General features: G+C 70.7%; 797 protein-coding genes, 12 tRNA genes, 1 other RNA gene, 2 pseudogenes and 3 riboswitches (2 of these 815 running past the window's edge). Of the genes and pseudogenes, 449 read left to right on the top strand and 363 right to left on the bottom strand.

Features of this window, described 5'->3' with window-relative positions:
• Positions 1-34, bottom strand: partial view of an NnrS family protein gene (locus tag PSESU_RS01770; protein ID WP_013534050.1) — the 5' end (the start) only. Its footprint begins 1,211 nt before the window's first position; the window shows 34 of its 1,245 coding nt (coding positions 1-34); the start codon lies at positions 32-34; its stop codon lies beyond the left edge, outside the window.
• Positions 35-175: 141 nt separating this feature from the next.
• Here PSESU_RS01770 and PSESU_RS01775 point away from each other — a divergent pair, with 141 nt between their 5' ends.
• The 3 genes from PSESU_RS01775 (at position 176) to PSESU_RS01785 (ending at position 1,601) form a co-directional block, all read left to right on the top strand.
• Positions 176-424: a hypothetical protein gene (locus tag PSESU_RS01775; RefSeq protein ID WP_013534051.1), complete on the top strand. Its 249-nt coding sequence runs from the start codon at positions 176-178 to the stop codon at positions 422-424.
• A 176-nt stretch (positions 425-600) separates the two neighbouring features.
• Positions 601-1,272 carry a class I SAM-dependent methyltransferase gene (locus PSESU_RS01780; protein ID WP_013534052.1) on the top strand — a complete coding sequence of 224 codons (672 nt, stop codon included), beginning with the start codon at positions 601-603 and terminating at the stop codon, positions 1,270-1,272.
• Entirely contained in the window at positions 1,269-1,601 is a 333-nt protein-coding gene (locus PSESU_RS01785) for a YkgJ family cysteine cluster protein (RefSeq protein ID WP_013534053.1), read from the top strand. The genes PSESU_RS01780 and PSESU_RS01785 overlap by 4 nt, the downstream gene beginning before the upstream one ends.
• A 979-nt stretch (positions 1,602-2,580) precedes the next feature.
• On the opposite strand, the gene PSESU_RS01790 is transcribed toward PSESU_RS01785, so the two are convergent.
• From PSESU_RS01790 to PSESU_RS01805, 4 genes are all read right to left on the bottom strand, one after another.
• A complete protein-coding gene (locus tag PSESU_RS01790; protein WP_013534054.1) occupies positions 2,581-4,878 on the bottom strand; it encodes a nitric-oxide reductase large subunit in 2,298 nt (765 codons plus the stop codon).
• Between the two features lie 104 nt (positions 4,879-4,982).
• Positions 4,983-5,741 (bottom strand): helix-turn-helix domain-containing protein, encoded by a 759-nt coding sequence (locus PSESU_RS01795; protein WP_013534055.1) that lies wholly within the window; start codon positions 5,739-5,741, stop codon positions 4,983-4,985.
• Between the two features lie 19 nt (positions 5,742-5,760).
• Positions 5,761-7,161, bottom strand: a complete 1,401-nt coding sequence (gene hemN, locus PSESU_RS01800) for an oxygen-independent coproporphyrinogen III oxidase (RefSeq protein ID WP_013534056.1) — start codon at positions 7,159-7,161, stop codon at positions 5,761-5,763.
• Between the two features lie 122 nt (positions 7,162-7,283).
• The gene (locus tag PSESU_RS01805; protein ID WP_013534057.1) at positions 7,284-7,796 is read right to left on the bottom strand and encodes a hypothetical protein; all 513 of its coding nucleotides are present in this window, start codon (positions 7,794-7,796) and stop codon (positions 7,284-7,286) included.
• Between the two features lie 312 nt (positions 7,797-8,108).
• Between PSESU_RS01805 and PSESU_RS01810 the strand changes: the two genes are divergently transcribed.
• From PSESU_RS01810 to PSESU_RS01885, 16 genes and pseudogenes are all read left to right on the top strand, one after another.
• Entirely contained in the window at positions 8,109-8,681 is a 573-nt protein-coding gene (locus PSESU_RS01810) for an ANTAR domain-containing response regulator (protein ID WP_041763748.1), read from the top strand.
• Between the two features lie 4 nt (positions 8,682-8,685).
• Positions 8,686-9,750: a CmpA/NrtA family ABC transporter substrate-binding protein gene (locus PSESU_RS01815; protein WP_013534059.1), complete on the top strand. Its 1,065-nt coding sequence runs from the start codon at positions 8,686-8,688 to the stop codon at positions 9,748-9,750.
• Positions 9,751-10,123: 373 nt separating this feature from the next.
• Positions 10,124-11,293 carry a nitrate/nitrite transporter gene (locus PSESU_RS01820; RefSeq protein WP_203415184.1) on the top strand — a complete coding sequence of 390 codons (1,170 nt, stop codon included), beginning with the start codon at positions 10,124-10,126 and terminating at the stop codon, positions 11,291-11,293.
• A 43-nt stretch (positions 11,294-11,336) separates the two neighbouring features.
• Complete coding sequence (locus tag PSESU_RS01825; RefSeq protein ID WP_013534061.1) at positions 11,337-12,194, top strand: formate/nitrite transporter family protein; 858 nt, start codon at positions 11,337-11,339, stop codon at positions 12,192-12,194.
• A 12-nt stretch (positions 12,195-12,206) separates the two neighbouring features.
• Complete coding sequence (locus PSESU_RS01830; protein ID WP_013534062.1) at positions 12,207-12,761, top strand: GNAT family N-acetyltransferase; 555 nt, start codon at positions 12,207-12,209, stop codon at positions 12,759-12,761.
• Positions 12,758-15,223 carry a nitrite reductase large subunit NirB gene (gene nirB / locus PSESU_RS01835; protein WP_013534063.1) on the top strand — a complete coding sequence of 822 codons (2,466 nt, stop codon included), beginning with the start codon at positions 12,758-12,760 and terminating at the stop codon, positions 15,221-15,223. Before PSESU_RS01830 ends, nirB begins: the two co-directional genes overlap by 4 nt.
• Position 15,224: 1 nt before the next feature.
• Positions 15,225-15,590: a nitrite reductase small subunit NirD gene (gene nirD, locus PSESU_RS01840; RefSeq protein ID WP_013534064.1), complete on the top strand. Its 366-nt coding sequence runs from the start codon at positions 15,225-15,227 to the stop codon at positions 15,588-15,590.
• Positions 15,590-18,370 carry a nitrate reductase gene (locus tag PSESU_RS01845; protein WP_013534065.1) on the top strand — a complete coding sequence of 927 codons (2,781 nt, stop codon included), beginning with the start codon at positions 15,590-15,592 and terminating at the stop codon, positions 18,368-18,370. Before nirD ends, PSESU_RS01845 begins: the two co-directional genes overlap by 1 nt.
• Positions 18,371-18,445: 75 nt before the next feature.
• Positions 18,446-19,189, top strand: a complete 744-nt coding sequence (cobA, locus tag PSESU_RS01850) for a uroporphyrinogen-III C-methyltransferase (protein ID WP_041763750.1) — start codon at positions 18,446-18,448, stop codon at positions 19,187-19,189.
• 164 nt (positions 19,190-19,353) lie between these two features.
• Positions 19,354-19,503, top strand: a complete 150-nt coding sequence (locus tag PSESU_RS01855) for a periplasmic nitrate reductase, NapE protein (RefSeq protein WP_041764332.1) — start codon at positions 19,354-19,356, stop codon at positions 19,501-19,503.
• Positions 19,500-20,003 (top strand): ferredoxin-type protein NapF, encoded by a 504-nt coding sequence (gene napF / locus PSESU_RS01860; protein ID WP_203415172.1) that lies wholly within the window; start codon positions 19,500-19,502, stop codon positions 20,001-20,003. Before PSESU_RS01855 ends, napF begins: the two co-directional genes overlap by 4 nt.
• Complete coding sequence (locus tag PSESU_RS01865; RefSeq protein WP_013534069.1) at positions 20,000-20,305, top strand: chaperone NapD; 306 nt, start codon at positions 20,000-20,002, stop codon at positions 20,303-20,305. The genes napF and PSESU_RS01865 overlap by 4 nt, the downstream gene beginning before the upstream one ends.
• Complete coding sequence (gene napA, locus PSESU_RS01870) at positions 20,302-22,797, top strand: periplasmic nitrate reductase subunit alpha (RefSeq protein ID WP_013534070.1); 2,496 nt, start codon at positions 20,302-20,304, stop codon at positions 22,795-22,797. The genes PSESU_RS01865 and napA overlap by 4 nt, the downstream gene beginning before the upstream one ends.
• A 10-nt stretch (positions 22,798-22,807) precedes the next feature.
• The gene (locus tag PSESU_RS01875) at positions 22,808-23,392 is read left to right on the top strand and encodes a nitrate reductase cytochrome c-type subunit (RefSeq protein WP_013534071.1); all 585 of its coding nucleotides are present in this window, start codon (positions 22,808-22,810) and stop codon (positions 23,390-23,392) included.
• Positions 23,393-23,992 carry a cytochrome c3 family protein gene (locus PSESU_RS01880; RefSeq protein WP_013534072.1) on the top strand — a complete coding sequence of 200 codons (600 nt, stop codon included), beginning with the start codon at positions 23,393-23,395 and terminating at the stop codon, positions 23,990-23,992. It abuts the gene before it with no gap.
• Positions 23,993-24,274: 282 nt separating this feature from the next.
• Positions 24,275-24,628 (top strand): annotated as a pseudogene (locus tag PSESU_RS01885) (glycogen/starch synthase); the annotation flags it as partial.
• 743 nt (positions 24,629-25,371) lie between these two features.
• Here the strand turns inward: PSESU_RS01885 and PSESU_RS01890 are convergent.
• Positions 25,372-25,448: transfer RNA gene (locus tag PSESU_RS01890), tRNA-Met, on the bottom strand.
• A 233-nt stretch (positions 25,449-25,681) separates the two neighbouring features.
• On the opposite strand from PSESU_RS01890, the gene PSESU_RS01895 reads away from it, so the two are divergent.
• The 3 genes from PSESU_RS01895 to bfr (PSESU_RS01905) all read left to right on the top strand — a co-directional run bounded on the left by PSESU_RS01895 (position 25,682) and on the right by bfr (PSESU_RS01905) (position 27,145).
• Positions 25,682-26,281, top strand: a complete 600-nt coding sequence (locus tag PSESU_RS01895) for an RNA pyrophosphohydrolase (RefSeq protein ID WP_013534073.1) — start codon at positions 25,682-25,684, stop codon at positions 26,279-26,281.
• Positions 26,282-26,370: 89 nt separating this feature from the next.
• The gene (locus PSESU_RS01900; RefSeq protein WP_013534074.1) at positions 26,371-26,568 is read left to right on the top strand and encodes a (2Fe-2S)-binding protein; all 198 of its coding nucleotides are present in this window, start codon (positions 26,371-26,373) and stop codon (positions 26,566-26,568) included.
• Positions 26,569-26,674: 106 nt separating this feature from the next.
• Positions 26,675-27,145 (top strand): bacterioferritin, encoded by a 471-nt coding sequence (gene bfr, locus PSESU_RS01905; protein WP_013534075.1) that lies wholly within the window; start codon positions 26,675-26,677, stop codon positions 27,143-27,145.
• Here the strand turns inward: bfr (PSESU_RS01905) and PSESU_RS16450 are convergent.
• The 3 genes from PSESU_RS16450 to PSESU_RS01925 all read right to left on the bottom strand — a co-directional run bounded on the left by PSESU_RS16450 (position 27,118) and on the right by PSESU_RS01925 (position 32,582).
• A complete protein-coding gene (locus PSESU_RS16450) occupies positions 27,118-30,012 on the bottom strand; it encodes a hybrid sensor histidine kinase/response regulator (RefSeq protein ID WP_013534076.1) in 2,895 nt (964 codons plus the stop codon). The genes bfr (PSESU_RS01905) and PSESU_RS16450 overlap by 28 nt on opposite strands.
• Before the next feature lie 2 nt (positions 30,013-30,014).
• Positions 30,015-31,919, bottom strand: a complete 1,905-nt coding sequence (locus PSESU_RS01920) for an EAL domain-containing protein (RefSeq protein WP_013534077.1) — start codon at positions 31,917-31,919, stop codon at positions 30,015-30,017.
• Between the two features lie 78 nt (positions 31,920-31,997).
• On the bottom strand, positions 31,998-32,582 hold the full coding sequence (locus PSESU_RS01925; protein WP_013534078.1) for a DUF4126 domain-containing protein: 585 nt from the start codon (positions 32,580-32,582) through the stop codon (positions 31,998-32,000).
• Positions 32,583-32,709: 127 nt separating this feature from the next.
• Between PSESU_RS01925 and PSESU_RS01930 the strand changes: the two genes are divergently transcribed.
• From PSESU_RS01930 to PSESU_RS01950, 5 genes are read left to right on the top strand one after another with little or no spacing between them, the layout of a single operon-like run.
• A complete protein-coding gene (locus PSESU_RS01930) occupies positions 32,710-33,438 on the top strand; it encodes a DUF6776 family protein (protein ID WP_013534079.1) in 729 nt (242 codons plus the stop codon).
• A 2-nt stretch (positions 33,439-33,440) separates the two neighbouring features.
• Entirely contained in the window at positions 33,441-33,929 is a 489-nt protein-coding gene (locus tag PSESU_RS01935; RefSeq protein WP_013534080.1) for a bactofilin family protein, read from the top strand.
• Positions 33,930-33,960: 31 nt separating this feature from the next.
• Complete coding sequence (erpA, locus tag PSESU_RS01940) at positions 33,961-34,329, top strand: iron-sulfur cluster insertion protein ErpA (protein WP_013534081.1); 369 nt, start codon at positions 33,961-33,963, stop codon at positions 34,327-34,329.
• Positions 34,330-34,373: 44 nt separating this feature from the next.
• Positions 34,374-35,264 carry an NAD(+) diphosphatase gene (gene nudC / locus PSESU_RS01945; protein WP_013534082.1) on the top strand — a complete coding sequence of 297 codons (891 nt, stop codon included), beginning with the start codon at positions 34,374-34,376 and terminating at the stop codon, positions 35,262-35,264.
• 20 nt (positions 35,265-35,284) lie between these two features.
• Positions 35,285-36,178: a membrane protein gene (locus PSESU_RS01950; RefSeq protein ID WP_013534083.1), complete on the top strand. Its 894-nt coding sequence runs from the start codon at positions 35,285-35,287 to the stop codon at positions 36,176-36,178.
• Between the two features lie 83 nt (positions 36,179-36,261).
• Here the strand turns inward: PSESU_RS01950 and PSESU_RS01955 are convergent, their stop codons facing one another.
• The 3 genes from PSESU_RS01955 to PSESU_RS01965 all read right to left on the bottom strand — a co-directional run bounded on the left by PSESU_RS01955 (position 36,262) and on the right by PSESU_RS01965 (position 39,276).
• The gene (locus PSESU_RS01955) at positions 36,262-36,675 is read right to left on the bottom strand and encodes a DUF2752 domain-containing protein (RefSeq protein ID WP_013534084.1); all 414 of its coding nucleotides are present in this window, start codon (positions 36,673-36,675) and stop codon (positions 36,262-36,264) included.
• Positions 36,676-36,678: 3 nt separating this feature from the next.
• Positions 36,679-37,017, bottom strand: coding sequence for a CD225/dispanin family protein (locus PSESU_RS01960; protein ID WP_013534085.1), 339 nt, complete (start codon positions 37,015-37,017; stop codon positions 36,679-36,681).
• A gap of 351 nt (positions 37,018-37,368) precedes the next feature.
• Positions 37,369-39,276, bottom strand: a complete 1,908-nt coding sequence (locus PSESU_RS01965) for an MFS transporter (RefSeq protein WP_013534086.1) — start codon at positions 39,274-39,276, stop codon at positions 37,369-37,371.
• A gap of 164 nt (positions 39,277-39,440) precedes the next feature.
• Here PSESU_RS01965 and ygiD point away from each other — a divergent pair, with 164 nt between their 5' ends.
• Together ygiD and PSESU_RS01975 are read left to right on the top strand one after the other, a co-directional pair.
• Positions 39,441-40,301, top strand: a complete 861-nt coding sequence (gene ygiD / locus PSESU_RS01970; protein WP_013534087.1) for a 4,5-DOPA dioxygenase extradiol — start codon at positions 39,441-39,443, stop codon at positions 40,299-40,301.
• Between the two features lie 42 nt (positions 40,302-40,343).
• Entirely contained in the window at positions 40,344-41,651 is a 1,308-nt protein-coding gene (locus PSESU_RS01975; RefSeq protein WP_013534088.1) for a M20 family metallopeptidase, read from the top strand.
• Between the two features lie 4 nt (positions 41,652-41,655).
• Here the strand turns inward: PSESU_RS01975 and PSESU_RS01980 are convergent, their stop codons facing one another.
• The 14 genes from PSESU_RS01980 to cutA all read right to left on the bottom strand — a co-directional run bounded on the left by PSESU_RS01980 (position 41,656) and on the right by cutA (position 55,054).
• Positions 41,656-42,795, bottom strand: coding sequence for a pyridoxal phosphate-dependent aminotransferase (locus PSESU_RS01980; protein WP_013534089.1), 1,140 nt, complete (start codon positions 42,793-42,795; stop codon positions 41,656-41,658).
• A 4-nt stretch (positions 42,796-42,799) separates the two neighbouring features.
• The gene (gene purD / locus PSESU_RS01985) at positions 42,800-44,092 is read right to left on the bottom strand and encodes a phosphoribosylamine--glycine ligase (RefSeq protein ID WP_013534090.1); all 1,293 of its coding nucleotides are present in this window, start codon (positions 44,090-44,092) and stop codon (positions 42,800-42,802) included.
• 99 nt (positions 44,093-44,191) lie between these two features.
• The gene (locus PSESU_RS01990; RefSeq protein ID WP_013534091.1) at positions 44,192-44,698 is read right to left on the bottom strand and encodes a GNAT family N-acetyltransferase; all 507 of its coding nucleotides are present in this window, start codon (positions 44,696-44,698) and stop codon (positions 44,192-44,194) included.
• Between the two features lie 172 nt (positions 44,699-44,870).
• Positions 44,871-46,457 carry a bifunctional phosphoribosylaminoimidazolecarboxamide formyltransferase/IMP cyclohydrolase gene (gene purH, locus PSESU_RS01995; RefSeq protein ID WP_013534092.1) on the bottom strand — a complete coding sequence of 529 codons (1,587 nt, stop codon included), beginning with the start codon at positions 46,455-46,457 and terminating at the stop codon, positions 44,871-44,873.
• 71 nt (positions 46,458-46,528) lie between these two features.
• On the bottom strand, positions 46,529-46,804 hold the full coding sequence (fis, locus tag PSESU_RS02000; protein WP_041763757.1) for a DNA-binding transcriptional regulator Fis: 276 nt from the start codon (positions 46,802-46,804) through the stop codon (positions 46,529-46,531).
• A gap of 80 nt (positions 46,805-46,884) precedes the next feature.
• Complete coding sequence (locus PSESU_RS15840) at positions 46,885-47,748, bottom strand: DUF3426 domain-containing protein (protein WP_081459295.1); 864 nt, start codon at positions 47,746-47,748, stop codon at positions 46,885-46,887.
• 50 nt (positions 47,749-47,798) lie between these two features.
• Positions 47,799-48,716, bottom strand: a complete 918-nt coding sequence (prmA, locus tag PSESU_RS02010; RefSeq protein ID WP_013534094.1) for a 50S ribosomal protein L11 methyltransferase — start codon at positions 48,714-48,716, stop codon at positions 47,799-47,801.
• 157 nt (positions 48,717-48,873) lie between these two features.
• Positions 48,874-50,241, bottom strand: a complete 1,368-nt coding sequence (gene accC, locus PSESU_RS02015; RefSeq protein WP_013534095.1) for an acetyl-CoA carboxylase biotin carboxylase subunit — start codon at positions 50,239-50,241, stop codon at positions 48,874-48,876.
• Complete coding sequence (locus tag PSESU_RS02020) at positions 50,234-50,677, bottom strand: four helix bundle protein (protein ID WP_013534096.1); 444 nt, start codon at positions 50,675-50,677, stop codon at positions 50,234-50,236. Before PSESU_RS02020 ends, accC begins: the two co-directional genes overlap by 8 nt.
• 28 nt (positions 50,678-50,705) lie before the next feature.
• A complete protein-coding gene (accB, locus tag PSESU_RS02025; RefSeq protein WP_013534097.1) occupies positions 50,706-51,191 on the bottom strand; it encodes an acetyl-CoA carboxylase biotin carboxyl carrier protein in 486 nt (161 codons plus the stop codon).
• Positions 51,192-51,249: 58 nt separating this feature from the next.
• A complete protein-coding gene (gene aroQ, locus PSESU_RS02030; RefSeq protein WP_013534098.1) occupies positions 51,250-51,690 on the bottom strand; it encodes a type II 3-dehydroquinate dehydratase in 441 nt (146 codons plus the stop codon).
• A 79-nt stretch (positions 51,691-51,769) separates the two neighbouring features.
• The gene (locus tag PSESU_RS15605) at positions 51,770-52,414 is read right to left on the bottom strand and encodes a TlpA family protein disulfide reductase (protein WP_013534099.1); all 645 of its coding nucleotides are present in this window, start codon (positions 52,412-52,414) and stop codon (positions 51,770-51,772) included.
• Positions 52,411-54,708 (bottom strand): protein-disulfide reductase DsbD family protein, encoded by a 2,298-nt coding sequence (locus tag PSESU_RS02040; RefSeq protein WP_013534100.1) that lies wholly within the window; start codon positions 54,706-54,708, stop codon positions 52,411-52,413. The genes PSESU_RS15605 and PSESU_RS02040 overlap by 4 nt, the downstream gene beginning before the upstream one ends.
• Positions 54,709-54,727: 19 nt before the next feature.
• Positions 54,728-55,054, bottom strand: coding sequence for a divalent-cation tolerance protein CutA (gene cutA, locus PSESU_RS02045; protein WP_428992103.1), 327 nt, complete (start codon positions 55,052-55,054; stop codon positions 54,728-54,730).
• A gap of 218 nt (positions 55,055-55,272) precedes the next feature.
• On the opposite strand from cutA, the gene groES reads away from it, so the two are divergent.
• The gene (gene groES / locus PSESU_RS02050; protein WP_013534102.1) at positions 55,273-55,563 is read left to right on the top strand and encodes a co-chaperone GroES; all 291 of its coding nucleotides are present in this window, start codon (positions 55,273-55,275) and stop codon (positions 55,561-55,563) included.
• Positions 55,564-55,625: 62 nt separating this feature from the next.
• Positions 55,626-57,266, top strand: coding sequence for a chaperonin GroEL (gene groL / locus PSESU_RS02055; RefSeq protein WP_013534103.1), 1,641 nt, complete (start codon positions 55,626-55,628; stop codon positions 57,264-57,266).
• Positions 57,267-57,424: 158 nt separating this feature from the next.
• On the opposite strand, the gene PSESU_RS15610 is transcribed toward groL, so the two are convergent.
• From PSESU_RS15610 to PSESU_RS02080, 5 genes are all read right to left on the bottom strand, one after another.
• Positions 57,425-59,494 carry a Hep_Hag repeat-containing protein gene (locus PSESU_RS15610; RefSeq protein WP_013534104.1) on the bottom strand — a complete coding sequence of 690 codons (2,070 nt, stop codon included), beginning with the start codon at positions 59,492-59,494 and terminating at the stop codon, positions 57,425-57,427.
• A 337-nt stretch (positions 59,495-59,831) separates the two neighbouring features.
• The gene (locus PSESU_RS02065; protein WP_013534105.1) at positions 59,832-61,028 is read right to left on the bottom strand and encodes a hypothetical protein; all 1,197 of its coding nucleotides are present in this window, start codon (positions 61,026-61,028) and stop codon (positions 59,832-59,834) included.
• Between the two features lie 517 nt (positions 61,029-61,545).
• Positions 61,546-62,352: a hypothetical protein gene (locus tag PSESU_RS02070; protein ID WP_013534106.1), complete on the bottom strand. Its 807-nt coding sequence runs from the start codon at positions 62,350-62,352 to the stop codon at positions 61,546-61,548.
• A gap of 121 nt (positions 62,353-62,473) precedes the next feature.
• Positions 62,474-65,230, bottom strand: a complete 2,757-nt coding sequence (locus tag PSESU_RS02075; RefSeq protein ID WP_013534107.1) for a serine/threonine-protein kinase — start codon at positions 65,228-65,230, stop codon at positions 62,474-62,476.
• The gene (locus PSESU_RS02080; RefSeq protein ID WP_013534108.1) at positions 65,220-65,789 is read right to left on the bottom strand and encodes an ECF-type sigma factor; all 570 of its coding nucleotides are present in this window, start codon (positions 65,787-65,789) and stop codon (positions 65,220-65,222) included. The genes PSESU_RS02075 and PSESU_RS02080 overlap by 11 nt, the downstream gene beginning before the upstream one ends.
• A gap of 385 nt (positions 65,790-66,174) precedes the next feature.
• Between PSESU_RS02080 and PSESU_RS02085 the strand changes: the two genes are divergently transcribed.
• Both PSESU_RS02085 and glnE read left to right on the top strand, forming a co-directional pair.
• Positions 66,175-67,254 (top strand): 3-deoxy-7-phosphoheptulonate synthase, encoded by a 1,080-nt coding sequence (locus PSESU_RS02085; RefSeq protein WP_013534109.1) that lies wholly within the window; start codon positions 66,175-66,177, stop codon positions 67,252-67,254.
• Positions 67,255-67,674: 420 nt separating this feature from the next.
• A complete protein-coding gene (gene glnE / locus PSESU_RS02090; protein WP_155942700.1) occupies positions 67,675-70,503 on the top strand; it encodes a bifunctional [glutamate--ammonia ligase]-adenylyl-L-tyrosine phosphorylase/[glutamate--ammonia-ligase] adenylyltransferase in 2,829 nt (942 codons plus the stop codon).
• Here the strand turns inward: glnE and PSESU_RS02095 are convergent.
• Positions 70,500-71,459, bottom strand: coding sequence for a mitochondrial fission ELM1 family protein (locus PSESU_RS02095; RefSeq protein WP_013534111.1), 960 nt, complete (start codon positions 71,457-71,459; stop codon positions 70,500-70,502). The two genes, glnE and PSESU_RS02095, sit on opposite strands and share 4 nt — an antisense overlap.
• Positions 71,460-71,560: 101 nt before the next feature.
• On the opposite strand from PSESU_RS02095, the gene PSESU_RS02100 reads away from it, so the two are divergent.
• The 5 genes from PSESU_RS02100 (at position 71,561) to PSESU_RS02120 (ending at position 75,566) form a co-directional block, all read left to right on the top strand.
• Entirely contained in the window at positions 71,561-72,148 is a 588-nt protein-coding gene (locus tag PSESU_RS02100) for a malonic semialdehyde reductase (protein WP_013534112.1), read from the top strand.
• Positions 72,149-72,195: 47 nt separating this feature from the next.
• Positions 72,196-72,774, top strand: a complete 579-nt coding sequence (locus PSESU_RS02105; RefSeq protein ID WP_013534113.1) for a YceI family protein — start codon at positions 72,196-72,198, stop codon at positions 72,772-72,774.
• 102 nt (positions 72,775-72,876) lie between these two features.
• Complete coding sequence (locus PSESU_RS02110) at positions 72,877-73,074, top strand: zinc-finger domain-containing protein (protein WP_013534114.1); 198 nt, start codon at positions 72,877-72,879, stop codon at positions 73,072-73,074.
• A 28-nt stretch (positions 73,075-73,102) separates the two neighbouring features.
• A complete protein-coding gene (locus PSESU_RS02115) occupies positions 73,103-74,215 on the top strand; it encodes a glycosyltransferase (RefSeq protein WP_013534115.1) in 1,113 nt (370 codons plus the stop codon).
• Complete coding sequence (locus PSESU_RS02120; protein ID WP_013534116.1) at positions 74,196-75,566, top strand: O-antigen ligase family protein; 1,371 nt, start codon at positions 74,196-74,198, stop codon at positions 75,564-75,566. Before PSESU_RS02115 ends, PSESU_RS02120 begins: the two co-directional genes overlap by 20 nt.
• Here PSESU_RS02120 and PSESU_RS02125 read toward each other — a convergent pair.
• Positions 75,518-76,474 (bottom strand): LpxL/LpxP family Kdo(2)-lipid IV(A) lauroyl/palmitoleoyl acyltransferase, encoded by a 957-nt coding sequence (locus PSESU_RS02125; RefSeq protein ID WP_013534117.1) that lies wholly within the window; start codon positions 76,472-76,474, stop codon positions 75,518-75,520. The genes PSESU_RS02120 and PSESU_RS02125 overlap by 49 nt on opposite strands.
• A gap of 59 nt (positions 76,475-76,533) precedes the next feature.
• On the opposite strand from PSESU_RS02125, the gene waaA reads away from it, so the two are divergent.
• Entirely contained in the window at positions 76,534-77,859 is a 1,326-nt protein-coding gene (waaA, locus tag PSESU_RS02130; RefSeq protein WP_013534118.1) for a lipid IV(A) 3-deoxy-D-manno-octulosonic acid transferase, read from the top strand.
• Between the two features lie 84 nt (positions 77,860-77,943).
• Here waaA and PSESU_RS02135 read toward each other — a convergent pair whose 3' ends face one another.
• The 3 genes from PSESU_RS02135 to PSESU_RS02145 all read right to left on the bottom strand — a co-directional run bounded on the left by PSESU_RS02135 (position 77,944) and on the right by PSESU_RS02145 (position 80,851).
• A complete protein-coding gene (locus tag PSESU_RS02135) occupies positions 77,944-79,314 on the bottom strand; it encodes a TolC family outer membrane protein (protein WP_041763764.1) in 1,371 nt (456 codons plus the stop codon).
• 94 nt (positions 79,315-79,408) lie between these two features.
• On the bottom strand, positions 79,409-80,071 hold the full coding sequence (locus tag PSESU_RS02140; protein WP_013534120.1) for a protein-L-isoaspartate O-methyltransferase family protein: 663 nt from the start codon (positions 80,069-80,071) through the stop codon (positions 79,409-79,411).
• Positions 80,072-80,209: 138 nt separating this feature from the next.
• Positions 80,210-80,851 (bottom strand): TetR/AcrR family transcriptional regulator, encoded by a 642-nt coding sequence (locus tag PSESU_RS02145; RefSeq protein ID WP_041764348.1) that lies wholly within the window; start codon positions 80,849-80,851, stop codon positions 80,210-80,212.
• A gap of 98 nt (positions 80,852-80,949) precedes the next feature.
• On the opposite strand from PSESU_RS02145, the gene PSESU_RS02150 reads away from it, so the two are divergent.
• Both PSESU_RS02150 and PSESU_RS02155 read left to right on the top strand, forming a co-directional pair.
• The gene (locus PSESU_RS02150; RefSeq protein ID WP_013534122.1) at positions 80,950-82,071 is read left to right on the top strand and encodes an efflux RND transporter periplasmic adaptor subunit; all 1,122 of its coding nucleotides are present in this window, start codon (positions 80,950-80,952) and stop codon (positions 82,069-82,071) included.
• A gap of 3 nt (positions 82,072-82,074) precedes the next feature.
• Positions 82,075-85,239, top strand: coding sequence for an efflux RND transporter permease subunit (locus PSESU_RS02155; RefSeq protein ID WP_013534123.1), 3,165 nt, complete (start codon positions 82,075-82,077; stop codon positions 85,237-85,239).
• A 168-nt stretch (positions 85,240-85,407) separates the two neighbouring features.
• On the opposite strand, the gene PSESU_RS02160 is transcribed toward PSESU_RS02155, so the two are convergent.
• On the bottom strand, positions 85,408-86,274 hold the full coding sequence (locus tag PSESU_RS02160) for a LysR family transcriptional regulator (RefSeq protein ID WP_013534124.1): 867 nt from the start codon (positions 86,272-86,274) through the stop codon (positions 85,408-85,410).
• Between the two features lie 136 nt (positions 86,275-86,410).
• On the opposite strand from PSESU_RS02160, the gene leuC reads away from it, so the two are divergent.
• Positions 86,411-87,838 (top strand): 3-isopropylmalate dehydratase large subunit, encoded by a 1,428-nt coding sequence (leuC, locus tag PSESU_RS02165; protein ID WP_013534125.1) that lies wholly within the window; start codon positions 86,411-86,413, stop codon positions 87,836-87,838.
• 13 nt (positions 87,839-87,851) lie between these two features.
• Positions 87,852-88,499, top strand: coding sequence for a 3-isopropylmalate dehydratase small subunit (gene leuD, locus PSESU_RS02170; protein ID WP_013534126.1), 648 nt, complete (start codon positions 87,852-87,854; stop codon positions 88,497-88,499).
• A gap of 342 nt (positions 88,500-88,841) precedes the next feature.
• On the opposite strand, the gene gdhA is transcribed toward leuD, so the two are convergent.
• The 8 genes from gdhA to ilvC all read right to left on the bottom strand — a co-directional run bounded on the left by gdhA (position 88,842) and on the right by ilvC (position 97,443).
• Positions 88,842-90,182 (bottom strand): NADP-specific glutamate dehydrogenase, encoded by a 1,341-nt coding sequence (gene gdhA / locus PSESU_RS02175; RefSeq protein WP_013534127.1) that lies wholly within the window; start codon positions 90,180-90,182, stop codon positions 88,842-88,844.
• A 43-nt stretch (positions 90,183-90,225) separates the two neighbouring features.
• Entirely contained in the window at positions 90,226-91,284 is a 1,059-nt protein-coding gene (gene leuB, locus PSESU_RS02180) for a 3-isopropylmalate dehydrogenase (RefSeq protein WP_013534128.1), read from the bottom strand.
• Between the two features lie 42 nt (positions 91,285-91,326).
• Positions 91,327-91,533 (bottom strand): hypothetical protein, encoded by a 207-nt coding sequence (locus PSESU_RS02185; protein WP_013534129.1) that lies wholly within the window; start codon positions 91,531-91,533, stop codon positions 91,327-91,329.
• Between the two features lie 103 nt (positions 91,534-91,636).
• Entirely contained in the window at positions 91,637-93,211 is a 1,575-nt protein-coding gene (locus PSESU_RS02190; RefSeq protein WP_013534130.1) for a 2-isopropylmalate synthase, read from the bottom strand.
• Positions 93,208-94,362 carry a threonine dehydratase gene (locus PSESU_RS02195; RefSeq protein WP_013534131.1) on the bottom strand — a complete coding sequence of 385 codons (1,155 nt, stop codon included), beginning with the start codon at positions 94,360-94,362 and terminating at the stop codon, positions 93,208-93,210. Before PSESU_RS02195 ends, PSESU_RS02190 begins: the two co-directional genes overlap by 4 nt.
• Positions 94,363-94,455: 93 nt before the next feature.
• Complete coding sequence (locus tag PSESU_RS02200; protein WP_013534132.1) at positions 94,456-94,725, bottom strand: ACT domain-containing protein; 270 nt, start codon at positions 94,723-94,725, stop codon at positions 94,456-94,458.
• Positions 94,709-96,439: an acetolactate synthase 2 catalytic subunit gene (gene ilvG / locus PSESU_RS02205; RefSeq protein WP_013534133.1), complete on the bottom strand. Its 1,731-nt coding sequence runs from the start codon at positions 96,437-96,439 to the stop codon at positions 94,709-94,711. Before ilvG ends, PSESU_RS02200 begins: the two co-directional genes overlap by 17 nt.
• A complete protein-coding gene (ilvC, locus tag PSESU_RS02210; protein WP_013534134.1) occupies positions 96,436-97,443 on the bottom strand; it encodes a ketol-acid reductoisomerase in 1,008 nt (335 codons plus the stop codon). The genes ilvG and ilvC overlap by 4 nt, the downstream gene beginning before the upstream one ends.
• 465 nt (positions 97,444-97,908) lie before the next feature.
• Here ilvC and ilvD point away from each other — a divergent pair, with 465 nt between their 5' ends.
• The 4 genes from ilvD (at position 97,909) to PSESU_RS02230 (ending at position 104,956) form a co-directional block, all read left to right on the top strand.
• On the top strand, positions 97,909-99,747 hold the full coding sequence (ilvD, locus tag PSESU_RS02215) for a dihydroxy-acid dehydratase (protein ID WP_013534135.1): 1,839 nt from the start codon (positions 97,909-97,911) through the stop codon (positions 99,745-99,747).
• Between the two features lie 82 nt (positions 99,748-99,829).
• On the top strand, positions 99,830-101,554 hold the full coding sequence (gene ggt / locus PSESU_RS02220; protein ID WP_013534136.1) for a gamma-glutamyltransferase: 1,725 nt from the start codon (positions 99,830-99,832) through the stop codon (positions 101,552-101,554).
• Positions 101,555-101,722: 168 nt separating this feature from the next.
• Complete coding sequence (locus PSESU_RS02225; RefSeq protein WP_041763768.1) at positions 101,723-103,015, top strand: glycoside hydrolase 5 family protein; 1,293 nt, start codon at positions 101,723-101,725, stop codon at positions 103,013-103,015.
• 108 nt (positions 103,016-103,123) lie between these two features.
• A complete protein-coding gene (locus tag PSESU_RS02230; protein WP_041764354.1) occupies positions 103,124-104,956 on the top strand; it encodes a methyl-accepting chemotaxis protein in 1,833 nt (610 codons plus the stop codon).
• Here the strand turns inward: PSESU_RS02230 and PSESU_RS02235 are convergent.
• Entirely contained in the window at positions 104,941-106,503 is a 1,563-nt protein-coding gene (locus PSESU_RS02235) for a BCCT family transporter (protein WP_013534139.1), read from the bottom strand. The two genes, PSESU_RS02230 and PSESU_RS02235, sit on opposite strands and share 16 nt — an antisense overlap.
• A 101-nt stretch (positions 106,504-106,604) precedes the next feature.
• A riboswitch (TPP riboswitch) is annotated at positions 106,605-106,710 on the top strand.
• Between the two features lie 110 nt (positions 106,711-106,820).
• Here PSESU_RS02235 and thiC point away from each other — a divergent pair.
• The 5 genes from thiC to PSESU_RS15615 all read left to right on the top strand — a co-directional run bounded on the left by thiC (position 106,821) and on the right by PSESU_RS15615 (position 112,263).
• On the top strand, positions 106,821-108,698 hold the full coding sequence (gene thiC / locus PSESU_RS02240) for a phosphomethylpyrimidine synthase ThiC (RefSeq protein WP_013534140.1): 1,878 nt from the start codon (positions 106,821-106,823) through the stop codon (positions 108,696-108,698).
• Positions 108,699-108,988: 290 nt separating this feature from the next.
• Positions 108,989-109,579 carry a DUF4136 domain-containing protein gene (locus PSESU_RS02245; protein WP_013534141.1) on the top strand — a complete coding sequence of 197 codons (591 nt, stop codon included), beginning with the start codon at positions 108,989-108,991 and terminating at the stop codon, positions 109,577-109,579.
• Positions 109,580-109,599: 20 nt separating this feature from the next.
• Positions 109,600-110,295, top strand: a complete 696-nt coding sequence (locus PSESU_RS02250; RefSeq protein ID WP_013534142.1) for an ion channel — start codon at positions 109,600-109,602, stop codon at positions 110,293-110,295.
• Between the two features lie 67 nt (positions 110,296-110,362).
• The gene (locus PSESU_RS02255; protein ID WP_155942701.1) at positions 110,363-110,584 is read left to right on the top strand and encodes a hypothetical protein; all 222 of its coding nucleotides are present in this window, start codon (positions 110,363-110,365) and stop codon (positions 110,582-110,584) included.
• The gene (locus PSESU_RS15615) at positions 110,584-112,263 is read left to right on the top strand and encodes a sulfotransferase (protein WP_049782275.1); all 1,680 of its coding nucleotides are present in this window, start codon (positions 110,584-110,586) and stop codon (positions 112,261-112,263) included. The genes PSESU_RS02255 and PSESU_RS15615 overlap by 1 nt, the downstream gene beginning before the upstream one ends.
• 49 nt (positions 112,264-112,312) lie before the next feature.
• Here the strand turns inward: PSESU_RS15615 and PSESU_RS02265 are convergent, their stop codons facing one another.
• Together PSESU_RS02265 and ppa are read right to left on the bottom strand one after the other, a co-directional pair.
• Positions 112,313-113,419 (bottom strand): HDOD domain-containing protein, encoded by a 1,107-nt coding sequence (locus PSESU_RS02265; RefSeq protein WP_013534144.1) that lies wholly within the window; start codon positions 113,417-113,419, stop codon positions 112,313-112,315.
• A gap of 209 nt (positions 113,420-113,628) precedes the next feature.
• The gene (gene ppa / locus PSESU_RS02270; RefSeq protein ID WP_013534145.1) at positions 113,629-114,162 is read right to left on the bottom strand and encodes an inorganic diphosphatase; all 534 of its coding nucleotides are present in this window, start codon (positions 114,160-114,162) and stop codon (positions 113,629-113,631) included.
• 408 nt (positions 114,163-114,570) lie between these two features.
• Here ppa and PSESU_RS02275 point away from each other — a divergent pair, with 408 nt between their 5' ends.
• Positions 114,571-116,082, top strand: coding sequence for an acetyl-CoA hydrolase/transferase family protein (locus tag PSESU_RS02275; protein ID WP_013534146.1), 1,512 nt, complete (start codon positions 114,571-114,573; stop codon positions 116,080-116,082).
• Between the two features lie 72 nt (positions 116,083-116,154).
• Here PSESU_RS02275 and cysK read toward each other — a convergent pair whose 3' ends face one another.
• The gene (gene cysK, locus PSESU_RS02280; RefSeq protein ID WP_013534147.1) at positions 116,155-117,114 is read right to left on the bottom strand and encodes a cysteine synthase A; all 960 of its coding nucleotides are present in this window, start codon (positions 117,112-117,114) and stop codon (positions 116,155-116,157) included.
• 37 nt (positions 117,115-117,151) lie between these two features.
• On the bottom strand, positions 117,152-117,985 hold the full coding sequence (cobA, locus tag PSESU_RS02285; protein WP_013534148.1) for a uroporphyrinogen-III C-methyltransferase: 834 nt from the start codon (positions 117,983-117,985) through the stop codon (positions 117,152-117,154).
• 159 nt (positions 117,986-118,144) lie between these two features.
• Here cobA (PSESU_RS02285) and PSESU_RS02290 point away from each other — a divergent pair, with 159 nt between their 5' ends.
• The gene (locus tag PSESU_RS02290; protein ID WP_041763772.1) at positions 118,145-119,128 is read left to right on the top strand and encodes a LysR family transcriptional regulator; all 984 of its coding nucleotides are present in this window, start codon (positions 118,145-118,147) and stop codon (positions 119,126-119,128) included.
• Between the two features lie 9 nt (positions 119,129-119,137).
• Here the strand turns inward: PSESU_RS02290 and PSESU_RS02295 are convergent, their stop codons facing one another.
• Together PSESU_RS02295 and PSESU_RS16080 are read right to left on the bottom strand one after the other, a co-directional pair.
• Entirely contained in the window at positions 119,138-119,497 is a 360-nt protein-coding gene (locus PSESU_RS02295) for a nuclear transport factor 2 family protein (protein ID WP_013534150.1), read from the bottom strand.
• The gene (locus PSESU_RS16080; protein ID WP_013534151.1) at positions 119,497-119,643 is read right to left on the bottom strand and encodes a hypothetical protein; all 147 of its coding nucleotides are present in this window, start codon (positions 119,641-119,643) and stop codon (positions 119,497-119,499) included. The genes PSESU_RS02295 and PSESU_RS16080 overlap by 1 nt, the downstream gene beginning before the upstream one ends.
• Before the next feature lie 162 nt (positions 119,644-119,805).
• On the opposite strand from PSESU_RS16080, the gene PSESU_RS02300 reads away from it, so the two are divergent.
• Positions 119,806-120,189: a DUF6165 family protein gene (locus tag PSESU_RS02300; RefSeq protein ID WP_013534152.1), complete on the top strand. Its 384-nt coding sequence runs from the start codon at positions 119,806-119,808 to the stop codon at positions 120,187-120,189.
• 181 nt (positions 120,190-120,370) lie between these two features.
• On the opposite strand, the gene PSESU_RS02305 is transcribed toward PSESU_RS02300, so the two are convergent.
• The 3 genes from PSESU_RS02305 to PSESU_RS02315 form a co-directional block, all read right to left on the bottom strand.
• On the bottom strand, positions 120,371-121,111 hold the full coding sequence (locus PSESU_RS02305; RefSeq protein WP_013534153.1) for a phosphoadenylyl-sulfate reductase: 741 nt from the start codon (positions 121,109-121,111) through the stop codon (positions 120,371-120,373).
• Between the two features lie 41 nt (positions 121,112-121,152).
• Positions 121,153-122,871 carry an assimilatory sulfite reductase (NADPH) hemoprotein subunit gene (cysI, locus tag PSESU_RS02310; RefSeq protein ID WP_013534154.1) on the bottom strand — a complete coding sequence of 573 codons (1,719 nt, stop codon included), beginning with the start codon at positions 122,869-122,871 and terminating at the stop codon, positions 121,153-121,155.
• Between the two features lie 77 nt (positions 122,872-122,948).
• Positions 122,949-124,802: an assimilatory sulfite reductase (NADPH) flavoprotein subunit gene (locus PSESU_RS02315; RefSeq protein ID WP_013534155.1), complete on the bottom strand. Its 1,854-nt coding sequence runs from the start codon at positions 124,800-124,802 to the stop codon at positions 122,949-122,951.
• Between the two features lie 235 nt (positions 124,803-125,037).
• Between PSESU_RS02315 and cysD the strand changes: the two genes are divergently transcribed.
• The 8 genes from cysD (at position 125,038) to PSESU_RS02355 (ending at position 136,651) form a co-directional block, all read left to right on the top strand.
• Positions 125,038-125,949, top strand: coding sequence for a sulfate adenylyltransferase subunit CysD (gene cysD, locus PSESU_RS02320; RefSeq protein ID WP_041764362.1), 912 nt, complete (start codon positions 125,038-125,040; stop codon positions 125,947-125,949).
• Positions 125,949-127,916: a sulfate adenylyltransferase subunit CysN gene (gene cysN, locus PSESU_RS02325; RefSeq protein ID WP_013534157.1), complete on the top strand. Its 1,968-nt coding sequence runs from the start codon at positions 125,949-125,951 to the stop codon at positions 127,914-127,916. Before cysD ends, cysN begins: the two co-directional genes overlap by 1 nt.
• A 105-nt stretch (positions 127,917-128,021) precedes the next feature.
• Complete coding sequence (locus tag PSESU_RS02330; protein WP_013534158.1) at positions 128,022-129,155, top strand: efflux RND transporter periplasmic adaptor subunit; 1,134 nt, start codon at positions 128,022-128,024, stop codon at positions 129,153-129,155.
• A 4-nt stretch (positions 129,156-129,159) separates the two neighbouring features.
• Positions 129,160-132,294: an efflux RND transporter permease subunit gene (locus tag PSESU_RS02335; protein ID WP_013534159.1), complete on the top strand. Its 3,135-nt coding sequence runs from the start codon at positions 129,160-129,162 to the stop codon at positions 132,292-132,294.
• Positions 132,287-132,841, top strand: coding sequence for a GNAT family N-acetyltransferase (locus PSESU_RS02340; RefSeq protein WP_013534160.1), 555 nt, complete (start codon positions 132,287-132,289; stop codon positions 132,839-132,841). The genes PSESU_RS02335 and PSESU_RS02340 overlap by 8 nt, the downstream gene beginning before the upstream one ends.
• Before the next feature lie 64 nt (positions 132,842-132,905).
• Entirely contained in the window at positions 132,906-134,108 is a 1,203-nt protein-coding gene (locus PSESU_RS02345) for a DUF418 domain-containing protein (protein WP_013534161.1), read from the top strand.
• Between the two features lie 132 nt (positions 134,109-134,240).
• Positions 134,241-135,746, top strand: a complete 1,506-nt coding sequence (locus tag PSESU_RS02350) for an alanine/glycine:cation symporter family protein (RefSeq protein ID WP_013534162.1) — start codon at positions 134,241-134,243, stop codon at positions 135,744-135,746.
• Positions 135,746-136,651 (top strand): TrmH family RNA methyltransferase, encoded by a 906-nt coding sequence (locus PSESU_RS02355; protein WP_013534163.1) that lies wholly within the window; start codon positions 135,746-135,748, stop codon positions 136,649-136,651. Before PSESU_RS02350 ends, PSESU_RS02355 begins: the two co-directional genes overlap by 1 nt.
• A 16-nt stretch (positions 136,652-136,667) precedes the next feature.
• Here PSESU_RS02355 and PSESU_RS02360 read toward each other — a convergent pair whose 3' ends face one another.
• The 5 genes from PSESU_RS02360 to PSESU_RS02380 form a co-directional block, all read right to left on the bottom strand.
• Positions 136,668-138,668 (bottom strand): glycoside hydrolase family 97 protein, encoded by a 2,001-nt coding sequence (locus PSESU_RS02360; protein ID WP_013534164.1) that lies wholly within the window; start codon positions 138,666-138,668, stop codon positions 136,668-136,670.
• Positions 138,669-138,825: 157 nt separating this feature from the next.
• The gene (locus PSESU_RS02365) at positions 138,826-140,226 is read right to left on the bottom strand and encodes a M28 family peptidase (protein WP_013534165.1); all 1,401 of its coding nucleotides are present in this window, start codon (positions 140,224-140,226) and stop codon (positions 138,826-138,828) included.
• A 90-nt stretch (positions 140,227-140,316) separates the two neighbouring features.
• Positions 140,317-140,748 carry a large-conductance mechanosensitive channel protein MscL gene (gene mscL / locus PSESU_RS02370; RefSeq protein WP_013534166.1) on the bottom strand — a complete coding sequence of 144 codons (432 nt, stop codon included), beginning with the start codon at positions 140,746-140,748 and terminating at the stop codon, positions 140,317-140,319.
• Positions 140,749-140,841: 93 nt separating this feature from the next.
• Positions 140,842-141,576 (bottom strand): fumarylacetoacetate hydrolase family protein, encoded by a 735-nt coding sequence (locus PSESU_RS02375; RefSeq protein WP_013534167.1) that lies wholly within the window; start codon positions 141,574-141,576, stop codon positions 140,842-140,844.
• Positions 141,577-141,613: 37 nt separating this feature from the next.
• Positions 141,614-141,889 (bottom strand): hypothetical protein, encoded by a 276-nt coding sequence (locus tag PSESU_RS02380; RefSeq protein WP_013534168.1) that lies wholly within the window; start codon positions 141,887-141,889, stop codon positions 141,614-141,616.
• 63 nt (positions 141,890-141,952) lie between these two features.
• Here PSESU_RS02380 and PSESU_RS02385 point away from each other — a divergent pair, with 63 nt between their 5' ends.
• Positions 141,953-142,294, top strand: coding sequence for a Rieske (2Fe-2S) protein (locus tag PSESU_RS02385; protein WP_013534169.1), 342 nt, complete (start codon positions 141,953-141,955; stop codon positions 142,292-142,294).
• A 15-nt stretch (positions 142,295-142,309) separates the two neighbouring features.
• Here the strand turns inward: PSESU_RS02385 and PSESU_RS02390 are convergent, their stop codons facing one another.
• The 4 genes from PSESU_RS02390 to thiS all read right to left on the bottom strand — a co-directional run bounded on the left by PSESU_RS02390 (position 142,310) and on the right by thiS (position 146,064).
• On the bottom strand, positions 142,310-144,163 hold the full coding sequence (locus PSESU_RS02390; RefSeq protein WP_013534170.1) for an SLC13 family permease: 1,854 nt from the start codon (positions 144,161-144,163) through the stop codon (positions 142,310-142,312).
• Between the two features lie 84 nt (positions 144,164-144,247).
• Positions 144,248-145,012, bottom strand: coding sequence for a tRNA (guanosine(46)-N7)-methyltransferase TrmB (gene trmB, locus PSESU_RS02395; RefSeq protein WP_013534171.1), 765 nt, complete (start codon positions 145,010-145,012; stop codon positions 144,248-144,250).
• Positions 145,013-145,014: 2 nt separating this feature from the next.
• Positions 145,015-145,809 (bottom strand): thiazole synthase, encoded by a 795-nt coding sequence (locus tag PSESU_RS02400; RefSeq protein ID WP_013534172.1) that lies wholly within the window; start codon positions 145,807-145,809, stop codon positions 145,015-145,017.
• A gap of 54 nt (positions 145,810-145,863) precedes the next feature.
• Entirely contained in the window at positions 145,864-146,064 is a 201-nt protein-coding gene (gene thiS, locus PSESU_RS02405; RefSeq protein WP_013534173.1) for a sulfur carrier protein ThiS, read from the bottom strand.
• 139 nt (positions 146,065-146,203) lie between these two features.
• On the opposite strand from thiS, the gene PSESU_RS02410 reads away from it, so the two are divergent.
• The 6 genes from PSESU_RS02410 to PSESU_RS02435 all read left to right on the top strand — a co-directional run bounded on the left by PSESU_RS02410 (position 146,204) and on the right by PSESU_RS02435 (position 151,843).
• Positions 146,204-147,994 carry an autotransporter domain-containing esterase gene (locus PSESU_RS02410; RefSeq protein WP_013534174.1) on the top strand — a complete coding sequence of 597 codons (1,791 nt, stop codon included), beginning with the start codon at positions 146,204-146,206 and terminating at the stop codon, positions 147,992-147,994.
• Between the two features lie 64 nt (positions 147,995-148,058).
• Positions 148,059-148,132: transfer RNA gene (locus PSESU_RS02415), tRNA-Gly, on the top strand.
• Between the two features lie 67 nt (positions 148,133-148,199).
• Positions 148,200-149,087, top strand: coding sequence for a 30S ribosomal protein S6--L-glutamate ligase (gene rimK / locus PSESU_RS02420; protein WP_013534175.1), 888 nt, complete (start codon positions 148,200-148,202; stop codon positions 149,085-149,087).
• A gap of 270 nt (positions 149,088-149,357) precedes the next feature.
• Positions 149,358-149,795, top strand: a complete 438-nt coding sequence (locus PSESU_RS02425) for a hypothetical protein (RefSeq protein WP_013534176.1) — start codon at positions 149,358-149,360, stop codon at positions 149,793-149,795.
• A gap of 13 nt (positions 149,796-149,808) precedes the next feature.
• Positions 149,809-150,492 carry a response regulator transcription factor gene (locus PSESU_RS02430; RefSeq protein ID WP_013534177.1) on the top strand — a complete coding sequence of 228 codons (684 nt, stop codon included), beginning with the start codon at positions 149,809-149,811 and terminating at the stop codon, positions 150,490-150,492.
• On the top strand, positions 150,449-151,843 hold the full coding sequence (locus tag PSESU_RS02435) for a HAMP domain-containing sensor histidine kinase (RefSeq protein WP_013534178.1): 1,395 nt from the start codon (positions 150,449-150,451) through the stop codon (positions 151,841-151,843). Before PSESU_RS02430 ends, PSESU_RS02435 begins: the two co-directional genes overlap by 44 nt.
• A gap of 12 nt (positions 151,844-151,855) precedes the next feature.
• On the opposite strand, the gene PSESU_RS02440 is transcribed toward PSESU_RS02435, so the two are convergent.
• Together PSESU_RS02440 and metF are read right to left on the bottom strand one after the other, a co-directional pair.
• Positions 151,856-152,626: a hypothetical protein gene (locus PSESU_RS02440; protein ID WP_013534179.1), complete on the bottom strand. Its 771-nt coding sequence runs from the start codon at positions 152,624-152,626 to the stop codon at positions 151,856-151,858.
• 46 nt (positions 152,627-152,672) lie between these two features.
• Positions 152,673-153,497, bottom strand: a complete 825-nt coding sequence (gene metF, locus PSESU_RS02445) for a methylenetetrahydrofolate reductase [NAD(P)H] (protein ID WP_013534180.1) — start codon at positions 153,495-153,497, stop codon at positions 152,673-152,675.
• Positions 153,498-153,668: 171 nt separating this feature from the next.
• Here metF and PSESU_RS02450 point away from each other — a divergent pair, with 171 nt between their 5' ends.
• Positions 153,669-154,226: a DUF3228 family protein gene (locus PSESU_RS02450; RefSeq protein ID WP_041763780.1), complete on the top strand. Its 558-nt coding sequence runs from the start codon at positions 153,669-153,671 to the stop codon at positions 154,224-154,226.
• A 138-nt stretch (positions 154,227-154,364) separates the two neighbouring features.
• Entirely contained in the window at positions 154,365-155,147 is a 783-nt protein-coding gene (locus PSESU_RS02455; protein WP_013534182.1) for a hypothetical protein, read from the top strand.
• A 76-nt stretch (positions 155,148-155,223) separates the two neighbouring features.
• Here PSESU_RS02455 and ahcY read toward each other — a convergent pair whose 3' ends face one another.
• On the bottom strand, positions 155,224-156,669 hold the full coding sequence (gene ahcY, locus PSESU_RS02460; protein ID WP_013534183.1) for an adenosylhomocysteinase: 1,446 nt from the start codon (positions 156,667-156,669) through the stop codon (positions 155,224-155,226).
• Between the two features lie 290 nt (positions 156,670-156,959).
• On the opposite strand from ahcY, the gene PSESU_RS02465 reads away from it, so the two are divergent.
• The 4 genes from PSESU_RS02465 (at position 156,960) to PSESU_RS02480 (ending at position 165,858) form a co-directional block, all read left to right on the top strand.
• The gene (locus PSESU_RS02465; protein ID WP_013534184.1) at positions 156,960-159,485 is read left to right on the top strand and encodes an alpha/beta hydrolase family protein; all 2,526 of its coding nucleotides are present in this window, start codon (positions 156,960-156,962) and stop codon (positions 159,483-159,485) included.
• Between the two features lie 126 nt (positions 159,486-159,611).
• Positions 159,612-162,326 (top strand): phosphoenolpyruvate carboxylase, encoded by a 2,715-nt coding sequence (ppc, locus tag PSESU_RS02470; protein ID WP_013534185.1) that lies wholly within the window; start codon positions 159,612-159,614, stop codon positions 162,324-162,326.
• Positions 162,327-162,651: 325 nt separating this feature from the next.
• Complete coding sequence (locus PSESU_RS02475; RefSeq protein WP_013534186.1) at positions 162,652-163,728, top strand: glycosyltransferase family 4 protein; 1,077 nt, start codon at positions 162,652-162,654, stop codon at positions 163,726-163,728.
• Between the two features lie 9 nt (positions 163,729-163,737).
• Positions 163,738-165,858: an amylo-alpha-1,6-glucosidase gene (locus tag PSESU_RS02480; RefSeq protein WP_203415174.1), complete on the top strand. Its 2,121-nt coding sequence runs from the start codon at positions 163,738-163,740 to the stop codon at positions 165,856-165,858.
• Between the two features lie 18 nt (positions 165,859-165,876).
• Here the strand turns inward: PSESU_RS02480 and PSESU_RS02485 are convergent, their stop codons facing one another.
• The 4 genes from PSESU_RS02485 to metK form a co-directional block, all read right to left on the bottom strand.
• Positions 165,877-166,848 carry a phosphatidate cytidylyltransferase gene (locus tag PSESU_RS02485; protein ID WP_013534188.1) on the bottom strand — a complete coding sequence of 324 codons (972 nt, stop codon included), beginning with the start codon at positions 166,846-166,848 and terminating at the stop codon, positions 165,877-165,879.
• Between the two features lie 15 nt (positions 166,849-166,863).
• Positions 166,864-167,475, bottom strand: a complete 612-nt coding sequence (locus tag PSESU_RS02490) for a lysophospholipid acyltransferase family protein (RefSeq protein ID WP_013534189.1) — start codon at positions 167,473-167,475, stop codon at positions 166,864-166,866.
• Positions 167,472-168,101, bottom strand: coding sequence for a CDP-alcohol phosphatidyltransferase family protein (locus PSESU_RS02495; RefSeq protein ID WP_013534190.1), 630 nt, complete (start codon positions 168,099-168,101; stop codon positions 167,472-167,474). The genes PSESU_RS02490 and PSESU_RS02495 overlap by 4 nt, the downstream gene beginning before the upstream one ends.
• 140 nt (positions 168,102-168,241) lie before the next feature.
• A complete protein-coding gene (gene metK / locus PSESU_RS02500; protein WP_013534191.1) occupies positions 168,242-169,459 on the bottom strand; it encodes a methionine adenosyltransferase in 1,218 nt (405 codons plus the stop codon).
• A gap of 152 nt (positions 169,460-169,611) precedes the next feature.
• Between metK and PSESU_RS02505 the strand changes: the two genes are divergently transcribed.
• On the top strand, positions 169,612-170,649 hold the full coding sequence (locus tag PSESU_RS02505) for a metal-dependent hydrolase (RefSeq protein WP_013534192.1): 1,038 nt from the start codon (positions 169,612-169,614) through the stop codon (positions 170,647-170,649).
• Between the two features lie 39 nt (positions 170,650-170,688).
• Here the strand turns inward: PSESU_RS02505 and PSESU_RS02510 are convergent, their stop codons facing one another.
• From PSESU_RS02510 to PSESU_RS02525, 4 genes are all read right to left on the bottom strand, one after another.
• On the bottom strand, positions 170,689-171,015 hold the full coding sequence (locus PSESU_RS02510; protein ID WP_013534193.1) for a hypothetical protein: 327 nt from the start codon (positions 171,013-171,015) through the stop codon (positions 170,689-170,691).
• Between the two features lie 186 nt (positions 171,016-171,201).
• Entirely contained in the window at positions 171,202-172,200 is a 999-nt protein-coding gene (gene dusB / locus PSESU_RS02515) for a tRNA dihydrouridine synthase DusB (protein WP_013534194.1), read from the bottom strand.
• 13 nt (positions 172,201-172,213) lie between these two features.
• Complete coding sequence (locus PSESU_RS02520; RefSeq protein ID WP_013534195.1) at positions 172,214-173,179, bottom strand: ribokinase; 966 nt, start codon at positions 173,177-173,179, stop codon at positions 172,214-172,216.
• A 75-nt stretch (positions 173,180-173,254) separates the two neighbouring features.
• A complete protein-coding gene (locus PSESU_RS02525) occupies positions 173,255-174,553 on the bottom strand; it encodes a NupC/NupG family nucleoside CNT transporter (RefSeq protein WP_013534196.1) in 1,299 nt (432 codons plus the stop codon).
• 195 nt (positions 174,554-174,748) lie between these two features.
• Here PSESU_RS02525 and PSESU_RS02530 point away from each other — a divergent pair, with 195 nt between their 5' ends.
• Entirely contained in the window at positions 174,749-175,723 is a 975-nt protein-coding gene (locus tag PSESU_RS02530) for an aldo/keto reductase (RefSeq protein WP_013534197.1), read from the top strand.
• A 78-nt stretch (positions 175,724-175,801) separates the two neighbouring features.
• Positions 175,802-175,996, top strand: coding sequence for a hemin uptake protein HemP (gene hemP, locus PSESU_RS02535; RefSeq protein WP_013534198.1), 195 nt, complete (start codon positions 175,802-175,804; stop codon positions 175,994-175,996).
• A 358-nt stretch (positions 175,997-176,354) separates the two neighbouring features.
• On the opposite strand, the gene PSESU_RS02540 is transcribed toward hemP, so the two are convergent.
• From PSESU_RS02540 to PSESU_RS02550, 3 genes are read right to left on the bottom strand one after another with little or no spacing between them, the layout of a single operon-like run.
• Positions 176,355-177,467, bottom strand: coding sequence for a PDZ domain-containing protein (locus tag PSESU_RS02540; RefSeq protein ID WP_013534199.1), 1,113 nt, complete (start codon positions 177,465-177,467; stop codon positions 176,355-176,357).
• A 37-nt stretch (positions 177,468-177,504) separates the two neighbouring features.
• Complete coding sequence (locus PSESU_RS02545) at positions 177,505-178,230, bottom strand: hypothetical protein (RefSeq protein ID WP_013534200.1); 726 nt, start codon at positions 178,228-178,230, stop codon at positions 177,505-177,507.
• Positions 178,223-178,888, bottom strand: a complete 666-nt coding sequence (locus PSESU_RS02550; protein ID WP_013534201.1) for an RNA polymerase sigma factor — start codon at positions 178,886-178,888, stop codon at positions 178,223-178,225. Before PSESU_RS02550 ends, PSESU_RS02545 begins: the two co-directional genes overlap by 8 nt.
• Before the next feature lie 150 nt (positions 178,889-179,038).
• On the opposite strand from PSESU_RS02550, the gene PSESU_RS02555 reads away from it, so the two are divergent.
• The 6 genes from PSESU_RS02555 to PSESU_RS02580 all read left to right on the top strand — a co-directional run bounded on the left by PSESU_RS02555 (position 179,039) and on the right by PSESU_RS02580 (position 183,998).
• Positions 179,039-180,004 (top strand): SPFH domain-containing protein, encoded by a 966-nt coding sequence (locus PSESU_RS02555; protein ID WP_013534202.1) that lies wholly within the window; start codon positions 179,039-179,041, stop codon positions 180,002-180,004.
• Positions 180,005-180,007: 3 nt separating this feature from the next.
• Entirely contained in the window at positions 180,008-180,439 is a 432-nt protein-coding gene (locus tag PSESU_RS02560; protein ID WP_013534203.1) for an NfeD family protein, read from the top strand.
• A gap of 18 nt (positions 180,440-180,457) precedes the next feature.
• Positions 180,458-181,075, top strand: coding sequence for a cation transporter (locus PSESU_RS02565; protein ID WP_013534204.1), 618 nt, complete (start codon positions 180,458-180,460; stop codon positions 181,073-181,075).
• 64 nt (positions 181,076-181,139) lie between these two features.
• Positions 181,140-182,246: a glycine cleavage system aminomethyltransferase GcvT gene (gene gcvT / locus PSESU_RS02570; protein WP_041764368.1), complete on the top strand. Its 1,107-nt coding sequence runs from the start codon at positions 181,140-181,142 to the stop codon at positions 182,244-182,246.
• Between the two features lie 90 nt (positions 182,247-182,336).
• Positions 182,337-182,732 carry a glycine cleavage system protein GcvH gene (gene gcvH / locus PSESU_RS02575; protein ID WP_013534206.1) on the top strand — a complete coding sequence of 132 codons (396 nt, stop codon included), beginning with the start codon at positions 182,337-182,339 and terminating at the stop codon, positions 182,730-182,732.
• 774 nt (positions 182,733-183,506) lie between these two features.
• Positions 183,507-183,998 (top strand): hypothetical protein, encoded by a 492-nt coding sequence (locus PSESU_RS02580; protein ID WP_013534207.1) that lies wholly within the window; start codon positions 183,507-183,509, stop codon positions 183,996-183,998.
• A gap of 298 nt (positions 183,999-184,296) precedes the next feature.
• Here PSESU_RS02580 and PSESU_RS02585 read toward each other — a convergent pair whose 3' ends face one another.
• The gene (locus PSESU_RS02585; protein WP_041763783.1) at positions 184,297-185,598 is read right to left on the bottom strand and encodes a serine hydrolase domain-containing protein; all 1,302 of its coding nucleotides are present in this window, start codon (positions 185,596-185,598) and stop codon (positions 184,297-184,299) included.
• 161 nt (positions 185,599-185,759) lie between these two features.
• On the opposite strand from PSESU_RS02585, the gene PSESU_RS02590 reads away from it, so the two are divergent.
• Positions 185,760-186,365 carry a LemA family protein gene (locus PSESU_RS02590; RefSeq protein ID WP_013534209.1) on the top strand — a complete coding sequence of 202 codons (606 nt, stop codon included), beginning with the start codon at positions 185,760-185,762 and terminating at the stop codon, positions 186,363-186,365.
• 54 nt (positions 186,366-186,419) lie between these two features.
• The gene (locus PSESU_RS02595; RefSeq protein ID WP_013534210.1) at positions 186,420-188,348 is read left to right on the top strand and encodes a M48 family metallopeptidase; all 1,929 of its coding nucleotides are present in this window, start codon (positions 186,420-186,422) and stop codon (positions 188,346-188,348) included.
• Between the two features lie 84 nt (positions 188,349-188,432).
• Here the strand turns inward: PSESU_RS02595 and PSESU_RS02600 are convergent, their stop codons facing one another.
• Positions 188,433-190,016: a GMC family oxidoreductase gene (locus PSESU_RS02600; protein ID WP_013534211.1), complete on the bottom strand. Its 1,584-nt coding sequence runs from the start codon at positions 190,014-190,016 to the stop codon at positions 188,433-188,435.
• A 350-nt stretch (positions 190,017-190,366) separates the two neighbouring features.
• Here PSESU_RS02600 and PSESU_RS02610 point away from each other — a divergent pair, with 350 nt between their 5' ends.
• Entirely contained in the window at positions 190,367-191,716 is a 1,350-nt protein-coding gene (locus tag PSESU_RS02610) for an NTP/NDP exchange transporter (protein ID WP_013534212.1), read from the top strand.
• Between the two features lie 143 nt (positions 191,717-191,859).
• Here PSESU_RS02610 and PSESU_RS02615 read toward each other — a convergent pair whose 3' ends face one another.
• The 3 genes from PSESU_RS02615 to PSESU_RS02625 all read right to left on the bottom strand — a co-directional run bounded on the left by PSESU_RS02615 (position 191,860) and on the right by PSESU_RS02625 (position 195,799).
• Complete coding sequence (locus PSESU_RS02615; protein ID WP_013534213.1) at positions 191,860-192,336, bottom strand: hotdog fold domain-containing protein; 477 nt, start codon at positions 192,334-192,336, stop codon at positions 191,860-191,862.
• 71 nt (positions 192,337-192,407) lie between these two features.
• Positions 192,408-194,873, bottom strand: coding sequence for an acyl-CoA dehydrogenase (locus PSESU_RS02620; RefSeq protein WP_013534214.1), 2,466 nt, complete (start codon positions 194,871-194,873; stop codon positions 192,408-192,410).
• The gene (locus PSESU_RS02625; RefSeq protein ID WP_013534215.1) at positions 194,870-195,799 is read right to left on the bottom strand and encodes an alpha/beta fold hydrolase; all 930 of its coding nucleotides are present in this window, start codon (positions 195,797-195,799) and stop codon (positions 194,870-194,872) included. Before PSESU_RS02625 ends, PSESU_RS02620 begins: the two co-directional genes overlap by 4 nt.
• A 164-nt stretch (positions 195,800-195,963) precedes the next feature.
• Between PSESU_RS02625 and PSESU_RS02630 the strand changes: the two genes are divergently transcribed.
• Positions 195,964-196,560 carry a TetR/AcrR family transcriptional regulator gene (locus PSESU_RS02630; protein ID WP_013534216.1) on the top strand — a complete coding sequence of 199 codons (597 nt, stop codon included), beginning with the start codon at positions 195,964-195,966 and terminating at the stop codon, positions 196,558-196,560.
• Between the two features lie 64 nt (positions 196,561-196,624).
• Here PSESU_RS02630 and pepQ read toward each other — a convergent pair whose 3' ends face one another.
• The 6 genes from pepQ to rph all read right to left on the bottom strand — a co-directional run bounded on the left by pepQ (position 196,625) and on the right by rph (position 203,408).
• Positions 196,625-197,944: a Xaa-Pro dipeptidase gene (gene pepQ, locus PSESU_RS02635; RefSeq protein ID WP_041763789.1), complete on the bottom strand. Its 1,320-nt coding sequence runs from the start codon at positions 197,942-197,944 to the stop codon at positions 196,625-196,627.
• Between the two features lie 70 nt (positions 197,945-198,014).
• Positions 198,015-198,341: a PilZ domain-containing protein gene (locus tag PSESU_RS02640; RefSeq protein ID WP_013534218.1), complete on the bottom strand. Its 327-nt coding sequence runs from the start codon at positions 198,339-198,341 to the stop codon at positions 198,015-198,017.
• The gene (locus PSESU_RS02645; RefSeq protein ID WP_013534219.1) at positions 198,338-200,794 is read right to left on the bottom strand and encodes a DUF1631 domain-containing protein; all 2,457 of its coding nucleotides are present in this window, start codon (positions 200,792-200,794) and stop codon (positions 198,338-198,340) included. The genes PSESU_RS02640 and PSESU_RS02645 overlap by 4 nt, the downstream gene beginning before the upstream one ends.
• Positions 200,795-200,895: 101 nt before the next feature.
• Positions 200,896-202,050, bottom strand: coding sequence for a radical SAM family heme chaperone HemW (gene hemW, locus PSESU_RS02650; RefSeq protein ID WP_013534220.1), 1,155 nt, complete (start codon positions 202,048-202,050; stop codon positions 200,896-200,898).
• Positions 202,051-202,075: 25 nt separating this feature from the next.
• Positions 202,076-202,672 (bottom strand): RdgB/HAM1 family non-canonical purine NTP pyrophosphatase, encoded by a 597-nt coding sequence (gene rdgB, locus PSESU_RS02655; RefSeq protein ID WP_013534221.1) that lies wholly within the window; start codon positions 202,670-202,672, stop codon positions 202,076-202,078.
• Positions 202,673-202,682: 10 nt separating this feature from the next.
• Positions 202,683-203,408, bottom strand: a complete 726-nt coding sequence (rph, locus tag PSESU_RS02660) for a ribonuclease PH (RefSeq protein ID WP_013534222.1) — start codon at positions 203,406-203,408, stop codon at positions 202,683-202,685.
• 116 nt (positions 203,409-203,524) lie between these two features.
• Here rph and PSESU_RS02665 point away from each other — a divergent pair, with 116 nt between their 5' ends.
• From PSESU_RS02665 to PSESU_RS02735, 15 genes are all read left to right on the top strand, one after another.
• Positions 203,525-204,388 (top strand): YicC/YloC family endoribonuclease, encoded by an 864-nt coding sequence (locus tag PSESU_RS02665; protein ID WP_013534223.1) that lies wholly within the window; start codon positions 203,525-203,527, stop codon positions 204,386-204,388.
• A gap of 142 nt (positions 204,389-204,530) precedes the next feature.
• Positions 204,531-205,151 (top strand): guanylate kinase, encoded by a 621-nt coding sequence (gmk, locus tag PSESU_RS02670; RefSeq protein WP_013534224.1) that lies wholly within the window; start codon positions 204,531-204,533, stop codon positions 205,149-205,151.
• A 144-nt stretch (positions 205,152-205,295) separates the two neighbouring features.
• Positions 205,296-205,595, top strand: coding sequence for a DNA-directed RNA polymerase subunit omega (gene rpoZ, locus PSESU_RS02675; protein WP_013534225.1), 300 nt, complete (start codon positions 205,296-205,298; stop codon positions 205,593-205,595).
• A 169-nt stretch (positions 205,596-205,764) separates the two neighbouring features.
• A complete protein-coding gene (locus PSESU_RS02680; RefSeq protein ID WP_013534226.1) occupies positions 205,765-206,616 on the top strand; it encodes an NAD-dependent epimerase/dehydratase family protein in 852 nt (283 codons plus the stop codon).
• Positions 206,617-206,618: 2 nt separating this feature from the next.
• Positions 206,619-207,605: a glycosyltransferase family 2 protein gene (locus tag PSESU_RS02685; protein ID WP_013534227.1), complete on the top strand. Its 987-nt coding sequence runs from the start codon at positions 206,619-206,621 to the stop codon at positions 207,603-207,605.
• Positions 207,595-208,527 (top strand): glycosyltransferase family 2 protein, encoded by a 933-nt coding sequence (locus PSESU_RS02690; RefSeq protein WP_013534228.1) that lies wholly within the window; start codon positions 207,595-207,597, stop codon positions 208,525-208,527. The genes PSESU_RS02685 and PSESU_RS02690 overlap by 11 nt, the downstream gene beginning before the upstream one ends.
• A gap of 87 nt (positions 208,528-208,614) precedes the next feature.
• A complete protein-coding gene (mrcB, locus tag PSESU_RS02695) occupies positions 208,615-211,062 on the top strand; it encodes a penicillin-binding protein 1B (protein WP_013534229.1) in 2,448 nt (815 codons plus the stop codon).
• Between the two features lie 7 nt (positions 211,063-211,069).
• Positions 211,070-211,591 (top strand): hypothetical protein, encoded by a 522-nt coding sequence (locus PSESU_RS02700; RefSeq protein ID WP_013534230.1) that lies wholly within the window; start codon positions 211,070-211,072, stop codon positions 211,589-211,591.
• Positions 211,592-211,652: 61 nt separating this feature from the next.
• Positions 211,653-213,698, top strand: a complete 2,046-nt coding sequence (locus tag PSESU_RS02705; protein ID WP_013534231.1) for an ATP-dependent DNA helicase — start codon at positions 211,653-211,655, stop codon at positions 213,696-213,698.
• 62 nt (positions 213,699-213,760) lie between these two features.
• Complete coding sequence (gene tsaB / locus PSESU_RS02710; protein ID WP_013534232.1) at positions 213,761-214,465, top strand: tRNA (adenosine(37)-N6)-threonylcarbamoyltransferase complex dimerization subunit type 1 TsaB; 705 nt, start codon at positions 213,761-213,763, stop codon at positions 214,463-214,465.
• 191 nt (positions 214,466-214,656) lie between these two features.
• Positions 214,657-215,037 (top strand): diacylglycerol kinase, encoded by a 381-nt coding sequence (locus PSESU_RS02715; protein WP_013534233.1) that lies wholly within the window; start codon positions 214,657-214,659, stop codon positions 215,035-215,037.
• A 25-nt stretch (positions 215,038-215,062) separates the two neighbouring features.
• Complete coding sequence (locus tag PSESU_RS02720) at positions 215,063-215,812, top strand: TerC family protein (protein ID WP_013534234.1); 750 nt, start codon at positions 215,063-215,065, stop codon at positions 215,810-215,812.
• A gap of 76 nt (positions 215,813-215,888) precedes the next feature.
• Positions 215,889-216,776, top strand: coding sequence for a prolipoprotein diacylglyceryl transferase (gene lgt, locus PSESU_RS02725; protein WP_013534235.1), 888 nt, complete (start codon positions 215,889-215,891; stop codon positions 216,774-216,776).
• Entirely contained in the window at positions 216,773-217,567 is a 795-nt protein-coding gene (locus PSESU_RS02730; RefSeq protein ID WP_013534236.1) for a thymidylate synthase, read from the top strand. The genes lgt and PSESU_RS02730 overlap by 4 nt, the downstream gene beginning before the upstream one ends.
• Before the next feature lies 1 nt (position 217,568).
• Positions 217,569-218,063: a dihydrofolate reductase gene (locus tag PSESU_RS02735; protein ID WP_013534237.1), complete on the top strand. Its 495-nt coding sequence runs from the start codon at positions 217,569-217,571 to the stop codon at positions 218,061-218,063.
• A 10-nt stretch (positions 218,064-218,073) separates the two neighbouring features.
• Here the strand turns inward: PSESU_RS02735 and PSESU_RS02740 are convergent, their stop codons facing one another.
• The 5 genes from PSESU_RS02740 to PSESU_RS02760 all read right to left on the bottom strand — a co-directional run bounded on the left by PSESU_RS02740 (position 218,074) and on the right by PSESU_RS02760 (position 223,319).
• On the bottom strand, positions 218,074-218,925 hold the full coding sequence (locus PSESU_RS02740; protein WP_013534238.1) for a symmetrical bis(5'-nucleosyl)-tetraphosphatase: 852 nt from the start codon (positions 218,923-218,925) through the stop codon (positions 218,074-218,076).
• Between the two features lie 10 nt (positions 218,926-218,935).
• Positions 218,936-219,325 carry a Co2+/Mg2+ efflux protein ApaG gene (gene apaG / locus PSESU_RS02745; RefSeq protein WP_013534239.1) on the bottom strand — a complete coding sequence of 130 codons (390 nt, stop codon included), beginning with the start codon at positions 219,323-219,325 and terminating at the stop codon, positions 218,936-218,938.
• 99 nt (positions 219,326-219,424) lie between these two features.
• Positions 219,425-220,198 (bottom strand): 16S rRNA (adenine(1518)-N(6)/adenine(1519)-N(6))-dimethyltransferase RsmA, encoded by a 774-nt coding sequence (rsmA, locus tag PSESU_RS02750; protein ID WP_013534240.1) that lies wholly within the window; start codon positions 220,196-220,198, stop codon positions 219,425-219,427.
• A 69-nt stretch (positions 220,199-220,267) separates the two neighbouring features.
• Entirely contained in the window at positions 220,268-221,665 is a 1,398-nt protein-coding gene (locus PSESU_RS02755; RefSeq protein WP_013534241.1) for a sigma-54-dependent transcriptional regulator, read from the bottom strand.
• A 52-nt stretch (positions 221,666-221,717) separates the two neighbouring features.
• Positions 221,718-223,319, bottom strand: a complete 1,602-nt coding sequence (locus PSESU_RS02760; RefSeq protein WP_013534242.1) for a sensor histidine kinase — start codon at positions 223,317-223,319, stop codon at positions 221,718-221,720.
• Positions 223,320-223,508: 189 nt separating this feature from the next.
• On the opposite strand from PSESU_RS02760, the gene sucC reads away from it, so the two are divergent.
• The 3 genes from sucC (at position 223,509) to PSESU_RS02775 (ending at position 227,508) form a co-directional block, all read left to right on the top strand.
• Positions 223,509-224,678, top strand: coding sequence for an ADP-forming succinate--CoA ligase subunit beta (gene sucC / locus PSESU_RS02765; RefSeq protein ID WP_013534243.1), 1,170 nt, complete (start codon positions 223,509-223,511; stop codon positions 224,676-224,678).
• A 173-nt stretch (positions 224,679-224,851) separates the two neighbouring features.
• The gene (gene sucD, locus PSESU_RS02770; RefSeq protein ID WP_013534244.1) at positions 224,852-225,727 is read left to right on the top strand and encodes a succinate--CoA ligase subunit alpha; all 876 of its coding nucleotides are present in this window, start codon (positions 224,852-224,854) and stop codon (positions 225,725-225,727) included.
• 143 nt (positions 225,728-225,870) lie between these two features.
• Entirely contained in the window at positions 225,871-227,508 is a 1,638-nt protein-coding gene (locus PSESU_RS02775) for an NAD+ synthase (RefSeq protein WP_013534245.1), read from the top strand.
• A gap of 90 nt (positions 227,509-227,598) precedes the next feature.
• On the opposite strand, the gene PSESU_RS02780 is transcribed toward PSESU_RS02775, so the two are convergent.
• The gene (locus PSESU_RS02780) at positions 227,599-228,480 is read right to left on the bottom strand and encodes an outer membrane protein assembly factor BamD (RefSeq protein WP_041763792.1); all 882 of its coding nucleotides are present in this window, start codon (positions 228,478-228,480) and stop codon (positions 227,599-227,601) included.
• A 103-nt stretch (positions 228,481-228,583) separates the two neighbouring features.
• Between PSESU_RS02780 and rluD the strand changes: the two genes are divergently transcribed.
• Entirely contained in the window at positions 228,584-229,564 is a 981-nt protein-coding gene (gene rluD, locus PSESU_RS02785; RefSeq protein ID WP_013534247.1) for a 23S rRNA pseudouridine(1911/1915/1917) synthase RluD, read from the top strand.
• 37 nt (positions 229,565-229,601) lie between these two features.
• Positions 229,602-230,396 carry a peptidoglycan editing factor PgeF gene (pgeF, locus tag PSESU_RS02790; RefSeq protein WP_013534248.1) on the top strand — a complete coding sequence of 265 codons (795 nt, stop codon included), beginning with the start codon at positions 229,602-229,604 and terminating at the stop codon, positions 230,394-230,396.
• Positions 230,397-230,408: 12 nt separating this feature from the next.
• Here the strand turns inward: pgeF and PSESU_RS02795 are convergent, their stop codons facing one another.
• The 5 genes from PSESU_RS02795 to PSESU_RS02815 all read right to left on the bottom strand — a co-directional run bounded on the left by PSESU_RS02795 (position 230,409) and on the right by PSESU_RS02815 (position 237,752).
• On the bottom strand, positions 230,409-231,179 hold the full coding sequence (locus PSESU_RS02795; protein WP_013534249.1) for a DUF481 domain-containing protein: 771 nt from the start codon (positions 231,177-231,179) through the stop codon (positions 230,409-230,411).
• Positions 231,180-231,282: 103 nt separating this feature from the next.
• A complete protein-coding gene (gene otsA / locus PSESU_RS02800; RefSeq protein WP_013534250.1) occupies positions 231,283-232,650 on the bottom strand; it encodes an alpha,alpha-trehalose-phosphate synthase (UDP-forming) in 1,368 nt (455 codons plus the stop codon).
• Positions 232,647-234,440, bottom strand: coding sequence for a glycoside hydrolase family 15 protein (locus tag PSESU_RS02805; RefSeq protein WP_013534251.1), 1,794 nt, complete (start codon positions 234,438-234,440; stop codon positions 232,647-232,649). The genes otsA and PSESU_RS02805 overlap by 4 nt, the downstream gene beginning before the upstream one ends.
• Positions 234,441-234,470: 30 nt before the next feature.
• Positions 234,471-235,244, bottom strand: coding sequence for a trehalose-phosphatase (gene otsB / locus PSESU_RS02810; protein ID WP_013534252.1), 774 nt, complete (start codon positions 235,242-235,244; stop codon positions 234,471-234,473).
• A gap of 78 nt (positions 235,245-235,322) precedes the next feature.
• Positions 235,323-237,752, bottom strand: coding sequence for a TonB-dependent receptor plug domain-containing protein (locus PSESU_RS02815; protein WP_041764373.1), 2,430 nt, complete (start codon positions 237,750-237,752; stop codon positions 235,323-235,325).
• Positions 237,753-237,921: 169 nt separating this feature from the next.
• Here PSESU_RS02815 and PSESU_RS02820 point away from each other — a divergent pair, with 169 nt between their 5' ends.
• The 5 genes from PSESU_RS02820 to PSESU_RS02840 all read left to right on the top strand — a co-directional run bounded on the left by PSESU_RS02820 (position 237,922) and on the right by PSESU_RS02840 (position 243,957).
• Positions 237,922-238,395: a DUF3574 domain-containing protein gene (locus PSESU_RS02820; protein WP_013534254.1), complete on the top strand. Its 474-nt coding sequence runs from the start codon at positions 237,922-237,924 to the stop codon at positions 238,393-238,395.
• A gap of 64 nt (positions 238,396-238,459) precedes the next feature.
• On the top strand, positions 238,460-240,703 hold the full coding sequence (locus tag PSESU_RS02825; protein WP_013534255.1) for a TonB-dependent receptor: 2,244 nt from the start codon (positions 238,460-238,462) through the stop codon (positions 240,701-240,703).
• Positions 240,704-240,800: 97 nt separating this feature from the next.
• On the top strand, positions 240,801-242,417 hold the full coding sequence (locus tag PSESU_RS02830) for a hypothetical protein (RefSeq protein WP_013534256.1): 1,617 nt from the start codon (positions 240,801-240,803) through the stop codon (positions 242,415-242,417).
• 67 nt (positions 242,418-242,484) lie between these two features.
• Positions 242,485-243,312: a DUF3014 domain-containing protein gene (locus tag PSESU_RS02835; protein ID WP_013534257.1), complete on the top strand. Its 828-nt coding sequence runs from the start codon at positions 242,485-242,487 to the stop codon at positions 243,310-243,312.
• 60 nt (positions 243,313-243,372) lie between these two features.
• Entirely contained in the window at positions 243,373-243,957 is a 585-nt protein-coding gene (locus tag PSESU_RS02840; protein ID WP_013534258.1) for a DUF4166 domain-containing protein, read from the top strand.
• Between the two features lie 6 nt (positions 243,958-243,963).
• Here the strand turns inward: PSESU_RS02840 and PSESU_RS02845 are convergent, their stop codons facing one another.
• Entirely contained in the window at positions 243,964-244,245 is a 282-nt protein-coding gene (locus PSESU_RS02845) for a GIY-YIG nuclease family protein (RefSeq protein WP_013534259.1), read from the bottom strand.
• Between the two features lie 119 nt (positions 244,246-244,364).
• On the opposite strand from PSESU_RS02845, the gene clpB reads away from it, so the two are divergent.
• Both clpB and PSESU_RS02855 read left to right on the top strand, forming a co-directional pair.
• Entirely contained in the window at positions 244,365-246,950 is a 2,586-nt protein-coding gene (gene clpB / locus PSESU_RS02850; RefSeq protein ID WP_013534260.1) for an ATP-dependent chaperone ClpB, read from the top strand.
• 234 nt (positions 246,951-247,184) lie between these two features.
• On the top strand, positions 247,185-248,471 hold the full coding sequence (locus PSESU_RS02855; RefSeq protein WP_013534261.1) for an O-acetylhomoserine aminocarboxypropyltransferase/cysteine synthase family protein: 1,287 nt from the start codon (positions 247,185-247,187) through the stop codon (positions 248,469-248,471).
• A gap of 78 nt (positions 248,472-248,549) precedes the next feature.
• Here the strand turns inward: PSESU_RS02855 and ybaL are convergent, their stop codons facing one another.
• Both ybaL and PSESU_RS02865 read right to left on the bottom strand, forming a co-directional pair.
• A complete protein-coding gene (ybaL, locus tag PSESU_RS02860) occupies positions 248,550-250,256 on the bottom strand; it encodes a YbaL family putative K(+) efflux transporter (RefSeq protein WP_013534262.1) in 1,707 nt (568 codons plus the stop codon).
• A 260-nt stretch (positions 250,257-250,516) separates the two neighbouring features.
• Entirely contained in the window at positions 250,517-252,919 is a 2,403-nt protein-coding gene (locus tag PSESU_RS02865) for a TonB-dependent receptor plug domain-containing protein (protein WP_013534263.1), read from the bottom strand.
• Positions 252,920-253,084: 165 nt separating this feature from the next.
• Here PSESU_RS02865 and PSESU_RS02870 point away from each other — a divergent pair, with 165 nt between their 5' ends.
• A complete protein-coding gene (locus PSESU_RS02870) occupies positions 253,085-254,971 on the top strand; it encodes an ABC-F family ATP-binding cassette domain-containing protein (RefSeq protein ID WP_013534264.1) in 1,887 nt (628 codons plus the stop codon).
• 39 nt (positions 254,972-255,010) lie between these two features.
• Here the strand turns inward: PSESU_RS02870 and PSESU_RS02875 are convergent, their stop codons facing one another.
• Entirely contained in the window at positions 255,011-255,886 is an 876-nt protein-coding gene (locus PSESU_RS02875; protein WP_013534265.1) for a LysR family transcriptional regulator, read from the bottom strand.
• A 405-nt stretch (positions 255,887-256,291) separates the two neighbouring features.
• Between PSESU_RS02875 and bla the strand changes: the two genes are divergently transcribed.
• The 4 genes from bla to PSESU_RS02895 all read left to right on the top strand — a co-directional run bounded on the left by bla (position 256,292) and on the right by PSESU_RS02895 (position 259,380).
• Positions 256,292-257,212, top strand: a complete 921-nt coding sequence (gene bla, locus PSESU_RS02880; protein ID WP_013534266.1) for a class A beta-lactamase — start codon at positions 256,292-256,294, stop codon at positions 257,210-257,212.
• 432 nt (positions 257,213-257,644) lie between these two features.
• Positions 257,645-257,926 (top strand): FmdB family zinc ribbon protein, encoded by a 282-nt coding sequence (locus PSESU_RS02885; RefSeq protein WP_013534267.1) that lies wholly within the window; start codon positions 257,645-257,647, stop codon positions 257,924-257,926.
• A gap of 92 nt (positions 257,927-258,018) precedes the next feature.
• Complete coding sequence (locus tag PSESU_RS02890) at positions 258,019-258,612, top strand: hypothetical protein (RefSeq protein ID WP_049782405.1); 594 nt, start codon at positions 258,019-258,021, stop codon at positions 258,610-258,612.
• A 495-nt stretch (positions 258,613-259,107) separates the two neighbouring features.
• On the top strand, positions 259,108-259,380 hold the full coding sequence (locus PSESU_RS02895) for a hypothetical protein (protein WP_013534269.1): 273 nt from the start codon (positions 259,108-259,110) through the stop codon (positions 259,378-259,380).
• A 452-nt stretch (positions 259,381-259,832) separates the two neighbouring features.
• Here PSESU_RS02895 and PSESU_RS02900 read toward each other — a convergent pair whose 3' ends face one another.
• Positions 259,833-260,741, bottom strand: a complete 909-nt coding sequence (locus PSESU_RS02900; protein WP_013534270.1) for a DUF3011 domain-containing protein — start codon at positions 260,739-260,741, stop codon at positions 259,833-259,835.
• 85 nt (positions 260,742-260,826) lie between these two features.
• Positions 260,827-262,950: a phosphoglycerol transferase I gene (locus PSESU_RS02905; RefSeq protein WP_013534271.1), complete on the bottom strand. Its 2,124-nt coding sequence runs from the start codon at positions 262,948-262,950 to the stop codon at positions 260,827-260,829.
• A gap of 251 nt (positions 262,951-263,201) precedes the next feature.
• Between PSESU_RS02905 and aspS the strand changes: the two genes are divergently transcribed.
• The 10 genes from aspS to ruvB all read left to right on the top strand — a co-directional run bounded on the left by aspS (position 263,202) and on the right by ruvB (position 272,668).
• A complete protein-coding gene (gene aspS / locus PSESU_RS02910; protein WP_013534272.1) occupies positions 263,202-264,962 on the top strand; it encodes an aspartate--tRNA ligase in 1,761 nt (586 codons plus the stop codon).
• A 117-nt stretch (positions 264,963-265,079) separates the two neighbouring features.
• Positions 265,080-265,385 (top strand): hypothetical protein, encoded by a 306-nt coding sequence (locus PSESU_RS02915; protein WP_013534273.1) that lies wholly within the window; start codon positions 265,080-265,082, stop codon positions 265,383-265,385.
• Positions 265,382-265,900: a GNAT family N-acetyltransferase gene (locus PSESU_RS02920; RefSeq protein WP_013534274.1), complete on the top strand. Its 519-nt coding sequence runs from the start codon at positions 265,382-265,384 to the stop codon at positions 265,898-265,900. The genes PSESU_RS02915 and PSESU_RS02920 overlap by 4 nt, the downstream gene beginning before the upstream one ends.
• A gap of 78 nt (positions 265,901-265,978) precedes the next feature.
• Complete coding sequence (locus tag PSESU_RS02925; RefSeq protein ID WP_013534275.1) at positions 265,979-266,809, top strand: AraC family transcriptional regulator; 831 nt, start codon at positions 265,979-265,981, stop codon at positions 266,807-266,809.
• Positions 266,809-267,489, top strand: a complete 681-nt coding sequence (locus tag PSESU_RS02930; protein ID WP_013534276.1) for an alpha/beta fold hydrolase — start codon at positions 266,809-266,811, stop codon at positions 267,487-267,489. The genes PSESU_RS02925 and PSESU_RS02930 overlap by 1 nt, the downstream gene beginning before the upstream one ends.
• 36 nt (positions 267,490-267,525) lie before the next feature.
• Positions 267,526-268,251: a YebC/PmpR family DNA-binding transcriptional regulator gene (locus PSESU_RS02935; protein ID WP_013534277.1), complete on the top strand. Its 726-nt coding sequence runs from the start codon at positions 267,526-267,528 to the stop codon at positions 268,249-268,251.
• A gap of 58 nt (positions 268,252-268,309) precedes the next feature.
• Positions 268,310-268,855 carry a crossover junction endodeoxyribonuclease RuvC gene (gene ruvC, locus PSESU_RS02940; protein ID WP_013534278.1) on the top strand — a complete coding sequence of 182 codons (546 nt, stop codon included), beginning with the start codon at positions 268,310-268,312 and terminating at the stop codon, positions 268,853-268,855.
• Between the two features lie 156 nt (positions 268,856-269,011).
• Positions 269,012-269,602 carry a Holliday junction branch migration protein RuvA gene (gene ruvA / locus PSESU_RS02945; RefSeq protein ID WP_013534279.1) on the top strand — a complete coding sequence of 197 codons (591 nt, stop codon included), beginning with the start codon at positions 269,012-269,014 and terminating at the stop codon, positions 269,600-269,602.
• Between the two features lie 50 nt (positions 269,603-269,652).
• Entirely contained in the window at positions 269,653-271,575 is a 1,923-nt protein-coding gene (locus tag PSESU_RS02950) for a potassium transporter Kup (protein WP_013534280.1), read from the top strand.
• A 67-nt stretch (positions 271,576-271,642) separates the two neighbouring features.
• Positions 271,643-272,668 (top strand): Holliday junction branch migration DNA helicase RuvB, encoded by a 1,026-nt coding sequence (ruvB, locus tag PSESU_RS02955; RefSeq protein WP_013534281.1) that lies wholly within the window; start codon positions 271,643-271,645, stop codon positions 272,666-272,668.
• A gap of 192 nt (positions 272,669-272,860) precedes the next feature.
• Here ruvB and pdxA read toward each other — a convergent pair whose 3' ends face one another.
• The 6 genes from pdxA to PSESU_RS02985 form a co-directional block, all read right to left on the bottom strand.
• Complete coding sequence (gene pdxA / locus PSESU_RS02960; RefSeq protein ID WP_013534282.1) at positions 272,861-273,841, bottom strand: 4-hydroxythreonine-4-phosphate dehydrogenase PdxA; 981 nt, start codon at positions 273,839-273,841, stop codon at positions 272,861-272,863.
• Between the two features lie 3 nt (positions 273,842-273,844).
• Positions 273,845-275,173 (bottom strand): peptidylprolyl isomerase, encoded by a 1,329-nt coding sequence (locus tag PSESU_RS02965; protein ID WP_013534283.1) that lies wholly within the window; start codon positions 275,171-275,173, stop codon positions 273,845-273,847.
• A gap of 4 nt (positions 275,174-275,177) precedes the next feature.
• Positions 275,178-277,472 carry an LPS assembly protein LptD gene (gene lptD, locus PSESU_RS02970; protein WP_428992107.1) on the bottom strand — a complete coding sequence of 765 codons (2,295 nt, stop codon included), beginning with the start codon at positions 277,470-277,472 and terminating at the stop codon, positions 275,178-275,180.
• 105 nt (positions 277,473-277,577) lie between these two features.
• Entirely contained in the window at positions 277,578-278,489 is a 912-nt protein-coding gene (locus tag PSESU_RS02975; RefSeq protein WP_013534285.1) for a histone deacetylase family protein, read from the bottom strand.
• Between the two features lie 53 nt (positions 278,490-278,542).
• Positions 278,543-279,106, bottom strand: coding sequence for a cob(I)yrinic acid a,c-diamide adenosyltransferase (locus tag PSESU_RS02980; RefSeq protein ID WP_013534286.1), 564 nt, complete (start codon positions 279,104-279,106; stop codon positions 278,543-278,545).
• A gap of 3 nt (positions 279,107-279,109) precedes the next feature.
• Complete coding sequence (locus tag PSESU_RS02985; protein ID WP_013534287.1) at positions 279,110-279,703, bottom strand: hypothetical protein; 594 nt, start codon at positions 279,701-279,703, stop codon at positions 279,110-279,112.
• A gap of 132 nt (positions 279,704-279,835) precedes the next feature.
• Here PSESU_RS02985 and ubiH point away from each other — a divergent pair, with 132 nt between their 5' ends.
• Both ubiH and PSESU_RS02995 read left to right on the top strand, forming a co-directional pair.
• Positions 279,836-281,038 carry a 2-octaprenyl-6-methoxyphenyl hydroxylase gene (ubiH, locus tag PSESU_RS02990; protein WP_013534288.1) on the top strand — a complete coding sequence of 401 codons (1,203 nt, stop codon included), beginning with the start codon at positions 279,836-279,838 and terminating at the stop codon, positions 281,036-281,038.
• A gap of 8 nt (positions 281,039-281,046) precedes the next feature.
• Positions 281,047-282,225: a UbiH/UbiF family hydroxylase gene (locus PSESU_RS02995; protein ID WP_428992108.1), complete on the top strand. Its 1,179-nt coding sequence runs from the start codon at positions 281,047-281,049 to the stop codon at positions 282,223-282,225.
• Here the strand turns inward: PSESU_RS02995 and PSESU_RS03000 are convergent, their stop codons facing one another.
• Entirely contained in the window at positions 282,226-282,597 is a 372-nt protein-coding gene (locus PSESU_RS03000) for a hypothetical protein (protein WP_013534290.1), read from the bottom strand.
• Positions 282,598-282,675: 78 nt separating this feature from the next.
• Entirely contained in the window at positions 282,676-283,830 is a 1,155-nt protein-coding gene (locus PSESU_RS03005; protein ID WP_013534291.1) for a Gfo/Idh/MocA family protein, read from the bottom strand.
• A gap of 231 nt (positions 283,831-284,061) precedes the next feature.
• On the opposite strand from PSESU_RS03005, the gene PSESU_RS03010 reads away from it, so the two are divergent.
• The 8 genes and pseudogenes from PSESU_RS03010 to PSESU_RS03045 all read left to right on the top strand — a co-directional run bounded on the left by PSESU_RS03010 (position 284,062) and on the right by PSESU_RS03045 (position 297,782).
• Complete coding sequence (locus tag PSESU_RS03010) at positions 284,062-284,781, top strand: hypothetical protein (protein WP_013534292.1); 720 nt, start codon at positions 284,062-284,064, stop codon at positions 284,779-284,781.
• A gap of 703 nt (positions 284,782-285,484) precedes the next feature.
• Positions 285,485-288,661: a TonB-dependent receptor gene (locus tag PSESU_RS03015; RefSeq protein ID WP_013534293.1), complete on the top strand. Its 3,177-nt coding sequence runs from the start codon at positions 285,485-285,487 to the stop codon at positions 288,659-288,661.
• Between the two features lie 194 nt (positions 288,662-288,855).
• Complete coding sequence (locus PSESU_RS03020) at positions 288,856-289,602, top strand: SapC family protein (protein ID WP_013534294.1); 747 nt, start codon at positions 288,856-288,858, stop codon at positions 289,600-289,602.
• Positions 289,603-289,604: 2 nt separating this feature from the next.
• Positions 289,605-290,627, top strand: a complete 1,023-nt coding sequence (locus tag PSESU_RS03025) for a cupin-like domain-containing protein (protein WP_013534295.1) — start codon at positions 289,605-289,607, stop codon at positions 290,625-290,627.
• An 85-nt stretch (positions 290,628-290,712) separates the two neighbouring features.
• A complete protein-coding gene (locus PSESU_RS03030; RefSeq protein ID WP_013534296.1) occupies positions 290,713-292,296 on the top strand; it encodes a tryptophan halogenase family protein in 1,584 nt (527 codons plus the stop codon).
• A gap of 8 nt (positions 292,297-292,304) precedes the next feature.
• On the top strand, positions 292,305-292,997 hold the full coding sequence (locus tag PSESU_RS03035; RefSeq protein WP_013534297.1) for a DUF6445 family protein: 693 nt from the start codon (positions 292,305-292,307) through the stop codon (positions 292,995-292,997).
• Positions 292,998-293,780: 783 nt separating this feature from the next.
• Entirely contained in the window at positions 293,781-296,927 is a 3,147-nt protein-coding gene (locus PSESU_RS03040) for a TonB-dependent receptor (protein ID WP_013534298.1), read from the top strand.
• Between the two features lie 125 nt (positions 296,928-297,052).
• Positions 297,053-297,782: pseudogene (locus tag PSESU_RS03045) on the top strand (SapC family protein).
• 89 nt (positions 297,783-297,871) lie between these two features.
• Here the strand turns inward: PSESU_RS03045 and PSESU_RS03050 are convergent.
• Complete coding sequence (locus PSESU_RS03050) at positions 297,872-299,188, bottom strand: NCS2 family permease (RefSeq protein ID WP_013534299.1); 1,317 nt, start codon at positions 299,186-299,188, stop codon at positions 297,872-297,874.
• A gap of 137 nt (positions 299,189-299,325) precedes the next feature.
• Here PSESU_RS03050 and PSESU_RS03055 point away from each other — a divergent pair, with 137 nt between their 5' ends.
• Positions 299,326-300,102 carry a DUF3667 domain-containing protein gene (locus PSESU_RS03055; protein ID WP_013534300.1) on the top strand — a complete coding sequence of 259 codons (777 nt, stop codon included), beginning with the start codon at positions 299,326-299,328 and terminating at the stop codon, positions 300,100-300,102.
• Positions 300,103-300,160: 58 nt separating this feature from the next.
• Here the strand turns inward: PSESU_RS03055 and ettA are convergent, their stop codons facing one another.
• Positions 300,161-301,825, bottom strand: a complete 1,665-nt coding sequence (gene ettA, locus PSESU_RS03060) for an energy-dependent translational throttle protein EttA (protein ID WP_013534301.1) — start codon at positions 301,823-301,825, stop codon at positions 300,161-300,163.
• A gap of 224 nt (positions 301,826-302,049) precedes the next feature.
• Here ettA and PSESU_RS03065 point away from each other — a divergent pair, with 224 nt between their 5' ends.
• From PSESU_RS03065 to thiL, 11 genes are all read left to right on the top strand, one after another.
• Positions 302,050-302,511 (top strand): RcnB family protein, encoded by a 462-nt coding sequence (locus PSESU_RS03065; protein WP_013534302.1) that lies wholly within the window; start codon positions 302,050-302,052, stop codon positions 302,509-302,511.
• A 166-nt stretch (positions 302,512-302,677) separates the two neighbouring features.
• Positions 302,678-303,946 carry a serine hydroxymethyltransferase gene (glyA, locus tag PSESU_RS03070; protein ID WP_013534303.1) on the top strand — a complete coding sequence of 423 codons (1,269 nt, stop codon included), beginning with the start codon at positions 302,678-302,680 and terminating at the stop codon, positions 303,944-303,946.
• A complete protein-coding gene (locus tag PSESU_RS03075) occupies positions 303,943-304,458 on the top strand; it encodes a hypothetical protein (RefSeq protein WP_013534304.1) in 516 nt (171 codons plus the stop codon). Before glyA ends, PSESU_RS03075 begins: the two co-directional genes overlap by 4 nt.
• A gap of 10 nt (positions 304,459-304,468) precedes the next feature.
• Positions 304,469-305,011, top strand: coding sequence for a transcriptional regulator NrdR (gene nrdR / locus PSESU_RS03080; RefSeq protein ID WP_013534305.1), 543 nt, complete (start codon positions 304,469-304,471; stop codon positions 305,009-305,011).
• Positions 305,012-305,019: 8 nt separating this feature from the next.
• A complete protein-coding gene (locus tag PSESU_RS03085; RefSeq protein WP_013534306.1) occupies positions 305,020-305,496 on the top strand; it encodes a GNAT family N-acetyltransferase in 477 nt (158 codons plus the stop codon).
• Positions 305,493-306,590: a bifunctional diaminohydroxyphosphoribosylaminopyrimidine deaminase/5-amino-6-(5-phosphoribosylamino)uracil reductase RibD gene (gene ribD, locus PSESU_RS03090; protein ID WP_013534307.1), complete on the top strand. Its 1,098-nt coding sequence runs from the start codon at positions 305,493-305,495 to the stop codon at positions 306,588-306,590. The genes PSESU_RS03085 and ribD overlap by 4 nt, the downstream gene beginning before the upstream one ends.
• 96 nt (positions 306,591-306,686) lie before the next feature.
• Positions 306,687-306,868: riboswitch (FMN riboswitch) on the top strand.
• Positions 306,869-307,008: 140 nt separating this feature from the next.
• A complete protein-coding gene (locus PSESU_RS03095; protein WP_013534308.1) occupies positions 307,009-307,629 on the top strand; it encodes a riboflavin synthase in 621 nt (206 codons plus the stop codon).
• Complete coding sequence (gene ribB / locus PSESU_RS03100; RefSeq protein WP_013534309.1) at positions 307,626-308,720, top strand: 3,4-dihydroxy-2-butanone-4-phosphate synthase; 1,095 nt, start codon at positions 307,626-307,628, stop codon at positions 308,718-308,720. The genes PSESU_RS03095 and ribB overlap by 4 nt, the downstream gene beginning before the upstream one ends.
• Before the next feature lie 76 nt (positions 308,721-308,796).
• Entirely contained in the window at positions 308,797-309,264 is a 468-nt protein-coding gene (gene ribH / locus PSESU_RS03105; protein ID WP_013534310.1) for a 6,7-dimethyl-8-ribityllumazine synthase, read from the top strand.
• Positions 309,261-309,731: a transcription antitermination factor NusB gene (nusB, locus tag PSESU_RS03110; RefSeq protein ID WP_013534311.1), complete on the top strand. Its 471-nt coding sequence runs from the start codon at positions 309,261-309,263 to the stop codon at positions 309,729-309,731. Before ribH ends, nusB begins: the two co-directional genes overlap by 4 nt.
• 70 nt (positions 309,732-309,801) lie before the next feature.
• Entirely contained in the window at positions 309,802-310,776 is a 975-nt protein-coding gene (thiL, locus tag PSESU_RS03115; protein ID WP_041764384.1) for a thiamine-phosphate kinase, read from the top strand.
• A gap of 6 nt (positions 310,777-310,782) precedes the next feature.
• Here thiL and PSESU_RS03120 read toward each other — a convergent pair whose 3' ends face one another.
• The 4 genes from PSESU_RS03120 to PSESU_RS03135 are packed head-to-tail and all read right to left on the bottom strand — an operon-like array spanning position 310,783 to position 315,567.
• On the bottom strand, positions 310,783-311,949 hold the full coding sequence (locus tag PSESU_RS03120) for a MalY/PatB family protein (protein WP_013534313.1): 1,167 nt from the start codon (positions 311,947-311,949) through the stop codon (positions 310,783-310,785).
• A 39-nt stretch (positions 311,950-311,988) separates the two neighbouring features.
• A complete protein-coding gene (locus PSESU_RS03125; RefSeq protein WP_013534314.1) occupies positions 311,989-313,380 on the bottom strand; it encodes an FAD-binding oxidoreductase in 1,392 nt (463 codons plus the stop codon).
• A 30-nt stretch (positions 313,381-313,410) separates the two neighbouring features.
• Positions 313,411-313,809: a YraN family protein gene (locus tag PSESU_RS03130; RefSeq protein WP_013534315.1), complete on the bottom strand. Its 399-nt coding sequence runs from the start codon at positions 313,807-313,809 to the stop codon at positions 313,411-313,413.
• Between the two features lie 9 nt (positions 313,810-313,818).
• Positions 313,819-315,567 (bottom strand): penicillin-binding protein activator, encoded by a 1,749-nt coding sequence (locus tag PSESU_RS03135; RefSeq protein ID WP_013534316.1) that lies wholly within the window; start codon positions 315,565-315,567, stop codon positions 313,819-313,821.
• A 74-nt stretch (positions 315,568-315,641) separates the two neighbouring features.
• Between PSESU_RS03135 and rsmI the strand changes: the two genes are divergently transcribed.
• The 17 genes from rsmI to lpxC all read left to right on the top strand — a co-directional run bounded on the left by rsmI (position 315,642) and on the right by lpxC (position 334,841).
• Complete coding sequence (gene rsmI / locus PSESU_RS03140; protein ID WP_013534317.1) at positions 315,642-316,472, top strand: 16S rRNA (cytidine(1402)-2'-O)-methyltransferase; 831 nt, start codon at positions 315,642-315,644, stop codon at positions 316,470-316,472.
• 335 nt (positions 316,473-316,807) lie between these two features.
• Positions 316,808-317,180, top strand: an RNA gene (rnpB, locus tag PSESU_RS15810) — RNase P RNA component class A.
• A gap of 446 nt (positions 317,181-317,626) precedes the next feature.
• Entirely contained in the window at positions 317,627-318,073 is a 447-nt protein-coding gene (mraZ, locus tag PSESU_RS03145) for a division/cell wall cluster transcriptional repressor MraZ (protein WP_013534318.1), read from the top strand.
• A 14-nt stretch (positions 318,074-318,087) separates the two neighbouring features.
• The gene (gene rsmH / locus PSESU_RS03150) at positions 318,088-319,062 is read left to right on the top strand and encodes a 16S rRNA (cytosine(1402)-N(4))-methyltransferase RsmH (RefSeq protein WP_041763797.1); all 975 of its coding nucleotides are present in this window, start codon (positions 318,088-318,090) and stop codon (positions 319,060-319,062) included.
• Positions 319,059-319,322, top strand: a complete 264-nt coding sequence (gene ftsL, locus PSESU_RS03155; RefSeq protein ID WP_013534320.1) for a cell division protein FtsL — start codon at positions 319,059-319,061, stop codon at positions 319,320-319,322. Before rsmH ends, ftsL begins: the two co-directional genes overlap by 4 nt.
• Entirely contained in the window at positions 319,319-321,142 is a 1,824-nt protein-coding gene (locus tag PSESU_RS03160) for a peptidoglycan D,D-transpeptidase FtsI family protein (RefSeq protein ID WP_013534321.1), read from the top strand. The genes ftsL and PSESU_RS03160 overlap by 4 nt, the downstream gene beginning before the upstream one ends.
• Positions 321,139-322,626: a UDP-N-acetylmuramoyl-L-alanyl-D-glutamate--2,6-diaminopimelate ligase gene (locus PSESU_RS03165; protein WP_013534322.1), complete on the top strand. Its 1,488-nt coding sequence runs from the start codon at positions 321,139-321,141 to the stop codon at positions 322,624-322,626. The genes PSESU_RS03160 and PSESU_RS03165 overlap by 4 nt, the downstream gene beginning before the upstream one ends.
• Positions 322,623-324,038, top strand: a complete 1,416-nt coding sequence (locus PSESU_RS03170) for a UDP-N-acetylmuramoyl-tripeptide--D-alanyl-D-alanine ligase (RefSeq protein WP_013534323.1) — start codon at positions 322,623-322,625, stop codon at positions 324,036-324,038. Before PSESU_RS03165 ends, PSESU_RS03170 begins: the two co-directional genes overlap by 4 nt.
• Positions 324,028-325,119 (top strand): phospho-N-acetylmuramoyl-pentapeptide-transferase, encoded by a 1,092-nt coding sequence (gene mraY, locus PSESU_RS03175; protein ID WP_013534324.1) that lies wholly within the window; start codon positions 324,028-324,030, stop codon positions 325,117-325,119. The genes PSESU_RS03170 and mraY overlap by 11 nt, the downstream gene beginning before the upstream one ends.
• On the top strand, positions 325,119-326,441 hold the full coding sequence (ftsW, locus tag PSESU_RS03180; RefSeq protein WP_013534325.1) for a putative lipid II flippase FtsW: 1,323 nt from the start codon (positions 325,119-325,121) through the stop codon (positions 326,439-326,441). The genes mraY and ftsW overlap by 1 nt, the downstream gene beginning before the upstream one ends.
• Positions 326,438-327,559: an undecaprenyldiphospho-muramoylpentapeptide beta-N-acetylglucosaminyltransferase gene (murG, locus tag PSESU_RS03185; RefSeq protein WP_013534326.1), complete on the top strand. Its 1,122-nt coding sequence runs from the start codon at positions 326,438-326,440 to the stop codon at positions 327,557-327,559. Before ftsW ends, murG begins: the two co-directional genes overlap by 4 nt.
• Positions 327,556-328,995 (top strand): UDP-N-acetylmuramate--L-alanine ligase, encoded by a 1,440-nt coding sequence (murC, locus tag PSESU_RS03190; RefSeq protein WP_013534327.1) that lies wholly within the window; start codon positions 327,556-327,558, stop codon positions 328,993-328,995. The genes murG and murC overlap by 4 nt, the downstream gene beginning before the upstream one ends.
• Positions 328,992-329,945: a D-alanine--D-alanine ligase gene (locus tag PSESU_RS03195; RefSeq protein ID WP_013534328.1), complete on the top strand. Its 954-nt coding sequence runs from the start codon at positions 328,992-328,994 to the stop codon at positions 329,943-329,945. Before murC ends, PSESU_RS03195 begins: the two co-directional genes overlap by 4 nt.
• 151 nt (positions 329,946-330,096) lie before the next feature.
• On the top strand, positions 330,097-330,870 hold the full coding sequence (locus PSESU_RS03200; RefSeq protein ID WP_013534329.1) for a cell division protein FtsQ/DivIB: 774 nt from the start codon (positions 330,097-330,099) through the stop codon (positions 330,868-330,870).
• Positions 330,867-332,102, top strand: coding sequence for a cell division protein FtsA (gene ftsA / locus PSESU_RS03205; protein WP_013534330.1), 1,236 nt, complete (start codon positions 330,867-330,869; stop codon positions 332,100-332,102). The genes PSESU_RS03200 and ftsA overlap by 4 nt, the downstream gene beginning before the upstream one ends.
• A gap of 295 nt (positions 332,103-332,397) precedes the next feature.
• A complete protein-coding gene (gene ftsZ / locus PSESU_RS03210) occupies positions 332,398-333,651 on the top strand; it encodes a cell division protein FtsZ (RefSeq protein ID WP_013534331.1) in 1,254 nt (417 codons plus the stop codon).
• Between the two features lie 278 nt (positions 333,652-333,929).
• Positions 333,930-334,841: a UDP-3-O-acyl-N-acetylglucosamine deacetylase gene (gene lpxC / locus PSESU_RS03215; protein WP_013534332.1), complete on the top strand. Its 912-nt coding sequence runs from the start codon at positions 333,930-333,932 to the stop codon at positions 334,839-334,841.
• A gap of 289 nt (positions 334,842-335,130) precedes the next feature.
• On the opposite strand, the gene PSESU_RS15845 is transcribed toward lpxC, so the two are convergent.
• Positions 335,131-335,610: a DUF721 domain-containing protein gene (locus PSESU_RS15845; protein WP_081459299.1), complete on the bottom strand. Its 480-nt coding sequence runs from the start codon at positions 335,608-335,610 to the stop codon at positions 335,131-335,133.
• 9 nt (positions 335,611-335,619) lie between these two features.
• On the opposite strand from PSESU_RS15845, the gene PSESU_RS03220 reads away from it, so the two are divergent.
• The 3 genes from PSESU_RS03220 (at position 335,620) to PSESU_RS03230 (ending at position 340,619) form a co-directional block, all read left to right on the top strand.
• On the top strand, positions 335,620-336,561 hold the full coding sequence (locus PSESU_RS03220; protein WP_013534334.1) for a M23 family metallopeptidase: 942 nt from the start codon (positions 335,620-335,622) through the stop codon (positions 336,559-336,561).
• A gap of 216 nt (positions 336,562-336,777) precedes the next feature.
• Entirely contained in the window at positions 336,778-339,516 is a 2,739-nt protein-coding gene (gene secA / locus PSESU_RS03225) for a preprotein translocase subunit SecA (RefSeq protein WP_013534335.1), read from the top strand.
• 143 nt (positions 339,517-339,659) lie between these two features.
• The gene (locus PSESU_RS03230) at positions 339,660-340,619 is read left to right on the top strand and encodes a Nudix family hydrolase (protein WP_013534336.1); all 960 of its coding nucleotides are present in this window, start codon (positions 339,660-339,662) and stop codon (positions 340,617-340,619) included.
• A 44-nt stretch (positions 340,620-340,663) separates the two neighbouring features.
• On the opposite strand, the gene coaE is transcribed toward PSESU_RS03230, so the two are convergent.
• The 3 genes from coaE to PSESU_RS03245 all read right to left on the bottom strand — a co-directional run bounded on the left by coaE (position 340,664) and on the right by PSESU_RS03245 (position 343,499).
• On the bottom strand, positions 340,664-341,287 hold the full coding sequence (gene coaE, locus PSESU_RS03235; RefSeq protein ID WP_013534337.1) for a dephospho-CoA kinase: 624 nt from the start codon (positions 341,285-341,287) through the stop codon (positions 340,664-340,666).
• A gap of 73 nt (positions 341,288-341,360) precedes the next feature.
• Positions 341,361-342,224 (bottom strand): prepilin peptidase, encoded by an 864-nt coding sequence (locus PSESU_RS03240; RefSeq protein ID WP_013534338.1) that lies wholly within the window; start codon positions 342,222-342,224, stop codon positions 341,361-341,363.
• Positions 342,225-342,239: 15 nt separating this feature from the next.
• Positions 342,240-343,499, bottom strand: a complete 1,260-nt coding sequence (locus tag PSESU_RS03245; protein WP_013534339.1) for a type II secretion system F family protein — start codon at positions 343,497-343,499, stop codon at positions 342,240-342,242.
• A gap of 388 nt (positions 343,500-343,887) precedes the next feature.
• Here PSESU_RS03245 and PSESU_RS03250 point away from each other — a divergent pair, with 388 nt between their 5' ends.
• The 9 genes from PSESU_RS03250 (at position 343,888) to PSESU_RS03290 (ending at position 352,770) form a co-directional block, all read left to right on the top strand.
• Positions 343,888-344,310: a pilin gene (locus tag PSESU_RS03250; protein WP_013534340.1), complete on the top strand. Its 423-nt coding sequence runs from the start codon at positions 343,888-343,890 to the stop codon at positions 344,308-344,310.
• Positions 344,311-344,488: 178 nt separating this feature from the next.
• The gene (locus tag PSESU_RS03255) at positions 344,489-346,432 is read left to right on the top strand and encodes a tetratricopeptide repeat protein (RefSeq protein WP_041763800.1); all 1,944 of its coding nucleotides are present in this window, start codon (positions 344,489-344,491) and stop codon (positions 346,430-346,432) included.
• Positions 346,386-348,182, top strand: a complete 1,797-nt coding sequence (locus PSESU_RS03260; RefSeq protein ID WP_233275249.1) for an ABC transporter ATP-binding protein — start codon at positions 346,386-346,388, stop codon at positions 348,180-348,182. The genes PSESU_RS03255 and PSESU_RS03260 overlap by 47 nt, the downstream gene beginning before the upstream one ends.
• The gene (locus tag PSESU_RS03265; RefSeq protein ID WP_013534343.1) at positions 348,179-348,931 is read left to right on the top strand and encodes a class I SAM-dependent methyltransferase; all 753 of its coding nucleotides are present in this window, start codon (positions 348,179-348,181) and stop codon (positions 348,929-348,931) included. The genes PSESU_RS03260 and PSESU_RS03265 overlap by 4 nt, the downstream gene beginning before the upstream one ends.
• Positions 348,928-349,530 (top strand): HAD-IB family phosphatase, encoded by a 603-nt coding sequence (locus tag PSESU_RS03270; protein ID WP_013534344.1) that lies wholly within the window; start codon positions 348,928-348,930, stop codon positions 349,528-349,530. The genes PSESU_RS03265 and PSESU_RS03270 overlap by 4 nt, the downstream gene beginning before the upstream one ends.
• A 50-nt stretch (positions 349,531-349,580) precedes the next feature.
• The gene (locus PSESU_RS03275) at positions 349,581-350,192 is read left to right on the top strand and encodes an NTP transferase domain-containing protein (protein ID WP_013534345.1); all 612 of its coding nucleotides are present in this window, start codon (positions 349,581-349,583) and stop codon (positions 350,190-350,192) included.
• Positions 350,193-350,201: 9 nt separating this feature from the next.
• Positions 350,202-351,095: a LicD family protein gene (locus PSESU_RS03280; RefSeq protein ID WP_013534346.1), complete on the top strand. Its 894-nt coding sequence runs from the start codon at positions 350,202-350,204 to the stop codon at positions 351,093-351,095.
• Entirely contained in the window at positions 351,092-352,354 is a 1,263-nt protein-coding gene (locus PSESU_RS03285) for a CDP-glycerol--poly(glycerophosphate) glycerophosphotransferase (RefSeq protein ID WP_013534347.1), read from the top strand. Before PSESU_RS03280 ends, PSESU_RS03285 begins: the two co-directional genes overlap by 4 nt.
• Positions 352,355-352,383: 29 nt before the next feature.
• Positions 352,384-352,770 (top strand): adenylyltransferase/cytidyltransferase family protein, encoded by a 387-nt coding sequence (locus PSESU_RS03290; protein WP_041763803.1) that lies wholly within the window; start codon positions 352,384-352,386, stop codon positions 352,768-352,770.
• Here the strand turns inward: PSESU_RS03290 and PSESU_RS03295 are convergent.
• From PSESU_RS03295 to PSESU_RS03310, 4 genes are all read right to left on the bottom strand, one after another.
• Positions 352,767-353,942, bottom strand: a complete 1,176-nt coding sequence (locus PSESU_RS03295) for a CDP-glycerol--glycerophosphate glycerophosphotransferase (protein ID WP_013534349.1) — start codon at positions 353,940-353,942, stop codon at positions 352,767-352,769. The two genes, PSESU_RS03290 and PSESU_RS03295, sit on opposite strands and share 4 nt — an antisense overlap.
• Positions 353,939-355,027, bottom strand: a complete 1,089-nt coding sequence (locus PSESU_RS03300; protein ID WP_081459335.1) for a glycosyltransferase family 4 protein — start codon at positions 355,025-355,027, stop codon at positions 353,939-353,941. The genes PSESU_RS03295 and PSESU_RS03300 overlap by 4 nt, the downstream gene beginning before the upstream one ends.
• A gap of 74 nt (positions 355,028-355,101) precedes the next feature.
• Positions 355,102-355,968: a glycosyltransferase family 2 protein gene (locus PSESU_RS03305; protein ID WP_013534351.1), complete on the bottom strand. Its 867-nt coding sequence runs from the start codon at positions 355,966-355,968 to the stop codon at positions 355,102-355,104.
• A gap of 91 nt (positions 355,969-356,059) precedes the next feature.
• A complete protein-coding gene (locus PSESU_RS03310; protein WP_013534352.1) occupies positions 356,060-356,731 on the bottom strand; it encodes a hypothetical protein in 672 nt (223 codons plus the stop codon).
• Positions 356,732-356,884: 153 nt separating this feature from the next.
• Between PSESU_RS03310 and pilB the strand changes: the two genes are divergently transcribed.
• The 16 genes from pilB (at position 356,885) to PSESU_RS15855 (ending at position 370,130) form a co-directional block, all read left to right on the top strand.
• A complete protein-coding gene (pilB, locus tag PSESU_RS03315; protein ID WP_013534353.1) occupies positions 356,885-358,615 on the top strand; it encodes a type IV-A pilus assembly ATPase PilB in 1,731 nt (576 codons plus the stop codon).
• Positions 358,616-359,029: 414 nt separating this feature from the next.
• Positions 359,030-359,509 (top strand): transposase, encoded by a 480-nt coding sequence (locus PSESU_RS03320; protein ID WP_013534354.1) that lies wholly within the window; start codon positions 359,030-359,032, stop codon positions 359,507-359,509.
• Between the two features lie 42 nt (positions 359,510-359,551).
• Entirely contained in the window at positions 359,552-359,836 is a 285-nt protein-coding gene (locus PSESU_RS16580; RefSeq protein ID WP_324603281.1) for a hypothetical protein, read from the top strand.
• Positions 359,837-360,295: 459 nt separating this feature from the next.
• On the top strand, positions 360,296-360,706 hold the full coding sequence (gene ybgC / locus PSESU_RS03325; protein WP_013534355.1) for a tol-pal system-associated acyl-CoA thioesterase: 411 nt from the start codon (positions 360,296-360,298) through the stop codon (positions 360,704-360,706).
• Between the two features lie 70 nt (positions 360,707-360,776).
• Positions 360,777-361,553 carry a protein TolQ gene (gene tolQ / locus PSESU_RS03330; RefSeq protein ID WP_013534356.1) on the top strand — a complete coding sequence of 259 codons (777 nt, stop codon included), beginning with the start codon at positions 360,777-360,779 and terminating at the stop codon, positions 361,551-361,553.
• A 25-nt stretch (positions 361,554-361,578) separates the two neighbouring features.
• On the top strand, positions 361,579-362,007 hold the full coding sequence (tolR, locus tag PSESU_RS03335; protein WP_013534357.1) for a protein TolR: 429 nt from the start codon (positions 361,579-361,581) through the stop codon (positions 362,005-362,007).
• A gap of 19 nt (positions 362,008-362,026) precedes the next feature.
• Positions 362,027-363,010, top strand: a complete 984-nt coding sequence (locus PSESU_RS03340; protein ID WP_013534358.1) for a cell envelope integrity protein TolA — start codon at positions 362,027-362,029, stop codon at positions 363,008-363,010.
• Positions 363,011-363,230: 220 nt separating this feature from the next.
• Positions 363,231-364,550 (top strand): Tol-Pal system beta propeller repeat protein TolB, encoded by a 1,320-nt coding sequence (gene tolB / locus PSESU_RS03345; protein WP_041763808.1) that lies wholly within the window; start codon positions 363,231-363,233, stop codon positions 364,548-364,550.
• A 71-nt stretch (positions 364,551-364,621) separates the two neighbouring features.
• Entirely contained in the window at positions 364,622-365,134 is a 513-nt protein-coding gene (gene pal, locus PSESU_RS03350) for a peptidoglycan-associated lipoprotein Pal (protein WP_013534360.1), read from the top strand.
• Positions 365,135-365,138: 4 nt separating this feature from the next.
• The gene (gene ybgF, locus PSESU_RS03355) at positions 365,139-365,945 is read left to right on the top strand and encodes a tol-pal system protein YbgF (RefSeq protein WP_013534361.1); all 807 of its coding nucleotides are present in this window, start codon (positions 365,139-365,141) and stop codon (positions 365,943-365,945) included.
• Positions 365,946-366,113: 168 nt separating this feature from the next.
• Positions 366,114-366,773 (top strand): 7-carboxy-7-deazaguanine synthase QueE, encoded by a 660-nt coding sequence (gene queE / locus PSESU_RS03360; protein WP_013534362.1) that lies wholly within the window; start codon positions 366,114-366,116, stop codon positions 366,771-366,773.
• The gene (gene queC, locus PSESU_RS03365; protein WP_267878632.1) at positions 366,770-367,495 is read left to right on the top strand and encodes a 7-cyano-7-deazaguanine synthase QueC; all 726 of its coding nucleotides are present in this window, start codon (positions 366,770-366,772) and stop codon (positions 367,493-367,495) included. Before queE ends, queC begins: the two co-directional genes overlap by 4 nt.
• A 108-nt stretch (positions 367,496-367,603) precedes the next feature.
• Positions 367,604-367,679 (top strand) — tRNA-Lys (locus tag PSESU_RS03370).
• A 153-nt stretch (positions 367,680-367,832) separates the two neighbouring features.
• Complete coding sequence (locus PSESU_RS03375) at positions 367,833-368,489, top strand: hypothetical protein (protein WP_013534364.1); 657 nt, start codon at positions 367,833-367,835, stop codon at positions 368,487-368,489.
• Entirely contained in the window at positions 368,489-369,070 is a 582-nt protein-coding gene (locus PSESU_RS16085) for a hypothetical protein (RefSeq protein WP_155942703.1), read from the top strand. Before PSESU_RS03375 ends, PSESU_RS16085 begins: the two co-directional genes overlap by 1 nt.
• Positions 369,033-370,130, top strand: coding sequence for an MBL fold metallo-hydrolase (locus tag PSESU_RS15855; protein WP_013534365.1), 1,098 nt, complete (start codon positions 369,033-369,035; stop codon positions 370,128-370,130). Before PSESU_RS16085 ends, PSESU_RS15855 begins: the two co-directional genes overlap by 38 nt.
• Here the strand turns inward: PSESU_RS15855 and PSESU_RS03385 are convergent.
• Positions 370,127-370,390, bottom strand: coding sequence for an integrase (locus PSESU_RS03385; RefSeq protein ID WP_155942704.1), 264 nt, complete (start codon positions 370,388-370,390; stop codon positions 370,127-370,129). The two genes, PSESU_RS15855 and PSESU_RS03385, sit on opposite strands and share 4 nt — an antisense overlap.
• Before the next feature lie 960 nt (positions 370,391-371,350).
• Between PSESU_RS03385 and PSESU_RS16090 the strand changes: the two genes are divergently transcribed.
• Complete coding sequence (locus PSESU_RS16090; RefSeq protein WP_155942705.1) at positions 371,351-371,860, top strand: hypothetical protein; 510 nt, start codon at positions 371,351-371,353, stop codon at positions 371,858-371,860.
• Positions 371,861-371,910: 50 nt separating this feature from the next.
• Complete coding sequence (locus PSESU_RS03390; protein ID WP_013534366.1) at positions 371,911-372,093, top strand: hypothetical protein; 183 nt, start codon at positions 371,911-371,913, stop codon at positions 372,091-372,093.
• 129 nt (positions 372,094-372,222) lie between these two features.
• Here PSESU_RS03390 and PSESU_RS16095 read toward each other — a convergent pair whose 3' ends face one another.
• Positions 372,223-372,441 carry a hypothetical protein gene (locus tag PSESU_RS16095; protein WP_013534367.1) on the bottom strand — a complete coding sequence of 73 codons (219 nt, stop codon included), beginning with the start codon at positions 372,439-372,441 and terminating at the stop codon, positions 372,223-372,225.
• A 242-nt stretch (positions 372,442-372,683) separates the two neighbouring features.
• Here PSESU_RS16095 and PSESU_RS03395 point away from each other — a divergent pair, with 242 nt between their 5' ends.
• On the top strand, positions 372,684-377,180 hold the full coding sequence (locus tag PSESU_RS03395; protein ID WP_013534368.1) for a DEAD/DEAH box helicase: 4,497 nt from the start codon (positions 372,684-372,686) through the stop codon (positions 377,178-377,180).
• A 21-nt stretch (positions 377,181-377,201) separates the two neighbouring features.
• On the opposite strand, the gene recQ is transcribed toward PSESU_RS03395, so the two are convergent.
• The gene (recQ, locus tag PSESU_RS03400) at positions 377,202-379,025 is read right to left on the bottom strand and encodes a DNA helicase RecQ (RefSeq protein ID WP_041764396.1); all 1,824 of its coding nucleotides are present in this window, start codon (positions 379,023-379,025) and stop codon (positions 377,202-377,204) included.
• Between the two features lie 106 nt (positions 379,026-379,131).
• Complete coding sequence (hrpA, locus tag PSESU_RS03405; RefSeq protein ID WP_013534370.1) at positions 379,132-383,352, bottom strand: ATP-dependent RNA helicase HrpA; 4,221 nt, start codon at positions 383,350-383,352, stop codon at positions 379,132-379,134.
• Positions 383,353-383,452: 100 nt separating this feature from the next.
• Between hrpA and PSESU_RS03410 the strand changes: the two genes are divergently transcribed.
• Positions 383,453-384,016 (top strand): Dps family protein, encoded by a 564-nt coding sequence (locus PSESU_RS03410; RefSeq protein WP_013534371.1) that lies wholly within the window; start codon positions 383,453-383,455, stop codon positions 384,014-384,016.
• A gap of 76 nt (positions 384,017-384,092) precedes the next feature.
• Here PSESU_RS03410 and PSESU_RS16610 read toward each other — a convergent pair whose 3' ends face one another.
• A complete protein-coding gene (locus PSESU_RS16610; protein ID WP_013534372.1) occupies positions 384,093-384,785 on the bottom strand; it encodes a hypothetical protein in 693 nt (230 codons plus the stop codon).
• Between the two features lie 61 nt (positions 384,786-384,846).
• Here PSESU_RS16610 and PSESU_RS03420 point away from each other — a divergent pair, with 61 nt between their 5' ends.
• From PSESU_RS03420 to PSESU_RS03450, 7 genes are all read left to right on the top strand, one after another.
• Positions 384,847-387,015, top strand: a complete 2,169-nt coding sequence (locus PSESU_RS03420; protein WP_013534373.1) for a RelA/SpoT family protein — start codon at positions 384,847-384,849, stop codon at positions 387,013-387,015.
• A gap of 82 nt (positions 387,016-387,097) precedes the next feature.
• On the top strand, positions 387,098-389,269 hold the full coding sequence (locus tag PSESU_RS03425) for a RelA/SpoT family protein (protein WP_013534374.1): 2,172 nt from the start codon (positions 387,098-387,100) through the stop codon (positions 389,267-389,269).
• Positions 389,270-389,344: 75 nt separating this feature from the next.
• The gene (locus PSESU_RS03430; protein ID WP_013534375.1) at positions 389,345-389,725 is read left to right on the top strand and encodes a RidA family protein; all 381 of its coding nucleotides are present in this window, start codon (positions 389,345-389,347) and stop codon (positions 389,723-389,725) included.
• Between the two features lie 10 nt (positions 389,726-389,735).
• The gene (recG, locus tag PSESU_RS03435; protein WP_041763815.1) at positions 389,736-391,871 is read left to right on the top strand and encodes an ATP-dependent DNA helicase RecG; all 2,136 of its coding nucleotides are present in this window, start codon (positions 389,736-389,738) and stop codon (positions 391,869-391,871) included.
• An 82-nt stretch (positions 391,872-391,953) separates the two neighbouring features.
• Positions 391,954-392,895, top strand: coding sequence for a nucleoside hydrolase (locus PSESU_RS03440; RefSeq protein WP_013534377.1), 942 nt, complete (start codon positions 391,954-391,956; stop codon positions 392,893-392,895).
• A gap of 96 nt (positions 392,896-392,991) precedes the next feature.
• Positions 392,992-393,240 (top strand): type B 50S ribosomal protein L31, encoded by a 249-nt coding sequence (locus tag PSESU_RS03445; RefSeq protein WP_013534378.1) that lies wholly within the window; start codon positions 392,992-392,994, stop codon positions 393,238-393,240.
• A gap of 272 nt (positions 393,241-393,512) precedes the next feature.
• Positions 393,513-394,802, top strand: coding sequence for a citrate synthase (locus tag PSESU_RS03450; RefSeq protein ID WP_013534379.1), 1,290 nt, complete (start codon positions 393,513-393,515; stop codon positions 394,800-394,802).
• Between the two features lie 101 nt (positions 394,803-394,903).
• Here the strand turns inward: PSESU_RS03450 and PSESU_RS03455 are convergent, their stop codons facing one another.
• Positions 394,904-395,524, bottom strand: a complete 621-nt coding sequence (locus tag PSESU_RS03455; RefSeq protein ID WP_013534380.1) for a hypothetical protein — start codon at positions 395,522-395,524, stop codon at positions 394,904-394,906.
• 76 nt (positions 395,525-395,600) lie between these two features.
• Complete coding sequence (locus tag PSESU_RS03460; protein WP_013534381.1) at positions 395,601-398,045, bottom strand: penicillin-binding protein 1A; 2,445 nt, start codon at positions 398,043-398,045, stop codon at positions 395,601-395,603.
• 215 nt (positions 398,046-398,260) lie between these two features.
• Here PSESU_RS03460 and PSESU_RS03465 point away from each other — a divergent pair, with 215 nt between their 5' ends.
• From PSESU_RS03465 to tkt, 13 genes are all read left to right on the top strand, one after another.
• Entirely contained in the window at positions 398,261-399,319 is a 1,059-nt protein-coding gene (locus PSESU_RS03465) for a pilus assembly protein PilM (RefSeq protein ID WP_013534382.1), read from the top strand.
• On the top strand, positions 399,319-400,107 hold the full coding sequence (locus PSESU_RS03470) for a PilN domain-containing protein (protein ID WP_013534383.1): 789 nt from the start codon (positions 399,319-399,321) through the stop codon (positions 400,105-400,107). Before PSESU_RS03465 ends, PSESU_RS03470 begins: the two co-directional genes overlap by 1 nt.
• Positions 400,104-400,781 (top strand): type 4a pilus biogenesis protein PilO, encoded by a 678-nt coding sequence (locus PSESU_RS03475; RefSeq protein WP_013534384.1) that lies wholly within the window; start codon positions 400,104-400,106, stop codon positions 400,779-400,781. Before PSESU_RS03470 ends, PSESU_RS03475 begins: the two co-directional genes overlap by 4 nt.
• 47 nt (positions 400,782-400,828) lie before the next feature.
• On the top strand, positions 400,829-401,326 hold the full coding sequence (locus PSESU_RS03480) for a pilus assembly protein PilP (RefSeq protein ID WP_428992109.1): 498 nt from the start codon (positions 400,829-400,831) through the stop codon (positions 401,324-401,326).
• A gap of 15 nt (positions 401,327-401,341) precedes the next feature.
• Positions 401,342-403,201 carry a type IV pilus secretin PilQ gene (locus tag PSESU_RS03485; protein ID WP_013534386.1) on the top strand — a complete coding sequence of 620 codons (1,860 nt, stop codon included), beginning with the start codon at positions 401,342-401,344 and terminating at the stop codon, positions 403,199-403,201.
• 103 nt (positions 403,202-403,304) lie between these two features.
• Positions 403,305-404,318 (top strand): AAA family ATPase, encoded by a 1,014-nt coding sequence (locus tag PSESU_RS03490; RefSeq protein WP_013534387.1) that lies wholly within the window; start codon positions 403,305-403,307, stop codon positions 404,316-404,318.
• Positions 404,315-405,229, top strand: coding sequence for a DUF58 domain-containing protein (locus PSESU_RS03495; protein WP_013534388.1), 915 nt, complete (start codon positions 404,315-404,317; stop codon positions 405,227-405,229). Before PSESU_RS03490 ends, PSESU_RS03495 begins: the two co-directional genes overlap by 4 nt.
• A gap of 6 nt (positions 405,230-405,235) precedes the next feature.
• On the top strand, positions 405,236-405,697 hold the full coding sequence (locus tag PSESU_RS03500; RefSeq protein ID WP_013534389.1) for a DUF4381 family protein: 462 nt from the start codon (positions 405,236-405,238) through the stop codon (positions 405,695-405,697).
• Positions 405,694-406,716, top strand: a complete 1,023-nt coding sequence (locus PSESU_RS03505) for a vWA domain-containing protein (RefSeq protein ID WP_013534390.1) — start codon at positions 405,694-405,696, stop codon at positions 406,714-406,716. The genes PSESU_RS03500 and PSESU_RS03505 overlap by 4 nt, the downstream gene beginning before the upstream one ends.
• Complete coding sequence (locus PSESU_RS03510) at positions 406,713-408,437, top strand: VWA domain-containing protein (protein WP_013534391.1); 1,725 nt, start codon at positions 406,713-406,715, stop codon at positions 408,435-408,437. Before PSESU_RS03505 ends, PSESU_RS03510 begins: the two co-directional genes overlap by 4 nt.
• Positions 408,434-410,128, top strand: a complete 1,695-nt coding sequence (locus PSESU_RS03515; protein WP_013534392.1) for a BatD family protein — start codon at positions 408,434-408,436, stop codon at positions 410,126-410,128. Before PSESU_RS03510 ends, PSESU_RS03515 begins: the two co-directional genes overlap by 4 nt.
• A 51-nt stretch (positions 410,129-410,179) precedes the next feature.
• Positions 410,180-411,499: a dicarboxylate/amino acid:cation symporter gene (locus PSESU_RS03520; RefSeq protein WP_013534393.1), complete on the top strand. Its 1,320-nt coding sequence runs from the start codon at positions 410,180-410,182 to the stop codon at positions 411,497-411,499.
• 172 nt (positions 411,500-411,671) lie between these two features.
• Entirely contained in the window at positions 411,672-413,672 is a 2,001-nt protein-coding gene (tkt, locus tag PSESU_RS03525) for a transketolase (RefSeq protein ID WP_041763817.1), read from the top strand.
• Positions 413,673-413,738: 66 nt separating this feature from the next.
• Here the strand turns inward: tkt and PSESU_RS03530 are convergent, their stop codons facing one another.
• From PSESU_RS03530 to PSESU_RS03545, 4 genes are all read right to left on the bottom strand, one after another.
• A complete protein-coding gene (locus PSESU_RS03530) occupies positions 413,739-414,239 on the bottom strand; it encodes an NUDIX hydrolase (RefSeq protein WP_013534395.1) in 501 nt (166 codons plus the stop codon).
• Between the two features lie 99 nt (positions 414,240-414,338).
• A complete protein-coding gene (locus tag PSESU_RS16100; protein WP_155942707.1) occupies positions 414,339-414,854 on the bottom strand; it encodes a hypothetical protein in 516 nt (171 codons plus the stop codon).
• 109 nt (positions 414,855-414,963) lie between these two features.
• Positions 414,964-415,284: a BolA family protein gene (locus PSESU_RS03540; RefSeq protein WP_013534397.1), complete on the bottom strand. Its 321-nt coding sequence runs from the start codon at positions 415,282-415,284 to the stop codon at positions 414,964-414,966.
• A gap of 127 nt (positions 415,285-415,411) precedes the next feature.
• Positions 415,412-416,566: a hypothetical protein gene (locus PSESU_RS03545; RefSeq protein WP_013534398.1), complete on the bottom strand. Its 1,155-nt coding sequence runs from the start codon at positions 416,564-416,566 to the stop codon at positions 415,412-415,414.
• 115 nt (positions 416,567-416,681) lie between these two features.
• Between PSESU_RS03545 and PSESU_RS03550 the strand changes: the two genes are divergently transcribed.
• From PSESU_RS03550 to PSESU_RS03560, 3 genes are read left to right on the top strand one after another with little or no spacing between them, the layout of a single operon-like run.
• On the top strand, positions 416,682-417,077 hold the full coding sequence (locus PSESU_RS03550; RefSeq protein ID WP_013534399.1) for a BlaI/MecI/CopY family transcriptional regulator: 396 nt from the start codon (positions 416,682-416,684) through the stop codon (positions 417,075-417,077).
• On the top strand, positions 417,067-418,317 hold the full coding sequence (locus PSESU_RS03555) for a TonB family protein (RefSeq protein ID WP_013534400.1): 1,251 nt from the start codon (positions 417,067-417,069) through the stop codon (positions 418,315-418,317). The genes PSESU_RS03550 and PSESU_RS03555 overlap by 11 nt, the downstream gene beginning before the upstream one ends.
• A 32-nt stretch (positions 418,318-418,349) precedes the next feature.
• Positions 418,350-418,946 (top strand): energy transducer TonB, encoded by a 597-nt coding sequence (locus tag PSESU_RS03560; RefSeq protein ID WP_155942708.1) that lies wholly within the window; start codon positions 418,350-418,352, stop codon positions 418,944-418,946.
• Here PSESU_RS03560 and PSESU_RS03565 read toward each other — a convergent pair whose 3' ends face one another.
• The 6 genes from PSESU_RS03565 to PSESU_RS03590 form a co-directional block, all read right to left on the bottom strand.
• Entirely contained in the window at positions 418,947-419,504 is a 558-nt protein-coding gene (locus PSESU_RS03565) for a flavin reductase family protein (protein WP_013534402.1), read from the bottom strand.
• Between the two features lie 58 nt (positions 419,505-419,562).
• A complete protein-coding gene (locus PSESU_RS03570) occupies positions 419,563-420,177 on the bottom strand; it encodes a molybdenum ABC transporter ATP-binding protein (RefSeq protein WP_013534403.1) in 615 nt (204 codons plus the stop codon).
• Between the two features lie 31 nt (positions 420,178-420,208).
• Entirely contained in the window at positions 420,209-420,907 is a 699-nt protein-coding gene (gene modB, locus PSESU_RS03575) for a molybdate ABC transporter permease subunit (RefSeq protein ID WP_013534404.1), read from the bottom strand.
• Between the two features lie 6 nt (positions 420,908-420,913).
• Complete coding sequence (gene modA / locus PSESU_RS03580; protein ID WP_013534405.1) at positions 420,914-421,693, bottom strand: molybdate ABC transporter substrate-binding protein; 780 nt, start codon at positions 421,691-421,693, stop codon at positions 420,914-420,916.
• A gap of 102 nt (positions 421,694-421,795) precedes the next feature.
• The gene (locus PSESU_RS03585) at positions 421,796-422,650 is read right to left on the bottom strand and encodes a S1/P1 nuclease (protein WP_013534406.1); all 855 of its coding nucleotides are present in this window, start codon (positions 422,648-422,650) and stop codon (positions 421,796-421,798) included.
• A gap of 63 nt (positions 422,651-422,713) precedes the next feature.
• Entirely contained in the window at positions 422,714-423,337 is a 624-nt protein-coding gene (locus PSESU_RS03590) for an OmpW/AlkL family protein (RefSeq protein ID WP_013534407.1), read from the bottom strand.
• 181 nt (positions 423,338-423,518) lie between these two features.
• Between PSESU_RS03590 and gap the strand changes: the two genes are divergently transcribed.
• From gap to PSESU_RS03620, 6 genes are all read left to right on the top strand, one after another.
• Positions 423,519-424,520 (top strand): type I glyceraldehyde-3-phosphate dehydrogenase, encoded by a 1,002-nt coding sequence (gap, locus tag PSESU_RS03595; protein ID WP_013534408.1) that lies wholly within the window; start codon positions 423,519-423,521, stop codon positions 424,518-424,520.
• A gap of 281 nt (positions 424,521-424,801) precedes the next feature.
• Positions 424,802-427,504, top strand: a complete 2,703-nt coding sequence (locus PSESU_RS03600; protein WP_041763820.1) for a DUF2339 domain-containing protein — start codon at positions 424,802-424,804, stop codon at positions 427,502-427,504.
• Entirely contained in the window at positions 427,501-428,880 is a 1,380-nt protein-coding gene (locus PSESU_RS03605) for a DUF3999 domain-containing protein (RefSeq protein WP_013534410.1), read from the top strand. The genes PSESU_RS03600 and PSESU_RS03605 overlap by 4 nt, the downstream gene beginning before the upstream one ends.
• Before the next feature lie 99 nt (positions 428,881-428,979).
• Positions 428,980-430,155, top strand: coding sequence for a phosphoglycerate kinase (locus PSESU_RS03610; protein ID WP_013534411.1), 1,176 nt, complete (start codon positions 428,980-428,982; stop codon positions 430,153-430,155).
• Positions 430,156-430,766: 611 nt separating this feature from the next.
• Positions 430,767-431,591 (top strand): nucleoside triphosphate pyrophosphohydrolase, encoded by an 825-nt coding sequence (gene mazG, locus PSESU_RS03615; RefSeq protein WP_013534412.1) that lies wholly within the window; start codon positions 430,767-430,769, stop codon positions 431,589-431,591.
• Positions 431,588-431,911 (top strand): YnfA family protein, encoded by a 324-nt coding sequence (locus tag PSESU_RS03620; RefSeq protein ID WP_013534413.1) that lies wholly within the window; start codon positions 431,588-431,590, stop codon positions 431,909-431,911. Before mazG ends, PSESU_RS03620 begins: the two co-directional genes overlap by 4 nt.
• 16 nt (positions 431,912-431,927) lie before the next feature.
• On the opposite strand, the gene PSESU_RS03625 is transcribed toward PSESU_RS03620, so the two are convergent.
• Both PSESU_RS03625 and ftrA read right to left on the bottom strand, forming a co-directional pair.
• Positions 431,928-432,302 (bottom strand): DMT family protein, encoded by a 375-nt coding sequence (locus tag PSESU_RS03625; protein WP_013534414.1) that lies wholly within the window; start codon positions 432,300-432,302, stop codon positions 431,928-431,930.
• Positions 432,303-432,364: 62 nt separating this feature from the next.
• On the bottom strand, positions 432,365-433,324 hold the full coding sequence (gene ftrA, locus PSESU_RS03630; RefSeq protein WP_233275250.1) for a transcriptional regulator FtrA: 960 nt from the start codon (positions 433,322-433,324) through the stop codon (positions 432,365-432,367).
• A gap of 89 nt (positions 433,325-433,413) precedes the next feature.
• Between ftrA and PSESU_RS03635 the strand changes: the two genes are divergently transcribed.
• Positions 433,414-433,821: a rhodanese-like domain-containing protein gene (locus tag PSESU_RS03635; RefSeq protein ID WP_013534416.1), complete on the top strand. Its 408-nt coding sequence runs from the start codon at positions 433,414-433,416 to the stop codon at positions 433,819-433,821.
• Entirely contained in the window at positions 433,821-434,279 is a 459-nt protein-coding gene (locus PSESU_RS03640; protein ID WP_013534417.1) for a GNAT family N-acetyltransferase, read from the top strand. Before PSESU_RS03635 ends, PSESU_RS03640 begins: the two co-directional genes overlap by 1 nt.
• A gap of 30 nt (positions 434,280-434,309) precedes the next feature.
• Here PSESU_RS03640 and PSESU_RS03645 read toward each other — a convergent pair whose 3' ends face one another.
• Together PSESU_RS03645 and PSESU_RS03650 are read right to left on the bottom strand one after the other, a co-directional pair.
• On the bottom strand, positions 434,310-436,796 hold the full coding sequence (locus tag PSESU_RS03645; protein WP_013534418.1) for an ABC transporter permease: 2,487 nt from the start codon (positions 436,794-436,796) through the stop codon (positions 434,310-434,312).
• Positions 436,793-437,548 (bottom strand): ABC transporter ATP-binding protein, encoded by a 756-nt coding sequence (locus tag PSESU_RS03650; protein WP_013534419.1) that lies wholly within the window; start codon positions 437,546-437,548, stop codon positions 436,793-436,795. Before PSESU_RS03650 ends, PSESU_RS03645 begins: the two co-directional genes overlap by 4 nt.
• Here PSESU_RS03650 and PSESU_RS03655 point away from each other — a divergent pair.
• The 8 genes from PSESU_RS03655 to PSESU_RS15620 all read left to right on the top strand — a co-directional run bounded on the left by PSESU_RS03655 (position 437,520) and on the right by PSESU_RS15620 (position 448,018).
• Positions 437,520-438,170: an arylesterase gene (locus tag PSESU_RS03655; protein WP_049782409.1), complete on the top strand. Its 651-nt coding sequence runs from the start codon at positions 437,520-437,522 to the stop codon at positions 438,168-438,170. The genes PSESU_RS03650 and PSESU_RS03655 overlap by 29 nt on opposite strands.
• Before the next feature lie 92 nt (positions 438,171-438,262).
• A complete protein-coding gene (locus tag PSESU_RS03660; protein ID WP_013534421.1) occupies positions 438,263-438,979 on the top strand; it encodes a response regulator transcription factor in 717 nt (238 codons plus the stop codon).
• A 153-nt stretch (positions 438,980-439,132) separates the two neighbouring features.
• On the top strand, positions 439,133-440,470 hold the full coding sequence (locus tag PSESU_RS03665; RefSeq protein ID WP_049782283.1) for a sensor histidine kinase: 1,338 nt from the start codon (positions 439,133-439,135) through the stop codon (positions 440,468-440,470).
• A gap of 75 nt (positions 440,471-440,545) precedes the next feature.
• Positions 440,546-442,072: an efflux RND transporter periplasmic adaptor subunit gene (locus PSESU_RS03670; RefSeq protein ID WP_013534423.1), complete on the top strand. Its 1,527-nt coding sequence runs from the start codon at positions 440,546-440,548 to the stop codon at positions 442,070-442,072.
• On the top strand, positions 442,069-442,806 hold the full coding sequence (locus PSESU_RS03675) for an ABC transporter ATP-binding protein (protein ID WP_013534424.1): 738 nt from the start codon (positions 442,069-442,071) through the stop codon (positions 442,804-442,806). The genes PSESU_RS03670 and PSESU_RS03675 overlap by 4 nt, the downstream gene beginning before the upstream one ends.
• Complete coding sequence (locus tag PSESU_RS03680; RefSeq protein WP_013534425.1) at positions 442,803-444,032, top strand: ABC transporter permease; 1,230 nt, start codon at positions 442,803-442,805, stop codon at positions 444,030-444,032. Before PSESU_RS03675 ends, PSESU_RS03680 begins: the two co-directional genes overlap by 4 nt.
• Before the next feature lie 347 nt (positions 444,033-444,379).
• Positions 444,380-446,917 carry a TonB-dependent receptor plug domain-containing protein gene (locus PSESU_RS03685; protein WP_013534426.1) on the top strand — a complete coding sequence of 846 codons (2,538 nt, stop codon included), beginning with the start codon at positions 444,380-444,382 and terminating at the stop codon, positions 446,915-446,917.
• A gap of 117 nt (positions 446,918-447,034) precedes the next feature.
• Positions 447,035-448,018 (top strand): class I SAM-dependent methyltransferase, encoded by a 984-nt coding sequence (locus PSESU_RS15620; protein WP_013534427.1) that lies wholly within the window; start codon positions 447,035-447,037, stop codon positions 448,016-448,018.
• On the opposite strand, the gene PSESU_RS03695 is transcribed toward PSESU_RS15620, so the two are convergent.
• The 3 genes from PSESU_RS03695 to PSESU_RS03705 all read right to left on the bottom strand — a co-directional run bounded on the left by PSESU_RS03695 (position 447,955) and on the right by PSESU_RS03705 (position 451,783).
• Positions 447,955-449,772: a tetratricopeptide repeat-containing sulfotransferase family protein gene (locus tag PSESU_RS03695; RefSeq protein ID WP_013534428.1), complete on the bottom strand. Its 1,818-nt coding sequence runs from the start codon at positions 449,770-449,772 to the stop codon at positions 447,955-447,957. The genes PSESU_RS15620 and PSESU_RS03695 overlap by 64 nt on opposite strands.
• 79 nt (positions 449,773-449,851) lie before the next feature.
• Complete coding sequence (locus PSESU_RS03700; protein WP_013534429.1) at positions 449,852-450,727, bottom strand: hypothetical protein; 876 nt, start codon at positions 450,725-450,727, stop codon at positions 449,852-449,854.
• A gap of 132 nt (positions 450,728-450,859) precedes the next feature.
• On the bottom strand, positions 450,860-451,783 hold the full coding sequence (locus PSESU_RS03705) for an Hsp33 family molecular chaperone HslO (protein WP_013534430.1): 924 nt from the start codon (positions 451,781-451,783) through the stop codon (positions 450,860-450,862).
• 109 nt (positions 451,784-451,892) lie between these two features.
• Between PSESU_RS03705 and mtgA the strand changes: the two genes are divergently transcribed.
• The 3 genes from mtgA to PSESU_RS03720 are packed head-to-tail and all read left to right on the top strand — an operon-like array spanning position 451,893 to position 454,076.
• The gene (gene mtgA, locus PSESU_RS03710) at positions 451,893-452,624 is read left to right on the top strand and encodes a monofunctional biosynthetic peptidoglycan transglycosylase (protein WP_041764423.1); all 732 of its coding nucleotides are present in this window, start codon (positions 451,893-451,895) and stop codon (positions 452,622-452,624) included.
• Positions 452,625-452,656: 32 nt separating this feature from the next.
• Positions 452,657-453,688: a glycosyltransferase family 2 protein gene (locus PSESU_RS03715; protein ID WP_013534432.1), complete on the top strand. Its 1,032-nt coding sequence runs from the start codon at positions 452,657-452,659 to the stop codon at positions 453,686-453,688.
• The gene (locus PSESU_RS03720; RefSeq protein ID WP_013534433.1) at positions 453,648-454,076 is read left to right on the top strand and encodes a CBS domain-containing protein; all 429 of its coding nucleotides are present in this window, start codon (positions 453,648-453,650) and stop codon (positions 454,074-454,076) included. Before PSESU_RS03715 ends, PSESU_RS03720 begins: the two co-directional genes overlap by 41 nt.
• Positions 454,077-454,082: 6 nt before the next feature.
• Here the strand turns inward: PSESU_RS03720 and PSESU_RS03725 are convergent, their stop codons facing one another.
• The 7 genes from PSESU_RS03725 to PSESU_RS03755 form a co-directional block, all read right to left on the bottom strand.
• Positions 454,083-456,053: an AsmA family protein gene (locus tag PSESU_RS03725; RefSeq protein ID WP_041763823.1), complete on the bottom strand. Its 1,971-nt coding sequence runs from the start codon at positions 456,051-456,053 to the stop codon at positions 454,083-454,085.
• 63 nt (positions 456,054-456,116) lie between these two features.
• The gene (trhA, locus tag PSESU_RS03730) at positions 456,117-456,788 is read right to left on the bottom strand and encodes a PAQR family membrane homeostasis protein TrhA (RefSeq protein ID WP_013534435.1); all 672 of its coding nucleotides are present in this window, start codon (positions 456,786-456,788) and stop codon (positions 456,117-456,119) included.
• Between the two features lie 104 nt (positions 456,789-456,892).
• Positions 456,893-458,497 carry a peptide chain release factor 3 gene (locus PSESU_RS03735; protein WP_013534436.1) on the bottom strand — a complete coding sequence of 535 codons (1,605 nt, stop codon included), beginning with the start codon at positions 458,495-458,497 and terminating at the stop codon, positions 456,893-456,895.
• Positions 458,498-458,600: 103 nt separating this feature from the next.
• Complete coding sequence (locus PSESU_RS03740; protein ID WP_013534437.1) at positions 458,601-459,992, bottom strand: hypothetical protein; 1,392 nt, start codon at positions 459,990-459,992, stop codon at positions 458,601-458,603.
• Complete coding sequence (locus tag PSESU_RS03745; protein WP_013534438.1) at positions 459,989-460,891, bottom strand: ABC transporter ATP-binding protein; 903 nt, start codon at positions 460,889-460,891, stop codon at positions 459,989-459,991. Before PSESU_RS03745 ends, PSESU_RS03740 begins: the two co-directional genes overlap by 4 nt.
• Entirely contained in the window at positions 460,888-461,280 is a 393-nt protein-coding gene (locus PSESU_RS03750) for a GntR family transcriptional regulator (protein WP_013534439.1), read from the bottom strand. Before PSESU_RS03750 ends, PSESU_RS03745 begins: the two co-directional genes overlap by 4 nt.
• A gap of 101 nt (positions 461,281-461,381) precedes the next feature.
• Positions 461,382-462,284, bottom strand: coding sequence for a M23 family metallopeptidase (locus PSESU_RS03755; RefSeq protein WP_013534440.1), 903 nt, complete (start codon positions 462,282-462,284; stop codon positions 461,382-461,384).
• A gap of 187 nt (positions 462,285-462,471) precedes the next feature.
• Positions 462,472-462,590: riboswitch (SAM riboswitch) on the top strand.
• A 79-nt stretch (positions 462,591-462,669) separates the two neighbouring features.
• On the opposite strand from PSESU_RS03755, the gene metX reads away from it, so the two are divergent.
• Genes metX through PSESU_RS03770 form a run of 3 tightly spaced genes read left to right on the top strand, consistent with a single transcriptional unit; the run spans position 462,670 to position 465,985 of the window.
• Positions 462,670-463,668, top strand: coding sequence for a homoserine O-succinyltransferase MetX (gene metX / locus PSESU_RS03760; protein WP_013534441.1), 999 nt, complete (start codon positions 462,670-462,672; stop codon positions 463,666-463,668).
• On the top strand, positions 463,665-464,897 hold the full coding sequence (locus tag PSESU_RS03765) for an O-succinylhomoserine (thiol)-lyase (protein WP_013534442.1): 1,233 nt from the start codon (positions 463,665-463,667) through the stop codon (positions 464,895-464,897). The genes metX and PSESU_RS03765 overlap by 4 nt, the downstream gene beginning before the upstream one ends.
• A gap of 44 nt (positions 464,898-464,941) precedes the next feature.
• Positions 464,942-465,985, top strand: coding sequence for a homoserine dehydrogenase (locus tag PSESU_RS03770; protein WP_041764428.1), 1,044 nt, complete (start codon positions 464,942-464,944; stop codon positions 465,983-465,985).
• A 15-nt stretch (positions 465,986-466,000) separates the two neighbouring features.
• On the opposite strand, the gene PSESU_RS03775 is transcribed toward PSESU_RS03770, so the two are convergent.
• Complete coding sequence (locus PSESU_RS03775) at positions 466,001-467,383, bottom strand: L-serine ammonia-lyase (protein WP_013534444.1); 1,383 nt, start codon at positions 467,381-467,383, stop codon at positions 466,001-466,003.
• 113 nt (positions 467,384-467,496) lie between these two features.
• Here PSESU_RS03775 and PSESU_RS03780 point away from each other — a divergent pair, with 113 nt between their 5' ends.
• On the top strand, positions 467,497-467,724 hold the full coding sequence (locus PSESU_RS03780; protein ID WP_013534445.1) for a glutaredoxin family protein: 228 nt from the start codon (positions 467,497-467,499) through the stop codon (positions 467,722-467,724).
• A gap of 34 nt (positions 467,725-467,758) precedes the next feature.
• On the opposite strand, the gene PSESU_RS03785 is transcribed toward PSESU_RS03780, so the two are convergent.
• The 3 genes from PSESU_RS03785 to PSESU_RS03795 are packed head-to-tail and all read right to left on the bottom strand — an operon-like array spanning position 467,759 to position 469,607.
• Entirely contained in the window at positions 467,759-468,328 is a 570-nt protein-coding gene (locus tag PSESU_RS03785; protein ID WP_013534446.1) for a YceI family protein, read from the bottom strand.
• On the bottom strand, positions 468,325-468,903 hold the full coding sequence (locus tag PSESU_RS03790) for a cytochrome b (RefSeq protein WP_013534447.1): 579 nt from the start codon (positions 468,901-468,903) through the stop codon (positions 468,325-468,327). The genes PSESU_RS03785 and PSESU_RS03790 overlap by 4 nt, the downstream gene beginning before the upstream one ends.
• A complete protein-coding gene (locus tag PSESU_RS03795; protein ID WP_049782286.1) occupies positions 468,900-469,607 on the bottom strand; it encodes a YceI family protein in 708 nt (235 codons plus the stop codon). Before PSESU_RS03795 ends, PSESU_RS03790 begins: the two co-directional genes overlap by 4 nt.
• A gap of 93 nt (positions 469,608-469,700) precedes the next feature.
• On the opposite strand from PSESU_RS03795, the gene PSESU_RS03800 reads away from it, so the two are divergent.
• Together PSESU_RS03800 and PSESU_RS03805 are read left to right on the top strand one after the other, a co-directional pair.
• The gene (locus tag PSESU_RS03800; RefSeq protein ID WP_013534449.1) at positions 469,701-473,264 is read left to right on the top strand and encodes a hybrid sensor histidine kinase/response regulator; all 3,564 of its coding nucleotides are present in this window, start codon (positions 469,701-469,703) and stop codon (positions 473,262-473,264) included.
• Positions 473,261-474,214 (top strand): hypothetical protein, encoded by a 954-nt coding sequence (locus tag PSESU_RS03805; protein WP_013534450.1) that lies wholly within the window; start codon positions 473,261-473,263, stop codon positions 474,212-474,214. The genes PSESU_RS03800 and PSESU_RS03805 overlap by 4 nt, the downstream gene beginning before the upstream one ends.
• Positions 474,215-474,224: 10 nt before the next feature.
• On the opposite strand, the gene hemE is transcribed toward PSESU_RS03805, so the two are convergent.
• From hemE to PSESU_RS03845, 8 genes are all read right to left on the bottom strand, one after another.
• Positions 474,225-475,298, bottom strand: a complete 1,074-nt coding sequence (gene hemE / locus PSESU_RS03810; protein WP_013534451.1) for a uroporphyrinogen decarboxylase — start codon at positions 475,296-475,298, stop codon at positions 474,225-474,227.
• 32 nt (positions 475,299-475,330) lie between these two features.
• Complete coding sequence (locus PSESU_RS03815) at positions 475,331-475,591, bottom strand: WGR domain-containing protein (protein WP_013534452.1); 261 nt, start codon at positions 475,589-475,591, stop codon at positions 475,331-475,333.
• Between the two features lie 57 nt (positions 475,592-475,648).
• Entirely contained in the window at positions 475,649-476,755 is a 1,107-nt protein-coding gene (gene aroB, locus PSESU_RS03820; RefSeq protein ID WP_013534453.1) for a 3-dehydroquinate synthase, read from the bottom strand.
• Positions 476,752-477,294 (bottom strand): shikimate kinase, encoded by a 543-nt coding sequence (locus PSESU_RS03825; RefSeq protein WP_013534454.1) that lies wholly within the window; start codon positions 477,292-477,294, stop codon positions 476,752-476,754. Before PSESU_RS03825 ends, aroB begins: the two co-directional genes overlap by 4 nt.
• Positions 477,295-477,415: 121 nt before the next feature.
• On the bottom strand, positions 477,416-477,694 hold the full coding sequence (locus tag PSESU_RS03830) for a hypothetical protein (protein WP_013534455.1): 279 nt from the start codon (positions 477,692-477,694) through the stop codon (positions 477,416-477,418).
• A 141-nt stretch (positions 477,695-477,835) separates the two neighbouring features.
• A complete protein-coding gene (locus tag PSESU_RS03835; RefSeq protein ID WP_013534456.1) occupies positions 477,836-478,474 on the bottom strand; it encodes a response regulator transcription factor in 639 nt (212 codons plus the stop codon).
• 35 nt (positions 478,475-478,509) lie between these two features.
• Positions 478,510-480,849, bottom strand: a complete 2,340-nt coding sequence (locus PSESU_RS03840; protein WP_233275251.1) for a response regulator — start codon at positions 480,847-480,849, stop codon at positions 478,510-478,512.
• A 247-nt stretch (positions 480,850-481,096) separates the two neighbouring features.
• Positions 481,097-481,924, bottom strand: coding sequence for a hypothetical protein (locus PSESU_RS03845; RefSeq protein WP_013534458.1), 828 nt, complete (start codon positions 481,922-481,924; stop codon positions 481,097-481,099).
• 39 nt (positions 481,925-481,963) lie between these two features.
• Between PSESU_RS03845 and pdxH the strand changes: the two genes are divergently transcribed.
• The 3 genes from pdxH to PSESU_RS03860 are packed head-to-tail and all read left to right on the top strand — an operon-like array spanning position 481,964 to position 483,809.
• Positions 481,964-482,566, top strand: a complete 603-nt coding sequence (gene pdxH, locus PSESU_RS03850) for a pyridoxamine 5'-phosphate oxidase (RefSeq protein WP_013534459.1) — start codon at positions 481,964-481,966, stop codon at positions 482,564-482,566.
• Positions 482,563-483,012 (top strand): aminoglycoside 6'-N-acetyltransferase, encoded by a 450-nt coding sequence (aac(6'), locus tag PSESU_RS03855; protein ID WP_013534460.1) that lies wholly within the window; start codon positions 482,563-482,565, stop codon positions 483,010-483,012. Before pdxH ends, aac(6') begins: the two co-directional genes overlap by 4 nt.
• Positions 483,012-483,809, top strand: a complete 798-nt coding sequence (locus PSESU_RS03860) for a cobalamin-binding protein (RefSeq protein ID WP_013534461.1) — start codon at positions 483,012-483,014, stop codon at positions 483,807-483,809. Before aac(6') ends, PSESU_RS03860 begins: the two co-directional genes overlap by 1 nt.
• A 3-nt stretch (positions 483,810-483,812) precedes the next feature.
• Here the strand turns inward: PSESU_RS03860 and PSESU_RS03865 are convergent, their stop codons facing one another.
• Positions 483,813-484,403 carry a class I SAM-dependent DNA methyltransferase gene (locus PSESU_RS03865; RefSeq protein WP_013534462.1) on the bottom strand — a complete coding sequence of 197 codons (591 nt, stop codon included), beginning with the start codon at positions 484,401-484,403 and terminating at the stop codon, positions 483,813-483,815.
• A gap of 250 nt (positions 484,404-484,653) precedes the next feature.
• Between PSESU_RS03865 and PSESU_RS03870 the strand changes: the two genes are divergently transcribed.
• Positions 484,654-485,109: a CopD family protein gene (locus PSESU_RS03870; RefSeq protein WP_013534463.1), complete on the top strand. Its 456-nt coding sequence runs from the start codon at positions 484,654-484,656 to the stop codon at positions 485,107-485,109.
• Between the two features lie 77 nt (positions 485,110-485,186).
• On the opposite strand, the gene PSESU_RS03875 is transcribed toward PSESU_RS03870, so the two are convergent.
• The gene (locus tag PSESU_RS03875) at positions 485,187-486,884 is read right to left on the bottom strand and encodes an alkaline phosphatase (protein WP_013534464.1); all 1,698 of its coding nucleotides are present in this window, start codon (positions 486,882-486,884) and stop codon (positions 485,187-485,189) included.
• A 209-nt stretch (positions 486,885-487,093) separates the two neighbouring features.
• On the opposite strand from PSESU_RS03875, the gene PSESU_RS03880 reads away from it, so the two are divergent.
• Positions 487,094-488,368, top strand: a complete 1,275-nt coding sequence (locus PSESU_RS03880; protein ID WP_013534465.1) for a dicarboxylate/amino acid:cation symporter — start codon at positions 487,094-487,096, stop codon at positions 488,366-488,368.
• A gap of 300 nt (positions 488,369-488,668) precedes the next feature.
• Here the strand turns inward: PSESU_RS03880 and PSESU_RS03885 are convergent, their stop codons facing one another.
• A complete protein-coding gene (locus PSESU_RS03885) occupies positions 488,669-489,439 on the bottom strand; it encodes a C40 family peptidase (RefSeq protein WP_013534466.1) in 771 nt (256 codons plus the stop codon).
• Positions 489,440-489,545: 106 nt separating this feature from the next.
• The gene (locus PSESU_RS03890; RefSeq protein WP_428992104.1) at positions 489,546-490,052 is read right to left on the bottom strand and encodes a C40 family peptidase; all 507 of its coding nucleotides are present in this window, start codon (positions 490,050-490,052) and stop codon (positions 489,546-489,548) included.
• Between the two features lie 128 nt (positions 490,053-490,180).
• Here PSESU_RS03890 and PSESU_RS03895 point away from each other — a divergent pair, with 128 nt between their 5' ends.
• Complete coding sequence (locus PSESU_RS03895) at positions 490,181-490,660, top strand: FKBP-type peptidyl-prolyl cis-trans isomerase (protein WP_013534468.1); 480 nt, start codon at positions 490,181-490,183, stop codon at positions 490,658-490,660.
• Positions 490,661-490,741: 81 nt separating this feature from the next.
• Here the strand turns inward: PSESU_RS03895 and PSESU_RS03900 are convergent, their stop codons facing one another.
• The 6 genes from PSESU_RS03900 to PSESU_RS03925 are packed head-to-tail and all read right to left on the bottom strand — an operon-like array spanning position 490,742 to position 495,536.
• Positions 490,742-491,443, bottom strand: a complete 702-nt coding sequence (locus PSESU_RS03900) for a ribonuclease HII (RefSeq protein WP_013534469.1) — start codon at positions 491,441-491,443, stop codon at positions 490,742-490,744.
• Positions 491,440-492,660 carry a lipid-A-disaccharide synthase gene (lpxB, locus tag PSESU_RS03905; protein ID WP_013534470.1) on the bottom strand — a complete coding sequence of 407 codons (1,221 nt, stop codon included), beginning with the start codon at positions 492,658-492,660 and terminating at the stop codon, positions 491,440-491,442. The genes PSESU_RS03900 and lpxB overlap by 4 nt, the downstream gene beginning before the upstream one ends.
• Positions 492,660-493,448, bottom strand: coding sequence for an acyl-ACP--UDP-N-acetylglucosamine O-acyltransferase (gene lpxA / locus PSESU_RS03910; protein ID WP_013534471.1), 789 nt, complete (start codon positions 493,446-493,448; stop codon positions 492,660-492,662). Before lpxA ends, lpxB begins: the two co-directional genes overlap by 1 nt.
• An 8-nt stretch (positions 493,449-493,456) precedes the next feature.
• Positions 493,457-493,915: a 3-hydroxyacyl-ACP dehydratase FabZ gene (gene fabZ, locus PSESU_RS03915; RefSeq protein ID WP_013534472.1), complete on the bottom strand. Its 459-nt coding sequence runs from the start codon at positions 493,913-493,915 to the stop codon at positions 493,457-493,459.
• Positions 493,912-494,937 carry a UDP-3-O-(3-hydroxymyristoyl)glucosamine N-acyltransferase gene (lpxD, locus tag PSESU_RS03920; protein ID WP_203415177.1) on the bottom strand — a complete coding sequence of 342 codons (1,026 nt, stop codon included), beginning with the start codon at positions 494,935-494,937 and terminating at the stop codon, positions 493,912-493,914. Before lpxD ends, fabZ begins: the two co-directional genes overlap by 4 nt.
• Positions 494,938-494,984: 47 nt before the next feature.
• Positions 494,985-495,536 carry a Smr/MutS family protein gene (locus tag PSESU_RS03925; RefSeq protein WP_013534474.1) on the bottom strand — a complete coding sequence of 184 codons (552 nt, stop codon included), beginning with the start codon at positions 495,534-495,536 and terminating at the stop codon, positions 494,985-494,987.
• Positions 495,537-495,602: 66 nt separating this feature from the next.
• Here PSESU_RS03925 and surE point away from each other — a divergent pair, with 66 nt between their 5' ends.
• Genes surE through PSESU_RS03945 form a run of 4 tightly spaced genes read left to right on the top strand, consistent with a single transcriptional unit; the run spans position 495,603 to position 498,534 of the window.
• The gene (gene surE, locus PSESU_RS03930) at positions 495,603-496,397 is read left to right on the top strand and encodes a 5'/3'-nucleotidase SurE (RefSeq protein ID WP_013534475.1); all 795 of its coding nucleotides are present in this window, start codon (positions 495,603-495,605) and stop codon (positions 496,395-496,397) included.
• On the top strand, positions 496,394-497,083 hold the full coding sequence (locus PSESU_RS03935; protein ID WP_013534476.1) for a protein-L-isoaspartate(D-aspartate) O-methyltransferase: 690 nt from the start codon (positions 496,394-496,396) through the stop codon (positions 497,081-497,083). Before surE ends, PSESU_RS03935 begins: the two co-directional genes overlap by 4 nt.
• A gap of 3 nt (positions 497,084-497,086) precedes the next feature.
• Complete coding sequence (locus PSESU_RS03940) at positions 497,087-497,701, top strand: YqaA family protein (RefSeq protein WP_013534477.1); 615 nt, start codon at positions 497,087-497,089, stop codon at positions 497,699-497,701.
• A 50-nt stretch (positions 497,702-497,751) separates the two neighbouring features.
• A complete protein-coding gene (locus PSESU_RS03945) occupies positions 497,752-498,534 on the top strand; it encodes a peptidoglycan DD-metalloendopeptidase family protein (protein WP_428992110.1) in 783 nt (260 codons plus the stop codon).
• Positions 498,535-499,257: 723 nt separating this feature from the next.
• Here the strand turns inward: PSESU_RS03945 and PSESU_RS03950 are convergent.
• Positions 499,258-499,632: an Mth938-like domain-containing protein gene (locus PSESU_RS03950; RefSeq protein WP_013534480.1), complete on the bottom strand. Its 375-nt coding sequence runs from the start codon at positions 499,630-499,632 to the stop codon at positions 499,258-499,260.
• A 19-nt stretch (positions 499,633-499,651) separates the two neighbouring features.
• On the bottom strand, positions 499,652-499,957 hold the full coding sequence (yhbY, locus tag PSESU_RS03955; protein WP_013534481.1) for a ribosome assembly RNA-binding protein YhbY: 306 nt from the start codon (positions 499,955-499,957) through the stop codon (positions 499,652-499,654).
• Between the two features lie 82 nt (positions 499,958-500,039).
• Here yhbY and rlmE point away from each other — a divergent pair, with 82 nt between their 5' ends.
• The 10 genes from rlmE (at position 500,040) to PSESU_RS04005 (ending at position 508,889) form a co-directional block, all read left to right on the top strand.
• Positions 500,040-500,678, top strand: a complete 639-nt coding sequence (gene rlmE, locus PSESU_RS03960) for a 23S rRNA (uridine(2552)-2'-O)-methyltransferase RlmE (RefSeq protein WP_041763827.1) — start codon at positions 500,040-500,042, stop codon at positions 500,676-500,678.
• 65 nt (positions 500,679-500,743) lie between these two features.
• Positions 500,744-502,678, top strand: a complete 1,935-nt coding sequence (gene ftsH / locus PSESU_RS03965; RefSeq protein WP_013534483.1) for an ATP-dependent zinc metalloprotease FtsH — start codon at positions 500,744-500,746, stop codon at positions 502,676-502,678.
• Positions 502,679-502,681: 3 nt separating this feature from the next.
• A complete protein-coding gene (locus PSESU_RS03970) occupies positions 502,682-502,966 on the top strand; it encodes a hypothetical protein (protein WP_013534484.1) in 285 nt (94 codons plus the stop codon).
• 37 nt (positions 502,967-503,003) lie between these two features.
• A complete protein-coding gene (folP, locus tag PSESU_RS03975) occupies positions 503,004-503,900 on the top strand; it encodes a dihydropteroate synthase (RefSeq protein ID WP_013534485.1) in 897 nt (298 codons plus the stop codon).
• A gap of 9 nt (positions 503,901-503,909) precedes the next feature.
• On the top strand, positions 503,910-504,893 hold the full coding sequence (miaA, locus tag PSESU_RS03980; RefSeq protein WP_013534486.1) for a tRNA (adenosine(37)-N6)-dimethylallyltransferase MiaA: 984 nt from the start codon (positions 503,910-503,912) through the stop codon (positions 504,891-504,893).
• 69 nt (positions 504,894-504,962) lie between these two features.
• Positions 504,963-505,238, top strand: coding sequence for an RNA chaperone Hfq (gene hfq, locus PSESU_RS03985; protein ID WP_013534487.1), 276 nt, complete (start codon positions 504,963-504,965; stop codon positions 505,236-505,238).
• A 17-nt stretch (positions 505,239-505,255) separates the two neighbouring features.
• Positions 505,256-506,590: a ribosome rescue GTPase HflX gene (hflX, locus tag PSESU_RS03990; RefSeq protein ID WP_013534488.1), complete on the top strand. Its 1,335-nt coding sequence runs from the start codon at positions 505,256-505,258 to the stop codon at positions 506,588-506,590.
• Positions 506,591-506,704: 114 nt separating this feature from the next.
• Positions 506,705-507,838 (top strand): FtsH protease activity modulator HflK, encoded by a 1,134-nt coding sequence (hflK, locus tag PSESU_RS03995; protein ID WP_013534489.1) that lies wholly within the window; start codon positions 506,705-506,707, stop codon positions 507,836-507,838.
• Positions 507,835-508,698, top strand: coding sequence for a protease modulator HflC (gene hflC / locus PSESU_RS04000; RefSeq protein ID WP_013534490.1), 864 nt, complete (start codon positions 507,835-507,837; stop codon positions 508,696-508,698). Before hflK ends, hflC begins: the two co-directional genes overlap by 4 nt.
• Entirely contained in the window at positions 508,698-508,889 is a 192-nt protein-coding gene (locus PSESU_RS04005) for a DUF2065 domain-containing protein (protein WP_013534491.1), read from the top strand. The genes hflC and PSESU_RS04005 overlap by 1 nt, the downstream gene beginning before the upstream one ends.
• A 76-nt stretch (positions 508,890-508,965) precedes the next feature.
• Here the strand turns inward: PSESU_RS04005 and PSESU_RS04010 are convergent, their stop codons facing one another.
• Both PSESU_RS04010 and PSESU_RS04015 read right to left on the bottom strand, forming a co-directional pair.
• Complete coding sequence (locus PSESU_RS04010) at positions 508,966-509,847, bottom strand: PhzF family phenazine biosynthesis protein (RefSeq protein ID WP_013534492.1); 882 nt, start codon at positions 509,845-509,847, stop codon at positions 508,966-508,968.
• Between the two features lie 32 nt (positions 509,848-509,879).
• Entirely contained in the window at positions 509,880-510,740 is an 861-nt protein-coding gene (locus tag PSESU_RS04015) for a PhzF family phenazine biosynthesis protein (RefSeq protein ID WP_013534493.1), read from the bottom strand.
• Between the two features lie 232 nt (positions 510,741-510,972).
• Between PSESU_RS04015 and PSESU_RS04020 the strand changes: the two genes are divergently transcribed.
• The 3 genes from PSESU_RS04020 to murD all read left to right on the top strand — a co-directional run bounded on the left by PSESU_RS04020 (position 510,973) and on the right by murD (position 516,511).
• Entirely contained in the window at positions 510,973-513,597 is a 2,625-nt protein-coding gene (locus PSESU_RS04020; RefSeq protein WP_013534494.1) for a bifunctional aspartate kinase/diaminopimelate decarboxylase, read from the top strand.
• Between the two features lie 189 nt (positions 513,598-513,786).
• Entirely contained in the window at positions 513,787-515,142 is a 1,356-nt protein-coding gene (murL, locus tag PSESU_RS04025; protein WP_013534495.1) for a UDP-N-acetyl-alpha-D-muramoyl-L-alanyl-L-glutamate epimerase, read from the top strand.
• Complete coding sequence (gene murD, locus PSESU_RS04030) at positions 515,123-516,511, top strand: UDP-N-acetylmuramoyl-L-alanine--D-glutamate ligase (protein WP_013534496.1); 1,389 nt, start codon at positions 515,123-515,125, stop codon at positions 516,509-516,511. Before murL ends, murD begins: the two co-directional genes overlap by 20 nt.
• A 62-nt stretch (positions 516,512-516,573) precedes the next feature.
• On the opposite strand, the gene PSESU_RS04035 is transcribed toward murD, so the two are convergent.
• The gene (locus PSESU_RS04035) at positions 516,574-517,581 is read right to left on the bottom strand and encodes a polyprenyl synthetase family protein (RefSeq protein WP_013534497.1); all 1,008 of its coding nucleotides are present in this window, start codon (positions 517,579-517,581) and stop codon (positions 516,574-516,576) included.
• 402 nt (positions 517,582-517,983) lie between these two features.
• Here PSESU_RS04035 and ssb point away from each other — a divergent pair, with 402 nt between their 5' ends.
• The 4 genes from ssb (at position 517,984) to PSESU_RS04055 (ending at position 524,151) form a co-directional block, all read left to right on the top strand.
• Complete coding sequence (gene ssb, locus PSESU_RS04040) at positions 517,984-518,493, top strand: single-stranded DNA-binding protein (protein WP_013534498.1); 510 nt, start codon at positions 517,984-517,986, stop codon at positions 518,491-518,493.
• 177 nt (positions 518,494-518,670) lie between these two features.
• On the top strand, positions 518,671-520,623 hold the full coding sequence (locus tag PSESU_RS04045; RefSeq protein WP_013534499.1) for an OPT family oligopeptide transporter: 1,953 nt from the start codon (positions 518,671-518,673) through the stop codon (positions 520,621-520,623).
• Between the two features lie 108 nt (positions 520,624-520,731).
• Positions 520,732-522,825 (top strand): alpha/beta hydrolase family protein, encoded by a 2,094-nt coding sequence (locus PSESU_RS04050; RefSeq protein WP_013534500.1) that lies wholly within the window; start codon positions 520,732-520,734, stop codon positions 522,823-522,825.
• Positions 522,826-522,891: 66 nt separating this feature from the next.
• A complete protein-coding gene (locus tag PSESU_RS04055) occupies positions 522,892-524,151 on the top strand; it encodes a DUF819 domain-containing protein (protein ID WP_013534501.1) in 1,260 nt (419 codons plus the stop codon).
• Positions 524,152-524,840: 689 nt separating this feature from the next.
• Here PSESU_RS04055 and PSESU_RS04060 read toward each other — a convergent pair.
• From PSESU_RS04060 to miaB, 9 genes are all read right to left on the bottom strand, one after another.
• Positions 524,841-525,065, bottom strand: coding sequence for a YbdD/YjiX family protein (locus tag PSESU_RS04060; RefSeq protein WP_013534502.1), 225 nt, complete (start codon positions 525,063-525,065; stop codon positions 524,841-524,843).
• 10 nt (positions 525,066-525,075) lie between these two features.
• Positions 525,076-527,148 carry a carbon starvation CstA family protein gene (locus PSESU_RS04065; protein WP_013534503.1) on the bottom strand — a complete coding sequence of 691 codons (2,073 nt, stop codon included), beginning with the start codon at positions 527,146-527,148 and terminating at the stop codon, positions 525,076-525,078.
• Between the two features lie 136 nt (positions 527,149-527,284).
• A complete protein-coding gene (locus PSESU_RS04070) occupies positions 527,285-528,289 on the bottom strand; it encodes a magnesium and cobalt transport protein CorA (protein WP_013534504.1) in 1,005 nt (334 codons plus the stop codon).
• Between the two features lie 43 nt (positions 528,290-528,332).
• Positions 528,333-529,508 (bottom strand): DUF4105 domain-containing protein, encoded by a 1,176-nt coding sequence (locus PSESU_RS04075; RefSeq protein WP_013534505.1) that lies wholly within the window; start codon positions 529,506-529,508, stop codon positions 528,333-528,335.
• Positions 529,508-530,389, bottom strand: a complete 882-nt coding sequence (locus PSESU_RS04080; RefSeq protein ID WP_013534506.1) for an HlyC/CorC family transporter — start codon at positions 530,387-530,389, stop codon at positions 529,508-529,510. The genes PSESU_RS04075 and PSESU_RS04080 overlap by 1 nt, the downstream gene beginning before the upstream one ends.
• Before the next feature lie 46 nt (positions 530,390-530,435).
• Entirely contained in the window at positions 530,436-531,038 is a 603-nt protein-coding gene (locus tag PSESU_RS04085) for a hypothetical protein (protein ID WP_013534507.1), read from the bottom strand.
• Positions 531,039-531,043: 5 nt separating this feature from the next.
• A complete protein-coding gene (gene ybeY / locus PSESU_RS04090; RefSeq protein WP_013534508.1) occupies positions 531,044-531,535 on the bottom strand; it encodes an rRNA maturation RNase YbeY in 492 nt (163 codons plus the stop codon).
• An 82-nt stretch (positions 531,536-531,617) separates the two neighbouring features.
• Positions 531,618-532,601, bottom strand: coding sequence for a PhoH family protein (locus tag PSESU_RS04095; RefSeq protein WP_013534509.1), 984 nt, complete (start codon positions 532,599-532,601; stop codon positions 531,618-531,620).
• A 148-nt stretch (positions 532,602-532,749) separates the two neighbouring features.
• Positions 532,750-534,195: a tRNA (N6-isopentenyl adenosine(37)-C2)-methylthiotransferase MiaB gene (gene miaB, locus PSESU_RS04100; RefSeq protein WP_155942713.1), complete on the bottom strand. Its 1,446-nt coding sequence runs from the start codon at positions 534,193-534,195 to the stop codon at positions 532,750-532,752.
• Between the two features lie 129 nt (positions 534,196-534,324).
• On the opposite strand from miaB, the gene PSESU_RS04105 reads away from it, so the two are divergent.
• From PSESU_RS04105 to PSESU_RS04130, 6 genes are all read left to right on the top strand, one after another.
• Entirely contained in the window at positions 534,325-535,242 is a 918-nt protein-coding gene (locus PSESU_RS04105) for a lytic transglycosylase domain-containing protein (RefSeq protein ID WP_013534511.1), read from the top strand.
• 164 nt (positions 535,243-535,406) lie between these two features.
• The gene (gene petA, locus PSESU_RS04110; protein WP_013534512.1) at positions 535,407-536,024 is read left to right on the top strand and encodes a ubiquinol-cytochrome c reductase iron-sulfur subunit; all 618 of its coding nucleotides are present in this window, start codon (positions 535,407-535,409) and stop codon (positions 536,022-536,024) included.
• 3 nt (positions 536,025-536,027) lie between these two features.
• Positions 536,028-537,287 carry a cytochrome b gene (locus PSESU_RS04115; RefSeq protein WP_013534513.1) on the top strand — a complete coding sequence of 420 codons (1,260 nt, stop codon included), beginning with the start codon at positions 536,028-536,030 and terminating at the stop codon, positions 537,285-537,287.
• Positions 537,280-538,023, top strand: coding sequence for a cytochrome c1 (locus tag PSESU_RS04120; RefSeq protein WP_013534514.1), 744 nt, complete (start codon positions 537,280-537,282; stop codon positions 538,021-538,023). The genes PSESU_RS04115 and PSESU_RS04120 overlap by 8 nt, the downstream gene beginning before the upstream one ends.
• A gap of 159 nt (positions 538,024-538,182) precedes the next feature.
• Positions 538,183-538,818, top strand: a complete 636-nt coding sequence (locus PSESU_RS04125) for a glutathione S-transferase N-terminal domain-containing protein (protein WP_013534515.1) — start codon at positions 538,183-538,185, stop codon at positions 538,816-538,818.
• A gap of 50 nt (positions 538,819-538,868) precedes the next feature.
• Positions 538,869-539,318, top strand: coding sequence for a ClpXP protease specificity-enhancing factor (locus PSESU_RS04130; protein ID WP_013534516.1), 450 nt, complete (start codon positions 538,869-538,871; stop codon positions 539,316-539,318).
• A gap of 71 nt (positions 539,319-539,389) precedes the next feature.
• On the opposite strand, the gene PSESU_RS04135 is transcribed toward PSESU_RS04130, so the two are convergent.
• Entirely contained in the window at positions 539,390-539,743 is a 354-nt protein-coding gene (locus PSESU_RS04135; protein ID WP_013534517.1) for a DUF3301 domain-containing protein, read from the bottom strand.
• A gap of 236 nt (positions 539,744-539,979) precedes the next feature.
• Between PSESU_RS04135 and PSESU_RS04145 the strand changes: the two genes are divergently transcribed.
• Positions 539,980-541,085 (top strand): IS3 family transposase gene (locus tag PSESU_RS04145; RefSeq protein ID WP_155942714.1). Its coding sequence is split into 2 segments (ribosomal slippage): positions 539,980-540,238 and positions 540,238-541,085, totalling 1,107 coding nucleotides; the frame shifts between segments, so codons are not numbered across the junction.
• On the opposite strand, the gene PSESU_RS04150 is transcribed toward PSESU_RS04145, so the two are convergent.
• The 3 genes from PSESU_RS04150 to PSESU_RS04160 form a co-directional block, all read right to left on the bottom strand.
• Positions 541,082-542,029: a DUF2272 domain-containing protein gene (locus tag PSESU_RS04150; protein ID WP_013534518.1), complete on the bottom strand. Its 948-nt coding sequence runs from the start codon at positions 542,027-542,029 to the stop codon at positions 541,082-541,084. The two genes, PSESU_RS04145 and PSESU_RS04150, sit on opposite strands and share 4 nt — an antisense overlap.
• A 69-nt stretch (positions 542,030-542,098) precedes the next feature.
• Complete coding sequence (gene nadC / locus PSESU_RS04155; protein WP_013534519.1) at positions 542,099-542,974, bottom strand: carboxylating nicotinate-nucleotide diphosphorylase; 876 nt, start codon at positions 542,972-542,974, stop codon at positions 542,099-542,101.
• Positions 542,971-543,240 (bottom strand): Trm112 family protein, encoded by a 270-nt coding sequence (locus tag PSESU_RS04160; RefSeq protein WP_013534520.1) that lies wholly within the window; start codon positions 543,238-543,240, stop codon positions 542,971-542,973. The genes nadC and PSESU_RS04160 overlap by 4 nt, the downstream gene beginning before the upstream one ends.
• Positions 543,241-543,297: 57 nt before the next feature.
• Between PSESU_RS04160 and purE the strand changes: the two genes are divergently transcribed.
• Both purE and PSESU_RS04170 read left to right on the top strand, forming a co-directional pair.
• On the top strand, positions 543,298-543,822 hold the full coding sequence (purE, locus tag PSESU_RS04165; protein ID WP_013534521.1) for a 5-(carboxyamino)imidazole ribonucleotide mutase: 525 nt from the start codon (positions 543,298-543,300) through the stop codon (positions 543,820-543,822).
• A 10-nt stretch (positions 543,823-543,832) separates the two neighbouring features.
• Entirely contained in the window at positions 543,833-544,984 is a 1,152-nt protein-coding gene (locus PSESU_RS04170; RefSeq protein ID WP_041764445.1) for a 5-(carboxyamino)imidazole ribonucleotide synthase, read from the top strand.
• 29 nt (positions 544,985-545,013) lie between these two features.
• Here the strand turns inward: PSESU_RS04170 and PSESU_RS04175 are convergent, their stop codons facing one another.
• Positions 545,014-545,589, bottom strand: coding sequence for a Fe-Mn family superoxide dismutase (locus tag PSESU_RS04175; protein ID WP_013534523.1), 576 nt, complete (start codon positions 545,587-545,589; stop codon positions 545,014-545,016).
• Positions 545,590-545,693: 104 nt separating this feature from the next.
• Here PSESU_RS04175 and grxD point away from each other — a divergent pair, with 104 nt between their 5' ends.
• The 5 genes from grxD (at position 545,694) to ppnN (ending at position 552,371) form a co-directional block, all read left to right on the top strand.
• Positions 545,694-546,014, top strand: coding sequence for a Grx4 family monothiol glutaredoxin (gene grxD, locus PSESU_RS04180; protein ID WP_013534524.1), 321 nt, complete (start codon positions 545,694-545,696; stop codon positions 546,012-546,014).
• Complete coding sequence (locus tag PSESU_RS04185; protein ID WP_013534525.1) at positions 546,011-546,769, top strand: SDR family oxidoreductase; 759 nt, start codon at positions 546,011-546,013, stop codon at positions 546,767-546,769. The genes grxD and PSESU_RS04185 overlap by 4 nt, the downstream gene beginning before the upstream one ends.
• Complete coding sequence (locus tag PSESU_RS04190) at positions 546,766-547,368, top strand: YhgN family NAAT transporter (protein WP_013534526.1); 603 nt, start codon at positions 546,766-546,768, stop codon at positions 547,366-547,368. Before PSESU_RS04185 ends, PSESU_RS04190 begins: the two co-directional genes overlap by 4 nt.
• Positions 547,369-547,579: 211 nt before the next feature.
• Complete coding sequence (locus tag PSESU_RS04195) at positions 547,580-550,816, top strand: TonB-dependent receptor (protein ID WP_155942715.1); 3,237 nt, start codon at positions 547,580-547,582, stop codon at positions 550,814-550,816.
• A gap of 172 nt (positions 550,817-550,988) precedes the next feature.
• Positions 550,989-552,371: a nucleotide 5'-monophosphate nucleosidase PpnN gene (gene ppnN / locus PSESU_RS04200; protein WP_013534528.1), complete on the top strand. Its 1,383-nt coding sequence runs from the start codon at positions 550,989-550,991 to the stop codon at positions 552,369-552,371.
• Here the strand turns inward: ppnN and PSESU_RS04205 are convergent.
• Positions 552,353-553,423, bottom strand: a complete 1,071-nt coding sequence (locus tag PSESU_RS04205) for a sensor histidine kinase (RefSeq protein ID WP_013534529.1) — start codon at positions 553,421-553,423, stop codon at positions 552,353-552,355. The two genes, ppnN and PSESU_RS04205, sit on opposite strands and share 19 nt — an antisense overlap.
• 182 nt (positions 553,424-553,605) lie before the next feature.
• Here PSESU_RS04205 and PSESU_RS04210 point away from each other — a divergent pair, with 182 nt between their 5' ends.
• Genes PSESU_RS04210 through PSESU_RS04235 form a run of 6 tightly spaced genes read left to right on the top strand, consistent with a single transcriptional unit; the run spans position 553,606 to position 560,943 of the window.
• Positions 553,606-554,127 carry a GspH/FimT family pseudopilin gene (locus PSESU_RS04210; RefSeq protein WP_041763833.1) on the top strand — a complete coding sequence of 174 codons (522 nt, stop codon included), beginning with the start codon at positions 553,606-553,608 and terminating at the stop codon, positions 554,125-554,127.
• On the top strand, positions 554,124-554,654 hold the full coding sequence (gene pilV, locus PSESU_RS04215) for a type IV pilus modification protein PilV (protein ID WP_013534531.1): 531 nt from the start codon (positions 554,124-554,126) through the stop codon (positions 554,652-554,654). The genes PSESU_RS04210 and pilV overlap by 4 nt, the downstream gene beginning before the upstream one ends.
• A complete protein-coding gene (locus tag PSESU_RS04220; RefSeq protein WP_013534532.1) occupies positions 554,651-555,652 on the top strand; it encodes a PilW family protein in 1,002 nt (333 codons plus the stop codon). Before pilV ends, PSESU_RS04220 begins: the two co-directional genes overlap by 4 nt.
• On the top strand, positions 555,649-556,281 hold the full coding sequence (locus PSESU_RS04225; RefSeq protein ID WP_013534533.1) for a pilus assembly PilX family protein: 633 nt from the start codon (positions 555,649-555,651) through the stop codon (positions 556,279-556,281). Before PSESU_RS04220 ends, PSESU_RS04225 begins: the two co-directional genes overlap by 4 nt.
• Before the next feature lie 44 nt (positions 556,282-556,325).
• Positions 556,326-560,525, top strand: coding sequence for a pilus assembly protein (locus PSESU_RS04230; protein WP_013534534.1), 4,200 nt, complete (start codon positions 556,326-556,328; stop codon positions 560,523-560,525).
• Positions 560,515-560,943: a type IV pilin protein gene (locus tag PSESU_RS04235; RefSeq protein ID WP_013534535.1), complete on the top strand. Its 429-nt coding sequence runs from the start codon at positions 560,515-560,517 to the stop codon at positions 560,941-560,943. Before PSESU_RS04230 ends, PSESU_RS04235 begins: the two co-directional genes overlap by 11 nt.
• A 174-nt stretch (positions 560,944-561,117) precedes the next feature.
• On the opposite strand, the gene PSESU_RS04240 is transcribed toward PSESU_RS04235, so the two are convergent.
• Positions 561,118-561,194 (bottom strand) — tRNA-Asn (locus PSESU_RS04240).
• A 103-nt stretch (positions 561,195-561,297) separates the two neighbouring features.
• Positions 561,298-561,876, bottom strand: a complete 579-nt coding sequence (locus PSESU_RS04245) for a GspH/FimT family pseudopilin (RefSeq protein WP_233275252.1) — start codon at positions 561,874-561,876, stop codon at positions 561,298-561,300.
• A 307-nt stretch (positions 561,877-562,183) separates the two neighbouring features.
• Between PSESU_RS04245 and uvrB the strand changes: the two genes are divergently transcribed.
• Both uvrB and PSESU_RS04255 read left to right on the top strand, forming a co-directional pair.
• Positions 562,184-564,211 carry an excinuclease ABC subunit UvrB gene (gene uvrB, locus PSESU_RS04250; RefSeq protein WP_013534537.1) on the top strand — a complete coding sequence of 676 codons (2,028 nt, stop codon included), beginning with the start codon at positions 562,184-562,186 and terminating at the stop codon, positions 564,209-564,211.
• An 85-nt stretch (positions 564,212-564,296) separates the two neighbouring features.
• Positions 564,297-564,371: transfer RNA gene (locus tag PSESU_RS04255), tRNA-Val, on the top strand.
• A 97-nt stretch (positions 564,372-564,468) separates the two neighbouring features.
• Here PSESU_RS04255 and PSESU_RS04260 read toward each other — a convergent pair.
• Positions 564,469-564,825 carry a helix-turn-helix domain-containing protein gene (locus tag PSESU_RS04260; protein ID WP_013534538.1) on the bottom strand — a complete coding sequence of 119 codons (357 nt, stop codon included), beginning with the start codon at positions 564,823-564,825 and terminating at the stop codon, positions 564,469-564,471.
• 339 nt (positions 564,826-565,164) lie between these two features.
• Between PSESU_RS04260 and PSESU_RS04265 the strand changes: the two genes are divergently transcribed.
• The 15 genes from PSESU_RS04265 (at position 565,165) to PSESU_RS04330 (ending at position 584,298) form a co-directional block, all read left to right on the top strand.
• Positions 565,165-566,109 carry an AfsR/SARP family transcriptional regulator gene (locus tag PSESU_RS04265; protein ID WP_013534539.1) on the top strand — a complete coding sequence of 315 codons (945 nt, stop codon included), beginning with the start codon at positions 565,165-565,167 and terminating at the stop codon, positions 566,107-566,109.
• Between the two features lie 296 nt (positions 566,110-566,405).
• The gene (locus PSESU_RS04270; RefSeq protein WP_013534540.1) at positions 566,406-566,753 is read left to right on the top strand and encodes a hypothetical protein; all 348 of its coding nucleotides are present in this window, start codon (positions 566,406-566,408) and stop codon (positions 566,751-566,753) included.
• A 9-nt stretch (positions 566,754-566,762) separates the two neighbouring features.
• The gene (locus PSESU_RS15625) at positions 566,763-571,439 is read left to right on the top strand and encodes a papain-like cysteine protease family protein (RefSeq protein WP_013534541.1); all 4,677 of its coding nucleotides are present in this window, start codon (positions 566,763-566,765) and stop codon (positions 571,437-571,439) included.
• Between the two features lie 10 nt (positions 571,440-571,449).
• Positions 571,450-572,427, top strand: a complete 978-nt coding sequence (locus tag PSESU_RS04280) for a hypothetical protein (protein WP_013534542.1) — start codon at positions 571,450-571,452, stop codon at positions 572,425-572,427.
• Complete coding sequence (locus tag PSESU_RS04285) at positions 572,427-572,684, top strand: hypothetical protein (RefSeq protein ID WP_013534543.1); 258 nt, start codon at positions 572,427-572,429, stop codon at positions 572,682-572,684. The genes PSESU_RS04280 and PSESU_RS04285 overlap by 1 nt, the downstream gene beginning before the upstream one ends.
• Positions 572,681-573,454: a hypothetical protein gene (locus tag PSESU_RS04290; RefSeq protein ID WP_013534544.1), complete on the top strand. Its 774-nt coding sequence runs from the start codon at positions 572,681-572,683 to the stop codon at positions 573,452-573,454. The genes PSESU_RS04285 and PSESU_RS04290 overlap by 4 nt, the downstream gene beginning before the upstream one ends.
• Entirely contained in the window at positions 573,451-574,923 is a 1,473-nt protein-coding gene (locus tag PSESU_RS04295; protein ID WP_013534545.1) for a S8 family peptidase, read from the top strand. Before PSESU_RS04290 ends, PSESU_RS04295 begins: the two co-directional genes overlap by 4 nt.
• A 209-nt stretch (positions 574,924-575,132) precedes the next feature.
• Complete coding sequence (locus PSESU_RS15630) at positions 575,133-576,899, top strand: hypothetical protein (RefSeq protein WP_155942716.1); 1,767 nt, start codon at positions 575,133-575,135, stop codon at positions 576,897-576,899.
• Positions 576,900-576,935: 36 nt separating this feature from the next.
• A complete protein-coding gene (locus PSESU_RS04305) occupies positions 576,936-577,988 on the top strand; it encodes a hypothetical protein (protein WP_013534547.1) in 1,053 nt (350 codons plus the stop codon).
• Between the two features lie 82 nt (positions 577,989-578,070).
• Positions 578,071-579,480, top strand: a complete 1,410-nt coding sequence (locus PSESU_RS04310) for a hypothetical protein (RefSeq protein ID WP_013534548.1) — start codon at positions 578,071-578,073, stop codon at positions 579,478-579,480.
• Positions 579,481-579,507: 27 nt separating this feature from the next.
• Complete coding sequence (locus PSESU_RS04315; protein ID WP_013534549.1) at positions 579,508-580,761, top strand: hypothetical protein; 1,254 nt, start codon at positions 579,508-579,510, stop codon at positions 580,759-580,761.
• An 8-nt stretch (positions 580,762-580,769) separates the two neighbouring features.
• On the top strand, positions 580,770-581,678 hold the full coding sequence (locus PSESU_RS04320; RefSeq protein ID WP_013534550.1) for a hypothetical protein: 909 nt from the start codon (positions 580,770-580,772) through the stop codon (positions 581,676-581,678).
• Position 581,679: 1 nt separating this feature from the next.
• Positions 581,680-583,575, top strand: a complete 1,896-nt coding sequence (locus tag PSESU_RS04325) for a hypothetical protein (RefSeq protein ID WP_013534551.1) — start codon at positions 581,680-581,682, stop codon at positions 583,573-583,575.
• Positions 583,576-583,713: 138 nt separating this feature from the next.
• Entirely contained in the window at positions 583,714-583,977 is a 264-nt protein-coding gene (locus PSESU_RS16105; RefSeq protein ID WP_155942717.1) for a hypothetical protein, read from the top strand.
• A gap of 57 nt (positions 583,978-584,034) precedes the next feature.
• Complete coding sequence (locus tag PSESU_RS04330) at positions 584,035-584,298, top strand: hypothetical protein (protein WP_013534552.1); 264 nt, start codon at positions 584,035-584,037, stop codon at positions 584,296-584,298.
• A 190-nt stretch (positions 584,299-584,488) separates the two neighbouring features.
• Here PSESU_RS04330 and PSESU_RS04335 read toward each other — a convergent pair whose 3' ends face one another.
• The 4 genes from PSESU_RS04335 to PSESU_RS04350 all read right to left on the bottom strand — a co-directional run bounded on the left by PSESU_RS04335 (position 584,489) and on the right by PSESU_RS04350 (position 591,026).
• A complete protein-coding gene (locus PSESU_RS04335) occupies positions 584,489-586,924 on the bottom strand; it encodes a glycoside hydrolase family 127 protein (RefSeq protein WP_155942718.1) in 2,436 nt (811 codons plus the stop codon).
• Positions 586,925-587,033: 109 nt separating this feature from the next.
• Entirely contained in the window at positions 587,034-588,758 is a 1,725-nt protein-coding gene (locus tag PSESU_RS04340) for an IlvD/Edd family dehydratase (RefSeq protein ID WP_013534554.1), read from the bottom strand.
• Positions 588,759-589,032: 274 nt separating this feature from the next.
• A complete protein-coding gene (locus tag PSESU_RS04345; RefSeq protein WP_013534555.1) occupies positions 589,033-590,511 on the bottom strand; it encodes a SulP family inorganic anion transporter in 1,479 nt (492 codons plus the stop codon).
• Between the two features lie 200 nt (positions 590,512-590,711).
• Positions 590,712-591,026 carry an ArsR/SmtB family transcription factor gene (locus PSESU_RS04350; RefSeq protein ID WP_013534556.1) on the bottom strand — a complete coding sequence of 105 codons (315 nt, stop codon included), beginning with the start codon at positions 591,024-591,026 and terminating at the stop codon, positions 590,712-590,714.
• Positions 591,027-591,066: 40 nt separating this feature from the next.
• Between PSESU_RS04350 and arsH the strand changes: the two genes are divergently transcribed.
• Genes arsH through arsC form a run of 3 tightly spaced genes read left to right on the top strand, consistent with a single transcriptional unit; the run spans position 591,067 to position 593,325 of the window.
• The gene (gene arsH, locus PSESU_RS04355; RefSeq protein ID WP_013534557.1) at positions 591,067-591,825 is read left to right on the top strand and encodes an arsenical resistance protein ArsH; all 759 of its coding nucleotides are present in this window, start codon (positions 591,067-591,069) and stop codon (positions 591,823-591,825) included.
• Between the two features lie 40 nt (positions 591,826-591,865).
• Complete coding sequence (gene arsB, locus PSESU_RS04360; RefSeq protein ID WP_041763835.1) at positions 591,866-592,906, top strand: ACR3 family arsenite efflux transporter; 1,041 nt, start codon at positions 591,866-591,868, stop codon at positions 592,904-592,906.
• On the top strand, positions 592,903-593,325 hold the full coding sequence (arsC, locus tag PSESU_RS04365; RefSeq protein ID WP_013534559.1) for an arsenate reductase (glutaredoxin): 423 nt from the start codon (positions 592,903-592,905) through the stop codon (positions 593,323-593,325). The genes arsB and arsC overlap by 4 nt, the downstream gene beginning before the upstream one ends.
• 110 nt (positions 593,326-593,435) lie before the next feature.
• Here arsC and PSESU_RS04370 read toward each other — a convergent pair whose 3' ends face one another.
• Both PSESU_RS04370 and PSESU_RS16395 read right to left on the bottom strand, forming a co-directional pair.
• On the bottom strand, positions 593,436-594,989 hold the full coding sequence (locus tag PSESU_RS04370) for an alpha-N-arabinofuranosidase (RefSeq protein WP_013534560.1): 1,554 nt from the start codon (positions 594,987-594,989) through the stop codon (positions 593,436-593,438).
• Between the two features lie 37 nt (positions 594,990-595,026).
• Positions 595,027-595,227: a hypothetical protein gene (locus tag PSESU_RS16395; RefSeq protein ID WP_203415178.1), complete on the bottom strand. Its 201-nt coding sequence runs from the start codon at positions 595,225-595,227 to the stop codon at positions 595,027-595,029.
• 312 nt (positions 595,228-595,539) lie between these two features.
• Between PSESU_RS16395 and PSESU_RS04380 the strand changes: the two genes are divergently transcribed.
• Complete coding sequence (locus PSESU_RS04380; RefSeq protein ID WP_013534561.1) at positions 595,540-596,598, top strand: aldose epimerase family protein; 1,059 nt, start codon at positions 595,540-595,542, stop codon at positions 596,596-596,598.
• Between the two features lie 60 nt (positions 596,599-596,658).
• The gene (locus tag PSESU_RS04385) at positions 596,659-597,585 is read left to right on the top strand and encodes a Gfo/Idh/MocA family protein (protein WP_013534562.1); all 927 of its coding nucleotides are present in this window, start codon (positions 596,659-596,661) and stop codon (positions 597,583-597,585) included.
• Positions 597,586-597,743: 158 nt separating this feature from the next.
• On the opposite strand, the gene PSESU_RS04390 is transcribed toward PSESU_RS04385, so the two are convergent.
• Complete coding sequence (locus PSESU_RS04390) at positions 597,744-598,694, bottom strand: LysR family transcriptional regulator (protein WP_013534563.1); 951 nt, start codon at positions 598,692-598,694, stop codon at positions 597,744-597,746.
• A gap of 159 nt (positions 598,695-598,853) precedes the next feature.
• On the opposite strand from PSESU_RS04390, the gene araD1 reads away from it, so the two are divergent.
• The 7 genes from araD1 (at position 598,854) to PSESU_RS04430 (ending at position 608,862) form a co-directional block, all read left to right on the top strand.
• Positions 598,854-599,855: an AraD1 family protein gene (gene araD1 / locus PSESU_RS04395; protein ID WP_013534564.1), complete on the top strand. Its 1,002-nt coding sequence runs from the start codon at positions 598,854-598,856 to the stop codon at positions 599,853-599,855.
• Between the two features lie 282 nt (positions 599,856-600,137).
• Entirely contained in the window at positions 600,138-601,118 is a 981-nt protein-coding gene (locus tag PSESU_RS04405) for an ABC transporter substrate-binding protein (RefSeq protein WP_013534565.1), read from the top strand.
• 61 nt (positions 601,119-601,179) lie between these two features.
• Positions 601,180-602,679 carry a sugar ABC transporter ATP-binding protein gene (locus tag PSESU_RS16535; RefSeq protein ID WP_013534566.1) on the top strand — a complete coding sequence of 500 codons (1,500 nt, stop codon included), beginning with the start codon at positions 601,180-601,182 and terminating at the stop codon, positions 602,677-602,679.
• Positions 602,676-603,740, top strand: coding sequence for an ABC transporter permease (locus tag PSESU_RS04415; protein ID WP_013534567.1), 1,065 nt, complete (start codon positions 602,676-602,678; stop codon positions 603,738-603,740). Before PSESU_RS16535 ends, PSESU_RS04415 begins: the two co-directional genes overlap by 4 nt.
• Complete coding sequence (gene yjfF, locus PSESU_RS04420; RefSeq protein ID WP_013534568.1) at positions 603,737-604,759, top strand: galactofuranose ABC transporter, permease protein YjfF; 1,023 nt, start codon at positions 603,737-603,739, stop codon at positions 604,757-604,759. The genes PSESU_RS04415 and yjfF overlap by 4 nt, the downstream gene beginning before the upstream one ends.
• Positions 604,752-606,719 carry a glycoside hydrolase family 97 protein gene (locus PSESU_RS04425; RefSeq protein WP_013534569.1) on the top strand — a complete coding sequence of 656 codons (1,968 nt, stop codon included), beginning with the start codon at positions 604,752-604,754 and terminating at the stop codon, positions 606,717-606,719. Before yjfF ends, PSESU_RS04425 begins: the two co-directional genes overlap by 8 nt.
• A 40-nt stretch (positions 606,720-606,759) precedes the next feature.
• The gene (locus tag PSESU_RS04430) at positions 606,760-608,862 is read left to right on the top strand and encodes a glycoside hydrolase family 43 protein (RefSeq protein ID WP_013534570.1); all 2,103 of its coding nucleotides are present in this window, start codon (positions 606,760-606,762) and stop codon (positions 608,860-608,862) included.
• Between the two features lie 77 nt (positions 608,863-608,939).
• On the opposite strand, the gene parE is transcribed toward PSESU_RS04430, so the two are convergent.
• A complete protein-coding gene (parE, locus tag PSESU_RS04435; RefSeq protein WP_013534571.1) occupies positions 608,940-610,829 on the bottom strand; it encodes a DNA topoisomerase IV subunit B in 1,890 nt (629 codons plus the stop codon).
• A gap of 195 nt (positions 610,830-611,024) precedes the next feature.
• Between parE and PSESU_RS04440 the strand changes: the two genes are divergently transcribed.
• The 8 genes from PSESU_RS04440 (at position 611,025) to truD (ending at position 617,896) form a co-directional block, all read left to right on the top strand.
• Complete coding sequence (locus PSESU_RS04440) at positions 611,025-611,288, top strand: hypothetical protein (RefSeq protein ID WP_013534572.1); 264 nt, start codon at positions 611,025-611,027, stop codon at positions 611,286-611,288.
• Between the two features lie 142 nt (positions 611,289-611,430).
• Entirely contained in the window at positions 611,431-613,095 is a 1,665-nt protein-coding gene (locus PSESU_RS04445; protein ID WP_013534573.1) for a CTP synthase, read from the top strand.
• A 290-nt stretch (positions 613,096-613,385) separates the two neighbouring features.
• Positions 613,386-614,678, top strand: coding sequence for a phosphopyruvate hydratase (gene eno, locus PSESU_RS04450; RefSeq protein WP_013534574.1), 1,293 nt, complete (start codon positions 613,386-613,388; stop codon positions 614,676-614,678).
• Positions 614,679-614,688: 10 nt separating this feature from the next.
• Complete coding sequence (ftsB, locus tag PSESU_RS04455) at positions 614,689-615,012, top strand: cell division protein FtsB (protein ID WP_013534575.1); 324 nt, start codon at positions 614,689-614,691, stop codon at positions 615,010-615,012.
• Entirely contained in the window at positions 615,012-615,701 is a 690-nt protein-coding gene (ispD, locus tag PSESU_RS04460) for a 2-C-methyl-D-erythritol 4-phosphate cytidylyltransferase (RefSeq protein WP_013534576.1), read from the top strand. Before ftsB ends, ispD begins: the two co-directional genes overlap by 1 nt.
• A 160-nt stretch (positions 615,702-615,861) precedes the next feature.
• Positions 615,862-616,233 (top strand): CPBP family intramembrane metalloprotease, encoded by a 372-nt coding sequence (locus PSESU_RS04465; RefSeq protein ID WP_013534577.1) that lies wholly within the window; start codon positions 615,862-615,864, stop codon positions 616,231-616,233.
• Positions 616,234-616,334: 101 nt separating this feature from the next.
• Positions 616,335-616,829, top strand: a complete 495-nt coding sequence (gene ispF / locus PSESU_RS04470) for a 2-C-methyl-D-erythritol 2,4-cyclodiphosphate synthase (RefSeq protein ID WP_013534578.1) — start codon at positions 616,335-616,337, stop codon at positions 616,827-616,829.
• A gap of 8 nt (positions 616,830-616,837) precedes the next feature.
• On the top strand, positions 616,838-617,896 hold the full coding sequence (gene truD / locus PSESU_RS04475; RefSeq protein ID WP_013534579.1) for a tRNA pseudouridine(13) synthase TruD: 1,059 nt from the start codon (positions 616,838-616,840) through the stop codon (positions 617,894-617,896).
• 81 nt (positions 617,897-617,977) lie between these two features.
• Here truD and bamA read toward each other — a convergent pair whose 3' ends face one another.
• The 10 genes from bamA to rpsB form a co-directional block, all read right to left on the bottom strand.
• Positions 617,978-620,431, bottom strand: coding sequence for an outer membrane protein assembly factor BamA (gene bamA / locus PSESU_RS04480; protein ID WP_041763839.1), 2,454 nt, complete (start codon positions 620,429-620,431; stop codon positions 617,978-617,980).
• Between the two features lie 68 nt (positions 620,432-620,499).
• Positions 620,500-621,858, bottom strand: coding sequence for an RIP metalloprotease RseP (gene rseP, locus PSESU_RS04485; RefSeq protein ID WP_013534581.1), 1,359 nt, complete (start codon positions 621,856-621,858; stop codon positions 620,500-620,502).
• Positions 621,851-623,077, bottom strand: coding sequence for a 1-deoxy-D-xylulose-5-phosphate reductoisomerase (locus PSESU_RS04490; protein WP_013534582.1), 1,227 nt, complete (start codon positions 623,075-623,077; stop codon positions 621,851-621,853). Before PSESU_RS04490 ends, rseP begins: the two co-directional genes overlap by 8 nt.
• A gap of 14 nt (positions 623,078-623,091) precedes the next feature.
• Positions 623,092-623,955, bottom strand: coding sequence for a phosphatidate cytidylyltransferase (locus tag PSESU_RS04495; protein WP_013534583.1), 864 nt, complete (start codon positions 623,953-623,955; stop codon positions 623,092-623,094).
• Entirely contained in the window at positions 623,952-624,698 is a 747-nt protein-coding gene (gene uppS / locus PSESU_RS04500; protein WP_041763841.1) for a polyprenyl diphosphate synthase, read from the bottom strand. Before uppS ends, PSESU_RS04495 begins: the two co-directional genes overlap by 4 nt.
• A 25-nt stretch (positions 624,699-624,723) precedes the next feature.
• Entirely contained in the window at positions 624,724-625,281 is a 558-nt protein-coding gene (frr, locus tag PSESU_RS04505) for a ribosome recycling factor (RefSeq protein WP_013534585.1), read from the bottom strand.
• 142 nt (positions 625,282-625,423) lie between these two features.
• On the bottom strand, positions 625,424-626,146 hold the full coding sequence (gene pyrH / locus PSESU_RS04510) for a UMP kinase (RefSeq protein WP_013534586.1): 723 nt from the start codon (positions 626,144-626,146) through the stop codon (positions 625,424-625,426).
• Between the two features lie 73 nt (positions 626,147-626,219).
• Positions 626,220-627,710: a sensor domain-containing diguanylate cyclase gene (locus tag PSESU_RS04515; protein WP_013534587.1), complete on the bottom strand. Its 1,491-nt coding sequence runs from the start codon at positions 627,708-627,710 to the stop codon at positions 626,220-626,222.
• 183 nt (positions 627,711-627,893) lie between these two features.
• The gene (tsf, locus tag PSESU_RS04520) at positions 627,894-628,772 is read right to left on the bottom strand and encodes a translation elongation factor Ts (RefSeq protein ID WP_013534588.1); all 879 of its coding nucleotides are present in this window, start codon (positions 628,770-628,772) and stop codon (positions 627,894-627,896) included.
• Positions 628,773-628,932: 160 nt separating this feature from the next.
• A complete protein-coding gene (gene rpsB / locus PSESU_RS04525; protein WP_013534589.1) occupies positions 628,933-629,748 on the bottom strand; it encodes a 30S ribosomal protein S2 in 816 nt (271 codons plus the stop codon).
• A gap of 359 nt (positions 629,749-630,107) precedes the next feature.
• Between rpsB and map the strand changes: the two genes are divergently transcribed.
• The 6 genes from map to dapE are packed head-to-tail and all read left to right on the top strand — an operon-like array spanning position 630,108 to position 637,929.
• Positions 630,108-630,884: a type I methionyl aminopeptidase gene (gene map, locus PSESU_RS04530; protein WP_013534590.1), complete on the top strand. Its 777-nt coding sequence runs from the start codon at positions 630,108-630,110 to the stop codon at positions 630,882-630,884.
• Positions 630,881-633,511: a [protein-PII] uridylyltransferase gene (glnD, locus tag PSESU_RS04535; protein WP_013534591.1), complete on the top strand. Its 2,631-nt coding sequence runs from the start codon at positions 630,881-630,883 to the stop codon at positions 633,509-633,511. The genes map and glnD overlap by 4 nt, the downstream gene beginning before the upstream one ends.
• Positions 633,451-634,419 carry a 2,3,4,5-tetrahydropyridine-2,6-dicarboxylate N-succinyltransferase gene (gene dapD / locus PSESU_RS04540; RefSeq protein WP_428992105.1) on the top strand — a complete coding sequence of 323 codons (969 nt, stop codon included), beginning with the start codon at positions 633,451-633,453 and terminating at the stop codon, positions 634,417-634,419. Before glnD ends, dapD begins: the two co-directional genes overlap by 61 nt.
• 36 nt (positions 634,420-634,455) lie before the next feature.
• Entirely contained in the window at positions 634,456-636,360 is a 1,905-nt protein-coding gene (locus PSESU_RS04545) for a CocE/NonD family hydrolase (RefSeq protein WP_013534593.1), read from the top strand.
• 26 nt (positions 636,361-636,386) lie between these two features.
• On the top strand, positions 636,387-636,746 hold the full coding sequence (locus PSESU_RS04550) for an arsenate reductase (RefSeq protein ID WP_013534594.1): 360 nt from the start codon (positions 636,387-636,389) through the stop codon (positions 636,744-636,746).
• Between the two features lie 40 nt (positions 636,747-636,786).
• Positions 636,787-637,929, top strand: coding sequence for a succinyl-diaminopimelate desuccinylase (dapE, locus tag PSESU_RS04555; RefSeq protein WP_013534595.1), 1,143 nt, complete (start codon positions 636,787-636,789; stop codon positions 637,927-637,929).
• Positions 637,930-637,941: 12 nt separating this feature from the next.
• Here dapE and PSESU_RS04560 read toward each other — a convergent pair whose 3' ends face one another.
• Entirely contained in the window at positions 637,942-639,615 is a 1,674-nt protein-coding gene (locus tag PSESU_RS04560) for an ABC1 kinase family protein (RefSeq protein WP_013534596.1), read from the bottom strand.
• A 348-nt stretch (positions 639,616-639,963) separates the two neighbouring features.
• Between PSESU_RS04560 and asnB the strand changes: the two genes are divergently transcribed.
• The gene (asnB, locus tag PSESU_RS04565) at positions 639,964-641,658 is read left to right on the top strand and encodes an asparagine synthase B (protein WP_013534597.1); all 1,695 of its coding nucleotides are present in this window, start codon (positions 639,964-639,966) and stop codon (positions 641,656-641,658) included.
• 195 nt (positions 641,659-641,853) lie between these two features.
• Here asnB and PSESU_RS04570 read toward each other — a convergent pair whose 3' ends face one another.
• Complete coding sequence (locus PSESU_RS04570) at positions 641,854-642,615, bottom strand: SIR2 family NAD-dependent protein deacylase (RefSeq protein ID WP_041763845.1); 762 nt, start codon at positions 642,613-642,615, stop codon at positions 641,854-641,856.
• A gap of 9 nt (positions 642,616-642,624) precedes the next feature.
• Entirely contained in the window at positions 642,625-644,991 is a 2,367-nt protein-coding gene (locus tag PSESU_RS04575; protein WP_013534599.1) for a penicillin acylase family protein, read from the bottom strand.
• A gap of 143 nt (positions 644,992-645,134) precedes the next feature.
• On the opposite strand from PSESU_RS04575, the gene bfr (PSESU_RS04580) reads away from it, so the two are divergent.
• A complete protein-coding gene (gene bfr / locus PSESU_RS04580) occupies positions 645,135-645,626 on the top strand; it encodes a bacterioferritin (RefSeq protein WP_013534600.1) in 492 nt (163 codons plus the stop codon).
• 37 nt (positions 645,627-645,663) lie between these two features.
• On the opposite strand, the gene PSESU_RS04585 is transcribed toward bfr (PSESU_RS04580), so the two are convergent.
• The 5 genes from PSESU_RS04585 to PSESU_RS04605 all read right to left on the bottom strand — a co-directional run bounded on the left by PSESU_RS04585 (position 645,664) and on the right by PSESU_RS04605 (position 650,957).
• Entirely contained in the window at positions 645,664-646,320 is a 657-nt protein-coding gene (locus PSESU_RS04585) for a thiopurine S-methyltransferase (RefSeq protein WP_013534601.1), read from the bottom strand.
• Between the two features lie 70 nt (positions 646,321-646,390).
• Positions 646,391-648,634, bottom strand: a complete 2,244-nt coding sequence (gene parC, locus PSESU_RS04590) for a DNA topoisomerase IV subunit A (RefSeq protein ID WP_013534602.1) — start codon at positions 648,632-648,634, stop codon at positions 646,391-646,393.
• A gap of 61 nt (positions 648,635-648,695) precedes the next feature.
• The gene (locus PSESU_RS04595; RefSeq protein ID WP_013534603.1) at positions 648,696-650,516 is read right to left on the bottom strand and encodes an SLC13 family permease; all 1,821 of its coding nucleotides are present in this window, start codon (positions 650,514-650,516) and stop codon (positions 648,696-648,698) included.
• A gap of 139 nt (positions 650,517-650,655) precedes the next feature.
• A tRNA-Leu gene (locus PSESU_RS04600) sits at positions 650,656-650,740 on the bottom strand.
• 132 nt (positions 650,741-650,872) lie between these two features.
• Positions 650,873-650,957, bottom strand: a tRNA-Leu gene (locus PSESU_RS04605).
• 237 nt (positions 650,958-651,194) lie between these two features.
• On the opposite strand from PSESU_RS04605, the gene rnr reads away from it, so the two are divergent.
• From rnr to PSESU_RS04625, 4 genes are all read left to right on the top strand, one after another.
• Positions 651,195-653,528, top strand: a complete 2,334-nt coding sequence (gene rnr, locus PSESU_RS04610) for a ribonuclease R (protein WP_041764462.1) — start codon at positions 651,195-651,197, stop codon at positions 653,526-653,528.
• A 13-nt stretch (positions 653,529-653,541) separates the two neighbouring features.
• Positions 653,542-654,033 carry a GFA family protein gene (locus tag PSESU_RS04615; RefSeq protein WP_013534605.1) on the top strand — a complete coding sequence of 164 codons (492 nt, stop codon included), beginning with the start codon at positions 653,542-653,544 and terminating at the stop codon, positions 654,031-654,033.
• 67 nt (positions 654,034-654,100) lie between these two features.
• Positions 654,101-654,847, top strand: coding sequence for a 23S rRNA (guanosine(2251)-2'-O)-methyltransferase RlmB (gene rlmB, locus PSESU_RS04620; RefSeq protein WP_013534606.1), 747 nt, complete (start codon positions 654,101-654,103; stop codon positions 654,845-654,847).
• Positions 654,848-654,876: 29 nt separating this feature from the next.
• Positions 654,877-657,867 (top strand): diguanylate cyclase, encoded by a 2,991-nt coding sequence (locus PSESU_RS04625; protein ID WP_013534607.1) that lies wholly within the window; start codon positions 654,877-654,879, stop codon positions 657,865-657,867.
• 12 nt (positions 657,868-657,879) lie between these two features.
• Here the strand turns inward: PSESU_RS04625 and rnt are convergent, their stop codons facing one another.
• From rnt to PSESU_RS04750, 25 genes are all read right to left on the bottom strand, one after another.
• Positions 657,880-658,476, bottom strand: coding sequence for a ribonuclease T (gene rnt, locus PSESU_RS04630; RefSeq protein ID WP_203415188.1), 597 nt, complete (start codon positions 658,474-658,476; stop codon positions 657,880-657,882).
• Positions 658,477-658,531: 55 nt separating this feature from the next.
• Positions 658,532-659,344 carry an HvfC family RiPP maturation protein gene (locus PSESU_RS04635; protein ID WP_013534609.1) on the bottom strand — a complete coding sequence of 271 codons (813 nt, stop codon included), beginning with the start codon at positions 659,342-659,344 and terminating at the stop codon, positions 658,532-658,534.
• Positions 659,337-660,194: an HvfB family MNIO-type RiPP peptide maturase gene (locus tag PSESU_RS04640; RefSeq protein ID WP_013534610.1), complete on the bottom strand. Its 858-nt coding sequence runs from the start codon at positions 660,192-660,194 to the stop codon at positions 659,337-659,339. The genes PSESU_RS04635 and PSESU_RS04640 overlap by 8 nt, the downstream gene beginning before the upstream one ends.
• Positions 660,195-660,255: 61 nt before the next feature.
• Positions 660,256-660,681: an HvfA family oxazolone/thioamide-modified RiPP metallophore gene (locus PSESU_RS04645; protein WP_013534611.1), complete on the bottom strand. Its 426-nt coding sequence runs from the start codon at positions 660,679-660,681 to the stop codon at positions 660,256-660,258.
• 91 nt (positions 660,682-660,772) lie between these two features.
• A complete protein-coding gene (gene phoU, locus PSESU_RS04650) occupies positions 660,773-661,465 on the bottom strand; it encodes a phosphate signaling complex protein PhoU (protein ID WP_013534612.1) in 693 nt (230 codons plus the stop codon).
• A 123-nt stretch (positions 661,466-661,588) separates the two neighbouring features.
• The gene (gene pstB, locus PSESU_RS04655; protein WP_013534613.1) at positions 661,589-662,443 is read right to left on the bottom strand and encodes a phosphate ABC transporter ATP-binding protein PstB; all 855 of its coding nucleotides are present in this window, start codon (positions 662,441-662,443) and stop codon (positions 661,589-661,591) included.
• A complete protein-coding gene (gene pstA / locus PSESU_RS04660) occupies positions 662,436-663,311 on the bottom strand; it encodes a phosphate ABC transporter permease PstA (RefSeq protein WP_013534614.1) in 876 nt (291 codons plus the stop codon). Before pstA ends, pstB begins: the two co-directional genes overlap by 8 nt.
• Positions 663,311-664,279 carry a phosphate ABC transporter permease subunit PstC gene (gene pstC, locus PSESU_RS04665; RefSeq protein ID WP_013534615.1) on the bottom strand — a complete coding sequence of 323 codons (969 nt, stop codon included), beginning with the start codon at positions 664,277-664,279 and terminating at the stop codon, positions 663,311-663,313. The genes pstA and pstC overlap by 1 nt, the downstream gene beginning before the upstream one ends.
• Before the next feature lie 102 nt (positions 664,280-664,381).
• Positions 664,382-665,476 (bottom strand): phosphate ABC transporter substrate-binding protein PstS, encoded by a 1,095-nt coding sequence (gene pstS / locus PSESU_RS04670; RefSeq protein ID WP_013534616.1) that lies wholly within the window; start codon positions 665,474-665,476, stop codon positions 664,382-664,384.
• 204 nt (positions 665,477-665,680) lie between these two features.
• Positions 665,681-666,700, bottom strand: coding sequence for a phosphate ABC transporter substrate-binding protein PstS (gene pstS / locus PSESU_RS04675; RefSeq protein ID WP_013534617.1), 1,020 nt, complete (start codon positions 666,698-666,700; stop codon positions 665,681-665,683).
• Positions 666,701-666,809: 109 nt separating this feature from the next.
• Entirely contained in the window at positions 666,810-668,036 is a 1,227-nt protein-coding gene (locus PSESU_RS04680) for an OprO/OprP family phosphate-selective porin (RefSeq protein ID WP_013534618.1), read from the bottom strand.
• Between the two features lie 179 nt (positions 668,037-668,215).
• Entirely contained in the window at positions 668,216-668,914 is a 699-nt protein-coding gene (gene gspN, locus PSESU_RS15635; RefSeq protein ID WP_013534619.1) for a type II secretion system protein N, read from the bottom strand.
• Entirely contained in the window at positions 668,911-669,465 is a 555-nt protein-coding gene (gene gspM / locus PSESU_RS04690) for a type II secretion system protein GspM (RefSeq protein ID WP_013534620.1), read from the bottom strand. The genes gspN and gspM overlap by 4 nt, the downstream gene beginning before the upstream one ends.
• A complete protein-coding gene (gene gspL, locus PSESU_RS04695; protein WP_013534621.1) occupies positions 669,462-670,583 on the bottom strand; it encodes a type II secretion system protein GspL in 1,122 nt (373 codons plus the stop codon). Before gspL ends, gspM begins: the two co-directional genes overlap by 4 nt.
• A complete protein-coding gene (gene gspK / locus PSESU_RS04700; RefSeq protein WP_013534622.1) occupies positions 670,580-671,545 on the bottom strand; it encodes a type II secretion system minor pseudopilin GspK in 966 nt (321 codons plus the stop codon). The genes gspL and gspK overlap by 4 nt, the downstream gene beginning before the upstream one ends.
• Entirely contained in the window at positions 671,542-672,153 is a 612-nt protein-coding gene (gene gspJ, locus PSESU_RS04705; protein ID WP_013534623.1) for a type II secretion system minor pseudopilin GspJ, read from the bottom strand. Before gspJ ends, gspK begins: the two co-directional genes overlap by 4 nt.
• An 11-nt stretch (positions 672,154-672,164) precedes the next feature.
• Positions 672,165-672,536, bottom strand: a complete 372-nt coding sequence (gene gspI / locus PSESU_RS04710) for a type II secretion system minor pseudopilin GspI (protein WP_013534624.1) — start codon at positions 672,534-672,536, stop codon at positions 672,165-672,167.
• Entirely contained in the window at positions 672,520-672,978 is a 459-nt protein-coding gene (locus PSESU_RS04715; protein WP_013534625.1) for a GspH/FimT family pseudopilin, read from the bottom strand. Before PSESU_RS04715 ends, gspI begins: the two co-directional genes overlap by 17 nt.
• Positions 672,975-673,451 (bottom strand): type II secretion system major pseudopilin GspG, encoded by a 477-nt coding sequence (gspG, locus tag PSESU_RS04720; RefSeq protein WP_013534626.1) that lies wholly within the window; start codon positions 673,449-673,451, stop codon positions 672,975-672,977. Before gspG ends, PSESU_RS04715 begins: the two co-directional genes overlap by 4 nt.
• Positions 673,452-673,459: 8 nt before the next feature.
• Complete coding sequence (gspF, locus tag PSESU_RS04725; RefSeq protein ID WP_013534627.1) at positions 673,460-674,659, bottom strand: type II secretion system inner membrane protein GspF; 1,200 nt, start codon at positions 674,657-674,659, stop codon at positions 673,460-673,462.
• Positions 674,646-676,193, bottom strand: a complete 1,548-nt coding sequence (gene gspE / locus PSESU_RS04730; protein WP_013534628.1) for a type II secretion system ATPase GspE — start codon at positions 676,191-676,193, stop codon at positions 674,646-674,648. The genes gspF and gspE overlap by 14 nt, the downstream gene beginning before the upstream one ends.
• Positions 676,193-678,328 (bottom strand): type II secretion system secretin GspD, encoded by a 2,136-nt coding sequence (gene gspD, locus PSESU_RS04735; RefSeq protein ID WP_013534629.1) that lies wholly within the window; start codon positions 678,326-678,328, stop codon positions 676,193-676,195. The genes gspE and gspD overlap by 1 nt, the downstream gene beginning before the upstream one ends.
• The gene (locus PSESU_RS04740) at positions 678,325-679,125 is read right to left on the bottom strand and encodes a type II secretion system protein N (RefSeq protein WP_041764483.1); all 801 of its coding nucleotides are present in this window, start codon (positions 679,123-679,125) and stop codon (positions 678,325-678,327) included. The genes gspD and PSESU_RS04740 overlap by 4 nt, the downstream gene beginning before the upstream one ends.
• Positions 679,126-679,305: 180 nt before the next feature.
• On the bottom strand, positions 679,306-681,921 hold the full coding sequence (locus tag PSESU_RS04745) for a TonB-dependent receptor domain-containing protein (protein WP_013534631.1): 2,616 nt from the start codon (positions 681,919-681,921) through the stop codon (positions 679,306-679,308).
• Between the two features lie 100 nt (positions 681,922-682,021).
• Complete coding sequence (locus PSESU_RS04750; RefSeq protein WP_013534632.1) at positions 682,022-683,485, bottom strand: hypothetical protein; 1,464 nt, start codon at positions 683,483-683,485, stop codon at positions 682,022-682,024.
• A 248-nt stretch (positions 683,486-683,733) separates the two neighbouring features.
• Between PSESU_RS04750 and PSESU_RS04755 the strand changes: the two genes are divergently transcribed.
• The 5 genes from PSESU_RS04755 to PSESU_RS04775 all read left to right on the top strand — a co-directional run bounded on the left by PSESU_RS04755 (position 683,734) and on the right by PSESU_RS04775 (position 691,476).
• Positions 683,734-684,585, top strand: coding sequence for a 2OG-Fe(II) oxygenase (locus PSESU_RS04755; protein WP_041763851.1), 852 nt, complete (start codon positions 683,734-683,736; stop codon positions 684,583-684,585).
• Positions 684,586-684,683: 98 nt separating this feature from the next.
• Complete coding sequence (locus PSESU_RS04760; protein WP_013534634.1) at positions 684,684-685,325, top strand: TetR/AcrR family transcriptional regulator C-terminal domain-containing protein; 642 nt, start codon at positions 684,684-684,686, stop codon at positions 685,323-685,325.
• Between the two features lie 128 nt (positions 685,326-685,453).
• Positions 685,454-686,542: an efflux RND transporter periplasmic adaptor subunit gene (locus PSESU_RS04765; protein ID WP_013534635.1), complete on the top strand. Its 1,089-nt coding sequence runs from the start codon at positions 685,454-685,456 to the stop codon at positions 686,540-686,542.
• Entirely contained in the window at positions 686,539-689,622 is a 3,084-nt protein-coding gene (locus PSESU_RS04770) for an efflux RND transporter permease subunit (RefSeq protein ID WP_013534636.1), read from the top strand. The genes PSESU_RS04765 and PSESU_RS04770 overlap by 4 nt, the downstream gene beginning before the upstream one ends.
• Positions 689,623-689,865: 243 nt before the next feature.
• Positions 689,866-691,476, top strand: a complete 1,611-nt coding sequence (locus PSESU_RS04775; protein WP_013534637.1) for a M28 family metallopeptidase — start codon at positions 689,866-689,868, stop codon at positions 691,474-691,476.
• A gap of 78 nt (positions 691,477-691,554) precedes the next feature.
• Here the strand turns inward: PSESU_RS04775 and nth are convergent, their stop codons facing one another.
• Genes nth through PSESU_RS04790 form a run of 3 tightly spaced genes read right to left on the bottom strand, consistent with a single transcriptional unit; the run spans position 691,555 to position 693,505 of the window.
• The gene (gene nth / locus PSESU_RS04780) at positions 691,555-692,346 is read right to left on the bottom strand and encodes an endonuclease III (protein WP_013534638.1); all 792 of its coding nucleotides are present in this window, start codon (positions 692,344-692,346) and stop codon (positions 691,555-691,557) included.
• The gene (locus PSESU_RS04785) at positions 692,343-692,717 is read right to left on the bottom strand and encodes a hypothetical protein (RefSeq protein WP_013534639.1); all 375 of its coding nucleotides are present in this window, start codon (positions 692,715-692,717) and stop codon (positions 692,343-692,345) included. Before PSESU_RS04785 ends, nth begins: the two co-directional genes overlap by 4 nt.
• A 5-nt stretch (positions 692,718-692,722) precedes the next feature.
• A complete protein-coding gene (locus tag PSESU_RS04790; protein ID WP_013534640.1) occupies positions 692,723-693,505 on the bottom strand; it encodes an enoyl-CoA hydratase/isomerase family protein in 783 nt (260 codons plus the stop codon).
• A gap of 173 nt (positions 693,506-693,678) precedes the next feature.
• Between PSESU_RS04790 and PSESU_RS04795 the strand changes: the two genes are divergently transcribed.
• From PSESU_RS04795 to PSESU_RS04805, 3 genes are all read left to right on the top strand, one after another.
• Positions 693,679-694,380, top strand: coding sequence for an FKBP-type peptidyl-prolyl cis-trans isomerase N-terminal domain-containing protein (locus PSESU_RS04795; RefSeq protein WP_013534641.1), 702 nt, complete (start codon positions 693,679-693,681; stop codon positions 694,378-694,380).
• Positions 694,381-694,465: 85 nt separating this feature from the next.
• A complete protein-coding gene (locus PSESU_RS04800) occupies positions 694,466-695,275 on the top strand; it encodes a CoA pyrophosphatase (protein ID WP_013534642.1) in 810 nt (269 codons plus the stop codon).
• Complete coding sequence (locus tag PSESU_RS04805) at positions 695,272-696,144, top strand: sulfurtransferase (RefSeq protein ID WP_013534643.1); 873 nt, start codon at positions 695,272-695,274, stop codon at positions 696,142-696,144. The genes PSESU_RS04800 and PSESU_RS04805 overlap by 4 nt, the downstream gene beginning before the upstream one ends.
• A 48-nt stretch (positions 696,145-696,192) precedes the next feature.
• On the opposite strand, the gene PSESU_RS04810 is transcribed toward PSESU_RS04805, so the two are convergent.
• A complete protein-coding gene (locus PSESU_RS04810; protein WP_013534644.1) occupies positions 696,193-696,957 on the bottom strand; it encodes an SDR family NAD(P)-dependent oxidoreductase in 765 nt (254 codons plus the stop codon).
• 104 nt (positions 696,958-697,061) lie between these two features.
• Between PSESU_RS04810 and PSESU_RS04815 the strand changes: the two genes are divergently transcribed.
• Positions 697,062-697,976, top strand: coding sequence for a LysR family transcriptional regulator (locus PSESU_RS04815; RefSeq protein WP_013534645.1), 915 nt, complete (start codon positions 697,062-697,064; stop codon positions 697,974-697,976).
• Between the two features lie 4 nt (positions 697,977-697,980).
• Here PSESU_RS04815 and PSESU_RS04820 read toward each other — a convergent pair whose 3' ends face one another.
• Complete coding sequence (locus tag PSESU_RS04820) at positions 697,981-698,760, bottom strand: enoyl-CoA hydratase/isomerase family protein (RefSeq protein ID WP_013534646.1); 780 nt, start codon at positions 698,758-698,760, stop codon at positions 697,981-697,983.
• Between the two features lie 43 nt (positions 698,761-698,803).
• Between PSESU_RS04820 and PSESU_RS04825 the strand changes: the two genes are divergently transcribed.
• Both PSESU_RS04825 and PSESU_RS04830 read left to right on the top strand, forming a co-directional pair.
• Complete coding sequence (locus PSESU_RS04825) at positions 698,804-699,325, top strand: copper chaperone PCu(A)C (RefSeq protein ID WP_041763858.1); 522 nt, start codon at positions 698,804-698,806, stop codon at positions 699,323-699,325.
• A gap of 71 nt (positions 699,326-699,396) precedes the next feature.
• Positions 699,397-700,296, top strand: coding sequence for a universal stress protein (locus PSESU_RS04830; RefSeq protein WP_013534648.1), 900 nt, complete (start codon positions 699,397-699,399; stop codon positions 700,294-700,296).
• Between the two features lie 87 nt (positions 700,297-700,383).
• Here PSESU_RS04830 and PSESU_RS04835 read toward each other — a convergent pair whose 3' ends face one another.
• Positions 700,384-700,800: an acyl-CoA thioesterase gene (locus PSESU_RS04835; protein ID WP_013534649.1), complete on the bottom strand. Its 417-nt coding sequence runs from the start codon at positions 700,798-700,800 to the stop codon at positions 700,384-700,386.
• Positions 700,797-703,736: an excinuclease ABC subunit UvrA gene (uvrA, locus tag PSESU_RS04840; RefSeq protein WP_013534650.1), complete on the bottom strand. Its 2,940-nt coding sequence runs from the start codon at positions 703,734-703,736 to the stop codon at positions 700,797-700,799. Before uvrA ends, PSESU_RS04835 begins: the two co-directional genes overlap by 4 nt.
• Before the next feature lie 216 nt (positions 703,737-703,952).
• Here uvrA and rplU point away from each other — a divergent pair, with 216 nt between their 5' ends.
• The 3 genes from rplU (at position 703,953) to obgE (ending at position 705,770) form a co-directional block, all read left to right on the top strand.
• On the top strand, positions 703,953-704,261 hold the full coding sequence (gene rplU / locus PSESU_RS04845; protein ID WP_013534651.1) for a 50S ribosomal protein L21: 309 nt from the start codon (positions 703,953-703,955) through the stop codon (positions 704,259-704,261).
• A 19-nt stretch (positions 704,262-704,280) separates the two neighbouring features.
• Positions 704,281-704,541 carry a 50S ribosomal protein L27 gene (rpmA, locus tag PSESU_RS04850; protein WP_013534652.1) on the top strand — a complete coding sequence of 87 codons (261 nt, stop codon included), beginning with the start codon at positions 704,281-704,283 and terminating at the stop codon, positions 704,539-704,541.
• 164 nt (positions 704,542-704,705) lie between these two features.
• Positions 704,706-705,770 carry a GTPase ObgE gene (gene obgE, locus PSESU_RS04855; protein ID WP_013534653.1) on the top strand — a complete coding sequence of 355 codons (1,065 nt, stop codon included), beginning with the start codon at positions 704,706-704,708 and terminating at the stop codon, positions 705,768-705,770.
• 109 nt (positions 705,771-705,879) lie between these two features.
• Here the strand turns inward: obgE and rpsT are convergent, their stop codons facing one another.
• Positions 705,880-706,149, bottom strand: a complete 270-nt coding sequence (rpsT, locus tag PSESU_RS04860) for a 30S ribosomal protein S20 (RefSeq protein WP_013534654.1) — start codon at positions 706,147-706,149, stop codon at positions 705,880-705,882.
• Between the two features lie 131 nt (positions 706,150-706,280).
• On the opposite strand from rpsT, the gene murJ reads away from it, so the two are divergent.
• The 5 genes from murJ to ispH all read left to right on the top strand — a co-directional run bounded on the left by murJ (position 706,281) and on the right by ispH (position 713,339).
• Entirely contained in the window at positions 706,281-707,897 is a 1,617-nt protein-coding gene (murJ, locus tag PSESU_RS04865) for a murein biosynthesis integral membrane protein MurJ (protein WP_013534655.1), read from the top strand.
• Between the two features lie 136 nt (positions 707,898-708,033).
• Positions 708,034-708,984 carry a bifunctional riboflavin kinase/FAD synthetase gene (locus PSESU_RS04870; protein ID WP_013534656.1) on the top strand — a complete coding sequence of 317 codons (951 nt, stop codon included), beginning with the start codon at positions 708,034-708,036 and terminating at the stop codon, positions 708,982-708,984.
• Positions 708,981-711,827 (top strand): isoleucine--tRNA ligase, encoded by a 2,847-nt coding sequence (ileS, locus tag PSESU_RS04875; protein ID WP_013534657.1) that lies wholly within the window; start codon positions 708,981-708,983, stop codon positions 711,825-711,827. The genes PSESU_RS04870 and ileS overlap by 4 nt, the downstream gene beginning before the upstream one ends.
• Positions 711,818-712,333, top strand: coding sequence for a signal peptidase II (gene lspA, locus PSESU_RS04880; protein WP_013534658.1), 516 nt, complete (start codon positions 711,818-711,820; stop codon positions 712,331-712,333). Before ileS ends, lspA begins: the two co-directional genes overlap by 10 nt.
• 55 nt (positions 712,334-712,388) lie before the next feature.
• Positions 712,389-713,339, top strand: a complete 951-nt coding sequence (gene ispH / locus PSESU_RS04885) for a 4-hydroxy-3-methylbut-2-enyl diphosphate reductase (protein ID WP_013534659.1) — start codon at positions 712,389-712,391, stop codon at positions 713,337-713,339.
• A 51-nt stretch (positions 713,340-713,390) separates the two neighbouring features.
• Here the strand turns inward: ispH and PSESU_RS04890 are convergent, their stop codons facing one another.
• Positions 713,391-715,688, bottom strand: a complete 2,298-nt coding sequence (locus tag PSESU_RS04890; protein WP_013534660.1) for a DUF3772 domain-containing protein — start codon at positions 715,686-715,688, stop codon at positions 713,391-713,393.
• 121 nt (positions 715,689-715,809) lie between these two features.
• Between PSESU_RS04890 and PSESU_RS04895 the strand changes: the two genes are divergently transcribed.
• Positions 715,810-716,718 carry an ADP-ribosylglycohydrolase family protein gene (locus PSESU_RS04895; protein WP_013534661.1) on the top strand — a complete coding sequence of 303 codons (909 nt, stop codon included), beginning with the start codon at positions 715,810-715,812 and terminating at the stop codon, positions 716,716-716,718.
• Between the two features lie 72 nt (positions 716,719-716,790).
• Complete coding sequence (locus tag PSESU_RS04900) at positions 716,791-717,357, top strand: DUF488 family protein (protein WP_013534662.1); 567 nt, start codon at positions 716,791-716,793, stop codon at positions 717,355-717,357.
• A gap of 39 nt (positions 717,358-717,396) precedes the next feature.
• Here PSESU_RS04900 and PSESU_RS04905 read toward each other — a convergent pair whose 3' ends face one another.
• On the bottom strand, positions 717,397-717,744 hold the full coding sequence (locus PSESU_RS04905; protein ID WP_013534663.1) for a hypothetical protein: 348 nt from the start codon (positions 717,742-717,744) through the stop codon (positions 717,397-717,399).
• A gap of 160 nt (positions 717,745-717,904) precedes the next feature.
• On the opposite strand from PSESU_RS04905, the gene PSESU_RS04910 reads away from it, so the two are divergent.
• Together PSESU_RS04910 and radA are read left to right on the top strand one after the other, a co-directional pair.
• Positions 717,905-717,980 (top strand) — tRNA-Thr (locus PSESU_RS04910).
• A gap of 126 nt (positions 717,981-718,106) precedes the next feature.
• A complete protein-coding gene (gene radA / locus PSESU_RS04915; RefSeq protein ID WP_041764495.1) occupies positions 718,107-719,501 on the top strand; it encodes a DNA repair protein RadA in 1,395 nt (464 codons plus the stop codon).
• A gap of 27 nt (positions 719,502-719,528) precedes the next feature.
• Here radA and PSESU_RS04920 read toward each other — a convergent pair whose 3' ends face one another.
• The 7 genes from PSESU_RS04920 to PSESU_RS04950 all read right to left on the bottom strand — a co-directional run bounded on the left by PSESU_RS04920 (position 719,529) and on the right by PSESU_RS04950 (position 727,885).
• Positions 719,529-720,404 (bottom strand): filamentous hemagglutinin N-terminal domain-containing protein, encoded by an 876-nt coding sequence (locus PSESU_RS04920; protein ID WP_013534665.1) that lies wholly within the window; start codon positions 720,402-720,404, stop codon positions 719,529-719,531.
• 38 nt (positions 720,405-720,442) lie between these two features.
• Positions 720,443-722,098, bottom strand: a complete 1,656-nt coding sequence (locus PSESU_RS04925; RefSeq protein WP_233275254.1) for a ShlB/FhaC/HecB family hemolysin secretion/activation protein — start codon at positions 722,096-722,098, stop codon at positions 720,443-720,445.
• Positions 722,099-722,167: 69 nt separating this feature from the next.
• A complete protein-coding gene (locus tag PSESU_RS04930) occupies positions 722,168-722,959 on the bottom strand; it encodes a cytochrome C assembly family protein (RefSeq protein WP_013534667.1) in 792 nt (263 codons plus the stop codon).
• Between the two features lie 199 nt (positions 722,960-723,158).
• Positions 723,159-724,745 carry a DHA2 family efflux MFS transporter permease subunit gene (locus tag PSESU_RS04935; RefSeq protein WP_013534668.1) on the bottom strand — a complete coding sequence of 529 codons (1,587 nt, stop codon included), beginning with the start codon at positions 724,743-724,745 and terminating at the stop codon, positions 723,159-723,161.
• Between the two features lie 16 nt (positions 724,746-724,761).
• Positions 724,762-725,943, bottom strand: coding sequence for an efflux RND transporter periplasmic adaptor subunit (locus tag PSESU_RS04940; protein WP_013534669.1), 1,182 nt, complete (start codon positions 725,941-725,943; stop codon positions 724,762-724,764).
• An 11-nt stretch (positions 725,944-725,954) separates the two neighbouring features.
• Complete coding sequence (locus PSESU_RS04945) at positions 725,955-727,433, bottom strand: efflux transporter outer membrane subunit (RefSeq protein WP_013534670.1); 1,479 nt, start codon at positions 727,431-727,433, stop codon at positions 725,955-725,957.
• A 2-nt stretch (positions 727,434-727,435) separates the two neighbouring features.
• Positions 727,436-727,885: a MarR family winged helix-turn-helix transcriptional regulator gene (locus tag PSESU_RS04950; protein ID WP_013534671.1), complete on the bottom strand. Its 450-nt coding sequence runs from the start codon at positions 727,883-727,885 to the stop codon at positions 727,436-727,438.
• A 154-nt stretch (positions 727,886-728,039) separates the two neighbouring features.
• Here PSESU_RS04950 and ffh point away from each other — a divergent pair, with 154 nt between their 5' ends.
• Entirely contained in the window at positions 728,040-729,410 is a 1,371-nt protein-coding gene (gene ffh / locus PSESU_RS04955) for a signal recognition particle protein (RefSeq protein ID WP_013534672.1), read from the top strand.
• Between the two features lie 58 nt (positions 729,411-729,468).
• Positions 729,469-730,290 (top strand): aminotransferase class IV, encoded by an 822-nt coding sequence (locus PSESU_RS04960; protein WP_233275255.1) that lies wholly within the window; start codon positions 729,469-729,471, stop codon positions 730,288-730,290.
• Between the two features lie 1,544 nt (positions 730,291-731,834).
• On the opposite strand, the gene PSESU_RS04965 is transcribed toward PSESU_RS04960, so the two are convergent.
• The 3 genes from PSESU_RS04965 to PSESU_RS04975 are packed head-to-tail and all read right to left on the bottom strand — an operon-like array spanning position 731,835 to position 739,268.
• The gene (locus tag PSESU_RS04965; protein WP_013534674.1) at positions 731,835-734,939 is read right to left on the bottom strand and encodes an efflux RND transporter permease subunit; all 3,105 of its coding nucleotides are present in this window, start codon (positions 734,937-734,939) and stop codon (positions 731,835-731,837) included.
• A gap of 1 nt (position 734,940) precedes the next feature.
• Positions 734,941-738,048, bottom strand: a complete 3,108-nt coding sequence (locus tag PSESU_RS04970) for a multidrug efflux RND transporter permease subunit (RefSeq protein WP_013534675.1) — start codon at positions 738,046-738,048, stop codon at positions 734,941-734,943.
• The gene (locus PSESU_RS04975) at positions 738,045-739,268 is read right to left on the bottom strand and encodes an MdtA/MuxA family multidrug efflux RND transporter periplasmic adaptor subunit (RefSeq protein WP_013534676.1); all 1,224 of its coding nucleotides are present in this window, start codon (positions 739,266-739,268) and stop codon (positions 738,045-738,047) included. Before PSESU_RS04975 ends, PSESU_RS04970 begins: the two co-directional genes overlap by 4 nt.
• A gap of 379 nt (positions 739,269-739,647) precedes the next feature.
• On the opposite strand from PSESU_RS04975, the gene rpsP reads away from it, so the two are divergent.
• The 7 genes from rpsP (at position 739,648) to PSESU_RS05015 (ending at position 744,185) form a co-directional block, all read left to right on the top strand.
• Positions 739,648-739,908, top strand: a complete 261-nt coding sequence (gene rpsP / locus PSESU_RS04980) for a 30S ribosomal protein S16 (RefSeq protein WP_013534677.1) — start codon at positions 739,648-739,650, stop codon at positions 739,906-739,908.
• A gap of 38 nt (positions 739,909-739,946) precedes the next feature.
• The gene (rimM, locus tag PSESU_RS04985; RefSeq protein WP_041763860.1) at positions 739,947-740,480 is read left to right on the top strand and encodes a ribosome maturation factor RimM; all 534 of its coding nucleotides are present in this window, start codon (positions 739,947-739,949) and stop codon (positions 740,478-740,480) included.
• Between the two features lie 234 nt (positions 740,481-740,714).
• Positions 740,715-741,500: a tRNA (guanosine(37)-N1)-methyltransferase TrmD gene (gene trmD / locus PSESU_RS04990; protein WP_013534679.1), complete on the top strand. Its 786-nt coding sequence runs from the start codon at positions 740,715-740,717 to the stop codon at positions 741,498-741,500.
• Between the two features lie 195 nt (positions 741,501-741,695).
• Positions 741,696-742,091, top strand: a complete 396-nt coding sequence (rplS, locus tag PSESU_RS04995; RefSeq protein WP_013534680.1) for a 50S ribosomal protein L19 — start codon at positions 741,696-741,698, stop codon at positions 742,089-742,091.
• Between the two features lie 502 nt (positions 742,092-742,593).
• Positions 742,594-742,893 (top strand): hypothetical protein, encoded by a 300-nt coding sequence (locus tag PSESU_RS05005; RefSeq protein ID WP_013534682.1) that lies wholly within the window; start codon positions 742,594-742,596, stop codon positions 742,891-742,893.
• Positions 742,894-743,451: 558 nt separating this feature from the next.
• The gene (locus tag PSESU_RS05010) at positions 743,452-743,856 is read left to right on the top strand and encodes an RNA-binding S4 domain-containing protein (protein ID WP_013534683.1); all 405 of its coding nucleotides are present in this window, start codon (positions 743,452-743,454) and stop codon (positions 743,854-743,856) included.
• A gap of 80 nt (positions 743,857-743,936) precedes the next feature.
• Positions 743,937-744,185: a hypothetical protein gene (locus tag PSESU_RS05015; RefSeq protein WP_013534684.1), complete on the top strand. Its 249-nt coding sequence runs from the start codon at positions 743,937-743,939 to the stop codon at positions 744,183-744,185.
• Positions 744,186-744,311: 126 nt separating this feature from the next.
• Here the strand turns inward: PSESU_RS05015 and PSESU_RS05020 are convergent, their stop codons facing one another.
• The 3 genes from PSESU_RS05020 to PSESU_RS05030 form a co-directional block, all read right to left on the bottom strand.
• On the bottom strand, positions 744,312-744,920 hold the full coding sequence (locus PSESU_RS05020) for a DUF937 domain-containing protein (RefSeq protein ID WP_041763863.1): 609 nt from the start codon (positions 744,918-744,920) through the stop codon (positions 744,312-744,314).
• Positions 744,921-745,051: 131 nt separating this feature from the next.
• The gene (gene katG, locus PSESU_RS05025) at positions 745,052-747,280 is read right to left on the bottom strand and encodes a catalase/peroxidase HPI (protein WP_013534686.1); all 2,229 of its coding nucleotides are present in this window, start codon (positions 747,278-747,280) and stop codon (positions 745,052-745,054) included.
• A gap of 264 nt (positions 747,281-747,544) precedes the next feature.
• Positions 747,545-748,612, bottom strand: a complete 1,068-nt coding sequence (locus tag PSESU_RS05030; protein ID WP_013534687.1) for a cytochrome-c peroxidase — start codon at positions 748,610-748,612, stop codon at positions 747,545-747,547.
• A 124-nt stretch (positions 748,613-748,736) separates the two neighbouring features.
• On the opposite strand from PSESU_RS05030, the gene PSESU_RS05035 reads away from it, so the two are divergent.
• From PSESU_RS05035 to PSESU_RS05045, 3 genes are all read left to right on the top strand, one after another.
• Complete coding sequence (locus tag PSESU_RS05035) at positions 748,737-749,438, top strand: helix-turn-helix transcriptional regulator (RefSeq protein ID WP_013534688.1); 702 nt, start codon at positions 748,737-748,739, stop codon at positions 749,436-749,438.
• A gap of 151 nt (positions 749,439-749,589) precedes the next feature.
• A complete protein-coding gene (locus PSESU_RS05040; protein ID WP_013534689.1) occupies positions 749,590-750,228 on the top strand; it encodes a glutathione S-transferase family protein in 639 nt (212 codons plus the stop codon).
• A 2-nt stretch (positions 750,229-750,230) separates the two neighbouring features.
• Positions 750,231-750,689, top strand: coding sequence for a GFA family protein (locus tag PSESU_RS05045; RefSeq protein ID WP_013534690.1), 459 nt, complete (start codon positions 750,231-750,233; stop codon positions 750,687-750,689).
• A gap of 294 nt (positions 750,690-750,983) precedes the next feature.
• Here PSESU_RS05045 and mutS read toward each other — a convergent pair whose 3' ends face one another.
• Both mutS and PSESU_RS05055 read right to left on the bottom strand, forming a co-directional pair.
• Entirely contained in the window at positions 750,984-753,581 is a 2,598-nt protein-coding gene (gene mutS / locus PSESU_RS05050) for a DNA mismatch repair protein MutS (RefSeq protein ID WP_013534691.1), read from the bottom strand.
• A gap of 50 nt (positions 753,582-753,631) precedes the next feature.
• Positions 753,632-755,068, bottom strand: a complete 1,437-nt coding sequence (locus PSESU_RS05055) for a diguanylate cyclase (RefSeq protein ID WP_013534692.1) — start codon at positions 755,066-755,068, stop codon at positions 753,632-753,634.
• 487 nt (positions 755,069-755,555) lie between these two features.
• Between PSESU_RS05055 and PSESU_RS05060 the strand changes: the two genes are divergently transcribed.
• From PSESU_RS05060 to ubiB, 4 genes are all read left to right on the top strand, one after another.
• A complete protein-coding gene (locus PSESU_RS05060; protein WP_041763867.1) occupies positions 755,556-758,144 on the top strand; it encodes a TonB-dependent receptor plug domain-containing protein in 2,589 nt (862 codons plus the stop codon).
• A gap of 96 nt (positions 758,145-758,240) precedes the next feature.
• Positions 758,241-759,338 (top strand): cation diffusion facilitator family transporter, encoded by a 1,098-nt coding sequence (locus tag PSESU_RS05065; protein WP_013534694.1) that lies wholly within the window; start codon positions 758,241-758,243, stop codon positions 759,336-759,338.
• A gap of 93 nt (positions 759,339-759,431) precedes the next feature.
• A complete protein-coding gene (locus PSESU_RS05070; protein ID WP_013534695.1) occupies positions 759,432-759,929 on the top strand; it encodes a CinA family protein in 498 nt (165 codons plus the stop codon).
• A gap of 36 nt (positions 759,930-759,965) precedes the next feature.
• A complete protein-coding gene (gene ubiB / locus PSESU_RS05075) occupies positions 759,966-761,648 on the top strand; it encodes a 2-polyprenylphenol 6-hydroxylase (RefSeq protein WP_013534696.1) in 1,683 nt (560 codons plus the stop codon).
• Between the two features lie 17 nt (positions 761,649-761,665).
• Here ubiB and PSESU_RS05080 read toward each other — a convergent pair whose 3' ends face one another.
• On the bottom strand, positions 761,666-761,872 hold the full coding sequence (locus tag PSESU_RS05080; protein ID WP_013534697.1) for a helix-turn-helix domain-containing protein: 207 nt from the start codon (positions 761,870-761,872) through the stop codon (positions 761,666-761,668).
• Positions 761,872-762,411 carry a hypothetical protein gene (locus PSESU_RS05085; RefSeq protein ID WP_013534698.1) on the bottom strand — a complete coding sequence of 180 codons (540 nt, stop codon included), beginning with the start codon at positions 762,409-762,411 and terminating at the stop codon, positions 761,872-761,874. Before PSESU_RS05085 ends, PSESU_RS05080 begins: the two co-directional genes overlap by 1 nt.
• A 114-nt stretch (positions 762,412-762,525) precedes the next feature.
• Here PSESU_RS05085 and lexA point away from each other — a divergent pair, with 114 nt between their 5' ends.
• From lexA to PSESU_RS05120, 7 genes are all read left to right on the top strand, one after another.
• Positions 762,526-763,176, top strand: a complete 651-nt coding sequence (gene lexA, locus PSESU_RS05090; RefSeq protein WP_013534699.1) for a transcriptional repressor LexA — start codon at positions 762,526-762,528, stop codon at positions 763,174-763,176.
• A 170-nt stretch (positions 763,177-763,346) separates the two neighbouring features.
• On the top strand, positions 763,347-764,372 hold the full coding sequence (recA, locus tag PSESU_RS05095; RefSeq protein ID WP_013534700.1) for a recombinase RecA: 1,026 nt from the start codon (positions 763,347-763,349) through the stop codon (positions 764,370-764,372).
• Positions 764,373-764,495: 123 nt separating this feature from the next.
• Positions 764,496-764,885 carry a TfoX/Sxy family protein gene (locus tag PSESU_RS05100; protein WP_013534701.1) on the top strand — a complete coding sequence of 130 codons (390 nt, stop codon included), beginning with the start codon at positions 764,496-764,498 and terminating at the stop codon, positions 764,883-764,885.
• Between the two features lie 35 nt (positions 764,886-764,920).
• Positions 764,921-765,403, top strand: coding sequence for a recombination regulator RecX (recX, locus tag PSESU_RS05105; protein ID WP_013534702.1), 483 nt, complete (start codon positions 764,921-764,923; stop codon positions 765,401-765,403).
• Between the two features lie 175 nt (positions 765,404-765,578).
• The gene (gene alaS / locus PSESU_RS05110) at positions 765,579-768,227 is read left to right on the top strand and encodes an alanine--tRNA ligase (protein ID WP_013534703.1); all 2,649 of its coding nucleotides are present in this window, start codon (positions 765,579-765,581) and stop codon (positions 768,225-768,227) included.
• Between the two features lie 156 nt (positions 768,228-768,383).
• Positions 768,384-768,590: a carbon storage regulator CsrA gene (csrA, locus tag PSESU_RS05115; protein ID WP_013534704.1), complete on the top strand. Its 207-nt coding sequence runs from the start codon at positions 768,384-768,386 to the stop codon at positions 768,588-768,590.
• An 80-nt stretch (positions 768,591-768,670) separates the two neighbouring features.
• Positions 768,671-768,763: transfer RNA gene (locus PSESU_RS05120), tRNA-Ser, on the top strand.
• A 601-nt stretch (positions 768,764-769,364) separates the two neighbouring features.
• Here PSESU_RS05120 and PSESU_RS05125 read toward each other — a convergent pair.
• The 9 genes from PSESU_RS05125 to PSESU_RS05165 form a co-directional block, all read right to left on the bottom strand.
• A tRNA-Arg gene (locus tag PSESU_RS05125) sits at positions 769,365-769,441 on the bottom strand.
• A gap of 53 nt (positions 769,442-769,494) precedes the next feature.
• Positions 769,495-770,343: an alpha/beta hydrolase family protein gene (locus tag PSESU_RS05130; RefSeq protein ID WP_013534705.1), complete on the bottom strand. Its 849-nt coding sequence runs from the start codon at positions 770,341-770,343 to the stop codon at positions 769,495-769,497.
• The gene (gene thiD / locus PSESU_RS05135; protein ID WP_013534706.1) at positions 770,340-771,149 is read right to left on the bottom strand and encodes a bifunctional hydroxymethylpyrimidine kinase/phosphomethylpyrimidine kinase; all 810 of its coding nucleotides are present in this window, start codon (positions 771,147-771,149) and stop codon (positions 770,340-770,342) included. The genes PSESU_RS05130 and thiD overlap by 4 nt, the downstream gene beginning before the upstream one ends.
• 37 nt (positions 771,150-771,186) lie before the next feature.
• Positions 771,187-772,890: a SulP family inorganic anion transporter gene (locus tag PSESU_RS05140; protein WP_013534707.1), complete on the bottom strand. Its 1,704-nt coding sequence runs from the start codon at positions 772,888-772,890 to the stop codon at positions 771,187-771,189.
• A complete protein-coding gene (locus tag PSESU_RS05145; RefSeq protein WP_013534708.1) occupies positions 772,890-773,621 on the bottom strand; it encodes a YoaK family protein in 732 nt (243 codons plus the stop codon). The genes PSESU_RS05140 and PSESU_RS05145 overlap by 1 nt, the downstream gene beginning before the upstream one ends.
• Positions 773,622-773,646: 25 nt before the next feature.
• The gene (locus PSESU_RS05150) at positions 773,647-773,898 is read right to left on the bottom strand and encodes a helix-turn-helix domain-containing protein (protein ID WP_013534709.1); all 252 of its coding nucleotides are present in this window, start codon (positions 773,896-773,898) and stop codon (positions 773,647-773,649) included.
• A gap of 169 nt (positions 773,899-774,067) precedes the next feature.
• Positions 774,068-775,468, bottom strand: coding sequence for a PhoH family protein (locus PSESU_RS05155; RefSeq protein ID WP_013534710.1), 1,401 nt, complete (start codon positions 775,466-775,468; stop codon positions 774,068-774,070).
• 130 nt (positions 775,469-775,598) lie between these two features.
• Positions 775,599-776,075 (bottom strand): peroxiredoxin, encoded by a 477-nt coding sequence (locus PSESU_RS05160; RefSeq protein WP_013534711.1) that lies wholly within the window; start codon positions 776,073-776,075, stop codon positions 775,599-775,601.
• 16 nt (positions 776,076-776,091) lie between these two features.
• Positions 776,092-776,676: a glycine cleavage system protein R gene (locus PSESU_RS05165; protein WP_155942721.1), complete on the bottom strand. Its 585-nt coding sequence runs from the start codon at positions 776,674-776,676 to the stop codon at positions 776,092-776,094.
• Between the two features lie 140 nt (positions 776,677-776,816).
• Between PSESU_RS05165 and dapA the strand changes: the two genes are divergently transcribed.
• Positions 776,817-777,725, top strand: a complete 909-nt coding sequence (gene dapA / locus PSESU_RS05170) for a 4-hydroxy-tetrahydrodipicolinate synthase (RefSeq protein WP_041763874.1) — start codon at positions 776,817-776,819, stop codon at positions 777,723-777,725.
• A 28-nt stretch (positions 777,726-777,753) separates the two neighbouring features.
• Positions 777,754-778,269, top strand: coding sequence for a hypothetical protein (locus PSESU_RS05175; RefSeq protein ID WP_013534714.1), 516 nt, complete (start codon positions 777,754-777,756; stop codon positions 778,267-778,269).
• A 271-nt stretch (positions 778,270-778,540) separates the two neighbouring features.
• Here the strand turns inward: PSESU_RS05175 and fdxA are convergent, their stop codons facing one another.
• From fdxA to PSESU_RS05200, 5 genes are all read right to left on the bottom strand, one after another.
• Positions 778,541-778,864, bottom strand: a complete 324-nt coding sequence (gene fdxA, locus PSESU_RS05180; RefSeq protein WP_013534715.1) for a ferredoxin FdxA — start codon at positions 778,862-778,864, stop codon at positions 778,541-778,543.
• 76 nt (positions 778,865-778,940) lie between these two features.
• Positions 778,941-779,843 carry a 2-dehydro-3-deoxygalactonokinase gene (locus PSESU_RS05185; protein WP_013534716.1) on the bottom strand — a complete coding sequence of 301 codons (903 nt, stop codon included), beginning with the start codon at positions 779,841-779,843 and terminating at the stop codon, positions 778,941-778,943.
• Complete coding sequence (locus PSESU_RS05190) at positions 779,840-780,745, bottom strand: SMP-30/gluconolactonase/LRE family protein (RefSeq protein ID WP_013534717.1); 906 nt, start codon at positions 780,743-780,745, stop codon at positions 779,840-779,842. Before PSESU_RS05190 ends, PSESU_RS05185 begins: the two co-directional genes overlap by 4 nt.
• Before the next feature lie 8 nt (positions 780,746-780,753).
• On the bottom strand, positions 780,754-781,902 hold the full coding sequence (gene dgoD / locus PSESU_RS05195; RefSeq protein WP_041763877.1) for a galactonate dehydratase: 1,149 nt from the start codon (positions 781,900-781,902) through the stop codon (positions 780,754-780,756).
• A complete protein-coding gene (locus tag PSESU_RS05200) occupies positions 781,902-782,525 on the bottom strand; it encodes a 2-dehydro-3-deoxy-6-phosphogalactonate aldolase (protein ID WP_013534719.1) in 624 nt (207 codons plus the stop codon). The genes dgoD and PSESU_RS05200 overlap by 1 nt, the downstream gene beginning before the upstream one ends.
• 206 nt (positions 782,526-782,731) lie before the next feature.
• Between PSESU_RS05200 and PSESU_RS05205 the strand changes: the two genes are divergently transcribed.
• The 9 genes from PSESU_RS05205 to PSESU_RS05245 all read left to right on the top strand — a co-directional run bounded on the left by PSESU_RS05205 (position 782,732) and on the right by PSESU_RS05245 (position 803,201).
• Positions 782,732-783,703: a LysR substrate-binding domain-containing protein gene (locus PSESU_RS05205; protein ID WP_013534720.1), complete on the top strand. Its 972-nt coding sequence runs from the start codon at positions 782,732-782,734 to the stop codon at positions 783,701-783,703.
• Positions 783,704-783,864: 161 nt separating this feature from the next.
• Positions 783,865-787,023: a TonB-dependent receptor gene (locus PSESU_RS05210; RefSeq protein WP_013534721.1), complete on the top strand. Its 3,159-nt coding sequence runs from the start codon at positions 783,865-783,867 to the stop codon at positions 787,021-787,023.
• A gap of 277 nt (positions 787,024-787,300) precedes the next feature.
• Positions 787,301-790,231 (top strand): TonB-dependent receptor, encoded by a 2,931-nt coding sequence (locus tag PSESU_RS05215; protein ID WP_013534722.1) that lies wholly within the window; start codon positions 787,301-787,303, stop codon positions 790,229-790,231.
• 137 nt (positions 790,232-790,368) lie between these two features.
• Entirely contained in the window at positions 790,369-792,612 is a 2,244-nt protein-coding gene (locus tag PSESU_RS05220; RefSeq protein WP_013534723.1) for a hypothetical protein, read from the top strand.
• A 104-nt stretch (positions 792,613-792,716) separates the two neighbouring features.
• Positions 792,717-794,555 (top strand): sialate O-acetylesterase, encoded by a 1,839-nt coding sequence (locus PSESU_RS05225; RefSeq protein WP_428992111.1) that lies wholly within the window; start codon positions 792,717-792,719, stop codon positions 794,553-794,555.
• 22 nt (positions 794,556-794,577) lie between these two features.
• Positions 794,578-796,278, top strand: a complete 1,701-nt coding sequence (locus PSESU_RS05230; RefSeq protein WP_013534725.1) for a DUF5597 domain-containing protein — start codon at positions 794,578-794,580, stop codon at positions 796,276-796,278.
• 49 nt (positions 796,279-796,327) lie between these two features.
• Positions 796,328-799,195, top strand: a complete 2,868-nt coding sequence (locus PSESU_RS05235) for a TIM-barrel domain-containing protein (protein WP_013534726.1) — start codon at positions 796,328-796,330, stop codon at positions 799,193-799,195.
• A gap of 72 nt (positions 799,196-799,267) precedes the next feature.
• Positions 799,268-801,685, top strand: coding sequence for a glycoside hydrolase family 95 protein (locus PSESU_RS05240; protein ID WP_013534727.1), 2,418 nt, complete (start codon positions 799,268-799,270; stop codon positions 801,683-801,685).
• Between the two features lie 73 nt (positions 801,686-801,758).
• Positions 801,759-803,201: a sugar porter family MFS transporter gene (locus tag PSESU_RS05245; protein ID WP_013534728.1), complete on the top strand. Its 1,443-nt coding sequence runs from the start codon at positions 801,759-801,761 to the stop codon at positions 803,199-803,201.
• 151 nt (positions 803,202-803,352) lie between these two features.
• Here the strand turns inward: PSESU_RS05245 and PSESU_RS05250 are convergent.
• A tRNA-Glu gene (locus tag PSESU_RS05250) sits at positions 803,353-803,427 on the bottom strand.
• A 73-nt stretch (positions 803,428-803,500) separates the two neighbouring features.
• Between PSESU_RS05250 and pcnB the strand changes: the two genes are divergently transcribed.
• From pcnB to pgi, 6 genes are all read left to right on the top strand, one after another.
• The gene (gene pcnB, locus PSESU_RS05255) at positions 803,501-804,865 is read left to right on the top strand and encodes a polynucleotide adenylyltransferase PcnB (protein ID WP_049782416.1); all 1,365 of its coding nucleotides are present in this window, start codon (positions 803,501-803,503) and stop codon (positions 804,863-804,865) included.
• Positions 804,862-805,365, top strand: a complete 504-nt coding sequence (folK, locus tag PSESU_RS05260; RefSeq protein ID WP_013534730.1) for a 2-amino-4-hydroxy-6-hydroxymethyldihydropteridine diphosphokinase — start codon at positions 804,862-804,864, stop codon at positions 805,363-805,365. Before pcnB ends, folK begins: the two co-directional genes overlap by 4 nt.
• 93 nt (positions 805,366-805,458) lie before the next feature.
• The gene (gene panB, locus PSESU_RS05265) at positions 805,459-806,274 is read left to right on the top strand and encodes a 3-methyl-2-oxobutanoate hydroxymethyltransferase (protein WP_013534731.1); all 816 of its coding nucleotides are present in this window, start codon (positions 805,459-805,461) and stop codon (positions 806,272-806,274) included.
• 27 nt (positions 806,275-806,301) lie between these two features.
• Positions 806,302-807,144 (top strand): pantoate--beta-alanine ligase, encoded by an 843-nt coding sequence (gene panC / locus PSESU_RS05270; protein ID WP_013534732.1) that lies wholly within the window; start codon positions 806,302-806,304, stop codon positions 807,142-807,144.
• Positions 807,145-807,279: 135 nt separating this feature from the next.
• Positions 807,280-807,660 carry an aspartate 1-decarboxylase gene (gene panD / locus PSESU_RS05275; RefSeq protein WP_013534733.1) on the top strand — a complete coding sequence of 127 codons (381 nt, stop codon included), beginning with the start codon at positions 807,280-807,282 and terminating at the stop codon, positions 807,658-807,660.
• Positions 807,660-809,174, top strand: coding sequence for a glucose-6-phosphate isomerase (gene pgi, locus PSESU_RS05280; protein WP_013534734.1), 1,515 nt, complete (start codon positions 807,660-807,662; stop codon positions 809,172-809,174). Before panD ends, pgi begins: the two co-directional genes overlap by 1 nt.
• A gap of 245 nt (positions 809,175-809,419) precedes the next feature.
• Here pgi and PSESU_RS05285 read toward each other — a convergent pair whose 3' ends face one another.
• The 16 genes from PSESU_RS05285 to PSESU_RS05360 all read right to left on the bottom strand — a co-directional run bounded on the left by PSESU_RS05285 (position 809,420) and on the right by PSESU_RS05360 (position 822,916).
• Positions 809,420-809,686 carry a hypothetical protein gene (locus tag PSESU_RS05285; RefSeq protein ID WP_013534735.1) on the bottom strand — a complete coding sequence of 89 codons (267 nt, stop codon included), beginning with the start codon at positions 809,684-809,686 and terminating at the stop codon, positions 809,420-809,422.
• Positions 809,687-809,699: 13 nt separating this feature from the next.
• Positions 809,700-810,500, bottom strand: a complete 801-nt coding sequence (locus tag PSESU_RS05290) for an alpha/beta hydrolase-fold protein (RefSeq protein ID WP_013534736.1) — start codon at positions 810,498-810,500, stop codon at positions 809,700-809,702.
• Positions 810,501-810,822: 322 nt separating this feature from the next.
• On the bottom strand, positions 810,823-811,686 hold the full coding sequence (locus PSESU_RS05295) for a DNA ligase (protein ID WP_013534737.1): 864 nt from the start codon (positions 811,684-811,686) through the stop codon (positions 810,823-810,825).
• A 120-nt stretch (positions 811,687-811,806) separates the two neighbouring features.
• A complete protein-coding gene (gene mgtE, locus PSESU_RS05300) occupies positions 811,807-813,168 on the bottom strand; it encodes a magnesium transporter (protein WP_013534738.1) in 1,362 nt (453 codons plus the stop codon).
• Between the two features lie 103 nt (positions 813,169-813,271).
• Entirely contained in the window at positions 813,272-814,981 is a 1,710-nt protein-coding gene (gene ptsP, locus PSESU_RS05305) for a phosphoenolpyruvate--protein phosphotransferase (protein WP_013534739.1), read from the bottom strand.
• A 62-nt stretch (positions 814,982-815,043) separates the two neighbouring features.
• A complete protein-coding gene (locus tag PSESU_RS05310) occupies positions 815,044-815,313 on the bottom strand; it encodes an HPr family phosphocarrier protein (protein WP_013534740.1) in 270 nt (89 codons plus the stop codon).
• Complete coding sequence (locus PSESU_RS05315) at positions 815,306-815,698, bottom strand: PTS sugar transporter subunit IIA (protein ID WP_013534741.1); 393 nt, start codon at positions 815,696-815,698, stop codon at positions 815,306-815,308. The genes PSESU_RS05310 and PSESU_RS05315 overlap by 8 nt, the downstream gene beginning before the upstream one ends.
• Positions 815,699-815,785: 87 nt before the next feature.
• Positions 815,786-816,658 carry an RNase adapter RapZ gene (gene rapZ, locus PSESU_RS05320; protein ID WP_013534742.1) on the bottom strand — a complete coding sequence of 291 codons (873 nt, stop codon included), beginning with the start codon at positions 816,656-816,658 and terminating at the stop codon, positions 815,786-815,788.
• Positions 816,655-817,608, bottom strand: a complete 954-nt coding sequence (hprK, locus tag PSESU_RS05325; RefSeq protein ID WP_013534743.1) for an HPr(Ser) kinase/phosphatase — start codon at positions 817,606-817,608, stop codon at positions 816,655-816,657. The genes rapZ and hprK overlap by 4 nt, the downstream gene beginning before the upstream one ends.
• Positions 817,609-817,707: 99 nt before the next feature.
• Entirely contained in the window at positions 817,708-818,025 is a 318-nt protein-coding gene (gene hpf, locus PSESU_RS05330) for a ribosome hibernation-promoting factor, HPF/YfiA family (RefSeq protein WP_013534744.1), read from the bottom strand.
• A gap of 58 nt (positions 818,026-818,083) precedes the next feature.
• Positions 818,084-819,508 (bottom strand): RNA polymerase factor sigma-54, encoded by a 1,425-nt coding sequence (locus PSESU_RS05335; RefSeq protein WP_013534745.1) that lies wholly within the window; start codon positions 819,506-819,508, stop codon positions 818,084-818,086.
• 42 nt (positions 819,509-819,550) lie between these two features.
• Positions 819,551-820,273, bottom strand: a complete 723-nt coding sequence (lptB, locus tag PSESU_RS05340) for an LPS export ABC transporter ATP-binding protein (RefSeq protein ID WP_013534746.1) — start codon at positions 820,271-820,273, stop codon at positions 819,551-819,553.
• Positions 820,273-820,797 carry a lipopolysaccharide transport periplasmic protein LptA gene (gene lptA, locus PSESU_RS05345; protein ID WP_013534747.1) on the bottom strand — a complete coding sequence of 175 codons (525 nt, stop codon included), beginning with the start codon at positions 820,795-820,797 and terminating at the stop codon, positions 820,273-820,275. The genes lptB and lptA overlap by 1 nt, the downstream gene beginning before the upstream one ends.
• Positions 820,775-821,332, bottom strand: coding sequence for an LPS export ABC transporter periplasmic protein LptC (gene lptC / locus PSESU_RS05350; RefSeq protein WP_013534748.1), 558 nt, complete (start codon positions 821,330-821,332; stop codon positions 820,775-820,777). Before lptC ends, lptA begins: the two co-directional genes overlap by 23 nt.
• Positions 821,329-821,895, bottom strand: a complete 567-nt coding sequence (locus tag PSESU_RS05355) for a KdsC family phosphatase (RefSeq protein ID WP_049782417.1) — start codon at positions 821,893-821,895, stop codon at positions 821,329-821,331. Before PSESU_RS05355 ends, lptC begins: the two co-directional genes overlap by 4 nt.
• 25 nt (positions 821,896-821,920) lie before the next feature.
• Complete coding sequence (locus PSESU_RS05360) at positions 821,921-822,916, bottom strand: KpsF/GutQ family sugar-phosphate isomerase (protein ID WP_013534750.1); 996 nt, start codon at positions 822,914-822,916, stop codon at positions 821,921-821,923.
• Between the two features lie 63 nt (positions 822,917-822,979).
• On the opposite strand from PSESU_RS05360, the gene PSESU_RS05365 reads away from it, so the two are divergent.
• Genes PSESU_RS05365 through PSESU_RS05375 form a run of 3 tightly spaced genes read left to right on the top strand, consistent with a single transcriptional unit; the run spans position 822,980 to position 824,839 of the window.
• Complete coding sequence (locus PSESU_RS05365; RefSeq protein WP_013534751.1) at positions 822,980-823,210, top strand: BolA family protein; 231 nt, start codon at positions 822,980-822,982, stop codon at positions 823,208-823,210.
• A gap of 43 nt (positions 823,211-823,253) precedes the next feature.
• Entirely contained in the window at positions 823,254-824,537 is a 1,284-nt protein-coding gene (murA, locus tag PSESU_RS05370; protein WP_013534752.1) for a UDP-N-acetylglucosamine 1-carboxyvinyltransferase, read from the top strand.
• Positions 824,537-824,839, top strand: a complete 303-nt coding sequence (locus PSESU_RS05375) for a membrane protein (RefSeq protein WP_013534753.1) — start codon at positions 824,537-824,539, stop codon at positions 824,837-824,839. The genes murA and PSESU_RS05375 overlap by 1 nt, the downstream gene beginning before the upstream one ends.
• A 21-nt stretch (positions 824,840-824,860) precedes the next feature.
• Here the strand turns inward: PSESU_RS05375 and PSESU_RS05380 are convergent, their stop codons facing one another.
• Genes PSESU_RS05380 through purM form a run of 5 tightly spaced genes read right to left on the bottom strand, consistent with a single transcriptional unit; the run spans position 824,861 to position 828,546 of the window.
• Positions 824,861-825,544 carry a DUF3108 domain-containing protein gene (locus PSESU_RS05380; RefSeq protein ID WP_013534754.1) on the bottom strand — a complete coding sequence of 228 codons (684 nt, stop codon included), beginning with the start codon at positions 825,542-825,544 and terminating at the stop codon, positions 824,861-824,863.
• A 1-nt stretch (position 825,545) separates the two neighbouring features.
• Complete coding sequence (locus PSESU_RS05385; protein ID WP_013534755.1) at positions 825,546-826,325, bottom strand: DUF3108 domain-containing protein; 780 nt, start codon at positions 826,323-826,325, stop codon at positions 825,546-825,548.
• 47 nt (positions 826,326-826,372) lie between these two features.
• Positions 826,373-827,038 (bottom strand): phosphoribosylglycinamide formyltransferase, encoded by a 666-nt coding sequence (gene purN, locus PSESU_RS05390; protein ID WP_013534756.1) that lies wholly within the window; start codon positions 827,036-827,038, stop codon positions 826,373-826,375.
• 43 nt (positions 827,039-827,081) lie between these two features.
• Positions 827,082-827,486 (bottom strand): hypothetical protein, encoded by a 405-nt coding sequence (locus tag PSESU_RS05395; RefSeq protein ID WP_013534757.1) that lies wholly within the window; start codon positions 827,484-827,486, stop codon positions 827,082-827,084.
• Positions 827,487-827,493: 7 nt separating this feature from the next.
• Positions 827,494-828,546, bottom strand: a complete 1,053-nt coding sequence (gene purM, locus PSESU_RS05400; protein WP_013534758.1) for a phosphoribosylformylglycinamidine cyclo-ligase — start codon at positions 828,544-828,546, stop codon at positions 827,494-827,496.
• A 188-nt stretch (positions 828,547-828,734) separates the two neighbouring features.
• On the opposite strand from purM, the gene PSESU_RS05405 reads away from it, so the two are divergent.
• Genes PSESU_RS05405 through hda form a run of 3 tightly spaced genes read left to right on the top strand, consistent with a single transcriptional unit; the run spans position 828,735 to position 831,714 of the window.
• On the top strand, positions 828,735-829,811 hold the full coding sequence (locus PSESU_RS05405) for a DUF2066 domain-containing protein (RefSeq protein ID WP_013534759.1): 1,077 nt from the start codon (positions 828,735-828,737) through the stop codon (positions 829,809-829,811).
• The gene (locus PSESU_RS05410) at positions 829,808-831,004 is read left to right on the top strand and encodes an AI-2E family transporter (RefSeq protein WP_013534760.1); all 1,197 of its coding nucleotides are present in this window, start codon (positions 829,808-829,810) and stop codon (positions 831,002-831,004) included. The genes PSESU_RS05405 and PSESU_RS05410 overlap by 4 nt, the downstream gene beginning before the upstream one ends.
• Positions 831,001-831,714: a DnaA regulatory inactivator Hda gene (gene hda / locus PSESU_RS05415; RefSeq protein WP_013534761.1), complete on the top strand. Its 714-nt coding sequence runs from the start codon at positions 831,001-831,003 to the stop codon at positions 831,712-831,714. The genes PSESU_RS05410 and hda overlap by 4 nt, the downstream gene beginning before the upstream one ends.
• A 75-nt stretch (positions 831,715-831,789) precedes the next feature.
• Here hda and PSESU_RS05420 read toward each other — a convergent pair whose 3' ends face one another.
• The 4 genes from PSESU_RS05420 to PSESU_RS05435 form a co-directional block, all read right to left on the bottom strand.
• Entirely contained in the window at positions 831,790-832,269 is a 480-nt protein-coding gene (locus PSESU_RS05420; RefSeq protein ID WP_013534762.1) for a hypothetical protein, read from the bottom strand.
• Between the two features lie 102 nt (positions 832,270-832,371).
• Entirely contained in the window at positions 832,372-833,073 is a 702-nt protein-coding gene (gene murU / locus PSESU_RS05425; protein ID WP_013534763.1) for an N-acetylmuramate alpha-1-phosphate uridylyltransferase MurU, read from the bottom strand.
• Positions 833,070-834,074 (bottom strand): aminoglycoside phosphotransferase family protein, encoded by a 1,005-nt coding sequence (locus tag PSESU_RS05430; protein WP_013534764.1) that lies wholly within the window; start codon positions 834,072-834,074, stop codon positions 833,070-833,072. The genes murU and PSESU_RS05430 overlap by 4 nt, the downstream gene beginning before the upstream one ends.
• 135 nt (positions 834,075-834,209) lie before the next feature.
• Positions 834,210-835,715: a M20 family metallopeptidase gene (locus PSESU_RS05435; RefSeq protein ID WP_013534765.1), complete on the bottom strand. Its 1,506-nt coding sequence runs from the start codon at positions 835,713-835,715 to the stop codon at positions 834,210-834,212.
• A gap of 208 nt (positions 835,716-835,923) precedes the next feature.
• Between PSESU_RS05435 and PSESU_RS05440 the strand changes: the two genes are divergently transcribed.
• Both PSESU_RS05440 and PSESU_RS05445 read left to right on the top strand, forming a co-directional pair.
• Positions 835,924-836,301: a ComEA family DNA-binding protein gene (locus PSESU_RS05440; protein WP_013534766.1), complete on the top strand. Its 378-nt coding sequence runs from the start codon at positions 835,924-835,926 to the stop codon at positions 836,299-836,301.
• A 195-nt stretch (positions 836,302-836,496) separates the two neighbouring features.
• On the top strand, positions 836,497-837,129 hold the full coding sequence (locus PSESU_RS05445; RefSeq protein ID WP_155942722.1) for a HutD family protein: 633 nt from the start codon (positions 836,497-836,499) through the stop codon (positions 837,127-837,129).
• Between the two features lie 57 nt (positions 837,130-837,186).
• Here PSESU_RS05445 and PSESU_RS05450 read toward each other — a convergent pair whose 3' ends face one another.
• The 13 genes from PSESU_RS05450 to PSESU_RS05510 all read right to left on the bottom strand — a co-directional run bounded on the left by PSESU_RS05450 (position 837,187) and on the right by PSESU_RS05510 (position 851,300).
• A complete protein-coding gene (locus tag PSESU_RS05450; RefSeq protein ID WP_013534768.1) occupies positions 837,187-838,809 on the bottom strand; it encodes a flavodoxin domain-containing protein in 1,623 nt (540 codons plus the stop codon).
• Positions 838,806-839,786, bottom strand: coding sequence for an FAD:protein FMN transferase (locus PSESU_RS05455; protein WP_013534769.1), 981 nt, complete (start codon positions 839,784-839,786; stop codon positions 838,806-838,808). Before PSESU_RS05455 ends, PSESU_RS05450 begins: the two co-directional genes overlap by 4 nt.
• 11 nt (positions 839,787-839,797) lie before the next feature.
• Positions 839,798-840,661, bottom strand: a complete 864-nt coding sequence (locus tag PSESU_RS05460; RefSeq protein ID WP_013534770.1) for a DUF4198 domain-containing protein — start codon at positions 840,659-840,661, stop codon at positions 839,798-839,800.
• A gap of 16 nt (positions 840,662-840,677) precedes the next feature.
• Positions 840,678-841,190 carry a DUF2271 domain-containing protein gene (locus PSESU_RS05465; RefSeq protein ID WP_013534771.1) on the bottom strand — a complete coding sequence of 171 codons (513 nt, stop codon included), beginning with the start codon at positions 841,188-841,190 and terminating at the stop codon, positions 840,678-840,680.
• A gap of 14 nt (positions 841,191-841,204) precedes the next feature.
• Entirely contained in the window at positions 841,205-841,906 is a 702-nt protein-coding gene (locus PSESU_RS05470) for a PepSY-associated TM helix domain-containing protein (RefSeq protein ID WP_013534772.1), read from the bottom strand.
• 52 nt (positions 841,907-841,958) lie between these two features.
• A complete protein-coding gene (locus PSESU_RS05475; protein WP_013534773.1) occupies positions 841,959-844,430 on the bottom strand; it encodes a TonB-dependent receptor domain-containing protein in 2,472 nt (823 codons plus the stop codon).
• Positions 844,431-844,987: 557 nt separating this feature from the next.
• On the bottom strand, positions 844,988-845,320 hold the full coding sequence (locus PSESU_RS05480; protein ID WP_013534774.1) for a non-heme iron oxygenase ferredoxin subunit: 333 nt from the start codon (positions 845,318-845,320) through the stop codon (positions 844,988-844,990).
• Positions 845,317-845,859, bottom strand: a complete 543-nt coding sequence (locus tag PSESU_RS05485; RefSeq protein ID WP_041763885.1) for a GNAT family N-acetyltransferase — start codon at positions 845,857-845,859, stop codon at positions 845,317-845,319. The genes PSESU_RS05480 and PSESU_RS05485 overlap by 4 nt, the downstream gene beginning before the upstream one ends.
• Before the next feature lie 108 nt (positions 845,860-845,967).
• Positions 845,968-847,224 (bottom strand): cysteine desulfurase, encoded by a 1,257-nt coding sequence (locus PSESU_RS05490; protein ID WP_013534776.1) that lies wholly within the window; start codon positions 847,222-847,224, stop codon positions 845,968-845,970.
• Positions 847,221-848,528: a Fe-S cluster assembly protein SufD gene (gene sufD, locus PSESU_RS05495; protein WP_013534777.1), complete on the bottom strand. Its 1,308-nt coding sequence runs from the start codon at positions 848,526-848,528 to the stop codon at positions 847,221-847,223. The genes PSESU_RS05490 and sufD overlap by 4 nt, the downstream gene beginning before the upstream one ends.
• Complete coding sequence (gene sufC, locus PSESU_RS05500; RefSeq protein ID WP_013534778.1) at positions 848,528-849,292, bottom strand: Fe-S cluster assembly ATPase SufC; 765 nt, start codon at positions 849,290-849,292, stop codon at positions 848,528-848,530. The genes sufD and sufC overlap by 1 nt, the downstream gene beginning before the upstream one ends.
• 51 nt (positions 849,293-849,343) lie before the next feature.
• A complete protein-coding gene (gene sufB, locus PSESU_RS05505) occupies positions 849,344-850,819 on the bottom strand; it encodes a Fe-S cluster assembly protein SufB (protein ID WP_013534779.1) in 1,476 nt (491 codons plus the stop codon).
• 16 nt (positions 850,820-850,835) lie between these two features.
• Entirely contained in the window at positions 850,836-851,300 is a 465-nt protein-coding gene (locus tag PSESU_RS05510) for an SUF system Fe-S cluster assembly regulator (RefSeq protein WP_013534780.1), read from the bottom strand.
• A 208-nt stretch (positions 851,301-851,508) separates the two neighbouring features.
• Between PSESU_RS05510 and PSESU_RS05515 the strand changes: the two genes are divergently transcribed.
• Positions 851,509-851,976: an SET domain-containing protein gene (locus PSESU_RS05515; protein ID WP_013534781.1), complete on the top strand. Its 468-nt coding sequence runs from the start codon at positions 851,509-851,511 to the stop codon at positions 851,974-851,976.
• 9 nt (positions 851,977-851,985) lie between these two features.
• On the opposite strand, the gene PSESU_RS05520 is transcribed toward PSESU_RS05515, so the two are convergent.
• From PSESU_RS05520 to PSESU_RS05565, 10 genes are all read right to left on the bottom strand, one after another.
• A complete protein-coding gene (locus tag PSESU_RS05520; protein ID WP_013534782.1) occupies positions 851,986-852,558 on the bottom strand; it encodes a DUF1439 domain-containing protein in 573 nt (190 codons plus the stop codon).
• Positions 852,559-852,613: 55 nt separating this feature from the next.
• On the bottom strand, positions 852,614-853,159 hold the full coding sequence (locus PSESU_RS05525; RefSeq protein ID WP_013534783.1) for a hypothetical protein: 546 nt from the start codon (positions 853,157-853,159) through the stop codon (positions 852,614-852,616).
• Positions 853,160-853,206: 47 nt separating this feature from the next.
• Positions 853,207-853,512 carry a DUF3861 family protein gene (locus PSESU_RS05530; protein ID WP_013534784.1) on the bottom strand — a complete coding sequence of 102 codons (306 nt, stop codon included), beginning with the start codon at positions 853,510-853,512 and terminating at the stop codon, positions 853,207-853,209.
• 89 nt (positions 853,513-853,601) lie between these two features.
• Positions 853,602-854,186, bottom strand: coding sequence for a M23 family metallopeptidase (locus PSESU_RS05535; RefSeq protein WP_013534785.1), 585 nt, complete (start codon positions 854,184-854,186; stop codon positions 853,602-853,604).
• A gap of 117 nt (positions 854,187-854,303) precedes the next feature.
• Positions 854,304-854,732: an HU family DNA-binding protein gene (locus PSESU_RS05540; protein WP_013534786.1), complete on the bottom strand. Its 429-nt coding sequence runs from the start codon at positions 854,730-854,732 to the stop codon at positions 854,304-854,306.
• 147 nt (positions 854,733-854,879) lie between these two features.
• Positions 854,880-855,686: an alpha/beta hydrolase family protein gene (locus PSESU_RS05545; protein WP_013534787.1), complete on the bottom strand. Its 807-nt coding sequence runs from the start codon at positions 855,684-855,686 to the stop codon at positions 854,880-854,882.
• Between the two features lie 15 nt (positions 855,687-855,701).
• Complete coding sequence (locus tag PSESU_RS05550; RefSeq protein ID WP_013534788.1) at positions 855,702-856,793, bottom strand: DUF3182 family protein; 1,092 nt, start codon at positions 856,791-856,793, stop codon at positions 855,702-855,704.
• A gap of 265 nt (positions 856,794-857,058) precedes the next feature.
• The gene (locus PSESU_RS05555; RefSeq protein ID WP_013534789.1) at positions 857,059-858,672 is read right to left on the bottom strand and encodes an alpha-glucosidase family protein; all 1,614 of its coding nucleotides are present in this window, start codon (positions 858,670-858,672) and stop codon (positions 857,059-857,061) included.
• A gap of 203 nt (positions 858,673-858,875) precedes the next feature.
• Positions 858,876-860,948, bottom strand: a complete 2,073-nt coding sequence (locus PSESU_RS05560) for a glycoside hydrolase family 97 protein (protein WP_041763889.1) — start codon at positions 860,946-860,948, stop codon at positions 858,876-858,878.
• Positions 860,948-863,716 (bottom strand): alpha-1,6-glucosidase domain-containing protein, encoded by a 2,769-nt coding sequence (locus tag PSESU_RS05565; protein WP_013534791.1) that lies wholly within the window; start codon positions 863,714-863,716, stop codon positions 860,948-860,950. The genes PSESU_RS05560 and PSESU_RS05565 overlap by 1 nt, the downstream gene beginning before the upstream one ends.
• Positions 863,717-863,923: 207 nt before the next feature.
• Here PSESU_RS05565 and PSESU_RS05570 point away from each other — a divergent pair, with 207 nt between their 5' ends.
• Together PSESU_RS05570 and PSESU_RS05575 are read left to right on the top strand one after the other, a co-directional pair.
• A complete protein-coding gene (locus PSESU_RS05570) occupies positions 863,924-865,405 on the top strand; it encodes an MFS transporter (protein ID WP_013534792.1) in 1,482 nt (493 codons plus the stop codon).
• Positions 865,402-867,057 carry an alpha-amylase family glycosyl hydrolase gene (locus tag PSESU_RS05575; protein WP_013534793.1) on the top strand — a complete coding sequence of 552 codons (1,656 nt, stop codon included), beginning with the start codon at positions 865,402-865,404 and terminating at the stop codon, positions 867,055-867,057. Before PSESU_RS05570 ends, PSESU_RS05575 begins: the two co-directional genes overlap by 4 nt.
• A 48-nt stretch (positions 867,058-867,105) precedes the next feature.
• Here the strand turns inward: PSESU_RS05575 and PSESU_RS05580 are convergent, their stop codons facing one another.
• Positions 867,106-868,140 (bottom strand): LacI family DNA-binding transcriptional regulator, encoded by a 1,035-nt coding sequence (locus PSESU_RS05580; protein WP_013534794.1) that lies wholly within the window; start codon positions 868,138-868,140, stop codon positions 867,106-867,108.
• A gap of 366 nt (positions 868,141-868,506) precedes the next feature.
• Here PSESU_RS05580 and thrS point away from each other — a divergent pair, with 366 nt between their 5' ends.
• The 9 genes from thrS (at position 868,507) to PSESU_RS05625 (ending at position 876,367) form a co-directional block, all read left to right on the top strand.
• Entirely contained in the window at positions 868,507-870,411 is a 1,905-nt protein-coding gene (gene thrS / locus PSESU_RS05585; protein ID WP_013534795.1) for a threonine--tRNA ligase, read from the top strand.
• A gap of 60 nt (positions 870,412-870,471) precedes the next feature.
• Entirely contained in the window at positions 870,472-870,993 is a 522-nt protein-coding gene (gene infC / locus PSESU_RS05590) for a translation initiation factor IF-3 (RefSeq protein WP_203415191.1), read from the top strand.
• A 346-nt stretch (positions 870,994-871,339) separates the two neighbouring features.
• Positions 871,340-871,537: a 50S ribosomal protein L35 gene (rpmI, locus tag PSESU_RS05595; protein ID WP_010342861.1), complete on the top strand. Its 198-nt coding sequence runs from the start codon at positions 871,340-871,342 to the stop codon at positions 871,535-871,537.
• A gap of 11 nt (positions 871,538-871,548) precedes the next feature.
• Positions 871,549-871,908 carry a 50S ribosomal protein L20 gene (gene rplT, locus PSESU_RS05600; protein ID WP_013534797.1) on the top strand — a complete coding sequence of 120 codons (360 nt, stop codon included), beginning with the start codon at positions 871,549-871,551 and terminating at the stop codon, positions 871,906-871,908.
• A 107-nt stretch (positions 871,909-872,015) separates the two neighbouring features.
• Positions 872,016-873,011 carry a phenylalanine--tRNA ligase subunit alpha gene (pheS, locus tag PSESU_RS05605; protein WP_013534798.1) on the top strand — a complete coding sequence of 332 codons (996 nt, stop codon included), beginning with the start codon at positions 872,016-872,018 and terminating at the stop codon, positions 873,009-873,011.
• 125 nt (positions 873,012-873,136) lie between these two features.
• Positions 873,137-875,554, top strand: a complete 2,418-nt coding sequence (gene pheT, locus PSESU_RS05610; RefSeq protein WP_013534799.1) for a phenylalanine--tRNA ligase subunit beta — start codon at positions 873,137-873,139, stop codon at positions 875,552-875,554.
• A gap of 14 nt (positions 875,555-875,568) precedes the next feature.
• Positions 875,569-875,874, top strand: a complete 306-nt coding sequence (locus PSESU_RS05615; RefSeq protein WP_013534800.1) for an integration host factor subunit alpha — start codon at positions 875,569-875,571, stop codon at positions 875,872-875,874.
• Positions 875,867-876,223 (top strand): MerR family transcriptional regulator, encoded by a 357-nt coding sequence (locus PSESU_RS05620; RefSeq protein ID WP_013534801.1) that lies wholly within the window; start codon positions 875,867-875,869, stop codon positions 876,221-876,223. The genes PSESU_RS05615 and PSESU_RS05620 overlap by 8 nt, the downstream gene beginning before the upstream one ends.
• 67 nt (positions 876,224-876,290) lie before the next feature.
• A tRNA-Pro gene (locus PSESU_RS05625) sits at positions 876,291-876,367 on the top strand.
• Between the two features lie 49 nt (positions 876,368-876,416).
• Here PSESU_RS05625 and PSESU_RS15640 read toward each other — a convergent pair.
• The 16 genes from PSESU_RS15640 to PSESU_RS15645 all read right to left on the bottom strand — a co-directional run bounded on the left by PSESU_RS15640 (position 876,417) and on the right by PSESU_RS15645 (position 884,617).
• Positions 876,417-877,187 carry a hypothetical protein gene (locus tag PSESU_RS15640; RefSeq protein WP_013534802.1) on the bottom strand — a complete coding sequence of 257 codons (771 nt, stop codon included), beginning with the start codon at positions 877,185-877,187 and terminating at the stop codon, positions 876,417-876,419.
• A 3-nt stretch (positions 877,188-877,190) separates the two neighbouring features.
• Positions 877,191-878,291, bottom strand: coding sequence for a tyrosine-type recombinase/integrase (locus PSESU_RS05635; RefSeq protein ID WP_013534803.1), 1,101 nt, complete (start codon positions 878,289-878,291; stop codon positions 877,191-877,193).
• Position 878,292: 1 nt separating this feature from the next.
• Positions 878,293-878,493, bottom strand: coding sequence for a hypothetical protein (locus PSESU_RS05640; protein WP_013534804.1), 201 nt, complete (start codon positions 878,491-878,493; stop codon positions 878,293-878,295).
• A complete protein-coding gene (locus PSESU_RS05645) occupies positions 878,484-878,702 on the bottom strand; it encodes a hypothetical protein (protein WP_013534805.1) in 219 nt (72 codons plus the stop codon). The genes PSESU_RS05640 and PSESU_RS05645 overlap by 10 nt, the downstream gene beginning before the upstream one ends.
• Positions 878,703-878,752: 50 nt before the next feature.
• Entirely contained in the window at positions 878,753-879,178 is a 426-nt protein-coding gene (locus PSESU_RS05650; protein ID WP_013534806.1) for a hypothetical protein, read from the bottom strand.
• Positions 879,175-879,342 carry a hypothetical protein gene (locus PSESU_RS16400; protein ID WP_013534807.1) on the bottom strand — a complete coding sequence of 56 codons (168 nt, stop codon included), beginning with the start codon at positions 879,340-879,342 and terminating at the stop codon, positions 879,175-879,177. Before PSESU_RS16400 ends, PSESU_RS05650 begins: the two co-directional genes overlap by 4 nt.
• Before the next feature lie 7 nt (positions 879,343-879,349).
• A complete protein-coding gene (locus PSESU_RS05655; RefSeq protein WP_013534808.1) occupies positions 879,350-879,676 on the bottom strand; it encodes a hypothetical protein in 327 nt (108 codons plus the stop codon).
• Between the two features lie 154 nt (positions 879,677-879,830).
• Positions 879,831-880,898, bottom strand: coding sequence for a hypothetical protein (locus PSESU_RS05660; RefSeq protein WP_013534809.1), 1,068 nt, complete (start codon positions 880,896-880,898; stop codon positions 879,831-879,833).
• A gap of 4 nt (positions 880,899-880,902) precedes the next feature.
• Entirely contained in the window at positions 880,903-881,832 is a 930-nt protein-coding gene (locus tag PSESU_RS05665; protein ID WP_013534810.1) for a YqaJ viral recombinase family protein, read from the bottom strand.
• Positions 881,829-882,029 carry a hypothetical protein gene (locus PSESU_RS16370; protein ID WP_013534811.1) on the bottom strand — a complete coding sequence of 67 codons (201 nt, stop codon included), beginning with the start codon at positions 882,027-882,029 and terminating at the stop codon, positions 881,829-881,831. Before PSESU_RS16370 ends, PSESU_RS05665 begins: the two co-directional genes overlap by 4 nt.
• A gap of 26 nt (positions 882,030-882,055) precedes the next feature.
• A complete protein-coding gene (locus PSESU_RS05675) occupies positions 882,056-882,289 on the bottom strand; it encodes a hypothetical protein (protein ID WP_013534812.1) in 234 nt (77 codons plus the stop codon).
• Between the two features lie 95 nt (positions 882,290-882,384).
• Positions 882,385-882,693 (bottom strand): hypothetical protein, encoded by a 309-nt coding sequence (locus PSESU_RS05680; protein WP_155942725.1) that lies wholly within the window; start codon positions 882,691-882,693, stop codon positions 882,385-882,387.
• Entirely contained in the window at positions 882,690-883,031 is a 342-nt protein-coding gene (locus tag PSESU_RS05685; protein WP_013534814.1) for a hypothetical protein, read from the bottom strand. Before PSESU_RS05685 ends, PSESU_RS05680 begins: the two co-directional genes overlap by 4 nt.
• Complete coding sequence (locus PSESU_RS05690; protein WP_013534815.1) at positions 883,028-883,330, bottom strand: hypothetical protein; 303 nt, start codon at positions 883,328-883,330, stop codon at positions 883,028-883,030. The genes PSESU_RS05685 and PSESU_RS05690 overlap by 4 nt, the downstream gene beginning before the upstream one ends.
• Positions 883,331-883,877: 547 nt before the next feature.
• Positions 883,878-884,189 (bottom strand): hypothetical protein, encoded by a 312-nt coding sequence (locus tag PSESU_RS05700; protein WP_013534816.1) that lies wholly within the window; start codon positions 884,187-884,189, stop codon positions 883,878-883,880.
• A 5-nt stretch (positions 884,190-884,194) separates the two neighbouring features.
• Entirely contained in the window at positions 884,195-884,617 is a 423-nt protein-coding gene (locus PSESU_RS15645) for a helix-turn-helix domain-containing protein (RefSeq protein WP_013534817.1), read from the bottom strand.
• A 72-nt stretch (positions 884,618-884,689) separates the two neighbouring features.
• Here PSESU_RS15645 and PSESU_RS05710 point away from each other — a divergent pair, with 72 nt between their 5' ends.
• Positions 884,690-884,896, top strand: a complete 207-nt coding sequence (locus tag PSESU_RS05710) for a hypothetical protein (protein ID WP_013534818.1) — start codon at positions 884,690-884,692, stop codon at positions 884,894-884,896.
• Positions 884,897-884,955: 59 nt separating this feature from the next.
• Here the strand turns inward: PSESU_RS05710 and PSESU_RS05715 are convergent, their stop codons facing one another.
• Positions 884,956-885,231, bottom strand: coding sequence for a hypothetical protein (locus PSESU_RS05715; RefSeq protein WP_013534819.1), 276 nt, complete (start codon positions 885,229-885,231; stop codon positions 884,956-884,958).
• 333 nt (positions 885,232-885,564) lie between these two features.
• Between PSESU_RS05715 and PSESU_RS05720 the strand changes: the two genes are divergently transcribed.
• The 19 genes from PSESU_RS05720 to PSESU_RS05810 form a co-directional block, all read left to right on the top strand.
• Positions 885,565-885,918 carry a hypothetical protein gene (locus PSESU_RS05720; RefSeq protein WP_013534821.1) on the top strand — a complete coding sequence of 118 codons (354 nt, stop codon included), beginning with the start codon at positions 885,565-885,567 and terminating at the stop codon, positions 885,916-885,918.
• Positions 885,915-886,238 carry a hypothetical protein gene (locus PSESU_RS05725; RefSeq protein WP_013534822.1) on the top strand — a complete coding sequence of 108 codons (324 nt, stop codon included), beginning with the start codon at positions 885,915-885,917 and terminating at the stop codon, positions 886,236-886,238. The genes PSESU_RS05720 and PSESU_RS05725 overlap by 4 nt, the downstream gene beginning before the upstream one ends.
• Complete coding sequence (locus PSESU_RS05730; RefSeq protein WP_013534823.1) at positions 886,238-886,543, top strand: hypothetical protein; 306 nt, start codon at positions 886,238-886,240, stop codon at positions 886,541-886,543. Before PSESU_RS05725 ends, PSESU_RS05730 begins: the two co-directional genes overlap by 1 nt.
• Before the next feature lie 50 nt (positions 886,544-886,593).
• Entirely contained in the window at positions 886,594-886,881 is a 288-nt protein-coding gene (locus PSESU_RS05735; RefSeq protein WP_155942726.1) for a hypothetical protein, read from the top strand.
• On the top strand, positions 886,878-887,219 hold the full coding sequence (locus tag PSESU_RS05740) for a hypothetical protein (protein ID WP_013534825.1): 342 nt from the start codon (positions 886,878-886,880) through the stop codon (positions 887,217-887,219). Before PSESU_RS05735 ends, PSESU_RS05740 begins: the two co-directional genes overlap by 4 nt.
• Positions 887,216-887,398, top strand: coding sequence for a hypothetical protein (locus tag PSESU_RS05745; RefSeq protein ID WP_013534826.1), 183 nt, complete (start codon positions 887,216-887,218; stop codon positions 887,396-887,398). The genes PSESU_RS05740 and PSESU_RS05745 overlap by 4 nt, the downstream gene beginning before the upstream one ends.
• Positions 887,395-887,598, top strand: coding sequence for a hypothetical protein (locus PSESU_RS05750; RefSeq protein WP_013534827.1), 204 nt, complete (start codon positions 887,395-887,397; stop codon positions 887,596-887,598). The genes PSESU_RS05745 and PSESU_RS05750 overlap by 4 nt, the downstream gene beginning before the upstream one ends.
• Positions 887,598-888,320, top strand: a complete 723-nt coding sequence (locus PSESU_RS15650) for a hypothetical protein (protein ID WP_013534828.1) — start codon at positions 887,598-887,600, stop codon at positions 888,318-888,320. Before PSESU_RS05750 ends, PSESU_RS15650 begins: the two co-directional genes overlap by 1 nt.
• Positions 888,317-889,597, top strand: coding sequence for a replicative DNA helicase (locus tag PSESU_RS05760; protein ID WP_013534829.1), 1,281 nt, complete (start codon positions 888,317-888,319; stop codon positions 889,595-889,597). The genes PSESU_RS15650 and PSESU_RS05760 overlap by 4 nt, the downstream gene beginning before the upstream one ends.
• A 133-nt stretch (positions 889,598-889,730) precedes the next feature.
• On the top strand, positions 889,731-890,111 hold the full coding sequence (locus tag PSESU_RS05765; RefSeq protein WP_041764544.1) for a hypothetical protein: 381 nt from the start codon (positions 889,731-889,733) through the stop codon (positions 890,109-890,111).
• The gene (locus tag PSESU_RS05770) at positions 890,093-890,290 is read left to right on the top strand and encodes a hypothetical protein (protein ID WP_013534832.1); all 198 of its coding nucleotides are present in this window, start codon (positions 890,093-890,095) and stop codon (positions 890,288-890,290) included. The genes PSESU_RS05765 and PSESU_RS05770 overlap by 19 nt, the downstream gene beginning before the upstream one ends.
• Complete coding sequence (locus PSESU_RS05775; RefSeq protein ID WP_013534833.1) at positions 890,274-890,969, top strand: hypothetical protein; 696 nt, start codon at positions 890,274-890,276, stop codon at positions 890,967-890,969. Before PSESU_RS05770 ends, PSESU_RS05775 begins: the two co-directional genes overlap by 17 nt.
• A 211-nt stretch (positions 890,970-891,180) precedes the next feature.
• Positions 891,181-891,741, top strand: a complete 561-nt coding sequence (locus PSESU_RS05780) for an N-acetylmuramoyl-L-alanine amidase (protein WP_013534834.1) — start codon at positions 891,181-891,183, stop codon at positions 891,739-891,741.
• Positions 891,738-892,022, top strand: a complete 285-nt coding sequence (locus tag PSESU_RS05785) for a hypothetical protein (RefSeq protein WP_013534835.1) — start codon at positions 891,738-891,740, stop codon at positions 892,020-892,022. The genes PSESU_RS05780 and PSESU_RS05785 overlap by 4 nt, the downstream gene beginning before the upstream one ends.
• Positions 892,012-892,350, top strand: coding sequence for a hypothetical protein (locus tag PSESU_RS05790; protein ID WP_013534836.1), 339 nt, complete (start codon positions 892,012-892,014; stop codon positions 892,348-892,350). The genes PSESU_RS05785 and PSESU_RS05790 overlap by 11 nt, the downstream gene beginning before the upstream one ends.
• Positions 892,340-892,654, top strand: a complete 315-nt coding sequence (locus tag PSESU_RS05795) for a hypothetical protein (protein ID WP_013534837.1) — start codon at positions 892,340-892,342, stop codon at positions 892,652-892,654. The genes PSESU_RS05790 and PSESU_RS05795 overlap by 11 nt, the downstream gene beginning before the upstream one ends.
• Positions 892,655-892,657: 3 nt before the next feature.
• Entirely contained in the window at positions 892,658-893,053 is a 396-nt protein-coding gene (locus PSESU_RS05800; protein ID WP_013534838.1) for a hypothetical protein, read from the top strand.
• Between the two features lie 8 nt (positions 893,054-893,061).
• On the top strand, positions 893,062-893,331 hold the full coding sequence (lysC, locus tag PSESU_RS05805; protein ID WP_013534839.1) for an Rz1-like lysis system protein LysC: 270 nt from the start codon (positions 893,062-893,064) through the stop codon (positions 893,329-893,331).
• Positions 893,328-893,683, top strand: the 5' portion of a protein-coding gene (locus PSESU_RS05810) for a hypothetical protein (RefSeq protein WP_013534840.1). The gene runs 25 nt beyond the window's last position; the window shows 356 of its 381 coding nt (coding positions 1-356); its start codon is at positions 893,328-893,330; its stop codon lies off the right edge, out of view. The genes lysC and PSESU_RS05810 overlap by 4 nt, the downstream gene beginning before the upstream one ends.

Below are 893,683 nucleotides of genomic sequence, written 5' to 3' on the forward strand. Positions count from 1 at the left end.
CGGGGCGGGGCAGGGGAGCGGTCTCGATATGCATGGCCGCAGTCTGGTCCCGGCCAGGCAAGGGCGCCTTGACCCAGGTCAGGCCGGAGGCCCGCCGCGGGCTTGACCGGGGTCAAGGCGGCCAATGCCGCCGCTGCACACCATGGCCACACCTGGAACCAGCAATGAGGCAGCCGTGAGCCATGCACCATCCCCGTCCGACCCGGCCGCAGCCCTGTCCCGCCTGTCCGCGATCAGCGCCGCGCTGCGGCCGCATGATCCGGGCGCACAGGTGGCGCTGGATCCGGACCACGGAAGCGTACAGGTGCTGACCGTGCTCGACCCGGTCGAGGTCGAGCGGATCCTTGCCGCCGCGGGGATCGCCGCCGGGAAGGCGCAGGCCCGTGGCGACGGCTGCGGCTGTGGTTGTTCCTGCGGCGGCTGAGACCCGGAACCGGCGCCGGTCCGCCGCTTGGCCGGGGTTCATGGGGCCGGGTGCTACCATGCGCCCGAGCCTGCGGCTCCCATCCTCGCGCGTTCCGCGCGGCCCCAGCGGCCCCCCGATTCGCTCCCTTCCACACCTGAATGGCCCGTCCGCGCGGCCTGCACAGGGAGCAACACATGCCCGGTTACGAAACCCGACAGGAACATGTCGCCATTGGCGGCCACGACTACTGCCTGCGCGTGCTGGCCGACCGCCAGCAGTTCTGGGATCCGGACGGGCACGGCGAACGCCTGGGCATCTCCTCGGCGCAATGGGCGCTGTTCGGCCAGCTGTGGCCGGCCGGCCAGCTGCTGGCCCGGGCGATGGAAGACTTCGACATCGGCGCCAAGCGCATCCTCGAACTGGGCTGCGGCATCGGCCTGGCCAGCCTGGTCCTGCAGCGTCGCGGCGCGGACGTGGTGGCCTCGGACATGCATCCGCTGGCGGAGGTGTTCCTCGCCTACAACGCCGCGCTCAACGGCCTGCCGGCACTGCACTACCGCCACCTGCAGTGGGACGAGCCGCTGCCGGAGCTGGGCCGCTTCGACCTGATCATCGCCAGCGACGTGCTTTACGAGAGCGAGCATGCGGCGCTGCTGGGCGGCGTGGTCGACCGCCATGCGCACCCGAACGCCGAGGTGCTGGTGGCCGATCCCGGCCGCGGCAACGCCAGCCATCTCAACCGGCAGCTGGCGGCGCGTGGTTTCGGACTCGACGAGCGCCGCTGCACGCTCGATGGCGACGAGGTCAGGCGGCATCGCGGCCGCCTGCTGCACTACACGCGCGGCCTGCCCGGCGGCCAGGCATGAGCCGCGCCGGCGCCCGCCACGGCAGGTGCACGGCCGAGTGCAACCACTGCGACGCGGTGTGCTGCCGGCTGACGGTGGTGCTGGACGCGACCGACCACGTCCCCGAGCACCTGACCGAGCTGCTCCCGGGCGGCGTGCGGGTGATGGCGCATGGCGCCGACGGCTGGTGCATCGCGCTCGATGCGGAGCACCGCAACTGCGGGATCTACGAGGACCGGCCGGATACCTGCCGGCGCTTCGTGATGAACGGGCCGTACTGCCGTTCGGTGCGCAGCGAGCACCAGGCGCACCTGGCGGGCAAGCCGGCGATACCGCTGCTGCTGCGCTGACCTGCTCGCACTCTCCCAACGGGAGATGGGACGGCCACCGGCGTCTGCCTGCACGCCGTCATCCTCGACACACCTGCCCTTTCTCCAAGCCCCGTAGGGGAGGAACTCAAGCGCGCGAGGCCCGGATATAGCGAGCGACTCCGGCCGTTGTCGTGGCCCGGTCTTTGCCGTTGCCTTTGCCGTTGATTCTGCTGTTGCTCTCCCCTCCCGTTGGAGCGAACCGAGCATCGCAGCGGCGATGGGGGCTTCAGAGGCCCGCATGTCTGAGCGAAGCGAGTTTGCGGGCCGTCCCCCATCGACGCGAGAAGCGCAGGGGACCGGCCGGCGCAGCCGGCCGGTTCGCGACCGGGCCTGCTTTCTTCTTGGTTACTTCTTCTTTGCAGGAGCAAAGAAGAAGTAACTCGCCGTAGCCGCGCAGCGGCGGGCGAAACAGATTTTGACTTTGGCTTCCGCCTTGGCCTTTTGATTTGGCTATGACTTGCGCTTGGCTTTGGCTCCTGCCTTGAAGGACCTTGGTCCCTTCGTTGTTGTTTGGGAGCCAACTAGGAACAAGAAAGCAGGCTCCTGCGGAGCCCGGGAGCAAAAGCTTTCGCCAGCCGCTTCGCGGCTTGGGCGAGTCACTTTTCTTTGCTTGTGCAAAGAAGAGCTTCACAGCAGCCGAATGGCTGATCAAAGTAACCAAAAGAAAGCACAGCCCGAACCGCTCGCCCGCCCGGCTTCGCCGGTCGGTAACCTGCGCTTCTCGCACCGGCGGGGGACGGCCCGCAAACTCGCTTCGCTCAGACATGCGGGCCTCTACGCCCCCGCCGGCACTCCGATGCTCGGCTCGCTATAACGGGCGGGAAGGAGCAACAGCAAAGGCAGAAGCAAAGGCAACAGCCGAGGCACAGCCACACCTGATGCGGACGCAAGGCACTGCGATGACAAAAAAAGACGGGCCGCGAATGCGGCCCGTCCTGTGTCCAGATTCCTGGAGCTATCAGCGGCGCGGCACGATCGCCGCCGCGGCGACGGTGGTGGCCGACGAGACCGGGGCACCACGCTTCGGTGCCACCCACAGCCGGAACACGAACCAGGCCAGCGACACCGCGCCGACGCTGAACAGCGTGTCGGCCGGGACGCGCATCCATACCAGCAGGTCGACGATCGGCTGCTGCATGAACTCCGCCGAGCGCGCGAACCAGTAGCCGTGCTCGATCGCCGCGTCCAGCTGCAGGATGCCCAGCGGCAGCAGGGTGAACAGCGACATGCCGGCCAGGCCGATGTTGAGCGACCAGAAGCTGGTCTTCAGCAGGCGCTCGCTCCACTGCAGGTCGGGCTTGAGCCCGCGCAGGCAGAACAGCATCAGGCCGATGCCGAGCATGCCGTACACGCCGAACATCGCGGTGTGGCCGTGGTTGGCGGTCAGGTTCAGGCCCTGCATGTAGTACAGCGGCAGGGGCGGGTTGATCAGGAAGCCGAACAGGCCGGCGCCCACCAGGTTCCAGAACGACACCGCCAGGAAGAACATGATCGGCCACTTGTAGCGGGCCATCCACGGCGTGGCCTTGCCCAGCCTGTAGTTGTGCCAGGCCTCGAAGCCCACGTAGGCCAACGGCACCACTTCCAGCGCCGAGAAGCTGGCGCCCAGGCCGATGACGGCGGTCGGGGTGCCGGTGAAGTACAGGTGGTGCAGGGTGCCGAGCACGCCGCCGGCCATGAAGATGATGGTGGCGAACAGCACCGCGACGGTGGCCGAACGCACCTGCAGCAGGCCCAGGCGGGTGAACAGGAAGGCGATCACCGCCACCGCGAAGACCTCGAAGAAGCCTTCCACCCACAGGTGCACCACCCACCAGCGCCAGTACTCGACCATCGACAGGTGGCTGTGCTCGCCCCACATCAGACCGGCCGAATAGAACACGCCGATCGCGACCACCGACAGGAACAGCAGGCCCACGATCGAGCGCGACTCGGCGCCCTTGCGCATCGCCGGCCACAGGGCGCGACCGACCAGGGTGAGCCACAGCAGCAGGCCGACGAACAGGAACCACTGCCAGAACCGGCCCAGGTCGACGTATTCCCAGCCCTGGTGGCCGAACCAGAAGTTGTGGGCCAGGCCCAGCTTCTGCATCACCGCCATCCACTGCCCGGCGAAGGAGCCGACCACGATCACCAGCAGGCAGGTCCACAGCAGGTTGACGCCCAGGCGCTGGAACTTCGGCTCGTACCCGGAGATGGCCGGGGCGATGTACAGGCCCATGCCGAGCCATGCGGTGGCGATCCACAGCACCGCCAGCTGGGTGTGCCAGGTGCGGGTCAGCGAGTAGGGCAGGATCTCGGACAGGGCGAAACCGTAGGCCTCCTGGCCTTCGACCTGGTAGTGCGCGGTGGTCGCGCCCAGCAGGATCTGCACCAGGAACAGCGCGATCACCACCCAGAAGTACTTGGCGGTGGCGCGCATCGACGGCGTGACCTTGATCAGCGCCAGCGGGTCGCTCTTCGGCAGGACCGGCTGCATCTCCTCGCCATGGCTGGTGGCATAGTGCCAGCCCAGCAGGCCGACGCCGGCGATCAGGAACAGCACACTGAACACCGTCCAGATCAGCAGGTTGGACGGCGGGGTGTTGCCGACCAGCTCGTCATGCGGCCAGTTGGCCGTATAGCTGATCTCCGAACCGGGACGCTCGGTCACCGAGGCCCAGGCCGCCCACCAGTAGAACGCGGCGAGCTGGCGGCGGTGTTCGGCCCCGGGCACCGTGTCGTTGCGCATGGCGTAGGCCTCGCGCAGCTCAGCCGTGGCCGGGTCGTTGGAGAACAGGCTCTCGTAATGCGCGGACACCTTCGCCATCGCCGCGGCGCGCTCGGCGTGGAGGGTGATGGTCGCGGTGCCGGCGTCCCAGGTGTTGGGGCGCAGCAGCGCCTGCACGCGCTTGGCGTAGGCGGCCTGGGTCGGTTCGTCCAGCTGCCTGTACGAATCAACGCCATGCTCGCGCGCGGCCCAGGCATCGAGGATGGCCTCGGCCTCGCGGTGCAGCCAGTCCGCGCCCCAGTCCGGGGCCACGTAGCCGCCGTGGCCCCAGATCGAGCCCAGTTGCTGGCCGCCGATCGACTGCCAGACCTGGCGTCCGGTCTCGATGTCGGCGCGGGTGTAGACGACGGTGCCGTCGGTGGTGACCACCTGTTCCGGCATCGGTGGTGCCTGGCGGTGGATCTCGCTGCCAACCCACAGCAGGGCGGCGAACGAGGCAAAGAGCAGGACCGCCAGGCCTGCCCAGAGCTTGCGTGTTGAATCCATGATGCGGCCTCTCCGGCATGGGGACGCTCGCATCTTCGGCAGCGGGGCCGTGGCCGGCCCTGACGCAGGTCAAGCCACGTGCAATGGCGCCTGCCGGAGCGTGACTACTCGCGCAGGACGGCCAGTGCCAGCGCCTCGAGGCGCTCCATGTCCAGCACTTCCACGTCGCGCAGCTTGATGTGCAGCACGCCTTCCTGCTCGAAGCGGCGCAGCACGCGGCTGACGGTTTCCGGGGCCAGGCGCAGGTAGTTGGCGATGTCGGTGCGCGACATGGTCAGCTGGAAGCGGCGCGGCGAGAAGCCGCGCGCGGCCAGCCGCCGCGACAGCCCGATCAGGAATGCGGCCATGCGCTCGTCGGCGGTGTTGTCGCGGGCGAACAGCGAGGCCACGCCGATGTCGCGGCTCATCAGCCGGAACAGGTGCTGCTGCAGGTTGGGCAGGCGCTGCGCCAGCAGCGCGATCTTGGGGAACGAGAACCGGCACAGCATCACCGTGTCCAGCGCCACCGCATTGCAGGGATAGCGGTCGTCGTGGATCGCGTTGAGGCCGATCACCTCGCCCGGCAGGTGGAAGCCCAGCACCTGCTCGTGGCCGTTGCGGTCGACCTGGTAGGTCTTGACCGTGCCCGCGCGCACCGCGGCGATGGCGCCGAAGGGATCGCCCTCTCGGAACACGTGCTCGCCCGGGTGCAGCGGGCCGACGTGCTCGACCAGCACGTGCAGGTCCATCAGCGCGGCCTTGTCCATGCCCTCGGACATGCAGGCCTGCGAGAACGCGCAGGTGGAGCAGAAGGTCAGCGCGTCGCCGTCGTCGGCCATGACGGCCGGACCGGTGCGCGGGAAGACTACCCCGGGTGTATTCATGCACGCCACTCCAGCGCCGTCACACGGTGCGCGAGTACCGGGGCGCGGCGGAATCGTTGGCGGGGGCAAGGTAGCGGTCGAAGCACATGGCGATGATACGCAGGAGCAGGCGCCCGCGCTGGGTGGCCTGCAGGCCGTGCCCGCCAAGTTCGACCAGGCCATCGGCCTGCAGCGGTTGCAGCCGCTCCAGGGCCTCGGCGAAATAGTCGCGGAAATCGATCACGTGGCGGCGGCCCAGGGCGTCGTAGTCCAGCCGGCCGTGGCACATCAGCTGCTGGATCACGTCGGCGCGGATCACGTCGTCCTCGTCCATGCGCATGCCGCGCCAGACCGGCAGCCGGCCTTCGTCGATCGCCTGCTCCCAGCCGCCGATGTCGCGCGGGTTCTGGCTGAAGCTGGCGCCGATGTGGCTGATCGCGCTGACGCCCAGGCCGACCAGGTCGCTCTCGGCATGGGTGGTGTAGCCCATGAAGTTGCGGTGCAGGCCGCCATCGCGCTGGGCGCGCGCGAGTTCATCGGTCGGCAGGGCGAAGTGGTCCATGCCGATGTATTCGTAGCCGGCCTGGCCCAGCTTCTCGATCGCCAGGCGCAACAGGTCCAGCTTCTGTTCGGCCGAGGGCAGGTCCTCGGCGTGGATGCGCTGCTGCGGGCGGAACAGGTTGGGCAGGTGGGCATAGCCGTAGATCGCGAGCCGGTCCGGGCGCACCTGCAGGGTGGTGTCCAGGGTGCGCTCGAAGCCCTCCAGGGTCTGCTTGGGCAGGCCGTAGATCAGGTCCACGTTGACCGAGCGGAAGCCGTGCGTGCGGCAGGCCTCGATGATGCCGAGGGTCTGCTCCACGCCCTGCACGCGGTTGACTGCCTGCTGCACCACCGGGTCGAAGTCCTGCACCCCGAGGCTGGCGCGGTTGAAGCCGGCCGCAGCCAGCTCGCCGACCTCGGCCGGGGTGATGAAGCGCGGATCCAGCTCGATCGAGCAGTCCATGCGCGCGCCCGGCGCGAAATGGAAATGCCGGCGCAGCACGTCCATCACCTCGGCGATCTGCGCCGGCTCGAGGAAGTTGGGCGTGCCGCCGCCGAAATGCACCTGCTCGACATCGCGGTCGCGGTCGAACAGCTCGGCGACCATGCCGATCTCGCGGTACAGCCGGGTCAGGTAGGCCGCGCCGCGCGCCTTGTCGCGGGTGATGATCCGGTTGCAGCCGCAGTAGAAGCACGGGCTGGTGCAGAACGGCACGTGCAGGTACAGCGAGATCGGGCGCGGGATCGGGTCGCCGTTGCTGGCGGCCGCCACCGCGCGCAGCTCCGCTTCGCCGAAGCCCGCGCTGAACTGCGGCGCGGTCGGATAGGAGGTGTAGCGCGGCCCCGGCACGTCGTAGCGCTGGAGCAGCTCCGGGTCGAACAGGGAGGACAGGCTGGCCATGGACGCAGGCTAGGCCTGCCCGGGGGCCCTGTCCTTGATGCAAGTCAAAGCCGGCCCCTCCGGTGCACCAGCTTCAGCAACGTGAGGACAGGTCCCGTTCCGCGGCGCCCGCCGGCAGGCTTTCAGCGCCGCTCGCGGTCGAGGTCGCCGGGCACCGCGAAGCCTGCGCGCTGCAGCGCCCCGAGCAACTTGCCGGCCTCGCCTGTGCTGGAGCGGGCCATGTCGGCGATGACGTCGCGGGCGCAGCTGGCCTCGGCCCGGTGCAGCGAAGCCTGGTCGATCGGTTCCGGAAGGCGCGCCACCAGCAGGGTTTCCAGTTCGGCGAGGTAGGCCCGCAGGCGGGTCCTGTCCTCCGCCGAGGCCGCGTCGGTGGCGGCGTCGCGGGCATTGAACAGGGCGATCACCGCGGGATGGCTGGCCGGGTGGCGCGGCCCCGCCAGCAGGCGCCAGCCAAGGACGACGATGGCGACCAGCAGGCAGCCGGCTACCGCGAGCCGGGCGGGACCGACGGGGGATTGGCCGGGCAGCAGCACCGCGGCGGCGGCGATGGCCAGGACAAGGATGGCGATGGCCGGCACGGTGCGGCCTTGGCCCACGTGGCGCGGCTTCGCGGGAGTGTTGGTGGAGTGGCTCATGGGGTGTTGCCTGGTGGGGCGAGGGGCGGGCGGCAGCGGCGTGCCCGGGATGGCGTGTGGCTGGCCCACTACGGGGGTGATACCGGGCGGCCTTCCCCGGTAACGGCCACGCCTGCCCGCGGTTTGAGCCCCGGACGCCGTCTTCGATCCCGATCAGTGACCGCGGCCGCGCTTTGGGGCCCGGCGCGAGCCGCGCGCGCAGCCAGGCCAACCGCGGCCGGGCGTAGCCGCCCTGCCGGCCCGGGCGATCCGGTTCCCACAGGGCCGATGTTGCATGGCAACATCGGGCTACTCCCCGCCCTCCGGGTCCCGATGCCGCGCGTCCTCCTGGTCAACGACACGGACAAGCCGATCGCCGAGCTGCGGCAGGCGCTGGCCGATGCCGGCTGCGAGGTGCTGTCGCACGTCTCCACCGCGGGCCTGCTGCGCGCGGTGCAGGAGCAGCAGCCGGACGTGGTGATCCTGGACGTGGAATCGCCCTCGCGCGACACCCTTGAACAGCTGGCCATCGTCGACCGGCAGGCGCCGCGCCCGGTGGTGATGTTCTCGGCCGACGGCGACGAGCGCCTGATCCGCGAGGCGCTGGGCGCTGGCGTGGCCGCCTACGTGGTCGACGGGCTGGCGCCGGGACGGCTGGCGCCGATCCTGCGCGTGGCCATGGCCCGCTTCGAGCAGCAGGCGCACCAGCGCCAGCGGGTGGACGAGCTCGAACAGCGGCTGCAGGACCGCAAGGACATCGAACGCGCCAAGGGCCTGCTGATGGACCGCCGCGGCATGGCCGAGGCCGAGGCCTACGCCGCGCTGCGCCAGCAGGCGATGAAACAGGGCCTCAAGCTCGCGGACGTGGCGCGCCGCATCCTGGCCATGGCCGACCTGCTGGGCTGATCGCATGACCGATACCCGCGCCACCGCCACCTCCCTCCGCCCGCTCGACCTGGGCTTCATGCCGCTGCTGGACGCCGCGCCGCTGCTGGCCGCCTCGCACCTGGGCCTGGACCGGCGCCACGGCCTGCAGCTGCGCCTGCACCGGCAGCCGTCGTGGGCCACGCTGCGCGACCGCCTGCTCACCGGCGAGCTGGACGCGGCCCAGGCGATGTCGGCGATGGTGCTGGGCGTGCAGGCGGGGATCGGCGGTCCGCAGGCGGACCTGGCCATCCTGCTGGGCCTCAACCGCAACGGCCAGGCGATCGCACTGGCGTCGGCGCTGGCCGACGGCCTCGCCCAGGGATGCCCGTTGCCGGAGTTGCTGCGCGCGCTGCCACGGCGGCCGGTGTTCGCCCAGACCTTCCCCACCGGCACCCATGCGCTGTGGCTGTACTACTGGCTGGCCGCGCAGGGCGTGGATCCGCTGCGCGACATCGAGGCGGTGACCCTGCCGCCGTCGCGCATGCCGCAGGCGCTGGCGGCCGGCGAGCTGGATGGCTTCTGCGCCGGCGAGCCCTGGGGCGCGGAGGCCGAGAACCTGGGCGCGGGCCGGCGCGTGGTTGCCAGCGGGCAGCTGTGGCCCGGGCATCCGGAAAAGGTGCTGGCGACGCGCCGCAGCTTCGCCGCGCTGGAACCGGAGGTGTCGGTCGCCCTCACCGCGGCGGTGCTGGAAGCCTGCCGCTGGCTGGACGCTGATCCAGACCATCGTCGCCAGGCCGCGCAGTGGCTGGCGGCGGACGACGCGATCGACGTGCCCGCGCAGCGCCTGCTCGCCGGCCTGCTGCCGGTCGGCGAGCCCGGCCAGCTGTTGCAGTTCCATGCCGGTGGCCAGGCCAACTTCCCGTGGATCTCCGACGGCCGCTGGATCCTCGGCCAGTTCCGCCGCTGGGGCTGGCTGCCGCCGGTGGATGGCGACGACGCCTGGCTGGCGGATGTATTCCGCACCGGCAGCTACCGCGAGGCTGCGGCGATGCTGGGCGTGCCGGTGCCGGACGAGCACTCGCGCCCGGGCGCACCCACGCCGTCCTGAGCGCCACATGCACGCGCACGGTGCGCGACGGCACCGCGGAGGTGCATGAGGCCGTCCAGTGGCGTCCGCCGGCTGTTCGACCCGGCGTCCAGGCAATCCCGCGAAACCAAGGCACAGCAAGGCTTCGCGTGACTTGTGCTGCACCGCGGCGGAAGTTGGCACGCTGATTGCGTAGTCCCTGGTGCGGGCGCAACGACGTGCACGCATCAAAACCTGCAAGCCCGGCCAACGGCGGCCGGCACCAAGACAACGGCGTCTTCCGGCCACCCGGCCGGGAGGCGCTTTTTTGTTTTCCAGCTCCGCGGTGCCCCCACCGCTGCCAGGAGAGACCCGGATGGACCGTTCGTTCTGGAAAGCCGGACACACGCCGACCCTGCTGTCGGCCTTCCTCTACTTCGACCTCAGCTTCATGGTCTGGTACCTGCTGGGCCCGATGCAGGTGCAGATCGCGCAGGCGCTGCAACTGGACACCCAGCAGCGCGCGCTGATGGTGGCCGTGCCGATCCTGTGCGGTGCCGTGCTGCGCCTGTTCCTCGGCCTGCTGGCCGACCGCATCGGCGCCAAGACCACCGGCGTGCTGGCGCAGATCGTGGTGATCGCCGCGCTGGCCGTGGCCTGGCGGCTGGGCGTGCACAGCTTCGGCCAGGTGCTGCTGCTGGGCGTGATGCTGGGCGTGGCCGGCGCCTCGTTCGCGGTGGCGCTGCCGCTGGCCTCGCGCTGGTATCCGCCGCAGCACCAGGGCACGGCGATGGGCATCGCCGGTGCCGGCAACTCCGGCACCGTGTTCGCCGCGTTGCTGGCGCCCGCACTTGCGGTGGCCTACGGCTTCCAGAACGTGTTCGGCCTGGCCTGCATCCCGCTGCTGCTGGTGCTGGCGGTTTTCTGGACCTTTGCGCGCGAGGCGCCGGTGGTGGTGGCGCGCAAGGGACTGGGCGACTACGCACGGGTGCTGGTTGGCAACCGCGACTCGTGGTGGTTCATGTTCTTCTACGCGATCACCTTCGGCGGCTTCTCCGGCTTCGCCAGCGCGCTGCCGGGCTATTTCCACGACCAGTTCGCGTTCGAACCGAAGGTCGCCGGCTGGGCCACCGCCGCCTGCGTGCTGGCCGGCTCGGTGATGCGGCCGCTCGGCGGCGTGATCGCCGACCGCATCGGCGGCACCCGTTCGCTGCAGGCGGTGTACGCCGCGGTGACGGTGCTGGTGGCCGCCGCGGCCTTGCAGGTGGGCGGCCCGGTGGTGACCGTGGCCCTGTTCGTGCTGACCCTGCTGTGCCTGGGGGCAGGCAATGGCGCGGTGTTCCAGCTGGTGCCGCAGCGCTTCGGCGCCGAGATCGGATTGATGACCGGGCTGATCGGCATGGCCGGCGGCGTGGGCGGCTTCCTGCTGGCGGCCGGGCTGGGCGTGGTCAAGCAGCAGGCCGGCAGCTACGGCCCGGGCCTGTGGCTGTTCGCCGGCATCGCCCTGGCGGCCTCGCTGTGCCTGGTCGGGGTGAAGCAGCGCTGGCGCGTCGGCTGGGCACGCCTCGGCGACGCCCGCGTGTAGCGGTTCCTTCAGTTCCTTCCTCCCCCACAGCAGGCAGACCGCCATGGGCTACGTGAGCCCCTCCGAACTGGCCGCGAAGATGGTCGACGCAGGCCAGGCCAAGATCCTGATGTCCACCCGCGACACCGTCATCCGCGCCTACATGGCCGGCGCGATCCTCGCCCTGGCGGCCGCGTTCGCGGTGACCGTCACCGTGCAGACCGGGCAGCCGCTGCTGGGCGCGCTGCTGTTCCCGGTCGGCTTCTGCATCCTCTACCTGCTCGGCTTCGACCTGCTGACCGGGGTGTTCACCCTGTGCCCGCTGGCGGTGATCGACCGCCGCCCCGGCTGCACCTGGCGCGGGGTGCTGCGCAACTGGGGCCTGGTGTTCGCGGGCAACTTCGCCGGCGCGCTGACGGTGGCGGTGTTCATGTCGATCATCGTCACCTTCGGCTTCAGCACCGCGCCGGATGCCATCGGCCAGAAGCTGGGGCATATCGGCGAGGCGCGCACCCTGGGCTATGCCGCCCACGGCGCGGCCGGGATGCTGACCCTGTTCGTGCGCGGCGTGCTGTGCAACTGGATGGTCTCCACCGGCGTGGTCGGGGCGATGGTGTCCTCCCACGTGTCCGGCAAGGTCATCGCCATGTGGATGCCGATCATGGTGTTCTTCTACATGGGCTTCGAGCACTCCATCGTCAACATGTTCCTGTTCCCGAGCGGACTGATGCTCGGCGGGCAGTTCTCCTTCGGCGACTACCTGGTCTGGAACGAGATCCCGACCGTGGTCGGCAACCTGGTCGGTGGCCTGACCTTCGTCGGCCTGACGATCTACGCCACCCACGCCCGCACCGCCGCCGGCGCCGCCCGTGTCCCGCCTGCGCCGGCCCCGTCGCCGGGCGCGGCTGCCGGGAGCGCCTGAGTGCAGCCGGCCATGGCCAACCCGACGATCACACCGCATGACGCCTTCGTTGCCATGGATGGCGACGCCTCCCTGCACGCGGCAACGGTGCGGATCGTGGTCGATCCGCTGACCGGCCCGGAGATCGCGGCACTGCTGCAGGAGCACCTGGACGAGATGTACCGGCTGTCACCGCCGGAAAGCGTGCATGCGCTGGACCTCGATCGCCTGCGTGCGCCGGACATCACCTTCTGGAGCGCATGGGATGGCGACGGCCTGCTTGGCTGTGGCGCGCTGCGCGAGCTGGATCCGGCCCACGGCGAGGTCAAGTCGATGCGCACCGCGGCGCGCGCGCGTCGCCGCGGCGTGGCGGCGGCGCTGCTGTCGCGGGTGGTCGAAGAGGCGCGCCGTCGCGGCTACCGGCGGCTCAGCCTGGAGACCGGCAGCCAGCCCGCCTATGTGCCGGCACGCGCGCTGTACGCGCGTGCCGGCTTCCGTCCCTGCGCTCCGTTCGCGGATTACGTCGAGGACCCCTGTTCCACGTCCATGACCCTGGCCCTGCAGGGGCCAAGCGAGGAAACACGATGAAGAAGCCCAGGCTGGTGGTGGTGGGCAACGGCATGGCCGGCATCCGCACGCTCGAGGAGCTGCTGAAGCTGGTGCCCGGGATGTACGACATCACGGTGTTCGGCGCCGAGCCGCATCCCAACTACAACCGCATCCTGCTGTCGCCGGTGCTGGCCGGCGAGCAGGACTTCGACGACATCGTGCTCAACCCGCTGTCCTGGTACGCGGACAACGGCATCACCCTGCACCTGGGCAAGGAGGTCACCCGGATCGACCGCGTGCACCGCAAGGTGGTCGCCGCCGACGGCACCGAAGCCGAGTACGACCGCCTGCTGCTGGCCACCGGCTCGGTGCCCTTCATCCTGCCGATCCCCGGCAAGGACCTGAAGGGCGTCATCGGCTACCGCGACATCCACGACACCCGCACCATGATCGAGACCGCGAAGGTGAAGCGGAACGCGGTGGTGATCGGCGGTGGGCTGCTCGGGCTGGAGGCGGCCAACGGCCTCAGGCAGCGCGGCATGGAGGTGACCGTGGTGCACCTGGCCGGCTGGCTGCTGGAGCGCCAGCTCGACCCGGTGGCTGGTGCGCTGCTGGAGAAGTCGCTGCGCGAGCGCGGGCTGGACTTCAGGCTCAACACCTCGACCACGGAGATCGTCGGCAACGAGGCTGGCGAAGTGGCCGCGGTGCGCTTCTCCGACGGCGGGGAGGTCGCCGCCGACCTGGTGGTCATGGCCGCCGGCATCCGTCCCAACACCGCCCTGGCCCAGGCCGCCGGCATCCACTGCAACCGCGGCATCGTGGTCAACGACACCCTGCAGACCTACGACCCGCGGGTGTACGCGGTGGGCGAATGCGCGGCGCACCGCGGCATCGCCTACGGCCTGGTCGCGCCGCTGTTCGAGCAGGCGAAGATCTGCGCCAACCACCTGGCGACCTTCGGCATTGGCATCTACAAGGGCTCGGCGGTGTCGACCAAGCTCAAGGTCACCGGCATCGACCTGTTCTCCGCCGGCGACTTCATGGGCGGGGAGGGCACCGAGGAGATCGTGCTGTCGGATCCGGCCGCCGGCCTGTACCGCAAGCTGGTGATCCGCGACGACCGCCTGGTCGGTGCCTGCCTGTACGGCGACACCGCCGACGGCGCCTGGTACTTCAAGCAGATCAAGGACGGCACCGCGATCGGCGGGCGCCGCGACACCCTGGCCTTCGGCGAGACCGCGATGGGCGAGGCCGGCACCGCCGGCCAGGACCGCGCCGCGACCATGGCCGACACCGATGAGGTCTGCGGCTGCAACGGCGTGTGCAAGGGCACCATCGTCAAGGCGGTGCGCGAGCAGGGCCTGTTCACCGTGGACGAGGTGAAGAAGCACACCAAGGCCGCCAGTTCCTGCGGCTCGTGCACCGGCCTGGTCGAGCAGATCCTGATGAACTGCCTGGGTTCCAACTTCCAGGAGACGCCCAAGACCAAGGCGGTGTGCGGCTGCACCAGCCTCACCCATGGCGAGGTGCGCCAGGCGATCCGCGAGCACCACCTGGTCAGCCACGCCCAGGCCTACGCCTTCATGGAATGGCGCACGCCCAACGGCTGCGCCACCTGCCGGCCGGCGATCAACTACTACATGCTCTCGACCTGGCCGCGCGAGGCCGTGGACGACCCGCAGAGCCGCTTCATCAACGAGCGCGCCCACGCCAACATCCAGAAGGACGGCACCTTCTCGGTGGTGCCGCAGATGAAGGGCGGCGTCACCAATCCCTCCGAGCTGCGCCGTATCGCCGACGTCGCCGACAGGTACGCCATCCCCATGGTCAAGGTCACCGGTGGCCAGCGCATCGACCTGCTGGGCGTGCGCAAGGAGGACCTGGTCGATGTCTGGCGCGACCTGGGGATGAAGTCCGGCCACGCCTACGGCAAGTCGATCCGCACGGTGAAGACCTGCGTGGGCAGCGAGTTCTGCCGCTTCGGCACCCAGAACAGCACGCAGATGGGCATCGACCTGGAAACCATGCTGGCCAACATGTGGAGCCCGCACAAGGTCAAGCTCGCCGTGTCCGGCTGCCCGCGCAACTGCGCCGAAAGCGGGATCAAGGACGTGGGCATCATCGCGGTGGATTCGGGATGGGAGATCCACGTCGGCGGCAACGGCGGGATCCGAACCGAGGTCGCGCAGTTCCTGTGCAAGGTGCGCACGGCCGAGGAAGTGAAGGAATACACCGGCGCCTTCCTGCAGCTGTACCGCGAAGAGGCGTACTACCTGGACCGCACCGTGCACTACATCCAGCGCGTGGGCCTGGAATACGTCAAGCGCAAGGTGGTCGAAGACGCCGAAAGCCGGCGCGCGCTGTACGAGCGCCTGCTCTATGCGCTGGAAGGCCTGCCGGATCCGTGGCAGGCGCAGATCGCCGGCGAGCGTCCGCGCGAGTACACGCCGCTGAAGCTGGAGGCGCCGGAGCGGCGCATCCCTGCGACCCTGGAGGACTGACATGCCCACGAATGCCAACTGGATGCGGGTGTGCACGCTCGGGGAGATCCCGCTGCTGGGATCGCGCGTGCTGGACTGCGGGCAGGGGGAGGCCATCGCCCTGTTCCGTCCCGAGGCGGGCAAGGTGTTCGCCCTGGCCGACCGCTGCCCGCATCGCGGCGGTCCGCTGTCGCAGGGCATCGTCGCCGGGGAAACGGTGACCTGCCCGCTGCACGGCTGGAACATCCGCCTCGACGACGGCCAGGCCTGCGCCCCGGACGTGGGCTGCGCCCGCACCTATCCCGTGCAGCTGCGCGGCGATGAGGTGTGGCTGGCGCTGCCACTGGAACCGGCCACGCCGGTGGGCGCAGCGGAGGCGGTGGCCTGATGGATGGCGCCGTCCGCACCGCGCAGGCGCCGCCGGCGGTGGAGCGGCGCACCACCCGCAGCACCTGCTGCTACTGCGGCGTGGGCTGCGGCGTGCTGGTGCACAGCCGGCACGATGCCGCCGGCGAACGCATCACGGGCGTGGAAGGCGATCCCCTGCATCCGGCCAACCTGGGCCGCCTGTGCAGCAAGGGTCGCACCCTGGCCGAGACCGCGCGCAGCCTGCACGGCCGCGCCCTGGTGCCGGAGCTGCGCCACCGCCGCCAGGATCCGCGCCCGCCGGTGGACTGGGCTGTGGCGCTGGACAGCGTGGCCGACCGCCTGGCCAACATCGTCGAGCGGCATGGTCCGGACGCGGTGGCGTTCTACCTGTCCGGGCAGCTGCTGACCGAGGACTACTACGTCTTCAACAAGCTGGCCAAGGGCCTGCTGCGCACCAACAACATCGATACCAACTCGCGGCTGTGCATGTCCGCCGCGGTGACCGGCTACAAGCTGGCCTTCGGCGCCGACGGCCCGCCCACCTGCTACGAGGACCTGGAACACGCGAAGACCGTGCTGTTCGCCGGCAGCAATGCCGCCTGGGCGCATCCGGTGCTGTTCCGGCGGCTGGAGGAGGCGCGGGCGAAGGATCCGGACGTGCGCTGGATCGTGGTCGATCCACGCCGCACCGATACCGCGGCCATGGCCGACCTGCACCTGCAGATCCAGCCCGGCACTGACGTGGCCCTGTTCAACGGCATGCTCCACCACCTGGTGTGGGAGGGGCTGCTCGACCAGGCCTTCATCGACCGCCACACCACCGGTTTCAGCGAACTCAAGCGCCTGCTGCGCGACTACAGCCCGCGCATGGCGGCGGAGATCTGCGGCGTGCCGGTCGAGGACCTGGTCACCGCGGCCGAGTGGTTCGGACGCAGCGCGGCGTCGCTGTCGCTGTACTGCATGGGCCTGAACCAGTCGGTGCACGGCACCGACAAGAACCTCGCCCTGATCCACCTGCACCTGGCCACCCGCCAGCTGGGCCGCCCGGGGGCGGGGCCGTTCTCGCTCACCGGCCAGCCCAATGCCATGGGCGGGCGCGAGGTCGGCGGCATGGCGACCATGCTGGCCGCGCACCGCGAGATCACCGATCCGGCGCACCGCGCCGAGGTCGAGGCCCTGTGGCAGCTGCCGCAGGGCAGCCTGCCGCCACAGCCGGGACTGGCGGCGGTGGAGTTGTTCGAGGCGGTGCGCGCCGGCCGGATCAAGGCCATCTGGATCGCATGCACCAATCCCGCGCATTCGATGCCCGACCTCGGCCCGGTACGCGAGGCGCTGCAGCGCGCCGAGCTGGTGATCGTGCAGGAGGCCTTCGCCAATACCGATACCGTGCCCTATGCCGACGTGCTGCTGCCGGCCGCCACCTGGGGCGAGAAGGAGGGCACGGTCACCAATTCCGAGCGCCGCATCTCGCGCGTGCGCGCGGCGGTGGCGCCGCCGGGGCAGGCGCGTCCGGACTGGTGGATCGCGCGCGAAGTGGCGCTGCGGCTGGAAGCGCGTTTGGCCGCACCGGGCGCCGCGCCGCTGTTCGCGGCCGACACGCCTGCGGCGATCTTCGCCGAGCACCGCGCGCTGACCGTGGGCCGCGACCTGGATATCGGCGGGCTGGATTACGCCGTGCTGGAGCAACGCGGTCCGCAGCAGTGGCCGTTCCGGGCCGGTGCGGAGCAGGGTGACGCGCGTCGCTATGCCGACGGCGTGTTCGCCACCGCCGATGGCCGCGCACGCTTCCATGTCACCCCGTACCGGCCAGTCGCCGAGCCGACGTCGGCGCGTTTCCCGCTGCGCCTGCTGACCGGGCGCCTGCGCGACCAGTGGCATGGCATGTCGCGCACCGGGCGGGTTCCGGCGCTGTACACGCATAGCCCCGAGCCTGCGCTGCGCATGCACCCCGAGGATGCGGCACGGCGCGGCCTCAAGGCCGGCGAGCTGGTGCGCGTGTCCAGCAAGCGCGGCGGCCTGGTATTGCCGCTGGAGCTGTCCGACGAGGTCGGCTCCGGCACCGTGTTCGCGGCCATGCACTGGAGCGGCCAGCACCTGGCCAGCGGCGGCATCAACGAGCTCAGCCAGCCGGCGGTCGACACGCGCTCGCGCCAGCCCGAGCTCAAGCACGCCGCGGTGCGGGTGGAGAGGGCGGACTTCAGCTGGCACCTGCTGGCCGCGCGCCGTGGCGAGGTGCTGGCGATGCACGCGGCCGTGCAGCCGTTGCTTGCGGCCTGCGGCTACGCCTCGGTCACGCTGCAGCCGGACGTGGATCCGGAGGCGGTCGAAGGCAGCGGCTGGGTGGTGCTGCGCGCTGCGGCCTCCGGGGCGATGCCAGCCGACTGGCAGGCCGCGCTGGAGAACGCGCTGGGCCTGGCCGCCTCCGCCGACACCCTCGAGTACCGCGACGCCCGCCGCGGCCAGCTCAAGCGCGTGGCCTGGCGCAGCGTCGCCAGCGGCAGCCATATCGACGGCCTGCTGTGGAGCGACGTCCGTCGCGGGGGCGAAGCCCTGCTGCGCACCGCGCTGGCCGGCGATCCCTGGCAGGGCTCGCGCCTGGCCGCCTTCGCCGCGCTGCCCGAGGTCGCACGTGACCCGGTGGTCTGCGTCTGCCGCCAGGTCAGCGAATCGGCGATCCAGGCCGAAGTGCGCGCCGGCGCCGACCTGCCCGCGCTCAAGCAGCGCCTGGGCTGCGGCACGGTCTGCGGCTCCTGTGTTCCACAGCTCACCCGCTTCGTCCGCCAGGCCGCCAGCGCCTGACCCCCGAACTACTGGAGAACCGCCTTGGCCCGCGACCCCCGTCACCCTGCCGATCTCCGCCGCCCGCCCGCCGAGGTGGTGCTGCTGTCCGCCGGGCCCGGCGACCTGGAACTGCTGACCCTCAAGGCGGTGCGTGCCCTGCAGGAGGCCGAGGTGCTGCTGCTGGACGAACTGGTCGATCCGGGCATCGTCGAACTGGCGCCGCATGCGCGGGTGGTGCGCGTGGGCAAGCGTGGCGGATGCCGCTCCACGCCGCAGGCCTTCATCTGCCGGCTGATGCGGCGCTACGCGCTGCAGGGCCTGCGCGTGGTGCGGGTGAAGGGCGGCGAGGCGCTGATGTTCGGCCGTGCGGGCGAGGAGATCGCGTTCCTGCGCGAGGCCGGCGTGCCGGTACGCATCATCAACGGTGTCAGCGCCGCCTTCGCCGCCGCCGCATCGCTGGGCGTCTCCCTGACCCACCGTGAACACTGCCACGGCGTCACCTTCGTCACCGCGCACACGGCCGACCACGGCGAGCCAGACTGGGATGCATTGGCGCGCGGCGGTACCACCTTGGCTATCTACATGGGCATGGGCCGGCTCGCCGGCATCGCGCGTGCGCTGCTGGCCCATCTTCCGGCCGGGACGCCCGCGGCGGTGGTGCAGGGCGCCTCGCGTGAGGACGAACGCCTGGTCGTGGACACGCTTGGGGGCCTGGCCGAGATGCAGGCCACCCATCGCGGCGCGCCGGGCGTCATCCTGGTCGGCGCGGCCCTGGGCGAGGCCATTGGCGTGGCCACGGAGGCTGCGTCGTGCATGGAGCGGATGGTCGCGTCCTGAGGCAGATGGGCGCGACCGCGTACGCGGTCACGGATGCGCGGAGTGGCGCCATGCTTCCCGCACTGCGGCAAGCCCCGTCCCAGCCGATCGTGCTAGCCTCCGTCGCGTACTGCACTGGACCAGCCTGGGAAGGTAGGAACGTGGAGCAGGTGCCGGGCCCGAAGATGGAGGTGACCCGCAGGCAGGAGCGCATCGCGTTCCTGCTGGTGACAGCGGTGGTGTTCCCGCTGCTCGCGATCCTGGTCGTTGCCGGCTACGGCTTCATGGTCTGGATGTGGCAACTCCTGTTCGTGGGCCCGCCGACAGGGCCATGACCATGTCCAGCGGCACACTCACGCGGCGGGCATTGCTGTTCGGCAGCGTGGATGATCGCGGCCCGCGCCCACCCTGGTCGGTAATCGGCGAGGATTTCGGCACGCGTTGCACCGGTTGCGACGCCTGCATCCACGCCTGCCCGGAACGCGTTCTTCGGCGGGCCGCCGATGGCCTGCCGCGTTTCGATCCGTCCGCCGGCAGCGGCGAGTGCACGTTCTGCGGGGCGTGTGCCGCGGCCTGCACCACTGGCGCGCTGGACAGCGGGCAGGCGCGGCCCTGGAGCCTGCGTGCGAAGGTCGGGGAGGGCTGCCTGCCCGCCAGTGGCGTCGTCTGCGCCAGCTGCCGCGAGGTTTGCCCCGAGCTGGCGATCCGGGTGCCCCCCGGAGGCCGCGGCGCGGCCTGGATCGACGCCGCGCGTTGCACCGGTTGCGGTGCCTGCGTCGGCGTCTGCCCGGCCGGGGTGGTCGCGCTGTCCGAAGCCGAGGAAGCCTGCGCATGAACGACGAGCGGCACGCCGAGGTGCATATCGCGTCCTTCGTGCTGCAGCACCGTGCCGACGCGCTGGACGTCGTACGCGCCGCGCTGGCCGCCGAACCGGAACTCGAGCTGGCCATCGCCGGTGACACCCGCAGCGTGGTGCTTTGCGAGACCGCCGACCGGTTCCGGGTGATGGACCTGATCGACGCTCTGCGCGAGGTGCCCGGCGTGCTCAACGTCCTGCTGGTCCACCACCACGCCGAGCCACCCGAAGCGCTCGACGAACCCGTTTCCCCGGCCGTTGCCAGTGGAGCATCCGCATGAGCACGACGCGTCGCGATTTCATCCGCACCAGTGCCATCGCCACCGCGGCGGCGGCCGCGGGCCTGTCCCTGCCCGGATCCGGCACCAACGTGGTCACCGAGGGCGACCAGGTCAAGCTCAAGTGGGACAAGGCACCCTGCCGCTACTGCGGCACCGGCTGCGGGGTCAACGTCGCGGTGCGCGATGGCCGCGTGGTCGCCACCCACGGCGACGTGCATGCCGAGGTCAACCGCGGCATCAACTGCGTCAAGGGTTACTTCCTGTCCAAGGTGCTGTACGGTGCCGACCGCCTGACCATGCCGCTGCTGCGCAAGAAGAACGGCGCCTACGCCAAGGACGGCGAGTTCACCGCGGTGTCCTGGGACGAGGCCTTCGACGTGATGGCCGAGCAGTTCAAGCGCGTGCTCAGGACCAGGGGCGGCGAGGGCATCGGCATGTTCGGCTCGGGGCAGTGGACCATCTGGGAGGGCTATGCCGCGACCAAGCTGATGCGCGGCGGCTTCCGCAGCAACCACCTGGATCCCAACGCGCGCCACTGCATGGCCTCGGCCGCCTACGGCTTCATGCGCACCTTCGGCATGGACGAGCCGATGGGCTGCTACGACGACATCGAGGCGGCCGACGCGTTCGTCCTGTGGGGCTCGAACATGGCCGAGATGCACCCGATCCTGTGGACCCGGGTCACCGACCGCCGCCTGTCCCACCCGCACGTGAAGGTGGCGGTGCTGTCCACCTTCGAGCACCGCAGCTTCGAGCTGGCCGACATCCCGGTGGTGTTCAAGCCGCAGACCGACCTGGTGATCCTCAACTACATCGCCAACCACATCATCCGCACCGGGCGGGTGGACCGGCAGTTCGTGGAGAAACACGCCACCTTCAAGCGCGGCGCGACCGACATCGGCTACGGCCTGCGCCCGGAGCATCCGCTGGAGGCGGCCGCCAGCGGCGCGGCCGATCCCGGTGCCGGCGAGCCGTGCAGCTTCGACGACTTCGCCCGCCTGGTTGCGCCCTATACGTTGCAGCGCGCGGTGGAGATGACCGGGGTCGAGGCCGGATGGCTTGAGCAGCTGGCCGAGCTCTACGCCGATCCCAAGGTCCGGGTGATGTCGTTCTGGACCATGGGCTTCAACCAGCACACCCGCGGGGTGTGGGCCAACAACATGGTCTACAACATCCACCTGCTGACCGGGAAGATCTCCACGCCCGGCAACAGCCCCTTCTCGCTGACCGGGCAGCCCTCGGCCTGCGGCACCGCGCGCGAGGTCGGCACCTTCAGCCACCGCCTTCCGGCGGACATGATGGTCGCCAATCCCGAGCACCGCCGGCATGCCGAGGAGATCTGGAAGCTCCCGCAGGGCCTGCTCAATCCCAAGCCCGGCTACCACGCGGTGGAGCAGAACCGCGCGCTGAAGGACGGCCTGCTCAACGCGTACTGGGTGCAGGTCAACAACAACATGCAGGCCGGCGCCAACCTGCTGCAGGAAACCTGGCCTGGCTACCGCAACCCGGACAACTTCATCGTCGTCTCCGACGCCTATCCCACGGTGACCGCGCAGGCCGCCGACCTGATCCTGCCGGCGGCGATGTGGGTGGAGAAGGAGGGCGCCTACGGCAATGCCGAGCGGCGCACGCAGTTCTGGCACCAGCTGGTGCAGGCCCCGGGCGAGGCGCGTTCGGACCTGTGGCAGCTGATGGAGTTCTCGAAGCGCTTCACCACCGACGAATGCTGGCCGAAGGAGATCCTCGAGGCCAACCCCGCGTACCGCGGCAAGACCCTGTTCGAGGTGCTTTACGCCAACGGCAAGGTGGATGCCTTCCCGCTTTCGGACATCGAGGAGGGCTATGCCAACGTCGAGTCGCAACACTTCGGCTTCTACGTGCAGAAGGGCCTGTTCGAGGAATACGCCGAGTTCGGCCGCGGCCATGGCCACGACCTGGCGCCGTTCGACGACTACCACCGGGCGCGCGGGCTGCGCTGGCCGGTGGTGGCCGGCAAGGAAACCCGCTGGCGCTACCGCGAGGGCACCGACCCCTACGTGAAGCCCGGAACCGGGTTCCAGTTCTACGGCAACAAGGACGGCAAGGCGGTGATCTGGGCGCTGCCCTACGAGCCGCCGGCCGAGTCGCCGGACACCGAGTACGACCTGTGGCTGGTCACCGGGCGGGTGCTGGAGCACTGGCATTCCGGCTCGATGACCATGCGCGTCCCCGAGCTGTACCGCGCGTTCCCGGCGGCGGTGTGCTTCATGAACCCGGACGACGCGCGGGCGCGCGGGCTCAAGCGCGGCGACGAGATCCGGGTGCAGTCGCGCCGCGGGGAGATGCGTACCCGGGTGGAGACCCGCGGCCGCAACCGCATGCCACGCGGGGTGGTGTTCGTGCCCTGGTTCGATGCCGGCCAGCTGATCAACAAGGTCACCCTGGACGCGACCGATCCGATTTCCAAGCAGACCGACTACAAGAAGTGCGCGGTAAGGGTCCTCCCCGCCTAGGAGACGCACCATGGACAAGCGCAAGCTGTTGCTGGCCATCCCCCTGGCGCTGCTGCTGGGAGCGTTGCTGTTCTTCCTGGGCTGGCTGCTGGGCCGCGGGCTGGCGGCTGCGGACAAGGATCGCGTGCCGGCGCCGCAGGCGAGCAGCGCGCCGGTGGACGCGCGCGCGGTGTTCATCCCCGGCAACGGCCAGATCGATGCCATCCGCCGCGGCGTGCCGGTGGACCAGGAGGGCCACCCGCCGCCCATGGCGCGGGTGGAGAACACCGACATCAAGCGCGTGCGCGCCTACCCGATGCAGCCGCCGACCATCCCGCATGCGGTGGACGGCTACCAGGTGGACCGCAACAGCAACCGCTGCATGCTGTGCCACGCCCGGGCGAATGCCGCCACTTTCCAGGCGCCCCCGGTCAGCGTCACCCATTACATGGACCGCGACGACCAGTTCCTGGCCGCGATCTCGCCCCGTCGTTACTTCTGCATGCAATGCCACGTGGTCCAGACCGATGCGCCCACTTTGGTGGCCAGCGGCTTCCGCGACATCGACAGCCTGCTGGCCGAGCCCGCGGAAGCCGCGCCGGCGGAGGTGCATTGAATGTTCCGCCGCATCCGCCGCCAGGTGTCGCTGCTGTGGCTGACCCTGCGCTCGCCGAGCCGCTACTACAGCCTCGGCTTCCTGACCGTCGCCGGGTTCATCGCCGGGGTGCTGTTCTGGGGCGGCTTCAATACCGCCCTTGAGGCGACCAATACCGAGAAGTTCTGCACCAGCTGCCACGAGATGCGCGACAACGTATTCGAGGAGCTGAAGGCCACGATCCACTACACCAACCGATCCGGGGTGCGCGCCACCTGCCCGGACTGCCACGTGCCGCACAACTGGACCGACAAGATCGCGCGCAAGATGCAGGCCTCCAAGGAGGTCTGGGGCAAGATCTTCGGCACCATCAACACCCGCGAGAAATTCCTCGACGAGCGCCTGGTGCTGGCCACCCACGAGTGGGCGCGGCTGAAGGCCAACGACTCGCTGGAGTGCCGCAACTGCCACGACTTCGATTCCATGGACCTGACCCGCCAGGGCGCGCGGGCCGCCCAGGTCCACAAGCTGTGGCTGGGTACGGGCGAGAAGACCTGCATCGACTGCCACAAGGGCATCGCCCATCGCCTGCCGGACATGGCCGGCGTGCCGCAGGGCTGAGCACCTGCACATCGGATTGGATCCGTTGCATGCGCCGGCGCATGGAGCGTTGTTCGATCGTGCGCTCATGAACGGGTTACGCAATGTCATGAGCGGATTCGCAAAACCCACCCTGTTAATGGCTGGAACTCACAACTCATTTATCGGGTCGAACTGTAGATTCCTCTCGTAGCTCGCGCATATCCCCCACGATCTGCGTTGACCTCCTACCAGGACCTCCGCTGCTCCCTTCCAGGGTGCGGCGCGGGACACGTCAGCCCCGATAAAACGAGCCCCCCAGCGATGCCATCCACCGTCCCCGCCCCAGTCGGTGCAGTCGCACTCCGGGAACAGAAGCCGCTACGGCTTCCCCCGCGTGATCCACGGGGACGCTTCATCCGCCGCCAGTCGGCGTCGGTGCTGCCGCAGGCCCACCATCACAGCATCCCGGTGTTGTTCGTCGTCTCCGAGATGGCCGACTTCATCAAGGCCGGTGGCCTGGGCGACGTCGCTTCGTCGCTGCCGCGCGCGCTGCGCCCGGCGTGCGACGTGCGGGTGCTGATCCCGGGCTATCCCGAAGTCCTGCAGCGGATCCGCTGCATGAACGTGGTTGGCCGGGTCAAGGCCCATGCCGGCCTGCCGGAATGCCGCATCGGCATGACCCACCAGAAGGCCTATTGCGCCGAGAGGTTGGAGTTCGACCGGGTGACGGTACTTGCACCTTGAGCAGGGTCACAGCCGCTGCTCATCGTACGGTCGTGAGCGCGGACTTGCGGGTATGCGAACTTTTTGCCTTCCTGCAGGCCGCACGCCGCCTGGACGACACATCGACCCTGAACACGGGCCGCGTGCCGCCGACTACGCCGCGTGGCTGCGGCGTAAGGGTTATTTCGAACTTGATGACGCGGCATTTGCGCTCTTGCACGAGGCTTGCTGGGGCCACAGTGACGGCCTTGTTGAAGCTGCGCCTACGATCCAGGTCTGCTGGGATTCGGATCGCCTGGATCTCAGCCGCGTCGGGATCAGCTATCTCTGCGCCGATGAGCGTAGGAAGCCCGAGCGGATCGCCGCTGCGATGGCTTGGTCCGGTGAATGGCGAGAGGCCTGAGCAAGTCCAAGAGTGTCAGGGGCGTTTCGATACTAGCAGCGAACTTTCGGCCGCAAGACTTGTGCACGGGACCGGGCACGAACCGGGCACGAACCGGGCACGAACCGGGCACGAACCGGGCACGAACCGGGCACGAACCGGGCACAGGCTGTTTCCGGGTCGTCCACGGTCGGACCTCGATCAGCCTGAAAAAGTGGCCTCGGCTTTTTCGTGCCCGGGAGTCTAGGCACAAAAAAGCCCGCATCAATGGCGGGCCTTTCTTCATCTAACGCGTTGTTCTTGATAGAAATTCTGGTGGCTATGGGTGGACTCGAACCACCGACCCCAGCATTATGAGTGCTGTGCTCTAACCGGCTGAGCTACATAGCCAGAATTCCAAAATTGTACGCCGTGACCCTCACATTATGAGTGCTGTGCTCTAACCGGCTGAGCTACGTAGCCGAAACCACGGATCTTCCGCGCCCCTGACGGTGCGCCTGATGACGTTGCCGGCCGGGGAACTGCGAATTCTTCATGTTCCTGGCCGCGCTGTCAATCGGCGCTTGTCGCCCCGCCGGGGGCGTGGCATTGTCGGGCCAGTCGAATTTTACGGAGTCCGCATCGTGATCGATCCGGACGGATACAGGCCGAACGTCGGCATCGTGCTCATGCGCGCCGACGGACAGGTGTTCTGGGCGCGCCGGGTGCGCCGGGACGGCTGGCAGTTCCCGCAGGGCGGGATGCGCAGCGACGAAACCCCGGTGGAGGCGATGTACCGGGAGCTCTACGAGGAGACCGGCCTGGCCCCCGAACATGTCGAGCTGCTGGGGGCCACCCCCGGCTGGCTGCGCTACCGGCTGCCCGGGCGGGCGATCCGCCGCGGCGGCCCCGGCCCGGTGTGCATCGGCCAGAAGCAGGTCTGGTTCCTGCTGCGCCTGGTCGGCGACGAGTCCCTGGTGCGCTTCGATACCACCGACAGCCCCGAGTTCGACCACTGGCGCTGGGTGGACTTCTGGTACCCGGTCGAGCACGTGGTGACCTTCAAGCGCGGCGTCTATGCCCGTGCCCTGCGCCACCTGGCGCCGCTGGCCACCAGCAGTGGCGCCACCCTGCGGCAGATGCCGGGCGCGGCCCAGCAGGCGTGGATGCCGGGCAACAGCGCCGGGCATGACCGCCCGCGCCGGCGTCCCCGGCACCAGGCGGGCGGTCGTTCATCCGCCTGAATCGGAGGCTGGCGTCTGGCGCTGGATGCAATTGACAACGGTTCTCATTCCGTGTGGAATGACGCCGGGTTCAGTCATATGAGAACGCCGTGTACGTCTGCATCTGCAATGGGGTGACCGACAGCCAGGTCCGCGAGGCGGTCGAGGCCGGCTGCGGCAGCGTCGCCGAACTGACCATGCGTACCGGCTGTGGCGCCACCTGCGGTACCTGCCTGCCGCTTGCCGCCGACCTGGTCGCCGAATACCAGGCGCGCGCGCTGCCCCTGCCCCTGCTGCAGGCGGCCTGACCTTCCCGGCCGCGCAGGCCGGGGAATGAACACGATTCGCGTTACCTCGCCGCGGCCGCCGGCGCGCTAGAGTGCGCGCATCCCCACGGCAGAGGAGCGCCGGTCCATGAAAGGCGACGCGAAGGTCATCCAGTACCTCAACAAGGCCCTGTACAACGAGCTGACCGCGATCAACCAGTACTTCCTGCACGCCAAGATGCTGAAGAACTGGGGGCTCAAGGAGCTGGCCGAGCACGAGTACAAGGAATCGATCGACGAGATGCACCACGCGGACTGGCTGTCCGAGCGCATCCTGTTCCTCGAGGGACTGCCGAACTTCCAGGCGCTGGGCAAGCTGCGCATCGGCGAAGGCCCGCGCGAAGTGCTGGAGTGCGACCTGGCGCTGGAGCTGGAAGGCATCCCGCTGCTGCGCGAGGCGATCGCCTACTCCGACTCGGTCGGCGACTACGTCAGCCGCCAGCTGTTCACCAAGATCCTCGACAACGAGGAAGAGCACGTGGACTGGCTGGAAACCCAGCTCGACCTGATCGCCCGCATCGGCGAGCAGAACTACCTGCTCAGCAAGCTCGAGGACTGACCGGCCCCGACCGAGGCCAGCCACGCCTGCAGCGCGCTCCGCGCGCGGGCGAACTCGGCGATCAGCAGGGCGGTGGTCACCGCCGGACGCTCCAGGGTGCCGCTGCGCGCGCCGTTCTCGATCCGGCGCGCCACCGCCGACAGCGCCAGCGCACCGATGTTGGCGCTGGAGGACTTCAGCGCATGCGCGGCCTCGCCCATCGCGTCCAGGTCTGGCGCGATGGAGGCCTGCTCGAGCTGCCGCACCAGGCGCGGCGCATCCTCCAGGAACAGGCTGACGATCGCCGCGGCATCGTCGCCGGCGATCTGGCGCAGCTCGTCCAGCATCTCGATATCCAGCACCACGGCCGGGGCCTCGGGTTCCGGCGGCGGAGCGTGCTGCGCCATGGGAGCCGTTGCGGCCGTCGCGTGCGGCAGCGGTGGGGCGGCGACCTGCGGGGTGGGCTGGGACGGCACCGCAGCCGGAGCCGGGGCCGCCACAGGTAACGGGGCCGCCGGGATTGCAGGGGCGGGCTGGGTGGCAGGCGCGCGCGGCGCGGCCGGCGCGGCCCCGGCGTGGGCCGGGATGGCGGACACGGCTGCCGGCGGGATAGCGGCGGTCGCAGGCGGGTGCGGTGGCACCGCAGCAGCATGCGGGGCAGGCACGGGCGCAGCCGCCGCGACCGCTGCCGCCGGTGCAGGAGGCGCGGCGGGGGTGGCAGCGCGGGCCTGCGCCGCGGCGGCTGCGGCGGCTGCCTGCTGCAGCCAGCGCTGCAGGCAGGCTTCCAGCTGCTCGCGCGCCACGGGCTTGGACAGGTAGTCGTCCATGCCGGCGTCCAGGCAGCGCTGGCGGTCGCCAGCCATGACATTGGCGGTCATCGCCACGATCGGCAGGCGGCGTCCGCCTCGGCTGGCCTCGTGCTCGCGCCAGCGGCGGGTGGCGGTGTAACCGTCCAGCACCGGCATCTGGCAGTCCATGAACACCATGTCGTACTCGCCCGCCGACAGGCGCTGCAGGGCCAGCTCGCCATTGGTGGCGGTGTCGCAGGTGTAGCCGAGGACCGACAGCAGCTTCTGCGCCACCAGCAGGTTGACCGGGTTGTCCTCGACCAGCAGCAGGCGCGGCGCGCGGCCGCCGGTCAGCGGCGTGCCCGCACGCGGCGCGGCGCCCGGCGTCGCCGGCGCAGTCGGAGCGGGTGGGGCCACAGGGGCAGCCGGAACGGCGGGAGCGACCGGGGCAGCGCTGGCAGCCGGAGCGGCGGGAGCGGCGGCGCGCGGCAGGGGCTCGGCGGTGCCGGCGATGGCAGGACCGGTGCTGGCGGGGAACGTGGTCGGCATGGCCTGTGCAGTCGTCGATGGCGTGGCCGGGACGGCCGGGGCAGGAATGGCCGGCGCGGCGAGGGGCCCGGCAGGGGCGGAGGCCACGCTGGCCGGATCCGGATCGGCAGCCGCGGGAGCTTCGGCGGGCGTGCCTTCGCCCTGCAGCGCGGCGCGCAGCTCGGCGTCCGGGGCCAGCCGCGGCAGCACGCCGGCGCTCTGGCGCAGTTCCGCGGCCACCTCGTCCTCGCTGTACAGCCACAGCAGGCGGATGCCGCTGTAGGACGGGGTGCGGGTCAGGGCGCGGTGCAGGGCACGGGCGGTATGGCGCAGGCCGTCGTGGTCGGCCAGCACCATCGACCAGGCGCCACGCGGCTGCCGGGGCAGGGTGTCGCCGCGCAGGCGCTCCAGCGCCTCCTGCGGAGTCTCCACCGCGTCCACGGCGAAGCCCCAGGACGGCAGCAGCAGGGCCATGCGCTGGCGCAGGCGCTGGTCGGGGCTGACCACCAGCACGCGCTGCATCTCGCCGCCGGCCAGGGGATCGCGCTGCAGGTCGCCGACGACCTTCAGCAGCGGGATCTCGAACCAGAAGGTGGAGCCGCGCCCCGGCTCGGATTCCACGCCGATGCGCCCGCCCATCAGGTCGACGATGCGCTTGCAGATCGCCAGGCCCAGGCCGGTGCCGCCGTACAGGCGCGTGGTCGAGGCGTCGGCCTGGCTGAAGGCGCGGAACAGGCGCGCCTGGCTGTCGGCGTCGATGCCGATACCGGTGTCCCGCACCTCGAAGCGCAGCAGGTGCTGGACCGGGGTCTCGCCCAGCCGGCGCACCACGAGGGTGATGCCGCCACGCTCGGTGAACTTGACCGCGTTGCCGACCAGGTTGCCCAGCACCTGGCGCAGGCGCACCGGGTCGCCACGCACCGGCAGGCGCACGTTGGGATCGAGGTCCAGCTCCAGGCGCAGGCCCTTGTCCTCGGCCGGGCGCCGCATCAGCTGCAGCATCGCGTCCAGCGGCTCGCGCAGGTTGAAGGTGGTGATCTCCAGCTCGAGGCGGTTCGCCTCCAGCTTGGAGTAGTCGAGGATGTCGTCGACGATCCGCAGCAGCTGCAGCGAGGACTCGTGCGCTGTGTGCAGCATGTCGCGCTGGTCCGGGGCCAGGGTGCCGTGGCCTATCAGGTCCAGCATCGGGATGATGCCGTTGAGCGGGGTGCGGATCTCGTGGCTCATGGTGGCCAGGAACTCGCCCTTGGCCAGGGCCGCGGCCTCGGCGGCCTGCTTGGCCTGCATCAGCTGCTGCTCGAGCTTGTCGTGGCGCTGCAGGTCGCGCTGCAGCTGGTTGCGCTCGTGTTCGGCGGTGGCCGCGCGCGCCAGCGCGGCATCGAGCAGGTGCGCCGTGCGGCGGCCCGCGCCCAGCGCCGCCAGTGCCGCCCCAAGGCCCAGCAGGACCAGGCCGCCGGCCACGGCGATCCAGGGGCCTTCGATCCCCGCCAGCCCCAGGCCCAGGGCCGGCAACGCCGCCGCCATCGCACCTGCGGCGGTTGCCGGCCACGGGTTGCGGGGGGCGGGCGCCATCGCTACAGCACCGCGTTCTGGAAGTCGAAGTCCAGCTCGCTGCCGACCGAGCTGACCAGGTTGCCCTGCACGAAGTCGATGCCGGCCATCCACATCGCCGCCGCGGCCTGCGGGTCCTCGATCTGCTGGCCGATCACCAGCAGGCCGAGGCCATGGGCCTTGTCGATCACCTCGCGCAGCTGGTCGCGCAGCTTCTGGTCGTTGTGCGCGGCGGCGAAGCGGCCGGCCATGCGCATGTAGCCCAGCTGCAGCTGGCCCAGCAGCACCTCGGCCTCGGGCCCGGGCTCGTACTGGCCGAGGCAGAACTGCACGCCGACCTGCATCATCCGCTGGCAGAAGCTGGCCAGGGCCACGCTGTGGACCAGGGCATCGGCCAGGCGCAGGTCGATGATCACCGCGCCACCGTCGATGCCGCGCGCGCTGATCGCCTGCAGCAGCCAGTCGGCATAGGCCTCGCGCACCAGCGTGCGCGGCGACTGCGAGACGAACAGCTGCAGCGGGCTGCCGTCGCGGGCGCGCCGCGCGACCAGGTCCAGCGCGTGTTCCATGACCTGCTGGTCGAGGTCGGTGATGCGCCCGCTGGCTTCCGCCGCCGGGACCACCTGGCCGGCCGACAGCACCGTGCCGTCGGCCTGGCGCAGGCGCATCAGCACCTGGTAACGGGCCTGGTCGCTGCCGGCGACGGCGACCACCGGCTGGTAGGCCAGCTCGATCTCGCCTTCCAGCAGGGCCATCTGTTCCTGTTCTTCCTGGGCGCTGGGCGGCACGTAGCCGGCCACGCCCTCCGGCAGCAGGCGCGCCTGCAGCGCGGCGCGCTCGGTGGCCTCCAGTGCCGCGGTGGCGCTGTCGAAGCCGCCGGGCAGGGCCGCGTGGCCAACCGCGCTGCGCAGCTGCAGCGGTTCGCCCTCGCGCACCTGGAAGGTCTCGGTGGCCAGGCGCGCGCGTACTTCCGCCGCGATTCCCTGCAGCTGCTCCGGGGTCGTATCGCGGACCAGGGCCAGGAAGCTGTTGTCGTTGAGCCGGGCCAGCGGCGCCGGCGCGGCGATCACCGCCAGGCGGCGGCCGGCCTCGGCCATCAGGCGCTCGAAGGCGGCATAGCCGAAGCGCTCGCGCAGGCTCAGGGCGCCGGAGATCTCGACGAAGAACAGGCCGCCGTCGGTGCCGGCCTGGAGCATCTCGTCGACCTGCTGCAGCAGCCAGCTGCGGGTGGCCAGGCCGGTTTCCGGGTGGCTGCGCAGGGTCGGCACCGCCACCGTCGGCGCGGCGGCATTGGCCAGCTCGCGCTGGGCGCGGCTGCGCTGGATGCGGTTGGAGAGCGCGGCGATCAGGTGGCGCGGCCGCACCGGCTTGACCAGGCAGTCGTCGGCGCCGGCCTCCAGCACCTCGAACTGGCGGTCGGTGTCCGGCTCGCCGGTCAGGAACACGATCGGCAGCAGCTGGCAGCCCGGCTGCTGGCGCACCAGGGTGGTCAGGCGCTTGCCGTCCACGCCTGGCAGGTGCAGGTCCATCAGGATCAGGTCCGGCTCGAACCGGGTGATGGCCTCGATCAGGCCTTCCGGCTGCATCAGCACCTCGGCCTGCATGCCGGCCCCGTGCAGCACGCTCTGCGCGAACAGGGCCTGCGGGCGGTCGTCCTCGACCACCAGGATGCGGTAGGGCTCTTCGTCGGTGGGGTTGAGCACCGGTGCCGGGGTCGGCTCCGGTCCGGTCCAGGTGGCGCCCGGGGCGGCGGCGGCACCCGGTGCGGACGGCGGGCGCGCGGCAGGAGCCAGCGCCTCGGCCTCGGCCGGGGTCTCCACGGCATCGCGGGTCCAGCGACGCCAGTAATGCGGTGGCGGCGTTTCGGCGCGTATGCGCTGGCGCGCGGCCGGATCCTCCGGCACGGGCGCTGGGTCTCGTGCGGCCATCAATGGCTCCCCAATTGGGCCTGCATTATGTGACCAATCCCTCTATCGGGTACAACCCTGCACGCGGTCATCCCGCGGTCATCCCGCGGCCATCAGGCGGCGCACGCCGCGCGCCATCAGCCGCCAGATCCACCACACCAGCAACGCGCCCAGCACGCTGATCCCGACCACGATCGCCAGTGCCAGCCACGGGTGCGCAAGCGCCAGGGCCAGTCCGCCGACGACGATGGTGTCCTCGGTCGCCGAGGCCGCCCAGTTGCTGACCGGTTCAGGCGATGTGTTCAGGAGTGCGCGGGTGCCCGACTTGAGCGCGTGGCTGGCCAGAGCGACGCCCGCGCCCGCAGCCAGCGCGCCGGCGCCGAGCTCGCCGTCCGGGGACAGCGCGGCGGCGGCCAGGAACGCACCGGCCGGGATCCGGGCCAGGGTCTGCAGCAGGTCCCATACCGAATCCACGCCCGGAATCTTGTCGGCGAAGAATTCGGCCAGCGCCAGTGCGCCGGAGGTGCCCAGCACCCACCACGACTGGGTGGCTTCCAGCGCCGGCGGCAGGTCGACCCAGCCGAGCAGGCCGGCCAGGCCCACGCCGAATACGGTCAGGTAGGCGCGGATACCGGCCATCCAGGCCAGCAGCAGGCCGATCACGAAGACGTGGGCGTCGGTCATTGCGGTTTCCGGGGGGCGGACGGCGGCGGCCGGGGGATCGGGGGCGGCTGACGAAGCCGTTGCCCCTCCTATGGTTACACTCCCCAACCATCGCCCGCAGTATAGGCAGAAACGATCCAGGCCCTCGATGACCGAACCATCGCCCCGCTTCCGTGTCGTTCCCAGCCGTCGCATCCCCGACCGGACCTTCAGGATCCTGCTGGCCGTGGCCTGGCTTGCGAGCCTGGTGGTCGTGGCCCTGGTTTCGACCCGCCTGGCCGCACCGGGGCTGGCGAACGTGCGCGACGGTGCACGCACCGCCCAGCGCGACGCCGAGCAGCGCCAGCGCCAGCTGGAGGAACTGGGCCAGCGGGTGATCACCCTGGAGCGCTCGGACCAGATCAGCCGCGCCGCCAATATCGAGCTGCAGGCCTCGCTGGCCGAACGCGACGAGGAGATCGCCGGCCTGCGCGCCGATGTTGCCTTCTACGAGCGGCTGGTCGGCTCGACCAGCCAGCGCAAGGGCCTGAGCGTGCACTCCATCGAGTTCGCCCCGGAGGAGGCCGGGACCTGGCGCTACCGCGCGGTGCTGACCCAGAACCTCAACCGCGGCGCGATCAGCCAGGGGCAGATGCGTTTCACCGTCGAGGGCGTGCGCGGCGGCAAGCTGGCCAGCATCGGCTGGGACGAGCTGGTGCAGCGCAAGGATGCCGGCGGACAGGCGTATTCCTTCCGCTACTTCCAGGAACTGGACGGCAGCGTGATGCTGCCCAAGGATTTCACGCCGCAACGTGTGCGAGTCTTGCTGCGGGGCAACGGCGGGGACGCCGAGCAGACATTCGACTGGAAGACCGCCGGCAGCGGGGGAGGCAGGTGAGCATGTTCAGCAGCAAGAAGAAGTCCGGCCAGCGCAATGGCTACACCATCGACACCCTGATCGGCCCGGACGTGGTGATCCGCGGCGACCTGGTGTTCAGCGGTGGCCTGTACGTCGAGGGCCGGATCGAAGGCACCGTGCAGGCGGCCGAGGGGAAGCCGGCGAGCCTGGTGCTGGCCGAGGGCGGCACCATCGAGGGCCAGATCCGCGTCCCGGTGGTGGTGATCAACGGCAAGGTCAGCGGCGACGTGCACGCCAGCGAGCGGGTCGAACTGGCCCAGCAGGCGCGCGTGGAAGGCGACGTCCACTACGCCGTGGTCGAGATGAACGCCGGTGCCCAGCTGACCGGGCGCCTGGTCCATGCCCAGCCGCAGGCGCAGCGCGCGTTGCCGGCACCGGACCCGGAGCGCGGCCAGGAACAGGGCAAGGAGCGCGGCAAGGACAGGGAAAAGGGCGCGGCCAAGGCTGAACTGGCCGCCGCCGAGGCTTGAACGGGGCGCCCGGCGCCCCCATGCTGGCCGCATGATTCCGCTTCCTACCGTTCCCAGCTACCAGCAGCTGGACCAGCCGCTGCGCTTCAGCAGCGCCGCCGCGGCCAAGGTCCGCGAGCTCATCTCCGAAGAGGGCAACGCGGACCTGAAGCTGCGGGTGTACATCCAGGGTGGCGGCTGCTCCGGTTTCCAGTACGGCTTCGAGTTCGACGAGAACCAGGCCGAGGACGACATGGCGGTCGCCACCGACGGTGTCACCCTGCTGGTCGATCCGCTGAGCCTGCAGTACCTGATGGGCGCCGAGGTCGACTACAGCGAAGGCCTCAGCGGCGCCCAGTTCGTGATCCGCAACCCCAACGCCAAGACGACCTGCGGCTGCGGCAGCAGCTTCAGCGTCTGAACCCCGCCGGGGACGCGCCGGTGGCCACGCCTGTCGCTGCCGCCATGCTCTCCGGGTACGCCTTCGGCGACGCCGGGCTGGACCGTTCCGACGCGCTGCGTGGTGATGCCGACGCGCTCGCAGGGCTTTGGCCAGGCGCGCGCGTGCTGCTGCTGGATGGCGACGGCCGGGCCGCCGCCGATGCCGAAGGCCAGCCCCTGCTGCTGGCCGGTGCCCAGCTCGGCGACCACTTCGACGACGCCATCTTCCTGGGCATCGACCCGTGCGGGCAGGCGCACTTCGCCCTGCAGGCAACGGCCGGCATCGAGGTGCCGCGCTGGATCGACCTGCGCCGCGCCGCGGTGGCCTGGCCGGCGACCGTGGGCGGGGCCTTCGCCTATGCGCGGGGGATGCTGCACTGGCGTACCCGCAGCCGGCATTGCGGCGTTTGCGGCGAACGCCTCGGGTTCCAGCGTGGCGGCTTCGTCGGCCACTGCCCTGGCTGCGCCACCGACCACTATCCGCGCGTCGACCCGGCGGTGATCGTCGCCGTCGGCGACGGCGAGCGCCTGCTGCTGGGCCGCCAGGCCAGCTGGATCGCGGGCCGCTGGTCGGTGCTGGCCGGCTTCGTCGAGCCCGGCGAGACGCCGGAGCAGGCGGTGGTGCGCGAGGTCCACGAGGAAACCGGGGTGCGGGTGCGCAGCTGCCAGTACCTGGCATCCCAGCCCTGGCCGTTCCCCGGCTCGCTGATGCTTGGCTACATCGCCGAAGGCGAGCCCGACCTGCCGCGCACCGACGGCGAGCTGGAGGATGCGCGCTGGTTCAGCCGCGAGGAAGTCGGCCAGGCCCTGGCCCGGGGCGAGGACGCCAGTAGCGGGCCGATCATGCCGTCGTCGCTGTCCATTGCCCGCGCCCTGGTCGAGCACTGGTATGCCGGAGCCGGCGGCGCCGGCTAGTATCCGCGCACGGAGGCTCCATGTTCACGACCCTGGTCGCGGTGATCATCGCCCTGGTGCTTGGCCACGTGGCGCCGGCGGTGCTGGCACCGCTGCGCAGCTACACCTGGTATTCGCACCTGCAGGACTGGCTGGCCACCCAGCTGGCGGACGGCGGTCCGTGGCGCACCCGTTGGGGCATCGCGCTGGTGGTGCTGCCGCCGGTGCTGCTGGTCCTGCTGTTGCAGCTGGCGCTAGGCCGGGTGCTGTACGGCTTCCCCGGCCTGCTGTTCGCGATCGTGGTGCTGGTCCTCACCTGGGGACCGCGCGACCTGGACGTGGACGTGGAGGCGGTGCTGGATGCGGACGACCCGCAGCAGCGTCGCGCCCGGCTCGACCAGCTCGCGTCCGAGCCCGGCCAGGTGGTGGGCGAAGGCCCGGCCCTGCCGGCGGTGATCGCCCGCACCGCGCTGCGGCGCTGGTTCGCGGTGCTGCTGTGGTTCCTGCTGCTCGGCCCGGCCGGCGCGGTGCTGTACCGCCTGCTGGAACGTTCCGCCTTCGGTATTCACCTGGACCCGCTGCCGGAAGAAAACGCCGCCGGCGCGCGCTGGCTGCTGCGCTGGATGGAATGGCCCGCGGCACAGCTGATGACCCTGGCCATGGCCCTGGCCGGCAACTTCGACCTGGTCAGCCGCGCCTGGCGCCATGCGGGCGGGACGCGCTGGAACCCGGAAAGCCGCTTCCTCGAGGCCGCCGCGCGTGCCGCGGTGGTCGGCGAACTGGCCGAGGAGGCCGAGGAGGACCTGGCGGCAGGACGCCTGCCCGCCCGCGGCGAGCTGGCCGAACTGCGCGACGCGATGAACCTGGTCTGGCGGATGCTGCTGCTGTGGCTCGCCCTGCTGGCCCTGCTGGTGATCGCCGGCTGGGTGGGCTAGCGGCGCCACGCAGGAAGGGAGGCACCATTGCCGGTGGGCGCGTCGCCACGCGCCTGCAAAACTGCGGACCAGGCGACCGTGTTTCAGCCCGGCGCGAGCAGGGTGAAGGGGAACCATGGCAGGTTGCGCGCGACCCAGTAACCCGGCAGCAGCACCAGCCACAGCTTCGGCTCCAGCACCCAGCGCATCAGCGGCGCCAGCACGCGCGGCTGCCAGCCGCCGGACCAGGCCAGCATCAGCGGCACCACGCCGATCAGGGAAACGCCCAGCGGATTCATCGCGAAGGCGCGGACGAGGTCGCCATGGGCCAGCGCATGCATCGCCCGGGTCAGCCCGCAGCCGATGCAGAACCAGCCGGTGAAGGCGCGGAACATGCACGGCGGGAACGGGTTGCCGGCCACGTTTGGATCATATGTGCGCAGCAACCAGAATCCGGCGCCGGCCGCCAGGGCGGCCGACGCCAGCGTCGCGATCCACAGCGGTCGCGACAGGGCCATCGATCAGCCCTGCATCTGCTGCATGGCCTGCATGTACTGCTCCATGCCGCCGGTAGTCATGAACCAGATGTTGATCAGCAGGCCGATGATGGCCAGCGCGGTGGCGACCCAGCACCAGGTCTTGGCAGTGGCCGAAGCACGGCGCGCGCCTTCCAGGTCGCCGCGGTTGAGCGCGGAATTGACCTTGCTGGAGAACACGATCGCGACGATGCCCAGCAGGCCCAGCGGGCAGCACAGGCAGGTGGCGAGGATGGTGGAGACGATCGACCAGGCCAGGTAGTTCGGCACCGGGCCGTGCAGGGGCTCGGCGTTCTGGGCGGGCGGCGGTGGGACGTAGCTCATCGTGGTGCTCCAGCAGGGAATGAAAGCCGTGACGCCGGCTTATGCGCTGGCATGGCCGCCGGTCCTGCGCAGCCTGCCGGGAAAGGAAACTCGGGACCGGCGTGGCCGGGAAAAGGATACGCGCCGGGGCGAAGGGCCGGCCGCGATGCATGGAGGCATGCCGGCTGCGTTACTGGCGTGGCCGACGCTTCCCGGTTGCAGGGAACGCGCGCGCCACGTCCGATGGCTTCCGGCATCGCATCCATGCTGGTGTGTGCTTCCCCTGGCAACCGCCCAAGCCTAACCGACCGGCAGCAAGCCGGCAAAGACATGCTCAGGCACTGCCGGGCAGGACCCAGGCCGTCGCCAGGCTCAGGCCGCGTCGCCGCGCAGTTCGCGTACGCGGGCTTCCAGTGCTTCCGCGCTCACCGCCCCATGCAGTGGCGCCCCGGCCACAACCTCCACCCGTGCGCGCAGGCGCCGTGGCACGCGCATGCGGCCCAGACGCGAGTCGCGCCGGCTCCACATGCTGGCCCACAGCCCGCGCAGCGCCATCGGCACCACCGGGACCGGGCGCCCGGCGGCGGCGGTGCGTGCCAGGATCCGTTCCACGCCGGACTTGAAGGTGGCGATCCCGCCGTCCTTCGTCAGCGCTCCCTCGGGGAAGATGCAGACCAGTTCGCCCTCGGCCAGCGCAGCGTCGATGGCGTCGAACGCGCGCTGCATGCGCGCGGGATCCTCGCGCGCGCCGGCAATGGGGATCGCGCGGGCGGTGCGGAAGATCCAGCTCATCACCGGGATGTCGAAGATCCGGTAGTACATGACGAAGCGCACCGGGCGCGGGATGCTCGCGGCCAGGACCAGCGCATCCATGTAGCTGACGTGGTTGCACACGATCACCGCCGCGCCCTCGTCCGGCACGTGCGCCTCCACGCCGCGCACGCGCAGCCGGTACAGCACCCGCACCAGCACCCAGCTGAGGAAGCGCATCAGGAACTCGGGCACCAGGGCGAAGATCCACGCCGCCACCAGCACGTTGGCGATGGCCAGGGCCAGGAACAGCGTCGGGCTGCTCCAGCCCAGCATGCCCGCGCCAAGGCCGACCAGCGCCGCCAGCACGATGAAGCCGGAGTTCTGGATGTTCAGCGCCGCGAACACCCGCGACATCTGCGAGGAAGGCGTGCGGCTCTGGATCAGTGCGAACAGCGGCACCACGAAGAAGCCGGTGAAGACGCCGATGCCCAGCAGGTCGACGACGATGCGCAGGCTGCCGGGCTGGGCCAGGAAGCCGGCCACGTCCAGCCCGGTGACGGGCGCCGCGCCGGGGCGGGCGAAGTACAGGTCCAGCAGGAACGCGCTCATGCCGGCCGCGCCCAGCGGCACCAGGCCGATCTCCACGGTGCGCGCCGAAAGCTTCTCGCACAGCAGCGAGCCGGTCCCGGTGCCGATCGAGAACAGCGCCAGGGCGCAGATGTAGAGCGAGGCCGAGCCGGACGCGCCGCCCAGGTGGAGCTCGGCATAGCCCGGCAGCTGCGAGGTGATGATGGTGCCGAAGAACCAGAACCAGGACACGCCGAGGATGGCGTTGCGCACCGCCGGCTGGGCGCGCGCCATGCGCAGCACCGCCAGCGACTCCGGCAGCGGGTTCCAGCCGATCTTCAGGTCCGGGGCGCCGGCGTCCACCCGCGGGATCATCCGCGCGACCAGGTTGCCGGCGATGGCCAGGGCCACGATCGCCGCGGCCGCCGCCTCCGGGCCGTGCGCGCCGGCGACCTGGAAGATCAGGCCGCCGGTGATCATGCCGCCGAGGATCGATATCGAGGTGCCCATCTCGACCAGCCCGTTCCCGCCGGTCAGCTCCTCGGGCTTGAGGATGGCCGGCAGCACCGAGTACTTCACCGGTCCGAACAGGGTCGACTGCAGGCCGGTGCAGAACAGCGCCACCAGCAGCAGCGGCATCGACTGCAGCAGGAAACCCACCGCCGCCAGCGACATGATCACGATCTCCATCGTGGTGGTGACCACGATCAGGCGCTGCTTCTCCAGCTTCTCGGCCACCTGCCCGGCGATGGCCGAGAACAGGAAGTAGGGCACGATGAAGATCGCCGGGGCGATGACCGCGTAGGTCGAGCGCTCCTCCGCGCTGACGCCGAGGAAGAACAGCAGGCCGATGATGGCCTGGCGGTAGACGTTGTCGTTGAAGGCGCCGAGCGCCTGCACGATGAAATAGGGCAGGAAACGGCGCTGGGTCAGCAGCGCGAACTGGCTGTGGGCGGCCATGCGGCTCTCCGCGGGACTGGCGCGGAGCCTAGCAGAGCGCACCGCGCGGTGGATGCCGCCGGTCCCGCAACCGGGGGCCGGGAACGATCCGTTGCGTGGGTCCCTGCGCCATGCCGGCGTTGCGGGCTTACAGTGGCCCGGATCCCTGCACGACGGAGTCCGACGTGGACGCCAATGCCCTGATGCCGGCCGCCTTCCTCGGCCACGGCAGCCCGATGAACGCGCTGGAGCGCAACCGCTACACCGATGCGTGGCGCGCCTTCGGCGCGGACTCGCCGCGGCCGCGCGCGATCCTGGCCGTGTCCGCGCACTGGTACGTCAACGCCACCGCGGTCACCGCGATGCCCCGGCCGCGCACCATCCACGACTTCTACGGCTTCCCCCAGGCGTTGTTCGACGTGCAGTACCCGGCGCCGGGCCTGCCGGAGCTGGTGGAGGAGGTGGCCGATGCGGTGTCGCCGGACCAGGTCGGTGCCGACCTGGATGGCTGGGGCCTGGACCACGGCACCTGGTCGGTGCTGGTGCACGCCTTCCCGAAGGCCGACGTGCCGGTGGTGCAGCTGTCGATCGACGCGCGCAGGCCGCCGGAGTGGCACCTGGCCCTCGGCGCGAAGCTGGCCGCGCTGCGTTCGCGCGGGGTCATGGTGATCGGCAGCGGCAACGTGGTGCACAACCTGCGCGCGATCGACTGGCACCAGCCCGACGGCGCCTTCGACTGGAACCGCCGCTTCGAGGAGGCCGCGCACGGGCTGATGCTGGAGCGGCCGCATGACGTGCCCTCGCTGGTCGCGCATCCGGATTACCGCCTGGCCGTGCCCAGCCCAGACCACTTCCTGCCGCTGCTGTACATCGCCGGCCTGGCCGCGGCGGCCGGGCATCCGGCGCGGCCGCTGGTCGAGGGCTACGCGTACGGCTCGCTGTCGATGACCTCGTACGGCCTGGACAGCCACGGGCCTGCCGCCGGCGGCGGTCCCGGCGCGGCGCCGATCGAGACCTCGCTGCCGCCGGAACAGGCCAACGTCTAGCGCGGCGGCTACCATCGGGCGTCCCCCGCTGGAGCCGCGCGCATGAAGCCCCTGGTCCTGTCCTGCCTGCTGGCCGCCCAGCTCGGTGCTGCCCTGCCCGCCGCCGCGGCCGACGCCTCCGTCGCCACGACCGCGGCGCGGGCGCAGTACCCGGCGATGGTGGAGTGGCGGCGTGACTTCCATCGCCATCCGGAACTGGGCGGATACGAGACCCGCACCGCTGCCGCCATCGCCCGCGAGCTGCGCGCGCTGGGACTGGAGCCGCGTACCGGCATCGCCCGCACCGGCGTGGCCGCGGTCCTGCGCGGTGGCCGACCCGGTCCGCGCATCGCCCTGCGCGCGGACATGGATGCGCTGCCGGTCGAGGAAGCCACCGGGCTGCCATTCGCGTCCACCGTGCGCTCGACCTATCGGGGCCAGCCGGTGGGCGTGATGCATGCCTGTGGCCACGACCTGCACGTGGCGATCCTGCTGGGCGTGGCCCGCGCCCTGGCCGAACGCCGCCAGGAACTGGCGGGCGAGGTGATGTTCGTGTTCCAGCCTTCGGAGGAAGGTCCGGACGAACCGGGCGCGCCATTCGGCGCGCGGCTGATGCTGGACGAGGGCGTGTGGAAGGACTACCGCCCGGAGGCGGTGTTCGGCCTGCACGTGTGGTCCGGGCTGCAGGTGGGCCAGGTCGGCTTCCGCAGCGGCCCGCTGCTGGCCAGCGCCGACGAGTGGGCCCTGACCGTGCGCGGGCGCCAGACCCATGGCTCGCGGCCCTGGGACGGCGTCGATCCGATCACCGTCGGTGCGCAGATCCTGCTGGGAACGCAAAGCATGATCGCGCGCCAGGTGAACATCGCCAGCACGCCGGTGGTGCTGACCGCCGGCCAGTTCAACGCCGGCGTGCGCTTCAACATCATCCCCGACGAGGCGAAGCTGGTCGGCACCCTGCGCACCTTCGATCCGCGCGTGCGCGAGGACGTGGTCGCGCGCTTCGAACGCATCGCCCGGGACTATGCGCACGCCGCCGGCGCCACGGCGGAGCTCGAAGTGGTGAACAACGCACCGGCCACGATCAACGACCCGCAGCTGGCGCGGCGCGTGCTGGCCTCGCTGCAGGCCGCGGCCGGCGCGGACAATGTCGTCGAGATGCCGCTGCAGACCATCGCCGAGGACTTCTCGCAGTTCGCCAACGAGGTGCCGGGTGCGTTCTTCCTGGTCGGCACCACGCCGGCCGGGCAGGAGCCGGCGCAGGCGCCGATCAATCACTCGCCGCACTACGCACCCGACGAGGCGGCGCTGGAGCATGGCGCGAAGGCGATGCTGCAGGTGGTGCTGGACTACCTGGACGGCACGTCCGGCTGAGCCTTCAGCGGACCCGTGGCTGCGCGGCGAACCACGGCCGCAGCCGGCGCAGCGCCTCTTCCACGTGCACCGTGGCCGGGGCGAAGCTGAAGCGGATGAAGTGGTGGCCATCGACCGGGTCGAAGTCCACGCCCGGGGCCAGGGCAACGCCCGTGTCCTCGAGGATGCGCCGGCACAGCCCGAGGCTGTCGTCGGTCAGGTGGGCCACGTCGGCCCAGACGTAGAACGCGCCGTCGGGCGGGGCGATGCGCTCCAGGCCCAGGCCGGGCAGGGCGTCCAGCAGCAGCTGGCGGTTGCGCGCGTAGGTGGCGCGATGGCCTTCCAGCTCATCCACGCAATCCATCGCCACCAGCGCAGCCTGCTGGCTCGGCGAGGGCGGGGTCAGGAACAGGTTGCCGGCGTAGGCGCGCGCGGTGTCCACGTGCGAGGGCGGCACCAGCAGCCAGCCCAGGCGCCAGTCCACCATCGAGTAGTACTTGGAATAGCTGTTCACCACCATCGCATCCGGCGCGTACTGCAGGATCGAGTGCGCCGGCTGCGTGTAGTGCAGGCCGTGGTAGATCTCGTCGGAGAGCAGGACGATGCCGCGCGCGCGGCACACGTCCGCGATGGCGCGCAGCTCTTCGGGTTCGATGATGGTGCCGGTGGGATTGGCCGGGCTGGCGAGGATGACGCCGGCCGGCGCCGGATCCAGCGCCGCGATCGCCGCGGCGGTCAGCTGGTAGCGGCTTTCCGGGCCGCAGCCGATCTCCAGCGGCTGCAGGCGCGCGGCGATGGCGGTGTTGCGGTAGGCGATGTAACCGGGACGGGCGAAGGCGATGCGGTCGCCGGCTTCGAAGCGCGAGAGCATCGCCAGCAGCAGTGCCGGCGAGGCGCCGCAGGTGAGGATGACCTGCGCCGGATCCACGTCCACGCCGTAGGCGTCGCGGTAGTGGCGGGCGATGCGCGCCCGCAGCGGCACGCTTTCCCAGTAGCCCGGCGGCGGCTGGTCGAGGCCTTCGCGCACCGCCGCCAGCGCCGCGGCCGGTGCCGGCGTGGACGGCTGGCCGAACTCCATGTGCACGACCGGGCGACCTCCAGCCTCCAGCGCACGCGCCAGCTGGCTGATGGCGATCGCGCGGAACGGTTCTACGCGACCGCCCATGGCCTCAGTTGCCCTGCTCGCGGGCGATCGCGCGCCAGCCGATGTCGCGGCGGCAGAACGCGTGGGCCCAGGAGATCGCGTCCACGCCGGTGTAGGCGCGGCGCTGGGCGTCGGCCACGCTGTCGCCCAGCGCGGTCACGCACAGCACGCGGCCGCCGGCGCTGGTGACGTTGCCGTCGTCATCCAGTGCGGTGCCGGCATGGAACACCTTGACGTCGGCGGGCACCGCGTCGAGACCGCTGATGACTTCGCCGGTCACCGGCGAGTCCGGGTACGGACGCGCGGCGATCACCACGCCCAGCGAGGGCCGCGGATCCCACTGCGCCTGGACCTCGTGCAGGCGGCCGTCGATCGCCGCCTCGACCAGGTCCAGCAGGTCCGACTGCAGGCGCAGCATCACCGGCTGTGTCTCCGGGTCGCCGAAGCGCACGTTGAACTCGATTACCTTCGGCGCGCCGGAGGCATCGATCATCAGCCCGGCGTAGAGGAAGCCGGTGAACGGGGTGCCGTCGGCGGCCATGCCGGCCACGGTCGGCTCCACCACCTCGCGCATGATCCGCGCGTGCACCTCCGGGGTGACCACCGGCGCCGGCGAGTACGCGCCCATGCCGCCGGTGTTGGGGCCGGTATCGCCATCGCCCACGCGCTTGTGGTCCTGCGAGGTGGCCATCGGCAGCGCGGTCTTCCCGTCCACCATCGAGATGAAGCTGGCTTCCTCGCCCTCGAGGAACTCCTCGATCACCACGCGCGCGCCGGCATCGCCGAAGGCGTTGCCCGAGAGCATGTCGCGTACCGCGGCCTCGGCTTCCTCCAGGGTCATGGCCACGATCACGCCCTTGCCGGCGGCCAGGCCGTCGGCCTTGACCACGATCGGCGCGCCCTTCTCGCGGATGTAGGCGAGGGCCGCGTCGACCTGGGTGTGCACTGCGTAGAACGCGGTCGGGATGCCGTGGCGGGCGAGGAAATCCTTGGCGAAGGCCTTGCTGCCTTCCAGCTGCGCGGCCGCGGCGGTGGGGCCGAAGATGCGCAGGCCGGCCCCGCGGAAGCGGTCGACCACGCCGGCCACCAGCGGCACCTCGGGACCGACCACGGTCACTGCCACGCCCTCGTCGCGGGCAAGCTGGAGCAGGCCATCGAGGTCGGTGACCTTGACCGCGGCGTTGCGGCACTTCGCCTCGGTGGCCGTGCCGGCATTGCCGGGGGCGACGATCACTTCGCTGACGCGCGCCGACTGCGCGAGCTTCCATGCCAGCGCGTGCTCGCGCCCGCCGGAACCGATGACCAGGACCTTGCTCATGAGGGAAGGGAATCGCGGGAAAGGGAACGCGATTCTAGCGTGCCCGCCGCGCCTGGCCCTGCGGGCGCGGTGCTTTCCCGCGCAACCGCTGCCGCGCTGTCAGGCTTCGCCCTGGAGGCCGAAGGCCGGATGCAGCACGACTTCGCCGGCCGAAGCCGCATCGGTGAAGCGCAGGGCCTGGAACGCGCCCTCGGGCGCGCCCGGGAGGGTCAGCGCTGGCTCGGCCATGAAACCGAAGCGGCCGTAGTAGGCCGGGTCGCCCAGCACCACGCAGCCGTTGGCCTCGCGTGCCTGCAGTTCGGCCAGGCCGGCGCGCACCAGGGCGGCGCGGACGCCGTGGCCCTGGTCGGCCGGATCCACCGCCAGCGGACCGAGCACGTACCAGCCGTCGCCATCGCGCGAGGGCCGTGCCGGCGAGAACGCGATGTGCCCGGCGACGCGGCCGTCGATATCGGCGACCAGTGACACCGCCAGGGCGTTGTCCGCGCGCAGGGTGTCGACGATCCGGGTCTCGAGCTTCCCCTCGCCGGGATACTTGGCGAACGCCTTGCGCAGCACGGTACAGATGGCGTCGATGTCCTCGGGGCCTTCCTCGCGGATCCACATTGGCGCGTTCTCCTTTGCGTGTGGTCGGCCCGCGCTGCGGGGCGGCTGTCGGGGGCCACCCTACGGGCGCGGCGGCGAATGCCGGGTGATGCCGGCCGTGCCACGAACGGAAACGGCCGCGCCTGCAAGGGCGCGGCCGTCCGCTACCAGCCAGCCGGGTCGCGCGGGGCGATCAGTGGCGGAAGTGACGCACGCCGGTGAACACCATGGCGATGCCGTGCTCGTCGGCCGCGGCGATCACCTCGGCGTCGCGCATCGAGCCGCCCGGCTGGATCACCGCCTTGATGCCCGCGGCCGCGGCGGCATCGATGCCGTCGCGGAACGGGAAGAAGGCGTCGGAGGCCATCACCGAGCCCTCGACCACCAGGTCGGCATCGGCCGCCTTGATCCCGGCGATGCGCGCCGAGTACACCCGGCTCATCTGCCCGGCGCCCACGCCGATCGTGCGGTTGTCCTTGGCGTAGACGATCGCGTTGGACTTCACGAACTTGGCCACCTTCCACGCGAACAGCAGGTCGATGAACTGGGCTTCGGTCGGGGCCAGCTTCGTCACCACCTTCAGCTCGTCGCGGGTCACGACCCGGTCGTCGGCGGTCTGCATCAGCAGGCCCGAGCCCACGCGCTTGAGGTCGATGAAGCCCGGCGACGGCGGTGCCATCGGGATCCGCAGCACGCGCACGTTGGCCTTCTTCGTCGCGTACTCCAGCGCGCCGGCGTCGTACTCCGGCGCCAGCAGCACCTCGACGAACTGGCGGTCGAGGATGGTCTTGGCCGTGGCCGCGTCCAGCGGACGGTTGAAGGCGAGGATGCCGCCGAAGGCGCTGGTCGGGTCGGTGGCGTAGGCCAGCTCGTAGGCCTCGCCCACGTTCGCCGCCACGGCCACGCCGCAGGGGTTGGCGTGCTTGACGATCACGCAGGCCGGCGCCTCGAACTGGCGCACGCACTCCCAGGCCGCATCGGCGTCGGCGATGTTGTTGTAGCTCAGCTCCTTGCCCTGCAGCTGCTCGAACGTCGCCAGCGAGCCCGGCGCCGGATGCAGGTCGCGGTAGAACGCGGCCTGCTGGTGCGGATTCTCGCCGTAGCGCAGGTCCATGACCTTGACGAAGCTGCCGTTGGCCTGGGCCGAGAAGGCGGTGCGGACCGGCACCTCGGTGCTGGTGTCGGTCACCGCGGAGAGGTAGTTGCTGATCGCCGCGTCGTACTGGGCCACGCGGTTGAACGCGGCCACCGACAGGGCGAAGCGCTTGGCCGCCGACAGCTTGCCGTCGTTGGCTTCAAGCTCGGCCAGCAGGTCGGCGTACTGGTCCGGCGAGGTCGCCACCGCGACGCGGGCGAAGTTCTTGGCGGCCGAACGCAGCATCGCCGGACCGCCGATGTCGATGTTCTCCACCGCATCGGCCAGGCTGCAGTCGGCCTTCGCGGTCACCGACTCGAACGGATACAGGTTCAGCACCAGCAGGTCGATCGCGCCGATGCCGTGCTGGGCCATGACCTCGTCGTCGATGCCGGCGCGGCCGAGCAGGCCGCCGTGCACCAGCGGATGCAGGGTCTTGACCCGGCCATCCATCATCTCGGGGAAGCCGGTGACCTCGGACACGTCCTTGACCGGCAGGCCGGCCTCGCGGATGGCCTTGGCGGTGCCGCCGGTGGACAGCAGCTCGATGTTGCGCGCGGCCAGGGCGCGGGCCAGGTCGATCAGGCCAGTCTTGTCGGAAACGGACAGCAGTGCCCGGCGCACGGGCAGGAAGTCGGCGGTCATGGGTGGCGGCAGGGTGCGGGGAAAGAGGCGGAATTATAGCCGCCGGCCCCCGTCGGGCCGCCCGGGCGGACTCAGACCAGCCCGTAGTCCTTGAGCTTCTTGCGCAGGGTGGCGCGGTGGATGCCCAGCAGGGCCGCGGCGCGGCTCTGGTTTCCGTCGCAATGGTTCAACACCTCGACGAACAGCGGGATCTCCATTTCGCGCAGGACGATCTCGTAGACATCGTTGGCTTCGACCCCGTCCAGGTCGCGCAGGTAGCGCCTGACCGACTGCGCCACGTGCTCGCGAAGAGGCGGGCGGGAGGCGGGGCGGCCGGCGTCGGCGCGGGAAGGGGCGTTCTGCTGCACGTGGGATTCCGTGAGGCGATGCGCGTGCATCAAGCGGGTTGGGGAGTCTAGCGCGGCCATCCGGCCGCTGCCATTGGCCATCAGTGGAACCTGAAGGCGAACGCCACCGTACCCGGTGCCGGTTCCTGCACCACGAAGGTGACCTGGGCGCTCTGTCCTGGTGCAAGCAGGCCTTCGGGTGGCTCGCCGAGGTACTGCGCTGGCGTGAACACGCCGCTGCCGGTGGTGCGGCCGTCGGCATCGGACAGCGACAGCTGCAGGGTCGGCCAGGCCTGGGCCCAGCGCGCATCGTTGCGGAAGGTGGCATCGACCCGCAGGGTGCCGGCAGCCTGGCCGGGGCGCACGCTGCGCTCGACCATGGTGAATGCGGATGGCTCGTGCCAGGCAGGCAGCGAGCAGCGCAGCAGCGCGCAGGCCTGCAGCACGAGCGGACGCCATTGCGGATCGGCGGCCAGCCGCGCGCGATCTGCCAGCAGCACCTGCAGTCCCAGCAGCAGCGCCAGTGCGGCCAGCAGCGGCCATTGCCAGTGGCGGCGCAGCGCGGCGGTGGCAGCCAGCGGCGCACGTACGGTTGGGGCGGGCGCGGGGCTCGCGGGCGTGGGGACGGATGCAGCGGTGGCAGGCGCGACGGTTGATGCAGGGGCCGCGGAAGCCTCGGCTACGGATGCAGGAGCGGGCGCAGGCGCTTCGGTTGCGGCCTCACCGGACCGTGCTGCACCGGTGTCTTCGTTCCCGGGCGCATCGGCGGCCGGCGCGTCGAGCAGGGTGGCCAGCGGCGGTGCCGCGGGAGCATCTGCCTGTCCAGGCGCGGCAGCCCCGGCGGATGCCGCGGCCGCAGCGCCATCCGCATGCAGCGGCTTGCCACAGCGCGGGCAGGTTTCCGGCCGCGGTTGTGCCGGCAGGTGGGTGACCAGGAAGTCGCAGTGCGGGCAGGCGGTGAACATGCCCGCTATTCAACCATGCGTCCGGCGCCGTGCGGGCGCCGCGCGTCGCCTCAGCGGCGCACGCCGTCGATCCGCACCCAGTCGCCGTCGATGCTGGCCTTGAGGTCGTCGAACCAGGCCGCGTAGCGCTCCAGCAGTTCGCCTTCCTGGCCCTGGAGGATGCCGGACAGGGCGATGCGGCCGCCCTGCGCCACGCGCGCGGCCAGCACCTCGGCCAATGCGTCCAGTGCGGACGCGAGGATGTTGGCCACCACCACCGGATAGGTCGCCTCCGGCTCGTCTTCGGGGAGGTACACGGCCAGGCGGCCGTCGACCTCGTTGCGCAGCGCGTTGTCCAGCGAGGCCTGGACCGCCTGCGGATCGTTGTCCACGCCCACGGCCTGGTCGGCGCCCAGCTTCAGCGCGGCCAGGGCGAGGATGCCGGAGCCGCAGCCGAAGTCGAGCACGCGCGCGCCCTGCAGCATGCCGTCGCCGGCCAGCCCGTCCAGCCAGCGCAGGCACAGCGCGGTGGTCGGGTGGGTGCCGGAACCGAAGGCCAGGCCCGGGTCCAGCCGCACCACCGCCGCGTCGGGCGTGGCGGCCTCGGCCGGAAGCTCGTGGTTCCAGGGCACGATCCAGGTGCGCTCGCCGAAGCGCATCGGCTGGAACTGGTCCAGCCACACGCGTTCCCAGTCCTGGTCCTCGACCGTGCGGAACCCGGCCGTGCTCCAGTCCAGCTCCGGATCGAACGCCTCCAGCGCCGCCAGCAGGGCCAGCGCGTCGGCATCGGCGTCGAACAGCGCGGTCAGCACCAGCGACTTCCACACCGGGGTCTGGCCCACGCCCGGCTCGAGGATGGCGCGCTCGTTGGGGGTATCGGCGTCGGCGTCCAGCAGGGTCACCGACAGCGCACCCACGTCCTCCAGCGCGCGCTCGTAGCGCGGCTGCTCGGCCTCGGTGCTGCGCAGGCTCAGTTCAAGGTAGGGCATGTGGGTTCGGCGGGGTGCGTAAGGGGGATGCGATTGTCTCACGCCGGCGCGGCCGCAAAAGGAAAGGGCCGGCAATGCCGGCCCCAGGTGTCCCTGCCCGGCGCAGCGCCGGGTGTCCGGACAGCCCGCGCGGCAATGCCGCGCAGGCCAGTGTTTCTCACCCCAGCGCGATCGACTGGTTCTTGCGCTCGGCCAGGCGCTTCTCCAGGTAGTGGATGTTCTGGCCACCGGCCTGGAAGCCCTTGTCGCGCATGATCCGCTGCTGCAGCGGGATGTTGGTCTTGATGCCATCGACCACCATCTCGCTCAGCGCCACGCGCATGCGGCAGATCGCGGTCTCTCGGTCCGGGCCGTGCACGATCAGCTTGCCGATCATCGAGTCGTAGTTCGGCGGCACGCGGTAACCCTCGTAGATGTGGGTGTCCACGCGCACGCCCGGGCCGCCCGGGGCATGGAAGTGCTGGATCAGGCCGGGGCTGGGGAAGAAGGTTTCCGGGTCCTCGGCGTTGATGCGGCACTCGATCGCATGGCCGTTGAGCACCACGTCCTCCTGGCGGATGCGCAGCTTGTGGCCGGCGGCGATGCGCAGCTGCTCGGCCACCAGGTCGATGCCGGTGACCATCTCGGTGACCGGATGCTCCACCTGGATGCGGGTGTTCATCTCGATGAAGTAGAAGCGGCCGTTCTCGTACAGGAACTCGAACGTGCCGGCGCCGCGGTAGCCGATGCGGATGCAGGCCTCGGTGCAGACCTTGCCGATCTCGGCGCGCTGCTCGGCGGTGATGCCCGGCGCCGGCGCTTCCTCGACCACCTTCTGGTGGCGGCGCTGCATCGAGCAGTCGCGCTCGCCCAGGTGGATGGCGTTGCCCTGGCCGTCGGCCAGCACCTGGATCTCCACGTGGCGCGGATTCTCCAGGTACTTCTCCATGTAGACCTCGCCGTTGCCGAAGGCGGCCTTGGCCTCGGTCTTGGTGGTCTCGATGGCGGCCTTCAGCGCGGCCTCGGCGTGGACCACGCGCATGCCGCGGCCACCGCCGCCGCCGGCGGCCTTGATGATCACCGGGTAGCCGATCTCGCGGGCGATCCTGGCGTTGGTGACGATGTCGTCGCCCAGCGGGCCGCCGGAGCCGGGCACGCAGGGCACGCCCGCGGCCTTCATCGCGCGGATCGCCTCCACCTTGTCGCCCATCAGGCGGATGGTGTCCGCCTTGGGCCCGATGAAGATGAAGCCGGACTGCTCCACGCGCTCGGCGAAGTCGGCGTTCTCGGACAGGAAGCCGTAGCCGGGGTGGATGGCCTGGGCATCGGTCACCTCGGCGGCGGCGATGATCGAGGCCATGTTGAGGTAGCTGTCGGTGGACGGCGCCGGACCGATGCAGACCGACTCGTCGGCCATGGCGACGTGCTTGAGGTTGCGGTCGACCGTGGAGTGCACGGCGACGGTGCGGATGCCCAGCGCATGGCAGGCGCGCAGGATCCGCAACGCGATCTCGCCGCGATTTGCGATTACGACTTTATCAAGCATGGGATTGGGCCCGTGATTCGTGATTTGTCATTGGTAATTCGTAGGAGCCCGGCTCGTCGCGCACCGCTGCAGCCCCGTCGATCGACCTGATCAGCGCGTTGAGGCGCGCGAAGGTGCGGTCGAGCAGTTGCAGGAGGTCCTGGTCCGGGGCGGCGAGGCCGACCCGGGGAGCCAGCGCCAGCTGCGTATCCAGTTCGGACAGCGAGCCGCGCGCGATCAGCAGGAAACGTACGAGTTCAGGGGCATAGCGACGGGCGGCGCCTTCGGCGATGTTCGATGGCACGCTCACGGCGGCCCGGCGCATCTGCGCCGTCAGGCCGTACCGTTCCTCGGCGGGAAAGCCGGCCGAGTACGCGTACACCAGGGCGGCAAGTTCCATCGCATCACGCCATACATCCAGGCGCTGGTGCGGCCGCTCCTTCGAATCACCAATCACGAATCACCAATCCCGTCGTGATCGGCTATCAGCCGATCACGAACAACGGCTGGTCGAACTCGATCGGCTGGCCGCTCTCGCACAGGATCGCGACCACGGTGCCGGAGGTGTCGGCCTCGATCGGGTTGAACATCTTCATCGCCTCGATGATGCCCAGGGTGTCGCCGGCCTTGACCTGCTGGCCGACGGTCACGAAGGCCGGCTTGTCCGGGCCGGGGGCGGCGTAATAGGTGCCGACCATCGGTGCGCGCACCACGTGGCCCGGGGGCAGGTCGCTGCCCGGCTTCGGCGTGCCGCCGGTGGCGGCCTCGACCGGCGAGCTCATCGGCATCGGCGCGGCGGCCGGGGCCGCGGCGGGCGAGCGCACTTCCAGCGCGGCGGCCGGGGCGGCCACGGCGACGCCCTGCGGGATGCGCGACAGGCGCACGCTTTCCTCGCCTTCCTTGATCTCGATTTCGGCGAGGTTGGATTCTTCCAGCAGGTCGATGAGCTTCTTGATCTTGCGCAGGTCCATGGTGGCCTCTGTGTGGGGCGTCCGCGGCGCGGACGCGTTGCAACGGGAAACGCGGGGATCAGGCCGGCAGCCGCGCCAGCGCCGCATCCAGGGCGTAGCGGTAGCTGTCGGCGCCGAACCCGCAGACCACGCCGACCGCCTTGTCGCTGAAGTAGCTGTGCTGGCGGAAAGGCTCGCGGGCGTGGGGGTTGGAGAGGTGGATCTCGATGAACGGGATCGCCACCGCCGCCAGGGCGTCGCGCAGGGCGACCGAGGTGTGGGTGAAGGCGGCGGGGTTGACCAGGATGAAGGCCGTGCCGTCCTGGCGTGCGGCCTGGACCCGGTCCACCAGCGCATGCTCGGCATTGGACTGGAACGACTCGAGCTCATGGCCGGCCGCCGTGGCGCGCTGCGCCAGGTCGGCATCGATGTCCGCCAGCGTGGTGCGACCGTAGACCTCCGGCTCGCGGGTTCCGAGCAGGTTGAGGTTGGGGCCGTGCAGGACCAGCAGTTTGGCCATGGTTTCGAGCGGAACCGGGAAGGGCGGCAGTCTGGAGGATGCTGCCTTTACTGTCCAGTTCGACGAAGATGAAGGCGTTTCAATCGATCGTTTGAAAGTGATGCGGGTACAGCTTCGCGCTGGTGACCCACGCATCGATGGCACCGGCCTTGAACGGGCCCAGGTGCTGGCCGGCGATCCGCCCCCGCGTATCAATCACGACGGTATACGGAAGCAGGCCGCGGGTGTTGCCCAGGACCACGCTGGCGTCGGCGGGGCCGGGGGTGTCGAGCAGGATCGGATAGGTCACCGGGACGTGGCTGAGGAAGGCGCGTACCGAGTCGGCATCATCCAGGGCCAGGCCGACCACCTGCACGCCGTCCTCGCCCTGGCTCTGCGCGAAGCGCTGCAGCTCGGGCATCTCCTCGATGCAGGGCTGGCACCAGCTGGCCCAGACGTTCACCAGCAGCGGGCGACCTGGCGCGATCGAGGCCAGTTCGACGATGTTGCCGTCCAGGTCGGGCAGGCGGATCGGTTCCACCTGCTTTTCCAGCAGGGCTCCGAGGGGTTGGGGGCCGGAAGAGGCCGGGGAGGCGGTCGCCGGCAGCCCGTCGACCACTTCGCCGGTTTCGTCCGCGAAACCGGCCGTGGACCCGGCGCGCCCGGCCTCGTACCAGGCACGCGCACCCAGCCCCAGCGCCGCAGCGCAGGCGGCCGCCAGCACCATGCGCAAGGTGGGACTCATCGTGCCGCCGCCCGCAGCAGGGCGTCCTCGACGATGGCCGGGGTCAGTACCGGGGGCAGCACCGCCGGCGGAGCGCCCGGCCCGTAGACCACGTACAGCGGCACGCCCACGGCGTTGTGCTTCTCGAGGAAGGCGCTGATCGCCGGATCGGTATTGGTCCAGTCACCACGCATGTACACCGCGCCGGTGCGGCCCAGCAGTTCGCGGAAGTCGTCGCGGTCGAGCACGTTGCGTTCGTTGGCCTTGCAGGTGACGCACCAGTCGGCGGTCATGTTGACGAACACGACCCGGTCCTCGGCGCGCAACCGGTCAAGCTCGGCCGCTGCGTAGGCCACGGCATCGTTGTGGGCGGCGCGCGCGCTGGCGGCCGGCAGGCGGGTCACGCCCCAGGCGGGGAGCAGGGCGACCACGGCTAGCAGCAGGGCGGCGAGCGCGGCCGGGCGACGGCCGCCCCAACGGGTTCGCTCGAACCACCACAGCGCCAATGCCAGCACCGCGGCACCGGCCAGGACCAGGGCGACCGCATCCACGCCGCGCTGGCGGCCGAGGACCCACAGCAGCCACACCGCGGTCAGGTACATCGGATAGGCCAGCACCTGCTTGACCGTCTCCATCCACGCCCCGGGTTTGGGCAGGCGCCGCGCCAGCCCGGGCACGAAGCCGATCAGCAGGAACGGCAGGGCCAGGCCCAGGCCGAGCACCAGGAACACCAGCATGCCGGCCGCAGCCGGGGCGGCGAAGGCATAGGCCAGCGCCGGGCCCATGAACGGCGCGATGCAGGGGCTGGCGACCACGCAGGCGAGCACGCCGGTGAGGAAGTCGCCGGCCGGGCCGGTTCGGCCGGCGGCGAGGCTGCCGCCGATGCCGGCGCCAAGCGTGTACACGCCCGACAGGCTCAGGCCGACCGCGAACATCAGGTAGGCGAGTGCGGCGACGAACCATGGCTGCTGCAGCTGGAAACCCCAGCCGGCCGCCTGGCCGGCCGCGCGCAGGGCCACCACCAGGGCGCCAACCGCGGCGAAGGCCACCAGCACGCCGGCGGTGTACCAGAGGGCGTGGCCCCGGGCGCGCTCGCGGCTCTCGCCACTCTGGGCCAGGCCCAGGGCCTTGAGCGACAGCACCGGCAGCACGCAGGGCATCAGGTTCAGCACCAGGCCGCCAACCAAGGCCAGCAGCAGGGCGCCGACCAGGGTCTGCCTGGCCTTGCCGGCCGCGGCTGGCGGCGGGGTGCGGTCGGCGTTGCCGGCCGACGCATCCGGGGAAGGTCCGGCCGGCGCCTGGATGTCTTCCTCGGCCGGGTCGGTCGTTCCGGCCACGGTATCGTCCGCCGGCGCGGACGTCGTGGCCGGCGCGTCGGGCGCGGCCGGCAGCGCGGCCACGTCGCCGGCCGGCAGGTCGACCGGGATGCGCCGGGTCATCGGCGGGTAGCAGATGCCGCCGTCCTGGCAGCCCTGGAATGTGACCACCAGGGTCGGGCGAGCCGCCTGCGGGCGGTTGCGCAGCACCGGCACCGGCACCACCGTCGGCTCGAAATAGACCGTGACCTCGCCGAAGTGCTCGTCGCGGTGGGCGGTGCCGGCCGGCCACTGCGGGCGCCCGGTCGACAGGCCGGGTGCGTCCTCCAGCGCGAAGCGGGTCATGTCGCGGTAGATGTAGTAGCCGTCCGCCGGCTGCAGGCGCACCCGCAGGCGGTTGCCGCCGTCGGCCACCGCGTCCACCGCGAAGGCCTGGGCTTCCGGCAGCGCCACGGCATTGCCGAGCGCGGCCGCCAGCCGGTTGCCGCGGCCGCTGCTGCCCTGCAGGCCGGGCAGGCCGCTGGCCGCGCTGGCGCCGCCGGGCAGGCGTACCTGGAGCTTGCGGGTCTGCGGCGGATAGCAGATGCCGATGTCGGCACAGCCCTGGTAGCGCACCTGGAGCTCGGCCACCTGCCCGGCACCGGTGGGCTGGCCGTCGAGGATCGCCAGCAGGGCGCCGCGATAGGTCTCGACCGGGCCGAAGAACTCGTCCACGTGGCGCTCGCCGGCCGGCAGGCGCAGGTTGCCGCCGACGAAGTCGCCGCTGGCGGCGACCGAGGTGCGGTGGCGGTACAGGTAATAGCCGTCGGCGATCTTCCAGTGCACCTCGATCCGCCCCGGCTCGGGGGCGACCGCGGTGAGCGCGAAGGCCTGGTCGACCGGCAACAGGTCCGATTCGTCCACGGCCGCCCGTGCGGCGGCGGCCGGCAGCAGCCACGCCAGCAGCATGAGGAGCAGTCCGGCCACGTGCCGGGCCGGGTTGGGGTGGTGCAGGGCCATGCGTGCGTCTTCCGGGAAGTCAGTCACGGGTGGCTTCGACCACCCATCCGAGGTAGGCGGGCAACCCGCCAGCGGCCTTGACCGCCAGGACCTCGGGGAGTTCATAGGGGTGCAGGGCCTGCAGCCGCTCGACCAGCCGCGGCAGGCGGTCGGCCGGGGCCTTGGCCATCAGCAGGACCTCGTCGGCCTGTTCCACCGCGCCCTGCCAGCGGTACACCGAGCGCATGCCGGGCAGGACGCTGGCGCAGGCCGCCAGCCGCTCCTCCACCACGGCGGTGGCCAGGCGGGAGGCGGTTGCCGGATCCGGGCAGCTGCAGAAGACCAGGTGGATGTCCATGGTCGGCAAGTGTAGCCGGGCCCCCCGCGGCGGGGCCCGGCGCCCGGCCCGGGTCGAAAAAGCCGGCCACCCCCCCTTGAAAGCGTCCCCGGGGTGCCCCATCTGCCGTGCATGCTCCCGGCCTGCCGGGGGTTTTCCTGCCGTCGCGGGCGCTGGCACTCGCCAGGGTCGAGTGCTAGACTCGCCGCCCTTTTTCCAACCCAGTCAATCACTTGTGAGGGATTGAAATGAGCAATATCAAGCCGCTGTACGACCGCGTCGTGATCAAGCGCACCGAAGAGGAGAAGGTTTCCGCCGGTGGCATCGTGATCCCGGATTCGGCTACCGAGAAGCCGATCAAGGGTCAGGTCATCGCCGTGGGCGAGGGCAAGGTGCTCGACAACGGCAGCGTCCGCACCCCGAAGGTGAAGGTCGGCGACCAGGTCCTGTTCGGCAAGTACGCCGGCACCGAGGTCAAGCTCGACGGCACCGAGTACCTGGTGGTGAAGGAAGACGACATCTTCGCGGTCCTGGGCTGAGCCCACCGCGCTTCCCGCGTCCAGATCCACACAACGCATAACGAACCACGGAGTTTTTCAAAATGGCTGCGAAGGAAATCCGTTTCGGTGAAGACGCCCGCTCGCGCATGGTGCGCGGCGTGAACATCCTCGCCAACGCCGTCAAGGCGACCCTGGGCCCGAAGGGCCGCAACGTCGTGCTCGAGAAGAGCTTTGGCGCCCCGACGATCACCAAGGACGGCGTGTCCGTCGCCAAGGAGATCGAGCTGGCCGACAAGTTCGAGAACATGGGCGCGCAGATGGTCAAGGAAGTCGCTTCCAAGACCTCCGACAACGCCGGTGACGGCACCACCACCGCGACCGTGCTGGCCCAGGCCTTCATCCGCGAGGGCTCCAAGGCCGTGGCCGCGGGCATGAACCCGATGGACCTCAAGCGCGGCATCGACCAGGCCGTCAAGGCCGCCGTCGAGGAGCTGAAGAAGCTGTCCAAGCCGACCGCCGACGACAAGGCGATCGCCCAGGTCGGCACCATCTCGGCCAACAGCGACGAGTCCATCGGCAACATCATCGCCGAGGCGATGAAGAAGGTCGGCAAGGAAGGCGTCATCACCGTCGAGGAGGGCTCGGGCCTGGAGAACGAGCTGGACGTGGTCGAGGGCATGCAGTTCGACCGCGGCTACCTGTCGCCGTACTTCATCAACAACCAGCAGTCGCAGACCGCCGACCTGGATGACCCCTTCATCCTGCTGCACGACAAGAAGATCTCCAACGTGCGTGACCTGCTGCCCGTCCTCGAGGGCGTGGCCAAGGCCGGCAAGCCGCTGCTGATCGTCGCCGAGGAAGTCGAGGGCGAGGCCCTGGCGACCCTGGTGGTCAACACCATCCGCGGCATCGTCAAGGTCGTGGCGGTCAAGGCCCCGGGCTTCGGCGACCGTCGCAAGGCGATGCTGGAAGACATGGCCGTCCTGACCGGCGGCACCGTGATCTCCGAGGAAGTGGGCCTGCAGCTGGAGAAGGCCACCATCAAGGACCTGGGCCGCGCCAAGAAGGTGCAGGTCTCCAAGGAGAACACCACCATCATCGACGGCGCCGGCGACACCTCCGCCATCGAGGCCCGCATCAAGCAGATCAAGGCGCAGATCGAGGAGACCTCCTCGGACTACGACCGCGAGAAGCTGCAGGAGCGCGTTGCCAAGCTGGCCGGCGGCGTGGCCGTGATCAAGGTCGGTGCCTCGACCGAGATCGAGATGAAGGAGAAGAAGGCCCGCGTCGAGGACGCGCTGCACGCCACCCGCGCTGCGGTCGAGGAAGGCGTGGTCCCGGGCGGCGGCGTCGCCCTGATCCGTGCCAAGGCCGCGATCGAAGGCCTGAAGGGTGCCAACGAGGACCAGAACCACGGCATCCAGATCGCCCTGCGCGCCATGGAAGCCCCGCTGCGCGAGATCGTCGCCAACGCCGGCGAGGAGCCCTCGGTGGTCGTCAACCAGGTCAAGGCCGGCACCGGTAACTTCGGTTACAACGCCGCCAACGGCCAGTACGGCGACATGGTCGAGTTCGGCATCCTGGATCCGACCAAGGTGACCCGCACCGCGCTGCAGAACGCCTCGTCCATCGCCGGCCTGATGATCACCACCGAAGCCATGGTGGCCGAGCTGCCGAAGAAGGAAGAGCCGGCGATGCCGGGCGCCGGTGGCATGGGCGGCATGGGCGGCATGGATTTCTGATCCGCCCGCACACCGCGACACCGCAGTAACGGAAAACCCCGCCGGAAGGCGGGGTTTTCCTTTATGGGGCCGATGGTGGCCTCCTGCGATGGCGGCCCCGGGTTGATGCCCCGCCCCGCCCCGCGGCCGGGTCCCGGGGGCGCGGGGGAGGCTTGGCCTCAGAGGTCGAGGCCGAAGCCGACGCCTGCCGAGCGCTCGCTGCCGCTGAAGGCGCCGCCCAGGGAGAACGAGGCACGGCCGACGCGCTTGCCGTAGCCCACCGAGAGGCCGCGTTCGCCTCCCTGGAAGCCCGCTCCCACGGCGATGCGACCACGGCCGCCCTGGCTGCCCGCGGCGTTGATCGCCATGTTCAACATCGCCGTGCTCATCGCTCCCATGCGGTCGATGCGGCGGTCCTGCTGGCGCACGCGGCGGTCGAGTCCGTCGAAGCGGTCTTCCAGCGCGCCGAGGCGGTCGTTGATCCCGCCGACATCGAAGCCGGCCAGTTGCTGGATGGCGATATCGGTGTAGGCGTTGGCGGCGGTCAGGGTGGCTGTGTCACCCGCTTCCAGGTCGTCGCGCACCGCCTCTTCGCGTTCGTCCGTGTAACCGGTCGCGGTGGCCAGCGTGGCCTCGTCGCCGACCTCGGCGACGTCGGTGGCGATCGCCTGCACCTCGGCTTCGGTCAGGCCATCGCCACCGCCGGGGCCTGCCGGCCCCTGCGGACCCTGCGGCCCCTCCGGCCCCTGCGGTCCGACCAGCGACGCGAGCCACTCGCTCTCCGTCCCGGTGTAGCCATTGCTCACCGCGACCTCGTAGGCGCTCAGCCCCTGCGGGCCGGGCGTGCCGCCCGGAGGCAGCGCCTCGATCGCGTCGATGCGGCCATCGAGGCCGGTCAGGACGCCGTCGATCGCGGCAAAGGCGTCGCCGACGTTGCCGTGGTTGCCGCCCTGGATCACGTAGACCGGCGGCGTCCAGGCGCCGTTGGCGTAGGCCGCGCCGCCGCCGAAGTACGCCGCCACGGTGCTGCCCATGTCCGACAGCTGCGACACGTTGACCGCGTCGGTGGCGGCGGTGCCGGCCGCCACGTGCACCAGGCGGCGCTCGTTGTCGGCATCGCCGAAGGAAACGGTATCCGCTTCGCTGGCCACCGAGTGCGCGCCGATCGCGACCGCATTGGTCGCCTCGGCCGCGACCAGCGTGTTGTTGCCGATCGCGATGCTGGCGGTTGAAGTCGCGCCGGTTGCACCTTCCGCCAGCACCGAGACGTCCCTGCCGATGGCGATGGCCTCGTAGCCGGTTGCTTCCGCGCCGACGCCGATGGCGAGGCTCTGGTAGCCGGCGGCCGTCGAGCCGTAGCCCAGCGCGTGGCTGCGGGTGCCGCTGGCGACATTCAGGTAGCCGAACGCGCTGCTGCGCTCGCCCCCGGTGGTGTTGTCCGTGCCGAACGCGTTGCTGCCCGATCCGGTTGCTTCGTTGAACTGACCGAACGCGTTGCTGCTGCCGCCACTGGCGGCGTTCCTGTAGCCGATGGCGGTCGCGTTGTTGGCCGTGACCTCGTTCATGTAACCGAAAGCGCTGGCCGAGTTGTTGCTTGCCATGTTCCGGTAACCCACCGCGGAGGCTGATCCGCCGGCGGCCTGGTTGTTGGTTCCGAAGGCCACGCTGCCGCCGCCGCTGGCGGTGTTGTAGTAGCCGAACGCGTTGGCATTGGCGCCGCTGGCGGTGTTCTGCCAGCCGAATGCGTTGGCATAGGAACCACTGCTCGTGTTGGAGATGCCGAAGGCGGCGCCGCTCTCGGCCGTGTTGGCCGTGCCGACGGCAGTGCTGTTCTGGGCGACCGCGGTGTTGCGGTGCCCGATCGCCGACGACTGCACGCCGCTGGCGCTGTTGCGGTCGCCGACCGCGGTGCTGTTCGAGCCGCTCGCGGTGTTGGCATTGCCGACGGCGGTGCTGCGCTCGCCGCGGGCGATATTGCCATTGCCCACGGCGGTACTTTCCTCGGCGCTGGCATTGTTGCCTTCGCCATAGGCGCTGGCGTCGACGACGCAGGTCGTGTTGGCGTCGCCATGCTCGTTGCCTTCGGTGCGGTTGGTGGTGTCGCTGCTCTGCTCCCAGGCGCCGGAGGTCGTGTTGAAGGTCCAGCAGCCCGGCCCGGCGGGATCGGCCTGGACGGTCGGGGCGACGGCCAGGCCGATGGCGAGCATCAGCGGCGCGACGTGGTGCGGCGTGCGGAATTGCGCGGTCATGCGGTGGATCTCCTTGTTGGACGGTCGTTGTTCACCGGGTGCTGCGGGGGTCGCGACGGCACGGTCCGGGATCGGGTCGTGGGTGCCGGCCGACGGCGTTCGCCGAGGGACGGCTGAAAGCAGGGGGGCGCCAGGTGGCGGGTCGCCATGCCCGCCCTCCAGCCACGAGATCCGGGGGCGGCGACTGACAGGCCCTTGGCGGAAGGGCGATGGCGGGCGCGACTGGCGCTGCCCCGGGTCGACGGCGGGCCTGCGCATGCGGCCGGTGCCCGGCCCGCCGGGCAATCGCGAGTTGCGCGGTGGCGCCGTGCGCAGGCGGCCGCGCGCGTCGCCTGCGTCAGTTGCCCAGCAGCCCCCGCAGCAGCCCGCGTGCGGCCTCCTTCGCGGCGGGCCGGGCTGCATCGCGGGGGGTGGTGCCGGCCATGCCGGGCATGAGCATCGCAGTCGACTTGCTGCGCACGCGCACGTTCCAGGCTGGGGTCCAGTCGCGCGCGGCGTCGGCCGGGCGCGGCTGGGCGATGCTGCGCTGGCTGCCGTAGGCGATCATCTGCACCACCGGCGCGGCGTCGACCCCGGCGAATACTTCGGTCGGGATCCGGCAACTGCGCGCGTCGGCACCGAGCACGGTGCGCTTGCCGGCCCACTGCGCCAGCAGCGGTTCGGGCAGGTAGTCCATCAGCTCGGGGCCGGCGTAGCCGTCCTCGGAGCTGCTCCACATCACGATGGTGTCGCCCTGCGAGGCCATGGCATGGATGAAGTAGCCGCGCGCGCCGTCGACCGGCGTCCACTCGAGGGTCATGCCGTCGCCGGGGCTGCCGGAGCTGGCGAGTTCGAGGTTCGGCAGGAAGTCGTCGGCCTGGCCAAGCGCGAACTGCATCGCATCCGGCAGGCCCTCGCCGTCGAGCTGATGGCTGCCGACCAGCGAGGCCTTGTCGGACACCCCGCGGCGCGCGCCGGGGTTGGGCCACAGCACGTGCTGCGGGCCGATGTCGGGGCCCTGCGCCGGCACCCGGCGCGGCGCCATCGCGCGCCCGCCCTGCACCGGCTTGCCGTTGCGGACGGTCATCGAGTACTCGACAGGCTGGCGGCCGCGGGCCTGCTCGCCGCAACCCCAGAAGTAGCGGACCCGGTAGCTGCTGCCGTCGGCCAGGCCGAGCGCACCACTGCCGTCGACGGTGCCGTCGGCCTGGTCCTGGCTGCGCTCGCGTGGCAGCAGCTCGATGCTCTTGCCCAGCCGCAGTCCCTTGGGAATGGCCTGGGTGGCCGGCTGCCCCGGCGCGGCGCGGTTGTGCAGCGCGACGTCCATGTAGCGGCCGGGCATGCCCGGGTGCCGGGTCATGCCGTAGCTGGCGTGCTGGCCGCCCATGGCGCCGGCCAGGCGGCCCATCGCGCCCATGCCGGGCATGCCCGGCATGGCGTGGGTGGCGACGTCGATGTAGAGCTCGGCCTGCGCGGCCTGCGCGGGAGCGGCCGCGGCGCCGGCGGACAGCGCAAGCGCCAGCGTCGATGCCGCGAGGAAAGGAGAAGCTTGCATAGGAGGTGCCCTTGCTGGATGAGCGGACCGGACGGCGGCCCTGCCGGCCCGGTGCATCCGGACCTGACATCCACGAGAAAGGAGCGCGGCAACTGACAGTGGGGGCGCGATCGCCTTTGGTCTCCTCCTCCTGCGCGCGCCGCCGCGCCCCTGTCTCCTGCAGGCGCGGCAAGCCGGGCCCGCAGTGGCGGGCACCGGTGCCGGCCTGTGCCCCGGTGCGTGCGCAGCCGCGCCCGCCACGGGCGACGCAATGCCCAGCGCGGGGTATGGCGCAAGGTGGCGATGCCGACGTCTTCCATCGAGGCCGCGGCGCCGGGCCGGTTCATGACCGACCACCCGGAGGTGGCGGTGACGAACGCCCGGCCTGCCGCGGTGCTGCCGCCATGGATCTGCCAGTCGCGGATGAAGCCATCGCCGTGGTTGTGCAGGTGGAGGGTGGGCGCGCCGGCCAGGTCGGCCGAGGGCGCCGCCGCCGCGGGCCGCCGGCACGGACGGGATGGATGCGTGCGCCGCCGGCTCAGTCGCCGACCGTGGCCAGTTCCATGTAGCGCGTGTACAGCGGCCGCAGGGCGGCCATCCGTGCCTGCACCGTTTCGCGTTCGTCCGCCGACAGTGGCGCGTATGGATCGCGCGCCAGCACCTCGAGCGCGTGGTCGCGCTTGTGCCGCTCCAGGCGCGACAGGCGGGCTTGGCCCTCCGTGCCGGCATAGCGCGCATGGAGCATGTCCTCGTACAGCAGCTTCTGCAGTGCATCGCGCACGCGGCGGTAATCGGCGGGCGCGAGCCCGGCCGCGGCGGCCACCTGCCGGCCCTGGGCATCGTGCGCGGAGAGCGAGACGAAGTGGTTGCCGCTGGCGCGCATCAGGGCGATCTCCTCGTCCATGCCGCGTACGTAGGCGTCGATCACCGCGTCGCTCAGCGCAGGGCGCGGAGCATCGGCCGACGGGGCCTGGCGGACGGGCGCGGCGGCCGTCGCCGGTGCGGTAGCGTCCGTGCAGCGCTGCTGGATCGACTGCGCCCGGTGCCGGGCGATGGCCGCCTGTGTGGCGAAACGTGATCGCAGGCCGGCGGCCTCGACCCCGTTGACCCAGCCGTCGAGGGCCAGGCTGATGGCGGCGGCCGTGTCGCAAGGGGCGGACGTGGCCTGCCGCGATGCTTCATCCAGGCGGCCCCATGACGCCTCCATCGCCTCGGCCAGCGGCGCGCCGGCCGGTCCGGCCATGGCGGGCGCCGAAGGCGTGGCATCGCAGCCGGCGAGCGCGGCGGGCAGCACGAGCAGGAGGCCGACGCGCTGCAGAACCGGGCCTGGAGGGAGGATGGACATCGGCACTGCCTCGGCGGAACGGGACGGGGGCCGGGCCAGTCCGCAAGGCCGGGCACGTCATCCACGCGAACCGTGGCCGCGGACTGACAGGGGGTGCCGGCGGAATGTCCGGTACCGGCACTCAGCGCAGCGTGGCGGCCAGTTCGTGCATCCGCAGGGTGCCCGGATGCGACTCGCCATAGATCTCCAGGTGCGCCCGGAGCGCGTCTTCGACCGCGGCCTTCGCGTGCGCCGGACGGTGCCTGGCGTACAGTTCGGCGCGCGCGGCCATCACCCGCGGCCACTCGACGCCGTTGTCGACGCCGGCGGCACGCGCATCGGCGATGGCCTGCTCGAACAGGGTTTCGGCCTCGTCCACCCGGCCGAGCGCCGCCAGCGCCACGGCGCGCACCTCGTCGGTGGACGCCAGCCGGCGGGGATCCTTGTGCTCCGCGTCGTGGTAGATCGCGCTGGCCTGCCCGGCGAGCACGAGCGCCTCGGCGGCGCGGCCCTGCCGCAGCCGCAGGCGCGCCATCTGCACCAGGCCGATGGCGACGTAGGGGTGGTCCGGGCCCAGCATTTCGCGGCGCATGCGCAGGCCCTGGTCCAGCAGCGCCTCGGCCTCGTCGTGGCGCCCGGACTGGCGGTACAGGTTGCCGAGGTTGGCGACGGCGATCGCGTAGCGCGGATCGTCCCTCCCGAAGACCTCGCCTGCCAGCTCCATGGCGCGGATCATGTGCGGTTCGGCCTCGGCATCGCGTTCGGCATTGTCGAGCGCCAGTGCCAGGTTGTTGTAGGCGGCGGCGAGGGAGGAGCCCTGGGAACGCGAGGCTTCCCGGATCGCGATCGACTCGGTGATCGCCTCGACGGCTTCGTCGAACCGCGCCAGGTGGGTCAGGATGATGCCGTGCAGGTCCAGCAGCGAGGCGCGCGCGGGATGGTCCGGAAGGTACACCCTGCGAGCCAGCGCCAGTGCTTCCGACGACCGCTCCAGCGCCGCTTCCAGGTCCCCCCGCCCGAGGGCCGCGCCCGCCAGGCTGGCGTGCACCGGGAGCCGTTCGGTTGGCGCGAGCTTGTCCAGGCTTTGCAAGGCAAGCGCTTCTTCGAGCAGAGCCTCCTCGCGTTGCTCGTGTCCCTGCACGGAGAGGGCCGCAGCCAGCGCGCGCAGGTAGAAGAACATCGCCTCTGGCGGCAGCGCCGGCTCGCTGCGCGCGCGCGCCAGCGCAGCCTCGGCATAGGCGACCGCTTCGGGGACCTTGCCCACGTCGGTCAGCGCGCGGCTGCGGTGCATCACCAGCTGGCCGTGCCGGTCCCCGGGGACCTGGCCGAGTCCCTCGAGGGCGCGCTCGACGGCATCGAATTCGGCCAATGCCTCCAGATGGCGGTCGGCCGCCGCGTCCAGCAGGCCCTTGCCCAACCTGGCGTGGATGACCAGCACCGGATCCCCGGTTTCCCCGGCCAGGGCGATGCCCTCGGCCAGCAGCGGTTCGGCGGCGTCCAGTTCCTGGATCCTCCGGTACAGGTCGCCGAGCAGGACCAGCATCTCCGCGCGCAGCGCCGGCGTGTCGCCGAAGGCGCCGCTCATCCGGTGCGCGCCCTGGTCGAGCAGGTCGCGCGCGGTGAGCGGGCCGTCGATGGAGGCATTGGGGTCGTTGGCCTCGAACAGCTGCACCATGAAATCGCGCGCGGCGGTCGCGCGCCGTTCCTGGATGCGGGCGATTTCGGCTTCGCGGCGCGCCTGGCCTGCCTGCCACAGGGTCGCGCCGACGCCGCCGGCCAGGCTCGCCGCCAGCAGCACGCCCGCGGCTACCGCGCCCTTGTTGCGCAGGATGAACTTGCGCAGGCGGTAGCCGGCGCCGGGGGGCTGCGCCAGCACCGGGCGGCCGTCGAGCCAGCGGCGCAGGTCGTCGGCCAGCGCGTCGGCGGTGGCGTAGCGCTGCTCGGGCTCCTCGGCCAGGGCCTTGAGCAGCACGCGATCGAGGTCGCTCTTCAGCGGCACGTAGTGGCGGTGGTAGGCGTCGGAGGCCGCGCGCACCAGCAGCGAGGGGCGGGTGGTCTCGCCACCGGCGGCCGCGGCCTGCGGGGTGCGGCCGGTGAGCAGGCGGTGCAGCAGGGCGCCCAGGCCGTAGACGTCCATCGCGGTGCCGGGCGGATCGCCGCGCAGCTGCTCGGGGGCGGCGTAGCCGGGGGTGAGTGCGCGCCACACCGTCTGCGTGCGCTCGCCGCCGCCGTCGGCGAACTGCGCGATGCCGAAATCGAGCAGGCGCACGTGGCCACCGGCCTCGACCAGCACGTTGGACGGCTTGAGGTCGCGGTGGATCACCAGGTTGCGGTGGGCGTAGGCGACCGCATCGCAGACCTGCAGGCACAGCTGCACGATGGCGCGCGCGTCCGGCGCCTGCGACTGGCACCAGTGGTCGATGCGCTGGCCGTCCACCAGCGGCATCGCCAGCCAGCAGGTGCCGTCGTCGGCCACGCCGGAGTCGACCAGCGCGGTGATGTGCGGATGGTTGAGCCGGGCCAGGATCCCGGCCTCGCGCCGGAAGCGCCCGGCGCCGTCGCTGCCGAGGGTGCCCAGGGTCAGGATCTTCAGCGCCGCGTGCTGGCGGGCGATGCCCTGGTCGCGCCGGGCGCGGTACACGATGGCCATGCCGCCCCGGCCGATCTCCTCCTCCAGCGACCAGTCGCCGAGCCGGCGTCCGGCCAGGGCGTCCGTCGCCGGGGGCCGTGGCGCCTCCGCGGCGCGGTGCGCGGCGACCAGTTGCCCGAGCCGGCGCCTGACCGGGTCCGGCGCGTCCACGGCCGCCAGCCATGCCTCGCGCGCGTCTTCGTCCAGGTCCAGCCACTGGTCGAACAGCGCGTCGGCGGCCTGCCAGTGCGCCAGCTGCTCACGGTCCATGGGCGGCCTCGTCCTCCAGCATCACCTGCAGGAACGCACGCGCACGTTCCCATTCGCGATAGACCGTGCGCTCGGACACTGCCAGCAGCGCGGCGATCTCGGCGAACTCCAGCCCGGCCAGGCAGCGCAGCTCCACCACCCGGCGTCGCTGCGGGCTGATCGCCTCCAGCGCGTCCAGGCCGGCGTCCAGCGCCAGCAGGTCGGTGAGGGCCGGGCCGCCGGCGGGCAGGTGGTCGTCCAGGTGGACCGCGACCTGGCCACCGCCGCGCTTGGCGGTGCCGCGTGCCCGTGCGTGCTCGACCAGGATCCAGCGCATGGCCCGCGCCGCGGCCGCGAAGAAATGCTCGCGATCGCGCAGCGACAGCGGTGTTCCCTGGGTGATGCGCAGGTACAGTTCGTGCACCAGCACCGTCGGGGTGATGGTGGCCTCGTTGCCGCGCATCCGCGAATTGGCCAGCCGGACCAGTTGCGGGTACAGCGCTTCGAACACCGCCGAGAAGCGCCCCGGCTGGCCGTCGCGGGCCAGTGCAAGCAATCGGGTGATGTCAGGGTCTGTCACGCGGGCGTTCCCCGGTTGCCCAGTCATTGGAGCCGGCCATCGCAGGCCTGCATGCGCCCCGGCCGGCCCGGGCCGAGTATGCCCGTGATCGCCCGGCCATGCCCCGGCGCGGATGCGGCACCGGTCACAGTCGCGTCCACCGCCGCCACGCGGGTTGCCGCTGTAACGGTTGCGCGGCCCGGAAACGGCTGTTATCAATGGCCCCGTGAACATCCCGCGCGCTTCCTACTACTTCTGGTACTGCTTTCCGAGCCCACAGGCGGAGGAAGGGGTACGCGCGTCCTGAAGTTCAACCGGACACACCCCGAAAGCCGCCAGCGAACCTGGCGGCTTTTTTGTTGCCGCCACGCTGGGCAGGCCCCACGCAACCAGAGATGGAAACACCATGCCCCCGCACACCGACGACCTCCGCATCCGCAGCCTCGAGCCACTGACTTCCCCGGCCGAGCTGCTGGCCCAGATTCCCTGCGACGACCGGGCCTCGCAGACCGTGGCCGACGCGCGCCATGCGCTGGGCGCGATCCTGCACGGCCGCGACGACCGCCTCGCGGTGGTGATCGGTCCGTGCTCGATCCACGACCCGGAGGCGGCGATGGAATACGCACGCCGCCTGCGCCCGCTGCGCGACAGCCTCGGCGACGCGCTGGAGATCGTGATGCGCGTGTACTTCGAGAAGCCGCGCACCACCGTCGGCTGGAAGGGCCTGATCAACGACCCCGACCTGGACGGCAGCTTCCGCATCAACAAGGGCCTGCGCATCGCCCGCGGCCTGCTGCGCGACATCAACCACCTCGGCCTGCCGGCCGGCTGCGAATACCTGGACACGATCTCGCCGCAGTTCGTCGCCGACCTGGTCGCCTGGGGCGCGATCGGCGCGCGCACGACCGAGAGCCAGGTCCACCGCGAGATGGCCTCCGGCCTGTCCTGCCCGGTCGGCTTCAAGAATGGCACCGACGGCAACGTGCGCATCGCCGCCGACGCGGTGATGGCGGCGGCGCATCCACACCATTTCCTGGCCGTGACCAAGGACGGCCGCTCGGCGATCGCCGCCACCGCCGGCAACCCGGACTGCCACGTGATCCTGCGCGGAGGCAAGGCGCCGAACTTCGACGCGGCCAGCGTGCAGTCCGCCAGCGAGGTGCTGGAGCGTTCGGGCCTGGCGCCGCGGATCATGATCGACGCCAGCCACGCCAACAGCGGCAAGAACCCGGACAACCAGCCGGCCGTGGTCGAGGACATCGCCGCGCAGCTGGAAGGCGGCGAGCGGCGGATCATCGGCGTCATGGTGGAAAGCCACCTGGTCGGTGGCCGCCAGGACCCGGTGGACGGGCGCGCGCTGGTCTATGGCCAGAGCATCACCGACGGCTGCCTCGGCTGGGAGGCATCGGTCGCGGTACTGGAGCGGCTGGCCGAGGCGGTGCGCCGTCGTCGCGCGCTGCCGGTGGAGCGCAACGAGGCGGCCTGAGGTCCTGCCGCCGATGCCGGGGTGTCGAGTGTCGGTCCTGCCGCCGCCCTGGGGCGGCAGGGGGCGATGCCACTGCAAGCAATTCTGCGCATCTCGTTCAGGTTCGTGGGCCAAATCCGCCGGTTTGCACGAACTGCTGAGTCCCGCCGGAACTGGTCGATGAACCATTCCGGGTAGCGTGATAGCGGTATCACCCCGGGGAATAGCCGTATTCAGCCAACCCATTGATATATCGGCGTTCGTGAACCCGGCGGTGCTGTTTTGCAGTGCAGCGTGCAATGCCTTCGGGGGCTCTTCACGATGGCCGCGCATCCCGACGTGGGGGAGGGAGCAGGCCCGCTGGCAGTACGCTGCAAGCGGGCTTTTTTATGCCCGGCATCCGGCCGGAGCCCGCTTTGGCGCATGCCACAATCCGTGGCGATGACCGATCCCACGCCTTCTCCGAATACCGCGGCCGGACTGCGCGAACGCCTCGCCGACCGGGCCCTCTCCCTGCTGCGCGCCGCCTCGCCGCGGCATGCGGAACTGCTGCAGCAGGCCGATCTGGCCGGACGCGTCGCACGCGTCGGGCTTGCCAGCGACTTCGCGATCGAGACCCTGCGCCGCCAGCCGGCGCTGCTGGAGCACCTGGCAGCCGACGATCCGGCGCCGCTGCCGCTTCCCGTGCTCGATCCGCTGCAGCCATCCGAATGGGCCGGCGTGCTGCGCCGTTACCGCGCCGCCGCCTCGACCCGGCTGGTCTGGCGCGACATCCTCGGGCTGGATGATGTCGATGCGACCCTCGCTGGCAGCACCGAGCTGGCCGAGCAGTGCCTGGCCATCGCGCTGGAGGCGCTGGAGCGCGAGTTCGCCGAGCGCCATGGCGTGGTCCGCGATCCGGCCGGCAACCCGCAGCGGCTGGTGGTGTTCGGCCTGGGCAAGCTGGGCGGCGGCGAGCTGAACTTCAGTTCCGACATCGACCTGGTCTACGCCTACGCCCACGACGGCGACTCCGACGGCCGCCGTTCGCTGGCGGCCGAGGAGTACTTCGCGCGCCTGGGCCAACGCCTGGCCAAGCTGCTGGACGAGGTCACCGCCGACGGCTTCTGCCATCGCGTCGACCTGCGCCTGCGCCCGTTCGGCAATGCCGGGCGGGTAGCGTGGTCGTTCGCGGCGATGGACCAGTACTTCCAGCGCGAGGGCCGCGACTGGGAACGCTACGCCTGGCTCAAGGCGCGCACCGTCGCCGGCGACATCGCCGCCGGCGAGGCCTGGCTGGAGACCCTGCGTCCGTTCGTCTACCGCCGCTACCTGGACTTCACCGCGCTCGATGGCTTGCGCGCGATGAAGGCCGCGATCGTGGCCGAGATGCAGCGCCGCGACATGGCCGATGACCTCAAGCGCGGCCGCGGTGGCATCCGCGAGATCGAGTTCCTGGTGCAGTCGCTGCAGCTGATCCGTGGCGGCCGCGAGCCGGCGCTGCGCGGACGGCGGCTGCTGCTCGCGCTGCAGGCGCTGGTCGAGGGCGGCCAGATCGCGCCGGAGGACGGCGCCGCCCTGGCCGAGGCCTACCGCTTCCTGCGCCGGCTCGAGAACCGGGTGCAGATGCTGGCCGATGCCCAGGTGCATTCGCTGCCGGAGGATGAGGAAGGGCGCGAGCGCATCGCCGTGGCCCTGGGCTACGAAGGCTGGGCGCCACTGGCCGCCACACTGGCCACCTGCCGCGCCCGGGTATCGGCCGAATTCGATGCGCTGCTGGTCCCGCGTCGCGGCCAGTCCGCGCCGGATGCGCTGGAAGGCTACTGGCGGCTGCTGCCGCAGGCCGGCGAGGCCACGGTGCTGGCCGATGCAGGCTTCAACGATGCCGGCGGCGCGGATGCCGCCGTGCGCGATTTCGCCCGCAGCAATGGCGTGCGCGCGCTGTCGGATGCGGCACGCGGTCGCCTGGACCGGGTGGTGCCGGCGCTGCTGGGCGCGGCCGCGCGTTCGGCACAGCCGGATGCCGCGCTCAGGCGCCTGCTCGGCCTGCTGCAGTCGATCCTGCGCCGCGCCAGCTACCTGGCCCTGCTGGACGAACAGCCCAGCGCGCTGGGGCGGCTGGTCGACGTGCTTGCGCGCAGCGCGCTGCTGGCCGAGCGCATTGCCGCCTATCCGCTGCTACTGGACGAACTGCTTGACGTGCGCGTGGCCGGGCCCATCCCGGATGCGGCGGAAATGCATCAGGCCTGCGCCGCCGCGGTGGACAGCGGCGACGGCGATCCCGAGGCCGCGCTGCGTGCGCTCAACGAGGTGCGGCTGGCGCTGAGCTTCCGCATCGCCCTGGCCGCGCTGGACCATCGCCAGCCGGCGGTCGACAGCGTGCGCCAGCTGGCCTGGCTGGCCGACGCGGTGGTGGCGCAGGTGCTGGCCATGGCCGAGGGCGAGGTCGTCGGTGCGCACGGTCGCATCGAGGGAGGCCGCTTCGCCGTGGTCGGCTACGGCAGTTTGGGTGGCTGCGAGCTGGGCTTCGGCTCCGACCTGGACCTGGTGTTCCTGTACGACGCCGATGGCGAGGCCGTGTCCGACGGCCGCCGCCCGCTGGAGGCCGGCCGCTGGTATGCGCGCCTGGCGCAGAAGGTGGTGGGCCTGCTCGGCGCGGTGACCAGCGCCGGTCGCCTGTACGAGACCGACATGCGGCTGCGCCCGGACGGCGGCAAGAGCCTGCTGGTGTCCTCGCTGGCGAGCTATTCCGAGTACCAGCTGCACCGCGCCTGGACCTGGGAACACCAGGCCCTGGTGCGCGCGCGCATGGTCGCCGGCGATGCCAGCCTGGGCGCGGACTTCGGGCAGGTGCGCCGCGAGACCCTCGCCAGGCCACGCGATGCGGCCGCGCTGGCGGCCGATGTGGCCAGCATGCGTCGGCGCATGCGTGCGGAGCTGGACCGCAGCGACGCCGCGCGCTTCGACCTCAAGCAGGGCGCTGGCGGCCTGGTCGACCTGGAGTTCCTGGTGCAGTACCTGGTGCTGCGCGAGGCGGCCGGCTGCGCCGCGCTGCTGGAACCGCGCGATACGCCGCGGCTGCTGGCCACGCTGGCCAGCGAGGGAGTGCTCGACACGGACATGGTCGAATCGCTGCGCCAGGCGCACTCGGCCCTGGTCGAGGCCGGCCTGGGCTGCACCCTGGACCGGCGCCCGCGCCTGGTCGCCAGCGACGAGGCGCTCGATGCGCAGCGCGCACGGGTCACGGCGGCAGTGGCCGCGCAGGGCCTGGTGTTCGATCCGGAAGCCTAGAGATCCAGGCGCCGCCGCACCTCGGCGGCGACCCTGGCGGTCTCGCGCAGCGGCGTGGCCGCGAACGGTTCGAAGCCGGCGTCCAGTGGGCGCACCCGGCCGCGCTCGAGCAGCGCGCCCAGGAAAACCGCGCTACGGCCGCGTGCCAGTCCGGGCGCGACCACATGCACCGGCACGCGGGTGGCGCAGGCCTCGGAAAGCATGTTCACCGAGTCCGGGGTGCAGACGATGCGGTCGGCGCAGGCCAGCAGGCCCGGATAGGGATTGGCGCCGCCGCCGTCCCAGGCCATGCCCGGTATCCCGCGCAGGGCCGCATGCAGCGGCGCCGAGACCTCCGCCGGGGTGCGCCGCGAGACCGTGGCCAGCAGGCTGCCGCCCTCCCCGCGTACCTGCGCGCGCAACGCTTCCAGGGTCACGTCCAGCATGTCCAGCGTCCACGGTGCCTGGCGGGTGGGGCCGCCCAGCAGCAGGGCGGTGCGCGGTTGGGGTAGCGAGAACAGGGCACGGAACTGCTGCCGTGCCCGTTCCAGCCAGGCGTCGTCCACCGGATTGAGGCTACCCAGCAGGGTCAGCACGTTGCCGCCACGCAGGCGGTCGTGCTCGGGCACCACGACCAGGTCCCAGTGGCGGCTGTCGATGCGCGGATCGAGGATCTGCACCGCGCGCGCGCCGCGTTCGCGGGCCAGGCGGCCGGCCAGCGCGCCCTGGCGGCCGCAGCCGATGGCCAGCGCCGGCGGCGGGCCGCGGACCAGTTCCCGGGCCAGTCCCGGGCCGAAGGCGTGGCGCGCGCCCGGCAGCCGGCGGGGCGCCAGCCAGCGCCAGGGCGCGCGCGGTTCCAGCTCGGGCAGGCGTGGCGAGTCCAGGCCCAGCGCACCGGCCAGCGCTTCGGCCTGGCGCAGGTTGCCAGCGTTCCCGTCAGTGAGCAGCCAGGCCAGTTGGGGCGCGTTCCGTTCCATAAGCGACACCAATTCGTTCCGGACCGGGTTTGGCAAAGCGCTGGTGCAACACTCTACACTGCGGCCACCCGCGGCCGGATGCCGCCAAGACAGTGCCAGACATGAGCCAACCGTTGAACGATGCCGCCCTCGACCAGCTGTTCCGCAGTGCCCGTACCTACAACGCCTTCTCCGGCGAGATCAGCGACGACACCCTGCGCCAGCTCTACGACCTGCTGAAGCTCGGCCCGACCGCGGCCAACACCACGCCGGCGCGGTTCGTCTTCGTACGCTCGCCCGAAGCCAAGGCCAAGCTGGGGCCGGCGCTGTCCGAGGGCAACTTCGCCAAGACCATGTCGGCGCCGGTGACGGTGATCATCGGCCGCGACCTCGACTTCCACGAGAAGCTGCCGTACCTGTTCCCGCACGTGGACGCGAAGTCCTGGTTCGAGGGCCCGCGCGAAGGCCGCGAACAGCCCTCGCTGCTGAACATGTCGCTGCAGGCCGCCTACCTGATCCTGGCCGCGCGCTCGCTGGGCCTGGATACCGGCCCGATGAGCGGCTTCGACCATGCCAAGGTGGACGAGCTGTTCTTCGCTGGCACCACTATCAGGTCCGAAATCCTGGTCAACCTCGGCCACGGCGATCCTGCCAGCCTGTACCCGCGTTCCCCGCGACTGTCCTTCGACGAAGCCGCGCGCATCGTCTGAGGCGTCGACCCTCGCAGTCGTAACGGCAAACCCCAAGGAGCTACACCATGCGCAAGATCCTGCTGGCCGCCGCCCTGGCCACCTTCGCCGGCGCCTCGTTCGCCGCCCCGGTCACCTACAACCTCGACCCGACCCACACCAACGTGCTGGCCCAGTGGAGCCACTTCGGCTTCTCGCATCCGTTCGCCAACTTCGGCGACGTCGAGGGCACCCTGGTCTACGACGCCGACAACGTCGCCGCTTCCAGCGTCGAGGTGACCCTGCCGCTGTCCGGCCTGGAGGCCTTCAGCAGCAAGTTCAACGACCACCTGCGCAGCGCCGACTTCTTCGACGCGGCCAAGTACCCGACCGCGAAGTTCAAGAGCACCAAGGTCGAGGACGCGGGTGAGGGCAAGCTCAAGGTCACTGGCGACCTGACCATCAAGGACAAGACCCATCCGGTGGTCCTGGACGTGACCCTCAACAAGGCCGCCGACCACCCGATGCTCAAGGCCCCGGCGATCGGCTTCGACGCCACCACCACCATCCTGCGCAGCGACTTCGGCGTGGGCGCCTACGCCCCCAACGTCGGCGACGAGGTGACCCTGCGCATCACCACCGAGGGCACCGCGGCCAAGGCCAAGTGATCCCGTCGCGGCGCCGGCCCCTCCGGCCGGCGCCGCGCACGCCCCGCGGCGCATCGCGCTGGTAGAATCGCTGGGCTTTCCGCAGAGTCCCGAACCCACGCCATGAACACCACCGCCGCCGCGCCCGCCAATGCCGAGAAGCGCTACACCGTGCACCGCGCGGACCTGCCGCTGAGCTGCCCGACGCCGGAAATGGCGCTGTGGAACTCGCATCCGCGCGTGTACCTGCCGATCCAGGACGATCCGGACGGCCACGCCCAGTGCCCGTACTGCTCGGCCATCTACCAGCTGGTCGACTGATCCCCGCCGCGCGCCGGCCCCGTCGTCGATGCGCCGCCTGACCGTCGTCCAGCTGCTGCCGGCACTGGAATCCGGCGGCGTCGAGCGTTCCACCCTGGAGATCGCCGCGGCCCTGGTCGCCGCCGGCCATCGCGCCATCGTCGTCTCCGCCGGCGGCCGCCTGGTGCCGGCGCTTGAAGCCTGCGGCGCCGAACACGTCACCCTGGCCATCGGCCGCAAGTCGCTGGCGGCGCTGCGCCGTGTCCCGGCCCTGCGCCGGCTGTTCCGCGACAGCGGCGCGGATATCGTCCACGCCCGTTCGCGCCTGCCGGCCTGGCTGGGGCGGATGGCCCTGGCGGGCCTGCCCGTTACGCGACGTCCACGCTGGGTCACCACCGTGCACGGGCTCAACTCGCCCGGCCGCTACAGCGCGGTGATGGCCAGCGGCGAGCGCGTGGTCTGCGTTTCGCGCACGGTGCGCGAGTACGTGCTGCGGCATTACCCGGCTACCGATCCGTCGCGGTTGCGGGTGATCGAGCGCGGGATCGATCCGGCCCAGTTCCCGCCGCGCCCGCATCCAGATCCGGCAGCGCGCGCCGAAGCCGCCGCCGGATATCCAACGCTGGCCGACGCCGCGCCGCTGCTGTTGCTGCCCGGGCGTGGCACCCGCCTGAAGGGCCATGCCGACGCCCTGCACCTGCTGGCCGCGCTGCGCTCCGCCGGCCACCCACGGGCGAAGCTGTGGCTGCCGGGTGCGCGCGAGGCCGGGCGCGAGGCCTATATCGCCGAGCTGGAGGCACTGGCCGCGCAGCTGGGCGTGGCCGACGCGGCGCTGTTCACCCCGCCCACCGCGCGCATTGCCAGCGCCTACGCCGCCAGCGACCTGGTGCTGCAGCTGTCGCGCAAGCCCGAGGCCTTCGGCCGCACCGTGCTCGAGGCGCTGTCCTGTGGTCGCCCGGTGCTGGGCTGGGCCCACGGCGGCGTGGGCGAACTGCTGCAGCAGCTGCAGCCGGCCGGCGCGGTGCCGCCGTTCGATGCCGATGCCCTGGCCACGACGGCCGCGCGCCAGCTGCGTGATCCGCCGGCGCCGGTCGCCATCCCGTACACGCTGCAGGCCATGCAGCAGGCAACCCTGGACCTGTATGCCGAACTGGCCGGCTGAGCACGCCGCGACCAGCGGTCGCGCGTTCGCCTGGACGCCGGCCTGGCTGGTGCTCGCGGTGGCGCTGTGGCCGCTGCCCGGGCCGGCCGAGGCGGTGCTGTCACTGGGCGCGCTGGCGGTTGCGGGGCAGCTGGGCTGGCTGGCGGCGCGCGGGCGGACGCTGCCGCTGGATCGCCGGGCCTTCGTGCTGGCCGGCCTGCTGTTCGCCGCCTACTGGCTCCCGGAGCTGCTGTCCGCCCCGGATGCGCTGGACCGTGGCCGGGCCTGGAAGGAGGTGGTGGCCGACCTGCGCTACCTGCCGCTGCTGTGGGGTGTCGCCATCGCGGTGCGCGAACCGCGCGGGCGCGGCTGGCTGCTGGGCGGGATCGCCCTGGTCGCGCTCGCGTGGACCATGGATGCGCTGCTGCAGGCCATGGCCGGAAGCAGTCCGCTGTTCGCCGCCCTCGATGCGTTGAAGGGCTGGTCAGGCGGTGGCCCCCTGTGCCCGCCCGACGAGGTACTGGCACCGGACCGCATCAACGGCATCTTCGGTGCCTGCAATCCCAAGCTGGGCCTGGTGCTGGCCAGCCTGTCGCCATTCGCACTGGCGTGGGCTGCCACGCGCGGCCGGGCCTGGGCCTGGTGTGTGGCCGCAGCGGTGCTGGGCGTGGCCATCCTGCTGGGCGGCGCTCGCGCGGCCTGGCTGACGTTCGGACTGGTCGCGCTGGTCTCGGGCTGGCGCGTGCTGGGCGCGAGGCGGCTGGCCGGTTTCGCGCTGGCCGGCGTGCTGGCGCTGGTGGCCTTGTACGTGGTCTCGCCGCAGCTGCAGCAGCGGGTGGAGCGCACCGCGCTTGCCCTGCAGGCCGATGCCGGCGGCGTCGATGGCGCGCTGTCCGGGCGCGGCCGGATCTGGCAGGGCGCGTTGTGCATGGCGCGGGAGCATCCGCTCAACGGCGTCGGCGTGCGCGGCTTCCGCCAGGCCTGGCCTGGTTGCGATCCGGCGGCCGCGGACGCGCCGGCCTGGGGCGAGGGCGATGCCCTGCATGCGCACCAGCTGCTGCTGGAACTGCTCAGCGAGACCGGCGTGCTTGGCCTGCTGGCCTGGCTGGCCGGGGCCTGGGTGGCCTGGCGCGCGTGGCGACGTGCAAGCCCGGCGGCGCGCCGGCAGGCGGGCCCGGCAGGGCTGGCCCTGGTGGCGACCACCTTCCCGCTCAACACCCACCTGGCCTTCTACTCGACCTTCTGGGGCGGGGTGCTGATGCTGCTGGCCGGGCTCTACGTGGGCCTGCTGCACGCACGGCGCGCCCGAGGCCTGAGGCCGGCTCAGGTTCCCGGGGCCGGCGGCGTGGGCAGCCCGCGGCCGCGGTCGTAGTAGTTGCTGCGGCCCTGCGGCTGGCGCTTGAAGCGGCGATGGATCCACAGGTACTGGGCCGGCGCCTCGCGCACCATGGCCTCGATCGCGGCGTTGACCCGGGCGGTATCGGCGACCGCGTCCTCGCTGGGGAAATCGGGAAGCGGCGGCGCCACGCGCAGGATGTAGCGCCCACCCTCGCGGCGGTGGAAGAACGGCACCACCGCGCAGCCGGTGACCCGCGCCAGCTGGTGGGTGGCGGTGATGGTCGAGGCCGGCATGCCGAAGAACGGCGCGAATACCGAATCCTTGCCGCGCATGTCCTGGTCCGGCGCGTACCACAGCATGCCGCCGCGCTTGAGGTGGCGCACCGCGCCGCGCAGGTCGCTGTTGGCGAACATCGCGGTGGCGTAGCGCAGGCGACCGCGCTTGACCGCCCACTCCATCACCGGGTTGCGGTGGCGGCGGTACATGCCGGCCAGCGGCACCTGCCCGCACAGCAGGCGTCCGCACATCTCCAGGGTCATGAAATGGCCGGAGACCAGCAGCACGCCGCGGCCCTGGGCCTGCAGTTCGTGCAGGTGTTCCAGGCCCTCGATCGTGGCATTGCGCTCGATCGGCGCCAGCGAACCCCACCAGGCGCGCGCGAACTCGAACAGGCCGACGCCCAGCGCGTCGAAGCTCTCGCGGGCCAGGCGCGCGCGCCACTCCGGCGTCTGCTGCGGGAAGCACAGGGCGAGGTTGACCTCGGCGGCGCGGCGGCGGGTGCTGCCCAGGTGCCAGGCCAGCCAGCCGATGCCGCGGCCGATCGCGCGCTGCCACAGCCAGGGCAGGCGGGCGGCGGTGACCATCAGCGCAAGGCCCAGCCACATCGGCCAGTTGCGCGGGGCGAAGGAGGGGCGGGGAGGTGGCGTGTCTGCGGCGCTCATGCGTGGATTCTAAGCCTTCGCCCACGGCTGGCCGTCGTCGCCTCGGCTATCCTGCGCCCATGTCGACTCCGTTTCCGCCCAAGGAACCGGGCGAACGCCTGGTGCGCTGGCTGTACTCGCTGGCGCTTTACCTGCTCTCGCCCTTCACGCTCTACCACCTGGTCTCGCGCGGCTTCCGCGTGCGCGAGTACTTCCGGCGCTGGGACGAGCGCTACGGTGCCTACAGCACCGAACAGGGCCGGCCCTGCGTGTGGCTGCACGCGGTCTCGGTGGGCGAGGTCAACGCCGCCGCGCCGCTGGTCAACGCCCTGCTGCGGCAGAACAAGGGCACCCGCTGGGTGATCACCACGATCACCCCCACCGGCTCGCAGCGGGTGCGCTCGCTGTGGGGCGGACGCGTGGACCACGTCTACCTGCCCTACGACCTGCCCGGCAGCGTCGACCGTTTCCTGCAGCATTTCCGCCCGACCGTGGCGCTGATCATGGAAACCGAGCTGTGGCCGAACATGCTGTTCGGCTGCCGCGACCACCGCATCCCGGTGTACATCATCAACGCGCGGCTGTCCGCGCGCTCGCTGCGCGGCTACCGCCTGCTGCGGCCGCTGCTGGGCCGCGCCCTGCGCACCGTGCGCTGCGTGGCCGCGCAGTCGGTGACCGATGGCCGCCGCTTCCAGGTGCTGGGCGCCGAGCCCGCGCAGATCCAGGTGCTGGGCAACCTCAAGTACGACATCGAGGTGCCCGACGGGCTGGAGGTGCTGCGCAGCGCGTTCGAGGACGCGCTGGGGCGCAAGCGCCCGGTGTGGATCGCCGCCAGCACCCACGAGGGCGAGGAGGAGGCGGTGCTGGCCCTGCACCGGCGCCTGCAGGCGCGCTGGCCGGACTTGCTGCTGGTGTGGGCGCCGCGCCATCCCGAGCGGTTCCCGCGGGCGCAGGCGGCGGCCGTCGCCGCGGGCTGGAAGGTCGGCACCCGCAGCCGCGATGGCTGGCCCGGCGCCGACGACCAGGTGTTCCTGGTCGATACCCTGGGCGAGCTGATGGCGTTCTACGCCTGCGCCGACGTGGCCTTCGTCGGTGGCAGCCTGCAGCCGATCGGCGGCCACAACCTGCTGGAGCCGGCGGCGGTGGGCACGGCGGTGGTCACCGGTCCGCACCTGCACAACTTCGTCGACATCTCCAGGCGCCTGGACGAGGCCGGTGCCCTGCGCGTGGGCCAGGACCTGGACGGAGTCGGCGACGCTTTGGAGACACTGCTGGCCGATCCGCAGGCGCGCGAGGAGATGGTCGCCGCCGGGCTCGCCCTGGTCGACCAGGGCCGCGGTGCGCTGCGCCGGACCCTGGAGCTGATCGCCCCGGACCTGCCGGAACCCGACCCGGTCGAGGAGTGAGAGGGCCCCGAGCCATCCGCAAACGCTGCAAAGAAAAAGGCCGCCCACCGGGCGGCCTTTTCCGTGTCGCGGGATGCGTGGCGCTTACTGGCGCAGCACCGACGGATCCTGCAGCTGGGCCTCGGCGTCGACGCTCAGCAGGGCGTTGACCTGGCGCAGCGAGTCCACGTCCAGCTCGCCGGTTGCCTGCGACAGCAGCAGGCGGTTGAGCAGGAAGTTGTACTTGGAGCGGGCGTACTCGACCTGGGCCTGGAACAGCGTGCGCTGGTTCTGCACCACGTCCAGCACGGTGCGGGTACCGACTTCCAGGCCGACCTGCGAGGCCTCCAGCGCGCTCTGCGCCGAGACCACGGCCAGGCGGCGGGCCTCGACCTCGCTCACGCCGGCGACCAGGGCCTGGTAGAGGTTGCGGGTGTTGCGGTCCAGGGCGCGGCGCTGCTGCTCGAACTGGTCCTGGGCGATATCGCGCTGGGCCACGGCCTGGCGCACGCGCGACTGCGTCGCGCCGCCGGAGAAGATCGGCACCGACAGGGTCAGGCCGATGCTGCTGCCGGTGCTCTGGCCGGTACCGCCGCCGTCCTCGGAGGCGATGGAATCACCCCAGGTGGCGCCCTTGCTCCAGCCGCCGCTCAGCGAAAGGGTCGGCAGGTGGCCGGCGCGGGCGGTCTCGACGCCCTGGTTGGCGGCCTGGGCGCGCAGCTCGGACGAGCGCAGGTTCGGGTTGTTCTGGATCGCCGCGGCGACCCAGGCATCGGCGTCGCTGCGCATGCTCGGCAGTTCCGGACGGAAGTCGGCCGGGAGGGCGCGCAGGTCGCGCACCGGCTGGCCGGTCAGCTCGGCCAGGGCCTGGTAGGCGTCCTGCAGGGCGTTGCGGGCGAGGATGGTGTTGGCGCGGGCGGCGTCGTACTGGGCGCGGGCCTCGTGCACGTCGGTGATCGGGGCCAGGCCCACTTCCAGGCGCTTGTCGGCGTAGTCGAACTGGCGCTTGCCGGCGGCCTCGTTGGTCTCGGCGGCGGCCAGCGACTCGATCGCCACCAGCACGTCGAAGTAGGCGGCGGCGGTGCGCACCATCAGGTCGTCGCTGGCGGCGGCCAGGTCCTGGTCGGCGGCGGCGCTCAGCGAACGCTCGGCGCGCAGGCTGGAGAACTGGCCCCAGTTGAACAGGGTCTGGCTGGCGTTGAGGCCGTAGTTGCGGCTGGTACTCTCGAAGCTGCGCGGGCTGCCTTCCGGCTCGGTGCGCCGGCGGGTCAGGCTGGCGCTGCCGCTGACCTGCGGCAGCAGCGCGGCACGGGCCTGGACGCTGCCTTCCTTGGTGATGAGCGTGTTCGATTCGGCGATGGCCAGCGTGGTGTCGCCGTTGCGCGCCATCTCGTAGGTCTGGAGCAGGTCGGCGGCACCGGCGGTGGCGGGGGCCAGGGCGGCCGCCAGGGCCAGGGCGAGGGAACGGCGGATCATCAGCGGCTTCCTTATCTTCATGTTGGGCCCGGATCCATGTCCGGGCCGTCGTGGGGATATCGGGATCGGACCGCTGCCCCGCGGGGCAAAACGGTCAGAAACTGAACTGCGGTGCCGGCTCGGCACCACGCAGGTACTCGAGCTCGGTCTCAAACAACGATTCGATGGCCGGCGCGTTGACATCGCCGGTGTGGCGCACCAGCACGGCTTCCATCACCGGGGCGCGGCCGCGGACCACGAACAGGCGGCCGCCGGGGCGCAACCATTCCATGAAGCGGGTCGGGAGGACGTCGACGGCGGCCGTCACGCACACCACGTCGAAGGTGCGGGTGGGGGTGTACTCCATGGCGTCGGCGGCCAGCACGCGGACGTTGGTGCCCAGGCCGGTACGCTCCAGGCGCTCGCGCGCGGCGTCGGCCAGTTCCGGCACCACCTCGATGCTGACGACCTCGCGGGCCAGCGCCGCCAGGCAGGCGGTGGTATAGCCGCTGCCGGTGCCGATTTCCAGCACGCTGTCGCCGCCCTGCAGTTCCAGCGCCTGCAGCATGCGGCCTTCGACCACCGGCTTCATCATGCGTGCGCCGTGGCCCAGCGGCAGTTCCAGGTCGGCGTAGGCGAGGGCGCGCTGCGCCTCGGGCACGAAGGCCTCGCGCGGCAACCGGCCGATCACCTCGAGCACGGCGGCGTCCAGGACGTCCCAGGGACGGACCTGCTGTTCCACCATCAGTTCGCGGGCACGGGCGTAATCGATCGTCATGGCTGCTGTCACTAGGCGCGGGAGGCCGGGCATTCTACTACCGCTGAGGGCCGGGCCGGCGGCAGGAAGCATCGCCGCGGCGGCGGCCGGCGCTCAGTGCCGGAAGTCACCGCGACCAGCGGCAGGCCGGGAAAGCGTTCAGGCGCCATAGGCCCGCAGGAAGAAGTCCACGGTGGCCTCCAGGTGGCGCTGCAGCTCCTCCGGGCGGGGCGTCTCGCACAGGCCGCAGGCCATCATCGGGTGCAGCTCGCCCTTGAGCAGGCTGAAGAACTGCGAGGCCGCCAGCGGGACGTCGCCGATCCGCAGCAGGCCCTCGTCGGTGCGCGCCTGCAGGAACTGGGCGAAAACCTCCTGGACCCGGCGCGGACCGGCGTTCCAGAACAGGGTGCGCAGGGCTTCCTCGCCGGTGCCCGCGGTCATCATGCGGTGGATGCGGATCGCCTCCTCGCTGCTGATCAGGGCGAAGAAGGCATGGCCGATGGCCAGCAGCTGGTCGCGCAGCGGGCCCTCGGGCGGGCTCAGCAGCAGCTCGTCCGGCAGCACTTCGCGGCACTTGGCGGCGATGGCCTCGGAGAACAAAGTCTCCTTGTCGCCGAAGTGGCTGTAGACCGTGAGCTTGGACACCCCGGCAGCGGCGGCGATCTGGTCCATGCTCACGCCCTGGTAGCCGAGCTCCAGGAACATGCGCTTGGCCGCGTCGAGGATCGCGGCGCGCTTGGCGAGGTCCTTCGGACGTCCGGGGCCGGGGTTGCGGGCGGGCGCCGGGGCGCTGGCTGGCACGGTCTGGCGGGTCATGCAGGCAATACTAGACTGTTTGGTTTTCTATTTATACCATACCGGCCGGTTCACTATTTTCCACGTACGGGATGGAGCGCCAAATGCAGGGACGGATCAGGTGTGGAGTACTGGCGGCCCTGGCGGCCATCGCCCTCGTGGGCTGCGGCAACGGCGAGGACCAGGCGCCCGCCGCGCGCCCGGTCTGGGTGGTCCAGCCGCAGGCGGCGGGCGGGGCTGCGGGCCTGGCCTTCCCCGGCGAGGTGCGTGCCCGCGAGGAAAGTCCCCTGTCGTTCCGCATCGGCGGCGAACTGGTGGCGCGACGGGTCGATGCCGGCGCGCGCGTGGCCGAGGGCCAGGTGCTGGCCGAGCTCGACCCGGGCGACCAGGCCCTGCAGGCCCAGGCCGCGCAGGCGCAGCTGGCCGCGGCCGAGGCCGAGCGGGTGCGCGCCAAGGGCGACCTGGACCGCTACGCGAAGCTGGTCGAGCAGCAGCTGGTCAGCCGTTCCGCCTACGAGGGCCAGGCTGCCGCCTACAAGGCCGCCGCCGGCCAGGCCGATGCCGCCCGCGCGCAGTGGGAAGTGACCCGCAACCAGTCCGGCTACACAACCCTGCGCGCGCCGCATGCCGGGGTGATCGCCAGCCGCCAGGCCGAGGTCGGCCAGGTGGTGGGCGCCGGGCAGACCATCTTCGTGCTGGCCGCCGACGGCGGTCGCGAAATCGCGATCGACCTGCCGGAGGACCGCGTCGGCCAGTTCAAGGTCGGCGATGCCGCCGAGGTCGAGCTGTGGAGCCGCCCCGGCCAGCGCCTGCCGGCGCGCATCCGCGAGCTGGCGCCGGCGGCCGATCCGCAGACCCGCAGCTACGCCGCGCGCGTGGCGCTGGACGAGGCGGTGGCAGGCGACGTGGTGCTCGGCCAGAGCGCTCGCGTGTTCCTTGGCCGCGGGAATGCCGGGGCCGGCCTGCAGGTGCCGCTGTCGGCGCTGCAGCAGGCCGAAGATGGCAAGCCGGTGGTGTGGGTGGTGCGCGAGGGCAGGGCGGTACGCGTGCCGGTCGAGCACGGCACCCTGGGTAGCGAATACGTGGACGTGCGCGGCGACCTGCGCGCCGGTGACTGGGTGGTTGCCGCCGGCGGCCACCTGCTGCGCGAGGACGAGGAGGTTGTCGCTGTCGACCGCGACAACCGGCCGGTGGCCGCCGCTGCCGCCCAGCCGAAGGCGGAGTGAGCCATGCGCCGCTTCAACGTATCCGAGTGGGCGCTGCACAACCGCGGGCTGGTGCTGTACGCGATGATCGCGCTGGCGGTCATCGGCACCTGGTCCTACCTGCGGCTGGGCCAGAGCGAGGACCCGCCGTTCACCTTCAAGGCCATGGTGGTGCAGACCCTGTGGCCGGGTGCGACCGCCGAGGAAGTCTCGCAGCAGGTCACCGAGCGCATCGAGAAGGCGGTGATGAACACCGGCAAGTACGAGTTCGTGCGCAGCTACTCGCGCCCGGGCGAGTCGCAGGTGATCTTCATGGCGCGCGACTCGATGCGCTCGAAGGACGTGCCGGACCTGTTCTACCAGGTGCGCAAGAAGGTCGGCGACATCCGTGCGACCCTGCCCGAGGGCGTGATCGGCCCGTTCTTCAACGACGAGTTCGGCGACACCTTCGGCAACATCTACGCCCTGACCGGCGAGGGCTTCGACTACGCCATCCTCAAGGACTACGCCGACCGCATCCAGCTGGAACTGCAGCGGGTGGCCGACGTGGGCAAGGTCGAGCTGATCGGCCTGCAGGACGAGAAGGTCTGGATCGAGATCGACAACGCGCGCCTGGCCACGCTGGGCATCCCGCTGCAGGCCGTGCAGCAGGCGCTGGAAGGGCAGAACGCGGTGGTGCCGGCGGGCTTCTACGAGACCCCGACCGAACGCGTGCAGCTGCGCGTGGATGGCCCGTTCCGCACGCTGGACGAGATCCGTGCGTTCCCGGTGCGCGCCAACGGCCGCACCATCCGCCTGCAGGACGTGGCCACGGTGACCCGCGGCTTCGCCGATCCGGCGGCACCGCGGATGCGCTTCATGGGCCAGGACGCGATCGGCATTGCCGTCGCCATGCGCGACGGCGGCCATATCCTGCGCCTGGGCGAGGAGCTGGAAGCGGAGTTCGCGCGCCTGCAGGAGCAGCTGCCGGCAGGCATGGAGCTGCGCAAGGTGTCCGACCAGCCCGAGGCGGTGCGCGACTCGGTCGGCGAGTTCGTGCGCGTGCTGGGCGAGGCGGTGACCATCGTGCTGCTGGTCAGCTTCTTCTCGCTGGGTTTCCGTACCGGCCTGGTGGTGGCGGTTTCGATCCCGCTGGTGCTGGCGATGACCTTCGCGGTGATGAACTACTTCGGCATCGGCCTGCACAAGATCTCGCTGGGCGCGCTGGTGCTGGCGCTGGGTCTGATGGTGGACGATGCGATCATCGCGGTGGAGATGATGGCCATCAAGATGGAGCAGGGCTTCGACCGCCTGCGCGCGGCCAGCTTCGCCTGGGAGTCCACCGCGTTCCCGATGCTGACCGGCACCCTGATCACCGCCGCCGGCTTCCTGCCCATCGCCACCGCCGCCTCCAGCACCGGCGAGTACACCCGCTCGCTGTTCCAGGTGGTGACAATCGCCCTGCTGGTGTCGTGGATCGCCGCGGTGCTGTTCATCCCGTACCTGGGCGACAAGATGCTGCCGGACCTGGCGCATCCGCAGCCGCCCAGGCCGGGCAGCTTCGCCGCACGCCGGCGCGCCTTCCGCGAGCGGCTGGCCGACCGCTGGCCGCAGTACGCCGGGCTGCTGGCACCGGCGCCGCTCGACGGCCACCACCATGATCCGTACCAGCGCCCGTTCTACCAGCGTTTCCGGCGCCTGCTGGACGCCTGCCTGCGCCGGCGCTGGCTGGTGATCGGCGCGACCGTCGGCCTGTTCGTGCTGTCGCTGCTGATGTTCCGCTTCGTGCCGCAGCAGTTCTTCCCGGACTCGACCCGACCGGAGCTGATGGTCGACATCGAGCTGGCCGAGGGCGTGTCGCTGCGCTCCACCGAAGCGCAGGCGAAGAAGCTGGAGGCGCTGCTGCAGCAGCGCGAGGGCATCCGCAACTACGTGGCCTACGTCGGCACCGGTTCGCCGCGCTTCTACCTGCCGCTGGACCAGCAGCTGCCGGCGACCAACTTCAGCCAGTTCGTGGTGCTGGCCGAGGACATCCAGTCGCGCGAGGAACTGCGCAACTGGCTGCTGCGCGAGGTGGCACCGCAGTTCCCCGAGCTGCAGATGCGCGTGACCCGCCTGGAGAACGGCCCGCCCGTCGGCTACCCGGTGCAGTTCCGCGTTTCCGGCGAGCACATCGACCAGGTGCGCGCGATCGCGCGCAAGGTCGCGGAGAAGGTGCGCGCCAACCCGCACACCACCAACGTCAACCTGGACTGGGACGAGCCGAGCAAGGTGGTGCGCCTGGAAATCGACCAGGACCGCGCCCGCGCGCTGGGCGTCAACAGCGCCCAGCTGGCGCAGTTCCTCAGCGCGCAGCTGTCCGGCTACACCGCCAGCACCTTCCGCGAGGGCAACGAGCTGGTCGGGATCATGCTGCGCGGTGGCGCCGGCGACCGCGAGCAGCTGGAACTGCTGGGCAGCCTGGCCATCCCCACCGGCGACGGCGGCAGCGTGGCGCTGTCGCAGGTCGCGCGCCTGCGGCAGACCTTCGAGGAGGGGATCATCTGGCACCGCGACCGGCTGCCGACGATCACCGTGCGCGCGGACATCGGCGACGAGCTGCTGCCGGCGGCGGTCACCGCGCAGATCGATCCGACCCTGGAGGAGATCCGCGCCTCGATGCCGGCCGGCTACCTGCTGCAGGTGGGCGGTTCGGTGGAGGACTCGGCGCGCGGCCAGAACTCGATCAAGGCCGGCATGCCGCTGTTCCTGTTCGTGGTCACCACGCTGCTGATGCTGCAGCTGCGCAGCTTCTCGCGCACGCTGATGGTGCTGGTGACCGCGCCCCTGGGCTTGATCGGCGCTACCTGGTTCCTGCTGCTGTTCCGGATGCCGTTCGGCTTCGTGGCGCTGCTCGGCACGATCGCGCTGGCCGGCATGGTGATGCGCAACTCGGTGATCCTGGTCGACCAGATCGAGCAGGACATCGCCGCCGGCCACGACCGCTGGCACGCGATCGTCGACGCCACGGTGCGCCGCTTCCGCCCGATCGTGCTGACCGCACTCACCGCGGTGCTGGCGATGATCCCGCTGTCGCGCAGCGCGTTCTACGGCTCGATGGCGGTGGCGATCATGGGCGGCCTGATCGTGGCCACTGCGCTGACCCTGCTGTTCCTGCCGGCGCTGTACGCGGCCTGGTTCCGGGTCAAGCCGGAAGAAGCAACGGCCTGACGGTCTGGCGGTGTGGCTGAAGCGATGCCGCCGCTTCGGCTACGCCCCGGGCACACCCGCACGAAGCCCCACTCCCCTCGGAAGAGGGGAACCCGGGTGCGCTTCGCTTACCCGTCGGCCAGCGCCATCGTCCCGGCCAATCACCAATCACGAATCACGAATCACGAATCACGAATCCCCGCGCAACAACGCCACGAACGCCTGCGCCGCCCGCGACAGCGTGCGCCCGCCATGCACCACGTATCCGAGCTGTCGCGACAGCTGCGCGCCCTGGACCGGCAGCACTTGCACCTGGGTGTCGAGCATGGTCTGCGGCAGCGCGCTCCAGGCCAGGCCGACCGAGACCAGCATCTTGATGGTCTCCATGTAGTTGGTGGTCAGGCGCAGCTGCAGCGACAGTCCGCGACGGGCGAAGGTCTGCGCGATGATGCGGTGGGTGAAGGTGCCCGGGTCCGGCAGCACCGCCGGATGCGCGGCGATATCGGCCAGCGTCACCTTCGCCATCCGCGCCAGCGGATGGTCCGGCGCCACCACGAAGCGCAGCGGGTCGTCCCATACCGGCGTCGCCACCAGCGGCGGCTCGGTGGGGCCGAGCGTGGTCACCGCCAGCTCCGCATCGCCGCCCAGCACCTGGGCGTAGGCCTGCTCCGAATCCATGAAGCGGATATCCAGCGCCACCCGCGGGTGCAGCGCGGTGAAGCGGCGCAGCAGCGCCGGCAGCCGGTGCAGGCCGATGTGGTGGCTGGTGGCCAGGCTCAGGCGGCCGCCGATGTCGTGGCCGAGGTCCTGCAGGGCACGCCGCGCCGCGTCCGCCTCGGCGAGCATCTGCCGCGCACGTGGCAGCAGCAGGCGCCCGGCCTCGGTCAGCACCACCTGGCGGCCCAGCCGGTCGAACAGGCGCACGTCCAGGTCCTGTTCCAGCTGGGCGATGCGCTTGCTTACCGCCGGCTGGGTCAGGTGCAGCTGTTCGGCGGCCGCGGAGAAGCCGCCGCGGTCGGCGACGGCGACGAATGCCGACAGGCTGGCCCAGTCCATCGCGGCTCCGGATTGGATTCCTGGAAGGAATCTACCGGATGAAAAATATGCATTTGAGTTATCGATGGCAAGGCGGCAGGATTCCCCTTCAGCCCGGCGGGCAGTCCATGCCCGCCACCGCCAGAGGAACAGAGGGATGGCCGGCAAGACCCTGTACGACAAGCTGTGGGAAATGCACGAGGTGACCCGTCGCGACGACGGCTCCTCGCTGATCTACATCGACCGCCACATCCTGCACGAGGTGACCTCGCCGCAGGCGTTCGAGGGACTCCGGCTCGCCGGCCGCAAGCCGTGGCGCGTGGACGCCAACATCGCCACGCCCGACCACAACGTGCCGACCACCCGCGCCGAGCGCGCCGGCGGCCTGCAGGCCATCGCCGACCCGGTGTCGCGGCTGCAGGTGCAGACCCTGGACGAGAACTGCGAGGACTTCGGCATCCTCGAGTTCCGGATGGACGACACCCGCCAGGGCATCGTCCACGTGGTCGGCCCCGAGCAGGGCGCTACCCTGCCGGGCATGACCGTGGTCTGCGGCGACTCGCACACCTCCACGCATGGTGCCTTCGGCGCGCTGGCGCACGGCATCGGCACCTCCGAGGTCGAACACGTGCTGGCCACCCAGTGCCTGGTGGCCAAGAAGATGAAGAACATGCAGGTCCGGGTCGAAGGAAAGCTCGGCGCGGGCGTCACCGCCAAGGACATCGTGCTGGCGGTGATCGGCAGGATCGGCACCGCCGGCGGCAACGGCCACGCGCTGGAGTTTGCCGGCAGCGCTATCCGCGACCTGTCGATCGAGGGCCGCATGACCATCTGCAACATGGCCATCGAGGCCGGCGCGCGGGTGGGCATGGTGGCGGTGGACGAGAAGACCATCGAATACGTGAAGGGCCGCCCGTTCGCGCCCAAGGGCGAACAGTGGGACGCGGCCGTGGCGTTGTGGCGCAGCCTGGTCTCCGATCCGGACGCGCATTTCGACACCGTGGTCGAGCTGCGCGCCGAGGACATCAGGCCGCAGGTCAGCTGGGGCACCTCGCCGGAGATGGTGGTGGCCGTCGACGCCGCGGTGCCGGATCCGGCGCGCGAGGACGATCCGGTGAAGAAGGACTCGATCGTGCGCGCGCTCAAGTACATGGGCCTGCAGCCCAACCAGCCGATCACCTCGATCCGCCTGGACCGCGTGTTCATCGGCTCCTGCACCAATTCGCGCATCGAGGACCTGCGCGCCGCCGCCGCGGTGGCGCGCGGGCGCAAGGTGGCGCCGACGGTCAAGCAGGCGCTGGTGGTGCCCGGCTCGGGCCTGGTCAAGGCCCAGGCCGAGGCCGAAGGACTGGACAAGGTGTTCATCGAGGCCGGCTTCGAGTGGCGCGAGCCGGGCTGCTCCATGTGCCTGGCGATGAATCCCGACAAGCTGGGCGCCGGCGAGCATTGCGCCTCCACGTCCAACCGCAACTTCGAGGGCCGCCAGGGCGCCGGTGGCCGCACCCACCTGGTGAGCCCGGCGATGGCGGCCGCCGCCGCGGTGGCCGGCCGTTTCGTCGACGTGCGCGAACTGGTCCAGGCCTGAGGAGACCACCGAGATGAAAGCTTTCACCACGCACACCGGCCTGGTCGCCCCGCTGGACCGCGCCAATGTCGATACCGACCAGATCATCCCCAAGCAGTTCCTGAAGTCGATCAAGCGCACCGGCTTCGGCCCGAACCTGTTCGACGAGTGGCGCTACCTGGACGTGGGCCAGCCCGGCGAGGACAGCAGCAGGCGCCCGGTCAACCCGGACTTCGTGCTGAACTTCCCACGCTACCAGGGCGCCAGCGTGCTGCTGGCACGCGAGAACTTCGGCTGCGGCTCCTCGCGCGAGCACGCGCCGTGGGCGCTGGACGAGTACGGTTTCCGCGCCATCATCGCGCCGAGCTTCGCCGACATCTTCTTCAACAACAGCTTCAAGAACGGCCTGCTGCCGATCGTGCTGGAGGACAAGGAAGTGGACGCCCTGTTCGCCCAGTGCGAGGCGACCGAGGGCTACACCCTGACCGTGGACCTGGCTGCGCAGACCGTCACCCGCCCGGACGGCGTGCAGTACGGCTTCGAGATCGACGCCTTCCGCAAGCACTGCCTGCTCAACGGCCTGGACGACATCGGCCTGACCCTGCAGGAGAAGGACGCGATCACCGCCTTCGAGGCCCGCCACCGCGCCGCCCAGCCGTGGCTGTTCAACGCCGGCGCCTGAGCGGACGCAGCTGGTGACCCAGGAAGAGGCCACCTTCGGGTGGCCTTTTCGTGACCATCAATGGTGGGAGCCCGGGCGGGGCGAGGGGCGTCGCAGGGCCCGCTTGCCGCGATGTCTCCGCGCCCGGCGTGGTGCCTGTGCTTTGCGGCCCGGACCTGGAACCATGCAGGCGATCTGCCCGCAACCCAGGTCCGTGACCATGAAAGCCGTGGCCCTCCTTCGACGCCTTTGGGCCCGGCTTCCAGTCGCCCGGCCATGTCGTTGGCCGGCTGCGGGGCTGGAGATACAGACGGAAACCCCGCGCGAAGGCGGCGTTTCCGTTGCAGCGATCGCGCGCCGGACTCAGTACACGCCCTGCGCCAGCATCGCGTCGGCGACCTTTACGAAGCCGCTGATGTTGGCACCGTCGACGTAGTTGACCGTGCCGTCCTTGCGCTTGCCGTGGCGCACGCAATTGGCGTGGATGTCCTTCATGATCACGTGCAGGCGCTCGTCGACCTCGGCGTGGGTCCAGGACAGGCGCGCGGAGTTCTGGCTCATCTCCAGGCCGGAGGTGGCCACGCCGCCCGCGTTGGAGGCCTTGCCCGGGGCGTACAGGGTGCCGGCTTCCAGGAACACGTCCACCGCTTCCAGGGTCGAGGGCATGTTGGCGCCTTCGGCCACGCAGACCACGCCGTTCTTCACCAGGCTGCGTGCGTCCTCGCCGTCCAGCTCGTTCTGGGTGGCGCAGGGCAGGGCGATCTCGGCCGGGATGTGCCAGGGCCGCTTGCCGGGCAGGTAGTCGTAGCGCGGATCGTCCGCCAGTTCGGCGAGGCGGCCGCGGCGTTCGTTCTTGTGGGCGGCGATCGCCTCGATGGCCTCCATGTCGAAGCCGTCGCGGCAGTAGAGCGTGCCGCCCGAATCGCTGAAGGTCAGGACCCGGCCGCCGAGGTCGGTGGCCTTGATCGCGGCGTACTGGGCCACGTTGCCCGAGCCGGAGACGAGCACGCGCGCGCCGTGGGTCTGGCGATGGTTGTAGTGCAGCATCTGCTCGACGAAGTACACCGTGCCGTACCCGGTGGCTTCCGGGCGCATCAGGCTGCCGCCGTAGGCGATGCCCTTGCCGGTGAACACGCAGCCGGCCTGGTTGGAGAGCTTCTTCATCATGCCGGCCATGTAGCCGACCTCGCGCGCGCCCACGCCGATGTCGCCGGCCGGCACGTCGGTGTCCGGGCCCAGGTGCCGGTACAGCTCCAGCATCAGCGCCTGGCAGAAGCGCATCACCTCGCCGTCGCTCTTGCCCTTGGGATCGAAGTCCGAGCCGCCCTTGCCGCCGCCCATGGGCAGGGTGGTCAGCGCGTTCTTGAAGGTCTGCTCGAAGGCGAGGAACTTCAGGATCGAGAGGTTCACCGACGGGTGGAAGCGCATGCCGCCCTTGAACGGGCCGATCGCCGAGCTGTGCTGGACGCGGAAGGCGCGGTTGACCTGGACCTGGCCGCGGTCATCCACCCAGGCGACGCGGAACTGGACCACGCGCTCGGGTTCGACCAGGCGCTCCATCAGGCCGTCGCGGGCATAGCGCGGATGGCGCTCGAGGAAAGGCCACAGGCTGGCCGTCACTTCCTTGACCGCCTGCAGGAACTCCGGCTGGTCGGGGTCGCGACGTTGGACCCGCTCGAGGAACTCTTCCCTGGAACCTGGCATTGCCTTCACTCCTGCCCTTGGCGTCGTGGAATGGTGTCGCCTCTCAGCCGAGGCGTTCGATGACCGCCTGCGCGGCCTGCGTGGTGCCGACCGCCTGGCCGGGCGCGGCGAGGTCGGCGGTGAAAACGCGGTCGTCCAGCGCCGACGACACCGCCGCTTCCAGCGCCGCGGCTTCCGCTTCCAGCCCCAGCGAGTGGCGCAGCAGCATGGCGGCGCTGAGGATGGTCGCGTAGGGATTGGCGATGCCCTTGCCGGCGATGTCCGGAGCCGAGCCGTGGATCGGCTCATAGATCCCGGTCTTTCCCTCGCCCAGCGAGGCCGAGGCCAGCAGCCCCAGCGAGCCGGCCAGCATCGAAGCCTCGTCGGTGAGGATGTCGCCGAACATGTTCTCGGTGACGATCACGTCGTAGGCGCGCGGCTTGGACAGCAGGTGCATGGCCATGGAATCGACCAGCTGGTGTTCCACGGTCACGTCCGGGAATTCCTCGCGCATGATCCGCGCGGTGACGTCGCGCCACAGGCGAGAGGTCTCCAGCACGTTGGCCTTGTCCACCGAGGTGAGGTGGCCGCGGCGGCTGCGCGCCAGGGCGGCGGCGCTGCGCACCACGCGCTCGATCTCGGCCACCGTGTAGCGGCACAGGTCGCTGGCGTCGGTGGCGCTGCGGGTCTTGTCGCCGAAGTAGATGCCGCCGGTCAGCTCGCGCACGACCACGATGTCCACGCCTTCCAGCAGCTCGGACTTGATCGGCGAGGCGCCCAGGGCGGCGGAGTGCGGACGCACCGGGCGCAGGTTGGCGAACAGGCCAAGCGCCTTGCGGATCGCCAGCAGGCCCTGCTCCGGGCGCACCCTGGCATTGGGGTCGGACCACTTGGGGCCACCGACGGCACCGAGCAGGATCGCGTCGGCGTTCTTCGCCGCCTCCAGCGTGGACGCCGGAAGCGGCTCGCCATGGCGGTCGATGGCGATGCCGCCGATGTCGTGCTCCTGGAAGGAGAAGACGTGGCCATGGCGGGCGGCGATGGCTTCCAGCACCGGCAAGGTGGCGGAGACGATCTCCGGGCCGATGCCGTCACCGGGCAGTACGACGATGTTCGCGTGCATGGGGGTGTCTCGTGACTGGGGGATGCGCGCCGGGGCGCGGGCTTATTCGGCGGCCTCGGCCGGTTCGGCTTGCCTGGTCGCAGGCGGCACGGCGGCCGCGCGCAGCAGGGCCGCGGCTTCGGCTTCCGCCTCGGCCACGGTTTCCGGGCGCGGCGGCAGCGGCGTATCCGCGTGGCGGCGGGCCAGTGCGCGGCTGACGGCCGCATCGAAGGTCAGGGTGGCAGCCGGGTTGCTCTCGGCGATGGGCATGGAACATTCCTTGGCGACCGGCACGGGGAGCGCCGGTCGTGGGTCGATCGAAAGGAAACCGGCCGCCGGCTCCCCACCGGCGGCCGGCCAGTTCTGCAATCGGTCAGGCGGTGGCCAGCTGCTCGCTGTTCCCCGTGGCGCGACGCTGGCGCAGCAGCCGGTTGGCCACGTCCAGCCAGGCCAGGGCGCTGGCCTCGATGATGTCGCGGCTGGTGCCGGTGCCTTCGTACTCGTCCTCGCCATGGCGCACGCTGAGGCTGGCCTCGCCGCGCGCATCGGTACCGAGGCCGACGCTGTGCACCTGGTAGCTCTCCAGGCTCAGCTGCACGCCGGTGGCGGCCGACAGCGCCGCGAACAGCGCGTCGACCGGGCCGTCGCCCTTGGCGGTCTCGGCCACGCGGCGGCCATCCGGGTCGGACAGCTCGACCGTGGCGCTGGCGCCCTGGCCGACGTCGCTGACGGTCATCGAGGCCAGGCGGTAGCCCTCGCCGTCGCCGGTGTCCTGCATCAGGTGCTGCAGGTCGGCGTCGGTGACCACGCGCTGCTGCTCGCACAGCGCCTTGAAGTCGGCGAAGACCATGTCCAGCTCGGCCTCCTCCAGGTAGTAGCCCAGCGCACGCAGGCGCTGCTCGACCGCGGCGCGGCCGCTGTGGCGGCCCAGCACCATCTGGGTGTCGGGCCAGCCCACGTCTTGCGGACGCATGATTTCGTAGGTGCCGCGGTGGCGCAGCATGCCGTGCTGGTGGATGCCGGACTCGTGGGCGAAGGCATTGCTGCCGACCACCGCCTTGTTGCGCTGGACCGGCATGCCGATCAGGCGCTGCAGCAGCTGCGAGGTGGGGACCAGGCGACGCGTGTCGATGCCGGTGTCGGCCTCGAAGAACGCGTTGCGCACCTTCAGCGCCATCACGATCTCCTCCAGCGCGCAGTTGCCGGCGCGCTCGCCGATGCCGTTGATGGTGCACTCGACCTGGCGTGCGCCACCTTCGATGGCGGCCAGGGTATTGGCCACGGCCAGGCCCAGGTCGTTGTGGCAGTGGGCGCTGAAGATGACCTTGTCGGCACCCGGTACCTGCGCGATCAGGCGCTGGAAGATGCCGCGGATCTCCTCCGGGGTGGTGAAGCCGACCGTGTCCGGGATGTTGATCGTGGTGGCGCCGGCGGCAATCGCCACGCCCACGATCTCGTGCAGGAAGTCTTCCTCGGTACGGGTGCCGTCCTCGGTGGAGAACTCGATGTCGTCAATGTGCTGCTTCGCGTAGCGGATGCTCTGGACCACGCGCTCCAGCACCTGCCCGCGGCTCATGCGCAGCTTGTGCTCGCGGTGCAGCGGGCTGGTGGACAGGAACACGTGCAGGCGCGGCTTCGCGGCCGCCTCCAGCGAGCGCAGCGAGATGTCGATGTCGGCCTGCAGGCAGCGCGACAGCACGGCCAGGGTCGGCTCGCGGATCTCGCGGGCGATCAGGGCCATGGCCTCGCGGTCGGACTGGGAGCTGGCCGGGAAGCCGGTCTCGATCACGTCCACGCCCAGGTCGGCCAGGGCGCGGGCCATGACCAGCTTCTGCGGCGGGGTCATGCTGCAGCCGGGCGACTGCTCGCCATCGCGCAGGGTGGTATCGAACACCCGGATGCGGGCCGGGGAGACCTGGGTTTGGGCTTGGGACTGTTGCGCGTTCACCAGGTGAACTCCTCTTCGCTGACGGGCTGCGGCGCGTTCGGCGCCTTTGTGACGGGAATGGTTGCAGGGGACAGGTTAGCTGCTGGACGGCGCTTTGCCACGGGTGGGTCTTTGCGCGGCGCAGCATCCCCCTTGGCGGCAGCTGCGGGCTCGGGGCCGCGGTTGCGCCGGCGCGGTTTGCGCGGCGGTCGCGGGCGGACCTCGGACAGCAGCTGGGCCAGGGTGGCGGCATCGATATTGCCGCCGGAGACCACGGCGCACTTGCGCCGCCCGGCCACGCGGCGGCCTGCGGCCAGGGCCAGGGCGCCGGCGCCCTCGGCGATCAGGTTCTCTTCCAGGGCCAGGCGCACCAGGGTCTCGCGCAGCTCGGCCTCGCGCACGATGACCACGTCGTCCAGCAGGCGGGCGCACAGCTGGCGGGTCAGGAAGCCGGGCACCTTCACCCGCACGCCGTCGGCCAGGGACTTCACCGGGTCGATCTGGCGGACGTCGCCGCGGATGGCGCGGGCCATCGAATCCACGCCCTCGACCTGGGCGCCGACCACGCGCACGCCCTGGGACTTCAGCGCCAGCGCCACGCCCGAGGCCAGGCCGCCGCCGCCGATCGGGACGATCACCACGTCCGGGGCGTGCGGCGCGATCTCGATCCCGATCGTGCCCTGGCCGGCAATTACGTCCGGGTCGTCGAACGCGGACAGGAAACGGTAGCCGTACTGCTCGGCCAGCTGGCGGGCGAAGGCGAAGGCCTCGTCGTAGCTGTCGCCGTGCTGGCGCACGGTGGCGCCCCAGTGGGTGACGCCGGCGATCTTGGTCTCCGGTGCGCCGTGCGGCATCACCGTGATCGCCTGCACGCCCAGGCGGTAGGCGGCCCAGGCCACGCCCTGGGCATGGTTGCCGGCCGAGGCGCAGATCACCGGGCGTTCGTCGCCGCGCTCGCGCGCGGCCAGCATCGCGTTGAGCGCGCCGCGGACCTTGTAGGAGCCGGTGCGCTGCAGGTTCTCCAGCTTGAGCATCACGCCGAAGCGTTCGGCCTGGTGCATCGGCGTCACCGGCAGGAACCGGCGCAGCCGCGACTGCGCGGCCAGCACGTCGGCAACGCCGACGTCGCCGACGTCAGGTTCCCCGGTGCTGGCGCGGCCGGTCTCAGGCATCGCCGCGGTGCTCCGTGCGATCCGGGAGAAGGCACCTCCGCACCGTTGCCTCCGCACGGGCGGCAACGGTGGTGGTGAAGGGCAGCGGCATGCTCACGGTGCCGCCCCATCGGCCGCGCCGGGCAGCGGGCCATCCACGGGCACGACCTCGACCGACTCGCAGTCGTACACCTTCTGCAGCTGGCGGCGCAGGGTCTCGGCCGGGCGGCCGCCATCGACCAGCAGCTGCAGCCTCCAGCGCCCGTCGCTGGCGGGCGAACCCTGGATCGCGCGCGGGGCGAAGCCGCGGCGCTCGGTCATGCCGATCACGCGCACCAGCGCGCCCTCCACGGGCTTCAGCACCAGGTCAAGCCGGTAGTGCATGAGCTGACTCTGCCTTCTGTTCGTTGGGATTGGCTTCCAGCATGTGGCTGTTGGCCGTGTTCGGCGGCACCAGCGGCCAGACGTTGGCCCTTGCGTCGATCTTCACGTGCAGCAGGCCGGGGCCCGGCGAGGAGAGCAGGGCGGACAGCGCATCCTCGACCTGCGATCGCTGCTCGATCCGGGTCGCCGGGATGCCGCAGACCTGTGCCAGCGCGGCGAAGTCCGGGTTGTCGGACAGGTCGATCTCGCTGTAGCGCTTGTCGAAGAACAGCTCCTGCCACTGGCGGACCATGCCCAGGGCGCTGTTGTCCAGCAGGATGATCTTCACCGGCAGCTTGCAGCGGGCGATGGTCACCAGCTCCTGCACGTTCATCATGAAGCCGCCGTCGCCGTTGACCAGCACCACCGGCCGGTCCGGGAACGCGAACTGCGCGCCCATCGCCGCCGGCAGGCCGAAGCCCATCGTGCCCAGGGCGCCGGAGGTCAGGTGGTTGCGCGGATGCGAGAAGCGGCAGTGCTGCGCCACCCACATCTGGTGCTGGCCGACATCGGCGGTGACGATCGCGTCGGGGCTCAGCTCGCTGACCCGCTTCAGCAGGGCCGGGGCGTAGATGTCCTGGCCGGGGGCGTCGTAGCGCGCGGCGTGCTTCTCGCGCAGGGTGTCGCAGCGCTTGCGCCATTCGGTGGCGGTGCTGCGCGCCGCGGCCAGGGCGCGCAGGCCCGCGGCCAGGTCGCCCGGCAGGGCGATGTCGGCGTTGCGCAGCTTGGAGATCTCGTAGGCGTCGGCATCCAGATGGACGACCCGGGCGAACGGCGCGAACTCGGCCAGCTTGCCGGTGGCGCGGTCGTCGAAGCGCGCGCCGACCACGACCAGCAGGTCCGATTCCTGCACGGCGATATTGGCGGCGCGGGTGCCATGCATGCCAAGCATGCCCAGGTACTGCGGATGACTGCCCGGCAGCGAGCCCAGGCCGCGCAGGGTCAGCACGGTCGGGATGCCGGTGGCCTCCACGAACTGGCGGAACTCCGCCACCGCGTCGCAGATGCCGATGCCGCCACCGCCGTAGACCACGGGCTTCTCGGCCGCGGCGATCGCGGCGATGGCCTCGGCCAGGGCGGCATCCGGCGGCGCCGGCGCCGGCTCCACCGCCGCCGGCACGTGCACCGGCAGGTGCGTGGCCGGACCGACCTGGACGTCCTTGGGCAGGTCGACCAGGACCGGGCCGGGCCGGCCCTCGCGGGCGATGCGGAAGGCCTCGGCCATCACGTGCGGCAGGTCGTCGACGCTGCGCACCAGGAAGCTGTGCTTGACGATGGGCATGGTCATGCCGAACACATCCAGTTCCTGGAACGCGTCGGTCCCCAGCAGCGTGGTCGGGACCTGGCCGGTGATGCAGACCATCGGCACCGAGTCCAGCATCGCGTCGGCGATGCCGGTCACCAGGTTCGATGCGCCGGGACCGGAGGTCGCCACGCACACGCCGACCCTTCCGGAGGCGCGTGCATAGCCGTTGGCCGCCAGTGCCGCTCCCTGCTCATGGCGCACCAGGATGTGGCGCAGCCCCGAATCCACCAGGGCGTCGTAGAACGGCATGATCGCGCCGCCCGGATAGCCGAAGATGGTGTCCACCCCCTCGGCTTCCAGCGCATGCGCGACCCAGGCTGCGCCATTGCGCAGCCCGGCCGCCGTCGCTGTGGGGGTGTTGGCGTTCATGCGGCGGCGGTCTTCTTGGCTTGTTCTTCGCTGGCCGGCCCGGCGTTGCCCTGCAGCCACACCATCTTGGCGCGCAGTTCCTTGCCGACCTTCTCGATCGGGTGGTCCTTGTCGGCCTGCTGGAACTTCCTGTAGTTCGGCAGGCCCGCGTCGTACTCGGCCTGCCAGTTGCGCACGAAGGTGCCGTTCTGGATGTCGGTCAGCACGTCCTTCATGCGCGCCTTGACCGAGGCGTCGATCACGCGCGGGCCGGAGACGAAGTCGCCGTACTGCGCGGTCTCGGAGATGAACTCCAGCATGCGGGTGATGCCGCCTTCGTAGAACAGGTCGACGATCAGCTTCAGCTCGTGCAGGACCTCGTAGTAGGCGATCTCCGGCTGGTAGCCGGCCTCGACCAGGGTCTCGAAGCCGGCCTGGACCAGCGAGGAGGCGCCGCCGCACAGCACGGCCTGCTCGCCGAACAGGTCGGTCTCGGTCTCTTCCTTGAAGGTGGTCTTGATGATGTTGGCGCGGGCACCGCCCAGGCCACCGGCGTAGGCCAGGGCGAACTCCTCGGCCTTGCCCGACTTGTCCTGGTACACCGCGTAGATGCAAGGCACGCCGCGGCCGATCTCGTACTCGCGGCGGACCAGCGCGCCCGGGCCCTTGGGCGCGACCAGCACCACGTCCAGGTCCTCGCGCGGGGAGATCATGCCGAAGTGCACGTTGAGGCCGTGGGCGAACAGCAGCACCGCGCCCTGCTTGAGGTTGTCGCGCAGGACGTCCTCGTAGAGCTTCTTCTGGACCATGTCCGGGGTCAGCACGGCGACCAGGTCGGCATCCTTCACCGCCTCGGCCGGGCTCTTGACCACGAAGCCGTCCGCCTTGGCCTTGGCCTCGGTCGGGCCGCCCGGGCGCAGGCCCACGGTCACGTCGAAGCCGGAGTCGCGCAGGTTCAGCGCGTGCGCGCGGCCCTGGCTGCCGTAGCCGACGATCGCGATCTTGGTGGAGGTGCTGCTGGTCATGGCGTGGTCCTGTGCGTTTGCGTGAATGGGAGAAGCGAAGCCTGCGAATTTGCCGGATCGAGATCGTTTCTGCTGATAACTTTCCGGTCGGAACCTTATGGATGCCGGAAACAAAAAACCCCGCGCCTTCCGGTGCGGGGTTCTGAGTGTCTGGCGTCTGTTTGCTGCTTACACGCCGGCTCGTCCCGCACCTGTTGGCGAGGTAATAAGGACGACGAGAAGGAGCGAGCCCGCGCTGAAGGCGGGGGCGTCCTGGATCTCGGCGGCGGTCGTGTGGCGATGCAGCATGGGTCGCAGGAAAGCACGCCATTTCCCGGCTTGTCAAGCGCCCGCGGCGGTGCTTCTACTGTTGCAACCGCAACCGTGGAAACGCATCACAATCGGGACGTCTCCCGCGCGCCCGATCCGCATGCGGCCCACTTCGCCGCGCATGCGCGCCCGCCTTTCGCCAGCTCCTGCAGAACAATGCCCGACTACCGCTCACGCACCTCGACCCACGGCCGCAACATGGCCGGCGCCCGCGCCCTGTGGCGCGCCACCGGCATGAAGGACGGCGACTTCCAGAAGCCGATCGTCGCCATCGCCAACTCGTTCACCCAGTTCGTGCCCGGCCATGTCCACCTCAAGGACCTCGGCCAGCTGGTGGCGCGCGAGATCGAGCGCGTCGGCGGCGTGGCCAAGGAGTTCAACACCATCGCGGTGGACGACGGCATCGCCATGGGCCACGACGGCATGCTGTATTCGCTGCCAAGCCGCGAGCTGATCGCCGACGCGGTGGAGTACATGGTCAACGCGCACTGCGCCGATGCGCTGGTGTGCATCTCCAACTGCGACAAGATCACCCCGGGCATGCTGATGGCCGCGCTGCGGCTCAACATCCCCACCGTGTTCGTGTCCGGCGGGCCGATGGAAGCGGGCAAGACCCGCCTTGCCGACCACAAGCTGGACCTGATCGACGCGATGGTGATGGCGGCCGATCCCAACGCCTCGGACGAGCAGGTCGCCGCGGTCGAACGCAGTGCCTGCCCGACCTGCGGCTCGTGCTCGGGCATGTTCACCGCCAACTCGATGAACTGCCTGACCGAGGCCCTGGGCCTTTCGCTGCCGGGCAACGGCACCGTGGTGGCCACCCATGCCGACCGCGAGGCGCTGTTCAAGAAGGCGGGCGTGACCGCGGTGGAGCTGTGCCATCGCTGGTACGGCGCCGGTGACGAGCGCGCGCTGCCGCGCGGCATCGCCACCTTCGAGGCGTTCGAGAACGCGATGGCGCTGGACATCGCCATGGGCGGTTCGACCAACACCATCCTGCACCTGCTGGCAGCGGCGCAGGAGGGCGAAGTGCCGTTCACCCTGCACGACATCGACCGGCTCTCGCGCAAGGTGCCGCAGCTGTGCAAGGTCGCGCCGAACACGCAGAAGTACCACATCGAGGACGTGCACCGCGCCGGCGGCATCATGTCCATCCTTGGCGAGCTGGCGCGTGGCGGGCTGGTGCATACCAACGTGCCGACCGTGCATGCGCCCAGCCTGGGCGAGGCGATCGAGCGCTGGGACGTGACCCGCAGCGCCGACGAATCCGTGCACACCTTCTTCCGCGCGGGTCCTGCCGGCATCCCGACCCAGGTCGCCTTCAGCCAGGACACGCGCTGGCCGTCGCTCGACACCGACCGCGCCGAGGGCTGCATCCGCGACATGGACCACGCCTTCTCGAAGGAGGGCGGCCTCGCCGTGCTCCACGGCAACATCGCCCTCGACGGCTGCGTGGTGAAGACCGCCGGCGTGGACGAATCGATCCTGGTGTTCGAGGGCCCGGCGCGGGTCTACGAGAGCCAGGATGCGGCGGTGAAGGGCATCCTCGGCGACGAGGTGCAGGCGGGCGAGGTGGTGGTGATCCGCTACGAAGGCCCGAAGGGCGGTCCCGGCATGCAGGAGATGCTGTACCCGACCAGCTACCTGAAGTCGAAGGGGCTGGGGAAGAAGTGCGCGCTGCTGACCGATGGCCGTTTCTCCGGCGGCACCTCGGGCCTGTCGATCGGCCATGCCTCGCCCGAGGCGGCGGCTGGTGGCGCCATCGGCCTGGTGCGCAACGGCGACCGCATCCGCATCGACATCCCCGCACGCGCCATCGACCTGCTGGTGGACGAGGCGGAGCTGGCTAGGCGCCGCAGCGAACAGGACGCGAAGGGCTGGCGCCCGGCGGAACCACGTCCGCGCAAGGTCAGCACCGCGTTGAAGGCCTATGCGCTGCTGGCGACAAGCGCCGACAAGGGCGCGGTGCGCGACCGCGAACTGCTGGAAGGCTGAGCCGCTGGATCCGTGCGCCCGGCCCGGGCGCACGGCAGGCAGGATCGACTATCGTGCGGCTTTCCCTGCCGGCGAGCCTGCCATGCCCGCACTCCGATCCTCCCTCGTCGCCCTGGGCCTGCTGCTGGCAACGGGGGCGCCCGCCGCCGATCGCGTCACCGGCCATGCCTTCGCCACCCGTTCGGAGGTGATCGCGCCGCATGCCATGGCCGCGACCTCGCATCCGCTGGCCACCCAGATCGCGCTGGATGTCATGAGGCAGGGCGGTTCGGCGGTGGATGCGGCGATTGCCGCCAACGCCGCGCTGGGCCTGATGGAGCCGACCGGCAACGGCATCGGCGGCGACCTGTTCGCCATCGTGTGGGATCCCAAGACGCAGAAGCTGTACGGTTACAACGGCTCCGGCCGCTCGCCGAAGTCGCTGACCCTGGCCGAGTTCCGCCGCCGCGGCCTGACCGATATCCCTGCACAGGGTCCGCTGCCGGTATCGGTACCAGGCGCGGTCGATGGCTGGTTCGCGCTGCACGGCCGCTTCGGCAGGCTGCCCATGGCGGACAACCTGGCGCCGGCGATCCGCTACGCCCGCGACGGTCATCCGGTGCACGAGGTGATCGCCTACTACTGGGAGCGCTCGGTGCCGCGGCTGTCGCAGTTCCCGGGCTTCACCGAGCAGTTCACCATCGACGGCCGCGCGCCGCGCAAGGGCGAGCTGTGGAAGAACCCGAACCTCGCCGCCACCCTGGAGAAGATCGCCGAAGGCGGCCGCGACGCGTTCTACAAGGGCGACATCGCCCGCACCATCGATGCCTACTTCAAGGCCAACGGCGGCTTCCTGTCCTACGCGGACCTGGCCGCGCACCAGGGCGAGTGGGTCGAGCCGGTGTCGACGAACTACCGCGGCTACGACGTGTGGGAGCTGCCGCCAAACAGCCAGGGCATCGCCGCGCTGCAGATGCTCAACATCCTCGAGGGTTACGACTTCTCGGAGATCGCCTTCGGCTCGCCTGAACACCTGCACCTGTTCGTGGAGGCCAAGAAGCTGGCCTTCGCCGATCGCGCGCGCTTCTACGCCGACACGTCGTTCCAGTCGGCACCAGTGGCGAAGCTGGTGTCCAAAGAGTACGCCGCGCAACGTCGCGAGCTGATCTCGATGGACAAGGCGCTGCGCGAGGTGCAGCCGGCCACGCCGAAGCAGCTGGAGGAGGGCGACACCATCTACATGACCGTGGCCGACGGCGACGGGATGATGGTCTCGCTGATCCAGTCCAACTACCGCGGCATGGGCAGCGGCATGGCGCCGCCCGGTCTGGGCTTCATCCTGCAGGACCGTGGCGAGATGTTCGTGCTGGCCGGCTGCGAGCGCAAACCCGCGCATCCCAACTGCTACGCCCCGGGCAAGCGTCCGTTCCAGACCATCATCCCGGCCTTCATCACCAGGGACGGCAAGCCCTGGGTGAGCTTCGGGGTGATGGGCGGGGCGATGCAGCCCCAGGGCCACGTGCAGATCGTGATGAACCTGGTGGACTTCGGCATGAACCTGCAGGAGGCCGGCGACGCACCGCGCATCCAGCACGAGGGTTCGACCGAGCCGACCGGCGCTGCCACGGCGATGAGCGACGGTGGCGAGGTCAACCTGGAGACCGGGTTCTCCTGGGAGACCGTGCGCGCGCTGATGCGCAAGGGCCATCGCGTGACCTTCGCCGATGGTCCCTACGGTGGCTACCAGGCCATCGCCCGCGATCCGGCGACCGGCGTCTACTACGGCGCCTCCGAGAGCCGCAAGGACGGACAGGCCGCCGGCTACTGAGGCAGCCGCGATCGCGCAGGGCAGGGGCGACCGCCGGTTTGTGCGGCCGCAGCGTGCCCGCGCCGTCGCCCTGGGTTCTAATGCCGCGTCCCTGCCACGGAGCATTCCCGCATGAGCGAGTTATCGTTATCTCAGCGCCCCGGCCGCCCATTCGGGATGTTTGCAACGATGGTGGCGATGCTCCTGGCAATGCTGTCCGCCGCGCCGGCATTGGCCGCGCAATCCGGGTTCGTCCGGGTCGAGGGCACCCGCTTCCTGCTCGACGGCAAGCCCTACCGGTTCGCCGGTGCGAACTTCTGGTACGGCGCCTACCTGGGCGCGGAGGACGGGGTCGGCGACCGTGCGCGCCTGCGCGCGGAACTGGACCAGCTCAAGGCTGCCGGTATCGACAACCTGCGCGTGCTCGCCATGAGCGAGGCCAGCGGTTTCAAGCGCGGCGTACGCCCTGCCTTCATGACCGCGCCCGGCGAGTACGACCAGCGCCTGCTCGAAGGCCTGGACGTGCTGCTGGACGAGATGCGCCAGCGCGACATGAAGGCGGTGCTTTACCTCAACAACTTCTGGCAGTGGTCCGGCGGCATGTCGCAGTACGTGTCCTGGTTCACCGGCGAGCCGGTGTTCGATCCGGACGAGACCGGCGACTGGAACGGGTTCATGCAGAACTCGGCGCGCTTCTACGCCATGCCCGAGGCGCAGGCCGCGTACCGCGACGCCATCCGCACCGTCATCACCCGCCGCAACAGCGTCAACGGCATCGCCTACGTCGACGATCCGACGGTGATGTCCTGGCAGCTGGCCAACGAACCGCGCCCGGGCAGCGACGCCGGTGGCGCGCCCAACTTCCAGGCGTACCGCGCCTGGCTGCACGACACCGCCGGCTTCATCCGCCAGCTGGCGCCCAGGCAGCTGGTCAGCAGCGGCAGCGAGGGCAACAAGGGTTCGCTGTCGGACGACGACTACTACCTGATCGCCCATGCCTCGCCGAACATCGACTACCTGACCTTCCACCTGTGGCCGTCGAACTGGAGCTGGATCGACCACGACGATCCGGCGGCGCGGCTGGAGCCCGGGCTGGAGACCTCGCTGGAGTACATCGACCGCCACGTTGAAATGGCGCGGAAGCTCGGCAAGCCGATCGTGCTGTCGGAGTTCGGCCTCAACCGCGACAAGGGTTCCTACGACCCGGCCTCCGGCGTCACCGCGCGCGACCGCTTCTACAAGGCGATCTTCGACCGGGTGCTGGAGCACGCGCGCGCCGGCGCGCCGATCGCCGGTTCCAACTTCTGGGCCTGGGGCGGTCGCGGCCGCACCTCGAACCCGGACTGGATGTGGAAGGAGGGCGACCCCTTCACCGGCGACCCGCCGCAGGAGGCGCAGGGCCTGTTCTCGCTGTTCGACAGCGACGCCTCGACCCTGCGCATCGTCTCCGGGCACGCCCGCGCCATACGCGAGCTCCCGTAACGGTACGGCCGGACCCCGTCGCGGGCTTTATTTCCCCTCCGGGCTTCAGTCCTTCCTCCCGACGGCCGATATGCCAAAACGGGAGAGGAGGGAATGCACATGTCGACCATGGAGTCGGCGACGCAGTCGCTGGACAGCACGCAGGCAACCACCGCTGCGCTGCCCGATGCACCGGTCGCGCTGCTGCGGCTGGACCGCGGGGGCCGCGTCGTGGCCGCAAACCGCAGCGCCCATGACCTGTTGGGCCTGGACGAGATCGGGCTGCCGGTCGCGGCCGCCGGGCCGCTGTGGGGGCTGAAGGCTTCCGACCTGGACGAGGCCGGCGGCACCTGGGTGGCCCCGGGTGACGATCCGGCCCGCCGCGTGCATTACCAGGCCGACGGCGAGGGCTGGATCGTCTCGCTGCCGCATGCCGAGACCGCCACCCTGATGCGCGAGGCCGCGCTGCTGGCCGGCACCGCCGGGGCGACCGTCACCCATCCGCTGCTGCTCCCGCTGGCCCGGCGCCTGGCCGGCAGCAATGCGCCGCTGGAGCTGCTGTCCCACGTCAACGACACCCTGGCCCGCTGCGACCTGGCCCTGGAGCTGCCGCCGGCCCACGCCGAGAGCGAATGCGGACGCCGCCTGGCCGCCGGCTTCGGCAACCTGGCCGAGGCCGTGCGCCAGGCCGTGGCCCTTTCCGTGCAGCTGGCCGCCGACGTACCCAAGGTGGTCGGCGAGAACGACGAGCTGGCCAACCAGACCCGTGCCCAGGCCGACGCCCTGGAGCAGGTGCTGGCCGCGACCAGCCGCCTGCGCAAGGACCTGGACGACGTGCGCGGTGAACTCGAGCAGGTACGCGCCGCCGCCGTGCGCGCCGATGCCGACGCCCGCCGCGGCGGCGAGGCCGCGCGTGCCCTGGCCGCGGCCATGGAGCAGGTCGAGAGCCGCGCCGCCCGCGCCGGCGAGGTCATCGAGGTGATCGACTCGGTCGCCTTCCAGACCAACATCCTGTCGATCAACGCCGGCATCGAGGCCGCCCACGCCGGCGAGGCCGGTCGTGGCTTCGCCGTGGTCGCCGCCGAGATCCGGCGCCTGGCCGAACGCGCCGCCAGCGCCGCGCGCGACGTTCGCGCCATCGTCGGCGGCACGGTGGAGGCGCTCGGGGAGAGCGCCGAATCGGCCCGCCATACCGGCGAGGTGCTGGCCGGCATCGGCCAGTCGCTGGAAGGTGCCGGTGCGGCGATGGAATCGGTGGCGATGCGCATCACCTCGCAGGGCGAGGAAGTGCTGGCGATCGACCGCGCGGTGGAACAGGTCGTCGGCCTGGGCCACAGCAACCTGCAGCACGCCGCCCACGTGGCCGAGCTGAGCGAGGCGCTGGGCCAGGGCGTATCCACCCTGCACGACTGCGTCGGCCTGTTCCGCCTGCCGCCGGACCCGATGCGGGAGCCGCGCCATGCGCGCGTTCGCGAGCTGGCGGAGGCCGGCGCGCGCCGCATCGGCATGGCCCTGGCTGCCGCGGTGGCCGATGGCCGGATCAGCGCCGAGTCCCTGTTCTCGCGCGAGTACAGGCAGATCCCCGGGATCGATCCGCCGAAGTACCGCACCCCGTTCGACTCGCTGTGCGACCGGGTGCTGCCGCCGCTGCAGGAGCCGGTGGCCAACGCCGAGCCGTGGATCGTCTTCGCGATCAGCGCCAACCCGGACGGCTACGTGCCCACCCACAACCAGCGCTACTGCCAGCCGATGACCGGCGACCGCGCGAAGGACCTGGTCGGCAACCGCACCAAGCGCATCTTCGGCGACCGCGTCGGCCGCAGCGTCGGCGCGCACACCGATCCGTACCGGCTGCAGGTCTACCGCCGCGACACCGGGCAGATCATGTTCGACCTGTCGGTGCCGGTGTACGTGGATGGCCGCCACTGGGGCGGGTTCCGCATCGGCTACTCGCTCGAGTAGGGCGGTGGCGGCGGGCCGCGCGTGCCGTGCGGCCCGTAGACCCAGTGCTCCAGCGCGTGCCGCAGCGCCTGCGCGCGTCGCCGGCGCACCTTCCGTGCATGCGAGAGCGTGCGCTGCATGGCCAGGATTACCAGCACCAGCAGCAGCGCGAACGGCAGGGCCGAGATCGTCACCAGGCCCTGCAGCGCGTCCAGGCCGCCTGCCAGCAGCAGGGCCGCGGCCACCACCGCGATGGCCACGCCCCAGGCCAGCCGCCGCAGCGGCGGCGGGTCACCGGCCTTGTCGCTGGACATGCTGGCCAGCACCAGCACCGCCGAATCGGCCGAGGTGACGAAGAACACCACCAGCAGCGCCACCGCCACCGCGCTCAGCACGGTGCTGCCGGGCAGGTGCTGGAACAGGGCGAACAGCACGTTCTCGTACCCGCTTTCCAGCACCGGCTGCAGGTCGGCCACGAAGAGCTGCTGCCACAGCGCCATGCCACCGAACACCGCGAACCAGGCGAAGCCCAGGAGGCTGGGCGCCAGCACCGTGCCGACCACGAACTCGCGGATGGTGCGGCCGTAGGACACGCGCGCGATGAAGGTGCCCACGAACGGCGCCCACGAGATCCACCAGGCCCAGTAGAAGATCGTCCACTCGCTCACCCAGGCGCTGCCGGAGAACGGCGACATGCGCAGGCTCATGCCGACCAGGTTGTCCAGGTAGCCGCCCAGGGCATTGGTGAACACGTCGAACAGGAACGCGGTCGGCCCCAGGGCCAGCACCGCCAGCAGCAACAGGCCCGCCAGGGCGAGGTTGGCGCTGGACAGCCACTTGATGCCGCGCTCCACCCCGCTGAGGCTGGAGAGCATGTACAGCACGAAGGCCATGCCGATCACCGCCAGCTGCATCCCGGTACCGGTGGGCGTGCCGAACACCGTGCGCAGGCCGGCGACGATCTGCAGCGCGCCGAAGCCCAGGGTGGTGGCCACGCCGATCGCGGTGGCCACCACCGCGGCGATGTCCACGCAGCGTCCGGCCCAGCCGCGGTGGTGGCGGCCCAGCACCGGCTGCAGGAGATCGCTGAGCTGGCCGCGGCCACGCCGGTTGTACTGGAACCAGGCCATCGCCAGGCCGACCAGGGCATAGATCGCCCACGGGTGCAGGCCCCAGTGGAAGAACGAATAGCGCATGGCCGCGCGCGCGGCCGGCATGCTCGCCGGTTCCAGCGCCTCGGGCGGATTGAAGTAGTGCGACAGCGGCTCTGCCGCGCCCCAGAAAACCAGGCCGATGCCCATGCCGGCGGCGAACAGCATCGCCAGCCAGCTGGCCACCGAGAACTGCGGTTCGGCGTCCTCGCCGCCGATGCGCAGCTGGCCGAGGCTGCCGAACGCCAGGTAGAGCATGAACAGCAGGGTGGCGAACACCACCAGCAGGTAGAGCCAGCCGGTGTTGGCCAGCATCCCGCCGAGCAACCCGTCGACCATCGCGGCGAACCGCTCCGGCGCCAGGCCCGCCGCGGCCGCCAGCAGCACGATCAGCAGGAAGGAGATGCGGAAGACCATGCCGGCTCCGGCTGCCAGGAGGCGCGGCAGTCTAGCAAAGGCCGCGTGGGCGGGCCGTCGCGGGCGCGACCGGCAGCGGCGCGCGACCTGTGGTCTAATCGCCGGCGAAGCGGGGGTACCGCGGCGCCGTCCAGGCGCGCGGTTGAGACAGTCCCTTGGAACCTGATCCGGCTGATACCGGCGTAGGGAAGCTTCGCAGGACGGGATCCGTCCGTCCTGTGTCCGCCCGCTTCGGGCGGCGGTGCCGCGCATGCGTGCTCCGCCATCCGGCCCGCATCCCCTGGTGCGGTTCTCCACAGAACGGACGGACACAACGCATGAATGCCATTCCCGCCTCGCTGCTGCAGCAGACCGAACAGCTTTCCGGCTCGGTCACCCGCCCGATCCCGGGCTCGCGCAAGATCCACGTCGAAGGCTCGCGCCCGGACATCCGCGTCCCGATGCGCGAGATCGCTTTGACCCGCACCCCCACCGTGTTCGGCGGCGAGGACAACCCGCCGGTCACCGTCTACGACACCTCCGGCCCGTATACCGATCCGGAAGCCAGCATCGACCTGGCCAGTGGCCTGCCGGCACTGCGCGCGCAGTGGATCGCCGAGCGCGGCGACACCGAGCAGTTGCCCGGCCTGACCTCGGAATTCGGCCGCGCCCGCGAGCACGACCCGAAGCTGGCGCCGGTGCGCTTCCCCGGCCGGATCCTGCCGCGCCGGGCCAAGGCCGGCGCCAACGTCACCCAGATGCACTACGCGCGGCGCGGGATCATCACCCCGGAGATGGAATTCGTCGCCATCCGCGAGAACCAGCGGCTGGAGGCGGTGCGCGACGCCGGCCTGCTGGCACAGCATCCGGGCCAGAGCTTCGGCGCCAGCATCCCCAGGGTGATCACCCCGGAGTTCGTGCGCGACGAGATCGCACGCGGCCGCGCCATCCTGCCCAACAACATCAACCACCCGGAAAGCGAGCCGATGATCATCGGCCGCAACTTCCTCACCAAGATCAACGCCAACATCGGCAACTCAGCGGTGTCCTCGGGTATTGCCGAGGAGGTGGAGAAGCTGGTGTGGGCGATCCGCTGGGGCGGCGACACGGTGATGGACCTGTCCACCGGCAAGCACATCCACGAGACCCGCGAGTGGATCATCCGCAACTCGCCGGTGCCGATCGGGACGGTGCCGATCTACCAGGCGCTGGAGAAGGTCGATGGCCGCGCCGAGGAACTGACCTGGGAGATCTTCCGCGACACCCTGGTCGAACAGGCCGAACAGGGCGTGGACTACTTCACCATCCACGCCGGCGTGCTGCTGCGCTACGTGCCGCTGACCGCAAAGCGCGTCACCGGCATCGTGTCGCGTGGCGGCTCGATCCTGGCCAAGTGGTGCCTGGCCCACCACAGGGAGAATTTCCTCTACACCCATTTCGAGGAAATCTGCGAGATCATGAAGGCCTACGACGTGGCCTTCTCGCTGGGCGACGGCCTGCGCCCGGGTTGCATCGCCGACGCCAACGACGCGGCCCAGTTCGGCGAGCTGGAGACGTTGGGCGAGCTGACGAAGATCGCGTGGAAGCATGACGTCCAGACCATGATCGAAGGCCCCGGCCACGTGCCGATGCAGCTGATCAAGGAGAACATGGACAAGCAGCTGCGCGAGTGCGGCGAGGCGCCGTTCTACACGCTCGGCCCGCTGACCACCGACATCGCGCCGGGCTACGACCACATCACCAGCGCGATCGGCGCGGCGATGATCGGCTGGTACGGCACGGCGATGCTCTGCTACGTGACGCCGAAGGAGCACCTCGGCCTGCCCAACCGCCAGGACGTGCGCGACGGCATCATGGCCTACAGGATCGCCGCCCATGCGGCCGACCTGGCCAAGGGGCACCCCGGGGCACAGGTCCGCGACAACGCCCTGAGCAAGGCGCGCTTCGAGTTCCGCTGGGAGGACCAGTTCCACCTCGGCCTGGATCCCGAGAAGGCCAGGGAGTTCCACGACGAGACCCTGCCCAAGGATGCGCACAAGCTGGCGCACTTCTGCTCGATGTGCGGCCCGCACTTCTGCTCGATGAAGATCACCCAGGACGTGCGCGACTACGCCGCCGAGCATGGGGTGGACGAGCAGGCCGCGCTGGAGGCGGGCATGGCCGAGAAGTCCGCGCAGTTCCGCGAGCAGGGCGCGGAGGTCTACCGCGCCGGCTAGCCAGGAAGGCACCCGGCCGCGGCCACGCCGGGTCGCGGCCGGGCGCAACGGCACCACTGGCGCCGGAGCAGGCCAGGCTGGAGTGGATCGGTGCCGGCCTGCGCCCAGTGTCGGCGCGGGCGGGCCGCGTGCGCTTGTCCCTGCTGGCGCGGTGGATTGCCCGGGATTGCGTTTCCGGCTCGGCCCGTAACCCAGGCATCCGGTTTCCGGGCCCGCCCATCCGCCATGTTCACGCGCCGGCGCGGATGATCCGCGCCAGATCCTCCGTCCCGGAGGTACAGGAGAGCACCATGGTCCGCCTGATCCGCAGTCCACGACTCGCCTGGGGCCTGGCGGCCCTGTTCGCGCTGCTGCTGTCGGCCTGTTCCACCGGCCCGCGCATCAGCAGCGAGGGCGATCCTTCCGCCGACTTCAGCCAGTACCGCAGCTTCGCCTTCTACTCGCCGCTGGCGATCGAAGGGCAGGGATACTCGACTCCCACCAGCAACCGCATCCGCCAGGCGGCCCGTGCGCAGCTGGAGGCGCGCAGCTACGTCTACGACGAGCAGGCGCCGGACCTGTGGGTGAACCTCAACGCCTACCTGCAGGAACGCACCGACGTCACCACCACCCCGGAGGTCGACTACGGCATCTACTACAGCTACCGCGCCCGCGCCTACGTGGCCGTGCCGTACTGGCGCGACCGCACCGACGTGCGCCGCTACACCGAGGGCACGCTCAACGTGGACCTGGTCGATGCGCGCCAGAACCGGCTGGTGTGGACCGGCGTGGCCGTCGGGCGCGCCAGCCGCAGCGCTTCGCCGACCGAGCGCGGCGCCAAGATCGACGCGGCCATGGCCGACATCTTCGCCCAGTACCCGCACCGCGCCGGCGCCCGCTGACGGCGGTATCCTCGCCGGGCATGCTTCCGCAACCGGCCATCCGCTGGCTCGCCGCCGTACGCCGGCACCCTTCCGCCGTGCTGCTGGCGGTGCAGCTGCTGGGCATCCTGCTGTATCCGGCGATGGACCAGGCCCCGGGTGGGCGCGCACTTTTCGGCGCGTTCGGGGTCGTGGTCCTGCTGCTGGCGGTGTGGGTGGTCAAGCGCAGCCCGGCACTGGCCTGGATCGCCTGGTGCCTGGCGCTGCCGGCGGTATCGCTGTCGCTGGCCTCGTCCCTGGTGGATCCGGCGCTGGGACGCGTCATGCTCGGGGTGGGACAGGGCATCGAAAGCCTGCTCTACCTCTATGCGGCCTTCGCCCTGTGCGCGTACATGCTGGAGGACCACAAGGTCACCCGCGACGAGCTGTTCGCCGCCGGCGCCACCTTCACCCTGCTGGCCTGGGCGTTCGCCTTCGCCTTCTCGGCGTGCCAGATCGCCCTTCCAGGCAGCTTCGTGTCCACCTCCCCCGGGCTGCAGCGCAGCTGGATGGAGCTGCTGTACCTGGGCTTCAGCCTGCTGTCGGGCGTGGGCCTGAGCGACGTGGTGCCGGTGCTGCCGCTGGCACGCGCGCTGGTGATGCTGGGCCAGTTCGCCGGGGTCATGTACCTGGCCCTGGTGGTCTCGCGCCTGATCGGCCTGGCCATCCTCCGCAGGCAGCAACCGCCGCCGGCCTGAACACGCGGCTTTGTCGGTGGCGGCGCGGTTTGCCACACTGCGCGTCCATGCAAGCAGGCACGCCCCGATGAAATTGCAGGTTCCCTTCCTCCAGTTGCCGGTCCTGTTCGACGCGCAGGCCATGGCCGAGGAGGTGGCGGCGGTCGATCCGCGCTGGTGGCGCGGACGTACCCAGCGCGACGACGGCAACAGCGCGCTGACCCTCATCACTACCGGCGGCGATCCGGACAGCGATGCGCTGGACGGCCAGATGCGGTCGACCCCGCCCTGCAGCAGTGTCCCTACCTGATGCAGGTGCTGGAGTCGCTGGGCGCGACCTGGGGCAGGGCGCGGCTGATGCGCCTCAACGGCCAGGCCGAGGTGCGCGCGCACGTGGACATCAACTACTACTGGCGCGAACGCATGCGCGTGCACGTGCCGATCGTGACCACGCCCTCGGTGCGCTTCCCGTGCGGCGAGGGCGAGGTCAACATGGCCGCCGGCGAGTGCTGGATCTTCGATACCTGGCGCCGGCACCGGGTGCTGAACCAGGGCAATGACACCCGCATCCACCTGGTCGCCGACACCGTCGGCGGCGAGCGGTTCTGGGACCTGCTGGCGCAGGCACGTCCGCCGGGCATGCGCGGTCCGGAATGGCAGCCGCGGCTGATCAGCCCGCGCGCCGATGGCGCCGCGCCGCAGCTGGACCTGGAGAACTTCAACGCGCCGGCGGTGATGTCGCCCTGGGAGCTGCGCGAGCACATCGTGTTCCTGCTGGGCGAGGCGGTGCCGGATCCGCGCATGGGCCCGATCCAGCAGGCGCTGCTGCGCTTCGCCCGGCGCTGGCACGCGCTGTGGGCCGCTTGCGGCGACCGCGGCGAAGGCCTGCCGCGCTACCAGCGCCTGCTGGCCGGGATCCGCGCCGAGCTGGACGCGCTGGGTGCAGGGCAGATCGGACTGAAGAACGAGCTTGGCTTCCTGCAGGCGCTGGGTGCGCACGTGCTGGACATGGCCGTGGCGCAGCCCGCGGGCGCAGGTGGCGCGGCGCAGACCGACCGCCACGGCGACCAGGGCGTGCATGCCGGCGGCGCGGCGGTGCCCGAGCGGCCGGCACCGGCACCGGTGTCGCGTCCGGGCCAGGCGCAGCCGGCGACGGAAGCGGACGAACTGTTCGAGCGCCCGCTGTTCATCGTCAGCCCGCCTCGCTCGGGCTCGACCCTGCTGTTCGAGACCCTGGCCGCCGCGCCCGGGCTGTACTCGCCCGGCGACGAGAGCCATGCGCTGATCGAAGGCGTGCCGGGGCTGTCGCCGGCGGCGCACGACTGGGATTCCAACCGCCTGCTGGCGGAGCACGCCGGCGCGCCGGTCGGCGCGGCGCTGCGCGAGCGCTTCTTCCGCCAGCTGCGCGACCGCGACGGCCAGCCGCCTGGGGCCGGCCCGGTGCGGATGCTGGAGAAGACGCCGAAGAACGCGCTGCGCATCCCGTTCCTGCGCACGGTGTTCCCGCAGGCGCGCTTCGTGTTCCTGTACCGCGAGCCGCGCCAGGTGCTGGCCAGCATGATCGACGGCTGGCGCTCGGGGCAGTTCCAGACCTATCCGCGCCTGCCCGGCTGGGATGGCCCGGCGTGGTCGTTCCTGCTGACCCCGGGCTGGCGCCAGCTGGCGGGGCGACCACTGGAAGAAGTGGTGGCGGCGCAGTGGGCGGCGACCATGCAGGTCCTGCTCGACGACCTGGCGGCGCTGCCGGCCGGGGAGTGGATCGGGATCGAGCACGGCCGCTTCCTGGCCGATCCGCAGGGCGAGGTGCGTCGGATCTGCGACTGGGCCGGCCTGGCCTGGGACCGCACCCTGGGCCGCGAACTGCCGCTGTCGCGCTACACCCTGACCCCGCCCGACCCGGAGAAGTGGCGGCGCCACGAGCCGGCCATCGAGGCCACGCGCGCGCTCTGGGAGCCCCAGGCGGCACGCGCCGGGGCACTCCTGGGCTGAGGGATCGGGAGGGCCGGCCCCATATGCGGGGCCGGCGGTCGCGCCGGGGTCAGGCCAGCGCGGCGGCGTCGAGCATCAGGTCGGCGTGGCCGCGCCACTCTTCCAGGTGGCCAAGTACGTTGCAGCGCTGCAGGTACTCGTGGTCCGGCTCCTCGCCGGAGGCCAGGGCCATGGCCACGTGGGTGGCGCCGGTGACCCAGAAGCTGCGGCTGGCCGAACGCGAGGGGCGGCGGTGGAACGCGACCGCCTCGATGATCGGCATCGGCAGGCCCCACAGGCCCAGCAGGTAGGCGCCGGCGTCGGTATGGCCCGGGCGGGTGTCGCCGGCTTCCGCCGGCTGGCGCTCGTCACGCACGCCCGGCAGCAGCAGGCCGATGTCGGCGAGCAGGGCGGCGGTGGCGCCGAGTTCGGCGCTGGATTCGGGCAGCATGCGCTTGGCCAGGCGCGAGGCGACCAGGGCGCGCTGCTGCAGGGCGTTGCGGTCCACGCCGGCCGGGGCCGGCAGGGCGAACACTTCGGAGGCCAGCACCAGGTCGCGCAGGGTGGAGATGCCCAGGCGGGTCACGGCCGCGCGCAGGTCGGTCACGGTGCGGCCGGTGGAGAAGAAGGCCGAGTTGCACAGCTGCAGCACCTTGGCCGCGATCGCCGGGTCGGCGGCGACCAGGGCGGAGATGTCCGCGGCGCTGGCGTCCTCGTCGTTCTCCAGGGCCTGCATCAGGCGCAGGTACAGCTGCGGCGGCGACGGCAGCTGCTCGACCTTGCCGATGGCGTCGCGCAGCTGCGGGTTGTCGACCACGTCGCGCAGCTCCTCGAGGCTGCCGATGGATTCCAGCAGCAGTTCGGGGGCCAGCGGAGCGGGCAGGAAGCGGTGGGCCAGGCCGATGATGCGGGCCGGCGGGGTCCCGGCATTGCCGATCACGGCCATGCGCGAGGTGGAGGGACGCAGGGTGCGGACCTGGCCCAGCAGGGTCGCCGCCGGCATGTCCGGCAGGGTCGGCGGTACCAGGACTACATCGACATCGGTCGCGGCCACATGCGCCATCGCGGCGCCGCCATCCGCACAACGGTGGACATCCCAGTCCTCCCCCATGTCGCCGACCAGTTCCACCAGGTCGGCAGGAAACACGACGTCGTCACCGACGAACAGGATGCGCACTCGTTCCTCCACGAATTCACCAGCAAGGGGCGGGGCACCGGGGTGCCCGCGCCACCTGCACGGTATCGGATATCCGGACAGGAATCTTCAGCGTTTGCCGGCACCCCATGCACGGCCGTGCACGGAAGTGTGCCGCATTTGGCGGTCCGGGGGCGCCGGCATCGCGCCGGCGCGGGAGGATGCGGCCATGGCGGCCGCATCCGCGTCGCTCAGGCCTTGGCCTGGCAGCGCTCGATCGACTCGACGAGGATCTTCTTGGCCTCGGCGGCGTCGCCCCAGCCGTCGACCTTGACCCACTTGCCCTTCTCCAGGTCCTTGTAGTGCTCGAAGAAGTGGCCGATGCGCTCCAGCCAGTGGCTGGACACCTGGTTGATGTCCTCGACGTGGGCGTAGCCGGCGAACACCTTGGACACCGGCACGGCCAGGATCTTCTCGTCGGAACCGGCCTCGTCGCTCATCTTCAGCACGCCGACCGGGCGGCAGCGCACGACCGAACCCGGGACCAGCGGCAGCGGCAGCACCACCAGCACGTCGGCCGGGTCGCCGTCGCCGCACAGGGTGTCCGGCACGTAGCCGTAGTTGCAGGGGTAGCGCATCGGGGTGGAGAGGATGCGGTCGACGAAGATGGCGCCGCTTTCCTTGTCCACTTCGTACTTGACCGGCTCGGAGTCCTTCGGGATCTCGATGACGACGTTGATTTCCTCGGGCGGGTTGCGTCCGGAATTGACCTGGTCGAGGCCCATCAGTGACTCCATTCCATCGGTTGGTTGAAGCCGGCCATTTTACGCGCTGCTGTATTGCATTGCACAACGAGTAATGGCAGGCGGGGAGCGGGCCGGGGCGGAGGCGGTCGTTCCGGGTAGAGCGCCCTGTCGGTCCAGCGGCGCCTGGCCGGCCGGCTGCCGCTGCGAAAAGGGCCCGGATGGGCGGAAAGCCTTCCGGGGCGGGGCTTCCGCCTTGGCCGCCGGCAGCGCGTCCTGTCCGGGAGCGGGCCGCGCCGTGCCCTGGATCACGTATCGGCACTTTGCGCACAGCCCGCGCCGGCGTGCAATTAGCCGAAAAGCCGATCCGGGGGATGCCCGGCCGGGCCGGGCAGGCCGGTGGGGGCGGCTAAAATCGGGCGTTTCTCCCCCGACGTTGGACCCCGCATCATGAACGAGCGCATTGCCCACGCCGGCCTGGCCTCCAGGCTGGTGTCGGCTGAGCAGGCCGCTGCCCTGATCCAGCCCGGCATGGCCGTGGGCATGAGTGGCTTCACCGGTGCCGGCTATCCCAAGGCCGTGCCCAAGGCACTGGCCTCGCGGATCGAGGCCGCCCGCGAGCGCGGCGAGCAGTTCGCCATCCGCATCCTGACCGGCGCCTCCACCGCGCCCGAGCTGGACGGCGTGCTGGCGCGTGCCGGCGGCATCGAGTTCCGCCTGCCATACCAGTCCGATCCGGAGCTGCGCGGGCGCATCAACGGCGGCCAGATCGAGTACATGGACATCCACCTGGGACACGTCGCCCAGCATGCGCTGTTCGGCTTCCTCGGCCGCATCGACCTGGCCATCGTCGAGGTCACCGCGATCCTGCCCGACGGCCGCCTGGTGCCCTCCACCTCGGTGGGCAACAACAAGACCTGGCTGGACCTGGCCGACAAGGTGATCATCGAGGTCAACCATCGCCAGCCGCGTGCGATGGAAGGCATGCACGACGTCTACTACGGCACGGCCAAGCCGCCGCACCGCAAGCCGATCCCGCTGGCCCACCCGGGCGACCGCATCGGCGAGCCCTACCTGAAGGTGGACCTGGACAAGGTGGTGGCGGTGGTCGAGAGCGACGCGCCGGACCGCATCGGCCGCTTCGCCCCGATCGACGAGGTGTCCCGTTCCATCGCCGGCCACCTGGTCGAGTTCTTCCGCCACGAGATCAGGGCCGGACGCCTGGGCGAGCAGCTGCTGCCGCTGCAGTCGGGCGTGGGCAACATCGCCAACGCGGTGCTGGCCGGCCTGCACGAGGGCGGGTTCCGCGGACTCACCGCGTTCACCGAGGTGATCCAGGACGGCATGCTCGACCTGATCGGCAACGGCACGATCGACATGGCCTCGGCCACCTCGTTCTCGCTCAGCCCCGAGGGCGTGGAGGAGTTCGCGCGCAACATCGACCTGTACCGCGAGAAGATCGTGCTGCGGCCGCAGGAGATCTCCAACCACGCCGAGCTGGTGCGCCGCCTTGGCGTGATCGGCATGAACGGCATGGTCGAGGCCGACCTCTACGGCAACGTGAACTCCACCCACGTTTGCGGCACCAGCATCATCAACGGCATCGGCGGCTCCGGCGACTTCGCCCGCAACGGCTTCATGTCCTGCTTCCTGAGCCCGAGCACGGCCAAGAACGGGGCGATCTCGGCCTTCGTGCCAATGGTCAGCCACGTCGACCACACCGAGCACGACGTGGCAGTGCTGGTCAGCGAGCAGGGCCTGGCCGACCTGCGCGGGCTTTCGCCCAAGCAGCGCGCGCGGGCGATCATCAACAACTGCGCGCACCCGGACTACCGGCCGATGCTGCAGGACTACTACGACCGCGCCCTGCGCGACAGCAAGGGCCGGCATACCCCGCACCTGCTGGCCGAGGCGCTGTCCTGGCACCAGCGGTTCCTGGAGACGGGGACGATGAAGGCCTGAGCGGCCTTCGTTCCGGGGTAACGAGAAGGGCGGCCAGGAGGCCGCCCTTCTTCTTCCAGCGCTTCAGCCGAATCAGCCCAGCGACTCCAGCCACTCGTCGTCCGAACCTTCGTTGACGCCTTCGAACAGCGGGGTCGAGAAGTAGCGCTCGCCGGTATCCGGCAGCATGGCCAGCAAGACCGAGCCCTCCGGCGCATCGGCGGCGACCTTCAGCGCGGCGGCCACGGTGGCGCCGGCGGAGATGCCAACGAAGATGCCTTCCTCGGCGGCCAGGCGGCGGGCGGTGGCGATCGCGTCCTCGTCGCTCACGCCGAGGATGCTGTCGGCCACGTCGCGGTTGAGCACCGCCGGCACGAAGTCCGGGGTCCAGCCCTGGACCTTGTGCGGCTTCCACTCGTTGCCGGCCAGCAGCGAGGCGTTGGCCGGCTCGGCGGCGGTGATCTTCACCTCCGGGCGGGCCACGCGCAGGACCTCGCCCACGCCGGTCAGGGTGCCGCCGGTGCCCCAGCCGCTGACGAAGTGGTCGAGGCGGCGGCCGGCGAAGTCGCGCAGGATCTCGGCGGCGGTGGTCTGGCGGTGGTAGGCCGGGTTGGCCGGGTTCTCGAACTGGCGGGCCAGGAACCAGCCGTGCTTCTTCGCCAGCTCCTCGGCCTTGCGCACCATGCCGGTGCCGCGCTCGGCCGCCGGGGTCAGGATCACCTTGCCGCCGTAGGCGCGGATCAGCTTGCGGCGCTCGATCGAGAAGGTCTCGACCATGGTCGCCACGAACTTGTAGCCGCGCGCCGCGGCCACCGCCGCCAACGCCACGCCGGTGTTGCCGGAAGTGGCCTCGACGATGGTGTCTCCGGGCTTGAGCAGGCCCTTGGCCTCGGCGTCGAGCACGATCGCCAGGGCCAGGCGGTCCTTGACCGAACCGGCCGGGTTGAAGGCCTCGACCTTGGCGTAGAGCTCCACGCCCTGGGGCGCGATGCGGTTGAGGCGGACGACCGGAGTGCGGCCGATGGTGTCCAGGATGCTGTCGTAGATGGCCATGGAGGCTTCCGTTGTCGTTGGGATGGGGGTGTGGGGATCAGGCGGCGCGGGCCAGTGCCGCGGGCGCGCCCAGCGGTGGGGCGCCGTACCAGTGCAGCTGGCCGGCCAGCGCGGCGACCTCGCCGAGTATCAGCAACGCCGGTGAACCCACCGCATGCGCCCGTGCGATCTGCGCGAGCCCGGCCAGGGTGCCGCTGACCACCCGCTGCTCCGGGCGCGAGCCGTTCTCGACCAGGGCGAACGGGGTGGACGGGGCCCGGCCTGCGGCCAGCAGGCGCTGCTGCAGCTGTTCCAGCGCGGCCACGCCCATGTACACGGCCAGGGTCTGGCGCTCCTGCGCCAGCGATTCCCAGTCCACGGCGTCGACCGAGTCGCGGCAGTGCGCGGTGACCAGGCGCAGCGACTGGGCGTGGTCGCGATGGGTGAGGGGAATGCCGGAGTAGGCGGCGCAGGCCGCTGCGGCGGTGATGCCCGGCACCACCTGGAACGGGATGCCATGGCTGCGCAGGAACTCCAGCTCCTCGCCGCCGCGGCCGAACACGAACGGGTCGCCGCCCTTGAGCCGGACCACGCGCTGGCCGCCGCGGGCATGGCGCAGCATCAGGGCGTGGATGTCCTCCTGCGGCATGCTGTGGTTGCCTGCCGACTTGCCGACCTCGACCAGCAGCGCCTGCGGGTTGGCCAGGGCCAGCACGCCGGGGCCGACCAGGCGGTCGTACAGCACCACCTCGGCCGCCTCCAGCGCGCGCAGCGCATGCAGGGTCAGCAGGCCCGGATCGCCCGGGCCGGCGCCGACCAGGGTGACGCTGCCCGGGGCCAGGGCCAGGTTCGAGCCGGAAGCGGGGGCGGCGGCGCTGGTCGGCAGGCTCACGGCGGAGGCCTCGCAGGATGGGAAGCCGACCGTACGCCGGCCTCATAACAGGCGGAAATAACTTGGGGCCCAATGCTCATGCTTTCGGGTTATAAGAGCGTGAGCCGGATTGCCCTACAGTCCGTTGAGACCCGCCACGCCACCGCCGGACCCCGCGCCATGACGCTCACCCAGCTGCGCTATCTGGTTGCCATCGCCGACGCCGGGCTGAACATCACCCTGGCCGCCGCGCGCGTGCACGCCACCCAGCCGGGCCTGTCCAAGCAGCTCAAGCAGCTGGAGGACGAGCTGGGTTTCCTGCTGTTCGTGCGCAAGGGCCGCAGCCTGGAGGCGATCACGCCCGCCGGCGCCGAGGTGCTGGAGCGCGCGCGGGTGATCCTGGCCGAGACCGCCAACATCCGCGCCTACGCCGCCAACCAGCGCCGTGACAACCAGGGCCAGCTGACCATCATCACCACGCACACCCAGTCGCGCTTCGTGCTGCCGCCGGCGATCGCGCGGATCAAGCGGGATTTCCCCCAGGTGAGCGTGCACCTGCAGCAGGCCGCCGAGGGCGTGGCCCTGGACCTGCTCAGCCAGGGCGATGCCGACATGGCCGTGGTCAGCACCGCAGGCGGCGAGCCGCAGGGCGGCGTGGCGGTGCCGCTGTACCGCTGGCGCCGGCTGGCGCTGGTACCGCGCGGCCATCCGCTGGACCGCGCGGGGCGCGCGCCGGACATCAACGAGCTCTCGCAGCATCCGCTGATCAGCTACGAGTCCTCGGTGCGCCCGGAATCCTCGCTGCAGCGTGCGTTCCATTCGGTGGGGCTGGAGCCCAACCTGGCCCTGACCGCGCTGGATGCCGACCTGATCAAGACCTACGTGCGCGCCGGCCTGGGCGTGGGCCTGCTGGCGGAGATGGCGGTCAGCCTGGGCGACACCGACCTGCGCGGCTGGCCGGCGCCGCCTGAAATCAGCGAGTGCATCGCCTGGGCGGTGCTGCCGCGCGAGCGCGTGCTGCGCGACTACGCGCTGGAGCTGGTCCACGTGCTGGCCCCGCAGATCGACAAGCGCGACCTGCGCCGGGTGCTGGACGGCAACCAGGATCCCGACTGGCCGGTGCCGCCGACCTGGGAATCCCTGACCCAGACGATCACAAGCTGAGCCGCGCCCTCAGGGCAATGGCGTCTGGTGATGCAGGGCCAGCAGCCACTGGTCCTGGTGGCGCACGTAGGTGGAACTGCACAGCGCGGCGTACGCGCCACCCGGCGCGCCACGCGAGGCGTGGGCGCGGTAGGCCAGTACCACCACCCCGGTGCCGTCGTCGGCAAGCACCTGGTCGTCGAAGCGGACCGTTTCCCAGCGCGGGACCCCGCGGATCGAGGCGAGGGTGCCCGCGCGATCGAGCACGCCGACCGGTGGCGGCAGCACCATGAGCGCCCCGGGTGCCAGGTGCTGCGCATGGAACGCGGCGTCGCCCAGCCAGAACTGCTGTTCCATGCGCCACAGCGGATGCGGAGACAGGCTGGCCATCAGGACTTCCCGTCGTCGCGGTTATCGCCGGCTTCCGCGTCGTCACCCGGTCTGCTGCGCCTGCCCGAAGTCGCCAGCGACAGGGCGATGCCCAGGGCGATGCCGGTAGCGAGGGAAATGCCTTTCCCGCCGTGCTCGCGTGCCATGTCGCCTCCGCCGGGTATCCAGGTCGCCGGCAGTCTGCGCCGGCAACGGTGGACGCCGTGTGGCGCCCGGCTGGCGGTGCTCGCAGGTTTTTTCGGGGCGGTTACCCGCGGCCCGTCGCGACCCTCCGGTAAACTGGCCGCCCCACCGCCAGCAGAAGCCGCATGAACACCATCATGGTCCCCGTCTCGGTCGGGGAGCTCGTCGACAAGATCACGATCCTGGAGATCAAGGCCGAGCGCATCGACGATGCGGGCAAGCGCGCCAACGTCGTGCGCGAGCTGGAGGGCCTGCTGCCGCTGTGGGAGAAGACCGGCGCCGGCTCGCCGGAGCTGGACGCGCTGAAGCTGAAGCTGCGCGACGTCAACGAGCGCATGTGGGACGTGCAGGACGCGCTGCGCGCGAAGGAAGCCGCGCAGGACTTCGGTCCGGAATTCGTCGGACTGGCGCGCGCGGTCGCCGCCCACAACGGCGAGCGCGTCGGCTACAAGAACGACATCAACCGGCTGGCCGGCTCGCAGTTCATCGAGGAAAAGCAGTACCGCTGAGCGGTGCCCCTCGCCTCATGGGGCAAAGAGGGAGCGTTTGCATCTCACCGGTTCGCGCTCCCCTGCGCGCCCTCGCGCTGGCGCGGGGGGCTGAGGTGCCAACCGGATCGGCGCGCAGCTGTGCAGCCGCCCGATCCTCTCCCCCGACCCTCTTCCGCAGGGAGAGGAGCTACTCCATTGCTCAGATATCCTCGTGGATCCCGCACTCGCGCTTGAGGCCGAAGAAGCGGGTTTCCTCGTCCTTCATGCCGGGCTCCCAGCGCTTGGTGGTGTGGAAGTCGCCAATCGAGACATAGCCTTCGTGCCACAGCGGGTGGTAGGGCAGGTCGTGCTTCTTCAGGTACTGCCACACGTCGCGGTCGCTCCAGTCCGCGATCGGGCTGACCTTCAGGCGGTTGCCGCGCATCTGCAGGATCGGGGTATTGGCGCGGCTGGCCGACTGGCTGCGGCGCAGGCCGGTGAACCAGGTGCCGGCGCCGAGGTCGTCCAGGGCACGGCGCATCGGCTCGACCTTGCGCAGCTGGTTGTAGTTGTCCAGGCCTTCTACGCCCTGTTCCCACAAGCGGCCGTGGCGGGCTTCCATCCACGCGCGGCTGACCAGCGGGCGGTAGACCTTGAGGTTGAGCTGCAGGCGCTCGGTCAGCTCGTCGGCGAAGCGGTAGGTTTCCGGGAACAGGTAGCCGGTATCGACCAGGATCACCGGGATGTCCGGCTTCTGCACGGTGAGCATGTGCAGGGCCACCGCTGCCTGGGCGCCGAAGCTGGAGGACAGCACGTGCGTGCCCGGACCGTGCTCGAGCGCCCAGACCACGCGCGCCTCGGCATCCATCGCCTCGAGCCGGGGGTTGAGCGCATCAAGGTCCAGCGCTGCGTGGGCGTCGCTGTTGGCGGCTTCGTGGGAGGTGGCGGCGTTGAGGCTCATGGGGACGCTCCGGTCCGGATACGACGGGGTCAGGCAAGAGGTCAGGCGGGTACGGCTTCGGCCTCGGCCGGTCCGACCTGGACATGGGTGGGATACGGGGGCAGGGCGACCAGACCGGCGCGGTGCAGGAAGTCGCCGAAGCGCTCCTCCGGCTGGCGCTCGGCCGCGTAGCGGGCCAGCAGCGGCTCCAGCTCCTCGAGGATCTGCGCCTCGGTGATGTTCTCGCGGTAGAGCGTGTTGAGCCGCTGGCCGCGATGGTCGGCGCCAAGCATCAGGTTGTAGCGGCCCGGGGCCTTGCCGACCAGGGCGATCTCGCCCAGGTAGGGACGCGAGCAGCCGTTCGGGCAGCCGGAGATGCGTAGCAGGATCGGCGCCTCGGCCAGGCCATGCTTCTCCAGGATCGGCTGCAGCTTGCCGGCGAAACCGGGCAGGTAGCGCTCGGCCTCGGCCATGGCCAGGGCGCAGGTGGGCAGGGCGACGCAGGCCATCGCGGTGCGCTGCAGCGCGGTCGGGGCGCGGTTCTCCAGGTCCAGCCCATGGTCGCGTACCAGTGTGTCGATGCGCTTGCGCTCGCCGGCCGGCACGTTGGCGATGACCAGGTTCTGGTTGGACGTCAGGCGGAACTCCCCGCGATGGACGTTGGCGATCTCGCGCAGCCCGGTCAGGTGCGGCGCACCGGGGCGGTCAGCGATGCGGCCGGACGGGATCGACAAGGTCAGGTGCCAGCGCCCGTCCTCGCCCTCGATCCAGCCGAAGCGGTCGCCGTTGTGCTCGAAGTGGAACGGGCGCGCCGGCTGCAGGCGGAAGCCGGCCAGCGCCTCCATGCGTGCGACGATGGCCTCCAGGCCGTTGTCGTCGATGGTGTACTTGAAGCGCGCGTGCTTGCGCTCGACCCGGTCGCCGAGGTCGCGCTGCACCACCACCGCGGCGCGGGCGATGTCGATCACCTGCTCCGGGGCGACGAAGCCGATCACGTTGCCCAGGCGCGGATAGGTCTTCGGGTCGCCGTGGCTCGCGCCCATGCCGCCGCCGATGGCGACGTTGAAGCCGGCCAGGCCGCCGGCGCCGTCATCGATGGCGATCAGGCCGAAGTCGTTGGCGAACACGTCCACGTCGTTCACCGGCGGCACGGCGATGGCCATCTTGAACTTGCGCGGCAGGTAGGTGGTGCCGTACACCGGGTCCTCTTCCTGCCCGCTGTCGGCCAGCTTCTCCTGGTCCAGCCAGATCTCGTAGTAGGCGCGGGTCTTCGGCAGGAACTCCAGCGACAGCTTCTGCGCCCACTCGTGCACCTGGGCGTGCAGGCCCGACAGCAGCGGATTGCTGCAGCCGAGCACGTTGCGGTTGACGTCGCCGCAGGCGGAGATGGTGTCCATCGCCGCGGCGTTGATCGCCTGCATGGTTGCCTTCAGCTCGCGCTTGACCACGCCGTGGAACTGGAAGGTCTGGCGGGTGGTGATGCGCAGCGAATGGTTGGCGAAGCGGGTGGCGATGGCGTCCATCCTGAGCCACTGCTCGGGGGTGAACACCCCGCCCGGTGCACGGATCCGGATCATGAACTGGTGCGCCGGCTCCAGCTTCTGCCGGCGGCGTTCGTCGCGGATGTCGCGGTCGTCCTGCTGGTAGGTGCCGTGGAACTTGACCAGGCGCTGGTCCTCGAAGGACAGCGAACCGGTGACCGGATCGGCCAGTCCCTCCAGCAGCGTGCCCCGCAGGCCGCGGCTGTTGATCTTGATGTCTTCGACGGAGGGATGGCTCATTGGTCGGGATTCGGGATTCGGGATTCGGGATTGGGGATTGGGGATTGGGGGACGTGCTTCCGTTGGACCGGACCGGGTCAGTAGACGTCGCGGGCGTAGCGCCCTTCGGCCTGCAGCGTGGTGAGGTATTCGGCAGCCGCCTCGCGATCGCCGCCGTTGTGCGCGGCCACGATGTCCAGCAGCGCCGCGTGCACGTCCTTGCCCATGGCGATCGCGCCGCAGACGTAGAAGTGCGCGCCTTCCTGCAGCCAGGCGTAGACCTCGGCGCCGCGCTCGCGCAGCCGGTCCTGGACGTAGACCTTGCGCGGCTGGTCGCGGGAGAAGGCCAGGTCGAGGCGGTGCAGTTCCTTGCGCTGCAGGGCCTCCTGCCACTCGACCTGGTAAAGGAAGCCGGTGTTGAAGTGCTGGGTGCCGAAGAACAGCCAGTTGCGGCCGCCGGCGCCGGTTTCGGCGCGCTCCTGGACGAAGCCGCGGAACGGGGCCACGCCGGTGCCCGGGCCGACCATGATGATGTCGCGGCTGGCGTCGGCCGGAACGCGGAAGCGCTCGTTGGGCTCGATGTAGACCGGTACCTGGGCGCCTTCCTCCAGCGCGGCCAGGAACGCGCTGGCGGCGCCCAGGTGCGGCTGGCCGTGGGCCTGGTAGCGCAGCACGTCCACCGTCAGGTGCGCTTCCTCGCCCACGCGCTTGCGGCTGGAGGCGATCGAGTACAGGCGCTGCGCCTGCGGCCGCAGCGCGGCCAGCAGGGCCTGGTGGTCCCAATCCGCCGGCCAGCGACGCAGCACGTCCACCAGCTGGTGGTCCGCAAGCAACGCCGCCAGGCCGGCAGGCTGGGTCGGGTCGAGCAGCTGCTGCAGCGACGCGGCGCCGGAGCGCTCGGCGTGCGCGGCCAGGAACGGTCGCGAAAGACGGGTCAGTTCGCGCCGGGTGGCCAGCCACTCGTGCAGGGGTAGAGTCTCCTCTCCGATGGTGACGGCCGCGTTACCGTCGAGGCGGCTGGCCTCGAGCACCGACGCCACCAGGGATTCGGGGTTGCGATGGCGGATGCCCAGGGCATCGCCCGGCTCGTAGGCCAGGCCCGAGCCTTCCAGCGACAGCTCGACATGGCGGACGTCCTTCTCCACCGGGGCGTACTTCTGGAAGCCGGTACCACGGAACTCGCGGCCGGTGATCTGCTGGTTGGCCAGCACCTCGGCCGGGAACGGGCGCTCGTGCGACCAGCTGGCGGCCGGGCGCAGCGGGGTGACCGTGGCCAGGTGGCCGCCGGTGGCCGGGGCCGACGCGCGCAGCAGCTCGCCGGCCTTGGCCAGCGCCGCCTCGCGCCAGGGCGCGGCGACGGTGTCGATGTCCAGGTCGGCCTGGCCCAGGTCGTGGATGCGCTGCGCGCCCAGTTCGGCCAGGCGCGCGTCCAGCTTGCGGGCGATGCCGCAGAAGTCGGCGTAGCTGGTATCGCCCAGGCCCAGCACTGCGTACTTCAGTTCGGGCAGCTTCGGCGCGCGCTTGCCGGAAAGGAATTCGGTGAAACCAATCGCGTCGTCCGGCGGATCGCCCTCGCCCTGGGTGCTGATGACGATATAGAGCAGGCGCTCGCCGGCCAGCTCGCGGGTCGGGTAGCTGTCGGTGCGGACCAGGCGCACCGACAGGCCCGCGGCCTCGGCGGCCTGGGCCAGCTTCTCCGCCTCGCGGCGGGCATTGCCGGTCTGGCTGCCGTAGAGCACGGTCAGGCGCTGGCCGGCCTGCGCCGCCGCACCCGGGCCGCCACCCGCCAGCACGGCCAGCTGCGGCGCGCCCTGGCCCTGGGCCAGGCCGGCGGCGTAGCCGGACACCCACCACAGCGAGGGCGCATCCAGCCCATCGACCAGGCGCGCGAGCAGGACCTTGCGGTCCTCGTCCAGCGGGCCGGGGGAAAAGGCGGGGGACGCAGCGGTCATCGCAAGGGCCTTGGGGTTCGACGTCGCAACTCGACGGAGGACCGATGGTAGGAACCCTCTTCCTGTATCTGAAACGGCCTGTGGTTATTGGCTTATGCTTCCCGCTTATTTCAAGCGCCGGGCTGCGCGTGCGGATACTGCGCCTCCACCGTGTCCCGCCCTGCACGCCGTGCGGGGTGGTATGGCACGCGTCGCCGCCGGCGGCCTGCCCGGACCGCCCACTTCCCAGCTGCCGATGAGCCTCTCCCACCGCCTGTCCCATCTCGACCGCCTTGAGGCGGAGAGCATCCATATCCTGCGCGAGGTGGCGGCCGAGTTCCGCAACCCGGTGCTGCTGTATTCGGTGGGCAAGGACAGCTCGGTGCTGCTGCACCTGCTGCTGAAGGCCTTCGCGCCGGCGCCACCGCCGATCCCGCTGCTGCACGTGGATACGCGCTGGAAGTTCCGCGAGATGATCGCCTTCCGCGACCGGCGCGCGGCCGAGACCGGGGTCGAGCTGCGGGTGCACATCAATCCCGACGGCGTCGCCCAGGGCATCGGCCCGGTCAGCCACGGCGCCACCGTGCATACCGACGTGATGAAGACCCAGGGCCTCAAGCAGGCGCTGGACAAGTGGAAGTTCGACGCCGCCATCGGCGGTGCGCGCCGCGACGAGGAGAAATCGCGCGCCAAGGAGCGGGTATTGTCCTTCCGCAACGAGCACCACCGCTGGGACCCCAAGCGCCAGCGCCCGGAGCTGTGGAACCTGTACAACGCCCGCATCCGCACCGGCGAGAGCGTGCGCGCGTTCCCGCTGTCCAACTGGACCGAGCTGGACGTGTGGCTCTACATCTACCGCGAGAAGATCCCGGTGGTGCCGCTGTACCTGGCCGCCGAGCGCCCGGTGGTGGAGCGCGACGGCGCCCTGATCATGGTCGACGACGAGCGCCTGCCGCTGCGGCCGGGCGAGGTGCCGCAGCTGCGCAAGGTCCGCTTTCGCACCCTCGGCTGCTATCCGCTGACCGGCGCGATCGAATCGGAGGCCGACAGCCTGGAGGCGATCATCGCCGAGATGCTGGTTGCCACCACCTCCGAGCGCCAGGGCCGGGTCATCGACCACGACCCGACCGCGTCGATGGAGAAGAAGAAGCTCGAGGGGTATTTCTGATGGGCAGCAGTGATTCGTCATTCGTGATTGGTGATTCGAAGGGGCAGGCCACCGCCGTTGCTTCTTCCAATCACGAATCACCGATCACCAATGACGGTGCGGATAGCGCCGTAAGCGCCTACCTGCGCCAGCACGAAAGCAAGCCGCTGCTGCGCTTCATCACCTGCGGCAGCGTGGACGACGGCAAGAGCACCCTGATCGGGCGCCTGCTGTACGAGAGCAAGCGCCTGTTCGACGACCAGCTGGCGGCATTGGAGGCCGACAGCCGCCGCCACGGCACCCAGGGCGAGCGCATCGACTACGCGCTGCTGCTCGATGGCCTGGCCGCCGAGCGCGAGCAGGGCATCACCATCGACGTGGCCTACCGCTACTTCGATACCGAGAAGCGCAAGTTCATCGTCGCCGACTGCCCGGGCCACGAGCAGTACACCCGCAACATGGCCACCGGCGCCTCCACCGCCGACCTGGCCGTGGTGCTGGTGGACGCGCGCAAGGGCCTGCTGGCGCAGACCCGCCGCCACAGTTATATCGTTTCCTCGCTGCTGGGCATCCGCCACGTGGTGCTGGCGGTGAACAAGATGGACCTGGTCGGTTACGACCGCGCCGTGTTCGAGCAGATCGCCACTGGCTACCGCGCGCTGGCCGCGCAGCTGGGCATCCCCGACGTGCAGGTGATCCCGCTGTCGGCGCTGGAGGGCGACAACCTGCTGCAGCGCTCGCCGAACACGCCGTGGTACGACGGCCCGGCGCTGCTCCAGCACCTGGAGTCGGTCGAGGTCGAGGACGGCCAGGCCCGCACCGGGCTGCGCCTGCCGGTGCAGTGGGTCAACCGGCCCAACCAGGATTTCCGCGGCTTCGCCGGCACGATCGCCGCCGGCGTGGCGCGTCCCGGCGACCCGGTGGTGGTGCTGCCCTCGGCGCGACGCTCCACCATCGCCCAGGTGCTTGGCCCGGACGGCCCGCTGGAACGCGCGGGCGCCGGCCAGGCGGTGACCCTGACCCTGGCCGACGAGATCGACGTCAGCCGCGGCGACCTGATCGCCGCCGCCGGCGATCCGCCCGCGGTGGCCGACCAGTTCGCCGCCCACGTGCTGTGGATGAGCGATGCGCCGCTGCTGCCCGGCCGCCCGTACTGGCTGAAGATCGGCACCCGCACCGTTGCCGCCAGCGTCAGCGAGATCAAGCACCGGGTCGACGTGAACACCCAGGAGCACCTGGCCGCCAAGCGCCTGGAGCTCAACGAGGTCGGCTACTGCAACCTCAGCCTGGAGGAGCCGATCCCGTTCGCGTCCTACGCCGAGAACCGCACCCTTGGCGGATTCATCCTGATCGACCGCCAGAACAACGACACCGTCGCCGCCGGCACCCTGGACTTCGCCCTGCGCCGCGCCGACAACGTGCACTGGCAGCACCTGGACGTGGACAAGGCCGCGCGTGCGCGGATCAAGGGCCAGGTGCCGAAGGTGCTGTGGTTCACCGGCCTGTCCGGCGCCGGCAAGTCCACCGTGGCCAACCTGGTGGACAAGCGCCTGCACGCGCTGGGCTACCACACCTTCGTCCTGGACGGCGACAACGTCCGCCACGGCCTCAACCGCGACCTCGGCTTCACCGACGAGGACCGGGTGGAGAACATCCGCCGCGTGGCCGAGGTGGCGAAGCTGATGACCGATGCCGGCCTGATCGTGCTGGTCAGCTTCATCTCCCCGTTCCGCGCCGAGCGGCGGATGGCGCGCGAGCGCTTCGCCCCGGGCGAGTTCGTCGAGGTGTTCGTCGACGTGCCGCTGGAGGTGGCCGAGGCGCGCGACGTGAAGGGCCTGTACCGCAAGGCCCGCGCCGGCCTGATCCCGAACTTCACCGGCATCGACTCCCCCTACGAGGCGCCGGAGCAGCCGGAGGTGCACCTGGCCGCCGACCGCGACGACCCGGAGGCCATGGTCGCCCAGGTGCTGGCCGCGCTGGACCTCTGAGCAGGCCGCAAGTTCCCGGGACCACCGTCAACCAAAGCCACATACAGTCGTTCACGCGCGCTGGCTAAACTCCCCGGTTTGCGCATGAATCCAGCGAGGCGGTCGATGGCGGTACGAGTTCCGGCGGTAGTGCTGTGCGGATTGCTGGCACTTGCCGGCTGCGATCGCCAGGAGCCCGCCGCCCGCGCGGCTGCCGCTGCGATCCCGGTGACCACCACCGTGGTCCAGCCGCGACCGTGGAGCGACACCGTGCAGGGCCTGGGCACGGTCCGCGCCCGCGAGTCGGTGACCCTGACCGCCAAGGTCAGCGAGATCGTCGAGCAGGTGCATTTCGACAGCGGCCAGAAGGTCGCCGCCGGGCAGCCGCTGGTGACCCTGCGGGTGGACGCGCAGCGCGCCGCCCTGCTCGAGGCCCAGGCCGCGGCCGACGAGGCCGAGCAGCAGTTCCGCCGGCTGCAGAGCCTGGCCGGGCAGCAGCTGGTCTCGCGCGCCAGCCTCGATACCCAGCGCGCCACCCGCGACGCCGCGGTGGCGCGGGTGCGGCAGATGCAGTCGGACATCGGCGACCGCCAGGTGCGTGCGCCGTTCGCCGGCGTGCTCGGCATCCGCCAGGTCAGCCCGGGCGCGCTGCTGACCCCGAACGCGGTCATCGCCACCCTGGACGACATCTCAAAGGTTTACGTGGACTTCCAGGTCCCGGAGTCGGCGCTGTCGCGGGTCGCGACCGGCGCCACGGTCAGCGCCAGCGGCGCGGCCTGGCCGGGGAGGGAATTCGAAGGCCAGGTGCAGGCGGTGGATGCGCGGATCGACCCGCAGACCCGCGCGGTGACCGTGCGCGCCGCGTTCGACAACCCGGAGGGGATGCTGCGTCCCGGCATGCTGCTGGACGTTCGCCTGTTCCAGCCGCCGCGCCAGGCGCTGGTAGTGCCGGAACTGGCGGTGGTCCAGGCGGGCCGCGACTCCTTCGTGTACCGGGTCGATGGCGAGGGCATGGTGGCGCAGGTGCCGGTGCGTACCGGGCTGCGCCGCGAGGGCCTGGCCGAGATCACCGAAGGCCTGGCCGCGGGCGACCGCATCGTGGTCGAGGGCACCGGCAAGCTGCGTCCGGGCGTGAAGGTCGCCGACGCGGCCAAGGCGCCGGCGCCGGAACAGACGGAGGAAGCGGGGACGGGCGACACGGGCACCGGTGCTGCGCCCGCTGGCGAACCCGGCGCCGCCGGCAACGGCGACCGGGGCTGAGCCGATGAAGCTCTCCGACCTGTCGATCCGGCGCCCCGTGTTCGCGGTGGTGGTCAGCCTGCTGCTGGTGGTGCTGGGCGCGATGTCGTTCATGCGCCTGACCCTGCGCGAGCTGCCCAACATCGATCCGCCGATCGTCTCGGTGGAGGTGCGTTATCCGGGCGCCTCGGCCGCCGTGGTCGAGACCCGGGTCACCCAGATCCTCGAGGACGGCCTGGCCGGCATCGAGGGCATCCGCACCATCCAGTCGCAGAGCCGCAACGGCCGCGCCGACGTCACCATCGAGTTCAACCTCACCCGCGACATCGAGGCCGCGGCCAACGACGTGCGCGACCGCGTCAGCCGGGTGATGGACCGCCTGCCCGACGAGGCCGATCCGCCGGAGATCGCCAAGGTCGAGGCCGACGCAGACGTCATCATCTGGCTCAACATGCGCTCCACCGTGATGGACACGATGGAGCTGACCGACTACGCCGACCGCTACGTGGTCGACCGGCTGTCGGCGCTCGACGGCGTGGCCCGGGTGCAGCTGGGCGGTGGCCAGCGCTACGCGATGCGCATCTGGCTGGACCGCGACGCCATGGCCGCGCGCGGGATCACCGCCGGGGACGTGGAATCGGCCCTGCGCGCGGAGAACGTGGAGCTGCCGGCCGGGCGCATCGAGTCGGCCACCCGCGACTTCACCCTGCGCGTGGAGCGCGGCTACCGTGCGCCGGAACAGTTCGCCAACCTGCCCCTGCGCAAGGGCGCGGACGGTTACGTGGTCCGCCTGGGCGACGTGGCCCGGGTCGAGCTGGGCCCGGAGGAGCGCCGCTCCTACCTGCGCAGCAACGGCGTGCCCAACGTCGGCCTGGGCATCGTCCGCACCTCCACCGCCAACGCCCTGGACGTGGCCCGCGCCGCGCGCGCCGAGGCCGAGGTGATCCAGAAGACCCTGCCGGAAGGCACCGACATCTTCGTCGCCTACGACAGCACCATCTTCATCGAGGCCTCGGTCGAGCGCGTGTACTGGACCCTGGCCGAGGCCATGGTCCTGGTGTTCGGCGTGATCTGGCTGTTCCTGGGCAGCCTGCGCGCGGCGCTGATCCCGGCGGTGACCGTGCCGGTATGCCTGGTGGCCGCGTTCATCGCGCTCTATGCGTTCGGGTTCTCGATCAACCTGCTGACCCTGCTGGCCCTGGTGCTGTGCATCGGCCTGGTGGTTGACGACGCCATCGTGGTGCTGGAGAACGTGCAGCGCCGCGCCGACCTGGGCGAGCCGCCGCTGGTGGCCGCGCGCCGCGGCACCGCGCAGGTGGCGTTCGCGGTGATCGCCACCACCGCGGTGCTGGTGGCGGTGTTCCTGCCGGTGGGCTTCATGGAGGGCAATACCGGCCGCCTGTTCCGCGAACTGTCGGTGGCGCTGGCGGCGGCGGTGGCGATCTCGGCCTTCGTGGCCCTGACCCTGACCCCGATGATGACCTCCAAGCTGGTGCGCCCGCATTCGGCCCCGCGCGGTCTCAATGCCTGGATCCAGCGCTCGCTCACCCGCATCAGCGACGGCTACGGCCGCCAGGTCACGCGCATGGTCGGGCTGCCGGGGCGGCGGCTGCTGGGCCTGCTGCTGCTGGCGATGGCGCTGTGCGCGGCGGCGGTGGCCGTGCTCGGCCTGCGCGTGCCCAGCGAGCTGGCCCCGGCCGAGGACCGCGGCCGTTTCTTCGTGATGGTCGACGCGCCCGAGGGTGCCGGTTTCGACTACACCGTGGGCCAGATGCGGCAGGTCGAGGACATCATCCTGCGCCAAGTGGGCGGGGACCAGCCGGTGCAGCGTGCGAACTCGCGCGTGCCGCGCGGTTTCGGCGGCAGCGAGGAGATGCATACCGGCCACGTGGTGGTGTTCATGCAGGACTGGCGCGAGCGCAAGGCCAGCACCGACGAGGTGGTGGCCGGGCTGCGCCGCGAGCTGTCGGTGCTGCCGGGCGTGCAGGCGCGCGCCAACGTGCCGGGCGGCCTGGTCAACACCCGCGGCCAGCGCTACCAGCTGGTGCTGGGTGGTCCGGACTACGCGGAACTGGCGCAGTGGCGCGACCGCATCCTTGAGCGGATGGAGTCCAACCCCGGCATCCAGGACCCCGACTCGGACTACAAGGAGACCCGGCCGCAGATGCGGGTGGAGATCGACCGCCAGCGCGCGGCCGACCTCGGGGTGGCGGTGCAGGAGATCGGCCGCACCCTGGAGACCATGATGGGCTCGCGCCAGGTCACCACCTACGTGGACAACGGCGAGGAGTACGACGTCATGCTCCAGGCCGACCGCGAGAAGCGCATGGATCCATCCGACCTGGAGCGCACCTGGGTGCGGGCCAACAGCGGCGAACTGGTGCCGTTGGCCAACCTGGTCACCCTGCGCGAGGTCGCCGAGCCGGGCAGCCTCAACCGCTTCAACCGCCTGCGCGCGATCACCATCAGCGCCGGCCTGGCGCCGGGCTACAGCATGGGCGAGGCGCTGGAGTGGACCCGCCAGGTCGCTTCCGAGGAGCTGCCGGACTACGCCCAGGTCGACTGGAAGGGCGAGTCGCGCGAGTACCAGGAGGCCGGCGGCGCGGTGCTGCTGACCTTCGCCATGGCCCTGCTGGTGGTCTACCTGGTGCTGGCGGCGCAGTTCGAGAGCTTCCTGCATCCACTGGTGATCATGCTCACCGTGCCGCTGGCGGTGCTGGGCGCGCTGATCGGCCTGTGGGTCACCGGCGGCACGCTCAACCTCTTCAGCCAGATCGGCATCGTCATGCTGATCGGCCTGGCGGCCAAGAACGGCATCCTGATCGTGGAGTTCGCCAACCAGCTGCGCGACGAGGGCCGCGACGTGGCCGCCGCGATCGGCGAGGCGGCGAGGGTGCGCCTGCGCCCGATCCTGATGACCTCGGTGGCCACCGTGGTCGGCGCGGTGCCGCTGGTGGTTGCCGGCGGGCCGGGCTCGGCCAGCCGTGCCACGATCGGCATCGTGATCATCTTCGGCGTGTCGTTCTCGACCCTGCTGTCGCTGTACGTGGTGCCCGCGTTCTACGCCCTGCTGGCGCCGTTCACCCGCTCGCCCGAGGCCCTGGCCCAGGAGCTGGCGCGGCTGGAGGCGGAAACCCCTTCGGTGGGCGGCCATGGCTGAGCCGGCGCGCACGCCGCTGCGCGTCGAGGGCGCGGGCTTCGTCGTGCGTCCCTGGCGCATCGATGACCTGGACGCGCTGCTGGAGCACGCCGACGACGCCCAGGTGGTGCGCGGCCTCAGCGACCGCTTCCCGCACCCGTACAGACGGGCCGACGGCGAGGCCTTCCTTTCCGGCCGGGTGGTGGACCTGTCCACCGCCTGGGCGATCGAGCTGGAGGGGCGCGCCTGCGGCGGCATCGGCCTGCTGCCGCAACAGGGCGAGCGCGAGCACGTGGCGCGGCTGGGCTACTGGCTCGGTCGGCGCCACTGGGGCCGTGGCCATATGAGCCGGCTCGTCGGCGCGTTCCTCGACGCGGCCGTGCCTGCTTTCGGCCTGCAACGGGTCGAGGCCTTCGTCCTCGACGGCAACACGGCTTCCGTGCGGGTGCTGGCGAAGAACGGGTTCCAGCCCGAGGGCACGACCCGCGCCGCGGTATGCAAGGACGGCCGCTTCCACGACCTGCACTGGTTCGCCCGGCTGTGGGGCGAGGCGGCATCCGGCCACTGACTGGCCACGGCTACCGCGCCGGCCGCCGTCCGGGCACCATGGGCAGGACCCGGGGAGGACGGCAATGGCAGGCAACGCAGGCGGCGCGCGACTGGAGAACCTGGACGCGCTGAGGGGCTTCGCCCTGTTCGGGCTGTTCATGGTGCACATGCCGGAACTGTTCGAGCTCTACTGGCTGGCGCCGGTGACCGATCCATTCCAGCTCGCCGTGCACGACGCGGTGTGGCTGCTGCTGGCCGGCAAGGCCTTCGCCCTGATGGCGCTGTGCTTCGGCACCAGCTTCTTCATCCTGATGCAGGGCGGCGAACGGCGCGGCCAGGACTTCAGCGCCCGCTTCGTCTGGCGACTGGCGCTGCTGGGTGCGCTGGGCCTGCTGCACGGCCTGTGGTACCGCGGCGACATCCTCGAGGTGCTGGCGGTGATGGGCCTGTTCCTGCTGCCGTTCCACCGCGTCCGCTCCAACCGGGTGCTGCTGTCGGTGGCCGTGGTCCTGCTGCTGCAGCCGCTGATGCTGGTGCAGGCGGTGGCCGGACTGGCCGGGACGGAGTGGGCCAACCGCCCGCCGGCGTACTGGGACATCCGCATCAACCCGCTGTACCTGTCCGGCAGCCTGTGGGACACGATCCGGATCAACGTGGTGGAAGGCCACGGCCAGAAGTGGTCCTTCATGTTCGGCTCCGGGCGCCTGAGCCAGATCCTCGGTCTGTCCCTGGTGGGCATGGTGCTGGGCCGGACCGGCTTCTTCGCCCGGCCGGAGGCGTTCGCACGCATGCGCATCGGCGGGCTGCTGCTGTCGCTGGCGGCCGCGGTGGCGCTGCACTACCTGCGCGACCCGCTGGCCGGGCTGGTGCCGGCCGGCGCAGGCATGACCATGCCGCGCGACCGGGTCTGGACCATGCTCGGCAGCCTGTTCGACCTGGCGATGATGGCGGTGCTGCTGTTCGGCTTCCTCGCCCTGTACCACGGCCCTGGGCGCCGGCTGCTGGGCCTGCTGGCCCCGGCGGGACGGATGACGCTGAGCCTCTACGTCGCCCAGTCGCTGGTGTTCGTGCCGGTGTTCTACGGCTACGGGCTGGGCCTGCACGCCAGCATGACCCAGCTGCAGGCGGTGGCCTGGGGCCTGGTCGCCTTCGCCGCGCAGCTGGCATTGGCCCATCTCTGGTTCCGGCACTTCCTGTACGGGCCGCTGGAATGGCTGTGGCGCGCGGCTACCTGGCTGGATCCGCGCCTGCCGTTCCGTCGCAGGCACGCGACCACGCCGGCCTGAGCCAGGGTCCACGCGACGCGCATGTGCGGGAAGGCACTGCGCGTGGCGGCGGTATGCGGTTATCTTTCCCCACACCCTGCGGTATGCGCCGCGCATCCCCATTCCGTTCCCGACGGCCGGAGACCCAACCCCGTGGAAGCTTTTCTTGCCTGGATTAACGGCATCATCTGGAGCAATGCGCTGATCGCGCTGTGCCTGGGTGCCGGCCTGTGGTTCACCTTCCGCACCCGCGTGATGCAGGTGCGTGGATTCGCCGAGATGTGCCGGCTGACCGTCACCGGGCAGAAGTCCGATGCCGGCGTGTCCTCGTTCCAGGCCCTGGCCATCTCCATGGCCGGGCGGATGGGCATCGGCAACATCGCCGGCGTGGCCACCGCGATCGCCTACGGCGGCCCGGGCGCGGTGTTCTGGATGTGGGTGATGGGCTTCCTTGGCGCCTCGACCTCCTACGTCGAATCCACCCTGGCCCAGATCTACAAGGAGAAGGACGCCGAGGGCCGCTACCGCGGCGGCCCGGCCTACTACATCGAAAAGGCGATGGGCCTGAAGTGGTACGCGGTGCTGTTCGCCGTGGCCACGGTCGTCGCCACCGGCCTGCTGCTGCCGGGCGTGCAGGCCAATGCGATCGCCGACAGCGCCAGCAGCGTGCTGTGCAACGGCACGGCCGACACCTGCGCGGCCCTGGGCGGCAGCGGCATGCTCAAGCTGTGGATCGGCCTGGCCGTGGCCTTCCTGCTGGGGCTGATCATCTTCGGCGGCATCAAGCGCATCGCCACTTTCGCCGAGGTCGTGGTGCCGTTCATGGCGCTGGCCTTCATCCTGATGGCGGTCATCGTGATGATCGTCAACGCGGACAAGGTGCCGGCGATGTTCGCCGACATCTTCTCCAGCGCCTTCGGTGGCCACGCGGCGTTCGGCGCGATCCTCGGCCAGGCCATCGCCTGGGGCGTCAAGCGGGGCGTCTACGCCAACGAGGCAGGCCAGGGCACCGGCCCGCACGCGGCCGCGGCGGCCGAGGTCTCGCACCCGGCCAAGCAGGGTTACGTGCAGGCCTTCGCCATCTACTTCGACACCATGCTGGTGTGCACCTCCACCGCCTTCCTGCTGCTGTCCACCGGCATGTACAACACCTTCCGCGTGGTGGTGGAGGACGGCAAGGAGACGCTGCAGGCCATCGTCACCGGCGTGCCGGGCGTGCAGCCCTCGGAAGGCGCGCAGTTCACCCAGGCGGCGGTCGAATCGGTGCTGCCCGGCTGGGGCGCGGGCTTCGTGGCGCTGGCGCTGTTCTTCTTCGCCTTCACCACGATCATGGCCTATTACTACATGGCCGAGACCAACCTCACCTACCTGGCCGGCGTGCGCAAGACCCATCCGCTGGCGACCCTGCTGCTGCGCCTGGGCATCATCGGCATGGTGGTGTTCGGCGCGTACCACAACGCCGCCATGGCCTGGACCCTGGGCGACATCGGCGTCGGCCTGATGGCCTGGCTCAACATCATCGCCATCCTGATCCTGCAGAAGCCCGCGCTGCAGGCCCTGCGCGACTACGAACGGCAGAAGAAGCTGGGTGCTGATCCGGTGTTCGATCCGGACGCGCTGGGCATCCGCAACGCCGGGTTCTGGTCCGGTAAGAAGTGATGGGCAGTCCGTGGGACCGCGGCCCGCGGCCGCCGCGCAAGGGGCCGCCGCGTGATCGCGGCGCAAGCGGCCCTGGCGAACGCGTCCCGTCCGAACGCGCGCCGGCCGGCGAGCGGCCACGGCGCCCCTCGGCGGAAGCGCCAGCCTCCCCCGGCGCGCCACCGCGCCCGGCGCGCCGCGAGGAAGTGCGGCTGTACGGACTGAACGCGGTGCAGGCGGTGTTCGAGCGCCGCCCGCAGGCAATCCGCAAGCTCTACCTGCTGCAGGCCCGCGTGCACGCGCTGCGCCCGCTGCTGGCCTGGTGCGTACAGAACCGGGTCGGCTACCGCGTGGTCGAGAACGAGGACCTGGACCGGCTGGCGGCCAGCTCGCACCACGAGGGCGTGGTCGCCGACGTGCTGCGCAGCGATCCGCTGCCGCTGGAGGACTGGCTGGCCTCGCTGGCGCCGGGCGCGCCTGCGCTGGCGCTGTGGCTGGATGGCGTCGGCAACCCGCACAACTTCGGCGCGATCCTGCGTTCGGCCGCGCACTTCGGCGCGGCGGTACTGCTGCCGGAGCGTTCCACCCTGGCACTGTCCGGCGCCGCCGCGCGCGTGGCCGAGGGTGGTGCCGAAGGCGTGGCCCTGGTGCGCCTGCCCGGCAACGACGCGGCGCTGGCGCGCCTGCATGCGGCGGGCTTCGCCTCGGCCGCCACCGTGGTGCGCGATGGCGAGGACCTGTTCGCGATGCAGCCGCAGCCGCGGCTGGTCTACGTGATGGGGGCCGAAGGCGAGGGCATGGACGCCGGCCTGGCCGGCGCCTGCCAGCACCGGGTCTCGATTGCGGGCACCGGCGCGGTGGAAAGCCTCAACGTCGCCGCGGCCACCGCCGTGTTCCTGGCGCACTGGGCCGCCGCGCGCCGCTGACCGCGCGGCGCGCGCCTCAATCCCGCGTGGCGATGCGCAGCGGCGTGGCCTGCAGGTGCAGTACCGCGCCGCCGCCAGCCGCCAGTTCCAGGCGGATGCGGCGATGGCCGGCATCGACGCGCCGTTGCTCGCGGACCACGTCGGTCGCCTTGTTGCCGTCGCGCCACACGGTTGCGCTGTAGTCCGCCGCCGGCAGGAAGCCCAGGTCCAGCTCCAGGGTGCGCGCCTGGTCGGTCATCGCGCCGATGTACCAGTCGCGTCCCACCCGGCGTGCGGTGACGATGTGGCTGCCGATCGCGCCGTCCAGCACCCGGGTCTCGTCCCAGCTGGTGGGCACCAGGCGGATGAAGTCCGCGCCGGGCGCGTCGACGTAGACGTCCGGACTGTCGGCCACCATCTGCAGCGGACTGTCGTAGACCACGTACATCGCCAGCTGGTGGGCGCGCGTGCCCATCACCTCCGGTCCCTTGAACCTCACCTGGAACGCCTCCGGCGTGGTGTTGCGGAAGCCGCCGGGGGTGTAGTCCATCGGCCCCAGCAGCATGCGGGTGAACGGCAGGGTGACGTTGTGCGCCGGGGTGATGCGGCGGCTCCACTTGTTGTACTCCGCGCCGAGCACGCCTTCCTGGGTGATGTACTGCGGCCAGGTGCGCTGCAGGCCGGTGGGGCGGTAGGCGCCGTGCAGGTTGAGCATCAGCCGGTGGCGGGCGGAGGCGCGCATCATCTCGTGGAAGAAGGCGACCATCTGCTGGTCGTCGCGTTCCATGAAGTCGACCTTGACGCCCTTGACCCCGAGCTGCGCGTAACGCTCGAACACCTCGTCCAGGCGCGGCTCGAGCGAGCGCCAGTGCGCCCACAGCCAGATGCCTACGCCGCGATCGCCGGCGTAGGCGATGAGGTCCTCCAGGTCCAGCCCGGGAATCGCGCGGGTGATGTCCGCATCCGGGTTGTAGTGGCCGTTGCCGGTGCTGCCGACGTACCAGCCGTCGTCGACCAGCATGTACTCCAGGCCCAGCGCCGCGGCGTGGTCGATATAGCGGCGGATGGTCGCGGTGTTCATGCCCGGCTCCGGCACGTCCGGCGCCAGCCCGCCGGACCACCAGTCCCAGGCCGACTTGCCGGGGCGGATCCACGAGGTGTCGCTGATCGGCGTGGGTGGGTTGAGCCGCTCGACGATGTCCGACTCGACCAGCGCGCCGGGGCTGTCGCCCAGCATCACCACCCGCCACGGCGTGGGATGTCCCCTGGCGTCGACTTCGGTGCGCAGCAGGCGCACGGCCACGCCCTGTTCGTCCAGGCGCGGCGACAGCCTGGCCTCCACGCCCAGGCGGCCATCGCCGCGGCCGCTGAGGTACAGCGCGGCGTAGCGGCTGAGGTCGGCCTCGGCGATGGCGAAGGTGGTCGTGCCTTGGCCGGTGGCGCAGACCAGCGGCAGGTCGAGCAGGTGGTGCGGACGGATGCGCGAGGCATCGACCGGATCGAACTCGCCCTCGTGGCTGGTGCCGAAACGGCCGAGGTTGAGCGCGTGGCAGGCATAGTCGCGCGGGAACAGGAAGCCGGTCAGGTCCTCGTTGACCACCAGGTCGCCGCGCGCGGGGCGCGGCAGGCGGTAGCGCAGGGCGATGCCATCGTCGTAGGCGCGCAGCACCACGCCGAGCACGTGGCCGTCCGCACCGGCCAGGTCGATCTCCAGCTCGCGGTAGTGGTCGCGGCCTTCGCGCGACTTGCCTGCGACCCGTTCGTAGCGCTGGTCCGCCCCGGCGCTGCGGCTGGCGACCACGCGCAGCGGCTTGCCGACCCGCATTTCGCCGGCCAGGCGCACGCCAAGCGGCGAGGGCGCGATCACCGTCCGGCCGTCGCGCGCCACCGTCCAGGTGGGCGTGCCTTCGTCATCGAGTGCGAAGCCGACGCGGTTGCGGCCGTCGGGCGACTGCAGCTGCAGCGGCGTGGCAGCGCCTGCGTGTGCGGCATGCAGGCCCAGCAGCAGGACGAGGGCGGTACTCAGCTTGCCTGGCATCGGGTGCTCCCTTCCCGGAGGAGAAGGGAGGGTACCCGCTCGGCGCGGCTGGCGTCCGGCATGGCTGCTTGACGATCCGGCATACCTGCGCACGATGCGCGCAGGTATGGCTTTGCCGTGCGTGGATGCGCCTCCGCCAGGCGCGGAAGGCGGTCGCTCAGTTGCCGGGCTTGGGCATCGGACCGGGCCTGCTGCCGAAGTCGCCTTCGGCCTCGGCGGCCAGCCAGGCGAACACCGCCCACGTGGCCACGTTCTGCTTCAACGCCTCCGGATCGACCTTGTCCAGGGTGTCGTCGGCGGTGTGGTGCAGGTTGAAGTAGTCGGTGCCGTCCTGCGCCAGCCAGGCCCAGGCCGCGCCCTTTGCCGACAGCGGGATGATGTCCGGGCCGGGACTCCCCTCGCCGGGCGCGTGCACGATGCCCAGCGGCGCCAGCGCCTCGGCAATCTGGCGGGTGGCCGCCTGGGCGTGCTCCGGGCCGCTGGTGTTGAAGGCGTAGATGCGGCCGGCGCCGAAGTCGCTCTCGGCCGACAGCTGGTGCAATGCGATCTCGCCGGCATGCTTCTCCGCGTAGGCGCGGCCGCCGAGCAGGCCCTGCTCCTCGTTGGCGTAGGCCACGACGCGGATGCTGCGCGCCGGACGCTTCGGCATCTGCCCGACCAGGCGCGCGGCGGCCATGGTGATGCCGATGCCGGAGGCATCGTCGATCGCGCCGGTGCCCAGGTCCCAGGAATCCAGGTGCGCGCCCAGCAGCACGACTTCCTTCGGCCTGCTGCGGCCGGTGATCTCGCCGATCACGTTCTGCGAGGTGTATTCGCCGTCCCAGCCGCAATCCAGCGCCATCCGCACCTTGACCGGGCCGCGCGCGGCCAGGCGTGCGAGCTGGTCGGCATCGGGGATGCTCAGCGCAGCCGAAGGTACCGGGGTGAGGCCCTCGTCGAAACGGGTGATGCCGGTATGCGGCACGCGGTGGTTGTCGGTGCCGGCCGAGCGCATCAGGAAGCCGATCGCGCCCTTGCGGATGGCCAGCGACGGGCCACGCGAGCGGATCGCGCTGCCCGGGCCGTAGCCGCTGCCGTCGCGCGACGCTGGCATCTGGTAGTCGACGAAGGCGATGCGGCCGGCCAGCGAGCCTTCCGGCGCCGCCTCCAGCGCGGCCAGGTCGGGGAAGCGCACGATCTCCGCCTCGACCGTGCCGCCGGGGCTGCCGCCGAGCGCGGTGAGCGCCAGTGGTTGGGCGTTGTTGCCCACCACCGCGGCGCTCTCGCTGCGGCGTTCCCACTTCGGGAAGGTGACCGGCTCGGTCCACACCTTGTCGAAGCCCAGCTCCCGGAACTTGGCCACCGCCCAGGCCACGGCGCGGGCGTCGGCCTCGCTGCCGGCGATGCGCGGGCCAATCTCCGTGGTCAGGGATTCGGTGACCTGCCACGCGGTGTCGTCGGCCAGCGCGCGCTCGCGCAGCGAGGCCGCCTGTTCCAGGGCGCGATCGGGAATACGGGTCTCGGCCGCGGCGGCGGCCAGCGGGACGAGCAGGGCGGCGGCAAGCAGGGCAAGGCGCATGCGGCTATGGCTCCGGGGTATGAGACCCCGAGCCTAGCAGCGCCTGCGATGCCGCTCCCGTGCGCATGGTCACGGGAGCGGCGGGATCGATCAGCGCGGCTGCTGCTGCAGCGAGTCGCGGATCTGGCGCAGCAGGAGCACTTCCTCGCTCGGCTCCGGCGGCGCGGCCTGGGCTTCCTCTTCCTGCTTGCGGCGGCGGGCCAGGCGGTTGAGGCCCTTGACCAGCATGAAGATGGCGAACGCCACGATCAGGAACTGGATCACGGTGTTGAGGAACTCGCCGTAGCCGATGACCACGGCCGGGATCTCGCTGCCGTCGGCGGCCACGCGCGCGGGCGACAGGGTCCAGGCAAGGTCGGAGAAGTCGACATTGCCGATCAGCCAGCCCAGCGGAGGCATGATGATCTTGTCCACCAGTGCGCTGACGATCTTGCCGAACGCGCCGCCGATCACCACGCCCACGGCGAGGTCGATCACGTTGCCGCGCATGGCGAATTCCTTGAACTCGCTGATCATGCCCATCTTGAATCCTCCAGTTGTTCCAGTTGTTTCAGTTGTTCCAGGTGCACGCGGCACGTGCGCGGAAGCGTAACCCCCGCGGGCCGCGCGCGGTGATCAGCCGGCGACGTGGCCGTGCAGGGTGGCGATGCCTTCGAGGCTGGCGACGAAGCGGTCGCCCGGCTGCAGCGCGGCCACGCCGGCCGGGGTGCCCATGAACACCAGGTCGCCCGCACGCAGCGCGTACAGCTTCGAAAGCTCGTGCAGGATCTCCGCCACGTCCCAGATCAGGTCCGACAGCGGCGCGCGCTGGCGCACCTGGCCGTTGACCTGCAGCTCGAGCACGCGGCCGTCGAGGCTGCCGGCCTCGGCGACCGGGACCAGCCCGGCGACCGGCGCGGAATGGTCGAAGCCCTTGGCGATGTCCCAGGGCAGGCCCTTGGCCTTGGCCGCGGCCTGCAGGTCGCGCCGGGTCAGGTCCAGGCCGACGCTGTAGCCGTATACCAGGGCCTTCGCGTCCTCGACCGCCAGTACGCCGGCCGGCGCGTCGCGGCCGATCGCCACCACCAGCTCGACCTCGTGGTGCAGGTCGGAGGTGGCCGGCGGGTAGGGCACGGCTTCGCCGGTGACGATGGCATCGGCCGGCTTCATGAAGAACACGGGAGTGCCGCGCTCGGCTTTCGAGGCGGGGGCGGTGGCGCCCATCTCGCGGGCGTGGTCGGCGAAGTTGCGGCCGACGCAATAGATGCGGTGGACCGGGAAGGTGCCGCCGCCGCGCACGGCCAGTCGCGGCACGGCCGGTGCGGGGATCACGTCGTGGTTGTCGGCGACCATGCTGCGGCCCGTATGCATGAGGGCCGCACAGTCTAGCGGCGCAGGCGCACCGCGGTCAGCGGGGCAGGGCCTGGCGGCGCAGCACCCGGTACTCGGCGTCCATCACCGTGCCGCGGGCGGACGCCCGCTGGGCGCGACCGCGCATCAGCTTCCACGCCAGGCCCACGGTCAGCATCGCCGCGCCCACGAACACGCTGAAGAACACCAGCAGCGCCAGCAGGCCGAGGCCGACCAGGCCCAGGGCCACGCGCAGCAGCGGGTGCCGCGGCTTGCGGGGCTGGAACAGGTCGCGCAGGCGTGCGCTGTCGAAGCGGAAGGAGCGTTGGTGCATTTCGGTGCCGTGCCAGAATGGCGGGTGGCCGGCAGTATCGGTGTGATATCCGCGCGAGGTGTGATGAATCCGTTAAACCATGAACCGCTGCTCAGTCTTGATTCGCTCGCGGATGGCGCGCTGGGCGAGGCCCAGGCCGTGATCGACGGCGAGCCCGAGTCGCTGGTCCTGCACCGCGCCGGCGACACCGTGCGCGCCTGGCTCAACGTCTGTCCACACGCCGGCCGGCGACTGGACTGGGCCCCCGGGCAGTTCCTCAAGAGCCGGGAAGGCCAGCTGGTGTGCGCCGCGCATGGCGCATCGTTCGAACTGGAAGGCGGCAGCTGCGTGGCCGGCCCGTGCCGCGGCGACACCCTGCGCGCCGTTGCGGTGGAAGTGCGCGACGGCCAGGTCTGGCTGGCCTGAGCACGGCCGCGGGCCTCAGCGGCCCCAGAACATCAGGTTGACCATGGTCACCGCGATCAGCGCGTACAGCAGCGACAGCGGTCCGCCCACGCGCCAGAGCTGGCGCGAGCTGTAGCCGGCCGGGCCGGTGATCATCGAGATCACCGGGTTGGACGCGGTCATGAAGTTGTTGGATGCCGACAGCGCGGTGACCAGGGCGAACGCGGTCGGGTCGCCGCCCACCGCCAGCGCCAGGTTGATCGCGATCGGCACCATCACGATGGTCGCGCCGACGTGGCTGATCACCAGCGAGAAGCCTGTGGTCAGCAGCGCCACCACGATCTGCAGCACCCAGGGCGGAGTGCCCTCCGGCAGGCGGTCCAGGGTGTTGCCCGCCACCCACGCCGCCGCGCCGCTGCTGTCCATCGCCCAGCCCAGCGGGATCAGGCAGGCGGTGAGGAACACGGTCTTCCAGTTGATGGCCGCGTAGGCCTCGTCCATCTTCAGCACGCCGGCCAGCAGCATGCCGGCCACGCCGGTCATCAGGATCAGCGACACCGGCAGCCGCGCGAACAGGGCCACGGCGATCGTGAAGGCGAAGATCGCCATGGCGATCTTGAACTTGTGCGGACGCTGCTCGCCCTTGGGGTAGTCGGTGACCACGGCGAAGTCGCGGCTGCGCGCGGCCTGGGCCAGGTCCTGCCAGATGCTGTGGAACACCAGCATGTCGCCGGCGCGCAGCGCCACCGAGCGCACGTCCTCGCGGATCACCTGCTTGTCGCGGTTGATCGCCAGCAGGCTGATGCCCAGGCGCTGGCGCAGGCGCATCTCGCGCGCGCTCTTGCCGATGAAGGTCGAGGTGGGCGGCACCACCGCCTCGGAAATGCCGGCACGGGCCGGGTTGAACAGGTCGCCGAGGGCGCGCAGGCGCGAGGACATGCGCAGGAAATGGTTCTGGGCGAAGTCGGCCACTTCCTCGCGGCGGCCCATCACGCCCAGCACGCTGCCGACCCAGATGCGCATGTCCGCCGGCGGCGCCAGGCGGGTGTCGTTGCCGGTCTTGAGCGCGAGCAGCATCGGCGCGTCGCGCAGGGTCTCGGCCTCGCCCAGGGTCATGCCGACCAGCGGGCTCTCGGCGGTGACGGTCAGCTCGTAGACGTCGCCGTCCAGGCCATAGGTGCGGGCGAAATAGCCCTCGGTGCTGGCCGGGGTCGCGTTCTCGCCCCCGCTGTCGCCGTCGGCCAGCTTGCGGTTGCCGTGGAAGCGGAAGTACAGCAGCGAGGCCACCAGCAGGGCCAGGCCCACCGGTGCCGGCGCGAACATCGGCAGCGGCTCCAGGGTGGCCATGCCCGAGGGCAGGTTGTTGTTGGCCGAGACCAGCAGGTCGTTGAGCAGGATCAGCGGCGAGTTGCCGACCATGGTCAGCGCCGCGCCGGTGACGATCGCCGCGGCGATCGGCAGCAGCAGCCGCGACAGCGCCAGGCCGCTGCGGGTGGACAGGCGCGAGGCCACCGGCAGGTACAGCGCCATCACCGACGGGTTCTGCATGAACGAGGAATTGAGGCCGGCGATGGCGGTGGTCATCAGCAGCAGCCGCTGCTCGACGCCTTGTCCGCGCCGCAGCAGCCAGCCGGCCAGGCGGTTGAGCGCGCCGGTACGGTCCAGGCCCGCGCCCAGGATCATGGTGGCCATGATGCTGATGACAGCGTTGCCGGAGAAGCCGCTGAAGATCTCCTCCGGCGCCACCAGGCCGGTGACGCCCAGCACCACCAGCACCACCAGCGCGACCAGGTCGGCGCGGATGCGCTCGAACAGGAACATCGCCATGGTGAAGGCCACCAGGCCCAGCACCAGGCGCATGTCGTTGGTCAGGGTCAGGCCGTATTCCATGGCGCCCCGTTCCTCAGCGTCCGCCCGTGGCGGGACGGCGGCCGTGGCCGCATGCTGGATGCACGACGGCGGCCACGGACGGGGTCATCGCTGCGACGGCTCCGGCAGCGGTGCGTCGACGCGGTCGTACAGCAGGTCCCACACCCCATGGCCCAGCTTCAGGCCGCGGCGCTCGAAGTGGGTTTCCGGACGCCACTCCGGGCGCTGCACGTGGCCGCGCGGGCCGGCGCGGTTGGCCAGGCCGGCGGTTTCCTCGAGCACGTCCCACATGTGCTCGGCGTACGGCTCCCAGTCGGTGGCCAGGTGCAGGCGGCCGCCGATGCGCAGCTTGCGCACCAGCAGGGCGGCGAACTCCGGCTGCACCAGGCGGCGCTTGTTGTGGCGCTTCTTGTGCCAGGGATCGGGGAAGTAGATCCGGATCTCGTCCAGGACGCCGTCGGCGACCTCGTTGCGCAGCACTTCCACCGCGTCGTGGTGGTAGAGGCGCACGTGGTCGCTGCCATCGGCGGCCAGCGCGTTGAGCAGGCGGCCCACGCCGGGGGCGTGGACTTCCAGGCCGATGTAGTTGCGCGACGGATCCTGTTGCGCGGCGAAGCGCAGCGCTTCGCCATTGCCGAAGCCGATCTCCAGCACCAGCGGCGCGGTGCGGCCGAAGGCGGCGGCGTAGTCGCGGACCTGGCCGCTGTAGTCCAGGCCGAAGCGCGGCCAGGCCTCGTCGAACGCGCGCTGCTGGGCCGGGGTGAACCGGCCCTGGCGCAGGACGAAGCTGCGGATCTCGCGCCGGCCTTCGCTGGCGGTGTAGGGCTTGGGCGGGGCCTTGGCACCCTCGCTGGTGAACGGGTCCGTCATCGTCAGCCGATCAGTCCGTCCACCGGGGAGGAAGCGCTGGCGTAGCGCTTGCGCGGGATGCGGCCGGCACGGAACGCGTCGCGCCCGGCCTCCACTGCCTTGCGCATGGCGCTGGCCATCAGCACCGGATCCTTGGCGCCGGCGATGGCGGTGTTCATCAGCACGCCGTCGCAGCCCAGCTCCATGGCGATGGCCGCGTCGGACGCGGTGCCCACGCCGGCGTCGACGATGATCGGCACCTTGGCGTTGTCGATGATCTCCAGCAGGGTGTAGCGGTTCTGGATGCCCAGGCCCGAACCAATGGGCGCCGCCAGCGGCATCACCGCGCAGCAGCCGATCTGCTCCAGCTGGCGGGCCAGGATCGGGTCGTCGGAGGTGTAGACCATCACGTCGAAACCGTCGGCCACCAGCAGCTCGGCGGCCTTGAGGGTCTGGACCACGTCCGGGTACAGGGTGCGCTGGTCGCCCAGCACCTCGAGCTTGACCAGGTTGTGGCCGTCCAGCAGCTCGCGCGCGAGCCTGCAGGTGCGCACCGCGTCCTCGGCGGTGTAGCAGCCGGCGGTGTTGGGCAGGATGGTGTAGCGCTCCGGCGGCAGCACGTCGAGCAGGTTGGGCTCGCCCGGGTTCTGGCCGATGTTGGTGCGGCGGATGGCGACGGTGACGATCTGGGCACCGGCGGCCTCGGTGGCACGACGGGTCTCGTCGAGATCCTTGAACTTGCCGGTGCCGGTCAGCAGGCGCGAATGGAAGGTCCGGCCGGCGATGACCAGCGGATCGGAAGCAGGGACGTTATTCATCGGCCGATTATGGCCCGCGGCGCGTGCAGGCGGAACCGGCGCGATGCCCGGCGCTCAGCCGCCGCCCAGGGCGTGGACCACCTCGACCCGGTCGCCGTTGGCCAGCGGGTGGGTGGGATGGCTGCCGCGCGGCACGATTTCGCCGTTGACCTCGACCGCGACCCGGCGCCCGGCCAGGCCCTCGGCGTCCAGCAGGGAGGCGATGGTGGTTCCGGCCGCGACGGTGCGCGGCTCTCCATTGAGCACGATTTCCATGGCCGTGATTGTGGCATTCCGCCGCGCCTGCCGCACCGCAGCGTGGAGCCGGCGCGCGCATGGCCGATCATTGCGGGGATCGTTACCGTTTCAACCAACCATCCCGCCGCTCGCCACGACCGGCACCAAGGAGTTCCGCATGTCCACCCGTCCCCTGCGCAAGCTGCTGCCGCTGGCTCTCGCCCTGGCCGTCGCCCCGGCCGCCGCCGGCGAGTACAGCCGCACCGTGTTCTTCGGCGACAGCCTGACCGACTCGGGCCACTTCCGCAGCCAGATCCCCGCATCGGCGCGGCCGTTCACCGGCAAGTTCACCACCAACCCGGCGCTGGTCTGGTCCGAGTACCTGGCCCGCTACTACGGCACCGACGCGACCACCGCGGTCGAGGGCGGCGACAACTACGCCCAGGGCGGCTCGCGCGCCGCGGTGCCCAATGGCCCGGCCGACAGCACCCTGACCCAGGTCAACGCCTACCTCGCCGCCAGCGGCGGCCGTGCCGACGCTGACGCCCTGTACACCGTGTGGACCGGCGCCAACGACCTGTTCGCGATCGCTTCCGGCGCCCCGGTCGAGTCGACCATCGCCACTGCGATCGGCGGCACCGTGCAGGCGGTGGGCGCGCTGGACGCGGCCGGCGCCCGCTACATCCTGGTGCCGAGCCTGCCCGACATGGGCATGACCCCCGACGCGATCGCCGCCGGCCCCATCGGCCAGGCCACGCTGACCGCGCTGGCCACCAACTACAACCAGGCCCTGTACGGCGCCCTGGGCCAGGCCGGCTACAAGGTGATCCCGCTGGATACCTTCAGCCTGCTGCGCGAGATCGCCGCCAGTCCGTCCACCTACGGCTTCACCAACGTCACCGGCACCGCCTGCCAGCCGCCGGGCGCCAGCTCGCTGACCTGCACCCCGGCCTCCTACGTGTCGCCGGATGCCGGCCAGACCTACCTGTTCGCCGATGGCGTGCATCCGTCCGGCGCCGCCCACGAGATGCTGGGCCAGTACGCGCTGTCGGTGCTGGAAGGCCCGCGCCTGGCCGCGGTCATCCCGTATTCGGCCACGGTCACCGGCCGCAGCCGCGCCGACCAGGTCGCTACCCACGTCCGCGGCCAGGCCCCGGCCGGCACCCGCTGGTGGGGCGGCCTGCGCGCCGACCACCAGCGCTACGGCCATGGCGAGCTGTACGACGGCATCGCCCCGGCCGCGCTGTTCGGCATGGACTGGTCCAACGGCAACGGCCTGGTCGCCGGCGGCTTCGCCGCCTACGGCCGCATGGATGCCGACTTCGGCGGCGACCGCGGCGGCTTCACCCAGGCCGACACCACCCTCGGCGCCTTCGCCGGCTGGTACGGCGAGCGCGCCTGGGTCAACGGCCAGGTCAGCTACACCCGCCTGGACGTGGACGTGGACCGCGAGGTCCGCATCGGCCCGGCGGTGCGCCGCCACTCCGGCTCGGCCGACGGCGACGCGACCGCGGTCGGCCTGTCGAGCGGCTACCAGTTCGGCAACGGCGCGCTGCGCCACGGCCCGGTGGCCTCGCTGCTGTGGCAGCAGGTCGAGCTGGACGGCTGGACCGAGGGCAACGCCTCCTCCAGCGCGCTGATCCTGCCGGACCAGTCGCGCGACTCGCTGGTCGGCAGCCTGGGCTGGCAGCTCAGCTATGACGCCGGCGGCTTCGCCCCGTACGCGCGCGCCACCTGGGACCGCGAGTTCGAGGACGAGGCCGGGCAGGCCACCGCGCGCCTGCAGAGCCTGCCGGGCATGTCCTACGCGGTGCCCGGCCTGGGCATGGACGACAGCTACGGCACCGTCGTCCTGGGTGCACGCTTCGACCTGTTCGGGCTCAAGGCCGACCTCGGTGCGCGCAGCACCTTCGAGCGCAGCGGCGGCAGCGATGCCGGCCTGTTCCTGGGCCTCGGCGGCAGCTTCTGAGGCCCGTGCGCGGCGGGCACGGGCGTTGCGCCGGTGCCCGCCTGCCGCATAGACTTCGGCCCGTGCGGGTGTAGTTCAATGGTAGAACTGCAGCTTCCCAAGCTGCTAACGTGGGTTCGATTCCCATCACCCGCTCCAACTTCCCGGGACGCCGCGATGACCGCGGCGTCTTGCGTTTCCGGGCGACGCACAAGGGCCGCGCGCGATGAAACTGGCGATCCTTTCCCGCAACGGTTCGCTGTATTCGACCCGGCGCCTGGTCGAGGCCGCGCGTACCCGCGGCCACACCGTCCGGGTGCTCGATCCGTTGCGCTGCTACATGCGCATCGCCCCCGGCGGCTTCGCCATGCGCTACAAGGGCAGGCCGGTGTCCGGCTACGACGCGGTGATCCCGCGCATCGGCACCTCGGTCACCCGCTATGCCACGGCAGTGCTGCGCCAGTTCGAGCTGATGGGCAGCTGGACCCCCAATCCCTCCGACGCGATCCTGCGTTCGCGCGACAAGCTGCGAGCGCACCAGCTGCTGGCGGCGCAGGGCATCGACCTGCCGACCACCGTGTTCGGCGACAGCCCCGACGACACCGACGACCTGCTCTCGCTGCTCGGTCCGCCGCCGCACGTGGTCAAGCTCAACGAGGGCACCCAGGGCGCCGGCGTGGTCCTGACCGAGAAGGCCTCGGCCTCGCGCGCCACGGTCGAGGCGCTGCGCGGGCTGTACGCCAACTTCCTGGTGCAGGAGTTCGTGGCCGAGGCCTTGGGCGCCGACCTGCGCTGCTTCGTGGTCGGCGACCGGGTGGTGGCGGCGATGCGCCGCCAGGCCGCCGAAGGCGAGTTCCGCTCCAACCTGCACCGCGGCGGCCAGGCCAGCCCGGCCGAGGCCAGCGCCCGGGAACAGGAGGTGGCGGTGCGTTCGGCCCAGGCCCTCGGCCTGGAGGTCGCCGGCGTGGACCTGATCGCCTCCGGACGTGGCCCGCTGGTGCTGGAGGTCAACTCGACCCCGGGGCTGGAAGGCATCGAGAGCGCGAGCGGGGTGGACGTGGCCGGCGCCATCATCGAGCACATGGCGACCCGGGTTCGGTCGCGGAATCAATGAGTTACGCGAGTCCCGGCGGTTTTAACAGCGGTTTAATCGGGCCCGCCGTAGTCTCGCCCGGACCGCAGCTCCACACGCCATCGGCCGGGTCCTCGTCCGGCAGTGGCCAGGGAATACGGTAATCGGGGCACTTCTTTGGCCCAGGCGGTCCTCCAGCCTGGGCTTTTTTGTGTCGGCGTTCGCGTCGACCATGTTTGCTCCGTCACGCGGCCGTCGGCAGAATCCGGACGACCGCGGCCGTCACGGCGCACCGCCAGCCAGAGGTAACTCGTGAAGAAAGCCTTTCTGTTCCCGCTCCTGGGCTTGGCCCTGGCGGCGGACCCGCTGGTCGACGTCAACCGCCCGTTCGAGGAGCAGCGCAGCACCATCCTCGCCCAACTCAACGACGGCACTACCTACTCGGAGATCAGCGCCGACGACCGCCGCCGCGTGGTCAGTTCGCTCAATCGCATCTCCGGGCTGCTCGACAACCGCGAGGCTTCGGAACTGCCGGAGGCGACGCGGGTCGAAGTCTTCAACGAACAGGAGCTGGTGAACGCGCTGCTGGCCGGCGCCCGCGAGGACAGCCGCCTGGTTTGCAAGCGCGAGAAGAAGACCGGTTCCAACCGCCCGACCAACAACTGCATGACCGTGGCCGAACGCCGCCGCGCGCAGGAGGAGTCGCAGGCCGAGATGCAGAAGCTGCTCCGCCGCCCCATATCCCCCTAAGCTGGAGTTCCAAGTGCGCATCCTCGTCATCGAAGACAACAGCGACATCGCCGCAAACCTCGGCGACTACCTCGAGGACCGTGGCCATACGGTCGATTTCGCCGCCGATGGCGTGACCGGCCTGCACCTGGCCGTGGTCCACGACTTCGATGCCATCGTGCTGGACCTGAACCTGCCGGGCATGGACGGCATCGAGGTCTGCCGCAAGCTGCGCAACGAAGCGCGCAAGCAGACCCCGGTGCTGATGCTCACCGCCCGCGACAGCCTGGAGAACAAGCTCGCCGGCTTCGACTCCGGCGCCGACGACTACCTGATCAAGCCGTTCGCGCTGCAGGAGGTCGAGGTCCGGCTCAATGCCCTGGCCCGCCGTGGCAAGGGCGTGCAGACCCGGGTCCTCAACACCGGCGACCTCGAATACAACCTGGACACCCTGGAGGTGCGGCGCGAGGGCCGGCTGCTGCAGCTCAACCCGACCGCGCTGAAGATCCTGCAGGCGCTGATGGAGGCCTCGCCGGCGGTGGTCACCCGCCAGGAACTGGAAACGCGGGTGTGGGGCGAGGAACTGCCCGATTCGGATTCCCTGCGGGTGCACATCCACGGGCTGAGGGCGGTGGTGGACAAGCCGTTCGCCACCCCCTACATCCAGACGCGACATGGCATCGGTTACCGCATCGCAGCCCCCGAAGGTGGCAACTGACCCCACGCCGGCGGAAAGCCCCCAGGGCCGCCGCCGGCCGCGTCGCTTCCGGCGGCGCCTGCGCACCCGCATCATCCTCTCGTTCCTGCTGCTGGGCACCGGCCTGACGGCACTGTTCGCGTTCCTCACCGACTACGCGCGCCAGCGCGTGGAGAGCCAGCTGGTCGAGGACGTGATGAACCGCAACATCAACGAGTACGCGCGCAGGTTCTACGTCGACCCGACCCGCAACCCGGACCTGCCGGTGCAGCAGATGTACGGGCGGGTGGTGAAGCGCGAGGACTTCGAACAGCTGCGCCAGGACGAACCGGACTGGTACGAGCTGCCCGACGGGATCCACAACATCGTCGGCAGCGACGAGGATGGCGAGCCGTTCGCCTACAAGCTGGCGGTGCGCAAGACCCCGGACGAGTGGTTCTTCCTCGCCTACGACATGACCCAGGCGCTGCGCGGCGAAGCCCAGCTCAAGCGCGCGCTGTTCGCCTCGCTGCTGCTGTTCAGCGGGCTTTCGCTGCTGATCGGCTGGTGGTCGGCATCGCGGGTCATGCGCCCGGTGACCGAGCTGGCCGCACGCCTGCGCGCCTACCGCGGCAGCAGCCAGCCGAAGCGGCTGGCCGGGCATTTCCCGGAGGACGAGGTCGGCCAGCTGGCCGAGGCGCTGGACGACTACGCCACGCGCCTGACCGAGGTCGTGCAGCGCGACCGCGAGTTCAACGCCGACGTCAGCCACGAACTGCGCACCCCGCTGGCGGTGATCAAGGGCGCGGTCGAGCTGCTGCTCTCGCGCCAGGACCTGGACGAGCGCACCCGTGCGCGCCTGCTGCGCATCCAGCGTGCCGAGCAGCAGTGCAGCGACCTGATCGGCTCGCTGCTGCTGCTGTCGCGCAACGAGCGCGGCCAGGGCCGCAGCGACGTGGCCGTGGTCGCCGAGCAGCTGCTGGAATCGCACCGCGCCCAGCTCGGCGGCAAGTCCCTGGAGCTGCACCTGCAGGGCGAGGAGGGCGGGCTGGTGGTCGAGGCCCCGGAGGCCGCGCTGTCGGTGGCGCTGGGCAACCTGATCGGCAACGCGGTCAAGTACACGCCGTCCGGCGAGGTGGTGGTGAAGCTGGGCGACGACGCGGTCCAGGTGATCGATACCGGCCCGGGCCTCAGCCCCGAGGATGCGCACGGCCTGTTCCGTCGCGGCTACCGCGGCACCCATGCAGGGCATTCGCAGGGCGCGGGCATCGGCCTGTCCATCGTCAGCCGCCTGTGCGAGCTGTACGGCTGGGAGGTCAGCGTGCGTCCGCGCGAGGACGGCCAGACCGGCGTGGTCGCGACCCTGGCCTTCGGCGGGGGTGGCCGGCGCTGAGCGCCGCGCCGGCTAGAACCTCAGCCAGAGGCAGCCGTAGCGGCGTTCCATCCCGAACACGGTACGCGCCGGAGTAGCCGAGCCGGGCAGGGTCTGCTCGACCCGCAGCCCGACCGTGCGTGGCGGCGGTGGGGCCTCAGGCGCCAGCGAGGCCACGGTCACCGCTTCCTCCTGGGCCAGTAACGGTCCATCGTCTGGCGTCCCGGCTCCGGCACTGCTGTCCGCCGGCGCCACGCGGATCCAGTCGGGCAGCCAGCGCGAGGCCTCGGGCTGCGGGGGCTCGCCGGTTTCGGCCAGCAGCGGCTCGGGCACCGGTTCGACCGCCGGCACGGGCGGTGCCGGCGCGACCTCGGCCAGTACCGGGGCGATGTCGACCAGCGGGCGCGCGGCCAGCTGCTCCAGCCGCCCCAGCACCTTGCTGGCCGAAGTGCCGGAAACGCCGCTCCAGTCGTACATGCTGGCCAGGCGGTTGCTGTCGCGGGCGATCAGGGCCCGGCCGAGCTCGCTGGCCAGCTGGGTTGGCGTGCGCGGGCAGCCACCCGGTGACGGTCCGCGTGGGGACGCGACCGCGCCGGTGATGTTCATCGGCGCGGCGCTGTAGGCCTGCGCTCCTTCCGGCACCCGTTCCACCGCGCCCAGGTCGCTGCAGCGCTGATCGGTGAACACGCTGCGCCCGGCCGCGTCGGTGCAGCGGCGCACGCCCTGCGCCGAGGCCGGCGCCGGATCGCACAGCGGCAACAGGGCCAGGGCAATGCAGGGCAGGAGCAGGGTTCGCCGGGACATGCGGCGAGCCTATCCGGGGTGCCCGTGTACGGGAAGCGACGGCCGTTCAGGCCAGCCGCTGCAGCACCGCTTCGGTCGGCCGGGCCAGGTTGAGCGTGTAGAAATGCAGCCCTGGCGCGCCGCCGGCGACCAGCTGCCGGCACAGGTCGGCGACCACGTCGGCGCCGAACTCGCGCACCGCCACGGCGTCGTCGCCGAAGGCCTGCATCCTCTTGGTGATCCAGCGCGGGATCTCCGCGCCGCAGGCCTCGGAGAAGCGCCGCAGCTGGGTGAAGTTGGAGATCGGCATGATGCCCGGGACGATCGGCACCTCCACGCCCAGCCGGCGCGCGTCGTCGACGAAGCGGAAGTAGGCGTCGGCGTTGTAGAAGTACTGGGTGATCGCGGCATCGGCGCCGGCATCGACCTTGGCCTTGAAGTGGCGCAGGTCGGCCAGCGCGTCCTCGGCCTGGGGATGGGTTTCCGGATAGGCCGCCACCTCGATGCGGAAGCGGTCGCCATGCTCGGCGCGGATCAGCTCGACCAGTTCGGCGGCATAGCGCAGGTCGCCGGGATGGCCCATGCCCGAAGGCAGGTCGCCGCGCAGGGCGACGATCCGGCGGCAGCCGATCGCGCGGTAAAGCTTGAGCAGCTCGCGGATCTCCTCGCGGTTGCCGCCCACGCAGGACAGGTGCGGCGCTGCGTCGAAGCCGTGGTGCTGGTTGAGGTGGCGGACCGTCTCGGCGGTGTAGCTGAGGGTGGAGCCACCGGCGCCGAAGGTGCAGGACACGTACTCGGGCGAGCGCGTCGCCAGTCGCGCGGCGGCGCGGTCCAGCTGCGCGCGCTGTTCGTCGGTCTTGGGTGGATAGAACTCGAAACTGATCGGCGTCATCGCGGCATTTCCGTGGGGCACCGCAATCATATCTCTTTATCGCGATGGATGGGTAGAGCCGTGATTGGTGATTGGGGAGCCACGGCGGGCCCCGGCGCATGCACCCGCTTTTTCGAATCACCAATCACCAATCACGAATGACGAATCACCAATCACGGCCCAAAATGAGCCATGCGCATCGTCATGACCCCCTTCGCCCGTACCCGCCTGTTCCCGCGCCAGCCGCGTGGCAACACCATCCGTGACTGCACTGCCGAGGAATTCGAGCGCTACCTCAACGCGCACGCGCCGCTGAAGGTGATCGACGGCTACGCGCCGTTCTGCAAGCTGCACGTGCACCGCAACTGGACCAGCACCCGCTGCCTGACGGTGCCGGTCACCGACGGGAACCGGCACCTGCTGCGCTCGGCCTACGAGGCCCGCAGCCGCGAGGAGCTGCCGGTGCTGGTGCGCTGGTTCGAGGGGGTGGAACCGCCGGTGGCCAACTACCTGGTGCCGATCCTGTACAGCGCCGAACAGCTGGCGAAGGAAGGCAGCCCGATCGAGGGCGACTGGGGCATCGTCGGCTGCCTCTATACCCAGGAGCCGGAGGAGATCCCGATGGCGCCGATCACCATGATGCGCAACGCCCTGGGGGTGGAGGAGGGCGGCTCCGGTGTTCCGCTGGACCGCGAGGCCTACCGCCGCGCCGTGGAGTTCTGGGAGAACAACGCCAACTGGCGGCCCTGACCGGGTGCAGGGGGGCCGGTCTCCAATCCGGGCTCAGGATTGGCCGCGCGCGGCCGATCTAACGGTGCCAGCCCTGCGGACTGGTGGCCCGGGCGTGCCCCGGACCGGCGTGACCACTCCCACGGCCGACCCAGCGCAATGAGCATCTTCCCGATCATCCTGATGACTGTCCTCGCCGTGTGGGCCCTGTGCGCCACCGTGCTGGCGGTCGTCTCCGCCCGGCGCCTGCGGCGCGAGCAGGAGGCGCACGGGGTGGCCCAGGACCGGATGGACCGCTACCGCGCCGCGCTGCGCCGGAGCGAGGAGAAGGCCAGCGCCGTGGCCCTGCAGTTCGAGGCCCTGCAGCGCGAGTACGTCGCCCTGCGCCGCTCCCAGGAGGAGAGCGAGGCCGAGCCATCGGAGCGGCCGGTGCCGACGGTGATGATCGACTGCCTGGACATCTCCGGGGAGATCGGCACCCTGTTCGAGCACGTGGCCCGGGTGGCCACCGCGATCCGCGACTACAGCGCCTATACCCGCGGCCACTACGGCCCCGAGCACAGCAAGGCGCGCTACGACCTGCTGTGGCTGTCCGACTGCCTGCACACCTTAGACCGCGTCGGCAAGGCGCTGGCCGCCGGCAGCCAGCGCTCGCTGGCGTCGGCCTGCCAGGAGCTGCTGCAGATGTACGACGCCTACCTCACCGACGGTTCCGGCTACGACAGCCGCGACACCTTCCGCCGCCTGTCCGAGCGGGTACCGCTGCGCGCGGTGTCCGACGCGATCCGCTCGATCGCGATGAAAACCGCCGTGCCGCCGGCCTCCACCTCCGAGATGCCTGCGCCGGCCACCATTCCGCCGGTGTCCGCGCCCGTGACCGGACCGCCGCCGACCACCGGGCAGCGTTCCATGCCCGGCTCGGCACTCGCGCAGCAGGCCTGAGGCTTCGCGGCGCTGGAACCAGAACGGGCGCCTCGCGGCGCCCGTTCCTTGTCGCAGCCTTGTCCGGGGACGCGGCTCAGTAGCGGTAGTGCTCCGGCTTGAACGGGCCGTCGACCGGCACGCCCAGGTAGTCGGCCTGGCCCTGGGTCAGCTTAGTCAGCTTCACGCCGATCTTCTCCAGATGCAGGCGCGCGACTTCCTCGTCCAGCTTCTTCGGCAGGCGGTAGACCACCTTCTCGTACTTGCCCTTGTTCTCCCACAGGTCGATCTGGGCCAGGGTCTGGTTGGAGAACGAGTTGGACATCACGAAGCTCGGGTGGCCGGTGGCGCAGCCCAGGTTCACCAGGCGGCCTTCGGCCAGCAGGAAGATGCTGTTGCCCGAGGGGAAGGTGAACTTGTCCACCTGCGGCTTGATGTTGGTCTTCGCCGCGCCGGAAGCGTACAGCGCATCGACCTGGATCTCGTTGTCGAAGTGGCCGATGTTGCAGACGATGGCCTGGTCCTTCATCGCCTGCATGTGCTCGAGGGTGATGATGTCGCGGTTGCCGGTGGTGGTGACGTAGATGTCGGCCTGGCCGAGGGTGTCCTCGACGGTGGCGACCTCGAAGCCTTCCATCGCCGCCTGCAGCGCGCAGATCGGATCGATCTCGGTGACGATCACGCGGGCGCCATAGGCGCGCAGCGAGTGCGCCGAACCCTTGCCCACGTCGCCATAGCCGCAGACCACGGCGACCTTGCCGGCCAGCATCACGTCCATCGCGCGCTTGAGGCCGTCGGCCAGCGACTCGCGGCAGCCGTACAGGTTGTCGAACTTGCTCTTGGTGACCGAGTCGTTGACGTTGATCGCCGGCACCAGCAGCTTGCCGGCCTCGGCCAGCTGGTACAGGCGGTGCACGCCGGTGGTGGTCTCCTCGGAGACGCCCTTCCAGTCGGCGACCACGCGGGTCCAGTAGCCCGGGCGCTCGACGGCGACGCGCTTGAGCAGGTCCTTGATCACCTGCTCCTCGTGCGAGCCGGAGGGCGAATTCACCCAGCTTTCGTCGCCCTGCTCGAGCTCATAGCCCTTGTGGATCAGCAGGGTGACGTCGCCGCCGTCGTCCACCACCAGCTCCGGGCCGGTCAGGGTGCCGTCGGGCAGGGTGAAGGTCAGCGCGTCGAGGGTGCAGTCCCAGTACTCCTCCAGGGTCTCGCCCTTCCAGGCGAAGACCGGGGTGCCGGTGGCGGCGATCGCGGCGGCGGCGTGGTCCTGGGTGGAGAAGATGTTGCACGAGGCCCAGCGCACGTCGGCGCCGATGTCCTTGAGGGTCTCGATCAGCACCGCGGTCTGGATGGTCATGTGCAGCGAGCCGGTCACGCGCACGCCCTTGAGCGGCTGCGCGGCGGCGTACTTGCGGCGGATCGACATCAGGCCCGGCATCTCGTGCTCGGCGATGTCGATCTCCTTGCGGCCCCAGTCGGCCAGGGAGATGTCGGCGACCTTGTACGGCGCGGTGGCGGGGGAGGTCTGTGCTACGGCGTTCATTGCAATGCTCCGGAGGAGGGGGGAATCCCCAGTGGTCCGGGCGCCGTTGTCGCGGTGAAGCGCGTCGAGCCTGGCCAGGATCCCGGCCCGCAGGGCGGGCGGTGGCGGAGTGTCCGCGCATTCCATGGTCGCAGCGCCCCTCGACGGCGCCGGCGCATTATATCGGGCCGTCCGGATCGGGGGATGAACCGGCCACGCGGCCGCCGAGAGGCCGGACCGGGACTTGTGTCATTGGCGCCAGGCGCGCGCAGCTGCTATCAGGGAAGGCTGCCTCACCTGGGGAACCCCCGATGTCCTTACGCTCCACCGCCAGCCATGCCTGGCTCCCGCGCCTCGGCCGCCGTGCCGGCCGCTCCCTGCTATTCGCCGCGACCCTGCTGGTGCCGTCGCTGGCGCTTGCCCAGGCGCAGCCCGCCGGCGAATCCGGCTACCGCACCCCGGTGGCCGAACTGCAGGCCATCGTCGACGCGCCGCGCGCGCCGCAGCTGACCCTGGGGCCGAAGCGCGACATCGCCGCGATGGTCCAGGTGCCCGACCTGCCGGGCATCGACGTGGTCGCGCAGCCTGAGCTCAAGCTCGGTGGCCTGCGCATCCATCCGCAGGTGCATGCGCGCAGCGTGTTCTCCCTCGGCTCCGACCTGTGGCTGGTCGACGTGGCCAGCGGTGCCGAGCGCCGCATCGCCGGCCTGCCGCAGCCGTTGGGCCTGGCCGGACTGGCCTGGTCGCCCGACCAGCGCTGGCTGGCCTTCAACCGCCTGGACCGCGCCAGCGGCGCCAACGAGCTGTGGCTGGTCGATACCGCCGTGGCGAAGGCCAGGCGCGTGGCCAGCGGCCTGAACACCATCGGCGGGCGCGGCTATGCCTGGCTGCCGGGCAGCCGTGGCCTGCTGGTGCACCTGCGCAGCCCCAAGGCGCGCCCGCTGCCGCCGGCCGACGGCGTGCCGACCGGCCCGGCGATCCAGGAGACCCAGGCCGGTGCCGGCGTGCGTTCGGTCCGCACCTACCAGGACCTGCTGCGCAACGAGGCCGACGCCCAGACCCTGGAGCACTACCTCCTGTCGCAGCTGGCGAGGGTTGATGTCGCTGGCAAGGTCACGCCGCTCGGCGCGCCGGGCCTGTACACCTCCGCCTCGGCCTCGCCGGATGGCCAGTACCTGCTGGTGCGCCGCGTCGAGCGCCCGTTCTCCTACCTGGTCCCGGTGGGCAGCTTCCCGCAGGTGGTCGAGGTGCTTGATGCCCGCGACGGCAAGCCGGTGCATACCGTTGCCCGCCTGCCGCTGGTGGAAGGCCTGCCGACTGGAAACGATGCCGTGCGTACCGGCGTGCGTTCGGTGCACTGGCGTGCCGACGCCCCGGCGACCCTGGCCTGGGTCGAGGCCCAGGACGGTGGCGACCCCGCGCGCGAGGCCGCGGTGCGCGACACCGTGTTCGTGCAGCCGGCGCCGTTCGACGCCGCGCCGGTGAAGCTGGCCGACCTGGCCATGCGCCTGGCCGACATCACCTGGGGCCGTGGCGACCTGGCCGTGCTCGACGAGTACTGGTGGAAGACCCGCCAGCTGCGCACCTGGCGCCTGTTCCCGGACCAGCCGGGCAGGGCGCCGGAGCTGATGTTCGAGCGTTCCTTCGAGGACCGCTACGCCGACCCCGGCCAGCCCTCGACCCTGACCGATCCGGACAGCGGCCACCAGCGCCTGCGCACCAGCGCCGACGGCGGCAGCCTGTTCCTGCTCGGCGACGGCGCCTCGCCCGAGGGCGACCGTCCGTTCGTGGACCGCTACGAACTGGCCACCGGCAAGCGCGAGCGACTCTTCCACTCGCAGGCTCCGTACTACGAGGCCCCGTACGCGGTGCTGGACGACACCGGCACGCGCCTGCTGCTGACCCGCGAATCGCCGCGTGAACCGGCCAACTACTACGTGCGCGACGCCTCCGCCGCCGAGCCGCTGCGCGCGCTGACTGCGTTCCCGCATCCGACCCCGCAGCTGCGCGACATCAGCAAGGAGCAGATCCGCTACCGCCGTGCCGATGGCGTGGAGCTGACCGGCACCCTGTACCTGCCGGCCGGTTACGACGCCCGGCGCGACGGTCCGCTGCCGGTGCTGATGTGGGCCTATCCGCAGGAGTTCAAGTCCGCGCAGGCCGCCAGCCAGGTCACCGATTCGCCGTACCGCTTCAACCGGGTCAGCTATTGGGGCCCGCTGCCGTTCCTGGCGCGCGGCTTCGCGGTGCTGGACGATCCGTCCATGCCGATCGTCGGCGAGGGCGATGCCGAGCCGAACGACACCTACGTCGAGCAGCTGACCGCCAGCGCCCGGGCGGCGATCGACGAGCTGGCCCGCCGCGGCGTGGGTGATCCGTCGCGGGTCGCGGTCGGTGGCCATTCCTACGGCGCGTTCATGACCGCCAACCTGCTCGCGCATACCCGCCTGTTCAAGGCCGGCATCGCCCGTAGCGGCGCCTACAACCGCAGCCTGACCCCGTTCGGCTTCCAGTCCGAGGAGCGCAACTACTGGCAGGCGCAGGAGACCTACCAGGCGATGTCGCCGTTCGACCACGCCGACCGGATCAAGGATCCGCTGCTGCTGATCCACGGCGAGCAGGACAACAACTCCGGCACCTTCCCGATCCAGAGCGAGCGCATGTTCGCCGCGATCAAGGGCCTGGGCGGAACCGCGCGCCTGGTGATGCTGCCGAACGAGTCGCACGGCTACCGCGCCCGCGAGTCGATCCTGCACATGCTGGCCGAGAGCGACGACTGGCTGCAGAAGTACGTGCGCCAGCCGCAGCCGCAGCCGGAGGCGGCCGGCGGGCGTTGAGCGTGAAGAAGCGGCCGGCCAGGCGCCGGCCGCTTTGTTTCCGATACTGCTGAAACTTTTGCGGCATCGCACAACACCCGGCTAAGCTGCCGGGTCGCTGGTCAAAGCAGAGCCGTGCGCGTGTCGATGAACGCTCCCCGCAACCTCGAGTTCGCTCCACCGGATCTTCCCCTGCGCGATGACGTGCGCCGCCTCGGCGCGCTGGTCGGCGACATGCTCGCCGAGCAGGAGTCGCCCGCGTTCCTCGAGGAGGTGGAGCAGGTCCGCACCACCGCGATCGCGCGGCGCCAGAATGGCAGCGACATCCAGTCGCTGGCGCAGCTGCTGGACGGACTGGAGCCGGCGCATGCGCAGGCGCTGGTGCGTGCGTTCAGCACCTACTTCCAGGTGGTGAACATCGCCGAGCGCGTGCACCGCATCCGTCGCCGCCGCGACTACCAGCGCACCGGTGGCGACACCCCGCAGCCGGACAGCCTGCACGATGCCCTGCGCCGGCTGCGCAAGGCCGGCGTCGAGCCGACCGAGCTGCTCGAGTGGCTGGAGCGGGTCGATATCGAGCCGGTGTTCACCGCGCATCCGACCGAGGCGGTGCGCCGCGCGCTGCTGGAGAAGGAACAGATCATGGTCGCCGCCCTGGTCGACGACCTCGACGGCACCCGCACCCCGGGCGAACGCGCCGCCGACCTGGCGCGCTTCCGCATGGCCCTGACCTCGACCTGGCAGACCGCCGACTCCTCCCCGGTGCGCCCGACCGTGGACGACGAGCGCGAGCATGTCGGCTTCTACCTGACCGAAGTGCTGTACCGGATCATGCCGGCGTTCTACGAGACGCTGGAGCATGCGCTGGGCGAGAGCTTCGGCATCGCCAGCGAACTGCCGCGCCTGCTGCGCTTCGGCACCTGGGTCGGCGGCGACATGGACGGCAATCCCAACGTCGACGCCACCACCATCCGCAACACGCTCGACGCGCAGCGCCGCGCGATCCTCGGCAAGTACGCGGCCGAGCTGCAGCAGCTGGCCAGCGTGCTGACCCAGAGCACCGGCGTGGCCGGGGTCGACGAGGCGGTGTTCGAGCGGCTGGAGCAGTACCGCGCGCTGCTGCCGCAGGCCGCGGCCAGCAGCCGCCCACGGCATGCCGACATGCCGTACCGCCTGCTGCTGGAACTGATGCGCGCGCGCCTGCTGGCGACGCTCGAGGACCAGGCGGTCGGCTACGGCTCGCCGGACGAGTTCGCCCAGGACCTGGACCTGGTCCGCAAGAGCCTGGAGCACAACCGCGGCGTGCACGCCGGCTGGTTCTCGGTGCGGCGCCTGGTGTGGCGCCTGCGCACGTTCGGCTTCCACCTGGCGCGGCTGGACGTGCGCCAGGAGTCCACCGTGCATGCGCGCGCGATCGCCGCGGCGCTGGGCGACGAGCAGTGGGAAGGCCGCGATCCGGTCGAGCAGGCCGGCATCCTCGCCGGCCACGCCGGCGAGGGCGAGCCGCTGCCGCAGGCCGGCGACGAAGGCAACAAGCGCCTGGACGCCGTGTTCCAGGCCCTCGGCGATGCCCGCCGCCGCCACGGTGCCGATGCGCTGGGTGCGTACATCATCAGCATGGCGCGCAGCCGCGCCGACGTGCTCGCGGTGCTGGCCCTGGCCCGCCGCGGTGGACTGGTCGACGAGGCCGGGCGCGTGCCGCTGGACATCGCACCGCTGTTCGAGACCGTGGACGACCTGCACCACGGCCCGGATACCCTGCGCGACCTGTTCGCCGATCCGGTCTACCGCGAACACCTGCAGGCGCGTGGCAACGTGCAGATGGTGATGCTCGGCTATTCGGACAGCGGCAAGGACGGTGGCATCGCCGCCTCGCGCTGGAGCCTGCAGCGCGCCCAGGTCGAGCTGCTGCAGGTGGCCGAGGAGCACGGCATCCGCCTGACCTTCTTCCACGGCCGCGGTGGTTCGCTCAGCCGCGGCGGCAGCAAGACCACCCGCGCCGTCGATGCATCGCCGCGCGGCAGCGTCGACGGCCGCCTGCGCGTGACCGAGCAGGGCGAGGCGATCCACCGCAAGTTCGGCATCCGCGCCCTGGCCCTGCGTTCGCTGGAGCAGACCACCGGCGCGGTGCTGGTCTCCAGCATCCGCCCACGTCCGCCGGAGCCGCGCGAGGCGCGCTGGCGCGAGGTGATGGATACGGTGGCCGAGGCCAGCAGCGTGGCCTACCGGGCCCTGGTCGGTGCGCCGCGCTTCATGGACTACTTCCGCAGCGCGACCCCGATCGACGTGATCGAGCGCATGACCCTCGGCTCGCGGCCCTCGCGCCGGCTGGGCCAGGACGCTGCGCTGTCCAACCTGCGCGCGATCCCATGGGTGTTCGCCTGGAGCCAGGCGCGCGCGGTGATCCCGGGCTGGTATGGCGTCGGCAGCGGCCTGCAGGCCGCCGCCGAGCAGCACGGCGAAGAGGTGCTGCGGGAGATGGCGGCGGACTGGCCGTTCTTCCGCACCTTCCTCGACGACCTGGCCATGGTCCTGGCCAAGGGCGACATGGGCATCGCCGAGATGTTCTCGCGCCTGTCCGGCGACGAACTGCACGGCGAGTTCTTCCCGCGGATCAGCGACGAGCACGCGCATACCCGGCAGTGGCTGCTGCGCCTCAACGGCCACGAGTTCCTGCTCCAGCACGACCAGCGGCTGGCCCTGTCGATCCGCCTGCGCAACCCGTACGTGGACCCGATCAGCGTGCTCCAGGCCGACCTGCTGCGGCGCTGGCGCGCCAGCGGCCGCGAGGACGACGACCTGCTGCGCGCGCTGGTGGCGAGCGTCAACGGCGTTTCCCAGGGCGTGCAGAACACCGGCTGAGGCCAGGGCGCCCGGCAGCGTCCGGGTGGCCCCTTGAAAGCCTGGTCGCCGGCCCTATCTGCCCGCTGCGGCGGCGTCCACGGCCGGCCGCGGAGACACCCTCCCATCGTCCACCCGTGGGTTTTCCGGGCCGGTCGACGATGCTGGCCGTGAGTCCCTTTGCGTTGCCCGCGTCCTCCCGGGTCGCGGGCGTGGCCCGTGGCTTGCCGCCGGCGACCGCAACGAGGAGGAGCACGAATGAACGCCACAACGTCGATCACCTGCCACCATGCCCGCGGGCGCTCGGCCCGCGGCCGGGACATCCGGCGCTGCTGAGGGTGCCGGCATGCGCATCGCCCATATCGCCCCCCTGTACGAAGCCGTGCCGCCGCGCCTGTATGGCGGCACCGAACGCATCGTCGCCTACCTGGCCGACGCCCAGGTAGACCTCGGCCACGAGGTGACGGTGTTCGCCAGCGGCGACAGCCGCACCCGCGCACGCCTGGTGCCGGCGCGCGGGCAGGCCCTGCGCCTGGATCCGCAGCCGCTGAAGTCCGACGTCGCCGCGCACCTGGCCATGCTGCACGAGGTGCGGCGCCGCGCCGGCGAGTTCGACGTGCTGCATTTCCACGTCGACCTGCTGCACTTCCCGATGTTCGAGGAGCTGGCCGGGCGCACCCTGACCACCCTGCACGGACGCCTGGACCTGGCCGGCCTGGCCGAGGCCTACCGGCTGTGGCCGCGCTACCCGCTGGTGTCGATCTCGGCCCAGCAGCGCCAGCCGCTGCGCTTCGCCAACTGGATCGGCACCGTGCACCACGGCCTGCCCGCCGACCTGCTGCAGCCGCCGGAGTCGCCGCGTGGCGACTACCTCGCGTTCCTGGGACGGATCTCCCCGGAGAAGCGCCCGGATCGCGCCATCGACATCGCCGTTCGCGCCGGGGTGCCGCTGCGCATGGCCGCCAAGGTCGACGCCGCCGACGCGGTGTACTTCCATGACTGCATCGAGCCGATGCTGGACGCGTCGGGCGTGGAGTTCATCGGCGAGATCGACGATGCACGCAAGCCGGGCTTCCTCGGCCACGCCGCCGCGCTGCTGTTCCCGATCGACTGGCCCGAGCCGTTTGGCCTGGTGATGATCGAGGCCATGGCCTGTGGCACGCCGGTGATCGCCTGGGACAACGGTTCGGTGCGCGAGGTGGTGGAGGATGGCGTGACCGGCTTCATCGTCGGGTCGATGGACGAGGCGGTGGCGGCGGTCGAGCGCTTGCCGGAACTGGACCGCGCGACGATCCGCCGGGTGTTCGAACGCCGCTTCTCGTCCACGGTGATGGCCCGCGGCTACCTCGACCTGTACCGCCGCCTGGTGGCGCCGGAGGCAGGCGCGGCCAACGATGGCGACGCGTTCCAGCGCAGGGCCTGAGCCATGCGCATGGCACGCACGCTTCCGGCCAGCCGCCAGCGCGGCTACTCGCTCAAGGACGGCGACAGCTTCCTGGTGAGCGATGCCTCCGGCGACATCCACGGCGACGAGGTGGCCGACGGCCTGTTCCACGAGGGCACCCGGATCCTGTCGCGGCTGCGGCTGGGCATCGACGGCGAGCCGCTGACGCTGCTGGGCGCGGCCACCGCGCACGACCGGGTGGTATTCACCGCGCACCTGACCAACCGCCCGCTGCCGCCGATCGGCGACAGCGTGGCGGCGGGCAAGGGCGTGATCCACGTCGAGCGCTCGCGCTTCCTGTGGCAGGGTCGCCTGCACGAGCGCATCGCCTGCTCCAACTACGACCGGGTGCAGGTGTCGTTGCCGCTGACGATCGAGTTCGGCGCCGATTTCCTCGACATGTTCGAGGTGCGCGGCATGCAGCGTGCGCACCGCGGCAGCTATCCGCAGGTACTCGCGCAGGCCGATCGCGTGGTCCTGCGCTACGCGGGGCTTGATGGCGTGGAGCGGCGCACGGTGATCGCCTTCTCGCAGGCACCGACGGCACTCGACGGTGGGATGGCCCGGTTCGACCTGGAGCTGGGTCCGCGCGAGCACGTCACCCTGTACCTGGAAGCGGGGGCGGAGGTCGGGCAGCCCGAAGCCACCCGCCATCGCCGGTCCATGGCCCAGGCGCGGCGGGCGCTGCACGGGCGCCGGCGCCCCGGTGCACGCCTGCGCGGCGGCGGCCTGCTGTTCGATGCCTGGGTGGAGCGTTCGCGCACCGATATCGCCCTGCTGGCCAGCGACCTGCCGACCGGTCGCTACCCGTACGCCGGCATCCCCTGGTTCTCCACGCCGTTCGGACGCGACGCGATCATCACCGCGCTGCAGATGCTGTGGCTGGATCCGGGGCTGGCGCGCGGCGTGCTTGCCTACCTGGCCGAGCGCCAGGCCGCGGAGGATTCCAGCTTCCGCGATTCGGCGCCCGGCAAGATCATGCACGAGACCCGCAAGGGCGAGATGGCGGCGCTGGGCGAGATCCCGTTCGGCCTCTACTACGGCGGCGTCGATACCACCCCGCTGTTCCTGGTGCTGGCCGGGCGCTACTTCCGCCGCACCGGCGACCGCGCCTTCATCGACCAGCTGTGGCCGGCGCTGCAGCGTGCGGCCGGCTGGATCGAGCGCAGCTGCGATGCCGACCCGGACGGCCTGCTGGCATACGCGCGCGGGGAGGCCAGCGGCCTGTCCAACCAGGGCTGGAAGGACAGCGGCGACTCGGTGTTCCATGCGGATGGCAGCCTGCCGGAAGGCCCGATCGCCCTGGTCGAAGTGCAGGGCTACGCCTGGGAAGCGCTGCGGACGATGGCGTCGCTGGCGCGCGAGCGCGGCGACATGATCGCCGCCGCCGGATGGGCGGCGCGGGCGGATCGCCTGCGCGCCACCGTGGAGGCACGCTTCTGGGACGAGGACCTGGACTTCTACGCGCTGGCCCGCGATGGCGCCGGGCGCATGTGCCGGGTGCTGGCCTCCAATCCGGGCCACCTGCTGTACGTCGGCCTGCCGGCGCCCGAACGCGCGCAGAGGGTGGTCGCGCAGCTGGCTTCGCCGCGCTTCGACAACGGTTGGGGCGTGCGCACCCTGGCCAGCGACCAGCCGCGCTACAACCCGATGTCCTACCACAACGGATCGGTATGGCCGCACGACGTGGCCCTGTGCGCGGCAGGCATGGCCCGCTATGGTGCACGCCGCCAGGCCGCGCGGCTGCTGGGCGAGGTGTTCGAGGCGGCGACCCATTTCGACATGCGCCTGCCCGAGCTGTTCTGCGGTTTCCCGCGCAGCGCGGGCGAACCACCGATCGCCTATCCGGTGGCGTGCACGCCGCAGGCCTGGGCGGCCGGTTCGGTGTTCATGCTGCTGCAGGCCTGCCTGGGCCTGGAGATCGATGCACCGGCGCGGGAGGTGGTGATCACGCATCCTCAGTTGCCGCCGGGCGTGGACGGCTTGCGGGTGGAATCCCTGGATGTCGGCGATACCCGCATGGACCTGGCCTTCCAGCGCATCGGCGGACGCGTGGTGGCCGCGCGTGCGTTCGGGTCAGAAGGCGTACGGGTAACGGTACGAATGTGAGTCCGCCCCGCCGCAGCCCTACTGGAAACCGTAGCGCACCACGTGGAAGAAAACGGGGGCGGCGAACACCACCGAGTCGAGGCGGTCGAGCACGCCGCCATGGCCCTCGATCATCTCGCCCCAGTCCTTGGCGCCAAGGCTGCGCTTGACCGCCGACAGCGCCAGCCCACCGAGGAAGCCGCACAGCACGATCAGCGCCGAAAGCCCCGCCGACTGCAGCGGCGAGAACGGCGTCGCCCACCACAGCGCCGCGCCGACCGCGGTCGCCGCCAGGCCGCCACCGACCAGGCCCTCCACGGTCTTGGATGGGCTGACCTGCGGCGCCAGCAGGGTGCGTCCGAACAGCTTGCCGAATACGTACTGCAGCACGTCCGACAGCTGCACCACCAGCAGCAGGTAGAACAGCAGCAGCAGGTTCTGGCCTTCGTAACCGGGGATCTTCAGCAGCATCAGCGCGGGGGCGTGGCTGAGGCAGTACACCGTCAGCATCAGGCCCCATTGCACCTTGGTGGTGCGCTCGAGGAAGCCGGTGGTGTCGCCCTGCAGCGCGGCCACTGCCGGCAACAGCAGGAAGCCGTACACCGGGATGCACATGACGAACAGGCCGTACCACTCGATCCCGATCAGGAAGTACTGCAGCGGGATGGCGATGTAGAAGCACAGGCACAGCGACAGGTGGTCGCCGCGCCGGGTCGGGGTGAGGGTGAGGAACTCGCGCAGGGCCAGGAACGAAAGCAGGCCGTACAGCACCAGGGTGGCGATCTTGCCGGCGAGGAAGCACACCAGCAGCACCGCGGCCATCACCCACCAGGCGCGGATGCGGGCGTTGAGGTTCTCCACCACCGGTCCCGGACGGCTGCGCGCCAGCAGCGTGCCGATGAGCGTGGCCAGCACCAGCAGTCCGATCACGCCGCCGATCAGCCACCAGAAGCGCTGCGGCGCCAGGGCCAGGGCGCTGCGCAGGAAGCCGTTGAGGTCGAGGGTATCCATGGCGGTCGTGTGTCCCTACCAGGTGGTCGCCGGTGCCAGCGCGCGCACCGCTTCGCGCGCGCGTTCCAGGTAGCCGGCCTTGTCCTCGCCCGGCAGCAGCGGCAGCGGCGCGCCGAAGCGCACGGTGCAGATCAGCGGCACCGGCAGCAGGCTGCCCTTGGGCATGCTGCGGCGGGCGTTGTCGAGGTACACGGCCACCGGTTCCACCTGGGGGTATTGCGCGGCCAGGTGGTAGAGGCCGGCGCGGAAGGGCAGCAGTTCAAGCTCCGCATTGCGCGTGCCTTCGGGGAACAGGATCAGCGAGTCGCCGCGCTCAAGCGCCTCGCGCAGCGGCGCCAGCGGATCGGCGCCGGGCTGCTCGCGGTTGCGGTCGATCAGCACCGCATTGAGTCCGCGGCCGGCGACCAGGCGGCGCAGCGCGCCCTTGCCCCAGTAGTCGCGCGCGGCCACGGGGCGGGTCTGCCGGCGCAGCGCGGGTGGCAGGGCCGACCACAGCGCCACCGTGTCCAGGTGGCTGGCGTGGTTGGCGAAGTAGATGCGCTGCCGCGGTTCGGGAGCGCAGCCGATCCAGCGCGGATACGCACCGACCAGCGCCTTGCTGGCGGCGACGAGGAGGGCGTCGATCACGGGGCGCGTCCGCGCAGCGCTATGGCGATCGCACGCGTGCGGGTGATGCAGGTGGCCAGCGAGCCCAGCGCGATCACCATCGCCGCCACCTCGAGCATCCGCGCGGCAAACGGCCACCATGGCGATGGCGCCGCAAGCACGCAGCCCGCGGTCATGGCGAACATCCGCTGCTGCTTGGCCATCGGCCCGCGGAAGTCGTGGCCCAGGCCAAGGCCGGCGCCGGTCTGGCGGATGTAGGCGGTGAGCGCCGCCAGCAGGGCACCGCACCAGCCCAGCCAGGGCTGGCCGGCCGCGTAGCCGAGGGCGACGATCAGTAGCGAGTCGGCAACGCGGTCGGGAAACTCGTTGTACAGGGCGCCGGTCGCTGTCTGCTTGCCGCCCTCGATAGCGACCATGCCATCGAACAGGTTGCACAGCAGGCGCAGCTGGATGCCCAGTGCGGCGAGCAGCGGGCCAGCGGGGGCAGGCAACAGCAGCAGGGCGGCCGCGCCGGCGGCGGCGAACAGCACGCTGGCCACCGAGATCTGGTTGGGGGTGATGGAGGAGCGGGCGAGGGCGGCAGCGATGGCCCGCGCCCAGCCGGTGTTCCTTGAGGCCAGTGGCCTGCGATCGTCGTCCTGACTCATGCGTCGATCCTAGCGCAGGGGAATGGTTGCAGCAGCCGCCGGTCGTCGGCGGAGCAGGCGGCAGGTGGCCGGTGCCTCCGGCGAGGAGGCAAAAGAAAGGCCGCCCGGAGGCGGCCTTTCGATACGGCTTGCAGCGAGGCTTACTTGAGCTTCGCGTCGGCGCGCAGCGCCTCGGCGCGGTCCGTCTTCTCCCAGGAGAAGGCGGTGGCGACCTGCTTCTTGCCGGCACCGTCGGTGTAGCTCAGCTCGAACGGCTTGCGGCCGAAGTGGCCGTAGGCGGCGGTGGCCTGGTAGACCGGGTGCACCAGGTCCAGCATCTTGATGATGCCGTACGGGCGCAGGTCGAAGTGCTTGCGGATCAGCTTCTCGATCTGCGCGTCCGGGATGCGGCCGGTGCCGAAGGTGGTCACCGAGATCGAAGTCGGCTCGGCCACGCCGATGGCGTAGGAGACCTGCACCTCGCACCTGTCGGCCAGGCCGGCGGCGACCACGTTCTTGGCCACGTAGCGGGCGGCGTAGGCGGCCGAACGGTCGACCTTGGAGGGATCCTTGCCCGAGAACGCGCCACCGCCGTGGCGGGCCATGCCGCCGTAGCTGTCGACGATGATCTTGCGGCCGGTCAGGCCGCAGTCGCCCACCGGGCCGCCGATCACGAAGATGCCGGTTGGGTTGATGTGGACCTTCTTCTTCGGCAGCGACTCCAGCCACTTCTTCGGCAGCACCGGCTTGAGGATGTGCTCGTACACGCCCTCGACCAGGTCCTTCTGCTTCACGCCCGGGTCGTGCTGGGTGGACAGCACCACGGCGTCCAGGCCAACGACCTTGTTGCCGTCATAGCGCAGGGTGACCTGGCTCTTGGCGTCCGGGCGCAGCCACGGCAGCTGGGAGTTGCGCTTCTTGCGGATCCTGGCCTGCTGCTCGACCAGGCGGTGCGAGTAATAGATCGGCGCCGGCATGAACTCCGGCGCCTCGTTGCAGGCGTAGCCGAACATCAGGCCCTGGTCGCCAGCGCCCTGTTCCTCCGGCTTCTTGCGGTCCACGCCGGCGGCGATGTCCGGGGACTGCTTGCCGAGCATGTTGATGATGGCGCAGGTGTGGCCGTCGAAGCCGACGTCGGAGTTGTTGTAGCCGATGTCGTTGATGACCTTGCGGGCCAGGCCTTCGATGTCCACCCAGGCGCTGGTGGTCACTTCGCCGGCGACGATGGCGGCGCCGGTCTTCACCAGGGTCTCGCAAGCCACGCGGGCGCGCTTGTCCTGCGCCAGGATGGCGTCGAGGACCGCATCGGAGATCTGGTCGGCGATCTTGTCCGGATGGCCCTCGGAGACCGATTCGGAGGTGAAGAGATAGCTGGACATCGGGCTATATCCCTGTATTCGGATGAAAAGATGGCCGCGCATGATACACGCGTGGGGCCCGCGGTGCATTCTGCTCCGCACGGGGTTGGGAACCGTTAAAGGAAACGGGCGGCCCGCGCCTCGGCGTGAAGGCCGGCTGCTAGCATCCGGGCATGGATTCACTGACCCAGATCGTCCTCGGTGGCGCGCTTGCCGCCGCCATCGCCCCCGCCCGCCACCGCCGCGCCGCCCTGCTGGCCGGCGCCGGACTGGGCACCCTTCCGGACCTGGACTCCCTGCCGATCAGGCTGGCTACCGCCGACCCGGTGCTGCTGATGACCGTGCACCGCAGCTTCAGCCACTCCCTGTTCGTGCTGCCGCTGGTCGGCTGGCTGCTGTGGTGGCTGTTCCTGCGTCATGGCCGCGGGCGGGTGGCGGAGTCGCCGCGGCGCTGGTTCTGGGCGATCCAGCTGGCCCTGGTCACGCATCCGCTGCTGGACGCGTTCACCGTCTACGGCACCCAGCTGTGGTGGCCGCTGCCGGTGGCGCCGACGATGTGGTCCAGCGTTTTCATCATCGATCCGCTGTACACGGTCTGGTTGCTCGCCGCCTGCGTGGTGGCCTGGTTCGCCCGGGCACGCCCGCTTGCCCAGCGCGCCCTGCTGGCGGGGCTGGTGCTGAGCAGCGCCTACCTGGGCTGGTCGCTGGTGGCCAAGGCCATGGTCGACCGCCAGGCCGAACGCACCCTGGCGGCGATGGGCCTGGGCGATGCGCCGCGGTTCTCGGTGCCGATGCCGTTCAACACCCTGCTGTGGCGGGTGGTGGCGATGACGCCCGGCGGCTTCGTCGAAGGCGAGTACTCGCTGGTGGCCGACACCGGCGCGATCGCGTTCCGTGGCTACCCGTCCAACACCCAGGCACTGGGCGAGGCCGCCGGTATCCCGGCGGTGCAGCGCCTGGCCTGGTTCAACCACGGCTTCATGAAGGCGCGCGAGCGCGATGGCCGGCTCGAACTCTCCGACCTGCGCATGGGCTCGGAGCCGGACTACACCTTCGTGTTCGCGGTGGCCGAGCGCGATGCGGAGGGCCGCTGGCAGCCGATCCCGCCACGACAGCTGCGCCTGCCCTGGGAAGCGCGCCGGCGGCTGGGGCCGATGTGGCGGCGGATCTGGGAAGCCCCGCCGACCGGCCCCGCCCCGCCCGGTGACTGAGCGCGACGGCGTCCATCGGCGCGCGACCGCACGTACGCGTCAGCCTTCCAGTCGCACCCTTTCGCGCACCGGTGGGCCCACGCGCGTGGCGCTGGCATACCCCTGCTGCAACTGCAGCGCGGCAGCGACATCGCCACGCTGCAGCCGCTCGTATGCGGCGTCGCCCATCGCATCGCGCAACTGCCGCTCGATGCGGTCGTAGACGATGCGGTACTCGGCATACGGCGTGCGTGCGCCGGCGATCATGCGGATGTGGCGTCCGCTGACGCCGGTCTCCTGCGACAGCGCGTCGACGGAGGTGTTCGCGGCGAAGGCGGTGGGAAGGGCGGCCATTGCGACCGCGAAGAGCGCGATGCGTGCAGACATGACAGCCTCCGGGGCTGGGCCCGAAAGGGAAGCCGCGGGCGGACCCGCGTACCGGAGCGGGGGCTCCGGTGGCCGCAGCGTCGCGCCGGCAACGGCGTGGCCACAGTGCCGGATTGCACCCTGCCATTGGTACCGTTCAAGCGATGGACGGTTAAATGAAGCAACCAGTCCGCAACGATCGGGAACTCAGGCGACTTCCGCCAGCACGAAGGGCATGCCCGCTTCCAGTGCGTCGAAGTATCCGCGGGTCAGCGCAAGCTGCTCGGCGGCGGTCTGGGCGCGGTTGACCACCGCGCGGAAGGCGGCGTTCTCGGCGCGGTCCTTCGCGTACCAGCCCAGGTGCTTGCGCGCGATGCGCACGCCCTGTTCCTCGCCGTAGAACGCGTGCAGGGCCTGCAGGTGGCCGAGCAGGATGTCGCGCACCTCGGCCACGGACGGCTCGGGCAGTTCCTCGCCGGTGCCCAGGTAATGCGCGATCTGGCGGAAGATCCAGGGCCGGCCCTGGGCGGCGCGGCCGACCATCACCGCGTCGGCGCCGGTGTGGCGCAGCACGAAGGCGGCCTTGGCCGGCGAATCGATGTCGCCGTTGGCCAGCACCGGGATGCGCAGCCGCGACTTCACCTCGGCGATGGTGTCGTACTCGGCCTGCCCGGTGTAGTGCTGGTTGCGGGTGCGGCCGTGGATGGCCAGCGCGGCGATCCCGGATTCCTCGGCGATGCGGGCGATGGTGGGCGCATTGCGCACCTCGGCGCACCAGCCGGTGCGGATCTTGAGCGTGACCGGGACGTCCACCGCCGCGACCACCGCCTCGAGGATCCGCGCCACCAGCGCCTCGTCGCGCATCAGCGCCGAGCCGGCCCAGGCGTTGCACACCTTCTTGGCCGGGCAGCCCATGTTGATGTCGATGATCTGCGCGCCGTTGGCGACGTTGTAGCGCGCCGCCCCGGCCAGCTGCTCCGGCTCGGTGCCGGCGATCTGCACGCTGACCGGATCCGGCTCGCCGGCATGGTCCATGCGCTGCAGCGACTTGCGGGTGTTCCAGAAGCGCGGGTCGGAGATGGTCATCTCAGACACCGCCAGGCCGGCGCCCAGCTGCTTGCACAGCAGCCGGAACGGCTTGTCGGTGACGCCGGCCATCGGCGCCAGCACCACCTTCGGTTCGATCGGGTAAGGACCGATCCGCATCGCCGTCGTCGCCTCAGCCCGGGAAGCGGGCCAGTACCTCGTCGTGGCGCGGCATCGAGGCGGCCGCGCCGGCGCGCTCGGTCGACAGCGCGGCGAAACGGTTGGCATAGCGCACGTGGGTCGCGAACGGCTGCCCTGGCGCGCGCGCCAGCGAGGCGGCAAGCGCACCGTTGAAGGCATCGCCGGCGCCGGTGGTGTCGCTGGCGGTCACGCTCTCGGCGCCGATGCGGTAGTAGGGCTGGCCGTCGCCGCGCGGCTCTTCCTCGGCATGCGAGACGAACACGCCTACCGAGCCCATGGTCACCACCACGGTGCCGTGCGGCAGGAGCTTGCGGCACAGCGCGTGCAGGCGCGCGCCGTCCAGCGCGGCGACCGCGTCCGGTTCGATCCGCTCGCCGACGTGGCGCGACAGCTGGGCGGCGAACTCGGTCTCGTTCGGGGTCAGCACGTCGGCCAGGCGCAGCAGGCCCATGCTGGTCGGCGCATTGGCCGGCGCCGGGTTGAGCAGGGTGGTGGTGCCGGCCTCGCGCGCCATCTGCAGCGCGGCCTCGATCGCCTCCACCGGCGACTCCAGCTGGGCGAGCAGCACGCCGGCCTCGCCGGCCAACGCCCGGTCGGCGGTGACGTGGCCGGCGCTGAGCACGCCGTTGGCGCCGGCGCCGATCACGATGCTGTTGCGGCCACGGGCGTCGACATAGATGCCGGCGGTGCCGGTGGGCTCGCTGCTGGCTTCCGCGCGCAGGTCGATGCCGTCGGATTCCGCCAGTTCGCGGGCGAGTGCGCCACCGGGGTCGTCGCCGAGTGCGCAGATGAAGGTGGTGGGCGCGCCGGCGCGGGCGCAAGCCACGGCCTGGTTGAAACCCTTGCCGCCGGGACCGGTCATGTACTGGCCGGCGATGGTGGCGCCAGTGGCGGGGAGTTCATTGCAACGCCAGACATGGTCGACGTTGAAGGAGCCGACGACGATGACCGGATTCATGGGGCCTCTGCTGCGTCTGGACTACGGGGGAAGCCGCAAGGCCGGACGCGGGGGCATCCGGCCTGCGGCCGTGGATCAGCCGAAATGCGACAGTACACCGGCGATGGTGGCGGTCATGAAGGTGGCGATCGAGCCACCCAGCACCGCGCGCAGGCCGAAGCGGGCCAGGTCCTGGCGACGCTCCGGGGCCAGGCCGCCGATGCCGCCGATCTGGATCGCGATCGAGCTGAAGTTGGCGAAGCCGCACAGCGCGTAGGTCGCGATCAGCGCGCCTTCCTTGCTCAGGAACTGGCCGGGGACCTGGCCGTTCACGATCTGCGACAGCTCGGTGTAGGCCACGAACTCGTTGATCACGATCTTCTGGCCGATCAGCGACCCGACCGTGGTGGCGTCGGCCCACGGGGTGCCGATCACCCACGCGATCGGGGCCAGCACGTAACCCAGGATGGTCGACAGGCTGGTTGGCTTGCCGATCATGCCGGCGATGCCGGTGACCTCGCCCAGCCAGGTCAGCGGGGCGTTGACCAGGGCGATCAGGGCGATGAAGGCCAGCAGCATCGCACCGATGTTCAGCGCCAGGCGCAGGCCGTCGCCGGCGCCGGCGGCCGCCGCGTCGATGACGTTGGCGGTGTTCTTCTCCACTTCCATCTTCACCGTGCCGCGGGTCAGCGGCTCGGAGGTTTCCGGGATCAGGATCTTGGCGATCACCAGGGTGGCCGGCGCGGCCATGATGCTCGCCGCCAGCAGGTGCTTGGCATAGAACACCTGCTGCTCCGGGTCGCCGCCGCCAAGCATGCCCACGTAGGCGGCGAGCACGCCGCCGGCGATGTGGGCCATGCCGCCGATCATCATGGTCAGCAGCTCGGAGTTGGTCATCTTCGGGATGTACGGGCGCACGGTCAGCGGCGCCTCGGTCTGCCCGATGAACACGCTGGCGCAGACGCTGGTGGTCTCGGCGCCGGACACGCGCATCACCTTGGTGATCGCCCAGGCCATCGCCCGCACCACCGCCTGCATCACGCCCAGGTGGTAGAGCACGCCCATCAGCGCGGAGAAGAAGATGATGGTCGGCAGCACCTGGAAGGCGAAGATGAAGCCCACCGTCGAGGTGTCCATCAGGCTGCCGAAGATGAAGTTGGAGCCCTCGCCGACGAAGCCCAGCACGCGCACGAAGCCGTGGCTCAGCCAGTCGAACACTTCGCGTCCGCCCGGGACCAGCAGCACCAGGGCGGCGAAGGCGATCTGCAGGAACAGGCCGGTCGCGACCAGCTTCCAGTCCACCGCCCGGCGATTGTTGGAGAACAGCCAGACGATGCCGATCAGCACGGCCAGTCCGAACAGGCCGAAGCCGATCCGCCCGATTGCCTCGATCATTGAGGGGTTCCGCGAATGTTAAGGATGCGCGAAAGCGTAGCAGGTCGGCACCCTGCGCGTGTGTATGGGGGCGCGGAAAGCCCGCCAGCAAAGGCGTCGCGCGATGGTATGCGACGCGCCGGGCGGGTCCACTGCGGCAACGCCCATGCCCGCCGGCCTACACTGCGGGCACCCCCGATCCACAGGAGTGATCCCATGCAATACCGCCGCCTCGGCGCCTCCGGGCTGCAGCTGTCCGCGCTTTCGTTCGGCGCCTGGATGACCTTCGGCCGCCAGGTCGGGCGGGGCCAGGCCCGCGAGCTGGTGGCCGCGGCCTGGGACCACGGCATCAACTTCTTCGACAACGCCGAGGTTTACGCCAACGGCGAGGCCGAGCGGGTGATGGGCGACGTGATCGCCGACCTGCGACTGCCGCGCGACGGCTTTTGCGTGTCGAGCAAGGTGTTCTTCGGCTCGGCGGAGTCGCCGCGCCCGACCCAGCGCGGCCTGTCGCGCAAGCACGTGGTCGATGCCTGCCATGCCGCGCTCAAGCGCCTGCGCGTCGATTACCTCGACCTTTATTACTGCCACCGCCCGGATCCGGACACGCCGGTGGAGGAGACGGTCGCGGCGATGGACATGCTCGTGCGCCAGGGCAAGATCCTGTACTGGGGCACCTCCGAGTGGCCGGAAGCGCTGATCCGCGAGGCCGCGCGCATCGCCCGCAGCCAGCACATGGCCGCGCCGGTGGTCGAGCAGCCGCAGTACAACCTGCTGCACCGCGAGCGGGTGGAGCTGGAGTACGCGCCGCTGTATTCGGAACTGGGCATGGGCACTACCACCTGGTCGCCGCTGGCCTCGGGCCTGCTCACCGGCAAGTACGCCGGTGGCATCGGCGGGGAAGGACGGCTGGCGCAGGCCGATGCCGGCTGGCTGCAGCCGCTGGTGCTGGGCGAGCCGCAGGAGCGGCGGCTGGAGCGGGCCCAGGCCTTCGTCGAGGCGGCACGCCAGCTGGGCGAGGCCCCGGCCCCGCTGGCCATCGCCTGGTGCCTCCGGAACCGGCATGTCAGCAGCGTGATCCTGGGCGCCAGCAAGGTCGAGCAGCTGCTGCAGAACCTGGAAGCGCTGGAGCTGGCTGGCCGCTACGACGAGCAGGTCTGGCAGCGGCTGGAAGTCGTCACCACCGGCTGACCGGAATGCGTTGACACGCAAATGCGAATTATTATCATCGGCGGGTAGGCCTTCCCCCAGCCCCCGCCGGAGTCCGCAATGAATGTCCATCGCCTGAGCCTGCCGTCCCCTTCCGCACGCAGCACCCCGGCCGCCTCCGCGGCCCCGGTCGAGGTGCAGGCCCTCAGCAGCGACGAGCTGCTGCGCGGGCAGCGCGAGATCCTGATCCGCCACGGCGACCGCGTGTACCGCCTGCGCCACACCAGCAACGACAAGCTGATCCTCACCAAGTAACGCGAGCGGGACGCAGGAGATCCTGCCCCGGCTAAGCGACGCTGCTGGCGTTCGGCGGGCAGTGCCCTGCCGCCGTCCTGGCCACGGACGGCCCGTCGTCGATGCGGGAAGGACGCCGGCGGCGATGGGCGTACCACCGCATGGCACCAGTTGCATCGTCCAGCCGCTTCCGCACCGCCGCCGTGCGTTGCATCCAGCAGCGGGCCGCGGCCGGTCAGCGCTCCGGGCCGGGACCGGCATGCGCATCGCGTCCGGACGACCCCGCGTCCGGGCACCGCACTAAAAAGGACCCCGCCATCGGCGGGGTGCCAGGAGTCCGCAGGATCTGCGGTGTCGCACGCCATCTGCGGACGCGTCGTCAAACCAGCGTCGGATACCCCGGCACCGGTGGGGGCACTTCGGCGGTCGGCTGCGGCGGAGGTGGTGGGGCAGGCGGCGCAGGCGGCTGCATCTCCGCACCGGATGGCGGCGCCGGTGGCGCGGGAGGTGCCGGCACGAAGTCCAGTGAACGCATGCGCTCGGGCACGGTGACCTGCACCTGGCGCGCGCTGCGGTCGCGCAGCACCGTGAGCCGCGCCTGCTGGCCCGGCTCCTTCTTCGTCATCTGGCGCATGGCCTCGGCCGGGGTGGCCACCGCCTGGCCTTCGACCTGCTGGATCACGTCGCCGGACTGCAGTCCGGGCAGCGCGCCCCGGGACAGCACCAGCACGCCGCGCTCGGCGCCGAAATAGCGGCCGAGCTGCGCATCCAGCGCGACCAGGTGCAGCCCGTTCCAGCGCAGCGCCTCGCTCAGCAGCGGTGCCTTGCAGTCGTCCCCGCCACAGGCGCCGGGCAGCGACAGCTGCAACACCTCGCTGCGCAGCTGCGGCGCGAGGTCGCGCGCCTGGCCGACGCCGCCTGCCGTTGAGTCACCGCCGAGCCGATGGGCAAACACATGTACCCGCATCGGCTCGGGCGCCACCTCCACCGTCTGCTCGCGACCATCGCGCTGGTAGGTCACCTTGACCTTGCTGCCGGATTCCAGCCGCGACAGCGCCTCGCGCGCGGCCTCGACCCGCGCCTCGCCGTTGGCGCCGGCAATCGCCTCGCCACGGATCCGCAGCAGGCGGTCGCCGCTGCGCAGCCCGGCCTTCTCCGCGCCGCTGCCGGGGGTGACGCCGACGATGCGCACGCCGGCCTGCGGGTCGACGCCGAGGAGCACGCCCAGGCGCGCGCGCGCGGCACCGTCGGCCAGCTGCGCGGCGGCCGCCATGTCGTGGCCGGCCTTGGTGCGCGACAGCTCGGCGACCCGGCGCGCGGCATCGGCCAGCTCCGCACGCGCGCGGGCCAGTTCGGAGCGGGCCTTTGCCATCTCGGCCTCGGCCTGCACGTCTCCGGCCTGTTTCGTCGCGGCGGTGGCGGGCAGCGTGAGCAGGCAGGCGCAGGCCAGCAGCCAGGGCGTGGCGCGTCGATGTTGGTATGCGCGTTTCATCCTGTTGTTCTCCAGTGGATCGCGTGGGTGCCCGGGCTCAATAGACCTGGACCAGGGCGTAGCGGGGATTGGCATCGGCGAACAGCGCATCCCAGCGCTGGTCGCTGGCAACACCGGCAAGGTCGCGCAACGCGGCCACGCGCTGCCGCCAGAGGTCGCTGCGGACCACCGGGTCGAGCGTGCCTTCCGCCAATGCCGCATCGATATCGCCAACCTGTGCCTGCAGTGACAGGGTCAGCACCAGCTGCGCGCCGTCGACCGGTTCGTTGCGTGCCAGCTCGGCCACAAGTGCCTCCAGCCGGGCCGATTCGGCCTGCAGCCTGGCAAGGCCCGGGTCGACGGCCGGAGTGCTTGCGCGGGTGTGCCCGGCAACAGCCGGAGGCTCGTCCCGGGCGGCGGGCGAGGATCGGGGGTGTGCGGCGGACGTTGTCGCCGGGGCGTTGGTGGCGATGGCATCGGTCGCCACCGGCGCGTCGCGCCCGTCGGACGAAGGCAGCACGGTCGGCGGGTCCGCGTGGTTGCCCGCCGCCACTTCCGCCGGCGTCCCATCCGGCGTGCCCTGGCGTACCAGCAACAGCAGCGGAAGCGCGGCAAGCAGCGCGGTGCATGCAGCGATCGCCCAGGGCAGGATCCGGTGCGTGCGGCGCGGCGCCGGAGCCAGCCGCGGCGCGATCCGCTGCCAGGCATCCACCGGCGGAGCCTCCAGCGGCAGCGCGGAGAATGCGTCGCTCCAGCTTCGCGGATCGGGGTGTCGCTCAGTCATCTCTATGCTCCTGGACCTGCAGCAGCGCACGCAGGCGGCGGGTGCCGCGCGCCAGCTGGGATTTGGAGAAACTCGGCGTGCGCTGCATCAGCGCGGCGATCTCCTCATGGGTGTGGCCCTCGGCGTGGTACAGCCACAGCACGCTGCGGGTCGCGTCGGGCAGTGCGGCCAGCGCGCGCTGCAGCGTGGCCGCATCCGCGGCGGCGGGCGGAGGGGCCGCGGTGTCCTCCACGTCGTGGCCATCCAGCGGCAGCACCTGGTCCAGGCGCTTGCCCCGGCGCAGCCGCAGCAGCGCTTCGTTGACCGCGATCTGGCGCAGCCAGCCCCAGAACGGTCCGCTCGCCCGGTACTCGCCGATGCCGCGCAGCACCTTCAGCATGGTGTCCTGCAGCACTTCGCTGGCCTCCTCGCGGTCGCCGCACAGGCGCATGGCCAGGGTGAACACGGGTCGCTCGAACCAGCGGTAGATCTGCTCGAACGCCGCCTGGTCGCCACGCCGCGCACGCGCCAGCAGTCCATCGGGTACCGCGATGGCGAAGGACGAGCGCGGGGCGCCGGGATCCCCGCGGCCGTCGGCGGCAGGCACGGCGACGTGCAGCGCCGCGACGCCATCGGGCGCCGGGGGCGGGGGTATGTCAGGCAGCAGGCCGTGGCTCATCAGTCACATGGATGCCGGAGGTGGCGAAAGCGTCGCAGTCGTTCCGGCCCCGGCGGGATGGCCGCGGGCCGGCCTCCGGTTTCCCGGTCGCGCCCGTGCCTATACTGGGACCGGACAAACACCGGCCGGGATGGCCACAGGAGCATGGGGATGTTCTCTTCGGGTTTCCTTGCGGCAGTGCTGGCGGTCGCCGGCATCATCGTCCTGTTCAAGACCGTGCGCATGGTGCCGCAGGGTTTCGAGTGGACGGTCGAGCGTTTCGGCAAGTACACCCACACCCTCGATCCCGGCCTGCATTTCCTGGTCCCGATCGTCTACGGCATCGGCCGCAAGGTGAACATGATGGAGCAGGTGCTGGACGTGCCCAGCCAGGACGTCATCACCAAGGACAACGCGGTGGTCCGCGTGGACGGCGTCGTGTTCTTCCAGGTGCTGGACGCGGCCAAGGCCGCCTACGAGGTGTCCAACCTTGAAGTGGCGATGATCGCCCTGGTCCAGACCAACATCCGTACCGTGATCGGCTCGATGGACCTGGACGAGTCGCTGAGCCAGCGCGAGGCGATCAACGCCCAGCTGCTGGGAGTGGTCGACCACGCCACCAATCCGTGGGGCGTCAAGGTCACCCGCATCGAGATCCGCGACATCCAGCCGCCGCGCGACCTGGTCGATGCCATGGCCCGGCAGATGAAGGCCGAGCGCGAGAAGCGCGCGCAGATCCTCGAGGCCGAGGGTTCGCGCCAGTCCGAGATCCTGCGCGCCGAAGGCGAGAAGCAGGCCGCGGTGCTGGAGGCCGAGGGCCGCAAGGAAGCCGCGTTCCGCGACGCCGAGGCGCGCGAGCGCCTGGCCGAAGCGGAAGCCAAGGCCACCACGATGGTGTCCGAGGCGATCGCCAAGGGCGACGTCCAGGCAATCAACTACTTCGTCGCACAGAAGTACGTGGAGGCGTTCGCGAAGCTGGCCACCGCGCCGAACCAGAAGTTCGTGCTGATGCCGATGGAGGCCAGCGGCATCCTCGGCTCGCTGGGTGGCGTGGCCGAACTGGCGCGCGAGGCGCTGGCCGGGCAGCAGGCCAACGCTGCGCGCCGCAACGCCCCGCCGCCGCGTCCGGGAGCCTGAGCCATGCGCTGGGACGTAACCACCTGGGCGGTGGCGGCACTGGTCCTGATCGCGGCCGAGACCCTGGCGCCGGGTGCCTTCCTGCTGTGGATGGGCTTCGCCGCCGCGGCGATGCTGCTGCTGGTGCTGTTCCTGCCCGGCATCCCGCTGCTGGCCCAGGTCGCGCTGTTCGTTGTGCTGAGCTTCGTCTCGATCCAGGTCTACCGGCGCTGGTTCCGCAACCGCGGGCGGCAGAGCGACCGGCCGCTGCTCAACCGCCGCGCCGAGCAGAACATCGGCCTGGTGGTGCCGCTGGACCAGGCGATCGTCGGCGGCCGTGGCCGGATCAGGATTGGCGATGCGTTCTGGACCGTGGAAGGCCCCGACCTGCCTGCCGGCACGCCGGTGCGCGTGGTGGCAGCCGACGGCATGACCCTCAAGGTCCAGGAAGCCTGAGGTACAGGGCGCAGGACGATGGCCGGCTGCTGTGGCGGATGCGGGGTCGAGGCGGCCCGCCTGCAGGCGGGGCAGCGCCGGGTCCTGCGCATCGTGCTGTGGGTCAATGCCGCCAGCTTCCTGCTGATGGTTGGCGCCGCGCTCTACTCGCGTTCCAGCGCGCTGCTGTCCGGCGCGCTGGACAACCTCGGCGATGCACTTACCTACGCGCTGAGCCTGGCGGTGGTCGCCTCGTCGCTGCGGGCCAAGGCCTGGGTGGCGATGTTCAAGGCGGCACTGATCCTGGGCGCGGCGCTGGCGGTGGGCGGGGCGATCGCCTGGCGCCTGCTGGTCGATCCGGCCGTGCCGCTGTTCGGCACCATGGGCTGGGCCGGCGCGCTGAACCTGGCGGCCAACCTGTATTGCCTGTGGCTGCTGCGGCCCTGGCGCCATGGCGACGTCAACCTGGCCTCGGCCTACGAGTGCGCGCGCAACGACATCGCCGACGGCCTGGCCGTGCTGCTGGCCGGCGCCCTGGTGTGGCTGACCGGTCGTGGCTGGCCGGACCTGGTGGTGGCCGGCCTGCTGCTGGTGGTGTTCCTCGCCTCGGCCTGGCGGGTGGCGCGCAATGCGGTGGCGGCGCTGCGCGCTGCCTGACCTTGGACACGGTCCGCGCCGGGGCCGCTGGGCGATAATGGCGCTTTCCCTGTTCGAGAGCGCCATGACCCTCAAGACCGTACTCAACGACAGCCACCGCGCCCTCGGCGCGAAGATGGTCGACTTCGGCGGCTGGGACATGCCGATCCATTACGGCTCCCAGATCGACGAACACCACCTGGTGCGGCAGGCGGCCGGCATGTTCGACGTCAGCCACATGACCGTGGTCGACCTGCACGGCGTGCAGGTGCGCCAGTTCCTGCGCCGGCTGCTGGCAAACTCGGTCGACAAGCTCAAGACCAGGGGCAAGGCGCTGTACTCGTGCATGCTCGACGGGCAGGGCGGGGTGATCGACGACCTGATCGCCTACTACCTGGGCGACGACTACTTCCGCCTGGTGGTCAACGCCGCCACCCGCGAGAAGGACCTGGCGTGGATCCGCCAGCAGGCCCAGGCCTTCGGCGTCGAGGTCCGCGAGCGCGCCGAGCTGGCGATCATCGCCGTTCAGGGCCCGCAGGCGCGCGACAAGGTGGTCGGCCTGCTGGCCGAGGCCGACCGCGAGCGCGCCGCTGGCCTGGCACGGTTCGCCGCGATCGATGTCGCCTCGGCCGGCGGCATCCCGCTGTTCCTGGCGCGTACCGGCTACACCGGCGAGGACGGCTTCGAGGTGGTGCTGCCGCAGGACCAGGCGGTGGCGTTCTGGAACGCGCTGCTGGAGGCGGGTGTCAAGCCGGCCGGCCTCGGCGCGCGCGACACCCTGCGCCTGGAAGCGGGCATGAACCTCTACGGCCAGGACATGGACGAGTCGACCACGCCCTGGGAATCGGGCCTTGGCTGGACGGTCTCGCTGGACGAGGGCCGCGACTTCATCGGCCGCGCCGCGCTGGAGGCGCAGAAGGCCGCGGGCGTGCCGCGCCAGCTGGTCGGCCTGGTGATGGACGAGCGCGGCGTGCTGCGCCACGGCCAGAAGGTTCTGGCCGCCGGCGGCGAGGGCGAGATCCTGTCCGGTACGTTCTCCCCGACCCTGGGCAAGGCGATCGCGCTGGCGCGCATCCCGGCCGGCGAGCCGGGCCAGGTGCGGGTCGACATCCGCGGGCGCGAGGTGCCGGTGCGGGTGGTGAAGTTCCCGTTCGTCCGCGAGGGCCAGGCCCAGCCGGGCGTGCTCGCCTGAGCCTGCAGGTGCAACGACGGTTTACCTTGGAAGGTGCGCTACTTAGACTAGCCGCCGTTCCCATACCCCCAGCGCGAGCGGAGTTTCCACATGAGCGAGATCCCCGGCGACCTCAAGTTCCTCAAGTCCCACGAGTGGGTCCGTGCCGAAGGCAACGGCCGCGTCACCGTGGGTATCTCCGACCACGCACAGTCGCTGCTGGGCGACCTGGTGTACGTGGAACTGCCGAACGTCGGCGACAGCGTCGAGGCGGGCAACGCCGTGGCGGTGGTCGAGTCGGTCAAGGCGGCCTCGGACGTCTACAGCCCGGTGACCGGCAAGGTCGCCGAGGTCAACACCGCCCTGGCCGACAAGCCGGAGACGATCAACGAGGATGCCTACGGCGAAGGCTGGCTGTTCGTGGTCGAAGGCGTGGACAACGAGCAGCTCGCCGAGCTGCTCTCGCCGGACGACTACGCCGAAGTGATCGAGGGCGAGGACGACTGACCGTCCATCGCCGGCCACCGGCTTCGACCGACGCCCGCCACCTCGGCGGGCGTCGTCGTTTCCGGCTCCTGGAATTCCCTGGGGCACGTTCGTCGTCGCCTCCGCGATGCGTCGTCTCACTCCGCCGGCGTGCCGACGAAGGCACGCGTGCCGCCTCCAGCGCCTGCGCAGTTCTGCGCAAATCGGCTTGTGCGACGCGAAAAGGATCGGTTGCGGCGAAAAAAAATCGCACCGGTCCAAGCGCGCCGGTACGCCCTCCACCGGCACCACGCGGCCTGCGCCCGCGGCACGCCCGGACAAGGTGCGTCGATAGCACTGCAAGAAAAACCACTTGTTTTCCGCATCCGTTTGCAATGCATCGCAAGGGCGCGCGATGCGCGCCGTCGAATGCCGCGTCGTGCGCCGCGCCGCGCCGGTGAGCATGGCGTGCAGGCCCGGCGAAGAAACGCGCGCGCGGGTGTTGACAGTAAAAAAAACCGTGATTAGGTTTCGCCCAGCAGACGCTGCCTGCCGAAGCGAGTGAGTCGAATCAACACCACAACGCGAAGCAAAACCCGGGCATCCGCCACGACGTTCAAGCCGGTGGACAGGACGCTCTTCCCCCGAGCAAAAGCAGCGACCCCCCAGATTCCCGCCCGCGCCATCGCATCGCGCGGGCGAAACCGTATCCGCATCGACGTGCCTGGCGCGCCGACGGACTACCCGCTGCACGCGCGGCGGGCTTTCGCGACTGGGCGTTAACCCAACCGCAAATCACTGACGAGGAGCTACACCATGGCTGTGAAGAAAGCTGCGAAGAAGAAACCCGCCGCCAAGAAGGCGGTGAAGAAGGTCGCCAAGAAGGCCACCGCCAAGAAGACCGCCGCCAAGAAGCCGGCTGCGAAGAAGGTCGCCAAGAAGGCCACCGCGAAGAAGGCGGTGAAGAAGGTCGCCAAGAAGGCCACCGCGAAGAAGACCACCAAGAAGGCTGCTCCGAAGAAGGCCGCCAAGAAGGTCGCCAAGAAGTCGACCGCGAAGAAGGCCACCAAGAAGGCTGCTCCGAAGAAGGCCGCCAAGAAGGTTGCCAAGAAGGTTGCCAAGAAGGCCACCAAGAAGACCGCTGCCAAGAAGCCGGCTGCGAAGAAGGTCGCCAAGAAGGCCACCAAGAAGGCTGCCCCGAAGAAGGCTGCCAAGAAGGCTGCTCCGAAGAAGGCTGCTCCGAAGAAGGCCGCCAAGAAGAAGCAGGCCCCGGTTGCCCTGCCGGCGACCCCGGCTCCGCTGATCTGATCAGCTTCCGATTACCGTAGTACCCCATGACTCCCTCCCCGGTAGCCCAGCGGGGAGGGAGTTTTTTCTTCCGCGTTCTTCGCGGGCAGGTGGCAGGGCGGCGCGCGACGGCGTCCGGGATCGCATCACGAACCCACCGGCCCGGGCGCCCGGCTTCGACGCCATCATGGTGCCGCCCACCGCGCGGCACGCGTGACCCACGCAGGAAGGGCCCTTGCGGACCCTTGCGTCAGTCTGTCTTCCCGATGCTCGTAGCCGGGTAGGCGAAGCGCACCCGGGGAGCTGGTGCCAGGTGCGATCAGCGCGGCGAGGCGGCGGCGCGGCGTGCCGAGGTACCGCGTGCGGGAGTGGCCGGCGCCTCCTGGCGTTCGACCATCAGGTTGTCCGAACCGAAGTCGACGTCCACGTCCAGCCAGCGCTGCGCAGGCAGGCCCAGGGCCTGGTCGATGATGGTCGGCAGCATGCCGGACGGCAGCGAGCTCTCGCTGTTCCAGAGGATGGCCACGCCCAGGTCGCGGCCGGGCAGGATCGCGGTGAGGCCGCGGTAGCCCTGCACCGCGCCGGCATGGAACACCACTTCCTCGCCGGCGTAGTCGAACACCCGCCAGCCCAGGGCGTAGGCGGCGGAGTTGACCCGCTCGCGGCGCCAGCCCGAACGCATCTCGCCGGGGGTTGGCACCACCGGTGCGTGCAGGGTCGCCAGCAGCGGCGCCGGCAGCACGTCCGGGCGATGACCGGTGTGCGCCAGCAGCCACTGCGCCATGTCGCTGGCGCTGGCGTTTACGCCGGCGGCCGGCGGCAGGCGGTAGTAGGTCGGCTTGGGCTTGATTGCCACCCAGCCGTTGCGGCTGCGCACGTGCGGGCGCGCCCAGCGGCTGCTGGACTCGATGCCCGTCAGGCCCAGGCTTGCATCGCTCATGCCCAGCGGCTCGAAGATCCGGCGCTGGACTTCCTGCTCGTAGAACTTGCCGGTGGCGGCGAACACCACGTCGCCGACCAGGCTGAAGGCCACGTTCTGGTAGGCGTAGCACTGGCCCGGCGCGCACTGCATCGGCGCGTCGGCCAGCTTCTGCGCCACCGTGTAGTACTCGGCGTTGGCCTCGATGTCGCGGTCGTAGGCGTTGTGCGCGCGCAGCCCGACGCTGTGGCTGAGCAGGTCGGAGACGGTGACCTTGCGGGTGTAGGCCTCGTCGGCCAGGCGGAAGCCCGGTACGTAGTCGGCGACCCTGCTGTCCCAGCGCAGGCTGCCGTCGTTGACCAGCAGGCCGGCCATGGTGCCGGCGAAGGCCTTGGACAGCGAGGCGAGGCGGAACACGGTGTGGCCGTCGACCGGTTCGGGACGGGCGACGTCGGTGACGCCGTATCCTCGCGCACTGAGCACGCGACCGCCCTGTACGATGGTCATCGCCATGCCGGGAACGCGCTGGCCCTGCACGAGCTGTTCGGCCATGGCCTCGAACAGGGCCACGTCGAAACCCGCGGCCGGCGGCTCCACGGCGCGTGTGGCGGTGTCGCGGTAGGGCAGCGGTTGGGTGGGCGGGGGCGGCGTGGCCGAAAGGGTCGGCGTGCGGGCGGTGGACGGGATGGCCAGCCCAAGCATCAACGCCAGGGAGGCGAGCCTGAGGGCCCGGGGTGCCAGTGCGCGGCCCGCCTTGGCGGACCGGTGATTGCGCCCGTCTCTCATTGCTTCCCACCTGTGATTTACTGCTGTAACCGATTCTAGCGCCGGTTTTCCGGAATGCACAAACAAGGAGAAGATGAATGGGCAGTTTGTTGATCCTGTTGGTAATTCTGGGCCTCGTGGTGGTCCTGGCCGGCTGGGCGATCGGGATCTACAACGGCCTGGTCACCGCCCGCAACGCGTGGAAGAACGCCTTCGCCCAGATCGACGTGCAGCTGCAGCGCCGGTTCGACCTGATCCCCAACTTGGTGGAGACCGCCAAGGCCTACATGGGCCATGAGCGGCAGACCCTGGAAGCGGTGATCGCCGCGCGCTCGGCTGCGCAGGCGGGCCTGGCCGCGGCCAAGGCCAATCCCGGCGATCCGGCGGCGATGGCCGAACTGGCGGCCAGCCAGGGCCAGCTCAACGGCGTGCTGGGCCGGCTGATGGCGGTGGCCGAGGCCTATCCGGACCTGAAGGCCAACCAGAACATGATGCAGCTGTCCGAGGAACTGACCTCGACCGAGAACCGGGTCGCCTTCGCGCGCCAGGCCTACAACGACGCGGTGATGGCCTACAACAACCGGCGCGAGGTGTTCCCCTCCAGCGTGGTGGCCGGTGCGTTCAACTTCGCTCCCGCCGCGCTGCTGGAACCGCCGGCTGAAAAGGCCGCGCAGGTGCGCGAGGCCCCGCGCGTCCAGTTCTGATCCCCGTTCCCGGCGGCCACGCCCACGCGTCGTGAGCGACGCGGCGGGCGGGGCATGCCGGGCGTCGACCAGGTATCCGTGCCGATGAACTTCTTCGAACAACAGGAGCAGGCCCGCCGCGGCTCGTTCCGGCTGGTGCTGCTGTTCGCCGTGGCGGTGGCGTGCATCGTGCTGGCGGTGGACGCGGTGGTGCTGCTGTTCACCGGCAGCATCGGTGGCGCGGTCGCTGCGACGGTACTGACCCTCGCGGTGATCGGCCTCGGCTCGCTCTACCGTGTGGCCTCGCTGCGTGGTGGTGGCGCCGCGATCGCCGCGCAGATGGGTGGCACCTGGGTGCCGGAGGACACCCGCGATCCACTGCTGCGCCGCCTGCGCAACGTGGTCGAGGAAGTGGCCATCGCCTCGGGCGTGCCGGTGCCCAAGCTGTTCGTGATGGAGGACGAGGCGGGCATCAACGCCTTCGCCGCCGGCTACAGCCCGTCGGATGCCGCCATCGCCGTGACCCGTGGCGCGCTGGAGCGGCTCAACCGCGACGAGCTGCAGGGCGTGATCGCGCACGAGTTCAGCCATGTGCTCAACGGCGACATGCGCCTGAACATCCGCCTGGTCGGCGTGCTGTTCGGGATCATGATGCTGGCCCTGATCGGCCAGCGCATCCTCGTGTACGGGCGCCTGGGCCGCAGCCGCGACGGCGCGCCGCTGCTGGTCGCGGCGCTGGTGGCGGTGGTGGTCGGCAGCATCGGCGTGTTCTTCGGGCGCCTGATCAAGGCCGGCGTCAGCCGCCAGCGCGAATACCTGGCCGATGCCTCGGCGGTGCAGTTCACCCGCCAGACCCAGGGCCTGGCCGGCGCGCTGAAGAAGATCGGAGGCCTGCACGAGGGCTCCCGACTTGCCAACCGCGCCGAGGCCGAGGAGATCGGGCACATGCTGTTCGGCGAGGGCATGGCGCTGTCGTCGTGGATGGCGACCCATCCGCCGCTGGTCGAGCGCATCCGCCGCCTCGAGCCTTCGTTCGACCCGCGCCAGCTGCAGCAGCTGGAAGCGCGCTGGCGCGTGGCGCCGCCCGATGGCCTGGCCGAGGACGCGGCGCTGGGCCTGGCCGCGCGCGACGCCAGGCCCGGCGGCCCGCCGCCCCTGCCTTCGCGCGGTGCGCGGATGGCTGTCGTGCCTGCGGCGGTATCCGGCCAGGTCGCCGCGCCTGCCGAGGACGATTACCGCCAGGCCCATGACCTGGTGGAAAGCCTGGATCCCGGGCTGCGCGAACTGGCGCGTCAGCGCGACCTGGCCATGCCGCTGCTGCTGGGCATGGTGCTGGACGCCGATCCTTCGATTGCCGACCGCCAGCTGCAGGAGATCTCCGCACGCTGTGGCGCCCCCGTGGCCGCACGCGCCCGCCAGCTGCGCCAGGAGCAGCTGCAGTCGCTGCATCCGGCGCTGCGACTGCCGCTGGCGGCGCTCGCGTTCCCGGTGCTGCGCCAGCGCCCACGCCCGGAGCTGGACGCCTTCCTCGACGCGATCGATGCGGTGGTCCACGCCGATGGCCGGGTGTCGGTATTCGAGTACTGCCTGTCGCGGCTGCTGCAGGTGCAGGTGCGCGAAGCACTGGATCCGTCGCGGTACACGCGCTTCGGCCACAACAAGGCGCCGAGCGTGCGTCGCGAGTTCTCGGTGCTGCTGGCGGTCCTGGCCCAGGCCGGACATCCCGGCGACCACCAGGCCGCGCAGCGCGCCTACCTGGCCGGCCTGCAGCGGGTACTCCAGCGCGACCATATGCCGTACGCACCACCTGCGCAGGGCGTGCAGGCGCTGGACGAGGTCTGGGAGCCGCTGGATGCGTTGGCGCCGCCGGCCAAGCAGGTGCTGGTCGAGGCCCTGGTCGACGCGGTCTCGCACGACGGCCAGGTCAGCGTGGCCGAAGCCGAGCTGCTGCGCACCGTGTGTGGCGTGCTGCACTGCCCGCTGCCGGCACTGCTGAGTCGCTGACCAGAAAACCGGGGTCAGAGTGCGATTTCCGCGCCTGGTCCAGGGCCCCGTGATGGTCGTGCGTGCAGCGCGCACGCCAGGCCGTCAGGCGGCGCGGCCGCGCAGCAGGTCGGCGGTGCGCTCGGCGATCATGATCACCGGCGCATTGGTGTTGCCTCCGGGCAGCTCCGGCATCACCGAGGCATCGACCACGCGCAGGCCGTCGATGCCGCGCACCCGCAGCTGCGGGTCGACCACGGCTGCCGCGTCCTTGCCCATGCGGCAGGTGCCGGCTGGGTGGTAGATGGTCTCGGCCTTGCCGCGCACGAACTGTTCCAGCTCCGCGTCCGGCAGGTCGGTGCGCGACGGATGGATCGGTTCGCCCAGGTAGCGGGCGAAGGCCGGCTGCGACAGCAGCTGCCGCGACAGCCGTGCGCACTCGACCATCACCGCCAGGTCGAAGCCTTCCGGATCGGACAGGTAGTTGGCGTGGATCCGCACCGGGCTGCGCGGGTCGGCGTCGCGCAGGGCAATCCGGCCGCGGCTGCGCGGACGCAGGAAGCAGGCGTGCACGGTCAGGCCGTCGCCGGGCAGGCGGTTGCGGCCATGGTCGTCGAGCATGGCCGGGACGAAATGGAACTGCACGTCCGGGCGGTCATCGCTGGCCAGGCTCGAGCGCACGAAGCCGCCAGCCTCGGCGATGTTGCTGGTGCCGGCGCCACGGCGGCCGCGCAGGAAGTAGTCGAACGCGATCTTCAGCTCGCTGGCGCGATCGTAACTCAGGCCGGGCGGGCAGTGGTGCAGGGTGCAGATGTCGAGGTGGTCCTGCAGGTTGGCGCCGACGCCGGGCAGGTCGGCGACCACCGGTATGCCGTGTGCGCGCAGCTCGTCGGCCGGGCCGATGCCGGACAGCATCAGCACCTGCGGCGAGTTCACCGCGCCGGCGCTGAGCAGGATCTCGCCGGCCTCGGCGCGATGGGCGCGCCGGCCGGTGTGGTACTCGACCGCCCGGGCGCGGCCGCCTTCGACCACGATCCGCATCACCATCGCGCCGGTGACGATCTCCAGGTTCGGACGCGACCGGGCTGGCGCCAGGTAGGCAGCCGCGGCCGAGCAGCGCGCGCCGTCGCGCTGGGTGACCTGGTAGAAGCCGAATCCTTCCTGTGACGGCCCATTGAAGTCGTCATTGCGTGGCCAGCCGGCCTGCACGCCGGATTCGACGAAGGCTTCCGCCAGTGGATTGCGATGGCGAAGGTCGGATACGCACAGCGGACCGTCGGCACCGTGCAACGCGCCGGCGCCACGGGTGTTGCCCTCGGCACGGCGGAAGTACGGCAGCACGGTCTCCCAGTCCCAGCCTTCGGCACCGGCCGCGGCCCAGGCGTCGTAGTCCCCGGGCACGCCGCGGGTGTAGCACATGGCATTGATCGAGCTGCAGCCGCCCAGCACCTTGCCGCGCGGCCACCACAGCCGGCGCCCGAGCAGCTGCGGCTCCGGCTCGGTGGTGTAGTCCCAGTTGATGTCGCGCTGGTTGACCAGGCGGCCGAGGCCGGCGGGCATGTGGATCAACGGATGCCAGTCGCGCGGCCCGGCTTCCAGCAGCAGCACCCGGCAGGCGGGGTCCTCGCTGAGGCGCGCGGCCAGCACGCAGCCGGCCGAGCCGGCACCGATGATCACGTAGTCGTACATGCGTTCCCCTGTCGCGCCGGTCGGCGTGCATGAATGCTGGCGGGGGTGTCGCTGGGACGCAAGCGTGATCCTGTTCCCCGACCGCGTGGGGCGAAGGGAGCGCCTGCAGGGCGGAGGCACGAGGAAGCACGGGCGCGTCGATGGGCTCCTGGCCGCGCTGCATCTGGTCCCTGCCCGAGCGAGTGGTGGGCAACGTGCCCTCGCCACGATGGCCGGGGTCCCGGCCCTCTCCCAGATCCCTCTATCCGCGGGAGAGGTGCTGGAAGGCGCGACCGCTGGCGACAGGGGCCGGGTTCGATAAACTGCGCGCCTTCCGGCCGTCCCCCGGCCAGCAGCGGGCCCCACGACGCATGACCCCGAGCACCGACGATCCGAACCGCCGCCGCGGCCTGCGGCAGGCGCTGGACCAGCTCGGGGTGGATTCGCCGGCCCTGTGGTGGTCGCTGCTCTATTTCTTCTGCCTGCTCACCGGCTACTACGTGCTGCGCCCGGTCCGCGAGGCGATGGCGGCTTCCAGCGACATCGAGGCGATCTTCCCGCACGGGATGATCGCGTTCTTCGCCGACCGCGGCGTGTCGCTGGGCGAGTTCGCGCTGCAGGTGATCTTCACCTCGGTGTTCCTGATCATGCTGGTGCTGCAGCCGGTGTACGGCTGGCTGGTCAGCCGCTTCCCGCGGCGGGTGTTCCTGCCGGTGATATATGGCTTCTTCATCCTGACCCTGCTGCTGTTCTATGCGATGTTCGACAGCGGCATGCCCGGGCGCGGGCTGGCCTTCATCCTCTGGATCACGGTGTTCAACCTGTTCGCGGTGGCCGTGTTCTGGAGCTTCATGGCCGACGTGTTCGACAACGTCCAGGCGCGCGCCTGCTACGGCTACATCGGCGCGGCCGGCACCGTCGGCGCCTTCCTCGGTCCGCTGCTGACCAAGGCCCTGGTGACCCGGCTCGGGGTGGCCAACATGATGCTGGTTTCGGCGGTCATGCTGGTGCTGTGCGTGGTCTGCCTGTTGCGCCTGCGGCACTATGCCGTGCGCCGCGAGCGCGCGCGCAAGCTGGCCAGCGGCGAGCAGCCGATGGGCGGCGAGGTCCTGGCCGGACTGAAGCTGATCGCGCGCGAGCCGCTGCTGCGCTGGCTGGCGCTGATGGTGGTGATGGGCGTGGGCGTGGGCACCCTGCTGTACAACGAGCAGAACGCGATCGCCCGCACCGCGTTCAGCAATGCCGAGCAGCGCGCGAATTTCTTCGCCACCCTGGACCTGGCGGTCAACACCCTGACCCTGGTGGTGCAGCTGCTGCTGACCCGGAAGATCCTGTCGCGCTTCGGCATCGCCCCGGCGCTGCTGATCCCGGGCTGCGCCATCATCCTCGGCTTCTCGATCCTCGCCGCCTCGCCGCTGCCGATCATGGTCGCGATCGTCCAGGTGGTGACCCGGGCCAGCGAGTTCTCCCTGGCCAAGCCGGCGCGCGAGACGATCTACACCCGGGTGGGGCGCGAATGGCGCTACAAGGCCGGCGCGGCGATCGACACGGTCATCTACCGCGGCGGCGACCTGACCTTCGTCTGGCTGCACAAGCTGCTGTCGGCGTTCGGCTCCAACGTGGTGTTCGGCGCCGGCCTGCTGGTGGCCGGCACGATGACCTTTGGCGCGTGGCGGCTGCTGCGCGAGGAGCGCAAGCTGCCTCCCGAGCGGGCGGGGTGACATCCGGCGTCGTAGGCCAAGGTAAGCCGAGGCCGCATCCGGGAGGCGCGCGGAGACGACGCAATCTGGGATGACGCGCCTCCCCGGTTCTCTCCGGATGGAAAGGCGGACCTGGCGGCGCTTCGCTTGTCCGGACTACAGGGTTACCGCGGCGGACGCGGCGAGACCCACATGCTGATCCGGGCGCGGAACACGGCCTCGCCGGCGGCGTTGCTGGCCTCGACCAGTACCGGCAGGGCGTAGCCCTCGGTCGCTTCGACCAGCGGCGCCTCCGGCGTGGCCACGGCGCGGATCGTGCCCATCGCCTTCTGCAGGTACGCGACCTCCATGCCGCGCGGGATCCAGCGCATCGAAGGCGGCAGGCTGGCGTCGGTCATCAGGCCGGCGACCAGCTCGGCCAGGTTGCACATGGCGATCGCGTGCACCGTGCCGATGTGGTTGCTGACCTTGCGGCGGTGGCGGATCGTGCCCTCGCAGCGGCCGGGCTGCAGCATGGTGATGCGCGGGGCGATGCTGGCGAAGTAGGGCGCCTTGAAGCAGACCGCGCGCGAGAACAGCCATTGGCCGGCGGGCCAGCGCTGCATGCGGCGGTACAGGCGCAGCAGGGTCGTATCTGTCATTGCCATTCCTCCATTTTCCGATGGCGCAAACGAAGACGGCGGGCCGAAGCCCGCCGTCCGCGTTTCTACGGTCAGGCCGCGGGGCGGCTGCCGTACTTGTCGTAGTAGCTGGCGGCGCGCAGTTCGTGCACGTCGAAATCATCCACGGTGATGGTGTCCATGGTGATCTCGCGCAGCTCCTCCAGCAGCTTGCGCTCGTCGGCGGTCAGCACGCCCTCGGCCACGGCCTCGTCCAGCTGGGCCTTGAAGTCCAGCGCCTCGATGCCCTTGGTCTTGAGCGCCTTGAGGAACTTGCGCTCCACCGGCTCGGCGGCCACGGCCTTGGCCAGGTAGCTGTCGATGCGGCCGCCCGGGTTGTTCCCGCACGGGGTCAGGAACACGCCCTGGCCCAGGCGGTCACGCGCCTCGTTCGGGGCCATCAGCAGCGAGGCCACGCGGTGGTTCAGGCGGTCGCCGGGGGCCTCGGCACGACGGCCCAGCGGGAACACCAGTGCCCACAGCAGCCAGCCCACCGGGCGGATCGGGAAGTTGCGCAGCGCGTCGGACAGCGCGTTCTCGATCACGTGGAAGCTGTTGTACATGCTCCACGCCAGCAGCGGCTTGTCCGCTTCCGGGGTGCCTTCGTCGTGATAGCGCTTGAGCACGGCGCCGGCCATGTACAGGTGGCTCAGCACGTCGCCCAGGCGGCCGGACAGCGATTCCTTGAACTTCAGCTTGCCGCCCAGCAGCATCATCGACACGTCGGTCATCAGCGCCAGGTTGGCCGAGTAGCGGTCGAGCTTGCGGAAGAACGGACGGGTGTAGTCGTTGCCCGGGACGCTGCCGAACTTCGAGCCGGTCAGGCCCAGCCAGAACGAACGCACGGCGTTGGAGAAGCCGAAGCGGACGTGGCCGGCCAGGCTCTCGTCGAAGCTGGCGACGGCGGCCTTGCGGTCCTGCTCCTGCGCGGCCTTCATTTCCTTCATGACCCACGGATGGCACAGGATCGCGCCCTGGCCGAAGATCAGCAGGCTGCGGGTCATGATGTTGGCGCCTTCGACCGTGATGCTGATCGGGGCGGCCTGCCAGTTGCGGCCGGCGAAGTTGCGCGGGCCCAGGATGATGCCCTTGCCGCCGATCACGTCCATGGTGTCGGAGATGACCTCGCGGCCCATGCTGGTGCAGTGGTACTTGGCGATCGCCGAAGGCACCGACGGCACGTCGCCGCGGTCGACGGCGGCAGCGGTGGCCTGCGACAGCGCGCTGACGGTGTAGGCCTTGCCACCGATGCGGGCCAGGGCCTCTTCCACGCCCTCGAAGCGGCCGACCGACAGGCCGAACTGCTTGCGGATGCGCGCATAGGCGCCGGTCACGCGGGCACCGAACTTGGCACCGCCCGAAGCGGTGGACGGCAGGGTGATCGAGCGGCCCACGGCCAGGCACTCGTTGAGCATGTTCCAGCCCTTGCCGGCCTTCTCGGCGCCACCGATCAGCTGGGTCAGCGGGATGAACACGTCCTTGCCGCGGATCGGGCCGTTCTGGAACGGCGAGTTCAGCGGGAAGTGGCGGCGGCCGATCTCCACGCCGTCGGTGTCACGCGGCAGCAGCGCCAGGGTGATGCCGATGTCCTTGGTGTCGCCGACCAGGCCGTCCGGGTCGTACATGCGGAAGGCCAGGCCGATCAGGGTCGCGACCGGGGCCAGGGTGATGTAGCGCTTGTCGAAGGTCAGGCGCACGCCCAGCACTTCCTCGCCCTTCCACATGCCCTTGCAGACGATGCCGTAGTCGGGGATGGAGGTGGCGTCGGAGCCGGCGAACGGGCCGGTCAGGCCGAAGCAGGGCACTTCCTGGCCGACCGCCAGGCGCGGCAGGTAGTAGTCCTTCTGCTCCTTGGTGCCGTAGTGGTTGAGCAGCTCGCCCGGGCCCAGCGAGTTGGGCACGCCGACGGTGGAGCTGACCACCGAGGAGATCGAGGCGATCTTCTGGATCACCTTGTGGTGGGCCAGGGCGGAGAAGCCCAGGCCGCCGTACTCCTTCGGGATGATCATGCCGAAGAACCTGTTCTTCTTGATGAACTCCCACATCTCCGGCGGCAGGTCGGCGTGGACGTGGGTGAGCTCCCAGTCGTTGATCATCCTGCACAGCTCTTCCACCGGGCCGTCCAGGAAGGCCTGTTCCTCGGCGGTCAGCTGCGGCTTCGGGTAGTCGAGGAGCTTCTGCCAGTCCGGGTCGCCGGTGAACAGCTCGCCCTCGAAGCCGACCGAACCGGTCTCCAGGGCGATGCGCTCGGTCTGCGACAGCGGCGGCAGGATCCTGCGGAACACGTTGAGCAGCGGGCTGACGACCAGCGGCTTGCGGATGAACGGCAGCAGCAGCGGCACCGCGACGGCCGCGGTGATGATCGCCATCACCAGGGTGGTGGTCTGGTGCGCGCCCAGCCACCAGCAGGCGGCCAGGGCGATGGCCTGCAGCGCGGTCCAGGTGACAAGGCGCATGCGGTGGTAGGCAGCAAACCCGCTTATCAGCAGGAAAGCCAGGATTGGCGCGGCAATGCTCATGGTAAAGCTCCGTTGACGGACGCTGGATCGGTGGGCGCGGCACAACGGCCGGTGTTCCCCATGCCGTCCAGTTCGCCCAGGTAGTCCAGCAGGGTGGCGGTAAAACGGTCGTTGTCGTCGCCGGCCAGCATATGCGTGGCATCGGCGATGCGGACATGGCGCGCATGCGGCGCCAGCCCGAGGAATTCGTTGACGGTATCGGCGGACACCAGGTCGCTGCGTCCGCCGCTGAGAAGCAGCAGCGGGCAGCGTACCGCACGGGCGGCATCGGCGAGGTCGTCCTGGTGGCGCTCGCCGTCGCGGGCCAGCTCGTCCAGCAGGCGGCGGTCCCAGTGCCAGTGCCAGCGGCCGTCGTCGTGCTGGCGCAGCACCTCGCGCAGCGCGGCCTCGCTCTTGCGTGCGCGGCCCGGCATGTAGGCGCCGATCGCGTCGGCGGCCTCGTCCAGCGAGGCGAAGCCCTGCGGGAAGGCGCTGATGAAGGCGAGGATGCGCTGCATCCCGGCCGGCTCCCAGCGCGGGGTGATATCGACCAGGATCATGGCGCGGAACAGGCCAGGCCAGCGCGCCTCCGCGCACAGGCCGAACAGCCCGCCCATCGAGGCGGCGACCAGCACCGGCGGCCGTGGCAGCTCGCCGGCGACCACGATCAGGTCGTCGATGAACTGCTGGGCGGTATAGACAAGATCGGCCGGGTTGCGGTCCGAACCACCATGGCCACGGGCGTCGTATGCCAGGGCGCGATGGCCGTGCCGGGCCACCGCGGTCGCGCTGCCGGTCCAGGCGCGGCGGGTCTGGCCGAAGCCGTGCGCGAACAGCACCGTCGCCGGTGCTTCGCAGTCGCCATGGCAGGTCGCGGCCAGCTGCAGGCCGGCGCCGGACAGGCGCAGCTCATGGCTGCTGGCAGCAGTGGGCGGGGTAGGAACCATACCGAATGGTATGGATGCGTTTCGCGCAAAGTCAATACGAATGCGTATGGCGCTGCAGCATGCACCGTATGGTGGCGCTAACAGTTTTGCAACTATTTGTCGGGGCTCGGTTTCCCAGGAAACGGCATACTGCAACGGACTTCGCCGTATGGTTAAATCGGCGCATGGATACGACCACTGCGCCCGCTCCCCCGTCCGCCGCGCCTGCCCGCGGTGCCCGCCTCAGTGCAGCCGACTGGGCCCAGGCCGCCCTCGACGTCATCGCCGAACAGGGCGTGTCCGCCGTCGCGGTGGAGCCGCTGGCGCGCCGCCTTGGCGTGACCAAGGGCAGCTTCTACTGGCACTTCCCCTCGCGTGACGCGCTGCTGCAGGCCGCGCTGGAGCGCTGGGAGGAGGTCGAACAGGAACAGGTGTTCGGCAGCCTCGAGGACGTGCCCGATCCGCGCGAGCGCCTGCGCCAGCTGTTCCAGCTGGTCGGCCACGAAACCAAGCCGCATGCGATCTACAGCGAGCTGCTGCGCGCGCTGGAGCACCCGGCGGTCGGTCCGGTGATCCAGCGCGTCTCGCAGCGTCGCCAGGATTACCTCACCGCGTCGTTCCGCCAGGCCGGGCTCGGCCGCACCGAGGCGATCAACCGCGCCCGCCTGACCTACGCCGCCTATGTCGGCTTCCTGCAGCTGCGCCCGCAGCAGCCGAAGATGACCCACGAGGAATTCGAGGAATACCTCGAGCATGTGATCAACACGCTCATCCCCAACTGAGCGGACGCATCACGACGAAGGGCCCGCGCGAGCGGGCCCTTCGCTTTCCAGCCGGGTGGTGGAATCAGCCGGCGAACGCGGCGCGGGTGAGGTTCTCCGGCGCGTCGCCGGTGCACAGCACGTCGTCCTCGATGCGGATGCCGCCATAGGGACGGAAGAAATCCACCCGCGCCCAGTCGATGCTGTCGCCGTGGCCGTTCCTGCGCACCTCGTCCAGCAGCATGTCGATGAAGTAGATGCCCGGCTCGATGGTGACCACCATGCCCGGCTCCAGCACCCGGGTCATGCGCAGGAAGGGATGGCCGGCGGGACGGTCGATGCTGCCGCCGCGGTCGCTGGCGGCGAAGCCGGCGACGTCGTGCACCTGCAGGCCGATCGGGTGGCCCAGGCCATGCGGGAAGAACGCGGCGGAAACGCCGGTGGCCAGCGCCGCCTCCGGCGAGACCTTCAACACGCCGAACTCGCGCAGGATGCCCATCAGCGCCAGGTGCGCGTCCACGTGCAGCTGGCGGTAGTCGGTGCCGGCGCGCACGCTGGCGCACATCGCCTGCTGCGCGGCGTCGACCGCGTCGACCAGGGCCTGGAACTCGCCGGTGCGGTCGGCGGCGTAGGTGCGGGTGATGTCGGCGGCGTAGCCGCAGTGGCTGGCGCCGGCGTCGATCAGGAAGCTCAGCGACGGGTCCGGCGCTGAGCGGCCCAGCTCGGTGTAGTGCAGTACCGCGCCGTTGCGGTTGAGCGCGACGATGTTCTGGTACGGGACCTCGGTCGCGTCCTGCTGCGCGGCCAGGCAGTACGCCATGTGGATGCCGAACTCGCTCTCGCCGGCGCGGAACGCGCGCTCGGCGGCGCGGTGGGCGTGCACCGCGCGGCGCTGGGCCTGGCGCATCAGCGCGACCTCGTACGCGGTCTTGTACGAGCGCTGGTAATGCAGGTAGTCCAGCGCGGCCTGCGGGTTGTCCGGGGTGTAGTCGCCCAGTGCGCTGTTGGCCTCGCCGATGATCGCGCTGCGCGCGGCCGGCGGCAGCAGCGGCAAGGCCTCTTCCGCGCTGCGGATCACGTGGATGTCGAAATGCTCCACCCACCAGCCGGACGGGCTTTCCGGCACCACGTGCCAGTAGTCGAGCGGCTGCAGGAACACCAGCTTCGGGCGCTGGCCCGGCGTGTACACCACCCAGCTGTCGGTGACCGTGGTCAGCGGCAGCCAGTGCTTGAAGTGTGGATTGACCGCGAACGCGTAGTCGCGGTCGTCGAAGGCCTGGTAGTGGCGGCGGCCGCTCGGGACCAGCAGGTGGTCGCGGCCGCAACGGGCCAGGGCCTCGTCGGCGCGGGCCTTGAGCGTGGCCAGGTGCTGGGGATACAGGGCGGCGATGTCGACGGTGTTCATCCGGGGAGACGTGGCGGCGGGGAGCGCCCATTCTGCCCCAGTGCGCGTCAGCGCGGCCTGCATGCGCGGCTCAGGCGCCGGCTTCGACCCAGGCGCGCACGCGCGCGCGATGCACTTCGGAGATGGCCAGGAAGCGGAACCCGCACCAGTTCTGCCCGGGGCTGTTGGCTGGCGCCGACCACAGCAGGTGCACGCCCACGTCGATCGGCTCGGCGCCATCGAGGACGAAGCGCAGCTGGTACAGCGCGTCCTCCAGCAACGGCACGCCGGCGATCAGCAGCAGGCCGCCCTCGGAGAGGTTGCCGAGATGGCCGATGACCTCGCCGGTCATCACGTCCTCGACCGGCACGCTGAAGGCGACCTGGCGCCGCGGTACGCGGCGGTGATCCGGGATCATGCGCCTGCCTCCAGCGGTGACGGATCCGCGCGCCCGGCCAGGCCGCGCAGCACGCGCAGGGTGGCGTGCCAGGCGCGGTCGACCAGGCGGCTGCGTTCCTCGGTGACGACCCGCGCCTGGCCGGCGGCCATCATCCGCGCCAGCGCGTCCAGCGAATGCTCGGCCACCTTCTGGCCACGGGTGTTCACGAACAGGGTGTGGTCGGTCACGGGGCTGTACCAGGACAGGCGCTGCCGGCGCAGCTCGCCCTGCTGGTTGATGACGAACTCGAACCAGGTGCCGAACGGCAGGGTGCGCGCCTGCTGGTAGCAGGTTTCCTCGGCCGCGGTGCGCGGTGGCAGCTGCTCCCTGGGCCGGGCCGCGTCCTCGCCCAGGCGCGCGCGCGCCTTGAGCCGCGCGGTGAGTTCGGTGCGCGAGGTGACCTCGTCGTCGGCGCTGCGCGACAGGCGCCGCGCGATCGCGCCGGCCTCGTCCTCGTGGTAGCCGACCTGGCGCAGTGCGCCCTCGATCTGGGTGCCGAGCTCCGGATCGGGTGCGGCTTCCGGGTCGCAGGTGACCTCGACGATCCGTGCGGTGGCCGCGGTGCGCTCCTGCCACTGCGGCGAATCCTCGCCATGGCGCGCGGCGGTCAGGGTGAGAACGTCGGCCCAGGCCTGGTTGACCAGCGCCTGCACGAACTGCGGCAGCTTGCGTCCGGCCAGGCAGGCCTGGATCGCGGCATCGGCCTGCTGCTTGGCGGTGGCCAGGCGATCGCGCCCGCGCGCGGCTTCGACCTGGCGGCGCTCGCCAACCTCGGCCTTGCGCTGCAGCGTGCGCTGCTGCTCCTGGATCTCCTGGTTGGCCAGCTCGAAGACGGTCGGGTTGCCGTCGTAGGCCTCGACCACCCGCTGCACGACCTGGTCCAGGCGCTGCACCAGCTGCGGGTCGGCGTCGTCGTCCCCGAGCCAGGCGGCGCCGGACTCGGCCACCGTGTTGAGCAGTTCGCGCGCCGGGTGGCGCTCGGCGACGAAGAAGCCCTGGTCTTCCAGCGCGGCACGCGCCAGCGGCACCTGCAGGCGTTCGAGCAGGTCCTGCGCAGGCGCGTCGGGCCGCACCTGGTTGTCGATCTCGCGATAGAGGATGGACAGCAGGTCGAACGCGTCCTCGTGTTCCGGCGGCAGCGCGGCACCGGGGCCGTGTTCCTGGCGGAGGCGGGCAAGGGTGGCCTCGCGCACGTCGTCCATGGTCCGCCGGCGCTGGCCGCGGGCGCGCGACAGCGGCAGCGACTGCAGGCTGCCAAGGACCTGGTTGACCACCGGCGCCGGCAGCACCACCGGCGGTACGGTCGGCGCAGTGGGGGCAGCCGCGGGCCGGGTGGCCTCGCGGTGCGCGGCCAGCAGCTGGCGCATGGCGACGAAGGCGGCCTCGACCTCCTTGCCGCTGGCGTCGTCGCCGGCGGCCGCGCCCGCCGTGCCGGCCTGCTGGGTCGCGGACATGCCGGGTCGGGGGCCGTCCCCAGGGTGCGCGCCACTGGCCGCACCGGCCGCGCCCATCGGACCTGCGCCGGCCGATACCTCTCCTGGCAGGCCTCCCGGTGCGCCGAGCGGCCCCGTGGCGGGCCCCGCGGTGGGCGGCAGGCCTGCAAGTGCACGACCCCATGCCATGCCGCGGCCCTGGCCATGCCAGCCGGTGGCGGGTGCCTGGCGCGCGGACGGCTGCTGCGCCGGCGGCGTGCGCCGCTGCTGGGCGGCGACGCGCGGGGCGCGGTAAGGCGCGTAGACCAGGCCCGGCAGCACGCCGGCCTGGTCGAGCACGGCATTGAGCCGCTGGGCGAACTCGCCGTGGCGGTCCATCACGTGCTGTTCGAACTGGCGGTACAGCAGCAGCTGCGCATCCAGCGGCAGCGCCAGCGACTCGCCAGCCGCGCGCAGGCACTGCGCCAGCGCATGCGGGCCCAGCGGCAGCTGTTCCAGGTCGAAGGCCGGGCGCGCCGCCAGTACCGCGAAGCGCTGGGCCAGCAGCAGCAGTTCGTTGCCGCCACGCTGCACCTGGCGGCGGGCAATCTCGCGCAGGACGATGGCGCGATCCAGGTCGTTGTCCTCGACCAGGGTCAGGGCCGGCGCAGGCGCGGGCTCCTCGGTTTCCGGCGTCGCGGCCGCGGGCTGCGCGCGCAGGCCGGCCAGCGAGTTCTCCAGTTCGCCGAGGAAACGGGGCAGGAAGGCGGCGCGCTGGTGGCGCAGCTGGCGCATCGCGTCCAGGCGCTCGGCCTGGGCGGTGCTGCTGCGCGCGGACTCGGCCTCTTCGAAGAGCTGGGTCTCCAGCGCTTCCAGGGTGGATGCCAGCCATGGCCCAAGCTGGTCCGCGGCCAGCGCATGCACGCGGCCGAGGATCGCACGGACCCGCGCCGGCAGGGCGGCATGGGCCAGGACCGCGCCTGGCGGATCGCCGGGCCTTGGACGGTTGGTGGCTGCCATTCTGTGACCGCGTTCCCCCTCGGGGCGGTATTTAACACGTTTCCATGCGGGAGGGCACGGTAGACCAAAGGCGGCCCCCTCCCGGCCCGAACGGTTCCCGGCTAGAGGAACAGCGAAATCACGTCGTTGGCGAAGCGCCGGCCGAGGGCGGTCGGTGCCACCCGGACATCGTCGACCTGCAGCCAGCCATTGGCGCGCGCCTGCTCCAGCGCCGCGGCGATGCGCGCGCGCGGCAGGCCGGTGCGCACCTCGAAATCGGCCAGGGCGAAGCCTTCGTGCAGGCGCAGGGCGTTGAGCATGTACTCGAACGGCCGCTGTGCAGGGGCGATGCGGTCGTTGCCGCCGATCGCCTGGTCGGTACCGGCGGCGGCCATCCAGGTCGCCGGATGCTTGTGCTTCCAGCGACGCAGGATCGCCTGTTCGGCGCCCAGGGTGATCTTGCCGTGGGCGCCGGCACCGATGCCGAGGTAGTCGCCGTAGCGCCAGTAGTTGAGGTTGTGCGCGCACTGCCGTCCGGGGCGGGCGTAGGCGCTGGTCTCGTAGTGGCCGTAGCCGGCGCCGGCGAGCAGGGCCTGGCAATGCTCCTGGATGTCCCAGGCCAGGTCGTCGTCCGGAATGCCCTGCGGCGGCCGGGCGTAGAACACGGTGTTGGGTTCCAGCGTGAGCTGGTAGTGGCTGATGTGCGCCGGCTGCAAGGCGAAGGCGCGTTCCAGGTCGCGCTCGGCCATGGCCAGGTCCTGGCCGGGCAGGGCGTACATCAGGTCCAGGTTGAGGTTGTCGAAGCCGGCGTCCTGGGCCAGCTTCACCGCGGCCTCGGCCTCGCGGCTGTCGTGGATCCGTCCCAGCCGTTGCAGGCAGCCGTCGTCGAAGCTCTGGATGCCGAAGCTGATCCGGTTCACGCCGGCGGCGCGGTAGCCCTCGAAGCGGTCGTGCTCGGCGGTACCGGGGTTGGCCTCGAGGGTGATCTCGGCATCGGGCGCGAAGCGCAGTCGCGCCGAGGCCGCGGAGAGGATGGCCTCGATCGCCGCGGCCGGGAACAGGCTGGGGGTGCCGCCGCCGAAGAACACGCTGTGCACGGTGCGGCCCCAGACCAGCGGCAGGTCGTGTTCGAGGTCGCGCACCAGCGCGGCGACGTAGTCGTCGAACGGCAGCTCGCCCCTGGCGCCATGCGAGTTGAAGTCGCAGTACGGGCATTTGCGCACGCACCAGGGCAGGTGCACGTACAGCGAAAGCGGCGGCGGGATCAGGTCGGGCATGACGGCATGGCTGGCGCGGCTGCGCTCAGCCCAGCACTTCGGGCAGGCGTGCGCGCAGCCGCTCCAGCGCCTTGCCGCGGTGGCTGATGAGGTTCTTCAGTTCCATCGGCATTTCCGCCGCGGTCTGGCCGTGTTCCGGATCCAGGAACACCGGGTCGTAGCCGTGGCCGCCTGCGCCGCGGCGCTCATGGATGATGCGGCCGCGCCACTGGCCTTCGACCAGCAGCGGCTGCGGGTCTTCGGCATGGCGCAGCACCACCAGCACGCACTGGAAGTGGGCGCCGCGACGGTCGTCATCCACGCCTTCCAGCTCGGTAAGCAGCTTGTCGATATTGCGCTGCGGATCGGCCGGCTCGCCGGCGTAGCGCGCCGAGTACAGGCCGGGCGCGCCGCCGAGGGCGTCCACGCACAGGCCGGAGTCGTCGGCCAGCGCCGGCAGGCCGGTGACACGGCTGGCGTGTCGCGCCTTGATCAGCGCGTTCTCGATGAAGGTCAGTCCGGTTTCCTCGGCGTCCTCGACGCCCAGGTCGGACTGCGCGACCAGCTCGATGCCGCTGCCGGCCAGCAGGTGGCGCAGCTCGTCGAGCTTGCCGCGGTTGGAGGAGGCCAGGACCAGCTTCATCGGGGCAACCTCAGCCGGCCAGCGCCTGGCGCTGCAGCTCCAGCAGCTGGCCGATGCCGGTTTCGGCCAGGGCCAGCAGCGCGTCCAGCTCGTCGCGGCGGAAGGCATGGCCCTCGGCCGTGCCCTGCAGTTCGATGAAGCCGCCGCCGTCGTTCATGACCACGTTCATGTCGGTGTCGCAGTCGCTGTCCTCGGCGTAGTCCAGGTCCAGCACCGGCACGCCCCTGTACACGCCGACCGAGACCGCGGCCACCGCGCCGAACACCGGATCGCGCTTGATCTCGCCGCGGCCCTGCAGCCAGCGCACGGCATCGACCAGGGCCACGTAGGCACCGGTGATGGCGGCGGTGCGGGTGCCGCCGTCGGCCTGCAGCACGTCGCAGTCCAAGGTGATGGTGCGCTCGCCCAGGGCGCCGCGGTCGATGCAGGCGCGCAGGGTGCGGCCGATCAGGCGCTGGATCTCCAGGGTGCGTCCGCCCTGCTTGCCACGCGCGGCCTCGCGGTCGGAGCGGGTATGGGTGGAGCGCGGCAGCATGCCGTACTCGGCGGTCACCCAGCCCTCGCCCTTGCCGCGCAGGAAGGCCGGCACCTTGTTGTCGATGCTGGCGGTGCACAGCACCCGGGTATCCCCGAAGCTGACGAGCACGGAGCCTTCGGCGTGGCGGGTGAAGCCGCGCTCGATGCGCACGGGGCGCAGCTGGTCGGGGGCGCGGCCACTGGGGCGGACGACGGTCATGGAGTGGTTTCCGGTAGGCGGTCCCGGCGGTTCGCGGCAGGGCCGGCGAAGGCGGCAGGGTGCCGCGGCGGGCCGGCTAGATTAACATTCGCTCCCTGTCACAGACGGATTCCCACATGATCCGCAGCATGACCGCCTTCGCCAGCGGCGAACGCGGCACTCCCTGGGGCGCGCTTTCCTGCGAACTGCGCTCGGTCAACCACCGCTTCCTCGAGACCGGCCTGCGCCTTGCCGAAGAGCTGCGCACGCTGGAGCCGCTGCTGCGCGAACGCGTCGCCGCGCGGGTGCAGCGCGGCAAGCTGGACCTGGTGATGCGCCTGCGCGCGCCCGAGGCCGCGTCCAGCCTCACGGTCAACGAGGCCCTGCTCGGCCAGCTCGGCGAGCTGGCCCGGCGCCTGGACGCGCAGTTCCCCAGCCTGCAGGTGCAGTTCACCGACCTGTTGCAGCTGCCCGGCGTGCTGCAGACCCCGGTCGCCGACGGCGAGGCGCTGCAGGCGCAGGCGCTGGAGCTGCTGGACCAGGTGCTGGACGAGTTCATCGCCGCGCGCGAGCGTGAAGGCGCGTCGCTGGCCGGTGCGATCCGCGAGCGGGTGGACGCGGTCGAGCGGATCGCCGGCGAGGTGCGCGTACTGGTGCCGGACATCCGCGAAGGCCAGCGCGCCAAGCTGGCCGCGCGCCTGGCCGACCTGCCGCACCCGGTCGATCCGGGCCGCGCCGAGCAGGAACTGGTGCTGTGGCTGCAGAAGCTGGACGTGGACGAGGAGCTGGACCGGCTCACCAGCCACATCACCGAGATCCGCCGCATCCTGGCGCAGAAGGGCCAGGCCGTGGGCCGCCGGCTCGATTTCCTGCTGCAGGAGTTCAACCGCGAGGCCAATACCCTGGGGTCCAAGTCGGTCGATGCGCGGACCTCGGCGGCCGCGGTGGAGCTGAAGGTGCTGATCGACCAGATCCGCGAGCAGGTCCAGAACATTGAGTAAGCGCCGGGATTGGGGATTCGTGGAAAAGCCGGGATTGGTGATTCGTGATTAGTGATTCGAAAAGGCAACGGCTGAAGCGGGATTGCTGTGGGAGGGTGGTGCTGTGACCAATCACGAATCACCAATCACCAATCACGCCCCGATGAGGGGCACCCTTTTCATCGTGGCGGCGCCGTCGGGGGCGGGGAAGTCGAGCATCGTCAACGCGGTGCTCTCGCGCGACACGTCGATCCGCCTGTCGGTCTCGTTCACCTCGCGCGGGCCGCGTCCGGGGGAGCGGCATGCCGAGCACTACCACTTCGTCTCCGCGGAGGAGTTCCAGCGGATGATCGCGGCCGGCGACTTCTTCGAGTACGCCCGCGTGCACGGCGACTGGAAGGGCACGGCGCGGCAGTCGGTGGAGCCGCAACTGGCCGCCGGCCACGACGTGCTGCTGGAGATCGACTGGCAGGGCGCGGCCCAGGTGCGGGCCAAGGTGCCGGACGCGGTGAGCGTGTTCATCCTGCCGCCGTCGCGCGAGGCGCTGGAGCAGCGCATGCGCAAGCGCGGCCAGGACAGCGACGAGGTCATCGCCCAGCGCATGGCCGCCGCGCGCGAGGAGATGTCGCACTACGGTGAGTTCGACTACGTCATCGTCAACGAGGTGTTCGAGACCGCGGTGGACGAGATGTGCGCGATCTTCGTCGCCAGCCGCCTGCGCCGCGGCCAGCAGCAGCAGCGCCATGCCGGCCTGATCCGCGGCCTGCTGGACCAGCACGGCTGAGCCGGCGGGCCCGCCGGCTGAACGCAAGTCACTGAGCACAAAGGAAGAAGCCCCGCCGGCCCTTGCCCCGGCGGGCACCTGGCGGGTACACTCCCGCTCCATTTCCCCTGACTTGAGCGGCGACCGCAGTCGCCTGGAAACCCTATGGCCCGTATCACCGTCGAAGATTGCCTGGAAGTGGTCGATAACCGCTTCGAACTGGTCATGATGGCCGCCAAGCGCGCCCGCCAGCTGGCCAATGGCGTTCCGGCCACCATCGAGAACGAGGACGGCGACGACAAGCCGACCGTGCTGGCGCTGCGCGAGATCGCCGCCCGTACCGTCGACAACGCCCTGATCGACGAGGTCGAGAAGGCCGAGCGCGAGCGCGCCGAGCGCGAGGCGCTGGAGTGGGCCGCCGCCGAGGTCGTGGCCGACGACGACCTGTCCAAGGGCGACGACTGATCCAGTCCGCCTGAGCGCTGTACCCGACGGCCCGCCTCGTGCGGGCCGTTTGCGTTTCCGGGCGCGCGCCAGCTGCGTGCCGTTCATGCGCGGGCGGACTGGCCGCCGGGGCTGCACGCTATAGTCCGACGCCGCCGCGCCGGCCCCAGCCCACCAGACCGCAGCCGCCATGCCCGTCCTTGTTATCGGCGCCACCAGCCAGATCGGCCACTTCATGCTGCCGCGCCTCGTGGCCGCCGGCCAGGAAGTGCTCGCGCTCAGCCGCCAGGCGCAGGCGCGGCGCCAGGTCGCCGGCGTGCGCTGGCTGCAGGGGCAGCTGCCGGATGCCGTGCCCGGGCTGCCGCCGCTCGACGCGGTGGTGAGCTTCGGGCCGCTGGATGGCCTGGGGCAGTGGCTGTCCGGGCTGCAGGCTGCACCCGCGCCGCGGGTGGTCGCCACCAGTTCCATGAGCCTGGCCTCCAAGCGTGATTCGCAGGTTCCCGCGGAACGCGAGCTGCTCGCGCGCCTGGCCAATGGCGAGGCCGGGATCGCGGCGCAATGCCAGCGCCTGGGCATGAGCTGGACCCTGCTGCGCCCGAGCCTGATTTACGGCGCCGGCCTGGACCAGAGCCTGACCCCGATCGCGCGCCGCGCCGCGCGCACCCGCCTGTTCCCGCTGCCTGCGGGGCGTGGCCTGCGCCAGCCGGTGCATGCCGATGACATCGCCCAGGCGGTGATGGCCTGCCTGCAGTCCGACGTCGCTGTCGGCCGCACCCTGTGCATGGGCGGCGGCGAGCGCCTGCCGGCGGCGGAGATGTTCGCCCGGGTGCGCGACAGCCTGCCGTTCGCGACCGTGCCGGTGCACCTTGGCCGGCCGCTGATGCGCCTGGTGGCGGCGCTGCTGCCGGCCACCCGCGGCCCGGTGTCGCGGCTGGATGCCGACCTGGTCGTCGACAACAGCGAATTCACCGAGGCGCTGGGCATCACCCCGCGCCCGTTCCGGGTCGATGCCTCGATGTGGGGCCTGGGCGGGGAGGGCTGAGCGTGCGCGTATCGGTAGCGCTGTGCACGTACAACGGCGAGCGCTTCCTCGACGCGCAGCTGGACAGCCTGCTTGCCCAGTCGCGCCTGCCCGACGAGATCGTGGCCTGCGACGACGCCTCCAGCGATGGCACCTGGGAGCGGCTGCAGGCGTTCGCCGCGCGCGCCAGGGCCCGCGGGATCGAGGTGCGGCTGCAGCGCAATGCCGCCAACCTCGGCTACGTGCCCAATTTCGGCCAGGCCCTGCAGGCGGCCGGCGGCGAGCTGTTGTTTCCCTGCGACCAGGACGATGCCTGGCATCCACGGCGTATCGAGCTGTGCGTGCAGGCCTTCGCACGCGATGCCGGTCTCCTGCTGCTGCATACCGACGCGCGCCTGGTCGATGCCGCGGGCGAGCCGCTCGGACGGCGCCTGTTCGAGGTACTGGGGGTGACCGCCGGCGAGCTGGGCGCGATGCATGCCGGCCGCGCGGTCGAGGTGCTGCTCAGGCGCAACATCGTCACCGGCGCGACCATGGCCCTGCGCCGCGGCCTGCTGGCGCAGGCGTTGCCGGTCGCCGAAGGCTGGGTCCACGACGAATGGCTGGCGGCGGTTGCCGCCCTGGTCGGCCGGGTGGACACGCTGGAGGAGGCCACCATCGATTACCGGCAGCACGGTGGCAACCAGCTCGGCGCGCGGGAGCGCAGCCTGGGTGAACGCGCCCATGCTGGCGCGCGGCGGGCCTACCGCGAGGCGATGGCGGCGAAGATGCGCGCGCTGGCCCGGCGGGTCGAGACCGGCGGTTTGCAGCCGCCTGCCGAAGCGCGCGCACTGTTGCGCGAGCGCCTGCGCCATGACCGCGTGCGCACCAGCCTGCCGCGGGCGCGCTGGCAGCGCATCGTGCCGGTGCTCGGCGAACTGCGCGCCGGCGGCTATGCGCGCTTCGGCACCGGCCTGCGCGGTGCGCTGCTGGACCTGGCCGGTCCGGCGGGAGGTCGCGATGACGGCTGAATCCGCCGCGCTGCGCCGCCAGGACGTGTACGCGGTGGTCGTCACCTACCGGCCGGAACTGCCGTTGCTGGAAGAGGCGATCGACGCGGTGCTGCCGCAGGTCGGGCGCCTGCTGGTATTCGACAATGCCACGGCGGATCCGCAGTACACGGCGTGGTTGGGACAAGCCGAAGCGCGCGGGCGGTTCGAGGTGCTGCGCTCGCCGGCCAACGTCGGTCTTGGCGCGGCGATCAACCAGGCCTGGCAGCGTGCGCGTGCCGGCGGCTTCCGCCACCTGCTGCTGCTGGACCAGGACAGCGTGGCCGACCCGGCCATGGTCGCCACCCTGCACGACGCGCTGGCGCGGCTGCGCCGCGAGCGCCCTGTCGCCGCCGTCGGGCCGGCATTCCATGACGCGCGCGATGGCAGCGCGGCGCCGTTCGTGCGCATCGGCTTCCCGCTCAACCGCAAGCTGCACGGGGCGCCGGGGCAGTGCATCGAGTGCGACTTCCTGATCACCTCCGGTTCGCTGCTGCCACTGGACGTGCTGGAGCGGATCGGCGGCATGGACGCCGGGCTGTTCATCGACAACGTCGACCTGGAATGGTCGTTCCGCGCGCGCAGTCGCGGCCATGCGCTGTACGGCGTATGCGATGCCGGCATGTGCCATCGCATCGGCGACCGCCTGCGCCCGGTGCCGGGGCTGCGCAATCCGGTGCAGATCCATGGCCCGGTGCGGCTGTACTACATGATGCGCAACCGCGTGCTGCTGTACCGGCGTGCGCATGTACCGCGCACCTGGGTGGCGCAGGACGTGCCGCGGCTGCTGCTGAAGCTGGCGGGCATGGGCCTGTTCGTGAGCCCGCGCCTGGCCAACCTGCGTGCCATGCTGCGCGGGATCGCCCATGGCATCGCCGGCCGCGATGGCCCGATGCCCGGTTGAACGTGGCCCAAAGGCGTGAGGGGCGCGTGCATCCCGGCCCTGGATGGGCGCTGCTAGACTCCGGCCATTCCCACGCCCGTACCCCACGTGCCACGCCGCAGACACGATGACAACGACAGCCAGGAGAAGGGCGCCAGCCCGGCCTGGCGCCGCCACCTGCTGACCGCGGTGCTCGCGGCCGTCGCCCTGGCGGCCGGCTTCCTGGTCCCGTACGTGGTCCACCTCAACAGCCAGGTGACCGAGCGCTTCGGCGCGCTGCAGTGGCAGATCCCGACCCGCGTCTACGCGCGCCCGCTGCAGCTGCACCCGGGCATGCCGCTGGACGAGCGCACCCTGCGCACAGAGCTCGACGCCGCCGGCTACCAGGAGGACGGCGAGGGCCGGCGCCAGGGCAGCTACCATGTCGAGGGCGCGCGCTTCACCATCTCCAGCCGTGGCTACACCGACATCGACGGCCAGGTGCCGGCGCGGCGGATCGAGGTCGGGCTGTCCGGCGGCAAGGTCACGCGCCTGCACGACGCCGGCACCGGCAAGGCGATCAAGGCCGCGCGCCTGGATCCGGCGCGCATCGCCACCCTCTACGGCCAGCGCCAGGAAGAGCGGCGGCTGGTGCGGATCGAGGAGGTCCCCGAGCTGCTGACCACCGGCCTGCAGGCCGTGGAAGACCGCGACTTCGCCCGCCACCACGGCATCGACGTCTCCGGCACGCTGCGCGCGATCCTGGTCAACATCCGCGCCGGCGAGAAGAAGCAGGGCGCCTCCACCCTGACCCAGCAGCTGGCACGCAGCGGCCTGCTCGGGATCGGCAAGGAGCAGACCTGGACCCGCAAGATCAACGAGGGCCTGTACGCGCTGATCCTCGAGGCACGCTACGACAAGCGCACGATCCTGGAGACCTACCTCAACCAGGTCTACCTGGGCCAGCGCGGCGGCCAGGCCATCCACGGCGTGGCATCGGGCGCGGAGTTCTGGTTCGGCCGCGACCTGGACGACCTCACCGTCGAGCAGACCGCGCTGCTGATCGGCCTGGTGAAGGGTCCCTCGTACTACGACCCGCGCAAGCATCCGGAGCGCGCGCTGGAACGGCGCAACGTCGCACTGTCGATGATGCATGCCACCGGCCTGATCGGGGACGCCGAGTACGAGCGCGCGCGCAAGGCACCGCTGGGCATCACCAGCCGACCTGGCGTGGCCGCCGCCAACCGCTTCCCGGGCTACATCGACCTGGTGCGCCGCCAGCTGGGCAGCGACTACCCGGAAACCAGCCTGCAGGGCGCCGGCCTGACCGTGCTCACCGGCATGTCGCCTTCCGCCCAGGCCTATGCCGAGGGCGCGGTCACCCGCACCCTGGAATCGCTGCAGACCGGCAAGCGCCCGCCGCTGGAGGCCGCGGTGGTGGTCACCGACGTGCACGGCGGCGACGTGCTGGCGGTGGTCGGTGGCCGCGACGCGGCCAACCACGGTTTCAACCGCGCGGTCGAGGCGCAGCGCCCGGTGGGCTCGCTGCTCAAGCCCTTCGTGTACCTGCTGGCGCTGGCCCAGCCGCAGCGCTTCTCGCTGGCCAGCTTCGTCGAGGACACCCCGGTCACGGTCGAGCTCAGCCGCGGCAGGCGCTGGTCGCCGGGCAACTCGGACAACCGCAGCCACGGCACGGTGCGCCTGATCGATGCGCTGGCCATGTCCTACAACCAGGCCACGGTGCGGGTGGGCATGCAGGTCGGTCCCGACCGCCTGGCCCAGCTGCTGAAGGTGCTGTCGGGAATCGAGGCCGGGCCCAACCCCTCGCTGATCCTCGGCTCCACCGACCAGAGCCCGTACGCGATGGCGCAGCTGTACCAGTTCCTCGCCTCCGGCGGGGAGGTGCAGCCGCTGCGCGCGGTGCGCGGCGTGCTCGACCCGCAGGGCAAGCTGCTCAAGCGCTACGACACCGCCCCGGCGCCGGCCCAGGAGGGCGATTCGATCGCCGCCAAGCTGGTCACCCTGGGCCTGCAGGAAGTGGTCAACGAAGGCACCGCGCGCCAGCTGCACCGCGACGGCCTGGGCCGGCTCGCCCCGGCCGGCAAGACCGGCACCAGCAACGACGGCCGCGACAGCTGGTTCGCCGGCTACACCGGCGACCACCTGGCGGTGGTGTGGGTGGGCAACGACCAGAACCAGCAGACCGGCCTGTACGGTGCCACCGGCGCGATGCGGGTGTGGTCGGGGCTGTTCTCGCGCCTGCCCAGCTCGCCGCTGAAGGTCGACGGCAAGGGGCTGGACTGGAAGTGGGTCCAGGCCGAGGGTTCGTACGTCACCGATGCCGACTGCCCGGGTGCCCGCCGTTTCCCGTTCGTGGCCAGCGCGGTGCCGGACTACGCGCCGTGCGCGCCGGCCTACCTGCCCGACCCGGTGGACGAGGCCGGGGACCAGGCCGGGGCCGGGGAGCAGCAGCCCGGGTTCTGGCGCCGCCTGTTCGGTGGCGGGCGCCGCTCCGCCGAGCCTGCGCCGCCCGCGCCGCCCGCCCAGCCGGCGGGCCCGCAGCCGACTGGTCCATAATGGCGGCATGAACGCCTCCCCCCGTTTCCTGGCCGCGCCGCTGGCGTGCCTGCTTCTGGCTGCCTGCAATACCGTCACCGCGCCCCCGGCTCTCGTGGTGCCGGAGGTCGGCCCGGCCGAGCGCCTGGCCGCGGTGCAGGCGGCTGCCGGGATCGACGACACCGAACTCAACGTGCAGCCACTGCGCGATCCGCAGGTCGAGGACCTGCGCGAGCGCGCCACCGCGGCGCTGGCCGCCGGCCAGGCCGAGGCCGCCGCGGATGCCCTCAACCAGGCCCTGCTGATCGTCCCGGACGACCCGGCGCTGCTCCAGGACCGGGCCGAGGTCGCCCTGCTGCAGGCCCAGTACGACCGCGCCGAGACCCTGGCGCGCCGCGCCTACGACCTCGGCTCGCGGGTCGGGCCGCTGTGCCGCCGCCACTGGGCCACCATCGAGCAGTCGCGGCTGGCGCGCGGGCAGGCGGACGACGCCGCCTCGGCCAGGGCCCAGCTCGCCACCTGCACCGTCCCGGGCCTGCAGCGGTTCTGATGGCGCAGGCCGTGGCGGTCCCGCCGCCGGCCGTGCCGCATCCGCGCACCCGTATCCCGCCATGTCACTCCTAGCCCAGGCCAGCCGCGAGGCGCTCAGCGACGGAGGCGCGCTCGCATCGCGCCTGGACGGCTTCGTCGCGCGCCCGGCGCAGCAGCGCCTGACCGCCGCGGTCGCCGAGGCGATCGAGCAGCGCGAGGTGCTGCTGGCCGAGGCCGGCACCGGCACCGGCAAGACCTACGCCTACCTGGTGCCGGCGCTGCTGTCGGGGCTGAAGACCATCGTCAGCACCGGCACCCGCGCGCTGCAGGACCAGCTCTACCACCGCGACCTGCCGCGGGTACGCGACGCCCTGGGCAAGGGCATCCGCAGCGCCCTGCTCAAGGGCCGCGCCAACTACCTGTGCCGCTACCGGCTGGAACAGGCCAGGGGCGACGGCCGCTTCGCCAGCCCGGAGCAGGCCAGCCAGTTCCAGCGCATCGTCGCCTGGGCCGGGCGCACCCGCGCCGGCGACATGGCCGAGATGGAATCGCTGGCGGACGACTCGCCGCTGCTGCCGCTGGTCACCTCCACGGTCGACAACTGCCTCGGCACCGACTGCCCGTTCTGGGAGGAATGCTTCGTGGTCCAGGCGCGCCAGCGCGCCCAGGCCGCGGACATCGTGGTGGTCAACCACCACCTGCTGCTGGCCGACCTGGCGCTCAAGCAGGAAGGCTTCGGCGAGATCCTGCCCGGTGCCCAGGCCTTCGTGATCGACGAGGCGCACCAGCTGCCCGAACTGGCGGCCAGCTTCTTCGGCGAAGGCTTCGGCATGCGCCAGATCCAGGAGCTGGCCCGCGACTGCCTGGCCGAGTGCAAGCAGACCACCGGCGCCACCGCCGTGGTCCAGGGCCCGGTCCGTAGCGTCGAGCAGGCCCTGCGCGAACTGCGCGCGGCGATGGAAGCGCTGCCGCCGCGCGGCACCCGCTACCGCGCCCTGACCCTGCCGGCGGTGGCCGACGGCTTCGACGTGGTGGCCGATGCGCTGTCCGCGCTGGAGCAGACGATGGAACCGCTGGCCCAGACCTCGCCCGGATTCGAGGCCTGCGTGGCACGCGCCCGCGACCTGGTCGAGCGGCTGGAGCGCTGGCGCGACGGCGATGCCGCCTCCGATGCCTTCGCCGAACCGGCCGAGCAGGAATCGCTGGTCGAGGCGATGGCGGGCGAAGGCGAGGGCGCCAATGCCGAAGCCCTGGCCGCGGCGGCCGCGCGTGGCGGCGAGGTCTACTGGTACGAACTGAGCGCGCGCGGCTTCCGCTGCCAGCGCACGCCGCTGGACGTGTCCGCGCCGCTGCGCCAGCACCGCGAGCGTTCGCAGGCGGCGTGGATCTTCACCTCGGCCACCCTGGCGGTGGGCGGAGGCTTCACCCATGTTGGCCGCAAGCTGGGCCTGTTCGACCCGGAAACCCTGCTCGAACCCAGTCCGTTCGACTGGCAGCGCCAGGCCCTGTGCTACCTGCCGCGCAACCTGCCCGAGCCCAACAGCCGTGATTTCACCCGGGCCATGATCGATGCGGTGCGCCCGGTGCTGGAGGCTTCCGGTGGCCGCGCGTTCCTGCTGTTCGCCTCGCATCGCGCGCTGCGCGAGGCCGCCGCCGCGCTGGAAGGCGGGCCGTGGCCGCTGTTCGTGCAGGGCCAGTCGCCCAAGGCCGAGCTGCTGCGCCGCTTCCGCGAATCCGGCAATGGCGTGCTGCTGGGCTCGGCCACCTTCCGCGAAGGCGTGGACGTGGCCGGTGATGCGCTGAGCGTGGTGGTGATCGACAAGCTGCCGTTCGCCGCGCCGGACGACCCGGTGTTCGAGGCGCGGCTGGAAGCGGTGCGCCGCCGCGGCGGCAACCCGTTCCGCGACGAGCAGCTGCCGCAGGCGGTGATCGCGCTCAAGCAGGGCGTGGGCCGGCTGATCCGCACCGAATCCGACCGCGGCGTGCTGGTGCTGTGCGATCCGCGCATCACCAACAAGCCCTACGGCCGGGTGTTCATGCAGTCGCTGCCGCGCTTCGCCCTGACCCGCCGGATCGAGGACGTGCAGGCGTTCTTCGCCACGTCCGACGCCGTCACCGCCGGCTGAGCCGCGGCGTTACCCTGCATCGCGCCATTCCCGCATCCACGTTCCCCACGAAGACCGCACCGATGAAACTGCTCGCTTTCGAAACCGCCACCGAGGCCCTGTCGGTCGCGCTTTACCTGGACGGGCAGGTCCACGAACGGTTCGAGCTGGCGCCGCGCCGCCACGCCGAGCTTTCGCTGCCGTGGGCGCAAGGGCTGCTGCAGCAGGCGGGCATCGCGCGCTCGCAGCTGGATGCGATCGCCGTGGGCCGTGGCCCCGGTGCGTTCACCGGCGTGCGCCTGGCCATCGCCCTGGCCCAGGGCATCGCGCTGGGACTGGACCGGCCCCTGGTGCCGGTCTCGACCCTGGAGGTGCTGGCCGCCGGTGCGCCGGCCGATGGCCCCGACCGGATCCTGGCCGCGATCGATGCGCGCATGGGCGAGGTGTACGTCGGTGCGTACCAGCGCATTGGCGGGCGCCTGGTCGCGCTGGACCGCGAGCAGGTGCTGGCGCCGGATGCGGTGCAGCTGCCGGCCGCCGACGGCCCCTGGCAGGGCGTGGGTACCGGCTTCGCCGCCGCCGACGGCCTGCTGGCTCAGCGCCTGTCCGCGGGCATGGACGCGATCGACGCCAGCGCGCTGCCGCGTGCCGGCGTGCTGGCACGACTGGCCGCGGCGGCGTTCGAGGCCGGCGAAGCGGTGCCGGCCGAGCGGGTCGAACCGGCCTACCTGCGCGACAACGTCGCCCTGACCCTGGTCGAGCAGCAGGCGCTGCGCGCCCGCAAGTAGGCCTGCCGGGCCACGATCGGACGCGTCCACGGGCCTGCATGCCGTGGGCCGCGGGGGCGGCCATGCGGGGGGATGTGGCAAAATCCCCGTTCCGTTGGCCCGATACCGCCTGATGACGCCCCAGTTCCGGGCCCGGCCCCCCGGCCGGCTTACATCGCCGCCGCGCCGGCACGCCCCCGCAGGGAGCCGCCGTGGCTGACGTCACCGGCCACCTTCCGCGCGGTCCGCGCCGGGTGCTGAGCGCCGCGCAGTGGTCCCTGCAGGGTCTGGCCGCCGCCTGGCGCCACGAGTCCTCGTTCCGGCTGGAGGTCTACCTGTTCGTGGTCCTGGCGCCGGTGGCGCTGTGGCTGGGACAGGACGGCGTGGAGCGTGCGCTGCTGGTCGGCTCGATGCTGCTGGTGCTGGCGGCCGAGCTGCTGAACTCGGCGATCGAGGCCGTGATCGAGCGCTACGGCCCCGAGCCCCACGTGCTGGCGGGACGGGCCAAGGACATGGGCTCGGCCGCGGTCTTCGTGCTGATGATGAACGTGCTGGCGTGCTGGGCCCTGGTCCTGGGCCCGCGCCTGCTTTGAACCCGTTACGACTGGAAATCCCCCGATGAGCTTCGAATTCCTGGCCGACCCGAACGTCTGGCTGACCCTGGTAACCCTCAGCGCACTGGAGATCGTGCTGGGCATCGACAACCTGGTGTTCATCTCGATCGCGGTCGGCCGGCTGCCGGCGGAGAAGCGCGCCTTCGCCCGCAAGTTCGGCATCGCGGTGGCCTGCATCACCCGCATCTGCCTGCTGGTCTCGCTGGCCTTCCTGGCGCGCATGCACACCGAGCTGTTCCATATCGGCGGCATGGGCATCTCGGTGCGCGACCTGATCCTGATCGTCGGCGGCGCCTTCCTGCTGGTGAAGGGCGTCATGGAAATCCGCGAGCTGATCAGCGGCGGCCACGACGACGACCCGCGCACCACCAAGGCCTCGCAGGTGTTCTGGGTGGTGATCGCCCAGATCGCGGTGATCGACATCGTGTTCTCGCTGGACTCGGTGATCACCGCGGTGGGCATCGCCGACCATATCCCGGTGATGGTGGTGGCGGTGCTGGTGGCGGTGGCGATCATGCTGCTGGCGGCCAACCCGCTGGGCAACTTCATCGACGCCAACCCGACCATCAAGATGCTGGCGCTGGCCTTCATCCTGCTGATCGGCGCGGTGCTGGTGCTGGATGGCTTCGACGTGCACGTGCCCAAGCCGTACATCTACTTCGCCATGGCGTTCTCGGTGATGGTCGAGGTCCTGAACCTGCTGATGCGCCGCGTGGCGCGCGCCAAGCAGGTCCCGGGCGCGGGCGAGTTCTGAGCCGGCGGCGCGTCCCCGCCCGGCGGACGCGCCTTCCCTGTAATACAGTCCGAACCTGTTCCCAGCGCGTGGCCACATGATCGTCCTGCACCAGATCGACCCCATCGCCCTGAGCCTCGGCCCGCTGAAGATCCACTGGTACGGGCTGATGTACCTGCTGGCCTTCGCCAGCGCCTGGTGGCTGGGCCAGCGCCGGATCCGCGCCGGCCGCCTGCCCGGCGTGGACGCCAACGGCTACTCGGACCTGCTGTTCTACGGGATGCTGGGAGTGGTCCTGGGCGGGCGCCTGGGCTACGTGCTGTTCTACGCGCTGGGCGACGCCCTGGCCGACCCGCTGATGGTGGTGCGGGTGTGGGACGGCGGCATGAGCTTCCACGGCGGCCTGATCGGCGTACTCGTCGCCTGCTGGCTGTGGTCGCGCCGCCAGGGCCTGCACTTCTTCGACACCATGGATTTCGTCGCCCCGGTGGTGCCGCTGGGGCTGGGGTTCGGCCGCATCGGCAACTACATCGGCGGCGAGCTCTGGGGCAAGTACACCGGCGGCAACTGGGGCGTGGTGTTCCCGAGCGGCCTGCCGGCGCAGTACCAGGGCCTGGAGCCGGCCACGCTGCAGGCGCTGTTCGATGCCGGCATGCTCGACGGGTTCGCGCGCCATCCCTCGCAGCTGTACCAGGCCTTCCTCGAGGGCCTGGTGATGTTCTGCGCGTTGTGGTGGTTCTCCAGCCGGCCGCGCCCGCGCTACGCGGTGGCGGGCATGTTCGCCCTGCTGTACGGCTGCTTCCGCTTTCTGGTCGAGTTCGTGCGCATGCCCGACGCCCAGATCGGCTACCTGGCTTTCGGCTGGCTGACCATGGGCCAGGTGCTGAGCCTGCCGCTGGTGCTGCTGGGCCTGTTCCTGCTGTGGCGTTCGCACGGTGCACCGGTGCTGCAGCCGGTGATCCCCGCTGATGGAGGCAAGGCGTGAAGCAATACCTCGAGCTGCTGGCCCATGTCCTGGGACATGGCACCGACAAGCCCGACCGCACCGGCACCGGCACCCGCAGCGTGTTCGGCTGGCAGATGCGCTTCGACCTGCGCCAGGGCTTCCCCCTGGTCACCACCAAGAAGCTGCACCTGCGCTCGATCATCCACGAGCTGCTGTGGTTCCTGAAGGGCGAGACCAACATCGCCTATCTCAAGGAGAACAAGGTCAGCATCTGGGACGAATGGGCCGACGGGCAGGGCGAGCTGGGCCCGGTCTACGGCAAGCAGTGGCGCCGCTGGACCGGCAGCGACGGCAGCGAGATCGACCAGATCCGCTGGGTGGTGGAGGAGATCAAGCGCAACCCGGACTCGCGCCGGCTGCTGGTCAGCGCCTGGAACGTGGCCGACCTGCCGAAGATGGCGCTGATGCCCTGCCACACCCTGTTCCAGTTCTACGTGGCCGATGGCCGCCTGAGCTGCCAGCTGTACCAGCGCAGCGGCGACATCTTCCTCGGCGTGCCGTTCAACATCGCCAGCTACGCGCTGCTGACCCACATGGTGGCGCAGGCCACCGGGCTTGGGGTGGGCGATTTCGTCCACACCCTGGGCGACGCCCACCTGTACTCGAACCACTTCGAGCAGGCGCGCGAGCAGCTGTCGCGCGAGCCGCGGGCGCTGCCGAAGCTGCAGCTCAATCCCGAGGTGCGCGACCTGTTCGACTTCCGCTACGAGGACATCGCCATCGAGGGCTACGACCCTGCGCCGGCGATCAAGGCCCCGGTGGCGGTCTGAGATGCGGGTCGCCCTGGTGGTGGCGATGGACCGCAACCGCGCCATCGGGCGCGGCAACGAGCTGCCATGGCGGCTGCCGGACGACCTCAGGCGCTTCAAGGCCCTGACCCTGGGCACCCCGGTGCTGATGGGCCGGCGCACCGCCGAATCGCTGGGCCGCGCGCTGCCGGGCCGGACCAACCTGGTCCTGACCCGCAGCGGCGCGGTGCCGTTCGAGGGCATGCAGGCGGTGGCCTCGCTGGAGCAGGCGCTGGAACTGGCGCGCGCGCAGGGCGTCACCACCCTCAGCGTGATCGGCGGCGGCGAGATCTACGCGCTGGCCCTTCCACTGGCCACCGACCTGCACCTGACCCTGGTCGATACCGAGGTGGCGGACGCGGACACCTTCTTCCCGGGATGGGATGCGGGGCAATGGGAGGAGGTCGCGCGCGAGCCGCATCCGGCCGACGCGCGCCACGCCCACGCCTTCGAGTTCGTCGACTACCGCCGCCGCTGAGCGGCGCGCCTCAGTCCTTGCGCAGGTGCGGCGGGATGCCGGACACGTCGCGCCCGGGGACCTGCTGCACGCACAGCCCGTCGCCGTCCAGGCGCAGCGCGGTGAGCTTGCCGCCCCAGACCGCGCCGGTATCGATCGCGTAGACGTTGCGGGCGATGGTCAGGCCGACGGTGGACCAGTGCCCGAACACGATGTTGAGGTCGCGCTGGGCATGGCCCGGGGCCTCGAACCACGGGTACAGGCCGGGGGCCTGGGTGCCGGGCGGGCCCTTCTCGTCGATGGCGATGCGCCCGCGCGGGGTGCAGTAGCGGGCACGGGTGAACCAGTTGATGATCGCGCGCCAGCGGTCCTGGCCGCGCAGGCCGGGCGACCAGTTGGGCTTGTCGCCGTACATGTTGCGCAGCAGGCCGCGGTAGCCGTCCCCGCGCAGCTGGCGCTGGACCTCGTTGGCCAGCTGCTCGGCGACCTCGGTGGTCCACTGCGGGGCCAGGCCGGCATGCACCATCAGCCAGCCCAGTTCGCGGTCCACGTGCACCAGCTTCTGCCGGCGCAGCCAGCCCAGCAGCTCGTCGGCGTCCTCGGCCAGCACCACCCGCTGCAGGTCCGGGTTGACCTTGCGCTTCTCGGCCAGTGGGCGCTCGCCGATGGCCAGCAGCGACAGGTCGTGGTTGCCCAGCACCACCTCGCTGTGTTCGCGCAGCGAATGCACCAGGCGCAGGGTCTCCAGCGACTGGCCGCCGCGGTTCACCAGGTCGCCGCAGAACCAGAGGCGGTCGCTGGCCGGGTCGAACCGGATCTTCTCCAGCAGTCGCTGGGTGGCGTCGTAGCAACCCTGCAGGTCGCCGATGGCCCAGGTGGTCATCGCATCGGCCTCAGTGCAGGGTCCGTGGGGTGGTCAGCAGGAACGGGGCGATCGGCGCATCGAAGCGGGTGCCATCGGCGGCCACCATGTCGTAGCTGCCCTGCATCGAGCCGTCCCCGGTCTCCAGCACCACGCCGGAGGTGTATTCGAAGTCCTCGCCCGGTTCCAGCCATGGCTGCTCGCCGACCACGCCTTCGCCGTGCACTTCCTCGGTCCGGCCGTGGCCATCGGTGATGACCCAGTGGCGCGCGAGCAGCTGCGCTGCAACGCTGCCGCGGTTGCGGATCCGGATGGTGTAGGCGAACACGTAGCGGTCGGCCTCGGGTTCGGACTGGTCTTCCAGGAACCGCGGGTCGACTTCGACCTCGATCGCGTATGGCGTGGAGCAGGAGCGGGACATGGCGACAGTGTAAGCGAACGCCGCGTGAGGCCGGGGCAAGAATGACGCAGGCGGCGGTGCGTCGCCGCATCCGCCGGCATGGTGCGGCGCCGCGTTTGCTCAGGCGTTGGCCAGGCGCACGAAGCCGGCGACGTCGACCTGTTCGGCACGGTCGTCGGCGCTGACGCCGGCGGCCTCGAACTGCTCCGGCGAGCACACGTCACGCAGCGCGTTGCGCAGGGTCTTGCGGCGCTGGCCGAAGGCGGCGCGCACCACGTGGGCGAAGCGGTCGCGGTCGGCGATGTGGATCGTGGCCGGGTCGCGCGGCACCAGCCGCACCACCGCCGAATCGACCTTGGGCGCGGGGCGGAACGCGCCCGGCGGCACCACGAACAGCGGCTGCACCTGGCAGTAGGCCTGCAGCATCACGCTCAGGCGGCCGTAGACCTTGCTGCCAGGGCCGGCGCCCATGCGGTCGACCACTTCCTTCTGCAGCATGAAGACCATGTCCGTGATCGCCGCGGCGTGGTCCAGGGCATGGAACAGGATCGGCGAGGAGATGTTGTAGGGCAGGTTGCCCGCCAGCTTGATCTTCCCGCCGGCGGCCAGCGCGGCCAGGTCCACCTGCAGCACGTCGCGGTGGATGATCTCAAGTTGCCCGACCGGGGCCGCCATCTCCGCCAGCGGGCCGACCAGGTCGCGGTCGAACTCGATCACGGTCAGCGCGCCGTGGCGGCGCAGCAGGGGCAGGGTCAGCGCGCCCTGGCCGGGGCCGATCTCCACCACCCGGTCACCGGGGCGCGGATCGATGGCCTGGACGATGCGCTCGATGTAGCTGGCGTCGTGCAGGAAGTTCTGGCCCAGCGATTTCTTGGGCGTGTGGCTCGTGGTCATGCGCCATTATCACCGCTGGCGGGGCGGCGGCCCAGCATGGGCCGGGGTGAAAGGCGACGCGGGGCCGGCTTACTCCATGCCCAGCTTCTTGAGCTTGTAGCGCAGGGCGCGGAAGGTGATGCCCAGCTGCGCCGCGGCGCGGGTCTTGTTCCAGCGGTTGTCTTCCAGCGCCTTCTGGATCGCGGCGCGCTCCAGCTGCTCGATGTACGAGGGCAGGGCGCCACCGGAAGCCTCGGCTGCGGCTGCCGGCAGCGGGGCCTGGGCCGGGATGGCCTCGGCCGTCGCCGCGGCAGGGCTGGCCGTGCGTACCGGGGCCTGCGGCAGGTGCAGGTCGACCACGTCGATATGGTCGCCCTCGGCCAGCGCCAGGGCGCGCTCGAGCACGTTCTCCAGCTCGCGCACGTTGCCCGGGAACGGATATCGCGCCAGCGCCGCCAGTGCGTCCTCGCCCAGCTGGGGCGTGGGCCGGCCCTGGGCCGCGGACAGCCGGGCCAGGATCGCCGCGGCCAGCTGCGGCAGGTCGCCGGCGCGCTCGCGCAGCGGCGGAACCCGCAGTTCGATCACGTTGATGCGGTAGTAGAGGTCGTGGCGGAAGCGGCCCTCGCCCACCAGGTCGGCCAGCGCCTTGTGGGTGGCCGAGAGGATGCGCACGTCCACCGGCACCTCGCTGGCCGCGCCGACCGGGCGCACCGACTTCTCCTGGATCGCGCGCAGCAGCTTGACCTGCATCGACAGCGGCAGCTCGGCGACCTCGTCCAGGAACAGGGTGCCGCCGCTGGCGGCCTGGAACAGGCCGGGCTTGTCGGCGTGGGCGCCGGTGAAGCTGCCCTTCTTGTGGCCGAAGAACTCGCTTTCCATCAGCTCGGCCGGGATCGCGCCGCAGTTGACCGGCACGAACGGGCCGGACGCGCGGGCGCCCTGCTCGTGGATGGTGCGGGCCACCAGCTCCTTGCCCACGCCGGACTCGCCGAGGATGTACACCGGCGCCTGGCTGCGGGCGACCTTGGCGATGGTGCCGCGCAGGGCCTGCATGGCCGGGGAGTCGCCGATCAGGCGGCCCTGTTCGGGCTGCGCCGGTTTGGCCGGGCGCTCGGCGTTGTTCAGTTCCAGCGCGTGGCGGACCAGGCCGCGCAGCACGTTGAGGTCCACCGGCTTGCTGACGAAGTCGAACGCGCCGGCTTTCAGCGCCTCCACCGCCAGGTCCATGTTGCCGAAGGCGGTGATCATCGCCACCGGGGTGTGCGGGTGGTTGCGCGCGATCTCCACCACCAGCTCGATGCCGTTGCCGTCGGGCAGGCGCATGTCGGTGAAGCAGAGGTCGTAGCGGTGGGATCCCAGCAGCTCGCGCGCCTCGGCCAGGTTGGCGGCGGTATCCACGCGCAGGCCCATGCGCCCGAGGGTCAGCACCAGCAGTTCGCGGATATCACGTTCGTCGTCGACGATCAGGGCGCTGCGGGCTTGATTCATGGCGTGGAACGATAGCCGACTCTTTCAGGCGTGACCAAGTGCGTGACCGGGATCACAGGGGAAGCATGCCGCCCGGGCCGGGCAGGGTGATGCGGAAGCAGGCCCCGCCGCCGGGCACCGGCACGTAGCGCAGGGTGGCCTGGTTGGCCCGCGCCAGCTCGCCGGCGATGTACAGGCCCAGGCCGGTGCCGTGCTCGGAGGTGGTGAAGAACGGCCGGAACAGCTGCGCCACCGTGCCCTCGGGGATGCCCGGGCCGCGGTCCATCACCTCGACCACGGCGTTGCGGTCCTGGGTCGAGACCCGCACCTTCACCCGCGCCGGCTCGTCGGGCATGCGTCCGTAGCGCAGGGCGTTCTGGACCAGGGCGGTGAGGATCTGCTGCAGGTGGGCCGGGTCGACCAGGGCCGGTACCGCGCGCGCCGGCAGGCCGGCCTCGAGGGTGTCGGTCTCGATCGGCATGGTCGCCCGGTAGTCCTCGACGAAGCGCTGGACGAAGCCGGTGAGGTCCACGTGCTCGGGCTTGGCGCGCTCGCGCCGGGCCATGCCCAGCACGTTCTCGACGATGCCGTTGGTGCGCATGCACTGCTGGTGGATGATCTGCAGCAGGCGCCGGTCGGCGTCGTCCATCCCGCGCGATTCCTGCAGCAGCTGCACGGCGTAGCTGATCGCCGCCAGCGGGTTGCGGATCTCGTGGGCGAGGCTGGCCGAGAACCGGCCCATGGCTGCCAGGGTCAGCGACTCGGCCCGGCGCGAGACCACGGTGGCATCGTCCAGGAACACCAGGGACAGGTCGCTGTCGGCCAGCAGGCGGGCGAAGCGCGGCTGCACCTCGGCCTGGTCCGGGCGCAGCTGCAGCGGGCTGCCGTCGGTCCCGGCTCCCTCGCGCCAGCGCTGCAGGCGCCGCGCCAGCTCCGGCGCGGCGGTGGCCAGGCGGCCGTCGTGCGGGTCCGGGGCGGCATCGCCCAGCAGCAGCATCGCCGCCTCGTTGGCCAGGGTGATGCGGGTATCGCCGTCGACCACCAGCACGCCGGTGCGCATGCGGCGGATGATCAGCTCGTTGATCTCCACCAGGTTGGCGACCTGGGCGCCGCGGCTGTCGGCCAGCTGCTGGCTGGTGCGCGCGCGCTGGCCGATCTGGTGGCCCAGCCAGGCCAGGGCCAGGTAGCTGGCCACGAACATGGTCAGCTCGGCCAGCGAGCGCGGCTGGCCGCCGCTGCCCAGCAGGGTCCATATGTATTCGCCGACCAGGGCCAGCGAGGCCAGCACCGCCACTGCCAGGCCGTAGCGCAGGCGCAGCAGCATGGCCGCGGCGACCACGTTGAACAGCAGCATCATCGCGATGCCGGCGCCGACCCCGGGCAGGGCGTGGGTGGCCAGGGTCGCGGCGACGATGTCGGTGAGCGCGCCGGCCAGCACCACCAGGCTCAGCGGGCGCTGGCTGCGGCCCAGGGCAAGCAGGACGAAGGCGGCGGCCAGGTAGGCGGCGGCCAGGAAGCCGGCCAGGGCCAGGTTGGCCGGGCCGGCCAGCTCGCGCAGCGGGCTCAGGGCCAGGGCGGCGATCAGCGCCGCCTCCAGCACCCGGTACAGGCCGAAGGCCTGCAGTTCCCGGCGCGGCAGGTATTCGATCCGGTCGATCAGAGAGGGTTGCGTCAAGCGGGGCTCCCGGGCCGGCGCGGTGCCCAAAGTATAGGAATCCGGGACGGCTGGGGCGGGGCGGTATGCCCTGTTTTGCACGGTAGCCCCCCGTCGGCGACAATATCGCCCCCGCCAGGCGCGCCCGCGGGCCGTTCCCGGCCCTCGCCCGCCTGCCCCCGGCGGCCGTTCCCCACCCATTGGTGAAGCATGAATTTCCACGAATACCAGGCAAAACAGCTGCTTGCCGAGTACGGCATCCCGGTCCCGGCCGGCAAGGTCGCCGCCACCCCGGACGAGGCGGTTGCCGCCGCCCAGTCGCTGGGCCAGGGCCCCTGGATGGTCAAGGCGCAGATCCACGCGGGCGGCCGCGGCAAGGCCGGCGGCGTCAAGTTCTGCAAGACCGTCGATGACGTGAAGGCCGCTGCCGCCAAGATGCTCGGCACCAGGATGGCCACCTACCAGACCGCCGGCGTCGAGCTGCCGATCAACCTGGTGCTGGTGACCACCGCCGGCGAGATCGTCAAGGAGCTGTACCTGTCGGTCCTGGTCGACCGTGGTACCCGCACCATCAGCTACATCGCCTCGAGCGAGGGCGGCGTGGAGATCGAGCAGGTCGCCGCCGAGACTCCCGAGAAGATCCACACCCTCAACGTCGACTTCGTCGAGGGCGTGCAGCCGTACCACGGCCGCAACATCGGCTTCCAGATGGGCCTGACCGCCAAGCAGGCCGGCCAGTTCGCCAACATCATGGTGAACCTGTACCGCCTGTTCAACGAGAAGGACCTGTCGCTGGTCGAGCTGAACCCGCTGGCGATCCTGGACGACGGCAACCTGTACGCGCTGGACGGCAAGTTCAACAGCGACGACAACGCCAACTTCCGCCACAAGGAACTGGTCGCCCTGCGTGACAAGTCGCAGGAAGACGAGACCGAGGTGACCGCCTCGGAGCTGGACATCAACTACGTGACCATGGACGGCAACATCGGCTGCATGGTCAACGGCGCCGGCCTGGCCATGGCCACCATGGACGTGATCAAGCTCAACGGCGGCGAGCCGGCGAACTTCCTCGACGTCGGCGGCGGCGCGAACAAGCAGCGCGTGATCGAGGCCTTCAAGCTGATCCTGTCCTCGGACAAGGTCGAGGGCATCTTCGTCAACATCTTCGGCGGCATCGTCCGCTGCGACATGATCGCCGAGGGCATCATCGCCGCGGTCAAGGAAGTGGGCGTCAAGGTCCCGGTCGTGGTGCGCCTGGAAGGCACCAACGTGGAAGAAGGCAAGCAGCTGCTGCGCGACAGCGGCATGGCCATCATCCCGGCCGACAACATCAACGACGGCGCCAAGAAGGTCGTCGAGGCCGTCAAGGCCGCCGCCTGATTCCTTCGGGTTTCGGGACGGCCAGGGCCCTCCCAGCCCCCTTGAGTCAAGGGGGCGACGCCGCCGCGAGGCGGTGTGGGGGTTCTGGGAGCAACGCCCCGGGCATGGCCGCGCAGCGGGCATGCCACGTCTCCGAAGCCTGAAAAACAACAGTATTCCGAGGACTTGAACGCATGAGCGTTTTGATCAACAAGAACACGAAGGTGATCGTGCAGGGCTTCACCGGCCAGCAGGGCACCTTCCACGCCACCCAGATGATCGAGTACGGCACCCAGGTCGTCGGCGGCGTCACCCCGGGCAAGGGCGGCACCACCCACCTCGAGCTGCCGGTGTTCAACACCGTCGCCGAAGCCGTGCAGAGCACCGGCGCCGACGCCTCGGTCATCTACGTCCCGCCGCCGTTCGCGGCCGACGCGATCCTGGAAGCCGCTGCCGCCGGCATCAAGGTCATCGTCTGCATCACCGAGGGCATCCCGGTGCTGGACATGCTGCGCGTCAAGAACGTGCTGACCCGCACCTATCCGGAGACCGTGCTGGTCGGCCCGAACTGCCCCGGCATCATCACCCCGGGCGAGTGCAAGATCGGCATCATGCCGGGCCACATCCACAAGCCGGGCAAGATCGGCATCGTGTCGCGCTCGGGCACCCTGACCTATGAAGCGGTCAAGCAGACCACCGAGGTGGGCCTGGGCCAGTCGACCTGTATTGGTATTGGCGGCGACCCGATCAACGGCCTGAACTTCGTCGACTGCCTCAAGCTGTTCAACGAGGACCCGCAGACCGAAGGCATCATCATGGTCGGCGAGATCGGCGGCGACGCCGAGGAAGCCGGCGCCGAGTACATCGCCAAGCACGTCAAGAAGCCGGTCGTCGGCTTCATCGCCGGCGCCTCGGCCCCGGCCGGCAAGCGCATGGGCCACGCCGGTGCGATTGCTTCGGGCGGCAAGGGCACCGCGGAAGGCAAGTTCGCCGCGATGGAAGCCGCTGGCGTCAAGACCGTCCGTTCGCCGGGCGACCTGGGCGCGGCCATCGCCGAGCTGGTCAAGTAAGCCAACCGTCCCCGACGGTTACAAGCGAAGGCCGCCGCAGGGCGGCCTTCGTCTTTTCCGGCGCCGCGAACCAGGCAGCCGCGCATGCAGGATGCCCACGCCGCGCCGGTATCATGGGGCCATTCCCACACCGGCCTGGCCCCATGAAGGATTCCCTGCGCATCGCGCTGGCCCAGTTCGATTTCCCGGTCGGCGCCGTCGAGGCAAATGCCGGGCGGATCGCGGAGATGATCGCCGAGGCCCGCGACGAGTACGGCGCGGATATCGTGCTGTTCCCCGAGCTGGCCATCAGTGGCTACCCGCCGGAGGACCTGCTGATGCGGCCCTCGTTCCTGGCCCGCTGCCAGCAGGCGCTGGAGCAGGTCGCGGCCGGCGTGCATGGCATCACCGCGGTGGTGGGCTGGCCGGAATCGGCCGGCAGCGTGCTGTACAACGCCGCCAGCGTGCTGCGCGACGGCCGCATCGAGGCCACCTACCGCAAGCGCGAGCTGCCCAACTACGCGGTGTTCGACGAGCGCCGCTACTTCGAGGCCGATCCCGATGGCGAGCCCTGCGTGTTCGAGGTCGGCGGCGTACCGGTGGGCGTGGTGGTGTGCGAGGACCTGTGGTTCCCCGAGCCGATGGCGGACACGGTGAAGGCCGGGGCGCAACTGGTGCTTGTGCCCAACGCCTCGCCGTTCGAGCGCGGCAAGCACGCCCAGCGCGACGCCCTGCTGGCCGAGCGCACCCGCGAAACCGGCGCGGCCGTGGCCTACCTCAACGTGGTCGGCGGCCAGGATTCGCTGGTGTTCGACGGCGCCTCGGTGGTGGCCGACGGCAACGGCACCGTGCATCCGGCCGCGGCCGCCTTCACCGACCAGTGGCTGGTGGTGGATTACGACACCGCCGGCCGCAGCTTCACTCCCGTGCAGTGGATGGACGACGGCGACGAGAGCATGGACGCGCTGGCCTGGCGCGCCGTGGTCCGCGGCATCCGCGACTACTGCGGCAAGAACGGCTTCAGGCGCGCCTGGCTGGGCCTGTCCGGCGGCATCGACTCGGCCTTGGTGCTGGCCCTGGCGGCCGAGGCCCTTGGCCCGGAGAACGTGGTCGCGGTGCGCCTGCCCTCGCGCTATACCGCCGGCCTGTCCAACGACCTGGCCGCCGAGCAGTGCGCGGCGCTGGGCGTGCGCCTGGAGACGATCCCGATCGAACCGGCCTTCACCGGCTTCCTGCAGTCGCTGGAGCAGGTGTTCGCCGGCCAGGAGGCCGACACCACCGAGGAGAACCTGCAGTCGCGCAGCCGCGGCGCGATCCTGATGGCCCTGTCCAACAAGTTCGGCGGGCTGCTGCTGACCACCGGCAACAAGAGCGAGTACGCGGTCGGCTACGCCACCATCTACGGCGACATGTGCGGCGGCTACGCCCCGCTCAAGGACCTGTACAAGACCGAGGTGTTCGGCCTGGCCAAGTGGCGCAACACGGTCGGCGGCGCGCCGGTGATCCCGCCGGCGGTGATCAGCCGCCCGCCCTCGGCCGAGCTGCGTGCCGACCAGCTGGACCAGGATTCGCTGCCGCCGTACGACGTGCTCGACGGCATCCTCTACCGCTTCGTCGACCAGGAGCAGTCGCGCGGGGAGATCGTGGCCGCCGGCTACGCCGCCGAGGTGGTGGACCGGGTGCTGCGCCTGGTACGCACCAGCGAGTGGAAGCGGCAGCAGGCCGCGCCGGGGCCGAAGGTCTCGCGGCGCGCATTCGGGCGCGAGCGGCGCTACCCGATCAGCAACGGCTTCGGCGGCTGAGGCTGCCGCCGGCCACCGGGCCAGGAAGGGCAGGCAAACAAAAAGGGCGCATCCGTGGGTGCGCCCTTTCTTCGTCCAGGTCCCGCTGGCTCAGCGGCGCTCGGCGTCGCGCTCGCCGGTGGTCGGCGAACGCTCGCCGGCGAACGGGTTGAGCTTGCGGATCGCCCACGGGTACTTCGGCCAGTCGCCGCTGAGGTACGGGTGCTGCGGGTCGTTCAGGCGCAGCACGCGGATCGCGTCCTCGGACAGCTGCTTCTGGCCCAGGTTGTCGTAGGACTCGGCCAGGGCGGCGATGGCGTCGTACTGGTAGTCGCTCTGCGGGTAGGTCTCGAGGATGTACTTGGCGCGGCTGACGGCCGACAGCCAGGCGCCGCGGCGCATGTAGTACAGCGCGATGTCCATCTCGTGGCGGGCGAACACGTTGCGCAGCACGACCATGCGCTGGCGCGCGTCGGGGGCGTAGCGGCTGTTCGGGTAGCGCTGGGCGACGGTGTTGAAGTCCTCGTAGGCCTGCTGCGGCGAGGACAGGTCGCGGCGGCTGGGATCCAGCGACCACACGCGCTGCATGAACACCGCGTCGCGGTTGGAGTTGGACAGGCCGCGCAGGTAGTAGAAGTAGGCGATGTTGCGGTGGGTCGGGTAGGTGCGGATGAAGCGGTCGATGGTCGACACCGCCTCGTCGTGGCGGCCCGCCTTGTACTGGGCGTAGGCCGTCTCCATCAGCGCCTGCTCGGTATACGGGCCGTACGGGTACTGGGCCACCAGGCGGCGGAACACCGTCTCCGCGCCGGTCCAGTTGCCGCGTTCCATGTAGCCATGGCCCTTCTCGTACAGTTCGGCGACCGGCCTGCCCTCGTCGGCATCCTTCTTCTTCTTGTCGCGGCCGCAGCCGGTGGCGAACAGGGCCACGAGCACGAGCAGGGCCACCAGGCGCAGGGCGGAGGGGAGGCTGGAACGGGGGCTGAGGGCCATCGGGGAGGGCATGCCGGCGGAAATCGGAAAGGCCGATGATAGCCTAGTGGCCTGTCCGGCGACTGACTTCGCCTGTCCGGACCCCATCCCGAAAGCCCCCCCGATGTCCCAGACCCCAGACGCCCCCCGCCAGGCCACCGTCCCCGACGAGGCCGCCGGCCGCCGTTTCGATGCCGTACTGGCCGAGCTGTTCCCCGAATATTCCCGTTCCCGCCTGGCCGCCTGGATCAAGTCCGGCGACGCCCTGCTGGACGGCCAGCCGGCGCGCCCGCGCGACGCGGTGAAGGGCGGCGAGACCGTCAGCCTGGCCGAGGTGTCCGAAATCCAGACCGAGGCGGTGGCCGAGGACATCCCGCTGGACGTGCTGTACCAGGACGAGCACCTGTTCGTGCTGGACAAGCCGGCCGGGCTGGTGGTCCATCCCGGCGCCGGCAACCCGGCCGGCACCCTGGTCAACGCCCTGCTGCACCGTGACCCCGGCCTGGCCGCGCTGCCGCGCGCCGGCATCGTCCATCGCCTGGACAAGGACACCAGCGGCGTGATGGTCGTGGCCCGCACCCTGCAGGCGCATACCGGCCTGGTCGCCCAGCTGGCCGCGCGCGAGGTCCGCCGCCAGTACGTGGCGGTGGTGGTCGGCGCACTGGTCTCCGGTGGCACCGCCAACGCCCCGATCGACCGCCACCCGCGCGACCGCCTGCGCATGGCCGTGCGCGAGGATGGCCGCGACGCGGTCACCCACTACCGCCTGCGCGAGCGCTTCCGCGCCCATACCGCGCTGGAATGCCGGCTGGAGACCGGGCGTACCCACCAGATCCGCGTGCACATGCAGCACCTGCGCCACCCGATCGTCGGCGATCCACTGTACGGCGGCCCGCTGAAGCTGCCGCGCGGCGCCACCGAGGACCTGGTCGCCAGCCTGCGCGGCTTCGGCCGCCAGGCCCTGCACGCAGAGGTACTCGAGTTCCAGCACCCGGTCACCGGCGCGCAGGTGCGGGTCGAAGCGCCGCTGCCGAAGGACATGCTCGAGCTGCTGCGGGTGCTGCGCGAGGACACCCGGCACTGGGAGGAGAGCCAGCGGCGCTGAGCCGCCGGTTCGACCGGGAATACCCCTGGAGGGCGGGATGGCGGAAGAAACAGGCGTGGTGGCGGCTGGCGCGGTCCTGGCCGCGGACTGGCCGGCGCCCCCGGGCGTGCATGCCTTCACCACCCTGCGCCATGGCGCAGGCGTGTCGCTGCCCCCGTTCGACAGCTTCAACCTGGGCGCGCGCAGCGGCGACGATCCGGCCGCGGTCGCGGCCAACCGCGAGCAGCTGCGCCAGCGCCTGCGGCTGCCTTCGCATCCCTACTGGCTGCGCCAGGTGCACGGCACCGGCGTATTGCGGCTGGACGCGCCACTGGGCGACGCGGTGCCCGCCGATGACGAGCCGGAGGCCGATGCCGCCGCGACCTGCGTGCCCGGCGTGGTGGTGGCGATCCTGACCGCCGACTGCCTGCCGGTGGTGTTCGCCGCCGGGGACGGCAGCGAGGTCGCTGGCGCCCACGCCGGCTGGCGCGGACTGGCCAGTGGCGTGCTGGAAGCGACGGTGGCCGCGATGCGCACCCCGCCCCGGGCGCTGCGCGCCTGGCTGGGCCCGGCGGCCGGGCCGCAGGCCTACGAGATCGGCAGCGAGGTGCACGATGCCTTCGTCGGCCAGGATCCCGCGGCCGCGGCGGCCTTCATGCCCACCCGGCCCGGGCACTGGAAGGTCGACCTCTACGCCCTGGCGCGCCTGCGCCTGCAGGCGGCCGGCCTGCCCGCCGCGGCGATCCACGGCGGCGGGCTGTGCACGATCAGCGATCCGGCCCGCTTCTACTCGCACCGGCGCGACCAGCGCACCGGGCGCCTGGCCACGCTGGTGTACATCCAGCCCCGATGAAAGACGCCGCGATCAGCGGAAGTTGTAGACCAGGTTGACCGTGGTCAGGGTGTCGGTGCGACGGGTCGACGCGTCCTCGACCTCGGTGTTGTGGCGCGCCTGCAGGCCGGCCTTGAGCGCGAAGCGCTCGTTCATCGCCACCGATACGCCAAGGTCGTTCTGGGCGAAGGTGTTGTCCTTGCCCGATTCGACCAGCAGGGTGTTGAACAGCTCGGTGTTGTCGGTGAGCTGGTGGCGCAGGTCGAGCAGGCCGCGGCCGATCAGGCTGCTCTGCACCTCGCCGTCGAGCGAGGTCCGGGCGCGGCGGTAGCCGGGGCCGATCTCGCCGGTGAACTTGGTGCGGTCGTTGTCGATGAAGCGGCTGCCGAAGCCGATCGCGACGGTGCCCTGGTAGTCGTACGAGGAGAAATCGTCGTGCTCGTAGCGGCCGTTGGCCGAGACGTGGTGGCGCGGGCTGAAGCGGTAGGCGCTGGAACCGGAGACGTCGTAGCGGTTGGCGCTGGTCTCGTAGCGGCGCTCCTCGATGCCGTCGCCGTCGGTGTCGCTCTCGACCTCGGCGCGCGAGCGCAGGGCCGACAGGCTGAAGCCGTTCTTCCAGTGCTCCTCCTCGCGCGAGAAACGCAGGCGCGTGTTGAGGCTTTCCGAGCGCGAGTTGCCGCGAGCCATGGCCAGGCCCAGCTCGCCGGTGCCGGTCCAGCCTTCCGGCGTCCTGGCCAGCTCCTGGGCCGGTGCGGCGAGGGGCAGGAGGGCGGCGGACAGGAGCAGGGCGGGGGCGTGGCGCATGGGGACGGACCTCGTGGCAGAAGGAAGGCCACGCGCGGGACACGGCAATGCCGCGCCTGCGCGCGAACCCCCAATGATGCCAACCCAAGCTGACGCCAGCCTGTCAGCCGTTCTCCAGCGTTTCCAGGTACTGCTTGCGCCAGGCGTGGATGTCGTGCTTCCGCAGGTGGTCCATCATCGCGTTCCAGCGCTCCTTGCGCCGTGCCAGCGGCATCGTCGCGGCGGTGGCGATCGCGTCGGCCACGCCGTCCAGGTCGTGTGGATTGACCAGCAGCGCCTCCTTCATTTCCTGCGCGGCGCCGGCCAGCAGCGACAGCACCAGCACGCCGGGATTCTCCGGGTCCTGCGAGGCGACGTATTCCTTGGCGACCAGGTTCATGCCGTCGCGCAATGGCGTGACCAGGCCCACGCGCGCGGTGCGGTAGAAGCCGGTCAGGGTGGAATGCGGGAAGTTGCGGTTGACGTAGCGCAGCGGCGTCCAGTTGGGCGCGGCGTGGCCGCCGTTGATGTGCCCGGCGATCTGCTCCAGCTGGCTGCGCAGGATGCGGTACTCGCTGACGTCCGCGCGCGACAGCGGCGCGATCTGCAGGTAGGTCAGGGTGCCCTTCTGGTCCGGATGGCGTTCGAGGTAGCGCTCGAAGCCATGGAAACGCTCGGGCAGGCCCTTGGAATAGTCCAGCCGGTCCACGCCGATGGCCAGCAGCCGGTCTTCCAGGCTGGTGCGCAGGCTGCGCACCGTCGGCTTGCTAGCCGCGGCCGCAGCCTGGCGCGCGATCTCCGGGGTGTCGATGCTGATCGGGAAGGCGCCGGTGCGGAACTGGCGTCCGCCGGGTGCCTCGAGGATGCCCGGAGCGACGATCCTGCCGCCGCCGTACAGGCGCACGTAGGAGTGGAAGCGGTCGTTGTCGCGCTGCGTCTGGAAGCCGAGCAGGTCGTAGGCGTACAGTGGCGAGAACAGGCGCTGGTGGTCGGGCACGGCCATCATCAGGTCGGCCGAGGGCACCGGCACGTGCAGGTAGAAGCCGATCCGGCAGCCGACCCCGCGCTCGCGCAGCAGCGCGCCCAGCGGGATCAGGTGGTAGTCGTGCACCCAGACCGTGTCGTCGTCGCGTAGCATCGGCGCCAGGCGGTCGGCGAACATGGCGTTGACCCGGCGGTAGCCTTCGCGGGTGCCACGGTCGTAGTCGACCAGGTCCAGGCGGAAGTGCAGCAGCGGCCACAGCGCGCGGTTGGCGAAGCCGTTGTAGTAGGCGTCCAGGTCGGCGCGGTTGAGGTCCATGGTCACGTAGCGGATGCCGTCGGCCTCCTGCTCGTGGATCTCGCCGCTGTTGCCGCGGACGGTCTTGCCGCTCCAGCCGAACCACATGCCGCCACGCTCGGACAGTGCCGCCTGCAGGGCCACCGCCAGGCCGCCGGCGCGGTTCTCGCCGGGGACGGCGACGCGGTTGGATACGACGACCAGACGACTCATGAGGCCTCCTGCCAGGAACGTGACAGCCGCATCGCGGCGATGATCAGGCCCACGTGCGAGTAGGTCTGCGGGAAGTTGCCCCAGCCCTCGCCGTCCTCGAAGGCCATGTCCTCCGAGAGCAGGCCGAGGTGGTTGCGATGCGACAGCACCCGCTCGAACAGCTCGCGTGCCTCGTCCATGCGCCCGATCGCCGCCAGCGCGTCGATGTACCAGAAGGTGCAGATGGTGAAGCTGGTCTCGGGCGCGCCGAAGTCGTCCGGGGCGACGTAGCGGAACACGCCGTCTCCATGGCGCAGCTCGCGGCCGATGGCCTCCACGGTGGCCACGTAGCGCGGGTCGTGCGCATCGACGAAGCCGATGTCTGCCAGCAGCAGCAGCGAGGCATCGAGGTAGTCGCTCTGGAACGAGGCGCTGAAGTGGTTGGCGTCCGGGCGCCACGCGCGGTCCAGGGTGACCTTGCGGATGGTGTTGGCGCGCAGCCGCCAGTAGTCGACCCGCTCCTGCAGGCCGAGCTGCGTGGCGATCTTGGCCAGGCGGTCGCAGGCGGCCCAGCACATGGCCGCGGTGTAGGTGTGCACCTCGGCGCGGCCGCGGAACTCCCACAGCCCGGCATCGGGCACGTCGTACAGGGCGAACGCGCGCTCGCCCAGCGGCTCCAGGCGAGCGAAGGTGTCCTCGTCGCCCGGGTCGGCCAGGCGCTGGTCGAAGAACAGCTGGGTCGAGGCCAGGACCACGCTGCCATAGACGTCGTGCTGCTTCTGGATCCAGGCCAGGTTGCCGCGCCGCACCGGGCCCATGCCACGGTAGCCGGCCAGCGAAGGCACCTCGACCTCGTCCAGCCGGTCCTCGAAGCCGATGCCGTACAGCGGCTGCAGGCTGCCGTCGTGGCTGGCGAGGTTGAAGATGTAGCGCAGGAACTCCTCCATGGTGCGGGTCGCGCCCAGGCGGTTGAGCGAGCGCACCACGAAGGCCGCGTCGCGCAGCCAGCAGTAGCGGTAGTCCCAGTTGCGCGCGCTGCCTGGCGCCTCCGGGACGGAGGTGGTCATGGCCGCGATGATCGCGCCGCTGTCCTCGTACTGGCACAGCTTGAGGGTGATCGCGCTGCGGATCACCGCCTCCTGCCATTCCAGCGGGATGGACAGGTAGCGCACCCACTCGAACCAGTACTCGCGGGTGCGGGTCAGGGCCTCGTCCACGTAGCCGGTGAGCGAGCGGCCCATGGGTTCGTCCGGGCCGAGCACCAGGTGCATGCGGTGGCTCAGCACGAACGGCAGGCCGTCGCGCACGAAGCGGATCGGCACGTCGGTGCTCAGGCGCAGGGTGAAGTGCGGCAGCAGCCAGCGCATGTGGTTGCTGCCCCAGGTCGACTCGGGCACGCGCGCGCCCCAGTCGGCAAGCGGGCGCAGCCGCACGCGGATGCGCGGGTTGCCGGTCAGTGGCGTGATCCGGCGGATGATCGACACCGGGCGGTAGAGGCGCCCGTTCTGGCGCCAGCGCGGGGCGAAGTCGACGATCTCCAGCGATCCGCCGCGGCTGTCATGGAGGGTAGTGCGCAGGATCGCGGTGTTGTTGTCGTAGCGCTGCTCGGAGCGCTCGAAGTCCTCCAGCTCGATCGAGAAATCGCCACCCTCCTGCTCGCAGGGCGAGAGCAGGGCGCAGAACGCTGGATCGCCATCGAAGGCCGGCAGGCAGCTCCATACCACCCGCGCGCGCTTGTCGACCAGCGCCCCGAAGCTGCCGTTGCCGATCACGCCAAGCTCGAGGTTGGCCTCGTGTACGTTGATATCCATTCCAGGTCCCGTGGTTCTGCGGCGGCTGGGCTACCGCGGGTTGACCTCCCTTTGTGCCGCATTGGCGATGAGCCAGGCGTGCACGTCGCGGGTGCCGGGCAGGGCGTAGTTGGCCACGCTCGGTTCCCGCTCCCCGACCAGCACGCTCCAGCCGCCCGCGCGGTTGGCCGCGGCGAAGCCGTATTCGTCGGTCAGGTCGTCGCCGATGAACACCGGTACCCGCCCGCGGAACGCGGGCTGGGCCATCATCCGTTCCACCGCCTGGCCCTTGTCGCTGCTGGCCGGCACGAACTCGACGACATGGTCGCCCGGCTGCAGGCGGTAGCCGGGCAGGCGTTCGATGTAGCCACGCGCGAAGCTCGCCACCTCCGCGCCAAATTCCGGCGCGGCGCGCCAGTGCAGGGCCAGGCTGACGCCCTTGTCCTCCACCAGTACGCCCGGCCGCGCCGCGGCCAGCTGCACCGCCTCGCGGTGCAGGTCATGCAGCAGGGCGGAAGTGTCCTTCGGGATATCGGCCGCGGCTTCGGCGCCGTGGCGGAATTCGTGTCCATGCAGGCCGGCCGCGGGCAGGCGCAGCGGCGCGAACAGCGCATCGAGCTGGACCAGCGGGCGCCCGCTCACCAGCGCGACCGCGCCATGCAGGCGCCGACCGAGCTGGCCGATCGCCTCGCGCACGTCGGGCAGCAGGTGGACCGCGGCGGGGTCCTCCTGGAACTCCACCAGCGTACCGTCGACGTCGAGGAAGAGGGCACAGTCGTCGCCGAGCGGCGGCGGTGATGGACGGGATTTCGTCTCGTCGACCATGCCCCCATTGTGCACGATGGGGCCGTGAGGGACAGGTCGGCACCATGCGCGGCCTGTCCTTCCATGGTCGCGGGCCCGTCAGAACGCGTAGCGCACGCGCCCGTACAGGTAGCGGCCGTTGCTGCCCAGCGGCGACAGCACGTCGTAGGGCAGGTTGCCGAAATAGTGGATGTCCTCGTTCGAGCGGTCCGGGTACTCGTCGGTGAGGTTGGTCCCGCCCACGGCCACGCTCCAGCGCGGGTTGAGCGCGTAGCCGACCTCGGCATCGAGCTGCCATTCGGCACCGTAGCGCTGCTCCGGTTCGAAGCCGCCGCCGAAGTTGAACACGCGCTTGGCGCTGCCATGGCGCTGCAGCCGGGCAAGCAGGTCCCAGCGGCTGCCGGACCAGCCGGCGCTGAGCAGGGCACGGGTGCGTGGCGCGGCATCGGTGAGCGTATTGCTCTCCTCGACCCCGAACAGCACGTAGCCCGGATCCAGCGCCGCCAGCTGCGGCGGCGTGGCGACGATGTCCTCCAGCTCGGTCTTCGCATGGCTCCAGGCGGCGGTCAGCAGCAGGCGGCCGCCGGCCAGCTCGTCGCGCCAGTTGCCGACCAGCTCGGCGCCGCGGGTGCGGGTGTCGGCGGCGTTGACGAAGAACTGCGCGCTCTCCAGCGGGGCCACGTCGAAGTTCGCGTCGACGAACGCGTGCAGCGCATCGCCGGTGATGGACTCGGACAGGGCGATGCGGTCGTCGATGCTGATCTGGAACAGGTCCAGCGAGAGATCAAAGCGCTCGCCAATGCGCGCGGTCAGGCCCAGGCCGAGGTTGAGCGACTCCTCCGGATCCAGGTCGCGTGCACCAAGCGCGCGGGCGATCGGGTTGTTCACCGACAGCAGGCGGCCCTGCACGATCTGGCCGGCGGCGTTGTAACCGGTGCTGGTGGACTCGAACCCCACCTGTGCCAGCGAGGGCGCGCGGAAGTTGCTGGAGACCGCGCCGCGCACGGCCAGGTCCGGGGTGAAGGCCCAGCGCGCGGCGAGCTTGCCGGTGAACTGGCCGCCGAAGTCCTGGTAGTGCTCGTAGCGCGCGCTGAGGTCGGTGCTGAAGGCCTCGCCGAAGCTGGAGGACAGGGCGGCGTAGGCGCTGGCCACGTCGCGGGACAGGTCGGCCTCGTCCTGCGGAGTCAGGCCGCCGCCGGCCTGGGCGCCAGCCGGCCGGCCGGCATACGGGCCGACCGCGTGGCTGGCCGGGTCGCCGGCGCCGGTCTGGTAGCGCTCGGCCCGGAATTCGGCGCCCAGCGCCAGCACGTGGTCCGAACCGGCGCTGGCGAAGCCGCGGCTGAAGTCGAGGTTGGCCAGGGTCTGGGCGAAACGGTAGTCGCCGGTGCGGAAGTCCGTGGGGCTGGCCGGGCCCAGCGAGGCATTGAGTGAGTCGCGCAGGCGGAAGGTGAAGTCGTTGGCGCCGTGGTCGATGCTGGCGTCGTAGTCCCAGCCGCCGACCTGGCCGCGCACGCCCGCGACCAGGGCCACGTCCAGGTTCTCGCCCACCGACACCGGGCGGTAGCCGTCCGGATAGACCTCGGGCCAGTTGGCCTCGCCTTCCGGGTAGCGGTAGTAGTTGGCGCCCTCGGTATCGCGCTGGTGCCAGGTGCCGAAGCCGTACAGGGTGGCGCCGCCGGCCAGCGGCAGCTCGGCGTTGAACCAGCCGTCCAGCTGCTTCGACTCGCCATCGCCGAGGTGGTAGTTGCGGCGGCCCTGCACCGCGAGGTTGGCCGGGGTCTGGTCCCAGGGCGGGACCTGGTCGAAGCCGGCGCGGTTGGTCGCGTTGCGTTCCTGGTAGCCGGCGCCGACGCGCAGGAAGCCGCCGTCGCCCAGCGCGGTGCCGACATGGCCGTTGGCATGCGCGGTCTGGCCGTCGGTGAGGGTGCGCCCGATCGGCTCCAGCTCGGTGTGGTGCAGCCCGTAGCCGGCCTCCAGCGCGCCGCCCTCGGCGCCGCCGGCGAGGATGATGTTGACCACGCCGGCCACCGCATCCGATCCGTACTGCGCGCCAGCGCCGTCGCGCAGCACCTCGATCCGTGCCACCGCGCCGACCGGGATCGCGTTGAAGTCCACCGGCGTGGTACCGCGACCGATCTTGGAGCCGGTGGTCACCAGCGCACTGGTGTGGCGGCGGCGGCCATTGACCAGCACCAGCACCTGGTCGGGCGAGAGCCCGCGTAGCTGGGCGGCGCGCACATGATCCGCGCCGCCGGAGTTGGACTGGCGCGGAAAGTTGAACGAGGGCAGCAGCGCCTGCAGGGCGCTGCCCAGCTCGCCAGCCGGGCCGGCGGCACGGCGCAGGTCCTCGGCGGTGAGCACATCCACCGGCGAGGTCGACTCCAGCGCGGTGCGGTCGCTGGCGCGGGTGCCGGTGACGATCACCTGGTCCAGGGTGGTGGTGGCCGGTTCGAAGGCCTGGGCGGCGGCGACCGCGGGCAGGGCGGCGGCCAGGGCGAGGGCAAGGCGGGAGCGGGCAGGGGCGGTCATCTGGCTGGCCTCGAAGTAAGTCTTTATATCCATCTCGATAGAGCGATAGGATAGGGCCCCGTTTTCACGCTGGCGCAGGCGCCGTCGGAATCAGCACATGACGCCCGGTTATTTCCGTCGCAGCATGGGCCCCGACCACGCTTCGCCGCGCCCTGGTCCGGAGCCCGCCATGCATCGCCGCCTTTCCTGCCTCGCGCTGCTGCTCGCCATGGCCCTGTCGGCCTGCGCCAGCGGCCCGCATCCGGCGGCCGCCACCACCGCCAGCCTGCAGGGCGACGAACTGCGCCCGGCGGCGGCCAGCGGCTGGCTCCGCAGCGAGCTGTATTTCGGCGTCGGCCGCGAGGACGCGCCTTCCGACCGGCCCCAGGCCGACGCCATCGACGAGGCCGCCTGGCGCCGCTTCCTCGACCGCGAGGTCACCCCGCGCTTCCCCGACGGCCTGACCGTGCTCGACGGCTACGGCCAGTGGCTGTTCCGCGGCGAGCCCGGGCCGCACCGCCTGCGCAGCAAGGTGCTGGTGATCCTGCACGAGGACACGCCGCAGCGCCGCGCCGACATCGAGGCCATCCGCCTGGCCTGGAAGCAGGCCACCGGCCACCAGTCCGTCCTGTGGGCGCGCCAGCCCGCCGAGGTTTCCTTCTGAGCCGGCGCCCGCCGGCCAGCCCGATGCACGACCGTCCCGCCTCCACCCCACGAGGAGCAACCCGATGAACCCGTCGTACGTCCCGCAGGCCCGGCGCTCGCGCCTTGCCGTCGCCGTCGCCCTGCTGCTCGCCGTGCCGGCGCTGCAGGCCCAGGAAGCCGCCACCCTCGACGCGGTCGAGGTCACCGCCCAGCGCAAGGTCGAGAACATCCAGGACGTGCCGGTGTCGATCACCAGCGTCGATGCGGAGAAGCTCGAACTGTACGGCTCCGGCGGCGCCGACATCCGCTTCCTCTCCGCGCGCGTGCCCAGCCTCAACATCGAGTCCTCCTACGGCCGCGCCTTCCCGCGCTTCTACATCCGCGGCCTGGGCAATACCGACTTCGACCTCAACGCCTCGCAGCCGGTCTCGCTGGTGTACGACGAGGTGGTGCAGGAAAGCCCGCTGCTGAAGGGCTTCCCGCTGTTCGACCTGGAGCGGGTGGAAGTGCTGCGCGGCCCGCAGGGCACCCTGTTCGGGCGCAATACCCCGGCCGGCGTGGTCAAGTTCGAGTCGGCCAAGCCGTCGCAGGAATTCGGCGGCTACGCGAAGCTGGGCTACGGCAGCGACGACATGGTCAACTTCGAGGGCGCGGTCGGCGGTGCGCTCGGTCCGCGCTGGTCGGCGCGGCTTTCGGCCCTGTACCAGCGCCGCGACGATTCGGTGGACAACACCCTCGCCGGCGCGCCCAACGAAAGCTTCGAGGGCTACGACGAATCCGCGGTGCGGTTGCAGTTCCTGTACGAGGGCGATGCCTTCGAGGCGCTGCTCAACCTGCACCGGCGCGACCTCAACGGCACCGCGCGCCTGTTCCGCGGCAACATCATCCAGCCGGGCAGCAACAACCTGGTGCCGGGCTTCGACCGCGACGAGGTCTCGCTGGACGGCGTGAACTTCTCCGACCTGGAGACCTGGGGCGCCAGCGCGCGCCTGCGCTGGGACTTCGACGGACTGGTGCTGCATTCGATCACCGGCTACGAGACCGCCGAATCACTCAACCGCGGCGACATCGACGGCGGCTACGGCGCGGTGTTCCTGCCGGATTCCGGCCCGGGCGTGATCCCGTTCGCCTCCGAGTCGGCCGACGGCCTGCCGGACCACGAGCAGGTCACCCAGGAGTTCCGCCTGGAGTCGGACAACGACGGCCCGTTCAACTGGCAGGCCGGCCTGTTCTGGTACCGCGAGGACATCACCATCCACGGCTTCAACTACGACTCGCTGGCGCCGGGCAACCCGCAGGCCGGCTTCGCCGTGCAGCAGCAGGAGAACAAGGCCTGGGCAGTGTTCGCCTCGGGCGAATACCAGGCCACCGAGCGGCTGAAGCTGCGCGCCGGCCTGCGTTACACCCAGGACGAGAAGAAGTTCTCGGCCAGCGTCATCGAGGCGGCGCCGTTCGGTGCGCCGGTGGGCGGCCCGTACCGGGTGGACACCGATGCCAACGACGTCAGCTGGGACGCCAGCGCGGTGTACGCGCTCAACGACGACGTGAACCTGTACGCGCGCGTGGCCAAGGGCTTCCGCGCACCGTCCATCCAGGGCCGGCTGCTGTTCGCCGATCCGGGCGCGCCCAACGGCGGCGTGACCACTGCCGATTCGGAGGAGGTGATCTCGTGGGAGGCCGGCATCAAGGCCGACCTGTGGGACCGCCGCGCGCGCCTGGGCTTCAACCTGTTCCGCTACACCGTCGACGACCAGCAGATCATCGCCGTGGGCGGCGGCAGCAACATCGCCACCCTGCTCAACGCCGACCGCACCGTGGGCCAGGGTTTCGAGCTGGACCTGGAGGCCTACCTGGCCGACCAGCTGCTGGTCACCCTCGGTTCCAGCTACAACGACACCGAGATCCAGGACAGCAGCCTGGCGGTGGCGCCCTGCGCCGCGTGCACCGTGACCGATCCGCTGGATGGTTCCGGTCGCGCGCTGATCGACGGCAACCCGCTGCCGCAGGCGCCGGAGTGGGTGCACAACCTGACCGCGCGCTACGGCGTGCCGCTGTCCAGCGGCGAGCTGTACTTCTACACCGACTGGGCCTACCGCAGCGAAGTGAACTTCTTCCTGTACGAGTCGCTGGAGTTCCGCGGCAAGTCCTCGCTGGAAGGCGGATTGCGCGTGGGCTACGCCTGGCAGCAGGGCGACCGCGAGGTGGCGCTGTTCGGCCGCAACATCACCGACCAGGTGCGCGTGGTCGGCGCGATCGACTTCAACAACCTCACCGGCTTCCTCAACGAGCCGCGGACCTGGGGCGTGGAGTTCCGCACCCGGTTCTGATCCAGGGGACGGCGGCGCGCCGCCGTCCCGGCTTCGCCAACCCGCGGGCCGGACCCGGTGCCGGCCCGTTTCCTGTCACCCGGACCCAAGGCCACCGATGTCGACCGCTCCCGCCATTCCACGCCGCCTGCCCTGGATCGTCGCCGGCGACCTCAACGGCTTCTTCGGCCTGGTGGTGGACAACCTCTCCATCCTCGGCTTCATCGCCGCTGCGCTGGTGGGGATCTTCCAGTTCCCGGCGGATATCGTGTTCGGACGCATGTTCCCCGGCACCGCCCTGGGCGTGCTGGTCGGCAATCTCGTCTACACCGTGATGGCGCGGCGCCTGGCCCTGCGCAGCGGGCGCGACGACGTCACCGCGATGCCGCTGGGCCTGGATGCGCCGACCAGCATCGGCATGGCCCTGCTGGTGCTGGGTCCCGCGTATGCCGGGTTCACGGCGCAGGGCATGGCGCCGGACGCGGCGGCGCTGGCGACCTGGCAGCTGGGCATGGCCTCGCTGGTAGTGATGGGCCTGCTCAAGCTGGTGCTGTCCTTCGCCGGCGACTGGGTCACGCGGGTGCTGCCGCGCGCGGCGCTGCTCGGCTCCATTGGAGGTGCCGCGCTGGCGCTGCTGGGTTTCCTGCCGCTGATCGAGACCCTGCGCAATCCGGTGGTCGGCATCGCCACCCTGGGCCTGCTGCTGTACGTGCTGGTCGGCAAGGGCCGGCTGCCATGGCGGGTTCCCGGCGTGTTCGCCGCGTTCGTGGTCGGTACCGCGCTGTACTACGGGCTCGGCCTGGCTGGCCTCGGCCTGCCGGGATTCCAGCTGCCGGAGCTGCAGCCGCTGGCCTTCGTGCTGCCGCTGCCCAGCGCGGGCTTCATCACCGGCCTGCAGTACACCGTGCCCTACCTGCCGCTGCTGCTGCCGTTCGGCCTGCTGATGGTCGTCGGCGGGATCAACGTGGCCGAGAGCGCACGCGCCGCCGGAGACGACTACCGTACCCGCGACGTGCTGCTGGCCGAGGCCATCTCCACCCTGGTCGCCGGGTTCTGCGGCGGCGTGGCCCAGACCACGCCCTATATCGGCCAGCCCGCCTACAAGCACATGGGCGCGCGCCACGGTTACACCCTGCTGGCGGGGCTGTTCATCGGCCTCGGCGGCATCCTCGGCTTCGTGTCGATGCTGGTGCAGTGGCTGCCGGTGGCGGTGCTGGCACCGATCATCGTATACGTCGGCCTGGACATCACCGTGCAGGCCTTCCACGAAAGCCCGCGCCGGCACGCGCCGGCGGTGGCGCTGGCGTTCCTGCCGGCGATCGCCTACCTGCTGGTGATCAAGCTGGGCAATCCGGCGTGGATCCCGGCCGATACCTTCGCCGCACTGTACGAGGCTGGCGGTGGCCACGGCCTGGCCGACCTCGCCACCATCGTGACCCTGGGCAACGGCTTCATCATCACCGCGATGCTGTGGAGCGCGGCACTGGTGGCGCTGGTGGATCAGCGTCCACACCACGCCTCGGCGGTGCTGCTGCTGGCGGCGCTGCTGACCCTGGTGGGCGTGATCCATTCGGTGGATCCGCGTGGCGGCATCTACCTGCCGTGGTCGCTGGAAGGCGTGCGCGCCACCATCGCCTGGCAGTTCGCCGCCGCCTACGCGGTGCTCGCGCTGCTGCTGGGACTGCTGTCGCTGCAGCGCGCGCACGACAAGCCGGGAAGCGCAACGCCTGACTGAACCCTCGCGGGGAACCCCCGCGCCCCGCCGGGGTCACAGCTGCATGCCAGAAGCAGAAGGAGACGACATGCAGCATCCAGATACGCGCCCCGCCCGCTGGCCCTGGCTGCTGGTCGCCGTGGCGGTGGCCGCGGTCGGCTGGTGGCTGTTGCGACCGGCGCCGGAGCCGGCGGCGGACATGGCGCAGATGCCATCGGCCATGGACGATGACGCGATCCCGCCGCCGCCGATGCTGCCGGGCGAGGCCGAAGCGCCTGGCATCCAGCATCCGGTGGAGCCGCCGGCGGAAGCCGCCGACGCGGCGATCCCGGCGCTGGCCGACAGCGATGCCGGGGTGCTGCAGGAACTGGAGGCGCTGGCCGGCGATCCCTCGCTGCTGGGCGTGCTGGTCCGCGAACACGTGGTCCAGCGCCTGGTGGTGATGGTCGACAACCTCACCGAGCCGCGGGTCACCGCCCAGGTGCTGGCGCTGCGCCAGCTACCGGGCAATTACGCGGTGGTGGAGGGCGAGGGCGCCACGGTCGCCGACACCGCGGCCAGCAGCGCGCGCTACGCACCGTACGTGGCCGCGTTCACCGGCGCCGATGCCGGGCGCGTGGCCAGCGTCTACCGGCGCTTCTATCCGCTGTTCCAGGAGGCCTATGTCGAGCTGGGCTATCCGGATGGCTACTTCAACGATCGCCTGGTGCAGGTGATCGACCACCTGCTGCAGGCCCCGGCGCCCCGCGAGGGCGCAGAGCTGGTGCGCGACGAGCGCGGACGCTGGCGTTACACCGATCCGTCGCTGGAATCGGCCTCGGTCGGGCACAAGGCGCTGATGCGCCTGTCCGGCGAGCAGCAGGCCGCGGTCAAGGAGCAGCTGCGCGAGCTGCGCCGGGCATTGGCCCGGCCCTGAGGTCCACGTGCGGGCGCCGCAGGGGTATCCTGCGCGCCCGCATGTGCCCGTAGTCCACCGATGACCGGCTCCCCGAGCCCGCTCCACCTGTCCACGGCCGCCGAGCCCACCCTGTTCCAGCAGCTGCTGGGCGCGCCGTTCTTCAACCTGCCGCCCAGCCTGCGTGGCCTGCACTCGATCCGCGGCCTGGACACCTGGGCCGGCGAGGTCGCGATCGAGCGTGGTGCAGGCCTGCTGGCACGGATCTGCGCGCGCCTGGTGGGGATGCCGCCGGCGATGTCGCAGGCGCCGCTGCGGATCCAGTTCAGCGCCGATACGAAGTCCGAGACCTGGAGCCGCCAGTTCGGCAGCCACCGCATGGCCACCCGCCTGCGCTGCCGCAAGGGCCTGCTGGTGGAGCGGCTGGGTCCGCTGCAGTTCCGCTTCGCGGTGCACGCCGCCAACGGCTCGATCTACTGGAACGTGGCCAGGGTCCGCCTGCTGGGCCTGCTGCCGCTGCCGGCGACACTGTTCGGCGGGGTGCACTGCCGCGAATGGGAACAGGACGGGCGCTACCACTTCGACGTCCAGGCCGCGCTGCCGCTGGCCGGGCCGGTGATCGGCTACCACGGCTGGCTGGAGCCGGCCGGCCCAAACGCCGGCTGAGCGGCCTCAGGCGCCGGCGTCCATCGCGGCGGCGTCCAGCAGGAAGGCCAGCTTGCGTTCGCGCGGCAGGCGCTTGATCTTCCACTCGGCACGCGAGGCGCTGGCCCGGTCGGGGAAGGGCCGGCTGCCGAGCAGGCGCAGGGGCGGATTGGCCCGGGTATAGCGCGCGCCCTTGCCGGCCAGGTGGGCCTGGTAGCGCGCCTCCACGTCGGGGCTGATGCCGGCGTACCAGGCGCCGTTGCGGCATTCGATCAGGTACAGGAACCAGGGGCGGGCCGGGGCGGGCATGGCCGGCATTATCCCAACGCAGGGCTGCCATGCGTATCGCCCGGCCTTGAAACCGCGCCGGCGGACCGCATCTGGTGGACATCGCCGGCACGGCCGGCCCCCTCTTCGAGGACTACCCCATGCGGATGGACAAGCTCACCTCGCGTTTCCAGCAGGCGCTGGCCGACGCGCAGTCGCTGGCCGTTGGCCGCGACCACAACATGCTGGAACCGGTGCACGTGCTGGTCGCCCTGGTCGACCAGGCCGGCGGCAGCACCCGGCCCCTGCTTTCCCAGGCCGGCGTCAACGTGCCGGTGCTGCGCGAGCGGCTGGGCGAGGCTCTGGAGAAGCTGCCCAAGGTCTCCGGCCAGGCCGGCAACCTGTCGGTCGGCAACGACCTCGGCCGCCTGCTCAACCTGACCGACAAGCTCGCCCAGCAGAGCGGCGACCAGTTCATCGCCAGCGAGTGGTTCGTGCTGGCCGCCCTGGAAGACACCGGCGCCGTGGGCCAGGCGCTCAGGGCCGCCGGCGCCGACAAGGCGCGCCTGCAGGCCGCCATCGAGAAGATCCGCGGAGGGGAGACCGTGCAGTCCGAGAACGCCGAGGACCAGCGCCAGGCGCTGGAGAAGTACACCATCGACCTCACCGCGCGCGCCGAGTCCGGCAAGCTGGACCCGGTGATCGGCCGCGACGAGGAGATCCGCCGCACGATCCAGGTCCTGCAGCGCCGCACCAAGAACAACCCGGTGCTGATCGGCGAGCCGGGCGTGGGCAAGACCGCGATCGTCGAAGGCCTGGCCCAGCGCATCGTCAAGGGCGAGGTGCCCGAGCAGCTCAAGGGCAAGCGCGTGCTGAGCCTGGACATGGGCGCGCTGATCGCCGGTGCCAAGTTCCGTGGCGAATTCGAGGAGCGGCTGAAGGCCGTGCTCAACGACCTGGCCAAGAACGAGGGCCAGATCATCCTGTTCATCGACGAGCTGCATACCATGGTCGGCGCCGGCAAGGCCGAGGGCGCCATGGACGCGGGCAACATGCTCAAGCCGGCGCTGGCGCGCGGCGAGCTGCACTGCATCGGCGCCACCACCCTGGACGAGTACCGCCAGTACGTGGAGAAGGACGCCGCGCTGGAGCGCCGCTTCCAGAAGGTGTTCGTCGGCGAGCCCAGCGTCGAGGACACCATCGCCATCCTGCGCGGCCTCAAGGAGCGCTACGCGGTGCACCACGGCGTGGAGATCACCGACCCGGCGATCGTCGCCGCGGCCACCCTGTCCAACCGCTACATCGCCGACCGCCAGCTGCCGGACAAGGCCATCGACCTGATGGACGAGGCCGCCTCGCGCATCCGCATGGAGATCGACTCCAAGCCGGAGGAGCTGGACCGGCTCGAGCGCCGCCTGGTCCAGCTCAAGATCCAGCGCGAGATGCTGAAGAAGGAGAAGGACGACGCTTCGAAGCAGCGGCTGGCCGACCTCGAGGCCGACATCGAGAAGCTCGAGCGCGAGTTCTCCGACCTCAACGAGGTGTGGAAGTCGGAGAAGGCCGCGCTGCAGGGCGCGACCAGGGTCAAGGAGCAGCTGGAGCAGGCGCGGATCGAACTGGAAGCCGCGCAGCGCGCCCAGGACTACGCGCGCATGAGCGAGATCCAGTATGGCCGCATCCCGGCGCTGGAAAAGCAGCTGGCCGCCGCCGCCGAGGCCGAGAAGAAGGACTTCAAGCTGGTCCAGGACAAGGTCACCGAGGAGGAGATCGCCGAGGTGGTCAGCCGCTGGACCGGCATCCCGGTCAGCAAGATGCTCGAGGGCGAGCGCGACAAGCTGCTGCGCATGGAGCAGCAGCTGCACAGGCGTGTGGTCGGCCAGGACGAGGCGATCCGCGCAGTCTCCGACGCGGTGCGCCGCTCGCGTGCCGGCCTGTCCGATCCGAACCGCCCGATCGGCTCGTTCCTGTTCCTGGGCCCGACCGGCGTGGGCAAGACCGAGCTGTGCAAGGGCCTGGCCGAATTCCTGTTCGACAGCGCCGAGGCCATGGTCCGCATCGACATGAGCGAGTTCATGGAGAAGCACTCGGTGGCCCGCCTGATCGGCGCGCCTCCGGGCTACGTCGGCTACGAGGAGGGCGGCTACCTGACCGAGGCCGTGCGTCGCCGGCCGTACTCGCTGATCCTGCTGGACGAGGTGGAGAAGGCGCATCCGGATGTATTCAACATCCTGCTGCAGGTGCTGGACGACGGCCGCCTGACCGACGGCCAGGGCCGCACGGTGGACTTCCGCAACACCGTCATCGTGATGACCTCCAACCTGGGCTCGCACCAGATCCAGGAGCTGTCCGGCGACGGTTCGCCCGAGGCCTACGTGCAGATGAAGGCGGCGGTGATGGGCGTGGTGCAGGCGCATTTCCGCCCGGAATTCATCAACCGCCTGGACGAGATCGTCGTGTTCCATCCGCTGGACAAGGCGCAGATCACGTCCATCGCCCGGATCCAGCTGCACGGCCTGGAGAAGCGCCTGCACGAGCGCGGCCTCAAGCTGGACCTGTCGGACGCGGCCCTGGAGCTGCTGGGCAACGTCGGCTTCGACCCGGTGTACGGCGCCCGCCCGCTCAAGCGCGCGATCCAGGCCCAGGTCGAGAACCCGCTGGCGCAGAAGATCCTGTCCGGCGAGTTCGCCAGCGGCGACACCATCAAGGTCGACGCCGAGGGCAGCCACCTGGTGTTCGCACGGACGTGAACTGGTGATTCTTGATTTGTGATTCGCGATTCGCGATTCGTGATTGGTGATTCGTGATTGGTGATTCGTGATTGGTGATTCGTGATTGGGTGGCGGCGGCCTGGGGTCGCCGCCTGTCTTTCGCGGAATGAGCACATTCCGCGTGGCGATGGTTGGCGCTGAAACCGTGCGCTCCGTCGCGCCTTTGCTCGGCTATCTTCGGTGCTTCCGTCCAACGCAACGCGAGCGCCATCGATGAGTGCACCGAACTGGAAGCCCGAGACCCTTGCCGTCCATGCCGGCTACAGCCCGGACCCGACCACCCGCGCGGTGGCCGTGCCGATCTACCAGACGGTGGCCTACGCCTTCGACAACACCCAGCACGGCGCGGACCTGTTCGACCTCAAGGTCCCGGGCAATATCTACACCCGGATCATGAATCCGACCCAGGACGTGCTCGAGCAGCGCCTGGCCGCGCTCGAGGGCGGCATCGCCGCGCTTGCCCTGGCCTCGGGCCAGGCCGCGATCACCTACGCGATCCAGACCATCGCCGAGGCCGGCGACAACATCGTCTCCTCCAGCGCGCTGTACGGCGGCACCTACAACCTGTTCGCCCACACCCTGCCGCAGTTCGGCATCGAGGCGCGGCTGGCCGACTACCGCGACCCGGACGCGTTCGCCAGGCTGATCGACGAACGCACCAAGGCGGTGTTCGTCGAGTCGATCGGCAACCCGCGCGGCAACATCACCGACATCGAAGCGGTGGCCAAGGTCGCCCACGAGCACGGCGTGCCGCTGATCGTCGACAACACCGTGGCCACGCCCTACCTGCTGCGGCCGTTCGACCACGGTGCCGACATCGTGGTGCATTCGCTGACCAAGTACCTGGGCGGCCACGGCAACAGCGTCGGTGGCGCGATCGTCGATTCCGGCCGCTTCCCCTGGGCCGAGCACAAGGCGCGCTTCCGCCGCCTCAACGAGCCGGACGTCAGCTACCACGGCGTGGTCTATACCGAGGCCCTGGGCCCGGCGGCCTACATCGGCCGCGCGCGGGTGGTGCCGCTGCGCAATACCGGCGCGGCGATCTCGCCGTTCAACTCCTTCCTGATCCTGCAGGGCATCGAGACCCTGGCCCTGCGCATGGAGCGGATCAACCAGAACACCCTGGCCGTGGCCCGCTACCTGCAGCAGCACCCGAAGGTGGCCTGGGTGAACTACGCCGGCCTGGACGACCATCCTGAGCATGCGCTGGTGCGCAGGTACCTGCCGAAGGGCGCTTCCGGCCTGCTGACCTTCGGCCTGCCCGGCGGGCGCGAGGCCGGCGCGCGCTTCCTCGATGCGCTGCAGCTGTTCACCCGCCTGGTGAACATCGGCGACGCCAAGTCGCTGGCCACCCATCCGGCATCGACCACCCACCGCCAGCTGTCGCCGGAGGAGCTGGAGAAGGCAGGGGTCAGCGAGGACACCGTGCGCCTGTGCGTGGGCATCGAGCATATCGACGACCTGGTCGCCGACCTCGGGCAGGCGCTGGCCGCGGCCTGATGCGAAACGGCCACCGGGCGGATGCCGCGGTGGCCGTGGATCAGCAGCAGGAACCAGGACTGGATGCGTGCCGCCGGCTCAGACCGGCGGCACCGTCATTTCCGGGCGGCCGGCATAGCGGTAGGCCGGGGTGGACATGACCATCTCGGCCAGCGAGTAGGCCAGTTCGCGCTCGGCCATGACCGCGCCGTCGGCGCCGTGCTGCAGCAGGTGCTTGACCTCGGCGTCGCTGTGCGCGCGTGCCAGCACCGGCAGGGCAGGGTTGAGGGCGCGCAGCTTGGCGATCGCCTCGCCGGCCTCCAGCGGCTGCGGGATGGCGAGGATGGCGATGCTCGCCGACTCCGGATGCGCCTCGGCCAGGACCTTGTCCGAGGCCGCATGGCCGCGGATGCCGGGGATGCCCAGGGCATGGGCACGGTCCACGTGCAGGCTGTTGTCGTCGATGATGACCACCGGCACGCCGCGGTCGCGCAGCACGTTGGCCAGCTCGCTGCCGACCCGGCCGTAGCCGATCACGATGGCGTGGTTGCCGGCCTGCAGCGGCGGGCCCGGCTGCACTTCCGGTTCCGGCTGCACCTGGACCTCCTCGCGATGGCGCGCTTCCCAGCGGTCCAGCAGCATGAAGATCATCGGGTTGAGCATGATCGAGATCAGCGCGCCGGCCAGCACCAGCGCCTGGCCGGTGGGCGGCAGGATCTGCAGGGCGACGCCGAGACCGGCGATGATGAAGGCGAACTCGCCGATCTGCGCCAGCGAGGCGGAGATGGTCAGCGCGGTGGCCTTGGGATGGCCGAAGGCGCGGACGATGAAGAACGCCGCCGCCGACTTGCCGAACATGATGATCGCGGCGGTGGCCAGCACCTGCCACGGGTGCTCGAGCAGGATCGCCGGGTTGAACAGCATGCCCACCGAGACGAAGAACAGCACCGCGAACGCGTCGCGCAGCGGCAGCGAGTCGTTGGCCGCCTTGTGGCTGAGCTCGGACTCGTTGAGCATCATGCCGGCGAAGAACGCACCCAGGGCGAAGGACACGCCGAACAGGGCCGCGGCGCCGAACGCCACGCCCAGGGCGATGGCCAGCACCGACAGGGTGAACAGCTCGCGCGAACCGGTACCGGCGATGCGCTCCAGCACCCACGGGATCACCCGGCGCCCGACCAGCAGCATCACCGCCACGAACAGGCCCAGCTGGACGAAGGTCCAGCCGATCGAGGCCATCACGCTGCCGAAGCTGTGGCTCTCGCCGCCGGCCTGCGGGCCGAACAGGCCGGCGATCACCGGCATCATGACCAGGGCCAGGACGCAGGCCATGTCCTCGACGATCAGCCACCCCACCGCGATCTTGCCGCGCACGGTCTCCAGCAGGCGCCGTTCCTCCATGGCCCGCAGCAGGACCACGGTGGAGGCGGTGGCCAGGGAGAAGCCGAACACGATGCCATGCAGGTGCGACCAGCCCATCAGCCAGGCCACGCCCCAGCCGAGCAGGGTCGCCACCGCGATCTGCGCCACCGCGCCGGGAATGGCGATCCACTTCACCTCCAGCAGGTCCTGCATGGAGAAGTGCAGGCCGACGCCGAACATCAGCAGCATCACGCCGATCTCGGCCAGCTGGTTGGCGATCTCCTGGTCGGCGACGAAGCCCGGCGTGAACGGGCCGACGCAGATACCGGCGATCAGGTAGCCGACAAGCGGGGAGAGGCGCAGGCGGTTGGCCAAGGCGCCGAGGACGAAAGCCAAGGCCAGGCCAACCGCGACGATGTCGATCAGGCTGGTGTCGTGATGCATCAGGGGAGGTCGTGTGCGGGAATCCGCCCGGCCCCCGAGTTTCGCTGATGCCGGTGTCCCGCGTAAATAAAACGTTGGCACGAATCGTGCCGCGTGCTCGTCCGGTCCTGGCCGCCGAAGTGGACCAGGCTTCGTGGGACAGGGAAAGCCGGGCTGGAATCACCCGGGTGCCGCGGCGGCGCGGCCCCCGCGGCCAGTCGGGCCCAAAAGGAAAGGCCCCGGCAATGCCGGGGCCTCCATGGGGAGCGGACCGCGCCCGCTTACCAGGCGTAGCCCACCCGGCCGTACACGTAGCGGCCGTTGAAGCCGAACGGCGAGTACAGGCTGTACGGGATCATGCCGGAGGTGGAGTTCACGAAGATCGTCTCCTCTGGGTACTCGTCCAGCACGTTGTCCGCGCCCAGGGTGAGGGTCCAGCCGGTGGCCGGGCGGAAGCTCACCGCGGTGTCCAGGGTCCACCTGGCGCTGTAGGTCTGGTCCTGCGCCGCGATGCTGGCGTGCCGGCTGGTGAACTCGCCGTAGCGGGTGGCGTTGGCGCTGAAGTCCCACTGCGCCAGCTTCCACAGCGCGCCCAGGGCGAACTTGTCGCGCGGGGTGCCTTCCTCGATGCGGCCGCGCTCGTCGCGGCCGATGCGCTCCAGGTTGGCGCCCAGGCTGGCCAGGGCCGGCGGGTTGGGCGCGATCCGGGTGACCTCGGTCTTGTTGTGGTTGTAGCTGGCGGTCAGGTCCAGGCTGGAGGCGGCCAGCGGCACCGACCAGGTGCCGACCACGTCCACGCCGCGGGTGCGGGTGTCGATGGCGTTGTTGAAGTAGCGCGCCGCGGTCACCCCGTTGATGCCCAGGCTGGCCAGCAGGTCCTGCGCGGCCTGGTTGCCGACCAGGTTGAGGTTGGAGGACAGGACGATGCGGTCGTCGATGTCGATCTGGTAGGCGTCGACGGTGACGTACACGCGCTCGGCAGGCTGCAACACCAGGCCGACGCTGTAGGACAGCGAGGTCTCGGCCGTCAGCGGCTCGGCGCCCAGGGCCTGGGCCACTGCTCCGCTGGCCGGGAAGGTGCCGGTCTCGGTGACGACGCTGTTGTTGATGTTGGTGGTGACCGCCTGGTAGTTCTGCTGGGCCAGGGCCGGGGCGCGGAAGCCGCTGGCCACGGTGGCGCGCAGGGCGACCGCGTCGCTGAAGGCGTATCGCGCCGACAGCTTGCCCGAGGTCTCGCTGCCGAAGTCCGAATAGTCCTCGTAGCGGCCGGCGATGCCCGCGGAGAAACGGTCGGTCAGGTCCGCCTCCAGGCCGGCATACACCGCATGGCTGTCGCGCTGGTAGCTGCCGGCGTTGCGCGGGGTGAAGCCGCCGAAGCCCTGTGCGCCGCTGCCGAAGTACGAGTCCGGCTCGCCGGCGCTCTGGCGCCACTCCTCCTCGCGGTACTCGGCGCCCAGCGACAGGGTCGCCGGGTAGGCCAGGCCCAGGTCCAGCGCCTTGGAGAAATCGGCGTTGAACACGTCCTGCGAGTACTCGAGGCGGCCGGCATGGAAGCTGCGCGGGCTGTCCACGCCCAGGGCGTAGTTGATGGTGTTGCGGGTGTGGAAGTCGAGGTCGTTGTTGCCGTAGCTGTAGCTCAGGTCCCAGGTCCAGCCATTGTCGCTGCTGCCCTTGTAACCCAGCACCGCGCTCCGGTCTTTCGCGTCCTGGTTGATCTCCGGCACATATCCTTCCGGGTAGACCTGGGCCAGCAGGTTGCCCTGGCCGCTGTGGTTGCGCGAGCGGTAGAAGGCGAACGAGGTGATGTCGCGGTCGCTGGCGATGGCGGTCAGGTAGACCTGCGAGCGCTCGCCGACGTTGAACGCGGCATTGGCCGAGACCGCGAACTGGTCGACCTCGGCTTCGCCGAAGCGGAACCCGCGCTCGCCCACGCCGGGGAAGTTGCCGGTGTGCGGCGCGGTGCCCTGGTAGGGGCCGGAGCGGTTGGTCGGGTCCTGGTGCCCGACCTGGGCGGCCAGGTGTACGGTGCCGCCGTCGCGGCGCAGGCCCAGGCCGGCATCGCCGGACAGCTGCCACTGGGTGCCGTCGCCCTCGGAGTACTCGCCGCCGGCGGCGACCAGGCTGCCGCCTTCGCCGGCGCCCTTGAGCACGATGTTGACTACGCCGGCGATCGCGTCCGAGCCGTACTGGGCCGAGGCCCCGTCACGCAGCACCTCCACCCGCTCGATCGCCGCCACCGGGATGGCGTTGAGGTCCACCGCCGAGGAGCCACGGCCGATGGTGCCGTTGACGTTGACCAGGGCCGAGACGTGGCGGCGCTTGCCGTTGACCAGCACCAGCACCTGGTCCGGCGACAGGCCGCGCAGCTGCGCCGGGCGCACGCCGCTGGTGCCGTCGGCCATGGCCGGGCGCGGGAAGTTCAGCGAGGGCAGGGCACGGGCCAGGGCGGTGGCCAGCTCGGTGGTGCCGGTGGCCGACAGCGCCTCGGGGGTGATGATGTCGATCGGCGACTGCGACTCGGCCACGGTGCGGTCGGCGATGCGGGTGCCGGTGACGATCAGGGTGTCCAGCACGGTGGGGCTGCGGCTGGCGGCTTCGCCGGCCTCCTGGGCTTGGGCCGCGGGAGCGGCGGCAAGCAGGGCGGTGGTCACGGCGGCGGCGAGAAGGTGGGGCTTCAGGGCCATGGGGGGCTTACTCCTTGCTGCTTGGTACGGAAGACCTGGTGGGCTGCTGGGGGTCCGTCGCTCATGCTGGACCGGTGTGTTGTCAAGTATTCGTTAACGTAGAATGGGCTGTCGCAGGATGCCTCCGCATCTGCTGATTCCCTTTGGTTCTAAGCCCCCTTCCTTATGATTTCCCTGCGCAACTTCGCCCTGCGCCGCGGCGAACGCCTGCTGCTGTCCAATGTCGACCTGGCCCTGCACGCCGGATACCGGGTGGGCGTGGTCGGCCGCAACGGCACCGGCAAGTCCAGCCTGTTCGCCGCCATCAAGGGTGAGCTGGAGGCCGACAAGGGCGACGTCGACCTGCCCGGCAAGGTGCGGATCGCCTCGGTCGCGCAGGAAACGCCTTCGCTGCCGGATCCGGCGCTGGAGTTCGTGCTCGGCGGCGACGCGGTGATCGCCGCGGTGCTGCGCGAGGAGGCCGAGGCCAATGCGCGCGAGGACTGGGAGGCGGTGGCCAACGCCCACCAGAAGCTGGCCGAGCTCAACGGCTACGACGCCGAGGCCCGCGCCGGCAAGCTGCTGCACGGCCTGGGCTTCCCGGCCGACACCCACCAGCGCCCGGTGTCCTCGTTCTCCGGCGGCTGGCGCGTGCGCCTGAACCTGGCCCGCGCGCTGATGATGCCCTCGGACCTGCTGCTGCTGGACGAGCCGACCAACCACCTGGACCTGGACGCGGTCTACTGGCTGGAACAGTGGTTGCTGAAGTATCCGGGCACCCTGCTGCTGATCTCGCACGACCGCGAGTTCCTGGACAACGTCGCCACCCACACCCTGCACCTGCATGGCGGCAACGCCAGGCTGTACGTGGGCGGCTACACCGACTTCGAGCGCCAGCGCGCCGAGCAGCTGCGCCAGCAGCAGATCGCGCACGAGAAGGAGCAGGCCGAGCGCGCCCACCTGCAGAGCTTCATCGACCGCTTCAAGGCCAAGGCCTCCAAGGCGCGCCAGGCGCAGAGCCGGATGAAGCGCCTGGCCAAGCTGGCCGGTACCGAGGCGGTGCGCTCGGAGCGCGAGTTCACCATCCAGTTCGCCCCGCCGAACCGGCTGCCGCATTCGCTGATCCGGATCCAGGACGCGCAGTGCGGCTATGCCGCCGAACCGGGCAGCGGCAAGCCGCCGGCGGTGATCCTGCACGACGTCGGCTTCGGCCTGGAGGCGGGCGACCGCATCGGCCTGCTCGGCCCCAACGGCGCCGGCAAGACCACCCTGGTGCGCACCCTGGTCGGCGAGCTGCCGCCGCTGGTGGGCGAGCGCAATGCGCACCCGGACCTGCGCATCGGCTACTTCGCCCAGCACACGGTCGAATCGCTGCACGAGGGCCAGTCGCCGATCGACCACTTCCGCGATATCTCGCCGGACAGCCCGACCCAGGCCTTCCGCGATTTCCTCGGCAAGTGGAACTTCCCCGGCGACCGCGCCTTCGAGCCGGTGGACGGCTTCTCCGGCGGCGAGCGCGCGCGCCTGGCCCTGGCCCTGATCGCCTGGCAGCAGCCCAACGTGCTGCTGCTGGACGAGCCGACCAACCACCTGGACCTGGAGATGCGCGAGGCCCTGGCCGAGGCGCTGGCGGACTTCGACGGCGCGATCGTGATGGTCAGCCACGACCGCCACCTGATCGGCCTGGTCTGCGACACCTTCTGGCGCGTGGCCGACGGCGTGGTCGAGCCGTTCGCCGGCGACCTCGACGACTACGCCGCCTGGCTGCGCACCCGCCCGGTGGCGCAGGGCACCCGCGCGCGCCTGGAGCAGGCCGCCGCCGAGGCCCCGGCACCCACGCCGGCGCCCGCCGCGCCGGCACCGGCGAAGAAGCCGGCCAACCCGGTCAAGCTGGCCGCTGCCGAGAAGAAGGTCGCCGAGCTGGAAGCGCAGCTGGCCGGGCTCGATGCCCAGCTGGCCGACCCGGCGGTCATGGCCGACGCCGCCCGCCTGGCCGACCTGGCCCGCGACCGCGAAGCCCTGGCCGCGCGCCTGGAACAGGCCGAGCAGGCCTGGCTGGAAATGCTGGATTGAGGGGCGGGATGCGCCGGTGCGCGCCTCCTGTTTCCCGCGCTACACCCCGGTCCGTCCCTGCTCCGCCAGCCACAGCCGGAATCGCCGTGCCGGTTCGCGCTCGGTGCGCGAGCGCAGGCGGGTGAGCCAGTAGCGTCCCAGCTCCACGGTCGTGGCGAACGGCTGCAGCAGCCGGTCATCGGCGAGCTCGCGCTCGAACATGCGCAGCGGCAGCAGGGCCACGCCGGCACCGGCCGATGCGGCGGCCGCCAGCGCCAGCGAGGAATCGAACACCGGCCCGCGTGCTTCCACGCCACTGGCCCCGGCCGCGGCCAGCCAGCGCGGCCACTCGTCGGCGCGGTAGGAGCGCAGCAGGGGGACCGTGGCCAGGTTGGCCGGTTCGCGCAGGCGCGCGGCCACTTCCGGCGCGCACAGCGGTGCGAACCGGGTATCCAGCACCGCGGTGGATTCGTGGCCCTGCCAGTCGCCGTCGCCGAAGCGGATCGCCAGGTCCAGGCCCTCGCTGGCCAGGTCGATGCGGTTGTTGTGGGTCTGCACCCGCACTTCGATATCCGGGTGCGCCTGCTCGAACGCCGGCAGTCGTGGCAGCAGCCAGCCGGCGGCGAAGGTCGCCACCGCGGCCACGGTCAGCACCTGGCGGTCCTCGGCGCCGAGGAAGCGCTGCATGCCTTCGGCGATGCGGTCGAACGCGTCCTGCAGCACCGGATAGAGCGCCGCGCCCTCCTCGGTCAACGCCACGCCGCGCGGCAGGCGGTGGAACAGGGCAACGCCCAGGCGCTGCTCCAGCGTGCGGATCTGGTGGCTCAGCGCAGCCTGGCTCACGCACAGCTCCAGCGCGGCGCGGGTGAGGTTCTGGTGGCGGGCGGCGGCCTCGAACGCGCGCAGCGCGTTGAGCGGAAGCGGTGGACGGGGCATCGCGTGCGGGCAGGCGGCGGAGTGCCGAGGCTACCGCAGGGCGGGTAGGGCGATGTTCGTGGGCCCGGGCCGCCGCTTTCGCGGCGCATTTCCCGGATGCGCTGCGCTTATCCGGGCTACAGGCGCAACGCGTAGCCCGGATAAGGCCGAAGGCCGCATCCGGGGTCCCGCCATGCCCCCCAAGGCCCTGTCCTGCAACCCAGCGGAAACCGTGCGGCGCGTGGCGACTTGCCAGACGTCCGTCCATGGCAAGTCGCATTGCGTCGGCGCGGTGCGGTTCGCTTGCCCGGCTACAGGGCTACGGATGCCACAAACACAGCTAATGGCTGCTCCCGAAATCCTGCGATGGTGGCGCGTCGGAAGCGCTGCGGATAATCGGCTGCCATACCCGAGGAGGATCGATCCATGCCTGACCGCCGCCGTTTCCTGCAGTCCGCCGGCCTGGCCGCCGCGTCCATGCTCGTGGTGCCGGCCATCACGCGCGCTGCAGTTCCTGCGGCCGGCGGCGACGCTGTGCGCGCGCGCATCGCCGCGGCGGCGGACTTCGCCACCCTGGAGGCGGCCGCGCAGGGGCGGCTGGGCGTGGCCGTGCTCGATGCGGGCAGCGGCCGCCATCTCGGCGGCCATCGTCCGGAAGAGCGCTTCCCGATGTGCAGCACCTTCAAGGCGATGCTGTCGGCGGCGGTGCTGGCCCAGGCCGACCGCGGCGCGCTGTCGCTGGACGAGCGGCTGCCGGTGGGCGAGGCCGACATCGTTTCGCATTCGCCGGTCACGCGCCGCCACGTCGGCAAGGACGTGACCGTGCGCGACCTGTGCCGCGCGACCATGACCACCAGCGACAACGGCGCCGCGAACCTGCTGCTGGGCCGGATCGGTGGAACCGCCGGGCTCACTGCGTTCCTGCGCGGGATCGGCGACAGGGTCACCCGCAGTGACCGCATGGAGCCGGAGATGAACGCGTTCGCGCCCGGCGACCCGCGCGACACCACCAGCCCGCGGGCGATGGCCGGAAGCCTGGCCCGCTGCGTGCTGGGCGACGTGTTGTCCCCGGCCTCGCGCATGCAGCTCGCCGACTGGCTGGTCGACAACGGCACCGGCGACGACTGCCTGCGCGCCGGCATCGGCCCGGGCTGGCGGGTTGGCGACAAGACCGGCGGCGATGGCGCCGGCACCCGCAACGACATCGCCGTCGCCTGGCCGCTGGGCCAGGGCTCGCCCTGGGTGGTGACCGCCTACCTGCAGGGCGCGAAGGTCGATAGCCCGTCCCGCGACGCGGTGCTGGCGCGGGCCGGCGCGCTGGCGGCGCAGCTGGTGGCCGGTCGCTGAAGTACCGCGCACGGACGCGCCTGCCTGCGGCAACGACGGTTTGCGCCCGTCGTTGCGACCGTCGAGCCCGCGGATGGGGTCGCCGTACCGTCGCGCCGGCATCCGGAGAGCTCGCGAGGGCTCCAGCACTCCATTGATGGGGTTCCGGGACGGGTCGGTGGGGGACCGGCCCCCAACAATGGCTTGCGACCCATCCACGGCATGTGCGGCTGCATGGTCGGTTGCCCTGTCCAGACGCGGTGGGGACGCCAGCCGGGCAGGCGCGGGAGAGGCATCGCACGCGTGGCGGCCACGGCTTGCCACCTCGACCGCTGCACGCCGGAACCTGCCTGGCCAGCCTCCGGACCCGGCATCGCGAGCCGCACGCCGGGCTTGAATCCTGGATACGTGCCACCATATCGCCTGCGGTTTTTCCCACTTCTCGTGTGCGCCATGCCCATCTACGCCTTCCAGTGCGACGCCTGCGGCCATGCCTTCGACCGCCTGCAGAAGCTGTCCGATGCCGATCCGGATACCTGCCCCTCGTGCAATGCTCCCGGCAGGATCCGTCGCCAGGTGACCGCGCCCTCGTTCCGGCTGGCCGGTGGCGGCTGGTACGAGACCGACTTCAAGAAGGACGGCGACAAGAAGCGCAACCTCGCCGATGGCGGTGGTTCCAAGTCGTCCGATTCCTCGTCCGCCAGCTCCAGCCCGGCCACGGCGGCCACCAGCTGATGGCCCGCCGCGCGGTGTTCCCGGCCCTGTTGCCACTGTTCCTGCTGGCGGCCTGCGGGCCCGGCACGCCGTCCTCCGACCCGGCCGCGGGCATGCACGAGGTGCCGCGCAGCGATGCCGCTGCACCGGCTCCGGCCGAAGCCGCCCCGGCCGACGCCTTCCTCGCCGCGCTGGCCAGCCACTGCGGCCAGGCCTTCGCCGGCAGGGTCGTGGTCGACCAGCCCGCGGCGCCGGCCGGGCAGCCGGACGCGTTCGCCGGCAAGGCGCTGGTGATGCACGTGCGCGGCTGCGAACAGCCCGATCGCGAGTTGCGGGTGCCGTTCCATGTCGGCGACGACCATTCGCGTACCTGGGTGCTGACCCGCACCGCCGAAGGGCTGCGCCTGAAGCACGACCACCGCCACGAGGACGGCAGCCCGGACGCGGTGACCATGTACGGCGGCGACACCCGCGAGGCCGGCACCGCTATCCGCCAGGAGTTCCCGGTCGACGCTGGGTCCGTGGCCATGTTCGAGGGCGCCGGCCTGCAGGCCTCGGTGCGCAACACCTGGGCGATGGAGATCGAGCCTGGCCAGCGTTTCCGCTACGAACTCTCGCGTCCCGACGGTCGCCTGTTCCAGGTCGACTTCGACCTCACCACGCCGGTGGAGCTGCCGCCGGCCCCGTGGGGCGCAGAGGTGCCCTGACGCAGCCCGCGGGGGCGCAAGCCCTATGCGCGCTGGGCCGTGCCTGTTTCCCCTCCTCGTGGGACGAGGGCGAGCGTTTGCGGACCACTGGTCCGCGCTCGTCCTATGCGCGGCGCCATCCGCGATACCCGGTTCTGCTCCCTCTCCGCACGGGAGAGGGGAGAGGGGAGGGGGAGAGGGTCGGGACCCGGCCAAGGGTTGCAGGCGCTTGCCGCAGCCGGGTCGCATCTGGTCCTTCCCCTCGGAATCTTGACCCCGGAATCGCCTGGCCCGGACAGGGCCGCAGGCCGCATCCGGGACATCCACCATCCAGGTGCCAGGCCCGTATCCGGAACACCCCGCAGGCGCAATCAGCGTCACCGTGCTTCCCGACCCCGGCTGTGCTTCGCCTGGCCGGCTACGGATCCGCTTCTCCCCACCATGCGCCCTTGGTCTGGCTCGCGCCGGCCGCGCCCGCCGGGCATGATCGGGGACAGACAACGGGGAGAGGGAAGCATGCAGATCACGCCGACGCCGGTGACCGCAGCCGTGGCCGGGATTGTCTCGGCCCTGGTGATGACCGCCGTATGGCCACGCCTGGGCGACGACAGCCTGTACTGGGTGCTGGCCTTCGTGCTGGTGATCGCGCTGCCGCTGCACGTATTCGTGGTCGGCTTCGGCAATGCCCGGCCTGCAGGCAATGCCGACCCGGCCCTGATCCGTCGCGTCGCGATCTGGCTGGTGGCCGCGGTGGCCACGCTGGGGATCGGGCAGCTTTTTCCGGGTTGAAAGCCGGGATTGGTTGATTGGTGATTGGTGATTGGTGATTCGGGATTCGGGATTCGGGATTACCGGACATTCGTCCGTTGAAAGCCGGGATTACCGGACATCCGTTCGTTGAAAGCCGGGATTGGCGGACATTCGTCCGCTGAAAGCCTTTCCTGCACACCGCGAGGCGCAACACGGCCCGCGTAGCCCGGACAAGGCGGCAGGCCGCATCCGGGGATCACGTCGAGGTAGGCGTCGCGCCTGGCTTGTGGATCATCCCGGATGCGCTTCGCTTATCCGGGCTACGGGATCGATGCACTGGACCAGTGATCGCATGCGCCCGCCTTCGCCCCATGGGGAGAGGGGCGAAGGCGCACGCCGCTCGGGACGACGGACTGACGGCACGGCAGTCGCCATCCCGAACCAGCCCCTTACGAATCACCAATCACCAATCCCCAATCACGGGCGCGCGCTTAGCGCGCGCCGAACCGCGCCCTGCATCCGCCATCGACCCAGATGCTGTTGCCGTTCCAGCCCCAGTTGCGGTTCTCGTCGCAGCGGGTGCTGGAGATCTGCTGGATCACGACCGGGCGGCCCTGGCGGCGGTCCCAGTCGCAGGTGCGGCGGCGCTTGTCGTCGCTGGCGCAGGTGATGCTGTAGTTGCTGTTCTGGCCCCACTGGCCCGGGCGGCCGGGTGCCGGGCCGCTGGCCTGGGCGAACTCGCCGCGGCAGCCGTCGTCCACCCACAGGGTGTTGCCACGCTGGCCCCAGGTGCGGCCCTCGATGCAGGCGGCCTTGGACAGCTGCTTCACCAGCACGGCGCGGCCGCTGAAGGCGCAGGCCTTCTCGCGGTTGTCGTTGCTCTCGCAGCGCACGACCTGGCCGGTGTTGCCGGTGACCGGGCCACGACCCTCGGCGAAGCGGCCGCGGCAGCCGTCGTCGACCCACATGGTGCCGTTGCCGCCGCCGAAGTTGCGGCCCTCGACGCAGCGGGTGCCGGAGATGTTCTCGACCAGCACCGGGCGGCCGCGGAACGGGGTGCGGCACTCGCGCCGGCGGCGGTCGTTGCTGGAGCAGACCAGCGTCGCGCCGCTCCAGCTGGAGCCGTTCCAGCGGCGGTTGCCCTGGCCCCGCAGCGAGCCGGAGATGTCCTTGCGCACCTGGTCCATGCCCCAGCCGCGCTGGACCTGGGCCAGGTAGTAGTCGAGCTGGTCGTCGGGGATGACCCGGCCACGCGATTGCGCGGCGTATTCGCGGTCGATCCGGTCGACCTGCTGGGCGGTGGGCAGGCGGCGCAGGTCGTCGCCGGGGGCGGCAACCGCGGGCGCGGTGGCGGCCAGCGCCAGGCACAGCACGAGGACGGCGGTAAGGATCCGGGTCATTGCCAACTCTCCATGTAGCCGCCGATGGGGAAGGCGGACGGGCGGAATATATCCGTTCGCCTGCTTAACCATTCCCGACCTGCGCTCAGCCGCGGGGTGCGGCGGCCACGTTGCGCGCGCGCACCACCGCCACGCGATCGACCTCCAGCTCCTCGGTGTAGTCCAGCCAGGCGCGGATCACCAGCTGGTCCACCGACGAATCCAGCCACACCGGCAGCCTGATCTGCTGGCCCGGGCTGTCCGGATCGACCTGGACCCATTCCCTGGCGCGGACCACGGTGCCGTCGTCGGATACCGCCTCCAGCCAGAACGAATGCGAGGGCAGGTTCCGCGCCTGCATGCGCAGCTGGTACTGGCCCGGCTGCATCTTGCGGTTCTCGCGCGCCACGGTGAACGCACGGCGCGGACGCGGGCGGGCATCGGCGGCCTCCTGCAGCGGCGCATCGACCTGGATGCCGCGCAGCAGGTCTTCCTCCGCGTACAGGGTGCGGGCGTTGTTGCGGTCCACCACCAGCGCGCACCACTCGCCCCCGGAAGGCTCGTCGAGGAAGGCGGTGCAGCGGTCGACGTAGGCGAGGATGTTGTCGGGATCGCGCTGGGCGAACTGGCGCGGCGCATCCTCCAGCACGATCGAGGCGATGTCCCAGCCCTGGTCGTACTCCAGCATCACTGGCGGGCGGATGCGCTGCACCCCGGCGACCACGCGGTCGTCCTCGATGCGCAGGGTGCGGGTCTCGCGCCCGGTCCACAGCTGGCGGGCGAAGCCCAGGTAGAGCGGGTAGCGGTCCGGCGCCTCGCGCGCGGCGAGGCTGGCGGCCGGGCGCGCGTCCCCGGCCAGCAGCGAGCGGCCGAAGCCGAGCTCGTGCAGCTCCGGGTCCAGCAGCTGCAGGAGGGTGGCGCCGGTGTCCAGGGTGCTGCCGCGGGTGGCGACCTGGCGCGGCTCCTGGCCGCTGCCCAGGAACAGCAGCAGGTTCTCGCGGGTCATGCCGGCCAGCACGTCGCCGAGGTCGTTGGGCATGGCCAGATGGTCGGAGGCGATCACCACCAGGGTGTCCTCGCCATGGGGGCTCTGGCGGATGCGCTCGACCAGCTGGCCGATCAGGCGGTCGCTGCAGGCAATCGCGCGCAGCAGGCCGACGTCGCCATGCGGGCTGTCGTAACGCACGTCGCGGCAGGCCTGCGGCAGGTGGCCGGCCGGATGGTGGGTGTCCATGGTCAGCGCGGTGAGCATGAACGGCGTGCCGGCCCGCGACAGGCGCAGGAAGTCCTCGTACACGCTGTCCAGCAGCACGTCGTCGTGCACGCCCCAGGCGGAGAAGTGCTTCTTCGCGGTGCCGCGCTCGCGGAACCAGGCCTGGTCCTTGACCGTCCCGAAGCCATGGCTGGCCAGGAACCGGTCCTTGGCGGCGAAGGCCGAATCGGCGCCGCCGCTGAAGTGCAGGCCGTAACCCTGCTGGGCCAGGTAGTCGGTGAGGCAGTGCGCGCCGGGCAGGAACTGCTCCATCCGGCCCATGCTGTTCTCGTCGCCGCGGGCGGCGGTCAGGGGCACCCCGCACAGCGAGGCGACCAGGCCGGCGATGGTCCAGCCGGTGCCGGGCGGCGACGCGACCTGGCGGAAGTCCAGGGCCTCGCCCGCCAGGCGGGTGAGGTTGGGCATCAGCCCGGGGAACACCGATTCGTCGAAGTAGGTGCGCTCCAGGCTCTCGGCATAGATCCAGACGATGTTGCGGCGCTCGCGCAGCGGCCGGTCCGGGACCACGTACTCGGCGGCGACCCGGCTCGCGTCGACCGGGCGGGTGTGCTGGTACAGGCGCCAGCCGTCATGGGCCAGCGGGCTGGCCACCACCGCCACCACGATCGCGGCGAGGAAGCCGGGGAACACCGCCGGCCGCGGGCGCAGCGGTGGCGGTTGGCGGCGCAGGCGCCGGGCCAGGAACAGCGGAACCAGCAGCGAAAGCGCCAGCAGCACGAGCGTGGCCGCCAGCAGGCCGCTGAAGTCGGCCACGCCGGCGCCCTCGATGCCGCTGTAAAGGTGGTAGAGCGTGGCCGCGTCCAGGCCGTCGCCGCTGAGGCGGTCGACCATCCACCACAGGCTCAGCAGAGCCAGGACGCAACCCAGCAGGGCGGCCTTGGTGCGCGCCCGGTGCGGGGAGGCCAGCAGCAGCGCGAGGGCGGCCGCCAGCGCCAGGACCAGGACGGCCCCCGTCATCCGCCCTGGCCCTTCGGGGCGGGCGTGGCCGTAACCGGCGTGTCATGCGGGGATGGCAGGCTCATGCGGGCACCTCTGGCTCGTGGCTCGACCCGGACCCTGCCCGCACATTCCTGAACAGGATGTTTCCCGGGCAACTTGTGGCCCCCGGGAAGAGCCCCGGCGGAGGCGTCCCGCGGGGAGGGGGCGAGAGGGTAAAATTGCTCCTTTCCGCCCGGTTGCCGGGCGGTTGCCCCACTTGCGGAGCCTGCATGCGTACCCATTTCTGCGGCCTGGTCGACGAATCGCTGATCGGCCAGACCATCACCCTCGCCGGCTGGACCGACGTCGCCCGCAACCTCGGCGGCGTCTGCTTCATCGACCTGCGCGACCACGAAGGCATCGTCCAGGTCACGGTCGAGCCCGACAACGCCGAGGTCTTCCCGGTCGCCGCCTCGCTCGGCTACGAGGACGTGATCCAGGTCGAGGGCGTGGTCCGCGCCCGCCACGCGGTCAACGACAAGATCCGCTCCGGAAAGGTCGAGGTGATCGCCACCCGCATCACCATCCTCAACAAGGCCGCGCCGCTGCCGTTCCACGCGCACGAGAACCCGACCGAGGAAACCCGCCTGCGCTACCGCTACCTGGACTTGCGCCGTCCGGAGATGCAGCGCATGCAGCGCACCCGGATCAAGCTGGTGCAGGCCCTGCGCCGGCACCTGGACGCGGCCGGCTTCCAGGACATCGAGACCCCGATCCTGACCAAGGCCACCCCGGAAGGCGCGCGCGACTTCCTGGTCCCGGCGCGCATGCACCCGGGCGAGTTCTACGCCCTGCCGCAGAGCCCGCAGCTGTTCAAGCAGATCCTGATGGTGGCCGGCTTCGACCGCTACTACCAGATCGCGCGCTGCTTCCGCGACGAGGCCCTGCGCGCCGACCGCCAGCTGGAATTCACCCAGCTGGACATGGAGTTCGCCTTCGTCCGCGAGCGCGACGTACAGGACTTCGTCGAGGACATGATCCGCGCCATCTTCAAGGAGGTCGTGGGCGTGGAGCTGGAGGCGCAGTTCCCGCGCATGACCTGGGCCGAGGCCATGCGCCGCTATGGATCGGATAAGCCGGACCTGCGCATCGACCTGGAGCTGGTGGACGTGGCCGAGCTGGTCAAGGACAGCCAGTTCGCGGTGTTTACCGGCCCGGCCAATGACCCGGACGGCCGCGTGGCCGCGCTGCGCATCCCCGGTGGCGCCAGCCTGTCGCGCAAGCAGATCGACGAATACGCCGCCCACGCCGCCAAGTTCGGCGCCAAGGGCCTGGCCTACATCAAGATCGACGAGGCCGGCGCGATCTCCTCGCCGATCCAGAAGTTCTTCAGCGAGGACGCCTTCGCCGCGCTGCTGAAGCACGTGGGCGCCGGCAACGGCGACATCGTGTTCTTCGGCGCCGGTGGCTACAACAAGGTCTCCGACTTCATGGGCGCGCTGCGCCTGAAGGCCGGCAAGGACTTCGGCCTGGTCGCCGAAGGCTGGCGTCCGCTGTGGGTCACCGACTTCCCGATGTTCGAGTGGGACGAGGAGGAGCAGCGCTACGTGGCCCTGCACCACCCGTTCACCGCCCCGGCGGTGGACGACATCGCCGAGCTGCGCGCGCACGCCAAGACCGCGGTGTCGCGCGGCTACGACATGGTGCTCAACGGCAACGAGATCGGCGGCGGTTCGATCCGTATCCACCGCCCCGACATGCAGAGCGCGGTGTTCGAGCTGCTGGGCATCGGCGCCGAGGAGGCCGAGGCGAAGTTCGGCTTCCTGCTTGACGCGCTCAAGTACGGCGCCCCGCCGCACGGCGGCATCGCCTTCGGCATCGACCGCATCGCCGCGCTGATGGCCGGCACCGAGTCGATCCGCGACGTGATCCCGTTCCCGAAGACCACCTCGGCGCAATGCCTGATGACCGGCGCGCCCTCGCCGATCCCGGCCGCACAGCTGGCCGAAGTGCACGTAACCGTCCGCGAAGCCTCGCTGCACAAGCAGTGAGGCCTTGCCGGCATTCCGTTGACGGAGTGCCGGCCCCCGCGACCTCACCCACAACCACTGCGGCTGTCGCCGCGCCCCCCTGACCCAAGGGGGACTCGTCTACCGGAGAGTTGGTCGATGACCGAGTTTGCTTTTTCGCTTGAGTGGGAACGCCTGGGCAACGAGGGCTCCGATCCGGCGCTGGTGACCGAGCGCGCCCGCGTGTTCGGAGGCTGGCTGGTCCGCGTCGGCACCTCGCCGGCGTCCATGGCCGTGACCTTCGTGCCCGACGGCGAAGGCCGCTGGGATGGAGAGGACTTCGGCGAGGACGACTACGAGTACGACGAGGACGAAGAAGAGGAAGAGGACGACGAGGACCTCGACGACGAAGAGGACGAAGAGGACGAGGAAGGCGCCGACGACGGGGAAGGCGAGGACGAGTGAGCCTGGCCATCCGGCGCGCGACGGTGGATGACGCGGCGACCCTGTCGTCGCTGTGCGCGCGCACCTTCACCGAGACCTTCGGCCACCTCTATCCGCCGGAGGACCTCGAGGCCTTCCTGGGCGAGGCCTACACGCCGGAACGCCAGGCCACGATCCTCGGCCATCCCGACTACGCGGTGTGGCTGCTGGAGGAGGACGGCGTCGCGGTCGGCCATGCCGCGGCCGGTCCCTGCGGACTGCCGCATCCGGAAGTGAAGCCCGGCGACGGCGAGCTGAAGCGGCTGTACGTGCTGGCCTCGCACCAGGGCTGCGGCTGGGGCTCGCGGGTCTTCGCCGAGGCCGAACGCTGGCTGCTGCGCGACGGCCCGCGCACCCTGTGGATCGGGGTCTGGTCGGGCAACCATGGCGCCCAGCGCTTCTACGCCCGCCACGGCTACGAACAGGTCGGCACCTACGAGTTCCCGGTAGGCCGGGTCCGCGACCTGGAATACATCCTGCGCCGCGAAGCGGCCTGAGCCGGTCCGGCGCCCGCCCGTCCAGCTGGCGTTGCGGCGGCCGCGCTACGCTGGCCGCCAGGTGCAAGGGAGGCGGCGATGGTCGATCGGCTGGCGGTACTGCTCGAACGTTTCCCGGTCAGCGCGCGCGTGTTCAACGCCGGCGCGCTGTGCGGCACCAACCTGGTCGGGGACCGCGACACCGGCCAGCTGCACCTGGTACGGCGCGGTCCGCTGGAGGTTTCCCACGGCGGGCCGCCGTTGCGGATCGAGCAGCCAAGCCTGCTGCTGTTTCCGCGGCCCACGCCGCACCGCTTCGACAGCGACCCGCTGCGTGGCGCCGACATGGCCTGCGCCGACCTGCATTTCGAGGGTGGGGCGCAGAACCCGCTGGCCGCGGCGCTGCCGGTCTTCGCCTGCGTGCCGCTGGCCGAACTGGGGGCATCGGCCACGGTGCTGGAGCTGCTGTTCGAGGAGGCCTTCGAACGGCGCTGCGGCCGCCAGGCCATGGTCGACCGCCTGTTCGAGGTGGTGATGATCCAGCTGCTGCGCCACCTGATGGAGCAGGGCGAGGTCCGCAGCGGCCTGCTGGCCGGGCTGTCACACCAGCGCCTGCGCCATGCGCTGGTGGCGATGCACGAATCCCCCGCGCGGGAATGGACCCTGGAGGAGCTGGCGGACGTGGCCGGCATGTCGCGCAGCGTGTTCGCCGGCACCTTCCGCGAGGTGGTCGGGTTGACCCCGGGCCAGTACCTGCAGGGCTGGCGCGTGCGCCTGGCGCAGCAGGCCTTGCGCCGCGGGCGACCGCTGAAGGTGGTCGCGTCCGAGGTCGGCTACGGCAGCGAGGCGGCGCTGTCGCGTGCGTTCAAGGCGCATGCGGGCGTGTCGCCGCGCGCCTGGAAGCGGCAGCACCAGGAGGCCCCGGCCTGATGGCGGACACGGAAGCCGTGCCCTGCACGCGCGTGCTGCTGGTGCACGGGCTGTGGAACCAGCCATGGTGGCTGCTGCCCCTGGCGTGGCGCCTGCGCCGATTGGGCTTCCAGGTGGAGCGCTTCGGCTATCCCAGCATCGTCGGCGGTCCGGAGCCGGCGATCGAGGCGCTGGTCGCGCGCCTGCGTGGTGGTCTCCCGTGCCACCTGGTCGGGCACAGCCTTGGCGGCCTGGTCGCGGTCGAGGCCCTGCGCCGTTCGCCGGACCTGCCAGTGCGGCGGGTTGTCTGCCTGGGATCGCCGCTGTGTGGCAGTGCGACCGCGCAATACCTCGCCGCCCAGCGCCCCCTCGCCTGGGTACTCGGCAGGAGCGCGCCGCTGCTGCTGTGCGGCTGCCGGCCGTGGGAGGGCAGGGCCGAGCTGGGGGTGATCGCCGGGGACCTGCCGCGTGGTATCAGCCGGCTGCTGGCGGCGGTGGGCCTGGAGTCCGACGGCACCGTGGCCCTGTCCGAGACCCACCTGCCCGGCGCCAGGGACTACTGCCGGGTGCGCGCCAGCCATACCGGCCTGGTCCTGTCGGCGGAAGCGGCGCGCCAGGTGGCCGCGTTCCTGCGCCACGGCGCGTTCGCGCGGGAGGGCCAGGGCGAAGACGGCGCGGGCGGGGGCGGTGCGCGGCTATAATCCGTCGCTTCGCAACGCAGTACGAACGGTACGCCCATGGGTCGCGGTCCCTCGATCGAAGCGCGCAAGAACGCCACCGATGCCAAGCGTGGCAAGATTTTCACCAAGCTGATCCGCGAGATCGGCGTGGCCGCCCGCGCCGGCGGCGGTGATCCGGCCAACAACCCGCGCCTGCGCGCGGCGGTGGACAAGTCGCTGGCCTCGAACATGTCCAAGGACGTGATCGAGCGCGCGATCAAGAAGGCCACCGGCGAGCTGGAAGGCGTCGAGTACGAGGAAGTGCGTTACGAGGGTTACGCCCCCGGCGGCGTCGCAGTGATCGTCGACTGCCTGACCGACAACCGCGTGCGTACCGTGGCCGACGTGCGCCACGCCTTCTCCAAGTGCGGCGGCAACATGGGCACCGAGGGCTCGGTGTCCTTCATGTTCAAGCGCCTGGGCGTGCTCAGCTACGAGGCTGGGGCCGACGAGGAGAAGATCACCGAGGCGGCGATCGAGGGCGGTGCCGACGATGTCGTCGTGTACCCGGAGGACGGCGCGATCGACGTGGTCACCGCTCCGGAGAACTTCGACGCGGTGAAGCAGGCGCTGGAGGCGGCCGGCCTGGCCCCGGGCTATGCCGAGATCACCTTCCGCGCCGACAACGACATCGCCGTGTCCGGCGAGACCGCGCAGCAGGTGCAGAAGCTGCTGCACATGCTCGAGGACCTGGACGACGTGCAGAACGTCTATTCGAACGCCGACCTGGGCGACGCCGGCTGAACATGCGTCCGGCCCGGGGCGAACAGGCGGCGGGCCGGAACGCACGCGGGGCGTGCGCATGAACGCCGCGCGCGTGCCGCTGCCCGCCGTGCGCATCCTCGGGATCGACCCGGGTTCGCAGCGTACCGGCGTGGGCATCATCGACGTGGAGGCCGGCGGCCGCGTGCGCCACGTGCACCACCAGCCGCTGGTGCTGCTGGGCGAAGGCGACTTCGCCGCGCGCCTGAAGCGGCTGCTGCACGGGTTGACCGGGCTGATCGAGGAGTACCAGCCGCAGGAAGTGGCGATCGAGCAGGTGTTCGTGGGCCGCAGCGCGGATTCGGCGCTCAAGCTGGGCCAGGCCCGCGGCGCGGCGATCAGCGCGGTGGTGCTGCGCGACCTGCCGGTGTCCGAGTACGCCGCGCGCGAGGTGAAGCTGGCCGTGGTCGGCACCGGCGCCGCGGACAAGGCCCAGGTCCAGCACATGGTCGCGGCCATGCTCGGCCTGCCCGGCAAGCTCCAGGCCGACGCCGCCGACGCGCTGGCCATCGCCCTGACCCATGCGCACGTGCGGGCCACCGCCCAAAGGCTCGGCGTCAGCACCAGGCTGGCCTGGAGGAAATAGAGCCGTGATTGGTGATTCGTCATTACCGGACGTGCGTCCGTTGAAAGCCGTGATTCGTGGAAAGCGCGGGCACCTTCCGGCCGTGCCGGCGCTTTCGCCTTTGCTTTCTCGAATCACCAATCACCAATCCCGAATCACGCTCCGTAGGAGCCCCCAATGATTGGAAGACTGCGCGGAACCCTGGTGCTGAAGCAGCCGCCGTGGCTGGTGGTCGACGTCAACGGCGTCGGTTACGAGCTGGAGGCGCCGATGAGCACCTTCTATGACCTGCCGGAGCTGGGACGCGAGGTCTCGCTGTTCACCCATTACGCGCAGAAGGAGGACAGCGTCTCGCTGTACGGCTTCCTGCGCGAGAGCGAGCGGCGGCTGTTCCGCGACGTGCAGAAGGTCAGCGGCATCGGCGCGAAGATCGCGCTGGCGGTGCTGTCCGGGGTGAGCGTGGACGAGTTCGCGCGCCTGGTGCAGGCCGGCGACGTCACCGCGCTGACCCGGATCCCGGGCATCGGCAAGAAGACCGCCGAGCGCATGGTGGTGGAGCTGCGCGACCGCGCCGCCGACCTCGCCGGCGGCGGCGCAGTGGCCGGGATGACCGCGGCGCCGGGCGATCCCATGGCCGACGCCGCCACCGCCCTGCAGCAGCTCGGCTACAAGCCGGCCGATGCGCAGCGCATGGCCCGCGACGCCGCCGCCCCCGGCGACGAGGCCGCGGCCATCATCCGCAAGGCCCTGCAGTCCGCCCTGCGCTGAGCGCGCGCTCGCGCCCCGCTCACGCCCCCACGCGCTAAGGTTCGCCCGCCATGTCCGCAGCGTCATCGCCGAACCCTCCCGCCGGCCACGGGCATGCCGCCCATGGTCCCGGAGGCTCGCACCTGGCCCTGGTGCTGGGCGCCATCGGCGTCGTGTTCGGCGACATCGGCACCAGCCCGCTGTACACGCTCAAGGAAGCGTTCTCGCCGCACTACGGCCTGACCAGCGACCACGACACCGTGCTGGGCGTGCTGTCGCTGGCCTTCTGGTCGCTGATGGTGGTGGTCACCCTGAAGTACGTGACCATCATCATGCGCGCCGACAACGACGGCGAGGGCGGCATCATGGCGCTGATGGCCCTGGCCCAGCGCACCCTGCGCAACGGTTCCCGCTCGGCGTACGTGGTCGGCATCCTCGGCATCTTCGGCGCCTCGCTGTTCTTCGGCGACGGCGTGATCACCCCGGCCATCTCCGTGCTCGGCGCGATGGAGGGCCTGGAGGTGGCCGCACCGGGGCTGCACAACTTCATCGTGCCGCTGACCATCGTGGTACTGGTGGTGCTGTTCGCCGGCCAGCGTTTCGGCACCGCCAAGGTCGGCAAGGTGTTCGGCCCGGTGACCATGCTGTGGTTCGTGGCCATCGCCGCGATCGGCGCCTGGAACATCATCAAGGCGCCGGAGGTACTCAAGGCCTTCAACCCGTGGTGGGCGGCGGCGTTCTTCGCCGACCATGGCTGGCACGGGGTGTTCATCCTCGGCGCCGTGGTGCTGGCGGTGACCGGCGGCGAGGCGCTTTACGCGGACATGGGCCACTTCGGCGCGCGCCCGATCCGCCACGGCTGGTACTTCTTCGTGCTGCCCTGCCTGGTGCTCAACTACCTGGGCCAGGGCGCGCTGGTGCTGGAGCATCCGGAGCTGGTGCGCAACCCGTTCTACGAATCGGTGCCGGCCTGGGCGCTGTACCCGATGATCGTGCTGGCGACCATGGCCGCGGTGATCGCCTCGCAGGCGGTGATCACCGGCGCGTTCTCGATCGGCCGCCAGGCCATGCAGCTGGGCTACATCCCGCGCATGCGCATCAAGCACACCTCCAGCGAGGCCATCGGCCAGATCTACGTGCCGGGCATCAACTGGATGCTGATGGTGATGGTGATCGGCCTGGTGCTGGTGTTCCGCAGCTCCTCCAACCTGGCCGTGGCCTACGGCATCTCGGTCTCGGCCACGATGCTGATCGACACCCTGCTGCTGGCGCTGGTGGCGCGCGCGCTGTGGCCGAACGGCCGGCGCTGGATCCTGGCGCTGTGCATCCCGTTCTTCTTCATCGACGTGGCCTTCGTGGTCGCCAACGGCGCCAAGCTGCTGCAGGGCGCGTGGTTCCCGGTGGTGCTGGGCATCGTCCTGTTCACCCTGATGCGCACCTGGAGCCGCGGCCGCGCGCTGCTGCGCGAGGAGATCCGCAAGGACGGCATCCGCGTGGACACCTTCCTGCCGGGCCTGATGCTGGCGCCGCCGGTGCGGGTGCCGGGCACGGCGATCTTCCTCACCGCCGATCCCGGCCTGGTGCCGCATGCGCTGCTGCACAACCTCAAGCACAACAAGGTGCTGCACGAGCGCAACGTGTTCCTGACCGTGGAAACCCTGCCGGTGCCGTACGCGCCGGTGGAGCGGCGGATCCGGGTCGATGCGATCGGCGACGACTTCCACCGCGTGGTGGTGCGCTTCGGCTTCATGGAAACCCCGGACGTGCCGCTGGCGCTGATGCGCGCCTGCGACCGCGAGGGCCTGTCCATGGACCCGATGGACACCACCTACTTCGCCAGCCGCGAGAACGTGGTCGCCGGCGCCCGCCGCGGCATGCCGACCTGGCGCGACAAGCTGTTCGCGGTCATGCACCGCAACGCCGCGCCGGCGTCCGGCTTCTTCCGCATCCCGGGCAACCGCCTGGTCGAGCTGGGCGCGCAGGTCGAGATCTGAGCCCGGGCGCCGCCCCGGGCCGCCAGGAGTCTCGGCACGCGCGACCGGCAACGGCCATAATCGCCGCATGAGCGAACACCGCAGCATCCTCGGCGCCGGCGCCACCCGCGAGGACGAGGCCCTCGAGGCCTCGATCCGGCCGCAACGCCTGGACGAATACCTCGGCCAGCAGCCCGTGCGCGAGCAGCTGGGCATCTACATCGAGGCCGCCCGCGCCCGCGGCGAGGCGCTGGACCACGTGCTGATCTTCGGCCCGCCGGGCCTGGGCAAGACCACGCTGAGCCACGTCATCGCCAACGAGCTGGGGGTGAACCTGCGGGTGACCTCCGGCCCGGTGATCGAGAAGGCCGGCGACCTGGCCGCGCTGCTGACCAACCTGCAGCCGCACGACGTGCTGTTCATCGACGAGATCCACCGCATGTCGCCGGTGGTCGAGGAAGTGCTCTATCCGGCGATGGAGGACTTCCAGATCGACATCATGATCGGCGAGGGCCCGGCCGCGCGCTCGATCAAGCTGGACCTGCCGCCGTTCACCCTGATCGGCGCCACCACCCGCGCCGGCCTGCTGACCGCGCCGCTGCGCGACCGCTTCGGCATCGTCCAGCGCCTGGAGTTCTACACGCCGGAGGAGCTGACGAAGATCGTGCGGCGCTCGGCGCGGATCCTGGGCATCGACTGCGAGGCCGACGGCGCCGGCGAGATCGCGCGCCGCGCGCGCGGCACCCCGCGTATCGCCAACCGCCTGCTGCGCCGGGTGCGCGACTACGCCCAGGTCCGGGCCGGTGGACGCATCGACATGGACGTGGCGCAGGCGGCGATGGCCATGCTCAAGGTCGACCCGGAAGGTTTCGACGAACTCGACCGGCGCCTGCTCAACACCATCATCGGCCACTTCGACGGCGGCCCGGTGGGCGTGGAATCGCTGGCCGCCTCGCTGTCGGAGGAGCGCGGCACGCTCGAGGACGTGATCGAGCCCTACCTGATCCAGCAGGGCTTCCTGGTCCGCACCGCGCGCGGACGCATGGCCACGTCCAAGGCCTACCGCCACCTTGGGCTGGCGGTGCCTACCCGGGAGACCGGCGAGCTGTTCTGACGCCGCGGCCCAATCCCTGTAGCCCGGACAAGGACGTAGATCGCATCCGGGGACATGCACCGGCCATCACGGCATTCCGGTAACGCGCTGCATCCTCGTTCCCGGGTGCGCTTCGCCTACCCGGGCGACGACTGGATCCAACCCTCGCCCCGTGCTCCGCTCCGTGTCTCACCCCGAAGGTGGGCGGGGTAGTTAGCGCTGCATCCTCTGCGCCGCCATCCGCGCGCAGGTGGTGACCGCGGCTTCCAGGCTGGAGGGATCGGCCAGGCCCTTGCCGGCCAGGTCCAGGGCGGTGCCGTGGTCGACCGCCACGCGCGGGTAGGGCAGGCCCAGGGTCAGGTTCACCGCGCGCTCGAAGCCGCTGTACTTGAGCACCGGCAGGCCCTGGTCGTGGTACATGGCCAGCACCGCGTCGAAGCCGCGCAGCCTGCCGGGCAGGAAGGCGGTATCGGCCGGCAGCGGGCCGACCAGGTGCATGCCTTCGGCGCGCAGCGCCTCCAGCACCGGGATCACCACGTCCAGTTCCTCGCGGCCGAGGTGGCCGTCCTCGCCGGCGTGCGGGTTGAGGCCCAGCACCGCGACCACCGGATCGGCGATGCCGAAGTCCTCGCGCATCGCGCTGTGCAGGATGCCCAGCACCTGGCGCAGCAGCGGCGCGTCGATCGCGTCGGCGACCTTGCGCAGCGGCAGGTGGGTGGTCGCCAGCGCCACCCGGACGATGTCGTTGGCCAGCATCATCACCACCTCGCGCCCGGCATGGCCGGCGAGCAGTTCGGTGGTGCCGGTGTAGGCGATGCCGCCCTCGTTGATGGTCGACTTCTGCACCGGGCCGGTGACCATGCCCTGGTACACGCCGCGCACGCAGCCTTCGGCGGCGCCGAGCAGGGCGTCGACCACGGCGCGGGCGTTGCGCGGGTCCGGCCGGCCAAACTGCACGGCGACGGCATTGCGGACCGGATGCAGCGGCAGGTCGCCCGGCTGGCGGGCGACGGCATCGGCGGGCAGGAGGTTCAGCGGCAGGCCCAGCGCCGCGGCGGCGGCGGCCAGGACCTCAGGGTCGGCGAGGGCGACCAGGCTGCAGTCGGTGCGCGGGGCCTGGGCCACGCGCACGCAGAGTTCGGGACCGATCCCGGCCGGTTCGCCGGGAACCAGCGCCAGCCGCGGGAGCGCCATGGCTCAGTTGGCGACGGGCTCGGCGCGGTCGCCGACGCGGAACACCACGTAGGCCTCGCCCCGCATTTCCTGCAGGTAGCGCTCGTATTCCTCTTCGAGCTTGCGGCGGCCGATGGTGTCGCGGATCTGGGCGCGGCGGTTGTCGTCGGTGACATCGGTCTCGCGACGGGCGACGCGCTCGATGATGTGCCAGCCGGCGTCGGTGCGGAACGGCTGCGAGACCTGGCCGTCCTCCAGCGCGGTCACCTGGCCGCCGAATTCCGGGCCGTAGGCATCGGCCGGGAACCAGCCCAGGTCGCCGCCCTGGCCGCGGGTGCTGTTGTCCTCGGAGGCCTCGCGCGCGACTTCCTGGAAGTCGGCGCCGCCGGCGATGCGCGCGCGCAGGGTGTCGATCTTGGCGCGGGCGGTCGCGGCGTCCTGGCGGTCGTTGACGCGGACCAGGATGTGGCGGACGTGGTACTCGGTGACGGTCTGTGCCGGGGCCTGGGCGCTGTCGCGCACCTCGGTCAGGCGCAGCAGCTGGAAGCCGCTGGGGCCGCGCACCGGGCCGAAGATCTCGCCCGGCTGCAGCTGCAGGATCTGCTGGGCGAACGCCGACGGGATCTCGTCCAGCGAACGCCAGCCCAGGTCGCCGCCTTCCAGCGCGTTGGGGCTGTCGGAGTAGCGCACCGCGGCGGCGGCGAAGTCCATCTCGCCCTTGTTGATGACGTTGAGGATGCCCTCGACCTTGCGCTGGCCGGTGGTGATCTGCTCGGCGGTGGCGCCGTCGGGCAGCGCGACCAGGATGTGCGCCAGGCGGTACTGGCGGCTGCCGGTGGCCTCGCGGGCGAGGGCGGCGTCGATCTCGCCCTCGCTGACGTTGATGCGCTGGATGAAGCCCTGGCGCAGGCGCTGGACGGTGATCTCCTCGTTCAGCGAACGCCTGAACTCCTCGAACGACAGGCCGTCGGAAGCCAGGCGCTGGCGCAGCCCGTCCAGGGTCAGGCCGTTCTGCTGGGCGATCATGGCGACGGCCTGGTTGACCTCCTGCTCGCTGACGCGGATGCCCTGCTGGCGCGCACGCGCGACCTGCAGGCGGGTCAGGACCAGGCGCTCGAGCACCTGGCGCTCGAGCACCGGGCGCGGCGGCAGCTGGCTCTCGCGGCCGGCGTACTGGGCCATGACGTTGCGCAGGGCCAGGTCCAGCTCGCTCTGCAGGATCACGTCCTCTTCCACGATCGCGGCGATGCGTTCGACCGGCTGCAGCTGCTGCTGGGCCTGGGCCACGCCGGCGACGGGAAGGGACAGCAGGGCGGAGGCCGCCAGGAAAATCGCGGAAAGGCGTCGGCTCATGGACTCACGGGATGAGGTTCGGATCGTAGTCGTCCGGATCGGGCGTGGTGTTGCTCGGCGGGACCAGGTACAGGTCGTCGCGGTGATACCCGAGAATAGCACGGCGCAGGCTTCGCTCCGTGTCCTGGCCGGCCGAACCCAGGCCCTTGAGCACGAACTCCACCTGCAGCGCGTTGTCGAGGTCGCCCTCGCGGTTGCGCACGTAGCGGCGGGCCATGGCGCGCACGGCCAGGCAGCAGCTGTCCCACTGCACGCCGGCGATCGCCTCCAGCAGCTTGTCGTCGCTGATCGAGTGGTAGTAGCGGCCGACCAGGCTCCAGGTCGGGTTGATCGGGTACAGGAACGAGAAGTCGGCCTGCTCCAGCAGGTCGCGGCGGTAGCGGTAGGTCAGGTTGACCACGCCGTCGTCCGGCCACAGGTAGCGGGCGCGGATGCTGGCCAGGTCCTCGCGGCGGAACTTGGGGTCCCACTGGTACGAGGCGCCGAGGTTCCAGCGGTCGTTGATCATGTAGTTGGCGTCGGCCACCCAGGCCGACTTGCCCTGCGCCACCGGGGTCTCGCCCGGGGCCAGCACGCGCGAGTCCTCGAAGTAGCGGATCTGGCCGAGGCTGGCCGAGAGCTTCTCGCGGCCGTCTTCCTGGCGGATCAGGCGGGTGCTGAGGGCGATGGTCAGCTGGTTGGCGTCGGTCTGGCGGTCGGCGCCGGAATAGCGGTTGTCGCGGAACAGCTGGCCCCAGCTGAAGGTGAACGGCCGGGTGTCGAACAGCGGCAGGCCGTCCTGGTCGCGGTAGGGCGCGTACAGGTAGAACAGGCGCGGCTCGAGGGTGTGCAGGAAGCGCTCGCCGTCCCAGCTGGTCTCGCGGTCGAAGTACATGCCGGCGTCGACGCTGGCCACCGGCAGGCTGCGGGTGGGGTTGCGCTCGCCGTCCTGCTGGTCGGCCAGGTCCTGGTCCAGCTGGTAGCCGGTGAAGCGCCAGGCCAGGGTCGGGGTGGCGTACCAGGCCGGCCCGCCCAGGCGCGCGGAGATGTACGGCTTCAGGTCCAGGCGGCTGCCGCCGGGACGCTCGGCATGCTCGAAGCGCACCGCCTCCGCATAGATGCCGGCGTCCAGCCAGCGGCCCAGCGGTTGCTGCCAGTTGGCATACAGCCGCGGCAGGCGGCCGTACGGCAGGTGCCCGTCGTTGAGGGTGTAGTCGGTCAGCTGGTAGTACTCGGCCATCGCGCCGGCGCTCCAGTGCTGGCCGCTGCCGTACACGCCGGCGGTGCTCTGCAGGTAGGACGCGGACACCCCGGCCAGGCGGTTGGAGAAGTCCTCGACGAAGCGGTCGTCGCTGACCCAGCCCAGGCTGGCGCGTGCCTGCCAGTGGCGGTCGATGTTGTGGTAGCCGCGGAACTCGAAGCGCCCGCGGTCGCGGTCGCGCAGGTCGTCGTTGGGCATGTAGCCGCCCTCGAGGATGCCGCGGCCGCCCTCGTAGAGGTAGCGGAACTCGGTGTCCAGCATCAGCCCGCGCTTGGTCATGATGCGCGGGGTCAGGGTGGCGTCGTAGTTCGGTGCCAGGTTGAGGTAGATCGGCTGGCGGTAGTCGAAGCCGTTGCGCCCGGAGGTACTCACCGAGGGGTAGAGCAGGCCGGTGCGGCGGCGGTCGTCCACCGGGAACTTGATCCACGGCACGTACAGCACCGGGAAGCGGCCCATGCGCAGCACCGCGTTGCGGGCCACGCCGAAGCCCTCGTCGTTGTCCACGTCGATCCGCTGCGCGCGCAGCTCCCACGCCCGCTGGTCGGGGTCGCAGGTGCTGTAGGTCGAGTGGTACATCTGCCCGACCGGGCCGCGCATGGAGATCGAGTCGGCGCCGCCGTTGCCGCGGCGGTCGACCAGCTGGTAGCGGATGTTGGTGATGACGTGGCTGTCGTCGTCCTGGCTGCCCTCGGCGCGGTCGGCGACGATGCGGATGCCGGAGTCCTGGTAGCGCACGTTGCCCTCGGCCACGTAGCGCCCGCTCTCGGTGTCGAAGCGCAGCTGGTCGGTGCCGAGGAACTGGTCGCCGCGGACCAGGGCGACGTTGCCCTGGTACTGCGGGGTGGTCTCGGTGCCGCTGAGCTCGTCGCCCTCGATGTCGGTGGGCTGCTCGTTGCGCGACTGGGCCAGTTCGGGATCGGCCGGCGGCGCCTCGCGGAACGCGGGCAGGACCTCCTGCGCAGGGCACAGGTCCCAGTTCAGCGGCTTCTCGTCGGCCAGGGCGGGCAGGGCGAAGGCAATGCCCACGGACAGCGGCAGCAGGCGCAGGGGAGTTCGCAGGCGGTGATGCACGGGGGAGGGGGCGTCCGGGCCGGAAATCGGCGGTAGCTTGCCGGATGGGGGTGCATGGGGGCAATGAAAGGCCGCACGGCGGCCGGCCCGGGTTCAGCCGCCGAGTGCCTTCACGTGGGCCACGCAGCACTCGGCGAGGGCATCCAGGTTGTAGCCACCCTCCAGCATCGACACCACCCGGCCCTGGCCGTGGCGCAGGGCGATCGCCAGCAGTTCGCTGGTCAGCCAGGCGAAATCCCCGGCCTCCAGCATCAGGTCGGCCAGCGGATCGGACAGGTGGGCGTCGAAGCCGGCCGAGATCATCAGCAGCTGCGGGCGGAAGTCGTCCAGCATCGGCAACAGCTGGTCGGCCCAGGTGTTGCGGAAGCGGAAACCGCCGCTGCCGGGCGGCAGCAGCACGTTGTGCAGGTTGCCGACCCCGCGCTCGCGGTTGTGGCCGGTGTGCGGGTACAGCCCGGACTGGTGGGTGCTGAAGTACGCCACCGCCGGATCCTCGCGGAAGATCGCCTGGGTGCCGTTGCCGTGGTGGACGTCGAAATCGACGATGGCGATGCGCTCGATGCCGTGCTGGTCGCGCGCGTAGGCGGCGGCCACGGCGATGTTGTTGACCAGGCAGAAGCCCATCGCCGTGTCGGCGGTGGCGTGGTGGCCGGGCGGGCGCACCGCGCAGAACGCGATCCGGTCGGGGCCGGCCACCACCGCGTCGACCGCGGCCAGGCCGGCACCGGCGGCATGCACCGCCGCGCGCGCCGAGCCGGGCGAGATCACGGTTTCCGCGTCGATATGCTGGATCCCGCAGGTCACCGGCGCCAGCACCTGGTCGACCATTTCCGCGGTATGCACCCGGCACAGGTCGCCGCGCCGCGCCGGCGGCGCCTCGCGCCAGTCCAGGGCGGGACAATGGTGCTGCAGGGCGTCGATCACCACCTGCAGGCGCGCCGGTTGCTCCGGATGGTCCGGACCGGTGTCATGGGCCAGGCAGGCGGGATGGGTCCAGGCGAGCATGGGCCCACGCTACCGTGGCCGCAGCGAAGGCGCCATAGAACCTCGGGAGGGGGTCAGGCGGCGGGGTGGCGCCGGTCGTTGCGCCACAGCACCTCGCCCTCGCCGGCGGCGCGGGCCAGCACCCGGGCCAGCACGAACAGCAGGTCGGACAGGCGGTTGAGGTAATGCACCGCCTCGCCGCGGACGGTTTCGGCGCGCGACAGGGCCACGGCCTCGCGCTCGGCGCGGCGGACGATGGTGCGGGCCAGGTGGCAGCGCGCCGCGGCCTCGCCACCGGCCGGGAGGATGAAGTCCTTCAGCGGCGGCAGGGCTTCGTTGTAGCGGTCCAGCGCCTGCTCCAGCGCGGCCACGTCGGCTGCGGTGATGGCCGCATGGCCAGGGATGCACAGCTCGCCGCCAAGGTCGAACATCTGGTGCTGGACCATGGTCAGCAGCTGGCGGATGTCATCGGGCACGCCCGGCGCGGCCAGGACCACGCCGATGGCGGAGTTGGCCTCGTCCACGGTGCCGTAGGCGGTCACCCGCAGCGAGTCCTTGCCGGTGCGGCTGCCGTCGCCCAGGCCGGTCGAACCGTCGTCGCCGGTGCGGGTGTAGATCTTCGACAGCCGGTTGCCCATGGCTCAGCGGGCGGCCTGGGTACGGTCCAGGCGCAGCGCCGGGGCGACGCGCTCGGCCGTTACCTGCAGGGTGGTGGCGATGGCGGTGTAGGCGGCGGCGGTGCCCATGTAGCCCGGCAGCCAGTCGAGGAAGTTCTTCCACCAGCCGGCGACGGTCGGCTCGGCGACCACGCCGCTGTACCAGTAGAAGGTGCCCTGGGCGATGAACTGGCAGGCGACCACGGCGACCAGGAAGGCGCCGAGCAGGCGGCCGGCCTGGGCGGCACTGGCGCCGGTGTAGCGGCCGCGCAGCCAGCTGCCGCCGGCCCACAGCAGGCCGTAGGCGGGGACCAGGCCCCAGTAGGCGGCCGAGACGCAGTAGTGGTCCCAGAACGAGGCGGCCTGGCGCGAGATCACCATCCAGTCGATGCCCATGGCCAGCGCCATCAGCAGCGGGAACACCCAGCGGCCCCAGCCGCGCAGGGCGAAGCCGGCGACGAAGAACACGGCCCAGCTGGCGTCCGGCGGCGAGAAGTGGTCGAACACGTGGGCGCGCGAGGCGGCCATCAGCAGGGCCAGGACGGACAGGACGAAGAGGCGTTGGCTGGTGGCGGTCATTGCGCGGGGCCTGGTGGATAACGTGGCCGGCATTCTAGCGGAGCGGGCGGGCCCGCGTTGGCGGCACGTCGGAACGAGGCGCCGCGCCGTGCGGCGGCACGGCGCGCACGCGCCGCCGCGTATCATGTGCCGATGATCCGAACGCATGATGTCGTGATCGTCGGCGGCGGCCTGGTGGGCGCCAGCCTGGCGATCGCCCTGGACGGGCTGGCGCTGGACGTGGCCCTGGTCGAGGCCACGCCTGCCGGCGAGCTGCCGGCCGTGTTCGACCAGCGCAACCTGAGCCTGGCCCAGGCTTCGGTCAACGCGCTGCAGGCGCTGGGCGTGCTGTCCAGCCTGCAGGCGCCGACCGGCCCGATCCGCCGCATCCACGTCAGCCGCGCCGGCGATTTCGGCCGGGTGCAGCTGGAGGCGGCCGACTACGGGCGGGAAGCATTCGGGCAGGTGGTGGTGGCGCGCGACTTCGGCCAGGCACTGGAAACGCGGCTTTCGCGCGTGCAGGGCCTGGTGCGATACCGGCCGGCGCGTTTCGCCGGACTGGAGGAGGGCGACGAGGGCCATCGCGGCCTGCGCCTGGAAACCGCGGACGGCCCGCTGTCCCTGCGTACCCGCCTGCTGGTCGCCGCCGACGGCACCGGCAGCGCCGTGCGCAATGCGCTGGGCATTGGCGTGCGCCGCCATGACTACGGCCAGACCCTGTTCGTGGCGCGCGTGCGCGGCGAGCGCCCGGCCGATGGCACCGCCTGGGAACGCTTCACCGACAGCGGCCCGACCGCGCTGCTGCCGCGCGGCGACCGTGCCTTCGGCGTGGTCCATGGCGTGCCCAGCCACGAGGCCGCGGCGGTGGCCGCGCTGGACGAGGCCGGCTGGCTGGCGCGGATCCAGTCCGCGTTCGGCTGGCGCGCCGGGCGCTTCCTCGCCTCGGGCGAGCGCAGCGCCTACCCGATGGCCCAGGTCGTGGCCGAGGGTCTGGTCGCGCCGCGCGCGGTGCTGCTGGGCAACGCCGCCCAGACCATCCATCCGGTCGGCGCCCAGGGTTTCAACCTCGGCCTGCGCGACGCCCTGACCCTGGCCGAGCTGCTGCGTGCCGCGCCTGGCGGCGATCCCGGCGCCGAGACGCTGCTGGCCCGCCACGTCGAACGTCGCCGCGAGGACCGCGAGCGCACCCTGGCCTTCTCCGATGGCCTGGCCAGGATCACCGGCAATCCCTCGCCGCTGCTGCGGCCGCTGCGCAGCCTTGGCCTGGTCGCCGCCGACCGCGCCGCCTGGCTGCAGGCCTGGCTGGTGGGCGGGGCCATGGGCTTCCGCGGCGACGTGCCGGAGCTGTGCCGATGACGGGCTACGTGAAAAGCCGCGTGCGCATGGATGTCGTCATCGCCGGTGGCGGCGTGGTCGGCGCGGCTTGCGCGCTGGCGCTGTCGCGCGCAGGCCTGGAAGTCGCGCTGGTCGAACCGCGGCCGGCGCCGCGCTGGTCCCGGGAACAGCCGGACCTGCGCGTCTACGCGCTGGCGCCGGACAATGCCACGCTGCTGCAGCACCTGGGCGTATGGCCGCAGGTACTGGCCGCGCGCGCCCAGCCTTACCGGTGCATGCGCGTATGGGACGCGGCCGGTGGCGACGAACTCATGTTCGATACCGCCTCGATGGGCCGCCCGGAACTGGGCTGGATCGTCGAGAACGACCTGCTCGCCGACCGCCTGTGGGCGGCGCTCGCGACCGCCGGCGTGCGCTGCCTCACCCCGGCGCGGGTCGAGGCGATGGAACAGGACGAAGCCGGCGTACGCCTGCGCCTGGACGACGGCAGCCGGCTGGAATCGCGCCTGGCGGTGGCGGCCGACGGCGCCGGTTCGGCATTGCGCCGGCTCGCCGGCCTGGAGGTCGATGCCCGCGACTACGGCCAGCGCGGCGTGGTCGCCTATATAAGGACGGAACAGCCGCACCGGGCCACGGCCTGGCAGCGCTTCCTGCCCACGGGGCCGCTGGCGCTGCTGCCGTTCACCGATGGCCTGGTGTCGATCGTGTGGAGCCTGCCGGATGCCGAGGCCGTGCGCGTGCTGGAGCTGGACGAAGGACGGTTCGCGATCGAGCTGCGCGATGCCTCGGCAGGTCGCCTGGGCAGGGTGCAGCTGGCCTCGAAGCGTGCCGCCTTCCCGCTGCGCCGCCAGCTGGTGCGCAGGCAGGTGGCCGGGCGCGTGCTGGTGCTGGGCGATGCGGCACACGTGGTGCATCCGCTCGCCGGCCAGGGCGTGAACCTGGGGCTGCGCGACGTGGCCGCGCTGCAGGAGGAGGTCGTCGGCGCGTTGCGCCGCGGCGCCGACTGGGCCGCGCCGCACCGCCTGCAGCGCTGGGAACGGCGTCGGCTCAGCGACAACACCGTTTCCGCGCGCGCGTTCGAAACCATCAACACCGTGTTCTCGAACGCGCACCCGGTACCCACGCTGCTGCGCGGCCATCTGCTTGGACTGGCCGGCCGCCTGCCGCCGCTCAAGCGCGCGCTGTGGCGGCACGCGGCCGGGATCTGATCAGCGGATCCAGCCGGACAGTTCCTCGCGGTCCAGGCGGCCATCGCTGTTGCCGTCGACCGCGCGGAACTCGCCCTCCAGGGTCGGGTTGGCCGCGGCCTCGCGACGGTCGATGAAGCCATCGCCGTTGGCGTCCATGGCCTCGAAATCGATGCGGTACTCGCCGACCACGCTGTCCGGCTCGAACGAGCGGACCACGATGCGTTCGTCGTGGCCGCCCTGCAGGACGGCCATGCCGCTCTGGCGCTGCATGGGCGCGGCAACCGGTTCCGGCGCCGGCGGCGGCAGGGGCAGGGTCGAGGCTTGGGCGAGCGCGCTGCCGCTGGCGACGGCCAGCAGCAGCGCGGTGGTGAGTGCGTGGATGCGGCTCATGCGTGGCTCCTGTTCCGGGTTGCGGGCGCCAGAAACTAGGAGCCCCGGGGTGAAGCGAGGGTTAACCGCGGGCCGGGCTCACAGCACGATGCGGCGCCCGCCCTCGCGCGCCGAGGCGTACACCGCATCGACCACGCGCATGTCGCGCAGGCCTTCCTCGCCGGGCACGCGCGGCGGCCGCTTCTCGAGGATGGCCAGGGCGTCGTTGTCCATCTGCAGCGCCTGCTGGTGCGGGAGGACGCCTTCGTCCTCGATGAGCTTGCCGTCGCTGGTGCGGCCCTTGATGTTGTCGTAGGTCTGGAACGGCGACAGCTCGTACCAGCCACGCTCGCAATCGGCGCGCAGGGTGTTCATGTCCCTGCCGAAGCTGGTCGAACACTCGGCGACCAGGCCATCGGCGAACTCGAGGGTGAAGTGCGTGGTCTCGTCCACGCCCTCGAACAGCTGCGGACGGTGGACCTCGCTGCGCGCGGTCACCGCCACCGGTTCCTGCCCGGTGATGTAGCGAGCGCCCTGCAGCGCATACACGCCCATGTCGTACATCGCGCCGCCGCCGTTCTGCGGCAACAGGCGCCACGGCTTGTTGGCCGGGTCGACGTCATCGTAGGCATGGAAGCCGGCGTCGGCGCTGACCTTGAGCATGCGCCCGTAGGGTTTGTCCTTCGCCATCGCGCGCAGCTGCATGGTGCTGGGCTGGTGCTGCATGCGGTAGCCGATCGCCAGCTGCACGTTGGCGGCTCGGCAGGCATCGATCATCTCCTGCGCCTCGGCCGCGTTCATCGCCATCGGCTTCTCGCACCACACGTGCTTGCCGGCGGCAGCCGCGCGCAGGGCCAGCGGCTTGTGCAGGTCGTTCGGGGTGACGATGTAGACCGCCTGGATCTCCGGGTTGTCGGCGATGCGGTCGAAGTCGTCGTAGCTGTAGACGTTGCGGTCGGCGATGCCGTACTTGGCCTGCCACTCCGGGATCTTCGCGGGCGTGCCGGTGACGATGCCGGCGAGGTGGCAGTTGCGGGTCAGCTGCAGGCCGGGGGCGAGCAGGTGGCCGGCGTAGTAGCCCAGGCCGACCAGGGCCACGCCGATCGAATCCGGACGTCGTGCGCTGGCTGCGTCGCCGCGCTTGCTGGCGGTGGCGCCGGCACGTCCCCCGGCAGCGGCGGGCAGGGCGGCACCGATGCCGGCGCCGGCCATGGCGGCCAGCAGGTGGCGGCGGGTCAGTCCGGTGTCGAGCATGGAGCCTCCTATATATGTGTGTGCGGCGCGCGGAGCCGCGTCGGCGGCGGACGGCACACGATGCCACAGCATGCCCGCCAGCTGTAACGCCGCCGTACGCCGGCGTGCCTGGATGGTGCGCCGGCCATGCCATCCTTCGCGCGCGATCCGAAACGGGACCGCCGTTGCATTCCCATCCCAGCCGGTGCGACCGGCCGTGGCCATACTGCAACACCGGAGGAGGACGCCCCCATGCAGCAGCTCGAACTCAAAGACCCGGCGGCCTTCGCCTCCGAATTCCTGCGCCAGACGCAGCTGCAGGGCTTCGGCGCGCTCAGCAAGCGCGACCTGGAATTGCTGGTGTTCGTGCTGCTGGAACGCGACGGCGCGATCGACCGCAATGCCAGCAACCACGCCGCCGCCGCGCAGTTGCGGGTGACCCCGGCAAAGCTGCGCGCGCTGCGCCGCGACGGCTACGCGCGCTGGCGGCAGCTGGTGGCCGAACCTGCGGACGAGGCGCTGCGCCGCATCCTGGGCTACGTCCTGACCGAGGCCAACCTGCGTTCGGGCAGCCGCCATGTCAGCGAGCGGAGCCGCAACGATGGCTTCCTCGCGGTGCGCATCGAACATCCCGATGACCGCCAGCAGTTCGAACAGGCGATCCTCGATGCCGGTGGACTGCCGGTATACGAGCGCAACCGCGAGGTGGTGGCGGTGCGTTTCGACACCCTGGTCGCGCTGGCCGAGCGCAGCGGCTTCCTGCAGCCGGATACCGCTGCGGTGGTCGATGCCCTGCGTGCGCTCGCCCCCGCCTCCCAGGAGCTGGCCGAGCTGCTGCGCAAGGACGTGGCCAGCCTGCGCTGGAGCGACGTGCGCAACGCGGTCAACAGCCTCGGCGCGAAGGCGGTGGCGGGTAGCGCGGAGAACGCGTTGCGCGGCCTGTTGAAGCTGGTGTTTCCCTTCCTGCCCTGATGCCCGGCCATTGCCGGGGCAAGCAGCGTTGAACGTGCAAGCAACGCTTGCGGAGAAACGTGCTGCGCCGCGACAAAAATGTCTGCCGCTGACGTCCTCCCCGGGGTGGGACGGACGTCGCGGATCACATCCAGCGAAAACACGCCATACGCGGATGCATGGATTCGTACCGTCGCCCTGCGTCCTTCGCAATGTCTTGATTGTCCTGCGCTTTCGAAATCCGGCCGCGCATTAAGGTTTCGTCGCCCCACGGATGGCGCAAAAACATGACTCGCGGTGTCATCCCGCGATTGTTTTTATCGCGTGAATGTTTTGATCGAAACCGTAAAAAAAGTGTTGCGCTGCACTGTGGACACCCCAGAAAACAGCTGTTATCCATTCGCCCCGCGTTAACTGGTACCGCTAACTGTTGTACCCGAGTGCAGTTCCGGCCAGCGCGTGGGGCGACTGCCACCATCCATTGCCGGGGAGGCTTTCGAACCGGCGGACCCTGGATAGAGCTCCGGGATTGGCATCCACAAGCCGATGCCACAAAGGAAGGAACCAACATGCGATCCAGAAGAGAGAGAGGGGAGGTTTAACAGGATGTACACGTGTCTCCGATGTCCAGCGCTGTCTATCGGCGTGACCACGACCGGCTTCCGGTCGGGCAAGCGCCAGCCCACGCCGACAGCTGACAACTTCCAGTGCTGAGGACTTACCTATGAACCACAAGATGAAGAAGAAGTTCCGCTCGCGGGCGATGTTCACCATCGTCGGCGGCATGATCGTCATCAATCCCGCGTTCGCCCAGGACTCCCAGGAAGCGACCCAGCTGGACACGGTGCAGGTCACCGGTCTGCGCAGCTCGCTCGACCAGGCCATGAACATCAAGCGCGACACGCCCGGCGTGGTCGACGCGATCAGCGCCGAGGACATCGGCAAGTTCCCGGACACCAACCTGGCCGAGTCCCTGCAGCGCATCACCGGTATCTCGATCGAGCGCCGTGACGGCGAAGGCGCGCAGGTCACCGCGCGTGGCTTCGGCCCGGGCTACAACCTGGTCACCCTCAACGGTCGCCAGATCCCCGGCGCCGACGGCTTCGGCGGCGGCGGCCTGGAGGTCGGCGGCGTCGGCTCCGGTACCCGCGGCTTCAACTTCGCCCAGCTCGCCTCCGAGGCGGTCAACGGCGTGACCGTGTACAAGACCGGCCGTGCCTCGCAGCCGTCCGGCGGCATCGGCGCCACGGTCGACATCCTGACCGCGCGTCCGTTCAACAACCGCGGCGGCGAAGTGGTCGCCAGCGCCGGCGTCAAGGCCGTCTCCGACGACTCGCAGACCATCGGCAGCGACATCACTCCCGAGATCTCGGGCATCTTCAGCTACGCCAACCCGGACAAGACCTGGGGCTTCAGCGTCAACGCCAGCTACCAGGAGCGCCACGGTGGTTCGGCCCAGGCCACCCAGAACGGCTGGAACGTGGCCCGCTGGACCGGTACGGACAGCAAGTTCCGTTCGGATGCGGTGATCGAGAACGCGCCCGAGATCGGCCAGCTGTATTCCATGCCGAACGACGTGCGCTACGCGTACCAGAACTTCGAGCGCGAGCGCACCAACGCCCAGGCGGTGCTGCAGTTCGCCCCGAGCGACGCCCTGACCTTCACCCTCGACTACACCTATTCGGTCAACGAGATCGCGCAGGACCGTGGCGAGCAGACCATGTGGCTGCAGAACAACCTGACCCACGTCACCTTCGATGGTGACAAGAAGGTTGCGACCCCGGTCTACATCCGCGACCTGGCCGGCGGCGGCAAGGACTTCGGCTTCGAGCAGCAGCGCGACGAGCAGAAGTTCAACCTCGACTCGCTCGGCCTGAACGTGAAGTGGGACGTCAACGACCGGCTGACCCTGAACTTCGACGTCCACAACACCAAGGTCAACAGCCGTCCGAACGACCCGGTCACCGGCGGCAGCTCGACCGCGTTCAGCTTCGGTGCCTTCGCGCCGAACCCGGCAGTCAACAACTGGACCCAGGAGTACGAGTTCAACAACGGTCTGCCGCTGATGTGGCGCACCCTGTACCCGACCACCGCCGACGCCCTCGCCGGCACCAACGGCGTGGTCAACTCGGACTTCTCGCCGGAGACCTTCGGCAGCCAGATCATGCGCATCTGGTCGACCCGCCAGGACAGCGAGGTCAAGGCCGGCCGCATCGACGGTGAGTTCGCCTTCGACAACGGCCGCTTCCTGTTCGGCGTCGATTCCAGCGACAGCAAGATGCGCCGCCTGAACGTCGACGGCCATGCCCACCTGATGACCCTGGGCGACTGGAACTCGACCGACCGCGGCCAGATCGCCGACATCGCCAACCACCTGCGCCAGTTCAGCATCACCAAGCTGTTCGAGGACTTCAACACCCGCGGCGCCGACTCCAACGTGTGGATCGGCAACGCCACCGAGCTGGCGCAGTGGGCCGAGGGCCTGTGTGCCTCGGGCAACGCCCCGGCCGCGTGGGACGCGCAGAACCGCTGCGACGAGATCTCGTCGCGCGTGTACGGCGCGCTGGATGCCGACAACCTGGTCCAGGAAAAGACCAAGTCGGTCTACATCCAGTGGGAGCAGGACGGCATGCTCGGCGACTTCCCGACCTACATGGTCGCGGGCGTCCGCTACGAGAAGACCGACGTGAAGTCGACCTCGGTTATCCAGGTCCCGGGTGCCATGGCGTGGCTGTCGAACAACGACTTCCAGATCCGCAACTCGGATGAGGCGATGCCGTTCAGCGAGACGGCCAGCTACAGCTACGTGCTGCCGAACCTCGACTTCAGCATCGACTTCACCTCCGACCTGAAGGGCCGCGCCTCGTTCAGCAAGACCATCGCCCGCGCCCCGTACGGCAACCTGTACGCCGGTCCGGGCGCTGGCATCCCCAGCGGTTCGACCCTGTACGGCGAGCAGTTCCGCGCCACCGGCAACGCCCAGACCCCGAGCCTGCTGCCGCTCGAGTCGGACAACATCGACATCGGCCTGGAGTGGTACTTCGCTCCGTCCAGCTTCGTCGGCGTGACCTACTGGAACAAGCGCGTCAAGAACTTCATCGGCAACACCGTGGTGCGCGAGAACCTGTACGGCCTGGCCGACCCGACCACTGGCCCGGATGCGCAGGCCGCCAATGCGTTCCTGGCCAGCGCCCAGTGCACCGCCCAGGTCACCGCCGCGGGCAACGATCCGTCCGAGGGCTGCAAGCAGGACTACACCACCCTGTTCGCCGCCACCGCGCTGATCCGCTACGCCGCCCAGACCGGCGGCCTGGCCGCGTACGACGGCTCCAACCAGCAGTCGCTGGACCTGGAGGCGCTGTACGACATCATCGGCGACACCAGCCGCGGTGACCCGCTGTACCAGTTCGACGTCAACCGCCCGGTCAACCAGCGTGCCGCCACGCTGCACGGCTGGGAGCTCGGTGGCCAGTACTTCTTCGGTGACACCGGCTTCGGCGTCCTGGCGAACTACACCATCGTGAAGGGCGACGTGGGCGTGGACCGCGCCGCCGATCCGGACACCGACGTGTTCGCCCTGACCGGCCTGTCCGACACCGCCAACCTGGTGCTGATGTACGAGAAGTTCGGGTGGTCGGCGCGCCTGGCCTGGAACTGGCGCGACGAGTACCTGCTGGCCGCCAACCAGAACGGCAACAACCGCAACCCGTACTTCGTCGAGGAGTACGACCAGATCGACCTGAGCGTGAGCTACAAGCTGACCGACAACCTGTCGCTGTCGGCCGAGGCGATCAACCTCACCGGAGAGGATGTCCGCTGGCACGCGCGTTCCAGCCGCCAGTTCGTCCGCGTCGTCGACCAGTCCCCGCGCTACATGGTGGGCCTGCGTTACACGTTCTGATCCATGCGGATGTAGTCGTTTCACGTGCAAGAACGGGGACCGTCGCTTCGGCGACGGTCCCTTTTTTTGGGGGCCATCGGGGCACGCCTGATTCCGCTTGCGGGCGGTGCGCGGTTGCCGATATGGTCCATCGGGGAAGCGTCGCTTCCGGGGAAAGGGACCCCCTGCGGTCCGACGAAACAACTGGAGCCGAGATGGCCCGTTACGAACTGCTGAACAACCTCTCGCACGGACACCTGCGCGTGTCCTCGCGTTTCGGCGACGACTACGGCGACGGCGTCGGCATGGTCGAGGCGTTCCCGACCGAGTTCGCCGAGATGCAGCGCGAGTACCCGATCTTCCTGCGCAAGGACCCGGACGGGTCCTGGCACGCGGTGGCGCTGCTGGGCTTCGGCCCGAGCGAGAACCTGTACGTGCGCGATGGCGCCTGGCATGCCAACTACCTGCCGGCGGTGATCGCGCGCGGCCCCTTCCTGATCGGCTTCCAGGAGCAGATGGTCGATGGCCAGCTGCGCAACGAGCCGGTCATCCACGTGGACCTGGACCACCCGCGCCTGCGCGATGGCCATGGCCACCCGGTGTTCGCCCCGCAGGGCGGCAACAGCCCGTACCTGGAGAAGGTGCTGCGCGTGCTGCGCGGCATCCATGCCGGCGTCGAGGGCGCGCGCCGCATGTATCCCGACCTGGACCGCCTCGGGCTGATCCAGCCGGTGGCGCTGGACGTCAAGTTCGACGACGCGCACCAGGTCAACCTCACCGGCCTCTACAGCATCGACCGCGACCGCCTGGCGGCGCTGGATTCCGACCAGGTGTACTCGCTGCACACGGCAGGCTGGCTGGAGGGCATCTACCTGCTGCTGTCCTCGCTGCACAACGTGCCGCGGCTGATCGCCGAGAAGCAGCGGCGCCTGCACGAAGAGGCCGAGGGGAAGGCGGCCTGAGCATGTTCGACCGGCTTGCAAAGGTGCGCGTGTTCGAGGGCTGCACGCCCGACACGCTGCCGCTGGAACAGCTGCTCGCCGAAGCCACGCCCACGGTGCTGCCCGGCCTTGCCCGCGACTGGAGCCTGGTCCAGGCCGGCCTGGAGTCGCCGCAGTCGGCGCGCGACCTGTTGCGCAGCCACTACAACGGCCGTCCGCTGCAGTACAACTGGGGCGAACCGTCCACCGCCGGGCGGCCGTTCTACAACGCCGACTTCACCGCGCTCAACTGCGAGGTGCGGCGCGGCAACCTGGACCAGGTGCTGGACGAGCTGGCCGCGTGCGAGCACGATCCGGCGCCGCCGACCTACTACGTGGCGTCGCTGCTGGTCGACTACTGCCTGCCGGGCCTGCGCGGGCAGAACGACCTGGGCCTGGAGCGCCATGGCGTGTCCGCGCCGCCGAGCATCTGGATCGGCAACCGGGTGACCGCGTCCTGCCATTACGACGCGCCCAACAACATCGCCTGCTGCGCGGTGGGCCGTCGCCGCTTCACCCTGTTCCCGCCGGAGCAGGTGCACAACCTCTATCCCGGCCCGCTGCAGCCCACGCCCGGCGGGCAGGCGGTCAGCGTGGTCGATTTCAACGCCCCGGACCTGGAGCGCTACCCGCGCTTCGCCGAGGCGCTGGAAGTGGGCCAGACCGTGGTCCTGGAGCCGGGCGACGCGATCTTCATCCCCAGCATGTGGTGGCACCACGTGCAGGGCCTGGATCCGTTCACCGTGCTGGTCAACTACTGGTGGAGCAGCATGCCGGCCTGGGTCCCCACGCCGATGCACGCGCTCAGCCTCGCGATGTGGTCGATCCGCGACCGCCCGGAGCAGGAGAAGCGCGCCTGGCGCGAGCTGTTCGAGTACTACGTGTTCGGCCCGGCCGCACGCGCCGGCGAGCACCTGCCCGAACAGGCGCGCGGCGAGCTGGCACCATTCGATGAAGCCGCCGCGCGCCGGATGCGCGCGGCCCTGATAGCCAAACTCAACCGCTGACCGCGCCGGCCCGCGGATCCGGCGCCCCGGGCGCGCGCATCCGCAGGCAACCGGCGCGGCGGCCTTCGCAACGGAGGGGAGTGTTTTGGACAAGAACCGGATCCGCAAGGTGGTGATCGCTGGTGGTGGCACCGCCGGCTGGGTGACCGCGTGCGCGCTGACCCACCAGTTCCGCGACCTGCTGGACATCACCCTGGTCGAGTCCGAGGAGATCGGAACCGTGGGCGTGGGCGAGTCCACGATCCCGACCATCCGCACCTTCCATCGCCTGCTGCAGATCGACGAGCGCGAGTTCATGAAGGCGGTGGCCGGCAGCTTCAAGCTCGCCATCTCCTTCGAGAACTGGAAACGGCCGGGCGAGCGCTACTTCCACCCGTTCGGCACCACCGGCGTCAACACCTGGTCCTGCGACTTCCACCAGTTCTGGCTGGAGAGCCGCGCCCGCGGCGTGCAGTCGGAACTGGGCGACTACTGCCTGGAGACCGCGGCGGCACGCCTGGACCGTTTCGCCCTGTTTGATGCCAGCGAAGCCACCCAGCAGTGGTCGATGCGCTGGACCAAGCAGGCGACCAAGCTCGAGCGCTCGGACGTCAGCTACGCCTACCACTTCGATGCCGCGCTGTACGCCGTGTTCATGCGCAACAAGTGCGAGGGCCGCGGCCTCAAGCGCATCGAGGGCAAGATCGCCCAGGTGCGCCAGGATCCGGACAGCGGCTTCGTGCAGTCGCTGGTGCTGGAGGACGGGCAGGTGGTCGAGGGCGACCTGTTCATCGACTGCACCGGGTTCCGCGGCCTGCTGATCGAGCAGACCCTGAAGACCGGCTACGAGGACTGGAACAACTGGCTGCCCTGCAACCGCGCCGTGGCCATGCAGGTGGAGACCAGCACCCCGCCGGTGCCGTACACCCGCGCGATCGCGCACGAGGCCGGCTGGCGCTGGCACATCGCCCTGCAGCACCGCGTCGGCTGCGGCTGGGTGTTCTCCAGCGACCACATGTCCGACGACGAGGCCGCCGCCAAGCTGCGCGCCTGCTATCCGGACGACAACCTGGTGCGCGAACCGTGGATCGTCCCGTTCCGCACCGGCCGCCGCAAGCAGGCCTGGAACAAGAACGTGGTCGCGCTCGGCCTCGCCAGCAGCTTCATCGAGCCGCTGGAATCGACCTCCATCCACCTGACCCTCAGCGCGGTGACGCGCCTGGTGCAGATGTTCCCGTTCGAGGGCATCAGCCAGGCCGTGGCCGACCGCTACAACAAGGTCAGCCGCGACGAGCTGGAGCACATCCGCAACTTCATCATCCTGCACTACCACCTCAACCAGCGCGACGAGCCGATGTGGAAGCAGTGCCGCGAGATGGAGCTGCCGCCGGAGCTGGCCCAGCGCATCCAGGTGTTCCGCGACACCGCCTACGCCTGGCAGGGCGAGGACGAGCTGTTCCGCCTGGATTCCTGGACCCACTGCATGCTGGGGCAGGGCGTGGTGCCGGCCAACCACCATCCGCTCACCCGCGGCCTCAGCGATGCCGACATGCGCACCCTGCTGGAAGGCGTGCGCCGGCCGATCGACCGGGTGGTGGCGCAGATGCCGCAGCACCAGGAGTTCCTCAACCGCTACTGCCCGGCCGATCCGTCGGTGTGGCAGATGCGGCGCCGCTCGACGGTGGGCTGAGCCACGGCATGATCATCGACCTGCACCCGCAGCTGCGCGTCCAGCGCCTTTCCATCGGGCAGGAAGGCGCGCCGCTGCTGGTGGTCGACCAGCTGGTGGCCGATCCGGAGCGGCTGGTGCGCAAGGCCGCGCGCATGGATTTCCAGCCGCACGGCGCGTTCTTCCCCGGCATCCGCGCGCCCGGGCCGGTCTCCTACCAGGTGTTCCTGGAACAGCTGGCGACGCCGCTGATGGAGTTCTTCGGGATCGGACCGGGGCGGTTGCGCGCGACCTCGTACTACTCGCTGATCACCCGTCCGCCGGAACAGCTGATGTTCCTGCAGCGCATCCCGCACATCGACGCCGCCTCGCACCAGGGCCTGGCCGCGGTCCATTACCTGTTCCGCGGCAGCTGGGGCGGAACCGCGTTCTACCGCCACCGCGCCACCGGCTACGAGTACGTGGACGAGGGACGCAACCTGGCCTACTACCAGCAGCTCGAGCGCGAGGCGCAGGGGCCCGACGCGCCCGGCCCGGGTTACATCGGCGAGGACACGCCGATGTTCGAGCGCATCAGCCAGGTCGAGGGCGTGTTCAACCGCCTGGTGATGTACCGGCGCAACTCGCTGCACTCGGCCACCATCAGCAACCATGACGTGCCGCCGCCGGATCCGCTCACCGGCCGCCTCTCGCTCAACACCTTCATCGACGTCCTGCCGTAACGGGCAGGAAAGACATGGGTTCCTGCCGCGGCCGCGATGCATGCATCGCGGCCGTTTCCATCTGGTGCACCGGCCCCCGTTCCGGGGCATCGGCGTGACCGGTGTCCCGCGGGAAACGCGTGGTGCAGCGCACAAAAATGTCCGGCGCTGTCGCAGGACGACTCCAGGCACGCCTGTCTGGCATACGCCGGCGTCCTGAAAATCCGTATTGCACGGCATTGGTTGCTGCGTACACATGCGTATTCTGCAATCCACTGATTGCCATAACGTTTGGGCAAGGCCGCTCCCGGCGTGCAACTGATACTGACGATCGCTCCCGGGCGCGGACTAGCTGCTTCCTCGCCCGAATTTCCAAGCGACTCGATCGTCTCGATAGAAACATTCAAAAAGCGCTGTTTTTTGCTTGAAGAAGCGAAAAGGCAGCTGCTATCCATTCGCCCCGCGTTGGCCGGGGCCATCGGTGTTCCGAACTGGTTCGAGGGTCCCTGACAGCGCAGGCGGCGCACGAGAAAAACGCGTGCGCTGTTCCTGTCTGCCCCAGGGATCGTCCGTGCCCGGCATGGGCTGCTGCATGGAGCGAAGGCCTCCAAAGGCGCCGTCCGGAAAGCCCTGGGCGTAGGGAAACACCCATTCGAAAGTCCGGAGAGAGATGGAGGTTTTACAGGATGTACATGCTTTCCATGTCCAGCGCTGTCTTTGGGCGTGACCGCGGCCGCAGGCGGCCCGCACGCGCCAGCGATGCCCGCCGGTACCCGACAACCCCCCAGTGCTGAGGACCCCCTGATGAGCCACAAGCTGAAGAAGAAGTTCCGCTCGCGGGCGATGTTCACCATCGTCGGCGGCATGATCGTCATCAATCCCGCGTTCGCGCAGGATTCGCAGCAAGCCACCCAGCTGGACACCGTGCAGGTCACCGGCCTGCGCAGTTCGCTGGACCAGGCGATGAACATCAAGCGCGATTCGGCGGGCATCGTCGACGCGGTCAGCGCCGAGGACATCGGCAAGTTCCCGGATACCAACCTCGCCGAGTCCCTGCAACGCATCACCGGCATCTCGATCGAGCGCCGCGACGGCGAGGGCGCCCAGGTCACCGCCCGCGGCTTCGGACCGCAGTTCAACCTGGTCACCCTCAACGGCCGCCAGGTGCCGGGTGCCGACGCCTTCGGCGCGCCGGGCCAGGTCGCGGTGGGCGGCGTGAACGGCGGCACCCGCGCGTTCAACTTCGCCCAGCTGGCCTCCGAGGCGGTGGGCGGCCTGGAGGTCTACAAGACCGGCCAGGCGCATGTCCCGTCAGGCGGCATCGGCGCGACCATCAACATCCTCACCGCGCGCCCGTTCAACAACCGCGGCGGCGACGTGGTGGCCAGCGCTGGCGTGAAGGGCGTCTACGACAAGTCGCAGCCGTTCGACACCGACATCCAGCCGGAAGTCTCCGGCATCTTCAGCTACGCCAACACCGACAAGACCTGGGGCGTCAGCATCAGCGCCAGCCAGCAGAAGCGCCGTGGCGGCTCGGTCCAGGCCACCGAGAACGCCTGGAACGTGCAGGAGTGGACCGGCTCGCTGCCGGGCAACCCGGCCGTGGTCAACGCGCCGGACGCGGGCGAGCTGTACGCGTGGCCGAACGACATCCGCTACGCCTTCTCCGACTTCGAGCGCGAGCGCGTCAATGCCCAGGCCGTGCTGCAGTTCGCCCCCAGCGACGCCCTGACCTTCACCCTCGACTACACCCACTCGACCAACGAGATCACCGAGAAGCGCGGCGAGATGGGCATGTGGCTGCAGAACGACGCCTATACCAACGTCGAGTTCGACCGCAGCGGCGCCGTCGCGACCCCGATCTACATCCGCGAGATCTCCACCGCAGGCTCCTCGCCGTTCAAGGACTTCGGCATGGAGCAGCAGCGCAACGCGCAGAAGTACAAGTTCGACCAGATCGGCCTGAACGTCGACTGGCAGGTCAACGACAGCTTCCGCCTGTCGTTCGACGCCCACAACTCCAAGACCGAGAGCAACCCGAACGACCCGCTGACCGGCGGCGGCGCGCTCTACGTCAGCATCGCCGGCACCAACAACTGCGTCGGCACCGGTGCGCCGAACTGCGGCGGCCACTACGTGCAGGAACTGCGCTTCAACAACGGCCTGCCGGTCGGCGCGCGCACCTGGTACCCGACCCTGGCCGACGCCCAGGCCGGCACCAACGGCGTGGTCAACCCGCCGTGGGAGGAAGGCCAGGTCGGTTCGCAGGTCCTGCGCATCAATGCCCAGCGCCAGGAATCGGAGATCAAGCAGGGCCGCATCGACGGCGAGTGGGTGTTCGACGACGGCCGCTTCAGCTTCGGCGTGGACACCAACACCGTCACCCTGCGCCAGCAGAACAACTCCGAGAGCTACAACGCGCTGGGCAACTGGAGCGTGGACAACGTCGCCAGCGATACCCAGGCCGGGCTGATCGACCTGCTGACCCCGTACGACGTGGTCGGCATGTTCAACGACTTCAGCGCCACCGGCGCCTTCCGCAGTGGCTTCCGCGGCGACGCCGGCCAGCTGGCGGAGTGGGCCCGCTCGGTCTATGGCACCAACATCGGCGTCAACCCGATCCTCAACACCAACAGCACGGTGGAGGAGAAGACCCACGCGGCGTACTTCCAGGTGGACCTCGGCGGCGAGCTGGCCGGCCGCCCGGTGAACACCCGCCTGGGCCTGCGCTACGAGACCACCGACGTGTCGGCGGTCAACGTCGTGGCCAACCGCGCGGCGATCAACTGGCAGTCCAACAACGACTTCCAGATCCTGGACGGCGCCCCGGGCGACGTCACCGTGTACCGGGACGACAACAGCTACAGCTACCTGCTGCCGAACCTGGATTTCTCGATCGACTTCACCGACACCCTCAAGGGTCGTGCCTCGTTCAGCCGCACCATCGCCCGCGCGCCGTTCACCAGCCTGGCCGCCGGCCCCGGCAACGTGAACACCCCGACCGGTTCGATCCTGCTCAACGAATCCAGCCGTGCCTCGGCCGATACGCAGAACACCAAGCTGAAGCCGCTGGAGTCGAACAACATCGACCTGGCGCTGGAGTGGTACTTCGCCGACGCCAGCTACCTGAGCGCGACCTACTGGAACAAGCAGGTCAACAACTTCCTCGGCACCTCCGTCGAGCGCGGGACCATGTACGACCTGACCGACCCGACCTCCGGTCCGGACGCGCAGGCGGCCCTGGCGTTCCTCGACAGCTCGGCGTGCGTGGCCCAGGTGCAGGCGGCCGGCGGCAACCCGAACAGCGCGTGCGCGGGCAACGACACCAACCTGTTCACCGCCCTGGCCATGCTTCGCAACGCCGCCGCGACCGGCGGCCTGGCCGCGTACAACGGCAGCCAGGCGCTGGCGATGGAGAGCCTGTACGACATCGAGGGCCTGCCGACCGACCCGCTGTACGTGTTCAACATCAGCCGTCCGGTCAACCAGAACACGGCCAAGCTCAACGGCTGGGAACTGGCGGGCCAGTACTTCTTCGGCGACAGCGGCTTCGGCGTGTACGCCAACTACACCATCGTCAACGGCGACGTCGGCTTCGACAACGGCTCCATCGCCGAGCAGTTCGCGCTGCTGGGCCTGAGCGACACCGCCAACGTGATGCTGATGTACGAGAAGTACGGCTGGTCGGCCCGCCTGGCGTGGAACTGGCGCGACGAGTACCTGATCCTCAGCAACGAGAATGGCAGCTCGCACAACCCGTACTACGTCGAGGAGTACGACCAGATCGACCTGAGCGTGACCTACCAGCTCAACGACAACTGGGCCTTCAGCGTGGAGGCGATCAACCTGACCGGCGAGGACGTGCGCTGGCACGGCCGCACCGGCAGCCAGATCGTCAGGCTGGTGGACCAGGAGCCGCGCTACATGGTCGGCGTGCGCTACAAGTTCTGACCATCGCCGGCCACCTTCGTGGTGGCGGGCAGGGATCGTCGCTTCCGGCGGCGGTCCCGCTTCACCGGCCGGCCCGCGGGTGGAAACGCCCGCGTGCCGGACGCCGGAAGGGACCGGGAGAAGGGATGGCGCGCTACGAGCGTCTGAACGACTGGACCCACCGCGACCTGCGGATCGCTCGCGGGCATGGCCCGCAGTCCGGCGATGCGGTAGGCGAGGTGCCGGCGTTCCCGACCGAGTTCGCCGAGCTGCTGCAGGAGTACCCGATCCCTGCTCCAGCGCAATGCCGAAGGCTCCGGCTGGGACGCGTTCGCCCTGCTGGGTTTCGACCGGGACGAGAACCTGTTCCTGCAGGACGGCCGCTGGGAGGCGGCATGCCTGCCGGGCTACGTCGCCAAGGGGCCGTTCCTGATCGGCTTCCAGGGGCGGATCGGGTACGGGCGGGAAGTGCTGGAGCCGGTGATCCACGTCGGCATGGACCATCCGCGGGTGCGCGCGGCGGACGGCGTGCCGGTGTTCCTGCCGCAGGGCGGGCAGGCGCCGTACCTCGAACACGTGATCCAGGTGCTGCGTGGCGACGGCGTGCAGCCCGCCGGCCTCATGTACGCCGAGTTCGAACGGCTCGGGCTGATCCAGCCAGTGGAGTTCGAATTGAAGTCCGGGCCGACCATGTCAGGCCGCCTGACCGGCTTCCACGCGATCGACCGCGAGCGCCTGGCCGCGTTGCCAGGCGCGGACCTGGTGGCCCTGCACCGCAGCGGCTGGCTCGAAGGCGCGTACCTGATGCTGGCCTCGCTGCACAATATCAACCGCCTGGTAACGCGCAAGCGCGCGCGGCTGGCGCTGGGCAACTGAGCTGGCCCGACAGCTGTCGGTGACAGCCGGCGCCCAAGGGGGCCATCGACGCGGGCGTGATGCCCTGGAGGCGGATACGCCGCTGCAGCTCAGGCCAGTGCGTAGCGCAGCGCGAACAGCATGGCCACCAGCCACACCGCCGGATGCACCTCGCGCCAGCGGCCGGTGCCGGCCTTCAGCACCGCATAGGCGATGAAGCCGAAGGCCAGGCCATTGGCGATGGAGTAGGTGAAGGGCATGGCCAGCGCGCACAGCGCGGCCGGCACCGCCTCGGTCAGCTCGCTCCACTCTATCTCCACCAGCTCGCGCAGCATCAGCCCGGCAACGAACAGCAGCGCCGGCGCGGTGGCGTAGGGCGGCACCATCGCCGCCAGCGGGGAGAAAAGCAATGCGGCCAGGAACAGGGCGGCCACCACCAGGGCGGTGAGGCCGGTGCGGCCTCCGGCCTGCACGCCGGACGCGCTCTCGGCGTACGCGGTGGTCGAGCTGGTACCCAGCAGGGAGCCGGCCAGGATCGCGGTGCTGTCGGCAAGCAGGGCGCGGCCGAAGCGCTTGTTGCCATCGGCCAGCTTCAGCAGGCCTGCGCGGCTGGTCACCCCGTACAGGGTGCCGGTGGCGTCGAACACCTCCACCAGCACGAACACCAGCACCACCTGCAGCAGCACCGACCAGCCAGCGCCGTCCTCCCAGTGCAGCAGGCCGGGCAGGTCGAGCTTGAGGAAGGTCGGCTCCAGGCTGGGTGGCAGCGACACCAGCCCGTTCCACTGCACCAGGCCCATCGCCCAGGCGGTGGCGGTGACGGCGAGGATGCCGATCAGGATCGCGCCGCGTACCCGGCGCGCCTCGAGGATGGCGATCAGCAGGAAGCCGCCCAGCGCCAGCAGCGGTTCCGGCTCGGTCATCGGACCCAGCCGCACCAGGGTGTCGGCATCGCCTATCACGACGCTGGATTTCTGCAGGGCGATGATCGCCAGGAACAGGCCGATACCGGCCACGATCGCGCTGCGCAGCGACACCGGGATGCCGTCCACCAGCCAGCGGCGCACGCCGGTCACGGTCAGCAGCAGGAACACGATGCCCGACAGCAGCACCGCCGCCAGCGCCTGTTCCCAAGGCAGGCCCGCGGCGCCGACCACGGTGAAGGCGAAGAACGCATTGAGCCCCATGCCCGGGGCCATGCCGACCGGGAAGTTGGCCGCCAGCGCCATCACCGCCGAGCCCAGCGCAGCTGCCAGGCAGGTGGCCACGAATACCGCGCCCGGGTCCATGCCGGTGGTCGCCAGGATCGCCGGGTTCACGAAGACGATGTAGGACATCGTCAGGAAGGTGGTCAGGCCGGCCAGCGCCTCGGTGCGCGTGCTGGTGCCGTGTTCGTGGAGCTTGAACAGGCGTTCGGGCAGGGACATGGGGGGGCGGCCTGGAAACGGTGGATAGGGCCGCGTGGCGCGGCCGCCCGAAGCTTACCCCACGCTCCGGGCGCATCCCGTGTGGGTACGGCCGCCCCGGCGCGTATCATGCGGCCACTGTTTGCCGGGGATGGCGGATGTCGGATACCCAGTGCATGGAATGCGGGCATGCCGGCGAGCCGGGCCACATGTTCTGTCCTGCCTGCGGCCGGCAGGCGAGGGCGCCGCGGATCGACTGGCACTACCTGGCCGAGCAGGTCCGGCACGGGATCCTGAACCTCGAGCGCGGCTTCCTGTACTCGCTGTGCAACCTGCTGCTGCGCCCGGGCAGGCTGATCCGCGACTACATCGACGGCCAGCGGGCGCGCCAGGTGAAGCCGCTGACGCTGCTGCTGGTCACCGCCGCGGCCGTCGTGCTGGTTGGACGCCTGGTCGCCGATGGCGATGTCATCGGCTCGACCATTTCCGCAGGCGCGGGGCTTGCCGGCAATCCGGAGCTGGCCGGGTCGCCCGCCGCGCAGGAGGCCACCCGGACGCTGGAGTCGTGGGTCAACCGCAATTTCGCCCTGGTGACCCTGCTGCTGCTGCCGCTGGAGGCGGCGGGCCTGCGGCTCGCCTTCCGCGGTGTCGGCGGCCTCAACTATCCGGAATGGCTGGTGGTGACCGCCTTCCTCTCGGCGCAGGGCTTCGTGTTCATGGCGGCGGGGCTGCTGCTGCAGCGCTGGATCCCGGGCGCGACCGCGTGGGCGGTATACGCAGCGATGGCCTGCCTGCTGTTCTCGCTGGCACAGTTCTTCGCCGGCTATCCGTGGTGGAAGACCGTGCTGCGCGGCCTCCTCGGCCTGCTCCTGTACGCGGTCGTGCAGTCGCTGGCGACGGCAGCGGCATTGGCCCTGTACGACGCGGTGCGCTGAGCACGACGACAGCCCGGAAAAGGAAAGCCCGCCGGGTGGCGGGCTTCCTGTGCGGCTCTTACTTCAGGGCCTTGAAGCGCAGACGCTTGGGGCCGGCCTCGTCGCCCATACGGCGCTTCTTGTCTTCCTCGTACTCGCGGTAGTTGCCCTGGAAGAACTCCACGTGCGAGTCGCCCTCGAAAGCGAGGATGTGGGTGGCGATGCGGTCCAGGAACCAGCGGTCATGCGAGATCACGAACGCATTGCCCGGGAATTCCAGCAGCGCGTCTTCCAGCGCACGCAGGGTCTCGATGTCCAGGTCGTTGGACGGTTCGTCCAGCAGCAGCACGTTGCCGCCCTGCAGCAGGGTCTTGGCCATGTGCAGGCGGCCGCGCTCGCCGCCGGACAGCGAGCCCACGCGCTTCTGCTGGTCCTGGCCCTTGAAGTTGAAGCGGCCGATATAGGCGCGCGACTGGATCTCCACGCCGTTGATGTTGAGGATGTCCAGGCCGCCGGACACTTCCTCGAACACGGTCTTGTCGCCTTCCAGCTTGTCGCGGCTCTGGTCGACGTAGGCCAGGTTCACGGTCGGGCCGATCACGATCTGGCCCGAATCGGGCGTCTCGTGGCCGGTGATCATCTTGAACAGGGTCGACTTGCCGGCGCCGTTGGGGCCGATGATGCCGACGATCGCGCCCGCCGGCACGATGAAGCTGAGGTCGTCGATCAGCAGGCGGTCGCCGAACTTCTTGGAGACGTTCTTGAACTCGATCACCGAGTTGCCCAGGCGCTCGCCCGGCGGGATGAAGATCTCGTTGGTCTCGTTGCGGCGCTGGTACTCGACCGACTGCAGCTCGTCCAGGCGGGCCAGGCGGGCCTTGCCCTTGGAACGGCCGCCCTTGGCGTTCTGGCGGGCCCACTCCAGTTCCTTGGCGATCGCCTTCTGGCGCGCCTTCTCCTGGTTCTCTTCCTGCTTGAGTCGCTCTTCCTTCTGCTGCAGCCACTCGGTGTAGTTGCCCTTCCACGGGATGCCGCGGCCGCGGTCCAGCTCGAGGATCCACTCGGCGGCGTTGTCGAGGAAGTAGCGGTCATGGGTCACCGCCACCACGGTGCCGGTGTAGCGGGCCAGGAACTGCTCCAGCCACTCGACCGACTCGGCGTCCAGGTGGTTGGTCGGCTCGTCCAGCAGCAGCATGTCCGGCTTCTGCAGCAGCAGGCGGCACAGCGCGACGCGGCGCTTCTCGCCGCCGGACAGGTTGCCGATCTTCGCGTCCCACGGCGGCAGGCGCAGCGCGTCGGCGGCCACGTCCAGCTGCTGCTCGAGGGTGTGCGCATCGCCGCTGGCGAGGATCGCCTCCAGCCGCTCCTGCTCCTTGGCCAGGGCGTCGAAGTCGGCGCCGTCCTCGGCATAGGCCGCGTAGACCTTGTCGAGCGCGGCCTGGGCCTGCAGCACTTCGCCCACGCCTTCCTCGACCGCTTCGCGCACGGTCATCTCCGGATCCAGCTGCGGCTCCTGCGGCAGGTAGCCGACCTTGATGCCGGGCTGCGGGCGGGCCTCGCCCTCGAAGTCGGTGTCCACGCCGGCCATGATCTTCAGCACGGTGGACTTGCCGGCGCCGTTGAGGCCCAGCAGGCCGATCTTGGCGCCCGGGAAGAAGCTCAGCGAGATGTCCTTGATGATCTGCCGCTTGGGCGGGACCACCTTGCTGACCCGGTTCATGGTGTAGATGTACTGCGAGGACATGGTCTCTCCGTGCGCGATCCGCCTGCCCGGCGGGCAGGCGGCGAGGGAATCTGGGGAATCGCCAATTATAGCCGCGCTGGCTGGCGGCCCGCTGACCCGCCCGCGTGGCTGGCTGGATCCTGAACACCGGAAAGCAGGGGGAGTGCTGGAACCGGTTTCGCAAGGGCATCCATTCAGGCGACTTCGGCAAGATGGGGCCGTCACAACCAGCGGGAGCCGCCCCAATGAAGCGCACTCAACTGATCGCCCTGACCGTCGCCGCCCTGCTGGGCCTCGGTGCCGCGGTGCCCCCCGCCGAAGCCGCCGGTGCCGGCGACCGCCATGGCTGGAACCGTGGCCACGACCGCGGGCACGATCGCGGCCATGACCGCCGCGACCATCGCGGCCCGGCCAGGAAGCACCATGACCGTCGCGACGACCGCGCCTATTACGGTCCCGGCCATGGTTACCACCCGCGCCCGGTCGTGGTCCACCACCGTCCGGCCCCGCCGCCGCGCCACGTCTGGGCCCGCGGCCAGCGCTTCCATGACCACTACCATGGTCCGGTCTACGTGGTGAGCGACTACCCGCGCTACCACCTGCGCCGTCCGCCGCACGGCCACCACTGGGTGCGCGACGACCGCGGCAACATGCTCCTGGTGGCCATCGCCACCGGCGTCATCGCCGACCTGATCCTGCACCACTGAGCCAGGCCCGTCCGGGCCCAGGCGACCCCCGGCCGGCCACCTTCGGGTGGCCGGCTGCGTTTCCGGACCTGGCGGGCGACCCCGGCGCCTGTCGGGGCGGGCGCCGGGGCGGCGGGGGGCTTACAATTGGCGGGCCTTTCCCCCTTCCTGCCTGCTGGAGCCGCCGATGTACTCGCGTGATGCCCGTATTGCGTCCTACGACCCCGAACTGGCCCAGGCCATCGCAGACGAGGCCCGCCGCCAGGAGGACCACGTCGAGCTGATCGCCAGCGAGAACTACGCCAGCCCGCTGGTGATGGAGGCGCAGGGCAGCCAGCTGACCAACAAGTACGCCGAGGGCTACCCGCACAAGCGTTACTACGGCGGCTGCGAGTACGTCGACGTGGCCGAGCAGCTGGCCATCGACCGGGTCAAGCAGCTGTTCGACGCCGACTACGCCAACGTGCAGCCGCACAGCGGCTCGCAGGCCAACCAGGCGGTGTACTTCGCCCTGCTGCAGGCCGGCGACACCATCCTCGGCATGTCGCTGGCCCACGGCGGCCACCTGACCCACGGTGCCAAGGTCAACGCCTCCGGCAAGCTGTTCAACGCCATCCAGTACGGCGTCAACGACCAGGGCCTGATCGACTACGACGAGGTCGAGCGCCTGGCCGTGGAGCACAAGCCGAAGATGGTCGTGGCCGGCTTCTCCGCCTACTCGCAGGTGATCGACTGGGCGCGCTTCCGCGCCATCGCCGACAAGGTCGGCGCCTACCTGTTCGTGGACATGGCCCACGTCGCCGGCCTGGTCGCCGCCGGCGTGTACCCGAACCCGCTGCCGCACGCGCACGTGGTGACTTCCACCACCCACAAGACCCTGCGCGGTCCGCGTGGCGGCATCATCCTGGCCGGCGCCGAGGGTGCGGGCGAGAAGTTCGAGGAGATCAGCAAGAAGCTGCAGTCGATCGTGTTCCCGGGCATCCAGGGCGGTCCGCTGATGCACGTGATCGCGGCCAAGGCCGTGGCCTTCAAGGAAGCCCTGGAGCCGGGGTTCAAGGCCTACCAGCAGCAGGTGGTGAAGAACGCGCAGGCCATGGCCGACACCCTCATCGCGCGCGGCTACAAGATCGTTTCCGGTGGCACCCGGAACCACCTGATGCTGGTGGACATGATCGGCAAGGACGTGTCCGGCAAGGATGCGGAGGCCGCGCTGGGCAAGGCCCACATCACCGTCAACAAGAACTCGGTGCCCAACGACCCGCGTTCGCCGTTCGTGACCTCCGGCCTGCGCCTGGGTACCCCGGCGGTGACCACCCGCGGCTACACCGAGCAGGACTGCGTGGACCTGGCCAACTGGATCGCCGACGTGCTCGACGCGCCGAACGACGACAGCGTGATCGAGGCCGTCAAGGCGAAGGTCACCGAGCAGTGCCGCAAGTACCCGGTCTACGGTTGAGCACGCACCGGTCCCGGGCCGTCGCCCGGGGCCTGGCGCTGGTCCTGGCGGTGGCGGGCGTCCCCGCCTTCGCCAGCGACGCGCCAGTGCGCTCGTCCGCCCTGGACTACACCGATCCGGCCGCGCGCCACCATCCGGTCACCTGCAAGGAAGGCGACCGCGAGCGCGAGCCCGGGCGCAGCCTTGGAGACGTGTTCGGCGAGCAGTGGCCCGAGCAGCCACTGCCACTGCCCGGCGGCGAGACCCGCAAGGCCCATGTGCGGGCCGTGCAGTTCAGCCGGGACATCGTGCGCGGCGCCCCCGCGCAGCGCGGCCTGGTGGTCGTGGCGGTGCTGGTCGACCCGGCCGGCAAGCCGCTGGCGGCGCGTCCCATCTGCGCCACCACCGATGGTTACGACAGCAAGGCCCGGCGCCTTGCCCTGCGCAGCTTCTACGAGCCGGCGCTGGTCAACGGGCAGGCGGTGACCAGCGTGGCCATGCTCATCGTTCCGTTCGCGGGCGGCGCCCGCTGAGGAAAACCCAATGCATTGCCCCTTCTGCCAGCACAACGACACCCGCGTGATCGACTCGCGCGTGTCCGAGGACGGCGCCACCATCCGTCGGCGCCGCGAATGCGAGGCCTGCGGCGAACGCTTCTCCACCCTCGAGACCGTGGAACTGAAGTTGCCGTCGATCATCAAGGGCGACGGCCGGCGCGAGCAGTTCGACGCCAAGAAGCTGCGCCAGGGCTTCGACCGCGCGCTGCAGAAGCGCCCGGTGGCCGAGGAGCAGGTCGAGGCCGCGGTGCGCGCGGTGGTCCACGCCGTGCGCATGAGCGGCGAGCGCGAGCTTCCGTCTCGGCGCGTCGGCGAGTTCGTGATGGACGAGCTGCGCAAGCTCGACCACGTGGCCTACGTGCGCTTCGCCTCGGTCTACCGCAGCTTCCAGGACGTGGACGATTTCCGCGAGGAGATCGAGAAGCTCCAGCGCAGCCTGCCGTCCAGCGAGCAGCTGCCGCTGCTGGACGCCGCCGACGCGGCCGCGGCCGCGCACGGGCGCGTGGCCGAGCGGTCGAAGAAGCGCTGAGCCGCCGGGTGCGCATCGACTGGCTCAGCGCGCATCCTCGGCATGCCGCCGCGCTGGCCGAAGCCCATGTGCAGGCCTTCGGCGCGCTGCTGCCTGGCTGGACCGCGGAGCAGGCGCTGGCCGAACTGCGCGCGCACGACCGCCCGGCGACGGTTCCCTCCACCCTGGTGGCGCTCGACGGGGATGGCGAGTGGCTGGGTTCGGTAAGCCTGCTGGCCGAGGACCATCCGGACATCCCGCAATACTCGCCCTGGCTGGCCAGCCTGTACGTGCGCCCGGAGGCGCGCGGCAACGGCACCGGCCGCGCCCTGGTGGCGCGCGCGGTGGCCGAGGCGGCCGCGCTGGGGATCGGGACCCTCTACCTGTACTGCACGCCCGCCGTTGCCGGCTGGTACCTCGGCCTCGGCTGGCGCCAGCACGAGGTGCTGCACCTGGGGCCGCTGGTGGTGCACGTGCTCGCGATCGACTGCCGGGAACACGCATGACCACGACCTTCGACGCCTTCGACCACGCATGCATGGCGCGCGCGCTGCAGCTGGCCGCGCGCGGGCTCTACACCGCGCGGCCCAATCCGGTGGTCGGCTGCGTGGTCGCGAAGGACGGCGCGGTCGTCGGCGAAGGCTGGCATCCGCGCGCCGGCGAGCCGCACGCCGAGGTCTTCGCCCTGCGCGAAGCCGGCGAACGCGCGCGCGGCGCCACCGCCTACGTGACCCTGGAGCCCTGCGCCCACCATGGCCGCACGCCACCGTGCGCCGAGGCGCTGGTGCAGGCCGGCGTGGCGCGGGTGGTGGCGGCCATGCGCGATCCGTTCCCGCGGGTCGACGGCGCCGGCTTCGCGCGGCTGCAGGCGGCCGGCATCGCGGTCGCCGCCGGCCTGATGGAGGGGCAGGCACGGGATCTCAACCGCGGTTTCCTGTCGCGCTTCACCCGCGGCCGGCCCTGGCTGCGGGTCAAGCTTGCCGCCAGCCTCGACGGCCGCACAGCGATGGCCAGCGGCGAGTCCAAGTGGATCACGGGCGAGGCCGCGCGCGCCGACGTGCAGCGCTGGCGCGCACGCAGCGGGGCGATCCTGACCGGCGCCGACACCGTGCTGGCCGACGACCCGGCCCTGACCGTGCGCCTGGGCGACGCCACCCCGTTCCAGCCACCGCTGCGGGTGGTGCTCGACAGCCGCCTGCGCAGCCTGGCCATGCCCAGGGTGCGCGACGGCTCGGCGCCCACGCTTTACCTGCATGGCCCGGACGCGGTGCCGCCGCCGGGCCTGGATGCGGAGTTCGCCGTCGTGCCGACGCGCGATGGCCACCTGGACCTGGAGTCCGCGCTGCGGCTTCTGGCAGGACGTGACATCAACGAGGTCCAGGTCGAGGCCGGCCCGGCCCTGTGTGGGGCGTTGCTGCACGCCGGCCTGGTCGACGAGCTGCTGCTGTACCAGGCGCCGCTGGTCCTGGGCGACACCGCGCGTCCGCTGTTCGCCGGGCTGGGGATCGAGGCCATGGCCCAGCGCCTGCGGCTGGAGCTGGTCGAGGCGGCGATGGTCGGGGACGACCGCCGCCTGCTGCTGCGCCCGGCCCAGGCCTGAACCGCCGGGACGCTGCGTCCCGGCGCCGCGCCGGGGTCTTCGGGGCAGGGTGGTAGAATCCGCCCGCCGGTCCAGGCCGGCACCCAAACCAGAACCAAACGTCTTCAGGGCGGGGTGGAATTCCCCACCGGCGGTAGGCGCCGTTCCCGGCAACGGGGCAGGCGTGAGCCCGCGAGCGCCTCCGGCCATCCGGAGGGTCAGCAGATCCGGTCAGATGCCGGAGCCGACGGTCGTGGCGCGCTGGTCGCGCCCTAGAGTCCGGATGAGAGAAGACGCCGCGCCCGGCCGCAAGGCCTGGGCGTGCGTGCTTTTGCCCCTGGACGTTTTTCGCCATCGAACGCGGGAGACGCTCCATGCTGCAACCGACCACCATCCTCCATGCCGCGCGGACGCGCGCGTGCCGCGGGAGGACGTGCTGATGTTCACCGGGATCATCGAAGGCGTCGGCCGCCTGGCCGCGCGCGAGCCGCGCGGCGGCGACGTGCGCTTCAGCTTCGCCACTGGCACCCTGCCGTGGCTGGACAGCGGCGCGGACGAGATTCGCCTGGGCGAGAGCATCGCGGTCAATGGCGTGTGCCTGACCGTGATCGCGTTCAATGCGCAGGGCTTCCAGGCCGACGCCTCCACCGAGACCCTGGCCCTGACCACCCTGGGCGAGCTACCGGTGGGCGCGGCACTGAACCTGGAGCGGGCCATGCGCCCCACCGACCGCCTCGGCGGCCACATGGTCAGCGGCCATGTCGACGGCATCGGCCGGGTGCTGTCGGTGCACGAGGATGCGCGCGCGCAGCGCTGGCGCTTCGCCGCCCCGCAGCAGCTGCTGAAGTACATCGCGAAGAAGGGCTCGATCTGCGTCGATGGCGTCAGCCTGACCGTCAACGAGGTCGACGGCGAAGGCTTCGAGGTCGCGCTGATCCCGCATACGGTGGCCCATACCCGCTTCGCGGAGACGAAGGTCGGCGAGGCGGTGAACCTGGAGATCGACCTGGTCGCGCGCTACGTCGAACGCCTGCTGGGCGAGCGCGGAGGCCAGGCATGAACTTCGCCCCGGTTCCCGAGCTGCTGGAGGAGATCCGTGCCGGGCGCATGGTGGTCATCGTCGACGACGAGGACCGCGAGAACGAAGGCGACCTGATCATGGCCGCCGAGCTGGTGCGTCCGGCCGACATCAACTTCATGGTCACCCACGCCCGTGGCCTGGTGTGCCTGTCGCTGACCCGCGAGCGCTGCACCCAGCTGGGCCTGGTGCCGATGGTCCAGCGCAACACCGCGCAGTTCCATACCAACTTCACCGTCAGCATCGAGGCGGCCGAGGGCGTGACCACCGGCATCTCCGCCTACGACCGCGCCCACACCATCCGCACCGCGGTGCGCCCGGATGCCAGGCCTACGGACCTGAGCCAGCCAGGCCACGTGTTCCCGCTGATCGCCCAGCCCGGTGGCGTGCTGACCCGCGCCGGCCACACCGAGGCGGCCAGCGACCTGCCGATGCTGGCGGGCCTGGAACCGGCCGGCGTGCTGGTCGAGGTGATGAATGCCGACGGCACCATGGCCCGGCGCCCGCAGCTGGAGGAGTTCGCCCGCGCGCACGGGCTGAAGATCGGCTCGATCGCCGACCTGATCGCCTGGCGCCTGGCCAACGAGCACACGGTGGAGCGGGTGGACGAGCGCGAGGTCCAGACCGAGTTCGGTCCGTTCCGGCTGGTCACCTACCGCGACCGCATCGCCCACGAGCTGCACTTCGCCCTGGTCCGCGGCACCCCTGACCGCGATACCCCGACCCTGGTCCGGGTCCAGGTCGAGAACCCGCTGGCCGACCTGCTGCACTGGCGCCGCGACGACTTCGGCGTGGCCGGTACCGATGCGCTGCGCGCGATCGCCGCCGAAGGGCAGGGCGTGATGGTGGTGCTGTCGGCCCCGCGCGATCCGGAGGCCCTGCTGGCTCGCCTGCGCGCCGAGCCGGAGGCCCGCCGCGATCCCAGGGACGTGGGCCAGTGGCGGCGCAACGGCGCCGGCGCCCAGATCCTGGCCGATCTCGGCCTGGGCCGGCTGCGGGTGCTGGGCACCCCGCGCCGGCAGATTGGCCTGGCCGGCTATGGCCTGGAAGTGGTCGAGTACCTGTCGCCCTGAGGCGGCGGATACCCGGCATCCGGCCCCGGACCCCGGCGTCCGGTAAACTGTGCGGCCCCTGAGGATCCCCGAACCCATGACCCTGTACGAAGGCGACCTGCGCGTGCCTGCCGGCGCCCGCTTCGCGATCCTGGCCAGCCGCTGGAACGCGCGCATCACCGACGCCCTGGTGGCCGGTGCGCGCCGCAGCCTGGCCGACAACGGCGTCCCCGAGGACGCGGTGGACGTGGTCCGCCTGCCTGGCGCCTGGGAGCTGCCGATGGCCGCGCGCAAGCTGGCCGGGGCCGGCAGCCACGCCGCGGTCATCGCCCTGGGCTGCGTGGTCCGCGGCGATACCCGCCACTACGAGCACGTCGCCGACCTGTGCGCCGAAGGCCTGATGCGCGTGGCGCTGGATACCGGCGTGCCGGTGCTCAACGGCGTGCTGGCGGTGGAGCGTTTCGAGGATGCCGAGGCCCGCGCCGGCGGCAGCCACGGCAACAAGGGTGAGGAAGCGGCGATGGCCGCGCTGGAAATGGTCAACCTGCTGGAGCGCCTGCCATGAACCGTCCGTTCCGTTCCCGCACCGGCGTCGATCCGGTCCTGCGCGCCCGCGCGCGCCGTCGCGCCCTGCAGGCGATCTACGCCTGGCAGATTTCCGGTGGCAACGCCCAGCAGGTGATCGCCCAGTTCGCCCACGAGCAGGCGCACGAGATCGCCGACCTGACCTACTTCGAGGACCTGGTCACCGGCGTGCTCTCGCACCGTGCCAGCCTCGACGAGGCCCTGGCCCCGCACCTGGACCGCGCCGTCGAGGAAGTGGACGCGATCGAGCGCGCGGTGCTGCGCCTGGCCGCCTACGAGCTGCTGCACCGGGTGGATGTGCCGTACCGGGTGGTCATCAACGAGGCGATCGAGATCGCCAAGCGCTTCGGTTCCGAGCACGGCCACACCTACGTCAACGGCGTTCTGGACCGTGCCAGCGCGCAGTGGCGCCAGGCCGAGGTCCAGGCCTCGCGCAACGGCCGCTGATCCAGCAGTAATGCTCGCCGCCGGCGACCTGCCGACCGGCGCGCCCAGCCTCCCGCACGCCGGAGCCGCCATGGCCGAGTTCGACCTGATCGGGCTGATCCGCGAGCGCGCCACGACGCGCGACGACGTGCTGCTGGGCATCGGCGACGACGCCGCACTGCTGCAACCGCCACCGGGCCAGGCCCTGGTGGTGACTGCCGACACCCTCAACGGGGGCGTGCATTTCCCCGCCGACACCCGGCCGGCCGACATCGGCTGGAAGGCGCTGGCGGTGAACCTGTCCGACCTGGCCTCGATGGGGGCGAAGCCGGCGTGGTGCACGCTCTCGCTCTCGCTGCCGCGTGCAGACGCTGCGTGGGTCGAGGCCTTTATCGACGGCTTCCTCGAACTGGCCGGCCGCCACGGCATCGCCCTGGTCGGCGGCGACACCACCCGCGGGCCACTGTCGATCGGCGTGACCGCGATGGGCCTGGTCGAACACGGCGCTGCACTGCGCCGCGATCGCGCGCGGGTGGGCGACGATATCTGGGTCACCGGCACGCCTGGCGATGCCGCCGGCGCACTGGTGCTGGGCGGGCATATGCCTGGTCCGCAGCCAGCAGGCGAAGCGTCTGCCGCTGCACGCGCAATACTCGAGGCCCGTCTGGCGAGGCCCACCCCGCGGGTGGAGGCCGGCCGCGCGCTGCTGGGCCTGGCGCATGCCTGCGTCGATGTCTCCGATGGGCTGCTGGCCGACCTGGGCCATGTCTGCGCCCGCAGCGGCGTCGGCGCCGAGGTGTGGCTGGAAGCGCTGCCCGCATCGGCTGCGCTGCGCGAGGTCTTCGCCGATGCCGCGCACGTGCTGCAGGCCGCGGGTGGCGACGACTACGAGCTTTGCTTCACCGCGCCACCGAACCTGCGCGAACAGGTCCAGCTTGCGCTGGAGCACGTGGGCGTCGATGGCACCCGTATCGGCCGCATCGTCGCGGGCCGGGGCGTGCGCGCGCTGGATGCGCAGGGCCAGCCGTGGCAGCCGCCACGCGCGGGCTACGAACACTTCGGCTGAGCCGACTCAGCCGCGTCCTGCCACCGCGGCGGCCATGCGCCGCACGGCTTCCTCCAGCAGCGGGCGCGGCATGGCGAAGTTGAGCCGCACATGGCCTTCGCCACCCTGGCCGCACTCGGCGCCATCGGTCAGCGCCACCTGCGCGTGGCGGCGGAAGAACTGCGCCGGCGGCACCTCCAGTTCCAGCGGGCGGCAGTCCAGCCAGGCCAGGTAGGTGCCCTGCGGCGCGATATAGCCGACCTGCGGCAGCAGTTCGGCCAGCAGCCGGCCCAACAGGTCGCGGTTGCCGCGCAGGTAGTCCAGCACCGCCAGCCGCCAGGGATCGCCCTCGCGCCAGGCCGTGGTATGCGCGACCACGCCCAGGGTGGCGGTGCTGTTGCCGGCGAAGTGGCCGATGCGCCGCCACGTTTCCAGGTCGGCCGGATGGGTGAACACCAGCTGCGCGCACTTCATCCCGGCCAGGTTCCAGGCCTTGGACGCGGAGATCGCGGTGATCGCCTGGCGTGCGGCTTCCCCGCCGAGCGAGGCATAGGGAACGTGTCGTGCGCCGGGGTACACCAGCGGTGCATGAATCTCGTCGGCGAACACGCGCACGTCGTGGCGCGCGGCGATCGCGGCGATGCGCTCCAGTTCCTTGCGCGAGTAAACCTTCCCGATCGGATTGTGCGGATTGCACAGCAGCAGCATGCGTGCGCCGCCGGCCAGCGCGGCCTCCAGTGCATCCTCGTCCAGCGTCCACTCGTCCCGGCCGCGGTGCATGGGCACCGGCACCACCGGGTTGCCGAGCAGTTCCAGCAGCGGCACGAACGGCATGTAGCACGGCATCGGCAGCGCCACCGGCGCGCCGGCGGGCAGGTAGTGGCGCAGCACGATCTCCAGCGCGGCGATCACGTCCGGCACCGCGCGCACCTGCGAGGCGTCGATCTCCCAGGCGTGGTGTGCGCGCTGCCACTGCGCGCAGGCTTCGGCCAGCGTGCGCACCGGCGCGGCGGAGAGATAGCCGAGCTGGCCGGCATCCACCGCGGCGTGCAGCGCCTGGCGGATCGGCGCGGCCACGCCGAAGTCCATCTCCGCCACGAAGGCGCCGATGCAGTCGGGGAAGGCGCGCCACTTCAGGCCGCCGGCCTGGCGCAACTGCTCGAGGGTGATGCGGTCGAACTGGCTGGTATCCACGCGCGTGCTCCGTGCCGGCGGACGATGGTCGGTGGCGCCTCAGCCCCGCGGGGGCGGCAGCACCTTGCCTGGATTGAGGATGCCATCCGGATCCAGCGCCGCCTTCACCGCGCGCATCGCCGCCAGGGTGGCCGCGTCGAAGGCGCGATCCATCCAGTCGCGCTTGGCCGCGCCGATGCCGTGCTCGCCCGACAGCGTGCCGCCCAGGGCGATCACTTCGGCGAACAGTCCCTCCAGCGCGGCATGCGCGCGCGCGTCCTCGGCCGGATCGTCGGGGTGGTACATGATGTTGACGTGCAGGTTGCCGTTGCCGGCATGGCCGAAGGCCACGATCGGAAGCGCATGCTTGGCCGACAGCGCCTCCACCGCGGCGACCAGGTCGGGGATGCGCGACACCGGCACCACCACGTCCTCGTTGATCTTGCCGGGCGCGATGCTGCGCAGCGCCGGCGAGAGCGCACGCCGCGCCGCCCACAGGCGATCGCGCGCGGCGCCGTCCATGGCCACGTCCAGGTCGAGCATGCCGTCGCCTTCGGCCGCATCGGCCAGCGCCTGCAATGCAATCGGCAGGGTGTCCTCGTCGCCGTCGGCCTCGACCAGCAGCATCGCGCCGGCGTCGGGCACGTCCGTGCCGTTGCGGCGGAGCAGGGAGATCGCGCTGCGGTCCATGAATTCGAGCATCGCCGGCACCTGCGGCTGGCGCATCAGCCGCGAAACCGCCGCCGCGGCGCTGGCCGTGTCGCGGTAGAACACGCGCAGCCCGGCCTGCGCCTTCGGCCGCGGCAGCAGGCGCAGGGTGGCCTCGACGATCAGCGCCAGCGTGCCCTCGCTGCCGACGACCAGATGGGTGAGGTCGTAGCCGGTGGCGTCCTTGGTCCAGGGGCCACCGCAGCGAATCACATCGCCCGTGCCGGTCACCGCCACCAGGCCGAGCACGTTGTCGCGGGTGGTGCCGTACTTCACCGCGCGCGGGCCGCCGGCATTGCAGGCGAGGTTGCCGCCGATGGTGCAGCGGTCCGCGCTGGAGGGATCAGGCGCCCAGAACAGGCCCAGCGGCTGCAGCGCCTGCTGCAGGTCGCCGTTGAGCACGCCTGGCTGGACCACGGCGCAGCGGTCGTCGGGGCGGATGTCGAGGATCCGGTCCATGCGCGCGAACGAGACCACCACGCCGCCAGCGAAAGGCACCGCGCCGGCGGCGGTGCCGGTGCCGGCGCCGCGCGCGACCACGGCCACGTGGTGCGCGCGGCAGGCGCGCACTATGGCGGCGACCTGGCCGCTGTCGGCGGGGATGGCCACGGCATCGGGCATGGCCCGGCGCCGCGAATCGTCCTGGCCATGGGCCCGGCGTGCGGCCTCGTCGGTGCGCCAACCCTCCGGACCGAGCAGGGCGGAGAGTTCGGCGTCGAGCGCGGCGGGCAGGGTGGCGGTCATCCCGGGATTGTAGGCCGCGCGCCGGCGGGCTCAGGCATCGTCCGCGCGGAACGCATCCTTGAGCCAGTGGATCGAAGGCGCGGCTGGATCGCCGCTGGCCTCGGCCACGTCGAAGCGGCACGGACAGCGGGCGAGTCGCGGATTGCCGGAGAGGTAGAGCTGCGCCGCGCGCACGAGGCGCCGGCGCTTGCCGCCGTCGACCGAGGCGAAGCCGCCACCGAATGCGGCACCGGCGCGGTAGCGGACCTCGACGAAGACCAGGGTGTCGCCATCGCGCATCACCAGGTCCAGCTCGCCGCCGCGGTAGCCGACGTTGCGCGCCAGCGTGTGCAGGCCTGCACGTTCAAGGTGCGCCTGCACCGCGTCCTCGACCAGCGCGCCGCGGGCGCGGCGGTCGATCGGTCCCGGGCCCGTCCCTGGGCGCCGCATGGGCCGTGCCTAGTTGCCCAGCGGGATGGGCTGGCCACCGCTGAAGGTGGCCCAGGCCGGCTGCCGGACCACGTTGCCGAAGCCGTCCAGGCGCAGGTCGCCGGTGGCACCGCGCAGCTGGCCGTCGGCGCGGGTGGCCAGGTGCTCGAGGTAGGCGCTGATGCGCCAGGCGTCGTAACCGAAGGCGAACAGGCGCGCAGCCGGGCCGCGCGCGGTCGGCAGCATCTCGGCGGCGCGGCCGGCCGTCGGTAGGCCACTGGTGCCGCGGGTCGGCCAGGCCTCGGTCGGGAACACGATGCCGTCCAGCGCGGCGTCCTCCTCGGCCTTGCCGGTGCCGGAGGCCAGCTGCGAGGTGCCGACCCGGGTGCGCGAAGCGAAGCCGGCCAGCGCCAGCTGCGGCGCCAAGGTGCGCGCCTGCGGGCCGCGCAGGGCCAGGAACACGCTGTCGGCGCCGGCGGCCGAGGCCTCGACCAGGGCGGCGGTGAGGTCGCGCGGCTGTTCGCCGACCGACAAGGTGGCGGCGACCTGGCCGCCACGGTCGGCCAGGCGGCTGCGGAAGGCCTCCACCGCGCGCAGCGCGTTCTCGTCGGTGCCGGCCAGGACCAGCACGTTGCGGCGCTCGCGCGCCAGCAGGTAGTCGGCGGCGGCAAGGCCGTCGTCCTCCGGGGCCAGCGAGAACATGGCATGGCCCGGCGGCGGTGCGCCGGTGCCGGCGCCGCTGTTCAGGGCGAGGCTGGGCACGCCGAGGTCCTGGCTGCGGAACAGCGCGGTGACCTCGTCGCGGCCGAGCGGGCCGACCACGAAGTCGCTGCCTTCGGACACGGCGCGGGCGTACGCGGCCTGCGCACCCGCGGGGGTGCCGGTGGTGTCGTAGAACACGATCTCCGGACGCCGGCGGTTCTCGCCGTAGTAGCCGGCCAGCAGGCCGTCGCGCACCGGCGCGGCGGCGGTGGCCAGCTGGCCGGACAGCGGCAGCAGCACCGCGAGGCGGTTCGGCGGTCGGTAGCCGTCGGCGGCCGCCGGCGGGCGCGAATCGAAGTTCCAGCCTTCGCCGCGGTTGAGCGCGCGCGGCAGCGGCAGGCCACGCTGGACCAGGGCGCGCGCGGCGAAGTTGTAGAGCGGGTCGCCTTCCGGCAGCGAGGCGGCGTAGGCGCCGAGGCTGGCGTTGTCGAGCGAGGCCAGCAGGCGGTCGATCTGGCGGCGGTTGTCCTGGCGGACGTCGCCCGCCAGCCCGGCTTCGGCACGGGCGCGCGCGGCGGCGGCTGCGCGGACATCGCCGGCCGCCTCCTGGGCGACGGCCGAAGCCAGGTGCCAGCGCGACTGCAGCGCCGGCGACAGCGTGGTGGCGTCACTGCCGGCGAGGGCCGTGGCAGCCTCGGCGGGGCGGCCGTCCTGCACCGCCAGCTCGGCGTTGAGCAGGGCCAGGCGGAGCTTGCTGGCGCCGCCGACCCGGCGCGCGTCCACCTGCGACAGCAGGCTGCGGGCACGGGCCTCGTCGCCGGCCTCGCGCCAGGCGAAGGCGGCATCGGCCAGCAGCGCGGCGCGGCGGGCGCCGGTCGCGGCCTGGGCCTGGGCTTCGAGCTGGCCGGCGGCCTCGCGTGGCTGCCCGCCTTCCAGCTGGGCGATGGCCGCGGCGTACTCCGGCGCGGACGTCGTGGTGGGCGCGGTGGCGCAACCTGCGGCCAGCAGCACGGCCAGGCCCGGGGCCAGCAGGCGCAGGCGGAGGGACGGGGACTTCAGCGGCGCGGGATTCGGCATATCAGTCCGTGTTGCCGGGGGGCGGGTCGGAAAGGGCTTAGGATTCTACCTTTCCGCCGCTTCCCGGACCCGTGATGCCCGCCGCTACCCTGCATGTCGTCGCCACGCCCATCGGCAACCTCGGCGACCTTTCGCCGCGGGGGCAGCAGGTGCTGCGCGAGGTGGCGGCGATCTGCGCCGAGGACACCCGCCGCAGCGGCCAGCTGCTGTCGCACTTCGGCATCTCCACCCCGCTGGTCGCGCTGCACGAGCACAACGAGCAGCAGATGGCCGAGCGCCTGGTCGGGCGCCTGCTTGGCGGTGAGTCGCTGGCCCTGGTCAGCGATGCCGGCACGCCCTTGGTCAGCGACCCGGGCTACCGCCTGGTCCGCGCGGCGCGGGCGGCCGGGGTGAAGGTCAGCCCGGTGCCGGGTCCGTCGGCCCTGATCGCCGCCCTGAGCGTGGCCGGCCTGCCCAGCGACCGCTTCGCCTTCGAGGGATTCCTGCCGGCCAAGGCCAGCGCCCGTCGCGAGCGTCTGGCCGCGCTGGCGGGCGAGCCGCGCACCCTGGTGTTCTACGAGTCCTCGCACCGCATCGAGGAGTCCCTGGCCGACCTGCGCCAGGCCTTCGGCGAGGAGCGCCCGGCGGTGCTGGCGCGCGAGCTGACCAAGCTGTTCGAGACCGTGCTCGATGGCACCCTCGCCGAGCTGCACCGGCGCGTCCAGGACGACGCCGACCAGCGCAAGGGCGAGTTCGTGCTGGTGGTCCAGGGCGTGGGCGAGGACGCCGACGCCAAGCTGGCCGAGGGCCGCCGCGTCCACGCCATCCTCGCCAGGCAGCTGCCGCCCTCCGCCGCGGCCAGGCTGGCTGCCGAGATCACCGGCGCCCCGCGCAAGGCGCTGTACGGCGGCGGGCCGGAGGACTGACCAGGCGGCTCCCGTTTCCCGCCGGGAGAGGGGCTGGGGGTGAGGGCTGGGCTCCCGGCTCCGCCTGTACACCGATCCTCGTCCCGACCCTGGCTTTGCGCCCCGGCGAGCGCGAACCGGTCGTCCGCAACGCTCCCCGAGCGCCATGCAGAGAAGGCCCGGTGACACATCTCTATCAGGGGCCCTCACGAGCGATCGATCCGGCCGCCACAGGCCCCTGGCAAGGGGGCCGCCGCGGCAACGGCGGGGGATTGGAGGTGAAGATTCGCGGGGTCCGCGCTCTGCTTCAGCAAAACATGGGGTATTCGTACGGCGAAGCCGTAGAATAGCCCCGCGGAGTTGGCCAGACAGTCGCGTCATCACTCGCTTGCGAGGCGATGCCGAGGAAAGTCCGGGCTCCACAGGGCACGGTGCCAGGTAACGCCTGGGCGGCGCGAGCCGACGGAAAGTGCAACAGAGAGCAGACCGCCGATGGCCCGGCGCCCGCGAGGGTAAAGGGATCAGGCAAGGGTGAAACGGTGCGGTAAGAGCGCACCGCGAGCCTGGCAACAGGCCGGCACGGCAAACCCCACCGGGAGCAAGACCAAATAGGGAGACGATGCCGTGGCCCGCGGTGTCTCCGGGTAGGTTGCTTGAGCGTCGCGGTGACGCGGCGCCTAGAGGAATGACTGTCCACGACAGAACCCGGCTTATCGGCCGGCTCCGCACCCCATCCAGCAGCCCCCGCCCCGGCGGGGGCTGCTTTCGTTGGGCCGCCGGGCGGGGCCGGGTCGCAGATCGGGCAGCGCCGACTTGGCCCCGCTGGGCGGATGGAGTGCCGCTTGCGCGCCAAGTGGGGAGACCAGCCCTGCTGCGCCGCGCAATACGCGGTCCACCGCACGGATCCGTACGTCCGGCCGGCCCGATTGCTACACACGGGTTTAACACCCGCCCGGACGGGCCGAATCTCAAAATTTGAGACTAAACAGCGACTTGTGGAAAACCCTTGAACTTCTCTGTGAACATCTTCGCAAACCATTGACGCTACAGGCGATTTTTCGCTCTACGGGTTGTTGACAACCCTGTTGGTGGTGCTAAGGTGGGCACCAGTGGGAAACCCGGGTGTTTGGTGGTTTTCCGTGGTGAAGAACCTCCCCAGCAGCGGGTAGCACAGCGTGTTCCAGGGCGAGACCGCCATCACAGTGGACGACAAGGGACGGGTGGCCATTCCCACGGCCTACCGTGAACTCGTCGCGCGCGAATGCGGCAACCGCCTGGTCATCACCTACAACCCGTTCGAAGCCGGCTCGCTCTATCTCTATCCGTACGCGGAGTGGGAGCGGGTGCGCGACTCGGTCAACAAGCTGCCCAGCACCCGCATGGCCCACCGCCAGCTGCAGCTGAAGCTGGTCGGCGCCGCCACCCCGGTGGAGCTGGACGGCAACGGCCGCATCTCGGTCCCCGCCAGCCACCGCAGCGCGGTCGGCATCGAGAAGAAGGCGGTGCTGCTGGGCATGGGCGACAAGTTCGAACTCTGGAGCGAGCAGGCGCACCACGCCCAGATCCGCCGGACCCTGTCCGACGAGGACCTGAGCGAGCACATGCTCGACCTGAGGTTGTGATGGCGGGGGACCGGATGCGGACTGCGCAGCCCGGCCACCCCGCGGACCCGTCGACGCCGGCGGCGCACCTGCCGGTGCTGTTCGCCGAGGTCCTGGATGGTTTGCGCGTGGTGCCCGAGGGGCGCTACCTGGACGGCACGTTCGGCCGCGGCGGGCATGCGCGCGGCGTGCTGGAACGACTCGGCCCCGGAGGCCGCCTGCTGCTGATGGACAAGGATCCCGAAGCGATCGCGGTGGCCGAGGCCGGTTTCGGCAGCGACCCGCGCGTCTCGATCCGCCGCGGCAGCTTCACCGGCATGGCCCACTGGGACGAGGCACGCGACCTCGACGGCATCCTGCTCGACCTGGGCGTGTCCTCGCCGCAGCTGGACGTGGCCGAGCGCGGCTTCTCCTTCGGCAAGGACGGCCCGCTGGACATGCGCATGGACCCGGACTCGGGCGAGAGCGCGGCGCAGTGGCTGGCCCGCGCCGACGAGCGCGAGATCGCCGACGTGCTGTGGATCTACGGCGAAGAGAAGCAGAGCCGGCGCATCGCCCGGGCGATCGTCGCCGCCCGCGCCCAGGAGCCGCTCACCCGCACCGCGCAGCTGGCCAACCTGATCGGCAGCGTGGTCCCGCGCGGCAAGGACCGCAGCAACCCGGCGACCCGCAGCTTCCAGGCCATCCGCATCCACATCAACCGCGAGCTGGCCGACCTCGAGGCCGGGCTGGACGCGGCACTGGCCGCGCTGCGTCCGGGCGGTCGCCTGGCGGTGATCAGCTTCCACTCGCTGGAAGACCGCATGGTCAAGCAGTTCATCGCCCGCCATTCCAAGGCGCCGCCGGCCAACCGCCGGCTGCCGGAGGCGAGCGTGTTCGTGCCGGTGCTGGCCGCCCTGGGTGGCGCGATCCGCGCCGGCGAGGAAGAGCTGCAGGTGAACGTGCGTGCGCGCAGCGCGGTGCTGCGCGTGGCCGAGAAGCTGGACGGGCAGGGGGGGCGCGTCGCATGACCCGCTTCCTGGTCGCCATCGTGCTGCTGGCCACGGTCGCCACAGGCATCGCCGTGGTGTACGAGCGCTACCGCCACCGCCAGCTGTTCGTCGAGCTGACCCGCCTGGAGCGGCAGCGCGACGAGCTCAACATCGAATTCGGCCGGCTCCAGCTCGAACAGGCCACCTGGGCCCAGGCCAACCGCATCGACCAGGTCGCGCGCGAGCGCCTGGGCATGAAGTTCCCCGAGGCCGACGACATCGTGGTGGTGCGCCAATGAGCGAGCGCCGCCCGGTCCGCAACCGCAACCGCGCGCCCTTCAACCTGCGTGGCAGGATGATGCTGGTCGGCGTCGCCCTGGGCCTGTGCTCGGTGGCACTGGTCGGCCGCGCGGGGTGGGTGCAGCTGGTGGACGCGGAGTTCTACCAGCGCCAGGGCGAGGCGCGCTTCGTGCGCGAGATCCCGATCCCGACCTCGCGCGGCATGATCACCGACCGCAACGGCGAGCCGCTGGCGGTCTCGACCCCGGTCGAGTCGATCTGGGCCAACCCGCAGGAGCTGCTGCGCTATCCGGACCGCCTGCCGGAACTGGCCAAGGCGCTGGACGTGCCGCTGGACCAGCTCAGCACCCGGCTGTCGCAGCGGGCGGACAAGGAGTTCGTCTACCTCAAGCGCCGCATCAACCCCGACCAGGCCAAGGCGATCCTGGCGCACAACGTGCCGGGCGTGTTCTCGCAGCGCGAGTTCCGCCGCTTCTACCCGCAGGGCGAGGCGATGGCGCACGTGCTCGGGTTCACCAACATCGACGACCGCGGCCAGGAAGGCCTGGAGCTGGCGTTCGACGAGTGGCTGCGCGGCAAGCCCGGCGCCAAGCGCGTGATCCGCGACCGCCACGGCCGCATCGTCGAGAACATCGACCTGGTGCGTCCGGCCGAGCCGGGCAAGGACCTGGTGCTGAGCATCGACCGCCGCATCCAGTTCCTGGCCTACCGCGAGCTGCGCGCCGCGCTGGAGAAGAACAACGCCGCCAGCGGTTCGGCGGTGGTGCTGGACGTGCCGACCGGCGAAGTGCTGGCGATGGTCAACCTGCCCAGCTACAACCCCAATGCGGTCAGCGGCGGCAACCCGGACAGCCGCCGCAACCGCGTGGTCACCGACCTGATCGAGCCAGGCTCGACCATGAAGCCGATCACCGTCGCCGCGGCGCTGAGCGCGGGCAAGGTGCGGCCGACCACCAGGTTCGACACCAGCCCGGGCTACATGGGCCTGGGCCGCTTCACCATCCGCGACCACCGCAACTACGGCGTGCTGGACGTCACCGGCATCATCACCAAGAGCTCGAACCTGGGCGCGGTGATGCTGGCCCAGGGGATGGACGACCAGTACTTCTACGACTTCGTCCGCGGCTTCGGCTACGGCAGCCCGCCGCGCAGCGGCTTCCCGGGCGAGGCCGCCGGCGTGCTGCGTCCGCCGGCGCGCTGGGACGGCCTGACCAAGGCGACCATGTCCTACGGCTACGGCCTGTCGGCCACGCCGCTGCAGATCGCGCAGGCGTACGCGGCGCTGGGCAACCACGGCCGGCTGACCACCCCGACCTTCGTCAAGGGCCAGATCAACGAGTCGCGCCAGGTCGTGGCCCCGGAGATCGCCGACGAGGTGCTGCGCATGATGCAGACCGTGACCGAGCCGGGCGGCACCGCTACCCAGGCCGCGATCCTCGGCTACCACGTCGCGGGCAAGACCGGCACCGCGCGCCAGGCTTCGGCCGGCGGCTACGCGCGACGCTACACCACCACCTTCGCCGGCCTGGTGCCCGCGTCCAACCCGCGCTTCGCCACCGTGGTGGTGATCAACGACCCGCAGGCCGGCTCGTACTACGCCGGCCTGGTGTCCGGCCCGGTGTTCCGCGCGGTGATGGAAGACGCGCTGCGGGTGATGGACGTGCCGCCGGACGACATCGAGACCTGGCTGGCCGCCCAGGCCAAGGGCGAGGCCAAGCGCCAGGCGGCAGTGCCGCCGCTGCCGGAAGCGATCGACGATCCGGGCGCCGAGGATCCGACCCTGCCGCCGGCGATGGCCGGCGCGGGAGGCCTGCCATGAGCCGCTCGATGCCGCTTTCCCGCCTGCTGCCCGACGTCGCGCTGCCGCGCGACATCGCCGTTTCCGGGCTGGTGATGGATTCCCGCGAGGTGAAGCCGGGCGATGCCTTCGTGGCCATCGCCGGGTTCGGCACCCATGGCCTGGCCTTCGCCGAGCAGGCGCGCCAGGCCGGCGCCGTGGCGATCCTGTTCGAACCGCCGGCCCCGGCCGAGTACCCGGCGCCGGCGGACGCCATCGCCGTGCCCGGGTTGCGTTCGCGCCTGGGCGCGATGGCCGACCTGTTCCACGGCCATCCCTCGCACGCGATGACGATGGTTGGCGTCACCGGCACCAACGGCAAGACCTCGACCGTGCAGCTGCTGGCCCAGGCCTGGCACCTGCGCGGACTGCGCGGCGGCAGCATCGGCACGCTCGGCGCCGGCCTGCACGGCGAGGTGCGCCCGACCGGTTTCACCACCCCGCTGGTGCTGAGCATGCATGCGCTGCTGGGCGGGCTGCGCGACGCCGGCGCCGAGGCGGTGGCGATGGAAGTCAGCTCGCACGCCCTGGACCAGGGCCGGGTCGACGGCGTGCACTACGACGTGGCGGTGTTCACCAACCTCACCCGCGACCACCTCGACTACCACGGCGACATGGCCAGCTACGGCGAGGCCAAGGCCAGGCTGTTCCTGCGCGAGGGGCTCCGCTCCGCGGTGCTGAACCTGGATGACGAATTCGGCCGCGTACTGGCCGGGCGCCTGGCGGAAGGCGTGCGCCTGGTCGGGGTCAGCTCGCGCGGCCAGGAAGGCGCCGCCCTGCAGGCGCGCGGGCTGCAGTTCGACGCGCGCGGCATCGCCTTCGAGCTGTCCGATGGGGTCGAATCCCATCCGGTGCGCTCGCCGCTGCTGGGCCGTTTCAATGTCGACAACCTGCTGGCGGTGGGCGGCGTGCTGCATGCGCTGGGCGACAGCGTGGCCTGCGTGGCCGCGATCCTGTCGCGCCTGCAGCCGGTGGCCGGGCGCATGAACCGCCTCGGCGGCGACGGCGAGCGCCCGCTGGTGGTGGTCGACTACGCCCATACCCCGGACGCGCTGGAGCAGGCGCTGGCCAGCCTGCGCGCCCATGCCGGCGCGCGCCTGACCTGCGTGTTCGGCTGCGGCGGCGAGCGCGACCGCGGCAAGCGCCCGATGATGGCGCGCATCGCCGAGCAGCATGCCGACCGGGTCGTGGTCACCGACGACAACCCGCGTGGCGAGGATGGCGATGCCATCGTCGCCGGGATCATGGCCGGCTTCGCCGCGCCCGAAGCGGTGCAGGTGGAGCGCGACCGTGCGCTGGCCATCGCCCGCGCCATCGCCCGCTCCGGCGCGCAGGACGTGGTCCTGGTCGCCGGCAAGGGCCACGAGCCTTACCAGGAGATCGCCGGCGTGCGGCATCCCTTCGACGACACCGAGGTGGCACGTGCCGCCCTGGATGCGTGGACCGCGACGGAGGTGCAGGCATGAAGCGCACCCCGCTGTCGCTGCTCGCGCACTGGGCTGGCGGCGAGCTGCACGGCCCGGACGTGGCGGTGGACGCCATCGCCCATGACACCCGCGCGCTGTCCGCGGGCAGCCTGTACCTGGCCCTGCGCGGCGAGCGTTTCGACGGCCACGACTTCGCCGCCGACGCGCTGGCGCGCGGCGCGGTCGCGCTGCTGGTCGAGCGCCTGCTGGACGTGGACGCACCGCAGCTGCTGGTGGAGGACAGCGAACTCGCCCTGGCGCGCATCGCCGCCGGCATGCAGCGCGGCCGCGACGCGAAGGTGGTGGCGATCACCGGCAGCAACGGCAAGACCAGCGTGAAGGCCCTGGTGCTGTCGGTCCTGCAGCAGGCCGGCCAGGCCTATGCCAACCCGGGCAACCGCAACAACGAGATCGGCCTGCCGCTGGCGGTGATCGACGCCCCCGAGGACGCGGACTTCGCGATCTACGAGATGGGCGCCGGCAAGCCGGGCGACATCGCCTACCTGACCGACATCGCCCGTCCGGACGTGTCGCTGGTCAACAACATCGCCGCCGCCCACCTGGAGCGGATGGGCGACCTGCTCGGCGTGGCCACCACCAAGGGCGCGATCTACGCCGCGCTGCCGGCCGGTGGCACCGCCGTGGTCAATGCCGACGACGCCTTCGGTGCGTGGTTCGAGCAGGAGGTGGTGCGCCCCGCCGGGACCGGCCGCCAGCTGCTGCGCTTCGGCCTGGATGCCAGCGCCGAGGTCACCGCGCGCGACGTGCAGGCCGGTGCCGAAGGCAGCCGTTTCGTGCTGGTCACGCCACAGGGCGAGGCCGCGATCGAGCTGGCGCTGCCGGGCCGCCACAACGTGCGCAACGCGCTGGCCGCCGCCGCGATCGGCCTGGCCTGCGGCGTGTCGCTGGCGGCCATCGCCGCGGGCCTGGGCCAGGCGCGCCCGGTCGCCGGACGCCAGGTCGCGCACGGCCTGCCGGGCGGGGTGGTGCTGGTGGACGACAGCTACAACGCCAATCCCGGTTCGGTGGCCGCGGCGATCGATGCCCTGGCCGCCAGCGGCGACGAGGCCTGGCTGGTGCTGGGCGACATGCGCGAACTGGGCCCGGAGGCCGCGACCCTGCACGCCGACGCCGGCCTGCGCGCGCGCCAGGCCGGGCTCGCGCGGCTGTACGCGCTGGGCGAACTGAGCGCGCATGCCGCGCGCGCCTTCGGCGACGAAGGCCGCCATTTCGACAGCCACCAGGCGCTCGCGGCGGCCCTCGCCGCGGACCTGGCGGCACGCGCGCCGGCGGATGCGGCCGGCGCGGAAGGACGGCGCCTGCGGGTGCTGGTGAAAGGGTCGCGTGGCAGCGCGATGGACCGGATCGTGAACGCGCTGCTGGCGCAGGGAGACGCTACGCATGCTGCTTGAACTGGCGCGCTGGCTGCAGGGACTGGAGAACTTCTTCGGGCTGTTCGCCTATCTGACTTTCCGCGGCATCCTCGCCGCGCTGACGGCGCTGTTCCTGTCGCTGTGGCTGGGCCCGGCGGTGATCCGCCGCCTCGGCCAGCTCAAGGGCGGCCAGCCGATCCGCAAGGACGGCCCGCAGTCGCACTTCTCCAAGGCCGGCACCCCGACCATGGGCGGCGCCCTGATCCTGATCACGGTGATGCTGTCGGTCCTGCTGTGGGGCGACCTGCGCAACAAGTACGTGTGGACCGTGCTGCTGGTGATGCTGTGCTTCGGCGCGATCGGCTGGTACGACGACTGGATCAAGATCGTCAAGCGCGATCCCAACGGCCTGAAGTCGCGCTGGAAGTACCTGCTGCAGTCGATCTTCGGCCTGGCCGCCGGCCTGTACCTGTACCTGTACCTGTACGCCGACGTGCCGGCGGCCACGACCTTCTACGTGCCGCTGTTCAAGTCGATCGCGCTGCCGCTGGTCGGCATCTCGTTCGTGGCCATCGCCTACTTCTGGATCGTCGGCTTCTCCAACGCGGTGAACCTGACCGACGGCCTGGACGGGCTGGCGATCATGCCCACCGTGCTGGTGGCCGTGGCCCTGGGCGTGTTCGCCTACGCCTCCGGCCACGCCGTGTTCGCCAACTACCTGCAGATCCCGCAGGTGCCGGGCGCGGGCGAGCTGGTGATCATCTGCGCGGCCATCGCCGGCGCGGGCCTGGGCTTCCTGTGGTTCAACACCTACCCGGCGATGGTGTTCATGGGCGACATCGGCGCGCTGGCGCTGGGCGCCGTGCTCGGGACCATCGCGGTGATTGTGCGCCAGGAACTGGTGCTGGTGGTGATGGGCGGCATCTTCGTCATCGAGACCCTGTCGGTGATGATCCAGGTCGCCAGCTTCAAGCTCACCGGCAAGCGCGTGTTCCGGATGGCGCCCATCCACCACCACTTCGAGCTCAAGGGCTGGCCGGAGCCGCGCGTGATCGTGCGCTTCTGGATCATCTCGGTGGTGCTGGTCCTGGTCGGCCTGGCGACGCTGAAGGTGCGCTGATGAACGACCTGTCCCGCCAGGCGACCCGGCTGGAGGCCATCGGAGGCCGCTACGACCCGTGGCTGTGCTGCGCCGCCCTGGCGCTGGGCGCGCTGGGCGTGGTGATGGTCGCCTCGGCCTCGATCGCCATCGCCGAGAACCTGGGCGCGGGACCGTTCCACTACCTGGTCAGGCACGTCATGTTCATCGCCATCGGCGCGGTGCTGGCGGTGCTGGCCATGCGCACCGAGCTGAAGCTGGTGGAGAAGTACAACCAGCAGCTGCTGCTGTGCTGCTTCGTCCTGCTGCTGCTGCCGTGGCTGCCGGGCCTGGGCGTGAGCGTCAATGGCGCGCGCCGCTGGATCAACCTGGGGATCTCGCGCTTCCAGGTGGTCGAGGCGGTCAAGGTCATCTACATCGTGTGGCTGGCCAGCTACCTGGTCCGCTTCCGCGACGAGGTCAACGCCACCTGGCCGGCGATGCTCAAGCCGCTGGGCGTGGCGGTGCTGCTGGTCGGCATGCTGCTGGCGCAGCCGGACTTCGGTTCGGCCACCCTGCTGCTGGGCATCACCGCCGGCATGCTGGTGCTGGGCGGGGTGAACCTGCCGCGCATGTCGCTGCCGATCGTGCTGGGCCTGCCACTGCTGGTGGTGATCGCGGTCATCGAGCCGTACCGCATGCGCCGCATCACCTCGTTCATGGATCCGTGGCAGGACCAGCTCGGCGCCGGCTACCAGCTGTCCAACGCGCTGATGGCGGTGGGTCGCGGCGAGTGGTTCGGCGTGGGCCTGGGTGCCTCGGTGCAGAAGCTCAACTACCTGCCCGAGGCGCACACCGATTTCATCTTCTCGGTGATCGCCGAGGAGCTGGGCTTCATCGGCGTGTGCGGGGTGATCGGCCTGTACATGCTGCTGGTCGGCCGCGCGCTGTACATCGGCATGAAGTGCGTGGAGATGCGCCGCCACTTCGCCGGCTACATCGCCTTCGGCGTGGCCCTGTGGCTGGGCATGCAGAGCTTCGTCTCGATCGGCGTGAACCTGGGCCTGCTGCCGACCAAGGGCCTGACCCTGCCGCTGATCTCCTCCGGCGGCTCCAGCGTGATGATGACCTGCGCGGCGATCGGCCTGCTGCTGCGGGTGTCCTACGAGCTGGAGCGCGCCGAGCGCCAGGTCGCGCGCCTGCGTCCGGATGCCGTGGCGCCGGTCGCGGAGCCGGACGAGCCCGCGTCGGCCCCGGCGGCGCCGCGTCCGGCCCCGGTGCGCAACGTGGTGGCCAAGACCCCGGCCAAGTCCCCCGGCCGCGGCACCTCGCGCGTCGAGCCGACCTTCGGAGGCTTCGCATGAGCCGCGCCGCACGCGACGCCAACCAGGTGCGCCCGGTGATGCTGATGGCCGGCGGCACCGGCGGCCACATCTTCCCGGCGCTTGCCGTGGCCCACGAGCTGCGCGCCATGGGCGTGCCGGTGGTGTGGCTGGGCGCTGCCGGCGCCATGGAAACCCGGCTGGTGCCGCAGCACGGGATCGAGATCGACACCCTGCCGGTGGCCGGCGTGCGCGGGAAGGGCGGTGCCACCCTGCTGGCCGCGCCACTGCGCCTGCTGCGAGCGGTGCGTGCCGCCAGCGCGGTGCTGCGCCGGCGCCGTCCGCGCGCGGTGATCGGCTTTGGCGGCTTCGCCTCCGGCCCCGGCGGCCTGGCCGCGCGCCTGGCCGGCGTGCCGCTGCTGGTGCACGAGCAGAACCGCGCGCCGGGCATGACCAACCGCGTGCTGGCGCGCATCTCCCGGCGCACCCTGTCCGGCTTCCCCGGCGCCTTCGCGCGCGAGGAAGTGGTCGGCAATCCGGTGCGCGAGGTGATCGCCGCGCTGCCGCCGCCGCAGCAGCGCCTGGCTGGTCGCAGCGGTCCGCTGCGCCTGCTGGTGCTGGGCGGCAGCCAGGGCGCGCGCGCGCTGAACCAGGCGGTGCCGGCTGCGCTCGCCGCGCTCGGCGGCGCGGACATCGAAGTGCGCCACCAGTGCGGCGAGCGCCTGCGCGAGGAGGCCCATGCCTCCTACGCCGCGGCCGGAGTGCAGGCCAGCGTCGAGGCATTCATCACCGACATGGCCGTGGCCTATGCGTGGGCCGACCTGGTGGTGTGCCGTTCCGGCGCCTCGACCCTGGCCGAGCTGTGCGCCGCCGGCATCGGCAGCGTGCTGGTGCCGTTCGCCGCCGCGGTCGACGACCACCAGACCCGCAACGCCGAGTACCTGGTCGAGCACGGCGCCGCGCTGCTGTTCCAGCAGGGCGAGGGGCTGGCCGCGAAGCTGGAGCAGGCGCTGCGCGAACTGGCCGCCGATCCGTCGCGGCGCATGGCGATGGCCGTGGCCGCGCGTGGCCTGGCGCGCCCGGATGCCGCCCGCCACATCGCCCGGATCGTCCTCGACGAAGCCCTTCCTTCCCCCGATTCCCCTGGAGTTTCCCCATGATCCGCCGCCTCCACGACACCGACAACCTGGTGCGTGCGTTCCCGCGCGTGCACTTCGTCGGCATCGGCGGCACCGGCATGAGCGGCATCGCCGAAGTGATGCTGACGCTGGGCTACGAAGTGTCCGGCTCGGACGCCGCCGACAACGCCGCCACCCGTCGCCTGGCCAGCCTGGGCGCGCGCATCGTGCGCGGCCACTCCGCCGCCAACGTGCTGGGCACCGACTGCGTGGTCGTGTCCTCCGCGATCCGCGACGACAACCCCGAGCTGATGGAAGCACGCAGCCAGCGCATCCCGGTGGTGCCGCGCGCGGCCATGCTGGCCGAGCTGATGCGTTTCCGCCGCGGTATTGCGGTTGCCGGTACCCATGGCAAGACCACGACCACCTCGCTGACCGCCGCGGTGCTGAGCGAGGGCGGGCTGGACCCGACCTTCGTGATCGGTGGCCAGCTGCTGGCCGCCGGCGCCAACGCCAAGCTCGGCGGTGGCCAATGGCTGGTGGCCGAGGCCGACGAGAGCGATGGCAGCTTCCTGCGCCTGAACCCGTTGATGGCGGTGATCACCAACATCGATGCCGACCACCTGGAGAACTACGGCGGCGATTTCGCCCGCCTGCGTTCGGCCTTCGCCGAGCTGCTGCAGCGCCTGCCGTTCTACGGCCTGGCGGTGCTGTGCATCGACGACCCGGAAGTCGCGAGCCTGGCCGCGGAGACCCCGCGCCACGTGATGACCTACGGCACCGCCGAGAACGCCGACGTGCGTGCCGAGGACATCGTCCAGGAAGGGCCGCGCATGCGCTTCACCCTGCGCCTGCCGGAAGGCGCCAGCGTGCCGGTGACCCTGGCCTTGCCTGGCCGGCACAACGTGCTCAACGCACTGGCCGCGGCCGCGGTGGGCTGGCAGCTGGGCGTGGCTCCGCAAGCGATCGCCGCCGCGCTGGAGAAGTTCGCCGGCATCGGCCGCCGCTTCAATGACCTGGGCGAAGTGACCACCGCCACCGGCGCGAAGGTGCGCGTGGTCGACGACTACGGCCACCATCCCCGCGAGCTGGCCGCGGTGTTCGCCGCCGCCCGCGGCGGCTGGCCGGACAAGCGCCTGGTGGTGGCATTCCAGCCGCACCGCTACAGCCGTACCCGCGACCAGTTCGACGCCTTCGCCGCGGTTCTTTCCGAGGCCGACGCCCTGGTGCTGAGCGAGGTCTACCCGGCCGGCGAGGCGCCGATCCCCGGCGCCGACTCGCGCGCCCTGGCCCGCGCCATCCGCGCGCGCGGCCGCAGCGAGCCGGTGGTGGTGGGGCAGGTGGCCGAACTGCGCTCGGTGCTGCCGGACGTGCTCCAGGACGGCGACCTGCTGCTGATGATGGGTGCCGGGGACATCGGCTACGTCGCCCACAAGCTGGCGGCGGAAGGCTTCATCGGCAAGGAGGCGCAGGCATGAGCGCGACCCCGGTCCCGGCCCTGCGCTTCGACGACCCGGCCGTGTTCGGGCGCGTCGCCGTGCTCATGGGCGGCACCAGCTCCGAGCGCGAGGTCTCGCTGGATTCGGGCCGCAACGTGCTGGAGGCGCTGCGCGCCCGCGGCATCGACGCGCAGCCGGTCGACGGTATCCCCGCGCTGGTCGAGGCGCTGGCGCAGGAGAAGTTCGACCGCGTGTTCAACATCCTGCACGGCGGCGACGGCGAGAACGGCGTGGTCCAGGGCCTGCTGCAGGCCCTCGGCGTCCCGTACACCGGCGCCGGCGTGCTCGGTTCGGCCCTGACCCTCGACAAGATCCGCACCAAGCAGGTGTGGCTGTCGCTGAACCTGCCGACCCCGCGCTACGTGCGCCTTGACCGTGGTGCCGACGCCGCGGCCGTGCGCGCCGCCGCGCGCAGCCTGGGCCTGCCGGTGATCGTCAAGCCGTCCTGCGAAGGCTCCAGCGTGGGCGTGTCGCGGGTGATGGACGAGGACGGCCTGGACGAGGCGATCGCCCTGGCCGCGCGCTATCCGGGCGAGATGCTGATGGAGCAGATGGTGGTCGGCGACGAGCTGACCGTCGGCGTCCTCGGCGACATCGCGCTGCCGTCGATCCGCATCGTGCCCAGGGGCGAGTGGTACGACTACAACGCCAAGTACATCGCCGAGGACACCCAGTACCTGTGCCCGGGCCTGGAAGGCGAGGACGAGCTGCGCGTGCGCGAGCTGGCCCTGGCCGCGTTCCGCGCCGCCGGCTGCAGCGGCTGGGGCCGGATCGACGTGATGCGTTCGCGCGCCACCGGCGCCCCGTACCTGCTGGAAGTGAACACTGCCCCGGGCATGACCAGCCACTCGCTGGTGCCCAAGGCCGCCGCCCAGCTTGGCATCGGTTTCGAGGAACTGTGCTGGCGGATCCTGGAGCAGACGGTATGAAAGGGCCGGGATTCGTGATCCGGGATTGGGGATTCGTGGAAGCGGCGTCGCGCCGTGCTGGCCGTCTGTCGGCCCGGCTTCGCGTGGCTGTTGCTTCTTCGAATCCCCAATCCCCAATCCCGAATCCCGCGGAAGACCGGAGGTCTTCCGCATGAACACCCTGCTGCGCATCTCGGCCTGGCTGCTGGCACTGGCGCTCGTCGCCCTGCCGGTGGTCGCCGTGCTCAATGGCTGGGTCGGCGCCGAGCGCTGGCCGCTGTCGCGCCTGCGCGTGACCGGCCAGTTCGAGCGGGTCGAGGCGGCGCAGCTGCGCGCGGCGGTGGCGCCGTATGCGCGCGCGGGCTATTTCGCGGTGAAGCTGGACGAGGCACAGCGCGCGGTCGAGCGCCTGCCGTGGGTGGAAAGCGCGCACGTCGGCAAGCAGTGGCCGGACGTGCTGGAAGTGAGCGTGGTCGAACACCGCCCGTTCGCGCACTGGGGCGAGGACCGCATGCTTTCCGAGCGCGGCCTGCTGTTCCCGCGCCCGGCCGACCTCGCCGGCGCGCGCCTGCCGCACCTGGATGGCCCGGACGCGCGCAGCGCCGACGTGGTCGAGCTGTACAACGAGTGCCAGGCGCTGTTCGCGCCGCTGGGCTACCACGTCACCTACATGGCCGTGGACGCGCGCGGCAGCTGGTCGCTGGCCCTGGACAACGGTACCGAGGTGCTCGTGGGCCGCGACGATGCGCGCGCCCGCCTGCAGCGCTTCGTGCGGGTGCTGCCGCAGCTGCTGGCCGCCCAGGCGCGGCCGCTGGACCGCGCCGACCTCCGCTACACCAACGGCTTCACCCTCGCTTGGGGGCAGCCGCGCACCTCTTCCAATCCTCCTGCGCTTCCGCGGCCACTGGCCGCGCGGACGCGGGCAGCACAGGCGAGCAGTACATGAACCGCAAAGGCGACAAGTCCCTCATCGTCGGCCTCGACATCGGCACCTCCAAGGTGGTGGCGCTGGTGGGCGAGTATTCGCCCGGCAACCCGATCGAGGTGATCGGCATCGGCTCGCACGAGTCGCGCGGCCTCAAGCGCGGCGTGGTGGTGGACATCGAGTCCACGGTGCAGTCGATCCAGCGGGCGGTCGAGGAGGCCGAGCTGATGGCCGGCTGCGAGATCCGCTCGGTGTACGCCTCGATCTCCGGCAACCACGTCCAGTGCAAGAACTCGCCGGGCATCGTCCCGATCCGCGAGGGCGAGGTCACCTGGCAGGACCTGGACCGGGTGCTGGACGCGGCCAAGGCGGTGGCGATCCCGGCCGACCAGCGCATCCTGCATGCGATCCCGCGCGAGTACGTGCTGGACGATTCGCAGGAAGGCATCCGCAACCCGGTCGGCATGACTGGCGTGCGCTTGGAGGTGCACGCGCATCTGGTGACCTGTGCGCAGTCGGCGGCGCAGAACATCAGCAAGTGCGTGCAGCGCTGCGGCCTGCAGGTGGACGACCTGATCCTGTCCTCGCTGGGCTCCTCGGTGGCGGTGCTGACCGCCGACGAGCGCGAGCTGGGCGTGGTCCTGGTCGACATGGGCGCCGGCACCACCGACATCGCGGTGTTCGTGCAGGGCGCGATCTGCCACACGGCTTCGCTGCCGATCGCCGGCGACCACGTCACCAACGACATCGCGCACATGCTGCGCACGCCGACCCCGGAAGCCGAGCAGATCAAGGTGCGCTACGGCTGCGCGCTGGCCCAGCTGGCCACCGCCGAGGAAAGCATCCAGGTGCCGTCGGTCGGCGACCGTCCGCCGCGGCGCATGCCGCGCGCCTCGCTGGCGCAGGCGGTGCAGGGCCGTTACGAGGAGATCTTCGAGATGGTCCAGGCCGAGCTGCGCCGCTCCGGCTTCGAGGAGCTGGTGCGTGCGGGCATGGTCCTGACCGGCGGCGCTTCGAAGATGGAAGGCGTCATCGAGCTGGCCGAGGAAATGCTGCAGATGCCGGTGCGCATCGGCATTCCGCAGCATGTCTCCGGCCTGGGCGAGGTGGTGGGCAACCCGGTGCACGCCACCGGCGTGGGCCTCCTGCTGATGGGCAGCCAGATCGAGCACCCGCGGCGGCCGTCGCTGCCCAGCGGCCGCGCCGGCAGCTTCCTGAAGAAGCTGCGCAACTGGTATCGCGGAGAGTTTTAAAGACCGGGATTCGGGATTGGTGATTCGTGATTCGTAGAAGCGCGGGTCGCCAGTTCAGGACGGAATCACGGCCAGATGGGTTGGAAGCAGGACGGAAAGAGCGGAAGGAAGCGGAAGGGAAGGAAGGCGAAGCAAGTGGCAGTAACGCACCCGGCGGGTCCGCAGGAAAACGGACGAGCCGGGCAGACAAAACAAAGAAGAGAACCCCGGAGAGGTGGTGGTGCTTCGTCGAATCACGAATGACGAATGACGAATCACCAGCAACCGATCACGGCTCCACCAGAGGACAACGGACATGGCATGCTTTGAACTGATCGAAAAGATGGCTCCCAACGCGGTGATCAAGGTCATCGGCGTGGGCGGCGGCGGCGGCAACGCGGTCGCGCACATGGTCAACAGCAGCGTTGACGGCGTTGAATTCATCATCGCCAACACCGACTCGCAGGCGATCAAGAACTGTGGCGCCAAGCTGCAGCTGCAGCTCGGCGGCAACGTCACCAAGGGCCTGGGCGCCGGCGCCAACCCGGAAGTGGGCCGCCAGGCCGCGCTCGAGGACCGCGAGCAGATCATCGCCGCGCTGGAAGGCGCGGACATGGTGTTCATCACCGCCGGCATGGGCGGTGGCACCGGCACCGGCGCCGCGCCGGTCGTGGCCCAGCTGGCCAAGGAAATGGGCATCCTGACCGTGGCCGTGGTCACCAAGCCGTTCCCGTTCGAGGGTCGCCGCCGCATGCAGGTCGCGCTCAAGGGCATCGAGGAGCTGAGCCAGCACTGCGACTCGCTGATCACCATCCCGAATGAAAAGCTGATCACCGTGCTCGGCCGCAACGCCACCATGGTGCAGGCCTTCCGCGCCGCCAACGACGTTCTGCAGGGCGCGGTGCAGGGCATCGCCGACCTGATCGTGCGCCCGGGCCTGATCAACGTCGACTTCGCCGACGTCCGCACCGTCATGTCCGAGATGGGCCTGGCGATGATGGGCACCGGCTCGGCCCGCGGCGACGACCGCGCCCAGGCCGCCGCCGAGGCCGCCATCCAGAACCCGCTGCTGGACGACGTCAACCTGGCCGGTGCCAACGGCATCCTGGTCAACATCACCGCCGGCCCGGACTTCACCATGGCCGAGTTCGACGAGATCGGCCGCTCGATCGAGGCCTTCGCATCCGAGGACGCGACCGTGGTGGTCGGCACCGTGCTGGATCCGGACATGCAGGACGAGGTCCGCGTGACCGTGGTCGCCACCGGCCTGAACCGCGCCGTGGCCCGCCAGCCGGTCCGCGACCGCGAGTTCGGCGGCCGCGACATGGGCATGCGCCAGGAAGCGCAGCGTCCGATGCGCGTGGTCCGTGACGGCACCACCGGCCTGCCGATCGACGACGGCTTCAACGCCGACCCGGTCGCCAACGCGGTAAACGTGCTGGGCCTGCGTCGTTCCGGTGCCGCCACCGGCGCCGCCTCGACCAGCGCCCCGGCTGCCGCCGCACCGGCCGCCGAGCTGCCGAGCGACTACCTGGACATCCCGGCGTTCCTGCGCCGCCAGGCCGACTGACGCAGCACCCCCGCGGGCGGAACGCCATGTCCGCCAGCGGGGCATGGCCTGGTGTCGCCATCCCTGTCGACGCCGGGTGCCGTATGTCCTCCTGCTGCCGGGCCGCAAGGCCCGGCAGGTTTTGCGCCACAGGCGCCCGGGAGGCTGCAGGAAACAGTGCCCGAACCCCCGCCGCCATTGCGCTGCAGGCGTTTTTGCTGGGGAAGGGTTCATGTGCCTGCGTGTTATTCTCGTCGCGGCAAGCGACAACCACCTCTTCGTCGCATCCTCCACAGTCCATGACCCGGCAGCGCACCCTCAAGACCACGATCCGCGCCACAGGCGTCGGCCTGCATAGCGGCAACAAGGTCTACATGACCCTGCGCCCGGCACCGGCCGACCACGGCATCGTGTTCCGCCGCACCGACCTGGACCCGGTGGTGGAAGTGCCTGCCGCGGCAGCGCTGGTCACCGAGACCACGCTCTGCACCGGCCTGACCTGCGGCGAAGCCAAGATCCAGACCGTCGAGCACCTGATGTCGGCCGCCGCCGGCCTGGGCATCGACAACATGATCGTGGAGCTGTCCTCGGCCGAGCTGCCGATCATGGACGGTTCCTCGGGTCCGTTCGTGTTCCTGCTGCAGTCCGCCGGCATCGAGGAGCAGGACGCGCCCAAGCACTTCATCCGGATCCTGCGCGAGATCGAGGTCCGCGACGGCGACAAGATCGCCCGCTTCAGCCCGTTTGACGGTTTCCGCCTGGATTTCACCATCCAGTTCGACCACCCGATGATCCCGGCCAAGCAGTCGCACCACCGGCTGGAGTTCTCCACCGCGGCGTACATCAAGGAAATCTCCCGCGCGCGCACGTTCGGCTTCATGCGCGACCTGGAGTACATGCGCGACCTCAACCTTGGACTCGGCGGCTCGATGGACAACGCCATCGTGCTGGACGAGTTCCGCGTGCTGAACGAGGACGGCCTGCGCTACGCCGATGAGTTCGTCCGCCACAAGATCCTCGATGCGATCGGCGACCTGTACCTGGTCGGCGGCCCGGTCCTGGGCGCCTACGAGGGCTACAAGTCCGGCCATGCGCTCAACAACAAGCTCGCCCGGGCCCTGCTGGCCGATGCCAGCGCCTGGGAAAAGGTGAGCTTCGAGGAAGCTGGCGCCCCGGCACCGCTGGCCTACGGCACCGCCGCACTGGCCTGAGCGCGCCCGCGCCGCCTCGCGGCCGGACTGTCATGGTTTTCCTGGATCCCTTGTGCCACAAGGGATTCCGCGTGCCTGCGCGCGGCCGCAGTTGCATCCCTGACGCCGTGTTCCTGCCGGCGGACAGCGATTTTTGCACCAATCCGGTGCATTTCACCCAGCCTCCCAAACCGTGAACCCGGCTTGGAAATCTTTTCTTCACTAACGGGATGTTAACGAATCACTAACGACGTGAGCGAAATGTGAGGCTAGGATGCCCCTCACCTGCTGACTGGTTGCGTTAACAACGTTATCGACGGCGGGGGGCGGTTCCCGGGAGGGGAGTACTTCCGGAGCCGTCGGGATTCCCCGGATGGGGATCCCGCAAGGATGCCAGTGCGTCGCTCACGGCTTTGAGGGCGGTCGCTGAAACCGGGGGGGACGTTGCCGGCGCCGAGGGCGCATGCAATGGCACGGTGGTCGTTTTGAGGATGACTGCGGTGGGGTTCAGGCCGACGGATCGGGCCGCATCGAGGAGTTCGGCTTCTGCCAGGCGCAAGCGCGCCCGCCAGACCGGCGAATCGGTGACAAAAACGAGTTGTCCGCCGGATACGTTGGCCAGCCTGCAGTGGGCTGCCGCACCGGGGGGCAGCAGGGGACGCAACTGCTGGTCCAGCGCATCGAGCCAGAGGGCACGACGCAGGGGAGCGCCAGTTTCACCCGCCAACGCGGCTTCGGCCGCTGGACGCGGAATGGTTGCCCTGCGGGCGTTGGGCTTCAAATCAGGCATACCTAAAGCATGAGCTACAAACTGATCGTAAGGAACCCGCTTTCGGGCCGACAGGCCGGGCTGTGGGGCCGCATCCAGGCCTGGGGCGTACAGCGCCCGGCCGCGCTGGCTGGCGTTCTGCTCGCCGCCGGTGGACTTGCCGGCTTCGGTGCCGGCGCCGGCATGGGCCTGGCCAACGCCTCCCAGACCGGTTCGGAACTGGCGCGCCACCAGCAGGAGCTGGAGCAGGTCCGTCGCCAGTCGCAGCAGGAAATCAACGCCCTGGCCGCGCGCCTGGGTGAACTCCAGGCCCAGGCCAACCGCCTCAACGCCCTCGGCGAGCGCCTCACCGAGGCCGGCCAGCTCGAGGACGGCGAGTTCGACTTCCAGGGATCGCCTGGCCAGGGTGGTGCGGAAGTCGCGCGTGACATGCCGAAGGAAGAGCTGGTCCAGGGCCTCGACGAGATCGAGCGCCAGTTTGCCGCCTCCGGACGTCAGCTCTCGGTGATGGAATCGCTGCTGTTCGACATGCAGCTGGAAGCCAACGCGGTGCCGTCGCGCTCGCCGGTGCGGCGTGCGTACATCACCTCCAGCTTCGGCCGTCGCGCCGATCCGTTCGGCCGCGGTGGCCAGTTCCACAAGGGCATCGACTTCAACGCCAACGTCGGCGACCCGGTGATGGCCGTGGCCGACGGCGTGGTCAGCTTCGCCGACAACCGCAGCGGTTACGGCAAGACCATCGAGATCGACCATGGCAACGGCTACGTCACCCGCTACGCGCACAACTCGCGCCTGGTGGTGAAGAGCGGCGACCTGGTCCGTGCCGGACAGGAAGTGGCCAAGGCCGGTTCCACCGGACGCTCGACCGGTGCCCACGTGCACTTCGAGGTCTGGGAGAACGGCGCCGTGGTCAACCCGCGCAAGTTCCTGGGCGACAACCGCGCCCCGGTCGCGCGCCGCAGCCGCGGCTGATCGACCCGAGGCCCTCGCCTGAGGCCCGCCCCGTCCAGGGGCGGGCCTTTTCGTTTGCGAAGGCAAGGTGATGGCCAACCGCCGGTCGGACGGGGTGTTGAGTTCGGCCGACGGCGTCCCAAGCTACAATGACCAATTGCCGTGGGCGGAGCGGATGCTCCTGCCCCGGGGCGCCGGGTTGGCGTCCACGGCGTTCCATTCCAACCGGCCTTTTCGATGATCAACAAACTGCTCACCCGTGTCTTCGGCAGCCGCAACGAACGGCTCCTGCGCCAGCTGGACCGCATCGTCGCCAGGATCAACGCCCTGGAACCGGAGATGCAGAAGCTCTCCGACGAAGAGCTGAAGGCCAGGACGCCGGAGTTCCAGAAGCGGATCGCCGACGGTGAGTCGCTGGACAAGATCCTGCCGGAGGCCTTCGCGGTCTGCCGCGAGGCCAGCAACCGCGTGCTGGGCATGCGCCACTACGACGTGCAGCTGATCGGCGGCATGGTCCTGCACATGGGCAAGATCGCCGAGATGCGCACCGGCGAGGGCAAGACCCTGGTCGGCACCCTGCCGGTGTACCTCAACGCCCTGGAAGGCAAGGGCGTGCACGTGATCACCGTCAACGACTACCTGGCCCGCCGCGACGCGGCCTGGATGGGCAGGCTCTACAACTGGCTGGGCCTGAGCGTGGGCGTGGTCTACCCGGGCATGCCGCACGCCGACAAGAAGGAGGCCTACGCGGCCGACATCACCTACGGCACCAACAACGAGTTCGGCTTCGACTACCTGCGCGACAACATGGCGCTGTCGAAGTCCGACCGCTTCCAGCGCGGCCTGCACTACGCGATCGTCGACGAGGTCGATTCGATCCTGATCGACGAGGCGCGCACTCCGCTGATCATCTCCGGCCCGGCCGACGAGTCGCCGGAGCTGTACATCCGGGTCAACCGGATCGTGCCGCAGCTCAAGCGCCAGGAAGTCGAGGACGGCATCGGCGACTACTGGGTCGACGAGAAGGGCAAGCAGGTGCACCTGTCCGAGGCGGGCATGGAGCACGCCGAAGAACTGCTGCGCCGCGCCGGCATCCTCGGCGAGGACGAGAGCCTGTACGGCGCCAACAACCTGTCGGTCGTGCACCACCTCAATGCCGCCCTGCGTGCGCACGCGCTGTTCCAGCGCGACGTGGACTACATCGTCCGCGACGGCGAGGTGGTGATCGTCGACGAGTTCACCGGCCGCACCCTGGCTGGCCGCCGCTGGTCCGACGGCCTGCACCAGGCGGTCGAGGCGAAGGAAGGTGTGCCGGTCCAGCGCGAGAACCAGACCCTGGCCAGCATCACCTTCCAGAACCTGTTCCGCATGTACAGGAAGCTGTCCGGCATGACCGGTACGGCTGACACCGAGGCCTACGAGTTCCAGAGCATCTACGGCCTGGAAGTGGTGGTGATCCCGACCCACCGGCCGATCCAGCGCGTGGACCATCCGGACCAGGTGTTCCTCAACCGCGAGGGCAAGTTCCGCGCGGTGCTGGCCGACATCCAGGACTGCCACAAGCGCGGCCAGCCGGTGCTGGTGGGCACGACCTCGATCGAGACCTCGGAGATGCTGTCCAACTTCCTGCGCGAGTCGGGAGTTGCGCACGAGGTGCTCAACGCCAAGCAGCACGAGCGCGAGGCGCAGATCGTCGCCCACGCCGGTCGTCCGGGTGCGGTGACCATCGCCACCAACATGGCCGGCCGCGGTACCGACATCGTGCTGGGCGGCTCGCTGGAGTCCGAGCTGCAGGAACTGGGCGAGGAAGCCGGCGACGCCGAGAAGGAGCGGGTGCGTGCCGCGTGGCGCGAGCGCCACGAGGCGGTCAAGGCCGCCGGGGGCCTGCACATCATCGGCACCGAGCGGCACGAGAGCCGCCGCATCGACAACCAGCTGCGTGGCCGTTCCGGCCGCCAGGGCGACCCGGGCTCGTCCCGCTTCTACCTGTCGCTGGAAGACAACCTCATGCGCATCTTCGCCTCCGACTGGGTGCAGAAGGCGATGCGCATGATGGGCATGAAGGAAGACGACGTCATCGAGGACCGGCTGGTTACCCGCCAGATCGAGAAGGCGCAGCGCAAGGTCGAGGCCCACAACTTCGACATCCGCAAGAACCTGCTGGACTTCGACGACGTCAACAACGACCAGCGCAAGGTGATCTACGCCCAGCGCGACGAGCTGCTGGAAGCCGAGTCGGTCAAGGAGAACATCGACGGCATCCTCGGCGACGTGGTCAACGAACTGGTCACCCGCTTCGTCCCGCCGGAGTCGGTGGACGAGCAGTGGGACCTGCCGGGCCTGGAGGTCGCGCTGGAATCCGAGCTGGGCCTGCGCCTGGACCTGCAGGGCCTGTCCAAGGCCAGCGAGGAGCTGGATGCCGAGGGCATCGAGCGCCACGTGCAGGAGGCGGCGGTCGCCCTGTTCGAGGAGAAGGAGAAGCAGCTCGGCGGGGAGACCATGCGCGCGCTGGAGAAGCACATCATGCTGACCGTGCTCGACCAGAGCTGGAAGGAACACCTGGCGCGCATGGACTACCTGCGCCAGGGCATCCACCTGCGCGGCTATGCGCAGAAGCAGCCGAAGCAGGAGTACAAGAAGGAAGCCTTCGAGCTGTTCTCGGAGATGCTGGACAACGTCAAGCGCCAGGTGATCAGCCTGCTGGCGCGGGTCCGCATCCGCAGCGAGGAGGAGGTCGCCGCGCTGGAAGCCCAGGAGCGTGCCCAGGCCGAGGCCAAGCTGCGCGCGGCGCAGTTCCAGCACGCCGACAACGGCGGGTACGGCACCGAGGACGAGGTCGCCGGCATCATCGGCGCCCAGGCTCCGGCCGGCCCGGCGCCCAGCATCGTGCGCGAGGAGCCGAAGGTCGGCCGCAACGATCCCTGCCCCTGCGGCAGCGGCAAGAAGTACAAGCACTGCCACGGCCAGCTCGGCTGAGCCCAGGCAGGCATCCGGCCCCGGCGCCGGTCGAGGACGCCCCCGCAAGGGGGCGTTCGCGTTTCCGGGCTCCCGAAAGCCAGGGGTGCGGCCGGCGCTTTCAGGCGATACCAGTGGCGCCCATGCCCGGTTAAGCTTCCTCCATGGAAGCACCGTTGCGATCGATCCACGTCGTGGCCGGCGTCATCACCGACGTCCGCGGCCGCATCCTGCTCACCCAGCGCGGCAAGGACAGCGACCTGGCGGGGCTCTGGGAATTCCCCGGCGGCAAGCGCGAGCCGGGCGAGAGCTCGCAGGCCGCGCTGGCGCGCGAGCTGGAGGAGGAACTGGGAATCGAGGTCGAGGTCGGCGACCGCCTGGTCGAGGTGCCCCAGCACTACCCGAGCAAGCGGCTGCGGCTGGAGGTGTTCCGGATCGCGCGCTGGAAGGGCTCGCCGCGAGGCCGCGAAGGCCAGGCCATGACCTGGGTCGAACCTGACCGCCTGCTGCGCTACTCGATGCCCTCGGCGGACCTGCCGGTGGTCGGCGTGCTGCGCCAGCCGGGGCTCTACCTGGTCACGCCGGCACCCGGCACGGACCTGCAGGCCTGGCTGGGCGCGCTGGACGCGGCGCTGGAGTCCGGCGTCAGCCGGGTCCAGCTGCGTGCGCCTGGAATGGAGGGCGCGCGCTGGCGCGAGCTGGCCGGCCTTGTCCTGCCGCGCTGCCGCGACGCCGGGGCCGAGCTGCTGCTCAACCGCGACATCGCCCTGGCCCGCGAGCTCGGAACCGGCGTGCACCTGGGCAGCGAGCAGCTCGGCGCGCTCGCGGAGCGGCCGCTATCACCCGGGCTGCCGGTGGGCGCGTCCTGCCACACCCTGGACGAGCTGAAGGCCGCCGAGGCCTTGGGCTGCGATTTCGCCGTGCTCGGCCCGGTGCAGGCCACGGCCACCCATCCCGGGGCCGCGCCGCTGGGATGGGAAGGGTTCGCCGAGCTGCGCCAGCACGTGGGCCTGCCGATCTACGCGATCGGCGGCCTGGGTCCCGAAGACGTGGACGCCGCACGCCTCCAGGGCGCGCAGGGCATCGCCGCGATCCGGGGACTGTGGAGCCGGGTCGCCGCCTGAGGGCCGGGCAGGGCAGTGCGCTGCGGCGCTGGGCCGGGGACGATCTAGCCCGGGCGGTGGGCCGCGGCCAGCGCGATGTAGTCGGCGTGCAGCTGCGCCACCATCGCGTCCAGGTGCGAAGGATCGCCGTCGTTGGCCACCACGTCGTCGGCGATCGCCAGGCGTTCCGCGCGCGAGGCCTGGGCCTCGATCATCCGCCGGGCCAGCTGGTCGTCCGTACCATCGCGGCGGACCAGGCGGGCGTGCTGGATGGCTTCGGGAGCATCGACCACCAGGATCCGGTCCAGCCAGGGATAGCCCGCGCGCCCGCCCGCCTCGGCCAGCAGCGGAACCGCCGCGATCGCATAGGGGCCCGGGGCCTCGCGGCACTGGCGTTCCAGCGAGGCGCGGATGGCCGGATGGGTGATCGCCTCCAGAGCCTGGCGCGCTGCGGGGTCGGCGAAGATACGCTCGCGCAGCTGGCGCCGGTCGAGCTGCCCGTCGGCCTGCAGGACCCCGGCCCCGAACTCGCGCACGATCGCTGCCAGGGCCGGCTGGCCGGGGGCCACCACTTCGCGTGCGACCACGTCGGCATCGGCCACGTGCACGCCCAGCGCCTCGAAGCGCCGGGTCAGCTCGCTCTTGCCGGAGGCCACGCCGCCGGTCAGGCCGATGATCAGGTTGCTCATGCGGACATGGGGATGCGGGGACGTGGTGGCGGCAGGGGGGGGGGTAGCTTCCCGATCCCCCGCGGGGCCGGGCTCAGCCGAGCCCGGCGTAGCTCCTGTAGGCGCCGAGCAGCGAGTCGCCCCAGAAGAAGAAGATCCAGCCGGCGATCGCCAGGTACGGGCCGAACGGGATCGGCGTCGCGCGGTCGCGGCCCTTGTAGGCCAGCCACACGCTGCCGATGACCGCGCCGACCACCGAGGACAGCAGGATGATCGGCAGGATGCCCTTCAGGCCGCACCAGGCGCCCAGCGCCGCCAGCAGCTTGAAGTCGCCATGGCCCATGCCTTCCTTGCCGGTGAGCTGCTTGAACAGCCACCACACGCTCCACAGCGAGACGTAGCCGGCCACCGCGCCGAGCAGGGCCGGCTTGGCCGGCATGTACAGATTGTCGAGGCTGGCGATCAGGCCCAGCCACATCAGTGGCAAGGTGAGCTGGTCGGGCAGCAGCCGGGTGCGCAGGTCGATCCCGGACAGCGCTACCAGGTACCAGGTCAGCAGCATCGCGCCGAAGCCCTGCCAGCCGAAGCCGAAGCGCCAGGCGCAGGCCACGGTGAGCAGGCCGGTCAGCAGTTCAACCAGCGGGTACTGGATCGAGATGCGCTGGCCGCTGTAGCGGGATCGGCCGCGCAGCATCAGCCAGCTCAGGACCGGGATGTTCTCCCACCACTTGAGCCGGTCACCGGTGACCGGGTCGTGCGACGGCTCCACGACCACGCCCGGCGGGGGCGGGTCGTAGATCTCGGGCTCGCCGAGCACCTCGCGCGCGTCGCGCTTCCATTCCCACTCCAGCCGACGCGGCAGGCGCAGGATCACCACGTTTAGGAAGCTGCCGACCGCCAGCCCCACGCCGGCAATGAGCGGATAACCCAGGAGGGGCTGTTGGTCCAGGAACGCCATGTTGCGGATTGTGCCTTAAACGACCGATGCCAGTTTGAAGATCGGGAGGTACATGCCGATCACCATGCCGCCCACCAGGACGCCCAGGATCACCATGATCAGAGGCTCGATCAGGCTGCTCAGCGCATCGACCGCGTTGTTGACTTCCTGCTCGTAGTACTCGGCAACCTTCTGCAGCATGGTGTCCAGCGCACCGGCTTCCTCGCCGATGGCCGCCATCTGGATGACCATGTGCGGGAACAGGTTGGTCTGCTTCATTGCCAGGTTCATCGGGTAGCCCACCGCGACATCGTCGCGGATGCGCAGCACGGCCTTCTCGTAGACCGAGTTGCCGGTCGCGCCGGCCACCGACTCGAGCGCTTCCACCAGCGGGACGCCGGCGCGGAAGGTCACCGCTGTGGTACGGGCGAAGCGGGCGATGGCGCTGTTGTCGATGATCTGGCCGAGCACCGGCACCTTGAGGATCACCCTGTCCAGGAAGTGCTGGAACGGGGGCGAGCGCTTGTAGAAGAAGATGAAGCCGAAGATCGAGCCTGCGCCGGCGAACAGCATGATCCACCAGTAGGAGACCATGAAGTTCGATGCGGCCACGATCATCTTGGTGAAGGCCGGCAGGTCTGCACCGAAGCCCTGGAATACTTCCTCGAACTGGGGGATGACGAAGATCAGCAGGATCGCGCTGACGATGATCGCCACGGCGATGGTCATCGCGGGGTAGAACAGCGCCTTCTTGATCTTGCCCTTGAGGGATTCGATGTTTTCCTTGTAGGTGGCGATCGTGTCCAGCACCGTTTCCAGCACGCCGGCGCTCTCGCCGGCGCGGACCAGGTTGCGGTACAGCTCGTCGAACTGGACAGGGTGCCTGCTGATCGCCTCGTACAGCGACGAACCACCCTCGATGTCGGTGCGGATCGTGTCGATCATGTTGCGCATGCGCGGGTTCTTGTGGCCGCCGGCGATGATCTCCAGCGCGCCCACGATCGGCACGCCGGACTTCATCATCGTCGCCATCTGGCGGCTGAAGAACGCGATGTCCTTGGGTGTTACCGCCGAGCCGGCCTGGCCGAAAAGCGGCTTGGGCTTGGGCTTGACCACGGTGGGCGTGATGCCCTGGCGGCGCAGCTCGGCCCGGAGAAGGTTGGCGTTCTTGGCCGACTGCTCGCCCTTCATCTTTACGCCACGCTTGTCGGTTCCCTCCCAGACAAACGGCGCGAACTCACTGGTGCCCCGCTTTACGGGCACGGGCTTCCTGACGGCATTGCGGGTGGCGGACATGCGGTTCTCCCCAGCCGGCATCCCCACGCCGGCATATGGGTCGCATGGTATCCGGTAATGCCCGCTTCGGCATCTCGCCAACAAGGGGGTGGGGCTGGGTGCCCGGGAAGGGTGGCTTTCCGGTACCGGTTTGGGGTGGCGGTGACGCGATACGTCAGTTTTTGCCCTCCATGTGCCGTCGCAGGTATGTGCCGTGGATCACGCTGGGCGGTATGTCCCCGCGAATCAAGATTGCTACCATGTGCCTGCAGGGGGGGCGTGGGGAAGTTGGCACGCAACCTGCGACAGACGGGCAACGCGGGAAACCGCGCACCCGTGTTCCGGCAAGGGGCAAGGGTTCCTGAGGGAAGCGAGTCCCTTTCCAAACAACCGCTCTAGGGGAATGAAAATGAAGAAGCAGCAGGGCTTTACCCTGATCGAACTGATGATCGTCGTCGCGATCATCGCCATCCTGGCCGCCATCGCGCTGCCGGCGTATCAGGACTACACCATCCGTTCGCAGGTTTCCGAAGGCGCCACCCTGATGGCCGGTGCCAAGGCCGGCGTGACCGAGTTCTGGTCCGACAAGGGCCGTTTCCCGGACAGCAACGGTTCGGCTGGCGTTCCGCAGGCCGGCTCGATCACCGGTACCTACGTGACCCAGGTTGAAGTTGGCGATGACGGCGTCATCACCGCCACCTACGGCAACAACGTCAACCAGAAGATCTCCGGCCAGGAGTGCTCGATCACCCCGCGCGACGGCGGTGGCAGCGTGGTCTGGGCCGGCACCTGCGACTTCCCGGAGAAGTGGCGTCCGTCGGCGTTCCGCTGATAAGCGATCCCTCGATCGCCTAGAAGAAGCCCGGGATTTCCCGGGCTTCTTTTTTTGCAGCAGCGTCCCCTATGCTTTGGGACGTCGCCCACCGCGGCAAAGACACACCGGGGCACCATTGAGAATCCTCCGACATCCGCCCGGCCCGCAGGCCGTTGCGGGCTGCATCCTCCTGCTGGTGGGCCTGCTGGCCTGGTTCCTCTACGGGCAGGCGCGTGGTCTGACGTGGCAGTTTGATGACCTGATCAACCTGCGTGGCCTTACAAGGGCCAGTACGCAGGATGGCCTGGTCGGATTCGTTTTCGGCGGCATCGCCGGACCTGGTGGGCGGCCCCTCGCCCTTGCGAGCTTCCTCGCCGATTACGCGTACTGGCCTGGGGATCCCTGGGCCCTCGTCCGCCACACGCTGGTGTGGCACATGATGACCGGAGCCCTGGTCTTCATGTTCTTCCTGGCCGTGCTTCGCCAGCATGAGCGGCTGCAGGAACGGGCGATGACGCTCGCCGCCGCCGCTGCCGCGGTCTGGCTGCTGATGCCCATTCATGCCAGCGGCATCCTCATGCCGGTCCAGCGCATGACGGTGATGTCCGGCTTCTTCGTCATGGCGACGCTGGTGGCCTACGTCCACCTGCGCGTGCGCCTGGCCGGGCGCGGGACCGTGGTGCCGATCCTCATCCTGGGGCTGGTCTGCGGCACCGGGATGGCGCTGGCCTACCTCACCAAGGAAAACGGCCTGCTGCTGCTCGCCTTCGTGCCGCTGGTGGAATGGCTGCTGCTCCCGAACCTGGCAGCGCCCGGACCCTGGCGGCTCTGGCGCTGGGGCATGCGTATTTCCTTCCTGGCTGTTCCCGCGGCGCTGGCATGGCGGCTGTGGGACACCTGGAGCCGGATGCAGGTCCGCTACACCTACGACCGTGAGTTCAGCCTGGCCGAACGTCTCGCCAGCGAAGCAGTGATCCTGTGGGAATACCTGCGGCACATCTTCATCCCGCGGGCCGCCCTGCTGGGTCCGTTCCATGACGGCCATGCGATCTGGAACTGGAAGTCGGTGCTGCCGTGGCTGGCAGTGCTTGCCTTCGTCATCCTGCTGGTCGCGACCTGGCGCATGGCCCGACGCGGCAGTGCTGCCTGGCGCTGGGCCTTCTTCGCGCTCGCGTTCTACCTTGCTGCACATATGATGGAGTCCACGGTCATCCCGCTGGAACTCTATTTCGAACACCGCAACTACGTCGCGGCGCTGGGCATTGCCGGGCTGGTGGTAGTAGCGGTCGACACAGCCTTGCGAAACGCCTCCTCCAAGGCCGTCGTGGCGGTCGTGGTCCTGGTCATGGGGGCCTACCACGTCATCATGCTCCAGCAGACCACCTCTCTATGGGGCAACCGGTTGCTTGCCGGGGAGATGTGGTACCAGGCGCACCCATCTTCCGGGCGCGCCGCCCAGCATCTCTCCTGGCTTTACCGCCAGTACGACTTCGATGACGCATCGATCGCCGTGCTCGATCGCTTCTCCAGCGCCCACACCGGACGCATCGATATCGGCATGCAGGCACTGGACTCTTCCTGCAGGACCGGGACGGGGGCTGCCCTCGGCGAGCGCCTCGAGCGGCTGATCGTAGAAGTGCCGGAGCTTCGCAATCCGGCGGGCGTCGCGGGGACGATCGGGCGGCTTGGAGGCGCGATCCGCGCCGGCAAATGCCAGGGCATCGAGCTGGAGCGCTACAAGGCGCTGCTCCTTGCACTGATGGAGAACCCGCGCATCCAGCACATGCCTCGGGTCAGGCACCATGTCGACCACGAACTGGCCGCGATAGCGCTGGTCCAGGGCGATAACGAAGCGCGCCTGGGCTATCTGCGGCAAGCCTTCGATGATTATCCGAGCCTGTCCGGTGCGCAGGTCGTCGCGAGGTTGCTGTTCGCCCAGGGGCGCAATGATGAGGCCATCGCCTGGATCGAGCATGCGCTGGCGAGATCGCCCGACGGGCTGTCGCGTCGCGCGTGGGGCGTGACCCTGGGGAGCCTGCGCGAGGCGATCGTCGAGGTGGAGCGGCTCCGCAGCTCATGGAAGCTGCCAGGGGGTGACGACCAGCCAGGGGGCGTTGACGCCGATGATCATGCTCGATGACCTTCGCAAGGTCTGGACGCTGTTCACACCGGACAGCCGGCGACGTGCTGTCGGGCTATTGGTCCTGGTGGTCCTGATGGCACTGGTGGAGGCGGCAGGCGTGCTGTCGATCCTTCCATTCCTGAGCGTGCTGGGGGATCCAGGGGTGGTGCAGCGGAACCCACTGATCGCCGCGGCCTATCGCGAGTTTGGATTCCAGGGCGCGCGCCAGTTCACGGTTGCGCTCGGCATCTTCTCTGTCGTATTCGTCCTTGCATCTTCCGCGCTCAAGGTGACGACCCAGCACGTCCTCAACCGTTTCGTTCACCTGCAGCGGCATTCCATCAGCATGCGCCTGCTGGCGACCTATTTGCAGCAACCCTATGCCTTCTTCCTTGCGCGCAATTCATCGGATCTTTCGAAAGCAATCCTGTCCGAAACCGACCAGATCCTTTCCAACCTGATCCAGCCTCTGGCGCAGATGGTCGCGCAGCTGGTCGTGGTGATGGCAATGGTCACGCTGATCCTTTGTTATGACCCGCTGATGGCGCTGGTCTTGCTGGGTACCGTCGGCGCCCTGTATGCCGTCATCTACTCACTCGTGCGGAAGCGACTGGGACGCATCGGTGCAGAGCGTATCGCTGCCAACCGGGAGCGTTACCAGGCCTGCAATGAGGCGCTGGGTGGCATCAAGGACGTCAAGGTGACCAACTCGGCTGGCGCTTACATGTCGCGCTTCCGGCACGCATCACGGACCTTCTCGCGACACCTTGCGTCCAACGACACGCTGAGCCAGGCGCCGCTTTACCTGGTTGAGGCTGTGGGGTATTCGTGCCTCATCCTCGTGGCGCTGCTACTGCTGGCACGGGCGGAGAATGTCGGTGAGGTTCTGCCTGCGCTTGGCCTGTATGGTATAGCCGCCTATCGCATGCTGCCGGCTGCGCAGATCATCTACCGAGGCTTCGCCAAGTTGCGGTTCTCTTCTGCGGCTCTGGAGATGCTCTCCGCAGACCTGGGGCTGGAGATGCCTCTCCTTCCCTGCGTCTTGAATCCCGTCGAAATGGTGGAGCCACGCCACGAGATCCGCCTGGTGGGAATCACGTTCGCCTATCCGTCTGCTCCCGAGAAAAAGGTGATCGAGGGGTTCGATTTGGTCATTCCGGCGTGCTCGACCGTTGGTATCTGCGGGCGCAGTGGTGCTGGCAAGAGCACCTTGATGGACATCCTTCTCGGCCTGCTTCGCCCCTCGGAAGGGCGGCTCATGGTCGATGACGTCATCATCGATGATGCATCTGTGCCGGCGTGGCAGCGCTCAATTGGGTATGTCCCCCAGCACATCTTCCTGGCAGACGCCAGCGTGGCGGCCAACATTGCCTTCGGCGTCCCCAAGGCCGAAATCGACATGGTGGCAGTGGAGAAGGCGGCTCGTGCAGCACAGATACACGAGTTCGTGGCAGGCGAGCTTGCGCAGGGCTACGCTACATATGTCGGAGAGCGGGGAGTGCGTCTTTCCGGTGGGCAGCGTCAAAGACTCGGAATTGCCAGGGCGCTTTACCGGGATCCGCCTATCCTGCTGTTCGATGAAGCGACAAGCGCGCTGGATGCCGACACCGAGCGGGCACTCAACGAGTCAATCAGGGCCCTGAAGGGCAAGAGGACCATGGTGGTCATTGCACACAAGGAAAGCTCGCTTGCAATGTGCGACCGGGTGATCGAGGTTGGCCGGACCAGAACGTCGGGAAATGATGCAGTTGGGGGAGCGCAGGCATGAGGATCTTCGGCAAGGGCGCCCAAGGGGCGGAGCCCCGGATAGAGCGCAGCAGCGTCGAGCGCTTCTTCGAGGAGCGGGCTGGCAAGCTTTCGCAGGTCGGTGCACTCAAGGCGGTTCTTTACCAGGACAAGCATCCAGATCTCGCCGAACGGCGGGACGCGGCAGAAAAGGCCCGCATCCGCCCGCTTCTCCGGCTGGCTGGGCACGAGCGGGTGCTGGACGTCGGCAGCGGGACAGGCCGTTGGACCGACGAGCTTGCAAGCTCGGTGGCGTACTACCACGGCATCGATTTCAGTGCCGGACTGGTCGAGTATGCACGCCAGCGACACCCGCCCGGGCCTCGGGTTGGTTTCACTGTTGCGTCCGCGGATGACTACTCGCTTGAGTCGCTGGGCGTTGGCGAGCCCTTTGACGTCATCCTCTGCTGCGGGGTGATGATTTATCTCAACGACGACGAAGTGGATCGCGCGCTTCGCTGCATGGCGGAGGTATGCGCGCCGCAGGCAAGGATAGTGTTGCGCGAGCCCGTGGGTATCGCGGACAGGTTGACCATCAGCGAGCACTACTCGGACGAGATGGAGCAGACCTACAACGCCATCTATCGCACCGAGGAGGAGCTGATCCGTCGCATCGGCCATGAACTAGGCACCAGGGGCTTCCATGTCAGTGATGCCGGCGACGTCTACGAGGCTGCGCTGAACAATCGGGCGGAAACCATCCAGCGCTGGTTCGTCATGGAGCGTCCATGAGCCGTACCGCCTATTGCTTCGACCTGGACGGTACCCTCACGTCGACCGAAATCCTGCCTTCGATCGCGGCGGAACTGGGCTTGTCCGAGGAAATTGCGACGTTGACCCGCATCACCATGGAGGGGTGGATCACCTTTGCCGAATCCCTCCGTCTGCGCGTGGCCATACTCGGGCAGGTCCCGCTGGATGTCGTCAGATCCATCGTGGATGACATCGATCTGGATCCGGCCCTTGAGGCTTTTATTCGCGCCCGCCCGGACGAGTGCTTCGTGGTCACGGGCAACCTCGACTTGTGGGTCGGGCATCTCGTCGGTCGGCTTGGATGCCAAGGAGTGACTTCCCGCGCCAAGACCCGCAACGGCGTCGTGGTTCTTGAGCGGGTGCTGGACAAGGGTGATGCCGTGAAGGGGCTGCGCACTGCAGGATTTGATCGCATCATCTCGGTCGGAGATGGTTCGAATGATGTACCTATGTTCAAGGAATCCGATATCGCAATCGCGTTCGGGGGCGTGCACAGCCCGACGCAGGCCGCCATCTCGGAGGCTGAATTTGTTGTCCATGACGCGGAGGCGCTGTGCAGCCTGTTGAGTACGCTGTAATCGCATCGGCTGGCCTTGGATCCCGGCTCGGCCATGGTTTGCCCAAGTCCATGCTGGAGATTAACGGTCGCACCGTCCTCTCGCGCTTGATCGAGAGCCTCCGGCCGCACGTCAAGGGAGTCCGTGTAGTGGTGGGGTACCGCGAGGACCTGGTGATCGGTCTTTGTGCGTCCCTTCACCGGGACGTGGTGATCGTGCGCAACCCGGAGTTCCGGACGACCAACACGGTCCAGAGCATGGCCATGGGAGCGAGGGGGCTTTCAGGCAAGGTGCTCTTCCTGGACGGCGACCTGATCGTCGAGCCTGGGTCCTTGAGCCACTTCATCGCCAAGGCGGCGGATGTGCCGAGCCTGGTCGCGGTGGCGCCGAGTCGTAGCGAGAATCCAGTCAATGTCGTCGTGGACGGACCTGAATCGCGGATGCTGGTCACCAGATTTACCCGGGATGCTGGTCACCCCTACGAGTGGGCCAACGTGGTGGCTGGACCCGCCGACATGATGGATGGTGCCGAAGGTTACGTTTTCCAGCGGCTTGAGGAGCATCTCCCGCTTGATGCAGCGTTGCTGGACCTCAGGGAGGTCGATACTCCTGCCGATCTCGAACTGGCCAAGGCCTTTGCCCTCCAGGTCGATGAGCAAGGCGCGTTGCGTGCACGAGCCTGAGTAGGCGCCATGCAATTTCCCGACGAACGCAACGCGGACGCAAGCCCGCTGCGCAGGGTGCAGCTGATCGAACTCCGGCTCCTGAAAATGGTTGACTGGATATGCCGGACCCACGGGCTGCGCTACTGGCTCGACGGCGGCACGCTGCTCGGGGCCATCCGGCACGGTGGCTTCATCCCGTGGGACGACGATGTCGATATCGGGATGCCAAGGAGGGACTACCTGCGTTTCCTCGAAGTTGCGCCTGTCCTGCTGCCGGACGACGCCTTCGTCGAGACAGGCGCGGCAGGCAGTGGGAGGCACTACAACATTCCCTGCAGGGTGCGGGACCGGCACAGCCGCATCATGGATACACAGAGCGAAGACAATGCCGGGCAAGGGATCTTCATCGACATCATCCCCTTCGATCACTTTCACGAAGGGGGACTGATGGCGCTCACGGAGCGCATGGCCAAGTTGGCCTATCGGGAGCTGCTCAAGATCCACCAGCCGACGCGTTCGGCTGGGAGGATCCACAGATTCTCCAGCCGCCTGCTCTCCACGCCCATCCCCGGAGTGACGCCGGAACTGCCAATCCGCCTCTTCAGTCGGTTCTGCAAAGCCGCCTTCGTGGGGCGCACGCACAATTCCGGTGGCTGCCTCGGATACGGGTTCGACGTGCGCTGGACGAGGATCTTCCGTGAGATGGACATTCTCCCACTGCGCATGGCGTCATTCGAAGGGGTGGAGTTCATGGTCCCCGCGAATGCCCATGCTGTCCTTGAGCTGTTCTACGGTTCCGACTACATGCAGCCGCCTCCGCCATCGGAGCGAGGTGCTAGGCACTTCGGCACGGTTGTGATCGACACGCGCCTTGGGGAGCGGCCGGAGATGGTCGGCTGGGAAGCGGCTGGTCAGTTATGAAGGTGATCCAGAGGCGCGCCCTCTCCAATGCACTGCTGCTCTTGGGTAGCGTGGCCTGGTCGCTGCTGCGTCCGGTGGCGTGGCTGGTTCGACGCCGTGAAGACCTGGTCGCTTTTTACGGGCGGGACGGCGGGCGATTCCTGGATAACTGCAAACACCTGTTCTGCGGGGGCTCCGCCGAGACGCTGCCGGGAATCAGGACGGTATACATCGCGCACAGCGACGAACTCGTGGAGTTGATCGCAGGGTACGGTCGCGAAGCGGTCCGCAAGGGTACCTTGGCGGAGCTCCTACTCTGGTTGCGCGCCGGGACGATCGTGGTGGACAGCGTGGACTGGACCGATGGCTTCCGGTTCGCGGCATCGCAGGGTGCCCGGATCGTGCAGCTCTGGCACGGAATTCCGCTGAAGCACGTACAGTTGGCCCGTGTCCGCGGTCGTGCGCGCCGACGGTTCGGCTTGGAGTGGGCATATCAGCTGTACCTGAGGGCGTCGGGACGCCTGCGCCCGGTCAGCTGGCTGCTTAGTACTTCACCGTTCGTTACGGAGCATGCATTCAGTCGCTCGTTCCTGTACGAAGCCGTATCTCACGCAGGATATCCGCGTAATGATGCCTTTTTCGACGGCAGCCCCCTGCGCATGCTAAACGTCGATCAGAGGGCCGCGTCGCTCGTAGCGGCCCAGCGCCAACGCGGTGGGAGCGTTGGCGTGTACGCGCCGACCTTCCGGGACTCGCTGGCCGACCCTTTTGCGAAAGGGGAACTGGATCTCGAAGGGCTATCCGCCGCCGCCATGGCAGTCGGCACGCTGCTGCTGGTAAAGCTGCACCCGTGGATGCACGGTCACCTCAGGTCCACGGACCACCATGGCCTAGTGTTCGTCGCGCCCGATTCGGATATCTATCCGCTCCTGTGCCATGCCGACTTTCTCGTAACCGACTACTCGTCGATCTTCTTCGACTACCTGATGCTGGACCGTCCGGTGATCTTTTTCCCGTATGACCTTGACAGGTATCTTCGTCAGGAACGAGACATGTACTTCGAGTACGGGGAATTCACCCCCGGAGAGAAGGTGTTTGACCTGGATGGCTTGGAGGCCGCGATGCGGAAGGCAATCATGGATCCATCATATGGAGCAGGCGAGCGCGACCGGATCCGGCGCACGGTCTTCAGCCATGCCAGCGGATCTGCTGCGGAACGGCTCTACCGGGAACTATTCCCGCGGGCCTCGAATTCCAGCGATGTTGGGACCGGACAATGAGTCTGGCCGTGGATAGCAGCCGCGGTTCAATGATCGTCGTGACCTTCGGCACCTTCGACGTGCTGCACCTTGGTCACCTGCGCATCCTCGAGCGCGCTGCTGAGCTGGGCGACCGCCTGGTGGTTGGCGTCTCGTCGGATGCGCTGAACATCTCCAAGAAGGGGCGGGCACCAGTGTTCCCGGAGCACGAGCGGATGCGCCTGGTCGGGGCATTGCGCTGCGTCAGCGAGGTGTTCCTTGAGGAGTCGCTGGAACTCAAGCGCAACTACCTGCTGCGTTACCGGGCCGACGTGCTGGCCATGGGCGACGACTGGCGTGGCCGCTTCGACGAATTCTCGGATATCTGCAGGGTGGTCTACTTCGAGCGGACGCCGGCGATCTCCACCACCGCATTGATCGAGAAGATCCGGCTCTAGCCGGACCGCTCCATGTACCCGGCCAGCCGCCCGGAGCAGCGCCGGGCGGCCGAGCCGTCCGCGATCCGGCCGTAGACGCGGGCGCGGATATCGGTGTGGCTTGCCCTGTACGCCTGCCAGTAGCCTTCTTCGTCGTCCAGGGCCGTGCCCAGCGCTTCCAGTAGCGCGGGGAGGCTGGGGATGACGGGGCCGAAGCGATATTCGGGGCCCAGAGAGAATCCCTTGCGGAACGGGGGAGGCACGTCGAGGAACAGCGTGGGCCGATCAAGTAGCAGGTAATCGAAGGCGATCGACGACCAGTCGCAGACCAGTACGTCGCTGGCCAGCAGGATGCCTTCCGTATCCGGGTAGCGCGATCCGGGGAGTTGGATCATGCCCGGGAGCCGGATCGTCGTGCCATCGCCGCTGTTGAGGTGGCTGCGGACCAGGAGCGTCGCATCGCGCTGTCGCACGAATGCGGCGAGCTGCGAGAGGAACTCGGCTTCCGTGTGGCCGAACGGATAGATGCTGCGTCCCTTCTGGTCCTGGGCCCAGGTGGGCGCGAACAGGACGACCCGGGACGAGTCGCTGATGCCGAGCTCCTCGCGCAGGCGCGTGCCGGAGCCATCGTCCGTGACCAGCCGGTCGGTGCGGGGATAGCCGGTGGCCACGACCTTGGCCGGTTCGAAGCCGAACTGGTCCACGTACAGTTGCCGGCACAGTCCAGAGGCCACCCAGGTTTCGTCGTAGCGGTGCTGCACGCGGAAGTCGTCGGCGTCGAATCCCTTGAACGGGATGCCATGCCACACGTCGAAGAAGCCCAGCCTTGCGCGTCGGTAAGCGGGTTGCAGGAGTTCAAGGGAATGCAGGCCATGGTCGCTGACCACGGCCCCGGCGGTGGCGAGCAGTCGGGCGCAGGCTGGGCTGCAGGCATGGCAGCTGTCGAAACCCTGTGCCTGCAGCTGCCGGCGGTAGTCGCCATCCATGGTCAGGAACACGGCGCGCGGTGAACCGCGGCGACGCAACTCCTCGTGAAGTGCGAAGAGGTTGCCGTTCAGCTTGTGGCCGTAGAGCACCACCACATCTTCGGCGCGCCGCCTGCGCAGGTGGCGCAGCAACAGCCCCAGGATCGCCTGTGCGAGGAAGCCGACCAGCAGCAGCCAGTGCAGGGGGCGTTTCCTGTCGATCTTCATGCCCGCGCCGGCTCCCGTGTGTCGAGCAGGTCGAGGAGCTGGCGGTCGAAGCGTTCCCAGGAGAAGGAGGTCGCGAACACCTTCGCCGAGGCGCGCAGTGGAGTCGGGTCGCCCGCCAGCAGCGTGCATACCTCGCGGGCGAATCCTTGATAGTCCTCCTCGGCGACCAGCACGCCACTGGTGCCGGGCTTCACCGCGTCGGGCACGCCGCCGGCTGCGAAGGCCACGGTCGGCAAGCCGTGCGCGGCTGCCTCGATCGCGACCATGCCGAAGCCTTCCACATCGCCCGGGATCGAACGTACCGGGAACACATGCAGGTCGCAGCCCGCGTAGGCTTGTGAAAGCGTGGCATCGTCGCAGGGGCCGAGGATCGCCACGTGCGCTCCCATGCCTGCGCGTGTGATCGCCGCGTCCAGCCGGGCACGGGGATCGGTGGTCGAACGGTTCAGGGCGTCCTGGGCGTTGTCGCCGACCAGAACGAGCCGGGCGCCGGGATGTGCTGCCACGATCGCCGGCAGGCAGCGTTCGATGAACTCAACGATGCCCTTGCGCTCGGTAAGCCGTCCGACGCTCAGCAGCAGCGGGCCTTCCCCGAGCGCGAAGCGCCGGCGGAAGTCTCCACCGCCGGGTACGTCCCCAGGCAGGCGCGTGCCTGGGTGCACTACCGCGATATTGCCACCGGCCACGGCGAGTCCGCGCGCGATGCTGGCGGTATTGGCGCTATTGGCGATCGCAAGCCCGAGCCGGCGCAGGAACGGCATCCACAGCATCCGGTAGACCGGGTGCCGGGTGACCAGGTCCAGGCCGTGGACATAGGCCATGCTTCGCGCGCCGCTGCGGCGCCCGGCCAGGTACGCCAACGGCGCGGTCAATCCGCTGCCGGCCAGGACCAGCTCCGCCGGTTCGGACGAGGCAGACCATGCCGCTGCCGCCGCGCGCGGCAGGAAGCCCGCGGCACCCTGCGCGGGAATCTCGCGTACGCGGATGCCGGGTGGCAGGTGCCCGCTGCAGCCGCGTGGCCCGATCACCAGCAGGTCGAAGCGGCGGGACAGGGCGATGGCGACATGCCAGTTGAGCCGCTCCATGCCGCCGCGCAGCGGCGGCAGGTTGCGCGTGACCAGGATGGCCCGCGGCCTGGCCGCGGTCGGCGTCTCGCCAGTCACGGGTCGTCGTGCCGCGCAGCCAGGTAAGTCAGGTTGGTGATCTGCTCGGAGATGAGCCCGATCAGGAAGATGATGACCGATGCGCTGAACAGCAGCAGGCTCATGTTGGTGAACCGGTGCGCGGTGAAGTACGTGTAGCCGTAATAGCTCATGCCGGTCAGGAAGAAGGCCACGGCGACCGGGGCGAACAGCTTGAGCGGCGAGTACAGCGTGGCGATCTTGAAGATGATCAGCAGGAAGCGCACACCGTCGCGTAGTGGGCGGATGTGGCTGGTGCCGATGCGCTTGGCCACCGGGATGGGTTCGTACGCCACCGGATAGGCACTGCGGAAGAAGGCCATGGTGCTGGTCGTCGGATAGGAGAACCCGTTTGGCAGAAGGTGCAGGAACTCCCGGAACTTCGATGCCCGTACGGCCCTGAAGCCGGAGGTCAGGTCCTTGACCTCGAAGTTCGTCATCCTGCTGGCGAGCCAGTTGTAGAACGTGTTCGCCATTCCACGGCTCACGCCGGCCTGGCCGGACCAGTCGCGCGCGCCGACCACCATGTCGTAGCCCTCGGCCATGCGCTCGAGCAGCCGCGGGATCGAGGCCGGGTCATGCTGGCCGTCGGCATCCATGAAGATCAGGATCTCGCCGGTCGCGTGGCGCGCGCCGCGCTTGATCGCCGCGCCGTTGCCCATCGAATACGGAGCGCCGAGGACGATGGCGCCGTGCGCCCGCGAGACCTCGGCGGTGGCATCCGTGGAGCCATCGTCGACGACGATGAGTTCTGCCCCGGGCATGAGTTCCCGCAACGCGGGGAGGGTCTTGCGAAGGCCCTCCGCCTCGTTCTTCGCAGGCAGGATGATGCTGATGGTGGACAAGTCGGCTCCCCAAGCCTATGTGCAGCCGGATATTAGCCGAATGTCCCGATCGGAATTCGGAACCCGGCCATCAGTTCCGCGCGTGCGCCCCTCATCTGACGACCTTGCGCGGCATCCCGGTGCGGGCGTCGACCAGCATGGTGGCTTCCTCTCCACGGGCCATGATCGGCACCGCGCGGAGCCCGGCCGTGTCGCCCGGCCCGGCGACGGTCCTTGCCAGCATCAGCGGCGCGACCTCCTCGTACGGTTGGAACCAGGCCGGCATGACGTGCTGGTCGCGGCCGGTCTCCAGGAAGATCTGGAGGAGTTCGCTCCGGGCCTGGGGTGAGGCTGGCGGCATGACCCCCACGAGGGCCGGGCCGGTCAAGGAGAGGCGGCGCCACTCCGGCCGGGCACCCTGTTCCAGGTCCTGGGGGGCGATCTCGTGGGCGAAGACCAGGTTCAGGCGTACGTCGCTGGCGACCAGGAAGACCGGTCGCGATACCCAGAGGGTATGTAGTCCATACGCCAGGAACGCCAACTGCACGGTCGAGATCACGGCCAGGTCCAGGCGCAGGCCCGGCTTGCCATGGCGGTAGATGGCGAGGGTCAGCAGCGGCCCGGCAGTCACGTCAATGAACAGCATGATCGCCATCAGCCGGTCCAGTCCGGAGATCCGCCAAAGCCCGTGCGGGTACCACAGCAGCAGGGCCGCTATGGCGATGGACGAGATGACGAGGATGCTCAGCAGGAGGTGGAGGGCGGCGGCTTTCCAGCGGCTCATCGGGGAATCCGGACCAGAAGATCGCCGGGGATCATGCAAAGCAGCCCCCGCGGCCTGCAAGCCCGGTTGGCCGGGGCTGGCCGAAGCGGCCTTTTTCGTCCCCATGCGCCCCCCGTTGCGTTATCTTTCCCCCCGTTCCAGGGGAAGCCGCACATGAACGTCGCCACCACCGCCAACCTTGTCGGTATCACCGGCATTGCCCGCCGTCTCGTCCAGGACGGCGCCATGGACGAGGGTGCGGCCCGGACGGCCATGGCCCAGGCGGCCGAGGCCAAGGTGCCGCTGGCCCAGTTCATCGCCGACAAGAAGCTGGTCAGCCCGGCCCAGCTGGCGGCCGCCAACTCGGTCGAGTTCGGCATCCCGCTGCTGGATGTGACCGCGTTCGACGCCTCCCAGAACGCGATGAAGCTGGTCAGCGAGGAGCTGCTGCAGAAGCACCGCCTGCTGCCCCTGTTCAAGCGCGGCAGCAAGCTGTTCGTGGGCGTCAGCAGCCCCACCCAGACTGGCGCCCTGGCCGAAATCCAGTTCCACACCAACCTGGCCGTCGAGCCGATCCTGGTGGACGAGGAACAGATCCGCCGCACCTTCGAGCAGTGGCAGAACGCCAATGCCCAGCTCGAGGGCGGCCTTGACGAGGACGACGAGGGCCTGGAGGGGCTGGAAGTCAGTGCGGGCGACGAGGACGGGGCTGGTGACTCCGGCGTCGACGCCAAGGGCGACGACACGCCGGTGGTCAAGTTCGTCAACAAGGTGCTGGTGGACGCGATCCGCCGTGGCGCCTCGGACATCCACTTCGAGCCCTACGAGACCGACTACCGCGTGCGCCTGCGCATCGACGGCCTGCTCAAGACCGTGGCCCGGGCGCCGGTGAAGCTCAACCAGCGCATCGCCGCGCGCCTGAAGGTCATGGCGCAGCTGGACATCGCCGAGAAGCGCGTGCCGCAGGACGGCCGCATCAAGCTCAACCTGTCCAAGACCAAGCAGATCGACTTCCGCGTCAGCACCCTGCCGACCCTGTTCGGCGAGAAGGTGGTGCTGCGTATCCTCGACGGCAGCGCGGCCAAGCTGGGCATCGACAAGCTCGGCTACGAGCCGGACCAGCAGAAGCTGTTCCTGGACGCGATCCACAAGCCCTACGGCATGGTCCTGGTCACCGGCCCGACCGGCTCCGGCAAGACGGTGTCGCTGTACACCGCGCTGGGCATCCTCAACGACGAGACCCGCAACATCTCCACCGCCGAGGACCCGGTCGAAATCCGGCTGCCCGGCGTGAACCAGGTGCAGCAGAACAACAAGCGCGGCATGACCTTCGCCGCGGCCCTGCGCAGCTTCCTGCGCCAGGACCCGGACGTGATCATGGTCGGCGAAATCCGCGACCTGGAAACGGCCGAGATCGCGATCAAGGCCGCGCAGACCGGCCACATGGTGCTGTCGACCCTGCACACCAACGACGCGCCGCAGACAATCGCGCGCCTGATGAACATGGGCATCGCGCCCTACAACATCACCTCGTCGGTGACCCTGGTCATCGCCCAGCGCCTGGCACGCCGCCTGTGCACCAAGTGCAAGCGCGCGGTCGACCTGCCGCGCAACGCGCTGCTGGCCGAAGGCTTCACCGAGGAAGAGATCGATGCCGGGTTCACCGTGTACGAGCCGGTCGGCTGCGACGAGTGCACCGAGGGCTACAAGGGCCGTACCGGCATCTACCAGGTCATGCCGATGAGCGAGGAGATCCAGGCCATCGTGCTGTCCGGCGGCAATGCCATGCAGATCGCCGAGGTCGCCGAGAAGGCCGGCATCGCCGACCTGCGCAAGTCGGCGCTGAAGAAGGTCCGCGAAGGCATCACCAGCCTGGCCGAGATCAACCGCGTCACCAAGGACTGAGCGGTGGTCCTAACGTGTCGCCGGCGTGGCCGGCGGTGCATGCTTCTGCCCGGGCCCCTCAGGGAAGCGCCCGCTGGGGGCGGACTCCCTCCGGCACGCTCCTGATGACCTATCTGGGCAAGCAGCTAAGCAAGAGGGCGTGGCCTTTATCCTGCGTGACCCCACCGCCCACCGCCCACCGCCCACCGCCCCACGGGCCCACGGGCCCACGGGCCTGCCTGCAGTCCTTCCGCCGCCCTCCACCGTACTTTTCGGCGATCACTGCCGCGAAGGCAGCCTGGGGACCCCGCTCCGCTTCCCTTGTGACGGCCGTCACTGCTCGGGGGCGCGCGAGCCGGAACTAGGTGTTTTTCCTACGAAAAGTGCCGGAATTCTCCTCTGTTTCCCGGCGCATGGACGCGGCACGCTGGGTCCATGGACACGCCCATCTTCCCGCCCGAGTCCAACGAGCCGCACCAGGCGGCGGATGCCCCCGCCGAGGCCGCGGGCCAGGTCTTCCGCGTCTCCGTCGTCACCCGCGGGCGCTATGCCTGCTTCGCCGACTTCCATGTGGCCTGGACCGCGGTGCGCGCCTTCCGCGATCCGCTGGCACTGGGCGACAGCCGCCTGCTGGCCTGGGTGCTGCTGCCGGATCGGGTCTACTGGCTGATCGAGCCGGGCGAGCGCATGCCGCTGGAGAAGGTGGTCGCCCGGATGAAGTCCTGCAGCGCCGTCCAGGTCAACAAGACCCTGTTCCGCGCCGGGCCTTTGTGGGAACCGGGCTTCGTCGCCTCCGCGCTGGCCCCGGACGAGGAGCCGCGCGCGGCGGCAAGAAGGATGCTGGTCGCCCCCATCCAGGCCGGGCTGGCCACGCAACTGGTCGACTACCCCCTCTGGGATTGCGTCTGGGTCTAGGCCCGGGCGTACCGGGGCCAGGGAAGGCTTCGGGGGAAGGCGGTGGGGCGGGTCGCGGGCCATGGATTGGCCAGCGGCCCGCCCCGGCCACCAGGCGGGGAGCTAGGGAACTGGACGGCCGGGGCGGGGTGCCCCAGGCTCCGGCCGGAGCCCGCACCAGCCTCCCAGGTACAGGGAGGCTTCGGCCGCGCCGCGGTGTCGTCGGGCGCCTCGACCAGTACCAAGGAGGAGGTGGAGCTGCGCGACGGCGACGCGACCCGCTACCTGGGCAGGGGTGGATTGGGTAAGTGCGTGCGCCCTCATCCGCCCGGACGACCGCACAGCTGAAATCCGCGGCGCGCGCCGCGCCTGGGCGGTCCGGCCCGCTGGTCGATTGGGTCAACCCGGAGCTTGTCGTGACCCGCCGTCCCGGGTGACTCCAGCGGGCGACAGTCCGCGGGCCGCACCGGCACGCACGCCCCTCTCCCACCATTCCCTCTGGAAACGCCCGCGTCATGGCCGGGGAGGGCAGTCGCGTGCTCGTCCGGTGCCGGCAGCCGCCCTTCCGCCTTGGCAGTTTGCCGATGAGACCAGCCGGCACGCAGACAGCTGCCGGCCCCAGCGTGGCCAGCAATGGACGGCAATGGCCAGCAAATGGACGGCCACAAGCCATCGCCTATCGGCGATCGGTTCCGGTGGCTAGCAAGTGCCTTGGGGAAGTGCGCCCCGCCCTTCCGGACCAGCGGGCTGGCCCTCCGGCACCGGAAGGCTCATGCTTGACGGCTTGTACGCTGCCTGCACTTGCCGATGTTCAGGATTCCGATACGCGTGTACTGGGAAGATACCGACGCTGGCGGCGTGGTCTACCACGCACGCTACGTGGCCTTCCTGGAACGCGCGCGCAGCGACGCACTGCGCGCGATGGGCCGGGGCCAGCACGCCCTGCAGACGGCCGGGCTGGTATTCGCGGTCCACTCGATGCGGATGGACTTCCTGCGCCCCGCGCGCCTGGATGACCTGCTCGAGGTGACCGCGGAAGTGGCCCGGCTTGGCCGCGCCAGCGTGGTCTTCTCGCAGCGCATCCTGCGCGGCGGGGAGGTCCTGCTGGAGGCCGAGGTCAAGGTGGCGTCGCTGCGGGCGGGCGATTTCCGGCCCTGCCCGATGGACCCGGCGCTTTATGAGGAACTCCGGACGCTGCGGGCCGGTCCCACGGGGTGACCGTGCCACGCGGCGCGGCGGCCACGACCCGCGCACCACGCAACAAGACAATGCCATTGAGGAACGAAGGATGATCGGATCGAGCCTGGCTCTGCTGGCCACCGTGGTCGAAGCGCTGCCGCCGGATGCGGCAGCCGCGGCTACCGAGGCGGCGAGCACCGTCGCCCATGGCGGCATCAACTACCTGGACCTGATGCTGCGGGCCAGCCTGCCGGTCAAGCTGATCGTCCTGCTGCTGCTGGCCGGCTCGCTGATCAGCTGGGTGATCATTTTCCGCAAGCTCGGCAGCTTCAAGCGCGCCGACCAGGAGGCGGACGAGTTCGAGAACCGGTTCTGGTCCGGCGCCGACCTCGGCAAGCTCTACGCCGCGGCGACCGACCGCAACCGCGTGGTCGGCGGCCTGGAGGCGATCTTCGAGGCAGGCTTCCGCGAGTTCACCCGCCTGCGCGACAAACGCCGGCATGACGGTCGCGCCCAGCTCGAAGGCGCCCAGCGCGCCATGCGCGTGGCCTTTTCGCGCGAGGTCGGGCAGCTGGAGCGCAACCTCGAGCTGCTGGCGAACATCGGCTCGACCGCCCCGTACGTGGGCCTGGTCGGCACGGTGTTCGGCATCATGGTGACCATGCACGACATGGTCAGCCAGGGCCAGCAGGTCGGCATCGCCTCGGTGGCGCCAGGCATCTCCGAGGCCCTGTTCGCCACCGCGATCGGCCTGTTCGTGGCGATTCCGGCGGTGTGGGCCTACAACCGCTACACCAGCCGCGTCGACCGCCTGTCGCAGCGCTACGAAAGCTTCGCCGACGAGTTCAGCTCGATCCTGCAGCGCCAGACCGGCGCCGACGAATGAGCCGCCCGCAGGCCTGGAGCACGCCATGAGCACCCTCGCACGCCACAAGCGCCGCAAGCTCAAGTCCGAAATCAACGTCGTCCCCTACATCGACGTGATGCTGGTGCTGCTGATCATCTTCATGGTCACCGCACCGCTGCTGAGCCTGAGCGTGGACGTGGACCTGCCCAAGGCCAACGCCCGCTCGGTGGACAGCAAGAAGGACCCGGTTATCGTCACGGTCGATGCCGAGGGCCGCTATTTCCTGACGCTGGAAGGCGGCAAGGCCGAGCCGATCGATGCCACCGAGCTGAGCGCGCGGCTGGCGGCCTTCGTAGCCCAGAACAAGGACCTGCCGGTGTTCGTGGCCGCCCCCGGCGGCGTGGAATACCAGAAGGTCATGGACACCATGGTCCTGGTCCAGCAGGCCGGCGTGCCACGCGTCAGCCTCATGAGCCAGCCGGGCGGACGCTGAGGCCGGTACCCAGGTGAGCATGCACGCCGACGGTTACTACCACCGACCCGACGACCGCGACAGCGGCCTGACCGGCCCGCTGCTGCTGGCCCTGGTCCTGCACGTACTGGTCGCGGCCATGTTCTGGCTGGCCTGGTGGTGGTCGCCGCAGCGCCATGTCGAACCGGCGGCCGGGTCCCCGGCGATCGAGGCTTCGCTGGTAATGAGCGCGTCCGACATCGCCGCCGCCCAGCGCCGCGCCGAGGAAGCGCCCAAGCCCGAGCCGCTGCCCGAGCCTGTCGCCGAGACCGCCCCCGAGGAAACCGTCCCGCCGCCGCAGCCGCTGCCCGAGCCGCGCCCGCAGGACGCCGCGGTCGCCCCGCAGCAGAAGGCCCAGGACTTCATCCCGCAGCCGGACACGGTCGACCAGGACGAGGCCCGCCGCGATGCCATCGCCAGGGAAAAGGCCGAAAAGGAACAGGAAGAGCGCCGCCGCCAGCAGCAGGTCGACCTGACCGAGCAGCAGCGGCAGAAGGAGGCGGAGAACCAGCGCCGGCTGGCGGCCCAGGCCGAGGAGGCCGAGCGCCAGAAGAAGCTGGCCGAGCTGCGCCGCCAGCGCGAGCAGGCTGCCCGCCAGGCCGAGCTGGCCGAGCAGAAGCTGCGCCAGCTGCAGCAGGCCCAGCAGCGACCGGCCACTCCGGCCCCCAGCCAGGGTTCGCCGGGGCAGGGTGGCACCAGCGAGGACCTGACTGCCAAGTACGCGGCGGCCATCCAGCAGGCGGTGGTCAACCAGTGGCTGCGTCCGGAGACGGTCCCGCTGGGCCAGCGCTGCCGGGTGCAGATCCGCCAGCTGCCGGGCGGCGAGGTGATCGAGGTCAAGGTCCAGCCGGGTTGCCCCTATGACGAGGCCGGCCAGCGCTCGCTGGAAGCGGCGGTCCTGCGCGCCCAGCCGCTGCCCTACCGCGGCTTCGAGAGCGTCTTCCAGCGCACCCTGACCCTCAACTTCGAGGCCCGCGACCGCTGATCCCCCGGCCTGGCGGGAACTTTCCCCGGCCGCCGCTGGTCCTTGCGGCCGGCCCGGACCCCGTCCCACTGTCCGCTGCCGCTCGTCGGACGAAACCCCGTCCTGGGCGGCTGGCCGTTGGTGTCAACGGGTGTTCACGTGGTTTTCGTTCATGATTGCGAATATGTTCACGCCGTCGCTGGTATCCCTACCGATCCCCCGCATGCCCAAGTCCCTGCCCATGAAAGCATCGTTGCGCTGGTTCTTCCTGCTCGCCTGTCTCCTGATCCCCGGTCTGGCGGCGGCCCAGCAGCAGGGCCTGGAGATCGACATCATCGGCGGCAACGCCTCGGCCCTGCCGATCGCGGTCGTACCCATGCCCTACGAGGGCGGCGGCGGCGCCCCGCAGACCGACGTGGCCAAGGTGGTGCGCGACGACCTGGCCCGTTCCGGCCAGTTCCGCACCCTGCCGGAAGCGCAGATGGTCGAGCGGCCCACCCGCGGCGGCGAGATCAACTACCCGACCTGGCGCCAGCTGCGCCAGGACTACCTGGTGGTCGGCCGCGTCCTGGATGCCGGCGAAGGCGGCTACCGGGTCGAGTACGAACTGTTCGACGTGGGCCGCGGCGAGCGCCTGCTGGGGCTGGCCATGACCGCCCGCGCCAGCGCCATGCGCGACGTGGCCCACCAGATCGCCGATGCCATCTACGAGAAGATCCTGGGCGTGCGCGGCGCGTTCTGGACCCGCATCGCCTACGTCACCGCCAACGGCAGCGGCTCCGGCATGCGCTACGCGCTGGTGGTGGCCGATTCGGACGGCTGGAACCCGCAGGTAGTGGTGCGCTCGGCCGAGCCGCTGCTGTCCCCGGCCTGGAGCCCGGACGGCCGCAAGCTGGCCTACGTGAGCTTCGAACGCGGCAATTCCTCGATCTACATCCAGGACATCGCCACCGGTGCCCGCGAGCTGGTTTCCAGCTTCCGCGGCATCAACAGCGCCCCGTCCTTCTCGCCTGACGGCCGCCGCCTGGCCCTGTCGCTGTCGCGCAGCGGCAACCCCGAGATCTACGTGATGGACCTGGGCAGCAAGCAGCTGACCCAGCTGACCAACCACTTCGGCATCGACACCGAGCCGACCTGGAGCGCGGACGGCTCGACCATCTACTTCACCTCCGACCGCGGCGGCCGCCCGCAGATCTACCAGGTCCCGTCCAGCGGCGGCGCCGCCTCGCGCGTGACCTTCCAGGGCAACTACAACGCCACCGCCACCGTCTCCCATGACGGCAAGAAGATCGCGATGGCCCAGGGCTCCGGCAACACCTACCGGATCGCCATGATGGACACCAGCCTGGGGTCCCCGCGCTGGAGCACCATTTCGACCGGTTCGCTGGACGAGTCTCCGAGTTTCGCCCCCAACGGCAGCATGCTGATCTACGCCGCGCGCGAGGGGGGAAGGGGAGTGCTGTACGCAGTTTCGGCCGATGCCCGGGTGCGCCAGCGCCTGGTCCTGGCTGATGGCGACGTGCGCGAACCCGCATGGTCGCCGTACCGCAGCGCGCGTTAAAAATCGGTTGTAAGATTCGCCCGTTGCACGTTTCTCAAACACCACCACCTGTGCATCACAAGGAAATGATCATGAACAGTTCCACCCGCGTTCTGCTGGTTTCCCTCCTGTCGGTCGCCGTCCTGGCTGGCTGCTCGAAGAAGGTCAAGGAGCAGCCCGCCGCCGAGACCCCGGCCCCGACCACCCCGACCGCCCCGGTCGCCAGCGACGGCCGCTACGGTCCGGAAGACCTGGACACCGACGCCTGCCTGCGCCAGCGCACCGTGTACTTCGACTTCGACCAGGACGCCCTGAAGCCGGAGTTCCAGGCCATCGTCGGCTGCCACGCCAAGTACCTGCGCGACCGTCCGTCCGCCCGCATCACCCTGCAGGGCAACGCCGACGAGCGCGGCTCGCGCGCCTACAACCAGGCCCTGGGCGAGCGCCGCGGCAATGCCGTCAACTCGGCCCTGCAGGCTGCCGGTGGTTCGGCCAGCCAGCTGGAAGTCGTGAGCTACGGCGAAGAGCGTCCGGTCTGCACCGAGTCGACCGAGAGCTGCTGGGCGCAGAACCGTCGCGTGGAAATCGTCTACAGCGCCCGCTAAGTAGATGCTGCACCTTCGTGCCATCGGCATGATGCTGGTCGTGGCGGCCCTCGTGGCCGCCACGCCCGCGCATGCGCAGAAGATGAGCCTGGCCGACCGCGTCGCGCGGCTCGAGGCCCAGGCCAACAACACCCAGCAGACCCAGGACCTGCTCAACCAGCTGTCGCTGCTGCGCAGCGAGGTGCAGGAGCTGCGTTCGGCGCTGGAACAGCTGCAGTACGAGCACCAGCAGCTGCAGCAGCGCAACCGCGACCAGTACCTGGACCTGGACGGCCGTCTCAACCGGCTGGAGGGCGGCGAACTGCCCGCGCCACCGGCCGCCACCGGCGCTGCCGCGCCGGCCCCCGCCGCTCCGGCGGCGCCGAAGGTCGCCGATGCGGCACCGCGGGTCCACGGTGATCCGGGTTCGCTGGCGCTGGGCGCCGACGAGCTCGCCGCCTACGATGCCGCGTTCAAGACCCTCAAGGCCGCCGACTACGCCGCGTCCGCCGAGGCGTTCCAGGGCTTCCTGGATGCCTACCCGGCCGGTGTCTACGCCCCCAACGCGCTGTACTGGCTGGGCGAAAGCTACTACGCCACCGGCAACTACGCCCTGGCCGCGCAGCAGTTCCGCGCGCTGATGGAGCGTTACCCGACCCATGACAAGACCCCGGGCGCGCTGCTGAAGCTGGGCCTGTCCCAGCTGGGCGAGGGCGAAGTCCGCCAGGCCCTGTCCACCCTCGCCCAGGTGGGTTCGCAGTACCCCGGCACCGATGCGGCCCGCATCGCCGCCGACCGCCTGCGTTCGATCGAGATCGGCCAGCTGCGCTGAGCCGCCGCGGGCATTGCCCGCCAGTGTTTCCCTGCCGCTGCGCCCCTCGTGGGCGCGCGTCGTTTCTGGAGGCCGCAGCGGCTGTCGGGGGCGACCCGGCGGCCCATCTCCTGCGTCGCCGGGCCAGCCCACCAGGTCGCTGGCCTCCGGGACCTACAATACGAGCCCATGAATACCCAGCTTCCGCAGGACCGCCTGCGGATCACCGAGATCTTCCTTTCCCTGCAGGGCGAGGCCAATGCCGCCGGCTGGCCGACCGTGTTCGTGCGGCTCACCGGCTGCCCGCTGCGCTGCCAGTACTGCGACACCGCCTATGCCTTCCATGGCGGGCAGTGGTGGGAGATCGACGCCATCCTCGCCGAGGTCGCGCGCCATGGCGTGCGCCATGTCTGCGTGACCGGCGGCGAGCCGCTGGCGCAGAAACGCTGCCTGGACCTGCTGCGGCGCCTGTGCGACGCCGGCCATGACGTCTCCCTGGAGACCTCCGGCGCGCTGGACATCGCCGGCGTGGATCCGCGCGTGTCGCGGGTGGTGGACCTCAAGACCCCGGGCTCGGCCGAGATGGCGCGCAACCGGCTGGAGAACATCCCGCTGCTGACCGCGCGCGACCAGGTCAAGTTCGTGCTGTGCGGCCGCGCCGACTACGAGTGGGCGCGCGACATGGTCGCCGAGCACGGCCTGTCCGCGCGCTGCGACGTGCTGTTCTCGCCGTCCAAGGGCCAGCTGGAGGCGCGTGACCTTGCCGACTGGATCGTCGCCGACCGCCTGCCGGTGCGCTTCCAGATGCAGCTGCACAAGATCCTCTGGAACGACGAGCCGGGTCGCTGAACCCGGCTGCGGCCCTACAATGGGCCACCCCACAGCAAGCAATCCCCATGAAGAAAGCCGTCGCCCTCGTATCCGGTGGCATGGATTCGGCCGTCGTCCTGGCCATCGCCCGCGAGCAGGGCTTCGCCGTGCACGCGCTCAGCGTACGCTACGGCCAGCGCCACACCTCCGAGCTGGATGCCGCCGCGCGCGTGGCCAGCGCCCTGGGCGCGGCCGCGCACAAGACCGTGGCCATCGACCTGCGCAGCATCGGCGGCTCGGCCCTGACCGACGACATCGAGGTGCCGGAGGCCGGCGGCGAGGGCATCCCGGTCACCTACGTGCCCGCGCGCAACACCATCATGCTGTCCGCCGCCCTCGGCTGGGCCGAGGTGCTGGGCGCCGCCGACATCTTCTGCGGCGTCAACGCGGTGGACTATTCCGGCTATCCAGACTGCCGTCCCGAGTTCATCGAGGCCTTCGAGCGCCTGGCCAACCTCGCCACCAAGGCCGGTGTCGAGGGTGCGGGCATCCGCGTGCACGCGCCGCTGCTGCACATGGGCAAGGACGAGATCGTGCGCGAGGGCCTGCGCCTGGGCGTGGACTTCGCCCAGACCGTGTCCTGCTACCGCGCCGACGACCAGGGCCTGGCCTGCGGCCACTGCGATGCCTGCCAGCTGCGCGCCGCCGGTTTCGCCACCGCGGGCGTGGCCGATCCCACCCGCTACATCACCGGCGCCTGAGCCGTGCCGGACGCCCTGACGCCATCGGCGTCGCGGCGGTTCGACCGCGCCAGCCGCAGGCGCCGCCCGATCGGGTAAAATGCGCGACCCGGCCCCGGCCGGACCCGTGGGCCGTTAGCTCAGTCGGTAGAGCATCGGACTTTTAATCCGCTGGTCGATGGTTCGAATCCATCACGGCCCACCAATATAATCAATGGCTTGCGCTGTTTCGTGCCGAGCCGAAAGCCCGCTCCGTAATTTGCTCCGTAAGTCTAAGGGCGATATGACCCCCGACCTTTGCGCTGCATACGCAGCTTTCGGGTAGGATCGGCCGGGGAATTCCAAGGTCCGAGCGCAGATGAACTTGAAGCCCGCCAAGACGGCGGCCTCGCTAGTCGTCATAGGTCCGGTCAATCCGGCTATGTTCCACCCGGAGTGGTTCAAGGCTAATGACCTGATTAGGGCGGCTGAAGCCGACGAGGCCGAGATCAAGATCGTCTCGGCCGAGATCACCATCTTCAAGGCCGAGTGGTTGGAGGTGGACGTTCGCCAAAACCGCATCCAGCTGCGCACCACCCAAGAACCGTATTACCCCATCGTGCGTGACCTCATGGCTGGCTGCCTTGCTGCGCTACCGCGCGTGCCGTTTGATCAGATCGGCTTCAACTGGGAAAACGTCTATCAGATGCCCTCGGCGGAGACATACCACGCCCTGGGGCATCGACTGGCTCCTAAGGGCGAGTGGGGCGATTCGCTGGTAAATCCGGGGCTTGTAAGCCTTACGATCAGGTCCGAGCGTGGAGACGGCAGAGACGGCTTCCGGAACTTCACCGTCAAGCCCAACCTCAAGAGCAACGTGGATTACGAAGTCATCTTGACCGTCAATGACCATGTGAGCTTCATTGACGAAAAGCCACAGACATCTGAATTGGTGCGGGAGTGCATCTTGGAATATTGGGATCGCTCGCGAGCAGACTTTGACGCTGTAGCTAACGACGTGATGAGGCAGTCCTGATGGAACAGGCATTGGAAACGCGCGATCTACCCTATGGTGGCGTGCTTGCTGATGGGACCATCGCTCCGATTGACTCCATGGCAAAACTGCTTTCCCATGGGGGAGATCTGCTTGACACGAGCGGTCTAGCTGATAGTTGGGCGGGCATCGTCCAGATGAAAGCCTCCACCCAGGCCCATCGTGGGAACCAAGAAGTCAATCGTGCGTTGCAAGCATCCTCGCAACTTCTAGCTTCGCGGCGCGTCGACGTGGTGAGCGGCGTCGATGTGCAGTTTTGGGAGGGCATCGTACTTGACGTAGAGGATGACGAAATTACGGTCCGATTGACCGACAAGACAAGCGGTCAACCCGATTGCGAGGCAAGTTTGTCGCTTTCGGAGGTGGACGAAGAGGACAGGGATCTTGTCCGCGAGGGCGCGGTTTTCTACTGGCATGTGGGATACGAGATGCGACCTTCGGGCCGGAAGCGATCGAGCATGATCCGGTTTCGGCGCATGCCCGCATGGACGAAGACGGATCTTAAGAGGGTGGAGAATCGCGCAGATGAGTTGTTCAAGCGTCTCTCGTCTGCCCAGGTTTGACGCTCCGCTTGCTTCGCAGTTGGAAGTTGTCTTAATCGGACCTCGATATGGCGAGGCGATCTGTGTCCACCTCGGGAGCAATCGATGGCTGATGGTCGATTCCTGTCTCTATGAGGGCAGTGTCGCTCCGCTGCACTACCTCAACCAAATAGGGGTAGACGCGAGCGCGATCGAAATGATCGTGGCCACCCATTGGCACGACGACCATGTTCGCGGCCTGAGTGAAGTTGCCGATGCGGCATCGGATGCTGTGTGTGTCGTGCCACTTGCACTCAACTCTAAAGAATTCATAACGCTTGCGTCCGCCTACAGCGGCAGAGACGCGTTGGCCAAGGGTGTATCTGAGCTTTATAGGGTTCTGTATCAAACGGACGTAGCCCGGCTCCGATTCGCGGCCGCAAGTCAGTTGTTGCTCAGCACTACCACAGAAGCCGGGCCGGTCAATGTCTGGGCCCTCAGTCCATCGAGCGAGGAGTGCCGTCGAGCGCTAGTTGCTGTGGGCTCGATGTTGCCGCGCGAAGGTGCCCCCATCGGCCATCCGCCAGCCCGCAGGCCAAATCACTTGGCAATGGCGCTGCTTATAACTGTGGGCGACACGGCCCTGATCCTCGGAGCCGATCTGGAAGAAGTCGGCGACCCGCTGGTCGGTTGGCGGAAGGTCCTAACCGAACCGGTTGCTCAGAATATCGCTGCCACCTTGTTCAAGGTGCCGCATCATGGGTCCGACACGGCTTACTACGCTCCGGTCTGGCAGAGCATTCTTACTGCTAACCCGGTTGCCATTGTGACTCCCTTTGAACGCGGCAAGTCGAAGCTGCCAACGGCAGACGGGATTGCGCAGTTGAAGGGGCACACGCCGCACCTGTTTGTGACTTCCCCGCGGGTTCTCACTCGGCCACCGCGCTTGTCGTCAATTGTCAGCGACGATGTCGCGGCGCGCACAAAAGACGGGCTGCGGACGGTTGCGCGTCGTCCGGGCATTGTTCGCTGCCGGCGGCATCCTGGCGATCGGTCAGGTGCTTGGGAAGTTGGTTTGTACGACGGCGCTGCTCAGCTCTAGCCGCATCGGCCTGCTGGTCTGACGACGAGGACGCTCATGTCGTAGACCTTCATCATCGCGTCGCTGACACCGAGCGCGTCCTGGCGGTCGGCGCGATTGCCAGCCGTGTCGGTGCCGCCCTTGTGCTTGAGGTCGTGAAGGCTGAAGCGCTCTTCCGCGCTGATGACGCCGGCATCCATGGCCAGCTGCACGAAGCGCTGCCACGCGCTGTCCAGGCTCGTCTTCAGCAGCGGCGCGCCGTGGTCGGCGATGAAGACCACGCGCTGCTCCGGACGCATGGGGAACGGCTTCGACGTTCGACGCCGGCGCGCCGGCTGGCCAGCGCCGCATCCCACGCAGCTTTGCTGCCGGGCCCGCCACGGTCCGCCGCTTCTTCTTGGGGCCGTCGACGCCGGTGACGGTCCCAAACACGTACCACCGACCGCGGCCCGTGGCGTCCCAGTAGATCCCGCGAGGGATCTTCGCCTGGTCGATGTGGGCCGTGATGGCCGGGTTGTGTTTGCGGTTGCGAGGGGCCATCAGACGATGTCGGTCTGGTAGCTGCCGTTGGCGGCTGGAGCTTGGAGGCCGAAGGCTGCGTCTAGGGCTGCGGCGGTGGTCCAGATGCCGCCCCCGCCGCTTGCCTACCTGGCAGAGCTCCTGGCGGTCGGTGAACTGGAGGACTCGTCCGATCATGCTGCAAATGCTCTCCCTGTGCCGGCCCTAGATCGGGCGCTAACCGGGCCCTTCGCGCGTGGTTGGCAGCACGGCGTCGAGGTTTGCCTCTGCCAAGGCGCGAAGCGGCGGGGGCTCATGCTGCCAGCCTCCGAATGGCCCGAGAGCCGTCAACGCTGTGTGCTTCCAATCCAGCCGCGCTCCTTCCGTCATTGGCTGGCCCGCAAGGCATCTCGGTGCAGGCGCGGCGACAAGCCGGCTCGTAGCTCCGCCATAGAGGCATAGGAATTACGTGGCAGAATCCGACGGAAGATTCTAAGGGGGGCGATGCGGCGATCGGTAAGGTTACGGCCTTCTTGACGCGCCCATTTGTGTTGGGGGTGGCCTGTGTGGCGACAGGCCCTGGTGCTGCCGTTTGCCTGCTTGGGATCCCTAAGCTCTGGTCGCCGGAGGCTGCTGGCTGGGCTGCTGCCACGGGAAGTTTCACGGCTGCCGCTGTCGCCCTTCATGTTGGTCTGAAACCCCTTACGGACGCGGTGGCCAGAAGGCGAAAGATCGCCGATAACATGCTCAACGTGGCTGCGGCCTCTGTAACTGATCAGTTCCTTCAAATCGACACCGCGCGTCGTATGCTGCATGCGCGCCCGCTTAATCGAGTGAGTTTCGACACCGCTATCGAGCTGTTTCGGGAGCTCGACGCGGCCCAACTCGAACAGCTCGTTCCGTATTTTGACGTGCTCTCCGAATCGGTCGCCGATGAGGCCACCTACTGCATCGTGAAGGTCCGGCGCGTGCGGACGGTCTTGGATGTCATCAAGGCACGGGATCAAGCGACTAATTACGACGCGGCGGCGGACGCAACGATTCCAGTGCTGGAGACGACACTCCAAGCTTACGGCAAGTTCAGGACGGCAGTCGCAGGACATTTTGGTGGGCCCGCACCTGAGGACCTCGGTGAAGAAGCCCAACGGCGAGCAATTGCTTATCGACGTGCCGCGGACCAGAGATTCATTGCTGAGACTTTCACTGGTCCCGGCGATGACACGGGTAGTGATGCATCACGCCGCACTCTTTAAGCTGAGAGTGGACCTTCCTCTCGGCCACGCCGCGCCGGCGCGAGTCGGTGGTGGGGCGCTCGATATCCGGGCCGAACGAGGGCAAGACCCTTGTCCGCAAGGAGAGCTGGACCGAGGAGCGCTACCAGGTGGTGGTGACCCACGCCTGCAGCGAGTGCGGCGACGTGCGCCGGGAGCAGTCGATCCGCACGGTCGAGGCCAACAAGACCAGCGACGACATCTACCGGCGCTGAGTCCGCGCGACCGCCCGCGGTCCACGTTTGCAGACGCGGACGCAGGCTTGCCGCGGCATGGATGCGCTCCATGTCGTGCGGGAACCGGTCACGCCAGGCGGCAGTGGCGTCTGCAATGCCAGGAGGATCTCAGTCGCCGTCGCGATAGATGCGCGACAGCCGCGCACCATCGTGGGAAACGAAGCGGCCGCTGTCGCCAGTCAGCGCGAAGCGGATGGCGGCCATCAGCGCAGTCGGGGGTTCGCAACGCCAGTCTCGCGCCTTGCGGTAGGCCTTCCTGAAATCGTGGATGCGTTGCTGCAAGCTGGCCCGGCCATGGGCCCGGTGTCGCGGATCTTCCGTCGCCATTGCACACTCCTCTGGCCAGGCAGGGCCGTGACCATCGGTCAACGTTGATCCTCCCGCCGCGAACATACCGCGTCCCCGGCGCGCTAACCACCGCGGGGATGAACGGGGCGCTGCCCCGTTCGCGGTCCGAGATTGATGCGGGTCACGGACGGTCCCATAGTCAGGCGTACGGTCCCCGTCGCCATCCCTGCGACACCACCGCGCCAGGCTGCCCTGGCTGTCTCCCCCGGCCATCGCCGTCCATGAGCCCGCCCGACTTCCATCCCGCCATTGCCCGCTGGTTCGATGCCGCCTTTCCGGGTCCCACGGAGGCGCAGGTCGCCGCGTGGCCGGCAATCATGGCCGGGCGCAGCACCCTGGTGGCCGCGCCCACCGGCTCGGGCAAGACCCTGACCGCGTTCCTCGCGGCGATCGATGCCCTGGTGCGCGAGTCGCAGCAACAGGGCGGCCTGCCCGACGAGACCCGGGTGCTGTACGTCTCGCCGCTGAAGGCGCTGTCAAACGACATCGCCCTTAACCTGGAGGCGCCGCTGGCCGGGATTGGCGCGGCGCTGCGCGAGCTGGGCCTGCCCGAGGCCGGGATCCGCACCGCGGTGCGCACCGGCGACACCCCGCAGTCCGAACGCGCGCGCCTGCGCCGCAAGCCGCCGCATATCCTGGTGACCACGCCGGAATCGCTGTACGTGCTGCTGTGCTCCGAATCCGGGCGGGCGATGCTGGGCACGGTGCGCAGCGTGATCGTCGACGAGATCCACGCCCTGGCCGGGAACAAGCGCGGCAGCCACCTGGCGCTTTCGCTGGAGCGGCTGCAGGCGCTGTGCGCACGGCCGCTGGTGCGGATCGGCCTGTCGGCCACGCAGAAACCGGTGGAGGAGGTGGCGCGCTTCCTGGTCGGCGCCGGCAACGTGTATCCCGGTCGTGGGCAACTGCCCACCACGGGGGGCGACTGGCAGCGCGGCGGGGCGGTGCATGGCGGCACGGCCACCCGCGACGTACCCGACTGCGCGATCGTCGACATCGGCTACACCCGCCAGCGCGACCTGGCGCTGGAAGTGCCGCCCACGCCGCTGTCGGCGGTGATGTCCAACGACCAGTGGGAGCAGGTCTACCTGCGCGTGGCCGGACTGGTGCGCGAGCACCGCACGACGCTGGTGTTCGTGAACACCCGGCGCATGGCCGAGCGCGCCGCGTTCCACCTCGGGCGCCTGCTCGGGCACGACGCGGTGGCCACCCACCACGGCAGCCTGTCGAAGGAGCTGCGGCTGGATGCCGAGCAGAAGCTCAAGCGCGGCCAGCTGCAGGTGCTGGTCGCCACCGCTTCGCTGGAACTGGGCCTGGATATCGGCGACGTCGACCTGGTCTGCCAGTTCGGTTCGCCGCGCTCGATCGCCGCCTTCCTGCAGCGCGCCGGGCGTTCCGGCCACCACGTCGGCGGCGTGCCGCGCGCGCGCCTGTTCCCCACCACCCGCGAGGACCTGGTCGAGTGCGCCGCACTGCTGGACTGCGTGCGCCGCGGCGAGCTGGACGCGCTCAGGGTGCCGGAGGCGCCGCTGGACGTGCTGGCGCAGCAGATCGTGGCCGAGGTCGCCGCGCGGGAGTGGGACGAGGGCGAGCTGTTCGAATGCCTGCGCCGGGCGTGGCCGTATGCCGCCCTCGAACGCGGACGCTACGACGAGGTGGTGGCGATGCTGGCCGGCGGCTTCAGCGACCGCCGCGGCGCGCGTGCCGGCTGGGTGCACCGCGACGCCGTGCACCACCGCCTGCGCGGGCGCGAGGGTGCGCGCCGGGTCGCGACCATGTCCGGCGGGACCATTCCCGAGACCGGCGACTACTCGGTGGTACTGGAACCGCAGTCCAGCTTCGTCGGCACGGTCAACGAGGATTTCGCGGTCGAGAGCATGGCTGGCGATGTTTTCCAGCTGGGCAACACCAGCTACCGCATCCTGCGGGTCGAACCGGGCAAGCTGCGCGTGGAGGATGCGCAGGGCCAGCCGCCCAGCATTCCGTTCTGGCTGGGCGAGGCGCCCGGGCGCAGCGACGAGCTGTCGCTGGGCGTGTCGCGGCTGCGTGCGGAAGTCGCGGCATGGCTGGCAGGCACGGAGGACGGAGCGGAACACCCGGTGACGCTGGCGCCCGGACGCATCGCCGCCGCGCAACGCTGGCTGCGCGACGAGGTCGGGTTGGACGAGGCAGCGGCGCGCCAGCTGGTGGACTACCTCGGCGCCAGCCTGGTGGCGCTCGGCGCCATGCCGACCCAGGAGACCCTCGTGCTGGAGCGGTTCTTCGACGAGACCGGTTCCACCCACCTCGTCGTACACAGTCCCTGGGGCAGCCGGCTCAACCGCGCCTGGGGCCTGGCCCTGCGCAAGCGCTTCTGCCGCCAGTTCAACTTCGAGCTGCAGGCGGCGGCGACCGAGGACGCCATCGTCCTGTCGCTGTCGACCAGCCACAGTTTCCCGCTGGCCGAGGTCGCCAGGTACCTGCATTCCTCGTCGGCGGCCGACGTGCTGGTGCAGGCGCTGCTGGACGCGCCGCTGTTCGCGGTGCGCTGGCGCTGGAACGCCGGCACGGCGCTGGCCCTGCCGCGCTTCTCCGGCGGCAAGCGGGTGCCGCCGCAGCTGCAGCGGATGAAGTCCGAGGACCTGCTGGCCACGGTGTTCCCCGACCAGGTCGCCTGCCTGGAGAACATCGTCGGCGAGCGCGAGGTGCCGGACCATCCACTGGTCGCGCAGACCCTGCACGACTGCCTGCACGAGGCCATGGACCTGGACGGTTGGCTGGAGGTGTTGCGTGGGCTCGAATCCGGGCGCATCGCGGTGGTCGCGCGCGACCTGGCCGCGCCGTCGCCGATCGCGGCCGAGGCGATCAATGCGCGGCCCTATGCCTTCCTCGACGACGCCCCGCTGGAGGAGCGTCGCACCCAGGCGGTGCAGTCGCGGCGCTATGCCGACCCGGAGTCGGCCTCGGACCTTGGCCGGCTCGATGCCGAGGCCATCGAACAGGTGCGCGTCGACGCATGGCCACGTGCCCATGCCGCCGACGGCATGCACGAGGTGCTGACCGGGCTGGGCTTCCTGACCGAGGACGAAGCACGGCGCGAAGCGCACTGGCCGGCGCTGCTGCGCGTGCTGGCGGACGAAGGGCGCGCCACCTCCGTCGAGGCAAAAGGCCAGCAGTGGTGGGTCGCGGTCGAGCGCCTGCCGCAGCTGCTGGCGCTGCATCCGCAGGCGAACCAGGAGCCGGTACCCAGGGTGCCGGAAGAGTTCGCGCGGGTGCCGTGGAGTACGGAGGATGCGCGGGTCGCGCTGCTGCGCTCGCGGCTGACGGCGCTGGGGCCAGTCACCGTGACCGCGCTGGCCGCCAGCCTGGCGTTGCCGCCCTCTGCCATCGAGCAAGCGCTGCTGGCGCTGCAGACCCAGGGTTATGCGATGCAGGGTCGCTTCACGCCCGGCGCGCGCGAGCAGGAGTGGTGCGAGCGTTACCTGCTGGCGCGCATCCATCGGCTCACGCTCAAGCGCCTGCGCCGCGAGATCGAGCCGGTGGCGCCACGCGATTTCATGCGCTTCCTGTTCGAGTGGCAGCGCGTCGCCCCGGAAGCGCGGGTGAGCGGACCGGAAGCGCTGGCCGACGTGCTGGCGCAGTTGGAAGGCTACGAGGCGCCGGCGCCAGCCTGGGAGGCGGAGATCCTGCCGGCGCGCGTGCGTGACTACGCCAGCACCTGGCTGGACGACCAGTGCACCGCCGGGCGCACGCTGTGGACCCGGCTGCGCGCGGCCGGTAGCGAGGCCGAGGGCAACCGCGCCGGCGCTTCGCTGCGCAACACCCCGGTGCTGTTGCTGCCGCGGCGGCATGTGCAGCACTGGGCGGCGCTGGCGCCGCCGCTGGATGCTGGACTGCCCGGGGTTTCCTCGCGTGCGCGCAAGGTGGCCGGATACCTGGCCGAGCACGGTGCCTCGTTCTTCGACGAACTGCTGGAGGCCACCCGCCTGTTGGGTACCGAGCTGGAGGACGCGCTGGCCGAGCTGGTGGCACGGGGAGTGGCGCATTGCGACAGCTTCGCCGGCCTGCGCGCGCTGCTGGTGCCGCCGTCCAAACGCCCTTCGCCGGGTCGCGGCCGCCGTCGCGGCTCGCTGCACACCATCGAGGATGCGGGACGCTGGGCGCTGGTGCGCAGGCCTGCGCCAGTGGAGGAGGACGGCGCTGCGACGCGCCGGCGCCCGGATGCGGAAGCCGTGGAGCACGTCGCCCGCGTGCTGCTGCGCCGCTACGGCGTGGTCGGCTGGCGCATCCTCGAACGCGAGGCGGCCTGGCTGCCGCCGTGGCGCGAACTGCTGCGCGTCTACCATCGCCTGGAGGCGCGGGGCGAGGTGCGTGGCGGGCGCTTCATCGAGGGCCTGAGCGGCGAACAGTTCGCATTGCCGGAAGCGATCGCGCCGCTGCGCAAGGTGCGCAACCGGCCCTTGGACGGGCAACTGGTCGAGGTCAGTGCGCTGGATCCGCTAAACCTCTCCGGCACCCTGCTGGCGGGGGAAAAAGTGCCGCGCATCGGTGGCGCGCGACTGCTTTGTCGCGATGGCGTGCCGGTGGCCGCGCGCGTTGCCGGCGAGGTGCGACTCCTCACCACGCTGGAACCGGCAGTCGAGGAGGAAGTGCGCAGGCGCCTGTCCGGCGAGCCCGAATCCGGGCTGGAGGCGCTGCTGGCGAGGATCCAGGCCGGCCTGCCGCAGCCTGCGCGCTGAGCCCGCGCAGGCGGGTACCCCTCAGCCGTACTCGCGGATCACGTCCAGCACGTCCTGGCCATAGCGCGCCAGCTTGCCCCCACCGACGCCGCCGACCCGCGCCAGCTCGCTGATCGTGGCCGGGCGCAGCTGGGCGATGTCGCGCAGGGTGCGGTCGTGGAAGATCACGTAGGCCGGCACGTTCTGCTCGCGCGCCAGGCCAGCGCGCCAGGCGCGCAGCGCGTCGAACAGCGGACGGTCATGCGAATCGACGTGCAGGGTGCTCTGGCTGGGACGGTCGCCGCCGCTGGAGCGGCCCGGACGGCGCGCAGGTTCCTCGCGCATCAGCACCTGGCGCTCGCCCTTGAGCACCGGCCGCGCGGCCGCGCCGAGGCGCAGGCCGCCATGGCCTTCGGCATCGACTTCCAGCAGGCCGGCGACCACCAGCTGGCGGAACACGCTGCGCCAGGTGTTGGTGTCCAGGTCGGTGCCGATGCCGTAGGTGGACAGCTCGTGGTGGCGGAACTGGCGCACCTTCTCGGTATCGGCGCCGCGCAGCACCTCGATCAGGTGCGAGGCGCCGAAGCGCTGGCCGGTGCGGTACACGCAGCTGAGCGCCTTGCGTGCCGCCTCGGTGGCGTCCCAGGTGCGCACCGGCTGCAGGCAGTTGTCGCAGTTGCCGCAGCCTTCGCGTCCATCGGGAGATTCGTAGGCTTCGCCGAACGCGGCCAGCAGGGCCTGGCGCCGGCACATGGCCGATTCGCAGTAGCCCAGCAGCTGGTCCAGCTTGCGCCGCTCCAGGGCCTTGCGCTCCCCGCTGGCCTCGCCCTGCTCGATCATCTGCCGCAGCAGGACGACGTCGCCCAGGCCGTAGCCCATCCAGGCCTCGGCCGGTTCGCCGTCGCGGCCGGCGCGGCCGGTCTCCTGGTAATAGCCCTCGATCGACTTGGGCAGGTCGAGGTGGGCGACGAAGCGCACGTCCGGCTTGTCGATGCCCATGCCGAAGGCGATGGTCGCGCACATCACGATGCCGTCCTCGCGCAGGAAGCGGCGCTGGTTTTGCGCGCGCACGTCCGAGGGCAGGCCGGCGTGGTAGGGCAGGGCGGCGATGCCCTGTCCGGCGAGGAACTCCGCGGTCTCCTCGACCTTGCGTCGGGACAGGCAGTAGACGATGCCCGACTCGCCGCGATGCCCGCCCAGGAAGTCCAGCAGCTGCCGGCGCGGGTTGTCCTTGTGCGCCACCGCGTAGCGGATGTTGGGGCGGTCGAACGAGCTGAGGAAGCAGCGTGCGCTTTCCAGCGCCAGCCGCTCGGCGATCTCGCGCCGGGTCGGCGGATCGGCGGTGGCGGTCAGTGCCAGGCGGGGCACGTCCGGCCAGCGCTCGTGCAGCACCGTCAGTTCGCGGTACTCGGGGCGGAAATCGTGGCCCCACTGCGAGACGCAGTGCGCCTCGTCGATCGCGAACAGGGCGATGCGGCTGCGTTCCAGCAGCGACAGGAAGCGGCCGGTCAGCAGCCGCTCGGGGGCGACGTAGAGCAGGTCGAGCGTGCCGTCGAGCAGCTCGCGCTCGACCTGGCGGGCCTGTTCGGCGTCCAGGGTGGAGTTGAGGCAGGCCGCGCGCACGCCAAGCTGCAGCAGCGCCTCGACCTGGTCCTGCATCAGCGCGATCAGCGGCGAGACCACGATGCCGGTGCCCTCGCGCAGCAGCGCCGGCACCTGGTAGCACAGCGACTTGCCGCCGCCGGTGGGCATCAGCACCAGGGCGTCGTTGCCCGCGGCGACGTGCTCGATGATGTCCTGCTGCTGGCCGCGGAAGGCGTCGTAGCCGAACACCTGGCGCAGCACGGACAACGCATCGCGCGCCACGGGCGCACTGCCGGCGCGCGACGGCGTGGCGTTCAAGGATTCCTGCATGGTCCAAGGATACCGGCGCCCGTGGGCACCGGCATGAACAATATCGATTGCACCGCGCTCAATCCTTCAGTGCGGCCAGCTTCTGCGCCAGCTTCTTGGGCGAGACGCCACCGCGCGAACCCAGCTCCTGGGCGAACAGCAGCACCCGCAGCTCCTCCACGTCCCAGCGCAGCGACTGCCAGCCCGGCCGGGAGGCCACGCCACGCGCGGTGGCGCCAGCCAGGGCGTCGGTGAACGGTTTCAGCTCCAGCATCCGGGCCTGGTCGCGGGCCGGATCGCGCATGGCGCGTTCGGCACGCAGGCTCATGCCCCTGAGCCAGCGCGGGAACTGCGCCAGCGCCTCGGCCGGGGTGTGGCGCAGGAAGCCCGGGTGCACCAGGCGCTCCAGCTGGGCGCGCAGGTCGTCCAGGTTGGCGCCGGCCCAGCCCATCAGCGGAGCTTCCAGCTGCGGCTTGAGCGTGGCCACCGCGGCGAGGATCTGCTCGGCCAGCTGCAGGCGCTGCATGGCCTCGGCGAACAGCTGGCGACCGGCGGCCTCGGCCCGCTTCTGGAATGCGGCCCTGTCGCGGATTCCGTCCAGCCCGTCGGCCAGCACCGCATTGAGTGCGGCCTCGACCAGGTCGGCGCGCAGCTGTTCCTTCTCCTGCGCCTTGTCCTGCGGCGAGCCGCCGAACTGCTCGATCGCCGCGTACAGCAGGCCGAGCTTGGGCGACACCGGCAGCTGCTTGCGCGCCTGCCGGGCCTTGTCGGCCAGGGCGATGCGCAGCAGCCGATCGACCCCGCGCGGGTGCGCGGCCTCGGCCTGGCCGCGGTCGGCGAACACCCGCAGCACCGCGTGCGTGCCTTCGTCCACCAACGCCGGGAAGCCGGGCACGCCGGCGTCGCCGGTGACCTGCAGCGGCAGCGGCTCCTCGGGGAACTCGCGCAGCTCGCGGGTGCTGGTGGCCAGGGTGTTGGCGGCGCGGGCGGCGAAGGCGCGCGCTGCACGCTCGCCGAAGCGCGCGCGCAGGTCGTCCAGGTCGCGCGACTCGGCCAGCACCTTGCCGCCGCGGTCCGGCAGTTCGCGCAGGCGCAGGTTCATGCGCAGGTGCGGCTCCAGCGCCGCCTCGTCGAAGTCCAGCGCCGCCACCGGGCTGCCGGTGGTCCTGCTGAGGAAACGCGCCAGCTCGCCGGCGATGGAATCGGCCGTGGCCTGCGCGAATGCCTCGGCGAAAGCCCGGCCGAAGTCCGGCGCCGGCACGTAGTTGCGGCGCATGGCCTTGGGCAGGGTGCGGATCAGGCCGGCGGCCTTGTCGGCGACGAAGCCCGGCGCCAGCCAGGACAGCCGCGCCGGGTCCAGCGCGTTGAGCAGCGGCAGCGGCACCTCCAGGGTGACGCCGTCGTCGGCCGCGCCCGGCTCGAACCTGTAGTGCAGCGGCAGGCGCGCGTCGCCCAGCGCGAAGTACTTCGGATACAGGTCGCCCTGCTGGCCCTCGCCCGGCAGCAGGTCGGCCAGCGACCAGCGCAGGGCCCGCTTCTTCTCCTGCTCCAGCTTGCGGTACCAGGCATCCAGGCCGGTGGCCGAGTGGATCTCGGCCGGGACGCGGTCCAGGTACCAGCGCGCCTGCCAGTCCTCGTCGGCGACCAGGCCGGCGCGGCGCAGCTTGGCTTCCTCCTCGCGCGCCTGTTCGAGGGTCTTGAGGTTGGCGGCGACGAACGAGGCTTTCGTGTCGATCTCGCCGGGAATCAGCGCCTGGCGCACGAACAGGTCGTGGGCGCCGGCCGGGTCGATGCGGCCGTAGTGCACCGGGCGCTTGGGTGCCAGCACCAGGCCGAACAGGCTGATCTGCTCGGAGGCCAGCACGTTGCCCTGCGCGCGCGACCAACGCGGGTCGAAGTGCTTGCGTGCCAGCAGGTGCGGCAGCTCGGCGATTGCCCAATCCGGCTCGATCGTCGCGGCAGTCAGGCCCCAGACCTTCTGCGTGTCCAGCAGGGTCGCGACCAGCACCCACGGCGGCGGCTTCTTCGCCAGCGGTGAGGCCGGGAACAGCTGGAAGCGGCGCTGGCGCGGCGCCTGGAAGTCGCCCTTCTCGGTGCGATGGCCCAGCTGGGTCGGCAGGCCGGCGATCAGGGCGCGGTGCAGCGACTGGTAGGCGGCCGCGCGTTCCCTGGCCGGGACTGCAAAACCGGGGTCAGAGTCGGTTTTCCCCGGCTTCCTGCCGCCGCCCTGCTTGTCCTGTTGGAAAACCGACTCTGACCCCGGTTTTGCGGTCTGCTCCGTCTTGCCCTCGCGCGCCAGGCGCGCGGCGCGGTGCAGCTCGCCGCGGGTGGGGCGGCTGCCCTCGCGGGCTTCGGTTGCCGCCGGTGCACCGGCCAGCAGCGGCAGCAGGGAGCGTTCCGGCTCCTCCTCACGCCAGCCCAGCTCGTTGCACAGCAGCTTGAGCTGGCGGTGCAGCTCACGCCATTCGCGCATGCGCAGGAAGCCAAGGAAGCGCTTGCCGCACCAGTCGCGCAGCTTCGACTGGGTCAGCTCGCCATGGGCGTCGTCGTAGGCCTGCCACAGGCGCAGGATGCCGACGAACTCCGAGCGCTGGTCGGCGAACTGCGCATGCGCGTTGTCGGCGGCCTCGCGCGCTTCCGGCGGGCGCTCGCGTGGATCCTGCACGCCGAGGAAGGCGGCGATCGGCAGCATCGCGCGCAGGCAGCCATGCGCCTGCGCCGCCACCAGCATGCGCGAGAGCTTCACGTCCACCGGCAGGCGCGCCATCTGCCGGCCGATCGCGGTCAGGCGGCGCTGGCCGCTGCCGGAATCCTCGACCGCGCCCAGCTCGAGCAGCTGCTGCCAGCCGTCGGCGATGGCGCGCTCGTCCGGCGGTTCCAGGAACGGGAAGTCCTCGATCCGGCCCAGGCCCAGGTGGAGCATGCGCAGGATCACGCCGGCCAGGCTGGAGCGGCGGATCTCCGGATCGGTGAACTCCGGCCGCGAGAGGAAATCGGCTTCCGAGTACAGGCGGTAGCACACGCCCTCGGACACGCGTCCGCAGCGGCCCTTGCGCTGGTTTGCGCTGGCCTGGCTGACCGGCTCCACGTGCAGGCGGTCGATCTTCGAGCGCGGGCTGTAGCGCTTGATCCGCGCGTCGCCCGGGTCGATGACGTAGCGGATGCGCGGCACCGTCAGCGAGGTTTCGGCGACGTTGGTGGCAAGCACGATGCGCCGCTGCGGGCCGGGGTTGAACACCCGGTCCTGGTCCTTGGCCGAGAGCCGCGCGTACAGCGGCAGCACTTCGGTCGAGCGGTACTGGCGCTTCTCCAGGGCGCGGTGCAGGTCGCGGATCTCGCGTTCGCCGGGCAGGAACACCAGCACGTCGCCGCGCGGGTCCCCGGCGGTGATCTCGTCCACCGCGGCGGTGATTGCCGACAACGGATCAGCCTCGCGCTCCGGGCGCGGACGCCGCGCAGCGGAGCCCCGGCCGGGCTGCGGCGGCGCCTGGGACTCCTCGCCCGGAGCCTCCGGCGGCCGGTAGCGCACTTCCACCGGATAGGTGCGGCCGGCGACCTCGACCACCGGCGCGTCGTCGAAGTGGCGCGCGAAGCGGGCGGTATCGATCGTCGCCGAGGTGACGATCAGCTTCAGGTCCGGGCGCTTGCGCAGCAGCTGCTTGAGGTAGCCCAGCAGGAAGTCGATGTTGAGGCTGCGCTCGTGGGCCTCGTCGACGATGATCGTGTCGTAGGCCGACAGCCAACGGTCGGAGGCGATCTCCGCCAGCAGGATGCCGTCGGTCATGAACTTGATCCGGGTGTCCGCGCCGACGTTGTCGGTGAAGCGCACCTGGTAGCCGACCAGCCCGCCCAGCGGGGTCTTCAACTCCTCGGCCACGCGCGCGGCCACTGCGCGGGCGGCGATCCGGCGCGGCTGGGTACAGCCAATGCTGCCGGCCACGCCGCGCCCGGCGGCCAAGCACAGCTTGGGCAGCTGGGTGGTCTTGCCGGAGCCCGTCTCGCCCGCCACCACCACCACCTGGTGGGTGCGCACCAGTTCGACGATGCGTTCGGCCTCCGCGGTGATCGGCAGCGCCGGATCCAGGGTGATCGGCGGCAGGCCTTCGGCCCGCGCCCGACAGGCGGCAACCGAGGCGGCCAGGGCCTGCTCGAAGCGCGCGCGCAGTTCCGCGTCGGCCGGCTTGCCTCGCCAGCGCGACCACATGCCGTGCAGGCGACCGCGGTCGCGGCTCAGGGCGCCGGATATCGCAACCCGACCATCGTCGAGGGCCTTGCGCAGGTCGTCGGGTATCGATTCCATCTATCGGGCCGTGTGAAACTTTGCATAACGCGTGCGGAGTTAGTGTCTATTCTGACAGTCCCCACCACTTCCGTGGACCCAAGCCCCCAAGGAGCGACCCATGGCAAAGGCCAAGCCCGCCACGAAAAAGACCTCTTCCACCACCAAGGCGCGCAAGACCAGCGCGATCGACCCGGTGGCGTCCTCCTCGCGCATCGAGATCGGCATCGACGCCAGCGACCGCAAGGAGATCGCCGAGGGCCTGGCGCGCTTCCTCGCAGATGCCTTCACCCTGTACCTGAAGACCCACAACTTCCACTGGAACGTGACCGGTCCGATGTTCAACTCGCTCCACGTGATGTTCGAGGAGCAGTACACCGAGCAGTGGAACGCCCTCGACGACGTCGCCGAGCGCACTCGCGCGCTGGGCTTCAACGCGCCGGGCTCCTACGCTGAATTCATCGCCCTGACCTCGATCCGCGAGGAAGAGGGCGCCAATGGCGTGCCGGACTGGAAGGGCATGGTCCAGCAGCTGGTGGAGGGCAACGAGGCCGTGTGCCGCACCGCGCGCAGCGTGCTCAAGACCGCCGACGATGCTGGCGACGACCCGACCGTGGACCTGCTGACCCAGCGCCTGCAGACCCACGAAAAGTACGCCTGGATGCTGCGCTCGCTGCTCGAGTGACCGGCGCTTTCCCGGCAGGAACGACACGGCCGCCCCTGGGCGGCCGTGTCCGTTCTGGGCGGCAGGCCCGCCAGCCTCAGCGGATGCGGCGCACCTTGGCCGGGGTGTTGTAGCCCTCCACGCGCAGGAACCAGGCGTTCATCAGGCCGGGCTTGATGGTCACCGCCGGGTCCTGCCTGCGCACGCCGTCCAGCCTGGCCGGCTCGATCTGCTCCCAGACCTGGCCATTGGCGAGGGTGTACTGGCGGCCCTTGGCGAAGCCGCGGAACTCGCCGACCAGGGTGCTGGTGATCGGCTCGGAGGAGCCGAAATCGAAGAAGCCACGGCTTTCCTCGCGCACCTCGCGACGACCCTCCTCGCGGGCCTGCTCGCGGATGCGTTCCAGCTCGGCCGCATCGACCACGGCAGGGGCTGCCGGGGCGCTGGCAGGTGCGGTTGGTGCCGGCGTCGCGACCGGCGCCGGGGCAGGCGCGGCAGCGGCGGCAGGCGCGGGCGGAACTGGAGCCTGGGCCACGGGCACCTGCGGCGCTTCCGCCGGCACCATGCCCGTGTCGCGCCGCTGCAGCCAGGCCTCGAGCGCGGCCAGCTCGGCCGGGCTCAGCTTGTCCAGGCCGGCAGCACGGAATTCGGCGGCGCTCATCTGCTGTCGCAGCGACCCGCTGGCCGCCTCCTCCGCGCCGGCCACGCCGGCCGCCAGCAGCAGGGCCAGCGACAGGCCGAGCAGGGCCGGCGCGCGTGCCGGCCGCGGAACACGATGACGCAGCTGCATGGCTTGTTCCTCCGGTGTATTGCTCGCTAGTGTAGTCACAACCCCACGCGCCGGAACGGCCTTGTCGCGCCCCCCCATCGACGGACTGGAAGCCCTGCTGCGGGACCCCGCTGCGTCCCGCCTGCCGGCTGCCCTGCGCGATGCGCTGGCGGAGGCGTGGGCTGCCGAGGGCACCGGCCGCCAGGCCTTGCTGCCGTGGCCGGTGATCGCCGACACCTTGCGCAACCTGGTCAGCCTCGACGCCGACGAGACCGCGCTGGCCGCGGCCCTGCTGTACGACCTGCCTGGCCTGCGCGCCGTCGCCGGGCCGAAGGTATGCGCGCAATGGCCGGCAGTGGCGGTCCTGCTCGACGGCCAGGACGCGGCCGACCAGGTCTGGGCGCTGCATGCCGGGCGCGAGGCCGGGCGCAACGGCGAGGGCCTGCGCCGGCTGCTGCTGTCCATCATCCAGGACCTGCGGGTTGTGCCGGTGCTGCTGTCCCGGCAGCTGGCGAGGATGCGTGCGGCCGGTGGCCTGCCCGGGGAGGAGCGTCGCGCGCTGGCGCAGCTGACCCGCGACATCCATGCACCGCTGGCCAACCGCCTGGGCATCTGGCAGCTGAAGTGGGAACTGGAGGACCTGGCGTTCCGCTTCCTCGATCCGGACACCTACCGCCGCATCGCCCACGAGCTGGACGAGAGCCGCGCCGACCGCGAGCGCTACATCGAGTCGGTCAAGGCGCAGCTGGGGCAGGCGCTGGCCGGACACGGATTCACCGCGGAGATCAGCGGACGGCCGAAGCACATCTACAGCATCTGGCGGAAGATGCAGAAGAAGCAGCTGCCGCTGGACAAGCTCTACGACCTGCGCGCGGTGCGGGTGATGGTGGCCGACGTGGCCGCCTGCTATGCCGCCCTGGGCGTGGTGCACTCGCTGTGGGCGCCGGTGCCCGGCGAGTTCGACGACTACATCGCCCGGCCCAAGCCCAACGGCTACGCCTCGCTGCACACCGCCGTGGTCGGCCCGGAAGGGCGCACGCTGGAAGTGCAGATCCGTACCCGCGAGATGCACGAGCAGGCCGAACTGGGCGTGGCCGCGCACTGGCGCTACAAGGAAACCGGCGGCAGCGCCGCGGGCAAGGGCGCTGGGCGCGCGTTCGAGCGCAAGATCGCGTGGATGCGGCAGCTGCTGGAGCAGGCCGCGGAGAGCCGCGACGAGGGCCTGGCCGCGGCGCTGGATGCCGAGCTGGTCGAGGAGCGGGTCTACGCGCTCACCCCGAAGGGAGAGGTGATCGACCTGCCGCGCGGCTCCACCCCGCTGGATTTCGCCTACCACGTGCACACCATGGTCGGGCACCGCTACCGCGGGGCCAAGGTCAACGGCCGCATCGTGCCGCTCGGCTATCGCCTGCGCAGCGGCGACAAGGTCGAGATCCTCACCGGCAAGGAGCCCGATCCCAAGCGCGACTGGCTGCTGCCGGCCAATGGCTTCCTCGCCAGCGGGCGCTCGCGCGACAAGGTGCGGGCCTGGTTCCACAAGCTGGACCGCTCGCGCAATGTCCAGGCAGGCCGCGAGATGCTGGAGCGCGAACTCAAGCGCCTGGGCCTGCACACCGCCGACCTGGGGCCGATAGCGAGGAAGTTCCATGCCGAGAGCGTGGACGACTTGTACATCCAGGTCGCCCTGGGCGACGTGGGGCCGCACCAGGTCGGCCGCGCCCTGCACGAGCTGGAGCGCGCGGCCGAGGCCGCCGCGACCCCGGCCCTGCCGCCGCGCCCGCCCAGCCGCCAGGCGCGCGGCAAGCCGCGCCCCGGCTTCACCGTCCAGGGCGTGGGCAACCTGCTGGTGCAGCTGGCGCGCTGCTGCCAGCCGGTGCCAGGCGAGCCGATCGCCGGCTACCTGACCCGCACCCGTGGCGTCACCGTGCACCGGGCCGAATGCGCCTCCTTCGCCCGCCTGGCCGCGGCCCAGCCGCAGAGGGTGCTGCCGGTGGAGTGGGGTTCCGCCGGCAGCGGCTACGAGGTGGACGTGGCGGTCAGCGGCGTGGACCGCAAGTGGCTGCTGAAGGACGTCACCACCCTGATCGCCCAGGAGGACGCCCACGTGGCCGACATCCGCAGCGACCTGCGCGCCGATGGCCGCCTGCAGCTGCGCCTGCGCCTGAGGGTGGACGATTACGGCCAGCTCTCGACCCTGCTCGGCAAGCTCGATGCCCTGCCGGGGGTGGAGCGCGCCTGGAGGCTTGGTTGAGGCGGGGAACCCTGCGTGGCGCATGGGTTCGCGTATCCTGCGAGGTTTGCCGCCGGCAGTCCGCTGGCATAGGCTTTCGCGCATGAACCCCGGCACTTCAGTACAGGCAGTTGCAAGCGAGCCGCCGTCCAGCGGCGAGCCGGCGCCGGACTACGTCCTTGAACTCGAGCGGGCGGCCGCCTACCTGCCGCGCGAGCAGCTGCCGCTGCTGCGGGACGCCTGGCGCGTCGGCGCCGCGGCCCACGCCGGCCAGACCCGCAAGTCCGGCGAGCCCTACATCACCCACCCGGTAGCGGTGGCCACGGTCCTGGCCGAGCTCGGCCTGGACGCGGAGACCCTGGTCGCGGCGATCCTGCACGACACCATCGAGGACACGCCGCTGACCCGCGAGGAGCTGGCGGCGCAGTTCGGCGAGGACGTGGCCGAGCTGGTCGACGGCGTCACCAAGCTGGACAAGCTGAAGTTCCGCGACCGCCAGGAAGCGGCGGCCGAGAGCTTCCGCAAGATGCTGCTGGCCATGTCGCGCGACCTGCGCGTGATCATGATCAAGCTGGCCGACCGCCTGCACAACATGCGCACGCTGGGTGCGCAGGGCAGCGAGGCGCGGGTGCGCATCGCCCGCGAGACCCTGGAGATCTACGCCCCGATCGCGCAGCGCCTGGGCATGAGCCTGGTCAAGTCCGAGCTGCAGAACCTGGGCTTCCGCGCCCTGCATCCGTGGCGCCACGCGATCATCGAGAAGCACATCCGCAGCCAGCCGGTGGTGCGCCGCGAGTCGATGGCCCAGGTCGAGGTCAAGCTGTCGCAGGGCCTGGCCCGTGAGGGGCTGGAGCACCGGCTGGTGAGCCGGATCAAGACCCCGTGGAGCATCTACAACAAGATGCAGGGCGAGGGTAAGAGCTTCGACCAGGTGATGGACGTGTTCGGCTTCCGCGTGGTGGTGCGCTCGGTGGCCGACTGCTACCACGCCCTCGGCGCGGTCCATGCCCAGTTCAAGCCGCTGGACGGGCGCTTCCGCGACTTCATCGCCATTCCCAAGGCCAACGGCTACCAGTCGCTGCACACGGTGCTGTTCGGACCCTACGGCTCGCCGATCGAGGTCCAGATCCGCACCGAGGAGATGGACCTGATCGCCGAGCGCGGCATCGCCGCGCACTGGACCTACAAGCACGGCGGCGACAGCCCCAACAGCGCGCAGAGCCGGGCGCATGCCTGGATCGTGGAGCTTATCGAGTCGCAGCGCGCCGCCGGCTCGTCGCTGGAATTCCTCGAGAACGTCAAGGTCGACCTGTTCCCGGACGAGGTCTACCTGTTCACGCCCAAGGGCCGGATCCTGGCCCTGCCGCGCAATTCCACCGCGCTGGACTTCGCCTACGCGGTGCATACCGACGTCGGCAACCAGGCCGTGGCCGCGCGCGTGGACCGCAAGCTGGTGCCGCTGAAGACCAAGCTTTCCAGCGGCCAGACGGTGGAGGTGATCACGGCCAAGTCGGCCGCGCCCAAGCCGCAGTGGCTGGAATTCGTGGTCACCAGCAAGGCACGCACCGCCATCCGCCACCAGCTCAAGCAGCTCGAGCACGAGGACGCGGTGCAGCTGGGCCACCGCATGCTGGACCGCGCGCTGGAGGCGATGGGCAGCTCGCTGGAGCGGCTGCCGCCGAAACGCCTGGAGTCGTTCCTGGCCGAGCACCGCTTCCCGCGACTGGAGGCGTTCCTGGCCGAGGTCGCCCTGGGCAACTGGATGCCCAGCCAGGCCGCGCAGGCGCTGATGGCCTATGCCGAGCTGCGCGGCGGCGGCCACTCCAAGCATTCGCAGGAGAAGATCCTGATCAACGGCACCGAGGGCGGGGTGGTCAGCTTCGCCAACTGCTGCCAGCCGATCCCCGGCGACGAGATCATGGGCTACCACACCTCCGGCAAGGGCGTGGTGGTGCACCGCCTGGACTGCCCGAACCTGGCCGAGTTCCGCAAGTCGCCCGAGCGCTGGGTGCCGATCGACTGGGATCCGAACGTCACCGGCGACTACGACACCTCGCTGATCGTCGACGTGGAGAACCACACCGGCGTGCTGGCGCAGCTGGCGGCGGCGGTGGCGCAGAGCGAGTCCAACATCGAGCGGGTGGACTACCTGGACCGCGACATGAATGCCGCGCAGCTGCGTTTCGCCATCCAGGTCCGCGACCGCAACCACCTGGCCGAAGTGATCCGGCGCTTGCGCCGGCTCAACGTCGTGCAGAGCGTGCGCCGGCAGTAACGATGCCGCGCATCCGGGCCCCAAGGGCCGCGGGACGCTAGAATCCGCCTGTCCTCCACCCGGGAATCGCATTCCATGCTGCAGATCGTCCATACCGACCACGCCCCCGCCGCCATCGGCCCGTACTCGCAGGCCGTGCGCAGCGGCAACACGGTGTACTTCTCCGGCCAGATCCCGCTGGTGCCGGCCACCGGCGAGGTCGTCGAGGGCGACATCGAGGCGCAGGCGCGCCAGGTCTTCGAGAACCTCAAGGCCGTGGCCGAGGCGGCCGGCGGCTCGCTGGACCGGATCGTGCGCCTGGGCCTGTACCTCACCGACCTGTCGCAGTTCGCCGCGGTCAACGCGGTAATGCAGCAGTACTTCACCGCGCCGTTCCCGGCCCGTTCCACCATCGGCGTGGCCGCGCTGCCCAAGGGCGTGGCGTTCGAGGCCGACGCGGTGATGGTGCTGGGCTGATCGCACCGGCGTGGCGCCACCACGTGTTCCCGCGCCGGCGCTGGCAGGCCAGGGCGCCACGCCACTGGCCTCGCTGCGCGGCGTGGGCGACCGCCTGGCCGCCAGCCTCGCCGCGCGCGGGCTGAGCACGGTCCAGGACCTGTGGTTCCTGCTGCCGCTGCGCTACGAGGACCGCACCCGCCTGACCGCCATCGCCGACCTGCGCAGCGGGGAACCCGCCCAGGTCGAAGGCACGGTGGAGGCGGTCGAACGCGGCTTCCGCTACCGGCCGATGCTGCGGGTGGCGGTCGGCGACGGCTCGCATCGCACCGTGGTGCTGCGCTTCTTCCACTTCCGCGCCGCCCAGGTGGCGCAGTTCCGCCCGGGCGTGCGCCTGCGCTGCTTCGGCACGCCGCGGCCGGGCCAGCACGGGCTGGAGATCGTCCATCCCAGCTACCGCGTCCTCGCCGCGGACGAGGATCCGGCGCTGGGCGAGAGCCTGGATCCGGTCTACCCCTCGATCGAGGGCGTGGGCCCGGCGACCCTGCGCAAGCTGATCGGCCAGGCGCTGGAAAAACTGCCCCCGGCCGAGGCGCTGGAGCTGCTGCCGCATGGCACGCCCGGCCTGGCCGGCCTGCCGGGCCTGCGCGAGTCGCTGCTGGTGCTGCACCGTCCGGCCCCCGGCGAGGACCTGGCCGCATTGGGGGCGGGCACCCATCCGGCCCAGCGCCGGCTGGCGCTGGAGGAACTGCTGGCCCACCACCTCGGCCTGCGCCGCCAGCGCCTGGCGCAGCAGCAGCTTCGCGCCCGCGCGCTGGATGGTCCCGGCGAACTCGCACGCCGCCTGCGGGCGCAGCTGCCGTTCGCGCTGACCGGCGCCCAGCAGCGTGTGTACCAACAGGTCCGCGCCGACCTCGCCCGTCCCAGCCCGATGCAGCGGCTGGTGCAGGGCGACGTGGGCTCGGGCAAGACCGTGGTGGCGGCGCTGGCGGCGACCCTGGCGGTGGAGCAGGGCGGCCAGGTCGCGCTGGCCGCGCCGACCGAACTGCTGGCCGAGCAGCACCTGGCCAACCTGCGTGCCTGGCTGGAGCCGCTGGGCATCCGCGTCGCGTGGCTGGCCGGCAAGGTCACCGGCAAGGCGCGCGCCGCGGCGCTGGCCGATGTCGCCTCCGGCGCGGCCCAGGTGGTGGTCGGCACCCACGCGCTGATGCAGGAGGGCGTGGCCTTCCACGACCTGGTGCTGGTGATCGTGGACGAGCAGCACCGCTTCGGCGTGCAGCAGCGGCTGGCGCTCCGCGACAAGGGCCCGGCCCACGGCCACGTGCCGCACCAGCTGGTGATGACCGCCACCCCGATCCCGCGCACCCTGGCCATGACCGCCTATGCCGACCTGGACGTGTCGGCGATCGACGAACTGCCGCCAGGTCGCACCCCGGTGCAGACCGTGGCGGTCAGCGCCGACCGCCGTCCCGAGCTGGTCGAGCGCATCCGCGTCGCCTGCGCCGAAGGTCGCCAGGTGTACTGGGTCTGCACCCTGATCGAGGAGGCCGAGGAGCCCGGCAAAGGCCAGGGTCCGGGCCTGCAGGCCCAAGCGGCCGAGCGCACCTTCGAGCAGCTCACCGCACAGCTGCCGGGCGTGCGCGTGGGCCTGGTCCACGGGCGCATGAAGGCCTCCGGGAAGCAGGCGGCGATGCGCGCGTTCAAGGATGGCCACACCGACCTGCTGGTCGCGACCACGGTGATCGAGGTCGGCGTGGACGTGCCCAATGCCTCGCTGATGATCATCGAGAACGCCGAGCGCCTCGGCTTGGCCCAGCTGCATCAGCTGCGCGGCCGGGTGGGGCGCGGCGCGGCCGCGTCGTCCTGCGTGCTGCTGTACCAGCCGCCGCTGTCGGCGACGGCGCGGCAGCGGCTGGACGTGCTGCGGCGGACCGGCGACGGCTTCGTGATCGCCGAGGAGGACCTGAAACTGCGTGGTCCGGGCGAGCTGCTGGGCACGCGCCAGACCGGCCTGGCCGCGTTCCGCATCGCCGACCTGGCGCGCGACGCCGACCTGCTGCCGAAGGTGCACCAGCTCGCCGACCGCCTGCTCACCTCTGCGCCCGATGTCGCCGACCGCGTGATCGCGCGCTGGATCGGTGGTGCCGCGCGATACGCGGGCGCGTGATCCTGCATTGCCTGTCGCGCGCGGCATTGCCCTGCGCGCGCTCCAACGGCGACACTGCGCGGCCGTCTTCTGGAGTTACATGATGAGCGACCGGATCCCGCTGCTGATCGACACCGACCCGGGTGTCGACGATGCGCTCGCCCTGCTGATGGCCTTCAACGATCCCCGCCACGAGGTCGTCGGCCTGGCCATTGCCGCCGGCAACGTCGGCCTCGCGCACACCGTGCGTAATGCGCTGAAGTTGCGCGAAGTGGCGGGCTGCCCGCAGGTGCCGGTGTTCGCCGGCTGCGACCGCCCGCTGGTGCATGCGCCACGCGAGGATGCCGCGCACGTGCATGGTCGCGACGGCTTCGGCGATGTCGGCTATCCCGACCCGGCCGGCCAGGCCGAGGCCGAGCACGCCGCGCTGGCGATCCTGCGCCTGTCGCACGAGCACGCCGGCCGCCTGGTGCTGGTCGCGCTTGGACCGCTGACCAACCTGGCCCTGGCCCTGCGCCTGGACCCGACGCTGCCGCAGCGCATTGCGCGCCTGGTGGTGATGGGTGGCGCGGTCAGCGCCCACGGCAACATCACCCCGGTGGCCGAGTTCAACGTCGGCTTCGACCCGGAAGCGGCGCACGTGGTGCTGTCCGGTTTCCCGAAGTACGACCTGGCCGACTGGGAGGCGACCATCGCCCACGGCTTCCACCACCGCGAGGTGGAGAAGTGGCTGGCGGCCGGTTCGCCGCGGGCCAGGTTCTACGAGGAGATCTCGCGCCAGACCCGGCTGTGGTCCGAGGACCGTCGCGGCGACCACTGGCATTCGGCCGATGCCCTGGCCATGGCCTGGGCGCTGGAGCCGGAAGGCGCGCTGGAGACCGCCGAGCGCCCGGTGGCGGTGGAAACCGAGGGTCGCCTGACCCGCGGCCTGACCGCGGTGGACTGGAACCGCCAGACCGGCGCCCCGGACAACGCCCGCATCCTGCTGCGCTACGACCAGGCCCGGTTCGACGCCCGGGTGAAGGCCGCGCTGGCCGCCGGCTGAGCGGTAGGGAGCAATGGAAGTGGTCCGGCTTGCACCAGCCGGGCCTGACCCGCTAGAATGCCGGGCTCAGTCCGCTACAGCCTACGGTGCGCCGCCATGAAGGCCGACATCCATCCCGAGTACCGCGAAGTCGTCTTCCACGACGTCACCTCCGACTTCAAGTTCCTGACCCGTTCGACCCTGGCCACCAGCGCCAAGGAGTCGGTCAAGTGGGAGGACGGTAACGAGTACCCGCTGGTCAAGATCGAAATCTCTTCGGCCTCGCACCCGTTCTATACCGGCAAGCACAAGGTCGTCGACACCAGCGGCCGCATCGACAAGTTCCAGCGCCGTTACGCGCGCTGAGCCGGTCGCGCTGCCCCGCGGCAGCGCCCGGATCGATGCAATGCAAAGGGGCGGCCGCCATCGTGCGGCCGCTTCGCCGTGCGCGGCTTTCGCTGCCGCGGGACGGTGCGTGCCGCCCGCGCCGGGCGCCTACGACTTCCGTCCAGCGGACCGGGCCGTATGGGCTGTGCGATAATCGTCGCGTTTCGTGGCACGCGCCGCGGACCCCCCTACCGCGAACCCTTGCGCCATGGCGCGATGGATCGCGCTTACCCCAAAGAGGAGCGCACACCGTGTCCAATCTCGACCAGGTCACGTTGAATGCCGGCGACAAGTCGGTGACCCTGCCGGTGCTCAAGCCGACCCTGGGCAACGACTGCATCGACGTCTCGAAGCTGACGAAGGAAACCGGCCTTTTCACCTACGACTCCGGTTTCACCGCCACCGCCAGCTGCAAGTCGGCCATCACCTACATCGATGGCGACAACGGCGTGCTGCTGTATCGCGGCTACCCGATCGAGCAGCTGGCCGAGAAGTCCAGCTTCCTCGAGGTCGCCTACCTGCTGATGAACGGCGAGCTGCCGACCGAGGCCGAATTCAAGAAGTTCGAGCACGAGGTCACGCATCACACGATGATGCATGAGTCGCTGAAGAACTTCCTGCAGGGCTTCAACTACGACGCGCACCCGATGGCCATGCTGGCCGGCAGCGTCGCCTCGCTCTCGGCGTTCTACCACGACACCCTGGACCTGACCGATCCGGAGCAGCGCCGCCTGGCCGCCATCCGCCTGCTGGCGAAGATGCCGACCCTGGCCGCCGCCGCCTACCGCTACTCGATCGGCTGGCCGATCCGCTATCCGCGCAACAACCTCGAGTACGTCGACCGCTTCCTGCACATGATGTTCGAGGTGCCGAGCGAGCCGCTGGAGATGAACCCGGTCGTGGCCAAGGCCCTGGACCTGCTGTTCATCCTGCATGCCGACCACGAGCAGAACGCCTCGACCTCGACCGTCCGCCTGGTCGGTTCGACTGGTGCAAACCCGTACGCGTCGGTCGCCGCCGGCATCACCGCGCTGTGGGGCCCGGCACACGGTGGCGCCAACGAGGCGGTGCTGAAGATGCTGGAAGAGATCGGCACCCCGGACAACGTCGAGTCCGCCGTGGCCAAGGCCAAGGACAAGAACTCCGGCTTCCGCCTGATGGGCTTCGGCCACCGCGTGTACAAGAACTTCGACCCGCGCGCCAAGATCATCCGCGAGATGACCCACAAGGTGCTGGGCGAGCTGGGCGTGGACGATCCGCTGCTGGAAGTGGCGATGCGCCTGGAAGAGGCCGCGCTGAAGGACGAGTACTTCATCCAGCGCAAGCTGTACCCGAACGTCGACTTCTACAGCGGCATCATCTACAAGGCGCTGAAGATCCCGACCGAGATGTTCACCGTCATGTTCGCCATCGGCCGCACCGCCGGCTGGGTGTCGCACTGGCTGGAGCAGCAGGTCGATCCGGAAGCGAAGATCGGCCGTCCGCGCCAGATCTACACCGGCCACGACGTGCGCGACTACAAGGCCGTCGGCCAGCGCTGATCGCCGTCGCAAGTGGTTCCAGGAAACGCCCCGCATCCGCGGGGCGTTTCCTTTTGTGGCATCCGGATGTGCGCGCCCGGCCCCGGCGGCTGCCCCGGCGGCTAGCCGGTGGCCAGCAGGCTCCGCAGCTGCGCCAGAGAGGCGCGGGCCATCGGCCGCTCGTCGAGCGGCGACAGCGGTGCCTGGCGCAAGGCCACCGGCGGCAGTACGGTCAGCTCGAAGGCCAGGTCCTCGGCCTCGAACGTCCAGGTGGTGGTGTCCAGCTCGCGGCTGCGGTCCAGGCGCACGCGGCGCCCGCGCGGCTCGGCCGGGATCCCGTGTTCCTCGAGGAAGCGCGGCACCGAATCCGGGTCTTCGGGGTGCAGGTGCAGGCTGACCGGCGAACGGGTGTCGGCGGTGCCGTCCAGCACCGGCCCGGCCAGGCGCGGCTGGAAGCCGGCGAGGAACTCCATGGCGCGCACGGCCGCTTCGCGGCGCAGGCGCACGGCATCGGCCTGCGCCGGCCCGAGGAAGATGCGCTGGTACTCGCGCAGCGCGTCCTCGATCTCCTGGTTGCGTGGCAGCGTGGCCTCGTCGTGGATGCCCAGGCGGCTGGCCGCCTTGCGCTTGGCCTGCTGGTAGTCGCGGATGCCGCTCTCGGCCATCCATCGCGCGGCCTCGTGGGCGAGCCTGCGGCGGCTCTCGCCCTGCCTGGCTTCCGCTTGCTGGTGCGCGCGGCCCATGGCGATTCCCCCGTGTTTGACCTCGGGGGAATGTAGCGCAGCGCGATGACGGCGGGGTCATCGCGCCGCGCCTGGGTCAGAAGATGTCGAAGGCTTCCTCGTCCGGGTGGTCCGGCGCCAGGTAGTCGACGTTGTTCTGCATCCGCTCCAGGTCCTCGACCTTGATGTACTCGGCCAGGCCCTCGCCGAAAGTCGAAACCCGGCCGGAGCCGTCGACGAACACCTTGACCATGCCGTCCGGCGGCTCGTTGGCGACGATAGGCTGGCCATCCAGCGCCACCCGCATGTAGTCGATCCAGATCGGCAGCGCGGCCTTGCCGCCGTACTCGCGGTAGCCCAGCGACTTGAAGTCGTCGCGGCCGACCCAGACCGTGGTCGCCAGGGTTCCGCCGAAGCCGGAGAACCAGGCGTCGCGGTGGTCGTTGGTCGAGCCGGTCTTGCCGCCGACGTCCTCGCGGCCGAGGACCTTCGCCGCGGTGCCGGTGCCGCGCTGGACCACGTCGCGCATCATCGAGACCAGCTGGTAGGCGGTGCGCTCGTCGATCGCGCGCTGGGCGACCTTGCCCGGCGGCGGTGCCGGCAGGGCTTGGTCCTGCGCCTGCTGCTGCGCGCCGGTGGCCTGGCCCGGGGCGGGCAGGGCGCCGAAGTTGAAGCCGTCCACTACCTGCGGCGCGCCGGCCATGGCGCGGCCGCCACCGCCGCAGCCGCGGCAGGCGACCGCCGGGTCGGCCTTGAACACCACGTTGCCGTCGCGGTCGCGGACCTCGTCGATGAACCAGGTATCCACCCGGGAGCCGCCGTTGGCGAACACGGCGTAGCCGCGCGCCACCGACATCGGGGTCAGGGACGCGGTACCCAGCGACATCGACAGGTTCGGCGGCAGCTCGGCCTCGTCGAAGCCGAACTGGCTGATGTAGGTGCGGGCGAAGTCCACGCCGATGGCATCGAGCATGCGCACCGAGACCAGGTTGCGCGACTGCACCAGGGCCTCGCGCAGGCGCATCGCTCCGCGGAAGTTGCCGTCGTCGTTCTGCGGCGACCAGGTCTTGCCGCGGCGGTCGCGGAACACGACCGGGGCGTCGAGCACGATCGAGGCCGGGTTGAAGCCCTTCTCGAACGCGGCCGCGTACACGAACGGCTTGAAGCTGGAGCCCGGCTGGCGACGCGCCTGGGTGGCGCGGTTGAACTTGTTGCCGGAGAAGCTGTAGCCGCCGACCAGGGCGCGCAGGGCACCGGTGTTGGCATCGAGCGAGACCAGTGCGGCCTGGCCGCGCGGCACCTGGTCCAGGGCCAGGCCGCTGTCGCCGTCCTGGCGCACCCGGACCACGTCGCCGCGCTTGACCAGGGCGGCGGGGTTCTTGTTCGTCCAGCGCACCGAGCCAGCGGCCAGTGTGGCGCGGCTGCCGTCGGCCAGCACCACCTCGGCGCTGCCGTCGGTCGCGGTGGCGGCGACGATCGCCGGCAGCAGGTCGGCCTGGACGATGGTGCCACGCAGCTCGGCGGCGAGGGCGGCATCGTCGGCGTCGGCAGCCAGCTCGACGTGGCGCTCGACCCCGTGCCAGCCATGACGGTGGTCGTACAGGCGCAGGCCGTCGCGCACGGCCTTGTCGGCGGCGGCCTGGTAGTCGGCGTCGATCGTGGTGGTGACCCGGTAGCCCTGGGTCAGCGCCTCCGGGCCGTAGCGCTTGATCATCTCCTGGCGGACCATCTCGGCCACGTACGGGGCCGAGGCCTCCATCGGCGGCTCGTAGGCGCCGGCGTGCATCGGCACTGCCTTGGCCGCGGCGGCCTCCGCGGCGCTGACATAGCCCAGCTCGGCCATGCGGTCGAGGATGTAGTCGCGGCGGATCTTCGCGCGCCCGGGGTTGTTGAGCGGGTTGCCGGAGGAGGGGAACTTGGGGATGCCGGCCAGCGAGGCCATCTCGTCCAGGTCCAGCTCGTCCAGCTTCTTGCCGTAGTAGAACTCGGCCGCCGCGGCCACGCCGTAGGCGCGGTTGCCGAAGAAGCTCTTGTTGAGGTACAGGGCGAAGATCTCGTCCTTGCTCAGCTCCTCTTCCATGCGCATGGCCAACAGCATTTCCGCCGCCTTGCGCTTGAGCTTGACCTCCGGGCTCAGGTAGACCTGGCGCGCCACCTGCTGGGTGATGGTCGAGCCGCCGGGGACGTGCAGGCTGCGGTTGGTCAGCATCAGCCAGACCGCGCGGGCGGTGCCCTTGTAGTCGACGCCGCCGTGCTCGTAGAAGCGGGCGTCCTCGATGGCCAGGAAGGCCTGGCGCAGGCGGGGCGGGACCTGGTCGATGGTCACCGGGTAGCGGCGTGCCTCGCCGAACACCGCCATCAGCCGGCCATCGGACGCGTGGACGTACAGCGGCTCCTGCAGCTCGATCTGGCGCAGGGTGGAGACTTCGGGCAGGTCGGCCGTGATCGACCGGTACAAGATGGCCAGGGCGACCAGCCCGGCCAAGGCCAGGATGCCAATGGCGATCAGGGCCCAGCGGAGCACGCGGCGGAGACGGGGCATCACGGTTCCGATTGCAGATTTCGCGGCCGCAGAGTATAGATGAGCGCAGGATGCCGCCGGGGGGGCATCCTTGGGGAGTCAGGCCAGGCAGCCAAACAGACCGGTAGGGGGCGTCACCGCCCGCGCCGCGGGAGGCTTGCCAAGCCTGAAAAGGCCATTATTTAATGCGCGGGCACAGAAGTAGCGTCCAAGTGCCCGTCGGCAGGGGAGAAACCGTGGGGCTCATCCCGAAAAGTCAGTCGCCGCTGATCGGCGTCGACATCAGCTCGACTGCGGTCAAGCTGCTGCAGCTGTCACGCAGCGGCAACCGTTACCGCGTCGAACACTATGCTGTTGAACCGCTCCCGCCGAACGCGGTGGTGGAGAAGAACATCGTCGAGGTCGAGGCGGTGGGCGAGGCCATCCGCCGCGCCGTCACCCGTTCCGGCACCAAGGCCAAGGCGGCCGCGGCGGCCGTGGCCGGCGCCGCGGTGATCACCAAGGTGATCCCGATGCCGGCCGACCTGGACGAGGACGACCTGGAAGCCCAGGTCGAGTTCGAGGCGGTCAACCACATCCCGTACCCGATCGAGGAAGTGAACCTGGACTTCGAGGTGCTCGGCCCGATGCCGAACAACCCCGACACCGTCCAGGTCCTGCTCGCGGCCTCGCGCTCGGAGAACGTCGAGCTGCGCCAGTCGGCGCTGGAGCTGGGCGGCCTGACCGCCAAGGTGATGGACGTGGAGGCCTTCGCGGTCGAGAACGCCTTCGCCCTGATCGCCGACGACCTGCCCGGCGGGCGCAACGGCGTGGTGGCGCTGATCGACATCGGCGCGACCATGACCACGCTCAACGTCCTGCGCGGTGGCCGCAGCCTGTACAGCCGCGAACAACTGTTCGGCGGCAAGCAGCTGACCGACGAGGTGATGCGCCGTTACGGCCTGACCTACGAGGAAGCCGGCCAGGCCAAGCGCCAGGGCGGCCTGCCCGAGACCTACGAGTTCGAGGTGCTGGAGCCGTTCAAGGAAGCCGCGGTGCAGCAGGTCAGCCGCCTGCTGCAGTTCTTCTACGCGGGCAGCGAGTTCAACCGGGTCGACCAGATCGTGCTCGCCGGCGGTTGCGCCTCCATCTTCGGCCTGCCGGAGATGGTCGAGGAGCAGCTGGGCGTTCCGACCCAGGTCGCCAACCCGCTGGCGCAGATGACCCTCGGCCCGCGCGTGCAGGCGCACGCGCTGGCGCAGGACGCCCCGGCCCTGATGATCGCCACCGGCCTGGCCCTGAGGAGCTTCGACTGATGGCACGCATCAATCTCTTGCCGTGGCGCGCCGAGCGCCGCAAGCAGCGCCAGCGCGAATTCCAGGTGATGCTGGGCGCGGCTGCGCTGGGTGGCATCCTGTTGTCGATCCTGGTGTGGTTCTACTTCGACCGCGAGATCGCCGGCCAGCACGAGCGCAACCGGTTCCTGCAGGCCGAGATCGAGAAGGTCAAGGCGCAGAACAAGGAGATCGAGGAGCTCGACGCCAAGAAGCAGCGCCTGCTCGACCGCAAACGCGTGATCGAGGAGCTGCAGGCCAACCGTTCGCAGATGGTCCACCTGTTCGATTCTCTGGTGCGCACTATTCCCGACGGCGTGGTCCTGACCGCGCTGAAGCAGGAAGGAAAGATCCTGACGCTGGAGGGCACCGCCCAGTCCAACGCGCGGGTCAGCACCTACATGCGCAGCCTTGAGACGTCCGGCTGGATGACCAAGCCCGACCTGTCGATCATCGAGGCCCGCAAGGGCAACAGCAAGGCGCCGATGACTACTGGCGCACGTGCCCTGCCGTACGACTTCAGGCTCAAGGTGGAGCTCGCCAATCCGGGCGCCAGCGGCGACGGGGAGGAGCTGCTCGACGGTACCACCTTGGTCTCCGGGGAGGGCGAGGTGGTCGATGCCGCGGCGGCGGAAGCGCCCGCCCAGGGTGGCGGCGCCGGCGCGCCGGCGGATGCGGCCCAGCCGGCCGATGCCGCCGGTGCGCAGCAGTCGGGCGGTGAGCAGGGCAATGCCCCGGCTGCCGGCACCACGGGAGGACCGGCGTCATGAGCCAGAAAAAGAAGATCAAGATCAGCGAGCTGGATTTCAACAACATCGGTTCTTGGCCGCAGCAGGCCAAGATCGTCTTCTGCGTGCTGCTGGCCGCGCTGATCATGACCGTGGCCTGGTTCGCGCTGATCAGCGGCAAGCGCGACGAGCTGGTCCGGCTCGAGGGCGACGAGGTCAAGCTGCGCGCCGCGTTCGAGGAAGAGCAGGGCAAGGCCGCCAACCTCGAGCCGCTGCGCCAGCAGCTGGCGCAGATGGAACAGGTCCTGCAGCAGATGCTGCGCCAGCTGCCCAGCAAGACCGAGATGCCCGACCTGATCGTCGACATCTCCCAGACCGCACTGTCCAGCGGCCTGTCCAACGACCTGTTCAAGCCGATGGGCGAGATCCCGCGCGAGTTCTACGCCGAGAAGCCAATCCAGCTGCGCATGGTGGGCAACTACCACCAGTTCGGCGCCTTCGTCAGCGGCGTGGCCTCGCTGCCGCGCGTGGTGATCCTCACCATGCACGACATCTCGCTCAAGCCCAAGGACCGCGGTGGCATCACCCGCGCCGGCGCCCTGGAGCTGTCCGGCACGGTCAAGACCTACCGTTACCTCGACGAGAACGAGATGCCACGGGTCGAGCCGGCCGCCAAGGGTGGCAAGAAGAAGGCGAAGAAGAAGGGGGCGAAATAATGGCGGGCAACCGATACGCCACCGTGCTCCGCGGCACCGCCGCCGTGATGCTGGTCCTCACGCTGGCCGCCTGCGGCCGCGGGGTCAACAGCACCCCCGGCGACGCGCCCAACCTCAGGAAGTGGGTCGCCGACGTGCGCGCGCGCCCGGCGCCGCCGCTGGAACCCCTGCCGGTGATGCAGCAGTTCGAGACCTTCGAATACGCGGCACAGGACCTGCGCGATCCATTCAGCGATGCGTGGAGGAACCCGGAGGACGGCTCCGGCCTGCGCCCGGATCCGAACCGTCCCAAGCAGCCGCTCGAGCAGTACCCGCTGGACAGCCTGGACATGGTCGGCACGATCGGCCAGGGCAGCGGACTGCTGGCGCTGGTGATGGCACCGGACAAGGTTACCCACCGGATCCGTCCTGGCGCCTACATGGGGCAGAACGACGGCCGCGTGGTCGCGGTTCACGACGACCGGGTCGAGCTGGTCGAGCTGGTGCCGGATGGCGCGGGTGGATGGCTGGAGCGTCCGGCCTCGATCGCGCTCGAAGATCAATGATTAGGGGATAGCACGATGACCTTTTCCAACAACCGGAGTCTGTGCAAGCCGCGGCACCCGGCGACCTTCCGGGCCTGCGCGCTGGGGCTGGCCCTCGCTCTGGCCACCTCCACCGGCTTTGCTGCCACCCAGGCGGCTTCCGCGCAGCCTTCCGCTTCCGCCGTGGGGACGGCGGCGAAGGCCAGCGTCTCCCACATCGACTTCAAGCGCGGGGACGGCGGCGCCGGTCGCCTGGTCCTGCGCTTCGAAGGCGAGGGCGTGGCTCCCGACCTGCGTACCCAGGACGGCAGCGTCGTGGTCGACGTGGCCAACGCGATGCTGCCGGCCAACCTGCAGCGTCCGCTGAACGTCACCGACTTCGCCACCCCCGTGCAGCGGATCGATGCCCGCCCGTACGGCGGCGGCACCCAGCTGGTGCTTGCCACCCGCGGCGAGTACGAGTCGCTGGCCTACCAGACCGGCAACGAGTACGTGGTCGAGATCTCGCCGCGTGCCGGGACTCCGGCGGTCGGCGCGGTCAACAGCTCCAACTTGGCCGCGGCCCAGGCCAAGGTCGCCACCCGTCCGTACTCGGGCCGCCCGGTGACCTTCAACTTCCAGGACGTGCCGGTGCGCACCGTCCTGCAGCTGATCGCCGAGGAGTCCAACCTCAACATCGTGGCCTCGGACACGGTGCAGGGCAACGTGACCCTGCGCCTGGTCCAGGTGCCCTGGGACCAGGCGCTGGACATCGTCCTGCGCGCCAAGGGCCTGGACAAGCGTCGCGACGGCAACGTCGTTTGGGTCGCCCCGCAGCCGGAGCTCGCTTCGTTCGAGAAGGCCCGCGAGGACGCCCGCATCGAGCTGGAGAACCGCGTCGACCTGGTCACCGACTACATCCAGGTGAACTACCACTCGGCTGGCGCGATCTTCAAGGCGCTGACCGAGGCCAAGGGCGTAGGCGGCAGCTCAGGCAGCCAGGGCAATGAGAACGGCTTCCTCTCGCCGCGCGGCCGCATCGTTGCCGACGAGCGCACCAACACCCTGATGATCAGTGACATCCCGAAGAAGGTCGCGCAGATGCGCGAACTGATCGGCGTGATCGACCGTCCGGTCGACCAGGTCCTGATCGAGAGCCGCATCGTGATCGCCAGCGACTCGTTCGCCCGCGACCTCGGCGCGCGCTTCGGCATCCAGGGTCGTCGCAGCGGCAACAACACCGCGGCGATCGGTGGTTCGCTCAACCAGACTGGTTCCATCGTCAACGGTGGCGTCGGCGTCCCGGGTGGCCTGAACGTGAACCTGCCTGCCACCGCCGAGAACGCCGGCGCGCTTGCCTATACCCTGCTTGGTGCCAACTTCGCGCTCGACCTCGAGCTGAGCGCGCTGCAGCAGGAAGGCCGTGGCGAGGTGCTGTCCAACCCGCGCGTGGTGACCTCCAACCAGCGCGAGGCGGTCATCCGCCAGGGCCGCGAGGTCGGTTACGTCACCCTGACCGGCGGCGGCAACCAGGCCTTCGCCACCCCGAACGTGCAGTTCAAGGAAGTGGTGCTGGAGCTGAAGGTCACCCCGACCATCACCAGCGACGACCGCGTGTTCATGGCCGTCAACGTGCTGAAGGACGAGGTCCTGCAGTACATCGATACCTCGATCGGCCAGGTGCCGGAGATCGCCACCCGCGAGATCAATACTGCCGTTCTGGTGGACGATGGCCAGACCGTGGTGATCGGCGGCGTCTACGAGTTCACCGACAGCAACAGCGTCTCCAAGGTGCCATTCCTGGGCGACGTGCCCTTCCTCGGCAACCTCTTCAAGAAGAAGAGCCGCCTGAAGGAGAAGGCCGAGCTGCTGATCTTCCTGACCCCGAAGGTCATGCGGGTCGAGAAGCGCGCCTGATCGCGGTCGGCGAGTGATGTGAAGGAACGGGGCCTGCGGGCCCCGTTCCTTTTCGTGCGTCCGGCGGGAACCACCGCGCGGCGGGATCGGTCAGAATCCGGACATGGATACCCACAGCCCCCAGCCTGCCTCCGCCGTTCCCGCCACGGACGCCTCGCACGCCGCCTTCCTCCAGCTGCGCGAGCGCCTGGCAGCGGCCATCGTCGGCCAGGAGGCGCTGGTCGAGCGCCTGCTGGTCGCCCTGCTGGCGGATGGCCACCTGCTGGTGGAGGGCGCGCCGGGCCTGGCCAAGACCACCGCCATCCGCACCCTGGCCGCGCACCTGGAGGCGGACTTTGCCCGCGTCCAGTTCACCCCGGACCTGTTGCCGGCCGACCTCACCGGCACGGAGGTCTGGCGCCCGCAGGAGGGCCGCTTCGAGTTCCAGCCCGGGCCGGTATTCCATCCGCTGCTGCTGGCCGACGAGATCAACCGCGCTCCGGCCAAGGTGCAGTCCGCGCTGCTGGAGGCGATGGGCGAGCGCCAGGTGACGGTAGGCCGCCAGACCTATGCGTTGCCGCCGCTGTTCCTGGTCATGGCCACCCAGAACCCGATCGAGCAGGAAGGCACCTTCCCGCTGCCCGAGGCGCAGCTGGACCGGTTCCTGATGCACGTGCGCATCGGCTATCCCGACGCGGCGATGGAGAGCGAGATCCTGCGCCTGGCCCGCACCCGGGCCCGCAACCAGCTGCACGAGCCGGACGCGCCGCCGGAGCGCATGCCGCAGTCGGTGGTGTTCGCCGCGCGCGAGCAGGTGCTGGACCTGCACATGGCGCCGGCGCTCGAGCGTTACCTGGTCGAACTGGTGCTGGCCTCGCGCGACGCCGGCCGCTATGACCCGGCACTGGCGCGGCGCATCGCCTGGGGTGCCAGCCCGCGTGGCTCGATCGCGCTGGAGCGCTGCGCCCGTGCGCGTGCCTGGCTCGCCGGGCGCGACTACCTCACGCCGGAGGACATCCGGGCCGTCGCGCCCGACGTGCTGCGCCACCGCGTGCTGCCCAGCTACGAGGCGCTGGCCGAGGGCTGGGATGGCGACCGCCTGGTGGCGGCCCTGCTGGACCAGGTGCCGCCGCCATGAACGCCGCGGCGCAGCCGCGCGTGGAGGCAGCCGGCGAGGCCATCGTGCCGCGGCTGGAGGAACTGGTCGCACTGCGCCGCGAAGTGCCGCGGACCGGCACGCCGGGTGCCGGGCGCATCGGCCTCCGCGGCGCCGCGCCTTCGGCCCTGCGTGGCCGTGGCATGGAGTACGCCGAATCGCGCGAGTACGTGGCCGGCGACGACGTACGCCGCATGGACTGGCGCCTGACCGCGCGTACCGGCCGTGCCCATACCAAGCTGTTCCAGACCGAGCGCGAGCGCCTGGCCCTGCTGGTGGCCGATACCTCGCCCGCGCTGTACTTCGGCACCCGCACGCGCTTCAAGTCGGTGCAGGCCGCACGGGCCGGAGCGGTCGCGACCTGGGCGGCGCTGCAGGCGGGCGACCGCATCGCGGCCCTGCGCGGCGGCGAGCCGGCGATCCCGCCCGCCGCCGGCATGCGCGGGGCGATGCGCGTGCTGGAGGCGATGGTGCGCTGGTATGCCAAACCGCCGACCGACGATGCCGGCCTTGAGCTGGCGCTCGAACATGCGCAGCGCCTGCTGCGTCCCGGCGCGCGCCTGGTGGTGCTGGCCGATCCGCAGGCTGCGGCCGGCGTGCCCATGCAGCGCTGGGCAGCGTTGGCACGGCACAACGAGGCCAGCCTGGTCCTGCTGCAGGACCCGCTGGAAACCGCGCCTCCGAAGCGCGCGCTGACCCTGCTGGCCGGCGCCGCGCGCCTGCACCTGCCGCTGCAGGACGCACAGGTGCGCCGGCAGTGGCACGACACCCTCGCCGCACCCGCCGAGGCGCTGGCGCGGAACCTGCCCGGCCACGGCTGGCAGGTGCACCTGCTCGCCACCGACGCGCCGGCCAGTGCCTGGCTGCAGCCGGCGCGTCCGCGCCGCGGCTGAGGACCCATGGATCCGGCCCAGCTTCCCCTGCGCGATGTCCATCTGCCTCCAGGGCCCTCCTGGTGGCCGCCAGCGCCCGGATGGTGGTGGCTGGCCGGGGCGGTGCTGCTGGTCGTGCTGGCGGCACTGCTCTGGATGAACTGGCGTGCGCACAGGCGCGCGCGCTGGATCCGCTGGTTCATGCAGCAAGCGGCCACGGGTACCCCGGAGCAGCGGCTGGCCGCGGTGTCGGCCCTGCTGCGCCGCGCCGCGCGCCGGGCCAGCCCGGGCAGCGAACTGCTGCAAGGCGAGGAGTGGCTGCGCTTCCTCGATGGGCCTGGCACACGGGCGTTCAGTGCCGGCCCCGGCCGCCTGCTGCTGGATGGCGCGTTCCGCCCGCGGGTGGACGTGGCGGCGGTGGAGGAAGTCGCCGCGCTGGCGCAGGCGCGCTTCCTCGAACTTATGGAAGGCCGGAGGGGCCGGGCATGAGTGCCTGGTTGTCCCAGTACCTGGCGGGTTTCGCCGGATTCGCCTGGCCTTGGGCCTGGGCAGCATTGCCTTTGCCGCTGCTCGTGCGCCTGCTGCCGCCGCGCCGCCATGCGGTTGCCGCCCTGCGGGTGCCATGGGAGGGTCGGCTGCAGGGCGTGGCGCCGGTCGCGGGCAGCGGCTGGGTGCGCCTGATGGTCATGGCGCTTGCGTGGGTCCTGCTGTGCACCGCCGCGGCGCGCCCGCAGCGCCTGGGTGAACCGGTCGCGCCCGCGCAGCAGGCGCGGCAGATGCTGCTGGCGGTGGACCTGTCCGGCAGCATGAGCGAAGTGGACATGATGCTGGGCATGCAGCCGGTGGACCGCCTGACCGCGGCCAAGGCGGTGATCGCCGATTTCCTGCAGCGGCGCAGTGGCGACCGCGTCGGCCTGCTGGTGTTCGGCCAGCGTGCCTACATGCTTACTCCGCTGACCCTGGACCTGTCCGCGGTGCGCGAGCAGTTGCGCGACACCGTGGCCGGTCTGGCCGGCCGCGAGACCGCGCTGGGCGACGCCATCGGCCTGGCGGTCAAGCGGCTGCGCACCCAGCCCGAGGGCCAGCGCGTGCTGGTACTGCTGACCGATGGCGTGAACACCACTGGCGTGCTGCAGCCACTCAAGGCAGCCGAGCTGGCCGCGGCCGAGCAGGTGCGGGTGTACACCATCGCCTTTGGCGGCGATGGGGGTGGGTTCTCGCTGTTCGGCGTGCAGGTGCCGGTCCAGGGCGACGAGGTCGACGAGGCCACCCTGCGCAAGGTCGCCGAGATCACTGGCGGCCGCTTCTTCCGCGCCCACGATGCCAACCAGCTGGCGGGCATCTACGCCGAACTGGAGCGGCTTGAACCTGTCGGCGTGGAGACCGCGCCGGTACGTCCGCGGCTTGAGGCCTATGCCTGGCCGCTCGGCGCTGCCCTCGCGCTGGCACTGCTGGCCTGCGTACCGGGGCTGCGTCGCCGCGCCAGTACCGTGGCGGATGCGGCATGAGCGGCTGGCTTTCGCTCGTGCACTTCCAGCGCCCGCAGTGGCTGTGGGCGCTGCTGCTGTTGCCGCTGCTGTGGACGGTGTGGGGACTGCGTCGCCGTCGCCAGGACTGGCGCGACGTGGTCGATCCGCACCTGCTGCAGGTGTTGCTGGTGCCAGCGAGGGGCCATGCGTGGCTGCGCCTGGCCAGCATGTCGGTGGCCGTGCTGCTGGCGGTCCTCGCGCTGGCCGGTCCGGGCTGGCGCAAGGCACCGCAGCCCTTGCTGCAGGCGCGAATGCCGCTGGTCATCGCGCTGGACCTGTCCAGCTCCATCGCCACGCCGGACCTGCCGCCTTCGCGGCTGGCCCAGGCGCGGGCCAAACTCGACAGCCTGTTGCAGCAGCGCGATGGCGAGGTCGCGCTGGTGGCGTGGGCGGAGGATGCCTACACCGTGGCACCGCTCACCGCCGACGCCGCCAACGTGGCGCTGTTCCTGGATGCGCTGGCGCCGGACGTGATGCCGGTCGACGGCCATCGCGCCGACCGGGCGATCACCCACGCCGCCGGCCTGTTGCGCCAGGCCGGCTTCGAACGCGGGCGCATCCTGCTGCTGGCGGCCGACGCCAACGTGCAGTCCCGTGCCATCGCCGCGGCCACCGCGGCAGCGGGCTACCAGGTCTCGGTGCTGGGGTTGGGCACGCCGGAGGGCGCGACCTACCGCGACGGCGGCGGTGCCCTGCGGGTATCGCGTCGCAACGATGCGGCCCTGCGGGCATTGGCCGCCGCAGGGCAGGGACGCTACGCGACGCTCACCATCGACGACTCCGACCTGGCCCTGCTCGGCGCTACCGCAGCCGAAGGCGTGGAGACCACCGAAGAGCCGGGCGGCGCGCCCGCCTGGCTGGACCAGGGTTACTGGCTGCTGCTGCCGCTGCTGCTGGTGGCGGCGTTTGCCTTCCGTCGCGGGGCGCCGCTGCTGGCCCTGCCGCTCCTGCTCTGGGTCATGCCGGTCGCACCCGCGCAGGCGGCCGACAGTCCCTGGCTGCGTCCCGACCAGCAGGCGCAGAAGCAGCTCGAGCGCGGCGTCGAAGCCTACCGCCGTGGCGATTACGAAGCCGCGGCCGAGGCGTTTGCCGCGGCCGGCGAGCGTGGTGCCGAAGCCCAGTACAACCTCGGCAATGCGCTGGCACGCAAGGGGCGCTACGAGGACGCACTGAAGGCCTACGACCGTGCCCTGGCGCAGGCGCCGGCGATGGAGGACGCGCTCGCCAACCGCCAGGTCGTCGAGGCGGCGATGCGTCGCCAGCCGCCGCAGGGTGGAGCTGGCCAGTCCGGCGATGCCGGCAGGCAGGGACAGGGCAAGCCTGAAGACGAGGCCGGACAGGGCGAAGGTGAGGGAGGCCAGGATGCACCTCCGCAGTCCGCACAGGACGGGGCCGGCGGCTCCCGCCCTCCGCAGGACAGGCCCGATGAAGCGGCGCGCGATGAAGACCCGGCCGCCGCGCAGGCGCGTCAGGAGCAGGCCGACCGCGAGCAGAGCGAACGCATGCGCCAGGCGATGGAACGCGATGCCGGCGCGCAGGAGGAAGCGGAAGCCAGGGCCCCCGCGCCAGGCGATCCCCGCGAGCGCGAACGCCGCCAGGCGCACGAGGCCTGGCTGCAGCGCGTGCCGGACGATCCCGGCGGCCTGCTGCGCGCCAAGTTCCAGCTCGAGCACGAACGTCGCCGCAAGGAGGGAAGATGAGTCCTGCCCATCACCGGGTGCTGCCCTTGCGCGCGCCGCCGCGGCTGGCGGCCGTCGCCTGCCTGGCATTGCTGCTGGCGTCCGGCATCGCCCAGGCCGCCACCCGCGCCTGGCTGGACCGCAGCGAGGCGCGCGAGGGCGAGACCGTCACCCTCAACATCGAGACCGACCAGCCGGGCGTGGCGCCCGACTACGCACCGCTGGAAGTCGGCTTCGAGGTCGGCACTCCCTACCGCAGCACGCGCGCCAATGCAGGGCCGGGCGCCCTGTTCGGCGTGCGCCTGGTGCCGCGTCGCAGCGGCAACGTCGAAGTGCCTGCGCTGCAGGTCGGCAGGGAACGGACCGCGCCGCTGCTGCTGCAGGTCGCGCCGGCGCGCCAGGCCGCGCGCGGCGGCGAAGTGTTCCTCGAGACCCGGGTGGACGAGCCTTCGCCATGGGTGCAGCAGAGCGTGGGCGTGACCCTGCGCCTGTACTTCGCCACCTCGCTGCTGTCCGGCGAGCTGACCCAGGAGCCTCCGGAAGGCGCCTCGCTGCAACGCATAGGCGATGACGCCACCGGCCGCGAGCGCATCGGCGGGCGCGACTACCAGTACGTCGAGCGCCGCTTCCTGCTGGTGCCCGAGCGCAGCGGCCCGCTGCAGCTGCCGGCGCCGCGTTTCCGCGGCAAGGCCGCGCCGCGCTTCTTCGACGATTTCTTCGGCACGGAGCGCAGCATGGCCGCCGAAGGGAGCCCGCGGCTGCTGCAGGTGCGCGCCCAGCCGGCGGACGCGCCGCAACCATGGCTGCCGCTGCGCGGGCTGGAGCTGCGTTACCTGCAATCGCCGCGTACTGGCCGTGCCGGCGAGGCGCTGGAGCTTGTGGTCGAGGCCCGCGCCGACGGTGCCTCCGCGGCGCAGCCGCTGGAGCTGCCGGCCCCGCGCGTGGATGGGGCACAGGTGTTCGCCGAGCGCGCGGAGACCACCGAGCGCTTCGTCGATGGCCGTCCGCAGCTGACCGTGGTCCGGCGTTTCGCGGTGGTGCCGCAGCAGGCCGGAAGCCTGGTCATCCCCGCGATGCACGTGCCGTGGTGGGACGCCACCAGCGGCCAGCCGCGCCGGGCGCTCCTGCCGGCGCTGAAACTGGAGGTGGGTGCTTCGGCGCAGGCGCCACGCACCACCTTGCCGCCCGGCAGCCAGGCCATGGCCGATGACGGCGATGACGCCATTGCCTCCGGCCTGTCGGCGGACCCCGGCCAGGCGCGACCTGCATCCACGGTCTGGCCCTGGCTGGCCCTGTTGCTGGCGCTGCTGTGGTTGGTGACCCTGGCCTGGGCGCTACGGCTCCGGGCCCGTGGCCCCGCACCCGTGGCTGGCGAGGACGGCGATCCGCTCGGCGTCGCCCCACCGACCACCGCCGACCTGCGCCATGCCCTGGATGCCGACAGCTTCGGCGAAGCCGTGCGCCTGCTGCAGGCAATGGCCCGGCCGCCGGCGGCCGACCTCGACGAGGTGGTCGCGCGCCTGGCCGATCCGCGCCAGCGCGAGGCCCTGCAGGCCATGCGCCGCGCGCTGTGGGCGGGCGATGGCGACCCGTCCGCCGCGCGCGTGGCCCTGCGCAGCGCGTTCCGCGACGGGCCACGCTGGAGCGGCGATCCGGCCGACGACGGCGAGGAGCTGTTGCCGCCGCTGTATCCGCCGCGCCAGGGCCGCTGAGCGCGTCTGCTAACCTCGCGCCCTTGACCCGTACGCTCCAGGAAACACCGCATGACCCTTACCGGACGCCCCTGGCCGATGCCGCTGAAGATGGGCGTGGGCTTCGCCGCCGGCCTGCTGCTGGGCCTGGTCGTGCACCTGACCGCCGGCGCCGACGCGGGCTGGGTGCAGGCGTTCACCCGCTACGTGACCACGCCGGCGTCGAGCCTGTTCCTCAACCTGATCTTCATGCTGATCGTGCCGCTGCTGTTCTCGGCGCTGGTCATGGGCATCGCCGAGATGGGCGACATCCGCGCCCTCGGCCGGATCGGCTGGAAGACCCTGGCCTATACCGTGGTGCTCTCCGGCGCGGCGGTACTGCTCGGCTTGCTGCTGGTGAACGTGCTGCGTCCGGGCGCGGGCGTGGACCCGACGCTGGCCGCGCAGCTGCTGGTGCAGAACGCAGAGCGCAGCCGCGACATCGTCGCCAGCATCGAGACCCAGCCGCGCGGCATCGACATGGTGCTGTCGATCGTGCCCAGCAACGTCATCCAGGCCGCTTCCGACAACGGCTCGATCCTGGCGCTGATGTTCTTCGCGGTGATGTTCGGCGTGGGCATGGTCCTGACCGACGACGACAAGGTCGCCACGCTCAAGCGCGGCATCGAGGGCGTGTTCGAGATCTCCATGACCCTGATCGGCCTGGTGATCCGGCTGGCGCCGTACGCGGTGTTCTGCTTCATGTTCAACCTCGCCGCGATCTTCGGCTTCGAGCTGCTGGTGCGACTGGGCGCGTACGTGGGGGTGGTAGTGCTGGCGCTGGGCCTGCACATGTTCGTCGGCTATGGAATCGCCGTGCGCCTGGCCGGGCGCTCTCCGCTGAAGTTCTTCCGCGACATCCAGGAAGCGGCGGTGATGGCGTTCTCCACCGCCTCCAGCAACGCCACCCTGCCGACCGCGCTGCGCGTGGCCGACCAGATCGGCCTGCCGCACAAGGTGTCGCGCTTCGTGCTGACCGTGGGCGCCACCGCCAACCAGAACGGCACCGCGCTGTTCGAGGGCGTGACCGTGATCTTCCTGGCCCAGTTCTTCGGCGTGGACCTGAGCCTGGGCCAGCAGTTCATGGTGATGCTGGTGTGCATCCTCGGCGGCATCGGCACCGCCGGCGTGCCTTCCGGCTCGCTGCCGGTGGTGGCGCTGATCTGCGCCATGGTCGGCGTCGACCCGATCGGCATCGGCCTGATCCTCGGCGTGAACCACTTCCTCGACATGTGCCGTACCACGCTCAACGTCAGCGGCGACCTCACCCTGGCCACCCTGGTGGCCGCGGGCGAGCCGGAGGATGTCGACGACGGGGGCGCCCATGCGCCGGCGAACGGAACCGCCGCCTGAGGGCGACGGTTCCAGACGAAACGCTGGCGGGAACGTTCCCTCGCCGGAAAAACCCGGAAACGCAGCGTTCGGGGCGGCAAATCAATGGGTTGCGGCAGGACAGGACCGCCGCGGGATGGGACAATGTCCGGCCCGCATCCCGCGGTTGCCATCGACCAAGCCGAAACCCCACATGACGAAGCCGACACGCCGCCAGCTCGCCAACGCCATCCGTTTCCTCGCCGCCGATGCGGTCGAGGCCGCCAAGTCGGGCCACCCCGGCATGCCGATGGGCATGGCCGATATCGCCGAAGTGCTGTGGAACGACTATCTGCGCCACAACCCGTCCAACCCGGACTGGTTCAACCGCGACCGCTTCGTCCTGTCCAACGGCCACGGTTCGATGCTGCACTACGCGCTGCTGCACCTGAGCGGCTACGACCTGCCGATCGAGGAGCTCAAGCGCTTCCGCCAGCTGCACAGCAAGACCGCCGGCCACCCGGAGCGCTACGAGACCCCGGGCATCGAGACCACCACCGGTCCGCTGGGCCAGGGCTTCGCCAACGCCGTCGGCTTCGCGCTGGCCGAGAAGGTGCTGGCTGCGCGCTTCAACCGTCCCGAGTACGAAGTCGTCGACCACCGCACCTGGGTGTTCATGGGCGACGGCTGCATGATGGAGGGCGTGTCCCACGAGGCCGCCTCGCTCGCCGGCACCTGGGGCCTGGGCAAGCTGACCGCGTTCTGGGACGACAACGGCATCTCGATCGACGGCGAGGTCCACGACTGGTTCACCGACGACACCCCGGCGCGCTTCGAGGCGTACGGCTGGCACGTGGTGCGCGGCGTCGACGGGCATGATCCGGAATCGATCAAGGCCGCGATCGAGCAGGCCATCGCGGTCGACGACAAGCCGACCCTGGTGTGCTGCAAGACCACCATCGGTTTCGGTGCCCCGCACAAGGCCGGCAAGGAAGAGTCGCACGGCGCCCCGCTGGGCAAGGACGAGATCGAAGGCACCCGCAAGGCGCTGGATTGGCCGCACGCGCCGTTCGAAATCCCGCAGGAGATCTACGACGGCTGGCGCGCCAACGGTGCAGGCACCCTGCGCCAGGCCGAGTGGGAGCAGCTGTTCGACAAGTACGCCAGGCAGTACCCGGCCGAGGCCGCCGAGCTGGTCCGCCGTTCGCGCGGCGAGCTGCCGGAGGATTTCGTCGCCCAGGCCGACGCCTTCGTCGCCAAGGTCCAGGCCGAGGGCGCGACCATCGCCTCGCGCAAGGCCTCGCAGAACGCGATCTCCGCGTTCGCGCCGTTGCTGCCGGAACTGATTGGTGGTTCGGCCGACCTGGCCCCGTCCAACCTGACCCAGTGGAAGGCCAGCAAGTCGGTCACCGAGGTCGACCCGAACGCCAACTACGTGCACTACGGCGTGCGCGAGTTCGGCATGAGCGCGATCGCCAACGGCATCGCCCTGCACGGCGGTTTCCTGCCGTTCGACGCCACCTTCCTGGTGTTCAGCGATTACGCCCGCAACGCGCTGCGCATGAGCGCGCTGATCCCGGCGCACGTGATCCACGTGTTCACCCACGACTCCATCGGCCTGGGCGAGGACGGTCCGACCCACCAGCCGGTCGAGCACCTGGCCTCGCTGCGCTACATCCCCAACAACGACGTGTGGCGTCCGTGCGACGCGGTCGAGTCGGCGGTGGCGTGGAAGTCGGCGATCGTGCGCAAGGAAGGCCCGAGCGTGCTGGTGTTCAGTCGCCAGAACCTGCCGCACCAGCCGCGCAGCGAGGAGCAGGTCAAGCTGATCGAGCGCGGTGGCTACATCCTGGCCGACGCCGAGGGCGGCAACCCCGACGTGATCCTGATCGGCACCGGTTCGGAAGTGTCGCTGGCGGTGGAAGCCAAGGCGCAGCTGGATGCCGCGGGAATCAAGACCCGCGTGGTGTCGATGCCCGCCAGCACCGTGTTCGACCGCCAGGACGAGGCCTACCGCGAGTCGGTGCTGCCGAAGTCCGTGCGCAAGCGCGTGGCGGTGGAAGCCGGCATCACCGACTTCTGGCGCAAGTACGTGGGCCTGGACGGCGCGGTCATCGGCCTGGACCGCTTCGGTGCCTCGGCCCCGGCGGGCGAGCTGTACAAGTACTTCAATATCACCACCGACGCGGTGGTGGCCGCGGCCAAGGCGCTCTGAGCCCGGGTCGTCCCGCAGCCGGGCCAAGCGCCCGGCTGCAGGCATAGCGATGCATGGAAGGGGACGCTATGGCGTCCCTTTTCCTTTCCAGCCACCGGCGAACTGCACGACCAGCCAGGCGTCGATTCCCGACAGCGCAGGCGGCAATGCCGCCAGGCGGGCCCAGTGCAGGCTTTCGATTTCCTCGTCCTGCGCATGCGGGCGGCGGCGGCGCAGGCGCTGCGCGCCGAAGACCAGGCCGGTCAACGGGTCGACGGTCCCGGGCGAGCCCAGCTGCAGCCAGCCCAGGATCTCCATCGAACCGGCGACATGTCCGGTTTCCTCAAGCAGCTCGCGCGCTGCCGCCTGGCGCGGCGTCTCACCGGGATCGACCCAGCCGCCGGGCAGCTCCAGCACCTGGCGCCGCGCATTGCGCACCAGCAGGATCCTGCCCAGGTCGATGGCCAGGACCAGGACGAAGTCGGCTGCGACGCCGGGGGCACGGCCGTGGCCGGCGGCACGCACCACCTCGCCACGCTCGTTAGCGGGCGGCGGATCGGGAAGCAGTAGCGGGGAGGTCGGGACCACGCGTCTGGGGACATGGGGGACGGGCGGTGGATGCCTGCCCGGGCCGCGGATTGTGTCCGAACCGGCGCCTGCTGCATGCACTTGCCCTATAGGTGATCGCTATCCGACCGCCATCGCGATTGGGTATGCGATGGCCTGGTCGTCCGAGACCAATGCCCAATGTGGCTGCACGCCTGCCGGCAGCCCCGCTGGGGGATCGCCGTGCAGATCGATGCCCATGGTTCCGATCCGCGTGAAGTGGCCGCGGCCGGTATAACGCATCTCCGGCCGGAGCAGTCCGGCGCGCGCATGCAGGGCGAGCATGGCGACCACACCGGTCACATTCAGCGGCTGGTTGGCCAGGGGTTCGACCCCGGCTTGCAGCATGGTCCGGCCGTCATCGAAGGCGCAGGCGCCGTGGCTACCGTCGCCAGCTTCGACCTGCAGCGTGCCGGCCAGTGCACAGGGGCACCGATCCGGTAGCGCAGGATCAGGAAGCTGGAGGAGCCCACCAGCCAGGCCTGCGCGCCGACGAGCGGTGGGGCGGTGCCGTGCCGGGGCATCGGCGTCGCAGCCTGCGTGAAGCAGCAGGGCAGGGGCGGCCAGCAACAGGCGTGCGGCAAGGTGATGGAACATGCACGGCATCCATGAGTGGACTGCCGATGTTGTCCAGCGGCCGCGCGCAGGCGTCCTCTGGGATCGAACCGTACCTGCCGGCGCCGCGTCGTGGGCGCCGCAGTGCAGCTCAATGGGCGGCGGGCTTGTCGTGCTTGCTGCCGCCGCGGCAGCGTGGTGAATCCGGCACGCTGGCGTCGGCTTCCCATTCGGCCGGGGTGTAGGTGTGCAGGGCCAGGGCGTGGATCTGCTGCATCAGCCCACCCATCGCCGCGTAGACCGCCTGGTGGCGCTGGATCAGGCGCTTGCCGTCGAAGGCATCGCTGACCACCACGGCCTTGTAGTGGGTCTCCAGGCCGCGGCTGTGCATATGGCTCTCGTCCAGCACCTCGAGGTGCCGGGGTTGCAGGGAGGCGAGGGCCTGGCGGATCTGGTCGGCGCGGGTGCTCATGTCGGTACGGCTGGGGGAATGGGAACAGGATGGGGACGGATGAATCCACGCCCAAGCCTGGGGCAAAGCTTACCGGGCCGGCGCCGGTGTGGCCCCGGTAGCGCGGCAACACTGCATCCCGGTGCGCTCAGGCCCCTGGCACGGACAGGTCGGGGGCCGGCTGCCGCAGCAGGTGGCGACGGATCGCGGCGCGTGCCGGCCCGTCCCATTCCGGCCGCCAGGCGCAGTGCGCGGGATCCTCCACCGTGCCCTGGTAGCCGAGGTTGCCCGCAGCACCCAGCAGGTCGTAGACCTCGCGCGCCGCGAGCACGCTGGCATGGCCGGCCGGTGCGCCCAGCCAGGCCACGTGCGGGTTGTCGAGCACCAGCAGGCCGCGCGGCGCGACCAGGGCCAGCACCTGGTGCTGGTCCACCGCCAGCTGGCGCGGATCGGCGGTGAACCGGCCGAAGGCATCGCCCAGCCATGGCTGCTCGCCGTAGGCACTGGCGGCCGGCTGCGCGCCCTCGGGCGCATTGCGCCAGGTCGGCACGCCGCCGGCGCCGGATTCGACCGGCACCGTCAGCGCCACCCGCTGGTCGAACGCGCCTGCGGCCAGCGCACCCTTGCCATGGCGCGAGCAGCCGGTGACGCCGATCGCATCCGCACGCAGCAGCTGCCCGTCGGAGGCGGCGATCACGTCGATCAGCCGGCTAACGCCCCAGGCCCACGCCATCAGCGTGCCGGTGCTGTCGGCCTCTTCGCCAAGCAGGCGGTAGTACGCGCCTTCCTTGCGCCGGCCCTCGCCGGTCTCGGCGCCAATCGCGGTGCTGGGGAATTCGATCCGGGCCACGCCCTCGCTGGCCAGCAGTTGCGGGTCGATACCGGCGACGCCGGCCATCACCACCACCGCCGGGAAGGGGCCCTCGCCCGGAGGCAGCCGCACGCGCGCGCTGAAACGTTCGCTGCGGCCGCCGTGGCGCAGCTCCACTTCGATGCGCTCCGCCGTTACCGTGCCGGTGACCGAGTCCGGCACCTTGCCCTTCGCGCCATAGACCTGGGTTTCCAGCGTATGCAGGGTCTGCTGGCGCAGGCAGCGCCACTGCGCGGGATCGCTGATGCGGTCGCCATCCGGCAGGGCCAGCGGATCCGGCAGGCCGGCCCGCATGCCTTCTGCCGGAGCAACGACCGCGCAGTCGCGGCCTTCGTTTTCGCTGGCGGCGACCAGGTTGCCGGCGCTTGCCAGGGTCGGCCATGCGAGCAGCAACAGGCTGGGCAGCAGGGTCCGGCACCGGTTCCAGGGCATCGCGCGTCTCCATTCCGGGAAGGCCGATCATGCCAGCCGCGGAAGGGGGCTTGACGCGGGCTTATGTTTACGTCTGTAATCCAATTTCGATTACGGTTGTAAACGGAGCGCGTCGATGTCCAGCGAACCCATCCCGGTGACCGAAGCCGAAGCGGCGGTCATGGAAGTGCTCTGGCAATCCAGCCCCCGCAGTTCGGAGGAGGTGGTGGCTGCGGTCGCGCCTGCCACCGGCTGGGCCGAGCCCACGATCAAGACCCTGCTCAACCGCCTGCTCAACAAGGGCGCGATCAGTGCCGAGCGCGAGGGCCGGCGCTACCTGTACTCACCGGTGCTGGCGCGCGAGGCCTGGGTGGAGCAGCAGAGCGAAGGCCTGCTGGCGCGCCTGTTCGGCGGGCGGGTGGCGCCGCTGGTGGCGCACTTCAGCGAGCGCGGGCGGCTCTCGGCGGCGGACATCGCCGAGCTCAAGCGCCTGGTTTCCGAACTGGAGGAGGGAGAGGCAGATGGACGCTGAGCTGACGATGCTGCTGCGCGCGACCCTGGTCCTGACCGTGGCCTGCGTGCTGGTGCTGTGCCTGCGCCGGCCCGCCCGCAGCCTGTGGGGGGCGCAGGGCGCCTATCTGCTATGGGCCTGCGTCCCGCTCGCGGTCGTCGCCTCGCTGCTGCCGAAGCAGGCCGGCGTGGCGATGCAGGTGCCGGTGGCCGAGGCCTGGCTGGCGCCGTTGCAGGCCGGCGTGGTCGCCGTCGCCGGGGTGGGTGCGTCCGCGTGGCAGGGCTGGCTGCTGCCGGCCTGGCTTGCCGGTGCGGTCGCGACCGCGCTGCTGCTGGGATGGCAGCAGTGGCGCTTCCGGCGCGCGCTGGGCCGCCTGAAGGAACGCCAGCGCGGTGTGTTCCAGGCCAGCGTCCAAAGCGCCGCATTGCCGGCGGTGGTCGGCGTGCTGCGGCCGCGGATCCTGCTGCCGGCCGACTTCGAGCAGCGCTACAGCGGGCCGGAGCGCGCGCTGATCCTGCAGCACGAACGCCTGCACGTGCGCCGGGGCGACCTGCTGGCCAATGCGCTCGCCGCACTGCTGCGCTGCCTGTTCTGGTTCCACCCGCTGCTGCCGATGGCGCTGCGGCGGTTCCGCCACGACCAGGAGCTGGCCTGCGATGCCGGCGTGGTCGCGCGCCATCCGGGCCAGAGGCGTGTCTATGGCGAGGCCATGCTCAAGGCGCAGTTGCTGCAGTCGTCCACCGTCCCGCTGGGCTGCCACTGGCCGTTCCGGCATCCACTGAAGGAGCGCATCGAAATGCTGAAGCATCCGGTCCAATCGTCGCGGCAGCGCATCGCCGCCGTGCTGTCCGTGTCCCTGCTGGCCCTCGGTACCGCCTGCATGGCCTGGGCGGCGCAGCCCGCACGAGCCTCCGTTCCCGCCGGCAACGCGGCGCAGCAGCAGGCGCAAGTGCCCCATGACCCGTCGCCGCTGCTGGCTGCGCACATGCCAGCCCCGCGCTATCCCAAGGACGCCGCGGATGCCCGCGTCGCCGGCCTGGTGGTGCTGCTGCTCGACGTGGACGCCGAGGGCCGCGTGACCGGCGTGGAAGTGGAGAATGCCAGGCCCGCCGGGGTGTTCGAGGCCGCGGCGATGGAGGCGGCGCTGCAGTGGCGCTTCAATCCCCAGGCAAAGGACGGCATTGCCCTGCCCAGCCGCGTGCGGGTGCCGATCAGCTTCGAGCTGGACCAGCCGGCGGCCGAAGAGGGCGGCCAGGCGTGATCCGGTTGCACGACCCGCAAGCCGCGCGGGGCATGGCCCGGAAAGCCCATGCAGGCGTCCGTGGATGGCAGGGATGCCTGCTGGCGCTGCTCCTCGCGGGCTGCGCCAGCACCGTGGACACCGGCGGCGCTCCAGGTGACGGCGATGACATCAGCACCGGCGTGGGCCAGCGGATGATCATGCCGGCCGGTGCGACGCGCTACGAACTGGCCCCGAACCAGGGCTTCTCGCTGCCGCAGTTCCTGGCCACCGATGCGCCGGGGTTCCCGGCGCATTACCGCCCGGCCAGTCCATTCGGCATCAGCATCTGCGCATCGCTGGTGGTGTCGGAGGATGGCGCGGTGCGCGACGTGCGCCTGGTCGACGCGCCCGGGTGCGTGGCCGCCAGCGAGGCGCCGGAGCCGCTGGCCGAGGCCGTGCGCAGTGCGATGGCGAGCTGGCAGTTCCGGCCGGCAATGATGTGCGAATACGCGGATGCCGCCACCCGCAACCGCTCCTGGACCGGCGACGGTTGTTCCGGTCCGGTGCTGGCGGCCCGGCCGGTGCCGGTGACCCTGTCCTGGGCATTCACCTTCGAGCTGCGCGATGGCCAGGCGCGGGTGACCCGCAATCCGGCCGCGGCGAACTGATCAGCATTCCAGCATCTCCGGACGGAACAGCCGCCGCCGGCTGGTCTCGTCGCCTGACAGCATCAGCCGTCCCTCGCCGCGGTAGTGCACGGTGCGCGGCCACTTCGGCCGCGCTGCCACGTGCGCACGCACCACCTGCCACACGAACAGCGGGTAGTCGTCGTTGGTGTGCGCGCGCCGCAGCCGGCATTCGAAGCTGGCGTGGCACTCGCCGAGCAGCGGTGCCTCCACTTCGTCGGCCTGCTGCGCGGTCAGGCCGAAGCGCTCGAACTTGTCGACCTCGGCACTGCTGCAGTTGCCGACGCCGACGACCGTATCCAGCAGCGAAGCCGTCGGCAGGTTGATCACGCACTGCCGGCTGCGCCGTGCCAGCGCGTGGCTGGTGTTCTCTTCCCAGATGTAGGTGCCGACCAGGTCGTAGCCGAGCATCATGTGCCAGCCGCAGGTCATGATCGCGCGCCGGCCTTTCCACGCGGTGGTGATGAGGACCAGCGGGCCAGGCTCGAGGAAGCGCCGGGTCTTCTCCACCGGGAACGCGGTCTTGCGGGGCAGGGCCATGGGTGGCTCCCGTGCGGGACACGCGGCAAAGACTGCCCGCCGCGCCGGTAACGACGCGTCAATCCAGGACGTGGATGGCGTCGGCCAGGCGCCGCACCTCGTCGGGATGGTGGCTGACGTAGAGCATCGGCAGGCGCACCTCGTCGCGGACCTTCTGCAGCCACGGGATCAGCTCCTCGCGGCGCGCCGGGTCCAGCGCCGACAGCGGCTCGTCGAACAGCAGTACCGCCGGCTGCGAGAGCAGGGCGCGGCCGATCGCCACCCGCTGCGACTCGCCACCCGAGAGGTGGCGGGTGCGGCGCTCCAGCAGGTGGCCGATGCCCAGCAGCTCGACCACCGCGTCGAACCCGAATCCCGCCTGGCCGCCGCGGTGGCGGCCGTAGAGCAGGTTGCGGCGCACGTCCAGGTGCGGGAACAGGCGCGCGTCCTGGAACACGTAGCCGACCTGGCGGCGGTGGGTCGGCACGTCGATGCGCCGCTCGCTGTCGTACAGCACCCGGCCGTCGATCTCGATGCGCCCGGATTCCGGCCGCACCAGTCCGGCGATGGCGTTGAGCACGCTGGTCTTGCCCGCACCCGAAGGCCCGGTCAGCGCGAGCACCCGCGCCTGTTCGTCGATCCGCACCTGGCGACGGAACCCGCCGCGGCGCAGCTGGATGTCGACCTTCAGCATGGCCGGCCTCCGTCGATGGCGTCGTGCGCGCTCATTCCTCGTCGCCTCCGCGCTGGCGCCGCACCAGCCATTCGGAGAACAGCAGCGCGCCCAGCGAGATCACCAGCGCCACCGCGGCCAGGCGCCAGATCCCGGATTCGCCACCGGGCACCTGCATCAGCCCGTAGATCGCCGAGGACAGGGTGCGGGTCTCGCCGGGGACCGCGGAGACGAAGGTGATGGTGGCGCCGAACTCGCCCAGTGCCTTGGCGAATCCCAGGGCCGCGCCGGCGACCAGGCCCGGCCAGGCCAGCGGCAGGGTCACGGTCAGGAACACCCGCCACGGCGCCGCGCCCAGGGTGGCGGCGGCCTGCTCCAGGCGCCGGTCCACGTTCTCGATCGACAGCCGGATCGCACGCACCATCAGCGGGAAGCCCATCACCGCGCATGCCAGTGCGGCACCGGTCCAGCGGAAGGCGAGGCTGATGCCGAAGGTGTGCTCCAGCCAGCGCCCGGCCGGCCCCTGCTGGCCGAACAGCACCAGCAGGGCATAACCCATCACCACCGGCGGCAGCACCAGCGGCAGGTGCACCAGCGCATCGAGCAGCGACTTGCCCGGGAAGCGGCCACGCGCCAGCAGCCAGGCCACCAGCACGCCGAATGGCAGGCTGGCGATGGCGGCCACCGCCGCCACCTTCAGGCTCAGTACGATGGCCGTGATCTCGTCCGGGGTGAAGCCGGGCAAACCCATGCGCGCTCAGTCCCTCGGCCTGAAGCCGTGGCGGGCGAAGATCGCGCGCGCCTGCGGCCCGTCGAGCCAGCGCACGAAGTCGCGCGCCGGGGTGCCGGCGCCGGCGACCGCGGCGATCGGATACATGATCGGCGGATGGCTGCCGTCGGGGAAGCTGGCCACCACCTGCACCCGTGGCTCGACCAGGGCGTCGGAGGCGTAGACCACGCCCAGCGGGGCCTCGCCACGGGCCACCAGCATCAGCGCGGCGCGCACGCTGTCCGATTCGGCCAGGTGTTCCTGCACCGCCGGCCAGTGGCCCAGCGATTCCAGCGCCTGGCGCCCATACTTGCCGGCCGGCACGGTGCTGGTGTGGGCGATGGCCAGGCGGCCTCCGCCCAGCGCTTCGGCCACCGATCCGGCCCGGGCCAGGTCCACCGATGCGGCCTGGCCGCCGTGCGGTGCCACCAGCACCAGGGAATTGCCCAGCAGCTCCACGCGGGTTCCGGGATCGATCCGGTCGCGTTCCTGCAGGTAGTCCATCCAGGCGTCGTCCGCCGACAGGAACACCTGGGCTGGTGCGCCCTGTTCGATCTGGCGCGCCAGGGTGGAACTGGCGGCATAGGACATCCGCACTTCGGTGCCGGTGGCCTGGCGGTAGGCCGCGGCCGCCTCGTCCATCGACTCCTGCAGGCTGGCGGCGGCGAACACGGTCAGTGGCTCGCCCTTGCCTCCGGTGCAGCCCTGGGCGGCGAAGGCCAGCAGTACGATCGCGGCCACGCGCAGCAGGGCGGTCAGATTGGGCATGGCGTTCCTCCGTCGGGGGTTACGGCGGTGCATGTCGGTACAGGATGGCCATCCTGCCCGCCGTGGCCTTGGCACGGCGTCGAGGCGTGGCCGGTAATGCTGTTATCGGGGACCACCCAGTGCCGCGTCCAGTACTTCGGCAAGGCGCGCGGCGCCGAGGCGCAGCTGCGCTTCCTGTACCGGCAGGTGTGCCTCGACGTAGCTGTCGTCGATCACGTGGCCCTTCGGGTATACGCCGGGGGCGAGGCTGGCGCGGCAGGACTGCTCGACCCACGCCACCGGGAAGCCTTCGCGTGGCGGCCGGCCGATCGACTCGACATCCGGCGCCGGCAGGGCACGCAGGCGCTCGATCCATGCATCCTCGTCGAGCTTGCGGGTGCGCAGCATGCCGCTGTCCCACAGCGAATGCAGGTTGGTGCCCTTGCCGCGGTAATTGATCTGGTAGTCGTTGCCGCCGCGGTCGTGGCGGTGGCCGGCGTGTAGAGGCTGGTGCGCGTCGCCGACGAGGTGGACCACGAACTTCAGCGCCTGCAGGCGCTCGGCATCGCTGCGGCCGCGGTCGGCGAGGATGCGTGTCTGCACTTCAAGCGCCTCGTTGACGCAGCCGCCGTCGGGGCAGTGGGCCTGGCGCTCGTAGCGGCAGCCAGCCTCGCCGATATTGACGTAGTGCCAAGGCGCGCTGCGCTTGCCCAGGCCTGGATCGGAACCGCGCAGGTTGTCGGCCCAGGTGGCGATCCCGGCGAGCGAGGGTTCGGCCTCGCCCTGCAACAGGCGCGCGGCTTCGGCGCGCGCAGCGGGGCTGAGGTCCTCCTCGGCCATGCGCGCGACCAGGCGGTGGCCGAGCGGGCCCCAGGCCTGGGCCGGCAGGGCGACGGAAAGCAATACGAAAACACCCGGCAGCCACGCGAGGCGGCGCCGGGTGCGGTTGGAAGGTGCGGGGGCGGTGCGGGACTTCATGCGACAACTTTAACCGACTGTCCCGCACCGCCGCCTTTTCCCCGCCAAGGGAAACGCCTTTCCTCAGAACTTCATGACGTACGAGGCGCCGTACACCAGCGGGTCGATGTTGGCGGTGCCGAGCTTGGCACCGTCGACCTTGACGTCGGTGTCGATGTCGGCCCAGCGCACGTCCACGCGCACCGAGGCCTTCTCGCTGACCTTGAAGTCCAGGCCGGCGTGCGCGGCCAGGCCGAAGGAATCGTCCAGCTTCAGCTTGCTGCCGGCCAGGACGCCGGTGGTGTCCTCGCTGAAGAAGGTGGTGTAGTTGATGCCCACGCCCAGCAGCGGCGAAACCTTGCCGGCGCTGTTGAAGTGGTACTGCAGGGTGATGGTCGGCGGCAGGTGCTTGGTCTCGCCCACCTTGCCCACGCCCTTGACCGCGATGTCGTGCTTGAACGGCAGCGCGCCCAGCACCTCGACGCCCAGGTTGTCCTTGACGAAGTATTCGAAGGTCACGCTCGGCTTGGCATCGCTGTCGATGGCCAGGGGCAGGGTGCCGCCGGCCAGCTTGCCGTTGTCGGACTTCGGGTCGACCTGGTGCAGGCCCACGCCCAGGGTCCAGTCGCCGGCGGACTGCGCGAAGGCAGGTGCGGCGGCAACGGCGGCGAGGGAGGCGGCAACCAGGGGGAGAAGCTTGTGTTTCATCGGTAACACTCTGCGTGTTGGGTGTGGCGCAAGTCTCCGCCCGTGCCGCGGGGCGCGCCTTGATTCCAGTCAAGCCGGGACCACGGGGCGGGCGGGGCCCGGTGCTAGAATGGCCGCCCGCTGTATCCATCCCCTTCATCCACTACGGGCCCCGTGAAGCGTGGCTCCAGGAGTCAACAGAATGGCGATCAAGGTAGGCATCAATGGCTTCGGCCGCATCGGCCGCAACGTGCTGCGTTCTGCCGTGCAGAACTTCGGCGACGATATCGAGATCGTTGCGATCAACGACCTGCTCGAGCCCGACTACCTGGCCTACATGCTGCAGTACGACTCCGTGCACGGCCGCTTCAAGGGCGACGTCAAGGTCGAGGGCAACACCCTGGTGGTCAACGGCAGGAAGATCCGCCTGACCCAGGAGCGCGACCCGGCCAACCTGAAGTGGGACGAGGTCGGCGCCGAGGTGGTGATCGAGTCCACTGGCCTGTTCCTGGACAAGGCCAGCGCGCAGAAGCACCTGGATGCCGGCGCGAAGAAGGTGATCCTGTCGGCCCCGTCGAAGGACGACACCCCGATGTTCGTGTTCGGCGTCAACCACGACACCTACGCCGGCCAGGCGATCATCTCCAACGCCTCGTGCACCACCAACTGCCTGGCCCCGCTGGCCAAGGTCATCCACGACAAGTGGGGCATCAAGCGTGGCCTGATGACCACCGTGCACGCCGCCACCGCGACCCAGAAGACCGTCGACGGCCCGTCCAACAAGGACTGGCGCGGCGGCCGCGGCATCCTCGAGAACATCATCCCGTCCTCCACCGGCGCCGCGAAGGCCGTGGGCGTGGTGATCCCCTCGCTGAACAAGAAGCTGACCGGCATGTCGTTCCGCGTGCCGACCTCGGACGTGTCGGTGGTCGACCTGACCGCCGAGCTGGAGAACCCGGCCAGCTACGAGGAGATCAAGGCCGAGATCAAGGCGCAGAGCGAAGGCGCGCTGAAGGGCATCCTCGGCTACACCGAGGACAAGGTCGTCGCCACCGATTTCCGCGGCGATACCCGCACCTCGATCTTCGACGCCGACGCCGGTATCCAGCTCGACCCGACCTTCGTCAAGCTGGTGGCCTGGTACGACAACGAGTGGGGCTACTCCAACAAGTGCCTGGAGATGGTCCGCGTCGTCGCCCGGTAAGAGGCGCCAACGGTGGAACAGGAAGCCCCGGCAATGCCGGGGCTTTTCTTTGCGCGGAAGCCGGAGCGAGGGCCTGCCGCCTCCTGCAGGCGCCGGCTGCCATGGCCGGTCGGCTCGGGCGTGGCAGCGGAAGCCAGCTGCCGGCACGCTGCAGGGCGGCCGATCCGGATCGGCAGCTGAATGACGGGCATGGGGTCCGGCGCCGGCCCGGGCTCGCGCTCCGGTAGCATGCGGGCGGCCGGGGAGTTGGCTGGCGGATCCACGAAGCGGGGGAACGACGCTTGGAAGCGATCATCATGCTGCTGGTACTGGCCGTACTGGCGGTGCCGGTGGCATTCGTCCTGCTGTTGACGAGCGTGCTCGGCCTGAAGCGGCGGGTTGCCGACCTGGAACGTGCCGTCGGCGTGCTGCAGCACGCGGCCCCGGCCCGGCGCGAGGCCCCGGCTCCTGCGCCCGCAGCCTTGGCGCAGCCTGGTACGGCTCCGGCCGCGAGCGAGCCCACCCTGGCCGAGCTGGTGCGCCGCCAGGCGGACGAGGCGACGCCCGCACCCGCACCCGCGCAGGCGCCTGCGGGCAGCCCGCTGCCGCCCCCGCTGCCGCCTGCGCGCGAACCCGCCGCGGCTGCCACGCGTGCCACGGCATCGCCGCAACCGCGCATTGCTGCAGTCCCGCGCCGTCCGGCCGCGGAGAACCCGGTGCTGCGGGTGGTGAAGCGCTGGTTCACCGTCGGCAACGTGCCGGTCAAGATCGGCGTGTTGGTGGCCCTGGCCGGTGTCGCCGCGCTGCTCAAGTACGCCAGCGACCAGGGCCTGTTCCAGGTTCCGCTGGAGCTGCGCCTTGCCGGCATCGCCGCCGCCGCGGTGGGCGCGCTGGTCTTCGCCTGGCGCCGGCGCGAGCACAACCGGGTGTTCGCCCTCAGCCTGCAGGGCGGTGCGATCGGCACCCTGCTGCTGGTGGTATTCGCCGCCTTCAAGCTCTACGGCATGATCGATGCGGGTCCGGCCTTCGCCCTCAGCGTGGTGCTGGTGGCTGGCGCAGCGCTGCTGGCGGTGCTGCAGAACTCGCAGAACCTGGCGGCGTTCGCGCTGCTGGCCGGCTACCTCGCGCCGATCTGGCTTTCCACCGGCAGCGGCAACCACGTCGCGCTGTTCTCCTACTACGCGCTGGTCAACGCGGCGGTGGTGGCAATCGCCTGGTTCAAGGCGTGGCGGCTGCTCAACCTGCTCGGCTTCGTGTTCACCTTCGGCATCGGCACCGTATGGGGCGCCAGTGCCTACGTGCCGGAGAAGTACGCCAGCACCCAGCCGTTCCTGGCGTTGTTCTTCGTGTTCTACCTGCTGGTGCCGCTGCTGTTCGCGCGGCGCAGGCCGGAAGGCCGGCGCGACCTGGTCGATGGCTGCCTGGTATTCGGTACGCCGCTGGTCGCGTTCTCGCTGCAGGCGGCGCTGCTGGAGGGCGAGCGGATGCAGCTTGCGTTCTGCGCGCTGGGACTGGCAGCGCTGTATGCGGCGCTGGCGTGGATGCTCCTGCGCCGGCGCGGCTACGAGCTGCTGGGCCAGTCGCATGCGGTGCTGGCGGTCGGCTTCGCCACCCTGGCCGTTCCGCTGGGCCTGAGCGCGCGTGCCACCGCCAGCGTATTCGCGCTGGAAGGCGCCGGCCTGGTCTGGCTGGGCCTGCGCCGCGGGCGGCTGCTGCCGCAGGGTGCCGGCGTGACCCTGCAGCTGGCCGCCGCGGTGGCCATGCTGTTCGGCTATGACCACGCCCACGAGGACGTGCGCGCGGTGCTCAACCCAACGGCCATGGGCATGCTGCTGCTGGCGGTCGCTGGCTGGGCCAGCGCCTGGGCGGCACGCGCGCACGGCCGGACCGTGCCGGCGGCGGTCTTCTACCTGTGGGGCATGGCGTGGTGGGCCGGCAACTGCGCACACGAGATATCGCGTTTCGCCGATCCCGCGCTCCGTGCCGACCTGGCCCTGGTGCTGGCGGGCGCGACCGGCTGGCTGGCGGCGGAAGTGCACCGCCGCCGTCCGGCCGCGCTGCTAGCCCAGACCCTGCTGGCGGCGGTCGCGCTGGCCGCGCCCTTCCTGTTCTGGCAGGGAGAGCTGCACCAGCACCCGCTGGGTGGCGGCTTTGGCGCGCTGGCGTGGCTGGTCTTCGGCCTGCTGGGCGTGCGTGGCCTGGCCTGCCTGCGCACGGATGATGGCAGCAGTGCGGGTGCAGCGCAGCTGGCCTGGTGGCTGCTGTGGACACTGCTGCTCTCGGTGGAGGGGTACTGGGTCGCGCTCGAGGCACGTTTCGGCCAGGGCTGGGAGGTTGCGCTGGTGGCGCTGCCATGGCTTGTCCTCATCGCGCTCTCGCTGTGGCGCTTCGGCTGGCTGGCGCTGCCGCGCGATGCCACGGTGGCAACGCCGATGCGCACGCCGGTGCTGTGGCTCGGGTTCGCGGTCGCCGCCGCGATCTGGCTGGTGGTGCTCAACCGGCCGCTGTCGCCGGCACCGCTGCCGTGGCTGCCCCTGCTCAACCCGGCCGAACTGGTGCAGCTGGCCACCCTGGCGCTGGCGGCCGCGTGGCTGCGCCCGCCCTACGCACGCGGGCTGGAGCGCCTGCGCCCGATCGTGCTGGCCGGCGGCGGCTTCCTGCTGCTGAGCGCCTCGACCCTGCGCAGCGTGCATTACTGGGGCGGCATCGGCTGGGATGGCGGCCTGCTTGGCACCGGCCTGGCCCAGACCAGCCTGACCGTGGTCTGGAGCGTGCTGGGCGTGCTGGGCTGGGTGCTCGGCTCGCGCCGCGGCCAGCGCGGCCTGTGGATGGCCGGCGCGGTGCTGATGGGCGTGGTCCTGGCCAAGCTGGTGCTGGTGGACCGCAGCCACCTGGGCAACCTGACCGGCATCGTGTCTTTCATCGCCTATGGCGTGCTGTGCATGATCGTGGGCTACCTCGCCCCGGCGCCGCCGCGCACGGCCGCCAACGTGGAGAACGCATGAGCAAGGCTTCGCTGTACGTACTGGCCATGGCGGCCGCGCTTGTCCCCGTCGCCGCCCACGCTGCCGCGCCGGCACAGGACTATGCCCGCGAATGGCCGCTGGAGCTGGCCCGGGAAGACGCCGGCGCCTACCGGGTGGTGCTGGACCAGGCCGTGTACCTCGGCGCCCACGACCGCGCCCTGCGCGACGTCGAAGTGTTCAACGCCCAGGGCCAGCCGGTGGCCACCGCGGTGCTGTCGCCGGCCCAGCCGCTGGCGCAGGCGTCGCGCACGCGGGCGCTGCCGTGGTTCCCGCTTCCCGCGCAGGAAGGCGGTGGCGGTGGCGACATCCACCTGATCGCCGAGCGCGATGCCGACGGCAGCATCCGCCGGGTCGAGGCCGGGATCGGCGCGCGTGCGAGCGTGGGCGGCCCGGGCCGCTGGCTGGTCGACGCCAGCGGCGTGCGCGAGCCGGTGCGGGCCCTGCTGCTGGAGTGGGAGGATCCGGCGCAACCACTGCAGGCTGGCTACCGCGTCGAGGGCAGCGACGACCTGCGCAGCTGGCGCACGCTCAATGGCAGCACCACCCTGCTGGACCTGGAGCGCGGCGGCGAGCGCCTGCGCCAGGGCCGTATCGTCCTGGATGGCCAGGCCCGCTACCTTCGCCTGCTGCCGCTGCGTGCAGGCCCCGGCCCGGTGCTGACCGGCGTCTCCGCCGAACTGGCGCCGGCAGTGGCACGGGCGCAGTGGGAGTGGCTGGAACTGCAGGGCAAGCGCCGCAACAGCGGCGGGCGCGAGGGCTTCGAGTTCCTCCTGCCCGGACGCTTCCCGGTCGAGCGCGCCGACGTGCGCCTGCCGGGCAACAGCGCGGTGGAGTGGACCCTGCACAGCCGCGAGGCGGACGACGAGGGCTCGTGGACCTGGCGGGCCGGGCCTTGGGTCTCGTACCAGCTTGGCGCCGACGGCAGCGGTACCCGCTCGGAGCCGCGCGCGCTGGCCGGCGCGGTCCGTGACCGCCACTGGCGGCTGGTTCCCAATACCCCGGTCGGCGATCAAACCCCCGTGCTGCGCGTGGGCTATCGTCCCGAGGTGGCAGTGTTCCTCGCCCAGGGCCAACCGCCGTTCTCGCTGGCCGCCGGCAGTGCGCGCCGGCAGCGCGGCGAGGCGCCGATCCGGCCACTGCTGGACGCGCTGCGTGCCCAGCGCGGCTCCGGCTGGGAACCGGCCGCGGCAACCCTGGCCGGCGAAGCCCGCGAGCTGGCCGGCGATCGCGCCCTCGAGCCGGTGGTCGAGCGCGACTGGAAAAGCTGGCTGCTGTGGGCGCTGCTGGTCGGTGGCGCAGCCCTGGTCGCCCTGCTGGGCATCAGCCTGCTGCGGCAGCCGCGTCCGGAAGGCTGAGCCCCCGGTTTGCCGCCGCTGCGCCCTGCACCGAAAATGCCTGTCCCCGCGTGCGCACCAGGCGCCGCCCTTCCATTCCCCCAGCCTAGAGACGTGAGCATGACGATCCTCCGGATGACCGACCTCGACCTGACCGGCAAGCGCGTGCTGGTCCGCCAGGACCTCAACGTGCCGATCGACAACGGTCGCATCACCTCCGAGCAGCGCATCACCGCCTCGGTGCCGACGCTCAAGCTGGCGCTGGAGAAGGGGGCCGCGGTGATGGTCACCTCGCACCTGGGCCGGCCGAAGGAAGGCCAGTGGAGCGAGGCGGATTCGCTGGCCCCGGTCGCCGCGCGCCTGTCCGAGCTGCTGGGCGTCGAGGTGCCGCTGGTCAAGGACTGGGTCGACGGCGTCGATGTCAGGCCCGGCCAGGTCGTGCTGCTCGAGAACTGCCGCATGAACGTGGGCGAGGGCAAGGACGACGAGGCGCTGGCCAGGAAGTACGCCGCGCTGTGCGATGTGTTCGTGATGGACGCCTTCGGCACCGCGCACCGCGCCCAGGCCTCGACCCACGGCGTGATCCGTTTCGCCCCGGTCGCCGCCGGCGGCCCGCTGCTGATGGCCGAGCTGGACGCGCTGGACAAGGCGCTGGCCAATCCGGCGCGCCCCCTGCTGGCGATCGTCGCCGGCAGCAAGGTCTCGACCAAGCTGGAACTGCTGACCAGCCTGGTCGGCAAGGTCGACCAGCTGATCGTCGGTGGCGGCATCGCCAACACCTTCATCGCCGCGGGTGGCCATGGCGTGGGCAAGTCGCTGGTGGAGAACGACCTGCTGGATACCGCGCGCAAGATCGACGCCGATGCGAAGTCGCGCGGCGCGCAGATCCCGCTGCCGGTGGACGTGGTGGTGGCCCCGGCGTTCGCCGCCGACGCGCCGGCTACGGTCAAGCCGGTCGACCAGGTCGGTCCGGAGGACATGATCCTGGACATCGGCCCGCAGACCGCCGCGCAGTACGCCGCGCTGATCAAGGCCGCCGGCACGGTGGTCTGGAACGGCCCGGTGGGCGTGTTCGAGTTCGACGCCTTCGGCAAGGGCACCGAGACCCTGGCCCGTGCGATCGCCGAGTCCAAGGCGTTCTCCATCGCCGGTGGCGGCGACACCCTGGCCGCTGTCGACAAGTACGGCATCGAGGAGCAGGTCAGCTACATCTCCACCGGTGGCGGTGCCTTCCTCGAGTTCCTGGAAGGCAAGACCCTGCCGGCGGTCGCCGCGCTGGAGGCGCGCGGCGGCTGAGGCCAGCCGTACGAGCTTGCTTGGCGAAGACGCCGGTGCCCTCTGAGGTGCCGGCGTTTTTCTTTCGCTTGCTTCCGTGGTGCGGGTAGAGATATCCCGCGAAAAGCGATCGGGATGGCCGGCTTCGGATGGGGCCGCGCCAGGCCGGGTATGCCGTGGCCGCTCGGACGCACATCCATGTGCGTACTCGCTACCGCGGCCATCCATGACCACTGCCACGGCATACCCGGCCCGTCACGTCCGCTTCGGCATTGGGGTGGTCGGCTCCGGGGCTGGCAGCGATAGTGCTCATAAGTGCCGTGGCGCTTTTTGCCGGGCGCAGGTCGCGGCTCGTGCATGTCGGTCGGCCTTCAGCGAGGCCAGTGGCCGCAACGCCTGCAGAGGACGTCGCACCCGCCCAGTCCAGGGCAAGTGGCACATGGATGTGCCACGGCCGCGAGTAAGGGCAGGGACGTTCGCCCGAGCGGTGACCCGGACTGGGCGGGTGCGGCGGCCCCGTCCGGAGCCAGCGCCTTTGCTTTGCGTTTGCCCCGGCTTTTGCTACGTGGCTGACAGGCGTGGCAAAGGCGAGCAGGCAATGAGATCCCGCGGTTCCCTGCTAGAGTTTCGCCATGCCTACCGAACGACCGATCGAGCGCCTGCTGGCGATCATGGCCCGCCTGCGCGACCCGCAGGGCGGCTGTCCCTGGGACCTGGAACAGGACTTCTCCAGCATCGCCCCTTACACCATCGAGGAAGCGTATGAAGTCGCAGACGCGATCGACCGCAAGGACCTCGCCGCGCTGAAGGACGAGCTGGGCGACCTGCTGCTGCAGGTGGTCTTCCATGCGCAGATGGCGGCCGAGCAGGGCGCGTTCGGGTTCGACGACGTCGCCAACGCGATCAGCGACAAGATGGTGCGGCGGCACCCGCACGTATTCGGCGAGGCCAGCTTCGCCGATGCCGAGGAACAGACCCTCAACTGGGAAGCGATCAAGCGCGCCGAACGCGCCGCCGCCGGCGAGCAGGACACCTCCGCCCTGGCCGGCATTTCCCGCGGCCTGCCGGAGTGGCAGCGGGCGGTGAAGCTGCAGTCGCGCGCGGCGCGCACCGGCTTCGACTGGCCGGGTCCGGAACCGGTACTGGAAAAGCTGCACGAGGAGATCGCCGAGGTGCGTGCCGAGTTCGCCCGCGGCGACGTGGCTGGAAACCGCGAGCGCCTGGAAGACGAGATCGGCGACCTGCTGTTCGTGGCCGCCAACGTCGCGCGCCACGCCAAGGTCGATCCGGGCGCCGCGCTGCGCCGTGCCAACCACAAGTTCGAGCGCCGCTTCCGGGCCATGGAAGCACTCGCCGACGCACGGGGAACGACGCTGTCCGCGCTGACCCTGGAGCAGCAGGAAGCGCTGTGGTCGCAGGTGAAGCAGTCGGAGCGCGAGGCCGCGGGGGCGGCGTGACCACCTTCCTGCTGTTCGTGGCCACCGCCATCGCCGAGATCCTCGGCTGCTGGCTGGTGTGGTCATGGCTGCGCGACAACGGCAGCGCCTGGCTGCTCCTGCCGGCGGCCTTGTGCCTGGCGGTGTTCGCCTGGCTGCTGACCCTGCACCCGACCGCGACGGGGCGGGTGTACGCGGCCTACGGCGGCGTCTACATCGCCACCGCGCTGGCCTGGCTGTGGGCCGTGGACGGCGTGCGTCCCACCCGCTGGGACCTGCTCGGCGTGGGCCTGTGCCTGGCCGGGATGGCGGTGATCATGTTCGCGCCCAGGCAGGCCTGAGCGCTTCGCGCGCGGCTCAGTGCGCCGCCGCGCCCGGTCCGTCGTAGAACATCAGGAAGGCCGCGCCCACGATCAGGGCGAAGGCCGCGTAGTGGTTCCACTTCAGCGGCTGGCCCAGGTACCAGGCCGAGAAGCCCGCGAACACCACCAGGGTGATGACCTCCTGGATGGTCTTGAGCTGGACCACCGAGTACACCCCGCTGCCCATGCGGTTTGCCGGCACCATCAGGCTGTACTCGAAGAAGGCGATGCCCCAGCTGACCACGATCGCCATGAACAGCGGCGCGCTCTTGTACTTGAGGTGGCCGTACCAGGCGAAGGTCATGAACACGTTGCTGGCCAGCAGCAACAGCACCGGAACGAGGTAGTTCGACAGGGACAGGGCGGGCATCGTCGGGCCGCAGGTGGGGATGAGGCGCGCAGGATAAGCCACCCCGGGCGAACCGCGCGGCCTCAGGGCACGGGCGCGGCGAAGCGGCGGCGGTAAGCCACCGGGCTGGTGCCGAGCCGCTGGCGGAAGTGGTGTCGCAGGGTCATGGCCGTGCCGAAGCCGCTGCGGCTCGCGACCTCGTCCACGCCCAGGCAGGTCTGCTCCAGCAGCTGGCAGGCGTGTTCGATCCGGGCCTGGGCCAGCCATTGCCCGGGGGTGGTGCCGGTGGCGGCCTGGAATTTCCGCAGGAAGGTGCGCTCGCTCATGTTCACCCGCGCCGCCAGCGCGGCGATCGTGTGCGGCTGGTCCAGGCGGCGGCGCAGGTGGTCCAGCAGCGGCGACAACGCGTCGCGCCGTTGCGGCGCCACCGGACGCTCCACGTACTGGGCCTGGCCCCCGTCGCGGTGCGGCGGGATGACCAGCCGCCGCGCCACCAGGTTGGCCTTGGCGCTGCCGAAGTCGCGCCGCACCAGGTGCAGACACAGGTCCAGCCCGGCCGCACTCCCGGCCGAGGTGAGCACCTGGCCGTTGTCCACGTAGAGCACGTCGGGGTCGACCTCGACCAGCGGATGGCGCTCGCGCAGTGCTGCGGCGTGCCGCCAGTGGGTGGTCGCGCGGCGGCCGTCGAGCAGGCCGGCGGCAGCGAGGACGAACACCCCGGAGCAGATCGACAGCAGCCGGCTGCCACGCCGATACGAGTCGCGCAGCGCGGCCACCAGCGCATCGGGGACGGAAGCCTCCGCGCCGCGCCAGCCAGGGACGATGATCGTGCCCGCGGCCTGCAGCAGCTTCAGGTCGCCATCCGGCTGCATGCGTCCGCCGTACTGGGTGCGCACTGGACGGCCGTCGACCGACGCGGTGTGGAAGCTGTACCAGCCGGGTCCCGCCTCGGGACGCTCCAGGCCAAAGACTTCCGCCGCGCATGCGAACTCGAACATGCACAGGCCGTCGTAGAGCAGCACCGCGACCTTGCGATTGCGCATTGGCGGAATTTGATCGGAGATCGTCATTGCCGCCAATCCTGCACGAGCGGGTGGCCGCGCACAATGGCCCTGCCACCACGGAGGACACCATGGGAAATCCCGTCACTGAAACCGCCGCGGCAACGCCCGCGCAGGCGCTGGAGCACTTCGGCGCGCAGTTCGCGTTCGAGGCCGATTGCTGGGACGTGCACGAGGCGCTTTCGCGCCCGGATCCCGGATTCGTCCTGCTCGACGTGCGTGGGCCCGAAGCCCATGCGCATGGCCATGTGCCGGGTGCGGTGCACCTGCCACACCGCAAGATCATCGCGTCCACGATCGCGCGCTGGCCGCAGGACACGCTGTTCGTCGTCTACTGCGCCGGGCCGCACTGCAATGGCGCCGCGCGCGCCGCGGTGCGGCTGGCCACGCTTGGACGCCCGGTGAAACTGATGGCGGGCGGCATCACCGGCTGGCTGGACGAGGGCTTCGGACTGGCTACGGGCATGGATGCCAGCTGATGCCGACGCTTGTCCGCCGGGCCGCACCTGGCGACATGCAGGCGCTGCTGGAACTTGTCGCCGAGCACGCCGCTTTCGAACAGGCTACGGCACGACCGGATGCCCAGGCCTTGTCGGAAGCCATCTTCGGTGCGCGGCCACGCCTGCTGTGCTGGGTCGCGGCAGGGCAGGATGCGCCGGCGGGATACATGACCGCGACCTGCGATTTCTCGACCTGGCAGGCGCGTCCGTTCCTGTACATGGATTGCCTGTACCTGCGTGCCACCGCACGCAACCACGGCCTCGGTGCGCGGTTGCTGGATGCATTGCGCGAACATGCACGTCTCGCCGACATCACCCGGCTGCAGTGGCAGACACCGGAATGGAACCAGGCCGCGGCGCGCTTCTATCGCAGGCAGGGCGCGCGGGAACTACGCAAGCGGCGCTTCGTGCTCGAGCTGGAAGAGGGCGAAGGGTAGGGCCGGGCCGCGCAGGCCCGGCTCCACGCCTCAGGCCTGGCGCAGGGCAAGCATCGGCGGCGTACGCAGGATCGCGCGCGTGCCCGACCATCCGGCCAGCAGGCTGAGCGCGATGCCGCCGGCGCCACCGGCCAGCAGGGCAGGCCATGGCGGCGACAGCGCCAGTTCGAACAGCTGGCGCGAGACCAGCACGCCAATTACCGCGGCGGCCGATACCGCCAGCGTCGCCGCGACCAGGCCCAGCACCCCGAACTCGACCAGCACTGCCCCACGCAGCTGGCCATGGCGCGCGCCCAGGGTGCGCAGCACCGCGCTGTCGTAGCGGCGCTCGCCGGCGGTGGCCTGCAATGCAGCCAGCAGCACCAGCACGCCGGCGGCGAGGCTGAAGCCCATCACCAGCTGCACCGCCTGGGCCACGCGCTCGATCACCTCGCGCACGCGCTCCAGCAGCGCCTCGATCTCCAGCACCGACACGTTCGGGAATTCCCGCACCACCGGTGCCAGCGCCGCGGTATTGCCCGAGGGCAGGTGGAAGCTGGAGATCAGGTTGTACGGCGCGTCGCCCACCGCCCCCGCGTTGAGCAGCACGAAGAAGTTGACCCGGAACGAATCCCAGTCGGCCTTGCGGATGCTGGTGACGGTGAAGCTGCGCTCCTGCTCGCCCAGCTGCAGGGTCACGCTGTCGCCCAGGCCGACGCCGTAGCGTCGCGCCCAGCCTTCCTCGATCGAGGCCTCGGCCGCATCGCTGGCTTCACTCCAGAACTCGCCCTGCAGCAGGGTGTTGGCGGGCGGGAAGGTATGGCGCCAGGAGAAGTTCAACGGACGGTCGGCGTCGTTGCCATCGTCCTGGCCTTCCACTGCCATGCGCTGCGGCGGCTCGCCGTTGATCGCCACCAGGCGTCCGGTGCCGAACGGCTGCAGGTCCGGATCGGCCACGCCCATGCCGCGCAGCGCCTGCTCGACAGCCCCGGCCTGGTCGCGCTGCACGTTGAGCAGGAAGTGGTTCGGCGTATCCGGCGGCAGGCGGTCGCGCCACTGGCCGAGCAGGCCGGGGCCGACCACCGCCAGCAGCAACAGCGCGCACAGCGACAGCGACAGGCCGACCAGCTGCACCACCGCCAGGCCACGGCGACGCGCGAGCGCGGCCAGCCCCAGCCGCCACGGGCCATGCAGGCGCGCCTGCAGGCGGCCCAGCAGCCACAGCAGGGTGGCGCCCGCGGCGGCCGCGACCAGGGCGAGTACCGCCAGTCCGCCCAGCACCCAGGCGGCCAGCTGCACGTCTCCGGTGGCGTAGACCGCCAGCGCGGCGGTGGCAGCCAGCGCCGCGACATAGGCCAGCAGCGAGGTCGCGGGCAGGGTGGCGAAGCTGCGGTTGAGCACGCGCATCGGCGGCACCCCGCGCAGGCGCAGCAGCGGCGGCAGGCCGAAGCCGAGCAGGATCAGCAGGCCGATCCCGGCCCCGGCCAGCATCGGCGTGGCCTGCGGCAGCGGTAGGCGCGCGGGCACCAGGCTGCCCAGCGCCTCCACCAGCGCGACCTGGGCCAGCATGCCCAGGCCGATCCCCAGCACGCAGGCCGGGATCGCCAGCAGCACCAGTTGCAGGGCGAGCGAGGCGAGGATGTCGCGCTGGCGCGCGCCGAGGCAGCGCAGGATCGCCACGGTGTCCACCCGGCGCAGGGCGAAGCGGTTGGCCGCCAGCGCGGTGGCCACGCTGGCCAGCAGCACCGCCAGCAGCGCGGCCAGGGCGAGGAAGCGGCCGGCACGGTCGAAGGCATTGCGCAGGCCCTGCTGTGCGTCCTCCACGCCGACCAGGCGCTGTCCCGGGGCCAGCCGCGGCTGCAGCCATTCGCGCATGGCGTCGATCGCCTGCGGCGGGCCGGCGAACATCATCCGGTAGCCGGCGCGGCTGCCCGGGCCGAGCAGGCCGGCTGCCTCGACGTCGTCGCGGTGCACCAGCAGCGGCGGCGCCATTTCCATCAGTCCGCCCGAGGCGTCGGGCTCGGACAGCAGCACGCGGGTGATGCGCACCTGGCTGGAACCCAGCTCGATGCTGTCGCCCACGCTCACCCCCAGTCCGGCAAGCACGCGCGGATCGGCGTAGGCCTCGCCCGGGGGCGGGCCACCCGCATCGCTGGCCTGCAGCCCGGCGGCATCGCTGGCCACGCGCAGGCGCCCGCGCAACGGATGCGCGCCGTCCACGCCCTTGACCGTGGCCATCTGGCTGGATTCGCCGTGGAACAGCACGCTGGGGAAGGTCACCAGCCGCGCCATCGCCAGGCCGCGGTTGCGGGCCTCGTCGGCGAATTCGGCCGGCGGCTCGGCGCGCGCCTGCACGCCAAGGTCGCCGCCGATCACCTCGGCGGCGCTTGAGGTCAGGGCCAGGGTCACGCGGTCGACCAGGGTGCCGACCGCGGTCATCGCCGCCACGCCCAGCACCAGCGCGGCGAACAGGGTCAGCAGGTCGCCGGCCAGGAACTCGCGGCGCAGCGAGCGCGCCGCCTGGCGCAGCACGTTCATGCGCCTTCCCCGCCGTCCTCGATCCGCACCAGGCGGCCGCGATCGAGGCGGTAGACGTGGTGGCAGCGGCGGGCCAGGGCCAGGTCGTGGGTGACCATCACCAGGGTGGTGCCGTTGCTGCGGTTGAGCTCGAACAACAGTTGGCTGACCTGCTGGCCGGTGGCCTGGTCGAGGTTGCCGGTGGGCTCGTCGGCGAACAGGATCCGCGGCCGGGCGACGAAGGCTCGGGCCAGGGCCACGCGCTGCTGCTCGCCGCCGGACAGCTGGCGCGGATGGTGCCGGCGCCGGTGTTCCAGGCCGACCGCGGCCAGCACCTCGGCAACCCGCGACGGATCCTCGCGCCCGGCCAGCTCCAGCGGCAGGGCCACGTTCTCCTCGGCGGTGAGCGAGGGCAGCAGGTGGAAACTCTGGAACACGAAGCCGACCTCGCGCGCACGCAGCGCGGCGCGCGCCTCCTCGTCCAGCTGGTCCAGGCGCTGGCCGGCCAGGCTGATGCTGCCGGTGGTGGGCAGGTCCAGGCCGGCGAGCAGGCCGAGCAGGGTGGTCTTGCCGGAGCCGGAGGCACCGACGATGGCCACGCTGTCGCCTTCAGCCACGGTGAGGTCGACGCCATCGAGAATGCGGACCTCGCCCTCGGGGCCTGCGGCCGACTTGCCTACACCGCGGACCTCGATGGCGGTGGCTATGCTGGGAATGGTCTGGGTATCGATGGGAGGCTCCGTGATGCGGAAGTTCGGGACAGGGAGCGCCATGGGCCGGCTGCTGGCCCTGCTGGCGCTGGTGCTGCTGTCAGGTTCGCTGCTGGCGGCGCCCCCGGCCCGTGCCAAAGGTCCGGTGCTGGTACTCGGCGACAGCCTGAGCGCGGAACACAACATACCCAGAGGCTCCGGCTGGGTCAGCCTGCTGGAGCGGAAACTCCGTTCCGAGCCCCCGCTGTCCCGTGGCGTGGTCAATGCCAGCATCAGTGGCGAGACCAGTGCCGGCGCCCTTACCCGGCTGCCGGCGCTGCTGGAGAAGCACAAGCCGTCGGTGCTGGTGATCGAGCTGGGCGGCAATGACGCCCTGCGCGGGCTTGCCCCGGCCCAGCTCGAGGCCAACCTGCGGCGCATGGTCGAGCGGGGCAGGGCCTCGGGTGCCCGGGTGCTGCTGCTGGGCATCGACGTGCCGCCCAACTACGGCCCGGCGTACCGCGAGCGCCTGCGCCGCACCTACGCCAGCCTGGCCGAGGGCAAGGACGTGGCCCTGGTGCCATTCTTCCTCGAGGGCGTGGCCCTGGAGCCGGGCCTGATGCAGGGCGACGGCCTCCATCCCACCGCGGCCGCCCAGCCGCGCCTGCTGGACAACGTCTGGCCAGCCCTGCGCCCCCTGCTCTGACGGGGGAAGCAGCCAACGGCCTTCACGCCAGATCCACCGGGGGTCCGGCATGTTTCACAAAGCTGAAAACCCACTCTACGGAGCGTCAGGAAATGCGTCAGGGCAAAGAAACCTCAGGGCTGGTGCTGGTCGTCGAAGACAACCGCAACATTTCCGAGATGATCGGTGAGTACCTCGAAAGCCGCGGTTTCGAGGTCGACTACGCGGCCGACGGCCTGGATGGCTACCGGCTGGCCGCCGAGAACAGTTACGACGCCGTGGTGCTGGACCTGATGCTGCCGCGCCTGGACGGCATCGAGGTCTGCCGCCGCCTGCGCAGCGATGCGCGCAAGTCCACCCCGGTCCTGATGCTGACCGCCCGCGACACGCTGGACGACAAGCTCACCGGCCTGGGCCATGGCGCCGACGACTACCTCACCAAGCCGTTCGCGATCCAGGAGCTGGAGGCGCGCCTGCGTGCCCTGATCCGCCGCGAGCGCCGCCAGGTGGGCTCGGAGGTGCTTACCGTCGCCGACCTGGTCCTGGACCCGGTCAGCATGCGCGTCACCCGCGGCGGCACCGAACTCCAGCTCTCGCCGATCGGCCTGAAGCTGCTGACCATCCTGATGCGCGAGTCGCCCCGGGTCGTCAGCCGCCAGGAGATCGAACGCGAGATCTGGGGCAACAGCCTCCCCGATTCGGACACCCTGCGCAGCCACCTGTACAACCTGCGCAAGGTGATCGACAAGCCGTTCGACCGCCCGCTGCTGCACACCGTGCAGAGCGCCGGCTACCGCGTGGCCGACATCGCGCAGCCGGTCACGGCCTGACGTCCGGCCAAGGGGAAACAGGGGGATGGAACGCACGACGGCGGCCGGTTGTCCGGCCGCGCCGGCCTGTAGGGGCGGCGCGTCGCTTTACATGATCACGGAACAGCGATGCGCGCGTACCTACACTCGCGCCGTCCTGTGTTGAATACCCCCATGCCCCACGGTCTTTCCCGCAAGATCCGCATCGCCTTCATCCTGCAGGTGGTGATGGCGAGCCTGGCGATCGTGATCGCCTTCTTCGTCGTCGGCACGCTGTTCAAGTACAGCTTCGTCCGCAGCTCGCTGCAGGAGGAGGCCCGTCACTACTGGGAGCTGCGCGAGGCGGCGCCGGCGTATCCGCCGCCCAGCACCTACGCCCTGCGCGCCTACCTGGTGAAGCCGGGCGAGTCGTCGCAGGAGCTGCCCGCGCACCTGCGCAAGCTGGATCCCGGGTTCCACGAACTCAAGCGCCAGGGCCAGATGGTCTGGGTCGAGCGCAACCCGGGGGGCACGCTGTACATGGTGTTCCTGCGCGAGCAGGCCAACCGCCTGGCGTGGTGGTTCGCCGTGCTGCCGGCGATGTTCGCCCTGTTCGCGATCTACGGCGCCACCTGGCTGACCTACAAGTCCTCCAAGCGCCTGGTCTCGCCACTGGCGTGGCTGGCGCGGCAGGTCTCGCGCTGGGACCCGCGCAAGCCGGACATCGCCGCATTGGCGCCCGAGCGCCTGCCGACGGAGATGCAGGGCGAGGCCCGGCAGCTGGCCGGGGCGCTGCACGCCCTCGGCGAGCGGGTCGAGGCCCAGCTCACCCGCGAGCGCAACTTCACCCGCGACGCCAGCCACGAGCTGCGCACGCCGCTGACCGTGATCCGCGTCGCCAGCGACATGGCCCTGGCCGACGAGTCGCTGGAGCCCCGCCTGGCCCGCAGCCTGCGCCGGATCCAGCGCGCCGGCCGCGACATGGAAGCGGTGGTCGACGCCTTCCTGATCCTGGCCCGCGAGCCGGACGTGGTCCCGCAGAGCGAGTGGTTCGACGTCTGCGACGTGGTCCACGAGGAGGCAGTCAAGGCCCGCATGCTGCTGGGCGACAAGCCGGTGGAGCTGCAGGTCACCTGCGACGGCGCCCCCCGCATCTATGCCCCGCCGCGGGTGCTGCATGTGATCCTCGGCAACCTGCTGCGCAATGCCTGCAGCTACACCGACCGCGGCGTGGTCGAGGTCACCGTGGCTGATGGCGTGGTCCAGGTGCGCGATACCGGCATCGGCATGTCGGTCGAGGCCCTGGAGCGGGCCTTCGAGCCGTTCTACCGCGCCCGCCCGGAGGCGCCGATGGGCACCGGCCTGGGCCTGTCGATCGTGCGCCGGCTGTGCGAGCGCTTCGGCTGGGAGATCGAGCTGGAGAGCACGCTGGACAGCGGTACGACCGCCCGGATCCTGTTCACCACCGGCGATCCGCGGCAGGCGGGCATCATCGGCTTCCCGGAAGACGAACCGACCCGGCCACGGGGCTGAAGATTCCGGGGCGGCGTCAGTCAACCTTCGCGCCGCTCGTGCGTTAATCAGGACAGGTTTCCCAATCCTGCGCACATGAGCCGAGCCCCGCGTCCGAATTCCCGCCGTCCCCGCTGGCTGCCCTTTGCCGGTGGAGCAATCGTCCTGGCCCTCCTCGGGGGCGCCGCCTGGTACTGGGGAGGCGCGGGCAGCCGCGACACCGACGGCGCCTGGCGCACCGCGCCGGTCGAGCGCGGCAACATCCGCGTGGCCATCTCCTCCACCGGCACCCTCAGCGCGACCTCGACCGTGACCGTCGGCAGCCAGATCTCCGGCCAGGTGCTGGAGGTGCTGGTCGACTTCAACGACCGGGTGACCGAGGGCCAGGTCCTGGCCCGGATCGATCCCAAGAGCTATGAGGCACAGATCGAGCAGGGCAATGCCCAGATCGCCAGCGCCCAGGCCAGCCTGCGCAATGCCCAGGCCGCGCTCGCCAATGCCGAGGCCGACTACCAGCGCAAGGCCGCCCTGGTGGACCGCCAGCTGATCGCGCGCGCCGACGTCGACCAGGCCAGGGCCGCGCTCGACCAGGCCCGCGCCCAGGTCACCTCGGCCCAGGCCCAGATCCGCCAGCAGGCGGCATCGACCGAGACCACCCGGGTCAACCTCGACCGCACCGTGATCCGCTCGCCGGTCAACGGCGTGGTCCTGACCCGCAGCATCGAGCCCGGCCAGACCGTGGCCGCCAGCCTGCAGGCGCCGGAGCTGTTCACCATCGCCGAGGACCTGGCGCAGATGAAGATCGAGCTGTCCGTGGACGAGGCCGACATCGGCCAGGTCAAGCCGGGCCAGCGCGTGTCCTTCACCGTCGACGCCTTCCCCGACCGCCAGTTCCGCGGGCAGGTGCAGCAGGTGCGCCTGGCGGCGACCACCACCAACAACGTGGTGACCTACCCGGTCGTGGTGAGCGTGGACAACAGCGACGGCACCCTGCTGCCGGGCCTGACCGTCAACGCCGAGATCGAGGTCAGCCGCCGCGACGACGTGCTGAAGGTGTCCAACGCGGCCCTGCGCTACAAGCCGGCCAACCAGCCTGCCGCCGCTGGCGCCGGACAGGGCGGCCCGCGTGGCGCCGGCATGCTCGACGACCTGGCACGGCTGGTCGCTGGCATGGACCTGGCCCCGGCACAGAAGTCCGCGTTCGAGACCGACCTGGCCGCTGCCCGCCAGCGCCAGGAGGAGATGCGCAAGGCGATGGAGGCCTCGCGCCAGGCCACCCCGCAACAGCGCCCCGGCGCCGGCGGTCCGCCGATGATGATGGGTGGTGGCGGCCAGGGCGGCGGCAACGCCGCCGGGCAGATGCGCCAGCGCATGCTCGAGCGTTACCAGCAGGATTTCGCCGGTTTCTTCGCCACCCTGGACGACAACCGGCGCCAGGCGGTCGAGCGGGAGCTGGCCAACCTCGCCGGCGCGCGCCGGGTGACCGTGTACCGCCTGGAGGGCGGCAATCCGGTTCCGGTGCAGGTGCGGGTGGGCGTGACCGACGGCAGCACGACCGAGGTCGCCGGCAACCTCAAGGAAGGCGACCTGCTGGTGACCGGCGAACGGGCGGCCGCGCGATGAGTGGCGCGACCGCGACGACGGTGGCCGCTGCGGCGGCCATCCCGGTCATCGAGACCCATGGCCTGGGCAAGATCTACTCGCCGGGCACCGAGGCCGAGGTGGCGGCCCTGCGCGAGGTCGACCTGGTGGTCATGCCGGGCGAGTTCATCGCGATCATGGGCCCGTCCGGCTCGGGTAAGTCGACCCTGATGAACCTGATCGGCTGCCTGGATACGCCCAGCGCCGGGCGCTACCTGTGCGACGGGGTGGACGTGTCCACCCTCGACGCCGAGGAGCTGGCCACCCTGCGCCGGGAGAAGATCGGCTTCGTGTTCCAGGGTTTCCACCTGTTGCCGCGGATGAGCGCGCTGGACAACGTGGCCATGCCGCTGGGCTATGCGCGGGTGCCGCCGGCCGAGCGCCGCGAACGCGCGCGCGCTGCGCTGGAGGCGGTCGGCCTCGGCGCGCGCGTGGACCATCGTCCCAACGAACTTTCCGGCGGCCAGCAGCAGCGCGTCGCCATCGCCCGTGCGCTGATCAACAACCCGCCGGTGCTGCTGGCGGACGAACCGACCGGTGCACTGGACAGCCGCACCGGCGAGGAGATCCTGGCCCTGTTCAAGCGCCTGCGCGACGAAGGCCACACCGTGGTCCTGATCACCCATGACGCCCATGTGGCCCGGCACGCCGACCGCATCTGCGTGATGCGCGACGGCCAGCTGCACGAGGCCACGCACGAGGAGGTGGCCGGATGACCTTCCTGGACATCCTGCGCACGGCGATCTTCGCCCTGCGCGGCAACTGGATGCGCAGCGCGCTGACCTCGCTGGGCGTGATCATCGGCATCGCCGCGGTGATCGTGATGGTGTCGGTGGGGCAGGGCACCCAGGCGGAGATCGAGCGCCAGCTCGCCGGCCTGGGTGCGCAGAAGCTCGACATCGGCCCGCAGGTCCAGCGCAGCATGGGCGGCGTGCGCATGAGCGCCAGCAGCTTCTACACCCTCACCGAGGGGGACGCCGAGGCGATCCGCGAGGAGATCCCCGAGGTCGAGCTGGTGTCCGCCTCGCTGCGCGGCAGCAGCCAGATCGTCTTCGCCGAGAACAACTGGTCCACCAGCTGGCAGGGCATCCAGCAGGACTTCCTCGAGATCAACGGCTGGCGGATCGCCAGCGGCTCGGGCTTCGAACCGCAGCATGCCTCCGACAAGGTGGTGATCCTCGGCGAGACGGTGCGCCGCGAGCTGTTCGGTGCCGACACCGGTATCGGCGAGACCGTGCGGATCGGCCGCACCAACTTCACCGTGCTCGGCACCCTGCAGCCCAAGGGCATGAGCGGCTTCGGCCGCGACCAGGACGACGTGGTGATGGTGCCGCTCGATACCGCGCGTCGCCGCCTGATGGGTGCGATGGGCCTGCCGCCGGGTGCGGTAATGGACATCTCGCTGACCGTCGCCCATCCGGACGACCTGGCCTACGTGCAGGGCGAGGTGGAGTCGCTGCTGCGCCAGCGCCACCGCATCGATCCGGGTGCGGCCGACGACTTCCAGGTGCGCAACGTGTCGCAGCTGGTGGCCACGCGCAACGAGACCACGCGGCAGATGTCCTGGCTTCTTGGCGCGGTGGCGACGATCTCGTTGATCGTCGGCGGCATCGGCATCATGAACATCATGCTGGTGTCGGTCACCGAGCGGATCAAGGAGATCGGCCTGCGCCTGGCCGTGGGTGCCGGCCCCTCCGACGTGCGCCGGCAGTTCCTGGCCGAGGCCATGCTGCTGTCGCTGGGCGGCGGCCTGCTCGGCATCCTGTTCGGCATCGCCGGCGCGCTGCTGGTCGGGCACTTCAACACCGACCTGCCGATCCAGCTCAACGGCCAGGTGATCACCCTGGCCGCGGCGTTCTCGGTGGCCACCGGCCTGTTCTTCGGCTACTACCCGGCGCGCAAGGCTTCGCAGCTGGACCCAATCGAGGCGCTGCGCCAGTAGCACAACCATTCGCACCGGTTTGGTGCTGCTATGGCAACGTGGACTGAACGGACAGCCGACCTGCGCGAATCGCCGGGTCGGCTGTTCTTTTTGCGCGTCCTTGCTGGCTTAACGGGCCTTGGAACTCGCGCGCGATCAGTTTTGGGGGTAACTGAATACGCGGTTTCGATTATGAATACGCCCCCAGGCCAAAACGTTGCAGATGATCCAGTTACACATGCTTGCGACCAAATTAATCAATTGCTAACTTCTGGCGCAGCCGTGGGGGCATGGTCCCCGCGGCATTGCTTCTTGGCCGGCTCCCCATTGCCGGGTACCAAGCCCCTTTTAAAGCTGGAGAGAGAATAATGAAGTTGAACCGCACTACGCTGAGCGACGCGGTCCGCTACGGCCTGCTCGCAGGCCTGGCTGGTGTCGTGGCGGCCCCCGCTGCGTTCGCACAGGAAGGCGAAGAAGCCAAGACTCTCGATCGCATCGAAGTCACCGGCTCGCGCCTGAAGCGCGCCGACATCGAAGGTGCCGTGCCGGTCATCGTGATCGACCGCGCATCGATCGATGCCACCGGTGACGTCTCCGTCGCGGACGTCCTGCGTGATTCCACCTTCGCCTCCTTCGGCAACTTCAAGCCGCAGTCGGGCAGCTCGGCCCAGTCGCTGGCGTCGGTCGACCTGCGCGGCCTCGGCTCCGGCCGTACCCTCGTGCTGATCGACGGCCGTCGCGCCCCGACCAACCCGATGTCGGCCTCCTCGGGCGCCGACGTCAACGCCATCCCGCTGGCCGCGGTCGAGCGCATCGAGATCCTGTCCGACGGCGCTTCGGCGGTGTACGGCTCCGACGCCATCGGCGGCGTGGTCAACATCATCCTGCGCAAGGACTTCAACGGCGCCGAGCTGCGTTACGGCTACGGCCAGACCAAGGTCGAGGGCGGTGACCTGGAAGACGCTTCGGCCGTCTTCGGCATCACCAACGACCGTGGCCGCCTGATCGGTGGCGCGTCCAAGTCCAGCCGCGGCATGGTCTTCACCCGCGACCAGATCGGTGGCCAGGGCCTGGGCGTCTCGGTCTACGGCAACAACTGGTACAACCCGGAAACCGGCACCATCTCCGCCGTCCCGGGCTTCGACTGCTCCGGCACCTTCTGGCAGCAGCCGAACGGCCGTTGCTCGTTCGACTTCAACTCGGTGGCCGCCAACGACGCTTCGGTCGACAACACCTCGGTCTTCGTCCGCGGCGACTACCAGATCAACGACGACTGGACCGTCTTCATGACGGCTACCAACACCCGCGTCGAAACCTTCGGCCGTTACGCGCCGGTCCCGGGCGTGGTGTGGGCTTCGGACAACACCGTCAACGACATCATCAAGGGCGACGGGCTGCCGACCTACTTCTACCACCGCTTCGCCGCGGCCGGTAACCGCGACAACTACACCACCGCCAACAACGCCGACTACCTGGTGGGCTTCCAGGGCCAGCTGAGCGACACCATCTCGGTCGAGTTCGGCGCCCGCCGCACCAACTACAGCTACGACGAGAACGGCTACGGCTACATCATCCAGTCGCTGGCCAACCAGGCCATCGATGCGGGCGACTACCTGCTGACCGATCCGTACGGCGCCAGCCAGGACACCCTGAACAGCTTCACCGCGACCATCGGCCGCAATTCGTTCTTCAAGTCGAAGGAGTACTTCGCCAACATCAACTTCGACCTGTTCGAAATGGGTGGTGGCGTCTCCAACGCCGTGTTCGGCATCGAGTACCGCGACGAGCAGTTCGAGGACCTGTACGACTCGCTGTCGCAGGCGGGCGTCGTGCTGGGTTCGTCGGGCGGCGCCTCGGGCGGCGGCCGCACCGTCAAGTCGGCCTACGCCGAGTGGCTGCTGCCGTTCACCAGCACCTTCGACATCACCCTGGCCGGCCGTTACGACAAGTACAGCGACTACGGCAGCGACTTCTCGCCGAAGATCGCCGCACGCTGGCAGCCGCTGGAAAACCTGACCCTGCGCGCGTCGTATGGCCAGGGCTTCCGCGCCCCGGGCCTCGACATCCTGACCCAGGCCCGTTCGTTCTCGGCCGAGCCGGTCCAGGATCCGCAGACCTGCGCGTGGGCCGGCATCGGTGCCGACTGCGACGGCGGCAACGACGAAGTCCAGGTCGACACCTACTTCATCGCCAACCCGAACCTGGGCTCCGAGCATTCGGACCAGTGGTCGGTCGGCGTGGTGTACGACCCGGTCGACTGGCTGGACCTGAGCCTCGACTACTACAACATCAAGATCGAGGACAACATCCGCTCGTATAGCGGCCAGGACATCGTCGACTCCGACCTGGATCCGGGCACCTACGGTGAGATCCCGGCTGGCCTCGGCATCATCCGCGACCCGGTCACCGGCCGCATCACCGAGATCACCGCCGGCTACGGCAACTCCGGCCAGCTCGAGACCGACGGTATCGACTTCCGTGCCAATACGGACTTCGATCTGGGCGGCTGGGGCCGCCTGCAGAACCGCCTGACCGTCTCGTACATCAACAAGTACGAGGAGATCGACGCGGTCGGCAACGCTATCGACTGGGCGGGCCGCCTGGGCTATCCGGACCTGCGTTCGACCCTGTCCAACGACTGGAGCTGGGGTGACTGGGGTCTTGCCTGGAACATCAACTACATCGAGGGCCAGGAAGAGCCGAACGGCACCAACGTCGGTGGCTATGCGACCAACGACGTGCAGGTCAGCTGGTCGGCGCCGTGGAACGCCAAGATCTCCCTCGGTGCGATCAACATCGGCGACCGTTACCCGGAGCTGGTCGGCTACGACGGCCGCCCGTGGAACTTCTACCTGTACGACGCCTACGGCCGTACCGTGTACTTCCGCTACACCCAGACGTTCTGATCGCGGTGTAGGTTGATGCGGTAACTGGAGGGCCCCGGAAACGGGGCCTTCCTTTTTTGCGTGGCCGGCACGCCGTCGCGGCTTGGCAGGGGCGCGGCGAGCCCGCATGCTTCGGCCATGCCTGATTCCACGCAACACGATCCATCTGCACGCCGCCAGGCCTGGACCTCGTACTGGGCCAGTGGGCGGCTGCATTCCTGCGCTACCAGCTTCGACGGCAACTACACCGGCGTCATCGGCGCGTCCTGGCGCCAGGCGTTCTCGGCACTGCCCGCGGGCACGCGCGTACTCGACCTCGCCACCGGCAACGGCCCGCTACCTGCATTGCTGTGGGAACTCCACGGCGACGCGGTGCAGGTGGACGCGGTGGACCTGGCGGGCCTCGCGCCCTCGTGGCACGAGGCTGGAAAGCACGCTTCGATCCGTTTCCACCCCGGCGTGGACATGGAGTCGCTGCCCTTCGCCGATGCGTCGTTCGACGTGGTCACCAGCCAGTTCGGCTTCGAGTACGCGGACCATGGGCGGACCCTGGCCGAGATCTGTCGTGTCGCTGCGCCGGGTGCCTCGCTGCGGCTGGTGATGCACCACCACGGTTCGCGCCTGGTCCAGGTTGGACGCGAGGAGTTGCTGCACCACGCATGGCTGTCTGCGCCGGAAGGCCTGCTGGAGGCGGCGCGCGGGGTCATCCCCGTGCTGGCCGCGGTGCGTGCCGGGCGGCCACCGGACATGGCGGCGGTGCAGGCACGCGAAGCCTACAACCGCGCGATGGTCGCGCTCGGCGCGGCGGCGGAGGCATCAGCCGCGCCGGACCTGCTGCTGGAGACGCGCGACACCGTGCATCGCCTGGTCCGCGACGTTGGCGCCGATCCAGGCGCGGCGCTGCGCGCGCTGGAGGTGCTTGCCGGTAGCCTGGAGCAGGCACGCCTGCGGACGGCGGAGATGATCGCCTGTGCGCTGGATCGCCCCGGGATCGAAGCACTGGCACGTACGCTGTCCCGACTGTGTCCGCAGGCGCGGGTCGCGTTCGAGGAGCTCGCTCAGGCCGAGGGCGTGCTGGCCTGGGCGTTCTCGGCCGACGGCATCGGTGCTTCGGCCGGATAGCTGTCGGGGTCCAGTACCGCCAGCAGCGGCGCCAGCGCGTCGCCGTAGTTGCGCCAGCGTCCGATCGAGCGGGTGTAGATCGGCTGCCGTACCTGCCAGCGGCTGGGCGTCTGCACGCCGCGCTCGCTGCGATGGAATTCCAGGCAGGCCGGATCCCATTCCAGGCGGGCGAACTCGACCAGCCGGCGTGCCACCGGCTCCGGATCGCGGGCCAGGTCCTCGTACACCAGCTCCATCACCGGCAGCGGCAGTTCGGCCTGCCAGTGGCGCATCAGCCGCGTCTGCATGTTGATGTAATGGCCGATATCGCCGAGGTCCGTCGCCAGGCGCTCGTCCAGGGCGAAGTTCTCCGCGTACACCGACACCGCGATGTCGCGCGGATCGCGCCGGCACCAGACCACGCGCGCGTTCGGGAACAGCAGCGCGACCAGGCCCAGGTGGAAGAAGTTGAGCGGCGCCTTGTCGACCAGGCAGCTCGCGTCGGCCGTTGCGTTGCGCGTGGCGGCGCGCAGGTAGCGCCGGGTCGCGTCCTCCAGGGTTTCCGCGGGGATGCCGGAGAGGTCGGCGCCGTGGCCGTCCTCGGCCAGGCGGCGGGCGATGAGGGCGATGTCGGGCAGCTCGCCGCAGCCGTGGCCCAGCGGGTGGGTGGCCAGGATCTGCTCGGTGAGCGTGGTGCCACTGCGTGGCATGCCGACGATGAACAATGGACGCGGGTCGTCGCTTCCGCCTTTGCCAATGCGGTCCAGCCGGCCGCGGGTCTGGCTGGCGATGATCGCTTGGACGCGCTGTTGCAGCGCGGGCACGTCGGGTCGACCCGCGACGCGCCGGCGGGCGGCATTGGCCTGGTGCCAGGCCTCCATGGCTTCGGCGTGCTGGCCGCGGCCGTCCAGCACCTTGCCCAGCTCGTAGCCGAGCACGGCGCGGTCGGCATCGGCCACGTCGGTGCGCGCGAGCAGCCGTTGCCCCAGGGCGACATCGGCGTCGTCAGCTTTCGCGCGGTCCAGGCCCAGCAGGCCACCCACCGCCAGCGCCCAGCCCGGACGCAGCGCCAGCGCCCTGCGGTAGGCCTCGCGCGCCAGGTCGCGGTCGCCCGCGTCCTCGGCGGTCTGCGCCAGCGCCATCCACAGGTCGCCCTCGCCGGGCATCTCCGTGGTGGCCCGTTGCAGCAGGGCCAGGGCCTCGCCGTGGCGGGCGACACGATTGAAGCTTTCGGCGGTGCGCAGGACGACCCCGGTGTCGCGCGGCTTCAGCACCAGCACCTGCTGCCACAGCGGCAGCGCATCGTCGGGATGGCCCCCATGGAACTCGGATTCGGCCAGCGCCTCCAGGATGCCCGGGTGCGTCGGCGCCAGCGCGTGGGCGCGCCGCAGCGCCGGCAGGGCGCGGCCGTGGCGGCCGAGCCTCTGCAGGGTGATGCCCAGCAGGTGCCAGCCCTGGGCGTCGTCACGCCCGGGCACGGTCGCCTCGAAGTGGGGCAGGGAAGCGGCGTGCTGGCCCTGGTGGGCAAGCAGGCAGGCGTACTGGAAGCGCAGGGCCGTATCGGCCGGAGCCAGCTCGACCGCGCGCGCCATCGCCGCCAGCGACAGGGCCGGGTCCAGCTGCAGCGCGGCGCGCGCGACCTCGCGCTGCACGACCGCGTCGGCGATGCCGGCCTGCGAAGCCTGGTGCAGGGCGCGGCGGGCCGCCTGCGGGTCATGGCGTGCGAATTGCAGCGCCTGCTGCAGGAGGCCGAGGGCCTGGGCGTTCAAGGTCATCAGGAAGGGCGCGCACGTAGGGACCCGGCATTATGTCCGGTGGCACGCGGGTTGGTCATGGCGCCGGCGGCGCCGCGGGTCAGAGACCCTGTTCGTACCGCACGTAGGGCACGGTGCCCTCTTCGGCCTCGAGGTTCGAGGGCGCGAACGGGTTCTTGCCGCGGGTCACGACGTTCTCGGCGCCGACGGTGAGCTGGCCGCTCCAGGGCGTGCGCCAGGTCAGGCCCAGGCCCAGGCCTTCGAGCTTGTTGCCCGGCTGGCCCGGCATCTCGACCACGCGACCGATGACGTTGGCGCTGAACGGGCCGTAGCCGCCGCCGACGCTCAGCGACTTGCTGTCCCAGCGGTGGGCAAGGCCAGCGGCCTCGGTTACCGGTACCAGACGGGCGCGCGCATAAGTGCCGGCGATGGAGACGTAACCCTCCGAGCCGATTTCCTTCTGGCCGAACACCTGCAGGTCGTTCTGCTCGATCCGGCTGCCGCCGGCCAGGGCCGGGGTTTCCGGGGTCAGCCAGGACGGCAGGGTGGCGTCGCGCACGCTGCCGGCGGTCACGCCGAGGCGGTTGCCGCCGCGGCCAACGCTGGCGGTGGCGCCAAGGCGACGGCCGCTGGCCTCGCCCTCGCTGCCCAGGCTCGCCAGCAGGCAGCTGCTGGCCAGGCTGTTGATGCTGGTGCCGCTGGGGCTGTTGCAGAGCAGGCCCAGCGAATCGCCGGCGCCCAGCCCGAAGGCCGCGTCGAGCGACTCGCTGCCGAAACGCCAGGTGCTGCCCGGCGAACCCGGACGGTTGCCGCGGGCCGGCTCCAGCAGGAGCAGGGCCTCGACCTTGCCGCTGCCCTTGTTGAGCACCGGCAGGACCGCCTGTTCCGAGCCCCTGTTCTGCGCATGCGCGCCCGTTGCCGCCGCGATCGACGCGGACAGGGCAAGGGCCAGCATTGGCAGGCGGAACAGGGACATGGCCTTCCTATGACTCGGAAACCACACGGGAGTTCCCGTGCGGTTCAAGCCTGCATCGTATGGGATTTACAATTGATTAACAAGCGCCGCTCCTCCCCGAAACAGCTGGCTCGTCGACCCGGCGGAAGCCTGCTACTGCAGCCGCTCGGAGGCCGGCGCATTGGGCTGCGCCGGGTTCCCGAACAATACCCCAATCCGGTCCAGAGGGAAGTGGTACTCCTTGCCGCAGAACTCGCAGCGGACCTCGACCTGGCCGGTTTCGGCCGCCGCGGCGCGGAACTCCTCCTCGCCGAGGCTGCGCAGCATGCCCTCGACCCGCTCCTCCGAGCAGGAACAGCCGAATGCGACCGGGCGCTCCTCCAGCAGCTCGGGCTGCTCCTCATGGAACAGGCGGTGCACCAGCAGCCGCGGCGGGGTGGCCAGCAGCTCGGCCTCGCCCAGGGTGTCGAACAGCGCCCCGGTGCGGGCCCAGGCATCGGCATCGCCTTCCTCGCCGGGCAGTTTCTGCAGCATCAGGCCGGCGGCGTGCTCGCCGTCGGCCGCCAGGAGCAGGCGGGTGGGCAGCTGCTCGGACTGGCGGAAATAGTCCTCGAAGGCCTCGGCCAGCGAGCCGGCGCCGCCCAGCGCGACCAGGCTCTGGTAGCGCTGGGGCTCGCGCGGGTCCAGGCCCGGGTTCTCGATGGTGACCGCCAGCAGCGCGTCGTCGCCCAGCTGCGAGGGCGCGCGCGGGGCGTCGGCGCCTTCCTCGAGGCGGGCAATGCCGCGGATGGTGCCGGCCGCGGTGCACTCGGCGAACAGCGAGCGCAGGGCGCCGTTGGCGCGCGCCTGGATCGACAGCCGCCCGTCCACCTTCACGTGTCCGGTGAAAAGGGTCGCCGCCGCGACCGACTCGCCCAGCAGGGCGGTGGCGCCGGCCGGGTAGCTGGCGTGTGACAGCAGCTCGCGCCAGCTGCCGGACAGGCGCACGTATACGCCGCGGACGCCGGCCGCGGGCAGCAGGAAACGGCCGCGCAGGTCGTCGGCGGCGGACTCGTGGGTGGGGTTGGTGGTATCCATCGGCACACAATGCGGGCGACGGCGCGGCTTTCCAAGCACCGGCGCGCTGCACTGCTCACGCCCCAGCCGCTACCATCGCCGCGCTGCCCCGCCGCAAGGGAACACCACCATCGCCACCCAGGCCTCCAATCCGCCCCGTCGCAGGCGCCGCCGCTGGCTGCGCGTGCTGCTGTGGCTGCCGGTGCTGTTCGTCGCCGTCACCGTCGCTCAGGTGCTGGTGCTGCGCTTCATCGACCCGCCGACCTCGGCCTTCATGCTGGCGCGCCAGGCCGAGGCCTGGGGCGAGGGCGACTGGGGCTACCGGGTGGCCTATGACTGGCGCGACCTCGACCGGATCGCCCCGGACCTGCCGATGTCGATGATCGCGGCCGAGGACCAGGACTTCGCCAACCACAACGGCTTCGACCTGGCCGCGATCGAGAAGGCGCTGGACAACAACGCCCGCGGCCGCCACGTGCGCGGCGCCAGCACCATCAGCCAGCAGGTCGCCAAGAACCTGTTCCTGTGGCAGGGCCGCAGCTGGGTGCGCAAGGGCCTGGAGGCCTGGTACACGATGCTGATCGAGGCGCTGTGGCCGAAGCGCCGGATCCTGGAGGTGTACGTGAACATCGCCGAGTTCGGCGACGGCATCTACGGGGCGCAGGCCGCCGCGCGCAGCTACTGGCGCAAGGACGCCTCGCGGCTGACGGCCAACGAGGCCGCGCGGCTGGCGGTGGTGCTGCCGGCGCCGCGCCGCTACAGCGCGGTCCGCCCCGGCCCCTACGTGCAGCGGCGCGCGGCCTGGACCCAGCGCCAGGTGCGCCAGCTCGGCGGCAAGGCCTACCTCGACGGGCTGGACTGAGCGTGCAGGCGCCTGCCGCTACGATGCCGTCCATGGATACCCGCAGGCAGGACCTGTTGACCGTGGTGGTGGCCTGCTTCAACGAGGCCGACTCGCTGCCGCGCCTGCATCCGCGCATCCGCGGCGTGCTGGACGGGCTGGAAGCCGAGGGCGTCAGTGGCCGCGTGCTGTACGTGGACGATGGCAGCCGCGACGACACCTGGGGCCGGCTGCAGAAGATCGCCGCGGGCGACCCCGGCGTCGGCCTGCTGCGGCTGTCGCGCAACTTCGGCAAGGAGATCGCGCTGACCGCCGGCCTGGACCGGGTCACCGAGGGCGCGGCGATGATCCTCGATGCCGATGGCCAGGACCCGCCGGAACTCATCCCGGAATTCGTCGCGCGCTGGCGCGAGGGCTTCGACGACGTCTACGGCACCCGCATCGCGCGCGAAGGCGACAGCTGGCTGCGCCGTGGCACCGCCGCGGTGTTCTACCGGGTGATCGGGCGCCTCTCGCGTACCCCCGTGCCGGCCGATACCGGCGACTTCCGCCTGCTCTCGCCGCGCGCACTGGATGCGCTGCGCCAGCTGCGCGAGCGCCACCGCTTCATGAAGGGCCTGTTTGGCTGGGTCGGCTTCCGTCGCATCGCGATTCCGTACAAGCGCCGCCCGCGCATGGCCGGGCGCAGCAAGTTCAGCCTCTGGCGGCTGTGGAACTTCGCGCTGGAAGGCATCACCAGCTTCTCCACCGCGCCGCTGCGGCTGGCCACCTACCTGGGCCTGCTGACCGCGCTGGTGGCGTTCTTCGCCGGCATCGTGGTCGTGCTCAAGACCCTGGTGTGGGGCGACAGCGTGGCGGGCTGGCCGACGATGATGGTGGTCATCCTGTTCCTCGGCGGCGTGCAGCTCATCGCCCTGGGCACGATCGGCGAATACCTCGGCCGCCTGTACGAGGAGGCCAAGCAGCGGCCGCTCTACCTCGTCGACGACTGGCGGGAGCCGGCGGGAGTATGCTCGGGCACACAGCTCGCGGACGGAGGCGCCCATGCGCACGGTACGTCAACTGCTGGCGGAGAAGCCGGCTGAGGTGTTCGCGGTACCCCCGGACGCACCGGTGATCGATGCGGTGCGGCTTATGGCGGACAAGTCCATCGGTGCGGTGCTGGTGATGCGCGGCGGCGAACTTGCCGGGATCCTTTCCGAGCGCGACTACGCACGCAAGATCGTGCTGCAGGGTCGGTCCTCGGCCGATACCCCGGTGCGCGCGATCATGACCGCCGAGGTGGTGACCGTGGCTCCCGATACCACGGTGCCGGCGTGCATGCAGCTGGTCACCGAACGCCGCATCCGCCACCTGCCGGTGCTCGCGGACGGAGGCGTGGTCGGGGTGGTCTCGATCGGCGACCTGGTCAAGTCGGTGATCGCCGAGCAGCAGGTCGAGCTGGAGCAGCTGCAGCGCTACATCGCCGGCTGAGCCTGCTCAGCGCGCGTACTTGCCGCCGCAATCGGCGTTCTCGCCGGGCCCGGTCTCGAAGGTCGCCAGCAGCGCGGCCGGCGGGGTGATGCTGCCCAGCGCCAGCGCGATCGCGCCGCGCAGGCCCAGCGCCTTCATGTCCGGCCGGAACGACGGATCCTTGAAGCTGCCACCCACCCGCAGCGGCGAGCGCAGGGTGAGGATGCTGCGGTCCTTCGGCCGCGGCCGCAGCAGCAGGTCCAGGCTCTCGTCCTGCAGGTTGATCGTGCCTTCGCCGACGATGATCGTGTCGGTGGTGTCGAACGCCAGCGCGCGCGAGGTCATCAGCCCCTCCTCGACCCCGAAGTCGGCGAAGGCGCAGCGCACCGGCACCTGGCGGTCATCGGTCAGCAGGAACTTCAGCGCCTCGGCGATATCGATGCCGGCCAGTTCCATCACCAGGTTGCTGACGCGGCCGCGGCCCATGCCCAGCGCGACATCGCCGTCGGCGCTGCCGAGGATGGCCGCGACCGAGTTGCCGCGTCCGCGCAGCGAGATGTCGCCGCCGATGCGGCCCACCGCGCCCTGCGCCAGCTCGGCCTTGGCCAGCAGCTTCGGCAGGTCCACCCCGCGTACGCCGATCCTGGCCACGGTGTCGATCGGCGCGCGCCGCGCATCCATGGTGATGTCCGCGCGCACCTCGCCACCGGCCACGCCGAAGTCGAGCGGCTGCAGGCGCACGCGGCCGGCCTGCGCCACCAGGTGCGCATCCATGTCCTCGATCATCGGCAGCGTCGGCGACTGGATCTTCTGCGCGCGCCAGCGCACGTCGGCGTCCATCGCGTTGAGCTTGGCCAGGTCGTAGGGCTTGTCGGGCAGCAGCCGGGGACTCGCGGCGCGCCGTGCGGCCTCGGCTTCCTGCTCGGCGTTGGCCGTCTCGCCGGCACCGGTCGCAGGCGGAGCGCCGAGGAAACCGGCGAGGTCGTCCAGATCGAGCTTGCGCGAGAGCAGCTGGGCGACGAACAGCGGCCGCTCGCCGCTCACGTCCACCTTCACGTCGCCGGAAAGGTCGCTGTCGCCGACCGTTCCCTTGAAGCCTTCGTAGCGCCAGACGTCGCCGTTGCGGCGCAGGCGCCCGTCGAGCGCGTATGGCGGCGAGGCCGGCAGGGCCAGGCCCAGCAGTGGATAGAGCTCCTCCAGGTCGGCGCCAGCCAGCTTCATCTGCAGGTCGAAGGTCTGGAAGCGGAACGGGTTGGTCAGGGTGCCGGTGGCGCTGGCCCGGGTACGGCCGGCGCGCGCATCCAGGTCGATGCGGTAGGGCGTGTCGGTGTCGGCCAGTTCCAGTGGCGAAGCGGCCTGGCCCTCCATGCGGAACGCAGCGCCACGCCAGTGGCCGTTGCCCTTGACCGCGACCGGTGCGGTCGAGCGGTCCCCGCCTTCGATGCTGGCCAGGGCAAGGTCGATGTCGGTCCGCTCGGACGCATTGGTGAAGCGAAGGCGGCCATCGTCGATCCACAGCCGCTCCAGGCGCCAGCGAGGGTCCTCGTCCGGATCGCTGTGGTCATCGCCGAATTCCCAGTTGCCGCCCTCGCCATCCGGGTTGGTCTCCAGCCAGATGTCGGTGCGCACCGCGCGGATCTCCTTCATCCGCAGGCGCAGGGCCAGCAGTGGCCAGGCGGCGATGTCGATCTCCACCCGCTCGGCCGCGCCCATGCGCGGCTCCTTGGACCATTCCGCATTGGACAGCGTCAGCTGGTCCGCGGATACGGTGATGGTGCGGCCAAGGTCGACATCGAGGTCGCCACCGATGCGGAACTCGCGACCGGTGGCCGAGCCGACCGCGCGTTCCAGCGGGCCCTTGAACCAGTTCCAGTCGAAGAACAGCACCAGCAGCAGGATCGCGATGCCGAGCGCGGCCAGCGTCCAGCCCAGCGGCCGCGAGGGCCGCCATTGGCGGAGACGCCGCAGGCGCGGGGAAAGCGAACGGGTGCGGTCCATGCGGCCAGTATCGGGAGCGGCCGTGGACAGCATGCGAACGCCCGCGGCGCGGGCGCGCGGGTGTCAGACGTGGAGGACCTGGGCGCTGACCGCGACGAAGTGGCAGACGCTGCCGGCGATCACGAACAGGTGCCAGATCGCGTGCGAGTAGGGGATCGACTCGCGGTGGTAGAAGACCGTGCCGAGCGTGTAGGCCGCGCCACCGCCCAGCAGCCAGCTGATGGTCCAGGTGTCCAGCGAGGAAAGCATCGGCTTGGCCGCGACGATCACCAGCCAGCCCATGGCGATGTAGATCGCGGTGGAGAGGCGCTTGAAGCGGCCTGTGAAGAACAGCTTGAACACCACGCCGGCCACGGCCAGGGTCCAGATCGCGGCGAACAGGCTCCAGCCCCATGGGCCGCGCAGGCCGACCAGCGTGAAGGGCGTGTAGGTGCCGGCGATCAGCAGGTAGATCGCACAGTGGTCGAACACCTTCAGGCGGCCCTTGGCCACCGGGTGCTGGATCGCGTGGTAGAGGGTGGATGCGGTGTAGAGCAGCAGCAGCGCCACGCCGAACACGATCGCGCCGGCCAGCTGCCAGCCGTCGCCATAGATGGCCGCGAGCGTGATCAGCACCGCGCCGGCGGCCAGCGCCGCGGCCGCGCCCAGGCCATGGGTCAGGGCATTGGCGATCTCGTCGCGCAGCGAATGCGCGTCCTGGTTCGGCGATGGTGCAGGCGAGGGGGCGACCGGCATGGCGCGCACGTTACCTCAGGCCGCGTGAGCTTGCATCAATACGCACGGGCAGCGCAGCGGATGGAAGCCCGGAGCCCCTCTCCGGGAAGGAGAGGGGGATGACCTCAGTCCACGCCTACGCTGTGCGCGTGTTCGCGGGTGGCCAGGAAGCGCACGGACGGCGCGCGTTCCTGCGCCAGCTGCAGGTTGACCCGGGTCGGGGCCAGGTAGACCAGCTCGCCGGCCGCGTCGATCGCCAGGTTCATGGCGTTCTTCTCGCGGAACTCCTCCAGCTTCTTCGCGTCGTCGCACTGGATCCAGCGCGCGGTGGCCACGCCGACCTGCTCGAAGCTGGCGTCCACGCCGTACTCGTCCTTCAGGCGGTAGGCGACCACGTCGAACTGCAGCACGCCGACCGCGCCGAGGATCAGGTCGTTGCTCATCAGCGGACGGAAGAACTGGGTCGCGCCTTCCTCGGAAAGCTGGGCCAGGCCCTTCTGCAGCTGCTTGAGCTTGAGCGGATCGCGCAGGCGCGCACGGCGGAACAGTTCCGGGGCGAAGTTCGGGATGCCGGTGAACGACAGCGCCTCGCCTTCGGTGAAGGTGTCGCCGATGGAAATGGTGCCGTGGTTGTGGATGCCGATCACGTCGCCCGGCCAGGCCTCGGCGGCGATCTCGCGGTCGGAGGCCATGAGGGTCAGGGCGTTGGCCAGCTTCACTTCCTTGCCGCTGCGCACGTGGAAGGCCTTCATGCCGGCGCTGAACCTGCCCGAACACACGCGCATGAACGCGACGCGGTCGCGGTGCTGCGGGTCCATGTTGGCCTGGATCTTGAACACGAAGCCGGTGAGCCTGCCTTCCTGCGGCGCGACCTCGCGGCCGGTGGTGGCGCGCGGCTGCGGCGGCGGCGCGTGCTCGACGAAGAAGTCCAGCAGCGGCTGCACGCCGAAGTTGTTCACGCCCGAGCCGAAGAACACCGGGGTCTGTTCGCCGCGCAGGTACTTGTCCTTGTCGAACGGATCGGCCGCGCCCTGCACCAGCTCCAGCTCCTCGCGCAGGTTGGCGAGCATCTCCGCGCCGATCTTCTCCTCCAGGCCCGGTGCATCCAGCGACGGGAAGATGGTCGAGTCCTGGCGGGTGAAGTTGCGGCCCGGCTCGTACAGGTGGACCTCGCCGCTGACCAGGTGGACCACGCCCTTCAGGCGCTGGCCCATGCCGATCGGCCAGGTCACCGGAGCGCACTTGATGCCGAGCACGGTCTCGATCTCGTCCAGCAGCTCGATTGGTTCCTTGCCCTCGCGGTCGAGCTTGTTGATGAAGGTCATGATCGGCGTGTCGCGCAGGCGGCACACCTCCATCAGCTTGATCGTGCGCTCCTCCACGCCCTTGGCCACGTCGATCACCATCAGCGCCGAGTCCACCGCGGTGAGCACGCGGTAGGTGTCCTCGCCGAAGTCGGCGTGGCCGGGGGTGTCGAGCAGGTTGACGATGCGGCCCTCGTAGGGGAACTGCATCACCGAGGAGGTCACCGAGATGCCGCGCTCCTTCTCCAGCGCCATCCAGTCGGAGGTGGCGTGGCGGGCGGCCTTGCGGCCCTTGACCGAGCCGGCCATCTGGATCGCGCCCCCGAACAGCAGCAGCTTTTCGGTCAGCGTGGTCTTGCCGGCGTCGGGGTGCGAAATGATCGCGAAAGTGCGCCGGCGCGCGGCTTCGGTTGGGACATCGGACATGGGGGATGGCGCCGGGAGGCGCTGGGTCGGGCGGGAAGCCGGCAATTATACGGGCCGCCGCCGTCGCGGGCCGGGCGTCGCCGCCAGGCCCGCGCGGGCAGGTTCAGTTGCCCAGCCAGGGATGCGGCAGTGCGCGCATGCGGCGGATGCCGATGAACTGCAGGGCCACGCCGGCGACCAGTGCCACTGCATAGGCCGCCGTCACCCGCGGCATGGGTCCGGCGACGTCCCCTGCAGTCATCAGCGCCATGCTGGCGAGGGCCAGCAGGATCGACAGCGCCAGGATCGACCAGCGTCCGGCCTGGGTGTGCAGGGCCACGAGGGTCCAGCCCCACAGCAGCGAGAGGCTGCCCAGGCTGGCGCTGGCCAGCAGCACGCAGTGCTCCACCGGGGTGCCCCGGGACACGGCGAAGGCGAGCACCATGGCGAGCGCGGGTACGGCCCGGACCAGGACCTGCAGCGCCAGCTGCCTGGCCAGCACCGGCACCGGCCGTGCCGGCATGCCCGGCAGCAGCGCCAGTTCGTGCAGGCCCTGGCGTGGCTGCCAGAACACGGTGAGCAGGCGCGCCAGCGGCGCCATGCCGCTGCTGATGACCAGCGCCGGCCCCCAGACCAGGCCCATGTGCACCTTGGTGGTGGTGGTGAGGGTGCGGTCCGCGAACAGCCACAGCAGGATCACGCCGACGACCGGCGCCTGCGACACAACGACGTTACGCAGCGAGTTGCGGCCGAAGCCCGGGCCAAGGGCGATCCCCATGACTTGGTCGGGTGCCTGTGCCAGGCCGGTTCCGACCGGGGTTTCCGGGGTCAGCACGCCGGTGTTCTGGCTGGCGGTGGAGGCGAAGGGGTTGCCGCGACCCAGCTGCACGGCCACCGGGACCGTCCAGGCCGAACCCTCCCCGATCCTGCGCGGTATCAGCACCCAGCACGGGACGCACAGCAGCAGGATCGCGGCGGCGACCATGGCCAGCGCCCCCGGCCCCTGGACGATCCCGGCGATGGCAGTGAACGCGCTCTTCGGGATCGCGCCGATGAACGTGCTGAGGCCAATCATCGCCAGCATCGTCCATGGCGGCATGCTGGCCCAGAACAGCCCGATGGCGGCGCCGATGGACAGGATCGCAGCGGCCATGGCGAAGCTCCCATCCAGGGCCAGCGCCAGCACGGCGGCCGGAAGCGCGACCGCCAGCGCCAGCATGACCAGCCCGGTAGCGAGCGCGTGGCGGACCGCGTTCGGCAGGCGCAGCTGCCAGCCGGCGATGGCCATGGCGACCAGGCGGCCGCCGGCCAGGAAGGCCCAGAACATGGTCAGCGCCGCGGCCAGCACGCTCGAGACTTCGAATGCCTTGCCCTTGTTGCCCAGCAGCGACAGTGCCAGGCCAAGCGCGGTGGCCAGCGCGACCACGCCCCAGGTCCAGCCGCCGGTGACCAGGGCGGTGCGCAGCGGGCCAGGAACAGGGTTGGCCCTGCGCAGGGGGACGCTCGCGGCGCTCATCCGGCCACCTCGATGAACAGGTCTTCCAGGCCCAGGCGGTCGACGCGCACGCCTTCCACCAGCAGCAGGTCCTGCCAGCCCTTGCGGCCGGCCACGACAAGCTGCAGCTCGCCGCCGGCGCTCCGGCGGCGCACCAGCTCGCCCGGAAGGCTGCCCGGGATGCGCGAGGCCGCCGCGGCCGGCACGTGGATGCGCACGACCTCGTCCTTGACCTCGTCCAGCGGGCGGTCGAGCAGCAGCCGGCCCTCGTGCAGGAAGGCCACCCGCGAGGCGACGCGTTCCAGGTCGCTGACGATGTGGCTGGAGAACAGCACCGTGGTGCCCGAGTCCATGGCCTGGGTCACCAGCTCGCGCAGCAGTTCGCGGCGCGCCACCGGGTCCAGCGCCGAGGCCGGCTCGTCCAGCACCAGCAGCCACGGGCGCGGGGCAAGCGCACGGGCCATCGCCAGGCGCTGCGCCTGGCCGGGCGAGAGCTTGCCGATCGGCCGCGACGGGTCGATGTCCCAGCGCTGCAGCAGGCCCGCGGCGTGCGCCGGATCCCAGTCCGGATACAGCTGCGACAGGTAGTCGAACAACTGGCCGACCTTCATCCACGAGAACGCCTGCGGCTGCTGCGGCACGTAGCCCAGGTGCGCCTTGCGCACCTCGTCCAGGGCCAGCGCCGGCGCGCCCATCACCCGCGCCTCGCCGGCTTGCGGCCGCAGCAGGCCGAGCAGGCAGCCGATCAGGCTGCTCTTGCCGGCGCCGTTGCGGCCGACCAGGCCCAGCACTTCGCCCTGCGGTACGTCCAGTTCGATTCCGCGCAGTACCTCGTGGCGGCCATAAGCCAGGTGGATGCCACGCGCGGAGAGCGGCATTCCGGTGTCCAGTACGGGTGCGGGTACGGCCAGGGCATTCATGCGTCGTCCTCTTCCAGGAGTTGGCGCAACCGCGCGAGCACGCGGTCGACGGGGAGTTCCAGTTCTCGGCTGTGGCGGGCGGCCTCGCGCAGGGCAGGCTCGAGCTGCTGCATGCGTGCGGCCACGCCCCCGCTGGGGCGGGCGCCATGGGCCACGACCATGCCCTTGCCGCGCAGGCGCTCCAGCACGCCTTCGGCCTCTAGCTGGCTGTAGGCACGGGAGACCGTCATCGGGTTGATGGCATGGACCGCGGCGACCTCGCGCACGGAGGGCAGGGCGTCGCCCGGCCGCAGGTGGCCGGCGCTGGCGAGGCGCCGGATCTGCTCGGCGATCTGCCGGTAGATCGGGTCCGGCAACCCCGGGTTGATGTGTAGCGAGGAGGCATCCATGTGTATCAATACAACAATACACTCGGCCCGTGTCAAGCCGTGCGGCGCGCGCGGTGGGCCTGATCGGGGATGCAGGGGGGGCGGGCAGCGCCCGCGCCGGATCAATGGCCGTCGCTATCCGCGCCGCGGGCGAAACGCAGTTCCGAGGGGCCGGCGAACATGCGGAACGGCACCGATTCCAGGCGCATGCCACGGTTGACCTGGACCACGAAGTGCAGGTGCGGCGCGGTGCTGTAACCGGTGTTGCCCGACAGCGCGATCTGCTGGCCCTTGCGTACCTGCTGGCCGACCTGCACCAGCACGCCTTCGGGTGCCAGGTGCGCATACACGGCCATGCTGCCGTCCGGATGCAGGATGCGGACCTGGTTGGCGCGGGTGGCGTAGCGCTCGCGGTCCAGTCCGGTGCCGGCGAAGCCTGATTCGAGCTGCAGCACCACGCCCTCGCGCGCGGCCAGCACCGGCGTGCCCTCGGGCAGGGCGAAATCCACGGCGTGGCGGTTCTGCGCGTCGTCGTGGCTGAAACGGCCGCCGGGGCCCTGGCCCACGCTTACCCGGGCCTGGTCGAACGGCAGGCCGTAGCGGTAGTCCAGTGGCCGTGCGTGCGGGTCGCCCAGGGTCTGCTCCAGCTGCACGTCGAAACCGTGGGGCTTGCCGGGATCGCTGGCGTACAGGCGTGCGACGACCACCTCGGCGCGCGCGCCGACCGTGGCCCGCACCGGCATGGCCGGCACCGCGCTGATGTTCTCGCTCCTGCGCAGGCCCAGCTGCACCTCGACCGGACCCGGCAGGCGGTTGCCGACCCGCACCTCGTGGTGGCTGCCACGGTCGACCAGGCGCAGGGATACCGGCGCGCCTTGCTCGACGTTGCGGCCCGCGTCCGGCCGGGGTGCGGTGGCGGGCGAGGCGTCGTTGCCGCGCCAGAACCGCGAGGCGTGGGCGGGCAGGGCGGCCCCCAGCACGAGGATCGCCAGGGCGAGCAGGACCCGCTGCGCTGCCAGGGTCATGCGCCGGATCCGCCTCGTGGCCGGGCGTCACGGATGGGCGCGGCAAGTGCGCGGAAGCGGGGGCTGGGCGGGCGGGGGCGGTAGCGGGGCATGGGCGGATTATCGGGGGTCCGGTCGCGGAAATTAGTTTCATCTCTCAATCAAGATGGAGCGATTGACATGCCCGCGGGGCGGTGGCAATCTGGCCGCGCCATCGAGACCGGCGGAGGGACAGGCCCTTTGATGCCGGGGCAGCCAGCGGACGCGCAAGCGTCCTGCCAGGTGCCAAATCCTGCGGGGACCCTGGCGTCCACCGGAAGATGGTTCGAGCGTGCCGCAGGCACGCCGGACGCGGGCCCGCGAAAGGCTCGATGGCGTTGACCCTTCCGGATCCGCCATTGCCGCCGTGAACACCGCCACCGCCCTCACCCACGAGCCCCCCTGTACCACCGCCCTGCGCGGCGAGGTTGCCGTGGCGCTGCCGATGCGCCACGCCGGCGTGCAGGGCGTGAACCTGCGGTATGAGCTGCAGGGGCCGGCCGGGGCGCCGGTGGTGCTGGTGGCCGGCGGCATCTCCGCCCACCGCCATGTCTCGGCCAGCGCGGAATTCCCCGAGAAGGGCTGGGCCAATGCGCTGGTCGCCAACGGCCGCACGCTCGATCCGGCGCGGGTGCGCGTGCTGGCCTTCGACTACGTCGCCGCCGACGGCCGCCTCGACGTTCCGGTGGATACCGCCGACCAGGCCGACGCGGTCGCGCTGCTGCTGGACGCGCTCGGGATCGAGCGGCTGCAGGCCTTCGTCGGCTATTCCTACGGCGCGATGGTCGGGCTGCAGTTCGCGGCGCGGCATCCGTCGCGGCTGCGCCACCTGGTCGCGGTCAGCGGGGCGCACCGTCCGCACCCCTATGCCTGCGCCTGGCGCGCGCTGCAGCGGCGCGCGGTCGCGCTGGGCCAGCTGCAGTGCGCGGATGCCGCCGGCCTCGCCCTGGCCCGCCAGTTCGCGATGCTCAGCTACCGCACGCCCGAGGAATTCGGCGAGCGCTTCGACGCCGCGCCGGAAATCGTCAACGGCCGCGTGCGTTGCGCCGCCGAGGACTACCTCGATGCCGCCGGCGCGCAGTACGTGGCGCGCACTCCGGTCACCGCCTTCCTGCGCCTGTCCGAATCGATCGACCTGCATCGCATCGATCCGGCCGCGGTACAGGTGCCGGTCACCGTGGTCGCCGTGGAAGGCGACCGCCTGGTGCCGCTGTCCGATTCGGTGAACCTCGTCGAAGGCCTGGCCGGCCGCGGCCAGCTGCGCGTGCTGCGCTCGCCGTACGGGCACGACGCCTTCCTCAAGGAAACCGACCGCATCGACCTCATTCTCGCCGCCGTCCTGCGCGGCAACGGAGCCGCCGCATGAGCACCCAGTCCTCCCCGATCGCTTCCAGCGAAGTGACCCCCGCCTGCCGCCCGGCCACCGCCGCGGTCCGCGCCGGCATCGACCGCGACACCGCCTACGGCGCGGTCACCCCCCCGATCGTGCTGTCGAGCAATTTCAGCTTCGACGGCTTCGGAAACAAGCGCCAGTACGACTACACCCGCAGCGGGAACCCGACCCGCGACCTGCTGGCCGAGGCGCTGAGCGACCTGGAAGGCGGTGCCGGCGGCGTGGTCACCGCCACCGGCATGGGCGCGATCACCCTGGTGCTGCACGCGCTGCTGCAGCCGGGCGACCGCCTGGTGGTGCCGCACGACGCCTACGGCGGCAGCTGGCGCTTGTTCAACGCGCTGGCCGCCAAGGGCCACTTCGAACTGGTCACCGCCGACCTCACCGATCCGTGCTCGCTGGCCGATGCGCTGGCCACCTCGCCGAAGCTGGTACTGGTCGAGACCCCGTCCAACCCGCTGCTGCGCATCACCGACCTGCGCCTGGTGATCGACGCCGCGCACCGCGCGGGCGCGCGGGTGGTAGTCGACAACACCTTCCTCTCGCCCGCGTTGCAGCAGCCGCTGGCGCTGGGCGCGGACCTGGTGCTGCATTCGACCACCAAGTACGTCAACGGGCACAGCGACGTGGTCGGCGGCGCGGTGGTGGCGGCCGATGCCGAAACCCACCAGCAGCTGGTGTGGTGGGCCAACGCGCTGGGCCTGACCGGTTCGCCGTTCGACAGTTTCCTGACCCTGCGCGGCCTGCGCACGCTCGATGCGCGGATGCGCGTGCACCAGGAGAACGCCAACGCCATCGCCGCGCTGCTGGACGGCCATCCGGCGGTGGAGAAGGTCTACTTCCCGGGCCTGGCCTCGCATCCGGGCCATGCCGTCGCGGCACGCCAGCAGTCCGGTTTCGGCGCGATGCTCAGCTTCGAGCTGCGCGGCGGCGAGCCGGCGGTGCGTGCCTTCGTCGACAGCCTGCGCTGGTTCACCCTGGCCGAGTCGCTCGGCGGCGTGGAAAGCCTGGTCGCGCATCCGGCGTCCATGACCCATGCGGCGATGACGCCGGAGGCGCGCGCCAAGGCCGGCATCTCCGACGGACTGCTGCGCCTGTCGATCGGCATCGAGGCCAGCGACGACCTGGTCGCCGACGTGGCGGCCGCGCTGGCCGCGGCCGAGGCGGCGGCGCCGCTGCCGGCCGAACGGGCACGGGCGTGAGCGCGGTCGCCGGCCCCGGTCTCCGTGCCGCGGGCCGCCGCCCGCTGGCGCCGCCCGCCCGCCGGCTGGCGCTGCTCGGCACCGGCGCTGTTGGGAGCGCCTTCGTCGCGCGCTACCACCTGCTGCAGGCCCGTGGCCTCGCCTTGCCCCCGGTGCTGTGGCTGGCCAATTCGCGCACGGTGCTCAAGGCCGGTCGCGACCTCGATGCAGCGCTGGCGCTGGCCGCTGCCGCACCGTTGCGCGCCGGAGAACTGCAGGGCTGGGCCGAGGCCGAGGCGCTGCGCGAGGGCGACGTGCTGGTCGACGCCACCGCCAGCGAGCTGGTCGCCAACTGGCATCCGGAATGGCTGGCGCGCGGCGTCAACGTGGTCACCGCCAACAAGCTTGGCCATGGCGGCCTGCTGGCGCGGTCGCAGGCGATCTGCGAGGCGCAGGCGCGCAGCGGCGCCAGCTATGGCGACGGCGCCACGGTCGGCGCCGGCCTGCCGCTGCTGCGCAGCCTGCGCGGGCTGGTGGCCGGCGGTGACCGCATCCACGCGGTGGAAGGCGTGCTGTCCGGTTCGCTGGCCTGGCTGTTCAACCATTACGACGGCAGCCGGCCGTTCTCGGCCCTTGTGGCGGAGGCAGCGGCCGCCGGCTTTACCGAGCCGGATCCGCGGGTGGACCTTTCCGGCGAGGACGTGCGCCGCAAGCTGCTGATCCTGGCGCGCGCGGCGGGACTGCCGCTCGAGATCCGCCAGGTGCAGGTGGAATCACTGGTGCCGCCGGAACTGGCTTCGCTGCCGGTCCAGCGGGTGGCGGGCGCGCTGGAACGGCTCGACGCGCCGCTGGCCTCGCGGCTGGACCAGGCCCGCGCGCTGGGCGGCTGCCTGCGCTTCGTCGGCAGCTTCGACGCCGATGGCGCGCGTGCCTCGCTGCAGGTGCTGCCGCCGAGCCATCCGCTTGCTGCAGGTGCCGGTACCGACAACCGCGTGGCGATCCGCTCCGACCGTTACCGCGACCAGCCGCTGCTGATCCAGGGACCGGGCGCGGGAGCCGACATCACCGCGGCGGCCCTGCTGGACGACGTGCTGCGCATCGCGGCGTGAACCGCCGCGTGCGGCTCAGCACTCGATGACGTTGACCGCCAGGCCGCCGCGGCTGGTTTCCTTGTACTTGTCCTGCATGTCGCGGCCGGTGTCGCGCATGGTGCGGATCACCTTGTCCAGCGAGACCTTGTGCTGGCCGTCGCCGCGCATGGCCATGCGCACGGCGTTGATCGCCTTGACCGCGCCCATCGCGTTGCGCTCGATGCAGGGAATCTGCACCAGGCCGCCGATCGGGTCGCAGGTCAGGCCCAGGTTGTGCTCCATGCCGATCTCGGCGGCGTTCTCGACCTGGCCGGGGCTGGCGCCGAGCGCCGCGGCCAGCCCGGCGGCGGCCATCGAACAGGCCACGCCGACCTCGCCCTGGCAGCCGACCTCGGCGCCGGAGATCGAGGCATTCTCCTTGTAGAGGATGCCGATCGCCGCGGCGGTGAGCAGGAAGTCGAACACGCCCTGCTCGTTGCTGCCGGGGCAGAAGCGGTCGTAGTAGTGCAGCACCGCCGGGATGATGCCGGCCGCGCCGTTGGTCGGGGCGGTGACCACGCGTCCGCCGGCGGCGTTCTCCTCGTTCACCGCCAGGGCGTAGAGGTTGACCCAGTCCAGGGTGGTCAGCGGATCGCGCATCGCCGCCTCCGGCTTGGAGGACAGCTCGCGGTACAGGCCCGGCGCGCGCCGCGCCACGTGCAGGCCGCCGGGGAGGGTGCCGTCGGCGCGGATGCCGCGCGCGACGCAGACCTGCATCGCGTTCCAGATCGCGCGCAGGCCGTCGTGGATCTCCGCTTCGCTGCGCCATGCGCGTTCGTTGGCGAACATCACCCGCGCGATCGGCAGGCCGCTGTCGGCGCAGCGCTGCAGCAGCTCGTCGCCGCTGGAGAACGGGTAGGGCAGCGGGGTGTCGTCCGGGACGATGCGGTCCTCGGCGGCCTCGTCCGGATTGACCACGAAGCCGCCGCCCACCGAGTAGTAGTCGCGGGTGGCCAGCACCGCGTCGCTGGCGTCGTAGGCGGTGAAGCGCATGCCGTTGGTGTGGAACGGCAGCTTCTGGCGCTTGTTCATCACCAGGTCGCGCTTCTCGTCGAAGGCGATGGCGTGCCCGGGCGCCAGGCGCAGGCTGCCCTCGGCGCGGATGCGCTCGAGCAGGCCGGGGATGGCGTCCGGATCGACAGTATCCGGGTGGTGGCCCTCCAGGCCCAGCAGCAGGGCCTTGTCGGTGCCGTGGCCGCGGCCGGTCAGGGCAAGCGAGCCGAACACCTCGGCGCGCACCCGCGCCACCTCGGCCACCCGTCCGGGCTCCACCAGCCAGTGGCCGACGAAACGCGCGGCGGCGCGCATCGGGCCCACGGTGTGCGAGGAACTCGGACCGATGCCGATCTTGAACAGGTCGAAGGTGCTGACGGCCATCGCGGCAACCGCTGAGTCGGGCCGTCCATTGTATTGGTTGCGAAAGAAACGGCCATGACGCGGCGCGGCGCAGCGGCTAAGGTAGCCGCCCCTCGATCCCTGCCGGAGCTGCCATGGCCGGACTGGTGCTGTACCAGCGCGACGACTGCCACCTCTGCGACCAGGCGCTGGAAGTCCTGGCCGCGGCGCGCACGCCGGAGCCGGAGAGCGTGTTCATCGACGGCGACGAGGCGCTGGAGGAGCGCTACGGCACCCGCGTGCCGGTGCTGCGCGATGCAGCCGGACGCGAGCTGGACTGGCCGTTCGACGAGGCCCGCCTGCGCGGCTGGCTGGCGGGCTGAGAAGCCGGGCGGCCGGTCCCGGCCGCCTGCAGCGTCAGGGCTGGCTGAACACCACCCGGGTGCTGACGTTGACCGCGTTGGGGATCACCCCGGTGTCGGCCCAGTCGCCGCCGCCCACGCCGAAGTCCAGGCGCTGCACGACCGCACGGCCGCTCAGCACCGGCTGCGCGCCGGAGGTGTCCCAGCTGAAGGTCAGGGTCACCGGCTTGCTGATGCCGCGCAGCTCCAGGGTGCCATCGGCCGCGTACTGGCCATCGTCGAGCTTGCGGAAGCCGGTGGCGGTGTAGCGCGCCTGGGCGTGGCGGCCGATGTCGAAGAAGTCGGCGGTGCGCAGGGTGGAGTCGCGGTCCTGGTTGCCGGTGGCCGCGCTGGCCAGGCTGATGGTCACTTCCAGCCTGCCCTCGGCGGGCCTGGCGGGATCGAAGCGCAGGCGGGTGCTGAAGTCCTGGAAGCGGCCGGTGAACAGTTCGCCGTCGTAGCGGCTGGCGAAGGCCAGGTTCGAGCCCTCGGCCTGGACGTAGTCGGCGGCGGCCGCAGGCGCGGAAACGAGCATGCCGGCCAGGAGCGCGGCGACGGCGGCGGGAGTGGTCAGCAACGGCTTCATCGAGGGTCCTCGCGCGGGGGGAGCGTGGTCTTCCGGCGCGGCAGCATCCGCGCCAGGGTCGCATCATGCCTGACGAAATGGTGGTACAGCGCTGCGCCGGCGTGCGCGGCGACCAGCAGCAGGAGCACCCAGAACAGCGTCTCGTGCCAGCCGTGCGCGGCCCCGGCCAGGGCCTCGTCCGGCGCGACCAGCTTCGGCACCTCCAGCTGGCCGAACCAGCGGAACGGACGCAGGCCGCTGGCGGAGTCGTAGAGCCAGCCGGAAAGCGGCATTGCCAGGGCCATTCCATAGAGGAGCACGTGCACCATGGCGGCCAGCCAGGCCTGCCAGCGCGGCGTGCCCGGCACCGCCGGGGGCGCACCGGCGTACAGGCGCCAGCCGATGCGCACCAGCACCAGCGCCAGCACGGTCAGTCCCAGCGACTTGTGCGCGGTGTACACCCAGAAATACTTCGGCGAGCGCGGCAGTTCGCCCATCACCAGGCCGACCGCGCCGATGGCCAGGATCAGCACGGCGATGGTCCAGTGCAGGAACTGGCTGATGCCACCCCAGCGTTCGATGTTCTTCAGGCTCATGGCTGGACGTTGTCCTCCCCGGAAGCAGGTGGCAAGGGTGCGGCAGTGGACGGATCGGAACCAGCTGTTTCCGTTTCGCCGGGTTCACCGGGCGCAGCGGCCCGGCTGCTGCGCACCGCCTCGGCCTCGATCCGCAGCTCGACCTGGTCGCCGATCATCGTCGGCCAGGCATCGATGCCGTAGTCGGAGCGGCTGAGGCTGGCGCGCGCGGAGAAGCCGGCGGTGCGCCGGAACGGCGGCATCGGGTGGCGCCGCAGCTGGTTGAAGCCGACTTCCAGCGCCAGCGGCCGGGTGACCCCGCGCAGGCTCAGCTGGCCGTGGACGATGAAACGGTCCGCCCCCAGAGGCTCGACCCGCTCGGAGACGAAGCGGGCCTCCGGCCAGCGTCCGGCGTCGAGCAGGCGGCGGGCCAGGGTGGCGCGGTTCCAGTCCTCGTCGCCCAGGTCCAGGCGCTGCAGCGGCACCCGCACGTCCAGGCGGGCGCTGCTCCAGTCCTGCGGATCGAACTCGAGGATGCCCTCGCTGCCGGACACCGTGCCCAGGGCCTGGGAGAAGCCGGCGTGGGACACGGCGAACATGACCCGGGTGTGGACCGGGTCCAGGGCGTAGCGGGCCGGCTCGGCCGCGGCCGTGGCGGCCAGCAGGACCAGGCCCCCCAGCAGGGCGGCAGCGGAACGGCGCAGGCGGGCGGGGGCTGGGGCCATCGCCGGCATTCTAGGCACAAGCCGGCGGCGTGCGGCTTGCGCCGGCCCCCCTGCGTTGCGACGATTCGCAGCGGGGTCGACCTCGAGGACGTCATGCGGCTGTTCTGGCTGTGCCTGTTGCTGGCGCTGTCCGGCGTTTTGCACGCCGCGGTGCCGGAATTGCCGCGCTTCCGCGTCCTCGGGCCGGGTGACGGGCTGCCGTCGACCACGGTCGGGGGAATCGCCCGCGACCACGATGGCTACCTGTGGGTCGCGACCTGGGACGGCCTGGCACGCTACGACGGGGTCGGCTTCCAGGTCTGGCAGCACGATCCGGAGAATCCCTCCTCGCTCCCGGGCAACCTGATCCAGGCGCTCTACGTCGACGGCCGCAACCGCATCTGGGTGGCCACCGAGGGCGGCGGCGTCAGCGTCATGGACACGCGCCGCGACGGCTTCCAGCACTACCGTCGCGCCACCCATCCGCAGCTGGAGAGCGACGACGTCTTCACCATCACCGGGCGCGGCGACGAGATATGGCTGGGCACCTTCGGCGGCGGCCTGTACCGGATCGACGGCGAGGGCGAACTCAAGCGCATGCGCGCGCGCGACCCGGAGATCGACGCCACCCTGGACCGGGCGATCATGGGCATCTCCATGGACCAGGAGGGCCAGACCATCCTGGTGGCCACCCTCAACGGCCTGGCCCACTGCGCCGACAAGACTTCCAAGGTCCGACGCCTGCCCCTGCCCGGTGGCGATCCCTATCCGCCGGTGACCGCGCTGTGGCGCGACGGCAAGACGACCTGGGTCGGGACTCCGCAGGGCCTCTACCGCATGCGCGACGACGGCAGCTGGGAGACGCCATCCTGGGCGCCGCAGTTCAGCGCCAGGCGTGCGGTCACCGCGATGAGCGGCGACGGCCAGGGCGGCTACTGGGTGGCGACCACCTCGGGCCTGTGGCACGTGCCGGCCTCGGGCGTGCCGGTGGCGGTGGGCCATGGGCCGGACATGCCCGCACCCAGCAGCACCATCCAGGCAATGCTGCACGACGTGGACGGCGGCCTGTGGGTCGGCCTGCCAACCCAGGGCCTGGGCTACCTGCGTGCCGACTGGCGCCGGACGGCGGTGCTGGGCCCGGCGCAGGGTTTCAGTGGCGGTTCGTACCGCGTGGTCACCGCGGCGGCCGGCGGCGGCGTCTGGCTCAGTGGCAACTCCGACATCGGCGGGCGCCTGGACACCTCGCGCGCGGTGTTCGTGGAAACCATCGGCGCGACCGGCGAACTGTCCCCGGCCAGCATCCGCAGCGCGCTGCAGGACAGCCGCGGCAGGCTGTGGCTGGGCCGCAGCGGCGCCCTGATGCGGCTGGATGGCGACAAGCCGCGGCGGCTGTGGTCGGCGCTCAACCTGGAGGACGCGGTGATGGGCCGCGGTCCACTGGAATGGATCCTGGAATCGCCCAACGGCTCGCTGTGGCTGGCCTTCACCGGCGCCGGCATGCAGCAGCGCGACCTCGAGGGCAAGGTGCTGGCCGAACTGCGCGCGGGCAAGACCCCCGGCCTGGACAGCGCGGACTTCTCCACCGTCTCCATCGGTCCCGGCGGGGTGCCGTGGATCGCCTCCGGCGGCACGATCCGGCGCTGGGACCCGGTCGCCCAGGGCTTCGTGCCGCTGCCGGGCCTGGACGGCGACGGCGAGGCCGGCAACGTCCATGGCTTCGCGCTCGATGGCCAGGACCGGCTGTGGCTGCAGCGCCTGTCGGGCCTGGAGCTGTGGCAGCGCGGGCGGGTGGAATGGACCCGCCAGCTGCGGCTGGGCGTATCGGAGGGCATCCCCGCGACCGAGGCCACCGGCATGCGCATCGACGCACGCCGCCGGCTGTGGCTGGCGACCCGTCGCGGCCTGTTCCGGATCGATCCGCCCGATGGCGGGCTGCCGGCGCGGGTACGTCCGTTCGGCGTGCGCGAGGGCCTGCCCAGCCAGGAATTCGTGGACCGCGCAATCGCCATCGACGAGGACGGCGTGCTGGTGGCCTCCACCGGCGACGGCTCGCTGCTGCTGCTGGACACCAATCTCGCCGATCCGCCGCCGGTATCGCCGCGGCTGGTGATCGACGCCCTGCGCGTGCGCCGCGGCGATGCCTGGGTGGACCTGCCCCAGGCCGGTGGGTTCGAGCTTGGTCCCGACGACCAGGACCTGGAAGTGGTGCTGCGCCTGCTGTCCTACGACGACCCCGGCTCGCACCGCTACCGCTCGCGCCTGCTCGGCTTCGACAGCGACTGGGTCGAGATGCGCGGCGGCGCGCGCATGTTCTCGCAGCTGCCGCCGGGCAGTTACCGCCTGCAGCTGCAGGCCTCGCTGGGCCACCACAGCAGCTGGTCGCCGGTGCAGGAGTTCGGCTTCTCGGTGGCACCGCCGTGGTGGCGCACGACCTGGGCGACGCTGGTGGCGGTGCTGCTGGTACTGCTGCTGATCGTAGGCGGCGGCTGGCTGTACCGGCGCCGGGTGCGTTCGCGCGCGCAATGGCAGCTGGCCCTGCACAAGCGCGAGCTGGCCGAGCAGGCGTCGATGGCCAAGAGCCGTTTCCTGGCGACCCTCGGCCACGAGGTGCGCACGCCGATGACCGGCGTGCTGGGCATGAGCGAACTGCTGCTGGACACCAGCCTGGACAGCCGCCAGCGCAGCTACGTCGAATCGATCCGCCGCGCCGGCGACCACCTGCTGCGGCTGGTCAACGACGCCCTGGACCTGGCCCGCATCGAGGCCGGCAAGCTGGAACTGGATTCGCAGGACTTCGACCCGGTGGCGCTGGCCGAGGAGGTCGCCGGGCTGATGGCGCCGGTGGCCGAGCAGCGCGGGCTGGCCTTCCACCTGCGGGTCGCGCCGGAGATGCCGGCGGCGGTGCGCGGCGATCCCGGACGCGTGCGCCAGATCCTGCTCAACCTGCTGGGCAACGCGGTCAAGTTCACCGACCGCGGCGAGGTGGTGCTGGAACTGGGCACGGTCTCGCCGGAAGGCCTGGTCTTCGTGGTCCGCGACACCGGCCCGGGCCTGAGCGAGGAACAGAAGGCACGCCTGTTCCGCCGCTTCGAGCAGGCCGATGGCGCCCGCACCACCTCGCGCTACGGCGGCAGCGGCCTGGGCCTGGCGATCTGCCAGGAGCTGGCGGTGGCGATGGGCGGACGGATCGAGGTCGACAGCACCCTCGGCCACGGCACCGCGTTCCGCGTCCAGCTGCCGCTGCCCACCGCAGCCGCGCCGGATCCGCAGCCGCGCAGCACGCCGCAGCCGGTGCCGGCGGTGCGTCCGCTCGACCTGCTGCTGGTGGAGGACGACGCGACGGTGGCGGAGGTCATCTGCAACCTGCTGCGCGCCCGCGGCCACTGCGTGGCCCACGCGCCACACGCGCTGGCGGCGCTGGCCGACGTGGCCGTGGCGCACTTCGACCTGGCCTTCCTCGACCTGGATCTGCCGGGCATGAACGGCATCGCCCTGGCACGCCAGCTGCGCGCGCAGGGCTTCACCTCGCCGCTGGTGGCGGTGACCGCGCGTACCGACGGCGAGGCGGAGCAGCTGGCGCTCGCGGCCGGTTTCAACGGCTTCCTGCGCAAGCCGGTGACCGGCGAGATGCTGGGCGCGGCGATCGCCGCCGCGCTGCCGGAGCGGACCGGCACATGAGGCCGCGCTCGCGCTGGCGGGCATGGATCGCGGCCGCGGCGCTGGGCTGGAGTGGCAGCGCGCTGGCCGCAGGCGGCGCGGCTCAGGCGCAGGCCGCAGAGGGACCAAGGCTGCTGGGCGGCCTGCTGCAGCAGACCCGGGTGGTGTATCCGCTGAAGGTGGGCAAGTGGCGCGCGGTGGGCGAGCAGCGCATGCAGGAACAGGCGCACGGGGTCTCGGTGCGCTACGTGCACGGCGATGCCTGGCTGGACCTGTACATCTACCCGGGCGGGCCGATGCGCGAGGCGAACCTGGCCCGTGTGGCCCAGGCGGAACGCGGCAACATCGGCCAGGCCGCCGCGCAGGGCGGCCGCGATGCGCGGCTGGGCGAACTGCAGTCCGTGCACCTGCCCGGCCAGGGTGGCGGGCCGCCGGTACCAGCCTGGGTGCTGGAGCTGGAGTATCCCGGCGAAGGCCTGGGTTCGGCCATGCTGCTGTTCGCGCGCAACCTGCACCTGGTCAAGGCGCGCGCCAGCGCGCCGCGGCAGCACCTGCAGCGGGGCGAACTGCCGCGCGAGGTGCAGGCCTTCATGGGCGGGATTTCCCGGCAGCTGCGCATCACCAGCACCGGCGACTGCTGGCTGCCGCGGCGCCTGCGCGTGGTCGACACCCTGCCCGACCCGCAGGCACCGCAGGTGTTGGCCAGCTACAGCGATCCGGAAGCCGCGCCCAGCGCGGTGGTGACCCTGGGTGGCATCGAGGTGGCGCGCGCCGAGGCGGGCCGTGCCGAGGCACTGGCGCGGATGATGGGCGATGCGCTCTATCCGGGCTGCGTGGCGCCGGAGGAGATCGAGCCGCTGGTGCCGGAGGGCTGGCGCGAGATCCGCATCGAATACCGCGACACCAGCGCCCGCCGCGGACGGCAGGCGCCGGCTGGCCGGCTCCGCGCACGCTGGCGCAGCACCGGCTGAGGCGCTCGTCTCAGCGCGCGCTGTGCCTGTGCACCGCCTCTACCAGCGCGGCGACGTGCTCCGGGCTCATGTCCGGGGACATGCCGTGGCCGAGGTTGAACACGTGGCCCTCGCGCGAACCGCCATTGCCTTCGGCATAGCTGTCGAGCACGCGCGCGGCCTCGCTGGCGATCGCCTCGGGGCTGCCGTACAGGGTGGCCGGGTCGAGGTTGCCCTGCAGCGCGACCTTGCCGCCGGTGCGGCGCGCGGCCTCGGCCAGGTCGACCAGCCAGTCCACGCCTACCGCGTCGGTGCCGGTCGCGGCCAGCACCTCCAGGTACGGCGCGTTGCCCTTGCCGAACAGGATCAGCGGGGTGCGGTCCTCGCCCTCGCCGCGTTCCAGCTCGCGCGCGATGCGCTGCAGGTAGGGCAGGGAGAACTCGCGGTAGAGCGTCGGCGACAGCACCCCGCCCCAGGTGTCGAACACCTGCAGCGCCTGGGCGCCGGCGGCACGCTGCGCGGCCAGGTAGGCGATGACCGATTCGGTGACCACGCCCAGCAGGCGGTGCAGCAGCTCCGGGCGGTTGAAGGCCATCGCCTTGATCTTCGAATAGTTGTCGCTGCCGCCGCCCTCGACCATGTAGCAGGCCAGGGTCCAGGGGCTGCCGGAGAAGCCGATCAGCGGCACCGAGCCGTCGAGCTCGCGGCGGATCACGCGCACCGCGTCCATCACGTATCCCAGCTCGGTCTCCATGTCCGGCACCGCCAGGCGGGCCACGTCGGCCTCGTCGCGGATCGGGCGCTCGAACTTCGGGCCCTCGCCCTCGGCGAAGTACAGGCCCAGGCCCATCGCGTCGGGCACGGTGAGGATGTCCGAGAACAGGATCGCCGCGTCCAGCGGGAAGCGGCGCAGCGGCTGCAGGGTGACCTCGCAGGCCAGTTCCGGGTTCTTGGCCATGGCCAGGAAGCTGCCGGCGCGGGCGCGGGTGGCGCGGTACTCCGGCAGGTAGCGGCCGGCCTGGCGCATCAGCCACACCGGCGTGCGGTCCACGGGCTGCCGGCGCAGGGCGCGCAGCAGGCGGTCGTTTGCGAGGGTCTGGGGCACTTCGGAACCTTGTACGGGAATGGGTGGTGCGCTCAGGCGCGGCGCGGGGCGTCGGCCCCGGCGACGAACATCACCTGGAAGCCGCGCTTGACCTGCGCGTCGCGGGCCTTCTCGAAGGCGGCGATGGCCTCGTCCTGGAGCAGGTACTGCTCGCGCCGCAGCTGCGACTTGCCGCCGATCTGGCCGCTCTCGCGCAGCAGCTCCCAGCCGCCGAACAGGTCCGGCTGCAGGGTCAGCTGCAGGTAACGGGGGGCTTCGCCCGGCACGGGGCGCTGCTGCAGGAGGATGCGCATGGGTGCCGATTGTAGCCGGAGCGGGGCTGGCGTCCGCGCGAAGGCCGGCGGCCGGGTTCAGGCGTCGCGCAGCAGGGCCAGGACCGCGGCCTCGTCCACGTCCGGGACCACCTCGGCGCGGCCGATCCCGCGCCACAGGACCAGGCGCAGGCGCCCGGCCACGTTCTTCTTGTCCAGGCGCATGCGTGCCAGCAGCGCTTCCGGATCCAGGCCGGCCGGGACCCGGGTCGGCAGCCCGAGCGCCTCCAGCAGGCGTTCCAGGCGCGCGGTGTCCCCGTCGGGAGCCATGCCCAGCGCCGCGGACATGCGCGCGGCCAGGACCATGCCCACCGCCACCGCCTCGCCATGCACCAGCGCCTCGCTGCCGCCGCCGGAATAGCCCTGCTCGGCCTCGATCGCGTGGCCGAAGGTGTGGCCGAGGTTGAGCAGGGCGCGCTCGCCCTTCTCCAGCGGGTCGCGCTCGACGATCGCCGCCTTGTGCTCGCAGCTGCGGGCGATGGCCTCGGCCAGGGCGTGGTCGTCGCCGGCCAGCAGCGCCTTGCGCTCGGCTTCCAGCCACTGGAAGAACAGCAGGTCGCCGAGGGCGCCGTACTTGACCACCTCGGCCAGCCCGGCACGCAGCTCGCGCGGCGGCAGGGTGCGCAGGGTGGCGGTGTCGGCCACCACCGCGCGCGGCGGATGGAAGGCGCCGACCAGGTTCTTGCCCTGCGGGATGTCGACCGCGGTCTTGCCGCCGACCGAGGAGTCGACCATCGACAGCAGGGTGGTGGGCAGCTGCACGCAGTCCACGCCGCGCATCCAGCAGGCCGCGGCGAAACCGGCCAGGTCGCCGACCACGCCGCCGCCGAGGGCGAAGACCGTGGCGTCGCGGGTCGCGCCCAGGGCGGCCAGCGCGTCGAAGGTGGTGGCCAGGGTGTCGAGGGTCTTGTGCGACTCGCCCGCCGGGATCACGTGGGTGGCGATGGCCAGGTCCGGGCGCGCGGCACGCAGTGCCGCCTCCACGCCGGCCGCGTACAGCGGCGCGACCTGGGTGTCGCTGGCCAGCAGCACGTGGCGGCCGCGGGCGTGCGCGGCCAGCGCCGCGCCGTCCTGCAGCAGGCCCGGGCCGATGGTGATGGTGTAGGGATGGCTGCCGCCGACCTGGACCGTGCGTGCGGCACTCATGCGGCCACTCCGCTGATGGTCCAGCCCTCGGCCAGGCGCAGGGCCAGGCGGCTGGCGGCCTCGGCCGCGGTGAGTCCGTCGGTGTCCATCACCAGGTCGGCGACCTCGCGGTACAGCGGCTCGCGGAACGCGGCCAGGTCGCGCAGCACCTGCTCGCGGTCGCCACGCTGCAGCAGCGGGCGGGTGCGGTCGCGGCTGAGCCGCTTGAGCTGCGAGTCGATGCCGGCGCTGAGGTAGACCACGAAGCCGCGTTCGCGCATCAGCTGGCGGTTGCCCGCGTCCAGCACCGCACCGCCGCCGGTCGCCACCAGCTGGCCGTTGCTGGCCAGCAGTTCGCCCAGGGCGACGCTCTCGCGTTCGCGGAAACCCGCTTCGCCGACGTGGTCGAAGATCGCACTGATGCTGGCGCCGGTGCGCTGCTCGATGTAGGCGTCGGCGTCGACGAAGGCCAGGCCGAAGCGCTCGGCGAGGCGCCGGCCGATGGACGACTTGCCGGCGCCCATCGGACCGACCAGCACGAGGTTGGGAGCGGGATTCATGGCGACCGATGCTAGCAAAGGCGCTCGGTCACGGCTGAAACGAAGCCACGCCGCCCTGGGGCGGCGCAAGCGTCGTCCTGCCGTGCCTGGCGCAGCCTGCGGATCGCCTGCCGTTGCCGGCTCAGTCGGGGAAGCCTGCCAACGCCTGCAGTTCCATGGCGACCATCAGGTGCAACTCGTCGAGCGTCTCGTCCATGTGCCCGTTGCGGCGGCCGAGGTGGCAGGCCAGGAGCTGGCCCAGCAACTGCGACAGCACTTCGGGATCGCGTCGCCAAGCCTGGGCGACCGCGTCCGGGAGCAGGTGCTCCCAGTGCGGGACGGGGGGTACGCCCGGCGGCGCGGCCATGAACTGGGCCAGGGGCTGCGGGGGGGGCAGTGCGAGGGCCGTTTCCGTGTCCATGGGCCGATCATCACTGCGAGACACGTCGCAGTTCCATGCGAATCCTCGCAAACGACGTGCACGTTGCGCGTTGGAAAGGAGGGCTGCCGACGACAGGCGGCGGACGCCGGGGATTTTTCAGAATCCGCTGTCAGGAAAGTCCTACGGAATGAGCCCGTTCTCGCGCGCGTAGGCGTAGATCTCCAGGTCGTTGTGCAGACCGAGCTTGGTCATCGCGCCGACCTTCTGGTGGCTGATGGTCTTGACGCTGCGGTTGAGGTGGCGCGCGATCTCCGACACGGTCATCCCGGATGCGAACAGGCGCAGCACCTCGGTCTCGCGCCGCGACAGGGCCACGCCGCCGACGTCGTTGCGCATGTGCGCGTCCAGCGCGTTGCGCACGCCGCTGCCGATGTAGCTGCGGCCATTGGCGACCGCGGCGATGGCCATGCTCAGTTCGGGCAGGGCGTCGGACTTGTCGAGCAGGCCGCGCACGCCGGTGCCGAGGATCGCCTGCAGCACGTTCGGGTTGCCGGCCATGGTCAGCACCACCACCGGCAAGCGCGGCCAGTGCGCGCGCAGGCGCGAGAGCATGTCCAGGCCGTCGACGCCGTCGCCGCCGGGCATGAGGAAGTCGGTCAGCAGCAGGTCCACCTCGGACCTGGCCAGGGCCCGGAACAGCGACGCCGGGCTTCCCGCCTCGGCCACGACCTCGACCATGCCGCCGGATTCCAGCAGCAGGCGCAGGCCGCTCCGGACCACCGGGTGGTCGTCGGCGAGGATGATGCGCAGCTTGTTCATCTGGTGGGACCGTCCATGGCCGTTGCGTTGGGTACCTAGCGGCGCGCGGCGATGTTCGGCTCCAGCGGGCCGAGGCTGTCGATCAGCTCCTCGAGCCAGTCCATGTGCCGGAGTACCTCGTCGCGTCTCGCCGCGGGGCCGTCCGCCTCGCCCGGCGCGGCGGCGCCGGGCGGCAGGCCGATCAGCCGCAACGAACCCGTGATGCGGTGCAGCAGTTCCCGTTGGCTGCGAGTGTCGCCGCAGGCGAAGGCCTGGTCCAGTGCATCCAGGTCGGCGCGGCAGGTCTCCAGCAGGCCGTGCAGGACCTCGCGCACCTGGCGCACCGAACCGAAGGCCTCCATCAGCAGTCCCAGCTGGCGGTAGGCGGCGCTGGCATCGGCCTGCGCCGCCGGCTCGGCCGGAGCGGGCGCGGCGCCGGCCGGCAGGTGGCGGGCGAGCTTCAGTTCCAGTTCGTGCAGCTGCACCGGCTTGGCCAGGAAGTCGTCCATCCCCGCCTCGATGCAGCGCGAGACATGCCCGGGAAGGACGCTGGCGGACAGGGCGATGATCGGCAGCCGGCCGCCGCCGTCCTCGCGCCCGCGGATCCGCCGGGCCAGCTCGTAGCCGTCCAGGCCGGGCATGTGGCAGTCGGTGACCAGCAGGTCGTAGCGCGTGGTCGCCAGCGCCCGCAGCGCCTCCTCGCCGTCGCACACGATCTCGTGCGGATAGCCCAGCCGCTGCAGCTGGCGCGAGATCACCGCGCGGTTGATGGGATGGTCCTCGGCGACCAGGATCCGCGCCGCCTGGCGCTGGACCTGCAGCGCCGCCGGTGCCTCCTGCGTGGGCAGGCCGAGCGCGACCCGGCAGGCGTGGTCGAGGTTGCGCCACAGCAGCGGCGCGACCGGCAGGACGATGCAGTCCTCCGGCGGCGGCAATGGATCGGAGGGGTCGTGCAGGCAGATGTGCGGGATGCCCGGAGGCACCCGGCCGGCGCGTACCAGCGGGGCGTCGACCAGGACCAGGTCGGCGTCGCCGGGCTGCAGGTGGAACACGCTGGAAGGGGTGGTCTCCAGCACCCGCAGGCCGAGCGCGACCAGGCCTTCGCACAGGGCACGCCCGGTGCGCGGGTCGATGGTGCAGGCCAGGGCCACGCGCCCGACAACTCCCGGCAGCGGCTGCAGCGCGCGCTCCACCGGAAGCTCCAGTTCCAGGCTGGCCAGGGCGCCGTCGCCATCGAGCTGCGACAGCACCAGTTCGCCGTGCATCAGCCGCACGAGGTGCTGGCAGATGGCCAGTCCCAGGGCCAGTCCACCGGGACGCATGTTGCCCTCCGCAGGGGAAACACTGGCGGCGACGCCGTTGCCGGCCACGGCCAGGCGCAGGCGCTGCACGCCGCGGGCCGTGGACAGGACCTCGGCCTGCAGCTCGAGCACTCCGCTTGCGGTGGTGCGCACCGCGCTGGACAGCAGCCAGGCCAGCACCTGGCGCAGGCGCACCGGGTCGCCGCGATAGGCGGCGGCCAACCGGTGGTCAACGCGGGCGTGCAGGCGCAGGCCGCGCTCGCCGGCGAGCGCCGCCGTGCCGGCGACCAGTTCGTCGAACACCGCGCGCAGGTCGACCTCTCCTTCGTCCAGGCGCAGTTCGCCGGCCTGCAGGCGCGAGAAGTCGAGGATGTCGCCGAGGATCTCGAGCAGGCCCTCGACCGACTCCTCGAGCATGCCCAGCATGTGCACCTGCTCCGGGTCCAGCGGCGTGTGCGCCATCAGCTCGACGATGCCCAGCGCCCCGGCGATCGGGGTGCGGATCTCGTGGCTGACCAGGGACAGGAAGGTGCCCGCGGTATGCGTTGCCGCCTCGGTGGCGCGGCGTGCCTCCTGCAGGTCGGTGACGTCGGCCATGGTGCCGAGCACCACGCCTTTCGCCTGCCCGCCGGGGAGGGGCTGCAGGCGCAGGCGCAGGGTGCGCGGGGCGTCGCCGCCGCTGTGGCCGATCTCGCAGGCGACCGGGTCGCCGGTCTGGCGCAGCCGTCTTTCGACCTGCAGCAGTACCTCGCTGTCGGCGCCATGCAGTTGCGGGACATCGGCCAGCGTGCGCCCCAGCACCTGCTCGCGGGAGCAGCCGTAGTGCGCCTCGAAATGCCGGTTCACCGCGATGTAGCGGCCATGGGCGTCCTTGAGGAAGGCGGCACAGGGCAGGGATTCGAGTACGGCGGTGGCATCCGGCAACCCGTGCCGGCGTTGGCGCCGCCGCTGGCGCAGGTGGATCCAGCCTGCAGTGGCGAGGACGCCGGCCAGCGCGCCACCAGCCGCCCAGGCCAGCGTGGGCGGGGTGGCCGGTGCCGCGAACGCCGGGCCTGGCAGCAGCGCCGCGAGCGCGCAGGCCAGGGCCGGGGACAAGAGCGTCCGGGCCCTAGGGCCCGGACGGGCCGCCATGGATGCCCCGGGGGAGTGGGCAGGTCCGACAGGGGGCGGCCAGGAAGGAAGGGAATCGGCGTGATCGTTCGCCCGGTGGGCGGTGCTGTGCCCTACGGCCTGGCACTGCTCCTGTCGACCGCTCCATTTCCCCATGGGGGACGACTCTGCGCTCCGGCGCTTGGCGGGTGCCATCAGAACAATCCCAAAAGTGCGATGTTGGGCCGGACGTCTAGGTTTGTGCCGTCCTCCTGCCGATGATGTGCCTGCCGTGGTCCAGCTGCACCAAGGTGTCGGCCAGGTCCGGCAGGGTGCGCAGTGCCTGGCGGCTGACCCGCTCGTAGTGGCCGATGAAACGCCGCAGGGCGGCCGGGTCCATGCCGCGGCGGCCGGGGCTGGCGGCCTGCAGCGCCTGCTCCTGCTGCGAGCGCCATTCGTACACCGCGTCGAACCCGGGCGGCTGCAGGAACCACAGCCGGTCCAGCCGCGACCACAGCGCCGGGTAGTCGCGTGCCAGGGCGTCATTGCAGTAGCGGCGCCAGGTGCCGTCGGGGTCCTCCCCGGCTTCCAGAGCGTTCACCGGCGTGGCCAGGGCCTGCTCGTCCTCGGCCGGCACGCCCAGGCACCAGCCTTCGAACACCAGCAGGTCCAGCGGGCGCGTCGGACGCGTCCACTGTCCTGGCGGCAGGCGGTCGTCGGCCAGCTTGTCGAAGCGCGGCAGCGGCGGGGTGTCGCCGGCGCGCAGGGCATCGATCGTGGCCAAAGCCAAGGGCACGTCGTGGGTGCCCGGTGGACCGCGCGTGGCCAGCAGCGGATGCACCGTGGCGGCCAGGCGCAGGCGCTGCTCGCGGGTGAGGTAGAAGTCGTCCAGCGAGAGGCCGGCGGCGGACAGCCCGGCCTCTCCGGCGGCGCGGACCACCTGGGCGGCAAGCGTGGACTTGCCACTGCCCTGCAGCCCGCTGATGCCCAGCACCTGCATGCCGGGCGTGCGCGGCAGGCCTTCGAGCGCGGTGCGGACCAGCGCCTCCGGAAAGCCTGCGTCGTGCGTCGCGGTGTCCATGGCGCCACAATACCGGCCCCTGCCGCGCATGGAGCCGTCATGACCGATCCGCTGTACGCCGAGGCGCTGGAAACCTTCGGCCGGCTTCTCGAGGAGGCCCGCGCCAGCGGCATGGTCGATCCCAACGCGATGACCGTGGCCACCGCAGACATTCAAGGCCGGCCGCACGCACGCACGGTGCTGCTCAAGGCGTACGACGAGCGCGGCTTCGTGTTCTACACCCACCTGGACAGCGCCAAGGGCCGCGACCTGCGGGCAAACCCGCATGCCGCCCTGCTGTTCCTGTGGCGCCACCTGCGCGAGGCCGGCGTGCAGGTGCGGGTCGAGGGCGAGGTCGGGCTGGTCGACGACGCCGAGGCCGATGCCTATTTCGCCAGCCGCCCGCGCATGAGCCAGCTTGGCGCGTGGGCCTCGCGGCAGTCGCAGACGCTGGCCTCGCGGGCCGACTTCGACGCCGCGCTGGCGGACGTCGAGGCGCGCTTCGCCGACGGACCGGTGCCACGCCCCGCGGGCTGGAGCGGTTTCCGCGTGGTGCCGCGCGCGTTCGAGTTCTGGTACGGCGCCGGCTTCCGCCTGCACGAGCGCTGGAGCTACGAGCGCGGCGCCGACGGCAGCTGGTCCAAGCGGATGCTGCAGCCGTGAACCCGGCACGCGTGCGGCCACCGCGCGCAGCGGACCTGCCGGCCTGGGCGGCGCTGCGTGCCGCGCTGTGGCCGGAGGTGGATCCGGAACTGCTGGCCAGCGAGGCGTCCGACCTGCTGCACGCGGTCGATGGCGGGGTGTTCGTGGCCGAGGCCGATGGCCAGCTGGTCGGGATCGCCGAGGCCTCGCTGCGGCACGACTACGTCAACGGCACCGCGAGCTCGCCGGTCGGCTTCATCGAGGCCTGGTACGTGGCCCCCGGCTGGCGCGGCCGCGGCGTGGGCCGCGCCCTGCTGCGTGCGGTCGAGGCCTGGACCCGCGGCCTGGGCTGCACCGAGCTGGCTTCCGACGCACTGCTGGACAACAGCGCCAGCCACGCCGCCCACCGCGCCTGCGGCTTCGAGGAGACCGAGCGCGTGGTCTATTTCCGCAAGCGGGTCGGCTGATGGGGCCGCGCCGCATCGTCTGCCTCACCGAGGAGCCGACCGAGACGCTCTACGCGCTGGGCGAGCAGGACCGCATCGTCGGCATCAGCGGCTTCACCGTGCGTCCGGCGCGGGCGCGGCGCGAGAAGCCCAAGGTCAGCGCGTTCACCAGCGCCAAGGTCGAGGCGATCCTGGCGCTCAGGCCGGACCTGGCGATCGGCTTCTCCGACATCCAGGCCGACATCGCCGCCGAGCTGGTGCGGCGCGGTGTGGAGGTGTGGATCGCCAACCACCGCGGCGTCGACGGCATCCTCGACTACATCCGCCGGCTGGGCGCGCTGGTCGGCGTCGCGGCGAAGGCGGATGCATGGGCCGGCGAGCTGCAGCGCGGGCTGGATGCGGCTCGCGAACGCGCCGGGCAGCGCGGCGTGCGGCCGCGGGTCTACTTCGAGGAGTGGGACGAGCCGCTGATCACCGGCATCCAGTGGGTGGCCGAACTGGTGCGCATCGCCGGAGGCGAGGATGTGTTCCCGGAGCACGCCTCGCAGTCGCTGGCGCGCGACCGCATCCTCGCCGATCCGTCGGTGGTGGTCGCGCGCGCGCCGGACATCATCCTCGGCTCGTGGTGCGGCAAGAAGTTCCGGCCCGACAGGGTCGCGGCGCGGCCGGGCTGGGATGCGATCCCGGCGGTGCGCGATGGCGAGCTGCACGAGATCCGCTCGCCGCTGATCCTGCAGCCGGGGCCGGCGGCGCTGACCGACGGCCTGGCCGCGATCGAGGCCGTGATCGACGCCTGGGTCCGGCGCCGCGCCGGCTGAGGCTCAGCCGCGCTCGAGCGCGGCGGCCGTGGCGGCCATGCGCGGGCCGAGCCAGCAGTAGGAACCGACCGGGGTCAGTCCGGCGTCCTGGAACTTGCGGCGGTACCAGCTGGCCTTGCGCGACTGGAAGCCGTCGGTGTCGCCCTCGAACTCGTCCTCGGCGGCGAAGGCCTCGAGGAAGGCGACGCCTCCGCACAGCTCGGCCAGGCCGGGCAGGCCGCGGCCGAGTTCGCGCGTGGGCAGGTAGTGGATCACGTCCGAGCACACCAGCAGGTCCACCGGCGCGCAGGGACGCAGCCATTCGAAATCGCCGAAGCGGGCCAGGTGCAGGTTGCGCCGCGCGCCGTGGCGGGCAATCGCATATTCGCTGGAATCGAAGCCCAGGTAGCTGGCCTTCGGCCGCAGCTTGAGCAGCGGCTTGCGCCAGGCACCCTCGCCGCAGCCGATATCCAGGACCGTGCGGATGGGACGCTCCAGGTAGTACTCGGCGGTGGCCACGGCCAGCGCCACCTTGCGCTCGAGCCGGCGTGGATCCTGGATGTTCTGCTGCCGGTACCAGCGGTCGAAGTAGGCGCGGTCGTAGGTCTTGGTCATTGGCGGGGCATGTGCGGAATGGCGCGCCGCGGGCGCGGAGGCGGAAGGCGGGGAGCGAAATCCACCGGCTCCCGGCCTGCGCCGGGCGAGGGCGAGGAGGTAAGCGGGCGCGGGTTTCGCGTCGAAGGACAGAGTTTAGACCCCGCTGGGGACAGTACCGCCCCGCGTCGTCCCGGCGCAGGCCGGCAACCGTTCGACGCCATGCCCGCGATGGCCGACAATCCGCGCATTCCAACCACAGGTGACGCGCATGTATCCGGCCTATCTCTGGGTGAAGTCCTTCCACATCCTGTTCGTCGTGGCGTGGATGTCGGCGGTTTTCTACCTGCCGCGGATCCTGGTCAACATCGCCGAGGCCGGCGGGCAGCCGCAGGTGCACGAGCGCCTGGTGCTGATGGGGCGCCGCCTGTACCGCTTCGGCCACAACATGTTCGGGCTCGCCTTCGTCGCCGGCCTGGTGCTGTGGCTGGGCCACCGGGTGATCGACGGGTTTCCCACGATGGTCGGTTCGCCGGCCGGCTGGCTGCACGCCAAGCTCGCCCTGGTCGTGCTGCTGGTGGTCTATTACGTGCTCACCGGGCGCTGGCTGAAGAACGCCGCTGCGGGCAAGCCGCTGGCGTCCTCGCGCGCGCTGCGCGTGTTCAACGAGCTGCCGGTGCTGGTGCTGCTGGTGATCGTCTGGCTGGTGCTGGCCAAGCCGTTCTGACCCCGCGCCGGCGCGGCCAACCGGCTTCCACTGCAGGCGGGCCGCTCCCTCCGGAGCGGCCCGTCTTCGTTCGTGGCTCAGTCCTTGCGCTGGAACCGTTCCGGCTGCGGCAGTTCCACCGGCACGCCGTTGGCATCGCAGGTGCCGGCCGCGCACAGGCGCTCGCGCAGCTTCGGGGTGGCCTGCACGATCACGTGGAAGATCGTGTTCTGCTCCAGCGTGCCGCGCACCGCCTCGCTACCCGGGCCGCGCGCCCAGATGCCCACGTCCTCGCCACCATGCGTCTCGGACTTCAGCGGCACCAGTGCCTCCTGCATGTAGTCCGGACGGGTGGTGTCGACCCGGGTCAGGTCGGGACGGCCCAGTGCCGGCTCGGCGCTGGAGGGGGAGTGCGGATAGGTCTTGGGGCCGGCCGGCTGGCGGTTGCTGGCGCCGGTGTGGCCGGGGCCGTTGGCGTAGCTGAGCGTGGTGTAGGGCAGGCCGGAGTTGTCGCGGGCGTACTCGCCCGGCGAGCCGTCCTCGCGCGCCGAGCCGCGGACCTTGTCCAGGATCGGGTTGCCGCGGGTCGGGTAGCCGGTGAAGTTCAGCACGTGCGAGTGGTCGGCGGTGACCAGGATCAGGGTGTCCTCGGCCGAGGTCATCTCCGCGGCCACGCGTACCGCCTCGGACATGGCCACGGTCTCGTCCAGGGCGCGGAAGGCGTTGCCGTTGTGGTTGGCGTGGTCGATGCGCGCGCCCTCGACCATCAGCACGAACCCGTTGGGGTCGCGCGACAGGCGGCGGATCGCCTCGGCGGTCAGCTCCGCCAGGGTGGGCTCGGCGGCGCGGTCCTTCTCGTGCTCGAACTGCAGGTGGTCGTGCTCGAACAGGCCCAGCACAGCCGGCGCCTCCGCGGCGGCCTGCAGCTGCTCGCGGTTCCAGACGTAGACGCCACCGGGGTGGGCGCCCTTCCACTCGGCGACCAGGTCGCGGCCGTCGAGGCGCAGGCCGGTCCTGTCGGGGTATTCGGGGTCGCGGACCCCGGCCGGCAGGAACTGCCCGCGGCCGCCGCCCAGCATCACCTTCGGCCCGGGGCCGTAGGGAGTGGCGACCATCTGCCGGGCGATGTCCAGGCAACCCTGGGCGTGGGCCTCGGCCGGCATGTCGGCGTCGCTTTCCCAGTTGCGGTCGGGCGAGTGCGCCCAGGTCGCGGCCGGGGTGGCATGGGTCAGGCGTGCGGTGCTGACGATGCCGGTGGCCATGCCGGCGGCATCGGCCAGCTGCAGCCAGGTCAGGCGCTGCTTGCCGAGGCTGTCGGCGCAGTCGTCGCGCCTGCCGGCGGAAACGCCGATCGCACCCATGTGGGTCTTCACGCCGGTGGTGATGGCGGTCATGGTGCCGGCCGAATCCGGCGTCTGCGCATCCACGTTGTAGGTCTTGCTGAAGGCGGTGCGCGGGAAGCGCTCCCAGCTCAGCAGGTTCTCTTCGCCCGGGCCGCCCTTGCGCTGGCCTTCGAGGATGCGTGCGGCGGCCACGGTGGTCAGGCTCATGCCGTCGCCGAGGAACAGGATGACGTTCTTTGCCCTGCCGGCCATGGCGCCGTTGGCGGCCGCGCTGGCGGCGCCGCTGCGGTACCACCACTGCGGGGTCTCGCCGGCCGGATGGGTGATCGTGGGGACTTCGACGCGCAGCGCAGCTGCGGAGGTGTCGGCAACGGAGGGCGAGGTGCTGGCGCAGGCGGCGGGAAGCAGGGCGCTGAGCAGGGCCAGTGGAAGGGCGCGGCTGGTACGGGGCATTGCAGGTCCGGAAGGGCGCAGGCCGCCGCGGCCTGGCCTGCGCACGGGCGCGGGCACGGCCACGGCCACGGTGCATGCGTGGTGGGATGGACGTGCATTATCGGCCAGCGTCTCTGTCATGCCTATGACACGCCGGCGTTCCAGTGGCGTCGTCGCCAGCGCCGGGGCATCGGGGTATCGTTCCGCCTTTGCTGCAATCCGGATCGACGATGAACCTGGTCAAGGCCTGGCTGGCCATTCCCTTCTGGCAGCGCGTGCTGGGTGGCTTCGTGCTGGGCGCCCTGGCCGGATGGCTGTTGGGACCGGCGGCGCAGACCTGGTTCGGCCCGCTGGGTACGATCTACGTCAACCTGATCCGGATGATCGCGGTGCCGCTGGTGCTGTTCGCGGTGGTCAACGCGGTGGCCTCGCTGCACGGGCAGAAGTCGGTGGCCGCCCTTGGCGGGCGCACCTTCCTGTGGTTCGCCGCCACCGCCGCGCTGGCCGTGGTCGTGGGCCTGGTGGTCGGCCTGGTGTTGAAGCCGGGCATGGGCCTGAGCGGGCTGGAGATGGCCTCCGACTACACCCCGCGCGAGGTCCCGACCCCGGTGCAGGTGCTGCTGGACGTGGTCCCGACCAATCCGTTCAAGGCCCTGGCCGAGGGCAAGATCCTGCAGGTGATCTTCTTCGCCGGCCTGCTCGGCTTCGCCCTGGTCAAGCTCGGCGAGAAGACCGCGCGGCTGCGCGCGCTGGTCGGCGAGGCCAGCGACGCCATGGTCCAGGTCACGCGCTTCGTGCTGGAGATGACCCCGCTGGGCACCTTCGGCCTGATCGCCGGCCTGGTCGGCAGCTACGGTTTCGAGAAGCTGCTGCCGCTGGGCAGCTTCGTGTTCGCCCTGTACCTGGCCTGCGCCCTGCACATCGTCCTTTCCTATGGCGGCCTGCTGCTGGCCCATGGCCTGAACCCGCTGAAGTTCTTCCGCGGCGCGGCCGCGGGCATGCAGGTGGCCTTCGTCAGCTCCTCCAGCTTCGCCTCGATGCCGGTGGCCATCCGCTGCGCCACCCATAACCTGGGCGTGGACAAGGATTACGCGGCGTTCGCGGTGCCGCTGGGCGCCAGCATCAAGATGGACGGCTGCGGCGCGATCTATCCGGCCCTGACCAGCGTGTTCGTGGCCCAGTACTTCGGCCTGGACCTGAGCATCAACCAGTACTTCGTGATCCTGCTGGCCTCGGTGCTGGGCAGCTTCGGCACCGCCGGCGTGCCGGGCACGGCGATCGTCATGGTGACCCTGGTGCTGAGCGCCGCCGGCCTGCCGCTGGAGGGCATCGCCCTGCTGGTGGCGATCGACCGGGTCCTGGACATGATGCGCACGATGACCAACGTCACCGGTCAGATGCTGGTGCCGGTGCTGGTGGCCAAGGAGACCGGACTGCTGGACCGCGCGGTGTACGAGCGGGCATCCAGCAACGTCGGGATCGATTCGGCGGAAGTGCGCGACTAGGCGCTCGCGCCGACGTCGCGTCCCAGGATTCCGGTCGCGGGCAAGCGCGGGGTACATCCTGGCAAGTCACACGGTCCCTGCACCGGAACGATACTGATTGGTTGAGGATCGCGCCCAGGCTGGCGCGTCCCCGCTTGTGTCTCCCAGGTCCATCGTCGCGGCGGACGCTGGGGCCAGTGGCATGGCACCGCCGCCTGGTGCTCCGGCGCCGCAGGTCCAGTCGGCCAGTTTCGTGTTTCCCGGACCCACAACGCAGAAGGCCGCCCTGGGGGCGGCCTTCTGGTAGCAAGAGGGGCTGGATCAGATCTCGACCCGGCGCGCCTGCAGGAAACGGCTGCCCCAGTAGCCGGAGGCCAGGGTGTCCACGCGGACGTCCTTGCCACGGCTGGGCGCATGCAGGAACTGGCCGCTGCCGACGTAGATGCCGACGTGGTTGACCCGGCCGCGCTGGCCGAAGAACACCAGGTCGCCCGGGCTCAGCTCATCGCGGCTGGCGATCAGCTTGCCGTCGGACTTGGCGGCCATGTCGCGCGAGGCACGCGGCAGCTCGATGCCCAGGGCGCTGCGGAACACGTAGCTGACCAGGCCGCTGCAGTCGAAGCCGTCCGGACCCGAGCCACCCCAGCGGTACGGGGTACCCAGCAGGCCCATCGCCGACTTCACCACCTGCTCGAGCTTGCCGGCCGGCTGCGGCTGGCTGTCGTTGAGCAGGCGGTTCATGTCGCCGGCGAAGTTGGCCGAGCGGTCCAGCAGCATGCCGTCGTTGCGCGAGAGGTGCGGCAGCAGGGCGGCGAGGGTGGCGCTGGCGGCGGCGTCGGCCTTGCCGCGCAGGCCGGCGGACTGGGCCGCGGCGACCTGGGGAGCCTTGGCCGCGGCCGGGATCGCTTCGGCCGGGACGGGGATGGCCAGCTCGGTGGCCGGGACCAACGGTTCCGGCTCGACCGGCGCCGGGGCTGCAAACAGCGGGGCGGCCGGAAGGGCGAGGCAGATCAGGTATACGAACCGGGACGCCCGGCGGATGCGGGCGGCGTTGGCGGCTTGCGGGCGCTGGGCCCAGGCTTCTGTCGTCACGCGGCGGTCACGGAAATTCAGGACCGGGGCATCATGCCGGCTTCACGCCGCCTTGATGTTTACAAAAAGTTAAAGATTCGTGAATCGTTCCGATAGGCTTCACGTTTCAATGAAGTACCCGGCGCGCCCCGGAGTAGTGATCGCGCCAGTAATAGCCGTCCAGATGGTCCAGCCGCACGGTCCCGCCGGTGGTCGGGGCATGCACGAAACGGCCTTCGCCCACGTAGATCCCGACATGGTTCACCTGGCGGCCGCTGCCGAAGAACACCAGGTCGCCGGCGGCAAGCTTCTCCGGTGCCACCTTCGGTCCCTGGACCTCGGCCAGCTCGCGCGAACTGCGGGGCAGGCGCAGGTCGAGCATGTCCCGGTACACGTAATTGACCAGGCCGCTGCAGTCGAAGCCGGCCTCCGGGGTGTTGCCGCCGTAGCGGTAGGGGGTGCCGACCAGGCTCAGGGCGCGCAGGGTCACGGCGTTGGCCGCGGCGGGGTTGGCCGGCTTCACCTGCGGCCAGTGCCGGGCCTGGGCCGGGGCCTTGGTCCCCGAGGGACGGGTCGCCTTGCCGCCGCCGCAGCCGGCGGCCAGCAGCACCGCGGCCAGGGCGCTCCAGGCCACGGCTGGCAAGGATGGGAAGGGGACGGGATAATGCGGCGCTTTCCTCACGGCGGCCATCATGGCCGCGGTGCCCGCGGCCGGCAAGCCGCCCATCCCCCGCTGCCGCCGGCAGCCACACCGAGTTGCGCATGAAGATCGAAAAAGACCGCGTCGTCCGTTTCCACTACACCGTCTCCGAAGTCGGCCAGGAGCCGCTTGAGAGCTCGAAGGAGCGTGAGCCGATCGCGATCCTCATCGGCCACGGCAACATCATCCCCGGCCTGGAGCAGGCGATGATGGACAAGGAAGCCGGCGCCAGCTTCAGCGTCGACGTGCCGGCCGCCGAGGCCTACGGCGAGCGTCGCGACGGCCTGAGCCAGCGCATTCCCAAGAAGCATTTCGGCAACACCAAGCTGGCCCCGGGCATGCAGGTCGTCCTGCAGACCAACTTCGGCCCGCGCGCCGTGACCGTCCAGAAGGTCGGCATGAGCGTGGTCGACGTGGACCTCAACCACCCGATGGCGGGCAAGGACCTGCACTTCGACGTGGAGATCGTCGAGGTGCGCGAGGCCAGCGCCGAGGAAGTCGAGCACGGCCACGTGCACGGCGACGGTGGCCATCACCACTGAGCGTCAGGTACAGGCTTCAAATGGAACGGCCCGCGCAAGCGGGCCGTTCTGCTTTGGAGGTGCAGCGCGGAGCGCCCGGGGTCAGGCCAGGGCCAGGTCCCCGGCGACCATCGCCGCGTCACCCTCGGCCACCGGCTCGCCGGCGGCCTGGCGCACCGGCGCGAAGCTGCGGCGGTGGTGCACGCAGGGGCCGTGGCTGGCCAGCGCCGCCAGGTGCGCCGGGGTGGCGTAGCCCTTGTGCTCGGCGAAGCCGTAGACCGGGAATTCCTCGTGCAGCTGGCACATCAGCCGGTCGCGGCTGACCTTTGCCAGGATCGAGGCGGCCATGATCGCCGGCTCCAGGGCGTCGCCGCCGATGATCGCCTCGGCCATGCACGGCAACGAGCGCGGCAGCATGTTGCCGTCGATCCGCGCCAGCTGGGCGTGTTCGCCCAGCGCGAGGACGCAGCGGCGCATGCCTTCCAGGGTCGCCTGGAGGATGTTCAGGCGGTCGATCTCGTCGACCGGGACCAGTTCCACGTGCCAGGCCAGCGCGCGCTCGACGATGCGCGGGTACAGATCCTCGCGCTGGGCGTGGCTGAGCTTCTTGGAGTCGTCCAGGCCGCGGATGCGGCGGCGCGGGTCCAGCACCACCGCCGCCACCGCCACCGGTCCGGCCAGCGGGCCGCGCCCGGCCTCGTCCACGCCGGCCACGCGCAGCTGCTTGCGGTCGATCGGGAACAGCCCGCCGTCGGCGCCTTCGGGCATGAAGCTGCGGGCGATCCGGAGCGCGCGCCGGCTCATGCCGTGGCTTCCCCGGTCGCGCCATCGCGCGGCCCCAGCAGCTCGGCGATCGCCGCCGCCGCCGAGGCCGAGGCGTCGCGGCGCAGCTCCAGGTGCAGGCGCTCGTATTCCGGCTGCAGGGCTTGCACCGCGGCGGGATTGTCGAGCCAGTGCAGCACCGCCGCGGACAGGGCCTCGGGCGTGCAGTCGTCCTGCATCAGCTCCGGGGCCAGGTCCTTGCCGGCGAGGATGTTGGGCAGGGCGTAGCGGTCGACCTTGAGCAGGCCCAGCGCCTTGACGAGGCGGTAGGTCAGCGGCGCGACCCGGTAACCGACCACCATCGGCCGCTTGGACAGCATGGTTTCCAGGGTGGCGGTGCCGGAAGCCAGCAGGACCACGTCGGCTGCGGCCAGCACGTCGCGGGCCTGGCCGTCATATAGATGTGTCTGCGCCGAGCGGATGGGCGAGCGCTTCAGCTGCTCCTGCAGCAGCCCGCGCGCGGCGTCGCCGGCGGCGGGAATGGCCACGTGCAGGGCCGGGATCGCCTCGCTGGCCTGCCAGGCGGCATGCAGGAAGATCCCGCCCAGGCGGTTGATCTCGCCCAGGCGGCTGCCGGGCAGGACCGCCAGCACCGGTGCATCGGCCGGCAGGCCCAGGCGGGCGCGGGCCGCGGCACGGTCCGGATGCAGCGGCATGGCATCGGCCATGGGGTGGCCGACGAAGCGCGCGTCCACGCCGTGGCGAGCGTAGATCGGCGGCTCCATCGGGAACAGGCACAGCACCCGGTCGGCGCTGGCGCCGATCTTCTCCGCGCGCTTCTCGCGCCAGGCCCAGACCGAGGGACTGACGTAGTGCACGGTGGGGATGCCGCGCTCGCGGAACCAGCGTTCCACGGCCAGGTTGAAGTCCGGGGCATCGATGCCGATCACCACGTCCGGGCGCCAGGCCAGGGCGCGCTCGCGCAGCTCGCGGCGCAACCTCAGCAGGCGCGGGAGGTGGCGCAGCACCTCGGCCAGGCCCATCACCGCCAGCTCGCTGGCGTCGTGCCAGGTCTCGACCCCGGCATTGCGCATGGCATCGCCGCCGACGCCGGCGAACAACGCATCCGGGTAGCGCTGGCGCAGGGCCTCGACCAGGCCGGCGCCGAGGCCGTCGCCGGAGGCCTCGCCGGCGACCAGCAGGATCCGTGGCGGGTTGCCGCCGCGCAGGCCGGGGGCGTGGACGGAAGCGCCGTGCATCAGCGCAGCAGCGGGCGCTCGCCGCCGTCGATGAAGTCCAGCAGCTGGCGCACGTCGTCGCTGGATTCGGCCTGCACGCCCAGCTGCTCGCGCGCCTCGGCCAGCGGCAGGCCGGCCACGTACAGCGTGCGGTAGGCGCGCTTGATCGCGGCGATGCGCTCGGCATCGAAGCCGCGGCGCTTGAGGCCTTCGCTGTTGATGCCGCGCGGGCGGCCCAGCGAGTTGCCGCCGACCATGGTGAACGGCGGCACGTCGCCGTTGACCAGCGCGCCCATGCCGAGGAAGGCGTGGTCGCCGATCCGGCAGAACTGGTGGGCGCCGGCGAAGCCGCTGATGATCACCCAGTCGCCCACGGTGACGTGGCCGGCCAGGGTGGTGTTGTTGGAGAACACGCAGTTGTTGCCGACGATGCAGTCGTGGGCGACGTGGCTGTAGGCCAGCAGCCAGTTGTCGTCGCCCATGCGGGTGATGCCGCCGCCGTTGCCGGTGCCGCGGTTGACGGTGACGAACTCGCGGAACACGTTGCGGTCGCCGATCACCAGCTCGGTGCGCTCGCCGGCGAACTTCTTGTCCTGCGGCTCGCCGCCGATGGCGCAGTGGCCGATGAAGCGGTTGCCGCTGCCGATCCGGGTCGGGCCGGTGAAGCTGCAGTGCGGGCCGATCTGGCAGCCGTCGCCGATCTCGACCTCCGGGCCGACCACGGTGAAGGCGCCGACGCTCACGCCCTCGCCCAGGCGGGCGGCGGGATCGATGACCGCGGTGGGGTGGATCTGGGCCTTGTCGTTCATTGCCTGGTTCACTCGCGGGTGCCGGCGCACAGCACTTCGGCGCAGGCCACGACTTCGCCGTCGACCTTGGCCTCGCCGTAGTACACGGCCATGTTGCGGATCACCCGCTTGACCGAGACGTGCAGCTCCAGCACGTCGCCGGGGACGACCTGCTTGCTGAAGCGCGCGTTCTCGACCTTGACCATGTAGAACAGCTTGGACTGCGCGTCGCGGCCCATGGTCAGCTGGGTCAGGACGCCGCCGGCCTGGGCCAGCGCCTCGATGATCAGCACGCCGGGCATGATCGGCTGGCCGGGGAAATGGCCCATGAAGAACGGCTCGTTGATCGAGACGTTCTTGCGGCAGACGATGCGCTTGCCCTCGATGTCCAGCTCGTCGACGCGGTCGACCAGCAGGAACGGATAGCGGTGCGGGATCAGCGTCCGGATGGTGGTGACGTCGATGGGCAACTGCACGGTTTCGTTCATTCGGGGCTTCCCTGGGTGGAGGCGTTGACGCGGCGCGCCAGTGCATCCAGTTGCTTGAACCGGGCGGCGTTCTTCCGCCAGGTACGGTTGTCGGTGAGCGGCGTGCCGGAGGAGTACTCGCCCGGCTCGCGGATGGAATGGGTGACCAGCGACATGGACGTGACCAGCACCTTGTCGGTCACCTCCAGGTGGCCGAGGATGCCGGCGCCGCCGCCGACCAGGCAGTAGCGGCCGATCTTCGCACTGCCGGCGGCCGCCGAGCAGCCGGCCATCGCGGTATGCGCGCCGATGCGCACGTTGTGGCCGATCTGGACCAGGTTGTCGATGCGCACGTCCTCCTCGAGGACGGTGTCGTCCAGTGCGCCGCGGTCGATGCAGCTGTTGGCGCCGATCTCGCAGTCGTCGCCGACCACCACGCCGCCCAGCTGCGGCACGTTGACCCACTGGCCGGCGTCCATGGCCAGGCCGAAGCCGGCCGCGCCGAGCACCGCGCCGGGCAGGATGCGCACGCGCTTGCCCAGGCGGACGCGGGTGTAGAGGGTGACGCGGGCCTGCAGCTCGCAGCCTTCGCCCAGCTCGCAGTCGTCGCCGATCACGCAGCCGGGGCCGATCACGCAGCCGGTCGCGACCTTCGAGCGCGCGCCGATGGAGACGAACGGGCCGACGTGCGCATCCGGCGAGACTTCGGCGGTCGGGTCGATCGCGGCGCTGGGATGGATGCCCGGCGCGCGCGCCGGCAGCTTCTCGAACAGGGCCGAGATGCGGGCGAAGGCCACGTACGGATCGCGCGCGACCAGCGCGGTGCCCTGCACGGAGGCGGCATCGTCGGCGCGCACCACCACCACCGAAGCGCCGGTATCGGCCAGCTGGCTGCGGTAGCGCGGATTGGCGAGGAAGGCCAGCTGGCCGGGGCCGGCGCTGGCCAGGGTGGCGACGCCGCGCACGACGGTGGCGCCATCGCCCTGCAGCTGCAGCGAGAAGCGCTCGGCCAGGGCGGCGGCGGTGAATTCGGGATGGTCCATGGCGCGCATTCTAGCGTCCCCGGCAACGGGTCCGGCCGCGTCCCGGCTCAGCGCCGGGACAGCAGCACCAGCAGGGCCCCGGTGCCGCCCTGGGCCGGCGGCGCGGAATGGAAGGCCAGCACCTCGCCGCGCTGGCGCAGCAGGCGGTCGACCAGGTTCTTGAGCACGGGCACGCCGTCGGCGCCGCCCTTGCCGTGGACGATGCGCACGCAGCCGAAGCCGGCATCCCGCGACTCGCCGAGGAAGCGAGCCACCAGCAGTTCGGCTTCCAGCGCGTTGGCGCCGTGCAGGTCCAGCTCGTCCTGGGCCGAGAACTGGCCACGGCGGAGCCGCTGCCAGTCGCGCGCATTGACCCGCTCGCGGCGGAACGCGCTGGCATCGCCGCGCAACAGCACCGCATCGGGCGACTCGGCGAGCAGTCCGGCCATGCCGCCGGGACCCGACGGCTCGGCCTCGCGGCGCACCGCGGGGCGCGGCCGCGGCTTGGCCGGCGGCGGGGTGGCATCGATCCGCAGCGGATCGACCTTGCCGACCGCGGCGCGGAACAGGGCGGAGTCGTCGTCTTCCTCGTGCATCGGCGCAGGGTACCGCAGCCGCATCCGCGACCGCCGTCCGGCGAAGGCGGGTGCGCTTCCGGTATCATCGGTGCGTTTTCGAGGAAGCCCATGCGCGTACTGGTTAGCAACGACGACGGCGTCGATGCCCCCGGCATCCACGCCCTGGCCCAGGGGCTGCGCGATGCCGGACACGAGGTCTACGTGGTGGCGCCCGACCGTGACCGGTCCGGCGCGAGCAATTCGCTCACCCTGGACCTGCCGATCCGGGTCAAGCGGCTGGACCACTACACCTGCTCCGTCGCCGGCACGCCGACCGACTGCGTGCACCTGGCCCTGACCGGCATGTTCGAGTTCGAGCCGGACATCGTGGTCTCCGGGATCAACAACACCGCCAACCTGGGCGACGACGTCATCTATTCCGGCACCGTCTCGGCGGCCATGGAAGGGCGTTTCCTGGGCCTGCCGGCGGTGGCGGTGTCGCTGGACACCCGCAACCACGAGGCCAGGCACTACGCGACCGCCGCGCGTGCCGCGGTGGAGATCGTGGCGCGGCTGAAGTCCGACCCGCTGCCGGCGGACACCATCCTCAACGTGAACGTCCCGGACCTGGCCTGGGAGGCCCTGCGCGGCTTCGAGGTCACCCGCCTGGGCAACCGCCACCGCGCCGAGGCCTGCGTGGCCCAGGCGGACCCGCGCGGCCGCACGGTGTACTGGATCGGTCCGGCCGGCCCGGAGCAGGACGCCGGCCCGGGCACCGACTTCCACGCCGTGCGCAGCGGACACATTTCCATTACCCCGATCCATGTCGACCTGACCCGCTACCAGGCGCTGGAGAAGGTCGCCGGCTGGGTCGGCGGGCTCACCGAATCGCTGGCCAGCAGCGACCCGGAGGCAGCGGCGTGACCCCGCGCCTGCGCCTGCAGCCGGAGGTGGTCGGCGTCGGCATGACCTCGCAGCGCGTGCGCGACCGCCTGGTCCAGCGCCTGCGCGAGGGTGGCGCCAACGGCGGCATCGTCGACGAGAACGTGCTCAACGCCGTGCGCCTGGTGCCGCGCCACCTGTTCGTGGACGAGGCCCTGGCCAGCCGTGCCTACGAGGACACCGCGCTGCCGATCGGCCATGGCCAGACCATCTCCCAGCCCTGGGTGGTGGCGCGCATGACCGAGGCGGTGCTGGCGGTGCAGCCGAAGAAGGTGCTGGAGATCGGCACCGGCTCCGGCTACCAGGCGGCGATCCTCGCCGCGCTGGGGCTGGAGGTGTACACCGTCGAGCGCATCGGCGAGCTGCTGCGGCAGGCGCGCAAGCGCTTCCGCACGCTGGGCATGAACATCCGCAGCAAGCACGACGACGGCCGCATCGGCTGGCCCGAGCATGGCCCGTACGACGCCATCGTGGTCACCGCCGCCGCCCCGGCCCTGGTCGAGGCGCTGCTGGACCAGCTGGCCGTCGGCGGCATGCTGGTCGCCCCGGTCGGCGGCGCCTCCGCGCAGTCGCTGCTGCAGCTGGTCAGGCAGCCCGACGGCTCCATCCAAGAACAGACGCTGGCGCCGGTGGTGTTCGTGCCCCTGCTGGCAGGAACCCTGGACTGACACATGCAGGTATTCGGCCCCCTCTACGACCGTGCCCTGCGCTGGGCTTCCCACCCGCGCGCCCCGACCTACCTGACCGTGCTGAGCTTCATCGAGGCCATCATCTTCCCGGTAATGCCGGAGGTGATGCTGGCGCCGATGTGCGTGGCCCAGCCCAAACGCGGCTGGTGGTTCGCCACCCTCAGCCTGGCCGGTTCGATGGTTGGCGCCATGGTGGGCTACGCCCTGGGCCACTTCGCCTTCGAGGCGATCAAGCCGCTGCTGGCGATGATGGGCATGCTGCCGGGCATCGAGGCGGGCATCGCCACGGTCCAGGCCAAGATGGCCGAGTCGCCCTGGGCGGTGTTCTGGTTCCTGGTGCTGGGCGGCTTCATGCCGATCCCGATGAAGGTCTTCACCTGGGCCTCGGGTATCGTCGGCGTACCGCTGCTGCCGTACTTCCTGAGCATGCTCGTCGGCCGTGGCAAGCGCGTGTACCTGCTGGCCGCGGCGATCCGCTTCGGCGGCGCGCGCGCCGCGGAGGCGCTGCGGCGTTGGATCGAGCCGCTGGGGTGGGTCGCGACCGCGCTGGTCGCCGCCGTGGTGGCCTGGCTTGTCTGGAGGGCAAAGTTCGCATGATTCCCGAGGGTCGTTCCCCGTCCTGGCGCCTGCTGGCGGCGCTGGCGCTGATGGCCATGCTTGCCGCGTGCGGCAAGAGCACCGTGGTGCGCAGTCCCGCGGCCGGCAGCGGCACCTCCGGCACCTCGGCCGCGCCGTCGCAGGGGCAGCCCGGTGCGAGCGTGGTCGTCCAGCGCGGCGACACGCTCTACTCGATCGCCCGGCGCAACAACGTCACCGTGGCCGACATGGCGCGCTGGAACCGCCTGTCGGCGCCGTACACGATCTATCCGGGCCAACGGCTGGCGCTGGGCGCCAGTTCCGGCAGCACGGCCTCGTCCGGGACCAGCAAGCCGCCGGCCAAGGGGACCACCACGATCGCCACCGGCAAGCCGGCGACCCCGGCGTCCTCGACCGGAACCACGGCCGGCACCACCACCACGGCTCCGGCCCCGCGTCCGGCCGCCGCCCCGGTGGCCAGCGGCATCCGTTGGCAGTGGCCGGCCCAGGGCGTAACCCTCAGCACCTACGTCGAGGGCAACGCCACCCGCCAAGGCATCGACATCGGCGGCAGCAGCGGCCAGGCGGTCAATGCCGCCGCCGACGGCGTGGTGGTGTATTCCGGCGCCGGCCTGGTGGGCTATGGCGAGCTGATCATCGTCAAGCACAACGAGCAGTGGCTGTCGGCCTACGGCCACAACCGCAAGCGCCTGGTCAGCGAAGGCCAGGCGGTGAAGGCCGGTCAGCAGATCGCCGAGATGGGCCGCACCGGCACCGACCGCGAGAAGCTGCACTTCGAGATCCGCTACAACGGCAAGCCGGTCGATCCGCTGCTGTACCTGCCGAAGAAGTAACCGGCAACGCCGACGCGTCGGGAGCGGATCCCCGGCCCGGCGCCTGCATGCGCCGGGCGTCCGGTCCGCGCGCGATCCGGTGGATCGCAAGCGCGCGTCCCGGACCCGCTACAACGGCAAGCCGGTCGATCCGCTGCTGTACCTGCCGAAGAAGTAACCGGCAACGCCGACGCGTCGGGAGCGGATCCCCGGCCCGGCGCCTGCATGCGCCGGGCGTCCGGTCCGCGCGCGATCCGGTGGATCGCAAGCGCGCGTCCCGGACCCGCTACAACGGCAAGTCGGTCGATCCGCTGCTGTACCTGCCCAAGAAGTAAGCGGGCGCTGGTATTCGGGGCGAATCCCCGCCCGGGCGCGACCGGGTGGGTCGCAGGCGGCGCGGCTTCGCCCACTGCAACGGCAAGCCGGTCGACCCGCTGCTCTACCTCCCGGAGAACAAATGCTTCAGCCACTCTCCCTTCGAGTGGGGAGGCATGTTTGCGCACCGATGGCGCGCATTCCTTCGAACGCCCGTCCCCATGGGCGCGGGCCGGGGCGCGGAGCAGGGATAGGGGATAGGGTTGGAGCCGGACTACCAAACGGCTCGCTGGATGCAGTTTGCCCGCAAGGCCTCGCGAAAGGGCAAAGACGCAGGGTCGCGGCCCGTGCCGGGAGGATGTGCGTGGGTCTTGCGACGTGGCCAGGCCGCGAACCATCCGCGGCAGCCGCCGGGCCTGGGGCCCGGCCTCAACCCAGCAGCAGCGCCACCACCACGCGGCGGCCTTCGCCGGCGAGGACGTTGTAGGTGCGGGCAGCAGCGGCGTTGTCCATGGCCTCGATGCCGACCCCGCGGGTCAGGCAGGCGGCCAGCGCGGCGGCGGGCGGGAACACCTGGCGCTCGCCGGTGCCAAGCACGACCAGCTCCGGCTGCAGGTCCAGCAGCGGGGCCAGGTGGGCCGGCTCCAGGGCCGCGGCCGAGGCCGGGGCGTCCCAGTCCTCCAGCAGGCGGTCGGGGGCGATGGCGAAACTGCGGGTCAGCAGCTGGTCGTTGACCCGGGCGCTGCGGGCATCGGCGCCGCGCAGGACGAAGCCGTAGTCCGGACGTTCGTGGCTGAGCTGCATGGGCTGCTCCTGGCGCCGCTTACGCGCGCGGCAGCACGATCTGCGGCGATTCCTTCGAGGGGCGGTACAGGGTGGCGGTATGGCCGATCCGCTGCACCAGGGCCGCGCCGGTCTGGCTGGCCAGCGCGTCGATCATGGCGTCCCGGGCCTCGCGGTCCTCGGCGCCGACCTTCACCTTGACCAGCTCGTGTCGCTCCAGGACCTGGTCCAGTTCGGCCACCAGGGCCGGGGTGATGCCCTTGCCGCCGACCTGCATCAGGGCCTTGAGGCCATGGGCCTGGCCACGGAGGAAGCGGTTCTGGGCGGAGGTCAGGACAACTGGCATCGGGTACGGGACGGGCTGCGGGGCGGATCAGGGTATCATGGCGGCCCATCACGCCGCGGGCGCCGCGCCCGGCCCCCTACGCATGTCACGCAGCTCCCGCAGCAAAAGCAGCCATCGCTGGCTCCGCGAGCACTTCTCCGATCCCTACGTGAAGAAGGCCCAGGCCGAGGGCCTGCGTTCCCGTGCCGCCTACAAGCTCGAGGAACTGCTGGAGCGCGACCGCCTGCTCAAGCCGGGCATGGCCGTGGTCGACCTCGGCGCCGCCCCGGGCGGCTGGTCGCAGTACGTGCGCCAGGCCCTGGGCGACAGTGGCCGGGTCATCGCCCTGGACATCCTGGAGATGCCGCCCCTGGCCGGGGTCGAGTTTCTTCATGGGGATTTCAGGGAGGATGACGTCTTATCCCAGCTGGAATCACTTCTTGACGGGCAGCCGGTCGACCTTGTCCTTTCCGACATGGCCCCCAATATGAGTGGCGTGGACGCGGTCGACCAGCCGCGCGCCATGTACCTGGCCGAGCTGGCCATGGAATTCGCCGACAACCACCTGCGCCCCGGCGGCGCCTTCCTGATCAAGCTGTTCCAGGGGGTGGGTTTCGATGAATACGTGCGCCAGCTGCGACGCCGCTACGAGAAGGTCGCCATCCGCAAGCCGGCGGCCTCGCGCAAGCGTTCGCCGGAAGTCTATGCCCTGGGCCAGGGCAAGCTGGCACGGATGAAGTAAGCTGGCCTGGACGCCAGGACCGAAACGAACATGCAGGAAAAAACGGGATACCGGAGCCGATGAGGATGAACGACTTGACCAAGAATCTGCTGCTTTGGGTGGTCGTCGCCGTCGTGCTGATGGTGGTGTTCCAGAGCTTCTCGCCGCGGGGCGCGGGCGCCCCGGCGGCCAGCCAGAACGCCAGCTACACCCGCTTCCTGCAGGACGTGGACGCCGGCCGCATCCGCTCGGTGGTGTTCACCGACGAGAGCACCTTCACCGCCAACGCGATCCGCTACAGCCGCGCCGACGGCACCGAGGGCCAGGTGGTCGGCCCGATGGACGGCAAGCTGATCGACCAGCTGGTCAGCAAGAACGTGGACATCGTCCGCGAGAAGCCGTCGACCGGTCCCGGCTTCTGGGGCATCGTGCTGAACTTCCTGCCGGTGCTGCTGCTGATCGGCTTCTGGATCTTCATGATGCGGCAGATGCAGGGCGGCGGAGGCGGGGCCAAGGGCGCCATGTCCTTCGGCAAGTCCCGGGCCAAACTGCAGGGCGAGGACCAGGTCAAGGTCACCTTCGCCGACGTCGCCGGCTGCGACGAGGCCAAGGAGGAGGTCGGCGAGCTGGTCGAGTTCCTGCGCGATCCCTCCAAGTTCCAGAAGCTGGGCGGCAAGATCCCGCGCGGCGTGCTGATGGTCGGCCCGCCGGGCACCGGCAAGACCCTGCTGGCGCGTGCCATCGCCGGCGAGGCGCGGGTGCCGTTCTTCTCGATCTCCGGTTCGGACTTCGTCGAGATGTTCGTCGGCGTCGGCGCCAGCCGCGTGCGCGACATGTTCGAGCAGGCCAAGAAGCACGCGCCCTGCATCATCTTCATCGACGAGATCGACGCGGTCGGCCGCCATCGCGGCGCCGGCCTGGGCGGCGGCCACGACGAGCGCGAGCAGACCCTCAACCAGCTGCTGGTGGAGATGGACGGCTTCGAGGGTGGCGAGGGCGTGATCGTGATCGCCGCGACCAACCGTCCGGACGTGCTGGACCCGGCGCTGCTGCGCCCGGGTCGCTTCGACCGCCAGGTGGTGGTCGGCCTGCCGGACGTGAAGGGCCGCGAGCAGATCCTGAAGGTGCACATGCGCAAGCTGCCGCTGGCCGACGACGTCGAGCCGATGGTGATCGCGCGCGGTACCCCGGGCTTCTCCGGCGCCGACCTGGCCAACCTGTGCAACGAGGCGGCCCTGTTCGCCGCGCGCGGCAACGAGAAGGAGGTCCGCATGGACCACTTCGACCGCGCCCGCGACAAGATCCTGATGGGTGCCGAGCGCCGCTCGATGGCCATGAGCGAGGAAGAGAAGCGCCTGACCGCCTACCACGAGGCCGGCCACGCCATCGTCGGCCGCCTGGTGCCCGAGCACGACCCGGTCTACAAGGTGACCATCATCCCGCGCGGCCGCGCCCTGGGCGTGACCATGTACCTGCCCGAGGGTGACCGCTACTCGATGAACCGGGTGGCGATCGAGTCGCAGCTGTGCTCGCTGTATGGCGGGCGCGTGGCCGAGGAGCTGATCTTCGGCGAGGACAAGGTCACCACCGGCGCCTCCAACGACATCGAGCGGGCGACCAAGATGGCCCGCAACATGGTCACCAAGTGGGGCCTGAGCGACGAGATGGGCCCGATCGCCTACGGCGAGGAGGAGGACGAGGTGTTCCTCGGCCGCTCGGTGACCCAGCACAAGAACGTGTCCGACGCCACCGCGCGCAAGATCGACGAGGTCGTGCGCTCGATCCTGGACAAGGCCTATTCGCGTACCCGCGAGCTGCTGACCGCCAACATCGACAAGCTGCACCGGATGTCCGAGCTGCTGCTGCAGTACGAGACCATCGACGCGCCGCAGATCGACGCGATCATGGAAGGCCGCGATCCGCCGCCGCCGGCAGGCTGGGGCAAGTCCGGCAAGGGTGGCGGCGACAAGAACGACCCGCGTCCGCTGCCTCCGGTCGGCGGCCCGGCGACCCAGACCTGAGGCATGGCCGGGAACCTTCCCGAACAGCCGCGTCGTGACCAGGCCGGGGCGGACACGCCCCGGCCGAGCTATTACGTCCGCAATCCGTGGCGCAACGTCGGCGCCGGCGCCTTCGCCGGTGCCTCGACCGTGCTCACCGTGACCACGCTGTTCTACGCCCTGGGCCGGATACCGCTGGCCCTGGTGGGGCTGAGCCTGCTGGTGGCCGCGCTGGCCTTCGGCTTCGGCATGTACGCCCGCCGTCGCGCGGCACGGATCGACGCCTCCATCTTCGGCGGCGACCGCTGACGCGGCGCGCCGCCCGCAACGCACCGGGGACTTCGCCATGTTCGACACATCGCCGCGGCTGGACTGCGCCGGTCGCCTGCTGCGCCTGGACCGCACCCGGGTCATGGGCATCGTCAACGTCACCCCCGACTCGTTCTCCGACGGCGGCGAACATGCCAGTGCCGAGGCCGCCATCGCCCATGGCCTGAGGCTGGTGGAGGAGGGCGCCGACCTGCTCGACGTCGGCGGCGAGTCCACCCGGCCAGGTTCGCAAGGCGTACCGGTCGAGGAAGAGCTGCGCCGGGTGATCCCGGTGATCGAGGGCCTGGCGGCGCGCGCCGCGGTGCCGATCAGCATCGACACCTCCAAGCCGGAAGTGATGCGCGCGGCGGTGGCCGCCGGCGCCGGCATGATCAACGACATCTGCGCGCTGGAGCGCGAGGGCGCGCTGGACGCGGCCGCGGCGCTGGGCGTGCCGGTGGTGCTGATGCACATGCGTGGCGAGCCGCGTTCGATGCAGGAGGCGCCGCACTACGACGACGTGGTCGCCGAGGTGCACCGCTACCTGGCCGACCGCATCTTCGCCGCCGAGCTGGCCGGCATCCCGCGCGCGCGGCTGGTGGTCGACCCGGGTTTCGGCTTCGGCAAGGACAACGACCACAACCTGGCCCTGCTGGCGCAGCTGGAGCGGCTTACGGAGCTGGGCGTGCCGGTGCTGGCCGGCATCTCGCGCAAGCGCACCATCGGCGCCCTGACCGGGCGCGATGTTCCCGCAGAGCGCGTGGCCGGATCGGTCGCCGCGCACCTGCTGGCGGCCCAGCGCGGCGCGCGCATCGTGCGCGTGCACGACGTGGCCGCCACGGTCGATGCACTGAAGGTGTGGGAAGCGGTGGCCGCGGTGCCGGCCCCGCGCAGGGACGCGGCGCCGGCGATCCGCTGGCCCGACGAGGACTGACCGACGCCGATGCCTGTCGATACACGGCCCCTGGCGATCGCGGTGATGGGCCCGACCGCCTCGGGCAAGACCGCGTTCGCGGTCGAGCTGGCGCGGCGGCTGGGCGGTGAGATCGTCAGCGTCGATTCGGCCCTGGTCTACCGTGGCCTGGACATCGGCGCGGCCAAGCCCGACGCGGCCGAGCGCGCCGGCGTGCCGCACCACCTGCTGGACGTGCGCGAACCCTGGCAGCCGTACTCGGCCGCCGAGTTCGCCGAAGACGCGCGCGCCGCGGTGCTGGATATCGTCGCCCGCGGCAAGGTGCCGGTGCTGGCCGGCGGCACCGGGCTGTACTTCCAGGCCCTGCTGCGCGGACTGGCGGCGATGCCACCGGCCGATCCGCAGGTGCGCGCGGCCTTGGCGGCCGAGGCCGCCGGACGTGGCTGGGCGGCGCTGCATGCCGAGCTGGCCGCGGTCGATCCGGAGGCCGGCGCGCGCATCCGGCCCGGTGATGCGCAGCGGATCCAGCGCGCGCTGGAGGTCTACCGGGTCAGTGGCCGCCCGATCAGCGCCTGGCAGCGCGATCCGCCGCCGCCGCGCCTGCCGCTGAAGGTGCTGAAGCTGGTGCTGGCCCCGGCCAGCCGCGCCGTGCTGCACGAGCGCATCGCCCTGCGGTTCGACGCGATGCTGGCGGCCGGCTTCCTCGACGAGGTCCTGCGCCTGCGCGCGCTGCCCCAATTGCGCGACCATCCGGCGCCACTGGACCTGCCGGCGCTGCGCGCCGTCGGCTACCGCCAGGCCTGGGAATTCCTCGACGGCCAGGGCGACGCCGCCGGCTTCCGCGACCGCGCGATCTTCGCCACCCGCCAGCTGGCCAAGCGCCAGCTCACCTGGCTGCGCGGCGAGCTGGACACGCTGTGGTTCGACCCGGGCAGCGACCGGGCCCCGCTGCGGGAGGCGGTTGCGCGCTTCACCGGCGGACTGCCGCCGGACGCGGCCAGCCCGCTTGTGTAACATGCCCCGAGGACCGGGGAGGTCCTCGCCACCACCACCCACAACAAGAACAAGGATGAGGGGGAGCACATGTCCAAGGGGCAGTCCTTGCAGGATCCATTCCTGAACGCTTTGCGCCGCGAGCGCGTCCCGGTCTCGGTGTACCTGGTCAACGGCATCAAGCTGCAGGGTACGATCGAATCATTCGACCAGTTCGTGGTGCTGTTGCGCAGCACCGTGAGCCAGATGGTCTACAAGCACGCCATTTCCACCGTGGTTCCGTCGCGCAATGTCCGGGTTGGTCCCGGCGGCGGATACGTGCAGCAGCCTTCCGAAGGTGGAGAGGACGGCGACGAGGGCGCATGAGCGCCCGGGAGTACTGATTGTTCGAACGATCCCGCAAGGGTGAACACGCCCTGCTGATCCAGCCCCACTCCGGCGGCCTGGCAGAGGACGTGCTGGAAGAATTCGCCGACCTCGCCAGGTCGGCCGGGGCGAGCGTCGCGGCCACGTTGACCGCGCGCATCGACCGCCCCAACCCCGCCACCCTGATCGGCAGCGGCAAGCTGGAAGAGGTCAAGGCCGCGGCCGAGGCCACCGGTGCCGACCTGATCCTGGTCAACCACCCGCTCAGCCCGGTGCAGGAGCGCAACCTCGAGCGCGCCCTGCAGCGCCGGGTGGTGGACCGTACCGGCCTGATCCTGGACATCTTCGCCCAGCGTGCGCGCAGCCACGAAGGCAAGCTGCAGGTGGAACTGGCCCAGCTCAAGCACCTGGCCACCCGCCTGGTGCGCGGCTGGACCCACCTGGAGCGCCAGCGCGGCGGTTCGATCGGCCTGCGCGGTCCCGGCGAGACCCAGCTGGAGACCGACCGCCGCCTGCTGCAGAAGCGCCTGGAACAGCTGCAGAAGCGGCTGGAGAAGGTCGAGGTCCAGCACACCCAGATGCGCCGCGCCCGCGTGCGCAGCGAACTGCCGCGGGTGGCCCTGGTGGGCTACACCAACGCCGGCAAGTCGACCCTGTTCAACGCCCTGACCGGCGCCGACGCCTACGCCGCCGACCAGCTGTTCGCGACCCTGGACCCGACCGTGCGCCGGATTTCCCTGCCCGGCGGCAGCGTGGTCCTGGCCGATACCGTCGGCTTCGTCCGTGACCTGCCGCATGAACTGGTGGCCGCGTTCCGCTCGACCCTGTCCGAGGCGCGCGAGGCCGACCTGCTGCTGCACGTGGTCGACGCCGCCGATCCGCTGCGCGAGGAGCGCATCGCCCAGGTCGACTCGGTGCTGTCCGAGGTCGGTGCCGGCGAGCTGCCGCAGCTGCTGGTGTTCAACAAGATCGACCGGATCGAGCGTGCCGAACCGCGCCACGACCATGCCGCCGCCGCGGCGGACGAGCCCGGGCACCGCGAGCGGGTCTGGCTTTCGGCCCGCGACGGCCGCGGCCTGGAGCTGCTGCAGGCCGCCCTGGCCCAGCGCCTGGACCTGCAGCGCGCCACCGGCGAGCTGCGCTTGCCGCCTGCTGCCGGCCGCCTGCGTGCCCAGCTCCATGCCCTCGGCGCGGTGCGCTCGGAGCAGGCCGACGAGGACGGCTGGCTGCTGCAGCTGGACCTGCCACGTGGCGAGGCCGAGCGCCTGGCCGCGCGCGAAGGCGGGGAGCCGCTGCGCGCGCTGCTGCCGCCGCCCGCGCCCGAGGACTGGGAAACCGACGCCGGACGCTGAGTCCTGCCGGCGCCCGCCCCGTCCCGACGGGCGCCGTCATGCGTCTTGCTAGAATCGGACGGCGACCCGCCTGGCGGTATCCACCGCCGCAGGGCCACTTATCTCGGAGCGTTCATGGTCTGGAATACACCCGGAAAGGGTGGGGACTCCCCCGACAACAACCGCCGCAACCCCTGGCCGCCGCGTCGCCCCTCCGGCGGCGGCAATGGCCTGGGTGGCGGCTTCGACCGGCTGCGCGACCTCTTCGGGGGTGGCAATGGCGGTGGCATCGGCCGCTGGGTCCTGCTGGGCGTCGCCCTGGTGGTGGTGCTGACCAGCTTCACCCTGGTGGGCGAGCAGCAGCAGGGCGTGGTCCTGCGCTTCGGCCAGTTCGCCCGGGTGATGCAGCCCGGCCCGAACCTCAAGGCGCCGTGGCCGATCGAGCGCGTGATCAAGGTCAACGCGACCCAGATCAAGACCTTCAGCAACACCGTGCCGGTCCTGACCCGCGACGAGAACATCGTCAACGTGGCCATGAACGTGCAGTACCGGGTCAGCGACCCGCGCCTGTACCTGTTCGGCTCGCGCGATGCCGACCGCGTGCTGGAGCAGGTCGCGCAGAGCGCGGTCCGCGAGCAGGTCGGCCGCGCCACCCTGGATACCGTGCTGGGTGCCCGCGGCCCGCTCTCGGTCAGCGCCAGCCAGCAGCTGCAGGCCTCGTTGGACGCGTACCGCACCGGCCTGGTGGTCACCGAGCTCAACCTGCAGGATGCGCGTCCGCCGGAGGAGGTCAAGCCGGCCTTCGACGAGGTCAACAGCGCCCAGCAGATCAAGGACCAGCTGATCAGCGAGGCCCGCGCCTACGCCGCCAAGGTGGTCCCGGAGGCGCGAGGCGAGGCGGCCCGCCGCCGCACCGTGGCCGAAGGCTACAAGGCGGCCAAGATCGCCCAGGCCGAGGGTGACGTCGCCCGCTTCTCGCTGCTGCGCGACGAGTACCGCAGCGCCCCCGAGGTCACCCGCAAGCGCCTGTGGCTGGAGACCGTCCAGGAAGTGCTGGCACGCAACCGCAAGGTCATCGGTGGCGACGGCCGCCAGCTGATCTACGTGCCGATGGGCAATGCCCCCGGCGCGACCCAGCCGCAGTCCGGCACCGCCGCCCCGGCCCCGGCCGGCGAGGCGCTGCTGCCCGTGATCGAAAGCAGTCCCGACAACCTGCGCGACGGTACCCGTGACGGGAGCCGCACCGGCCGTGGGGAGGCAAGCCGATGAAATACCCACTCTGGATCGCCCTGGCGGTCACCGCCCTGCTCGGCCTGATGGGCTCGGTCTACGTGGTCCGCGAGGACCAGGTCGGCCTGGTCCTCAACCTCGGCCGCGTCGCCCGCACCGACATCGGCCCCGGCCTGCACTTCAAGTGGCCGCTGGTCGAGACCGCACGCGTGTTCGACCGCCGCTTCAGCCTGATCGACTTCTCGCCGGAGCGTTACCTGACCTCCGAGCGCAAGGACGTTGCGGTGGACTTCGTCGCCATCGGCTACATCGACGACGTGCGTTCGTTCTACCGCGCCACCGGCGGCGTGGAGAGCTCGGCCGCAGACCGCCTGGCGCCGATCATCAAGGACTCGCTGCGCAACGAGATCAACGCCCGCACCCTGACCCAACTGGTGTCGGGCGACCGCAGCGAGGTCATCGCCAAGCAGCTGGAAGGCATCAACCGCGGCGCCCAGACCCTGGGCATGCGGATCGTCGACATCCGCCTCAAGCAGATCGACCTGCCGACCGACAGCGACGTGATCAAGCAGGTCTACGACCGCATGCGCGCCGAGCGCAAGCAGGTGGCCAGCGCGCTGCGCGCCGAGGGCGAGGAGCAGGCGCGCACCGTGCGTGCGCAGGCCGACCGCGACCAGGCCGTGATCGTGGCCGAGGCCGAGCGCGACGCCCAGCGCCTGCGCGGTGAAGGCGACGCCGAGGCCGCGCGCCTGTACGCGCAGGGCGCGGCCGCCGATCCGGCGTTCTACGCGTTCTACCGCAGCCTGGAAGCCTACCGGCGTTCGTTTGCAGACGGCCAGGGCGTGGTCGTGCTCGAGCGCGACGATCCGTTCCTGCAGTACCTCAAGAGCGATCGTTGATGCCACAGGAGCTGGTGTCGGCACTGTGCCTGGTCGCGGTGCTGGAAGGCCTGCTGCTGTTCGCCGCACCGCGGGTGTGGCGGCAGACGATGGAGCAGCTGCTGCAGCGCCCGGACCAGGCGCTGCGGCGGTTCGGGCTGGTGGTGCTGGGGCTTGGCCTGGCCGCGCTGTGGCTCGTGCGCCAGGGCTGAGCGTCGCTCCAACCGGCTAGGAGGAACAGGCGCCCAAAGGGCGCCTGTCCTGTTTCCGGGATACTGGAGTCGCGGCTCAGCGCCAGTCGATGCTGCCGCGGACCACGCTGGTCACCTGGCCGCCGGACCAGACCTCGCCCTCGGCATCGACGTACATGTCCAGGCGCGCGTCGTAACCGACCTCGCGGCCCTGGCTGACGCGGTAGCGGCCGTCGCGGCCGGGCAGGGCGTCGCGCCGGGCCAGCCAGGCGGCGAGGGTGGCGTTGGCCGCGCCCGAGGCGGCGTCCTCGAACATGCCGGCGCCCCCGACGAAGGCGCGCGCGGCGACCTGGTAGTCGCTGCCATGGCAGCGGGCGAAGGCGAGCACGCCCATGCTTTCGGTCGATCGCGCCAGTCCGGCGATCGCTTCCCAGTCCGGTCGCGCGTTGCGCAGGCTGGCCTCGTCGCTGGCCTCGGCCACCCACCAGCGGCGACCGCCATCCATCAGCGCCGGCGGCAGCTCGCCCGGCGGCAGCCAGTCCAGCGCCTCGAGCAGGCGCGAGCCACGCGCGTCGGCCACTTCCACCAGACTGGCGCGCGGGGTGCGGATGGCGATCCGGCGCGCGCCCTCGACCTCCTCCACCCGCAGCGGCAGCAGCCCGGCGATGCCTTCCTGCAGCAGCAGGCCGTCGGCGTCGGGCCTGGCCAGGCCGGCCTCCAGCACCACGTGGGCGGTGCCGACGCTGGGGTGGCCGGCGAACGGCACCTCGCGCTTGGGGCTGAACATGCGGATGCCGTAGCTGGCGCCAGGCTGGGTCGGCGGAAACACGAAGGTGGTTTCCGGCAGCCGGGTCCAGCGGGCGATGGCCTGCATCGCCGCATCGTCCAGGCCGGTGGCATCCAGCACCACGGCCAGCGGATTGCCGGCACCGGGCCGGTCGGCGAACACGTCAACCTGGACGAAGGGGCGCTGGGCCATGGGTTGCCTCGGGGGGATTCGGGGCGCCGAGATTACCAGTCCACCGTTCCGCGGATCACCGCGTGCACCGGCCCGCCCACCCAGACCTCGCCCTCGCCGTCGACCTCCAGCTGCAGGCGCGCATCGCGGCCGATCTCGCGGCCCTGGCTGGCCAGGTAGCGGCCATCGCGCCCGGGCAGGCGCCCGGCGCGGTGCAGGGCGGCGGCGATGCAAGCGTTGACGCTGCCGGTGGCCGGATCCTCGGGAATGCCCACGCCGGGCGCGAAGCCGCGCACCACCAGGTCGGCGCCGCCGTCGCCGGCGGCGAATACCGCCAGCTTGCCCTTGCCCGGCAGGCTGGCGATCGCGTCCAGGTCCGGCTGCAGGCCGCGCACCGCGGCGGCGTCGGCCAGTTCCAGCAGCCACCAGTCCGGGCCGTTGTTCCATAGCGCCGGCTCCAGCGGGCCGCGGCGCGCGCCGAACACGTGCTCCTCCAGCAGCCAGTCCGGCGCGGCCAGCGTGCGCTCCTGTGCGCGCGGGCTGCGGACCGAGGGTTGCAGGCGGTCGTCCACCTGGTCGGCCCGCACCGGCAGCAGGCCTGCCGCGCATTCCTGCACCAGCCTGCCGGCGCGCGGCCGGGCGAGGCCGGCCTCCACCGCCGCCCAGGCCGCGCCCACGCTGGGATGCCCGGCGAACGGCAGTTCCATGCGCGGGGTGAAGATGCGGATGCGGTAGTCGGCTTCGGCCGTGGTCGGCGGCAGGAAGAAGATCGTCTCCGACAGGTTGGTCCAGGCGGCGAAGGCCTGCATGCGCGCCTCGTCCAGGCCCCCGGCATCGAACATCACCGCCAGCGGATTGCCGGCACCGGGCGCGGGTGCGAACACGTCCAGCTGCATGAAGCGGCGAATGGGCATGGTGGTTCTCTCGCAGGGAGCGGAAGTAGAAGGGTAAGGGCAGGCCGGAGTGGCACGCGAGCGCTGGTGCCAGAGCGCGCCAGCACGCGCGGGAATGGTTGCCGTTGTGACGCTCCCGGCCGTCGCGCATGCAACCTGTACGTACTGGTGTATTCCTCCCGGTTGCAGCGGAAAAAGCGCTTAGAATCGGCGGTTCATGCCCGGTGGTCGGGTGGTCCCCAAAGACACGTCAATGTCCGCAGCTTTGCCCGCGCAAGACGCCGCTTCCGGCGGCTGGATCGTCCTCAAGTTCGGCGGCACTTCGGTGTCGCGCCGCCATCGCTGGGACACGATCGGCAAACTGGCGAAACAGCGGGCCGAGGCCACCGGCGGCCGCGTGCTGGTGGTGGTGTCGGCGCTGTCGGGCGTGACCAACGAGCTGACCGCGATCGCCGACGGCAGCGAGGACTCGGCCGCGCGCGTGGCCGCGCTGGAGGCGCGCCATCGCGGGTTCCTGGCCGAGCTGGAACTCGACGCCGACGCGGTGCTGGGCGCGCGCCTGGCCGCGCTGCGCGGCCTGCTCGACGATCCGCGCGCATCGAGCCGCCCGCTGGACTGGCAGGCCGAGGTGCTGGCCCAGGGCGAGCTGCTCTCGTCCACCCTCGGCGCCGCCTACCTGCGCGCCTCCGGCCTGGATTTCGGCTGGATGGATGCGCGCGAATGGCTGCAGGCGCTGCCCCCGCAGGCCAACCAGAGCGAATGGGCGCGGCGGCTGTCGGTGAACTGCCACTGGGAATCGGACGCCGCCTGGCGCGAGCGCTTCGCCGGCCAGCCCACGCGGATGCTGATCACCCAGGGCTTCATCGCCCGCCACGAGGATGGTGGCACCGCGGTGCTGGGCCGCGGCGGCTCGGATACCTCGGCCGCGTATTTCGGCGCGCTGCTGGGCGCCAGCCGCGTGGAGATCTGGACCGACGTGCCCGGCATGTTCAGCGCCAACCCGCGCGAGGTCCCGGACGCGCGCCTGCTCAGCCGCCTGGGCTACGCCGAGGCGCAGGAAATCACCACCACCGGCGCCAAGGTGCTGCATCCGCGCTCGATCAAGCCATGCCGCGACTCCGGCGTGCCGATGGCGATCCTGGACACCGAGCGCCCGGAGCTGCCAGGCACGGTGATCGACCGCAGCGCCGCCACCGTGGCCGGCGTCAAGGCGATCAGCCGCCGCAACGGCGTGGTCCTGGTGTCGGTCGAGGACATCGGCATGTGGCAGCAGGTCGGCTACCTGGCCGACGTGTTCGCGCTGTTCCGCAAGCACGGGTTGTCGGTGGACATGATCGGCACCTCGCAGACCAACGTGACCGTGTCGCTGGATCCGAGCGAGAACCTGCTGAGCCAGAACGTGCTCTCGGCGCTGGCCGAGGACCTGGGGAAGATCGGCCGGGTGAAGGTGATCGTGCCCTGCGCGGCGATCACGCTCGTGGGCCGCGGCATCCGCTCGCTGCTGCACAGGCTGTCGGAGGTGTTCTCCAGCTTCGTGCACGAGCGCGTGCACATGATCTCGCAGTCGTCCAACGACCTTAACCTCACCTTCGTGATCGACGAGGCCGACGCCGACGGCCTGCTGCCGCAGCTGCACGCCGCGCTGATCGACAGCGGCGCGATGCCGGTGCAGGAGACCGAGGTGTTCGGCCCGCGCTGGCGCGAGATCAACGGCGCGGTGCGGCCGCGTCCGCAGCCGTGGTGGCAGCTGGAACGGCCGCGCCTGCTGCAGCTGGCCCAGACCGGCACGCCGCGCTACGTCTACCACCTGCCGACCGTGCGCGAGCGCGCCCGGCAGCTGAAGGAGCTGGCCGCGGTCGACCGCCGCTACTACGCGATCAAGGCCAACCCGCACCCGGCCATCCTCAACGCGCTGGCGGAGGAAGGCTTCGGCCTGGAGTGCGTGTCGCTTGCCGAGATCCGCCACGTATTCGCGGTGGTTCCGGGGATCGATCCGGCGCGGGTGCTGTTCACCCCGAGCTTCGCCCCGCGCGAGGAGTACGAGCAGGCGCTGGCGCTGGGCGTGACCGTCACCGTCGACAACGTCGAGCTGCTGCGCAACTGGCCAGAGACCTTCCGCGGCCGCAGCCTGTGGCTGCGCATCGACCTGGGCCATGGCGACGGCCACCACGAGAAGGTCAACACAGGTGGCAAGGAGGCCAAGTTCGGCCTGTCGGCGCAGCGGGTGGACGAGTTCGTGCAGGAGGCGCGCGGGCTGGGCGTGGTCATCACCGGCCTGCACGCGCACCTGGGCAGCGGCGTGGAGAACATGGGTCACTGGCGGCAGATGTGCGACGAGCTGGCCGGATTCGCCCGTCGCTTCGGCACCGTGGCCACCCTGGACATCGGCGGCGGCCTGCCGATCCCGTACGCGCCGGAGGACGAGCCGTTCGACCTGGAGGCCTGGGCCGCGAGCCTGGCCGAGGTGCGCGCCGTGCATCCGGCGTTCGGCCTGGTGATCGAGCCGGGCCGCTTCCTGGTGGCCGAGGCCGGCGTGCTGCTGGCCCGGGCCACCCAGGTGGTGGAGAAGGACGGCGTGGTCCGGGTCGGCCTGGACGCGGGCATGAACGCGCTGGTGCGCCCGGCCATGTACGACGCCTGGCACGACATCGTGAACCTGCAGCGGATCGACGCCCCGGCAGACGGCCAGTTCGACGTGGTCGGCCCGATCTGCGAGTCCAGCGACCTGTTCGGCAAGCGCCGGCGGCTGCCGCGCGACACCGCCGCGGGCGACGTGATGCTGGTGGCCGATGCCGGCGCCTACGGCCATTCCATGGCCAGCCGCTACAACCTGCGCGAGCTGCCGCCGGAGGACGTGATCGATGGGGCCATGGCCTGAGCCAGGGCCCCTCCGGACCGGCGGCGGGCCTGCCGCCGGTCCCCGCCTGATAGGCGCGAGGCTGCCTTCGGCGGCGCTTGGCGCTACGCTGGCGCCTTCCGTGGCGGGCCGCGGCGCGGCCTCCCCCCTCGACTTCCTGCCTGGCGGCCGCCCACCGCGACGCCCGGCGTGCTCCACCCTGGATCCTGCATGACTGCATTCGACCGCGATTCCATCCGCGTTTTCCGCTTCGTCCGCTGCGGCTTCGACCCGGCGACCGGCGTGGCCGAACTGGCCTATGCCTTCGACGAGGGCCCGGAGCTGGTGGAGACCGTCACCATTCCCGGCGCCCCGTTCGCGCTGGACGCCACCCGCGCCGCCGCGGTGGAGCAGGCCCTGCGCCTGCTGCACCTGGTCGCCGGCGTGAGCTACTACAAGGCCGCGGTGCCGCCGGAGATCCGGATCGATGGCTACGCCATCGACGAGGCCACCGCCGCGCTGCTGGAACAGGTCTACCTCAACGGCCTGGGCGAGTTCGCCTACCGCAACGGCCTGGACCTGCGCGGCCGCATCCGCTTCCCGCGCCAGGGCGGTGCCGCAGTGCAGGCGCCGGCTGCGGGCCTGCCCGGACGCGCGCTGGTCGCGATCGGCGGCGGCAAGGATTCGCTGGTCAGCATCGAGGCGCTGCGTGCCGCGGGCGTGGAGCAGACCGTGGCCTGGATCGGCGGCTCGCAGCTGATCCGCACCTGCGCCGAGCGCACCGGCCTGGACACGCTCAACATCGGCCGCGCGCTGGCGCCGGCGCTGTTCGAGATCAACCGCCAGGGCGCGTACAACGGCCATATCCCGGTGACCGCGGTGAACTCGGCGATCCTGGTGCTGGCGGCGCTGCTGACCGGCCACGGCCAGGTGGTGTTCTCCAACGAGCGCTCGGCCAGCTACGGAAGCCTGATCCCCGGTACTGGCGAAGTGAACCACCAGTGGTCCAAGGGCTGGGCCTTCGAGCAGGCCTTCGGCGAGCACGTCGAGCGCGTGGTCGCGCCGGACCTGCACTACTACTCGCTGCTGCGCCCGCTGTCGGAGCTGGCGGTGGCGCGGCAGTTCGCGCGCAGCGACCGCTACGACGCGCACTTCTCCAGCTGCAACCGCAACTTCCACATCCTGGGCGAGAAGCCGGCGCAGCGCTGGTGCGGACTGTGCCCGAAGTGCCACTTCGTGTTCCTGGCGCTGGCGCCGTTCATGCCCAAGCCGCGGCTGGTGAGGATCTTCGGCCGCAACCTGCTGGACGATCCGGCGCAGGCCGCCGGCTTCGACGCGCTGCTGGAGTTCCAGGACCACAAGCCGTTCGAGTGCGTGGGCGAGGGCAGGGAATCGCGCGCGGCGATGGAGCAGCTGGCCGGCCGTGCCGAGTGGCGCGAGGACGCGCTGGTCGCCCGCTACGTGCGCGAGATCCGGCCGCAGCTGGATCCGGCGGAGCTGGCGATCGAACCGCTGCTGCAGGCCGGTGGCGAGCACCGCGTGCCGGCCGCGCTGTGGGAGCGGGTGAGTGCGCATTTCGCAGCTTGAGGGGTGGCGCGTCGCGCTGTGGGGCTGGGGGAGCGAGGGCCGCGCCGCCTGGAAGGCGATCCGCTCGCGGCTGCCGCAGCTGCCGCTGGCGCTGTTCTGCAACGAGGTCGAGGCGGCGGACGTCGCCGGCCTGGGCGATCCGCTGCTGCAGCCGCGCACCCGGGTGGATGCGGAGGCGCTGGCCGCGTTCGACATCGTGGTGAAGTCGCCGGGCATCAGCCCGTACAAGCCCGAGGCGCTGGCCGCGGCCGCACGCGGCACGCATTTCATCGGCGGCACCTCGCTGTGGTTCGGCGAGCATGCCGATGGGCGCACGGTCTGCGTGACCGGCACAAAGGGCAAGAGCACCACCACCTCGCTGCTGGCGCACCTGCTGCGCGCCGGCGGCCACCGCACCGCGCTGGCCGGCAACATCGGCCTGCCATTGCTGGAAGTGCTGGAGCCGCAGCCGGTGCCGGAGTTCTGGGCGATCGAACTGTCCAGCTACCAGACCGGCGACGTCGCCCGCAGTGGCGCGCATCCGGAGGTGGCGGTGGTGCTGAACCTGTTCCCCGAGCACCTCGATTGGCACGGCAGCGAGGATCGCTACATCGAGGACAAGCTGCGCCTGGTCACCGAAGCGCGCCCGCGCACCGCGGTGCTCAATGCCGCCGATCCGCGCCTGGCCGCGCTGGAGCTGCCGGGCAGCCGCATCATCTGGTTCAACCGCGAGGACGGCTGGCACCTGCGCGATGACGCGCTGTACCGCGGCGACGACTTCGTGTTCGACACCGCGGCCGTGCCACTGCCCGGGCGCCACAACCGCGGCAACCTGTGCGCAGTGCTGGCGGCGATCGAGGCCCTGGGCGTGGACGCCACGCCGCTGGCGCCGGCGGCGATGGACTTCCGTCCGCTGCCGCACCGCCTGCAGTGGCTGGGCGAGCGCGACGGCATCGGCTACGTCAATGATTCGATCAGCACCACCCCGCATGCCAGCCTGGCGGCGCTGGACTGCCATCGCGGCTCGCCGGTGGCGATCCTGCTGGGCGGCCACGACCGCGGCCTGGACTGGCACGGCTTCGCCGAGCGCCTGCGTGCGCAGCCGCCGAAGGCGGTGGTGACCATGGGCGCCAACGGGCCGCGTATCCACGAGCTGCTGGAAGGGGAGGCCGGTGAGGGCCTGTTCGCGCTGGAAGCGGCCGACGACCTGGCCGATGCGGTGGCGCGCGCGCGGCGCCTGCTGGGTGGCCGTGGCGTGGTCCTGCTGTCGCCGGGCGCGCCGAGCTTCGGCGCCTACCGCGACTACACCGAGCGTGGCCGCCACTTCGCCGCGTTGGCCGGCTTCGATCCGGACGGCATCAGCACCATCCCCGGGCTCGGCGTCGCCTGAGCGGCGTCGGCGGCGCGGGATCTTCCAGGTGAACGGACATGGGCCGCAATGCGGCCCATCCCTCAGTGCGTGCGCTCGACCGCGTAGCGGGCCAGGCCGCGCAGGGCCTCCAGCGCCTCGCTTTGCGGCAGGCCGGCCAGCGCGGCCTCGGCCTCGGCGGCATAGTCCATCGCGCGCTTGCGGCTGTACTCCAGGCCACCGGTGGCGTGGATCGCCGCCAGTACCTCGGGCATGGCGGACGTATCGCCCTCCTGCACCGCCTGGCGCAGGCGCTCGCGGGTGGCCGGGTCGGAGTGGGTGATGGCGTGGATCAGGGGCAGGGTGGCCTTGCCCTCGGCCAGGTCGTCGCCGAGGTTCTTGCCCAGGTCGGCCGCGTCGGCGGTGTAGTCGAGCACGTCGTCGGCGATCTGGAAGGCGTAGCCAAGGGCCATGCCGTAGTCGTACAGCGCCTGCTGGGTGTCGGCATCGGCGCAGGAGGCCAGTGCGCCCAGGCGGGTGCCGGCGGCGAACAGGACCGCGGTCTTGCGCTCGATCACCCGCAGGTAGGCGGCCTCGTCGGTATCCGGGTTGCGCACGTGCAGCAGCTGCAGCACCTCGCCCTCGGCGATGCGGTTGGTGGTGTCGGCCAGGATCTGCATCACTTCCATGCGGTCCAGCTCGACCATCAGCTGGAAGCTGCGCGAGTACAGGAAGTCGCCGACCAGCACGCTGGCGGCATTGCCCCAGATCGCATTGGCGGTGCTGCGGCCGCGGCGCAGGTCGGATTCGTCGACCACGTCGTCGTGGAGCAGGGTCGAGGTATGGATGAACTCGATGATCGCCGCCAGCTGGTGGTGGTCGGCGGTGGTGCCCAGGCTGGTCGCGGTGGCCTGGCCGGCCAGCACCACCAGCATCGGGCGCAGGCGCTTGCCGCCGGCGGAGACGATGTGCTCGGCGATCTGGTTGATCAGGACGACGTCGGAGGCCAGGCGGTTGCGGATCAGGCTGTCGACCGCGGCCATGTCGGCGGCGGCAAGCGCCTGGATCCGGGGCAGGGTGCCGCGGGAGGGGGTGCTGAAGTGGTCTGCCATGCGGGCCGCCTGGAATACAGGCCGAAAATTATAAGCCGCGGCGTACGGCAACCCCAGCACGCGGCGTGCACGGGTCCGTTCCAGGACCTGGCGCGGCCTGGCCGTCGCTGTGCCCGGACGCGACGGCAGCCTGTCCACCCGCGCCGCCCGCCTGCCGTGGGGGCGCCAGGGCTCCAGATCTGTATCTCCTCCCACGAATGCGGGTCCGCGGATCCGTACGCCTGCGCGCCGCAGGCTTGTACCGCCTGGCCCCACGGCGCCGGGCACCCGGGTGCGGGAGCGCGTCCCGCGCCGGAAAAGTCCTACCCGGACACACGGTTTCGACCGATGGCGGAGGGCGGCCGGCTATACTCTCCTGCCTTCCCCGGGCCTGCCCAGGCCCTGAATACGGAATCCAAGACTATGGCGCGCGGCATCAACAAGGTGATCCTGGTCGGCAACCTCGGCGACGATCCCGAAACCAAGTACACCCAGTCCGGCATGGCCGTGACCACCATCCGCCTGGCCACCACCAGCGTGCGCAAGGACCGCGACGGCAACCAGCAGGAACGCACCGAGTGGCACCGGGTGAAGTTCTTCGGCAAGCTCGGCGAGATCGCCGGCGAGTACCTGCGCAAGGGTTCGCAGTGCTACGTCGAAGGCTCGATCCGCTACGACAAGTTCACCGGCCAGGATGGCCAGGAGCGCTACATCACCGAGATCGTCGCCGACGAAATGCAGATGCTCGGTGGCCGCGGTGGCAGTGGCGGCGGCGAGGGTGGTTACGACCGCGGCGGCGACCGTCCGCAGCGCAGCGCCCCGCCGCGCCGCGAATACGGCGGTGGCCAGCGCAGCGCCCCGGCGCCGGCTCCCGCGGCCCAGGCCGCGGGCGGCTTCGACGACGGCTTTGCCGACGACGACATCCCGTTCTGATTCCGGTGTGCGCCACCCTGCGGTGGCGCGCGCGACCGTATGGTTCCCGGCGCGGACGGCCTGCTGGCCGTCCGCGCTGCGTTTGGGCGGCGGTGGCCTCTCCGGCCCCGGTACTACTGGACCAGCCGGCGCCGGGACGAGTAACGTGGCGGCCTCTTTGTTTGCAGGGGAAACCGAATGGCCGGCAAGGGTGCGCCACAGCTGACCTTCCGCGCCGTCGTCCTCGCCATCGTGCTCGCGGTGGTGCTGTCGGCGGCCAATGCCTACCTGGGCCTGTTCGCCGGCCTGACCGTGGCCACCGCCATACCGGCGGCCGTGGTCTCCATGGGCGTGCTGCGCCTGCTGGGCGGCGGCACGATCCTGGAGAACAACATCGTCCAGACCGGCGCCTCGGCCGGCTCGTCGATCGCCGCCGGCGTGATCTTCACGATCCCGGCGCTGGTGCTGATGGGCTACTGGCCGGACTTCGACTACTGGTGGGTGCTGGGCATCGCCGGCCTCGGCGGCCTGCTGGGCGTGCTGTTCTCGGTGCCGTTGCGCCGGACCATGATCGTCGAGGAGCCGCTGCCGTTCCCCGAGGGCAAGGCCGCGGCCGAAGTGCTCAAGGCCGGCGAGAACCCCGGCCCGGGCCTGAAGATCCTGGGCATCTCCGCGGCCATCGGCGGCGTGGTCAAGCTCGCCGCGGCCAACGGCCTGCGCCTGATCCCGGACAGCTGGGCGGTGGCCGGCTACTTCGCCAACAACAAGGTGATCGGCTACCTCGGCACCGGCCTGTCGCCGGCGCTGCTGGGCGTGGGTTATATCGTCGGCCTCAACGTCGGCATCGTGGTCCTGTCCGGCGCGATCCTGTCCTGGCACATCGCCATCCCGGTGTACCACGCGTTCTTCCTGGACACCGACCCGGCCCTGGCCACTGCGATCGCCGGCGCGCCGGCCGAGGACGCGGCCTTTGCCATCTGGTCGGCCAAGATCCGCTTCCTGGGCGTGGGCGCGATGCTGATCGGCGGCGTCTGGACCCTGTTCTCGCTGCGCAACTCGCTGCTGGCCGGCATCAAGAGCGGCTTCGCCGCCGCGCGCAAGGGCGCCGCCCACGGTGCGGCGGTGGCCGAGACCGACCGCGACCTGCCGATGAAGTGGATGCTGGTGGCGCTGGTGGCCTTCATCGTGCCGCTGTGGCTGCTGTACCACGCCATCGTCGGCTTCTGGGTCGCCAGCTTCGCCATGACCCTGATCATGATCGTGGCGGGCTTCCTGTTCGTGTCGGTGTCCGGCTACCTGGCCGGCCTGGTCGGCTCGTCCAACAACCCGGTGTCGGGCATCACCATCGCCACCATCCTGTTCGCCTCGGTGGTGCTGCTGTTCCTGCTGGGCGCCGATGGCCAGACCCAGGTCGGCGGCGCGCCGCTTGGCGCGGTGGCGGCGATCATGATCGGCGCGGTGGTGTGCTGCGCGGCGGCGGTCGGCGGCGACAACCTGCAGGACCTCAAGACCGGCTACCTGGTCGGCGCGACCCCGTGGAAGCAGCAGCTGATGCTGGGCATCGGCGCCTTCTCCTGCGCCCTGATCATGGCCCCGGTGCTGAACCTGCTGCAGGAGGCCTACGGCATTGGTTCCAAGACCCTGCCGGCGCCGCAGGCCAACCTGATGGCCTCGGTGGCCAAGGGCCTGTTCGGCGGCGAGCTGCCGTGGACCATGATCGGCATCGGCGCGGTGGTCGGCGCGATCGTGATCGCGATCGACGGCTGGCTGAAGAAGACCGGCAAGCGCTTCCGCGTGCCGGTGCTGGCCGCGGCCATCGGCATCTACCTGCCGCTCGAGCTGATGGTCCCGATCTTCCTCGGCGGCCTGCTGGCGCACCTGGTGCAGCGCTTCCACAAGGTCGGCGACGACGACGAGGCCGGCCTGGACCGCGTGCATCGCCCGGGCGTGCTGTTCTCCGCGGGCCTGATCACCGGCGAGGCGCTGATGGGCATCGCCATCGCCCTGCCGATCGTGATCAGCCAGGACGCCGAGGTGCTGGCGCTGCCGGTCGACCTGGGCTCGGCCGCCCAGTGGGTTGGCCTGGTCGTGCTGTTCGCGGTGGGCTGGCTGCTGTACCGCACCGGCAAGCGCGCCGAACAGGCAAGCTGAGCGGGAGGTTCCCGCAGGACGGGCGGAAGGCCGCATGACCTTCCGCCTTTGCGCCGGCCCGGCGGCGCTGCCTAGCATCCGGGACCGCCTCATTCCAAGGAGTTCCCGATGTCCGCACGTACGCCCCTTGTCCTGGCCCTGGCCGGACTGCTCGGTCTTGGCGCGGTCCACGACGTGGAGGCCGCGCGCGGCCTCGACGTGCGCGACCTGCAGAAGCTGGACCGCGTGTCCTCGCCGGTGCTCTCGCCCGATGGCGCCCGCGTGGTGTTCGCCAGGCGCGAGATCGGCGAGGACCTGGGCAAGGCGAGCACCGGCCTGTGGATCCGCGACCTGCGTACCCGAGACCTGGCCCCGCCGAAGCGGCTGACCCCGGAAGGCTGGAGCGTCAACTCGCCTTCGTTCTCGGCCGACGGCAAGTCGGTGTACTTCCTCTCCGCCAAGGGCGGCAGCCAGCAGCTGTACTCGATCCCGGTCGCCGGCGGCGAGCCCCGCCAGCTCACCCGCTATCCGCTGGACATCGGCAGTTACAAGGTCTCGCCGGATGGCAAGCGCATCGCGGTGAGCATGGACGTGTTCACCGACTGCGGCGCCGACCTGGACTGCACGGTTTCCCGCCTCGACAAGCGCGAAAAGTCCAAGGCCAGCGGCGTGGTCTACGACCAGCTGTTCGTGCGCCACTGGGACACCTGGGCCGACGGCCGCCACAGCCGCCTGTTCGTGACCACCCCGGCCAGCGGCGACAAGGCCCCGGCACCGGTGCTGGTGGGTGCTGGCAGGAACGAGCCGGTGGGCCACGTACCCTCGCGGCCGTTCGGTGGCTCCGACGAATACACCTGGTCGCCAGACGGCAAGTCGCTGGTGTTCTCCATGCGCGTGGCCGACCGCCAGGAGCCGTGGTCGACCAACTTCGACCTGTACCTGTACCGCGACGGCCAGCCGCTGAAGAACCTGACCGCGTCCAACCCGGCCTGGGACACCGGCCCGGTGTTCAGCGCCGACGGCAAGACCCTGTACTACCGCGCGATGAAGCGCCCGGGCTTCGAGGCCGACCGCTTCGGCCTGATGGCGATGGACCTTGCCAGCGGCAAGGCGCGCGAGATCGCGCGGTCGTGGGACCGCAGCGCCGACGGCATCGTCCTGTCGGCCGATGGCAAGGCCATCTACACCACCGCCCAGCACCTGGGCCAGCATCCGCTGTTCAAGGTGGACATGGCCAGCGGCAAGGTCGAGCAGGTCGTGGGCGAGGGCACCATCTCCTCGTTCGACATCGCAGGCGACACCCTGGCCTTCACCCGCAATTCGCTGCGCAGCGGCGACCAGCTGTTCACCACCTCGCTGGCCAACCCGGCCCGGCAGCGCGCCATCACCCCGAGCGCCGGCGAGATGCTGCCCGACGTGGCCTTCGGCGACTACGAGCAGTTCACCTTCGCCGGCTGGAACAACGAGACCGTGCACGGCTACGTGGTCAAGCCGTGGAACTACGAGGAAGGAAAGAGCTACCCGGTGGCGTTCCTGATCCACGGTGGCCCGCAGGGCAGCTTCGGCGATGGCTGGAGCTACCGCTGGAACCCGCAGACCTACGCGGGCCAGGGCTACGCGGTGGTGATGATCGACTTCCACGGCTCCACCGGCTACGGCCAGGCCTTCACCGACTCGATCAGCGGCGACTGGGGCGGCAAGCCGCTCGAGGACCTGCAGAAGGGCTGGGCCGCCGCGCAGCGGAAGTACGCCTTCCTGGACGGCGACAGGGCCTGTGCCCTGGGTGCCAGCTACGGCGGCTACATGATCAACTGGATCGCAGGGAATTGGTTTGATGAAGCAGGTCACTCGCCCTGGAAGTGCCTGGTCAACCACGACGGCGTGTTCGACACCCGCTCGATGGGCTACGTGACCGAGGAGCTGTGGTTCACCGAATGGGAGAACGGCGGCACCCCGTACGACAAGCCGGAGAACTTCGAGCGCTTCAACCCGGTCAACCACGTCGCCAAGTGGCGGGTGCCGATGCTGGTGGTGCAGGGCGAGAAGGACTACCGCGTGCCGGTGGACCAGGGCCTGTCGACCTTCACCGCGCTGCAGCGCAAGGGCATCGAGTCGCAGCTGCTGTACTTCCCGGACGAGAACCACTGGGTGCTCAAGCCGGCCAACAGCGTGCTCTGGCACGACACCGTCAACGCCTGGCTTAAGAAGCACATCGGCCAGTGACGTGATCCACCCGATGGCCGGCAACCGCCGGCCATCGCTTTTACGGTTCCCGCAGGAGTTGTACCCATGGCGATCGAGAACGCCGAAGCTTCGACCGCACTGATCACCAACGACATCGTCGTATTCGGCCTGATCGCAGCGACCCTTGGCCTGATCTTCTGGCTGGCCAGCGGCCCCACCCCGTTCTGGAAGAAGTTCTTCGCCTGGGTGCCGGCGCTGCTGCTGTGCTACTTCGTGCCCGCGCTCTACAACACATTCGGCCTGATCGACGGCACCCAGGGCGTGGTCTACAACCCGATCGGCAGCCGCGTGCTGCTGCCGGTGGCCCTGGTCCTGCTGACCATGACCATCGACCTCAAGGGCGTGCTGAAGCTGGGGCCGAGGCTGCTGTTCGTGTTCTGCGCCGGCACCTTCGGCCTGTTCCTGGGTGCGATCGTGTCCTTCCAGCTGTTCCAGTGGTTCTGGCCGGACGTGGTGGCCGGGGACGTGTGGAAGGGCATGGCGGCGCTGGCCGGCAGCTGGATCGGCGGCGGCGCCAACATGGTGGCGATCCGCGAGGTCTACGAGGTCGATGCCACCCTGTTCGGCCAGTTCGCCGTGGTCGACGTGGCCATCGCCAACAGCTGGATGGCCGTGCTGCTGTTCCTGGCAGGGCGCGCGGCCGCCATCGATGCGCGCAGCGGTGCCGACACCCGCGCGATCGACGAGATGAAGACGCGGCTGGAGGCCTACGAGGCGGCCAACGCGCGCATCCCGACCCTCACCGACCTGATGGTGATCCTGGGCATCGGTTTCGGCATCGTCGGCGCTGCCCATGCCGCGGCCACGCCGATCGCTGCCTGGTTCGGCGCCCACGTCGCCAACGCCAGCCAGTACAGCCTGGACTCGTCCTTCGTCTGGGTGGTGCTGCTGGCCACCTTCGCCGGCCTGGGCCTGAGCTTCACCCCGGTGCGTCGCCTGGAGAACGCGGGCATGGCCAAGGTCGGCAGCGCCTGCCTGTACTTCCTGATCGCCAGCATCGGCATGCAGATGGACTTCGTGAAGCTGTTCGACCGGCTGGAGCTGCTGGCGCTGGGCGTGGTGTGGATGGGCGTGCACATCCTGGTGCTGTGGGGCGCGGCGAAGATGGTGCGCGCGCCGCTGTTCTATTTCGCCATCGGTTCGCAGGGCAACATCGGCGCCGCGGCCTCGGCGCCGGTGGTCGCCGCAGCCTTCCACCCGACGCTGGCGCCGGTCGGCGTGCTGCTGGGTACGGTGGGTTATGCCACGGGCACGATGATCGCCTACTGGCTGGGGCAGATCCTGCGGGTGATGGCGGGGCAGTGAATCGCCCTCCGGATGCATGCGGGAAGGCGAAGCCAAGGCTTCGCCTTTTCTTTTGAGCCCTCTATCCCTGGGGGAGGAGTTGGGGGTCTGGGTAGGGTGCCAAGCCAGCTCTTTGCAGGAGCAAGGAAGAAGTAACTCGCCGTAGCCGCGCAGCGGCGGGGGCGAAACAGGTTTTGATCTTGGCTTTGCCTTGCTTTGCCTTGCTCTGCCTTCTGCCCTGGTCTGCTCCCTCGTTCTTGATTGGAGCTGGAGCCAAGGGCAAAAGCAGGCTCCTGCGGAGCCCCGAAGCAAAAGCTTTCGCCAGCCGCTTCGCGGCTTGGGCGAGTCACTTTTCTTTGCTTGTGCAAAGAAGCGCTCTTCAGCAGCCGAATGGCTGATCAAAGTAACCAAAAGAAAGCACAGCCCGAACCGCTCGCCCGACCGGCTGCGCCGGTCGGTAACCTGCGCTTCTCGCACCGGCGGGGGACGGCCCGCAAACTCGCTTCGCTCAGACATGCGGGCCTCTACGCCCCCGCCGGCACTCCGATGCTCGGCTCGCTATAACGGGCGGGGAAAGCAACGGTAAAGGCAACAGCCCCAGCAACAGCCCCAGCAACGGCAGGTCTGGGTCGGTAGGCAATCCTTCGCCAGCAAAAAAGAAAGGCGAAGCCTGGGCTTCGCCTTTCCGGGTACTGCTGATTGCGCGACCCTCAGCAGCAGCGGAATCCGCTGCGGCCTCCGAAGCGGGCTTCCTGCCGCTCGCGGAAGAAGGTCTTGTAGTCCATCGGTTCCCTGTCCGGATGCTTCTCCAGCATGTGCCGGACATAGTTGTCGTAGTCCGGGACCCCGCAGCACAGCCGCGCGGTCTGGACCAGCCTCCGCCACACACGCTTGTGCGTGGCGTAGTGGGCGACGGGAACGAGCTGGGTGCCCATGGCGGTCTCCTCAGAGCCAGGCGTTGCGCTGTTCGGGAGTCAGCTCCACGAACGGCGTCTCGCGGTCGGTGCGGGCCGGGGTCGCGCGGGCCTTGCGGATGGCACCGATGGAGTAGAACAGCACGCTCACCACCACGCCCATGAACAGCACGGTCAGCGCGGCATTGACGTAGTTGTTGATCATCACCTGCTGCATGGCATCGAAGTCCTTCGACGGCGGCAGCAGCTGGCCGGAGGCGATGGCATCGCGGTAGCGGTTGGCCTGGGCCAGGAAGCCCACGCCCGGATCCTTGGAGAACAGCTTGATCCAGCCCGCGCTCAGGGTGCAGGCCAGCAGCCAGATGGTGGGCAGGATCGGCACCCAGGCGTAGCGGTCCTTCTTCATCTTGAACAGGACCACCGTGCACAGCAGCAGGGCGATGCCGGCCAGCATCTGGTTGGCGATGCCGAACAGCGGCCACAGCATGTTGATGCCGCCCAGCGGATCGGTCACGCCCTGGTAGAGGAAGTACCCCCACAGCGCCACGCAGCCGGCGGTGGCGATGACATTGGGAACCCAGGCATCGGTGCGGCGCATGGCCGGGATGAAGTTGCCGAGCAGGTCCTGGAGCATGAAGCGGCCGGAACGGGTGCCCGCATCCACCGCGGTGAGGATGAACAGCGCCTCGAACAGGATCGCGAAGTGGTACCAGAACGCCATCATGCCGTCGCCCGGCAGGGCGGCGTGCAGGATCTGGGCGATGCCCACGGCCAGGGTGGGTGCGCCACCGGCGCGCGACAGGATCGAGGGCTCGCCGACCTCGACCGCGGTCTGCTGCAGCACTTCAGGCGTGATGACGAAGCCCCAGCTGGACACGGTCTGGGCCACGCTGGCCGCATCGGTGCCGATCACCGCCGCCGGGCTGTTCATGGCGAAGTACACGCCCGGGTCGATGATCGAGGCGGCGACCAGGGCCATGATCGCGACGAAGGATTCCATCAGCATGCCGCCGTAGCCCAGGTAGGGGGCGTGGCGCTCGTTGGCCATCAGCTTGGGCGTGGTGCCGGAGCTGATCAGGGCGTGGAAGCCGGAGACCGCGCCGCAGGCGATGGTGATGAACAGGAACGGGAACATCGAGCCCTTCCACACCGGGCCGGTGCCATCGGTGAACTGGGTCAGGGCCGGCATGCGCAGGTCGGGCATGACCACCACGATGCCGATGGCCAGGGCGATGATGGTGCCGATCTTGAGGAAGGTCGACAGGTAGTCGCGGGGGGCCAGCAGCAGCCACACCGGCAGCACCGCGGCGACGAAGCCGTAGCCGATCAGCATCCAGGTGATCTGGGTGCCGGTGAAGGTGAAGGCCGGACCCCACACCGGGTCGGCGGCGACCTTGCCGCCGAACCAGATCGCGGCCAGCAGCAGGACCAGGCCGACGACCGAGATCTCGCCGATCCTGCCGGGCCGGATATAGCGCATGTACACGCCCATCAGGATGGCGATGGGCATGGTCGCGATCACGGTGAACATGCCCCAGGGACTTTCGGCCAGGGCTTTCACCACGATCATCGCCAGCACGGCCAGGATGATGATCATGATCAGGAAGGCGCCGAACAGGGCGATGGTGCCGGGCACCTGGCCCATCTCCTCGCGCACCAGGTCACCCAGCGAGCGCGCGTCGCGGCGGCTGGAGATCACCAGGACCATGAAGTCCTGCACCGCGCCGGCGAGGACCACGCCCACCACCAGCCACAGCAGGCCGGGGAGATAGCCCATCTGCGCGGCCAGGACCGGGCCCACCAGCGGGCCGGCGCCGGCGATGGCGGCGAAGTGGTGGCCGAACAGCACGTGCTTGTTGGTCGGCACGTAGTCCAGGCCGTCGTTGTTGAGCACCGCCGGGGTGGCGCGGTTGGCGTCCAGCCCCAGCACCTTGTCGGCGATGAACAGGGCGTAGTAGCGGTAGGCGACCAGGTACAGGGACACCGCCGCGACCACGATCCAGAGCGCGTTGATGTGTTCGCCGCGGCGCAGCGCGACCGTGCCCAGGCAGAACGCGCCGAGCAGCGCAAGCGCTGCCCACGCGACCTTCGAGAATGCCTTCATGAGTTGTCTCCGACGAGGGTACGACTAGGGTCGTCCTGCATGCCGGGCGGGTCAATCAGTGTTCAGCCCCAGACGCTGCGACTTTGGTATTACCCGGCTGCCGGAGCATTCCACCGCATATGTTGTCGCGGCGTGTTCACAGCCAGCCGGAGCGCTTGAACAGCCGGTACAGCACCAGGCACACCACGCCCACGCCCAGCGCCAGCGCCGGGTAGGCCCAGCGCGGGGCCAGCTCGGGCATGTGTGCGAAGTTCATTCCGTACCAGCTGGTGACCAGGGTCGGCGCGGCCAGCAACGCGGCCCAGGCGCCGAGGCGCTTGACCGTCTCGCCCTGGGCCAGCGTGACCAGCGACAGGTTCACGCTCAGCGCGGTGCCGAGCATGTCGCGCAGGCTGTCGATGGCATCGTTGATCCGCACCACGTGGTCGTGCACGTCGCGCAGGTACAGGCGCACGTCCTCCGGCACCAGCTGGCCCTGCGCGGCCTGGCTGCGCACCAGCTGCTGCAGCACGTCCTGCAGCGGCGAGACCGAGCCGCGCATGTTGGCGAGGTCGCGCTTGAGGTCGTACAGCCGGACCACGATGGCGCGGCGGTAGGTGTCGGAGAAGATGTCGCGCTCCAGCGCCTGCAGGGTGTCGCGGTGGGCGTCCACGATCGGCGCGTAGTTGTCGACGATGAAGTCGAGCACGCCGTACAGGGCCATCGCCGGTCCGGGGCGCAGCAGCTCCGGCTCGCGCTCCAGCCGCTGCCGCACCGGTGCGTAGGACAGCGAGGCGCCGTGGCGCACGGTCACCAGGAAGCGGCGGCCGAGGAAGGCGTGGGTCTCGCCGTAGGCGATCCGGCTGCCGTCCATCTGGGTCGTGTGCGCGGCCAGGAAGAGCGTGTCGCCATAGGCCTCGACCTTGGGCCGCTGGTGCGCCTTGCCCGCGTCCTCCACCGCCAGCGGGTGCAGGCCGAGTGCGTCCTGCAGCCGCAGCAGGATCTCGCGCGCCGGTTCGTACAGGCCGATCCAGGCAAAGCCAGGCGCGTCCCCGGCGATGCAGGAGCCCAGCTCCTCCAGCGACATGTCGTGGCGGCGGCCGTCGCCGTCATACCAGGCGGAGGCGACGACGCAGGTGGGCAGGGGTGTAGGCGTGATCATCCGCCGCATCCTGCGTGCTGCAGGCGCGGCGGGCAAGCCGGGTTCAGCGGCGCCGGCCGAGGGCCAGGGCCAGGGCCAGCGCCAGGTGCAGCGGTAACAGCAGGGCCACCCAGGGCTGGTTGAACTGCGGCTGCAGGCTCAGCCATTGCAGCAGCCAGCCGACGCCGCCCAGCGCAGCGACGATCCACAGCAGCGGGCGGAACAGGCGTCCGGGCTGGCGACCGCGCAGCAGGGCGAAGGCGCCGGGCAGGAGCAGCAGGCACAGTGGGTCGAGCAGGGACAGGTTGCGGTTGGCCCAGGCGGCCTCGTGCGCGGTGCCCAGCCACAGGAAGGCCAGCAGCGAACCGGCGATGCCACACAGCAGCCACAGCGGCGTGGCGAGAGCGGCGATCACGCGCGGGCGCTGGCGCAGGGCCAGGATCGCGGCGGCACCGGCCAGGCCGGCCAGCAGCCACGGCCAGGTGCGGCGCGGACGCTCTTCCGGTTCGGGATCGACCAGGTGCGGCAGCACCTCGTGCTCGGACTGCACCAGCGGGCGGCCGGCGGCGTTGCGTGCCTCGCGCAGGCTGTCGGCCAGGCGCATCGGCACGAAGGCCTCCTCCCAGCGCGACAGCGGGCGGTCAGCGTACGGACCCAGGCCCGCGTCGAAGCCCAGCCATATCCACGGCGCCGGCCGCGCCAGGCGCACGGCCTCGCTGCGGTAAGTGTTGCCGCGCGAGCGCCCGGACAGCTGGGTGCGCAGCGCGCCGCCGAGGGCCTCGTCCAGCGCGTCGCGGACCTTGGTCGCGCAGTTGGCGGTGAAGTAGTCGTAGCGGTAGCGCGCGTTCTCCGGCCGCGCCTGCTCGGCCAGGGCCGCGGCCAGGGCGCTGGCCTGGGCCGGCTCGATGTCCAGCCACTGCAGGGTCACCCCGCGGCCGGACTCGCGGTACTGCTGCAGGTCCAGCTCCAGCGGCAGGGCGACCAGCATGTACATCATCTCGCCGCGCACGAAGCGGCCGACGAAGTCCGGCTCGCCCGGATCGAAGTAGCCGAAGTTGTAGGAAGTGGCCTCGCCGGTTTCCGGGTCGACCACGACGATGGCGTCGTGGCCGAAGCGCTCGAAGAACACCTCGCCCGGCTCCATGGTCAGCACGCCGATCCGCGGCGCGGCCACGGCCAGCGGGGCCAGCAACGCGAGCAGGCCGGCCAGCAGCAGGGCCGCCCAGGCCTTGGCCCGCATCAGTCCTCTTCCACCGTGGCCGCCAGCACGCCGACCTGGAACGCGCGCACCCGGCGCGCGTCGGCACGGATCACGCGGAAGGCGAAGCGGTCCAGGGTCAGTTCCTCGCCGACCTCGGGCAGGTGGCCGATGGCCTCGGTCACCAGGCCGCCGATGGTGTCGTACTCGTCGTCGGAGAAGCCGGCGCCGAAGCGCTGGTTGAAGTCGCCGATCGGGGTCAGCGCGTCGACGATGTACTGGCCGTCGGCCTGCACCGCGATCAGCGCGCTGTCGTCGGCGGCCTCGTCGTGCTCGTCGTCGATCTGGCCGACGATCTGCTCCAGCACGTCCTCGATGGTGACCAGGCCGGCGACCCCGCCGTACTCGTCGACCACGATGGCCATGTGGTTGCGCGAGAGCCGGAACTCCTTGAGCAGGACGTTGAGCTTCTTGGACTCGGGGATCAGCACCGCCGGCCGCAGCAGGGGATTGATCTCGCACGGGCCCTTGCTGGTGGCCACGCCGCGCAGCAGGTCCTTGGCCAGCAGGATGCCGAGGATCTCGTCGCGGTCCTCACCATGCACCGGGAAGCGCGAGTGGCCGGACTCGACCACCTGGACGATCAGTTCGGAGAAGGGGGATTCGGCCGAGAGCGAGACCATCTGCGAGCGCGAAACCATGACGTCGCCCACGGTCAGTTCGGAGACCGAGAGCGCGCCTTCCATCATGCGCAGGGTGTCGGCGTCGATCAGCCCGTTGCCATGGGCGTCGCGCAGGAGCGCGACGAGGTCCTCGCGGGTGTCGGGTTCGCCGGAAAAGGCCGCGCTGATGCGCTCGAGCCAGTTGCGTCGCCGCTCGTGCGGCTCGTTGGCGTGGTGGCTACTACTGTCGTCTTCTGACATCTGGGGGGTGGGAACAGCGCCCGGATGGAGGGGCGTTGGCCGCAGTCTAGCGTGGAAGGGCGACCCCGGGCGAGGCGCCGGCCGCCGTTCCCGGCTCTTCCGGCTCGTCCGGTTCCAGCGGATCGCGGCTGTAGCTGCAGCCGGCCAGGGTCTTGCCGGGGTGGGAATCCACGTTGGAGACGCTGACCACGGCCGACTCGATCCAGCCACCCTGGCCGTCCCCGCCGGGGACCTCCTCGGCCCGCACCTCCAGCCCGAACAGGGCCTTCTGCGGGGTGTCGATCCCGGCTTCGAGCCCCAGCTCGCGGGCCAGCGGGCGCGGGTCGGGCAGGTCGAGCACGGCCAGGATGGCGTCGCCGGCGAAGGCGATGTGGTCGCTCTGGTGGCCGAACACGGTCACCGGGGTGTTGAGCCGGTACTCGACCATGAAGGGATTGGCCTGCGGCTGCGGACGCCAGCCCAGCGAGACCGCGGCCAGCGGGTCCATCTGCAGCGGCAGCAGGGCGATGAAGCCCTGGTATGAGCCGCGGCATTCAAGCAGTGCGGCCAGGTCCGGCGCTTCGGTCGTCGTCTCCTGGGCGATCGCGGCGGGAATCGCGGCGGCCAGGGCCAGGGCCAGGGCGAGGGCGGGCAGGGCGCGACGGGCCACCGGCGTCAGTCCCCGCGCTCGGCCGCGTACGGGTCCGGCAGGCCGAGCCCGGCCAGGATCTCGCGTTCGAGCTGCTCCATGGCCTCGGCCTCCTTGTCGTCCTCGTGGTCCCAGCCCAGCAGGTGCAGGGTGCCGTGGACGGTCAGGTGGGCGTAGTGCGCGGCCAGGGGCTTGCCCTGTTCGGCGGCCTCGCGGGCCACCACCGGGGCGCAGATCACCAGGTCGCCCAGCAGCGGGAACTTGATCCCCTTGGGCAGGCCCTCCGGCATCTCGGCCGGGAAGCTGAGCACGTTGGTCGCGTAGTCCTTGCCGCGGTAATGGCGGTTGAGGGCCTGGCCCTCGGGAGCGTCGACGATGCGGATGGCGAGGTCGGCCTCGCGGATGCGTCCGGCCAGCGCGGCGGCCACCCACTTGCGGAAGCTCTGCGCGGCGGGCACGCCGGCGCGCGGCACCGCATAGCTCACCGCGACATCGAGACGGACGGGACCCTTGGTCATGGCATTGGATCGGGCGATACGTGGGCGTGCAGTATCGCGCGCCCACGCCTCCGCCGCGACCCGCGCGCCCGTGCCCGGCCTGTTACTGGCCCTGTTCGTCGCGCGCGTTGTCCCGGTCGCGGCGGTCGTAGGCGTTGACGATGCGCGCGACCAGCGGGTGGCGGACCACGTCGCGGCCCTCGAAGAAGGTGAAGCTGACGCCTTCCACGCCGCGCAGCACTTCGATCGCATCCTTCAGCCCCGACTTGACGTGCTTGGGCAGGTCGATCTGGGTCATGTCGCCGGTCACCACCGCGGTGGAGCCGAAGCCCAGTCGGGTCAGGAACATCTTCATCTGCTCGATGGTGGTGTTCTGCGCTTCGTCCAGGATCACGAAGGCGTCGTTGAGGGTGCGGCCGCGCATGTAGGCCAGCGGCGCGATCTCGATGACGTTCTTCTCCAGCAGCTTGACCACCTTCTCCACACCCAGCATCTCGTACAGGGCGTCGTACAGCGGGCGCAGGTAGGGATCGACCTTCTGGGTCAGGTCGCCGGGCAGGAAGCCGAGCTTCTCGCCGGCCTCCACCGCCGGGCGCACCAGCACCAGGCGCTGTACCCGCGATTCGTTGAGCGCGTCCACCGCCATGGCCACGGCCAGGAAGGTCTTGCCGGTGCCGGCCGGGCCGATGCCGAAATTGATGTCGTGGGTGGCGATCGAATGCAGGTAGCGGGCCTGGTTGGCGCCGCGGCCACGGATGGTGCCGCGGCGCACCTTCACCGACACTTCCTGCGGCTGGTAGCCGGCCTCGTCGACCTGGTCGACGTTGGCGTCGTTGAGGCGCAGGTGGATGGCGTGGCTGTCGAAGGTCGTGTCGCCGGCCTCGGCGTACAGCGCCTGCAGCAGGTGCTCGGCGCGCGAGGCGGCACCGGCCTCGCCTGTCACGCGGAAGATGTTGCCGCGGTTGGCGATGGCTACGCCCAGGCGCAGCTCGATCTGGCGCAGGTGCTGGTCGAACGGGCCGGCCAGGTTGGCGAGCCGCTCGGTGTCGGCGGGTTCGAGGGTGAAGTCGCGCTGGGTCTGGGTCATCGGCGGCGCGCTGCCTGCGCGCGTGGCGCGGGGGCGCCATTGTTTCGGGGCCGAAAGGTTAGCGCGGGGCAGGCGGTGGAACCAGTGAAAACGCCGCCATGGCGGCCGCCAGTGAGCCCCTCTCCTGCCGGGAGAGGGGCCACCTGCCTCAGGCCAGCACGAGCTCGCCGCGCAGCGAGTTGGTCAGTGCCGCGGTGATGCGCACGTCCACGAACTGGCCGACCAGTCGCGGGTTGCCGGGGAAGTTCACCGAGCGCATGTTCTCGGTCTTGCCGGTCAGTTCGGCCGGGTTCTTCTTCGACGGGCCCTCGACCAGCACGGTCTGCACGCTGCCGACCATGGCCTCGGAGATGCGCGCGGCGTTGGCGTTGATCGTGGCCTGCAGGCGCGACAGGCGGGCGTGCTTGGCCTCGTCGCCGACGTCGTCCGGCAGGTCCGCGGCCGGGGTGCCGGGACGGCGCGAGTAGATGAAGGAGAAGCTCTGGTCGAAGCCCACGTCCTCGATCAGCTTCATGGTCTTCTCGAAGTCGGCGTCGGTCTCGCCGGGGAAGCCGACGATGAAGTCCGAGGAGATCGAGATGTCCGGGCGCACCGCGCGCAGCTTGCGGATCTTCTGCTTGAACTCGAGCGTGGTGTAGCCGCGCTTCATCGCGCCGAGGATGCGGTCGCTGCCGGACTGCACCGGCAGGTGCAGGTAGTTGGCCAGCTGCGGCACGTCGCGGTAGGCCTCGACCAGCGAGTCGGAGAACTCCAGCGGGTGCGAGGTGGTGAAGCGGATGCGGCCGATGCCCTCGATCTGGGCGATGGTGCGGATCAGCAGGCCGAGGTCCGCGACCTCCTCCGTGCCTTCGCCCATCGGCCCGCGATAGGCGTTGACGTTCTGGCCCAGCAGGTTGATCTCGCGCACGCCCTGGGCGGCCAGCTGGGCGACCTCGACCAGCACGTCCTCGAACGGGCGGCTGACCTCGGTGCCGCGGGTGTAGGGCACCACGCAGAACGAGCAGTACTTGGAGCAGCCTTCCATGATCGAGACGAAGGCGCTGGGGCCTTCGGCGCGCGGCTCGGGCAGGCGGTCGAACTTCTCGATCTCCGGGAAGGAGATGTCCACCTGCGGGCGCTGCTGCTCGCGGCGGGCGCGGATCAGCTCCGGCAGGCGGTGCAGGGTCTGCGGGCCGAACACCAGGTCCACGTAGGGCGCGCGCTTGACGATCGCCTCGCCCTCCTGGGAGGCGACGCAGCCGCCGACGCCGATGATCACCTCGCGGCCGCCTTCCTTCAGCGCCTTCCAGCGGCCGAGCTGGCTGAACACCTTCTCCTGGGCCTTCTCGCGGATCGAGCAGGTGTTGACCAGGACGACGTCGGCCTCCTCCGGGTTGTCGGTCAGCTCCAGGCCCTCGTGCTCGGCGAGCACGTCGGCCATGCGGGCCGAGTCGTACTCGTTCATCTGGCAACCGTGGGTCTTGATGTAGAGCTTGCCGCGGGCCCCGCCGGGAATGGCGCGCGGAGCGGCGCCCGGCAGCGGGACCAGGGAGGGGGCGGGGGTGGTGGCGGGCGCGATGGCGGCGTCCGGAACGAGGTCCGGAGAAGCGTTCATCCCGGTCATGGCGGTTAATCCAGGCGGGCAGGGGGGCGGCATTGTAGCCGCGGCGGGGCCGGGGCGCCCCCCTCCGGGCCCGCATTCCCCGACTTGGCAAGCCGGCGTCCAGCCCGGATACTCCGCCCCATGGGGACCTTGGGGAAGGCAGCCGTCCTGCTGCTGCTCGCGCTGGCCGCGGTTCCGGCAAGCGCAGGCACCGTGTACCGGTGCGTAGGCAGCGACGGCATATCCAGCTACGTGACCAAGCGGATGCCCGGTGCGCAGTGCACCGTGGCAAGCCACTTCACGCCCGATCGCCGGACCCCGCGCGCGGCCGCCAGGCCGGCGCCGGCGCCGGTGGCCGCCACCCCGGTTTCCGCGGCCGCCGCCGGCGGAGCCACGGGCGAACCGGTCATGGTGCCGGCGGTCGCGACCACCCCGGCGCCTGCGCCCGCCAAGGCGTCCACGGGCACGCCGGTCCGGCGCCAGGTCAGCGGCCAGGTCTATTCCTATATGAAGGACGGCGTGCGCCACTTCACCAGCCGGCCCCCGGGGCGCGGCTCCGGTGCCAGCTCGGTGCGCACCGTGGCGTACTCCTTCATGGAGACCTGCTACGCCTGCGGCGTGCAGCCCGGGGTGAGCTTCGCCACAGTGCGCCTCAACACCGACGCCTACCGCGACGAGATCGCCGCGGCGGCGCGCGAGTTCGGGGTCGAGGAGGCGGTGGTGCGGGCGGTGATCCATGCCGAATCCGCGTTCAACCCCTCGGCGCTGTCGCATGCCGGTGCCCAGGGCCTGATGCAGCTGATGCCCGCCACCGCGCGCCGGTTCGGGGTCAGCGACAGCTACGACGCCCAGCAGAACATCCGCGGCGGCACCCGGTACCTGGCCTGGCTGCTGAAGCGCTTCAACGGCGACCTGACCCTGGCCGCGGCCGGGTACAACGCCGGCGAGGGCGCCGTGGACCGCTACAACGGGGTGCCGCCCTACAGCGAGACCCAGCGCTACGTGCAGCGCGTCGGCGTGCTCGCCGAGCGCTACCGCGGCGTCCTGGCCTCGCGCTGAGGCCGCCATGGAACACTGCCACGATGGGTCCGGTAACGGGAAAACGCGCGCGACTGGCCGGCATTGTCGGGTCGTTAAGCGTTCCGTTACACTTCCTCGTCTTTTGCGGCCGTCCGCGGTCGCGGGCAGCCAACGCTACCAGCTGAAGATTTTCGGAGTGCCGGATGGCCAACGATGAGGTCCAAGCGCCCGTGAACACGGGCCGACGCCGGTTCCTGACCGCCACCACCGCCGTGGTGGGGGCCGTGGGGGCCGGTTTCGCAGCAGTACCGTTCATCAAGTCGTGGAATCCCAGCGCCCGGGCGAAGCTCGCCGGTGCCCCGGTGACCGCCGATATCAGTGCCCTGCAGGAAGGCCAGCGCCTGATCCTGGAGTGGCGCGGCCAACCGATCTGGATCGTCAAGCGTTCCAGGGCCGTGCTCGAGGCGCTGCCGGCGCTCGACGGCCGCCTGCGCGATCCCAAGTCGGACAACGCGGACCAGCAGCCGGAGTACGTGCGCCAGGCCAACCCCGAGCTGCGCTCGCTCAAGCCGGAGATCTCCGTGCTGGTCGGCCTCTGCACCCACCTCGGCTGCTCGCCGGAGATGGCCGCGGAGATCAAGCCCGAGCCATACGACCCGGAGTGGAAGGGCGGCTACTTCTGCCCCTGCCACAAGTCGCGCTTCGACATGGCCGGCCGCGTGTTCCAGGGCGTGCCCGCCCCGACCAACCTGGTCGTGCCGCCGCACTACTACGCCGACGACAACACCATCGTCATCGGCGTCGATCCTCAGGGGGCATAAGCCATGGCCAACATCTTCAACCGCGCCGCCACCGGCGTGATGGACTGGGTCAACGCGCGCGCGCCGGCCCTGGCGCCGATGTACCGGAAGCACATGTCCGAGTACTACGCGCCGAAGAACTTCAACATCTGGTACATCTTCGGCGTGCTGTCGATGGTGGTGCTGGTCAACCAGATCGTGACCGGCATCTTCCTGACGATGCACTTCAAGACCAGCGCGGCGGAAGCCTTCGCGTCGGTCGAGTACATCATGCGCGACGTGGAGTGGGGCTGGCTGATCCGGTACATGCACAGCACCGGCGCCTCGCTGTTCTTCATCGTCGTCTACCTGCACATGTTCCGCGGCCTGATGTACGGCTCGTACCAGAAGCCGCGCGAGCTGGTGTGGATCCTCGGCATGCTGATCTACCTGGTGCTGATGGCCGAGGCCTTCATGGGCTACGTGCTGCCGTGGGGCCAGATGTCGTTCTGGGGCGCCAAGGTGATCATCTCGCTGTTCGGCGCGATCCCCGTGATCGGCAACGGCCTGACCGAGTGGATCATGGGCGACTACCTGCCCTCCGACGCCACCCTCAACCGCTTCTTCGCCCTGCACGTGATCGCGCTGCCGCTGGTGCTGCTGCTGCTGGTCGTGCTGCACCTGGGCGCGCTGCACGAGGTCGGGTCCAACAACCCCGACGGCGTGGAGATCAAGAAGGGCCCGAAGGGCAACCGCTGGTCGCCGACCGGCCCGGCCGACGGCGTGCCGTTCCACCCGTACTACACGGTGAAGGACAGCTTCTACGTGTGCGCGATGCTGGTCATCGCCGCCTTCATCATCTTCTTCGCCCCGGCGTTCGGCGGCTGGTTCCTCGAGCACGACAACTTCACCGAGGCCAACAAGCTGGTCACCCCGGAGCACATCAAGCCGGTGTGGTACTACACGCCCTTCTACGCGATGCTGCGCGTGGTGCCCGACAAGCTCGGCGGCGTGCTGGTGATGTTCGGCGCCATCGCGATCCTGTTCGCGGTGCCGTGGCTGGATCGCTCGAAGGTCAAGTCCTACCGCTACCGCGGCCTGCTGTCCTGGGTGCTGCTGCTGGGCTTCGCCATCAGCTTCGTGTGGCTGGGCAAGATCGGCGCCGGCCCGGGTACCGACCCGGTCGAGACCATCGTCGGCCGGTTCCTGACCGCCTACTACTTCCTGTTCTTCCTGACCATGCCGATCTGGACCAAGATCGACAAGACCAAGCCGGTGCCGGAACGGGTGACGACGCATGACTAAGAAGTGGATTGCCCTGCTGACCGCAGCGGCCACCGGGCTCCTGTTCTCCGCCGCCGCATTCGCCGCTTCCGGCGGCGCCGTGCAGCAGGCCGGCAACGACCTGTCGGACCGCGCCTCCCTGCAGCGCGGTGCCGCGCTGTACATGAACTACTGCTCCGGCTGCCATTCGCTCAAGTACCTGCGTTACTCGCGCATGGCGGAAGACCTTGGCCTGACCGAAGAAGAGGTGATGCAGAACCTCAACTTCACCGGCGCCAAGTACGGCGAGCAGATCCACGTCGCGCTGTCCCCGGCCGACGCGGAGAAGTGGTACGGCAAGATGCCGCCGGACCTGAGCCTGATCTCCCGCGTGCGCGGCAGCGACTGGCTGTACACCTACCTCAAGTCGTTCTACCTGGACGAGAGCCGTCCGCTGGGCTGGAACAACAAGCTGTTCCCGAACGTGTCCATGCCCAACCCGCTGTGGGAGCTTCAGGGCCTGCAGCACGCCGAGTTCGGCGAGCCCGACGCGGCCGGCGAGCGCCATCCGGAGCGGCTTGTGGTCACCTCCCCGGGCAAGGTGTCGGCCCAGGAGTTCGACCAGGTCGCGCGCGACATCACCAACTTCCTCGAGTATGCCGGCGAGCCGGCCGCGCTCAAGCGCCAGGCCCTGGGCATCTGGGTGATCCTGTTCCTGGTCGGCCTGACCTTCCTGGCATGGCTGCTCAAGCAGGAATACTGGCGGGACGTGCACTGACGCCCCGGCCGCAAGCCATAGCCGTACAGCCAAGGCCGGGTCTTCCCGGCCTTGCGCTTTTTGGCGCCGCAACGGCACACTCCGGGGATCACCACGATCCGACGGCGAGGGGCCGGCGGCGTTGGTGCGGCCGGCGGAGTCCGGTCGTCGGAGGCCCAGATGGCAGCGAGCGTGCGCATGCGCAATACCCTCACCTTGTTTTCCTCCGTCGATGACGTCCTGTGTCATCGGGTCCGGCTGGTCCTGGCGGCGAAGGGCGTGTCCTACGACCTGGTAGCGGTCGACGCGCAGAACCCGCCTGAAGACCTGATCCATCTCAATCCGTACCACTCCGTCCCCACCCTGGTGGAGCGCGAGCTGGTGCTGTACGCCGCCTCGGTCGTCAGCGAATACCTCGACGAGCGCTACCCGCATCCGCCGCTGATGCCGGTCGATCCGCTGTCCCGCGCGCGCCTGCGCCTGGCGATGCTGCGCATCGAGCACGACTGGGTGCCGCAGGTGCAGGCGATCCAGCTCGGCAACAAGCAGCAGGCCGAGGCCGGGCGCAAGCGCCTGCGCGAGCTGCTGACCGAATCGCTGCCGCTGTTCCGGGCCAGCAAGTTCTTCCTCAACCCGGAAATGAGCCTGGCCGACTGCGCCATGGCCCCGATCATCTGGCGCCTGCCGGCGCTGGACGTGCCGCTGCCGAAGGACGGCAAGGCCATCGAGGACTACGGCAACCGCATCTTCCGCAATCCCGGCTTTGCCCGCAGCCTCACCGAACAGGAACGGAAGCTGCGCGAGCTGCCGGCCTGACCGGCGTCGCGGCGGTCCCCCGCCGCCGCGGTCGCGTAGACTGCCCCCCCATGAGCGAAGACGTACCCCGCATGACCTCCTATCGCCCGTACCTGCTGCGGGCGCTGACCGAGTGGATCAACGACAACGGCATGACCCCGCACATCCTGGTGGATGCATCGGTACCGGGGGTGCAGGTGCCGCCGGGCGCGGTGCGCGAGGGCAGGGTGGTGCTGAACATCGCCGAGCGCGCTGTGGTCGGCCTGCACATCGACAACGCCTGGATCGGGTTCACCGCCCGCTTCGGCGGCGTCAGCCAGCCGGTCAACGTGCCGGTCAACGCGGTGCTTGCGGTGTATGCGCGCGAGACCGGGCAGGGCATGGTCCTGCCGGAGGAAAGCGGGCTGCCGCATGACGGCCACGAGGGCGAGGATGGTCACGACGGCCCGGACGAGACCCCGCCGTCGCCGCCGGAGCCGCCACCGGCCGGCAAGCGCCCGCACCTGCGCGTGGTCAAGTAGGCGTCCGCGCCGCACCCATCGCATCGTCCGCGCCGGCCCCGTGCCGGCGCGTCCTTCTCCGGGGGCGGGATTCAGTCGTCCGAATGCAGGTCGCGGCCGCGTGGCGGCAGCGGGATGACCTGCGCACCGGCCGTGGGGCCGGTGAACGAGACCAGGCGGTCGCCGCGCAGCACCAGGCGGCCTGCGTGGCGGTCGGTGCCGTCATGCGAGTAGTCGAAGCGGAAGGTGCGCTCAAGTCCCAGCCAGCCGTCCTCGCGGCGGTACACGCGCATGCCGGTGGCGTGCACGCTCTGGTCGAGCCACTGCACCCCGGCGGCGTGGCAGGCATTGCGGCCGAGGACTTCGGCGCGCTCGGCGGCCGCGCGGGCCGAGTTCCAGAGCCCGAACACGACGGCGGCGGCGATCATCAGCAGGATCAGTTGCATGCGCGGACTCTAGCCCAGCGCCGCCGCACGCGCACCGCCTATCCGCCGTTGTCGGGTGGTGTCGCCTGCTTCATGGCGGAAGCGGGCTGCGCGCCGGTGGGCGGCATCGGCGCGGGTGCCGGCGACGTGCCCGACCACAGCCCATCCAGTTCCGCCTGGCTGCGCAGCCGACGTCCCCCCATCTTTGAGTAGCAGGTCGATTTGGAGTCCAATCCCCAACGAGACGGAGATTGGACGTGAAGAAGCGCTTTTCCGAAGAGCAGATCATCGGCTTCCTGCGTGAAGCCGAAGCTGGCCTACCGGTCAAGGAGCTGTGCCGCAGGCACGGCTTTAGCGAGGCCTCCTACTACCTGTGGCGCAGCAAGTTTGGCGGCATGAGCGTGCCAGAGGCCAAGCGGCTCAAGGAGCTGGAGTCCGAGAACACGCGGTTGAAGAAGCTGCTGGCCGAGCAGCTGTTCGAGAACGACGTCATCAAGGATGCTCTGCGAAAAAAGTGGTGACCGCACCGGCGCGCAGGACGCTGGTGCGGCATCTGGTGGATCGGGGACTGAGTGAGCGACGGGCGCTGGCGATGGTGCGGATGAGCGCCAGCGCGCTGCGCTACGTCCCGCGTCCGGATGGCAACGTCGAGCTGCGCGAGCGGATCCTGGCGCTGGCGCAGCGACACAAGCGCTATGGCGTCGGGATGATCTATCTGAAGCTGCGGCAGGAGCAGTGGCCGGTGAACTACAAGCGGGTGGAACGGCTGTATCAGGAGGCCAGGTTGCAGGTGCGCCGGCGCAAGCGGAAGAAGGTGTTGCTGGGCGAGCGCCAACCGTTGCTGCGGCCGGAAGCGGCCAACCAGGTCTGGTCGATGGACTTCGTGTTCGACCGCACCGCCGAGGGGCGTGTGCTCAAGGCGTTGACCATCGTCGACGATGCCACGCACGAGGCGGTGGCGATCGAGGTGGAGCGGGCCATCTCCGGCCACGGCGTGGCCCGGGTGCTGGATCGGCTGGCGCTGACCCGCGGCCTGCCGCAGGTGATCCGTACCGACAACGGCAAGGAGTTCTGCGGCAAGACGATGGTGGCGTGGGCCCACGAGCGCGGTGTGCAGTTGCGCCTGATCCAGCCAGGCAAGCCGAACCAGAACGCCTACATCGAGAGCTTCAACGGCCGCCTACGGGACGAATGCCTCAACGAGCACTGGTTCCCGACGCTGCTGCACGCCCGCACCGAGATCGAAACCTGGCGCCGGGAGTACAACGAGGAACGACCGAAGAAGACCTTGGGCGGTCTGACGCCGGCCGCTTATGCCGAACAGTTGGCGGCCAAAGCCGCTACGATGAAACCCGGACTCTAAAGAGCCCCGCTACTGAAAGCGGGGGGACGTCGCAGCTTCAGCAGCACCGCCCAGTCGCGGCGGTTGAAGTTGCAGGCCTCCGGGCGCAGCGGACCGCAGGCATTGGCCAGCATGTCCTCGTACTCGCCCTGGCTCATCGTGATGCCTTCCGGGACGCTGGCGAGGCCGCGCTCAAGGCGGCCGGTGCGGTCCAGCGGCAGCATGCGCATCACCACCGAATTGAGCACGTTGCCGCCGATCGAGTACAGCGTGCGGTCGCCGCCGGGATTGGCCGCGACCACCACCTCGCAATGGGACTGCGTCGGCAGCGGGCCGGTGCCGGCCAGCCCCGCGCGCAGGCCGGCGGCGCCGCGGCCGGAGTCGTTGCCGCGCAGGAAGCACAGCAGGTCGCCGGGTGCGGGCTTTTCCGCGAACGGATCGGCGTAGCGGTAAGGACTGCGCGCCGGGTCGCGGTAGGCGTGGGCGATGTAGTCCATGTGCCGCGGCGAGGCGGCGAAGTTCGGTACGCCGGCGCGCAGCGCCACCCAGGAGATGAAGGCCGCCGACCACGGGTGGTCGAGCAGGAAGGCGCGGCAGTCGCTGTCGTAGTAGCGGTCACCCGGCGTGAGCATGCAGCTGGAGGCGCCGGGCATCGCGCCCATCTGGCCGAGGGTGCCGCTCTCGCGCCAGTAGCGCGCGACCTGCTGCCAGGTCGGGGTCACGCCGTCCTCGAGCCGGGTGCGGTCGCCTTCGGACAGGGCCAGGGCAATCACCCGTCCCTCGTTGTCGATGAAGGGGCGGTACCACTGCCGGTACTCGCGGCAGGCGACCTGGACCAGGGAGGCTGCGGTGCGTTCGACGCCGTAGCGCGGTGGCAGTTCGCAGGCCTCGACCGCGGCCAGGGCGCGGGCCGGGGCCAGGAACAGGGCGGCGAGGGACAGCAGGATCAGGAGATGGGGGCGCATGCGGACTCCTTTCGCATGCGACCGAGGTTAGCTAATGGCGGTTGGCATGGCGTGAGCGCCGCGCCGGGTTCAGGCCGGCGGCGGGCCGAGCTTGAGCGACAGGTCGACCGCGCGCACGTGCTTGGTCAGCGCGCCGATGGAGATGAAGTCCACGCCGTCCTCGGCGATCGCGCGCAGGCCTTCGAGGCCGACGCTGCCGGAGACCTCCAGCGGGATGCGGCCGTCGAACGGCGCGCCGCGGGCGATGCGCACCGCCTCGCGCCGGGTTTCCGCATCGAAGTCGTCGACCAGGATGCGGGTGCACCCGGCCGAGAGCGCCTCGCGCAGCTCGTCCAGGGTCTCGACCTCGACGATCAGCGGCAGGTCGGGGCGTGCCGCGCGCGCGGCCTGGATCGCGGCGGTGACCGAGCCGGCCACGCGCACGTGGTTCTCCTTGAGCATCACCGCGTCGTACAGGCCGATGCGGTGGTTGGCGCCGCCGCCGGCACGGATCGCGTACTTCTGCGCGTGGCGCAGGCCCGGCAGGGTCTTGCGGGTATCGAGGATGGTGGCGCCGGTGCCGCGCACGGCCTCGACGTAGCGCGCGGTCACCGTGGCGGTGCCACTGAGGGTCTGCATGAAGTTGAGCGAGGTCCGCTCGGCGCTGACCAGCGCCCGGGTGCGGCCGTGCAGCACGGCAAGCACGGTGCCGGCTGCCACGTACTGGCCCTCGGCCACGCCCCATTCGATCCGCACCTGCGGGTCCAGGGCGCGGTGGGTGGCGTCGAACCAGGGACGCCCGGCGACGACCGCGTCCTCCTTGCACAGCAGGCAGGCGGTTTCGGGCTGGTCCGGGAGCAGTGCGGCGGTGGCGTCGCCATCGCCCAGATCCTCGAGCAGGGCGCGGCGGACGTCGTCCAGGACCACCGCCTCTGGCGGCGGAAGCAGGCCATCCGGAGGGCTCATGCCGGCGGGAAGTCGGCCACCTGGGCCGTGGCCAGGGCTTCCTCGACCAGCAGCACCGGGATCCCGTCGTCGACCCGGTAGACCTGGCGGCGGTCGCGGGTGACCAGGGCCTCGCGCAGGGGCTCGCGCTGCGGCGTGCCGTCGGCGCGGCTTACCTGGCCGGCGGCGATGGCGCGGTTGAGCGCCTCCAGTCCGCGCGACTCCAGCAGGGCCAGCGGCTGGCGGGTGTCGGGCGAGCACAGAAGGTCGAGCAGCTTGCGGTCCATGGCATTCGGTCGGGGAGCGGAGATGGCTAGAATACGGCCTTGCCACCGAGGACGGCCATGCCAGCCCAGCCCAATCCGCCCGCGCCCACCACCGCCGCACCCCTGGTCGGCGTCGTGATGGGGTCCCGTTCCGACTGGGAAACGATGCAGCACGCCGTGCAGAAGCTCGAGGCCCTCGGGGTTCCGCACGAGGTCCGCGTCGTCTCCGCGCACCGCACCCCGGACGTGCTGTTCGAATACGCCGCCACGGCGCAGTCGCGCGGCCTGCGCGCGATCATCGCCGGCGCCGGCGGTGCCGCCCACCTGCCGGGCATGATCGCCTCCAAGACCCCCGTTCCGGTGCTGGGCGTGCCGGTGCAGAGCAGGGCGCTCAACGGCATGGATTCGCTGCTTTCGATCGTGCAGATGCCGGCCGGCATCCCGGTCGCGACCTTCGCCATCGGCAACGCCGGTGCCGCCAATGCCGGCCTGTTCGCCGCGGCGATGCTGGCCGCCGAGTACCCGGACATCGGTCGCGCGCTGGAGGCCTTCCGCCAGCGCCAGACCGAGGACGTCATGGCCAATGACGATCCGCGGCAGTGAGTCGCCGCGCATGAGCCGTCGCCATCGCGTGGGAATCCTGGGGGGCGGGCAGCTGGCGCGGATGATGGCGCTGGCCGGCCTGCCGCTGGGACTACAGTTCAAGGTGCTGGACCCGGCCACCGACGCCTGCGCAGGCGAGTGCACGCCGCTGGTCAACGCCGCGTTCGACGATGCCGCCGCGCTGCAGGCGTTGGCCGGCGAGGTCGACGTGGTGACCTTCGATTTCGAGAACGTGCCGGCCGACAGTGCCCGTGCCCTGGCCAGCAAGGTGCCGGTGTATCCGGCGCCCGACGCGCTGGCCGTGGCCCAGGACCGCCTGTCCGAGAAGACCCTGTTCCGCGAGCTGGGCATCCCGGTGCCGGCGTTCGCCGCGATCGACAGCCGCGAGGGGCTGGAGCGCGCGCTGGACGAGGTCGGCGTGCCGTGCATCCTCAAGACCCGCCGCCTGGGCTACGACGGCAAGGGCCAGTTCCGCATCCGCAGCCGCGCCGACGCCGATGCGGCCTGGGAAGCGCTGGGCGCGCAGGCGCCACGCGTGGGGCTGATCCTGGAAGCGTTCGTGCCGTTCGACGGCGAGGTCAGCGTGGTCGCCGTGCGCGGCCGCGACGGCGAGTTCCGCGCCTGGCCGCTGACCGCCAACTGGCATGTCGACGGCGTGCTCTCGGCCAGCCTGGCCCCGGCGCCGGTGCCGGCCCGGGTGCAGGAGACCGCGCTCGGCTACGCCCGCCTGCTGGCGGAGAAGCTGGGCTATGTCGGCGTGTTCGCGCTGGAGCTGTTCCGCCGCGGCGACCAGCTGCTGGCGAACGAAATGGCGCCGCGCGTGCACAACTCCGGGCACTGGACCATCGAAGGCGCGGAGACCTCGCAGTTCGAGAACCACCTGCGCGCCGTGCTCGGCCTGCCGCTGGGCAGCACCGCGATGCGCGGGCATGCCTGCATGCTCAACTGGATCGGCGAGATGCCCGACGCCGCCGCCGTACTTGGCGAGGCTGGTGGCCACTGGCACGACTACGGCAAGGAGCCGCGGGACGGGCGCAAGGTCGGCCATGCCACTTTCCGCGCCGACAGCGCGCCGGCGCTTGCCGACGCGCTGGAGTCCGCCGGTGCATCGCTGGGTCGCAGTGGGCAGGTCGACCCGGTCGTGGCGGTGCTGCGCGGCTGAGGCCGCGCGGCGCCCTGCCACCCGGCGGGTCAGCGCAGGCGCCGGGCGACGGCGTCCCAGTCCACCACCTTCCAGAAGCTGGCCAGCCAGGCCGCGCGGTCGTCGTGGTGGTCGATCCAGTGCGCGTGCTCCCACAGGTCGCAGGCCAGCAGCGGGTTGTCGCCACCAACGGCCGGAGTGGCGGCGCCATGGGTCACGACGATGCCGGCACTGCCATCGGGCCGCTGCACCAGCCAGGCCCAGCCGGGTCCGGCCAGCGACAGGGCCATGCGCCCGAACTCGGCGCGGAACCCGGCGAAATCCCCGTAACGGCGCGCCAGCAGCGCGGCCAGGGCGCCGCGCGGCTCGCCGCCGGCGCGTGGCGCCAGGCAGGTCCAGAAAAAGGCGTGGTTCCATGACTCGGCCGCGGCTTCGGCCAGGCGGCCCTGGGCGCGGCGGAGGAGGCTGGGCAGGTCAAGCCCGTCCAGCCCGGAGCCCGGCAGCAGCCGGTTGAGGGTGTCCACGTGGTCCTGGTGGATGGCCCGGTGGGCGTCCAGCGAGGCCGCGGAGACATGCGGCTCCAGCGCGGTCCGTGCGTAGGGGAGATCGGGCAACTCGAACGACATGGGGGAATTCCGGGGGGCGCGGCTGCGGGTGGCCGCGCAGGGATTACAATTGCAACTTCAGTGTAGCCGACGGCCGTACAGGTCCCGTCGTCAGGAGACTCGCAATGGCGGTGATGGATCGCATCCAGGCCGAGGTCGAGAGCCGGCCTATCGTCCTGTTCATGAAAGGCACCCCGGCGTTCCCGATGTGCGGGTACTCGGCCAAGGCCGTGCAGGCGCTGCAGGCCGCCGGCGCCGAGGACCTCCACACCGTCAACGTGCTGGAGGAGCCGGAGATCCGCGCCAACCTGCCGCGATACTCCAACTGGCCGACCTTCCCGCAGCTGTTCCTGCACGGGGAGCTGATCGGCGGCTGCGAGATCACCCTGGAGCTGCTGGAATCCGGCGAGCTGCAGCGGATGGTCAGCGAAGCCCGTTCGCAATGAGCCTGGTCGGTCTTCCCGTGGCGGCGCCGAAGCCGCTGTCAGGTCGTGTCGTGCTCGTGGCAGGCGCCCATGGCGGCCTCGGCAGCGTTTCCGCGCGCGCCTGTGCCGAGGCCGGCGCCACCGTGGTCCTGCTGGGCCGCAAGCTGCCGCGCCTCAACCGGGTCTATGACGCGGTCGCGGCAGCGGGCCCGGAGCCGCTGCTGTACCCGCTGGACCTGGAAGGTGCCGGTCCGGACGACTACGCCGAGCTGGCCACCCGTATCGGGGCCGAACTGGGCCGGCTGGACGGAATCCTCCATTGCGCCGCCGAGTTCCGCGGCCTGACCCCGCTGGAGCACCAGGATCCGGCGCAGTTCGCCCGCGCCCTACACGTCAACCTGACCGCGCCGTGGTGGCTGGTCCAGGCCTGCCTGCCGCTGCTGCGCCAGTCCGCCGATCCGGCGGTGGTGGTGGCGGTCGACGACCTGGCCCGGGTGGGGCAGGCGTACTGGGGCGGCTACGGCGTGGCCCAGCATGGCTTGCATGCCCTGGTCCGGATGCTGGCGGCGGAGCTGGCCAACGATCCGGTGCGGATCTGCGCCCTGCAGCCGGGCCCGATGCGCACCCCGCTGCGCTCGCGCGCCTATGCCGACGACGTCGCCAGCGACCTGCGCGACCCGCAGGACTACGCCGTGCGCTGCGTGCAGCTGCTGTCGGCCGAGGGCGCGGCGTTCCGCGGCCAGCTTGTCACCGGTGCCGGGGGGGTGCCGGCATGACCATCATGTCCACCGCGCTGCTGCTGTTCCTGATCCTGGATCCGCTGGGCAACGTCCCGGTGTTCCTCAGCGTGCTCAAGCCGCTGACCCCGCAGCGCCAGCGCATCGTGGTCATGCGCGAGCTGCTGATCGCCCTGTTCGTGCTGATGCTGTTCCTGTGGTGCGGCAAGTACGCGCTGGAGCTGATGCACCTGCGCCAGGAGTCGGTGTCCATCGCCGGCGGCATCGTCCTGTTCCTGATCGGCATCCGCATGATCTTCCCGCGCCCGGAAGGGCTGATGGGCGAGATCCCGGACGGCGAGCCCTTCATCGTGCCGCTGGCCATCCCGCTGGTGGCCGGCCCGTCGGGCATGGCCGCGGTGATGCTGATGGGCAGCCGCGAGCCCGATCGCCTGTGGGAGTGGAGCCTGGCCCTGTTCCTGGCCTGGGCCGCGACCGCCGCGATCCTGCTGGCCGCGCCGCTGCTGTACCGCCTGCTGGGCCGGCGCGCGCTGACCGCGGTCGAGCGCCTGATGGGCATGCTGCTGGTCGCCATCTCGGTGCAGATGCTGCTCGACGGCGTCGCCGTCTACCTGGGGATGACGACGGGCGCCGCCTGAGCGCCGGATGGCCCGCCGGAACCATGCTGCAGTGCATGAAAATTTGTCATCAGCCGGTCACAGGCTGTCATTATCGTGTTAATCTACTGTTAACCCCTGCGGTGCCGTACGCAGGGAAGTCATTGATCCGCCAAGCCTATCGTTCGGGCTGAAACTTTTCTTTGCCACCCTCCTGAGGCCTTTTGCCATGACCGATCACCGTCGACTCCGGATGTCCAAGCTCGCCCTTGGACTGGTCGCCGCCCTTGCTGCTGCTCCTGCGTTCGCCCAGAGCACCTCCGCCGGTGTCGGCGGCGTGGTGGTCGGCAATGGCGGCCAGCCGGTGGCTGGCGCCGAAGTGACCATCGTCCACGTCGAGTCCGGTACCGTCAGCCGCGCCGTCACCGACGCGTCTGGTCGTTACAACGCCCGCGGTCTCCGCGTCGGCGGTCCGTACACCGTCACCGTGACCAAGCCCGGTGAAGGCACCAAGACCGAAGAGGGCGTGTACCTCAACCTGAACCAGGTCAACACGGTCAACGCCAGCCTGGAAGGCGACGTGACCACCCTGCAGGGCGTGGAAGTCGTCGGTGCCTACATCGGCGGCTCGGACGTGTTCAGCGCCAACAAGATGGGCACCGGCATCAACGTGACCCGCGAGCAGATGGACGCGCTGCCGTCGGCCAACCGCAACATGCAGGACTACATCCGCCTCGACCCGCGCATCTCGCAGGTCAGCAAGGCCGATGGCGCGATCTCGGCCGGTGGCCAGAACACCCGCTTCAACGCGATCCGCATCGACGGCATCGGCGCCGGCGATCCCTTCGGCCTGGAGTCCAACAACTTCCCGACCGAGCGCCAGCCGGTCTCGATGGACGCGATCCAGGAAATCAACATCGACCTGGCTAACTACGACACCACCATCTTCGGTGGCACCGGTGCCGTCGTTAACGCCGTGACCAAGTCCGGTACCAACACCCTGTCGGGCACCGTGTACGCGACCTACCGCGACAAGGACATGGTGCGTTCGCGCCTGGAGGGCGACACCGCCGACTTCGCCGGCTTCAACGACGAGGTCACCTACGGTGCCACCGTCGGCGGCCCGGTCGTGAAGGACAAGCTGTTCTTCTTCGCCAACTACGAGAAGTACACCCGTACCGCCCCGGGCATCAGCCTGGCCGACACCGCCGTCGGCCGCGGCAACGTGACCCAGCAGGACATCCTCGACGTCATCTCGGCCGCCAACGCGCACGGCTTCGACGCCGGCTCGCTGGCCTCGCCCGGCGACAGCAAGACCGAGATCGAGGAGTACGCGGTCAAGCTGGACTGGAACATCAACGAAGACCACCGTGCCGCCCTGCGCTACAACAAGATGGAGCAGAGCGTCATGCGCTTCCCGGGCATGGGCAGCTCGACCGTCTCGCTGAGCAGCTACTGGTACGCCCAGCCGAAGGCCTACGAGACCTGGATGGCGGAAGTGTTCAGCGACTGGAGCGAGAACTTCTCGACCGAGTTCAAGGCCTCGTACAAGGACTACTCCGCGGTCCGCGCGCCGAACTCCAACCGGCCGTCGATCCAGATCCAGGGCTTCCCGGGCAACTCGTCGGTCTACCTGGGCACCGAGGTCAACACCCACGTCAACATCGTGGAGAGCAAGGAGCTCAGCCTGTTCGCGGCCGCCAACTGGTATGTCGGCGACCACGTGGTCAAGTTCGGCTTCGACCACCAGAACAACGACCTGATGAACTTCTACGGTCGCAACCTCAACGGCAGCTACGCGTTCAGCAGCCTGGCCAACTTCATCGCCGGCACCCCGAGCTCGTACTCGGTCCGCGCCCCGCGTCCGAACGGCGGCACCATCGACGACGTCCCGGCCGAGTTCACCCTGAAGAACACCGGCGTGTTCCTGCAGGACACCTGGGCGGTCAACTACAACCTGAGCCTGATGTACGGCGTGCGCGTCGACATCCCGGAGTACAGCAGCCAGGACCTGTACAACCCGTTGATCGAGCAGACCTACGGCTACGACAACACCTACGTGCCTGACACCAAGCTGGTGCAGCCGCGCGTCGGCTTCAACTACACCTTCGACAGCGAGCGTCCGACCCAGCTGCGCGGCGGCGTCGGCCTGTTCGGCGGCGCGGCCCCGAACGTGTGGCTGTCCGGTGCCTACTCCAACACCGGCCTGAACTACGTCGAGTACACCTGCAACGGCGCCATGGCCCCGGTGTTCTCGGCCAACCCGGCCCCGAACATCCCGGCCAGCTGCTCGGCCGGCAACGCCCGCGCCAACGTCGACATCATCGAGCCGGGCTTCAAGGCCCCGTCGGTGTGGAAGTCGAACCTGGCGTTCGACCACGAGCTGCCGTGGTACGGCATCGTCGCGTCGGCCGAAGCGCTGTACACCAAGGTCAAGGACGGCATCTTCGTCCAGCGCCTGGACCTGTACAGCGATGCCGCCGGCAACGGCGCCACCGCCTACGGTCCGGACGGCCGTCCGCTGTTCTGGAACGAGGCTGGCCGTGACCCGACCAAGGCCGGCCGCTACGGCATCGACGCCGGCACCAACGGCGCCGCCGCCAAGGCCAACCGTCCGGACGGCATCGGCGACGTGCTGCTGGTCCGCAACACCGACAAGGGCGAGAGCACCCAGCTGACCGTGGGCCTGGACAAGCCGCTGACCGGCGAGTGGGGCTGGTCGCTGTTCTACACCTACACCACTGCGAAGGAGGTCAGCCCGATGACCAGCTCGCAGAACACCTCCAACTGGGGCAACACCGTCATCGGCACGGTCAACGAGAACGTGGCCTACGACTCGCGCTATGCGATCAAGGACCGCGTGACCGGCCAGCTGCACTGGCAGAAGGCCTTCTTCGGCGACTACAAGACCAAGGTGTCGGCGTTCTACGAGGGTCGTAGCGGCCGTCCGTTCAGCTACATCTTCTACAACGACGCCAACGGCGACGGCGATCCGTCCCGCAGCGGCCAGGCCGGTTACTACAACGACCTGTTCTACGTGCCGGCCGGCCCTGGCGACGTCCTGTGGACCGGTGGCGAGGCGATGGAGCAGCAGTTCTTCGAGTGGCTGTCCAAGCACGGTGACCTGGCTGCGTACCAGGGCCGCATCGCCCCGGCGAATGCGTTCCGCACCAAGTGGACCAACAGCTTCGACGTCCGCATCAGCCAGGAGCTGCCGGGCTTCATGCAGGGCCACAAGACCGAGGTCTCGCTGGACATCATGAACATCGGCAACCTCCTCAACAAGAAGTGGGGCCTGATCGAGGACTACGGCTTCAACGCCACCGCCCGCGTCGCCAACTACGCCGGTATCGATCCGGCCACCGGCAAGTACGTGTACAACTTCTCCGGCACCGGCACCGAGCCGACCATCCAGGAGAACAACAACGACAAGGGCAACACCGCCGTGTCGCGCTGGTCGGTGATGCTGGGCATCAAGTACCGCTTCTGATAGCCAGCTCCATGCAGTGAACAGACGGCCGGGGAAACCCGGCCGTCTGCTTTTCCGGGTCCGGGCGGCGGGCGGGATTGCTTCCGTCCCATCGTGTACGGGCCGGCAGTGCGGGCCCGGTGCCGGGTGGGTTAAAGTCCCCGACCCGGTTTGCACGATGCACAGGAACACCATGAACGAGACCGTCGCCAGCACCCTCCCGGTCCAGGATGCCCGCATCTATCCGCGTGGCGGGCTGGACGTGCTGTCGAGGGCCGAAGTCGCGCGCCTGCGCGACGCCTCCAGCGGCGGCATGCACGACCTGCTGCGCCGTTGCGCCCTGGCGGTGCTTACCAGCGGAAGCGCAAGCGACGATCCGCGCGCGGCGCGTGACCTCTATCCGCACTTCGACATCCAGGTCACCCAGCAGGACCGTGGCGTCCGCATCGACCTGAAGAACGCCCCGGCGATGGCCTTCGTCGACGGCAAGATCATCCGCGGCGTGGCCGAGCTGCTGTTCGCCGTGGTCCGCGACCTGGCCTGGACCGCGATCGAGCTGGGCCCGGAATACGCCGAGGACCTGGAGAGCTCCGCCGGCATCACCGACGCGGTGTTCGGCCTGCTGCGCAATGCGCGCGTGCTGCGCCCGGCCGATCCCAACCTGGTGGTGTGCTGGGGCGGTCACTCGATCTCGCGCGAGGAGTACCTGTACACCAAGCAGGTCGGCTACGAGCTGGGCCTGCGCGGCCTGGACATCTGCACCGGCTGCGGCCCGGGCGCGATGAAGGGCCCGATGAAGGGCGCGACCATCGCCCACGCCAAGCAGCGCAAGGCCGACAACCGCTACATCGGCATCACCGAACCGGGCATCATCGCCGCCGAGTCGCCGAACCCGATCGTCAACGAGCTGGTGATCATGCCGGACATCGAGAAGCGCCTCGAGGCGTTCGTGCGCATGGCCCACGGCATCATCGTGTTCCCCGGCGGCGTCGGCACGGCCGAGGAGATCCTGTACCTGCTGGGCATCCTGCTGCGCGAGGAGAACGCGCAGGTGCCATTCCCGCTGATCTTCACTGGCCCGACCATCGCCGCGCCGTACTTCGAGCAGATCGACCGCTTCATCCGACTGACCCTGGGCGAGGAGGCGACCTCGCGCTACCGGATCATCATCGGCGACCCGCAGGACGTGGCCCGGACCATGGAGGCCGGCATCCGCCAGGTGCGCGAGGCGCGCATCGCGCAGAAGGACTCGTTCTACTTCAACTGGGGCCTGTCGATCCCGCTGGAGTTCCAGCGTCCGTTCCAGCCCACCCACGAGGCGATGGCCTCGCTGGACCTGCACCACGGCCGCCAGGCCTCGGCGCTGGCCGCCGACCTGCGCCGGGCGTTCTCCGGCATCGTCGCCGGCAACGTCAAGGAAGACGGCATGCGCCGGATCGACGAGCACGGCCCGTTCGAGATCCACGGCGCGCCGGACATGATGCAGGCCCTGGACGGCCTGCTGCGCGCCTTCGTCGAGCAGCGCCGGATGAAGATCGCCGGCGAGTACCGCCCCTGCTACCGCGTGGTGGCCTGAGCCACGTCTTCCGAGGGCGCCAGCGGCAGGCGCAGGACGGCCACGTGGCGGCCGTCCTTGATCCACGTGTCCACGCCGCCGGTATTGCCGGTCAGGGCCAGCACCCGCGCGCGTACCGACCGCAGCCCGACCTGGTGGCCGCGGCTGTCGCTGCCCGATGTCCCGGGAATGCTGTTGCTGATCCCGATGCGTACCTCGGCCTCGCCTGCGCCGACTTCGATGCGTACGTCGCCGCCTTCGCGAGAGCGCTCGATGCCGTGGCGGATCGCGTTCTCGGCCAGCGGCTGCACCGACAGGGTCGGCACCTGCACCGCAGGCAAGCCGTCCGGGATCTCCCATGAGACGCGCAGCCGGTCGCCGAAGCGTAGCTGCTCGATCTCCAGGTAGCGGCGGGTGAGGGCGAGTTCGTCTTCGAGCGGCATGGTGGGAGGTCCGGCCAGCGCGGCGCGGAACAGGTCCGCCAGGTCCATCAGCAGGCGCTCGGCCTCGCCGGGGCGCTGCCGGACCAGGGCCACGCCGGTGTTGAGCGTGTTGAACAGGAAGTGCGGGCGGATCCGCGCCTGCAGCGCCTCCAGCTGCGCCTGCTTGGCCTGCAGTGCCAGCTGGGTGGCGCGCCAGTGGTTGTAGAACGCAGCCAGGCCGAGGAGGCCGACGCACAGGGTGACGCCGGCAACCCGTTCCGGGCTCCAGCCGGGCGGGACCGCGCCGCCGGGGATGGTCAGCGCCACCAGCGCCCGGGCGAGCACATGGATCAGCCAGCTGGAGAACACCAGCAGCAGCAGCGCCAGCCCGGCCACGTGCAGCGGCCGCAGCCGCCGGAGCGCTCCACGTACCAGGTAGAGTGCGCCGAGGGTGGCCAGCAGGGTCCACTGCACCAGCAGGCAGGCAAGGCCGAAGTACACCCAGCGGTCGGTCCCCGGCGGCTGGGCGATGGCCAGCACCGCAGCCACGCCAATGCCGGCCACCACCGCCCAGATGATGGCCGGTGCCTGCCACAGCGCGTCCAGGGGCGATGACGGGGGTGGAGCGGATGGGCCGGAAGGTCTTGCCATGCCGGCATGATGCCTTGGCCGGGCCGGTGGCGGGAGCCACCGCTGGCTCCCGGCTTTGGGCCGCCCGTCGGCTGCGTGTGGAGGCCGGGGGTGGGGTCGGCTAAGTTGCTGCTGCATCCAATATGGGGAAATAGGGCATGCATCCTTCGCATGGGCCATCGTGCCGGCGGCGTCGAATCCGCGTGCACGCACGGGCGGAGGGCTTCTCGCTGATCGAGCTGATGGTCACGCTCAGCGTGCTCGCCATCATCATCGCCCTGGCCGTGCCCAACTTCAGCGGCGTGGTCAACGGCAGCCGCCTCACCACCCAGGCCAACCAGCTGGTGGGCGACATCCAGCTGGCACGCTCGGAGGCCCTGCGCCGCAACCGCACCGTGCGCCTGTGCCGCAGCACTGACGGCGCGACTTGTGCCGCCGGCAGCGGCAACTGGAGCGGATGGGTGGTCACCCTGACCGGCGCCAACCCCGAACTGATCCGCTCGACCATGGTCAAGGCGCCGCTGCAGGTCAGTGGCGGAGACACCATCGACTTCCGCGCCGACGGCATGGCCCGCAACTCGACAGGTGGCCTGCTCAACACCACCTTCGTGGTCTGCAGCCCCAACAGGCGCCCGGCAGAAAACCTTCGCGAGGTCGACCTGGCGAGCGGCAGCCGCGTGAGCGTCACCGCCGCCACCCACTCCACGCCGGGAGAATGCCCATGAGCCCGAGCCCCAGCCGTCGCTCGCAGGCCGGTGCTGGCCTGCTGGAGGTGATGATCTCCATCCTGATCCTGGGCATCGGCCTGCTGGGCATCGCCGCGATGCAGGCGACCGCGCTGCGCAATGGCCAGAGTTCGCTCGAGCGCACCCAGGCCGTGATCCAGAGCTACGCCATCCTCGACGTGATGCGCGCCAACCGCCAGAACGCACTAGCCGGCTACTACAACACCAGCGGCATGAAGTGCACCGCGCTGACTGGAGGCGCCGGGCAGCCGGCCGGCCAGACCTCGGCGCAGGGCGAATACAATGTCTGGTTGACCTCGCTGAAGAGTTCGATGGGCCTGGCCAGCGATGCCAGCACCTGCGCCGATGTCTCCTGCGATGCCGGCGTCTGTACCGTCATCGTACAGTGGGACGACAGCCGCGGTTCCGGTGCGGTCCAGCAGGACTCGGCCGGGGCGGAGGAGGGCGAAGCTGAAACGGGCGAAGGCAGTACCACCCGCCAGGTCGTGACGGTGAGCGCCATATGAAGCTTGAGAACTCCCATAACTTCCGCGCCCCGCGCGCGCGCCAGGCCGGTGTCAGCCTGATTGAACTCATGATCTCGCTGACCCTGGGCCTGCTGGTGGTCGGCGCCGCGATCGGCATCTTCGCCTCCAACAAGGCCGCCTACCGCACGACCCAGAACCTCGGGCGCCTGCAGGAGAGCGGCCAGATCGCATTCGAGCTGCTCTCGCGCGATATCCGCGAGGCCGGCTCCAATCCGTGCGACGTCAACCACGCGATCGGCAACATCATCGAAGGTGGCGCCACGGCCACGCCGGACAGCGACGACTGGTACATGGCGGTCAACTTCCCGCTGTACGGCTTTGAGAACGATGGTCCCGACCACGTCTCCGGTACCGATGTGATCCAGCTGCTGCGCACTGGCGACGAGCTGCGTTCCCTCACCGCGGACCTGGTGGGTGGCACCCCGGAAGCAACCTACGCGCCGGGCACGCCGACCTTCAGCGACGGCGACGTCATCATGATCTGCGACATGAAGGCGCTGGGTGTATTCCGTGCCGATGGCGACAGCACCGGCAACGCCGCCAGCGGGACCGTGGGCTTCGGCACCGGCGGCGGCCTGAACACCTGCGACTACTTCCCCGCACCGAACAGTGCCGCCTGCGGTGGCGTCGCCTACGACTTTCCGAAGTTCTCTTCCCTGACCGCCGTGCAGGGCGTGCGCTGGTTCGTGGACGATCCCGACGGCAACTCGGCCAACGGGTTCTCCCTGTACCGCCAGGTCAATGACGGGAATCCAGAGGAAATCGTCGAGGGCATCGTCAACATGCAGTTCCAGTACCTGACCAGTGCCGGGTACGTGAGTGCCACCACCCTGGGTGCTGATGCCAATGCATGGCGCGATGTGCGTGCCGTGCGCATGACCCTGACCCTCCAGGAAGCCGAGGGCAGCGGCACCGGCGGGCAGCGCCTGACCCGCGTCGTCGAAAACGTCGTCGCCCTGCGGAACCGCGTCCTATGAGCCCCGATATCCGTGTTCCCTCGCGCCAGCGTGGTGCTTCGCTGGTGGTCGTGCTGATCCTGCTGCTGGTCATGACCCTGCTGGGCCTGGCCGTGCTCCGCGGCACCCTGCTGGAGGAGCGCATGAGCGCCAACATGTTCGACCGCAGCCTGGCCTTCCAGCAGGCCGAGTCGGCACTGCGCGAAGCCGAAGGCGCAGTCCGCGACGCAGTGCTGGCCGGCGGCAACGGCTGGGTGATCGGCGTCAAGTGCGGCAACGACCCGGACACTGGCGGCCTGGCAGGCATCGATGATTCGAAGTGTGGTGCCACTCCACCCAACGTGTTCACTGGTGGAACGGCCTGTGCCGGGGGCGCACTGACCGGTGATTGCTGGTTCACCGCCACCGACCAGCTTGGTGCCGACAACAAGTCCGCCGGTGCGCCGCAGTACTACATCCAGTACCTCGGCTTGCGCGACAGCTTCGACGAGCTGGGCCTGGGTTCCAGCGCCGGCTCGACCCAGTACGGCGGCGGTGGCGGCGGTGTCGCCCAGGAAGCCATGTACCGGATCTTCGCCCGCAGCCACAACCCGGCCGCCAACGGCGACCGCGCCGTGGTGCTGCTGCAGGCCAACGTGGTGGCCAAATAATGAACAACACAAGAGAACTGCGCACTAGTGCAGGGAGTATCGCGATGGAGAGCTTCCGCAAGTGGGTCTCACTACGCCCGGCTAGGCGCGCGAGCCAGAATATCGCCGTTGCTGTTGGCCTGCTCGTAGCCCTCTGTTCGGTTTCGGCCCTCTCTGGAGTACCGATCGACAGCAAGCCGCTGACGGTAACCAATAGCGTTCCGGGCAATATGGTGTTGCTGCCATCCGTCGAGTGGCCGACGGTGGTGACACACGCAAATGCGCCGGGCGTGTCGGAGGCCGGTGCCAATTATTCTTCTTCGACTGCGTACGCCGGGTACTTCAATACTGAACTTTGCTACGCCTACCAGTACGATGCCGTGGAGGCGAACCGGTACTTCTATCCTGTAGTCGCAGCCTCCAGTCGCAGCTGCTCCGGCAAGACCGCAAGCGATGGCCAGCGGCTGTGGAGCGGCAACTTCATGAACTGGGCGGCAATGCAGGCCGCGGATACCTTCCGTCTGGCGCTGACCGGTGGCTACAGGGTGCATCGTCCAGCGGATGGCACGCCGCCGTCGGTCACGATCACTGGTGCCGACGGCACCAGCGTGACCAAGGCCACGAGCGAGATGCCGGGCGTCACCTATCTTGAGAAGGCCAATTCCGATCGCTGGTCCAACTACACCCCGCTCCGACGTCTGACGTCGGGCGCGGGGAACGTTAGCCCGGTCCGGACCGCCGGCATCCGCCTGCGCATCGGCGGTTTGCGGAACCAGATGTGGTTTATCCCGTCATCGGACGGTGGTCTGGGTAGTGAGCAGAGCTGGAATGATCCCAAGGCGCTGTCGTTGCCGGTTACGAGTGGAAACCAGGCGTCGCCCGCGGGCACCGCGGTGACGGCGGTGCCATACAACCCGGCTGCCCATGCGTTGCCCGATTCGAATACTACCTGCGCGGCGAACTATTCATACAGCTCTTCGAAGGCTGTTTGCACACGGTCCGGGCACAACGATCAGGCGCCTACGGCCTATGGCCGGGATGCCGTTTATGCGGTGAGCGTGCGCGTCAAGGTGTGCGATGGCGTGCTGGATACCCGCTCGATATGTACCCGCTACGGCCAATACTACAAGCCTGAAGGCCTGCTGCAGGCCAATGCCAAGAAGACCCGCTACAGCCTGTTCTCGTACCTGACACAGAGCGGCCAACAGCGCAACGGCGGCGTAATGCGCGCCCGGCAGAAGCTGATTGGACCCGTGACTGCAGCCGAGATCGCGGGCGCGGAGAAGCCGTATCCGGACCGAGCGGGCCGGATCTCCGGCATCGATAACCCCGAATGGGATCCGGTAACAGGCGTGATCATCAACGATCCGGACAGTACTGATTCGAGCGCGACCACCGCCCGCATCGGTTCCTGTGGGACGTCTTCAAGCGACCCGCCGGACGGCAGCGGCTGCGCCGTTCGCTACAGTGGCGTTATCAACTACCTGAACCGGTTTGGTCAGATCCACACCGGGATGACCACCCTGAAGGCCTACGACAACCTGTCGGAGATGTATTACACCGCGCTGCGTTACCTGCGAGGCGTGGGCAATATTGCCGACTACAGCAGCCTGAGCGGTACCGCGAAGGATCGTTACCAGAACGCGGACGGCCTCCCGGTGATCCAGAACTGGTATCGCACTGGCGACAACGCCTCTGTGACGCCGTGGACCACGGGGAATCGGACGGTGGGCACGGATGCGGATCCCATGCTCTATCGCTGCCAGACCAACGTGTTCCTGGGTATTGGCGATACGGCAACAAACAACGAAGACGCAGGTCACAGCGGCGATGGCGACATCGCCCAGGGCTTTACCTCTACGTGGCTGGGGTATACCGAGGGCAACAACACCGCCCGCAACTACACCGCTGCCTTGGCCTATTGGGCACATATCAGCGATATTCGCCCGGACGTGCCGAACACCGTCCTTTCTACCAACCCTGACCGGAAAAAGGGTCAGTCGGTCAGTACGTACTGGGTGGACGTGGTAGAGCTGAACGACCTGAAGGCCAAGGAGACAAACCAGTACTACCTGGCCACCAAGTACGGCGGCTATACGATCTCCGAGGATTCCTACAAGGCGGACGGCAGCGCCGAGCGCAGGGACACCGCCTGGTTTAATGACAACCGCAGCGCATGGACGGCAGCCACCGCGACGGCGAAGACCCAGACCGGACTTGGTGGTACCGGTGACTTCTATCTGCCCAACAACATGTACCTGGCCAACAATGGCGAGGCGATGATCCGTGGCCTGAATTCGGCCTTCCAGAAGATTGCCGACGATATCAGTGGCTCTGGCGGTTCGTTTGCAAGTAACACGACCAAGCTGGAGGTTGGCGCGAGGACCTACCAGGCCAAGTACATCTCCAACGGCTGGGGTGGACGCCTGACCGCATCCAACGTCGATGTTGCCACCGGCAGCCTGACCGACGTGTGGGATGCCTCCGACTGGCTGGGCCAGGCCGCCGGCGATACCAAGGTCAATGCCACGGCTACGACCCTGGACTTCACCCAGCGCAAGATCCTGTACAAGGGCGCCAGCGGGCTGACCAACTTCATCAGCAACTGGAACAACGGCGCGGTAGTCGGTAGCCCCACGCTGTCGAAGCCGACGCCGTTCGCCGCCCTGACCGACCTGCAGCTGCGCTATATCCTGGGCGAGCGGGTGCACGAGCGTCAGTCTGCCGCGACAGGCAGCCAGCAGATCTTCCGCAACCGCCGCGGCATGCTGGGTGACATCATCAACTCCACCCCGGTATTCGTTGGAAAGCCGAACGCCAGCCTGTATCCGAACGACCCCAGCTATGCCGAGTTCGCCGCGGCCCAGGCCGCGCGTGCTCCGGCTGTCTACGTCGGCGCCAACGACGGCATGCTGCACGCGTTCAACGCGCCGGATTCGGGCAACACCAATGCCGGCCGGGAACTGTTCGCCTTCATGCCGACCGAGGCGATGTCGGTGCTGACCCAGAACGACCCGGGCACCAACCGTTATCCTTACTGGGATCCGGCCTACGACCACGCCTATTCGGTGGACGGCGAGATCACCGTGGCCGACGTCAAGATCAGTGGCACGTGGAAGACGGTGCTGGTGGGCACCATGGGTCGGGGCGGCAAATCCATCTTCGCACTGGACGTCACCAATCCGTCCTCGCCCGCGCTGCTGTGGGAGAAGACCGCCAGCGACGCCACGGTGGGCAGCCTGCTGGGCAATGCCCTGGGGCGCCCGATCATTGCCAAGGTCAGCGACGACGACTGGCGCGTGTTCCTGGGCAACGGTCCCAACAGCAGCGCGGGCACTGCGGCGCTGATCATGCTCGACGTCGCCACCGGCGCCAACGATGGCTCGATCAACACCGGCGTCGCGGGCGACAATGGCCTGTCTGCGGTCAACGTGTGGGATGCTTACGGCGCTGTGATCCCAAGCCGTCCGGACGGCAACTTCGACACGGTGTATGCCGGCGACCTGCTTGGGAACCTGTGGAAGTTCGACATCGCCGCCGGTACCGCGACCAAGCTGTTCGAGACCCAGACTGGCCAGCCGATCACGGTCGCGCCGCTGGTGGCCCGCAATCCGTATGCACCGGCCGAGACCTGGCTGTTCTTCGGTACTGGCCGCTACCTGAGCATGGCCGATACCAGCGCTGCCGCGAACGAGGTGGTGCAGAGCTGGTACGGCATCATCGACCGGGACTCGCTGGTCGAGCTCGGAGACCTCAACAAGGTCAGCATTACCCACGAGGACGCCAAGGGGCGCGTGATCGAGAAGGTCACCGCTCCGGGTGCCGACGGTTGGTACATCGACCTGGAGTCGCCGGCCGAGGCCGCCGGCGGTACCCCCCGTGGCGAGCGAATGGTGGTGCCGAATTTCTTCCAGGGCATGGCCCTGATCGGCACCACGCGCTTCCCGGATTCGACCGATCCGTGCTCGCCCAGCGGCAAGGGCTTCACCATGGCGATCAACCCGTTCACCGGTGGCCGCCTGGGCAATGCCTTCTTCGACATCGATAATTCGGGCGATGTCGGCGACGCGGGCGACTACAAGGACGGTGACACGGATACCCCGTACTCGGGCGTGGGCTACGACAGCGGTCCGAACAACCCGATCTTCCTCGGCTCGTACATGTACACCAGCCTGGACGACGGCACCTATGCCAAGTACAAGACCAGCGGCGCCCAGGCCATGGTGCGGCGTGTTTCCTGGAGGGAGGTGATCAATGGCAACTGACCGGAGCAGGGGGGCATGGGTCGGCGCGCGTCGCGTCGAGGGATTCACCCTCATCGAACTCATGATCGTGGTCGCGGTGATAGCGATCCTCGGCACGATCGCGAATGCGAGTTACAAGGGGTACGTCATCAAGTCGCGGCGCGCCGCGGCGACTACCTGCCTTGAAGAGCGCGCCCAGTTCCTGGAGCGTTACTACACGACCAACCTGACCTACACCGGCGCACCCAATCCCGCGCAATGCGGCCCAGAGCTGGAGTCCTTCTACGAGGTCACGCTGAACGTCACGGATTCAAAGTCGTACACGCTGACTGCCACGCCGACAGACCGGCAGGACGATGACAAGTGCGGAACGCTCACGCTCAACGCAAGGGGCCAGCGCACCGCCAGTGGTCCTTCCGGCGTCGCCGACTGCTGGTGAAGTGGTCATGGCTGGCGGATGGCCGCGGGATCGGGCGATCCCGCCCATCCCGGTAACGTCCCACAATGCCGGCCCGTTGGGCCGGCATTGTGCGTTATGGAGTGCGGGGGCAAGGCGCCCTGGAAAACGCCCAAAGAAAAAGGGTTCGCATTGCTGCGAACCCTTTCCTGGATCTGGCGCCCGAAGTTGGACTCGAACCAACGACCCCCTGATTAACAGTCAAGTGCTCTAACCGGCTGAGCTATTCGGGCGGGGGCGCGTATTGTACGCAGATGGGTTCCGGCGCGGCAAGGGGGTCTGGCGATCCTGATGCCGTTCCGGCGCGATCTTCCGTCGGCACGCGCGCCGGCCGGCCTAGGCACGCGTCTCGCAGGGCCTGCCAGGCGCTGCTTTCCGCCAGCGGGCGCGGCCGGCGTTGTTGACGATGATCTCCGCATGCAGGCGCTCGCCAGCGCAGACCCGCAGGGTGAGGTTGGTGCCCGGCGACAGGCCGTCCGGCCGGTAGCGCACCCGGACGCGGCCGCTGCTGGAGAGGATGCGGATCGAGGTATGGACCGGCGCGGTCTCGTCGCGCAGGACGTCGTTTGGGGACCTGGGCTGGCCTTGGCGCGCCGGGTCGCGGTACAGCAGCCAGCCCCTGCTCCAGTCGGTGCCGCCGCTGCACAGGCCATCCCCGCGGGAGGGGCAAAGCGTGACCGGCATCCGCGAGCTGATGGCAGCGGTGCGGGCCATCGCCAGCTCGGTGGTCATCCCGTGCATGGCGGCGGCGACGCGCTGGCGTTCGGCCAGCTCCTGCATGGTGGGCACGGCGATGCCGGCCAAGATCGCCACCACGGCCAGCGTGACCATGAGTTCCACCAGGGTAAAGCCGTGCCCTCGGCCCGGCGCATCCATGCGCATCGCGAAGTTCTCCCGCGCGGGTGGCCCCAGCATCGCGCGACCCCAGGCCTGCGGAAATCGGGCAGGACCGCGCCTGGCTGTAGGACTTTTTCCGGGGGGCGGTCGGATCGGCGGCCGCGCGCCGGAGGCGAGAGGGCACCGGTTGAGGACTGCGGGCGACCAGCGGCAGGCGCCGGGGTCGCGTAAGCCAGGGAGAGCAGGGCAGTACTTCCCGCACCGGCTTGCCCGGCGTTCGTCATGCCGCTTAACCCAACCCCAGCCAACAGCCCGCTGCGTTCCACGCGCCCGGAACGGGCCGGCTCCTATACTCCAAGGTCTCCCGAAGACGCCTGCCTGCCGCATGAGCGAACGATTCGAACTGGTCTCCCCCTACGCCCCTGCGGGCGACCAGCCGTATGCCATCGAGAAGCTGGTCGAGGGTTTCGACGCCGGCCTGGCGAAGCAGGTGCTGCTCGGCGTCACCGGCTCGGGCAAGACCTACACCATCGCCAACGTGGTCCAGCAGGTGCAGAAGCCGACCCTGGTGATGGCCCACAACAAGACCCTGGCCGCGCAGCTGTACGGCGAGTTCAAGGCGTTCTTCCCCAACAACTCGGTCGAGTACTTCGTCAGCTACTACGACTACTACCAGCCCGAGGCCTACGTCCCCTCGACCGACACCTTCATCGAGAAGGACAGCTCGATCAACGACCACATCGAGCAGATGCGCCTGGCCGCGACCAAGGCCCTGCTGTCGCGGCGCGACGTGCTGGTGGTGGCCACGGTCTCGGCGATCTACGGCCTGGGCGCGCCGGAGGACTACCTGTCACTGCGCCTGATCCTGTCGCGCGGCGAGCGCATCGACCAGCGCGAGCTGCTGCGCCACCTGACCCAGCTGCAGTACACCCGCAACGAGTACGAGCTGCAGCGCGGCACCTTCCGCGTGCGCGGCGAGGTGGTGGACGTGCACCCGGCCGAAAGCGACGCCGAGGCGGTGCGCATCGAGCTGTTCGACGGCGAGGTCGAGAACATCTCGCTGTTCGACCCGCTCACAGGCGAGGTCCTGCGCCGGGTGCCGCGCTACACCATCTACCCGAAGACCCACTACGCGACCACCCGCGACCGCGTACTCAGCGCGATCGAGACCATCAAGGTCGAGCTCAAGGAGCGGCTGGAGCAGCTTTACGCCCAGAACAAGCTGGTCGAGGCGCAGCGCCTGGCCCAGCGCACCCAGTTCGACCTGGAGATGATGGCCGAGGTCGGCTTCTGCTCCGGCATCGAGAACTATTCCCGGCACCTGACCGGCAAGGCCCCGGGCCAGCCGCCGCCGACCCTGTTCGACTACCTGCCGGCCGACGCGCTGCTGGTGGTGGACGAGTCGCACGTGACCATTCCGCAGATCGGCGCCATGTACAAGGGCGACCGCTCGCGCAAGGAGACCCTGGTCGAGTTCGGTTTCCGCCTGCCCTCGGCGCTGGACAACCGCCCGCTGAAGTTCGAGGAGTGGGAGGAGCGTGCGCCGCGTTCGATCTACGTCTCCGCCACCCCGGGCCCGTACGAGCAGCGCGAGGCCGGCGACCAGGTGGTCGAGCTGGTGGTGCGTCCGACCGGCCTGGTCGACCCGCAGGTGGAGATCCGCCCGGTCGGCACGCAGGTCGACGACCTGATGGGCGAGATCAACAAGTGCGTGGCCCAGGGCGACCGCGTCCTGGTCACCACCCTGACAAAGCGCATGGCCGAGAACCTCACCGACTACCTGGCCGAGCACGACATCAAGGTCCGCTACCTGCACTCGGACGTGGACACGGTCGAGCGCGTGGAGATCATCCGCGACCTGCGCCTGGGCAAGTTCGACGTGCTGGTGGGCATCAACCTGTTGCGCGAGGGCCTGGACATGCCGGAGGTCTCGCTGGTGGCGATCCTGGACGCGGACAAGGAGGGCTTCCTGCGCTCCTCCGGCTCGCTGATCCAGACCATCGGCCGCGCCGCCCGCAACCTGCGCGGCCGGGCGATCCTGTACGCCGATTCGATCACCCGCTCGATGCAGGCGGCGATCGAGGAGACCAACCGCCGCCGCGAAAAGCAGGAGCAGTACAACGCCGAGCACGGCATCGTCCCGCGCCAGGTCGTCCGCCAGATCATGGACGTGATGGAGGGCGCTCGCGCCGAGCCGGGCGAGACCAAGGGCAAGGGCAAGGGGCGCGGCAAGACCCGCCAGGTCGCCGAGCCGGCTGCTGACTACTCGACCCTGGACCCGGCCAAGGCCGTGGCGAAGATCCAGGAGCTGGAGCAGCGCATGTACCAGCACGCCCGCGACCTGGAGTTCGAGGACGCCGCGCGCCTGCGCGACGAGATCCGCAAGCTCAAGGAAGCCAGCCTGGTCGGCTGAGGCCCGCCCCCTGTTGTGGAATCCCTCCGGGGCAGGGTAGAATGCGCGCCCCTGCAGACGGCAACGCCGTCGGGCAGCGGAAGATGGGCGGTTAGCTCAGCGGTAGAGCACTACCTTGACATGGTAGGGGTCACAGGTTCGAACCCTGTACCGCCCACCACCTCCAGGCAGGTGGAAAAACAAGGCCTTGAACAGAAAGCCCCGCCCGCGCGGGGCTTTTTGCCGTGCGCGTCCGGCGCCGGCGAGGCCCGCGCCGTTCAGCCGGCCAGGGCATCGAGGATGCGCAGCGCGATCCGGCGCTTCTGCGCTGGCAGGCGCCGGAACCGCATCAGCAGGTCGCTCTCGGCCTCGTCGTGGGCATGCTCGCCGCGTTCGGCGCCGGTGGCATCGCCGGCGTCCGGGCGCATGGCGCCGCGCGCGGTGGCCAGCCACTCCGCGCTGACCCCGGCTTCCACCGCGATCTGCAACAGGTGGTGCATGTTGGGCGTGGTGCCGAACGGGTGTTCCCACTGGGTCACGGCGCTGCGCTTCACCCCCACGCGCCGCGCCAGCTCTGCCTGGCTGAGCCTGGCAGAGAGCCTGGCCTTGCGGATACGGATCGACAGTGCGCTCATGGATATCCGTCCACGAAGTGCCGCGTCCCCGGGACGCCGGCCCTGCCAGGCGGCGATGCGGCGACGCCAGCGGCCCGCCGACGTTGTGCGGTTCCGCTGTCCATGACCCCTGCCGCCACAGGATTCCACGTCCGGCGGGCCGATGCAAAGCGGGGCTGGACCGCGGCCGCGGAGCAGGCGGGCGGCTTCGGTGGCAGGCTGTCGCCCCATCCGCGGGACCCCGGCTGGAACGGGTGCCCCGGCGAGGGGCAATGGCGCATGCCCCGGCTGGCCGCGGTCAGGCATACGGAGGAGGGTGCGCCGCCGCCATGGACGCGGCAGCTTGTCGAGGACGACACCATGTTGTGCATCTGGCTGTTCGGGTCGCTGTGCATCGGCAACGACACCTCGGGCGCGGGCGCGACCGCCGTATCCGGCCGCTGCGGCAGCCTGCTCGCCTACCTCGCGCTGGGCCGCGGGCGTTACTTCAGCCGCGCCGAGTTGCTCGGGACCCTGTGGCCCGAGCGCAGCGCGTCGATGAGCGCGGGTTCGTTCAATACCGCGCTGTGGCGCCTGCGCCGGGTGGTGCAGGCGCGGCCGCCGGGGGCCGGCGTGCTGATCGCCAGCGACCGCCGTGGCGCGATCGGCCTGGCCGGCGGCGACGAGGTCTGGCTGGACGTGGAGGAGTTCGAGCGGCGGATCGCGCCCGGGCTGGCGCGACCGATCGAGCAGCTGGCCGAAGCCGAGATCGAGGACCTGCGCGCAGGCGTCGCCCTGTACAAGTCGGACATCCTGCTCGAGTTCAGCGATGACTGGGCCCTGCGCGAACGGGAGAAGCACCGCCGCCACTACCTCAATGCGCTTTGGAGGCTGATCCAGGTGGAGAGCGTGCGCCGCCAGTACGCCGAGGGCATCCGCCATGCCCAGGCGATCCTAGACTGCGACCCACTGCGCGAGGACGTGCACCGCGAGCTGATGCGGCTGTTCGTGCTCAACGGCCAGCGCGCGCAGGCCCTGCGCCAGTTCGAGTCCTGCCGCGACCTGCTGCGGCGCGAACTGGCGATCCCGCCGATGGGCGAAACCACCGCGCTGTACCGGCAGATCGCCGAGCACGCCCTCGCCCTGGATCCGCCATCGCCCGCGTCCATGCCCCTCGCGCCGGCCGATGTCGCGCTGGACGCCCTGCATCTGCAGGCGGCGGAAGCCGGCCCTCGGGCGCATCCGCGCGACACCATCGCCATCGCCCGCCAGCACCTGGCCGCCGCCGATGCCCAGCTGGAGCTAGGCCTGCGCCTGTTCGGCTGATCCGGCAGCAACGGCCAGGCCCGCCGCACGCGCGTACTGCCGCGCCAGCGGCGCCTCCGCGGGCATGCATCCCGCGCGGCAGCGGGAAGGCGCCTGTGCACCCACGCCGCCCCCACCACGCGCCGCTCCCACGCGTCACCCCCTTCCCTCACCACGTCTCCCGTCGCCATCAGGGGCCCGCGGGCGAGCATCACGTGCCCGCCGGCCGCGTGAGATGGCGCGGTGATGCTCGCGTGATCCGGCGGTGATGGCGGCCGCGCAGATTCGTGCCATCGCCTCATCGTCCAGGCTCCGCCATGGCATTGCTCGAGGACCGGTCCGCCGCCTTCATCGTTCGCATCTGGTGCGAGCGCGGCGAAAACCCGGGCCCCGGCCCGGAATGGCGCGGCTCGGTCGAGCATGTCCAGAGCGGCCAGCGGATGTTCTTCCGCCACCTGGACGCGGTGCTGGACTTCATGAAGCCGCACCTGGAAGGCCTGGGCATCGACGCCCACCAGCGCTTCTGGGAGCGCATGTCCTCGGCAATGGAAGAGGAGCGCGACGCCCCCGCGGAACTGCGCTTCGACTTCGCCGCCGCCGGCCCCGTCCCGGTTCCCGCCGCGCCCGCCGCCGCCATCGCCGGCAACGTCCACAAATCCCGCTAGGAGCCCACCATGGCCGTCATCCGCGCCAATCGCGAATCGATCGATGACCGTTTCAATGTCCTGGGATTCACGGTGCGCTCCGAGCTGCCGCTGTTCGAGATCGCCCTGGCCAGCGAACCGGAGCTGCTGCATCCCTCGCAGCGCGGGCGGCGCACGCCGGGCAACTTCTTCACCAGCCGGCTGATGCGGGTGCAGCCTTCGCCGCACGGCGAGGCGGTCTACCTGGTGCCGCCGGACGTGGTGGCGCGCTTCGTCGGACAGCAGCGCCTGTACTTCGGCCTGGCCACCTACCGCGACGGCGACCGCAGCACCCCGGTATCGCTGCGCCTGCCCGACCGCGGTTCGCTTTATGTAAGCCTGGCCGGGCTCACCGGCCGCGGCCTGCGCCGCACCGTGCGCGGCCACGCCGGCAACGGCTACGGCGGCTCCGGCGCGGAGCTGGGCTGGGGCGGCGACAACCTGGACGCGACGCCGGCGCCCGGCGAGGAGCCCGCACGACGCGCCACCAACGGCAGCGGCGCCACGGCGGACAGCGGCTACAGCGACGGCTATTCCGACGAGCTGTGGAACGCGCCACCCGCGCAGCCGGAACCGGCTGCAGCCGCCGCACCGCAGCCGCCCGCATCCGAGTCCGCTCCCGCTCCCGCGCCCACCGCCCAGGGCCTGGCGGCGCGGCAGCGTGCCGGTGCCCGCGCGTTGCTGGTCGAGCCCTACTACCAACCCGAGGACTGGTGGGAGGCGCTGACCACCCAGATCGCCCATTTCGCCCGCGGCGCGATGTGGTTCCTCGGCGTGGCCGACACCACCCGGCCGCCGTACTCGGCGATCTGCCAGGTGCGGGTCCCCGACGGCAGCGAAGAAGGCAGTCACCACGGCACGGCGTTCTTCATCGCCCCGCGCCTGCTGCTGACCGCCGCGCACGTGGTCGACGGGCAGGCCGAACTGATCATCGTCCCCGGCAAGAACGGTGCCGGCACCGGCGCGGCCAGCGAGCCGTTCGGCCGCTTCCGCGCCAGCGTGTTCCGCAAGCATCCGCGTTACGGCAGCGACGGCCATGGCAACGACATGGCCCTGATCCAGGTCCCCGCCGCCAACGCCGCCGCCGCGCCCAACTACTTCGGCCTGGTCGAGGAGCTCAACCAGAGCCGCCCGGAAGGCGTGGTGGTCAGCGGCTACGCGGCCTGGTGGCATGCGGTCAGCGCGATCGAGCACTTCGTCAACGCCAACATCGACGAGAACCGCCAGCACGCCCACGGCGGCCATATCCGCGAACTGGTCGGCGAAGGCACCTTCACCTACGACCTGCAGACCCTGGCCGGGACCAGCGGTTCGCCGGTGTACTGGATCGAATCGGGCCAGCATCCGGTCGCGCACCTGGTCGGCGTGCACGTGGCCGCCAACGACAACCGCACCAACGCCGGCTGCCGCATCACCCAGGAGAAGCTGGCCTGGATCCGCTCGGTAGCCGCCGAGTGGGGCCAGGCCCTCGGTTTCGCGCTTGGTGCCGGCGGCGGCAGTCGCGCCGCGCGGGCGCTCGGCGCCGACGGCCATGACGACGGCGCCTACGACATCGGCGGCCCGATTCCAGATGCGCCCGCGGCCGCCGCGCAGGACTGGCGCGCGGCGCGCGGACTGTCCCTGTCCGCGCCTGAGTATCCGCAGGCCAGCCGCTTCGAGCCGGCGCACCCGGGCAACTACCGCAGCGTGCCAGGCAGCCGCAGCATCGAGCGCATCGTCATCCATATCACCGACGGCGGGCCCAACATCGCCGGCCCGGTGTCCTGGTTCAAGAATCCCGACGCCAGGGTCAGCGCGCACTACATCGTCGGCCAGGACGGCGAGGTGGTGCAGATGGTCGCGCACAAGGACGTGGCCTGGCATGCCGGCTCGGCCAACTCGAGCAGCATCGGCATCGAGCACGTGGCCAATACCCGCGGCCTGCTGCCGACGCCGCAGCAGCTGGCCGCCTCGGCGGCACTGGTGGGCTGGCTGTGCCAGCAGTACGGCATCCCCGTCGACCGCGACCACATCCTCGGCCACGCCGAGGCCGACACCCGCACCACCCATCGCGGCTGCCCCAACGCCGTGTGGGACTGGGACTACTACATGGGGCTGGTCACCTCGCGCAGCTCGTACATGCCCACCGCGCAGGGGCTGCGCAGCCATGCGCGCGCGCTGGAGGTGATCCAGCCCTACTACGATCCCAGCGATCCGCATCGCGCGCTGGCCTGCACCGCCGACGCGATGAGCCGCGAGTTCGAGGAGTGGTTCGTCGGCATCGACGATACCCGCCGGTTCCCGCACTCGGCGATCTGCATGCTGGAGATAACCGGCAACGACGGCTACCTGTACCGCGGCACCGGCTTCTACATCGGCCGCAACCGCATCCTCACGTGCGCCCATAACCTGGACGACTGCAGCCAGGTGAAGATCTCGCCGGGGTTGAACGGCGCCGGCAATGCGCCCTTCGGCAGCGCCACCGTGCCGGCATCGTCGTGGCGGATCGCGCCGGGGTACGCCGGCACCGGCGACTGGGCCAACGACCTGGCGGTGATCGAAAACGTGCCGATCGCCGCGCCGCACGGCCTGTGGTTCGAGTTCCTGCAGGCGACGCCGGCCGGCTCGATGCGCCTGGCCGTCTGCGGATATTCCTCCCAGTCCGACGCCATCCCCGGGCTGACCGACCTGATCGACAGCCACAAGCAGCACCTGCATGGTGGCACTGGCGCCTACCAGGCTTCGCTGGAAACCATCGACTACCCGATCCTCTCCCTGCGCGGCGCCAGCGGCTCGCCGGTCTACGCGGTCAGCAACGAGGGCGGGACCCTCAAGGCCAAGGTCTGCGCGGTCCACGTCAGCGGGCAGCCGGCGGATACCGACAACGTCAACCGCGGCTGCTTCATCACCCCGCGCAAGATCGACTGGATCGAGGGGCGCGCCAGCAGCTTCGCCCTCGGCGCACCGTCGCGCGCGCTGCAGGCGTTCTCGGTGCACTGGACCGACGTGCCGATGAACTACCAGAGCAGCCCGATGTCGTGCTGGGCGGCGGCGGCCTCGATGGTGGCCGGCTGGCGCGACCAGGCGAGCATCCCCGACAGCGAAATCGCGGCCAAGGTGCCGGTGTTCGATGCCTTCAACCGCGGCCTCTACGGCCACGAGCGCGGCTACCTCGCCGATGCCTGGAACCTGTACGCCGAACCGCCGGCCTCGTACACGGTCGATGCCTGGCGGCAGATGCTGGAGGCCAAGGGGCCGCTGTATATCGCGCAGATATCCGCGGCCGGGGCGAGCAGCGGCCACGTGCGGGTGTTGGTGGGCATGGACAGCGACGGCGCGCCGGATGGCTCCGGAACCACCATGTACCTGCACGATCCGGCCCTGGGGCCGATCAGGCAGTCCTTCGCCGAGTTCGTGGCACTGTACGAAGAGCGCGTCGTGACCGGCGGCGAGCATTACCAGATGCAGGTCCTGCATTCCGGCGGTGCCGCAGGGCGTCGCCCGGGTTCGGCCGCGGCCTTCGCCCTGGGCGTGCACAGCCGCGCGCAGGAGAACGACGGGCCCTCCGACTATCCGGTCCACCTGATTCCGCAGCCGGACAAGAATGCCTGCTGGGCTGCCTCCATGGCGATGCTGCTGTCGTACCGGCGTTCGCAGTCGATCGCGCCGGAGACCATCGTCCAGGAAGTCGGCGGCAGCCTCGCCACCAGCTACGGCTGGGATCTGCTCGAGGCGGTGAAGTCACGCTACGGCTTCCGTACCATCGAGATGCCCTCCAACGCCAGCCTCTACCACGCGCCGCGGCAATGGGCGCAGTGGCTGCAGGCGCATGGGCCGTTGTGGGTGGTGATCGTCGGCGCGCCGCATGCGGTGGTGGTGGCCGGCATCCGCGGCAACCTCGACGACCCGGGAGCGACCCAGGTCAAGGTGCTCAATCCCTGGGACGTGCGGGTGGCGTTCGACCAGGACCCGATCGCGTTCAACCCGCCGAACAACGGCTACGAGGACTGGATCGACTTTTCCGAGTTCGCCTCCGACTTCGGGGAGATGGCCGAGTCCGACTACGGCAACTGGCGCGTGCTGCATCTGCCTGCGGCCAGTGCTGGCGCGCAGTCGCTGTCGGCGCGCGGCGGCCTGCGCCTGGCCGCGCCACCGCCGCGGGTGGTGGTGGCGCTGGAGACGCAGGTGGGCGAGCGGCGCGAGCCGATCGAGCCCAGCCGCGTGGCCGGCACGACGATGGCGCGCGTGGTCGGCGAGGCCGGCGCCTGCCGCTGGCGCCTGGATCAGCTCGAAGGCATGAAGGCGCCGGCGACGCTGCTGCCGGGCCTGTCCCCGGCCACCCCGGGCGATACCCGGATCGCGCTCGACGACTGGCCGGCGTTCGAAGCTTCGCCGACGCCGTTGCCCCTGACCGTCGAGTTCCGCCACGACGGCGCCGCTGTCGGCGACGTGCGTGTCACCGCCGGCAGCCCGGCCAACCTCGCCTATGGCGTGGAAGTCGCGGCCCGGATCGAGGACTGCGCCGACGCCGACGGCGTGGCCCGGCTGCGGGTGCGGATCGACTACCGCTTCCACGGACTGGCCCAGGGCAACCCGGATGCGACGGTCGAGCTGGCGCTGCGCGGCGACGGCCGCTACGAGCGCGAGAACGGCTGGCGCAACGTCGAGCAGCTGACCTCGGCGGCCTGAGGAGAGCACCGTGACCGGGCAGCCGCGCAACGGCAGGATCTTCCCGTCCCGGACCGGGACGGCGCTGTCGCGCGCGCAGGCCGGCACCGACCCGGCCGCGCCGGCCGCCGCGGCCAAGCCGCAGGCCACCGAGACCATCGCCCGCCGCGCCGGCGCGATGGTCAACGAGATCGACTTCCCCGGCTTCGTCTCCCAGCTCGTGCACGGCACCTTCGACGCGATCGTGGATGCCTCGATCCGGCAGATGGAGAGCTATTCCAGCCTGGTGTCGGCGGTGGCCAAGACGGTGGACCAGTTCACCGAGGAGAACGTCACCTACAACCAGGCCCGCGACTGGCTGGCCGGGCGCTATCCGGGCGACGTGGCGATCAGGCTGCCCGAGTCCGGCGGGACCGAGCCGCAGCTGGTCCCGCGCAGCGAGGACGCCAGCCCGGTATGGCTGGCCGACTACGGCCTTGAAGGCGAGACCCTGACCCCGGAACTGCTCGAGCAGCAGGTGCTGCCGCAGGTGCGAAGCCGGGTCGGCGCCGAGCGCCAGCAGCTGCTGGCGACCATGGTCCTGCTCGGCCTCAACCGGGTCGCGGTGCGCGACGGCAGCATCAGCGCCAAGGTGATGTTCCGTGCCGCCGCCAGCGACGCGGCCGCGGTGCAGTACGCCACCAGCACCGATCCGCAGGCCATCGCCAACTGGGGTGAGCGCGGCAGCCTGAGCCAGGGCGCGCGCAGCACCACCATGGTCTCCACCGTGGCGGTCAACGCCCAGAACGAATCCACCGTGCGCGCCGACTTGTTCGGCGAGGTCAAGCTCAACTTCGTCAGCGAGACCCTGCCTCTGGACCGGCTCGCCGACGCCGCCAAGATCGCCCTGGTCCAGCAGCACTCGCCGGCGGTGCGTCCGGCCGTGCCGGCACCTGCACCCACGCCGGCATCCGCACCGGCACCCGCGCCTGCCGCGTCGCTGCCGCCCGCCGGCGGGGGAGGTGGCTGATGTTCCGTGAACTGTCGCAGCTGCTGGACGAACTGCACGACGGCCTGGTCGCGATCCAGGCACGCGAGGGCATGCAGCTGTCCGGCGTGGAGATGACCCTGCCGGTCGAACTGCGCCCGGTGCTGCGCGATGGAGGCTGCGTGCTGCTGGCCGAGTTCCCGCGCAGCAGCGGGGTCGATGCCTGGACCCCGCTGCCCTCGCGCCTGGTCTTGGCCTGGAGCCAGGACGGCGCCGCCGCCACGGAGGCCACGCCATGAGCGCGCAGATGCCGCCGCTGCTGCAGGACGCGGGCGTGCCCTTCGACCTGTTCATCCAGTCCCTGACCGAGCAGCTGGACAAGGCCCAGGCCGCGATGGCGATCAAGGCGCGGCTGGGCAAGCTGCCGCTGACCTTCGCGGTCAAGGAGGTCTCGCTGGACCTGCGCGCGTTCGTGCAGTTGCTGGACGAGGACGTGTACGTCCGTCCTGCGGGGCCCGGAGAGAGCGAGGCGAGCAGCATCCGCCTGCAGCTGACCACGATCACCAAACCGATGATCGAGGAGAACGCGGTGGACTTCAGCGCCGAGGATCCGAAGTTCAGCCTGCGCGAAGCGCTGGGCGACCAGATCAACGAGGACGAGCGGCGCTCGCTGGAGCGGATCGGCGTGCGCACCGTGCAGCAGCTCAACGAGCTGAAGAAGCAGGCCGGCACCGACGTGATCGCGCGCCTGTCGCGGATGCCGGTGTCCCGCCTGCAGCAGGCGCTGATGCGTGCCGCCGCGCCGCGGGTCACCCGGGTCGAGAACGCCGCCGACGGCCGCGACCAGGGCCGCGTGCACCTCAGCGCGCCGGGCCTGCGTCCGGGCCTGCTGCCGCTGGTGCGCGCCGCCGGCGTGGCGGTGCCGGTGGTCGCGGTGGAGGAGGACGGCGTGGTCCTGGCGCCACTGGCGACCCAGCTCGGCTGCGAGGCCGAGGTGGACTTCGGCGACGGCCAGGTCGCGCGCGTGGAACTGCGCGAAGGGCGCATCGGCCAATGGAGCGCGCCATGAACGCGACGTATGCCCGCGGCCTGCTGCCCGACGCCGTGCGCGGGCGCCTGCTGCTGACCCTGCGCCTGGGCGAGATGCCGGCGCACATCCCCGGCTGGCGCGCCTGCACCCACCACGGCACGCCCATGGCCGAGCGCATCGACGGCGGCGTCATCGACCGCCTGCTGCGCCACCACGGCGGCGCCGTGCGCGCGGTGCGGCTGCACAGTGCCCGCACCCCGCGCGCCGAACACGCGGTGGCCGGAGCCTACCGTTTCGACGAGGTCGAGCAGATCAGCGGAGTGGCCCGGGTGCTGCGCATCCAGGTGCGCGAGCCGGAAGGCGTGCCGGCCCTGCTGCGCGCGCTGGCCGAGCTGCCGATGGTCGAGCGCGTGGGCGCCAGTCGGCTGTGCTGCCTGCCATTCGCGTCGGCGCTGGACCGCGACGACGCCGCATCGCGTCCGGTGGTGCCGGACGAAGCCGCACGCGCGGCCGATGCATGGGTGCGTGCCAGTACCCGCATCGATGAAGCGCTGGCGCTGGAAGCTGGCGATCCCGCGGTGGTGGTCGGCCTGGCCGACACCGGCGTCGCGCTGGCGCACGCCGAACTAGAGCGTCGCCTGCGCGCCGGCTTCGACAGCGTGGACCTGGACCCGCAGGCGGTGGGCGGGCTGCAGCTGGTCGGCGACTTCCGCCGCGCCGGCAACCACCCGCAGGACGAGGTTGGGCACGGCAGCGGCTGCGCCGGGATCATCGCCGCGCGCGGCGAGGGCATCGCCATCGGCGCCGCCGGTGCCTGCGGCCTGACCCCGGTGAGGGTGCTCGGCGCGGCGCTGTCCGGCGGCAAGCGGGTCGGCATCGGTGCGCTGGACAACATCGATGCCGGCATGAAGCGCCTGATCGACCTCGGGGTGAAGGTGATCAACATGAGTTTCGGCACGCCGGAGTCGATGCTCGCCGGCGACGCGCCGCTGCCGCACGAGGAGATCGTGCGCTACGCGCTGGCGCGCGGGGTGATCCTGGTCGCGGCCAGCGGCAATTCCGGACTGGCCGAGAAGTACTACCCGGCCGCGCACCCCGGAGTGATCGCGGTCGGCGCGGTCGAGCCGGACCTGCGTCCAGCCGCCTTCAGCACCCGCGGCGCCCACGTGGCCCTGTGCGCGCCCGGCCGCGACATCCTCACCTGCGACCTGTCCGGGTACCAGCGCGCCACCGGCACCAGCTTCGCCGCGCCGCACGTGGCCGCGGTCTGCGCGCTGCTGGCCTCGCGCGCGCTGCGCCGGGCCTGGCCGCTCGACGGCGCTCAGGTGCGCCGGATCCTGGTCGAGAGCGCGCGGCCGTTCCCGGTGGACGGCGTGACCGGTTGCGGTGCCGGCTGCCTGGACGCGGCCGCGGCGCTGCGCCGGCTCGACGAGATCGTCGACCGCGAGCAGGACGAAGACGACCGGGAACCGCTTCCCGACGGCGTTCCACCGGCGCTGGCCGCCTGAGCGCACGCCCCGCGTCCGCACCAGGCAACCGCGCCAATCCGCAAGCAAGGAGAAACGCAATGGCGACTCGACCCACCCCAAAGCCCCGCAAACGGTCGGGCGCCTCGTCTTTCCCGGGCGCCCCGATGAAGAAACGCAACGGCGGGGGCGCCGCGCCCGGCGCCGCCCGCTTCGACCGCCCCGGAGCCACCTACCAGGCAGGAACCACCATGAACCGAATCCTCCTCGTCGACCTCGGCGAACGCGAACTCAAGGAGCGCCAGCGGTTGCGGGCGCGCAAGCAGGTCCTGGAGACCATGCTCGAGAACTCCCCGACCACCGGCGGCATCTCGGTGTCCCAGCACGACGAGCTGGTGGAGATCACCCGCACCCTGGAAAGCGACGTCGTCGCCGACCCGTTCTACCGCAAGGTCGCCTCGACCGTGACCCAGCGCCCGTGGGAGCGGCTGGCCGGCGTGGCCGAGGACGATGACGACGACGAGCGCACCCGGCCGCGCCATTCGAAGACCGACTACGTGCACATGTACGGCCTGATCGGCTCGCAGCGCACGCCCAACATCATCCGCGGGCTGGGTCCGAACGAGCGCGAGATCGTCGGCATCTGCGGCCTGCTGCAGCTGGAGGGCAACACCGAGCCTGGCCGCCAGGGCTTCGTCAAGAAGATCAGCGCCGCCCAGGGCGAGTACCGCGAGTACCGCGAGCTGTTCGACGCCGCCTTCGAGTACCTGGACCAGAAGTACGCCGTGGCCCTGCGCTCGCAGGTCCAGGCACGGCTGGTCGACGCCGCCATCTACGGAGTGATCGACCGCGGCGACGGCAAGTCCGGCGAGCCCGCCCCCGCGCCCGGCGACCGCGTCGCCGTGCTCAGCGGCCGCAACGTCGCCGCGGTGGTGCGCAAGCTGGCCGGCGAGGGCGTCAGCGCCAACGATCCGTGGCTGGCCAGCCGCATCGAGAACGCCTACGAGATGCAGAGCGGCGCGGTCAACGGCGCGCCGCCGTCGTCGCTGGAGATCCCGCTGCCGGACCTGGAAGAAGCCACCGACGTCGAGATCGTGCGCGAGAACCTGGAGGCCGCCCAGGCGATCTACTTCGCCTACCAGCTGGAGGAGGCGCGCCTCCCGCAGGTGGTGGAGCGGATCGTCGAGCTGTTCCGCGCCGGCCTGCTGCCGCTGAGCTACGGCAAGACCGGCGACTACCTGTACGACTACTACAAGAAGTCGGCCGAGCGGATCACCGAGGGCGAGCGCCGCGACCTGTACATGCGCGCGTTCGGCGCCCCCGGCGGCGATCCCTCGCTCAACCAGCCCAACCGCGAGTTCGCCGACTTGTGGCTGCGCTTCATCTCCGCGGTCTCCGCGTTCGGGCGCCAGCTCAGCGTGGACCGCATGTTCCGCAGCCAGGTGCCGCTGTCGGTGTCGCAGGAGCAGGTGCGCAAGGCCGCGCGCGACCTGGCGGCGAGCCTGTCGCGCAACTGCTACGGCATCGCCTACCAGTTCTCCAAGGAACTGAAGACCCTGATCATCGAGTACCGCGACCTGCTCAGCGACCCGGAGATCCGCGGCGCGTTCGGCGCCCGCGACATGTGGCAGGTGATCGACCAGGTCAACGCCAACTACCTCGGCGGCGCCCGCAACAGCCACCGCTACCGCACCCAGGCCCGCGCCGGGGCGGTGGTCATCGCCTGGCTGGCGCGCAACCACCAGCGCCTGACCAACCGCTTCGACGAGGTCATCCACACCGGCGCGCTGACCAACCCGCAGCTGCGCGGCAGCGAGCGGCCGATGGAAGACCCCACCGACTGGGACCTGCTGCAAGCCTGCGAGCAGTGGCTGGCTGTGGGCGGCGTGCAGGACAACCGGATCGAGGAGTACGCGCAACCGGTGGAGTCGCCGACCATCACCAGCAAGCCGATCGAGATGCCGCAGATCGCCCGCGACATCCTCGACTCGGCCGGCATCGGCCTGCCCAGCTTCTGAGCGCCCGCGCGCACCGCGGCCCCACGGAGAACGAAGATGCGCAACCAAGGCACACGCGCCCAGCCGATGAAGCACCTGGTGGAGCGCTCGCTGCACTCCGCGGCGCGGGCACTGGGCACCCGCGACCCGCTGCCCTACGTCGGCGACCTGATCGAACGCACGTTCTACCTGCCCGACGACGACGTGTCGTACGCGCGCAACGCGCTCACCCCCGGCGCGGTGCCGTACGAGCCCTCGTTCTCGGAGGCCGAGCCGAACACGCTGCGCTTCACCATCGAGCCGCTGGGCCCGGGCGCCTCGCCGGTGTCGCGGCGCGACGAGGCCACCCGCGAGATGCGGCGGCTGGTGCAGCCGGTGTTCGGTCGCGACGCGCTGAGCTGGTTCGACAGCCGCAGCGAGGAGTGGCGCGGCTTCGGCGGGCTGAGCTGGATGAACTTCGGCGCCTGGTTCGGCAGCGCCTTCGACGGAGACGGGCTGTACGCGGCCAAGATCTACTACGAGCTGCTACCCAGCCAGATCGACGCGCTCTCGCCCGGGCTGGCCCGGCTGACCCGCATGGTGATGGCGGAGATGCCGACGCTGATGCCGATCTTCACCTCGATCGGCTGCAAGCGCGACACTGGCAGCCAGCGGGTGACCTTCCTGCACCGCGGCCCGCTGCAGGTCAGTGCGCTCGGCCCGCTGATGAACCGGCTGGGCATCGGCCACCAGCTGCCGAGCCTGATGCGGATCGTCGGCGTGGCCCTGGGCGGGCGCTTCGAGTTGCCGCCGGGCGGGGTGCTGGTCGGCATCCGCGAGACGCCCGACGGGGTGGAGCTGAAGCTGGAGATCCTGCTGGCGGCCATCCCCGACCTGCCGTCGCGCTTCCTGGACCTGATCAAGCTCGGCCTGGCCGAGCGCCCGCGCCAGCTGCTGGCGCTCACCCGCTGGCTGGACGCCTTCGGCGTGGACGAGGCCGGCGAGCAGGGCCACTTCTCGGTGCTCAGCATCCGGGTCACGCCCTCCAGCCAGGCCCGGATCAGCCTATACGTGCGCCCGATCGAGTTCGAGATGCGGGAAGCCATCGAGGAAGCCCAGGCCCTGCAGTAACGCCCGCGCGGCGCCTGCCGCCGCCGTGGCGCCGAATCCCCCGCCGCGCACGCGCGCGGCCTACGAGCCGGAGTGAGCGGTCATGCCCTCGATCTTCCCCAACCGGACCCGCCCGGCGCCACCGCCGGCCAGCAGCGAGACCCTCGCCGTCGCCCGCCAGGAGGTGCGCAAGCTGCTGGAGAGCAGCGACGCGTTCGCGCAGCTGCCGCCGGACAAGCGCGAGACCCTGGCCAAGGGCATGGTCCAGATCGCCAGCTACCTGGCCGAACCGGACGGCGTGCGCCTCAAGCGCAACCAGGTCAGCCCGCAGGTGCGGGCGCTGGCCGGCGACGAGGACGGCGGGCCGCTGCCGATGCAGGACCAGCCCGAGTTCGGCCAGGCCCTGCGCACCGGCGTGGAGCAGGCCGGCGCGCTGATGAACGCGGTCAACTTCCCGTCCTTCGTCAGCGGCCTGATCGACGGCGTGTTCCACTCCATCGTGACTTCGTCGATCCAGCAGATGGAGGCCTACGCCAAGCTCGTGGCCGACGTGTCCAAGAGCCTCAACCAGTTCCGCGACGAGAACACCACCCAGAACCAGGGCCGCGACTACCTGGTCGAGACCTTCCCGGACCTGTTCGAGCTGCAGCTCGGCGGCGGCGACGCGTTCGGCGATTTCGGCGACTTCGGCGGCGGCGCGCCCGCCGGCCCGCGCGTGGCCCTGCGCCAGGACGCCGACACGAAGACCGCGCTGGCCCGGATCAACCAGACCCTGCCGCTGGAGCAGCCGCTGACCCGGCTCGACGACGAGGTGGTCGAGGCGCTGCTGGTGCCCGCGGCGCGCACCACGATCGCTTCCGGCCGCCAGCAGCTGCTGGCGACCATCGTCATGCTCGGCATCAACCGCATCGTGGTCACCGACGGCAAGATCTCGGCCAAGGTGATGTACGACTTCCAGGCCCGCGACAACAGCCGCTACCGCTACAGCGCCACCCAGTTCGACCACGAGAAGGACATCTACGGCAACGTGCAGAAAACCCGCAGCGGCGAGGGCTCGCACGAGAGCAGCACCGAGCAGGGCAGCGCGGTGCGCGACCAGAACGGCAACATCGTGCGCGGCGGCCCCAGCTACGGCTTCGCCAACGGCCGCTTCTACGGCCGCGGCGGCGGCCCCGCCTACGAGGGCGGGACCTCCTACTCCAAGGGCGACTACAAGTACGACGAGAAGCCGATCATCAAGATGATGAGCACCTCCGGCCTGCAGAACGATTCCTCGCTGCAGGCCCGGGCCAGCCTGGCAGGCCAGGTCGAGGTGAACTTCAAGAGCGACTACCTGCCCCTGGAGAAGATGGCCAACCCCGAGGCGATCGCCGCGATCCAGATGAACGCCCAGCCGGGCATGGTCAGGAACCTGGCCGCGCGCCCGCTGCCCAACGCGGCCGGCGCCGCGCCGGCCACCGGCAGCGGCACTGCGCCGGCGGCCACCACGCCCGCGCCCGCACCCGCCGCCTGACGCCCGCCGCCGCTCCCGGAGCCCGCCATGCCTGCCGCCCTCGCCAACCGTGCCTCGCCCGCCAACGCGCCCGCCTGGCTGGACGACGAGACCCTGGCCGTGGTGCGGCCGCAGGTGCGCCAGCTGCTGCAGTCCTCCGAAGGCTTCCGCGCGCTGCCGGCGGCACAGCAGCAGGAGATCGCGCGCACCATGGTGCGGGTAGCCTCGTACATGGCCAACCCGCAGGGCCTGGCCAGGCAGGAGCTCACCCCGGGCCAGGGCGTGCTGGCCAAGGACGGCAACGACGCCACGTCCGCGCCGGCGCGCGCGCTTTCCGGCGAGGTCGACCAAGCCAAGCGCAAGGCCTCGGAGAAGATCGGCACCTTCGCCGGCAGCGACTTCGAGGCCGGCTCGGTCAAGCAGGGCGCCGGCAACTTCAAGGCGTTCGTCGGCGCGGTGGACTTCCCCCAGTTCGTCGGCGGCCTGATCCAGAACGTGTTCCAGGCCATCGTCGATGCCTCGATCCAGCAGATGGAGGCCTATGCGGACCTGCTCAAGGCGGTGGCGCAGACCGTGGACCAGTTCGCCGCCGACAACATCAGCATGAACAACGCGCGCGACTGGCTGGTGCAGCGCTTCCCCGAGGACCTGGAGCTGGGCGAGTCGGAGGAGGGCGGCGAGCCGCGCGTGCGTGCGCGCGAGAAGTCCGACGGCGAGGCCAGCGCGCTGGGCCCCAGCCGCGAGCTGCAGATGGCCCAGCCGGTGGACGACCTGTCCGACGAGGAACAGGAGGCGCGCCTGGTCACCGCCGCGCGCATGCAGATGGCGCGCAGCCGCCAGCAGATGCTGGCCTCGATGGTGATGCTGGGCATCAACCGCATCGTGGTCACCGACGGCCTGATCAACGCCAAGGTGGTGTTCAACTTCCGCGCCAGCGACGACGCCAGGCGCGAGGCCAAGGCCTCGCTGTACGACCGCGACACCAGCTACAACCGCAACACCACCGTGGCCGGCGCGCACTTCGGCTGGGGCGGCGCCGCCACCGCCAACACCAACGTGCAGACCCACATGACCACGGTGCAGTCCTCGGTGGACGAGAACTCCGCCTCCAGCCAGGAGATGAAGGCCAAGCTCACCGGCGAGGTGCGGGTGAACTTCAAGTCCGACTACTTCCCGATGGAGAAGCTGGCCTCGCCGGGCATGATCGCCAGCATCCAGGGCAACGCCACCCCGTTCGACCCGAACGTCCGGCCCGAACAGCGCGGCAGCGGCACCGCGGCCCGCACCGAGACCGCGGCCTGAGCACCGCCATGCGCCTTGCCGCTCCGCCCCTCCCGATACGGGTACCGCCAGCGCGACGCGACGCCGCCCTGCTGCTGGCCCTGGAGCTTGCGCTGGCGACCGTGCAGGCGCCGGCCTATGCGCGGGCCGTGGCGGGCATCGACTTCGACCTGCCCGACGCCGCGCCGGCGCCGGAGGACCGTACCCGCCTGGAAGCGGCCGCGCCGCTGTACTTCGCCAGCGCTCTGGAGCGCGCCGGCCTGCTGCCCACCGCCGAGCTGGTCGCCGGCCTGTTCGCCAGCGGCACCATCACCCAGCCGCTGGGCCCGGCCGAGCGCCTGCTGCACGATTTCTGGCGCCGCCGCCGAGAGCGCCTGTCGGCCGGCGAGCGCGAGGCGGTGTACGCGCGCGTGGTCTGCGATCCGCAGTTCGAGCCGATGATGCGCGCCCTGTGCGAGGCGATCGGCGCCCAGGCCGGGCCGCTGCCGCCCGGCGCCAGCGGCCTGCGCGAGCAGGTCGCGCTGGCCACCCATGCGCAGGCCATGGCCGCCTTCCTCGCCCAGCGGGTGGACCCGATGGCGGTGATGGCCGCGCGCGAGATCGTCGGCGACATCAACGCCGCCCTGGCCTTCATGCGCGACCGCCGGCTGCAGGCCGCGTTCGCGGTCAACGACCTGTGGCGACTGGTCGAGCTGGCCGGCAGCAAGGCCGGAATCCCCACCGGCAGCGCGCTGCAGCATGTCGAGCGCGGCCGCAGCGGCCAGGGCGTGCTGCTGTGGCTGGCCGCGCATCCGGGCGGAGCGGCGCTGGCGCTGGATCCGGCCGCGCCGCAGGACGTGGAGGTGATGGTGGCCGCGCAGCGCTGGCTGGCCTCGGTGCCGGCCGGCGCGCCGCGTGCGCCGCTGTATCCGCAGCCGGCCCTGCCGCTGGTGGCCTGACATGGCCGCCCTGGGCGTCGCGCCGCGTTCCGCGCATCCGGCGCAGGCGCCGGTGGAGCCGCCGCCGCCCTGGATCCGGATGGCGGTGCGCGACGTGCTGGAACGCTCGCCCGGTTTCCGCGACATGCCGCCCGGCCAGCGCCGCGCCCTGGCCCAGGCCATGGTCAGGGTCTCCACCCTGGCCGCCGAGCTGATCGCCGAGGAAGGCCAGGCCGAAGGCGAGATCGAGCGTCGCGCACCGGCGCGGCCCGCGCCGCCGCTGGCCACCGCGCAGTCGGCGCAGCCGCAGTTCGGCGAGGCCGCCAGGCGCATCGCCGGCACCACCCGCGAGGTGCTCAACGCGGTGTCCTTCCCGCGCTTCGTCACCGACCTGATCAACGGCGTGTTCAAGGCCATGCTTGACGCCAACTCGCAGCAGATGCACCAGTACGTGCAGCTGCTCAACGCGGTGTCGGCCTCGGCCGAGGGCTTCGAGCGCACCCAGTTCGGCCTGCACCAGGTGCGGCAATGGGTGGCCGACCACTTCCCCGAGTCGATCGAGTACGACGCCCCCGACCCGGAGGACATGCCCGGCCCGGACAAGCCGATGGACGCCGACGAACTGGCCGACCTGCAGGAGGAGCTGGCCAATATCAAGCTGCGCCTGCGCGGCGGCGGCATGCCGGCCGAGGAGGAGATCCGCGCCACCCTCGGCATCCCGCCGGAGGAAGCGGTATCGGCCAGCAACCCCGAGCAGCTGGTGCCGCTGGCGCGCCGCTACCTGGCCCGCCAGCGCCAGCAGCAGCTGGCGACCATGGTGATGCTGGGCATGCAGCGCATCGTGATCGACAGCGGCCGGATCAATGCCTCGATGCGTTTCCACATCGACACCCGCAGCGCCGCCAGCCAGGACACCGGCAGCGAGTTCGGCTTCATGAACCGGGTCAAGGGCTCGGGCAGCTTCGGCGCCGGTCCCTGGGGCGTCAGCGCCGAGGCCGAGAACACCATCAGCTACGTCTCCACCGAGCGCAACCAGCGCACCGAGGAGATCAACACCGACCTGGAGCTCAACTCTTCGGTCGAGCTCAACTTCCATACCGACTACCTGCCGCTCAACCAGATGGCCGCACAGGCCCAGGCCGACCGCATCCGCAACAACACCATCAATCCCGCCGCCGATATCCCCGATCCATCCGCGGCCCGCGCCGCGCGCCTGCAGGCCCAGCACGATTCCGAACGCGACCGCCGCTCTGGCCTCAACAGCGCCGCGGACAGCCTGCGCAGGTCGCTGCCCTCGCCGCCGCCGCCGGCGCCGCCCGCTCCGTCGGCCAGGACGCCAGCGCCGGGGGCGGGGGCGGACGCGGCGGGTGGTGGCGCAGGCATCGGCGGAGGCACGACCGGTGCGCGTGGCGCCGGAAGCGGAGGCGCAGGGAGTGCCGGGGGTGCGGCCGCGGGGGGTGGTTCGGGCAGCGGTGGCGGAGCCTCGGGTGGCGCTGCAGGAGCGGGCAGTTCCGGCGGTTCCGGTGGGGCCGCCGGCACAGGCGCTGGTGGCGCCGCAGGCAGTGGGGCGGGTGCCGGTGCAGGTGGAAGCGGAGGCGCAGCCGGCGCGGGAACTGCGAGCGGGGCAGGTGGTGCATCCGGCGGCGCGCGCGCGGGCGCCGGAGCGGGTTCCGGCGGCGCTGCAGGTGCGGGTAGCGCCACCGGCGGTGCGGCAGGCGCAGGTGGAGCTGCCGGATCAGGCGGGACAGGCAGCGGTGGGGCCGCGGGTGGGACGGCTGGCGCCGGTGGTTCCGCCGGGACAGGTGGCGCTGGGGGCACAGCCGGCGCGGGCGCTGGAGCAGGTGGCGGTGGTGGCGGCACCGGAGCAGGCGCCGGTATCGGCGCGGCCATCGGCGACGCGCTGCGGAACCTGTTCTGAAGGCCGGGGGCAGGCCGGCCTTGTCCCGGGCTTCCGAGGCCGCTCCAAGGCGCGGCTTGACCCAGGCGCCCGGCGTTTGCAAGAAAGCGTAAGCATTGACACCAGGGGCCCGGTCTTATGTCGCGGATTCGACTTGGCGTGACCAATATCTACATCAAGAGCTGCTTTGCGCTCCTGGCGGTTGCCCTGGCCTGCGCGACGCTGCTGTTCGCGCTGTGGCCAGTCGCCGATCCGGCCCGGGTCCTGCTGCCCCGGGGGATAAGGATCGGCCTCCTCGGCGGGGTGATCCTGTACGCCATCGGCAGGATTGCCCAGGTGGTGCGGGGCGCGCGCAGGCCTGAGCCTTCATCCGGGCCGGCACCGCCCCGCGGCCGGGATGCACCTTGCCAAGCTGGCGTTTGAGACTGCGGCGCCGCAGGAGGAAAGTGCAGCCTGGCCCCGGTTTTCTGGAGGTTCGCCATGGATTCCGACCTGGACGGCATGGGCCGCGAGCAGCTGGTCGCGGACGTGGTGCGGCTGCGCAACGCGATCCGCGCCCACCGCGACTGCTCCGGTCACGACCTGTGCTGGCACCACCCGCAGTTATGGAGCCTGTTGCCGGAGCAGTCCGCCGCCCAGCCGGTGGTGCCGGACTGGCCCGCCTTCCTACGCGGCTGCATCCGCTACCGGCAGTCGCTCGACGAACAGTTGCCGGATACGCCGCGCTCGGGCGAGGAGTACTAGCCGGCGAAAAAACGGGGGGTCGAAAACCGGGGTCAGAGTGCATTTTTCTCCCCGCGGCAGCAGTCGGCGGTCTGTCAGTCGGTGAAAAATGCACTCTGACCCCGGTTTTCGGTTGGCGATTGAGGTTGCCGCCTTGCCGCAATTAATGCTGCAGGTTGCGATCCGCGCCGGCCGGCGCAGGTTTACCCGCTTACAACCGCGGCGGCCCGCTTGCGACGACCCGCACCTCGAACACCCGCGGCGTGCGCTTGCCACCATGGGCAATGAACTCCACCCGCGCCCCTGCCCCGCGTAGCGCGGGCAGGGCCTCCGGCGGCAGCGCGATCTCCTCCACCACCAGGTCGTCCTTGCCCTTGCCGTCGAGGACGATGCTGCCCAGCTTGCGGCCATCGACCAGCACGTCCATGCCGGCCTGCCATTCGCCACCGAAGACGGTCAACTGCAGGACCAGCGGCGTGCCGTCGGCGACGGAGCGACGCGCGCGGAGCAGGTACGAGAAGCGGTCGCCGGCATCGCGCCAGGGGCGGCCGAGCATGCTGCCGGTATTGCTGTCGCGGCCCTGGTAGGCGTGGTCGACCTCGGGCTGCTGTTCGCCGGGCTGGACCTGGTCGAGCGTGCGGGCCTCGAGCGCCTGGCGTTCGCGTTCGGCGGCTTCGATGGCGGCCACCACGGCGGGGTATTCTGCCGGCGTGGTGGTGCGCCAGTAGCTCATGTAGCGGGCGTCGTGGATGCGGTGCAGCGGCTCCAGGCGCAGCCCGCGGAACGAGGTCGGCCGCAGCAGCGCATCGGCCTCAAACACCAGGCTCTCGCCCGGCACCGGGCGGATAGCGGCTGCCAGCGCATCGCGCTCGCCGACCAGCATCGGCGCCTGGTCCAGCGGCAGGTAGGGGCCGGGCGCGATATGGCTGCCGCGGCCGTCATCGGCGACCAGGCCTTCGATGTCCTCCTCGCCGCTGCGCGCGGCCAGCATCAGCGGGCCGTGCATCACCGCCACCCAGTCCGAGCCGTCGGGCAGGGACTCGATGCGGGTGGACATGGGCAGCTCGACCTCGATGCGGTCGCCGTCCTGCCATTGCCGTTCGATCCGCGCGTACGACGAAGGGCTGGATTCGACCGGCCAGCGCCTGCCGTTGAGCTTGACCCGCAGCGGGCCGGCCAGCCAGTGCGGATGGCGCAGCTCCAGCGCGAACACCTGCGGCCTCGGCGTCGCCACTTCCAGCACGCTGCGCGGCTCCTCGGGGAAGCGCGTGCGCTGGCGCAGCACCAGGCCGCGCTCGCGCCAGTGCAGCTCCGAGTCCAGGTAAAGGTTCACCCGCAGCGAAGATTCGTCGTGCGTGTAGGCGAATGCGCCATGGCGGCCGTGGTTCTCCATGCCGCTGCCGACGCAGCACCAGAAGCATTCCTGCGGCTGCGAGTACACGCGGTAGTGCCGCGGCCGGATCGGGGTGAAGTACACCAGCCCGCCGTGGTCTGGATGCTGGGTGGAGAGGATGTGGTTGAACAGCGCCCGCTCGTAGAAATCGGCATGCCGCGGGTCCGGACGCAGCCGTTCCAGCAGCAGGGTCAGGCGCAGCATGTTGTAGCTGTTGCAGGTCTCCGGGCCCTCGCGCGAGGCGATCATGCCGCTGAAATCGTCGGCCGGGTTGAAGTGTTCGCGGGTGCTGTTGCCGCCGAAGGCGATGCTCCGGTGCAGCGCAACGCGCTCCCAGAAGAACTGCGCCGCCTCGATCCACTCAACATCGCCATCGAGCTCGCCGATACGCGCGAAGCCGATCACCTTCGGGATCTGGGTATTGGCATGCAGGCCGTCGAGCCTGTCCTCGCGCCGCAACAGAGGATCGAGGATGGCGCGGTGCGAGAACCGCCGCGCCAGCGCCAGGTAGCGGCGATCGCCGGTGATGGCGTACACGTCGGCCAGCACCTCGTTCATGCCGCCGTGCTCGGTATCGAGCACCCGCTGCAGCTGGGTATCGTCGAGGTTGGCCACCAGGGCGCCGGCCCAGTCGGCGAAGCGCACCAGCACGTCGCGTGCCTGGGCATTGCCGGCCAGCAGCCAGGCATCGCGCAGGCCGGCGTAGGTCTTGTGCAGGTTGTAGAACGGCACCCACGCGCCTTCCAGCGAGAACGACTCGGCCTGGAAATCGCCGCTGGCGATCCGGTTCCACAGCACGCGCCCGTTGGGCACGCCGCCGACATAGCCATCACCGTTGGCGGCCTGGACCTGGGACAGCGCCGCGACCATGTAGTCCAGCCGGCGGCGCATCCCGGCGCTGCCCTGCGCGGCCTGCTGCGCCAGTGCCGACAGGTAGTGCCCGGCGGTGTGGCCATCCAGGCCCATCGATTCCCAGTTCGGGTACTTCGGCGCGGGCGAGGGTAGGCCGGCCTCGATCCGGAACGGCGCAAGCAGGCGGTCCGGATCCAGCGCGGCCAGGTAACGCAGGTTGAGCGCGCTCGAGCGGGCAAACGCGCCGTCGCCGAGGCGCACGTCCTCCAGCGGAAAGGCCTGCAGTGGACCGCGCCGGTCGCCAAGCGGCGGTGACAGGCCCAGCGCGGGCAGTGCCGGCAGCAGGGCGGTGGCGCCGAGCGCGGCGACGAAGCCGCGGCGGCTCATTCGCAGCCCGCTCATGTCAAGGGTTTCCGGATAAAAAGGACCCCGCCGCACGGGAGGGCTGCCGAGACAGCGGCGGCGGCGGGGCCAGCAAGGGACGGTCGGGTAGGGCGGCCCCGCATGATGCTCAGTGCGAGTCGCGGCCGACCGTATCGCCGCTGCCGCCCACCAGGAAGTCCAGGTCCGCACCCAGGTGCGCCTGCTGCACGTGGTCCACGTAGACCTTGGCCCAGCCACGGGTCGGGGCCGGCGGCGGCGTCCACTCGGCGCGGCGGCGCGCCAGCTCGGCCTCGTCCACGTCCAGGTGCAGGCGGCGCGCCTCCACGTCCAGTTCGATGAAGTCGCCCTCGCGCACCAGCGCAAGCGGACCACCGGCGGCGGCCTCGGGCGAGACGTGCAGCACCACGGTGCCGTAGGCGGTGCCACTCATGCGCGCGTCGGAGATGCGCACGATGTCGGTGATGCCACGCCGTAGCAGCTTGGGCGGCAGCGGCATGTTGCCGACCTCGGCCATGCCCGGGTATCCGCGCGGGCCGCAGTTCTTCAGCACCATCACGCAGGTCTCGTCGATGTCCAGCGCCTCGTCGTCGATGCGCGCCTTCATCTCCTCGATGCTCTCGAACACCACGGCGCGGCCGCGATGCTTCAGCAGGTGCGGCGAGGCGGCCGATGGCTTGACCACCGCGCCGTCCGGGGCGAGGTTGCCGCGCAGCACGGCGATGCCGGCCTCGGCGCGCAGCGGCTGGTGCACCGGGCGTATCACCTCGCGGTTCCAGCACGGCGCATCGGCGATGTTCTCGCCAATGGTGCGGCCGTTGACGGTCAGCGCATCCAGGTCCAGGTGGTCGGCGATCTCGCGCATCACCGCCGGCAGGCCGCCGGCGTAGTAGAAGTCCTCCATCAGGTACTCGCCCGATGGCTTGAGGTTGACCAAGCAGGGCAGGCGCGAGCCGATCTCGTCCCAGTCATCGAGCGTGAGCTGAACGCCCAGGCGGCCGGCAATGGCCAGCAGATGGATCACCGCGTTGGTCGAACCGCCGATCGCGGCGTTGGCGCGGATCGCGTTGGCGAAGGCCTTGCGCGTTAGCACCTTGGACATGCGCAGGTCCTCGCGCACCATCTCCACGATGCGGCGGCCGGACAGGTGGGCCAGGCGGAAGCGGCGCGAGTCCACGGCCGGGATCGCCGCGTTCTCCGGCAGCGACATGCCCAGCGCCTCCACCATCGAGGCCATGGTCGATGCCGTGCCCATGGTCATGCAGCTGCCCTTGGAGCGCTGCATGCAGGCCTCGGCCTCGGTGAACTCCTCCTGCGAAAGGGTGCCGGCGCGGACCATCTCCGACATCTCGATCACCCCGGTGCCCGAGCCGACCGGCTTGCCGCGCCAGTTGCCCGACAGCGAGGGGCCGCCGGACACGCCGATGGTCGGCAGGTCCACGCTGGCCGCGCCCATCAGCAGGGAAGGAGTGGTCTTGTCGCAGCCCATCAGCAGCACCACGCCGTCGATCGGGTTGGCGCGGATCGATTCCTCCACGTCCATCGAGGCGAGGTTGCGGAACAGCATCGCGGTGGGCCGCACCTGGGTTTCGCCCAGCGACATCACCGGGAACTCCAGCGGGAAGCCGCCGGCCTCGTACACGCCGCGCTTGACGTGCTCGGCCAGCTCGCGGAAGGAGCTGTTGCAGGGCGTCAGTTCCGACCAGGTGTTGCAGATGCCGATCACCGGGCGGCCGTCGAACATGTCGTGCGGCAGGCCCAGGCCCTTGAGCCAGCTGCGGTAGTAGAAGCCCTGCTTGCCCTCGCGGCCGAACCACTGGCGGCTGCGCAAGGGGCGGTTGCTGGAATCGCTCATGTGCTCGGGATCCCTGCCCGGAAGGGGTGCGGCGGAGGCGGCCGGGCGGGGTGCCCGGTGCACGCGCATGGTGCGGCAAGCATGCTACCGGCCTGCGCCATGCCGGAAAAATAACAATGGGCAGCGGATTGATACGCGTATTGCAATGCGAAACTAGGTCGACGGACGGCGTCGTCGGGCGCCAGGCGCACCCTGCGGGACCGTGAAGGTGCGGGCTCTTGCGCCGGTGTGTGCACGGGCGAAGGAGCGGCACCCGGGTGCGTTCCCCGGACCGTCAGTGTCCGCCGGCCGCTCCTGGCCCACCGGCGCGGTGGGTCTGGAGCCTGTCCACCAGCAGTCCGCTGGCCTCGTTGAGGCCGACCACCTCGACCTCGGCGCCGTGCCGGCGCAGCTTGAGCACCACGCGGTCCAGTGCGGCCACGGCGCTGGTGTCCCACAGGTGGGCATCGCGCAGGTCGATCACTACCCGGGGTGGGGTGTGCAGGTAGTCGAAGCTGTTGGCGAACTGCACCGCCGAGGCGAAGAACACCTGCCCGTGCACCCGGTAGGTACGGATGCCGGGCTGGCTGTCATCGCTCCGCACCTCCAGCAGCGCGCTCACGCGCCGGGCGAAGGACACCGCGGTCAGCAGCACGCCGGCCAGCACGCCCATGGCCAGGTCGCGGGTGGCGACGGTGACGATGACCGTGCCGAGCATGATCAGGTTGGCGGTTCTGGGGTGGGTCCGGAACTCGCGGAAGCTTTTCCAGTGGAAGGTGCCGATGCTGACCATGATCATCACCGCCACCAGCGCCGCCATCGGGATCATCGACACCCACTCCGAGGCGTAGACCACCAGCAACAGCAGCACCACGCCGGCCACCAGGCAGGACAGCCGGCCGCGTCCGCCGGAGCTGACGTTGATCACCGACTGGCCGATCATCGCGCAGCCGGCCATGCCGCCGAAGAAGCCGGTGACCACGTTGGCCAGGCCCTGGCCGGCCGATTCGCGGCGGCGGTCGGTGGGCGTGTCGGTCATGTCCTCGACGATCTGCGCGGTCATCAGCGACTCGAGCAGGCCGACCACCGCCAGGGTGGCCGACACCGGCAGCAGGATCCGCAGCGTCTCCCAGGTCCAGGCGATGTCCGGCACGAAGAAGGCGGGGAGGCTGTCGGGCATCTGCCCCATGTCGCCGACGTTGCGGATATCCAGGCCGAGCAGGGACACGGCGATTGTCAGCACCACGATGGCCACCAGCGCCGAGGGCACGGCGCGGGTGATCCGCGGCAGCAGGTAGATGATCGCCAGGCCGGCGGCACACACCGCGTACACCGGCAATGGCATGCCGATCAGTTCGGGCAGCTGGGCCATGAAGATCAGGATCGCCAGCGCGTTGACGAAGCCGATGACCACCGAGCGCGGGACAAAGCGCATCAGCGAGTTGAGCCGCAGCGCCGCGGCCAGCAGCTGCAGCACGCCGGCGAGGATGGTGGCGGCGAACAGGTACTGCAGGCCGTGGTCGCGGACCAGGTCCACCATCACCAGGGCCATCGCCCCGGTTGCGGCGGAGATCATGCCCGGGCGGCCGCCCGCGATGGAGGTCACCACGGCGATGCAGAACGAGGCGTACAGGCCGACCTTGGGATCGACGCCGGCGATGATCGAGAACGCGATCGCCTCGGGGATCAGGGCCAGGGCGACGAGCACGCCGGAGAGTACGTCGCCGCGCACGTTGCCGAACCACTGCTCGCGCAGCGGATAGATTGCAGACATTGGAGACTCCTGCCGCGCCGGGAACGGCGGGCGATGATGGATGGACCGGGCACAACCCTTCGCGCCACCGCAAGGCGGGGCACTCGAACGCAATCGACGGGAGCGCTAGGGCGGGGTCATCGCATCGGCGTGCATGGCAGGGCGGCAGTCCAGGGGAAGGCGGCCGGGCGCTCAAACGCGGCGGCCGGCTCGCAGCGGTACTAGCGCTTCGGCGGCGCGCAACGCCCTGCATCGCCACCGCAGCAGTTGCGGGTGAGGAACTCGATCAGGCCGTTCATCGCCTCGAAGTCGGCGCGGTAGGTGATGCGCCGGCCCTGCGCCTGGCCGCCGATCAGGCCCGCCTGGCTGAGCTCCTTCAGGTGGAAGGAAAGGGTGGCGCCGGGCAGGGACAGCGCGGCGGCAATGTCGCCGGGACTGCGTCCGTCCGGCCCGGCCTCGACCAGCAGCCGGAAGATGGACAGCCGGGTCGGGTTGCCGAGCGCGGCAAGCGCGGTGGTTGCGGTTGTCAGTTCCATGATTCTAGAATAGTCGAACAGTTCGACAGGGCACAACGCCATGGAACCACACGACCTTCCCCACCTGGTACCTGATGCGTTGGAACCGGTGGATGCGGCACGCCTCGGTGCCGGTGACGCACATCCGCCGCGGATCCTGGTGCTGTACGGCTCGCTGCGGCCGGAGTCCTACAGCCGCAAGCTGGCCCTGGAGGCGGCGCGGCTGCTGCGCCATTTCGGCGCCGAGGTGCGCGTGTTCGATCCGCACGACCTGCCCATGCAGGGCAGCACCGGGCCTGAGCATCCGAAGGTGCAGGAGCTGCGCGCGCTGTCGCTGTGGTCCGAGGGGCAGGTGTGGGTCAGCCCGGAGCGGCATGGCGCGGTCACCGCGGTATTCAAGAACCAGATCGACTGGTTGCCGCTGGAAGACGGCGGCGTGCGCCCGACCCAGGGCCGCACCCTGGCGGTGATGCAGGTCTGCGGCGGCTCGCAGTCGTTCAACGTGGTCAATACGCTGCGCGTGCTCGGCCGCTGGATGCGCATGGTCACCATCCCCAACCAGTCCTCGGTGCCCAAGGCCTGGCAGGAGTTCGACGAGATCGGGCGGATGAAGCCTTCGGCCTACTACGACCGGGTGGTCGACGTGATGGAGGAGCTGGTGAAGTTCACCTGGCTGGTGCGCGATCGCAGCGACTACCTCACCTGCCGCTACAGCGAACGCAAGGGCGGCATGGCGGCGGCACTGGCCGCCGCAGCCGAAGCGGTGGAGCCGCCGGTTCCGGCCATCACGGCGGCCGCCGGCGCCACCCGGTCGCAGTGACCGTGGGCGCGTACGGCAAACGCACGCAGGGGGTTGGATGATGGGTGTGTTCGAGCGGTTCCTGTCGGTGTGGGTGGCGCTGGGCATCCTTGCCGGCATCGGCCTGGGCCTGCTGCTGCCCGGCGTGTTCCAGGCGGTGGCCGCGCTGGAGGTCGCGCACGTGAACCTGGCGGTCGCGGTGCTGATCTGGCTGATGATCTATCCGATGATGATCCAGGTGGACTGGAGCGCGGTGCGGGACATCCGCCGCCGGCCGCGCGGACTGGTGCTGACCCTGGTGGTCAACTGGCTGGTCAAGCCGTTCACCATGGCCGCGCTGGGCGTGCTGTTCTTCGAGCACGTGTTCGCGCCGTGGGTGGACCCGCAGTCGGCCAGCGAATACATCGCCGGGATGATCCTGCTGGGCGTGGCGCCGTGCACGGCGATGGTGTTCGTGTGGAGCGCGCTGGTGAAGGGCGATCCGAACTACACCCTGGTGCAGGTGTCGGTGAACGACCTGGTGATGGTGTTCGCCTTCGCGCCGATCGCGGCCTTCCTGCTGGGCGTGACCGAGGTGGAGGTGCCCTGGCAGACGCTCCTGCTGTCCACCGTGCTCTACGTGGTGCTGCCGCTGCTGGCCGGCATGGCGACCCGGCACGTGCTGCGGCGGCGCGGCGGCACGGCGGTCGACGGGCTCGTGCGCCGGCTCAAGCCGTGGTCGATCGTCGGGCTCGTGGCCACGGTGGTGCTGCTGTTCGGCTTCCAGGCACGCACGATCCTGGAGCAGCCTCTGGTGATCGGGATGATCGCCGTGCCGCTGCTGCTGCAGACCTACGGCATTTTCCTGGTGGCGTTCGTGGCGGCGCGGCTGCTGCGGCTGGGGCATGACATCGCCGGGCCGGCCTGCCTGATCGGCACGTCCAACTTCTTCGAGCTGGCGGTGGCGGTGGCGATCTCGCTGTTCGGCCTGCACTCCGGCGCCGCACTGGCTACGGTCGTCGGCGTGCTGGTGGAGGTGCCGGTGATGCTGTCGCTGGTGGCCATCGTCAACCGTACCCGCCACCTGTTCCCCGCACCTCCCCGACCGGAGCACGCCCCATGAGCGCGATCACGATCTACCACAACCCCCGCTGCGGCACCTCGCGCAACACCCTGGCGATGATCCGCAACAGCGGCGTCGAGCCGGAGGTCATCGAATACCTGCAGCACCCGCCGACCCTGGAGCGCCTGCGGGAACTTGCCGCGGCCGCGGGCGTGGGCGTGCGCGGCCTGCTGCGGGCCAAGGAGCCGCTGTGCGCGGAACTGGGCCTGGACGATGCATCGCTGGATGACGAAACGCTGCTGCAGGCGATGGTCGCCAATCCCGTGCTGATCAACCGCCCGGTGGTGGTGACCCCGCTGGGCACGCGCCTGTGCCGGCCCTCGGAGGTGGTGCTGGAAATTCTTCCCGATCCCCAGCGCGGCGCCTTCAGCAAGGAGGATGGCGAGGCGGTGGTAGGTGCCGATGGCCGGCGGGTCTGACCCGTAGCCACGGTTTCGCAGGGCCCGGCCCCATCCCGATCCGGTCGCCAACTGCAATAAAAAACGGGGGCGCCGAAGCGCCCCCGCATGCAACACCGACGGTGGCGTGCTCAGCGCAGCTGCAGCACCACGATCGACTTGGCCGGCAGCTCCACCTTGAGGGTTCCGCCGGACAAGCGGGCGCCGGTGAAGTCCACCGGCTTGACCCGGTCCGGCTGGGCGAAGGTGTTGTGCGCGGTGATCGTGTCTGCGGTCAGCACGCGGCCGGAGACGGCGCTGGCCTGCACGCCGGTGACGCTGGTGGAGACCTCCACCGCGCGGTTCGGGTCCAGGTTGGTCAGGGCCACGTACACGTGGCCGTCTTTGGCGCGCACCGCCGAGCCGTGCACCGACGGCACCGAGGTGTCGCCAAGGCGGTACTGCGGCGCCTTCAGCTCCAACGGCAGGTGGGTGGCGTCCTGCCACGGCTTGTACATTTCGAAGGCGTGGTAGGTGGGCGTCAGCGCCATCTTCGCGTCTTCGGTCAGGATCATCGCCTGCAGCACGTTCACCATCTGCGCGATGTTGCCCATCTTGACCCGGCGGGCATGCTTGCTCATCACGTCGAAGTGGATCGCGGCGACGATCGCGTCGCGCAGGGTGTTCTGCTGCTGCAGGAAGCCCGGGTTGGTGCCGGGGTAGGGCGCGTACCAGGTGCCCCACTCGTCCAGGTACAGGTCGACCTTGCCTTCCGGGTCCAGCCTGTCCATCACCGCGATGTGGCCGCGCAGCAGCTCGTCCACCTTCAGCGCGCTGGCGAGGGTCTGGATCCACGCCTGCTCGTCGAACTCGAAGGAGGAGGCACGCGGCGGCCAGCCACCGGGCACGGTGTAGTAATGCACCGACAAGGCATCCATGTGCTTGCCGGCGATCTTCATCATCACCTCGGTCCAGTTGTAGTCGTCATTGTTGGCGCCGGCGGCGACCTTGGTGACTTCCACCCCGGCCGGCACCTTGACGAAGGTCTGGAACTGGCGGTGCAGGTTGGCCGCGTGCTCGGGCGTCATGTTGCCGCCGCAGCCCCACATCTCGTTGCCGATGCCGAAGAAGGGCACTTTCCACGGCTTGTCGCGGCCGTTGGCGCGGCGCTCCTCGGCAAGCGAGGAGCCCTTCTCGTAGGTCATGTACTCGACCCACTCGGCCATCTCCCGCGGCGAGCCGCTGCCGGTGTTGCCGGAGACATAGGCGTCGGTGCCCAGCAGCTCGGTGAAATCCATGAACTCGTGGGTGCCGAAGCTGTTGGGCTCCTCCACGCCACCCCAGTGGGTGTTGATCTTGACCCGGCGCTGGTCGCGCGGGCCGACGCCGTCGCGCCAGTAGTACTCGTCGGCGAAACAGCCGCCGGGCCAGCGCACCACCGGCACGTCCAGCTTCCTCAGCGCGGCCAGCACGTCGTTGCGGTAGCCGCGGGTGTTGGGGATCTTCGAATCCTCGCCCACCCAGATGCCGCCGTAGATGCCGTAGCCCAGGTGCTCGGCGAACTGGCCGAAGATGTACCGGCTGACGGTGTCGCCGGGCTGGTCGGCGCGCAGGGTGGCGCTGGCCTGGGCCTTGTCCTGGGCGCCCGCGTTGGCGGCGACCAGGGCGGTGGCCAGGGCCAGGGTGCGCAAGGTGGTTTTGAGCATCGGTCTTGCCTCGTGTCGGGAACGGGGATGGCGTTGGTCAGGTGGGCAGGCGCGCGCTGCGCGGGGTCGCGGCAGCATGGCGCGTGGAAAGGGTGGTGGAGTGGATAGCGGACAAGCGCGTGGCCGGCCGGATGGCGGCATCGGCGGTGCCTGCCTTGGCCGGCAGGGCTTCCGGTCCTGCGGGCAGCAGGCCGGCGTCGCGGCATGCGGGCATGCCGTCCAGTGCGGGCGTCGTCACCTTCAACCCCTCCCGGTCTACGTCCAGACGCTTGCGATCGCGAGTTGTGCCGGCGCGGTTGCGCCGTCGGGCTTCCCGTGGGGTGCGGCGGGCGCAGGGGAAGCTGGCCCGAGCATAGAGGGGGCTGCCATAACCTGCCAATGAATTTGTGGCGCCAAGGGATACCCGAACCGGTATCCGCTCCGGGGCGGCCTCGCGCGCGCGAAGTATTCCGTTTCGCAAGGCCGGCATGTCGCCTGCGGGATTGGTGGGCATGGCGGGCGGCCGCTATCCTGCCGCGCGGCCTGCAGTGGCCGGTGACAGGGAAGACGGATGGCACAGAGGCGATCTTTCGGCAGGCTCGACGACGGCCGCGTAGTGCACGCGCACGTGCTCGGCGCGGGCGGCGCGCTGCGGGCCGAGGTGCTGGACCTGGGCGGCATCCTGGCGCGGCTGGAGTTCGCCGGCGCGCAGGGACCGGTGCCGCTGGTGCTGGGCCTGCCCGATGCCGCGTCCTATTTCGCCGATCCGTCCTACCAGGGCATCGTGGTCGGGCGCTTCGGCAACCGCATCGGTGGGGCCGCGTTCACCCTCGATGGCCAGGCCTGCCGCGTCAGCGCGAACGAGGGCCGCAACCACCTGCACGGCGGCATGCTCGGCTTCGGCCGGCGGCTGTGGCAGGTGCATGCGCACGACGAAGCGCGGCTGGAGCTGCGCTACCACTCGCCCGACGGCGAGGAGGGCTATCCCGGCAACCTCGGGATGCGCGCCATCTACAGCATCGATGGCGCCCGCCTGCGCCTGGAGCTGGAAGCGACCTGCGACGCGCCGACCCCGTTTAACCCGACCCACCACCCGTACTGGAACCTGGCCGGCGATGCCTCGGTGCCGGCCTCGGCGCAGTGGCTGAAGTCGCCGACCCGCGGCTTCCTGCCGGTGGATGGCGAGCTGATCCCGCTGGGCGAGGTCGCCGACGCCGCCGGCACGGCGTTCGACTTCCGCGTCGCGCGTACGCTGGATGCCGCGGCCGCTTCAGGGCATCCGCAGCTGGACGCGGCCGGCGGCTACGACCACTGCCTGGTGCTGGAGGAGGGCGCGACCACCTGCGCCCTGCTGTACTCGCCGCACAGCGGCATCGCCCTGCGCATCGACTGCAACGCGCCGGCGCTGCAGCTCTACGACGGCCACGCGCTGGACCGCCAGCACCCGGGCCTGGGCCGCGGCCTGTGCCTGGAGCCGCAGGGCTATCCGGATGCACCGAACCGGCCGCAGTTCCCGCAGGCGGTGCTGCGTCCGGGCGAGGTGTATCGCCGCGTCATCGACTACCGCTTCGCCGCGCCCGGGCCGGGCCGCGAGTGGAGCGGGGTGGAGGCGGCACTGGCGCAGGCCTGAGCCGCGTCGCGCCGTCATCATTTCCGATCACCAAGCACTGATTCCCTGGAGAACCCGCACGTGTCCAGCATCAACCTCGCCATCGTCGGAGTCGGCAAGATCGTGCGCGACCAGCACCTGCCCGCGGTCGCGGCCAATGCCGACTACCGCCTGGTCGCCGCCGCCAGCCGCAACGGCAAGGTCGACGGCATCGCAAACTTCGGCACCATCGAGGAGATGCTTGAGGCAGTGCCGGAGGTCGAGGCGGTGTCGCTGTGCATGCCGCCGCAGTACCGCTATGCCGCCGCGGTGAAGGCGCTGGCCGCGGGCAAGCACGTGTTCCTGGAGAAGCCGCCGGGCGCGACCCTGTCCGAGGTCGAGGACCTGGCCGCGCAGGCGAAGGAACGCGGGGTGAGCCTGTTTGCCAGCTGGCATTCGCGGCATGCGCCGGCGGTGGAGGCCGCGCGTGCGTTCCTGGCCGGCACCACCGTGCGTTCGATGCGGGTGACCTGGAAGGAGGATGTGCGCCATTGGCATCCGGGCCAGGCCTGGATCTGGGAGGCCGGCGGCCTGGGCGTGTTCGACCCGGGCATCAATGCGCTGAGCATCGTCACGAGGATCCTGCCGCGGGCGGTGTTCGCGACGGAGGCGACGCTGGAGTTCCCGGAAAACCGCGCCGCGCCGATCGCGGCCGCGATCCGCTTCACCGACGCGGAAGGGCTGGACCTGCAGGCCGAATTCGACTGGCGCCAGACCGGCCCGCAGAGTTGGGATATCGAGGCGGAGACCGATGCGGGCAGCATGCTGCTGTCGCATGGAGGCTCGCGGCTGGCGGTCAATGGCGAGGTGGTCCACGCCGAGCCGGAGCAGGAGTATCCGGAGCTGTACCGCCACTTCGCCAGGCTGATCCGTGCCGGCGGGTCGGACGTGGACCTGGCGCCGCTGCGGCATGTGGCGGATGCGTTCATGCTCGGGCGTCGCGTAGTGGTCGAGCCGTTCCACGACTGAGATGTGCCCTTACCCCGCGGGCGTAGGACGTAACCCGTAGCCCGGGAAGCGAAGCGCATCCGCGGCAGGCGGTATGTGCCTGGCTGCGTCGTGGCGATCATTCCGGATGCGGCCTCCGGCCTCGTCCGGGCTGCAGCTGTCGGGAGAGGGAAGCGCCGTTACCTCGGCATCCCGTAAACCTCGTTGGCTGCCCGCTGCAGCGCTTCGAGTACCTTGCGCGCACCGGGGGAGAGCAGCCAGTCGCTGCGGGTGATGATGCCGAAGGAGTCCATCTGGCAGGACAGCTCCACCGGCAGGATCTTCACCATCCCGTGCCCGGCGTAATGGCGGGCCACGTCCACCGGGACCACGGCCAGGTAGTCGCTTTCCTGCAGCATCTTGGTGATGAACACCAGGGCGGTGGTCGACAGCACGTGGCGCGGCGGCTGCAGGCCGGCGCCGCGGAACATCAGCTCGAAGCGGTGGCGCAGCACGCTGCCTTCCGGCGGCACGATCCAGCTGGCCTTGGCCAGGGTCGGCAGGTCGAGGCGGTTGCGTTCCAGGATCGGGTGGCCGGGGCGGACGATCGCGCAGATCTCCTCCTTGGCCAGGGCCTGGTACTGCAGGTGGGTCTTGTCGTGCTGCTCGAACAGGCGTGCGACCAGGAAATCCAGGCGGTTCTGCTGCAGCCGTTCCAGCAGCACGTCAGAGCTTTCGACCAGCAGCGACACCCGCAGCTCCGGGGCCTCGCGCGCCACCCGCGCCAGCGCCGTCGGCAGCAGGCTCATCGCCGGACCGGCGATCGCGCCGATGGCCACGCTGCCGGCGAAGCCGCCCTTGAGCGCCTCCAGCTCGGCCCCGGCCTCGCCGAGGCTGGCCAGGGCGATGCGGGCGTGGCGGATCATCGCCTCGCCGTACCAGGTCGGGCGCATGCCGCGCGGCAGGCGCTCGAACAGCGACACCCCAAGCATGTCCTCCAGGTCCTTGAGCAGCTTGGAGGCGGCCGGCTGCGACATCGCCAGGGTCTCGGCGGCGCGGTGGATGTTGCCTTCCTCGTCGATCGCGATCAGCAGCATCAGCTGCCGGGTCTTGAGGCGGGCACGGACGAACCACGGCACGTTCTGGGGCACTTATGTCACTCCGGCCGATACGAATGTTTATATATGTTATGCATGAATTTGGATTGGATGCATATTCGTCCTGCCGTCAGAATCGGCGCCAGGGCATGCGCGGTGGCTTCCGTCTCTCCCGGAAGCGGCATGCCTTCCCATCCATGACGAGGGCGGCCGATGCGATTGATCCAGCTGAGGGGCGATGGCGGAGACATCCGCGTCGGCGTGGTCGAGGGCGACCTGGTGCGCCTGCTCGATGGCGTCGAGTCGACCTGGGCCCTGGCCAATGCCGCGATCGCCGCCGGACGCAGCCTGGAGGCCCAGGCCACCGCATCCCTCGGCGCCGCCACCCTCGACTACGCGGAACTGCTGCGCGAAGGCCGCGTGCTCAACCCGCTGCACCATCCCGACCCGGCGCACTGCCTGGTCACCGGCACCGGCCTGACCCACCTGGGCAGCGCCGCCGCCCGCGACGCCATGCACCAGAAGCTGCAGCAGTCGGCCGAGGAAGGCACGCTCACCGACTCCATGCGCATGTTCCAGTGGGGCGTGGAGGGCGGCATGCCGGCCCCGGGCACCGCTGGCGCGCAGCCGGAGTGGTTCTACAAGGGCGACGGCCAGGTGCTGGTCGCGCCGGGTTCGGCGCTGCCTTCGCCGGAGTTCGCCCGCGACGGCGGCGAGGAGCCGGAACTGGTGGGCCTGTACGTGATCGGCCCGGACGGTACCCCGCACCGCCTCGGCTACGCCCTGGGCAACGAGTTCTCCGACCACGTCACCGAGCGCCAGAACTACCTGTACCTGGCCCATTCCAAGCTGCGCGCCTGCGCGATCGGACCGGAGCTGCGCACCGGGCCGCTGCCGCGCGACCTGCGCGGCACCAGCCGCCTGCGCCGCGACGGCAAGGTGGTGTGGGAGAAGCCGTTCCTCACCGGCGAGGCCAACATGTGCCACTCGCTGGAGAACCTGGAGTACCACCACTTCAAGTACGCCGCGCACCGCCGTCCGGGCGACGTGCACCTGCACTTCTTCGGCACCGCCACCTTGAGCTTCGCCGATGGCGTGAGCACCCGTCCGGGCGACGTGTTCGAGATCGAGATCCCGGAGATGGGCGCGGCGCTGGCCAATCCGCTGGAAGTCGCGCCCGCCGGCTTCGTGCCCGGCGGCGTGCGCGCGCTTTGAGCGCGCAGGACCCGGCGGGAGCCTGGCGAGGGCAGGGCATGGTGAGGGCCAACCCGCCTACCGCCGCGGTCCATCCCCACGTACCCTTCGGGGGGCGCGAGGTTTCGGATTATTGGCCGCGCAGGCAGGATCGCCACGCGGTGGAGTCAAGGAGGGCGGTCGCGACCGCCCTTGCATCGGCCTGAAGGCCAACCGCGGCCGCGCATGCTGGAGGGCATGCGTAGCCAGCCGCGACGAGGGTCGCGGCACGCGGCACAACAACGAATCGATCGGGAGGGAGCGATGAGGAAGTTCTTGTTCGGGATGCTGGCGCTGGGCGCCGTGGCGCTGGCCGGCTGTTCCGGCAGCGGTGGCGAGGGCGGCGGCGAAGGCGGCGAGGGCAAGCCGATCACCGTCGGTTTCAGCCAGGTCGGCGCGGAGAGCGAGTGGCGCACGGCCAATACCCGCTCGGTCAAGGAGGCGCTGGTCGCCCCCGAGTTCCGCCTGCGCTTCTCCGATGCACAGCAGAAGCAGGAGAACCAGATCAAGGCGCTGCGCTCGTTCATCGCCCAGCGCGTGGACGTGATCGCGTTCTCGCCGGTGGTCGAGTCCGGCTGGGAGACCGTGCTGCGCGAGGCCAAGGCCGCCAACATCCCGGTGGTGCTGACCGACCGCGCGGTCGACGTCTCCGACGAGTCGCTGTACGTAACCTTCATCGGCTCGGACTTCGTCGAGGAAGGCCGCCGCGCCGCGCGCTGGCTGATCGAGGACAGCGAGGGCAAGACCGGTCCGGTCCGCATCGTCGAACTGCAGGGCACCGTGGGTTCGGCCCCGGCCAACGACCGCATGCGCGGCTTCAAGGAAGTGATCGAGGGCGACAGCCGCTTCCAGATCGTGCGCTCGCAGAGCGGCGACTTCACCCGCGCCAAGGGCAAGGAAGTGATGGAAGCCTTCATCAAGGCCGAGAACGGCGGCATCGACGTGCTGTTCGCGCACAACGACGACATGGCCATCGGCGCCATCCAGGCGATCGAGGAAGCCGGCCTGAAGCCGGGCAGCGACATCCGCATCGTCTCCATCGACGGCGTGCGCGGCGCGTTCGAGGCGATGAAGGCCGGCAAGCTCAACGCCACGGTGGAGTGCAATCCGCTGCTGGGCGAGCAGCTGGCGCAGCTGATCCGGGACGTCCACGCCGGGCGCGAAGTGCCCAGGCGCGTGACCGTGGAGGAAGGCGTGTACACCATGGACCAGGCCGCGGCCGAACTGCCGAACCGCAAGTACTGATGCGGTCGCAGCAGGCATCCGTGCAGCCACGCAGCGGCGCCCGCCGGGGGGAGGGCGCCGCATGAAGCCCGTGGTGCTGCAGGCTTCCGGCCTGCGCAAGCGTTTCGGGGCCACGGTAGCGCTGGACGGTGCCGGGCTGGCCCTGCGCGCCGGCGAGATCCACGCGCTGATGGGCCAGAACGGCGCCGGCAAGTCGACCCTGATCAAGCTGGTCACGGGCGTCGAGCGGCCGGATGCCGGCAGCATCGAACTGGACGGGCGTGCGGTATCGCCCTCGACCCCGCTGGAGGCGCAGGCGCTGGGCATCAGCACGGTCTACCAGGAAGTGAACCTGTGCCCGAACCTGTCGGTGGCCGAGAACCTGTTCGCCGGGCGCTATCCCAGGCGGCGCTGGACCGGCCTGATCGACTGGGCGAAGGTGCGCGCCGGTGCACGCGGGCTGCTGGCGCGGCTGGGCCTGGACATCGACGTGGACCGCACCCTGGGCAGCTTCCCGGTGGCGGTGCAGCAGATGGTGGCCATCGCCCGCGCGCTGGGCGTGCAGGCCAAGGTGCTGGTGCTGGACGAGCCGACCTCGAGCCTGGACGAGGACGAGGTGCAGGCGCTGTTCGCGGTGATGCGGCGCCTGCGCGACGAGGGCATGGCGATCCTGTTCGTCACCCACTTCCTCGACCAGGTGTACGCGGTCTCCGACCGGATTACGGTCCTGCGCAACGGCACCCTGGTCGGTGAGTACGCCGCGGCCGAGCTGCCGCAGGGCGCGCTGGTCACGGCCATGGTCGGTCGCGAGGTCGCGCTGGCCGGCGGCCGCGAGGCCGGCGGGTCCGCCCAGGTGGGCGAGGTCGTGGTCGAGGCGCAGGGCCTGGCCCGGCGTGGCGCGCTGCATCCGGTGGACCTGCAGCTGCGTGCCGGCGAGGTACTGGGCCTGGGCGGGTTGCTCGGCTCCGGTCGCACCGAGCTGGCGCGGCTGCTGTTCGGCCTTGACCGCGCCGATGCCGGGCAGCTGCGCATCGGTGGCGAGGCGGTGCAACTGAAGCATCCGGCCGAGGCGGTGGCACGCGGCATGGCGCTGTGCCCGGAGGAGCGCAAGACCGAGGGCATCGTTGCCGGACTGTCGGTGCGCGAGAACATCGTGCTGGCACTGCAGGCGCGGCGTGGCTGGTGGCGTGCGCTGCCCCTGGCGCGCCAGGAGCAGCTGGCGCGCGAGTTCGTGCAGCTGCTGGGCATCAAGACCGCCGACATCGAGACCCCGGTGGGGGCGCTGTCCGGCGGCAACCAGCAGAAGGTCGTGCTGGCGCGCTGGCTGGCCACCCAGCCGAAGCTGCTGATCCTGGACGAACCGACCCGCGGCATCGATATCGCCGCCAAGCAGGAGATCATGGCCGAGGTGGTGAAGCTGGCGCGGCAGGGCATGGCGGTGCTGTTCATTTCCGCCGAGATCGAGGAACTGACCCGGCTGGGCGACCGCATCGCGGTACTGCGCGAGCGGCGCAAGGCCGGCGAGCTCGAGGGCGGCGCCGAGGGCGACCAGGTGCTGGACCTGATCGCGGGGCACGCATGAGCGAGATGCAGGCTTCGAAGGTGCAGCCGGCGCGCGCGCTGCGCGAGCGGCTGATGGCCCATCCGCTGCTGTGGCCGGCGCTGGCGCTGGTCCTGCTGCTGCTGGGCAATGCGCTGTTCAATCCCGGCTTCCTGTCCCTGCAGTGGCGCGACGGCCACCTGTACGGGAACCTGGTCGATATCGCCAACCGCGCCGCGCCACTGGCGCTGGTCTCGCTGGGCATGACCCTGGTGATCGCAGTGCGCGGCCTGGATATCTCGGTGGGCGCGGTGCTGGCGATCAGTGCCACGGTCGCGGCCTGGACCATCGCGCGGATGCAGGCCGGTGGCAGCGAAGGGCTGGCGCCGCTGTTCGGCGCGATCGCCGCGGCGCTGGCCGTGGCGGCGCTGTGCGGACTGTGGAACGGCGTGCTGGTGGTCAAGGTCGGGATGCAGCCGATCATCGCCACCCTGATCCTGATGGTGGCCGGGCGCGGCGTGGCCCAGCTCATTGGCGACGGCCAGATCCTGACCATCTACTACGCGCCGTACGCGTTCCTGGGCAAGGGCTTCCTGCTCGGCCTGCCGTTCTCGGTGTTCGTGCTGGCGGTGGTGTTCGTCGCGGTGAAGCTGCTGCTGGACCGCACCGCACTGGGCCTGTTCGTGCGCGCCATCGGCCACAACCCCTCGGCGGTCCACGTGGCCGGCATCCGCGCCCGTGCCATCGCCCTGTCGCTGTACGTCTTCTGCAGCTTCACCGCCGGCCTGGCCGGCCTGCTGGTCAGCTCCAACGTGGCCAGCGCCGATGCCAACAACGCTGGCCAGCTGCTGGAGCTGGACGCGATCCTGGCCGTGGCCCTGGGCGGCAGCGCCCTGGCCGGTGGGCGCTTCAGCCTGGCCGGCAGCCTGCTGGGCGCGCTGATCATCCAGACCCTCACCACCACCATCTACGCCATCGGCGTGCCGCCGCAGGTCAACCTGGTGGTCAAGGCGCTGCTGGTGACCGCGGTGCTGCTGTTGCAGTCGCCGCAGTTCCGGGCCAAGGCCAGGGCGCTGTTCAGCCGCAGGGAGGCCCGCGCATGAGCGTCGCGATGCGTGCGCCGGGTGCCGGCAACCTGCTGCGCCGGCTGCGTGAGCCGGGCCTGCTGTCGCTGGCGGTGACCCTGGCCCTGTTCGTGGCCATGTCCGCCGCCGGTGGCGTGCTGTACGAGGGTTTCCTGTCGCCGCAGGTGTTCCTGAACCTGCTGATCGACAACGCCTTCCTGCTGATCGTCGCGGTCGGCATGACCTTCGTGATCCTCACCGGCGGCATCGACCTGTCGGTGGGCGCGGTGGTCGCGTTCACCACGGTGCTGCTGGCCAGCCTGGTCGAGAAGCATGGCTGGCATCCGCTGGCGGCGATCCCGGCGGTGCTGGCGCTGGGCACCGGTTTCGGTGCGCTGATGGGCGTGCTGATCGAGCGCTACCGGCTGCAGCCGTTCGTGGTCACTTTGGCCGGCATGTTCCTGGCGCGCGGCGCGGCGACCCTGGTCAGCGTGGACTCGATCGGCATCACCCACGCCTTCCACGTGGCCGTGGCCAGCACCCGGGTGCCGCTGGGCGGCGGGGTCTCGCTTTCCGTGGCGGCACTGGTGGCCGTGGCCATCGTCGTCGCCGGCGTGGTCCTGGCCGGCTCGACTCGCTTCGGGCGTACGGTCTATGCCATCGGCGGCAGCGAGCAGTCGGCGGCGCTGATGGGCCTGCCGGTGGATTCGACCCTGATCAAGGTTTATGCGCTGAGCGGCTTCTGCTCGGCACTGGCCGGCGTGGTCTATACCTTCTACATGCTCAGCGGTTACAGCCTGCACGGCATGGGCCTGGAGCTGGACGCGATCGCCGCGGTGGTGATCGGCGGCACCCTGCTGGCCGGTGGCAGCGGCTACGTGCTGGGCACCCTGTTCGGCGTGCTGGTGCTGGGCCTGATCCAGACCCTGATCGTGTTCGACGGCACCCTGAGCTCGTGGTGGACGCGCATCGCGATCGGCGTGCTGCTGCTGGCATTCTGCCTGCTGCAGCGCCTGCTGGCGCGGCGCAGCCCCACCAGCGGAGGCGGTCATGGTTGAGGTTTCCATCCGCGCGCGCGGCATGCGTGCGCTGCTGGCGATGCTGTTGCTGGGCGCCTGGTTGCCGTTGCAGGCGGCGACGCCGCTGGGCGATGTCGCAAGTCCCGACGGCACGCTGCAGGTGGAGATGGCGCTGGATGACGACGGGCGTCCCACCTGGCGCCTGCTGCGCCAGGGTCGCGAGGTGGTCGCACCGTCGCCGCTGGGCATGGTGGGCGAGGGCGTGGACCTGTCCCGCGGGCTGGCCTTTGCCGGCGTCGATCCGGTCCAGCCGGTGGCCGACGACTACGAGCTGCTGTCCGGCAAGCGTCGCCACAACCAGTACCGCGCCAACCGCCGCGTGTTCCACTGGAAGGACGCGCAGGGGCACACGCTGGCGGTCGCCTGGCAGGTATCCAACGACGGCGCCGCATTCCGCTACGAGCTGGCGCGGGCCGTGCCCGGGCTGGAGACCTGGAAGCGCGATGCCGCGAGCTTCCGCCTGCCGGCCGATGCCCACGCGTGGTTGCAGCCGCTGGCCGAACCCAAGACCGGCTTCGGCCGCACCAATCCCTCGTACGAGGAGTACTACCTGCAGGACGTGCGGGTGGGCACGCCCACGCCGATGGGCCATGGCTGGGCGTTCCCGGCGCTGTTCCGTGCGGGCGGCGATTGGATCCTGCTGAGCGAGGGCAGCCTGCGCCGCGGCGATGCCGGCAGCCGCCTGCTCGACGGTGCGACCCCGGGCGAGTACCTGATCGGCTTCCCCGACGAACGCGAGGCGCTGCCAGGCGGCGCTGCACTGCCGTGGATCGACAGTTTCCCGTGGCGTTCGCCATGGCGGATCGTGGCCGTGGGCGACCTGGCCACGGTGGTCGATTCCACCCTCGGCACAGACCTCGCCGATCCGCCCGCGGTGGCCGCGACCTCCGTGCCGGGCAAGGCCTCGTGGAGCTGGCCGCTGCTGGGCGATGAATCCACCGTGTTCGAGGTGCAGAAGCAGTTCGTCGACTACGCCGCGCGCATGGGCTGGCGCTACACCTTGGTCGACGCGCTCTGGGATACCCAGATCGGCGAGCCGAAGATGCGCGAGCTGATCGACCATGCACATGGCAAGGATGTCTCGGTGCTGGTCTGGTACAACTCGGCCGGCGACTGGAACGAGGCGCCGCAGACCCCGCGCAGCAAGCTGCTGGACCATGCCAGCCGCGTGCGCGAGTTCAAGAAACTCCAGGCGATGGGCGTGGCCGGGCTGAAGATCGACTTCTTCGGGGGCGATGGCTCGTCGATGATCGCCTACTACCTGGACCTGCTGGCCGATGCCGCGCCGCATGGTTTCCAGATGAATTTCCACGGCTCGACGCTGCCACGCGGCTGGCAGCGCACCTGGCCGCACCTGCAGACCATGGAGGCCGTGCGCGGACTGGAGTTCGCCACCTTCGAACAGGGCAATGCCGACCAGGTGCCGGTGCATGCGGCAACCTTGCCGTTCACGCGCAACGTGTTCGACCCGATGGACTTCACTCCGCTGGCGATGGTCAAGCTCAACGACCGCGTGCAGCGGCGCACCCGCCCGGCGTTCGAGCTGGCGCAGTCGGTGCTGTTCTTCTCCGGCATCCAGCACTACGCCGAGACCGCCGAGGGCATGGCCCAGGTGCCTGGCTACGTGCGCGATTTCCTCGCTGGCCTGCCCGAGGTGTGGGACGACAGCCGTTTCCTGGACGGCTATCCCGGCCAGTACGCGGTGTTTGCACGCCAGGGTGATGGCCGCTGGTTCGTGGGTGGTATCAACGCCGGCCCCGGCCCGCGCAAGCTCATCCTCGACGCCGACAGGCTGGGCGGCGGGGTGCAGCGCGGCCTGCTGGTCACCGATGGCGGCGATGCGCCGGGCTTCGCCCAGCGACGGGTGGAGTTCGCGCCCGGCAAGCCGCTGGAACTGGAGCTGCCGGCTGCCGGCGGGTTCGTGCTGCAGCTGGATTGAGCGTGGCGGCGCGGAAGTCGCGCCGCGCCGGAGGTAAACCATGGTGTTCGCGCGAGTTCTCCTGCTGCTGTCCCTGCTGGCAGCTGGCGCCCAGGCCATCGCCGCACCGGCGACATGGACCGCCGACAACGGCAACGGCACCTACACCAACCCGGTCTTCCATGACGAGTTCTCCGACCCGGACCTGATCCGCGTCGGCGACTGGTTCTACATGACCGGCACCACCATGCACGCGGTGCCGGGCCTGCCGGTGCTGCGCTCGCGCGACCTGGTGAACTGGGAGTTCGTGTCCTACGCCATGCCTTCGTTCCCTGAAGGGCCCGAGTACCGGCTCCAGGACGGCGAGGACATGTACGGCCAGGGCATCTGGGCGCCGGTGCTGCGCCACCACGACGGCCGCTTCCATATCTTCGCCAACATCAACGAGCGCGGCCTGCACGTGTTCACCGCGGAGGATCCAGCCGGACCGTGGAAGCACACGGTCATGGACCGCAACCTGCACGACCTGTCGGTGCTGTTCGATGACGACGGCCGGGTCTGGGCGGTGTTCAACTACAACGAGGTGCGGCTGGTCGAACTCAAGCCGGACCTGTCCGGCGTGGTCGAAGGCAGCGAGCGGGTGCTGATCCCGGCCGGCAATGGCATGGGCGAGGGCCACCACTTCTACAAGGTCGACGGGCGCTACTACATCATCAGCGCCAACTATGCCCCGGTCGGGCGCATGCAGGCCGCGCGCGCCGACAGCCTCGACGGTCCGTGGGAGACGGTGGCCATCAGTGCCAGCGAGAGCATGGGCTTCCAGCGCGGCTGGTGGGAGGACAGCGTGGGCCAGCGTTCGCCGATCCCGGCCGACGGCGCCGCGTTCTCCTCGCACAAGCCCGGCGACAACGCGCTGGGCGCGGTGCCGCTGCACCAGGGCGGCATCGTCCAGGCGCCGGACGGCAGCTGGTGGGGTTTCTCGATGATGGACCTCAAGTCGATCGGCCGGACCACCTTCCTGTCGCCGGTGACCTGGCACGAGGGCTGGCCGTACTTCGGCCTGCCGGGCAACCTTGGGCGTTCACCGCGTACCTGGATCAAGCCGCGTGTCGACCTGGACGTGCAGCCGCATGCGCCGTATGCGCGCAGCGACAGCTTCGATGGGGCGCAACTGCAGCCGGTATGGCAGTGGAACCACCAGCCGCTGGACGGCAAGTGGTCGCTGCGCGAACGCCGCGGCCACCTGCGCCTCCATGCGCTGCCGGCCGAGGGCTTCCTGCATGCGCGCAATACCCTCACCCAGCGGGTGATGGGCCCGGAGGCCACCGCCACCGTGGTGCTGGATGCGGCAGGACTGCAGCGGGGCGATGTGGCCGGACTTGGCCTGCTGAACATGCCGGCGGCCTGGCTGGCGGTGGTGCAGGAGGACGGGCGGCGCATGCTGCGCTGGTATTCGCAGGCCGGGGATCGCCGGGTCGAGGTGCCCCTTCCGAAGGCGCGCGTGCACCTGCGCGTGCGCGGCGACCATGACCAGGACCTGGCGTGGTTTTCCTGGAGCGTGGACGGGCGCCGGTTCCAAGATATCGGCGGCCCGGTGCGGTTGCCGTACCAGCTCAAGACCTTCCAGGGTTCGCGCTATGCGCTGTTCGCCTACAACAGCGCCGGCCACGAGGGCGGGCATGCGGACTTCGACCGCTTCGACCTGCGCGAACCGCTGGCCGACCGCTCGCGCAATATCCCGCTGGGCAAGGTGGTGAGGCTGGAGAACCTGGGCGATGGCAGCGTCGCCAGCGTGCATCCGCTGGGCGTGGTGCAGCCGCTGGCGGCCGACGACGACAGGGCGAAGTCACCGGACGCACGCTTCCGCGTGCACGACCGCGGCAATGGCCAGGTGGCGTTGGAAGCCATGGATGGCAGCGGCTTCCTGACCGTGGCCGGCATCGGCCTGTCCGCCGACGTGCGCCTGCTGCCCGAGCATTCGCTGGACAGCCGCTTCATGTGGCAGGACCTGCTGCGCGGCCAGTTCATGCTGCTGTCGATGAAGACCCACCGCTACCTGGGCATCCTGCCGGGCAGCGGCGAGCCCTATGCCGCCGACCGGCCGGGTACGCGCCCCGACCGTCGCGACGGTACCGTGCTGGTGTGGCGGCTGGCGGAGGACTAGCTTCGGCCAGCGGCCCCGCCCACGCTACGTTTCCGCGAATCCTCAATCCCGAATCCCGAATCCCGAATCCCGGCCCTTCACACTTCCAGCGAAGCCAGGTCGCCCTTGGTTTCCAGCCACGCCTTGCGGTCGGAGGCGCGCTTCTTCGCCAGCAGCATGTCCATCAGCGAGTGGGTCTGGTCGCCGTCGTCGACGGTCAGCTGCACCAGGCGGCGGGTGTCCGGATGGATGGTGGACTCGCGCAGCTGCTGCGGGTTCATCTCGCCCAGGCCCTTGAAGCGGGTGACGCTGACCTGGCCCTTGATCTTTTCGCGGGCGATCTTCTCCAGCAGCAGGCGCTTCTCTTCCTCGTCCAGGGCGTAGAACACCTGCTTGCCCACGTCCACGCGGAACAGCGGCGGCATCGCCACGAACACGTGGCCGGCGGCGACCAGGGCGGGGAAGTGGCGCAGGAACAGCGCCGACAGCAGGGTGGCGATATGCAGGCCGTCGGAGTCGGCATCGGCCAGGATCACGACCTTGCCGTAGCGCAGGCCGGTGAGGTCGTCCTTGCCCGGATCGCAGCCGATGGCCACCGCGAGGTCATGCACTTCCTGCGAGGCCAGCACGCTGCCGGAGGCCACTTCCCAGGTGTTGAGGATCTTGCCGCGCAGCGGAAGGATGGCCTGGAAGTCCTTGTCGCGGGCCTGCTTGGCGCTGCCGCCGGCCGAGTCGCCCTCGACCAGGAACAGCTCGGTACGCGACAGGTCCTGGCTGATGCAGTCGGCCAGCTTGCCGGGCAGGGCAGGGCCCTGGGTGACCTTCTTGCGGGTCACCTGCTTCTCGGTCTTCAGCCGCGCGCTGGCGCGGTCGATCGCGATCTGGGCGATCTTCTCGCCCATCTCCACGTTCTGGTTGAGCCACAGGCTGAAGGCGTCGTGCGCCGCGCCTTCGATGAAGCCGGCGGCCTGGCGCGAGCTCAGCCGCTCCTTGGTCTGGCCGCTGAACTGCGGGTCGGTCATCTTCAGCGACAGCACGAAGGCGACGCGGTCCCACACGTCCTCCGGCGCCAGCTTGACGCCACGCGGCAGCAGGTTGCGGAAGTCGCAGAACTCTCGCAGCGCGTCGGTCAGGCCGGTACGCAGGCCGTTGACGTGGGTGCCGTGCTGGGCGGTGGGGATCAGGTTGACGTAGCTCTCCTGGACCAGCTCGCCCTCGGGGATCCAGGCCACCGCCCAGTCCACCACCTCGGTTTCCTTCTTCAGGGCGCCGCTGAACAGGTCCGCCGGCAGCAGTTCGCGGCCGGCCAGCTCGTTCCTGAGGTAGTCGCGCAGGCCGTCCTCGTAATGCCAGCTGTCGCGCTCGCCGGAAGCCTCGTCGAACAGGTTCACGGTCAGGCCCGGGCACAGGACGGCCTTGGCGCGCAGCAGGTGGCGCAGGGCGCGGACGTTGATCTTCGGGCTGTCGAAGTACTTCGGATCCGGCCAGAAGCGCACCCGGGTGCCGGTGTTCTTCTTGCCCACCGTGCCGACCACTTCCAGCGGGGTGGCGCGGTTGCCGTCGCGGAAGGCGATGCGGTGCTCGGCGCCGTCGCGCTTGATGTGCACCTCGACCAGGGTGGACAGCGCGTTGACCACGCTCACGCCCACGCCGTGCAGGCCGCCGGAGAAGGTGTAGTTCTTGTTGCTGAACTTGCCGCCCGCATGCAGGCGGGTAAGGATCAGTTCCACGCCCGGGATCTTCTCCTCGGGGTGGATGTCCACCGGCATGCCGCGGCCGTCGTCGGACACCTCGCAGCTGCCGTCGCGGTAAAGGGTAACCTCGACCGTGCGGGCATGGCCGGCCAGCGCCTCGTCCACCGCGTTGTCGATCACCTCCTGCGCCAGGTGGTTGGGGCGCGAGGTGTCGGTGTACATGCCGGGCCGGCGCTTGACGGGGTCCAGGCCGGACAGGACTTCGATGTCGGCGGCGTTGTAGCGGCTGCTCATGGAACCTTCGGGTGACGCGGAAAGACGCGCAAGTGTGCGGCCTGTCTCCCGTTTTTGCACCCCCGCAGGAAGGTGCCCGGACCCCTGTTCATGGCGGCGTCGGGCGCGCGGACGTATAAGGTACGCGCGGCGGAAGCCGTGGCCGGCGCCTCCCCCGGGGCGGCGGCCGAAGACCCCCGAAGTGGAGGAATGCATATGAACCGACGCCTGATCTGGACCGGCGTGGCCGCCGTGGTGGCCATGGCCGTCGCCCTCCCGGCCCTGGCCCAGGAGCGCCAGGCCCCGCCGCGCGACCGCCAGGGCGCACTGGCCGAGCACAAGGCCCAGGAGGCCCGGGACAACGCCGAGGCCGACGAGCGCGCCAAGCGCCGCGAGGCCGCCCGCTCCGGCACCGATCCCCGCAACAAGGCCCGCCCGGCCCGCGAGGAAGAGGAAGAGAAGGCCCGCGAGCGCCGCTGACGCGCCCCGTTCAGCAGCTGTTTCCGGCCCGCCGGCCTTGTCCGGCGGGCTTTTTCGTTGGGGGCCGGCAGTGGCTGGCCTCCCGCCGGCTTGGGCTCGGGCGGTCGAGCCGGTAAACTACGGCTTTCCGGAGCCCCGTCAGATGACTCCCCTCATTTTCGTTACCGGCGGCGTCGTGTCCTCGCTTGGCAAGGGCATCGCGGCCGCTTCGCTCGCGTCCATCCTCGAGACCCGTGGCCTGAAGGTCACGATGATGAAGCTGGACCCGTACATCAACGTGGACCCGGGCACCATGAGCCCGTTCCAGCACGGCGAGGTCTACGTCACCGACGACGGCGCCGAGACCGACCTGGACCTGGGCCACTACGAGCGCTTCGTGCGCACCCGCCTGAGCCGCCGCAATTCGGTCACCACCGGCCGGATCTACGAGGCCGTGATCCGCAAGGAACGCCGCGGCGATTACCTGGGCGCGACCGTGCAGGTGATCCCGCACATCACCGACGAGATCCGCCGCTGCATCGACGAGGCTACCGAGGGCTACGACGTGGCCCTGGTCGAGATCGGTGGCACCGTGGGCGACATCGAGTCGCTGCCGTTCCTGGAGGCGATCCGCCAGATCCGCGCCGAGCGCGGCCCGGAGAAGGCGCTGTTCATGCACCTGACCCTGGTGCCGTGGATTGCCGCCGCCGGCGAGCTGAAGACCAAGCCGACCCAGCACTCGGTCAAGGAGCTGCGCTCGATCGGCATCCAGCCGGACGTGCTGCTGTGCCGTTCCGAGCAGCCGCTGCCGGACGGCGAGCGCCGCAAGATCGCGCTGTTCACCAACGTCCCCGAGCGCGCCGTCATCTCGGTGCAGGACGTGGACGTGCTGTACAAGCTGCCGCTGGAGCTGCACGCCCAGGGCCTGGACGCGCTGGTGGTCGACCGCCTGCGCCTGCAGCCGCCGCGCCCGGCCGACCTGCACGAGTGGGAGGCCGCGGTCGACGCCACGGTCAACCCGGTGGACGAGGTCACCATCGCCGTGGTCGGCAAGTACGTGGACCACAAGGACGCGTACAAGTCGGTGGGCGAGGCGCTCAAGCACGGCGGCCTGCGCCAGCGCACCCGGGTCAACCTGAAGTGGCTGGAGTCGCAGGACATGGAGACCGCAGGCGCCGAGGCGCTGCTGGCCGACGTGGACGGCATCCTGGTCCCGGGCGGCTTCGGCGACCGCGGCTTCGAGGGCAAGGTCCTGACCTCGAAGTTCGCGCGCGAGCACGGCATCCCGTACTTCGGCATCTGCTACGGCATGCAGGCGGCGGTGGTCGATTTCGCCCGCCACCGCGCCGGCCTCGAAGGCGCCAACAGCACCGAGAACGACAAGCAGTGCCCGCACCCGGTGATCGGCCTGATCACCGAGTGGCGCACCAGCACCGGTGACGTGGAGAAGCGCGACGAGAAGTCCGACCTGGGCGGCACCATGCGCCTGGGCCTGCAGGAGCAGCGGCTCAAGCCGGGCACCCTGGCACGCGAGCTGTACGGCAAGGATGTGGTCGCCGAGCGCCACCGCCACCGCTACGAGTTCAACAACCGCTACCGCACCCAGCTGGAGGACGCCGGCCTGGTGATCGCGGGCAAGTCGATGGACGATACCCTGGTCGAGGTGGTGGAGCTGCCGCGCGACGAGCATCCGTGGTTCCTGGCCTGCCAGGCGCACCCGGAGTTCCTGTCCACGCCGCGCGAGGGCCATCCCCTGTTCGTCGGCTTCATCCGCGCCGCGCGCGAGAAGAAGGCCGGCGGCAGCCTGCTGAAGGAAGCGCGCGCGTAAGCGATGTTTCCAGGTCGGACATGAGGGCCGGGCCACCGTCGGGTGACCCGGCCCTTTCTTTATCCGCATTCCGCCGGCGACGCGGGCGTCCCGTCGCCGGTCATCCCTTTGCCCGGCCGCCGTGGCTCGTGGCTCGCGGGCAGGGCGGACCTGGGGCGCCAGGCGATTGCTTTCCCTGGCAACCGACGTCCCGGCCGCAAGTGGCGGAAAACACGGCGAAACCGCGGCAGGAAGGCGCGCGCTCCGTTAAACTTCGGGGCGACTCCACCCACCGGACGCTTGCCATCCCAATGACCAGCATCGCCAAGATCCACGCCCGCGAAATCCTCGACAGCCGCGGTAACCCCACCCTGGAGGCCGAGGTCACCCTGGCCGATGGTTCCTTCGGCCGCGCCGCGGTGCCGTCGGGCGCCTCGACCGGCACCAAGGAGGCGGTGGAGCTGCGCGACGGCGACAAGACCCGCTACCTGGGCAAGGGCGTGAAGAACGCGGTCGCCAACGTCAACGGCGCCATCGCCGAGACGCTGGCCGGCTTCGACGCCGCCGACCAGCAGGGCCTGGACCGCCGCCTGATCGACCTGGACGGCACCGAGAACAAGGGCCGCCTGGGCGCCAACGCGCTGCTGGGCGTTTCGCTGGCCGCCGCCCATGCCGTGGCCGCCTCGAAGAAGCAGCCGCTGTGGCAGTACATCTCCGGCATCACCGAGTCCAATGTCTCGCTGCCGGTGCCGATGATGAACATCATCAACGGCGGTGCGCATGCCGACAACAACGTCGACTTCCAGGAGTTCATGGTCCTGCCGGTCGGCGCTTCCTCCTTCTCCGAGGCCCTGCGCGCCGGCACCGAGATCTTCCACTCGCTGAAGTCGGTGCTGAAGGGCCACGGCCTGAGCACGGCGGTCGGCGACGAGGGCGGCTTCGCCCCGGACTTCCGCAGCAACGTGGAAGCCCTGGACACCATCCTCGAGGCCATCGGCAAGGCCGGCTACAAGGCCGGCGAGGACGTGCTGCTGGGCCTGGACGTCGCCTCCAGCGAGTTCTTCGACAACGGCAAGTACCACCTGGTCGGCGAGAACAAACGCCTGTCCTCCGAGCAGTTCGTCGACTTCCTGGCCGACTGGGTCGCCCAGTACCCGATCATCACCATCGAGGACGGCCTGGCCGAGGACGACTGGGCCGGCTGGAAGCTGCTGACCGACCGCGTCGGCAGCAAGGTGCAGCTGGTCGGCGACGACCTGTTCGTGACCAACCCGAAGATCCTCAAGCAGGGCATCGACTCGGGTACCGCCAACGCGATCCTGATCAAGGTCAACCAGATCGGCACCCTGAGCGAGACCCTGGACGCCATCGCCATGGCGCACAAGGCCAACTACGCCTCGATCGTATCGCATCGTTCGGGCGAGACCGAGGACACCACGATCTCGGATATTGCGGTCGCCACCACCGCGACCCAGATCAAGACCGGTTCGCTTTGCCGCAGCGACCGCGTGGCCAAGTACAACCAGCTGCTGCGCATCGAGGAGGCCCTGGGTGGTTCGGCCCGCTACGCCGGCCGCGACGCCTTCGTCTCGCTGAAGCGCTGAGGAATCGCCCGTGTTGCGATGGGTGCTCCTGGGGCTGGTCGTCCTGCTGGGATGGCTGCAGTACCGGCTCTGGTTCGGCATCGGCAACGCGGGCGAAGTCACCGCGCTCGCGGCGCAGGTCGAGGACCAGCGCCGCGAGAACTCCGGCCTGGAGGAGCGCAACGCCGCGCTGGCGGCCGAGGTGCGCGACCTCAAGGAGGGCGTGGCCGCGGTCGAGGAACGCGCCCGCAGCGAGCTGGGCATGATCAAGCCGGGCGAGGTGTTCTACCGCGTGGTCGAGGATTCGCAGCCGCGTCCGCTGCCGCCGCCGGTGCCGGCCCCGGAGGAACGCTGATGGGCAGCATCTGGGCCGTGGTTCCTGCGGCGGGGCGGGGCACCCGCTTCGGCGGCGAGATCCCCAAGCAGTACCTGGAAGTGGCCGGCCGGCCCCTGCTGGTCCACACCCTGGACGCGCTGCTGGCGCACCCGGCGGTGGCCGGCGTGGTGCTGGCGCTGTCCGGCGACGATCCGCGCTGGCCCGGCTGGCACGAATACCGTGGCAAGCCGCTGCTGGCCTGCACCGGCGGCGACAGCCGCGCCGCCTCGGTGCTGGCCGCGCTGCAGGCGCTGCCCGAATCCGTGCGTCCCGACGATTTCGTCCTGGTCCATGACGCCGCCCGGCCCAACCTGGCGCTGGACGACCTGGACCGGCTGCTGGAGCGAGGCCGCCTCGATCCGGTCGGCGCGATCCTGGCTGCACCGGTGCGCGACACCCTCAAGCGCGCCGGCGATGACGGCGGAATCGATGGCACCGAGCCGCGCGAGCGCCTGTGGCGCGCGCTGACCCCGCAGCTGTTCCGCCGCCTGCAGCTGACCCGCGCGCTGGAGGCCGCCGCGGCCGAGGGCGTGGAAGTCACCGACGAGGCCATGGCCTTCGAGCGCCAGGGCCTGCGCCCGCTGCTGGTGGAAGGCCGCGAGGACAACTTCAAGGTCACCACCCCGGCCGACCTGGCGCGGTTCGAATTCGAGCTTTCGCGGCGCTGAACCCCGCCGCGCGACAGGGAGGTCGTGGTGCGGAAAGCGTGGCTCCATCTTCGTGATGTGCTGCTGGCCCCGCCTGACCATCGCCTGTTCCAGCGATCACTGTTTGCCGGTGCGATCTCGGTGTGCGGGGCGCTGGCGAGCCTGTTCCTGGCCCTTCGGGGTGCTGGCGCTTGCGGGTGTGGCGCCGGATGAGCTGGAAAGCGTGGACCCGGGGTCCGGCTGGCGGCTTTTCTTCGGGGCGGTGGTGATCGCGCCGGTGGTGGAATCCCTGCTGTTGGGCGGCACGCTCTGGCTCATGCCGGAGCGCTGGAGCATTCCGGCCAGGGCCCTCGTGGCAGGTATCGGCTGGGGTCTGCTGCACGGCCTGTTCGCCCCGTTCTGGTTCTTCGGTACCTGGTTCCCATTCTTCGTCTTTGCCTGCGGCTGGATGACGTGGCGGCAGCGCTCGTTCCGGCATGCCCTGGCAGCCGCCGCGCTGCCGCATGCGGTGCAGAACCTGCTGGCGTGCTGCATCGTGGCGGTATCCGGCTGAGGTCTTCTTGCCCTGGTCCGCAAGGGGCAGGGCAGCGCAGGGCGAGGCACAATAGCGGCCGACGTGCCGGGCCGTTCCGGCGACAACCGGAAAACCGCGACATGGCAATCGATACCGCTCCCTTCCGCATCGGCCAGGGCTACGACGTCCACGTGTTCGGCGAGGGCGACCACATCATGCTCGGCGGTGTGCGCGTGCCGCACGACCACGGCGTGGTCGCGCACAGCGACGGCGATGTTGCGCTGCATGCGCTGTGCGACGCGCTGCTGGGCGCGCTGGCGCTGGGCGACATCGGCGTGCATTTCCCGCCCAGCGACGAACGCTGGCGCGGGGCCGACAGCCTGGGGCTGCTGCGCCACTGCGTGGCCCTGGTGGGCGAGCGTGGCTGGAAGCTGGGCAATGCCGACATCACCATCGTCTGCGAGCGGCCCAAGGTCGGCCCGCACGCGGCACTGATGCGCCAGCGCATCGCCGAGACCTGCGGCGTCGACGTCGACGCGGTCAGCGTCAAGGCCACCACCAGCGAGAAGCTGGGCTTCACCGGCCGCGGCGAGGGCATCGCCGCCCAGGCCGTGGCCCTGCTGGTGCGCGCGTGAGCGGGGCCATGCAGGCGTTCGGCGCGCCGGTACTGGCGGCGCGGATCCGCAGCGTGCCCGAGGATTTCCGGGTCGAGGAGCTGGATGGCTTCGAAGCCAGCGGCGACGGCGAACACCTGCTGCTGACCATCGAGAAGCGAGGCATGAACACCGCCTTCGTCGCCGGCGAGCTGGCGCGCTGGGCGGGGGTGCCGGAGGTGGCGGTGGGCTATGCCGGCCTCAAGGACCGCCATGCGGTGACCGTGCAACGCTTCAGCGTGCAGCTGCCGGGGCGCGAGGCGCCGCCGCTGGAGACGCTGGAGCGCGACGGCCTGCGCGTGCTGGCCCAGGCCCGGCACAAGCGCAAGCTGCCGCGCGGTGCGCTGGCCGGCAACCGCTTCGTGCTGGTGCTGCGCGGCGTGCAGGGCGAGCGCGATGCCGTCGAGGCGCGGCTGCAGGAGATTGCCGCCCGTGGCGTACCCAACGCGTTCGGCGGACAGCGCTTCGGACACGAGGGCGGCAATATCGCCAAGGCGCTGGCGATGTTCGGCGGCAAGCGGGTGGGGCGCGAGCAGCGCTCGATGCTGCTGTCGGCGGCGCGTTCGGCACTGTTCAACCAGGTCCTGGCCGCGCGCGTGGCCGATGGCAGCTGGGACCGTGGCCTGGACGGCGAGGTCTGGGCGCTGGAGGGCAGCCGCAGCGTGTTCGGCCCGGAGCCGATGAGCGGGCAGATCGCCGAGCGCCTGGCCGCGTTCGACATCCATCCCAGCGGCCCGTTGTGGGGCCGCGGCAGCCTGCGCAGCGAGGGGGCCTGCCAGGCGCTTGAGCTGGAGGCGATCGCGGACCCGGTCTCGCTGCGGCTGCGCGACGGGCTCGAGCGCGCCGGCCTGGACCAGGAGCGCCGCGCTCTGCGCCTGCGCCCGCAGGACCTGGCCTGGCGCTGGCTGGAGGCCGGCGTGCTGGAGCTGGCGTTCTCGCTGCCGTCCGGCTGCTATGCCACCTCGGTGCTGGAACAGCTGGGCACGATCGAGGACGCGGCGGCGCGTCCGGCCACGCCGGGTGACGAGGCTGCGCCGGAGAAGCCCTGACGGCAGGGCCTCCCATCGCGCGGACAAAAAGGAAGGGCGCCTTGCGGCGCCCTTCTGCTTTCCACGGTCATGCGGCCAGGGTCAGAAGCCGCCGCCGAAAGTGAACTGCAGGCGCTCGATCTCGTCGCCCTCCTTCTTCTTGAAGGGGTAGGCGTAGCTGATCGAGATCGGACCGACCGGGGCGCGCCACAGCAGGGCCACGCCGGCCGAGGCACGCAGCTCGCCGGTGTCGAACTCGTCCACGCCGTTGAACACGTTGCCGAAGTCGACGAAGGCCGAGACGCGCGCGGCGTTGCTGTCGAACAGCTTCGGGAACACCATTTCCAGCTGGCCGACGGTCTTCAGCGAGCCACCCAGCGCCTGGCCGCGGTAGCCGGCGATGACTTCCGAGCGCGGGCCCAGGGTGTTGTCGCGGAAGCCACGCACCGAGCGGGTACCACCGGCGTAGAAGTTCTCGAAGAACGGCAGGCCGGAGGCGGAGACGGTCTTGCGGTAGTCCGACGAATCCGGGAGGCACGGGCTGGACGGCGCGTCGCCCGGCACCCAGGTGTCGGCCTTGCCGTCGCCGTCGGTGTCGACCAGGCTCGGCGGGGTGTAGCAGAGGTTGCGGACGGTGTCGCTGCCGTAGCTGTCGCCGTAGCCCAGGTCCAGGCCGGTGCGCAGCACGAAGGCCGGGCTGAGCTGCCAGTAGCGCGAGAACTCGTAGTTGATCTTGTAGTACTCGGCGGTCGAACCCGGCAGGGTCGTCTCCAGGCCCAGGCGCTGGTAGGTGCCGCGCGTCGGCATGAAGAAGTCGTTGCGGGTGTCGCGCGCCCAGCCCAGTTCGGTGCGCCAGGCGTGGAAGGTGCGCTGGCCGACCGCGTCGAGGTAGTCGACGATCGACTGCGGGGTGTAGCCGGACCAGGCCTGGATCTGGTTGCTGTCGATGCCGAACAGCAGCGAGACCGAGCTGTGCTCGGTGATCGGCAGGCCGAGCACGGTCTGTACCGCGGCGTTGGTGCTGTTGTACTGGGCGGTGTTGAAGTCCGAGTAGTCCAGCTCGCGCCACCAGACGTTGTAGCCCAGCGACACGCCTTCGTCGGTGAAGAACGGATTGACGTAGGAGAACGCATAGCGCTGCAGGTAGTCGCTGCGCTGCGCCTCGACCGACACGCGGTTGCCGCCGCCGAGGAAGTTGTTCTGCGACAGCTGGATCGACGCGGTCATGCCGGCCAGCTGCGAGTAGCCGATGCCGAACACGAAGCTGCCGGAGGTGGTCTCCTTGACGTTGAACACCACGTCGACCTGGTCGCCGCTGCCGGGGACCTGCGGGGTCTCGACCTCGACCGTCTCGAAGTAGCCGAGGCGGCGCAGGCGCACGGTGGAGCGGTCGATCGCCGCCTGCGAGTACCAGGAGTTCTCGAACTGGCGCATCTCGCGGCGCAGGACCTCGTCGGCGGTGCGCGAGTTGCCCTTGAACACGATCCGGCGCACGTTGACGCGCGGGCCCGGCATCACCTGCAGGTTGATCGCCACGGTGCGGTCGGCGCGGTTCGGGGTCGGCACCGGGTTCACCCGGGCGAACGCGTAGCCGATGTTGCTCAGGGTATTGGTGATGGCGTCGGCGCTGGCTTCCAGCAGCACGCGCGAGAAGGTGTCGCCGGCCTTCGGGATCACCATGCGCTCGACCACGTCCTGCGGCAGGATGGTGTCGCCGGTGACCTTGATCTCGGAGATCTTGTAGATCTCGCCCTCGGTGACCGAGGTGCTGAGGTACATCTCGCGCTTGTCGGGGCTGATCGAGACCTGGGTGGAGTCGATGTTGAAGTCGACGTAGCCGCGGTCCAGGTACCAGGAGTTCAGCTTCTCCATGTCGCCGGAGAGCTTCTCCTTGGAGTACTGGTCGTCGCGGCGGTACCAGGACAGCCACGAGCTTTCCTTGGACTCCCAGCTGTCCAGGATCTGCTCATTGTCGAAGGTGTCGGCGCCGACCAGGTTGACGTGGCGGATCTTGGCTGCCTTGCCTTCCTTGACGTCGATGGTCACGTCCACGCGGTTGCGGTCCAGCGGGCTGACCGTGGGCGTGATCTGGACGTTGTACTTGCCGCGGTTGTTGTACTGGCGGGTCAGTTCCTGGGTAACGCGGTCCAGGGCCAGGCGGTCGAAGGTCTCGCCTTCGGACAGGCCGATGTCCTTCAGGCCGCGCAGCAGGTCCTCGCTCTTGATGTCCTTGTTGCCGGTCAGCGTGAGCTTGTTGATCGCCGGGCGCTCGGTCACGGTGATCACCAGGATGTCGCCCTGGCGGTCCACGCGCACGTCCTCGAAGAAGCCGGTGCGGTACAGGGCGCGCACGGTCTCGCCGGCGCGGCCCTGGTCCAGGACCTCGCCGCGCTCGACCGGCAGGTAGGTGAACACGGTGCCGGCCGCGATGCGCTGCAGCCCGTCGATGCGGATGTCCGCGACGGTGAACGGCTCGGCCGTCTGCGCCATCGCCGACAGGCTCAGGGACGAGGCGAGGGCGAGGGCGAGCAGGCGGCGAACGGGGAATCGCGTCATGTCACATCCGGTGGAAAACAGGTAACGGGGGCAGGATCGCCGGCGCCGGGCGCCGGTGGTCGTCAGGGTCATCGCGGGAGCAGGCCTAGCAGGTCGTTGTAGAAGGCCAGGCCCATCAGCCCCGCCAGCAACGCCAGGCCGACGTACTGGCCGGCGGCCATCGCCCGCTCGCTCAGCGGACTGCCCTTGATCAACTCGATCGAATAATACAGGAGGTGGCCGCCGTCCAAGATCGGGATCGGCAGCAGGTTGATGATGGCCAGGCTCAGCGAGAGCAGGGCCAGGAAGTACAGGAACCAGTCGGCGCCGCGCTTGGCCGAGGCGTTGGCGGCACGGGCGATGGTGACCGGGCCGGACAGGTTCTTGACCGAGGCCTCGCCGGTGACCATGCGCCGCATCATGCCCAGCGAATCGACCGCCAGGCGGCCGGTCTCGCGCAGCGCGGCCGGGACCGCGGCCAGCGGGCCGAAACGCTGCACCGCGTCGTAGGCGGGGGCCTGGGGCGCGGCCAGGCTGATGCCCAGCTCCCACATGCCGTTGCGGGCCGGATCGGTGGCACGGCGGGGCTCCAGCTCCAGCGCCAGGCGCTCGCCGTCGCGCTCGACCTCGACCATGCCCGGGCCGCCGCGCTCGCCCAGCTGCTGGATGAGCGGGGAGATCTCATCGGCGGAGATCACCGGGGCGCCGTCCACGGCCAGCACCAGGTCGCCGGCCTGCAGGGCGCCGGCGGCGGCGCCATCGGTGCGGACCTGGTCGATCCGCGGCGGGGCCAGCAGGAAGTGCCAGGTCAGGCCGGCCTGCTCGGGCAGGCGGCGTTCGTCGACCACCTCCGGCAGCCGCGACAGGCGCAGGGTCCGCTCGGCGATGGCGCCGGCCGGGTCCTCGACCTTGACCGGGATGTCGCGGCGGTCCAGGGCCGGGGCGGCCAGGGCCAGGGTGGCCTCGGTCCAGGTCGCGACCCGGCGGCCGTCGACCTCCACCAGGCGGTCGCCGCGCTGGAGGCCGGATTCGGCGGCCACGCCGTCGACCCGTCCCAGCAGCGGGGCGTAGTCCTGGCGGCCGACCATGAACATGACCCACAGCAGGGCCACGCACAGCAGCAGGTTGGCGGCCGGGCCGGCGGCCACGATCGCGATCCGGCTCCATACGCCCTGGCGGTTGAAGGCATGGGCCTGGCGGGTGACCGGGACCTCGCCCTCGCGCTCGTCCAGCATCTTCACGTAGCCGCCCAGCGGGATGGCGGCGATCGCGAACTCGGTACCGTGGCGGTTGTAGCGCGACCACAGCGGCTTGCCGAAGCCCACCGAGAAGCGCAGCACGTCCACCCCGCAGCGGCGGGCGACCCAGTAGTGGCCGAACTCGTGGAAGGTGACCAGCACCCCGAGGCTGACGACCAGCCACCAGACAGAGCCCAGGAAGTCACCCATGGCGGGCGTCCTGGGGCGGCGTGGCTGGGGCACCGCCGGGGGAACGGTGTTCGATCATCTGGCGGGTCACTCGGCGTGCATCCGCGTCGGCCTGCAGCAGCGCCTCCAGGGAGGTGGCGGGCGCGGCGGGCAGTGCGGCGAGGGCGTCCTCGACCAGCGCGGGAATGGCTAGGAAACCCACGCGGCCCTGAAGAAAGGCTGAAACCGCCTCCTCGTTGGCGGCGTTGAGCACCGCGGGGGCGGTTCCGCCGGCTTCCATCGCCCCGCGGGCCAGGCCCAGGCAGGGGAAGGCGTCCATGTCCGGCGCCTCGAACTCCAGCCGGCCCTGGCTGAGCAGGTCCAGCCCGGCCACGCCGGATTCGATCCGTTCCGGCCAGCCCAGGCCAACTGCCAGCGCCGTGCGCATGTCCGGCAGGCCGAGCTGGGCGAGGGTGGAGCCGTCCACGTATTCGACCAGGGCATGGACCAGGCTCTGCGGGTGGACCAGCACGTCGATCCGCGACCCGGGCAGGCCGAACAGATGGTGGGCCTCGATCACTTCCAGGCCCTTGTTCATCAGGGTGGCCGAGTCGACCGAGATCTTCGGCCCCATCGACCACTTGGGATGGGCCACGGCCTGGGCCGGGGTGACCTCGGCCAGCGAGGCATGGCTGCGACCGCGGAACGGGCCGCCGGAGGCGGTCAGCACGATCCGGCGCACGCCGGTGTCGCGGCAGGAGCGCAGGCACTGGAACACCGCGCTGTGTTCGCTGTCGATCGGCACGATCTCGGCGCCGGCCTCGCGGACGGCGGCCATGACCAGCTCGCCGGCCAGGACCAGGGATTCCTTGTTGGCCAGCAGCAGGCGCTTGCCGGCGCGGGCCGCGGCCAGGGTCGAGCCCAGTCCGGCGGCACCGACGATGGCGGCGACCACGGTGTCGCAGTCGGGCCCGGCGGCCAGCGCCTGCAGGGCCTCGTCGCCGGCATGGGCGCGGGTATCCAGGCCGGCCTCGCGCAGCCCGTCGCGCAGGCGCGGGTACAGGGCCGGGTCGGCGATCACCGCGTGTTCGGGGCGGTGCGCGACGCACAGCTGCAGCAGGGCATCGACCCGGCCGCCGGCTGCGAGGACGGTGGCACGCATGCGCTGCGGATGGCGGGCGATGACATCGAGCGCGGAGGTGCCGATGGAGCCGGTGGCTCCGAGGACCGCGACCCGGCGGATGTCGGCGGGGGAGGACATGCAGGCGATCCCGTTCAGAACCCGGCGATTTCCTTGCCGATGGCGAACACCGGCAGGGCCGCCAGCACGCCGTCGATGCGGTCGAGCACGCCACCGTGGCCCGGGATCAGGTCACCGGAATCCTTCACCCCGGCCTGGCGCTTGAGCAGGCTCTCGACCAGGTCGCCGACGATGGAGAACAGGGTGGCGACCAGGGCGACCAGGGCCACGGCCGGCCACTGCGGCACGCCGGCTCCGGCCAGCCAGCCGAAGCCGATGGCCGCGGCGATGCCGGCGACCACGCCGCCCGCTGCGCCCTCGACGGTCTTGTTGGGGCTGATGGTCGGGGCCAGCTTGCGCCGGCCCAGGTAGCGCCCGGCGAAGTAGGCGCCGGTGTCCGCCGCCCAGACCAGGGCCAGCGCGGCCAGCAGCCAGCGATGGGCCAGCGGCTCGGCCTCGCTGCCGAGGGCGGCGAAGCCGTCCGAATGCACCAGGCACAGCGCGCACCAGGCCGGGACCACGGCCAGGGTGCCGGCGGCCAGCTTGAGGGCGCGGTTGCCGGGGCGGTCGGCGGCGCCGAAGCCCGGCCGCCACAGCCACAGCAGGGACAACACCCAGCCGCCGGCGCCAGCCAGGGTGGCCAGCTGGAACAGGACCGGGGAGAAGCCGGTGTCGCTGCGCGACGCCCAGACCAGCAGGACCATCAGCAGCAGGTTCAGGCCCACCAGCACGGTGCGCGGCAGGCTGTCGTCGACGCCGGCCAGCTTCAGCCACTCCCACAGGCCGGTGAGCATCACCAGGGCGGCGACAGCCGCCAGCCACGGGGTCGGCAGCAGCAGGATGGCGGCGATGGCCGTCGGGGCCATGACCAGGGCGGCGATGACGCGGGTACGGGTCATGCGGAGGTCTCCGCGGCGATCTGCGCGCTGGTGAGGCCGAAGCGGCGCTCGCGCCGGCCGAAGTCGTCGAGGGCGTGTTGCAGCACCTTGGCGTCCACGTCCGGCCACAGGGTGTCGGTGAACCACAGCTCGGTGTACGCAAGCTGCCAGAGCAGGAAGTTGCTGATGCGGTGGTCGCCGCCGGTGCGGATGAACAGGTCCGGCGGCGGCAGGTCGGACAGGGCGACATGGGCGGACATCGCCGCCTCGTCGATCTGCTCCGGGTCCAGGCGGCCGGCGGCCACTTCCCGGGCCAGGGCGCGGGCGGCGACGGCGATGTCCTGGCGGCCGCCGTAGCTGGCGGCCACCGCCAGTTCCAGGCGGCTGTTGCCGGCGGTCTGGGCCTCGGCGGCGGCCATGCGCTCGCGGATTTTCGGTGCGAAGCGCTCGCGGTCACCGATGAAGCGCAGGCGCACGCCACGCTTGTCCAGGGCGCCGACCTCGCGTTCCAGCGCGCCGAGGAACAGCTTCATCAGCGCGTTGACTTCCTCTTCCGGCCGGCCCCAGTTCTCGCTGGAGAAGGCGAACAGGGTCAGCGCGTCGATCCCGTGCGCGAGGCAGAAGTCGATCGTGCGCTCGGCCGCGCGCGCACCGGCACGGTGGCCGACGACGCGCGGGCGCCGCCGGCGCTGCGCCCAGCGCCCGTTGCCATCCATGATGATGGCCAGGTGGCGGGGTACCGCTGGGCGGGCAGGTGCTGTCATGAGGGTCATGCGGTAGGCAGACCGCTCAGACCGCCATCAGTTCCTGTTCCTTGGCCTTGACCACCTCGTCGACGTCCTTGATCGCCTTGTCGGTGATCTTCTGGATGTCGTCCTCGGCGCGGCGCACGTCGTCCTCGGTGACCTGCTTTTCCTTCAGCAGGTCCTTGACCTGCTGGTTGGCGTCGCGGCGGACGTTGCGGATCGCGACCTTGGCGTCCTCGCCCTCGCTGGCGACGACCTTGGCCAGGTCGCGGCGGCGCTCCTCGGTCAGGGCCGGCAGGTTCAGGCGGATGGTGGTGCCGGCGGTGTTCGGGGTCAGGCCCAGGTCCGAGGCCAGGATGGCCTTCTCGATCGGGCCGACCATCGACTTGTCCCACGGGGTGATGACCAGCGAGCGCGCGTCGGACACGGACACGGCGGCCACCTGCGACAGCGGGACGTCGCTGCCGTAGGCGCTGACCCGGATGGTGTCGACCAGGCCGGTCGAGGCGCGGCCGGTGCGGACCTTGACGAGGTTGTGGCGCAGGGCCTCGATGCTCTTGGCCATGCGGGCCTGCGCGTCTTGCTTGATTTCGTTGATCATCGCCGTGTTTCCTGGTGGAGCCGAATCGGCCGATTATACGGGTAATACCGCGGCTGGCCCCGTGGGCCGGAAGCCGTTGGGCGGGCGGTAATGAAAAGGGCCGCGCAAGCGCGGCCCTTCGGGTGGTCCAGGGGCGTCCGGCTCAGCGGCGGGCGCGGACCAGGGTGCCGATCGGCTCGCCGCGCAGGATCGCCATCAGGTTGCCCGGCACGGACATGTCATAGACCCGCAGCGGGATGCCGTGGTCGCGGCACAGGGCGAAGGCGGCAGTGTCCATGACCTGCAGGTCGCGGGCGATGACCTCGTTGTGGTCCAGCTCCTCGAAGCGCACGGCGTCGGAGAACTTCTTCGGGTCCTTGTCGTACACGCCGTCGACCTTGGTGGCCTTGAGCAGCAGGTCGGCGTTGATCTCGATCGCGCGCAGCGCGGCGGCCGAGTCGGTGGTGAAGAACGGGTTGCCGGTGCCGGCGGCGAAGATCGCGATGCGGCCCTTCTCCAGGTGGCGCACGGCGCGGCGGCGGATGTAGTCCTCGCACACGTCGTTGATCTTGATCGCGCTCATCACCCGGACCTTGCCGCCGAGCTTCTCCAGCGCGTCCTGCATGGCCAGGGCGTTGATCACCGTGGCCAGCATGCCCATCTGGTCGCCGGTCACCCGGTCCATGCCGCCGGCGGCCAGGCCGGCGCCGCGGAAGATGTTGCCGCCGCCGATCACCAGGGCGACCTCGGCACCCGCCTGGCGGGCCTCCATCACCTCGCCGGCGATGCGGTTGATCATCGCCGGGTCGATGCCGTAGTCCTCCGACCCCATCAGCGCTTCTCCCGAGAGTTTCAGCAGGATTCGGCGATGGGCGAGTTCGGACATGGAGGGCCTCGGGGGTAGGGTGGGCAAACGCGGGGATTCTAGCGGAAACCCCGGCGACCGTCCCCACGATTTTTCACTGCCCGTGCTGTCCGACCTGGTTGCGGCCGCGGCGCTTGGCCAGGTACAGGGCCTGGTCGGCCGCCTGCACCAGGCTGCGCGGGCAGGTGAACTGGCCATGCTCGCCGTCGCGGGTGGCCACGCCGGCGGAGAAGGTCACGTACAGCGGGTGGCCGTCGACCACCGCCATCGGCGTGCGCGCGGTCTCGTCGAGGATGCGCTGCAGCACGCGGGTGGCGGCGGCCTCGTTGGAATGGGCCAGCACCACCAGGAATTCCTCGCCGCCGTAGCGGGCGACCAGGTCGGTGCTGCGCAGCATGCGCTGCAGGGTCTGGGCGAACTGGCGCAGGACCTGGTCGCCGACGAGGTGGCCATGGCGGTCGTTGATCTGCTTGAAGTCGTCCAGGTCGACGAAGGCGATCGACAGCGGGTGCCCGGCCGCGACGGCGGCCGAGAACTCGCGCTCCAGCGCCTCCTCCAGCTGCATGCGGTTGTACACGCCGGTCAGCGGGTCGCGCCGGGCCTGCTCGGTGAGGTTGCGGATGTGCTCGCGCGAGGCGTCGGCCTCGCGCCGGGCACGGGCGGTCTCCTGGATCTCGCGCAGGTTGCGCAGGACCAGCAGCTCGCGGGCCTGCTCGATGATCGCCTGCAGGTGCGCCGGCTGGACGATGCGCATGTCGAACAGCGCGCCGAAGCCCTGCGCGGCCGAGGCCATCTGCGCCAGCAGGCTGTCCAGGGTGCCGGGGCCACCGACGCCGCCGGCCTGGATCCGGGCCGCGGCGGCGGTGCGCAGGGCGCCGTCGTCGTCGCCCTCGGCCAGCCACAGGGTTGCGACCGCGCCGGAAGCGTAGACGCAGCCCTCGAACGTGCTGGACGGCTCCGGCGAGCCCTCGCTGGTGGCGATGGCGTTGCACAGGTAGCCCGGCAGCTGCCAGCGCCGGGCCAGCCAGGCGCCGGCCTCGGCATGGTCGCCGCCGAATACCTCGCGTTCGCGCTCCGGAGTGACCGGGATGCGGCCGCCATCGCGCAGCGCCAGCCAGGCGTCGGGGCGGGCCTGGAGCATGGCCAGGGCGCCGATGTCCTGCAGCAGGCCGGCCAGCATCAGGTCTTCCAGCTTGTCCAGGCCGGCCTGTTCGCCCAGCAGGCGGGCAGCCAGGGCGGCCAGCACGCTGTGCTTCCACAGCCGCTCCTGCTCGGCGGCGGCGCTGTCGATGGCGCGCAGGCCGCGGGCCAGGGAGAAGCCCAGGGCCAGGCTGAGGGTGGCGTTGAGGCCCAGCATGGTGGTGGCCTGGGCGAGGGTTTCGACCCGGCGGCGGCCGGCGTAGAGCGGGGAATTGGCGACCCGCATCAGGCGGGCGCTGAGCGCCGGGTCCATGGCGATGACGCTGGCGGCGGCGCCGAGGTCGACGTCCGGATCCTGGGCGAGCTCGATGATCTGCAGCGCGATCGCCGGCGGCGAGGGCAGGTTGCGGCAATGCAGGAGGCTGGATTCGAGGTCCGGGTGCATCGTCTCTGGCTGTCAGGTTGGGCCTGTCGCCGTGGAGTGGGGTCCCACGGAACCGTCAGGGCGGGGCGCGCGCGACACGCGGCCTGCCTCCGGAACGGTTATCGGCGGGCTAGCGCCAGCCTTTAACGCGGAAAGCCGCGGGATGACCGCGGCTTTCCGGGACCAGCCTGTGGAGGCGATGGATCAGGCCAGGCCGGCCTGCTTCATCACTTCGGCGGCGAAGTCGTCTTCCTTCTTCTCGATGCCCTCGCCGACGGCCAGGCGGTCGAAGCGCAGGACTTCGGCGCCGGCGGCCTTCAGCGCCTGCTCGACGGTCTGGTTGGTGTCCAGCACGTACGGCTGGCCGTACAGGGTCACCTCGTTGACGATCTTGGCGATCTTGCCGGAGATGATCTTCTCCAGGATGTCGGCCGGCTTGGCCTTGTCCTTGTCGGACATCTTGGCCAGCTCGATCTCCTTCTCCTTGGCGATGAAGTCGGCCGGGACGTCGGAAGCCTTGATGTGCGGCGGGTTCATGGCCGCCACGTGCATGGCGATGCCACGGGCCAGCTCGGCGTCGCCGCCCTTGAGCTCGACCAGCACGCCGATGCGGCCGCCGTGCACGTAGGCAGCCACGTTCTCGGCGCTGTCGATGGCGACCAGGCGACGGACCTGCACGTTCTCGCCGACCTTGGCGATGACGGCGGCGCGGGCTTCCTCGATGGTCTCGCCCGAGGCGATCTTCGCGGCCTTCAGGGCCTCGGCGTCGGCGGCGCCGGAGGCCAGGGCGGCCTGGGCGACGGCGTCGGTGAAGGCCAGGAAGTTGGCGTCCTTGGCGACGAAGTCGGTCTCGGAGTTGATCTCGACCAGCACGGCCTTGCCGCCGGCCTGGGCGACCGCGATGCGGCCGTCGGCGGCCACGCGGTCGGCCTTCTTGTCGGCCTTGGCCAGGCCCGACTTGCGCAGCCACTCGGCCGCGGCGTCGATGTCGCCGTTGTTCTCGGTCAGGGCCTTCTTGCACTCCATCATGCCGGCGCCGGTGCGCTCGCGCAGTTCCTTGACCAGGGAAGCAGTGATTTCCACGGGAATTCCTCTTTAACGGGATGAAGGTGGCTCCGCGGTCGCGGAGCGGGGGAGGACCGTCGCGCATGCCTGCGCGGGATGGCCCGCCCTGTCGCGGGCCGGCCGTCGCCGGTGGCCCGCGGAGGGGTGGCGGCCGCGCGGGGCGGCCGCCGGGTGCGGCTTACTCGGCCGCGGCGGCCTCGCCTTCCTCGGCCTTGCCCTTGCGCGGACCCTTCTTGGCCGGGGCGCGGCGGGCGCCCTTGGCCTCTTCGCCCTCGGCGAAGTCGGACTCGGTCACGGTGGCGGCGTGCGGGGCGGCAGCCTTGCCTTCCAGGACCGCGTCGGCGGCGGCGCGGGCGTACAGCTGGACGGCGCGGATGGCGTCGTCATTGCCCGGGATGGCGTAGTCGACCAGGTTGGGGTCGTAGTTGGTGTCGACGACGGCGACCACCGGGATGCCGAGCTTCTTGGCTTCCTTGATGGCGATGTCCTCGTGGCCGATGTCGATCACGAACAGGGCGTCGGGCAGGCGGTTCATGTCCTTGATGCCGCCCAGCGAGGCTTCCAGCTTGTCGCGCTCGCGGCGCAGGCCCAGCACTTCGTGCTTGACCAGCTTCTCGAAAGTGCCGTCGGTCTCGGCGGCCTCGAGCTCCTTCAGGCGGGAGACCGACTGCTTCACGGTGCGGAAGTTGGTCAGGGTGCCGCCCAGCCAGCGCTGGGTCATGTACGGCATGCCGCAACGCTCGGCCTCTTCCTTCATGGCGTCGCGCGCGCTGCGCTTGGTGCCCAGGAACAGGATGGTGCCGCGCTTCTGGGCGATGCCCGAGATGAAGTTCATCGCGTCCTGGAACAGCGGGACGGTCTTCTCGAGGTTGATGATGTGGATCTTGCCGCGGGCGCCGAAGATGTACGGACCCATCTTCGGGTTCCAGTAACGGGTCTGGTGGCCGAAGTGGACGCCGGCTTCCAGCATCTGGCGCATGGTGATCTGGGGCATTGCAGAACTCCTGGCAGTGGAACCCTCCGCGGCCGTCTTTCGGCAAGGTGCGGGCGCCCCGGCAGGTCGCCGTGGGCATGGGTTCCGGGGTTGGGCCTCCCTGGCGCTTCCGTGGCCGAACCTGTCTGGCAGGCACCCCGGCACGGGCTTTGGCGTCAGGTGTGTATTCGCCGGCCGGGACGGTGCCCGGAACCCTGCGCCCGGCGTGGGCGTCCCCCTGGTGGGGGCAAACAGAGACGCGGAAGTATAGCCGGCCGGGAGGGGGCGGGCAAACCGGCCCCCCGGGGCGGGACGCGGCGTCCCGCGGGAAGGGCCGGACGGGCGGCCCGCGGGGCGCGGAATGCGCGATAATCCCCGCCATGACCGTGCACCTCAAGACCCCCGAAGAAATCGAGAAGATGCGCATCGCCGGCCGCCTGGCCGCCGAGGTGCTGGAAATGATCACCCCGTACGTGAAGCCGGGCGTGAGCACCGAGGAACTGGACCGCATCTGCCACGACCACATCGTGAAGGTGCAGGGCGCGATCCCGGCCAACGTCGGCTACCGCGGCTATCCCAAGACCACCTGCATCTCGGTCAACAACGTCATCTGCCATGGCATCCCGAGCGAAGCCAAGGTCCTGAAGGACGGCGACATCGTCAACATCGACGTCACCGTGATCAAGGACGGCTGGCACGGCGACACCAGCCGCATGTACTACGCCGGCACCCCTTCGGTGATGGCGCGGCGCCTGGTCGAGACCACGTTCGAGGCGATGTGGCGCGGCATCCGCGCGGTCAGGCCGGGCGCGACCCTGGGCGACGTCGGCCACGCGATCCAGGCCTACGCCGAATCCGAGCGTTTCTCGGTGGTGCGCGAGTACTGCGGCCACGGCATCGGCAAGGTCTACCACGACGAGCCGCAGGTGCTGCACTACGGCCGCCCGGGCGAGGGCCTGGTGCTGAAGCCGGGCATGACCTTCACCATCGAGCCGATGATCAACGAGGGCACCCGCTACACCCGCGTGCTGCCCGACGGCTGGACCGTGGTCACCAAGGACCGCAAGCTCTCCGCGCAGTGGGAGCACATGGTGGCCGTGACCGAGGACGGGGTCGACGTGCTGACGCTGGCGGAAGGCCAGCTGCCACCGGCGTGAGCGCGCCCGGCCTGGTGGACGGGGCTGGCGCCGGCATAGCCAGCGACGCCGACTGGGCCGCCGCCGCCCGCGGGCAGCTCTCCGTCGCCGACGCCCGGCTGGCCCGCCGCTACGGGCCCGAATGCGACATGGACCGCCTGCTCGCGCTACGCGCGCGGGCGGTCGACCTGCTCCTGCGCCAGGCCTGGGCGCGCTGCCTGCCGGCTGTTTCCGGCCTGGCCATGTTCGCGGTCGGTGGCTACGGCCGCGGCGAACTGTTCCCGCGCTCGGACATCGACCTGCTGGTGCTGGGCGAGGCCGATGCGCAGCGCGCCCACGAGGCCGCGCTCTCGCGGTTCTTCGCCCTGGTCTGGGACGTCGGCCTGCCGGTCGGCCATGCCGTGCGTTCGGCGGCCGAATGCACCGCCGCGGCCGCCGACCAGACGGTGATGACCGCGCTGCTGGAGGCGCGCCCGCTGGTGGCCGACGCCGCCGCGCAGGCGGCCCTGGCCGCGGCGATCGCCCCGGACCGGGTGTGGCCGCCGCGCGAGTTCTTCCTGGCCAAGCGCGAGGAGCTGCAGGCGCGGCACCGGCGCTTCGGCGACACCTCCGACAACCTCGAACCGAACATCAAGGACGGCCCGGGCGGCCTGCGCGACCTGCACACCCTGGGCTGGATGGCGCTGCGCGCCTTCGGCGTCAGCGACCTGGAGGCGGTGGTCGAGCTCGGCCACCTCGGCCCGGACGAGGCCGCCGCACTGGCGCGCGAGCGCCGCGCGCTGGGTCGCCTGCGCTTCGGCCTGCACCTTGTCGCCGGGCGCCCCGAGGAGCGGCTGGGCTTCGACTACCAGAAGCTGCTGGCGGAGCGCCTGGGCCTGCAGGACGACGACCACAGCCTCGCGGTCGAGAAGATGATGCAGGGCTTCTACCGCAGCGCCGCGATCGTGCGCCGGATCAGCGACCGGCTGCTGCAGCGCTTCGAGGAGACCTTCGACGGCGAGGCCGAGGCGGTCCCGCTGAACCCCGACTTCGGCCTCAAGCGCGGCTACCTGGCCGCCGCGGCGCCGTACTGGCCGGAGGGCGACCTGCGCGAGGTGCTGGGCCTGTTCTCGACCTGGGCGGCAGACCCCGAGATCCGCGGCCTGCACTCGCGTACCGCCCGCGCCCTGGCCGAGGCACTGCCGCGCCTGCCGGCTTACACCGAGGCCGGTCCGGCCGCGCGCGCCCGCTTCATGGCGCTGCTGCGCGGCCCGCGCCCGGTCGAGACCTTGACCCGGCTGGCGCGCCTGGGCGTGCTGGGCCAGTACCTGCCGGCGTTCGCGCAGGTCTCCGGGCGCATGCAGTTCGACCTGTTCCACGCCTACACGGTGGACCAGCACACGCTGATGGTGCTCCGGAACATGGCCGGCTTCGCCAGCGGCCAGGCCGACGAGCGCTTCTCCATCACCCACGAGGTGTGGCCGCGGCTGCGCAAGCCGGAGCTGCTGCTGCTGGCCGGCCTGTTCCACGACATCGCCAAGGGCCGCGGCGGCGACCATTCCGAGCTGGGTGCGGTCGACGCGCGCGGGTTCTGCGCCGCGCACGGGCTCAGCGAATCCGACACCGGCCTGGTGGCCTGGCTGGTCGAGCAGCACCTGCGCATGTCGGTCACCGCGCAGAAGCAGGACATCGCCGATCCGGAGGTGGTGCGCCGCTTCGCCATCCTGGTCGGCGACCGCGAGCGCCTGGACTACCTGTACCTGCTGACCTGCGCCGACATCGCCGGTACCAGCCCGAAGGTCTGGAACGCCTGGAAGGACCGTCTGCTGGCCGACCTCTACCTGGCCACCCGGCGCATGCTGCGCGAGGGCCTGGAGGCGCCGCTGGACGTGGAGGCGAGGGTGGCCGAGGCGCGCGAGGAGACCCGCGTCCTGGTCCGGGACATGGGCCTGGACGACGCCACCATCGACCGCCAGTTCGCGCAGATGCCCGACGAGGCCTTCCTGCGCTTCCGCCCCGAGCAGCTGGCGTGGCAGACCGCGCTGCTGGTGGACGTGCACATGGGCGACACCCGGGTCGCGGCGAGGCGCCTGGCCGGCTCGGGCACCGCGCTGGAGGTGTTCGTGCACTCGCCCGACCGCGACGGCCTGTTCGCCGCGATCGTGGCCACCCTGGACCGCCACGGCTACGGCATCCACCAGGCGCGCGTGCTGATGGGCCCGCACGGCACCGTGTTCGATACCTTCGAGGTGCTGCCGGCCGACAGCTTCGCCAGTGGCGATCCGGCTCAGCTGGAAGCGGCGCTGCGCGATGCGCTGTCCGGCGAGCTGGACCGGGTGCGCGCCACCCGCCGCGCCACGCCGCGCCAGCTGCGGCATTTCCGCTTCACCCCGAAGGTCGAATTCAACACCACCGCCGACGGCCGCCGCAGCCTGATCTCGCTGGTCTGCCCGGACCGCCCGGGCCTGCTGGCCGAGGTGGCGCTGGCACTACGCGCCTGCAGGCTGCGCGTGCACGACGCGCGCATCGCAACCTTCGGCGAGCGCGCCGAGGACCTTTTCCAGATCACCGACGAGCACGACCGGCCGCTGGACGAGGCCGCGCAGGAATGCCTGCGTGGCGAACTCCGCAAGCGGCTGGACCCCGACAGCACAGGAGCTGCACGCTGATGGCAACGACGCCCAAGAAGACCCCCGCCGCCCGCAAGCCCGCCGCGCCGCGCAAGCGCGCCGCCGTGGCCACCGAGAAGCCGGGCCTGGCCGAGCTGCGGTTCTCGATCGAGGACGCGTTCGAGCGCCGCGCCAACCTCACCCTGGACGAGATCGACGGCTCCACCCGCCCGCTGGTGGAGCGCGCGATCAGCGGCCTGGAGAGCGGCGAATTCCGCGTCGCCGAGCCGGACGGCAACGGCGGCTGGCAGGTCAACGAATGGCTGAAGAAGGCCGTGCTGCTGTACTTCCGGGTCAACGACATGGTCGTCATGGAAGGCGCGCCCGGCCCGTTCTGGGACAAGGTGCCGCTGCGCTTCCAGGGCTACGGCGAGGCCGAGTTCCGCAAGCTGGGCGTGCGCGTAGTGCCGGGCACCGTGGCCCGCCGCGGCAGCTATTTCGGCAAGGACGTGGTGCTGATGCCGAGCTTCGTCAACATCGGCGCGCACGTGGGCGAGGGCACCATGGTCGATACCTGGGCCACGGTCGGGTCCTGCGCCCAGGTCGGCAAGCACTGCCACATCTCCGGCGGCGCCGGCATCGGCGGCGTGCTCGAGCCGCTGCAGGCCAGCCCGACCATCATCGAGGACCACTGCTTCATCGGTGCGCGCTCGGAAGTGGTCGAGGGCGTCGTCGTCGGCCACCACAGCGTGATCGGCATGGGCGTGTTCATCGGCCAGTCCACCCGCATCTACAACCGCGCCACCGGCGAGATCAGCTACGGCTACGTGCCGCCGGGCAGCGTGGTGGTGTCCGGCTCGCTGCCGGCCGCCGACGGTTCGCACTCGCTGTACTGCGCGGTGATCGTCAAGCAGGTGGACGCGAAGACCCGCGCCAAGACAAGCATCAACGAGCTGCTGCGCGGCTGACCTTGCCGATCGTTCCAGCTTCAAGGGGAGAGGCTCATGAAGGCGGATCGCAGCAGGGGGCAGCGGGTCTCGTGGCTGGCGGTACTGCTGGCGGCAGTGATGCCGCTGGCCATCGCCAGTGACCTGAGCCGCTACAGCGAGGAAGGCCTGCGCACCGAGCTGGCCCGGATCGCCGATGCGGAAATGGCGGTGCTGGTGCCGATGCGCGACGGCGTCGGCCTCTCCACCAACATCTGGCGGCCCAAGGGCGCCGCCGGCAAGCTGCCGACCGTGCTGTGGAAGACGCCGTACAACGAGCACGCCCTACGCGGGCGCTCGGCGCAGCTGGCGATCGAGGCGGTGCGCAACGGCTACGCCTTCGTGGTGCAGAACGAGCGCGGCCGCTATTTCAGCCAGGGCGAATACCAGATCCTTGGCCATCCGCAGACCGATGGCTGGGACACGCTGGACTGGATCGCCGGCCAGCCATGGTCCAACGGCAAGGTCGGGACCCTGGGTTGCTCGTCCTCGGCCGAATGGCAGCTGGCGCTGGCGGCGCTGGACCACCCCGCGCACGCGGCGATGGTGCCGATGGCCGCCGGTGCCGGCATCGGCAAGGTCGGCCGCTTCCGCGAGCAGGGCAACTTCTATACCGGCGGCGTGCCGCGCACCCTGTTCGCGGTGTGGATGTACGGCGTGGACAACCCGCTGCGCGCGCAGCTGCCGGCAGGCCTGACCGGGGCGATGCGGGCGCGGGTGGCGCAGTACAACGACCTGCACGCGACCAAGCCCAAGGTCGAGTGGGCCAGGCACATCTGGCACCTGCCCTACAGCGAACTGCTGTCCTCGCTGGGCGAGCCACCGGCGACCTTCGAATCGATGATCGCCCGCACCCCGGCCGATCCGGCCTGGGAGCAGGGCGGGCTGTACCACGACTCCATGGGCTGGGGCGTGCCGGCACTGTGGTTCAACAGCTGGTACGACGTGTCCATCGGCGCGAACCTGGAGCTGTTCAACCACGCCCGCAACGCCGGCACCGATGCCGAGGCCAGCGCCCACCAGTACGTGGTCATCGGCCCCAACCCGCACTGCCAGTTCTGGCAGCTCGGCCCGGACTACACGGTCGGCGCGCGCAAGATGGGCGATGCCAGCTTCCCGGTCAGCGACCAGGTCTGGGCGTTCTTCGACCGCTGGCTCAAGGGCGATCGCAAGGCGTTCCCCTCCACCACGCCGAAGGTGCGCTACTTCACCATGGGCCTGGACAAGTGGCAGTCCGACGAACAGTGGCCGCCGAAGGCGGCCAGGCCGCTGCGCCTGTACCTGCATTCCGGAGGCCGCGCCAATTCGCTGTACGGCGACGGCCGCCTGTCGTTGGAGGCGCCGGCGGCCGACGCGCCTGCCGACCGCTTCGTCTACGACCCTGCCAACCCGGTGCAGACCATCGGCGGCGGCGACTGCTGCAACGGCGGCATCGTCGTTCCCGGCGCCTTCGACCAGCGCCCGGTCGAGGCCCGCCAGGACGTGCTGGTCTATACCAGCGATCCGCTGCAGCAGCCGCTGGAGGTGAGCGGCTTCGTCGACGCCGTGCTCAAGGTCTCCTCCAGCGCGCCGGATACCGACTTCGCGGTGAAGCTGGTGGACGTGGCGCCGGACGGCACCGCCTGGATCATCGGCGACACCATCCTGCGCGCGCGTTACCGCGACGGCTTCGAGGATCCGCAGCCGATGGAGCCGGGCAAGGTCTATACGCTGCAGCCCACGCCGATCGCCACCTCGATCCGCTTCGACGCCGGCCATCGCATCCGCGTGGAAGTAACCAGCTCGAGCTTTCCCAAGTTCGCGCGCAACCTCAACACCGGCGGCCCGAACGAAAGCGAGTCGACCCCCGTGGTGGCGGAGAACACCGTGCACCACGCCGCCGGAGCCGCCAGCTACATCGAACTGCCGGTGGTCCCGCGCTGAGCGCGCCACCCGGCATGGAGTACTGAATGAGCAACACGATCTACGGCCTGAAGAACTGCGACACCTGCAAGAAGGCGACCAGGTGGCTGGACCGCTTCGGCGTGCCGTACACCTTCGTCGACTACCGCGAGCACAAGCCCTCGCCCGAGACCCTGGTGGAGTGGGCGGGCAAGGCCGGCGGCTTCGACGCGCTGGTCAACAAGTCCTCCACCACCTGGCGCCAGCTGCCGGACAACCGCAAGGCGCCGGGCAGCGAGGCGGAGTGGAAGCTGCTGCTGCGCGAGCATCCGCAGCTGGTGCGCCGCCCGGTGGTGGTCAGGGAGGATGGCAGCTTCAGCCAGGGCTTCTCCGACAACGGCTTCAAGAAGCTGTTCGGCGTCGGCTGAGCCCGCCGCACCCTCCCCGCACTGCATACGGATCGAGAGCATGAGCGAAGTCCTGGACCTGGCCTGCGAGCTGATCGCACGTCCCTCGGTGACGCCTGGCGACGCTGGTTGCCAGGCGCTGCTGGCCGCGCGCCTGCAGCGTGCCGGTTTCGCCTGCGAATCGCTGCGCTACGGCGAGGTCGACAACCTCTGGGCCACGCACGGCAGCGGCGAGGGACCGGTGCTGGTGCTGCTCGGGCATACCGACGTGGTGCCGCCGGGCCCGCGCGAGGCCTGGGCCAGCGATCCGTTCCAGCCGCAGGTGCGCGACGGCGTGCTCTACGGTCGTGGTGCCGCCGACATGAAGGGCAGCGTGGCCGCGTTCGTGGTCGCCGCCGAGCGTTTCGTCGCCGCGCACCCCGACCATCCGGGCACCCTGGCGCTGCTGCTGACCTCGGACGAGGAGGGCGATGCCATCGACGGCGTGCGCCGCGTCGCCACGACCTTCCGCCAGCGCGGGCAACGCATCGACTGGTGCATTACCGGCGAGCCGTCCTCGACCGCGAAGCTGGGCGATCTGCTGCGCGTGGGACGCCGCGGCAGCCTCTCGGCCACGCTCACGGTCAGGGGCGTGCAGGGCCACGTGGCCTATCCGCACAAGGCGCGCAACCCGATCCACCAGGCCGCACCTGCACTGGCCGAGCTGGTGGCGCGGGTGTGGGACGAGGGCTACGAGAGCTTCCCGCCGACCAGCCTGCAGGTCAGCAACATCCACGCCGGTACCGGCGCCAACAACGTGATCCCGGGCGAACTGCAGGTGCTGTTCAACCTGCGCTACAACCCGCATTGGGACGCGCCGAAGCTGGAGGCTGAGATCGCGGCGCTGCTGGACCGCCACGGCCTGGACCACGAACTGCGCTGGCACCGCAGCGGCGAGCCGTTCTATACCCCCGAAGGCACGTTGCGCGTGGCAGCACGCGAAGTGCTGTCCGAAGTCGCGGGCGCGCCGCCGGAAGAAAGCACCGGCGGCGGGACTTCGGATGCGCGCTTCATCGCGCCGCTGGGGGCGCAGTGCATCGAGGTCGGGCCGGTGAACGCGAGCATCCACCAGGTCGACGAGAACGTGTCGGTCGCCGACCTGGAGGCGCTGCCCGGCCTGTACCAGCGCCTGGTCGAGCGCCTGCTGCTGCAGCCTGCGCGCTGAGCCCCGCGGGGCTCAGTTCGGTCCGCTGCGCTCGGAAGGGCGCGCGCGGCGGTCGAAGATCAGCGCGCTCAGGGCGATGGTGATGCCGAGCGCGGCACCAACCAGGAACAGCAGCACCGCCAGCACCGGATAGCCGAACAGGGTCGCCTGGGTCTCGATCCGCATCAGCATCGCCGAGGACATCAGCAGCGCCGCGGTCACCACCGCCGCGGCGATGCGGTTGGCGATCTTCTGCATGTTCTCCATGATCCTGGAGTGGTCCAGGCCATCGAGCCGGACCTGCATCTTGTTCTCCGCCAGCAGCGAGAGCGTGTCGGAGATCTTGCGCGGCGCGTCGCGCAGCAGTGCCTGCACCTCCAGCGCCTCGCTGGCCATGTTGGCGGTGGAGAACGACCGCCGCAGCTGCTTGCGCATGATCGACTGCAGGTGTTCCTCGACCACCTCCTGCACGTCCATCTCCGGATCCAGCGCATCGACCACCCGCTCCAGGTTGAGCAGGGTCTTGCCGAGCAGGCTGATCTCCGGAGGCACGCGCAGGCCGCGCTCGGCGGCACAGGCGACCAGTTCCAGCAGCAGCCGGCCCTCGGAAGTGCGCTTGCCGCCGGTGGCGTAGCGGGCCACCAGCTGTCCCGTGTCGCGGGCAAAGGCGGCGTCGTCGAACTGCTCCAGGCGGGTACCGATCGCCACCAGCTCGCGGGCCACGTCCTCGCCGCGCGCGTCCACCGCGGCGAACAGCAGCTTGAGCAGGCGCTCGCGCATGCGCGGCGCGACCTGGGCGACCATGCCCAGGTCGATCAGGGCCAGGCGGCCGTCGCGGCACAGCAGCACGTTGCCCGGATGCGGATCGGCGTGGATGTCGCCGTTGACGAACACCTGGTCCAGGTAGGCGCGCATCAGCTCGGAGGCCGGCGTGCACAGGTCCATCTCGGTGCGCTGCAGGCCGGTGACCGAGGTGACCTTCTCGCCGTGCACCAGCTCCATGGTCAGCACCCTGGAGGTGCTCAGGCCCCAGATCGGCGCCGGCACGAGGAGGTGCTGGTACTCGGACAGGCTTTCGCGGAAGCGCTCGAGGTTCTCGGCCTCGCGGCGGTAGTCCAGTTCCAGCAGCAGGATCTTGCGGAACTCGGCGATCCAGTCGGCGAAGCGCAGGCGGCGGCCGGCCTGGGTCAGGGCGTCTGCAGTCCCGGCGAGGCTGGCCAGCACTTCCAGGTCCAGGCGGATGGCGGCATCCATGCCCGGGCGCTGGACCTTGACCGCGACCTCGCGGCCGTCGCGCAGGGTGGCGCGGTGCACCTGGGCCAGCGAGGCGGCGGCCAGCGGCACTGGATCGAAGCTGGCGAATACGCGGCTGATCTTCGCGCCAAGCTCCTCCTCGATGATCTTCTCGATCACCGCCGTCTCCACCGGCCCCACCTCGTCCTGGATGCGGTCCAGCGCGTCGATGTAGGCGGCAGGCACCAGGTCGGGGCGGGTCGAGAGCGACTGGCCGAGCTTGATGAAGGCCGGCCCCAGCACCTCGAGGTCGGCGGCGAAGGCCTTGGCCTCGGCCACTTCGGACACGGTGCCGGCGGTCGGCTCCACCGCCGGCGCCGCGCTCCAGTCCATCCCGGAAAGGATGCGGCGATGGCGCGCGAGGCGGCTGACGACCTGGGTGGTGCGGGTGAGGCGGCGGCTGGTTTCTGGCAAGGCGGTGTCTCCGCGAGTACTGCATGGCCGGCGCCGGGTGCGCCGTGGGCGGAGTATTGGCGGGCCTGCGTGAGCGAGGCGTCAGTTGCCAAGGCAACGGTTGCGGTGCCCCCGGCGCGCGGTTAGTGTCGCCCCATGCCTTCGATCAGCCGCGCCAATCCGGCCAATGCCAACCGCAACAATATTGCGGGGAATAACCGTGCGCGACCGATGCGGGGGCGCCACCGGGCCTAGGCAGGAACAGGCCGGCGAACGACGAGACCCGCATCGACCGATGCGGGTTTTTTTGTGCCCGGCACCGGAGTGCGACCAGACACCCACGCAGCATCCATCCCAGGAGTCCTTCCAATGTGTTCGATCTTCGGCATCTTCGGCCTGCAACCGGGCGATGACCTGCAGGACCTTCGCCGGCAGTCGCTGGACCTGTCGCAGCGCCAGCGCCACCGCGGCCCCGACTGGAGCGGCGTGTACGTGGACGCGGGCGCGATCCTGGTGCACGAGCGCCTGGCCATCGTCGATCCGGCCGGCGGCTCGCAGCCGCTGCTGTCCGAGGACGGCGGGCTGGCGCTGGCGGTCAATGGCGAGATCTACAACCACAAGCTGCTGAAGGACGGGCTGCGGCAGCCGTACGCGTTCCAGACCGCGTCGGACTGCGAGGTGATCAACGCGCTGTACCGCGAGGACGAGCCGGCCTCGTTCCTCAACCGGCTCAACGGCATCTTCGCTTTCGCCCTGTGGGACAAGGCGAAGGGGCGCGCGATCATCGCCCGCGATCCGATCGGCGTGGTGCCGCTGTACTGGGGCCATGACCGCGAAGGCCGCCTGCGCGTGGCCTCGGAGATGAAGTCGCTGGTGGAGGAGTGCGCCGACGTCGCCCAGTTCCCGCCCGGCCACTGGTACGACACCGCCACCGGCGAACTCACGAAGTACTACGAGCGGCCGTGGCGCGACTACGACGCGGTCGAGGGCGTGGAAGTCACGCCTCAGGAACTGCGCGAGGCGTTCGAGGCGGCGGTGCACCGCCAGCTGATGACCGACGTGCCCTACGGCGTGCTGCTGTCCGGCGGCCTGGATTCGTCGCTGGTCGCGGCGGTGGCCGCGCGTTACGCCCGCCATCGCGTCGAGGATGGCGACCAGACCGAGGCCTGGTGGCCGCGCCTGCACTCGTTCGCCATCGGCCTGGAGGGTTCGCCCGACCTGGCAGCGGCCAAGGTTGCCGCCGAGGCGCTGGGCACCGTGCACCACGGCTTCGAATACACCTTCGAGGAAGGCCTGGACGCGCTGCCGGAGGTGATCCGCCACATCGAGACCTATGACGTCACCACCATCCGCGCCTCCACGCCGATGTTCCTGCTCGCGCGCCGGATCAAGGCCATGGGAGTGAAGATGGTGCTGTCGGGCGAAGGCAGCGACGAGGTGTTCGGCGGTTACCTGTACTTCCACAAGGCACCGAACGCGCGCGAGTTCCACGAGGAGCTGGTGCGCAAGCTCGACGCGCTCAACTTCTATGACTGCCTGCGTGCCAACAAGTCGATGATGGCCTGGGGCGTGGAGCCGCGCGTTCCGTTCCTGGACCGCGAGTTCCTCGACGTGGCCATGCGCATGGACGCCAAGTACAAGATGGTGCTCAAGGGCAGCGACGGCCCGCAGCGGATGGAGAAGGGCATCCTGCGCCAGGCCTTCGACGGCTACCTGCCGCCGGAGATCCTGTGGCGGCAGAAGGAGCAGTTCAGCGACGGCGTCGGCTACGGCTGGATCGACGGCCTCAAGGCGCATGCCGAGGCCCAGGTCTCCGACCGCGAGCTGGCCGCCGCCGACAAGCGCTTCCCGGTCAACCCGCCGCAGACCAAGGAGGCGTACTTCTACCGCACCCTCTTCGAGCGCTTCTTTCCGGGCCAGGCCGCGGCGGAAACGGTGCCGGGCGGCAAGTCGATCGCCTGTTCCTCGCCCGCGGCGATCGCCTGGGACGCCAGCTTCGCGAAGATGGCCGACCCATCCGGTCGCGCGGTGGCAGGCGTGCACAACGAGGCGCTGGCGGGGTGAAGCGCGGTGGCTCCCTCTCCCCTTGGGAGAGGGAGCGGTGGTGAGGGGCGGTATGTCACCCATGTGCGGGACCAGCCTTCTCCCCAGTTTCCCGCTGCGCGCCTGGCCCGCGCCTCGACAGGCGCGGGCGGTTGGCGGCATACGCGCCAGTAGCGCTTGAACATGCACTTCGCCCGGCGGGCAACGGGCTCCGGGCTAGTTGCGCAGCAGTTGCTCCACCAGCAACGGCAGTCCCACCGCGGCGCTGAGCGGCACGTGGTGCATGGGGCGGACGCCTGGCGCACCCGGCTGCGGATTGACCTCCACCACCACCGCATCACGCGGCGCCAGGCCGACCAGGCCTGCCGCCGGCTGGACCACGCCGGAGGTGCCGACCACCAGCAGCAGGTCGCAGGTGGCGATGCGTTCCTGCGCCTGCTGCCAGACGGTGTCCTCGAGCATCTCGCCGAACCAGACCACGCCCGGACGCACTTCACCGCCGCAGTGCGCGCAGCGCGGCGGATCCAGCCGCCGCTGCGCCGCGCCCGGAGGTGACGGCATCAGCGGGTGCGGCGCCGCGCAGTCGAAGCAGCGCGGCGCGAACAGGCTGCCGTGCAGGTGCAGTGCGCCGGCCACGCCGGCGCGCTCGTGCAGGTCGTCCACGTTCTGGGTGACGACCTGCGCGCCCAGCGCCTGCTGCAACCGCGCCACGGCCAGGTGGCCCGGATTGGGCCTGGCCTGCATCACCAGGCCGCGCCGCCATTCGTACCAGCCCCAGACCAGGGCGCTGTCGCGCCGCCAGGCCTGCGGCGTGGCCAGCTGCTGCGGATCGAACGCGTGCCACAGGCCGTTGCTGCCCGAGCGGAAGGTGGGGATGCCGCTGTCGGCGGACATGCCGGCGCCGCTGAACACCACGATGCGTTCGAAGCGGCGCGCCAGCGCCTGTTGCAACGAGGGATCGAGGACGACGTCTTCCATCGGCATGGATCAGCGATCGACAGCCGCCGGCTGCAGCGTGAGCGTGTGCAGCGCGGGGCCGGGCAGGAAGGGTGTCGGCCGCCCATGCACCCAGTCGTCGTGGCCGGCGCCCCAGAACGGCGAAAGCGGATGGCCACTCTGGCCGCCAGGCATGTGCGCCAGGCCATCGGCCTCGTGGCCGGGTGCGACCACCATGCGCTCAGAAGCGCCAAAGCCCGGCCCTTGTACCCGCGGCACCGTGGTGTCGCCGCGCAGCGGCTCGGCGCGCATGCACAGGCGGCGCGCCAGTGCGGCGGGCATGGCTCCAGAGAGCGGGTGGCAGATGCGCGCGGTATTGCGTTCGCCCCAGCGGCGTTCCGGCAGGGGGCCGGCCTCGACCAGTCCGTCGCGGACCTCGATGGCGGCATCCTCCAGCAGCGCCTCCCAGCTAGCGAAACCCGCCGGCAGCAGGTGCGCGGGGCGTTCGCGCAGCAGCGGCCACGCCACGCCGTCCAGCTGCGGGAACCCGGGCAGCTCGAAATCCTCTTCGAGACGAGCCAGCGCCGGCGCGGCCAGGCCGTTGGCGATGCGCGTGTGCACGGCCAGGCGCAGGCTGCGGACGATGCGGTAGGCCACCGATTCCGGCGCGGCATGGCCATTCCAGTCGTCGCTGGCATCGGCCAGTTCGCGCAGCGCCGAGCCGGCGGCCGCGCGCTGGCCTTCCGCGGCCAGCAGGTGGTGCCAAGGCTCCAGCAGCAGGGCCTGGTCGTCCAGCTGGATCGCCAGCAGCGCCTGTTCGTCGAAACGTCCGGCCCCGTGCAGGCGCTTGCGGATCTGCCAGGCGCGGATGCCATGGGCGTAGCCGGCATCGCCCACGCGCGCCAGCGCGTCGCCGTCGAGCGTGCGCGCGTTGGCGGTCCACAGGCGATGGTCCGGCGGATCGCGCAGCACGGGCACGGCCTGGGTGGTCATCGACCATGGCGTGCACGAGGGGATCGTTCCGTCGGGCTGCAGGCCGGTGCAACGCGGCTCGCGCGCGGGCAGCGGGCCGAGGATCCGCCACGCGATGCGGCCGCCACGGTCGGCGATGACCAGGTTCTGCGCCGGAATCGCGACGGTCTCGGCGATGGCCAGCGCCTGGTCCAGGTCGGCGGCAGTGGCGAAGTGGGCAAGGCCGAAGTTGAGTGCGCCTGGCAGGTGGGCGACCCAGCGCAGGGCCAGGGCCTGGCCGTCCACGTCGTGGTGGATGACCGGACCGGCGGCGGTCTCGAGGACCTCCACGCGTACGTCCTTACCCCCGGCGACGTGGAGGGTCTCCTCGTGGCGCATCACCGGATCGCAGTCGCCGGCCTGCCCCTCGGCACAGGGTCGCACCGGGAACCAGTCGGCGGTGTCGGCATAGGCGTTGGTGAAGCCCCAGGCGATATGGCCGTTGCTGCCCACGATCACCGCCGGCAGGCCGGGCAGGGAGAAGCCGCTGACGTCGACCTTGCCACCGGGCGCGGCCGGATCCGGATAGCGCAGGCGCACCCGGAACCAGATGTTGGGCGCGCGCAGGCCCAAGTGCATGTCGTCGGCGACGATGGCGCGGCCGTCGGCGGTCAGGGCGCCGGCCACGGCCCAGTTGTTGCTGCCGGGCGCGGCCGGATCGGGCAGGGCCTGGCCGGGCGTGGCGGGGGATCCCAGCTGGCCCAGGTCGACGCTGGCGGCATCCGGCAGCACGGCCTCGCCGCGGGCCTCGCCCAGCAGCGGTGCGTCCCACTGGCTGCCGTCGCGCAGCAGCAGGTCGCGCAGTGGCGCCGGCAGGTTCCTGCCCAGCCGCCACAGCGCCAGCTCACGGCTGTTGTTCGAGTCCTGCAGGTCGAAGTACATGGCGTAACCGGCCAGGGCCGAGTCCTCCACCTTCCAGGGACGGGGCTGCTGGCGCAGCAGCAGGTAGGCCCAGGGGCGCGCCCGCAACGCGGCCAGGCCGGCGTTGACGCCCTCGGCGTAGGCCTGCAGCTGCGGCAGGCGCTCGCCGGCAAAGGCATCGAGGTTGGCCTCCACGCGTGCGCGCAGGCGGTGCGTCCGCCGCTCGCGGTCCATCTCCAGGGCGCGAGTGCCGAACAGTCCGGCCAGCTCCCCGGCGGCGCTGCGCCGCATCAGGTCCATCTCGAAATAGCGTTCCTGGGCGTGGACGTAGCCCAGGGCGCGCACGGCATCGACCTCGCTGGCCGCATCGATGGTGACGATGCCCAGGGCATCGCGCTGCACGGTCACTGGTGCGGACAGGCCGGCCAGCGGCGGCTCGCCCTCCAGCGCCGGCAGGCTGCCGCGCAGCATCAGCCAGGCGGCCGCGGCCAGCACGACCAGGACCAGCAGCAGCGCGCAGGCCGCGCGCAGGAACCATCTGGGCATTGGGTTTTCCGGGACGGGGCGCCAGTGGCGCGGGGCGTGCGGTCGGGGCGCCGGGGCACCTGCAACTGCGACTGATTCCGATTGAAACATGGCCACCGCGCTTGCGGCACACTGCAGGCCTGCACCACCCGAGGAGTTCCCCCATGAAAGGCGATCCCGAAGTCATCGAGTGCCTCAAGGAGCTGCTGCGCGGCGAGCTGGCCGCGCGCGACCAGTATTTCCTGCACTCGCGCCGCTACGAGGACCTGGGCCTGAAGGCCCTGTACGAGCGCATCAACCACGAGATGCAGGAGGAGACCGAGCACGCGGACGCGATCCTGCGCCGGGTCCTGTTCCTCGAGGGCGATCCGGACATGCGCCCGCACGCGTTCACGCCGGGCGCCACCGTGGTGGAGATGCTCGAGGCCGACCTGCGGGTGGAGTACGAGGTGCGCGCCAACCTCGCCGCGGCGATGAAGCTGTGCGAGGAGAAGCAGGACTACGTCAGCCGCGACATGTTGCTGGCCCAGCTCAAGGACACCGAGGAAGACCACGCCTGGTGGCTGGAGCAGCAGCTGCGCCTGATCCGCATGATCGGGCTGGAGAACTACCAGCTGTCCAAGCTCGAGGGCGACGGCGCCCCGGCGCACGGCTGAACCCGCTGGCGCCGCCTTCCGGCCCCCGGGAGCGGGCTCAGCGGCGGCGCAGGCGGTAGACCGCGGTCGACAGCGCGGTCACGCCATCGGCGATGAAGCGCGGCTCCTGGGCCAGGATGTCGCGCCGTTCCAGCAGTTCCACGTCCCAGTCCGCTTCGAAGAGCCCGCGGACCTCCGCCTCGGGCACGGAGAACGGCGGGCCCTGCATCTGCGCCTGCGGGTATTCCAGGGTGACCAGCAGGCCCTCGCAGCCGCCTGGCAGGCGGCCGTACACCTCGCCGGCGTAACGGCGGCGCAGGTCGGGCGGCAGGGCGATCAGCGCGGCGCGGTCATAGACCGCCCGCATCCGCGCCAGGGTGGCGTCGGTCAGCGCGAAGACATCGCCTTCCACCAGGTCGATGCGGCCGGCGCGGTGGTGCAGTCCGTCCGCGTCGCGCTCCTGTTCCGGCACCAGGCCGGCCTCGGCGAAGAACGCCTGCACCGCCAGCGGCGAGAGTTCGCAGCCCAGGACCTGGTGGCCGCGTGCGGCCAGCCAGTGCATGTCCAGGGTCTTGCCGGCCAGCGGCACGAATACCGGCGCCCCTTCGGCCACTCCCAGCGCGGGCCAGTGCTTCTCCAGCAGCGGCATCACCGCCTCGCGATGGAACCCGGTGCGGCCCTCGCGCCAGCGCTGCAGCCAGAAATCCGGTTCCATCGCCTGCTCCCGTGGTGGGACTTGGGGTTGCACGCCGCGCCCATGCGCGGCGGCGGCGGGCTACGACGCCTTACTCGACGTCGAGCCCATCGACCTTCTGCCAGCCGCGCGGCAGCAGGCCGCCGCGGGTCGCACGCGCACCCAGGTAGGTGTCCAGGTCCTTGAACGACAGGGTCATGGTGCGCTGGCCGCTGTAGACCTGCAGCTTCTGCGCCGGGCCGACCGCGGCCACCGCCACCACCCGCTCGGTGCCGAGCTTGGCGCGCGGGATGTCGATCAGCTTGTTGCCCTTGCCCTTGTCCAGTTCCGGCAGCTCGGCCGCGGGGATCGCCAGCAGGTGGCCGGCACTGGTCACCGCGACGATGCGGTCGGTTTCAGGGTTGCCGACCACCGCCGGCTGCAGCACGTTCGCGCCGGTAGCCAGGTTGATCAGCGCCTTGCCGGCCTTGTTGCGGCCGGTGAGGTTCTCGAAGCGGGTCACGAAGCCGTAGCCGTGCGACGACGCCAGCACGAAGCGGGTGTCGTTCTCGCCGCTGGCCAGGGCCAGGAACGATGCACCGCTGGCGGGCGAGAAGCGGCCGGTCAGCGGCTCGCCGTTGCCGCGCGCCGAGGGCAGGCTGTGCGCAGGCGTGGAATAGCTGCGGCCGTGCGAATCCAGGAACGCGACCTGCCAGGTGCTGCGCGCGCGCACCGCGCCCAGCAGCGCGTCGCCTTCGCGGTAGGACAGGCCGGCTGCGTCCACGTCGTGGCCCTTGGCCGCGCGCACCCAGCCCTTCTGCGACAGCACCACGGTGACCGGCTCGCTGGGCACCAGCTCGGTCTCGTCGATGGCGTGCGCGGCCTCGCGCAGCACCAGCGGCGAGCGGCGGGCGTCGCCGAACTTCTTCGCGTCCGCCAGCAGCTCGTCCTTGACCAGCTTCTTCAGCCTGGCTTTGCTGTCCAGGGTGGCGACGATGCGCTCCAGTTCCCTGGCCAGCTCGTCCTGCTCGCCGCGGATCTTCATTTCCTCGAGGCGGGCCAGCTGGCGCAGGCGGGTCTCGAGGATGTAGTCGGCCTGTTCCCCGGTCAGGCCGAAGCGGGCGATCAGCGCCGGCCTGGGCTCGTCCTCGGTACGGATGATGCGGATCACCTCGTCCAGGTTGAGGAAGGCCACCAGCAGGCCTTCCAGCAGGTGCAGGCGGCGCTCGACCTTCTCCTGGCGGTGCTTGAGCCGGCGCACCACGGTGTCGGTGCGGAAGGTCAGCCACTCGTCCAGCAGGGTGCGCAGGTTCTTGACCGCCGGCTTGCCGTCCAGGCCGATGACGTTCAGGTTGACCCGGTAGCTCTTCTCCAGGTCGGTGGTCGCGAACAGGTGGCCCATCAGCTGCTCGGCATCGACGCGGTTGGAGCGCGGCACCAGCACCACCCGCACCGGGTTGGCGTGGTCGGACTCGTCGCGGATGTCCTCAAGCCACGGCAGCTTCTTGGTGCGCATCTGCGCGGCGATCTGCTCGATCACCTTGGACGGGGAGACCTGGTAGGGCAGGGCGGTGACGACGAAGTTGCCGTTCTCCTTCTGCCAGGTGGCGCGGGCGCGGACGCTGCCGGTGCCGTTCTCGTACATCGCGCGCAGGTCCGACGGCGAGGTGATGATCTCCGCCTCGGTCGGGTAGTCCGGGCCGCGCACGTGCTCGCACAGGTCGGCGACGGTGGCGTCCGGATCGTCGAGCAGGCGCACGCAGGCGCTGACGATCTCGTTGAGGTTGTGCGGCGGCACGTCGGTGGCCATGCCGACCGCAATGCCGGTGGTGCCGTTGAGCAGCAGGTGCGGCAGGCGCGCCGGCATCCAGCTCGGCTCCTCCAGGGTGCCGTCGAAGTTCGGCACCCAGTCCACCGTGCCCTGGCCGAGCTCGCCGAGCAGGACCTCGGCGATAGGGGTCAGCTTGGACTCGGTGTAGCGCATGGCCGCGAACGACTTGGGATCGTCGCTGGAGCCGAAATTGCCCTGGCCCTCGATCAGCGGGTAGCGGTACGAGAACGGCTGGGCCATCAGCACCAGGGCCTCGTAGCAGGCCGAATCGCCGTGCGGGTGGTACTTGCCGATCACGTCGCCGACGGTGCGCGCCGACTTCTTGGGCTTGGCCGCGGCGTTGAGCCCCAGCTCGCTCATCGAATAGATGATGCGCCGCTGCACCGGCTTGAGCCCGTCGCCGAGGAACGGCAGGGCACGGTCCAGGACCACGTACATCGAATAGTCCAGGTAGGCGCGCTCGGCGTACTCGCGCAGCGGGATCTGTTCGAAGCCGTGGAAGGCGGGGCGGATGGTTTCGGTCATTGCGGGCACAGCTGCGGGTCAGGAGCGCGATTCTACCCGCGCGCCGCCGCCCGGCGCCCGACTATCCGGACAGCGGCGGCAGCAGCGGGCCGCCCAGCCACAGGGCGCGGGCCATCCAGGCGCTGGCCAGGCCGATCAGGATGGTCAGCGGCACGCCCACCCGGAGGAAGTCGCCGAAGGTGTAGCGGCCCGGGTTGAGGATCAGCAGGTTGCCGTGGTGCCCGATCGGGGTCAGGAACGAGGCCACCGCGCCCATCGCGGTGCACACCACGAATGGTGCCGGGGGCAGGCCCAGGGCCTCGGCCACCGCCAGCGCGATAGGAGCCAGCAGCACCGTGGTGGCGGCATCGGACAGGATCTGGGTCAGCAGCGCGGCGGTCCAGAACATCACCAGCAGCAGCACGAACACCGGCCACTGCGCGGCATGGGCCATCAGCAGGTCCGCCACGGCCTGGGCGGTGCCGGTCTGCTCCATCGCGATGCCCAGCGGGATCACGCCGGCGATCATCACGTAGATGCGCACGTCGACCTGCTGGTAGGCCTCCTCCATCGGCACGCAGCGGCACAGCACCATCGCCACCGCGCCGGCGAGGAAGGCGATCTGCGGGGCCAGCAGGCCGGTGGCGGCGGCCGCCACGGTCGCGGCCATGATCGCCAACGCCACCGGCGCGCGGCGGCGCGCCTGGCCACGGCCCTGGAACGGCATCAGCATCATGAAGCCGTGGTGGGATGCCAGCGGGCGGATGTCCGGCTCGCGGCCCCACAGCACCAGCAGGTCGCCCTCCTCCAGGCGCATCCCGGACAGCTCGCCGTGCAGCCAGCCCTCGCGCCGCCACAGGCCGACCACGGCCACGCCCAGGGTACGCATGAAGTCGATGTCGGCCACGCTGCGGCCGATGAATTCCGAGTGCGGCGCCACCACCGCCTGGACCAGCTGCTCGTCGCCCAGCAGCTCGGCCTGGCCGCCCTGGCGCGGGCTGTCGCCGTACTTGGCCACCGCGTGCAGGGCCAGGCCGGGTTCGTCCTTGATCGAGGCGATCTCGTCCGGCGACGCGCGCACCAGCAGCACGTCGCCGGCGGCCAGCGGGCTGTCGCCGGACTGGCGGCGCCGGCGCATGCCGTGGCGCAACCAGTCCACCACCTGCAAGCGTTCGCTGAAGGCCTCGTCGAACTCGCGCCGGGTGCGCCCGACCCAGGGCGAGCCTTCCTCGACCAGCAGCTCGGTGTAGTAGCGCTCCAGGCGCATGTAGTCGCCCTGCTGGGCCTCGCCCTGGCGGCGCGGCACCAGCCAGCGCGCCAGCAGCATGTAGACCGTGCCCAGCACGACCAGCACCGCGCCGATCGGGGTCACGGCGAGGATGTCCAGGCCCTCGCCGTCGGCACGGCGCAGCAGGTCGCTGGCCAGCAGGAAGGCCGGCGCGCTGAACAGGGTGAGGGTGGTGCCGAGCGAGGCGGCCAGCGACATCGGCATCAGCAGCCGCGAGGCCGCCAGCTGCCGCTCCCGCGCCAGCCGCATCAGGATCGGCAGCATCATCGCGGTGACCATGACGTGGTGCGAGAACGCGGCCAGCGCCGCGGTCGCCGGCATGACCACGGCGATGGTGCGCCATTCGCTGCCACCGGCCGCGCGCCCGATCGCGGCGCCGATGCGGTCGGTGATGCCGGTGGCCGAGAGCCCGGCCGACAGCACGAACACCGAGACCACGATGATCGCCGGCTCGCTGGAGAACCCGGCCAGCACCTGGCGCGGATCGAGGATGCCGGTGAAGGCCAGCGCCAGCAGGGCCAGCATCGCCACCAGGTCCACCCGCAAGCGTCCGCTGACGAACAGCGCCAGCGCGGCGCCGAGGATCAGCAGGAAGACGATCTGTTGTGGGTCCATGCCTATGCATCCCCCTGCGCGGACCCGGATCGTGCCAGAAGGACGCCGGGGGCCTGGTGATGCCCACGTTCGCGGGCCCTGATACGAAAAAACCTCGCCGGGGCGAGGTTCATCGGTGACCTTGCGGCCGCTGCGCCATTGGTGCCCAGGAGAGGACTCGAACCTCCACGGTTTTACCCGCTAGTACCTGAAACTAGTGCGTCTACCAATTCCGCCACCTGGGCGGCGCAGGGCGGCAATTCTGCGGGAGGTGCGGAAGACTGTCAACAACCGTCGACGCATCCGCGCGGCAGGCCCCGGAAAGCAAAAAACCCCGCCGGGGCGGGGTTCTTCGTCGGGCCGTAAGGCCTTTGTCTTGGTGCCCAGGAGAGGACTCGAACCTCCACGGTTTTACCCGCTAGTACCTGAAACTAGTGCGTCTACCAATTCCGCCACCTGGGCAGGTGAGGCGGCGCATTCTGGGGGTGCACGCGGACGATGTCAACGGTTCGTTTACGGAACGTCACGACGGGCCCACGTGGCGGTACAGGGGGCCGGGTGTAGGATCGCCGCATGAACAAGACTGGAAGTCGCGGCAGCAGCCGCAAGGGAGCCGGTGGCGCCGGCGCAGGGAAGGGTGCGGGAAGCAGCGTGGGAGGCAAGGGCGGCAAGCGCCAGGCCGGCAAGCTGCCTCCATGGATGCCGGAGCCCGCGCCGGCAACCCGCCAGGCCGGGCGGTCGGGCGCCGGCAATGCACCTTCGGCAGCGCGTCCGCCACGCCGCAACACCGCCGGCCCCGCCGTCACCGATCCGTTCGCGGCGCGCGAGGCGCAGCGCTACGACAACCCCATCCCCAGCCGCGAGGCCATCCTGGCGGTGCTGGAGGAGGCGGAAGGCCCGCAGACCGCCGAACAGCTCGCCGGGCTGCTGGGCCTGCATGACCCCGAACGTTTCGATGCCCTGGGCAAGCGCCTGGGCGCCATGGTCCGCGACGGCCAGCTGGTGCAGAACCGCCGCGGCGGCTTCGCCCCGGTCGAGCAGACCAACCTGATCCCCGGCGTGGTCATCGCCAACCCCGAAGGCTTCGGTTTCCTGCGGCCGGATTCCGGCGGCGGCGACGACCTGTTCCTGCCGCCGTACGAGATGCGCAAGGTCATGCATGGCGACCGCGCGCTGGCCAACGTCACCGGCATCGACCGCCGCGGCCGCCGCGAGGGCAGCATCGCGCGCGTGCTGGAGCGGGGCGTGCACCGGCTGGTCGGCCGTTTCGGCAGCGAGGCCGGCATCAGCTTCGTCATCCCCGACGACCGCCGCATGCAGCGCAACCTGCACATCCCGCCCGACGCCACCTGCGGTGCGCGCGAGGGCCAGCTGGTGGTGTGCGAGATCGTGGCCCCGCCCGATACCCGGCGTCCGCCGATCGGCAAGGTGGTGGCGGTGCTGGGCGACAGCCTGACCCCGTCGCTGGTGGTCGAGACCGCGATCCACTCCCACAACCTGCCGCACGAGTTCCCGCCGGAGGTGCTGGACGAGGCCACCGCGGTGCCGCTGACCGTCGAGCCGTCGATGATCGGCGACCGCGTCGACCTGCGCGAGCTGCCGCTGGTGACCATCGACGGCGAGGACGCCAAGGACTTCGACGACGCGGTGTACTGCGAGCCCAACCGCCAGGGCTTCCGCCTGGTGGTGGCGATCGCCGACGTCTCCCATTACGTGCGCCCAGGCACCCCGCTGGACGACGAGGCGCAGAAGCGCGCGACCTCGGTGTACTTCCCGGGCTTCGTGGTGCCGATGCTGCCGGAGACCCTGTCCAACGGCATCTGCTCGCTGAACCCGAAGGTCGACCGCATGTGCTTCGTCGCCGACATGCAGGTCGACCACGACGGCGAGGTGGTGCGTTCGAAGTTCTACGAGGCGGTGATGAACTCGCACGCCCGCCTGACCTACACCCAGGTGTGGAAGGCGGTGGGCGAGGACGATGCCGAAGCGAAGGCGCAGATCGGCGCGCTGATGCCGCAGGTCGAGCGCCTGCACCAGCTGTACCAGGTACTGGCCGCCGCCCGCGCCCGGCGCGGTGCGATCGAGTTCGAGAGCAGCGAGGTCCGCTTCGTGCTCGACAACCGCGGCGAGGTCACCCAGGCCGGCATGCTGCCGCGCAACGACGCGCACAAGCTGATCGAGGAGTGCATGATCGCGGCCAACGTCGAGGCCGCGCGCTACCTGATCCGCAGCCACATCCCGGCGCCGTTCCGGATCCACGAGAAGCCGCCGGAATCCAAGTACGCGGACCTGCTGGAGTTCCTCAAGGAATTCGGCCTGGCCCTGCCGCCGTGGAGCAAGGTCGTGCCGGGTGACTTCACCCGCCTGCTGAAGAAGGTGCGCGACCGCGCCGACGCCACCCTGCTGGAGTCGGTGCTGCTGCGCAGCCAGAGCCTGGCGATCTACTCGCCGGACAACGCCGGCCACTTCGGCCTGGCGCTGGAGGCCTACGCCCACTTCACATCGCCGATCCGCCGCTACCCGGACCTGCTGGTGCACCGCGCGATCAAGCACGCGCTCAAGCGCGGCAAGCCGGAGGCCTACCAGTACTCGGCCCGCGACATGGCCGGCTTGGCGCTGCAGTGCTCCGAGCGCGAGCGCCGCGCCGACGAGGCCGAGCGCGAGGTCGACGAGCGCTACCGCGCGGCGTGGATGGAGAAGCACGTCGGCGGCCAGTTCGATGGCGTGGTCAGCGGCGTCACCAGCTTCGGCCTGTTCGTGGAGCTGGACCAGTCCAAGGTCAACGGCCTGGTCCACGTCACCCAGCTGCCGCACGACTACTACCAGTTCGATCCGATCCGGAAGATGCTCAGCGGCGAGCGCCGCGGGCTGGAATTCCGCCTCGGCGACCGGGTGCGGATCGTGGTGCTCAAGGCCAGCATGGAGGACCGCAAGATCGACTTCCGCCTGGTCGACGACCCGGCGCACGACGCCGGCCTGCCGCCGCTGCCGCCACGCGGCAAGCCGGCGAAGCGACCCAAGAAGCGCTACTGACGCGGAGGCACGCATGGCAGCTGGAACCGGCAAGGAACCCGTATACACCGGCGGCTGCCAGTGCGGCGCGGTCCGCTTCCGGGTCACCGGAACGGTCGGCGACGCCTCGGTCTGCCACTGCCGGATGTGCCAGAAGGCCTTCGGCGCGTACTACGCGCCGCTGGTCTCGGTGCGCGGCGCGCGCCTGGAATGGACCCGCGGCCAGCCGCGCCGGTTTGCCTCGTCCAACGTGGTCCGGCGCGGGTTCTGCCCGGACTGCGGCACCCCGCTGACCTACGAGGCGCCCGACGGCGTGGCCCTGGCGGCCGGGGCCTTCGACGACCCGGCGGCGTTCCCGCCGTCGATCCAGTACTCGGTCGACACCCGCCTGCCGTTCGTCGACGGACTGGCCGGCCTGCCGGCGCGCACCACCGACGACGACCTGGAGGTCTCGCCCTTCCTGGACGGGATGGTCTCCCGCCAGCACCCGGACCACGACACCGCCGACTGGCCGCCGCAGGCGTGAAGGCCCGCCGCCGGGGAACCCCGGCGGGTGCGATAATGCCGGCCTTCCTTTCGTGGCCGCGCAGTACATGAGCAAGCAGAACCAGTGGGTGGTGGGCGTCAACGCCGTGGCCTCCGCCATCGAGAACGACGCCGAGCACGTGCGCGAGGTCCTGGTCGACTCGTCCGCGCGCAACCCGCGCCTGGTCGAGATCGAGGAGCAGGCCCGCCGCTACGGCATCGAGGTGCGCAAGGTCGCCACCCAGGCCCTGGACGGCATCGGCGGCAACGTCCGCCACCAGGGCGTTGCCGCGCGCTACGCCGCCGCGAAGACCTGGGGCGAGGGCGAGCTGGCCGGCCTGGTCGAGGCAGCCGACGGCAAGGCCCTGCTGCTGGTGCTCGATGGCGTGCAGGATCCGCACAACCTCGGCGCCTGCCTGCGCAGCGCGCTGGCTGCCGGCGCCACCGCCGTGGTCATCCCCAGGGACAAGTCGGCCCCGGTCAACGCCACCGTGCGCAAGACCTCGGCAGGTGCCGCCGACCGCCTGCCGGTGGTCCAGGTCACCAACCTCGCCCGCACCCTGCGTGAGCTGCAGAAGCAGGGCGTGTGGATCTACGGCCTGGCCGGCGAGGTCGACGAAACCCTGTATGGCGTGGACCTCAAGGGCAACGTCGCCCTGGTCCTGGGCGGCGAGGCCGACGGCCTGCGCCGCCTGACCCGCGAGACCTGCGATGGCCTGGTGCGGATCCCGATGCCGGGCGACGTGGAAAGCCTCAACGTCTCCGTCGCGGCGGGCGTGTGCCTGTTCGAGGCGGTCCGCCAGCGCGGCAGTTGAGACGGGGACGACAGGCCAGGAGCGCCCGGGTGCCGTCACGCCAGCAGGGGGGATGGCGGGCGCGCGTCGCCTGCTGGGCGGTGCTTTGCCTGCTGCTGTGGCTGCCCGCGGCCGCCGTGCTGGCTGCCGCGCAACCCGGGCCGCCACCGCTGCGCGACTACGCGGTCGATGCCTGGACCACGCGCAACGGCCTGCTGCACAACTCCGTGCGCGACATGGCCCAGACCGCGGAGGGTTACCTCTGGTTCGCGACCTGGGAAGGCGTGGTCCGCTACAACGGCGTGGAGTTCACCGCGTACAACCGTGGCAGCACGCCCGGGCTGCGCGACAACGGCGTCGGCGCGCTCTACCTGGATCCGAACCGGCGGCTGTGGCTCAGCGATTCGCGCGGCAACCTCGGCCGCCTCGGCGACGACGGCGCCTGGCACTACCTGGAGCGCGCGCCGGAGTGGCCGCGCGCGCTGGTCCACGACATGGCGATCGATGGGCAGGGCCGGATGTGGCTGCTGTTCGAGGGCCATGGCCTGGGCTGCGTGCATCCGGACGGGCGCCTGGACTACATCGCGCCGCCACCGGGCATCCCGCTCCGGGCCAGCTTCCAGCGCATGGCCATCGATGCGGCGGGCGACATCTGGATCGGCACGCTCGAGGGCCTGGTCCGCTACACGGCCGATGGCAAGTGGCAGCGTTACGGCCGTGCCGACGGTTTCCCGCAAGGGCTGGTCTGGCCCTACCTCGCGCCCGACGGGACCCTGTGGCTGGCCGCAGGCGAGCAGGTCTTCCGCCGCCGGCCCGACGGCCGCTTCCGCCTGGCGCATGCGCTGCCCGGCGCCGGCTACTTCACCTCGATGCTGCAGGACCGCGAGGGACAGCTGTGGCTGGGCACCGAGAACCGCGGCGTGGCCCGCATCGGCCCGCGCGGGCTTGAGTGGCTGCCGCCGGAGAGCCTGACCAACGGCCGCATCGCCAGCCTGCTGGAGGATGCCGAGGGCGGCATCTGGATCGGCGCCAACGGCGGCCTGTTCCGCCTGCGCGAAACCCTGTTCACCAGCTGGACCCGGCGCGACGGCCTCGGCGGCGACTACGTGCGCGCGGTGCTCGAGGACGACGCCGGCACGCTCTGGGTCGGCGGCAGTGGTGGGCTGGACCGCTTGGGCGCCGACGGCAGGTTCCACGCGGTGGCGCTGCCGGGCGGCAACGCCCAGGTGCCCTCGATCCTCAGCCTGGCCCAGGGCAGGGATGGCGACCTGTGGGCGGGCACCTTCGCCGACGGCGTGTTCCGCCTGCGCCAGGGGCGCGTGGTGGCGCACTACGGTCCGGCCGAAGGCGTGCCCAGCGGGCACGTGCGCGTGATCGCGGTGTGCGAGGACGGCCGGGTCTGGATCGGCACCCGCCGCGGCGTGGTGGTGATCGACGAAGCCGGCGCGCAACCGGTGCCCGACGCGCCCCAGGGGCTGGTGACCGCGCTGGCGGCGATCGGCGGCGAGCTGTGGATCGGTTCGGTGGAAGGCGCCAGCGTGCGCCGCGCCGATGGCAGGGTAGAGCGGATACCACTTGAAGATGCCGGTGGCGACCCGCGCACCGTGTTCGGTTTCCATCTCGTCGGCGGTGCGGTGTGGGCGGCCTCCGACCGCGGCCTGTACCGGATCCGCGATGGCCGCCTGGCGCGCGTGGGGATGGAGCAGGGCTTGCCGGTGGACGCGGTGTTCCACCTGCTGGCCGACGACGCCGGCGATGCCTGGATCACCAGCAACCGCGGCGTGCTGCGTGTGCCGCTGGCGGCGCTGGAGGCGGCCGCCGATGGCAGCGGCGCGCGCCTGCCGCTGCAGCACTACACCGAGATCGATGGCCTGCCGAGCTCGCAGGGCAATGGCAGTTCCTCGCCTTCGGCGCTGCGTCGGCGCGACGGCAGCATCTGGGTCGCCACCGCCGCCGGTGCCGCCAGCGTCGCGCCCGCGCGCCTGGACCGCTACGCGCACCGCCCGCCGCCGCCGCCGGTGATCGAGGCGGTGAGCGCGGACGGACGCGCACTGGACTGGCGCTCGACTTCGTCCCTGCCGGGCGGCGCCCGCCTGGCGGTGACCTATGCCGGCCTCAGCTACCTGCTGCCGGAGCGGATCCGCTACCGCACCCGGCTCGAGGGCCTGGACGAGGACTGGATCGAGCGCGGCACCCGCCGCGACGTCGAGTTCATCGGCCTGCCACCGGGCAGCTACACCCTGGACGTGCAGGCGGCGCATCCGGGCGGCGAGTGGAGCGCGGAGCCTGCGCGCTGGTCGTTCGAGGTGCAGCCGCTGTGGTGGCAGCGCACCAGCGTGCGGGCCGCGGGCCTGCTGGCCGCGCTGCTGCTGCTGTACGGCGCATACCGTTACCGGGTGCACCGTTACCAGGCCAGCAACAGGCGCCTGGCCGCGCAGGTCGAGGCGCGCACCGCGGACTTGCAGGCGCAGGCGCGGCAGCTGCTGGAGATCGACCGCGAGCGCGCCGGGCTGCTGGAGCAGCTGCGCGAGCAGGCCGAGGCCTACGCGCGCCAGGCCCGCGAGGACGCGCTTACCGGCCTGCCCAACCGCCGCCAGTTCGACGAGCACCTGGCCCGCGACATCGCCCTGGCCAGGCGCGGCGCACATCCGCTGTGCCTGGCGCTGCTGGACATCGACCACTTCAAGCGGATCAACGACACCCGTTCGCACGCGGTCGGCGACCAGGTGCTGCGCGAGGTCGGCCAGGTGCTGCAGGGCGAGCGCCGCGGCTCGGACCTGGTGGCGCGCCTGGGTGGCGAGGAGTTTGCCCTGCTGATGCCCGACACCCTGCTGGAGGAGGCGCAGCTGGCCTGCGACAACCTGCAGGAGGCGATCCGCCGGCACCGGCCGTGGGCCGGCGACGAAGAGTTGCAGGTGACCTTCAGCCTGGGCCTGGTGGCGCTGCGTCCGGGCGAGGGCATGGAAGACCTGTATCGCCGCGCCGACGCGGCCCTGTACCAGGCCAAGCACGCCGGCCGCGACCGCCTGCAGATCGGCTGAGGCGGAGCGGGATCAGCCCGGCAGCGGCGAGGGCCAGGCGTTGGCGATGCGGCAGAACAGCTTCGCGGTCTGCTCGGCGTCGTACACCGCCGAATGCGCCTCCCTGGCATCCCACTCCAGGCCGGCGGCCTGGAGCGCGCGCGCCAGCACCGTCTGCCCATAGGCGATGCCGCCCAGGGTCACGGTGTCGAACACGCTGAAGGGATGGAACGGGTTGCGCTTGTGGCCGCTGCGGGCCACCGCGGCGTTGACGAAGTTCAGGTCGAAGTGCGCGTTGTGCCCGACCAGGATCGCGCGCTGGCAGCCGTTCCTGCGCACCGCGGCGCGGACCTGGTTGAACACGTGGCCCAGCGCGTCGCGCTCGGGCTTGGCCAGGCGGAAAGGATGGTCCAGGACGATGCCGGTCACTTCCAGCGACTTGGGGTCGATCTCGGTGCCGGGCGCGGGGATGAAATGCGCCGCCGCGGTCTTGCCGGGCACCAGCAGGCCCTGCTCGTCCATCTCGATCGGGACCGCCGCCATTTCCAGCAGGGCGTGGCGGTTCCAGTCGAAGCCACCGGTCTCCACGTCCACCACCACCGGCAGGTAGCCGCGGAAGCGGCGGGCCATCGCGCCGGGAGGCGCGGCCGGGGTCTCGTCCTTGTGCAGGTCGTCCAGATCGCTTTCAGTCATGCGGCAAGGGTACTTCACCCGGCCGGGGTGGCGATGAACCGCACCGCGCCCGGTCCCCCGGAAGCGTGCCCAGCAGGGTGCCTTCGGCGCGCATCCGCCGCAGCAGGGCCGCGCCCTGGTCGAGGAAGCCGGGATCGCCGGCGACACCGGCCTCGGTGGCGAGCAGGTCCAGGCACTCGCTGCCACTGCGGCTGGCTTCGCCCAGCAGCTCCAGCAGTCGCCACGCCGGTCCCGAGAGGCTGGAGAAGCGCGCCTCGCCGAGTCCGTCGCGGCGCACCAGGAGCAGGGTTGGCGCAGCAGGCGGCTGCGCCGGCAGGTGGTCGGGTGATAGCTGGTGCACCGGCCAGGCATAGGCCAGGGCGCGCATCCATGGTGCTGGCACCGGCACGCCGCGCAGCAGGTCGCCCTCGGGATCGTGCGGCGGGGCAGGGGTGTCGTCGATCCGCACCACCAGCTCGATCCACTCGTAATGTGCCAGCTCGGCCAGCCACGGCGGGTCGTCCGCATGCGGCTGCTCCTGCAGGAAGCGCACGAATTCGCGGCCAATCTCCGGGAACAGCGGGCTGCGGCTGCGGTGGTTGGCATAGAAGCGGCGCACCAGCCCCATCCATGCGTCCTCGCCGAGGATGCGGCGGATCACCGGGAAGCCGTTGCCGAGCAGGTTGGCGATGTTGTTGAGGAACAGGCGGCGGTAGACCGCCATGCGCCGGCCCTCGATGCCAGGCGGTGGCGGATGGCCTGCCGGATCGCGCAGGTGGGCGGCGAAGGCGTACTGCTGCGCGCGCAGGTCGCGGGGCTCAGCCATGGCCGGTTCCGGCCCGCGCCGCCGACGAGGCTTCCAGTGCCGCTGCCTGCAGGGAACGGATCCGCGCCACTTCGTCAAGCAGTCCAGCCAGCGGCGGCAGGTTGAAGTCGCGTTCCAGCAGGGTGGGGCGTACGCCGTGCAGGCGGTAGGCCTCGCCCAGCAGGTCCCAGACATCGTCGCGTACCGCGGCGCCGTGGGTGTCGATCTTCAGGTCCACGTCCTCGTCGTGGTGGCCGGCCACGTGGTACGAGGCGATGCGCGAGGTCGGCATCCGCGCCAGGAAGGCGCGCGCGTCATAGCCGTGGTTGACCGCGTTGACGTAGACATTGTTGACGTCCAGCAGCAGGTCGCAGTCGGCCTCCTCCAGCACCGCCAGCACGAAGTCGGCCTCGTCCATCGCCTGCCACGGGGCGGCGTAATAGGAGACGTTCTCCACCGCGATGCGGCGCCCGAGCATGTCCTGCACCCGGGCGATGCGTGCGGCGACATGGCGCACGGCTTCTTCGGTGAAGGGCAGGGGCATCAGGTCGTAGAGCTGGCCGTCGTCGCTGCAGTAGCTCAGGTGCTCGCTGTACAGCCGCACGCGGTGGCGGTCGAGGAAGCGGCGGGTGCGCTCGAGGAAGCCTTCGTCCAGCGGTTCCGGCCCGCCCAGCGACAGCGACAGCCCGTGGCAGGTCAGCGGGTGGCGCGACGATAGCCCGGCCAATGCCTCGCCGAGCGCGCCACCCACGCCGATCCAGTTGTCCGGCGCGCACTCGAGGAAATCGAACGCGCCAGCCGGGGCCTGGCGCAGTCCGTCGAGCAGGGCGCGGCGCAGGCCGAGGCCGGCGCTGGCAGGGGAAAGGTCCATGGCTCTCTACGTCGCAGGAGCGCCGGTCCGGGCGCGCGTGGCGCCCGGACCGGCCGGAGGATCAGGCGCTGGCGCCGCAGCCGCCTTCGCCACACTTGCCCTCGCCGCACTTGCCTTCGGCGGCCTTGTCCTCGTGCTTGCCCTTGTGCTCGGCACCGCACTTGCCCTCGCCATGCTTGCCGGCGTGGTAGGCATCGATCTCGGCCTGGTCGATGAAGCCGTCCTGGTTGGCGTCCATGCGCGGGAAATGGTCGGCCTCGCCGGGGTGCCTGGCGAGGAACTCGGCCTGGGAGACGCGACCGTCGCCGTCGGTGTCGACCTTTTCGATGCCGCACTTGCCTTCGCCGCACTTGCCCTCCTGGACCTTGTCGTCGGCGGCGAGCATGTAACCCTGGGCCAGCGGCTCCATGGCGAAGGACGATCCGGCCAGGGCGAGGCCGGCCAGGGCGGTACCGAGCGCGATCGCGACGGGTTTCTGCTTGGACATGTCCGTGCTCCGGATTGAGGGATGCGATGTGCGGCGCATCCGGCCGCCGGGGGGAGGCCAGTCTACCCCCGCGGCGGCGGCCCGGCGTGGCTCAGGGGGCGGAGGCGGTACTGGTGTCGTCGCGCTTGTCCCGGGGCGCTGGCGGCTGCTCGCCGTGGAGCAGGAACCACACGTTCTCGGCGATGTTGGTCGCGTGGTCGCCGATCCGCTCCAGGTTCTTGGCCATGAACAGCAGGTGGGTGCACGGGGTGATGTTGCGCGGGTCCTCCATCATGTAGGTCAGCAGTTCGCGGAACAGCGCGGTGTACTGCTGGTCCAGGCGCGCGTCGTTGTCGCGCACCTGCAGGGCCAGTTCGCCATCGCCCTCGCGGTAGGCGCGCAGGGCCTGGCGGACCTGGCCGGCGGCCAGCATGCCCAGCGCCCGCAGGCCAGCGGTATGCGGCAGCGGGGGCGCGGTGTTGAGGGCGATCGAGCGCTTGGCCACGTTGGCGGCGTAGTCGCCGATGCGCTCGATGTCCGCGGGGATGCGCACCCCGACCAGGATCTCGCGCAGGTCGCGCGCAAGCGGTCCGCGCAGGGCCAGCAGCATCACCTCGCGGCTGATCCGCCGCTCGGCATCGTCGATGGCGTCGTCGTTGGCGACCACCCGCCGCGCTGCGGAGTCGTCGCGGCGCTCGACCACGTCCAGCGCCGCCTCCAGCTGCGCCACCGCGACATGCCCCATGTCGATGATCTGTTCGACCAGCTGTCGCTGTTCCTCGTCGTAGCTCCTGACGATATGCATTCAGCACCTCCGGTGCTTGGTTCGGGATTAGGCATTCGGGACTAGGGATTCAGGTGGCAGCGTTGGTTTGCTCTTACGAATCACCAATCACGAATCCCCAATCCCGCACCGGCAGGGTCGGCGTCAGCCGAACCTGCCGGTGATGTAGTCCTCGGTCTGCTGCTTCGAGGGGCTGGAGAAGATGGTTTCGGTGCGGTCGTGCTCGACCAGGTCGCCCAGGTACATGAAGGCGGTGTAGTCGGAGACGCGCGCCGCCTGCTGCATGTTGTGGGTGACGATCACGATGGTGTAGTCGGTCTTGAGCTCCTCGACCAGCTGCTCGATGCGGCTGGTGGAGATCGGGTCCAGCGCCGAGGTCGGCTCGTCCAGCAGGAGCACGTCCGGGCGCAGGGCCACCGCGCGGGCGATGCACAGGCGCTGCTGCTGGCCGCCGGACAGGCCCAGCGCGCTCTGGCCCAGCTTGTCCTTGACCTCGTCCCACAGCGCGGCCTGGCGCAGCGCCTGCTCGACGCGCTCGGCCATCTGCGGCTTGGGCAGCTTCTCGTGGTGGCGGATGCCGTAGGCGACGTTCTCGAAGATGGTCATCGGGAACGGCACCGGCTTCTGGAACACCATGCCCACGCGCGAGCGCAGCCGGTTCATCGGGTACTTGGGCGAGAGGATGTTCTCGCCGTCCAGCAGCACCTCGCCGCGCGCCTCCAGCTTCGGGTACAGCGCGTAGATGCGGTTGAACACCCGCAGCAGGGTGGACTTGCCGCAACCGGAGGGGCCGATCAGCGCGGTGACGCGCTTCTCCGGGATCTCCAGGTTGATGCCCTTCAGGGCATGGAAGCGGTCGTAGTAGAAGTCCAGGCCGCGGGCGGCCAGCTTGACCGGCGAGGGAGCGGCCTCGGGGCGGGCGACCGCCGCCAGCGGCAGCGGCTGGGCGGTGGAGGTCTCGGGCAGGTTCATGGCCAGGTTCCGGGCGGTATCAATCATGGGAAATCCGTTTGCGCAGCAGCAGGGCGCGCGCGGCGAGGCTCACCAGCAGGACGAAGACGGTCAGTACCAGGGCGCCGGCCCAGGCCAGCACCTGCCACGACTCGTACGGGCTGGCGGCGAACTGGTTCATCACCACCGGCACCGAGGCCATCGGCTGGAACACGTTGGTGCTCCAGTACTGGTTGCCGAACGCGGTGAACAGCAGCGGCGCGGTCTCGCCGGAGATGCGGGCCAGGGCCAGCAGCACGCCGGTGACGATGCCGGCGCTCGCGCTGCGGTAGAGCACCTGCACGGTCACCTTCCACTGCGGGATGCCCAGCGACAGCGCGGCCTCGCGCATCTGCACCGGCACCAGGCGCAGCATCTCGTCGGTGGTGCGCACCACCACCGGCAGCACGATGAAGGCCAGGGCCAGCGCGCCGGCGAAGGCGGAGAAATTGCCGCCGGTCTGCATCACGTACAGGGTGTAGACGAACAGGCCCAGCACGATCGACGGCGCCGACAGCAGGATGTCGTTGACGAAGCGGACCACCGTGCCGGCGCGGCGGGCGCCGCCGTACTCGGCCAGCCAGGTGCCGGCGGCGATGCCCAGCGGCGTGCCGATGCCGATGGCCATCAGGCACATCACCGCGCTGCCGAAGAACGCGTTGGCCAGGCCGCCCTCCTGCATGGGCGGCGGCGTCATCTGGGTGAACAGCGCCCAGTTGATGCCGCCCAGGCCCTTGGCCAGCAGGGTCCACAGGATCCAGCCCAGGAAGAACAGGCCGAACAGGGCCGTGGCGCAGCTCAGCACCAGGGCGATGACATTGGTGAGGCGGCGGCGCAGGTACAGCCCGCCGGAGCGGGGAGCCGTGACGGCGGACATCAGTTGCCCTCCTTGCGGGCCAGGCGCATCAGCATCAGGCGGGCAATGGCCAGCACCACGAAGGTGACGATGAACAGCACGAACCCGAGCAGCAGCAGCGCGGAGCGGTAGGTCTCGGTGGCCTCGCCGAAGTCGTTGGCGATCAGCGCGGCGATGGTGGTGCCCGGCTCCAGCAGCGACGGCGACAGGCGCACCGCGTTGCCGACCACGAACGCCACCGCCATGGTCTCGCCCAGTGCCCGGCCCAGGCCGAGGAAGATGCCGCCGATCACCGCCGAGCGAGTGTAGGGCAGGACGATGTCCCAGCTCACTTCCCAGCGGGTGGAGCCCAGCGCGTAGGCCGATTCCTTCAGCCGGGTCGGCACGGTGAGGAACACCTCGCGCATCACCGAGGAGATGAACGGGATCACCATGATCGCCAGGACGAAGCCGGCGGTCAGCAGGCCGATGCCCAGCGGCGGGCCCTGGAACAGCGGGCCGATCACCGGCGCGGTGCCCAGGTTCTCGTTGAGCCACGGGGTGACGTGCTCGGTCATCACCGGCACCAGCACGAACAGGCCCCACATGCCGTAGATGATCGAGGGGATGCCGGCCAGCAGCTCGATGGCCGTGCCGACCGGCCCGCGCAGCCAGCGCGGCGCCACCTCGGTGAGGAAGAAGGCGATGCCGAAGCTCACCGGCACCGCGATCAGCATCGCGATCAGCGCGGTGACCAGGGTGCCGTAGATCGGCACCAGGGCGCCGAAGCGGTTCTCCACCGGGTTCCACTCGGAGGAGAAGAAGAAGCTGAGGCCCTGGACCTCGAGCGCATGGCGGCCGCCCCACAGCATCGACAGGGCGGCACCGGCCAGGGCGACCAAGACGAACGCGACGCAGGCGGTCAGCGCGTAGCGGAACATCCGGTCGGCGCGGGCGTCGCTGCGCTCGCGCGTGGCGGCCGGGGTGTCATTCATCGGAATGGCGTTCATCGGGTCGCTGGGCAATGGGTGCGCGCGGGGGCGGCGGTCGCGGGGAGGGTCGGACCGCCACCCCTGGCACGCAGGGGGACGCGGGCGCGGGCGCCGCGCGGATTACTTGAACTCGCTGGCCCAGTAGGTCTCGATCTGCTGCACCAGCTCCGCCGGCAGCGGCACGTAGTGCAGTTCGTCGGCCTGGGCGCGGCCGTGCTCGAAGGCCCAACGGAAGAACGCGAGCGTGGCCTGGCTGCGCGCCGGGTCCTTGGCCTGCTTGGGCATCAGCATGAAGTTGGTGGCGGTGATCGGCCAGGCGGCCTCGCCCGGGGCATTGGTGATCACCAGGTTGAAGTCCTGCGCGCCGGCCCAGTCGGCGCTGGCGGCGGCGGCGGCGAAGCTCTCGGCGCTCGGCTGGACCCACTGGCCGGCCGCGTTCTGCAGCGAGGCGTAGGGCATGCCGTTCTGCAGCGCGTAGGCCAGCTCGACGTAGCCGATGCCGCCCTTGATCTGCTTGACGTAGGCGGCCACGCCCTCGTTGCCCTTGCCGCCCACGCCGCCCGGCCACTGCAGCGAGGTGCCTTCGCCGATCTTCTCCTTCCACTGCGGGCTGACCTTGGACAGGTAGTTCGAGAAGTTGAAGGTGGTGCCCGAGCCGTCGGAGCGGTGGACCACGGTGATCTTCTCGGCCGGCAGCGACAGGCCCGGGTTGGCGGCGGCGATGGCCGGGTCGTTCCAGGTGGTGACCTTGCCCATGAAGATGTCGGCCAGCAGGGCGCCGGTCAGGCGCAGCTGGCCCGGCTCGATGCCGGCGACGTTGAACACCGGCACCACGCCGCCGATGGCCGACGGGAACTGGCCCAGGCCGGCCTCGGCCAGCTCTTCGGCCGGCAGCGGCTTGTCGGAGGAGCCGAAGTCCACGGTGCCGGCCTTGATCTGGGCGATGCCGCCGCCGGAGCCGATGGACTGGTAGTTGACCTTGTGGCCGGTGGCGGCGTTGTAGTCGGCCGACCAGCGCGAGACCAGCGGGTAGATGAAGGACGCGCCGGCGCCGGAGATCTGCACGGAGACGCGCTCGCCGCTGGCGGCGGGGGCGGACGCCTGCGGGCCTTCGGCGGAGGTGGCGGTGCCGGCGTCGCCGGAGGGCTGGCAGGCGGCCAGCGCCACGGCGGTGGCCAGGGACAGGGCGAGGAGACGAACCGGGGAGGGCTTCATGGGATCTGGGCGTCGTAGGCCGGGATTCCGGCGGGCACGCAAATGAAATGATATTTTTGTGACAGCCTTATTACGGTTTGAACACGGATGCCATGCGCGGCTGCCGCGCGGCCCGGGACGGCCCGTGAACGGCCGGAAAAAGAAGAGCGCGGACCCCGTGGGGACCGCGCCCGGTGAGCGAAGGGGGGAGAGAGGACCCGCCGCTCAATACTTCAGGTTCTGTTCCCAGTGGGCCTCGATCTGGCCGACCAGGCTGTCCGGCAGCGGGACGTAATGCAGCTGCCGGGCCTGGGCGTCGCCGCGGGCGTAGATCCAGCGGAAGAACTCCCGCGTCTGCCGGGCGCTGGCCGCGTCCCTGGGCTGGCGGTGGACCAGGATGAAGTTGGTCGCGGTGATCGGCCAGGCCTCCTCGCCGGGGGCGTTGGTCATGACCAGGTGGAAATCCCGGGCCGCGGCCCAGTCGGCGCTGGCGGCGGCCGCGGAGAAGCTCGCCTCCCCGGGCTGCACGAAGCGGCCGGCGGCGTTCTTCAGCGAGGCGTAGGACATGCGGTTCTGCAGCGCGTAGGACAGCTCGACGTAGCCGATGCTGCCCTTGATCTGCTTGACGTACGCGGTCACGCCCTCGTTGCCCTTGCCGCCGATGCCCACCGGCCAGCGCAGCGAGGTGCCTTCGCCGACCCTGGCCTTCCATTCCGGATTGACCTTGGACAGGTAGTTGGCGAAGTTGAACGTGGTGCCCGAGCCGTCGGAGCGGTGGACCACGGTGATGCGCGCGTCCGGCAGCGCCAGGCCCGGGTTGAGCGCCGCGATCGCCGGGTCGTTCCAGCGGGTGAGCTTGCCGAGGAAGATGTCGCCCAGGGTGCGGCCGTCCAGCCGCAGCGCGCCCGGCGCGATGCCCTTGACGTTGACCACCGGCACCACGCCGCCGATCACCGAGGGGAACTGCACCAGCCCGGCCGCGGCCAGTTCCTCCGGCCGCAGCGGGGCGTCGGAGGAGCCGAAATCGACGGTGCCGGCCTTGATCTGGGCGATGCCGCCGCCCGAGCCGATGGACTGGTAATTGACCTTGTTGCCGGTGGCGGCGCTGTAGTCGGCCGACCAGCGGGACATCACCGGGAAGATGAACGACGCACCGGCGCCGGTCACGTCGGCGGCCGAGGCGGTGAGCGTGGCCGAGGCGACGACCAGGCACGCGGCGATGCGGGTCCTGAACAGGCGGATCATGAGGGGATTCCTGGTGGAGGGACGAACCGGCCCTCCGGCGCCCATTGCAGCGCCGGTGGATGACGGCCGGGTGTCCGGCGGATGACGGAAGGGTGACGGGGCGGGACGCTTACCAGTGGAACTGCGCGCGCGCCTCGAGGATGTTCGGGTTGTCGTCCACCACGGTGCCGGCGCTGGCGCTGTAGCGGCTGCTGTCGACCATCACGTAGTTGAGCGCGAACTTGAAGTTCGAGCGCCAGTACCAGTTGGCGCCGATGGTCCAGGCGTCCTGCTTGCCGCCGAGCACGCCGTCGACCCGGGGCGCGCCGCCGGGCACGGCGGCGGCCAGCAGGCGGCCGTCGTCCAGGTCCAGGGTGTCGTAGCGCAGGCCCAGCTGCCACTTGCCGCTGGCCGGCGCGTCCGGCAGGCCGGTGGTCGGCACGCCGGAGCGGTAGCCCCAGGTCTCGCCGGTGATGTTCCACAGGCCGCTCAGGTACCAGCCGTCGCCGCCGAAATCGCCCACGCCCTCGCCGTAGCGGCTGACGTCGGCCGAGTAGTACTCGCCCTGCAGCTTGAACGGGCCCTTGATCCACATGCCCTCCAGGCCCACGGTACGCAGCCGGTCGGTGTTGGCGAGGGTGCCGGTGTCGACCAGGCGCTGGGTGGCGAGGTCGGCGTTGGGGCGCGCGCGCAGGCGCAGGGTGTCGGTGTCGTTGTCGACGTAGCTCAGGCCCAGGTGGACCACGTTGCCCTCGCCGTTGACCGGCGCCCAGGTGGCGCGCACGCCGTGGCCGCTGCCGTGGGCCAGGTTGCGGGTCAGCTCGCGGCCGAACACGCTGGCGGTCACGCTCCAGTTGCCGTCGCCGTAGCCGGCCGCGGCACCCAGGCGCCGGGCGGTGGCGAAGGTGTTGGTCACCGTGGCCTTGGAGATGAAGTCGTTGTTCTTGGTGCTGGACAGCTCCTCCAGGCTGTTGGGCTGCTTGAACTGGCCCAGCTGCAGGAAGGTGTTGCCGTTGCCGCCGAACTTGTACCTGGCGTTGACGTCCAGGTACTTGTCGGCCTTGGCGTCGTAGCCGACCACCCAGTCGATGTTGCCCGGGCCCTTGCCCTTGAGCACCAGCTCGGCGCGGCGCAGCTCGAATTCGCTGTCCGAGCCGTTGGCACCGGCGCCGTTGAGGTCGGCGAGGTCGTTGTCGAACCAGTTGCCGTCGGCCTGGACCAGGCCTTCGAAGGAGATCTCCGAGCCGCCGATCACGTCGATGGCGACTTCGGCATGGGCGGCGGAGGCCGCGCCCGCGAGGAGCAGGGCCAGGGACAGGGACAGGCGGGAGAGCGTGGGCGTCTTGGCAGGGAGCATGGGAAGGGTCCTGGGCCGGGGGTGGCGCCGCCCACCCTAGGACCGGAATATTTCAGTCCCGTGACCTTTCTGGCACTTTTATGAATCCTGCATGGCTGGATGGTGGCATTTTCAGGTCATCCCTGTTGCGGTTGACATCCCCTCGTCACCGTTCCGCCATGTGCGGCCGGGGGCCGCGCTCAGCGCCACAGGCGGCCCTCCGCGCGCAGTGACATGCCCGCCCCGGAGGTTTCGAAGCCCTGGCTGGCCAGTGCCAGGCGCAGGGCCGGGTCGGCGGTCTCCACCCGGGCCAGCAGCGCCAGCTGGCCGCGGCGGTCCAGGTGCAGGGTGGCGTGCATGGCCGGCATCCCGTCCACCGGCGCGGCGCTGAACTCGGCCAGCCAGCGCCCGCCGTCGCAACGCGGGCGCGCGTGCAGCACCGGTGCCGGCATGCCTGCGCTGCCCGGCCCGGCCAGTTCGATCGCCAGCGCGCCGCCGGCCGCGATGCAGCGGTCGCGGTCGAACACCGCCGCGGCATTGTCCAGGGACAGGCGCAGGGGCAGGCCGGAGAGGGCGAGGTCGAGGTCGCCGCGCGCGTGTTCCACCCCGGTGCGCCGGCCCTGCAGGACGGTGGCCGCCAGGCGCGGCCCGGCGGCGGCCAGGCGCGCTTCGCCCAGGGCCAGGTGCCATGGCGACAGGCGCAGTGACACGCTGCCCAGCGCGGTGCGGTCCCAGTGGACCCCGTGCAGCTGGCCGTTCCAGAGGGTGCCGCTGGCGCCGGACGCGGCCAGTGGTGCGGGCATTCCGGTGGCGGCCAGGACCAGCCGCAGCGGCAGCCCGGCCAGCAGGACCCCCACGAAGACGGCCGCGAACAGCCCCCAGCGCAGGCGCGCGCTCATGGCGAGGGCGGCACGAACCGCGCCTGCACCCGCAGCCGCTGCTGGTTGCGGGCCACGCTGAGGGCGGCCGGCGCCAGGCCGTGTTCCCGGCGCAGTGCGTCCAGCCAGCCGAACAGCTGCGCCGGCGTGGCCGATTCGCTCTCGATCTCCAGGCCGCCGCCGTCCTCGCGCGCATTGCCGATCCGCAGGCCCGCCTGCGCCGCCGTGGCCAGCACCGCCTGCTTCAGCGCGGCCGGATCGGCCGGTCGTGCCGGCAGCTGCGCCTGCAGCAGCGCGATCCGGTCCACTTCGGCCTGGACCCGGGCCAGTTCCGCGGCGGCGCGCACATGCCGCGCCTGCGCGGCCTCGCCGGCGCGGCGCAGCGGCAAGAACACGCCGTACCAGAGCACGAACGCGGCGATCGCCGCGCACATCAGCACCAGCATCGCGCGCTCGCGCGGCTCGCGCTGCTGCCACCAGGCGCGCAGCGCCGCGCCCGCGCCGGGCGACGCGGGCGTGGCAGCGGACGGGGAATGCCCGGCGGAACGGCCGGCGGAAGAAGGCGTGCTCATCGGGCAGGCTCCAGGGTAACCAGGGTGCGCAGGCCGCCGTCGACCGGCTCGCCCGGTTGCGCGGACAGGCCGAAGCCGGCCGCCGCCAGGGGTTCGCGCAGCACTTCCAGGTCGGCCTCGCCGGCATGCACCAGGCCGGCCGCCAGGCCGCCGCCGGCGGCGTACTCCAGGCTGTCCACGCGCGCCTGTGGCAGGCGCTCCAGCGCCGCGGACAGGGCGGCCACCTGCAGCGCCAGCTGCCCCGGCGCGGACAGTTCGCGATGGCGCGCATGCACGGTGGCGACCGCGGTGCCGGGCGCGGCTTCCGGCAGCCGTGCCGCCGCCAGCGTCCCGGCCTGCCGTTCCAGCCAGTGCGCGCCGAGCGCGTGGCGCAGCGCCGAGGCCCCCTGCAGCAGCAGCGGCGACAGCAGGCACAGCGCGGCCAGCAGGGCCAGGCGCCGGCGCCGCGACGAAACCGCGCGGTCGCGCGGCCGGGCGTGCGCGTACTGCAGCAGGTCGATGCCGCCGGGGATGGCGGCGGCCGCGCCGGCCGCCAGCAGCGCCTCGACCGCGGCCGCATCCTCGACCTGGCGCATCCCGCGCGTGCCGATGATCCGCTGCGCCAGGGCCGGTTCGGCGGCCAGGGCCAGCTGCGGCCCGCGCACCAGCCACAGCCCGTCGTGTTCGAGCACCTGCAGCGGGCGGTCGGCGGGCGCGTCGGCGAGCAGCTGCACCGGTACCAGCGCATCGGGCACCACGCCCAGGGCCTGCGCGCGCTGCCGCCACGCGTGCACCTGCGCGTCGTCGGCCACGGCCAGCAGCCGCGGGCCCTGGCCGGACGGGCCGATGGCGATGTGCAGGCCGTCCAGGTCGCCGGCCACGTGCTCCTGCAGCAGGATCCGCGCCGCGGCCAGCGCCTGCACCGGGTTGTGCGCGGGCAGGTCCAGCCACAGCGTGCGGACCGCTTCGCCCGGCACCGCGACCACGGTGCGCGCGGCTGGCCCGAGGGGGGCCGGATGGGCGGGATCGAGCGGGCGGCGGGAGAGGATCCGGCCGCGCGGATCGAGCTCCAGGCAGGTCGCGGGGTGCGCGGGATCGCGCGGCAGCAGGATCAGGCGGGTGGTGGCGGGTGGATTCATTCTTCGTGGGTCCAGCGGCGCGCCCACAGGCGGACGCGTCCGGCGTTGTCCATCTGCAGGAGGCTGTTCATGAGGATCTGGGCGCCGGCGTATTCGACCGTGCTGTCCAGGGCGAACCACTGGCTGCGCAGGCCGGTCTGGTCGTAGACCTCGTTGGGCACGGCGGCCGCGGCCAGCGCCGGCTGCGCCCAGAAGGTGGTGGCGTCGTCCCACCCGCCGGCCGGGCGTGCGGCGAGGATGCGCCGCGCCTGGCCCGGGGTGACCGCGCCGAGGGTGAGCATGGACAGCACCGGCGCCTGCGCCGGGACCAGCGCGTTGACGTTGACCGGCGAGGGTCCGCCGACCGGCAGCGCGCACACGTGCGGGCGCAGGCGTGCATAGGCGACGGCGTCGTAGCCGCGGATCGCGCGCAACTCGCTGGGCTCGGCCAGCAGGGTCGCGCCGGTGCGGTAGCCGTCGGCACGCGCGGCATAGCTGCGGTCCTCGGCGCCCAGCGGCGCGCGCTGGTCGTCGCTGTCGATCCAGTCCGCCAGCGCGTCCGCCATCCCCTGGGCCTGCGCGGCGGGGAAATCCAGCGCCTGCAGCAGGGCCACGTACTGGCGGATGCCCAGCTCGTGGCGCTGCCAGTGCCCGGGCGCGCCGTCCACCACGCTGTTGAGGTTGAAGCAGGCGCTGGCGTCGCGCAGGCGCGCCTGCACCAGGCCGTGCTCGATCGGGAACAGCAGCGGCTGGTCCTGCCACCGTGCCGGGTCGTTGCGCCCGCGCGCCAGCTCGCCGATCCGCGCCCGCGCCAGCGCCTCGGTGCCCAGGGCGTAGCGCCGGGCCTGCTGCATGGCCTGGGCATTGCCGGCGCTGCGCAGGCCGAAGCGGATGTCGTCGAGCATGGCCATCGCCAGCACGGCCATCACCGCCGCCAGCAGCAGCACGACCAGCAGCGCGGCCCCGGACTGGCGGCGCCTCATCCGCGTTCCTCCGCCGGCAGCAGGAACACCTGCCGCACCCGGCCCAGGTCGCGCAGCTGGACCTCCAGCATCACCGCGCGCGGCAGGCTGGTCAGGCCGCCGCCCCAGCCGTCGCTCCACTGCCGGTAGGCGTGGAAATGCGTGCGCACCGACTCCACGCCCTCCAGCACCACCTGCGGCGGGCCGCTGGCGGCGCCGTCCAGCCACGGCCGGGTGCTGCGCTCCAGGCGGTCGTCGACCAGCCGGTATTCGACGTACTGCATCGACGCGCGCGGCGCGGCGTCCGGGTTCTCCCAGCCGTGGCGCACGAAGCCGAGCAGCGGGCGGATGCGGTCGCCGGGCGGTGCGGCGACGAAGGCGCTGGCTTCGGCCACGCCGTTGCCGCGGCGCACCCGGCGCAGCGCGGCCTGCGACAGGTCCGCCTCCAACAGCGCATGCGCGCGCTGCAGCTCGGCCAGCCGCTCCATCCGCGCGCGCACCGCGCCCTGCTGGTCGGCGCTCCAGGCCATCACCCCGACCGCGGCGGTGGCCAGCAGGGCGAACACCGACAGCGCGACCAGCACTTCGACCAGGGTGAAGCCACCCCGGCGCCGGGCATGGGCGGGCACGCGCGCGCGCCTCACCGGAACACGCTCGCGCTGGCGGCCACGCCGTCGCCGCCCGGGCGCCGCACTTCCACATCCACCCGCACCATGCCGTCGCTGCCGGCATCGACCGCGGTGCGGCGCCAGTGCCAGTCGCGGCCGCCGAGCGCCTCGCTGCCTTCCAGCGGCGCGGCCAGCGCCGCCGGCTCAAGCAGCTGCGCCTCGGCGGCGACGTTGGCGGCGACGATCCCGGCCAGCACGCTTTCCTCCACGTGCACCGCCGTGCGCACGCTCTCGCCGGACAGGTTGAGCAGGCCGACCACGACCAGCGCGAACACCGCCAGCGCCACCAGCAGTTCGATCAGCGAGAAGCCGCGCGCGCCGCGGCGTTCAGTCGGCCTGGCCATCGATGCGCACCTGCCCGGACGGGTCGACGCTGATCCGCACCCGGGCGCCGTCGCGGGCCAGCAGCAGCTGTTGCGGCTCGGCCGCGCCGGTGGGATCGAAGCGGAAGCCGACCCGCGCCTGGCGCGGCGGCAGCACCGCCTGCACGCCGTCGCGCCAGGCGCGCGGCGCGAACGGCGTGGCCTCCAGCGGCTGCCAGTGGCCAAGATCGCGCCGGCTGAAGCGGTAGCCGGCGGCGTCCGCGCCAACCTGGACCATGCGCCCGCCGAGGATCGCCTCGTCGCGGGCGTGGCGCAGGCGCAGGCCGAACTCGTCGGCCTGGCGATGCAGTACGGCCTCGCCCCCGGGCACGGTCAGCACCACCGCGGCGCTGGCCAGGCCCACCAGGGCCACGACCACCAGCAGTTCGACCAGGGTGAAGCCCGGGGACGGGGAACGGATCACTGCCAGTTGCCGATGTCGGCACCCTCCGCCTCGCCGCCTTCCACGCCGTCGGCGCCCAGCGAGTACACGTCGAACGCGCCGCGGCGGCCGGGGATGCGGTACTGGTACGGGTTGCCCCACGGATCGGCCGGCAGGCGGCGGATGTAGCCGCCCTTGCGGTAGCGCTCCGGGCGCTGCAGCCCGGCCGGCGCCTGCAGCAGCGCCTGCAGGCCCTGCTCGTTGCGCGGGTAGACCAGGTTGTCCAGGCGGTAGGCCTCCAGCGCCTGTTCCAGCAGCGCCACGTCGGCGCGCGCCTTCTCCGCCATGGCGCGGTCCTGGCTGGGCATCACGTTGATCACCACCACCGTCGCCAGCAGGCCGATGATCACGATCACCACCATCAGCTCGATCAGGGTGAAGCCGTGCGCTGCGGCGGTGCGGGCGGGGGCGCGCAGGCGCGCGGGCGGACGGGACGGCAGGGGCATCGGGGTCATGGGCAAGCTCACAGGGCCATGGAGTTGAACTGCAGGATCGGCAGCAGGATCGACAGCACGATCAGCGCCACCACGCCGCCGAGGGCGACGATGATCACCGGCTCGAGCAGGCTCATGCCGGCGTTGGCGAAGGTGTCGAACTCGCGTTCGAGGTAATCGGCGGCGCGCTCCAGCATCGGCGCCAGGTGGCCGCTGTTCTCGCCGCTGGAGGTCATGTAGAGCAGGGTCGGCGGGAACACCGCGGCGTGCCGCATGGCCGCGCTCAGGCTGCCGCCCTCGTGGATGGAATCGGCCATGGTGCGGGTGGCCTGCTGCAGCACGCGGTTGTTCACCGTGCGCGCGGTGATCCGCAGCCCTTCCACCAGCGGCAGGCCGCTGCCGAGCATGATCGCCAGGGTGCGGGCCATGTGCGCGGCGTGCAGGTCGCGCAGGGTGCGGCCCAGCAGCGGCAGGCGCAGCAGCCAGGCATCGAAGCGCAGGCGGAAGCCCTCGCGGCGCAGCAGCCGGGCCAGCACCAGCGCCCCGGCCACCAGCGCCCCCAGCACCAGCCAGCCCCAGCCGCGGCTGAATTCCGACATGCCGATCACCGCGCGGGTCAGCCACGGCAGTTCGCGGCCGAGCGAGTCGAACTGCTCCACCACCCGCGGCACGACGAAGGTCATCAGCGCGATCACCACCGCCACCGCGGTCACCGCCAGCGCGGCCGGGTAGACCAGCGCGGCGACCAGCTTGCCGCGCACCTGCTGCTGGCGTTCCAGCAGCCCGGCCAGGCGCTCCAGGATCTGCGGCAGGGCGCCGGAACTCTCGCCGGCGGCGACCATCGCCCGGTACAGCGGCGGGAAGGAGCGGCCCGCGCTGCCCATCGCGTCGGCCAGGCGGAAGCCTTCCAGCAGCTGCGCATGCACCGCGCCGACCACCCGGCGCACGCCGCGGCGGTCGCTCTGGCTGGCGATGGTGCGCAGCGCTTCCTCCAGCGGCGCGCTGGCGGCCAGGGTGGACAGCTGGCGGGTGAACAGGGCCAGGTCTTTGCCGCCGAAACGCCCGCCGCGCCCGGGCGCATGCGTGCTGGCGGCCGCCGGTTCCAGTTTCACCGGCAGCAGCCGGCGCCGTTCCAGCAGGGCACGCGCCTCGGCGGCGCTGGCGGCGGTGAGGGTGCCGTTGCGGGTCTGCCCGCCCAGGTCCAGCGCCGAGTACTCAAACGCCGGCATGGTCCTGCTCCGGGGCGGCGGCGGACGGGGCCGGCATGCCGTCGGGCGCCGGCGCCGGCGCGGCGTCCTGGTGGGTGACGCGCAGCGCTTCCTCCAGCGTGGTCAGGCCGCGGGCGACCAGGTCGCGGGCCGCGTCGGCCAGGCGCCCGCCGCGCGGGAACGCGGCCGCGGCGATCGCATCCTCGCCGGCATCGCCGGCGACCAGGCGGCGGATCGTCGCGTCCACCGGGATCACCTCGTGGATGCCCAGGCGCCCGGCGTAGCCGGTGTGGTTGCAGCGGGCGCAGCCGACCGCCTCGTACAGGGGGCCGGCCGGGGCGTGGGCGAACAGCGCCGTGGCCAGCGCGTCGTCGGCGCGCGGCTGGCGGCAGTGCGGGCACAGCCGGCGCAGCAGGCGCTGCGCCACCACCAGGCGCAGGCTGGAGGCCAGCAGGAACGGTTCGATGCCGATGTCCCGCAGCCGGGTGATGGCGCCGGCGGCATCGTTGGTGTGCACGGTGGACAGCACCAGGTGGCCGGTGAGCGAGGCCTGCACCGCGATCTGCGCGGTCTCGCCGTCGCGGATCTCGCCGACCATCACCACGTCCGGGTCCTGGCGCAGGATCGCGCGCAGGCCGGCGGCGAAGCTCATGCCGACCCGGGCGTTGACCTGGGTCTGGCCCACGCCGTCGACCGCGTACTCGACCGGGTCCTCGACGGTGAGGATGTTGCGCTGGCCGTCGTTGAGCAGCCCCAGCGCGGCGTACAGCGTGGTGGTCTTGCCCGAGCCGGTCGGCCCGGTGACCAGGACGATGCCGTTGGGCGTCTGCAGGGCGCGCTGCAGCGCCGCCAGCGCCGGCGGCGAGAAGCCCAGTTCCTGCAGCGAGAGCCCGCCCTGGTCCTTGTCCAGGATGCGCAGCACCACGCGCTCGCCGCCGCGGGTGGGCAGGGTGGAGACGCGCACGTCCAGCTGGCGCGAGCCCATCGCCAGCGACACCCGCCCGTCCTGCGGCACGCGGCGTTCGGCGATGTCCAGCCGCGCCATCACCTTGACCCGCGACACCAGCAGCGGCGCGATCCGCGCCGGCAGGTTCAGCGCCTCGCGCATCACCCCGTCGACCCGGAAGCGCACCCGCAGCGCCGATTCGAACGACTCGATGTGCACGTCGGAGGCGCCGAGCCGCACCGCCTCGGCGATCAGCCCGTTGATCAGGCGGATCACCGGCGCGTCGCCGCGGCTGTCCAGCAGGTCGGCGGTGGCGGGGATGTCCTCCAGTAGCGAATCCAGGGTGCCGGGCAGTTCCAGCCCGCCGGACCGGGCGGCGTCGCCCAGGCCCGCGTCCGCATAGACCTCCGACAGCCGGCGGTCGAACGCCGCCCGTTCCAGCACCTGGACCCGCAGCGGCCGGCCCAGGGCGCGCCGCACCTCGGCCAGGGCCTGGGCGTCGCCGTCCTCGCGCAGGCCCACCTGCGGGCCGTCCGCGTCCTCGCCCAGCAGCAGGACGCCATGGCGCCGGGCGAAGGCGTAGGCCAGCGGTGGCACGGGCGTGGCCATCAGCGCGCGGTGCCCGCGTCCGCCTCCGGCGCCAGCTGCGCGGCCGGTGGCGGCGCGGCCGGTGGCGGCGCGGCCTGGGCGGCGGGCATGGCCGGCGGGCTGGTGCGCAGGTAGTCGCGCACCAGCGCGTCCAGTTCGGCGACGGCGGCCGGGTCGCCGCGCAGGCCGCTGTCGCGCAGGTAGCCGTAGCGGGCCGCGGCCTGGCGCTGGGCGTCGGCCCCGTCGCGGATCACGGTCGGGCGCAGGAACACCATCAGGTTGGTGCGGGTGCTGCTGCGCGAGGTGCTGCGGAACAGCGCGCCCAGCACCGGGATGTCGCCCAGCAGCGGCACCTTGTCGCGGCGGTCGCTGCTGGTGTGGTCGAGCAGGCCGCCCAGGGCGATCATGGCGCCGTCGTCGACCACCACGTTGGTCTCGATCTCGCGCTTGTTGAGCACCAGCTCGTCGCTGCTGCGGCTGACCGTGCCGGACACCGACGAGACCTCCTGGCGGATCGCCAGGGTGATGCCGCCGCCGCTGTTGATCTGCGGCCGCACCGTCAGGCGCACGCCCACGTCCTGGCGGTCGATCGTGCGGAACGGGTTGTTGTTGTTGTTGCTGAGCACCTCGCCGGTGGTCACCGGCACTTCCTCGCCGACCAGGATGTGCGCTTCCTCGTTGTCCAGGGTGAGGATCGAGGGGGTGGACAGCACGTTGGAGCGCGCATCGCTGCGCACCGCGTTGATGATGATGCCGAACAGCCGGTCCTTGCTCTGCCCGCCGATGCCGAGCAGGCCGCCGCTGAGGCCCAGCAGCGACTGCGCGGCCGCCTCGCGGATCGCGTCGGCCGCGCCGTCGTCATCGTCGTCGCCGCCGCGCCCGCGGCTGGCCAGCACGCCGCCGGCCAGCGCCGCCATCCCCGGCCCGGCGTTGCCGAACTGGGTCATGCCGGCCGGCACGGTTCCGTCCTTGCCGGCCAGCAGCAGCTGGGTGCCCAGCTTGCGGGCCGCGTCGTCGGAGATCTCCACCACCAGCGCCTCGACCAGCACCTGCTCGCGGCGCACGTCCAGCTGGCGGATGACCTCCTGCAGCGTGCGCTGGGTATCCGGGTCGGCGTGGATGATGAGCGAGTTGGCGCCCGGGTAGCGGACGATCACCGGGCGCTTGCCGCCGGCCGGGGTGATCACCTGCACGTCGCTGGCCGTCGCGGCGGTGCCGGTGGCGGCCTGGATCGCGGTGGCGCCGGCGGTCCCGCCGGCCTGGCCGGCGCTGCCGTCCACGCCCGGCAGCGCGTCCGGCACCTGCCCGATGAGCTGCTGCAGCACCGGCAGCAGCTGTTCGGCGCTGGCGTGCTTGAGCCGGATCACCGCCACGTCGCCGCTGCGTTCGGCGCGTGCGTCCAGGTCCATCGCGGTGCGCGCCGCGCGCTGCACCAGGCCCGGGTTGCCGCGCAGCACCAGCGAGTTGCTGCTTTCCACCGGCATCACCGTCAGCGGTGCGCCGCTGCGCGCCTCGCCGCCGCCGTACAGCTCGGTGAGGGTGGCGGCCAGCTCGCGCGCGGAGGTGTTGCGCAGGCTCACCGTGTCGATGCTGGCGGTGTCGGTGTCGATCTGCGACACCAGGCCGCGGATGCGGCGCAGGTTGTCGACGTAGTCGGCGAGCAGCAGCTGGTTGCCGTGCGGCAGGGCCACGACCACGCCGCCGCGGCCGACCAGCGGCTTGAGCGTCTCGGCGGCGGCGCGCGCGTCGATGCGCTGCAGCGGCACCACGGTGGTGGCGAAGCCCAGCGGCGAGCCGGGCTGCTGCGCGGCGCTGTCGTCCGGCACCACGCGGTAGGTCGCGCGCCCGGCCGGCACCGCGATCAGCCCGTTGGCGCGCAGCACCGTCATCAGCACGCCGAGCAGGTCCTCGTCGGACATCGCCTGGTCGCGGCTGATGTCCACGGTGCCCTGCACGCGCGGGTCGACGATGAAGGTGGTGCCGGTGGCGCGGGCCACGTCCTGGATGAAGGCCGGCAGCTCGACGTTCTGCATCCGCATCGCCGGCGCCTCGCCGGCGGCGGAGGCCGGGAGGGCGGGAACGACGAGGACGGCCAGGGCCGCGGCGGCCAGCAGCACCAGGCCGGACCGGCGCCGGTGCGTGTTTCGGGGACTCATGGAGGCGTGCCGCTCCCTAGGGTGATGCTGTGGTCCCGGCCGTCGCGACGGAAATCGATCTTCGCCCGGGGATTGCGTTGGAGTTCTGCGGCCACTTCGGCGAAGGTGCCCGGCGCCAGCGGCTGGCCGTTGACCCGCAGCAGCACGTCGCCCGGGCGCAGGCCGGCCTGGCGCAGCAGGCTGCCATCGGCCTGTGGCATCACCGTGTAGCCGGCGCTGCCGTCGCCCTGGCCGGTGTGGCGCAGGCCGGACTGGCCCAGCAGCCGGGCCGGATCGACGTCGGCCGCGGTGCTGGCCGCTGCGGGCGCGGTGCCGGGAAGGGTGGCCGGGGTGGCCGGTGCGCGGCGGGGCAGGGTGCCCGCCTGCGGCAGGTCGATGCGGCGCGCGATGCCGCCGTCGCGTAGGGCCACGTGGCCGGAAGCCACCTGTTCGAGCACCAGGCCGGGCGCCAGTTCCTCGCCGGGACGGTAGGCGCGCTGCGGCCCGCCTTCCCTGCCGAGGATGGCCGCGCCGCCGTCGCTGCCGGTGCGCAGCCCGAACAGGCGCCAGCCCTCGACCCCCGACGGGGTCGAGGCCTCGGCGCCGGCACCGGCGCGGAACGGATCGAGGCCGGCCAGCGGCGGCACCGAGGCCGGATCGACCCCGGCCGGCACCGGGCCCAGCGGCCCCACCGGCGTGAACAGCATCCAGGCCAGCCGCGCCGCCTGGACCGCGAGCAGCAGCACGAGGATGCCCTCCAGCACGGCCGGCGCATGCCGGAGTACATCGCGGTCGAAGGGCAGGGAGGGCAATCGCACGGCGGACACGGGCACGAAGGCGGGCTGGTGACAGGATGAGTCAGAAATGTGACCGTCCTGTTGCGGCGCACCCGGTGTTTTCGTCCCGCTGTCATCCAGCTTTCGCATTCGCCGGCGCGCGCAAACGGCGAAGGCCCGGCAATGCCGGGCCTCCGCGCGTGTCGCTGCCGCGTGGACGCCTCAGAACTCCACGGTCAGGCTCAGGTCGTAGCTGATGCCGGGCTCGTAGCTGTACAGGTCGATCCGCGAGCCGCCGACCTCCTGGTACTCCTCGTGCCGGGTGTCCAGCAGGTTGCGCGCGCTGAACCGGACCGAGGGCTTGAAGTGGCGGTAGCCGAAGTCCAGGCCCTTGCGCACCACCAGGTCCAGGGTGGTGCCCGGCTCCTCGATGTAGTCCGGCTGGCCGGCGCGGCCGCGCACGCTGATCCGCTCGCTCACGTAGTTGGCCACCAGGGTGGCCTGCAGGTCGACGTCCTCGTTCTCCACGCCGAACTGCACGTTGCCGATGTGCTCGCTCTGGCCCTGCATCCGGCTGCCGTCGCGGACGAAGCTGCGTGCCGCCTGCGGGGCGCCGTTGAAGCCCGGCGGGATCACCGTGTCGTTCTCGCCGGCGTTCACCTCCGAGCGCGACCAGGTGTAGTTGGTGGCGAAGTACAGGCGGCCGCCCTGCAGCCACGCGGCCTCCGGGTCGAAGTACTTCTTGAACTCCAGCTCCACGCCGTGCAGGGTCGCTTCCGGGGCGTTGAGGAAGCCCTGGAACAGCTGGTTGCCGCCGAAGTCGCCGATCACCGCCTCGACCGGGTTGTCGATGCGCTTGTGGAACAGGCCCGCGGTGAAGTACTCGCCGGCACCGAAGAACCACTCGTAGCGCAGGTCCAGGTTCATCAGCTCGCTGTCCACCAGGAACGGGTTGCCGAAGAACAGGCGGTCGTTGTCCGGGTCGGTGTACTGCTGCGGGGCCAGCTCGCGGAACTGCGGGCGGGCGATGGTCTTGGACGCGCCCAGGCGCAGCTGCTGGTTGTCGGCGAAGTTCCAGGTGATGGTCGCCGCCGGCAGCAGGTAGTCGTTCTCCAGCGGCGGGGCCGCGTAGATGCCGCCGATGGCCTCGCCGCTGAAGATGTCGCGCGGGGTCACCGACTGGGTGGCGTCCTCGTAGCGCACGCCGACGCTGGCCCGCCACAGCGGCGCCAGCTCGCCTTCCAGCTGCACGTAGGCCGCCGTGGTCAACAGCTTGCCGGTGTAGGCCGACTCGCCGTTGTTGTTGGCGGTGATCTCGTTGAGGACGACGATGTCGTTGAGGAAGTTGTAGTCCGACAGCAGGTAGTCGATGCGCTGGTACTGGTTGAACTGCGGCAGCGAGGCGCCGCCGGCGTCGAAGCGGAAGGTGCGCTGCACCGCCTCGCGGTCGTTGTCGGAGTAGGCCACGCCGAAGCCCAGGTTCAGGTCGCGCTCGAACGGCAGGCTCCAGGTGAAGTCGACGCCGCCGCTGGCGACCTCGTCCTCGACCGCGCCGAAGCGCAGCCAGTTGTTGCCCGGGCCGTGCAGCCAGGTGCCGTTGACGCTGCCGTAGCGGAAGCTGCTCTCGTACGGGGTGTTGCGGCGCGCCTCGGAGGAGGCCAGGCGCCATTCCACGACCAGGTCGTCGAACTCGCCGAAGCTGCTCTTGCCGGACACCTGGTGGTTGACCAGCTCGCGCTCCAGCCACAGGGTGCCGTCCTCGCGGATGTCGCCGCCGACGTTGAAGTTGTAGCCGGCGCGCGACTTGGTCTCCTTGACCGTGTCGTGCACGTACAGGGTGGACCAGGCCAGGCTGTGGCGCTCGCCCTGCAGGCCGAGGCCGAACAGGCCGTTGACCCGCGCGTTGTTGCGGGTGGTGGCGAAGGCGTAGTCCTCGTACAGGTCGGCGCCGTCGGCGGTGAACACGCCGTTCTGCTGCTCGCCGGTGCGGGTGCGCCATTCGTTGTCGAAGCTGGCCACGCCGACCACGCCCAGCTTCAGGCCGTCGCCGAGCTCGAACGCGGTGCCGCCGCTGGCGCCGAAGCTGAAGTCCGGGTCGATGCTGTCCTTCTGCTGCAGGACGTACAGGTTGGGGTTGTTGAGCCGCGCGCCGAGCTGGCGGATCGCGGCGGTGCCGAGGTTGGCACGGGTCACCGCCTGGCCGCTGCGGATCACCTCGGACGGCAGGTCGCGCACGCCGTCGTCATAGCCCCACCAGTCGCGGTCGCCGCCGCCGTTGTGGGTCAGGCCGGCCTCGCCGGTGGTGACGCTGTTGCCGCCGATGCCGACGTCGAGCTTCAGGAACGGCTCTTCCGGCACCATCAGGCCCTGCAGGTCGATCACGCCGCCGCCGAACTCGCCGGGGTAGCGCACCGAATAGGTCTTCTGCACGGTGACGCCCTGCAGCGCCTCGGCCGGGAACAGGTCCAGCGGCACCACGCGCTGCATCGGCTCGGGCGAGGGCAGGGGCGAGCCGTTGAGCAGGGCGCTGGAGTAGCGCTCGCCCAGGCCGCGCACGTACACGTACTTCTTGCCGACCACGCTCAGGCCGCTGACCCGCGCCAGCGCCTGGGCCGCGTCGCCGTCGCCGGTGCGCTGCAGGTCCTCGCGGCTGACGAAGCTGGCCACCTCGGCCGTCTGCGCCATTGGCTCGGGGATGTATTCGCCCTGCACGGTGACCGCGTCGAGCTGGGTCGTGACCGCCGCGTCCTCGGCCAGGGCCGGTTGCGCGAGCGCCGCGCCGACGGCCAGGAACAGGCCGTGGCGCAGGGGGAGGGATCGGGTGTTCGGAGACGTCATGGCATGGACCTTGGCTGCACCGGGCAGGCTCGATGTTCTGGTTCAAACGGACGCGGCGGCACGAGGCCGCCACGTCCTCCTTGCTGGCGTGTCGCCGGGCTCAGTCGAGGCCGACGGTCCAGCCGGTCCACCAGGCGCCGTTGGCGTCCTTGGCCGCACCGATGTAGTCCACGTCCTGGAAGAAGCCGTGCTTGGCATTGACCGCGACCGGGGTCACCGCCGCCTCGTTGGCGCCGTTGACGTAGTCCGCGCCCAGGGTGGAGGCGGCGAACACGGTGCCGGTCTTGTCGGCGGCGTCGACGTAGGTGGTGGTGGTGGCGTTCTTGTCGCGCTTGTCGCAGCTGAAGTGGTTGGCCAGCAGCTCGATGGTGGTGCCGGTGCCGGAGACGTCGAAGCACACGTCAGCCTGCTTCTGGTTGGCCGAGGCCGGCGCGGTCACCAGCACGCTGTTCCACACGTGCGCCTGGGTGCCCTGGTTCACCTTGACCAGCGAATCCAGGCTCGGGTCGGTGGTGTAGACGGTGAAGTTGGAGACCTTCGGGGTCGAGGTCGGGGTGCGGTCGACCGCGGACCACTCGAAGATCGAGCCGGAGTCGCTGACGCCCTTGACCGACGGGGTCTTGCGCACGACCAGGCCGTGCTGGATGCCGCCGTTCCAGCCCCAGTCGGTATCCAGCGAGTCGTCGTCGGCCTCGGTGATGACGATGTGGCTGAGGTTGACGGTGCCGCCGAAGATCTCGATGCCGTCGTCGCCGCTGTAGTGCGACTGGAAGTGGCTGATCCTGGTGCCGCTGCCGACGCCGACCAGGGTCAGCGACTGCAGCTCGTTGCCGGCGCCCAGCACGTAGCCGGAGTAGCGCACCTGCACGTAGCTCAGCTCGCCGCTGCTGTCGGCCGGGTTGTTGCCGCCGCCGAAGGCGTTGCTGGTGCCTTCCACCGCGCCCTGGCAGTTGGCCGAGCCCGGGGTGGCCGAGCCGATGCAGTTGTTGATCGGCGCGCGGCCCATCAGCACCACGCCGGCCCAGTCGAACTTGGCGCCGTTGCCTTCAAGGTCGGCGCGCGAGGTGAACACGATCGGCGCTTCGCGGGTGCCCAGCGCGTGGATCTGCGAACCGCGCTGCACCAGCAGCACGTCCGGGCCGCTCTCGCCGAACAGGGTCACGCCCGGCTCGATGTACAGGCGGCCGCGCTTGGCCGGATCGTTGACGGCGCTGTCGCCGAGCTGGTCCTCGCCGACGTTGACCTGGCCCTGGATCTGGTAGGCCACGCCGTCGACCTGCTTGAGGATCAGGTCGCCGAGGATGGTCGAGGGCAGGCGGCAGGCGCGCAGGGTGTTGTTGGCGATGGTGCCCTGGCTGACGGTGCCGTCCGGGCAGCTCGCGGCGGCCTGGTCGCCCGGGGTCGGGGTCGGGGCCGGCGCGGGGGCCGGAGCCGGGGCCGGCGGCGGCGGCGCGGCGGGCACGCCGGGGGAGACCACGTCGTCGGCACCACTGCCGCAGGCGGACAGCGCCAAGGCGGCACCGAAGGTCATCAGGAGGGCTTTTGCATTGGTGCGGACGGACATGTTGCGCGGTCTCCGGGTCGTTGGACGGGTGGTCCGGGGCGAAGGCATGGGAGGCTCCCCACGAACAGGGGTGACAGCGTGGTTACGCCTGTCACGCAGCCGCATGCGGCAATGAGCGCCCCTTCGGCGGTGATCGCCGCCGACCGGGATGGTCGCCGCGGATTGTTTCAGTGGCGTGTCGGTCCCGGGACACGTGCGGTGCGCGCGGGACTTGCGGCCGGGCCGGTGGCGTGCGGCAGAATGCGCGCATGAATGCGAGACGGCTCTCGGACGAACAGCAACGCTGGATCGTGCAGCAGGCGATGACCGGCCAGGATCCCGAAACCGTGCTCCGGCCCCTGCTGGAGGACGGCTGGGAGGAGCAGGACGCGATCGACGCGGTGCAGGCCGCGGTGTCGCGCCACCTGGAGGAGGACGCGCGCCGCAGCGGCCTGCCGCTCCCCTGCCGCGTGCCCGCGCCGATCGGGCTCAACGGCCCGGCGCTGCTCGATGCCGGCGACCGCCAGGTGCAGCTGCTGGCCAGCCTGATGCTGCCGCGGGTGGTGGTGCTGGGCGGCCTGCTCTCGGACGAGGAGTGCGATGCGCTGGTGGAGCTGTCGCGCCCGCGCCTGCGGCGCTCGACCACGGTGGACGCGCAGACCGGCGGCAGCCAGGTGCACGCCGACCGCACCAGCCGCGGCACCTTCTTCGAGCGTGGCGCCCACCCGGTCTGCGCCACCATCGAGGCGCGCATCGCCCGGCTGCTGGAATGGCCGGTGGAGAACGGCGAGGGACTGCAGGTGCTGCATTACCCGCCCGGTGCCGAGTTCCGGCCGCATTACGACTACTTCGACCCGGACGAGCCCGGCGCCGAAGTGCTGCTGCGGCAGGGCGGGCAGCGGGTCGCGACCGTGGTGATGTACCTCAACACCCCGGCCCGCGGCGGCGCGACCACCTTCCCGGACGCGCACCTGGAGGTGGCGGCGGTGAAGGGCAACGCGGTGTTCTTCAGCTACGACCGGCCGCACCCGATGACCCGTACCCTGCACGGCGGCGCGCCCGTGACCGAGGGCGAGAAGTGGATCGCCACCAAGTGGCTGCGGGAAGGTCCCCATGGCTGAGCTTGCCCGCGCTGTGGTGCGCGCCGTTCAGGCGCTTGCCCTAACCTCCTAACGCTGTTAGTGTGCTTGCCTAACGATGTTAGGCAAGGCGACGCCCGGTGGCCATCCAGCGCGAACAGATCATCGAAACCGCGTTCCGCCTGCTGGACGAGGAGGGGCTGGACGGGATGACCCTGCGCAAGCTGGCCAGTGGGCTGGGCGTGCGGGCGCCGTCGCTGTACTGGCACTTCAGCGGCAAGCGCGCCTTGCTGGACGCGATGGCCGATGCGCTGCTGGCCGACGTGGCCCGCAACATTCCACCGGCCAGCCCGTGGCGGCAGACCCTGCACCGGATCGGCCGGGAACTGCGCCAGGCGTTCAAATCCCGGCGTGATGGCGCGCGCGTGTATGCCGGCACCTACGCTGTCAGCCCCAACGTGCTGCGCACCGCCGAGGCGATGACCAGTGCGTTCGCCCGTGCCGGCGCCGACCCGGCCCTGGCCGCCAGCGCCAGCCTGCACGTCATGTACTACGTGCTCGGTTTCGTGATCGAGGAGCAGGCCCTGCCGGCCGATCCCGCAGAACTCGACGCGCTCGGCAACGCCTTCCTCGCAGCCGTGCGCGCGGGCCATCCTGCGCTCTGGCAGGCGCGCGACACGCTGCTGGAGCGGGACTTCGATGATCGCTTCGCGCAGGGCCTGGAACTGCTGCTGGACGGCATCGGCCAGCGCCTGGCGCGCGAGGCGGAGCGCGCGCCATGACCACCTGCCGCGCCCCATGGCGCCCGCCCGACCCGCAGCCGGTGCGCACCTGCCGCGGCTGACCGCACTTCTCCCCAGGCCAATGGCGCCCCGCCCAGGGACCGCCTCCAATCGTGACCGGAGTCCACATGCAAGCAAGCATCCTGCGCTGGCCGTTGCTGGCGATGGCGTCGCTGTCGTTGTTGGCCGCCTGCGGCGGCAAGGAAGAGGCCGAGGAGGGCGCGCAGCCGCCCGCGGTCACCGTGGCCGCGCCCCGGCTGCAGCAGGTGGCGCGCAGCGTGCGCGTGTCCGGGCCAGTGGCGGCCTACGAAGAGATGCAGCTGGGCGTCGAGCTCAACGGCCTGCGCGTGACCGCGCTCAACGTCGATGTCGGCCAGCAGGTGCGCGCCGGCCAGGTGCTGCTGACCCTGGACCACCGCAGCCTGGACAGCGACCTGGCCCAGGCCCGCGCCTCGCTGCAGCAGGCCGAGGCCTCGCTGGCGCTGGCCCAGGCCAACTACCGGCGCGCCGATGTCCTCGCCGCGCAGCAGCTGGTCAGTGCCGCCCAGCTCGACGAGCTGCGCGCGGCGCGGCTGCAGGCCGAGGCCCAGGTCGCCACCGCGCGCGCCGGCCGCGACGCCGCGCAGCTGCGCCGCGACTATGCCGAACTGCGTGCGCCGTCCGACGGCATCGTCTCCAGGCGGCTGGTGCAGCCGGGCCAGGTGGTCGCGGCCGGTACCGAGCTGCTGCGCCTGATCCGCGACGGCCGCCTGGAATGGCGCGCCGAGCTGCCCGAGCAGCAGCTGGCCCTGGTCGAGGTCGGCAATCCGGTCGAACTCGACTACCAGGGCGGCACCGTCACCGGCGTGGTGCGTGCGGTCAGCCCCGGCGTGGATGCGCAGGCGCGTACCGGCACGCTCTACGCCGACCTGCCCGAGCCTGGCCCACTGAAGGCCGGCGTGTACCTGGAAGGCCGGATCACCACCGGCCGTGGCCAGGCGCTGATGCTGCCCAGCGAGGCGGTGGTCCAGCGCGATGGCCACAGCTACGTGTTCGTGCTGGGCGAGGACAACGCGGTGCAGCGCCTGCGCGTTGCCACCGGCATGTCCGAGGGCGGCCGCATCGAGATCGTCGAAGGACTGGAGCCCGGGCAGCAGGTCGTGGTCAAGGGCGCCGGTTTCCTTGGCGAAGGCGACCGCGTGCGCGTGGTCGCGGCGGCGGAGGCGGACGCGCCATGAATATTTCCGCCTGGGCCATCGGCCGCCCGCTGCCGGCGGTGATGGTGTTCTTCGTGCTGTGCGTGGCCGGCTTGTGGGGCTTCCACAAGCTGCCGGTGGCACGCTTCCCCGACATCGCCTTCCCGATGGTGACGGTCACGGTGATGCAGCCCGGCGCCGCGCCCTCGCAGCTGGAGGCCGAGGTCACCCGCCGGGTCGAGGATTCGGTCGCCACCATCCCCAACATCAAGCGGATCATGTCATCGGTCAACGAGGGCGTGAGCACCACCTCGATCGAGTTCCAGCTGGAAACCGACCTGGCCACCGCGCTCGACGACACCCGCGACGCGGTCACCCGGATCCGCACCGACCTGCCGCAGGACATCCAGGAGCCGGTGATCTCCAAGGTCGACATCGGCGGCTCGCTGATGACCTACGCCCTGGTCGCGCCGCGGATGAGCGCGGACGAGGCCAGCTGGTTCGTCGACCGCGAGGTCACCCGCGCCATGTACGGCGTGCCCGGCGTGGCCGAGGTCACCCGCGTCGGCGGCGTCGACCGCCAGGTGCGCGTGGACCTGGATCCGGACGCGCTGCAGGCCTTCGGCGTCACTGCCGGCGATGTCTCCGCGCAGCTGGCGCGGATCCAGGTCGAGCGTGCCGGCGGCCGGGCGCTGCAGTCCGGCAGCGAGCAGGTGATCCGCACCATCGGCACCGTGGCCGACGCGCGCGCGCTGGAGGACTACAGCATCAGCCTGCCGGACGGACGCGCGGTGCGGCTGTCGGCACTGGCTCGGGTCCGCGATGCGGCCGCGGATCCGGCCGAAGCGGCGCTGCTGGACGGCGCGCCGGTGGTGGCGTTCTCGATGTCGCGCACCCGCGGCTCCAGCGAGGTCGAGGTCGAGGCCGGCGTGCACGAGGCCCTGGAGCAGCTCAAGGCGGTGCATCCGGGCATCGACTTCCGCCTGGTCACCACCGCCATCGACGAGACCCACCGTTCCTACGCATCGTCGATGACGATGCTGTGGGAGGGCGCGCTGCTGGCCCTGCTGGTGGTGTGGCTGTTCCTGCGCGACATGCGCGCGACCTGGGTGTCGGCGGTGGCGCTTCCGCTGTCGATCATCCCGACCTTCGCGGTGATGTACTGGCTGGGCTTCAGCCTCAACATGATCACCCTGCTGGCGCTGGCCGTGGTGGTCGGCATCCTGGTGGACGACGCGATCGTGGAGATCGAGAACATCGTCCGCCACCTGCGCATGGGCAAGAGCCCGCTGGAGGCGGCGCGCGAGGCCGCCGGCGAGATCGGCAACGCGGTGATCGCCACCTCGCTGACCCTGGCCGCGGTGTTCGTGCCGGTGGCGTTCATGCCCGGCATCGCCGGCAAGTTCTTCCGCGAGTTCGGCTGGACTGCGGCCACCGCGGTGTTGTTCTCGTTGCTGGTGGCGCGCCTGCTGACGCCGATGATGGCCGCCTACCTGCTCAAGCCGCACGACCACCAGGAGCGCGAGTCGCGGCTGATGCGCTGGTACCTGGGCTGGGTGGACAAGGCCCTGCGCCATCGTGCCCGCACCCTTTGGATCGCCACCGGCCTGTTCGTGGCCTCGCTGGCGCTGGTGCCGCTGATCCCGACCACCTTCATCCCGACCTCGGACCTGGGCCGCAGCAACCTCAGCCTGGAGCTGCCGCCGGGCACGCGCCTGGAGCAGACGCTGGACGTGGCCGAGCGCGCCCGCGCCATGCTCTCCGACATGCCGGAGCTCAAGCAGGTCTACACCACGGTCGGCAGCGTGCTCGACCTCGGCGATCCCGGTGCCACCGGCGTGGGCGAGGCGCGCAAGGCCACCCTGGTGCTGGACTGGGGCCTGGCCGACGAGCGCGACCGCGACCAGACCACGCTGGAGCGCGAGGTGCGCCGGCGCCTGTCGGAACTGCCGGGCGTGCGGGTGAGCTACATCAGCTCCGAGCCGGGCAACGTCATGCAGCTGGTGCTCTCCGGCGACGATCCGCGCCAGCTCAACGAGGCGGCGCTGGCACTGGAACGAGACCTGCGCGGCATCCACGGCCTGGGCAGCGTGACCTCCTCGGCCTCGCTGCTGCGGCCGGAGATCCAGATCGTCCCCGACCCGGCGCGCGCCGCCGACCTGGGCGTGTCCACCGCCGACATCGCCGAGGCCGCGCGCATCGCCACGGCCGGCGACTACGTGCAGCGCATGGCCAAGCTCAACCTGCCGGACCGGCAGATCCCGATCCGGGTCGGCTTCGCCGAGTCGGTGCTGGACAACCCGGCCCTGATCGGCCAGCTGCGGGTGGGTGGGCGCAACGGCCCGGTGCCGCTGGCGGCGGTGGCCGACATCCGCATGGGCAGCGGTCCCTCGCAGATCTCGCGCTACCAGCGCCAGCGCAACATCACCCTGACGGCTGAACTGAGCGGGCGCCCGCTGGGCGAGGTGATGGAGGCGGTGCAGGGCCTACCCAGCGTGCGCAACCTGCCGCCGGGCGTGGAGTTCCTCAACGCCGGCGACGCCGAGGTGTTCGTGGAACTGTTCGTCGGCTTCCTGCTGGCGATGGTGGCCGGCATCGTCTGCATCTACATGGTGCTGCTGCTGCTGTTCAACCACGCGCTGATGCCGCTGACCATCCTGGTGGCGGTACCGCTGTGCGCCGGTGGTGCCTTCGGTGCGCTGCTGCTGACCCAGAACATGCTGTCGCTGCCGGCGCTGATCGGCCTGCTGATGCTGATCGGCATCGCCACCAAGAACTCGATCCTGCTGGTGGACTACGCGGTGATCGCCGAGGACGAGCAGGGCATGAGCCAGCATGACGCCCTGGTCGACGCCTGCCGCAAGCGTGCACGCCCGATCATCATGACCACCCTGGCGATGGGCGCGGGCATGATGCCGATCGCGCTGGGCCTGTCCGGCGATTCCAGCTTCCGCGCGCCGATGGCGATCGCGGTGATCGGCGGCCTGATCACCTCGACCCTGCTGAGCCTGATCGTGATCCCGGCCGCGTACACGGTGCTGGACGACCTTGGCGAGTGGTTCGCGCGGCGCTTCCGCCACCGCTCCAGCCATCCGGCGCGCGGGGCCAGCGCGACGGACTGAGGTCGGGCCGCGTGCATCCCCGGCCGGCGTGGCCGGGGATGCGGACGGCGTCACGCATCGCGCGTCCCGTCGCATGGATGCGTCGAAAGTCGCGCGCACCGCGGGTGCGCCAGCGCTTAGGATTGGGACGGGGTCGCCGCGCAGTTCCCGCGCATGCGGGAAGCCGGCGGCATTGTCCGTGATCGTTTCCATCTGCCGCACGGCCGGCAGTGGGATCCGCTTTTCTCACAGGGGAATCATCGGGTGGCAGGCGTCTTGCGTGGGGTGGTGTTGGCGGGACTGTGGCTGGCGGCAGGCGCCGCGGCGGCAGCGGAAGAGCGGGTCGACCTGGACATGGTCGCGAAGATCCGCCAGGAAGCGTTCGCGCGGTCGCAGGTGGCCGCCAACCTCAAGGAACTGACCGAGACCGTCGGGCCGCGCCTGACCGCCTCGCCGGCCTACGTGCGCTCCACCGCCTGGGCGCGCGGCAAGCTGCAGGGCTACGGCCTGGCCAACGTCCGCGAGGAAGTGTTCGACCCGGCGTTCGGCCGCGGCTGGGAATACCGTTCCTCGCGCGTGGAGATGCTCGCGCCGCGCGAAATGCCGATCCATGCCGCGCCCAAGGCGTGGACGCCAGGTACCCGCGGCGCGGTCGAGGGTGAGGTGGTCAAGGTCGCGCTCAAGACCAGCGAGGACCTCGGGAAGCACAAGGGCACGCTGCGCGGGAAGATCGTCCTGCTCGACGACGCGCGCGCCTACAAGCCGGCCGACCGCCCGGATTTCCGCCGCCATACCGGGGAGAGCCTGGGCGAGCTGCAGACCTTCCCGGTCCCGGCCGAGGCCGGCGACGACGCCCAGGAGAAGCGCCTGGCCGAGTACCGCAAGCGCCAGGCCTTCTCGCGCGAGCTCAACACCTTCCTCCAGGAGGAGGGCGCGCTGGCCGCGCTGTCGATCAGCTCCTGGGACAACGGCATCCTGCGCGTGACCGGCGCGGCTTCGCGCAAGGCCGGCGAGCCGACGGGCGTCACCGAGCTGGTGCTGGCCGCCGAGCACTACAACCAGCTGGTGCGCGCGGTCGAGCGCAAGCAGGACGTGCGCCTGCGCCTGGACGTCGATGCGGGTTTCACCAGCGAGGAGGACCTGCCGGCGGCCAACGTGTTCGCCGACCTGCCCGGGGCGGGCAAGGCCGACGAGGTCGTGATCATCGGCGCGCACCTGGATTCCTGGCACACCGGCACCGGCGCCAGCGACAACGGCGCCGGCGTGGTGGTGATGATGGAGGCCATGCGCATCCTCAAGGCGATCGGCGCCAAGCCCAGGCGCACCATCCGCCTGGCGCTGTGGGGCGGCGAGGAGCAGGGCCTGCACGGCTCCTCCAACTACGTCGCCAGGTACCTGGCCGACTGGCCGGAACCGACCGATCCCGAGCAGAAGGCGCTGCCGCGCGCGTTCCAGCGCGGCACCGGCCCGCTGCAGCGCCAGCGCGGCTACGAGCGGTTCTCGACCTACTTCAACTTCGACAACGGCACCGGCCGCATCCGTGGCATCTACGCCCAGGAGAACCACGCCGCCGTGCCGGTGTTCAAGGCCTGGCTGGAGCCGTTCCACGACCTCGGCGCGGAGATCGTCTCCACCCGCAACACCGGCAGCACCGACCACATCGCCTTCGACCGCGTCGGCCTGCCGGGCTTCCAGTTCGTGCAGGACCCGGCCGACTACATGAGCCGCGTCCACCACACCCACCTGGATACCTACGACCACGTGGTGCCGGAAGACCTCAAGCAGGCCGCGGCGATCATCGCCTCGTTCGCCTGGCATGCGGCCAACCGCGAACAGCGCTTCCCGCGCAAGCCGTTCCGCGACCGCGACGAGTAGGCGGTCGTTGATGGATGCCGGCTTCCCGGGCGGGAGCCGGTGACCCACGGAGAGGCCGCGCAAGCGGCCTCCGTGCTTTCAGTCTTCGGCGCTGCCGGGCGTCTTGTCCGGGAACCGGCACAGGTCGCGGATCACGCAGCGCGGGCATTCCGGCTTGCGTGCCTTGCACACGTAGCGGCCGTGCAGGATCAGCCAGTGGTGGGCGTCCTGCATGAACTCCGCCGGCACCGTGCGCAGCAGCTCGTCCTCGACCGCGCGCACGTCCTTGCCCGGGGCCAGGCCGGTGCGGTTGGAGACGCGGAAGATATGCGTGTCCACCGCGATGGTCGGCTCGCCGAATGCGGTGTTGAGGACCACGTTGGCGGTCTTGCGGCCGACGCCGGGCAGCGCCTCCAGCGCCTCGCGCTCGCGCGGCACTTCGCCGCCGTGCTTCTCCAGCAGGATCCGGCAGGTGGCGATCACGTTCGCGGCCTTGGCGTTGAACAGGCCGATGGTGTTGATGTACTGCTTCAGCCCGTCCTCGCCCAGGGCCAGGATCGCCGCGGGCGTATTGGCCACCGGGAACAGGCGACGGGTCGCCTTGTTGACGCCCACATCGGTGGCCTGGGCCGACAGCGCCACCGCCACCAGCAACTCGAACGGCGTGCTGTATTCCAGCTCGGTGGTCGGGCGCGGATTGAGTTCGCGCAGGCGCGAGAACAGCTCGTGCACTTCGGGCTTCGCCAGTCGCCCGGCACGGGCACGGATGCGTGGCTTGGCCACGGCCTTGCCGGCCGCCGCGGATTTCGTGGCCTTCTTTGCCACCGTCTTTGCCGCCGGCTTCTTTGCCGACTTGGCCGCGGCAGCACGCTTGCTGGCCACGCTGCTCATGGCTTGCGGGCCGCAGCGGCGCGCGCACGGGCGCGTTCGAGCGCCGCGGCGGCCGCGGGCGGCAGGGCAGGGCCGGGAGCGGGAGCACCCGGCGCAGTGGCGGGGGTGGCCGCGGCACGGCGCCGGGCCTCGCGCTCGGCGGCGATGCGCGCCAACCGGGCGGCGCGGGCGCGATGCCGCTCGCGCGCCTCCCAGGCCGTGCGCAGCCGTTGCTGCGCCGCCAGCAGCGGGGCATCGGTGTCGTCGCCGGGCAGGGCGGGGTAATCCATCAGCCCCGCCTGCAGCGCGGCATCGACATCGCCCCGGCCAAGCAGGGCGAGCAGCGTGGCGCGTCGGGCCGCGCGCGCGGGGTCGTGCACGGGATCGATCATCGGCTTCAGCGCTTGCGGAACTGCGGCGCGCGCTTCTCCAGGAACGCGGTCGTGCCCTCGCGCATGTCCTCGGTGGCGAACAGCAGGGCGAACTGCGCGCTCTCGAACTGCAGGCCCTCCTCCAGTGCGCACTCGCCGCCGATCACCACCGCGTCGAGGATCGCGCGCAGCGCCAGCGGCGCGGCCCTGGCCAGGCTGCCGGCAAGCGCCGCGACCTCGGACTCGAGTTCCGCGGCCGGGACCACCCGGTTCACCAGGCCCAGCTGCTGGGCGCGGGCGGCATCGATGGGCTTGCCGAGCAGGCACAGCTCCAGCGCCGCGGCGCGGCCGCACAGGCGCACCAGGCGCTGGGTGCCGCCGAAGCCCGGGACCAGGCCCAGGTTGATCTCCGGCTGGCCCATGCGGGCGCTGTCGGCGGCAATGCGCAGGTGGCAGGCCATCGCCAGTTCCAGGCCGCCGCCAAGGGCGAAGCCGTTGACCGCGGCCAGCACCGGCTTGGGCATGCGCTCGATCCGGCGCATCAGGCGCTGGCCCAGCAGGGAGAACTCGCGCGCGGCGATCGCGTCGAGCTGGTTCATCTCGGCGATGTCGGCGCCGGCGACGAAGGCCTTGGGGCCGGCGCCGGTGAGCACCACCACGCGCACGGCCTCGTCCCCGGCGGCCGCGGCGAAGGCCGCGTCCAGCGCCTCCAGGGTCTGCCGGTCCAGGGCGTTGAGCCGCTCGGGGCGGTCGATGGTCAGGGTACGCACGCCTTCGGCGTCGCGGACGGTAACGGGACTGGACGCCATGTGGCTCCTTGTCTGGTCTTGTTCGGGAATGTGAAGAAGGTGGCCGGAACTATTGTCCCGTGCCAAGGTCACAGGCCTGACCCCCGCGCTATGGCGCGGCGAACCAAGCGGCGGCTATCCTAGCGCGTCGCCATACCCGGGGCCGCCCGGTTCCCCCTTCGGAGAAGATCTTGATGAAGTTGCGTCCGATTGCTGTCGCCCTCGCCGCCATGGCCGTGGCCGGCAGTGCCTTCGCCCAGGACACCACGTCCGAGAAGGGCAAGCTGAGCTATTACTTCGGCTACGACTATGGCAACAACCTTGCCGAACTGCAGGCCCGTGGCGAGCAGCTCGACGTCAATTCGGTGGTCAAGGGCCTGCAGGACGCCCTGGGCAAGAAGGAGCCCGCCATCACCGCCGACCAGCTGAAGCCGGCCCTGGAAGCCTTCCAGCAGCGCGAGCAGTCCCGCGCCCAGCAGGCCAAGGCCCAGTACGACAAGGTCGCGGCCGAGAACAAGACCCGCTCCGACCAGTTCATCACCAGCTTCAAGGGCCAGGCGGGCGTGAAGACCCTGCCCAGCGGCGTCGCCTACAAGGTGATCGAGGCCGGCAATGGCGCCAAGCCGACCCAGGCCAGCACCGTGCAGCTGGAAGTCGCCGGCCCGTACCCGTACGGCCAGCGTCCGGAGCAGGCGCGTCCGGCCCAGCAGATCCCGGGCATGAAGGTCAGCGAGGTCGAGATGGCCGCCATGCGCGAGGTCCTGCTGCAGATGCCGGCCGGCTCGAAGTGGGAAGTCGCCCTGCCGCCGGACAAGGCCTACGGCGCCGACCCGCGCACCGGCTTCCCGCCGAACGTGGCGGTGGTGTTCGAGATCAAGCTGGTGTCGGTCAAGTAATACCCGGCGTCCATCGCCGTCTGTGTTGCTGCGCCGGCTTCATGCCGGCGCAGTCGTTTCCGGCCCAGCAGTCCCCCGAGACCACGTGAGCGCGAGTCCCGATCTTCCCGTATCCAGCCCGTGCATCGGGCTTTGCCGCCTCGGCAGCGACGGCCTGTGCGAAGGTTGCCTGCGCAGCGGCCCGGAGATCGGCGCCTGGTCGCGGATGGACGAGGTGCAGCGCCGGTACCTGATGGAGGACGTGTTGCAGCAACGCCAGAGCCAGCGCCAGGCCTTCATGCAGCGGCTGCGCGAGCGCAGCGAGCTGGAGCGGGTACTGCATCCGCTGCGCCACCCGCCGCGCGAGCAGGGTTGGAACCGCGACGAGCTGAGCGACCTGCTGCTGCCCGACCGCCGGCCCGCCGAGGCCGCGGTGCTGGTCGGCCTGGTCCCGCGCGGCGACGGCACGCGGGTGCTGCTGACCCTGCGCACCGACGGCCTGCGCCACCACGGTGGCCAGGTCAGCTTCCCCGGCGGGCGGGTCGAGGCTTCCGACCGCGGAGTGCTCGGCGCGGCCCTGCGCGAGAGCGACGAGGAGATCGCGCTGCCGCTGCACAAGGTCGCGCCGCTGGGCTACCTGGACCCGCTGCTGACCATCAGCGGCTTCCGCATCACCCCGGTGGTGGCCGCGATCGATCCGGACTTCAATCCGCGCCCGGAGCCGGGTGAGGTGGCGCAGGTGTTCGAGGTGCCGCTGGACTACCTGATGGAGCCCTCGCGCCTGCGCAGCATCGACATGGACTACCGCGGGCGCACCCGCACCGTGCTCGAATACGACTGGCCCGGCCAGCGGATCTGGGGCGCGACCGCGGCGATCCTGTACAACCTGAGGCGACGCCTGGAGGAGGGCGCATGAGCGAGATGGGCTGGACCACCCTGGTCGACGTTCCCACGCTGGCCGCTGGGCTCGACAACCCGCGCCTGCGCCTGCTCGATGCGCGCGCGGTGCTGACCGATCCGGCCGCCGGCGCCGCCGCCTTCGCCGCCGCACATCTGCCGCGCGCGCGCCATGCCGACCTGGACCGCGACCTGTCCGACCACGGCGTGGAGGGCGAAGGCCGGCATCCGCTGCCGGCCGCGGCGGATTTCGCCCGCCGGGTGGGCGAGTGGGGCATCGCCCCGGAACACCAGGTGGTGGTCTACGACGCCGGCGACGGCAGCATGGCCGCGGCCCGCGCCTGGTGGCTGCTGCGCATGCTGGGCCATACACGGGTGGCGGTGCTCGATGGCGGCCTGGCCGCCTGGCGTGCCGCAGGCCTTCCCGAATCCAGCGATGACGCCGGCGCCCCGGCGCCGCTGCCGCCGTATCCCTCGCCGGGCTACGACCCGCAGCGCATCGCCACCGCGGCCGACGTGCTGCAGCGGCTGGACGAGCCCACCGGCTGGCTGTTCGATGCGCGCGGCGCCGAGCGCTTCCGCGGCGAGGTCGAACCGATCGACCCGGTCGCCGGCCACGTGCCAGGCGCGGTCAACCGCCCGTTCACCATGAACCTGCGCGATGGCCGCTTCCGTCCGGCCGATGAGCTGCGCGCGGAGCTGGAGCCGTTGCTGCACGGCCGCGCACCCGGCGATGCCGTGCTGATGTGCGGCTCGGGTGTCACCGCCTGCCACCTGCTGCTGGCGATGGAACATGCCGGCCTGCCGGGCGCGAAAGTGTTCGCCGGTTCCTGGAGCGGCTGGATCGCCGATCCCGCCCGCCCGGTCGCGCAAGGCGCCCAGGCATAGGAAAACCGGCGGGCAGGCCCCCGCCGGTCGGGTGTTGCCCAGGCCGGATCAGATCCGGAAACCGCCGGCCGCCTCGATCCGCTGCGCGTTGATCCAGCCGGTCTGCGGCGACAGCAGGGCCACCACCGCGCCCCCGATGTCGTCCGCCTGCCCGGTGCGGCCCAGCGCCGTGCCCGCGGCCACCGCGGCGTTGAGTTCGCGATCCTCGCGCAGGCGGCCGCCACCGAAATCGGTCTCGATCGCGCCGGGCGCCAGGGTGTTGACCCGGATCCGGCGCTCGCCCAGTTCGGCCGCCTGGAAGCGGGTGAGGACCTCGACCGCGCCCTTCATCGCCGCGTAGGCCGAATAGCCCGGGAACACGAAGCGGGCCAGGCCGCTGGACACGTTGAGGATGTTGCCGCCGTCGGCGATCAGCGGCAGCAGGGCCTGCGCCAGCAGGTACGGGCCCTTGAAGTGGATCCGGTACATCGCATCCAGCTGCTCGCCGGTGGTCTCAGCGAACGGGACGACCAGGCCGACGCCGGCGTTGTTGACAAGGTTGTCGAAGCGTTCGCGACCCCAGCCCACCAGCACCGCGCCCACCTGCGCGGCGAACGCCGGGAAGCTGTCGCTGTCGGCCACGTCCAGTGGCAGCACGGCGACCTGGCGGCCAAGCGCACGCACTTCCGCGGCGACGGCTTCGGCCTCTTCGGCCTTGCTGCGGTAGGTCAGGACCAGGTCGTGGCCGGCACGGGCCAGATGGATGGCGGCGGCACGGCCCAGGCCACGGCTGCCGCCGGTGACCAGGGTGACGGGAGAGACGGGGGTATGCATGGCGCTGCTCCAGTTGGGGATGGGACGCGCACAGGCTATTGATCGCGCCATGGCTGATAAACTCGCCGGAACTGATTTCTTTGTTCGCCAGGGACGAACAATCAATGGACCAGCTGGAGCACTACCGGATCTTCGTCCGCGTCGCCGAACTGGGCGGCTTCACCCGTGCCGCCGACAGTCTCGGCCTGCCAAAGGCCAGCGTGTCCGGTGCGGTGCGCCGGCTGGAGTCGGCACTCGGGACCCAGCTGTTCCACCGCACCACCCGGAGGGTGCAGCTGACCGGCGACGGCGCCGTGTTCCTGGAGCGCTGCCGCGACTTCCTCGGTGAGGCCGAGGAGCTGCACACGATGTTCCGCCAGGAACCGCAGCAGCTCAGCGGGCGGGTGCGGATCGGCATGTCCGGCGGCATGGCCCGGCAGCTGGTGCTGCCGCGACTGGGTGCGTTCCTGGACGCGCATCCGGGGCTGCAGGTGGAACTGGGCGCGGGCGAGCGCCGGGTCGACGTGGTGCGCGAGGGCTACGACTGCGTGGTCCGCACCGGCGAGGTGGCCGACCCCAGCCTGGTCGCGCGCCGGCTGGGCATGGCGCCGGTGGCCACCTGCGCCAGTCCCGCCTACCTGGAACGGCACGGCGTGCCGCGCGCGCTGGAGGACCTGGCCTCGCACCGGCTGGTGCAGTTCGCCGTGGCCTTCGGCCAGAAGCCGGAAGGTTTCGAATACCCGCTGCCGGATGGCGGCTACGCCAGCCTGGAGATGCCGGGCGCGGTCACCGTCGACAACGGCGAGGCCTACGTGGGCGCGGCGCTGGCCGGGCTGGGCCTGATCCAGCTGCCACGCTTCGCCGTGCGCGAGGCGCTGGCCGACGGCCGCCTGGTCGAGGTGCTGCCGAGGCTGCCGGCAGCGCCGATGCCGGTCAGCCTGCTGTACCCGCTGCAGCGGCACATGCCGCGGCGGGTGCGCGAGGTGATGGACTGGCTGGCCCAGGTGCTGGCCGCGCACCTGGAGCCGTGGGAAGGCTGAAGCCTCAGGCCTTGCCGAGCCTCGCCAGCAGGGCGCGCAGGCCGGCCTGGGTATCCGGCTCGTACCAGCCTTCGGCGAAGCGGTCCAGGTGCAGGTGCTCCGGATCGAGCGCGCGGATGAGGTCGGCGCGGGCCAGTGCGCGGGTCTGCAGCATCGGCGCACGCGGCAGGCGCAGCAGCGGCTCCAGCCAGGCCAGCGCACGCGGGACGACTTCCTCCACCGCGACCAGCTCGTCGACCAGGCCGATCCGCAGCGCCTCCTCGTCCGGGACCATCGCACCGGCGACCAGCAGGCGCTCGGCGCGGTGGTGGCCGATCACCCGGCGCATCAGCTGCTGCGCACCGTCGGGAACGGCCAGGCCGACCTGGGTCTCGTTCATGCCGATGGTGAAGGGTCGCTTGGGATCCGGCGAACGCGCCATCACCCGGTAGTCGCAGCACAGCGACAGCACGCAGCCGCCGGCCGGCGCGTGGCCGGTGATCGCGGCCACAACCGGGATGCGCAGCCCGGCCAGCGCACGCGCCGCGCCGAAGAACGCGCCCCATGCCGCCTGCAGTGCGTGGCGGTCCTCGCCCAGCGACACCAGGTGGGGCACGTCCAGGCCGGCGGAGAACATGCCCGGCGCACCGGACACCACCACCGCGTCCATGTCCTCGGCCACCGCGCCTTCCACGCCGGCGATCAGCGCGCGGCACAGCGCAGGATCCAGGGCGTTGACCGGCGGGCGCGCCAGGCGCAGCTCGCGGATGCGGCCATGGTCGATGCTCTGCACGTATGCGTTCATGGGTGGTCCAGTGGCGGGCGTATGGGGCGGCTATGATAGGCGCATGGACATCCGACGCCTGCTGCCTGTTGCCCTGCTGGCCTTCGTGGCCACGCTCCCCGCCACTGCCTCCGCCGCCACGCCGGCCGCGAAGGCGTCGTCGAAGACCCCGTGCGTGGCGATGGACGCCGGCTGGATCCGGCTGTCGCCGGTGCCGCAGCCGCGCATGCTTGCCGGCTTCGGCCGCCTCGCCAACAGGTGCGGCCAGGCGGTCGCGGTGGTCGGTGCGCGCAGCCCGGTATTCGGCGAAGTGACGGTGCACGAAACCACCCAGGTCGATGGCGTCAGCCGCATGCGCGAGATCGCCCAGCTGCCGCTGGCCGCACGCGGCGAAGCCGTGCTCCAGCCCGGCGGCCTGCACCTGATGCTGATGCAGCCGGCAAAGCCGCTGGCCGAGGGCGAGCGCGTGCCGCTGGTGTTGCTGCTGGCCGATGGCAGCGAGGTCGCGGTGGAGCTGACCGTGCAGCGCGGCGCGCCGGGCGCCGCCGCGCCGGCCGCCGGGGCGCACGCGCACCACCACCACTGAGGACCCGCCCGCGCCGCGCATGCGGTCGGGCCATGGCCGGGGCAGGAGCCGCCGGCGACAAGGAGGGAAGCATGAGCGACGCACACGCCCGTCCCCGTTCGATCCTGCTGGCCAGCGACCTGGATGCGCGTAGCGACCGTGCCCTGGACCGTGCAGTGCAGCTGGCTCGCGCCTGGGATGCGCGCCTGGTGGTGGCCAACGTGGTCGACGAGAACGCGGTCGAGGCGCACGGCATGCTGGTCCGCGATCCGCCGGCCTGGTACCGCGGCAGCGATCCGGTGGATGAGGCCCGCAAGCTGCTGCAGGCCGAGGCCGGGATCCGCGGCGTGGAGATCGACCTGCGCGTGCTGGAGGGCGGTCGCGTCGCCGACCGCCTGCTGGACCTGGCGCGCGAGGAGGACTGCGGGCTGATCGTCACCGGCGTGGCGCGCTACGAAACCCTCGGACGGCTGGTGCTCGGCTCGACCGTCGACCAGCTGGCGCGGCGCTCGCCGGTGCCGGTGCTGGTGGTCCGCCGGCGCGTGCATGGCCCCTACCAGCGCATGGTGGTCACCAGCGACTGGTCGGAATCCTCGAAGTCCGCCTTCCGCACCGCTACCGGCATGTTCCCGGAGGCCGCGATCGGCGTCCTGCATGGCTACGACGTGCCGATGGCCGGCCTGGCCGACACAGGCCGCGACGCGCTGCTGGCCGCGGCGCGCGACGCCGCGTTGGCCGAGGGCCAGGCGTTCATTGCCGCGTGCGAGCCGCCGGGTGGCGCCAGCGCGGTGGGCATGGTGGTGGAGCGTTGCGACCCGGCCCTGCTGCTGCGCCTCTACGCCAGCCAGTACCCGGTCGACCTGGCGGTGGTGTCCTCGCATGGCCGCAGCGCGGTGTTCGACGTGCTGCTCGGCCATGTCGCCCAGCGCCTGGTAGATGAGTCGCCGGTCGATACCCTGGTCGTCCGCGACCTGCACGCGCAGGCACGCTGACCCGCACGCACGGGAAAACCGCCGCATCCCGGGATGCGGCGGCGGGTTCCCTGCCAGGAAACCGCGCCCCCCGGCGCGGTCATGCCATCAGGCGGTGGCGGCGCGGATCGCGTCCGGCAGCGGGGCGCTGCGGCCGCTCTGGGTGTCCATCCAGACCACCACGACATTGCCGTCCGAATACAGCACCTTCTCGTCCTTCTGGTCGAGGATGCGGTGGCCGATGGTCACGCTGCTGTTGCCCAGGCGCTCGACGAACAGCTCCACGACGATGTCGTTCGGCCACACGATCGGCGCGCGGTAGTTGACGTTGGTGGCGGCCACGACCGGGGCGATGCGGTCGGTCATCGACACGCCGGGCACGCCCTGCATCCAGCGCACGCGCGCCTCCTCCAGGTAGGAGATGTACTTGGCGTTGTTGACGTGGCCCATGGCGTCCATGTCGCGCCAGCGCACGCTGATCGGAACACGCGCCAGCAGGCGCGGGGCGGGGGATTCGTTGCTCATGCGGTCTTCTTCTTCGATTTCTTCGCCGGTGCCTTCCTGGTCGCGCTCTTGCGCGGCGGCAGCACCGGGTCCCTGGCCACGGCGGCGGGCTTGCTGCCGCGCGGCGCCTGGCCCTCCGGCAGCAGCTTGGCCAGGAAGCGGCCGGTATGCGAGGCCGGGTTGGCGGCGATCTCCTCCGGCGTGCCGGTGGCGATGATCTGGCCGCCGCGGTGTCCGCCTTCCGGGCCGAGGTCCACGACCCAGTCGGCGGTCTTGATCACGTCGAGGTTGTGCTCGATCACCACCACGGTATTGCCCTCGTCGCGCAGGCGATGGAGCACGCCGAGCAGGTGCTCGATGTCGTGGAAGTGCAGGCCGGTGGTCGGCTCGTCGAGGATGTACAGGGTGCGGCCGGTATCGCGGCGCGACAGCTCCTTGGACAGCTTCACGCGCTGGGCCTCGCCGCCGGAGAGCGTCGTGGCGCTCTGGCCCAGCTTGACGTAGCTCAGGCCGACGTCGACCAGGGTCTCGAGCTTGCGCGCGATCGAGGGCACCGGCTCGAACAGCTTGAGCGCGTCCTCGACCGTCATCTCCAGCACGTCGTGGATGCTGTGGCCCTTGTACAGGATGTCCAGGGTCTCGCGGTTGTAGCGCTTGCCGCCGCAGACGTCGCAGGGCACGTACACGTCCGGCAGGAAGTGCATCTCGACCTTGATCAGGCCGTCGCCCTGGCAGGCCTCGCAGCGGCCGCCGCGCACGTTGAAGCTGAAGCGGCCCGGCGAGTAGCCGCGCGCACGCGCTTCCGGCACCTGCGCGTACAGCTCGCGCAGCGGGGTGAACAGGCCGGTATAGGTGGCCGGGTTCGAGCGCGGGGTGCGGCCGATCGGCGACTGGTCGATGTCGACGATCTTGTCGAACAGGTCCAGGCCCTCGATCTCGCGGTACGGCGCCACCTGGTGCGAGGCGCCGTTGATCTCGTTGGCCGCCAGCGCGAACAGGGTGTCGTTGACCAGGGTCGACTTGCCGGAGCCGGACACGCCGGTGACGCAGGTCATCAGCCCCGCCGGGATCTCCAGGTCGACGTCCTTGAGGTTGTTGCCGCTGGCCCCGCGCAGGCGCAGGGTCATCTTCGGATTCGGCTTGTGTCGCCTGGCCGGCACCTCGATCTTCCGCTTGCCGGACAGGTACTGCCCGGTCAGCGAGCGCGGCGAGCGCACCAGGTCCTCCAGGGTGCCCTGGCCGACGATCTCGCCGCCGTGCACGCCGGCGCCGGGGCCGATATCCAGCACGTGGTCGGCGGCACGGATCGCGTCCTCGTCATGCTCGACCACGATCACGGTGTTGCCGAGGTCGCGCAGGCGGGTGAGAGTGCCGAGCAGGCGCTCGTTGTCGCGCTGGTGCAGGCCGATGGACGGCTCGTCGAGCACGTACATCACGCCGACCAGGCCGGCGCCGATCTGGCTGGCCAGGCGGATGCGCTGGGCCTCGCCGCCGGACAGGGTGTCGGCCTTGCGCTCGAGCGTGAGGTAGTCCAGGCCGACATCGACCAGGAAGCCGAGGCGCTCGTTGATCTCCTTGACGATCTTGGCCGCGATCTCGCCGCGCCAGCCGGGCAGTTGCAGGTTGCGGAAGAACGACAGCGCCTCGTCGATCGGCAGCACCACCAGGTCGGGCAGCGGCCGGTCGGCGACGAACACGTTGCGCGCGGCGCGGTTGAGGCGGGCGCCGCCGCATTCCGGGCAGGCGCGCTCGGAGATGTACTTGCCCAGCTCCTCCTGCACCGCCGCCGACTCGGTCTCGCGGTAGCGGCGCTCGAGGTTGTTGATGATGCCCTCGAAGCGGTGCTTGCGCTGGGTGCGGCCGCCGGCCTCGGTGAGGTAGGTGAAGCTGATGACCTCGTCGCCGCTGCCGTACAGCACCGCCTGCTTCACGTTCTCCGGCAGCTGGTTCCAGGCCGTGTCCGGATCGAAGCGGTAGTGCTTGGCCAGCGAGTTGATCAGCTGGAAGTAGTACGCGTTGCGGCGGTCCCAGCCGCGCACCGCGCCGGCCGCCAGCGACAGCTCCGGGTGCGCGACCACGCGCGACGGATCGAAGAACTCGGCCATGCCCAGACCGTCGCAGGACGGGCAGGCGCCCATCGGCGCGTTGAACGAGAACAGGCGCGGCTCCAGGTCCGGCAGCGAGTAGTCGCACACCGGGCAGGAGTACTTGGAGGAGAACAGCTGCGGCGGCGTCTCCGGGTTGTCCAGCGACATCACCATGGCCATGCCGTCGCCGAGCTTGAGCGCGGTCTCGAACGATTCGGCCAGGCGCTGCTTGATGTCGTCGCGCGGGCGGAAGCGGTCGATCACCGCCTCGATGGTGTGCTTCTGGCGCAGGGCCAGGGCCGGGACCGCGTCGATCTCGTGCAGGGTGCCGTCGACCCGCACCCGGACGAAGCCCTGGGCGCGCAGCTGCTCGAACACCTGCACGTGCTCGCCCTTGCGCTCGCGCACGACCGGGGCCAGCAGCATCCAGCGCTGCTCCGGGTCCAGCGCCAGTACCTGGTCGACCATCTGGCCGACGGTCTGGGCTTCCAGCGGGTAGCCGTGGTCGGGGCAGCGCGGGATGCCCACCCGCGCGTACAGCAGGCGCAGGTAGTCGTAGATCTCGGTGATCGTGCCTACGGTCGAGCGCGGGTTGTGCGAGGTCGACTTCTGTTCGATCGAGATCGCCGGGGACAGGCCCTCGATGTGGTCGACATCGGGCTTCTCCATCACCGACAGGAACTGGCGGGCATAGGCCGACAGCGACTCGACGTAGCGCCGCTGGCCTTCCGCGTAGATCGTGTCGAACGCCAACGAGGACTTGCCGGAGCCGGACAGGCCGGTGATCACGATCAGCTTGTCGCGGGGCAGGTCGAGGTCGAGGTTCTTGAGGTTGTGTGTCCGCGCGCCGCGGATCTTGATGGCATCCATCAGTGGGGGGCTCTGCGGAGGCAATGCGCCAGCGTAAGGGAACGCTGGATTTGGGGGCAACGGCCATCCACCGCAAGCCGCCGGGCGGCGGGGCGGGGCTGCGGTTCAGGTCCGGGGGTGGCTTGACCCGGACTTGGCCGGGCCACTACAATTCCGCTTCTGTCCGCCCCGATGCGGGCAGGTTTGACCACAATAACAACAGAGGAATGCCTGGTCATGTACGCAGTTCTGGTAACCGGCGGTAAGCAGTACCGCGTGGCGCAGGGCGAAACGCTCCGCGTCGAGAAGCTCGAGGCCGAAGCCGGCTCCGAGATCAAGTTCGAAGACATCCTGATGCTGGGCGACAGCGACGGGATCAAGATCGGTGACGCCCTCAAGGGTGCCAGCGTGACCGCCAAGGTCGTGGCCCATGGCCGCGCCGACAAGGTCCGCATCATCAAGTTCCGCCGCCGCAAGCACCACATGAAGCGGCAGGGCCACCGCCAGTACTACACCGAAATCGAAATCACCGGCATCGCCGGCTAATCAGTAAGGAGAATCCGTCATGGCACACAAAAAGGGCGTAGGCTCCTCGCGCAACGGCCGCGATTCCAACCCGAAGTACCTGGGCGTGAAGATCTTCGGCGGCCAGGCCGTCGAAGCCGGCAACATCATCGTCCGCCAGCGTGGCACCCAGTTCCACCCGGGCGCCGGCGTCGGCCTGGGCCGCGACCACACCCTGTTCGCGCTGGTCGACGGCAAGGTCGAGTTCTCGGTCAAGGGTGCGGCCAAGCGCCGTACCGTCAGCGTCGTCGCTGAAGCCTGATTGCTGGCCGCGCCTGGCGCGGCCGGATCGCACGGCAGGCCCCGCTTAGGCGGGGCTTTCCGTTTCTGGGGCAGGCAAAAACCCGGTCCCGGCCGCCTGCGTGGCGGGCCGGCTAGACTGTGCCCCGCAAGCAGTATTTCCCCCTTCCCGAGTCCCCGTGCCCCATGAAACTGGTCGACGAAGCTGAAATCGAGGTGATCGCCGGCAATGGCGGCAATGGATGCGTCGGTTTCCGGCGCGAGAAGTTCATCCCGCTGGGCGGGCCGGACGGCGGCGACGGTGGCAATGGCGGCAGCGTCTGGCTGGTCGCCGACGAGAACCTGAACACCCTGGTCGACTTCCGCCACGAGCGCCGGTTCCGCGCCCAGCGCGGCGAGAACGGCATGGGCCGGCAGATGTACGGCAAGGGCGGCGATGACCTGGTCATCACCGTGCCGGTCGGCACCGTGGTGACCAATGTCGAGACCGACGAGGTCATCGGCGACCTGACCCGCCATGGCGACCGCCTGCTGGTGGCCCGTGGCGGCAAGGGCGGCCTCGGCAACATGCATTTCAAGAGCTCGGTCAACCGGGCTCCGCGCCAGGCCACCCCGGGCGAGCCGGGCGAGCAGCGCAACCTGAAGCTGGAGCTGAAGCTGCTGGCCGACGTCGGCCTGCTGGGCTTCCCCAACGCCGGCAAGAGCACCTTCGTCCGCGCTGTCTCGGCCGCGACCCCGAAGGTGGCCGACTATCCGTTCACCACCCTCTATCCGAACCTGGGCGTGGTCAGCGTCGAGGCGCACCGCAGCTTCGTGATCGCCGACATCCCCGGCCTGATCGAGGGCGCCGCCGACGGCGCCGGCCTCGGCGCGCAGTTCCTGCGTCACCTGCAGCGCACCCGCCTGCTGCTGCACCTCGTCGACATCGCGCCGCTGGAGGGCTACGAGGGCGAGGAGGTCATGTCGCCGGTCGAACAGGTGCGGGCGATCGAGCGCGAGCTGGAGCGGCACGATCCGGAACTGCTGGCCAAGCCGCGCTGGCTGGTGCTGAACAAGGCCGACCTCATGTTCGAGGACGAAGCCCGGCAGCGCGCCGAGGCGATCATCGCCGAGCTGGGCTGGACCCAGCCCTGGTTCCTGGTCTCGGCCCTCGGCCGCGAGGGCATCTGGCCTATCATGCAGCAGGTGATGGCGTTCCTCGACCGGCAGCGCCAGGCCGAAGCCGAGGCCGATGAAGATGCATCGGCCTGAGGCTGGATTCCGCGCAACGAAAAACCCGGCCGAAGCCGGGTTTTTCATGGCATGCCTGGCTGGCGCGGAAGGGCCGGCGCGCGATGCGCGGCCCGCCCCCGGACAGGGATCAGGCGGCCTTGATGGCCTTGATGCGCGCGGTCAGGCGGCTCTTGTGGCGGGCAGCCTTGTTCTTGTGGATCAGGCCGCGGGCGCTGAAGCGATCCAGCAGCGGCTGGGCGATGGCGAAGGCGGCTTCGGCGCCGGCGGCGTCGTTGGCGTCCAGGGCCTTGAGGACCTTCTTGACGGCGGTGCGGAGCTGCGAGCGCTGGGCGGTGTTGCGCGCGTTGCGCACGACCGTCTGCTTGGCGCGCTTCTTGGCGGACTTGATGTTGGCCACGGCGGTGGATTCCTGAAAAACGGGTACGAAAACGGTATGGTGGAGTACAGCGAACGCGAAATTATGGTTGATTCAAGGGCTTGGGTCAACCGCCACGACCGACCGGCCGTAGACGGCCGGGGGGCGGGCCGATGAGCGGGTCCCGGCTGCTGCGTTCAGCCTCGCTGTTCAGCTCGCTGACCTTCATCTCGCGGGTTTCCGGCCTGGTCCGCGACCAGGTCTACGCCATCGTGTTCGGCGCCAGCCCGGCGATGGACGCCTTCATCGCCGCGTTCCGCATCCCCAACTTCATGCGCCGGCTTTCGGCCGAGGGCTCGTTCTCGATGGCCTTCGTGCCGGTGCTGGCCGAATACAAGGAGAAGCACGGGCCGGACGCGGTACGCGGCCTGATCGACCGGGTTGCCGGCTCGCTGCTCGCGTCCCTGCTGGTGCTGACTGCGGCAGTGCTGCTGTTCGCGCCCTGGGTGGGAAGGGTGCTGGCGCCCGGCTTCACCGAGGACCCGGAGACCTACGCGCTGTTCGTGGAGATGCTGCGCATCACCTTCCCGTATGCGCTGTTCATTTCAATGGCCTCGCTGGCCGGCGGCATCCTCAACACCTGGCAGCGCTTCGGGGTGCCGGCGATCTCGCCGGTGCTGCTGAACCTGTCGCTGATCGCCGCGGCCTGGGCGGGTGGCCACTGGCTGGGCGGGTCGGTGAAGGTGCTGGCCTGGGGCGTGCTGGTGGCCGGCATCCTGCAGCTGGCCTTCCACCTGCCCGCACTGGCAAAGCTGGGCCTGCTGCCGCGCCCGCGCCTGGACCTGGCCCACGCGGGCGTGCGCCGGGTCATGACCCTGATGGTGCCGACCCTGTTCGGTTCCTCGGTGGTCCAGTTCAACCTGCTGTTCAACACCATGGTTGCCTCGCTGCTGATCGGCGGCAGCATGACCTGGCTGTACTACAGCGACCGCCTGCTGGAGTTCCCGCTGGGCATGTTCGGCGTGGCGATCGGCACGGTGATCCTGCCGCACCTGTCCTCGCGCCATGCCAGTGCCGATCCGGACGGGTTCTCGCGTGGCCTGGACTGGGGCTTCCGCCTGTGCGTGCTGGTCGGCGTGCCGGCCACCCTGGGCCTGGTGCTGTGCGCCCAGCCGCTGGTGGCCACCCTGTTCCAGTACGGCCAGTTCGGCCCCGAGGATGCGCGCATGAGTGCGCTCAGCCTGGTCACCCAGTCGCTGGCCGTGCCGGCCTTCCTGCTGGTGAAGGTGTTGGCCCCGGCGTTCTATTCGCGCCAGGACACCCGCTCGCCCGTGCGTGCGGCGGTGGTCTCCGTGCTGGTCAACGCGGCCAGCACCCTGCTGTTCTTCGCCATCCTGGTGTACGGCACGGATACCGGGCGCCAGGCTCTCTCCGAGGCGGGTGGACACCCGATCGACGCCCTCGGGATGGTGCCCGGCGCCCATGCATTGCTGGCCCTGGCGATCGCGGTGGCCGGCTGGACCAACGCCCTGCAACTGGCCTGGATGCTGCGCCGGGCAGGGGTCTACCGCCGCCAGCCGGGCTGGGCAAAGCTGCTGGTCCAGGTCGGTGCCGGCTCGCTGGCGCTGGCCGCGGTGGTCGTGGGGTGGGGCTGGCTGTGGCCGGACTGGTCCGACTGGGCCTGGTGGGAGCGCGGCTGGCGGCTGGCGGTGATGGTCGGCACCGGTGCGGCGGCCTATGCCGGCATGCTGCTGGCGCTGGGTCTGCGTCCGCGCGAGCTGCGAGGCTGACGCGGGCCGGGCTGACGGGGGCCGGGGCGTCGACGGCGGGCGGGGCTTTGGCTTGCGCCGGCCGCTATACTTGCAGGCTCGGCCCCGGGCCGGCGCCTGCTGGCGCCGCGGGGCGTCCAAGGTCATACCCAAGCAGATGAGCAGGCTGTTCCGTGACGTCGATGGCGGGTCGCTGTGCCCGCGCGGCAGCGTGGTCTGCATCGGCGCCTTCGACGGCCTCCACCTGGGCCACCGGGCGCTGGTGCGGCATGCCGTGGCGCGCGCCCGCGCGCTGGACGTGCCGGCGGTGGGGCTCAGTTTCGAGTGCCTGCCGCGCGAGTTCTTCGCCCGTGGCAACCCGCCGCCGCGGCTGACCCTGCCGCGCGACCGCATCCGCCTGCTGCTGGACCAGGGGCTGGATCACCTGGGACTGTTGCGCTTCAACGCCGCGCTGGCGGCGATGCCGGCCGAAGACTTCGTCCGCCGCGTGCTGGCCGGGCGGCTGGGCGCGCGCGAGGTCTGGATCGGCCCGGAGTTCCGTTTCGGCAACCGCCGTGGCGGCGACCTGGCCCTGCTGCAGGCGATGGGCGCGGAGCTGGGCTTCCAGGCCGCGGAGATCGAGCCGGTGCAAGTGCAGGGCGAGCGCGTCTCCAGCACCCGCATCCGCGAGGCGCTGGTGGCCGGCGACTTCGCCCGGGTCGGCTTGCTGCTGGGCCGGCCGTACGCGATCGGCGGGCGCGTGGTGCGCGGGCGCCAGCTTGGCCGCACCCTCGGCTTCCCGACCGCCAACCTGCGCTTCCCCAAGGCGCCGGCGCTGTCCGGCATCTACGCGACCTGGGTGCACGGCGTGGCCGCGCAGCCGTGGCCGTCGGTGTCCAGCTTCGGCACCCGGCCCACGGTCGAGGGCGTGGAGCCGCTGCTGGAAGCGCACCTGTTCGACTTCGCCGGCGACCTCTACGGGCGCCATATCGAGGTCGAGTTCGTCGCCAAACTGCGCGACGAAGAGAAATTCCCCGACCTGCCGGCCCTGACCGTGCAGATGCAGCGCGACGCCGGACAGGCCCGCGCCATCCTTTCCGAATCCGAACGACTGCGAGCCACGGCGTGAGCCAGGACTACAAAGCCACCCTACACCTGCCCGCCACCGACTTCCCCATGCGCGGCGACCTGCCGCGGCGCGAGCCCGACATCCTTGCGCGCTGGGAATCCGAAGGCCTCTACGAGAAGCTGCGCGCCCGCGCCAAGGGCCGCCCGCTGTTCGTGCTGCACGACGGCCCGCCGTACGCCAACGGCGCGATCCACCTGGGCCACGCGGTCAACAAGATCCTCAAGGACATCATCGTCAAGTCGCGCCACCTGGCCGGCTTCGATGCGCCGTACATCCCGGGCTGGGACTGCCACGGCCTGCCGATCGAGATCGCGATCGAGAAGAAGTACGGCAAGGTCGGCGTCAAGCTCGACGCGACCGGATTCCGGCAGAAGTGCCGTGAGTACGCGCAGTCGCAGATCGAGATCCAGCGCAAGGACTTCAAGCGCCTGGGCGTGATCGGCGACTGGGACAACCCGTACCAGAGCCTGGACTTCCGCTTCGAGGCCAATGAGATCCGCGCCCTGGCCAAGGTCGTGGACAACGGCCACCTGACCCGCGGCGTCAAGCCCGTCCACTGGTGCTTCGACTGCGGCTCGGCCCTGGCCGAGGCCGAGATCGAGTACCAGGACAAAGTCTCCCCGGCGATCGACGTGGCCTACCTGGCACGCGATCCGCAGGCGGTGGCGCGCGCCTTCGGCGTCGAGCTGCCGGAAGGCGTCGAGGTCGCGGTGCCGATCTGGACCACCACCCCGTGGACCCTGCCGGCCTCGCTGGCAGTGTCGCTGGGTCCGGACCTGGAATACGCCCTGGTCGAAGGCCCGGCACAGGACGGCCGCCGGCGCTGGCTGGTACTGGCCGACGCGCTGGCCGAGCGCGCGCTGCAGCGCTACGGCGTGGCCGGCGTGACCGTGCACGGCCGCGCCGCCGGCTCCGCGCTGGAGCACCAGCTGCTGGCGCATCCGTTCTACGCCGAGCGCGACATCCCGGTGATCCTGGGCGGCCACGTGTCGGCCGAGGACGGTACCGGCGCGGTCCACACCGCGCCCGGGCACGGCCAGGACGACTACGTGGTCGGCAAGGCCTACGGCCTGATCGAGAAGTACACGGCGGCCCAGCTCAATCCGGTCGACGGCCGCGGCGTGTACCTGCCGTCGACCCCGGCCGCGCGCGGCGTGGAGCTGGCCGGCCGGCACATCTGGAAGGCCAACGACGTCATCGTCGAGGTGCTGCGCGAGGCCGGCGTGCTGCTGGCCGCGAGCAAACTCGAGCACAGCTATCCGCACTGCTGGCGCCACAAGACCCCGATCGCGTTCCGCGCCACCCCGCAGTGGTTCATCTCGATGGAGCAGGCCAACCTGCGCGCCGACGCGCTGGCCGCCATCGACACGGTCAAGTGGTATCCCGAGTGGGGCAAGGCCCGCATCGCCGGCATGGTCGAGGGCCGCCCGGACTGGACGATCTCGCGCCAGCGCACCTGGGGCGTGCCGATCGCGCTGTTCGTGCACCGCGAGACCGGCGAGCCGCACCCGCGCAGCAGCGAGCTGATGCGCCAGGTGGCCGACCGGGTGGAGCAGGGCGGCATCGACGTGTGGTACTCGCTGGATGCCGCCGAGCTGCTGGGCGAGGAGGCCGGCGACTACGAGAAGATCACCGACATCCTCGACGTCTGGTTCGATTCGGGCGTGACCCACGAGGCGGTGCTGCTCGAGCGCGGCCTTGGCAAGCCGGCCGACCTGTACCTGGAAGGCTCGGACCAGCACCGCGGCTGGTTCCAGTCCTCGCTGCTGACCGGCGTGGCGATCGACAAGGCCGCGCCGTACCGGCAGTGCCTCACCCACGGTTTCACCGTGGACGAGCACGGCCGCAAGATGTCAAAGTCGCTGGGCAACGGCATCGAGCCGCAGGACATCATGAAGACCCTGGGCGCGGACATCCTGCGCCTGTGGATCGCCTCGGCCGACTACTCCAACGAGATGTCGCTGTCGCAGGAGATCCTCAAGCGCAACGCCGACGCCTACCGCCGCATCCGCAACACCGCGCGCTTCCTGCTGGCCAACCTGCACGGCTTCGAGCCGGCGCGCGACCTGCGTCCGCTGGAGGACATGGTCGCGCTGGACCGCTGGATCGTGCACCGCGCCTGGGAGGTGCAGGAAAAGGTCAAGGCGGCCTACGAGCGCTACGACTTCGCCGGCATCGTCCAGGCCCTGCTGAACTTCTGCTCGGTGGACCTGGGCTCGCTGTACCTGGACGTCACCAAGGACCGCCTGTACACCATGGGCGAGGACTCGCGCGGCCGCCGCAGCGCGCAGAGCGCGATGTACCGCATCGCCGAGGCTTTCGTGCGCTGGATCGCGCCCGTGCTGAGCTTTACCGCCGACGAGCTGTGGGGCTACCTGCCGAAGGACACCGCCGACGGCCAGCGCGAGGAGAACGTGCTGTTCGCCACCTGGTACGAGGGCCTGGCCCCGATGCCGGCGGACGCCGAGCTGGGCGCGGCCGAGTTCGACCGCCTGCTGGCCCTGCGCGAGCAGGTGGCCAAGGTGCTGGAGCCGATGCGCGCCAACGGCCAGATTGGCGCCGCGCTGGAGGCCGAGATCACCGTGACCGCCGGCGCCGAGACCGCCGCCCACCTGCAGCCGCTGGCCGATGAACTGCGGTTCCTGTTCATCAGCGGCGACGTCACCGTGGTGCCGGCGCAGACCGACGACATCTTCGTGACCGCGCAGCCGACCACCAAGCCCAAGTGCGTGCGCTGCTGGCACTACCGCGACGACGTCGGCGCCAACCCGGCCCATCCGGAAGCCTGCGGCCGCTGCGCGTCCAACATCGAAGGCCCCGGCGAAGTGCGGAGGTGGTTCTGAGCACGCGTCCCGCCCCGCGTCCCAACGCGCTGCCGTGGCTGCTGCTGTCGGTGGCGGTCATCCTCCTCGACCAGTGGAGCAAGGCCTGGGTGCTTTCCAGCCTGCCGGAGTTCACCCCGGTGCCGGTGATCGAGGGCTTCTGGAACTGGTACCGCACCTACAACACCGGCGCGGCCTTCAGCTTCCTGGCCAACGCCGGCGGCTGGCAGATCGTGTTCTTCAGCGTGCTGGCGTTCGCCATCAGCGGGCTGATGGGCTGGTGGCTGTGGCGCACGCCGCGCGGCGACTGGCGCCAGGCCCTGCCGTACTCGCTGGTGATCGGCGGCGCCGTGGGCAACGTGATCGACCGCATGGTCCATGGCCACGTGGTCGACTTCATCCAGTGGCACTGGCGCGACTACTACTGGCCGGCGTTCAACATCGCCGACTGCGCGGTGGTCGGCGGCGCGATCGGCATCGCCCTGTTCGGGCTGGTCGGCGCGCGTTCGCCCAAGGCCGGTACCTGAACCCCGCCGGCCGGGTGCCCGGCCGGCGCCGCCCGAATAACGGATAATCCCCGCCATGGACGTCATCCTCGCCAATCCCCGTGGCTTCTGCGCCGGCGTCGACCGCGCGATCGAGATCGTCAAGCGCGCCATCGAGACCCTGGGCGCGCCGATCTACGTGCGCCACGAGGTCGTGCACAACCGCTTCGTGGTCGACGACCTGCGCGCCCGCGGCGCGATATTCGTCGAGGAGCTGGACGAGGTCCCGGACGGCAACACCGTGATCTTCAGCGCCCACGGCGTGTCCAAGGACGTGCGCAACGAGGCCGCCAAGCGCGGGCTCAAGGTGTTCGACGCCACCTGCCCGCTGGTGACCAAGGTCCACCTGGAGGTGGCGCGCCACTGCCGTGCCGGCCGCGACGTGGTCCTGATCGGCCACGCCGGCCATCCCGAGGTCGAGGGCACGATGGGCCAGTGGGACGCCCAGTGCGGCGGCGGCAGTATCTACCTGGTGGAGGGCGTGGAGGATGTCGCCACGCTGCAGGTGGCCCAGCCGGAGAACCTGTTCTACACCACCCAGACCACCCTGTCGGTGGACGACACCCGCGGCATCATCGACGCACTGCAGCGCCGCTTCCCGGCCATCCAGGGCCCGAAGAACGACGACATCTGCTACGCCACCCAGAACCGCCAGGACGCCGTGCGCGAGCTGGCGCACCGCTGCGACCTGGTGCTGGTGGTGGGTTCGCCGAACAGCTCCAACTCCAACCGCCTGGCCGAACTGGCGCGGCGCGAGGGCGTGGAGTCGTACCTGATCGACGGCGCCCACGAGATCGACCCGGCCTGGGTCGCGGGCAAGAGGAACGTCGGCCTGACCGCGGGCGCCTCGGCGCCGCAGGTGCTGGTGGACGGCGTGATCGCGCGCCTGCGCGAGCTGGGCGCGGCCGGCGTCACCGAGCTGGATGGCGAGCCGGAGAACATGGTCTTCGCCCTGCCCAAGGAACTGCGCCTGCGCCTGGTCGACTGACCGGCGCGAAGGCACCGTGCCGCGGCGCTGCCGCGGCCACGACACCCGGCTTCAAAGCATGCGGATGCGCAGCTCGCGCAGCCGGCGCAGCACCTCGAACAGCAGGTCGCTGCGGGTACCGCCGGCCTGGCGCGGCGTGGCCACGTAGCAGGTGGCGTTGAACAGCAGCCGGTTGCGCTCGTCCACGCCGTCGAGTGTGACGCCCGGCGCCGGTGCGTCGAGTACGCCGGGATGGCCGCGCATCACCTCCAGCAGCAGGCTGCGTACCAGCTCAGCGTCGGTGGACAGCGGCATCGGCAGCACGATCTTCACCAGGCCCTCGGCGTTGGCGTAGGTGCGGTTGCGCACCGCCTTGGTGATCAGCTCGGAGTTGGGTACCAGCACCGTGGTGCGGTCGCCGGTCTGGATCTCGGTGGCGCGCACGTTGATGCGGCGGATGTCGCCCTCGGCATCGCCCACCACAACCCAGTCGCCGACCTTGACCGGGCGCTCGGCCAGCAGGATCAGGCCGGAGATGAAGTTCTGCACGATCGCCTGCAGGCCAAAACCAATACCGACCGACAGCGCGCTGGCGATCCAGGCGATCCGCTCCAGGCCCACCCCGATGGCGGCCAGCGCCATCGCGATCGCCAGCACCATGCCGGCATAGCCGACCAGGGTGGCGACCGAGGCACGCATGCCTTCGTCCATGCGCGTGGTCGGCAGCAGGCGCCGCACCAGCCAGCGCCGGAACAGGTGCAGCAGCAGGCTGGCCACGGCGAACACCACAAGCGCGCGGACGATGTTGCCCGGGCTCAGCACCAGCTCGCCGATGGTGATGCCACGCAGCAGCTGCATGGTGCGGTCGACCAGGTCGGTGCCGCCGGCGCCCCAGGGCATCGCCAGCGCGATCAGCGCGAACAGCGCCACCACCGCGCGCAACACCACCGACAGCAGCACGGCAACCCGGTCGACCAGGTGCGGGGCGATGCCGAAGCGGGTGTTCATGCGCTTGCCGGCCGCACCACGCGAGGTGAGCACCGCGCACACCAGGTCATCGATGAAGCGCATCGTCAGCCATGCCGCGGCGGCGACCATCACCGCCCAGATCATCTGCATGCCGACGAAGGCCGACAGCGCCACGTAGCCGGTGAGCAGGCCGAGCAGGGCGATGCCGTTGCCGACCCAGCCCAGGCTCACCGCCGCGTTCATCCACGGGCGGAAGTGGCCTTGCGGCGTGTCGGCGTCCTGCGCCAGCGGCTGCAGGCGCTGGATCCGCACCAGCACCAGCAGCACCAGCGCCGTGCACAGCGCCGCCGAGAGGCCAGTGAAGGCGACCGCCAGGTCCAGGCTGGTGCGCGCCAGGGTCACGATCTCCTGGCCCAGGCTGGCCAGCGCGACCAGCAGCGCCGCCGGCAGCGGGAAGATCCGCAGCGCCCGCGCACCGGTATCGGAGATCGCCGGCAGCCGCCACGAGGGCCGGCTGACGCTCAGCAGGGCACGGCCCAGCGAGGTCGCCACCGCCACGAACACGCCCAGCGCCACGACCCGGCTGGCGATTGCGGCGACCGCGGCAGGCGGGTTGTCCGGCAGCAGGGCGCCACGCAGCAGCTGCATCGCGCACAGCGAGGCGACCAGCGCCAGCACCACCCGCAGCATGGCCGGGGCCGAGCGCCGCAGTCGGCCCGCGGGCACCCGGGTGGCCGCCATGCCGGTGAGGCGCAGCCGCAGCAGCCAGGAGCCGGCAAGCACCAGCCCGGCCACGACCAGGCTCACCAGCGGCTGGATCCCGGCTTCCTTCCAGTGGGAGAGGCTGGCATCGCGGGTCTGCTGCCACAGCCGCTCCAGGCGACTGCTGTCGCGCGGCGCGCTGGCCGCCAGCTGGCGCCAGAAGGCCGGGCGCCACGGCGGGGTGGTGCGTTCCGAGAGCAGTCCGAAGAAGCGTTGCTGGCGCATGGCCGCGATCCGCTCCAGCAGCTGGCTGCCTTCGACCACCGCAAGCCGCGCCTGGCGCAGCTCCGCATCGACCGCCGCGCGCTGGTCCTGCAGCGTGCGCCGCTCGCGCGACACGTCACGGGCTTCGGCCTGTCCGTCGGCGACCTCGCCCAGCTCGGCCAGGCGCGCGTCCAGGCTCTGCAGCTCGGGCGAGCGGCTGTCGATCAGCGCCTGGGCCTCGGCCTGGATGCCCATCACCGTCTCGCGGGCCTTTGCCAACGCCGCGTCGTCCCTGTAGCGCTCCAGCTGCGCGGAGATGGTCTCCAGCTGGCGTCGCCCCTTGTCCACGTCCGGGTCCTCGCACAGCCCCGGAAGCGCGACGAACAACAGGCACAGCAGCAGGAACGGGCGCAGCAGGAAGGAGGTCCGGCGCATGGAGGAAAGGGGAGCCATGGAAGGCGGTTACGTTAGCACCGCGCCTGCGATGGCTGGGCCCCGGGCACCGCGAGCCGGCCGTCCGGTGGGGCACAATCCGGTTTCCAACGGAGGGGGACGAATGGAGCTTCGGAAGCGTTACCTGGGGGCAATGCTGGGGCTGGCCTGCGGCGACGCGGTGGGCACGACGGTGGAATTCCAGCCGCGCGGCAGTTTCGAGCCGGTAACCGACATGGTCGGTGGTGGCCCCTTCGAACTCGAGCCTGGGCAGTGGACCGACGACACCTCGATGGCCCTGTGCCTGGCCGAGAGCCTGGTCGAGTGCGATGGCTTCGACATGCGCGACCAGCTGCAGCGCTATACCCGCTGGTGGAAGGAGGGTTACCTGAGTCCGACCGGCGAGTGCTTCGACATCGGCACGATCACCGCAGGGGCGCTGTACTTCCACGAACGCAACGGCGACCTCATCGCCGACAGCAACGATCCGATGATGGCCGGGAACGGCTCGATCATGCGCCTGGCACCGGTGGTGCTGTGGTTTGCCCCGGACGTGCCGGCAGCCATGGAGCACGCGGCCCTCAGCTCGAAGACCACCCACGCCGCCGACGAGGCGGTGGACTGCTGCCGCCTGCTGGCACGGGTGATCTGCAACGTCCTGGCAGGACAGGGCCGGGACGGGCTGCTGGAAGGCGCGGCGGAGGACGCATACGTGCCGCGCGTGGCGGAAATCGCCAATGGAGCCTTCCTCCAGCATGGCCGCGACCAGGTGCAGGGCACCGGCTACTGCATCGAGTCCCTGGAGGCGGCGCTGTGGTGCGTCCACCAGGCGTCGAGCTTCGAGGAGACGGTGCTGCTGGCCGCCAACCTGGGCGACGACGCCGATACCACCGCCGCCATCGCCGGGCAGGTGGCAGGCGCCCTGTATGGCGTGGACGGGATTCCCGCGCATTGGCTCGAACGCCTGAGCATGCGTGAGTACATCAGCGAGCTGGCAGCGCGCATCCACGCCCACGCCGCAGCTGCCGCCTGAGCCGTTTCCTACCAGCCGACCCCGTGTTCACCGCGTCCGGTCGATGCTGGATGCAGGCAACGGGAGCAGGAAGTGGCGCAGAAGACCGAATCCGGCGACAGCCAGGCGCGGACGATCTGGACCGTGGGCCACTCGACCCGCGACTGGGACGCGTTCCTCGAGCTGCTGCGCGCGCACGACATCGGTGCGATCGCCGACGTACGCCGCTATCCGGGCTCGCGCCGCTATCCGTGGTTCGCCAGCGAGGCGCTGGCGGAAGGGCTGCCGCAGGCCGGGATCGCCTACCGCTGGCTGCCCCAGCTGGGCGGACGCCGCCAGCCGCAGGCCGATTCGCCCAATGGCGCCTGGCGCAACGCCGCCTTCCAGGGCTACGCCGACCATATGACCAGCGCGGAATTCGCGGACGGGCTGGCCCAGGCGCTGGACCTGGCGGCCACCACGCGCACGGCCCTGATGTGCGCCGAGGCGGTGTGGTGGCGCTGCCACCGCCGGCTCATCTCGGACCTGCTGCAGCACCGCTGCTGGGAGGTGCTGCACATCGTCGACGCCCGCCAGGCCCAGCCCCATCCCGGGAATCCCGATGCCCGTGCCCAAGGGGAGGACCTCGTCTACCCGCCGCGGCAGGCGGGGCTGTTCTGACGGAGCCGGTCGCGCGGTCAGGAACAGCGGGCTTGCCGCTCAAAGCAGCTCCGGCGTGGTCCGGCCACAGTTGTAGCAGCGGCGGTAGTCGGCCAGGCGCTGGCCGAACACGACCCGGCCCTGCTGCACGAAGCCGGTTGGGCCGGCGCAGCTGCGGCAGAACGGGCCCTTGCCCGCTTCCCAGCGCCTGAGCCGCAGCACGAACAGCACCGACCACGCCGCCGCGGCGATCCAGCCGGCAATGAAGATCCAGTCCGCCATGGTCCTGAAGGTCCCACCGCTGCCCGCGTCGTCCAGCGTCCGCGCCAGCAGGGCCAGGGTCGTGGCCCCGGTCATCAGGAAGGCGGCCGGCCACAGCCCGCGGATGGCGATCGTTCCCCAGTGCATCGCTTGTCTCCCCTGCTCATGTCCGGGGCGGGAAGATTGCGCAGGCCGGTCGCACGGGACGAGACGGCTGCCGGGGCAGGGCCTTGCCGGGCCCCGCCGCTGGCCTGCGCGGCGCCGGACCGGTTAGAATCGCGCCCCCGGCCGCGCCAGCGTCCGGCATGCCGGAATAGCTCAGTTGGTAGAGCGGCGCATTCGTAATGCGTAGGTCGCAGGTTCGACTCCTGTTTCCGGCACCAATCCCGAACGCCTGGCCCTGTGCCGGGCGTTCGTCTTTCCGGGCTCCGGAAGGCCGCGCGTCTCAGCCGGCGCGATGCGCGGCGGGTATCCTGCCGGCCTCCTGGATGAACGGACGACGGATGGCCATGGCGAAGACGACGGGCAAGGCGCGCACCGCCTACGTCTGCGGCGAATGCGGCGCCGAGTACAGCAAGTGGCAGGGCCAGTGCGGCGAATGCAGCGCCTGGAACTCGCTGTCGCAGGTGGTGCTGGAGCCGGCTTCCGGCCCCGGCCCGGCCACGCCCGCGGCGCGCCGCGGTGGCTGGGCGGGCAAGGTCGATCCGCCGAAGGTCACCGCGCTGAAGGACGTCAGCCAGGCCGCCGAGGTGCGCGTGTCCACCGGGATCGGCGAGCTGGACCGGGTGCTGGGCGGCGGCCTGGTCGAGGGCGCGGTGGTGCTGGTCGGTGGCGATCCGGGCATCGGCAAGTCCACCCTGCTGCTGCAGGCGGTGGCGAAGATGGCCGCGCAGCTGCCGGCGCTGTACGTCACCGGCGAGGAGTCGCTGGCCCAGGTGGCCGGGCGCGCGGTGCGCCTGGACCTGCCGCTGGACAACCTGCAGGCGCTGGCCGAGACCGGGGTCGAGTCGATCCTGCACCACGCCGCCGAAGCGAAGCCGCGCCTGATCGTGGCCGACTCGGTGCAGACCCTGTGGACCGAGACCCTCACCGCCGCGCCCGGCTCGGTCAGCCAGGTGCGCGAGAGCGCCGCGCGCCTGGTGCGCTATGCCAAGGAGACCGGCACCGCGGTGTTCCTGGTCGGCCACGTCACCAAGGAAGGCGGCATCGCCGGCCCGCGCGTGCTCGAGCACATGGTCGACGCGGTGCTGTACTTCGAGGGCGAGAGCGGCAGTCGTTTCCGCGTGCTGCGCGCGTTCAAGAACCGCTTCGGCGCGGTCAACGAGCTGGGCGTGTTCGCCATGGGCGAGAAGGGCCTGAAGGAAGTGCCCAATCCGTCGGCGATTTTCCTCTCCGGCAGTTCGCGCCAGCCGGGCAGCTGCGTGATGGTCACCCGCGAGGGCACGCGGCCGCTGCTGGTGGAGGTGCAGGCGCTGGTGGATTCCTCGCCGCTGTCCAACCCGCGCCGGGTCGCGGTAGGCCTGGAGCAGAACCGCCTGGCCATGCTGCTGGCGGTCCTGCACCGGCATGGCGGCGTGGCGGTCGGCGACCAGGACGTGTTCGTGAATGTGGTAGGCGGCATCCGCGTGCAGGAAACCGCGGCCGACCTGCCGGTGCTGCTGGCGGTGCTGTCCTCTCTGCGCGACCAGCCGCTGCCGGACAAGACCATCGCCTTCGGCGAGGTCGGCCTGTCCGGCGAGATCCGCCCCGTGCCCAATGGCGAGGAGCGCTTGCGCGAGGCGGCCACGCACGGTTTCAGGCGGGCGATCGTGCCCAAGGCCAACGCGCCGCGCAGCGGCACGAAGTACAAGGACCTGGAAGTGATCGCGGTGGAGCGCCTGGCCGACGCCCTCGAGCACGCCTGAGGAGCCGGGCAGGCGCGCGTAGCGCCGTCAGGGCAGGGACGGCCGCGGCCGTGCCGGCGGGTGCGGCGTCCCGGCCGCGGCGGTGTTCCTCGCCGGAGCGGTGGCGACCAGCAGCAGGCGGCCATCGCGCACGGCCACGCCGCGGGCCTGCGGCGCGGTGCCCATGGCCACGGCGCTGGAGGCGAGCGCGCTGCTGCCTTCCTCGGACAGCACCAGGTCCTCGCCTTCCTCGCGCAGGCCGCCATCCTCGATCAGCGCCTGCACCTGCGCAGGCTCCAGGCCGATGCGCAGGAGGCCACCGACGCCGGCGTCCAGGGTCAGCCAGCCGGACGGCGCCTCGCCTTCGGCATCAGCGGCGATGTCATCGTCGGTCGCGGGATCGGCCACCCGCAGCGCGGGCGGCAGGCCGCCGTCGGCCGGCGTCACGGGTGCCAGGCCGCCGATTTCGTCCTCGAACAGGCCGTTGCCGGCCATGAACTCGTCGTCGTCCACGTCCATGCCAGTGGTGACCAGGCGGCCGACGTCCACCTGCGCGCCCGGCGCGAACATCACGCCGGCGCCGTTGACCAGGAACACATGGCCGTTGCTGGACAGGCGCCCGGCGATCATCGAGGGCTTGCCGCCCACCACGCGGTTCAGCGCCACCGACGAGCGCGAGGGCTGGACGAAGGTGACGCTGGCATCGGCGCCGATGTCGAAGCTGCGCCACTCCAGGATCGCGCGCTGGCTGCGCTGGGTGACGGTGAGGCTGCGCTCCTTGCGCCTGAGTTCGGCCTTGCCGGAGACCACGCGGCCCTGTTCGGGGAGTGCGTCGCGTTCCTGGGCCGGCGTGTCGGCGACCGGCAGCGCCAGGCCGATGGCCAGCGCCAGGGCGGCGATCCAGGCGGTGCGTGGCGGGCGCATGGCGGTGTCCTCGCGGGGTCGGTCGGGGTGGTTCATGGTCAGAAGCGCTGGCGCAGGTTGAACCATAGTTGGGTCGTGCGGCGGCTGCCATCCTGGTTGGCGCCGCCGAACCCGCCCGGGTTGTCGCCGACCGGAACGCCGGCGGACAGGGTGGCGCTGAACCGGCGGACGTTCCAGCGCAGCCCCAGCCCGGCCGCGGCCAGGTCGTAGCGGTTGTTGGCGCTGTCGTCCCAGGGATCCTGGCGCTGGCGGATGCGGCCGCCAGCGGCGAACAGGAATACATCCAGCTCGCTGTTGCCGGGCGCGGCGAACAGCCGGTGCAGTTCCAGCTGCAGCACCGCGCCGCTGTCGCCGGCGGCCTCGTTGACCGGATAGCCGCGCACGCCGGACGGGCCGCCGAGCACGAACTGCTGCGAGGAGTCGAGGTTGCCATCGGCCCACTGGCCGTTGAGCCGCCCGCGCCAGTACCAGTCGGGGTTGATCCAGCGGTCGTGGCGCAGCTCCACCCGGGCCAGGCCGAAGCGGCCGTGCACGCCGGCGCTGGCGAGGTCGAATTCGCGGTCGCCGGGCAGCTCCAGGCGGGCGCGGCCGCTGGCGAGGTCCACGATCCAGGCGGTGTGCGCGCCACGACCGCCGCGATGCACCGCGTCGCCGAACAGGCTCAGGGTCAGGTCCTGCAGCCGGCGACGGCGCAGCTCCTCGCCGAGGCTGCCGTCGGCCTGCAGGCGCCGCGCCCAGGCCAGTTCCATCTCGAAGTTGGCGTCCTCGCTGCGCAGCAACGGGTAGCTGAGGCCGGCGCGCTGCAGGCGCGAGGAGCCGCGCGCTTCCAGCAGCTCGAACTCCTTGCCCAGGCGGTAGTGCAGCGAGGTGTAGCCGAGGCTGCCGCGCAGGCCGCTCGTGCCCAGCGCCATCGTGTAGCTGGCGCCAGTGTACTCGAGGTCCTCGCCGCGCATGACCGTGGCGCCAAGCTGGTCGCCCAGGCCGCTGGGGTTGTCCAGGGTGAACCGGCCGATGGCCTGGGCGCGGCCGGTGTAGCGGCTGCCGTCGTTGCCGATCGCCAGGCTGCCGCCCAACAGCGGTGCATCCTCGACCTGCAGGATGAGGTCGCTGGTGCCCGGCTCCTCGCCAGGCTGCAGTACGCCATCGACCTGGACGCCGGGCAGGTCGTTGGCCAGCAGCAGGCCGCGCTCCAGCCGGGCCAGCGCATAGGGTTCGCCCGCGTGCAGGCCGCGTCCGACCATCCTGGCGAGGAACCCGCCATTGGCGCGGGTGCCGTCGTCGAGCACGCCGAGGCGGCCGAAGCGGCCTTCCAGCACCTGGACCACGACCACGCCGTCGGTGATGTCCTGCTCGGGCAGGTCGGCGCGGGCGAACCAGCCGTGCTGGCGGTAGGTAGCGACGATCCGGCGCAGCGCGGCCTGCAGGCCAGGGAAGTGGATCGGCTTGCCGCGCCAGGGTTCCAGCGCCTCCTGCAGCAGTTCCTGCGGCAGCAGGGTCACGCCTTCGAGGCGGAATTCGCGGACCTCGAATCCGGGACCGGCATCCGCGGCCTCGGGGGCTCCAGGCACTTCCGTGGCCGGCGGCGGGGCGGGTTTGGCATCAAGCGCGCGTTCGGCCTGGCGCTGGACCTGGCCGGCATCCGGCGGCGGCGCGGCCAGCGCGGGGCCGCACAGCAGGGCGAGCAGGGCCAGCACCCACCCGGGGCGGGCGGGCCCGCGGGGGCGGGGACACCGGGGGTGCCTTGCCGTCGCGCACATCGGCCTTCAGTGCCTGCCCAGCACCAGTTCCAGCACGAACTTGCTGCCGAAGAAGGCCAGCAGCAGGAGCACCATCGCGGTCAGGGTCCAGCGCACCGCGCGCACGCCGCGCCAGCCGTAGCGCCAGCGGCCCAGCAGCAGCCCGCCGAACACCAGCCACGACAGCACGCTCAGCACGGTCTTGTGCACCAGGTGCTGCGACAGCATGTCCTCCACGAACAGCACGCCGGTCAGCAGGGTCAGGCTCAACAGGACGAAGCCGGCACCGATCGTGCGGAACAGCAGGGTTTCCAGTTCGGTCAGCGGCGGCAGCGAGCGCAGCCGGGTGCTGAAAGTGCGCTGGCGCAGGGCCCGCTCCTGGATCCGCAGCATCACCGCCAGCACCGCGGCGATGGCCAGGGTGGCGTAGGCCAGCAGGGCCAGCCAGGCGTGCAGCTGCAGGCGCCAGTCCAGCACGGTGGAGGTGGTGTGGCCATGGAAGTGGTAGGCCACCAGCAACACCGCGGCCAGCGGGAAGGCGAACAAGCCCAGCGCCGCCATCCGCCCGCGCGCGCCCACCAGCATGGTCATGCCGGCCACGCCCAGGCCGACCAGCGACAGCGCGGAGAAGAAATGCATGTCCGGGCCACCCGGCGTGCGCCAGGCCACCAGCAGGTGGTAGCCGGCGTGCAGCGCGACCGCCGGCAGCGCCGCCGCCAGCCAGCCGCGTCCGGGTTGCGGATCGGGTTGGCCCATGGCGCGGTACAGCAGGGCCGCGGCGGTCAGGTAGGCGAGTGCGGCGATGAGAACGATTGTCATCGCGTGAGTGTCGCATAGCGCCGCCGCGGACCGGAATGCCATGGGTCACGCTGGACGCTGCCGCTGGTCGCATCCGTGCACGCGCAGGAGGCTTCGCGCGGCCGGGGCGACCCGGGCGACCATGCTCCGCCGCCGCGGATGGCCCCGCAGGCGGCGCTGGCCCCGGGCACATGCCGGGGCCAGGGCCAGGGAAGCCGGCTCAGTGGTCGCCGCCGACCGGGCGCGGGCCTTTGGCGGTGAACGGCGGTCGCGCGAACCAGACGAAGGCGATCACCACCAGGAAGATGATCCCGAGCAGGTGGAAGATCTCGTTGAAGCCGATCTGCGCCGCCTGCTGGCTGATCTCCTGGTTGAGCACCAGCGCGCCGCGGGTGAGGTCGCCGCCGCCGAGCTGGGTGGCCAGGGCGCGCACGCCGTCGTCGGTGGCCGGCAGGTGCTCGGTCAGCCGCGCGTGGTGGATCGTCGTGCGCTGGTTCCAGGCCCAGGTGGTCAGCGAGGCGGCGAAGCTGCCGCCCAGGGTGCGCACGAAAGTCGCCAGGCCTGAGCCGGCGGCGATCTCGTGCGGCTCCAGGTCCGACAGCAGGATGGTCAGCACCGGCATGAAGAACAGCGCCACGCCGATGCCCTGCACCAGCTGGATGATCGCCACCCGCTCGAAGTCCACGTCCAGGTTGAAGCCTGCGCGCATGAAGCTGGTGGTGGCCATCGCCACGAACGCGAGGCTGGCCAGCATGCGCAGGTCGAAGCGGGTGGCGTACTTGCCCACGAACGGCGTCAGCAGCACCGGCAGGATGCCGATCGGCGCGGTGGCGAAGCCGGCCCAGATCGCGGTGTAGCCCATGTTCCGCTGCAGCCACAGCGGCACCATCAGGCCGATCGCGAAGAACGCCGCATACGCGGTGACCATCGCCACCGTGCCGGCGGCAAAGTTGCGGTGGCGGAACAGGCGCAGGTTGACGATCGGGTCCTTCTCGGTGAGCTCCCAGATCACGAACACCGCCAGCGCGACCACCGCGATGATGGTCAGCACCACGATCTCGGTGGACTGGAACCAGTCCTTCTCGTTGCCAAGGTCGAGCATGATCTGCAGCGCGCCCACGCCCAGCACCAGGGTGGCCAGGCCGATGTAGTCCATCTTCGGCCGCTCGGTGCGCTCGGGCCGGCCCTTCATCTGCGAGCTCACCACCCAGGCCGCGAACAGGCCGATGGGCACGTTGATGAAGAAGATCCACTCCCAGCTGTAGTTGTCGGTGATCCAGCCGCCGAGGATGGGGCCGGCGATCGGCGCGACCACCGTGACCATCGCCAGCAGGGCGATCGCCTGGCCGCGTTTGGCGGCTGGATAGATCGAGAGCAGCAGGGCCTGGGTCACCGGGTACATCGGGCCGCAGACGAAACCCTGCAGGGCCCGCGAGACCACCAGCATGCCCATGCTCTGGGAGATGCCGCACAGCAGGGACGCGACGACGAAGGCCAGGGTCGCCCACTGGAACAGGCGCACCTCGCCGAAGCGCCGGCTGAGGAAACCGGTCAGCGGCAGCGCGATCGCATTGCTCACCGCGAACGAGGTGATCACCCAGGTCGCCTGGTTGGCGCTGGCGCCGAGGTTGCCGGAGATGGTCGGCAACGAGACGTTGGCGATCGTGGTGTCCAGCACCTGCATGAACGAGGCGAGCGCCAGGCCCAGGGTGGCCAGGGCCACGCTGGGTGGACGGAACGGCAGGGCCGCGGCGCCAGCGCTGGGCGCTGCGCCTGGACCGGGGGCGGCGGCAGTGGCGGAGGACATGGGGGAGGGCTGTCCGTCAGCCGCGCGCGCGCGGCAGGTTCTGTTCGATGATCTTCGTGATCAGCGCGTTGGCCTCGTCCAGCTGCTGGCGGTAGACGGCGGTGGCGAAGCGCGGTCCGGCGGCCTCGCGCGACTGCGCCAGCACCTGGCCGCTGTCGTCGCTGACGTCGACGTCGACGTGCATGCTCAGGCCCAGGCGCAGCGGATGCTCGGCCAGCTGCTGCGCGTCCAGCTCGATCCGCACCGGCACGCGCTGCACGATCTTGATCCAGTTGCCCGAGGCGTTCTGCGCCGGCAGCAGCGAGAACGCGCTGCCGGTACCCAGGCCGAGCGCGGCGACCTTGCCCTGGTAGCGGACGCTGCCGCCGTACAGGTCGGCCTCGACCTCGACCGGCTGGCCGATGCGCATGCGCGCCAGCTGGGTCTCCTTGAAGTTGGCCTCGACCCACATCTGCTCCAGCGGCACCACGGTCATCAGGGTGGCGCCAGGCTGCACCCGCTCGCCCAGCTGCACCTGGCGCCTGGCCACGTAGCCGGAGACCGGGGCGACGATCGCGGTGCGCTGCAGCTCCAGCCATGCCTGGCGCAGCTGCGAGGCCGCGGCCTGCACCTGCGGCTGCTCCTGCACGGTGGTGGCGTCGACCAGGGCGCGGCTGCGCTGCAGGTTGCCCTGGGCGGAGCCCAGCGCGGCCTCGGCGGCGGCCAGCACGTCCTGGGCGTGCGCCAGTTCCTCGCGCGATATCGCGCCGCTGGCGACCAGGCCCTGGCGGCGCTTCACGTCGGCGCGGGCCTGCTCGACCGCGACCTGGCGGGCGCGCAGTTCCGCCTGGGCGGCATCGGCGCTGCTGAAGTAGCCGCGCACCTGGCGCACGGTGGTGGCGAGGTTGGCCACGGCCTGGTCGTAGGCGACCTGGGCGTCGTTCGGGTCCAGCCGGACCAGCACGTCGCCGGCCTCGACCCGGTCGCCGTCGTCGACCTCGATGCCGACCACGGTGCCCATGGTCTGCGGGACCACGCTGACGACATTGCCCTGGGCGTAGGCGTCGTCGGTGGCCTGGTGCCAGCGGGCGTACAGCAGGTACCAGGCCAGCCAGGCGGCGCCGGCCAGGACCACGACCAGCAGCAGGATCTTCAGGGCGCGCTTGCGCTTGCCGTTGCCGGCCGGCGCGGTTGCTTGCGGATTGGTTTCGGTGGTCATGGGCGTGGGGGTCAGGAGTTGGATTCGGGATCGGTGGGGGCGGTGGCCGGAGCGTCGAAGGACAGGCCGCCGCCGAGGGCGCGGTCGAGGTCGACCGTGGCCAGGTAGCGCTGCGCGCGCAGGGCGGCGAGCTGCTGCTCGACCTGCAGCAGGGGGCGCTGCGCGGCGAGCACCTCGAGCTGGCTGCCGATGCCGGCGCGGTAGCGGCCCTCGGCCAGCTGCAGCGCGGCCTCGGCGGAGGCGCGGGCGTCCTGCAGCGAGCGTTCCTGTGCATCCAGCGAGCGGATCGCCTGGACCGCGTCGGTCACCTCGTGCAGGGCCTCGACCACGCCCTGGTTGTAGCTGGCCACGGCCAGGTCGTAGTCGGCGTTGCGCGCATCCAGGCGGTTGCGGCGGGCGCCGGCATCGAAGACCGGCAGGCTGACCGCCGGGCCGCCGAAGCCGAGCAGGGCATCGCCGTCGAACAGGTCGGAGAAGCCGGCCGAGGCCAGGCCGACCAGGCCGCTGAGGTCGATCGACGGCTTGAACGTGGCCTTGGCCGAATCGATCCCGCGTGCAGCGGCCTCGACCCGCCAGCGCGCGGCGACCACGTCCGGGCGATGGCCCAGCAGCTCGCTGGGCAGCGTGCCGGGCAGGGTCGGCGCCGGTGCCTGCAGCAGGCGGGGGCGGGCGATGTCCAGGCCGCGGTCCGGTCCCTTGCCCAGCAGCGCGGCCAGGGTGTTGCGCAGGGCATCGACCTGCTGCCGTGCGGCTTCCGCCTGGGCCTTGGCCGAGGCGATGGCGCCTTCGGCGTTGCGCAGCGACAGCGCGCCATCGATGCCGGCATCGACGCGCTGGCGCGACAGCTGCAGCAGGCGCTCGCTGCGTTCCTGCTCGCGCCGGGCCAGGTCCTGGCTCTCGAAGGCCTGGGCCAGGGCGATGTAGGCGCGGGAGACGTTCGCGGCCAGGGCCAGGCGCGCGGCCTGGGCATCGACCTCCGAAGCGCGGGCCTGGCCCAGCGCGGCCTCGTAGTCGGCGCGCCTGCCGCCCCACACGTCCAGCGGCCAGTCGAAGTTGAGCATCAGCACCGCGTTGTGCATCAGCTCGCCGCCGATCTCGTCGCCGGCCAGGCTCTCCGGCAACTGGGCCACGGCGTACTGCGCGCTGGCGCCGACGCTGGGCTTGCGCGCGGCCTCGGCCAGCCCGGCCTGGGCGCGGGCCTTGCGCAGGCGCGCATCGGCGGCGACCAGCGAGGGGCTGCCATCCAGGGCTTCGGCGACCAGTGCGTCCAGCTGCGGGTCGCCGAACGCACGCCACCAGTCCTGGGCCGGGAACGCGGCCTCGCTCAGCGTGGCGCCGGCAAGGCTGCGGGCGACGGCATGGCTGTCCGCATCGCGGACCTGCGCCGCCGGCTGGAGTCCGCCGGTGCTGGCGCAGCCGGCCAGGGCGAGCGCGAGGAACAGCGTGCCGATGGCCGCATGGCTGCGGCCAATAAGGGGGGAGGGGGACATCGTCAGGATTCCGGGAGGGAAAGGTTGTCGCGCACCTGGCCGAGCAGGTGGATGAACTGCGCGCGCTGGGCGTCGTCCAGGCCTTCGAGGGCCACGTCGCGCACGCGTTCGCCGCACTGGGCGATGTCGCGGGCGATCTGCCGGCCGGCCCCGGTGAGCTGGATGTTGAGCGCGCGGCGGTCGCCGGGATCGGCGACGCGGACGATCAGGCCGCGGCCTTCCAGCTTGTCGAGCAGGCGGGTCATGGCGCCGGGGCTGAGCTCGGCGATGCGCGCCAGCTCGGTCACGTTGGCCACGCCCTCGGCGAGCTTCTTGATGGCCAGGAACTGGCTGAAGTTGAGGTCGTGGCCGACCTTGACCAGTTCGTGTTCCCAGCGCGCACGCATGGCGTCGCGGACCTGCCGTACGAGCAGGCCGAGGGCCGAGCCGGTGCAGATGGGGGAGGAGGGCATGGCGGGGGAGAATACTCGCCCGGACAATATTTGCAAGCGCAAATATTGTCCGGTCAGTAATCGCGGGCCTCCGGGCGCCCGCCGGGGCGGGCAGGGGCGGGGATGCCGCGCCGGCTATAATCGCCGGCCGTTTTCCGCCTTCCGGTCCGCCCGAATGTTCGAATCCCTGACCCAGCGCCTGTCCGGCACCCTCGAGCGCCTGCGTGGCCGCGGCCGGCTGACCGAGTCCAACATCAGCGAGGCCGTGCGCGAGGTCCGCATCGCCCTGCTGGAGGCCGACGTCGCCCTGCCGGTGGTCCAGGCCCTGATCCAGCGCATCAAGGTGCGCGCGGTCGGCCAGGAGGTGCTGAAGTCGCTGACCCCGGGGCAGGCCCTGATCAAGGTGGTGCGCGACGAGCTGACCGCGGTCATGGGCTCGTCCGCCACCGACCTGAACCTCAATGTCCCGGCCCCGGCGGTGTTCCTGATGGCCGGCCTGCAGGGCGCCGGCAAGACCACCACCGTCGGCAAGCTGGCCAGGCACCTGAAGGAAAAGCGCAAGAAGAAGGTGATGGTGGTCAGCGCCGACGTCTACCGTCCGGCCGCGATCGAGCAGCTGAAGACGCTGGCCGAGCAGACCGGCGTGCTGTTCTTCCCGTCCGACGCCGGGCAGAAGCCGGAGGACATCGTCCGCGCCGCCATCGCCGATGCGCGCAAGTCCTTCGTCGACGTGCTGATCGTCGATACCGCCGGCCGCCTCGCCATCGACGAGGCGATGATGGCCGAGATCAAGGCGCTGCACGCGGCGGTCAACCCGGCCGAGACCCTGTTCGTGGTCGATGCCATGACCGGCCAGGACGCGGCCAACACCGCCAAGGCCTTCTCCGAGGCGCTGCCGTTGACCGGCGTGGTGCTGACCAAGACCGACGGCGACGCCCGCGGCGGCGCCGCGCTCTCGGTGCGCTACATCACCGGCAAGCCGATCAAGTTCGTCGGTACCGGCGAGAAGGTCGACGGCCTGGACGTGTTCCATCCCGACCGCGTCGCCGCCCGCATCCTCGACATGGGCGACGTGCTGTCGCTGGTCGAGCAGGTCGAGCAGAACGTCGACCAGGAGAAGGCCGCCAAGCTCGCCGCCAAGGTCGCCAAGGGCAAGAAGTTCGACCTCAACGACATGCGCGACCAGTTCGAGCAGATGCAGAACATGGGCGGCATCGGCGAGCTGCTGGACAAGCTGCCGGGCATGGGCCAGATCCCGGACCATCTCAAGCAGCAGGTCGCGCAGAGCCGCGAGGTGCCGCGCATGATCGCGATCATCAACTCGATGACCCCGAAGGAGCGGCGCAACCCGGGCCTGCTCAATGGCTCGCGCCGCGCCCGCATCGCCCGCGGTTCCGGCACCACCCCGGCCGACGTCAACAAGCTGCTGAAGCAGTACCAGCAGATGGAGAAGATGATGTCGAAGATGGGCCGCGGCGGCATGAAGGGCATGATGCGCGGCCTGCAGGGCATGATGGGCGGCATGGGCCGCATGCCGTTCCGCTGATCCACCAGCCGGCGGCACGCGCCGCCGGACCGGCCAGGCGATGACCACGGAGGCGAGGGTGCAGGCAGCAGCCACGTATCTGCTCAACGGCCAGCCGGCCGCCTCCGATCCGGATGGCCTGCGCGTGCTGGCGCAGGTCAACTATGGCCACTTCACCTCGATGCAGGTACGCGACGGGCGCGCGCCCGGCCTGGAGCTGCACTTCGCCAGGCTGCGTCGTGGCAATGCCGAACTGTTCGACGCTCCGCTCGACGAGGCGCAGGTCCGTGCGTGGATGGCGCAGGCCGCTGCGGCGCAGGGCGGCGACTGCACGCTGCGGGTGACGCTGTTCGCCCGCGGCTTCGACCACCGCCAGCCGCTGCGCGCGCTGCAGCCGGACGTGCTGGTCGCGGCCACCGCGCCGGTGGTTGCTTCCGACCGCCCGATCCGGGTGCGCAGTGCGGCTTTCGTGCGGCCGTTCCCGCACCTCAAGCACGTCGCCACCTTCCCGCTGTTCCAGCACCGCCGGCTCGCGCTGCAGGCCGGCTTCGACGACGCGCTGTTCGTGGATGGCGAGGGCGCCGGCGCGCGCGTGGTCGAAGGCACGGTCTGGAACATCGGCTTCTGGGACGGGCGGGGCATCACCTGGCCGGAAGGTCCGGCGCTGCGTGGTACTTCGGAATGGCTACTGCAGTCCGGCCTCGATGCGCTGGGTTGCGCGCAGCAGGTGCGCCCGGTCGCGCTGGCGGAGGTTGGCGGTTTCGCCGCCGCCTTCGCGGTCAACGCCAACAGCCTGCAGCGCATCGCCGCCATCGACCAGGTGGAGTTTGGCCCGTCGCCGGAGCTGGATGCGCTGCTTGCGTCCGCTGCCGCGCAGGTTCGCTGGGAACCGCTCGCCTAGCTAGCCTTCAAGGTCGCTCCCTCGCGGGGTGGGGCGGTGCGTTTGCGCGCCGCCGAACGGCCGCGTCCGCTGGACTCGGACTAGGGAGCGGAACTGGGTGCGGAGCGGGGTTTGGGGAGAGGGCAGGGTCTTCTGCTCTCTTGCCATACCCGTGCATCGTCAGGAACGTTGGGTACGTAGCGCTGCACGTGCGCATTACGAATGCGTGGTCGCCAAATAAGGGGCGGCGGACTTCGGACGAAGACGCACTGCACCGGGTGTGTCCCGGCCGCTCGGTCGCACATCCATGTGCGTACTCGCTACCGCGGCCATCCATGGCCGCTGCCGGGACACACCCGGCACAGTGCGTCTTCGCGCGCGTTTCGTCGCGCGGCTTCGTCATAAATCCCTCCCCAGGGGGGAGGGTCGGGCCCCAGCCATCCGCGAGGCTTTCGCGCGTTTAAGCGCTCGGGTAGTGGAAGCATGATGCTGCAGCAGTCCGGGGCGCGAAGCGGACCGGGGGGCGATCTCCGAGGCCTTCGAGCCTTCAAACGCCAGGAAGTGGAGGCCTGCTGGAGCAGCAGCGGCGCATCACGGAGCGGTGCGTCCATCGAGCTGGCGTGCTGTCTTCGGACGGAGCCGCGCCGCACCGGGTGTGTCCCGGCCGCTCGGACGCACATCCATGTGCGTACTCGCTACCGCGGCCATCCATGGCCGCTGCCGGGCCACACCCGGCACAGCGCGTCTTTGCGAGCGTTCGTCTCGCGGCTTCGTCATAAACCCTCCCCAGGGGGAGGGTTGGGGAGAGGATCGGGTGCTCTGTTTGTAGCCCCGGATAAGGCCAACGGCCGCATCCGGGGCGCTGCCACGCGACTGACCCCAGCCACGTCGTCCCGGCGGAAGCCTGGGCCCAGCGACCTTGGGTCTTGTCAGCGACGTAGTCCGCTATGGAGCCGCATCCCGGGCCCCCGCTGGCCCAAAGTCGGGGGCATCCCGGCCTTTGCAGCGTCCCGGGAGCGCTTCGCTTGCCCGGGCTGCGCATGCCGGATCCCGACCGTCGGGCCTGGCGCCTTGTATGCGAGGCTCCCGGTCTTGCGCCCGGAGCAAAAAGCCTTGCGTGCAAGGCCCTCCAGCCTTGCACGCAAAGCTCCCAGCCTTGCACTTGCAGCTCCAGGCCTTGCACGCAAAGCGCGCAGCCTTGCATCTGGAGCGTCGTTCCTTGCGCGCAAGGCCAGGAGCCCTGGAGGCATCAGTCTCCCGCCTGCAAGCGGGGCTTACAGGCTCGTGCGCAAAGTTTGAAGCCGCGGGTATTGCATCGCAGTGCATTGGGCCATGCGTCCGCCTTGCTTCCAGTCCGCGCAGGTAACCCGCGCCCGGTCCGCATTCGGAAGCAGACGCATGCCGCAGTCCCGGTGCGTGCGTCGTTTCCCCGGATGCGCTGCGTACCCAGGCAATGCGCCTACGCAGCCCGGCGGCAATTCCGCAGCGCGTGGCGACGCGCCAGGCCTCGCCAGCCCTGGCGTTGCAGCGGCGCGGTGCGCTCTGCTTGCCCGGGCTACCCCTGCTTACGCCGCTGGCGAAGCGACGCCCGCCTTGCGCGCCACGCGTGCGCGCAGGCGGTCCAGCGCCAGGAACACCGCCGGCGTCGTGTAGAGCGTCAGCACCTGGCTGACCAGCAGGCCGCCGACGATGGCGATGCCCAGCGGACGGCGCATTTCCCAGCCCTCACCGGTAGCGAGCATCAGCGGCAGCGTGCCCAGCAGGGCGGCGACGCTGGTCATCAGGATCGGGCGGAAGCGCAGCCTGGCCGCTTCCAGGATCGCCGCATGCGCCGGCTGGCCCTCGCGCTGCGCGGCGAGCGCGAAGTCGACCATCAGGATGGTGTTCTTCATCACCACGCCGACCAGCAGGAACAGGCCCAGCAGTGAGATCAGGTTGAGCTCGCCATCGAACACCAGCAGCGCGACCAGCGCGCCGATGCCGGCGGAGGGCAGGATCGACAGGATCGCCAGCGGCTGCACCAGGCTCTCGTACAGCACGCCCAGCACCAGGTACACCGCCAGCACAGCGCCGAGGATCAGCCACACCTGGCGGTTGCGCAGTTCCTCCAGGCTGCCGGCCTCGTCACCGAGCTTGGCCTGCACCTGGGTCGGCAGCATGATCTTCGCCATCGCGTCCTGGATGGCGGCAGTGGCCTCGTCCAGGGTGACGCCAGGCGCCAGCGCGAAGCTGACCCGGGTGGAGACGAACTGCTGGCGGTGCTGGATCCGGTCCGGTGCCATGCCATAGCCCCAGGTCGCGAACGCCGACAGCGGCACGCGCCGGCCTTCGCTGCCGATCACGTAGACCTGGTCCAGCGTCTCCGGCGAGCGGGTGTAGCGCTGGTCCAGCTCCATCACCACCCGGTACTGGTTGAGGCTGTCGTAGAGCGTGGCGACCTGGCGCTGGCTGAAGGAGTTGTTGAGCACGGTGCCGACCATGCGCATGTCCACGCCCAGCCGCGCCGCTGCCTCGCGGTCGATCTCCAGCTGCACCTGGCGCATGCCCTCGTCGCCGCTGGATTCCACGTCCACCAGCTGCGGCAGCGCCGCCAGTGCTTCCTGCACCTTGGGCGTCCACTCGCGCAGCGGCTCGATGTCGCCGGCCAGCAGCTGCAGGTCCAGGTTGCCGTCGTCGTTGCCGCCACCGATGCGGATGTCCTGGTCGACCCAGAACCACAGGTTGCCGCCGGGAACCCGCGGCAGGTTCTCGCGCAGGCGGTCGATCACCTCGCGGCTGGAGATCCCGCGTTCGGCCAGCGGCTTCATCTGCATCATCATGAAACCGTTGTTCACGCCGGTACCGCCGCCGATGTAGCCGGCGATGTCGGCGATCGCCGGATCCGCCATCAGGTATTCGCGGTAGGCCTGGATCTTCGGCTGCATCACCTCGAACGACAGGCCGTCGTCGCCGCGCACGAAGCCGCGCAGCTGGCCGGTGTCCTGCTGCGGCACGGTGCCCTTGGGCACCTTGGCGAACAGGTAGGCATTGAGCGCCACCGTCGCCACCAGCACGCACAGCGCCAGCGGCAGGTGGGCGAGGGTGCGGTCGAGCGTGCGCAGGTACAGCCGGCGCAGGCCGCCGAACAGCAGTTCGCCCAACCGCTCCCACGGCGGGATGACGCGGTCGGGGCCGGCGCTGCGCAGCATCCGCGAGCACAGCGCCGGGGTGAAGCTCAGCGAGACCAGCACCGAGACCACCATCGCCGCCACCAGGGTCAGCGAGAACTCGCGGAACAGCTTCTCGACGAAGTCGTCCAGGAACAGGATCGAGACGAACACCACGGCCAGGGCGATGTTCATCGACAGCAGGGTGGTCCCGACCTCGCCGGCGCCGCGCATCGCCGCGGCCACCGGCGAGAGGCCTGCGGCCAGGTGGCGGGAGATGTTCTCCAGCACGACGATGGCGTCGTCCACCACCAGCACCGCGGCCACGATCAGCGCCATCAGCGACAGCGTGTTGAGCGAGAAGCCGGCCAGCCAGATGATCGCCAGCGCGCCGAACAGCGACACCGGGATCGCCAGCGAGGGCACCAGCGCGGCGCGCCAGCTGCCGAGGAAGGCCAGCACCACCAGCACCACCAGGCCCACGGCCAGCACCAGGGTGGCCTCGGCCTCGTGCAGGGTGGCGCGGATCACCGGCGAGCGGTCCATCACCACCTTCATGTCCACGCCGGCCGGCAGCAGCGCCCGCAGCGTGTCCATCTGCTCGTGGATCGCGTCCACGGTGCGGATGATGTTCGCGTTCGGCTGGCGGTTGACCATCATCAGCACCGCCGCGCGCCCGTTGTGGAAGCCGGAGGCGTAGCGGTTCTCGGTGCCTTCGCCGACCTGGGCCACGTCGCGCAGGTGCACGGCGCGGCCATCGCGCCAGGCCACCACCAGGTCGCGGTATTCATCGGCGGTGCGCAGCTGCAGCCCGGCCTCGACCTGCCACTGGCGGTCGTCGCGCGCCACCGTGCCCAGCGGGCGCAGCGCGTTGGCGTTGCGGATCGCGGAGGCCACCTCCTCCAGGGCGATGCCGTACTGGTTCAGCGCGCCGGGATTGAGCGAGACCCGCACCGCCGGCAGTGAGCCGCCGCCGACGCTGACCTCGCCCACGCCCGGCACCTGCGCGATCTTCTGCGCCAGCACGGTCGAGGCCAGGTCGAACACCTGCGGCGGCGTGAGCGTGTCCGAGCTCAGCGCGATCGTCATGATCGGCGCCTGCGAGGGATTGATCTTGCGGAAGTAGGGCATGCCCGGCATGCCCGCGGGTAGCTGCGCCCGTGCCGCGTTCAATGCGGCCTGCACTTCGCGCGCCGCCTCGTCGATGTCGCGGTCCAGCGAGAACTGCAGGTCGATCCGCGTATTGCCCTGGTTGCTGCTGGAGGTGATGCGGGTGATGCCAGGGATGCTGCCCAGCGCCCGCTCCAGCGGCGTGGCCACGGTCGCGGCCATCGACTCGGGGCTGGCGCCGGGCATGCCGGCGCCGACCTGGATGGCCGGGTAGTCGACCTGCGGCAGCGGCGCCACCGGCAGCTGGCGCAGGGCCAGCAGGCCGGCCAGCACCACCGCCACCGCCAGCAGCACGGTGGCCACCGGGCGCTCGATGAAGAGCCTGGAGAGGTTGGTCGAACTGCTCGGCTGCATGTCAGGCGGCCGCGGCGTCGGCGCCTTCGGCTTCCGCCTCGTGGCGGCGCGACAGTCGCACGAAGAACAGGTAGACCACCGGCGTGGTGAACAGGGTCAGCACCTGGCTCACCACCAGGCCGCCGACCATCACCAGGCCCAGCGGCTGGCGCAGCTCGGCGCCGGAGCCGCTGGCGAACATCATCGGGATCGCCGCGAACAGCGCCGCCAGGGTGGTCATCAGGATCGGGCGGAAGCGCAGCAGCGCGGCGCGGTGGATCGCCTCGCGCGGCGCCAGGCCCTGCTCGCGCTCGGCCTCCAGGGCGAAGTCGATCATCATGATCGCGTTCTTCTTCACCAGGCCGATCAGCAGGATGATGCCGATCACCGCGATCAGGTCCAGGCTGCGGCCGGACAGCAGCAGCGCGGCCAGCGCGCCGACCGTGGCCGAGGGCAGGGTGGAGAGGATCGTCACCGGGTGGATGAAGCTCTCGTAGAGCACGCCCAGCACGATGTACATCACCAGCACCGCGGCCAGGATCAGCCACAGCGTGCTGGAAAGCGAGTTGCGGAACGCCTGCGCCGCACCCTGCAGGCGCAGCTCGACGCCGGCCGGCATGCCGATGTCCTCGCGCGCCTGCTCGATCGCCGCCACCGCTTCGCCGAGCGAGGCGCCCGGGGCGAGGTTGAAGGAGAAGGTCACCGCCGGGAACTGGCCCAGGTGGCTGACCTGCAGCGCGGTCGGACGCGTCTCCACCCGTGCCAGGCCGGACAGCGGCGTCTGCCGGCCGTCGGCGGTGGCGACGTGGATGCGGCCGATCGCCTCCGGACCGAGCTGGAAGCGCGGATCGGCCTCGAGGACCACGCGGTACTGGTTGGCGTGGGTGAAGATGGTCGAGACCTGGCGCTGGCCGAAGGCGTCGTACAGCGCATCGGCGATCGCCGAGACCGGCACGCCCAGGCGCGCGGCGGCGTCGCGGTCGATGTCCAGCCAGGCCTGCAGGCCCTGGTCCTGCAGGTCGCTGGCCACGTCGGCCAGGGCCGGATGCCGGCGCAGCTCCTGCTGCAGGGCGGCGGTCCAGCGCGACAGCTCGGCCAGGTCGGGCGTGGTCAGGGCGAACTGGTACTGGGTGCGGCTGACCCGGTCCTCGATGCTCAGCTCCTGCACCGGCTGCAGGTACAGGTCGATGCCCGGCACGCTGGCGGCGCGGCGCTTGAGCCGGTCGATGATCTCCAGCGCGCCGGCGCTGCGCTCGGCATGCGGCTTGAGCTCGACCAGGAAGCGGCCGCTGTTGAGCGTGGCGTTGCTGCCGTCCACGCCGATGAAGGACGACAGCGTGGCCACGTCCGGATCCTCGAGGATGGCCTCGGCCAGCGCCTGCTGGCGTCGCGCCATCGCCTCGAACGAGACCGACTGCGGGGCCTCGCTGATGCCCTGGATGAGGCCCGCGTCCTGCACCGGGAAGAAGCCCTTGGGCACGGCGATGTACAGGGCGACGGTCAGGGCCAGGGTGGCCGCGGTGGCGCCCAGCATCAGCGGTTGCCGCGCCAGCACCCAGTGCAGGCCGCGGTCGTACAGCGCGACCACGCGGTCGAACATGTCGCCCTGGGCGCCGTCGGCACCGGCCCCGCCGTCGTGCCCGTGGCCGTGGCCTGCCTTGAGGAAGCGCGCGCACAGCATCGGGGTCAGGGTCAGCGACACCACCAGCGAGATGCCGATCGCCACCGCCAGGGTGATGGCGAACTCGTGGAACAGCTTGCCGACCACGTCGCCCATGAACAGCAGCGGGATCAGCACCGCGATCAGCGACACGGTCAGCGAGACCAGGGTGAAGCCGATCTGGCGCGCACCGTTGAGCGCGGCTTCCATCGGGCCTTCGCCGTCCTCCATGCGCCGGGCGATGTTCTCCAGCATCACGATGGCGTCGTCGACCACGAAGCCGGTGGCGATGGTCAGCGCCATCAGGGTGAGGTTGTTGAGCGAGTAGCCGACCAGCAGCATCACCCCGAAGGTCGCCACCAGCGACAGCGGCACCGCGATCGACGGGATGATCGTGGCCGGCACGGTGCGCAGGAACACGAAGGTCACCAGCACCACCAGGCCGATCGCCAGCAGCAGCTCGTGCTGCACGCCCTTGATCGAGGCGCGGATCGACTCGGTGCGGTCGCTGAGCACGGTCACGTCCACCGCCGCCGGCATCGAGGCGCGCAGCTGCGGCAGCAGGGCGTGGATCCGGTCCACCACCTCGATCACGTTGGCGCCGGGCTGGCGCTGGATGTTGACCAGGATCGCCGGGGCCTTGCCGGACCACGCGGCCAGCTGGCTGTTCTCCGGACCCTGCTCGACGGTGGCCACGTCGCCCAGGCGCAGTGGTGCGCCGTCCTTCCACGCCAGTACCAGCCCGCGGTACTCGTCGGCCGAACGCATCTGGTCGTTGGCATCGAGCATGGTCGCGCGGGTGGGGCCGTCGAAGCTGCCCTTGGGCATGTTGACGTTGGCGCTGTTGATCACCCGGCGGATGTCGCCCATGCCCAGCCCGGCCGCGGCCAGCGCGTTCGGGTTGACCTGGATGCGCACGGCCGGACGCTGCCCGCCGGCCAGGCTGACCAGGCCCACGCCCGGCAGCTGCGACAGGCGCTGGGCCATGCGCGTGTCGACCAGGTCGTAGACCTCGGGCAGGGCCATCGAGGGCGAGGTCACCGCCAGGGTCAGGATCGGGGTGTCGGCCGGGTTGACCTTGCGGTACACCGGCGGCATCGGCAGGTCGCTGGGCAGGAAGTTGGAGGCGCCGTTGATCGCCGCCTGCACCTCCTGCTCGGCCACGCCCAGGTCCACTTCCAGCGCGAACTGCAGGGTGATGACCGAGGCTCCGCCGGAGCTGGTCGAGGTCATCTGGTTCAGGCCCGGGATCTGGCCCAGGCGCCGTTCCAGCGGCGCGGTCACCGCGCTGGTGGTCACCGACGGGCTGGCGCCCGGGTACAGGGTGAGCACCTGGATGATCGGGTAGTCCACCTGGGGCAGCGCCGAGACCGGCAGCAGGCGGTAGGCGAACAGGCCCGACAGCAGCAGCGCCAGCATCAGCAGCGAGGTCGCCACCGGGCGCAGGATGAACGGGCGGGACAGGTTCATCGTGCGGCGGCCGCCTTGTGTTCGCCAGCTGCGGCCTTGTCGCCGGCATCGGCGTCCACCGCGTCGGTGGGAACGCCGTCGGCGTCGACCACCTGCACCTTGCCACCCTCGCGCAGGCGGTCCAGGCCCTCGAGCACCACGCGCTCGCCGTCCTCCAGGCCTTCCAGCACCGCGACCCGGCCCTGGTGGCTGGCGCCCAGCTTCACGTCGCGCACGCTGGCGGTGTCTTCCTCGCCGACCACGTAGACATAGGTGCCCCGGTTGCCGAACTGCACCGCCGCGTCCGGGATCGAGACCACGTCGGCACTGCCCAGGCGCAGGCGCACGTTGACCGACTGGTTGGGGAACAGCGACTCGTCCTGGTTCTGGAACAGGGCGCGCAGGCGCAGGGTGCCGGTCTGCACGTCGATGCGGTTGTCGAGGCTGGACAGGCTGCCGGTGGCCAGCGGCTGGCGCTCGTCGCGGTCCCAGGCCTGCACGGACAGGGCCTGGCCTTCGCGCACCGCCGCCTGCACCGACGGCAGCACGCCCTCGGGCAGGGCGAACACCACGCTGATCGGGCGGGTCTGGGTGATGGTGGCGATGCCGTCGCTGTCGCCGGTGCGCACCAGGTTGCCCACGTCCACCGTGCGCAGGCCGATGCGGCCGTCGATCGGCGCGACGATGCGGGTGTACTCCAGCTGCAGGCGGGCCTCGTCGACCGCGGCCTGGTCGCTGTCGCGGCGGCCCTCGAACTGGCGCACGCGGGCCTGCAGGTCCGAGACCTCCTGGGCGGAGACGTAGTTGGCGCCGGCCAGGTCGCGGAAACGCTTCAGCTGGATGCGGGTGTTCTCCAGCTCGGCCAGGTTCTGCTTCTGCGAGCCTTCGGCCTGGGCCAGGCGGACCCGGAATTCGGCCGGATCGATCTCCGCCAGCAGCTGGCCGGCACGGACCTGCTGGCCTTCCTCGAAGGCGATCCGCAGCAGCTCGCCCTCGACCCGCGGACGCACGGTCACGGTACGCAGCGGCGTGACCGTGCCCAGCGCCTTGATCTCCAGGTCCAGCGGGCCACGGGTGGCGGTGGCCACGCGCACCGGCGTCGGCGGCCACTGGCCCCAGCCGCCGCGGCCGCCCTGCGGACCCTGTTCCTCCTTGCCGGCGCAGCCGCGCCACAGCAGGACCAGGGCCAGCACCAGGCCGATGGCCAGGAGCGCTTTGACGGGGCGGGGCAGTTTCTTCATTGCAAGTCCATCAGGGCGGCGGGCGCTGGCCCGTCGTCGGGAAGGTGTCCAGGGGTGGATGCCGGAGGTCGGCGGGCGTCGTTCTCCCGCGCCGGGAGCTGGGCCCGGCACGACGCGCATGCCACGTGTCATGCGATGGTACGGGACCCCCGCGCCGCGGTTGCATGACTTTGGTCATGGTGGCGCGCACTGCTATATGAGCTATGCCGCCACGGCAGGGCTCTTCGGGGCAGTGGGGGCGTCGCGCGTGGAAGCCCGCCGGGCGGCGGACCGGGGCGTTCCGGGGCTGGACAGAGGGGGAGGTTTTCCTGGCCGGGCGGATCGGCTAGAATTGGCGGCTTACCTCGCCATCCTGGCGACTGGGCAACACGAAGACACCATGGTCAAGATCCGTCTCACCCGCGGCGGCGCCAAGAAGCGCCCCTTCTACCACATCATCGTCACCGACTCGCGCAGCGCCCGCGACGGCCGCAACATCGAGCGCGTCGGTTACTACAACCCGGTTGCCTCGGGCAACGAGCAGCGCATCGTCCTGGACGTCGCCCGCGTCGACCACTGGGTCGGCAATGGCGCCCAGCTGACCGACAAGGTCCGCAGCCTGTACAAGGAAGCGGTCAAGGCCCAGGCCCAGGCGGCCTGATGCTTGCGGCCGCCGCACCGCGGCGGCCGGCTCCCGACATGAACGACGCAGGGCGTCCCACTCCGGCTCCGCAGAAGATGATCCTGCTGGGCCGGGTGACGGGCGCCTTCGGCGTGCGCGGCGACGTCAAGGTCGAATCCTGGACCGAGCCGCGAGCGCAGATCTTCCGCTACCAGCCCTGGATCCTGCGCGCGCCCAACGGCGCCGAGCGCGAACTGCGCGGGGCCAAGGGACGTGATACCGGCAAGCACGTGGTGGCGACCCTCCCGGGCTGCGACGACCGCGATGCGGCCGAGGCCCTGCGCGGCACCGAGATCTGGGTTCCCCGCGACGTGCTGCCGCCGCCGGCTCCGGGCGAGTACTACTGGGTCGACCTGGAAGGCCTGAAGGTGGTCACCGTCGAGGGCGTGGCCCTGGGCGAGGTCTCGCACCTGCTGTCCACCGGCGCCAACGACGTGCTGGTGGTGCGCGGCGAACGCGAGCGCATGATCCCCTTCGTCCAGCCCGACTACGTGACTTCGGTGGATTTCGACACCGCCACCATCACGGTCGACTGGGATCCTGATTTCTGAGATTCGGGATTCGGGATTCGGGATTCGGGATTCGGGATTCGGGATTGGCAAGAGCGGCACGCTCGCTCCGCCAACCATGACGGTCGCGGCCCCACCGCTTCGACGAATCACGAATCCCCAATCACGAATCCCGGTCTTTCGAAAGAGCGATAAGCTCGGATTGCCAGCCGAACTGGGTTGCCAGCGCCTCCCGCTTTTCCGAATCACGAATCCCGAATCACCAATCACCGCTCCATGCGCATTGACGTCGTCAGCCTGTTCCCCGAAGAGGTCGACCGCTGCACCGCGTTCGGCGTGACCGGGCGTGCGCGCGAGCGCGGGCTGCTGCAGCTGCACGGCTGGAACCCGCGCGACTACGCCGACGGCAACTACCGCAAGACCGACGACCGCACTTTTGGCGGCGGGCCTGGCATGGTGATGCTGGTCGAGCCGCTGCGGCGCTGCCTGGCCGCGGTCCGCGAAGCCGATCCGGCGCCGGTGCACGTGGTCTACCTGAGCCCGCAGGGCCGGCGCCTGGACCAGAAGCGCGTGCGCGAGCTGGCGGCGATGCCGCGCCTGGTCCTGCTGTGCGGCCGCTACGAGGGGGTGGACGAGCGCCTGGTCCAGGCCGAGGTGGACGAGGAACTGTCGATCGGCGACTACGTCCTGTCTGGCGGCGAGCTGGCCGCGGCGATCGTGGTCGACACCGTGGCCCGGCTGCAGGACGGCGCGCTCAACGACGCCGGCTCGGCCGAGCAGGACAGCTTCGAGGACGGCCTGCTGGACTGCCCGCACTACAGCCATCCGGTCGAGCATGCCTACGGGGTCGTCCCGGCGGTGCTGCGCTCGGGCAACCATGCCGCGATCGCGCGCTGGCGCCGGCAGCAGGCCCTGGTGCGGACCTGGCAGCGGCGCCCGGACCTGCTGGAAGGTCGCGAGCTGTCGAAGGCCGACCGCAAGCTGCTGCAGGAGGGGCTGGCTGCCTTGGAGCGGGAGCAGTCCACCGATCCTGCCGAGGACACCGGCCCGCAGGCGGGCTGAGCCTCCGTTCCCCGGAGATCGGGTGACTAGCCACGGCCCCTCTGGACCCGCTACAATGCCGGATTCCTGCGGGCGGCAGGCCCTTGAAGGGCGCCGGAGCAGGCATCCACAACAATAAACGCGCAGCGCAATCCGGCGACTGCGTCAGTCCAAGCTGTCGCAAGACACGCCCACCCGAACAAAGAGTCGGTCACCATGAGCAAGCTGAACAAGTCCATCATCGCGGAGTTCGAGTCCGCCCAGATCAATCGCGAACTGCCGAAGTTCAGCCAGGGCGACACCGTCGTGGTGAACGTCAAGGTCAAGGAAGGCAACCGTGAGCGCGTCCAGGCCTACGAAGGCGTGGTCATCGCCACCAAGAACGCCGGCCTGAACTCGTCCTTCACCGTGCGCAAGATCTCGCACGGCTACGGCGTCGAGCGCGTGTTCCAGACCTTCAGCCCGATCATCGACTCGGTCGAGGTCAAGCGCCGCGGCAAGGTCCGCGCCGGCAAGCTGTACTACCTGCGTGGCCTGGAAGGCAAGGCTGCCCGCATCAAGGAAGACCTGGCCGCCGTCGCCAAGGCCAAGGCCGAAAAGAACGCCGGCTGAACGGTTGCTTCACGGTTGTCCGCAACGGCCGCCTTCGGGCGGCCGTTTGCTTTTGGGCGCGGCATACTCGGGCCATGCCACCCGACGGAGTGCCTGCGATGAAGGGAGTGCTTGTCCGTTCGAGCCTCGCCCTGCTGTTCGTGGCTGGCCTGGCTTCGGCTGCACCGGAACCGCAGGCGACTCCCACGCGCAGCGCGCGCGCTGACAAGGCGCCGGCCTGCGGGAACCTGCTGGACCAGGCACGTAGCAAGTCCGCCCCGCAGCTTCCGGGTGCCCGTCGCGTCTCCGTGGGTTACGAGGCCATCCATGGCGCCAGTGACTGCGCCTCACGCGACGCCTCCGTTGCAGACCGGCGCGGCGTGCTCCCGGCGGCGACCACCGGGGCGAAGGTCCCGGTCGAGGCTCGCGTCCGCGGCATGAGCTCGCCCTGATTTCGACGGCCGCCGCAGGGCGGCCGTTTGCATGGGGCATATCTATCCAACCACCCGAAGGAGTATCGGCGATGAAGAAGGAAGTCCTTGTCCGCAGCTGCCTGGCCCTGGTGTTCGCGAGCGGACTCGCCGCGTGCGCATCGGATCCGCAGGTGGCTTCCGCGCGTCCCGACCGGACGCCGTCCTGCGACAACCTGCTGGCCAAGGCCCGCAGCCAGTCCGCGGTCGCCAGCGCCCACGCGGTGCAGGCACCGGGCGATGTCGACTGCACGGCCAGCGATCCTGCCGTCGCTGCCCGCCGCCAGGTGAAGCCGGCGTTGGAGCGCGAGGCGGCGAGCGCGACCGTCGGGCTTGATCGCGCGCGTCCCTGATCGTTGGCGGGAGCGCAGTCGGTACGACGGAGGTCGATCTCCCAGCCGTGTTGCAAGTGGCGGCCGCCCCAGGGCGGCCGTTCGCGTCATGGGTCGCGGTTCGATGTCTGGCGTGGGCCGGAAGGCGGGCGCACACTGGCACTGCTCTTGGTCGAGGAACGAAGCCGATGGCGGTTGCGCGCTTCAAGAGGTGGAAAGGACGCGGGTTCGCCTTGCCGATGCTGGTGCGACATCGGCGCTCGCGGGCTGCGCCAGCGATGGCCGGTTCTTCGCCGCCCTCGATGCACGCCCGGGGGCCTGCGATACGGAGCTGCGAGCCCTGCGCAACCAGCCTCCGCCCCCGCCCGGCCTGTCGCGCTCCGAGCGTGGACGCTACGAGGAGCGCACCCGCGACTACCACGTTTCCAGCGAATGCCGGCGCGAGACCGAGGGCAGTATTCCCCTGGGCGGTGCCTCCCGCCCGCGCAACTGAAGCACATCATTCGATGAGATATCCGTACCACGTTGTCATCCGCGCGCCAGGCGCGTTCCCGTCCCTGCCAGCACGGGCCGGCCGCCATGCATGAGGCGCCTGTCGTCGAACACGTACGTCTGGATGTGTGGCTGTGGGCAGCGCGTTTCTTCAGGACCCGCAGCCTGGCCCGCCAGGCGGTGGATACCGGCAAGGTCGAGGTCGGCGGCCAGCGTGCCAAGGCCTCGCGCGCGGTGCGCGTGGGCGAGGCCATGCGGGTGACCCGCGGCGAGGAGACGTTCGAGATCGAGGTGCGCGGGCTCAGCGATACCCGCGGTCCGGCGCCGGTGGCGCAGGCCCTGTATGCGGAGACCGCCGAATCGGTGCAGCGCCGCGAGCAGCAGCGCCTGCAACGGGCGGCGATGCGCGACGGCTATCGTCCGCCCGAGCACAAGCCGGACAAGCGCGCACGTCGCCTGATCCAGGCCCTGGGCGACATCGACGCGACCTGAGCCCCTGACTTCCGGCTGGTACCGCCGGTGGCCGTGGCCGTGTACAAAGGCGTTGTCGTCCCTCCGAACGGATTCGCACCATGTCGCTACGCAAGACTCCCGTCATCGCCGCCGTGCTGTCGCTGGCCCTGGCCGGCTGTGCCAGCGTCCAGGACGACCCGCTCAACGCACATGCCGACTGCCTGGTGGGCGGCGAGAAGGGCCCGGTGATTCCTGGCCAGCCGACCAGCGGCCGCGACCGCCGCTGCAATCCCGAGCAGGAAGCGGTGCTGTGGTCGAGCGAGAAGAAGGGCGACATGAAGCTCGACCTGCCCAGGCGCGGCGACTGAGACTGAGAGTCAAAGCCGGGCCAAGAAAGCAAAACCGGGGTCAGAGTGCGATTTCCACGTTGAAAATCGCACTCTGACCCCGGTTTTTTTGCTTGGGAAATCGGACTCTGACCCCAGTTTTTTGTTTCAGCGGCGGTTGCCGAGCAGGCCCATGCCGAGCTTGAGCAGGTCGCTGGCATCGACGTCGCCGTCGCCGTCGCGGTCCAGCAGCGACTCGAGTACGCCGCCGCCTGCCTGGCTTGCCTGGGCGCGTTCCTGGCCGAGCAGCTGGCCGAGGCCGCCCGCGTCGAGGCCCTGGGCGCTGCTGCGTTTGGCCAGGAAGGACAGCACGATCGGCGCCAGCACCGTCAGCAGCTGCATCGCCTGGCCGCTGCCAAGGCCGGTGGCCTGGCCCAGGCCCTGTGCCGCGCGCGGCTGGGCGCCGCCGAGGATGTGGCCGAGGATCGCCGCGCCATTGGTCTGGCGGCTGCCGCCGCCCCCGCCCAGCACCGCACCGAGCAGGCCACCAAGGTCGGGACCGGCGGCGTGGTCGCGCTGCAGGGCACCGAACAGGGCTTCCGCGCCCTGGGGCTGGGCGCTGTTGCGACCCAGCGCCCCGAGCAGCAGCGGCAGGGCCGTGGCCACCGCGTTGCCGGCCTGGTCCTGGTCGGTGCCGAGCTGGCGCGCGATCTGCTGCATGGGCGCCCCCTGCAACTGGGCGAACAGTTCCCGGGCGAGCGGCGGTTGCTGCGTCATGGCGGTCTGCTCCCGATGGTGGAAGGCCACGATACGCCCGCCGCAGGCGGGCGGGTACACACGCCCGGCCCGGAAGACAAGCGGCCCGGCGCAGTGCGCCGGGCCGTCGTGCCACTGCATGGCCGCAGCGATCAGTCGAGCAGGTCGAAGCGGTCCAGCTCCATCACCCTGGTCCAGGCGGCGATGAAGTCCCTGACGAACTTCTCCTGGCCGTCGGCGGAGGCGTAGACCTCGGACAATGCTCGCAGCACCGAGTTGGAGCCGAACACCAGGTCCACGCGGGTGGCGGTCCACTTCACCGCGCCGCCCTCGCGCTCGCGCACTTCGTACAGCTGGCGGTCCTCGCCGACCGGCTTCCACTGGTAGGCCATGTCCAGCAGGTTCACGTAGAAGTCCGTGCTGAGCACGCCCGGACGGTCGGTCAGCACGCCGTGGCGGCTGCCGTCCCAGCTGGCATCCAGGACGCGCAGGCCACCGACCAGGGCGGTCATCTCCGGCGCGGTCAGGGTCAGCAGCTGGGCCTTGTCGATGAGCAGGTGCTCGGCCGGCACTTCCGACTGCGCCTTGAGGTAGTTGCGGAAGCCATCGGCGAACGGCTCCATGTGGCGGAAGGAGTCGACGTCGGTCTGCTCCTGCGAGGCATCCACGCGCCCCGGGGTGAACGGCACCTCGGCGTAGACGCCGGCCGCCTTGGCCGCCTGCTCGATCGCCACGTTGCCAGCCAGCACGATCAGGTCGGCCAGCGACAGGCGGGTTTCCGGCTGCAGCTCCTCGAGCTTCTCCAGCGCCTTGATCGCACGCTGGTTGACCTGCCAGCCGCGCTGCGGCTCCAGGCGGATGCGCGCGCCATTGGCGCCGCCGCGCTTGTCGCCGCCGCGGAAGGTCGAGGCCGAAGCCCAGGCCAGGGTGACCAGGTCGCCGGCAGGCAGGTCCAGCGCCTCGATCCTGGCCTTGGCATCGGCGATGTCGGCCGCGCCCGGGTCGTGCGTGGCCTTCGGCAGCGGATCCTGCCAGACCAGGTCCTCGGCCGGCACTTCCGGGCCCAGGTAACGCGCCTTCGGACCCATGTCGCGGTGGACCAGCTTGAACCACGCGCGGGCGAAGGCATTGGCGAAGGCCTGCGGGTCGTCGCGGAAGCGGCGGGAGATCAGGCCGTAGACCGGGTCGAAGCGCAGCGCCAGGTCGGTGGTCAGCATGGTCGGCTTGCGCTTCGGGGATTCCGGCGTCGGACCCGGGATGAAGGGCTCGACGTCCTTGGCCACCCACTGGTGCGCGCCGGCCGGCGACTTCGTCAGCTCCCACTCGAAGTCGAGCAGGAACTTGAAGAAGTCGTTGCTCCACTGCACGGGGGTGCTGGTCCAGGTCACTTCCAGGCCGGAGGTGATGGTGTCGGCGCCCTTGCCGCTGCCGAAGCGGTTGGCCCAGCCCAGGCCCTGCATCTCCAGGTCGGCCGCTTCCGGATCCGGGCCGACATTGTCGGCCGGGCCGGCGCCGTGGGTCTTGCCCAGGGTGTGGCCACCGGCGATCAGGGCGACGGTTTCCTCGTCGTCCATGCCCATGCGGCCGAAGGTCACGCGGATGTCGTGCGCGGCCAGCAGCGGATCGGGGTTGCCGTCCGGGCCTTCCGGGTTCACGTAGATCAGCCCCATCTGCACCGCGGCCAGCGGGTTCTCGAGGTCGCGCGTGTGGACCTTGCCGTCGGCGTCGTCCTCGGAGACCAGCACGCTGTCGTCCTTCGGCTTGGGCACGCCTTCCGAGCCACGCGAATAGCGCTCGTCGCCACCGAGCCAGGTCTTCTCACGGCCCCAGTACACGTCCTGGTCGGGTTCCCACGTGTCCTCGCGGCCGGCGCCGAAGCCGAAGGTGCGGAAGCCGGCGTGCTCGAGGGCGACGTTGCCGGCCAGGATCATCAGGTCGGCCCAGGAGATCTTCTGCCCGTACTTCTTCTTGACCGGCCACAGCAGGCGGCGGGCCTTGTCCAGGCTGACGTTGTCCGGCCAGGAGTTGAGCGGCGCGAAGCGCTGCTGGCCACGGCCACCGCCGCCGCGGCCGTCACCGACGCGGTAGGTGCCGGCGCTGTGCCAGGCCATGCGGATCATCAGGCCCACGTAGCTGCCAAAGTCGGCCGGCCACCAGTCCTGCGAATCGGTCATCAGGTCCAGCAGGTCCTTCTTCAGTGCCGCGTAGTCGAGCTTGCGGAACTCGGCGCGGTAGTTGAAGTCCTTGCCCAGCGGATTGGTCTTCTCCGAATGTTGGGCCAGCAGGTCCAGGCGCAACTGGTTGGGCCACCAGTCCCGGTTGGTGGTGCCGGTACCGGCGACGCCGGCGTGGAACGGACACTTCTTCTCGATCGACGACATGGGTGTTCCCCTCTCTCGTGCCCGCGGGGGAGCGGGCGGTGGATACGTCGGACGCGCATTGCGCGTCGCTTGCGACAAGGGAGGGGCGCTGCCACTCCCGTAGTCCGGGTGAATCGAACAGCGACAGGCTAGTTGGCGGTGGCTATCAACGGAAATCGTTAGTTGCGAACTTCCCGATAGCGCTTGTCTATGGTTGGCGACGCCGCCTTCGCGCGCCCGAGGAAAGGAAGGAGGTGGCATCGCGCCACGTGCGTGTCCGCAGCATTACTCCGGACGCGGCGTGGTGGAAGTGCTGGGCGGCAGCACCGGGTTGGCCACCTGCGGCTGGCGCCCGGTCAGCGTTTGCAGGAAGCGGGTGATGGACTGCACCTCGGTGGCGTCCAGCTCGTGTCCCAGCTGGGCACTGCCCATGATCGCCACCGCCTGGCCCAGGTCCCAGACCTGGCCACTGTGGAAGTAAGGCGCGGTCAGGGCCACGTTGCGCAACGGTGCGGCACGGAACACGTATTCGTCCGAGGCGGTCTGGGTCACCGCGAAGCGACCCTTGTCGCCGGAGGGCAGCACGTCGGCGCCGGGACGCTCGACCACGCCGAACGGGTAGTAGGCCTGGCCGCCGAAGTTGGGGCCGGAATGGCAGGCCACGCAGCCCTTGTCGATGAACAGCGACAGGCCGCGCAGCTCGGTCGCGTCGAGGCTCCCCTTGCCGGCGAGGAACCGGTCGAAGCGCGAGTCCGGCGTCACCAGGGTCGTCTCGAAGGCCTCGAGCGCGCGCGCCATGTTCTCGAAGCTCACCGGCTGGTCTTCGCCCGGGAATGCCCGGGCGAAGGCCTCGACGTAGGCGGGCATGCTGCGCAGGGTGGCTTCCACCCGCCCGGGCGTGTTGTTCATCTCGACGCTGGCCTGCACCGGACCCTTGGCCTGCTCCTTGAGGTCGGCGGCGCGCCCGTCCCAGAACTGGGCGACGTTGAGCACCGCGTTGAGCACGGTCGGCGAGTTGCGCGGCCCCTTCTGCCAGCCGTGGCCGATCGAGGTCGGCACATTGTCGGCGCCGCCGGTGGCGATGTTGTGGCAGCTGTTGCAGCTCAGCACGTGGCTGCGCGACAGGCGCGGCTCGAACCACAGCGACTTGCCCAGTTCTACCTGAGCGGCTGTGATCTCCTGCCCGCGCACCTCGTCCACACTGTGCGGGATCGCACCGAACAGCGTGTTGGCGGTCTCGCGCAGCGCGGTCGCGTCGGGTGCATCGGTCGCGCGTGCGGGCATCGCGGTGCAAAGGCCGGCACAGGCGAGGGCAAGGGCGGCGGCAAGCATGGTGGTGCCGTGGTGGCGCATGGTGGTTCTCCGGGTGGGCCGTAACGGAGTTATCGGTCCCGCGGGCACCCAGGGCATTGACTGCGATCAACCAGGCCGCCGCGGCTATGCTTGGAGTCCCGCCGTGCAAGCCCATTGCCCACGCATGACCACCCGCGCCACGCGCCTGCTGCGGATGCTCGACGAACTGCGCCAGCGGCGCGGGGCGGTGCGTGGCGCACAGCTGGCCGAACGCCTGGGCGTAAGCCTGCGCACCGTGTACCGCGACATCGAGGTCCTGCGTTCGCAGGGCGCGGAGATCGACGGCGATGCCGGCGTCGGTTACCGCCTGCGTCCGGGCTTCGTGATGCCGCCGATGATGTTCCCCACCGAGGAACTGGAAGCGCTGGTACTGGGCGCGCGCTGGGTCGCCTCGCATGCCGACCCGGCGCTGGCATCCGCCGCCAATCGCGCACTGCTCAGGATCACCGGCGTGCTGCCCGAGTCCCTGCGCCTTGAAGTCGAGACCAGCGGCCTGTTCGCTCCCCACTGGGGCCAGCGCGAACCCGAGCCCTGGGTGCCGGCGCTGCGGATCGCGATCCGCGAGGGCCACGCGGTACGCATGCACTACCGCGATGCCGAAGGCCGCGACAGCGAACGCGTGGTCTGGCCCTTCGCCATGGCCTTCCTCGACGACCTGCGCCTGATCGCCGCCTGGTGCGAGAGCCGTAATGATTTCCGCCATTTCCGGGCCGACCGGGTGCTGTCGCTGGAAAGCACCGGGCACCGCTATCCCGAGACCCGGCACCAGCTGCTGCGAAGCTGGGAGCAGCAGTGCCTTCGCCAGCGCGTGGGCCCGGAGCAGTGACAGCAGCTCTTCCGCTGGGAGAGCGGCAGGGGAAAGGGGGGCAGAGGATCGGGAGCGCGGGACGGCCGAGGGACGGGCGCACGCTGCTGACATCAGCTGTCAGCAGCCCCGCCGCAGACTCCGGTTTCCTTCCCGGCAACGGAGACGACCGATGGGCAAGACGCTGACCTTCTACACCAACCCCCAGTCGCGGGCGCGGATCACCCGCTGGATGCTGGAGGAGACCGGCCTGCCGTACGAGGAGGTCGTGCTGGAATTCGGCGCGGCGATGAAGTCGCCCCAATACCTGGCGATCAACCCCATGGGCAAGGTCCCGGCGATCCGCCACGGCGACGTGGTGGTCACCGAGAATGCGGCGATCTGCGCCTACCTCGCCGACCTGGTGCCTGGGAAGGGCCTGGCGCCGCCGCCGGGTTCCCCGGAGCGCGGCAGCTACTACCGCTGGTTGTTCTTCCTCGCCGGTCCGGTGGAATCGCTGCTCACGGCCAAGCATGCGGGCGCGCTGGCGGCCCCACTGTCGGCCGGGTATGGCACCGAGGAGGACGTGCTGCGCACGCTTGAGCAGGCCGTGGCTGGTCGCGAGCACCTGGCCGGCGACCGCTTTACTGCTGCGGACCTGATGATGGCCGCGTTCCTTGGCTACTACATGATGATCGGGCTGATCGAGAAGCGCCCGGCGTTCACTGCCTTCGCCCAGCTGCACGCCTCGCGTCCGGCGGCGATCGCGGCGAACGCGCGCGACAACGAACTGGCAGCACGGGCCGGCACGCCACAGGGCCAGGAAGGCTGACCGTGGAGAACCTCTACAGCGGCAGCTGTCACTGCGGCGCGGTGCGTTACCGCGCCAGGCTCGACCTCGCGGCCGGCACCTGCTGCTGCAACTGCCGCTGCTGCGCGAAGATCCGCAGCTGGGGGGCGCTGGCGAGCGACTTCGAGCTGCTGCAGGGCGGCGAGGTGCTGGGTGACTACGTCAAGGTCCGGGACGACGCCAGTATCCACCACCACTTCTGCACCCGCTGCGGCGTGACCGTGTACGGTCATGGCTACGTCCCGGAGGTTGGCAGGGCGTTCGTGGCAGTGCAGCTCAGCACCCTGGGCGGCGCCAGCATCAAGGAGCCCGTATCCGGCGCGGTGCGCCACTCCGAGGGACGCAACGACAATCCGCGCGAACCCCGGCTAACACCACGCCGTAGGCGCAGCCGCTCCGCGTCCGCGGGAGGGGTCGGGGAGAAGGTCGGTACCGCGGCGTAACTGGCACCCCTGGCATGGCCGGGATGCCGGCCCTCACGCTTGTTACCTCTCTCCACGCCGTCCGGCATCCGCAGGATGCAGGCGTTCGACATCACTGGCGTCGGTGGCGTGCAGGCGTTCCGCCTCAGCCGCAGAGAGAGGGGAGGACGTGTGGTAGCCCGGGTAAGCGAAGCGCACCCGGGGACACACCATCCGGTCTCGACGCGTAGTGGCCAGTGGTTGTACGCATGGCGTACCCGCATGCAGCCTTCGACCTTGTCCGGGCCGCGAGCCGGCGCATGCTCCGGAGGCGCGTTAAAGCAGCGATTTCAGCCGGTACAGCGCCTCGAGCGCCTGCTTCGGCGTCAGCTCGTCCGGGTCCAGCGCGGCCAGTGCTTCCTGCGCGGCCGACGGCGCCTGCGCGAACAGGCCGAACTGCTGCGGGGCATCCAGCGCCTGCGGCGCGACCTCGGCCGCGTGTGTTTCGCGGCCACGCTGCTCGAGTTCGGCCAGGCGACGGCGTGCCTGCGCCAGCGTCGCCTTGGGCAGGCCGGCCAGCGCCGCCACCTGCAGGCCGAAGCTGCGGTCGGCCGCGCCGTCGCGCACCGCGTGCATGAACACCAGCGAATCGCCGTGCTCGACCGCGTCCAGGTGCACGTTGGCGATGCCGCTCTCCGGCGTGGCCAGCGAGGTCAGTTCGAAGTAGTGGGTGGCGAACAGGGTCCAGCAGCGGTTGACCGTGGCCAGGTGGCGCGCGACCGCGTCGGCCAAGGCGAGGCCGTCGTAGGTCGAGGTGCCGCGGCCGATCTCGTCCATCAGTACCAGCGACTGCTCGGTGGCGTGGTGGAGGATGTAGCTGGTCTCGGCCATCTCCACCATGAAGGTGGACTGGCCGCGGGCCAGGTCGTCGCCGGCGCCGATGCGGGTGAGGATGCGGTCGATCGGGCCGATCACCGCGCGGCTGGCCGGCACGAAGCTGCCGATGTGCGCCAACAGCACGATCAGCGCGTTCTGGCGCATGTAGGTGCTCTTGCCGCCCATGTTCGGGCCGGTGATCACCAGCATCCGCCGCGCCTGGCCGTCGCGGTCGCCGTACAGCTCCAGGTCGTTGGGCTCGAACGGTTCCTCGCGCACCGCCTCGACCACCGGATGGCGGCCGCGCTCGATGCACAGGCAGGGTGAGTCGGTCAGCTCCGGGCGCGCCCAGTCCAGCGCCTGCGCGCGTTCGGCGAAGGCGGCCAGCACGTCCAGCTCGCTGAGCGCGCCGGCGCAGCGCTTGAGCGGCTCCAGCACGGTGTTGAGCGAATCCAGCAGCGCCTCGTACAGGAACTTCTCGCGCGCCAGCGCACGCTCGCGCGCGGACAGCACCTTGTCCTCGAAGGACTTCAGCTCCTCGGTGATGTAGCGCTCGGCGCCGGTCAGGGTCTGGCGCCGGGTGTAATGCACCGGCGCCTTGTCGGACTGGCCCTTGCTGATCTCGATGTAATAGCCGTGGACGCGGTTGTAGCCGACCTTCAGGGTTGCAATCCCGGTGGCCGCGCGCTCGCGCGCCTCCAGGTCGACCAGGAACTGGTCGGCATTGGTGGACAGGCGGCGCAGCTCGTCCAGCTCGGCGTCATGGCCCTCGGCGATCACGCCGCCGTCGGCCAGCTTCAGCGGTGGCTGCGGTGCAACCGCCGAGGCCAGCAGGTGTGCGGTCTCGTCATGCTGGCCCAGCTCGTCCGACAGCGCTTGCAGCCGCGGCGAATCCAGCGGCGCCAGTGCCTGGCGGATGCCGGGCAGCAGGGCGAGCGCATCGCGCAGGGTCGACAGGTCGCGCGGGCGCGCCGAGCGCAGGGCTACGCGGGTGAGGATGCGTTCGACATCGCCCAGGCCGCGGAAGCCGTCGCGCAGGTCGGCATCGGCGCGCTGCTCGATCAGCGTGGCCACCGCATGGTGGCGGCCGCCGAGGACGTTGCGGTCGCGCAGCGGACGGTGCAGCCAGCGGCGCAGCAGGCGTCCGCCCATCGGGGTGATGGTCGAATCCAGCACGCCCAGCAGGGTGTGGCGGGTCTGGCCGTCGACCCGGGTGTCCAGCTCCAGGTGGCGGCGGGTCGCTGCGTTCATCGCGATCGCCTCGCCGGAGGTCTCCAGCGCGATCGAGGTCAGGTGCGGCAGCTGCTGCTTCTGGGTTTCCTCGACGTAGCCCAGCAGCGCGCCGGCGGCGGCGATCGCCAGCGGACGGTCGTCGATGCCGAAGCCGGTGAGGTCGTGCAGGCCGAAGAAGCGCAGCAGCTGGCGACGGCCGCTGTCCGGATCGAACAGCCACGGTGGCCGGCGGCGCAGCGCACCGGCGGACAGCGGCGGCCAGCCTTCCTCGTCCGGCACCAGCAGTTCGGCCGGCTCCAGGCGCGCCAGTTCGGCTTCCAGCTGGTCGGCGTTCTCGACCTCGCTGACCAGGAAGCGGCCGGCGGAAAGATCGGCCCAGGCCAGGCCGTAGCCGGAACGCCCGCGTGCCACCGCCATCAGCAGGGTGTCGCGGCGCTCGTCCAGCAGCGCCTCGTCGGTGACCGTGCCGGGGGTGACGATCCGCACCACCTTGCGCTCGACCAGGCCCTTGCTCGCCGCCGGGTCGCCGATCTGCTCGCAGATCGCCACCGATTCGCCCAGCGCCACCAGCCGCGCCAGGTAGCCCTCGTAGGCATGCACCGGCACGCCGGCCATCGGGATCGGCGCGCCGCCGGAGCTGCCGCGCTGGGTCAGGGTGATGTCGAGCAGGCGCGCGGCCTTGCGCGCGTCGTCGTAGAACAGCTCGTAGAAGTCGCCCATCCGGAAGAACAGCAGCAGGTCCGGGTACTCCGCCTTGGCGGCGAAGAACTGCTTCATCAGCGGGGTGTGCTCGGGCGCTGCTGGCTTGTCTGCGGTCCTGGACATCGGCTCGGGGATATTGCGGGGCCGCCGATTGTACCGGCCCCGCGCCCGGCTCAGTCCTGCCCGGCGTGGTGGCCGGGCGGCTCGGGCAGCGGACCGTCGGCCACCACGACGCGGTCGCGGCCGGCGCGCTTGGCTTGGTACATGGCCGCATCGGCGCGGGCGAGCACGCGCTCGTAGTCCGGGTGGCCGTCCTGGACGGCCACGCCAATGCTGGCGCTCAACTGCAGGCGGGTGCCGTCGGACAATGCCAGCGGTGCCCCGGAGATCGCGCGGCGCAGGGCGTGGGCGATGGCCACCGCCTCGGTCTGGCTGACCGAGCCCAGCACCGCCACGAATTCCTCGCCGCCGTAGCGGAACAGGTAGTCGCTGCCGCGGGTGTTCTCGACCAGGATCGCGGCCACGTGCTGCAGGGCGCGGTCGCCGGCCTCGTGGCCGTGGCCGTCATTGATCGCCTTGAAGTGGTCCAGGTCCAGCATCAGCACCGCGAACTGGCGGCCGGTGCTGGCCTGCAGCGCGACCTCGCGACGCAGGATGGTCGGCAGGAAGCGGCGGTTGAGCAGGCGGGTGAGCGCGTCGCGGCCGGACTCCAGGTCGCCGATGCCTTCGAACAGGATGCCGACCAGGTCGCGGATCGCTGCGGTCCAGCCGCGGATGTCGTCCAGCAGGACTCGCCGCCCGGCCGCGCTGGTGGCAGGCGGCAGGCGTTCGCGCAGGGCCGCGTCGATGCGCTCGGCCAGCTCGCCGACCTGGCGGGTCTCGCTGGTTTCGCCGAAGCTGGCCAGGCCCTTGTGCAGGAACCACAGGCCGAACTCCGAGCGCGACAGCAGCAGGCCTTCCAGCGGCCCGGGCTGCTCGGCGGTCAGCGCGTAGAGCAGGGTGTTCTCCCAGGCCAGCAGGAGCGCGCGCTGGCGCTCGCGCTCGGTGCCCACGTTCTGGATCAGCGAGAACAGGCGGAACGAGCCGTCCAGCTCGCCGGCGGCCTCGCGCGAGCGGGTGTAGGCGCGGGTCATCGATTCCAGCGCCAGGTCGAACAACCCGTCCAGCTGCAGGCTCGCCGCGAGCGCCTCGGCATGGCTGCCGGCACCGCTGGCGATGCCTTCGTGCATCCGCTCCTTGAGCAGGCGCATGCCGCGCCCGACCAGGTCGACCGGGATGCCGATGCGCGCATGCACCTGGCCGACGTGTTCCTGGAGCTGGTGCAGGGCCTCGACCGCGGCGGCATCGGCCTGCACCAGCTGGTGCAGCCACCTCTGCATCGAAGGCTTGAGCCGCGCCTGCACCTGGCCGGGGTCCAGGAAGCGGTTGGCCCGCGGGTCCTGGAGCATGCCGTCGTAGAAGTGGTCGGCCAGCGCGGGGGCGAGCTCGGCCACCAGCCCGTGGAGCAGGTGCGCGACGGCGGGATCCACCGACTGCAGGCGCCGGGTCCAGTCGGCGATCAGGCGCGGATCGGTGGGCGCTGCAGTGGGGGATCCGGAGCGTGCGGCCATGTCACGTAAACCATCCATGGGGAAATTATCGCGCCGTGGGTACGTCCCGTGCGCTGAACGTGGCACACGCGATGGTCTTGACTGCGCCCAACAGGAACGTGCCGGTCGCCCCGGACAGGACTGGGGAAGCCAGCCGGATGGTGGCGCGTCGCGGGCAGGGCGAGAGCCACATCGGACGATTCCGGATGACTTGTTCGCATCCCGCATGACTGCTTATCCGCGCCGTCGTGGTGCGGGTTAATGAACGGCACCAAGGAAGTGCGGATTTCGCTCCATCAGGAGGACGAATCCGCGTTTCCTGCGAATTATCCCGTGGCATCCGTGGAGCGATTCACGGTTTGCCCGGCGAACATAATCCTGTTGTGATGCTGCACTGCACCAATCGCTCGGTGCAGAGGGGAGAGGGAGTCCAGAGAGAACCATCACCGATTCCGGAGGCAGCATGAAAACCCGCAGCAGCTGGTATGCAAGGTTTCCGAAGACCCGCTTGTCCGCCGCAGTCCGTAACGTCCTGGCCGCTGCCCTCGTGGCCGGCAGCCCGGTCGCCCTGGCGCAGGAACCGGTACCTCCTCCCGACGCCGGCGCGACCGTGGCCCTCGTCGCCCAGGAAGGGGCCACCACCCTCGACACCGTGTCGGTGCTGGGCAACCGCAGCCAACCGCGCTCGGTGTCCTCATCCGCGGTCCCGATCGACATCCTCACCGCCGACGAGTTCCGCAGCCAGGGATCCACCGACGCGCTGGACCAGCTGCGCGTGCTGGTGCCCTCGTTCAATGTCAGCACCATCCCGATCGACGATGCCGCCAGCCTGGTGCGGCCGGCGAACCTGCGCGGCCTGCCGCCGGACAACACCCTGGTCCTGGTCAACGGCAAGCGGTTCCACCGCTCTGCGGTGATCACCTTCCTTGGCCACGGACTGTCCGATGGCGCGCAGGGGCCGGACCTGTCGGTGTTCCCGTCCCTGGCCCTGGACCAGGTGGAGGTGTTGCGCGACGGCGCCGCGGCCCAGTACGGCTCGGACGCGATCGCCGGGGTGGTCAACTTCGGCCTGAAGAAGATCAACGAGGGTGGCGCCTTCGAGGCCTTTGCCGGCCAGTACTACGAAGGCGACGGCTTCACCACCCGGTACTCGGCCCAGGTCGGCCTGCCGCTGACCGCGCGCGGCTTCGCCACCCTGACCGCCGAGTGGCGCGAAGCCGACGACACCTCGCGCAGCGTGCAGCGGGACGACGCGGCCGCCGCCATCGCGGCCGGCTATCCCGGGGTGCCGGTGCCGGCGCAGATCTGGGGCTCGCCCAGGGTCGACGACGACATCAAGTTCGTGGCCAACCTGGGCATCTCCGGCGACACCGTGGATTTCTACCTGTTCGGCAACTACGCCACCCGCGATGTCGACGGCGGCTTCTATTTCCGTGATCCCACGGCGCGCTCCGGCGTGTACTCCAACGACGACGGCCAGACCCTGCTGGTCGGCGACCTCACCGGTGCCGGTGGCTGTCCCACCATCGCCCTGCGCGACGGCGACGGAAACCTCGTCCCGTATTCCACCGTGAGCGGGCAGGTCGCGGCCCTGCCGTCCAACTGCTTCACCTTCCTCTCGCTGCTGCCGGGCGGCTTCACCCCGCGCTTCGCCGGGCAGCTGGAGGACTATTCGATGGTCGGCGGGGCCCGCGGCCGGTGGGGCGACTGGCACTGGGACCTCAGCGCCAGCTACGGCCGCAACGACATCGACTTCATCATCTACAACACGGTCAATGCCTCGCTGGGCCCGGACCAGCCGGCCAACCTGTACTTCCGTCCCGGCGGCAACACGCAGACCGAGAAGGGCGTCAATGTCGACCTGGGCCGGGACTTCGAGGTCGGTTTGGGCAGCGGGCCACTGCGCCTGGCGGCAGGCGCGGAGTGGCGCGAGGAAAGCTTCCAGGTCAGCGAGGGCGATGCCGCCTCCACCGCGATCGGTCAGCTGACCGAGCAGGGCTTCGCCCTCGGCTCCAACGGCTTCAACGGGTTCAGTCCACGCACCGCGGGGACGTTCGATCGCAGCAACTGGGCGGTGTACGTGGACGTGGAGTCGCAGCTGGGCGAGCGGTTCCTGCTGGCGGCGGCGGTGCGCCACGAGGACTTCGAGGACTTCGGTGGCACCACCAACGGCAAGCTCACCGCGCGCTACGACTTCAGCGACAGCTTCGCCCTGCGCGGCGCGGCCAGCACCGGCTTCCGCGCGCCGACGCCGGGGCAGTCCAACATCAGCCAGATCAGTACGGTATTCGGCGGCACCTCGCTGCAGGACATTGCAACCCTGCCGCCGACCAACCCGATCGCCGCGCTCAAGGGCGCGCAGCCACTGACCCCGGAGGAGTCGCGCAACCTGTCGCTGGGCCTGGTCTGGGACAGCGGCGACTGGCTGGTGACCGTGGACGCGTACCGGATCGAGCTGGAGGACCGCATCGCGCTGAGCACCAGCTTCGACCTCACCGACGCCGAGCGCGCGGCGCTGGTGGCCAGTGGGAATCCGGAGGCGGCGTCGATCTCGTCGGTGACCTACTTCGGCAACGCCTTCGACACCACGACCACCGGCGTGGACCTGGTGGCCAGCGTCGACACCGGACACTTCGGCGGCACCACCACCTATTCGCTGGCGGTGAACTGGAACCGCACGCAGGTGGATGGCTGGAACCCGGACTTCATCGACGAGGCGCGGGTATACAAGCTGGAGGAGTCGCTGCCGAAGACCAAGGGTTACTTCAGCATCAACCACCGTCGCGAGGTGTTCCGCGCCAACCTGCGCCTGGGCTATTACGGCTCATGGTTCGAGGACCACCTGGACAGCGGCGTCATCCTGGAGGAGGACGGCGGCCTGCCGATCCACGGCGACAGCCGCGTGATCGTCGACGCGGAGGTGGGCTGGGACCTGCCGTCCGGGCTGTACTTCGCCCTCGGCGCGCAGAACCTGTTCGACGAGGTGCCGGACGACAACCCCTGGGGCGCTTCGGTGGCCGGCGCCGCCTATCCGGTGCATTCGCCGTACGGGTTCACTGGCGGCTTCTACTACGCCCGCGTGGGCTGGAAGTTCTGAGCCATGCCGGTGCCCCGGTCCGCCGGGGCACCGGTCCCGGGGCAGGCGGCGGACTGTAATAGTCTCCGCTTCAGGCTTTCCAGATAGTCCTGCGCCATGGAACACCGCCATCCGCAGCCAGATCCGCCGCACGCCCGGCCCGGTGCCCAGGGCCATGGGCACGACAGTTCCCCGTCTCGTCCGCATGCCCAAGGGGTGGCTGGACAGGCGGCAGGGCAGGCGCACGACGACCATCCGCACGACCACGACCACGACCACGACCACGACGGTCACGGTCATGGCCATCACCACCATGGCCCCGGCGGCCACAGCCATGTCCCGGCCGAGATCCGCCACGAGAAGCCGCTGTGGTGGGCACTGGCCTTGACCGCCACGGTGCTGGCGGCCGAAGCCGTCGGCGCCTGGATGACCAACAGCCTGGCGCTGCTGTCGGACGCGGCGCACATGGCCACCGACACCCTGGCCCTGGCCATTGCCCTGGTCGCCGTACGCCTGGCGCGGCGCCCGCCGGATGCACGCCGCACCTATGGCTACGCCCGGTTCGAGGCACTGGGTGCACTGGCAAACGGCGCGCTGCTGTTCCTGCTGGCCGGCTACATCCTGTGGGAGGCCTGGCAGCGCTTCCGCACGCCGTTGCCGGTGGCCAGCATCGGCATGCTCGGGGTGGCGTCCATCGGCCTGGCCTGCAACCTGGTGGCGATGAAGCTGCTGCACGCCGGGGCAGGGCAGAGCCTCAACATGAAGGGCGCCTACCTCGAGGTCTGGAGCGACATGCTCAGCTCGCTGGTGGTGATCCTCGCCGCCGGCATCATCCATTTCACTGGCTGGAACTGGGTCGACCCGGTGCTGGCGGTGCTGATCGGGCTTTGGATGCTTCCGCGCACCTGGGTCCTGGTGCGCGAGGCGCTGAACGTGCTGATGGAGGGCGTGCCGGCGGGCGTCGAGCTGGCGACGCTGCGCCACGACCTGGAATCGACCGCGGGCGTGGCCGGGGTGCACGACCTGCATGTCTGGGCGCTGGCCTCGCGCACGCCGGCGCTGAGCGCGCACGTGGTCCTGCAGGCCGGTGCAGAGGGCGAGGCGGTGCGCCGCGCGCTGGCGGCGATGATCGAGCGTCGCCACGGCATCGGCCACGTCACCCTGCAGATGGAGACCGGCGGGGACGATCCCTGCCATGGCTGCGGCCACCCCTGAGCGAGCGGCGGGGCCGGCGCCTTGCGCAGGCGCACGACAGCGGGCGCCGTTCTGCGGTAGAACGTGGCGGTTGCCTTCCCACGGACCCTGACGATGCTTCCACCTTCCGACGCCGAACTGCGTGCGCAGGCCCAGGCCCTGGGCGAGCGCCTGGCCGCGGCGCGCGAGCACGTGGTCACCGCCGAGAGCTGCACCGGCGGCTGGATCGCCAAGTGCCTGACCGATATCGCCGGCTCCTCGTCCTGGTTCGACTGCGGCATGGTCGTGTACAGCTACGAGGCCAAGCAGGCCATGCTCGGGGTGCGCCCGCAGACCCTGGAGGAGCATGGCGCGGTCAGCCGCGAGACGGCGATCGAGATGGTGTCCGGCGCGCTGGTGCATTCCGGTGCCAGCGTCGCGGTGGCGGTGACCGGCATCGCCGGCCCGGGCGGCGGCAGCGAGGACAAGCCGGTCGGCACGGTGTGGATCGCCTGGAAGCGCCGCGGCGGCTACGCCAGCGCGAAGGTGTTCCAGTTCGGGGGCGACCGCGAGGCGGTGCGACGGCAGACCGTGGCCAGCGCGCTGCAGGGCATCGGCGAGCTGCTGGCATGACACGGATGCAAGCGTGAAGCAGGGGGAGGGCACCTGATGTGGGAGACCCTGGGCACGGTCCGCGACCTGGGCCGGCTGCAGCAGATAGCCTCGGTGCTGATCGGCCATGGCTTCGGCGACATGGTCCGGCGCATCGGCCTGTCCGGGGCGCTGGAGCGCGCCGGCCGCATCCTGCACTGGCGTGACGCGGAGGCGACGGCGCACATGCCGCCGCCGCTGCGCGTGCGCCGCGCGCTGGAGGAGCTGGGCCCCACCTTCGTCAAGCTTGGCCAGGTACTGGCCACGCGCGTGGACCTGCTGCCGCCGGAGTGGATCACCGAGCTGGGCAAGCTGCAGAACTCGGTGCCCGCGGTGCCGTTCGAACAGATCCGCCCGCAGCTGGTCGAGGACCTGGGCGCTGATCCGGCCGAGGTCTTCGCCCGCCTCGAGGAAAAGCCGCTGGCTGCCGCCTCGCTGGCCCAGGCCTACCGTGCGTGGCTCGACGACGGCACCGCGGTGGTGCTGAAGGTCCGGCGCCCCGGCATCCGCGACACGGTCGAGGCCGACCTGCGCCTGCTGGCGCGTGCCGCCGAGATCGTCGAGGCGCGCGCCCCAGACCTGCGCCGCTACCGGCCCACCCAGGTGGTGCACGAGTTCGCGGTGTCGCTGCGCCGCGAGCTGGATTTCGCCGGCGAGGGCCGCAATGCCGAGCGCATCGCCGCCAACTTCGCCGGTTACGAGGGCATCGTGGTGCCGAAGGTCCATTGGCAGTGGACCAGCGAGCGGCTCAACGTGCAGGACCTGCTCGACGGCATCCCGGGCACCGACCTGGCCGCGGTCGACGCCGCCGGCATGGACCGCGCGGCCCTGGCCCGCACCGGCGCCGACATCGTGCTGAAGATGGTGCTGGAGGATGGCTTCTTCCATGCCGATCCGCACCCGGGGAACATCTTCTACCTGCCGGGCGGACGCATCGGCGTGATCGACTTCGGCATGGTCGGGCGCGTCTCCGACCAGCGCCGCCTCCAGATCGTGCAGCTTCTGCACGGGCTGGTGGCGCGCGAACCGGAAGCGGTGGCCGAGGTGCTGATGGAATGGACCGGGGGCAGCGGCGAGTTCGACGAATCGCGCCTGCAGGCCGACATCGGCGCCTTCGTCGACCAGTACCGCGGGGTCCCGCTCAAGGACCTGCACATGGGCCTGATGCTGTCCGACGTGACCACGATCCTGCGCGAGCATGGACTCAGCCTGCCGCCGGACCTGGCGCTGATGGTCAAGGCCTTCCTCACCCTGGAGGGCATGGGCCGGCAGCTGGACCCGGACTTCGACATGGCCAGCGCCGCGCAGCCCTACGTGGAAAAGGTGCTGCTCAGGCACTGGGCGCCGCGCGCGCTGCTCAGGCGTGGCCGCCGCGGCATGCGCGATGCGCTGGAACTGGCCGGCGACATGCCGCGCGAGCTGCGCCGGCTGCTGCGCACCGCGCGCCGCGGGCGGCTGCACATGCAGATGGAAGTGACCTCGCTGAAGGCCTTCGGCGACCAGGTCGACCGCGCCGCCAACCGCCTGACCCTGGGCGTGGTCACCGCGGCGCTGGTGATCGGCTCCTCCATCGTCATGCACAGCGCTGGCGGCGGCGTGCCCAGCCGCTGGCTGCTGGCGCTGGGCGTGATGGGTTTCATCGGCGCCACCGTGGTCGGCATGTGGATCCTGCTGTCGATCTGGCGCAGCGGCAGGAGGTAGCGCCGGCTGTCCGGGCGTTACCCTGCCCGGTACTCGAGCAGGTCACCGGGCTGGCACTCCAGCACACGGCAGATCGCCTCCAGCGTCGCGAAGCGCACGCCCTTGACGTGGCCCTGCTTGAGCAACGACAGGTTGGTCTCGCTGATGCCGACGGCGTCGGCGAGGTCCTTCGACTTCATCTTGCGCCGCGCCAGCATCACGTCGAGGTTCACCACGATCGGCATCAGACGATGCTCCGCGCGTCTTCCGCCGCCTGGACCGCCAGGCGCAGGAGGTGGGCGACGCTGTAGAGGCACAGGCAGGCGAGCAGGAAGTAATCGGGGCTGGTAGAGACAGTGATGCGCAGCTGCCAGGCGTCGTGGCTGCTCTGCACCCAGGCGGCCACGAAGGCGCCTGCCAGGTCGAAAAGCAGCGAGAGCGGCAGCGAGTGGGCCAGGCGCATGAAGGCGCTGGCGACCGGTTCCGACAGTGCCACGCAGGCATGCAGTGCCTTGCCCACGCGACGCACGGCGGCCAGAGGCAGGAGATACGTGAGGGTGGACAGCACGATCGCCACGGCGAGCAGGCCGCGGTCCCCGGCATCGAGCCCCGCCGCCGCCTCCAGCGGGAGGTCGAACAGGACCCAGGTGCCAAACGGCGCCGTGCTTCCCGACAGCACCAGCAGTACGAAGCACAGGCCGACAGCCGTCACCGTCACGGTCCCGATGGAAGCCAGCGACATCAGGTGGTAACCGTGGCGGCGGATCTTCAGTTCGGGGTTCATCGCTCACTCCTTGAGCTTGGTGGATTTACGTAAAACGTAAACGAATTTACGCACCGGTCAAGTGCCGGGCGCGGTGGTTGCACCGGGTTGCTGTTAGCAGTATTACTACTAACCATGGAACTGACCGACACCCAGCAGGCGATCCTCCACCTGATCGCCGAGCGCATCGAGGCCGAGGGCATGCCGCCCTCCCAGGCTGAGATCGCCCGCGCCTTTGGCTTCAAGGGCGTGCGCGCCGCGCAGTACCACCTGGAAGCGCTGGAGGCCGCCGGTGCGATCGAGCGGGTGCCGGGACGCGCCCGCGGCATCCGCGTCCGCCAGCTGCCGCAGGCGCTGCACGAGGAGCAGGCCGCGACCGCCGCCAACGACGATGCCCTGCGCCTGCCAGTGCTGGGGCGGGTCGCGGCAGGCATGCCGATCGGCGCCGACGTCCCCACCGACCTGGCCGAGAGCTTCCTGGTCCTGGACCGGGTGCTGTTCTCCCCCTCGCCGGACTACCTGCTGCGGGTGCAGGGCGATTCCATGCGCGACGAGGGCATCTTCGACGGCGACCTGATCGGCGTGCACCGGACCCGCGAGGCGCGTTCGGGCCAGATCGTGGTGGCGCGGGTGGACGAGGAGATCACGGTCAAGCTGCTGAAGATCGGCAGGGACCGCATCCGCCTGCTGCCGCGCAATCCCGACTACGCCCCGATCGAGGTCCTGCCCGACCAGGATTTCGCCATCGAGGGGCTTTACTGCGGCCTGGTGCGCCCCAATCGATGAGGCAGCCGGCGCCGGGGAATAGTCCTACGGCGCCACGGGGGATCCGGCGATGGGCGCGCCGGGCGGGGATCGCTAGCCTGATCCACACCGCTTCCGGCCCGTCGCAGCTTTTGCGACCACCCCCGGCCAGACTACCCACACACGATCACTGACACCGAGGACACACCCAGATGGACGAGAACAAGAAGCGCGCCCTCGCGGCGGCCCTGAGCCAGATCGAGAAGCAGTTCGGCAAGGGCTCGGTGATGCGCATGGGCGACCGCGTGGTCGAGCCGGTGGAGGTCATCCCGACCGGTTCGCTGATGCTGGACATCGCCCTGGGCATCGGCGGCCTGCCGAAGGGCCGCGTGGTCGAGATCTACGGTCCGGAGTCCTCGGGCAAGACCACCCTGACCCTGCAGGCCATCGCCGAGTGCCAGAAGCAGGGCGGCACCGCCGCCTTCATCGACGCCGAGCATGCGCTGGACCCGATCTACGCGGCCAAGCTGGGCGTGAAGGTCGACGACCTGCTGCTGTCGCAGCCCGACACCGGCGAGCAGGCGCTGGAAATCGCCGACATGCTGGTGCGCTCCGGTTCGGTCGACATCCTGGTCGTCGACTCGGTCGCCGCGCTGACCCCCAAGGCCGAGATCGAGGGCGAGATGGGCGACCAGCTGCCCGGCCTGCAGGCCCGCCTGATGAGCCAGGCCCTGCGCAAGCTGACCGGCAACATCAAGCGCTCCAACACCCTGGTGATCTTCATCAACCAGCTGCGCCACAAGATCGGCGTGATGATGCCGGGCCAGAGCCCGGAAACCACCACCGGCGGCAACGCGCTGAAGTTCTACGCCTCGGTGCGCCTGGACATCCGCCGCATCGGCTCGATCAAGAAGGGCGACGAGATCATCGGCAACCAGACCAAGATCAAGGTAGTCAAGAACAAGCTGGCGCCGCCGTTCAAGCAGATCGTCACCGAGATCCTCTACGGCGAGGGCATCAGCCGCGAGGGCGAACTGATCGACATGGGCGTGGACGCCAAGATCGTCGAGAAGTCCGGCGCCTGGTACAGCTACGGCTCCGAGCGCATCGGCCAGGGCAAGGACAACTCTCGCCAGTACCTGCGCGAGAACCCCGAGGTCGCCGCCCGCCTGGAAGGCGAGCTGCGCGAGAAGTTCCAGCCGGCCGAGGTCTCGCGCGACGAAGCCGCCGAGGACTGATCCACCGAGTCTCTCCGCTCCCCGTCGGCGTGCTGTCAGTGACGCGCCGGCGGGGGGCGGTTCCTTCAAGCCAGGAGGGCAGGTGCCACGGATGGCGCAATCCCGGGCAGGGAGGTGATGGCCATGGCCACTGATCGGCAGTTCCTTGGGTACGTGCTCGAGCAGGCCGGGCTGGGCGATGCCCTGGCCGCGAAGCCGATGTTCGGCGAATACGGCCTCTACCTGGACGGGTTGTTCCTGGCGGTGGTCGCCGACAACCAGCTGTTCCTCAAGCCCACGGCCGAAGCCCGCGCGCTGCTGCCCAGTCCCGTCGAGGCGCCACCGTATCCCGGGGCCAGCCCCTGGCTGCAGGTGGACGAGGCCCTGGACGAGCCCGGGCTGCTGCGTCGCCTGTTCCGGACCACCTCCGCCGCGTTGCCGCCGCCCAAACCGGCGGGGCGTGCCAAGTCGGGCAAGTCGGGCAAGTCGGGCAAGCCAGCCGGTGCATCCGGGCGCAGCCCCGCCAGCCGCTGACAGCCGGCCCTGCCTTCTGCCGTAACCTGCAGTCGATGAGCGAAGAATCCCCCTCCAGGCGCAAGCCGCGTACCCCACAGACCCCGGTGCAGCGTGCCCTGGGCCTGCTGGTGCGGCGCGAGCACTCGCGAAAGGAGCTGACCCGCAAGCTGACCGCCCGCGGTGTCGACGCCGACGAAGCCGCCACCGCGGTCGAGCGGCTGGCGGGGGAGGGCTGGCAGGACGACGCCCGTTTCGCCGAGTTCCTGGTGCGCAACCGCGCCAGTTCCGGCTACGGGCCGCTGTATGTCCGGGCCGAACTGGGCACCCATGGCCTGTCCGGGGAGGCGGTCGCCGCCGCCATGGAGGGCTTCGAGGGCGACTGGACCGAGATCGCCCGCGACCTGGTCCGCCGCCGCTTCGGACCTTCCGGCCCGGCCGACCTGGCCCAGCGGCGCAAGGCCGCCGACCTGCTGGCCCGGCGCGGCTTCGATGGCGATGCCATCCGCGCCGCCACCCGCTGGGATCCGGACGACTGAGCCCGGCTCCTGCTCCGGGGCCTGCTCCGGGACTTCCGGCGCATCCGATCAGCGCCTGCACCACGCCGTTCCGCCGGCCCGGGGCCGCGCTCTGATACCCTTTACCGGTTGATTTCCCGTCCTTCCGGGCGCGCCTGGCGCCGTCCCGGCCGGACCCGTCGCCAGCCGAAGACAGATGACCCCCACCAACCCGTATACCACTGCGCGTATCCGCAGCGATTTCCTCGAGTTCTTCAAGGACAAGGGCCACACCATCGTGCCGTCCGCGCCGCTGGTGCCGGGCAACGACCCGACCCTGCTGTTCACCAACTCGGGCATGGTCCAGTTCAAGGACGTGTTCCTGGGCGCGGAGAAGCGCAGCTACGTGCGCGCGGCCGACGTCCAGCGCTGCCTGCGCGCCGGCGGCAAGCACAACGACCTCGATTCGGTCGGTTACACCGCGCGCCACCACACCTTCTTCGAGATGCTGGGCAACTGGTCCTTCGGCGACTACTTCAAGAAGGAAGCCATCGCCTGGGCCTGGGAACTGCTGACCGGCGTGTGGAAGCTTCCGGCCGAGCGCCTGCTGGTCACCGTCTACCACACCGACGACGAGGCCTACGGGATCTGGCGCGACCAGATCGGCGTGCCGGAGTCGCGCATCGTCCGCATCGGCGACAACAAGGGCGCGCCCTACGCCTCTGACAACTTCTGGCAGATGGCCGACACCGGTCCCTGCGGTCCGTGCACCGAGATCTTCTACGACCATGGCGAACACATCGCCGGCGGCCCCCCGGGCTCGCCGGACGAGGACGGCGACCGCTTCATCGAGATCTGGAACCTGGTGTTCATGCAGTTCGACCGCCAGCCCGACGGCACCCTGGTACCGCTGCCGGCGCCGTGCGTGGACACCGGCATGGGCCTGGAGCGCCTGGCGGCGATCCTGCAGCACGTGCACAGCAACTACGAGATCGACCTGTTCCAGGCCCTGATCCGCAAGGCCGCCGCGCTGACCGGCACCCCGGACCTGGAGAACAAGTCGCTGCGCGTGATCGCCGACCACATCCGCGCCAGCTCCTTCCTGATCGTCGACGGCGTGCTGCCGTCCAACGAGGGTCGCGGCTACGTGCTGCGCCGGATCATCCGCCGCGCGCTGCGCCATGGCTGGATGCTGGGCGTGCGCCAGCCGTTCTTCCACCAGCTGGTGGATGAGCTGGTCGCGCAGATGGGCGAGGCCTATCCGGAGCTGCCGGCCGCGCGCGACACCGTCCAGCGAGCACTGAAGGCCGAGGAGGAGCGCTTCGCCGAGACCCTCGACGCCGGCATGAAGATCTTCGAGGACGTGGCCGCCCACGCCGCCGGCGCTGTGATCCCGGGCGTGGACGCCTTCCGCCTGTACGACACCTACGGCTTCCCGCTGGACCTGACCCAGGACATCGCGCGCGAGCGCGGCCTGACCGTGGACGTCGCCGGCTTCGAGGCGGCGATGGAGCAGCAGCGCGAGACCGCGCGTGCGGCCGGCAAGTTCGGCGGTGGCGTGCAGCTGCCGGCCGAGCTGGTCGCCACCCTGGAGCCGACCGTGTTCCTGGGCTACGACGCGCTCGAAGCCGAGGGCATGAAGGTCGTGGCCCTGCTGCACGACGGCCGTCCGGTCGACAGCGTCGCCAGCGGCGAGGAAGCGATCGTGCTGCTCGACCGCACTCCGTTCTACGCCGAGTCCGGCGGCCAGGTGGGCGACACCGGCGTACTGGAGGGCGAGGGCGCGAAGCTGCAGGTCGGCGACACCCAGAAGTTCGCCGGCCAGTTCCACGGCCATTTCGTGCGCGTGGCCGAGGGCGGCCTGAAGACCGGCCAGCTCCTGCGCGGCGCAGTCGACGGAGAGCGCCGTCGCGCGATCGTGCTCAACCACTCCGCCACCCACCTGCTGCACGGCGCGCTGCGCGGCCTGCTCGGCACCCATGTGCAGCAGAAGGGTTCGCTGGTTGCGCCGGACCGCCTGCGCTTCGACTTCTCCCACTTCCAGCCGGTCAACGCCGAGGAAGTCGCGCGGATCGAACGCATGGTCAACGACGAGGTGCGTGCCAACCACGCCGTGGTGATCCAGCAGATGGGCATCCAGGAAGCGCTGGACCTGGGCGCGATGGCGCTGTTCGGCGAGAAGTACGGCGAGCGCGTGCGCGTGGTGAAGATGGGCGAATCGGTCGAGCTGTGCGGCGGCACCCACGTCGCCCGCACCGGCGACATCGGCCTGTTCAAGATCGTGTCCGAAGGCGGCGTGTCCGCTGGCGTGCGCCGCATCGAGGCCCTGACCGGCCAGGCCGCGCTGGAGCACATCGCCGCCGAAGGCCGCGCGCTGGACGAGGCGGCCTCGCTGCTGGGCGGCAGCCGCGGCGAGGTGGTCGAGCGCGCGCGTGCGGTTGCCGAGCGCATCCGCAAGCTGGAGCGCGAGCTGGAGTCGATCAAGGCCAAGGCCGCCAGCAGTGCCGCCGCGGACCTCGCCGGTTCGGCGGTGGACGTGTCCGGCATCAAGGTGCTGGCCGCGCGCCTGGAAGGCATCGACGCCAAGGGCTTGCGCGAGGCGGTGGATCGCCTCAAGCAGCAGCTCGGCGACACCGTGGTGCTGCTGGCTGGCGCGCAGGGCGGCAAGGTCGCCCTGGTCGCCGGCGTGAACGGTGCCGCAACGGGCAAGGTCAAGGCCGGCGAACTTCTCGCGCACGTCGCGGGTCGTATTGGTGGCAAGGGCGGCGGACGCCCGGATCTCGCCCAGGGTGGTGGCGAGGACGGGCCCGCCCTTGCACCTGCCCTGGCCGACGTCCCCGCGTGGGTCGCCGAGCGCGTTGGCTAGTTATCCGGCAGTTGGCCTCGCGCTTGCCGGGCCGCGGCGGGGGGCAGTACGATCCCCCGACCCCGACGCTGCACAGTGGATGCGCGCGGCTTCACCCTGAAGCCTCGCGCCGGTACGTAACCTCCGGGTCGTAACCGGCGCCATGGAGAACAAGAAATGCTGATTCTGACCCGCCGAGTAGGCGAGACCCTCATGATCGGAGATTCGATCACCGTCACCGTGCTCGGGGTCAAGGGCAACCAGGTGCGCATCGGTATCACCGCGCCGAAGGACGTCGCCGTGCACCGCGAGGAGATCTACCAGCGCATCCAGCGTGGTGAATCGCCGTCGGATGCTGGAAACGAAGGCACTCCGGCCGAATAACGCAGGAAGTGTTTGCCGGGTCCGGCCCGAACCTGTATCCTTTCGCGGCCCGCAGCACTGGTGCAGTGCGAGGGTTCAACGGAGTGATGCCCGAGAGGCCGAAGGGGCTCCCCTGCTAAGGGAGTATAGGGTCAAAAGCTCTATCGAGGGTTCGAATCCCTCTCACTCCGCCAGTTACCAGGAAAGCCCGCGACGCAAGCCGCGGGCTTTTTCTTTGCGTGTTCTCCGGTGTCTTTCCCGCATGGGTCATGCGCGCACCGCTGCGGGTATGCCTCCCGCCCCAGCGCTGTCACTGTGGGTTCTGCAGCGTGTGCCAGCTGCGTGTTTGCCTGGCTTTGTCTGGGCAACTGGTGCTGGTTTGCCACGCATTTGATCCTGCTGCCTCGTCGCTTTCCCCCTGGTTTCCAGTGGGATTTCCGCGGACCGCGCGCGGGTTCGTGGCGCTGCAGCGCCACTGCCTGTGGATGGACGGGGCGGATGGCTACCTGCCTCGGCGACGGCGCGGGAGAATCCGCTCTGCGCGTCCTCGATACACGGGCAGGGTGCTGGATCCCAGGCATCAGGTGGGCGCCGTCGAGGCTCGCTGCGAAGGTGGCAGTGATTGCTTCGCGCGTGCGTCAGCCGTTGGTCGGCCGAGGCGTATCGATATCGGAGGAGTGCCGCTGCGTGCGCACGTGGTGCGTCAGCCATGCCGGCGTGCCAGGCGATGCCAGAACGCAGGAAAAAACAGGCGAAAAAAAAGACCGCCGACACTGGGTCGGCGGTCTTGAATAATGGCGCGCCCGGAGAGATTCGAACTCCCGACCGCCTGGTTCGTAGCCAGGTACTCTATCCAGCTGAGCTACGGGCGCGCTGCTGAGGAGCGAAATTATGCGGATGTGAGGCGGGGCCGTCAACACCTTCTTTACGATGGTTCGCAAATTTTTTCCGCGAGGGCGGCGGCGACCGCCGCCGGGGTGCGCATCCAGCCGAAATGATCGGCGCGGACGCCCAGTGCAGCGTGGTCCATATGATGCACGTCCGCCTTCGAACGCGGCAGGTGGGCCAGCAGTCCGCGCAGCGACGAGGCCGGGCCCAGCCAGTCCTCGTCCATCGCCACCGCGACCACGGGTATCCGCAATGCAGCCATGCCGGCCTCGAGGTCGATGTCGGCACCGGCGGCGGCATAGCGCCCGCTGCGGCCCACGGCGGCCCAGTCCGCGATCAGGCTGTGGGCCTCGGTGCCGCCGAAGCCCAGGCGGCGTCCATGCAGCACTCCCTGGCGGCGTGCCAGCCAGGGCAGCAGGCGATAGGCCAGCGGCAGCAGCCAGCGCAATGGTGTGGGGAAGGTCTTCCAGTACGGCGTGCCGCTGGCGACCAGGGCGAGTCCGGCGATGCGTGCCGGCTGCAGTCCGGCGAAGCAGCAGGCCAGCTGGCCGCCCAGGCTGTGGCCGCCGATCCACGTCGGCACGTTGTTGGGTATCGCGGCCAGGCTGGCCGGCAGGTCGCGCGTCAGCAGCTCGGCGTAGCCCCAGTCCTGGGCGCGCGAAGGCCGCAGCGAACTGCTGCCATTGCCGCGCCATTCGTGCAGGTGCACGGCGATGCCGAGCCCGGCGAGCGCCTCGGCCAGTGGCAGGTAGTGGCGTGCGGCAACGCCCAGGGCCGGCAGCCACAGCAGGCGTGCGCGCGGTTCAGCAGGTGCTACGCTGGCCAGGGTCCAGCGGTGGGCGTCGCTCGCGGAAACGGACTGTTCGGACGTCCGGGACTGGCTCATCGACCGGGCTGGGAGGCGAAGTGGTCCAGCACCAGCACGTCGCCGCGGCCCGGGCGCGAGCCGGCGCGCAGCGCGGCATGCACGTAGTCGGTCGCATCGCTGCAGGCCTGGCGCAGCGACAGGCCCCGCGCGAGGTTGGCGGCCACGGCCGAGGCCAGGGTGCAGCCGGTGCCATGCGCCTCGCCCTGCAGGCGCGGATGCGCGGTGCGCTGCTCGCCTTCCGCATCGACCAGGATATCGACCACGTCGCCGCTGCCTGGCAGGTGACCGCCCTTCAGCAGCACGGCGCGGGCGCCAAGCGTGCGCAGTGCATGGGCCGCCTCGGCCATCGCGTCGAGGTCGGTGATCGGGCGGCCCAGCAGCAGTTCGGCCTCGGGCAGGTTGGGGGTGATCACCGTGGCCAGCGGCAGCAGCCGCGTGCGCAGCGCCTCCAGCGCATCGGCCTCGAGCAGGCGCGCGCCGCTGGTGGCGACCATCACCGGGTCCACCACCAGGTGCGGCGGACGATGCCGCTCCAGTGCGCGCGCGACGGCCTCGATCACCCCGGCGGTGGCGAGCATGCCCAGCTTCACCGCGCGGATGTCGAAGTCGTCGAAGCAGGCGTCGATCTGCGCCTCGAGGAAGTCCAGTGGCGGCACGTGCACCGCGGTGACACCGCGGGTGTGCTGGGCGGTGAGCGCGGCCAGCGCGGACAGGCCGTGCACGCCGTGCGCGGCGAATGCCTTGAGGTCGGCCTGGATGCCGGCGCCGCCGCCGGAGTCGGAGCCTGCGATGGTCAGTGCGGAGATGACGGATCGGGTCTGCATGCGGCCATTGTGCCGCGAGCGGCACGCGTCGTGGGGCTCAGCCCCTGGCGGCGACGATGGACTGCGCCAGCTGCACCGCCCGGTCGAAGTCCGAGGCCAGGTGCAGGTCGCCGGCGTCGCCGTGCAGGCCCATCTGGGCGATGACCCGGTTGGGCTGCTCCTGCAGTCCCGACAGCACCAGCACGATGCCCTCGCGCTGGCAGCGCTGGGCCAGCTTGCGCAGCGCGTGCACGCCGCTGGCGTCGATCACCGGCACCAGGCGCATGCGCAGGACCAGCACCTTCGGCTTCTCGAAGAACTGGTCGAGCAGGCTGTCCAGCCGGTTGGCCGCACCGAAGAACAGCGGCCCGCCGATCTGGTAGGCCTCGACTCCGCGCGGCAGGCGCTGGCGCTGCTGCTCGTCGCGCGTGCGGGCGCCGGCCTCGTCGAGGTCGTCGTCGGCGGTGCGCACGCCGGAGCGGATCTCCACCGCCTCGGACACGCGGTACATGAAGACGAACGCGGCCACGACCACGCCGGCCTCGATCGCCGCGGTGAGGTCGAAGAACACCGTCAGCAGGAAGGTCAGCAGCAGCACGATGCGGTCGCCCCACGGCGCCGACAGGGTGCTGCGGAAGTGCTCGTACTCGCTCATGTTCCAGGCCACCACCAGCAGCGCGGCGGCCAGCGCGGCCAGCGGCACGTAGCGCATCAGCGGTGCCAGCAGCAGCATGAAAAGCAGCAGGTAGCCGGCGTGCAGCATCCCCGACACCGGCGAGCGCGCCCCGGCGCGGATATTGGTCGCGGTACGCGCCAGGGCGCCGGTGGCCGGCAGTCCACCGAACAGCGCCGAGGCGGCGTTGGCCACGCCCTGCGCCACCAGCTCGCCGTTGGAGCGGTGGCGGCCGCCGGTCATGCCGTCGGCGACCACCGCCGACAGCAGCGACTCGACGCCGGCGAGGAAGGCGATGGTGAAGGCGCTGGGCAGCAGCTCGAAGGTGCGCTCGAAGGGGATGCGCGGGAAGTCGAACGCGGGCAGGGCCGTGGGCAGTTCGCCGAAGCGGCTGCCGATGGTATCGGTGGGCAGGGCGAACACCGTGGTCGCCGCCGTGCACACCAGCAGCGCGAGCAGGAAGCCCGGCCACTTCGGCTTCCAGTAACGCAGGCCGACGATCACCACCAGGCCGAGCACGGTCATGGCCACGGTGGCCGGCTGGGTGGTGGCGAAGTGTCGGGCGTAGGCGCTCCAGCGCTCGACGAATTCCGCCGGTACCTCCTCCATCTGCAGGCCCAGCGCATCCTTGACCTGCGAGGAGAAGATGCTCACCGCGATGCCGGCCGTGAAGCCGGTGATCACCGGCTGCGGCATGTATTTCATCAGCGTGCCCAGGCGCAGCAGCCCGGCGGCGATGAGCATCAGTCCGGCCAGAAGGGTGCACAGCACCAGGCCGCCGTAGCCGAATTTCTGGATGACCACGAACACGACCGGGATGAAGGCCGCGGTGGGGCCTCCGATCTGCACCCGCGAGCCGCCGAGGGCCGAGATCAGGAAGCCGGCGATGATCGCCGTATGCAGGCCTTTCTCCGGCGTGGTGCCGGAAGCGATCGCCAGGGCCATGGCCAGCGGCAGGGCGACGATGGCCACGGTCAGGCCGGCAAGCGCGTCCGCGCGCAGGTGCTGGAGGGTGTAACCCTCGCGCAGGGTGGTCCACAGCTTGGGTTCGAACTGCTGCAGGTAGGTGCGCAGCCGGGTGGCGTCCATTACCCCTCCCGTCGATGTTCCCGTTCCGGGGCGCCGCTGTCGTCGGGCGTGCTGCCCGGCTGGCGCAGCAGGCGCAGTGCATGGTTGCGGTAGATCACGTAGCCGATGCCGGTTGCGCCGGTCAGCGCGGCCGGGATCGCCAGGGCGTGGTAGCCGAACGCGCGGAAGCCCCAGGTGCCGAGGATACCGCCGCACAGGAAGCCGCTGATGATCAGGCCGCTGAGCGTCAGGCGTCGCATCGGCATCGGCAGCCCGCGCAGCAGGTGGCCCAGGCCGATGCCCAGGTCGGTGAACATGCCCGACAGGTGGGTGGTGCGCACGACCGCGCCGCTGTAGGTGGTGACCATCGCGTTCTGCAGGCCGCAGGCCATCGCCGCGAGCAGGGCGCCATTGAGCTGCTGGCGCTGGAACAGCGGGATCGCCGCCAGCAGCAGCGCCGCCTCCAGCGCCAGGGCCACGCCGTAGCGCCGACCCAGGCGCAGGGTGCTGTCCTGGATGATCAGTCCGCTGAGCACCGCGCCCAGGCTGAAGGCGATCAGCACCGCCCACAGGTGGCGCACGCTGCGCCAGTCGCCATCGGCCAGCGCGGTGCCCAGCTGGGTGGTGGTGCCGGTGACATGGCTGACCGCCATGTGCTCGAAGCCGAGGAAGCCCACCGCGTTCACCATGCCGGCGATACCGGCGAGGGAGATCGCGCCGACCCAGACCCAGCGTGGCAGTCGCGTGTTCATGCCCGCTCGCCGGCCCCTGCGTGCATCAGGCCCGATCCTTCAGGCGGACGCCGCGACCGCGGCCGGTGCTGGGTTGTTCGTCGCCGATCAGTTCCACGCCGGCGGCATTGAGCGCGCCGACCACCTTGGTCAGGCTGTCGACCACGCCGCGCACGGTGCCATCGCTGGCTTCCATGCGCTGGATGGTGGGCAGGGACACGCCGGCCAGCGCGGCCAGCCGGCGCTGGTCGATGCCAAGCAGGGCGCGGGCGGCGCGCATCTGGGCGGCGGTGATCATGGCTGGAATTGTCCTGCGCCAGCCATGGGTGTGCAAGTTTTACGCTTGCGTGGTGATGTTTGGAACATCACCAGGGGTGGCTCCAGGACAGGAACGCCAAGCTTCCGGCCTTCACCTCCAGCCCCTCTCCCCTCGGCGGAAGGGGAGAGGGGAGCAGAGCGCGCCGCGGTCAGAGCACCTCGGAAGCGAAGTCGGCCAGGCGCGAGCGCTCGCCACGGCGCAGGGTGATGTGGGCGCTGTGCGGCCAGTTCTTGAAGCGGTCCACCGCGTAGGTCAGGCCCGAGGTGGTCTCGGTCAGGTACGGGGTATCGATCTGCTCGACGTTGCCCAGGCAGACGATCTTGGTGCCAGGACCGGCGCGGGTGACCAGGGTCTTCATCTGCTTGGGCGTGAGGTTCTGCGCCTCGTCCAGGATCAGGTAGCGCGAGAGGAAGGTGCGGCCGCGCATGAAGTTCATCGAGCGGATCTTGATCCGCGAGGCGAGCAGGTCGTTGGTCGCTGCGCGGCCCCAGGCGCCGCCTTCCTGGTTGTGGGTGAGCACTTCCAGGTTGTCGGTCAGCGCGCCCATCCACGGGGTCATCTTCTCCTCCTCGGTGCCGGGCAGGAAGCCGATGTCCTCGCCGACGCTGACCGTGGCGCGGGTCATGATGATCTCGCGGTAGCGCTGCTGGTCCATGGTCTGCGCCAGGCCCGCGGCCAGCGCCAGCAGGGTCTTGCCGGTGCCGGCGGTGCCGAGCAGGGTGACGAAGTCGATCTCGGGGTCCATCAGCGCATTGAGCGCGAAGTTCTGCTCGCGGTTGCGCGCGGTGATGCCCCAGACCGCGTGCTGGCCGTGGCGGAAGTCGTCGACGATGCTCAGCACCGCGCGCCTGCCTTCGACCTTGGCCACGCGCAGCTCGACCTCGTCCTCGCCCGGCAGGTACAGGTACTGGTTGGGATGCCAGTCCTCGTCATCGGCCAGCTCCACCTCGTAGCTGGTGCGGCCGCGGTCGGACCAGGAGCGCAGGTCTGCGGAGTGGCGCTTCCAGAAGTCCTCCGGCAGCTCGGTGGCGCCGGTGAACAGCAGGCTGAAATCGTCCAGCGCGCGGTCGTTCTCGTAGTCCTCGGACACGATCCCGGCGATCGCCGCCTTGATCCGCAGGTTGATGTCCTTGGACACGAACACCACCGGGGTCTCCGGCGGGGTGACTTCCTTCAGCGCCAGGATCGCGCCGAGGATGGCGTTGTCCGGGATCACCGCGCCGAAGCTCTTGCCGGCCTCGAAATGGCTGGTCTGGAAGCGCAGCAGGCCGGCGGCGTGGCGGCCGCGCAGTTGCAGGCCGTTGGGCTGGGACAGCGGGATGCCCCGGTCCACGTTCTCCAGGCCGGCGCTCTCGACCAGGTCGTTGAGGAAGCGGCTGACCTGGCGCGCGTTGCGGCTGGCTTCGGACGTGCCCTTCTTGGCGTTGTCCAGCTCCTCGATCACCTGCATCGGCAGGTAGATGTCGTGCTCCTCGAACTTGAACAGCGCGGTGGGGTCGTGCATCAGCACGTTGGTGTCCAGCACGTAGATGCGCTTGCCTCGGGTCATCGTGGCTTCCTGGTGGGAGGGGCGGAACGGACGAGGACGGCGCCGCGGCCTTGTTCGCTTGGCGCCGGACAGGGGCGAGCCGTCGCGGCCTGCGATGCAGGGCGACGGGTGCGATGGAGGGATGGGTGGGTCACTTGCCGGCTTCGGCCTTCAGTGCGTCCAGCACGGCCTGGGCGTGGCCGGGGACCTTGACCCCGCGCCACTCGCGGACGATGTGGTGGTCGGGCGAGATGAGGAAGGTGCTGCGCACCACGCCCAGCACCTTGCGGCCGTACATGTTCTTCTCGTGGATCACATCGAAGGCGCGGCACAGGGCCTCGTCGCCGTCGCTCACGAGCGGGAACTGGAAGCCCTGCTTCGCACAGAAGTTGTCGTGCGACTTGACCGAGTCGCGCGACACGCCGAGCACGTCGGCGCCGAGCGCGGCGAATTCCGGCAGCAGGGCGTTGAAGTCCAGGCCCTCGGTGGTGCAGCCGGGCGTGCTGTCCTTCGGATAGAAGTACAGGACCAGCCAGCGGCCGGCGTAACCGGCGAGGGTGGCGGTGGTGCCGCCGGACAGGGCCAGCGGGAGCTTGAGGGTGGCGCGGTCGAGCTTGGCGGGTTTCATCGTGCCGGTCGTGCCCTCAGAACTTCATCGGGTCCATGATCGCGTCGAGGTTCAGGTGGTCGCAGAACTCGAGGAAGTCGTCGCGCAGCGCGGCGATGTGCATGTTCGCCGGCACGCCGATGGTCACCTGCGCCGAGAACATCTCCGCGCCGGTCTGCATCGCACGGTAACGGGTGCTCTGCAGGTTCTCGATGGTGATGCCCTGGCGGTCGAAGAAGTCGGCCAGCTGGAACAGGATGCCGGGCTTGTCCGCCGCCACGACCTCGACGATGTAGGGCAGCAGGTTGGACTGCACCTGCTTGGCGGCGGTGCGGTACCAGTTGAGCTTCAGGCCTTCCTCGCGCTCCAGGCGGCCGAGCATCGCCTCCAGCTTGGCCACCGCGTCCCACGAACCCATCGCCAGCGCCGTCATCGAAACGTCGCGACCGACCGTGGACAGGCGCGCGTCGACCAGGTTGCAGCCGCTGTCGGCGATCCGCCGGGTGACGGACAGCAGCGGCGACTCCGGATGCGTCGTATAGGCGTTGATCAGGAGGTGGTTTTCGTTCGGCGAAGGCCGCTGGGGGGTGTCGGTCAAGGAGGCTTCCGCGGGTTGCTGCATGCTGGAAAGGCGCGCCCGGGCAGGGTCGCGCCACCGGGGCCAGCATACTTGCCCGTGGTTTCGCGCCGCAAGTATGATCGGGCCTCCTTCAGGCGGCCCGCCGCGTGCACGCGCGCCGCAGAATCCAGAGCGAAACCGGCTTGCACCCCACCGGCCTGATCACCGCGCTCGCCACCCCCTTAGACGGTGGCGGAGCCCTCGACCTCGACGCCTGGCGACGCCTGCTGCAATGGCAGCTGGCTGCCGGCGTGCAGGGCATTGTCGTCGCCGGTTCCACCGGCGAAGCCTCGATGCTGGACGACAGCGAATACGACGCCCTGCTGCGGGTGGCGGTGGAAACCGTTGGCGGCAAGGTGGACGTGATCGCCGGCACCGGCCTGTCCGGCACCGCCGCTACCATCGCCCGCACCCGCCGCGCCGCTGCGGCGGGCGTCGAGGCCGCGCTGGTGGTGGCCCCGCCGTACGTGCGCCCGACCCAGGCCGGCCTGGTGGCCCATTACCGCGCGGTCGCCGACCGCGGCGGCCTGCCGGTGATCCTGTACAACGTGCCCGGCCGTACCGCCTGCGACATGCTGCCGGAGACGGTGGCCGAGCTGGCCGGCCACGACAATATCGTCGCGATCAAGGAAGCGGTGGCCGACCCGGACCGCATCCAGGCGCTGGTGGCCCTGTCCGGGCGCCATTTCACCGTGCTCAGCGGCGATGACGGCACTGCCGGCCGCTCGATGCTGGCCGGTGCCCAGGGCCTGGTCTCGGTCGGTTCCAACATCGCCCCGGCCGCCTACCGTCGGCTGTGCGACCTGGCCCGCGCCGGCGACGCCGCCGCGGCGGACGAGTGGGATGCCAGGCTGGCGCCGCTGCATGCGTTCTGCGGGGTCGAGCCGAACCCGATCCCGGTCAAGGCGCTGCTGCAGGCCGCCGGTTATGGCCAAGGCCTGCGCCTGCCGCTGGTCCAGCTGTCTGAACGCCACCACGACGAGGCCGCGCGCATGTCCGCGCTGGCCACGCAACTCGAAGCACACTGCCGCGGCGATACGCTTGCGGCCTGATCCAGAACTTCTCCGGAGAGCATTGCCGATGTCCCGTCATTCCCGTGTTGTGCGCACCACCGCGGCCTTGCTGCTGGGTTTCACCGCCGTCGCCACCCTCGGCGGCTGCAAGATGTTCAAGAAGGGTCCGCGCGGCGACTACGCGCTGGCCCAGGAGCAGCGTCCGCTGGAAGTCCCGCCGGACCTCAACCTGCCCGACACCTCCGGCGCCATGGCGGTGCCGTCGGCCACCGGCGGTCGTGCCGCGCTGCCGTCCGCCCCGGCCGACTCGCAGAGCGGCTTCACCGTCGCCGGCGCCCAGCGCGACCAGGTGTTCGAGCGCGTCGGCGCCGCGCTGGAGGCCATCGACGGCCTCACCATCGGCAACCGCGCCCAGCTGCTCGGCAGCTACGACGTGACCTACCAGGGCGAGGGCTTCCTGGTGCGCGTGGCCGCGGTGCAGGGCGGCGTCTACGTCTCGGCGGTCGATCCGCGCGGCGTCGCCGCCACCAGCCCGGCTGCGGTGCAGGTGGTCGGTTCGCTGCAGGCCGCGTTGGCCCGCTGAAGCCGGCACCCGGCATGGCGCGCCCCGGGGCGCGCCATGTCCCGGCCGGTTTCGCGCGTGTCGTGCATGGACCCGGCCCGTGCATCCCATCCGTTCGGGATGGGGCGCTATTGCTATCCCTCCCTTCGCAATTGCCGGTTGCTGGCCTTGCGCCCGCGGCTTTCGGCTACGTGCCCTGATGGTGTCGCACGCGGACACGCCGCGCCCGTATGGGGCGCGTGGTTCGGGTCGGTCGGGGTTGCCGCCAGCAATGGCTGGCCGGCGCGGGCGCTCAGCGCTCCAGGAACTTGAGCTTGTCGCCCTTGCCGTCCCACTCGGCGGCGTCCGGCAGCGGTTCCTTGCGCACGGTGATCACCGGCCAGGCGCGCGACAGTTCGGCATTGAGCGCGACGAAGCCTTCCTGGCCCGCCGGCACGTCATCCTCGGGATAGATCGCATTGGCCGGGCATTCCGGCTCGCACAGGGTGCAGTCGATGCACTCGTCCGGGTCGATCACCAGGAAGTTCGGGCCTTCGTGGAAACAGTCCACCGGGCACACCTCGACACAGTCGGTGTACTTGCACTTGATGCAGTTCTCGGTGACGACGAAAGGCATGGGTGGACCAGAAAGGCTGCGGGAAACGCGCCATTCTAATGCAGGCGCGGTCGCTCCGTCGCGCCGGATGCGCCGGTCAGCCGAAGCGCGCCCGTGCCAGCCGGTACATCCCGGCCGCGGCCAGCTCCTCGCGGTGGCGCAGGACGGTCCTGCCGTGCGCGGCCAGGGCCCGTGCGTAGCGGTCCAGCAGCGCGTCGTTGCCCAGCAGGTGCACCGGGCCGTCACCGGCGCTGGCCAGTGCCGGCGGCAGCTCGTGGCCGAGCAGCAGCCCGGACAGGTAGGAGGGAAGGGCCTCGGCGGGGAAGCGGTCGAACAGCGCCGCGGTGCGCACGCCGAACAGGTCGTGCAGCAGGCCGCCGCCGGCACGCGCCGCGGCCAGGCCGGCATCGAACGCGCGCGCATCCAGGATGGCAGGTTCGGTCTCCGGCATGCTCCGCGCCAGGATGCTGTGCCGGCGCAGCAGGCCGTACAGCTCGCCGGTCAGGGCGGTGGTGATGCGGGTGATGGCGCCGCCCTCGACCTGCACCCACTTGCTGTGGGTGCCGGGCAGGCACACGGTGTGGCTGCCGGGGCCGAGCTGCTCCAGCAGGCCGGTGACCTGGGTTTCCTCGCCGCGCATCACGTCCGCGGATTGGCCGCGGTGGTCGGCCATGCCCGGCACGCACCACAGGCTGCGTCCGGCCAGGGCCGGGACCGCGCCCGCCTGGCCGGCCATGTCGACCATGCCGGCGGCCAGCACATCGGTGCTGGCCGGGCAGGGCACGTAGGGCGCCTCGACCCAGCCGCCGCGTGCGCCGATCATGCCGGACAGCACGACCAGCGGATCCTTCCAGCCGGCGATCACGCCGGCGAGGGTCTCGCCATGGCGGCCGCTGCAGGCCAGCGCGCCGATGTCGCCGCGGCGCCGCTCCAGCACCCGGCCCGCCTCGTCCAGGCGATAGGCGCGCAGGTTGCTCCCGCCCCAGTCGATCGCGATCAAGCGGGCAGCTCCACCCTGCTTTCCGGCACGCCCAGCGGGCGCCCGAGCGGCAATGCATACAAGCCGCCGGACGTCGGCGCCTCGGCCAGTGCGTGCGCGTCCAGGCCCTCGGGCGAGGTGATGATGTAGAGCGTGTCCAGCGCCGCGCCGCCGATCGCGCAGCAGGAAGGCTGCGGCACCGGCAGCGGCACGCTGTACTCGACCTTGCCATCGGCGTCGAAGCGGACCACCCGGGCGCCACCCCAGCGCGCATTCCAGATCCTGCCCTCGGCATCCAGGCAGGAGCCATCGGGGGAGCCTTCGGCGGTGCCGGCCGGAACCACGGGGCGAGGCGCGCCGACCAGGGCGGCATCCGGGTCGTAATCGGCCTGGAGGATGGTGCCGGTCGGGGTGTCGCACCAGAACAGGGTGCGGCCGTCGGGCGAGAAGCAGATCGAGTTGGGGATGCCGATGCCGCCCATCGGCAGCCGGCGCAGGCCGTGTGCCGCCGAGTACTGGTACATCGAACCGGTCGGCGCGTGGCCCGGATTCTGGTTCATGGTGCCGAACACGAAATTGCCGTGGCGGTCGGCGCGGCCGTCGTTGCTGCGGTGGCCGGGCAGGGCGGGGTCGATGTCGGCCAGGTGGTGCAGTTGCAGTTCGCCGGGCGCATCGGCATCGACCTCGGCCTCGTGCAACGAGCTGGCAAGCACCAGCAGCAGGCGGTTGTCCTGGCCCAGGCCGATGCAGCCGGGGCGGTCGGGCAGGTCCCAGTGGCGGGTCAGGCCGTCGCCGGGGCGGTGCAGCCACAGCCGGCGCCCGTCGATGTCCACCCACAGCACGGACTGGCGGCGGTCACACCAGAGCACGCCTTCGCCATGCGAACACTTCGAATCAACGACCAGCTGCGGGATGCCTGCCATGGAGCTCCTTACCATTCGGCGATGCTGGAATCCGCATGCCGCCAGACCGGGTTGCGCCAGTCCGGCGGGTTGGCGTGCGCATGGCGCAGCCGTTCCTCGTCGACCTCGACCCCCAGGCCCGGGCGCGGCAGCGCTCGGATGTCGCCATTGTCGCAGCGGAAGTCGTCCTTGTTGAGCACGTAGTCGAGCAGGTCGGCACCCTGGTTGTAGTGGATGCCGATGCTCTGCTCCTGCAGCACCGCGTTGTGGGCGACGAAGTCCAGCTGCAGGCAGGCCGCCAGCGCCACCGGACCGAGCGGGCAGTGCGGTGCCAGGGCGACGTCGTAGGCCTCGGCCATGGCCGCGATCTTCAGGCATTCGGTAATGCCGCCGGCATGCGACAGGTCCGGCTGCAGGATGGCCAGGCCACCGGCTTCGAGCACGCGCTTGAACTCGAAGCGCGAATACATGCGCTCGCCGGCCGCCAGCGGGATCGAGGTCGAGGCGGCCAGGCGCGGGTAGTACTCGGCCTGTTCCGGCAACACCGGTTCCTCGACGAACAGCGGCTTGAACGGCTCAAGCTCGCGCAGCAGGAGCTTGGCCATCGGCGCGCCGACCCGGCCGTGGAAGTCCACGCCGAAGTCCACGCTGTCGCCGAAGGCCTCGCGTACCGCGGCGACCTTGGCCACGGCCTGGTCCACCGCGCGCGGGCTGTCGAGCAGCTTCAGCTCCTCGGTGCCGTTGAACTTGAAGGTGTCGAAGCCCAGCCCGCGGTAGCTGCGGATCTGATCGACCAGGTCGGCCGGACGGTCGCCGCCGACCCAGCGGTAGGTCTTCATGCGGTCGCGCACGCGGCCGCCAAGTAGTTCGTAGACCGGCACGCCCAGCGCCTTGCCCTTGATGTCCCACAGCGCCTGGTCGATGCCGGCGATGGCGCTCATCAGCACCGGGCCGCCGCGGTAGAAGCCGCCGCGGTACAGCGTCTGCCAGAGGTCGTTGATCCGCGACGGATCCTTGCCGACCACGTACTCGCCCAGTTCGTGCACCGCCGCCTCGACCGTGCGCGCGCGGCCTTCGACCACCGGCTCGCCCCAGCCGGTGATGCCTTCGTCGGTCTCGACCTTGAGGAACAGCCAGCGCGGCGCGGCGTGGTAGGTGGTGAGGCGGGTGATCTTCATCATGCGTGGTCCATGAAGGCCTGGCGGAACGCGCCTGCGTTCTGTCGCGTCGCTTCCGGCGACTGCCCTGGCCGGTAGAGCTCGCCGCCGGTGCCGGCACCGGTGCAGCCGGCGGCCAGCCATTCCGGCAGCGAGCCGGGAGTGATGCCGCCCACCGCGAACAGCGGCACGCTCGCCGGCAGCACCGCGCGCAGGGCGCGGATGTGGCCGGGGCCATAGGTGGCGGCGGGGAACAGCTTGAGCATGCTGGCGCCGGCATCCAGCGCGGCGAAGGCCTCGCTGGCGGTGGCGAACCCGGCCAGTACCTGCAGGCCGGCGTCGGCGGCGTGGCGGACCAGTGCCGGGTTGGTGTTGGGGGTGACGATGAAACGCGCACCGAGCTCGCGCAGCTGGTCGACCTGCGCCGGCCGAAGCACCGTGCCGCCGCCGATCCAGGCGCGTGCGCCATGCGCGCGCACGGCCTGGCCGATACTGGTGGCCCAGTCGGGCGAATTGAGCGGGATCTCGATCGCGTCGTAGCCCTCGTCCAGCAGCGCGTCGAAATGCGCGGGCGCCTGGTCGGGCGTGACGCCACGCAGGATCGCGACCAGGGGCAGGCGGAACGGCGATGGGGCTGCTGGCATGGAGGACTCCGCGGGTGCATGGCGCGACCTTGCGCACGATGCCAGTAAAGACTGGATCGGACAGGGGCGTTCACTGGCAGCGGCGGCCCGGCCGGTGGAGGTTGCCGGCGCGGTGCATTGCCGCATGCCTAGCCTTGCCCGGATGGGGTATGTTTGGAAATGAAATTTTCGATCCGATGTATTCCCGCTACATATAGGCATCGTTGATGAGCTACCCGCCCGCCGCTTCCCACTGGGCCAATCCAGCGCGGCTCAAGACCCGCCACCTGATGTTGCTGCTGCACCTGGACGAGCAGGGCTCGGTGCTGCGTGCGGCCGAGGCGGCACGGATGACCCAGCCGGCCGCGTCCAAGCTGCTGGCGGAGATCGAGGGCCTGTTGGGGGTGCCGCTGTTCGAACGCCATGCGCGCGGGGTGCAGCCGACCTGGTACGGCCAGGTGCTGATCCGGCGCGCGCGCAGCGCCCTGCTGGAGATCGGCCGTGCGCAGGAGGAGATCGCGGCACTGCGCGACGGGCGCATGGGCCAGGCCTCGATCGGCACCGTGGTCAATCCCGGGACCAACCTGGTGCCGGCGGCGGTGGCCGCGATCAAGCGCGAATTCCCCGACATCCTGGTGCGGATCGAGATGGACTACAGCCGGCCGCTGGTGGCGCGCCTGCTCGACGGCCAGCTCGACCTGGTGGTGGGGCGGATCATGGAGCCTTCCGGCGGCCAGGACCTGGAATTCGAGCCGCTGGCCGACGAGCCGCACTCGGTGATCGTGCGCGCCGACCATCCGCTGGCCGGCCGCTCGCGGCTGTCGCACGCGGACCTGGCCGCCTATGGCTGGATCCTGCCGCCGCCGGACAGCCTGCTGCGCGCGCGGCTGGAAACCATGTTCCTCGAGCACGGCCTGACGCCCCCCGCGAACGTGGTGGAGACATCGTCCCTGCCAGTCACCCTCAACCTGCTGCGCGCCAGCGACCTGCTCACCGCGCTGCCGGTGGAGGCGGTCTCGCCCTACCTGGCCGCGCGCCAGCTGGCCGTGCTACCGCTGGAACTCGGGGTGGGAATGGAGTCCTTCGGCATCATCCGCCGGCGCGGACACCTGCTTTCGCCTGCCGCGCAAAAGGTCCTGGAGGCGGTGCGCGCGGCAGCGGTGGAGCTGTACCCGCGCGGGGCGCGGCAGGTGTCCTGATCCAACCTCCCCGGGACGCGTCTGCGTCGCAGAAGGTGCTTGACCGGGGTCACATGGTAGCGTTAACGTCGCGTTCACGCACATCCGCCGGAACGCGGGTGGCGTTCATGGCAAGTGCCCATACAACTTAAAGAATCAGGTATCTCTGGGAGGGGAGCTGGATGTCAAACCACACCAACCGTGCTGGCAGCGGCGCGAAGTCGCGCATGTATCCGCAGCACTGCGCGCTGGCCATGGGCGTCGCCCTGGTCCTTGCCGGCACCGCCGCGCAAGCGCAGGAAGCCAATACCAACTCCTCCTCGTCCGAGCAGGCGGTGGAGCTTGAGACGGTCCAGGTGACCGGCCTGCGCGGCAGCCTGATGCGCGCCCAGGACCTGAAGCAGGAGGCCGAGCAGATCATCGACTCGGTCACCGCCCAGGACATCGGCGCGATGCCGGACCGCAGCGTCACCGAAACCCTGAAGCGCGTTTCCGGCGTCACGGTTACCGGCTTCGCGGCGCGTGACGATACCGACCACTTCTCGGCCGAAGGCAGCGGCGTGATGATCCGCGGCCTGACCTTCGTCCGCGGCGAACTGAACGGCCGTGACGTGTTCAGTGCCAACGGCGGCCGTGGCCTGAGCTTCGAGGAAGTGCCCTCCGAGCTGATGGCCGGCGTCGACGTCTACAAGAACCCCTCGGCCGAGATCATCGAAGGCGGCCTGGGCGGCACCGTGAACCTGCGCACCCGCAAGCCGTTCGACGAGCCGGGCCGCAAGATCGCCGGCAGCCTCGACTACAACTACGGCGACAAGGCCAAGGACGCGCGTCCGTCGGCCTCGTTCCTGTTCTCCGACCGCTGGGACACCGGCGTGGGCGAGATGGGCTTCCTGGCCAACCTCTCGTACTCGGAACTGGCCACCCGTTCCGACGGCATCCAGATCCAGCCGTATTCCCGCCGTGGCCGTACCCCCGCCGAGCAGCCGGAAGGCCTGCCCAACGGCGAGGGCTGGGTCTACGACTGGGAGCAGGAGGCGTGGGTGTCCTCGGACAGCCAGCGTGACCTGCTGCTGGAAGGCACCGACTTCGACCATGTGTTCATCCCGGGTGGCGTGAACTGGCGCCGTACCGACTTCGACCGCACCCGCCAGGGCGGCGCGCTCGCCTTCCAGTGGCGTCCGAACGAGGACACCGAGATCACCACCCAGGTGATCACGTCCAAGTACGACATCACCTGGCGCGAGCACTTCATGGAGTACGCCGGCGCCGGTGAGGCCAACAACACCGACAACTGGACCGGCGATCCGAACTACTACGGCAACAGCTACGACGGTGGCGACGGCCTGGCCGACCGCACCAACCGCCTGATCCCGATGCCGGGCACCAACTTCCTGTACGACCAGTACGGCCGCTTCCTGAAGGGCTCGATCCGCCTGGGCGGCTGGCGTGGCCAGCCGGGCGACGACTCCAACGGCATGTACCAGGGCCCCGGCATCCAGTTCGCCGTCGGCAACCGCGTCAACGTCTCCAGCTCGCAGACCACCGACTGGTCGACCAGCCTGCGTCATTACCTGACCGACAAGCTGATCATGCGCGCCGACCTGCAGTACGTGAAGGCCGAGAGCGAGCAGGTGGACTTCTCGGTCCACACCTCGACCCTGCTGGAAGGCATCACCCTGGACCTGACCGGCAAGTACCCGTCGGTCACCCTGGACGATCCGAACTACGCGCTGCAGCAGGAGAACTACTTCTGGCGTTCGGCCATGGACCACCTGGCCGACAACGAAGGCACCGAGCGCGCCGCGCGCCTGGACTTCGAGTACAGCTTCGACAGCGACTGGTGGCGGATGGCGCGCTTCGGCGTCCGCTTCTCCGACCGTGAGTACAGCAGCTTCTACACCACCTACAACTGGGGCGTGATCTCCGACGACTGGAACCGGATCGAGAACCCGGATCCGTCCCGTCCGCCGGTGGCGTGGGCCGACCAGTTCTACAGCGGCCAGTCGAAGCTCTACACGCTGAAGGACTTCTTCCGCGGCAAGGCCAACGTCCCGACCCAGTTCTGGGCCGCGGCCGACAGCTTCGTCAACATCGACAAGGTCAACAACACCCTGGCCCAGATCCCGGGCGCGCAGTGGCAGCCGATCGGCTTCTCGCCGGATGCGGTCAACACCCAGGACGAGACGACCCAGGCCGCCTACGGCGTCCTGTACTTCGAGAACAACGACGCCTTCGGCGGTCGTCCGGTGGACGGCAACTTCGGCGTGCGCGTGGTCAAGACCAAGGTCGAGGCCGTCGGTGGCGGCCTGATGCCGGACATGACCACGGCCTACCTGGAAGACGTTGCGCCCGAGGTCCGCGATGCCTTCTACGGCCAGTACTTCGAGGACAAGAGCAGCAGCAGCTACACCGACGTGCTGCCCAGCCTGAACGTGCGCGTGCGCTTCGACCACGGCCTGCAGTGGCGCTTCGCCGCGTCGAAGGCCATCGCGCGTCCCGAGTTCCGCCTGATGCAGAACTGGATCACGCTCGGTGCCAACGCCGCCGGCTGCGCCCAGGCCCGCGAGGACGGCCTGCGTACCGAGCTGTGCAGCTTCGACGACCTGGCCTACAGCGGCAGCGGCGGCAACCCCGACCTGAAGCCGATGCGCGCCAACCAGTTCGACACCGCGCTGGAGTGGTACTTCGGCCCGGGCAACAGCGCCTACATCACGCTGTTCGCCAAGGACGTCAAGGACTACTTCGCCACCGCGATCGCCAACGAGGTGATCGATGGCCGCAACTACGTGATGAGCCGCACCCGCAACCTGGATGAAGGCAAGATCCGTGGTTTCGAGCTGGGCTACTCGCAGTTCTTCGACTTCCTGCCGGGCCTCGGCCTGCAGGCCAACTACACCTTCGTGGACAGCTCGGGCGGCACCAACGCCGACGTGAGCATCCCGGACGGCACCCCGGCCGAGGTCCCGGTCGACCTGCCGCTGGAAGGCCTGTCCCGTCGCAGCTACAACGTGATGGGCATCTACGAGCGCGGCCTGGTCTCGATGCGCCTCGCCTACAACTGGCGTTCGCGTTACCTGCTGACCTCCAGCGACGTCATGCCGGCGATGCGCCAGCCGGTGTGGAACGACGACTACGGCCAGCTGGACGGTTCGATCTTCTTCAACATCAACTCGAACATCCAGCTGGGCCTGCAGGCCAACAACCTCACCAACAGCACCACCAAGCTGCTGATGGGCCCGCGTGGCTACCGCCGCGACGGCTTCATCGACGAGACGCTGTACAACCGCGCCTGGTTCGAGAACGACCGTCGCTACTCGCTGGTGCTGCGCGCCAGCTGGTAAGCGTCATCCGCCGGCAACGGTGGCAGCGGTGAATGCACGGCCCGCGGGGGCGACTCCGCGGGCCGTGCCCTTTCGCGGGCCTGTATTCCTTCGCGACATAGGTTGTTTGGAATAATTCATTGGTAGGGCATGGCGGCGCGAACCTATGCTCGGCTCCACGGCCTGCGGCGGTCTTCCGTCGCGGCCGAGCCAGCCGCGTCGCATGAGCGGTCGGCCACAACCCGACGGACGGCGATCCCGTCCACGCTTGTACCGCACGTGTCCTGGGAGGGAACGCATGTCCAAGCACCACCACCGCAGCCCGGGGTCCCGGATGCCTGCGCGCGCCATCAATGTCCGCCGCCACAGCCTGCTTGCCCTGTGCGTGGCCATGTCGCTTTCCACCACCGCGCTGGCCCAGCAGGCCGAGGACGCGGCCACCGAGCTCGATGTGGTCCAGGTGACCGGCGTGCGCGGCAGCCTGACCCGCGCCCAGATCATCAAGGAAACCACCGACCAGATCGTCGATTCGATCGTGGCCGAGGACATCGGCAAGCTGCCGGACAACAACGTGGCCGAGGCCCTGCAGCGCATCACCGGCGTGCAGATCACCCGCAACAAGGGCGAGGGCAGCACGATCATGGTGCGCGGCCTGACCCAGGTGCGCAGCGAGCTCAACGGCCGCGACATCTTCACCGCCAACAGCGGCCGCGCGCTGAGCTGGGAGGACGTGCCGGCCGAGCTGCTCGGTGGCGTGGACGTGTACAAGAACCCCAATGCCGAGCTGATCGAGGGCGGCCTGGGTGGCCTGGTCAACCTGCGCACGCGCATGCCGTTCGACGAGGACGGGATGAAGCTGGCCGGCAGCTTCACCGTCAACCGCTGGGACCTGCGCGAATCGACCCAGCCTTCGGCCTCGGTGCTGTTCTCCAACCGCTTCCAGACCGGCGCCGGCGAGTTCGGCGTGCTGTTCAACGTGGCCCACCAGGAAGGCCAGTACCGCGAGGACCGGATCAACTTCGGCTCCTACCTGGCCTACGACGACGTGCCCGGCTACGAGGGCCAGGAGGTGGTGGTGCCGAGCGAGATCGGCATGTACAGCCATTTCGGCGACCGCGAGCGCGACGGCCAGTACCTGGCCCTGCAGTGGCGGCCCAACGACGAGGTGGAGCTGTACGCCACCGCGCTGCGTTCGGACTACAAGTTCCGCAACCGCGAATACAGCGTGCGCACCGGCAACCTCAACAACAACGCCGACGACCTGGTGAACTGGTCGGGCAACGGCTGGGGCTTCGTGTCGCCCGACATCCCCGGCTACGGCGCGTTCACCGACCCGTTCGGCTTCGACGCCGACGGCGAGTTCCAGTACGGCACCTTCAACAACGCGCTGGTGACCACCACCGCGCGCATGGACTGGCGCAACTCGGTGACCACCGACCTGGCCCTGGGCGGCAAGTGGCAGGTCAACGACAACCTGCACCTGTCCACCGACTTCCAGCACATCGACGCCACCACCGAGGGCGTGAACTACTGGGTCGACCTGCTCGCCGGCCAGGTGGATGCCGACGACTGGCGCGGCTGGTCGGGGCTGTACGGCGTGCCGCCGGTGCGGGTGGACACCACCGGCCGCTACCCGACCGTCACCGTCTACGGGGAGGACGGCCAGCCGATCCCCGGCTACATGGGCGACATCGCCAACTACGGCGGCTGGTATTCGCACCTGGACAAGCGCGACAACAACGACGCCGAGCAGTTCTCCTGGCGCGCGGACCTGCGCTGGGATTTCGACGACAGCCGCTTCCTCCGCGACCTGCGCGTGGGCGTGCGCTACACCGACCGCGACGCGATCACCCGCAGTTCGGGCTGGAACTGGCAGAAGATCGGCCCGGCCGGCGACCCGGACGCGGCCTGGTCCTCGTTCCGCCCGGCGCCGTTCTCCGACTACCCGGACGCGTGTTACCGGCTGTTCCCGTTCGCCGACCACTTCCGCGGCAAGAGCGGCCTGCCCACCGGCTACGTGGCCTGCGACGAGATGGTCGCCGACTACGAGAACACCGTGCGCATGTTCGGCCACGACCCGGTCGCCTACAACGACGTGACGGACGTCCGCCAGTACACCGAGCGCACCTACGCCAGCTACGCGATGCTGCGCTTCGGCAACGACGGCGGCCGCTTCCCGTGGGACGCCAACGCCGGCGTGCGCGTGGTGCGCACCGAAACCACGGTCGACGGCTACGAGCTGCAGCAGGGGTCGCCCGCCGGCGCGGTGGACCCGGTCAGCGTCAAGCACGCCTACACCGACGTGCTGCCGAGTGTGAACTTCCGCATGTTCCTCAGCGACAGCCTGCAGTGGCGCCTGGCGGCCTCGCGCGCGATGTCGCGGCCGAACTTCGACCTGCTCGACCCGTACGTCTACCTCAACAACACCTTCTTCGACTTCAACACCGGCGGCGTGTCCTACGCCAGCCGTGGCAATCCCTACCTGGAGCCGATGTACGCCAACCAGTTCGACACCTCGCTGGAGTGGTACTTCGGCCAGGGCTCGATGGTCTACGGCACCGCGTTCTACAAGAAGGTCGAGGGCTTCTACTACTACGACACGATGGAGGCGGACTACTACGACGCCGCCTTCACCGTGCCGCTGGAGGGCGGAGCGGCCGGTGAGACCCGGCCGTGCGTGGCGGCCGAGTGCGTGCGTCCGTTCCAGCTGCAGACCCGTTCCAACGGCGAGGACGGCAAGATCAAGGGCGTCGAGCTGGGTTACCGCCAGTTCTTCACCTTCCTGCCCGGGGCGCTGGATGGCCTGGGCGTGGAAGCGAACTACACCTACGTCGACAGCAGCGCGCCGGCGCCGGATGCGATGGGCACCGACGGCATCGAGCTGGCCTACCTGCCGCTGGAAGGACTGTCCAAGCACAGCTACAACGTGGTGCTGATGTACGAGAAGGCGCGGGTCTCGTTCCGCGCGGCGTACAACTGGCGCGATACCTGGCTGGTCACCACCCGTCCGCCCAACGCCGGCCACGTGCCGCAGTACCACGACGAGACCGGGCAGCTGGACGCCTCGCTGCGGATCAACCTCAGCGATGTGTGGTCGATCACCCTCGACGGCACCAACCTGCTGGACGAAACCCGGTTCGACTACTACGGAAGCGAGACCCGACCCAACGGCTGGTACATCAACGACCGCCGCTTCGGACTCTCCATCCGCGCAAACCTGGGCCTGTGACGGGCCGGGTGGCGGCGGCCCGGCCCGCCGCCGGAATCCTGCCCCGGCCTGCCGGGGCAGCGCATCCACGCCTGCCCACCTGCCACCGGCAGGCGCGGCGGCACACCCACGCGGTGGGGAAGGAGAGTGGCCTGGCGATGGCCGTGCAATCGGTTCGCAGTTTCCTGGCACGGGCCGGGGCGTCGCTGTTCGTGGCCGCCGCGGCACTGGCCCATCCGTCCGGTGCGGCTGCCAGTGACGCCGCGGTCGCATACCGCTGGCAGAACGTGGCCATCGGCGGCGGCGGCTTCGTCACCGGTATCGAGTTCCATCCCGCCGAGCCGGGCCTGGCCTATGCCCGCACCGACGTGGGCGGGGCCTACCGGCGCGATGCGGCATCCGCGCGCTGGGTCCCGCTGACCGACTGGATCGGCCATGCCGATGCCAACCTGATGGGCATCGAGAGCGTCGCCCTGGATCCCTCCGATCCGGAGCGCGTGTACCTGGCGGCCGGAACCTATACCCACGAGCGCGCCGGCAATGGCGCGATCCTGCGCTCGGCCGACCGCGGCGCGACCTTCCAGCGCAGCGACCTGCCGTTCAAGCTCGGCGGCAACGAACTGGGGCGTGGCAACGGCGAGCGCCTGGCGGTCGATCCCAATGACGGGCGCGTGCTGTTCCTCGGGTCGCGGGCCCATGGCCTGTGGCGCAGCGGCGACCGCGGTGCGTCCTGGGCGCGCGTGGAGGCGTTCCCGGCGCTGGCAACTTCGCAGTCCGCCATGGCCAGCAACAGCTGGCGCAGGCAGTCCATCGGCATCGTGTTCGTGGTGTTCGACCCGGCCAGCGGCCAGCCCGGCTCGCCCACGCCGGTGGTGTACGCCGGCGTTTCCAGCCGCGAAGGCGGGCTGTTCCGCTCAAGCGACGGTGGCAGGCGCTGGGAAGCCGTGCCCGGGCAACCTGGCGGACTGCGCCCCAACCACATGGTGCGTGACGCGCGTGGCGATTTCCTGGTCAGCTACGGCGACGAGCCCGGTCCGGACCAGATGGGCAACGGCGCGCTGTGGCGCTGGTCGCCCGACAGCGGCCGCTGGACCGACATCACCCCGGCGCCGCAGTCGAGCGACCTGCAGGGCGATGGCTTCGGCTGGGGCGCGGTGGCGGTGCAGGCCGACAATCCGGACGTGATCGTCGCCACCACCTTCAACCGCTGGGCGCCGCACGACGACGTGTACCGCAGCACCGATGGCGGCCGCAGCTGGCGGCCGGTGTTTCAGCAGTCGCGGTTCGAGCATTCGGCCTCGCCGTGGACCGCGCAGGCCAGGCCGCACTGGATGGCCGACATCGAGATCGACCCGCACGATCCGGACCGGGTGCTGTTCGTCACCGGCTACGGCATCTGGGCCTCGCGCGACATGCGCGCGCTGGACCGCGGCGGCCGCGTGCACTGGTGGTTCGACAACGCCGGGCTGGAGGAAACCGTGCCGCTGGCCCTGGTGAGCCCGCCGCAGGGAGCGCCGCTGGTCAGCGGTGTCGGCGACATCGACGGCTTCCGCCACGACGACCTGCGGCGCACCACCACCCAGTTCGCCGGCCCGCGCTACAGCAATACCGAAAGCCTGGACTACGCCGGGCAGCAGCCGCAGGTGCTGGTGCGCAGCGGCCATCTGCACCAGCCCGATCCGGCCGTGGTGCGCGCCGCCTGGTCGCGCGATGGCGGCGCCAGCTGGACCGCGTTCGCCAGCGAGCCGCAAGGCGCCGGCGCCGGCAAAGGGGCCGGCCGCATCGCCATCGCCGCCGACGGCAGGCGCGTGCTCTGGCAGCCGCGCGAGGGCGTGCACTGGTTCACCGACGATTTCGGCCGCCGCTGGCAGAAGGTCGCGGGATTGCCGCAGGGCGCCGTGGTGGCGGCGGACCGCTTCGACGCGGCGCTGTGGTACGGCTTTGATCCGGCCAGGGGCGCGTTGTACCTGAGCGCCGACGGCGGGGTCTCGTTCCAGCCAGCCGCCGGAGGCAGCGATGGGGTCGGAGACGGCGCTGGCGGCCAGTTGCTGGCGTCCACCCGGGCCACGGGCGTGGCCTACATCGCGGCAGGCCGCGGCGGCCTGCTGCGCTGGAGTGGCGGCAGCCTGCGGCGCATGCCTGGTGTAGGCGAGGCGCTTGCGCTCGGATTGGGCGCACCGGCACCCGGGAGCAGCGTGCCGGCGCTGTTCCTGCATGGCGAGGTCGGCGGCGGCGTGGGGTTGTATCGTTCCGATGATGAAGGCCGCAGCTGGGTGCGGATCGACGATCCGCAGCACCGCTTCGGCAGCGTGCGCACGCTTGCCGGCGATGCGCGTATCCATGGCCGCGTCTACCTGGCCACCGGCGGGCGCGGCGTCATCTACGGAGAACCTGTGCCATGACACCACGCATCGTCCTCGCCTCGCTGGCCTGGCTGGCATTCGTGCCCGCGGCCACGGCCGCAGCTGCCGCATCCCTGGAGCTGCCGCTGGTTTTTGCTGACGGCATGGTCCTGCAACGCGATGCGCCCCTGCCGGTCTGGGGCCAGGCCCGGCCGGGTTGCCAGGTTCGGGTGACGCTGGACGGAGAGCATGCGTCGGGCACTGCCGACCCTGCCGGACGCTGGGCGGTGACGCTGCCGCCGCAGGTCGCCGGCGGCCCCTACGTGCTGGCGGTCGAGGGCTGCGGCCAGCGCCAGCGGATCGCCGACGTGCTGGTGGGCGAGGTATGGCTGGCTTCGGGCCAGTCGAACATGGAATGGCCGGTGGCGCAGACCCTGCACGCGGCCGAGGACATCGCCGCCGCCGGCGATCCGCAGCTGCGCCACTTCAAGGTGCCGCGGTCCTGGGCCGAGGCACCGCGCACGCAGCTGGAAGGCGGGCAGTGGCAGGCCGCCAGTCCGGAGACGGTGGGCGCGTTCTCCGCCGCCGGCTATGCTTTCGCGCAGGAGCTGCGCCGCACCCTGCAGGTGCCCGTCGGCATCATCGACAGCACCTGGGGCGGCAGCTCGATCGAGGCGTGGATGAGCGCCGGCATGCTGGGCTTGGATGCGGCTGCTCTGGAAGCGAAGATGCGTGAGCGTCGCGCCGCCGAGGAGAAGATCGAACAGGCGGTCTACCAGCGGGTGGCTGCCTGGGCACCGGTCGACCCGGCGTCGGACGCGTTCGCCGGGGCCGAACTCGACACCAGTGGCTGGCAGCCGATCAAGGTCCCCGCCGCGTGGGAATCGCAGGGCTACGAAGGCATGAACGGCGTGGCCTGGTACCGCACCACGTTCGAGCTCAGCGCCGCCGAGGCCGCCGCCGGGATCACCCTGGGCGTGGGCCAGATCGACGACACCGACACCACCTGGGTCAACGGCAAGCAGGTGGGCAGCACGGTCAACGCCTACAACAAGCCGCGCGTCTACGAGGTCCCGGCAGGCGTGCTGCGCGCCGGCACCAACACCATCGCGGTGCGGGTCCAGGACGATGGTGGCGGCGGCGGCATCATGGGTTCGCCGGAAGAAATCTTCGTGCGCCCGCAGGGTGGCGTGGCGCGCGCGCTGGGCGGCCCGTGGCTGTTCCGCACCGCGCAGGCCAGCGTGGCGATGCTGGACGACAAGAACCAGGACGACACCCTGCTGTACAACGCGATGCTGCATCCGCTGCAGCCATACGCGCTGGCCGGCGTGATCTGGTACCAGGGCGAGACCAATGCCAGCCCCGAGGGCGCCTACCGCTACCGCGACCAGTTCCGCAGCCTGGTCGAGGGCTGGCGCGCGGGCTTCCGCACGCCTGCGCTGCCGTTCCTGTGGGTGCAGCTGGCCCCGTTCCATTCCGGTGGCGACCAGCTTGATGCGCAGGGCCGGGTGCTCGAGAGCCCCTGGGCCACGCTGCGCGAGTCGCAGTCGGCGACGCTGGCATTACCCGCCACCGGCCAGGCGGTGATCACCGATGCCGGCGACAGCAACGACATCCATCCACGCGACAAGCACGTCGTCGGCCAGCGCCTGGCGCGGATCGCACTGGCCAGGGTCTACGGCCAGCAGCACATCGCCTGGACCGGCCCGGTGTTCCGCGAGGCCGAGGTGCGCGGCCGCGAGCTGGTACTGCACTTCGACCACGCCGACGGCGCGCTTGCCGCACGTGGCGGCGGCGCGCTGGCCGGCTTCGAGCTGGCCGGTGCCGATGGCCGTTTCCATCCGGCCCGGGCGCGGATCGAGGGTGACACCGTGGTGCTGCAGGCCGCCGGCGTGGATCGCCCGGTGGGCGCACGCTACGGCTGGAGCGATGACCCCGGGGACGCGAACCTGGTGGGCCGCGATGGCCTGCCCGCCTCGCCGTTCCGCACGGGCCAGTGGTGATTCGACGGAAGGGAAGGGACTGATGACCGGAACGGCTTTGCCGCGCACCGCGCGGATGGGACTGGGGGCGCTGCTGGCCTTGCTGCTGGGCGCCTGCGGCGGGGGTGCCGGGGCACCGCTGGCGGATGGCACCGGGGGCACTGGCTCGCAGGCCGGCCGCGGTGACCGCACTGCTGCACCCACCGAGGCACCGATCCCGCAGGTGGTCACCCGCGATGGCCGCCACGCCCTGCTGGTGGATGGCAAGCCGTTCCTGATCCTGGGCGCACAGGTCAACAATTCCAGCAACTGGCCGCAGGCGCTGGCGGACGTATGGCCGGCGATCGAGAGGGTCCGCCCGAACACGGTGATGGTGCCGGTGGCCTGGGAGCAGGTGGAGCCGGAAGAGGGGAAGTTCGACTTCTCCTTCGTCGATACCCTGCTCGCCCAGGCACGCGAGCGCGACGTGCGCTTGATCCTGCTGTGGTTCGCCACGTGGAAGAACAACGCGCCGCACTACGCGCCCTCCTGGGTGAAGCTGGACAACGGGCGTTTCCCGCGCGTGGTCACCGAGGACGGGCGCGTGCTCAACTCGCTCTCGCCACATGGCGAGGCGACGCTTGAAGCGGACCGGAAGGCCTTCGTGCAGCTGATGCGGCACCTGAAGGCCAACGACCCGCAGCGCACCGTGATCATGGTGCAGCCGCAGAACGAACCAGGCACCTATGGCAGCGTGCGCGATTTCTCGCCGCTGGCGCAGCAGGCGTTCGACGGGCCGGTGCCGCAGGCGCTGCTGGACACGCGCGGCCTGCAACCAGGCACCTGGCGCGAGGTGTTTGGCGCCGATGCCGACGAGATCTTCCACGCCTGGCACATCGCCCGCTTCATCGACCAGGTGGCCGCGGCAGGCAAGGCCGAGTACCCGCTGCCGATGCTGGTCAACGCCGCGCTGCGCGGCCCGTTCAACCCTGGCCAGCCGGGCCAGTACGCCAGCGGCGGGCCGACCGACAACGTGCTGGACGTGTACAAGGCCGCCGCCCCGAACATCGACCTGCTGGCGCCGGACATCTACATGCCCGAGTACACGCACTACACCACGGTGCTGGAGCGTTACTCGCGTCCGGACAACCCGCTGTTCGTGGCCGAGACCGGCAACCGCGGCGAGTACGCGCGCTACTTCTTCTCTGCGCTGGGCCGGCAGGCGATCGGCTGGGCGCCGTTTGGCATCGACTATTCGAAGTATTCCAACTACCCGCTGGGCGCGAAGGTGGTGGATGCCCAGGCGCTGGAGCCTTTCGCACTCAACTACCGGCTGGTGGCCCCGGCTGCCGGCGTGATCGCCCAGGCCAGTTTCGAAGGGCGCGTGCACGGCACGGCCGAGCAGCCCGGCACGCCGGTGCAGACCCTGCGCATCGACGACCGCTGGAATGCGGTGGTGACCTATGGCGTGCCGCAGTTCTGGTTCCAGGGCACGCCGCCGGGCAACCCCGAGCCGGTCGGCCGCGCGCTGGTGGTGCAGCTGGGGCCGGACGAATTCCTGGTGACCGGGGCGTATGCGCGGATCAACCTGGTGGCGGCCGACCCGGCCGTGGCCGATCGGCAGATCTACGAATACGTGGACGAGGGCACCTACGTGGACGGGCAATGGCAGTTCCGCCGTCGCTGGAACGGCGACCAGACCGACTACGGGCTCAATTTTTCCGACGCGACCCAGCTGTTGCGGGTAAAGCTGGCGACCTACTGATTGCAGACGACGGTGCCGCTTCCGGGCGCCGCATGGGAGAGGAGTGGAGATGAAGCAGAACAACAGGCCCAGGCACGCCAGGCGCACCCTGCTGGCCATGTCGGTGGTGGCGTCGCTGGTTCCGTTGCAGGCGCTGGCGCAGAGCGTCGAGCGCCAGGCCGACGGGGTGATCGTGCGTCCGGCCGACCCGCAGGCGGCGGACGTGCGCCTGCAGCTGGTGTCCGACCGCATCGTGCGCGTGAGCGCCGACGTGGACGGCGACTTCCAGCGCAGCCCCAGCCTGATGCGCACCGAGCCGCCCGCGCCGGCGCCGGCGTTCGAGGTCGAGCAGGGTCCGGAGAAGGTGCGGGTCAAGGCGTCAGGCATCGCCGCCGAGGTCGCCCTGGCCGATGGCAGCGTCAGTTTCTTCGACGGCGAGGGCAAGCCGCTGCTGGCCGAGCGCCCCGGCGCCCGCGAGTTCCAGCCGGCGACGTTCGACGGCCGTGATTACTACAGCGTGCGCCAGCGCTTCGACGCGGTGGAAGGCGAGGGCCTGTACGGCACCGGCCTGCACCAGCAGGGCTGGATGAACCTCAAGGGCCGCGACGTCGAGCTGCTCCAGCACAACATCGACAACGCCATCCCGTACCTCATCTCCACCCGCAACTACGGCATCCTCTGGGACAACAACTCCATCACCCGCTACGGCGATCCCAGGGGCCTGCGCCCGCTGCAGGAGTCGCTGGTGGTGTACGACGCCAAGGGCAAGCCCGGCGGTTTCACCGCGACCTATTCGATCGACGGCAAGCGCAAGGTCCAGCGCCGCGAGGCCGAGATCAACTACCAGTACATCAAGGACCTGGTCGCCTTCCCCGAGCAGGCCAAGAACAAGGCGCCCGGTGGCCGCACCCTGGTCACCTGGGAAGGCGCGATCGAGGCGAAGACGGGCGGCCGCCACACCTTCTCGCTGTACAACAGCGAGTACGCCAAGGTGTACGTCGACGGCGAGCTGGTGATCGACCGCTGGCGCCAGAACTGGAACCCGTGGCACCACGAGTTCGCGCTGGAGCTGGAACCGGGCCGCCGCTACCAGGTGAGGGTCGAGTGGGACACGATCGATCCGGCCTATATCGCCCTGCAGCATCGTGATCCGCTGCCGGGCGACCAGGCCGGCGACCTGTCGATCTGGTCCGAGGCCGGGCAGATGATCGACTACTACGTGGTCGCCGGCGGCAATGCCGACGACCTGATCGCCGGCTACCGCTGGCTGACCGGCAAGTCGGTGATCCTGCCCAAGTGGTCCTATGGCTTCTGGCAAAGCCGCGAGCGCTACAGGACCCAGGCCGAGCTGACCGGTGCGCTGGACGAATACCGCCGCCGCGGCCTGCCGATCGACGCCATCGTGCTCGACTGGTCGTACTGGCCGGAGGACGCCTGGGGCTCGCACGACTTCGATCCGGCCAACTTCCCGGATCCGGACGGCATGATCAGGCACGTGCACGGGCAGAACGCGCAGATCATGATCTCGGTCTGGCCGAAGTTCTACCCGACCACCGAGCATTACAAGGAGCTCGACGCTGCCGGTTTCATGTACAAGCGCAACGTCGAGGTCGGCGAGCTGGACTGGATCGGCAAGGGCTACCTCAACTCCTTCTACGACCCGTTCGCGAAGCAGGCCCAGGACATCTTCTGGCGCCAGGTCAATACCAAGCTCAACAGCAGGGGCATCGACGCCTGGTGGCTGGACGCGTCCGAGCCGGACCTGCACAGCAACATCGACGTCGGCGAGCGCAAGGCGCGCACCATGCCAAACGCGCTGGGTTCCTCGGTCGAGTACTTCAACGCCTATCCGCTGCCGCACTCGGAGGGCGTGTACCGCGGTTCGCGCCAGGTCGATCCGGACAAGCGCGTGTTCATCCTCTCGCGTGCGTTCTTCGCCGGGCAGCAGCGCGCCGCGTCGGCGTTCTGGAGCGGAGACATCGTCCCGCGCTGGGACGACCTGCGCGAGCAGATCTCCGGCCTGGTCAACGCCTCGATGGCCGGTGCGCCGAACGTGTCGATGGACATCGGCGGCTTCTCGCCCGAGCGCCGCTACGAGCAGAAGGATCCGGCCCACCTGGACGAATGGCGCGAGCAGAACCTGCGCTGGTTCCAGTACGGCGCCTTCGTGCCCGTATTCCGCCTGCACGGCCAGTTCCCTTACCGCGAGATCTGGGAGATCGCGCCGGAGGGCACGCCGCACTACGACAGCTTCGTGCATTACCTGAAGCTGCGTTACACCCTGCTGCCCTACGTCTACACCCTGGCCGGCGACACCTGGCACCACGACGGCACCATCCTGCGCGCGCTGGCGATGGACTTCCCGCAGGACCCGAAGGTGCGCGACATCGCCGACCAGTACCTGTTCGGCCCGGCCTTCCTGGTCGCGCCCGTGACCAGCTACCAGGCGCGCGAGCGGCAGGTCTACCTGCCGGCCGGCACCAGCTGGATCGACTTCCATACCGGCCAGCGCCACGCCGGCGGGCAGGAGATCACCGCCGCCGCACCACTGGAGCGCAGCCCGCTGTTCGTGCGTGCCGGCTCGATCGTGCCGCGCACCGTGGTCCAGCAGTACGTGGACGAGAAGCCGGATGCGCCGCTGACCATCGAGGTCTACACCGGCGCCGACGGCAGCTTCCCGCTGTACGAGGACGACGGCCGCAACTACGGCTACGAGCGCGGCGAATTCGCGCGCATCCCGCTGTCCTGGAACGAGGCCAGGGGCGAGCTGGTGATCGGCGCCCGCGAGGGCGGATATCCCGGCATGCGTGACCAGCGCGAGATCCGCGTCCGCTGGATCGACGGCCCGCGCGAAGATGCAGGCGCGCTGGAGCCGCAAGCCGACGCAAGCGTGCGCTACACCGGCGAGGCCGTCACCGTGCGCCGTCCGCGCGGGTGACCGCATGTCGCGCGCCGGCCGGTCCGGCGCGCGGCAGGATGCCGAGGGCAACGACACGGAGTACGCCGCCGCATGAGCCTGACCCGTCGTGAACTGATCAAGGCCACCGCGGCCGCACTTGCGGCCAGCGCCGCGCCCTCCACGCTTGCGGCCACGCCAGCCACTGCTCCCGCCAACCAGGCGACGACGCGTGTGGCCGGCGATCCAGCGACGGCGGCACCTGGGCGCCCACTGCGGCTGTGGTATCCACGCCCGGCCACGCGCTGGGTCGAGGCCCTGCCGCTGGGCAACGGCCGCCTCGGCGCGATGGTCTGGGGCGGTGGGCGCTCGGAGCGGCTGCAGCTCAACGAGGACACGCTCTACGCGGGCCGGCCCTACGACCCGGTGCCGGACGGCGCGCTGGAGGCATTGCCGGAGGTGCGGCGCCTGCTGTTCGCCGGGCGCCATGCGGAAGCCGAAGCCCTGGCCGACGCCACCATGATGGGCGCCCCGCGCAAGCAGATGCCCTACCAGCCGCTGGGCGACCTGTGCCTGGATTTCGTCGAGGTTTCCGACCTCGACGACTACCGGCGCGAACTGGACCTGGATCGCGCCGTGGCCACGACCAGCTTCGGTTCCGGCTGGAAGCTGGAGCACACCCGCGAGGCCTTCGTCTCGGCGGAGGACCAGTGCCTGGCCGTGCGCCTGCGCACCAGCCAGCCGGGCCGGGTGCGGGTGCGGATCGGGCTGGACAGCGACCATGCCCAGGCCGAGGTCGTGCCCGACGGCGACGCCGGCCTGCTGCTGCGTGGGCGCAACGGCGACGCCTTCGGCATCGAGGGCGGGCTGCGCTTTGCCGCCCGGCTGGGGGTGCAGGTGCGCGGTGGCACGCTGCGCCGCCGCGGCGACCGCATCGAGGTCGAAGGCGCGGACGAGGTGGTGCTGCTGCTGACCGCCGCCACCAGCTTCCGTCGCTACGACGATATCGGCGGCGACCCGGAGGCGACCACGCGCACGCAGCTGGAGGCGGCCGCGCGCAGGTCGTGGGACGCACTGCTGGCGGCGCATGAGGCCGCGCACCAGCGCCTGTTCCGGCGGGTCGCCATCGATCTCGGGCGCAGCGCGGAGGAGGTCGCCGCGCTGCCTATTGACGAGCGCGTGGCCCGCTTCGCCGAGGGCCACGATCCCGAGCTGGCCGCGCTGTACCACCAGTTCGGACGCTACCTGCTCGTCTGCAGTTCGCGCCCCGGCACCCAGCCGGCCAACCTGCAGGGGATCTGGAACGACCTGCTCGCGCCCCCATGGGAGAGCAAGTACACGATCAACATCAACACCGAGATGAACTACTGGCCGGCCGAGGCCAATGCGCTGCCCGAGTGCGTCGAGCCGCTGGAGCGCATGGTCGCCGAACTGGCGCAGACCGGCGCCGACGTGGCGCGGCGCATGTATGGCGCGCCGGGCTGGGTCGTGCACCACAACACCGACCTGTGGCGCCAGGCGGCGCCGATCGATGGCGCCAAGTGGGGCCTGTGGCCGCTGGGCGGCGCCTGGCTGCTGCAGCACCTGTGGGACCGCTGGGACTACGGACGCGAGCCCGGCTATCTGGAGAAGGTCTGGCCGCTGTTCCGCGGCGCGGCCGAGTTCTTCGCCGCCACCCTGGTGGAAGACCCGACGACCGGGGCGATGGTCACCGCGCCCTCGATATCGCCGGAGAACGAGCACCCGCACGGCGCCGCGCTGTGCGCCGGCCCGTCGATGGACGCGCAGATCCTGCGCGACCTGTTCGGCCAGTGCATCGAGATCGCCGGCCTGCTGGGCGTGGATGCCGACCTGGCGGCGCGCCTGGCGCGGCTGCGCGAGCGCCTGCCGCCGCACCGCATCGGCAGGGCGGGGCAGCTACAGGAATGGCAGCAGGACTGGGACATGGACGCGCCGGAGATGGACCACCGCCACGTCTCCCACCTGTATGCGCTGCATCCGTCGAGCCAGATCAACATGCGCGATACCCCGGAGCTGGCCGCCGCGGCGCGGCGTTCGCTGGAGATCCGCGGCGACGAGGCCACCGGCTGGGGCATCGGCTGGCGCCTCAACCTGTGGGCGCGGCTGCGCGACGCCGGACACGCCTACAAGGTGCTGGGGATGCTGCTGAGTCCGGAGCGCACCTATCCCAACCTGTTCGATGCACACCCGCCGTTCCAGATCGACGGCAACTTCGGCGGCACCGCCGGCATCACCGAGATGCTGCTGCAGAGCTGGGGCGGCACGGTATTCCTGCTGCCGGCGCTCCCGCAGGCGTGGCCACGCGGTAGAGTGTCCGGCCTGCGCGTCCGCGGTGCCGCCGAGGTCGCGCTGGAGTGGGACGCCGGCCGGCTGCGCCAGGCCAGGCTGCATGCCTGGCGTGGCGGCCGCTTCCGGCTCGAATACCGCGACCAGGCACTGGAGCTCGCGCTGGGGCCGGACGAAGCGGTGGAAGTGGGGGAGAGGGGCGGGCGGCTCGTGCGCCTGGCCTGAGGTTGCGGGTACGACAGATACATACAACACGCCGGATACACCGGCGCCGAAGCACACACTGGAGGGACCCCGGATGGCGGGCATTGGCAACACCACGACCGGCACGACGAACATCGAAGCCGGCGGCGAGAACACGCGTTTCATCATCCTGATCAGCCTGGTGGCCACCATCGGTGGCTTCCTGTTCGGCTACGACAGCGGCGTGATCAACGGCACGGTCGACGGCCTGACCGCGGCGTTCAAGTCCGACGCGGCGGTGACCGGCTTCAACGTCGCCTCGATGCTGCTGGGCTGCGCGGTCGGCGCCTGGTTCGCCGGCACCCTGGCCGACCGCTACGGCCGGCGCACCATGCTGCTGTGGGCGGCGGTGTTCTTCATCGTTTCGGCGTGGGGTTCGGGCATCGCCACCTCCTCGGCCGAATTCGTGGTCTACCGCGTGATCGGCGGCTTTGCCGTCGGCGCGGCCAGCGTGATGTCGCCGGCCTACATCGCCGAGGTGGCCCCGGCGCACTACCGCGGCCGGCTGGCCACGGTGCAGCAGATCGCGATCATCTCCGGCCTGTTCTTCTCGTTCCTGAGCAACTGGTGGCTGGCCGGCCATGCCGGTGCCTCCACCGCGGTGCTGTGGATGGAGCACGAGGCCTGGCGCTGGATGTTCTGGGCAGAGCTCGTGCCGGCGTTCCTGTTCCTGGTGGCGCTGTTCTTCATTCCCGAGAGCCCGCGCTACCTGGTGGCCCGCGGCCTGAAGGAGAAGGCAGGCAAGGTGCTGGCGCGGCTGTACGGCGAGCAGGGCGGGGCGCGCAAGCTGGCGGAGATCGACGCCTCGCTGGCGACCGACCACCACCGTCCGCGCCTGTCGGACCTGATCAGCAAGGCCACCGGCAAGGTGCGGCCGATCGTGTGGGTGGGCATTGGCCTGGCCACGTTCCAGCAGCTGGTCGGCATCAACGTGGTGTTCTACTACGGCGCGGTGCTGTGGCAGGCGGTGGGCTTCTCGGAGAACGACGCGCTGCTGATCAACGTGCTGTCCGGCGCGCTGAGCATCGGTGCCTGCCTGGTGACGATCGTGCTGGTGGACAAGGTCGGTCGCAAGCCGCTGCTGTGGGTCGGCTCGGCGGGCATGGCGGTGACCCTGGGCATCGTGGCCTGGGCGTTCTCCACCGGCACCCTGGACGCGGCCGGCAAGCTGCAGCTGCCGGGGCAGATGGGCCTGGTGGCGCTGGTGGCGGCCAACGCCTACGTGGTGTTCTTCAACGCCTCGTGGGGCCCGGTGATGTGGGTGATGCTGGGCGAGATGTTCCCCAACCAGATCCGCGGCTCGGGCCTGGCGGTGGCGGGCCTGGCGCAGTGGGTGGCGAACTTCGTCATCACCTGGACCTTCCCGATGCTGCTGGCCGGCATCGGCCTGGCGGCGGCCTACGGCCTGTACGCGGCGGCGGCGGTGCTGTCGGTGTTCTTCGTGCTGCGCTTCGTCCGCGAAACCCGCGGGCGCGAGCTGGAGCAGATGGAAGGATGAGCGCCACGTGCCCGGATGCGGCCACGCGTCCGGGCGCGTCCATAACTGCAACGGAGAGCCCCGCATCGCGGGGCTCTTCACGTGCGCCTGGACGCAGGCAACAAAAAACCCCGCCGGGGCGGGGTTTCTCGTCTGCTTCGCTGCACCGGGATGGCGCTCCCTAGGGGACTCGAACCCCTGTTTTAGCCTTGAGAGGGCCACGTCCTAACCACTAGACGAAGGGAGCGTTGTGCGGGTGTTCCCAGCGAAGGCGCGCTAGTATATTCACCCGCCAGCCGGACGGCAATGGCCCCGGCGAAATATTTTTCCAAGCCCACGGAATCACTCCCATCGATCCGCAAGCCCTCCCGCAACCTGTCCTGCGCAGCGTCCCGCGCGACCAGCACCCGATCTCGCGAAAGGACATCAGTCCCAACGCATTGCGCGTGCTCTACCGGCTGCGCGAGGCCGGCTTTGGCGCCTACCTGGTCGGCGGCGCGGTCCGCGACCTGCTGCTGGGGATGCACCCCAAGGATTTCGACGTGGCCACCGACGCCACGCCGGAGCAGGTCAAGCAGCTGTTCCGCAACTGCCGCCTGATCGGCCGCCGCTTCCGCCTGGCCCACGTGGTCTACGGCCGCGAGATCATCGAGGTCGCCACCTTCCGCGCCAACGTCGACGACGGCAGCGGCGACCGCGAGGTCGAGGACGGCCGCCTGGTCCGCGACAATGTCTACGGCACGATCGAGGACGACGCGGTCCGCCGCGACTTCACCTGCAACGCCCTGTACTACGCGATCGAGGATTTCTCGGTGCGCGACTACACCGGCGGCTACGAGGACGTGCTGGCGCGCAAGATGCGCCTGATCGGCGATCCAGAGACCCGCTACCGCGAGGACCCGGTGCGCATGCTGCGTGCGGTGCGCCTGGCGGCCAAGCTGGGCTTCAGCATCGACCCGCCCACCGCCGAGCCGATCCCGCGCCTGGCCGGGCTGCTGGCCGAGGCCGCGCCGGCGCGCCTGTTCGAGGAAATGCTCAAGCTGTTCCTGTCCGGGCACGCGGTGGCCAGCTTCGAGGGCCTGGAGCGCCACGGCCTGCTGGGCGCGCTGATGCCCGAGACCGCCGCCGCGCTGCGTTCCAACCGCAGCGGCGCGCTGCGGCGCATGGTCCTCAAGGGCCTGGCCGGCACCGACGCCCGCGTGGCCGCGGACGAGCCGGTCTCGCCGGCCTTCCTGTTCGCCCTGCTGCTGTGGCCGGCCTACTGCCGCGCCCTGGCCGGGCTGCAGGCGCAGGGGATGCCGGTGGAGGAGGCCCAGCGCCGCGCCGCCGACCGGGTGACCCTGCACCAGGTGCAGACCATTGCCCTGCCCAAGCGCTTCTCCCTGCCGATGCAGGAGATCTGGCTGCTGCAGTCGCGCTTCTCCACCCGCCAGCGCAAGCGCGTGTTCCGGCTGCTGGCGCACCCGCGCTTCCGCGCCGCCTACGACTTCCTGGCCCTGCGCCTGGCTGCCTCCGACAGCCATGCCGCCGACGTGGAATTCTGGCGCGAGGCCCAGCAGAGCTCGGGCGATGCCCTTGCCGCCAGCCTCGATGCTTCGGCCGCCAGCGGTGAGGACGCCGACCTGGACGGGGCGCCGCGCCGTCGCCGTCGCCGCCGTCGTCGCGGGGCCACTGCGTCCGAATGAGCGCCCCGGTCCGCGCCTGCATAGGCCTGGGCGCGAACCTGGGCGAGGCCGCCGCCACCGTGCGCGCGGCCTTCCCGGCCCTGGCCGCGCTGCCCGGCTGCCGCCTGCTGGCGACCTCGCGGCTGTACCGCACTCCCGCCTGGGGCCGCACCGACCAGCCCGACTTCATCAATGCCGCGGCGGTGCTGGAAACCACCCTGCCGGCGGCGGAGCTGCTGGCCGGACTGCTGGAGATCGAGCGCCGCGCCGGCCGCGTACGCGGCGGCGGGGACACCCGCTGGGGTCCGCGCATGCTCGACCTGGACCTGCTGCTCTACGGTGACCAGGAGCTGGACCTGCCGGGCCTGCAGGTGCCCCATCCGTACCTGCGCCAGCGCGCCTTCGTGCTGGTGCCGCTGGCGGAGATCGCCGCCGACGCGCCGCTCCCGGGCCATGGCACGGTCGGCGAAGCCCTGCGCCTGGTCGATGCAACCGGCGTCGAGGTCCTGGAACCGGCCTGAAACCCCGCCAGCGGGATGCAGCGTGGCCATCCCCGGCCGGGGCAGGGCGGGGTTTTGCGCGATAATGCGCGGCTTGCCGAACCGGATGCCGAAATGAGCGTACATGCCGACCAGAAGCCCTGGACCGTCCCCGCGCTGGCCGAAGCCAAGCGCCAGGGCCGTCGCATGGCCATGCTGACCGCGTACGACGCCGGATTCGCCCGGGTCATGGACCAGAACGGGATCGACCTGGTCCTGGTCGGCGATTCGCTGGGCATGGTGGTCCAGGGCCATGGTTCGACCCTGCCGGTGACCGTGCCCGACATCGCCTACCACACCGCCGCGGTGGCCCGGGTGCTGAAGCAGGCGCTGCTGGTCAGCGACCTGCCGTTCCAGGCCGATGCCACCCCGGAGCGGGCGCTGGACGCCTCGGTGGCGCTGCTGCAGGCCGGCGCGCAGATGGTCAAGCTGGAAGGCGCGGGCCACAAGCTCGACGTCATCCGCTTCCTGTCCGAACGCGACATCCCGGTCTGCGCGCACCTGGGCCTGACCCCGCAGTCGGTGCTCAAGCTCGGCGGGTTCAAGCTGCAGGGCCGCGACGAGCAGGCCGCGGCGCGGTTGCGCGCCGACGCCCTGGCGGTGCAGGAGGCCGGCGCCTCGATGCTGGTGCTCGAATGCGTGCCGACCCCGCTGGCCCAGCAGATCACCGCCTCGCTCGGGATCCCCACCATCGGCATCGGCGCTGGCCCGCATTGCGACGGCCAGGTGCTGGTGCTGCACGACTTCCTCGGGCTGGACAGCGGCCATCGCCGTCCGCGCTTCGTCAAGGATTTCCTGGCCGAAGGCGGCTCGGTGGCCGGCGCCGTGCGCGCCTATGCCGAGGCCGTGCGTGACGGCAGCTTCCCCGATGCCGCCCACGCCTACGCCTGAGCCTCCCCCCTCCTTCCTGGCAGTACGATGATCGAAACCATTACCGAGCTGGACGCGCTGCGCGAACGCGTACGTGGCTGGAAACGCGAAGGCCTGCGCGTGGGCTTCGTGCCCACCATGGGCAACCTGCACGCCGGCCACTTCTCGCTGGTGCGCCTGGTGCGCCAGCACGTGGACCGCGTGGTCTCCAGCGTGTTCGTCAACCCGACCCAGTTCGGGCCGAACGAGGACTTCACCCGCTATCCGCGTACCCCCGACGCCGATACAGCGGGCCTGTCCGACGCGGGCTGCGACGTGCTGTGGCTGCCGACGGTCGAGTCGATGTATCCGTTCGGCGTCGAGCTGGCCTCCAGGGTGCACGTGCCGGGCGTGAGCGGCGTGCTTGAAGGCGAGTGCCGTCCCGGGCATTTCGACGGCGTCTGCACCGTGGTCAGCCGGCTGTTCAACCAGGTGCTGCCCGACGTGGCTGCGTTCGGGCTCAAGGACTACCAGCAGCTGGCCGTGATCCGCCAGCTGGTGGCGGACCTGCAGTTCCCGATCGAGATCATCGGTGGTCCGATCGTGCGCGAGGCCGATGGCCTGGCGATGAGCTCGCGCAACCAGTACCTGGGCGCCGAGGAGCGGCCGCGCGCGGCCACCATCCACCGCGTGCTGGGGCAGATGCGCGACGCCCACCTGGCCGGCACCCCGCGCGCCCAGGTCGAGGCGCAAGGCCGCGCCGCGCTGGCCGACGCCGGTTTCGTGGTCGATTACGCCGTGCTGCGCCGTCCGGACCTGTCCGAGCCGGCCGACGGCGAGCCTGGTCCGCGGGTGGCCCTGGTCGCCGCGCGGCTGGGCAATACGCGCCTGATCGACAACCTCGAGTTCTGACCTGGCGGGCCAGCGTGGCCCGCCGTTCCAGCGACGCTTTCGCATGCAACGGTCCCGCACCCGCATGCGTTGCACGTGCGTGCCACAACCGCGGCGCGTGCATTGCTAACATCCAAGACCCGGAGTACTTCCCCCATGCACCTGACCCTGCTCAAAGCCAAGATCCACCGCGCCACCGTCACCCATTCGGAGCTCAACTACGAAGGCTCGGTGGCGATCGACGGACTGCTGCTGGAAGCCACCGGCATCCGCGAGTTCGAGCAGGTGCACGTGTGGGACGTGACCAACGGCGCGCGCTTCACCACCTATGCCATCCGCGCCGACGAGGGCAGCGGCATCATCTCGCTCAACGGCGGCGCCGCGCGCCACGTGCAGGTGGGCGACCTGGTGATCATCGCCGCGTTCGCGTCGATGGACGCCGCCGAAGCCGACGCGTTCGAGCCGAACCTGGTGTACGTGGACGGCCAGAACCGCATCACCCATACCAACCATTCAATCCCCAAGCAGGCTGCCTGATGACGACATCCGCCACCGGTTTCGAATCCCTCCAGTCCCACGCGTCGCGCCTTGAAGGCACGGGCATCGCCGGGCTGCTGAAAGACGAACCGGGGCGGGTGGACGCCCATGCGCTGCAGGTGGGGCCGCTGTACGCGAACTTCGCCCGCCAGCGCTACGACGCGGCGGCGTGGGATGCGCTGCTGCAGCTGGCCCGCCAGCTCGAACTGCCGGTTGCGTTCCGGCGCCTGTTCGACGGCGAGAAGATCAACCTGACCGAAGGCCGCTCTGTGCTCCACACCGCGCTGCGCGGCGACCTGTCGCAGTCACCGGTGGCCCGCGAGGCGTACCAGACCGCGGCGGAAGTGCGCCAGCGCATGCACGCGCTGGTGCGCGAGCTGGAAGCCAGCGACGTCACCGACATCGTCAGTGTCGGCATCGGTGGTTCGGACCTGGGCCCGCGCCTGGTGGCCGATGCCCTGCGCGGCCCGCTGCCGGGCCGCTTCCGCGTGCACTTCATTTCCAACGTCGACGGCGCCGCCGCGCAGCGCGTGCTGGCGCCGCTGGACCCGAAGCGCACCGCGGCGGTGTTCATCTCCAAGACCTTTGGTACCCAGGAGACCCTGCTCAACGGCGCCATCGTGCGCGACTGGCTGGGCAGCAGCGAGCGCATCTACGCGGTCAGCGCCAACCCCGGGCGTGCCGCGTCCGCGTTCGACATCGCACCGGAACGGGTGCTGCCGATGTGGGACTGGGTGGGCGGACGCTACTCGCTGTGGTCGGCGGTCGGCTTCCCGATCGCGCTGGCGATCGGCACCGAGGCCTTCGACCAGCTGCTGGCCGGCGCGGCCGGGTTCGACCGCCACGTGCTGGAAGCGCCGCTGGAAGCCAACCTCGCCGTGCGCCACGGCCTGACCGCGGTGTGGAACCGCAACGCGCTGGGCCTGGCCTCGCATGCGGTGATGACCTACGACCAGCGCCTGGCCCTGCTGCCGGCCTACCTGCAGCAGCTGGTGATGGAATCACTGGGCAAGCGGGTGAAGGTCGATGGCAGCCCGGTCGATGGCGACACCGTCCCGGTGTGGTGGGGCGGCGCCGGCACCGACGTGCAGCACAGCTTCTTCCAGGCCCTGCACCAGGGCACCGGGATCGTGCCGGCCGATTTCATCGGCACCGTGCGCAATGACGATCCGTACGCGCAGAACCACGAAGCGCTGATGTCCAACCTGTTGGCGCAGACCGAGGCGCTGGCCAATGGCCAGGCCAGCGAGGACCCGCACCGCGCCTATCCGGGCGGGCGTCCCAGCACCACCATCCTGCTGGAGTCGCTGACCCCGCGTTCGCTGGGCGCGCTGCTGGCCATGTACGAGCACAGCGTGTACGTGCAGTCGGTGGTGTGGGGCATCAACGCCTTCGACCAGTTCGGCGTGGAGCTGGGCAAGCAGGTCGCCAACACCCTGCTGCCGGCGCTGCGTGGCGAAAGCCAGGCGCAGGACCCGGTGACCGCAGCGCTGATCGCGCGCCTGCGCGGCTGATCGCAGCCGGCCCGCAGTGCTACAGAAGGCGCCCGCCGCAAGGTGGGCGCCTTCTGCTTCCTACGGCAGCAGAAAAAACCGGGGTCAGAGTGCAATTTCCCGCAAGAGGAAAACCGGGGCCAGAGTGCGATTTCCTCCCAGGCCGCCAACCGCTGTCCGGCAGGCGTGAAATCGCACTCTGACCCGGGTTTTTCCTGCCCGGCTGGCGATGGAAATCGCACTCTGACCCCGGTTTTTGTGGGCTTCTATTTGCGGGAGAGGTATTCCTGCATCAGCGCCAGCTGCTCGATCGCCTCGGGATGGCCGGCCGCGGCGGCGGCCCGGACCTGGGCGAGGTCGGGATGGTGGACCACCAGCACGATGTCCTCGCACTGCGGGCACAGGTACTCGCTGAGGTCCTCGTGCGGTTCCAGGGTCATGGCACGGCTGTCGCCTTCCCATTCGCAGGCGGCGCAGGTCACGACGCGCAGGCGCCATCCGGGCTGGAAGTAGTTGTCGATCAGCAGGGGCACAGGAAGATCCGGTTCAGGGCAGGCGCTGGGCGAACAGCCAGTCCCACATCGCGGGATCGGCATAGGTCGCGTCCCAGGCATTGTGGTTGCCTTCGGGGTATTCGGTATAGCGGAAATCCGCGCCCGCCTGCCGGGCCAGCTCGTGCACGCGCCGGGCGTCGTGCGGCAGGACCAGGTCGTCGCGGGCGCCATGGAACATCCACACCGGCACGTGCCGCAGCCGCCGTACCAGCTCGGCGTGGGGATCGGTCGCGTCGGCTACCGGCGTGACGTAGAGGGTGGGGCGCACCGCACGCGGCGCGAGCACGCCGGCGCAAACCGGCACCAGCGCGGCGAAGCGCTGCGGTTCCAGCAGCGCCACTTCCCAGGTGCCATAGCCGCCCATGGACATGCCGGTGGCGTAGGTGCGCCGCGGGTCACCGCCGAACTCGGCGCTGGCCGCGTCCAGCGCCGCCAGGGCCATGCGCGCGTTGGCGCCGGTCCATTCCTCGTTCTTCGGGACCTGCGGCATCACCACCAGGGCCGGGAAGGCATCGGCATTGCGGCGCAGGTACGGGCCGAGGCCGGAGGTCGTCTGGGCGTGGCCGTCGCTGCCGCGCTCGCCGGAGCCGTGCAGGAAAAGCACCACCGGCAGCGGGCCCTGCTGGTGCGTGGCCGCAGGCACGAACACCGCATAAAGGTGGGTGCGGCCGGCGTACTCGATGCTGCGCTGGACGAAGGTGCCGGTGGGCGGCGGCGTGGGACGGTTCTGGCAGGCGCTCACGAGCAGGCTCAGCAGCAGGGCGGGCAGGAATAGCAGGCGGGTCTTGCGCATCGGGAGGTCTCCGCGACGGGGGACCAGCTTAGCGCCATGGGAGCGGCCAGGTAGGGACACGCCCCGCACTACGGGAATCGCGTCCGCACGGGTATTGCTCCGCTGGCCTGTCGTCCTTCCCAACGGGCGGCAAGCGTGCTCGTGACGCTACGCCGAGTGGCGCATGTCTTGATGCTGCAGTGACCAGCGGTGGATGCCATTCCGACCCTCTTTCCCCGGTCGCCGCTCCGCGCCCGGCCCGGGTCCGCCGGGACGCGGGCATTCGACGACATGCGTGCCGATTGCGCCCAGACACGCCGCCTCTCCCCATGGGGACCCGGAGCTACGGATCCGCCGGTGGAAGCTCATGGCGGATACGCAGGAAACGCGGGAAGCGTGGCAGTCCCTTGCTGGTGAGGCCGCTGTAGCGGTAGGTGACCCAGCTGCCGATGGGCGGCGGATCGGCGCGCTGCGCGTCGCTGAAGCCGCTGCCGATGCGGAAGCTGCGCCCGTCCGGGGTACGCACCTGCAGCGCACCCAAGCGCCCCTCAAGGCGGCCCTTGCCGGGCAGGTGTGCGACGACCTGGGCCTCGGCGTCCGCGTGCGGCTTGTACTTGAACAGTGCGTCGCTGCGGCCGGGCCGGTACAACGCATCGGCCCGGTGCAGCATCAGGCCCTCGCCGCCCGCGGCCACCACCCGCGCCAGTTCGGCATCCAGCGCCGCGGTCGTGGCGATGCGCCGCTGTTCGATCATGGCCAGGGTCGGGCTGCGCGCTTTGGCGACCAGCTCGCGCATGTACTGGACGCGCCGGGCGAAGCTGCCGGGGTGGGCGGGCAGGTCAAACAGCATGAAGCGCACGCTGTCCCAGTCGCGCGCGTCGCCGCTACTGCGGCGCACCAGCGCGCTGACTTCCTCGAAGCGGCCACGCCCGGCCCACAGCTCGCCATCCATCGGTTGGGAAGGCCAGCCGCGGGTGAAGCCGGCAGGTGGAACGATGGGCGCGCCGCCGCGGGTCCACAGCCGCCTGCCATCCCAGCGGGCACGCACGCCGTCCAGTTTCTCGCTGACCAGGAAGGCGTCCACCGCGAGCCCGCCGCGCCAGGTCGAGGCCAGCATCGGAGCAGGCGCGGGCGCCGTAGTGGGGGGGACGGCCGGCAGCACGGAAGCTGGCAGCAGGCAGAGCAGGGCGAGCAGCAGGAAACGCATGGGCACGAGGGTGGCCGGGGAAGGCCACAGCTTCGTACCCGGGCTGGCACGGTGGAATCGGCCGAAGCCGGCCGCGCGTGTAGGAGATTGCCGAGCGTCCGGGTCGCCTGGAAGCCGCCCTCAGTGCAGCAGGATCGCCGTCGCCAGGCCGAGGAAGCAGAAGAAACCCATCACGTCGGTCACCGCGGTCACCACCACGGTGCCGGCGACGGCCGGGTCGATGTTCATCCGCCGCAGCAGCAACGGCAGCAGCACACCGGCGGCGGCCGCGGCGCAGAAGTTGATCACCAGGGCCATCGCGATCACCAGCGACAGCACCGGGTCGCGGAACCACAGCAGCGCGATCAGGCCGACGATGCCGCCGATCAGCACGCCGTTGATCAGGGCGACGCGGATCTCCTTCCACATCAGGATGCCGGCATTGCTCGAGCCCACCTGGCCCAGGGCCAGGCCACGCACCATCAGGGTCAGCACCTGCACCGCGGCATTGCCGCCGATGCCGGCCACGATCGGCATCAGCACCGCCAGCGCCACTACCTTCTCCAGCGTGGCCTCGAACTGGCCGATCACGCCAGCGGCCATGAAGGCGGTGAACAGGTTGATGCCCAGCCACACCACGCGGCCGCGCACGGCGCGCTTGACCGGCGAGAACAGGTCCTCGTCCTCGTCCAGGCCTGCGGCGCCCAGCGCCTGGTGCTCGGCCTGCTCGCGGATGATGTCGACCACGTCGTCGATGGTGATGCGGCCGAGCAGGATGTTGTTCTCGTCCACCACCGGCGCCGACACCCAGTCGTGGTCGGAGAAGCGGCGCGCCACTTCCTGCGCGCTCTCGCCCACGTCGATCGCCGGCTGCTCGTCGTCGATCAGGCGGTTGATCGGGGTGGTGTCCTCATGGGTCACCAGCGCGGCCAGTGGAACCCGGCCCAGGTACTGGTGGCGGCGGCTGACCACGTACAGGTGGTCGGTGTGGTCCGGCAGCTCGCCGCGCAGGCGCAGGTAGCGCAGGACCACGTCGACGTTGACGTCGGCGCGCACGGTGACCACGTCCGGGTTCATCAGGCGGCCGGCGGTGTCCTCCGGGTAGGACAGCACCTGCTCCAGGCGCTCGCGGTTCTCGCGGTCCATCGACTTGAGCACCTCGTCGATGACCGTGTCCGGCAGGTCCTCGACCAGGTCGGCCAGGTCGTCGATGTCCAGGTCCTCGACCGCGGCGACCAGCTCGTCCGGGTCCATGTCCGCGATCAGGCTCTCGCGCACCTCGTCGCCGACATGCAGCAGCACCTCGCCGTCGTCCTCGGCGTCGACCAGGCCCCACACCACCTCGCGCTTGCCCGGGGGCAGCGACTCCAGCAGGTTGCCGATCTCGGCGGGGGAGAGGGTGTTGACCAGCCGCCGCACCGGGCCCAGCCGGCCACTGTCCAGCGCATCGGACAGCAGGCGAAGCTGGCGCGCGGTCTTGTCGTAGCGGACGGCCTCGGCCATGCGCGTCTCCGGGTTGGGGGCGGTGCCGCAACGGAGGTGCGCGGCAGGTCAGGCGTTCATGGCGCGCATTATCCCCCGCGCACGCGGGGTTTGGATAGGCCGCTCAGGCCGTGGCGAGCCAGCGCTCGATGCCGCGGCGGTCGCGCGCCTGCAGCAGGCGGGGAGCGCGGGCCTGCAGCTGCGACAGGTCGCAGTCGCGGATCGCGCGGCGCAGTTCCAGCAGTCCGGCCGGGTGCAGGCTGAACTCCTTGAGGCCCAGGGCCAGCAGCAGCGGCGCCAGGCGCGCATCGCCGGCCATCTCGCCGCATACCGCCACCGGAACGCCGTGCTCGTTGCCGGCGCGCAGCACGTGGGCGACCAGGCGCAGCACGCCCGGGTGCAGAGGCGAGTAGAGGTCGCCGAGGGCGTCGTTGTTGCGGTCCACCGCCAGCAGGTACTGCACCAGGTCGTTGGTACCGATGGAAAGGAAATCGACCGCGTCGGCCAGGCCGTGCACGCCGATGGCCGCGGCCGGCACCTCGATCATCGCCCCCAGCGGCGGCACCTGCACGGAGACGCCGCGGCCACGCACGGCGGCCACCGCGCGGCGCAGGCGGCGGCGCACGATCAGCACCTCCTCGCGGCAGGAGACCATCGGCACCAGCACCCGAACCGGCCCGTAGGCGGAGGCGCGGACGATGGCGCGCAGCTGGGTGTCGAACACCGCGTCGTACAGCAGCGACAGGCGCACGCCGCGCACGCCCAGCGCCGGGTTGTCCTCGTTGGCCAGGGCCAGGCCGGCGCGGTCGGCCTTGTCCGCGCCCAGGTCCAGGGTGCGGAAGGTGACCGGGCGCCCGCCCATCGCCAGCACCGCGTCGCGGTAGGCGATGAACTGCTCCTCCTCGTCCGGCGTTTCGCGGTCCTGCAGGAACAGGAACTCGGTGCGGTAAAGGCCGACGCCGGCCGCGCCCAGGGCGTGGGCACGGGCCACGTCCTCGCGCGATTCGGCATTGGCGTAGAGGGCGATGTCGACGCCGTCGCGGGTGCGGGTGGGCTTGCTGCGCAGGCGCTCGAGGTCGCGGCGCTCGCGCAGGTCGCGCTGCTGCAGCTCGCGGTAGCGGCGCAGGTCTCCGGCGTCCGGGTCCAGCACCAGCTGGCCGCTCTCGCCGTCGACCATGACCACGTCGCCGTCGTTGATCCGCGACAGCACCTCGGCCGCGCCCACCACCAGCGGCATGTGCAGGCTGCGGGCGAGGATGGCGGTATGCGACAGCGGGCTGCCGGCGGCCGAGACGATCGCCACCACGCCCGCGGCCTGCAGCTGGGCCAGCTCCGAGGGCGCCACGTTCTCGCACACCAGCACCTCGCCGGCGGTGCCGCGCGGCAGCGGGTCGTGCCTGTGCAGGTGGGCGTTGATCCTGCCGATGATGTGGTCGAGATCGTCCAGGCGCGCCCGCAGGTAGGGGTCGTCCATGGACTGGAACACCGCGGCCAGGCGGTCGCGCTGCACGCGCAGGGCGTAGCCGGCGGAATAGCGTTCCTGCTGGATCAGCGCTTCCAGCGCCTGCACCAGCTCGGGATCGTCCAGCAGCAGGGCGTGCAGGTCGATGAACTCGATCGCCTCGCTGGACAGGGCGCCCTGCAGCTTCTCGCGCAGGGTGCGCATCTCGGCGCGGGTGGCTTCCAGCGCCTCGTGCAGGCGCGCGGCCTCGTCCTTCGTGCGTGCGGCAGGGACCCGCTGCTCGGCGACTTCGAGCGCATGCGGCAGGCGCACCCGCGCCCGGCCCAGGGCCAGGCCACGGGAAGCGCCATGGCCGGCGAAGGCCAGCCTCATCCGGCCAGGCTCCCGCCCACGGCTTCGACCGGCACGTGGCGGTGGCCCGGCCGGCGCATGGTTCAGGCGTCCTCGTCGAACCGGTTTTCGAACAGGTCGACCACGGCCTGCATGGCTTCGGCCTCGTCGACCCCGTCGGTGCGCACGGTCACCGGGGTGCCCTGGCCGGCGGCCAGCAGCATCACGCCCATGATGCTCTTGGCGTTGACCTCGCGTCCCTTGGCCTGCAGGGTCACGGCGCAGCGGAAGGGGGCCAGCACCTGGACCAGCTTGGCGGTTGCCCGGGCATGCAGGCCCAGGCGGTTGGACACGGTGAGTTCACGTTCAAGCATCGTCGATGATCGCTCCATTGCGCGTGCCCGCCGCCGCGGTGGCGGGCAGTTCGTCCAGTCCCTGTTCCGGATAATTCATGATCCGCAGCAGCATGGGCAGGCTCAGCGCCGAGACACGCCGGACCGGCGTGCCGAGCCTTGCCACCTGCGCGGCGAGGTTGCTGGGGCTGGCGCCGTACAGGTCGGTCAGGACCAGCACGCCGTCGCCACCGTCCACCCGCCGCAGCGCCGCCGAGGCGGCCGGCAGCAGCTGCCCGAGGTCGGCGTCGAACGGGACCTCGAAGGCCTCCGCCTGCAGCGGCAGCTTGCGCAACAGCGCCGTCGCGACGGAGAGCAGGGCGCTACCGACGCCGGGATGGGTGATCAGGAGAATGCCACATGCCATGGCGGGAAGTTAACAGAGGGCCATGACCGCCGTCGCGCCTTTTCCGGCGGGACGGCGCCGCCGATGCCGGGAACGGTGGCGCCGGCCTCAGTCCTGCTCGCGGTGGTAGGTGGCGACCTCGCTCCAGCCCTGGGCGCGGGCATGGGCGGCCAGGCGTTCGGCCAGGTAGACCGAGCGGTGCTTGCCGCCGGTGCAGCCGAAGGCCACCGTCACGTAGGCGCGGGTGTCGTTGCGCAGGCGCGGCAGCCAGGTGTCGAGGAAGTCGGCGACCTGGCGGGCGTAGGCGTCCACCTCCGGCTGGCCGTCCAGGTAGTCGCGCACGCGCTGGTCGCGGCCGGTGAGCGGGCGCAGCTCCGGTTCCCAGTGCGGGTTGGGCAGGACCCGGGCGTCGAACACGAAGTCGGCTTCCTCCGGCACCCCGCGCTTGTAGGCGAAGGACTCGAACAGCAGGGACAGGCCGGGGCTGTGCTCCAGGGCGAAGCCGGTGATGACCTGGCGGCGCAGCTGGTGCACGTTGAGGTGGCTGGTGTCGATCACCGCATCGGCCTCGCTGCGCAGCGGGGCGATGATCTGGCGCTCGCGCGCGATCGCCTCCGGCAGCGACAGCCCCAGCCGGCTCAGCGGATGGCGGCGGCGGGTGTCGGCGTAGCGCCGCAGCAGGATGTGGTCCTCGGCCTCGAAGAACAGCAGGCGCGCGTCAACGCCCAGCGACTCGGCCGCTGCGCGCCATTCGGCCAGCTCGCCAAGGTCGGCGCTGCGGCTGCGCACGTCGATGCCCACGGCCATGCGCTCGGGCAGGCCGTCCTCGCGCACCAGCGAGGCGACGAAGGACGGCAGCAGCTCCAGCGGCAGGTTGTCGACGCAGTAGTAGTCCAGGTCCTCGAAGGTCTTCAGCGCCACCGACTTGCCGGAGCCGGACAGGCCGCTGACGATCACCAGGGTGGGGCGGGGTGCGCTCATGATCCGCGGCGCTCCAGCAGGTTGCTGTGGCGGGCGATGAACATCGCCGCCGGGTCGATGCCCTTGGTGCGCAGGATGTGCAGGCGGGTCGCCGCCTCGGTCAGCACGGCCAGGTTGCGGCCGGGCATCACCGGCAGGGTGATCAGCGGCACGTCCAGGTCCAGCACGTGGCGGGTGCCGGAATCGCCGGTCAGGCGCTCGTAGCCGTGCGGGTTGGGCTCGGTCATCGGCCGGGTCAGGTGCACGATCAGGCGCAGGTACTTGTTCTTCTTGACCGCAGTGTCGCCGAACATCTCGCGCACGTTGAGCACGCCCAGGCCGCGTACCTCGAGCAGGTCCTGCAGCAGCTCCGGGCAGGTGCCGTCGAGCACGTCGGGCGCGATCTGGGTGAACTCCGGGGCGTCGTCGGCGACCAGGCGGTGGCCGCGGCTGAGCAGTTCCAGCGCCAGCTCGCTCTTGCCCGACCCCGCCTCGCCGGTGATCAGCACGCCGATGGAGTAGATCTCCATGAACACCCCGTGCAGGGTCACGCGCGGGGCGAGGGTGCGGGCGAGGTGGTAGGAGAGGTGGTTGAGCAGCTCGTGGCCGCGGCGCGGCGAGACCCACAGCGGGGTGTCGGTTTCCTCGGCGGCGGCGCGCAGGTCCTCCGGACAGGACTGGTTCTTGCTGATCACCAGCGCCAGCGGACGCGCCTGGGTGATCTTCTCGATGGTTTCCCAGCGCTGGCGCGAGTCCAGTGAGTCGAGCCAGGCCAGTTCCTCGCTGCCGAGGATCTGCACCTTGTTGGGATAGATGGCGTTGAGGTAGCCGGCAAGCGACGGGCGGCGGGCGTTGGTGTCGCCGGAGTCGATCTCGCGGATCCCGCCCTTCTGTCCGGCCAGCCAGCGCAGCGACAGCTTCTCCTGCTGCTGCTCGAACAGTTCGCGTGCGGTGATGCTGGCATTCCTCATGCGGCCCGGGTCCTGTTTGGCTGGCTGGGGTCGCGTGATTGTCGCCCAAACGGGCTCGCGCGTCCCGGCCGGCAGGGGCCGGCCGGGACGCGGGGCGGGTCAGCCCACGTCCGGGAGGACGCGGGGCGCCTGGTAGTCCTGGGTCTTTTCCTTGTGCTTGAGGATCTGGCGGTCCAGCTTGTCCGCCAGCAGGTCGATCGCCGCGTACATGGTCTGGGCCTCGGCCTCGGCGTGCAGGGTACGGCCCGGAACGGTCAGGTCCGCGGCGGCGCGGTGGTTGGGCTTGTGCAGTCCGAGCTGGACCCGCGCGGAGATCGGCTGGTCGAAATGCCGATCGAGTCGACGCAGCTTCTCCTCCACGTAATCGCGCAGTGCCGGGGTGATCTCCAGCTGCTGGCCGTACGTTTCGATGCGCATCGTGAACCTCCTTCTTGGTTGCCGCTGTGGCGGCCCCGCACGATGCAGGTCGCGTTTGCTAGCCGATGCGGACCCGCTCGTGCGATGCCGGAATGTTCATGAGCTCACGATACTTCGCCACCGTGCGCCGCGCCACCGGTACGCCGCCCTGCTTGAGCATGTCGGCCAGCTTGGCGTCAGAAAGCGGCTTGCGCGGGTTCTCGTCGTCGATCAGGCGGCGGATCATGGCCTGGATCGCGGTGCTGGACGCCTCGCCGCCACCGTCGGTGTCGATGCCCGAGGCGAAGAACGCCTTCAGCGGCAGGGTGCCGCGCGGGGTGCGCACGTACTTGCGGGCGATGGCGCGGGACACGGTGGATTCGTGCAGGCCCAGTTCGGCGGCGACCTCGCGCAGGGTCAGCGGGCGCAACGCCTGCCCGCCGAACTCCAGGAAAGCCGCCTGCTGGCGCAGCAGGCAGCGCACCACCTTCAGTAGGGTCTCGCCGCGTGCCTCCAGGCTCTTGAGCAACCAGCGCGCTTCCTGCAGCTGGGTGCGCAGGTAGCCGGCATCGCCGTCGCCACAGCGGCGGATCAGCTGTTCGTAACCGCGATGGATCGAGACCCTGGGCTGCGCCTGTTGCGACAGCGCCGCCTTCCATACCCCGCGCTGGCGCCAGATCACGCAGTCCGGCACCACGTAGGTGTCGTGTTCGACCTCGGCCAGCTGCTTGCCCGGACGCGGATCCAGCGAGCGCACCAGCTGCACGGCCTGCTCGACCTCGTCGACCGGCGCGCGCAGTTCCTGGACCAGCCCCTGGGTGCCGATCTTCGGCAGCCGCTCCATCGGCCCGGCGACGATGCGCAGGGCCAGGGCGCGGCCCGGGGTGCATTCGGGCAGCACTTGCAGCTGCAGGCGCAGGCATTCGCCGAGGTCGCGCGCACCGACGCCGGCGGGGTCGAAGCGCTGCACCTGGTGCAGCACGGTGAGGATTTCCTCCTCGCTGGCGCGGGTTTCCGGCAGCAGCGATTCGGCGATCGACGACAGCGGCTCGCGCAGGTAGCCGTCCTCGTCCAGCGCATCGATCAGCATCGCGCCGATGCGGCGGTCGCGCGCCGACAGCGGCGAGAGGTGCAGTTGCCACAGCAGGTGGTCGGCGAGCGTCTCGACCTCGGCCATGCGCTCGGCCGCGCCTTCGCCGTCCTCGTCGTAGCCCTGGCCCCCGGGGGACTGCCAGGCCACTTCCTCCGGCGCCCAGTCCTCGCCGCCGCCATCGTCGGGCGGTGCGGCCTCGCTGGTTTCCGGAGAGACGGTGTCGCTGCCAGAAGACGCGGGCGCCTGGAACTCGGCCTCGTCGGTCCATTCCAGCAGCGGATTGGTTTCGATCGCCTCGGCGACTTCGGCCTGCAGCTCCACGGTCGACATCTGCAACAGGCGGATGGCCTGGCGCAGCTGGGGCGTCATGACCAGGCTCTGTCCCAGCGATGTCTGCAGCCTTGCCTTCATGTCCCTGCCAGAAAGGAAGCCATGGGCTGCCGGGCCGGGGGGTCAGAGGCGGAATGTTTCCCCGAGATACACCCGGCGCACGTCCGGGTTGGCCAGCAGTGCGTCCGGCGCCCCCTGCGCCAGTACGCTTCCCTCGGCGAGGATATACGCACGGTCGCAGATTCCCAAGGTCTCGCGCACGTTGTGGTCGGTGATGAGCACGCCGATGCCGCGGTTCTTGAGGTGGGTGACGATGCGCTGGATCTCGCCGACCGAGATAGGGTCGACGCCGGCGAAGGGCTCGTCCAGCAGCATCAGCCGCGGCTTCGCGGCCAGGGCGCGGGCGATCTCGCAGCGGCGGCGCTCGCCGCCGGACAGGCTGGCACCGAGCTGGTCGGCGACGTGGCCGATCTGCAGTTCGTCCAGCAGCGAGGACAGCTCGGCCTCGAGCGCGTCCTCGTCCTCCAGGTCCTCGCGCAGTTCCAGCACCAGGCGGATGTTGTCGGCCACGGTGAGCTTGCGGAACACCGACGGCTCCTGCGGCAGGTATCCCACGCCGAGGCGGGCGCGGGTGTACATCGGCTCGGCGGTGATGTCGCGGCCGTCGAGCACGATGCGCCCGGCGTCGGCGGCGACCAGGCCGACGATCATGTAGAAGCAGGTGGTCTTGCCGGCGCCGTTGGGGCCGAGCAGGCCGACCACCTCGCCCGCGTCGAGGGTGAGGCCGAACTCGCGCACCACCTCGCGCTGCTTGTACTTCTTGCGCAGGCCTTCGGCGACGAGCATCAGCTGCCTTCCTTGTTCTGGGCGCGCGGCTGGATCACGGTGCGCACGCGGGTACCGTCGCCGCCGCTCTGCATCTGGCCGCTGGCCATGTTGTAGACCATGCGCTGGCCGCTGTTGCTGCCGCGCGGGGACTCGACCTGGTAGTTGCCGGTGAGGGTCAGCAGTTCCTTCTTCGGCTCGTAGACGATGCGGTCGGCGCGTGCGTTCATGGTGCTGCCGTCGTCCATGTCCTGCTGCATCGTGGCCTGCTTGCCGGTGAGGATCACCTGCTCGATCTGTTCGCCGCGCTGGATGATCTCGGCGCGCGCGGCGTTGATGCGCAGGCTGCCCTGCACGATCTCGACGTTGCCGGTGAACACGCACTGCATGTTGCCGCCCTGGCTGCATTCCGAGGCACCGGAGTCGATGGTCATCGGCTGGTTGCGGTCCGAGCTCTTGCCCAGGGCCGTGGCGGACGCGAGCAGGGCCAGCGCCGCGAGGGCGAGGGTGGCGGCCTGCGGCTTAAGGGCGCGCGGAAGGTTCATAGCGTGTCCTGACCTGGGAGAGGAGTCGGTACTGGCGGGTCTTGAGGTTGGCTTCCATGCCGGTCCCGGTCTGCGACAGCCCAGGGCGGGACAGGCTCACCGCCTTGTCGGTCCGCGCCAGGTCCTGGCCCGGCAGCAGTTCCAGCGAGTCGGTGCGGAATTTCGTCGGCGCGGGGCTGGCCGGGTCGCTGTCGCCGGAGACGCTGCCGTCCAGGCGCAGCAGCTCGCCATCCGGGCTGATCCAGCCGCGCTCGGCGGTCAGCTTCCACGGACCGGGCTCGGCCGGGGTGAGGAACACCGGCTCGGCCACGTCCATGCTCTCGTCGTCGCGGCGCTGCAGTTCCGGCGACTGCACGCGCACGGTCTCGCTGCCGTCCTTGCCCAGCACGACCAGCTCGAAATCGCGCAGCACGTAGTCGGAGCGCTCGCCGCCACCGGTCGCCACGGCATCGCGGCCGCGCATCTTCCACGCCGACCAGCCGGTGACCACCGCGGCCAGCAGCAGGACCACGCCGAGGAGCAGGCGCCAGTTCATGCGCGGCGCCCGTCGCGGGAGCCGTGCCCGGCGAGGATCGCCGGTACGTGGCCATGTGCGGCCAGCAGCACGTCGCAGACCTCGCGCACCGCGCCTTCGCCGGCGCGCGCGCGCGTGCGCCAGTGCACCTGCTCGGCGATCCACGGATGCGCGGTCGCCGGCGCCACCGACAGGCCGACCACCCGCAGGCAGTCCAGGTCCGGCAGGTCGTCGCCGACGAAGCAGGCCTGCCCGCGGTCGAGGCCATGGCGTTCGAGCAGGCCGTCCATGCAGGCCAGCTTGTCGAGCACGCCGATGTGGGTGTCCAGACCCAGGTCGGCACCGCGCTTCTGCGCGACCAGGCTGGGGCGGGCGGTGACCAGGGCGACGTGGAAGCCGAACTTGCGCAGCTGCACCAGGCCCTGGCCATCGAGCACGCTGAAGGACTTCATCTCGTTGCCGGCGGCATCGAAGTACAGGCGGCCGTCGGTAAGCGTGCCATCCACGTCCAGGCACACCAGGCGGACCTGGCGCGCGCGTTCGGCGATCTCGGGGGCGATGATGGACAGCGGGTCGTACGGCACGGTCGGTTCCGGGGACATGGGGCGGTTAAACCACGCGTGCTCGCAACAGGTCGTGAACATTCAGCGCGCCCACCGGGCGGCGCTCGCCATCGATCACGACCAGGCCATTGATGCGGTGCTGTTCCATCAGGTGCGCGGCCTCGGTGGCCATCTGGGTGGCGTCGATGGTGCGCGGATTGCGGGTCATCACCTCGGCGATGCCGGCCTGGCGCACGTCGATGCCGCGGTCCAGGGCGCGGCGCAGGTCGCCGTCGGTGAAGATGCCGGCGAGGGTGCCGTCGGCCGCCGCGATCGCGGTCATGCCCAGGCGCTTGCGGCTCATCTCCACCAGCGCCTCGGCGACGCTGGCTTCCTCGCCCACGCAGGGCAGCTCCTCGCCGCCGTGCATCACGTCGGTCACGTGCAGCAGCAGGCGCCGGCCAAGGCTGCCGGCCGGGTGCGAGCGGGCGAAGTCGTCGGCGGTGAAGCCGCGCGCCTCCAGCAGCGCCACCGCCAGCGCGTCGCCCATCGCCAACGAGGCGGTGGTCGAGGAGGTCGGTGCCAGGTGCAGCGGGCAGGCTTCGGCGGGGACGTTGACGTCCAGGTGGATGTCGGCCTCGCGCGCGAGGGTGGAATGCTCGCGGCCGGTCATGGCGATCACCTTGTTGCCCTGGCGGCGCAGGGCCGGCAGCAGCATCAGCACCTCGTCGGACTCGCCCGAGTAGGACAGGGCCAGGACGATGTCGGTATCGGTGATCATGCCCAGGTCGCCGTGGCCGGCCTCGCCCGGGTGGACGAAGAACGCCGGGGTACCGGTGGAGGCCAGGGTCGCCGCGATCTTGCGCGCCACGTGGCCGGACTTGCCCATGCCGGTGCACACCAGCCGGCCGGGCGAGGCCAGGATCAGGCTGCAGGCGCTGGCGAAGGCCTCGCCGATGCGTGCGCCGACGGCCTCGAGGGCCTGGGCTTCGACCTGGAACACGCGACGGCCGGCGGCGGCCAGCTGCACGGATTCGGTGTGGGGCACGGCGGCTGCGCTCATGTATCGGCCCGGGAAGGTCCCGGATTCGCTAGACTAGGGCGCTCATTCTAGGCCAAGCGCTCCATGGACGCCGACACCATTGCCCGCCTCATCGAACAGGGCCTGCCCGGGTCGAAAGCCCACGTTCAGGGCGACGATGGCGTGCACTTCGAGGCACTCGTGGTGTGCGAAGCCTTCCGCGGCAAGCTGCCGCTGGCCCGGCACCGGATGGTCTACGCGACCCTGGGCGACCTGATGGGCGGGGCGATCCATGCCCTGGCCCTGCGCACGGTCACCCCGGACGAAGCGGCCTGAGCGGCGTCGAACCTCCTCCGAATTCCCCGAAAGCCGGGTCCCCATGCAGAAGATCGTAGTCAGCGGCGGCGTGCCGCTCCGTGGCGAAGTCGCCATCTCCGGCGCCAAGAACGCCGTGCTCCCCATCCTGTGCGCGACCCTGCTGGCCGACGCGCCGGTGGAGATCGTCAACGTCCCCGACCTGCATGACGTGCGCACCACGCTCAAGCTGCTGGGCGAGCTCGGCGCGAGCGTGCGGTACGTCGACGGCGAGCTGGCGCGCAGCCTGGTGGTCGATCCGTGCACCGTTTCCCAGCACGTGGCGCCCTACGACCTGGTCAAGACCATGCGCGCCTCGATCCTGGTGCTGGGCCCGCTGCTGGCGCGCCACGGCGCGGCCGAAGTGGCCCTGCCCGGCGGCTGCGCGATCGGCTCGCGCCCGGTGGACCAGCACATCCGCGGCCTGCAGGCGCTGGGCGCCGAGATCAACGTCGAGAACGGCTACATCAAGGCCCGCGCCGGGCGCCTGAAGGGCGCGCGCTTCGTGTTCGACATGGTGACCGTCACCGGCACCGAGAACGTCATGGCCGCCGCCACCCTCGCCGAAGGCACCACGGTGCTCGAGAACGCGGCGATGGAGCCGGAGGTGGTCGACCTGGCCGACTGCCTCAACGCGCTGGGCGCGCGGATCGAGGGCGCGGGCACCTCGCGCATCACCATCCACGGCGTCGAGCGCCTCGGCGGCGGCCGCCATGTGGTCCTGCCGGACCGCATCGAGACCGGCACCTTCCTGGTGGCCGCGGCGATGACCGGCGGCCGCGTGACCACGCTCAACGCGCGTCCGGACACCCTGGAAGCAGTGCTGGACAAGCTCAGGGAAGCTGGCGCCACGGTCACCACCACCGCCGACAGCATCACCGTGGACATGGAAGGCCGGCGTCCGCGCGCGGTCGGCCTGACCACCGCGCCGTACCCGGCGTTCCCGACCGACATGCAGGCGCAGTTCATGGCGCTCAACTGCGTGGCCGAGGGCGTGGGCGTGATCAGCGAGACGATCTTCGAAAACCGCTTCATGCACGTCAACGAGCTGCTGCGCCTGGGCGCGGACATCCAGATCGACGGCCATACCGCGGTGGTGCGTGGCGTGCAGCGCCTCAGCGGTGCGCCGGTGATGGCGACCGACCTGCGCGCCTCGGCCTCGCTGATCCTCGCCGGCCTGGTGGCCGAGGGCGAGACCACGATCGACCGCATCTACCACCTGGATCGCGGCTACGAGAACATCGAGGCCAAGCTCGGCGCGCTGGGCGCCAGCATCCGCCGCATCGACGACCGCGCGGGAGCCGCCTGATGCTGCTGCGCGGACGCATGAGCCCGCGGCGCAAGGTCCTGCTGGGCCTGCTGGCCGCCGTTTTCGTGCTGGTCGGCGTGGCCGGCTGGCTGGGCATGGCCGCCACCCGCGGCATGGCTACCAGCGAGATGGACTGGAACGGCGACGGCCGCGTCGACCGCAGCGAGATCCTGCAGTCGTTCTACGCGGTGACCGCGAAGCGCTCGACCGAAGGCAACCGCGAATGCACCACCTACCGCTGGTTCCGCAGCGGCGAGGTGATCCGGGTCGAGTGCCAGACGGTGTTCAAGGACGGGGAATGACCCCGTCCGCCGGGGCGCCGCTCAGCGCAGCGCCTTGAGGGTCAGGTCGATCGTGTCCTGGCCGTTCTCGCGCTGGAGGATGCGTGCCGGTACCGGCATGTCCGGCACGATCCAGGCGATGGTTTCCTTCTTGTCGTCGCGGCGCACGACCTTGGTCGCCTGGTGCGGCTTGCCGCCGACGGTGACCTGCTCCTTGCCGGCGACCTCGTAACGCATCGGCTTGACCCGGCCCTCGTCGACCATCCGGTAGGACAGGGGCTTGCCCTCGGCCAGGTCGCGGGCCACCGCGAGGTTGATCAGCAGCGCATCCATGTCGCCGGCCTGCAGCTTCACCGGGCCGCGTCGCTCCGGCTTGATGTCGCCGCTCCAGCTGGCCTGCGCGTTGGCCCAGTCGTAGCGCGCCTGCACCGACTTGCGCTTGATCAGGGCCACCGAGCTGTCGCTGCTGGCGAGCGGGCGCAGCTTGCCCTGGTGCACGTCGAAGATGGTGTTCTGGCTCAGGTCCGCGACCTGGTTGCGGATGCGCAGGCTGTACTTCCAGCGGTCGCCGCCTTCGCGCGCCAGGGTCATGGTGCCGTTGGCCGACATGCCCATGTAGCTGGCGGTGTAGTCCGCGGTGAACGGCTCCAGCGCCAGCGCGGGCAGCGCGGTGCCAAGCAGGCCCAGCAGCAGCGGGAGACGGGTGAGGGTGCGGGTCCGGTTCATGTCAGGCTCCGTGGTACTCGATCAGGCGCAGGTCGACTTCGTCCTCGCCGTCTTCGCGTTGCAGGATGCGGATCGGGGTGGGCACCCCGTCGGCGACCCAGACCAGGGTCTGGTCGCCATCGTCGTCGCGGCGCTCAACGCGCAGCGCCTCGTAGCTCATGTCGCCCACGGCCAGGGTCTCCGGCAGCTGGGCCACATGATAGACGTGGGCGCGCACGCGGCCGCCGTCGACGAAGCGGTAGTCCATGCGCGCGCCAGGCTGGGCGTCGCGCATGACCGCCAGGTTGATCAGCAGGGCGCTCATGTCGCCGGGCTGCAGCGCGACTGGGCGGCGGCGCTCCTTGCTGAGGTCGCCCTCCCAGCGCGCCTGCATGTTCTTCCAGTCGTAGATCCCGGCGACTTCCTTGCCGAACAGGATGGCGCGGCGCTCGGTGTCCTGGCTCAACGGCCGGTAGTGGCCGTCGTGCTCGTCGAACAGGGTGCGCTGGTGGATGTTGAGCCGGGCCAGGCTGGCCACCCCGCGCTCGGCACGCAGGTCCAGTTCGATCCGCCAGCGCGACGTTTCCTCGCGCGCCAGGCGCATGGTCGCGCTGCCGGCGGGGCGACCGCGGTAGTACGCCTGGTAGGTGGCGACGAACGGCTCGAGCACGCGCGGCGCCGCAGGCAGGGCTTCGGCGGCCGGCGCGGATCCGGCGGAAGCAGGATCCTCCTGCGCACGAGCCGGCTGCGCCGCGAAGGCGCAAGTGGTCAGGAGCAGGAAGGAAAACAGGATGGGGCGCATGCGGCTCGGGCAGTGGAGGGATACAGGAGCATGCCCGCGCGCCGGTGTCAGGCGCGTGATTCCGGCTGCAGGTTTCCGGCGGAATCTAGTCGCAGCGGTCTAAACAGGCACTGACCATCCAGCCATACCTGCGCATCCCGTTCAGCCAGGCGCCCGGACGCCGCCAGTGCCAGTACCGCCGCCACCAGGCGGTGTTCATGCGGGAGCAGGCGTTCGGCCAGGGTTTCCGGGGTGTCGCCGGGCAGTACCGGGATCCGCACCTGGGCGACTACCGCGCCGGCGTCCAGTTCCGGCACCACGAAATGCACGCTGGCGCCGTGCTCGGCGTCGCCGGCCTCAAGCGCCCGCGCATGGGTTTGCAGGCCCTTGTACAGCGGCAGCAGGGACGGGTGGACGTTGAGCAGGCGGCCGTCGAAGCGGCGCACGAAGGCCTCGCCGAGGATGCGCATGTAACCGGCGCAGAACACCCAGTCGGGATTGCTGGCAGCCACCGCGTCGGCCAGGTCGGCATCGAACGCGGCGCGGTCGGGATAGGCACGGGGCTTGCGGCTCCAGCGCAGCGCGGGCGCGACCTTCTGCAGTGCCGGCGCGTCCGGGCGGTCGGAGAACACCCCGGCCACTTCGGCATCCAGGCGTCCGTCGGCGATGGCGTCGAGCACCGCCTGCAGGTTGCTGCCGCGGCCGGAGACGAGCACGGCGATGCGCGCGCTCATGCGCAGGCTCCCGTGCCCGGGAAGATGGTCATGGCCGGTGCCATCAGCCCTCCCCGAACAGGGCCCTGACCCGGGGGCGGGTCAGGACCACGAGGGTGGACACACCCAGCACCGTGCCGAGCGGCACCAGCAGGCAGGAGAGCGCGGCGGCCACCATGCAGAACATGTGCTTGCGGCGCCGGGACAGGCAGTAGCCGGCCACGGCGATGAGCCCGGTCATACCCAGGCCCATGGCGATGATCAGCGCCAGGACCACCAAGAACATGGCGCCGGACAGGTCCGGATCGGGCCACATGCCCGCGTCGCGCATCCCGGCCACCATGTGGGCCGCCGGCACCAGCGTCGACAGTGCGACCACTGCGGCGACCACGTAGTGGGCGATCACCAGCGCCTTGAGGTACCTCAGTTCGTCGGCCGTCGGTTCCATCGCGGCAGGGACACTGTCCACGCAGGCCTCAGCCGATGCGCACGCGCTCGCCGTCGCCGGAGGCGGACACCACCTGGCCGATCGCGCGGTGGGCCAGGCCCAGCGCGTCGAGGCTGGCGGAAACCGCGGCGACCGCTTCCTGCGGCAGCACCAGCACGAAGCCGACGCCACAGTTGAAGGTGCGCCACATCTCCTCGTTGGCCACCGCGCCCTCGCGCTGCAGCCACTCGAACACCGGCGGCAGGACGATGGCCGAGGCCTCGATGTCCAGGCCCAGGCCCTCGGGGATGACGCGGATGATGTTCTCGGTCAGGCCGCCACCGGTGATGTGGGCCATGGCGTGGATCGCCTCGCCGTGCTCGCGCAGCAGCGACAGCACCGGCTTCACGTACAGCCGGGTGGGGGCCATCAGCGCGTCGGCCAGGGCCACGCCGCCGACCTGCAGGTCGGCCGGGCGGCCGGCGCGGTCGTAGATGCGGCGGACCAGCGAATAGCCGTTGGAGTGCGGGCCGGAGGAGGCGATGCCCAGCAGCACGTCGCCGGCGCGGACCTTGGAGCCGTCCAGCAGCTGCGACTTCTCCACCGCGCCGACGGCGAAGCCCCCCAGGTCGTACTCGCCCGGCGGGTACATGTCGGGCATCTCGGCGGTCTCGCCGCCGATCAGGGCGCAGCCGGACTCCTCGCAGCCGCGGGCGATGCCGCCGACCACGGCGACCGTGGTGTCCACGTCCAGCTTGCCGGTGGCGAAATAGTCGAGGAAGAACAGCGGCTCGGCGCCCTGGACCAGGATGTCGTTGACGCACATGGCGACCAGGTCGATGCCGATGGTGTCGTGGCGGCCCAGCTGCTGGGCCAGCTTGAGCTTGGTGCCCACGCCGTCGGTGCCGGAGACCAGGACCGGCTCGCGGTACTTGCCGGACAGGTCGAACAGGGCGCCGAACCCGCCCAGCCCGCCCATCACCTCGGGGCGGAAGCTGCGCCGCACCAGCGGCTTGATCCGCTCGACGACCTCGTTGCCGGCGTCGATGTCCACGCCCGCGTCGCGGTAGGTCAGGGGAGTGGGCGTAGGGGTCTGGCTCACGTCGGTGCCTGCGGCTGCGGGAAAGGCCGCGATTCTACCAGCCGCGCCCGCGCCGGGGACGGGCCGGGGACGCACCGGGAATGCACCGGGAATGCAAGGGGGGGGCGGCCTTCGCGCGGCGTCGATTGGCGCGGGGGTGCGGTTCGGGCAACAATTCGCCGGTATTCCCCGTCCTCCGAGGATTTCCCATGCCCGTCCGCCGCGGCCCGACCCTGTTCCTGGCGCTGCTGCTGTGCCTGCCACTCATGCCGGCGCTGGCCCAGGACGGTCTGCGCACGGAAGGCGAGGTGGCCAGCGCCCAGGGCCTCTACGCGGCCGAGGTGCCGGTCAACAGCCAGGTCGATTCCGCGCGCCAGGCCGGTTATGCCCGCGCCCTGGCCCAGGTCCTGGCCAAGCTCTCCGGCGACGCCGGGGTGGCCAGCCGCCCGGGCGTGGCCCAGGAACTCCGCAACGCCGACGCCTACGTCGACGGCTACGACTACCGCCAGGACCAGAGCACCTCGCCCGGCGGCGCCCCGACCTTCCGCACCATGCTGGTGGTCCGCTTCCAGCCGGAGGCGGTCGACGCCCTGGTCTCGGCCCTGGGCCTGCCGGTGTGGGCGCAGCCGCGGCCCAAGCCGGTGGTGTGGCTGGCGATCGACGACGGCAGTGGCCCGCGCCTGCTCGGCACCGGCCAGGTCAACGCCGCGCGCCCGCTGCTGGACCGCGCGACCGAGCGCGGCTACCGCCTGGGCCTGCCCACCGGTGCCGCCGCCGAGCAGGCGGTGGTCGGTGCCATCTGGCGCGGCGACACCGCCGCGGTGGCGCGCGCCTCCGCCCGCTACAGCCCGCCGATGCAGCTGATCGGCAAGATGTACCGCAGCGGCGGCGGCTGGGCCACGGACTGGACCTTCGTCGACGGCGGCCGGGTGCTGGCCACCCGCACGGTCAGTGAATCCGACCCGCGGCGCGCGCTGTCCAGCGGCGCCGACGTGGCCGCCGACGCGCTGATCCAGCGCTACGCCAAGGTTCCGGTCTCCGAGCCGGCCGGCACCTACCGGGTGGCGGTCACTGGCCTGTCCGGCGCCGAGGACTACCTGCAGGTCTCGGCCCTGCTGCAGCGCCTGGCCGTGGTGCGCCGGATCGTGCCGGTGCGCGCGAACGCCGACCGCGTCGAGTTCGACCTGGAACTGCTGACCGGCCTGTCCGGCCTGGACCGCATGCTCGGCCAGCACGCGCCGATCGTGCCGGTCGAGGGCGTGCCCGGGGAGTACCGCATCCGATGAGCCAGGACGTCGGCGCGCAGGCCGAGATCGCGCGGTTCCTGCAGCAGCTCAAATGGATCGTGCTGGCCCTGGTGGCCCTGTGGATGGTCGGGCTGCTGGCGCCGATCCTGACGCCATTCGTGCTCGGCGCGCTGCTGGGCTGGATGGGCGACCCGCTGGTGGACCGCCTCGAACGCGCCGGGCGCTCGCGCAATGTCGCCGTGACCCTGGTGTTCGGCCTGATGACCCTGCTGCTGGTCCTGGCCCTGCTGATCCTGGTGCCGATGCTGGAGCGCCAGGTGCGCACCCTGGTCGAGACCCTGCCGGAGTACCGCGAGTGGTTCGTGGATACCGCGGTGCCGTGGCTGGAGGCGCGTACCGGGCTGGAGCTGAGCGTCTGGCTGGACCCGGAGCGGGCGGTCAACTGGGTGCGCGAGCACTGGCAGCAGGCCGGCGGCGTGGCGACCAGCGTTGCCGGCTACATCTCGCGTTCGGGCTTCGCAATGGTGGCCTGGGTGGTGAACCTGGTGCTGCTGCCGATCCTGACCTTCTACTTCCTGCGCGACTGGGACCTGCTGGTGGAGCGGGTCGCGGCGCTGGTCCCGCGCGACCACCTCGACACCGTCACCCGCCTGGCGCGCGAGTCCAACGACGTGCTCGGCGCGTTCCTGCGCGGCCAGTTCGTGGTGATGATCGCGCTCGGCGCGATCTACGCGATCGGCCTGCAGCTGTCCGGGCTCAAGCTGGGCCTGCTGATCGGCCTGATCGCCGGCCTGATCAGCTTCATCCCGTACCTGGGCGCGACCACCGGCATCGTGCTGGCGGTGGTGGCGGCGCTGGTCCAGGCGCAGGGCTTCGATACCCGCCTGCTGGTGCTGGTGGGCGTGGTGTTCACCGTCGGCCAGCTGCTGGAGAGCTACGTGCTGACCCCGCGCATCGTCGGCGACAAGATCGGCCTGCATCCGGTGGCGGTGATCTTCGCGGTGATGGCAGGTGGCCAGCTGTTCGGCTTCCTCGGCATGCTGATCGCGCTGCCGGCGGCTGCGGTGATCAACGTGCTGCTGCGCTACGCGGCCGAGCGTTACCGCCAGAGCGGCCTGTACATGGGCGCGCAGCCCACGCCCGCGATCGTGCTGGAGCCGTTCGCGGCCGAACGCGCCACGACCGTAGAGGCCACGCCGCAGCCGCCGCTGCACAAGGGTCCCGAAGCGTGAGTGTTCCCCCCAACGCCGGCGGCACGCCGCAGTTGCCGCTGGCCCTGCGCTATCCGCCCGAGCAGCGCCTGGAAAGCTACATCGGCGCGCCGGAGGGAGCGCTGGGACAGCTGCGCGGGCTGGCGCTCAATCCCGGCGTGGACTGGATCTACCTGGAAGGCCCGGCCGGTTCCGGCAAGACCCACCTCGGCCTGGGCGTGTGTGCGGAGGCCGATGGCGCCGGCCGCCGCGCCGCGTACCTGCCGCTACGTGCGGCGCGTGGCCGCCTGCGCGAGGCGCTGGAGGCGCAGGAGGCCGACGTGGTCGCGCTGGACGGGCTGGAGGCCATCGCCGGCGACCGCGACGACGAGGTCGCGCTGTTCGACTTCCACAACCGCATGCGCGCCGCTGGCGCCAGCGTCCTGTACCTGGCCACCGCCGCACCGCAGGCGCTGCCGCTGGTGCTGCCGGACCTGCGCTCGCGCCTGGGCCAGTGCACCCGCATCGCCCTGCATCCGCTGGACGACGAGGGCCGGCGCGCGGTGCTGCGCGACCGTGCACGCCGCCGTGGCCTGGTGCTGGAGGAGGCGGCGATCGACTGGCTGCTGACCCGCACCGGCCGCGACATGGGCCGCCTGCTGGGCCTGCTCGAGCGCATCGACCGCGCCTCGCTGGCCGCGCAACGTCGGGTCACGGTGCCGTTCCTGCGCGGGCTGCTCGACGCCGGCTGACGCGCCACATCGCGTCGATACGCGATCCCCGTGCAGCCCGCCACGGACTGGAGATGGACCGGTGATGCTACCGCCTCAGTCGCAGGCTTCGGCGCGGGTATCCCACACCACCGGCTCCCAGTAGGCCTTGTCGCGGATGCTGCCCGCATCGAGGCGGTCGCGCAGCACGCGCGCGCCGATGGCCAGGCTGCTGCCGGCTGGTACCTCCACGGTGAAGCTGCGGTACGCACGCTGCTGCTCGAGTTTCTTCATCTTCGCGATCTGGGCGACGGCGGCGCCGGGCAGGCGGTCCGGATCGATGCGCTCGGCCACGGTCAGCACGTGTTCCCCCGGCTCCAGGCGGTAGCGGGGCTGCCCGCCCAGCGGCGTGCTGCGCCCGTCGATGCGGGTGATCTCGACCGGGTAGATGTCCTGGCTGTTGGGCACCGATCCACGCTGGTCGGTCACGTAGCCGCACGAGTCGGCGGCTGTCGCGTTGCCGGCGATGGCAGCGCCGGCCAGGGCCAGGCAGGCGGCAAGCAGGCGGGTCGGGACCGGAGGACGTGGCATGGACATGACGGCGGCTCCGTGGGAATGCCCATCGGTATACGCCGCACTGCACGCGTCCGCCAACGGGTGGCGCGACCTGCGTTCAGTCGCGGGTCGGACCGCCGCGGCTCAGGTGCCCGGCCCGGCGAGCTGCGCGTCGAGCTCCGCCAGGCGCTGCGGCGTGCCCACGTCGGTCCAGCGGCCGCGGTGGTGTTCGCCGGTGATCCGGCCCGCGGCCATGGCCCGGCGCAGCAACGGCGCCAGCCTGAAGCGGGCCGGGGTGCCGGGATCGCCGTCCACGGTCGCGCGCCAGTCTTCCAGGAGCGTGGGCCGATAGACGCCGAGGCCGGAGAAGGTCAGCTTCGCCGGGCCTTCGCCGTGTACGCTGCCATCGTCGGCCAGCATGAAATCGCCGCCCGGGTTGTGGGCGGGATTGTCGACCAGCACCAGGTGCGCATCGCCGCGTGGTTCGCTCGGCAGCCGGGCGAAATCGTAGTCGGCCCAGATGTCGCCGTTGACCGCGATGAACGGGCCATCGCCGAGCAGGGGCAGGGCATGCAACATGCCGCCGCCGGTCTCCAGCGGTTCGGCGCCCTCGTAGCTGTAGTGCAGGCGCAGGCCCCAGCGGCTGCCGTCGCCCAGCACCTCGGGGAAGCGGTTGGCCAGCCAGGAGGTGTTGACCACCACCTCGCGCACGCCCAAGGTCGCCAGCTTCTCCAGGTGCCAGGCCAGCAGCGGCTTGCCGCCGGCGACCAGCAGCGGCTTGGGCGTGTGCAGGGTCAGCGGGCGCATGCGCTCGCCGAGGCCGGCGGCGAAGACCAGGGCCTTCATGCGGCCACCTTCGCCATTGCCGGGCGGATGCGCGCATCGAGCAGGCGCCGTAGCGGCTCCAGCTGCGGATGGCGCGGCAGCACTTCGTCCAGGTAGGCGATGAAGCGTGGCGCGTCGACCAGGTACTTCGTCTTGCCGTCGCGATGGTGCAGGCGGGCGAAGATGCCCAGGATCTTCAGGTGCCGCTGCACGCCCAGCCAGTCGGCATCGCGCCGGAAAACCGGCAGCGGCGGCACCGGCAACCCGGCCGCGGTGGCGCGTTCGTGGTAGCGCGCCAGCCAGCCATCCACGCGCTCGAGCGGCCAGGACAGGAAGGCATCCTTGAACAGGCTCACCACGTCGTAGGCGATCGGCCCGGCGACGCAGTCCTGGAAATCCAGCACCGCCGGTCCGGGTTCGACCGGCATCAGGTTGCGCGGCATGAAGTCGCGGTGCACCAGCACGCGCGCCTGGCCCAGGGCGTTGTCCATCAGCCGGCGCTGCACCAGCTGCAGCTCCTCGGCCTCGCCGCAGTCCAGTCCGATGCCCAGGTGGGTGCGCAGGAACCATTCCTCGAACAGGCCGGCGTCGCGCTGCAGCAGGGCTTCGCCGAACACCGCCATCGACGGCGGTGGGGCGATGGCCTGCAGCTTCAGCAGCTGGCCGACGGCGGCGTCGAACCAGGCGTCGGCGTTGTCGTCGTCGATGACCTGGGCCAGGGTCGGTCCGCCCAGGTCCTCCAGCAGCAGGAAGCCCTGTTCGACCTCGCGCGCCAGCACCTGCGGCACGCGCACGCCGCCTGCCTCCAGCAGGTCGCGCACGGCCAGCCACGGACGCACGTCCTCCAGCCCCGGCGGCGAATCCATCACGATCCGCGACGGACCGGCGCCATGGCTGCGCCAGTAGCTGCGGAAGCCCGCATCCATCGAGGCGCGCTCGAGCGTGGCGGCGTCATCGTCCAGGGCGGCGCGGGCCCAGGCCAGGCGCTGGAAGTCGCGGTCGGAAGCGGTCTGCGGGTTCATGCGTCGGTGTCTGCCGGGGTCGGCACAGGGTAATAGAGGGTAATAGGGGCACGCGTCCGCGGCGAGGCGGCGGACGCCCAAAAGCGAAGCGCCGGGGATTGCCCGGCGCTTCGTGTCATGCAGGTAGCCTTGGGATCAGCAGCAGCCGTGGCCGCCGTGCTGCTCGCCGCCGGCCACCGCGCCGACGCCGGTGGTCTCGCCGCGCAGGCTGGCGCGGTAGTGCTCGGCGATCACGTGCGACACGCACTGGGTGACGCGCTTGCCCATCGGGATGTGCAGGAACTCGTTCGGGCCATGGGCGTTGGAGTGCGGGCCCAGCACGCCGGTGATCATGAACTGCGCACCGGGGAACTTCTCGCCCAGCATGCCCATGAACGGGATCGAGCCGCCTTCGCCCATGTACATGGCCGGCTTGCCGAACGCGGCCTGCGACGCACCCTCGATCGCCTCGGTCAGCCACGGCGACTGCGCCGGGGCGTTCCAGCCCGAGGAGGCCTTTTCCAGCTCCAGCTCGACGTGGGCGCCGTTCGGCGGATCCTTCAGCAGGACCTCCTTGAGCAGCTCGCCGGCCTTCGCGCCGTCCAGGGTCGGGGGCAGGCGCAGCGACAGCTTCACCGCGGTATGCGGGCGCAGCACGTTGCCGGCCGAAGACAGCGGCGGCATGCCGTCGACGCCGGTGACCGACAGCGCCGGGCGCCAGGTGCGGTTGAGCACCAGCTCTGCCGGATCGTCGGACATGGCGCTCATGCCCTTGAGGAACGGGAACTTGCTGAAGACCTCGTCGCGCAGGGTCTCGGCGACCTTGCGCGCCTGCTCGACGCGCTCGGCCGGAACCTCGACGTACAGGCCATCGACCTTGATCCTGCCGGTGTCCTCGTCCTCCAGCCGCGACAGCAGCTGGCGCAGCAGGCGGAAGCTCGACGGCACCACGCCCGACGCGTCGCCGGAGTGCACGCCTTCGCTGAGCACCTTGACCGTCAGGTTGCCGCCGGCCAGGCCGCGCAGCGAGGTGGTGCACCACAGCTGCTCGTAGTTGCCGCAGCCCGAATCCAGGCACACCACCAGCGAGGGCTTGCCGATGCGTGCGGCCAGGTGGTCGACGTAGGCCGGCAGGTCGTAGCTGCCGGATTCCTCGCAGGCCTCGATCAGCAGCACGCAGCGGGCGTGCGGGATGTTCTGCTCGCGCAGGGCCAGGACCGCCGCCAGCGAGCCGAAGATCGCGTAGCCGTCGTCGGCGCCGCCGCGGCCGTACAGCTTGTCGCCACGCAGCACCGGCTTCCACGGGCCCAGGTCCGGATCCCAGCCGGTCATCTCCGGCTGCTTGTCCAGGTGGCCGTACAGCAGCACGGTGTCATCGCCCGACTCCGGGCCGGTCGCCGGCACTTCCACGTAGATCAGCGGGGTGCGGCCTTCCAGCTCCAGCACCTCGACCTGCAGCCCGGGGATGGCCTGGGCGCGGGCCCAGGTCTCCATCAGCTTCACCGCTGCATCCATGTGGCCGTTGGCCTTCCAGTCCTTGTCGAACATCGGGGACTTGTTGGGGATGCGGATGTATTCGACCAGCTGGGGGACGATTTCGTCGTCCCACTTGGCGCCGATGAAGCTCGCGGCGGCAGCGGGATCGAGGCGTGCGATGTCCATGGAAACTCCGGGAAATTGGATGTGGCCATTCTACGCCCCGGCGCCGTGCGGGGATTTCCTACAGATGAATGCAGCGTTTCCCGGCACGAGATTCGGCAAGCCGGCGATGGCGGCGGCGTGGCCGGGCCGACAGACTCTGGCTACCGGGAACAGCCGGCAGGAAGCCGGCCCCCGGGGCCCCATCCAGACCGCTACAGGGAGTGTCGCCATGAAGCTGTTCCACCTTTCGCGCCCGCTGCTGCTCTCGCTGCTGCTGGCGCTGGGCGCGGTGTTCGCCGCCTCCGCCGCAGACAAGGTCAACATCAACACCGCCGATGCCGCGCAGCTGGAGGCCGGCCTGGTCGGCATCGGCCCGGCCAAGGCCGAGGCCATCGTCGCCCACCGCAAGGCCAACGGCCCGTTCAAGAGCGCCGACGAGCTGGCCCTGGTCAAGGGCATCGGCCTGAAGACCATCGAGCGCAACCGCGACCTGATCACGGTGGGCACGACCGCCGCCGCCAAGCCGCCGGCGGGCGCCAAGGCCCCCGCGGCCGGAAACACCGCGGCCAAGACGCCGGCACCTGCGACCCCGGTTGCACGCCGCTGAGCCCGCCGCCCACCGGACGCGGGTTCCGTAACCCCCCGGTCGTACGCAGGGACGCGTCGACCGGAAACTGCACGCCAGGCAAGGCGTCAGTGCAGTCCACCGCCCGGTGCGCACATGGATGTGTGGCCGGGCGGATCCTTTGCGGCCTGTCAGTGCGCCGGTACCGGCGACGGCGGGCTGGGGCACAATCGGCCCATGCCCGATTTCGGTAATGCCCGCCACCTGCCGGCCCATGAGTACACGCGCGAGCGCTGGCACAACGGTGCGGGATGGACGCGCCGGATCCTGCGCCTTCCCGGCGAGCCGTGGCCGCTGGGCCTGTCCGTTGCCGAGATCGACGAACCCGCGCCGTACTCCCTGTTGCCCGGGGTCGAGCGCGAGCAGGTGCTGCTGTCCGGGGACGGGTTGCGCCTGGAGTTCGCCGACGGCGAGGTGGCCGGGCTGCTGCCGCCACACCAGCGCATCCGTTTCGATGGCGGGCGCGAGGTCCGCGGCATCCCGCTGGATGGACCGCCGGTGCGGGCGTTCAACGTGATGTGGCGTCCGTCGGCGCTCGAGGTCACGGTCCTGCACCGGCCGCTGGTCGGCGGCATGTTCTGCTTCTGCGACCCGGACACGGCCTGGGCGATCTACCTGCTGGGCGGCACCGCGCGGGTGGCGTCGGACGGGATCGATTTCCAGCTCGATGGCGGCGACAGCGCCTGGCTGGCCTCTGCCGCGCGCCAGCGCTTCGTGGTCGATGGCGCGGGCGAGGCGTTGATGATCCGCGTCCGCGGTGCCGCCGGGGCCAAGGGCCAGGACACCAGCGGGCTGGCGACCGCGCTGTAGTCAAGCCGTGTCGTTGCGCTTCACGCGCCGCCGGGAGCTGTTCGCCGCAGGGGAGGCTCAGTACACGTCGCGGCGGTAGCGGCCCTGCTCGCGCAACGCGTCGCGCCGCCCGCTGCCGAGGATGTCCGCCAGTGCGGCGTCCACCGCCGGGGCCATGGTGTCGGCACTGCCACAGACCAGGACGGTCGCACCCTGGTCCACCCATTCGGCCAGGACCGGGCCGGCGGCGCGCAGCCGGTCCTGCACGTAAGCGCGGTCGCCTTCGCGGGAGAAGGCCAGGTCCATGCGCTCCAGCCAGCCCCCGGCCTGCCAGCGCCGCAGCTCCTCGCCGAAGAACAGGTCGCAGGCGGCGTTGCGCTCGCCGAACAACAGCCAGTTGCGGCGCGCGCCGGCGGCGACGCGGGCGGCCAGATGCGCACGCAGGCCGGCGATGCCGGTGCCATTGCCCACCAGGACCAGCGGCGATTCCGGTGCAGGCGGATGGAAGCCCGGGTTGGCGCGCAGGCGCAGGTCGATGTTCCCGCCCACGGGCGCGTGGCGGCACAGCCAGCCGCTGCCGAGCCCTGGCGAGCCGTCCTCGCGGTAGGTCTCGCGGACCAGCAGCCGCAGCTGGCCCTCGGCCGGGATCGAGGCGATCGAGTAGGCGCGGTGCGGCAGCTGCTGCAGGCGTGCAGCCAGTACCGCCGGCGCCAGGCCGCGCGCGCCGCCGGCGTCGGGCAGCACGCTGCGTGCGAGAAGATCGGCCAGCGGCAGGCTGCCGTCGCCGGTTTCGACCACGGCAGTGCCATCCACCCCGGCCTCGGCCAGCCACGCAGCCACCTGGGCCGGCGCGTTGCGCGGACCGATCTCGGCGATATCGCCGGGCTGCCAGTCGGGCAGGGCGCCGCTGGCCGGTTGCAGCGCAAGCGCATGCGCCGGGCCGCCCTGGCTGCCGGGATTGAGCAGCTGGCGCGCGGCCAGCCGCCACGGGACATAGGCGGGCGCGCTCCAGTCGGCGCTGTCGGGATCGCCACCGATGCGGCCGACGCCGTACTGCCACTGGCGCAGCGCGGCCTCGTCGGCGTTGTCGACTTCGACCCGGTCGAACAGCGGGCGCGCACCGCGGTCGCGCAGCCAGCCGTCCAGCTGCCGGCCGAAGGCGCAGAACGCGCTGTAGCTGCGGTCGCCGAGCGCGAGCACGGCGTACTGCAGCCGCGACAGGTCGGTGTCGGCGTCCATCCGCTGCAGGAAGCCCAGCGCGTGGTCGGGCGGGTCGCCCTCGCCGGTCGTGCTGGCCACGAACAGCGCCTGGCGGGTTGCGGCCAGGCGCGCGGCGTCGACCTCGTCCAGCGGCAGCAGCACGACGTCGCGGCCGCCGGCTCGCAGCATGCTGGCAGTGCGCTCGGCCAGGCTGCCGGCGAAGCCGGTCTGGCTGGCCCAGGCCACCAGTACTGCATTCCCGTCGTCCACGGCTGCCGCGGAGGACTGCGCGCGGCGCGCAGGACGCAGGAAGGCGAGGGTGGCCAGCAGCCAGGCGGCGCCGATGGCCACGGCCGCCCAGGCCCGGCCAGACGCAGGCGCCGCCGGCCACCAGTCGCCGCCGTGCAGCGGCAGCAGCAGGCCTGCCGCGCCCAGCAGCAGCGCAAGCAGCGCCAGCTGGCCCGCCAGTGCGAGGCGGTTGGAGGAGGGCGAGGAACTCATGCGGCCAGGTGGCGGCGGAACGCCGGTGTCATCGCTTCCACCGGGCCGTCGGGCGTGCGGCTGACGAAGCGCGCGGCCAGGCCGTGGTCCTCGGCGAAGCGCAGGCCGGCGTCCGCGCCCATCACCGTCAGCGCGGTGGCCCAGGCATCGGCATGCATGGCATCGGTGGCAACCACGGTCACGGCGGCGGCGGCCTGGCTCACGGGCACGCCGCTGCGCGGATCGAAGCTGTGCGAGTAGCGCACGCCCTCGTGTTCGAAGTGGTGCCAACGGTCGCCGGAGGTGGCGACCGCGGCATCGTCCAGCGCCAGTACCCGCGGCGGGAGTTCGGCCACGGGGGTGTCCAGGTCCGGCTCGGCTTCGACCAGCACCTGCCAGAGGCTGCCATCGGGCTTGCGGCCGTAGGCGCGGATCTCGCCGCCAACCTCGACCAGGGCCGCGGCAATGCCGGCGCTACGCAGGCGTTCAGCGGCAAGGTCCGCGCCGAAGCCCTTGGCGATCGCCGACAAGTCCAGCGCCAGCCCGCCGGGCTGCAGCAGCTCGCGACCCCCGGCGCGACGCTGCACGCGCTGCCAGCCGGTGCGCGCTCGGGTTTCGGCCATCAGCGCCGGCGCAGGCACCTGCAGCGGCCGGTCGCTGGCGCCGAAGCCCCACAGCTCGACCAGCGGCGCGACCGTGGGATCGAACGCGCCACCGCTTGCGGCGGCCACTTCCAGCGCCGCATCCAGCACGCGGGCGAAGGATTCCGGCAGCGCCTGCCAGGTCCCGGTGGCGGCGCGCCGGTAGCGGCTGATGTCCGAGCCGGCCTCCCAGGTGCTCATCTGCGCCACCACCTCGTCCAGCGCGTCCTGGACGATGGCGTGCAGGGCATGCAGGTCGAACGAGGGGCGCACGGCCACGCGCGCGCTCCAGCGCGTTCCCATGGTTTCGCCGCCGAGGGTCGCCAGACCCGCGGCGGACACGTGAGTGGCGCCCATCGCGGCGTGGCTTACTGCGGCAGGACTTCCAGGGTCGCCACGTAGCTGAGGCGGCGCTTGTTCGCCTTGGGCGCGCTGGCCCTGGCATCCTCGGTCGTCACTTCCAGCCAGTACACGCCGGCTTGCGGGAAGGTGATGGCGACGCTGCCGTCCTTGCCGCTGGTGGCCTGGATCTCCTCCTGGGCATTGCGGTAGCGGGTCTCGCCGCGCACCACCTCGACTTCCAGGCCAGCGGCCGGCCTGCCGTCGACGTGCAGCACGAACCGTGCTTCCTCGCCGGCGAACAGGTCGTTCGGATGGGTCACCGGCACCAGCTCCAGGCCTTCGCCCACCGGCCTGATGTCGGTGGTGCGGCCATTGGTCACGAAGGTTTCGACCCGGCCCATGGTCTCGGTGACCTGCACGTTCTGCGCGTCGGCGGGGATCTTCGTCGCCAGCTCTTCGGGTTTGGCATTGCGCAGGAAGCCGCCGCGCGGCGCGCCGGGGCCGGTCACCGGCTTGCCCTCGGCCTCGGCCTTGGCCTTCGCGGCCAGGCTCGCGGCGGTATCCCAGCTGGCCGACAGGCCACGGTTGACGTTGGCGATGCGGTAGGTGCCTTCCTGCTGCAGCTGCAGGTCGAAGGTGCTGCGGTACTTGCCGGTGCTGGCGTTCTGCAGCTGCACCTGGCTGCCGTCCGGCGCGGTGGCGACCACGTTGTCCAGGCGCATGGGCACGTGGTCGGGGAAGAACAGCTGGTTGGACACGGCGGCGTCGAAGGTCACCCACACGTCCTGGCCGTTGACCGTGGCCTGCGAGGGCACCAGCCACTGCTTGTGCGCGGCGGCGGAGAAGGGAAGCGCCAGCGCCAGGGCGATGACGAACGCGTGCTTCTTCATGTGATGCTCCTTGGGGTTACTTGATCGACAGGCTGACCGCGCCCAGCTCGCTGCTGCCCTGGGCCTTGCCGGTCTGGCTGCCCTTGGCCGGCCAGTTGAACGGGATCTTCAGCAGCTCGCGGCCGCCGACTTCGCGCACCGCCTCGACCACCAGGGTGTACTGGCCGGCCTGCAGCTTGGCCAGACGCGGCGAGCCGGAGTCGACCTTGACCACGTGCTTGCCGACCGGGCGGGTCGGCCCGGTCACGCCGTCCACCGGCAGGTCGAGGTTGCGGCCGGACTTGCGCCACCACTGGCGCAGGTCGGGCAGCCACTTGGTGCCGTGGCCCTCGGCGGTGTCCTTCATCTGGTACCAGACCGCCAGGTCGGCCACGGCCTTGCTGTCGGCGCCCTCGATCCACACCGCCACGTACGGGCGGTGGTACTCGGCGACGTTGAGCTTCGGGATCTCGACCGTGACCTCGAGCTCGGCGGCATAGGCCGGCAGGGTCAGGAGTCCGGTCACCGCGAACAGCACTTTGGCGCGCATGGGTTGGTACCTCGTCAATGGATGAAGATCAGGATCAGGACCAGCGGCACCACCAGGCCCAGGCCGACCAGCGGCCAGGTCATGCGCCGCTGCCGCGCGTGCAGGTGCAGCAGGAACAGGCCGGTGATGCAGAACACCAGGCAGGCGATGGCGAACACGTCGATGAACCAGCCCCAGGCCGGTCCGGCGTTGCGGCCCTTGTGCAGGTCGTTGAGGAACGAGACCGCGCCACGGTCGGTGCGCTCGAACTCGACCTCGCCGCTTTCGCGGTCGATGCTCAGCCAGGCGTCGGCACCGGGCGAGGGCATGGACAGGTAGGCCTCGTCCTCCGACCACTCCGCCGGGCGCCGGCCCGCGGCGATCGACAGCTCGTCCTGCAGCCAGCCGGCGATGGCCGGCGGCAGCGGCGCATTGCCTTCGGTGGGCGCGTCGGCAAGCACGTCCAGCAGCGGTTCCGGCAGCTGCGCGGTGCGGTTGTCGACCTGCGGCTGCGCCTCGATCCGCGCGGCGTGGTTGAGGGTGATGCCGGTGGCGGTGAACAGCAGCATCCCGACCAGGCACACCGCCGAGCTGATCCAGTGCCACTGGTGCAGCGTACGCAGCCAGAAACCACGCTTGCGCTGGGCGGATACGGGATCTTCGCGGGTCGTGGTTGCCGGCACGTCTGCAGGGGGCTCGGGAGGCAGGGGAGTATAGCGGTCGAGAACGATTCCCATTCGGTTAACGCACGAGGGCCCGGACGGTTGACGCCGGGCCCTCGCGGTTCGATCAGAACTGGACGTTGAGGCTGACCCAGACGCTGCGGGCCTTGTCCTTGTTGTTGTAGTCGTCCAGGAACAGCACCTCGTTGCTGCCATCGAGCCAGGTGCCGTCGCCATCGAGGTCGCGGAACTCGGTGGCGTAGGTGGTGAAGTCGCGGTCCAGCAGGTTGTTGATCCGCGCGTTGAGCGTCACCGTGTCGTTGATCTGCCAGGCGCCGCCAAGGTGCAGCACGGTGTAGTCGCGGTAGTACAGCGGCTCCTGGGTGATCGCATGCAGGCCGCGGTAACGCTTCGAGCGCGATTCGGCGGTCAGGAACAGGCCGAGGTTGTCGAGCACCTGCCAGTCCAGGGTGAGGTTGGCCATGTGCCGGGCGCTCTCGCCCAGCGGCAGGCCCTGCTGGGCGCCGCTGCGCTGCTCGCTGTCGGTCCAGGTGTAGTTGCCGCGCAGGCCGAAGGCGTCGGCGATCTGCCAGCGGCCGGCCAGTTCGGCGCCCTGGATCACCACCTTGTCGATGTTCACCGTGCGGCTGCTGTTGGCATAGCCCAGGCCGGCGTACTCGCCGGTGCCCGCGCACTCCAGGGCCAGTCCATTGCCGCAGGGTTGCGACGAGATCTTGTCGTCGAAGGTGTTGCGGAAGATGGTGGCGTTGAAGTTGTGGCCGCCCTCGTGGTGCCAGTACGCGGCCAGCTCGTAGCTGGTGCTGGTTTCCGGCCGCAGGTCGGGGTTGCCGAACATCGGCGAGGTCCCCTGGCCGCCGAAGCCGACCACGCCGTCGTACAGCTGGGTGGTCTTGGGGGTCTTGAAGCCGGTGCTGGCGCCGCCCTTGAAGGTCCAGGCTGGGCTCGCGGTGTAGACCGCGTACAGGCGCGGACTGACGTGGCTGCCGAACACCTTGTGGTCGTCGTAGCGGATGCCGCCGGTCAGCGACAGCGCTTCGGACGGCTTCCAGGTGTCCTCTGCGAACAGCGACTGCATGTCGTGCCGCTGCCGGCCGCCGGGACGGCCGGCCTCCATGCCGAACACGCCGTCGGTCAGTTCGCCGCGCACGATCTGGGTACCGACCACGGCGATGTGCTCGCCGGCGGCCTGGAAGGGGATGTCGAGCTTGGCGTCGAGGGTGTACTGCGAGCTCTCGAGGCTGCGCTGCGGGCGCGGCAGGTAGGCCAGCAGCTGGCTGTACTGCTCCGGCGACAGGTTGGCCTGCATGATCGCCAGCTTCTGCGCCTCGGACTGGTTGTTCCAGGCGTTGGCGTTGCGGAAACCGATCGCCGCGCCGGGCGCGCAGTAGCCGCCCGCGCCGACGCTGCCGCCCAGGCTGGTGCAGGCCGCGTTCCAGACCTGCTGCAGCGACTGCCGCTCGGCCACGGTGAAGGGCAGGGTGCGGCCCTCGTTGTTGGTGTCCACGTACGCCAGCGAGACCGTGCTGTCGCCGAAGGACCAGTTGCCTTCGTGGGTCAGCGCGAAGCTGTCGCGGGTGAAGCGTTGGGTCGGGGCATAGCCGGCGCGCGGTTCGACCCGGCCGTTGTTGCCGATGCGCAGCACCGCGCCGAGGTTGTCCACCGTGCCGACCGGGTATTCCTCCACGCCCTCGTCGTTGACGCGGATGGCGTTGTCGTACTCCTGGCGCGAGGTGTCGGCGTCGAGGGTGAGCGTCTGGCTGCCGGTCGGGGTCCAGGCCAGGCTGATGCCGCCGGCCTTGTTGGTGTTGTCCACGGTCTTGCCGCCGCCGCCGAAGCCCAGGGCGCGGCTGTGGCGCTCCCCGGAGGGATCGACCACGTCGTCGTACACCGGGTTGGAGGCTTCGCGCTTGTACCAGCTGCCGCGCACGGTCAGGTCGAGGACGCCGCGGACCAGGGGGCCGGTCAGGTGGAAGTCGGCGGTGGTGTCGTCGCCGTAGGCATCGTCGGTCTCGAAGGTGCGGCCGAGGGTGACCGAGCCGGCCCAGGTGTCCAGGCCCTTGCGGGTGATGATGTTGACCACGCCGCCCATGGCGTCGGCGCCGTACAGGGTCGACATCGGACCGCGGATGACCTCGATCCGCTCGATCGCGTCCAGCGGCGGGATGTGGTTGAACTGGTTGCCGCCGAAGGAGTTCGGGTAGATGTCGCCGTGGTTGTTCTGGCGGCGTCCGTTGACCAGGACCAGGGTGTAGTCGGCGCCCATGCCGCGCATGGAGATCGTGCCCTGGCCGGTCTTGTCGCGGGTCTCGCCGATGTCCACGCCTTCCAGGTCGCGCACGGCGTCCAGCAGGGTGATGTAGGGACGGCGGGCCAGGTCCTCGCGGGTGATCACGCTGATGCTGGCGGGCGCGTCGACGATCTTCTGCTCATAGCCGGTGGCGGTGACCACCACGGTATTGAGGGTGCTGGGCTCGCCGGCGATGTCCGGCCCGGGCGCGGCGAGGGAGGGAGTGGCGACCAGCGCGATGCACAGCGCAAGCGGGAGGCGTGCGGGACGGAGCGGACGGAGATTGGACATGTTTTCCGTATGCGGGCATGGGCCGCGCGGGCGCGGGCCCACGTGGCACTGGAATGGGAATGAGGGGCGCGGCTGGCGTCAGGGGGGCGCCGGGCAACCGGATGCGGTTGCCGGTCGGCGGAGGCCTGAATGTGCGTGCTGGCGCGGTGGGATCTGGCTCATCTCTGGAGGAGCGGCCCGGTGCCTGGATATGCCCAGGGCCCGGGACGCCCCCATCTAAGGTTGGCGTCGTGCATGATAATGATAGGGATTCTTATTTACAACGGGTCCGTCTGGGCCTGCCGGGCCAGGGCAGGCCATCAGGTGCGCCATGCGGCTGGATCGCTCCCCTGTGTCCCCGGGAGCGGTGCCAGTGCCGAGGGTCGAGCTGGAGGGGCGCACGTCGCGGCGTACCGGGACAGACCGGCGTACCGGTGTTCCGGAACATTGGTCATGGCAGGGCGTGCGGCTCGGCCCGATCCTGCTCCGCGCCCCGGCCGCGTCCATGGGACGCAGGCGTCCGCCGGCATGCGTGCCACGGCGCGCATGCCGCCTGATCCCGTGGGGAGGTAGAAGGATCAGTCCCGGTCGTCGCGGGTCCAGATACCCGTGGCGTCGACCCTGACCGGGAACTTGGCGACAGGCGAGTAGGCCGGGGCGCACAGGGCGCGGCCGTCGCGCAGGTCGAAGCGGGCGCCGTGCAGGACGCACTCGATGCTGCCCTCGGCCGGATCCACCGGGCCGGCGGACAGCTCGTAGTCCTCGTGGCTGCAGCGGTCCTCGAGCGCGTACAGGTCGCCGTCGAGGTTGACCACCAGGATCGGTGCGTCGGTCACCTCGTCGAACACGGTGCGCATTTCGCCCGGCAGCAGTTCCGACGGGGCACAGACGAAGGTCCAGGTCCCACTCATGCGGCCACTCCAGCACGCAGCGGCTTCTCCAGCACCTCGAAGCGCAGGTCGTCGCGCAGCGGGACGCCGAAGCGCTCGTCGCCGTAGGGGAAGGGCTTGTGGATGCCGGTGCGGACGTAGCCGCGGCGCTCGTAGAAGGCGATCAGGCTGTCGCGCACGTCGATCACGGTCATGCGCATGGTCGCCAGGTCCCATTCCTCGCGGGCGATGCGCTCGGCCTCGGCCAGCACGGCCTTGCCCACGCCGCCGCCCTGCAGGTCGGGGCGCACGGCGAACATGCCGAAATAGCCGGCGCCGTCCTCCTCGGCTACGTGGGCGCAGGCCAGCAGCGCGCCGTCGCGCTCGGCCAGCAGCACGACGCTGCGCGGGCGGGCGATGTCCGCGGCCAGCACCCCGGGCTCGATGCGCTGGCCGTCAAGCAGGTCGGCCTCGGTGGTCCAGCCCTTGCGGCTGGCCTCGCCGCGGTAGGCGGAGGTGACCAGCTCGACGATGGCGGGGATGTCGGCGGTGGTGGCGGGGCGGAAGCTCGGCATGTCCATCCGCGCATTCTAGGCTCCGCCAGCAGCCTCGGCAGCACGGGCCACGGGACCGGCGGCGGCCGGCGCAGGCAGATCGTGGCGGGACCGCGCCTCGCCGGGCGCCGCCGCTCAGGCGAGCAGGCGGCGGGTCTTTTCCAGCGCGGCGACGAAGCGGTCGATCTCGTCGTGCGTGTTGTAGAACGCCAGCGAGGCGCGCAGGGTCGCGGCCACGCCGAAGTACTGCAGCAGGGGATGGGCGCAATGCTGGCCCGAGCGCACGGCCACGCCTTCCAGGTCCAGCAGGGTGGCCAGGTCGTGCGCATGCGCGCCCTCGACCAGGAACGAGATCACCGCGGCCTTGCCCGGCGCGTTGCCGAAGATGCGCAGGCCGGGGATCGCCTGCAGCGCCTCGGTGGCGTGCGCCAGCAGCTCGCCCTCGCGTGCGGAGATCGCCTCCATGCCGATGTCGTCGAGGTAGTCCATGGCGGCGTGCAGGCCGACGAAGCCGGCGATGTTGGGGGTGCCGGCCTCGAACCTGTGGGGCGGGTCGTTGAACACCGTCCCTTCGAAGCTGACTTCCTTGATCATTTCGCCGCCGCCGATGAACGGCGGCATTTCCTGCAGCAGCTCGCGGCGCGCCCACAGCGCGCCGGTGCCAGTCGGGCCGCACATCTTGTGGCCGGTGACCGCGTAGAAGTCGCAGCCGATGCCGGCCACGTCCAGCCTGAGGTGCGGCGCGGCCTGGGAGCCGTCGACCACGGTCGTGATGCCGCGGCGGCGCGCCTCGCGGCAGATCTCGCGCACCGGGTTGACCGTGCCCAGCACGTTGGACACATGGGCCACGGCCAGCAGCTTCACGTCGCCGGTCATCGACCGGTACAGCGCGTCCAGGTCGAGGCTGCCGTCGGGCAGGATCTCGGCGACCCTGATCCTCGCGCCGGTGCGCTCGGCCACCAGCTGCCAAGGCACGATGTTGGCGTGGTGCTCCATGCGCGAGACCAGGATGGTGTCGCCCTGCTTCAGCCGCGGCAGCGCCCACGAGTACGCCACAAGGTTGATGGCGAAGGTGGTGCCGCTGCACAGCACCAGCTCGTCGGCGCGCACGTTGAGGAAACGCGCCAGGCGTGAGCGCGAGGCCTCGTAGGCCTCGGTGGCCTCGGTACCCAGGGCGTGCACGGCGCGGCTGACGTTGGCGTTGTGGCGGCGGTAGAACTCGTCCTGCGAGGACACCACGGCCAGCGGCTTCTGCGAGGTGTTGGCGTTGTCCAGGTAGACCAGCGGACGGCCGTGGACCTCGCGCATCAGCAGCGGGAAGTCGGCGCGCACGCGCTCCCAGTCGACCTGGCCCGGCTGGGCGGCCTCGTCCACCGCGGGCTTGCTGTTCACGCCTGCACCTCGCCGTCCAGGGCCGCGGCCAGGGCCGCATCGAGCCGGGCCAGCAGCAGCTGGCGCAGGCCGTCGTCCACCATCGCCAGCAGCGGCTCGCGGCAGAAGGCCACGGTCAACAGGCGCTGGGCGTCGGGCAGGGGCACGCCGCGCGAGCGCAGGTAGAACACCGCGTTGGCATCGAGCTGGCCGACGGTGGCGCCGTGCGCGGCCTTGACCTCGTCCGCGTCGATCACCAGCACCGGCTGGGTGTCGATCTCGGCGTCGGCCGACAGCAGCAGGTTCTTGTTGGACAGGTTGGCATCGGTGCCGTCCGCGCCCGGGCGGATGTTGATGCCGCCGTGGAACACGACCCGGCTGCGGCCGTCGGCGATGCCGCGCCACAGCAGGTCGCAGGCGGTATCGCGGGCGACATGGTCGATGCCCAGGCGGGTATCGACGTGGCGGCGGCCGCTGCCCAGCAGCACGCCGTTGGCGGTCAGGCGGGCGCCGTCGCCCTCCAGGCGCACGTTGAGCTCGTGGCGGCTGAGCGCGGCGCCCAGCTCCAGGTCGAAGCGCCGGTACTGCGCATCGCGCGCCAGCACCGCGTCGGTGCGGGCGAAGCGGCTGGCCCTGGCCGAATCGGCCTGCACCCGCGCGTGGCGGACCACGGCGCCCTTGCCGGCATGCAGGTGCAGCACGTCGTTGGACAGGTTGGCGTGTTCGCCGGCGCCGAGCTGGTGCTCGACGATGTCCAGCGCCGCGCCCTCGCGCAGGTCGATGAAGTGGCGCAGGTGCCAGGCACGGTCACCTTCCTGCGCCACGCCCACGAACACCAGGTGCAGCGGCGCCGGGAGGCGCACGCCGGCATCCAGCCGCACCACTGCGCCCTCCTCGGCGAGGGCGGCGTTGGCGCGGGCGAAGACCTCGTCGCGGCGCTCGTAGCGGCGCAGCAGGAAGTTGGCATCGCGCGGCTCGCCGCGCTCCAGCACCTGCGACAGCGCCTCGACGCTGGCACCGGCCGGCAGGCCGGCCAGGTCGCTGTGGGCGGCATCGAAGCGGCCGTTGGCGAACACCAGGCGCGGCGCCGGGATGCCTTCCAGCACGCCGGCGTCGAACGCCGGGGCGGTGGCATCGGCCGGGGCGAAGCCGCGGCGCTCAAGCGCACGCAGCGGGGTGTACTTCCAGGCTTCCTCGCGCGGGCCGGGCAGGCCGTCGGCCAGCAGCGCGTCCAGCGCGGCGCGGCGGCCCGGGCCCAGTTCCTGCGCCTCAGGCGCGCGCAGGGCATCGAAGCCCTGGCGGAACGATTCCAGCAGCGCGGCCATTACGCCACCTGTTCCGGAGCGATCCGGTCCTTGAGCCAGGCGTAGCCGTGCTTCTCCAGTTCCAGCGCCAGCTCCGGGCCGCCGGTCTGGACGATGCGGCCATCGGCGAGGACGTGGACCACGTCGGGCTTGATGTAGTCGAGCAGGCGCTGGTAGTGGGTGATCACCAGGAACGAGCGGCCGTCGCTGCGCAGCGCGTTGACGCCATCGGCCACGGTCTTGAGCGCGTCGATGTCCAGGCCCGAGTCGGTCTCGTCCAGGATCGCCAGCTTCGGCTCGAGTACGGCCAGCTGGAAGATCTCGTTGCGCTTCTTCTCGCCGCCGGAAAAACCTTCGTTCACGCCGCGGTGCAGGAGCTCGTCCTTCAGGTGCAGCACGGCCAGCTTCTCGCGCACCAGCTTGAGGAACTGCATCGAGTCCAGCTCCTCCTGGCCGCGCACCTTGCGCTGGGCGTTGAGCGCGCTGCGCAGGAAGTAGGTGTTGTTCACGCCCGGGATCTCGACCGGGTACTGGAAGGCCAGGAACAGGCCGGCGGCGGCGCGCTCCTCCGGCTCCAGCTCCAGCAGGGCCTGGCCGTCGAACTCGACCGAGCCGGCGGTGACCTCGTAGCCGTCGCGGCCGGCGAGGATGTTGCCAAGGGTCGACTTGCCGGCGCCGTTGGGGCCCATGATGGCGTGCACCTGGCCCGGCTTGACCTCCAGCGAGAGGCCCTTGAGGATTTCCTTGCCGGCGACGCTGGCGTGGAGGTTTTCGATCTTGAGCATGGGATTGGGGATTCGGGATTGGGGAGAGGGATCCGGAAGAAGGCGGCGGCCTCAGCCGACGCTGCCTTCGAGCGAGACTTCCAGCAGTTTCTTGGCCTCGACCGCGAACTCCATCGGCAGCTCGCGGAAGACCTGCTTGCAGAAGCCGTCGACGATCAGCGAGACCGCGTCCTCCTCGGAAATGCCGCGGCTGCGGCAGTAGAACAGCTGGTCCTCGCTGATCTTGGAGGTGGTGGCCTCGTGCTCGACGGTGGCGCCCGGGTTCTTCACCTCGATGTAGGGGAAGGTGTGGGCGCCGCACTGCTTGCCGATCAGCAGGCTGTCGCACTGGGTGTAGTTGCGCGCGCCCTCGGCGCCCCGGTCGACCTTGACCAGGCCGCGGTAGGTGTTCTGGCCGCGGCCCGCGCTTATTCCCTTGGACACGATCTTGGACTTGGTGCGCTTGCCGACGTGGATCATCTTGGTGCCGGTGTCGGCCTGCTGGCGGTGGTGGGTCAGGGCCACCGAGTGGAACTCGCCCACCGAGTCGTCGCCGAGCAGCACGCAGGACGGGTACTTCCAGGTGATGGCCGAGCCGGTCTCGACCTGGGTCCAGGTCACCTTGCTGCGCGCGCCCCGGCACTCGGCGCGCTTGGTCACGAAGTTGTAGATGCCGCCGCGGCCTTCCTCGTCGCCCGGATACCAGTTCTGCACGGTCGAGTACTTGATCTCGGCGTCGTCCAGCACCACCAGCTCGACCACCGCCGCGTGCAGCTGGTTCTCGTCGCGCATCGGCGCGGTGCAGCCCTCGAGGTATGAGACGTAGGCGCCTTCCTCGGCCACGATCAGGGTGCGCTCGAACTGGCCGGTATGACCGGCGTTGATGCGGAAGTAGGTGCTCAGCTCCATCGGGCAGCGCACGCCCTTGGGGATGAACACGAAGCTGCCGTCGGAGAACACGGCGGAATTGAGCGCGGCGAAGTAGTTGTCGCCATGCGGAACCACGCTGCCGAGGTACTTCTGCACCAGCTCGGGGTGCTCACGGATGGCCTCGGACATCGAGCAGAAGATGATGCCCTTCTCGGCCAGTTCCTTGCGGAAGGTGGTGCCCACGGACACCGAGTCGAACACCGCGTCCACCGCCACGCCGGCCAGCTTGGCGCGCTCGTGCAGCGGCACGCCCAGCTTGTCGTAGGTGTCCAGCAGCTCCTTCGGCACCTCGTCCAGCGAGTTGTACTTCGGGCCCTTGGGCGCGGAGTAGTAGCTGATGGACTGGAAGTCGATCGGCGCGATCTGCAGCTTGGCCCAGTGCGGCACCGGCATGCCCAGCCAGCGGCGGTAGGCGTCCAGGCGCCACTGCGTCATCCACTCCGGCTCTTCCTTCTTGGCCGAGAGCGCGCGGATCACGTCCTCGTCCAGGCCCGGGGGCAGGGAGTCGGACTCGATGTCGGTGACGAAGCCGGCGTCGTAGCGGCGGCCCAGGCGCTCGAGGATCTCGGCGTTCTGCGGCGTGGCTTCGGCGGTGGGGGTCTGCATTTCGGTGGCCATCGGGCTGCCTACGGGTTCAGCTTGCGACCTGCACGGCGATCTCGCGCCGGCGGGTGGCAGGGGGGGCGGGAGGAGGGAGCGGGCGCAGCATCTGCGCCAGGGTCACCCCGCGCAGGGCGTCGGCGACCACGTCGTTGATCAGGCGCCAATTCGAACGCACGCCGCACTGGTGGGCGATGCCGCACTGGTTGGCGCCGGCCTGGCTGCACTCGGTCATCGCCAGCGGGCCTTCCATCGCCTCGACGATCTCGATCAGGGTGATGCGGTCGGCGTCGCGGCTCAGGCGGTAGCCGCCGCGCACGCCGCGCAGGCCCTCGACCAGGCCGGCCTGGGCCAGCGGCTTGAGCAGCTTGCTGACGGTGGGCTGTTCCAGGCCGGACTGCTCGGCCAGTTCGGCCGCGCTCAGCACTTCGCCCGGACGCGCCGCGAGGACGGTCAGGACGACGGTGGCGTAGTCGGTCAGCTTGGTGACGCGGAGCATGGACGGAAGGGACCTTTAAAACGGACCGAAATTGTACGCTTTAGTCCGGTCCCGGCCAAGTCCGTATTCATCCTTGCCTTCAGGAAGGTGGTTTGGAAGCGGACGGCGGCCCGTGGCGTCCCCCGTGGCGGACCGCCTTGCGGCCGGGCTTGGGCCTTCCGCCCGCATCGGCGAGAATCGCGGACCAGCCGCCGTCACCGGAACGCCAATGCCCCGCAAGATCGTCGCCCGCAAGTCCCCCATCCACGGCAATGGCGTGTTCGCCGTGGAGCCCCTCCGCAAGGGCGAGCGCGTCATCGAGTACAAGGGCATGCGCCGTACCCACGCCGAGGTGGACGCCGATTCCAGCGGCGACGTCGAGAGCGGGCACACCTTCCTGTTCACCCTCAACGACGACTACGTCATCGACGCCAACTACAAGGGCAACGACGCGCGCTGGATCAACCACAGCTGCGATCCCAACTGCGAGGCGGTGGTGGTCGAGGCCGACGGCGACGACCGCAGCAAGGACCGCATCTTCATCGAGGCGATCCGCGACATCCGTCCGGGCGAGGAGCTGACCTACAACTACGGCATCTCCCTGGCCGAGCGGCACACGCCGCGGCTGAAGAAGATCTGGGCCTGCCGCTGCGGCTCGCCCAGGTGCACCGGGACCATGCTCCAGCCCAAGCGCTGAGCGAAGCGGTCACTCCGCGGCCGGGATCCCCGGGTCGCGGTCCAGCAGCACGTACAGCCGGCCGTCCTGGACGCCGGCCGATTCGACCTGGATGCCGCCCAGCATCGCCGCCAGCGGCGGTTCGATCCGGTACACCGGCTCGGTGCGCGCGTAGTCGGCCAGCCAGGTGTTGAGCAGGCCGCGGGTGCCGGCGTCCAGTTCCAGGCCGGCCCGTGCCGGGCGGAAGTCCTCGATCGCCGGCTGGTCCAGGAAGAACGCCCTGGCCGCCGGGTCGTAACGCAACGCGCTGCTCAGGCGCACCCGTCCGACCGGGGAGGGCGCCGCTCCCGCGGTCGCCGCGGCCAGGTCCAGCGCAAGCTGCATGCGGGTGCCCGGCGGCAGCTCCAGCGAGGGGTTGGAGACGGTCAGCCGGAGCAGGCCGCCAAGGGTGTCGTGGGTTTGCGGGAAGCGTTCCTGCACGAAGGCCTGGGCATCGCCGGCCTCCACGCTGAGCCGCCGGCCCTCGACGCGTGGCTCGGCCTGCGCGGCTGTCGGCACCAGCAGGGCGGCCAGGAGGGCGGGGAAAATCCGGGTCAGGCGCATCGGTGGCTCCTCGCAGAGGGGAGCTCCATCGTGGCCAAGGCCGGTGAACCGGCCGTTAGTGGCGCCCGGGCAGTTCAGCCTGGAGCGCCGCCGAGGTGATTTCCCAGCCCTCGCCATCCTTGCGTGCGCGCAGGCGATAGTCGCCCTGGACCAGGCGCGTGCTGCCGTCCGCCAGCGCCAGGCGCAGGCGTACCGGCACTTCCACCACGCGTGGCACCGGATCGGCATCAAGCGGGCGCGCACTCGCGCTGGTGATCCGCAGGGAGCGGAACGGCTCCTTCGTGCGCAGGATGGCATCGCCGCGCGAGCGTCCGGGACGGCCCTTGGCCCACCACTGGTCGGCCTGCTGCGGGTCGGGGCCGGCCAGTGCGGCCAGGTAGGCATGCACCGCCGACCTGGCGCCTGCGAGCGCCAGGCTGCGGGCGCCATCGTCAATCAGGGCGGCATCCGCGGTGTCGGTTGCCTCCGGGGATTTCGGCTCCGCCCCGGTGTCGGCTGGCGGCGGTATGTCCAGCGGCGTGGCTGGCAACGGACGGCAGGCGCGCCAGGCCAGGACCAGGGCGAGCAGGACGACGATGGAGAGGATCAGGCGGTTACGCATGGGGCGACGACGGGAACGGCCGGCGCAGCTTACGGAACCGGGGCGGATCAGTCGCCTGGGCGGACTTCGAGCCGGGCCAGCAGCTGTGCCAGCGGCTCCCGCAGCCCGACAAGCGGATCATCGGCGAGGGCGGGATGGCGGCGGGCGATGCCATCGAGCAGGCGTGCGCCGATCACCAGCGCGGTGCGCTCGTCGGCGCTGAGCCCGGGCAGGCGCTGGTTGCTTTCGACCACGCGCATCCAGTCATCGACGCAGGGCTGTTCGAACTCGATCGAGCAGCGTCCCTGGCACGGCAGTCCGCCGTTCTCCACCGGGGTAACGGTGATGCGGTAGCGGTGGGGAGACGAAGCCATGGCGAGGGTCCTGCAGGTGTGTGCGGCCAAGATAGGCCCGCCGGCCGGCAGGGACGAGGCCCGTGGCCACGATGGACCGTTCCACTCCCTCAGGGCGGCGATGGTGGAGGCGCGGTGGCAAGCAGGCGCGGCAGCGGATTGGACGCGCCGCCGGGGCCGTAGATGCCGTAGTGCAGGTGTGGTGGCGTGGTGCGCGCGTTGCCGGTGTTGCCGACCGTTCCCAGCACGGTGCCGGCCTCGACCATGTCGCCGGCGGCCAGCCCCGGCGCCCAGTGGTCGAGGTGGGCGTAGTAGTGCGATTCGTTGCCCGGACCACGCACCCAGACCTGGCGTCCGCCGAGGCCGCGGTCGCGCACGGCGGTGACGATGCCGCGGGTGGTGCTGGTCACCGGCGTGCCGCGCGGCGCGAAGATGTCCAGGCCCTCGTGGCTGCGGTCGCTGTCGCGGGGCGCACCCCAGGTGTCGGCGATGCGGCCTGCCTCGACGCCTTGCACCGGTACCGGCAGCGTCTCCGGCGCCGGACTGCGCGCCAGTTCCCAGGTGAAGCGCGCACGCTGGGTGGCCGGGTGCTGCCATGCCCAGAGCAGGCACGCGCCCAGCACGCACAGCCACAGCAGGGTCCAGGCGGAACCGGCGAGGCGGCGGGCGAGGGTGGGGCGTCCATGGGCAGGCATGGACTGCAGGATGGCGCGTGCTGCGTGCCCGTCGCGCAAACAGGGCGGACAGGCCGCAAATGAAAACGGGGCGGCCTTGCGGCCGCCCCGTCGAAGAGCTTCAGCCAGTCGCGCCGATCAGGCGGCAGCGTCCTTGAGCTTCTTCAGCGGACGCACCTTGACCTTGACCGAGGCCGGCTTGGCGGCGAACCACTGCTCTTCCTTGGTGAACGGGTTGATGCCCTTGCGCTTCGGCTTGGCCGGAACCTTGACCGAGGTGACCTTGAACAGGCCCGGCAGGGTGAAGCTGCCAGCGCCCTTCTTGCTGATCGCGCCGGAGACCGCATCCTCGACGGCAGCCAGGACGGCCTTGACGTCCTTGGCGACGACGCCGCTGGTTTCGGACAGGTGCTTGATCAGGGCGGACTTGCCCAGGACTTCCTTCAGCGGGGCGGCCTTCTTCGGAGCGGCAGCCTTCTTCGGCGCAGCAGCCTTCTTCACTGCGGTCGTCTTCGCCGCTTTGGTCGCGGCCTTCTTGGCGGCCGGCTTCTTGGTGGTCTTCGCCATAAATTTCCTGTTCCGTTCGATTGGATGGTGGGCCGAGAGGATCGGCACGGCGAATGTAGGCGATGAAGGCAGCGCCGCCAAGAGGAAATTCGCGCCAAAACGGCAAAAAAGCCGGCCAATAGGCCATAAGTCGCACCGGCGGGGGCGTCAGGGGCCGTTCCGGGCCCCGGAGCGGCGCGCCTGCTTGCGTTCGGCGACCTTCTGCGCGGCCTCGTGTTCGCGGGCGGTGCGCACCATTTCCCCCAGCCATCCGGCCAGCAGGTCGGTGTAGGCCAGCTGCTCCGGCTTGCCGGAAAACGCATGGTCGGCGCCCTGGATCCGGCGCCTGGTCAGGGAGCGCGCGTTGGAGAACGCGGCCGCGTAGTTCTCGCCGACCTGGTGCGGGACGGTCTGGTCGTGCTCGGCCTCCACCAGCAGCACGTCGCCCGGGAAACCATGGCTCGCACGCAGGGCGCGGTTGAGTTCCCAGGACACCGGGCGGCGGCGGAATGCGTGCAGGTCCGGGTCGGCATGCAGCTGGCGCTTGGGCAGCTCCCAGCCCTCGTCCTTGTAGAGCGCCGGGGAGCGCAGGGCCAGCCAGCGCACCGGGCGCAGCTCGGAAAGCAACGCGGCCAGGTAACCGCCGTAACTGATGCCCACCACGGCGATGGCCGAGGCATCCACGTCCGGGCGCGCGGCGAACCAGTCGTAGGCGGCGAGCAGGTCGGCCAGGTTCTGCGGACGGCTGACCGTTTCCCACTGCGCGGCGGTCTGCTCGTGGCCGCGCAGGTCGAAGGTCAGGCAGACGCAGCCGATGCCGGCGATGCGGCGGGCGCGGCCCAGGTCGTGGTCCTGGCTGCCGCCCCAGCCGTGCACGAACAGCACCCCGGGCAGGGCCGGCGGCGGCGAGAGCACGGTGCCGCGGACGACCTCGTCGTCGACCCTGATGTCGACCTGGTCAAGGCGGATTTCCATGCGCCACAGCGTACTTCAGCACCGGTCCACGCGATGCGAGCGGATCGCGGAAGTGCACCTGCGCCGACGGCGGGGGCTGGTGCGCGGGATCGTGGCTCTCGTGGCAGGAAGTGGTGATCGCGCCCCCGCGAGGCGCCCGGACAGCAGCGCATCCAGCGCGACGATCTCGGCGGGGGAAGCGCCGCCCAGCCGCCAGGACTGCTCCAGCACGCCGCAGCGCCAGTTGCCGTGCGCGTCGTGCCCGGCGATGACGTCGTAGTTGCGGCGCGAGGCGAAGAAGCCGGGATGCACCGCTTCCACCGCGGCGTCATAGCGGCGCGCGCAGTCCAGGGCGTGGCGCTGCATCGCGTCGGTGGCGACCGGCTCCAGCGCGGCGTAGTCGCCGGCGACCACGTGCAGGCGGGAGCCGGTGTAGACCTCCAGTCCCTCGCGGTCCGGCGCCTGGTGCTGGGTGCCGAGGTAGGACAGCACCATGCCTGCGATCCTCACTTGGCCCACGCTGCAGGTGGTGGCGTCGACCAGGTCCTGCTCCAGGACCATGCCGTGCTCCTGCAGCTCCAGCCGGTCGAGCGCCGCCAGCGCCTCGTCCAGGGTGCCGGGGCAGTCCACCCGGCGCTGGCCGTTGCCACCGCGCGCCTGCGCCGGCTTGAGCCGGATCGCGCCGCCGCGGGCCAGCAGTTCGCGTCCGGCGAGGCCGGCGGACTGCGGACAGAACACGCTGAATCCATCCAGCACCACCGGCCGCAGGCGCTCGCCCAGCTCCGAGCGCCAGCCTTCGGGGATGGATGCGCATTCGCGCGGCAGGGCGTGGGTGATCACCTTGCTGGCGACGAAGGCATGCGGCACCACGCCGCCAAACAGGTCGTCCTCGTCGACGATGCCGAGGCGTGCGGCCTGCGCCGCGGTCAGGGTGTCGTCGGGGACGAAGTAGGGTCGCAGTGGCGGCGGATTGGCCGGGTCGTACGCGCCGGCGTACTCCCAGCCGGCCAGTTCGGCCAGGCGGCGCGCGACCCAGGCCTGCGATGCCTGCTCATGCCCGCTGCGTGGGTGCCCGCTCGCGCATACGGTGACCACCGAGCGCCTGGAGCGGTTGTCGGGGGAGGTCATGCCGGCCGCTCCGCGGAAGGGACGGGACAACGCTGCGGGCTGCGCGGTGAAACGGGTGCGAAGGATCGGCGTCGCGCTGGCGGCCAGCAGATGCGTTTGCGGAGGTGTGTGGATCACGTTCCACGCCCGCGCCGGCGCGTGGCATCCAGCCTTGCTTGGGGCGGTGGCGCGCAGGCACCCCGCCTCACGGCGCCGGGGGGCGACGCGCATAAAAAAGCCGGGGCATCTCGCGATGCCCCGGCCGGACTGCGGGCTGAGGGAGGGATCAGCCGGCAAGTGCGAAGAACACGCCCCAGGAAGGCAGCGTGGCTTCCCCGCCGTCGACGCCGGCCACGGCATGGCCGGGGATCGTCTGCGGCTGCCACTGCCCCTCGGGCAGGGACAGGCGGGCGGGGTTGGCGGAGAGGTTGAACGCGGCGAGCACGCGCTGGCCCTCGTGCTCGCGCACGAACGCCAGCACCGGCTCGGCGGTGTCGAGGAAACGGATCGAGCCGCGCACCAGGGCCGGATGCTGCTTGCGCCAGCGCATGAACGCACGGAAAGCGTGCAGCACCGAATCCGGATCGGCCTCCTGGCGCTCGACGGCGCGGGCGCGGTGCTGGTCCGGGACCGGCAGCCACGGCTGCGCCGGGCTGAAGCCGGCGTCGGCGGCGTCCTTCCACGGCATCGGCGTGCGGCATCCGTCGCGGCCCTTGAAGGTCGGCCAGAAGGTGATGCCGTAGGGGTCGCGCAGCGCCTCGAACGGAACGTCGGCCTCGGGCAGGCCCAGCTCCTCGCCCTGGTAGATGCAGACCGAGCCGCGCAGCGAGCAGACCATCGCCGCCAGCATGCGGGCCAGGGCCGGCGGCGCCTCGTCGCCGCCCCAGCGGGTGACGGCGCGGCGCACGTCGTGGTTGGACACCGCCCAGCACGGCCAGCCCTCGGTCATCGCCGCTTCCAGGCGCTCCACCGTGCCGCGGATGTAGCCGGCGCTGAAGTCGTCCACCAGCAGCTCGAAGCTGTAGCCCATGTTCAGGCGCTTGCCGGAGGTGTACTCGGCGGTGGTGGCCAGCGAATCCTCCGAGGAGATCTCGCCCAGGGTCACCGCGCCGGGGTACTGGTCCATCAGCCTGCGCAGGTCCTCGAGGAAGGCGATGTTCTCGGGCCTGGTGTTGTTGTAGTAGTGGTACTGGAACGCGTAGGGGTTGTCCGGGCTGAAGCCGCGGCCCACGCGCTTGTCCGCCGGCTTGGGCGGGTTGTCGCGCAGCTGCGCGTCGTGGAAGCAGAAGTTGATCGCGTCCAGGCGGAAGCCGTCGACGCCGCGGTCCAGCCAGAACTTCACGTTGTCCAGGGTGGCCTTCTGCACTTCCGGATTGTGGAAGTTCAGGTCCGGCTGGTCGACCAGGAAGTTGTGCAGGTAGTACTGGCAGCGGCGCGGCTCCCAGCGCCAGGCCACGCCGCCGAAGATCGACATCCAGTTGTTGGGCGGGCTGCCGTCGTCCTTCGCATCGGCCCACACGTACCAGTCGGCCTTGGGGTTGGTGCGGTCCTGGCGGCTCTCCTGGAACCAGTCGTGCTGGGTCGAGGTGTGGCTGAGCACCTGGTCGATCATCACCTTGATGCCCAGGCCGTGGGCCTTCTCGAGCAGGCGGTCGAAGTCGGCGAGGTTGCCGAACAGCGGATCGACGTCGCGCGGATCGGCGATGTCATAGCCGTAGTCGGCCATCGGCGACTTGAAGAAGGGCGAGATCCAGATCGCGTCCACGCCCAGCGAGGCCACGTAGTCCAGCCGGTCGGTGATGCCCGGAAGGTCGCCCACGCCGTCGCCGTTGGTGTCGAGGAAGCTGCGGGGGTAGATCTGGTAGATGACGGCGCCGCGCCACCACTGGTTGTCGGACATACGGGAACCATTACGGTTGGGATGCCGCGCTGGATTGCGCGGCCGGGTGGAGGACCGGCGGCCGTGCAACCCCTCGCACGCGCCGCCGTCGAACCGGCCGCGGCAGGCACCTGCCCGCCGCGCCGCTTTCATCGGCCGCCGCTATGGTAGTGGCGGCCCTTCGCGCCCGAGCCGGGGCGCATACGTATTCACCACGAACGCCTTCAGAGCGGCACGAAACGCACGGCCTGGCCGCCGCCGCGGCCGAGGCGCAGCTCGAGCACGTCGCCGGCACCGACCTCGCGGGTCTCGTGCACGAACGCCGCCGCATTGCGCTCCCAGTCGGCGCCATCGCCGTCGCGGTAGATCTCCGCGCGGTAGCGGCGGCCGGCATCGAGGAAGGACAGTGGCGCCTGCAGCACGCGCGGGGTGTCGTCGCCGACCGCGCCGAGGAACCACTCCTCGCCGCCGCGCGCCTTGCGCGCCAGCACCGCGTACTCGCCGACCGAACCGTCGACCATGCGGCTTTCCTCCCAGTCCACCGCCACGTCGCGGATGAACTTCAGCGCCTGCGGCTGCTTCGCGTAATGCTCGGGCAGGTCGGCGACCATCTGCACCGGGCTGTACAGGACCACGTACAGCGCCAGCTGCTTGGCCAGGGTGCTGCGCAGCTTCTGGCCGTTGCGGCCGACCAGGCTGACGATGCCGGGGGTGAAGTCCATCGGCCCGGCGAGCATGCGGGTGAACACCAGGGTGGCCTCGTGCTCCGGCGGGTTCGGCGGATCGGCCCATGCGGCGAACTCCATGCCACGCGCGCCCTCGCGCGAGACCCAGTTCGGGTACGTGCGGCGCAGGCCGGTGTCCTTGACCGGCTCGTGCGCATTGACCGCGATCTTCCTCTCCGCCGCGGCCTGGACCACGCGCAGGTGGTGGTTGCTCATCCACTGGCTCTCGTGCCACTCGCGCACCACCGGGCCACCGGCCTGGTCCTGGCGCTGGATGTCGCCGGCGTCGCAGACGTAGCCGGTCTTGACCACGTCCACGCCGTTGCGCGCGTACAGGTCGAAGGCCGCCTCCAGCTGCCGCTCGTAATGGCTGACCGCGCAGGCGGTCTCGTGGTGGCCGATCAGGTGCACGCCCTTGCCGGCGGCGTACTTCGCCAGCTTCGGCAGGTCGAAGTCCGGGGTGGAGCGGGTGAAGTCGAAGCCCCAGCCGTTGGCGAACCAGTTGCCGTCCCAGCCGGGGTTCCAGCCCTCCACCAGCACGCCACGGAAGCCGTTCTTCGCGGCGAAGTCGATGTAGCGGCGGGTATTGGCGGTGGTCGCGCCGTGCTTCGGCCCGGTGCCCCAGGTCTCGGTCTCCAGGTGCAGCGACCACCACACGCCCACGTACTTGGCCGGTTTGAACCAGCTGACGTCGCCGATGGCGTTGGGCTCGTTGAGGTTGAGGATCAGGCTCGATTCGACCAGGTCGCCGGCGCGCTCGCCGATCTGGATCGTGCGCCACGGGGTGGCGAACGGGGTGGTGCGGTTCACCGCGCCGCCCTCGCTGGACGGGGTCAGCGCCGCGCGCAGCACGTTGGCGTCGCCGCGGGCCAGGTTCATGCCGGCGTAGTCGACCAGCGCCGCCTCGTGGATGGAGACATGCAGGCCGTTGCCGGTGCGCAGGGTCAGCGGCGTCTGCGCGGTGCCGATCTCGCGCAGCGGGGTGCGCGAATACAGGTATTCCTCGCGGTTCCACTCGAACGCCGGGATCCACCAGGCGGTGGTGTCGTCCGCATCGGCCAGGGCGAACTCGGTCAGCTCCTGGCGGATGCGCACCTGGCGCGGGGCCGGCTCGGCCGGGAACTCGTAGCGGAAGCCGACGCCGTCGTCGTAGACGCGGAACACCACGTCGATCCGGCGCGGGGCCTCGCCCGGGGTGGCCGGGCGCTCGGCGAAGCGCGCGCGCAGCTCGTTGTAGTGGTTGCGGGTCAGCCGGCGCTCGCCCCAGGGCTGTTCCCAGGTCTCGTCGAAGCTGCTGCTGGAATGGTCGACCAGCTCCAGGTTGCGCTCGAGGCGGCCGTCGCCGAGCAGGAAGCCCAGGCGCGAGGAGGCGATCACCGGCTGGCCGTTGCGCTCGACCCGGTAGGCGAGGCGGTCCTCGTGCTGGGCCTCGATGGTCACCGCCAGCACCTGGCCGGGGGATTCGATCCGGGCCAGGTCGCGTGCCTGCGCGGGCAGGGCGGCGGCGGCAAGGAGCAGCAGGGCGAGCAGGGTGCCGGTGCGGCGTGGGGGGCGTCGTGCGGACATGGGGATTACTCCAGGACGTAGACGAGGACGGTGCGCGGCGGCACGGTGAAGCGGCCGCGGGCGGGTTCATGGCGTGCTTCGCGCACGCGTGGATCGGCGGCGTGCGGGCCGCGCTGCAGCGGATGCAGGCGCCAGCGCTGGCCGCGCAGCTGCGGCAGTTCCAGCTGCTGTGCCTGCGGCGAGGCGTTGAGCAGGTAGAGGATCCCGTCGAAGCCGGCACCCGGATGGCCGCGGCCGTCGAGCAGGCCGGCGATCACCAGCGGGTTCTGGCCGGGGCCGCTGTTGGGGAAGCTGAGCCGGCGCGAGACCTCTTCCGTGGTGCGCAGGCGGAACAGGCTGGAACTGGCGCGGATCGCGAGCAGCTCGCGCATGGCGTCGCGGGCGAAGGCGATGTCTTCCGGCGCCGGGCGCAGCGCCGGATCGGCCAGCCGCGGCGCGATCCAGGGCCAGTCGCCCTCGTTGCCGCTGGCAGGTGGCAGGCCGGTGCCGAAGAAGTTGTCCTGGCAGGTCCAGTCCAGCCGGTTGAACCAGTCGCCGGAGTCGTAGCTGTTGCGGTCCATGGACTTGGAGCGCAGCAGGTCGATGCCGGCGTGGTAATAGGCCACGCCCTGGCTCAGCGCGGTAGTAGCCATGCCCAGCACCTGCACCCGCGCGCGGTCGTGGGCCGACGTACCGGCGGGCAGGCGGTAGGCGTTGAGGTCGTACAGGGTCTCGTTGTCGTGGTTCTCGACGTAGTTGACGACTTCGCCCGGCGCATGGGCGTAGCCGGCCGGCTGGCCGTTGTAGTCCACGGCGTGCAGCGGACGCGCACCATCGACCGTGTCCAGCACGTAGTCGCGCAGGGTCCCGGCCAGGCCGGCGCGGACCAGGTCGGCCGCGCGCAGCAGGGCGGCGCGGGCCTCGGCCGGGTCGTCACCCGCGGTCAGTTCGTTGGGCGCATAGCCCAGGCCGTTGAGCCAGCCCTGGCGGGCGACCTTGTCGCGGCCGCTGTCGCCGGGGCCACCGCCGCGCAGCGCATCGCGCCCACGGTCGCTGAAGGTGCCGATGCCGCTGCCGCCCAGCGACAGCTGCGAGGCCTGGACGAAGCGGGCGCCGTCGGCCACCTCGCCGAAGTTCCAGCCTTCGCCGATCAGCGGCACGTGGCGACCGGCGGCGGCGTCGACCCGCTGCTGCAGGGCTTCCATCGCCGCGCGCGGCTGGTGGCCCATCAGGTCGAAGCGGAACGAGTCGATGCGGTAATGCCGCACCCACAGCTCGGCCGAATCGATCATCAGCCGCGCCATCATCGCGTGCTCGGTGGCGGTGTTGCTGCAGCAGGTGCTGGTCTCGACCGTGCCGGCCGCGTCGAGCCGGTGGTAATAGCCGGGGACGATGCGGTCCAGCACCGAGCCGCGGTCCTGGCCGGCGGCGAAGGTGTGGTTGTAGACCACGTCCATGCCCACGCGCAGGCCCAGGCCGTGCAGGGCCATGACCATGGCCCGGAACTCGCGGATGCGTGCGGCGCCATCGGACGGATCGGTGGCGTAGCTGCCTTCCGGCGCGTTGAAGTGGAACGGGTCGTAGCCCCAGTTGAAGCAGTCGCGTGTGGCCACGGCCATCACCGCGGCCTGCTGCAGCGGGCTGGCGGCCGGCGCATCCGGCACCTGCGGCGTGGTGCACCCGGCTTCGGGCACGGAGGCGAAGTCGTACACCGGCAGCAGGTGGACGTCGCTCAGGCCGGCACGCGCGAGGCCCCGCAGGTGGGCGATGCCGTCGCTATCGCCGGCGGTGAATGCCAGGTAGCGGCCGCGCAGTGGTTCGGGAACGGTGGCGTCGCCGATGGAGAAGTCGCGCACGTGCAGCTCGTACACCGCCATGTCCACCTGCGCCTCCAGCGCCGGCGGGCGCGGCGCCTGGTCCCAGCCATCCGGCTTGAGGGCCGCATCGTCCAGGTCGGCGACGTAGCTGCGGCGGGAGTCGGTGCCCAGGCTGACCGAATAGGGATCGGTGACCCGGTTGCGCACCAGGCCGGTGCCCGGCACGTGCACGTCCACCAGCCAAGTGTAATAGCTGCCGCGCAGGTCTTCCGGCAGGTGCGCGGTCCATATGCCGGTGTCGGCATCGCGCTCGGCCGGCACGCGGCGGATCGCCGCGCCCTGGTCGTCGGCATGCAGGCACAGCGATGCCTCGCGTGCGGTCGGCGCCCATACGGAGAAGCGGGTGCCATCCGGCGAGGGCTGCGCGCCGGGCATCGGCGCATCGACCGCGGAGGCATACAGGTCATCGAGTGCGCCAGGCAGCTGGGTCCTGGTCGCCTCCAGCACGCGGCCGCTCGCATCCTCGCGCACCAGCAGCAGGGCCTGGCGGTGCAGGGCACGCAGGCCGGCGTCGTCCAGGCCGGTGGCGAGGGTGGCGCCGGCCGTGACATGGCGGAAGCGCTGCATGACCTCGTCGGCCGGTTGCGCTGAAGGGGTCAGCCCGATCGCCCGCGCAGCGCCGCGTATGCGCTGGCCGGGCTTCGCCACGGGCAGGGTGTCACCGGCGTAGAGGCGGTAACGGCCATCGACCGGTGCCCCGGGCCAGCGCAGGGTATGGCGGTCCAGCCAGATCGCGCGCGCTTCGGGGTGGGTGCCGGCATCGGCGGCCAGGACCACGGCATCGCCCCCATCGCATGCGGCGGTCGACGGCACGGCCGCCTGCGACGGCAGGGCGGCAAGCAGCAGGACGCAGCCGCCGGCCGCGCCAAACACATGGAACATGGCGCGCATGGTGCGCCGTTGCAGGCTATGTCGCATCGTCCCTCCCAGAACGCTCCGCGGCTGCGGCAGCGGGCCGCGACGCGAGGGGCCGAACTATTCCACGGGTGCACTGCAGCATGGGCGGGCATGCCGATGAATACGTATGCATGTGCTGTGCGTCGCGCGCTGGCGCCGCCTACCATGCCGGCAGCACCGCCGGCCGGCGGCTCGAGACATGACGATTCCCGGAGGGGGGAACGCTTGATGGATCGCAAACCACGCCTGTCGTTCTGGCAGATCTGGAACATGTGCTTCGGCTTCCTGGGCATCCAGTTCGGATTCGCCCTGCAGAACGCCAACGTCAGCCGCATCTTCCAGACCCTTGGCGCGGACATGGAACAGGTGCCCGGGCTGTGGATCGCCGCGCCGCTGACCGGCCTGCTGGTGCAGCCGGTGGTGGGCTACCTGTCCGACCGCACCTGGTCCCCGCTGGGCCGCCGTCGCCCGTACTTCCTCGCCGGCGCGGTGCTGGCGACGATCGCCCTGTTCTTCATGCCGCACTCGCCGACGCTGTGGATCGCGGCCGGCATGCTGTGGATCCTGGACGCGTCGATCAACATCTCGATGGAGCCGTTCCGCGCCTTCGTCGGCGACCAGCTGCCGCAGGAGCAGCGCGCCAGCGGCTACGCGATGCAGAGCTTCTTCATCGGCGCCGGCGCGATCATCGCCAGCCTGCTGCCGTGGCTGCTGGCCAAGGCCGGCGTGGCCAATACCGCCGGCCCGGGCGAAGTGCCCGATACCGTGCGCTACGCCTTCTACGTCGGCGGCGTGGTGCTGCTGGGCGCGATCGGCTGGACCGTGCTGCGCACCCGCGAATACGCCCCGGCCGAGCTGGCCCGCTTCGAGCAGGCTGAGCCGCCGGTGGAGCAGGCCGCCATCGCGGTGCCGGCGGCCGGTCCGCTGCCGGCGCTGGCCTGGCTGGTGGCCGGCCTGGCCCTGGCCGCGCTGATCGCCGCCAGCGGCTGGGACCGCATGCTCTACGTGCTGGCCGGCATGCTCGCCGCCTACGGCCTGCTCCTGCTGCTGGCGCGGGTGCTGCCTCCCGGCGGCATGCTGCCGTCCATCGCCGGCGACCTGCGCGCGATGCCGCGCACCATGCGCCGCCTGGCCGTGGTCCAGTTCTTCTCCTGGTTCGCCCTGTTCGCGATGTGGATCTACACCACCGCGGCGGTGGCTGGTACCCACTACGGCAGCAACGATCCGACCTCCGCCGCCTACAACGACGGCGCCAACTGGGTGGGCGTGCTGTTTGCCGCCTACAACGGCTTCGCCGCGCTGGCGGCGGTGGTGATCCCGTGGCTGGCCGGGCGCCTCGGCCTGCGCGGCACCCACGTATTCAACCTGTGCCTGGGCGCGCTGGGCCTGCTGTCCTTCCTGTGGGTGCGCGATCCGCAGTGGCTGCTGCTGTCGATGGTCGGCGTGGGCTTCGCCTGGGCCTCGATCCTCTCGCTTCCCTACGCAATGCTGTCGGACTCGCTGCCGGCGGCCAAGATGGGTGTGTACATGGGCATCTTCAATTTCTTCATCGTGATCCCGCAGCTGGTCGCGGCCAGCCTGCTCGGTTTCCTGCTGCGCGCGCTGTTCGGTGGCCAGCCGCTGTGGGCCCTGGCCCTGGGCGGCGCCAGCCTGCTGGTGGCGGCGGCCTGCGTGTTCGCCGTGCCGCGTCCGGCGGAGGCCCGCGCATGAGCCGCGTGCTGCGCAAGTCCCTGCTCGGTGCCGCTCTGGCGCTGGCCGCCGCGCCGGCCTTCGCCCAGTCCATCTATGGCACCCGCGAGCCGTTCGCCAGCGAGGCGGTGTACTTCGTCCTGACCGACCGCTTCGTCAACGGCGACCCGGCCAACGACCACCGCGACCAGGGTGGCGAACACCACACCTTCGACCGCCCGCTGGAGCCCTGCGACGGCGTGGTCGGCAATGTCGGCTACCTCGGCGGCGACTTCCGCGGCCTGCTCGACAACGCCGGCTACATCGCCGACATGGGTTTCACCGCGGTGTGGATCACGCCGATCGTGGACAACCCGGACCAGGCCTTCACCGGCGGCGACCCGATCACCTGCGACGGCTTCCTGACCGACCAGGGCAAGACCGGCTTCCACGGCTACTGGGGCGTGAACTTCTACCGCCTGGACGAGCACCTGCCCAGCGCCGACCTGGACTTCGCCGGCCTGACCGCCGGCCTGCGCGGCCATGGCCTGAAGACCGTGCTGGACATCGTCGCCAACCACGGCTCGCCGGCCTGGACCATGCCGGTGGCGCAGCCGCAGTTCGGCCAGATCTTCGATGCGGAAGGCCGCCTGGTGGCCGACCACCAGAACCTGGAGCCGGAGCAGCTCGATCCGGCCGGCAACCCGCTGCACGCGTTCTACAACGCCAGGCGCGACCTGGCCCAGCTGTCCGACCTGGCCGCCGACAACCCGGCGGTCATGGACTACCTGGTCGGCGCCTACCTGAAGTGGATCGGGCAGGGGGTGGACGCGCTGCGCATCGATACCATCCGCCACCAGCCGCTGCCGTTCTGGAAGGCCTTCACCGACCGCATCCGCGCCGAGTACCCGGGCATGTTCATGTTCGGCGAGTCGTTCGACTACGAGGCGGCGGGCATCGCCGAATTCACCAAACCGGAGAACGGCGGCGTCAGCGTGCTCGACTTCCCGATGAAGAAGGCCATGGACGAGGTGTTCTCGCGCCAGGCTATCGGCGGCTTCGAGCGGCTGGCGCAGGCGCTGTACCTGGAGGATGGCCCGTACGCCAACCCGTACGACCTGGCCACCTTCTACGACAACCACGACATGCCGCGCATGGATGCCAGCGACGAGGGCTTCATCGACGCGCACAACTGGCTGTTCACCGCGCGCGGCATCCCGGTCGTCTACTACGGCTCGGAGATCGCGTTCATGGCCGGGCAGGGCGAGCACGGCGGCAACCGCGCCTACTTCGGCAGCGAGCGGATCGAGTCCGCGCCCGCGCATCCGGTGTACCAGCAGCTGCGGCGCATCGCCAACCTGCGCAAGGCCTCCCCGGCCCTGCAGCGCGGCGTGCAGCTGAACGTGGAGATGGAGGGCGACAGCGCGGTGTTCTACCGCGTCTACGAGGATGCCGGCCAGGCGCAGACCGCGCTGGTCCTGCTCAACAAGGGCGACCGGGCGCGCACCACCACGGTCAGCCGCATGCTCCAGCGCGGGCAGTGGCGCGACGGCTTCAGCGGCGAGACGGTCAGGGTCGGGGGCAAACTCAAGGTCGAGGTGCCGGCGCACGGCGTGCGCGTGTTCCTGTTCGACGGTCCGGTGACCCGCACCGACCTGCGCGCGGCCGCGCTGCGCGCAACCCCGGCGCAGTAAGCAGCCTGGCAAGGGCGGGCGTGCCGGCCGGCGGCCCGCGACGCCGGCTCAGCCCGGCCGCTGGCTGGATTCGCGGAGCACCAGCCGCACCGGCAGGCGCTGGCTTTCCACCGGCTCGCGCTGGACCAGGCGGATCAGGCTGTCGACCAGCACCTCGCCGGCCTGCTTGGTGTCCTGCTGCACGGTCGACAGTGGCGGCTGGGCGAAGCTGGCCATGGCGATGTCGTCGAAACCGGCCACGGCCACGTCCGCCGGCACGGCCAGGCCGTGCTCGCGCAGGGCCTTCATCGCGCCGAGGGCGATCAGGTCGCTGGCGCCGAACACTGCGTCGAAGACCTGGCCGGCGTCCAGCAGGGCGCGGGCGGCCTCGTAGCCGGACTGCTCGGTGGTGATGGCGTCGGCCTGCAGTTCGGGCAGGGGCTCGAGCCCGGCTTCCTGCAGCGCGGCCTGGTAACCGCGCCAGCGCTCGCGGAACTCCGGGTAATGCTCGGAGGCGTTGCCGAGGAAGGCGATCCGGCGGCAGCCGCGCTCCAGCAGGTGGGCGGTGATGTCGTGCCCGCCCTGGAAGTTGTCGCAGCCGATCGAGATCCCCGGCTCGCCCGGCAGGGCGGCGCCCCAGCGCACGAAGTGGGTGCCCTGTTCGACCAGCTGCTGCATCCGCGACTCCGACTCCAGGTAGTCGCCGTAGCCCAGCAGGATGATGCCGTCGGCCTTGTGGCTGTCGGCGAAGTCCGCGTGCCAGTTGGTCGACAGCTGCTGGAAGGAGACCAGCAGGTCGTAGCCACGCCGCGCGCAGGCCCGGGTGATCGAGCCGAGCATGGAGTGGAAGAAGGGGTTGATCAGCGAGTCGTCCGGGGTCGGATCCTCGAAGAACAGCAGGGCCAGGGTGCCGGACTGCTGGGCGCGCAGGTTGGACGCGTTCTTGTCGACCTTGTAGTTGAGCTCGCGGGCGATGGCGAGGATCCGGCGCCGGGTCTCCGGGCTGACCGACGGGCTGCCGCGCAGGGCACGGGAGACCGTGGGCTGGGAAACCCCGGCCAGGTGGGCGATGTCGAGCGAAGTGGCCTTTCCCCGGATGGTCATGCTGCCGGCTCCTCCGAGCCAGGGACTGCAATACAGCGAGCCGCCATGATGCCATGGCCCCCCGTACTGCGTCCGCCGGCCCGGCTGCGATAGAATCGGGGCCTCGCCGCCGGCACGGTGCCGGCGAGCCCAGGAGCAAGGTGGCCCGCGCAAGGCGCCGGCCGAGCGTGCGACATGAGCACTACCACCGCCCACCGCTGACGCCCGCCCAGGCTGCCAACCCGCAGGCGCCTGGTGGCGCTTTTTTGTTGGCCGCGATGCGGCCAACGGGATTCGGGATTCGAGATTGGGGATTGCCGCGCCGTCCCACTCGACCCGATCCCGCACTCGAATCCCGAATCCCCAATCCCGAATCCCGGCCCCCAAATGATCACCATCACGCTTCCCGACGGCAGCCAGCGACAGTTCGAAGGTCCCGTCACCGTGCTCCAGGTCGCCCAGTCCATCGGCGCCGGCCTGGCCAAGGCCACCGTTGCCGGCCAGGTCGACGGCAGGCTGGTCGATGCCTGCGACGTCATCGACCACGACGCCACCCTGCGCATCATCACTCCCAAGGACGAGGAGGGCGTGGAGATCATCCGCCACTCCTGCGCCCACCTGGTCGGCCACGCGGTCAAGCAGCTGTACCCGGAAGTGAAGATGGTCATCGGCCCGGTGATCGCGGAGGGCTTCTACTACGACATCTATTCCGAGCGCCCCTTCACCCCCGATGACATGGCCGCGATCGAGCAGCGCATGCGCGAGCTGATCGCCCAGGACTACGACGTCGTCAAGAAGATGACCCCGCGCGAGGAGGTCATCAATGTCTTCAAGGCGCGCGGCGAGGACTACAAGCTGCGCCTGATCGAGGACATGGGCCCGGAAGTGACCGCGATGGGCCTGTACTACCACCAGGAATACGTGGACATGTGCCGTGGCCCGCACGTGCCCAACACCCGCTTCCTGAAGGCCTTCAAGCTGACCCGCATCTCCGGCGCCTACTGGCGCGGCGACGCGAAGAACGAGCAGCTGCAGCGTATCTACGGCACCGCCTGGGCCGACGAGAAGCAGCTCAAGGCCTACATCCAGCGCATCGAGGAAGCCGAGAAGCGCGACCACCGCCGCATCGGCAAGCAGCAGGACCTGTTCCACCTGCAGGAAGAGGCCCCGGGCCTGGTGTTCTGGCACCCCAAGGGCTGGAGCGTGTGGCAGGTGGTGGAGCAGTACATGCGCCGCGTCTACCGCGAGACCGGCTACGGCGAGGTGCGCTGCCCGCAGATCCTGGACGTGAGCCTGTGGAAGAAGTCCGGCCACTGGGACAACTACCAGGACAACATGTTCTTCACCGAGTCCGAGAAGCGGACGTACGCGGTGAAGCCGATGAACTGCCCGGGCCACGTGCAGATCTTCAACCAGGGCCTGCACAGCTACCGCGACCTGCCGATCCGCTACGGCGAGTTCGGCTCCTGCCACCGCAACGAGCCCTCCGGCGCGCTGCACGGCATCCTGCGCGTGCGCGGCTTCACCCAGGACGACGGCCACGTGTTCTGCACCGAGCAGCAGATCGAGTCCGAGGTGCGCGCGTTCCACGCCCAGGCGCTGAAGGTCTATACCGACTTCGGCTTCGAGGACATCCAGATCAAGATCGCGCTGCGCCCGGACAACCGCCTCGGCGACGACGCCACCTGGGACAAGGCCGAGGACGCGCTGCGTTCGGCCCTGCGCGCCTCCGGCGTGGAGTGGCAGGAGCTGCCGGGCGAGGGCGCGTTCTACGGCCCGAAGATCGAATACCACCTCAAGGACGCCATCGGCCGCACCTGGCAGCTGGGCACCATGCAGGTGGACTTCATGATGCCCGGCCGCCTCGGCGCCGAGTACGTGGACGAGAACAGCCAGCGCAGGCACCCGGTCATGCTGCACCGCGCGATCGTCGGCTCCATGGAGCGCTTCATCGGCATCCTGATCGAGCACCACGCCGGCCAGTTCCCGGCCTGGCTGGCCCCGGTCCAGGCCGTGGTGATGAACATCACCGACGTCCAGGCTGAATACGTGAACGAAGTCCGGAAAGTCCTTGCAAATCAAGGCTTCCGCGTCGAGGCCGATTTGCGGAACGAGAAGATCGGCTTTAAGATCCGCGAGCACACGCTGCAGCGCGTGCCATACCTGCTGGTGGTCGGAGACCGCGAGAAGGAGAATGGCGCGGTGGCGGTGCGTACGCGTTCCGGCGAAGATTTGGGCACAATGTCGGTGTCCGACTTCGCCGATACCTTGCGTTCGCAGCAGTCGGCGTAAAACAGACAACCCGTGGCGGCCCCTGCCGCCACGGCCCAGACAACCCCCGGAGACTGGAATATCAGCACCCCCGAGAAACAAAACCGGAAGAACCAGGAGATCCGAGTCCCGCGCGTGCGCGTGATCGGATCCGATGGCGAGATGATCGGCGTCCTGTCGCGCGACGAGGCCCTGCGCCTTGCCGAAGAGGAAGGCCTTGACCTGGTCGAGATCCAGCCGAACGCGGATCCGCCGGTCTGCAAGGTCATGGACTTCGGCAAGTTCAAGTTCGAAATGCAGAAGAAGGCCAACGAGGCCAAGAAGAAGTCCCGCCAGGTCGAGATCAAGGAAGTGAAGTTCCGCCCGGTGACCGACGAGGGCGACTACCAGATCAAGCTGCGCAACATGCGCCGCTTCCTGGAGGAAGGCGACAAGGTCAAGGTGAACATCCGCTTCCGTGGCCGCGAGATGAGCCACCAGGAGCTGGGCCGGCAGATGGCCGCCCGGATCGAGGGTGACCTCGGCGAGGACATCGTGATCGAATCGCGCCCGCGCCTTGAAGGCCGGCAGATGGTCATGATGATCGCGCCGAAGAAGAAGTAAGCCGCCCCAGGGTGGCGAGGGGCCGGCCGCAAGGTCGCGGTCCCAGGCGAAGGGCGCCCCCGCGGCGCCCTTCGTCGCATCCGGCGTCCGCCAGGGCGGGCGCCCGTCGGCGGGGTGGTTCCCCGCGCGCGGCCACCCGCTGGGATGTAACCCCGCTGATTTGCAAAGGAAAGCCGGGCGGCGCATAATGCGCGGCTCCGGTTCGCCGGAGGGCTGGCAACAGCATCAGGACCCGCCGTGTTTCCCCTTGGGGATCAGCGGCTTATAGACCGGTATGGGCATGGATGGAAAGCGTGGGGTAACCCACCGCCCGTATCAGTGACAGTTCCCATCAAGGACATTCGCAATGCCCAAGATCAAGACCAACCGGGCGGCGGCCAAGCGTTTCCGCAAGACCGCCTCCGGCAAGTACAAGGCTGGCCACGCCAACCGTAGCCACATCCTCACCAAGAAAGCGACCAAGCGGAAGCGCAACCTCCGGCAGACGAACCACGTCCGTGCCGAGGACGCAGGCCGTCTGGACCGCATGCTCCCGTATCTCTGAGGAATTAGGAAATGGCACGAGTCAAGCGTGGCGTTCAGGCGCGCCGCCGTCACAAGAAGATCCTCGACCAGGCGAAGGGCTATTACAACGCCCGCCGCAAGGTCTATCGCGTCGCCAAGCAGGCGGTCATCAAGGCGGGCCAGTACGCCTACATCGGCCGCAAGCAGAAGAAGCGCAACTTCCGTTCGCTGTGGATCACCCGCATCAACGCGGCTGCCCGCGCCAACGGCATCAGCTACAGCCGCTTCATCAACGGCCTGCTGAAGGCCGGTATCACCCTGGACCGCAAGGTGCTGGCTGATATCGCCGTGCACGATGCCGCCGGCTTTACCGCGCTGGCAGAGAAGGCCAAGAGCGCTCTGGCGGCATAAGTTGCGAGTCACGCCGGGTCCTCGCGGACCTGGCGCGGACCACCGCATGCATGCATGGGGAAGGGCGCAAGTCCTTCCCCATTTTGTTTTCCGAGGGACCGTTTCCCATGAGCGATATCCAAACCCTGTCGGCGCGCGCGCTGGCCGACATCGCCGCGGCACAGACTCCCGAGGCGGTCGAGGCATTGCGCGTGGGCCTGCTGGGCAAGCAGGGCAGCATCACCTCCCAGCTCAAGCAGCTCGGCGCGCTGGCGCCGGAACAGCGCAAGGCCGCCGGCGAGGCGATCAACCGCGCCCGCGACGAGGTGTCGGCGGCGCTGGCCGCGCGCAAGGCGCTGCTGGAGGAGGCCGTGCTCGACGCGCGCCTGGCCGGCGAGGCGGTGGACGTCACCCTGCCGGGGCGCCTGGCCCAGCGCGGCGGGATCCACCCGATCTCGCGCACCCTGGAGCGGATCGCCAGCATCTTCGGCAACCTCGGCTACGAGCTGGCCGATGGCCCGGAGATCGAGGACGACTGGCACAACTTCGAGGCGCTGAACTTCCCGCCGCACCATCCGGCGCGCGCCATGCACGACACCTTCTACTTCGGCGACGGCCGCCTGCTGCGCACCCACACCTCGGGCGTGCAGGTGCGCTACATGGGCGACCACCGGCCGCCGCTGCGCATGATCGCCGCCGGCAAGGTCTACCGTTCGGACTCCGACCAGACCCATTCGCCGATGTTCCACCAGGTCGAGGGCCTGCTGGTCGACGAGACCTCGACCTTCGCCGACCTCAAGGGCACGCTCTCCGAGTTCGTGCGCGCGTTCTTCGAGCGCGACTTCCAGATGCGCTTCCGCCCCAGCTACTTCCCGTTCGTGGAGCCGGGCGCCGAGGTCGACATCGCCTGGCAGCAGCCGGACGGCAGCGTGCGCTGGCTGGAGGTCCTGGGTTGCGGCATGGTCCACCCGAACGTGCTGCGCAACTGCGGCATCGATCCGGAGCGCTACACCGGCTTCGCCTTCGGCCTGGGCGTGGAGCGCTTCGCGATGCTGCGCTACGGCGTCAACGACCTGCGCGCCTTCTTCGAGAACGATGTGCGGTTCCTCAGGCAGTTTGCCTGAGGGCGGGGATTGGGGATTCGGGATTGGGGATTCGTTCCCGGCCCGGACCCCAGACCCGGCATCGATGCGCAAGACGAATCCCGAATCCCGAATCCCGAATCCCGAATCCCGAATCACGGCTCCCAATGAAATTTTCCGAGAACTGGCTGCGCAGCCACGTGTCGACCCTGGCCAACCGCGACGGGCTCGCGGCCACGCTGACGGCCATCGGCCTGGAAGTCGAGGAAGTCACCGCCCTGGGCGATGGCCTGGCCGGCGTGGTGGTCGGCCGCATCGTGGAAGCCGTCCGCCACCCGGAGGCCGACCGCCTGCAGGTGTGCAAGGTCGACATCGGCAACGGCGAGCCGCTGCAGATCGTGTGCGGCGCGCCCAACGCGCGCGTCGGCCTGGCCGCGCCGCTGGCGACGGTCGGTTCCAACGTCGGCGGCATGTCGATCAGGGCCGCGAAGCTGCGCGGCGTGGAGTCGTTCGGCATGCTCTGCTCGGCGAAGGAGCTGGGCCTGGACAGCGATGCCTCCGGCCTGCTGGAACTGCCGGCCGATGCGCCGGTCGGCCAGCCGCTGGCCGGGTACCTGGGCCTGCCGGACGCCAGCATCGAGATCAAGCTGACCCCCAACCGCGCCGACTGCTTCAGCGTGCGCGGCATTGCCTACGACGTAGCCGCCGCGCTGGGCAGCGAGGTGGCGCCGATGGACAACGCGCCGGTGCCGGCCGCGACCGATGCGACCGTCGAGGTCGCGCTGGAAGCCGGCGAGCGCGTGCCGCGCTTCGTTGGCCGCGTGATCGAGGGCGTCGACCCGGCAGCCGCGACGCCGGTGTGGATGGCCGAGCGCCTGCGCCGTTCCGGCGTGCGTCCGATCAGCCTGCTGGTCGACGTCACCCAGTACGTGATGCTGGAGCTGGGCCAGCCGATGCACGCCTTCGACCTGGACAAGCTGGAGGCGCCGGTCGTCGTGCGCCCGGCGCGCCAGGGCGAGGTGCTGAAGCTGCTGGACGGACGCGACGCCACCCTGGATGGCGAGTTCCTGGTCGTGTCCGACAGCCGCGGCGGCCGTGGCGCGCGCGCCGTGGCCGTGGGCGGCATCATGGGCGGCGAGGACACCAAGGTCGGCGACAGCACCACCCGCGTGTTCCTCGAGGCCGCGCACTGGGTCCCCTCGGCCATCATCGGCCGCAGCCGCCGCCTGGGCCTGCACACCGATGCCGGGCACCGTTTCGAGCGCGGCGTGGATCCGGAGCTGCCGCGCGAGGCGGTCGAGTACGCCACCCGGCTGATCCTGGATATCGCCGGCGGGCGTCCCGGCCCGGTCACCGAGTCCACCGTGGCCGGCGCGCTGGCCGCGCCGCAGCCGATCGCGCTGCGGCGCGCACGCATCGCCCGCGTGCTCGGTACCGAGATCGCCGATGCCGAGGTCGAGCGCATCCTGCGCGCGCTGGGCATGGACGTTGCCGCCACCGCCGAGGGCTGGCAGGTGACTGCCCCGAGCCGACGCTTCGACATCGCGATCGAGGAAGACCTGATCGAGGAGCTGGCGCGCATCCACGGCTACGACCGCATCCCGGCCACCATCCCCGCCGGTCCGGCGCGGGTGGCCGCGGCCAGCGAGACCGTGCTGCCGGAGGCGGACCTGCGCCGCCACCTGGTCAGCCGCGACTACCTGGAAGCGGTGTGCTTCGCCTTCGTCGACCAGAGGCTGCTTGAAGCCTGGGGCTGCACCGAAGGCACCGTGCCGCTGGCCAACCCGCTCAGCGCCGAGCTGGCGGTGATGCGTCCACGCCTGCTGCCAGGCCTGGTCGACGCGCTGGCGCGCAATGCCGCGCGCCAGGCCGGCCGCGTGCGCCTGTTCGAGCTGGGCCGGGTGTTCGCCGCAGACGGCGAGCGCCAGCCCGGCGCCCCGGCCCCGCGCGAGACCCGGCGCATCGCCGCGGTCGCCTGCGGCCAGTCCATCGCCGAGCAGTGGGGCCAGAAGGCGCGTCCGCTGGATTTCCACGACCTCAAGGGCGACCTCGAGTCGCTGGCCGCCCAGTCCGGCGCGCAGCTGGCGTTCCGCCCCTCGGCCGCGCCGTTCGGCCATCCGGGTCGCAGCGCCGACGTGTACCGCACCGACCTGGAAGGCGGCGAGGTGCTGCTGGGCTGGATCGGCCAGCTGCATCCGCGCCTGGCCAGGGCGCTGGAACTGGACGTGGACGCCTACGGCTTCGAGCTGGACCTGGAACCGTTGCAGCAGCGTGCGCTGCCGCGTGCCCAGGCCCTGTCGCGTTTCCCGGCCGTGCGCCGCGACCTGGCCTTCGTGGTCGCCGAGCAGGTGGCCTGGGCCGACCTGGCCGCCAGTGTCCGTGCCGCGGCCGGCGAGGTCCTGCGCGAGCTGCAGCTGTTCGACCGCTACCAGGGTCCGGGCGTTGAATCCGGGTTCAAGAGTCTGGCTATGGGCTTGATTTTGCAGGACAACACGCGCACTCTGACCGATCAAGACGCCGATGCCGTGGTGTCCCGCGTGGTGGCCGCCCTCGATAGCAGCCACGGTGCGAAGATCCGCGGCTGATACGGGGAAAAGGAATGGCACTGACCAAGGCGGAGATGGCCGAGCGTCTTTTTGACGAAGTCGGCCTGAACAAGCGCGAGGCGAAGGAGTTCGTCGACGCGTTCTTCGACGTGTTGCGCGAGGCGCTGCAGGACGGGCGGCAGGTCAAGCTGTCCGGCTTCGGCAACTTCGACCTGCGCCGCAAGAACCAGCGGCCGGGGCGCAACCCGAAGACCGGCGAGGAGATCCCGATCTCCGCGCGCACCGTGGTCACCTTCCGCCCGGGCCAGAAGCTCAAGGAGCGCGTGGAAGCCTACGCGGGAGTGGCGCCGAATGCTTGATCCGGGCAGCAACCGCGAACTTCCGCCGATCCCCGCCAAGCGCTACTTCACCATCGGCGAGGTCAGCGAACTGTGCGACGTGAAGCCGCACGTGCTGCGCTACTGGGAGACCGAGTTCCCCAGCCTCAGCCCGGTCAAGCGCCGCGGCAACCGCCGCTACTACCAGCGCCACGACGTGCTGATGGTCCGGCAGATCCGCAGCCTGCTGTACGAACACGGCTACACCATCGGTGGCGCGCGCCTGCGCCTGGAAGGCGAGGGCGCCAAGCAGGAGTCTGCACTGAGCAGCCAGATCGTGCGCCAGGTGCGCATGGAGCTGGAGGAAGTGCTGCAGCTGCTGCGCCGCTGATCCCGGGCTCGCGGTCGTGCCGGGCAACCGGTATAATCGCCAGCCCGCCAAGGCGGGACGTTTTTCCCGGGGTATAGCGCAGCCTGGTAGCGCACTTGTCTGGGGGACAAGTGGTCGTCGGTTCGAATCCGGCTACCCCGACCAAATTGAAAGGGGCGTGGAAGGGAGCAATAGGGTTTAGGTGCCTGAAACCCTATTGCAACCTTGTCGCAACCTTATCCAGCCGGGCGATCCGCTTTCGAGCGATCGCCTTGGCCATCTCTACGAGCACGTCCTCGCCCCACTGGCTCATCGCGTAGTTGGCGGCGCAGCAGACGATCCGGCAGTTCTCCCTCGTGTAGCCCAGGGCCGAGTCGATACGGTCGATGCTGGGCGCCCAGGGCCGGCGCATCTTCCTCCCCGGGGGGAGGGTGCCCCGGTCCACCGAGAGGGCTATCCCGGTCACTGCGCACCGGCCACCGCTAGACTTCACCATCTGCTCGACGTCCTCTATCTGCAGCTCGAATGGCAGGCCGCGCGCTGCGGCGTTCTTCTTCGCGGCCAGGTACAGAGGACGGATCCAGCCTGCCTCGGGCCGTGCCGGCCGCAGCCCAGTGCGCAGGGCCTGCGCTGGTGGCGGGGTGTACGCCCAGGAATGGCGGATCTGCTCCTGCTCGGATAGCCTCCGCTGCATGGGTAGGAGGTCCGGCATCCGCACCGCCACGATCCTCAGCAACTCGGGGTCTGCCTTGCCCCACGGGTAGCTCATGAAGCTCTGCCGGTAGATGTACTTTCCGCCACGAGGGGCTACTGGCCCGAAGGCCTCGTTGAGCAGCTCCGCGAGACGCAACGCAACCTCCTCGGCGAGGGTGCTCAGGTAGATCGTGCTGCCGTTGTCGGGCCGCTTGTAGCGCAGGGCGCCAGTGCGCGGATCGCGGGTGACCCTGCGCGGCAGGTCTAGGTTTTTGGTTCTGCGGCGTCCCATATGTCACCTCCTGAGCGATAGCCCAGTCTCGACCTCGCTCCACGGCACCTCGTGCCCCTCCAGGTAGACGCTGGTCATCGCCTCGCTGGCGTGGCCCATGAGCGCCTGCACCTGCTGCAGGGACCAGCCCTGTTCGCGCAGCAGCGCGCCGCCCAGGCTGCGGATCTCGTGGAAGGTGGGCGGGCTCTCGCCGCCGATGCCGGCCGCGTCGCGCGCCTCGGCGAAGGCCCGGGTGATCTGCTCGGGCATGACCTGCGTGTGGTGCACCCGACCGGCCGCGCCCTTGCCGCGCGGCTTGGCCTTCTCCGGCAGCCGGTGGACCAGGTAGGGCGACACCACCGCGTCCCGGCACCGGGCCACCAGCGCGGCCAGGTCGGCCCCCATCTTGATCCGCAGGCGCACAGCCGTGCTGCCCTCGGTTTTCTGCGGCACCACCCAGAGCGCGTCGTCGTGCACGTCGGCGAACCGCAGCGTGGCCACGTCCTCGCGCCGCAGCAGCGTCAGCAGAGACAGGTCCATGGCGTTGCGCAGCCAGCCCGGGGCCTGGGCGTGGATGGCCCGGTAGGTGTCCAGCGTCAGCCGGGCGCGCTGGCGCGTGTGCGAGAACTTGCGGGTCAGCTCGGCCGGGTTGGAGTCGATCCAGCCCTCCTGCACCGCGCACGCCAGGATCCAGCCCAGCACCAGCCGGTAGGTCTGCCGGCCGCGCGCGGATTCGGTGACGCCGCGGATGTACTCGGCGCAATCCTTGACGGTCAGCCCCTCCAGCTCCCGGCCGCCGATGTCGGCCTCTATGCGCTTGAGGAACACCCCGTACCAGGCCGCGGTCTTGGCGCCCCAGCCGCGGTGCGGCAGGTCGTCGGCGCGGAACACCGCCAGCGCGTCGGCCACGGTCCTGCCGGTCCCCACCACGCGCGCGACAAGGTCGTCGCTCGGCGTCAGCAGGGCGTTGAGCTTCCGGGCCGCGGCGAAGGCCTTGGCCTTGTCGGTGCCCATCCACGTCTCGGCCTTCGTCACCGGGTGGCGGTACTTGAAGCCGCCGCGGCCGGACGTGTAGAGGTTTGCCGGCCAGCCAGCGCGGGCCTTCGATCGCTGCCTCGGCACCATGTCAGCCGGTCCTCTCCAGCACGCGGCGCACCAGCTCGTCGCCATCGGCCAGCCATTCGGATTCGTCCACGTACCACGTGCCTCCGACCTTTTTCCCGGCCAGCTTGCCGGTGCGCAGCCAGCGGCGCACGGTCACCTCGTCCGGGGCGCTGCCTTCTTCGAAGTGGCGCTCCCGCCACTTTGGGATCGTGATCAGTCGCATCCGTCCCGGTCCTCCAGCAAGTGCTTCGTGTCGATCTTCCACCCGGCCTCACGCGCGCCCTGCAGCCGCAGCTCGGCCGCGTCGAACTCGTCCAGCTGGAGGAACTCGATTGCGGCTTCGATGTGCTGGGGCGAGAACGGACGCTGCGACCAGAAGTAGTCGTAGACGTTGCCCTTGCTGCACTTCCACGCCGGGGCCAGGTCCTGCATCCGACGGCCTTCCTCTCGCAGGTGGCGGCGCAGAATGCCGCGCACGCTGTTCACGGCTCGGGGCACCCGGATGGGGCGGCCGCCGACTGCGCGGCCGCGGGCTGCTGGGGCGCGGCGAGCGCTGCCAGCTCCGCGTCGATGGCGTCGATCTGCTGCTGCACGCGGCCGTCCTGGTAGGCCCCATTTCCGAAGCTGTTGTTCAGGACGTTGCGGCGCTCCAGCAGGCGCGCGCGGCGGCCATCGGTGCCCACCGCCTCCCCGCTCGGCGCTGCGGGCCACGGCTTCTTCCCTTCGCGGGCTTCTTCATAGAAGTCCTGTGCGAAGAACGCACGCTCTGCATTGGCTGCGGCTGCGGCTGCGGGCTGCTGGGCGAGGGCGGCAACCATGTCCTTAGCCCATGCGTGCAGTACGTCGGCATTCATGGTCGGTCGGTACTCACGCAGGAGCGCCCGCACCGGGTCTGTGTTGTTGGTCATCGTGTCAGCGCCTCCAGGCGCTCGGCTTGTTCGGTGTAGTAGCGATACCGGCGGGTATCGTTCGGGAACTGCTGCAGCGATGCCTCTGCCGCCGCGCGCCACTGCTGTGCCTGCTTCTGCGGCGAGTCGCGGTAGAGGTCGCGCTGGGTGGTGTCGGATCGCATGGCGACCTCAGAATGGGATGTCGTCGTCCGCGAAACCGTCATCGCTGACCGGGTCCTGTCGGGTCGCCGGAGCCGAGCGCTGCGCCTGACGCTGCGGAGCGCTGCGCTGCTGGCCACCACGCTCCCGGTCCGGCCTCCACTGGTCCACGGCCACGTACCACTTGCCGCTGCTGCCGCTGACCTTGACCTCGGCGTTGATCCAGTCGCCGCCCTGCTGCTGCAGCCAGGCGATCAGCTCCTCGCGCTTGATCGACAGCTTGGCCTTGACGTACTCGGGCGCGTTCTCGTGGGGCGCCTTGGCCATCAGGCCGTCGATGAATTGGGTGTCGCTCATGTCTGCTCCGGTTGAATAGGTCCCGGTTACGGCTCCGGGGTCGCCTTTACGACCGATTGGCGCGGCTCACCGAGGGGAGCGGCTCGCCGCTGGGTGCGCCCCGTGGGGAGGCGGGGCGCGGGGCCGGCGCAGGGGAGGCGCCGGGTTCGGGGGGTCACTTCGCGGCCAGGTCCAGCGCGTCGCGGCGGAGTTCGTAGGCCTTCGTCAACTCGGGCTGCGCGTCCTGTGGCAGCATCCGCCCCAGGTCATACGCGGCGTCCAGCGCGTCCACGTCCTGCGCGGACTGGATGCCGGCGAGCACTTCGGCGAGGGTCGGGGCTTGCGGATCGGTCGGCTGCTCGGGCTGAGGCTTGGTCGCGCGCGCCTTCACCTTTTCGCGCAGACTCGCCGCAGCCGGAGCAGACTCGGCCGCCGCCTCGTCGACCTCGAACCAGTCGGCCGGCACGCTCATGCCGTCGCGCAGGCTCGCCCAGATCTTCTTGAGCTGGACCACCTGCGCCGGGCGCGTGGCCTCCAGCCGGCACTGATTGCGCTTCTCGATCTGCTGCTGCGTCACGCCGAACTGGTCGAATGCGGCCACCAGCTTCTTGAGGCCCTCGGCGGAGGTGTCGGCGCTGGCCTTCATGGTCTGCTCGCACTGCTTGACTGCGGCCTCGATCACATCGCCCGGGATCACGCCCAGGATGCAGGCACGCAGCCGGCGGGCGCCCTGATTGGCCACCAGCTCGTACACGTCGCGCGGATCCTCCAGCCGCTTCGCGCCCTGTCGGGTGTGCCGGACGTGTGGCACCTGGAACACCTTCACCTGACGGGTGTTCGTCTCGATGTCCCACGCAAAGGCTTCGACGGACGACTCGCCGTTGCGCTGCTCCAGCTCGCGGATGCCGAACTGCACGTTGCCCCAGCACTGGGCCGCGACCTCGGCCAAGCGGATGCTCGGGCCGGTCACGTCGCTGCCGCCGCGGCTGTAGCTGTAGAGCGCGCCCTCGGCGAGGGTGGGGCGGGTGCAGGCCTGCAGGATGCGGTCCATGGCCTCGATGGGGTCGCGCGGGAACTTCTTGGCGATGACCATGGCCGCCTGCACCTCGGCGATCTCGCGCTGCTGGCCGGCGTCGGCCATGGCGTTGTTGCTGGCGCGGGTAGCGATCGACGCGCTTCCGAACGGGTTGGCGCCGGCGGCGACGGGGGTGGTGTTCTGCTGGTGGTGGGCGATGGCGTTCATGGGCTCAGTCCTTGATCAGGAGGCGACGGGAAGGGGTGCCGGGCTGGGTGAACTGCGCGGCGAGGTCGGGGTGGGCGGCCTTGAATGCCGCGACGTCGAAGCGTTGCGGAGCCTTGGCCAGCTTCCAGGTGGCCAGCACGCGGCCGTCCGGGCCAACCAGCGTGTCGCCGGCCTCGCCCAGGGCGTTGAGCAGGGCGGCGTCGGCGGCCTCCTTGGCGGCCTCCAGATCCTTGATCTGCTGGCGCAGGCGCCGGGCCTCGGCCCACGCCTCCGCGACGTCTGGGGCAGCCTGCACGCTGCCGGCAGCGGCCAGCCGCCCGTAACGCTGCTGCGCCTCGGCGAAGGACACCGGCGGCGGCTCGTCGCCGCGCACGACGCGGTCCCAGAACTCGGCCTCGGCCTCGATCAGGTCCGACTGCAGCGACGGGTCGGCCTCGACCACGTAGATGCGGAAGTCGCTGCCGCCGATCAGCACAGCCACGTCGGCCACCGGAAACCCGGTCACCGCCAGGTAGTGCTGCACCTGCAGGGCATATGCATCCGGCACTTCATCGGTGCCCGGCTCGCCCCAACCGGCGCCGGTGCGCGCGGTCTTGGCCTCGAACACGCGGCGGTCCTCGGTGAAGCCGTCCAGGTTGGCGACCATGAAGTGGTGCCGCTGGTGGCGCAGCATGCCGTCAGGCACCAGCACCGCCCGCCCGGTCACGTCCGAGTAGCGCTGCCGGATCACCGGCTCCAGCAGCCGGCCCCACAGCATCGGCGCGCTGTCGGAGTCGTCGCCGACCTCGCCGCGCTTCTCGCGGTAGACGTCCAGCGGGGTGCGGTAGGGCGACAGGCCCAGGATCGGCGCCACGTCGCTGCCACCGATCCCGGTCCGGCGCTCGGCCAGCCAGGCGCTGCGATCATCGGGTGCGGGCTGCAGATGCGCGTTCACGCCTGCTGCGCCCCCGCGTCCTGCACTTGGCCGCCGCGGCCCATGACCTCCGCCACGTCGTCCGGGCGAGCGGCTGCGACGGTGTAGCGGCTGCGCGCGACGTGGGCGATGGCCTGAGCCTGCGACGTGGCGCGGACCAGGACGGTGGCCGGCGGATCGGCCTGCGTATCGGTGATCTTGTAGATGCGGGTGCTCATGTGGTGCGGTTCCTCGGGGTGGCGGGTCAGTGGGTATCGGTGGGCAGGCTGGGCCGGACCAGCGGCGCATGCCGCTGCTGCCGGCGCTTGGCCACCGCGACGTACTCGCCGAACGCGGCGACGCCGAAGATCAGCGCGGCGGCCAACATCACGCTGGCCAGGCTCGGCAGGCCCTTGGCGGTCAGGTAGCCGCAGGCGACAGCGCAGGCGACGGTGGCGGCGAACATCAGCCAGAAGGGGCGGAAGGTCGGGCGGCTCATCGGTGGCTCCGGTCAGTTCGCCGCGAGCGCCATCGCCAGGGCGGCGATCAGCGCGCACAGAAGGAAGGTGTGGTCCTCGGTCCAGCGGGGGCGGGTCACGACACAAGCCCCTGCAGCAGCAGCGACCCGGCGGCACCGACAGCCATGAACGCCGCGCCGAAGGCGACATCGCCCAGGGCCTTCTTGCGGATCTCCGCCAGCGTCAGGCCGATCTGCACCTGCGGGTTGTCGGCGGGCGCCGGGTACTCCGGCGTCGGGGCGAACTCCTTGGGGCCGTCCCAGCCAGTCCAGGTGCCCGACCCCACCAGGTCGGCGTTGCCCAGCTCCAGCACCTCGCCGGGGGAGGGCAGGCCCTGTTGCATGGCGGCGATGAACTCGGCGTCGCTCATGGGCTGGCGGCTCATGCGTACACCCCCGCCAGCTGCTCGACCGCCTCGGACTCGCTCAGCCACGGCTTGTCGTTCTGCCGGACCTCGACCAGTTCGCCGATATGGCGGTCGACGGCGGTGCGGAACAGGGCCATGAAGCCGACGGCGTCGCCGGTTCGCAGGAGCCGCGCGGCCGCCTGGGCCTCGTCCTCGCTCAGCGCCACCTCGCCCAGCAGGGCCGGGGAGTGCGCCAGCTGATCGCGCAGCTCGGCGTCGCGGTCTGCCTCGTAGTCGCCCAGCGGGGCGTTCTGCGGATCGCGCGGGCCGGAGAGGTCTCCGAAGCCGGGCATCCGGTGGTAGGCGAGGGCAGTCATGCGGCACCCCCGAGCGTCCGGATGACTCGAGCCGGAGCCCAGTGAGCGTCGGAGCGCAGCATCGCCTTGACGGCTGCCACGGCGGACCCGGAGCGCGCGGCAGCGGCGGCCAGCACCGCCGGGTCAGCGGCGTCCACCAGGGCCTTGGCGCGGGCGCGCAGGACCCTCATCTCAGCCGCGTCCGCCTTGGCCTTGGCCCCGCGCTCGGCGGCCTGCTGCGCCTTGTACGCGTCCAGCTGCGCGTCGATGTTGCCGCGCTTGCTCAGCGGGACGTTGAGGATTCCGTGATCGAGGGCCATCGCTCTGTCTCCTGCCCCATCCCTCACCGCGAGGGGATCTGCTGGGCGATGGGGAGACATTACAGAATCCTGTAATCCATTGTCAACAGGATTCTGTAATTTTTCTTCGCAATGTATCGGGCCGCTTGCTCAGGGCGGCCGGAGGCTCTTAGTCGGCTACCGGCACGACAACGCAGCCGGGCTGCGCCGTCCAGCTCAGATAGGCTCTGCCAGCAGCGTCAGTGCACATGAACACCGTTGGGCGCACGGAATCGGCCTCGCGCTGCCGTGCGGCTCTGGCTCGCTGACCAGCCTCCTGTCCCGCAAGGAACGACTGGAACGCGCTCGGGCGCGGAGTGTCTGCCTGGCTCCTGGGCAGGGAGGCGCTCGCCACGCACATTCCGTTCATGGTCGCGGCCGAGGACCGGCACTGATCGGCCGAGTAGTAGGTGCACTGTGGCGCGCCCCCGTAGCTCGGGACCACGCAGAACGGCGCGCCCTGGGCAGCGGAGAGTACAGGGGCAAGTAGCGCTGCAGTTGCAATCAGGATGCGGTTCATCGGCGGTCCTCAGGAAGCCGGGAGGCAATCTTCCAAGGACGCGCCAGTCTCGGCCGCGTCCACGTACCCCTGCATGCGGTCCAACAGGTCTTCCAGCTGGGGCATGCTCAGGTCGGATAGGTAGGACACCCCGCGGCTGTCCAAGAAGTGCGTGATGGCCGACCGCCACCCGTACAGGTCCGCAATGCGCAGGATCGCCCTGGTAGTGCGGGCGCGAGGCGACACATCGACGGGCGGATGCTCCAGATCCGGCGCAACGCGGGCGGGCAGTGCAGCCTCCGACAGAATTGAGGCCAGCTCGTCGCGCAACATCGGGTTCATAGGCATCACTCCATGGATATGAGAAGTCCGGCTAGGGCGGCCTGGACCGCCTGGGCGGATGCCGCGGCGGAGGCCTGTTCGTCCCTGTAGAGCGTGGCCACCAGCCGCGCCTTGATGCGAGGAGGGACCACCCTCCCGCTCTTGGCGATGGCGGCCTCGACGGTCTCCAGCAGGTCCGTCAGCTTCTCAACGTCCAGTCCCGAATCCTGAGACGGCCCGCCGGCCTTGGGGCCCTTGCCCGTCTCCAGGTAGCTGAGGCTCACGCCCAGCGCCTCGGCGATGACCCTGAGCTTGGTCGTGGTCTGCATGCCGCCGCGCTCGAGCTCGGCCAGCGTGCTGTAGCCCACCCCGGTCATCGCTGACAGGGCGGTGCGGGAGATCTTCCGGGCCTCGCGTTCAGCGCGGACCCTTTCGCCGACAGTGCTCATGCGGGAAGTCTCACAGCCTTCTGTAACAGAATGCTGTTGACACCGACCTACAGGATTCTGTAATTTGCGCCCATGGAATGGAAAACGCGCATTCAGAGCCTGATCGACGCCGGTATCCAGCTGGATGCCATTGCCGCGCGGATGGAGGTCACTCCGAACGCGCTCCGGGAAATCCTCGCCGGCCGGACCAAGGCACCGCGGGCTGCCGCGGCCTTCCGCCTGGCGGCCCTGACCCCGGCCTCGTTCCGTCCCCGTAAGCGGGCCCGCCGCCGTGCCTGACCAGGACATGCCCAACAGCACGCTGCGCATGTCCGCGATGCTCGCGGTGCTGGACCTGTTCAGGCGGCTGGGGATTCCCCGTTTCGGCGATGTGCCGCAGCGCGGATCTCCGTCGCCAGGCCCTGCAGCGTCTGGACGTATGCCTCCTGGTACTCCGGGAGCTGGAAGTAGTCCTGCTGCATCTCCGCATCGACCCATTGCAGGTTCCGGGCGTCCCACGCCGCGAGGGCCGCAGCCGGGTCCGGGTGGGATGCAATGAGCACAGTCATCGCCTGGCGCATCGCGCCCGTCATCGCCAAGCACTGCGTCAGCAGGCGCACTGCCGTTTCGTCCATGTCCGTCTCCGGTATCGGTGGTGGGGCCGCACTCCCATCGTACCGGCAGGCGGGCACCTCTCTGGCCGGCCACGCCTCAGTTCCCCAGCGGCGCCGGAAGCCTGAGCCGCAGCACCCGCGCTCCCCCGCGCGGGACCGGCTTGGGCTCCGGCCGCGGGCAGGTACGGAACTCCAGGCGGCCGTCGACCCGGCTCACCGCAACCACACCACCGCAGATCCGCACGAGCGTCACGACGTTCGGCGGGGCGGAGCGCACTAGATCGAACTGAGGCATGGGGCTGTTTTCCATGCCTGTTTTTTCGCCCAAACCACGTTGGCAACGATAGGCAACCCATGGCAACCGATGGCAACCAGAAGTCCCTGAGCCTGGCATTCGGCGTCCACCACAGCCCGAAGGACGCGCCCGCCAAGGTGGTCCGGCAGATTGAATCCGAAGCCCAGGCCCTGGCGGTGGCAATCGCCGCCGGCCACCACAAGCTGGACTACATCGCCGCCTGCGTGGGCAAGTCGAAAGCCTACGTCTCCCGCCTGCAGCGCGGCGAGCGCCCGATTCCTTCGAAGCTGGTCGGGCCGCTGTGCGCGGCGACCGGCTCCAACCTCCTGCGCCAGTACATCGACCTGCAGCGCGCCCTGGAAGGGCAGTGCGAGGTCGCGCGGCTGGCTGAACTGCTGAGGGCTGCCGCATGAGCGCCGTCGTGAGCTTCCACAACACCACCGGCCTCACCGGCCGCCAGCTGATCGCCGCCAGCCGCGTGGCGAAGGGCCAGGAGGCCGCGGTGCTGGACGTGTTCCACGCCGCCGGCCGGCCGCTCAGCCCCTCCGAGGTCCACGCCCGCATGCCGGGCCGCGTCCTGCTGACCAGCGTGCGCCGGGCCATGTCGAACCTGACGCAGGCCGGGGCGCTGGTGAAGCTGGACCAGGTGCAGCCGGGCCCGTTCGGCCAGCCGGAGCACCTTTGGACGCTGCCGGGCGGGCAGGGCGAGCTGTTCGTGGGGAGGGCTGCCTGATGTGCGACTGGATGCACCAAGAGGGCAACTGCATCGCCCGCGCCGAGCGCGCCATGCACGCCTATTCGCTGTGCTGCCAGGCCGGGGACACGATCCGCGAGCTGGAGCGCAAGCGCCGCGAGCAGCAGGGCGCCGAGGTCCTGGACCTGTTCGCCCAGCCGGTCGAGCAGGAGGTCATCGACTTCTGGTGGACCGTCCATAAGGCCTGCGGCCAGGAGTACCGCCGAATCGCCAAGCTGTTCTGGACGCGCTGCCAGCACCCCTACGTCTACCGGCCGTTGCAGCCGGAAGGAGGGGCCGCGTGATGCTCGCCGCCTCCCTCGGAACCGGGGCCGGCGCTCCGCGCGCTGGAGCCATGGCCGACCTGGCCGCGCCGGTAAATGCGGCGCACACCCCGCGCGCCCAGCACGACCTCACCGGCTACGGGTCCATCCTGGCCACGATGAAGTTCATGCGGTGGGCTATCGAGCAGGACCGATTCCCCACGGTCGAGGCCGTGCAGTGCCGCTTCAAGGTCTGCCGCGCCACGGCCTACCGCTGGACCCTGGCGCTGGCCGAGGCCTACGGCATCGACCCGGCAATCCGCCACTCCTTTGAAGAGCCGGCCCGCCTTCGCCGCAACGGTCGGAGGACGGGCGCGTGATCAGCCGCGACGACGCTCGGATGCTCGCCCTGGGCCGCGTGATGTCGCGCCGCCGCTGGGTGATCCCCGAGTACCCGCTCGCCGACACGGTCGAAGACGGGACCATCGGCTTCGGCCGCCCGCCCTGGCCGCGCTACGCGTGGGACCACGACCGGTTCGTAATCGCCGGCCACGAGTTCAGCGTGCGGGAGCTGCTCGCTGCGGTCGAGCGGCTCGAGGCCATGGCCGAACGGGCCACTGTCCGGCAGCTCGACCTCTTCGACGACCCAACCCCCCCTGCACGGGCCGAGGTTACGACCCGTTTTGGGCGTGCGGCTCACGGAGCATTGGCCGCATGACCAGCACCGCCTACCAGGCCGGCCGCTACGCACGCCAGGCCGCGCGCGGCCTCGACACCTGCCCGCGCTACGGGATCACCCCGGAGGCGCGCGTTGAGGTCGCTGAGTGGCGCCGGGGCTGGAACGACCAGGACAGAGAGATGGCGGCCAAGCGGCCAGCCAAGAGGAACGCGAAATGAGCATCACCCAGCGAATCAGCGACTACCTGCGGGAGCGGCGGATACGCCGGCTGTCCAGGCAGGCAAAGGCCGCGTATGCGGCAGGGGATCGGCAGCGCACGCGCGAGCTGTTGGCGCTGCTGGCAATCGAAATGATGGCGCGCTCGCAGGAGCAGGCGGCGCGTTTGGACCGGGCCCACGGGCTCGACAGGGGCAAGTAATGGCCAGGATCCGCACGATCAAACCTGAGTTCTTCACCAGCGAGGACATCGTCCAGCTGTCGCCGCACGCACGGCTTCTGTACATCGCCTGCTGGTGCGAGGCGGACAAGGAGGGCCGGCTGCAGTGGAAGCCGTTGACCCTGAAAATCCGCTATTTCCCTGTGGACGACGTCGATATTCGCGCATTGTGCGAGGAGCTGATCGACGCCGGGCTCGTCGTTCCGTATGGCGATGGCCTGGCCTACATCCCCAAGTTCGGCGCGCACCAGCACATCAACCCACGCGAGAGCGCCTCGCAGCTGCCCGCACCTGCGGGTGCAGCACGCGTGACTGACGCGTCGCCCACGCGTGGGGAACGCGACGACGACGCGCCGGCACCCGTCACTGACGCGCAGGGAGGAAGGGAAGGGAAGGGAAGGGAAAGGAAGGAAGACGCGTCAGGACGCGTCGGGCCGCGCAAGCGCGCCCCAGCCAAGCTCACCCTGCCGCCTGACTTCGGCATCTCCGACCGTGTCCGGACATGGGCAGCCGAGAAGGGGCACGACCGCCTCGAGCAGCACCTGGAGTCGTTCCGGGCAAAGGCCCAGGCCAAGGGCTACACCTACGCCGACTGGGACGCCGCGTTCATGGAGGCCATCCGCGAGAACTGGGCCAAGCTCCCAGCCTCCGGCAACGTCGTGCCGCTGGAGCATAGGCCCGGTGGTGGGAGGCGCGCCCTGTGACCGACCACGCCTACGCTGAGGACGCCGTGCTGGCCGGCCTGATGGCCCGCAACGAGATATTCCACGAGGTCGCCCCGCTGTTGGGCGAGGAGCAATTCACCACGCCGCGCCGCCGCCGCATCTGGGCCGCGATCCGCGACCGGCTGCGCGAGGGCCAGCCGGCCGACGTGGTGACCATGTGCGACGCCCTGCCAGGCGACGCCAGCGAGCTGATCGACCTGGCCAAGAGCATGGCTACGGGAAGCTCCGTTGCCTCGTACGCTGCCCTGGTGCGGGAGCACTGGCGGATGCGCGAGGCCGGCAGCATCGCTCAGCGCCTGCTGTCCGGGGCCCGGGAGCGCGAGCCCGGGGCAGTGGAGCAGGCAATCGCCGAGCTGATGGCGCTCAACGCCCACCACGCCGAGCACGAGTACACCGGCAAGCAGATCCTGGCGCTGGCGTTCGAGGTCGCCCAGCAGGCGTTCCAGAACGGCGGCGCCATCCCGGGGATCACCACTGGCCTGCAGGAGCTGGACGAGATCCTTGGCGGGTGGCACGACTCAGACCTGACCTTCATCGGCGGCCGGCCCGCAATGGGCAAGACCGCATTCATGCTCGGTCTGGCCGAAGCCGCGGCAGACTCCGGCCGGCGTGTTGGCATCGTCAGCGCCGAGCAGCCGGCCGTGCAGCTGGGCATCCGGCGTGCGGCTCTCGCCTCCGGTGTCGGCGCCCAGGCCATCCGCGCGGGCAACCTGCAGGACGAGGACTGGTCGAAGATCACCGCCGGCATCTCCCGGGCGCGCGATCGGCACCTGCGCGTGTTCGACCGGTCCGCAGTCTCGCTGGACGAGCTGGTCTCGGTCGCCCGGAAGTGGAAGCACAACGACGGCCTGGACGTGCTGTTCATCGACTACGCCCAGCGCATCACCGTGCCCGGCGCCGACCGCATCACCGAGGTTTCCCAGATCGCCCGAGGCCTCAAGAACCTGGCGCGCGACCTGAACATCCCCGTCGTGTCCCTGGCCCAGGTGGTCAAGGGCGTGGACAGCCGGCCGGACAAGCGCCCCAACGCCGGCGACCTCGCCAACAGCGACGAGCTGACCCGCGAGGCCGACCAGGTGCTGATGCTCTACCGCGACGAGGTCTACAACCGCGAGAGCCCGGACAAGGGCGTTGCGGAAATCCTGATCGAGAAGAACCGGCATGGGCCGACCGGCTTCAAGCGCGTCCGCTTCGTCGCCGAGACCATGGCGTTCGAGTCGTTCGCTCGCCGGGCTGACTGGGAGGAAGCGGCATGAGGAGGAACCATCCGGACGCATCGCGCGCGCGCGTTTTGCCGGGCAGCTGGCGGTGGCTGGGATTCGGGCTGTGCGCGGTGTCGGCGGGCCTGGTGCTGTGGGCCGGGGCGGTGCTGGCGGGGGTGTGGGCGTGATCGCCAGCCTGATCCTCCCGTGGCCCTCCCGGCAGCTGCACCCCAACGCCCGCCTGCACTGGGCGCGCAAGGCGAAGGCCACGAAGGCCGCGCGTGCCCAGGCGTTCGCGCTGGCCCGAGCCGCGGGGTGGGGCGCGCTGCAGCTGCCGGCGGGCCGACTGCACCTGCACCTCGACTTCTACCCGCCGGACCGCCGGCGCCGCGACGACGACGGCCTGCTGGCAAGCATGAAAGCCGCCCGCGACGGCCTCGCAGACGCGCTCGGCATCGACGACTCGCGCTTCATCTCGCACCCCTGCGTCCGCGACGAGGTCCGCAAGGGCGGCGAGGTGCGCATCCGCATCACCGCAGGAGAACACCCATGCAGCCCCAACCCCTGACCCAGGCCGAGCTGGACCGGCTGACCGACGAGCAGGTGCACGCCCTCGAGCGCGCGTCGCAGCGGCTGGCCGACGAGACCCAGCGCCAGGCCGCGCACTACCAGCGCACTGCCGACCGGATGCGCAAGGCGCTCAAGAACCGCAACCGGAGGAGGGCTGAGCATGGCGAACGTGCGTGAGCTGCTGGGCAGGCTGAACCAGCAAACCATCCGCTACGACGTGGGCCGCGGAGGCATTGCGGAGCTGACCAACCAGGACATCGCCGCGGCGCTGGCGTTCGTGGAACCAGGCCTCGGGCGCGAGTTGCTGGAGGCCTGCTGGTGGCCGGACGGCGCGGCGCTGCGGCGCAAGCAACTGCGGGACCAAGTGCTGGCGCTGGTGCAGCCTGAGCTGCGCCGACAGTGCCGGGCGCTGGAGGAGGCCCGAATCGACGTCGGCATTGCCAAGGCCTGCATCGGCTGGGGTGGCGCGGCGACGGCTGAGCAGGCGCGCGAGCTGGAGCGAGCCACGGCCAGGCTGGAGCGGGCCGCTGCCGAATGCTGGCCGCGCACCACGCTGGAATCCCTGCCGACGCTGGCGCAGGCCGTCATCCGTGAAATCGCCCACCCGAACCTGTGCAGCGACTGCGAGGGCCGCGGGCACCGGGTGGCGGGCGAGCTGGTGGTTGCCTGCATCGCCTGCAGCGGGCACGGCATCACACCCATGTCCGACCGCAAGCGCGCAGCGGCCATCGGGCGGGACGAATCGACGTACCGACAGACCTGGCGCGGGGTGTACCAGTGGCTGCTGGTGCGGATGCGCGACGCCGAGAGCCAGGCCGCGGCACAGCTGGCGGCGGCGCTGTCGAGGGCCGCATAGCGTGCGGGGTTGAGTCCCCCGCGCATTTCCTGCCAGTCTCGCCACACCCACACGAGCCCGCCCTCACCGGCGGGCCGTTTTCGTTTCCGGGGTTCGGGCTGGGGGTTCCCGGCCGCCCCGACCCTCCACGCCCGCCAACCCTCTCCGGACCACCAATCCCCGACCCTGAGCCGGGCGCGGTGGCGGGCACCTATCGCTGCGAGGCCAGACCATGCGATCCATCTACGTATCGGCCGGGCACTCGGGGACGGACCCCGGCGCGGTCGCCAACGGGCGGCGCGAGGCAGACATCGCGGTCGAGTTCCGCAACCTGGTCCGGTTCTACCTGGACCGGCACAACGAGGAGCTGGCCGGCGGCGCCCCGCGCACCCACAAGGACGCGATCCACGTGGGCACCGATGGCGCAGGCACCGAGAACCTGCCCCTGCGCCAGGCCGCGGCGGACGCCCGCAAGTTCGATGTGGCCGTGGAGTTCCACTGCAACGCAGCGACGAGCCCGGCGGCCACCGGATGCGAGGTGCTGGCCGGGCCGAAGGACATGGCGCTGGCGGCCAGGATCAGCGCGGCGCTGTCCGGGGCGCTGGGCATCCGCGACCGCGGCGCCAAGCCGGAGAACGCCGGGCAGCACCAGCGGCTCGCCTTCGTGCAGGCCGGTGGGCTGATCGTGGAGCTGTTCTTCATCACCAACCCGTCTGACCTGGCCGCCTACGACGCGCGCAAGTGGCTGGCGGCCCGCGCCGTGGCGAGGGTGCTGACGGAGGCCGCGGCATGATCGCGCCGTGGATTCTGGCAGGGGTCGCGTCCTTTATCGCTGCCTTGGCGATGTGGATCGTGAACCGAGCCACCGGTCGAATCGACAACCTTGAGGCGGAGCAGGTCCGGCTGCGCCAACGGATCCACGAGATGGAGCTGCAGGCCGAGCGCCGGCTGGCGACGAAGGACGACGTGCGAGAGATCAAGCTGCACGTGGAGTCCATCGCGGCCACGCTGGGCGAGGTCCGGGACATGGTGATCCGCATGGAGGCTGCTGGTGGAGCAACCAATGCCCGCTGAGCTGTGCCAGACCGTGAGCAAGCTGGAGGAGTTGGCACAGGACACGCTGCGCCGGCTGGAGCGCGCGACCAAGGCCCAAGGCAGCAGCAACGTCAGCAGCATCACCGTGCAGGCCGGCGGGGTCGGCGTGTGGCTGTCGGCCACCTGCTGCGCCGTGATGCTGGCCGCCCTGCTGGTGCTGGCCGTGGTGGGGGCAGCGGCCTACACCGACATGCGCGCCGATATCCGCGCGCTGCGGGACACTGACAACGCCATCCGGGCGTACATCCACACCGGCATCCTCAAGCCGGCCACCGACGAGAACCGGGAGACTGAGGATGTCCGCTGAGGAAGAAATCATCATCATCGGTGGCGGCAAGGGCGGCCCCGGGAAGAAGCCGAACTCTGCTGAGCCAGCCGTGGAGGTCACTGTGGCGCCGCAGGGCGTCGCCCGGTTCCGTGACGTGCTCAAGCAGTACAGCACGTGGGCGCTCGCCCTGATCGTCGCTGGCCCGGACTTGTACCAGGCGGCGTCCTCGCTGGGCCTGCTGTCTGACCAGCAGGTTCCTGATGCGCTAGCGTGGTCCATTCGCGGCTTGGCTGGCCTGGGCTTGGCCGTCAAGTTCATCCGCCAAACCCGACCGGCGGCCTGACGCATGAACGGCTACGCGGACCTCATCAAGATCGGCTTGGCCCTGCTGCTGTGCGCCGGCGTGGCCCTGTGGGGCCGGAGCTGCGGCAAGGACGCCGGCCTGCAGCAGGGTCAGAAGGAACGGGCCAGCCTGGAGGATGCGCTGGCAAAGTCCAACCGCGACCTGAGCGCCTGCACCGCATCCGTGGGCCTGGCCAACAACATCGCCGACGCCGCAGCAGCTGAGGCCATCCGGCAGCAGGAGCTGGCCGAGCAGGCCGCCCAGCGCGCCGCCCAGGCCAAGGCCGACGCGGACAAGCGCATCGCCAACCTCAACCGCCAGCTGCAGGACGCCCGGCGCAACCCGGACGCGGCCGCGCAGCTGGACCTCGAGCTGCACCCGTCCATCCCACTGCTGTGAGCCTGACCATGCGCCTGATCGCCGCCACCGCCGCTGCCCTGCTGCTGGCCGGCTGCCAGACCTGCCCGGAGCGTGTGCCCGAGGTGGTGAAGGTCCCGGTGCGCGTGACCGTCCCGGTGCCGGCTGAGCTGAGCGCCCCGTGCCCGGTGGCGCGCGCCGAGTCCCGCACCGTCGAGGCCGTGGTCTCGGCCTACAACGCAAACGTCGAGCACCTGGAAGCCTGCAACCGGAAGCTGGGCGAGATCCGCGCGCTGCCAACGGGAGATGTCACGCCATGAGCCGCGCCACCACCGCCTACGCCTCGGCCTACCAGCCGGACCGCGTGCACGTGGCTGCCTTCCGGCGCCGGCAGAAGGCGACGATCACTGCCGACTTCACCGCGGTGGTGCCCGAGGGCGTGACCATCGAGGCGGCCACCTGGCGAACCACCGCGCCGTGGCCGCTGGTGATGGCGGATGCGGCGATCGACGGCGCCAAGACCCGGGTCATGGCCGACTTCCAGCAGGCCGGCTGTTCCGGGCTCAAGGCCACCGTGACGCTGAGCGACGGCAGCATCCACAACCAGGTCTTCGCGTTCGAGGTCGTCGACTGCCCGTTCTTCGGCGAGCCGGTAGCCCCGGCGCAGGGTCC

The sequence above is a fragment of the Pseudoxanthomonas suwonensis 11-1 genome, from assembly GCF_000185965.1.
GTDB lineage: Bacteria > Pseudomonadota > Gammaproteobacteria > Xanthomonadales > Xanthomonadaceae > Pseudoxanthomonas > Pseudoxanthomonas suwonensis_A.

What these genes read in the sequence shown, in the direction of transcription:
- PSESU_RS01780 (WP_013534052.1), top strand. Translation starts at nt 601, where the DNA reads ATGCCCGGTTACGAAACCCGACAGGAACATGTCGCCATTGGCGGCCAC.
- PSESU_RS01785 (WP_013534053.1), top strand. Translation starts at nt 1,269, where the DNA reads ATGAGCCGCGCCGGCGCCCGCCACGGCAGGTGCACGGCCGAGTGCAAC.
- PSESU_RS01790 (WP_013534054.1), bottom strand. Translation starts at nt 4,878, where the DNA reads ATGGATTCAACACGCAAGCTCTGGGCAGGCCTGGCGGTCCTGCTCTTT.
- PSESU_RS01795 (WP_013534055.1), bottom strand. Translation starts at nt 5,741, where the DNA reads ATGAATACACCCGGGGTAGTCTTCCCGCGCACCGGTCCGGCCGTCATG.
- hemN (WP_013534056.1), bottom strand. Translation starts at nt 7,161, where the DNA reads ATGGCCAGCCTGTCCTCCCTGTTCGACCCGGAGCTGCTCCAGCGCTAC.
- PSESU_RS01805 (WP_013534057.1), bottom strand. Translation starts at nt 7,796, where the DNA reads ATGAGCCACTCCACCAACACTCCCGCGAAGCCGCGCCACGTGGGCCAA.
- PSESU_RS01810 (WP_041763748.1), top strand. Translation starts at nt 8,109, where the DNA reads ATGCCGCGCGTCCTCCTGGTCAACGACACGGACAAGCCGATCGCCGAG.
- PSESU_RS01815 (WP_013534059.1), top strand. Translation starts at nt 8,686, where the DNA reads ATGACCGATACCCGCGCCACCGCCACCTCCCTCCGCCCGCTCGACCTG.
- PSESU_RS01825 (WP_013534061.1), top strand. Translation starts at nt 11,337, where the DNA reads ATGGGCTACGTGAGCCCCTCCGAACTGGCCGCGAAGATGGTCGACGCA.
- PSESU_RS01830 (WP_013534062.1), top strand. Translation starts at nt 12,207, where the DNA reads ATGGCCAACCCGACGATCACACCGCATGACGCCTTCGTTGCCATGGAT.
- nirB (WP_013534063.1), top strand. Translation starts at nt 12,758, where the DNA reads ATGAAGAAGCCCAGGCTGGTGGTGGTGGGCAACGGCATGGCCGGCATC.
- nirD (WP_013534064.1), top strand. Translation starts at nt 15,225, where the DNA reads ATGCCCACGAATGCCAACTGGATGCGGGTGTGCACGCTCGGGGAGATC.
- PSESU_RS01845 (WP_013534065.1), top strand. Translation starts at nt 15,590, where the DNA reads ATGGATGGCGCCGTCCGCACCGCGCAGGCGCCGCCGGCGGTGGAGCGG.
- PSESU_RS01855 (WP_041764332.1), top strand. Translation starts at nt 19,354, where the DNA reads ATGGAGGTGACCCGCAGGCAGGAGCGCATCGCGTTCCTGCTGGTGACA.
- napF (WP_203415172.1), top strand. Translation starts at nt 19,500, where the DNA reads ATGACCATGTCCAGCGGCACACTCACGCGGCGGGCATTGCTGTTCGGC.
- PSESU_RS01865 (WP_013534069.1), top strand. Translation starts at nt 20,000, where the DNA reads ATGAACGACGAGCGGCACGCCGAGGTGCATATCGCGTCCTTCGTGCTG.
- napA (WP_013534070.1), top strand. Translation starts at nt 20,302, where the DNA reads ATGAGCACGACGCGTCGCGATTTCATCCGCACCAGTGCCATCGCCACC.
- PSESU_RS01875 (WP_013534071.1), top strand. Translation starts at nt 22,808, where the DNA reads ATGGACAAGCGCAAGCTGTTGCTGGCCATCCCCCTGGCGCTGCTGCTG.
- PSESU_RS01880 (WP_013534072.1), top strand. Translation starts at nt 23,393, where the DNA reads ATGTTCCGCCGCATCCGCCGCCAGGTGTCGCTGCTGTGGCTGACCCTG.
- bfr (WP_013534075.1), top strand. Translation starts at nt 26,675, where the DNA reads ATGAAAGGCGACGCGAAGGTCATCCAGTACCTCAACAAGGCCCTGTAC.
- PSESU_RS16450 (WP_013534076.1), bottom strand. Translation starts at nt 30,012, where the DNA reads ATGGCGCCCGCCCCCCGCAACCCGTGGCCGGCAACCGCCGCAGGTGCG.
- PSESU_RS01920 (WP_013534077.1), bottom strand. Translation starts at nt 31,919, where the DNA reads ATGGCCGCACGAGACCCAGCGCCCGTGCCGGAGGATCCGGCCGCGCGC.
- PSESU_RS01925 (WP_013534078.1), bottom strand. Translation starts at nt 32,582, where the DNA reads ATGACCGACGCCCACGTCTTCGTGATCGGCCTGCTGCTGGCCTGGATG.
- PSESU_RS01930 (WP_013534079.1), top strand. Translation starts at nt 32,710, where the DNA reads ATGACCGAACCATCGCCCCGCTTCCGTGTCGTTCCCAGCCGTCGCATC.
- PSESU_RS01935 (WP_013534080.1), top strand. Translation starts at nt 33,441, where the DNA reads ATGTTCAGCAGCAAGAAGAAGTCCGGCCAGCGCAATGGCTACACCATC.
- erpA (WP_013534081.1), top strand. Translation starts at nt 33,961, where the DNA reads ATGATTCCGCTTCCTACCGTTCCCAGCTACCAGCAGCTGGACCAGCCG.
- nudC (WP_013534082.1), top strand. Translation starts at nt 34,374, where the DNA reads ATGCTCTCCGGGTACGCCTTCGGCGACGCCGGGCTGGACCGTTCCGAC.
- PSESU_RS01950 (WP_013534083.1), top strand. Translation starts at nt 35,285, where the DNA reads ATGTTCACGACCCTGGTCGCGGTGATCATCGCCCTGGTGCTTGGCCAC.
- PSESU_RS01955 (WP_013534084.1), bottom strand. Translation starts at nt 36,675, where the DNA reads ATGGCCCTGTCGCGACCGCTGTGGATCGCGACGCTGGCGTCGGCCGCC.
- PSESU_RS01960 (WP_013534085.1), bottom strand. Translation starts at nt 37,017, where the DNA reads ATGAGCTACGTCCCACCGCCGCCCGCCCAGAACGCCGAGCCCCTGCAC.
- PSESU_RS01965 (WP_013534086.1), bottom strand. Translation starts at nt 39,276, where the DNA reads ATGGCCGCCCACAGCCAGTTCGCGCTGCTGACCCAGCGCCGTTTCCTG.
- PSESU_RS01975 (WP_013534088.1), top strand. Translation starts at nt 40,344, where the DNA reads ATGAAGCCCCTGGTCCTGTCCTGCCTGCTGGCCGCCCAGCTCGGTGCT.
- PSESU_RS01980 (WP_013534089.1), bottom strand. Translation starts at nt 42,795, where the DNA reads ATGGGCGGTCGCGTAGAACCGTTCCGCGCGATCGCCATCAGCCAGCTG.
- purD (WP_013534090.1), bottom strand. Translation starts at nt 44,092, where the DNA reads ATGAGCAAGGTCCTGGTCATCGGTTCCGGCGGGCGCGAGCACGCGCTG.
- PSESU_RS01990 (WP_013534091.1), bottom strand. Translation starts at nt 44,698, where the DNA reads ATGTGGATCCGCGAGGAAGGCCCCGAGGACATCGACGCCATCTGTACC.
- purH (WP_013534092.1), bottom strand. Translation starts at nt 46,457, where the DNA reads ATGACCGCCGACTTCCTGCCCGTGCGCCGGGCACTGCTGTCCGTTTCC.
- PSESU_RS15840 (WP_081459295.1), bottom strand. Translation starts at nt 47,748, where the DNA reads ATGTTCACCGCCTGCCCGCACTGCGACTTCCTGGTCACCCACCTGCCG.
- prmA (WP_013534094.1), bottom strand. Translation starts at nt 48,716, where the DNA reads ATGCCCTACCTTGAACTGAGCCTGCGCAGCACCGAGGCCGAGCAGCCG.
- accC (WP_013534095.1), bottom strand. Translation starts at nt 50,241, where the DNA reads ATGCTTGATAAAGTCGTAATCGCAAATCGCGGCGAGATCGCGTTGCGG.
- accB (WP_013534097.1), bottom strand. Translation starts at nt 51,191, where the DNA reads ATGGACCTGCGCAAGATCAAGAAGCTCATCGACCTGCTGGAAGAATCC.
- aroQ (WP_013534098.1), bottom strand. Translation starts at nt 51,690, where the DNA reads ATGGCCAAACTGCTGGTCCTGCACGGCCCCAACCTCAACCTGCTCGGA.
- PSESU_RS15605 (WP_013534099.1), bottom strand. Translation starts at nt 52,414, where the DNA reads ATGAGTCCCACCTTGCGCATGGTGCTGGCGGCCGCCTGCGCTGCGGCG.
- PSESU_RS02040 (WP_013534100.1), bottom strand. Translation starts at nt 54,708, where the DNA reads ATGGCCCTGCACCACCCCAACCCGGCCCGGCACGTGGCCGGACTGCTC.
- groES (WP_013534102.1), top strand. Translation starts at nt 55,273, where the DNA reads ATGAGCAATATCAAGCCGCTGTACGACCGCGTCGTGATCAAGCGCACC.
- groL (WP_013534103.1), top strand. Translation starts at nt 55,626, where the DNA reads ATGGCTGCGAAGGAAATCCGTTTCGGTGAAGACGCCCGCTCGCGCATG.
- PSESU_RS15610 (WP_013534104.1), bottom strand. Translation starts at nt 59,494, where the DNA reads ATGACCGCGCAATTCCGCACGCCGCACCACGTCGCGCCGCTGATGCTC.
- PSESU_RS02065 (WP_013534105.1), bottom strand. Translation starts at nt 61,028, where the DNA reads ATGCAAGCTTCTCCTTTCCTCGCGGCATCGACGCTGGCGCTTGCGCTG.
- PSESU_RS02070 (WP_013534106.1), bottom strand. Translation starts at nt 62,352, where the DNA reads ATGTCCATCCTCCCTCCAGGCCCGGTTCTGCAGCGCGTCGGCCTCCTG.
- PSESU_RS02075 (WP_013534107.1), bottom strand. Translation starts at nt 65,230, where the DNA reads ATGGACCGTGAGCAGCTGGCGCACTGGCAGGCCGCCGACGCGCTGTTC.
- PSESU_RS02085 (WP_013534109.1), top strand. Translation starts at nt 66,175, where the DNA reads ATGCCCCCGCACACCGACGACCTCCGCATCCGCAGCCTCGAGCCACTG.
- glnE (WP_155942700.1), top strand. Translation starts at nt 67,675, where the DNA reads ATGACCGATCCCACGCCTTCTCCGAATACCGCGGCCGGACTGCGCGAA.
- PSESU_RS02095 (WP_013534111.1), bottom strand. Translation starts at nt 71,459, where the DNA reads ATGGAACGGAACGCGCCCCAACTGGCCTGGCTGCTCACTGACGGGAAC.
- PSESU_RS02100 (WP_013534112.1), top strand. Translation starts at nt 71,561, where the DNA reads ATGAGCCAACCGTTGAACGATGCCGCCCTCGACCAGCTGTTCCGCAGT.
- PSESU_RS02105 (WP_013534113.1), top strand. Translation starts at nt 72,196, where the DNA reads ATGCGCAAGATCCTGCTGGCCGCCGCCCTGGCCACCTTCGCCGGCGCC.
- PSESU_RS02110 (WP_013534114.1), top strand. Translation starts at nt 72,877, where the DNA reads ATGAACACCACCGCCGCCGCGCCCGCCAATGCCGAGAAGCGCTACACC.
- PSESU_RS02115 (WP_013534115.1), top strand. Translation starts at nt 73,103, where the DNA reads ATGCGCCGCCTGACCGTCGTCCAGCTGCTGCCGGCACTGGAATCCGGC.
- PSESU_RS02120 (WP_013534116.1), top strand. Translation starts at nt 74,196, where the DNA reads ATGCCGAACTGGCCGGCTGAGCACGCCGCGACCAGCGGTCGCGCGTTC.
- PSESU_RS02125 (WP_013534117.1), bottom strand. Translation starts at nt 76,474, where the DNA reads ATGAGCGCCGCAGACACGCCACCTCCCCGCCCCTCCTTCGCCCCGCGC.
- waaA (WP_013534118.1), top strand. Translation starts at nt 76,534, where the DNA reads ATGTCGACTCCGTTTCCGCCCAAGGAACCGGGCGAACGCCTGGTGCGC.
- PSESU_RS02135 (WP_041763764.1), bottom strand. Translation starts at nt 79,314, where the DNA reads ATGATCCGCCGTTCCCTCGCCCTGGCCCTGGCGGCCGCCCTGGCCCCC.
- PSESU_RS02140 (WP_013534120.1), bottom strand. Translation starts at nt 80,071, where the DNA reads ATGACGATCGATTACGCCCGTGCCCGCGAACTGATGGTGGAACAGCAG.
- PSESU_RS02150 (WP_013534122.1), top strand. Translation starts at nt 80,950, where the DNA reads ATGCAGGGACGGATCAGGTGTGGAGTACTGGCGGCCCTGGCGGCCATC.
- PSESU_RS02155 (WP_013534123.1), top strand. Translation starts at nt 82,075, where the DNA reads ATGCGCCGCTTCAACGTATCCGAGTGGGCGCTGCACAACCGCGGGCTG.
- PSESU_RS02160 (WP_013534124.1), bottom strand. Translation starts at nt 86,274, where the DNA reads ATGGACTGGGCCAGCCTGTCGGCATTCGTCGCCGTCGCCGACCGCGGC.
- leuC (WP_013534125.1), top strand. Translation starts at nt 86,411, where the DNA reads ATGGCCGGCAAGACCCTGTACGACAAGCTGTGGGAAATGCACGAGGTG.
- leuD (WP_013534126.1), top strand. Translation starts at nt 87,852, where the DNA reads ATGAAAGCTTTCACCACGCACACCGGCCTGGTCGCCCCGCTGGACCGC.
- gdhA (WP_013534127.1), bottom strand. Translation starts at nt 90,182, where the DNA reads ATGCCAGGTTCCAGGGAAGAGTTCCTCGAGCGGGTCCAACGTCGCGAC.
- leuB (WP_013534128.1), bottom strand. Translation starts at nt 91,284, where the DNA reads ATGCACGCGAACATCGTCGTACTGCCCGGTGACGGCATCGGCCCGGAG.
- PSESU_RS02185 (WP_013534129.1), bottom strand. Translation starts at nt 91,533, where the DNA reads ATGCCCATCGCCGAGAGCAACCCGGCTGCCACCCTGACCTTCGATGCG.
- PSESU_RS02195 (WP_013534131.1), bottom strand. Translation starts at nt 94,362, where the DNA reads ATGCCTGAGACCGGCCGCGCCAGCACCGGGGAACCTGACGTCGGCGAC.
- PSESU_RS02200 (WP_013534132.1), bottom strand. Translation starts at nt 94,725, where the DNA reads ATGCACTACCGGCTTGACCTGGTGCTGAAGCCCGTGGAGGGCGCGCTG.
- ilvG (WP_013534133.1), bottom strand. Translation starts at nt 96,439, where the DNA reads ATGAACGCCAACACCCCCACAGCGACGGCGGCCGGGCTGCGCAATGGC.
- ilvC (WP_013534134.1), bottom strand. Translation starts at nt 97,443, where the DNA reads ATGACCAGCAGCACCTCCACCAAGATCGCGATCGTCGGCTACGGCAGC.
- ilvD (WP_013534135.1), top strand. Translation starts at nt 97,909, where the DNA reads ATGCCCGACTACCGCTCACGCACCTCGACCCACGGCCGCAACATGGCC.
- ggt (WP_013534136.1), top strand. Translation starts at nt 99,830, where the DNA reads ATGCCCGCACTCCGATCCTCCCTCGTCGCCCTGGGCCTGCTGCTGGCA.
- PSESU_RS02225 (WP_041763768.1), top strand. Translation starts at nt 101,723, where the DNA reads ATGGTGGCGATGCTCCTGGCAATGCTGTCCGCCGCGCCGGCATTGGCC.
- PSESU_RS02230 (WP_041764354.1), top strand. Translation starts at nt 103,124, where the DNA reads ATGGAGTCGGCGACGCAGTCGCTGGACAGCACGCAGGCAACCACCGCT.
- PSESU_RS02235 (WP_013534139.1), bottom strand. Translation starts at nt 106,503, where the DNA reads ATGGTCTTCCGCATCTCCTTCCTGCTGATCGTGCTGCTGGCGGCCGCG.
- thiC (WP_013534140.1), top strand. Translation starts at nt 106,821, where the DNA reads ATGAATGCCATTCCCGCCTCGCTGCTGCAGCAGACCGAACAGCTTTCC.
- PSESU_RS02245 (WP_013534141.1), top strand. Translation starts at nt 108,989, where the DNA reads ATGGTCCGCCTGATCCGCAGTCCACGACTCGCCTGGGGCCTGGCGGCC.
- PSESU_RS02250 (WP_013534142.1), top strand. Translation starts at nt 109,600, where the DNA reads ATGCTTCCGCAACCGGCCATCCGCTGGCTCGCCGCCGTACGCCGGCAC.
- PSESU_RS02255 (WP_155942701.1), top strand. Translation starts at nt 110,363, where the DNA reads ATGAAATTGCAGGTTCCCTTCCTCCAGTTGCCGGTCCTGTTCGACGCG.
- PSESU_RS15615 (WP_049782275.1), top strand. Translation starts at nt 110,584, where the DNA reads ATGCAGGTGCTGGAGTCGCTGGGCGCGACCTGGGGCAGGGCGCGGCTG.
- ppa (WP_013534145.1), bottom strand. Translation starts at nt 114,162, where the DNA reads ATGGGCCTCGACCAGGTCAATTCCGGACGCAACCCGCCCGAGGAAATC.
- PSESU_RS02275 (WP_013534146.1), top strand. Translation starts at nt 114,571, where the DNA reads ATGAACGAGCGCATTGCCCACGCCGGCCTGGCCTCCAGGCTGGTGTCG.
- cysK (WP_013534147.1), bottom strand. Translation starts at nt 117,114, where the DNA reads ATGGCCATCTACGACAGCATCCTGGACACCATCGGCCGCACTCCGGTC.
- PSESU_RS02290 (WP_041763772.1), top strand. Translation starts at nt 118,145, where the DNA reads ATGACGCTCACCCAGCTGCGCTATCTGGTTGCCATCGCCGACGCCGGG.
- PSESU_RS02295 (WP_013534150.1), bottom strand. Translation starts at nt 119,497, where the DNA reads ATGGCCAGCCTGTCTCCGCATCCGCTGTGGCGCATGGAACAGCAGTTC.
- PSESU_RS16080 (WP_013534151.1), bottom strand. Translation starts at nt 119,643, where the DNA reads ATGGCACGCGAGCACGGCGGGAAAGGCATTTCCCTCGCTACCGGCATC.
- PSESU_RS02300 (WP_013534152.1), top strand. Translation starts at nt 119,806, where the DNA reads ATGAACACCATCATGGTCCCCGTCTCGGTCGGGGAGCTCGTCGACAAG.
- PSESU_RS02305 (WP_013534153.1), bottom strand. Translation starts at nt 121,111, where the DNA reads ATGAGCCTCAACGCCGCCACCTCCCACGAAGCCGCCAACAGCGACGCC.
- cysI (WP_013534154.1), bottom strand. Translation starts at nt 122,871, where the DNA reads ATGAGCCATCCCTCCGTCGAAGACATCAAGATCAACAGCCGCGGCCTG.
- PSESU_RS02315 (WP_013534155.1), bottom strand. Translation starts at nt 124,802, where the DNA reads ATGACCGCTGCGTCCCCCGCCTTTTCCCCCGGCCCGCTGGACGAGGAC.
- cysD (WP_041764362.1), top strand. Translation starts at nt 125,038, where the DNA reads ATGAGCCTCTCCCACCGCCTGTCCCATCTCGACCGCCTTGAGGCGGAG.
- cysN (WP_013534157.1), top strand. Translation starts at nt 125,949, where the DNA reads ATGGGCAGCAGTGATTCGTCATTCGTGATTGGTGATTCGAAGGGGCAG.
- PSESU_RS02330 (WP_013534158.1), top strand. Translation starts at nt 128,022, where the DNA reads ATGGCGGTACGAGTTCCGGCGGTAGTGCTGTGCGGATTGCTGGCACTT.
- PSESU_RS02335 (WP_013534159.1), top strand. Translation starts at nt 129,160, where the DNA reads ATGAAGCTCTCCGACCTGTCGATCCGGCGCCCCGTGTTCGCGGTGGTG.
- PSESU_RS02340 (WP_013534160.1), top strand. Translation starts at nt 132,287, where the DNA reads ATGGCTGAGCCGGCGCGCACGCCGCTGCGCGTCGAGGGCGCGGGCTTC.
- PSESU_RS02345 (WP_013534161.1), top strand. Translation starts at nt 132,906, where the DNA reads ATGGCAGGCAACGCAGGCGGCGCGCGACTGGAGAACCTGGACGCGCTG.
- PSESU_RS02355 (WP_013534163.1), top strand. Translation starts at nt 135,746, where the DNA reads ATGGGCAGTCCGTGGGACCGCGGCCCGCGGCCGCCGCGCAAGGGGCCG.
- PSESU_RS02360 (WP_013534164.1), bottom strand. Translation starts at nt 138,668, where the DNA reads ATGCCAGGCAAGCTGAGTACCGCCCTCGTCCTGCTGCTGGGCCTGCAT.
- PSESU_RS02365 (WP_013534165.1), bottom strand. Translation starts at nt 140,226, where the DNA reads ATGCGCCTTGCCCTGCTTGCCGCCGCCCTGCTCGTCCCGCTGGCCGCC.
- mscL (WP_013534166.1), bottom strand. Translation starts at nt 140,748, where the DNA reads ATGGGCATGATCAGCGAGTTCAAGGAATTCGCCATGCGCGGCAACGTG.
- PSESU_RS02375 (WP_013534167.1), bottom strand. Translation starts at nt 141,576, where the DNA reads ATGCATACGGGCCGCAGCATGGTCGCCGACAACCACGACGTGATCCCC.
- PSESU_RS02380 (WP_013534168.1), bottom strand. Translation starts at nt 141,889, where the DNA reads ATGCACCAACGCTCCTTCCGCTTCGACAGCGCACGCCTGCGCGACCTG.
- PSESU_RS02385 (WP_013534169.1), top strand. Translation starts at nt 141,953, where the DNA reads ATGAATCCGTTAAACCATGAACCGCTGCTCAGTCTTGATTCGCTCGCG.
- PSESU_RS02390 (WP_013534170.1), bottom strand. Translation starts at nt 144,163, where the DNA reads ATGGAATACGGCCTGACCCTGACCAACGACATGCGCCTGGTGCTGGGC.
- trmB (WP_013534171.1), bottom strand. Translation starts at nt 145,012, where the DNA reads ATGACGGACCCGTTCACCAGCGAGGGTGCCAAGGCCCCGCCCAAGCCC.
- PSESU_RS02400 (WP_013534172.1), bottom strand. Translation starts at nt 145,809, where the DNA reads ATGAATAACGTCCCTGCTTCCGATCCGCTGGTCATCGCCGGCCGGACC.
- thiS (WP_013534173.1), bottom strand. Translation starts at nt 146,064, where the DNA reads ATGGAAATCGTGCTCAATGGAGAGCCGCGCACCGTCGCGGCCGGAACC.
- PSESU_RS02410 (WP_013534174.1), top strand. Translation starts at nt 146,204, where the DNA reads ATGTCCACCCGTCCCCTGCGCAAGCTGCTGCCGCTGGCTCTCGCCCTG.
- rimK (WP_013534175.1), top strand. Translation starts at nt 148,200, where the DNA reads ATGAAACTGGCGATCCTTTCCCGCAACGGTTCGCTGTATTCGACCCGG.
- PSESU_RS02435 (WP_013534178.1), top strand. Translation starts at nt 150,449, where the DNA reads ATGGCATCGGTTACCGCATCGCAGCCCCCGAAGGTGGCAACTGACCCC.
- PSESU_RS02440 (WP_013534179.1), bottom strand. Translation starts at nt 152,626, where the DNA reads ATGTCCCGGCGAACCCTGCTCCTGCCCTGCATTGCCCTGGCCCTGTTG.
- metF (WP_013534180.1), bottom strand. Translation starts at nt 153,497, where the DNA reads ATGACGCCGATCAGTTTCGAGTTCTATCCACCCAAGACCGACGAACAG.
- PSESU_RS02450 (WP_041763780.1), top strand. Translation starts at nt 153,669, where the DNA reads ATGCGCATCGTCATGACCCCCTTCGCCCGTACCCGCCTGTTCCCGCGC.
- PSESU_RS02455 (WP_013534182.1), top strand. Translation starts at nt 154,365, where the DNA reads ATGAGCATCTTCCCGATCATCCTGATGACTGTCCTCGCCGTGTGGGCC.
- ahcY (WP_013534183.1), bottom strand. Translation starts at nt 156,669, where the DNA reads ATGAACGCCGTAGCACAGACCTCCCCCGCCACCGCGCCGTACAAGGTC.
- PSESU_RS02465 (WP_013534184.1), top strand. Translation starts at nt 156,960, where the DNA reads ATGTCCTTACGCTCCACCGCCAGCCATGCCTGGCTCCCGCGCCTCGGC.
- ppc (WP_013534185.1), top strand. Translation starts at nt 159,612, where the DNA reads ATGAACGCTCCCCGCAACCTCGAGTTCGCTCCACCGGATCTTCCCCTG.
- PSESU_RS02475 (WP_013534186.1), top strand. Translation starts at nt 162,652, where the DNA reads ATGCGCATCGCCCATATCGCCCCCCTGTACGAAGCCGTGCCGCCGCGC.
- PSESU_RS02480 (WP_203415174.1), top strand. Translation starts at nt 163,738, where the DNA reads ATGGCACGCACGCTTCCGGCCAGCCGCCAGCGCGGCTACTCGCTCAAG.
- PSESU_RS02485 (WP_013534188.1), bottom strand. Translation starts at nt 166,848, where the DNA reads ATGGATACCCTCGACCTCAACGGCTTCCTGCGCAGCGCCCTGGCCCTG.
- PSESU_RS02495 (WP_013534190.1), bottom strand. Translation starts at nt 168,101, where the DNA reads ATGAGTCAGGACGACGATCGCAGGCCACTGGCCTCAAGGAACACCGGC.
- metK (WP_013534191.1), bottom strand. Translation starts at nt 169,459, where the DNA reads ATGTCCAGCTATCTCTTCACCTCCGAATCGGTCTCCGAGGGCCATCCG.
- PSESU_RS02505 (WP_013534192.1), top strand. Translation starts at nt 169,612, where the DNA reads ATGGATTCACTGACCCAGATCGTCCTCGGTGGCGCGCTTGCCGCCGCC.
- PSESU_RS02510 (WP_013534193.1), bottom strand. Translation starts at nt 171,015, where the DNA reads ATGTCTGCACGCATCGCGCTCTTCGCGGTCGCAATGGCCGCCCTTCCC.
- dusB (WP_013534194.1), bottom strand. Translation starts at nt 172,200, where the DNA reads ATGCGGATCGGTCCTTACCCGATCGAACCGAAGGTGGTGCTGGCGCCG.
- PSESU_RS02520 (WP_013534195.1), bottom strand. Translation starts at nt 173,179, where the DNA reads ATGAATCCGGTCATCGTCGTCGGCTCCTTCAACGTCGACCATGTCTGG.
- PSESU_RS02525 (WP_013534196.1), bottom strand. Translation starts at nt 174,553, where the DNA reads ATGATCGAGGCAATCGGGCGGATCGGCTTCGGCCTGTTCGGACTGGCC.
- PSESU_RS02530 (WP_013534197.1), top strand. Translation starts at nt 174,749, where the DNA reads ATGCAATACCGCCGCCTCGGCGCCTCCGGGCTGCAGCTGTCCGCGCTT.
- hemP (WP_013534198.1), top strand. Translation starts at nt 175,802, where the DNA reads ATGAATGTCCATCGCCTGAGCCTGCCGTCCCCTTCCGCACGCAGCACC.
- PSESU_RS02540 (WP_013534199.1), bottom strand. Translation starts at nt 177,467, where the DNA reads ATGAAACGCGCATACCAACATCGACGCGCCACGCCCTGGCTGCTGGCC.
- PSESU_RS02545 (WP_013534200.1), bottom strand. Translation starts at nt 178,230, where the DNA reads ATGACTGAGCGACACCCCGATCCGCGAAGCTGGAGCGACGCATTCTCC.
- PSESU_RS02550 (WP_013534201.1), bottom strand. Translation starts at nt 178,888, where the DNA reads ATGAGCCACGGCCTGCTGCCTGACATACCCCCGCCCCCGGCGCCCGAT.
- PSESU_RS02555 (WP_013534202.1), top strand. Translation starts at nt 179,039, where the DNA reads ATGTTCTCTTCGGGTTTCCTTGCGGCAGTGCTGGCGGTCGCCGGCATC.
- PSESU_RS02560 (WP_013534203.1), top strand. Translation starts at nt 180,008, where the DNA reads ATGCGCTGGGACGTAACCACCTGGGCGGTGGCGGCACTGGTCCTGATC.
- PSESU_RS02565 (WP_013534204.1), top strand. Translation starts at nt 180,458, where the DNA reads ATGGCCGGCTGCTGTGGCGGATGCGGGGTCGAGGCGGCCCGCCTGCAG.
- gcvT (WP_041764368.1), top strand. Translation starts at nt 181,140, where the DNA reads ATGACCCTCAAGACCGTACTCAACGACAGCCACCGCGCCCTCGGCGCG.
- gcvH (WP_013534206.1), top strand. Translation starts at nt 182,337, where the DNA reads ATGAGCGAGATCCCCGGCGACCTCAAGTTCCTCAAGTCCCACGAGTGG.
- PSESU_RS02580 (WP_013534207.1), top strand. Translation starts at nt 183,507, where the DNA reads ATGGCTGTGAAGAAAGCTGCGAAGAAGAAACCCGCCGCCAAGAAGGCG.
- PSESU_RS02585 (WP_041763783.1), bottom strand. Translation starts at nt 185,598, where the DNA reads ATGCTTGGGCTGGCCATCCCGTCCACCGCCCGCACGCCGACCCTTTCG.
- PSESU_RS02590 (WP_013534209.1), top strand. Translation starts at nt 185,760, where the DNA reads ATGGGCAGTTTGTTGATCCTGTTGGTAATTCTGGGCCTCGTGGTGGTC.
- PSESU_RS02595 (WP_013534210.1), top strand. Translation starts at nt 186,420, where the DNA reads ATGCCGGGCGTCGACCAGGTATCCGTGCCGATGAACTTCTTCGAACAA.
- PSESU_RS02600 (WP_013534211.1), bottom strand. Translation starts at nt 190,016, where the DNA reads ATGTACGACTACGTGATCATCGGTGCCGGCTCGGCCGGCTGCGTGCTG.
- PSESU_RS02610 (WP_013534212.1), top strand. Translation starts at nt 190,367, where the DNA reads ATGACCCCGAGCACCGACGATCCGAACCGCCGCCGCGGCCTGCGGCAG.
- PSESU_RS02615 (WP_013534213.1), bottom strand. Translation starts at nt 192,336, where the DNA reads ATGACAGATACGACCCTGCTGCGCCTGTACCGCCGCATGCAGCGCTGG.
- PSESU_RS02620 (WP_013534214.1), bottom strand. Translation starts at nt 194,873, where the DNA reads ATGAGCATTGCCGCGCCAATCCTGGCTTTCCTGCTGATAAGCGGGTTT.
- PSESU_RS02625 (WP_013534215.1), bottom strand. Translation starts at nt 195,799, where the DNA reads ATGGTTCCTACCCCGCCCACTGCTGCCAGCAGCCATGAGCTGCGCCTG.
- PSESU_RS02630 (WP_013534216.1), top strand. Translation starts at nt 195,964, where the DNA reads ATGGATACGACCACTGCGCCCGCTCCCCCGTCCGCCGCGCCTGCCCGC.
- pepQ (WP_041763789.1), bottom strand. Translation starts at nt 197,944, where the DNA reads ATGAACACCGTCGACATCGCCGCCCTGTATCCCCAGCACCTGGCCACG.
- PSESU_RS02640 (WP_013534218.1), bottom strand. Translation starts at nt 198,341, where the DNA reads ATGATCCCGGATCACCGCCGCGTACCGCGGCGCCAGGTCGCCTTCAGC.
- PSESU_RS02645 (WP_013534219.1), bottom strand. Translation starts at nt 200,794, where the DNA reads ATGGCAGCCACCAACCGTCCAAGGCCCGGCGATCCGCCAGGCGCGGTC.
- hemW (WP_013534220.1), bottom strand. Translation starts at nt 202,050, where the DNA reads ATGCCCGACCTGATCCCGCCGCCGCTTTCGCTGTACGTGCACCTGCCC.
- rdgB (WP_013534221.1), bottom strand. Translation starts at nt 202,672, where the DNA reads ATGAAGCTGGTCCTGGCCTCCTCCAACCGCGGCAAGCTCGACGAGCTG.
- rph (WP_013534222.1), bottom strand. Translation starts at nt 203,408, where the DNA reads ATGACCGTCGTCCGCCCCAGTGGCCGCGCCCCCGACCAGCTGCGCCCC.
- PSESU_RS02665 (WP_013534223.1), top strand. Translation starts at nt 203,525, where the DNA reads ATGATCCGCAGCATGACCGCCTTCGCCAGCGGCGAACGCGGCACTCCC.
- gmk (WP_013534224.1), top strand. Translation starts at nt 204,531, where the DNA reads ATGAGGGGCACCCTTTTCATCGTGGCGGCGCCGTCGGGGGCGGGGAAG.
- rpoZ (WP_013534225.1), top strand. Translation starts at nt 205,296, where the DNA reads ATGGCCCGTATCACCGTCGAAGATTGCCTGGAAGTGGTCGATAACCGC.
- PSESU_RS02680 (WP_013534226.1), top strand. Translation starts at nt 205,765, where the DNA reads ATGCCCGTCCTTGTTATCGGCGCCACCAGCCAGATCGGCCACTTCATG.
- PSESU_RS02690 (WP_013534228.1), top strand. Translation starts at nt 207,595, where the DNA reads ATGACGGCTGAATCCGCCGCGCTGCGCCGCCAGGACGTGTACGCGGTG.
- PSESU_RS02700 (WP_013534230.1), top strand. Translation starts at nt 211,070, where the DNA reads ATGAACGCCTCCCCCCGTTTCCTGGCCGCGCCGCTGGCGTGCCTGCTT.
- PSESU_RS02705 (WP_013534231.1), top strand. Translation starts at nt 211,653, where the DNA reads ATGTCACTCCTAGCCCAGGCCAGCCGCGAGGCGCTCAGCGACGGAGGC.
- tsaB (WP_013534232.1), top strand. Translation starts at nt 213,761, where the DNA reads ATGAAACTGCTCGCTTTCGAAACCGCCACCGAGGCCCTGTCGGTCGCG.
- PSESU_RS02720 (WP_013534234.1), top strand. Translation starts at nt 215,063, where the DNA reads ATGAGCTTCGAATTCCTGGCCGACCCGAACGTCTGGCTGACCCTGGTA.
- lgt (WP_013534235.1), top strand. Translation starts at nt 215,889, where the DNA reads ATGATCGTCCTGCACCAGATCGACCCCATCGCCCTGAGCCTCGGCCCG.
- PSESU_RS02735 (WP_013534237.1), top strand. Translation starts at nt 217,569, where the DNA reads ATGCGGGTCGCCCTGGTGGTGGCGATGGACCGCAACCGCGCCATCGGG.
- PSESU_RS02740 (WP_013534238.1), bottom strand. Translation starts at nt 218,925, where the DNA reads ATGACCACCTGGGCCATCGGCGACCTGCAGGGTTGCTACGACGCCACC.
- apaG (WP_013534239.1), bottom strand. Translation starts at nt 219,325, where the DNA reads ATGTCCCGCTCCTGCTCCACGCCATACGCGATCGAGGTCGAAGTCGAC.
- rsmA (WP_013534240.1), bottom strand. Translation starts at nt 220,198, where the DNA reads ATGACCACGAGCCACACGCCCAAGAAATCGCTGGGCCAGAACTTCCTG.
- PSESU_RS02755 (WP_013534241.1), bottom strand. Translation starts at nt 221,665, where the DNA reads ATGAATCAAGCCCGCAGCGCCCTGATCGTCGACGACGAACGTGATATC.
- sucC (WP_013534243.1), top strand. Translation starts at nt 223,509, where the DNA reads ATGAATTTCCACGAATACCAGGCAAAACAGCTGCTTGCCGAGTACGGC.
- sucD (WP_013534244.1), top strand. Translation starts at nt 224,852, where the DNA reads ATGAGCGTTTTGATCAACAAGAACACGAAGGTGATCGTGCAGGGCTTC.
- PSESU_RS02775 (WP_013534245.1), top strand. Translation starts at nt 225,871, where the DNA reads ATGAAGGATTCCCTGCGCATCGCGCTGGCCCAGTTCGATTTCCCGGTC.
- PSESU_RS02780 (WP_041763792.1), bottom strand. Translation starts at nt 228,480, where the DNA reads ATGGCCCTCAGCCCCCGTTCCAGCCTCCCCTCCGCCCTGCGCCTGGTG.
- rluD (WP_013534247.1), top strand. Translation starts at nt 228,584, where the DNA reads ATGTCCCAGACCCCAGACGCCCCCCGCCAGGCCACCGTCCCCGACGAG.
- pgeF (WP_013534248.1), top strand. Translation starts at nt 229,602, where the DNA reads ATGGCGGAAGAAACAGGCGTGGTGGCGGCTGGCGCGGTCCTGGCCGCG.
- PSESU_RS02795 (WP_013534249.1), bottom strand. Translation starts at nt 231,179, where the DNA reads ATGCGCCACGCCCCCGCCCTGCTCCTGTCCGCCGCCCTCCTGCCCCTC.
- otsA (WP_013534250.1), bottom strand. Translation starts at nt 232,650, where the DNA reads ATGAGTCGTCTGGTCGTCGTATCCAACCGCGTCGCCGTCCCCGGCGAG.
- PSESU_RS02805 (WP_013534251.1), bottom strand. Translation starts at nt 234,440, where the DNA reads ATGGATATCAACGTACACGAGGCCAACCTCGAGCTTGGCGTGATCGGC.
- otsB (WP_013534252.1), bottom strand. Translation starts at nt 235,244, where the DNA reads ATGGTCGACGAGACGAAATCCCGTCCATCACCGCCGCCGCTCGGCGAC.
- PSESU_RS02815 (WP_041764373.1), bottom strand. Translation starts at nt 237,752, where the DNA reads ATGACCGCCCCTGCCCGCTCCCGCCTTGCCCTCGCCCTGGCCGCCGCC.
- PSESU_RS02820 (WP_013534254.1), top strand. Translation starts at nt 237,922, where the DNA reads ATGCATCGCCGCCTTTCCTGCCTCGCGCTGCTGCTCGCCATGGCCCTG.
- PSESU_RS02825 (WP_013534255.1), top strand. Translation starts at nt 238,460, where the DNA reads ATGAACCCGTCGTACGTCCCGCAGGCCCGGCGCTCGCGCCTTGCCGTC.
- PSESU_RS02830 (WP_013534256.1), top strand. Translation starts at nt 240,801, where the DNA reads ATGTCGACCGCTCCCGCCATTCCACGCCGCCTGCCCTGGATCGTCGCC.
- PSESU_RS02835 (WP_013534257.1), top strand. Translation starts at nt 242,485, where the DNA reads ATGCAGCATCCAGATACGCGCCCCGCCCGCTGGCCCTGGCTGCTGGTC.
- PSESU_RS02840 (WP_013534258.1), top strand. Translation starts at nt 243,373, where the DNA reads ATGACCGGCTCCCCGAGCCCGCTCCACCTGTCCACGGCCGCCGAGCCC.
- PSESU_RS02845 (WP_013534259.1), bottom strand. Translation starts at nt 244,245, where the DNA reads ATGCCCGCCCCGGCCCGCCCCTGGTTCCTGTACCTGATCGAATGCCGC.
- clpB (WP_013534260.1), top strand. Translation starts at nt 244,365, where the DNA reads ATGCGGATGGACAAGCTCACCTCGCGTTTCCAGCAGGCGCTGGCCGAC.
- PSESU_RS02855 (WP_013534261.1), top strand. Translation starts at nt 247,185, where the DNA reads ATGAGTGCACCGAACTGGAAGCCCGAGACCCTTGCCGTCCATGCCGGC.
- ybaL (WP_013534262.1), bottom strand. Translation starts at nt 250,256, where the DNA reads ATGCATCACGACACCAGCCTGATCGACATCGTCGCGGTTGGCCTGGCC.
- PSESU_RS02865 (WP_013534263.1), bottom strand. Translation starts at nt 252,919, where the DNA reads ATGGCCCTGAAGCCCCACCTTCTCGCCGCCGCCGTGACCACCGCCCTG.
- PSESU_RS02870 (WP_013534264.1), top strand. Translation starts at nt 253,085, where the DNA reads ATGATTTCCCTGCGCAACTTCGCCCTGCGCCGCGGCGAACGCCTGCTG.
- PSESU_RS02875 (WP_013534265.1), bottom strand. Translation starts at nt 255,886, where the DNA reads ATGCCCCGTCCACCGCTTCCGCTCAACGCGCTGCGCGCGTTCGAGGCC.
- bla (WP_013534266.1), top strand. Translation starts at nt 256,292, where the DNA reads ATGCCTGACCGCCGCCGTTTCCTGCAGTCCGCCGGCCTGGCCGCCGCG.
- PSESU_RS02885 (WP_013534267.1), top strand. Translation starts at nt 257,645, where the DNA reads ATGCCCATCTACGCCTTCCAGTGCGACGCCTGCGGCCATGCCTTCGAC.
- PSESU_RS02890 (WP_049782405.1), top strand. Translation starts at nt 258,019, where the DNA reads ATGCACGAGGTGCCGCGCAGCGATGCCGCTGCACCGGCTCCGGCCGAA.
- PSESU_RS02895 (WP_013534269.1), top strand. Translation starts at nt 259,108, where the DNA reads ATGCAGATCACGCCGACGCCGGTGACCGCAGCCGTGGCCGGGATTGTC.
- PSESU_RS02900 (WP_013534270.1), bottom strand. Translation starts at nt 260,741, where the DNA reads ATGACCCGGATCCTTACCGCCGTCCTCGTGCTGTGCCTGGCGCTGGCC.
- PSESU_RS02905 (WP_013534271.1), bottom strand. Translation starts at nt 262,950, where the DNA reads ATGACGGGGGCCGTCCTGGTCCTGGCGCTGGCGGCCGCCCTCGCGCTG.
- aspS (WP_013534272.1), top strand. Translation starts at nt 263,202, where the DNA reads ATGCGTACCCATTTCTGCGGCCTGGTCGACGAATCGCTGATCGGCCAG.
- PSESU_RS02915 (WP_013534273.1), top strand. Translation starts at nt 265,080, where the DNA reads ATGACCGAGTTTGCTTTTTCGCTTGAGTGGGAACGCCTGGGCAACGAG.
- PSESU_RS02925 (WP_013534275.1), top strand. Translation starts at nt 265,979, where the DNA reads ATGGTCGATCGGCTGGCGGTACTGCTCGAACGTTTCCCGGTCAGCGCG.
- PSESU_RS02930 (WP_013534276.1), top strand. Translation starts at nt 266,809, where the DNA reads ATGGCGGACACGGAAGCCGTGCCCTGCACGCGCGTGCTGCTGGTGCAC.
- PSESU_RS02935 (WP_013534277.1), top strand. Translation starts at nt 267,526, where the DNA reads ATGGGTCGCGGTCCCTCGATCGAAGCGCGCAAGAACGCCACCGATGCC.
- ruvC (WP_013534278.1), top strand. Translation starts at nt 268,310, where the DNA reads ATGAACGCCGCGCGCGTGCCGCTGCCCGCCGTGCGCATCCTCGGGATC.
- ruvA (WP_013534279.1), top strand. Translation starts at nt 269,012, where the DNA reads ATGATTGGAAGACTGCGCGGAACCCTGGTGCTGAAGCAGCCGCCGTGG.
- PSESU_RS02950 (WP_013534280.1), top strand. Translation starts at nt 269,653, where the DNA reads ATGTCCGCAGCGTCATCGCCGAACCCTCCCGCCGGCCACGGGCATGCC.
- ruvB (WP_013534281.1), top strand. Translation starts at nt 271,643, where the DNA reads ATGAGCGAACACCGCAGCATCCTCGGCGCCGGCGCCACCCGCGAGGAC.
- pdxA (WP_013534282.1), bottom strand. Translation starts at nt 273,841, where the DNA reads ATGGCGCTCCCGCGGCTGGCGCTGGTTCCCGGCGAACCGGCCGGGATC.
- PSESU_RS02965 (WP_013534283.1), bottom strand. Translation starts at nt 275,173, where the DNA reads ATGAGCCGACGCCTTTCCGCGATTTTCCTGGCGGCCTCCGCCCTGCTG.
- PSESU_RS02975 (WP_013534285.1), bottom strand. Translation starts at nt 278,489, where the DNA reads ATGCTCGCCTGGACCCATCCCGCCTGCCTGGCCCATGACACCGGTCCG.
- PSESU_RS02980 (WP_013534286.1), bottom strand. Translation starts at nt 279,106, where the DNA reads ATGGGCAACCGGCTGTCGAAGATCTACACCCGCACCGGCGACGACGGT.
- PSESU_RS02985 (WP_013534287.1), bottom strand. Translation starts at nt 279,703, where the DNA reads ATGACCGCCACCAGCCAACGCCTCTTCGTCCTGTCCGTCCTGGCCCTG.
- ubiH (WP_013534288.1), top strand. Translation starts at nt 279,836, where the DNA reads ATGATCCGAACGCATGATGTCGTGATCGTCGGCGGCGGCCTGGTGGGC.
- PSESU_RS03000 (WP_013534290.1), bottom strand. Translation starts at nt 282,597, where the DNA reads ATGAGCCGCATCCACGCACTCACCACCGCGCTGCTGCTGGCCGTCGCC.
- PSESU_RS03005 (WP_013534291.1), bottom strand. Translation starts at nt 283,830, where the DNA reads ATGCTCGACACCGGACTGACCCGCCGCCACCTGCTGGCCGCCATGGCC.
- PSESU_RS03010 (WP_013534292.1), top strand. Translation starts at nt 284,062, where the DNA reads ATGCAGCAGCTCGAACTCAAAGACCCGGCGGCCTTCGCCTCCGAATTC.
- PSESU_RS03015 (WP_013534293.1), top strand. Translation starts at nt 285,485, where the DNA reads ATGAACCACAAGATGAAGAAGAAGTTCCGCTCGCGGGCGATGTTCACC.
- PSESU_RS03020 (WP_013534294.1), top strand. Translation starts at nt 288,856, where the DNA reads ATGGCCCGTTACGAACTGCTGAACAACCTCTCGCACGGACACCTGCGC.
- PSESU_RS03025 (WP_013534295.1), top strand. Translation starts at nt 289,605, where the DNA reads ATGTTCGACCGGCTTGCAAAGGTGCGCGTGTTCGAGGGCTGCACGCCC.
- PSESU_RS03035 (WP_013534297.1), top strand. Translation starts at nt 292,305, where the DNA reads ATGATCATCGACCTGCACCCGCAGCTGCGCGTCCAGCGCCTTTCCATC.
- PSESU_RS03040 (WP_013534298.1), top strand. Translation starts at nt 293,781, where the DNA reads ATGAGCCACAAGCTGAAGAAGAAGTTCCGCTCGCGGGCGATGTTCACC.
- PSESU_RS03050 (WP_013534299.1), bottom strand. Translation starts at nt 299,188, where the DNA reads ATGTCCCTGCCCGAACGCCTGTTCAAGCTCCACGAACACGGCACCAGC.
- PSESU_RS03055 (WP_013534300.1), top strand. Translation starts at nt 299,326, where the DNA reads ATGTCGGATACCCAGTGCATGGAATGCGGGCATGCCGGCGAGCCGGGC.
- ettA (WP_013534301.1), bottom strand. Translation starts at nt 301,825, where the DNA reads ATGTCCTCGCAGTACATCTACACCATGAACCGGGTCAGCAAGGTGGTC.
- PSESU_RS03065 (WP_013534302.1), top strand. Translation starts at nt 302,050, where the DNA reads ATGAAGCGCACTCAACTGATCGCCCTGACCGTCGCCGCCCTGCTGGGC.
- glyA (WP_013534303.1), top strand. Translation starts at nt 302,678, where the DNA reads ATGTACTCGCGTGATGCCCGTATTGCGTCCTACGACCCCGAACTGGCC.
- nrdR (WP_013534305.1), top strand. Translation starts at nt 304,469, where the DNA reads ATGCATTGCCCCTTCTGCCAGCACAACGACACCCGCGTGATCGACTCG.
- ribD (WP_013534307.1), top strand. Translation starts at nt 305,493, where the DNA reads ATGACCACGACCTTCGACGCCTTCGACCACGCATGCATGGCGCGCGCG.
- PSESU_RS03095 (WP_013534308.1), top strand. Translation starts at nt 307,009, where the DNA reads ATGTTCACCGGGATCATCGAAGGCGTCGGCCGCCTGGCCGCGCGCGAG.
- ribB (WP_013534309.1), top strand. Translation starts at nt 307,626, where the DNA reads ATGAACTTCGCCCCGGTTCCCGAGCTGCTGGAGGAGATCCGTGCCGGG.
- ribH (WP_013534310.1), top strand. Translation starts at nt 308,797, where the DNA reads ATGACCCTGTACGAAGGCGACCTGCGCGTGCCTGCCGGCGCCCGCTTC.
- nusB (WP_013534311.1), top strand. Translation starts at nt 309,261, where the DNA reads ATGAACCGTCCGTTCCGTTCCCGCACCGGCGTCGATCCGGTCCTGCGC.
- thiL (WP_041764384.1), top strand. Translation starts at nt 309,802, where the DNA reads ATGGCCGAGTTCGACCTGATCGGGCTGATCCGCGAGCGCGCCACGACG.
- PSESU_RS03125 (WP_013534314.1), bottom strand. Translation starts at nt 313,380, where the DNA reads ATGACCGCCACCCTGCCCGCCGCGCTCGACGCCGAACTCTCCGCCCTG.
- PSESU_RS03130 (WP_013534315.1), bottom strand. Translation starts at nt 313,809, where the DNA reads ATGCGGCGCCCAGGGACGGGCCCGGGACCGATCGACCGCCGCGCCCGC.
- PSESU_RS03135 (WP_013534316.1), bottom strand. Translation starts at nt 315,567, where the DNA reads ATGCCGAATCCCGCGCCGCTGAAGTCCCCGTCCCTCCGCCTGCGCCTG.
- rsmI (WP_013534317.1), top strand. Translation starts at nt 315,642, where the DNA reads ATGCCCGCCGCTACCCTGCATGTCGTCGCCACGCCCATCGGCAACCTC.
- rsmH (WP_041763797.1), top strand. Translation starts at nt 318,088, where the DNA reads ATGCGGACTGCGCAGCCCGGCCACCCCGCGGACCCGTCGACGCCGGCG.
- ftsL (WP_013534320.1), top strand. Translation starts at nt 319,059, where the DNA reads ATGACCCGCTTCCTGGTCGCCATCGTGCTGCTGGCCACGGTCGCCACA.
- PSESU_RS03160 (WP_013534321.1), top strand. Translation starts at nt 319,319, where the DNA reads ATGAGCGAGCGCCGCCCGGTCCGCAACCGCAACCGCGCGCCCTTCAAC.
- PSESU_RS03165 (WP_013534322.1), top strand. Translation starts at nt 321,139, where the DNA reads ATGAGCCGCTCGATGCCGCTTTCCCGCCTGCTGCCCGACGTCGCGCTG.
- PSESU_RS03170 (WP_013534323.1), top strand. Translation starts at nt 322,623, where the DNA reads ATGAAGCGCACCCCGCTGTCGCTGCTCGCGCACTGGGCTGGCGGCGAG.
- mraY (WP_013534324.1), top strand. Translation starts at nt 324,028, where the DNA reads ATGCTGCTTGAACTGGCGCGCTGGCTGCAGGGACTGGAGAACTTCTTC.
- ftsW (WP_013534325.1), top strand. Translation starts at nt 325,119, where the DNA reads ATGAACGACCTGTCCCGCCAGGCGACCCGGCTGGAGGCCATCGGAGGC.
- murG (WP_013534326.1), top strand. Translation starts at nt 326,438, where the DNA reads ATGAGCCGCGCCGCACGCGACGCCAACCAGGTGCGCCCGGTGATGCTG.
- murC (WP_013534327.1), top strand. Translation starts at nt 327,556, where the DNA reads ATGATCCGCCGCCTCCACGACACCGACAACCTGGTGCGTGCGTTCCCG.
- PSESU_RS03195 (WP_013534328.1), top strand. Translation starts at nt 328,992, where the DNA reads ATGAGCGCGACCCCGGTCCCGGCCCTGCGCTTCGACGACCCGGCCGTG.
- PSESU_RS03200 (WP_013534329.1), top strand. Translation starts at nt 330,097, where the DNA reads ATGAACACCCTGCTGCGCATCTCGGCCTGGCTGCTGGCACTGGCGCTC.
- ftsA (WP_013534330.1), top strand. Translation starts at nt 330,867, where the DNA reads ATGAACCGCAAAGGCGACAAGTCCCTCATCGTCGGCCTCGACATCGGC.
- ftsZ (WP_013534331.1), top strand. Translation starts at nt 332,398, where the DNA reads ATGGCATGCTTTGAACTGATCGAAAAGATGGCTCCCAACGCGGTGATC.
- lpxC (WP_013534332.1), top strand. Translation starts at nt 333,930, where the DNA reads ATGACCCGGCAGCGCACCCTCAAGACCACGATCCGCGCCACAGGCGTC.
- PSESU_RS15845 (WP_081459299.1), bottom strand. Translation starts at nt 335,610, where the DNA reads ATGCCTGATTTGAAGCCCAACGCCCGCAGGGCAACCATTCCGCGTCCA.
- PSESU_RS03220 (WP_013534334.1), top strand. Translation starts at nt 335,620, where the DNA reads ATGAGCTACAAACTGATCGTAAGGAACCCGCTTTCGGGCCGACAGGCC.
- secA (WP_013534335.1), top strand. Translation starts at nt 336,778, where the DNA reads ATGATCAACAAACTGCTCACCCGTGTCTTCGGCAGCCGCAACGAACGG.
- PSESU_RS03230 (WP_013534336.1), top strand. Translation starts at nt 339,660, where the DNA reads ATGGAAGCACCGTTGCGATCGATCCACGTCGTGGCCGGCGTCATCACC.
- coaE (WP_013534337.1), bottom strand. Translation starts at nt 341,287, where the DNA reads ATGAGCAACCTGATCATCGGCCTGACCGGCGGCGTGGCCTCCGGCAAG.
- PSESU_RS03240 (WP_013534338.1), bottom strand. Translation starts at nt 342,224, where the DNA reads ATGGCGTTCCTGGACCAACAGCCCCTCCTGGGTTATCCGCTCATTGCC.
- PSESU_RS03245 (WP_013534339.1), bottom strand. Translation starts at nt 343,499, where the DNA reads ATGTCCGCCACCCGCAATGCCGTCAGGAAGCCCGTGCCCGTAAAGCGG.
- PSESU_RS03250 (WP_013534340.1), top strand. Translation starts at nt 343,888, where the DNA reads ATGAAGAAGCAGCAGGGCTTTACCCTGATCGAACTGATGATCGTCGTC.
- PSESU_RS03265 (WP_013534343.1), top strand. Translation starts at nt 348,179, where the DNA reads ATGAGGATCTTCGGCAAGGGCGCCCAAGGGGCGGAGCCCCGGATAGAG.
- PSESU_RS03270 (WP_013534344.1), top strand. Translation starts at nt 348,928, where the DNA reads ATGAGCCGTACCGCCTATTGCTTCGACCTGGACGGTACCCTCACGTCG.
- PSESU_RS03275 (WP_013534345.1), top strand. Translation starts at nt 349,581, where the DNA reads ATGCTGGAGATTAACGGTCGCACCGTCCTCTCGCGCTTGATCGAGAGC.
- PSESU_RS03280 (WP_013534346.1), top strand. Translation starts at nt 350,202, where the DNA reads ATGCAATTTCCCGACGAACGCAACGCGGACGCAAGCCCGCTGCGCAGG.
- PSESU_RS03285 (WP_013534347.1), top strand. Translation starts at nt 351,092, where the DNA reads ATGAAGGTGATCCAGAGGCGCGCCCTCTCCAATGCACTGCTGCTCTTG.
- PSESU_RS03290 (WP_041763803.1), top strand. Translation starts at nt 352,384, where the DNA reads ATGATCGTCGTGACCTTCGGCACCTTCGACGTGCTGCACCTTGGTCAC.
- PSESU_RS03295 (WP_013534349.1), bottom strand. Translation starts at nt 353,942, where the DNA reads ATGAAGATCGACAGGAAACGCCCCCTGCACTGGCTGCTGCTGGTCGGC.
- PSESU_RS03300 (WP_081459335.1), bottom strand. Translation starts at nt 355,027, where the DNA reads ATGGAGCGGCTCAACTGGCATGTCGCCATCGCCCTGTCCCGCCGCTTC.
- PSESU_RS03310 (WP_013534352.1), bottom strand. Translation starts at nt 356,731, where the DNA reads ATGAGCCGCTGGAAAGCCGCCGCCCTCCACCTCCTGCTGAGCATCCTC.
- pilB (WP_013534353.1), top strand. Translation starts at nt 356,885, where the DNA reads ATGAACGTCGCCACCACCGCCAACCTTGTCGGTATCACCGGCATTGCC.
- PSESU_RS03320 (WP_013534354.1), top strand. Translation starts at nt 359,030, where the DNA reads ATGGACACGCCCATCTTCCCGCCCGAGTCCAACGAGCCGCACCAGGCG.
- ybgC (WP_013534355.1), top strand. Translation starts at nt 360,296, where the DNA reads ATGTTCAGGATTCCGATACGCGTGTACTGGGAAGATACCGACGCTGGC.
- tolQ (WP_013534356.1), top strand. Translation starts at nt 360,777, where the DNA reads ATGATCGGATCGAGCCTGGCTCTGCTGGCCACCGTGGTCGAAGCGCTG.
- tolR (WP_013534357.1), top strand. Translation starts at nt 361,579, where the DNA reads ATGAGCACCCTCGCACGCCACAAGCGCCGCAAGCTCAAGTCCGAAATC.
- PSESU_RS03340 (WP_013534358.1), top strand. Translation starts at nt 362,027, where the DNA reads ATGCACGCCGACGGTTACTACCACCGACCCGACGACCGCGACAGCGGC.
- tolB (WP_041763808.1), top strand. Translation starts at nt 363,231, where the DNA reads ATGAAAGCATCGTTGCGCTGGTTCTTCCTGCTCGCCTGTCTCCTGATC.
- pal (WP_013534360.1), top strand. Translation starts at nt 364,622, where the DNA reads ATGAACAGTTCCACCCGCGTTCTGCTGGTTTCCCTCCTGTCGGTCGCC.
- ybgF (WP_013534361.1), top strand. Translation starts at nt 365,139, where the DNA reads ATGCTGCACCTTCGTGCCATCGGCATGATGCTGGTCGTGGCGGCCCTC.
- queE (WP_013534362.1), top strand. Translation starts at nt 366,114, where the DNA reads ATGAATACCCAGCTTCCGCAGGACCGCCTGCGGATCACCGAGATCTTC.
- PSESU_RS03375 (WP_013534364.1), top strand. Translation starts at nt 367,833, where the DNA reads ATGAACTTGAAGCCCGCCAAGACGGCGGCCTCGCTAGTCGTCATAGGT.
- PSESU_RS16085 (WP_155942703.1), top strand. Translation starts at nt 368,489, where the DNA reads ATGGAACAGGCATTGGAAACGCGCGATCTACCCTATGGTGGCGTGCTT.
- PSESU_RS15855 (WP_013534365.1), top strand. Translation starts at nt 369,033, where the DNA reads ATGAGTTGTTCAAGCGTCTCTCGTCTGCCCAGGTTTGACGCTCCGCTT.
- PSESU_RS16090 (WP_155942705.1), top strand. Translation starts at nt 371,351, where the DNA reads ATGCTCAACGTGGCTGCGGCCTCTGTAACTGATCAGTTCCTTCAAATC.
- PSESU_RS16095 (WP_013534367.1), bottom strand. Translation starts at nt 372,441, where the DNA reads ATGGCGACGGAAGATCCGCGACACCGGGCCCATGGCCGGGCCAGCTTG.
- PSESU_RS03395 (WP_013534368.1), top strand. Translation starts at nt 372,684, where the DNA reads ATGAGCCCGCCCGACTTCCATCCCGCCATTGCCCGCTGGTTCGATGCC.
- hrpA (WP_013534370.1), bottom strand. Translation starts at nt 383,352, where the DNA reads ATGGAATCGATACCCGACGACCTGCGCAAGGCCCTCGACGATGGTCGG.
- PSESU_RS03410 (WP_013534371.1), top strand. Translation starts at nt 383,453, where the DNA reads ATGGCAAAGGCCAAGCCCGCCACGAAAAAGACCTCTTCCACCACCAAG.
- PSESU_RS16610 (WP_013534372.1), bottom strand. Translation starts at nt 384,785, where the DNA reads ATGCAGCTGCGTCATCGTGTTCCGCGGCCGGCACGCGCGCCGGCCCTG.
- PSESU_RS03425 (WP_013534374.1), top strand. Translation starts at nt 387,098, where the DNA reads ATGAACCCCGGCACTTCAGTACAGGCAGTTGCAAGCGAGCCGCCGTCC.
- PSESU_RS03430 (WP_013534375.1), top strand. Translation starts at nt 389,345, where the DNA reads ATGCTGCAGATCGTCCATACCGACCACGCCCCCGCCGCCATCGGCCCG.
- PSESU_RS03440 (WP_013534377.1), top strand. Translation starts at nt 391,954, where the DNA reads ATGAGCGACCGGATCCCGCTGCTGATCGACACCGACCCGGGTGTCGAC.
- PSESU_RS03445 (WP_013534378.1), top strand. Translation starts at nt 392,992, where the DNA reads ATGAAGGCCGACATCCATCCCGAGTACCGCGAAGTCGTCTTCCACGAC.
- PSESU_RS03455 (WP_013534380.1), bottom strand. Translation starts at nt 395,524, where the DNA reads ATGGGCCGCGCGCACCAGCAAGCGGAAGCCAGGCAGGGCGAGAGCCGC.
- PSESU_RS03460 (WP_013534381.1), bottom strand. Translation starts at nt 398,045, where the DNA reads ATGCCCCGTCTCCGCCGCGTGCTCCGCTGGGCCCTGATCGCCATTGGC.
- PSESU_RS03470 (WP_013534383.1), top strand. Translation starts at nt 399,319, where the DNA reads ATGGCACGCATCAATCTCTTGCCGTGGCGCGCCGAGCGCCGCAAGCAG.
- PSESU_RS03475 (WP_013534384.1), top strand. Translation starts at nt 400,104, where the DNA reads ATGAGCCAGAAAAAGAAGATCAAGATCAGCGAGCTGGATTTCAACAAC.
- PSESU_RS03480 (WP_428992109.1), top strand. Translation starts at nt 400,829, where the DNA reads ATGCTGGTCCTCACGCTGGCCGCCTGCGGCCGCGGGGTCAACAGCACC.
- PSESU_RS03485 (WP_013534386.1), top strand. Translation starts at nt 401,342, where the DNA reads ATGACCTTTTCCAACAACCGGAGTCTGTGCAAGCCGCGGCACCCGGCG.
- PSESU_RS03490 (WP_013534387.1), top strand. Translation starts at nt 403,305, where the DNA reads ATGGATACCCACAGCCCCCAGCCTGCCTCCGCCGTTCCCGCCACGGAC.
- PSESU_RS03495 (WP_013534388.1), top strand. Translation starts at nt 404,315, where the DNA reads ATGAACGCCGCGGCGCAGCCGCGCGTGGAGGCAGCCGGCGAGGCCATC.
- PSESU_RS03500 (WP_013534389.1), top strand. Translation starts at nt 405,236, where the DNA reads ATGGATCCGGCCCAGCTTCCCCTGCGCGATGTCCATCTGCCTCCAGGG.
- PSESU_RS03505 (WP_013534390.1), top strand. Translation starts at nt 405,694, where the DNA reads ATGAGTGCCTGGTTGTCCCAGTACCTGGCGGGTTTCGCCGGATTCGCC.
- PSESU_RS03510 (WP_013534391.1), top strand. Translation starts at nt 406,713, where the DNA reads ATGAGCGGCTGGCTTTCGCTCGTGCACTTCCAGCGCCCGCAGTGGCTG.
- PSESU_RS03515 (WP_013534392.1), top strand. Translation starts at nt 408,434, where the DNA reads ATGAGTCCTGCCCATCACCGGGTGCTGCCCTTGCGCGCGCCGCCGCGG.
- PSESU_RS03520 (WP_013534393.1), top strand. Translation starts at nt 410,180, where the DNA reads ATGACCCTTACCGGACGCCCCTGGCCGATGCCGCTGAAGATGGGCGTG.
- tkt (WP_041763817.1), top strand. Translation starts at nt 411,672, where the DNA reads ATGACGAAGCCGACACGCCGCCAGCTCGCCAACGCCATCCGTTTCCTC.
- PSESU_RS16100 (WP_155942707.1), bottom strand. Translation starts at nt 414,854, where the DNA reads ATGTTCCATCACCTTGCCGCACGCCTGTTGCTGGCCGCCCCTGCCCTG.
- PSESU_RS03540 (WP_013534397.1), bottom strand. Translation starts at nt 415,284, where the DNA reads ATGAGCACCCGCGCCGACCAGATCCGCCAGGCCCTCGCCTCCCTGCAA.
- PSESU_RS03545 (WP_013534398.1), bottom strand. Translation starts at nt 416,566, where the DNA reads ATGCCCTGGAACCGGTGCCGGACCCTGCTGCCCAGCCTGTTGCTGCTC.
- PSESU_RS03550 (WP_013534399.1), top strand. Translation starts at nt 416,682, where the DNA reads ATGTCCAGCGAACCCATCCCGGTGACCGAAGCCGAAGCGGCGGTCATG.
- PSESU_RS03555 (WP_013534400.1), top strand. Translation starts at nt 417,067, where the DNA reads ATGGACGCTGAGCTGACGATGCTGCTGCGCGCGACCCTGGTCCTGACC.
- PSESU_RS03560 (WP_155942708.1), top strand. Translation starts at nt 418,350, where the DNA reads ATGGCCCGGAAAGCCCATGCAGGCGTCCGTGGATGGCAGGGATGCCTG.
- PSESU_RS03565 (WP_013534402.1), bottom strand. Translation starts at nt 419,504, where the DNA reads ATGGCCCTGCCCCGCAAGACCGCGTTCCCGGTGGAGAAGACCCGGCGC.
- PSESU_RS03570 (WP_013534403.1), bottom strand. Translation starts at nt 420,177, where the DNA reads ATGCTGAAGGTCGACATCCAGCTGCGCCGCGGCGGGTTCCGTCGCCAG.
- modB (WP_013534404.1), bottom strand. Translation starts at nt 420,907, where the DNA reads ATGGGTTTGCCCGGCTTCACCCCGGACGAGATCACGGCCATCGTACTG.
- modA (WP_013534405.1), bottom strand. Translation starts at nt 421,693, where the DNA reads ATGCCCAATCTGACCGCCCTGCTGCGCGTGGCCGCGATCGTACTGCTG.
- PSESU_RS03585 (WP_013534406.1), bottom strand. Translation starts at nt 422,650, where the DNA reads ATGAAGTCCCGCACCGCCCCCGCACCTTCCAACCGCACCCGGCGCCGC.
- PSESU_RS03590 (WP_013534407.1), bottom strand. Translation starts at nt 423,337, where the DNA reads ATGAAACACAAGCTTCTCCCCCTGGTTGCCGCCTCCCTCGCCGCCGTT.
- gap (WP_013534408.1), top strand. Translation starts at nt 423,519, where the DNA reads ATGGCGATCAAGGTAGGCATCAATGGCTTCGGCCGCATCGGCCGCAAC.
- PSESU_RS03605 (WP_013534410.1), top strand. Translation starts at nt 427,501, where the DNA reads ATGAGCAAGGCTTCGCTGTACGTACTGGCCATGGCGGCCGCGCTTGTC.
- PSESU_RS03610 (WP_013534411.1), top strand. Translation starts at nt 428,980, where the DNA reads ATGACGATCCTCCGGATGACCGACCTCGACCTGACCGGCAAGCGCGTG.
- mazG (WP_013534412.1), top strand. Translation starts at nt 430,767, where the DNA reads ATGCCTACCGAACGACCGATCGAGCGCCTGCTGGCGATCATGGCCCGC.
- PSESU_RS03625 (WP_013534414.1), bottom strand. Translation starts at nt 432,302, where the DNA reads ATGCCCGCCCTGTCCCTGTCGAACTACCTCGTTCCGGTGCTGTTGCTG.
- ftrA (WP_233275250.1), bottom strand. Translation starts at nt 433,324, where the DNA reads ATGCGCAATCGCAAGGTCGCGGTGCTGCTCTACGACGGCCTGTGCATG.
- PSESU_RS03635 (WP_013534416.1), top strand. Translation starts at nt 433,414, where the DNA reads ATGGGAAATCCCGTCACTGAAACCGCCGCGGCAACGCCCGCGCAGGCG.
- PSESU_RS03640 (WP_013534417.1), top strand. Translation starts at nt 433,821, where the DNA reads ATGCCGACGCTTGTCCGCCGGGCCGCACCTGGCGACATGCAGGCGCTG.
- PSESU_RS03645 (WP_013534418.1), bottom strand. Translation starts at nt 436,796, where the DNA reads ATGAACGTGCTGCGCCAGGCGGCGCGCTCGCTGCGCCGCGAGTTCCTG.
- PSESU_RS03655 (WP_049782409.1), top strand. Translation starts at nt 437,520, where the DNA reads ATGCGGAAGTTCGGGACAGGGAGCGCCATGGGCCGGCTGCTGGCCCTG.
- PSESU_RS03650 (WP_013534419.1), bottom strand. Translation starts at nt 437,548, where the DNA reads ATGGCGCTCCCTGTCCCGAACTTCCGCATCACGGAGCCTCCCATCGAT.
- PSESU_RS03660 (WP_013534421.1), top strand. Translation starts at nt 438,263, where the DNA reads ATGCGTCAGGGCAAAGAAACCTCAGGGCTGGTGCTGGTCGTCGAAGAC.
- PSESU_RS03665 (WP_049782283.1), top strand. Translation starts at nt 439,133, where the DNA reads ATGCCCCACGGTCTTTCCCGCAAGATCCGCATCGCCTTCATCCTGCAG.
- PSESU_RS03670 (WP_013534423.1), top strand. Translation starts at nt 440,546, where the DNA reads ATGAGCCGAGCCCCGCGTCCGAATTCCCGCCGTCCCCGCTGGCTGCCC.
- PSESU_RS03675 (WP_013534424.1), top strand. Translation starts at nt 442,069, where the DNA reads ATGAGTGGCGCGACCGCGACGACGGTGGCCGCTGCGGCGGCCATCCCG.
- PSESU_RS03680 (WP_013534425.1), top strand. Translation starts at nt 442,803, where the DNA reads ATGACCTTCCTGGACATCCTGCGCACGGCGATCTTCGCCCTGCGCGGC.
- PSESU_RS03685 (WP_013534426.1), top strand. Translation starts at nt 444,380, where the DNA reads ATGAAGTTGAACCGCACTACGCTGAGCGACGCGGTCCGCTACGGCCTG.
- PSESU_RS15620 (WP_013534427.1), top strand. Translation starts at nt 447,035, where the DNA reads ATGCCTGATTCCACGCAACACGATCCATCTGCACGCCGCCAGGCCTGG.
- PSESU_RS03695 (WP_013534428.1), bottom strand. Translation starts at nt 449,772, where the DNA reads ATGACCTTGAACGCCCAGGCCCTCGGCCTCCTGCAGCAGGCGCTGCAA.
- PSESU_RS03700 (WP_013534429.1), bottom strand. Translation starts at nt 450,727, where the DNA reads ATGTCCCTGTTCCGCCTGCCAATGCTGGCCCTTGCCCTGTCCGCGTCG.
- PSESU_RS03705 (WP_013534430.1), bottom strand. Translation starts at nt 451,783, where the DNA reads ATGGATACCACCAACCCCACCCACGAGTCCGCCGCCGACGACCTGCGC.
- PSESU_RS03715 (WP_013534432.1), top strand. Translation starts at nt 452,657, where the DNA reads ATGGATACCCGCAGGCAGGACCTGTTGACCGTGGTGGTGGCCTGCTTC.
- PSESU_RS03720 (WP_013534433.1), top strand. Translation starts at nt 453,648, where the DNA reads ATGCGCACGGTACGTCAACTGCTGGCGGAGAAGCCGGCTGAGGTGTTC.
- PSESU_RS03725 (WP_041763823.1), bottom strand. Translation starts at nt 456,053, where the DNA reads ATGGACCGCACCCGTTCGCTTTCCCCGCGCCTGCGGCGTCTCCGCCAA.
- trhA (WP_013534435.1), bottom strand. Translation starts at nt 456,788, where the DNA reads ATGCCGGTCGCCCCCTCGCCTGCACCATCGCCGAACCAGGACGCGCAT.
- PSESU_RS03735 (WP_013534436.1), bottom strand. Translation starts at nt 458,497, where the DNA reads ATGTCCGATGTCCCAACCGAAGCCGCGCGCCGGCGCACTTTCGCGATC.
- PSESU_RS03740 (WP_013534437.1), bottom strand. Translation starts at nt 459,992, where the DNA reads ATGAGCGCCGCGAGCGTCCCCCTGCGCAGGGCCAACCCTGTTCCTGGC.
- PSESU_RS03745 (WP_013534438.1), bottom strand. Translation starts at nt 460,891, where the DNA reads ATGAATGCCCTGGCCGTACCCGCACCCGTACTGGACACCGGAATGCCG.
- PSESU_RS03750 (WP_013534439.1), bottom strand. Translation starts at nt 461,280, where the DNA reads ATGGATGCCTCCTCGCTACACATCAACCCGGGGTTGCCGGACCCGATC.
- PSESU_RS03755 (WP_013534440.1), bottom strand. Translation starts at nt 462,284, where the DNA reads ATGACCCTGGCAGCGCAGCGGGTCCTGCTCGCCCTGGCGATCCTCGTG.
- PSESU_RS03765 (WP_013534442.1), top strand. Translation starts at nt 463,665, where the DNA reads ATGAGCACCCAGTCCTCCCCGATCGCTTCCAGCGAAGTGACCCCCGCC.
- PSESU_RS03775 (WP_013534444.1), bottom strand. Translation starts at nt 467,383, where the DNA reads ATGGCCGTCAGCACCTTCGACCTGTTCAAGATCGGCATCGGTCCGAGT.
- PSESU_RS03780 (WP_013534445.1), top strand. Translation starts at nt 467,497, where the DNA reads ATGGCCGGACTGGTGCTGTACCAGCGCGACGACTGCCACCTCTGCGAC.
- PSESU_RS03785 (WP_013534446.1), bottom strand. Translation starts at nt 468,328, where the DNA reads ATGAAGCCGTTGCTGACCACTCCCGCCGCCGTCGCCGCGCTCCTGGCC.
- PSESU_RS03790 (WP_013534447.1), bottom strand. Translation starts at nt 468,903, where the DNA reads ATGAGCCTGAAGAACATCGAACGCTGGGGTGGCATCAGCCAGTTCCTG.
- PSESU_RS03795 (WP_049782286.1), bottom strand. Translation starts at nt 469,607, where the DNA reads ATGGCCCCAGCCCCCGCCCGCCTGCGCCGTTCCGCTGCCGCCCTGCTG.
- PSESU_RS03800 (WP_013534449.1), top strand. Translation starts at nt 469,701, where the DNA reads ATGCGGCTGTTCTGGCTGTGCCTGTTGCTGGCGCTGTCCGGCGTTTTG.
- PSESU_RS03805 (WP_013534450.1), top strand. Translation starts at nt 473,261, where the DNA reads ATGAGGCCGCGCTCGCGCTGGCGGGCATGGATCGCGGCCGCGGCGCTG.
- PSESU_RS03815 (WP_013534452.1), bottom strand. Translation starts at nt 475,591, where the DNA reads ATGCGCATCCTCCTGCAGCAGCGCCCCGTGCCGGGCGAAGCCCCCCGT.
- aroB (WP_013534453.1), bottom strand. Translation starts at nt 476,755, where the DNA reads ATGAGTGCCGCACGCACGGTCCAGGTCGGCGGCAGCCATCCCTACACC.
- PSESU_RS03825 (WP_013534454.1), bottom strand. Translation starts at nt 477,294, where the DNA reads ATGAATCCCGCTCCCAACCTCGTGCTGGTCGGTCCGATGGGCGCCGGC.
- PSESU_RS03830 (WP_013534455.1), bottom strand. Translation starts at nt 477,694, where the DNA reads ATGGACACGGAAACGGCCCTCGCACTGCCCCCCCCGCAGCCCCTGGCC.
- PSESU_RS03835 (WP_013534456.1), bottom strand. Translation starts at nt 478,474, where the DNA reads ATGAACAAGCTGCGCATCATCCTCGCCGACGACCACCCGGTGGTCCGG.
- PSESU_RS03845 (WP_013534458.1), bottom strand. Translation starts at nt 481,924, where the DNA reads ATGGACACCGCGACGCACGACGCAGGCTTTCCGGAGGCGCTGGTCCGC.
- pdxH (WP_013534459.1), top strand. Translation starts at nt 481,964, where the DNA reads ATGACCGATCCGCTGTACGCCGAGGCGCTGGAAACCTTCGGCCGGCTT.
- PSESU_RS03860 (WP_013534461.1), top strand. Translation starts at nt 483,012, where the DNA reads ATGGGGCCGCGCCGCATCGTCTGCCTCACCGAGGAGCCGACCGAGACG.
- PSESU_RS03865 (WP_013534462.1), bottom strand. Translation starts at nt 484,403, where the DNA reads ATGACCAAGACCTACGACCGCGCCTACTTCGACCGCTGGTACCGGCAG.
- PSESU_RS03870 (WP_013534463.1), top strand. Translation starts at nt 484,654, where the DNA reads ATGTATCCGGCCTATCTCTGGGTGAAGTCCTTCCACATCCTGTTCGTC.
- PSESU_RS03875 (WP_013534464.1), bottom strand. Translation starts at nt 486,884, where the DNA reads ATGCCCCGTACCAGCCGCGCCCTTCCACTGGCCCTGCTCAGCGCCCTG.
- PSESU_RS03880 (WP_013534465.1), top strand. Translation starts at nt 487,094, where the DNA reads ATGAACCTGGTCAAGGCCTGGCTGGCCATTCCCTTCTGGCAGCGCGTG.
- PSESU_RS03895 (WP_013534468.1), top strand. Translation starts at nt 490,181, where the DNA reads ATGAAGATCGAAAAAGACCGCGTCGTCCGTTTCCACTACACCGTCTCC.
- PSESU_RS03900 (WP_013534469.1), bottom strand. Translation starts at nt 491,443, where the DNA reads ATGAGCCGGCGCGCGCTCCGGATCGCCCGCAGCTTCATGCCCGAAGGC.
- lpxB (WP_013534470.1), bottom strand. Translation starts at nt 492,660, where the DNA reads ATGCACGGCGCTTCCGTCCACGCCCCCGGCCTGCGCGGCGGCAACCCG.
- lpxA (WP_013534471.1), bottom strand. Translation starts at nt 493,448, where the DNA reads ATGAACGACAAGGCCCAGATCCACCCCACCGCGGTCATCGATCCCGCC.
- fabZ (WP_013534472.1), bottom strand. Translation starts at nt 493,915, where the DNA reads ATGAACGAAACCGTGCAGTTGCCCATCGACGTCACCACCATCCGGACG.
- lpxD (WP_203415177.1), bottom strand. Translation starts at nt 494,937, where the DNA reads ATGGACCATCCCGAATTCACCGCCGCCGCCCTGGCCGAGCGCTTCTCG.
- PSESU_RS03925 (WP_013534474.1), bottom strand. Translation starts at nt 495,536, where the DNA reads ATGCGGCTGCGGTACCCTGCGCCGATGCACGAGGAAGACGACGACTCC.
- surE (WP_013534475.1), top strand. Translation starts at nt 495,603, where the DNA reads ATGCGCGTACTGGTTAGCAACGACGACGGCGTCGATGCCCCCGGCATC.
- PSESU_RS03940 (WP_013534477.1), top strand. Translation starts at nt 497,087, where the DNA reads ATGCAGGTATTCGGCCCCCTCTACGACCGTGCCCTGCGCTGGGCTTCC.
- PSESU_RS03945 (WP_428992110.1), top strand. Translation starts at nt 497,752, where the DNA reads ATGGCCATGCTTGCCGCGTGCGGCAAGAGCACCGTGGTGCGCAGTCCC.
- PSESU_RS03950 (WP_013534480.1), bottom strand. Translation starts at nt 499,632, where the DNA reads ATGCAGCTCAGCCACGAACGTCCGGACTACGGCTTCGTCCTGCGCGGC.
- yhbY (WP_013534481.1), bottom strand. Translation starts at nt 499,957, where the DNA reads ATGCCAGTTGTCCTGACCTCCGCCCAGAACCGCTTCCTCCGTGGCCAG.
- rlmE (WP_041763827.1), top strand. Translation starts at nt 500,040, where the DNA reads ATGTCACGCAGCTCCCGCAGCAAAAGCAGCCATCGCTGGCTCCGCGAG.
- ftsH (WP_013534483.1), top strand. Translation starts at nt 500,744, where the DNA reads ATGAACGACTTGACCAAGAATCTGCTGCTTTGGGTGGTCGTCGCCGTC.
- PSESU_RS03970 (WP_013534484.1), top strand. Translation starts at nt 502,682, where the DNA reads ATGGCCGGGAACCTTCCCGAACAGCCGCGTCGTGACCAGGCCGGGGCG.
- folP (WP_013534485.1), top strand. Translation starts at nt 503,004, where the DNA reads ATGTTCGACACATCGCCGCGGCTGGACTGCGCCGGTCGCCTGCTGCGC.
- miaA (WP_013534486.1), top strand. Translation starts at nt 503,910, where the DNA reads ATGCCTGTCGATACACGGCCCCTGGCGATCGCGGTGATGGGCCCGACC.
- hfq (WP_013534487.1), top strand. Translation starts at nt 504,963, where the DNA reads ATGTCCAAGGGGCAGTCCTTGCAGGATCCATTCCTGAACGCTTTGCGC.
- hflK (WP_013534489.1), top strand. Translation starts at nt 506,705, where the DNA reads ATGGTCTGGAATACACCCGGAAAGGGTGGGGACTCCCCCGACAACAAC.
- hflC (WP_013534490.1), top strand. Translation starts at nt 507,835, where the DNA reads ATGAAATACCCACTCTGGATCGCCCTGGCGGTCACCGCCCTGCTCGGC.
- PSESU_RS04005 (WP_013534491.1), top strand. Translation starts at nt 508,698, where the DNA reads ATGCCACAGGAGCTGGTGTCGGCACTGTGCCTGGTCGCGGTGCTGGAA.
- PSESU_RS04010 (WP_013534492.1), bottom strand. Translation starts at nt 509,847, where the DNA reads ATGGCCCAGCGCCCCTTCGTCCAGGTTGACGTGTTCGCCGACCGGCCC.
- PSESU_RS04015 (WP_013534493.1), bottom strand. Translation starts at nt 510,740, where the DNA reads ATGCCCATTCGCCGCTTCATGCAGCTGGACGTGTTCGCACCCGCGCCC.
- PSESU_RS04020 (WP_013534494.1), top strand. Translation starts at nt 510,973, where the DNA reads ATGTCCGCAGCTTTGCCCGCGCAAGACGCCGCTTCCGGCGGCTGGATC.
- murL (WP_013534495.1), top strand. Translation starts at nt 513,787, where the DNA reads ATGACTGCATTCGACCGCGATTCCATCCGCGTTTTCCGCTTCGTCCGC.
- PSESU_RS04035 (WP_013534497.1), bottom strand. Translation starts at nt 517,581, where the DNA reads ATGGCAGACCACTTCAGCACCCCCTCCCGCGGCACCCTGCCCCGGATC.
- ssb (WP_013534498.1), top strand. Translation starts at nt 517,984, where the DNA reads ATGGCGCGCGGCATCAACAAGGTGATCCTGGTCGGCAACCTCGGCGAC.
- PSESU_RS04045 (WP_013534499.1), top strand. Translation starts at nt 518,671, where the DNA reads ATGGCCGGCAAGGGTGCGCCACAGCTGACCTTCCGCGCCGTCGTCCTC.
- PSESU_RS04050 (WP_013534500.1), top strand. Translation starts at nt 520,732, where the DNA reads ATGTCCGCACGTACGCCCCTTGTCCTGGCCCTGGCCGGACTGCTCGGT.
- PSESU_RS04055 (WP_013534501.1), top strand. Translation starts at nt 522,892, where the DNA reads ATGGCGATCGAGAACGCCGAAGCTTCGACCGCACTGATCACCAACGAC.
- PSESU_RS04060 (WP_013534502.1), bottom strand. Translation starts at nt 525,065, where the DNA reads ATGGGCACCCAGCTCGTTCCCGTCGCCCACTACGCCACGCACAAGCGT.
- PSESU_RS04065 (WP_013534503.1), bottom strand. Translation starts at nt 527,148, where the DNA reads ATGAAGGCATTCTCGAAGGTCGCGTGGGCAGCGCTTGCGCTGCTCGGC.
- PSESU_RS04070 (WP_013534504.1), bottom strand. Translation starts at nt 528,289, where the DNA reads ATGATCACGCCTACACCCCTGCCCACCTGCGTCGTCGCCTCCGCCTGG.
- PSESU_RS04075 (WP_013534505.1), bottom strand. Translation starts at nt 529,508, where the DNA reads ATGCGGGCCAAGGCCTGGGCGGCCCTGCTGCTGGCCGGCCTGCTCGCG.
- PSESU_RS04080 (WP_013534506.1), bottom strand. Translation starts at nt 530,389, where the DNA reads ATGTCAGAAGACGACAGTAGTAGCCACCACGCCAACGAGCCGCACGAG.
- ybeY (WP_013534508.1), bottom strand. Translation starts at nt 531,535, where the DNA reads ATGACCAAGGGTCCCGTCCGTCTCGATGTCGCGGTGAGCTATGCGGTG.
- PSESU_RS04095 (WP_013534509.1), bottom strand. Translation starts at nt 532,601, where the DNA reads ATGACCCAGACCCAGCGCGACTTCACCCTCGAACCCGCCGACACCGAG.
- miaB (WP_155942713.1), bottom strand. Translation starts at nt 534,195, where the DNA reads ATGAACGCTTCTCCGGACCTCGTTCCGGACGCCGCCATCGCGCCCGCC.
- PSESU_RS04105 (WP_013534511.1), top strand. Translation starts at nt 534,325, where the DNA reads ATGGGGACCTTGGGGAAGGCAGCCGTCCTGCTGCTGCTCGCGCTGGCC.
- petA (WP_013534512.1), top strand. Translation starts at nt 535,407, where the DNA reads ATGGCCAACGATGAGGTCCAAGCGCCCGTGAACACGGGCCGACGCCGG.
- PSESU_RS04115 (WP_013534513.1), top strand. Translation starts at nt 536,028, where the DNA reads ATGGCCAACATCTTCAACCGCGCCGCCACCGGCGTGATGGACTGGGTC.
- PSESU_RS04120 (WP_013534514.1), top strand. Translation starts at nt 537,280, where the DNA reads ATGACTAAGAAGTGGATTGCCCTGCTGACCGCAGCGGCCACCGGGCTC.
- PSESU_RS04125 (WP_013534515.1), top strand. Translation starts at nt 538,183, where the DNA reads ATGGCAGCGAGCGTGCGCATGCGCAATACCCTCACCTTGTTTTCCTCC.
- PSESU_RS04130 (WP_013534516.1), top strand. Translation starts at nt 538,869, where the DNA reads ATGAGCGAAGACGTACCCCGCATGACCTCCTATCGCCCGTACCTGCTG.
- PSESU_RS04135 (WP_013534517.1), bottom strand. Translation starts at nt 539,743, where the DNA reads ATGCAACTGATCCTGCTGATGATCGCCGCCGCCGTCGTGTTCGGGCTC.
- PSESU_RS04150 (WP_013534518.1), bottom strand. Translation starts at nt 542,029, where the DNA reads ATGCGCCCCCATCTCCTGATCCTGCTGTCCCTCGCCGCCCTGTTCCTG.
- nadC (WP_013534519.1), bottom strand. Translation starts at nt 542,974, where the DNA reads ATGAGCCCTCCGGATGGCCTGCTTCCGCCGCCAGAGGCGGTGGTCCTG.
- PSESU_RS04160 (WP_013534520.1), bottom strand. Translation starts at nt 543,240, where the DNA reads ATGGACCGCAAGCTGCTCGACCTTCTGTGCTCGCCCGACACCCGCCAG.
- purE (WP_013534521.1), top strand. Translation starts at nt 543,298, where the DNA reads ATGCCAGCCCAGCCCAATCCGCCCGCGCCCACCACCGCCGCACCCCTG.
- PSESU_RS04170 (WP_041764445.1), top strand. Translation starts at nt 543,833, where the DNA reads ATGAGCCGTCGCCATCGCGTGGGAATCCTGGGGGGCGGGCAGCTGGCG.
- PSESU_RS04175 (WP_013534523.1), bottom strand. Translation starts at nt 545,589, where the DNA reads ATGTCGTTCGAGTTGCCCGATCTCCCCTACGCACGGACCGCGCTGGAG.
- grxD (WP_013534524.1), top strand. Translation starts at nt 545,694, where the DNA reads ATGGCGGTGATGGATCGCATCCAGGCCGAGGTCGAGAGCCGGCCTATC.
- PSESU_RS04185 (WP_013534525.1), top strand. Translation starts at nt 546,011, where the DNA reads ATGAGCCTGGTCGGTCTTCCCGTGGCGGCGCCGAAGCCGCTGTCAGGT.
- PSESU_RS04190 (WP_013534526.1), top strand. Translation starts at nt 546,766, where the DNA reads ATGACCATCATGTCCACCGCGCTGCTGCTGTTCCTGATCCTGGATCCG.
- PSESU_RS04195 (WP_155942715.1), top strand. Translation starts at nt 547,580, where the DNA reads ATGTCCAAGCTCGCCCTTGGACTGGTCGCCGCCCTTGCTGCTGCTCCT.
- ppnN (WP_013534528.1), top strand. Translation starts at nt 550,989, where the DNA reads ATGAACGAGACCGTCGCCAGCACCCTCCCGGTCCAGGATGCCCGCATC.
- PSESU_RS04205 (WP_013534529.1), bottom strand. Translation starts at nt 553,423, where the DNA reads ATGGCAAGACCTTCCGGCCCATCCGCTCCACCCCCGTCATCGCCCCTG.
- pilV (WP_013534531.1), top strand. Translation starts at nt 554,124, where the DNA reads ATGAGCCCGAGCCCCAGCCGTCGCTCGCAGGCCGGTGCTGGCCTGCTG.
- PSESU_RS04220 (WP_013534532.1), top strand. Translation starts at nt 554,651, where the DNA reads ATGAAGCTTGAGAACTCCCATAACTTCCGCGCCCCGCGCGCGCGCCAG.
- PSESU_RS04225 (WP_013534533.1), top strand. Translation starts at nt 555,649, where the DNA reads ATGAGCCCCGATATCCGTGTTCCCTCGCGCCAGCGTGGTGCTTCGCTG.
- PSESU_RS04230 (WP_013534534.1), top strand. Translation starts at nt 556,326, where the DNA reads ATGGAGAGCTTCCGCAAGTGGGTCTCACTACGCCCGGCTAGGCGCGCG.
- PSESU_RS04235 (WP_013534535.1), top strand. Translation starts at nt 560,515, where the DNA reads ATGGCAACTGACCGGAGCAGGGGGGCATGGGTCGGCGCGCGTCGCGTC.
- PSESU_RS04245 (WP_233275252.1), bottom strand. Translation starts at nt 561,876, where the DNA reads ATGCTGGGGCCACCCGCGCGGGAGAACTTCGCGATGCGCATGGATGCG.
- uvrB (WP_013534537.1), top strand. Translation starts at nt 562,184, where the DNA reads ATGAGCGAACGATTCGAACTGGTCTCCCCCTACGCCCCTGCGGGCGAC.
- PSESU_RS04260 (WP_013534538.1), bottom strand. Translation starts at nt 564,825, where the DNA reads ATGAGCGCACTGTCGATCCGTATCCGCAAGGCCAGGCTCTCTGCCAGG.
- PSESU_RS04265 (WP_013534539.1), top strand. Translation starts at nt 565,165, where the DNA reads ATGTTGTGCATCTGGCTGTTCGGGTCGCTGTGCATCGGCAACGACACC.
- PSESU_RS04270 (WP_013534540.1), top strand. Translation starts at nt 566,406, where the DNA reads ATGGCATTGCTCGAGGACCGGTCCGCCGCCTTCATCGTTCGCATCTGG.
- PSESU_RS15625 (WP_013534541.1), top strand. Translation starts at nt 566,763, where the DNA reads ATGGCCGTCATCCGCGCCAATCGCGAATCGATCGATGACCGTTTCAAT.
- PSESU_RS04285 (WP_013534543.1), top strand. Translation starts at nt 572,427, where the DNA reads ATGTTCCGTGAACTGTCGCAGCTGCTGGACGAACTGCACGACGGCCTG.
- PSESU_RS04290 (WP_013534544.1), top strand. Translation starts at nt 572,681, where the DNA reads ATGAGCGCGCAGATGCCGCCGCTGCTGCAGGACGCGGGCGTGCCCTTC.
- PSESU_RS04295 (WP_013534545.1), top strand. Translation starts at nt 573,451, where the DNA reads ATGAACGCGACGTATGCCCGCGGCCTGCTGCCCGACGCCGTGCGCGGG.
- PSESU_RS15630 (WP_155942716.1), top strand. Translation starts at nt 575,133, where the DNA reads ATGAACCGAATCCTCCTCGTCGACCTCGGCGAACGCGAACTCAAGGAG.
- PSESU_RS04305 (WP_013534547.1), top strand. Translation starts at nt 576,936, where the DNA reads ATGCGCAACCAAGGCACACGCGCCCAGCCGATGAAGCACCTGGTGGAG.
- PSESU_RS04310 (WP_013534548.1), top strand. Translation starts at nt 578,071, where the DNA reads ATGCCCTCGATCTTCCCCAACCGGACCCGCCCGGCGCCACCGCCGGCC.
- PSESU_RS04315 (WP_013534549.1), top strand. Translation starts at nt 579,508, where the DNA reads ATGCCTGCCGCCCTCGCCAACCGTGCCTCGCCCGCCAACGCGCCCGCC.
- PSESU_RS04320 (WP_013534550.1), top strand. Translation starts at nt 580,770, where the DNA reads ATGCGCCTTGCCGCTCCGCCCCTCCCGATACGGGTACCGCCAGCGCGA.
- PSESU_RS04325 (WP_013534551.1), top strand. Translation starts at nt 581,680, where the DNA reads ATGGCCGCCCTGGGCGTCGCGCCGCGTTCCGCGCATCCGGCGCAGGCG.
- PSESU_RS04330 (WP_013534552.1), top strand. Translation starts at nt 584,035, where the DNA reads ATGGATTCCGACCTGGACGGCATGGGCCGCGAGCAGCTGGTCGCGGAC.
- PSESU_RS04335 (WP_155942718.1), bottom strand. Translation starts at nt 586,924, where the DNA reads ATGAGCGGGCTGCGAATGAGCCGCCGCGGCTTCGTCGCCGCGCTCGGC.
- PSESU_RS04340 (WP_013534554.1), bottom strand. Translation starts at nt 588,758, where the DNA reads ATGAGCGATTCCAGCAACCGCCCCTTGCGCAGCCGCCAGTGGTTCGGC.
- PSESU_RS04345 (WP_013534555.1), bottom strand. Translation starts at nt 590,511, where the DNA reads ATGTCTGCAATCTATCCGCTGCGCGAGCAGTGGTTCGGCAACGTGCGC.
- PSESU_RS04350 (WP_013534556.1), bottom strand. Translation starts at nt 591,026, where the DNA reads ATGGAACTGACAACCGCAACCACCGCGCTTGCCGCGCTCGGCAACCCG.
- arsH (WP_013534557.1), top strand. Translation starts at nt 591,067, where the DNA reads ATGGAACCACACGACCTTCCCCACCTGGTACCTGATGCGTTGGAACCG.
- arsB (WP_041763835.1), top strand. Translation starts at nt 591,866, where the DNA reads ATGGGTGTGTTCGAGCGGTTCCTGTCGGTGTGGGTGGCGCTGGGCATC.
- arsC (WP_013534559.1), top strand. Translation starts at nt 592,903, where the DNA reads ATGAGCGCGATCACGATCTACCACAACCCCCGCTGCGGCACCTCGCGC.
- PSESU_RS04370 (WP_013534560.1), bottom strand. Translation starts at nt 594,989, where the DNA reads ATGCTCAAAACCACCTTGCGCACCCTGGCCCTGGCCACCGCCCTGGTC.
- PSESU_RS04380 (WP_013534561.1), top strand. Translation starts at nt 595,540, where the DNA reads ATGGCACAGAGGCGATCTTTCGGCAGGCTCGACGACGGCCGCGTAGTG.
- araD1 (WP_013534564.1), top strand. Translation starts at nt 598,854, where the DNA reads ATGCGATTGATCCAGCTGAGGGGCGATGGCGGAGACATCCGCGTCGGC.
- PSESU_RS04405 (WP_013534565.1), top strand. Translation starts at nt 600,138, where the DNA reads ATGAGGAAGTTCTTGTTCGGGATGCTGGCGCTGGGCGCCGTGGCGCTG.
- PSESU_RS16535 (WP_013534566.1), top strand. Translation starts at nt 601,180, where the DNA reads ATGAAGCCCGTGGTGCTGCAGGCTTCCGGCCTGCGCAAGCGTTTCGGG.
- PSESU_RS04415 (WP_013534567.1), top strand. Translation starts at nt 602,676, where the DNA reads ATGAGCGAGATGCAGGCTTCGAAGGTGCAGCCGGCGCGCGCGCTGCGC.
- yjfF (WP_013534568.1), top strand. Translation starts at nt 603,737, where the DNA reads ATGAGCGTCGCGATGCGTGCGCCGGGTGCCGGCAACCTGCTGCGCCGG.
- PSESU_RS04425 (WP_013534569.1), top strand. Translation starts at nt 604,752, where the DNA reads ATGGTTGAGGTTTCCATCCGCGCGCGCGGCATGCGTGCGCTGCTGGCG.
- PSESU_RS04430 (WP_013534570.1), top strand. Translation starts at nt 606,760, where the DNA reads ATGGTGTTCGCGCGAGTTCTCCTGCTGCTGTCCCTGCTGGCAGCTGGC.
- parE (WP_013534571.1), bottom strand. Translation starts at nt 610,829, where the DNA reads ATGAGCAGCCGCTACAACGCCGCCGACATCGAAGTCCTGTCCGGCCTG.
- PSESU_RS04440 (WP_013534572.1), top strand. Translation starts at nt 611,025, where the DNA reads ATGAACCGACGCCTGATCTGGACCGGCGTGGCCGCCGTGGTGGCCATG.
- PSESU_RS04445 (WP_013534573.1), top strand. Translation starts at nt 611,431, where the DNA reads ATGACTCCCCTCATTTTCGTTACCGGCGGCGTCGTGTCCTCGCTTGGC.
- eno (WP_013534574.1), top strand. Translation starts at nt 613,386, where the DNA reads ATGACCAGCATCGCCAAGATCCACGCCCGCGAAATCCTCGACAGCCGC.
- ispD (WP_013534576.1), top strand. Translation starts at nt 615,012, where the DNA reads ATGGGCAGCATCTGGGCCGTGGTTCCTGCGGCGGGGCGGGGCACCCGC.
- ispF (WP_013534578.1), top strand. Translation starts at nt 616,335, where the DNA reads ATGGCAATCGATACCGCTCCCTTCCGCATCGGCCAGGGCTACGACGTC.
- truD (WP_013534579.1), top strand. Translation starts at nt 616,838, where the DNA reads ATGCAGGCGTTCGGCGCGCCGGTACTGGCGGCGCGGATCCGCAGCGTG.
- bamA (WP_041763839.1), bottom strand. Translation starts at nt 620,431, where the DNA reads ATGACGCGATTCCCCGTTCGCCGCCTGCTCGCCCTCGCCCTCGCCTCG.
- rseP (WP_013534581.1), bottom strand. Translation starts at nt 621,858, where the DNA reads ATGGGTGACTTCCTGGGCTCTGTCTGGTGGCTGGTCGTCAGCCTCGGG.
- PSESU_RS04490 (WP_013534582.1), bottom strand. Translation starts at nt 623,077, where the DNA reads ATGTCCTCCCCCGCCGACATCCGCCGGGTCGCGGTCCTCGGAGCCACC.
- PSESU_RS04495 (WP_013534583.1), bottom strand. Translation starts at nt 623,955, where the DNA reads ATGACCCGTACCCGCGTCATCGCCGCCCTGGTCATGGCCCCGACGGCC.
- uppS (WP_041763841.1), bottom strand. Translation starts at nt 624,698, where the DNA reads ATGACAGCACCTGCCCGCCCAGCGGTACCCCGCCACCTGGCCATCATC.
- frr (WP_013534585.1), bottom strand. Translation starts at nt 625,281, where the DNA reads ATGATCAACGAAATCAAGCAAGACGCGCAGGCCCGCATGGCCAAGAGC.
- pyrH (WP_013534586.1), bottom strand. Translation starts at nt 626,146, where the DNA reads ATGTCCGAACTCGCCCATCGCCGAATCCTGCTGAAACTCTCGGGAGAA.
- PSESU_RS04515 (WP_013534587.1), bottom strand. Translation starts at nt 627,710, where the DNA reads ATGCACCCGGACCTCGAATCCAGCCTCCTGCATTGCCGCAACCTGCCC.
- rpsB (WP_013534589.1), bottom strand. Translation starts at nt 629,748, where the DNA reads ATGCCCCAGATCACCATGCGCCAGATGCTGGAAGCCGGCGTCCACTTC.
- map (WP_013534590.1), top strand. Translation starts at nt 630,108, where the DNA reads ATGACCGTGCACCTCAAGACCCCCGAAGAAATCGAGAAGATGCGCATC.
- dapD (WP_428992105.1), top strand. Translation starts at nt 633,451, where the DNA reads ATGCCTGCGTGGCGAACTCCGCAAGCGGCTGGACCCCGACAGCACAGG.
- PSESU_RS04545 (WP_013534593.1), top strand. Translation starts at nt 634,456, where the DNA reads ATGAAGGCGGATCGCAGCAGGGGGCAGCGGGTCTCGTGGCTGGCGGTA.
- PSESU_RS04550 (WP_013534594.1), top strand. Translation starts at nt 636,387, where the DNA reads ATGAGCAACACGATCTACGGCCTGAAGAACTGCGACACCTGCAAGAAG.
- dapE (WP_013534595.1), top strand. Translation starts at nt 636,787, where the DNA reads ATGAGCGAAGTCCTGGACCTGGCCTGCGAGCTGATCGCACGTCCCTCG.
- asnB (WP_013534597.1), top strand. Translation starts at nt 639,964, where the DNA reads ATGTGTTCGATCTTCGGCATCTTCGGCCTGCAACCGGGCGATGACCTG.
- PSESU_RS04570 (WP_041763845.1), bottom strand. Translation starts at nt 642,615, where the DNA reads ATGGAAGACGTCGTCCTCGATCCCTCGTTGCAACAGGCGCTGGCGCGC.
- PSESU_RS04575 (WP_013534599.1), bottom strand. Translation starts at nt 644,991, where the DNA reads ATGCCCAGATGGTTCCTGCGCGCGGCCTGCGCGCTGCTGCTGGTCCTG.
- bfr (WP_013534600.1), top strand. Translation starts at nt 645,135, where the DNA reads ATGAAAGGCGATCCCGAAGTCATCGAGTGCCTCAAGGAGCTGCTGCGC.
- PSESU_RS04585 (WP_013534601.1), bottom strand. Translation starts at nt 646,320, where the DNA reads ATGGAACCGGATTTCTGGCTGCAGCGCTGGCGCGAGGGCCGCACCGGG.
- parC (WP_013534602.1), bottom strand. Translation starts at nt 648,634, where the DNA reads ATGACCGAAACCATCCGCCCCGCCTTCCACGGCTTCGAACAGATCCCG.
- PSESU_RS04595 (WP_013534603.1), bottom strand. Translation starts at nt 650,516, where the DNA reads ATGGACCCACAACAGATCGTCTTCCTGCTGATCCTCGGCGCCGCGCTG.
- rnr (WP_041764462.1), top strand. Translation starts at nt 651,195, where the DNA reads ATGCCGGAGCCCGCGCCGGCAACCCGCCAGGCCGGGCGGTCGGGCGCC.
- PSESU_RS04615 (WP_013534605.1), top strand. Translation starts at nt 653,542, where the DNA reads ATGGCAGCTGGAACCGGCAAGGAACCCGTATACACCGGCGGCTGCCAG.
- rlmB (WP_013534606.1), top strand. Translation starts at nt 654,101, where the DNA reads ATGAGCAAGCAGAACCAGTGGGTGGTGGGCGTCAACGCCGTGGCCTCC.
- rnt (WP_203415188.1), bottom strand. Translation starts at nt 658,476, where the DNA reads ATGGCCCGCCGCTTCCGCGGCTACCTGCCGGTGGTGGTGGACGTGGAG.
- PSESU_RS04635 (WP_013534609.1), bottom strand. Translation starts at nt 659,344, where the DNA reads ATGGCTGAGCCCCGCGACCTGCGCGCGCAGCAGTACGCCTTCGCCGCC.
- PSESU_RS04640 (WP_013534610.1), bottom strand. Translation starts at nt 660,194, where the DNA reads ATGGACCTTTCCCCTGCCAGCGCCGGCCTCGGCCTGCGCCGCGCCCTG.
- PSESU_RS04645 (WP_013534611.1), bottom strand. Translation starts at nt 660,681, where the DNA reads ATGTCCAAGCAGAAACCCGTCGCGATCGCGCTCGGTACCGCCCTGGCC.
- phoU (WP_013534612.1), bottom strand. Translation starts at nt 661,465, where the DNA reads ATGCATATCGTCAGGAGCTACGACGAGGAACAGCGACAGCTGGTCGAA.
- pstB (WP_013534613.1), bottom strand. Translation starts at nt 662,443, where the DNA reads ATGATTGATACCGCCCGGAACCTGGCCATGAACCTGCCCGAGACCTCC.
- pstA (WP_013534614.1), bottom strand. Translation starts at nt 663,311, where the DNA reads ATGTCCGCCGTCACGGCTCCCCGCTCCGGCGGGCTGTACCTGCGCCGC.
- pstC (WP_013534615.1), bottom strand. Translation starts at nt 664,279, where the DNA reads ATGAACGCCATTCCGATGAATGACACCCCGGCCGCCACGCGCGAGCGC.
- pstS (WP_013534616.1), bottom strand. Translation starts at nt 665,476, where the DNA reads ATGAAGCCCTCCCCGGTTCGTCTCCTCGCCCTGTCCCTGGCCACCGCC.
- pstS (WP_013534617.1), bottom strand. Translation starts at nt 666,700, where the DNA reads ATGATCCGCCTGTTCAGGACCCGCATCGCCGCGTGCCTGGTCGTCGCC.
- PSESU_RS04680 (WP_013534618.1), bottom strand. Translation starts at nt 668,036, where the DNA reads ATGCTCCCTGCCAAGACGCCCACGCTCTCCCGCCTGTCCCTGTCCCTG.
- gspN (WP_013534619.1), bottom strand. Translation starts at nt 668,914, where the DNA reads ATGAGCGCGCGCCTGCGCTGGGGGCTGTTCGCGGCCGTCTTCGTGGGG.
- gspM (WP_013534620.1), bottom strand. Translation starts at nt 669,465, where the DNA reads ATGAGCACGCCTTCTTCCGCCGGCCGTTCCGCCGGGCATTCCCCGTCC.
- gspL (WP_013534621.1), bottom strand. Translation starts at nt 670,583, where the DNA reads ATGAATCCACCCGCCACCACCCGCCTGATCCTGCTGCCGCGCGATCCC.
- gspK (WP_013534622.1), bottom strand. Translation starts at nt 671,545, where the DNA reads ATGAGGCGCCGCCAGTCCGGGGCCGCGCTGCTGGTCGTGCTGCTGCTG.
- gspI (WP_013534624.1), bottom strand. Translation starts at nt 672,536, where the DNA reads ATGGCCAGGCCGACTGAACGCCGCGGCGCGCGCGGCTTCTCGCTGATC.
- gspG (WP_013534626.1), bottom strand. Translation starts at nt 673,451, where the DNA reads ATGACCCCGATGCCCCTGCCGTCCCGTCCGCCCGCGCGCCTGCGCGCC.
- gspF (WP_013534627.1), bottom strand. Translation starts at nt 674,659, where the DNA reads ATGCCGGCGTTTGAGTACTCGGCGCTGGACCTGGGCGGGCAGACCCGC.
- gspE (WP_013534628.1), bottom strand. Translation starts at nt 676,193, where the DNA reads ATGGCCACGCCCGTGCCACCGCTGGCCTACGCCTTCGCCCGGCGCCAT.
- gspD (WP_013534629.1), bottom strand. Translation starts at nt 678,328, where the DNA reads ATGAGTCCCCGAAACACGCACCGGCGCCGGTCCGGCCTGGTGCTGCTG.
- PSESU_RS04745 (WP_013534631.1), bottom strand. Translation starts at nt 681,921, where the DNA reads ATGACGTCTCCGAACACCCGATCCCTCCCCCTGCGCCACGGCCTGTTC.
- PSESU_RS04750 (WP_013534632.1), bottom strand. Translation starts at nt 683,485, where the DNA reads ATGTCCGTCCGCACCAATGCAAAAGCCCTCCTGATGACCTTCGGTGCC.
- PSESU_RS04755 (WP_041763851.1), top strand. Translation starts at nt 683,734, where the DNA reads ATGAATGCGAGACGGCTCTCGGACGAACAGCAACGCTGGATCGTGCAG.
- PSESU_RS04765 (WP_013534635.1), top strand. Translation starts at nt 685,454, where the DNA reads ATGCAAGCAAGCATCCTGCGCTGGCCGTTGCTGGCGATGGCGTCGCTG.
- PSESU_RS04770 (WP_013534636.1), top strand. Translation starts at nt 686,539, where the DNA reads ATGAATATTTCCGCCTGGGCCATCGGCCGCCCGCTGCCGGCGGTGATG.
- nth (WP_013534638.1), bottom strand. Translation starts at nt 692,346, where the DNA reads ATGAGCAGCGTGGCCAGCAAGCGTGCTGCCGCGGCCAAGTCGGCAAAG.
- PSESU_RS04785 (WP_013534639.1), bottom strand. Translation starts at nt 692,717, where the DNA reads ATGATCGATCCCGTGCACGACCCCGCGCGCGCGGCCCGACGCGCCACG.
- PSESU_RS04790 (WP_013534640.1), bottom strand. Translation starts at nt 693,505, where the DNA reads ATGGCGTCCAGTCCCGTTACCGTCCGCGACGCCGAAGGCGTGCGTACC.
- PSESU_RS04795 (WP_013534641.1), top strand. Translation starts at nt 693,679, where the DNA reads ATGAAGTTGCGTCCGATTGCTGTCGCCCTCGCCGCCATGGCCGTGGCC.
- PSESU_RS04805 (WP_013534643.1), top strand. Translation starts at nt 695,272, where the DNA reads ATGAGCGAGATGGGCTGGACCACCCTGGTCGACGTTCCCACGCTGGCC.
- PSESU_RS04810 (WP_013534644.1), bottom strand. Translation starts at nt 696,957, where the DNA reads ATGCATACCCCCGTCTCTCCCGTCACCCTGGTCACCGGCGGCAGCCGT.
- PSESU_RS04815 (WP_013534645.1), top strand. Translation starts at nt 697,062, where the DNA reads ATGGACCAGCTGGAGCACTACCGGATCTTCGTCCGCGTCGCCGAACTG.
- PSESU_RS04820 (WP_013534646.1), bottom strand. Translation starts at nt 698,760, where the DNA reads ATGAACGCATACGTGCAGAGCATCGACCATGGCCGCATCCGCGAGCTG.
- PSESU_RS04825 (WP_041763858.1), top strand. Translation starts at nt 698,804, where the DNA reads ATGGACATCCGACGCCTGCTGCCTGTTGCCCTGCTGGCCTTCGTGGCC.
- PSESU_RS04830 (WP_013534648.1), top strand. Translation starts at nt 699,397, where the DNA reads ATGAGCGACGCACACGCCCGTCCCCGTTCGATCCTGCTGGCCAGCGAC.
- PSESU_RS04835 (WP_013534649.1), bottom strand. Translation starts at nt 700,800, where the DNA reads ATGAGCAACGAATCCCCCGCCCCGCGCCTGCTGGCGCGTGTTCCGATC.
- uvrA (WP_013534650.1), bottom strand. Translation starts at nt 703,736, where the DNA reads ATGGATGCCATCAAGATCCGCGGCGCGCGGACACACAACCTCAAGAAC.
- rplU (WP_013534651.1), top strand. Translation starts at nt 703,953, where the DNA reads ATGTACGCAGTTCTGGTAACCGGCGGTAAGCAGTACCGCGTGGCGCAG.
- rpmA (WP_013534652.1), top strand. Translation starts at nt 704,281, where the DNA reads ATGGCACACAAAAAGGGCGTAGGCTCCTCGCGCAACGGCCGCGATTCC.
- obgE (WP_013534653.1), top strand. Translation starts at nt 704,706, where the DNA reads ATGAAACTGGTCGACGAAGCTGAAATCGAGGTGATCGCCGGCAATGGC.
- murJ (WP_013534655.1), top strand. Translation starts at nt 706,281, where the DNA reads ATGAGCGGGTCCCGGCTGCTGCGTTCAGCCTCGCTGTTCAGCTCGCTG.
- PSESU_RS04870 (WP_013534656.1), top strand. Translation starts at nt 708,034, where the DNA reads ATGAGCAGGCTGTTCCGTGACGTCGATGGCGGGTCGCTGTGCCCGCGC.
- ispH (WP_013534659.1), top strand. Translation starts at nt 712,389, where the DNA reads ATGGACGTCATCCTCGCCAATCCCCGTGGCTTCTGCGCCGGCGTCGAC.
- PSESU_RS04890 (WP_013534660.1), bottom strand. Translation starts at nt 715,688, where the DNA reads ATGCGCCGGACCTCCTTCCTGCTGCGCCCGTTCCTGCTGCTGTGCCTG.
- PSESU_RS04895 (WP_013534661.1), top strand. Translation starts at nt 715,810, where the DNA reads ATGGAGCTTCGGAAGCGTTACCTGGGGGCAATGCTGGGGCTGGCCTGC.
- PSESU_RS04905 (WP_013534663.1), bottom strand. Translation starts at nt 717,744, where the DNA reads ATGCACTGGGGAACGATCGCCATCCGCGGGCTGTGGCCGGCCGCCTTC.
- radA (WP_041764495.1), top strand. Translation starts at nt 718,107, where the DNA reads ATGGCGAAGACGACGGGCAAGGCGCGCACCGCCTACGTCTGCGGCGAA.
- PSESU_RS04920 (WP_013534665.1), bottom strand. Translation starts at nt 720,404, where the DNA reads ATGCGCCCGCCACGCACCGCCTGGATCGCCGCCCTGGCGCTGGCCATC.
- PSESU_RS04930 (WP_013534667.1), bottom strand. Translation starts at nt 722,959, where the DNA reads ATGACAATCGTTCTCATCGCCGCACTCGCCTACCTGACCGCCGCGGCC.
- PSESU_RS04935 (WP_013534668.1), bottom strand. Translation starts at nt 724,745, where the DNA reads ATGTCCTCCGCCACTGCCGCCGCCCCCGGTCCAGGCGCAGCGCCCAGC.
- PSESU_RS04940 (WP_013534669.1), bottom strand. Translation starts at nt 725,943, where the DNA reads ATGACCACCGAAACCAATCCGCAAGCAACCGCGCCGGCCGGCAACGGC.
- PSESU_RS04945 (WP_013534670.1), bottom strand. Translation starts at nt 727,433, where the DNA reads ATGTCCCCCTCCCCCCTTATTGGCCGCAGCCATGCGGCCATCGGCACG.
- PSESU_RS04950 (WP_013534671.1), bottom strand. Translation starts at nt 727,885, where the DNA reads ATGCCCTCCTCCCCCATCTGCACCGGCTCGGCCCTCGGCCTGCTCGTA.
- ffh (WP_013534672.1), top strand. Translation starts at nt 728,040, where the DNA reads ATGTTCGAATCCCTGACCCAGCGCCTGTCCGGCACCCTCGAGCGCCTG.
- PSESU_RS04965 (WP_013534674.1), bottom strand. Translation starts at nt 734,939, where the DNA reads ATGCAGCCGAGCAGTTCGACCAACCTCTCCAGGCTCTTCATCGAGCGC.
- PSESU_RS04970 (WP_013534675.1), bottom strand. Translation starts at nt 738,048, where the DNA reads ATGAACCTGTCCCGCCCGTTCATCCTGCGCCCGGTGGCGACCTCGCTG.
- PSESU_RS04975 (WP_013534676.1), bottom strand. Translation starts at nt 739,268, where the DNA reads ATGAAGAAACTGCCCCGCCCCGTCAAAGCGCTCCTGGCCATCGGCCTG.
- rpsP (WP_013534677.1), top strand. Translation starts at nt 739,648, where the DNA reads ATGGTCAAGATCCGTCTCACCCGCGGCGGCGCCAAGAAGCGCCCCTTC.
- rimM (WP_041763860.1), top strand. Translation starts at nt 739,947, where the DNA reads ATGAACGACGCAGGGCGTCCCACTCCGGCTCCGCAGAAGATGATCCTG.
- trmD (WP_013534679.1), top strand. Translation starts at nt 740,715, where the DNA reads ATGCGCATTGACGTCGTCAGCCTGTTCCCCGAAGAGGTCGACCGCTGC.
- rplS (WP_013534680.1), top strand. Translation starts at nt 741,696, where the DNA reads ATGAGCAAGCTGAACAAGTCCATCATCGCGGAGTTCGAGTCCGCCCAG.
- PSESU_RS05005 (WP_013534682.1), top strand. Translation starts at nt 742,594, where the DNA reads ATGAAGAAGGAAGTCCTTGTCCGCAGCTGCCTGGCCCTGGTGTTCGCG.
- PSESU_RS05010 (WP_013534683.1), top strand. Translation starts at nt 743,452, where the DNA reads ATGCATGAGGCGCCTGTCGTCGAACACGTACGTCTGGATGTGTGGCTG.
- PSESU_RS05015 (WP_013534684.1), top strand. Translation starts at nt 743,937, where the DNA reads ATGTCGCTACGCAAGACTCCCGTCATCGCCGCCGTGCTGTCGCTGGCC.
- PSESU_RS05020 (WP_041763863.1), bottom strand. Translation starts at nt 744,920, where the DNA reads ATGACGCAGCAACCGCCGCTCGCCCGGGAACTGTTCGCCCAGTTGCAG.
- katG (WP_013534686.1), bottom strand. Translation starts at nt 747,280, where the DNA reads ATGTCGTCGATCGAGAAGAAGTGTCCGTTCCACGCCGGCGTCGCCGGT.
- PSESU_RS05030 (WP_013534687.1), bottom strand. Translation starts at nt 748,612, where the DNA reads ATGCGCCACCACGGCACCACCATGCTTGCCGCCGCCCTTGCCCTCGCC.
- PSESU_RS05035 (WP_013534688.1), top strand. Translation starts at nt 748,737, where the DNA reads ATGACCACCCGCGCCACGCGCCTGCTGCGGATGCTCGACGAACTGCGC.
- PSESU_RS05040 (WP_013534689.1), top strand. Translation starts at nt 749,590, where the DNA reads ATGGGCAAGACGCTGACCTTCTACACCAACCCCCAGTCGCGGGCGCGG.
- mutS (WP_013534691.1), bottom strand. Translation starts at nt 753,581, where the DNA reads ATGTCCAGGACCGCAGACAAGCCAGCAGCGCCCGAGCACACCCCGCTG.
- PSESU_RS05055 (WP_013534692.1), bottom strand. Translation starts at nt 755,068, where the DNA reads ATGGCCGCACGCTCCGGATCCCCCACTGCAGCGCCCACCGATCCGCGC.
- PSESU_RS05065 (WP_013534694.1), top strand. Translation starts at nt 758,241, where the DNA reads ATGGAACACCGCCATCCGCAGCCAGATCCGCCGCACGCCCGGCCCGGT.
- PSESU_RS05070 (WP_013534695.1), top strand. Translation starts at nt 759,432, where the DNA reads ATGCTTCCACCTTCCGACGCCGAACTGCGTGCGCAGGCCCAGGCCCTG.
- ubiB (WP_013534696.1), top strand. Translation starts at nt 759,966, where the DNA reads ATGTGGGAGACCCTGGGCACGGTCCGCGACCTGGGCCGGCTGCAGCAG.
- PSESU_RS05080 (WP_013534697.1), bottom strand. Translation starts at nt 761,872, where the DNA reads ATGCCGATCGTGGTGAACCTCGACGTGATGCTGGCGCGGCGCAAGATG.
- PSESU_RS05085 (WP_013534698.1), bottom strand. Translation starts at nt 762,411, where the DNA reads ATGAACCCCGAACTGAAGATCCGCCGCCACGGTTACCACCTGATGTCG.
- lexA (WP_013534699.1), top strand. Translation starts at nt 762,526, where the DNA reads ATGGAACTGACCGACACCCAGCAGGCGATCCTCCACCTGATCGCCGAG.
- recA (WP_013534700.1), top strand. Translation starts at nt 763,347, where the DNA reads ATGGACGAGAACAAGAAGCGCGCCCTCGCGGCGGCCCTGAGCCAGATC.
- PSESU_RS05100 (WP_013534701.1), top strand. Translation starts at nt 764,496, where the DNA reads ATGGCCACTGATCGGCAGTTCCTTGGGTACGTGCTCGAGCAGGCCGGG.
- recX (WP_013534702.1), top strand. Translation starts at nt 764,921, where the DNA reads ATGAGCGAAGAATCCCCCTCCAGGCGCAAGCCGCGTACCCCACAGACC.
- alaS (WP_013534703.1), top strand. Translation starts at nt 765,579, where the DNA reads ATGACCCCCACCAACCCGTATACCACTGCGCGTATCCGCAGCGATTTC.
- csrA (WP_013534704.1), top strand. Translation starts at nt 768,384, where the DNA reads ATGCTGATTCTGACCCGCCGAGTAGGCGAGACCCTCATGATCGGAGAT.
- PSESU_RS05130 (WP_013534705.1), bottom strand. Translation starts at nt 770,343, where the DNA reads ATGAGCCAGTCCCGGACGTCCGAACAGTCCGTTTCCGCGAGCGACGCC.
- thiD (WP_013534706.1), bottom strand. Translation starts at nt 771,149, where the DNA reads ATGCAGACCCGATCCGTCATCTCCGCACTGACCATCGCAGGCTCCGAC.
- PSESU_RS05140 (WP_013534707.1), bottom strand. Translation starts at nt 772,890, where the DNA reads ATGGACGCCACCCGGCTGCGCACCTACCTGCAGCAGTTCGAACCCAAG.
- PSESU_RS05145 (WP_013534708.1), bottom strand. Translation starts at nt 773,621, where the DNA reads ATGAACACGCGACTGCCACGCTGGGTCTGGGTCGGCGCGATCTCCCTC.
- PSESU_RS05150 (WP_013534709.1), bottom strand. Translation starts at nt 773,898, where the DNA reads ATGATCACCGCCGCCCAGATGCGCGCCGCCCGCGCCCTGCTTGGCATC.
- PSESU_RS05155 (WP_013534710.1), bottom strand. Translation starts at nt 775,468, where the DNA reads ATGACCCGAGGCAAGCGCATCTACGTGCTGGACACCAACGTGCTGATG.
- PSESU_RS05160 (WP_013534711.1), bottom strand. Translation starts at nt 776,075, where the DNA reads ATGAAACCCGCCAAGCTCGACCGCGCCACCCTCAAGCTCCCGCTGGCC.
- PSESU_RS05165 (WP_155942721.1), bottom strand. Translation starts at nt 776,676, where the DNA reads ATGCAGCAACCCGCGGAAGCCTCCTTGACCGACACCCCCCAGCGGCCT.
- PSESU_RS05175 (WP_013534714.1), top strand. Translation starts at nt 777,754, where the DNA reads ATGTCCCGTCATTCCCGTGTTGTGCGCACCACCGCGGCCTTGCTGCTG.
- fdxA (WP_013534715.1), bottom strand. Translation starts at nt 778,864, where the DNA reads ATGCCTTTCGTCGTCACCGAGAACTGCATCAAGTGCAAGTACACCGAC.
- PSESU_RS05190 (WP_013534717.1), bottom strand. Translation starts at nt 780,745, where the DNA reads ATGGCAGGCATCCCGCAGCTGGTCGTTGATTCGAAGTGTTCGCATGGC.
- dgoD (WP_041763877.1), bottom strand. Translation starts at nt 781,902, where the DNA reads ATGAAGATCACCCGCCTCACCACCTACCACGCCGCGCCGCGCTGGCTG.
- PSESU_RS05200 (WP_013534719.1), bottom strand. Translation starts at nt 782,525, where the DNA reads ATGCCAGCAGCCCCATCGCCGTTCCGCCTGCCCCTGGTCGCGATCCTG.
- PSESU_RS05205 (WP_013534720.1), top strand. Translation starts at nt 782,732, where the DNA reads ATGAGCTACCCGCCCGCCGCTTCCCACTGGGCCAATCCAGCGCGGCTC.
- PSESU_RS05210 (WP_013534721.1), top strand. Translation starts at nt 783,865, where the DNA reads ATGTCAAACCACACCAACCGTGCTGGCAGCGGCGCGAAGTCGCGCATG.
- PSESU_RS05215 (WP_013534722.1), top strand. Translation starts at nt 787,301, where the DNA reads ATGTCCAAGCACCACCACCGCAGCCCGGGGTCCCGGATGCCTGCGCGC.
- PSESU_RS05220 (WP_013534723.1), top strand. Translation starts at nt 790,369, where the DNA reads ATGGCCGTGCAATCGGTTCGCAGTTTCCTGGCACGGGCCGGGGCGTCG.
- PSESU_RS05225 (WP_428992111.1), top strand. Translation starts at nt 792,717, where the DNA reads ATGGTCCTGCAACGCGATGCGCCCCTGCCGGTCTGGGGCCAGGCCCGG.
- PSESU_RS05230 (WP_013534725.1), top strand. Translation starts at nt 794,578, where the DNA reads ATGACCGGAACGGCTTTGCCGCGCACCGCGCGGATGGGACTGGGGGCG.
- PSESU_RS05235 (WP_013534726.1), top strand. Translation starts at nt 796,328, where the DNA reads ATGAAGCAGAACAACAGGCCCAGGCACGCCAGGCGCACCCTGCTGGCC.
- PSESU_RS05240 (WP_013534727.1), top strand. Translation starts at nt 799,268, where the DNA reads ATGAGCCTGACCCGTCGTGAACTGATCAAGGCCACCGCGGCCGCACTT.
- PSESU_RS05245 (WP_013534728.1), top strand. Translation starts at nt 801,759, where the DNA reads ATGGCGGGCATTGGCAACACCACGACCGGCACGACGAACATCGAAGCC.
- folK (WP_013534730.1), top strand. Translation starts at nt 804,862, where the DNA reads ATGAGCGCCCCGGTCCGCGCCTGCATAGGCCTGGGCGCGAACCTGGGC.
- panB (WP_013534731.1), top strand. Translation starts at nt 805,459, where the DNA reads ATGAGCGTACATGCCGACCAGAAGCCCTGGACCGTCCCCGCGCTGGCC.
- panC (WP_013534732.1), top strand. Translation starts at nt 806,302, where the DNA reads ATGATCGAAACCATTACCGAGCTGGACGCGCTGCGCGAACGCGTACGT.
- panD (WP_013534733.1), top strand. Translation starts at nt 807,280, where the DNA reads ATGCACCTGACCCTGCTCAAAGCCAAGATCCACCGCGCCACCGTCACC.
- pgi (WP_013534734.1), top strand. Translation starts at nt 807,660, where the DNA reads ATGACGACATCCGCCACCGGTTTCGAATCCCTCCAGTCCCACGCGTCG.
- PSESU_RS05290 (WP_013534736.1), bottom strand. Translation starts at nt 810,500, where the DNA reads ATGCGCAAGACCCGCCTGCTATTCCTGCCCGCCCTGCTGCTGAGCCTG.
- PSESU_RS05295 (WP_013534737.1), bottom strand. Translation starts at nt 811,686, where the DNA reads ATGCGTTTCCTGCTGCTCGCCCTGCTCTGCCTGCTGCCAGCTTCCGTG.
- mgtE (WP_013534738.1), bottom strand. Translation starts at nt 813,168, where the DNA reads ATGGCCGAGGCCGTCCGCTACGACAAGACCGCGCGCCAGCTTCGCCTG.
- ptsP (WP_013534739.1), bottom strand. Translation starts at nt 814,981, where the DNA reads ATGAGGCTGGCCTTCGCCGGCCATGGCGCTTCCCGTGGCCTGGCCCTG.
- PSESU_RS05310 (WP_013534740.1), bottom strand. Translation starts at nt 815,313, where the DNA reads ATGCTTGAACGTGAACTCACCGTGTCCAACCGCCTGGGCCTGCATGCC.
- PSESU_RS05315 (WP_013534741.1), bottom strand. Translation starts at nt 815,698, where the DNA reads ATGGCATGTGGCATTCTCCTGATCACCCATCCCGGCGTCGGTAGCGCC.
- rapZ (WP_013534742.1), bottom strand. Translation starts at nt 816,658, where the DNA reads ATGAGCGCACCCCGCCCCACCCTGGTGATCGTCAGCGGCCTGTCCGGC.
- hprK (WP_013534743.1), bottom strand. Translation starts at nt 817,608, where the DNA reads ATGAGGAATGCCAGCATCACCGCACGCGAACTGTTCGAGCAGCAGCAG.
- hpf (WP_013534744.1), bottom strand. Translation starts at nt 818,025, where the DNA reads ATGCGCATCGAAACGTACGGCCAGCAGCTGGAGATCACCCCGGCACTG.
- PSESU_RS05335 (WP_013534745.1), bottom strand. Translation starts at nt 819,508, where the DNA reads ATGAAGGCAAGGCTGCAGACATCGCTGGGACAGAGCCTGGTCATGACG.
- lptB (WP_013534746.1), bottom strand. Translation starts at nt 820,273, where the DNA reads ATGCTCGTCGCCGAAGGCCTGCGCAAGAAGTACAAGCAGCGCGAGGTG.
- lptA (WP_013534747.1), bottom strand. Translation starts at nt 820,797, where the DNA reads ATGAACCTTCCGCGCGCCCTTAAGCCGCAGGCCGCCACCCTCGCCCTC.
- lptC (WP_013534748.1), bottom strand. Translation starts at nt 821,332, where the DNA reads ATGAACTGGCGCCTGCTCCTCGGCGTGGTCCTGCTGCTGGCCGCGGTG.
- PSESU_RS05360 (WP_013534750.1), bottom strand. Translation starts at nt 822,916, where the DNA reads ATGAGCGCAGCCGCCGTGCCCCACACCGAATCCGTGCAGCTGGCCGCC.
- PSESU_RS05365 (WP_013534751.1), top strand. Translation starts at nt 822,980, where the DNA reads ATGGACGCCGACACCATTGCCCGCCTCATCGAACAGGGCCTGCCCGGG.
- murA (WP_013534752.1), top strand. Translation starts at nt 823,254, where the DNA reads ATGCAGAAGATCGTAGTCAGCGGCGGCGTGCCGCTCCGTGGCGAAGTC.
- PSESU_RS05375 (WP_013534753.1), top strand. Translation starts at nt 824,537, where the DNA reads ATGCTGCTGCGCGGACGCATGAGCCCGCGGCGCAAGGTCCTGCTGGGC.
- PSESU_RS05380 (WP_013534754.1), bottom strand. Translation starts at nt 825,544, where the DNA reads ATGAACCGGACCCGCACCCTCACCCGTCTCCCGCTGCTGCTGGGCCTG.
- PSESU_RS05385 (WP_013534755.1), bottom strand. Translation starts at nt 826,325, where the DNA reads ATGCGCCCCATCCTGTTTTCCTTCCTGCTCCTGACCACTTGCGCCTTC.
- purN (WP_013534756.1), bottom strand. Translation starts at nt 827,038, where the DNA reads ATGAGCGCGCGCATCGCCGTGCTCGTCTCCGGCCGCGGCAGCAACCTG.
- PSESU_RS05405 (WP_013534759.1), top strand. Translation starts at nt 828,735, where the DNA reads ATGCCCGTCCGCCGCGGCCCGACCCTGTTCCTGGCGCTGCTGCTGTGC.
- PSESU_RS05410 (WP_013534760.1), top strand. Translation starts at nt 829,808, where the DNA reads ATGAGCCAGGACGTCGGCGCGCAGGCCGAGATCGCGCGGTTCCTGCAG.
- PSESU_RS05420 (WP_013534762.1), bottom strand. Translation starts at nt 832,269, where the DNA reads ATGTCCATGCCACGTCCTCCGGTCCCGACCCGCCTGCTTGCCGCCTGC.
- murU (WP_013534763.1), bottom strand. Translation starts at nt 833,073, where the DNA reads ATGAAGGCCCTGGTCTTCGCCGCCGGCCTCGGCGAGCGCATGCGCCCG.
- PSESU_RS05430 (WP_013534764.1), bottom strand. Translation starts at nt 834,074, where the DNA reads ATGAACCCGCAGACCGCTTCCGACCGCGACTTCCAGCGCCTGGCCTGG.
- PSESU_RS05435 (WP_013534765.1), bottom strand. Translation starts at nt 835,715, where the DNA reads ATGGACATCGCACGCCTCGATCCCGCTGCCGCCGCGAGCTTCATCGGC.
- PSESU_RS05440 (WP_013534766.1), top strand. Translation starts at nt 835,924, where the DNA reads ATGAAGCTGTTCCACCTTTCGCGCCCGCTGCTGCTCTCGCTGCTGCTG.
- PSESU_RS05445 (WP_155942722.1), top strand. Translation starts at nt 836,497, where the DNA reads ATGCCCGATTTCGGTAATGCCCGCCACCTGCCGGCCCATGAGTACACG.
- PSESU_RS05450 (WP_013534768.1), bottom strand. Translation starts at nt 838,809, where the DNA reads ATGAGTTCCTCGCCCTCCTCCAACCGCCTCGCACTGGCGGGCCAGCTG.
- PSESU_RS05455 (WP_013534769.1), bottom strand. Translation starts at nt 839,786, where the DNA reads ATGGGCGCCACTCACGTGTCCGCCGCGGGTCTGGCGACCCTCGGCGGC.
- PSESU_RS05460 (WP_013534770.1), bottom strand. Translation starts at nt 840,661, where the DNA reads ATGAAGAAGCACGCGTTCGTCATCGCCCTGGCGCTGGCGCTTCCCTTC.
- PSESU_RS05465 (WP_013534771.1), bottom strand. Translation starts at nt 841,190, where the DNA reads ATGCGCGCCAAAGTGCTGTTCGCGGTGACCGGACTCCTGACCCTGCCG.
- PSESU_RS05470 (WP_013534772.1), bottom strand. Translation starts at nt 841,906, where the DNA reads ATGGGAATCGTTCTCGACCGCTATACTCCCCTGCCTCCCGAGCCCCCT.
- PSESU_RS05475 (WP_013534773.1), bottom strand. Translation starts at nt 844,430, where the DNA reads ATGTCCAATCTCCGTCCGCTCCGTCCCGCACGCCTCCCGCTTGCGCTG.
- PSESU_RS05480 (WP_013534774.1), bottom strand. Translation starts at nt 845,320, where the DNA reads ATGAGTGGGACCTGGACCTTCGTCTGTGCCCCGTCGGAACTGCTGCCG.
- PSESU_RS05485 (WP_041763885.1), bottom strand. Translation starts at nt 845,859, where the DNA reads ATGGACATGCCGAGCTTCCGCCCCGCCACCACCGCCGACATCCCCGCC.
- sufD (WP_013534777.1), bottom strand. Translation starts at nt 848,528, where the DNA reads ATGGCCGCGCTGCTGGAATCGTTCCGCCAGGGCTTCGATGCCCTGCGC.
- sufC (WP_013534778.1), bottom strand. Translation starts at nt 849,292, where the DNA reads ATGCTCAAGATCGAAAACCTCCACGCCAGCGTCGCCGGCAAGGAAATC.
- sufB (WP_013534779.1), bottom strand. Translation starts at nt 850,819, where the DNA reads ATGGCCACCGAAATGCAGACCCCCACCGCCGAAGCCACGCCGCAGAAC.
- PSESU_RS05510 (WP_013534780.1), bottom strand. Translation starts at nt 851,300, where the DNA reads ATGCTCCGCGTCACCAAGCTGACCGACTACGCCACCGTCGTCCTGACC.
- PSESU_RS05515 (WP_013534781.1), top strand. Translation starts at nt 851,509, where the DNA reads ATGCCCCGCAAGATCGTCGCCCGCAAGTCCCCCATCCACGGCAATGGC.
- PSESU_RS05520 (WP_013534782.1), bottom strand. Translation starts at nt 852,558, where the DNA reads ATGCGCCTGACCCGGATTTTCCCCGCCCTCCTGGCCGCCCTGCTGGTG.
- PSESU_RS05525 (WP_013534783.1), bottom strand. Translation starts at nt 853,159, where the DNA reads ATGCGTAACCGCCTGATCCTCTCCATCGTCGTCCTGCTCGCCCTGGTC.
- PSESU_RS05530 (WP_013534784.1), bottom strand. Translation starts at nt 853,512, where the DNA reads ATGGCTTCGTCTCCCCACCGCTACCGCATCACCGTTACCCCGGTGGAG.
- PSESU_RS05535 (WP_013534785.1), bottom strand. Translation starts at nt 854,186, where the DNA reads ATGCCTGCCCATGGACGCCCCACCCTCGCCCGCCGCCTCGCCGGTTCC.
- PSESU_RS05540 (WP_013534786.1), bottom strand. Translation starts at nt 854,732, where the DNA reads ATGGCGAAGACCACCAAGAAGCCGGCCGCCAAGAAGGCCGCGACCAAA.
- PSESU_RS05545 (WP_013534787.1), bottom strand. Translation starts at nt 855,686, where the DNA reads ATGGAAATCCGCCTTGACCAGGTCGACATCAGGGTCGACGACGAGGTC.
- PSESU_RS05550 (WP_013534788.1), bottom strand. Translation starts at nt 856,793, where the DNA reads ATGACCTCCCCCGACAACCGCTCCAGGCGCTCGGTGGTCACCGTATGC.
- PSESU_RS05555 (WP_013534789.1), bottom strand. Translation starts at nt 858,672, where the DNA reads ATGTCCGACAACCAGTGGTGGCGCGGCGCCGTCATCTACCAGATCTAC.
- PSESU_RS05565 (WP_013534791.1), bottom strand. Translation starts at nt 863,716, where the DNA reads ATGCGACATAGCCTGCAACGGCGCACCATGCGCGCCATGTTCCATGTG.
- PSESU_RS05570 (WP_013534792.1), top strand. Translation starts at nt 863,924, where the DNA reads ATGGATCGCAAACCACGCCTGTCGTTCTGGCAGATCTGGAACATGTGC.
- PSESU_RS05575 (WP_013534793.1), top strand. Translation starts at nt 865,402, where the DNA reads ATGAGCCGCGTGCTGCGCAAGTCCCTGCTCGGTGCCGCTCTGGCGCTG.
- PSESU_RS05580 (WP_013534794.1), bottom strand. Translation starts at nt 868,140, where the DNA reads ATGACCATCCGGGGAAAGGCCACTTCGCTCGACATCGCCCACCTGGCC.
- thrS (WP_013534795.1), top strand. Translation starts at nt 868,507, where the DNA reads ATGATCACCATCACGCTTCCCGACGGCAGCCAGCGACAGTTCGAAGGT.
- rpmI (WP_010342861.1), top strand. Translation starts at nt 871,340, where the DNA reads ATGCCCAAGATCAAGACCAACCGGGCGGCGGCCAAGCGTTTCCGCAAG.
- rplT (WP_013534797.1), top strand. Translation starts at nt 871,549, where the DNA reads ATGGCACGAGTCAAGCGTGGCGTTCAGGCGCGCCGCCGTCACAAGAAG.
- pheS (WP_013534798.1), top strand. Translation starts at nt 872,016, where the DNA reads ATGAGCGATATCCAAACCCTGTCGGCGCGCGCGCTGGCCGACATCGCC.
- pheT (WP_013534799.1), top strand. Translation starts at nt 873,137, where the DNA reads ATGAAATTTTCCGAGAACTGGCTGCGCAGCCACGTGTCGACCCTGGCC.
- PSESU_RS05615 (WP_013534800.1), top strand. Translation starts at nt 875,569, where the DNA reads ATGGCACTGACCAAGGCGGAGATGGCCGAGCGTCTTTTTGACGAAGTC.
- PSESU_RS05620 (WP_013534801.1), top strand. Translation starts at nt 875,867, where the DNA reads ATGCTTGATCCGGGCAGCAACCGCGAACTTCCGCCGATCCCCGCCAAG.
- PSESU_RS15640 (WP_013534802.1), bottom strand. Translation starts at nt 877,187, where the DNA reads ATGGGACGCCGCAGAACCAAAAACCTAGACCTGCCGCGCAGGGTCACC.
- PSESU_RS05635 (WP_013534803.1), bottom strand. Translation starts at nt 878,291, where the DNA reads ATGGTGCCGAGGCAGCGATCGAAGGCCCGCGCTGGCTGGCCGGCAAAC.
- PSESU_RS05640 (WP_013534804.1), bottom strand. Translation starts at nt 878,493, where the DNA reads ATGCGACTGATCACGATCCCAAAGTGGCGGGAGCGCCACTTCGAAGAA.
- PSESU_RS05645 (WP_013534805.1), bottom strand. Translation starts at nt 878,702, where the DNA reads ATGCAGGACCTGGCCCCGGCGTGGAAGTGCAGCAAGGGCAACGTCTAC.
- PSESU_RS05650 (WP_013534806.1), bottom strand. Translation starts at nt 879,178, where the DNA reads ATGACCAACAACACAGACCCGGTGCGGGCGCTCCTGCGTGAGTACCGA.
- PSESU_RS16400 (WP_013534807.1), bottom strand. Translation starts at nt 879,342, where the DNA reads ATGCGATCCGACACCACCCAGCGCGACCTCTACCGCGACTCGCCGCAG.
- PSESU_RS05655 (WP_013534808.1), bottom strand. Translation starts at nt 879,676, where the DNA reads ATGAGCGACACCCAATTCATCGACGGCCTGATGGCCAAGGCGCCCCAC.
- PSESU_RS05660 (WP_013534809.1), bottom strand. Translation starts at nt 880,898, where the DNA reads ATGAACGCCATCGCCCACCACCAGCAGAACACCACCCCCGTCGCCGCC.
- PSESU_RS16370 (WP_013534811.1), bottom strand. Translation starts at nt 882,029, where the DNA reads ATGAGCACCCGCATCTACAAGATCACCGATACGCAGGCCGATCCGCCG.
- PSESU_RS05675 (WP_013534812.1), bottom strand. Translation starts at nt 882,289, where the DNA reads ATGAGCCGCCCGACCTTCCGCCCCTTCTGGCTGATGTTCGCCGCCACC.
- PSESU_RS05680 (WP_155942725.1), bottom strand. Translation starts at nt 882,693, where the DNA reads ATGAGCCGCCAGCCCATGAGCGACGCCGAGTTCATCGCCGCCATGCAA.
- PSESU_RS05685 (WP_013534814.1), bottom strand. Translation starts at nt 883,031, where the DNA reads ATGACTGCCCTCGCCTACCACCGGATGCCCGGCTTCGGAGACCTCTCC.
- PSESU_RS05690 (WP_013534815.1), bottom strand. Translation starts at nt 883,330, where the DNA reads ATGGCCCTCGATCACGGAATCCTCAACGTCCCGCTGAGCAAGCGCGGC.
- PSESU_RS05700 (WP_013534816.1), bottom strand. Translation starts at nt 884,189, where the DNA reads ATGAACCCGATGTTGCGCGACGAGCTGGCCTCAATTCTGTCGGAGGCT.
- PSESU_RS15645 (WP_013534817.1), bottom strand. Translation starts at nt 884,617, where the DNA reads ATGAGCACTGTCGGCGAAAGGGTCCGCGCTGAACGCGAGGCCCGGAAG.
- PSESU_RS05710 (WP_013534818.1), top strand. Translation starts at nt 884,690, where the DNA reads ATGGAATGGAAAACGCGCATTCAGAGCCTGATCGACGCCGGTATCCAG.
- PSESU_RS05715 (WP_013534819.1), bottom strand. Translation starts at nt 885,231, where the DNA reads ATGGACGAAACGGCAGTGCGCCTGCTGACGCAGTGCTTGGCGATGACG.
- PSESU_RS05720 (WP_013534821.1), top strand. Translation starts at nt 885,565, where the DNA reads ATGGCAACCGATGGCAACCAGAAGTCCCTGAGCCTGGCATTCGGCGTC.
- PSESU_RS05725 (WP_013534822.1), top strand. Translation starts at nt 885,915, where the DNA reads ATGAGCGCCGTCGTGAGCTTCCACAACACCACCGGCCTCACCGGCCGC.
- PSESU_RS05730 (WP_013534823.1), top strand. Translation starts at nt 886,238, where the DNA reads ATGTGCGACTGGATGCACCAAGAGGGCAACTGCATCGCCCGCGCCGAG.
- PSESU_RS05735 (WP_155942726.1), top strand. Translation starts at nt 886,594, where the DNA reads ATGGCCGACCTGGCCGCGCCGGTAAATGCGGCGCACACCCCGCGCGCC.
- PSESU_RS05745 (WP_013534826.1), top strand. Translation starts at nt 887,216, where the DNA reads ATGACCAGCACCGCCTACCAGGCCGGCCGCTACGCACGCCAGGCCGCG.
- PSESU_RS05750 (WP_013534827.1), top strand. Translation starts at nt 887,395, where the DNA reads ATGAGCATCACCCAGCGAATCAGCGACTACCTGCGGGAGCGGCGGATA.
- PSESU_RS15650 (WP_013534828.1), top strand. Translation starts at nt 887,598, where the DNA reads ATGGCCAGGATCCGCACGATCAAACCTGAGTTCTTCACCAGCGAGGAC.
- PSESU_RS05770 (WP_013534832.1), top strand. Translation starts at nt 890,093, where the DNA reads ATGCAGCCCCAACCCCTGACCCAGGCCGAGCTGGACCGGCTGACCGAC.
- PSESU_RS05775 (WP_013534833.1), top strand. Translation starts at nt 890,274, where the DNA reads ATGGCGAACGTGCGTGAGCTGCTGGGCAGGCTGAACCAGCAAACCATC.
- PSESU_RS05780 (WP_013534834.1), top strand. Translation starts at nt 891,181, where the DNA reads ATGCGATCCATCTACGTATCGGCCGGGCACTCGGGGACGGACCCCGGC.
- PSESU_RS05785 (WP_013534835.1), top strand. Translation starts at nt 891,738, where the DNA reads ATGATCGCGCCGTGGATTCTGGCAGGGGTCGCGTCCTTTATCGCTGCC.
- PSESU_RS05790 (WP_013534836.1), top strand. Translation starts at nt 892,012, where the DNA reads ATGCCCGCTGAGCTGTGCCAGACCGTGAGCAAGCTGGAGGAGTTGGCA.
- PSESU_RS05795 (WP_013534837.1), top strand. Translation starts at nt 892,340, where the DNA reads ATGTCCGCTGAGGAAGAAATCATCATCATCGGTGGCGGCAAGGGCGGC.
- PSESU_RS05800 (WP_013534838.1), top strand. Translation starts at nt 892,658, where the DNA reads ATGAACGGCTACGCGGACCTCATCAAGATCGGCTTGGCCCTGCTGCTG.
- lysC (WP_013534839.1), top strand. Translation starts at nt 893,062, where the DNA reads ATGCGCCTGATCGCCGCCACCGCCGCTGCCCTGCTGCTGGCCGGCTGC.